Origin of the sequence: Nocardiopsis sp. LDBS0036 (assembly GCF_041228755.1) — a bacterium.
In the GTDB taxonomy this organism is placed as follows: Bacteria; Actinomycetota; Actinomycetes; order Streptosporangiales; family Streptosporangiaceae; genus Nocardiopsis; species Nocardiopsis dassonvillei.
Genome location: NZ_CP141103.1, coordinates 1,541,614 through 2,464,359 on the forward strand (window position 1 = coordinate 1,541,614; position 922,746 = coordinate 2,464,359).

Genomic DNA, 922,746 nt, shown 5'->3' on the forward strand with positions numbered 1-922,746 from the left:
GCACCCGGATTCCGGGGTGGGCGACCAGGGCCAGGGCGAGCGGCGTCGAGCGCGACCCCGGCGCGACGACGGCCTCGGCCAGGCCGCAGCGGGCCAGCTCGTCGACCAGGACACGCGCCAGGGCGGTGGACGGATTCATCAACTCTCTCGATCGTCTCAAGGTGTACCCAGTATCACCATGTGGACCCGGCCCCTACAGTCAACCCCCACCCGGGGCCCGCGGAGGACGAACACGGCTGTTACCCCCCACACACGCCAACCGGACATCCGGCCCCCTGTCACCGTGCGCCCCAGGCGTAACATCAACGCCGGTCACGGCGCGGTCATCCGGCGCCGGGGACCTCGTCGGCGGCCGACCGCGCGGCCTCGGCGCGGGCCCGCCAGGCGGCGGGGTCGACCTCCACCGCGCGCAGGCTCGCCTCGTCCACCGTCACCGGGCGCACGGGCAGGAACCCGTTCTCGGGCAGCAGGGGGTCGGCGGTGACGTCGGCGGTCAGCATCTGCATGGTGGCCAGGCCGCACGCGTGGGGCAGCTCCGGCAGCGCGGCCGCCAGGGCCACCCCCGCCGCCAGGCCCACCGAGGTCTCCACGGCGCTGGAGACCACCACCGGCAGCCCGCACGCCTCGGCCACGCGCAGCGCGGCGCGCACCCCGCCCAGCGGCTGCACCTTGAGGACCACGATGTCGGCGGCGCCGGCGGCGCGCACCCGCAGCGGGTCCTCGGCCCTGCGGACGGACTCGTCGGCGGCCACGGGGACCGACACCCGGCGGCGCACGGCGGCCAGCTCGTCCAGGGTGGCACACGGCTGCTCGACGTACTCCAGGCCGAAGCGGTCCAGTTCGCGCACCATCCGCACGGCGGTGTCGACGTCCCAGGCGCCGTTGGCGTCCACCCGCACCAGCCCCGAGGGGCCCAGGGCGTCGCGGACCGCCTCGACGCGGGCCAGGTCCTCGGCGGGGTCCTGGCCGCGTTCGGCCACCTTGACCTTGGCGGTGGCGCAGCCGCCCGCGGCGACGATCGCGTGGGCCCGCTCGGGGTCCACGGCGGGCACGGTCACGTTGACCGGCACGCGGTCGCGGACGGGCGCGGGCCAGCCGTGGTGGGCGGCCTCCTCACAGGCGGCCCACCAGCGGGCGCACTCGCGCGGGCCGTACTCGGCGAAGGGGGAGAACTCCCCCCATCCGGCGGGCCCGCGCACGAGCATGCCCTCGCGGACGGTGATGCCGCGGAAGCGGTTGCGCAGGCCGACCGCGAAGGCGCGTCCCCCGGCGGGCGTGCCCGCCGGGTCGGGTTCGGCAGCGGTCACGGACGACGCGGGAACTTGTCGAACTCCGGGCTGCGCTTCTCCTTGAAGGCGTCGCGGCCCTCCTGGGCCTCCTCGCTCATGTAGTAGAGCATCGTGGCGTCACCGGCGAACTGCTGCATCCCGGCCGCGCCGTCGCTGACGGCGTTGATGGCGCCCTTGAGCATGCGCAGCGCCAGCGGGGACTTCTCCAGCATCTCCCGGGCCCAGGCCACGGTCTCCTTCTCCAGGTCCTCCAGCGGCACGACCGTGTTGATCATGCCCATGTCCAGGGCCTCCTGCGCGCTGTACTGGCGGCACAGGTACCAGATCTCGCGGGCCTTCTTCAGGCCGACGGTCTCGGCGAGCAGCCAGGAGCCGTAGCCGCCGTCGAAGGAGCCGACCTTGGGGCCGGTCTGGCCGAACTTGGCGTTGTCCGCGGCGATGGTCAGGTCGCAGCAGACCTGGAGCACGTTGCCGCCGCCGATGGACCAGCCGGCGACCATGGCGATGACGGGCTTGGGCAGGCGGCGGATCTGCACCTGGAGGTCGAGCACGTTGAGGCGGCCGATGCCCTGGCGGGCCACGGCGTCGTCGCCCATGTAGCCGTCCTCGCCGCGGATCTTCTGGTCGCCGCCGGAGCAGAACGCCTGGTCGCCGGCGCCGGTGAAGATGATCACGCCGACCGAGGAGTCGTCGCGGGCGAGGTTGAAGGCGTCCTGGAGCTCGAACAGCGTCTGGGGCCGGAAGGCGTTGTGGCGCTCGGGGCGGTTGATCGTGATCTTGGCGATGCCCTCCGCGGTCTCGTAGATGATGTCGGAATACTCGCCCGACCGCTGCCAGTCGATCACGCTGCTCACGGCTACTGCTTCTCCTCAACGGGGACACTGTGGACGGCGCGGACGTGTCACCACGTCCACGCGACAACCCTACGCATTGTGCCAGGCGAGCGGGACGCGCGGGCAGGGCGGTGCTCCTTGCGCCCGTGTCCGCCGCCCGGCGCCGGATCCGACCCCCGGGGCGGGTGCTCCGGACACGGGCGTACCCTTGCCGTCGTGGCACGCGAGAGACAGGTCGAGGCAGGCGGAACGCACCCCCGTGACCTGGAGGGGCGCCCCCTCCAGGCGGTGCGCGGACTGGCGCCGGAGCGCCTGGGCGACCTGTTGGCCCGGGCCCTGGACGGGCACGGCCCCGCCCTGCTGCCGATCCCCGACGGGACCCCCGACGCGCGCGTGGACGAACTCCTGGCCGCCATGCGCCCGGCCTCCCTGCGCACCCCGGACGGGGTCGCCGCGCTGGACGGCGCCCGCCCGGCGGGCGGGGACACCGCCCTGGTCATCACCACCTCGGGCTCCACCGGCGCGCCCAAGGGCGTGGAGCTGTCCGCCGCCGCGCTGCGCTCCTCCGCGCGGGCCTCGGTGGCGCGGATCGGCGCCGCCCCCGGCGACGCGTGGCTGTGCGTGCTGCCCGCCGGGCACATCTCCGGCATCCAGGTGATCATGCGCGCCCTGGCCACGGGCGGCCGGATCGAGCACGCGGCCTTCTCGGTGCGGACGGTGGTCGGGCTCGCGCGCGGATCGCGACCGCACGTGTCCCTGGTGCCCACCCAGCTGCGGCGCCTGCTGGCCGCCGGGACCGACCTGTCGGTGTTCGGGACCATCCTGCTCGGCGGCGCCGCCGCCGACCCCGCCCTGCTGCGGGAGGCCCGCGGGGCCGGGGGCCGGGTGGTCACCACGTACGGCATGAGCGAGACCTGCGGCGGGTGCGTCTACGACGGCGTCGCGCTGGACGGGGTACGGGTGCGGGTGGAGTCCCCCTCGGCCGACGGGGCCGGGCGGATCCTGCTGTCGGGGCCGGTGCTGCTGAGCGGCTACCGCCTGGCGCCCGGGGTCCGCGCCGATCCGGGCGCCCTGGTCACCGACGCCGACGGGACGCGGTGGCTGCGCACCAACGACCTGGGCCGTCTGGACGGGGACGGGCGCCTGAGCGTGCTCGGACGCGTGGACGAGGTGGTCAACACCGGTGGCCACAAGGTGGTGCCGGGGCAGGTCAACGCCCGGCTGCTGGAGCACCCCGCGGTGGCCGACTCGGTGGTGGTGGGCCGACCCGACCCCGAGTGGGGCGAGCGGGTGAGCGCCGTCGTGGTGCCCGCCGACCCCGACGCGCCGCCCTCCCTGGAGCAGTTGCGCTCGTGGGTGCGCGAGCGCCTGCCCGCCTACGCCGCTCCCCGCGAGCTGGAGGTGCGCGCCTCCCTGCCGATGCTGGCCTCGGGCAAGCCCGACCTGGTGGCCCTGCGCGGCCCGCGCGGCTGAGGCGCGGAAGCGCCCACGCAAGGCACCGCCGCTGAGGACCCTGGCGTTTCCGGCCGACGCCCGTCCGTGCGGAGGCGGGCGTCCGGGCGCGGTCCGCGGCACCGGCCGCGAGAGCCGCACCGGCGCGGACCCCCGCGCCCTCTCCGGCGCCGCCACCGGCGCCCCGTGGTCCGGGCGCGTGTACCGGCGCGCCTTCCACCCGTGGGACCCTGGGGCGCGTCGGGTGCCGCGCCCCACCACGTCGGTGCCCGTCGAACAGCAGTGACGGCCCGGGGTCGGGCGGTCCGGCCGCTCCGCGCGGAGCGGCCGGTCACGGACGTGTCGGACAAAAGGCGGGGAACTTCCCCGGACCTTCCGACGTCTACCTGAGTAATCCGGCCCCTCGGCCCCTCTCCCAAGGAGGTCCGCAGTTGGTGACAGCCCTCGGCCCACACGTTCGTGCCCCTGCGCTCTCCCCCCAACCGGCCCCCCTTCCCCGCCCGCAGCGATTCCGGGCACACTCCTTTACCCGCTCCCTACAGCGTTTGGCCACTTCCGTCGCAGTGATCTACGCCACTTCGGCTGATATCCAATCGAGACAGGGAACATTTGACTCCCCAACACGTTGGACATATTGGCGCGTCCAGCCGGCGGGAACCGTCCGCCGCGTGCCACACGTCTTGGAAGGGAGGGAGGTGCCCCGATGACGAGCACTGCCCCAGCCGCTCCGGCACCCACCGCCGGAGCCCCCGCTGACACCGCTCGCAGCGACGACGCGTCCGCCGACGCGGTCCTGACCGACCTGCTCGACCGCGGACGCGCCCAGGGGCACCTGTCCCTCTCCGAACTGCGTGCCGCTTTCACCGCGGCCGCCGTCTCCACCGGCGACGGCCGTTCCATCCTGCGTGAACTCACCGAGAACGGGGTCAGGCTCGCCAACGGGGGCGACGACTCCGCACCGGTGGCCGATCCCGACGCCGAGGACGACGTGCTGGAAGACACTCTCATCGCCACGGTGCCCGACACCGACGAGGCACCCAGGGCCGAAGGCAAGACCGCGCCGCGCAAGGGCCCCTCCCCCCGGAGGAAGACCCGCTCCACACGGCGCGTCAAGAAGGCCGAGCCCGCCCAGACCACCACCGACGCGGAGACCGGCGAGGCCGACCTCGACGACCAGTCCCCCGCCATGGGCGACTCGGTCCACACCTACCTCAAGGCCATCGGCCGACGCCAGCTCCTCACCGCGGAGCAGGAGGTCGACCTGGCCAAGCGGGTCGAGGCCGGGCTCTACGCCGAGTACCGGCTCGGCCTGCACGGCGAGGTGGACGGCTCCGCCCCGCTGGCCGAGGCCGAGGTCGAGGAGCTGGAGTGGGTGGCCGAGGACGGCCGCAAGGCCAAGTCCCACATGCTGGAGGCCAACCTGCGCCTGGTGGTGTCGGTGGCCAAGAAGTACAGCGACCGGGGGATGTCGCTGCTCGACGTGGTCCAGGAGGGCAACCTCGGCCTGATCCGCGCCGTGGAGAAGTTCGACTACACCAAGGGCTTCAAGTTCTCCACCTACGCCATGTGGTGGATCCGCCAGGCCATCCAGCGCGGTTTCGCCGACTCCGCGCGCACCATCCGCCTGCCCGTGCACGTCCTGGAGCTGCTGAGCAAGGTCAGCCGCCTGGAGCGCGACATGCACCAGGCGCTGGGCCGCGAGCCCACGCCGGAGGAGCTGGGCCTGGAGCTGGACAAGACCCCGGCCCAGATCGAGGAGCTGCTGCGGGTCACCCGCCAGCCCATCAGCCTGGACTCCACGATCGGCGAGGACGGCGAGACCCGCATCGGCGACCTGATCGAGGACGTGGACGCCTCGGAGGCCTCCGAGGTGGTGGACCGCCAGCTCATGGCCGACCAGCTGCGCAACGCGCTGTCGGACCTGGAGCCGCGCGAGGCCACCATCATGTCCCTGCGCTTCGGCCTCATGGACGGCCGTCCGCGCACCCTGGACGAGATCGGCAAGCACCTGGGGCTGACCCGCGAGCGCATCCGCCAGCTGGAGAAGCAGTCGCTGTCCAAGCTGCGCCACCCCAGCCGCGCCCAGCAGCTGCTGGACTTCGCCAGCTAGTCTGCGGGGCCGGACCGAAAGGCGACACGGGGCCGCTCCCCAAACGGGGGGCGGCCCCGAGCCGTGTCCGAAACCCTCAGGGCGAACCCTGGTTCGTCCCCGGTATCGCGCTCGTCCCGGCACGCCGCGGACGCCCCGGTGCGACGATGGTGGCCATGACCGATCACCCCCAGCGCCACAGCGACGAGATCGCCGCCGCGCTCCGCGCCAGCCGTGAACTCGGCCCCGAGTACGACGAGGCCGTGGCGGCCTCCCTGGTCGAACGCATCGACGGCACCGTCGAGGCGCGCGTGCGCCACCACATGGCCGCGCAGGCGCGCACGGAACCGGCCAAGGCGGGCCTGCCCTCCAACACCGTGCGCTTCGTGCTCTCCCTGGTGTGCCTGGGCGTGAGCATCCCGGTCTCCGCGATCACCGCGGCCGTGGGCAGCCCGGCCGCGCTGCCGCTGGTCTGGCTCGGGCTGATCCTGTTCTACGTCGTCTCGGTCGTGGGCCTGCGCCGCTGACCGGCCGCCGGACGTGACCTGGAACATATCGATTCCGCCACGGAACGCCTCCGCCGCTTATCTGCCCGTATGCACCTTGTGTCCGAAGCCCTACAGTCGTGCCCACCACGGACCAGACCGGTCCCACCAGGGGGAAGGACACGATGGCAGCCATCGAGCAACGCAGGACGACGTGGAAACAGATCGGTCCGGGCATCGTCGTCGCGGCCACCGGCGTGGGCGCGGGCGACATGGTCGCCACACTCATCGCGGGCAACCAGTTCGGCTACGCCCTGCTGTGGGCCACCATCGTCGGCTGCCTGGTCAAGATCTCCCTGGCCGAGGCCACCGGGCGCTGGCACCTGGCCACGGGGACCACCATCTTCGCCGGCTGGAGCAGCCTGGGTAAGTGGACCACCGTCTACTTCGCGCCCTACATCGTGATCTGGGGCTTCGTCTACGGCGCCAGCGCCATGTCGGCCACGGCCCTGCCCCTGGCCGCGCTGATGCCGGGCGTGCCGCTGGAGGTGTGGGCCGTCCTGGCCGGGGTCTCCGGCCTGGTGATCGTCTGGTTCAACCGCTACGCGGTGTTCGAGAAGATCATGACGGTGCTCGTGGGCGTCATGTTCGTCACCGTGGTCGGCCTGGCCGTCTACGTCGTCCCCGACATCGGACAGACCCTGCGGGGCCTGGTCCCGATGCTCCCCGAGGGCTCGGTGTTCTACACCATGGGCCTGGTCGGCGGCGTCGGCGGCACCATCACCATGGCGGCCTACGGCTACTGGGTCAACTCCAAGGGCTGGCGGGACTCCTCCTGGATGCGGATGATGCGGCTGGACAACCGCGTCGCCTACATCACCACCGGCATCTTCGTCGTGGCGATGCTCATCGTGGGCGCCGAGCTGCTCTACGCGAGCGGCATCACGCTCCAGGAGAGCGACCAGGGCCTGATCCAGCTGGGCGACGTCCTGCGCGAGCGCTTCGGCGGGTTCGTGGCGACGGCCTTCCTCATCGGCTTCTTCGCCGCCGCCTACTCCTCCATCATCGGCGTGTGGAACGGCGTGAGCCTGCTGTTCGCCGACTTCGTCAACCACCTGCGGGGCAGGACCAACACCGACCCGGGGGAGAACCAGAAGAGCTGGGCCTTCCGCGGCTACGTGCTCTGGCTGACCTTCCCGCCGATGCTGCTCCTGCTGATCGGCAAGCCCTTCCAGCTGGTCATCGCCTACGGGGTGCTGGGCGCCTTCTTCATGCCGTTCCTGGCCTTCACCCTGATGTGGCTGCTCAACTCCTCGCGCACCCCGCGCGAGTGGCGCAACGGCTGGGTGAGCAACACGGGCCTGGCCCTGGCCGGATCGCTGTTCGTGGTGCTGTGCGTCTACGAGCTCTACGGGATCGTCACCGGGGCCTGAACCTCCGGGAGGCGCGGCGGCGCGCGGGGCGGTGTCAGCCCCGCAGCGCCGCGCGCAGGATCTCCACCGCCTCGTCGTGGTCCAGCCCCACCCGGGAGATCACCTCGGCGTAGGCCCGGGCGGCGGCCAGTGCCTCGGCGCGCTGGTCGTCGCCGCCCGCCGCGACGAACGTCCCCGAACGGCCGCGTGTCTCGACCACACCGGCCTGTTCCAGCTCGCGGTAGGCGCGGGCCACGGTGTTCACCGCCACCGACAGCTGACCCGCCAGCGCGCGCACCGTGGGCAGCCGGTAGCCCACCGGGAGTTCACCGTTGGCGACCGCGATGGCCACGATCGACCTGATCTGCTCGTAGGGCGGGACCCTCGACGTCGGATCGACACGGATGAAATCCGCCATGTGCCACTGCGCTCCCCATCGTCGCCTGCCGCGGTGTCCGGCCGCGGACCGAACCGGACCGGACACCAAGTTACCGTGCGTGCACCGACCCCAGGTTGCGGGCCGGGTCCGCCGGTGTCAGACCGCTTGGAGCGGAACCCGCTGGATCCCGTGCAGGCGGTGGGTCTCCCGGGCGGTGAGCAGCCGCTCGGCGATCCGGGTGGCCTCGCGCACCTGCGGGCGGGCCAGCCGCTTGCGCCGGTAGATCCGGTCCTCGTACCCCTTGGCCCCCACCAGGACGCGCTCGCGGGCGTAGGCGGCGCGCATCGCCTCGGTCAGCGCCGTGTCCAGATCCACGCCCCGCTGGTTCAGCTCCTCCACGGGCGCGTTCTGGGTGCGGGCCCGCTCCAGCGCCTCCTGTGCCTCGGCCACCGCACGCAGGAGTTCGGGCAGGCGCTCCGCGCGCTCCTGGTCGGAGGCCAGGCTCTCCCGCGCCTGAGCCGTGCTCTGCTTGGCAAGTCCCATGTGTGTGCTCCAGACCACGCGTAACGTCGGACGGGGCCACTCTAGAGGTGACCCATATCATCTGGCGAGCCGGGCCGCGCGTCGTGGTGGCCGCGCCGCCCGCGATCTGCCACCTTTACGGCGCACACCCCCGAAAGGACCACCGTGAGCAGGAACTACGCCGGACTCAGCCGCGAGCGCATCATCCTCGAAGCGCTCCACATCATCGCTGGCCGCGGACTCGGCGGCCTGTCCATGCGCCGCCTGGGCGACGCGCTGGAGGTGGAGGCCATGGCCATCTACCACCACTTCCCCCTGGGCAAGGAGCAGTTGTTCAACGCCATCGCCGCCTACGTCACCTCCCCCGCGGCCACCGGCACCGTCCCCCTCGACGACGGGGAGGCGTCGGAAGACGCGGAGGGGGCGAAGGAGCCCGAGGAGGACACCCGGCCCTGGGACGTGCGCCTCACCGAGTGGGCCGAGGCCTACCGGGAGCGGCTGCTGGAGTTCTCCGGGGCGCTCTCCCTGCTGGTGCACCGCGCCCCGCGCACGCCCAGCAGCGACGCCACCCGCGCCCTGGTCCACGACGCCCTCACCGAGGCGGGCCTGGACGGCGAGGACCTGGAGCGCGCCGCCGACGCCCTGCACTCCTACTGCGTGGGCGCGGTCGTGCACCAGGTCCGCCACCAGGACGAGGAGGACGCGCCCGACGCCGCCGAGTCCCGGGCGCGCTTCCACCACGGGCTGCGCGCCCTGCTGCGCGGGCTCACCGCCTGAGCCGCGCCCGGGCGGGGTGGGCGGCGGGGCGCCTTCGAGGGCCTGCGCGGGTCGATCCTGAGCCGTGCCCGGGCGGGCGGGCCCCGGCGTGATCGGCCTCCGCCGACCCGCCCGCCCCGCCCCGGACCGGAGCGGGCGGGGACGGCCGATGCGCCCGGCTCCCGCGCCCCGGCGCCCGAAACGGGGACCTTCGTCGGGGAACCGAGCGCGCTCTCCCGGCGTCGTTACCAGAAGACAGCCCCCGACCCCGCCCCTCCTCCCGACGCGGGGCGGTACAGAAAGGTCATCCATGGTTCTCAAGCGCCTGCTCGCCGGTATCGGATTCGGCGGGGCCTCGGTGGAAACCACCCTGCACTCCCCCGTGGCCACCCCGGGCGGCACCCTGCGGGGCACCGTCGTCATCGAGGGCGGCAACGTCGAGCAGCAGGTCGAGCGGCTCACCGTCGGCCTCCAGGCCCGGGTCGAGGTCGAGAGCGGCGACCACGAGAGCACCCGCGACCTGGAGTTCCACCGCGTCCAGATCGGCGGCGGCGTGACCCTGGCCCCCGGCCAGCGCTTCGAGGTGCCCTTCGAGCTCTTCGTGCCCTGGGAGACCCCCGTCACCGTCCACCGGGGCCGCCACCTGCACCGCATGAACGTCGGTGTGAACACGCGCCTGCACGTGGCGGGCGCGGTCGACCCGGGCGACCTGGACCCGGTGGCCGTGGAGCCGCTCCCCTCGCAGCTGGCCGTGCTGGACTCGCTGGCCTCCCTCGGCTTCTCCTTCAAGCAGGCCGACCTGGAGCAGGGCCGCATCCTGCGCACCCGCCAGCAGCTGCCCTTCTACCAGGAGATCGAGTTCTTCTCGCCCAGCCGCTACCGGGGCCTGAACGAGCTGGAGCTGTCGCTGGTCACCGACGAGCGCGGCATGGACGTGGTGCTGGAGCTGGACAAGAAGCCGGGTCTGCTCTTCTCGGAGAGCCGTGACACCTTCCACCGCTTCAGCGTCGACCACAACGAGGGCGCCGGGCGCGACTGGTCGGGCCACCTGCACCAGTGGATCGACTCGCTGGCGGGCAAGCGCAGCATGTTCTGATCCCTGCGGGTCCCGGGGACGGGCGTCCCCGGGACCCGCGGCGCCGTCGGCGCGCGGTTCACCCGGTCCGCTGGCGGGCGCGCTCCGCGCGCAGTTCGCGGGCCTGGTCGGGGTCCAGCACGGGCGCCGCGTTGAGCAGTTGGCGGGTGTAGTCGCTGGCGGGGTTCTCGTACACCGCGTCGCTGTCACCCATCTCCACCACCTCACCCGCACGCATCACCGCGACCCGGTCACTCACCTGACGCACCACCGCCAGATCATGGGCCACGAAGATATAGGTCAACCCGAAGTCGTCCTGCAACTCCGACAACAACCGCAACACCTGGTCCTGCGTGGACACGTCCAACGCCGACACCGGCTCATCACAGATGATCAGCTTCGGCTTGAGGATCAACGCCCGCGCGATCGCGATCCGCTGACGCTGACCACCCGAGAACGCGTGCGGGAACCGGTTGTAGTGACCCGGCTCCAACCCCACCCGCTCCAACAACTCCTGCACCTGACGGCGCACCTTCTTGCCGTCCCTCTCCCCCTGCACCCGCAACGCGGTCCCGATCGCATCCCCCACCGTCACCCGCGGATTGAGCGAGGAGTAGGGGTTCTGGAAGACCATCTGCACGTCCCGGCGCAACGGACGCAACGCCCGCTCGGGCATGTGGGTGATGTCGCGGCCCTCGAACTCCACCCGGCCCCGCGTGGGCTCCAGCAGACGCATCACCATCCGCGACAGCGTCGACTTACCCGACCCCGACTCCCCCACGATCCCCAGCGTCTCACCACGGTGCAGGTCGAAGGAGACCCCCTTGACCGCCCAGAAGTCCGTGGCCCGACCCCACATACCGCCGCGCACCCTGAACCGCTGCGCCAGATCCTCCACCCGCAGCAGGGGCTCGCCCCGCTCCTCCTTCGGCTCGGGGATGAAGGGCCGGAAGACCTCGTCCGGCCCCTTGCGCCCCGCCTCGCCCGCCGCGGCCGATCCCGACCTGCGGCGCTTCTCCTGGTCCTGCCGCTGGCCGCGCTCGGCCCGGTCGCGCGCCCGCCGATGGGCCCGGGAGACCTCCACGCGCGGCACCGCGTCCAGGAGCCCGCGGGTGTAGGCGTGCCGAGGTGCGGACAGCACCTCGCGCACGTCGCCGCGCTCGACCGCGACGCCGTGGCGCATGACCACGACCTCGTCCACCGAACCCGCCACCACCGCCAGGTCGTGCGAGACCAGGATCAGCGCCATGCCCAGGTCGCGGCGCAGCTCGTCCAGCAGGTCCAGGATCTGCGCCTGCACCGTCACGTCCAGGGCGGTGGTGGGCTCGTCGGCCAGCAGCACCTTGGGCTCGCACATCAGCCCCATCGCGATCAGCACGCGCTGGCGCATACCGCCGGAGAACTCGTGCGGGTAGGAGTTGACCCGCTTGGCGGGCTCGGGGATGCCCACCCGCTCCAGCGACTCCACCGCGCGCTCGCGGGCCAGGGACCGCGACACCCCGGACCGGTGCACGCGCAGCGCCTCCACCAGCTGGTTGCCGACGGTGAACTGGGGGTGCAGCGACTGCATCGGGTCCTGGAAGACCATGGCGATATCGTTGCCGCGCATCCGCCGCAGCCTCTTGTCCGGGGCGCCGACCACGTCGGTGCCCGCCACCTCGACCTCCCCGGTGATCCGCGCCCGGCTGCCCCGGTGCAGGCCCATGAGGGCCAGCGAGGTCACGCTCTTGCCCGAACCCGACTCGCCCACGATGCCCAGCGCTCCCCCGACGGGCACGGCGAAGGACAGACCGTCCACCGCACGGACGTCGCCGTCCATGGTCGGGAACACCACCCGCAGGTCCTCCACCCGCACGACCGGCCCCGACGCCGCGGACTCGCTCACACGACCCCTTCCTTTCCGTTCCCCGGGCGCGGCGGCCCGGATCGTGTTCCGCCCGCGCGTGCGCCCGGCACGGTTATCCGTGGATGCGTACGCGCGGGTCGATCAGCGGGTACAGCAGGTCCACCACCAGGTTGCAGAGCACGATGAAGAACGCGCCGAACAGCGTCACGCCCAAGATCACCGGCAGGTCGCTCTGCATGATGGCGGTGACCGCGTACCGGCCGATCCCGTTCAGGGAGAAGACCTGCTCGGTCAGGACCGCGCCGCCCAGCACGAGCCCCAGGTCCAGGCCGAAGATGGTCACGATGGGCGTGAGCGTGGGGCGCAGCGCGTGCTTGAGCACCACGCGGCGCTCACTCAGTCCCTTGGCGCGGGCGGTGCGGATGTAGTCCTCGCCCAGGGTCTCCAACATGCCCGCGCGCGTCTGGCGGGCGTACATGGCCGCGTGCAGGAAGGCCAGCGTCAGCCACGGCAGCAGCAGTCCCTGCGCCCACCTGGAGGGGTCCTCGCTGAAGGGGACGTAGCCCGGGGTGCCGAACAGCCCCCAGGCGTGCACGAGGAAGGCCAGGGCCAGCAGACCGGTGAAGAAGATCGGCAGCGACACCCCCGCCAGGGCGACGGCCATCGCCAGCCGGTCGAACAGGCTGCCCTTCCACACCGCGGAGACCACGCCGACCAGGATTCCGCCCACCAGCCAGATCACCCCCGCGCCGAGGGCCAGTGAGGCTGTGACCGGCAGCCGCGCCACGATCTCGGGGAAGACCTCCTGGTAGGTCTGGAAGGAGTAGCCCAGGCACGGTGCCGCGCACTCGATCGTGTCGTTGCCGAAGCGGTACTCCGCGCCCAGGAAGAGGCCCCGGACGAACTCCCCGAACTGCACGACGACGGGCCGGTCCAGGCCCAGGCGGTCGATGGTGGCCTGAATGGCCTCGGGGGTGGGGGCGCGGCCCACGTACATCGTCGCCAGCTGTTCGACGGTGCGCCCCGCCCACCGGGGCACCACGTAGAAGATGGCGAAGGTGACCATGGTGACCACGGCCAGGAGCAGGAGTCCGGCGCCCAGGCGGCGCAGGATGTAGGTCAGCAACGCGCGTGCTCTCTGTCGTCGGGGCCGGGACGGGGGCGGGACGGGTCCGCGAACGGTACCCGCCCGCAAGCAGACAGTAACTCAGTGTGGTCATCTGGTCGCGTTCAATCGCCCGGAGCACGCCTTCCGTGGCGCTGGGGATCACGGATCGACCGAGTCGGTCACCTTCCGCCCTTGACTGATGCACTGCCCCGGACGGGTCGTGGGCGCTCGGAGAATACGTTCCGACTGGTGGCTCCTACACCACGAAGCGGTCCGGGCCCCGGGACCTGTGGTCGGAGATCAGCGCCGCGTGGGAGGAGTGGACGCGGTATGGGAAGCCGGGCCGTGACCGGCTCGGCGTGACCGTGGACCAGGAGGGAACTCGGCTGTGGGCGGACGCCCCGGCAGGGGTCCTTCGGCCTATGGGCACAGCCGACGCTGCGGGATAGCCTCGCCCCGTGTCAGCACGAAACCGACCCCGCCCAATGCGTCTGGGCGGGGTCGGTTTCGTGCGCGGTTACAAGAGGCCGCGCACCGCCTTGAGCAGGGCACCCCACTCTTGGGCCTGGAACTCAAGGTGTCCTGCGTGCCGGTTCTGCGTGTCCCGAACCAGCGTCTCGGCACCCTCTCGGACCTCGACACAGTTTTCCGCAGCATTGCTGTATGAGGACTTGTGCCAGTCAGACCTCACAGCTCACCCCTTCGTGACAGCGAGAACAGCAGTCCACTCCAGCGCGGACACCGTGAGGTGGCCCAGCTCCCGGTTCTGGGTGTCACGGATGTCCGCACCCTCCGCAGACTCCCGGGCCTCAACACAGTTCTGCCCACCCGAACTATATTTGGACTTGTGCCACTCGCCCTTACGGTTGGCCATATCTTTCCCTCATCTCCTTGAGGAACTTCACGGACTCCAGCGGCGACCTCGCGGTCGCCTGTAATCTACTGAACAGCATCCCGAACCGGCGCACGTCCCTCAGGTCATCCGTGTTCTGGCCACGGTAGACCGACTCCACGTGCACAAGCTCAGGTGCTGCCGAGGACGTTAGCAGCGAGAACGGACCATCAAGTCCGGCGTGTGGGTACTGGTCCCAGCCGTGCAACTGGACCATGATTCGTCCGCTTTCGGCCAGTTCGATAATCCGGTCAATCTGATTGACCATCATCTGACTAGGACCAATCGCCCGAACTACCGTGATGTCATCGAGCACAGCGTGGTATTGCGGCCCGCCTGGACGGAGAACTTCTTTCCCCCAGTCCATTCGCTCGCGAAGCCGTTCCTCTGCCTCGGCAGGTGACAGCCACGGAGCGCCTGCGGCAATGGTGGCCGCCGCGTACTCGGGATGCTGGATCGTACCAGGAACCAAGCTGTTCTGATATTCACGGATCACCTCCGCTTCAGCTTGCATCTGCCGGAACTCACCGATCCAGTCGACGTGCTCCGGTTGGTAGACCTCCTCATAGGTACGGACCAGCCGCCCCTTGGCCCCTAGGAACTCGTCCAGGTCAACGACCTTCGATTCGTTCAGCTTTCGGCGGCCGTTCTCTATATGGGAGATATGTCCGGGTGTGCAGTTGAGATGGCGTGCAAGGCCGTCCTGTTGGACGCCTGCCCGCTTACGAGCACGCATGAGGGCATGACCAAACCGGACATCCGAGGGGTTCCGTTCAACTTCCATTACCCCATGTAACCAAAGATGGTAGTCCGAAGTCTACGAGAAGTAGTCAGAACTTGCGTCGAAGTATTCGGCACTGGCCAGAACATTTTCTAGCCTTCAAAACGCTACTGCGGCGTGGGATCTTGTCGTCACGAGGTCGGCAAGATCGGCCCCGCACTCCCGCCCCTTAGCGGGGCGGCAGCGCCGTCCCGTACCCACATGCGGACGGGAAAGCCCTACAACCAGGCACAAAAAAGCCCCGGCGGTCGAAGTGGAGAGCGACCGCCGAGGCCAAGTGCCCCACCCCGAGACAGCCGAGGTGAAACATGCAAAAGTCTACCGTTCCGCCCATCCCGCTTCCACGCCGACTGTGCGGAACCGCCACCAAATCAGGCATCCTGCTCGGCCCCGAACTCGGCCACGTCAGGATCGCCCGCCGCTGGGCCGCCCAAGCCACCCGCTCCCGCCCCAGCCTGGCCGAACCCGTCGGCATCGCCGTATCGGAAGTGGTCACGAACGCGCTGCGTCACTCGGCCTCCGGACTTCCCGGCGGCACCATCCGCGTCGAGATCGAGCGCACCCCGCGCCGCCTCGAACTCCGCGTCACCGACAACGGCCCCCGCCCCGGCGACGAACCCAGCTTCCCGGCCGTGCCTGCGGCCGAACCCCTGCGCCCCAGTGGCAACGGTCTACGCCTGGTCGAGGCGCTGTGCTCTTACTGGGACTGGAAGCAGCACTCCTGCGGCGCGATCACGGTCCGCGCCGTCTTCCCCTGGTGACCCGCGCGTCCCCGTGAGCGCTCAGCGCCCCATGCTCCGCATCACCCACCTGTCCCCCGGGCTGGCGCGGACGGGCCGATGCGGAAGGCACCGGCCCGAAGCCCCGCCCTCCCCTTCCCCGGGAGGGCGGGGCCACCCCACCAACCACAGAGCACAGAGCACAGAGCAAGAACATCGAACACGGAAAGCCCCTCATGCCCGACTACAGCTACCTCCTCGACGGCCGCCCCGACGTCCTCACACCCAGCGAAGTCGCTGCCCTGTTCAACATCCGCCCCCGCAGCCTCCACCGAGGCGAATGGGACAACGTCCTCAAACCCTTCCGCACCCCCGGCGGAGCACGCCGCTACCCCAAAGAACACATCGCCACCCTCCTCAACCAGCCCGACCCCCCGACCTCCCCCTGAGCTGGTACGGCACTGGTGACCCTGGTGGCGCTAGTACGGCGGCGAAGGGCGCCCGCCCCGCCCAGGCGGGCACCTCAGCCGAGCACGGCCCGCCCCGCGCGCAGCGCCGCGCACGTCTCGGGGTAGTCGAACAACTCCCCTTCGAGGAGTTCCAGCACGCGAGCCACCCCCACCGCCGGAACCCCGCGCACCTCCAGCACACCGCGGGTCCACGCCAGGAAACGGGTGAAGACCGCACCGTCGCCCACGTACAGCGACGTCAAGAGGAAGTCCGTGATGTGCCCCAAATCCTCGACCGTCCGGTCCAGGTCCGCGCCCTCCAGGCTGGCGCCCCGGGCCTCGTAGAGGGCCCGCGCGTGCTCCACACCGGTCCGCACCAGGTCGCGGCGGCGCTGCACCAGGCTCGCGTACTCGGCGGCCGGGGTCAGCGCCTCCTCCCTGGGCCGCAGGGACGACAACGGCATGCGCCGCTCCAACAGATCGGCGGCGGAGCGGGCGTCGGCCGCCCACAGGCTCGCGCCCAGCCGGAGCGCGAGGGAGGAGTCCGGCCCGAAGCCGCGCCCCCCGGCGATGACGGGCACCCCGGTGCGCGCGGCGGCGGTGATCATGGCGTGGGCGTTGACCAGGTGCGAGGGCAGGGAACAGCTCAGCGCCACCACGTCGGGCGCGGTCTCCTGAAGGTGCAGGGTCAGGTGGTGGGCTGGCACGCTCGCCCCGAGGAAGGTGACCCTCCAGCCGCGCAGGCGCAGCACGTCCCCCAGCAGCCGCGCGGGCAGGCCGTGCCACTCCCCCTCGACGCAGGCCACCACCACCGAACCCAGGGGGTGTTCCCCGGCCACACGCGCCAGGCCGTGTTCGAGGACCAGGCCCAGGGCGAGTTCACCGATGTGGGTGGCGGCGTGCTCCCGGGCCACCGAGAGTTCGTTGGCCTGCCACATCATGCCCACGCGCATCTGGGACACCGCGATCACGTCCAGGACCAGTGACTCGTGGTCGACTCCGGCCGCCAGCGCCTCCCGCACCACGGCCAGGGCCCCCGCGTCGTCGAGGTCGCGTACGCGCGCGAAGAAGTCGTCGGCGACGACGGCGGGCGACACGGGCACGACCGCGTCCGGCAGGACGTCGTGGTCAGCGGTCACCGGCGACACCTCCCCGGACGGCGCGGGCCTGCACGGTGAGCACCGTGATGTCGTCGTGCTCCCCTCCGTCGAGCCAGTCCCCGACCACCTGGACGATCCGGTCCGAGACGGCCGGGGCGGGCATGCCCCCGCACTCGGAGAGCAGCCGGGCCAGGCGTTCCTCGCCGAGCATCTCCCCGCCCAGCAGGGGGTTGCGCGCCTCGGTGACCCCGTCGCTGAAGACGACCATCGTCTCGCCGGGGGCCAGGGTGAACTCCGTCTCCCGGAAGACGGCCTCCTCCACCGCGCCCACGAACAGGCCCCCGATGGAGACCTCCCGGACAGTGCCGTCCACGCCCACGACGAGCGGGGGCGGATGGCCTCCCCCGGCGGCGCGGACGCGCAGCCCGCCGTCGGGCAGGGGGCTGGCGAGTCCGAGGAGCATGGTGCTGAACTTCTCGGGATCGGTGCGCAGCAGCAGGACGTTGAGCAGCTCCAGTAGCCGCCGGGGATCCTGTTCGACCAGCCGCAGCGCCTCCAGGGACTGGCGGATCATCCCGGTCAGGAGGGCGGCGTCGTTGCCCTTGCCGCACACGTCCCCGAAGGAGAAGTCGAAGCCCTCCTCCAGCTCGTTGACCTGGTAGAAGTCGCCGCCGATGCGCTCGGCCTCGACGGCGGAGCGGAAGGCCGCGCCCAGCACGGCGTGCGCGACGCCGGGCAGGGGTGCGGGGACCAGCGCGGCCTTGAGGGTGGAGGCGGTGCGGGCCTGGTACTGGTACATGCGGGCGGCGCCCAGGGCCGAGCCCACGCGCTCGGCGTACTCGGTGAGCGCCTCGGTGTCCGCCGCGTCGAAGTACCCCCGGACGCGGTGGAACAGCAGCGCTCCCGCGGTTCCGGACAGGCCGGGGACGGCCACGGCGCACAGCGCGCCCCGCGCGCCGCCGTACCCGGCCAGTTCCAGGAGGAGCTTCTCGACGGGGTCGCCGGGGGTGGGCTCGGCCACCGTGCGCGCCCCGTCCACGACCTCGTTCAGCCAGGCGGCGCCGTCCACCGTGCCGCGGTCCCAGACGCCCTCACCGGTTCCGACGCGGCGGCGGCCGCCCTCGGAGGTGAACGCCGCGGTCCAGCGCACCGAGCCGTCGGGCTGGGTGAGGAAGAGCGCGCACATCTGGGCCGCCTCCGGTACCGGGAAGCGCACCGCCTGCTCCACGAGGCGGACCGGGTGCAGGATGTTGCCCAGCTCGCGGGCGGCGCGGCGGAGTCTGGCGACCGCGGCGGGCGCCGGGAGCGCACCGGCCCGTCGTCCGCCGACCGGCCCGGCCCCGTCGCCCTCCAGCGGAGCGCGGTCGCTGGTCCCCGAAGCAAGCACTGGTGTTCCACTCCCCACGCGTCGCGGCGCACGGCCCGTGCCGGGCCGTGCGGGCGGCTCCACCGAGCACGTTCACGTACGCGCGGTGCGCGCGTGGTCGTGGGCGGGTGCCGCAGAGCGTCGTTCCACCGCTGGCGCAGAGAGCGCGCAGGGGGGTGCAAGGGCTACCGGCAGCGGGGAGACGACGCCCGGTATGCCACGCTACCCGCCATACTCTGCGGACACACGGTCCGGGAAGCGAAAGTTGCCGTCCGACAAAATTTCAGTGCCGTGTGTTATCGTGCGGGCCCACAGCCCCGACGCCGGTCCGGCTCCGGCGGGGTCGGCAGGCCCCCGGTCCCGCCCCTGACCTGCCCCGGTGAGGGGAGAAGACGCCTGCCGACCCGCACCGCACGGGGCCCTACCCGCTGTTCCTCACTCCCGGGTGGTGCCGAGCGCCATGTAGTCGTACATGGAGTAGCCCGAGTGGTAGTACACGTTGGTCAGGTTCGGCGGCCGGTAGAGCACCGTGCGCTCGAACACCGCGGGCAGGATCGCCGCCTGCTCCATCGCCCGCCGGTCGATCCGGGTGTAGATCGAGGCGCGCTCCTCGGGGTCCCGCACGGTGATGACCTCGTCGAACCAGCCGTTGATCCGCTCGTCGTCCAGCTCCGAGATGTTGGCGTTGCCCGCGTCCTGGATGGCGTCGCCGTCCAGGATCTTGCTCATGAAGCCGTAGCCGCTCGCCCAGTCCGGGGCCCACCCGTACACGGTCAGGCCCAGGTCGTTGTCCTCCACGAAGGACGGCGACCCGGCCTGGGTGTTGGTGTAGGTGTCCGAGGGGTACTGCTTGATCCGCGTCTCGATGCCCACCCTGGCCAGGGCCTGCTGGAGCGCCTCGGCGGTGCTCACCTCGGAGGGCCGGTCGGCCCGGACGCCGATGGAGGTGGAGAACCCGTCGGGCTCGCCGCACTCCTCCAGCTTCTGCCGGGCCTTGTCCAGGTCGCCCTGGTTGTCCTGTGAGGGGTACAGGTCGATGCCGGGATCGGCCCCCGGCAGCGACGCGGGCATGATCTGGGTGGCGATGTCGCCGCCGGTGTCGCCGCCCCAGGCCCGCTGGAGGGCGTCGCGGTCGGCCGCGTACATGACCGCCTCACGGCAGGCCAGGTCGTCCAGGGGTTCCAGGACGGTGCTGATGTTGACGTAGCGCAGCGTGTTGCTCTGCGGGTTGTCCACGCTGTTCTTGCGCGCCTCGTCGGTGAGCAGGGTGCCCCGCATGGCGGGTCCCACCCCGGCCCCGGCCAGGTCCACGTCCAGGTCGCCGCTGGCCAGGCGCTGGTCGATCTCGTTCTGGTCCACTCCCAGCTGCACCTCGACCCGGTCCGGCAGCGCCTCGCGGGTCGGGTCGGTGGCGGGGTCCCACTGGTCGTTGCGCACCAGGTTCAGGGAGACGCCGGGCCGGTACTCGCCGTCGAACTTGTAGGGCCCGGAGGAGACGACGCGGCTCTGGTACTGCTCACCGCGGTCGGCCTCGGGCGGGACCGGCGCGGTCTGCGGCTGGATGAGCAGGTACGGGAACTCCGCGAAGGGGTCCTTGAGGTGGAAGACCAGGGTGTGGTCGTCGGGGGTCTCGATCCCGTCGAACCCGGCCAGCGGGTCGTCCTCGTCGGCGTAGGGGCCCTCGTAGTCGTCGCTGTCGGCCAGCAGGTCCTGGAAGTACTTGGGGCCGTTGGGCAGGGCCTGGGCGCCGAAGTTGCTGCGCGCGATGGCGTACTCGATGTCGGGCGCGGTGATCTCGGAGCCGTCCTCGTAGCGCAGCCCCTGCTTGATGGGCACCGTCCACTCGGTGAGGTCCTCGTTGGGCCGGGGCATCTCCGCGGCCAGGTCGGGCTGGAGTTCGGTGCCCTCCGCGCCGGGCGCCCCGACGTAGGTGAGCAGGGTGCGCGCGTAGTAGCGGCTGAAGTTCCAGCCGAACGCGTAGTAGGTGTTGCCGGGGTCGGGTGAGTCGAAGTCCGAGGAGATGGCGTAGCGCAGGGTGCCGCCGGTCTGGTCGGAGGGGTTGACCACCTCGGTCTCGCCCTGGTTGAACTCGGCGTCGACCGGGCCGCCTTCGCCCCCGCCTCCGTCCGCGCCCCCGCAGGCGGCCAGCAGCAGCGCCGCGGCCGTGCCCGCGGCCAGGGTCGCGGTCGTCCGGCGGCGTCCGCGGCGCCGCGAGGGCGCCGCGCCTGTGTGGTGGTCGGTGGTCAAGCTTGCCTCCTGGTCGGATTGGCTGGCGGGGGCCGGTGCCCGGCCCGGGACACGCGACGGGTGCGGCCCGTCAGTCGGAGGAGCGGGGGTCGAAGGCGTCGCGCAGCCCGTCGCCGAAGAGGTTGAAGGCCAGGACGGTGACGAAGATGGCCAGCCCCGGGATGAGCACGAAGTGCGGTGCGACGGTGTAGAAGCGCAGGGCGTTGTCGAGCATGCCGCCCCAGGTGGCCATGGGCGGGTTGATGCCCACGCCCAGGAAGCTCAGGGCCGCCTCGAACAGGATGTTGGTGGGGATGAGCAGCGTGGAGTAGACCAGGATCGGCGTGACGAGGTTGGGCAGGATCTCGCGGAAGACGATGTGGGCGCTGCCCGCGCCGAGGCTGCGGGAGGCCTCCACGAACTCGCGCTCCCGGAGGGTCAGGGTCTGTCCGCGCACGATGCGGCCGATGTAGGGCCAGTTGAAGAACCCGATGATGAAGACCAGCACGCCGATGCGCAGGCCGTTGCCGCTCAGGCCGAAGGAGCCGTCGGGGATGACGCCGACCAGGGCGATGGCGAAGAGCAGCAGCGGGAAGGCCAGGAAGATGTCCATGGCCCGGCTGATGACGGTGTCGACCCAGCCGCCGAAGTACCCGGCGACCATGCCCAGGACGGTGCCGATGACCACGCAGACCAGGGTGGCGACCGTGGCGACCAGCAGGGAGGTGCGGGCGCCGTGGACGATGCGGCTGAACAGGTCGCGCCCGTTGACGGGTTCCACGCCGAGCAGGTGGTCGGCGCTGATACCGCCCCAGGGGTCGAGCCCCAGGGAGGGGTCGGCGGGGTCGCGCAGGACGCCGCCGGTGAGCGGGTCGATCAGCTCCTGGTTGAACTGGTTGGGCGGGTAGCCGAACCAGGAGGTGAGCAGGGGCGCGAAGACCGCGACCAGGATGAGCAGGATGACGACGACGCCCCCGGCCATGCCGAGGCGGTCCCTGCGGAAGCGCCGCCAGGCGATCTGGCGCAGGGACCTGTTCGCCGACCCGCGTCCTCCGGCGGCCGCCGCCTCGGGGTCGGCGTGCTGGGAGGACTCGGGCGCGTCCATCGGCACGGACATGTGCACCCCTGCCAGTTGACATGACTTTTCGTAGCTATGGGAACACGAAGAGTTTGCACGAGTGGCGCGGGGGTTTCCAGCCTCCGCGCCGGTGTCCCCGCGCGGCGTCGGGCGCGGTCTTGACCGGAGCGGTCCGCCGCTCCCGGGCCGCGCGCGGAGCGGGCGGCCCGGGAGCGGCAGGAGGGGCCGACGGGGGTCGGCGGCGCCCTCCTCGGCGGCCACTCCGGGGAAGGGCTACACGGGTCCGGCCGTGTCCTGCCCGGCCACGGCGCCGTCGGCCAGCCGCAGCTCCGACCAGGCCCAGTTGCGGCGCAGCCACCGGTCGTGCGAGGCCACCACCACCGCGCCGGGCGCGGTGCCCAGCGCCTCCTCCAGCTCCTCGGCCAGTGCCAGGGACAGGTGGTTGGTCGGCTCGTCCAGCAGCAGCACGTCAGGGGCGTGTCCCACCAGCATCGCCAGTGCCAGGCGTCGCCGTTGCCCCACGCTGAGCCTGCCCACCGGCCGGTCCAGGTCGCGCGGTGCGACCAGGCCCAGGTCGGTCAGGCGGGGAGCGCCGGGCAGGGTTCCGTTCAGCCCGTCATAGAGCGAACGCGGGGTCCGCTCGGGATCGGGGAAGACCACGTCCTGTTCCAGCAGGGCGACCGCCGCCCCGCGCCGCCACAGCACCTGGCCCGACTCCGGACGCAGCCGGTGCCCCAGGGCGTACAGCAGCGTGGACTTGCCCGCGCCGTTGGGCCCGGTGACCAGCAGGCGCCCGTCCGAGGGCACGTCCAGGCGGTCCAGGCGCAGCCGGCCCGGCACGACCAGGTCGCGCACGGTGATCGCGTGGCCGTCGGCCGTGCCCGGGTCGCGGGTCAGCGAGGCGCTGAACTCCAGCGGCCTGGGCGGTTTGCGCACCTGGTCGCGCTCCAACTCCTCCAGCCTGTTCCGGGCGTTGCGCACCCGGCGCGAGACCTGCTTGTCCACGCGCCCGCCCAGGAAGTCGTAGCCCATCTTGTCGTTGTCCCTCGGGGCGCGGTTGTGCGAGACCTGCCGGGACGTGGTGCGCACCGACTCGCGCAGGCCCTTGAGGGCGTCCTGCTCGTCGCGGTAGCGCTGCTCCCAGCGTTCGCGCTCCAGCTGTTTCTCCCTGAGGTAGAAGGAGTAGGCACCGCCGTAGTAGACGGGACCGTCCACGGCCGGGTCCAGGTCGAGCAGGCCGGTGCACACCGCGTCCAGGAACACCCGGTCGTGGCTGGCCAGCACCACCACTCCCGGCAGGCCGCGCAGGTACCCCTCCAGGAACTCCAGCGCCTGGTCGTCGAGGTGGTTGGTGGGCTCGTCCAGCAGCAGGGCGCGCGGGCGGCGGATGAGCAGGGCCGCCAGGCCCAGGCGTCCGCGCTGGCCGCCCGACATCCGCCCCACCGGCCGGTCCGGACCGATGCCGTCCAGGCCCAGTCCCGCGACCACCAGTTCGGCCCGGCGCTCGGCGTCCCACACCTCCAGCAGTTCGGCCTCGGCCAGGGCCTCGGAGTACTCCCGCAGGGCTTCGGCGTCCTCGGGCGCGCCGTCCAGCGCGGCCGCGCTCGCGGTCAGCCGCCGCTCCACCCGCCGGGCCGGTTCCAGGGCCTCGGCGATCACCCGGGCCAGGGTCGTGTCCGGGGCGTGGGGCAGCTCCTGGTACAGGAATCCGGTGTCGGCGGGGCGTTCCACCCGCCCGGCGTCGGGTTCCTCCTCCCCGGCCAGCAGCCGAAGGAGGGTGGACTTGCCCGAGCCGTTCTCCCCCACCAGGCCGAGCCGCTGGCCGGGGGCGACGTCGAGGTCCACGCCGTCGAACACCACGTGGTCGCCGTAGGCCCTGGCGAGGTCGCGGGCGCGCAGCAGGGGCGGGCCGGTCTGGGCGGTGTGCGATGCGGAGGCGGCGCCGGTCGTGTTGCCGAGGGTCATAGGGGTGGTCCACCCTTCGTTTCGGGGTGGGCCTCGATGCGCGGGACCGGTGCGCCTGCGCGGCGCGGTCCGGGGACGACACGGAGGTCGTCGACATCGAGACCGCACCGGGGACAGTGCCAGTACACGCCGAGCGGGGATCCGGCTCCAGCCACGGTGGGCGAGCCCCGCGCGCTCGGCGGTCGTCGGTCTCGATGTCACATGCGCATGTTGCGCCCAGGCTAACCCGCCGGGGCGGCGCGGGCAACGGAATTACGCGGGTGTCCGGTCAGGTGCGCTGACCGGCTTCGCCGCGCGGCGCCGCGCACCTGGAGGGGTTCTCCCACCCCTCCCCCTGGCACCTCGGGAGGGTCGGCCGTCGGGGGGCCGGGCCGGGTACTCCCCGGCATCGGCTCACCGGCCGCATCAGCGTGTGGTCGGCCCGGGGGGTGCGACCGGCAGGGCCCGCCGGTCGCACCCCCCGCCGTGGTCAGTCCCTGCCGCGCATGGAACGGTAGCGCCGCACCAGGGAGGTGGTGGAGGCGTCCAGACCGGGCACGTCGGCACCCTCGGTGAGGGCGGGCTCGACCCGCTTGGCCAGCACCTTGCCCAGCTGCACACCCCACTGGTCGAAGGAGTTGATGTTCCACACCGCGCCCTGGACGAACACCTTGTGCTCGTAGAGGGCGACCAGCTGCCCGAGCACCGACGGGCTGAGCCGGTCGGCGAGGATGGTCGTCGTGGGCCGGTTGCCCTCGAAGGTCCGGTGCGGGACCAGGTCGGCGGACACGCCCTCGGCGGCGACCTCCTCCGCGGTGCGGCCGAAGGCCAGCGCCTGCCCCTGGGCGAACAGGTTGGCCATGAGCAGGTCGTGCTGGGGCACCAGGTGCTCGGGCAGGTCGGGGGCCGGGTTGGCGAAGCCGAGGAGGTCGGCGGGCACGAACCGGGTGCCCTGGTGCAGCAGCTGGAAGTAGGCGTGCTGGCCGTTGGTGCCCGGGGTGCCCCACACCACCGGACCGGTCTGCCAGTGGACGGGGCGCCCGTCGCGCTGCACCGACTTGCCGTTGGACTCCATGTCGAGCTGCTGGAGGTAGGCGGGGAACTTGGACATGTGGTGGCTGTAGGGCAGCACCGCGTGGGTCCGGGCGTCGTGGAAGTTGCCGTACCACACGCCGAGCAGGCCCAGCAGGAAGGGCAGGTTGCGCTCCACGGGGGCCGTCGCGAAGTGGGTGTCCATCAGGTGGAACCCGGCGAGCATCTCCCGGAACCGCTCGGGGCCCACCGCCACCATCAGGGACAGGCCGATGGCGGAGTCGTAGGAGTAGCGGCCGCCCACCCAGTCCCAGAACCCGAACATGTTGCGGGTGTCGATGCCGAACTTCGCCACCTCCTCGCCGTTGGTGGAGACGGCGGCGAAGTGCCTGGCGATGGCGCCGTCGTCGTCGCCCTTGAGGCCCAGCCCGTCCAGCAGCCAGGTGCGGGCCTCGGTGGCGTTGGTGATGGTCTCGACCGTGGTGAAGGTCTTGGAGGCGACCACGAACAGCGTCGTGGCCGGGTCGGCGTCCACCAGCGCCTCGTGCAGGTCGGTGCCGTCCACGTTGGAGACGAACCGGAACTCCAGTCCGCGGTCGGTGTAGGGGCGCAGCGCCTCGTAGGCCATGGCGGGCCCCAGGTCGGAGCCGCCGATGCCGATGTTGACGATCCGGCGCACCGGCTGACCGGTGTGGCCGAGCCACTCCCGGGCGCGGACCCGGTCGGCGAACTCCGCCATCCGGTCCAGGACCTCCTGGACCTCGGGGACGACGTCGCGGCCGTCGGTGCTGATCACCTGCCCGCGCGGCGCGCGCAGGGCGGTGTGCAGGACGGCGCGGTCCTCGGTGAGGTTGACGTGCTCGCCGCCCAGCATGGCGTCGCGCAGGTCGGCGACCCGGGTGGCCCCGGCCAGGTCGGCGAGCAGGCGCAGGGTCTCGTCGGTGACGAGGTTCTTGGAGTAGTCCACGTGCAGGTCGCCGACGTCGAGCGTGTACCGTTCGGCCCGGCCGGGATCGTCGGCGAACAGCTCGCGCAGGTCGGTGGAACCCCACCGCCCGTGGTGCTCGCGCAGCGCGGTCCACTCGTCCCGCTGGTCCAGGGGAACGCCCGGGCGGGCGCGTTCTCCGGTGTCCTCAGCGCGCGGGAGAGGTGTACTGGCAGACATCCGGCGGCTCCTCGTCGGTCGGCGCTCCGGCGGCACGGCGCGGGTGCTCGGTCCGCGCGCCGCCCGCGGTGCGCGGCTGTGCTTCCGACGACAAGCCTCCCACGAAAGACCGGCCCCGCGGGGGTTGTCCACAGGCCCGGTCGCGGACTTTCGCGCGCGGCGCGGAACCGGTTCCGGCGCGCCGCTCAGCGCAGGCCGCTGGCCTCCTCCTCGCGCTCCCGCCGCAGCACGGCCACCTCCGCGCGCAGCGCCCGCAGCTCGGCCAGGATCACGGCCTGTCCCCCGTCGGGGCCGCCGTCGTCGGGGCCCCCGCCCCTCCGGCCCGCGGCGCCGCCGCCCCCGCCACCGCCGCCGCTCTCCTCGTCGTCCTTCTCCAGGGCCTCCACGGCCACGGCGATGAACAGGTTGAGCGCCACCAGCGTGGACACCAGCACGAAGACCACGAAGAACACCCACGCCATCGGCTTGTGCTCCATCACGTCCTTGGCGATGGTGCCCCAGCCGTCCGCGGTGGCGATCTGGAACAGGGTGAACAGCGACGCGGGCAGGTCGGCGAAGTACTGCGGCGAGACGTCGGCGAAGAGTTCGGTGGCCATGACCGCCGACACGTACAGCAGCAGTACCACCAGGAACAGGATGGACATCATGCCGGGCAGGGCCCGGAACAGGCCGGTGACGACGTGGCGCAGGGTCGGGATCACCGACAGCAGGCGCAGCACCCGCAGCACGCGCAGGACCCGCAGCACCGAGAAGGGGCCGGAGGCGGGCAGCAGCGCGATGCCGACGATCACCAGGTCGAACCAGCTCCAGGGGTCGCGGAAGAACTCCCGCCGGTGGGCGTACATCCTCATCCCCAGTTCCAGGACGAACAGGGCGAGGATGGTCAGGTCGACGGCGCGCAGGAGGCGGCCGTAGGAGTCCGTCACCCGGGGTGAGGTCTCCGCGCCGAGGATGACGGCGTTGACGAGGATGAGGGTGATGACGCAGGCCTGGAACCAGGGGGCGTCGACGATGACTCGAACGCGCTCGCGCACGACAGAGGGGGCTCCGTTCACATATCGGACAGCGCGGCAGAAGCCTACCGTGCGTCACCTCGCCCGGTTTCACACCCGCCTCTCCCCTCGCATCAGCCCCTGGCGTCCTCCGGTCGGAGCGGGCATGATCGGAGTGGGGAACCGAGCGTGAGGGGGACGCCGGTGACAGAGTCAACCGAGGGCTTCGACGAGTTCGACACGGGGGCCTGGGACCCCGGCTACGACGACGACGTGGACGCGGACACGGACGTGGGGGCCGCGGACCAGGACTCCGCGGTGGCCGACTTCCTGCGGTACTTCCCGGAGGGCCACCGGATCGAGGAGATCGAGGACCACGACGTCCTGGGCATCGACGCGGAGCTGGGCCAGGAGATCCCCGAGCAGGCGCCCGAGGCCGCCGGGGAGCGCCCGCCGACCGCCCGGCGCGAGGACCTGGCGCGGCTGCTGCGGGCCGAGGAGTTCGCCGACAGGGTCCGCGACCGCGGCAGGCGGTCCGGCTGAGCCGAGGGGGCGTCGGCACGGCGGAACGGGGAGGCGCGGCGGAACGGCGGCGCGGCAGCCCGGCGGTCCGGCTGAGCCCGAGGCGTGTCGGCTCGGCGGAACGGGGAGGCGCGGCGAAGCGGTGACGCTCAGTCGCCCAGGTCCGCGCTGAGCCAGCGCTCCACGCGCAGGACGTGCACGGTCGCGGCGGCCCGGGCGGCGTCGGGGTCGCGTGCCACCAGGGCCTCGTGGATGCGCAGGTGGTCCTCGCGCAGCTTGGCGGTGAGCCCGGCCTCCCGGTGCCCCGCCCACACGCGGGCGTGGAAGGTGCGCGAGGACAGGCCGTCGTTGACCGCGGCCAGGGTGGCGTTGCCGGTGCTGGCCACGATGGCCTGGTGGAAGCCCAGGTCGGCGGCGACGGTGTCGGCGCCGGAGGTGTCGTCCCCGCCCTCGATCCGCTCCAGCAGGGCGCCGATGCGGTCGAGGTCCTCGTCGCTGGCGCGCGCGGCGGCCAGGGCGGTGGCGGCGGGTTCGAGCATGCGCCGCACCTGGAGGACCTCCAGGAGGGTGTGCCCCTGGGAGACCTCGGCCAGGACGGAGAAGGTCTCCAGCAGGTCGGCGGGGCGCAGCGCGGTGACGTAGACGCCCGCGCCGTGGCGGGACTCCAGGACGCCGAGCGTGGTCAGGGAGCGGATGGCCTCGCGCATGGAGCTGCGGGACACCCCGAGCTGCGCGGACAGGTCGCGTTCGGTGGGCAGGCGCTCCCCCGGTCCGACCCGCCCGTCGGCGATCATCGCCTTGATCCGGTCGGCGGCGCGCCGGGTGACGGTGGTGCGCCCGGCGTCGGGGTCGCTCACGGAAGATCCCTCCAGTCTGCGCGGTGGCCCGGGTCGTCCGTCGGCCCGACGGGGCCGGGACGGGGGCGGGGGCGGGAGCAGGGCTGGGTGTGCACGTGACCCGCGCCACCAACGCCGCCAAGAGATCATACCAATTTTCCATCCCCTCGCCCCGCATCACCCTTTTCGCTCCCTTTCTTGCCCAGATGCCTCCCGGCGTGCGAAAGTGGTCCGACCACCCCAGGCTCGTGGCGAGCAGTTCCGCCATGGCAGCGCACCGCGTGGGCCGACCCGGCGGGTCCGCACGCGCGCGCCGGTCGGCGGGGCACGAAGGAGGCACATGCGGATCGCGCTGTTCATCACCTGCGTCAACGACACACTGTTCCCCGGCACCGGACGGGCGGTCGTGCGCCTCCTGGAGCGCCTGGGGCACGAGGTGGTCTTCCCCGAGGGCCAGACCTGCTGCGGGCAGATGCACTACAACACCGGCTACCGGCGCTCGGCGAGCCGTCTGGCCGTGCGCTTCGTGCGCACCTTCGAGGGCGCCGACGCCGTCGTGGTCCCCTCCGCCTCCTGCGCGGCCATGGTCCGCGACAACTACCCGCGGCTGGGCGCGAGCGGGAGCCGCCTGTCGCGCAAGGTGGCCGACCTCGCCCCGCGCGTGTACGACCTCACCGAGTTCCTGGTGGACGTGCTCGGCGTGACGGACGTGGGCGCCTACTACCCGCACAAGGTGGCCTACCACCCCACCTGCCACGGGCTGCGCATGCTCGGCCTGGGCGACCGCCCCTACCAGCTGCTGCGCGCCGTGCGCGGCCTGGAGCTGGTGGAGCTGCCCGGGGCCACCGAGTGCTGCGGCTTCGGCGGCACCTTCGCGGTCAAGAACGGCGACGTGTCCTCGGCCATGGGCGCGGACAAGGCCCGCCACGCCGTGGAGACCGGCGCCGAGGTGCTGTGCGCGGTGGACAACTCCTGCCTGATGCACATCGGCGGCACCCTGTCCCGGCAGCGGTCGGGGATGAGGGTGGCGCACCTGGCCGAGATCCTGGCCAGCACCGAGAAGGAGGGCGCCCACGGGGTTCTGGAGGGGGCGGAGGCGGATTCCCGTGGGAAGAACTGCGCCGCAGGCGTCGATTGGGGCGGTGGCGGGTGACGGGCGGGCACGAGCGAATACGCCGAAGGCACCGAAGGTTCCCGTTCTCCGGGCGCCCGAACAAGGAAGACACCGCGCCGCAGGCGTTCGTTGAGGGCGGTAGCCCGTCCCGACGCGCAGCGTCCCCGACGGGCGATGGCGGGCGACGGGTGGGCCGAAGCGAAGCGGAGGTCCAAAGAGACGAGGAGGGCGCATACCGATGAGCGCGACGTTCCTGGGCATCCCGCCCTTTCCCGAGGCCGCCGCGGGCGCGGTCAACGACGCCCGCCTGCGGCACAACCTGCGCAGGGCCACGCACACCATCCGCGACAAGCGCGCCTCCGTCGTCGACGAGCTGCACGAGGACTGGCAGCGCCTGCGGGCGGAGGGCGCCGCGGTCAAGGAGCACACCCTGCGCCACCTGGACCACTACCTGGAACAGCTGGAGGAGTCCGTCCACCGGGCGGGCGGACGGGTGCACTGGGCCTCCGACGCGGCCGAGGCCAACGAGATCGTCACCCGGCTGGTCCGGGACACCGGCGAGACCGACGTGGTCAAGGTCAAGTCGATGGCCACCCAGGAGATCGAACTCAACGACGCCCTCGCCGCCGCCGGGATCACCGCCTACGAGACCGACCTGGCCGAGCTGATCGTGCAGCTGGGCGAGGACCTGCCCTCGCACATCCTGGTGCCCGCCATCCACCTGGGCCGCGCCCAGATCCGCGAGATCTTCCTGGAGCAGATGGCCGAGTGGGGCGTGCCCGCGCCCCGGGGCCTGACCGACGACCCCCGGGCGCTGGCCGAGGCGGCCCGCGTGCACCTGCGCGAACGCTTCCTGCGCACCCGCACCGCGATCTCGGGGGCCAACTTCGCGGTGGCCGACAGCGGCACGCTCGTGGTGCTGGAGTCGGAGGGCAACGGGCGCATGTGCCTGACCCTGCCCCGGACGCTGATCTCCGTGGTCGGCATCGAGAAGATCGTGCCGACCTGGTCGGACCTGGAGGTGTTCCTCCAGTTGCTGCCGCGTTCCTCCACCGGCGAGCGGATGAACCCCTACACCTCCACCTGGACCGGGGTGACGCCGGGCGACGGCCCCCAGGAGTTCCACCTGGTGCTGCTGGACAACGGCCGCACCGACGTGCTGGCCGACACCGTGGGCCGCCAGGCGCTGCGCTGCATCCGCTGCTCGGCGTGCCTGAACACCTGCCCGGTCTACGAGCGCACCGGCGGGCACTCCTACGGTTCGGTCTACCCGGGCCCGATCGGCGCGATCCTCACCCCGCAGCTGCGGGGGATGTCCTCGCCGGTGGACGAGGCGCTGCCCTACGCGTCCTCGCTGTGCGGGGCCTGCTACGAGGTGTGCCCGGTGGCCATCGACATCCCCGAGGTGCTGGTGCACCTGCGCGAGGAGGTCGTGGAGCGCTCCGGGCACGCGGGGGAGAAGGCGCTCATGGCGGGCGCCGAGGCGGTGCTGTCCTCCCCGCGGACGCTGGGCGCGGTCCAGCGGGCGGCGGGGCTGGGGCGCCGCGCGGTCCCGCGCCACCTGCCGGGCCTAGCGGGGGCCTGGACCGACACCAGGGACGTGCCCGACGTCCCGGCCGAGTCCTTCCGCCAGTGGTGGGACAGGCGCGAGGGGGAGGGCCGATGAGCAGCCGCGAGCGGATCCTGGCCAGGGTCAGGAGGGCGCTGGCCGACGTGCCCGCCGACGAGTCGCCGGTGCGGGAGCCGGGGCGCGGCTACGCCGACAGCCACGACGCGGGCCCCTCGTTGGAGGTGCTGGAGGACCGCCTGCTGGACTACCGCGCGCTGGTGCGCCGGGTGGGCGCCGACCGCGTGGCCGCCGAGGTGGCCGCCGCGCTGGAGCGCCGGGGGGCGCGGCGGGTGGTCGTCCCCGCGGACGCGCCGCCGGAGTGGTTCACGCACGCCCGCGTCGAGCGGCTGGCCGACTCGCGTGAGGAGCCGCTGGCGGTCGCCGACCTCACCGGCGTGGACGGCGTGGTCACCGGCTGCGCGGTGGCCGTCGCCGAGACCGGCACGATCGTCCTGGACGGCGGGCCGGGCCAGGGGCGCCGGGCCGTCACCCTGGTGCCGGACTACCACCTGTGCGTGGTGCGCGCCGAGCAGGTGGTGGACGGGGTGCCGCAGGCGGTCCGGCTCCTGGACCCGTCGCGCCCGCTCACCTGGATCAGCGGCCCCTCGGCGACCAGCGACATCGAGCTGAACCGGGTGGAGGGGGTGCACGGCCCGCGCACGCTGGAGGTGCTGCTGGTGGACCCGGCGCTCTGAACCCGGTGACGGGGGCGGCCACGCGGGCGAAGGCGTGGTCCGGTGGACGCGGCCCCGGATCCGGTGAGGAGGGCCGTCCCCGGGGACGCGAGCGCGCTCCGGCGGAATCGGCTTCCCGAACCCGGTCGTCCGGGACCGGGCGGCAGGCGAGACCGTGGCCCGGTGGGTCCGAAGCCCCGAACCCGCTGGTGGGACGCCACGGGGTAGGGCTGTCCCCACCCCCCTCCTCCGGGACACCCCCGGGGAGGGGGGGTGGAGGTCCCGATGGCGCCGGGCGGGCCGCCCTTCCTAGCGTGGGCGGTGACCACGACGGCACCGAACGACGGGACACCATGCCCCCTTCACCGCACCCCTCCCCCTCCTCGCGCGCGCTCCGGTCCGGTACCGCGCTCGCCGCGGCCGCCGCGCTGGCGCTGCCGCTCTCCCTGGCCGCGTCCGGAACGGCCGCGGCCGACACCGACCCCTCCAGCGCCCCCGCCGACGCCCTCCGGGCCGCCCTGCCCGAGCCCACCGGGGACCACCCGGTGGGCAGGACGACCCTGCACCTGGTGGACGGGGAGCGCGAGGACGTGTGGGTGGGCGGGCCCCGCCAGCTGATGGTCACCCTGTGGTACCCGGCGCGTGCGGACTCGGGCCGGCCAGCGCCGTACATGACCGAGGCCGAGTCCGCGGCCATGATCGCGGGGCTGGGGCTGGACCTGCCCGCCGACCTCATGCACAGCGGGGTGCGCACCTCCTCCCGCCTGGACGTGCCTCCCGCGCGCACCCGCGACGGGTTCCCGCTGGTGGTCCTGTCCCCCGGCGCGGGGCACAACCGGATCGAGCTGTCCTCGCTGGCCGAGGACCTGGCCAGCCACGGCTTCGTGGTGGCCGGGGTGGACCACGCCCACGAGGCCGCGCCCGTGGAGTTCCCCGACGGGCTGATCACCGAGTGCACCGGGTGCCAGAGCGGCGAGTGGGCCCTGGGTTCGACCAACCGGGCCGAGGACGTCTCCTTCCTCCTGGACCGGCTCACCGGCCCCGACCCCGCGTGGCGGTGGTCGCGGGTCATCGACGCCTCCCGGATCGGGATGGCCGGGCACTCCTGGGGCGGCACGGCCACCGCCGAGACGCTGCGGGCCGAGGAGCGGGTGGACGCCGGGATCAACCTGGACGGCCCCTACTACCCGCCCGCGGTGGAGGAGGGGCTGGACAAGCCGCTGGCGCTGATCGAGAACGGCCAGGGCAACTCCTGGGACGGCGTCGAGCAGATGTGGCCGCGCCTGGAGGGCTGGCGGCAGTGGATCCGCATGGAGGGCTCGGGGCACTCCAACAGCATCGACCGCGGCGTGCTGGTGGAGCAGCTCGGCCTGACCGAGCTCTTCACCCCCGAGCAGTGGCGGAACCTGTACGGCGACGTCGGCGTCGAGCGCGGCCTGGAGCTGGTGCGCACCTACAGCCTGGCGTTCTTCGACCACCACCTGCGCGGCGGGGACCAGCCCCTGCTGGAGGACCCCGGGGCCTTCCACCCCGAACTGGTCGTGGTCGACCCCGACGAGGGGTAGCCGACGCGGGGCGGGCCGCCGGTCCCGCCGCGACCGGTCGCGGCGGCGCGCGCGTGCCCGAACGCCCGCGGTCGCCCGCGCGGCCGGTCAGTCCCGCGACCGCCAGGCCGCCAGCAGCCGCTCCAGGGCGTCGGGGTCGGCGCGTTCCGTGGCGAACGGCGCCTGGTAGCGGGCCCCGGCGCCGCGCGCGACCCTGCGGGACCGCGGGGCGGGCGCGGGCCGCTCCTCCCGTGCCCGCTCGCCGTCCTCACCCGCCAGGGGCGCCTGGTAGCGCGCCCCGCGCGGGGCGGGCCCGCGCTTCCTGCGCAGACGCCGCGTCACCGGGGCCGGGGCGCGCTCGCGCACCGGCGCGTCGGACCCGGCGCGCTCCCCGGTGGCGGTGAACCACACCGGCAGCTCCTCCAGACCGTGCACGGCCAGGGACGCGCGCCAGCGCAGCTCCTCGGGCTCGACAGCCAGGACCATGCCGCGCAACCGGTCCACGGCGGTGTCGATGGCGGTGCGCGCCAGCTCGCGGGTGAGGCCGGTGGCGGGGCAGCGGTGCGCGCCCGCGCCCCAGGACAGGTGGGAGCGGTCTCCGGCCCGGGCCATCGCGTCGTCGCCGCGGGCCACCGACGGGTCGGTGTGCGCGGAGGCCAACCCCAGCAGCAGCGGCTCGCCCCTGCGGACGCGAGCCCCGGAGAAGCTCAGGTCCTCGACCGGGTAGCGCCCGCCGAGCACCCGGATCGGGGAGTCGGTCCACATCACGTAGTCGATGAAGTCCTCGGGGGTGAGGGTGCCGCCCAGGTAGGCGGTCCACACGCCCGGGTCCTCCAGCAGCCGGAGCAGGGCGTTGCCGATCAGGTGGGTGGTGGGCTCGTGCCCGGACTCCCACAGCAGCGCCAGCGCCCCCGCCGCCTCGTCGTCGGTGAGCCCGGCGGGGTGGGCGAGCAGCCAGCTGGCCATGTCCTGTCCGGGGTCGGCGCGTTTGCGCGCGACCAGGCCCGCGAAGTAGGAGCGGACCGCGGTGGCGGCGGGACCGGCCCGGTCGGGTTCGCCGCTCCACAGCCGCGGGGCCAGGTCGGCCAGCAGGCGGCCGTAGGCGTCGGGCAGTCCGAAGAGCTCGTTGAGGACCAGGGCGGGCAGCGGGGCGGCGAACCCGCCGATGAGGTCGGCGGCGCCGTCGGCCGCGACCCGGCCGAGCAGGTGCACGGCGGCGCGTTCGACCACGGGGACCAGACGGGGCGTGTCCGCCCTGGCCAGGGTGTCGACGACGGCCGCGCGCAGCCGCCGGTGCTCCTCGCCGTCGCGGGCCAGGGCGGCGCTGCGGGCGGGCGCGGCGTCCTCGGCGCCCCACGGGCGCGGGTCGGCGGAGAAGAGGGTGTGGTCGCGCAGCGCCTGGAGGTTCTCCCGGTAGCCGAGCAGGAGCCATCCCGGCACACCCGGGCCCACCTCGACCGGGACCAGGCCGCCGTGGCGGTCGCGCAGCGCGTCCCAGGGCGTGTCGGCGCCGGTGTCCCCGCGCGGGGGGAGGGCGACCGGGCAGCGGGCGCCGCCGGATCCCGCTGACGGGGGGTCGTCGCGGCCGTCGGTCCCGGTTCCCTGGCGCATGGAGGCTCCTCAGTGGCTGCGGATGCGAGGCGACGGTACGCGCCCCATGTTTCCGCCGTGCTTCGGGCAGGAAAGCTCCGCCTTTCCGGACGGGGCACCCGGTGCCACGGAGGGCCAAGGCGGGATTACCGCTCACGTCGCCCAGAGGAGCAGGTGTCGGCGCACCGGTGACGTTCACGCCCCTTCCTCCCCCGGCCGGGGCGCCCCGCGCCGGGGGTGTCCCCCGCCACCTCTCCCCGGGGCTCGCGCCCGCCCGCCGCGGACCCGCCGGTGGGTAGGATGGCCTGCTGGTCGCACACCAGCGCCGAACGGAGGACCACGTGGGCAAGAAGGGCCGCGGGCGACAGCGCGGCGGGGACCGCCGCACGGCCGGGCAGGGCGCCCAGCCCTGGGCCGGTCCCGCGCCCGGGGACTCCCCCGAGCGGGTCGTCTCGGAGGCGGTCGACGCGCTGGTGCTCGGCCGGGAGGGCGGCGGCGTGGACCTGGCCGCCGCGCGCCTGGCCGACGCCGAGGACCCGGCGCGGGCCGGGGCGGCGGACCGCGCCGTCCGCGACGCCCTCCTGGCGGGGGTGGCCTCGGCGTGGGCGCGCGGGTGGCAGCCCGCCGAGACGGTCCGCCAGGCGGGCCGCGTACTGGACCCGGTGGCGGCGGCGGTGTGCGCCGACGCGGTGACGGCCGACCTCGACCGCCACTCCCCCGACACGGTGGACCCGCGCTGGACCGCGCAGGTGCGCGAACTGGGTGCCGCCCCGGCCTGGGGCGGCACCGGGGACTACCTGGCGCACGTGGGCGCCGGGCACGGGCTGCTGCGCTTCGAGGCGGTGGAGACGGCTCTGCGGCTGCTGGCCGCGCTGCGCGTGCTGCCGCCGCTGCACCGGCTGTGCCCGCCGCCGGGGGCGTTCCGTCCGCGGCCCGAGGGCTCCGCGCGGACCCCGGAGGCGGTGGACCAGGGCAAGCTGGCCCGCGTGCGCGCGCTGCTGGCCAAGGCCGAGTCCACGGAGTTCCCCAGCGAGGCGGAGGCGCTGAGCGCCCGCGCGCAGGAGCTGATGGCCCGGCACAGCATCGACCGCGCCCTGCTGGCCGAGGAACCCGGGCAGGCGTCGGAGGCCGCCTCGGGGCGGCGGCTGCCGGTGGACGCGCCCTACGACGAGCACAAGGCGGTGCTGCTGCACGAGGTCGCCGAGGCCAACCACTGCCGGGCCGTGTGGGACCGGGAACTGGGGCTGTGCACGGTGATGGGCTTCCCGGGCGACGTGGAGGCGGTGGACCTGATGTTCACGTCGCTGCTGGTGCAGGCCGAGACGGCGATGCGGGCCAGCGGTTCGGTGCGCGACCGGTCCGGCAGGGCGGCGGGCAGGGCCTTCCGCGCCTCGTTCATGTCCGCGTTCTCGGTGCGGGTGGGTGAGCGGCTGGTGGAGTCGGCCCGCTCCGCCGAGGAGGCCGCCGCGGCCGAGACCGGCACGGACCTGGTTCCGGTGTTCGCCGCCCGCGAGCGCGAGGTGGAGGCCGCCGTGGCCGAGGCCTTCGGCGAGCTGACCTACTCGCGGGTGCGCGGGCCCGCCAGCGAGGACGGCTGGTACGAGGGCCTGGCGGCGGCCGACGCCGCGTCCCTGGGCGCGCACCGCCGCGTCGCGGACCGCTGAGCCCGCCGCGACAACGCCGGGAGGCCGGTGCCCTCGGTCGGGCCGGGCGGCGGAGCGGCTGGGGCGACCGGTGGGACGGTGCGACCGACACGGGAGGACCGGCCCTCCGGGGCGGCTGACGCGGCCGGGCCGCGGAGCGGCAGGACGCATGGTGCGGCCCCGGCGGCCGACGCGGCGAAAACCGGTGGCCGCGCGGCAGGACGAACCGGTACAACCGTGGCCATGCGCAAGTACCCGCGGACCCGGCACATCCGGGGCTCCCGCCTCCAGAGGGGCGACCACGACCTGGCGGCCGTGCCCTTCTCCGCGCTGGCCGGACGCCACCTGGTGGTGGAGGAGAAGCTGGACGGCGCCAACGCCGGGATCAGCTTCGGCCCCGGCGGCGAGCTGCGCCTCCAGAGCCGGGGCCACTACCTCACCGGCGGCCCCCGCGAGCGGCACTTCGCCCCGTTCAAGGCCTGGGCGGCGACCGTGGCTCCGCTGCTGCGGCCGCGCCTGGGCGAGCGGTACGTGCTGTACGGGGAGTGGCTGTACGCCAAGCACACCGTGTTCTACGACGCGCTGCCGCACCTTTTCTGCGAGTTCGACGTCCTCGACACCCGCGAGGACGCGTTCCTGTCCACGCCGCGCCGCCGGGAGCTGCTGGAGGGCACCCCGGTGGTGTCGGTGCCCGTGCTGCACACCGGTCCGCTGGAGCGGTTGGCGGACCTGACCCGCCTGGTGGGCCCCTCCACCTGCCGCACCCCCGGCTGGCGCGGGGCCCTGGCCGAGGCGGCGGGGGCGGCGGGCGCCGACCCCGGCCGCGCCCTGGCCGAGAGCGACGGCTCCGACCTCATGGAGGGGCTCTACGTCAAGGTCGAGGAGGGCGGCCGCACGGTGGACCGGTACAAGTGGGTGCGCCCGGGGTTCACCTCCGCCGTCCTGGACTCGGGAACGCACTGGCTGGACCGGCCGCTGATAGCGAACGGGCTGGCCGATCCGGAGGTGCTCTATGCGGGTGTTCGCTGAGCTGTGCCCGGCGCCGCCGCGCTGGGACCTGGACTGGGCGCGGGTGCGCGAGGCCCTCCCGTGGGTGCGCGACCTGGCCGGGGTGGAACAGGATCCGGTGCACCACGCCGAGGGGGACGTGGAGACGCACACCCGCATGGCGTGCGAGGCGCTGGCCGAGCTGCCCGCGTGGCGGTCCCGCCCCGCCGCGGAGCGGGAGCGGTTGTTCGCCGCCGTGCTGCTGCACGACGTCGCCAAACCGCTGTGCACCCGCCGGGAGGAGGACGGCCGGGTGACCGCGCACGGCCACTCGCGGCGCGGGGACCTCCTGGCGCGCCGGCTGCTGTGGGAGGCCGCGGCCGAACCCGGGGCCGCCGCCTCGCCGCTGGAGGCGGTGCGCTGGCGCGAGCACGTGGCGGCCCTGGTGCGCCACCACCAGGTGCCGTTCTGGGCGCTGGAGCGCCCGGACCTGCGCCGCATCGCGTTCCGGGTGAGCCTGGTGGCGCGCAACGACGACCTGGTGCTCCTGGCCACCGCCGACATCCTGGGCCGCCGCTGCGGCGACACCGCGGAGGTCCTGGAGAACATCGGGCTGTACGGCGAGTACTGCCGGGAGCAGCGGTGCCTGGACCGGCCGAGGGGGTTCCCCTCCGACCACGCCCGGTTCTGGTTCTTCCGCAAGCCCGACCGCGACCCGGACTACGCCGCCCACGACGACACCCGGATGACGGTGACCGTCATGTCGGGGCTGCCGGGTGCGGGCAAGGACACCTGGATCGCGCGCGAGCGGCCGGGCGTGCCGGTGGTGAGCCTGGACGCGCTGCGCGCCGAGCTGGGCGTGCGCCCGACCGCCGACCAGCGGCCGGTGGCGGCGGCCGCGCACGCGCGCGCACGCGAGCACCTGCGCGCGGGGCGGTCGTTCGTGTGGAACGCCACCAACGTCTCGCGGTCGCTGCGCGACCAGTGCGTGGATCTGGCGGCCGCCTACCGGGCGCGCGTGGAGATCGTCTCGGTCGAGGCCCCGCCCCGGGTGCTGCGGGCCCGCCTGGACCGCAGGCGGGCGCCGGTCCCGGCCGCCGCCGTGGAGCGCCTGGTACGGCGCTGGGAGTGCCCGGACCCGACCGAGGCGCACCGGCTCCTGCGGTGGACCAGCGCCTGAGGCTCCGCCGGGCCGGGGGCGGCCCCGCGGGTGCGAGCGGCCCCGGACCGGTGCTTCGGCGTGCGTAGGCGGCCTCCTCCCCCGCTTCGGACGGCCTTCGCCGGGGGACAGGGGTGATTTCGGCGTTCTTCCGCGCGGGCCCGCGACCCGCGGTTAGTCTGATCCCGTTTCAGTGGCTCACGGCACTTCGGGTGGTATGTCAATGACTGAGCGCATCTACTCCGCCGTGCACGCGTGCCTGGACTGGGCCGGGACCATCGAGCCCCGGCCCGTCCTGAACACCGACAGCCTGCTCTTCCTGCTGGCCGCCCACCTGGACGCCGGCGCTCCCGACCCCGGGGACTGGTCCACCGCCGACGTCCACGACATCGCCCGTACCGTCCGCGTCTGGGACCGCGTGCCCGACAGTCTCAGGGACACCTGGCTGACCTGGTGCGACTTCCTGGTCGACCAGGACCGGTTACTGTCCGCGGAGAGCCCGCGCCGCCTGCGCGCCGCCATCGCCACGGTCGACCTGGCGCCCGGCGGTCCGCCGCCGCCCGAGGACCGGACCGACAGTGCCGCCCTACCGCTCCTGGACCGGCTCGGCGTCGGCGCGGACGGCGCTCCCGAGGCGCTGCCGACGGTCGTCCCGGCGGATCCGGCCGACCTGGACGCGGCGGCGCGCCGGTGCCGCCCCCTGTCCGACGCCGCGCGGCTGGCGGTGTGGACGGGTGGGGGAAGGCCCCTCTGCTCCGGGGGGGACGACGCCCTCACCCCGGACGACACCGCCCGGGCCGCCGCCGACCTGGGGGTCGCGCCCGCGAGGGTGGCCGCGCTGTTCGCCGTGGCCAGGGACGCGGGTCTGCTGCGCACCACCTACACCCGGGTGCTGCCCGGCCGGGCGGCGCGGGCCTGGCGGGACGGTGTGCCGGGGGCGGCCGCCGACGCCTGGGCCGACGCCCTGCTGGCCATGACCGACCTGCGCGGGGTCACGGCGTTCCTGCTGCTCACCGACCTGTTCGTGCACGGGGACGCGCGCACGCCCGCGCAGCTGGTGACCGTGTACGGGCCCGGGATCGCCCTGCGCGGGGAGGACCCGGTGGAACACGTGCGCCAGGTGCTGGAGACGCTGGAGGACCTGGGCGCGGTCCGCCGGGTCGGCGGCGGCCGGTTCCGCGTCACGGGCCTCGGCGACCACTTCATGGTGCGCCAGCTGCGCCAGACCGGGGCCGACATCGCGCTGGCCCGGCCCCTGTCCGGGATGGACGCCGAGGAGGTGCTCGCCCTGGCGGAACGGGGCCGTCCGGTGGACACCGAGCGCCTGCTGGAGCGGTGGGTGGCCGCCCGCGACACCGAGAGCGCGGTGTGCGGCCTGTTGGAGGCCTGCGACGCCCCCGGTTCCTGGCGCCTGCGTGAGCGGGTGGCCCGGGTGCTCGCCTCCCTGGAGGAGGACCTGGCCCCGGTGCTGGATCTGTACGTGCACCACCCCGTCCTGGGCGGGTGGGCCCGGCGGCTGCGCGGCGGGGCCGCGGGGACGCCCACGTCGCACCAGGAGGTCTGGGCGGTGCTGGACGACTACGCGATCCTGCTGGAGGGCGGCGGGCTCCTGCCCGGCCGGGACCGGGACAGGTACGCCGGATGCGCGGAGGGGTTCGTCCGCACCGTGTGGCTGACGGGCCACCCGGCCTCGGACACGGTGCTGGACCTGCTGGCGGAGGGGGCGCTGGGCGCGCCCCTGGCCGAGGCCGCGCGGCGGCTGCGCCCCGCCCCGGTCACCCCCTGAGCGGTGTCCCCTCCCCCGCCCCGGGCCGGGGCGGGAGGACGGGCGTGCGCGGGCTCAGGCCTTGACGACCAGTTCGTGGACGAGCGTCTCGACGCCGGGCAGCGGGACGCAGTCGCGCTCGGGCACCCGCTCGAAACCGCGGGCGCGGTAGACGTACTGGGTCGAGACCATCTCGGGCAGGGTGGCCACCAGCAGTCGGGAGACCCCCTCCTCACGGGCGCGCTCGACGAGCGCGTTGACCAGGTCGCGCCCCACGCCGCGCCCCCGCGCCTCGGGAGCGACGGCGAAGGCGCGGATCTCGGCCTCGTCGGCGTTGCGGGCGATCTCGCTCTCCGGAGACCAGGGCTCGAACACGGCCGTCCCCAGGAGCCGGTTCTCGTCGGCGGCGACCAGGATCTCGCCGCGGCCGTCCGTGCCCAGGAGCCGGAGCGTCTCGACGTAGGCCGGGTTCACGTCCATGAGGCCGTCGGCCGTGTAGGCCGTCAGGCGCAGCTCACTGACGGCGTTCATCTCATCAGGAAGTACTCGACGCACGATCATGGACGTCATTCAACATGATGGGAGGGCTCCCCGCCGTTGATCGCCGCACCACCCGGAGCGTCGAAAACGTCACCGTGAGTGACTCTTTACGGAGGTTTATCCCCCGCTCCGGACACGCCGGACGCCCCGGGCGGAGTTGTCCACAGGCCTCCGGCGGCGCGACCGCGATCGTGCCACCCTTCTGGTGAGGGGAGGCGACCGTGCCCGACCACACCACGGGGGAACCCGTTCCGACACCGACCGTCCGCGTCTTCAGCGGCTCCGCGGCGCTGGCCGCGGGGGGATGCCCTGCGCACCGCCGGTTCAGCGCCGACCCGTCCCTCGGCGCGGACCCGCCTCCGCGCGACACTCCCGGGGCGGTTCTGGAGGCCGTCCTGGACCTGGTCGAGCACGCGGGCATGGCGCTGGAGGAGGCCTGCGCACGCCTGTCCGCGCCGAGGGGGCCGGGCCGGGCCCTCCCGGGCGGGCGCCCCGCGCCGCCGCACCCGGGGCTGCTGGTCTGGGTCCGGCACGCCGCGCGGTGCTACCTGGAGGCCCTGGCCGGGGACGGCGGGCGCGACGGCCCGCACCGCGCGCCGGTGTTCGACTTCTGGGTCCGCCAGTACCTGCCCGTGCCCGGCTCCCCCAACTCCCGGCCCTACGAGCTGTGCGCCCGGGGCCGCAGGTACGCCTACGCGCAGGGGTCGGAACGGGTGCGGGAGCTGCGCATCCCGGTCGCGGGCGCGGCCGGTGAGCAGGCCCGCCCGCGGGCGGAGGTGGCGGTGGCCGCGTACGTGCTCGCCACCGGGACCCCGGTGGACCGCGACGCCTGCGCGGCGCGGCCCGGGCGGTACCGGGGCGGCGCCCCCTACCCGATGCGCGGGCACCGCGGCGGCGCCGACGCCCGGCCGCCGGACCGGGTGCGCGTGGTGGAGACCTCCTGCCTGGACTCCTCCACCGCCGTCCTCTACGACGGTTCGGCCGCCGAGGCCGGGGAGGCCTTCGCCTCTACGGGCCGCGAGGGGCTGCGCTCGGCCCTGGTGGGCGGGGCCCGCTCCCCCGGCCGGGACTGCCTGGCCTGTGCGGGGCGCCGCGGCTGCGGTCGGCTGCCGCGCGCGCCGGGGCTGCTCGGCGCGGGCGGCGGACCGTGGCCCCGGCGCTCCTGGTCGGTCTCCCTGGGGCTGCGCCACCGGGGCTGTCCCGCCCGGGCGCACTTCCACGCCCTGGGCCTGCCCGCGGACCCCGGTGCCGAACCGGCGCGGCTGCGGCGCGACCGCGCCGTGCGCGCCTGGCTGGAGCGGCTGCACCGGCGTCTGCCCCGAAGGCCCTGCACGGCCGGGGACCTGCCCGGGGACCGCTCGTCCTGGTCCGCCGGGAGGTGGCGGTTGGAGGGCGGGCAGGCGCGCCTGGGGGCAGCCATGATCGCCGCGCACGTCGGGGTCTGTCCGCTGCGCGGGCTGGCCTCGGGCAGCCACGTGCGGGTGGGCCACAGGCTGGCCGCCGACGACACGCGGGCCGACGTCCTGGTTCTGGCCAGGGCCGAGGTGCTCCACCACCGGGGCCGGTCCTGGGTCCACCGCTCCGTCACCACCACCGACGACGACGCGTCAGCCCCGGCGGGGGGCGGGCCCGCTCCGGCGGAGGCCCGGCCTTCCCCGGGCGGGAACGCTCCCTGCCGGAACGGGGGCGCTGCTCCCGCCCTCGCCGGAGGCGCGCTCTTCGGGGACGAGGAGGCGCTGCTGGCGGCGGAGCCCCGGCTGGCCCTGGCGGTGGGGCTCTTCGCCTGCGGCGCCCTGCCCGCGGGCCCGGACTCGGCCGTGGAACTGGAGGTCCTCAGTCCCCGGGGCGCGTCCGTACGGTCGCTGGACCCGGGGTCGGCACGGGTACGGGCCCTGGCCCGGCGGGTGGTGCACGAACTCGCCGGGCCCTGGCACGGCGACACCTCCCACCCGCCCGCTCCGGGCGAGGCCTGCCTGGACTGCCCCTACCGGCGCTGGTGCCCGGCGGCCGGTGCTCCCGACGCCCTCCACACCCGGGGCGCACGGGCCCGGAACCCGCGAGGCGGCGCCGGTCCCGGACCCGTGCGCGACCCTCCTCCGGGTCGGGCCGCCGGTTCGCCCTCCTCGGCGAAGCGGTAGTCGCTGGCCTGGAGGTCCCACAGCTCACGGTAGAGCCCGTCGGCGGCCAGCAGTTCGGCGTGGCCGCCCTGTTCCACCACCCGGCCCCGGTCGAGCACGACGATGTGGTCGGCCATGCGCACCGACGCCGGACGGCCGCGCCGGCGCCCGAGGGCTCCGGCGCGGCCGTCCGCATGGCTGTCGCGGTGGTCGGCGCGCGGTCTATCCGGCCGGTTGGGCCTCGACCTCGTCGAGCCAGGCCCGGACCGCGTCGTTGTGCTCGCCCAGGGCGGGCGGCGGCAGGTGGCCCGTGCCGGAGGGCTGCTGCGCCTCGTCGTCCACGGGGTCGAAGCGCAGCGCGGACCCGGGCAGTTCGATCGGGCCGAGCACCGGGTGCTCCACCTCCAGCAGCAGCCCCTGGGAGCGCGTCTGCTCCCACTCGTAGACCTGGTCGATGGTGCGCACCGCGCCGCAGGGCACCCCCACCTCACCGATCCGGCGCAGCCACTCGTCGCGCGTGCCCTGCCCCAGCACCGCCTCCACCTCGGCGATCAGCTCCTCGCGGTGCTCCACCCGGGAGGCGTTGTCGGCGAACCTGGGGTCTCGGGGGTCCAGTCCGAGCAGTCCGGCGAAGCGCTCCCACTGCGCCTCGCCGCCCACCGCCACCTGGAGCATGCCGTCCATGCAGGCGAAGGCGCCGTAGGGGGCGATGGAGGGGTGCTGGTTGCCCAGGGCGGTGGGCACCTCGCGCCCGACCGTCCACCGGGTCCCCTGGAAGGCGTGCACGCCCACGATCGAGGACAGCAGCGAGGTGCGCACCACCCGGCCGCGCCCGGTGCGCTCGCGCTCCAGGAGCGCGGCGAGCACCCCCTGGGCGCCGTTCATCCCGGCGAGCAGGTCGCCGATGGCCACGCCCGTCTTGGTCGGTTCCTTGGGCGAGGGGCCGGTCAGGCTCATCAGACCGGCCTCGCCCTGGGCGATCTGGTCGTAGCCCGCCCGTCCGCCCTCGGGTCCGTCGTGCCCGAACCCGCTGATGGAGCAGACCACCAGGCGGGGGTTGAGCTCCTCCAGGCGGTCGGCGGGGAACCCGAGCCGGTCCAGGACGCCGGGGCGGAAGTTCTCCACCAGGACGTCGGCGGCGCGCACGAGCCGGGTCAGCTGCTCCACGCCGTCCTCGGACTTCAGGTCCAGTTCGATGGACTCCTTGTTGCGGTTGCAGGACAGGAAGTAGGTGCTGACGCGCTCCTCCTCCGGCCCGACGAACGGCGGGCCCCACCCGCGCGTCTCGTCCCCCCTGCCGGGCTGCTCGACCTTGATCACCCGCGCGCCGAGGTCTCCCAGCAGCATGGCCGCGTGCGGTCCGGCCAGCGCCCGTGACAGGTCGATGACCACGATCCCCTTGAGCGGCCCTTGCGAGCGGTCCACGTTCCCTACCTCCTGGTGATGGGTACTGCTCCGGTGTTCGTGTCCTGGGCGGTGCGCTCAGGGCGCGGCGCACAGGCGGCGGTAGCGCGCGGCGCGCCCCGCGGGCGGTTCGGCGTCACCGCTCGGCTGGACCGCGGCGAGTTCGCGGGCGATCGCCTCCCCCATGCGCGCGCAGAACGCGCCGTCCTCGTCGGCCGCGTCGCCGAACTCGGGGACCACCCGGTCCACGAGTCCGCGGGCGCGCAGGTCGGCGGAGCCGATGCCCTGGGCCTCGGCCAGCTCCCCGGCGCGGTCGGGGGTGCGGTGGACGATCGCGCTGGCCCCCTCGGGCGGCAGCGGGGCGAGCCAGGCGTGCTGGGCGCACAGGACGCGGTCGGCGGGCAGGAGCGCGATCGCGCCTCCGCCGGTGCCCTCCCCCAGCAGGACCGAGACGGTGGGGGCGGCCAGGGAGGTCATCTCGGCCAGGCAGCGGGCGATCTGACCGGCCGTCCCCCGCTCCTCGGCGTCGGCGGAGAGCGCGGCGCCGGGGGTGTCGATGACGGTGACCAGGGGCAGCCGCAGTTCGGCGGCCAGGCGCATGCCCCGGCGGGCCTCGCGCAGCGCGTCCGGCCCCATGGGCTGTTCGGCGCTCTGGCGGGACCGGTCCTGGCCGACCAGGACGCAGGGCCTGCCGCCGAACCGGGCCAGCGCGGTGACCAGGGCGGGGGAGGCCTCGCCCTCGCCGCTGCCGCGCAGGCGCACCACGTGGCTGGCCGCGTGCCGGAGCAGCTCGCGCACGCCCGGGCGCTCCTTGCGGCGGGAGCGGGTCACCGAGTCCCAGACGGGGGCGGGGGACTCGGGTTCGGCGGGCGGCGGCGGGGGCGTGGCGGGGTCCGGGCGGTCGAGCAGGACGTCGAGGGCGAGCCCGGCGGCGTCCCTGAGCCGGTCGGGGGGCAGGACGGCGTCGACGAGGCCGTGCCGCTGGAGGTTCTCCGCGCGCTGGACGCCCTCGGGGAACGGTGCGCCGTGCAACGCCTCGTAGACGCGGGGGCCCAGGAAGCCGACGAGCGCTCCGGGTTCGGCGGCGGTGAGGTGTCCGAGCGACCCCCAGGAGGCCAGGACGCCCCCGGTGGTGGGGTGGCGCAGGTAGACGAGGTAGGGCAGTCCGGCGGCCTTGTGCGCGGTGACGGCGGCGGTGATCGCCGCCATGGCCACGAAGGCGGGGGTGCCCTCCTGCATGCGGGTGCCGCCCGAGGCCGGGGCGGCCAGCAGGGGGAGCCGCTCGGCGGTGGCGCGTTCGACGGCGGCGACGATGCGCGCGGCTGCGGCGAGCCCCACGGACCCGGCGAGGAAGCCGAACTCGCTGGCCACGACGGCGACGCGGCGGCCGTGCAGCCGCCCCTCCCCCGTCAGGACCGCCTCGTCGCACCCGGTGGCGGCCCGCGCCCGGGTGAGCGCGTCGGCGTAGGCGGGGTCGGGGTCCACGTCCAGGGGCGCCTCGTCCCAGGAGACGTGGGATCCCGCGTCGAGCGTGCGGTCCAAAAGCTCCCGGGCGGTGTCGCGGGTCTCCACAGCAACCTCCAAATGGTTCAGTGGCTAGGCCACTAGGCCTCACGTCAGGGTGGCACGAAACGGCACGTTTTGTGAAGCCCCCGTCGCACCCGATCGCGGGGAGGTCCGATGCGCCGATCCCGGGAGTCCGCCGACGGGATGCTCTAGCCTGGAAGTCCCTCAGCACAGTCAGATCCGAGGACCAGGAGCCAGCGAGCGTGCCTACCAAGCCCCGACCCCGGCCCCCGGCGCGCCCGCGCCTGTACGAGCAGCTCGTGGAGCGTCTCGTGGAACACATGCGGGACGCCGGTCTGGGCGTGGGCGACCGCCTCCCGCCCGAGCGCGAACTGGCCGTCGCGCTGGAGGTGAGCCGGGCCTCGGTGAGCCAGGCGCTGGTGGCGCTGGAGGTCCAGGGGGTCATCGAGGTGCGGCACGGGGACGGCGCGATCATCCGCCAGACCGTCTCCGAGCAGGGTGTTCTCGCCCTCCTGCGCGACCGGGCCAACCGGCGCGCGGAGATCATCGAGGCCCGTCAGGCGCTGGAGGTCAAGCTGACGGAGCTGGCCGCCGTACGCCGCACGCCCGAGGACCTGGTCGCGATCGAGGCCGCCCTGGAGCTGATGCGCCAGGAGGTGGCCAACGGCGACCGCGGCGTCACCGGCGACGAGCGCTTCCACGCGGCGATCACCACGGCCGCGCGCTCGCGCCTGCTGGCGCGGATGATGAACGAGATCGCCCCGATGATCCGGGAGACCCGCCTGGAGTCGCTGTCGCAGCCGGACCGGCCCCGGGCCTCGCTCGACGGGCACGAGCGCATCGCCTCGGCGATCCGCTCGGGCGACCCCAAGGCGGCCGCCGACGCGATGCGCGACCACCTCCTGCTGGTCTCCGCCGTCAACGGGGCCGCCCCGGTCACCCCCTGAACCGGTCCAGTGGCGCACAGGTCAGGCCTTCAGGCCACCTGGGCACCGCCGCCCCGGTCATGGGGCGGCGGAGGCGGGCGCCGACAGGCGCTGAGGGGTCCGGCGGACCGGACCCCTCACGTTCCCGGGGCCGCCGAGCGGTCCCAGCCGCCCTCGAAAGGCGCTGCCGTCACAGCAGTCCCGGCACCACCAGCACGCCCCAGGCGACCAGCGGACCCACCACGACCACGATGCCGCTGTAGACGAGCATCTGGCGGTAGAAGCGGGACGGGTCCACTCCGGTCGCGTTGGCCAGCACCAGGGCGCCGTTGGTGGAGAAGGGGCTGACGTCGACGATGGTGGAGGAGATGGCCAGGGCCACGATCACGCCGGTCGCGCTGATGTCGCCCATGAGCAGGAACGGGATGGCCAGCGGGATGGTCGCGCCCAGGATCGCGGTCGAGGAGGCGAAGGCCGACACGACGGCGCCGATGTAGCACAGCAGCAGTGCCACCAGGAGCGGAGCGCCCAGGCTGGCCGCCCCGTCGCCGACGTACTCGATGGTCCCCGCGCTCTCCATGACGCCGACGAAGGTCAGCATGCCGGTGATCAGCAGGACCGTGGACCAGCTGATCTGGGAGAGTACGTTCTTCTGCGACTGCGGCGCGATCAGCGCCAGCACCACGCTGACGGTCAGGGCGACGAAGCCGACGTCCAGGCCCACGCCCAGGGCCAGGACGCCCAGCGCGACGATGCCCAGCAGGGTGGCGATCTGCTCGAACCGGACCGGGGTGCCCTCGGAGGCGGCCTCGCCGCTCCCGGCCGCCGCGCTGCCGTCCGCCCCGCTCCCGGCGGAGGTGTCGGCGGGACCGCCGGTGGCCAGCGCGACCGACCCGGACCCCGAGCCGCCGGAGGTGCGGGCGGCCTCGGTGACGGCCTCGGCCTCGTGCGCGCGGACGCCGAAGAGGCGGTTGCCGCCCAGCGAGACGAACAGGATCAACGCGATGCCCAGGTTGAAGATCAGGCTGCCGAGGAACAGCGTGATGGGGGATACCGAGAGCCCGCTGTCGGCGACGATCCCGTTCACCGTCACGCCGTAGACGCTGACCGGGGAGAAACCGCCCCCCTGGGCGCCGTGGACCACCATCATGCCCATCAGCAGCGGGTTGATCCGGTACCGGGCGGCGAAGCTCAGCGCGATCGGCGCGACGATCGCCACGGCCGCCGGACCGAGCGCGCCCACACCCGTCAGCACGGCGGAGATGCCGAACATGATCCACGGGATCGCGGCCACCCGGCCGCCGACCATGCGGGTGGCGCCGCGTACGAGCAGGTCGATCGTCCCGTTGTTCTTCGCGATGGCGAAGAGGTAGGTGACACCGACCAGGGTGAGGAAGAGGTCGGCGGGGAACCCGCCGAGGACCGCGTCGGCGTCCATCCCGAGGACCAGGAGCCCGACCATGAAGGCCGCGACGAAGGCCAGCGCGCCGATGTTGATCGGCAGGACGGTGGCGATGACGAACATCGCCAGAAGGACGAGGATGGTGAGAAGCTGAGGGGTCATGACATACCGATCAGAGGGACAGTTGGGACTGTGATCTGGACCATAAGGCTAGTGGCCTAGCCAATAGGCCTTTAGGTCTCCTGTCAAGCCCTCCGGCCGCACGATCCCCGCTCCCGGCGCTGGAAACCCCCTCTATTCAGGTCGGCACGTTCCACGAGGTGAGCACCGGGCGGCCGTGCTCATGGCCCAGCGTGCTCACCGTGGCCGTCTCCAGCCGGAACAGCGCCCCCTCGGCGGGCGGCAGGCCCAGCCAGCGCGCGGTGAGCACCCGCAGGACGTGGCTGTGCGCCACCAGCACCACGTCGGCCCCTCCCCCGCCGTCGAGCAGGGGCGTCAGCCGGTCCAGGACCCGGTCGACGCGCTCCCCCACCTGTTCCACGCTCTCCCCCGGATGCCCCGGGCCGCCCGGCACGATCCCGTCGTGCCACAGGTACCAACCGGGTCGTCCGGCCTGGATGTCGGCGGTGGTGATCCCCTCGTAGCCGCCGTAGTCCCACTCGGTCAGGTCGGGGTCGGTCTCGTCCACGCGCAGCCCGGCCAGTTCGGCGGTGCGCGCGGCCCGCCGCAGCGGGCTGGTCACCACCCGGCCGACCTCGCGCGCGGCCAGCACCGGACGCAGCGCCCGCGCCTGCCGCTCCCCCTCCTCGGTCAGGGGGATGTCGGTGAGTCCGGTGTGGCGCCGCGTACGGCTCCACTCGGTCTGTCCGTGCCTGATCAGCACCATGTCGCCCATGGCTCTCTTCCTGCCCCGGAAGGGGACGGCAAACTCCTGCGCCCCGGCCGTGAGCCCGGGGCGCGAATCCGCCGGACGCCGGACACGGCGGAGCTTTCGTCGCTACGCTCCTGACCATGACGCAGCACACCGCCACCAGCGACGTGCGGGATCCCCTTCCCGACGAGATCCCCCAGCCCCGTTTCCACCGGCCCAACGAGGACCTGGCCGCGGCCATGGAGTGCGCGCGCTGCAAGGAGCAGGGCATCAGCGTGCCGCCGGGGGGCGCGCCCGAGCGGCTGACCAACTCCGAGGCGAAGAAGGCCAAGAAAGCGAGGAAGCGCGCCCTGGAGGAGGCCAGGCGCAGGCCCCAGGAGAAGATCCCGGCCGACCGCAGGCGCGTGCCGCGGATGGGCCCCCACCACGCGGAGTTCTTCCGCGAGCTGTGGGAGCGCGTGGCCTCCGAGGGCGCGGGCTCCTCCCCCGACAGCCGCCTGCTCGCCCTCGCCTTCACCCTGCGGGGCGCGCTGAAGGGCTGGGCGAACTTCACCGGCCAGGACCTGCGCATCCTGCGCCTGGAGGACGCCCACGCCGCCCTGAGCGACCTGACCTCCTCGGGGTGGCTGGGCACGACGCCGGAGACGGTGATCGAGTCCGACGCCGCGAACCCGGCCCGGTGCGCCCTGCCGAGCCTGGACGGCAACACCTGGAAGCTGGGCAACGGCGTCCGGTCGCGGGCCTCGGGCTGGCTCTCGCGCACCCTCGCCCACAAGAAGATGCGCAAGAAGCCCAACCGGCTCCGGCTCGTGGGGGCCTACCTGGCCCTGTGGGCCGAGCCCGACGGCCGGATCCGCGTCCCGGCCGCGGACATCGTGAACTCCTGCGCCCTGTCCGGCACCGACGAGCTGGCGGAGCTGCTGGCGTGGCTGACGGAGATCTCCTGGGTCGAGGGCCTGGGCGTGGACGGCGGCGCCGTGGTGGCCTCCCTCACCGAGGTCACCCTGCCGCTGGCCTACGTGCCCCTCCCGGAACCGACGCCGCCGGACACCGCACCGGCGACCACGCCGCTGGACGTGCCCGTGGCCGACCGCGCCCGTGAGCTGGTCTCGGGCCGCGGGGAGCGGGTGGCCCGCTGGGTGGACGGCTACCGGGAGGAGCACGGGCACGGCCCCAGCTGGTCGGCGGTGGCCGGGGCCTTCGGGTGGCCGCCGCGCCAGGCGCCCGACCACGACGTCACCCACGAGGCGTTCCGCCTGCTGGCCGAGGACGGCTGGCTGACCGGTTTCGGGGTGCCCTTCGGACTGCGCTCGGGGCCGGGCGGTCCGGCGGCGGGCTGATCCGGCGCGCGGGCGGGGCGTCGCGGGGCGCTCCGCCCGGGCCCGCCCCTAACCCGCGGCGTCGGACAGCAGGTCGGGGCAGTCGCCGCCGGGCTCGGTGAGCAGTTCGAAGTGCCACATCTCATTGGCGTAGACCTGGCACAGCCCGTAGGCCGAACCGCGGCGGACGAGCCAGTCGGCGGCGTCGGTCGGGCCGATGTCGATCGCCTCCCCGGTCACGTGCCTGGACTCCTCCGGGGTGCTGACCAGCCTCCCGGCCTCCTCGCGGGAGCCGTGGTCGAGGACGGCCTGGTCGAGCAGGTGCCGCTGGTACTCCCCGCTGCGCCAGCCCGACGTGACGTGGAGGACGATCCCTTCCTCCAGGGCGTCCCGGGCCGCCTCCCGCACGGCCTCCAGCAGCGCACCGTCCAGGCGGGCGATCGAGGGGTACTGCGTGTCGAACGGGGTGACCGACAGGTCGTCCGGAAGGGCGCCGTCCTCAGCGGTGAAGACCACCTCCTCCCGGTCCGGCACCAGCACGTTCACCGACCAGGCCGCCAGCACGACGGCCACCGCGGCGCACAGGGCAGCGGCCAGCCGGTACCGGGGCCGCCATCCGCGGCCGGGCGGACCGCCGCCGGGGCTCCCGGCCGGGTTCCCGGCGGGGAGGCCCTCCAGCGTCTCCCGTTTCGTCACTGCGCTCATCCTTCACCTCTCGGGCATCGCGTGCGCGATGTGTGGGGTCCTCGTCGCCCCCGAGTGAAGTACGAGCGGTGTTGCACGGATGTGTCGTTTCCCGGCACGGCCCCGGTGCGCCTTCGGAAGAAGTCCACCGGGGCCGTGCCGGGACCGCTCAGGCGTCGGCGTCCTCCAACAGGGTTCCGGCCGAGGACAGCGGGGCGAACCGGCTGGGGGTGATGCCCAGCAGCTGCGCGGCCAGCTCCTCGTTGCCGGAGAACCCCGCGTCGGCGTCGATGGTCTGGGTGCCGTCCCAGAGCATGAGCATCGCCGAGACGGTGTGCGCCCCCTTGTCGTGGTGCATGTCGTAGTGGGCGGCCATGGGCACGCTGTCGTAGTGCACCCACAGGTCGTGCCCGGTCATGAACATGTCCAGGTCGAAGGTGACCGTCAGCCCCATGAGCTCGGGCTTGTAGCGGTCGTCGATCCCGGCGAAGGCCTCGTCCAGGGCCACCATCCGGGGGCAGGTGGGCGCGGCCGAGGTGTACAGGGCGTTGGCGGCGGCGAACAGCGGCAGGTGGATCGCGGCGGACTTCTCGCCGCCCGACATCTGCTCGTGCTTGTTCCTGGTGAGCTTGACCTCCTCCTGGCCCGGCACGGCCAGGCGCAGCTCGAACCGGTACCAGGTGCGGTAGTCCAGCACCGCCGACAGGACCTGCTTGTAGGTGGCGCGCGGGTGGGCGGCGTGGTGCTCGCGGATCATCTCCCGCAGGACCTCGCGCAACCGGGTCAGCCCCGAGGCGCCCAGCTCGTCGGTGTCGCGCCGGACCAGGCGGGCGGCGGTGGCCTGGTGCTCGCTCACGCGGTCGGAGCGGCTCCAGCGGATGCCGATCCGGGTGCCCGAGGACATGGGCCGCGAACGGGTGTCGCGGTCCATGCTGACGACCAGGTCGCGGGCCACCCGCACCCGCTCGTGGATCTGCTGGGCGATCCCGGTGAGCAGTTCGTCCTCCAGAACCCCGCGCTCCTCCTCGCGCAGCAGCGCTCCCTGCTCCTCGACGCGTTCGGCGATGACGCGGGCGAAGGCGGAGACGGGGTTGCGGCCGGTCTCGTCGTTGACGAACACCGTGATGACGCCGCTGACCCCGAGTTCGTGGTCGACCCGGTAGCCCTCGGCGTCACCGCCCAGGGTGTCCTGGAAGACGCGCAGGGCGTTGGAGATGCGTGTGGAGACGGTCTTGAGGTCGCCGTCGGTGACCGCGGACCCGGAGCCGACGGCGGCGGTGAACGCGTCGAGCAGCTCCGCGGCGCGGCCGGGCAGGACCGCGCGCACGGCGGCCTCCGGGTCGTCCGGGGCCTCGGCCAGGACCTGTTCGGCGGCCTCCTCGGGGGCGGGCCAGGAGCGCCGGTCCGGCCAGGCGTGCGCGGTGTCCACGCCCAGGGTGGCGCGCAGGTCGGGGTGGGTGAGGGCGGCGAAGGCGTCGGCCTGCTCGAACAGCGCGGAGAGGGAGTCGGTGAGGGCCCGCTGCCCGCCCTCCAGCTTCTCGTCGGCCCGGATCATGGCCTCGTGGGCGGCCGCGGCCTCCTTCTGGGCGCCCTGGTGCTCCTCACGGGCCCGGTGCAGCTCCTCCTTGACCTGTTCGAGCTCGGCCATGAGCTCGCGGACCGGGGCGTCGATGCCCTCCTGCTTGGCGGCCAGCTCGGCCGCGGCGCGCTCGTGCTCGCGGGTGCGCTCCTCGTGGCGTTCGCGGTCCTCCTCCAGCCGTGCGCGCAGGCGGTCCAGGGTCTCCTTCCGGCCGTCCAGGTCGACGGTGTGCCGGTCGACCTCTGCGCGGGCGGTGTGCAGGCGGCGCGCGGTCTCCAGGAAGTCGTCCACGGCGCGGGCGACGGCGTCCACCGCCTCGGGCTGGGCGGGCATGGCGCGTTCGGAGGCCACCGCGCGCACCTGGTGGCGGTGGGCGTCGACCTCGGCGACCGCGGCGTCGAGGTCGCGGCGGCGCTCCTCGCTCTCGGCCCTCGCCGAGGCCAGGAGGGTGGACTGCTGGTCGACCCGGCGCACGGCCCGGTCGATCGGGGCGGTCTCGGGCAGGGCGGCGCGGGCCCGGGTGAAGGCCTTGAGGAGTTCGCCCGCCCGGTCGAGCTGTTCGGCGACCCGTGCGCGCCGCTCGTCGAGTTCGGCGATGCGGGCGTCGCACTCGGCCAGGCGTTCGCGGCGGCGGTGGGCGCGGTTGGTGGCGCCGATGAACTCGGGGGCGGCCTTGGGGCTGACGCCCACCAGCACCCCCTGGGCGAACCGCGCGCCGGTGCCGACGGTGTGCGCCGCCGCTCCCCCGGCGCCCGTGGCGTCAGCCGCCCCGAGGGACTGGACGGTGTCCGTGGCCCCGGCCGAGCCCTCGCTGTCGCGGACCAGGCGCACCGACGCCAGGACGCGGGCGATGACGTGCTCGGGGACCCGGTCCTGGCGCTCGGGCACCAGCACGTCGGCCAGGGTGGGCCCCTCGGGCGCGGCCGCGCCCTCGGCGGGCAGCAGGTAGGCGTCGGCCCCGCCCGAGGCGAGCGCCGCGCGGGTGGCGTCGGCGTCGGGGTGCACCCAGGCGGTGAGCAGGCCCGCACCGTGCAGGGCGCCCTCGACGGCGGCGGCCTCGTCGTCGCCGACCGCGTCGGCGAAGCGGACCAGCTGCCACAGCGGGGCGCCGGGGCGCCCCTCGCGGGAGGCGGTGCGCAGCGCGTCGGCGGGCGGGGCGTCGTCGCGTTCGGCGGCGATGTCCGCGCGCTCGCGGGTGAGGCGGTCGATCTCGGCGCCGAGCCGGTCCCGGTCGGTCTCCAGCGTGCGCGTGTGCGCGGCGGCGTCCAGGCGCTGCTGGTCGGTGTGCTCGCCGTAGACCTCCGACACCGTGGGGGTGCCGGGGCGTCCGACGCTCTCCAGTGCCCCGCTCAGGGCCGCGACGCAGGCGGCGTCGGTGACCGGGGCGGGCCCCTCGGCCCAGTGCGCGGCCCAGGCGGTGAGCGCGTCGGCGGCACCGGCGCGGGCCGCGGCCAGGTCGTCGGCCGCGCGGGCGCACTCCGCCTCGCCGCGTCCGAGCCTGTCCTCGGCCTGGGCGGCGGCCCGTTCGGCGGCGCCGCGCGCGGTCTCGGCGCGGGCGAGTTCGGCGAGGCGCTCGCGGACCGCGGCCACGTCGGCGCGGCGGGCGGTCGCGCGCGCCCGCGCGGCGGCGGACAGGTCGTCGCCGGTGTCGGCGGGGCCCTCCCCGTCGTGGTCGAGCCCGGCCTGTGCGGCGTTCTCGGCCAGCTCCGCGGCCAGTTCACCGGTGCGCGCCCGCCCGTGTTCGAGGTCGGCGGCGACCCGGTCGGCCTCACGCTGGAGGGCGGTGACCTCCCCGGCCTGGTCGTCCAGTCTGGCCCGCTGTTCGGCCAGGGCGCGGGCGGTCTCGGCGCTGTGCGCGCGTTCGATCTCCAGGGCGGCGTGGCTGCGGAAGGCCTCGTGCGCCTCCAGACCGCCCCTGCGCGCGGCGAGCCGACGGATCCGGGCGTCGTGCTCCTCGGCCCGGCCGGTGGCGGCGGCGTGCGCGAGCGTGGCCCGCTCGCGGGTGTCGCGGGCCTCGGCGATGGCGCGGGCCTGCTCGGCGGTCTGCCCGGCGGCGGTGTGCACGCGGGCCAGGCGGTGGCGGGCGTGGGCGGTGAGGTAGGCGGCGTACTCCCCGACGAAGGCCGTGGTCGCGGCGTGCGCCGTGCTGGCCTGGTCGAAGCGGCGCTGGACGGCGGCCAGGTTGGTGAAGTCGCGGGCGGCCTGGTCGAGGAGTTCCTCGTCCAGGGGGCTCAGGCCGCTGGTGAGGGTCTCGGAGACCTTCTCGGGGTCCAGGTCCTTGGCCAGCAGCGGGCGGCGCAGCGCCAGGAGCAGGTCGAGCAGCTGGACGTAGCGCTCGCCCAGGCCGAACAGGCGCGCGTCCACGGCGCGGCGGTAGTCGGCCGCGGTGGAGCGGAAGGCGTCCTCGCCGAGCACCCCCTTGAGCTGCCGCTCGGTGAGCGGGCGGCCGTCGGTGGCGAGCAGGCCGAAGTCCACGCCCAGGCGCTGGTCGGTGACGAAGAAGGAGGGGGTCACGCCGTCGCGGTGGCGGTGCGCGCGCAGGCCGATGACCAGGGTGACCGTCTCGGTCCCCTCCCCCGGTCCGGTGCGGGCGAACTCCATCCACACGTACCCGTACTCGGAGTCCTGGCCCCGGTAGAGCAGGTTGGACTTCATGGTGCGGTTCTGGCCGCTGAAGGGGTCCAGACGGCGGGCGTCGGTGTACCCGTCCAGGATGAACGGGAAGAGCACTTCCAACGCCTTGGTCTTGCCCGAGCCGTTGTGTCCGCGCAGGACGAGGCGTCCGTCGGCGAACACGAACTCCTCGTCGACGTAGTCCCAGACGTTGATCACGCCGGCGCGGCTGGGCCGGAATCGGTCGCTCCTGGGGGACATTACTTTCCTTCCGCGGAGGTGGAGGCGGCTGCGGGGGCGGTGTCGGGCGAGGGGCCGGAGGAGACGGGCCCTCCCGGCGGGGGTTCGGTCAGCCCCAGGGGCAGCTGTCCCCCGTCGGCGCGCTCGGGCAGCGCGCCCTGGATGTTGCGGTAGCGGGAGGCGGCGGGGAGCACCAGGGCGCCGCCGGGGACCGGTCTGATGAGGGAGAGTTCGGCGAGCAGGGTCAGGGCGGCGTCCAGCAGGCCGTAGGGGTCCTGCTGCCAGGCTCCGCCGAAGGAGGCGGCGCCGAACTCCGCGTAGAGCTCGTGGATCATGGTCTCCCACCGGCCGCGCTCGACCAGGGGGACCTCCAGCAGCGCCGCGGCCTCCTCCCGCTCCCCGGCGGGCTCCACGGTCCAGGCCAGGTCGGCCACGACGCCGTCGCGGGGCAGACCGGCGTCCACGAGCCGGACGAGTTCGGCCTGGTCGTCGGCGTGCGGGGGCACCTGGAGCCGGACCAGCGCGGCCAGGGAGGTCTCCAGCAGGTCGGCCACCTTGGCCAGCAGCAGCCCGGCGGTGCGGTTGACCGCCCCGCCCCGGCCCGGGAAGGGCCGGTCGGTGAAGGTGCCCGCCGGGTCGGCCAGCAGGACGCCCTCGGCGCGGCGCTCGACGCTGAGCCCGGTGGCGCGGGCCAGGTCCTCGGCCACGCCCCGGCCGCGCAGGACCGCGGCCACGGCCGGTTCGACGTCGGCGTAGTACACGACCGGCCGTTCCACCAGGAGCCGCCGCGCCCGCCGGGCCGCCTGCTCGCGCGGCGAGGCCTCGGTGAGCGGGTCGGCGAGCAGTCCGGCGACGCTGCCCAGGTGCTGGACCGGGCGCGCCGGACGGAACAGCAGCTCGCACACCTCGTGGTCGATGTCGAACAGGGCGTCGCCCTGCTCGCCGCCCGCCGCCCACGCCTCCAGGGACCCGTCGGACAGGTGGAGCGCCCCGCGGTCCACCAGCCAGTGGGCGACGTCGACCAGCGCGGCCTTGTGGGCGCCGTCGGTGGGGTCGTAACCCAGTCCGCCGACGGCGTTGGCCCCGGGGGTGAACCGGGCGACCAGGTCGGCGAGGCTGATCTCGATCTGGGAGCGCTGGAAGGCGGCCAGCACCAGGCACAGGTAGGCGAGTCTGCGCCGGTCGAAGGGCTTGCCCCGGCGCGAGAAGGTCTGGCGCTGGGTGGGGTCCAGGGCGTCGAGTTCGCGGACCAGGCGCACGTGGTCGGTGGTGGCGACCAGGGTGTAGCCGAAGAGCCGCTCCAGGTCGGCGGCGAGTTCGTCGGCCCAGCGCAGCACCTGGTCCAGGACGCCGGGGCGCGGGCGCGCGGCGGTGATGAGGTCGCAGGTCAGGACGCGGCGCATGGCCTGTTGGTAGGAGCCCAGGTCGGCGGGTGCGACCGTGCGGGCGAAGAGTCGGGGCATCAGGTGTTCTTCGTTCGGGGCCGGTGGCCGGTGGCCTCCAGGCGCAGGCCCGGCAGGTGGATGCGGCCCTGGCTGGTGTGGACGGTGCTGCCCGCCGGGTCGGGGACCAGGCGGACCATGGTGCCGTCGCCCTCGCCGCCGGCCGAGGACAGGCGTCCGGCGACGACGCTGCGCGACTCCAGGGCGCGGGTGACCAGGCGCAGCAGGACGCGGGTGTCGGTCTCGTCCAGGACCCGGCCGTGGGCGCCCAGGTCGACCAGGCGGGCCGCGGCCTCGCGTTCGGCGGCCCGGCCCGCGGCCTGCTGTCCGCGAAGGCGCGCCTGGGCGCCGGGGTTGCGCCGCACCGGCTTGGGCACGCCCGCGTTGGGGGCGTTGCCGCTGCGGAACAGGGTGACCGACACCTCCACGCCGGGGGCGTCCCACCAGGTCGTGTTGGGCGGGATCTGTTCCTCGTCGTCGTGGGCCGCGCCCAGGTGGCGGGCGGAGCGGACGTTGAAGGCGGCGCCCATGAGGGCGTGCGCGGCGCCGTCGTCGGGGGTGTGGAACACCCACTCGGCGAGGTGGCGCAGCTGGGTGGAGCGGTTGACCCCGCCGCGCTGGGCCTCGGTGATCTGGCGCAGCAGGGCGATGACGCCCGAGACGGCCGACCGGGTGGCCGCGTGGAGTTCGGCGGCCCGCGCGGGGATGGCGTCGTCGGAGGCGAACCAGGCGCGCAGGGCCCGCCAGCGGCGGCGCCAGTCGGCCAGGCGCTCGTCGCGCTCCATGAACAGGCGCTCGTCGGAGTCGGCGGCGCGGGAGAGCAGCGTGGCCAGCCCCGTCTCCTCCACCTCGCGCACGGCGCGGTCCAGGCGGGGCAGGTAGCGGTCGAGTTCGGCCATGAAGTCGCTCATGTGCACCAGCAGGGCGTTCTTGTGGCGCAGGAAGATGTCCGGGGAGGTGTCGGTGGAGCGCAGGATCTCACCGAGGGTGACGTGGAACTGGGCGGAGCGGCGCCCCATGTCCTCCATGACCGCGTCCAGGCGCGCGAGCCTGCGGTAGACCTGTTCGGCCCGGCCGGTGCGGTTGGCCTCGGCCAGGGCGCGCAGGTCGTCCAGGACCTCGGAGAAGACCAGCCGGGACAGGTTGACGTCCTCGATGCGGGCGCCGAGCAGGTTCTCCACCGACTGGTAGGCGCGGTAGCCGAGTTCGCTGAACTGGTAGACCGACTGGCGGTTGCGGTAGCGCGCCAGGTTGCCCGCCCGCGAGGCGTCGTCGAAGCGGTGCACGACGCGGTCGGCGTGCAGCTCGTCCAGGCGGTCGCGCAGGCTCCGGTCGGGCACGGGCACCCCGTCGTGGGACCGGGCCAGCTCGCGCAGGGCCTCGGCGACGTCGTCGGGGGCCACCTGGACCTGGTGGACCTCGCGCAGGCGGTCCATGGCCCGCAGGATCCACAGGTAGGTGACGTGGTCGTCGCGACGGGTGAAGTTGAACAGACGGAACCGGTCGCTGACCGCGAGCGGGTCCATGTCGAGGGCTCTGCGTTCGACCACGGGCCGCCCCTTCGGTTGGTGTGCGCGTTGCCGGGGCGGACCTCGGACCGGTCGCGCCTCCCCACTAACGCTAGGTGACCGAAGGGACGGTACACCCGTTTTCCACAGGCCCGGTTCGGGAGGAGGCCCGGCGCCCCGGCGAAAGCCGCGTCCGGCGCCCCGCTCCGCCGCGGCCGGACCGGCGGGCGCGTGCGCCGGGTCAGGACACCGTCTCGGCCTCCTCGGCCTCCCGTTCGGTGGCTGCGGCCCCGCGCGACCCGCGACGGAGCACGAACAGGCCCGTGGCGAGGCTGGCCGCCAGGACGACGGCCATGATCGCCAGGAAGCCCACCGCTCCCACCTGCGGGCTGATGATCAGCGGGATGGCGGCCGCGGTGACCAGGCCGCCCCCGAAGAACGGTTCGAAGATCAGCTGCTTGTAGCCGAACGCCGGGTAGGCGGGCGACTTCATCTCCGGGTCGACGACGCGCATCAGCACCAGGCCCGTGGCGGTGACGCCCAGGGACTGGCCGAACTCGCCGATGCCCCGTTCGAACCAGTGGCTGGGCATCATCCGCGGCGCCAGGAACAGGAAGCCGCACAGCGACCACAGGACGCCCGCCACAGCGAGGATGGTGAAGGCGGCGATGTTGTCGGCGATGGCCTGGAGCGAGAGGGTGGCCATCGCGGCGATGATGAGCACGTCCAGCGACAGGCCCTGGATCCGCTCCACGGTCCCGTGGTCCACCACGTCGTTGCGGTCGAAGCGGTCGATGAACACCTGGAGGAGGATGCCGCCGATCATGGCCAGCGGGAACAGCGGCACGTAGGCCATGATCTCGATGGTGTCGGCCCACAGAGTCCGCTCCAGCCACTGCAACCCCATGAGGATGAGCTGACCGATCAGCACGGCGAGGGCGACCAGCCCGAAGTGGAGCGTCATCGGGTCCATGGACGAGGGGTGGACGGTCATGGTCGAGCCCGCCGAGCGCTTGCCGGGTTCGACCAGCCCGGCCTGCTCGGTGTCGCTGCCGCGCGCGTCGTCGCTGATCACGTTGGACTTGCCGCGGCGCACGCCCCAGTTGATGAGGACGATGCCGACGATGATCCCCGACAGCAGTCCGACGGTGGCCATGCCCAGGGCCAGGTCCTGCCCCGCGGCCCAGCCCGCCTGCTCGAAGGTGTCGCCCAGCCCCGCCGCGGTCCCGTGCCCGCCGAGGAAGCCGATCTCGATCAGGGCCCCGGAGATGACCGGCACGCCGAACAGGGGCGCGAGCACCAGCAGGGCGAGCACCAGGCCGATCACGTACTGGCCGCTGGCCATGGTGACGCCGAAGGCGAGGTTGGGGCCCGCCAGGGAGGCGGCCTCGCGCAAGCGCGGCAGGGGCTTGCCGAGGAAGAGGCTGGCGAAGACCACCGAGATCAGCAGGCCGGGCAGGGCCGACCAGACCGCCATCACGTCGGTACCGAAGAGGCCGCCCTCGGCCGCGCGCTCGGCGAAGCCCCCACCGACGCCCCGGTCGGCCAGCCAGCCCATGAGGCGCCCGAACACGTCGGGGCCCAGGAGCAGGGCGACACCACCGCCGATGATCGACGCGGGAAGGTAGAGCCTCTGCGTCAGCTTCCACCTGACCCGTACCAGCTTCGCTGTCAGCAGCAGCACTCCCAGCAGCAGGAGTGCGAGGCCGACGGTCTCAGGGCTCATCCTCTACCTCTCGTGTGTCGGTTCCGCGAGCGCGTGCGCACCCGGACACGAGCGGGTCGGGGCGGCACGCCTCGGCTCGGCGCCGTGGCGGGGAGGTAGGGGGGAGGGCGCCACGGCTCGGGTGACCGTGTCGTCACGATCACCCGCGGCATCCTACACATCCCGTAGTGGTGTCGAACACGGACTCGACGTGACCGAAGCGGACGCGGCACACGGGTCCGCTCACACCGCGCGGGCCGCGGCGACCTGGGCCGCCGACGCTTCCACCCGCGACAGGGCCCGAACGCGGTCCACGGGCGGCTCTGTGGCGGCCGCGGGGGCGGGGCGTCCACCGTCGGGGCCCGGTCCGCCCTATCCGAGCCGGTCCGCCCGGCGGTCCGCCGCCGGGATGGGAAGTGTCACGCGGGGTCCGCGGGCATCCGCGGGCCCCGTCCGCCACCGCCCTTCCATCTTTCCGTTGACAAGTTCCACCGGGAGGAGGAATATTGCCAGTGGAAAGATCGCGGGGACGGGAGAACACACCGGGAGGAAGCACCATGGAACCGCTCATCGCCCTCGTCGGCGTCACGGCGCTGCTGCTCGCCCTCGGCGCGGCGGGCGTGCGTCCGCTGCGCTCCTGGCCGCTGGCCCTGCGGGGCGGGATCGCGGCCATGTTCGCCCTGACCGGGGTGTCGCACTTCGTGGGCATGCGCGAGGACCTGATCGCGATGGTCCCGCCCGCGCTGCCCGCTCCCGCCCTGCTGGTCACCGTCACGGGCGTCCTCGAACTGGCCGGGGCGGCGGGGATCCTGTGGGCGCGCACCTCGCCCTGGGCCGCGGCCGGACTCAGCGCCCTGCTGGTGGTCATGTTCCCGGCCAACGTGTACGCGATCACCGCCGGGACGGTCACCGGGATGACCGAGAGCCTGCCGGTGCGCACCGCCATGCAGGCGGTGTTCCTGGCGGCGACGCTCGCCGTGCTGGTCCACCACCTGCGCGCCCGGCGGCGCGCGGCGCCGGACGCCCCCGCGCGGGCGCCCCGCGCCGGGACCGTCGCGTGAGCCGCCCGGCGGCACGGCGCAGGTCGGCCCCCGCGTTTGTGTGTAGGGTGGCCGCGGACCGGTGCCGACACGGGGAGACGGTGGGATGGGCCTGTTCGCCATCAGCGACCTGCACGTACGGCACGGTGACAACCGCGCCTTCACCGAGGGGCTGCGCCCGGAGTCCGACGACGACTGGCTCCTGGTGGCCGGGGACGTCGCCGACACCGGCGAGGAAGTCCTCTGGGCGATGGAAATGCTGGCCGACCGGTTCGCCACCGTGGTCTGGGTTCCGGGCAACCACGACCTGTGGACCACGCCCAAGGACCCCGTCCAGCTGCGCGGGGAGGCGCGCTACCGGCACCTGGTCGAGGGCCTGCGCGGACTGGGCGTGCACACCCCCGAGGACCCCTACCCGGTGTGGCCGGGGCCCGAGGGGCCGGTCGCGGTGGCCCCCCTGTTCGTGCTGTACGACCACACCTTCCGGCCCGAGGGGACGCGCACCAAGGAGGAGGCGCTGGCGGTCGCCCACGAGGCGGGCGTGGTGTGCACCGACGAGTACCTGCTGCACCCCGACCCCCACCCCGGGCGCGACGCCTGGTGCCGCGCCCGCCTGGAGTACACGCGCGAGCGGCTGGACGCGCTGGACGCCGACCTGCCCACCGTGCTGGTCAACCACTTCCCGCTGGTGCGCGAACCCACCCGGATCCTGCGCCACCCCGAGTTCGCCCAGTGGTGCGGGACCGAGGCCACCGCGGACTGGCACGTGCGCTACCGGGCGCGCGCCGTGGTCTACGGGCACCTGCACATCCCGCGCACGATCGTGGTCGACGGCGTGCCCCACGTGGAGGTCTCGCTGGGCTACCCCCGCGAGTGGGGCGCCCGTCCGCACCCGCCCGAGGGGCCGCGCCGCATCCTGTAGGCCCCGGGCGCGACGGGAGGGCGCTGCGTCCGTCGGCCGTCGGCGCCCGACCGGGAACCCCGTACCGGTCCCGCCCGCCCGGCTCCGCGTCCGGCCCCCCGGCCCCCGTCCGGGTACGCGGGACGGAAGCACGGCCCGCGGCGGCCGGGGACTACCAGCCCGCGTCGGGCGCCAGCTCGCGCACCGCGGGCAGCGCGGCGTCGAACACGGTCGCGAACCACGCCGAGACCGGGTGCTCCCCGCGCAGCCGCGCGAGCCCGTCCGGGTCCACGAACGCGGTCCCGGCGATCTCCCCGGGGTCGGGGCGCAGGTCGTCGCGCACCAGGCCGACGAAGAGGTGGTTGTACTCCTGCTCCACCAGCCCGGAGACCGGGTCGGGGTGGTTGTAGCGCACGGTCCCGGCCTCGCGCATCAGCACGGGGGCCGCGCCCAGCTCCTCGCCGGTGCGCCGGGCGGCGGCCGCGAAGGGCGTCTCGCCGGGGTAGGGGTGGCCGCAGCAGGTGTTGGACCACACGCCCGGGGAGTGGTACTTGCCCAGGGCACGGCGCTGGAGCAGCAGGCGGCCCCGCCCGTCCAGCAGGAAGACCGAGAAGGCCCGGTGCAGCCGCCCGGGGGGCAGGTGGGCGGAGAGCTTCTCCGCGGTGCCGATCGTCGCCCCGTCCTCGTCGACCAGTTCGAGCATGACCGGCCGCGCGGCGGGGTCGTACTGGTCGGCGGCGGAGCGGTGGTCGGTGTCCGTTCTGGCGGTCATCGGTGTCCTTCGTGTTCGACATCGGGGTGCGGACGCTCGGAGGGGCGGCGCGGACACCGGCCGCGCCGCCCCTCCGGGAGGTTCAGACGCGGTCGGCCGCGATGAGCAGGTAGTGGAAGCTGTTCTCCTTGTAGGCGGTGAGGAAGGGCTCCTCGATGCCGGTGGCCACAGAGGACTTCGCGCGCAGCTCCCAGTAGGGGATCGTGGCCGCGGTGAGGTCCACGACCTCCATGGGGACGAGGCCGTTGGCGGCCATCGCCCGGAAGTACTCGCTCCGGGGGTGGATGTTGCAGGTGTAGTGCTCGTCGATGCGGCTGACCGCCTTGGAGCGGCCGCCGGTGACGTCGTTGTAGCAGCCGGTGATGGTGACGTAGCGGCCGCCGTACTCCAGCAGGCGGGCGTGCTCGCGGAAGAGCTCGAACAGGTCCACGTACATGGTGGACTCGTTGTTCCAGCTGGCGCGCAGGGAGCCCGTCTCGAAGCCGGTGTCGAGCATGTTGCGGAAGTGGAAGCGCACGCGGTCGGACACGCCCCGCTCCTCGGCCTGGGCGTTGGCGAAGGCGACCTGCTGCTCGGAGATGCTGATGCCGTCCACGTGGCAGCCGAAGCGCTGGTTGGCCATGAAGCTGGTGCCGCCGCGGCCGGAGCCGGTGTCCATGATCCGGTCGCCGGGCGCGACCGGGCCCAGGTAGTCCAGCAGCACGTTGGCCTGCGCGGTCTCCAGGCGGTGCATCTCCTGGATGATGCGCTCGTCGCGGGTCTCCTCCGGCCCCTCCAGCACGGACGGGTCGTAGTCGCCGACCCCGTAGTGGTGGTGGTAGAGGCCGTCGACCTCGCCGAGGCGGATGTTGACGGGGTCCTTCTCGGCGTTCCAGTACGCCGCCACGGACTCCTGGTAGGCGGTGCGCAGGACGTCGGACGATCGGCTGAGGGTCTCGGTCATCGCGGAGGAACTCCTTGTCGTGGTGTGTCGGTCCGGACCGGCCCGTGCTCGGGGCCGGGCCGGTCCGCTGCGGGGGGAGGGGCCGCGCCGGGCGCGCGGCCCGTTCAGTCGGTGCCCGCCCCGTGGTAGCGGGGGCTGCGGGCGTGCCATTCGCGGCTGCCGCCGAGCCAGGCCCACAGGCCCCACAGGAAGCGGCGCAGCTCCGGCGAGCCGGTGAGCGCCAGGGCGGCGGCCTCGGCCTCGAAGGCGTGCATGAGCTCGTCGTGGATGTCGACGGTGCGCCGCACCGCCTCACCCAGCGAGCACCCGTCCTCGGTGGCGATCAGCCGGGGAAGGCTGAGGTCGGTGACGTCCTCCTTGCCCATGGAGTACAGGTCGTTGACGATCACGCTCGCGCTGCCCGCCAGGGTGAACACGCGGCGCACGCTGGGCTCGGAGAACACCTGGTGCGGCAGCTCGTACCCGGCGACCGCGTCGATGAGCGCCATGCACGGCACGAAGCTGTTCTCGTGCCGGTGCATGAGGAACTCCCAGACCGGCGGCCGGTGGCCGGTGGCCAGCCAGACGCCCTCCTGGTTGTAGGCCACGAACATGATCGCCAGCTCGTGGCGGAGCCTGCGCACCTGCGAGGCGGTGGCGTACAGGCCCAGGCCGTCCAAACTGGAGCGCAGGGCCCGCATCACGGGGTCCGCGCGCACGACCTCCTCCAGCTGGGGCGCGTAGCGCAGCGGCAGGTGCGCCTGGTCGATGACCGAGTGGGCGATGGCCAGGCGCTGGCCGAGCAGCTCCGGCTGTGCCTCCTCGGCCTCGCCGTCGACGTAGTGGTCGTCCACGGACCACTCGGCCAGGGCGCACTTGGCCGCCGCCAGCAGCCGGTCGGGATCGTCGGTCTCGGGGTGGGCGAGCATGATGAGGCGTCCGAACCCGGCCGAGCGGACCCGGTCGAGCTGGCCGGGGTAGACACCCATCTCCTCGGCCCACACCAGCAGCCGTTCGTCGACCTCGTCCCCCAGGGCGGGATCGTCGCGGACGGCGGGCGGGCAGTACAGCGCCGGGATCCGCTCGCCGTCGACCTCGGGCCCCTCGGGTTCGGAGGCGACGACCGGCCCCTCGGGCGGGACACCGGTCCCCGGGCGCCCGGGCGCCGGGGCGGTGGGGCCCGGGACGCCCAGGCCGCCGGGGTGGCCGGGGAGGCGGAGTCCGGTGCGCACGGCGAGGGCGCCGGGGCTCTGGTCGGCGACGTGGGAGTCGGGCAGCCGGAGCCGCAGCGCCGACGTGCCCACCTGGCGGGACCCCACGGGCAGCCGGGGCGCGGGAGGCGTCCGCGGGGCGGCCGGGGACGCCAGCAGGTCCGGTCTCCCGGGGCGCCGCGAATCACGGAGCAGGCGGTCCACCAGGGCCGCCACCTCGGGAGAGGCGGCGGAGGCGGACATCCTGGGCAGCGGTGGCACCGTCTAGACCTCCTTCCCTGACGGTGTCGGGTGCTCAGCCACGCGGGTGGACCTCGGCGTTCTCCAGGATCCCGATGGCGTCGGGGACGAGCACCGCGGCGGAGTAGTAGGTGCTGACGAGGTAGGAGATGACGGCCTTGTCGTCGATGCCCATGAAGCGCGCGTTGAGGCCGGGCTCGACCTCGTCGGGCAGGCCGGTCTGGTACAGGCCGATGACGCCCTCGTTGTCCTCGCCGGTGCGGACCGCGATGATCGAGGAGGTCTGGTGCTCGGTGACCGGGATCTTGCCGCAGGGCAGGAGGGGCACCCCGCGCCAGGCGGGCAGGTGGTGGCCGTTGACCTCGACGGTGCCGATGTTCAGGCCCCGGCTGTTGCACTCCTTGCCGAAGGCGGCGATGGCGCGGGGGTGGGCGAACATGTACTGGGTGTTGCGGCGCATGCTCAGCAGGTCGTCCAGGTCGTCGGGGGTGGGCGGCCCCGAGTGGGTCTGGATGCGCTGCTTGAACTCGGCGTTGTGGAGCAGGCCGAACTCGCGGTTGTTGACCAGTTCGTGCTCCTGGCGCTCGCGCAGGGCCTGGATGGTCAGCCGCAGCTGCTGCTCGGTCTGGTTCATCGGCTTGTTGTAGAGGTCGGCGACCCGGCTGTGCACCCGCAGCACGGTCTGGGCCACGCTCAGCTCGTACTCGCGCGGCCTGAGCTCGTAGTCCACGAAGGTGCTGGGCAGCTCGGCCTCGCCGACGTGGCCCGAGGACAGGGCGATCTCGGCCTCGCCGTGCTTGTTCTGCCGCTCGCCGGGCAGGGACAGGTACTGCTGGACGTGGGCCTGGAGGGCGGGCGAGTCGTCCAGGATCGCGATGAAGTCGCGGCGGGGCAGCTCCAGCAGCGTGCCCGCCGTCGCGGCCTTGACGGTGTACTCCCACGCCGGTTCGGTGCCGAGCAGGTGCTGGTCGCCGAACCTGTCGCCGTCGGCCAGCACGCCCAGCCGGACGGCCTCGCCGTAGGGGCCGGTGCCGGTCTTGTGCACGCGCCCGTGCGCCAGCAGGAACAGGCTGTCGGCCGCCGTGCCCTCCTCCACCAGGACCTGGCCGTTCTCGAAGTCGCGCTGGACGAAGCGGTTGGCCAGGGCCGCCAGCACCTCCTCGTCGTCGAAGCCGCGCAGCAGGGCCAGCTCGCCGAGTTCGTGGGGGATGACCCGGACCCGGGCGCCGGTCTGCTCGAACTCGATCCGCCCGTCGCCGACGGTGTAGGTCAGCCGCCGGTTGACCCGGTAGGCGCCGCCGTCGGTGTGCACCCACGGGAGCATCCGGGTCAGCCAGCGGGAGCTGATGCCCTGCATCTGCGGCGTGGACTTGGTGGTGGTCGCCAGGTTCCGCGCGGCCGCGGTACCCAGGCTCTGCTGCTTGCTGCTCCGGACCTCAGGAGCCGAGTCGATCGACATCCGCCGTGTCTCTCCTCATGGTGGTGGCGCGCCCGTCCCGCGGGGCCGGGGGAGGTGGCCCCGCGGGCGGGAGCGCGCCGGGAAAGGTTGCGCGTATTCGGATACATGGCGTGACCCGGGCACGTCGGCGCACAGGCCAGCTTTCTCCGTAAACCGCTGATCACCCTAGGAGCACCCATTCGGGCTTCGCAGGGAAACGAGAATTTTTCTCGGAAGCGCCCGAGGGGTCCCTGTCCCATATCCGTGCCGCCTCCACCGGACCCGGGGTCACACATCCCGACGAAAGGCACTTCTCGACCACGCCACAAGCCCACGAACAGGGTGTACGACCCCAAAAACGCCCGCACCCCTCACGCCCGAGTACGAACATATCTGCGAACAGAAACCATGAATTCATGACATTTCATGATGTGAATTTTCGATGAGGAAGGACCGGGCACGCCGCCTCCCGGTCACCGAAGAGGCGCATTACGGCCAACCGATGCTACGCCCGCACCGCGACTCCGACGCGACCCCGGGAGAACACCCGGGCGTTCAGTGGCACGGATCACACCGACCCGGCCGCACTCCCCCGCACACGCCCGCACACCGCCCCCGCGGCGCCTCCGCGCCCCGCCCCGCCGACACCCCGGTGTGAATTCGTGTGCCCGGATCTGACATCATCCCAACTTGTACGTACACTCTGTACGGACAACATGTGTTCCGGCCTCCGACCTCCACGGGCCGCCCGCCGGGCCACCCCTGCGAACGGATACTTATGCGCGACGACCACGGGTCCCTGGTGCCCCTCTACCACTGGATGAACAAGATCCCCGGCGGGGCGATGCTGATCCCCCTGGTCCTGGGATCGGTCATCGGAACCTTCGCCCCCGGGGCGCTGGACATCGGCAGCTTCACCACCGCGCTGTTCAAGGACAGCGCGATGCCCCTGATCGCCCTGCTGATCTTCGCCACCGGCACCCAGGTCACCCTCCGCACGAGCGGCCCCGTCCTGGCCACGACCGGTGTCGTGCTCCTGGGCAAGAGCGTCATCCCCGGCCTGCTGATCATCGCGCTCGCCGCGGTCACCGGCCCCGAAGGCCTCCTGGGCGTGTCGATCCTGGCGATGATCTCCGCCGCCACCAACGCCAACGGCGGGCTGTGGCTGGCCATCACCGGCCAGTACGGACGCGCCCGCGACCGCGGCGCCTACATCGCCGGAGCGGTCAACGACGGCCCCTTCTTCACGCTGCTGTTCATCGGCGCCTCGGGCCTGGGCCAGATCCCGCTGACGACCCTGCTCGCCGCGATCATCCCGTTCGTGCTCGGCGTCGTCGTGGGCAACGTGGACACCCAGTGGCGCGACGTGCTCAAGCCCGTGCCCGGCATCGTCATCCCGTTCTTCGCCTTCGCCCTCGGCACGGGGATCAACCTGGCCGACGTGGCCCAGGGCGGGCTGACCGGCATCCTGCTGGGCGTGGTCATCACCCTGGTCACCGGCGGGTTCGTCTACCTCGGTTACCGGTTCCTGCTGCGGCGCGGCAAGGAGTCCGGCGTCGGCTTCGCCGCCGGCACCGCCTCCGGCAACGCCGTGGCCACCCCGGCCATCGTCGCCGCGGCCGACCCGTCGTTCGCCGCCTACGTGGGCACCGCGACCTCCCAGGTCGCCGCGAGCGTCCTGGTCACCGCCCTGCTGGCCCCGCTGGTGACCACGTGGGTCCTGCGCCGGGCCGGGGCCTCGCCCGCCGAGGCCGAGAAGGAGGAGCAGGCCCGCGCCGCCGCTTCGGCCGCGCCCGCCGAGGCCGAGGAGGACAACTCGTGAGCACACCCGAAGAGCCCCGTGTGGCCGTGGTCGCCGACGACCTGACCGGCGCGGGCGACACCGCCGTGCAGTTCCTGCGCGCGGGGTGGAGCACCGAGCTCCAGCTCTCCCCGGCCCCCTCCACCGCCGAGGTGGTGGCGGTCAGCACCGACTCGCGGGCGCTGCCCGCGAAGCGGGCCGCCCACGCCGCCGACGAGACCGTCCGGCGCCTGCGCGGGGCGGGCGCGGCACGCCTGTACAAGAAGGTCGACTCCACCCTGCGCGGCCCCATCCGCGCGGAGATCGACGCGACGCTCGCGGCCTGGTCGCCCGGCGCGGTCGCCGTGGTCTGCCCGGCCTTCCCGGCCACGGGGCGCACGGTCCGCGACGGGGTCCTCCTGGTCGACGGGGTCGAGGTGCACCGCACCGCGGTCGGCCGCGACCCGGTCACCCCGGTGACCGAGAGCCGGATCGCCGTCCTGCTGGGCGCCGAGCACGTCCGGCTCACCGGCGGTGACGCCCGCGCCGACGCCGAACTGCTGCGCGCCGCCGGCCCGGTCGTCGTCGCGGACGCCGAGACCGAGGAGGACCTGGACCGCCTCGCGGCGGCCGTCACCGCCCTGGGGCCGGACGCCGTGCCGGTGGGCTCGGCCGGGCTCGCCTCCCGGCTGGCCCGCTCCTGGGCCGAGCAGGAGGCCCCGGCGCCCGCGCTGGTGGTCGTCACCTCGCTGCACCAGACCGCACGCGGCCAGGTGGAGGAGCTGGTGGCCGACCCGCGCACCCGCATCGAGCAGCCCGCGCCGGGCGACCTCGCCGACGAGGAGGCGTGGCTCTCCTGGACCCGCGGGGCGCTGGAGCGCTTCGACCCCTCGACGGCCCACACGGCGCTGGTGGCGCCCGAGGACCGCGACGGGCAGCTCGACCCGGCCGCCGTGGCCCGCCGCATGGGCGAGTTCGCCGCCGCGCTGGCCGGACGGCACGAGCTGTCCGGGTTCGTCGTCACCGGCGGCGACGGGGCGCGCGCCCTGACCCGGGCGCTGGAGGCCCGCGCCATCGCCCTGACCGGCGAGGTCGCGCCCGGCATCCCGATCGGCACGCTGTCCGGCGGGCCCCGGCACGGCCGCGCCATCGTCACCAAGGCCGGGGGATTCGGATCCCCCACCGCACTACTGGAGGCCGCCGAGGCGGTCCGCCACCCGAAAGGCAGGAACGCTTGACTTCTCTCCCATTTGAAGCAGGGAGATTCTTCCCTCGCGGGTTGAGCTTTCTGCTTCGCAGCCGGTTGCCGACCCGAACTAACGGCGGGGGGCGGGGTACCGCCCATCGGTCTTACACCAGCTCCACAGACATCACTTTCCGCCAGCCCGGCGGTAGGCCGACCCGGACTTGGTTCTCGTGCGAGCCGACGCGAGCCAGGTTAGCAGTGGTTCACGGGTTCGGTGAATCTGGTGGGACGTGATCCGCTCGAGGGCGAATTACCTTTTCCCGTTTTACTCCACAGAGGTCCGATTCCTCCCTGGCCTGAAGGCCAGAGTTTCCTCGAAAGGATTCAGATGAGCCGTCCCACACTGGCAGTCACCCTGGGCGACGTGGCGGGGATCGGCCCCGAGATCACGGCCAAGGCGCTGCTGCACCACCCCGAGGTCCGCGAGTACGCCAAGCCGGTCGTGGTCGGTGACGCCGACGCGCTGCGCAACGCCGTCGCCGCCGTCGGCGGGGACCCGGAGGCGGTCAACACCGTCGCCTCCCCGGCCGAGGCCGCCGACGAGCCCGGCGTGATCGACGTCGTGCAGACCGGCCCCTCGCTGGGCCACGTCCCCCCGGGCGAGCTGAGCGCGGAGGCGGGCGACGGGGCGGCCCGGTTCGTCATCGCCGCCGTGGACCTGGCCAAGCGCGGCCTGGTGGAGGGCATCGTCACCCCGCCGCTGAACAAGGCCGCGATGCACCTGGGCGGCCACGCCTGGCCCGGGCACACCGAGCTGCTCGCGCACGAGTTCGGGGTGAAGGACTACAGCCTGGTGCTGTCGGCGGACGAGCTGTCCTTCTTCCACCTGACCACGCACGTGTCGCTGCGCCAGGCCATCGAGGGCGTCACCCAGGAGCGCACCCTCCAGGTACTGCGCCTGATGAGCGCCTTCGCCCGCGCCCAGGGCAGCCCGGACGAGCCCATCGGGGTGGCGGGCCTGAACCCGCACGCGGGCGAGAACCGCCTGTTCGGCGACGAGGACGCCGACGTCCTGGCGCCCGCGATCGCCCGCGCCCGCGAGGAGGGCATCAACGCCCACGGCCCGCTCCCGGCCGACGCCCTGATCCCGGCGGCGGTCAAGGGCAAGTGGAAGCTGGTCGCGGTCTGCTACCACGACCAGGGGCACGCGCCCTTCAAGGCGGTCTACGGGGACGACGGGGTCAACATCACCGCGGGCCTGCCGGTGGTGCGCGTCTCGGTCGACCACGGCACGGCCTTCGACATCGCGGGCCGGGGCATCGCCCGCGAGGCCAGCCTCGTGCTGGCGATCCGCCGCGCGGCCGAGCTGGCCCCCGGCTGGGGCCACGTCTGGCAGGCCACCCGCTCCGAGGGGTAGCCGGTCCGGGGTGCGCGCCCGTGCGCGCACCCCGGACCCCGTGGTGCGCGGGGGACGCCCGCACGCCACCGCGGCCTCGACACCGACCGGCCTCCCGTGGGAAACCGGGGGCCGCATCCGCACACCGCCGTGTTCCCCCGGCCGACCGGCCCGCCTGTGGTGGGCGCCCCGCCCGTCCTGCGGGGCGCCCACCACAGGCGGGTCCGTTCCACGGGTCTCCCCCGCCCCGGACGACGTGTCCGCCGCGCGGTCCGGGGACTGGACGCGGGCGCGGCACACAAGGTCCCCGCCCCGGGGCGACCGTCCCGGGAGGAGGGACGACCCTAGAATGATCCGCATGCCCGTGGACCGCACCGACCCCCGACCGCTGCACGCGCAGATCGCCGGAGCGCTGCGCGCGGAGATCCGCGACCGCTCGATCGCCCCCGGCGACACCCTGCCCAGCGAGGCGGCCCTGCGCGAGCGGTTCGGGGTCTCGCGCAGCGTCGTGCGCCAGGCGCTGGCCACGCTGGAGGACGAGGGCGCGGTCCGCCGGACCCGGGGGCGCGCGGCGGTCGCCGCCGTGCCCACCGAGCACCACCGGTTCGTGCAGCGCGTGACCGGGCTGTTCGACCAGTTCTCCGCCGACGGCCTGCGCCTGTCCACCGCCGTGCTGTCCCTGGAGGCCACCCGTTCGGGCGTGCCCTCCGCGACGCGCCACCTGGGCACGCGCGAGCTGCTGCGCCTGGAGCGGATGCGCTCCCTGGACGGCGACCCCCTGTCCTACGTGCGCACCTGGCTGCCCGCCGAGCGCTTCGCCGCGCTGGACGCCGTGATGCTGCGCGACGCCTCCCTGCACCGGTTGATGGAGGAGCGCTTCGCGGCGGTGCCCACGAGCGGGCGCAGGCAGATCCGCGCCGTGCCCGCCGACCCGCGCATCGCCCGGGAGCTGGGCGTGGCCGCCGACGCGCCGCTGCTGCTGCTGGAGGGCGGGACCTTCGACCAGCAGGGCGCGCCCCTGGAGTGGTTCGAGAGCTGGCACCGCTCCGACCGGGTGGTCTTCGACATCGAGGCCGAGGGCGCCGCCGACCAGGTGCGCATCGCCCCGGACCCGTCGCTGACCGCCTCCCGGCCCGAGGCCCCGGCGGGCGCGGCCCGCGAACCGGGCCTGGACCGTGCCGTGCGGCTGGCCGAGGAGCTGCGCGCCGAACTGGACCGCCTGCGCCGGGAGGGCTGAGCGCTCGGGAGGGCCCGGCCCCGCGACGGGGACGGCCTCGGGGACGCCGCGCCCGCGGCGGGTCCGCCGGTGCCGGACGCGCCGGCGGACCCCTCTCCACCGCTGTGCCCGAGAGGGGTTCGCCGGAGCTCGCCGCCCGGGGTTCGGGCGGCCCGCACGCCGCACCGGCCGTGTCCTCGGCCCGTTCGCTACCCGAACGGGCGGGGCCGTACAAGGGCCGTCCGTCATGCGCGCGCCGCCCCCGGTCATGCGGGCGGCCAGGACACGGAACCGGCAGGTGACGGCGGCGGGCCTGTCCGCAAGCGGTCAGCGGGCTTTCGGCCGGGACGGGGCGGGGTATCTCCATCTCCCGCGCTCCGGCGAGCGGAGGGAGCCGGGGTACCCCCGCCCCGGCGCCACGACTCCTCCCCCACCGCCTCCGGCGGCCCGGCGCGCGGGCGGGGCGGTGCCCCCGTCCACCGACACGACCCCTCACAGCGAACCGCGAAGGACCTCCCCCGAGAACCCCGAAGGCCAGGAGAGGAAACACCATGCCCCACACCCTCAGGCGGGCGGCCGCGACCCTGGCGCTCGCCGCCGGGCTCACCGCCGGAACCGCGGGCGTCGCCGCGGCCGCCGTCAGCTACGTCGGCGGCGGGACGTGGTACCACGGGCTCACCTCCTCGGTCGTGTACTCCGACTACTTCCACGGGACGCGCTGCCACGGCTCCACGGCGGTGGGCAGGTACACCGTCACCTCCGCCGCGTACCTGCCGGGGTACACCTCCCGGGCGTCGGCCCCCCGCGCCCTGTCCAACAACGAGAGCTACTGGCGGCACTGCGGGTAGCCGACCGCGACGGACCCGCTGACGCCCCCCGTCAGCGGGCCGCCCCCGTGTCCGCGACCGCTCCAGGAGACCATGCCCAACCGGACCATCGCCTTCGCCCACACCGCGTTCCCGCTGCTGGCCGCGCTCATCGCCGCGCTGCTGCTGGCCACGTGGGAGTTGACGATCCCCACCGCGCAGCACTCGGCGGTGGTGTGGATCGTCGGGGACGAGGGCACCTCCGACAGCGCCCGGGTCGCGGAGACCGTCGAACGCGTCGCCGCCGAGCAGGGCGTGGCGATCGGCTTCACCGCCCCGGACGTGCGCACCCCCGAGTCGCTGTCGCACCTGTACCTGGCCGTGGGCGACCCCGACTCCCGGTACGCCGACTGGCTCACCGAGGGCTACCCGTCCTTCAACCCGGCCACGGAGCTGCGCGTCCATCCCGTCGAGGCGCTCGCCGAACGCAGCCCGCGCGGCTACTACCTGGTCTTCGGCCCGCCCGAGAACGCGCGGGTGCTCACCGAGGCGCTCGCCGAGCACGGCCTGCGCCCGGACGAGGGCGGCAGCCAGGCGCGGCTGTGGCAGTCCTTCCTCGGCGGCCCGCTGTTCAACGTCCTGGCCCTGGCGCTGCTGGCGGGTGTGACCGCGGTCGGCGCGGGGGTGCTGCTCGGCTCCCGGGACTACGCCGTCCAGCGGCTGCTGGGAAGCTCCTACGGGCGGATCCTGCTGCGCGACCTGGGCCGGGTCGCCCGGCTGTGGGGCGCGGCCCTGCCCGGCGCCGCCCTGGTCGCCCTGGCCTGCCTGGGCCTCTACAACGACTGGAACCAGCTCGGTTTCTTCGCCCTGGTCGCCCTGGTGTTCGCGGGGGTCTTCGCCGCCGTGGCGGTGGCCGTGCACGCCGCGGTGCTCGGGTTGGTGCACACCACCGCGATCCTGCCCGCGCTCAAGGGCCGCATCCCCGTGCGCGCCGCCCAGGTGGGCGCCTACCTGGTGCGCGTGCCCGTGCTGCTCCTGGTGCTCGCCGTCCTGGGGTCGGTCGTCCACCTGGCGCAGACCACCCGGGAGCAGCGGGCCTCGCTGGAGGCCTTCGCCCGGACCGGCCGGACCTCGCACGTCGCCCTCAACGGCAGCGTCGGCATGGAGGACTCCGAGGCCGCCGACTCCCTCCTCGGCCCCTGGCTGCGCCGGGCCGACCGGGAGGGCCGGGTCGTCATCGCCGACCAGCACGCGCCCGAGTCCGTCGTGCCGGTCGGGTCCGGGCGACCCGGGTTCGACGTGCTCGTGGTCAACGACACCTACCTGGAGAAGCAGGAGATCGTGTCGCCCTCGGGCGAGCGCTACGGCCCCGCCGCCTCCGAGGAGCGGGTCCGGGTCCTGCTCCCGCCGGCGCACGCCTCCCACCGCGGGGAGATCGAGCGGGCGATGCCGGACTGGCTCCGCCTCCAGAACGGCGGTGGGGAGTCCGGGACCGACGTCGAGATCCTGCCCGCGGCCGACGGCCAGACGGTGTTCACCTACGGGTCGCAGGCCCCCTTCGCCCAGCAGGAACCGCCCTTCCTGCGCGACCCGGTGGTCATCGCCCTGCCCAACGGTTCCGTGCTCTCCGACAGCGCCTACGTCACCTACATGACCCACGAGGCCGTGCTGTTCCCCGATCCGGGTGTGGTGGAGCGGGCGCGGGAGGCCGATCCGCGGATGGCCGAGTACGTCAACGCGGTCCAGCCGATCCTCAACAAGGCGGCCGGGGCCCACGCCGCCGACCTGAACCTGCTGCGGATCGAGGCGTTCAACCTGGTCGCCGGAACCGCCCTGCTGCTGTTGACCGGCATCGCCTCGTGCGTCATCCACGCGCGCACCCGGGCCCAGACCGTCTTCGCCCGGCACATCAGCGGGTGGGGGTTCCTCGCCACGCACCGGCGGTTCCTGGCCGTCGAGGCGGGGATCTCGCTGGGCTTCGCGGGCTGGGCCGCGTGGAACTCGCTCACCACGCTGCGGGCGCTGAGCGACCCCGCCAGGATGCTGCCGCCCGAGCTGGTGCCGACCACCGGGCTCGAACCCCTCTACGCCGCGGCCATCGCGGCGACCGGACTCGCCCTGACCCTGGGCGCGCTCGCCTTCTTCCACCGCCGTATCGTCCGCGAGGGCTCCTCGCAGGCCTGATGACCCCCGGGAGGCAGCATGATCACCGTCGAGAAGCTCACCAAGTCCTTCGGCTCCCGCGTGCTGTGGCGGGACCTGGAGCTGACCGTGGAGGCCGGGCGGATGCTGGCCCTGGTGGGCGCCAGCGGCTCGGGAAAGACCACCCTGCTCAACTGCATGGGGCTGCTGGAGAGGCCCAGCGCGGGCCGGATCCTCTTCGAGGGCACCGACATCACCCGTCTGGGGCCGGGCGGGCAGCGGCGCTTCCGCGCCGACAGGCTCGGCTACCTGTTCCAGAACTACGCCCTGGTGGAGAGCGTGTCCGTCCGGGCCAACCTCGACATCGTCAAGCGGTACGGCACCAGGTCGCGCCAGGCCGCGGCGCTGGAGCGGGTGGGCCTGGCGGGACGGGAGCAGGAGAAGGTGCACCGGTTGTCCGGCGGTGAGCAGCAGCGCGTGGCGCTGGCCCGCGTGCTGGTCAAGCAGCCCTCCCTGGTGCTGGCCGACGAGCCCACCGGCGCCCTGGACCACGACAACGGCGCGATGGTCGTGGAGGTGCTGCGCCAGCTGAGCCGGGAGGGCTGCGCGGTGGTGATCGCCACGCACGACGACGCCGTCCGGGACGCGTGCGACGCCGCCTTCGACGTGGGCGCGGGGCGGGAAGCGGACGCGACCGGCGCCCGGTAGCGGCGAGGGCCCGGGGACAGGTCCGTCACCCGCCCGTCGGGCCGGGGGTCCGTGCGGCGGCGGGGGTTGCGGCGACCGGTGGCGGCGGGACCGGGGAGATCGCGCGACCGGCGGCCGACAGCGGCGGGACCGAGGGCCTGTGGCGACGGGGTCACCCGGCGGCGAGCGTTCCCCGAACGGTGGCGGCGGGCGGTCCGGCACCCCGACGGACGCGGCCCCGCCTCGCGGCCCCACGACTGTCCGCGACCGCTGGAATACTGCCGTGCATGCCCCTTCCCCTCCCCCTCCCGGCGGACCCCTCCTCCTCGACGCTCCTGCTGGACCGGGCCCGGGCCCAGGATCCCGGCCTCCAGCGGCAGGCCCTCGACCTGCTCGACGCGGTCCAGGCGCGGCTGGCCCTGCGCCACCGCGCCCGGGGACGGCTCATGTCCGACCTGGCGGACCGCTTCGCCTCCTCCGGCCTGCCCGAGGCGTACCTGCCCTGGTTCTGGGACACGGTCGGCCACCGCCTGGCCGGACCGGACAGGAAGCGCGCGGGGTCGGCCTTCACGCGGGCGCGCGAGGCGGAGGCCGCGCACGCGCTTCCCCTCGACCCCCACCACACGGTGGAGAACGCCCTGCTCTTCGCCCGGCACGGCGCCCTCACCGCGAAGGAGCTGGGCGCCCACCGCGCCAGGCTCGCCGCACTCCTGCCGCCGCGGGAGGCGCACCGGGAGTTCCTGCGCTTCCTGGACTCCTGGACGGCCGGTGGCGCACCGGTCCCCGCCGGGCTGCCCTCCCGGTTGCGCGCCTCGGCCGGGGCGGCGGGGCTGGGGACGGCCGAGGAGGCGCGTGCCCTGGGCCGGGTGCTGGCGGCCTCCGGGGGGCGCGAGGTCCCGGTGAGCGTGCTGGAGGCGGCGGACCGGGTCTTCGCCGAGGCACCGCCGTCCGAGGAGGACCGGCCCGGCCTGGCCGCCCTCTTCCCCGCCTCGGTCACCGACGGCGCCCCGTGGCTACGCCTCCTGGAGACCACCGGCGTCGCCGAGGACATGGCTCAGGGGCGTCTGCGTCCGAAGGGCGGCTACGGCGCCTGGCTGTCGCGCTACTTCTTCATGTACGGCTACCGGTGGGTGGGCCAGGGCGTGACCAGGCAGCGGATGCCCGATGAGCTGTACGCGCTGCTGGAGCGCATCGCCCCGCGCATCCGCGAGGAGAAGGCCCCCGTACGCCTCTACGAGGGCCGTTACCGGCACGGCCGCGTGGACGGCGAACTGGTGAGGGCCTGCGAGTCCCACGGCATCGGGGTGGACCTGCCCGCGGGGGTCGGGCGCCCCCTGCGCGGTCCGCAGAACACCGGAGGCGGGACGAGGCCGCACCCGCGTTTCCTGGAGCAGATGAACGCCGAGGTCGAACGGGTCCGGGGCGGTCTGCTGGAGTCGGCGGACAGGGGGCTCGCCGAACTCGACGCCTGCCTCTCCCACGAGGTCATGCGGAACCTGGACGAGGTCGAGGAGATCCTGGACGGGCTCGACCTGGCCGCGCCGCTCGCCCGAACCCTCCGGTTCGGGGTGCCCGGCGAGTACGGGTGGCGGGCCTTCGAGGAGGCCGTGGCCGAGATCGGCGCCCGCGACGGCGGCGTCCGGGGCATGACCTCCACGTGGCCGGTGCTGACCGTCTACGGCAGGAACGCCGCGGTGGCCGTGGACCACCGGGAGAGGCGCGGGTCCTGTTCCTTCACCCTGCCCGAGGACGCCGACGAGCACACCGTGCACTTCGTGGGCGGGGACTTCCAGGTGGCCTGGACCACCAGTGGGAGGAGCGACGGCCGACGGTCGCAGCGGGCGCTGTGGTGCTCGGCGCCCGAGGACGTGTTCGACACGGCCTCCTCCCCGGCCCTCTTCGACCACGGCACCGCCCACTGCCACGACCTCGGCCTCGTCCTGGCCTCCCCGGACGGGGGCCGCTACGACCAGGACGGCGTCCTGCGCCCCGGGGACCGCAGGGGCGTCGTCCGAGTCGGCGACCACCTGGGCGACGGCACGCGCGTCTGGTCGAACACCGGCGGGGGCGACAGCGGTTTTCCGGAGGTGGACGCGGCCACCGGCGTCAGCGGAGACCTCACCTGCCCCGACTTCCTCACCCCGGACCCCCGGCTCGGTTACGCCGACTACCTGGACACGCGCCTGCACCTGGTCGGCCTGCCGGAGGGGGCGGACGGTTCCCCGCTGGGTTCGGCGGACGGGCTCGCGGGCTTCCGCGTGGTCTGGACCGGCCCCGGCGGGGAGGGGGCCGGGAAGGCCCAGCGGGCGCTGGAGGGCACCGACGGACGGCGCGCCCGGCTCCCCGACCGCCTCGACCTCAGGTACTGGGGTGTGCTGCGCATGCCCGGCGGCGCCGCCGGAGGGCTGTTGGCCTACCGCTGGAAGGCGGGCCACACGGTGGTCCAGTGCCGGGACGCCGACGACCACTCCCTGATCTGGGAGACCTGGGCCTACCCCAAGGCCCGGCTGAGGAACCACGAGGGCAACGGCCTGATCCCCCTGATGCCGCCGCCCGCCTTCTGGCACTTCCTGTCCCCGCGCGACCCGGACGCCTCCCGTGCCCTGCGCGGGGTGGACGAGGCCACCGCGCGCCGGCTCATCGAGGCGGCCCTGCACGCGCCCGGTGCCGAGGACCCCTCGTCCCCCGAGTCGCCGCTCGCCTCCTCGGCCCGGACCTCGCCCGCGCGCGCGGCCGCCGTGCGCGAGGCGCTGTCCCGTCTGCTGCCCGAGGTCACCGACGAGGCGCTGGTCGACGGCACGGGCGGTGTGGTGTGGGCGGTGCTGTGGGCCGCCGAACTGCGCCTGCGCCGCGAGGAGGCGTCCCGGCGCACCGCGCTCGTGCGCGCCGGCGCGCTGCCGGGTCCTGTCGCCGAGGCCACCGACGCGGACCTGGAGAGGGCGCTGGCGGGACTGTTCGACTCCGCGGAGACGGCGTTCCACTCCTCCTCCCGCGACCTGGCGGCCACGGTCACCGCCCTGACCGCCGACGGCGCGCGGCTGCGCGGCCGCACCGACGAGCACACCCGCAGGCTGAGCCCGCCCGGCGCACCCGCGCGCTGGGACCCCCTGCTCGGCCGCACCGACGCGGTCCTGTGGCGTCTGGCCACCGGCGGCGCGAGCCCCCGCGAGCGCGGGGCGCTGGTGGCACTGCTGCGCGTGTGGGCCGAGCAGCCCTTCGCCGAACGGGGGACCGTGTGGGTGCGGGGCCTGGCCACCGGCGCCTCGCTCGCGCCCCTGGTGGCCGCCGGACAGGCCGTCATCGTCGAACCGCCCTCCCCCCTGCCGCGCGGGTACGGCAGGGAGGCGCGGCACTGGTCGGGGCGCTACCTGGCGGACCGGCGCTACGCCTACGTGCGCGCGGGGTCGGCACCCGTGCCGGAGGGCGCCGAGGAGCAGGACCCGGTGCGGATCGAACGCGACGAGACCGCCCGGCTGCACCGCTTCCTGGAACTCCTCGACCAGCGGGGCCCCGTGGTGTTCGGCCCCGAGGCGGTCGCGGCCTTCCGCGCGACCACACGGGTCGCGAGGGCCACCGCCGAGTTCGTCCTGTCCGGGGAGTTCGGCCGTTCCAAGGCCGCGCCGGAGAAGGGCACCGCCCGCGCGGAGTACCAGAGGACGGGCGCGAGGCTGAGCACCGAGCAGCGCCGCCGCATGCTCGTGGCGGCCGTGCCCGACGACCCGGCCGGCCTGTGGGAGCCCGGCGGCACCGTCGCCGCGGCCGAGCGCATGGCCCGGGTGTGGGTCGAGATCCTCGGGGCCCAGCCGACCAGGGCCGAACTGGCCGCCGCGAAGGCCGAGTCCGAGGTGCCGGACCTGTTCGCCGCGGACCTGGCCATGGACCCCTTCTGGACCGGCCTGCTCGCCGACCCCTCCGGGGAGGGCCACGCCGCCGCCGACCAGCCCCGCCACCTGGTCCAGAACTCCTGGGGGAGCCTGGAGGTCCGCCGCGACGACACCAGGGAGAGGATCCACGGCGTCGGCGCCCTCGCCCTGCCCTTCCGCGACCCGGCCACCGTGCTCTCCTGGGCCGCGCTCCAGCTGCCGGTGGGCCACCCCGCCGCCGCGGGAGCGGCCCAGCTGCACGCGCGCCTCTCGGCGGGGCTGCGCCGCCCCGGTTCGTACGTTCCGCTGTCCTGCGACGTGCCCGCCCCCGCGGTCCGGGCGTGGGCGGAGCGGGCCGGGGCCGTCCCCGTCCGGGTCGGGCCGGAGCGCGCCCTCGAACCCGGCTCCGCCGCGTGGCCGATGCACAGCGACGGCGTTCTCGTCCTCCACGAGCCCCGGATGGACCGCCCGGTCGTGCCCGTGCTGCTGACCGCGGGACTGTTCGACCCCGGCGCCGTCGAGCGCACGGTGGAGGCGCTGACCGGGCTGGACCTGCACGACACCGCCCGGGAGGTCCGCAGGGCGGCGGCGCTGTACGGCGGGCTGGCCCGCACGGCCGCGCGCGCGACCGACACCCCGGTTCCGGCGGGCGGTTTCGAGGCCGACCCGCGTCTGAGCGCCCCCGACCTGGTGGAGGAGGTCGCGGGCGGGCTGGACGCTGACGCCGACGCGGCGGCGCTGTACCTGCAACTGCTCACCCTGTCCCGGCCCACCGACCGCAACGTGCGCCGGTGGAACGGTTGGGCGCCCGCGCACCACAGGAGGACCGCCGCCCGCCTCCTGGAGACCGGCGCGGTCGAGCAGGGCAGGCGCTCGCGGGCCGGGCGGACGCTCTTCGTCCCCGGCGACTGGACCGAGCTCAAGGCCCCGCACCTGCCCCTGGAGACGGCCAAGCTCGGCTCCCACCTGGTCCGGGCCAGGTTCGACAGGCAGATCGAGGGGCCCCTCAACGGGGTGTGGCCGGTGGCGCCCGCGCACGAGATGTTCGCCCGGGCCTGGAGGGAGCGCGGCCCGGCGTGAGGGCGGGACCGGCCCGGGCCCATGGCGAGGCCACCGGGCGGCCCCCGGATTCGGCGTCCGCGGGTTCAGCGCCCGCGGCGCCGACCCGTCGCGGCCAACGCCCGCTGCCACCACCCCTGGGCCTCCCCGGGCCTGCCCCGCCCCTGGAGCAGCACGCCGAGGTTGTACATGGCGGCGGTGTGGCCGAACTCAGCGGCACGGCGGTACCAGGTCTCGGCCTCGTCCTTGTCCCCCTCTCGGTGAAGCAGAAACGCGAGGTTGTACATGGCCTGGGTGTTGCCGTTCTTGGCGGCGCGCCGGTACCACACATCGGCCCCGCCGAGCTCGCCCCGGTCCTCCAACAGGGACCCGAGGTTGTACATGGCGTGCGCGTTGCCGTTCTTGCCGGCGGCGTTGCGGAACCAGGATTCGGCTTCGTCGAGCCGCCCCCGTCCCCGCAACAGGACGCCGAGGTCGTTCATGGCCTGGAGGTGTCCGTCCTCGGCGGCACGGCGGAACCACCCCTCGGCCTCGTCCAGCTCACCCTGTCCCCGCAGCAGGACACCGAGGTTGTTCATGGCATCGGTGTGACCGTCCTCGACCGCGCGGCGGAACCACCCCTCGGCCTCGTCCAGCTCGCCCCGGTCCTCCAGCAGGCTCCCGAGGTTGTTCATGGCATCGGTGTGACCGTCCTCGGCGGCGCGGCGGAACCACCCCTCGGCCTCCCCCAGGTCGCCCCGGTCCTCCAACAGGCTCCCGAGGTTGTCCATGGCCCGGGTACTGCCCGCCTCGACGGCACGGCGGTACCAGGTCTCCGCCTTGTCCTTCTCGCCCCAGACCCCGAACCTGAGGCCGATGCTGATCATGGCGTCGGGTTCACCGGCCTCGGCCCTGTCCCTCCACTCCCGCGGCACGTCTCCCCACTCGTAGGCCTGCTCGTCCCCGCCCTGTCCGCCGCCGGTCGGAGGCCGGAGCGCCGGGGGCGGTGCTTCGGCCCGGGGTTCGCCGTGCGCCGCGGAAGAAGAGGACAGGGTGCCGTCGGAGGCGTCCTGCCACAGGTCCAGGAGGCGCTCGACCTCGGTGTCGACGTCGGCGCCGCGGACCGCCTCCGCCAGGACCTCGGTGATCATCTCGACCGCGCCCTTGGGCGGCAGGTCCGGCTTGGTGAGGGTGTCGTGAACCTTGGTGTGGGACATGGGCACCCCCTTGGCGTCCAGGGCGCGCTGGATCTGTCGGGAGGAGGGCCAGCCGGCCCGGTGGTGCAACTCATGCAGCGCGCGGTTGAGCTCGTCGAGCCCACCCGGGGGCAGATCGGGACGCTTCCAGGGCCGGGGCACGCCAGTCCTTCCGGATCGGTGCGGTCCATGACAGAAACTGCCAGACATCCTGCCACCAGAGGCCTTACGGCGTCTTCCGCTGTCAATGATTGTCAGCTCTTGGCCGCTCGTGTACTGCCTTGTCAATACCGCCCCGGGCCCGGTTCAAGCTGATCGCATCCCGATTCGCTCACCCCCCGGTGGAGGAACCCGATGCCCCTGCTCTCCGTTTCCGACACGGCCGTCGTGGACCTGACGGTCGCACTCCTGGGGACGGCCGACAGCTGGCCGCTCCTGCTGCTCGTGGTCCTGGTCGTCGTACCGGCGGTGTGGTCCCGCGACACCCGCCGCCGGCGCCGCGCCCGTCAGGTCCTGCGCCTGCTGCGCCCCCAGCACCGGCGCTGCGGCGACGGGGAACCGCGCCCGTGACCGCCGACGGGCTCCTCGGGCACCGGCGGCGCCCGAGGAACCCGGGCGCCACCACTGCCGGGGGGCCGAGGAGGACGCGACCGGCCCCGTCACATCCCCTGCATGTAGCGTGCGGTGGCGCCGAAGAGGTACATCTCCAACTGCTCCTCCGACAGCCCCTCCTGCTTCGCGGTGTACAGGGCGAGCGTGGCCATGTCGCCGACCAGGTTCGGCCCCGTCAACAGGTAGGACTGCCCCGGGGGCGGCGCTTCGGGCCCGATCTGCTCCAGGACGAAAACCGCCGTGCGGACCGGTTCCAGCGAGTCCAGGGCGTAGGGGTAGCAGCGTTTGAGGTCCTCCAGGTATTCGCGGACCTGGATGCCCGGCTCATGGCCGCTGAACGCATACTCCATAACATTCCTAAAGAAAGCGGACAGAACACCCATAAAGGCCGCGCCCGCGGTCTCCATGTCCGCCCGGTGGTCCTCGATGCGCCCGCCGCGGAACAGGCAGTCCAACAGCACGCGGTGCGCCGCCATGATCTCCGGTGGCACTGATCCCCTCCTCGCACTCGCCGATACATCATGTCGCGGCGTTTCCCCGCGCAGGAGGGAAGCGGCCCAGGTGTCCGGAAGCGGCCACGGTGCGGTTCAGGGTCAGGCGTGACAGGAACAGCGCGGCACAGTAGAACAGCGTCAAGGTCTTGGTACGACAGCTTTTGCGGTCACTAGCAGAAAGAGCTCCGAGGCGGTCACGTTCTCGTCCGGCTCATCCGGTGCGCGGGGAAAGGGGGTCCGGACTGTGAGCGGTGAGAAGCGCGAGGTCTGGGGGATTCTGGAGGTCAGGGCTATCGTGGAGGGGGAGGACCGCCATGCCGGGGCGCTGAGGTGGCGCGGCTTCCAGACCACATATCCGTCCTACGATGAAGCGCTGTCGTGGGCCCACCACGGCTCGGCGGTGTTCGGGCACCCCTCCGACACGCGCTTCCCCCATCCGACGATCAGGAACGCACAGGTCATCGTCGACCAGGGCTCCCTGTTCATGGTGTTCCCGATCCCGGCCGGGGCCGACCGGCGGGAGCACTCCGAGAGGATCTACCGTGCGGCTCCCCAGGAGTGGCTGGGCAGTCTGCTCGGCGTCTGAGATACGGCGGCGGGGAGCCAGGGGCGGCGGCCCCGACGGCGTGGCGGGCGGCCAGGCGGCAGCGTTGACGCCCTTCCCGTCGACCCGGTGAAGACCGAGGCCGGACTACCCCTTGCGATGCAGTTCTTTATGCACTGCCCGTTGCATCTGACCCATGGTTTCCCTCAGGTCGCGAGCCTCATCGCGCAGCCGCGTCCGCCATACGGGGTCGCGCTCTCTTTCGTAACGCATCGCGACTGAGCTGATTTCTTCAAAGTGTTCGATGAGGCATCTTGCCATGAGCAGGATTTCCTCGCTTCCCGGGGCCTCGATCGCCATACGAGAATACAGGTCCTCCAGTTTCTCGATAGCGTCACGCTCTTCCCGGTACCGGCTGTCCGTGTAAACGCCCTCTTGAATCCTCTGACACTCCTTGGCCGCCAGCACGAAGCTTGTGAACAAATCTCGGCGCGACTCCCGAAGAACCTGATCCCGCTGGGCTTTGCGCGCCGACAAGGCCACGAATACCGAGGCCACGGCCGCGATGACCGCGGCGATCAGAACCGCTTCCGCCTCAGACATGCCCCAGATTCTTCCAGGCCGATCCGCCGCATAGGAAGCTGCTACGCGCCGCCATATCCGTTCGCAGCCGGCCCAAGCGACGCTCGGCCCCCGGTTCCCGACCTTCACCGGCCTCCACCGGAACCGCCCCTGAATGGTCCAGGTGTCCCCGAACCCCCGGTGACAGGACGCGTGACCGGCGCGCGGGGGTCGAGTCCGGCAAGGGCCGTGGACTTCGCGGCGCCGGAATCCGCGCACGGCCGGGCGAGGGGCTAGAGTGCCCCGCATGCCATCGGATGACCTCTCCCAGCCCGGCCGCCACGACCCCCGCCGGAGCCGGGCGGGCCGCGCCGTCCTGGTCACCGGTGCCGCCCGGGGCATCGGCCGGGCCGTGGCCACCGCGTTCGCGGAGCTGGGCGACCGGGTCGCCGTGCACTACGCGACCCGCCGCGCCGAGGCCGAGGCCACCCTGGCCGGGCTCCCCGGCGAGGGGCACGTCCTCCTCCGGGCCGACATCGCCGACCCCGACGCGGCCGCCGACCTGGTCGGGCGGGCGGTCGCCCGCCTGGGCGGGCTCGACGTCCTGGTCAACAACGCCGCGGTCAACACCGCCCACCCCCTGGCCACGACCTCCTACGAGCAGTGGCAGCGGGCCTGGCGGACCACCCTGGACGTGAACGTGCTCGGCGCCGCCAACACCAGCTACCTGGCCGCACGGCACATGATCGACCACGGGGTGCGCGGCCGCATCGTCAACGTCGGATCGCGGGGCGCCTACCGGGGCGAGCCCGACCACCCGGCCTACGGCGCGAGCAAGGCCGCGCTGCACTCCCTGGGCCAGTCGCTGGCCGTCGCCCTGGCCCCGCACGGCATCACCGTGGCCTCCGTGGCGCCCGGGTTCGTGGAGACCGAACGCGTGGCCGACCGCCTCACCGACCGGGTGCGCGCCGACAGCCCCTTCGGGCGCGTGGCCTCCCCCGAGGAGGTCGCCGCGGCCGTGCGCTACCTGGCCTCGCCCGAGGCGGTGTGGTCCTCCGGCGCCGTCCTGGACGTCAACGGCGCCTCGTACCTGCGCTGACCGGCGCGGCCGAAACGGGAACCCCCCCCCCGAGGGTCCTCCACACCCGCGAACGGATTCCGCGAAACACCTGACGGGGAGGCGGCGCGGGTCTAGTGTGCTGGGTGCCAGCCGCACGACCCGCTTCCGCAGCACGGTTCCCGGATCGCCCCCAGGTGAGGCCATGCCCGAACACACCGAACCCCGCACCTTCGACGCCGTGCTCCAGGAGTTCCAGCGGACAAACCCCGGCTGGACCCTGCGCTGCAACCCCGGCGCCGTCCCCGGCCGCCGCTGGGCGGCGGACAGCATCGAGCTGCTGACCGCCGAGGAGATCCACTGGGGTTTCAGGAACACGATCCTCGGCCCCGAGATCGCCACGGTGCAGAAGCGCCTCACCCGGGAACGGGAGGCCCTGGAGCGGTGGGAGCGGGCCCAGCGGGAGGAGCTGGAGGAGTGGAACGACTGGGAGGACTGAAGGGGCGGCAGGTCCGCCCCCTCGTCCGGTGACGCGCGTCCCGAGGAGACCCTCCCGGAGCCGCCGCACCCGTGTGGTGAACGCGCCTCCGGGGAGGGCCGTCCCCGCGCCCTGCGGCCCGCCTCCCTGCGGAGACCGTCCCCGGCTCGCCGTCCCCGTCCGGTGCCGCGCCTGACCGGAGGAGTCACCCCCGGTTCCCCGTCCCGGACGGCCTGAGCGTCAGTCGCAACAGTTGCAGCACTCACAGCAATTACAGCAGTTGCAGCACTCGCAGGCTTCACACCAGGAGTTCCGCGGTTTGCCCGACCACGGCCCGGGGTGGGGATCGCGACAGCAGAATTGGCATGTTCCGCACATGAACAGCGCCACCGCGCAACCCGCCAGGACGCCCCGCTGCTTGGGCGGGTGCCGGAGTTCGGGGGTGTCGCACGAACAGGAGTCGCAGCAGCCGCTCCTCTTCCGCGCCCCGCCCGAACCGGAACCCTCACCGCCGGAGCCTCCCCCGCGCCCGCCGCCGTGGCGACCGCCGTGAGCCCCGTGCCCGTCACCTCCCCACTGGTGGGGCGGCTGCTGGTGGTGGGCCTGGTGGGGGTTCTGGTGGTGGGCCTGGCGGTGGGACTGATGGTGGGACTGATGGTTGTGGTGCTGACCCGGGTGCGGATATCCGCCCTGGGCGAAGACGCGGTCGACGGCCCGGCGCAGTTCCACCACCAGAAGCGCGCGGACCAGGCGGTCGTCGACGAACCCGGCCTCCTCCAACGCCAGCCGCACACCCAGGACGGCGTCGTCGCACAGTTCACGGGCCCGGTCGAGCCCGGTGCCGGTGGCCGTGAGTGGGTTCCAGGCACCCTTGCGCCCGTCCTCCTCACGGTCCTCCACCGCGTCCAGCAGGTGGGCGACGCGGCCGAACAGGCGTCCCGCCTCGCGCAGGGGTTCGGCATTGGCGGGCCGCCCCGCCAGGACGGCGGTGTGCGCGAACGCCTCGCCGGTGGCCTCCTCGGTCGGCCGGGTCACCGCCAGGACGTCGGTGCCCGGTCCCGCCGAGGACTCGGCCTCCCGCTGCCGGTCGACCACCGCGACCAGCCCCGCGCCGTCGAACCCGAGCCCGGCGCCCGCCTCGCGCGCGTCGCGCCGCCAGCGCTCGGCCACCCGTCCGGCGAGCGCGCGCACGCCGCGGCGGGCGTAGGGGCCGTCGCCGTCCTCGATGTGGTCGGCGATCTTGGCCGAGGCCAGCATCAGCGACACCGCCGCCGCCAGGCGCGCGCCGGAGCCGTCGGCGACCTCGGCCCCGCGCATGCCGCGCAGGGGGCAGCGGCCCGCCCGGCGCGTGCCCGCGCACTCCTCGGACTGCGCCGCGGCCAGGACCGACACCACCAGGCCGTCGTAGTTGGTGGCGATCCGGGACGCCTGGCCGTGGTCGTCGCGCAGTGCCAGGCACAGCCCGCACATGTGCGACATCCACTCCTCGGCCAGCCCGTCGGACAACGTGTGCCGACAGGGACGCAGGATTCCGAACACGTGCTGACACCTCGTCTTCCGACGCCACGGCGGTGGCGGACTGTGCTGAACACCGGGGTTCGATGCCCGAGCCGCGCGGGAGGTTCCGGCCGTTCCGACACCTTCGGCACGGCTTCGGCGGCACGGTCCCCGTTCGCGCGACCGGACTCCGGTCGCCGGGGACCGCGGCGGTCCGGCGGGGCGATCCGAGACGAACGAACGGCACTGTCTCTCACATCGGCCCTAAGTGGAGAATGGCGTCCGTTTAGGCCGTAGCGTGCACGACGAGGACCCCGCACGGACCCGACGTGCGGCGGCTGACAAGGGGGACCAGAACAGTGAGTCAGATGCGCGCGGCCCTGTACGACCGGTACGGCGGCCCGGAGGTGCTGTACGAGGGCACGGTCGCCAAGCCCGGCGCCGGTCCGGGGAAGGTGCTGGTGCGCGTGCACGCCGCCAGCGTGAACGGCGGCGAGCTGCTGGGCCGTGCGGGCAGGGCGCGCCCGGTGACCGGGCTGGCCGGGAGGGGCTTTCCGAAGCGGACCGGGATCGACTTCGCGGGCGAGGTGGTCGAGACGGGTTCCGGCGTCTCCGGGTACGCGCCGGGGGACCGGGTGTGGGGCGCGCTGCCCAGAACGTTCGGCAGCGCGGCCGAGTTCGTGGCCGTCGCGCCCCGGCAGCTGGCCCCGGCACCGGCCGGGATCGACCTGGTCGAGGCCGCTGCCCTGCCCGGCGTCGGCACGACGGCCGTGACCGCGCTGCGGGACAAGGCCCGCCTCGCCCCGGGCGAGAGGCTGCTGGTGCGGGGCGCGAGCGGCGGGGTGGGCAGCGTCGCCGTCCAGCTCGGCCGGGCCTACGGCGCCCACGTCACCGCGCTGGCCGGGGCCGGGAACCTGGACCTCGTGCGGGAGCTGGGCGCCGACGAGGCCTTCGACTACGCGAGCACCGAACCGGAGGACCTGCCGCCGTTCGACGTCGTCCTGGACACGGTGGGGACCGGGATGGGCGCCTACCGCAGGCGGCTGACCCGGAACGGGCGCATGGTCACGATCACCTTCGACATCGAGCGCGTGCTCGCGTCGCTCTCCTACGTCGCCGCCTCGGCCGTCTTCGGCCCGCGCCGGATCCGCGCGTTCAGCGGCGACCCCGGGCACGAGCTGTTCGCCGAGCTGACCCGCCTGACCGAGTCCGGAGCCGTGCGCCCCGTCGTGGACAGGGTCCTTCCCCTGGCCGAGATCGCCGAGGCCCACCGGGCGCTGGAGGCCGGAGGGATCCGGGGCAAGGTGGTGGTGCGCGTGCTCGGACCGCGGGCCTGAGGCCTGCGGCCGCCTCCGGTTCTCCGTGGTCCGTGAGCGTGCCGCCCGTTCGCGCGGGCGGCACGCACACCACTCCTCGGCGCACCGGCGTGCCCGCCGTACCTCCCGCGAAGGCGCGGGGTACCTCGACCACGCCCGCGAAAAGGTGGTGCGGAGCGGCCGCGCGGAGGGACACTGTGATCCCCGTCGTCAGGAGAGACACGTGTCCACCGACCACGAGCGCCCGCCCCCGCTGCCGCGACCGGTCACCGGCGTCTACGTCCGCCACGTCGAACAGTCCGCGTGCCCCGGCTCCTTCGCCATGGTCTGGGTCGACGCCGAGCCCCTGCCGGAGGAGGCCTCCGGGGACTTCGCGTTCGTCGACGACCTTCCCCCCACCTGCCGGTACACCGGGGAACCGCTTCCGCGGGAGTTCGCCGAGGCGTTCGCGGAGGGCGCGCGCGAGGCGTGGCGGGAACGGGAGGAGGGCCTCCCCGCCTTCGCGGCCCGGGTGGTGCTGCGCGACGCCGTGTGGCACTGGACCGACTCCAACGTCCGGAGTTTCCAGGTCGCGGGACGGCTCGCCGCGAGGGAGATCCTGAGCTGCGCCGCCGAGGGCCGCGAACCGCGGGCGGTCGGGCACAGCGCCCGGCGCGACCGGCCGACCCCGCCGATGCCCAGGACGCCGCCGCCCTCCGGCACGGCCCCGTCCGCCTGAGGCGGTCGGCGGCGCCCGGCCCCGCCCGGGGAGAGCGCCGCCCGGGGAGAGCGCCGCCCGGGGAGAGCGCCGCCCGTGAGGACGGGCGGCGCACCGGGCCCTGGTCAGGACCGGACCGCCACGGCCCGGGAGGCCTCCTCCAGCCACCCCAGGTACCAGTCCGTGAAGGTCAGGGGCGCGCCGTCCCCGCCGGTGAGCGGCGTGAGGTCTTCGTCGTCGACACGGCCGTCGCTCCACATCCGCCCGACCTCGGGGCCGGTCACGACCAGCCACTGCCGCAGCGCGCAGCCCAGGTGGCACAGGCACAGCGCGCCGACGGTACGTTCCTCGGCCCACAGCAGGTCAGCCATGCGCGCGTCCCAGGCCTCGTAGACCCGGTCGAACTCCTCACCGTCCCCGAAGTCCTCCTCGACGGGCTCCTCGGCCCGCAGGGCGGCCAGGGACCGCGGGTCGGGACCGGTGGACGGGAACGGCTCCGCCAGCCGCGCCGGGGCGACCAGGTCCGCGCCGTCGCCGTGCCACCGCCACCGACCGTCCACCCCTCTGACCAGGGGGAAGACACCGTGTGCGGGCCCCGCTCCGCCGGCGCCCACCCTGAGCAGGAACTCCCGGTACCCCGTCGGCAGGCGGATGCCCAGCTGCCCCTCCGCCTCGGCCAGTTCCTCCGGGGTCAGCGGTTCCAGCAGTGCGAAGCGGTGGGAACCGGCACCGAAGACCTCCCGGGCACCGGGCGCCCGCGCCAGTTCCCGCACCCGTTCGCGGACTCCCGCCCACACATCCGTACTCGTGTCCATGGCGGCATCGTAGGAAGCCCCGCCGACAGTGCGGCGGCGACGGGACGGAGAGGCGGCCGGGAGGCGCTATCGTCCGGTGGGGCCGCAACCGTCCCGGCACGCCGCGGGAGCCCCGTCGCGCGGCCGCACACAGTGAGGAAGAACCGGCTTGCACACGAGCACCACACCGCCCGGGTCCGCGCGCCCCGACCGCGGCGGCGGCATGCCGCGCTGGCTCCCCCGGGCCATGCTGCTGGCCCTGTGGCTGGTCACCGCGTTCGGCCTCACCCTGTGGCTGTTCGTCCGGTTGCAGAGCCTCATCATGCTGCTGCTGATCTCGCTGTTCCTCGCCCTGGCGCTGGAACCGGCGGTCAACTGGCTCCACCGGCACCGCTGGCCGCGCGGGCCCGCCACCGGGCTGGTGATGCTGCTGGTACTGGCGCTGACCGTGGTGTTCCTCAGTCTGCTCGGGTCGATGCTGGTCGGCCAGATCCTGGCCTTCGTCTCCGAGATCCCCGCGATGATCCGCGCCGCGCTGGCCTGGGTCAACACCACGTTCGACACCTCCTACTCCCCCACCACCCTGCTCAACGAGATCTCCAGCGCCAGCGGGCTGATCGAGCAGTACGCCTCCGGTATCGCCAACAACGTCTGGGGCGCCGGGACGACCGTCCTGGCGCTGCTGTTCAACGCGCTGACGATCGCGCTCTTCACCTTCTACCTGTGCGCCGACGGCCCGCGCTTCCGCCGCGTGATCTGCTCGGTCCTGCCGCCGCGCACCCAGCGCGAGGTGCTGCGGGCCTGGGAGATCGCGATCACCAAGACGGGCGGTTACCTCTACTCCCGTGCGCTGCTGGCCCTGGTCTGCTCGGGCGCGCACTACGTGGTGCTGGTCGCGCTGGACATCCCCTTCGCGTTCGCCCTGGCGCTGTGGGTGGGCGTGCTGTCGCAGTTCATCCCCACCGTGGGCACCTACATCGGCGGGGTCGTCCCGGTGCTCGTGGCGCTGATGGAGGGCATCTGGCCCGCCGTGTGGGTGCTGGTGTTCATCGTCGTCTACCAGCAGTTCGAGAACTACCTGCTCCAGCCGCGCATCACCGCCAGGACCCTGGACATGCACCCGGCGGTGGCGTTCGGCTCGGTCCTGGCGGGCGTGGCCATCCTGGGGGCGCCCGGCGCGCTGCTCGCGCTGCCGATGGGCGCGAGCATGCAGGCGTTCCTGGGGACCTACATCCGGCGCTACGAGGTGGCCGAGCACCCCCTGCTCTCCGACGCCGAGGAGGACGGGAAGGGCGGGAAACCCTCCCCGGATCCGGTGGCCCCGGTCTCCGAGGGCGACGGGGGCGACGCGCGTCCCCCCGGTCCGCGGGAGCGGGAGGGCGGGGAGGGACCGTGACCGCCCGTTCCCCGGGCGTCCGGGCCGACGCGGGGCCGTGATCCGGAAAAACCGGGGGAAACCGGGCCACTCCGACCCGGCCGTCCCTGTCCGTACCGCCTGAGGAGATGACGGACACGTCCGTTTCGGCACCGGAAACACCCCATGGGATCGAGTACCGTTCTGGTACGGGCCGGCGTGAGGAAAAGGGCGGTCGACATGGACATCCTGCGCAGGAACAACGTCACCGTCACCGGTGCGGCCGACGGGCCGACGGTCGTGCTGGCCCACGGGTTCGGCTGTGACCAGAACTTGTGGCGCCTGGTCGTCCCGGCCCTGGCCGAGCGGTACCGGGTGGTGCTGTTCGACTACGTCGGCTCCGGGGGGTCGGACGCCTCCGCCTGGAGCGAGGACAGGTACTCCTCCCTGGAGGGCTACGCCCAGGACGCGGCCGAGGTCTGCGAGGCCCTCGACCTGGAACGGGCGGTGTTCGTGGGGCACTCGGTCAGCGCCATGGTCGGCGTCCTGGCCGCGCGGGCGCTGCCGGAGCGGATCCGGGCGCTGGCGATGGTGACCCCCTCCCCCCGCTACATCGACGACGAGGGCTACCGAGGCGGCTTCACCGCGGCCGACATCGACGAACTGCTGGCCTCGCTGGAGTCGAACTACCTGGGCTGGTCGTCGGCGATGGCACCGGTGATCATGGGCAACCCCGAGCGGCCCGAACTGGGACAGGAGCTGACCACCAGCTTCTGCGCCGCCGACCCCGACATCGCCCGGGTCTTCGCCCGCACCACCTTCCTGTCCGACAACCGCGAGGACCTGAAGGGCGTGGAGGTCCCCACCCTGGTCCTGGAGTGCACCCAGGACGCCATCGCCCCGCCCGAGGTGGGCGCCTTCGTCCACGCCGCGATCCCCTCCTCCACGCTGGTCACCCTGGACGCCACCGGCCACTGCCCGCAGCTGAGCGCGCCGCGGGCCACCGCGGCGGCGCTGCTGGAGTTCCTGGAGTCCCTCCGGGACGCCGGATGAGCGGGGAGACGGGGCCTCCCGGGGCCGGCAACGGCTCCGCCACCGACGCGGCCCTCAGCGCGCTGCTGGAGGACAGCGCCGAGGAACTCTACGAGTCCGCGCCGTGCGGCTACCTGTCCACGCTCATGGACGGCACGGTCGCCAGGATCAACGCGACGCTGCTGAGGTGGCTCGGCCTGGAGCGCGCCGCCGTGGTGGGCCGCATGCGCTTCACCGACCTGCTCACCGTGGGCGGCAGGCTCTACCACGAGACGCACTTCGCGCCCCTGCTGCACCTGCGGGGCGAGGTCAACGGCATCGCCCTGGAGATGCGGGCCTCCGACGGCGGCCGCCTTCCCGTGCTGGTCTCCTCCACCGTCAAGCGCGACGGCGGGGGCCAGCCGCTGCTGGTCCGCACCACCGTCTTCGACGCCACCGACCGCCGCTCCTACGAGGAGGAGCTGCTGCGCCGCCGCAGGGAGGCGGAGCAGGCCCGCGCCGAGGCAGAACGGGCCCGCGAGGAGGCCGAACGGGCCCGCGCCGAGGCCGAGGAGGCGCACCGGCGGGCCGAGGCGGACCGGGCGCGCCTGGGAGAGGCGCTCGTCATCCTCCAGAGGGCCCTGCTGCCCGACACCCTGCCCGACGTTCCGGGCATGGAGGCCGCCGCCTACTACCACACCGCCTCCCCCTACCGGCTGGGCGGCGACTTCTACGACCTCTTCCCGCTCGGTGACGGGTGCTGGGCGTTCTTCCTCGGCGACGTGAGCGGCAAGGGGCCCGAGGCCGCGACCCTGACCTCCCAGGCCCGTTACGTCCTGCGCACCACCGCCCTGCACTCGTCCGAACCCGCGGACGCCCTGGGCACGCTGAACACCGCCCTCCTGGAGCGCTACGCCGACAACGGCGACCCCCGCTACTGCACCGCCGTCTTCGGCGTCCTCGAACCCGACGGCGACGCCGGGCACGTCCGTGCCCGCCTGGCCTTCGGCGGCCACCCCCCGGCGCTGGCCCTGCGCGGGGACGGCCGGGCCGAGTTCCTGTTCGCCCCCGGCGGGATGCTCGTCGGCGTGCTGCCCGACGCCCACTTCGCCACCGTCGAGACCGCCCTCGCCCCCGGCGACACCTTCGTGCTCTACACCGACGGCCTGACCGAGGCCCGCACCGGCGCCGGACCCGACACGATGTACGGCGAGGAGGCCCTGCTCTCCTTCGTCGCGCGGCACGCCCCCTCCACGGCCCACGGCGTCGTCGACGCGCTGGCCGAACTGCTGGAGGGTTTCGGCGAGGGCTTGGAGGACGACACCGCCCTCCTCGCGCTCGGCGTCCCCGCCCCGCCCTCCACCGCCCCGTCCGGAACCGGACACCACACGATGAGCGGTCCACGATGAGCACCCTGACCGTCACCCGCCGAGACAGCGCGACGGGTCCCGTCCTGGACGTGACCGGTTCGCTGGACTACGACCACGCCTCGACCCTGCGCCACGAGGTCCGGCTCCTGGCCCTGGAGTCCGGCCAGTGCCTGTCCATCGACCTGTCCGGCCTGGACTTCTGCGACTCCAGCGGTATCAGCGCCCTGCTGGCCGCCCGTCAGCACGCCCTGGCGGCCGGGGCCGACATAGCCCTGCTCGCCGTCCCCGCCAACACCCTGCGCATCATGAGCATGGTCGGTCTGAACCGGGTCTTCACCATCCACCCCGGCACCGCCTGACCCGCGGCGGGATCTGCGGCCATCAGGGTTCGGCCGGTGCCGTCCCGTCGCTTCGGCGGCGACCGAAACGACGCGGCCCTAGCGTCGCCGTATGGCTTCCCGAACAGCACCCGGCAGCGGATCCGCCGACCACGACCGCCCGCCTCCGCCCTCCGGCACCGACCTCCCGACAGAACCGGAGAGCCCCGGCGAGCGTTTCCGCGCCCTGCACCTGCGGGGCGCTCCCCTGCTGCTGCCCAACGCCTGGGACCACGCGTCGGCCGCCGCCCTGGCCGCCGCGGGGTTCCGCGCCGTGGGGACCACCAGCCTGGGTGTGGCCGCGGCGGCCGGGCTGCCCGACGCCCGAGGGCTCGCGCGCGAGGAGACGCTACGGCTCGCCCGCGGCCTGTCCCGGCTGGACGTGCCGGTCAGCGTGGACGTCGAGGGCGGCTTCAGCGCGTCACCGGCACGGGTCGCCGCGCTGGCCGCCGAACTGGAGCGGACGGGGATCGCCGGAATCAACCTGGAGGACGGCCTCGCGGACGGCGGGCTCGCCGACACCGGACACCAGCGGGCGGTGATCCGCGCGGTCAGGGAGGCGGCACCGACGCTGTTCCTCAACGCGCGCACCGACACCCGCTGGCTGCCCGGCCACGCGGAACAGACCGCCGACCGGGCCGCCGCCTACGAGGAGGCCGGAGCCGACGGGGTGTTCGTGCCCGACCTGCGCGACGAGGAGGAGATCGCCGCCCTGGCCGCCGCGCTGCGTGTGCCGCTCAACATCCTCCACTCCCCCGACGGCCCGCCGCTGCGGGTCCTCGCAGACCTGGGCGTGCGGCGCGTGAGCTGCGGTTCACTGCTCTTCCGCGCCGCCCTGCACGGGGCCCTGGCGGCGGCCGAGGCGGTGGCGTCGGGCCTTCCCCTCCCCGAGGGCGTCCCGGACTACGGGGCGGTGCAGGGCCTCGCGTGGCGGTTCGCCCGGGGCTCCGCGGACGGATGAGCCGGAGACGGCCGCCGCTCCTGAACCCGTCACCGCTGCGGGGCGCCGCGCCGCTGCCGCCCCGGTCGGCCGTCGGCACGCTTCCCACGGCGGTGGAAGATCGTGGCCGCAGGCGGCGGGCTCAGCGGTCGCCGGTGTCCAGCAGGCGTTCGAAGCGGCCCGCGGGATGCGCGCGCGTGGGCATGGCCTCCACGAACGGCAGCAGCTCCCGCTCGGCGACCCCGTGGATCCGGCGCAGCTCGGCCACCGGGTCGGGGTGCTCGTCCACCCTCAGGTCCAGGTGGGGGTAGGGGTGGCCGGTATGCACGTACAGCGCGGCGCTCTGTCTGCCGCGCCGGTCGCCGCCGGCCGCCTGCCCCGCCTCCAGGGCGCCCAGCAGCCGCCGGTCCATCCGCTCCCCGGCGCCGGCCTCGAACCGCTCGGCCATCGCGTCGAGCGTGTCGGCACCGGTCAGGATGTTGCCCGCCACCGCGTACCCGTCCCCCACCCTGTGGCCGCACCACGGGTGCGCCTGCGCGCCGGTGTGCGCGGCGGCGCGTCCCTCGCGGTCGACCACGGCGACCTGTCGCGAGTCGGCGTCGGGGTCGGCGTCCAGGACCCGGCGCAGCACCTCCTCGGCGGAGTGGGACCGCAGCAGCTCCAGGGCGTCAGCGCCCAGCAGCGGGTTGATCAGCGCCTGTGTGGCGACCGCCCCCGCCTCCGCGTGCGCGAACACCGACAGCGCGCCGATCGCCGGGAAGCGGCTGCTGACCGCGACACCGCACGTTCCGGTGGCGACGTCGTGGGCGACGATGGAGAAGGTGCCTGCGTACAACCGGTCTCGCTCTCGGGTCTTCGGACGAACGGACGCTCGGCCGGTGCGGTGGGGCTCCGGCGCCGGACGCCGGGGCGTTCCCGCCGGGGCCGGAGCGCTCGTCCGGGCCACGGGAAGGCTACCGTGCGGGAACTCATCGCTGGACGCCCTCGCCCACACCGGGGACCCGGACGAACGGGGATTTCCACTTCGCCCCGGCGCTTTCCGTGCCGCTCCGCTTGACTGGGCCCATGCCTGAGCTCTCCCGCGATCTGCTGTTGGAACTGGCTGGCAGAAAGTCCTTCGACCGCGGCCTGGACCACCTCGGACGGGTGTCGGGGCTACGCCGGGACGCGAAGACCGTGCGCGCCACCGTCCGCGGACAGCGGCGCTACCGGGTACGGCTCACCGCCGAGGGAGCCTTCTCCTGGCGCTGCGACTGCCCCTGGGCCGAGGAGGGCGACTGCTGCAAGCACGTGGTCGCGGTGGGGCTGGTGCACCTGTACGAACGCGAGCACGGCGGAACCGCGTCCTCCGTACCCGATGTCTCCTCCTACCTGCACACCCTGGACCGCGAACGGTTGGTGGAGCTGCTGCTGGAGGAGGCGGACCGCTCCCCCGGGCTCACCCTGGCCCTGGAGGCACGGGCAGCGGTGGCGTCCGGGAGCCCCGAGGCGCTGCGGACCCTGTTCGAGGGCGCCCTGCACGTCACCGAACCGGTTCCCTGCGAACAGGCGGCCGAGTACGCCCGGGCGGTACACAGCGCCGTGGACGCGGTACAGGAACTGGAGCGTTCCGGCCGGACCGAGGACGCCATGGAGCTGTTCAACGCGGTGCTCTCCTTCACCCGTGAGGCGAAGGAGATGGTGGAGGACCCCGACGGCGAGGTCCTGTCGGCGTCGGAACGCCTGCACGGGTAAGGGCGGACGACTGCGCCGTGTCTGGTGCTGGCCGCCCGAAACCATTCCGCACACGCTCCAGGCGAGCCGACGAGGTCGGTTCGGCCAGCCCCGCAGAATTTGCCGCATGTGGTTGTAACCCTTATAGTTACGACTAGAACCGAGGGGTGGGGGAGGCGGAGTCCGACGTGAGCGCCAACAGCAGGCTGACCATCGCGGCGCACGCCCTGACATGGATCGGGCTGTATCAGCGGCGCGGACACGAGGTCGCCACCTCCGAGCAGATCGCGACGAGCGTCAACACCAACCCGGTGGTGATCCGCCGCCTGCTGGCCAAGCTGAACAAGGCAGGCCTGGCCGATTCACGGCGGGGGGCGGGGGCGGGCTGGATGCTCGCGCGGGACCTGGCGGCGATCACCCTGCTCGACGTCTACCAGGCGATCGAACCGGGACCGGTCTTCGCCCTGCATCCCGCGACACCGGACACCGAGTGCGTCGTGGGCCACGGCATCGGACCGGCGATGACCGCCGTGTACGACGGCGTGGAGGCGGCCCTGCGCGGAGAGCTGGCCAAGACCACGCTGGAGGACGTACTGCGGGACGTCTTGAACGCCGCCTGACCCGGGACCGTCGGCTCCCCCTGGGCAAGGGGGGTCGCATCCCCCACTCAACGATGTAACCAAAATTGTTACATCAGGAGATCGGAGAGTTCCGTGTGACAGCTGGACACCAGGGCCGCTTCACACGGCTGCTGACCGAATCCGGGTTCGCGCCGGTCGATCTCGGCACGCTGCGCGAAGGCGGGGCGCTCATGCCGCTCGGCGGAGCGCTGAACGGCAAACACTTCCTGTTCCAGTGCTGAGGCCCGACCGGCACGCCTCATACGAACGAAAAGACGAAGGACAAGGACGATGACAACAGACACACAGGCCTCGCGGACCGTGGCCGAGAAGTTCGTGGAGCGCCTCGGCAGGCAGGACCCCGACGGCATCCAGGAACTCTTCGCCGAGGAGATCGACTGGCACGTCCCCAGCAGTGACACGTTCTCCTGGGCCGGGCGCCGTACCCGCCGGGAGGAGGTCGCGCCGTACTTCACCACGATGTGGCCGCACTTCGTGCACGGTAAGAGCGAGGTCGTGCTGGAGCGCGTCATCGTCGACGGTGGCGACGTCGTACTGCTGGCGGTTTGGACGCACACCGTCGCGGCCACTGGGAAGGAGTTCACCACACCGGCGGCCATACACCTGAGGGTCGAGGACAACCGGATCGTCCGCATGCACCTGTACGAGGACACGCTGACTGTCGAGAAGGCGTTCAACGCCGACTGAGCGGAGAGCACTCAGGGGCCTGATGGCCCACCGCCGCCATGGCAGTCAGGGCCCCATGACGGCGGTGGGCGGTGCCTGAGCCGGGAGTTGGCGTTGCGCATGGTCCTCCGCGTGCGCGGAGCTTGGGGCCGGACAACTACCCGCTGGACATCACGACACGGTTCACCTCCGCGTGCGCGGAGCTTGGCCCCCCGGGTCCTGGCCCGATCGAAGGCCGTGAGCGCGAGGTCCGCGTTTCCGGCCAGCGCCTCACGGCGCCCCGGCTCCAGCGGTCCCTCCGCGTCACCGGACCCGAACGGGGCGCCCCTTGCCAGCGTTGAGCTCCTCGAAGGAGACGCGCTCGGCGTGGACGAGCGAGGCGAAGGAGCGGTGCCGGTCGCCCAGACCGGGGTACCAGCTCGCCCAGATGTAGGCCGCCCACTCCCCGTCCGGGGAGACATCGCCCGCGTCCAGGAACCAGAACTGGGCGTCGGTGTCGTAGGCCACACACATCAGCGGGCCGACCAGCCCCTCGTCCTCGTCCTCCAGGTCCTCCTCGTCCAGACCGATCATGTTCGCAAGGCTGTCCCACTCCAGTTCGGCGGTGGAGCTCATCCCGTAGACGAACGCCCCCATCCTCCCCCAGCCGTCGGACGCGGCGAGGAAGGAGCGGTAGCTCGGCGGCAGCCGACGGCCCAGGCGCTCCTCCACAGCCGCGATCCGCTCCTCCGGGGCGCCCTCGTTGCCGAACCAGGACGAGGTCCGCTCCTCCCCACCCACCTCCTCCCCTTCGGCCTCGGCGACGCGCAGCATGTCGGCGCTGTACTCGGTGAGGTAGGTCCGCCACTCCTCGACGGTCACCGGCAGCGCGGGCGCGTCCCCGCCCTCCGGGGCGACCGCCAGGCCCATGAACGTTTCCGGACCGCTCCGCGCCGTGTGGCGCAGCCCGTGGAAGGCCTCGTAGGCGCGGTCCTCGGCGAAGAAACGCACCCGGTTGAGCTGGGTCTGGTCCGCACCCGCGTTGCGGGTGACCTCCAGCCGCAGGTACCGCCAGGGCGTGTCCGCGCCGGGGCCGGTGACGGTGAAGTCGCGCGCCAGACGGCGGGCGGGGAAGGACTCACCGGACCGGGCGTCGAGGAGGGTCCACTCCCGCCCGTCCGAAGACCCCAGCAGGGACCAGTCCGCGGGGTCGCGGTCGGGGGAGTCGCCAGCGGAGTCCAGCACGTAGTGCCGGACGGTGACGGGTTCGGACATGGTGAAGTCCAGCCGGTCGGCGCGACGCCGTGACCGCCACTTCGTGGCGGCGAAGTCGAGCAGGTTGAGGGCCACATCGCCCACCTCGGTGTACTCGTCTCCCGCCCGCACCGAGCACACCATGCGTGTGAGGCCCTCCGCGTCGAGGCTCTGGGTCGGGTCCAGTTCGACGGCGCGCAGCAGCACCGTGCCTCCTCCGCCCTCGCGGTCGGCCCAGTCGACCCGCGCGAGCGGGGGTCCTCCGTCCTCGACGAGCAGGCGTAGCTCCCGGCCGCCGCCCTGGATCCGGAACCGGTGGCCGGGACGTTCGGGGGGTTCGTCCAGACGGGTCCCCCGCCACTCGTACTGGACCCCGTCGAGGGTGACGCGTGTACCGGTGAACGCGTCCATACGGGGGTCGAACACGGCCACGGCCTCGCCGCCCTCGCAGTCGCGCCAGCCGATCCGGGCCGGTGCGACCGGCTCCCCCGGTTCGATGAGGACGCTGAGCCGGGGGGTTCGCGTCCACTCCCGAGCGCCGACGCGTCGGCGCTCGGTGGAGAAGGCCAGAGGGGTCGTGTGTCCGGTCATCGGGTTCCCAGCGGTGAGGGGGTGGGGGCCGGTCGGAGGGGAGGCGGGTGCCGCTCGCCCGCGCGTCCGCAAGGAGGGTACGGGCGCCCACCGACGTTCCGGTCCCCGGCCGGCCCCGGTCTCCGTGACACCGCCCGGGTCCGGGAAGGCGCGCAGAGCCCCGGCTCCAAGGAAGCCCCCCGGCGCGGCCAGGACCCCCGGCCCCGGACCGGGTCGCCTCCGGGACAGAGTTCTCTCGTCCACCGGGACGACCGGCTCCGACCAGGGCAGGATCACGGACATGCCCGAGATCATCAAGCAGAAGGCCCGCGCGATCCTGTTCGACCGGCAGGGGCGGCTGGTGCTCATCAAGCGGACCCGTCCGGGCCGCGCCCCCTACTGGACCACGGCCGGGGGAGGCGTCGAACCGGAGGACGCCTCCGTGGAGGCGGCCCTGCGCCGCGAGGTCCTGGAGGAACTCGGCGGACGCGTCGACCGGGTACGCGAGGTCGTGGTCCTCACCGACGAACACCCCGAGGGGACCCTCGTCCAGCACGTGTTCGTCGCCCGGTTGACGGAGACGGACCCCTCCAGCCGTACCGGACCGGAGTTCTCCGACCCGACGCGGGGAACCTACGAGACCGTCGTCCTCCCCAGTACGGATACAGCCCTTCGGAGCATCAGCCTGCTCCCGGACTCGCTGGCACGGTTCCTGGAGGACAACCTGCGCGACCTGCGCGACCTGGTGGCCGATCCCCGCACGGAGACGCCCCGCGGGTGAATCCGCCAGCCCGGACCGACCGGACAGCGGTGGAGAACCCGCCAGAGGGACACGGCTGGCGGATCGGGGACACCGTGCGCCGCGGAACGCGAACGGGGAAGGTCCCGTCGTCCCCGCGTGCGCGGAGCCCGGGACCCTCCCGTTCTCTTCCGGTGTGCGCGGCTCAGATCACGGAGCCGGGCCCCGGCCGGGGCCGCCCGCGCCGTCCCGTCGACGGTCGCTGCCCGTCTGGCGGGCGATGAGCAGGCCCCGGGCACACGGCCGCGCGAGGCCGCGCGAAGCGGCTCACTCCGTCTGCCGCCGGCGGTGCGGCCCGGGACCGGGCACCGGTGTCGAGCGTCCGGACACGCCGCCCAGGTAGGTCACGACCGGCGCTCCCATGTGCGGGGAGGTGTCGACGACGGCTTCGACCCCGTAGACGGAACGGACGAGCTCGGGTGTCAGCACGGCGGCGGGCGTGCCCGTCGCCGCGATCCGCCCGGCGTGCAGGACAGCGACCCGGTCGCAGTAGCGTGCGGCCAGGTTGAGGTCGTGCAGGGCGGTCACCACCGTCATGTCGAGCGATCGCAGCAGGGTGAGGACGTCGAGCTGGTAGCGGATGTCGAGGTGGTTGGTCGGCTCGTCCAGCACGATCACCTCCGGTTGCTGCGCGAGCGCGCGGGCCAGCTGGGCGCGCTGTCGCTCACCGCCGGAGAGCGTCCGCCACGACCGCGACCGGTAGGCGCGCATCCCGGTGAGGGCGAGCGCCTGTTCGATCGCGGCACGGTCCTCGCCGTCCAGCCCGGCGAAGGTGCCGCGGTAGGGCGTCCTGCCGAGCGCCACGGCGTCGTCGACGGTGATGTCGGTGTGCACCTCGGGTGACTGTTCCACGATGGCCACCCGCCGGGCGACCGCGCGCCGGGGCAGGGAGCGGACCGGTTCCCCGCCCAGGAGCACCGTTCCGGCGTCTGGACGCCGGAGCCCCGCCAGGATGCGCAGCAGTGAGGTCTTGCCCGCCCCGTTGGGCCCGAGCACGGCGAGCACCCCGTTGGAGCGCGCCCGGATCGAGACCCCGTCGAGGATGCGTGTCCTGTCGACCGACCACGTGATGCCGTTCGCCTCCAGTGCCGTCATTGCCGGGCCGCCCTTCCCAGGACGACCGCGAACACCGGTGCGCCGAGCAGCGCCGTGATCACTCCCACCGGGATCTCGTGCGGCGAGAACGCCGAGCGGGCGAAGGTGTCGACCCACACCAGGAAGATCGCGCCCCCGAGCCCGCTGAGGGGGAGCAGCAGGCGGTGCGCGGGCCCCGCCAGCAGACGCACGACGTGCGGTACGAGCAGCCCGATGAACCCGATCGCCCCGGAGGCCGCGACGGCCGCCGCCGTGACGAGCGCGGTGAGGACCATGAGCGTCACCCGTGCCAGGGTCACGTTGATCCCGAGCGAGGAGGCGGTGTCCCAGCCGAAGGTGAACGCGTCCAGGGCCGGGGCGAAGAACAGGCAGCCGACGGCGCCGAGCACGATGACGGCGGACGCCACGAGCAGCGGCTCCCAGCGTGCGCCTCCGAGCGAGCCGAGCAGCCAGTACGTGAAGCCCCGGGTGGCGTCCGCGTCGCCGTCGAGCATCAGCACGAGCGAGGTGATCGCGGAGAAGAACTGCGACACCAGCACACCGGTGAGCACCACGCGGGCGGGGTTGGAGACGCGTCCGCCCCCGATGAGGACCAGCACGATCGCGAAGGCGGCCAGCGCCCCGGCGAAGGCGCCCGTGGAGAGGGTCACCGCGCCCGAGCCGAGCCCGAGCACCATGATCGCGACCGCCCCGGTGGACGCCCCCGAGGAGACCCCGAGCAGGTACGGTTCGGCGAGCGGGTTGCGGGTGATCGACTGCAGCACCGCGCCCGAGACCGAGAGCCCGAGACCGACCACGGCGGTCAGGAGCACGCGCGGCAGACGCGACTCCCAGATGAGGGCGTCGATGAGCGGCGGCGCCGCCGGGACGGGGGCGAGGGCGCCCAGCCCGATGTTGCGCAGGATGATCCCGAGCACGTCGAGCGCCCCGATGTTCGCCGTGCCGACGAAGGCCGCGACGACGATCGTCACGCACAGCGCGAGGACGAAGGCGGCGACGACGAGGGACGAGCGCAGCCTGCCCGGTGTGCGTTCGGGAGGGACCTCGGCGCCGCCCGCCGCCGCCCGCGCCGCCGGCGGGTCGGCGTCGGGGAGAGCGTCCGCGTCGGGCGGACCGGTCCGCGAAGGGTCGGTGAGTCTGGTCATCTCAGCGCGAACACCACGACATCGTCGTAGTACCGCCAGATGACCCCGGTTTCGGCGAATCCGGCGGTACCGAGCGCCTGCAGGTGCAGTTCGAGCGGTGCGTGCGGTGTGGGCGGCCGGTCGGCGAAGCGGCGCTCGCGCTCGGCGTGGTGCTGTCCGAACGCGTCGTGCGCGACGGCGTCCGACCACCACTCGTCCCAGGTCCGCACACCCCGCGAGTGCGCGTCACGCTGGGTGCGTTCGTCGTCGGCGGCCGCCGCCCCGGTGAGGAACGGCTGCGAGCGCGGGTCGTAGCGCAGGTGGTCGGCGTTCATGAAGACGCCGTCGGCGGGGAGCAGGGCGCCCAGGGCGTCGTAGACGGCGACGAGCTGGGCCGGCTCCAGCCAGTGGAGCGCGGTCGAGGAGACGGCCACGTGCACCGGCCCCTCGGGCAGTCGGGCCCTCCAGCCGGGCGCGGCGAGGTCGACGTCGACCGGCGTGAAGCGTGAACCGTGGCGCTGACCGAGCCATGAGCCCGCGATCGCGAGCAGCACCGGGTCGTAGTCGACCCCGATCACCCGGGCGCCCGGGAACCGGTCGAGGACGCGCTGGGAGAGGCTGCCGGGGCCGCACGCCAGGTCGAGAACGGTCATGCCGGTCCCGTCGGCCCCGAACGCGTCCGAGGAGGCGCAGGTCCGCGCGATGACGTCGAGCATGATCTCGAACCTCTGCTCGCGGTGGGTGATGTAGGCCGCCTGTTGGGCGTCCCAGTCACCGATGAGCCGTTCGAGGGCGTTCCCTTCGAGGGTGTTCGTGGTCGTGGTCGTCATCACTCGATCTCCATGTCGATGAGGCCCTGCGCGATGGTCGGGACGGCCTGCACGCTGTGGACCGACGGGTCCATGTGCTGCCCGGGGACGACGATGAAGCGGTCGTTGACGACGGCGTCCATGGTCGAGGTCAGGGGGTCGTTCTTGAGGAACTCGATCTTCTCCTCGGCCGTGTCGCCGGGGTATCCGCGGCTCAGGTCGGCGAGCACGAGCACGTCGGGGTCGCGCTCGGCGACCTCGTCCCAGCTGACCTCCGGCCATTTGGTGGAGGCGTCGCCGAAGGCGTTCTCGGCGCCGAGCATCTCGGTCACGGTCTGCGGGAGCCCGCCGGGTCCGGCGACCGACGGAGTGGAGGAGGACGACGCGGTGGAGTAGAACCAGACCAGGCTGGGCGTGCCCTCGATCTGTTCGGCGGCCTGGAGTCCCTCCTCGACCACGGCCCGCTGCTCGGCGACGAGCTCTTCGCCCGCGTCGGGCACGTCGAAGATCCGGGCGATCGTCTCGATCTCGTCGAAGAGCATCTCGAAGGTCGCGCCGCCCTCGACGGCCTCGTGGTAGGTGCAGTCGAACTCGCTCAGGTAGGTCGGGACGCCGAGCTCGTGCAGTTCGGCGCGCTCACCGGCGTTCTCGGCGGTGAGGAACGAGGCGAAGGACGAGTAGACGAAGTCGGGCTGCGCTTCGAGCAGGGTCTCGTGCTTGAGCAGGCCGTCCGTGAGCAGGGGGATGCTCTCGTAGGCGTCGGCGATGTCGCTGGGGACGGGGTCGGTCTCGTACGAGGTGCCCGCCATGCGGTCGGCGAGGCCGAGCTGGACCATGATCTCGGTGGCCGACTGGTTCAGCGAGACCGCGCGCTCGGGGGCCCGCTCGACGGTCACCTCGGTGTCGCAGTTCTGGATGCTGAGGGGGTAGGAGGTCGTGCCCTCGCCCGCTGTAACCGCGGAGTCGGTCCCGGAGGCGGGTGCCGCCGCGCACCCGGTCAGGGCGAGAGCCGACACGACCCCCACGGTTCTGATAATGATTTTCAGATTCATGCCGGTAGGCTACAGCGCCTCCACCACCAGCACGTACTCCACTGCGTGACGGCCGAGGGGGCGCCCACGGCATCCCGCGGGCGCCCCCTCCAGGGCGCGGGGCCCCGGACGGAACCCGAAAACGCGACTCCGGAAGAAGCGGGACAAACCATCCGGGACGCCCGTTTCCCCACGGGCGCCACGGATTGCGGGACCGTCAGGCGGAGTGGCGGCGGACCACGATCACGTTGTCCGTGACACCGGCCGTCGTGCCGTCGGGGCCGTTGGCCACCCGTTCGGCGCTCTCGCAGCGTTCGGTGGTCCAGCCGTCCCCGAGCATCAGTGTGACAAGGGTCTCCTCCGGCGTGGGGAACGTGGGCTCCTCGTCCCCGAAGCGCCAGGACCAGGGCGCGGTGGACGCGTGGTCGACGAGTATCAGGCGTCCGCCGACCGCCACCTGCCGCGCGGCGCGGCGCAGGACGTCCTCCCGGCCGAACGCCACCGGGCTGTGGAAGTAGCAGGCGTAGACCAGGTCGAACGGTCCGGCGGGCAGCGAACGGGACAGGTCGTGCCGCTCGGCGCGCAGGCGGTCCAGGCCCTGCGCGGCGGCCATGTCGGCGATGCGCGCGACCGCCGTGGCCGAGACCTCGGTCGCGGTGACGTGCCAGCCCAGGGAGGCCAGCCACCGGGCGTCTCCGCCGCGGCCGGAGCCGAGGTCGCAGGCGCGGCCCGGCGCCAGTTCGAGGTCGCGCACCAGCTCGGTGAGCCGGACGTTGGGCGGGGGCGCCGTGACGGTCTCGGCCGACCGGTGCAGCGGTTCCCAGAACTCGGCGCTGGGCGAGGTGGGGTTCTGAGCGTCATGTGTCATGCGGCGATGCTCACCGACACCCGCGATTACGGACAAAGAGTTTTGCCGGAGCAGCAAACTCGCAGGCCCTGGGCGGGCCGCCGAAGCCGCCCCCCGGACGTCGGCGCCTCCCAAGCGGCCCTGTCGGCTCTCGCGGCGCGGAAGCGCGTCACGGTCGATGACAACGGCGATCTCCCCGGTGGGCCGAGCCGTGTGGGATCAGGACGGCCCGCCGAGCGGGGACACCGCGACCGGCCCGCGGGCGCGGACCCTGCCGACCTCGGTGTTCCCCCCGGAACGGACGTCCCCGTACCCTCCACAGCCCTTCTTCGAGTGACCCAGCACACTCGCGTTTCTATAGAAAACGATTATCGTTTTCAAATAGCATCGCAAGCGACCGCGCGGGCCCGGGGCACGACGGACAGATCACACCCTGCCGCCTCGGGACGCGCGGTCACCACGCCCCCGACCGAAGAGGTGGGCGCCCGGCCCAGCTCCCACCGGCCTCTCGCCCGGCCCCGGGAGCGGGTCGGCGCCCACCCGTTCACGAGGGAGGGGGCTCCCCCGGGTCCGCCGCGACGCGTACACGTGTCCGCACCCCGCGGCCTCGGGCGTCCGTGCGGCTGGACGCCGTCGGCAGGTCGCCGCGGGTCAGGACCCGGTCGCGGACCGCCCGCCCAGGTGGCGGGCCAGGAAGCGCTCCAGCCTCCCGTACAACTCGATGTTGCTGTCCGGGTTGGTGAACCAGTGGCCCTCGGTCTCGTTCAGCAGGTACTCGACCTCGGCGCCGCGGGAGCGGAGCGCGTCGAAGACCCGGTCGGAGTTACGCCGGTGGACGCGGACGTCGTTGGCGCCGTGGATCAGCAGAACCGGCGCGGTGATGTCGTCGACCCGGCTGATGGGCGAGCGGGCGAGCATGTCGGCCCTCTGGCGGGGGTCGTCCGGGTCGCCGATGTAGCGCAGGTAGCTGTTCTCGACGGTACGGCGGGCGAACGGGACGACCGACTCGACGAGGTCGACCAGGTCGGACATTCCGGTGTAGCTGACCGCGGCGGCGAACCTGTCCGGGGTGAACGCCGCTCCGACCAGCGCCGCGTAACCGCCGTAGGAGCAGCCGTAGACCGCCACCCGGTCCGGGTCGGTGTAGCCCTGTTCGACCGCCCAGTCGAGGGCGTCGATCAGGTCGTCGTGCATGCGCCCGGCGAACTGGCCGATCGCGGCCTGTGTGTGGGCCTTGCCGTAGCCGGTGGAGCCGCGGAAGTCGACCTGCAGCACCGCGTAACCGCGGTTGGCCAGGAGTTGCACCTCCGGGTCGTAGCACCAGCTGTCGCGGTACCACGGTCCGCCGTGCACCAGCAGCACGGTCGGCAGGTCGCGCGGTTCGACCCCGACCGGCAGGGTGAGGTGGCAGGGCAGGGTCAGGCCGTCGCGGGCGCTGACGGTGACCGGGGTGACCGGGGCCAACTCGGCCGGGTTCAGGTGGGGGAAGGGCCGGAAGAGGCGGCGCGCCCGTCCCGTGGCGTGGTCGTAGAACCAGGTGACGCCGGGGTCGCGGTCGTGGGTGAAGTCCACCACCCAGCGCCGCGCCGCGGTGTCGCAGGAGACGTGGGCCAGGTCGCCGTCGGACAGCTCGGCCAGCCGCGGCAGGACCTCGGCGAAGCGCGGGTCGAGCGCGTGGATCTCCTGACGGGTGCCGAGGTAGCGGGCGCCGAGCAGGTCCCCGGTTCCCGGGTGCAGGATCAGCGAGGACGGGAAACGCGGGTCGGCCTCGGGGCGCGGGGTGTCCAGGTCGAACACGGGGTGGCTGTCCACGCCGGCCTGCTCGCCGGTGTCCAGGTCGAGCCGGACCAGGCGGGTGCGGTCGGAACCCCGCGACGAACCGATCCACAGTCCGTTCCCGTCCGGGGTGAGCACAGCCGGGAGGATGCCGAAGAGGGCGTCGGTGCCGGGGAACCGGGCGATCGCGCGCCGCGCGCCCTCGGTGTGCTCCGACAGCACGTGGTCGCCTCCCTCCTCCATGGTGAACGCCAGCAGCCGGTCCGGGGTGCGCAGCCAGGCGAGGACGTCGCCGGGGTTCTCCGCGGCGGTGGTCAGGCGGCCGGTCTCCAGGTCGAGCTCGAACAGGTCGGCCAGGTCGGGACGGCGCATGTTGAGCTGTACGAAGGCGGTGCCGGGGCGGTCCGGCGGGAGTTGCGCGCCGAGCAGCCGCACGCCCTCGAAGGGGGTCAGGTCGACCGCGGGCTCGTCGGGCCGGTTCGGGTCCACGCGGTGCAGGTGCCAGTTCTCGTCGCCGTCGGCGTCCTGCTGGAACAGCAGGTAGCGGCCGTCGGCGGTCCAGAAGAAGGCGTCGATGTTGCGCCGGGTGTCGGAGGTGACGCGCCGGACGCCCGGGGCGTCGGCCTCGTGTACCTGGTCGGGGGCGGTCCAGTCCGAGTCCGGGTCGCGGACGAACACGTTGAGCCGACCGCGCCAGGGAGCGAGGTAGGCGACCCTCGTGCCGTCGGGTGACAGAAGGGCCCGGCTGCGGACGGGCGGGCCGAAGAACTCCTCGACGGTGATCAGCTTGGGCGGAGCGGTCATGGCGGTCCTCGTGGTCGACGGGTTCGTGCACGCCCGAGTCCACTCCCCGACGTCGCGTCACACTCAAGGCCGGAGGGAGTGACCCGCGCCACACCCGCTCGTCGGCCAAGCGCTCCGGAGCCCGGTCAGACCCCGTCCGACAGGGCCAGCCGCCGCTGGACCCGGCGCAGGACGCGGTGCTGCACGGGTCGCAGGGTCCGTCCGTTCAGTTCGTCCATCAGGGTCGAGGCCCGCGCGTCGGACGGGAACAGGCCGGCCAGGCGCGCCACCACCGGTTCGAGGCGCGCGACCAGATCGTCGGTCAGTGCCGCCACCTCCTCCTCCGGGGTGTCGGGACCCAGGGCGTAGAAGCGTTCCGTCAGCGGTGCGAGCGCGGCCGTGCCGTCGTCCACCTCGCCGAGCAGGGCGGCGAGTCCCGCCGGGCCGTCCCCGCCGAGCAGATGTCCGACCAGGACGAGCTGTTCGTGCTCGTAGCGGGCCATGTCCTCGGGCATGTCCGGGTCGGGGGCGGAACGCAGCTCCGAGAGCTCAGGCGGCAGGTCGGGCGGGGCGCCGCTGCGGCGCAGCGCGGCGATGCTGGCGCGGCGGGCGAGGAGCCGTTCGACCTCGGCGGCGGCCCGGCGGTCGAGCTCGTCGAGCAGTTCCTCCGCGGCCGCCGGATCGTCCAGTACCGCGGGCAGCTCGGACAGCGGTACACCGAGGGCGGTCATCCTCGTGATGCGCAGGAGCCGGACGAGGTGGCCCACGTCGTAGCGCCGGTAGCCCCCGGCCGAGCGGGGCGGCTCGGGCAGCAGCCCGATCTGGTGGTAGTGGCGCAACGTGCGTACGGTGACGCCCGCCAGTTCGGCGAGCTCGCTGCTGAGCATCGGTCGGCTCCTTCGGCTCCGGTTCGCGCGGGTGGCCGGCGGCCCCGGACGGCGGTTCCGCCCCGTCGCGTCGACGACGGTAGCGCGGGCCCGGGGTTCTGTGGTCGACACGGCGACGGGGAAGGGTGCGCGGAGCCGCGCAGGGGCCCGCCCGTCGCGGGTTCGCGCGTTCTCGACATATGCCCTTGGAGCGGATAGCATACCCAACCTAGTTGATACATCATCTAGATTGGGCGGCTGTGAAGCCTGGGCGAAGGGGACCGCAGTGAGCGGCGGACACGGCAAGAAGGCGTACGAGGGTGAGTCGATCACGGTCACCTTCGAGGCGGAGCGCTGTCAGCACGCCGCCGTGTGCGTCAACGGCCTGCCCGAGGTGTTCGACACCCGGCGGCGCCCGTGGATCCAGCCGGACGGCGCCGCCGCCGACCGCCTGGCCGAGGTGATCCGGCGCTGCCCCTCCGGCGCCCTGCAGTACCGGCTCGCGGACGGCGCGCGGTAGGCCCCCGGCCGACCCCGCACGCCCACCGCGCGAGCACCCCTTCACGAGCTTGGAGCCCAGCAGATGCCGCTCGCAGCGCAGTTCCACGAATACGGCAGCATCGAGTCCCTACGCGTGGTCGACGTTCCGCCGCCCACCGCGGGCCCCGGACAGGTACGGCTCGCGGTACGGGCGGCCGGTGTCGCTCCGGTCGACTGGAAGATCCTGCACGGCCACCTGGGCCGGGTGGCGCCCTCCCGCCTTCCGCTCGGTCTCGGCTTCGACGTGGCCGGGGTGGTCGACCAGGTCGGTACGGGAGTGGCCGACCTGAGGGTCGGTGACGAGGTGCTGGGGGCCGCCGCCACGCCCTCCTTCGCCCAATCGGCGCTGGCCGACCCCGCGGTACTCGTCGCCAAACCGGCCTCGGTGCCCTGGGAGGTCGCCGGGACGCTGGCCGGTTCGGGCATCACCGCCTGGGAGGTGCTGAACGAGCTCCGGGTCGCCGAGGGCGAGACCCTGCTCGTCCACGCCGCCGCCGGCGGCGTGGGCACGTTCGCCGTGCAGATGGCGGTGGCCCGCGGGGCCCGCGTCATCGGTACCGCGAGCGAGCGCAACCACGAGCGGATCCGTTCGTTCGGCGCGGAGCCGGTCGCCTACGGCGCCGGACTGGTCGAGCGCGTACGGGCCCTCTCCCCCGGAGGCGTGGACGCCGTCCTCGACGCCTCCGGCCGAGGCGAGATCCCGGATTCGGTCGAACTCGCGGGCGGCCCGTCGCGCGTCCTGTCCGTCGTGGTCCAGGACCCCGCGGGGACGGGTATCCGCACCCATGTGACCCAGCCGGCCGTGGACGGACGCGAGGCCCTCCGCGACATCCTGGCCCTGATCGAGGCGGGCCGGCTGCGGGTGCCGATCGCCGGGACGCACCCGCTCGACGAGGCGGCCATCGCCCTGGAGGAGAGCCGGGCCGGGCACGTGAGCGGCAAACTCGTGCTGCTCCCGTGACGGGCCCGCGGCCTCCGGCGGTCGGGGCGGCCGAGGACACCGCCCGCGGTCCGACGGAGGCGGCAGCGCGCAGGCCCCCGCGGTGAGGTCCTGCGGTGGACGGGTCCAGGAGAGGACCCGCCCACCGCGGGCCGGCGCGGCCCCGGCCCCGGACGCCGGCGGTTCCGCGCACCGGCACGGCTCAACCCGGCCCCGGGCCTCCGTAGGTGCGCCCCAGCTCGGACCGCGCGGTGATGCCCAGCTTGGCGAACACGTTGCCGAGGTGGTGGCCCACGGTGCGGTGACTGATCCGCAGCTTCGCGGCGATCTCGCGGTTCGTCATCCGCTGAGCGGCGAGCCGGGCGATCCTGTCCTCCTGGGCGGTGAGCCGGACGCCCTCTCCGGCGCCGGGGCTCCCCCGGCGGCCCGGGGGGCCGGTGAGGTCCCGTTCACGCCGCGCCCGTCGGCTGAGCGGCTCGGCCCCCAGGCGGTCGAACGCCTCCAGGGCGCTCCCGAGGTGGACACGCGCGTCGGTCCGCCGACGGCCCCGCCGCAACCACTCGCCGTAGAACAGCTGGGCGCGGGCGCGCAGAAGGGGTTGCGACCGTGTGCCGGGCACGTCGAGCGCGGCCTGGAAGGCGTCCTCGGCGCGGGGGCCGTCCAACAGCGCCTCGGCGGCGTGCGCGGCGGAGCGCGCCCACGGCGCTCCGGTGCGCCGCGCCCAGGCGTGCAGCCGCCGCATCCGCTCCTCGGCGACGTCGAACCTCCCCACGTGCACGGCGGCCTCGGCGGTGTCGAGCGCGGCCAGCAGCGCGAAGGTCGGATGCGCCGCACCGTGTGCGGGGTCGGCCAGGCGCAGCAGGGTGTCCAGCGCTTCCCCGGGACGCTCCTGGAACAGGCTGTTCATGCCGCTGATCCAGTAGGACGCCGCGCTCACCGCACGGCTTCCCCGCGGGAGCGCGGTGCGCAGCACGCGTTCGGCGGCCTCGGCCGCCCGGTGCTCGTCACCGCGCACGGCGGCGAGCCAGCCCAGGCAGTTGCGGCAGTGGGCGGCGATCTGGTCGGCGCCCACGTCCTCCGCCAGCCGCAACCCCTCCTCGGACGCGGACTCCGACTCCGCCCAGCGGCCGGCGAAGCCGTCCAGCGTCGCGGTATGGGCCAGGACGTCGGCGAGCCGGGCCGGTTCGTAGCGCCGCCGCAGGTGCGGCGCCCGGCGGCGCAACGCGTCCCCCACCGCCGTGTCGATGCCCCAGACCACCGCGAGGGGAGCGGGCGGAAGCAACCGCAGCGGCGTCCTGCGAGCCCGGGCGAGGGCGTCGGCGAAACCGGTCGCGTCGGTCGGCACGGCGTCGGCGGCCGGGTCGTCGCTCCACCAGGCCAGGAGGACGGGAAGCCCGTCCCGCTCCTCGACGTCGAGTTCCAGCAGCGATTCCAGCGCCCCGGCCGCCAGGTCGCCGCGTCCGGCCGCCCAGCCGGCGCGCATGGCCGTGGTGCCCAGCTCCAGCGCCGTGCCCGGGTCCGCGACCAGCTCCATGTCGGTGGTCAGGTAGTGGTGGGCCAGTTCGGGGGCGCCGCGGGAGGACTCGATGACGCCGCGCAGGCCGTGGCTGCAGCGGGCGACGTGGGTGCCCGGGGCCAACCGCTCCGCGTCGTCGAGCAGGCGCTCCGCGGTGGTCGCCCACCCGGCGTCCCAGGCGGCCCGCGCCGCTCCGGCCAGCCGTCGGGAGGCGTCGATCGGCGCCGACGAGAGTTCGGCGGCCCGCCGCAGCGCCCACGCCTCCGCCGCCATGGCACCGCGGAGCCGGGAGCGGGCCGCGGTCCGTTCGAGCAGTCCGGCGACGTCCTCGTCGTGGTCGTGTGCCGCGGAGGCGAGGTGCCAGGCGCGCTCCTCCGCCTCGTCGGGCAGCGCGGCGGCCAGGGCCCGGTGCGCCCGCCGCCTCTCCGCGGCACCGCAGCAGTCGTAGACGGCTCTGCGCACGACGGGGTGGCGAAACCCCACTCGGTCTCCCCTCACGCGCAGCAGACCCGCGTCCTCCGCCTCGTCCCAGGCGGTGTCGTCGACGCCGAGGGCGCGGCCGGCCCGCCGCACCACGAGCAGGTCACCGTGGTCCTCGGCCGCCGCGAGTACGGTGAGCAGCCGCACCGGGGGGCTCAGGGCCTCGATCGCGGCGCGGAAGGCACGGCGCAGCCGCGGTCCGACGGGCGGCCGCAGCCGTCCGGGGAGGGGCTCGGCCTCGTCGGGGCGCCAGTCGGCCCCGACCGCCTCCAGCAGCGCCAGGGGGTTGCCCCCCGCCTCCTCGACCGCCGCCCGCACCAGGGCCTCGTCGGCGCGCGGGGCCGCGGTCGCGTGCAGGCGCCGCGCGCTCCCTTCGGTGAGGCCCTCGACCCGCACGTCGGGGACGCCCTCCCATGGCCGGGCGGTCGGGTCGCCTTGGTCGGCCACCAGCACCACCACGGGATGCGCCGCCACACGCCGGGCGAGGATGCCCAGGCACCGCGCGCTGGCTCCGTCGAGCCACTGCGCGTCGTCCAGGGAGACGAGGACGGGCCGCTCCTCGGCGATCGCGCAGAGCAGCGACAGCACGGCCGCCCCCACCGGGAGCGGGTTCGCCGGGACCTCACCCGCTTCGAGCGCGGTGCGCAACACCGCTCCCCCGTCCGGCGGCGACTCCATCCGCGCGGCCACCGGTCGCAGCAGCCCGTGAAGCCCGGCGAAGGGCAGGTCCGACTCCGACCGGGCGGCCCGGTGGCCGAGCCGGACGAAGTCCGCGGCCCGGTCGTGGGCGTAGCGCAGCAGAGTGGACTTGCCGATGCCCGGTTCGCCCCACAGCGCGAGGGCACCGCCCCTGCCCTCGCGGGCCCCCGAGAGGAGCCCGTCGAGGGCCGCGGTCTCCTCCTGGCGGCCGATCGGCTCCGCCACCGCCGGGGGGAGCACGGCTCCGGCGGTGTGCGTGTCCGGATACGGCGGGTTCACGGCGCCCGCTCGGCGGTGAGGGGCCCGTGAGCGGCACCGGTGGGCGGGTGCGGTCCGCGTCCCGGCGAGCGTCCCCGGTTCACGGCGACTCCCGGCGGAAGAAATGTGTGTCCATGGCCCAAGGCTGCCCAACGACTCCCTTCAGCGACAAAACGACCCTGACCCGGTCAGGGGAAATGACCCCCTCCGGTACCCTGCGCGCATGGCCAGATCCCGACCGACCGACACGTCAGCGGCTTCCTCCGCCCGTAGTGGTGCGGACGACGGCTTCGAGCGCATCGACGACGAGACGTGCCGCAGCTTCCAGCGCTCGGTCGAGCTCGTCGGCGGGAAGTGGACCGCCTCGGTGCTGTTGGCGTCCGTGCGGGGCGCCCGCAGGTTCGTCGAGTACCGTGCGCACGTTCCCGGCATCTCGAACCAGCTGCTGTCCCAGCGCCTGCGGGAACTGCGGTCCCACGGGCTGATCGACCGGACGGTCGTGCCGACCACCCCGGTGCAGATCCTGTACCGGCCCACCGAACGCGGTGTCGGGCTGATGCGCGTCCTGCACCCGCTCGTCGAGTGGAGCGTCGAGAACGACTCGGAGCGGCGGACCGCGACCGACGACGACCGGTGAACCCGCGCCCCGGCCGTCCGGGACCGGGTGGCGGAGTCACCCGTGCGGCGGTACGGGGCCGTCCGCCCGGGACGTCGCTCACTCCTCGGGAACCGGTGCCGCTGATCCGCTCCCGGACCGCCCCCGTTTGATGGCGGCCTCGACCGCGGTGCCGATACGGCGCAGCGCCGCGAGCTCCTGCGGCCCGAGGCCGTCGATCAGGTACTCGCGGACCGCCGCGACGTGCCCCGGCGCCGCCGCCGCCACCGCCTCGTAACCGGCCCCGGTCAGTACCGCGTCGGTGCGCCGACCGGCCCCCGGGACCCGGACCCGTGTGAGCAGTCCGCGTTTCTCCAGACGCCCCGCCACGTGCGACAACCGCGACAGCGACGCCGACGTGCGCGCGGCCAGCTCACTCATGCGCAGGGTGTGCTCCGGCTGCTCGGAGAGCACCGAGAGCACCATGTACTCGAAGAAGGTCATCCGGGCCTCGCGCTGCATCCGCGCGTCCAGGGCGGCCGGCAGGCTGATCATGAGCGCGGAGTTGGCCAGCCACGCCGCCAGCTCGTCGGGCTCCAGCCACCGCGTTCGCGCGGCCGAAGGCGCGGCCCCTTCAGCGTGGAGGCCCTCCCCGGCCTCCGTCCCCTGGGACGCGTCCCGGTCCGGCCCGTGCCCACCCGCCGTGTTTGTCGCCATGGCCCCATCCTAACCACCGTTGTTGACGCATCAAGTTGAGTCGCGTAGAACTTGATGCGTCAAGTTCGAACGGCCCGGGGCGCACCGGCACAGGTGCGCCGCCGCGGACCGGCGACCCCCTCCAGGAAGGACCACGGCATGCGGACCACATCGCTCGGCGGACTCCAGGTCCCGCGCATCGGCCTCGGCGTCATGGGAATGTCCGCGTTCTACACCGGAGCGGGCCGTGACGACGACGCCTCGGTCCGCACCATCCAGCGTGCCGTGGACCTCGGCGCCACCCACCTGGACACCGCCGAGGTCTACGGGCCCTACGTCAACGAGGAACTGCTGGGCCGCGCGATCAGCGGGCGCCGCGACCGGGTCGTCATCGCCACCAAGTTCGGCCTCGTCTCCCACACCGGCCGACCGGGCCCCGACAGCACCCCCGCCAACATCCGCGCGGCGGTGGAGGGCTCCCTGCGGCGCCTCGGGACCGACCGCATCGACCTGTACTACCAGCACCGCGTCGACCCCGGCACCCCCATCGAGGACACGGTGGGCGCGCTGGGCGAACTGGTGGCCGCGGGCAAGGTACGCCACATCGGCCTCTCGGAGGCGGCCCCGGCGACGATCCGCCGGGCCCACGCGGTCCACCCCCTGGCCGCCGTCCAGACGGAGTACTCGCTGTGGACCCGCGACGTCGAGGCCGACGTGCTGCCCGCCCTGCGTGAACTGGGCATCGGCCTGGTCCCCTACTCGCCCCTCGGGCACGGTTTCCTCACCGGCGGCATCCGCTCGTTGGACGGCCTGGACGCCGCCGACTGGCGGCGCACCAACCCCCGGTTCACCGGCGGCAATCTCACGCGCAACCTGCGCATCGTCGACGAGGTGAGCGAGGTCGCCGCGGAGGCCGGGGCCACACCGGCGCAGGTCGCCCTGGCGTGGCTGCTCGCGCGGGGTGAGGGCATCGCTCCCATCCCGGGCACCAGGCGCACCGACCGCCTTGAGGAGAACACCGCCGCCGACGGCCTGCGGCTCACCAGCGCACAGAGCACCCGGCTGGACGAACTGGCACCGGCCTCCGGCGAGCGCCACGCCGCCGCCGACATGGCCGTCGTCGACCGCTGAGAAGGCGGCGGGGCGAGCACCGCCCCGCCCGCCGACCGAACCGATCGGCTCCCCGGCGGTGGCGTGACGCCTCCCGGGACGGCCCCACATCTTCCACGACCCCGCAGCGGACCGGACCTACGGACCAGCCGTACGCCGACCGCGCGTCAAGAACGGAACCGCACATCATGTCGAACAACCCGATCCGTGTCGGCGTCATCGGAGCCGACACCAGTGCGAGCTGGGCGGGGGCCTCGCACATCCCCGCCCTGGCGGCGCAGCCGGAGTTCAGGTTGGCCGCCGTGGCGACCCGGCGCGAGGAGAGCGCACGCCGCGCGGCCGAGGTCTTCGGCGCCGAACGCTGGTTCGCCGACCCCTACGCACTGATCAGCGACCCCTCCGTCGACCTCGTCACCGTGGCCGTCAAGGTCCCGGCCCACCGCGAACTCGTGCTGGCGGCACTCGCGGCGGGCAAGGCCGTGTACTCGGAGTCCCCCCTGGGCGCGACCGTCGCCCAGACCGAGGAGATGGCCGCGGCGGCGGGTCGGCTGCACACGGCGATCGGCCTGCAGGGGCGGCACAACCCCTCGGTGCGCCGCGCCGCGCAGATCGTGGCGCAGGGCCGACTGGGGCGACCGCTCTCGGCACGGGTCACCGCGACGACGTTCGGCAACGGCCCGGAGTCGGTGAGCGCCTACGCCTACTTCGACAAGGCGGCGGCCGGAGCCGGTTTCCTGACCGTCGCGGTGGGCCACGTGCTCGACGTGGTCGAGGCGGTCCTCGGACGCGTCACCGAGATCGACGCGCGCACCGAACTCCTGTGGCCGCGGGTACGGCTGACCGACACCGGCGAACTATCGGCCCGGGAGACACCGGACCACCTCGACGCCGTCGTCAAAACCGCCTCGGGGGCACCGGTGGGAGTGCAGGTTCTAGCGGGCGTACCCGCGGCGGACGCCCGTTTCGGCCTGGAGGTCCGCGGAACGGACGGCTGGCTGGCGCTGACCGGCGACCACCCCGCGGGTGTCCAGGTCGGCGACCTCGCGCTGACCTCGAACGTGGAGTTCGAGGCGCCCGACGCCCCCGTCGCCACCGGCACCGGACCGGCCGCCGCGCAGGTCTGGGCGGGCGCCTCCGTCAACGTGGGAGAGGTGTACGCCTCACTTGCCCGCGACATCGGGAACGGGACGTACGACACACCGGGATTCGAGCACGCCGTCCACAACAGCCGACTGGTCGCCCAGGTGGAACGGGCCGCGCGTACCGGCCTCCGGCAGCACCTGCGGCGGTGACCGGTCCGAAGGCGCGGGCCGTGACCGATACGGCGACCGATTCGCGGACCCGAACGGCTGCCGTAGGTTCAGTCCCGCTCGGGGCCCTTCGGCCCGGACCACACCGATTACGGGAGTCGTTGATGAATGCTGTCCTCGGTCGCTTCGGCGTCGGCGGGGCCCTGTGAGGGGGCCGCTCCGTACGACCACACCCGCGCGGGCCGCCGTGATCGAGAAGCGGGACGGGCCGTTCGAGTTCCGCGACGTCGAGGTCGAGGAACCCCGGGCGGACGAGATCCTGGTCCGGATGGTCGCGACCGGGATATGCGCGACCGACGCCCACGTGCGGGCCCAGCGGATGGCGACACCGCTGCCGGTGGTGCTGGGGCACGAGGGCGCGGGGGTCGTCGAGCGCACGGGAAGCGCCGTCACCTCCGTCGCGCCCGGCGACCACGTCGTGCTGTCCTACCACTCGTGCGGACGCTGCAAGCCGTGCGTCTCCGGGCACGCCGCCTACTGCGACGACGTCTGGGCGGCGAACTTCGCGGGTGCCCGCCTGGACGGGTCGAACGGGCTGCACGCCGTCGGCGGCCCCGGGAACGACCGCGAACCCCGCGGCCACTTCTTCGGGCAGTCCTCCTTCTCCACCTACGCCCTCACCCACCAGCGCAACACCATCAGGGTGCCCGCCGACCTGCCCCTGGAGGTCATGGCCCCGCTGGGCTGCGGTCTGCAGACGGGCGCCGGAGCCGTGCTCAAGGCCCTCGCCGTTCCGGTGGGCGCGTCCCTCGCCGTGTTCGGCGTGGGCGCAGTGGGCCTGGCGGCGGTCATGGCGGCGCGCGTGGCGGGCGCGGCCACCATCGTGGCCGTCGACGTCGACGCCGACCGGCTCGGACTGGCACGCGAACTGGGAGCGACCCACACCATCGACCCACGGATGGTCGGGGACCTGGCGGCCGCGCTCCGCGCGGTCGAGGAGCGCGGCATGGAGTACGTCCTGGACACGAGCGGCCGAGCGGAGAACCTCGACGCGGGTGTCGGCGCGTTGGCGCCCATGGGGAGGTTCGGCTTCGTGGCCTTCCACGAGGGCGGGGGCGCGGTGGTCGACGCGGGCCGCCTCACGATGGGCCAGTCCCTGCAAGGCATCATCCAGGGCGACGCCGTCTCACCGCTGCTGGTCAACGAACTCGCCGAACTCTACCGGGCGGGCCGGTTCCCGATCGACCGGCTGCTGTCCTTCTACGACTTCACCGACATCAACACCGCGTTCGACGACGCGGGCTCGGGCCGGATCACCAAGGCGGTCCTGCGGTTCACGCCACCGGAATAACGCGGCCGTACGGACGTGCGCCTCGCCGAGGGCCGCACGTTCCACGAGAGCCGAGAACGAGGAAAGGTGTTTCACCGATGTGCTCCAGCAGTCAGAGAACCATCACCGCCGACGACGCCCCGGACTTCTACGGGATCGACCACTACGGCTTCCCCCGGGCCGGGGAGGACGACCCCTCCGACCCCGAGGGCTACTACCCCCCGTACCTGCGGAGTGAGCGCTTCCAGAAGTACGGCTACCACGTGGAGGAACTGCGCGACGGCTTCTACTGGGTCACCAGCGCCGGTTACGACGCCGCGTTCGTGGTGAGCGGCGAGGGCGTGGTCGCCATCGACGCACCGCCGACGCTGGGCGAGAACATGCTGGCGGCGATCGAGGAGGTCACCGACCAGCCGGTGACCCACGTGGTCTACAGCCACTGGCACGCCGACCACATCGGCGCCGCCTCCGTGTACGGCCCCGACGTCGAGATCGTCGCCCACCGCATCACCAAGGAGCTCCTGGAGCGGTTCCCCGACCCCAAGCGCCCGGTGCCGACGCTCACGTTCGAGAACGACCACGTCCTGGACGTGGGCGGCGTGGAGCTGCACCTGTCCTACAAGGGCGAGAACCACTGCCCGGGGAACATCTTCGTCTACGCCCCCCGGCAGAAGGTGCTCACCGCCGTGGACATCCTGAGCCCGGGCTCCGTGACGTTCATGCACTGCGACGCCTCGCAGAACATCTCCGGCTGGTACGAGGCGCACTCCCAGATCCTGGAGTACGACTTCGACTTCTTCGTCGGCGGGCACCACATGCACTACGGCACCCGTGAGCAGGTGGAGCTGTGCGTGGAGTACTTCGCCGACGTGCTCGAAGGGGCCACCGCGGCGGTCGATCGGTTCAGCGGCTCCGACGCGCTGGTCGGCATCCTGGCCGGCGCAGGCCAGGACAGGGTCTTCGTCGGCACGGAGAACTGGATCAACTCCATGGCGAACCACACCACCCGGCACGTCCTGGAGAAGCGGACCAGCAACGGGCAGCTGTGGTGGGAGCGCCTGGCGGGCGCCACCACCCAGACCAAGTACCACGCCTACACCGTGCTGGAGTCGATCCGGTTGGAACGGCCCCGCCCCGACTACCGCCTGCGCGGGACCAACCCCCCGCCCTTCCAGACCTGACCCGGCCGTACGCGGAAGGCGTGCGGGTTCGAGGAACGCGGGAACCCGGCGGGCGGGTCGGCGCGCCGCCGGGTCCCGCGCCCTTACGGGTGCGGGATCCGTGTCCCGGCCCTGGTCCGGGCCGGACCGGTGGTCACAGGTGCGGGGTGATCAGCTCGACGACGTTGTTCTTGGAGGAGGGCCCGATCCGGGTGGCGACGATGTTTCCGTCCTTGAAGACGTGCAGGGTGGGTATCGCCGTGATGTCGTACACGGGAGGCGTCTGAGGGCTCCGGTCGATGTCGAGCCGGGCGATGGTCACCCGGTCCGCGTACTCCTTGGCGGCCTCGGCCAGGACCGGGTCCAGCGCCCTGCACACAGCGCTCCACTCGGCCCGGAAGACCGCCAGGACGGGTCCCTGTGCTCGGACGACCTTCGCTTCGAAGTCAGCGTCGGTGACGTCCAGGACGGTACCGCTCATGTGCTGTGCTCCTTCGTGGACAAGAGGCGGGAACGACACCACCCATCGTCCCCGTCCCGCGGTCGACTCCGTGGTGGAATGGCGCGAACACCGTCGTCCTGTGGGGGTTCGTGGTGGTACGCCCAGCCCCGGGGGCGGACATCCGGAACGCCGCAAGGCGGGTTTCGGATACGCCGATGCGCGGGACCGGCAACTGAGCCCGCGCTCCGGCGCGCGGCGCTCCGGAAAGCCTCAGCTCCCGCGGCCGGGGAGCACGCCCAGCAGACCGGGTCGCGCTCCCCGGTCCGGGCGCGGTGCCGCCCGAGGCCCGTGGGCGGTTCCGGCCCTCGGTGGTACCGGTGGCCGCCCGTACGGGGTCGGGTCTCCGCCGCGTGGTCGGCGGTGGCGAGCCGACCGAGCCTGTCCCGGTTCCCGGAGACGAGCGCGACGGAGGACTCCTCGCGGCCGAACCCGCGATCGGCGTCAGCAACTTCGCCCCCGAGCACCTGGAGCGCCTGATCGACCAGACCGACGTCGTGCCCGCCCTCAACCAGAGCGAGCTGCACCCCTACTTCACCCAGCCCGACGTCCAGCGGGCCGACGCCGCCCACGGAGTGCTCACCCAGGCGTGGTCGCCCATCGGCGGCATCACGTTCTATCCGGGCTGGGGCGAGGACCGCGTCAGCGTCATGGACGTCCCCGCCATCGCGCGGATGACCGTTCACGGGAGCGGCCGCCATGGGGCGGCCGACGCGGTCGAGGTGCGCGCGTCGGTGAGCGCCATCGCTCACCCGCTCACCGGGCCGGATGTCACGCCCTCCCCGGCCGACCGCTCGCGGGCGGGAAGGGTCTGGCGGAGGGTGGTCAGGGCCAGGTGGGCCGCGGACGCGTCGACCGGTCTGGTGACGTCGAGCCCGGTGGCCTCGGCGAAGCGGCGCAGGCGGTTGATCACCGTGTTGCGGTGGCAGAACATCGCCTGCGCGACCTCGGTCACCGAACCGGTCCGGTAGTAGGCCTGGACCGTCTCGACCTGCAGGTCGACCTCGCGTTCGGTGAACCCGCCGAGCGCCTCCCGCACGTCGCGGGCGAAGGCCTCGGCGGCCGGTCCCAGGCGCGCGCCCGCCAGCCGGGTCCAGTGGCCCTCGACCGTGGCCGCCGCGCCGGGCCGCGCCCACTCCGCCAGCTCGCGGGCGAGCCGCCACATGGGGGCTATCTCCCCGATGCCGTGGGCGCTCGGGGAGATCCCGACGGGTTTGCCCAGCAGCGTCTCCCGGGCGGCCCCCGCGGCGTCCCCCGCGGGGACGATGGCGAACTCCACCCCGTCCAGGCGGAGCAGGACGGCCCGGGGAAGCGTCTGGCCGACCCAGCCCCGGAAGTCGCGGGCGTGGTTGCCGTTGGCCACCAGGACGAGGTGGACGCCGTCGGGGCGCAGGCCCAGTGCCCGCGCCGCCTGCTCGTTCAGCCGCGTGTCCCCGCCGGAACCGCTCAGCAGGTGCCGCAGGAGGAAGGCGTGCTCCAGCTCCAGTTCCGCGCGCATCCGGGCGATCTCGTCGGTGTAGCCGGTCTGCACGTGGGTGGTGTGCACCTCCACCGCCTCCCAGATGGAGATGACCTCCTCGGAGAAGTCGCGGAAGTCGGCCTCGGCGACGTGGGCGCGCATCGCCTCCCAGAGGAAGCGGAAGTCCATGCGCACGGCCCGCAGCAGCGACTCCAGGGGGATGCCGCGGCGGGCGCGGGAGCGTCCGACCTCGACCGAGTGGGCGCGCAGCTCGCCGTGGCGGTCCCGTCCCCGCAGGAGTTCCAGGAGGAGTTCGAGCGTGGCCCGGGCCGTGCCGTACAGCTCGGCGTCGTCGATGACGGTCTCGGCGTACCCGGTCAGCTCGCGGACCCTGCGCACGTAGGTCCAGGCGACGGTCTCCAGCTCCTCCAGGCACGCCTGTGCGGCTCGGGGGATGACGTCCGACGGCGCTGTTTTGTGCATGTGCACATTCTAGGCGGCGTTCTCGTTGGGTTATGCGCTTGTGGGAGTGCGCTTTTTCCAAGACGATGATCGGCATCACACCTGGTCGCCGACGTCCCGTCCGACCGGTGCACATCTCCCGGAGGATCACATGCCACAGCCCGACCCGGCCCCGGCCGGCGCGAGAGCGCCGAAGGTCAACGCGGCCGACGCCAGGCGCATCGCCTTCGCGGCCTTCGTCGGAACAGCCCTGGAGTGGTACGACTACTTCCTGTTTGGCACGGCCGCCGCTCTGGTCTTCAACCGCCTGTTCTTCACCGAACTCGACCCGGGCGCGGGCCTCATGGCGGCGCTGGCGACCTTCGGCGTGGGCTTCGCCGCCAGGCCCATCGGATCCCTGATCTTCGGCACCATCGGGGACCGCTACGGACGGCGCCCCGCACTGCTGATGACCATCGTCATGATCGGCTGCGCGACCGGGCTCATCGGCGTGATCCCCGACTACATGGCCATCGGGATCGCCGCGCCGATCCTGCTCGCGGTCCTGCGGCTCCTCCAGGGCCTGGCCGTGGGCGGCGAATGGGGCGGCGCCATCACCATCGCCATCGAGCACGCCCCCGAGCGCCAGCGCGCCCGCTACGCCGCCCTGGTCCAGATCGGCTCCCCGGTCGGCACGCTCATCTCCTCGGCCGCCTTCGCCGCGGTGCTGACGCTGCCCGCGGCCGACTTCGACGCCTGGGGGTGGCGCCTGCCGTTCCTGGCCGCGTTCCCGCTGCTGGGCATCGCCCTCTACATCCGCTTCAAGGTCGAGGAGTCCCCCGTCTTCCAGGAGCTGGTGCAGATGGAGGACCGCGCCAAGGTGCCCGCCCTGGCGCTGTTCCGCGAGGCCGGGGGCCGCCTGCTCGTGGCGGTGGCCGCGGCGCTGCTGGGGGTCGGCGGCTTCTACGTGATGACGACCTTCGTGGTCTCCTACGCCTCCACGGTGCTGGAGGTCGACCGCCAGGCGGTCGTGAACGCCACACTCGTCGCCGCCGTCTTCCAGATCGCCACGACCCTGGTCGCCGGGCGCGCGGCCGAGCGCTTCGGCCCCGGCCGGATGACGGTGATCGGCGCCCTGGCCACCGCCGCGGCCGCGTTCCCCCTGTTCCGGCTCATCGACACCGCCGACCCATGGGCGATCACCGCGGCGGTGACCATCGGGATCTGCCTCATCACCCTGGCCTACGCCGTCACCGGCACCCTGCTGGCCGACCTCTTCCCGCCCCGGCTGCGCTACAGCGGGGTGTCCCTGGGCTACAACCTCGCCGGAACCCTCAGCGGGTTCCTCCCGCTCATCGCCACCGCGCTCCTGGCCGTGGACGACGGCGCGTCCTGGCCAGCGGTGCTGGTCCTCATCGGCATCTGCGCCGTCACCGCGGTCGGCGGCCTGGCCGGTGAGCGGATCAGGGCCGCGGACACCCACGCCGCCGCCGACACCCGGGCCGCGGCGTGAACCGCCCGCCCGCACCGACCACAACCCCGCAGGAGGAGAACCCCATGAACCTCACACCCGACGTCGTCGCGCGCATCGAGGCGGCGGTCGACGACGCCTTCGACGCCCAGCTGGACTTCACCCGGGAACTCGTGCGCCACCCCTCCCTGCGCACCCGGGAGTCCTCGGCGCAAGATCTGATGCACGAGGCCATGGAGCGGCGGGGGCTGGCCGTGGACCGGTGGGAACTCGACCCGGAGGAGATCTCCGCCCACCCCGGCGCCGGGAAGATCACGGTCTCCTACGAGGGCGTGGAGAACGTGGTGGGCACCTACACCCCGGCTCAGGGCGGGGGCCGCTCGCTGATCCTCAACGGCCACATCGACGTGGTCCCCGAGGGCCCCCTCGGGGAGTGGTCCCGCTCCCCGTGGGACGCCCCCGTCATCGACGGCTGGCTGCACGGCCGGGGCAGCGGCGACATGAAGGCGGGGCTGGCGGCCAACCTGTTCGCTTACGACGCCGTGCGCGCGGCCGGGTTCGCCCCCGCCGGGCGCATCCACTTCCAGTCCGTGGCGGAGGAGGAGTGCACCGGCAACGGCGCGCTGGCGACGGTCCAGCGCGGGTACACCGCCGACGCCGTCCTGATCCCCGAGCCCGAGGAGGACATGCTGGTCCGCGCCAACGTCGGCGTCATCTGGTTCACCGTGCGGGTCGCGGGGCACCCCACGCACCCCAGGGAGATGGCGTCGGGGTTCAACGCGATCGACGCGGCGCACCACGTGATGGGGCGGCTGCGCGTCCTCGAACAGCGCTGGAACGACGAGAGGGGCAGCCACCCCCACTTCGAGGACCTGGACCACCCCATCAACTTCAACCTCGGCGGCATCAGCGGCGGCGACTGGCCGTCGAGCGTCCCCGCCTGGTGCGAGCTCCAGGTCCGGGCGGCGATCTACCCGGGGGTGAGCGCCGACGACGCCTGGGAGCAGATCCAGGGGGTGCTGCGGGAGACCACCACCGACGACGCGGGCAACCCCATCGAGGCCGTGGGCGAGCGGACCGGCTTCTACGCCGAGGGCTACGTCCTGCCCGAGGGCACGGAGGCCGAGAACGTGCTGCGCCAGGCCCACCGGACCGTCTTCAAGGACGAACTGCGGACCTTCACCACCCCCGGCTACCTCGACGGCCGCGTGTACGCCCTGTACCAGGGGATCCCCGCGCTGGTCTACGGGCCGGTCTCGGAGGCCATCCACGGGTACGACGAGCGCGTGGACGTGGAGTCCGTGCGGCGGATCACCAAGTCCATCGCCCTGTTCATCGCGCAGTGGTGCGGGCTGGAGGAGGCCGCCTGACGCCGGGCGCGGACAGGGCCGGAGGCGGACCGGGGCGCACACGATGCGCGCACGTGCGCGGGCGGCACCGCCGTCAGATCAGCGACAGCTCGCGGAGCTTGGCCTCGACCCGCGCGTCGTCCGGTTCGACGTGGTGGGACCCGTCCGGGTAGACGACCACAGGGATGTTCGTGCGCCCCGAGATCTCCCGGGCCCGTTCCGTGGCCGCCGGGTCGTGCTCGACGTCGACGTACTCGAAGGGCACCGCCAGCTCGGTCAGCTGCTTCTTGGTGCGTCGGCAGTCCCGGCACCAGTCGGCCCCGTAGACGCGGATCGCGGCCTCGTTCACTCGTCCTCCCCTGGGGTGGTCACCACGCCAGTGTGCCCGACGGTCCTGCCCGCCCGGTCCGGGTGCCGGGCGGGGAAGGGCGTGGGGGTCCGGTGCTGGGAGAAGGGGTCGCCGAGCAGGAAGTGCGCGACGGCCTGTGCGCAGTAGCCGACCGTGTCCCGGGGGAGCTGGTGGGCGGGGAACCACGCGAGTTCGGCGTGCTTGCGGGGTTCGCGGTTGGTGACGGCGCCGTCCCAGCTCCCGCACACGAAGAAGAAGTGCACCCAGCCGGCGTCCTCGTGGCTGTGGACCACGTGCGCGAACTCCAGCTCCGAGGGGCGGACCCGAACGCCGAGCTCCTCCTCGCACTCACGCACCGCCGCGGCGACGACGTCCTCCCCCGCGTCGACCTTCCCGGCCACGCTGGCGTGCCACATCCCCGGGGCGTAGGCGTTGCCGGGGGCACGACGCACCATCAGCACCCTGCCGCCGTCGAGGAGGAGTACGTGCGCGCTCAACGACGGCGCGGCCGGGCCGCCGTGGTTGTCGAACCTCTGTTTGACCATGCGCCCATCCTGGCGCAGAGGCGCCAGCGCCGGGCCCGTTCGCGGCGACACCCAGAGATGCCCGGCTCGCAGGGACGGAGCCCGGCACGTTATTGCGCGGCGGGCAGCGGACCGGGGCACCTTATTGCGTAATACGCAATAAGCTGTGCCCCAGGGGCATGGTGGGTCTACGGTGACGCCATGACCACACCGAAGATGCCCGCAGAACACGAAGCCTGGCGCCGGAGCCGGTGGGAGGAGATCGCCGGAGCCGACGGCAAGGCCAAGGTCGTCGTCACCGCCAGGATCACCGACCCGGGTCCCCACACGATCCCCGGGGTCCCCGGCCGATGGCGCACCACCGCGGCAGGAGCCCTGACCGTGACGGCCGAGGCCGCCGACGGCGTGCGGATTGCTGACAGCCCGGTCGACGGAACGGTCCCCGTCCCCTCCGGCAGCTCCCTGCGGTTCCCCGACGACCGCGTCGGCTTCGCCAGCGGCGCGGACGGCTCCTACGGCCTGGTCGTCATGGACCAGGGCCGCGTCGAGCGCACCGGACTCACCGGCATCGACACCTTTCCCCACGACCCCGCCTGGGTCCTCACGGGCCAGTACCGGGCAGCTCCCGAAGGACGCCGGATCGAGGTGCCGCGGCTGACCAGCCCGCGCAGCACCGAAGCCATCCTGGCCCCCGTCGACCTGGTCGTGACCATCGACGGCACCGAACACGTCCTGGCCGTCCTCCAGGACTTCCCCGATCAACGGCTGATGATCTTCACCGACGAGACCAACGGCGATTCGACGCCGACGATCGGCCGCTGGCTGATGCTGCCGCTGCTGGAGCCCGGCAGCACCCTGACGGTCGACTTCAACAAGGCGACGCTCTCGTACCACCACCTGAATCCGGACGTGTTCGTCTGTCCGCTCTCACCGCCCGGCAACCACCTGCCGATGCGCATCGAGGCCGGCGAGCGCGCCCTGGTCCACGCCGCCACCAGCACGAAGGGAAGGCCCGCATGAGCCGGGAACTGAAGGACAAGGCTGTCAGCTACCTCCGCGCGCTGGAGGACCGCGACTGGAAGAGCGCCCGGGGCCTGTGCGCCGAGACAGCCACCGTCTGGCACAACGACGGCAAGGGCGAGCAGTCCATCGAGGAGAACATCGCCGGGATGGAAGGGCTGATGGCCACCATCGAGTCGATGCGCTACGACGTCCTGCGCCAGCTCTCCCAGCCGGGTGAGGTCCTCCAGCAGCACGTGATCCACGTCGCCACCACCAGCGGAACGCACGGCGAGGTCCACGCCGCGGTCTACTTCGGCTTCGACGAGGCCGGGCGGATCAGGCGTATCGAGGAGTACGCCAACTTCGTCCCCGTCGGCGGCCAGGACGGCTGACGGCAGCGGTCGGCACACGCCCCCTCAACGTCGCGGCGCACAGCTCGCGGCGCGGCGTTGGGGGGCGCATTCGTTCACCGTCGTCACTGAGGGCGGCAACCGGGTGGAACCATCCCCGCGTGCGCGGGGCTCACCCGCACCGGTGGGGGCGAAGACCTCCGGGAACCGATCGGGGTCGGCAACCCTTGCGATGGTGACGATCACGGCCCGCCTCCCAGACGTCGCAAACGACTTGTCACCGGCGGCCGACACCGTAGAACCTCGACTTCGACTGAGGTCGAGTGCTCGCGCCAGCACCGGACACGGCGGCCGTCCTCAGGCCCTCCTCGCCTCGGGAACGCCAGGGGCCGCGGGCTCCTTCCAGCGACCGGTCGAGAGGAAGTCCTCCAGCACCTTGGTGTACGGCTTCAGGTCGAGCTTGAGCTCCTTCTCGACCCACGTGTCGTCGTAGTAGTTGTGCATGTACCGCTCGCCCTGGTCGCACATGAGCATGACGACGCTGCCCTTCTCCCCGTCGGAGAGCATCTCGGCGACGATCCGCAGCGCGCCCCACAGGTCGGTCCCCGTCGAGGGCCCCGCACGGTGGCGCAGCCGGGAGAGGAGCAGGCGCATGGCCGCGATCGAGGCGGCGTCGGGCACCGAGACCATCCGGTCCACGACCGCGGGCAGGAACGAGGGCTCCACCGTCGGACGCCCGATCCCCTCGATGTGGGAGGGCTTTCCCTTGATCCAGGCCGAGGGGTCCCTGGGCCACTGGCTCTTGGGGCGGCCCTCGTTGACCGTCCAGTTCGGGAAGAACGCCGAGTTCTGCGGGTCGACCACGCACACCCGGGTGTCGCGGCGGCTGAAGCGGATGTGGCGGCCGATGGTCGCGCTCGTGCCCCCGGTGCCCGCTCCCACCACGATCCACTTGGGATCGGGGTGGCGCTCCTCGGCGATCTGCCGGAAGATCGTCGCCGCCACGTTGTGGTCGTCGCGGTAGTCGTAGGCCCGCTCGGCGTAGGTGAACTGGTCCATGAAGTGGCCCTTGGGGGACTCCGCGGCCAGACGGGCGGCCTCCTTCTCGATGTCACCGTCGGGTCCGGGGTTCCTGACCTCTCCCCCGTAGGACCTGATGAGCTCCACCTTCTCCCGGCTGGTGCTCTCGGGCACCACGGCCGTGAACTCCAGCCCCAGGAGCTTGGCGAAGTAGGCCTCGGAGACCGCCGTGGAACCGCTGGAGGCCTCGAACACGTGCGTGCCGGGTTCGATCCACCCGGTGCACAGCGCGTGCAGGAACAGCGCGCGGGCCATGCGGTGCTTCAGGCTGCCGGAGGGGTGGACGGACTCGTCCTTGACGTAGAGGTCGATGCCCCACTCCACGAGGAGCGGGAACTGGAAGACGTGCGTGTCCGCCGAGCGCGTGGCGTCGGCGTGCAGCAGCCGGACCGCCTCCTTCACCCAGGCCCGTTTGCGGCCGTCGTAGTGGTCGACGATGCGCGTGGTGACGGCGGCGGTGTCCTGCTGGCTCTGTGTCGTGGTCATGAGCCGGAGCTACCCGCGCGCCGGTCACGGGGACCGGCACGGAGAAGAAATCGCTGCTCAGGCTTCCGATTCCGTCCTGTTTCCCAGTCTTGGTCCCCGGCTTCGGGCGCGGTTTCGGCTCCTCCACTTCGAGCAATCCGGGAGGGCCGCCACACGGCAGCGCAGGCCGCGGCCCTCCCGTCCGGAGGAGCGACGATCGTGTCCGTCCACCGCCGACGGGAAGCCGAGTAGAGCATGGCCGGAAACGGCCACACCCCACCCGAACTGGCACAACAGCTGCGCGGTGTCGGTCCGGCAAGCACCGCGGAGCCCGTTCGTCACCGGGCCCGTGCATGATCGGGGCCATGGAACGCTGTGACTTCTGTGAACTCCCCATCGGTGGCGGCTGTGCGTGCTCGCTCGTGCGCGAGGCCCGAAACCCCCGCGTCCAGAACGGTGGTTCCTCCCTGGGCGACGCGCACTTCCCCGGGGGCACCATCCTCATCTCGCCTCGCGGCGTGGCCCACCGCCCGGGCTGCCTGCACCAGTCCGACTCCGAGATCAAGGCACCGCTCTGGGGCTGGATCCCCGAGCCCGAGCCGCAGCTGTGGCGCCGCCTCAGCGAGGGCTCCCCCGCCCGGGCGACGCACGGCAACACCGAGCGGGTCGCCACACGCCGCTGCCAGAGCTGCGACAGCTGAGGGAAGAGGTGCCCGTGACCGCCGGTCACCGGCGACCGCCCGTCCTGCCCCGTCCGGTCAGTTCAGTCGGGAAGAAGAAGGGGCCAGCAAGGGGTCAGAGGGGTGGCCAGGTCCGCAGGGCGGCGTCGGCCATCCGCTGGAGTTCGTCCCGGTCGGCGCCGCTGATGGCTTGGACGGAGATGCCGTTCGCCATGGTCATGAGGTAGCGGGCGAGCACTTCCGGATCGGCGTTCGGGGGCAGGTCGCCTTCGTCGACGGCCCGCCGGAACCGGTCGCGAAGGCGTGAGAGGTTCTCGACGCGCCAGGCGCTCAGGGTGTCGCGGGCGGGCGGCCCGAGGTGGCTGGTGGCCAGGAAGCCCTGGACACCCAGACATCCGGCGGGGCAGTCCGGCCGGGTGGACACCGCGATCGAGCCGTTGAGGTAGGCCGTGGCCACCCCCCGGGCGGTCGGCTCCTCCAGCGCCCGGGTGCCGTAGGAGGCCGGTCCCTCGGCGTAGCGTTCCAGGGCCTTGCGGAACAGCTCCTCCTTGTTGCCGAAAGCCGCGTACATGCTCGTCTTCGTGATGCCCATGGTGCGGGTCAGGTCGGTCAGACTGACGCCGGCGTAGCCGTGCTCCCAGAACATCGCCATGGCCCGTTCCAGGGCCTCTTCGGCGTCGAATCCCCTCGGCCGGCCCACCGGCGCTCTCTTGATGCCCTCCACATCCGGCATCCTACCATTTCTGTACCGATCGGGCTGGAAGTGATGTAGCCTCATTCTGTTCCGATCGGAACAGAATTCTGTGGAGGCCAGATCATGCAGAGACTGAAGGACAAGACCGCCGTCGTCACCGGTGGAGGCACGCGGGGAATCGGCCGGGCCACGGCCGCGCGACTGGCGGCCGAGGGCGCGCACGTGTTCATCACCGGGCGGCGCAGGGCCGAACTGGACGAAGCCGCCGAGGTCATCGGCTCCGCGGTCACCGCGGTGCCGGGCGACATCACCGACCCGACCGACCTGGACCGGTTGTACGCCATGGTGCGCGAGCGCGGTCAGGGCCTGGACGTGCTGTTCGCCAACGCGGCCGCCGCCTCGTTCGCGACGCTGGAACAGACCGCCGAGGAGGAGTACGACCGCATCTTCGACGTCAACGTCAAGGGCACGCTCCGCACCGTGCAGAAGGCGCTGCCGCTGCTCAACGACGGCGCCTCGGTGATCCTGAACGCCTCCACCACCGTCGACCGCGGCACAGCGGCCTTCGGCGCGTACGCGGCCTCCAAGGCCGCGATCCGCTCCTTCGCGCGGACCTGGGCCAACGAACTGAAGGACCGGGGAATCCGGGTCAACGCGATCTCACCGGGACCGATCGACACCTCCGGCATCACCGAACTCGCCGGCGAGCAGAACGCCGCGGCCTTCCGGGAGGGGCTGGTCGCCGACGTGCCGATCGGTCGGATGGGCCGCCCCGAGGAGGTCGCCGCCGCCGTGGCCTTCCTCGCCTCCCCGGACAGCAGCTTCCTCCTGGGCGCCAATCTGTACGTCGACGGCGGAGCGAACCAGATCTGACAGCGCTGTGTGGCGCGGTGACGACTCGCACCGGCCTACGACTCCCCAGGCACAAGTCGTAGCGAGCTTGTCGTCACACGTGACCAAAGCCCGGTACCGCTTACAGCGGTCCGTCAACCGCTCGACCCTGTCACGTCGGCGGTAGACCTCCCGATCGAAGTCGGGTGGTCTACCGCCAGCCGTTTGAAGGTTTCAGGGGTCGGCTTCTTGGTCCTCGCACCCGGCAATGATGGTGCACCGGGCGCGTGTGGTGCGTAGGGGTTACCTGTTGGCCCTGGAGATGTAGGCCTTGTCCAGGGCCAAGTCGGCGCCGTGCCACCGCCACCGGCCGTCCGGTCTTTTGACCGTGGGGAAGACGCCGCATGCGGGACCGGAGCGGCCCGTCAACTCAGCCCCGACCCCTCCTATCCGCGGCGAATTTCTCAGATCTGCCATCTTGGCCGGATGTGGACACACGTGAACGCGCCCCTTCCCACCAGGTTCTTCGTCAGCACGGCTTCGCCGACGCCTGTGGACTCTTGGGTCACAGACGAACACTGGTGAATACGTACTTCACAATGTCGGACATGAAGGCATTTGTCGGCATCACTGACAAGGCCTGGGCCGACTTCCTCGCTCAGCGCCCCCACCTGGATGAGATCAACTTCTGGCGCCCCTCGGGGAAGAGCTTCCGAACGCTCTCGCCCGGAGACCCGTTCCTGTTCAAGACCAAGAAACCGCACGACCGGGTCGTGGGCGGCGCCGCCTTCAGCGGGTTCGTTCTCGCCCCGCTGTCCGAGGCCTGGGCGGCCTTCGCGGAGGGCAACGGAAGGAAGAACCTCGCCGAGCTGCGCGAGGCGATCAACGGGTACCGCGCGAAGAACAGGATTCCCCGCATCGGCCCCGGAGAGGACCCGCTCATCGGCTGCGTCATGCTGCGCGACCCGGTGTTCTTTCCCGAGGAGGAGACCTTCGGTCCTCCCCCTGGCTGGGCCTACAGCCTCGTTCAGGGCAGGAGTTACGAGGACGTCACCGACCCCGAGCACGCCGACTACTTCGCTCCCATCGTCAAGCGTGTACTCGGCCGGAAACCCGTGGCGGCCCTCGCCGAGGACGAGCACGCCGTGGCGGCCACCTGGGAACGCCACGGCCCGATGTTCGGCGAGGCCCGGCCCACCCGTCGCCGCATGGGACAGGAAGCGTTCAAACTGGCGTTGCTGGACGCCTACGAGGGCCGGTGCGCGATCACAGGGGTCGATGCGCGGCCGACCTTGGACGCCGCGCACATCCACCCGGTGGCCTCGGGCGGCCTGCACCGGCTCGACAACGGCATGCTGCTGCGCGCTGACGTGCACAGGCTCTTCGACGAGGGCTACCTGTCGGTGTCACCGAGTTTGGAGGTCCGGCTCAGCCCCCGCCTGCACCAGGACTTCCCCGAGGCCGGGGAGTACACCGCCCTGGAGGGCAAACCGGTGGCCGTCCCCCGGAACAAGGCCGACCGCCCGTCCCCGGGCGCTCTGGAGTGGCACCTGGGCAAGGTCTTCAAGGCAGGGTGATCCCTGATCACAGCGGGGACGCCCTCAGGCCTTTTCCCTGCCGTTATCCGGCTCTTCCGCGAGGACGGCCCACCTCTGCTGCTCGCACTCTTTTCGGACTTCTTATAGAGCTCTGGTCCGGCGGGAGGAAAGGTGGCGGCGAGGCATCCCTGGCATTCCTCCGGCGCCGCTTCGGTCTCCGTGCGCACCATGTCGACGAGATGGAACGATATTTTCTCGCACAAGTTCCCGAACCGCACCAACTTGAGGATCTGCCCCAGGCTGATGGAGGCATTGTTCACCATGCCATCGGGATTCTCCGCCATCCCCTCCCCCGCATCGGTTCCGGGGGCGCACCATTGGACCGTTGGGATTTTCCCCATCACGGTAACCGGTTTTTCGCGCTCCGTCCCGGTGTCAGGAGAAGGCCGCCATCCCGTTCGCTTTTCGAGAACCGAAGGAACCAGTGAAGGGCACCCAGAAGTTTCGGGGCAGGGGCATTCTGACTCCGCCTCATGTCGATGATCGTCGGTGCCACACTCACGTGCCATCGGGGACGTTCATGTCGTGGGCGCATACGGGGAGAACTGGAAGAGACCACCTTCGGAGAGCGAAGACGCGACATTCTCCTCTTCTCAGCGGGGCCGGGTCCCGATGCGATCAGCGGTTCGAGGGTGACCCGCAGCACTTCTTGTACTTGCGCCCCGAAGCGCACCAGCAGGGCTCGTTGCGGCCGGGCGGCCACGAGCGCAGCCTCGGGTCGTCCGCGGTGAGCTCCCGCTCCGCCCAGATCAGGGCGGTGTCGTCGTCCGCCGGGTCCAGGCCGGAGCGTTCGGCGAACTCGACGATGTCCTCCACCCCGTGCAGCACCACGCCCCGCCGCGCCCCGGGGTGTTCGCGGTCGCGCTCGCGCAGGCTCCGTTCGGCGGCGCGGTAGTAGGCGTCGGCGCCGTGCTCGGCGGTCTCCCCGCTGAGCAGCCCCCGCTCGCGGGCCCCGTCGAAGGCCGCACGGGAGTAGAGAGCCTCCACCTCACGGACCGGGTCGCCCTTCTCCAGCCGGTCCTCCTCGTAGGGCAGTTCCAGCGCGTCCTCCGCCTGCCGCTGGGCCACGACCAGGGCCACCTCGTCGTGGCCGTCGCGCGGCAGGCCCAGCTTCATCCGCGCCAGCAGGCGGTTGACGAGCGGGGACAGGGAGAGGTCGTCCTCCTCCGCGAGTTCCTCCGGCGGCTCGGCGAGCAGGTGCCGGGCGGCGATGTTGAAGCAGAGCAGCGCCTCGTCCCAGCGCTCCAGCTCCCGCATGTACTCACCGAGCAGGTCGGCGGGCCCCTGGCCCAGGCGGCCGGGGCGCAGCAGCTCGGAGGTGATCCGCTCCGCCTCGGCCGTGTCCCGAGGGTCCTGGCCCTTCCGCAGGAGGTCCGCCAGCTCGACGGAGGCGTACTGGCCGTCCTCCGGGGTGGGAGGGTGCTCGCGCACGGTCTCCAGCAGGCGGCGGGCCCGGGTGGCACGTCCCGCACGTCGCAGTTCCGCGGCGGAGTCCATGAGGACCCCGCCGGTGTCGTCGGGGTGGGCGGCCAGGTCGTCCAGGAGTCGGCTGGGCAGGTCCAGTTCCCGGAGCGCGGCCGTCAGGGGCGTGTCATCACCGGCCGTGGCGGTGGAGGAGGCGTGCTCGTTCATGTCCACCAGGCTAGGAGCAGCCGCAACGGCGGGCGGCCCGTTCACCGCAACCGGGAGGCCGAGGCGCTCACTCGGCGTCCTCGTCCAGCTGCTGCCAGCGCACGGACGAGACCTCCGGCTCCAGGCTGAGCCTCCTGACCAGCTGCTCCACGGCTTCGTCCTGGTGTCCACCGGCGAAGATGTCGGCGTACACGGACACCAGCTCCTCGTCCTCCTCCAGGTGGCGGCAGTCCAGGGAGCGCAGTGTGAACTCGGTTTCGGACAGCGCCTGGAGCAGCAGGGCCCGTACGTGGGGGTCCTGGGCGTTCGTGCACACGATCCGGATCCGGTAAACGGTCTCGTCGTCCTTGGAGTTGACGGGCGAACTCTTCTGCAGCCGCCGGGCCACCGGGCGCAGCAGGACGTTGGCGGCCACGACCGCCACCGCGCCCATCGCCGCGACCAGGTAGACGCCGCTTCCGGCCAGGACGCCCACGGCGGCGGCGCACCAGATCGTCGCGGCCGTGTTGATGCCGCGGATGTTGATGCCGTCGCGCAGGATGACGCCCGCGCCGAGGAAGCCGATGCCCGACACCACCTGGGCGGCGATACGCGTGGGGCTGACCTCGTCGACGGAGTAGGCGGCCAGCAGGACGAACAGCGCCGACCCCACGGCGACGAGCGCGTTGGTGCGAAGGCCCGCCATGCGCGCCCGCCACTGGCGTTCGACGCCGACCAGCGCGCCCAGTCCGAACGCGCAGCCGAGCCGGAGCGCGGCCTCCCACCATTCCAGCATCCGCCCGCTCCTCCACAGGTCGCCCGTCCGGTCCGCTTCGAAGGGGCCCGCGGTGCCGGAACGCCGATACGTTCGCGACATCGCACCCGTCCCACCGGATACTGGACACGGCTACCCGGTCCTCCCCCGCGTACACCCGTTTTGCTGTGAATCCGCCCAACCACCGCGATCTCCCAGTCCAGAAGCTCGCGAACAGGGTTTTCACGCGACGCGTGTGTATAGTCGTGACCGGTCTGCTGTCGTCCCGAACGGGTGGGGGAAGCCATGGGCTCCGGTGAGGTGGAGGTGAGCTCGGCCGACATCGCCAGGATCGCGGGCGTGAAGCCGACGGCCGTGAGCAACTGGCGGCGCCGCCACGACGACTTCCCCAGACCGGTGGGGGGCACCGACCGCAGCCCCCGGTTCGACCTGGGGCAGGTGGAGGAGTGGCTGTCCACCCACCGCCGGGCCCCGAGCATCGACCCCGACCAGCGCCTGTGGCAGGCGCTGGACTCCCTGCGCGGCTCCGTCCCCGTCGACGCGGCGCTCGTCCGGGCCGGGGTGCTGCTGTGGCACCTGAGCCGCGACCCCGGCACCGGGGGACACAGCGCCGGTGAACCCGGGAAGCAGGACGGATCCGCGCTGGCGGGGCGCGCGTGGCGGGACTTCGAGGGCCTCCTCGAAGGCGCGGGTCTGGCCGCTCTGGCCGAGCACCGCCCCGAACCCGTTCCGGACGCCCGACTGGCGCCGCTGGCCGACGCGGCGGTGCGCGCCGTGCGGGAGAGCGATCCGCGGACGGCCTTCGAACGCCTGCTCAGCCGCCTGGACCAGCGCTCCCCCTCCGGTTCGCACACGGTCCCGCCCGAGCTGGCCGACCTCATGGTGGTTCTGGCCGGAATCGCGAACGCCGGATCCGGCCCCGAGGACACCGTGGCCGACCCCGCCTGCGGGCGGGGCGGGCTGCTGCTCGCCGCCGCGCGCGGTGGACAGCGCGCCCTGCTGGGACAGGACCGGGACGCGGCCTCGGTGTGGCTGGCCGCCCTGCGCCTGGCCTTCGCCGGGGCCCTGACCGGGGAGGCGGACCTGCGGGTGTCCGACGCGCTGCGCCTGCCCGCGTTCGCCCCGGACGCACCGGACGGCGCGGACGGCGCCGACGCGGTCGTGTGCGCCCCGCCCTTCGGCGAGCGCAACTGGGGCGTCGAGGAGCTCGCGGAGGACCCCCGGTGGACGTACGGGGTCCCCCCGCGCCTGGAGTCCGACCTGGCCTGGGTCCAGCACTGCCTGTCCCTGGTCCGGCCGGGCGGCTCGGCGGTCGTGCTGATGCCCCCGGGCGCCGCCCAGCGCCCCTCGGGTCGGCGCATCCGCCGGTCGCTGCTGCGCGCGGGCGCCTTCCGCGCGGTGGTCTCGCTCCCGCCCGGGTTCGCGGCCCACTACGCCGTTCCCCTCCAGCTGTGGGTGCTGCGCCGACCGGAGCGGGACGCGGTCCCCGCTCCCGTGCTGCTCGTGGACACCGCCCCGCACGAGCCCGGGCAGACCTGCCCGCCGGGCGAGGTCCTCGGCCGGATCGACCGGCTCTGGCGGGAGTACCTGGCCGACCCGGAGGACTTCGACGAGCACCCGGGTGTGGCGCGGACGCTGGAGGTGGCCGACCTGCTGGACGAGGACGTCGACCTGACCCCCCGCGCGCGCCTTCCGGTTCCGCGCGCCGCGGCGGGCGACCTGGACCTGTTCGCCGAGCGGCGCACGCGCCTGGAGGGCGCGCTGCGTACGCTGCGCACGCTCCTGCCCGAGGCGCCGCAGGCCGAGCCCGGCGGTGAGGCGGTCGGAGTGGTCACGCTCGGCGAGCTGGCCCGGGCCGGGTCGGTGACGATCCGGCGGCCCCTCCCCCGGTGTTCGGCGGAGGAGGCGGGCCCGCGCACCAGCGCCAGGGTGGTCACCGGTGAGGACGTGGCCCGCGGGGCGGGAGCCTCGCGCACGGAGGAGGTGGACGCCGACCCGATGCGCAACCCCCCGATCCAGGAGGGCGACGTCCTCATCCCCGCGGTCGCGCCGAGGCCCGCCGCGCGGGTGGCGACCGGGGACGACGCGGGCGCCTACCCCGGCGGCGGCCTGTACGTGGTGCGCACGAACCCGGGCGCGGTGGACCCGTGGTTCCTGGCGGGGTTCGTCACCAGCTCCGGGGAGAGCCGGAACATCACCCGGTTGAGCAGCAGCATGCGGGGCCGTCTGAGGATCGACCCGTCCCGGATGCGGCTCCCGGTGCTGCCGGTGGAGGAGCAGAGGCGGTACGGGGAGCTCTTCCGGAGGGCGGCGCGGTTCCGGGAGGCCCTGCTGGAGTTCCAGGGATGGGGCGAGGAGCTGGCCGACCAGGCCGTCGACCTGGTCGCCGGGCGGTGGGAGACCTCTTCCTAGCAGCCGCGGGCGGCACCGGCCCGCTCCTTCGGGCAGGGACGTCGCAGCGGATCCCGGGAACCGCCCGGGTTCCATCGGTCCGACACGGGCGGACACGGGCAAGCGGGGCGCGCGGTCGGGCCCCGCACCGGGCCGACGGGCGGGATTCACGTGGTGGACGCGCCGCCCGCCGCGCGGCGCAACCTCGCCGCGAGGCGGTCGAACGCCGCCGCGAGCTCGTCTCCGTCGATCACCTCGACGTCGACGTCGAGCTGTGTCATCCACAGCGCGAGCCGGTCCGGGCCGTCCGAACCCAGTTCGACACGGCACGTGGTCTCGTCGACCACCTCGATATCGACCGGGACGGGGATCTTCGCGGCGACCCTGGCGGCGGGGGCGTGCACGAGTACCCGGGCGCGGTACTTCCAGGCCGCCTTGCTGACGCGTCCGACGACGTACCCGACGGCATCGTCCCCCGGGATCGCGCGCGGCTGGAACCGCGCACCCGTCGGTGCGTGCGCAACCATGCGGTCGACACGGAAGATCCGCCAGTCGTCACGGTCCAGATCCCACGCGAGCAGGTACCAGAGCGGCCCCCAGCTCACCAGCCGTCGCGGTTCGGTGTGGCGGGCCCCTTCGCTCCCCCCCGGGCTTGGTGTATCCGAACCGGAGCCGTTCGCCGCCGCGGACCGCGGCGGCGACCGCGCCGAGGACCGAGGGGTCGAGCGGTGGTTCGTTCCCCGGAACGACGCTCGTCGCCTCGCGTACCGCCTCGACGCGCCGACGCAGGCGCGAGGGCAGCACCTGCTCCAGCTTCGCGAGCGCGGTGAGCGATGTCTCCTCGACGCCGAGCCTCCGGGTCGCGACCACACCCAGTCCGACCGCGACGGCGACGGCCTCGTCGTCGTCGAGCAGCAGCGGGGGCATCGCCGTCCCGGCGGCCAGCCGGTACCCGCCCGCGACACCGGGACGCGCGGCCACGGGGTAGCCGAGCGAGCGCAGCCTGCCGATGTCGGCGCGCACGGTCCTCGTGCTCACACCGAGCCGGCCGGCGAGCTCTGAGCCCGTCCAGTCGCGCTTGAGCTGGAGCAATGACAGCAGTTCGAGCAGGCGGGCGGAGGTCTCCAACATGTTCCCCATCATTGCGGCGATCGCGGAAGCCCCCCTGCCGCATTGCCTGGAAACGTCGGTGCCATGAACGAGGACAACGCACTCACACCGTTTCGCATCGCCATCCCGCAGGCCGACATCGACGACCTGCGCGACCGGCTGGCGCACACGCGCTGGCCGGTCCCGGTGCCGGGCCGAGACGATCGCACCGACTTCAGCCGCGGCATCCCGCTGGTGTACCTGAAGGAGCTCGCCGAGTACTGGCGCGACGGGTTCGACTGGCGTGCGCAGGAGGAGGGGCTCAACGAGTACGGACAGTTCACGACGGCCGTCGACGGCCAGACCTTCCACGTCGTCCACGTGCGATCGACGAACCCGGAGGCCGTCCCGCTGATCCTGAACCACGGCTGGCCGGGCTCGTTCGTCGAGTACCAGCGGCTCATCCCGCTGCTGACCGATGAGTTCCACGTGGTCGTCCCGTCGCTGCCCGGTTTCGGGTTCTCCACCCCGCTGTCGGGGACCGGCTGGGAGCTGGCGCGGACGACGGAGGCCTACGCCGAGATCATGACGCGTCTGGGCTACGAGAGGTTCGCGGCCCACGGCACCGACATCGGTGCGGGCACCACCGGCCGCCTCGCGGCGCTCCACCCGGAGCGCGTCATCGGCACGCACATCGGCGGCGACCCGCGGTGGCTCGGGTTGCTCGGCGACAAGTTCCCCTACCCCGACGGTCTGTCCGATGACGAGACCGCCCAGATCGAGGCGGTGCGCGCCGAGGCCGCGGCTGAGCGCGGGTACCTGGCGATGCAGGACCACCGCCCCGACACGATCGGCGCGGCGCTCACCGACTCGCCGGTCGGTCAGCTCGCGTGGATCGCCGAGAAGTTCAAGACCAGGGCCGATGGCGCCTACCGGACGCCGGACGAGACGGTCGACCGCGACCAGCTCCTCACGAACATCAGCCTGTACTGGTTCACCCGCAGCGGCGCGTCGAGCGCGCAGTCCTACTACGAGTCCGCGCACTCCGGAATCGACTTGGTCACGGCCTCCGACGTGCCGTCCGGATGGGCCGTGTTCGACACCCACCCGCTCATGCGCCGCGCGGTGGACCCGTGGAAGGCGATCGGTCACTGGAGCGAGTTCACCGAGGGCGGTCACTTCCCCGCGATGGAGGCGACGGAGCTGCTCGCGGACGACATCCGTGCCTTCTTCCACGGCGTTTCCTGACTCCGTGTCAGGATCCGCGGGCCGCGAAGGCCCGCTCAAGACCCGAGGCCGTGGCGGGGGAACAACGGCCGTCCCGGAGGCGCGTACGACGGGGACGGTGCCTCAGGAGCCGTCGGTGACGCGCTTGCCGTCCCCGTCCCGGACGATGGTGAAGGAGTCCACGACCCGGCCGTCGGCGGTCCGGGACCGGTACTCCAGGGTGTCGCCGTCCACCGAGACCGTCTGGAAGGTCTGGGTGTCGGTGCGCTGCACGCGCACCTCGGCTCCGTGGTCGGTCCAGTTGTCCTCGGCAGCGTCGTAGGTCTTGGGGCCGGTCACCGCGACCACGTAGACCGGGCCGGTGTGCGTGCCGGGGTCGCCGGTCCGGTGCTCGGCCATGTTGCCTCGGGTGTAGGAGTGGTCGTGTCCCTGGAGGACCAGGTCCACGTCGTACTCCTCCAGCACCGGCAGCCACGCCTCGCGCAGCGGTTCGTTGTCGCGGTCGGGGTCGGCGGAGAAGACCGGGTGGTGGAAGGTGACCACGGTCCACTCGTGGGGGTTGTCGGCCAGCACCCGCTCCAGCCACCGCCGCTGCGTGTCCAGCCACCGCTCGGCCCCGTCCGAGGGCACCTCGCGGTAGTTGGAGTTGAGCACCACGAACCGCACGCCCTGGTAGTCGGTGTGGTAGACCGTCTCGGCCAGGTCCGCGCCCCGCTCGGGGCCGTTGTCCGCGCCGCGGAACTGCGGAACCCAGTGTTCGCTCAGCCCGTCGTCGTACTCGTGGTTGCCGGGCGTGGCCACGTGGTTCATGCTCCCGGCGGCCGGGCCGAAGGCGTCGAACCACTCGTCCCACTCCGAGCCGCTGTCGGCCGAGTCGATCAGGTCGCCGGAGTGCACGGCCAGCTCGGCGTCGGGCGCGGCCTCCAGCCCGGCCCTGACGACGGGGGCGGCCTCGTCGGTGATGTCGTTCTGGATGTCGCCGAAGTACAGGAAGCTGAAGGGTTGGGCCCCCTCGGCGGCGGTGGTGAAGGTGCGCCAGTCGCTCACCGCTCCGCCCGTGTCGCCGTCCTCGCCGCCCCCGCCTCCGGCGACTTCGCCGCCTTCCCCGCCCGTACCGATCCGGTAGCGGTAGGCGGTGTCCGGTTCCAGGCCGGTGGCCGTGGCCGTGAAGGTGGAACCGGGCTCCTCCCCTCCGGTGGCCCGCCCCCGGACCCGGGTGGGCTCCGCGGATTCGTCCTCGGGACCGATCTCCAGGAAGGCCTCCCGCGCACCGTAGGCGCGCCAGGTCACGGTCTGGGAGGTGCTGGGGTCGGCGGTGGGTGAGAGGAGGACACGGTCGACGGGCCGCTCGGGCGGGGCCTCGGGGGCGCAGGCGCACAGCCCGACCGTGAGGACCGCGCCGCCGAGGGCCGCGAGCGCGCGGAAGGCGACGGAACGGGGCCGGACCGGGCCGGACGCGGCCGAGCGGTCCCGCGGGGACCGGGGCGGCACCGGGCGGGGCCGCGGAGCGCGGGACGAAGCGTCGGGCATGAGGGACCTGTCCTTTCTGACGGCGAACCGGTGCCGCGGGCGCGAAGGGGCGGCGGGGAGCCGCCCACGCGACGGCTCCCCCGGTCTACCCGGCCAGCTACCCGACCAGGGAGTCGAGCATGGGCCCGAACTCCTCGTCGGAGGTCAGCAGCTCCACCGACCTGTTCTCGTGGTCGATCCTGGCCCCCACGGGACGCAGGTCGGGCGGCGTGCCCTGATCGCGCGAGCGCGAACCGGGGTGCCACCAGTAGAGCTGGGCGCTGACGGGCTTGTCGCCGTCGGCGGTGAACCGCTCGGCGACCTGCTGCATGTGGTCCAGGGCGGCGATCGGGTGGCCCTTCCCCAGGGGGTGGGCCAGGAGCACCTCGGGAACGGGGAAGGCCACGAGCGCGCCGTGCGGCAGGTCGCCGAGGTGGCGGTCCAGGTCGTGCGCGTGCGCCGCCACGTAGGGGTGCTGGCCGCCGATGTGCACGATGTGCGCCCCGTCGACCTCGTGCTCGCTGACCTCGACGGTCTCGGCCACGGAGGCGGCCACCGCCTCGGCGAAGACCTCGCCGTCGGGGCGGCCGGAGCGCTCGTGCACCTGGCGGGGCAGCGGCCGCAGCGAGTCGGAGGCGTCCACGACCACGGTCTGCCACAACCCGGGGGCGATCTCGCGGGTCAGGAGGGAGTCCAGCACGCCCTCGGGGAAGGCGGAGGCGGGGTACAGGCGCACCCGGAGCCGCCCGTCCGTGTCACCGCCGCCCTGTCCGGTGGCCTGGCTCAGCTGTTCGACGGACGTGCGCGCGAACTGGGCGGTGTTGTGCGCGATCTGCTCGGGGGTGGCCTCGCTCAGTGCGGCGCGCAGTCCGCTGATGTCGGCGCTGGCGTGGTTGCCGTCGGGCAGCGTCACGACGAGCGTGTCGGCGCCCTGGAAGGCGGCGCCCACCCCGGCCTCGGCGAAGGCCGCCGCCAGGGAGACGGCCACCGTGTCGTCGGGGTCCGGCGGGGAGGGGGCGCCGACCGGGTCCGCGTCCCGCGTACCGGTGGAGGACGCCTCGGCGGAGGACCCGTCGGCGGCCTGCTCCCGCTCCCTCGCGGCACCGGCCATGAAGTCCGCGAAGCGGGCGGCCAGGTCGGTCCGCTGGTCCTCCGCGGCGATGACCGCCTGGTCGAAGGTGTCCCTCATGTCGGCCTCCATGAGGATCGCGCCCCCGAAGTCGAACACGCGCAGGCGGGTCGGCGGCAGGAAGTCGGCGCGCAGCCCCTCCCGCTCGCAGGCCCGCACCAGGGCCGCGCCGACCTCCTCGCGCATCCGCTCGGGATCCAGTTCACGCGCCTGCTCCAGCCGGGCGCCGAGCCAGTCGGGGATCCGGTCGTGCGCGCGCGGAAAGCGCTCCAGTTCCTGGGCGTAGACGAGCGGGCTCGTCCCGGGCGGCAGGTCGGGCTCGGTGTCGTGGTTGTACTCGACGTTGAACCGGTGCGTGTGGTGGACCGAGAGGACCATGGAGAGCCAGGTGCCCGCACCCTCCTGGAACCCGGACCGCTTGAGCGCGTCGACCAGGCCGCCGACGCCGCCGGGCACCTCCAGCTGCCGGACCCGGCCGTCCGCCTCCTGGACGGCGAGCATGTCGGCGCGGTACGCGCCGATCACCCTGGCCAGGTAGGTGAGCTGCTGCCAGCCCTCCGGGACGACCGCGACCAGTCGCCCGGCGAGGTCCTGGAGGACCTCGCCCTGTTCGAGGGGGCCGGGAGGTTGGGGAGTCATGTGGGGCTCCGTGTCCGTGTGGGTGCGTTCGGTCGGTTGCGCCCTCCCTTCCTATCGTGCCGGGGAGACGGAGCGTGACCTCGCCCGCACCTCACGCTGTTAGCCGCGTACCGCCGCCCGTTCACGCGGCCCGGACGCCGTTTCGACCCCCCGTCACGGAACCGCTACCGTGAACTCCGCCCTGTCGTGGCCGTCCCACCCCGCCGCGGTCGCGCTCCCTCCCCCGGACCGGATACGGATTTTCATGAATTCCATGCGTACGCGCCACAGCGCCTCCCTCCTGGTCGGCGCCCTCCTTCTCGCGGTGACGGCCTGCGGCGGCGGTGAGGGCGAGGAGGTCGCAGCCGACGAGGAGAAGGTCGTGCTGGACCTGGCCGAGTTCACCCGCGCCGAGGTTCCCGACAGCGTCGACAGGCTCCGCCCCGAGGACCTGCCGGAGAAGCCCGCGAGTTCCGAGCCGATGAACGTGCGCATGGCCTGGAACGCCATGGAGATGGCGCACAAGGCGGGCGACCACGTGGACCCCGACGCGACGGCCGAGTGCCCCGGCCCGGAGCTGGAGCCCGAGGTCGGAGCCACCCTGACCTGCGACGTCGTGTACATGGGCGAGGAGTTCACCTGGGACATGGAGGTGACCAGCGGGGGCGTCCTCATCCAGTACGAGCAGACGCTGTCGCCGGTGCCGGTGACCCGCGAGCGGGTCGAGCACCTGGTGCGCTGGCAGGTGCAGGGCGAGTACGTGCGGTGCGACATGCCCGACATGGTGACCGCCGAGCACGGTGAGGACGCCGGTGTGACGTGCGAGTCCTGGAACGACTACGCCCACAGCACGCACCGCGTCACGGCGAGCCAGGACGGCATGCACGGGATCGAGACGCCGGAGAGCGACTACGGGGCCGAGGCCGCCTGACCTCGGGACGGGCGGTCGCCGGGGTTCCGGGGCCGTGTGCGGGACCGCCGTGCGCACGGGGCCCGCTGGGCTCCCGGCGGCTTCACCGTCCCGCGGGCGGGTGCCCGGGCACCCGCCCGCGCCATCGGGGACCGGGTACCCGGCCGGGACGGAGGCCTGCCCGCCGGGCCCCCGCCGTCCTCAGGGTCCTCACTCCGCGAGCGCGTCGAGGTAGACCCAGGCGCCCTCGTGGCGCACGAAGCGGCTGTTCTCGACGAGCGCCCCGTCGCGGGCGCCCTCGCGGTAGGAGGCGCGGAAGGCGACCGTGCCCTCGTTGTGGAACGGGGTGCCCCCGGTGGTGGACAGGATCTCCAGGCGCACCCACTCGGTGCCGGGGTCCAGGTCCAGGCGTCGCGGCCTGGTGCTCGGGTGCCAGGTCCGCAGGAGGTGGTCGCGGTCGCCGACCGCGAAGGCGCTGTAGCGGGAACGCATGAGCTGTTCGGCGGTGGACGCCGTGGCCCGCCCGCTGTGCAGGCGGCCGCAGCAGTCCCGGTAGACCGCCGGACCGCCGCAGGGGCAGGGCGCCTCGGGATCGGCCGCGGGCCGGGGCGGGGACGTGCGGTGGCGGGGTCTGCGCTGCGACATGCCCTCCATTGTGGCGTCCCGTCCCCGCTGGCGGTGACAGGTCCGAAGCCGAGGCGGCCGCGGAGCCGGGGTGGCTGCGGAACCGGGCCGGTCGCGGAGCCAGGGCCGTTGTGGAGCAGGGGTGGCCGCGGAGCCGGGCCGGGGCCTGGCCGGGGTCGGCCGCCCCCGGAGCCCGCACGCGGGGAAACGGCTCCCGCGTTCAGGCGCGGCCCGAACCGTCGGAGCCGTCGGACAGGGGCTCCGACATCCGTTCGGTCGGCGGTGTCACGCTCCGGACGTCCTGTCCGGTGAGGCCGGAGTGCACCTCGGCCGCCACGGACTCGACGGTGTCCACCCCGTACCGCATTCCGTCGTTGTCGTCGGTCAGGACGACGATGTCGTAGTCGCCGACCGGGGTTCCGCGGAAGCCGCCGATGCTGTGCACCCGCCAGAGGTCGGTGCCGGTGTGGGGCAGCCAGCCGTTCTTGAGGTGGACCTCGGCGTCGGCGGGCGCTCCCGAGGGCACGCCCCAGCGCTGTTCCCCGATGACGTCGCCCATGAGGCCGAGCGCGAACCCGCGCTCCTCCCGGCCGAGCACGTCGTTGTCGGTGCGCAGCAGGCGGAGCAGGGTGAGCTGGTCGGAGACGGTGGTCCCCATCAGCCCGACGTAGCCCTCGGGATCCGGTTCCGTGGCGTCCATGCCCGCCAGGTCGAGGAACCGCTGGATGCGCTCGGCGCCGACCCTGTTGCGCAGCTCCGTGGCGGCGTCGTTGTCCGAGACGGTGATCATGGCGGTCGCCAGGTCCCTCTCCTCGGCCGTGAGCTCCCGGTCCTCGTCCATGGCGGTGCGCAGCAGCGCGCCGAGGACGACGACCTTGCCGACGCTGGCCGCGTCGAACTCCGCGTCGGGGTCGAGTCCGCAGATGAGGTCGCCGCCGTGCGCGAAGACCCCCACGGCGATCGTCCCCTCCCGCTCGTCCGCCCGCTCGCGGATCCCTTCGTCGAGCCGTCGCGCGACGTCGGGGTGCGACTCGGAGGCGCAGATCGGCTCCTGCGCGGAGGCTTCCGTCGCGGCGGCCCCCGGTGCGGCGGCGGCCGCCCCGGCGGTGGCCGCCCCGGCGGTGAGCGCGGCGGCGAGGACCACGGCGGCGGACCGTGCCGGGAGGCGGCACCCGGCGGGCGTGCGGTCGGCGGACATGGAAGGGGCCCTCCCTCGTTCGGCGGATCGGGGCGGCGCGGCAGGCCGCGGACGGGACCGACGGACACCCTGAGGACGCGTAGGAGCACACAGGGCGACTGACCGGCGCCCTTCGATTCTCGGTGCCCGCGCTCCGCCGCGCGTGAGCGACACGGGACCTTCCGCTCCCGCGAAGCGGTGGCGCGGGGCGGGTGGTACGGGGTCTGCGCGGTGGGGGCGCTCCTCCCCCTGAGCCCCCGGGAGGGGGTGTGGGCACCGCGCGGCCCGGGACCGCGCCGACTCCCCCTCACAGCGTCCCGACGGTCTCCCAGGTCTCGGGGTCGAGGAGTCGCACGCCCGCTTCCTCCGTCTTCACCGCGACGACCTCTCCGTCCGGGTGCGGAGCCACGTACCAGGGGACCAACCCGTCCGGGAGGAGGCTCTCCCCGCTCTCCAGGTCCCACGCCCCGCCGTACTCCTCCACTTCCGCACCATAGTCCTCGGGATCGGAGTCCCACCACGTGACGTACACACGACCGAGCCACGGGTCCACGACGACCTCCTGGATCCAGGGCTCCTGGAGTTCGGCCGCCTCCTCCATGTCGAACGCGTCGACCCGGCGCCCGGCGACGACGTCCCACACGATGACCTCGCCCCCGTGGACGTAGACGACCTCGTCCGTCCCCCGGACCGGCGCGAAGACCCCGTCCGCCACCGGACGGACCGTGTGCAGCCGTTCGCCCGTGCGCACGTCCCAGACCGTGACGCTCCAGTCCGAGGAGTCCACGGAGTTCCTCAGTGCCAACCGCCGTTCGTCGAGGAAGACGGGGTCTCCCCCGTCGCTGTCGATGGTGTTCACGGTCCTCCCCGACGCGCTGTCGACGATCTGCACGCCCGCACCCGGGACGGCACTCGACCCGGAGAGGGCGATCAGCCCGTCGGGGGAGACCGCGATCCCGTCCACGGTCGGAGGCGGCTCCGAGGGGGCCCCACCGGCCGATCCCCCGTTCCCGTATCCGGTGACCGTGCCCGAGACCAGGTCGAACCCCTGCGCCACCGGCGCCGGGTACTCGTTCCCGGGGCGCGGTTCCGCTTCCATGACCACGGCGGCGATACCGCATCCCTCGGGCAGGAAACCGAAGCCCGCCAGCCTGTCGAGGGGCGTGCTGGGACGGGCGATCTCCCGGCCCTCCCTCCAGTCCCACACGCTCATCTCGTCCTGGAGGGTGTGCATCACCAGCAGGTCACCGTCGGGGGAGAACACCATGTGGGAGAAGATCTCCAGGTCGTCGGCGTCCCGTTCCCGGGCGGGGGCGAACCCCTCCGCCTCGGTGCAGTCGGCGACCGCCGGCTCCGGCGCGTCCGCGGGGTCCGCCGACCCGTCCCGTGCCACCACGAGTGCTGTGGCGGCGACCGCCGCCACGGCCAGGGCCCCGGCGGCCGACGGCACGAGCACACGCCTCCGGGGCCGCCGCCCTGTGGCGGACGCCCCGCTCTCCCGTCCCGCCCCGGTCCCCGCGAGCATCCGCACGAGTTCACGCGGAGTGGGCCGCAGGTCCGGATCGGGGTGCAGGCAGCCGTCGATCACCTTCCGGAACCGCAGCGGGGGTCCGGCGTCCCCCGCGGCGGCGGACACCAGGACCGCCCAGTGGCGCACGTCCTCGGCCGCCGCACCGGACGGCGCCGCCGAGAACGCCCCCGCGAGCCTGGCGCCGTCGGAGGAGAGCAGGACGTCCTCCGCGCGCAGCGGCCCGACGGACACCCCCGCCTCGTGCAGGTCGGCCAGACCGGCGGCGAGCGCCGTCGCCACGGACGGGAACTCCTCCGGGAGCAGACCGCCCCCGTTCCGCTCGACACGGTCGGCGAGGGTCTCCTCGTCCCGGCGCGCGAACGCGGCCCAGGGCACCGCGCCCCGGGTGTCGGCCCCGACCAGCCGGCACACGTACGGGCTCCTCAGCTTCCGCAGGGCCTCGACCCGGCGCGCGAACTCGCCGCGGAACAACGGGTCGGTGGCGCTCCCGGGACGCAGGAGCACGACCATGGCGGACACACGACCGCCGGTCCCGCCCGCGTAGCGGTGGGCCGTGTCGTCCGAGCCGAGCCTGCCGAGCAGCCGGTGGGGTCCGATGGCGGGCGGGTCGTGCGGGTGCAGGGGGAGCATCCCGGTCCTCTCCGATCAGCCGAGTTCGGCCAGGACTTCAGCGGTCGCGGCGTCGACGACGAGGACGGTGGTCGCCTCCCGGGGCAGCACGGCCAGCACCTCTCCCGCCGGGTGCGCCGCCAGGGTCCGGTTGTCCGCCTCGCCCGCCCCGTCCGTTCCGGACGTCACCTCCTCACCGGTGGAGAGGTCCCAGGTGGTGCGCCGTCCGCTGGACCCGGTGATGAAGTTGGCGCCGTGCAGCAGGTGGAACCGGTCCGTGCCGGGTGCCACGACGAGTTCCTCGGACAGGTAGGGCGGCTCGCCCTCGGGGCTGAAGAGCCGTGGTTCGGTTTCCGTCAGGTAGTTGATGTGCACGACCGCCTCCGGATTGGCGGACAGGTAGAGCAGGTCGCCCTCGTCGTTGGGCAGCGCCACCGAGCCCGGTTCGGCCCCCAGGACTCCCTCCCTGCGGAACACCTCGCGTCCGGTCGAGGTCTCCAGCACCGCGACGAAGCTCCCCTGGTTCAGGGCGAGGTGCTCGCCGTCCGGCGAGTAGGCGGCCCAGCCGACCGCCTCCTCCCAGATGTCGGTGACCGCGCCCGTCTCCAGGTCGATCCTGCGGGTCCCCCCGGGACCGATCGTGACCTCCCCGCCGTCGGGGGAGAACACCACGGGCTCGTAGGCGAGGAGGCCGACCAGGTCCGGAAAGTACATGGTCCGCTCCCCGCTGCGCAGGTCGAAGACGTGCAGGCCGCCCTCGGTGGACAGGTAGGCGAAGCGGCAGCCGTCCGGGCTCACCGTCGGCAGACCCGCGAAGTCGGGCAGGGATTCACCGACGAAGGCGACCTCCTTTCCCGCCTCCCAGTCCCACAGGGCGACCCCGGTGGGATGGGACACGGCCAGCAGTTCGCCCTCTGCCACGAACGCGAGACGGGGGAAAGAGGCCATGTCGAGGTCGTAGCCGTCCTCTCCGGGTATCTCCAGCCTCTCCCGGGCGGCCTCCGCGTACTCCGCCGCGAAGTCCTCCGGCCGCGAACACGGACCCGTTCCGCCGTCCGTCCCGGCCCGCTGCGCACCCTCCCCGGCCCACGGCGGCCAGGCCGCCCCTGCTCCCCGCTCCGAGACCGCCCACACACCCGCGCCAGCGGCCAGGATCAGCGCGGCCGCGCCGGCGCCGACCGCCCACGGCCCCCGGCGGCGGCGGAGAGCCGCCGGGCGTCGCGGGTGCGGGGAGGTGTACTCCCGGTGCGCCTGCGCGGCCTCCTCCACCCTCCGCGCGGCCTCCACCGGGAGCCAGTCCGGCGCCGCCTCGACGGGATCGACCGGGCCGCCCAGTTCCTCCAGCACCCCGGCCGCCGACGGCCGGTCGCCGGGAACCTTCGCCAGGCACCGGGAGAGCAGTCCGCGCAGGTCCTCGGGGACGGAGGCCAGGTCCGGTTCCAGACGGGTGATGCGGTAGGCCACGGCGGAGGGGTGCCCCTCGCCGAACGGGCCGGTACCGGTGAGCGCGTACACGGCGGTGCCCGCCAGCGCGAAGACGTCCGTGGCGGGGGACGCCGCCGCCCCCTCGTACTGCTCGGGGGCGGTGTAGCCGGGGGTCCCGGCGGTCAGGGTCTCCTCATCGTCTGCGTTCTCGGCCCCCTCCAGGGCCTTGGAGACCCCGAAGTCGATCACCTGCGGCCCGACCGCCGCGACCATGACGTTGCCGGGCTTGAGGTCGCGGTGCACCAGTCCGTTCCCGTGCATGCCCTCCAGCACCGAGGCGACCGCCCGCAGCAGGAACCGCACCGACTCCTCGGGGAGCGGACCGGCCTCCCGGACCAGGTCGTGCAGGGTGGGCCCGGCCACGTACTCGGTCGCCATCCACGGCAGCCGGGCGGCGGAGTCGTGGTCCAGCACACGGGGGATGAAGGGCCCGTGCGCGCGGCCCGTCAGGGCGAGTTCCCGGGCGAACCTGGCGCGGAAGCCGGAGTCGTAGGCGAACTCCGCCCGCACCGACTTGACCGCGGCGAGGGTGCCGTCGGCGCCGGTGCCCAGGTAGACGCGGCCCATGCCGCCCGCACCGAGAACGGCGCGGAGGCGGTAGGGGCCGATGTCGCGGGGGTCGTCCGGGGAGAGTGCGCGCATGGGGGCTTTCGTTTCAGTCCGGTTGCTCAAGCTCGTTGACGACGGTCAGGTTCTCGCCGTCCAGTATCAGCACCTGGCCCGCCTCCGGATCGACGACGGCCAGGAACTCGTCGCGGGGGTGCGGGTCCAGTGGTCCGGGCAGCAGGGCGTCGCCGTCGCGCAGGACCTCGCCCGTTCCGGTGTCCCACACCGTCCCGAGCAGTTCGGTGACGCCGTACGGGTCCCCGACACCGGCGTACAGCCGTTCACCGTCGGAGGAGAACGCGAGGGAGAATCCGACGTCGGGGTCGTCCTCGCCGATGCGGCCCAGGTCCCGCAGGGTGGTGCCCGTGTCCAGATCCACCAGACGGACCCGGTCGGTGTCCTCCAGCAGCGCCATCACCGACGGATCGGTCGGATGCGGGGCGAATCCCAGGTTCCCGGGCCCCTCGAAGTAGTGGACCCAGTCCCCGGTGTCCGCGTCCCACACGGCGACCCCCAGCACTCGCTCGGAGCCGTCGCTGACGGTGCCGAGGAGCCTCTCCCCGTCGGCGGTGAACTCCAGGTCGAACACGTGGCTGAACGTGTCCGGCCCCAGCAGGGGGACGGTGAGGACGCGTTCGCCCGCCGCGACGTCCCACACGTGGATGACGTGCTCGATGCCGTCCCGGCCCGGTTCGTTGGCCACGACCGCCACACGGGCCCCGTCGGAGGACAGCGCGGGGTTGCGGGGGTTGGTGCGCTGCTCCTCGTACACCAGGACGGCCTCCTCGGTCAGCGTCCCGTCGGTGTCCCGCAGGAGTTCGATCCTGTCCTGGTGGCCGGGCCCCACCCCGTCCGCGTGGACCATCGCCATCACGCCGTCGGCGTTGATGTCGGTCTCGGACGGCGAGGGGTCGAGGAAGGCCGTGATCTCGCCCGCACGCCAGTCCCACACGGAGAAGTAGAGCGAACCGGTGGCGTAGACCCGTTCCCCGTCGGGGGAGAAGGCCACCCCGTCCGCGGACGACAGGCTCTGCTGGTACCCCTGCGGAGCGAAGGCGGGGTCGGCGGTCCCCTCCCCGGCCGCCTCTCCTGCGGCCGTGCCGTCACCGGTGCCGTTCGCCGTGGCGTCGGCACCGGCCGCCGCGGGGTCCGTGTCCCCCTCGGGTTCCCCGCCGCCGGGCAGCGCGGTGAGCGCGTACCCGCCCCCGGCCACCAGGACCAGGGCGGCGGCCGCGGCCCCCGCGATCAGCGCGTGCCGCCGCCACCGGGCCCGGCCCGCGCGGGTGCGCTCCCCGGCCTGCCGCTCCCCCAGCCGGTGAACGTCGCCGGTCACCCCGTCGGGCAGCCAGGCGTGCGCGGTCCGCGGCACGGGCACGTCGGCCAACGCGTCCAGGACCGCGGCCGTGTTCGGGCGGTGCCCGGAGCTCTTGGCCAGGCAGCGGGCCAGCAGGTCGCGCAGCGGCCCCTCCGGGACCGCCGCCAGGTTCGGGGGGTCCGACAGGACGCGCCGCAGGGTCTCCTTGGCCGATGCGGGCCCGAACGGCGGTTCCCCGGAGGCGGCGAACAGCACCGTCCCGGCCAGGGAGAACACGTCGCTCGCCGGGGACACGTCACGGCCCCTGATCTGCTCGGGGGAGGTGTAGGCGGGGGTGCCGAAGGTCTGCCCGGTGCGGGTCAGCACCGTGCCCTCCACCGCCCGCGCCAGCCCGAAGTCGATCACCTGCGGGCCGCGCGGGGACAGCAGCACGTTGCCGGGTTTGAGGTCGCGGTGCATCAGCCCGGCCCCGTGCACCGCCTCCAGGGCCCGGGCCAGACCGGACACCAGCACGGGCAGGGACTCGGGCGGCAGCGGCCCGTGCTCGCGCACCGCCTCCTTGAGTGTGGGGGCGGGCACGTACTCGGTGGCCATCCACGGCACCTCGGCACCGGTGTCGTCGTCGACCACCGCCGGGGTGAAGGGTCCCCGGACCCGCCGTGCGGCGCGCACCTCGCGGGCGAACCGGGCCCGGAACTCGGGGTCGTGGGCCAGGTCGTCCTTGACGAGCTTGACGGCGACCAGATCGCCGCCCGGGGCGCGGGCCAGGTAGACCTCGCCCATGCCGCCGGCCCCCAGGCGGGCCAGCAGCCGGTGGGGCCCGACGGTGCGGGGGTCCTCAGGGGTGAGGGGGTGCACGGGGGTCCTCACGGTGTCGCGGTTCCGGTGGCGCCGAACCCGGCTCAGGGGGCGGGGCAGGGACAAGTTACCGCCCGGAACACCCTGTGCACAGGACCGTGTCCACATGCGGTCTCCGCGCGGTGCCGGGCCGCGCGCGCCCGGTACGGGAACCGGGTGCGCGTGCCGCTCCGGCCGGTACCGTCCGCCCGTTCCGGCCGCGGGCCCGGGCCACCGGCCGGACCGCACGGAGCCGCCGGAACCCCGCTGTTCGCCCGGCGGAGGACGAGGGCCCGAAGACCCGGGCCGGGCGGGACCCGGCCCGGGTGTCTCACGCGCCCACGGCGGCGCCCCCGGACAGGCGCTCCCGGACGGCGGTCGGCCGTCCGGGAGCGCGCGGGCCCGGTCCCCTAACCGAGGTTCTTGCTGTCGGTGTCCCACTCGGTGGAGCACAGGCCGCAGTCGTCGCCGACGAACTCCCGGCGGGCCTGTTGGTCGCCCTTGAGCCGCCACTCCAGCCAGGCGACGCCGACGCGTCCGTACTCCCCGCCGTCGGGCTCGGCGAAGGTGCCGTAGTGGCCGACGTCGAGGTGGCCGATGAAGGCGGGCAGCCCCCGCGGCAGCCGTCCGTAGTCGTCCAGGGCGTTCTCGTAGGCGATGTCGCCGGGGCCGCCGGTGAAGTAGGCGACGGGGGCGTGCAGGTCCTCCAGCAGGTCGTTGTCGCGGTCGGTCAGCAGGCCGCTGTTCCACAGCACGGTGGTGTCCACGCGCGGGTCGTCGGCGACCTCGTAGGTCTCCAGGCCGCCGCAGGACTGGCCCATGATCGCGACGCTGTCGGTGTCGATGTGGCCCCGGTACTCGCTGAACAGGCGGTCGTTCTCCTCGATCGCCCAGTCGACCGCCTCGGTGAGCATCTCGGGTTCGGTGCTGCCGAACCCGCCGGGGCGGCCGCTGGCGATGACCAGGAAACCGTGTGAGGCGAACTCGGTGAGGATGTTCTCGAACCACGTCCCGTCGGCGCGGCAGGCGCCGTTGCCCCAGGCCACGATCGGCAGCCGCTCGCCCTCGGGCAGGTCCACGGGCCGGTAGACGGTGTGGTCGCGCAGGCGCGGGGTCGTGACGTACTCGGCGTCGTAGGGCCCCGTCCCGCCCAGGACCCGCACGGGGTCGGCGGCGGCCGTCCCGGGGGCGAGGGCGGCGACCGTCGCCAGGCCGAGGAGGACCGACGCCGTCCGGCGTACCAGCGGTGATCCCATCTCATTCTCCTTGGGGGTTCGAAAAAAGCGAGGGTTCCTTTTCCGGCGCGCTGGACACCGAATATCGAACGCCGGTCAGAAACTGTCAACACGCCCTCGCGCACGACACGTGGTTCCACCGATACACCCGCCGGTCCTGCGTTTTCTCCGTTCGGTGACAGAACACGCACCCGACCAGGAAAGGAGGGTCCGGAGAAAGGGGAGAACCGGTGCCACGGGAAAAGATCCCGCACCGTGATCACCTCCGGCACCGGCCGCACCACGCGACCGTCGGCTCACGGTGTCGGCACCGGCCGTTCCCGCCTCAGCGCCTGGGCAGGGCGAAGGCGAGGAGGGCGAAGGCGATCGCGAACGCGGCCTGGACGACCATGCAGATCGCGAGTGCCGTCATGTAGTCCTGCCCGGGCGGGGCGGTGGAACCGGCCATCGCAGTACCCAGAACCCCTCCGGCGACCGCGACTCCGAGCCCCATGGCGGCCTGCTGCGCGGTCTGGATGACCCCGGAGGCCGCTCCTGCCGAGGAGGGCGGGACGTCGGCGATCATCGCCCCGACCAGCGGACCGAACATGAGCGCCTGACCGACCCCGACTCCGACCAGCAGAGCTCCCAGCGTCCACCCGCTCATACCCGGGCCCCGCATGAGCACCGATGCCGCGGTCGCCACCAGCATCGCCGCCTGGACGAACCCGCCGATCGTCAGCAGACGGCGGAATCCGAAACGGGGCGCCAGCTTTCCCGACCAGATCGACACGGCGAAGAAGCACAGTGCGAACGGCAGCAGCACGAGGGCCGCACCCATCGGGGACCAGCCCAGACCCGTCTGCGTGGAGAGCGCGTAGAGGAACGTGAACGCGCCGAAGGCCGACTGGAGCAGGAGGGCCATGATGAGGCCGAGCCGGTACGACCTCAGACGCAGGAGCGGCGGAGGAACGAGCGGGACCAGGTCGCGGCGGTGCAGTCGGAGCTGCCGCGTCCAGAACGCCGCGAACGCCACCGGGCTGGCCGCCAGCAGTGCCCAGCACCACCCGGGCCAACCGAGCGCACCGCCCTGGGACAACGGGATCATCAGCGCGAGCAGCGATACCCCCAGCAACGCGGTCCCGACCAGGTCCAGCGAACGATCGCCCGGTGCGTCGGTGCTGGGCATCCAGCGCAGAGCGGCGAGGAACGCGACGGCGCCCATGAGGACACTCATCGCGAAGACCGTGCGCCAGGGGGAGCCGAGCAGGGGGACCGACAGCAAAACGCCGCCGAGGACCTGACCCACCGCCGTCGCGCCGCCCGCGGTCGCCCCGAACAACGCCACCGCCCGGGCACGCTCGCGTCCATGCGTGGAGGCCGTGATCGTCGCGAGCACCTGGGGAACCATCGCCGCCGCCGACACGCCGGTGAGCGCGCGGGCGACGATCAGCACGGCAATGGTCGGCGCGAGCGTCGCCATCAGCGAGAACGCGGTGAATCCGACCATGCCGAACAGGAAGAGCCGCCGCCTGCCGTACAGGTCGCCCAGACGCCCGCCGACGACCATCGGCGCGGCGAAGCCCAGGGAGTAGACCGACACCACCAACGACTGCTCGGACGCCGAAGCGTGCAGCGAGGCGCCGATACTCGGTACGGCGATTCCCGCGGCGGCGAAGCTCATCACCGACAGCAGCAGGGCGGACAACGCGGTCAGGAGTCCGACCGTGCCCAGCGTCGCAGGCGGCGCCCCCTCCCCTGCGGCTGATCGGGCCAGCGTGGTGGCGCTGCGGGCCTGGCGGTAACCCTCGGCCCGCGCAGGGGTCGTCTGGCTCCGCGGTTTCGATTCTCTAGTCACGTCTCGACCCTGGCAGGGGCCTCATCCCGGTACCAGATGCCTGTTTATGGGGGTACTGACCGAACCTGGCTACTGGTCCGCACGTGAGGCATGGTGGAGACATGACAGGTTCCCGACCCCCCGCGGTCAGACGCGATCTCGGCGCCTTCCTGCGCACCCGACGCGAACGGCTCACCCCGGACCAGGTGGGGCTCCCCAGCACCGGACGCCGTCGCACGCCCGGCCTGCGCCGCGAAGAGGTCGCGGTGCTCGCCGGAGTCGGCGTCACCTGGTACACCTGGCTCGAACAGGGCCGACCGATCAACGTCAGCGCGCAGGTCCTGACCGCGGTCGGCAGAGCCCTTCGCCTGGACGACACCGAGAAGCGACACCTGGAACGCCTCGCCGGTGCGCGTACCCGGTCGACCGCTCCGTTGGCACTCGACGCGTCGCTGTCGACGGCCTACCAGCCGGTACTGGACAAACTCGACCCCTACCCCGCCTGCCTGCAGACCAGCGCGTTCGACGTGGTGGCCTACAACCTCCCCTACCGCTTCCTGTTCACGGACATGGACCGGATACCGCCCGCTGAGCGGAACTGCGCGTTGCAGTTCTTCACCAACGCCGACTGGCGCAGCCGCTATGTCGACGACGACGTCGTCGCCGCTCGGATGGTCGCACAGCTGCGCGCGGTCGCCGGCACCGACACAGGCCACACCGCGAGCACCACGGTCCGGGAGCTGCGGCAGCGGTCGGAGGAGTTCTCGCGGCTGTGGGACCGGCACGACGTCATGCTCCAACACCTGGAGACCAAACGACTGGACAGTCCACGGGTCGGCTTGCTGCGCCTGAACTTCGTCTCGTCCAACGTCGCGGAGACCGGTCACCGCCTGACCGTGATGACACCAGCCGACGAGACCACCTCGCAGCGGCTCCTCCGGCTGTCAGAAGTGGACGTCGACGCCCAGCGCGGATGACGGCGGCGACCGCAGGTGGCGTCGGCGGCCCGCCGGGAGCGTCCGCCGGTAGGTTCTTCGCCCCGGGCGCGCCCTCGCACAGCGGTCGCGGCCCCCTCCGCCGTGACCCCGTGCCCCTAGCGCGGTTCGGCCGTCCATCCCCGCCATGAGAACAGGACCACCGCGGGTCAGGGCCCTTGCGTCGCACCGGTTGCGCTTCCGGCCGGTCCTCGTCCAGCGCCCGCGGGCACCGGCTCACAGCTCGATGACGGTCTTGACGTCGTCGCCGCCGGGTTCGAACGCCTCGTGCACGCGCTCCAGCGGCAGCCGCCGGGTGATCATCCGCTCCAGCCAGGCGTGGTCGGCCCGCGCCAGCGCCCGCGCGGCCATCTCGTAGTGGCGCAGGTTGGCGTTGACCGACCCGAAGAGCACGTCGTTCTCCAGGACCAGCTGGCGGTTGATCGCCCCGGCGTCGACGTCGATCGTGTGCCCGCCCGACGAGATGCCGGTGAGGCACACGATCCCGTAGGCCGCGTTGTGGGCCAACGCGTCGAGGATGACACCGGAGGCGCCGGTGGCCTCGATGACCACGTCCGGCTCGCCCGTGGCCGCGACCTCGGCGACGCCGCCGGTGTGGTACGTCGCCCCGAGGGCGGCCACCAGTTCGGGCTTGACCCCGTGCTCCACCCGGTCCAGTACGTGCACGTCCAGACCGCGCTGGACACCGATCATGGCGGCGAGCAGGCCGATCGGCCCGGCGCCGGTGACGAGCAGGCGGCGCGGCTCGAACCAGGCGCGGCCGCCGATCCGGTCGATCTGGTCCCACGCCTTGGCCACGACCGTGGTCGGCTCCATCAGCACGCCCACGCGCTCCAGCGAAGGGTCGAGCCGGACCGCGTAGTCGGCCTCCACCGTCCACTGCTGGGAGCCGTAGCCGTGGATCTGCTTGATGCCGCGCTCGGTGAACCCGCCGTTGCGGCACATGTCGAACTCCCCGTGCGCACAGGCTCCGCACGGCACGGGGTCGGGCCTGCGCACCACCCCCACCACCAGGTCGCCCGCGGAGAAGCCGCTGCCGTCGGGGGCCTCGCGCACCCGGCCCAGCGACTCGTGCCCCAGGATCAGGCGCTCGTGACCGGGCGGCGCCTCGCCGTACCCGGCGTCCGCGATCTCTCGGTCGGTGCCGCAGATCCCCAGCGCGATGCCGTCGACGAGCAGCTCCCCCGCGCCCGGCACGGGCGTCTCGACCTCGCTGACCCGCACCGAACCGGCCTGCGACGGCACCACCGTCAGAGCACGCATGGCCCTCCCCCTCACCTGACGCACGTGTTCGGCCCCGGTACCGGGTGCCGAGGCGTCCCCGGAACGCGGGACCGGGGGTCGGGAACGCTCCCCGGCGCCCGCCCCGTCCCCGGGGATTCTGCCAAGCGGCTACCCGGGCGCCGCTCCCGACACACGAGGCGGGACGCGAACGGGACGAGGCGCAGCCCGAACGGGGCGCGATCGGGACGGGCGTGAACAGGGCGGGGCGGAGCGGGAGCGGGGCCGGGGCGGGCAGAACGGGAGCGGAGCGCGGACGAGGCCGGGCCGGGGCGTGAACGGGCCGAGGCCGCTCCCGCGCCGCTCCTGTGGTGTACTGGCCGACTGGACAGGACACGACCGGAAGGGGCGCGAGGTGCTGCTGGGTTCGGGCGCGGACGAGGGGACCGCGGTGAGCGTCGGCGGGGCGGGGCTGGACCGCGAGGGGCTGTGGTCGGCCGCGGCCGCCGTGGCCGAGCGGGTCGCGGGGGCGGACGCCGTCGCCGTGCACGGCGAGGCCTCGCTGTCCACGGTCGTCGCGGTGGTCGGCGGCCTGCTGGCCGGGGTGCCCGTGGTCCCGGTCCCGGCGGACTCGGGGACCGCCGAGCGCCGCCACATCGTGCGCGACTCCGGCGCCGCGCTGTGGCTGGGCGCCCCGAGGGAGGACGTGGACCTCCCCGTCGTCCCGGTGGACCCGGCCGAGCGCTCCTCGTTCGCGCTCCCCGAACCGCCGCCCGAGTCCACCGCGCTGGTCATGTACACCTCCGGGACCACCGGACCGCCCAAGGGCGCCCTCATCCCGCGCCGGGCCGTGGCCGCCGACCTGGACGCGCTCGCCGACGCCTGGGACTGGACGCCCGACGACGTGCTGGTGCACGGTCTGCCGCTGTTCCACGTGCACGGCCTGATCCTGGGCGTGCTGGGGGCCCTGCGCGTGGGCAGTCCGCTGCTGCACACCGTCCGCCCCACCCCCGCCGCCTACGCGGCGGCGGCGCAGGGGACTCGGCGCGGAACCCTGTTCTTCGGCGTGCCGACGGTGTGGTCGCGGATCGCCCGCGACCCCGACAGCGCACGCGCCCTGTCCGGGGCGCGGCTGCTGGTCTCGGGCAGCGCCCCGCTGCCCGACACGGTGGCCGACGGCCTGCGGGGGGCGTGCGGCCACAGCCCCGTGGAGCGGTACGGGATGACCGAGACGCTGATCACCGTGGCGGCGCGCGCCGACGCGCCCCGGCGCACCGGCTGGGTCGGGACGGCGCTGCCGGGTCTGGAGACGCGGCTGCGCGGCGAGCACGGGGAGCCCGTCGCCTCCGACGGCGAGAGCGTCGGCGAGCTCCAGGTCCGCGGGGCCACCCTGTTCGGGGGCTACCTCGGGCTGCCGGAGGCCACGGCCGCGGCGTGGACCGGGGACGGCTGGTTCCGCACCGGCGACGCGGCGGTCCGCGACGGGGACGGCTGGCACCGGATCGTGGGCCGGATGTCGGTGGACATGATCAAGACCGGCGGCTACCGGGTCGGCGCGGGCGAGGTCGAGGCGGTGCTGCTCGGCCATCCCGGGGTGATGGAGGCCGCCGTGGTGGGCGAGGCCGACGACGACCTCGGCCAGCGGATCGTGGCCTACCTGGTGGGCGAGGGCATCTCCCCCGAGGCGGTCATCGACTTCGTGGCCGAGCGCCTGTCGGTGCACAAGCGCCCGCGCGAGGTGCGTGTGGTGGACACGCTGCCGCGCAACGCGATGGGCAAGATCCAGAAGAAGCTGCTGGGCAACGCGTCCGCCTGAGTGTCGGCGGGGCGGCGGCCCGCCCGCCGGAGCGGGGTCGGCGAACGCGTGCGCGCGGATGGCCGCGGGCCCGCCGTCCGGATGGGGGGGTTCTCCCCCGCTGGAGCACTTGCCCAAGCAGCACTTTTACGTCGTAGATCACAAAAGGGACATTCCGCTCCCCGCTGGCGCGCGGTGAGACGGCTCTCCTGGGTACCGTCAGGGCCCGCAGTGCGGGGGGGGCGGAGCCGGGTTAGGCGCACCTTTGTTGGAATCATTCCAGAAAAGTGGTTCAATGGGCGCATGCACCAGACGGAGACCGAGGCCCTCCTCCGGGGGGCTTCGCTACGCGTGACCCGACCCCGGGTAGCGGTCCTGGAGGCGGTCGGGGCTCATCCGCACGCCGACGCCAGCACCGTGCTCCAGGCGGTCCGCGGCCAGCTCGGTGCGGTGTCCACACAAGCGGTGTACGACGTGCTCAAGGCTCTGACGGACGTCGGACTCGTCAGGCGGATCGAACCGGAGGGGTCGCCCGCGCGCTACGAGCGCAGGGTGGGTGACAACCACCACCACGTGGTCTGCCGCAGCTGCGGCACGATCGCGGACGTGGACTGCGCCACCGGAGCCGCGCCCTGCATGACGGGTTCGCAGGACCACGGTTTCGCCATAGACGAGGTCGAGGTCACCTACTGGGGCATCTGCCCCGACTGCCAGAAGGCCTGACACACGCCCGGTGCCCTGACCGCGGCACCGAAAGATCCCACCTTAGGACCGAGGAATTCATGTCTCAGGACAACACGAAGCCGCTGACCACGGCCAACGGCGCCCCGGTAGCCAACAACCAGAACAGCCTCACCGCCGGACCGCGCGGCCCGATGCTGCTCCAGGACCTGTGGTTCCTGGAGAAGCTCGCGCACTTCGACCGCGAGGTCATCCCCGAGCGTCGGATGCACGCCAAGGGCTCCGGAGCCTTCGGTACCTTCACGGTCACCCAGGACATCACCCGGTACAGCAAGGCCGCGATCTTCTCCGAGGTCGGCAAGCAGACCGAGATGTTCGCCCGCTTCTCCACCGTCGCCGGTGAGCGCGGCGCCGCCGACGCCGAGCGCGACATCCGCGGTTTCGCCCTGCGCTTCTACACCGAGGAGGGCAACTGGGACGTCGTCGGCAACAACACCCCGGTCTTCTTCTTCCGTGACCCGCTGAAGTTCCCCGACCTCAACCGCGCCGTCAAGCGCGACCCGCGCACCAACATGCGCTCGGCCGAGAACAACTGGGACTTCTGGACCAACCTCCCCGAGGCCCTGCACCAGGTCACCATCGTGATGTCGGACCGCGGCATCCCCGACGGCTACCGCCACATGCACGGCTTCGGCTCGCACACCTTCTCGTTCATCAACGAGGCGGGCGAGCGCTTCTGGGCCAAGTTCCACTTCCGGACCCAGCAGGGCATCAAGAACCTCACGGACCAGGAGGCCGCCCAGGTCGTGGCCGGGGACCGCGAGTCCGCGCAGCGCGACCTGTTCGAGGCCATCGAGCGGGGCGACAACCCCAAGTGGACCTTCTACGTCCAGATCATGCCCGAGGCCGAGGCGGCGGACTACCGCTTCCACCCCTTCGACCTGACCAAGGTCTGGTCCAAGAAGGACTACCCGCTCATCGAGGTCGGCGAGTTCGAGCTCAACCGCAACCCGGAGAACTACTTCGCGGACGTGGAGCAGGCCGCCTTCACCCCGGCCAACCTGGTCCCGGGCATCAGCTTCTCGCCCGACCGCATGCTCCAGGGCCGCCTGTTCTCCTACGGTGACGCCGCCCGCTACCGCCTGGGCGTCAACCACCACCAGATCCCGGTGAACTACCCGCGCGGCGCCAAGCTGGTCAACACCTACCACCGCGACGGCACGATGCGCGTGGACGGCAACCAGGGCGGCGTGCCCGGCATCGAGCCCAACTCCTACGGCCGCTGGCAGGAGCAGCCCTCCTACGCCGAGCCGTCGCAGGCCATCGGCTCGACCGCGGACCGGTTCGACTACCGCGAGGACGACGACAACTACTTCGAGCAGCCGGGCAACCTGTTCCGCCTGATGAACGCGGACGAGCAGCAGCGCCTGTTCGAGAACACCGCGCGCGCCATCGACGGCGCCTCCCAGGCCACCATCGAGCGCCACATCGGCAACTGCACCAAGGCCGACCCGGCCTACGGTGAGGGCGTGCGCAAGGCGATCGAGGCCCTCCAGGCGGGCAAGGTCTCCGCGACCGACCCCAACTCGGACGCCGTCTGAGCAACGCCCGAAGCCCTGATGCCCTGATCGGGGCAGGGGCGTGAGGACCCCGGATCCGGGTCCGATCCACCGAGCCGACGCGGCCCCGACCGCGTCGGCTCGGCCCGTTCCGGGGCCGGGCCCCGGAGGGCGCCGGGCACCGTCGGGCCCGGGGCCGTCGGGCCCGGGGGCCGCGGCGGCGCGGCCCCCGGGTCGGGATCAGCGGATCAGGGCAGCAGGTGGGAGCGGCCGAACATCTCGGCCGCGGCGCGGGCGCTCGGCGTGCCCGCGTCGAGGTCGGCGCCCGCGGCGACGAGCAGCGCCACGATGCCCTCCTCCCCCTTGAACAGCGCGCCGGCCACGGGAGTCTGGTCCCGGTCGTTGCGCAGGTCCACGTCGGCGCCGCGGTCCACGAGGGCGCGGACCGCGGCCTCCTGACCGTGGTAGGCGGCGAGCATCACCAGGGTGTTGCCCTGCTCGTCGCGGGCGTCCACGGGAAGGCCGTGGTCGAGGAACTCCAGCAGCTCCTCCGTGCGCCCCTCCCGGGCCAGGTCCATGGCCAGGGCGATGACCCGGCCCGTCTGCTCTGCGGAGAGTTCGTTCATGGGTTCCATGCTAGACACCTCCACCTGGCCGAACGCGCGCACGCGGCCCCGGCGGAACCCGGAGGGCGCCGGGGCGGAGCGGGCCGGGGACGCCCGGGGGCGGCGGAGGGCACGGATCGTTGCCCGGAAACCCCTGTGGCGCAAGGGTTTCGTGGTTGCGGTGTTGCCCACCGGGCCAGGACAATTGCAGCGCGACACCCACTTCCCCGAGAGGACACCATGGCCGCCACTCCCCCCATCGACACGTCGGTCCCCCACTCCGCACGCGTGTGGAACTACTGGCTGGAGGGCAAGGACAACTACCCCGTGGACCGGGAGCTGGGCCAGCAGATCGCGCGGGCCTTCCCCGAGATCGTGGAGGTCGCCCGCGCCGACCGGCAGTTCCTCGTCCGCTCGGTCACGCACCTGGTCGAGGAGGAGGGCGTCCGCCAGTTCCTGGACATCGGCACCGGCCTGCCCACCGCCAACAACACCCACGAGGCCGCCCAGGCCGCCGCGCCCGAGTGCAAGGTCGTCTACGTCGACAACGACCCCCTGGTGCTGACCCACGCCCGCGCCCTGCTCACCAGCAGCCCCGAGGGCTCGACCGAGTACGTCGACGCCGACCTGACCGACCCCGGTCCCCTCCTGGAGCAGGCCCGCCGGTACCTGGACTTCTCCCAGCCGATCGGGCTGACGTTCATGGGCACCCTGGGCCACTTCCCCGCGGACGAGAACACCTACGCCCTGGCCCGCGCCTACGTGGACGCGCTGCCGTCGGGCAGTTTCCTGGCCCTGTGCGACAGCACGAGCACGAGTCCGCAGATCATCGAGGCGTCCAAGGCGTGGAACGAGGGCGCGAGCCAGCCCATCCACCTGCGCACCGCCGAGGAGATCGAGCGCTTCTTCGACGGCCTGGAACTGCTGGAGCCCGGCGTGGTCTCGGCGTCCCTGTGGCGCCCGCTGCCCACCGAACTGGGCGAGCCCAAGGAGGTCGCCCAGTACGGCGGCGTGGCGCGCAAGCCCTGACCGCGGACGCGTGCGCGGGGCGCCGGGCCGGAGAAACCCCGATCGGGGAACGGGGCCGGGCGGTCCCGCGCTCACCGGGAGACGGGAGAGCCGGACGGACGGCAGCGGGGCCGGGCGGGCGGACCCATGGCCACCGGCCGAGAGGACCGGGGTCCGAGGGCCGGGACCGAACGGGCGGTCCCGTACTCGGCGGACGGGACCGGGGAGTGGGCGTTACGCGGCACGGACCGCCTCCCTCCGGAGGCCGACCGGCGCACCGCGCGCCCTGCGGACGGCCTCCGACCGGCCTCCCTCGAAAAATCCGGGTTCCTCCCCGATCAGGCCTGTGGACAACCCGATCCGGCCGTATCCGCGCGCGCATACTCAGAGCATGCTCTCCTCACACGCCTCCGCCCTGCTGTCCGCCCTCCTCGACGACCTGCCCGGCACCAAGCACCTCCTGACCCTGCACACCCGGCACGTGCTGGCCACGTCCGTCGAACGCCGGGAGGAGGGCTTCGACGTCGAGCATCCGGCGGTGGTGGAGCGGCTGTGCGCCGCCGTCACCAGCGGCGACCCCGCGGCGGTGGTACTGCGCAGCCCCACCGACCGGATCTCCCACACGCTTCCCGACGGGGTGGACGTCCCCGTGACGCTGGTGCGCGGCTGGACGGTCACCGACCGGACCCTGGCGCCCCTCGACGAGGCGCGGATGTTCGACGCCCACTGCACCGACTCCGCGTCGGGCGAGCCCATACCGCCGGAACCGGGCGTGGTGTACACGGACGCGCCCGCGGTCGACCTCACCCTCTTCCACGGCACGTGAAAGCCCCCGGCGCCGTTCGGTGCCGGGGGCCCTCACATGCCGCCCGGGGCGGCGCGGCGGTCGCGGCCGCCGCGCCGCGGGTGGATGTCGGCCGCGTCCGGGGTCAGTTCGCGCTGCAGGAGACCGTCGGCCAGGTCCAGTTGCCGTTGTGGTCGATCGTCACGCCCCAGTTGTTGCCGTTGCCGTTGGGCCTGGCGGTCAGCACCTGGGAGCTGGGGTAGTCGGCGCCGACGTTCCACGTGGCGCTGATCCTGGCCGGGGACGGCACGTTCATCGTCACGGTCCAGTCGTTCGAACCGCTGACCGAGACGTTGAGGTTGTACCGGTCGCTCCACTGCTGGCCCGCGGACAGGGTCGCGGTGCAGCCGCCGCCACCGGGGTTGCCGGGGTTGCCGGGGTTGCCGCCGCCGCTGGAGCCCACGGTGATGTTGGAGCTCCCGCTGCTCTGGTAGCCCTCCGTGGCCATGATCATGTAGTCGTGGTTGCCCAGGTTCATTCCGGCCCGGGCCCACGCGTCGAAGTGGTTTCCGGAGGTGATGGTTCCGCCCGTGCGCCTGGACTGACGCACGCTCCAGTACTGGGGGAAGGTCTGGATGCCGTCGATGGAGGGGGCGTCGTAGCGCATCGTCCGGTAGATGTCGTAGGTGCCGCCGTCGCTGGTGACCGTGCCCATGTGCGTTCCGGTGGGCCGGTAGGTGCCCCAGTTGTCGACGATGTAGTACTCCACGAGCGGGCTCCTCGTCCACCCGTAGAGCGTCAGGTAGGCGTTTCCGGACGGGTTGAAGCTGCCCGAGTAGGTCACCGCCCTGCGCCCGCCGGTGGGCCAGCCCTTGCCGGCGACGAAGTTGCCGGTGTTGCGCCATGAGGTGGTGTAGTTGCCGCCGGAGCCCAGCTCCATGGAGACGGTCCCCTGGCTGTCGGTCCAGAAGGAGTAGAAGTAGCCGTTGTGGGTGCCGGTCTGGTTGGTGGTGATGGCCGCGCTGGCGGTGCCGGGCAGCAGCGCCAGGGTCGTGACCAGCGCGACCGCGACGGCGCAGGCCCGGCCGACGAGCGTTCTGGCGCGGCCTTGTCCGCGGCTGCGCGGGGGTGCGGGGGGATGGTTCATGGGTGCTTCCTCCTCGGGGATCGGGGGGTCAGGAGGCGTGCGGAGGACCGGATCGGGGGTGATCCGACCCGACGGGGACCGTGAGCCCCGTCACAGGGCCAGTGTCCGTCCGACTCCGTTGTGTTGTCAATAAATTCCGGAATATTCCGGATAACTTGGCGGACGGCTCCCCTTCCGCACGGCATCTGTCCTGTTCGGTGACCTGTAGTCGTGACGCGCCCGCGATCGAACACCCTTACTTCCGGAAGGGTTCCGGATCATGGTGGGCGGTGAGCCGCCGTCCTACGGGAGCGCCAAAGGCCCGGCACGCGCGGGCAACGCCTTCGCGCACCGGCCACGGCAATGCGCTCCGGCCTCCCTCTCGGGCCCGTCCCCGTGCCATGCTGGGAGTCATGGAGGTCAAGGAACCGCGGCTGGAGATCGAGTACTGCACCCGGTGCCGGTGGCTCCCGCGGGCCACCTGGATGGCACAGGAGTTGCTGACCACGTTCGAGGCCGAACTCGGCGAGGTCGCGCTCGTCCCGGGCACCAACGGCGTGTTCGAGGTGCGCCTGGACGGGGAGAGCGTGTGGTCGCGCCGGACCGACGCGGCCTTCACCGACGCCGCCGAGCTCAAGCGCCTCATCCGGGACAGGATCGCCCCCGAACACCACCTGGGGCACTCCGAGCTGCCCTCGGACGGCTAGGGGTCGGGGGCAGGCCCGTTCGCGCCCGGCGCGAACGGGCCCCTTCGGCGGTGCCGGGTGCCCGGAGGCGGGCGACGGCCGCCGCCGAACCCCGACGGTTCAGGAGCGCCGGAACGGCCGACGGCGTCGGCTCCGGTCCCCGCTCCGGGCGCGTCCCCGGGGCGCCCACGGCAGCCACGGCTCGCGCGGCGGGTGGGCGACCCGCGTCTGTTCGTCCTCTCCGGCCAGTGCCCGTTCGGCCCCCTCGGGTTCGAGACCGGCGAACAGCATGATGTCGGTGGCGACCATCCGCACGTACAGGTGGGCCGCCCCGGTCACGGGGTCGTCCACCGCGTCCTCGTCGAAGGGCCCGACCAGGCCGAGCACCCGGTCGACCGCGCGCTGGCGCGCCGCGCGGTCTCCGAGACCCTCGGCCAGCACGTCGAGCACGGAGGCCATCTCGCACACCACCGGTGCCAGGCGCCGGCGCTCGCCGCTCTCCGTGGCGGCGGTGGTCCGAGCGAGGGACAGGCAGCTCTCCCCGAGGATGATGAGCCGGTCGACCCGCTCGTCCTCGTACCGCAGCGGCTCCGGGTCGGTCCACCGCGCCCTGGACCAGCGCACCGCGCTGTGGCTGTTCTCGCGTGCGCGGCTGAGGTCGGCCATGGGCCTGCTCAGGGCGCCCAGACGGTCCACCGTCCACAGGGAGGGGTCCTCGTCCTCCTCCAGCGCGCGGCCGGTCGCGCCGAGCAGGCGGACCATCTCCGCCAGCGCGGCGGCCTCGGCCCGGCGCAGCCGCGAGACCACCCGGGCGGGGAACAGGAGCTGGCTCAGCAGGAGCGCCACCCCCGCTCCGATGAGGGCGTCGGTGAGTCTGCCGGTCCCGGCGAAGGCCACAGTGAGGATCGCACTGGCCGCCGCCTGGGCTATCACGAGCCGGGCCGCGCCGACGGCGACGGCGATCGCCATCGCCACGCCGGTGGCGGCGGCCAGGGCCCCGTAACCTCCGCCGGTGACGAGCAGGGCCAGTTCACCGACGACGATGCCGATGACCACGCCGAGCAGCATCCGCACGGCGTTGGTCCCCCGCTCCCCGCCCGCGGCGTTGAGCGCGATGACCGCGGCGATCGGCGCGAAGAAGGGAGAGTGGTCGCTGACCAGGCCGCCCGCGATGATCCACGCCGCGGTCGCGGCGACCGTGGCCTGCACCACCGAACCCCCGTCCGCGGACAGGCGGTCCAGCGCCGCCGAGCCCGCGCGGGCGGCCGACCGCGCTCCGGCGCGGACGAGGCCGCTCAGAGACCGCATGCCCCTCCCGACGCCTCCGGGTCCGGCGGGCTCCGCACGCCCGCGTGGACACAGCCACTGCCGCCACAGCTACCCACGAGGATCACATGATTACCCTCCGAAAACAAAAGCCCCGCGCCACTTGGACGGAAGCCGCCCGCACCGCCCTTCCTCCGGGGGTACGGCCTCCCCCACCAGGGTGGGGAGGAGGCCGTGCGGAAGGTGCGGCCGCCGTTGCGGTTACCGTCGGGGACATGGTGATCCCGAGTGACGAAGAGATCCGAGCGCTGCACGAGAGGCACGCGCCCACACGCGAGGCGTTCGACCTCGTCCACACCCACTGCGAGATCGTGTGCGCGGTCGCCGAGCAGCTGCTCGACCGCTCCGGCCCGGCGCTGGACCGCGCCCTGGTCCGGGCGGGGTGCCTGCTGCACGACATCGGGGTCTACCGGCTGTACGACTCCTCCGGGCGGCTCGACCACGCGCGCTACGTGAGCCACGGGGTGCTCGGCCACGAGATCCTCGCCGGGGAGGGGCTGCCCGAGGCGCTGTGCCGGTTCTGCTCGCACCACACCGGGGTGGGGCTGACCCGGCAGGACATCCGCGACCAGGGGCTTCCCGTTCCGGAGGGGGACTACGTGGCCGAGTCCGCCGAGGAGGAGCTGGTGATGTACGCGGACAAGTTCCACAGCAAGCGCAACCCGCCGGTGTTCTTCTCCGCCGACTCCTACGCCGCGTCCGTCGCCCGCTTCGGCGAGGACAAGGTGACCCGCTTCAAGGAGCTGCGCACGCGCTTCGGAGTCCCCGACCTGGCCCCGCTCGTGGCCGCCCACGGCCACGCCCTGGTCTGAGCCGGACTCAGTCGGCCGCCGGACCGGACGAGGCGCCCGTCCACGGGGCGGTGGCCGTGAACGGGCGATCCCCTTTCCGGTGCGCCACTTCCCGGGGACCGGCGGAGAGAGCCGCACGACATTTATTTGACAAGGAAGAAACTTCCCTAGGATGGTGTTGTTGGGGCAAAACAGCCCGACCTCCGAGGCACGGGAAACCCCTCGGACCTACTGACTGGGAGACCACCATGTCCGATGCGACCGAGACGGCACCGCGGGCGTCGTCCCCGGACGAGCGCCACCTGAGCGACGACGCGGGCATGGACGCCGTGACCCTGCGCGTGGGCGACCTGGAGTCGATGACCTCGTACTACGCGAACGCGCTCGCCCTGGAGCCGGTCGAGGAAAGGGCGCACGGGCGCGAGGTGCACCGCGTGCTCGGCCGCGGCCGGACCCCCATGGTCCGGCTGGTCTCCACCCCGGGGCTGCCCGCCGTCGACCCGCGCCAGGCCGGGCTGTTCCACACCGCGTTCCTGTTCGAGGACCCGCGTCACTCGCCGCGACCGTCTACCGCGCGGCGCAGGAGCCGCGCAGCCGGTTCGTGGGCTCCTCCGACCACCTGGTCAGCGAGGCCTTCTACTTCACCGACCCCGAGGGCAACGGTATCGAGCTCTACACCGACCGGGACCGGTCGGCCTGGAGGTACGACCAGGGGCGGCTGCGGATGGGCACGCTGTACCTGGACCCCAACGACTACCTGCGCACGCACCTCGACGAGGCGGTCGTCGCCGAGGGGCCGCACCGGGCGGGCAGGGTCGGACACGTCCACCTGCAGGTCGGCGACATCGGGACCGCCAGGGCCTTCTACGTCGACGCCATCGGGTTCGAGACCACGGTCGACACCTACCCGGGCGCGCTGTTCGCGTCGGCGGGCGGCTACCACCACCACGTCGCGATGAACACCTGGCAGAGCGCAGGCGCGGGTCCGCGCGCCGCGAGCCTGGGGCTGGGCGACGTGGCGATCACCGTGCCCGCGCGCCAGGACCTCGACGCGCTCGTCGCGCGCCTGAGGGAGCACAAGCTGGCCCACGCCGACACCGGCAGGTCGGTGGTGCTCCGCGACCCGTGGGACACCCAGGTCACGGTCGCCCTTCCCGGCACCAGTGCCGAGGAACTCCTGGACCGCTGACCGCGGCCGCCGTCCGGGCCGGACGAAGGCCCCTGTCCCTGGTCCGGGTCAGGCCCGGACCAGGGACGCCGGGGTCGGCGGGGCGGCGGTCAGCTCCTCCGGGGCGGTCAGGTACCAGGCCTCCAGGGTGAGCTCGCTGAGCTCGTCCAGGTCGATCCCGTCGAGGTGGACGACCACCCAGCCGAACCCGCCCGCGGTGAACTGCACCTCGAACACCTCGGGCCGCTCGGCCACCAGCGCGGTCTGCTCCAGAAGGGTCTGCTTGAGCCCCACGGTGGCGGTGCGCGGCCACAGGTAGCCGAAGGGCCTGCCGCGCACGCGGAACGTCGTGTACTGGTCCGAGTCCCTGGACTCGCACTCCGGCAGCGCGCTCACCAACCGCACGAACCGCTCGATCTCCACACCCATGGGAGGAGCCAACCACACGCCGCCGACAGGTCGGCACGCGGCGGGTGGCCGTCCGTCGGCGCCGACCCCGGCCCCGCGTGTGGCGGGCCCCGCTCGGGCAGGACGGACCGCAGGTCAGACCAGTGCCGCGACCACCGCCCGCTCGTCGCCCCACCGGGCGAGAAGCCGCACGCTCCCCTCGGGCTCACCGTCCAGGACCCGCTGGACCAGCACCCGCCCGCCCCGGGGGGCGCCGGTGCCGGGCTCCCTGGAGACCACGACCTGCTGGGACCTGTTCTCCAGGCGGCGGCCCTCCTCCCAGACCTCCAGCTCCGCCTGCTCCTGCCCGCCCTCCAGCGCCCGCCGGAAGCAGGCGAGGGACACCTCGTCCTCGGTGCCGTCGTAGACCCAGCGCGTTCCCAGGACGGAGTGCTCCAGGGTGCCGACGAGGTGGTCCTCGTGGTCGGGCAGGGGCGCGCCCCGGTAGGTCAGCGGCAGGTGGAGCAGACGGTCCCCGCGCCGGACCAGGAACACCTCCACCCCGACCTCGCCCTCCGGGTCGTCGAACCGGTACGCGCCGAGGATCTCACCGGGCCCCCGGCCCGCCCACGGCTGAGCGTCCAGCCAGGCGCCGATCAGCTCGGGTTTGCTCGGTGTGAGATCGGCCTTGTAGATGATCGCCATGGGCCCAGTATCCGGCACCGGTGCTCGGCCGGGAAGCCGGCCGACCTGCGAGCCCCTCCCCCGGCCGTCCGGGCACGGAAACGCACCTGAACGCGGCGGAGTCCCCGCGGCGCACCGGCGGGGCTCCGAACCGTCATCCCTTCCCCCTAAGGTCATGGCGACCAGCAGGCGAGGAAGGGGAACCGCACGTGACGCACCTACAACCGATCTGTCTCCCGGAGGCGTTCGTCCGCAACCGGGGAGTCGACCCGGCCAACGCGTTCTGGTGGGAACACCACGCGGTGTGCACGGGCCAGGACGGGGAGCGCTACGTCCTCTCCGAGATCGGTTACAACCCCTACCGGTACGACGACGCCGACCGCGACAAGGAGGAGACCTCCGGACACGTGCTGGCCCGGTACACCCCGGACGGGACCCCGGTCGCCCAGGCCTTCCTGGACTGGGGGCGCTCCGACTCGATCGTCGGTGACGGGGGCTACCACCCGGGCTCGCTGAGCCTCCTCCCGGACGGTCGGGTCCTGTACTCCATGCGGAACGACCGGGCGTTCGCCTTCACCCCGGCTCTCGACGCGATGGAGGAGGTCACGGCTCCCGGAGCGAAGCGGTGGGCGTTCAGAACGCGCCTGACACCGTCCGGGCGCGCGCTGTGCCTGCTCGGCGACAACACGGTGGCGCTCTCCACCGAACCGGTCGGCGCGAAGCTGCCCGCGCTCACCGCGGTGACCGCTCTGATGCGTGAGCGGCCTCCCGTGGGCCATGCGCCCCGCTACTGCCCGCCGTCCGGCGCGTCGGGAGAGGGAACGCCCCTGACAGAGCTGGTCGAGCAGCTCGGGGCGGCGTACGGGACGGGTCTGGGACGTCCGGACCCGGAGAACGTGCGGGACGTCGTGCCGATCGACGACTCCACCTTCGTGGTCGTGACGGTCGGCTGGTCGAAGTGGGCCGGTCGACGCGGCGGTGACTTCCTGTTCGCGCTGGTGAACGCCGAAGGCACACTGCTGGGACACCTCGACCTCCACACCTACTGGGACTCCGCGGCCCGCGGCACGCGCTACGACGTGGTCGCGGACCATGAGCGGCGCCGCGTCTTCCACCTCAACACCTTCGGCCTGTACGCGTTCGACGACTCCGGAAACAGGACGCTGCACCTGTCCACCGAGGCCAAGGAGTACAAACCCCTCGCCCATTTCCAGTTGCGCGAGTTCGACCCGACCGGGTCACTGGTACTCGTCCACGAGAAGCAGCACCTCCTGCTGACCGTCCCGGTGCCCGACGACCTGGCCGAACTGCCCGGCGCCGTCGTCGACGCGCTCGCGCATTTCCGGAGGGCGCGGACGCGGCTGAAGAAGGAGCACCAGCCCCAGAACTGGTACTGGAGGACTTCGAAGGCCCCGCTCTCCTCCTTTTGAGCCCCGGGGCCAGCGCCCGGCGCGTGCGGGCCGCCGGACACAGGGGCTCGGTGTCCGCCGAACAAAAGGGGTACCTGATTCTGCGCGACCCGACGTGCGGGTCGTGCCTAGCGGGAGAAGTCGTCCGGCCCCCGGGCGGGGCCGTGGTAGAACTCGCGTTCGGGCTCGTCGTCGGGCACGGGCGGGTAGGTGGGACCGTCCTCGCCCGTCTCCCGGCTGGCGGCGATGGCGATGCCCAGGGTCCGCATCGTCTGGACGGCCCTGTCGCGCAGCTCGGGAAGCCTGGAGTACAGCACGTCGCCGGGGCAGGCGGTGGCGTTGAAGTCGCGGTGGCCCAGGATGGCGCTGTGGGGGTTGAGCCCGTAGGCGCCGCACAGCCACGCCAGGGTCTGCACCAGCGCGTCGGTCAGGGCGGCGGTCGGGCCCACGCTGGTGTACAGGCCCTCGTTCTCGATGCCGATGCAGGTGTTGTTGTGGTTGGCCACGTGGGCGCCCACGACGTGGTCGCCCGCCGCGATGGCCTCCGGCGTGCGGTCGCGGCCCTCCATGACGTAGCCGCCGCGGCTGATGGTCAGTTGCTGGCCAGTGTCGCTCCAGCCGTTGGTGTCCATGTGGTGGTTCTGGATCGACCTGGACAGGTTCAGGGCGTGGTCGAGCGAGTAGTCGGTGCTGTTGGGCGTCGCGGTGTGGTGGACCACGATGTAGCGGGGCGCGGCGGCCAGGACCTGGATGGGGCTGCTCGGCGGGCGTGCGCCCCAGGCGCCCCGCCAGTACAGGTAGGGCTGGGCCGCCTGGACGGCGGCACTCGTGTCGGCCGGTCGGGCGAAGGCGCTTGTGGCGCCGACCGCACCGAGGGCGGCGGTGGCTGAGGCGATGGTGGCCGCGCGCAGGATGCTGCGCCTGTCCGGACCTGACCCGTGGGTGGTGGTCATGGGGATCCTCAGGGGATAGCGGGGGTTACTTGCCAGTTAATGAAAAAACACGGACCCCACGGCGCGCAAAGGGTCACATCGTGTATTTCTGTGACCGCTTCCGGCCAGAAAAGCAACCCACAGACCCGGTGGCCGAATTCCGTTCGATGTTGTAGGGGCGGCGGGAAAGGCGGGAGGGGGATTCCCGCCTTTCCCCTTCTTTCCCGCCCGGCTCGGCCAGAAGGCACCGGCATTTCGACGAACGGGAGACCGGAGCAGCCGACAGCCGCGACGGGGCGAGCTGGCGAGGACGTCCGGCTTCGACACCCTCGGGGTCAGTCGATCGTGACGACGATCTTTCCGACGTGCTGGTGGCGCGTGAACTGCTCCTGGGCCGTGGCCAGGTCGTCCAGCGCGTACCGGGCCGCGATCACGGGCTGGACCGTGCCGCCCCGCGCCGCACGCAACAGCGCGGCGAAATGCTCGCGGGTGTGCATCGACGAGCCGATGAGGCTGATGTTGTGCAGGTACAGCCGACGCAGGTCGAACTCGACGACCGGTCCGGCGACCGCCCCGGCCACGACCCACCGCCCGTCATCACGGACCAGCGGCATGAGCTGGGAGACCAGCGGACCGCCGACCACGTCGGCGACCGCGTCAACGCCTCCGGGAGCGCACCGGTCGATCTGCTCGGCGAGGTCACCGCCTCGGTCGACGGTGTGCGAGGCTCCGGCGGCGAGCACCTCAGCGGCTTTGTCTTCGCTGGTGACCGCGATGACGTTCGCGTCCCGCGCCCCGGCGAGCTGCACCAGGGCCAGGCCGACACCGCCGGAGGCGCCGGTGACCACGACCGTCTCACCGGCGGTGACGTCCGCGCGTTCCAATATGCCCATGGCGGTGCCGTAGGCCACCGGGAGGGCGGCCAGCTGTTCGTCGGACAGCGGCGAGCCGGTCACGTCGTGGGCCTGCTCGGCGGTCACGACCACGAACTCGGCGAAGCCGCCGTCGGCCTCGCTGCCGAGCAGTCCCACCGGCGGCGCGTCGCGCGTGTGGTCGCGGTACAGGGCCGGGTCCACCAGGACGCGCTGGCCCACCCGGTCGGCATCGACGCCCGGGCCCGCCTCGGCGATCACACCGCAGATGTCACCGCCCTGCACGCGCGGGAAACGGAGGGGGCCGCGCCAACCGGCCCGCGCGTCGGGGTCACCGGGCAGGCCGTAGGCCCCCTCCCGCGTCCAGACGTCGGTGTTGTTGACCGCCGCCGCCAGGACCCGGACCAGCACCTCGCCGACACGGGGTACGGGTCGGGGCCAGTCACTCCGTGCGTGCAGTACCTCCGGTCCGCCGTGCGCGGTGAGCACGACCGCTCTCATCTGTCCCATGCACCCATCGTGGCATCCTCACACAACACCCTTCCAACACGGACCCGCCGCGGGCACCTGGCCGCAAGCCCTGACCAGGCGTTCCGTCCGGGTATGGGGTCGGTGGCGCCCCGACGCCGCGGTCTAGCGGTGGGCGCGGTGGTGTCGGCCCCCGGTCCGGCGCGGCCTGCTGGAAGGCGCGCGAAAACGGGCCGCTCCTTCGCGGGCGGGGCCCGGACTCCTGGCCCCGGTCACGGCAGGCGGCGGCTTTGGGAATCGACGCTGTGGAACACGTGCTACTCCCGGTCCAGCTTGCGGAGAACGAACGCAAGAGGTCCCTGGTAGGTCGTTCCCAGACCAGTGACGGTCGCCTCCACCGGGCCCGGACCGTCTTTCAGACGGCTGACGTAGTTCTCAGGCAGGAGGACGCGGTCACCGATGTCGAGCGGTGTCTCACCGCTCCAGCGATAGGCGTACCTTCCGACAGCCACGACTTGGTCTCCCCCGATCTCGTGGATACGCGTTTCCTTGTCGAGGCGCCCCCGGAGTTCCTCCACCTGCTTCTCAAGCCATGCGATGCGGAGCTTGGAGGATTCGCCGGAGGCCCTGGTACCGGACTCGTACCCCTCCCGGTAGCCGCGCCGGTGAGCGTCCGCGACAGCACGGTCCTGTTCGGTGGAGTGCATGCCGCAGGCAACGTCCGATCCGCTGACACGGACCTTGCAGGGGCGTCCGGACTTGGTGGGCCGTCCGCACGTACGCATCTGGTCTCCGCTCATGGTTTTTCGCTCCTTGGTCGGGGGTGAAACCACTGGGTCACGCCCAGAAGGGCAGCAGGCCCGGGACCGCGGCCGCCGCCCCCGCGGCCATGAACAGCAGCGCCGCGCCCGCGCAGCCGCCGCCCTTCTGGGCCTGAGGGACGGGGCGGGCAGGGGTCTTCGCCGTCCGGGAAGCCGTACGCTCCTGGGGGCCCCCGCCCGCCACCCGGTCCCTGCGCTCGTAGGGCGCCACGAACTCCCGGTGATACTCCTGGTCGGTCAGCTCCCGGGGGCGCCAGTACGCCTGCCAGCCCCGGCTCTCCTCTGCCTCCTCCATCTGCTGGACGTTCACCCGGGCGGTCACCTGTGCGTTGCCGCCATCGGAGAACAGCCCGGCATCGGACCGGTTCGAGACCTCGTGCAGGAGGTCCCAGGCCTGCTCCGGGGTGACCAGCCGGTGCCCGCCCTGACGCGCCCGCTCCGCCTTGGGGTCGGCCGTCCCCTCCTCCGCGATCACCAGCCGGACGGTCTTGGTGACGTTCACCCCGACGGTCGCGCCGTGGGACACCGCGTAGTCCATCACGGCGCTCATCGCCTCCGACTCCCCCAGCGGAACGATCCGCCAGCCCTTCAGGGGGCCGTTCCTGCGCGCCCTCTCCTGCTCGGCGGCGTAGAGCAGGTCCTGGATGGCGTGCCCCGCCCGGAGCTCCTTGGCCGCCCTCTCCAGTTCGCGGAGTTCGGCGGAGGTCACCACGCCGTCCTCCTCCGCCCGTGCGCGCGCCTCCATCAGCACCTTCTCGTGGAGCTGGCCGATCGTGGCCTGGGTGAACCCGGCCTCGGTGGCCAGGTCCGCGAGCTGACGCGCCTCGTCTCCGACGATCTTGCCGTCGTCGAGCGCGTGGCCCAGCATCGAGCGGTAGGCCGCGGCGCCCTGGGGGTTGGGGCGGGGTGAGGGGTTCATGTCGGGCAGCCCGGCGACCATGTTGGCCAGCCATCCCTCCTGGCCCTTGCGCAGACCGATGGTGCGCGGAGCGATCAGGCCGGTGCGCGGCACGGCGGGCACGGGGACGGGTCCGGGGCCGTTCCAGCGCAGGAGAGCGGGGCTTCGCTGGAGAACGATGTGCAGCATCCTGGCCCGCTGTCGGGCCTTGTCCAGGGCGCTGCTCTCCCATGCGGGCCAGTCCCCGGTCAGCAACCGGTAGAGGTGGTTCTGCCGGTAGGGGAAGGTGTCGAGCTGGGTGCGCAGCAGACGCAGCGTGCACAGGCCGGGGACGCCGGAGACGCGGACGCCCATGCGTCCGAGCTCGCTGTCGAGGAACCGATCCACGTGGTCGAGGCCGTGCGCGACCACCACCGCGTCGGGCAGGAAGGCGAGCAGGTCTCCGGCGACACGGTCGAACGCGGGCGCCTTCCCCGCCTGTTCGTTGGTGATCGGGTCCCGTTCGTCGGCGTCGACTCGGCGCTGGGGGTTGACGAGGGTGGCGTACTCGTCCACCACGGTTCCGTCGCCGCCCATACGGACGACGGCCACCTCGTAGACCCGGTCCCGGCCCGGATCGTAGCCCGTGGTGTTAAGGGCGACGACGGCGAACAGCATCTGGCGGGGGTCGATCCCCTGGCCTCGGGTGAGACGGCCCTGGGTGAACATGCGTACCTCCGATGCGGGGGGTTGGGGGAAGGGGGAACCGTGTCCGTCCCGTCGGCGGGGTGGACACGGGGTGGTGCGGTCAGAGGCCGACGGGCGCGATCCCCATCTCCTCCAGCTGTTTCCACAGCGGCTGGAGCGCGGCCTCGGAGTCACGGAAGAAACGGCTGCCGCGGATGCGTACGAACGTCCAGCCGACCCGTTCGAGCTCACGCTGGCGGTCGGCGTCGTCGGCCGCGTTCTCCTCGGTGTGGAAGGCGTCGCCGTCGCACTCCACCGCCAGACGGCGGGTTCCTCCCTCGACCACCAGGTCGATCCGGTACGGACCCGCCGGGAACTGGGGGAGCACCCGGTACCCGCGCTCGCGGAGGGCGAGGTAGACGCGCTGCTCGAAGACGCTGTCGAAGGGGTCGACGCGCTCGTTGGCGGGCACGTGACCGATACCGGTGCCGTCCTGTTCGGCGGCGGGCCGCTCCAGATAGTCCAGGTAGTGGCGGCGCAGATCGGTCGAGCCCAGGTCGGACATGGCGAAGCTGTGGAAGAACCAGACCTGGTCGCGGGCACGGGAGGCGGCGACGTTGACAGCCTGCTGGTCGGGCACCGAACTGAAGGGAGCCGGACGGCGGGGTTCGCCGTCGGTGTCGAAGGGCGCGTAGACGGCGCTGAGGAACATCACGTCGCGCTCGTCCCCCTGGAAGGCGCCCGGGTTACCGACCCGGACGCGGCGCTCCACGCGGGTGTCCAGGGGAAGCCGCTCACTGAGCATCTCCTCGATGAGCCCCTGCTGCGCAGTACCGGCCAGGGTGACCACCCCCATGGTGCGGTCGGCGTAGGCAGGGTCCTCGCAGCAGCGGAGGAGGTGGTCCACGAGGAGTTCGGCCTCGGCGCGGTTGACCTGCTTCGCCCCCCTGCCCTCCAGCATGCCGTCACGGACGTGGACGGTGCGCAGGGGCGGCAGCCGGTCAGCGGCGTACTGGCGCAGGGGCTGGAGCTTGCCCTGGTAGAACTGCTCGTTGGAGAACCCGATGATCTCCGGCATGCACCGGAAGTGCTCCCGGAGCATGAGTTTGCCGCGGCTACCCGCCAGGGTGGCGGCGATGTCGAACAGGCTGTTGTTGGGGGCGAACAGGTTGCGGCGCGAGGCGGGGAAGGCGCCCAGATGGCGCTGCTGGAGGGTGAACACCTCCTGCTGGTCCAGGCCGACGTTGCGCGGGCTGACCTGTTTGTCGTCACCGACCACGACCAGTTTCCTGCCCAGCCAGGCGAGCAGGAGCGCGTCGGGACCGGACTGGCTGGCCTCGTCGACGATGACGACGTCGAACACGTCGGGGGTGTCCATGGGCACGGTGTCCACCACCTGGTGCAGCGGCATGATCCAGGCGGGGATGGCGGGCTGGCACTCGCGCAGGCTCTCCCGGGCCTGGCTCTGGTGTCGGGCAGCGTACTTGCCGGTCCCCTTGCCGATGCGGCGGACACTCTGCTGGTAGGAGCCGAGTGCGACCTCCTGGTCGTGGGTGAGTCGGCCCAGGCACTCCCGCCAGGCCCTAGCCGCGGCGAGGGCGGCCAGGGTGGAGGCGGCCTCGCGGTCGGCCGCGCCGAGCCTGTCGCGGCACCGGTCCTCGGAGGCCGGATCGGTGAGGTCGACCAGCCGCCGGTTCCACACGGACCACGCCCAAGCTCCTTCGAGTCCGGTCAGGCGGTCCTCCCAGCGGGTGTCGTGCGGGTCCTGGCAGATCTGCTCGGCCAGAGGCGGGTGCCCCTCCTGGACCACCGCGCGGGCGGCCTCGTAGGTGTCGCGCAGACGTGCGGCCTCGCGGACCTCCTCCAGCGCGACGCAGGCGTCGCCGTAGGCCTCGGAGTCGGCTGTCTCGACGGCGGTGCGGGCGCACCGCAGCGCCTCGGGTTCGGGTTCGGGCCTGTCCGCCCAGGTACGCAGGGTGGCGAGGGTGTCGCCCACCAGCTCTCGGGCGGGCGGGGGCGGCGTCGTGTCCGGCGTCGACGGCGGCCAGGATGAGGGAGATGCTGTCGACCCGCTCGGTGTCGGACCAGTCCACCCCGGCCAGGCGGGGAAGGTCGGTGGTGGCCTGGACGAGTTCGGTACGGGTCCGGGACAGCTCCAGGAGCAGGCCGAGGTCGTCAAGGTGGTCGCGCAGGCGGACCAGGCGCAGCCCGGGGTCCTGCCACACGGGAACGCCGCTGACGCCCATGACCCCCTCCACCTGGTGAAGGAGGCGTTCGGCCTCGACGCGGTGACCGACCGCACGCACCTCGGCCTCGGTGTCCAAGGCGCTGCCGTCGACGGTCAGACCCGTGACGAAAGCGGCGTTGTCCTTGAACAGGCGGGTGCGCATACCGAAGGGCCCGGAGAGCTTCCGTCCCGCCTCGAACCCTTCCCTGAGCGCGGTGGCATAGCGTGTGGCCTCGGGGAGCGGGAAGGCCTCCAGCCCGTCGACACGCACGTCCCGGATCTGGCCAAGTTCCCCTTCGACCTTCTCCAGGAGGGCGCGGGTTGTCCGGTCCTGCAGGACGGACTCGCGTCCGCGTCCGGCCAGGACGTCGGCGCGCTGGTCGTCCCAGCGCGGGCCGAGGCGTGCGGCCGTGTCGCGCCGGGTGGTGAAGGCGTCGACGCGGGCGCGCAGGTCGGCGCACCGTTCGCGGGTCAGTCCCTGGATGAGGTCGTCCAGGTCTCCACCCCAGGAGTCGGCGGCGCGGGCGGCGGCCCGCTCCGAGTGGTCGATGGCCGCCAGGGCGTCGGCGTACCGGCTGGGTGCGGGCAGGTCGGCGGCCTCCGGAACTTCGGCCGCGACGGCCCGGTGGTCGAGGGTGTAGGCGCGGGCGGCCGCGAGCAGGGTGAGAGCCTGCTCGGAGGAGACGGTCGGTTGGTCGGAACCGACCTCGCCGATCCAGGAGTCGCGCCCTTCCTCACGTGCGAGACGGCGGGCGATGGTGGTGAGGGTGCCCTGGTAGTCGCCGATCTCGCGGGGATGGTGGTAGGTCTCCCGCTCACGGATGGCACGTAGGTCGCGCAGTGCCTTGTTGCGCTTGGCGGTGGCCTTGCCCAGACGACCCCGGAGCTTGTCGATCTCCGCGTCCGCGCGTGCGGGGTCGTGGTCGGCCTGGCGTTCGAGGATGGCGCGGACGGAGCCTTCGAGCTCGCGTTGGGCCTCCAGTCCGTCTCCGGTGCGGCTGACCGCGAGCGGCTTGATCTGTTCGGGGAGTTTGTCCTTGAGCACGCGCAGGGCGCGGGTGGTCTGACTGGTGATGAGGATGCGCTGGCCGTTGGCGAGCAGGTCGGTGACCAGGTTGGCGATGGTGTGGGTCTTGCCGGTGCCGGGCGGCCCCTGGACGACGACGAGTTCGCTGCCGCGCAGGCGCTGGGCGATACGGCGCTGCTCGGCGTTGGAGGGCAGGGAGAAGTACAGCTCCTCGGGTTCGGGTGCGGCCTGCGCCGGAGCGCCGTCCGCCTCGCGGACGGGGTCCGCTCCGGCGTTTCGGTGGCCCTCGGCCGTGCCGGTGATCAGGCGCAGCAGACCGGTGTCGGCCCCGCGGCGCTCGACGGTCCGCACGATCTCGCGCAGAGCGTTGACCTGGCTGCGCTTGGGCCTGGGGCGCAGGACCAGCGCGGGAGCGAAGGAGACCCGGGCACTGTCGCTGTAGGCGCTGGCGGTGTGGCGCTCCAGGGCCTCGTCGTAGTGGGCACCCGCCTCGGCGGAGGCGGCCCACTCCCGCAACGCGGCGTGCAGGTGCTCGGCTCCGTCGGGTCCGGCGAACTCACCAGCGGCGGCGAGGTGTTCCCGGATGCGCTCGCGCGGCCTGTCGCCCATGCGCTGGGACGCCTCCAGCATGTCCTCCTCCAGGACGAAGCCGGGGGCGTCGGGGTCGGGGGCGAACTCGATACGGCCGGTCTCGTCCATCGCGGGGACGACGCGGCGGGTGACCAGATGGCGCCGGACGGGCCTGTCCTCAGAGGTCCAGGTGAGGTAGCCGACCGCCAGGACGAGTTCGTGCGCGTCACCGAGTTCGGTGAACTCCTGCTGGACGCGGAAGACGTCCTCGTAGACCCGGGCGACCGGCGCGACGTCGCGTTCCTCGTCGGCCCAGGTCCGCCAACGGTCGGCCCAGGCCGTGTGGGCGGCGCGGATCGCGTCCCGGTCCGGGTGCTCGGTCAGAGGCACGGGCTCGTGCCCGTCGTCCTCCCCGTCCTCGTGTCCGGTACGGGGCTCGGACAGCAGTACGGGGGCGTCTGCGCGGGTGTGGTCGCGGACCTGGTCGGGCTCGATCCAGGATTCGAGGAGGGACGGCGGGGCGGGCGGGGTGTTGCGCAGAACCCGATCCGCGGTGAGCCAGGTGTCGTCGGGCCCGTCAGGGAGGAGCCCCGAGACGACGCTGGGGGAACCGGCGGGGAGTTCGCCCAGCCACAGCGTGCGGGTCCCCTCCAGGTCACGGACGGGTGATCCGCGCAGTTCCTCGGACTGGAGGAGGAACCGGTACATGCGCTCGACGCTGTCGGCGGCCTGGACGGGGTCGTGTGCTGCCAAGGCTGCTTCTCGCACTCTCTGTTCGTCGTGGGGGGTGGGAGCCGCGCGACCGGGGCACGCGACCATCTCGCGAACGCTTCGGGCAGGGGCTTCGAGGAGAAGTCAACCCCGCCGGATCCGTCGGCACATGGTGTTCGCCGAAAAAGGCCGGAAGAAGGATCCTTCTTCCGCGTTCGCGGGGACCTTCGTCCTGATCGTGACGGGGCGATGGGGTCGGAGGCAGGACTCGGACACGTTCATGGGACGGGCCCTCCCGGCCCGGAGAGGATGCCGCCCGACCGAAGCCGCGGTCGACGGTCGCGACTTCGGTCGGGCGGGGAAAGGACAGGGAGGACGCCGAGAGCGTACGGGGGTCTCCAGCCACACCCTAAACACGAATAGACAACACCATAGCGAAAGCGAAGTCAACAGGTTACATGGCTTTGCGACGTATACACCACCGGTGCCAGGGGCCGCCCGGGGAACGGCACTCCACAGGAAACGCGTGTAACCTCCGGCGCGTCAGCGGGCACGACCGGCCCCCGAGCCTTCAGAGGTTGCCTCGGCGGGGCACCGGAACGAGGGTGGAGCCGATCCCCCACCCGTCGGCCAGGGGGCGCTCCAGGTCGACACCGATCCAGGCCATGCGGTCGAAGGCCTCCAACACAATGTCCTTGGTGCGGTAGGTGCCGTACCTGGCGATCTCGTTGTTCATGAGCCCGCCGCGCTCGGTCCGGAAGGTCTCCAGGACGCAGGCGGTGTCCTCGCGGTCCAGCCCGTAGAGGTGGAACACGTAGGCGTCCAGCTCGGCCCGGATGGCGGCCCGGCGCTCCTCGTCCCAGGCGAGGGGCGGCCCCTCGTAGCCGAGGTCACGGGCCAGGGGCTCCATGTCGTGGGCGGTGTAGACGAGTTCGAGCACGCGGGGCACGAGGAAACCCAGGTGGGGCTTCAACCGCTCGGGGTGTGGAACCGGAAGTTGCTTCCAGGTCATCAGGGCCATGTGGGCGCCGGTGATCTTCTGACGGCTCACGTAGTCGAAGACGAGAGAACTCTGTACGGCGCACAGTGCCGCCACCAGCGGCGGCGGCTGGGCGGAGAACAACAGCGGAAAGGTGTGGCCGACCGCGGAGCGCGGCAGGAACGCGGGGATGGCGGTGCGCTCGTTCGTGGCGTTGGAGACATCCCGCCAGCCGTAGAGCCACCCGTGTTCCCAAGCCAACGCCGTAAGCCTGGAGGCGACCCCCTCCCTGTACTGGAACAATCCAGGGCAACGCCGACACGATAAGCAAACATATTCGCGTAAGCTAAGTCAACAGCCCTCTCTCCGGCCATGTGATCACTCCCCAACTCGTTCACTCCGGGCGTGCACAGGGGTAGACCACCGCGACCGGGCAGCAGGGCTCACAGACTGACGGCGAGAAGCGGGAAACCCTCGACTGCGCCATCACGAGCCAGGAGCAACCAGCCTCCTTCGACCCAGCGGTCGGATCGACAGCCCGCAGTCCCAGAACTCGCAAGACGTCGGCATGGCTCGGCCCTCATGCCGCGCTACGACACCAGTTCGTGTGCGACACGGGCGACGGGCCCTTCACATGGTCCCCCTGTCCTCATTCCGGCCAACCCAGCTGCCCGAGGAGAGTCATCATCCTCGGTCGCGCACAGACGAGCCTTCGGATCCGACCTGCGAATTTGCCGGTTCATTTCCATGATCCCGATCGCCCGGACGAAGGTGTCGGGGTCGTCGTGGGGGTAGACACACCTGTCGGCGCAGGCCTCCGGCCTGCGGCAGGACTCACCGCTGGAGCACGAATGGTTATAGTGACGCTTACTTCCCGTAACGTCCGCATCGCTGATGCACTCCACGCAAAGCCCCTTCGGGGCTGTGCTCTGCCTGGTGAAGGGGTTCTGGTATGTCAGGTGGGTCCGGCGGAAACCCGATCGAGGGCTATGAGGGCGCTGAGCTGGCCGCGGCGCTGGCCGAGTCCATGGCGGGGCTGGCCGACATGTTCGACCTGGTCATGGAGGACGCGGAGGCCGTCGCCCACAGGGACGAGGTCTCGTCGGCTCTGCGGGCGTACAAGGAGGAGTACGGTCCGACCATCGTCGAGGTACAGGAGCACGGCCTCCAGCTCGCCGAGAACATCCAGGCGGGCGCCTCCGAGATCGCCCGGAACGACCAGGAGTCCGCAGAGCACTACGAAACCCCCTGGGATCTCGGCACGGACCTGCAGGTCAACTTCTGACCCTCCAGCCCCGCCCTGAATCCCATCCCTCCCCCATATCACCCTCTTGGCAGCAGAGCACCCGATGGCATACTTCGACATCTCCTTCCTCGCCCGTTCCACGTCCGCGAACCCCGAGGCGATCAGGACCCGAGCCGAGGAGTTGGACACCCTCCAGTCAAGGCTCCTGGGTAGGGCGGACGACCTCGACGCCGACTTCAACTACACGGCCACCCAGTTCACCGATCTCATGGCCTGGAACATCCGGGACCTGTCCGCCGAGGAGCTCCAGCTATGGCGGGACGCCGGAACGGCGATCGCCTACGCCTCGTCCATGGTCCAGATGTGGGCGCGGCACGTGGAGGAGTTCGAGAAGGAGCGCTCGGCGCAGATGTCCGAGTGGTGGGAGTTCCTGAGGGCGAAGCGGGCCGAGATCCCGGACAAGTACCAGGGCCAGACCATCACCGCGACCTACCCGGAGCGGGAGGGGTTCGGCTGGCTCGGCGACGAGAACAAGTGCCGTTCCGTCTACGACGAGGTTGCGGCGAAGGCGGAGGACCTCAAGGAGCGCGAACGGGTCAACTACCAGGCGTTCGAGGACAACGCCGATGAGATCGGCGACAGGCTGCGGCAGGGCCCCACGAAGGAGAACGTCCAGGCCCTCATCGACGCCGGGATCAACTCCTGGGCCTTCTACAACCTCGACCCCAACCACTACACGATGCTGGTCGACAACCGGGAGCTGACAGAGGAGAACGCCGAGGAGTGGGCCGAGGAGCTGGAGGGGTACTGGTCCGGGCACCAGCCGATCGACGAGCGCTACCACGAACTCATGCTCATGATGAGCATGATCACCACCAACGCGATGCAGGCCCAACAAGGAGGCACGGGTTACCGCAACGAGGAGCTGGACTTCCTCCGGGCGTTCTACGACGAACTGGAGGAGGACCCCAACCCCGAGAGCATGGGTGTGATCGGCATCCCCGCCGAGATGGAAGGCAGCCACCTGAGCGACGAGGAACGCGAACACGCCCTCGGCGTCCTCGGAGACGGTCTGCTCGCCCTGTCCGACGAGAGGGTCGGCGGTGGATACGACGAGCTTCCCGCATCCGTCAGGTCCGTGGTCGACGGCCCCGACTTCAGCGCTGTCAGAGCCGCCGGCCAGTACACCCAGACCCACTCGGACTGGATGGAGCGGGCGGGTTACCTCGACGACCTCCTCTCGAACTCCCACGAGGACTTCGAGGGCGGTGCCGAGTTCTCGACCCGCATGATGGACACCGTCTCGTCGTCGCTCGTACGGATCGACGCCCTGGGAGGCGACGACAGCTCCATGTCCGGCCTCCTCGACGTCGCGACGCGCAACGAGGACGCCAACTACGCGGTTCTCACTGGGGAGTACCCGGAAGGGGTCGAGGGAGACCTCCCCTGGACCGGGGAGACCGCGGACAACGTCACGGACCGCATCATCGGTCAGCTCTACACCCACGAGTGGGGAGACGACGGGGAGGCCGCACGCGGTCTCACCGAGTGGATCGAGGACATGTCGTGGAGCGATGACGAGGACGAGCGCCGCATGGCCGCCGGTGCGATGGACGGCCTCATGGAGACGATCACCTCCAAGGAGATGCACGACACCCTCTCCGACACAGGCATCAGGGTGGAGCTCTCCGACGGGACGGAGGTGCCCAACGCGCCCTTCACCGCGGTCAACGGAGAGGTCGCCGACGGCTTCGCCCACCTCTTCGAGCTGTACATCGAGAGCTTCGCCGAAGAGGAGGGCATCGACGGCGGCCACGTGGACTTCGGATGGGAGAGGGGGGAGGAGGAGCGGTGGGACGACGGTTCCAGGACGCTTGCCATGTCGCCCTCCGAGCGCCTCGTCTTCCTCGAGTACGTCATGGGCAACGAGGACTCGGCCGTTCGGGCCCATACCGCGGCAGCGGTCTACTCAGCCGCCCAGACCGAGCTCTATCTGGAGAGCGGCAAGGAGGTGGAGACGGGAGCCAACGCCGGCGTTCTCCAGTCCCTCGTGGACGCGGCACTGCACAACGAAGCGGTGAACCGCAACCTCGACCTCGAACAGGAGGAGGCGATGCGGAAGAAGCTCGTCGAGGGTGTGGCCAACTCCGGCAACAACGCCCTGGGCCTGGTCCCGGGGGTCGGTGTGGTCCTCCAGAGCGGGGGGCAGTTCATCGCTCCCGAGCTGATCAACGAGGCATTCAACGACTACGTGAGCGTCATGTCCCACGAGGACAGCAGGACCACGGCAATCGACGTCGAGTACTACACGAGTGTGAGGGTCCTCTCCGAGGTCATCGAACGCGGCGGCGGCGAACTCCCCATCATCGATGCGGACATCAGAATCGGGGACGCGGGTGGTGTCACTCCGCAGGAGGTTCTGGAGCGCGCGGGGCTGCTCGACGAGCGCGGTGGGGAGTACCGCATCGACTTCGAAAATGAGCCGGGAGAGGACGCCCCGAGCTCATCTGAGGTCCAGCAGGCACTGAACAGCTTCCTGGAGTCCAGCGAGGTGGACTGGACTCGGGGGGCGACTTACTCCGGGACCGATTTCTCGTCGAACTTCACCACTTACTTCGGGCGTTTCTACGACCCCATCCAGGATCAGATGCGCTACAGCAAGGACAACATCGAAGGCCTCTACGAAGGAGTCCCAGCGGATGCGCCCAGCTCATAAAAGTCGTTTCCTGCTTCTGATCCCGAAAGGATGGTTGATCGTCCGTGAAGAAGGCTCCGCTGGCGCTGGTCGCCGTCTCCGCCTCTGTTGCTGCACTTGCCTGTGCATGCACTTCTCCCGAAGGTTCATCGAGCGGAGGCACCTCCTCTCCCCCTGAGGCACCAGATGAGCGGGTGACAGAACTCTGGGTGTCAGGAACCGTGGACGCCCATGTCATCCAGGAGATGTTTGCCAGGGATACCGACGGATCCGTCATGGAGAACATCGAGGATTACTACGAGGAGCGCGGGGAGGCCGAGGAAGCCGAAGGCCTCGAACCGTTCGATGGCGTGACGGTGCTCCTGGACTCCGGTGTCCTCGTGGAAACCGAGGAGGGCTATCGCGTGGTGACCGACTGGGATGAGTGGGATACCGGAGGCGCTTCCAAACCAGGGGAAACCGAGGTCCTCCAGGCGATGAGGCATGTGCTTGAAGTGAGCACGGTGGACTGGTGCGGCGGAATGAAGGGGTACGAGTTCTCGGACACCTACGTTGACACCTACTGGGGGGATTTCGACACCGAGGAGGAGTACGTCGCGAGCATCGAGGGCTACGTCTCCTGCGGTTCGGGGGAATGAGCCCCGGGGCCGGCGCCCCGGCACACGACACCCCCGCCGGCTCAGCACAAGGTACGCCGAGAGAGGCCGCGACCTTTTCCGTAAGGCGCGGATCCACCCGAGGAAGAGGGGCAACGGCAACCAGCCCTCGGCAGCCTCTGAACGTGAATCTACTGTGCGGTGACTGAACCAGCCCGCCGCAGACTCAGAGAGGCACCCGCTGACCTGCGATGACGGGAGTTCCCAAGCCTCCGCAACGCACGACCGGCGAGGACGCCCCGAGCTCATCTGGGGTCCAGGAAGCACTGAACCGGTTCCTGGACTCCCGGGGAGACTCACTCCGGAACCGTTTTCTCGTCAGGCTTCACCGAATACTTCAGTGACTACTACGACCCCATCCAGAACCAGATGCGCTACACCAAGGACAACATCGCAGGCCTGCACGAAGGAGTCCCGGCGAACGCGCCGAGCTCATGACAGGCGTTTCCTGCTTCTGGTTTCGAAAGGAGGGTTGATCTTCCGTGAAGAAGGCTCCGCTGACGCTGGCTGCCGTCTCCGCTGGTGTTCTCGTGCTCGTCTCCGCATGCACTTCTCCCGAAGGTTCATCGAGCGGAGGCGACTCCCCCGCTTCCGAGGTGTCGGGTGAGCGGGTGACAGAACTCTGGGTGAAGAACGCCGTTGACGCCCACGTCATCCAGGAGATGTTCGCCAGGGACGAGGACGGTTCCGTCATGGAGAACATCGGAGACTATTACGAGGAGCGCAGGGAGGTCGAGGAGGCCAACAACCTCGAACCCTTCGATGGCATGGCGGTGCTTCTGGACGCCGGCGTCCTTGTGGAAACCGGTGAGGGCTATCGCGTGGTGGCTGACCAGGAGGAGTGGTACACCGGAAGTCCCGGGCCGGGGGAGAGCGAGGTCCGCGAGGCGATGCTGCATGTCCTGGAAGCCAACACGGTGGACTGGTGCGGCGGAGTGAAGGGATACGAGTTCTCGGACACCTACGTTGACACCTACTGGGGGGACTTCGACACCGAGGAGGAGTACGTCGCGAGCATCGGGGGATACGTTTCCTGCGGCTCGGGGGAATGAGCTCTGGAACCAGCGCCTTGGCGCACGGCAGGCGCAATACGCCGCCGAGTCGTCCGAGCGTTCCGATTCGGTCCGCCAACGTGGCCACGTGCTCCACGCGCAGCAGCTGGGTGTGGTGCGTCCGAAGCCCAGTCACCTCCTCGGGGCCGAACCAGCCCACCTCGTGCGACTCATCGCTGACCGAGAGCTCTCCTCCGAGGACACGGGCACGGAAGCACACATTGAACTGGCGGCGCACCTCCCCGTCGCCGTAGACGATGACGCGCCGGGCATCGGTGTAGGTGCCCACCAACCGCGTCACCTCGACCTCGTAGCCGGTTCCTCACACACCTCGCGCACGGCCGCCTCGGGCAGGCTCTCGCTCATCTCCACCGCCCCGACCGGCATCGCCCACAACCCGTTGTCCACCCGACGCTGCAACAACAACCGTCCTCGTCAACGACGGCCGTACTGGCCGCGACCACCAGGCTGCTGGGGACGGGAACTGACGGATCGTCGTAGTACTCGGCACGAGCCATCACACCTCATCGCGCATCGGAGCCCCCGCGCCCGGTGAGCGCACGGCGGGCCCGTTCCACCAGTTCGAGAGCCGTATGGCCCCTCACAGCAGGACGGGACAGCGCCGAGAACACGCGCCGACAGGGTTCGACGGCGTCATCATCGGTCAGGAACACCTCCGTGACCACGGTCTCGACGATTACCTGGTCGTCGTCATAGACCCAGAGTCCGTGCATCGGTGATGCCATCCGTCGTACTGGCAGAGGGACGATTCCGATACCGCCACGGCCGCCGCGAATGCATTCTGCCAGATGATCGAGTTGTCCGGCCTGCACCCTTGGAGGAGCCTGCCGGGTGCGCAGGGCCGGTTCGCACAGCAGAATCCGCAACTGCTTGCCGTGTTCTTCCAGGATGGCGCGTCGCTCCATCTTCTTGCGCACACCCTCCCCCACATCCGCCGAGGTTCCGTGGAGCCTCACCACCCCCGCGATCATGGCGCGGGCGTAATCGGGTGTCTGTAGGAACCCGGGCAGGCACACCGACTCGAAGACGTGCAGCTTACGCGTGCGGCCTTCCAGGTCGACGGCGTTCTGCTGTCGCGCCTGGCTGCCCGCGGACAGCCTGCGGCACCCACTCGTGTAGTGGGTCGCCAGCGACCCCAGGCGGGAGACGAGCCCTTGGACCGCGTCGTCACGCCCACACAACCACCATCACGTTCCCGAACCCTGAGCACGCACGGGGCCTACGCCCCCAGGGTCTGGCAGAAGCCAAGCGGTCCGGAACCGTAAGGGTCCTGCGGCCGCCCCAGCGGGATTCGGACTCCGCGGACCTGTCCCAGGATGCCCCGCCACCGCCCGCTGGCTGAACCGTCCCCGTGTTGGGGTGAGTTGGCCGGGGCGGGGCCCGCCTGAGGGGATTCCCTCTGGCCTTCGGCACCCGCCACACGCCCCACCGGGCACAGCACCGGGTCAGACCAGGCGCCATCCCGGCAACACGGGATCCACCGGAGTTCCGGGGAACACCACCTCGCTCTCTCGGCCGGGCAGCTCACGCGGCCGCGGCCACACCGCGTCGGCGGTCTCGGTGGCGGGGACGCGCACCGGTTCCGTGTGGTCACGTTCCGGGATCGTCACCTCGGCCTGGTCGCCGAATAGGAGCAGCCAGCGCGCACGGATCAGCACCCCGGTCATCGATGGCTCCCATCAATCGGGGGCGTGCCTCCGGTCCAGTACCAGAGGAAGGGGGCGACGGACGCGATGACAGGAACCGCATCGTCTTCGTCACCACCGGGGGCTCAGCATTCCAGAATCCGGCAAGCGACATCATTGCGTTCGAGGTGGCGGGCGACACGGCTGAGATCGCCTGTAGGGACTCCGAGGGTCAACAGTCTGCGCGCCCGGGAGACTGCCACATACAGGATGCGCACCGCTTCATCCTCCCGGCCGTTGATCCAGTGATCGATTACCCCGGGCCGGTGCCCCCGTCTCGGGGTGAGGAGCATGAGGACCGCGTCGGCCTCGCCGCCCTTCGCCTGGTGGACGCTGCCGACCGTGCCCACCCCGTCCACGCCTGGGGTGGCGGCCCCGGCCACCTCCGCTGCGGTGCCGACGGCGGATACCGCATCCGCGGCCTCCCAGTGGAGGGCCCCTGGGGGGTGGTCTCCCATCGCGGTCGGCCCGTAGGTGCTGAACACCTTCACTGCCTCCGAGACCCATGAGGCCAGGGGCGTATCGAGCTCGGGCAGGTGGGCGAGGACCAGGGCCTCCGCTCGGTCCACCCCCACCTTGGGCAGTCCGGACCGGCTGATCCGCTGTTCCTCGGGGAGGCCGCCCTCCGGGCACCACAGGTCGAGAATGTGTTCACGCAGAATCCGTGACGCCTTCTCCCGGCGCCTGCGCGGCGAGGCCGATGCCCGAAGCACCCCGACCGCCCAGAGGAGACGGTTCAACGGCTCCAGGGGAGCGTACGGGGTACCGATGAGGTCCTTGGGCAGCGTGCCCCACTGCCGGGCGAGGACCAGGCGCTCATCCTCGGAAATGTCACGCCGGTTCGCTTCCCTCCGGAACACCGCACGCGGCCCGTGGTCACCGTCATCCCGTGGCACGAGCAGGATCGGGGTGTCGTCCTCCCGGTGCGGACCCACTGCGGTGTCGGTTCCGCTCCCCTGGCGCAGGGTGGCGGTGAGATCACAGATCACCTGGCTGCTGCGCCAGTTGTGGCGGAGTTCCAAACGGGGAAGGTCATCCACCAGCCTTGGTGCCGGTACGGCGCCCTGCTCGCGGTCACGGAACCCGTAGATGCTCTGGCCGGTGTCACCCACGAGCATGAGCGCAAGTCCCAGCTCGTTCACCCTGCGGAGTACCGCGTCGTCCTGGACCGAGCAGTCCTGCGCCTCGTCGACGATTAGCTCGTGGAAACGGCCGCAGAGCATCCGCTCCATCACGGCAGCCGTACGGGGATCGTCCAGATTGCGCAGCGCCCGCTCCCGCAGTTCGTCGCCGGTCAGGTAGCCGCGCCTGATGAGCTGCGCCTTCTGCTGGGCCGCCCACTGTTCGAGCTGCCGCACCTGCTCACCCGTGTACTCCTCACTCCTCGGGTACTTCATCCGCGCCTGGGGCACTCCCCCGGGAGAAGGCGTGTACCTGAAGTCGTCCAGGCTCACGTGTCCCCCGACACGGGCCTCCGGGTGGTCCTCCCAGCTGTCCAGTCGACTCCAACCGTCCTGGCCCACCGCCGAGGCGCCCAGGTAGGGCCGGACCAGGTAGCGCCAGATGAAACCGTCCAGTGTTCCGATGAAGTGCGGGTATCCGCTGAGTTCGGGCCTGCCCCGGTCTCGGCTCCGGGCCCGCAGTTCACGGCCGGCGGCCCGGGTGAAGGAGACGATGGCACGGCCCCGCCTCACCGGCAGGGGGCGGTCCAGGTGGCGTTCGACGATGACGCGTGTCTTGCCGGCCCCTGGGCAGGCCTGGACCCATACGGCCTCTCCCGGAGCAAGGTCGCGCTCCACGATGCCGCGCTGCGCCGTGTGCGCCTGATCGGCCAGGGCGTTGTCCTCCGTGGTGGGGAGAGAGTACTCAGCGACCACCGGTGACCCCCTCGGTGATCCACTTCAGCGCACGCTCGAAGTACTCGGGAACGACGACGGGAACGTCCTCCTTCGCCGATACCGCCAGCACGTCCTGGGCGAAGTCCCCCTTGCGCACCTTGTACTCACCGAACATCTTGGCGAGCCTCTTGTCCCGCTGTCCGTCCGGCAGATCCGTGAGTTCGCGCCAGTCCTTCTCCCCCGCCCTGGGACGCTGACAGGCCCAGGCCTTCCTGAGGATCTCAGCGTTTCCTCCGGCCGCCCGCATCAGCTCGGGTTCCAGGGTGGTCTCGTTGGCGAAGACCTGTGCGACGTCTGCATCGGCCCCGAGTTCTTCGAGGAGTTCCATCAGGTTCTTTCGGCGGTCGGGGACCCGCCCATCGCTCGTCGCGTGAAAGTCCCCGTCGGTGATGACGGCGACACGCTGTCCGATCCGCTGGCCGCCGACCCCGTCGCGCTTGAGCAGCACCTTGAGGTAGGGCCCGAAGTCGACCCCGTCGATGGGGACCACGGCTGTACCGCGCAGGCGCCGCTGCGCGACCGGGTCGAGAACCAGCTTCCCGAACTCGGGTACCAGGATGCCCTCGGCGATGCCCTCCACCAACAGCACCCTGGGAGAGAAGAGCATGGTGCTGCGCGTGGCGTTCAGGTACTGCCGCACCTTGCCGAGTTCGCGAGCGTCCATGTTCAGGTTCCGCACCGCGACACTCGTGGTGTGGTGCTTCTTCTCCTGAACAGGGGTGCCCGTCGTCTCCCCCGTGGAGGGGGGCAGCGGGGTGGTGCGCCGCTGGAGGACGACGAGGTCCTCGGGCGGCACCGCAGTGGCGATGTGGGGTGCGTGGGTGGTCACCACCACCTGGATGCGCCCCAACCACTCCTGGCCACTGGTGTCGGCCTGCTGGCTTCGCTCCGCCTCCTCCTGGAGGTGGTCCATGAGGATGCTCTGGAGTTGGGGGTGCAGGTGGGCCTCGGGCTCCTCCACCAGGAGCAGGGTCAGGTCGGCCTCGGCCGCGTTGCGCAACTGGGCGAAGAGCGTGGCCATGAACAGCAGGTTCGCGTACCCGTGACCGCTCTCGGAGATCTCCTGGAGACCCATTCCCTCCTCTTCGAGGCGCAATCGCAGCGAGCGCGCCACCGTGGGGAGGGTGGGCCGGGAGTACCCGAAGCCCGTGGTCTGCGTGTGGGCTCCCTGGGTGAGTTCGACCAGGCGCTCGCGGACGGAGTCCGCGGCCTGCGTCAGCGGTGCGAGTTCGGCGATCTGGGAAAATCGTTCGCCCACATCGCCCAAGAACGCATCGACCTCTTTCCGGTCGAGCAGGAACCCGCCGATGAAGCCGTGCAGGTAGCGGCTGGAGGCGGACGCCAGTTCCCGCTGGGCGTCCCGCAGCGGCGGCAGGTACAGGTGGCGGATGCGCTCGCGGGCCGCGGGTTCGGGGTCGCGGTCGGTGGTTACGGCGTCGCCCGCCCGCCAGGTCACTTTGCCGCGCAGTGCTCCCGAAGCGGGCGGGGTGTAGACCAGGTGGTAGACGACGCTCTGTCCGTCATCGGCGAGAGCGGAACCGTACAGGGCCAGATCATGGGGCTCCTGCGAGGTGTACCGCGCGGACAGTTCGATGTCGGTTCGGCACGAGTCACGGTGGCGGCCGTCGGGACAACCGTCCCGGTGGAGGTCGTCCGCCCGGAGGTGGATATCGCGCTTACCGTCCAGGGGCGCGGTCAGGTGGCGGATGGCGTCCATGACGTTGGACTTGCCCGCGTTGTTCTCCCCCACCAGCACCGTCACGCCGGGGCGGAGGGCGATGGTCTCGTCGGCGAGCGACCGGAAGCCCTTCAGTTTCAGTTGACACAGGTACACAGGATAACCTCGTCTCTATGTGAACTTCGTTAACAGGCTACTACTGTACCTATGACGAACACAACAAGGTGGCGGTTTCCCAAACGACAGGACTTTTTCTGTGGATCCACGCCGGACGGCATGCCTTCCTGTACCTCTCGGTCAAGCCGACCGACGGCAGCACCAGGTACTTCGGATGAACAGGTCATGGAGTGGAGACGTGTGTGACACAGGACCTGCGGCAAGAGCGTCGATGTAAGAGCCGGAAGGTCAGCCCTGCGCGGCGCCGGACAGAAAAGGAGTCACCACGCTGGGCGAGGTGTTCATGGACGCCCCTTCCCATGGACTCCCCGGCCCCTTGGCGGTACTCGCGAGCAACGACTCCGCAATCCAGGCATGGGGCGGGATAACGAGAGGCCGCGCCGGGCCCAGTGTCGGGTCCGGCATGGCCGTCGCAGTGTGAACGAGTCGGGGCGGGTCGCTACAACAGAGCGGTGGCCAGATAGTGAGCCAGGGCCCCGGCGCTACTCGCGAGGGTGTAGGCGGCCAGCAGATGCACCAGAGCGATGCGGCCGACGCGGCCAGCGTAGCGCCGCCTGGTAGCACGCGATTCCCCACGGAGAATCCAGCCCCGAGCGTGGCCCACACTCCCCCTGCCTAGACTCTGCACCATGCCGAGAACTCTGTACCTGGTGCTGTCCGGCGCCTCCGCACCCGAGGGAATCCTCGAACTCGTCAAAGCTCTCCAGGGCCAGGACTGGCATGTGGCAGTGCTGTCCACCCCCACCGGCCTGAGCTTCCACGACCAGACGCGGTTGGAGGAGCTGACGGAGGAACCGGTCCGGTCCGTGTTCCGCAGGCCCGGCACGGGCAAGGCCCTACCACCCGCCGACGTGGTGCTGGCGTGCCCGCTCACCTTCAACTCGGTGAACAAGTTCGCCCAGGGCCTCGCCGACAACTTCGCCATCGCCCTGCTGTGCGAGATGGCCGGGTACCGGGTGCCCACCGTGGTGGTGCCCCACTGCAAACCCCAGCTCGCCTCCCATCCGGCGTTCACCCGCTCCCTGGACACCCTGCGCGGGATGGAGGCGGTCACCGTTCTGCACGATCCCGACGCCCCCTACGAACACCGCATGCCCACGTGGCGACAGGTCATCGACACCGTGAACTCCCTCTGACCGGAAGGGCCAACGTGGGCCCCGCCACCCGAGGCCAAACGATCAAACGCGCTCGCCGACGCCGCGGCTACTCCCAGAGCGTGCTCGCCGGACTGGTCGGGCGTTCCGAGTCCTGGCTCTCCCAAGTCGAACGCGACAAGCTCACAGCGGACTCCCATGAGGTGCTGACCCGTCTGGCCCGTGTGCTCCGGTTGGACATGGCCGAACTCACCGGCACCGAATCCGAGGCAACCCCCGACATGGAATACGATGCCGCCCGCGCCATCGAACGGGCCATGATGCGCTATCCCACCATGGAGAGCGCCACCGCCGACACCACTACCGAACTGGGCACGGACCCGGTCAGGCTGAGCACGCGAGCACACCATGCCTACGCCGCCTACCAGGCAGCTCGTTACGACGAGGTAGGCCGCCTCCTCCCCCTTCTGATCCGGGCAGCCGAGGCCGCGGTGCACAGTCCCGGCGCGGACCGGCCGGCGGTGTGCTCGGCTCGCGCCATGGTCTACAACACCACGGCCGCGCTTCTGCGCAAGGTCGGCAAGAAGGACCTGGCCTGGCAGGCCGCCGACCGCGCCATGTCCGCCGCTGAATGGGCCGATCAGCCGCTCCTATCGGCTGTGGGCGCCCACAGGCTGGCGTATGTGCTCGTCTCACGCAAACACCCCGCCGAAGCGCTCGAACTGGCGATGGGGGCAGCGCACACACTCGAACGTCGTATGCGCCCCGGCACCCCTGAGGAACTCAGCGTCTACGGCGGACTGCACCTGGCCGCGGCGACAGCCGCAGCCGCGGAGTTCGACCGCTCGGCGGTACCGGGCCTCCTCCACCAGGCCCACCGTGCGGCTGAGCGTCTCGGCGGGGAACACAACCTGCACGGGACGGCCTTCGGCCATACCAATGTCGCCATTCACGCCATCAGCACCTCCGTCATGCTCGGCGACGTGCGTACCGCTGTGGAGACAGGAGAAGACCTGGACGTCAGTTCCCTTCCTCCAGGACTGATCGGCCGCCGCACCCAGGTGTGCCTGGATCTGGCACGCGCCTACACCCGGCGCCGTCAGGACGCGGCGGCGGTCCACACCCTGCTGGACGCCGAGCGGCTCGCTCCCCAACTGCTCCGTTACCACCCGGGGACCGCCGACGTCCTGACCGAGCTACTACGTAGGGAACACCGGCGTTCCACCCCCGAGCTGCGCTCTCTCGCCCGGCGGGCCGGTGTTGCCTGAGAAGGTTCGCAGTTTCCTGCGGATCTTTTACCTTCCGACGGTTGCGGGGTCGTAAGGCAATCGCACCCTACGGTCATTCCATGTCGACACACGACTGCCCGACTGGGTCGCGGACGGCGTGTCCGCCGCACCTGGACGCCCCTGAAAGCCTTTCCCCGCGGCAGCAGCAGTCCCGTCGACATGGAAGAACGTCTGCACAGAGGGAGCACACACATGCCGGATGAGTCACTGTCCACGGATTCCCAGCGGATGGAGAACACCGATTCCGCCGTCGTGGTCGAGATCGGTGACGCCGTGGAGCTGACCGAGGGGACCAGCAGCAGGAGCGGCAGCGAGGACAAGCGCTACAAGTACCAGTAGGCCGATGCGGGATCGGTGGCCGTGTTCCGCCCCGAAGAACAGGAGAGACATGCAGTGGTTCGGCGGGGTGGTCGCGGCCACCGGTTCTCCCACCGTGCGACCGGCCTCCCCCACGTGGTCCACAGCGCTTCCCTGCGGGGAGTTGTGGACGGTGGGCCGGGGCAGTGGGACCGTTGCCGAGGCCGGTCCGCTGAAGGGGATCGTGCTCGGCACCCACACGGTGTCCGCCGACGGTCTGCGGACGTGGCTGTCGGGGAGCTGGCGCTTCGGCCCTCCCTCTTGGCCGGGAACCTACGCGGTCGTCGTCGGCCATCCCGAAGGGGCGGCCGTGTTCACCGATCCCGCGCACGCACTTCCGATCCACTTCTGCGAGGTGGAGGACTCGGTGGTATGGGCATCCTCCAGCCACGCCCTGTCGGGTGTCACCGGCGGCGGGGTGGACCTTGCCTGGGTGTCGGACCTGCTGGCAGATCCAGCCGGACGGCACGGAACGGAAAGGAGCTCCTTCCTGCGGGTGCGCACCGTTCCCCCGGGGCACCGCATGGACGCGCACAGAGAAGGACGGGCCACAGTCGACCGGTGGTGCTCAGCGCCCAGAAGCGCACCACGGGTAGAGGCCGTGCGGCTGTTCAGGAAGGCACTGGAGGGAGCTGTCATGACACGGCTCGCTCAGGCGGAACACCTTTCCTGCGACCTGAGCGGGGGCCTGGACTCGACCACGCTGTGCCTTCTCGCCTCGAACCAGGCCTCGGGAGCGCGCGCCCTCACCGCCTGGACGGTCCATCCCGCTTCCAGGGACCGTGGCGGCGACCTGGACCACGCACGCCAGGCCGTGCGAGAGCGCCCGAACGTGGACCACATGCTGCTGCCTCTAACCGACAAGGAACTTCCCTACAGCGGCTTGGACCGGGTCCCGCCGACCGACGAACCGGCTCCGGCCACCATCACCAGTGCCCGGCATGTGCTCGCCTACGAGCGGATCCGCGCGGCCGGAAGCACCCTCCACATGACCGGTGACGGAGGCGACGCGTTGTTGATGCAGTCGCCCGAGCTCGTTCTCCGGCTGGCGGCACGCGGCCGTGTACTCCGCGCTCTACGGGACCTGCACGGATGGGCCAAACTCGACCGCGGGAGCCCGGTCCGCCTGCTGTCACGCCTGGCCCGGGGCGAGCCCGGCCCTTCTTCGCGCTGGCTCACTCCGAAGGCGCGGTACATGGCCGTGTCGGGGCCTGGGCGTGGAACCGGAGAGTTCCTACGCGGCGACGCGGAACTGCACGCGCTGCGCGGAATCGGACGGACCGCCCACGCCGACGCCCAGTTCGCCGTGTCCTTCGGTGTCCGTCTGGAGTCCCCGTTCCTGGACCGGGCCGTGGTGGAGGCCGCGTTGGCCTTCCGCGCCGAGGACCGGGGATCTCCCTGGCACTACAAACCGCAGCTGACGGAAGCAATGCCGGATGTCCTTCCCCCAGCAATCGCGCGACGCCGCACCAAGGGCGGCACAGACGCCGACCATCACCTGGGTTTGCGTGCGCATCTGCCGGAAATATCGGTTCTTGTCGACGGCTGGTTGGCGGGCCACGGCCTCATTGACCCGCAGACGATGCGCGAAGAGCTGCGCGCGGCGGCGTCAGGCAGAGACACGCCGTGGGGACTGCTGGAACCGGTGATCGCCGCTGAGGTGTGGGGGCGCGCGGTCGAAGCGAGCACTCCGCCCTCGTGGGCTCGCGTCCCGGCTCGGCAGGAGGCCGGGAGATGACCCTTCCCTCTTCGCTCTCCCCCGCCCCACAGCTGCGGCTGGTCTGTTTCCCGTCGGCATGTGTCGCCCTGGACGTGGAGAGGGGGACGGTGCTGCTGTTGTCCGGGGAAGCCAGCCGGGTCATCTCGTGCATGTGGAGTGCAGGGGGTGCGACTTCAGCTCTCTCCCTGACCCCGGTTCAGGAGCGGGCTCTGGTGGCGCTGATGGACACGGGTGTGCTCATCCAACGAGAGGAACCGTGTTCGTGGGAGAGGGTCAGGCGGGGAACTCCCTCCTCTGCCAACTGGGGGACACGGGACAGCCCCGCCGCGCTCGCGCCGATTCCACGGGCTCCCCTGCGCTGGTACGCCCTGGGAATCGTTGCCCTCCTCGTCGTACTGACCAGGAAGTTGGGAAGACGTAGGAGTACGTTCGCCCGTACCCGGCACCTGGTGCAGCGAACGGAAACAGGCATCGCCGACTATGCCACGGCGGTGCAGGCGACCTGTGCGGTGAGGAAAGCGGGCCGCCTGCTGCCACTACGCGTGGCATGTTGGGAGGAGGCCGCGGCGACCACCGTCGCCCTGCGCTGGGCGGGCTACCGGTCCGCCTTCCGGCACGGGGTGGCTATCGACCCGGTGCGGTTGCACGCCTGGGTCGACGTCTGCGGCCGTCCGGTCGCCGAGTCCGACGACATCACCGACTACACACCCTTCGAGGAGTCCTGTGAGTGACATCGCCGAACCGGTCCTGTGGGCTGAAGCCGAGGGCATCGCCCTGGGAGCGTTGCGCGCCGACCTGGCCCGCGAGTACTGGCGGTGGGAGAGCGATCCGGGTGCCGTGCTGGGCTACGGGCGGCAGGTGCCGGAAAGCGCCGAGTCCCGCGCCGAAGGGCTGGAGCACCAGCTGCGCGGTGCGCCGGACCAGGCCCGTTTCACCGTCTACGACGTGCGCGGGGGTGAGGCGGTGCCGTGTGGGCTAGCCAGTGTGCTCATCGATCACCAGGTGCGCACGGGCGAGTTCATCCTGGTTGTGGCCTCCGAGGCCCGTGGGAAGGGCGTGGGTACTGCGGCGACGCGGCTGACGCTGGACTACGCCTTCCACGTCATCGGGCTGGAGATGGTCTGGCTCAAGGTGCTGGAACCCAACACCGCGGGCCGCAATGCCTATGCCAAGGCGGGTTTCCGGGAGGTGGGCACCATGCGCAGCGCCGGGCAGTGGCGGGGACGCCGCTGCGGCGAGGTGGTCATGGACGCCATCCCTGAAAACTTTCCCTGGCCGTCGGTACTCGTGAACGCGGACGACTGAGACAAGAAGAAGGTGAGGGCCGCGCCGGGTCCGATGTGGGGTCCGGCGCGGCCGTCGTGGTGTGTGCGGGTCGGGGTGGGTCGCTACAGCAGGACCGTACCCAGGTGGTGGGCCAGGGCTCCGAAGCTGCTGGCGAGGGTGTAGGCGGCCAGCAGGCGCGCTGGACCGGGGCGACCGGGACGGCTGGCGCTGAACCAGCGGCGGGGCTTGCGGTGGCTGTGCGGACGCCGGGGGCGGCGCGGCAACGGCGGGCGCTCCCGGCGAGGTGGGAACGGGCCGTCATCGGGGGCCGGGCGCGGACGCGGAACCACGGGTTCGGGCGGGCGTTCCGGCTGTGTGGCGGGCCTGCGCGGGCGCTCCTCCGGGCCTTCGGTGGTTCGGGAGGCGCGTTCGTCCAGGCGGGCGGCGTGGACGTGCATCCACTCCGGTAGAACGCCGTGGGCCTGCCGATAGGCCACCCGGGGGTTGTCCTTCATCTGGGCGAGGAGTCGTTGTTCCCGGGTGAGCGGGGTCGGATAGCTGGGTTTGGAGAAGCGCCGTCCCCGGGGCGCGTCCAACACCGCGCGTACTCCCAAGGAGACCGGTTCAGCGCTCATCGGTCGGCTCCGGCGGGAGCGGTGCTGGTGGGAGTGGTGGGGGTGAGAGTGAACTCGGCCCACACGACCGTGCCGAGCCCTGCGCAGAACGGGAAGTCCACCACCGCCCGGGTCCCCCAGCGCGTGGCTAGGTGGTCGATGAGCAGCAGCCCCCGGCCGCGCTCGGCCTCCTCCCACTCCTTCGCCGTGCGCTGGTACGGGATCTCCGGAAGGGTGGGAGTGGACTCCCGGACGCCGTCGTCGACGATGCCCAGGTGCAGGATGGTGTCGGTGGGCATGGAAAGGTTGCGGATCACCCGACCGCCTGCTTCGCCGGAACGGGAGTGGTCGACGCCGTTCGCGAACATCTCGCTGGCGCACAGCACGATCGTGTCGGCCAGGTCAGGGCACAGGCCCTCCAGGCGGAACAGGTCAGCGCGCAGGTCCTCACGCACCCACGCGGCCTGGGACAGGTCGCCAGGGTAGACGCGAGAAGCCCAGCGTCGCCCGGCGAAGGGTGGGGTGGGGGTGTGGAACGGCGCGCGGGGACGCGGCACAATGGCCATGTCGGCACACTCCTTCAGGCATGAATTGGGTTGTCGATGAGGGCTCTGGAGGCGCCGCAATCGCCCCCAGAGCCCGTTTTCGTGTGGCTGCCCTGAAGCAGCCTGGCGAGGTTCCTCGCCGGTGAGAGGCAGCGTCCCCGAACGCACGGTTCTCCCCCATCTACCGGACACGTTGTGCGTGAACCTGTGTCTGGCCTGCACACACTCCGGCATCTCAGACGACCTGTGCGGTAGTCAGCGCCTCCACCTCTATAGTGATGCACACACCCAGAAAATCCAAGTGTTGGAAATTAACTGGGTATGTATATCCGTTATGTGAAGTTTGAAGTGTGCGAGATACTTGGAGCGACAGTCCACAACATGAGCGAGGAGACAGCCGTGGCCCAGGGTTCCCCCGTACGGCGTCGTCATCTGGTGAGCCAACTCAAGCGACTACGCGCCGAGGCTGGGATGTCGCAGGGAGAGGTCTCCAAGCGCATGGGCTGGGAGTCCGGCAAGATCATCCGCATCGAGACGGGCAAGTTCATCCGTCTGAACTCCGCCGACGTGTCCGAGCTCTGCCGCCTGTACGGATCCACCGATGAGCTGCGCGAAGACCTGGTCGAGATCGCCAAGGCATCGCGGAAGCAGAAGCCCTGGTGGTTCCAGTACAAAGACGTCGGAGTGGGCACCTTCTACGGCTTGGAGCACGAGGCCGCCAAGATCCAGCAGTACACAGTCGGCCTGATCCCTGGCCTGATTCAGCACCCCGACTACATCAAGGCCATGATGGCTCGTGGTTACGTCCCCACCGAGGAGGAACGCGTGCGTCGGGTTGAGGCCCGCATGCAGCGGCACGCCAATGTCCTGGAACGCGAGAAGCCGCCGCGCATCTGGATGATCTTGGACGAATCCTGCCTGCGCTGCGTCATCGGGGGTCCGGAAGTGATGGCTACGCAGCTTGCCCACCTGCGCGAACTCGCTGACCGGCCTTCAATCAACATCCAGGTGCTCCCAGCAACGGCGGGCATGTCACGCACCTACGGCTTCTCGATGCTGACCTTCGACGAGACCGACCGCGCGCTGTTCGTGGACGTCCCTCCGAACGGTCTGTTCTTCGAGGACCCGGAGGACTTGCTGGAACACGAGATAGCGTTTGACCAACTACAGGCGTCCGCGCTCTCCACAGCGAAGACGCGGTCCCTCCTCAAGACGCTGATCACCGAGTACCAAAGGCCGTCATGACTCCGAGCACGACCACTAACGAATCCTTCGTCCCTGCCCGGCCGTGGCACAAGGCGAGCTACACCAATGACCGAGGAGAGTGTGTGGAGGTCTCGGAGGGGCCGATCACCGGGGTCCGGGACACCAAGCACCGCGAGCTAGGCGCGCTCTTCTTCGGTGCCGGCGAGTGGCGCGCCTTCGTCAACACCGCTCGGGGCGACTTCCGCTAGAGTCACGAAGACACACGTTCGGCCCCGCCTGCTGCGAGCCAGCAGGCGGGGCCGAATGCTTTACGAATCAGGCGGGGGCGTGCCGGGGACCGTGGCCGGGCGGCGGGGTGAGAGTGGAGGTGAAATTCTCGCCGTCGATCAGCGGAGTATCGAGCGAAACACCGACCTTCGCCATCCGGTCGTAGATCTCCAGGATGAGATCCTTAGTTCGGTAGGTGCCGTACTTGGCCTCGTCCTTGCGCTTCACGATCGGGAAGGTCTCCATGATGTACTCCACGTCATCACGGTTGATCCCGTAGAGGTGGAAGAAGAGTGCATCCAACTCCGCCCGCATGATGGCACGGCGTTCCTCATCCCATCGGAACGGCGCACCTTCATCACCCAGGTCTCGCGCGACTATCTCCATATCGGAAGATACATATTCCATTTCAGAGCCCCGATTTTGAATGAATTCCCTGAAATACTCCAGAAAAGCAGGAGATGGGATCGGCACCTGCTCGAAGTAGTTGAAGGTCAGATTCACTCCGCCCAATTTTTGGCGCAGTGCGTAGTCGCAAACGAACGAAGAGAGAACGGATCGAAGAAGCGGGACATCCTTTCCGAACAGAAGTGGTGCACTATGCCCCACTGCCACCTTCGGAATCACACTACTGATCAACGTACGCTCATCTGTATTTCGACATACATTCCTAAAACCAAAAAGCCAACCGTTCTCCCACTTCTTCGATCGAAGCCGCTGAGAAACGTCTACCTCCGGAACCCAGTAGCGAGGAAGGACCATAGTTCTTGAGTCCTGCTTTTCCTCAAGGGTGAAGTCTCGAATACTTCCATCCTCGGTGTAGGTAGCCCACCGGTGGTCGTAGTGGTGAAGCATCTTCGCCTCGTACAGAGGCAGCATGCGTTTGTCACCCTTGACGAAGATGCTCCCGTCTAGGCTCCAGCCTTCGCCTTCGAGCTGCTCGCGGGTGTGGAACAGGTGCGAGTCGTTCGACATGTGGAACATAGTCATGAACGACACACCCCACGGGTTCCCGTCAGGGTCGCCTTCCTTGACCAGGACTGGGACACGCTTGTAGATGTCCAAGGTGATCTCGGCGTCACGGCGAGAGCGGAAGACCGGGCAGGTGCCCGTGTTGGGGTTGAGGAGGGTGATCTCCTCCGGAGTCATGGTGAACGCCTTGTCAGCGTCTTCGAGTTCTGACGGATCATGCACGAAGAACGCGAAGGACGCCTTGGGCTCGCGCATGTCGCGACCAGCAAGAGACAGGATGCAGAACTTGAATGAGCGGTGCACACCCGGGAACAAGGGCGCCGCGTTCTCGAAGTCGTAGAGCGCGGCGATGGAACCTCTCTGCACCAGATCCTTGAAGAAGTACTGGGTGGTCGCGTCCGTGGCGATACCGGTCGGAACGATCACACCCATACGGCCACGCGGACCCACCAACGTCCGGTCGGCCTCGGAGAACACCGCGTAGGTATTGATGTCCCCACGGCCGGTCATCGGGTAGCGACCGCTGATGCGCAGGAAGTGACTCTCACCTTCCGCCCTGCGCTTGGCCTCCTCGAACTCCTGGTACAGGCCGGAGCGATCCGGGTTCTTCTTCAGATCGGCGATGAGTGCCTTACGTGCAGCGGCATTCCTCGCGGTAGCGATCTCCACGTCGCGCTGCGCGAAAAATTCCTGTTCCTGGAGCTTGATTCGCTCCCACGGCGGGTTGCCAAGCATGCAGTCGAAGCCGCCTGCCCAACCTGTAGTCTTGTCCACTCCCCCACCGTCCTCAGGAGCGCTGAACACGTCCGGGAACTCCAAGTGCCAGTGGAAGAACCGGTACTGGTTCCGCAGCCGGTCGATCTCCTCGATCGTGGTGAAAGGCGCTCCGTTGCCCTTGGCGTTGGCGATCTTGTGCAGGACCTCCTGGGTCACCGCACGCGGAGCATCCTGTGCCTTCTTCCACACGAACGCCGAGCACCAGGCATCCGCGACACGCCGGTTGCGCACGTACTCGTCGGAGTCAATCCACCCTCGGTAGGCCGCCTCCTGATCACGCACCTGGTCCAGCGAGTCACCCACCACCGCCGTGATCTGGCGCAGGTTTTCAGCCAAAGCGGTGTTGGTGACACCGGCCGCATCGCTCTGGATGTCGAACAGCCCGAGCTGCCCGCCGCGCTCTGCCTTGTTGGTCTTGGCGAGGAAGCGCGCGTACTTCTTGTCGTCGCCCTCGATCGGCTTGAACGCCTCATCGGGGATACCGCCCTTGAGCAGCGACGGGGTCACACCAATCAGCGCATTGCCGTGTTTGACGTGCGCATCGAGGAAGTTCAGCGGCTTGCCGGGCTCCAGGGCCTCCAGCCACAGCGACACCTTGGCCAACTCCACGGCCATCGGGTTGAGGTCCACCCCGTAGATACACCGGGCAACGACCTCGTGCATCGCGCTGCGTACCGCGTCCACGGTCGGTTCGGGGTTTCCTTCGCGCACGGCGGCGACCCGCTTGGCGATGCGGCGAGCGGCAGCAACGAGGAAGTGCCCGGACCCACACGCCGGATCACACACGGTCAGCTTTAGCAGTTCTGTGACAATCGCCTCTCCGGGGTCAAGCTGTCCGGCTTGAGCTGCTTTCTGCTCGCCACGCTTGCGCGCATCGTCGATCACCGGGTCCAACGCCGAATCGAGCAGCGTCTCGATCAACGAGGACGGCGTGTAGTACGACCCTGTGGTCTTACGGTCATTTCCACCGACCTCGACCAGCTGGAACGAGCGGTCAGCGTCGCTATGCTTGGGCACCAGCTCCAACAAGGACTCGTAGATCGACCCCAGCTCTTCGGCGTCCAGGTTGCGGTAGTCCACCGAGCGCCAACGCTTGGATTCGGGGTCGCGCACCTGGGCCAGGTTGCGCACAGCCCCGAACAGTGCCTCGTTGGACAGCTTCAACCCACGCAGCGGAGCGTCGACCTCGGTGTCGGTGAACAGGCCGCCGAGCGCGGGAACACCCAGCTCGGGACGGCCTGTCGGGTGTTTATCGGTACCGCCCAGGGCGTCGAGCACAAGCCGCAGCGCCTCGTACTGATCGCCGTGGGAAGTCCCCCGGCGCCTGCGGGCGTGGCGGCGCAGCCGCGCCGACGAGAAGTACTTCGCGTACCGCTCCCTCGCCTGCTCATCGGCCGTGGGCGGGTGCAGGGCGTCTCGGTCCTCGGCCACGAACAGGAACAGCATCCGGTAGACCAGTCGCAGCAGCGCCCCATGGAACTCCTTCACGTCCAGGTTCGCGCGCAGCTCGGTGTTCTCGGGGTGGCGCAGGAAGCCAGTACCGAGAACGGTGATGGCCTTCTGAACGTTCTTGCTCAGCTGCTTCAGCGCCCGAGTGCCGGACTGGATCGCGTCGGCGCGCCACTTCTCCAGCCAGCACGCCGACGGCGCCTCATCCGGCTTGACCTCGAACCTGGACGCATGCAGCAGCCGGTACAGCAGCACGAACTCGCTGAACAGCTCGCCATCAAAAATGGCCTCAAGGTCGAACTCCACGTACGCCGCCGTGGCCAGCGCACTGGAGTCGCGCAGCAACCGCACCTGGCGCCCGTTGGTCACCACCGCCCACAGGTGCGCCGAGGTGCTGTTGAGCATCTCCTGCACGTGGGACTGCGGCGGCACGGTTCCCGCCCCGCCCGGCCGCCTGTCCAGGTCGGCGTGCCAGGCCACCACGTGAACGGGCACGTGCTGCCACAGGTGGGAGACCTTGAAAACCTTGTTTTCGTCGTCGCTGGCGATGCCCTCCCCCGGCCCTGCCGGAAGACGGCCGAAGCCGAGAAGGTTGAACAGCGGCTCCACCCACTGCGACAGGGCGGCGTTCACCGAGTCGACGGCGGGCCGACCCTCGGTGTCCGTGGGCAGCTGCTTGCGCAGCTCACGCCAACCGCCCTTGAGGTAGTCCCAGTGGCGTTCGGCCTCGTCACTCACCGAGCGGGCACCGATCACCCCGTAGTCGGCGGGCTTGGAACCGGCGACGTCCCTGCCCTCAGCGATCCGCGCCAGCATGTCGGTGGGCAGCAGCCCGCCCACGGTGTGCACGGCGGTCAGCACCTGGTTTCGAGCGATGGCGGACATCAGGCGGAACCTCCGGCGGGGGCAGCGGCGACGGCAGCGGAGCCGTCGGGCAGGTAGACGTAGACGCCGAGGATGTCGGCGGGCTTCTGGGCTTCGACCTTCAGGCCGCGGCGGATCTCGTCGGAGGCGATCCGCACCCGGCGGTGGGAGTCGGCCAGCTCGGCGGCGAGCTCGTCACCGTATGAGGCCAGGTGGTCGGTGGTGGCGGGCAGGGCGTCCAGCACACGCCGCATGGTGTTCTCGCCCATGGTGGGAGCGGTGTTCTCGGTGGCCTGGGCGTCGAGCAGGGCGACCGCCTCGCTCTGTCCGAGCCACTCGGCCTTGTCCGGGGCTCCAGTGAAGGCGAGCAGGCGGGCGTCCTCGGCGACGAGCTGCCGGGTTCCGTGCCGCGAGGGCAGGGTCAGGTGGAACCGGTAGCGCACCAGCAGCAGCGTGGTTCGCTTGTCCACGGCATCGGTACGCACCACCCCGCAGCGGCGGGCCGGGCGGGGCCCTCCCGTGCCACTGTCCAGGGCAGCGTCGAGCACGTGGGAGGCCAGCGCCCCCACCACCGGGTCGGTGCGCACCAGCGCGGCCTCGCCCCGGGGGACGGCGGCGGTGTCGCGGAAGGGCAGCGGCCTGCCCTTCTCGATCACGTCGGCACCGACCAGGGGAGCGAAGGCGTCGCGCAGCCCGACCGGGGTGGAGGACACGTCTGCGGTGAAACCACCGGCCGCTCCCCCAGCGCCACCGGCGCCCCCGGCGCCTCCCCTGCCGCCTGCTGCGGTGCCACCCGCTCCCCCGCCGGGCAGGGGGCGCAGCAGCGCGTCGAGTTCGCGCAAGGAGTTCTCGGCGAACGCGCGGACCTCGCCGGTACCGCCCAGGGTCTCGCGGATCGCGGCGACCTCGCGGGCCACCTCCTCGGGGTGGATGGCGCGCTGGGCGAACCGGGCGCGGGAGGTCTTCTCCCGGTCGATCGCCGACTTCCACAGCAGTTCGGTCTCGCCGGTGTCGACCTTGATGTCCTCGGCCTCGAACAGGGCTTCCTGCTGGCCCTGACCGCGCATGAGCAGCCATTCGACGATGGCGTCGGTGACGCCGGTGGAGGTCTCATCGGGCACGGAGACGGAGATGCCCAGGTCCTTGCGGATCTGCTGGTACTTGCGGATCAGCACCTCCAGGACCTTGCCGTCGATGCCGTTGTCGCTGCCGTACAGGGTGATCACGCGGACCTTGTCGCGCTGCTGCCCGTAACGGTCCACGCGGCCCTCGCGCTGGTCGTGGCGGGTGGGGTTCCAGGCCAGGTCGTAGTGGACCACCGCGTCGAAGTAGTGCTGGAGGTTGACGCCCTCGGACAGGCAGTCGGTGGCGACCAGGACCCGTCGGGTGCCCGCCTGCCCCTCGGCTCCGGCCTCCGCGGCCTCCGCCGCAGCCTGGGCGGCCTCCTCGGCCAGCTCCTCGATACGCTCGATGCGCTGCTGTGGTGACAGCTTGCCGGTGACGGCCTTGACGGTGGTCTTCCAGCCGTTCCTGCCGCCCTTGTTGATGGGGCTCTTGCCCTTGGGGGCCTTCACGCCGCTGAGGTAGTCGGCGACGTACTCGGCGGTGTCGATGTAGCGGCAGAAGACGATGGGGTTGTACCCCTCGGCGAGCAGGCCGTTGAGGTAGGCGATCAGCGCCTTGAGCTTGAGGTCGCCCTCGGGGCCCTCCAGCTGTTCGGCGCGCTCGGCCAGCTCCAGCAGGCGGTCCTTCGGAGCACCGGGGCCGCGGCCCCCGTCCGCGGTCCGGCCTTCGGTTCCGCCCCCGGTCTCGGCGCCGGGGGCGGTGTCCATCCCCTCCAGGGCATCGACGTCGGCGGCGTCGCGGATGAGCGGGGCGCCGAGTGCGTCGGCCTCGTCGGGGGTCTGGGCGGCGGCCGCGGCCGAGCGGGTGGTGAGGGTCTTGGCGGCGGCCCGGGGCGAGGAGACCAGGGAGCGCAGCAGGGCGATCGCCGACCACCAGGCGATGCGGGCGTCGCGGCGGTTCTGCCCCTTGGCCTGCTGGACGCGCTCGCTGGCGTAGGCGATGGCATCCTCCAGCAGCGCCCGGTAGGCCGGGGAGAGCTTGTAGGACTGCTCGGTGAACTCGCGGTCGGAGGGGAAGGCGGTGGTCTCGGCCAGGGAGTCGTCGACCAGGCCGTCGCTCTCCCGGGTCAGGTACTGGCGCACGTCGGCGCGCTTGCGCTGCACGAAGTGCCGGGCCAGGAGCCTGCGCCCGGCGTCGGAGTCCAGGTCGGTGGTGGCCAGCTCTGGTTTGACCAGTCCGAGCAGGTTCCGGAAGGCCGACTCCTTGCCGCTGTGCGGGGTGGCGGTCACCAGCAGCAGGTGCCGGTTCTCGTCCTTGGCGACCTTCTGGAGGAGCTCGTAGCGCAGCTGGTTCTGCTTGGAGGTGACGTCGTCGGCGGACACGCAGGTGTGCGCCTCGTCCACGATCACCAGGTCGGGGCAGTAACGGACGAAGTCGTCGCGGTGCCGGGTGGACTTGATGAAGTCGGTGGAGATGATGACGTGCCTGTGCTTGTGGAACAGGGACTGTCCGAGGTCCAGGCCGCGCTCCAGGCGGGAGACGGTGGAGGCGAGTACGAGCTCGGCGTCGATGCCGAACTTGCTCCGCAGTTCCTCCTGCCACTGCTCGGCCAGGGCCGGGGAGCACAGCACGGCCAGGCCGCTGGCCTCGCCTTGGGCGAGGAGTTCGGAGGCGATCAGCCCGGCCTCGACGGTCTTGCCGATGCCGACGTCGTCGGAGATGAGCATGCGCACGGTCTGCTGGCGCAGCGCCATGAGCAGGGGGACGAGCTGGTAGGCGCGCGGCTGGACGGCGATCCCGGCCAGGGAGCGGAAGGGGCCCGCACCGGAGCGGAAGCCGATGCGCAGGGCCGAGCGCAGCAGTCCGGCCGCCTGGGCGTTGCCCAGGTCGTCGGGGGTGGGCGGGGCGAAGCTGGCCGCCGCCACCTTCTCGAAGGCGGGGAAGAGCGCGGCCACGTCGTCGTCACCGCCGCCCAGGGGTCGCAGTACCAGCATGTCGTCGGCGCTCTCGGGGAGCACCACCCATTCCCTGCCCCTGGCCGAGACCAGGGAGCCGGGGGCGTACGCGGTGGTCATGTGGAGGGGGTCCTCAATCCTGTGGGGCGTGTGGAAGGCGGTGGGTTCGCGGTGATCTCGTACTTGTAGCGGGGTTCGGCGGTCGAGACTCGCTACAACTACAAGACCGTCGAAGTCCGGTGGCCGCCTGCCCGGGGCCGCGGGGTCGGGGCTGCTCCGGGCAGGCGGTCCCATCGGGATCCGGCACGCGGGCGGGTGCGGCCAGCGTGCGGCGACGGGGGCCCGGGAGGTCGTTCAGCGGCGTGATCCGGGGCCGAAGTAGGCCTCGTAGCGGGTGATGACCGCGGACCAGTCGGCGTCGTGGGGAACGCGCACCACGTCCCACCCGGCGTCGTAGAGGCGCTCCTCGGCCTCGGCGTCGCGTTCGGCGATCCGCGCGTCCTCGTGCACGGGCCCGTCCACGAACACCGCGACCCGGGCCCCGGCGATCCGGTAGACGAAGTCGGGCTTGGCCGAGGCCTCGGGAACCAGGACCTGGGCCTCGTCGGGCAGGCGGTGGCCGCGCTCCTTGAGCCAGGTGAGGAAGTCCTGCTCCAGGCTGGTGTCGGACTGGAAGCTGAGCGTCCTCATCTGTTCGGTGCGCGAGACGCCCTGGCCGGTGGGCAGCGTCTCGGAGTCGGCCAGGCGCAGCAGCAGGTGGCGCACCAGGCGGCGGTCGATGAGCTGGTGGTGGGTCTGGTTGCCGTAGGTGAGCAGGCAGTCGTAGCAGCCGCGGGCGCAGGCCGTGGCGGTGTCGGTGCCGTCGTCGGGGTCGATGTGGCAGATCTCCAGGGCCCTGCGCGCCGCCTTGGCCAGGTTGGCCGGAACCGACTGGAGCTGGCGCAGCACGCCCGCACCGCCCTCGGCGGCCTCGGTGAACAGCATCCGGTCGCGGGGGCCGTCGTCGGGGGGCAGCAGCTCGCTGGTGAGTTCGGCGTCCTCCAGTTCGAAGGCGGCCTCCACGCCCCGCTCCAGGGCGTACATCAGCGTCAGTGCCTGCTCCTCGGGCAGGGCCTCGTGCAGGTGCAGCACCACGATGTTGCGGCGGTCCTCGACGTAGGGGATGACGCGCTTCTTGTGGCCGCGCTCCTCGCCGCCGTCCTCGATCAGGGGCAGTTCGTCCGCGTCACCCATCGCCTTCTTGGCGTCCTGCTCGTTGAGCCACTTGCCGGTGGCGGGGTCGAGCCAGAAGCCGTCGAGATCGCCGTCCTTGGCGCGAAGGCGGCCCAGGTTGGTGATGCGCACGGTCGCCGAGTCGCCGTAGTGCAGGGTGGCCAGCTTCCCGGCGGGGTCGGTGACCTGGGCGTCCTGACGGCCCAGGCGCTCACCGTGGTCCTGGAAGCGGTAGGAGGTCACCAGGCGGAAGCCCGCTCGGCGGCGCTCCTCCTCATCGGAGGAGATCTTCTCCCGCTTGGTGGTGTACACGGTGTGCAGCTGGAGGAGCCCCGGGGTGGGGGCGCCCAGCGGGTGCTTGCACATCTGGCAGAGGTCGTCGCGCTTCTCCGGGTCGTGGTGGTAGCCGCACTGCCCGCAGCGGTTGGCCTTGGTGGTGGCCAGGTCGCCGCTGGACTCCGGCGGCAGTTGGACGCGGGTCACCTGGTAACGGGAGCCCTCGTGGTAGATGAGGGCGCCGGGGCCGAACTCGCGGATGGCCACGAACCGGGGCCGCTGGAGGAAGTCGCCCTCGTCGAAGCGGCTGCGGCGGGTGGGGATGTAGGCGGCCAGGGGCAGGCGCGGGAAGGAGTAGCCGGGCAGGAACCCCTCACTGGCCAGGTACCGGTAGGGGTTGAAGTCGCTCAGCAGCGACTTGCTGTCCTGGCTCTCGTTCTTGAGCAGGGCCAGCTGGGTCTCGGCCTCGGTGCGGCGCCGCCCCGCGTTGCGCCGGTCGCGTTCGCTCAGGCCGTTGTGGTCCAGCACACGGCGGTTCTGCTCGGCCTGGTCCACCAGGGCGGCGCGGAACAGACCGCGCCAGCGGTCGAAAGCCCGGTCGAAGCGCTCGGGCGCGTTGCGCACGATGCGCTCCAGCCAGGAGTCGTCCCACCAGACCATCTTCTCCAGGTCCTCGAAGACGTCGTCGAAGACCTTCCCGGCGGCGGCGACGGCACGCCTCTGGGCGGCCGGGTCCTCGATGGCGGTCCGCGCGGTGTCGTGCAGGGGCAGCGCGGGGTCGGGGACGCGCTGCTCGCCGTCATAGGCGACGTCGACGACTTCCGGGACGGCCCGGCCCAGCTTCAGGCCGGTCTCGGCGAGCCAGATCGCCTGGAGGTGGGCCACCGCCAGGTCCTCGTTGGCCAGGTCCAGGCGCGGCGGCTGCACCACTCCGGCCACCATCCGGTCCGACCTGCGGAAGTAGTACTGGTCGTGGCTGTTGCCGGTGGCGCAGTAGGTGGTCACCAGGGCGGGCTGGCCGCCTCGCCCGGCGCGTCCGCTGCGCTGGGCGTAGTTGGCGGGGGTGGGCGGGACGTTGCGCATCATCACCGCGTTGAGTTCCTTGATGTCCACCCCCAGCTCCATGGTGGGCGAGCAGTACAGCAGCTTCAGCTCGGCGTCGCTGAACGCCCCCTCGCGCTCCTCACGGACCTGGGGCGGCACCTGGGCGGTGTGTTCACGGGCCACCAGGCCGGTCAGGGAGGCGGCGGCGCCCAGGTACAGGTCACGGAAGAAGATGTTGACGCGGGGGCCATCACCGCTGGCGTAGGTGCGGGTGAGCGGGTCCTGGGCGCCGAATTTGCCATCCCCGGCCTTCCAGACCAGGCAGGCGGCGTCGACCTGGTAGCCGGTGACGGCCTCGTCGTCGGTGCGGTGGAAGCGGTTGTGGCGGCCCCGCGGGGCCTCCTTGGTGCGGTGGAGCAGTCCCGCCTCGGCCAGTACTTCGAGGAGGTCGGCGATGACCTTCTGGAGTTCGTCGGCGTTCAGGCGCGTGAAGTGGGCGCGCTTGAGGTACTTGGCGTACTTGCCGCGCCCGGACAGGAAAAGCCCGGTGCGGTCCATGCCCCGACCAGAGGAGCGCGGATAGGCAATCCCCACCCGGGGGCGGTCGCCCTTGGACAGCACCCAGGGGTCGACCAGGCGGGTCTCGCTGGCCCCCTGGAGGGATTCGAAGGCCTCGTCCCGGAAGTAGGGCGTGTCGATGGCCAGGCCCCGGCGCATCTCGTCCATGAGGGCCCGCAGGACGACCCTGCGCACGTGGGGTTCGGCGTCGCGCAGTTCGGGTGCCGTCTTGGCCCAGCGGTCCTCCTGTTCGGCCACCCAGTCCAGGTCGGCGTAGTCCACCCGCAACAGACCGGTCTGCTCCAGGTTGGGCATGGTGACCCGCCAGCCGCGCTCCAGGTCCAGGTAGAGCCGGAAGGCGATGACGTCGCGCAGGGTGCTGGCCGCCTGGCTGGCCAGCCGGGGAGGCAGGCTGGCGTTGCCGGTGTAGTCGGCGGGGTCCAGGGCCAGGGTGTCGGCGACCCGCAAGGCCAGGTTCTCGGAGGTCAATCCTTCTTCCCCCGCCGCCTCCAGAGCCCGGTACAGGCCGCCGCGCAGCTCGGTGACCTGCACGAAGTCGTTGAAGTGCCCGGCCTGGAGGGAGGCGTCCTGGCGGTTGTCCACGAAGGTCAGGAGCTTGCGGGCCTCCTTGGGCAGGGCCTCGGCGGGCACCGCCTTGAGGGCGCGCACGATGGTGCCCGAGACCAGGGAGGTGGCCGAGGAACGGCCCTCCTGGGCGAGACTGGCGAGCTTGGCGAAGTCCTTGCCGCGCTTGTTCTCGTAACTGATCCCGCAGTGCAGGCAGAACAGGAACGGGGCGGGGATGAAGGCCGCCTGGAGCTCGCCCTGACCCTCGTTGCCCCGGACGTCGACGGTGACCGCCCTGGGGATGTTGCCCCGGTAGTTCTTGTGGACGTTCTCCTGGTGGTGCTCGTCCAGCTCCAGCCAGGACTCGGGCAGCAGGCGCCGGTTCAGGGCCTCTTCGATACTGGAGGGCCAGGGGGCCTCGGAGGAGACGTACAGGTAGCCCTCGGCGGCCGCGTCGGAAGGTGCGTTGGCGTCGCGCCGGTGCTGGTAGACCGTGCCCTTGGCCGTCTCGGTGCGCCAGACGGTCATGTACTCCTGGCCGCACTCCCGGCAGAAGGCCAGGGGCAGCAGGATATGGCCGTCGGAGCCGGGCTTCTCCAGCTGGTACTCACGGGTGAGGTGGCGTTCCTCGGGGTCTTCGAGGGTGACGTGGATCGTGTCGCCCTTGGACAGGAACTGGTGCAGGCGGAAGGCGAACAGGGGGCGCCGGTTGCCCGGGTGGAAGGCCTCCGCACCCGCCTCCAGGGTGCGGCGGATGGCCTGGACGCACCGTTCCTCGGGCACACCGGTGTCGCGGGCCAGGTCGGCGGCCACAGCCTCCACCTTGGTGGGCTTCTGGCGGACCAGGCGCCCGGTGGGGTCGGTGGTCAGACCGAAGGTGGACTCGATCCACCGGGCCAGGGGGTCGTGGTACAGGTCGTTGTAGGAGCGCGGGGCGTCGTCCTCGGTCAGGCGCTCGGCCGGGATCTGGACGGGGCCGTCCTCGGTGGCGCGGACCAGGGTCTCGGTGATGACGTTGTCGGGCCGCATCGGGGTGCCGAAGACCTTGGTGGCCACGTCGGCGACCACCGCCCTCTGGTCTTCGACTGTGCCCTCGGAGGACATGGTGGCGGAGGTGCCCACGCACTGCACGCCCGGTGCCTCGCAGGCCTGGCGGACCCGGCGGATGAGCAGGGCCACGTCGGCGCCCTGGCGGCCGCGGTAGGTGTGCAGCTCGTCGAAGACGAGGAAGTCCAGCCCGCGCGCCATCTTGATGAGGGAGGAGCGGTCGCCGGGGCGGGTGAGCATCAGCTCCAGCATCACGTAGTTGGTGAGCAGGATGTCCGGCGGGTTGTCGCGCAGGGCCTTGCGCTTCTCCTCGCTCTCCTGGCCGGTGTAGCGGGCGAAGGTGACCGGCTCGCGGCCCGCACCGTAACCGTTGACGAGAAACTTCTCCAGCTCCTTGAGCTGGCTGTTGGCCAGGGCGTTCATCGGGTAGACGATGATGGCGCGGACCCGGTTGGTGCGGCGGCCCTCGGCCCTCTCCCGGTCGCGCTCGCGCAGGACCCGGTCGACGATGGGCACGATGTAGCCCAGGGACTTGCCGGAGCCCGTGCCGGTGGTCAGGACGTAGGACTCGCCCGTCCTGGCGGCCTCGATCGCCTCGCGCTGGTGCCGGTGCAGGGTGAGGGGGCGGCCGTCGCTGACCGTGCTGCCCTCGGTCTTGCCGGACTGGAAGACGCGCGCGGTCTCCTCGTGGAGCAGGCCCTCGCGGACGAGTTCGGGGACGGTGCCGCCGGAGGCGAAGAACGGGTTGAGGGACAGCCAGGGGTCGGGCCACTGGGACTTGGCGTCCAGGTCGTCCTTGAGGAAGTCGGCGATGCGGTCGTCACGGATGACCGTGCCGCCCTCGGTGAAGGCCCGGTACTCCTCGATGAGCTGGCCGTGCAGGGAGAACACGTCCATGACGCCCAGGGGCGCGTCGTGGACGCTGCGGCCGGTGGTGGTGTCGTCCAGCACCGCGGCCGGGGTGAGGACGGGCAGGTGGTCGCGCGGGTCGAAGTCGCCCCAGCCGCTGACCCGGCCGTCGTCGGTGGCCAGCGGCAGGAGGGTCTGGCGGACCTCGGCGGCGTTGACGGGGCGCTCGGCGGGCTTCTTCCTGAGCAGCTGCTCGATGAGATGGGTGAGCGGCGCGGGAAGGTCCGCGCGCAGCAGCCCCAGCGGCGGCACCTCGTCGTTGTTGTGCTTGTAGCCCAACTCGAAGTTGGTGGCGCCGTTGAAGGGCGGGGCGCCGGTGAGGAGTTCGTAGAGGACGCAGCCCAGGGCGTACAGGTCGGCGGCGGCGGTGACCTTGGCCCCCTCGAACTGCTCGGGTGCCATGTAACGCGCGGTGCCGACGGTGGTGTCGGCGCTGGTGAGCTGGCTGAGGTCGGGATCGTCGACGATCAGTCCCATGCCGAAGTCCAGGACCTTGACCCGGCCGCCGCGCGTGATCATCACGTTGGCGGGCTTGAGGTCGCGGTGGATGACGCCCTCGGCGTGGGCGGCGTAGAGGGCGTCGGCGGCCTGGGCGCCGATCGCGGCCACCCAGGAGACGGGCAGCTGGGGCTCCTCGTCGCTGAGGTCTCGCAGGGTGCGTCCGTCCAGGAGCTCCATGGCCAGGTAGGGCAGGTGGTCACCGTCGGTGGTGTCCACTCCGCCGTCGACGATGTGGGGGACGCCGGGGTGGTCGAGGCGGCGCATGATGTCGACCTCGCGGGCGAAGCGACGGACCGACTTGTGCTTGGGGTCGACCGGGGCGCCGGAGCGGCGGCGCAGGATCAGCTTGACCGCGACCTCGCGGTCGGGGGCGTCGGGGGCTGCCTCGGTGTCCTCGGCCCGGTGGACCTCGCCCATGTTGCCGCGGTCGATGATCCCCCTGAGCTGGAAACGCTCCGCCACGCACTGCCGTTCCATCGCTCTTCTCCCGCGCTCTATGGTCCGCTGCCGCACTTCTCGCGCGTATGCCCATGTTCACAGAACAGGCCACGCCACCCGAAGGTACACAGAGGTTCGTTACTCGAACATGATCATGATGTTTACATAGCAAACATACAAGCATGCTGAGACAGACAGCAACCCTTGGACGCGGACCAGCGCCGCGCACATGCGAGATGACGTGACGTGCGCAGAAAAGGGCCCTGGTAACCGGGGCTGGCCATCGGCCGGAGGTGCTGGTCGGCGCGGCGTTCGTAGCCTCTCGAAGGTAAGGACGTCGCGTCCAGGGAAACGGATGACATGGAAGGCGTTACCGGCACCAAGAGGGTGCGTGTTCCCTAGAAAATCCTTCCCTATGCGGGACCTTGGTCCTGCTCCGTGGGCGCTTCGCGCTCTTCCCCGCTCCCCTGCCCTCGAAGAGGAGAGACGAGAGGCAGGGGTGAGACCAAGTCGAACGCCCTCATCTCATGCGGGATGGCGTTAACAGGGCCAACAGCCCATACCTAGGCCCAGGGGAACACTCCGTGTACTGTGACCGCATGGATGCCCGCGAGCAGAACGCCGCAGAGGGACAGCAGGTCACCGCCGCCGACATCGCGCGCCTGGCCGGTGTCACCCGTGCCGCCGTCTCCAACTGGCGGCGGCGCCACGACGACTTCCCCGCTCCCACCGGCGGCACCTCCTCCAGCCCGCTATTCGAACTGGCACGGGTCCGGGACTGGTTGAAGAGCCAGAACAAGGTGGCTGAGGAGTCGCGGGAGGTCCGGCTGTGGCGCACCCTGCGCGGTGACTACCCGGGACACATACTCAAGGGTCTGGCCGACGTCGTCGAGTACCTGGGCGGGCGGTCCCCGGAGGCTCTCAGCGGGGACGCCGCCGAACTTTCCCGCGTCCTGGCCGAGGAGACCTCGCCCGGTCAGGTCAGCGCCGCGCTCGCGGCGAGGTTCCTGGACTCCGGCGCGAGGTCCGGTACCCCCTTCGGTTCCACTCCTCGGCTGGTCCATGCGATGGTCGCCCTGACCGATCCGGAGGCGCACAGCGTCTTCGACCCCGCCTGCGGGATCGGTTCCCTGCTGCTGGCCGCCGGGGGCCCGGACGCACAGCGCACCGGGCAGGAACTGGACGAGGACGCGGCCCGCCTCGCCCGCGCACGTGCAGCCCTGGAACGCGGGGCCGAGGCCGACGTCCGCGTCGGCGACTCACTGCGTTCGGACCAGTGGTCGGGGCACCAGGCCGAGCTGGTGGTGTGCGACCCGCCGCCGCCCTCCACGGACTGGGGGCGCGAGGAACTGCTCATGGACCCCCGATGGGAGCTGGCCCTGCCGCCCAGGGCCGAGGCCGAGCTGGCCTGGCTGCAGCACGCCTACGCGCACACCGCTCCCGGCGGGCAGGCCGCCGTGGTGCTGTCCACCTCCTGCGCCTACCGGCGCACCGGCAGGCGCATCCGCGCCGACCTGGTGCGCAGAGGGCTGCTCACCGATGTCTTCGCTCTGCCCGCGGGACTGGCCGCCGCGCATTCCCAACCGGTTCACCTGTGGCTGTTGCGCCGGCCCCTGAACGATTCCGACACCGCGTCCACAGTACGAATGTGGGATCTGACCTCGCTCGATCCCGACGGGCCGTGGCAGCTGCCGGATGAACTGCGTGCGGAGGTCGCCCTGATCGACCTGCTCGACGAGGAGGTCGACCTCAACCCGGCCCGGCACGTGGGCCCCGACCTGAGCCAGCTGCCCTCGGCCTTCGCGGCCGCACGCGCGGAGCTCGACCGCCTGACGGAGGAGCTGCGGACGACCCTGCCCGAGCTCACGGCCGGGGCCGCCGAGCCCTTCGACGCCCAGGTACGGGTGGCCGACCTGGTCGACGCGGGGATGGCCGAGGTGGACGGGGAAGCCCTGCGGTCGGTCAGCGACCAGGTGGACACCGACTTCCTCCGGGGGTTCCTGCGCAGTCCGGCCAACAACCGCCGTTCCACCAGCGCCAGCGGAACCTTCCGCACCGACGCGCGTGCCGCGCGCATCCCCAAGATGGGTGTGGAGGAGCAGCGCCGCTACGGCGCGGCGTTCCGCTCCATAACGGAGTTCGAACGCCGCGCCAAGGAGCTCTCGGCCCTGGCCCAGAAGACCGCCGACCTGGCCCGCGAGGGCCTGACCAGCGGGGCGTTGGGCCCTGATGGAATGGCGGACGACACCGACGAGTAACACGGACAAGTGCGGCCGCTGGTCACGCGAGCCCCTATACCTCGTCCACGCTCCGGGCCTGGCCCTCGCGGTGTTCTGCCTGGTCAGCCGCCGTTCGCACTTCGACCACGCCGGAGGCCTCTTCGGCGGCCCGGCCACTGAGGGGTGTTGACGGCCGCTCCCTGGCGGTGTCGCCGGATCCCGTTTCGTCTGGAATCGGGATACCCAGCTTTAGCTCGTAATCGGCCTGTCGGAGCACATCATGCCAACTGGCGGTGGATAGAACCTCCACAGGCCCGGCGCAGCCAAGGCGCACACATCGACCGCCGGAAGCGGTGATGACCGTGAACCACTCACCCTCCACCTCCTCATCGGTGATCGTGGCACCGACGGCCTCCAGGAACGCGCATCGGCGCTCCCTCCGTCGCCGACGTTGGCGCCTTCTGCGCTCAGCGGCCCCGCGGGAGGGAACACCTGCCTTGACCTGAGCCCACGTGCGCTCGGCATGGCTGGTGCCGTAGCCCGCCACGGCAGTCAAGTCCGGCGTGATCACCGCGTAGTAACCCCTCGCGGCCATGCTCAGCCAGCCTCCCCCGCTCCGGCTCCAGCAGCCCATGGCGGTGAAGTCCTCGACCATCGTCTTGAGGGCGGATTCGGCCTGGGCACGGGTGAAGCCCCTGTGGGCCTCCAGGAAGGCGTCGACGGCGCTCCGGGTGACATCCAGGGTCGCGATGTCGTAGGAGTCCAGGGGGCGCGGCTCCGGGTTCACCGGCGCGTTGTAGTGGGGGCCGCTCCGGGCGAAGCGGACTGGATCGGGAACGGGCGTGGTATAGCCGGGACAGTCGTCATCCCGGCACCACCCGTCGGCGTGGTCGGTGGGGTTGGCGCAGCGCACGCCGTTGGACAGGTAGCGCATGCAGGTTCGAGGACGAGGGTTCCGTATGAGACGGGCGAGGCCTCGGGGGTCTGCCATGGTGTTCTTCTCCGTTCTCGTGGACAGTCCGGCCGTGACCGCGTGGGCTCCGTGTCGCCGACGACAGGACGCGGGCCTGCATCAATCGGTGTTTCGGAGCAGGGAGGAGAGCAGACGGTTATCGGATTCTCGTCGCCCCCTTCTTCTCTTCAATCACGCACAAAAACCATTAGCGCACAGCTAGTAGTCAATCCCATCCGTTGACAACGCTTTCAGGGTAGTCATAGTTTGGTGATGCTGCCAGGTTGAACCCGTTTCCCTCTCCCATCAACCCTTGGAGAACGGCCGTGTCCCCCCAATCACGCGCGCCCTCGGCCAGAGGCCATCCGCTGACCGAGGAATACGAGCTGCTCAGAGAATGGGAGGGCCATTGGCGCCCCGAGTTGGAGAGGGTGCGACGGGTCTTCGAGGTCGACGCCTCCACCAAGGACCTCACCGCGGTCGCCCGGGCGCTCGGGCGCAGTTTCTCCTGGCACTTGGGCGGCACAGGCGAGGAAACCGTGGAACGCTGGCCTGCCTGCACCGTCATGGCCACTGTGAAGGTCGCCGTGGACAGCTACCACGAGGGGCTCTTCTGGGAGGACCTGTGGACGTTCCTCGGTGTTCCCGGCCCGCACCAGAAGCGGCGGATGTGGGGTGAGGAGTTCGTCAGGTCGTTGAGACTTACCGGCCTGGACGCCGATCTCGGAAAAATTCTGGCCATGCCCAGGAAGAAGTACGTGAACGCCGCGCTTCTCCACGCGGGGGTGCCGACCTACTGCCTGGACGACCTGTTCAATCTGCTCCTGGAATGGCGGCAGCAGTTCACCACCGCCCACACCGATCACTTCTTCGACTGGGTCTCCGAGGTCAGTCGACGCATGGATTCGCTTGACGTGCCCGCACGCACCTTCCTGCGAGAGAGCAGGGAACAAGCCGAACGCACACTGGACCGTTGCGTCGACCTGCTCGACCGTCTAGCTTCCAACCCCTCCGATGGAAGGGCCTGGGCAGAGGCCGGTCTTCCCGAACGGTTCCAACGCCCGGCCCTCCAAGCGCTGGTTCGTTACCAGAACAAGGATCTCCAACCCCTGGCGCATACCGATGGCCCCCACCTGCGTTTCGCACCAGGGCAGAGGGAGATCCACCTCGTTCTCCCCCCGCAGTGGTCGACAACCCCCGACAACACGGAACAGCTTGCTCCCACCGACCGCGCGCGGAGCGTTCTTCCGACCGTCCTCACCCTCAGCGATCCCCTCAAGGAGACCCACCTCATCGGAGCGGACGGGGAGAGAAGGTCATACGGACCGATCCGGGCCGAAGACGAGAGGTTACTCGCCTTCACCCGACAGGGCAGAGCGGTCTCACTCGACCGCGACGTCCTCCCCCAGACGTTGTGGCTACTTCACCCTCGCGCCTCACTCGACCTGTCCGCCCAAGCGTCGGTCGTCCAGCAGGAAGACCTCGCCCACAGCTGGTACTGGTGGGAGGCATCGCTGGTGGACCTTCCACCCGGTAGCTGGTTCGGCTCCGGTCAGGGCCTCGTCCACCACGTCGCCAGTGCATCAGCCCCACCTCCCGACGTGACGTTCTCCAACATGCTGCCGGGAACAAGGGACTCCTGGGGAGAACCGGTCTACGCCACGCGCCCCGCGGTGTCCCCGCCCTCCGTCGGCGCCACCGGGTGGACGGTCCAGGTCTTCGCACGGGACAAGGAGGCCGCCGAGCCTCTGACCTTCCACAAGCTCGCCAAGGACTCCACGATCGACCCCTTGGCGCCGTTTCCCCACCCCCAGGTCGGTTCCTTCACCCTGCGTGCCCAACGTCCGAATGAGAAGCCCCACGAGTGGCACTTCAGTCTGGCCGAGAGTGTGACGGTTTCTCACGAGCCCCGTCTGCGTCTTTTTGAGAGCCTTGGGCTGGAACCCGCGCGCACCCGGCTGACGTGGCCCAAGAAATTCAAGGGGACCGACGGGGCACTCGGCTACGGTCCCGGAAGAACGGACCACCCCGTTCGATTCGAAGGGCCCCGCGGGGAGTTCTCTTTCCAGGTAGAAGCCCCCTACCTGCAAATGGCCTTCTCCGGCACGGGAGAGCACCACTGGCGTGCCGGAGCAATCACACTTATTCCCGAAGATCTGCGTGAGCAGGGTGATCTGTTGATCCGGCGCTCGGACAGGGACACCAACTGGGGAAACGTCTCACTGATGCTGCTCTCCCCCGAAGGGGACCTTGTCCAAAGGGAACAGCCTCGCAGTCAGCAGGGGAGCATCCTGGCCTTCCCCCTACCCCGCTTCACCGAGGCGGCGCAGGCCTACCACGAGGTAACCGTCGAACTACAGATCGACGGGAGGACATGCCGGGTCGCGCACGTTCGTCCCGAGCCGCTGGCTTCGAAGGCACTCTTTGGGGACGACGACCGCATACGGCTGTACGGCACACCAGCCGGTGCGGAACTCGTCGCCACTCTGTACCAGGAGCACGCACCCTGGCGCGATCCCGTCGTACTTCCCGTCCGTGACGGCCATATCTCCACCGAAGAGCACTTCGAAATCGGCGGCTCCATACGTATCCTTCTCCGTATTGACGACCCGTGGACAGCCTCCCCACGCCCTCCGGTCTGGCCGGAATCGAAGGATGGCACCATCCTGGTCTGCGACATACAGGGGCGTCCCAACAGCGGTGACCACGAGGAAGACCTCCTGTGCACCTACCTGAGCGGCAGGAGCATCCGTGTCTCTCTGGCCCAAGTGCTGGGCGGCGCCAACACGGCACGTGTGTGGTCGGCCCTCTCCCGTCTGGGACCCGACGCGCCCGCCGAGATACGTAATCGGCTCTGCGCCCTGTTGGAGAGGATTGCCCTGGCCCCGGAAGGAGCCGTGGCGGACTACGCGGCTGCCTCCCACACCCCAACCTCGGCGGTGTGGGCCCTGATCCTGTGCGGAGCGGCGAGCACCCTGCCCCAGACACGCACCGACGAGCAACAGCTGACTGCTCTGTGGGAGCACAACCCCGTGGCAGCGGCTCTGCTGTCGCGAAATGCGATCAGAATGGCGTCCCCGTCCTCCGCTCTGGACACCGCAGTCCGCGAAGCGGTGGTGAGGCGGTGCGGCCCCACAGCCGACTTCCTGCTCCGGGGGGTGCCCAAGCCCCGGCCGACACCACAAACAACCAGCGAACACGTCGGTGTGTCCCCGGCGAACCAGGAACTATTCGAAGCACTCCGTTGCGCGCCCAGGTCACGGATCGGTCTCCTCGACTCGGCGGTGGAGCGGCTGGCGGTGGAACGCGCCACCCACCTCGACGCCTCCCTGATCAAGAAGCTGGCCGAGCAGGGTACGAACGTGTTCTCCAGGATCCACGACATGTGTGCTCACCAGGACACACGCTCCGCCAAGACCCTCACCCAGCTCCTGGCCCACCGTAGCGCGCTCTGCCCCGAATCCACCCGCAAGCTTCCGGCGCTCTCCTTGGCCCTGGCAGTAAACGCCCGTCTGGCAGCGCGTCCACCGCGTCCGGCGGCCAGCGTCCACATGGACAACCAGTACCGCCCTCTGTGGTCCGACCTGGCGCGGGCCATGCCGGAACTGATCACCATCGACCTCGTGCTGGCAGAGCTCACGATCACCGGACTCGAACGGGCCCAGCTGCACTAGAAAGCAGAGACCATGGCCACTCCCGCCAACGCGATCAACCCGATCGAGGTCAGTGACCTGATCAGCTCCACCTACAGGCGCTACCTGCGCTCACTCATGCCGCTCCGTGACCCGGCGCTGGATGCAGCACTGCGGGAACAGATCGACACCAGCCCCCTGTTGAGCAAGGGACCGCTGCTGGAGGTCACGCCGCCCTACGCCACCGGTGCGACACCGCGCCAGCTGATCGAGGAGGGTGTGCTCTCCTCCGGCTTCGCCTCTCCCAGCGGGCCTCGCATCAGCCTTGACCGCCGCCTGTACGTCCACCAGGAGACGGCGATTCGCAAGGCCAAAGCCGGACGCAACCTCGTCGTGGCCACCGGGACCGGTTCGGGAAAGACCGAGAGCTTCTTGGTACCGATCCTCAACGCCCTGGAGGAGGAGCGCGAACAAGGCACCTTGAAGCCGGGGGTACGAGCGCTCCTGCTCTATCCGATGAACGCACTGGCCAACGACCAGCTCAAGCGGCTGCGTGAGGAACTGCTGACCGACAGCCCTCACATCACCTTCGGCCGCTACACCGGGGAAACCCGGGAGCGGGAACGGGACGCCCTGGAGCAGTTCCGTAAGGTCCACGGCACCGAGCCCCCGCCCAACGAGCTGATCAGCCGGGAGCGGATTCGCGAGAACCCGCCTCACCTGTTGCTGACCAACTACGCGATGCTCGAGTACCTGCTGTTGCGCCCCGCGGACCTGGATCTGTTCGAGGGAGTGCACGCCGGGCAGTGGAGGTTCATCGCCCTGGACGAGGCACACGTCTACGACGGTGCCAAGGCAGCCGAGATCGCCATGCTGTTGCGGCGTCTACGCGATCGAGTCGCCCGCGGCCAGGAGTTGCAGTGCATCGCCACCAGCGCCACTGTCGGTGATGACCCAGCCAAAGTCACGACGTTCGCCCAAAACCTGTTCGAGGCCCCCTTCGAATGGGACAGTGACGACTACGGCCGACAGGACCTGGTGACCGCCACACGCCGCTCTCCCAAGGACATCTCCGCATGGGGTCCGCTTCCCCCGTTGATCTACCAGGAACTGACGAAGGCGGAGGATCCGGGGTCGGCCCTGCGCGGGATAGCCGCGTTCCATGGTGTGGAACCGGGTGAGCCGGCGGTGCTCCTAGCGGGAGAGACACGTATGCGCATGATGCGCGAGGCTCTGGCACGAGGCCCGCGCACGCTGGAAGACCTCGCTGCTGAGGTGTTCGCGAACGATCCGGAACCGCTGGATCCCCGCGATCAGACCGAAGTCCTCGCGGCACTGGTGGCCTTGGGCAGTCGTGTCCACGACACCAGTGGCAATCCCTTGCTGTCGGCGCGCTACCACCTGTTCACCAGGGCCACCGACGGGGCGTTCGCGTGCCTAGACGGTGACGAGCCGCATCTGTCCCTTGCCAGACACGAGAGTTGTGAGAAGTGTCAGGCTCCGACGTTCGAGCTGGGATCGTGCCGCCGTTGCGGGGATGTTTACCTGGTGGGGTCTGTACACCAAGAGGGAAGCGGACCCAAGCGGTTCCTTCCTCAGCGTTCTGTCCACGAGAAGAAGGTGTGGCTCCGTCTGGGGTCCGCCGTGGACGTGGTGGACGATGACGAGGAGATCCTGGGTGAGGAGGCGGCCAAGGTCTCCTTGTACAGCGAGTACCTGTGCACGGCATGCGGTTCGCTCTCCAGCAGCCCTCACAACGCGTGTGTCGAGGGCTGTCCGGGACGTTCCCTGCGTGAGGTACAGCGGATCAGTTCCCGCGGTACCGCCACCGAGCGTTGCCTGAACTGCGGTGCTCTGGGCAAGGACACCGTTCTGCGCTTCCAGAGCGGCAACGAGGCGGCCGTGGCGGTGGTGGCCACCGCTCTGTACCAGTCGCTTCCCGAGGACGCGGATCCACGGGTGGCGGACCAACCTGGTGGCGGGCGCAAGCTGCTGATGTTCAGTGACAGCCGCCAGACAGCGGCGTTCTTCGCTCCCTACCTCGGCAACACCTACAAGGGGCTTTTCCGGCGCCGCCTCATCATGCAGGGGATACAACGGTTGGGCGAGGTCGAGGGTGGCCTGTCGGTGGAGGATGTCGTCGACGCCACGGTCAAGGCCGCGACCCGGGCCGAGTACTTCAAGGACCGCACCTCTCACCTGACGAAGACGAACGAGGTCGGCCCGTGGGTGATGAGCGAATTGGTCTCCAACCGTGACCGCCAGAGCCTGGAGGGACGCGGGCTCGTCCGGGTTGAACTGACGCGTCCGCGAGGCGCCGAGGTGCCGCAGGCGTTCACCGACTTCCTGGGCCTGTCGGAGGAGGAGGCGTGGAACCTGTTCGGGGAGCTGGTGCGCAGCGCCCGCCAGCAGGGAGTGCTCAGCATGCCCGAAAACGTACCGCCCGATCACGAGGACTTCGCGCCCAGGCTCGGCCCGTTCACCATGCGCGACATCGGCTCCGATCGCAGGCGCAAGGTGCTCAGCTGGTCACCGACCGCACGGACCAACGGCCGCCTCAACTACATGGAGCGCCTGTTCACTCGTCTCGACACCAAGGTTGAACCGCGGCTAGCACTGCAGAAGGTGTGGGAGTTCCTGCGCGACGTCCCCGACGGCTGGCTGGCGCAACGGGGAAGCCGGAACCGCTTGGAGGGACCCACTCGCCAGGTGGATCACACCTACCTACAGATTTCCCTCGTCGGCCGAGGTGACACGGTGTTCCGATGTGGCTCCTGTATGCGCATACATCCGGTGTCGGTGCGCGGTGTGTGCACGACCGTCAACTGCGACGGCACCCTGGATCCCGTCCGGGCCGAGGAACTCGACAGAGGAGGTGACCACTATCGCGCCCTCTACCAGGAGCTGAATCCCGTTCCACTCCGAGCCGAGGAACACACAGCCCAATGGTCGTCCGAGAAGGCCGCGGAGGTGCAGCAGAAGTTCGTCTCGGGTTCGGTCAACGCCCTGTCCTGTTCCACCACCTTCGAACTGGGAGTGGACGTGGGCGAACTCCAGACGGTGCTGATGCGCAACATGCCGCCCACCACCGCCAACTACGTGCAGAGGTCGGGTCGTGCCGGGCGACGAGCCGCTTCCGCCGCGCTGGTGGTCACCCACGCGCAGCGCCGTTCGCACGACATGTTCCGCTACCAGGAACCGGAACAGATGATCAGCGGGAATATGCCCACCCCCTACGTCCCGCTGACCAACGAGAGGATCGACCGCAGGCACGCGCACTCGGTGGCTCTCGCCGCGTTCCTCCGGCACTGGGCACTGAATGGCGGAGAGACCTGGTCGAAGGTGGGTGCATTCTTCCATCCCAAAGGAGAGAAAGCCCCGGTGCACCGGGTAACCGAGTTCCTGGATCCGGTGCCTCAGGAGGTCACCGACGCACTGCTGAGAGTCCTTCCCGAAGAGGTCTCCAAGGAGCTAGGCGTTGGGAACGGGGCGTGGGCGACCGTGCTCACCGACATGCTGGAAGAGATCCGGCAGGAAGTCATCAATGACATCGACCACCTGGACCAACGCCGTCGAGAGGCCGCCGAGAAGGAGCGGTACGGACAGGCCCAGCAGTTCGCCAAGACCGTCAGGACCATCCGGGATCGTGATCTGCTGAACTTCCTCGCCACCCGCAACGTACTGCCCAAGTACGGCTTCCCTGTGGACACCGTGGAGTTGCGCACCAGCCACACCGGGGACGTTGTGGGAGCGGAGCTGGAACTGGCGCGTGACCTGACAACCGCGATCCACGAATACGCGCCCGGTGCCCAGGTGGTCGCAGGAGGCAAGCGGTGGACCTCTGCCGGGGTGTACCGGATGCCAGGCAAGGAACTCGTGGAGTTCCACTACCGCCTGTGCGAGACCTGCGGCCACTACGAGGACTCGTCAGAGAAGCTGGAACCGGTGTGCACCGCATGCGGAGAAGCACCACGCAGGGCACCGAGTGTGTACAGCATCCCCGAGTTCGGCTTCGTGGCGGACAGCAAGACATACGCCGCGGGGACCACCCCTCCCGAACGCGTGTGGCACGGATTCACCCAGGTGCGGAAGTTGGCCGCGGAGCCGGAGGAGTACACGTGGCCGACGGCGGGAGGAGGGAAGGCCAGGTGCCAGGCTGGGAGCCGCGGTCAGCTGATCGCCGTCTCCGAAGGGCGGCACGGGGGCGGGTACTACCTGTGCCGTTGGTGCGGGTGGGGTGAATCAATCGCTTCCAACCGCCCTCCGGCATCGCACAACAGGCCTCTTACCCAGCAGCCGTGCCAGGGGCGTCCCGAGAAGCGTTCCCTGGGACACCAGTACGAGACCGACCTGCTGTCGGTAGCGTTCGAGGGGCCGTTGAATCTGGGCACGGTGGACGAGGAGGTACGCCAGTCCCTGCTCTACGCGCTGTTGGAGGGGGCCTCGGCCGCACTGGAAATCAGCCGCGACGACATCGGAGGAACGGTTTTCCACAGCGACCGCGGGCAGAAGAGCCTGGTGTTGTTCGACACCGTCCCGGGAGGGGCCGGAGGTGCTGTGCGAATCGCCCAAGGTTTTCCCGATGTGCTGCAGGCCGCACACGCGCGCGTACACGACTGCGACTGCGGCGCGGAGACCTCCTGCTACGGGTGCCTGCGCAACTACCGCAACCAGAACGTGCACGACCTGCTGCGTCGTCAAGACGCCCTGCACGCGCTGGACCAGTTGCTCATGGTCTGAGGCGCCCCGGTCGGGCGCACTTCCACGTCGAAGTGCGCCCGACCGTCGGGCTGCGGTAGCGTCGGGCCAAAACCCCGGCGGGCGGGAGAGCTTGGAAGTATGACCGGCGCGGAACGCCTCCTGGACGGGCGCTACAGGCTGGGTCCGGCACCGCTCGCACGCGGCGGAATGGGCCAGGTCTGGGTGGGTCACGACACCCGCCTGGACCGGGAGGTCGCGGTCAAGTTCCTCCACTTCCCCGACGGCGTCGAGGACACCGACATGGTGCGCCGCTTCCGCCGGGAGGCGCGGATCACCGCCGGACTCCAGCACCCGGGGGTGCCCGCGGTGTTCGACACCGGCACCGAGGACGGACTGCCCTACCTGGTGATGCAGCGCGTCCACGGCATCGGCGTGCACGACCTGGTGGCCGAGCAGGAACGGCTCTCCGTGGGCTGGGCGGCGTGCGTGGCCGCGCAGGTGTGCTCGGTGCTCAGCGTCGCCCACCGGGCCCGCCTGGTGCACCGCGACCTCAAGCCCGCCAACCTGATCCTGGAGCCCGACGGCGGCGTCAAGGTGCTCGACTTCGGGCTGGCCGTGGCGCTGGGGCGTCCCGACATGTCGCAGATCACCCGGACCGGGCACACCCCCGGCACGCCCGCGTACATGGCTCCCGAGCAGTTGTTGAACGGGGAGAGCACGGCGCACAGCGACCTGTACGCGTTGGGGTGCGTGCTGTACGAGATGCTCACCGGACAGCGGCTCTTCTCCGCCTCCACCTCCTTCGGTCTGGCGTCCAAGCAGGTCAACGAAACGCCCCGCGACGTGCGATCGCTACGTCCGGACGTACCGCGGGAGGTCTGCGACGTCGTCACGGCGCTGCTGGAGAAGAAGCCGGAGGACCGTCCGCGCGACGCCACCGAGGTGTACGGGCGCCTGATCGGCTTCGTCACCGGCCTCGAACCGCTGCCCGGAGTCCTGCACCCGCCGTCGCTGCCCAGTCCACACCGGATGTACGGCACCGCGTTGGGACGCGTCTTCGGTCAGCCGTGACAACAGCTCTCCGATTCGGTGGGACCTGCCGATCCGTGTAACGACTGGACAACCGGAACTCGTGCCCACGCGTCTTCCGATGCGGGGGAAACTAGCGTAGGAAGCGCACAGCCCCAGCCCCTCCGCCCGTCCCGAGGATGTGCCGCCCCCGTGCACCGTTCCACCGCGACGCCACCGCCCGCTGCGGGCCAGGTGTGTCGGATGTGTGTGCCCGTGAGGTCTCCAGCATCCTCGAAGGCGGGCTCGTGACCCTCCCCGACCACACCCCCTGACGATGCTAGGAAAGCAGCAGTGGCACGACTCGCCCTCCACCGGGACTTCCTGCAGGAGTTCGCCGGACTCGAGAAGCCGGTCCGCGAACGCGTGGGGGAGGTGTTCGGCAAGTTCGAGAACGCCACCCACGCGGGTCTGCACCTGGAGAAGATCACCGGAGCCCGCGACGACCGTTTCCGCACCATCCGCATCGACCAGTTCTGGCGCGGGGTGGTGCTGGCACCGGAGAAGGGCGACACCTACACCCTTCTGCGCGTCCTCGGCCACGACGAGGCCTATGACTGGGCCAAGCGCCGCAAGGCGTCGGTGAACATGGCCACGGGCGGCATCGAGATCCGCGACGTGGCGGCGCTCGACGCCAGCATCCCGCACATGAAGCGCATGGCCGCGTCCGTGCCCGAGCGCCTCTTCGACCACGTCGGGGACGCCGACCTGCGCCGCCTGGGCATCGACGAGCACACTCTGCCCCTGGCGCGCGTGCTCACGGCCCCCTTCCAGCTCGACGCCGCCCGGGGCCTGCTGCCTCCGGTGCAGTGGGACGTGCTGTACGGCTTGGCGGCGGGGATGTCCCCCGAGGAGGTGTGGGCGGAGCTGGGCTCGGCGATCTCCGAGGAGATCGACCCCGATGACCTGGACGCGGCGGTCCGGCGCAGCTCCGACCGGGTGCTCCTGGTCGAGGGCCCGGATGAGCTGATGGCCGCCCTGGAGCACCCGTTCGACCTGTGGCGGATCTATCTGCACCCGGCGCAGCGGGCCGTGGTGGAGGCCTCGCACCGCGGACCGGCCAGGGTCAGCGGCGGCCCGGGCACGGGCAAGACCGTGGTGGCCCTGCACCGGGCGCACCGGCTGGCCCGCGGCGGGGGCCGGGTGCTGCTGACCACCTTCACCTCCACTCTGGCCGACTCCCTGGAGGGCTCCCTGCGGCTGCTCGCGGAGACCGACGGTACGGGAGACGCACCGACCGTGCTGGAGCGGGTGCGTGTGGAGCACGTGGACCGTCTGGCCAACCGTGTCTTCCGGGAGGAGCACGGCCTGCCCGAACTGCTGAGTCCACAGCGGGAGCGGCGGTTGTGGGAACAGGTGCTCGACGGTCTGGGTCTGGACCTGCCGCCCGCCTTCCTGGCCGAGGAGTGGCGGCAGGTGGTGCTGGCCCGCCGGGTGGAGACGGCCGCGGAGTACCTGGCGGCCAAGCGCACCGGGCGGGGCCGCGGGCTCTCGGCGGCGAAGAAGGCCCAGGTGTGGCAGGCGGTACAGGCCTTCCAGGACCAGTTGGCCGCCCAGGGCCTGTGGACCTACGAGACGGTCGTCGAGGAGGCGGCGCGGCTGCTGGAACAGCGCGTGGACAAGCCCTTCGACCACGTGGTGGTGGACGAGGCCCAGGACCTCTACCCGGGGCAGTGGCGCCTGCTGCGCGCCTCGGCCGCGGAGGGATCCGACGACCTGTTCATCGCCGGCGACACCCACCAGCGCATCTACGGCCCGCAGGTCAGCCTCGCCGAGGTCGGCGTCAACGTACGTGGACGGTCATCGAAACTGCGCGTCAACTACCGCACCACGGCCCAGATCCTCGGCTGGAGCCTGGGATTGATGCACGGGCAGGCCGTGGACGACATGGACGGCGGTCTGGACTCGGTGGCCGGTTGCCGTTCGGAGATGCGCGGCGCCGACCCCGTCCTCTCCGGCTTCGTGACATGGGAACGGGAGCTCCAGCACGTGGTGGAGGCCGTGCGCTCCTGGACCGAGGCCGGGGTCCTGCCCTCGGAGATCGGGGTGGCCGCCCGCTCCAACCGGAGCGTGGAGCAGGCCGTGGCGGCCCTGACCGAGGCCGGTGTCACGGCACGCGCGCTGTCCAAGAACAGCAAGGCGGGTGACGCGGTCGCCGTGGGCACCATGCACCGGATGAAGGGCCTGGAGTTCCGCTGCCTGTCGGTGGTGGGCGTGGGCGGTGACCAGCTTCCGCTCGCCAAGCACGTGACCCCCGCGGACGAGGACCCCGGGGCGCACACCCGCGATCTGCTGCGCGAGCGCAGCCTGCTGTTCGTGGCGTGCACGCGCGCCAGGGAGCAGCTGCATGTGAGCTGGCACGGGACGCCCAGCCCCTTCGTCGAGGCGCTTCTCACCCCCTGAATCCCGTTCCCCAGACCTCAGAGACGAGAAAGACGACCCTTCATGGCGAAACTGTCCACGCTCCTCGACCAGATCGACAACGGGACGATCCTGCTTCCGGAGTTCCAACGCGGCTACGTGTGGAACCGCGACCAGGTACGCGGGCTGATGCGCTCGGTCTACCTCGGCCACCCGGTGGGCAGCCTGCTGATGTGGGAGACCACTCATGCGGAGGAGGCTGTGCAGGGCGTGGCGGCCGGTGCGGGTACGCGCCTGCTGCTGCTGGACGGCCAGCAGCGTGTGACCACTCTGTACGGCGTGATCCGCGGCGAGGCTCCGGCGTTCTTCCAGGGCAACGCACAGGCCTTCAGCGGCCTGTACTTCAACGTGGAGAACGAGAGGTTCACGTTCTATCAGCCGAGCAAGATGAAGGACGACCCTCTGTGGGTGGACGTCACCGAACTCTTCGGCCAGGGACCGGTTCCTTACCTCACCCGGTTCTCCGATGACCAGCAGAAGGCCAACCTGTACCTGAAACGGCTCAACCAGCTGAGCCAGGTCGTGGATCGGGAGTTCCACTACGAGAAGATCACCGGCGCCGACCAGACGGTCGACGACGTGGTGGAGATCTTCAACCGGGTGAACTCGGGCGGCACCAAACTGTCCAAGGGTGACCTGGCCCTGGCCCGGCGGTGCGCGGTGCAGCCGGGCATCCGCGAGACCATGCATCAGAGCATCGACGCCTGGAAGAAGGCGGGTTTCTCCTTCAGCATGGACTGGCTGCTCCGTAACGTGACGGCGGTCGCCACCGGTCGGGCCCTGTTCACCGCCTTGGACAACGTGGAGTCCGACCAGTTCTCCGCAGCACTCAAGAAGTCGGTCGACCACGTAGGCACCTTCCTGGACGCGGTGTCAGGGCGGCTCGGACTGGACCATGAGCAGGTACTGATGAGCCGGTATTCCTTCCCAGCCGTCTCACGCCTGCTGGAGCTCAACGAGGGTAGGTTCAGCGACGCGGCACACCGTGACAAGGTGCTGTACTGGTACGTACACAGCGCTCTGTGGGGCCGCTACGCCGGTTCGACGGAGACCTTCCTCCAACTGGACTACGACGCGGTGGCCGAGTCGGGTGTCGACGGGCTCATCCAGCGGTTGGCCCGGTGGCGCGGAGGAAACCTGGAGGTGCGCCCGCACGACTTCGCCGGGGCGACGCGGGGATCGCGGTTCTACCCCCTGCTGTACATGCTCACCCGGGTGCACGGCGCCCGCGACTTCGGCAGCGGTCTGGAGCTGAAGGCGGAGATGCTGGGCAAGTTGTCCTCGCTCCAGGTGCACCACGTCTTCCCCAAGAAGGTGCTGAAGGCGGCGCGCTACGACAACCGCCAAGTGAATGCGATCGCCAACTTCTGCTTCCTCACCCAGGACACCAACCTGGTGATCTCCGGTCGCGACCCGGAGGAGTACTTCGCCGAGGTGGAGGAGCGCCACCCCGGAACGCTGGCCTCGCAGTGGATCCCGATGGACCCGGAACTGTGGAAGGTGGAGAACTACCCCGACTTCCTGGAGGCGCGGCGGGAACTGCTGGCCGGGGCGGCTCAGAACTTCCTGGCCGGGCTGGTGTCCGGGGACAGCGCGCGGACGGCGGCCTCCGAGGAGCCGCTGCGACCGGTGCGGATGGTCAGCACCGTGCCTGACGACGCGCGATCAGTGCAGATCCAGGAGATGGTAGACGCGCTGCGGCGTCTGGACTTCGCCGAGCCGGAACTGGACACGGAGATCAACGACCCGGAGCGGGGCACGGTGATCGCCGAGGCGGAGGCGTTCTGGCCGGACGGGTTCCAGCAGGGGATGGGCAAGCCGGTGGTGCTGGAACTGGACCCGGACCAGGCCGACCTGCGCAGGCTCCAGGAACTGGGCTACGAGGTGTTCACGTCGGCGGAGGCGCTGTTGGGCTTCGTGGACCGGCTCGGACAGGACGCGGCTGGGGAGAGCGATGAGGAACCGGTGGAGGAGGTTCCCGCTTCCGACCCGGTGACCGCCGACTTCGGCCGGGCGATGCTGTCGGTCTACGAACGGGCCAAGACCGAGGCCGACTACACCGCGGCCTTCTTCCTGGGCATGCTCTCGGAACTGGGCCCGCTGGGCACCGCGCGCAAACTGCTCAACGCCCCGGCGGTCTCGGACGGGTTCGCGAACCTGTGGGAGCGGGGACGGCTGGACCTGACGGTGGAGGCGCTGGTGCTGCGCCCGGAGTTCTCGCCGCTGTTCACCGACGAGGAACTGACCCGGGCCCGGGCCCGGCTGGAGCAGTTCGGGTACCGCTTCCTCGACGCGGTCTGAGCCGGTCGGAACCGCGTGGAGACGACGGGTGCGCCGGACGGGAGGCTCCGTCCGGCGCACCCGGTCGGCGCCCGTGCGCGGGGCGTCGACCGCGCGGGAGACCTTACCGGGCGGGGCGCGCCCGTGTCGGGGCACCTCCTCCTCAGTACTGACGGAGCTCAGGGCGTGGTGGGTTCCCCGGCCGTGACCGGCTCGGCGCTCTCTAGGACGAGCATGTCGACCACCAGGGAGCGGACTCGGCCGTCCTCGGTGCGGCCGATCCAGACCGGATAGCTGCCGTCTCCCCAGCCGCTCGGGACGACGGTCAGGTCGCCTCCGGTCCTCGGGTCGGGGAGCCGCCGGGACCACGGGCTCGTGTCCCGCGCCTGCTGGACGGGGTCATCGAGCGCCGCGAGGTCGGGATCGGTGCTGTTGGCCACCGCGTGGGCCAGCCGGAGCAGGTTGTGGTTGCTCCGGTACTGGTCATAGCGCTCATCGTCGGGAGACAGGCCGATCGCCTCCATGAAGGCGTCGCGCACGGCGGGGCGGAACTCAGGCCGGGCGATCAGCGCACGCGCGGTCTCCTGCCACAGCCGCTCCCTGTCCCTGATCGCCTGGAGTTCCTCCTCGTGCAGCCCGTGGAAGATGCGCTCGTAGGCTCGGAAGTCGTCGAAGAGGCCGGTGAAGTAGGGCAGGCAGGCCGCGTCGGTGATACCGATCTGCCCACCGTCCACGCCGACGCCGTAGAAGTGGTCCTCGTCCAGGTCGTGCGGGTCCTGCCCCGGACGCAGGGCCATCTCCCAGGAGGCGACCGGGAATGCTTCGAGGCTCCGGACGTCCACGCGCAGGGCCATGACGCACGTGGTCTCCTCGTCGCCGTCCTCCCCCAGGTGGAGCAGGGACAGGCGCGTCGGGTGCTCCCCCGGCGGGAGGGACACGGTGAAGGCTTCGGTGTCCTTGGCGAAGGACAGGGAGCCGGGGTCGTAGACCATGACCCGTCCGGTGGGCAGGTTCACGGTGCCGATGTCGCGGACGGCCACCGTTCCCGTCCCGGGGTACCAGGAGCTCGTGAACCGGGTTCCGGGACGGAAGAGGTCGTCGACACGCCGGGGTGCGAGGGGACGCGGCGGTGTCCAGGGGGCCGCCACGGGAGCGCCGCCCGGTTCCACCGCGGCCTCGCTGAGCCGGAGTTCCCCCTCGGCGAGGACGGGGTGCGCCCGTAGGAGGGCGACCCAGTCCCCGAACGGCGGGGCGGGCAGCGTGACCACGCGGGCCAGTTCCGGGTCCGGGGCGCGGTTGACCGACATCAGGCCGCCGCCGTGCTGCGTCTGGTACCGGTAGAGGCCGCGCTCGCGGTTGAGCGTCTCGACCTTGACGGTCCAGCCGTCGCGCCGGTCCGGCATCGCTCCCCGTGGGGGCTGGTTCCACTGGAAGCCGTGCGAGAGGAGGAGTTCTCCGTCTCCCTCCGCGCGGGTGTAGCGGTGGTGGGTGTGGCAGCGGCCCTCCGCGTCGAACAGCCAGATCCCGCAGTGCCGGTCGGCCCAGGAGATCTCCAGGAGGACGAGCGGTGCCGCGTCCGGGGTGCGGACCAGGACGGCGTACTGTTCACCGGCCCCGTCCCGGGCGCGTGCCGTCGCCGTGTCCAGGAGGCCGACCGGCGCGGTGGCGGCGGGGTTCCAGCCCTCGCAGTAGACGACTTCGAGCGGGGTGGGGGTGGTCGGCATGGGGGCGTTCCTCGTGTTCGGGGGGATGTGCACGAAGAACGTAACGGACACGGATGACGTTTTCTGCACATCTCATCCGCACCTGAACCCGGGCCGATGAGTTCTGTCACTCCGGACGGTCACTATGGGCAGGAGACGACAGCGTTCTCGGAGAGGACACCTGATGACAGAGACGAAGACGCACACCCTGGACGTGCCGGGCGCCGTTCTGCGCTACGACGTTCGGAGCGGCTCGTCAGCCGGATCGCCCGTCCTGCTGCTAATCGGCTCTCCGATGGACGCCAGCGGGTTCACCACCCTGGCCCGGCACTTCACCGACCGCACGGTCGTGACCTACGATCCCCGCGGGGTCGGGCGCAGCGAGCGCGCCGACGGCGGAGCCGGGGGCACACCCGAGGAGCACGCGGACGACCTGCACCGGTTGGTCTCGGCCCTCGGCGCCGGGCCGGTGGACCTCTTCGCCAGCAGCGGCGGCGCCGTCAACGCCCTGGTCCTGGTGGCCCGGTATCCGGAGCAGGTACGCACTCTCGTAGCGCACGAACCGCCCGCCGTCCAGGTGCTGCCGGACCGGGAACAGGCGCTGGCCGCGAGCGTGGACATCCGCCGAACGTACGAACGCGACGGCCTGGGACCCGCGATGGCGAAGTTCCTCGCGCTCATCAACCACAAGGGGCCGATTCCGGGCGACTTCACCGGCCGGCCCGCTCCGAACCCCGCCGATTTCGGACTGCCCGCCGAGGACGACGGTTCCCGCGACGACCCGATGCTCGGGCAGCTCATCCCGTGCACCCACTTCCAGCACGACGTCGACCGGCTGCGCGCGGCGTCGACGCGCATCGTCGTCGGCGCCGGGGCCGAGAGCGGGGGTGAGCTGTGCAACCGGGCGGCCGAGGCCGTGGCCGAGCGGCTCGGAACGGCGGTCGTCACCTTCCCCAGCCACCACGCCGGTTTCCTCGGCGGCGAGTTCGGCATGAAGGGCGACCCCGACGCCTTCGCCGCCGTCCTGCGCCGTGTCCTGACGGAGGGTGCCTGAGGCCCGGCGCCGGATCCGGTCCGGCGCGGGGCGGGGCGGCGTCGGGCCGTGCGGCGCGGGCGGAGAAGCCCTGCGGCGCGGGCGAACCCGCTGCCCGCCCCGCGCGTCCGAAGGGGTGGCCGTGTCCCGGCGGAGCGGAGGCGGCGGGGAGGGGCGCATGGGCTGGCGGAGGGCTTGGTCGGGAGACATCGGACTTCTGTCACCGGGGAAGGCGTTCGTCGTGTTCCTGGCCAGCGCGGCGCTGGCCTGCGCGTTGATCCCGGTGTCGGTGCGGTTCTCAGGCCATGAGCTGCGGGCTCTGGGAGCCGCCTACGGCTGGGCCGGGCAGGAGGGCGTCCTTGAGGTCACCGAGTCGGTGCCCCTCTCGGATGGGGGCTCGCTGTGCCTGGGTGTCTTCCGTTCCGCGGACGACGGTCCCGTGCGGACCGGTGTCCACCTGTACCTGTCGGGACCCTGTGAGCCCGGCCGCCGGAGGCGGCCCGCCTCGTCCCCGGCGAGCCGTCCTGGATGCTGACCACGGAGCAGGACCGCGCCTACGCGGACGCGGGGCTCGGAAGCGGTGTCACCACGTCGATCCTCGGGTTCGTCCTCGTCAACCTCTTCTGCCTCGGATTCGGTCTGGTGTTCGCCCAGGCCGCGTTGGGCCTGGGCACCGCGCTCCTGAGGAGGGCGTGGTTGCGCCGGAGCGCGCCCCCGGAACCATGAGACCCCTGCGAAAGGGGCGCGTGCGTCAGTCGTAGGAGCAGCGGGGGTGCGGGATGATCCCGCGTTCGGGCCTGCGGGGGCGCGGGCAGCGGCCGCGCACGCGGTCGCGGAGGGCTTTGCGGCGCGGGTCGGCCTCCGCGGCGGGTGCGGTGACGGGCGTGGTGTGCGCGGGAGGAGCGCACGGCGCGAGGAGGACGTGGGGGTTTCCCAGCGCGGCGGTGAGGGCGAGTGCGAGGAGTCCGGAGCAGGGGCGCAGGAACCGACGGTGTCGCTCGGGCATGGGGACCAGCCTGACAGCCGTGGCCTTGCGTGGTGGGTCGATCACGTAAGGAGAGGTGTCCGGTTCAGGCCAGGGACTGCACGTGTGAACCTTGTTGTGCCCGGGTAACCGGTTCGGTCGGTGGGGTGGAGACACGCGTTCTGGGAACGAACCCGAGCGCCGCCCGCCGCGTCCCGCAGCATGCTCGCGCCCGAAGCGGGCGCGGGCGGAGCGGGAACAGGCGGGGCGGGCTCAGGCCCCGGTCGAGCCCTCCGTGCCGCTCCCCGTCGGCTCGGACTCGGCCGGGACGTCCGCGGGCGGGCGGCGGGCCCAGTAGGTGGCCACGAGCGCGCCGGAGATGTTGTGCCAGACCGAGAACAGGGCGCCGGGCAGGGCGGCGAGCGGGGCGAAGTGGGCGGTCGCCAGGGCCGCGGCGAGACCGGAGTTCTGCATCCCCACCTCGACGCTGACCGCGCGGCGGGCGGTCTCGGGCAGCTTGGTGACCACGCCGAGCAGGTAGCCGAGCGTCAGGCCCAGGGAGTTGTGCAGCACCACGGCCAGGGCGACCAGGAGGCCGGAGGAGAGCACGGCGTCGGCGTTGGCGCCCACCACCGCGGCGACCACGACGACGATGCCGAGGACGGACACCAGCGGCAGGACGGGCAGGACCCTCTCCACGAACCGTCGCGCGGCCATGCGCAGCAGCAGTCCGGCCAGGACCGGGACCAGGACGACCTGGAGGATGGAGACGAACAGGTCGCCGGCGGCGACGGGCAGGGTGGAACCGGCCAGGGCCAGGACCAGGAGCGGGGTCAGCACCGGGGCGAGCAGGGTGGAGATCGAGGTCATCGCCACCGACAGGGCCACGTCGCCGCGGGCGAGGTAGACGATGACGTTGGAGGCGGTGCCGCCGGGGGAGGAGCCGACCAGGATCATGCCCACCACGAGCAGCGGCGGCAGGTTGAGGAGGTGGGCGATCCCCCAGCCCAGCAGCGGCATGACCGTGTACTGGGCCAGGACGCCGAGGACGACGGCCTTGGGATGTCTGGCCACGATCGCGAAGTCCACGGGGCGCATGGTGAGCCCCATGCCGAACATGATCACCCCGAGCAGCAGGGAGATGTAGGGGGCGAGGAGGGCGGCCTGCCCGGGGGCGGCCAGGCCCGCGATCCCTCCGGCGAGGACCAGCAGGGCGAACCACCTGCCGACGAAGTCGGCGACGCGCGTGAGAACTGACATCGAAGGACTACTTCCCGTGGGTACCCGGGGGCGGCGGAGCACCGCTCCCCGGACGGTCGCCGCCGCGAGGGTCGGCCGCCGCGCGGCCATGGTAGTCCCCGCGTTCCGTGCGAGCGGTGGTCAGGGCGGGTCCCGGACCGGAAACGGCTCCGCGCCGTGGCGTTCCCCACAGGGCACCGCCACCGGGGCGGGTGACGAACCGTCCGGACGGGGAAGAGGCAGTCCATGACCGACATCTCCCCGGACGACGCGACCGAAGACAGGACGTACCCCGACATGACGTACCCCGACGAGGGCCGGAGAGGCCCCCGGGAGTGGCGGTTCGTGTGGCGCCACCGGTACGCCCTCGTGCTGGGCCTGGTCGTGGCGCTGATGGTCGGCGCGTGGGTGGCCCAGAGTTCGGCGCGGCCGCTGCTGTGGGCGGTGGCGGCGCTGGGGGTGGCGGCCCTGCTGTGGTGGTGCCGCATGCGGCTGCGCCTGGCCCGGGAGAAGTGGCGGGTGGCGCGGGTCGACCTGTCGGAGGTCGACCGGATGACCGGTGTGGAGTTCGAGGAGCACGTGGCGGGGCTGATGCGCACGCACGGCTACACCGCCGTGACGGTGGTCGGCGGGGCCGACGACGGAGGGGTGGACGTGCTGGGCCGGGCACCGGACGGGCAGGCCGTGGTGGTGCAGTGCAAGCGGTGGAACAGCCCGGTGCCCCCGAACGAGGTCCGCGCCTTCCTCGGCGTCCTCGCCACCAGTTACGAGGGGTACCGGGGGGTGTTCGTGGCCTCGAACGGCTTCACCGAGGCCGCCGCCCGTGAGGGCGAGGGGTACATGACCCTGGTGGACCGGGAGCGGTTGGCGCGGTGGATGGGCGGTTCGGGCGCGCCCGAACCGCCTCCGGCGTGACCGCCCCGTTCCCGGCGGCCGAGGTACCCGGTCAGTCCCACCAGAACTGCCAGACCGGACGGTCGACGAGTATCTCGGCGTAGGCCCTCAGGTCTCGGTGGGAACCCTGCCAGAGGTTGTCCGGGCAGAACGCGAAGTGCTCGGCCGCCACGCGCAGCGCCTGCCCGCTGTCGGTCGGCGGGGCGCCGACCGCCAGGGTGAGGCTCGCGAACCCCATGCCCAGCACGCGCACTCCGAAGCGGCGTTCCCAGTCGGCCACGACGGCCGCGAACACGGCGGTGTCGTTGTCGTAGTTGAGCGGCCCCGCCCATCCGGAAGCGGCGATGGCCTCGGCGCCCGAGGCGGCCGGGACCAGCCCCATCCGCATCCCCGGCACGTGTTCGACGAGGAGTTCGGCGCATTCGGCGGCGGTCCGCTCGGGCGCTCCCTCGGGCACGTCCGCGGCGGGGGCCGGGCCGGGCCACGACGCCCCGTAGGGAGCGGTGGTCGACCGCGGATCGTTGCCCGGATCGGCCTCCTCGCCGGAGGCGTGCTGTCTCCACCACCGGGCGAGCAGTTCCGCCGGGTCGTGGTCTCCCGGTGAGGAGATCTGGTCGGGGAACAGCTCCTGGGACTCCCAGGGCCGTACCGGGTCCCCGTACATCCCTTCCAGCAGCAGCGGCCACAGTCCGGAACGGTGGTGCTCGGCCAGGAGCTCGGACCACAGTCCGGCCGGCGCGGAGTCGTGGCTCAGCCACAGCAGCGGCGTGCCGTCCTCCGAGGACACCGTGTGTCCGGGCGGAAGCTGTACGGAGAGCGTCTTCTGGGGGTCGTCCATGCCGCGATCGTAGGCGTCCCCGGTGACGGTTCGCGGCGGCGTGGGCGTGCCCACGCCGCTCCCCGTCGTGGCGCGGCGGGCGTGACCGCTCCGGCTCCGGACACGGCGGCGACACGCGGACCGCCTCCGGTTCGTCCCTGTCGGTCGAGCGGCGCGTACGGGCCGGTCAGGTGGCGAGCGCGCGCAGTGGTCCGTCCAGTTCGCGCCGGTAGAAGTCGACGAACCCGTCCGGGTCGGGCCCGGCGTTCTGCATGACCAGGCGGTCGAAGCCGGCGTCGACGTACTTGCGGACGGCCTCGACGTAGCGTTCGGGGTCGGGTCCGCAGGCGAAGTGCCCCAGCACGTCCTCCTCCCGGACCGTGGTGGTGGCGGCCGCGAAGTTGACCGGGTTGGGCAGCTCGCTCATGACCTTCCAGCCGGTCAGGGCCCAGCGGGAGGTCTCCAGGGCCGCCCGCGCGGCGGTGTGCTCGTCCTGGGCCCAGGCCATGGGCACCTCGGCGTAGCGGGGACCGTCTCCCCCGGCGTCGCGGTAGTCCCGCACGATCGCGGACTTGGGCTCGGTGGCGAACAGCCCGTCGCCGTGTTCGGCGGCGAGTCTGGCCGACTGCCCGCCGCTGGCGGCGACGGCGATCAGCGGCGCCTCATCGGGCAGGTCGAACACCCGGGCGTCCTCCAGCCGCAGGTACTCGCCCTCGTAGGACTGGTAGCCGCCGCCCCACAGGAGGCGGATGATCTCCAGGGCCTCGCGCAGCATGTGGTGGCGCACCTGGACGGCGTCGGGGAACTCCTGGCCGACGACGTGTTCGTTGAGCCGCTCCCCGGAGCCGACGCCGAGGACGAAGCGGCCCTTCGAGAGCAGGGCCAGGGTCGCGGCGGCCTGGGCGATGATCGCCGGGTGGTAGCGCACGGTCGGGCAGGTCACCCCGGTGGCCAGACCGATCCGCTCGGTCCTGGTCGCGATGGCGCCGAGCACGGTCCAGGCGAAGGGTGAGTGGCCCTGGTTGTCCAGCCAGGGGTGGTAGTGGTCGCTGATCTCCACGAAGTCGAACCCGGCGCGCTCGGCCAGCTCCGCCTGCCGGACGAGTTCCTCCGGCCCGAAGGCCTCGGCCGCCAGTTTGTACCCGATCTGCATGCGTCTCCCCTGTTCGGTGGTGTCGGGCGCCGACCCGCGCACCGGAGGGGCCCGCCCCCGACCGGACCGGTGGGCGCTGCGGACCCCGGACACCATTCACCCAGGGCACCCATACAACTACCGTCCGGGGTCGCGAGGAGGTTGCGACACACCCGCCGCCAGGTCAGGACCGTGTGACCGCAGGCCCGGGCGGGGCGCGGCGCGGAGCCGCCCACGGAAAAGCAGTCAGACGATCACGGAAAGCAACGGAGAGGGGAAAACGTCTCCTGCCATTATCAATCTATAGCGCACCCCCGGGCTTGCGGCAAGACCCAGGTCGTGCCGCACAATTTCCCTTCGAAACCGGAATCCGCGCGAATTCGGGACGTGCGAAAAGCGTGTGCCGTTGTCGGCGCACCGATCACGTACCGACGTCCCGGCACTGGTGGGGACCGTGGCGCTCTCACAGGCGCCCGTCGCGGGAACGCGGACGTGCGCCCCGACAGAACACGCGGAACGGCCGGTGGAGAGCGATCTCGTTGAACGGGGAATCCATGATTGACGTGACCGTGGTCGGCGGCGGACCGACCGGCCTGATGCTCGCCAGCGAGCTGCGGCTGCACGGTGTGCGCGTGGTCGTGCTGGAGAGGCTCACCGAGCCGACCCGGCAGGCCCGCGCCCAGGGTCTGCACACGCGCAGCGTGGAGGTGATGGACCAGCGCGGTCTGCTGGAGCGGTTCCTCGCGGCCGGGAGGAAGTTCCGGGTCGGCGGCATCTTCGGCGGCATCACCAAGCCGTGGCCCGACGGGCTGGACACGGCCCACCCGTACGGCCTGGCCATCGAGCAGCCGGTCACCGAACGCCTGCTCGACGAGCGCGCCCTCGAACTCGGCGCCGACGTCCGGCGCGGCCACGAGCTGGTCGGGTTGAGCCAGGACGAGGACGGGGTGAGCGTCGAACTGGCGGACGGCACGCGTCTGCGCTCGCGCTACCTCGTCGGCTGCGACGGCGCCCGCAGCACGGTGCGCAAGCTGCTCGGAGTCGGCTTCCCCGGCGAGCCCGCCAGGGTCGAGACGCTGCTGGGCGAGATGGAGGCGACCGAGGATCCGGAGTCGATCGCCGCCGTCGTCGCGCGGGTCCGCAGGACCCATCTGCGGTTCGGCCTCGCCCCGCTCACGAGCGGAGACGGGGACCGGAAGGGGGTGTACCGCGTCATCGTGCCCGCCGACGGGGTGGCCGAGGACCGCACGAGCGCGCCGACCCTGGAGGAGTTCAGGCGGCAGCTGCGGGCCCACGCGGGCACCGACTTCGGTGTGCACTCGCCGCGCTGGCTGTCCCGGTTCGGCGACGCCACCCGGCTGGCCGAGCGCTACCGGGTCGGCCGGGTGCTGCTGGCCGGGGACGCGGCGCACGTCCACCCGCCGACCGGCGGGCAGGGGCTCAACCTCGGTGTCCAGGACGCGTTCAACCTCGGTTGGAAGCTGGCCGCCGAGGTCGGGGGCTGGGCGCCGGAGGGGCTGCTGGACAGCTACCACGCCGAACGGCACCCGGTGGCCGCCGCCGTGCTGGACAACACCCGCGCGCAGATGGTGCTGCTGGGCACCGAGCCGGGCGCGGTCGCGCTGCGGGGGCTACTGGGCAGGCTGATGGACTTCGAGGAGGTGAACCGGTACGTGACCGGGCTCGTCACCGCGACGGACCTGCGCTACGACTTCGGCGAGGGGCACGCGCTGCTCGGCAGGCGGATGCGCGACATCCGTCTGACGCGGGGGCGCCTCTACGAGTTGACGCACGGCGGACGCGGGCTGCTGCTCGACCGGACCGGTCGGCTCTCGGTGGCGGGCTGGGCGGACCGGGTCGACCACGTCGTCGACACCGGCGGGGCCTGCGAGGAGCTGGGCGCGCCCGCCGTGCTGCTGCGGCCGGACGGCCACGTGGCCTGGGCCGGTGGGGACCAGCGTGAGCTGCTCGAACGGCTGCCGAGGTGGTTCGGCGCCGCCGCGGGCTGAGCGCGCCTCCGGGCCCCGTCAGCGCCCGCACCTGGGAAAACCGGTTGCGGGCGCGCGTCGCGCCGTGGAAACCTGCCGGGGCGCTCGCGGCGGTGACCGGGCGTCTACGGCGAAACCCCTGTGGAGAGCGGTCTTGGGCTACATCGACGTCAACCAGGTCAGCCACACCCTGCCCGACGGCAGGGTCCTGCTGGACTCGGTGTCCTTCCGCGTCGGAGAGGGGTCCAAGACGGCGCTGGTGGGCGCCAACGGCGCGGGCAAGAGCACCCTGCTGCGGATCGTGCGCGGCGAGCAGCGCCCCCAGGGCGGCGCGGTCACCCTGGACGGCGAACTCGGCGTGATGCCGCAGTTCATCGGGCACGTGCGCGACGAGACCACCGTGCACGAACTGCTGGTGTCGGTCTCCCCCGCTCCGGTGCGCGAGGCGCACGCGGACCTGGAGGCGGCCGAGGCGGCCATGATGGTCGACGACGGCGAGAGGACGCAGATGCGCTACGCCGCGGCCATCGCCCGTTACGGCGACGCGGGCGGCTACGACGCCGAGGTCGTGTGGGACCAGTGCTGCACGGCGGCACTGGGCGTCCCCTACGAGCGCTGCCGGTGGCGCGAGGTGCGCACGCTGTCGGGCGGGGAGCAGAAACGCCTGGTCATCGAGGCCCTGCTGCGGGGCCCGGCGCCGGTGCTGCTGCTGGACGAGCCGGACAACTACCTCGACGTTCCGGGCAAGCGCTGGCTGGAGGAGGCGCTGCTGGCCACCCCCAAGACGGTCCTGTTCGTCTCGCACGACCGCGAGCTGCTGAGCCGGGTGCCGGACCGGATCGTCACGGTCGAACTGGGCGCGGCGGGCAACACGGCGTGGGTGCACGGGGGCGCGTTCGACACCTACCACGACGCCCGCCGGGAGCGGTTCGAGCGGCTGGACGAGCTGCGGCGGCGCTGGGACGAGGAGCACGCCAAGCTCAGGGCGCTGGTGGCCGCCTACAAGCAGAAGGCCGCCTACAACTCCGACATGGCCTCGCGCTACCAGTCGGCGCGGACCCGGCTGCGCAGGTTCGAGGAGGCGGGGCCGCCGCAGAAGCTGCCCCGCGAGCAGAACCTGCGGATGCGGCTGCGCGGCGGCCGGACGGGCAGGCGGGCGCTGGTGTGCGAGGGGCTGGAGCTGACCGGGCTGATGCGCCCGTTCGACCTGGAGGTCTGGTACGGCGAGCGGGTGGCGGTGCTGGGCTCCAACGGGTCGGGCAAGTCGCACTTCCTGCGGCTGGCGGCCGGGGGCGGCAGCGATCCCCAGTCGTCGGTGCTGCCGGAGGAGGACAGGGCGAAGGTGCCGCCGGTGGAGCACAGCGGCACGGCGCGGCTGGGCGCGCGGGTGCTGCCGGGATGGTTCGCGCAGACCCACGAGCACCCCGAGTTCGCGGGGCGTACGCTGCTGGACATCCTGCACCGGGGGCAGGGCGCCCGCCGGGGCGTGCCCCGCGACGAGGCGGGGCGGGCGCTGGACCGCTACGAGCTGGCTCCGGCCGCGGAGCAGACCTTCGACACGCTCTCGGGCGGTCAGCAGGCGCGGTTCCAGATCCTGCTGCTGGAGCTGTCAGGGGCGACGATGCTGCTGCTGGACGAGCCCACGGACAACCTGGACGTGGTGTCGGCGGAGGCGCTGGAGTCGGCGCTGGAGGCCTACGACGGCACGATCCTGGCGGTGACGCACGACCGCTGGTTCGCGCGCGGGTTCGACCGGTTCGTGGTGTTCGGCGCCGACGGAGGCGTGTACGAGGCGCCGGAGCCGGTGTGGGACGAGGGGCGGGTGCGCCGCGAACGGTAGGGGTTCGGAACCGGGAGCGTGTCACACCGAACCGGCGTGAACGCCGACTCGGCGTGTGGGCGCCGCCGAGGAGCACCGGAACCGCTGCGGGTGGGGACCGGGAGGCGCCGGAACCGGTGTGCCCGCGCGGATCATGCGCGGCGAGCACCGCGGGTAGGACGGCGCCCGCAGGGGCTGACCGGACCACCCCCTCGCCATGACGCCGCCATGCCGGGCGGCAGGCTGACACAGCAGCGTCATCGCAGCCCAGGGACCCCGCATCACACCGGGGGCGTTCTCGGTCGAGCCGCTATCCGACGGGCGGTTCGATGTCGGTCACGGCCGGGCACCCCTCCGAGCAGGCGGGCGGCCAGCCGAGCCCACGGCCGGGAGGCGTCAACACAAGGCCTTCTTGACGCGGGGCGGGGCCGCACGGCGCGGGAACCGACCACGCGCCGTGCGGCCCACCTGTCAGGGACGCAGCACGACCGGGAACTCCCTCAGGCTGGTGACCGAGAGCGCGGACTGCACCCGCAGCTCCTCGTCGGGGACGGCCAGCCGCAGGTCCGGGAAGCGCTCGAAGAGCATCGGCAGGATGATCCCGGCCTCCAGCCGCGACAGCGGCGCCCCGGGGCAGATGTGCGGGCCGTACCCGAAGGTGATGTGGCGCCCCTGGGTGCGCTGCGGGTCGAAGACGGACGGGTCCGGGTCCTCACCGAACTCCGCGCGGTCGCGGGTGGCCGCGCCGTAGTGCGTCATCAGCGCCTCGCCCTTGCGGATGGTCTGCCCGCCGACCTCCACGTCCTCGGTGGCGAAGCGGAACATCATGACGTTGTTGGGCGGGTCGTAGCGCAGCGTCTCCTCGATGACCTGCTCCCACGTCACCTTGCCCGCCTTGAGCAGGGCGAACTGGTCGGGGTGGGCGAGCAGGGCGCGCACCACGTTGTTGAGCAGGTTGACGGTGGTCTCGTGCCCGGCCGCCACCACCGTCAGCAGGGTGATGGTGACCTCGGTGTCGCTGAGGGAGTCGCCGTCCTCCCTAGCTCTGAGCAGGTCGGCGGTGAAGTCGTCGTGCTCGTCCAGGCTGGCGCGCTTGCGGGCGACCATCTCGGCGAAGAACTGGAACAGGGCTCCGTAGATCCGCAGGTGCTCGCCCTCCTCGGTGGTGCCGGAGAAGAGCTTGGCGTACATCTCGCCGAGCTGGGCGTACTCCGCCTCGGCCACCCCGTACAGTTCGCCGATCACCCCCATGGGGACCCGGAAGGTGAACTCCGACTTCAGGTCCAGGGGTTCGTGCGCGCGCGGCTCCAGGGCGTCCAGCGCCCGGGCGGTGATCTCCTCGATGCGCGGGCGCAGGCGCTCCACCCGGCGCGCCGAGAACGGGCTGGCGGTGAGTCTGCGCATGCGCCGGTGGGCGGCGCCGTCCTGGGCCAGCATGTTGGAGCTGTCGGTGGGGATCGTGCCCATCAGCGGCCAGCCCTCGGGGACCCGGCCGCTCTGGTAGTCGTCCCAGTGGTCGACGCTCTTGACGAACCGGGGGTCGTTGAGGGTGGCGCGGCTGACCTCGTGGTGGGTGGTGGCCCAGGCGCGGACCCCGCCGGGGAGTTCGACCCGGGTGACGGGTCCGGCCCGGTGGAGGCGTTCGCGGTCGGCCTGCACGTCGTCGGGCACGGCGTGCACCAGCGGGACTCCGTCGGGGGTGTGCTGGACGGGGCAGGGCATCACAGGACTCCTTGCGGGGGTGTGGGGGTGAAGGTGACCGGCAGTGACACGACTCCCCGCACCCAGGGCGAGGGCCGCCAGCGGACCTCCTCGGCGGGGATGGCCAGTTCCACGTCGGGCAGGCGGTCCAGCAGCACCTCCACCGCCGTGACCGCCATGACCTCGGCGATCCCCTGCGCGGCGTGGGGGCAGCTGTGCTCGCCGTGGGAGAAGGACAGGTGGGCGTGGTTGCCCCGGACGGCCGAGGAGCGCTCGCCGGTGTGCAGCCGGGGGTCCTTGTTGGCCGCGGCGTAGCCCAGCAGGAGCAGGTCGCCCCTGCGGATGACCCTGCCGTCCAGCTCGACGTCGCGGGCGGCGAAGCGCCCGGCGTTCATCTGGGACGGGGAGTCCTCCCACAGGACCTCGGCCAGGGCCTCGCGGACGCTGCTGCGGGCGCCCGCCATGGAGGCGGAGAAGCGGTCGTCGGTGAGCATCAGGCGCAGCGCGTTGCCGATCCACTCGGAGGTGGTCTGGTGGGCGCCGCCCAGGACGGCGACCAGTTCGGCGACCAGGTCCGCGTCGCCGTAGCCCGCCGGGTGGGCGATCATCCGGGACACCACGTCGGGTCCGGGGTCTGCGCGGCGGGAGGCGACGAGCCGGGTGAACTCGGCCACGATCTCGACGTGGGCCCCGACCGCGTCGGGACCGGCGTCGAACATGGTGCCCATCAGGGTGGTGACCGCCTCGCCGCGTTCGTCGTCGAGGCCGTACATCCAGCACAGGACCAGGGACGGGAGCCGCTGCGCGTAGTGCGTGCGCAGGTCGGTGCCGCTGGAGGCGCAGAACCCGTCGACGAGGCGGTCGGCCAGGCGTGCGGTGACCGCGCGCAGCTCGTGCGGGTCGGCCCCGTTCAGGGCGTCGTTGACCGCGGCGGTGCGGCGCCGGTGCTCCTCGCCCTCGGCGGACAGCAGGTTGGGCTGGGGCGCGAGCACCGGCAGCAGCGGCCAGTCCCGCGGCACCCGGTCCCAGGCGTTCCAGCGGCGGGGGTCGCGCGCGAACACCTCGGGGGTGTTGAGGACGTGGTGGAGCTCGTGGTAGCCGATGACCAGCCACGCGGGGACGTCGCCCTCCATGAGCACGGGCACGACGGAACCGTGTTCGGCGCGCATGGCCCGGTAGGAACCCTGGGGGTCGGCGTTGAAGCGGGGGTCGTACAGCCGGACGGGGTCGGCCACTCTCGGTCCTCCGGGAGAAGGGGGTGGGCGGCCGCCCGACTCGGCGGCCGGGGGGCGTGCGGCACCGGGACGGGCAGGCGCGTGGCGGTGCGGGAGACGTGCGCGGCGCGGAAAGGATCCGCGGTACGGGCAAGACACACGGGACGACAGGGATGCGCGGCACGGGAAAGACGCGCGGTACAGGGGGAGCATGTGGTGCAGACGGGACGTGCGGCACCGGAAAGACGCGTGGTACAGGCAAGGCGCACGGCGCGGGACAAAGGCACGGGGCGGGAGAGACGCGCGCCGGGGCCTCGGCGGCGGACCGGGCAGACGAGCAGTCGGCTCACCGGGCGGCTTCCGTGACCAGGGCGCGGACATGGCCGACCAGAGCGATGAGGACCTGTTTGGCCGAGTCGCGTGCGCGCGCGTCGCAGCGCAGCAGCGGTACCGAGGCGTCCAGGTCCAGGGCGGCGCGCACCTTCTCCAGGCTGTGCTCGGCCTCACCGAAGTCGTTGTGGGCCACGACGAAGGGCGTGCCCTGGGCCTCCAGGCGGTCGATGGCGTAGAAGGAGTCCTCCAGGCGCCGGGTGTCCACCAGGACCACCGCGCCCAGGGCCCCGGAGAAGAGGCGGTCCCACAGGAACCAGAAGCGCTCCTGGCCCGGGGCGCCGAAGACGTAGAGCACCGAGGCGGCGTCCAGGGTGATGCGGCCGAAGTCGAAGGCGACGGTGGTGGCGCGCTTGGCCTCCACCCCGTCCACGTCGTCGACGCCGTGCCCCGCCCGGGTCATGGTCTCCTCGGTGCTGAGCGGGCGGATCTCGCTGACCGAGCGGACCAGGGTGGTCTTGCCGACCCCGAAGCCGCCCACGACCGCGATCTTGAGGGCGTACTCGGCGGTGTCGGGCAGCGGGACGCGGGCGGCCTCGCGGGTGCGGTCCGCGGCGGCGTGCGGGGGGCCCGGGGGCGGGGCCGAGGGGGGATCAGAGGTTGTGGAGTGCAACGAGCACCTTCTCCAACACGTCCGGGGAGGCGAGGGGGTGGGCCGGTGAGGGCGCGGGGCGGGGGTGGCGCGCGGTGGCCAGGCCGGTGTCGAGCAGGTCGGTGACCAGGATGCGCACGATCGCCACCGGCAGGCGCAGGTGGGCGGAGATCTCCACCACCGCCGTCGGGCCCCGGCACAGCCGCAGGATCCGGGCGTGCTCGGACTGCATGCCGGGGGTGGGCGCGCTCTCGGCCACGATGAGGGTCACCGCGTCCAGGGAGTCGTCGGCCCCGCCGCTGCGGCCCGAGGTGATGACGTAGAGGCGGTCCGGACCCTCCTGCTGGTGCGGGCGCGTCATACCGGTCCGGCTCCGGCGCGGGGCGGGGTGGTCAGGTGCTCGCCCATCTGCTCGACCAGCTCGTTCATGTTGTGGCCGACCAGACCGGGTTCGGCCTCCTCGGAGGTGATGACGGCCAGGTGGGCGCCGTGCCCGGCCTCGACGATGAACAGCAGGCCGCCGTAGAACTCGGCCATGGCCTGGCGGACGCCGCCCGCCCCGTCGCCGAACTCCACCGAGGCGCTGTGCGCCAGGCTCTGCACCCCGGCGGCGATCGCGGCGAGGTGGTCGGCGCTGTCGGCGCGCAGACCGGAGCTGTGGCACAGCTTGAGCCCGTCGCGGGAGAGAACGAGGGCGTGCCGGGTGCCGGGCGTGCGTTCCAGGAGGCCTTCGAGGAGCCAGGTCAGCGTGTCGAGGTCCATCATGCGTCCTTGTCGTTCGGGCCGCGCACCGCGGAGCGGAACTCGCCGAAGCCCCTCGCCACGGCGGCGGGGTTGCTCCTGCGCGGTGCGGGCCTGGTGTTCTCGGCCGCCGCGAGGGTCCGGCCGCGGCGGCGCCGGGGCAGTCCGTCGACGTCCTCCGCGGCGGTCTCCGTCGCGGCCGGGGGGACCGCGGCGGGCGTGGGGGCGGTGTCGGGCTCCCGGGCGGCCCCGGGCGGGGACGCCGGGGAGTCGGGGGCCACGGGCTCGGGGAGGGGTTTGACGAGCTTGCGGGGCAGCAGGAGGACGACCGCCGTGCCGCCGCGCGAGGAGGAGCGGAAGGACACCGACAGGCCGTAGCGGTGGGCGATCTGGCCGACGACCGACAGGCCCAGCCGGGTTCCGGAGATGGCGGCCAGGTCCAGGTCGTTCTCGACGGCGCGGCGGGCGCGGCGCAGGGCCTCCTCCCCCATGACCAGGCCGCCGTCCTCGACCATGACCGCGATTCCGGCCTGGACCTCCTCGACGTGGACGTGGACCTCCGCGGTGGGCGGGGAGAACCTGGCGGCGTTGTCCAGGATCTCGGCCAGGGCGTGGATGACGCCCTCGGCGGCGAACCCGGCGACCGCCTGCGTGGAGGCGTTGTGCACGCGGACGCGCTGGTAGGCGCCGATGCGGGCCATGGCGCCGCGGACGACGCTCTCCATGCCGATGGCCCGGCCCCAGCGGCGGCCGGAGCGGGCCCCGGTGAGGACGGCGATGCTGTCGGCGACGCGTCCGACCTGGGCGGTGCTGTGGTCCAGGTGCATGAGGTCACCGAGGACGTCGGCGTTCGCGTCGCCGTCGCCGTGGCGCTCCTGCATCCGGCGCAGGTCGGCGAGCATGGTGGTGCTCAGGGCCTGGACGCGCCCGGCGGCGGTGGCGCAGGCGGCCATGGCGGCCGAGCGCCGGCGTTCGGCGGCGGCGATCTCGGTGGCGGCGGCCCGCAGGACGGCGTTGCCCCCGTGGTCGGCGGGGAGGGGCAGGGCGCGCAGGGCGGTGTCGGCGGAGTCGCCCGCGCGCAGGCGCCGGGCCAGGAGGGGCAGGTGCTCGTCGGCCAGGGAGGCGGTGTCGGCGCGCAGCGCGTCGAGCCGGGCGCCCAGGTCGTGGATCCGCCGGTCGCGCCGGTCGAGCAGCACCGCGAGGGCCAGCAGGAGCACGAGGGGAACCGCGGAGGCGGCCAGGACGGGCAGGGTCCGGGCCTCGGGCGCGGCCCACGGGAGCACGGCCCAGAAGGGCAGCGCCGCGAGGGGGAGGAGGAGCCAGCGCGGCGCGGACGGCCGCGCGGGCACGGCTCCTCGGGGGAGGGGGGTCTCAGCAGTCATGGGGCTCCACGTCCGGCCGCGCCGTCGCTCCTGGTTCCGGCACGTGAGGACGCACCGAAGGGGACGTTTCCGGCACGATGTGCACACCTAAAGGAAGGGGATTAATTTCCCCGACCTACGCTTTTCGGTGTACGGCGAGTCAACATACCACCAGACACCTCGGGCGGCCATGTCGGCATAATGGAATCTTTATCGCACACGGGGGACGGGTAACCGGATTCCCTACCAGAGCGCGGATTCCGGAGAGTGATAATCGGCGGACCGAGAAGGTCCGACCTTTTCCGGAAGCCATTGTCGAGCGTCCGGCTTTTCCAGTCGTGAACTGCGGGAACCGTGCGGCGGCGGGTTCGGGGGGAAGCGCGGCAAGGGTGGACACAGTGTGACGGGCGGGGTTGACGCGGGACAGACCCGCGACCGCGGGTGGCCAAGGGTGGCCGCGGGCGGCGGCGCGGAACTGGCCTGAGTCGGCCACGGGTTCCACCGGGGACGGACACCGACCCTCCGGGGCGCGGCGAGCGCGGCCGACGACGGGACCCCGCCGCTGTTGATTCGGCCCCGGAGGCGCGGCGCCTCCCCCACCAGGCAGGAGGGTGCGCCGGGAAGGCGAAAACGGGGCTTAGCGGATGTTTTTCGCCCCCGGCGGGCGTATATAGAGACACACCCGAAACAGCCAGCCTGGAGTGTCCCAGGTCACATGTGCCACACTCGGCGCACCGGACGATGTTTTGGGATCGGGGTGGCCCCTGGACGCCGGAGGTGGTTCGACCTCAGGTCAGCGGGGAATCTTGACGTGGACCGACGCGTTACACCCCGCGAGACCGCACAAGCGCCTGGAGGCACCCACACGATGGCCGAGCGAGCACTTCGCGGCACCCGGCTCGGGGCGACGAGCTACGAGAACGACCGCAACACCGACCTGGCTCCGCGGCAGGAAGTCACCTACGACTGCACCCGGGGCCACCGCTTCTCGGTCACCTTCGCGACCGAGGCAGAGATTCCCGCCGAGTGGGAGTGCCGTTTCTGCGGCGACCGCGCCCTGCGGCGGGACGGCTCCGGCGAGGAGCCCAAGAACGCCAAGCCCACGCGCACCCACTGGGACATGCTGCTGGAGCGCCGGAGCATGGAGGACCTGGAAGAGGTCCTCGCCGAGCGCCTGGCCCTGCTCCGCGCCCGCCGCCGCGAGGAGGCGGCCAAGGTGGAGGAGATCGCCAGGCAGCGGCAGAGCGCCTGAGGCATCCCGCGACACACGGGGGCGGCGGACACGGTCCGCCGCCCCCGTCGTCGTGTCGGGCCCCGGGAACACCCGGGCCGCAGGGGTGATCCTGCTCCCAGCGCCGCTGTGGGGCGCCCACAGCGGCGCTGGAAGCAGGACCACCGCGGGAGGGCGGCGTGCGCCCCTCCGCGGCGTCCCCGGCGCGGACGCCGGTTCCGCCGGAGCGTCGGTCCCGCCGGAAGCTCCGGTCCCGCCGGAAGCGCTAGTCGCGCTGGAAGGGGTCGCGGGTGATGCCCACCAGCTCTTTGACCGACCCGATCACACGGGTAGGGCGGTAGGGGAACTGCTCGGCGGTCTCGCGCTCGGAGATGCCCGAGAGCACCAGCACGGTCTGCAGGCCCGCCTCCAACCCGCTGAGCACGTCGGTGTCCATCCGGTCGCCCACCATCAGGGTGTTCTCCGAGTGCGCGCCGATCCGGCGCAGCGCCGACCGCATCATCAGCGGGTTGGGCTTGCCCACGAAGTAGGGGCGGCGGCCGGTGGCCTTCTCGATCAGCGCGGCGACCGCGCCCGTGGCGGGCAGCGGCCCCTCGGCGCTGGGACCGGTCTCGTCGGGGTTGGTGGCGATGAACCGCGCGCCGCCGCGGACCAGCCGGATCGCGCGGGTTATGGCCTCGAAGCTGTAGGTGCGGGTCTCACCGAGCACCACGTAGTCGGGGTCGCGCTCGGTCATCACGTAGCCGACGTTGTGCAGGGCGGTGGTCAGGCCGGACTCGCCGACGACGTAGGCCGACCCGTTGGGGCGCTGGGTCTGGAGGAACTGGGCGGTGGCCAGTGCCGACGTCCAGATCGACTCCTCGGGGATGTCCAGGCCCGAGCTGAGCAGACGCGCCCGCAGGTCGCGGGGGGTGTAGATGGAGTTGTTGGTCAACACCATGAACGGGATCCCGTTCTCGCGCAGCTCCGCGATGAGTTCGTCCGCGCCCGGGATGGGGTGCTGCTCGCGTACGAGCACGCCGTCCATGTCGAATAGGTAGTTCCACTCGTTGCTCACGTGCCCCATTGTGCCGTCCGGGGCAAGGAGCACGCCATTCCCACCCCCCGGTAGGCGAGCACCCTCACACCGGCCCGGTCCCGGCGGCGGACTCCTCCTCGGGGAAGCGCCCGTCCGGGTGCTCGCGGAAGACCGCCCGCAGGTACTCCCCGTCGCGGCCGCGGGCGGAGTAGCCGACCGCGCCGCCGTCGGGAGGGTCACGGTCACCCGTCCGCCCCGTTGGGTGAGGCGGGCGGAGGAGACCTGGGACAGGCGCACGGGTTCGCGACCCGGCGGGGGCGTGGCCGCGGACGAAGGAGCCGCCGCGGGCGGTGCGGTGGGAGCCGGGGACACCCGTCCCGTGCGCATCGCACCGCTCACCGGAGCGCCGGGGCGGCCGGAGGCCCCGCCTCGTGCAGAGCGGACGGAAGCCGGGCCCGGACTCAGATCGGCGGCCAGGGCACCGCGGGCCAGTCCGGCGCCGGGTAGGGGTGGACGCCGTGCTGGATGAGCAGGTCCACCCGGCTGCGCACCGCGTAGGCCTCCGGTCCGGTCAGGTGCCGCGCCAGCTCCCGGGACAGGGCGCTGTCCGCGTCGGCGAGCTGGTCGCGCACCGACCCCAGGGCCTCCAGGGCGTCCTGGGGCAGCGGCTGGCCCTGCCACTGCCACAGCACGGTGCGCAGCTTGTAGTCCTCGGCGAGGGAGACCCCGTGGTCGCAGCCGTACAGGTGCCCGCCGGGGGTGGGCAGCAGGTGGCCGATCTTGCGGTCGGAGTTGTTGATGACCGCGTCGAACACCGCCATGCGGCGCAGGTCGGCGTTGTCGGTCTCCCGCGCCAGGGCGACCAGGTCCACGGTGGCGTCGCCGTGCACCCACAGCTGCACCATGCCCTCGCCGAACGGGCCGTCGCGGTGCACCGTGGGCGGGACGATCCCCCAGCCCAGCGCCTCGGAGACGGCGTGGGCGCTGACCTCGCGCCCGGCCAGGGTTCCGTCGGGGAAGTCCCACAGCGGCCGCTCCCCCGCCACCGGCTTGTACACGCAGGCGGCCGAGCGCACGCCGTCGGAGACGGTGCAGTACAGGGTGGCGTTGGAGGCGGCGGTCAGCCGTCCCTCCACGGTGATCTCGCCGGTGCGGAGCAGGTCGAGCCCGACGGCCGGGCTGAGGCCGTCGAAGGCGTCGGCGGTGTCCCTCATCGCGGGCCCCCGGGTCTGCGCGCCCGGCGGCCCGCCGCTGGTGTGCTCATCGGCGTGCTCAGACGAGGCTGTCCGGTCGGTAGCCGTTCTGGCGTACGCAGATGTGGCCGGCGGGGTCGAGCGGACGTCCGCACAGCGGGCAGTCCGGGCGTCCGGCGGCGACCACCTTCAGCGCGCGCCCGGCGAAGGAGCGCGCGGCGCCGGGGGTGAGGTAGACGCGCAGGACGTCGCGGTGGGCGGGGGCCTCCTCGGCGAAGACCTCCAGCTCCTCCTCGTCGTCCTCCAGCAGGTCCTCACCGGCGGTCTCGTCGATCTCCTGGGCCTCGATGATGACGCGGGCGGCCTCGGCGTCCCAGGCCAGGGCCAGGGTGCCGACCCGGAAGTCCTGCTCGATGGGCTGCTCCAGGGGAGCGTCGTCCTCGGGCGGAGCGGTGTCCTCCGGCGGGGAGCCGAAGCGCCGGTGCACCTCTTCCAGTAGTTCCTCGATACGGGTGGCGAGCGCCTCGACCTGCGCCTTCTCCAGGACCACGCTGGTGATGCGCCCCTCTCCCACGGCTTGGAGGAAGAAGGTGCGGTCTCCCGGCTGGCCCACGGTCCCCGCGACGAACCGCTCCGGCGGATTGAACTGAAAGACGGGCATGCCAAGAACCTTACGGGATGCGGGCCTACCGGTGCCAAACCCGCTGGACGCGCTGGTGGGCCCGGGTAGGGCCGAGGGGCCGGGCGCCGGGAGGGTGCGCACCACGTCACACCTCCTTGACTTCAACAAATGTTGAGGTTGTTGGTTTGTTCCAGCGGGACGGACCACCGCCCCCGACAGGAACGGACACGGCATGAGCGACGCCGAGAAGACCGAGACCCGTACCCACCGGAGCCCCGGGGACCGCGCGGGGTCCCACGCCGAGATCCACGCTCTCGTGCGCAGCCTGCAGGACGCCTTCAACGCCCACGACCCGGTGGCGCTGGCCGACCACTACGCCGGGGACGCGCTGTGGGCCTCGGCCGCGGGCAGGCGGATGGTCGGTTCCGCGCAGATCGCCGCGTTCGCCAGGGAGGTGGCGCCGAGGCTGGCGGACTCCTACGCCCGGTACGAGGTGGCCAACCTGCTGGAGATCCGCCCGGACGTGATCGCCGTGCAGGTGGCCCAGACGGCGGTGGACGCGGACGGGGAGCCGACCGGCGCTCCCGCGGGCAGCGCGCTGTACGTCTACGCCCGGGGAGAGGACGGCTGGCGCATCAGCGCGGGCCAGAACATGATCGTGGCCCAGTGACCCGTTGACCCGTGGGGCAGGACGTGTCCCGGGAAGGCAGGGCGCCGACCGGGGCCTCCGGCGCGTCTGACGGTCGGGCCGCGGCCCCGGTGGGCCGCCGAGGTTCCTCGGCGGCCCACCGGGGCCGGTCGGGGCACACGGGTTCAGGCAACGGGCACGAGGCCGTCGTGGCCGAACTCGCAAGCCGGGCATGCGTCCGGGGATCCAGGGCCCGAGGCCTCCCCGAGGCCCGCCGGGGCGGAGGAGGGACCGTCAGGGGGCGTCGGCGGGGGTCTCCTGGGAGCCCGCGCCGCCGCCCACGGCCGCGTCGCCGCTGGCCTCGGCGGGGGTCGGCAGGCTCGCGGTCAGGCTCTCCCCCGTGTCGTTGAGCTTGTTGAGGAAGGGACGGGTGCGCGTGTAGGTGATGGAGGTGACCGAACAGGGGTCCACCCTCAGGCGCTGGAACAGGTCCAGGTGCATGCCGAGGGCGTCGGCGACGATGGCCTTGATGATGTCGCCGTGACTGCACACCACGTACACGGGCGGGTCCTGGGGCGCGGACGGGACGCCCGGGGCCGATGCCTCGGACGGGGAACCCGGGACCGGGGCCTCGGGCGGCGCCGAGAGCAGGCGGGCGTTCCAGTCGCGCACGGCCGCGACCGCGCGGGCCGAGGACTCGGCCAGGGCCTCCCCGCCGGGGAAGCGCGCGGCGCTGGGGTGGTCCTGCACCACGCGCCAGAGGGGTTCGTCGGACAGTTCACCGAGCCCGCGGCCGGTCCAGGAGCCGTAGTCGCACTCCACGAAGCGCTCGTCGGTGGTGACGGGGACGCCGAGCTGCGCGGCGACGGCCTCGGCGGTCTCCTGGCAGCGTTCGAGCGGGCTGGAGACCAGGGCCGCCGGTCGCAGCCCGGTGAGCCGACCGGCCAGGTGCGCGGCCTGGACGCGGCCGGTGTCGTTGAGGTGGACGCCCTCGGCGCGCCCCGCCAGGCGGGGGCCGGTGGCGTCGGTCATCCCGTGCCGGATGAGGAGGAGGGTGACCGCCTCGGGTGCGGGCGGTGGGGGCGGAGTGTCCTGGGGTGCTGCGGGTGTCGCCATGGTCACAGGGTAGGCCCGTGGCGGACGGGAGGGCAGGACCCCGGCCGCGGTCGCGGGAACGGTGTGCCGCCGCGGGATCGGCGGATCCGGGCCACCAGGTTCGAGGAGCCCGTTCCCGGAACCGGAACACGGGCGCGGGCACCGCGAACGCCCCGGTCACGGCCGCGCCGGAGGGGAACGGCGGGGGTGTGCCCAGGGACGGCGTCGGACGGACGCGGTACTCTCCGCCGCATGGAACAGCGACAGGTGGGCAGATCAGGGCTCTGGGTCTCTCGTACCGCTCTCGGCACGATGACCTGGGGCAAGGACACCTCCGAGGAGGAGGCCGGGCAGCAGCTCACCGCGTTCGTGGACGCGGGCGGCACGCTCGTGGACACCGCGGACATCTACACCGGCGGCCAGAGCGAGCGGATCCTGGGGCGCCTGCTGCGCGCCTCGGTGCGCCGCGAGGACGTGGTGGTGGCCACCAAGACCGGCCACACGCCCGACGGCTACCGGCCGGTGGACGCCTCCCGGCGGCACCTGCTGGCCTCCCTGGACGCCTCGCTGCGACGCCTTCAGACCGACTACGTGGACCTGTGGCAGCTGCACGTGTTCGACCCCTCCACGCCGCCCGAGGAGTCGCTGGCCGCGATGGAGGCGGCCGTGGCGGCGGGCAAGGCGCGCTACGTGGGCACGGGGAACCTGGAGTCGTGGCAGTTCGCGACCCTGGCCACCTGGCAGCGCGCGCGCCCCGGGCGCGTGCCCCTGGTGAGCGTGGGGAGCGAGTACTCGCTGCTCAACCGGGGCGCCGACCACGGTCTGCGGCCCGCCGCGGCGGTGGCCGGGGCCCACCTGATCGCGTGGTCGCCGCTGGGACGCGGCGTGCTCACCGCCAAGTACCGCAACGGTACGCCGCCGGACTCGCGGGCGGCCTTCTCCCACATGGCGCCGTACGTGGAGCCCTACCTGGACGACCGCAGCCGCCGGGTGGTGGAGTCGGTGTGCACGGCGGCCGAGGGCCTGGGCGTGTCGCCGCTGGCGGTGGCGCTGAGCTGGGCGCGCGACCAGGAGGGCGTGGCCGCGGCGGTGGTCGGTCCGCGCACCCTCGCGCAGCTGGAGGAGATCCTGGGTGTGGAGGGCGTGGAGCTGCCGCCCAAGATCCGCGACGCGCTCGACGACGCCACGGCGCGCCCCGAGCGCTGACACCCCTCCCTCGCCGGTGCTCCCTCGGGGTCCACGGAAACGGGGGCGCGACCGTCCTCGGCGGCTTCGGGGCGCCTTCTCCCCCGGGTCGCGCGAACCGGCGACGCCCGTGCGGTGACCGCGCCCGCCCCACCCGTGCGGTGCGCCCGCGAACGGTTTCACGGCGGGCAAGCCCACAGGCGGGCTCTCCCCCCTTGGGCCCACGCGCGGGGAACGCGCGGAGCGGCGCCGACCGGCGGCGACGCCCCCGGCGCACGCGCACACGCGGGGGACGCACCACCGCCCGCCCGGTTCCGGCCGGGCCCGCTCAGCCCCGGGTCGCGGGCGGGATCGGGAAGTTCTTGTCGAACACGTTGTGCGGGTCGTACACGGCCTTGAGGGCCCGCAGCCTGTCCAGGGTGGGCTCGGGGAAGGCCTGCGCGAGCACCTCGGGCCCGGTACGGGTGTCGAAGCTCAGGTACATGCCCTCCAGGTGCTTGTCCAGGTCCGCCCACCGCTGGTCCATGCGCACGGCGCTCCGGGTCGCCGTCATGGCCGCCAGCACGAAGTTCTGCGACCGGTGGGCGTAGGCGGTGGCGTCGGCCGCCAGGTCGTTGACCGCGCCGCCGACCTGTCTGAGCTGCATGAACATGACGTCGCCCGAGGCGAGCAGCCCGGCCAGGCCCTCGGCCGCGTCCGGGGTGACGTGGTGCAGCAGGCCCGAGCGCGCCTCGGGCAGCCCGTGGCCCTGGTGGGGCCCGTCGGGGCGGACGAGGATCGCGGGGTAGGGCGCGAGCTGGGCGCGCTGGTCCAGGACGGGGCCCACGGACAGGAAGGGCTCCAGCGCCCGCACGGCCAGGTCGGTGTCGTCCCCGGCGTAGACCACCATGGCCTGGGCCGCGGGGCCGCGTCCGCCGCGCGCGGGGCCGGTGGTGAGGAAGGCGGTGACCTCGCGCGGCGCGGCCTCGGCGACCTCGCCCCAGGCCCGGAGGAAGGCGGCGGTGTCGGTCGCGTCGTAGACGAACTGGCCGAGGACCACGTCGCGCACCGGGGCGGCCGTGGCCTCGACGGCTGTGAGCACGCCGAAGTTGGCGCCCGCGCCGCGCATGGCCCAGAACAGGTCGGGGTGGTGGTCGGCGTCGGCGCGCACGGGGGTTCCGTCCGCGGTGACGACCTCGACGGCGGTGACGTTGTCGATGGTCAGGCCGTGGGCGCGGGACATGTAGCCCACGCCGCCGGTGGTGGCCAGGCCCCCGACGCCCACTCCCCCGTGGTCGCCCGAGCTGAGGGCCAGGCCGTGGAAGGCGAGGGTGTCGGCGACCTCGCCCCAGCGGGCGCCGGCGCCGAGCCGGACCAGGCCGGAGTCCGCGTCCAGGACCTCGACGCCGTTCATCCGCGACAGGTCCACGACGACGCCGCCGTCGCCGGTGGAGCGCCCGCTGATGCCGTGGCCGCCGCTGCGCACGTGCAGGTCGGCGTCCTGGGCGCGGGCGTGGGCGAGGGCCTCGGCGACCTCCTCGGCGCTGCCGGGGCGCAGGACCAGCCCCGGCGAGCCCTTCTGCATGTAGCCGTGGCGGACGCGGGCGTAGGCGCGGTCGCCGGGTTCGACGGCGTGCTCGCGCAGGCTCTCGGGGACGCCGTCGTAGTCGATGCCGGAGCGGCGCGCGGCCAGGGAGGCGGCGGCGCGGGCCGGGCCGGTGTCGGTGCCCGCGTCGGCGCGTTCGCGGTCCACGGCCTCGCGCAGGGCGGGGGCGACCTCGGCGCCGAAGGTCTGGATGGTGCGCGGGTCGTCGGTGCCCACGATGAACGTGGAGTAGCCGTGTTCGAGGACCAGGGGCAGCAGGTCGTCCACCCACTGCTCGGGCGGGCCCTGGAGGAAGTCCTTCCCGGTGGGCAGGAAGGCGATCTGGGCGAGGTTGAGCATGCGGCGGACCTGACGGGGGTCGCGCCCGGCGGCCTGCGCGGCCTCGTCGATGGTCCGGTGGGCCTCGGCCATGTCCTCCAGCTTGAGGTAGCCGAGGCTGGGCAGCCAGCCGTCCGCCTTGGCGCCGACCAGGCGCAGCATGCGGGGCTTGTAGGCGCCCAGGCTGATGCCGATCTCGTGGGCGGGGGCGGGGCCGCGCTTCATGCCGCGCACGCGGTGGTGCTCTCCGTTGACGCGGACGCCGCCGCGGGCGTCGGTGTCCCAGGCGGCGCGGATGACGTCGATGCCCTCGCTGAGCGCGTCCACGGCCTGGCGCGGGGTGAGGCGCTTGCCGCCCATGCCCTCGATGCCGTCCCAGAACGCTCCGGCGCCCAGGGCGAGTTCGAAGCGGCCGTGGGAGAGCAGGTCGAGGCTGGCGGCGGAACGGGCGAGCATCGCGGGCGGGCGCAGGGGCAGGTTGAGGACGTTGGCCGACACGCTCAGGCGCGTGGTGCGCGCGGCCACCCAGCTCAGCAGGGTCCAGGTGTCGAGGAAGCCGGGGTTGTAGGGGTGGTCCTGGAAGGTGGCCAGGTCCAGTCCGGCCGCCTCGGTGAGTTCGGCGAGCGCGACGGTGCGGTCGGGGTCCTGCGCCGCGGGTGTGATGAAGGTGCCGAACCTCAGGGGGTGTCCGTAGTCGGGCATGGGTTCTCTCCTCGGGAGGAAGCCGGAACTAGTTTGTCGAACCAACGATGTTGGCAACAACTTATCTTGTGTGCCACCTATTCCTGGTAGCCTCGGAGCATGGCACTCCCCACTCCGAAGCCCGGCCGGACCCCGGCCGGGAACGCGGACCCGACTCCGGGACAGGACACCGACCTGGGGTGGTCGCTGGCCGTGCTCCTGCGCCGGTGGCACGAGCGGGTGGAGGCGGTCCTGGACGGCGTCCCGCACGGCAGCCGCGGCTACCATGTGCTCACCGCGGTCTCACTCGACGAGCCCCCCACCCAGGCGGCCCTGGCCGAGCGGCTGCTCATCGACCGCAGCGTGATGACCTACCTCCTCGACGACCTGGAGGAGGCCGACCTCGTGCGGCGCCGGGTGGACCCCGGCGACCGGCGGGTGCGGCGGGTGTGCGCCACCGCGCACGGCCGCGAGGTGCTGGCCTCGCTCAGCGCACGCGTGCGTGAGGCGGAGGAGCACATCCTGGCGGGACTCGACGCGCCCGCGCGCGAGCTGTTCCGCCGGATCGCCCAGCACGCGGCCGTCGCCGTCCAGGAGTCCTCCCCCACGACCGACCCGTGCGCGGCCGTGCGCCAGGTCGTCGGTCCGGACGACCCGGCTGGGAAGCCGGAGAAGCGGGAGGGGCGGCGCGGGCGCGGGAACCGGGCCAAGCGGGAGTAGCGGGCGGGCCGGGGGCGCTCCTGGACTCGGGGAGGTTTCCGATGCCAGGGCGGTTCCGGGACGCGTCAGGAAGGCGTGCCGAGTTCGAGCGACGGCGGGCGGACGGGGAGCGTGGCAACGGGCGACCGGGGCGGGCGACGGCAGGCGACCGGGGTGCATGGTGGCGGGCATCGGCGGGCGCACCCCCGAAGCGGGAACCGAGCGTCGTCGCCAGTCGATAGGCTCCCCCAGAGTCCGTGAACCGTATGACGAGGGGAACCGCCCGAGGTGTCCGAGGCAGAACAGGTCAGTGCCGTCCTTGACCGGATGGGCGCGCCGGGCGCCCTGGCGCCCCGGCTGCTGGGCGTGCTGGGGCCGGGGGCCGCCGCCGCGCTGGACGCGAACCCGTGGCTGCTGCTGCGCCTGCCGCAGGTGACCCCGGAGCAGGCCGACTTCTGCGCCCGCAGACACCTGGGCGAGGGCGCGCGGCCCGGCGACCCCCGGCGGCTGGCGGCGCTCACCGGGCACGTACTGCGCATGTCCGCCGCGCGCGGGCACACCGTGGTCGAGGAGAAGAAGCTGGCCTCGGTCGTGGGCGGGTTCGGGGTGGCCGATCCGGCCGCCGCGCTGGAGGCGGCCGTGGCCGACGGGAGCGCGGTGGTGCTGGAGAGCACCGACGAGGACGACGACGAGGACTTCGACTTCAGCGAGGGCGGAGTCCCGGACCTGCCCGACACCGAACTGTTCTACGCGCTGCCCGAGGTGGGGCACGCCGAACAGCGGCTGGGCGAACAGCTGCTGCGGCTGATCGGCGGCAACGAGCCGATCATGGACTCGATGACCGCGGGTGAGACGGTGGACGCGGCCGAGGAGCGGGGTGGGTTCACGGTCTCGGACCGCACACGCGAGGCCCTGGTGACGGCGACCCTGCGCCCGGTGACGGTGCTGCGGCACGGCCCCGGCGACGCGGCGGAGATCGCGCGGGCGCTGGTGTGCCTGGACGCGATCGCCACCGACAGCCAGGTGGGGATCGCGGTGGCTGCGCCGACCGCGCAGGCCGCGGCGGCCGTCAACGCCGACCTGGCGCGGATCCGCGGGGAGCGGGCCGCGGGCGGGGGTTCCGAGGGAGCGCGGGTTTCCGGGGGTGCCGGAGGGGCACCGGAGGCCGGGGCCGCCGAGGAGACCCGGGGTGCCGGGGAGGACGAAGCGGCGCGGGGGGACGAGAGCGCTGAGGCGGCCTCGGATGCGCAGGGGGCTTCGCACACACAGGTGGCTTCGGAGACACAAGACACTCCGGACTCGCAGGAAACCCCGGTGACACAGGGGGCTTCGGGCGAGCAGGGGTCCGAAGAGGCTGACGAAGTGCGGGAGGACCGAGAGCAGCCGGAGCAGCCGGAACAGCAGACGCAGCAGGGCCAGGAGGGACAGCAGGACCAGCAGGGGCCAGGCGAGGACGGTCAGTCCCCCATGCGGGCGGTGTCGCTGCCCGCGCTCCTGGCGCAGGCCCCGTTGAAGGCCGGTCTCGTGGTGCTGTGCGAGGCGATGTCGGTGGGCGCGGCCCGTGCCGCCGAACTGGCTTCGGTGTGCGCGGACGACGCGCACCTGGTGCTGCTGGCCGACCCGAACCAGGCGCCCTCGGCGACACCGGGCCAGGTGGTGGTGGACATCGCCGCGTCGCGGACCGCGCACGTGGCCGAGGTGGCCGACGACGACGCGCCGGGGCCGATCGCGGAGCTGGCGGCGGGCGTGGCCTCGGGCGGGGTTCCCGAGGTGGAGGCGCCCGGACGCGAGGTGGTGCGGGTTCCGGCGGCGTCGGCAGAGGAGGCGGTGCACCGGGTGGTGCAGCTGGTGACGGACTCGATTCCGCGCGCGTTGGGGATCGGGGCCGAGCACGTGCAGGTGGTGACCGCGCGGGAGGACGGCCCGGCCGGTGCGCGGGCGGTCAACGCCGCGTGCAAGGAGAGGCTGAACCCGGGGCCGGGTGCGCACGGCGGGTTCGACGTGGGCGACCGGGTGCTGTTCACGGCGGAGGGCCCCGGCTACGGGCCCGGTGACACCGGTCATCTGCGCGAGGTGGGCGGCGGTGCCGTGGTGGAGCTGGTCGGCGGCGGTCGGGTGAAGGTGACCGACCCGGCGGCGCTGCGCCCGGGCTGGGCGGTGACGGTGGCCGCCGCGCACGGGGGCCGGTGGCCCGCCGTGGTGGCGGTGTTCCCGCCGGAGGTGCCGGTGTCGCGGCCACAGGTGTACACGGCGCTGACCCGGGCGACGCGGCACGTGTCGCTGGTGGACGCGACCGGCGGCGGGCTGGAGACCGGTGTGCGGGAGAACGCGGCGAAGGAGCGGACGACCCGCCTGGTGAGGATCCTGCGCGAGGGGTAGGCCCGCGGTTCGGGAAGCACGCGCCCCGCGCACGCGGGGGTGGTCCGTGATGGTGCCCTCTACCTTGCCGTCCTAGGGAACGCGTCTCGCGCACGCGGGGACGGCCCCGCCGCTACCCCCGCCCTCCCGGGTTCGCAGGAACGCGCCCCGCGCACGCGGGGATGGTTCCGATCGGGCCGGGTCGGAGCGCGGCGGTTTCCCAACGCTCCCTGGGCACGCGGAGGTGGTCGTCCACAGGCGGAAGCCGGGGGTTGGCGGCGGGTGGGAAGACCGGTCAGACTGGATTTGGGGGCGCGTGACGCACCTGCGCGGAGCGAGAACTTCCCCGAATCGAGCGTAGCCCGCCCGTCCGGCACCGCACCAGACCGCTCTTCGCCCTGTGGACAACCTGCGGTCCCGCGCATGCAGGAGTGGACCCGATCAAGCCCAGTCCGTCGGCGCGGGGCGTCGTCACCCCATCTGGCCGGGGTACTTGACCGCTCGGGCGACGACCTTCGCGTACCTGTCGGCCTGCTCGTCGGTGTGCGCGTACATGATGATCGTGTCGGAACCGCGGGACCGGACCTCCCAGACCGCCCCCGTGCCGTGGGTGCCGGGTGGCAGATTGGTGAAGAGGACGTCGGGATAGCGGGCGGACAGCTCCTCGTGAGTAGCCATGGTGGACACCGTAGCCAGGTGTGGCCGGTTGCGGGCCCGGTTTCGTGGTGGATGTGTGGCTGGCGCGGAGCGGGTGACGAGTGGGAAAGGAAACCGGCCCTGCCCAGGCGCGGGCAGGGCCGGATCGCGGTACTTCGCTACCGGACGCGCACCGCAGCCAGTAGTGCCGTCCACTCCGAGGCCTCGGCCGACAGATGGCCCAACTCCCGGTTCTGGGTGTCACGAACGTGGGTGGTAGGCCCTTCCGCGACCTCCACACAGTTCCCGCCGTCACCACCGCTGTAGCTGGACTTGTGCCAGTCAGACTTCACGGCTCATCCCTTCGTGACAGCGAGAACGGCGGCCCACTCCTGACGAGCGAACGTCAGATGCCCCTGGTTCCGATTCTGAGTGTCACGCACGTCCGAACCAGCCTTGTGCTCTCGGGTCTCAACGCAGTTGCCCCCGTTGGCGCTGTAGCTGGACTTATGCCATTCGGTGGTGGTGTTCATGTGAGCTTCCTCAGTACATCGAGCGAGAGTGCAAGTGGCAGGGATGCTGCCAGCGCGGTGGTGGCTTGAGCGGACAGTCTGTCGTGCGTGCTGTCCTCGTGGATCACGTTACCGTCAGCGTGATCACTGACGACCGCGAGTTCCCCTGACTCCAGACGGAAGAGCATCAACGGAGCCGAAGGGCCGAGGAGCGTCGTTCCCTCAGGCACAAGGTGCACCGCGACCCGCCCTGTTTCAGCCCACTCGATGAGGTACGGCACCTGCGCCCGACGAAGGGGCTCAGGGAGGCCAGATACAGCCGTAACAGGAAAGACAGCAGTCACTTCGAGGTCAGGCAACTCTTCCAATCTGCCTGTGCGCAGAGCCACCAAGCGATCAAGCTCCTTCGCGGTGGCAAGCGGCTGTGCTGTCCGAAACACACCACGGGCAACCTCCGGACACTGCAACAGCCCAGGAATAAGAGCAGGTGCCACAATGCTGAGCTGCCTTGCGGCACGCTCTATGGCCTCCAAATCTCGTGCCCACTCGGGCAGGGCATGTCCACTCGTAGCCTGACGCCACGCAGCGATCAGCTTCCCATCCGCGCGGAGTACCTTGTCCATTTTCTCCGCAAGAGGGAGGTGGGGAAGGGATTGTCCGTTCACCCACCGGGATACGGAAGCGGCAGAACAGCCCACCCGGGCAGCCAACTGCTCCTGAGTGAGGCCTTGCAAATCGCGGAAGGTCTTAATGAGTTCACGAAACGGAGGGTCGCTCATGCTCGGAATATTACGCCGAGCTTCCGAGGCCTGTCTGGCCTTTTCGCAAGTTCTTCAGGTAGTGGCGTGAGGAGAGCAAGAAACACCAAGGTTAGGGCTCGAAGGGTCGGTGCAACCGCGAGGTAGCCAAGGCGCACAAGTATGTGATGGCAGCAAAAAGCCCCGGAGACCGAAGTCGAAGGCGGTCCCCGAGGCAAGGCGCTCCACCCCGAAACCCCCGAGGTGAAACATGCAAAAGTCTACCGTTCCGCCCATCCCGCTTCCACGCCGACTGTGCGGAACCAGCACCAAATCAGGCATTCTGCTCGGCCCCGAACTCGGCCACGTCAAGATCGCCCGCCGCTGGGCCGCCCAAGCCACCCGCTCACGCCCCAGCCTGGCCGAACCCGTCGGCATCACTGTGTCGGAGCTCGTCACGAACGCGCTGCGCCACTCGGCGTCCGGGCTCCCCGGCGGCAGCATCCGCGTGGAGATCGAACGCACCCTCCGCCACCTGGAACTCCGCGTCACCGACAACGGCCCCCGCCCCGGCGCGCAACCCACGTTCCCGCGCGTACCCAGCTCCGAACCCCTGCGCCCCAGCGGCAACGGACTTCTGCTGGTCGAGGCCCTGTGCTCCTACTGGGACTGGAAGCAACACTCCTGCGGCGCGATCACCGTCCGCGTCGTCTTCCCCTGGTGACCCACGTGTCCCTGTGAGCGCTCAGCTCTCCATGCTCCGCACCACCCGACCTGTCCCCCGGGCCGGTGCGGACGGGCCGGTGCCTCCGCACCAGCCCGAAGCCCCGCCTCCTCCTTCCCCGGGGAGGCGGGGCCACCCCACCAGCCACCCGCACCACACCCAGCGCCGAGTACCGAACCTCCGAAGACACGGAAAGCCCCTCATGCCCGACTACAGCTACCTCCTCGACGGCCGCCCCGACGTCCTCACACCCAGCGAAGTCGCCGCCCTGTTCAACATCCGCCCCCGCAGCCTCCACCGAGGCGAATGGGACAACGTCCTCAAACCCTTCCGCACCCCCGGCGGAGCACGCCGCTACCCCAAAGAACACATCGCCACCCTCCTCAACCAGCCAGACCCCCCGACCTCCCCCTGAACCCGCGCGAAGCCCACCCTCCGCCTTCCGCCCTCTCACGCCTCATCGGGGCCGGGTCCGGGGCCGGGCTCGGACCCGGGCGCCCCCTCCAGCAGACACCCGCCCTCGATGAGCATCTGACGGACCGCGCCGACCATCCAGACGAGGGTGACGGCGATGACCGTGACGTTCTTGACCGCGAGCAGCAGCGCCCAGTAGAGGTCCTGCCCCGAGGCGGGAATCCACAGGGGCACGACCTGTTCGGGGACGACGGAGAAGACGGCGAACAGCGCGAGCAGCAGCACCCCCTGCCACAGCAGGCCGGGCCACCGGTGGTCGAGGAACGCCTGGACGCGGCGGCCGTCGCCCAGACGCCTCCCGGCCCGGACCCGCTCGTCCTTGAGGATCGCGATGCGGATGACGAGGACGATCAGCACCACCCTCGCCCCTTGGGCGAGCACCTCCAGAGCCACGCGCGAGGGCGTCGCCAGCGCGTCGCCCCACAGCGCCACCCCGAAGCGTTCGACCGCCGGGACCAGGGAGAGGCCCACCACCAGGGGGAGGTGGCGGACGTAGAAGGCCAGTGCCCAGCGCGGAGGCTCCAGGGCCAGCCGCAGGTGTGCGCGCCAGGTCAGCTCGGGGATGGTGGCTCTCTCCGTCATCGTCGCTCTCCCGGTTCGCGGTGGCGGTGCCTATCGGATATTTACTTTAGTTCACTAAACTAAAATATTCGATAGCCTGAAAGAAGTTCACCGCAGGCAGGAGGAAGGCGGTGCAGCGGAGAAGGGGGCGACGGGGCATGGACAGCGGGGACAGCGACACGGCAGGGGACGGCAGCGACCTCGGACGGCAGCTCAGCACCGCCGTCGTGCTCTTCCACGAGGCCGTCGGCCAACGCCTGGGACTGCGCGCGCTCGACCACCGCGCGCTGGGCCTGATCGAACGACAGGGCCCGCTCACGGCGGGCGCGCTGGCCGAGCTGACCGGCCTGACCCCCGGAGCCGTCACCGGACTCGTCGACCGGCTGCACCGCCTGGGCTACGTGCAGCGCGTCCCCGACCCCGCCGACCGGCGGCGCGTGCTCGTCTCTGCGGACGTCGAGGCGCGGCCCGACCCCGCCGACGCCTTCGCGGGGCTGTCGCGGGCGATGGGCGAACTGATGGCCGGGTACGACGAGGCCGAACTCGCCGTGATCACCGACTACGTCACGAAGACCATCGACATCCTGCACACGCAGACCCGGCGGCTCAGCGAGCCCGAACCAGGGGCGTGACCGGCAGCAGGACCGTGATCCCCGCCCCGGGAGAACAGCGGCCTCCGGGAGAACAACGACCTCCGGGAGCGCTTCGGAGACTCCGGCCGTTCCAGGGGGAACACCGCCACCGCGGCCGGGAACGCGGCCGGGGTCGGCGGTTCAGCGCGCGTACTGGCGGCACTCTCCCGTGAACACCGAACCCAGTTCCGCGCGCAACGCCTCCCGGGCACGCTCGGCGGCTCCCGGCCCGCCCCGGTAGACCTGGGTGGCCAGCCCCTCGGCCACGGCGGCGACGCGGGCGGCGGACGCGGCGGCGTCCACGTCCGCCTCCACCTCACCGCACTCCACGCCGTTGCGCACCGCCCGGGCGATCTCGGCGTGCAGCGCGTCCGCCGTGCGCGCGTCCACCTCGGCCAGGGCCGGGTTCTCCAGGGCCCGTCCGGCGAAGACGCGGATCACCCGGAATTCCGCCCGGCGGGGCTCGTCCAGGGGCAAGTGCTCGGCCAGCGCGGCCAGCAGGATCCCGGAAATGGTCCTCTCGTGCCGGGCGCCCTCGCTGACCACGTCCGCGACGCGGGTGGCGACGGCCGTGCTGACCCGCTCGAACGCGTGCAGGAGCATGTCGTCCTTGGACGGGAAGTAGTGCTGCACGAGCCCGACGGAGATCCCCGCGCGCGCGGCCGTGCGGGCCACGGTCACGGCGTCCAGCCCCCGTTCGGCGATCAGCTCGCACACGGCGCCGGTGATCTGCGTGCGCCTCTGGGCGTGGTCTGCGGTTCTCGGCACCGGATAACCGTATCATGGTACGGTCATAATCGTATGGATATACGGTTATCGAAAGGCCCCCTCATGCCCCTCCCCCTCACCCACGTCCCCCTCGCCCTGCTGCTCGCCCTGTCCCCCGTGGTCACAGCCCCACCGGACGACGCGGCTCCCAATGACCCCGCCGCGATGGACGCCTACGTCCAGGAACGCATGGCCGCCACCAACACCCCCGGACTGGCCTACGCCGTGGTCGGCCCCGGGGGCGTCGAGCACCGGGGGACCTTCGGCGTGGACGGCGACGGCGCCCCGGTGGACGAGCACACCCCGTTCCTGTGGGGGTCGGTGGCCAAGCCCGTGACCGCCACCGCCGCACTGGTCCTTGCCGGGGAGGGGCGTCTGGACCTGGACGCCCCGGTCGAGGAGTACCTGCCGGTCTTCGCGGAGTTCGGCGCCGACCCCACCGTGCGCGACCTGCTCACTCAGACCTCGGGGCTCACCGGGCGCACCGCCGCAGCCACCAGCGACCTCTACGGCGAGGGGGCCCCGGACCTGGACGCGCGGATGGCGCGCGTCGCCGCCTCGGAGCCGGGGACCCCGGGCACGCACGAGTACAGCAGCGCGAACTACCTCGTGCTGGGCGCCGTCATGGAGGAGGTGACCGGCGACTTCCACGGGTACCTGCGCGAGAGCGTCCTGGAACCGACGGGGATGGACGGCGTCTTCGCCAGCGCGGCCCAGGCGCGGGAGGCCGGGCTGAGCCCGGGGCACCGCACGCTGTGGGGCGTGCCGGTGGCCGACGCCGACGGTGTGGACGACGAGGGAGCCGCCTACGGCTACCTGGGCGGGGACGTCACCGACCTGGCCGCGTTCGCGCGGGCGCAGGTGGCGGCGGAGCCGCCCGTGCTGGACGCCGCCGCACTGGAGGAGGCCCGCACGGGGCTGGTCCCGGTCCCCGGTTCGGCGCAGGAGTACGGCCTGGGATGGCGCGACACCGCCCTGTCCGACCTGGGTGAGCCGATCGTCTTCCACGGCGGTTCGACCCCGGGGTACGCGGCGATCGTGGTGGTGCTGCCCGAACGCGGGAGGGCGGTGGTGGTCCTCCAGAACACCTACGACATGCTGCGCGACAACGGAATCCAGGCGGTCGCCTTCGGGCTGGCCCACATGCTCGCGGGCGGGGACTCCCCCTCCTCCCCCGGCACCGACCCGCTGTACCTGGCGTCGGTGTGGACGCCCACGGCAGCCGCGGCGGCGCTGGGCGCGGGCGCCGTCGCGGCCGTGCAGGTGCGGCGGCCCCGCAGGTGGGCGACCGCGCTGTGGTCGGCGCTGGGGCTGGTCGCGGTGGCCGCCGCGGTGGGGGTGGCGGTGAGCCACGGCCCGCGCCCGGCCCTGACGTGGCTTCCCGACGTGACGGCGGCGACGCTGGCGGCGGGTGCGCTCGGCGCGGCCGTCGTGGTCCTGCGTCTGCTGGCGCACCGGCGCGGCGCCCGATCCCGGGACTGACCCCCGGCGCACAGGGCGACGCCACCGTCGTGGCCCCGCACCCTCTGGCACACCGGCGCGACACCCGACCCCGGACCGGCCCCCAACGCACGGGGCGGCCCCGCCGCGGCCCGCCCGGCGGGCCCGGCCGCGGCGGGGCGCGCTCAGATCCGGTCGAGGAAACCGCCGTCCACCATCAGGTTCTGTCCGGTGACGTAGGCCGCGGCCGGGCTGGCCAGGAAGGCCACCGCGCGGGCGACCTCGTCGGGGTGGCCGAGGCGGCCGTAGGGGATGCGCTCGCGGACGGACTCGTAGAACCCCGGGTCGCTTTCGCGGCGGCGCGCCCAGCCCCCGCCCGGGAACTCGATCGGGCCGGGCGAGACGGTGTTGACCCGCACCCCCTCCCCCGCCCAGGCGCGGGCCAGCGAGGACGCGTGGTGGTTGAGCGCGGCCTTGACCGCGCCGTAGGAGCGCGGTCCGGCGGGCACGGTGGTGTGCAGGGCCGAGGTGCTGGAGATCAGCACCACCGAGCCGCCGCGCTCGGAGGCCAGCAGGTGGGGTTTGGCCGCCTCGGTCAGGCGCACGAAGGGCATCAGGTCGGCCGCGAAGCCGCGCTCCCACTGGTCGGGGGTGGGCGCGCTGCCGCCGGAGACGTTGGACACCAGCACGTCCAGGCCGCCGAGTTCGGCCACCGCGCCCTCGACGAAGGAGGGCAGCGCGTCGTGGTCGGTGACGTCCAGGGCGCGCGAGAACACGCGGGCGCCGGTCTCCTCCAGCTCGCGGGCCGCCTCGGACAGCGGTTCGGGGGTGCGCGCGCAGATCGCGAGGTCGGCGCCCTCGACGGCGAACAGCTGGGCGATGGCCCGGCCGATCCCCCTGCTGGCACCGGTCACGGCGACCCGTGCCCCCTTCAGTCCCAGATCCATTGCCCCGTCCCCTTCGCTCTCGGCTCGCACGGCCGCCTGCCGGGGTCGCACGCACCTCTTCGGGCACACGGCGGGCACTCGCCGCACCCGCCCCGCGACGGCAGACGGGCGGGCCGCCCCCTGGGGGTGGCCCGCCCGCGTCAACCTATCGCACGCCCACGGCGGGGCACCGGTTCCGGAGGAGCCGGAGCCGGTGCGTTCGGGGCGGTCAGGCCCCGGTGGAGTGGAAGCCGCCGTCGACGTGGACGATCTCGCCGGTGGTGGCGGGGAACCAGTCCGACAGCAGCGCCACGACCGCCTTGGCCGCGGGCTCGGGGTTGGTGACGTCCCAGCCCAGCGGGGCGCGCTCGGGCCAGTGCTTGGCCAGCTCGGAGAACCCGGGGATGCTGCGGGCGGCCATGGTGCTCAGCGGCCCGGCGGAGACCAGGTTGACCCGGATGTTCTGGTCGCCGACGTAGCGGGCCAGGTAGCGGGCGGTGGAGGTCAGCGCGGACTTGGCCACGCCCATCCAGTCGTAGATGGGGTAGGAGACGCTGTTGTCGAAGTCCAGGGCCACGACCGAGCCGCCGTCCTTCATCAGCGGCAGCAGCGAGGTGGTCAGCGACTTCAGGGAGAAGGTCGAGGTGTGCATGGCCGTGGCCACGTCCGACCACTCGGTGTTGAGGAAGTTGCCGCCCAGGGCGTCCTGCGGGGTGAAACCGATGGAGTGCACGACGCCGTCGAGGCCGTCCACGTGCTCGCCGACGCGGGCGGCCAGGGTGGAGAGCTGCTCGTCGTCGGTGACGTCCAGCTCCAGGATCGGGGGCGTCTCGGGCAGGCGCTTGGCGATGCGCTCCACCAGGCTCAGGCGGCCGTAGCCGGTGAGCACGACCGTGGCGCCCTGCTCCTGGGCCAGGCGGGCCACGTGGAAGCCGATGGAGGAGTCGGTGAGCACACCGGTGACGAGGATGCGCTTGCCTTCGAGGATTCCCATGTTCGGGTCGTCCGTCCTGTCTGTGGTCCGTTGCGGAAGGGGAGCCCTTCCGGTGGCTGAAGGGAAAAAGGGGGCGGACCCGGTCAGTGGCCCATGCCCAGGCCGCCGTCGACGGGGATCACGGCGCCGGAGATGTAGGCGCCGCCGGGCCCGGCGAGGAAGCCCACCGTCCTGGCGATGTCCTCGGAGGAGCCGAGGCGGCCCAGGGGGACGTTCTTCTTGATCTCGGCCTGGCGCTCCTCGGACAGGGCCGCGGTCATGTCGGTCTCGATGAAGCCGGGGGCGACGATGTTGACCGTGATGTTGCGCGAGCCCAGCTCGCGGGCCAGGGAGCGGCCGAAGCCGACGAGCCCGGCCTTGGAGGCGGCGTAGTTGACCTGGCCGCCGGAGCCGAGGAGGCCCACGACGGAGGAGATGAGGACGATGCGGCCCGAGCGCTTGCGCATCATGCCGCGCACGGCGCGCTTGGCCACGCGGAAGGCGCCGGTGAGGTTGGTGTCCAGCACGGAGGAGAACTCGTCCTCGCTCATCAGGGCCAGCAGCTGGTCCTTGGTGATGCCGGCGTTGGCCACGAGCACCTCGACGGGGCCCTGCGCCTCCTCGACCTCCTTGAAGGCGGCGTCGACCTGGGCGGAGTCGGTGATGTCGCAACGGACGCCCAGCAGACCCTCCGGGGGCTCGCCGGAGCGGTAGGTCACGGCGACGTCGTCTCCGCCCGCGGCCAGCTCACGGGCGATGGCCAGGCCGATTCCGCGGCTGCCGCCGGTGACCAGTACCGAGCGCGACATAGGGGCTCCTCTTCTCCTGCGGCTGCTGTGATCAGCCACGACGTGGTGTTGCGGGGGGTGGGATCGCATTGCAGCGTACCGAGCTACCCGGCGGTAGACGCAACCGAGGCGAACAGGGGCGCCGATCCGCCCATGTGCGGGGATTCCGGACACGCTGGGGGGACGCCCCGAGCACGGCGGGCGGCGGTGAGGTGTGTCACCGACGCGGGTCCCCTTGTTCCTCCCCGTCCTCGGCCTCCGGTGGTCGGGGTACGCCGACGACGACCGCCAGGATGAGCATCGTGCCGGGGCTCAGCAGCCAGGTGTGCGCGGACCCCGTGGAAACCATCCAGGACAGGATCACCAGTGCGATGTGGCCCAGCCCCGCCCGCATGCCCGACAGGGGCCGTGCGTGCCCCGCGGGCGGTCGCCGCTCGGACGAGCCCGGATACGGATCCTCCCCGAAGACGACGCCCCGGCGGTCCAACCAGACGAATCCGGCCAGGACCGCGGACGCGTACAGCGCCAGGAGCGTGGGCGACTCGGTGAGCCTGACCACGAAACTGCCCGTGAAGGCGGCCATGAGCAGGCCCCACCCGCCGAGCACGCGGGGCAGGACCTTCCTGTGCCAGGAGGGGAGCGTTGGCACGGTCGGTTCCTTCGTCTGGGGGAACGAGGTCGACAGCGACCCTATCCGGGGCGGGAGACGGCCCCGCCCCGTCCCGGAGTCCGGCCCGCCGCTCACACCGGTCCGCCCTCAGGCCCAGCCCGCGTCGTGGGCCAGGATGGCGGCCTGCACCCGGTTGGACATGTCCAGCTTGGCCAGGATGCGGCTGACGTGGGCCTTGACCGTGGCCTCGCGCATGCCCAGGTCGCGGCCCGCCTCGGCGTTGGACCGGCCCCGAGCCACCGCGAGGAGCACCGACCGCTCGCGCTCGCTGAGCACCGACAGGCGGCGCACGGCCTCGGCGCGGCCCGCCGCGGAGTCGGCGGGGGCGGGCGCGGCGAAGCGTTCGAGCATGCGCTTGGTCACGCTGGGCGCGAGCATCGCGTTGCCCTCGTGGACGGTGCGCACCGCGCCGATGAGGTCGCGGGGCGGGGTGTCCTTGAGCAGGAAGCCCACCGCACCGGCCCGCAGGGCGCTGTGCACGTACTCGTCCAGGTCGAAGGTGGTCAGCAGGACCACGCGGGGCGGCCGGGGCAGGGCGGTCAGGCGGGCGGCGGCGGTGATCCCGTCGGTGCCCGGCATGCGGATGTCGAGCAGCACCACGTCGGGGGCGAGTTCCTCGGCCAGGCGCACGGCCTCGGCGCCGTCGCCGCCCTCGCCCACCACCTCGATGTCGGGAGCGGAGTCCAGGATCATCCGCAGGCCGGACCTGACCAGGAGTTCGTCATCGACCAGGAGCGTGCGGATCACCTTCGGAAACCTCTTCCTCCGTACCGGATGGATCGTCGGTTCGCACGATAGCGCGCAGACGCCACCCGCCGTCGGGGCACGCCCCCGCGCTGAGGCTTCCGCCGGAGAGCACGACGCGCTCGCGCAGCCCGGTCAGACCGAATCCGCTGCGGGGCATGGGCGAGGCCGGGCCCCGGGCGGGCGCGTTGGCCACCTCCACCTCCAGCTGGCGGTCGGCGTAGTGCAGGCGCAGGGTGACGGCGGCGCCGGGCGCGTGCTTGGCGGCGTTGGTCAGCCCCTCCTGGACGATCCGGTAGGCGGTGCGCTGGACGCCCGTCGGCAGCGGGCGGACCCGGCCGCTCTCCTCCCGGTCGATCGGCATCCCGGCGGCGCGCCACTCCCCCACCAGGCGGTCCAGGTCCGACAGGACCGGCTGGGGGGCGGTGGGCGCGGCGTCGGTGTCGTCGCGCAGCACCCCGAGGATGCCGCGCAGTTCGGTGAGGGCCTCGCGGCCGGTGGTGCGGATGAGCCCGGCCGCCTCGACGGTGCGCGGGTCCTCGGCGGAGACCTCCAGCCCTCCCGCGTGCAGCACCATGAGGCTGACCCGGTGGGCGACCACGTCGTGCATCTCCCGGGCGATGCGGGTGCGCTCGGCGGTGATGGCCTGCTCGGCCATCATGTGCTGTTCGCGTTCGAGGCGCTCGGCGCGCTCGTGGAGGCGGTCGATGAGCTGGCGGCGGGTGCCCACCCACAGGCCGAAGACCATCGGTACGACCAGCAGCATCCCGATGAGGAAGACCTGGCCGAGGGGGTTGGCCTCGTAGGCGACGACCATGGCCAGGCTGTACAGGGCGAACCAGCCCACCAGCAGGCGACGGTTGCCCTGGTACACCGAGTACGAGTACAGGGCGATCACGGCCGGGACGAAGTTGGCGAAGCACAGCAGCAGCACGAGCGCGGTGACGAGCATCCACTGCGGGAAGCTCCGCCGCAGCAGGACCGTGGCACCGGCGAACACGACCGGGATCACGTAGAGGACCACCCCGGCGGCCAGGGCGAACGCGATGTTCACGTTGGCCAGGAGCGCCAGGAGCGCGGGGACGAGCCCGCCGAACAGGCCGAGCTGCGTGCTGCCCACCAGTTGCAGTACCCAGCTGAACGGCAGCGGCAGCACGGCGTAGAGCCAGTCGGCGATGGTCAGGCGGCGGGCCCACCACCACTCCCGGTTCTTGTTCCACAGGGCGCCGGCGTCCCTGCCCCGGTCGCTCACCCAGCTCCTCATGCTGGGGAGTCTACGGCGGCGCACCCGGTCGGCCCGTGCGCGCGCCGCGCCCGGTCCCGCGCGGTCCGATCGTCGGTCCGCCCGCGAAAGCCCAGGCCGGCAGGGGCGCGTGGCGGGCCCGTGACGGAGGGTGCTCCGACGACCCCCGACGAAAGTCGGTGCGCCGGCCAGACGAAGGAGTCGCGAACCCGCCCGCCACCGTTCCTTTGGCCGAGTCGCGAATCGGCCCCGCGGGGGACGCCCGGGCCGGGCGGGCGGACCTAGCGTTGTGGACAGCCGCGACGGAGAGCCCGTCCGGCCCGCACACCATCCCCGATTCCTGGAGCTGTCTGCCGTGACCGAGTTCACCGTGAAGCCCGACCCGACGGTCACCTCACCGCCGGTGGTGGTCGCCCGGGGCCTCACCAAGACCTACGACACCGGCGACAGCCAGGTCCACGCCCTGGCCGGGGTGGACGTGGAGTTCCACCGGGGCGCGTTCACCGCGATCATGGGCCCCTCGGGGTCGGGCAAGTCCACCCTCATGCACTGCCTGGCCGGACTGGACGTGCCCACCTCGGGCACCGTGCACCTGGGCCGCACCCAGATCACCGGCCTGCGCGACGCCGAGCTGACCCTGCTGCGCCGCGACCGGATCGGGTTCATCTTCCAGTCCTTCAACCTGCTGCCGATGCTGACCGCCGAGCAGAACATCCTGCTGCCGTCGCAGATCGCCAAGCGCGGGGTCGACAAGCAGCGCTTCGACCACATCATCGACGTGGTGGGCCTGCGCGACCGGCTCAACCACCTGCCCGCCAAGCTCTCCGGCGGCCAGCAGCAGCGCGTGGCCGTGGCCCGCGCCCTGCTCAACGCGCCCGAGGTCGTCTACGCCGACGAGCCCACCGGCAACCTGGACTCGCGCTCGGGCACCGAGGTGCTGGAGTTCCTGCGCAACTCGGCCCGCGACCTGAACCAGACCATCGTCATGGTCACCCACGACCCCGTGGCCGCCTCCTACGCCGACCGCGTGGTCTTCCTGCGCGACGGACGTCTGGTGGACGAGGTCGTCGAACCCACCGCCGAGCTGGTCTCCGCACGGCTGCTGAAGCTGGAAGAGGCCTGAGGGACATGCTGCGCACCACACTCGCCGGGCTGCGTCTGCACAAGTCCCGGTACGTCACCACCGTGCTGGCGATCCTGCTGGGGGTCATGTTCGTGTCGGGGACCATGGTCTTCGCCGACACCCTCAACGCCAGCTACGAGAAGTCCGTCATGGGCTCGGCCACCAGCGTGGACGCCATCGCCGTGCCCACCGAGCCCGAGTTCGACCCCGAGAGCACGGAGCCGCCCGAGGAGCCGGTTCCGTTCACCGACGAGCAGCTGGACGCGGTGCGGGCGCTGCCCGAGGTCGCCGAGGCGGGCGGGCTCCTGAAGGGCGAGGCCGTGCTCCTAGACGCCGACGGCCGCGCGGTCGGCTTCGTGCCTCCCGCCGCGGTCGGGCTGGGCGAGGTCAGCCGCTTCTCCGCCGACGAGGGCTCGCTGCCCGCGAGCGGGGACGAGATCGCCCTGGCCACCTCCACCGCCGAGCAGACCGGCTTCGCGGTCGGCGACACGGTGACCGTGCTCGACGCCGAGGGGGACAAGCGCGACTTCACCCTCACCGGGCTGGTCGAGTTCGGCGTGGACCCGGCCTACAGCATGGGGGGCGCCGTCGTCTTCGACCCGGACACCACCCGGGAGATGGCCGGCGTGAGGGACTACGCCGAGATCGACGTGCTCGCCGCCGAGGGCCACACCCCGCAGGATGCGGCCGACGCCGTCGCCGCGGAGCTGGGGGGCGCGGCCGAGGTGAGCACCGGTGAGCAGTTCGGTCTGGACATGGCCGAGAGCGTGGGCGGCCAGGCGGAGATGCTGCGCGTCGCGCTGCTGCTGTTCGCCTTCATCGCGATGTTCGTCGCCGGGATCGTCATCTACAACACCTTCGCCATCCTCATCGCCCAGCGCCAGCGCGAGCTGGCCCTGCTGCGGTGCGTGGGCGCCAAGCGCGGCCAGGTCTTCCGGTCGGTGCTGACCGAGTCGGTGGTCGTGGGCCTGGTCTCCTCCGCCCTGGGCGTGCTGGCCGGTGTGGGCGTCGGCATGGCCGGTGCGACCTACGGCGGCCCGCTGCTGGGCTCCGGGGAGGCGGTGCCCGTGGTGGTCACGCCGACGGCGGTCCTGGTCGGACTGGCCGTGGGAACCGTGGTGACCGTGTTCTCCGCGATGGTCCCGGCCACGCGCGCTACCCGGGTGGCGCCGCTGGCGGCCCTGCGCACCAGCGCCACCGCCGCCGGACTGGAGAAGGGCACCGGCTGGGTCCGCGTCGTCTTCGGCCTGGTGACCTTCGCGGTCGCGGCCGCCCTGGTGGGCCTGACCCAGATGATGGGACCGGGCACGATGGGCCCGGTCATCGTCACCGCCGCCGCCCTCATCGCGTTCGTGGGCGTGGTCGTGCTGGGCCCGCTGCTGGTGCGCGGCATCGTGCGCCTGGTCGGCGTGCCCCTGCGGAAGGTGGGCGTGCCGAGCATGCTGGCGGTGGACAACTCCACCCGCAGCCCGCGCCGCGCGGCCACCGCGATGATCGCCCTGACCGTGGGCGCGACCCTCATCACCGGGTACTCGGTGGTCAGCGCCTCCGTCGAGACGACCATGACCCGGATGCTGGAGGAGCAGTTCCCGGTGGACTACCAGGTCTCCCCGCAGTTCTCCATGGAGGGGACGGGGACCGCCACCGAGACGGCCGAGGGCTCGGAGGAAGCCGAGGACCCGGCGGGGAGCGAGGGTTCCGAGCAGTCCGCAGGCGCCGGGCAGGCTCCCGCCGACGGCGAGGAGAGCGCGGCCGGAGAGGCTCCCGCCGACGGTGCCGAGGGCCCCGCCGAGCCCGCGGAGCCGACCGGGGGCGCGTCCGCCGGTGAGGACTCCGGCACGCAGGGCGGCACCGAGGCCGGGGCGGCCCAGGAGCCGCGGTTCCCCACCATCCCGAACGAGGTCCGGGTGGCGCTGGAGGGCCAGTCCGCCCTGGGCAAGGTCATCGGCCAGCGCAGCGTCTACGTCGACACGGACGGCGGCCAGTCGGTCCCCGTCTACACCTACCCGGGCGCCGAGGTCGGCGTCGACCTCACCAGCGACACCGTCGAGGGCGACGTGACCGACATCGGTCCGGGCCGGGCCACGGTGACGGAGGGCTACGCCGAGGGCGCCGGGGTGGGCGACACCCTCACCCTCCCGGCCGAGGACGGCCGGGACCTGTCCGTGGAGATCGTCGCGGTCGTGGAGGACATGCAGTCCCTGACGGGCGTGACCCTGCACCCGGAGGACTTCGCCGCGGCCTTCCCGTCGGTGGACGAGGACGAGATGCTGCTCATCCGCGCCGCCGAGGGAGCCGACGCCGCCGAGGTGCGCGACGCGGTCTACACCGCGGTCGAGGACCACCCGACCATGCAGGTCGCGTCGGCCGCCGAGATGAAGAACCAGTTCTCCGAGGTTCTGGACATCGCCTTCTACACCATCGCGGCGATGCTGGGCCTGGCGATCATCATCGCGGTGTTCGGTATCTCCAACACCATGGCTCTGTCGGTGCTGGAGCGCACCCGCGAGTCCGCGCTGCTGCGGGCGCTGGGGCTGGCCCGGGGCCAGCTGCGCCGGATGCTGAGCGTGGAGGCCGTGCTGCTGTGCCTGATCGGCGCCGGTATCGGCATCGTGCTGGGCGTGGTGTTCGGCTGGGCGGCCGGGGCCTCGGTCATGCCGGACATGGTCTTCACCGTGCCCTTCGGCCAGATCGGGGTGTTCATCGCGGTCGCGGTCCTGGCGGGGCTGCTGGCCTCGGTGCTGCCCGCCCGCCGGGCGGCGGCCACCTCGATCACGGGGGCGCTGGCCAGCGAGTAGGCGGTCACGCCCTCCGCGGGCGCACGCGTCGCCGCGACGGGAAACGCGAGGGCCCCCTTCCGCCTCCGGGCGGAAGGGGGCCCTCGCTCTCGGCGTTCTCCCCCGTCGGGCAGGGGTCGCTCCGCCGGAGGCCGCATCCCGCGCAACGGCCGTGGACGCCGTGCCCCGGGCGGTACGCCTCACACGGTGTGCCCCCGGGCGGCCCAGTCCTCAGAGTGCGCGGTCCTCAGGTGTCCGGTGCGCCGGTGTCCCTGGGGTCCTCGGCGTCCGGAACGTAGCCCGCCGTGTCGGTGGTCCGGTCGCGCTCGTCGTCCCGGTCGCCGTGGGGCGTGTCCGCCGGATGCTCGTAGGGCCTGTCGGGGTGCTCGCTCCGCACGGCCGCGCCCTCGTCGACGTCGGGCGTGACGTCGTCGCTCTCCTCGTGCATGGCCTCCTGCTCGGCGCTGCGGGTCTCCCCTCCCCAGCTCTCGCGCGGGTAGAGGTCGCTGCGCTCGGAGCGCACCGCCTCGTCGATCCCCCGCGGCTCGGACGAGCTGTCGGTCCCCGGCATGTCGGGGTCCTCGAAGTCGTACTCCTGGATGTCGTAGTCGGCCTCGATCCGCCGCTCCCGGGCGACGGCCTTGCTCAGCTCGGGGTCGTCCCCCATGTCGGTGTCCACGTCATAGGGCTCTTCAGTCATGTCCGCCCCCCTTCCCTCGTTAGTCCCGTGCCCCAAACCGGCACACCTATGTCACCGGCGGGCGCACGGGACGGCGGGCGGGCCGGGGGCGGCCCCGCCGAACGCCCCGCTACCGGCGTCGGGCGCGCTCGGCGCGGCGCAGCAGCAGCGGGCGCAGGGCGGCCTCCAGCGCGACGGAGCCGTCGAGCTTGCTCTGGCCCACGACGCGGTCCTCGAAGTGGATGGGGATCTCCACCATCTTCTGCCCGCGCCGGTAGGCCCGGTAGTGCATCTCCACCTGGAAGGCGTAGCCGGTGCTCTCGATGCCGGGCAGGTCCAGGACGCGCAGCGCCGAGGCCCGCCAGATCTTGAAGCCCGCGGTGACGTCGCGGATGGGGATGGACAGCACGGTCTTGACGTAGGCGTTGGCCCAGCCGCTCAGCAGACGGCGGCTGAGGTTCCACCGCTCGGACAGGCTGCCGCCGGGGACGTAGCGGCTGCCGATCACCACGCCCGCGTTGGTGGCGTGCAGGGTGCCGAGCAACTGGGGAACGTAGCCCACGGGGTGGCTGAGGTCGGCGTCCATCTGCACCACGTGGTCGGCGCCCTCCTCCAGGGCGCGGGTCATGCCAGCGACGTAGGCGCGGCCCAGGCCGTCCTTGGCGGTGCGGTGGACGACGCCGACGCGTCCGGCGAACTCGACCGCGAGCTTGTCGGCGACCTCGCCGGTGCCGTCGGGGGAGCCGTCGTCCACGACCACCACCCGCAGCCGCGGCAGGTCCAGGGCCATGAGCTGGCCCACCAGCACGGGGAGGTTGTCCGCCTCGTTGTAGGTGGGCACGACCACCGTCACCCGGGAGTCGGCCCACGGCGCGGGGAGCGCCACGGGTTCGGGGGTGACGCGCACGGGCGGGGAGGACGGCTGCTGGGGAGACGGCTGGGAGGACATGCGCGGCGGCTCCTGCGGATCGGACGGGCGGTGCGGGACGGGCGGAGCGTACGCGGGATACGCGTGTGAACGGTAGGGTACGCGGTCCTTTCCTCCGTTCGCAGAGGAGAAGTCCCCTTTCCCCTCCCCGCTCACTGCCCCCGCTCTTGGGCGACCACCGCGACGTGGACGAGGGCGCCCGTCTCCTCCAGGGTCATCAGCACCTCGGGGTCGGCGCTGCTGTCGGTGACCAGGTGGGCGATCTCCTCGGGGGCGACGGTGGGCACCATGGTGTCGGCGCCGATCTTGGTGTGGTCTGCCAGGACGATGGTCTCCTCGGCGCAGGCGGCCAGGGCGCGGTCCACGCTGGCCACGGCCGGGTTGGGGGTGCTCAGGCCGCGGTCGGCGCTGACCCCGTTGCCGGAGAGGAAGGCCCGGTTGACGCGCAGCCCGGCCAGGCTCTCCTCCGCCGCCGCCCCGACCAGGGCCCGGATGGGGCCGTGCAGGGTGCCGCCGGTCACGACCACCTCGACGCCGACGGCCCCGGCCAGGACGTCGGCGACGCGCAGGGAGTTGGTGACCACGGTCAGGTCGGTGCGGGTCAGGAGCGCGCGGGCGAAGGCCTCGGCGGTGCTGCCGGGGCCGATGGTGACGGCGTCGCCGGGGCGCACGAGTCGGGCCGCGGCGGTGGCGATGGCGGCCTTCTCGGCGGCGCACTGGCCGCTCTTGCCGGAGTAGCTCTGCTCGTGGCCGATCCTGCCGGGCAGGGCGACCCCGCCCCGGCGGCGGTCCACCAGCCCCTCGGTCTCCAGGGCGCGCACGTCGCGGCGGATGGTGACCTCCGAGGCGCGGACCCTGACGGCGATGTCGCGCAGGGACATGGTGCCGTTGGCGCGCACGAGTTCGAGAATGCGCTCCCGGCGCTCGGCGGCGAACGCCGGACGGTTCTCCTCGGCCATGGACCCACTTCCGTGCTCTGCTCGGGCACGGGCCACGGTCCCGCGCGACTCCCTAGACTACGGACCCGTCGGCGGTGGTGATCCGTCCGGGCCGGACGGCGTCCTCGGGCGCCGCCTGCTCCGGAACCCTCCCGGAGGCGGTCCCGGGCTCCCCGGTCTCCGCGGCGGCCTCCTCCTCGGTGGTCTGGCCCCCCTCTCTCAGGAGGGTGACCACGACGATCGCCGTGAGCGCCACCAGACCGACGAGCGCTCCCGCGCCGAGCAGTACCACGACAGACATCTGGGCCTCCCAGGGGACGGGCTGACCTGCCAATAACCGAATTCCCGGTTTGGGTTGACCTCACACCACCGAACGCGGGGGAGATCGGGACACAATGGGGGGCATGAAGCTCGATCCGGCACCCCTGTCCATCGAGGTGTGGTGGGTACGCACCTCAGCCGCCGACGACCGCCTGCTGCGCCTGTTGGACGAGGAGGAACGGTCGCGCAACGCCCGCTTCCGGCTCCAGGCCGACCGCGACCGGCACCTGCTGGGCCGGGCGGTGTCCCGGCTGCTGCTGGCCGAGCGGGCCGACTGCCCGCCCGAGAAGGTGACCTTCGCTTTGCGCTGCCGTTCCTGTGAGGAGAAGGAGCGGGCGGGCGCCAGCCGGGGCGAGGACTCCGCGCAGGGCCCGCACGGCAAGCCCCACCCCTCCGGCCCCGCCGAGGGGTGGGAGCTCTCCGTCAGCCACTCGGGTGAGTGGGTGGTGCTGGCCCTGGCCCGCGAGGTGCCCGTGGGCGTGGACGTGGAACGCGTGTCCCCGGCCCGCGACCTTGAGGGTCTGGCGGGCTACACGCTGGGCGAACCCGAGCAGCGGGCCTGGGAGCGCCTCTCCCCCGCCGACCGGGTCGGCGCCTTCTTCCGCTACTGGGCCCGCAAGGAGGCGCTGCTGAAGGCGACCGGCCTGGGCCTGTCCGGCGGGATGCGGCGTGTGCTGGTGAGCCCGGCGGACGCCGCCCCCGCCCTGCTGTCCTGGGAGGGCGGCGGGGCGCCGGGGGCGGTGGCGCTGGCGGACCTGGACGTCGGGGCGGTCCCGGACCGGGGCGGGGAGGAGTACCGCTCCGCCCTGGCGGTGCTGACCGACCGGCCGCTGGAGCTGGAGCCGCGCACCCACGAGGAGACCGTCCGGCTGCTGCGCTCCCGGCCGGGCGGAGGCTGAGCCCCCGAGGGGCGGCAGGGCCCCTCGGGGAGGGCCGTGTTCCCCGGGGAGAGCGGGCCCTCCCGGGGCGGACCGCCCTCCGGCCCCGCGTTCTCGCGGGCCTGGCGGCGGCGCGGGCCCTCCCCGGGGGAGGTGGTCAGGCTCCCTCCCTGGCCAGGTGGCGGCTGATGACCATGCGCTGCACCTGGTTGGTGCCCTCCACGATCTGGAGCACCTTGGCCTCGCGCATGTAGCGCTCGACGGGGAAGTCGCGGGTGTAGCCGTAGCCGCCGAAGACCTGCACGGCGTCGGTGGTGACCCTCATGGCGGTGTCGGTGGCCAGGAGCTTGGCCATCGCGGCCTGCTTGCCGAAGGGGAGCCCGGCGTCGCGCAGGCGCGCGGCCGACAGGTAGAGCTCGCGGGAGGCCGCGACCTGGGTGGCCATGTCGGCGAGCATGAAGCCCACGCCCTGGAAGTCGCCGATGGCGGTGCCGAACTGGTGGCGTTCGCGGGAGTAGTCCACGGCGGCGTCGAGGGCGGCCTGGGCGAGGCCGACCGCGCAGGCGGCGATGCCCAGGCGTCCGGAGTCCAGGGCGGACAGGGCGATGCCGAAGCCCCTGTCCCGCTCGCCCACCAGGGCGTCGGCGCCGAGGCGGACGTCGTCGAGGAGGACACCGGCGGTGATCGAGGAGTTCATGCCCATCTTGCGCTCGGGGGCCGCCGATCCCAGGCCGGGGGTGTCCGCGGGGACGTGGAAGCAGCTGATGCCGCGGGCGCCGGAGTCCGGGGCGCCGGTGCGGGCGAAGAGCGTGTAGTAGTCGGCCTGGCCGCCGTGGGTGATCCAGGCCTTGGCGCCGTTGACGCGGTAGCCGTCACCGTCGGCCTCGGCCCGGGTGGTCAGGGCGGAGGCGTCCGAGCCCGAGGCGGCCTCGGACAGGCAGTAGGCGCCCAGGAGTCCGCCGCCGAGCATGCCGGGCAGGTGGGCCTCCCTCTGCGCGTCGGAGCCGAAGGTGGCGAGGGGGTAGCAGGACAGGGTGTGGACGCTCACGCCCAGGCCGACCGCGAGCCAGCCCCGTGCCAGCTCCTCCACCACCTGGAGGTAGACCTCGTAGGGCTGGTCCCCGCCGCCGTACCGGCCGGGGTAGGGCAGGCCGAGCAGCCCGGCGCCGCCGAGCACGCGGAAGACCTCGCGCGGGAACAGGCCGCCCTCCTCGTCCCCGGCGGCCCGCGGGGTCAGCTCCTTGTCCACGATCTCCCGGGTCAGTTCCAGGAGTTGCTCCGCCTCGGGGGTGTGCAGAGTACGTGCGACCGTCATGAACCTCTCCCGCGCCTGTCCGACATGTGGACACCTAGTAGGACGTCCAACTATATGGTGACGTACGGCACCCCCGCTCCACAAGCCGACGGGGCCGGGCGCTCCGGTCCCTTGGACGCCGCACCGCTCCGGCGGCCGTCGCGTTAGACGGGGCGGCCCGCCGCGCCCGCGACGACAGCACGTCTGTACACGAGCCCCCTCCTCGTCCTAGATTCCACGCATGGACCTCGAACTCCGCCACCTGCGCACCATCTGCCTCCTGGCCGACACCGGCAGTGTGACCAAGGCGGCCGCCGCGCTCTCCACCTCACAGCCCGCGCTGACCACCCAACTCCAGCGGATCGAGCGCGAGGTCGGCGGACCGCTGTTCCACCGCGGGCGTTCGGGGGTCCGCCCCACCGAGCTGGGCGAGTTCGTGCTGGTGCGCGCACGCTCGGTCCTGCTGTCCATGGACGACCTGCTGCACGACATCACCGCGCGCGGGGCCTCCCCCACCACCCTGCGCGTGGGCGGGGTCGGACCGCTGACGCTGGAGCTGTCGGCCCGCATACCCGAGGTCTTCCCGAACGTGCCGGTCCACGTGCGCACGGAGTACTCGCCCAAGCTGGTCACCGACCTGGTGCGCGCGGGCCGCCTGGACCTGGGGACCACGATCGACTACGTGGACCGCGACCTGTCCACCGACGGCCCCCTGTCCTGGGCGATGCTCTCGGTGGAGCCGCTGCACGTGGCGCTGTGGGCCGACCACCCCCAGGCGAAGCGGCCGCTGGTCAGGCTGGGCGACCTGGCGGGGACGCCGTGGGCGCTGACCCCGCCGGACGGCACCGGCTGGCCCGAGTGCTTCTACCTGGCCTGCCAGCGGGCCGGGTTCACCCCCGATGTGCCCTACCGGCTCTACGACCGCTCCGAGATCCGCGACCTCATCGCCGACCGCCGGGCGGTCGCGCCGTGCCAGCCGGACTTCGACACCGGGCCGGACGTGGTGGTACGCCCCCTGGAGGGCGAGCCCATACAGCTGCGCCACCTGCTGGTCTGGCGGCGCGACAGTCCGATCCAGCAGGCCTCCGACACGATCGCGCGGCTGGCCCGCGAGATCTTGGGCGGCCCGTCCCGCACACCGGACCCCCCGGCCCCGGGCGACGCCGCGTCCGCTCTCGACCGGGCGCCGGGCGAGCGGCGCAACGGACGCGCGCCGGGGGCGCTCAACGGCTGAGCCGACCGCACTCCACCCCCTCCCACCTGGACACACGTCACATAGCGACCGGTCGGTTTGCGAGGTGGGGCGGCACGCGTAGAGTGTTTACTCGCAAGTAACGTACTCGTGAGTAGACATACCCCCGCCGTCCGCTCCACAGACACGTACCTCTCCCCCCACGGGCCCCGCCCCGCCCGTTCCGCGAAGGCACGACCGAGTCCAGGACACCATCATGCGACCACTGAGCATCCTCTCCTCGACGCTGGCCGTCACGGTTCTCCTCACCTCCTGCTCCAGCGGCACGGACGGCTCCGACCGGGCCGTCACCCCCGGGGTGACGGCCGACGCCGTCGTCATCGGCACGCACCAACCGCTCACCGGAGCGGCCTCCCCGGGTTTCCGCCACGTCTCCACCGGCGCCCGCGCCGTGTTCGACTACATCAACGACAACGGCGGCATCCACGGCCGCCGGATCGAGTACCAGGTCCAGGACGACGCGTTCGACCCCGCGCAGACCCAGGAGGCCACCCGCAGCCTCATCGACGACCAGGAGATCTTCGCCATGCTCGGCGGCCTGGGCACCCCCACCCACGAGGCCGTGATCGAGGAGCTCAACGAGGCGGGCGTCCCCGACCTGTTCGTCTCCTCCGGCGCCCTGGCCTGGGACCAGCCCGAGGTCTACCCCCACAGCTACGGCTTCCAGGTCGACTACACCCGGGAGGCCAAGATCCAGGGCCAGTACATCGCCGAGAACTTCCCCGGCGACAGGGTCGGCCTGCTCTACCAGAACGACGACGTGGGCCCCTCCTCTCACGCGGGGATCGAGCAGTACCTCACCGAGGAGATCGTGGCCTGGGAGTCCTACGACCCCGGCGTCCCCGAGCTCGCCGGACAGGTCGAGGAGCTCAAGCGGTCGGGCGCCGAGGTCGCCGTCTGCCACTGCATCCCCGCCTTCCTGGCCCTGGCCGTCCTGGAGGCCACCGCGATCGGCTACACCCCGCAGTGGGTGGCGCCCAGCTTCGGCGGCGACGTGGCGGTGGCCACCGGCCTCATCGAGGAGTACGCCCAGGGCACGGCGGCCGAGAACGTCCCGCCCGAGGCCTTCCTGGACGGTCTGATCATCACCGCGTTCCTGCCGATGGCCGCCCAGCGCGAGGACCCGTGGACCGAGTTCTTCCTGGAGATCCACGAGAGGTACAACGAGGGCACGCCCTTCACCGACACCACCGTCTACGGCATGGTGCAGGCGGTCCTGTTCGCCCAGGTGCTCATGGAGACCGGCCCCGACCTGACCCGGGAGAGCCTGCTCGGCACCCTCAACTCCCACGAGTGGACGGGGCCCGGCCTGGTGCCGTTCAACGCCACAGAGGACGACCACAGCGGCTACGCCGGGGTGATGGTGGTGCAGCACCACGCCGGCGAGGAGCCCGAGATCCTCCAGGAGCCCATGGTCACCGACAGCGACGGCGGGGAGGTCCTGCCCTTCGAGCTGGACCGGCCCTCGCCCGACGAGGTGTCCCTCTTCGGGGGGTCCGGCGGCTAGGTTCTGTTCTCTGGTCCGTGATCCAGCCAGAGCAGGGCGCTGACCAGTACGGCCCCGGGCCCGGGGAGGCGTGGCGAGCTCGTCCGAACGCGTAGCGACGCCCCGGCAGTGCTTGAGCGGGCCGATGCAGCGTTCGACCGGGTTGCGGCGCTTGTGGGCCTGCCGGACGAAGGTGGGCGGGCGTGCGCGACCGCCTCGGGGACGCGCGGGTTCGGGACGGGCCTCAGGACCGCGTCCGCCGACGGCGCGAGCGCGTCCACCAGACCGCGCCGATCGCCACCGCGAGCACCGCCCCGCCCACGGCCACCGGCAGGCCCAGGTCCGTGCCGCCGACGCCGACCAGCACCAGCGCCGCCGTGCTGGGCACCCCGCCCAGGAGCGTGCCCAGCACGAAGGGCCACATCCGCATCCGCGTCAGCCCGAAGCCGTAGTTGACCACCTGGTAGGGGATGACCGGAACCAGGCGCAGCTGGAGCACCGCCATGAGGGCGCGTCCGCCCGCCAGGGTCTCCAACCGGGTGCGGGCCCCCTCGGGCAGCCGCCGGGCCACCGCGTCGCCCGCCACGTGGCGGGCGACCCAGAACTGGGCCAGGGCGGCGCACACCCCGCCCGCCACGGCCAGGACCAGGCCCAGGGACATTCCGAAGAGCAGCCCGGCGGCGGCGTTGAGGGCGGGCCTGGGCAGGAAGGCGAACACCCCCAGCAGGTACACGCTCAGGTAGGCCAGCGGAGCGGCCGCTCCGGCGTCCTCCACCCAGGCCTGGAGGGTCTCCAGGTCGGGGCCCCACAACAGCGCCGACACCAGCAGCGCCACCCAGAGCAGCAGCAGGGCGAGCCGCGACACGTCCGCGGCTCGCACGCCGCGCGTGTCCTCACCCATGGCCACAGCGTACGCCCGGCGCCGGACTCCCACGGAACCGGCGGATACACGCCGTTCGGCGCAGGCGGCGCGAACGGTGCGTTCAGTGTTGTTCGGGACGCTCCGAACACCCGTGCCGCCCGGGGCGGACGGTAGGGCCGCGCTACTCGGGACGGTCGTGGCGCCCGTGGTGTTCGGGGTCCTCGGAGGCCTCGGGGAGGCGCAGAACGAACGCGGCCCCGCCGAGCAGTTCGCTGTGTCCGGCCAGCAGACTGCCGCCGTGGGCCCGGGCGATCTCGCGGGAGATGGCCAACCCCAGACCGCTGCCGCCGGGATCGCGCTCCCGCGACTCGCTCAACCGCGCGAAGCGCTCGAAGATCCGCTCCCGCTCCCCGGGCGGAATCCCCGACCCGTCGTCGTGCACCTCCACCACCGCGAAACCGTCCTCCCGCCCGACGATGACGTCGACGCGGGATACGGCGTGCCGGTCGGCGTTGGCGATCAGGTTCGTCAGGACCCGCACGAGCCGCAGGCGGTTGGCGACGACGTGGACCGGCCCGGAGGAGTGCAGCCGCAGTTCGGGAATACTGCGCTCGAACGGGAACTCCTCCGCGACCAGCGCGGACAGGTCCAACCTTTCCTGGACGGGCGCGGTACCGGCGTCCAGACGGGCGAGTTCGAGCAGGTCGGCGACGATGTTCTCCAACCGCTCGGTGTCCGAGAGCAGGCCGGTGAGCAGCCGTTCACGCGCGCGGGCGTCGGGATCGGGATCGGAGAGCTCCACCTCCAGCTTGGTCCGCATCCCGGCGATGGGGTTGCGCAGCTCGTGGGAGGCGTCCGAGACGAACCGCCGCTGCCGGGCCATCCCCTCCTCCATCCGTTCCAGGCTGTGGTTGGCGGTACGGGCCAGGTGGGCGACCTCGTCGTCGCTGTCGGGCACCGGGAGCCTGCGGTGCAGGTCACTGACGGAGAGGGTGTCGAGCTGGGCCCTGACCTCCTCCACCGGGCGCAGCGCGCGGCCGACCCCGTGCCAGATGACGAACCCGGTGGTGGCGAGCAGGACGCAGGACATCACCACCAGCGCGTCCTCCAGCACGTGGGTGGCCACGATCTGGGGCGTGCCCACGGCCGCCAGGACGACGACGTCGCCGTAGGCCGTGTCGTCGACGGCGTAACCCGACACCAGCAGGCAGGTCCGGGGGTCGACGCCCGCGACCGGTCCGCAGACCGTGGTGTCCACCCGCGGGTCGGAGGCGGTGGGGCGCTCGGCGGTCAGCTGCGGCTGGCCCTCCATGGCGTCGCTGGAGGCGAGCACCGCACCGGAGTCGCGCGCGACGACCTGGATCCGCAGGACGGACTCCCCGTCGGGGATCAGCTCCGGGTAGCGCTGGACCGCGATGTGGTCCGCGACGTCGCGGGCCTCCTCCGCCGCCAGGTCGCGGACCTGCTCCACGATCGCCTCGCGGACGAGGAAGATGGTCAGGGCCAGGCCCAGTCCGGTGACCACGGCCAGTGCCGCGACCGCGCCGAACGTGACCCGGGCCCGAATCGACCGGGGACGTATCCGCTCCCACACCCTCATGGGCCCGTCATCCCAACCTGGCACCGACCCATTGTCACCCAGGGGGCCGGACATCCGTCGAAGCGACGGCGGTGTGGCGGCGGTTGGCGAACGGACCGGCGGTTACTGCTCGTAGGGGGAGGGCGGGTTGCTGACCTCCTCCATCTCCAGGACCTCGAACTCGTGCTGGCTGACGTCGGCGATGTCGCCCTCGGGCTCGACCCAGGTGCCGCGCACCGTCCACCAGCTGTCGGTCTCCGGCGGGGGCTCGTTGGAGATGTGCACCTTGTTGACGATGGCGTCGGCCGCGCAGCAGGACATCTGGAGGCGGGCCAGGAACCAGCCCTCCCCCTCGGGGTCGGGCACCGCGAAACCGGTCAGCTCGACCTTGCGCCCGGCCAGCTCGCGCTCCTCGTCCACCCAGGCGCGCATCACGAACTGGCGGATGTCCATCGCGACGACCTCGCCCGGTCCGGCCTCGGCCAGGCCGTCGTCGAAGCGGCCGGGGCGCGCCTGCTCGGGCGGCGGGGCGGAGGAGGCGGCGGTGGACTCCACGGTGTAGGCGCCCAGCGCGGGCGGGGCGACGACGAAGACCGCGACCACCGGCAGCAGGAGCAGCCAGGCCACTCTGGGCGCGCGGGAGTGGTCGTGCCCGTGGCCGTCGGCGGAGTGGTCGGAGTGCTCCTCGGGGGCGGTCGCGGCCGCCCTCTCACCGCGCAGCTCGGCCACGATGATGAGCACGCCGAGCACGGCCATGACCACGCCCGCGGCGATGAGGAAGGGGCCGAAGCCCGCCTTGACCCAGTTGAGGTAGAGGTCGGTGGCCACCGTGCTGGTCAGCGCGGCGGCGCCGAGCAGGACGAGGGTGAGCCCCTGGGCGATGCGGTTCACAGGAAGAGGCCTCCGATCAGGAAGGTGCTGAGCAGCCCGACCAGCAGGCACATCGGCGCGAAGCGCACCACGAAGCGCCAGCCGAACACACCCGCCTGCATCGCGATGAGCTTGAGGTCGACCATCGGGCCGATCACCATGAACGCGAGCTTGGCGGTGGGCGAGAACTCGGTGAGGCTGACCGCGACGAACGCGTCGGCCTCGGAGCAGATGGACAGCAGGATGGCGAGCAGGGCGAGCACGAGGACCGAGACGACCGGGAGCCCGGCCACCGTCACCAGCCACTCGCGCGGGACCAGGACGTTGAGGGAGGCCGCGGCCAGGCCGCCGACCACGAGGTAGCCGCCCGCGTGCATCATGTCGTGCAGCATGGACTCGCGGAAGACGGTCCACCGGGATTCGCCGGGGGCGTGCGTGCGCGCGGGCAGGCGCAGCCAGTCGGTGCGGCCGAAGCGCACCCAGATCCATCCGATGACCACGGCGGCCAGCAGCGAGGCGACGAACCGGGCGAGCACCATCTCGGGCTGCCCGGCGAAGGCCACCGCGGTGGCGATCATCACGATCGGGTTGATCGCGGGCGCGGCCAGCAGGAAGGTCAGCGCGGCGGCGGGCGCGACCCCGCCCTTGATCAGGCTTCCGGCGATGGGGACCGAGGCGCACTCGCACCCGGGCAGCAGGGCGCCGGAGGCCCCGGCCACCGGCACCGCCCGCGCGGGGCTGGAGGGGATGAGGCGCTGGTACACCGAGGTCGGGACGAACGCGGTGAGCGCCGCCGACAGCGCGACGCCGAAGACCAGGAAGGGCAGCGCCTGGAAGCTGATCGCGGTGAAGATGGTGGCCCAGGCCAGGAAGGCGTCGCTGGTCAGCCGGTCGGTGACCCAGGCGTGCCCCATCGCCATGGCGGTGATGAACAGGGCGAACAGCCAGACCGTGCCGGTCCTGCGCTGGCCGCCCCTGCGCCCCCAGTCCTCGGGGGGCAGTTCGTCGCCGCGGTCGTTCCACCCCCCGGCGAGGGTGTCGCCGAGCGAGGCGGAGGCGTTGGGCGGGGCGGAGCCGGGCGCGGCGGGGTCGGGTGCGGCGGCGGGCGTCGTCCGGTCGGACACGGTGGTACTCCGCGGTGGTCGGGTGGGAACTCCACGCATCGTACCGAAAATCGTTTTCGCCCGTCAGCGTCCCACTCCGGCCTGTGGACGACCGGACCCCGGGTTCAAGCAAGGTAGCCCTCCCCGGCGGGAACAACGGTCTTCCGCTCTCCCCCACACCCACCTACCGCACCAGTCCCGCGGGCACCATCGCGGCGAGCGCCCGCGGCCGGTCCCCGGACCTGCGGGCCGCCACCAGCAGGAGCACGACGCCCACCAGGGCACAGACGCGGACCGCAGGCCGCCGACCCCCGGGGCAGCAGGGCCGTCACGGGGAGGGCGAGCGCGCCCGGGGCGGGCCCGGCCACGGCGGCCAGGAGGAACACCGGAGGAGGGAAGGGGAGCCGGTGGAGGGGGTGTTTACGGCACACCCCGGTCATCGCTCGGTGTCGGACCCCCGGTCCCCCTCCTCGGGGCCGTCGTCACCGTCGGAGCGGTCCGCGTCAGCGGCCTCGTCCACGGCCGTCGCGCCGTGCGACTCCGCCTCCCCCGGGTCGGACCGCTCGCCGTCCCGCCCCCGCTCCTCCGCGACCGCGCCCGGGTCCGGGGGTGCCTCGCCCTCCCCGCGGGGGACGTCCTCGGGCTGGGGCCCGGAGGCCGGGCCCCAGCACTCCACGTTGCGCAGGCCGGGCATCTTGGCGAGCGTGAACTGGGGGTCCAGGCCGTTGCGCAGCTGGCGGCTGTAGTCGGCCAGCAGCCGGAAGGCGATCCCCGACAGCGGCGCCAGGGCCAGCAGGTTCACGGTGGCCATCACGCCCATGGAGATGTCGGCCAGGCTCCACACCAGGGTCAGGGGCGCCACGGAGCCGAGGAAGACAGCCGCCAGGACCGCGTAGCGGAAGTAGGTCATGTGCTGGGGGCTGCTGTCCAGGAACTGGAGGTTGGTCTCCCCGTAGTAGTAGTTGCCCAGCACGGAGGTGAAGGCCAGCAGGAAGAGGATGATCGTGAGCGCGTGGACCGACCACCCGCCCAGGCTGGCCTCCAGCGCGCCCTGCGTGACCTGGATGCCCCGGTCGTCGCCGTACTCGGGGCCGCTGACCAGCACGATGAAGGCCGTCACCGAGCACACCAGCCAGGTGTCGAAGTACACGCCCAGCGTCTGCACGAGCCCCTGCTTGGCCGGGTGGGAGACCGAGGCGGTGGCTCCGGCGTTGGGGGCCGACCCCAGACCCGCCTCGTTGGAGAACATGCCGCGCCGCATGCCCTGGACGATGGCCGTGCCCACTCCCCCGGCGACGAACTCGCGCGCGCCGAACGCCGACGCGAAGATGTCGCCGACGACCCGGGGCAGCTCCCCTATGTTGAGGGCGACCACCCACAGGCCGATGAGGATGTACAGGACGGCCATGAGCGGGACCAGCGCCTGGGCGGCGTGCGCGATGCGCCTGACCCCGCCGAAGATCACCAGCGCGGTCAGGCCCGCCAGCACCAGCCCGATCACGGCCGACAGCGGCAGGCCGGGCGTCCCGCCGAGGGCGCCCACGGAGGTGGACACGGCGGCGGCGATGCTGTTGGCCTGCACCGTGTTGAACACCAGGCTGAAGGTCACGGTGATGATCACCGCGAACAGCACGCCCATCCACCGCCTGCCCAGCCCCTTCTCCATGTAGTAGGCCGGACCGCCCCGGAAGCCGGTGCTGGTGCGCACCTTGTACAGCTGGGCGAGGGTGGACTCCACGAACGCCGCGGCGCCCAGCACCGCGGCCATCGTCCACATCCAGAACACCGCGCCCGGCCCGCCCAGGATGATCGCGGTGGACACGCCGACGATGTTGCCCGTCCCCACCCGTGAGGCGGCCGAGATGGAGAAGGCCTGGAAGGAGGAGATCTCCCGTCGGCCGTCGGGCGCCACCCCCGGGGCGCTGCCCAGGACGCGGAACATCTCCGGCAGCAGGCGCAGCTGCACGACCCCCGAGCGCACCGTGAAGTAGACGGCCAGGACGATCAGGAGCGGGATGAGGAAGTAGCTCCAGAAGAAGTCGTTGACGGCGACGACTGCGTTGTTCACGCGCTCCCCTTCAAGCGGTCCGGTCTCCGGCAAGTGTCCACGTCACCGGAGGTGGGAGCCCGTGCGGACACGCGAAGGGGCGGTAAAGGACCGTAACGGGTCAACAACCCGCCGCGGGCACATGATCGGGCACCGGCCTGTGGTGGGGGCGCCCATGGTCAGCCGTGCCCGCGCTCCCTACGGTTGCCGGACATGAGACAGAAAGCCTCCTTCGGGCGGGTGGTCACCGCCAGCCTCATCGGCACGACGATCGAGTGGTACGACTTCTTCCTCTACGGGTCGGCCGCCGCGCTCGTGTTCAACCACGTCTTCTTCCCCGAGTCCGACCCGCTGGTGGGCACCATGCTGGCGTTCACCACCTACGCGGTGGGGTTCGTCGCGCGTCCGCTGGGCGGCCTGGTCTTCGGTCACTTCGGCGACAGGATCGGCCGCAAACAGCTGCTGGTCATCAGCCTGCTGCTGATGGGCGGATCGACGTTCGCGATCGGCCTGCTGCCGACCTACGCGGTGATCGGTGTGGCCGCTCCGCTGCTGCTGACGCTGCTGCGGGTGGTCCAGGGCTTCGCCCTGGGCGGCGAGTGGGGCGGCGCGGTGCTGCTCGTCGCCGAGCACGGCGAGCCGCGGCACCGGGGGTTCTGGGCGTCCTGGCCGCAGGCGGGCGCTCCGGGCGGCAACCTGCTGGCCACCGCCGTGCTGGCGGTGCTCGCCGTGGTGATGAGCGACGCGGCCTTCCTCTCCTGGGGCTGGCGCGTGCCGTTCCTGCTCTCGGGCGTGCTGGTGCTCATCGGCCTGTGGGTGCGCCTGGCGGTCAGCGAGTCGCGGGTCTTCCGCGACGCGCACGAGCGGGCGGCGGCCTCGGCCCGGCCCGAGCGCGCCCCGATCCTGGGCGTGCTGCGCGACCACTGGCGCGAGGCCCTGGTGGCCATGGGCGTGCGCATGGCCGAGAACGTGTCGTACTACGTCGTCACCGCGTTCATCCTGGTCTACGCGACGCAGGAGGCGGGGATGCCCAACGGCCAGGTGCTCAACGCGGTGCTCGTCGCCTCGGCGGTGCACCTGGTGACCATCCCCGCCTGGGGAGCCCTCTCGGACCGGATCGGCCGCAGGCCGGTGACCGCGCTGGGGGCCGCGGGGGCGGGGCTGTGGGTGTTCGCCTTCTTCCCGCTCGTGGACGCGGGGACCTTCTGGTCGGTGACCCTGGCCGTGACGGTCGGCCTGGTCCTGCACGGGGCCATGTACGGCCCGCAGGCGGCCTTCTTCTCCGAGCTGTTCAGCACCCGCGTGCGCTACTCGGGAGCGTCGGTGGGCTACCAGCTGGCGTCGATCGTGGCGGGCGGGCTGGCCCCGCTGGTCGCGACGGCCCTGCTGGCCTCGTTCGGCAGCAGCGTGCCGGTCTCGCTGTACGTGGCCGCCATGGCCGCGGTCACCCTGGTCGCCGTCGCGGCCGCCCGCGAGACCAGGGGCCGCGACCTGCGGGAGGTGGCAGTGTCCGAGAGAAGTGGGTGACCCCGGTAAAAGGGCCCGGGCCCGGCAGGTGCCACCTGCCGGGCCCGGGTCTGTATCGCACCGGTACCGCTCCGAGTACGGGAGCGGTGACGGGATCAGTACTGCGGAGCGGAGTCGAAGCGCTCCTCGCGGCGCGGGCCGCGACGGTCGCCGCGGTAGCCGCCGCGGTTGTCGCCGCCGCCACGGTAACCGCCACCGCCGCCACGGCGCTCGCCGCCGCGGTAGCCGCCCTCACCGCGCGGAGCGAAGTCACGACGCTCACCACCGGGACGGTCGCCCCGGTAACCGCCGCCGCCCTCGGCCCCGCGGCGCTCGCCGCCGCGGTAGCCGCCCTCACCGCGCGGAGCGAAGTCACGACGCTCACCACCGGGACGGTCGCCCCGGTAGCCGCCGCCACCACCGCGACGGTCACCGCCACGGTAGCCGCCGCCACCACCCCGGTAGCCGCCACCGCCACCACGGGGGCCGCCCCGACGGGGGCCGCCGCGGCCGCGGCGCTCGCGCACGGGCTCCGGCGGCTCGATCCACGGCTCCCAGGAGGGCTCCTTGGCTCCGGTCACCTCGCTGAGCAGCTCGTCGCCCGGGTTGACCAGGTGCTGCTTGGCCTCGACACCGGCGTCGCTGAGCAGGCGGCGGGCCATGCGGCGCTGGTTGGGCGCCACCAGGGAGACCACCAGGCCGGAGGCACCCGCGCGGGCGGTGCGGCCGCCGCGGTGCAGGTAGTCCTTGTGGCCGGTGGGCAGGTCGACGTTGACCACCATGTCGATGCCGTCGACGTGGATGCCGCGGGCGGCGACGTCGGTGGCGACCAGGGCCTGGATGCGGCCCTCACGGAACTTGGCCAGGGTGCGGGTGCGCACGCTCTGGGTCTTGCCGCCGTGCAGGGAGGCGCAGGGGACACCGGCCTGGGCCAGCTGCTCGCTGATGGTGTCGGCGCGGTACTTGCTGCGCACGAACAGGATCGTGCGGCCCTCGCGCGCGGCGATCTGGGTGACGATCGTGTTCTTGTCGCGGGGCAGCACCTTGAGCAGGTGGTGCTCCATCTTGGCGACCTGCGAGACCGGCGGGTCCACGGAGTGGGTGCGCGGCTCGTTCATGTACTTGCGGACCAGCTTGTCGACGTCGCCGTCGAGCGTGGCCGAGAACAGCAGGGTCTGGCCGTCGGGGCGGACCTGGTCCAGGAGCTCGCTGACCTGCGGCATGAAGCCCATGTCGCACATCTGGTCGGCCTCGTCCAGCACCGAGACCTCCACGTCGCCCAGGTCGCAGGCGCCCTGGTCGATCAGGTCGGACAGACGGCCCGGGGTGGCGACCAGGACCTCGACGCCGCGGCGCAGCTCGTTGATCTGGCGGGTGTAGGAGCTGCCGCCGACGACGTCGCCCACGCGCACGCCCACGATGCGGGCGTAGGTGCGCAGGGCGTCGCGGACCTGGTGGGCCAGCTCGCGGGTGGGCACCAGGATCAGGGCCCGGGGCCGGTTGGCGGCGGCGCGGCGCTCGGCGGCGCGCATCAGGACCGGCAGGCCGAAGGCCAGGGTCTTGCCCGATCCGGTGCGGCCGCAGCCGAGGACGTCGCGGCCCTCGATGGCGTCGGGAATGGTGGCGGCCTGGATCGGGAACGGGGTGGTCACACCGTTCCTGGCCAGCTCCTCGACGATGTCCTGGGGCAGTCCCAGGCTGTCGAAGGCAGGCGTTACGGCAGTGTCCGTCGTCAAGTGACGTGTACCTTCCTCATCGTTTGGCGGCGTTTCGAGGAAGGCTTCACACGGCCATGACCGACCCAGCGAAGAAATCACACAAACGCGCCTGATCACACGCGGAAGCGGGCCCCATCATGTGCGTGGGGCTCCTGAGCTCGTGAGATCCTCACTGGCGTGGGGGGACGAGCGACTCTTCGGGTCAAGAGTGGCGCCGACCGGGTCGGCACGCTCTCCGCGTCTTGCGCGGCCTCGGCGCGCTCGGATGCGCGCGGCATGTCACGACCGCTCGTAGAAGAGTACTAGAGATCCTCCCACGACGGGGACCGGGTGGGGGTTTTCGACCGGTGACAAGGGTCTCCCCCTCCCGTCCACATCTTCGCGCGACCGCCGGGTACGCGGCGTCGCCCCTGGTCCGGGGCAGGAGGACGGGAGGCGGAGCGCTAGCGGGATCCGTCGACCGAGGCCCGGGCCAGGGCGGCGAGCCGGGCGGCCTGCGCCGCGCGCTCGGCCTCGGCCTGCCGCTGGAGGGTGTTGCCCGCGGCCTGCTGGAGCAGGGCCTTGGTGGCGGTGGCGGCCGCGCGGTCGGTGGCGAGCAGGGCGGCCACGACGTCGTCCACCGCGGCGGAGAGTTCGTCCGCGGGGACCACGAGCTCGGCCAGGCCGAGGTCACGCGCCTCCTGGGCGCCCACGCGGCGGGCGGTCAGGCAGATCTCGATCGCGCGGTTGACGCCGACGATGTCGACCAGGGGCTTGGTGCCGGTGAGGTCGGGGACCAGCCCCAGGGCGGGCTCCTTCATGCACAGCTGGGCGTCGTCGGCCAGGATGCGCAGGTCGCAGGACAGGGCCAGCTGGAAGCCCGCGCCGATGGCGTGGCCGCGCACGGCGGCGACGGTGACCAGGTCGGGGCGGCGCAGCCAGAGGAAGCCCTCCTGCAGGCCGGCGATGTAGTCCCGCACCTCGGCGTCGGAGGCGGTGCCGTCGGCCAGGCCCGCGACCATGGAGCGCTCGCCGTCGACGCCCTCGGGGCTGAACATGCCGAGGTCGATCCCGGCGGAGAAGATGTCGCCGTCCCCGTCGATGACGACGATTCGGACGTCCTCGGGGAGGGTCTGGCCGATGCGGGCCAGCGTGGTCCAGGTGCGCCCGGTCATCGCGTTGCGGCGGTCGGGGCGGCTGATGGTGACGTGGGCGACCGGCCCCCGCACCACCAGCCTGAGCCTGGCCCGGGAGAGCTCCTCCTCGGTGGGCGCCGGTCCGGACCCGTTCGTCGCCTGTGCCATGGGTTCCTCCGTCGTGTTCGGGGTCACCCCCGGATATTACCCATCGGTAACACAGGGCGGCCAGCGGGCCGGGCCGCGACGCCTCACGCCTTGCGCGTGGGGCCTCCGCGACCGCGCAGTTCCACCCCGGCCTCACTCAGGAGCCGGTGGACGAAACCGTAGGACCGTCCGGTGGCCGCCGCCAGCATGCGGATGCTCTCCCCCGCGTCGTAGCGGCTCTTGAGCTGGGCGGCGAGCGCGGAACGGTCCTCCCCCGCCAGCCGTGGGCGCTTGATCGGCGCGTCGTTCACTCACTCACTCCTCAGAGTCGTCGGATCACCCGTCGTGGGACACCCTCATGATCCGGTATCGGGCCCGCGGACCGCCACACCACGCGGGTGCCCCGCCGAGAACGCCGTTTTCGGCACGGGGCGAACACTGACCGAAAAGAGGGGAGGTGAACCTCCCGGGCCCGCCGGGCGTCCACCTCCCCCACACCCCGCGTCCGCCGCGGGCGGCGTCAGGCCAGCGCGATGAGGTCCTCGAACTCGGCGTTCCACACGTCCTCGACGCCGTCGGGCAGGAGGATGACCCGCTCGGGCTGGAGGGCCTCGACCGCGCCCTCGTCGTGGGTGACGAGCACGATCGCGCCCTTGTAGTTGCGCAGCGCCGCCAGGATCTCCTCGCGGCTGGCCGGGTCGAGGTTGTTGGTGGGCTCGTCCAGCAGCAGCACGTTGGCGCTGGAGACCACCAGCGTGGCCAGCGCCAGCCGGGTCTTCTCACCGCCGGAGAGCACGCCCGCGGGCTTGTCCACGTCGTCGCCGGTGAACAGGAACGAGCCCAGCGTGCGCCGCGCCTCGACCTCCGGCAGGTCCGGGGCCGCGCTCATCATGTTCTCCAGCACGGACCGGTCCACGTCCAGGGTCTCGTGCTCCTGGGCGTAGTAGCCGAGCTTGAGCCCGTGACCGGGCACGACCCGGCCCGTGTCGGGTGTCTCGACACCGCCGAGCAGGCGCAGCAGGGTGGTCTTGCCCGCGCCGTTGAGGCCCAGGATCACCACGCGGCTGCCCCGGTCGATGGCCAGGTCCACCCCGGCGAAGATCTCCAGGGACCCGTAGGACTTGGACAGGCCCTCGGCCATGAGCGGCGTGCGGCCGCTGGGCGCCGGGTCGGGGAAGCGCAGCTTGGCCACCTTGTCGGACTTGCGCACGCCCTGCACGCCGTCCAGGAGGCGGTCGGCCCGGTTGAGCATCTGCTGCGCGGCGCGCGCCTTGGACGCCTTGGCCCGGAAGCGGTCGGCCTGCTTGCGCAGGGTGTCGGCCTGCTTCTCGGCGTTGGCCAGCTCGCGCCTGCGGCGGCGCTCGTCGGCCTCGCGCTGCTCCAGGTACAGCTTCCAGCCCATGTTGTAGACGTCGATGACGCTGCGGTTGGCGTCGAGGTAGAACACCTTGTTCACCACGTGCTCGACCAGTTCCACGTCGTGGCTGATCACGATGAGCCCGCCCTGGTGGGACTTGAGGAAGTCGCGCAGCCAGGCGATGGAGTCGGCGTCCAGGTGGTTGGTGGGCTCGTCCAGGAGCAGGGTGTCGGCCCCGCTGAACAGGATGCGCGCCAGCTCGATCCGGCGGCGCTGACCGCCCGAGAGCGTGTGCAGCGGCTGGCCGAGCACCTTGTCCGGCAGACCCAGGCTGGAGGAGATGGCGGCGGCCTCGGACTCGGCGGAGTAGCCGCCCAGCACGTGCAGCCGCTCCTCCCAGCGCGAGTAGGCGCGCACGCCCTTGTTACGGGTCTTGGTGTCGGTGCTGGCCATCTTCTTCTCGGCCTCGCGCATCCCGCGCAGGGCCTCGTCGATGCCGCGCGCCGACAGGATCCGGTCCCTGGCGATCACGTCCAGGTCGCCGGTGCGCGGGTCCTGGGGCAGGTAGCCGATGCTGCCGGAGGAGGTGACCGTGCCGCCGGTGGGCAGGCCCTCGCCCGCCAGCACCTTGGTCATGGTGGTCTTGCCCGCACCGTTGCGGCCGACCAGTCCGATCCGGTCCCCGGCGGCGACGCGGAAGGTGGTCGGCTCCAACAGGAGTCGAGGACCGACGCGCAGTTCGAGGTCGGTGGCGATCAGCATGGTGGGGCTTCCTACGGGGTGGTGGGACGTTCGGGTGCGACCGGTGTGGCTGGTCGGGGCGGCCGGGCACGCGTGTGCGCCGCGGGGAGACATGATCTCCCTCGCGCGGCGGCGGGAGGGGCGGCTCGGGGCCTACCGACCCAGACTAACGGCACCGGCAGGGGGCGGCGCGAGGATGTGACCGGAACGCGGGCGCCCCCGCCCGGTCAACGGGGCGGGGGCGCCGGGCATTCCCGGGGGCGGCGCGGACGTGGCGGCGCCGCCCCCGGACCTACTTCTGTTCGGGGGGATCGACCGGGGTGGCTCCGCCGGAGGCGTCCTGGCCGGCCCCCTGGTCGGCCCTGACCACGACGGTGTCCGCTCTGACCTCGGCCACGTCCGCGTCCTCCCCGCCGGAGTCGTCACCGCTGGAGGGCGGGCGGTTGCGCAGCAGCGCGGCCAGCACGGCGACCACCGGAGTGGACAGGAACATGCCGGGGATGCCGCCGACGACCGCGCCGACGGAGATCCCGATGAGCACGACCGGCGAGGGCAGGTCGAGCGAGGCGCCGTAGATGCGCGGCGCGAAGACGTTGCTCTCCAGCTGCTGCACCAGGAGCACGGCGCCGACCACGACCAGCGCGATGACCCAGCCCTCGGTCACGAAGGCCACCAGGGCGGCGAGCAGGCCGGTGACGAAGGCGCCGATGATCGGCAGGAAGGCCCCGACGAAGGTCAGCACGATCAGCGGGATGGCCAGGTTGATGTCGATCAGGAAGACCAGGAAGATCCCGATGCCGACGGCGTCGAAGAAGCCGACCGCGGCCACGCCGCGCACGTAGCGCCCCATGACTCCGTAGGCGACGTCGCCCGCGTGGCGCATGCCCGGGCGCGAGCGGGACGGCAGCAGGGTGACCAGCCAGTCCATGAGCTGGTCGCCCGAGTGCACGAAGTACACGGTCAGGGCGATGATCAGGACGATGCCGACCAGGACCGAGATCACCGCCGAGGTGGCGGTCCAGGCGCCGCTGAGCAGCTGGTCCTGGTTCTCGGTGATCATGCCCTGGATCTGCATCCAGGCGTCGTCGATCATGTCGGTGAACAGGGCCGGGTCGACGAAGGGCAGCCGGATGTTCTGGAGTTCGGTGATCGCGCTGGTGACGCTGTCCACCAGCGGACCGAAGCCCTGGATCGCGGGCGTGACGATCAGCGAGATCACGCCGCTGAAGACGATGAGTCCGACCAGCAGGGCGATGGTGGTCGACAGCCCCCTGCCCAGCCCCTTGCGGCGCAGCCCGTTGGCGATCGGCATGAGCAGGGCGGTGAGGAACACCGCCAGGATCACCGGCAGCGTGACGACCGACAGGTAGACGAGCACGTAGACGAGCAGGCCCGCCACCACGCCGATGAGCAGTACCCGCCAGGCCACGTCGCTGATGGACCGCAGGAGGTTGTCGTCTCCCTGGTGCTGCTCGGTCGGCCCCTCGTCCGCGGCCTGGGGCTCGGCACGGGAGCGCTCGTTCTCCGCCTCCAGCCTGGCGAGGCGCTCGGCGCGGGCTCTGCGTGCGGAGAGCCACTTGTTCAGGAGCGCCCACACTCCCGGCCGCTGGGCTTGCACATGGACTCCATTCTCTGGACGTTGCGCGGTGGAGGTCGGGGGACCGACGGCCGCATGGGGGTGGTCTCGCGGGGGGCGAACGGGCGGGGCCCGTGTTTCCCACGGGCCCGGTGGGAGGTCAACGCTGTCAGAACTGCCAGGGTTCCCGCGGGTGGCCGCTCTCGACGATCTCGTTGCCGAAGGGCGCGAGGGCCACGGGGATCATCTTCAGCGAGGCCCAGGCCATGGGGATACCGATGATAGTGACGGCGAGGCCGATCGCGGTGGCGATGTGGCCGAGGGCCAGCCACCAACCGGCGACGATCACCCAGATGACGTTGAGGAAGGTGCTGCCCCCGCCCGCGCCGGGCCTGCGCACGAGATCGCGCCCGAAGGGCCAGATCGCGTACCTGGCCATGCGGAACGAGGCGACGCCGAAGGGGATCGTGACGATGAGGATGCAGCAGATGACGCCCGCGAAGACGTAGCCGACGGCCAGCCAGAACCCAGCGACGAAGATCCAGATGACGTTCAGGATGAACCGCAAGAGGCCCACGGTGTTCTCGTCCTCCCTCGTGTTGGTGTCCCGCTACGGGGACACGCGGCCGCGGAGCGGCCGTGTCCGTTGTTTCTACCGTCTGGGACGTCCGCGCACCACGACCCGTTCGGGCGCCCCACCCTGGTACTTCCCCTAGGGGCGGCCTTCAGGCACGCGGGAGGGGTTGACGCGGGAGCCGCGGAACGGCGTGTCGTGTGGGGTTCGCGGACCGACGGGGTAGGGGCACGGGACGCGAGGGAGGACGCCCGGAAACGGACGCGGGAGGGACCGCTCACCCTCCTCACCGGCATCGACGGAGGGTGAGGACATACGGTCAGGCCCGAACCGGGAACTCCGCGCAGACCGCAATGTGACCCGCACATCAGGAGGACCCCCTAGGCAGGAGGGACATCGCACCATACGATGTGCTGTGTCCTTCGCAAGGCCCCAGATCTTGCGATGCACAACAAACTCAGACAAAAGACCGCACACCGGTCAGTTGTCATCTGGTTTCGGTAACGGTTGTGCGAGTAATTTCCCTACCCCCCGTGCATGATCGGGACGAGGGATGGCATGATTACGTACCGGCTCGGACGGAGGCCGTCACCGCCTCCGCAGCCGTTCGCGTGAGAGCACTCCGCCGCTCGGCGGATCGGTGCCGCAGTACCTGTGCTTCTCGTGGTCTCAGCCACACCGGGGAACATCACTCGCACCGCTCGGCGTTTGCGTCGTGCGGGGTGACTCGCGCCGCATGACCAATTTTGGTGACTGAAGCTTTTTCCGACAGCTTACTAGTGATTTCAGTAGAGGTGGTTCAAGCATGTCTCAGGTACGTCGGCAGGCCGCGCTGCGCCCCCGCCCGCACTGGGGGTGGCAGGATGCCGCCGCGTGCCGGGGCGAGGACCTTGTGCTCTTCTTCGGTCCGGACGGCGAACGCCAGCCGGAGCGGGAGATCCGTGAGCGCAAGGCCAAGGAGATCTGTGCGGCCTGCCCGGTTCGAAACGACTGCCTGGACTATGCGATCTCGCGTCCGGAGAAGTACGGCACCTGGGGCGGGCTGAACGAGGACGAGCGCGCCTCCGAGCGCCGTCGCCGCATGCGCCGCGCGAACGCCGCGTAGTCCGGAAATTCCCGCAGGCGGATCTCCCCCGGTGGCCCCGGCCCCCGAACAACCCGCGGCGCCCCGACGAACAACGTCGAGGGCGCCGCGGGTTTTCTCATGCCCGGTGTTCTCCCGTCTCCGGTGAAAGGCACCGCTCCCGCCCATGGGACGGCCGTGTCCGGCCCGCCGGCGCCTCAGCTTCGACCCGCCCCCAGGTGCCGGTCGAACCAGTCCAGGGCCTCGGCCGCCACACGGCGCCACTCGCGGGAGTCGCGGAGCAGCCGCTCGGCCCCCGACACCACCCGCAGGTCCGTGGAACCGCCGATCCGGGCGCGCGTCCACTCGCCGAGCTCGCGCAGGAAGGAGTCGTCCCCCTCCAGCAGCACCAGGACCGACGCCCGCACGTCCGGCAGGCTCGCCTCGGCCACGTCGATCCTCCCTCCGTGCGCCACCACCGCGGCCACGTCCCGCGGGTACCGGGCCGCGGCGACCAGGGCCGAGGCCGCGGCGTCGCCCGAGGCCAGCACGCCCAGGGGCTCTTCCGCGGTCTCCGATGTCCGGCGCAACCAGGCGGCCGCGGCGCCCAACCGCTCGCCGAGTTCGTCGGCGCCGACACCGGAGGCGGCGTCGGGAGCGGTGTCGGAGGAGCCGGGCGGGCTTTCCCGCTCGGTCAGCAGGTCCATGAGGAGGGTGGCGTACCCGGCCTGCTGCAGGACCGAGGCGACCGACCGCCACCGCTCGTCCGCGCGCCCCTCCCCCGCGGCCATCACCACCGCGCCGCGCGTCTCGGCGGGCACGGTGAGGTCGCCGTCGAGGTGGACCCCTCCCGCGGGCACCCGCACGCGCCGTGTCCGGCCCGACCGCGGCCGGGTGTGCGCGTTCTCGGCGAGGATGGCGGTGACGTGGTCGTCGGAGAGCTGGCCGAAGTCGCGGTACCACTCCCCCACCGCGCGGAAGTTGTCCGGCGCGCTGAGCACCACCAGGGCGTCGGCCTCCTCCCGCAGCAGCGCGACCGCCTCCGGCGAGGCGACCGGCACCGCCAGGACCAGTCGCGCCGGACCGGCCTGGCGGACCATGCGCAGCGCGGCGCGGGCGGTGCCCCCGGTGGCGACGCCGTCGTCCACGACCACGCAGTCGCGCCCGGCGATCCGCGGGGGCGGGCGCTCTCCCCGGTAGACGCGGCGCCTGCGGTCGAGTTCGTCGCGTTCGGCGGCGACGGTGTCGGACAGGGCCTGGCGGGGCACGTGCAGCCGGGCCAGGGCGCGGTCGTCGTAGAGGACGCGCCCGTCCTCGGCGACGGCGCCGACCCCCATCTCGGGGTGTCCCGGCAGACCGATCTTGCGAACCATGAGCACGTCGAAGTCGGCGCCCAGCCGCAGGGCGAGTTCCGCGCCGACCGGCACGCCCCCGCGGGGCAGGGCCAGCACGAGGGGTTCGTCGACCGCGAAGGGGCGCACCCGCTCCGCGAGTCGGCGCCCCGCCTCCGACCGGTCGGCGAAGGGCAGTGAAACGGGTACTGGGTTCATGGCCTCACCGGCGCCGGGGACCGGGCCCCGGTACCGCTCCTCTCGGCTGTGTGGATGAGCCGCTGGAAAGTGGTACCCAGATACCCCCCGACACGGCGGTTCCAACCCCGCACCCGAGCAAAACCGTCCCTCAGGTGCGGCGGAAGCCGTTCCGGAACACGGCCATCAGCAGCGCGTCGTAGCGGCGCCCGTCCCACAGCAGGGAGTCGCGCATGCGCCCCTCCACTGCGAAGCCGCAGGAGCGGTAGACGGCGATCGCCCTCATGTTGAAGGCGTAGACGTACAGCCAGACGCGGTGCAGGCCGATGTGCTCGAAGGCGTACTCCAGCACGAGCTGGGTGGCCTCCCTGCCCAGGCCCCGGCCGGTGAACTCGATCGCGGACAGGGCGATGCGGTACCCGGCGCTCTCGTTGTCGGGCGCGACGGCGTAGAGCGACAGCTCGCCCAGGTAGCGCCCGTCCTTGGGCGCGATGATGGCCAGGTCCAGGCGGTCGGTGCGGTCCGCGCGGCTCTCGCACCACTCCTTGGCCTGCGCGTAGGTGATGCGCCGGTGGGTGCCGGTGAGTCTGCGGACCTCCTCGTCGAGGCTGGCGGCGAAGTAGGCGTCGGTGTGCTCGGCCGCCAGGGGCGTCAGGCGTACGCTCCTCCCGGTGAGTGTGGGCTTCTCTCGCAGCGCGCTCGTGTTGATCATGGGCTCTTCCGGTTCCGTCCGGGCCGTGCGGACACGGTTCCCGGCGTGGGGGAGGCGGCGGACAGCGGACTGGACGCCCTGCGCGGGAGCGGGCCGCTGGGCGGGGGCTCGGGTCGGGCACCCGGGGAGGGTGGCGGACGGGGGCCGGGGCGGAGGATCTCGGGCGGAGTGGAGGCGGGTCGTGTCGGGGGCGGGACGTGTGGGACGCGGGTCCTGTCGGGGGCGGTCAGGGGTCTGTCCGGTGACGGAGCAGGACCTCTATTTGACTTCCTCTTCCATCCGAAGGCAAGAAGGGTCCGGCGGGACCCGCCGGGGCGGTCCCACCGTGGACGACGGCTCCGGGAGGGGGGCCGTCCCGCACGAGCGGTGGAACGGGACCGTCCCGGGGACGAACCTGTCCGGGGCCATGGAAAAGGCCTGCCATCCGATGACCGGACTCGATAGCATCTGCACGCACCGAAAGCCGTCCCGGGAGCCGCCGTGAACGTCCAGACCAGAACCGAGTCCCCTCCGCCGGAGGCCCGCAGGGCCAGAGTCGCGGTCTCCACCCTCTTCTTCGTCAACGGCTTCACCTACACCAACGCCGTCCCGTGGCTGCCGGTGCTCAAGGCCCAGCTGGGGCTGAGCAACACGGAACTGGGCCTGGCGATCGCGGCGATGCCGACCGGCGCGATCCTGACCGGCATGCTGGCGGGCCCGCTGATCCACTGGTTCGGCAGCGGCCGGACGGCGGTGGGGACCAGCCTCATCTCTTTGGGAGCGCTCCCATTCATCGCGCTGGCGCAGAACTGGTGGATGCTGGCGGCGGCGCTGTTCGTGCTGGGCAGCGCGGACGCCTGGACCGACTCGGCGCAGAACTCACACGGCCTGCGCGTCCAGCGGCGCTACAGACGCAGCATCATCAACACCTTCCACGCGCTGTGGAGCATGGCCGCGGTGGCCGGAGGCCTCCTGGGCGCGGCCATGGCCGGTACCGGCGTGCCCATCCTGTGGCACCTGGGCGGCGTGGCCGCGGTGCTGGTGTGCGTGAACCTGGCGGTGAGCCGGATGCTGCTGCCCGGCCCGGAGAGCAGCGAGCGCGAGGACGGCACGGACGCCGGGAGCGGGCGACGCCTGCGCGTGCCCGGACGGGCCGTGCTGCTCCTGCTGGTGCTGAGCGTGCTGCTGATGTTCGCCGGAGGCATCGAGGACTCCGCCGCCACCTGGGGCGCGGTGTACATGACCTCGGAACTGGAGGCGTCCCTGTTCCTGGCGGCGATGCCGTTCGTGGCCTGCCAGGCGATGATGACGCTGGGTCGCCTGGCCGGCGACCGGGTGACCGACCGGTTCGGCGCTGCCGCCGTGGGACGCGCGTGCGGTCTGCTGGCGGGCGGCGGAATCGCGTTCGCCCTGCTGGTACCGAACCCGGTGGCCACGGTCATCGGCTTCGGGGTGATGGGACTGGGCGTGTCCACGCTCTTCCCGCTGACCCTGGCGGCGGCGGGGAACGTGCCGGGCGTGCGCACCGGGGACGGGATCACCGTCGTCGGGTGGCTGGGCCGCGCGGGCTTCCTGGCCTTCCCGCCGCTGGTGGGCTTCCTCGCCGACTCCTCCAGCCTGGGGAACGCGCTGTGGGTGATCGCGGGTGCCGGTGTGGGCGCCTTCCTGCTCGCCTTCGCCCTGCGTCCGCGCGTGTGAGGTCCGAAGGACCGTCGCGCCGCCCCCGCCGGGACCGCGCGGTTCTCCTCCCGCGCACGTGAGAGGGCCCCCGACCCGACGGTCGGGGGCCCTCGTCGCCACGCGGTCCAGGGACCGTGCGGCGGGGTGATGCCGTTAGGCGATCGGAGCCGGACGGCGGGCCCCGGCCCACAGGGCCAGAGCGCCGATGCCCGTCACCACGGCGCCGCCGAGCACGAAGCCCTGCATGTCGACGCCGGTGGTGGCGAGGGTCTCGTCACCGTCGTCGTCGCCGTCGCCGTTGCCCTCGCTCACCGGAGCGGCGGCCTCGGGGGCGCTACCACCGGGGGCGGTGGTACCGGGGGCCTGGATCTCGTCGCCGCCGCCGTTGCCGTCGTCGTCGCCGTCACCAGGGGGCGTCCCGCCGTCACCGGGAGGGTTGCCGTCGTCGCCCGGGTCACCCGGGTCGGGGTCGCCCGGGTCACCAGGGTCACCAGGGTCGCCGGGGTCACCCGGGTCGGGGTCGCCCGGGTCACCGGGGTCACCGGGGTCACCCGGGTCGGGGTCACCGGGGTCACCCGGGTCGGGGTCACCGGGACCGGGGTCACCCGGGTCGCCAGGACCAGGATCGCCCGGGTCACCCGGACCGGGGTCACCGGGGTCACCGGGGTCACCGGGGCCAGGATCGCCCGGGTCACCGGGGTCACCCGGACCGGGGTCACCCGGGTCGCCAGGGTCACCGGTGCCGGGGTCACCGCCGTCACCGGGCAAGCCGGGGAAGACGGGCACGTCGAGGTCCAGAGGCTGGGGCTCAACGGCCGGAGCGACATCCTCAGCAGCGAGGTTGATGACCGTGTTCTCGGCGGCCTGGGGGGCCGCCTCAGCCGCGGTCGCGTCCAGGGTGTCAGCGAACGCCGGACCCGCGGAGAAACCGGCCATGAACAGGCCAGCCGCGGTCACGGTGAAAACGCGCTTCTTGGGGGTCATCCCACTCCTTTCTCTTCTCGTGTACTGATCTATTCAGAGGGGATGGCATAGAGGTGGTCCTCGTGGACCACGACGGCCCGCTCTCCGAGCAGGCCGATGGGCGGGACGGAGTCCGCGGGAGCCTCCTCGACCCTGCCCTCGGCGTCGACGGCCACTGGGGCTCCGTCGATCTGGCCGAAGACGAGGGGGCCGACCGCGATGCCGGGTTGGAAGCCCGGAACGACCGCGGTCCGACCGTTCTCGGGGTTCATCACCGCAGGCCCGTAGGCGACCAACTGGGTACCCACGGCCTCCGAGCGGTGGCGCACTTCCTCCAAGTCGGCGGGATCGACCTGGGCGCTGCCGATGACGCTTCCATCCTGGGTGTCGTGGAAGGCCAGGACCGTGCCCTCGCCCCGCAGGGGCTCCCAGCGGATGACGACGTACTCGCGCAGGGCGGTGAGAACGGCCTCCATCTCGCCCGCGTCATCCGGCCGCTGGGGATTGACCGCCACGGGGTTGCCCTCGGGACTGACCCAGGTCCAGGGTCCGTTGACCACGGCGGCGAGAACGTCCTCCCCCTCGGCCAGCATGGGCGCCGATCCCTCGGGGAAGTCGACCTGCCGCAGTTCGCCGCCGACCGGGACGAAGGCCTCGGTCTCGGTGCGAATGAGAGCGGATGTGCCCACGTACTGGACGAAGGCGGCTTCGGGCAGGTCGACTCCGACGGAATCGCCGTCCTCCGTGGACCAGAACCACAGGGTCTGGGCGGTCTCCATGACGACGGCCTTCTCGCCGCCGTACTCCACGAACCAGGGCGCTCCGAGCACCTCGCCGACCTCCACGGGCAGGTCGACCGACCACAGTCGCTCACCGTCGGCGTCGAGCAGGTTGAGCCGCTGCTCGGGGTCGACGTAGGCGAGCAGGTCGCCCTGGCGGCTGACCCCAGGCTGGCTGCCCGGGGCGACCTGCGCGCTGAAGTCGACGGTCGTGGAGAAGTGGGGCGGCGCGGGGTGGTTGAGGGTGGTCAGGTCCGTGGCGACGTCGTCCCCGGGTCCCCCGCCGAGGCCGGGCAGGAAGCGCCAGGCGGCGGCGCCCGCACCGGCGAGCAGCACCAGGGCGAGCACGGCGGCGCCCACGATGACGAGGGCCCGGCCGCCCTTCTTCCTCTCCTTGGCCTCGGGCCGGACACCTGGCTGGGGGCCGGTCCCGGCACCTCTGGCGGGAGGGTCGGCCGGGGCGGGAGGAGGCGGCGGCGTCGGCTCGCGGCCGGGCAGGACCTGGTCGGCCGCCTGCACCACGCCCGTGGGCGTGGCGACCAGACGCCAGTAGCCGTTGGCGTCGCGGGCGTCGATGAGGACCGGTTGACCGATCCTGGCGGCGTAGCCGGTGGCGACGTCCAGCGCGGCGCGCCGCGTCTCCTTGGGCGCCTGGCCCGTGACGACCTGGCGGCGCCCCTCGACGACGATCTCGGCGCTGCGTTCGTCGGGTGCGATGACGATGACGGCGGTGGGCCGGGACTGCCCCGGGCGGGACTCCCGGCTCATGGTGCCTCCGAAGGCATGGGGAACGTGGACCTGTTCGTGTACGGGGGTACGGGGACCTAGGTCAGCGATGACGGTGGTTCGCGGTCGGGGACTACCTGGAGACGGTGCCGACGCACGCGTAGTCAGTGCTGCACGCGATCATACTGATCGTCGCTCGTCACGCCTATTCCGGCCATGCGTCGACGCCGCGCGCACGGACCGGTGCACCTGGGACAGTTGTCCCGCCCTCCCCTCCGTGACCTGGAGACTCACCCGAACATGGGATGCGGCTGGTGCCGTGGGCATCGCCGTCACCATGGAGTGGACACCTGGGGAAGATATTTAGTTCACACCGAAAATGGCCGGATCTGGCCACCTGGTTCCCACCGGTCGCACGCGTAGCAGCTCAGGGCCTCACCGGGGCGGAACCCGGACGAGGCGGAAGTACTCGCCGGGGCGCAAGCGCCGGTCGGCGTTGGCCCGGCGGTCCGGACTGGCCGGTTCGACCGTGAAGTGGACCGCGGCGTCGGGTTCCACCGTGAAGGGGACGGGGGTGTTGGTGAGTCTGCCGAGGCCGCCCTGGACGCTGTGCGGGCCCGGAGGGAGGCCGAGCACGAGGGTCTGGCCGGGGCCGAGCGTGCCGACCCGGTCGCCGTCCACGAGGATCCGGTAGTCGACGAGCATGTCGAACATCCCGCGGTCGATGCGGTGGACCAGCACCGGGCTCCAGCCCGGCGGCACCTGCTCCGGGCTCCGGATACCGATGACCTTGGGACCGGTGAGTTCGGGCCGGGCGAGCGCCTCACGCAGCTGTTGGCGTTCGCGTCTGCCGGCGGAGAGGGAGAGCACGCCCGCCGTACAGGCCACCAGCAACAACGGCACCAGTGTCCACACGGCGTTGGAGAGGATCAAGAACAGCGCGAGCAACCCGTTGCCGACGATCAAGAAGCACCACAGACGCGTCGTGCGGAACGGATGCCGCGTGTTGTGCACCCGGTGGAGCTCGCCGGAGGTCAGCTCCGCATCGGTACCCGCCCAGAGCCCGACCGGGAAGAGGAGCAGGAAGGCGAGGAAGATCCCGGCGGCCACCGGAACGGGGTCGCCGGTGGTCCCCACCCATCCGGCGATCGCGGTGCACGCCACCAGGCCGAGCCCTGCCCCTTGGACCAGTAGGAACGACGCCCTCACGAGCGCCACCGCCGTTCGCGCACGAAGGCCTCCGTGCCGAGGGCCGGTGGGACGAGGGCGACCAGGTTCAGCGCCAGCAGGGGCCACGGAAGGACCTCGTAGAGGTGGTCCCCGACCGCGACGACGAGGTAGACCACGCCAGCGGCCCACAGCGTGCCGAGCAGGATGCCCTCCATCAGCGGCGACTTCACCGGCTGCCGCCGCCGTTCGATCATCCCCGGAAGGGAGCGCATGTACAGGAGGGGCATCAGGACCAGGGCCGACAGCAGCATGACGAAGAGCCCGAAGTAGATCTCGCTGCCGCCCCTCAGGTACATGTGCAGGGTGTGCGTGAGCATCAGTACGGGCGGGCCGAACGAGCCGTAGAACATGGTCTTCGATCCGCCGAGCACGGTCTCGACGGTGACGGGCACGGAGTCCTGATCGCCCTCGTCCTGCGGGGGAACGGCGTCCGGTGGGGGAACGGTCATGGGGGACGGCCTCTCACGGGCGGCGCCGTCCGGGCTCGGGTGCGGCGGGATCGCGGCCTCCCGCCCGTCGGCACGACAAAACTACCGGCGGCACAGGACTTTCCGGGCTTTTCGGACGCCGAAGCGCGACCGCCGACCGGAACCGGTCAGTGCCCGTTGCTCTCCACGATCGTGTCGATGAACGCCTTCTCCCGGCGCTGGACGAGCCGGTTGGCCCGCTCGAAGTCCCGGTTGGCGATCTCCGCCCGGGCGGCGGCGGTGCGCGGCATGGGCCACATCGCGTCGATCTCGGCGTTGAAGGACGATCCCACCAGCACGGCGATCGCCATCACGAACAGCCAGGCCAGGATGGCGATCGGCGCGGCCAGGGAACCGTAGATGGTCACCTGGCCGAAGGAGGCGTCCAGGTAGACCCGCAGCGCCACCGAACCCGTGATCAGCACCAGTGCGGCCAGCAGCGCCCCCGGCAGGTGGCGCCACAGCGGGGTGCGCACCGGCACGCTCAGGGCGTAGAGCAGGGTGACCGCGGCGACGGCGAGCAGGGCGACGGTCGGCCAGTAGAACAGGTTGAGCCGCCCCACGGTCATGGGCAGCAACCGGTTGACCAGGTCCGGCCCTGCCACCAGGACCGGCAGCAGGAGGATGGCGAACAGCAGCCCGCCCAGGTAGGCGACGAAGGCCAGGACCCGCTGGCGCACCCAGCCGCGCAGTTCGTCCAGGCCGTAGGAGATCGTGATCGAGCGGATGAAGACGTTCATCGCCCGCGACCCCGACCACAGCGACACCAGGAACGTCACCGACAGGACCCCGCCCGGGACTCCCCCGAGGAAGTCGTCCACGAGCGGCTCGACCACGCTGTCCACGGTGTCCGGGGTCAGCACCCGCGCGGTCAGGTCCAGGATCCACAGCCGGATCTCCTCGACGAAGTCCTCGCCGAGCACGACGGTCAGCGGGCCCAGGGCGCCCAGGAGGCCCAGCATGAGCGCGGGCAGCGAGATGAGGGTGAAGAAGGCCGACTCGGCGGCCAGCCCGACGACCCGGTCGCGCGCGAAGGCCCGGACCGTGCGCAGGACGAGGAGCATCCCGCTGCGCAGGCGGGCATGACGTCTCAGCCACCCGTCCACGGCGTACCACAGCCGCTCCCAGAAACCCGCCACGGAGGAAACGTTAGCGCTCCTCGGGAGCCGTCCCGCGCCACGGGCGCACGGACCTAGTGACGTGACTCACTCGGGGGCGGTCAGACCCCGTCTGGACAAAGCCTCGACGCCCGTGACATTCTCATTACATGATCGCTGCTCTGGACCCCATGCTCTACGTGCGCCGTCACGTGGACTTCCTGCGGGTCGGCAGCGCCATCTGTTGCAGCGTCGGTTAATCCCACCGCCCTTTGACGCACCCCAGGGGTGCGCGCGGCACCGGCGCCCTGCCTCTTCTCCTTATCCCACACGCGGATCCCTCCCGATCGCCAGCACGACGATGTGCGGCGACGCGGGCGTGCGGTGTGGACGCCGGGGCTGTGAGCACCCCGCGACACCTCATCGGAGACACCCGCGATGCCTCCCTCTTCCGCGCAGCCCGGCAGGACAGCGACCGCGGCCAAGCCGCGCCGCCGCCGTGGTGAGGGCCAGTGGGCCCTCGGCTACCACGAGCCGCTGAACAAGAACGAGGAGAACAAGAAGAACGACGACGGGCTCAACGTCCGCGATCGGATCATCAACATCTACTCCAAGGGCGGGTTCGACTCGATCGACCCCGCCGACCTGCGCGGACGGTTCCGCTGGTTCGGCCTGTACACCCAGCGCGCGCCGGGCATCGACGGCGGCAAGACGGCCGTCCTGGAGCCCGAGGAACTCGACGACCGCTACTTCATGCTGCGGGTGCGCATCGACGGGGGGCAGCTGACGGTCGCCCAGCTGCGCGCGGTCGCCGAGATCTCCCGCGACTACGGGCGCGACACCGCCGACATCACCGACCGCCAGAACGTCCAGTACCACTGGATCCGGGTGGAGGACGTCCCGGCGATCTGGGAGAAGCTGGAGTCGGTGGGCCTGTCCACCATGGAGGCCTGCGGCGACACCCCGCGCGTCATCCTGGGCTGTCCGCTGGCCGGGGTCGCCGAGGAGGAGGTCATCGACGCCGGTCCCGCGATCCGCGAGATCTACGAGGACCACATCGGCAGCGAGCTGTACTCCAACCTGCCTCGCAAGTTCAAGACCTCGGTGTCGGGGTGCACGGTGCACTGCGTCAACCACGAGATCAACGACGTGGCGTTCGCGGGCGTGCGCAACGAGGCGGGCGAGGCGGGCTACGACCTGTTCGTCGGCGGCGGCCTGTCCACGAACCCGATGTTCGCCCAGCGCCTGGGCACGTTCGTGCGCCCGGACCAGGTGAGCGAGGTGTGGGCCGGGGTCTGCGGGATCTTCCGCGACTACGGCTACCGGCGCCTGCGCACCCGCGCCCGGATCAAGTTCCTCATCAAGGACTGGGGCGCGGAGAAGTTCCGCGACGTCCTGGAGAAGGAGTACCTGGGCTACGCCCTGCCCGACGGCCCCGCCGTCGAACTGGACTCGGGTCTGCGCCGCGACCACGTGGGCGTGCACCGCCAGAAGGACGGCAGGTTCTACGTGGGCTTCGCGCCCAAGGTGGGCCGGGTTTCGGGCACCGCGCTGCTGCGCGTCGCCGACATCGCCGAGGAGCACGGTTCGGACCGCGTCCGCACCACCGCCGACCAGAAGCTGGTCATCCTCGACGTGGAGGAGGACCGGATCGCCTCGATCACCTCCGCCCTGGAGACGGAGGGGCTCCAGGTCAACCCGAGCGTGTTCCGCCGCCAGACGATGGCCTGCACCGGCATCGAGTTCTGCAAGCTGGCGATCGTGGAGACCAAGGACCGCGCGGCCACCCTGATCGACGAGCTGGAGAAGCGGCTGCCCGACTTCGAGGAGCCGCTGACCATCAACGTCAACGGCTGCCCGAACTCGTGCGCGCGCATCCAGGTCGCCGACATCGGCCTCAAGGGCCAGCTCGTCATGAACTCCGAGGGCGAGCAGGTCGAGGGCTACCAGATCCACCTGGGCGGCGGCATGGGGCTGACCCAGTCCTTCGGCAAGAAGATCCGCGGACTCAAGGCCACCGCCGACGAGCTGCCCGACTACGTCGAGCGGGTGGTGCGCCGGTTCCAGGACCAGAAGGAGGACGGCGAGTCGTTCGCCTCCTGGGTCGGCCGGGCCGAGGACGCCGACCTGAAGTAGTTCGTCCGGGCGGTCGGGACCGCCGCGGCCGCCCGGCCGCGGCACCGGGGCCGGTCCGCGTGCGGACCGGCCCACGGCCGCGAAACGACCTGGAAGACCCGAGCGAGAGGAAGAGGTGCGCCATGTCCGAGAGGGCCGCGCCCCACTACTGCCCCTACTGCGGCGACGAGGACCTCGTGCCCGAGGAGGGCGCCGCCGTCAAGGGAGAGGGCTACCCCTGGGCCTGCCTGTCCTGTGCCCGGGTGTTTCGGGTCAAGTACGTCGGGTTGCGCTCCGCGTCCTTCTCCGCGGGAGGCGCCCCCTCCAGACCGACGGAAGGGAACTCATGAACTCCACCACCATCACCCCCCTGGGCGGTCCCGAGCTCGCCGAGCGGGCCGCGCGCGAACTGGAGGAGGCCTCCGCCTCGGAGATCATCTCCTGGGCCGCCGAGACCTTCGGCGACCAGCTGTGCATGACCTCGTCCATGGCCGACGCGCTCATGGTGGACCTGGTCTCCCGGACGGTGCCGGGGATCGACGTCATCTTCCTGGACACCGGCTACCACTTCCCCGAGACCATCGGCACGCGTGACGCCGTGGCCTCCGTGTACGACATCAACCTCATCAACGTCGAGCCCACCCGCACGGTGGCCGAGCAGGACCTGGCCCTGGGCCCGCGCCTGCACGGGCGCGACCCCGGCATCTGCTGCCACCTGCGCAAGGTGGAGCCCCTCCAGCGGGCCCTGGAGCCCTACGCCGCGTGGCTGACCGGCCTGCGCCGGGAGGACTCGGCGACCCGCCGCGACACCCCGATCGTGCAGTGGGACCGGCGCCGGCGGATGACCAAGGTCAACCCGATCGCCCGCTGGACCCAGGACCAGGTGGACGCCTACATGGCCGAGAACGGGGTCATCGTGAACCCGCTCCAGTACGACGGCTACCCCTCGATCGGCTGCGAGCCGTGCACGCGGCGGGTGGCGCCGGGCGAGGACCCGCGCAGCGGCCGGTGGTCCGGCACGGGCAAGACCGAGTGCGGAATCCACGTGTGAGTGCGCCCTCGGCGGCCGGGCCGTGCGGCCCGGCCGCGGCTCCGCCGGGGTTGGGCGGGGCCGGGGGCGGCGGCGGTGCTCGGAGGCGAGGAGGAGGACGGCCATGACGGCGGACGGAACCGGTGCGCGCGGCGGCGGAGGCCGGGGCGGGGGCGTGCCCCTGCTGGCGGTGGCGCACGGCAGCGCCGACCCGAGGTCGGCGCGGGCCGTGTCGGCGGTGTTCGAGCGGGTGCGGGCGCTGCGGCCGGAGCTCGACGTGCGCGTGTCCTACCTGGACCACGTGGCGCCCTCCGCGCGGGACGCGCTGGAGGAGCTGGCCGCGCGCGGGGCGGGTGAGGCGGTGGTGCTGCCGGCGCTGCTGACGGCGGCCTACCACAGCAAGGTGGACCTGCCGAAGGTGCTGGCGGACGCGCGCGGGCGCAGCCCGTGGCTGCGGGTGCGCTACGCCGACACCCTGGGCCCGCACCCGCTGCTGACGGAGGCGGTGGAGCGGCGCCTGGACGAGGCGGGGGTGCGCCCCGACCCCGACACGGCCCTGGTGCTGGCCTCGGCCGGTTCCAGCGACCCCGGGGCGAACGCGACCGTGGCGGCGATGGCCGCCGAGCTGGCCGGACGCGGCCCCTGGCGGGAGGTCGTGGCGGCCTACGCGTCCGCGGCCTCCCCCGGTCCGGGGGAGGCGGTGGCCGCCCTGCGCGAGCGGGGGGCGTCGCGGGTGGCCGTGGCCACCTACCTGCTGGCGCCGGGGTTCTTCGCCGACCGGGTGCGCGCCCGGTCGCTGGAGGCGGGTGCGTACGCGGTGTCCGAGGCGCTGGGGGACGTGCCCGAGATGGCCGGGGTGGTGCTGGACCGCTACGACGCGGCGGTGGCGTCGCGGCACGCGACCAGCTTCCGCTGAGGCGCGGAGCGCTGCCGGTCGAGGCGGGAGCACCGACGGGCTGCGGTGCCCGGCGTCCGCGCCGTGGGGGCGTACGGGCGGACAAGGCGGCCCAGGGCAGACGACGCGGGACAGGGCGCGCGGGACGGAAGGGGCGAACGGGCGGTCCGCCGGGCGGGCCGCCCGTTCGCGTTGTCGCGGGCGGGATCGCCGCCGGGCGGGGCGAACGCGGGAACCGGCCCGACGACGGGAACCGGCCGCCTTCCGGCCCTCCCCCGCCGCGCCTCCCGAGAGGGCCGCACGCGGTTGTCCACAACCTCGGAAAGTGGCTTGTCCGCGCGACCGCGGCCCAGAAGAATCGGAGGTGGGCGCCGCGAACGCGCGCCGACCGACCGAGGAGTCGTGGGGGTGTCCGTGTCGGAGGAACGGAGTGCGGTGCGCAGCGGTGTCCGGGACCTGCTGCGGGGGCTGCCGGTGTTCTCGGGGGTGCTGCCGGAGTTCGACCCCGGAGCGGCGCCCGAGGACCCGGCGGAGCTGTTCCTGGAGTGGTTCTCCGAGGCGGTCGAGAGCGGTGTGGCCGAGCCGCACGCGATGACGGTCACGACCGTGGACGGAGAGGGGGCTCCGTCGGCCCGCGTGGTCATCATGAAGGACTTCACGCCCGAGGGCTGGTGGTTCGCCACCACGACCGGCTCGCGCAAGGGACGGGAGCTGGCCCGCAACCCGGCGGTGGCGCTGTTGTTCCACTGGATCGGGCAGGGCCGCCAGGTGCGGGTGCGCGGGCGGGCGGAGCTGGCCGCGCCGGAGCGGTGCGCCGCGGACTACCTGGCGCGGCCGCTGGAGTCGAGGGTGGCCGGTCTGCACGGCAGACAGAGCGAGCCCCTGGACGATCTCGCGGACGTCGACCGCGTGGCGCGGGAGAGCCGGGAGCGGCTGGAGCGCGACCCGGAGCTGGTTGCCGAGGACTGGGGCCTGTACCTGGTCCGCCCGGCCGAGGTGGAGTTCTGGCAGGCCGACCGGGACCGCCGCCACACGCGCCTGCGCTACACCCGTCCGGGGGTCGGCGCGTCCTGGGAACGCGGCCTGCTCTGGCCGTGACCGGGCGGAGGCACCACGGCCGGACCCGTCGTCCCCGAGAGCGGCCATCGACCCGGGACCCAAGCGTGACCGAACCTGGTTCTGTTCGGTGTCCCCTGCGGGGATAGGATTCCCGCACTCCGACCGCCCGCGACCAGCAACGAAAAGAGGTGGCCGCCGTGCCCCCCACACACGAGGTGTTCAACCAGGCGCCCCCGCTCGGCGACTACGCGGCGGCCGAGGACCCGGCGCTCGTGGAGGGCCTGCGGCGCGAGGGCGCCGGATGGGCCGAGGCCGAGGTGCGCGAGGTCGGCGACGCGGCCGGTTCGGAGCGGGTCCGCGCCTGGGGCGAGTCCGCCAACGCCTACCCGCCGGTGCTGCGCACCCACGACCGCTACGGCCACCGGGTGGACGAGGTCGACTACCAGCCCGCCTACCACGTGCTCATGGACCAGGCGGTGGAGCACGGCATGCACGCCGCGCCGTGGGCGGACGGGCGTCCGGGCGCGCACGTGGCCCGCGCCGCCAAGTTCTTCCTGTGGTCCCAGCCCGAGGCTGGTCACGGGTGCCCGGTGTCGATGACCTACGCGGCGGTCCCGGCCCTGCGCCACTCCCCCGAGCTGGCGCGGCGGTACGAGCTTCTGCTCACCGCGCCCGTCTACGACTTCGGGCTGCGGGCGCCGCACACCAAGCGCGGGCTCCTCGCGGGCATGTCGATGACCGAGAAGCAGGGCGGCTCGGACGTGCGCGCCAACACCACCCGCGCGGTCCCCACCGCCGAGGGGCACCACGTGCTGACCGGGCACAAGTGGTTCACCTCGGCGCCGATGAGCGACTTCTTCCTCACCCTGGCACAGGCGCCCGAGGGGCTGAGCTGCTTCCTGGTGCCCCGGGTGCTGGAGGACGGCGGCCGCAACGCGCTGCACATCCAACGGCTCAAGGACAAGCTGGGCAACCGCTCCAACGCGTCGGCGGAGCTGGAGTACGACGGTGCCGTCGCCCATCTGGTCGGTGAGCCGGGCAGGGGCGTGCCCACCATCATCGAGATGGTCAACAGCACCCGGCTGGACTGCGTGATCGGCTCGGCCGCGGGCATGCGCGCCGCGGTGGTGCACGCCCTGCACCACGCCGAGCACCGCAGCGCCTTCGGCGGGGTGCTGGTCGAGCAGCCGCTGATGCGCAACGTGCTCGCCGACCTGGCACTGGAGTCGGAGGCGGCGACGGCGCTGATGACCCGTCTGGCCGGTGCCGTGGACCGCGCGGTGCGCGGGGACGAGACCGAGGCGGCCTTCCGCCGCCTGGGGGTGGCCGTGGGCAAGTTCTGGGTGACCAAGCGCCAGCCCGCGCACGCCGCCGAGGCGCTGGAGTGCCTGGGCGGCAACGGGTACGTGGAGGAGTCGGGGATGCCCCGGCTGTTCCGGGACTCCCCGCTCAACTCCGTCTGGGAGGGCTCGGGCAACGTGGCGGCGCTGGACGTGCTGCGCGCGATGGGCCGCAGCCCCGAGTCGCTGGAGGCCTTCCTGGCCGAGCTGCGCGCGGCCGCGGGCGTGGACGACCACTACGACGCGGCGGTCAAGCGGTTGGAGCAGGCCCTGGGCGACCCGGAGGAGGCGCAGTACCGGGCGCGGACGGTCGTGGAGCTGATGGCGCTGGTCCTGCAGGCGTCGGTGCTGCTGCGCCACGCGCCCACCCCGGTCGCCGAGGCGTTCACCGCCTCGCGTCTGGGTGGCGAGTGGGGGCACGTGTTCGGCACCCTGCCCAGAGGGGTGGACACCGAGCTGATCCTGGACCGGGCCCGCCCGAGCCGGTGAGGCCGGGGGCGCGCCCCCGCCGCGCGGAGGGGGCCGGGGGCGCGCCGCCCTCCTCCGTACGGGGGTCCGGGGACGCTCTGCCGCGGATGCGGCGAGCACCGGTGGGGGCCGGGCCCGTGCGCCCCCGCACGGCCCCGGAACGCGCTGGGCACGAGGGGAACCAGAGGCGCGCGGAGAGCACGCGGACACCCTTTCTTAACCTCATAAATCCCGATTACCACTCTTAACCCTGATAATTCCCACAAAAACCCGCAAGAGGGACGGCCGATGAATGATCATCGGCCAGGTCGGCATACTTCGGCGTCCGGAGCGGAACAAAGAAGTCGTCACAGACCACGACCGCCTGCTTTCGGACGGGGAGCGGGCCCGCGCAGACCCTCCAGGAACAGCCGGAGGCGCGCGGGCCCGAACAGCCCCTTCCGAAGGCCCCGAATCCAAGAGACTGACGACGCCTATGGTGGAAGTCTGGCCAGGTAGTTCCTATCCGCTCGGTGCGACCTACGACGGGTCCGGCACCAATTTCTCCCTCTTCTCCGAGGCCGCCGAACAGGTGGACCTGTGCCTGTTCGACGACGACGGTGAGGAGACGCGTATACCACTGACCGAGTACGACGGTTTCGTCTGGCACGGTTACCTTCCCGGCGTCGGACCGGGACAGCAGTACGGGTACCGCGTCCACGGGCCCTACGCCCCGGAGCAGGGGCTGCGGTGCAATCCGAACAAACTGCTCACCGACCCCTACGCGAAGGCGCTGAACGGCAACCTCACCTGGCACGAATCCCTGTTCAGCTACCACTTCGCCTCGCCGGAGCGCAGGAACACCAAGGACAGCGCGCCCTACGTGCCCAAGTGCGTGGTGGTCAGCCCGTTCTTCGACTGGGGAAACGAGTCCAGGCCCCGTACGCCCTACCACCGCACGGTGATCTACGAGGCGCACGTACGCGGGCTCACCATGCGCCACCCGGGCATCCCCGAACACCAGCGGGGCACCTACTCGGGACTGGCCCACCCGGTGATGATCGACTACCTCACCTCGCTGGGGGTGACCGCGGTCGAGCTCATGCCCGTGCACCACTTCGTGCCCGAGCACGCCATGGTGGCCCGGGGGCTGACCAACTACTGGGGGTACAACACCCTGGCCTTCCTGGCCCCGCACAGCGGGTACGCGGCGCGCGGCTCGCGCGGGCAGCAGGTCCAGGAGTTCAAGGCGATGGTCAAGTCGCTGCACGAGGCGGGCATCGAGGTGCTGCTCGACGTGGTGTACAACCACACCGCCGAGGGCGACCACATGGGGCCCACGCTGTCGCTGCGCGGCATCGACAACCTCAGCTACTACCGGGTCAGCGACGAGGACCAGCGCTACTACCTCGACTACACCGGCTGCGGCAACAGCCTGAACGTGCGCCATCCGCACTCGTTGCAGCTGATCATGGACTCGCTGCGGTACTGGGTCCTGGAGATGCACGTGGACGGGTTCCGCTTCGACCTCGCCTCGGCCCTGGCCCGCGAGTTCCACGACGTGGACCGGCTGAGCACGTTCTTCGACATCGTCCAGCAGGACCCGGTGATCTCGCAGGTCAAGCTGATCGCCGAACCCTGGGACGTGGGCCCGGGCGGCTACCAGGTGGGCAACTTCCCGCCGCTGTGGACCGAGTGGAACGGCAAGTACCGCGACACCGTGCGCGACTACTGGCGGGGCGAGCCCGTGGTGGGCGAGCTGGCCTCGCGCCTGGCCGGGTCCAGCGACCTGTACCAGGACGACGGCCGCCGACCGGTGGCCTCCATCAACTTCATCACCTGCCACGACGGCTTCACCATGGCCGACCTGGTGTCCTACGACCGCAAGCACAACGAGGCCAACGGCGAGGACAACCGGGACGGCACGGACGACAACCGGTCCTGGAACCACGGTGTGGAGGGGCCCACCGAGGACCCCGCGATCATCACGCTGCGCCGCCGCCAGGTGCGCAACTTCCTCACCACCCTGTACCTGTCGCAGGGGGTGGTGATGCTCTCCCACGGTGACGAGGTGGGACGCACCCAGAACGGCAACAACAACGCCTACTGCCAGGACAACGAGATCGCCTGGATCGACTGGAAGGGCGCCGGGCTAGGCGAGGACGAGGAGCCCGACAACGACCTGCTGGACTACGTGCGCGGGCTGGCGCGGCTGCGCCGCGACCACCCGGTGTTCCGGCGCCGCCGGTTCTTCCGGGGCAGCCCGGTGGGCGGCGCCAAGGCCGGGAAGAGGGGGCTGCCCGACATCGTGTGGCTGCGCCCGAACGGAAAGAAGATGACCGGCGACGACTGGAACTCCACCGGCCAGGCCCTGGGCGTGTTCCTCAACGGGGACGCCATCACCGAACCCGACCCGCGCGGTCGGCGGATCCGGGACAGTTCGTTCCTGCTGCTGCTCAACAGCGGCCCGGAGACGGTGGACTTCACCGTTCCGGGCACCGAGTACGGCATGGCCTGGGAGACCGTGCTGGACACCGCCGAGCCGGACGTGGAGGGACGGCCGTTCGTGGCGGCCTCCGGTCCGGTGCGGGTGATCGACCGGGCGCTGCTGCTGCTGCGCCGGGTGTCGCACAAGCACACGCCGTCCCCCCGGTCCTGAGGGACCGGGCACACGGGCCCCGGAAGCTCCCCGGCGGGAGCGGCCGGGGCCCGTCGGCGTGGGCGGCCGGTGGAACGCGAAGACGCACGAGGACACCAACGGGGGCAACGGAAAAGCCGGTTCGGCCGGGGCCCGCCGCCGCGCACGCGGCGTCCCGGTCGTCCACAGGAAAGGATCCGCTCTGGTGGCGGCGCGGCGCGTTGGAGATGCTGGGTGAAAAAGGCTGGGCAGGGGGGCTCGCGCCCCCCTCCTCGGGGTGCCCCGGGCCACCGCCTACTCTGGGTGACCATGTCGAGTACACACACCGGCGCGGACGCCCCCGCCGCCCCCATCGCGTTCCGGCAGCTGCTGCCCGTCTCCGGCTGCGCGGACGCGGACCCGGCCGCCGCCTACGCCTACCCCGCTGATCTGGACCGCCCCTGGGTGCGCGCCAACATGGTGGCCAGCGCCGACGGCGGCGCCGTGGGCCCCTCGGGGCGCAGCAGGGACCTGTCCTCGGCGCCCGACCGCAGGATCATGGGCGCGCTGCGCGCCCTGTGCGACGTGGTGCTGGTGGGCGCGGCCACGGCGCGCGTGGAGGGGTACGGGCCGGTCCGCGTCCGCAGGGCGTGGGAGGGGCTGCGCGAGGGACGGGCCCGGACACCGGCCGTGGCGGTGGTCTCCCGCTCCCTCGACCTGCCCGCCGACCTGCTCACCGAAGCGCCGCCGCACGCGCGCACGCTGGTGTTCACCACGAGCGGCGCCCCCCGGGACAGGCGCCGCGAGGTGGCCGCGCGCGCCGACCTCGTGGTGGTCGAGGGGGACTCGGTGGCGCCCGCGCACATCGTGGACGCCCTGGCCGAGCGCGGACTGTACCGCGTACTGACCGAGGGCGGCCCGCGCCTGCTGGCGGAGTTCGTGGCGGCGGGGCTGCTGGACGAGCTGTGCCTGACCCTGAGCCCGCACCTGCTGGGGTCGGGGCCGCCGCGCATCGTGGCGGGGGGACCGGACGCTCCCGGAGCGCCGGAGCGCACCACCGGCGCGCGGAGCACGCCCGTGCGGATGGCGCACCTGCTGGAGGCGGAGGGGAGCCTGTTCGCGCGTTACGTCAGGGAATAGGGCGTCTGCGGAGAACACACGGGTAACCGCTCGGTTTCGGCCGCCTCACAACCACGCATGAACCATCCCGCAACCGGACATACCCGAGGTGTGCCCTCCAGTGGGAACACCGCTGCTGGACCCAGGACACACCGCATTGACGGGGCTTACCGGCTTGGCCCCCCGGCCGAGAGGATGAACGTGGTGCCGACGTCCGAAAACGGATCCCCTCCGGTCTATCGCGGAATAGCCGAGGAACTACGCGAACAGATCCGCTCCGGACGGTACGCCGACGGCGACCGCCTGCCCGGGGAGAACACCCTCATGGAACGCCACGGCGTCGCACGGGCCACCGCGAGGCAGGCGCTCTCCGTACTGATCAACGAGGGCCTGGCCGTGGCCGTGCGCGGCTCGGGCATCTACGTCCGCCTGTTCCGGCCCCTGCGAAGACACGGCGCCCGGCGGCTGTCCCAGGACCTGTGGGGCAGCGGGCGCGCGATCTGGCAGGTCGACAGCGAGGACCGCGGGTACGAGGTGGACAGCCTGCGCGTGGACGAGCCGGCGCCCGCCGCGCACGTGGCGCGCGCGCTGGGCCTGGCCGAGGGGGCCGGGGTGGTGCGGCGCTCGCGCCGCTACCTCGTGGACGGGCGTCCGGTGCAGCAGGCCGTCTCGCACCTGCCCCTGGACGTGCTGGGGAACGGCGGGGAGCCGTCGGCCCGGCGCGTACGGGACCACGACAGCGGGCCGGGGGGCATCTACGCGCGCCTGGCCGAACTGGGGCACGCCCCGGCGCACTTCACCGAGGAGATCCGGGTGCGCATGCCCACCCCCGAGGAGAGCGAGGTGCTGGAACTCGCCCCCGGAACCCCGGTGCTGGAGGTGGCGCGCACCGCGCTGACCGCCGACCACCGGCCGGTGGAGTTCAACGAGATCACCATGGACGGCTCGGCCTACGTGCTGCGGTACGACTTCGACGCCTGAGCCGGGTCCTGGTCCCCGACCGCGCGGCCCGCCCGTCCCCGGGGCAGCGCCGCACGCCCCCCGAGCCTCCGAAAGCCCTGACTCCCGAGAGCGGGGGGAGGGACGCCGCCCCGGCGCCCCTCCCCCCTTCTCGGACCGGCTTCAGCGACCGCCTCGCTTGGAGGCGAACACCAGGTACGCCAACGGCAGGAGGACGAGTCCCACCGCCAGCGCACCGGCGGCGGCGAAGGGCAGGGAGTCCGACGCGGTCATGGCCCACCGTGCCATGCCGAACCCCAGGAGGAGCGCGACCGCCAGCGCGCACACGGCGACGGCCGCGGCGGCGAGCAGCAGCGCGCGTTCGCTCCAGGGTTCGGGCCGGGCGCGATCGGCCCGCACGGCCGTGGAGCGGACGCTGAGCTCGGCGGCCCAGCGCAGCTCACGGCCGGTGGTGGCCGCTCCGTCGGCGACGGTCCTCAGAAGGGACCGCGCGCCCGTGGTGTTCTGGTCGAGCCACCACAGTCCGTACCGGATCCTGCCCACGCGCAGCGGTCGCCTGTTCACTCCGAGTGCCTGATGCGTTGTAACGGTCATGTCACCTGCCTCAAGTGCACTGTTCGACCACTGACCCTGGCTACAGCCGTACCCTCGCCTTCGGCTACCGAACGTCGCATAGGCCGAAGTTAGGAGGGTCTGGCCGTTTGGGACGGTTTTCCTGTCCCGAATGTCATATGTGAGTGTTTGCGGCACGAAGGGTGCTGAGGCGGCATCCGGAGCCGATTCGGGGTAGCGTCGTCCCATGGCTGACTCAGCGGACCAGGCCCAGGACAACGGCAGCGGGCCCAAGGACATCCCCCGGACCGACCAGGAATGGCGCGAACGGCTCAACTCCCAGGAGTACGCGGTACTGCGCGAGGCCGCCACCGAGCGCCCGTGGACCGGGGAGTACGTGGACACCACGACCGCGGGGGTCTACCGCTGCCGCGGCTGCGGCGCCGAACTGTTCCGTTCCGGCGAGAAGTTCGAGTCCCACTGCGGATGGCCCAGCTTCTACGACCCGGCCGACTCCGACGCGGTGGTCCTGCACGAGGACCGCTCCCTGGGCATGGTGCGCACCGAGGTGCGGTGCGCCACATGCGACTCACACCTGGGCCACGTCTTCCACGGCGAGGGGTACGCCACCCCCACCGACGACCGGTACTGCATCAACTCCGTCGCCCTCACCCTGGAGCCGACCGAGTAGGTTGCCGTACGATCCTGGTGCCGGACGGCGGGACCGGGACCGCCCGGGGACGGCGGCGCGCACCCGCGACCCGTTCTCGGCGGAATCAGGAATAATCGCATTCAGCGCACCAACGGCCGGTCCCCCACCGGCCCGCGGGGCGCGGCGCGCGGGGCCGGTCACATCCGGCCCCTCCGCCAGCCGGCCCGGGAGCCCCGGGCCGACCCCCGCAGCGGCAACCTATGTGCGGGCGAACCGACAGACCCGCGACGAAAGCGCTCGATGACCGACGACTCACCACTCTCATCCGTCTCCCACCGCCCCGCGGCGCGTCCGCGCCTGGGCATGGCACAGGGTTCGGCCCCGTGGCTGCTGCCCGCGCTGGGAGCCGCCGGAGCCGCTGTCCTGGCCGCCCGGGGCTCGCGGGCCCGCACTGCGCTCGCCGTCCCGGTGGTCGGGCTCGCGGCGGGGATGACCTGGTTCTTCCGGGACCCCGAGCGCGGCCCGGCGACCGGACGGGTGCTGTCCGCGGCGGACGGCGTCGTGCAGAGCCTCGACCCCCAGCCCGACGGGCGGACCAGGGTCGCGGTGTTCATGAACCCCCTCAACGTGCACGTCAACCGTGCCCCCCTCGCCGGCGTGGTGACAGGCGTCGAGCACCGACCCGGCGGCTTCCGCCCCGCATTCGACAAGGACAGCGAGCGTAATGAGCGCGTCATCTGGACCCTTGAAACCGAGATCGGTGCGATCACGGTCGTTCAAATCGCCGGCGCGATGGTCAGGCGTATCGTCCCGTATCTCGCTGCGGGGCAGAAGGTCGAGCAAGGGGAGAGGATCGGTCTCATCCGGTTCGGGTCCAGGGTCGACGTCTACCTTCCGTCCGGGATCGCCCCGGCGGTGGAGGTCGGCCAGAAGGTCCGGGCCGGAGAAACCCGCCTTGACGCCGACTGAGAACGCCGTGGCGGCCGACGGGGCCGCCTCCACCGTTCCGCAGGAGGCTCCCAGACTGCGCCTGGGCGTGGCCGACTACCTGACGCTCGGCAACGCCCTGTGCGGCTTCCTGGCGGTGTGGGCGCTGGTGGTGGCCCAGTCCGCGCAGGAGGCGGCCGGGATCGCCGGACCGCTGCCGCGCACGGCCATGGCCACGGTCGTGGGCCTGATGCTGGTCGCGGCCGCCCTGGACGTGCTCGACGGCCGGGTCGCCCGCAAGCTGGGCGGCAGCGGCATGGGCGCGGAGCTGGACAACCTGGCCGACGTGATCAGCTTCGGGTTCGCGCCCGCGTTCTTCTTCGTCGTGTGGGGCATGCGGACCGAGGGCCCGGACCTGCTGCCGGTCGCGGCGGGCGGGGCCGTGCTGCTCGCGGTCATCGTGCGCCTGGCCCGGTTCTCCTGCCAGGCCCCGGGCGCCAGCTACTTCACCGGGCTGCCGTGCCCGTTCGGCGCCATGGCCGTGGTGACGGTGGTCCTGCTGGACCCGCCGCTGGTGGCGGGGGTGACGGCGGTGCTGCTCATCTCCTGGCTGATGGTGAGCCGGATGGAGTACCCCAAGCCGCGCGGGCGCAAGGCCCACGCGGTGCTGGGCATCCTGGCCGTCGGGGTCGCCCTCATGGCCGTGTGGGGCATGGGCCTGCCCGCGGGCCAGACGCTCATCTACCTGATGAGCGCCGCCGTGCTGGGCTTCATCGTCACCATCCCGTTCTACGTCCTGGCCGTGCGGCGGGCCGCCGCGGCGCAGGACTGACGTACACGCGCGGGGGCGCCCCGGGGAGGAGTTCCCTCCCCGGGGCGCCCCCGTTCGCGTTGTGGCCGTCTACGGCAGGGACTCGACCAGCTCGGCGACGCTCTTGCGGCGACCGGTGTAGAACGGCACCTCCTCGCGGGTGTGCAGGCGGGCCTTGGCGCCGCGCAGGTGGCGCATCAGGTCCACGATGCGGTGCAGGTCGTCGGCCTCGAAGGCGAGCAGCCACTCGTAGTCGTTGAGCCCGAACGAGGACACCGTGTTGGCGCGCACGTCCGGGTAGGGGGCGGCCATGCGGCCGTGCTCGGCGAGCAGCGCGCGGCGCTCGTCGTCGGGCAGCAGGTACCACTCGTAGGAGCGCACGAACGGGTACACGCACAGGTGCTCGCGCGGCTCCTCCCCGGCCAGGAACGCGGGCACGTGGCCGCGGTTGAACTCGGCGGGGCGGTGCAGGCCCACGACCGACCACACCGGGGTGCTCACCCGGCCGATCCGCGTGCGACGGAAGGCCGTGTAGACATCCTGGACCTGCTCGGGGGAGTCGGCCACCCACCAGAACATGATGTCGGCGTCGGCGCGGAATCCCTGGACGTCGTAGCTGCCGCGGGTGGTCACACCCTGCTCGGCGGCCTTGTCCAGGAGCGTGGCCAGTTCGTCGGCCGCGGCGGCGCGGTCGATCCCGTCCAGGGCCCCGACCTTGAAGACCGACCACATGGTGTAGCGGATGAGGGAGTTGAGGTCGCTGCCGTCCTGCTCGACGGCTTCGTTGTGCTGGCCCGTCACGGGTTGACTCCTTGCTGGTTCGTTCCGGCGGCCTCGTCGCCGCCGGTGGGACTGTTCGTCGTGAGGGCGCCCGCCAGGAGGTCTGCCTGCTGGAGGGCGTCGGCGACGCAGGCGGGGACGCCCACACCGCCGTAGACCGCGCCGCACACCCCCAGGCCGGGACTGCGGGCGACGTCGGCGCGCACGCGCTCGACGAGGGAGGCGTGGCCGACGGCGTACTGGGGCAGACCGTCGGTCCACCGGGTGACCCGGGTCTGCACCGGCGCCCCGGCCATGCCGGTGACCGTGGCCAGGTCGCGCACGGCGGCCGCGGCCAGCTCCTCGTCGGAGCGCTCCAGGACCCGCTCCTCGCCGAAGCGCCCGATGGAGCAGCGCAGCACGACCAGGTCGTCGCCGGGGTTGGCCGCGGCCAGCTCCTCGGCGATCCAGGGCCACTTGTTGCTGGAGAAGGTGGCGGCCTTGACGGTCAGCCCCTCCCCCGCCGGGACGAGGAAGCCCGTGCCGGTGAGCGGCTCGGGGAAGGCGGACGCGGGCAGGGCCAGGGTCACCAGGGCCATGCTGGCGTACTCGACGCCGCCGAGGTCGCGGGAGGCGCCGGGGGCGTGCCCGGCGAGCAGGCGGGCCGCCTCGGGGGCGGGGCAGGCGAGCAGGACGCCGTCGCAGGCGATGCGTTCGCCGCTGTCCAGGCGCACCCGCCAGCCCTCGGGCAGCCGTTCCAGGGCGCGCACCGGCGAGCCCACGCGCAGGCTGTCGGCGTGGCGTTCGGCGAGCGCGCCGACGAGTCCGGCCACGCCTCCGCGCAGGGAGGCGAACACCGGCCCGGGCTTGGTGGGCGCCGCTCCCCTGCCGCGCAGGCTGGTGCGAACGGCGTGCATCAGGGAGCGGTTCCGGCGGGCCATGGGCGCGATCTGCGGCAGCGTGGACTCCAGGGAGAGCCGGTCGGCGCGGCCCGCGTACACGCCGCCCAGGAGGGGCTCGACGAGGCGGTCGACGACCTCCGGGCCCATGCGGGCCCCGACGTAGTCGGCGACGGACACGTCGCCGCGCACCGGCGTGCGCGGGAGCACGAGGTCGAGTCCGGCCCGCAGGGTTCCGGCCCCGGAGAGCACCCCGCTGCGGGCGAGCGCGCGCAGGTCGCCGGGCACGCCCATGAGCTGGCCCTTGGGCAGGGGGCGCACCCGTCCGCGGCTGTAGACGGCGGCGGCGCCGGGGCCGGGGTGCACCACCCGGTCGTCCAGGCCCAGCTCGGAGAACAGGTCCAGCGCCTCGGGGCGGCGGGCGAGCACCGCCTCGGCGCCCGCGTCCACGGACACCCCCGCCACCGGTGAGGCGCGCAGCTTGCCCCCGGGGGCGTCGGAGGCCTCCACCACGGTGACGGCGGCGCCCAGACCACGGAGGCGGTGCGCGGCGGTGAGTCCGGAGACCCCGCCCCCGACCACGACGACGTGCGGTGCTTCAGGCATACCCCCAGCTTCCCAGATGACCTGGGTCACCGTGATCCGCCTTCCCCCGCGACACCCCGTGATCCGCGTCGCGCCCGCGTCGGGTCCGCGCGCGGCTTCCCGGGCGGTCCGGGGCGGCCCCGCCGCCGCACGCCACCGTTGCCGGGTCGTTACCACGGCGCCGCAACGGGACCGCGGCGGAGCACGTCGAAGCGGGCATGGTTACCTCAGCCCTCCCCCCGGCCCGGCGTGTCGCCGGGACCGTGCTCTCCGTGGGCCTGGCGGCCCTCCTGGCCACGTCCTGCGCCTCCCCCATGTCCGACGGCGGCGCCGGGGCCGTCAACGAGTCCGCGGCCGTGGCCCCAGAGTCCGCTGACCGGGCGCTGCCCGGGGAGCAGGCGGGCCCGGAGTCCGCCGAGGAGGGCGGCGGCTCGGCCGTCGGCTCCGAGGTGGAGATCGGCGACCGGGAACTGGTCCACACCGCCGATCTGTCGGTACGGGTCGAGGACGTGTCCGAGGCGGTCGGGCTCGCCAAGGAGCTGACCCTGGACGCGGGCGGCTACGTCGCCTCGGAGCGGGTGTCGACCCCCCGGGGCGGTTCCCCCGAGGGGTCGCTGACGCTGCGCATCCCGGGCGACGGCTACGAGGGCGCCCTGGAGGAGCTGTCGCGGTTGGGCGACCGCTCCGACCTGGAGCGGTCGGTGCAGGACGTCACCGAGGAGGTGGCCGACGTCGAGAGCCGCATCGAGTCCTCCGAGACCGCCCTGGAGACGCTGCGCGGCTACCTGGAGGAGGCCGAGAACGTCGACGAGCTGCTGCGGGTGGAGGGCGAGATCCAGGACCGCCAGGCGGAGCTGGAGGCCTTCCAGGCGCGGTTGGAGACGCTGCGCGACCAGACGGCGTACTCGACGGTGAACCTGACCCTGCTGCCTCCGGAGACCTACCTGGAGGAGCCCTCGGAGGACTCCATCGGCTTCCTCGGCGGCCTGGAGCGCGGCTGGCGGGCGCTGGTGACCTTCGGCGGGGGCGTGGCCGTGGTCGTGGGCTGGCTGCTGCCGTTCCTGGTGGTGGCCGCCGTGCTGGGCGCGGGACCGCTGTGGTGGTACCGCTCGCGTCGGCGCGCGTCCGCGAAGGGCGCCTCCTCCACGGACGGCAGGACCGGCTCCGCGAAGGGCGCCGCCCCGGTGGGCGCCGCGTCCGACCGTCCGGCCCCGGGCCGTCCCTCGGGCGGCGCCGAGGACACCGCGAAGGACAAAGGCCCCGGCACGTCCTCCGGGCCCGGCGGAAGGCCGCCCGGGGACGGGGGGTGAACCCGCGCCGACGGCGCCCGGCCCCGCGTGTCGGGGGCGGGCGGGGGCAGGGTCCGTCCTCGAATCGGCCTCAGCCTCCGGGTGGTGGTTCGGGTGCCCACGGGGTTCTGGAGGTGCCGGAGGTGGGACTGCAAGGAGAGCTGCGCCGTAGGCGTCGGTTGAGGGTGGTGGCGGGCGACGGTGTGGGCACGAGCCGTCTCACCGGAGACACCGCTGTGCTCGCTTCAACCCGATTCCCGCGTCGAAGGGCACCCGAACAGCGAAAGTACCGCGCTTCGCGTCCGTTGAGGGTGGTAGCCCGCCCCGCCGCGCAGCGCCCCAGCGGGCGATGGCGGGCGACGGGCGGGCCGAAGCGAAGCGGAGGTCCCGAGAGAACCTAGACGGCGGTCTCCTCGTGCACGAACGCGGTGAGCCGCTGGAGCATGTCCGGGTCGGTGCTGGGCAGCACGCCGTGGCCCAGGTTGAAGACGTGGCCGTCGGCGGCGCGGCCACGGGCCAGGATGTCGCGGGTGCGCTCGGCGACGACCTCCCAGGGCGCGAACAGGGTGGCCGGGTCGAGGTTGCCCTGGAGGGCGGTGCCGGGCTGGACGCGCTGGACCGCCTTGTCCAGCGGCACGCGCCAGTCCACGCCCACGACGTCGGCCCCGGCCTCGCTGAGCAGGCTGAGCAGTTCGCCGGTGCCCACACCGAAGTGGATGCGCGGCACCTCGTGCTGGGCGAGCTGGCCGAAGATCCACGAGGTGTAGGGCAGCACCGAGGCGCGGTAGTCCTCGGCGCTCAGGGCGCCCACCCAGGAGTCGAAGAGCTGGACGGCGCTGGCGCCCGCCTCGATCTGGGTGCGCAGGAAGCCCAGGGAGATGGTGGCCAGGCGGCGCATCAGCTCGTCCCACAGTTCGGGCTCGCCGTACATGAGCGCCTTGGTGTGCTCGTGGTTCTTGGAGGGACCGCCCTCGATGAGGTACGAGGCCAGGGTGAACGGGGCGCCCGCGAAGCCGATGAGGGGCTTGTCGCCCAGCTCGCCGACCAGCTGGCCCACGGCCTCGGTGATGTAGGGCACGTCGCCGGGCTCGATCTCGCGCAGCCGCTTGACGCCGGTCGCGTCGCGGATCGGGTCGGCGACCACGGGGCCGACGCCGGGCTTGATGTCGAGGTCGATGCCGATGGCCTTGAGCGGCACGACGATGTCGCTGAAGAAGATCGCGGCGTCGACGTCGTAGCGGCGCACCGGCTGCATCGTGATCTCGGTGATCATGTCGGGGCGCGCGCAGGCCTCAAGCATCGGCACGTCGGCGCGGACCCGTCGGTACTCGGGCAGGGAGCGCCCCGCCTGGCGCATGAACCACACCGGGGTGTGGGACACGGGAAGGCGTCGGCAGGCGCGGAGGAAAGGAGAATCTTGCAGGGTCACCCCTCGATCGTGCCATGCCCCGCCCGGTGCTCCCACTCGGATCGCCGAACCCGGACGCGCCCGTGCGCGCACCCGCGGCGGGGCCGGGGAGGGCGCGAACCGGCACCGTCGGCGACCGGCCGGTCCCAAGATCATCACAAAACGCCGACACGCCGGGCGAACTCCGACTCGCGGCCCGTGACTCATGCCACGGTCTTTGACGTGCCCACCTTTCCGCCCCCGGCGGAGAGGCGGAGCATGTCCGCACGCCCCCGCCCAGACGTGATCACCCCAGAATGAAGGCTGACGTTCCCACCATGCCCGATGCCGGTAGCGCCGAGGACGCACACGAGACGTTCCGGCGAGCGGTCGAGGCCCTGCGCTCACCCCTCCCGCGACCCGAGATCACCGTCCGGGAGATCCCCGCCCCCCAGCGGCTGGCCCCCCACTCCGCCGCGGTCTCGGCCGAGGTGACCGTCCACGGAGAGGAGGTCGCCTGGGGCAGACTCATCGTCCTGTACGACCCCGAGGGCACCCGCGACTGGCCGGGGCCCTTCCGGGTGGTCTGCCAGGCCAACTCCGAACTGGAGTCGGAGATCGCGACCGACCCCCTGCTCGGACCGGTCGCCTGGAGCTGGCTGACCGACGCCCTGGACGCGTACGGCGCCACGCACCACACGCTGAGCGGCACGGTCACCCGTGCCACCACCGAGGGCTTCGGCACCAAGGCGGACCAGGGCGCCACCACCGAGGTGGAGATGCGCGCCTCCTGGACACCGGAGTCCGACGACCTGACCGGGCACGTCCAGGCGTGGTCGGCGCTGCTGGCCTCGGCCGCGGGGCTGCCGCCGCTGGACGTCACCGACATCACCGGAAAGCGCTCCCGGCCCTGACCGCGGGCCCCTGTGTCCCCGGGGCCCGCGGCCGGTCCGGATCCGCGTCCGGTGGCGACAGCGCATACCGTAGTGGTGTGGCGAACGCGTTGAACTCCAAGACAGAACCCCGCGAACCAGGCAACGACGACGACGCCGAGAGGGCCCCCCTTCTGCGGGAACCTCGCGAGGGCCTGCCCGAGGTCACCTCCGACGCCGACGCGCTGGCCGGTGTGGTCGCCGCGCTCTCCGCCGGGACCGGCCCCGTCGCGGTGGACGCCGAACGCGCCTCCGGGTACCGGTACGGGCAGCGCGCCTACCTGGTCCAGCTGCGCCGCGAGGGAGCGGGGTCGGCGCTGATCGACCCCATCGCCTGCCCGGACCTGAGCGCGCTCAACGACGCCGTGGGCGACGCCGAGGTGGTGCTGCACGCCGCGCACCAGGACCTGCCCTGCCTGAGCGAGATCAACCTGCGCCCCCGGAGCCTGTTCGACACCGAACTGGCCGGGCGGCTGCTGGGCTACCAGCGGGTCGGCCTGGGATTCATGGTGGAGCGGCTGCTCCACCTGCGGCTGGCCAAGGAGCACTCGGCCGTGGACTGGTCCCAGCGCCCGCTGCCGGAGGACTGGCTGCGCTACGCGGCGCTGGACGTGGAGATCCTCATCGACCTGCGGGACTCCCTGGAGGTCGAACTGGAGGAGACCGGCAAGCTCGAATGGGCGCGTGAGGAGTTCGCCGCGGTCCTGTCCGCGCCGCCCAAGGAACCGCGTACCGACCCCTGGCGGCGCACCTCGGGCATCCACCGGGTGCGCAACCAGCGCGCCCTGGCCGCCGTGCGCGAGCTCTGGTACGAGCGCGACCGCATCGCCCAGGAGCGGGACATCTCGCCCGGCCGGGTGCTGCCGGACGCGGCGATCGTGGAGGCGGCCACCGCCATGCCGCGCACCACCACCGAGCTGGCCAAGATCCGGCAGTTCGGTATCAAGCTGGCGCGGCGCTACCTGACCACGTGGATCAAGGCGGTCAACCGGGCGCGCGACATGCCGCAGGCGGAGCTGCCCCGGCCCAACGCGCCGGGCGACGGCCCGCCGCCGGTGAACCGGTGGGGCGACCGGGCGCCGGAGGCGGCGCGGCGGCTGGAGGCGGCCCGGGCCACGGTCACGGGGATCGCCGAGGACGTCGTCATGCCGACCGAGAACCTGCTGCTGCCGGACACGGTGCGCCGCCTGGCGTGGGCGCCGCCGCGGGCGGTGGACCCCGACGCGGTGGGCGCGTTCCTGCGTGAGCGCGGAGCCCGTGAGTGGCAGGTCACCCTGACCGCGGAACCCCTGGCCACAGCGTTGCGGACGGCCGATCAGGCGTAGCGTTTTACCCCGTTCTGTCACGATCAACCCAGGAGTGAGCGAACTCACCGTGCCCTCAGGGCGTTTGGTGCCTGTTCCGTAGCCCGGTGTCCGATTAAGTTATAGAAACGTGCCCTGGCGCTTTCTGGGTACGGGTTGTCCAACGGGTGTTACGCCGCAGGCCTGGGGCCGCGGTGCGCGATCAGGGGAATGTGGTGATTGTGCTGTCGTTCTGGCGTGCGTTGCTGCGCGAGACCGGACTCAAGGGCGCGACCAGGACCCGGTCCGCCGATACCACCGTGCCTGCGCGCGCGGAGCAACCCGTGGAGAAGCCGGCGGAACGGCCGACCGGGGTCTCCGTGCCGAGCCCCGCGCCGGCGAGCGGTGCGCCCACCGAGCCGCTGGCCCTGACCGGGGCGCGCGAGGAGGCGGCGCGGACGACCTCCGGGGTGGCCCATGCCCCCGCCCCCACCGCCGGGATGCGGGCCGCCTCCCTGGAGCGGACGCTGCGTTCGCTGGTGGAGCGACTGGGTACCGAGCACCCGGACACGATCACCGCGCGCAACAACCTGGCGACCAAGTACGCGCAGATGGGGCGCCGACAGGCCGCGGTGCAGCAGTTCGAGCTGACCCTGGCCGAGGCGGTGGCGGTCTTCGGCGAGGAGCACCCGCGCACCGAGATCATCCGCGAGAACCTGGCCTGGGCCTACGAGGACGCCGGTCGTCCGGCGGACGCCGCGGGGCAGTGGGAGATGCTGCTGCGCGAGCGCGAGCGCCAGTTCGGCTCGGCCGACGAGGACACCGTGGAGGCGCGCATGCGCCTGGCGGTCTGCTACCGGCGCAGCGGCCGCCTGGACGCGGCCGTGGTGCACTACGAGCGGGCCATCGAGGACGTGGCCTCCACCGAGCGCCGTGAGGAGCTGCGGCTGGGGCTGAGCGCGGCGCAGAGCATGTCCGGGCGCTACGAGGACGCGATCGGGCAGCTGCGGATGGTGCTGGCCGGGCGGCGGCGCCGCCTGGGCAAGGGGCACCTGGACACCCTGACGGTGCACCACCGCCTGGGCCGCGCCTACACGCAGGCGGGACGCTCCGACGAGGCGGTGGAGGTGCTGCGCGACGCCTACCGGGTGGCGCTGAACTCCTCCGGCGACCCGGAGGTGCGGCGGCTGACGCTGCGGCTGCGCCGCGACCTGGCGGGCGCCTACAACGCCGCGGGCCGGTACCGCGAGGCCAACGCGCTGCTGTGAGCGGCCGCGCCTTGCAGGGCGGGGACGGCGCGACGGGGACGACCGTCGTCCCCGTCGATCGGTCCGCGGGCGATGGCGGGAGGGCGGCGCGCGCAGAGCGCCTGATCCGGTGAGACGGCCTCGGAGGGGCCGGGGTCGCGCGACCCCGGCCCCCCGGCGTGTCCAGGGGGCCTCGGCGGTGAGCAGCTGCCCGGCGGCGGGGTCGCGGTAGAGGTCGTCGGCGGCCACCAGCTCCTCGTGGGTGCCCACGGCGCGCACCCGTCCGGCGTCCATGACCACGATCCGGTCGGTGCTGGTGACCGTGGACGGCCGGTGCGCCACGACGATGACGTTGGTGTGGCGGGCCGCGTCCAGCATGATCTCCTTGAGGGCCCTCTCGTTGGCGGCGTCCAGTTGGGAGGTCGCCTCGTCCATGAGCAGCAGCCGGGGGCCGCGCGGCAGGGCGCGGGCGATGGCCACCCGCTGGCGCTCCCCTCCGGAGATCGTCAGGCCCCTGCGCCAGGACTCGACCGCGGCGGCGTCCAGGCAGGCGGTCTCCGCCTCCTCCGCCGAGGAGGCCTTGACGGTGCGGAAGGCGCCGAAGGTCCGCTCCAGGCGCGAACCCATCTCGCCGAGCGCGGCCCGGGCCGCCTGGGTGGCGGTGCCGATCCGGGGCAGGATCACGCCCATGACCGGGCCGACCATGACGATCATCGCGGCGGCCAGCAGGAACAGGAGGCCGTCGAGGGCGGCCATGGCCACGACGCCGCCCACCAGGAGCACCGAGCCGGTGAACAGGTCGGTGATGCCGCTGGTGGCGACCGTGCGCAGCGGGGTGGTGTCCGCGGTCAGGCGGGCCACCGGGTCGCCGGGCTTGAGGCGGTCGACCTCGGCCACGCGCGGTCGGACCAGTCGGCCCACCAGGCCCGGCGCACGCCGAGCACGACGCTCTGGCCGGTGCGCTCCAGCAGGAAGGCGCCCAGGGAGCCGATGAGGGCGCCGCCGAGGATGACGGCGGTCAGGGCCAGGACCGGTCCGAGGATGGGCCCCCGCGCCGAGGGCGTCGATGACCTACTTGGCCAGGAGGGGCTGGGACAGGCTGGTGAGGCCGCCCAGGAAGGTGAGCGCCCCGCCCAGGACGAGCACCCGCCCGTGGGGGCGGGCGTACTCCCCCCGGCGGCGCGGGGACGCCTTGGGCTCGGCGTCCGGTGCCGCGGCGTGGTCGGCGTCGCGCACGCCCGGATCTGACACGTGGGCCCCCGATGCCCTCGCACGGCGTCTTCGCGCCGCCCGCTGTGGTTCGCTGTGTTCCGTGGTGGAACGTCCGATCGGCAAACCGCGCGCGGGGCGGGCGGTGCCACCGCCGAAAGTCGGAGATCGCCCCTGACTTCCGCCCCTGACCGAAGTCGGGGGGCTCCACTGCTCGCAGAAGTTGTTACTGACGAGTAGCATGGGGGTCGACGAGTCCATCCACCCTTGGAGAAGGAGGGGCCATCGTGCCGCGAACTGCCCGCGATGTCGTGTTTGTCGACGGGGTCCGCACCCCGTTCGGCAAGTCAGGCAAGGGCCTCTACGCCGAGACGCGCGCCGACGACCTCGTCGTACGCGTGATCCGCGAACTGATGCGCCGCAACCCGGGGCTGCCCCCCGAGCGCGTCGACGAGGTCGCCATCGCCGCCACCACCCAGATCGGCGACCAGGGCCTGACGATCGGGCGCAGCGCCGCGATCCTCGCCGGACTGCCCCGCAGCGTCCCCGGCTACGCCATCGACCGCATGTGCGCCGGTGCGCTCACGGCCGTCACCACCTCCGGCGCGGGCATCGCCTTCGGCGCCTACGACGTGGTCATCGCGGGCGGAGTCGAGCACATGGGCCGCCACCCCATGGGCGAGGGCGTCGACCCCAACCCGCGCTTCCTCTCCGAGAAGCTCGTGGACCCGTCCGCGCTGGTCATGGGCAACACCGCCGAGAACCTGCACGACCGCTACCCCTCCATCACCAAGGAGCGGGCCGACGCCTACGCGGTGCGCAGCCAGGAGAAGGTCGCCAAGGCCTACGCCGACGGCCGGATCCAGCCCGACCTGGTCGAGGTCCTGGTCCGCTCCCTGGAGAAGGGCTACGGCCTGGCCACCCAGGACGAGCCGCCCCGGCCCGGCACCACCATGGAGACGCTGGCCTCCCTCAAGACCCCGTTCCGCGCGCACGGCAACGTGACGCCCGGCAACGCCGCCGGTCTCAACGACGGCGCCACCGGCGCCATCCTGGCCGCCGAGGACGTGGCCGGGGAACTGGGGCTGGACGCCAGGATGCGCCTGGTCGACTTCTCCTTCGCCGGAGTGGAGCCCGAGGTCATGGGCGTGGGCCCGGTCCCGGCCACCGAGAAGCTGTTCGCCCGCCAGGGCATCTCGATGGACGACATCGGCCTGATCGAGATCAACGAGGCCTTCGCCGTGCAGGTGCTGGCCTTCCTGGAGCACTTCGGCCTCGCCGACGACGACGCCCGCGTCAACCCCTGGGGCGGCGCCATCGCCCTCGGCCACCCGCTGGCCTCCTCGGGTGTGCGCCTGATGATGCAGCTCGCGCGCCAGTTCGCCGAGCGCCCCGACGTCCGCTACGGCCTGACCACCATGTGCGTCGGCATGGGCATGGGCGGAACCGTCCTGTGGGAGAACACCAACTACGAGGGGGGCAAGTGAGCATGCCCATCGACCAGTCCCACCCGTCGCCCGCCACCACCCTCAACGGAGACGCTTCGCGTCACAGTCCTATTTCGGAACTGTTCAGCGACGAGGTCGTCACCAACGCCCTCTCCCGCGACGTCGAACTCCCCTACGGCGCGGGCACCGCGGTCCTGATCACCCTGGACAACGGGCACGACCACACCAAGCCCAACACCTTCGGCCCCGGCGGACTGCTCAGCCTGGACGCGGCGATCGAGGCCGCCAGGGCGCGCACCGACATCGTGGCCGTGGCCGTCACCGGCAAGCCGTTCATCTTCGCCGTGGGCGCGGACCTGACCGGCGTCCCCGCCCTCCAGAACCGCGAGCAGGCGCACGCCATCGGCAAGCTGGGCCACGACGTGTTCCGCAAGCTCGGCGAGCTGGACGTGCCCACCTTCGCGCTGGTCAACGGCGCGGCCATGGGCGGCGGCGTCGAGGTGGCGCTGCACTGCACCTACCGCACCATCTCCTCGGGCGTCCCGGCGCTGTCGCTGCCGGAGACCTTCCTGGGCCTGGTACCCGGCTGGGGCGGCACCTACCTGCTGCCGAACCTGATCGGCGCCGAGAAGGCCCTCAAGGTCATCATCGACAACCCGCTCGCCCAGAACAAGGTGCTCAAGGGCACGCAGGCCTTCGAGATGGGCATCGCCGACGCGATGTTCGAGCCCGCCGACTTCGTCGAGGAGTCGCTGCGCTGGGCCGCCAGGGTCGTCAAGGGCGACGTCGTGGTCGAGCGCCCCGAGGTCGACAAGGGCGAGGCCTGGGACAACGCGGTCAACATGGCCCGGTTCACCGTCGAGGGCAAACTGCACGGCGCCGCCCCGGCCCCGGCCCGCGCGGTCGAACTGGTCGCCCAGGCGAAGACCCGCACGCGCGACGAGGGCTTCGCGGCCGAGGACGACGCGCTGGCCGACCTGATCATGAGCGACGAGCTCAGGGCGGGCCTGTACGCGTTCGACCTGGTGCAAAAGCGCGCCAAGCGCCCCGCGGGAGCCCCCGACAAGTCGCTGGCCCGCAAGGTCACCAAGGTCGGCGTCGTCGGCGCCGGTCTGATGGCCGGACAGCTGGCGCTGCTGTTCGCCCGCCGCCTGGACGTGCCGGTCGTCATGACCGACCTGGACCAGGAGCGCCTGGACAGGGGCGTGGCCTACGTGCACGGCGAGGTGGACAAGCTCCTGAGGAAGGGCCGGGTCAACAACGACAAGGCCAACCACCTCAAGGCCCTGGTGACCGGCTCGCTGACCAAGGACGCCTTCTCCGACGCCGACTTCGTCATCGAGGCCGTGTTCGAGAAGATGGAGGTCAAGCAGCAGGTGTTCGCCGAGGTGGAGGCCGTGGTCTCCCCCGAGGCCGTCCTGGCCACCAACACCTCCTCGCTGTCGATCACCGAGATGGCGTCCAAGCTCCGGCACCCCGAGCGGGTCGTGGGCTTCCACTTCTTCAACCCGGTCGCGGTCCTGCCGCTGCTGGAGATCGTCCGCGGCGAGGCGACCGACGAGGCCGCCCTGGCCACGGCCTTCGCCACCGCCAAGAAGCTGAAGAAGACCGCGGTGCTGTGCAAGGACGCCCCGGCGTTCGTGGTCAACCGCCTGCTCACCCTGTTCATGGGCGAGGTCCTGGGCGCCGTCGGCGAGGGTACCGAGCCCGAGACGGCCGACCGCGCGGTGGCGCCCCTGGGCCTGCCGATGTCGCCGCTGCTGCTGCTCCAGCTGGTGGGCCCGGCGGTCGCGCTGCACGTGTCCGAGACCCTGCACGAGGCCTTCCCCGAGCGCTTCGCGGTCTCGGCCGAGCTGGCCGAGATCGTGAAGGCGGGCAAGACGGCGATCTACGCCCCCGACTTCAGCATCGACCCCGAGGTCCGCGCGCTGCTCGTGGGCGGCGACAAGCCGTCCGAGGAGAGCGAGATCCTGGACCGGGCGCTGCGCGCGCTGGCCCGGGAGATCCGGATCATGCTGGACGAGGGCGTCGTGGCCGAGGCCGCCGACATCGACCTGTGCCTGATCACCGGTGCGGGCTGGCCGTTCCACACCGGCGGCATCACCCCCTACCTGGACAGGGTCGGGGTGTCGGAGGCCGTGAACGGCAAGCGGTTCCACGAGGGCGACCCGAAGGCGTTCTAGCCTTCGCGCAACCCCGCGGCGGGCCCGGCAGCGGATGCCGGGCCCGCCGTCGCGTGTCCGGGTCAGAAGTCCTGGGAGGACTCCTCCCCGGTCGAGCCGGGGCTGGAGGAGCGCACGCGCCGGATGTGCAGCTGCCTGCCCAGCCGGATCACCGGGCGGATCAGCAGCTCGACACTGCCGACGAGGAAGCACCAGGTGCCCGCGGTGGTCCAGGCCTCGGAGAAGAACATGATGCTTCCGGCGATGAACCACAGGGCGATGAGGATGTCGTTGACGATGCTCGCGGCCTCGTAGCGGCGCCGGACGACGAGTTCGTCGTGCCCCACGTGCAGGACCAGCGGTCTGCTCTGCTTCTCGGACATGTTCGGCCCTCCCTGCGGGATCGTCTCGGCACCGCGTCTTCCCCTGCCCGAAGTGGGCGAACACGAAAAGTCACCACATAACGACTACTCGCACATACTTACTGGTAACCCTGTGTAACGTCTGCCTCGTGGCAATATCCGCTGAACACCAGATCTACACCGACCTGTTCGTCGAGGAACCCGAACTGACCATCGGTTTCTTGAGAAATCTGGGCATGTCCGTCCCCGAGTACACCAGCGTCGAAAGGGCCTCCTGCGACCTGGGCAATGTCCAGCCGACCGAGCGCAGAGCCGACGGCGTCCTCGAACTAAGGGGCCCACACCCCCTGTCCGGGCACAGTGAGAGCCGCTTGGGCATCGTGCTGGAGGTCCAACGCAAGGAGTCCGACCGCAAGAGATTCACGTGGCCGGAGTACCTGGCCACGCTACGGGCACGGTTGGAGTGCCCTGTCGCACTCATGGTGGTCTGCCCCAACAGGGCGACCGCCGCATGGTGCGCCGAACCGATCGCCATGGGCCACCCCGGATGGACACTGCATCCGATCGTCGTGGGGCCCGACCAGATTCCGGTTATCACAGACCCGGAGGAAGTCGGTCGCAGAGCAGCCTTGGGGGTTCTGTCAGCGATCACCCATGGCGACGGTGATCCGCGGGTACTACGAGCTCTGCATGACGGCCTGAGCTTCATCGCCCCGGAGGAGGCCAGGAAATACACTGAACACACACTGCTCCTGCTCGGACGCCACGGGCAAAGGCTTCTGGAGGAACTGTTGAAGACGGAGACCTACAGGTACAGCAGCGACTGGACCGAGAGCCTCAAGGCAGAGAGCAGGGCCGAGGACATCCTCCGTCTGCTCACCCTGCGCGGTGTCGACGTACCACAGGAGGCACGCGAGCGCATCAGCGCATGCCGCGACCACGACCAGCTCGACACCTGGCTCGACCGGACCATCAGCGTCACCCACATCGACGAACTCTTCGCCGAGTGACCTGAGAACCGTGACGGGCCCGGCTTCCCCCCGGAAGCCGGGCCCGTCCCTCGTGCTCAGCGGCGCGCGGAGGCCCGCACCGCGCCCGTCGAGAGCATGCCGTGCTGCCGGACCACGCCCGGGAAGAGCCGTCCGGCGGAGGTGGGCCCGGCGACCAGACGCAGGCGGGGGTCGTCGGACGGCAGGCGTCAGGCGCGGTCGGTGCCGCGGGCCAGGGCGACGACCTCCTGGCCGGGGCCGGGCAGCAGGCGCACGATGTCGCCGCCGAGGAGACCGGTCGCTCCGGTCACCACGGACCTGCTCCGCCCGGGGAGCGGTGCGACGTGGACTTGCGTATCGTTTCACACCCCAACCATAGAGTTCTATGATCATCTGATGAGTAGAAGCACTGGAGAGGGGGCCGAGGCGTGGAGAACGCACCCGGATGGGACACCCCCATGTGGCACACGACCGGTTTTCGACTGATCAAGCTGGGCGAACTGGTCCAGGCGACCACCTCGGCGGTCTTCGGGCCCCAGCAGATCACCTCCCGGCAGTTCCACGTGCTCTCCGCCGCGGAGGCGATGCCCCATCTCTCGCAGAAGGAGCTGAGCCGTGTGCTGGGTGTGGATCCGAACGTGATGGTGGGGCTGATCGACGACCTGGAGGAGCAGGGGCTGGCCAGGCGCGAGCGCAACCCCAGGGACCGCAGGCGCTACATCGTGACGCCCACGGACAAGGCGAGGACGCTGCTGGGGGAGGCCCGCGACGCGGTGGCCCGGGCGGAGTCGGAGTTCTTCGCCACCCTGTCCGGGAGCGAGGTGGCCCTCCTGCACGAGCTGTCGGGCCGCCTGCTCACCGAACACCCCCGGCTGACCAAGTACGAGTGAGGTTCCGGTGCCGGGGGCCGCCGCCCCCGGCACCGGAACCCCGGGTCACTCGGAGACGCCGAAGCGGGCGTGCACGCGCTTGAGCGGCGCCGGGGCCCACCAGTTGGCCCGTCCGGCCAGCCGCATGAACACCGGTACCAGCACGCCGCGGATGAGGGTGGCGTCCACCAGGATCACCACCGCCATGCCGACCGCCAGCATCATCAGGTACAGCACGTCGGAGACGGCGTAGGCGGCGAAGGAGGCGGCCAGGATGACGGCCGCCGCCGTGACCAGGGGGCCGCTGCGCTGGAGTCCGGCCGCGACCGCGCGGGTGTTGTCCCCGGTCAGGTCGTACTCCTCCTTGATCCGGGACATCATGAACACCTCGTAGTCCATGGACAGCCCGAAGGCGATGCAGAACATCAGGATGGGGAACGTCGTCTCCAGGCTGCCGTCGGCGGTGAAGCCCAGCAGCCCGGACAGGTTCCCCTCCTGGAAGATCCACACCATCACGCCGAACATCACCGCGAGGCTGAGCACGTTGAGCACGATCGCCTTGGCGGGCAGCAGGATGCTCCCGGTCATGAGGAACAGGATGACGAAGGTGATGGCGAGGATGAGGCCGAACACCAGCGGCACCTGCCCCAGCAGGGCCTCGCGGAAATCGGTCAGGTCGGCCGGGTAACCGCCGATCCGGGTCTCACCGGGCGCGGGCACGTCCCGGACCCGGTCGATGAGGTCCTCGACGTCCTCCAGGGCCCCGGCGGTGGGCACCACGGACAGCCACGTCCGCTCCGCCGACCCGAACCGCTCCTGTGCCCGCGGTTCGGCCCCGTCGGTCCGCTCCCCGCCGCTGAAGCGCCCGGTGAGCGCGTCCACCTGGTAGACGCCCTCCACCCGCGACAGGTCGGCGGCGTAGGCGCTGATGACGCCGGCCTCGGCCTCCCTGCCGGGTACGTCCACCAGCACCTGGACGGCGTCCATCTCCTCCTGGACGAAGTTCGCGCCGATCTGGTCCTGCACGTCGCGGCTGGAGGCCCCCTGCGGCAGCACGCGCGCGTCGGGCAGGCCGAAGTCGAGCCCCACCGCGGGCGCCGCCAGCACCAGGACCACCGCGAGCGCGGGCAGGCCCCACAGCAGCGGGCGGCGCATCATCCGCAGCGCGGTGGAGTGCCACCAGCCGCTGTCGGGGTCGGGCTCGCGCTTGGGCCGGACCCGGTGCCCGACCTTGGCCAGAGCCGCGGGCAGGATGACCAGCGCGGCGAACACCGAGGTCAGCACGGTTCCCACGCCCGCGTAGGCGAAGGACTGGAGGAAGGGGAAGGGGAAGAGCATCAGGCAGGACAGGGCCACCGCGACCGTCAGTCCGCTGAACAGGACGGTGCGCCCGGCCTTGGAGACGGCCAGGGAGACCGCCTCGGGGACCCGCCTGCCCCGGGCCAGCTCCTCGCGGAAGCGGTTGATGACGAACAGGCTGTAGTCCACGCCCAGGCCCACGCCCATGACCAGGGTGAGGTCGGCGGCGAAGGTGGACACGTCGGTGAGGTAGGTGACCCCGCGCAGCAGGGCGAGCGTGGTGACCACGGAGAGCAGGCCCATGCCCAGGGTCAGCGCCGCCACCGAGATCCTGCGGTAGAGGACGAGCAGGAGCACGAACACCAGCGGGAAGACGATGGCCTCGGCGAGCAGGAAGTCGGCCTGCGCCTGCTCGGCGGCCTGGCGGAAGACCTCGTCGCCGCCGCCGACCTCGACCCGGATGACCTCGTCGTCGCGGGTGAAGTCCGGCGAGATCCCGCCGAGCGCGGTGCGCGCCTCGGTGACCGTGCCCTCCATGCGCACGGTGATCAGCGCCTGGGTGCCGTCCTCGGAGCGCATCGCCGGGGACCCGCCGCGCCCCCAGTAGGAGGCGGTCTCGGCGACGCCCTCGCGTGAGGCCAGATCCCGTTCCAGGGCGGTGGCGGCCTCGACGACCCCGGGGTCGTCCACGGTGCCCCGCTGGGCGGTGACGAGCAGGAGGAAGTGGTGCTTGCCGGTGCCGAAGCCCTCCTCCAGTTGCTGTTCGACGCGCAGCGACTCCGATCCGGGGCTCTCGAAGCGGCTGAGCAGCAGCCGGTCCATGGTGCCCGCCGCCAGGGCCAGGGCGACCAGCACCAGCGCGACGCCGGCCAGGATCACCCGGCCCGGGCGGCGGGCCAGCCCGTCGCCGAGCCGGACCAGGAGCGGGGGCCTTCCCGGTGGTGCCCCCTGGCGGCCGGGGGGTGAGGTGGTCGTCGGGGACGTGGCCATGGTGGTCCCGCCTTCCAGGGTCAGGAGGTGGTGGGGGCGTGCCGCTCCGTCCACGCGGCCGACCCGACCGCCGCCAGCGGGACGGCCAGGACCCACCAGGGGTCGCGCGTGGTCAGCCTGGTCAGCGCGTCGGGCATCGTGTCACCCCCTTCGTTTGCGGGCGCGCGGGGCCGTCGGTGGCGACCGGAGTCCCCCGGCCGCCACCGCGCGTTCCCTCGTTGCCACGGTACAGTAAAAACATGAGATAATCACTAGGGCCGATAATAGGTTTCACATATCATTTGTTTGAGGGGCCGCTGGACCCCGGGCAGCGGGGCCGCGTCCGCCAGGCGGGGTCGCACAGGTCGGCCACCGCCGCCACCCAGGCGTCGGGGCACACCGACGGCCCCGCGACACGCACCCGACGCACTCCGCCCGCGGACGGCCGCGTCACGGCACCGCAGACAGCGAAACGACCCCGTCCGGGAGCTCCCGGACGGGGTCGCGCGACAGGCGGTCACACCCCCGCGTGCACCCTTCTGCGCCCGTCCCGCTCCACGGCGGGTTCGGGCCCGTCCTCGTCGCCGCCCTCGGAGATCCCGATCCGGTCGTGCAGCCAGCGCAGCGGCCGGGGCAGCCACCAGTTGGCCCCGCCCAGCAGGCGCATCGTGGCGGGCACCATGACCGCGCGCACCAGGGTGGCGTCCACCAGGACCGCGATGGCCAGGCCGATGCCGATGACCTTCAGGAAGAGCAGGTCCGAGGTGCCCATGGCCAGGAGCACCACCATCAGCAGGATCGCGGCGCTGGTGATGATCTGGCCGGTGTGCTGGAGCCCCGCCGCCACCGAGCGCGTGTTGTCCCCGGTGCGCAGGTACTCCTCGCGCACCCGGCTGAGCAGGAACAGCTCGTAGTCCATCGCCAGGCCGAAGGCCACGACGATGATCAGCACCAGGTAGGTGGGGTCGATGGTGCCCACCGCCTCGAACCCGAGCAGCCCGGAGAAGGCGCCCTCCTGGAAGCCCCAGACCACCACGCCCAGGGAGGCGCCCAGGGACAGCGCCCCCATGAGCACCGCCTTGACCGGCAGGACGATCGAACCGAAGGCGAGGAAGAGCAGGAGCAGGGTGGCCGTGGCGACGAAGCCCACGGTCATGGGCGCCGCGTCGACGATCGCCGCCACGTTGTCCTGCTGCATGGCGGCCACGCCGCCGACCAGGCTCTCCTCCGCCCCCTCCGGAACCGGTTCGGCGCGCACGTCGCGCACCAGGTCGGCGACCTCCGGGGAGTCGGAGGCGCCCCGGTAGGCGACCACGACGTGGGCGACGTCCTCGCCGGTGCGCTCCACCGTCGCCGACACGGCCTCCTCCAGGCCCGCCAGGCGCTCGGTGTACTCCTCCAGGGCCCCGTCGTCGGCGCCGCCGACCACCGCGACGTCGAGCGTGCCCAGGCCGCCCGCGGGGAAGTCGTCGGAGAGCGCCTCGGTGGCGATCCGGCTCCCGGAGTCGGCGGGCAGGTAGCGCTGGTCGGTGGAGCCGAGTTCGGTGGAGGCCAGGCCGGCGCTGAAGACCAGCAGGACGCCGCCGACCGCGACCAGGGACACGGCGGGGCCGCGCATGACGACGCGGGCCAGGCGCGACCAGGCCCCCTCGTGCACGGCTCCGGTGACGGTGCGGCGGGGCAGCGGCAGCCTCAGGCGGTTGACGCGGTGCCCGACCGCGGCCATCAGCGCGGGCAGGAAGACCAGCGCGGCCAGCAGGTCGAAGACCACGACGGCGATGCCGCCCCAGCCGATCGACTTGAGGATGGGCTGGGGGAAGAAGAGCAGGCCAGCGAAGGCGATGCCGACGGTGATGCCGGAGAAGGCCACGGTGCGTCCGGCGGTGTCCACCGTACGGCTCACCGCGTCGGCGATGCCGCGGCCCCGGCGCAACTCCTCCCGGAAGCGGCTGACCATGAACAGTCCGTAGTCGATCGCCAGCCCCAGGCCCAGGATGGTGGCGACGTTGATCGCGAACACCGACACCTCGGTGACGTGGGTCAGCGCGCGCAGGAGGGTCAGCGAGCCCAGGATGGCCAGGCCGCCGACGGCGAGCGGGACCAGGCCCGCGACGAGGCCGCCGAAGATCAGGACGAGCAGGAACAGCAGGATCGGCAGGGTGATGAGCTCGGCGCGGACGACGTCGCTCTCGGCGCTCTCGGCCAGCTCGTGCTCGATCGCCACCGAGCCGCCCAGGTGGACCTCCAGGTTGCTGGAGGACAGGTACTCGGCCACCTCCTCGTACTGGTGGAGGCGATCGGCGTGGGTCTCCCCGCTGAGGGTCACGGGGATGTAGGTGGCGTCCATGTCCTCGGCCACGAGCATGCCGCGCTCGGTCTCGCCGAGGTCCTCGTCGAGGTAGGTGTCGAAGTCGGCGACCGCGTCCTCGGGCATGCCGTCGGCGATACGCTGGACCGCCGCGGCGAAGGTGGGGTTGTCCACCCGGATCTCGTCGCTGCGGTAGACCGCGACGACGTCGACGCCGTCGTGGCCCAGCTCCTCCTCCAGGACGCGCGTGGCCCGCGCGGACTCGGAGTCGGGATCCTCGAACCCGCTCTCGCTGACGTCGGAGAAGAGCCCCGAGCCCCAGATCCCGGAGAAGACGGCGAAGACCGCGGTGGCGGCGAGGACCGCCCAGCGCCAGCGGTGGACTCCCCGTCCCAGCCGACCGAAAAGCCCCGTTTGTGTCGGCATACGCCGCCCTTTCAGGAAACAGACCCCATGTCCGTTAACGGTGTTTGCTAACGGTGTTCACTAAAGCGTGCGGGCGTTACGATGTCAACGTCGTCGACGAGGACCACGGCGCCCCGACCGGGCGCCCGAGACGGGGTGTAGCGCAACAGATGGCGAAACCGCAGCTGGACCGGGTGGCAGGGGGGCCGAGCCGCCGCGAGCGTGTGCGCGAGGCCACATTGGCGGAGATCAAGGGGATCGCCCGTCGGCACCTGGTCGAGCACGGGTCCGGCGGGGTGTCCCTGCGCGCCATCGCCCGGGAGATGGGGATGACCGCGCCGGGGCTGTACCGCTACGTGACGGGGATCGACGCGCTGCTGGTGCTCATCACCGCGGACATGTTCCAGGAACTGGGCGACGCGGTGGCCGCGGCGGACGCCAGCGTGCCCGCCGAGGACACCGACCTGCGCATCCTCACCTCGCTGCGGGCCTTCCGGGCCTGGGCGATCGGGCACCGGGCCGAGTTCGCCACGATGTTCGGTCCGCGCGTGCGCCTGGCCCCCGAGACCGACGTCACACCGGCGGTGGAGGCCGGGCGGCGCTTCGGGGCGACCTTCTACACCCTCTTCGACCGGCTTCTGTCGGAGGAGAGGTTCGTGCTGCCCGACGGGGACCGCATCACCCCGGAGCTGGCCCGCGATCTGCGCGCCTTCGCCGACACCTGCGGCTTCTCGGCGCCGCACATCCCGGTGGAGGCGGTCATGGTGCTCAGCACGTGCTGGGTACGCCTGTACGGGGTGGTGTGCATGGAGGTGTTCGAGCACCTCGACTTCGTGATGCGCGACATGGAACCGCTCTTCGAGTCCGAGCTCCAGAACATGCTGACGGGCCTGGGGGTTCGCTACCGGCCGCCGGAGAGCAGCGCCCCCACGACCATGGGTACGTCCGGTTAAGCCCCATACTGGAGTTCTGCGACTCTTGCCGGATTCGCCCTCCAGGCGGAGACGACACCCCGGCACGCTGCGGCACGATAGCGAGGACTGACCCCGTGGAGAACCCATCCGGCGGTGAGCGGCCCGGAGGCGAGACCCCCAGACCCGAGCGGTCCGGTACCGGAGGCGCCGTCTGCGGCCCCGGTGCCGAGGAGGCCACCGGACCCCGGGCGGACGGACGGGAACACGGCGAGGCGGAGCAGGGGCGGGACGGAGCCCCCTCCGCGCCCGTTCCCCCGCACCCCGGACCGACCGCGGACAGCACACTCCGCGTGCCCACCGCCCCGCACCCCGGACCGACCGCGGACGGCACGCCCCCCATGCCCGCTCCCCCGCACTCCGGACCAGGCGCGGACAGCACGCCCTCCGCCCCGGCGGCCCCGCACGCGGAGCGGACGGGGAACACCGCCCGACACCCCGCTCCCCCACGCCCCGGACCGGGCGCGGGCGCCCCGCCGTACCGCGCCGCTCCTCCCTCCCCGGGGGCGACACAGGCCGGTGCGCCGTACGGCCCCGTTCTCCCCGCCGCCCTCTACGGCCACCCCGTCCACCCGGGCGCCGGGTACGGCCCGCCCGTCACCGGCCCCGTCCCCGCGCCGCACCCCTGGCGGGCACCGGCCGCCCACACGCATCCCCACCCCTTCGCCCTCCCGCCCGGCGGACACCCCGCCGCCCACCCGGGGACGGGCTGGCAGCCGCCCGCGCCGCCCTGGACGCAGCCGCCGGGACGGCCCTCGCGCCGCGGTGGCGCGAGCGTGCTGCTCGGTTCGGCGAGCGCGGCCGCGATCGCCCTCGTGGCGCTGGCCGCGAGCATCCTCATCGTCGCCACCACCCCCCAGGAGGAGCCCCAGCCCACCGGCGTCGACCTGTCCGCCCACTACGACGACCGCCTCAGGGCGCGGCCCAACCAGGTGGAGGTCGACGTCGTCGACCACCCCCTCTACGACGTCGCCATGCCCGCACCGGTCGACTGCGACGTCCCCGAGCTGGACATGGACTCCGACGAGTCCTGGGAGGAGTTCGCGTCCGTCTCCGGGGAGTGCCTGAACAGACTGTGGGAGCCGGTGTTCGAGGACCTGGGCGTGTCCGTGGAGCTGCCCGAGTTCGCCGTCACCCGGACCTCTCCCGACCCCCCCGACGCCAGCCCGGAGGACGGGTACACGCTCGCCTACTACGAGAGCGACCTGAGCCGCGTCACCGTCGTGCTGCCCAACGTGCGCCACCTGGGCGCCCTGCTCCCCCCGGACGAGCGCGAGGAGGTCTGGCTCGCCCTGATGGGCCACGAGTACGGCCACCACGTGCAGTACGCCACCGGCATCCTGGGCGTCGCGCACGGCATGACCTGGAAGGCCGAGAACGAACAGGCCGAACTGGAGGCGCTGCGCCGCACCGAGCTCCAGGCCGAGTGCATGGCCGGGGTGGGCCTGCGCGGGATCACCGGCGCCGACGAGGAGGCGCTGCGCACGGCCAACGAGCACTTCAACGCCGGAGGCGACCTGGACACGCACGGCAGCGCGGGCAACCGGGCGTTCTGGCTGGAACAGGGCTGGTCGCAGGCGACCGTGGAGGGCTGCAACACCTACGGCGCCGCCACCGACCAGGTCGCCTGAGCCTCCGCCGCGGGCCCGGGGAGGGCTGGCCCTGAATCGGTCAGCCGCCGACGACCCTGCGGTAGGCCTCCCAGCCGTGGAGCTTGACCCGCTCGCCCCGGTCCAGCTCCACGGCCTGGTCGGCCTCGGCTGTGTCGATGCGCAACCAGTCCTCGTAGTCGCTGTGGGCCACCCCGCGCTCGTCCAGCACGGTCTCCAGCGGCACCAGCTCCGGGGCCGCCGCGCGCAGCGCCCCGGCGTCCTCCAGCAGGGCGCGCACGGTCGCGGCGGCGTCGGACTTGTTGGTGCCGATCACCCCGGTGGCGCCCCGTTTGATCCATCCGGCCACATAGTCCCCCTGGACCGCGCCTCCCTCGGCGTCCAGGACGCGCCCGCCCTCCTGGGGGACGGTGCGCCCCTCGGTGTCGAAGGGCACCCCGGGCAGCGCGACGCCCGCGTACCCCACCGAGCGCAGCACCATCCCGGCGGGCAGGTCGGTGGTCCGGCCGGTCCCGGTCAGACGTCCGTCGGCGTCCAGGCGGGTCTCCTCCACCCGCACGCCGCTCACGCGCCCCTCCTCCCCGCCCAGGACCTCCACGGGCCGGGCCCAGAAGTGCAGCCGCACGGTGCGGTCCCGCCCGCGGGGCCCGCGGGCGGCGTGTTCGGCCAGGAGCCGCAGGTTGGTGCGGGCGGCCCGGGCGACGTCGCGGGTTTCGGGGGAGCCGGTGCCCACGGCGGTGGGATCGATGTCCACCTGTTCGGGTCGCACGACGACGTCGGCGCCGGGCAGCGCGAGCAGGTCGCGCAGCTCGGGCGCGGTGAACTTGGCCTGGAGGGGGCCGCGCCGCGACAGCAGGTGGACGGTGCGCACGCGGCTGGCGGCGAGCACGTCCAGGACCGGCTGGGGGATGTCGGTGTGGCGGAGCTCGTCGGCGGTCTTGGCGAGGATGCGCACCACGTCCAGGGCGACGTTGCCCGCCCCGACCACGACGGCCTCCTCGGCGTCGAGCACGAACCGCTCCAGGGCGGTGTCGGGGTGCCCGCAGTACCAGTTGACGAAGTCGGTGGCGGCGACGCTGCCGGGCAGGTCCTCCCCCGGCACGTCCATGCGGCGGTCGACGCTGGCGCCGGTGGCGTAGACGACGGCGTGGTGGGTGCGGGCCAGGTCGGCGCGGGTGAGGTCGGCGCCGAACTCGACCCCGCCGACGAAGCGCACGTCGGGGTGTTCCAGAATCCTGCGCAGCGCCCGGGCCACGCCCTTGATCTTGGTGTGGTCGGGGGCCACCCCGTAGCGCACCAGCCCGTAGGGCGTGGGCAGGCGGTCCATGACGTCGACCCGCACGGGTACGCGCCGCTGCCGGGTCAGGGCGTCGGCGGCGTAGACGCCCGCCGGGCCGGAGCCGATCACGGCCACCCGGAGCGGTGCGGCGGTGCTGTGCTGCTCAGGTTCGGAGGAGCTCATGCGCCCATTCTGGCAGCCCGGGGGCGTCCCCCGGGCTGCCTGGGACACGTGCGCTCAGGCGGTCTCGTCGGCCAGTTCGCCGGCGGACTTGGCGCCGTCGGTGTGCCGGGAGACCGTCTCGGTGAGGCTGCGGGACAGCTCCTGGGGGGTCAGGCCCTGCTCGCGCAGGATGTCGTCGCGCTTGGCGTGGTCCAGGAACTCCTGCGCGATGCCGAACGTGCGCACCGGCATGTCCACGTCGTGGTCGCGCAGCAGGCGGGCCACGGCGTCGCCGACCGCGCCGGTGCGGCCGTTGTCCTCGATGACCGCGACGACGCTGTGCTCGGCGGCCTCGGCGACCAGGGCCTCGTCCAGCGGCTTGACCCACAGGGGGTCGATGACGGTGACGCCCAGCCCCTGGGCGGCCATCCGGTCGGCGACCTCGCAGGCGACCTGGGCCATGGTGCCCACGCCCACGATGAGCAGGTCCTTGGAGTTGCCGCCGTCGGCGGCGCGGCGGAGCAGGTCCATGGAGCCGACCCTGCCCACGGCGTCCAGCTGCTCGGCGACCGCGCCCTTGGGGTAGCGCACGACGGTGGGCGCGTCCTCGACGGCGACGGCCTCGCGCACCAGGGCGCGCAGGCGCTCGGCGTCGCGGGGCGCGGCCAAGCGCAGGCCCGGGACCACCTGGAGGATGGACATGTCCCACATGCCGTTGTGGCTGGCGCCGTCGTTGCCGGTGATCCCGGCGCGGTCCAGGCAGAAGGTGACGCCCTGGCGGTGCAGGGCGGCGTCCATGAGCACCTGGTCGAAACAGCGGTTGAGGAAGGTGGCGTAGACGGCCACGACCGGGTGCAGGCCGTTCATGGCCATGCCGGTGGCCGCGGTGGCGGCGTGCTGCTCGGCGATGCCCACGTCGAAGGTGCGCTCGGGGTAGGCCTCGGCGAACTTGTTGAGGCCGGTGGGGTGGAGCATGGCGGCGGTGATGGCCACCACGTCGGGGCGCTCGGCGCCGATCTCCACCATGGTGTCGGCGAAGACCGAGGTCCACTTGACGGCCTTGGGGCCGGGCTTGGCCTGGCCGGTGGCCACGTCGAAGGGGCCGGGGGCGTGGAACTGGTCCTCGTCGTGGTTCTCGGCCGGGGCGTAGCCCTTGCCCTTCTGGGTGATGCAGTGGACGATCGCCGGGCCGCCGAAGTCGCGGGCGCGGCGCAGCGCCTTCTCCAGGGCCTGCTCGTCGTGGCCGTCGATGGGACCGAGGTACTTCAGGCCCAGGTCCTCGAACATCATCTGCGGCTGGATGGCGTCCTTGAGGCCCTTCTTGATGCCGTGCAGCGCCTCGTAGAGGGGCTGGCCGACCACGGGCGTGCGGTTGAGGGTGGTCTTGGCCAGGTCCAGGGCCTGCTCGTAGCCGGGGGCCATGCGCAGGGAGGCGAGGTGGTCGGCCAGACCGCCCATGGTGGGCGAGTAGGAGCGGCCGTTGTCGTTGACCACGATGACCAGGCGCCGGTCCCTGCGCTCGGCGATGTTGTTGAGCGCCTCCCAGGCCATGCCGCCGGTGAGGGCGCCGTCGCCGATGACGGCGACCACGGTGCGGTCCGTGCGGCCCCGCACCTCGTTGGCCTTGGCCATGCCGTCGGCGTAGGACAGCGCGGTGGAGGCGTGGGAGTTCTCGACGAAGTCGTGCTCGGACTCTGCGCGGGAGGGGTATCCGGACAGGCCGCCCTCGGACTTGAGGTTGGTGAAGTCGTGGCGGCCGGTGAGCACCTTGTGCGCGTAGGCCTGGTGCCCGGTGTCGAAGATGATGGGGTCCTTCGGGGAGTCGAAGACCCGGTGCAGCGCGATGGTCAGCTCGACGACGCCGAGGCTGGGGCCCAGGTGCCCGCCGGTCTGGGAGCAGGAGTCGACCAGGAAGTCCCGGATCTCCTGTGCCAGCGCAGGGAGCTGGTCGGCCGGAAGCCTCTTGAGCGCTTCCGGATTGTGTATCGACTCGAACAGTGCCACTGTCTCGTCAGTCCCCTCGTCCCGCGTGTCCGTTGAGTTTGCCGTCCCGTGCCCCTGACGTGGGCCGGTCCTGGCTACCGGCAGGTATCCATACCCGAGTTTATGGGCGTACGTCCACGGGTCCTACCCAACCCCGCGCGGGAGCGGCCCATGCAACGCCCGTGCCGTCCGGTTACCGGGTTTTCGCGTACATTACTCGGTTCCCGGAGCGGTGGCCGCGCGTCAGCCCAGGAAGGCCTGGGCGAGCAGCCCCAGCGCGGAGGCCGCCACCACCGCCAGCAGGGCAGCGCGCAGCCGCCCGGCGTCGACGCGGCGGCGCAGCGCGGTCCCGGCGAAGAAGCCCGCGACCACGAGGGGGATCGCGCAGGCCCCGACGGCGGCGGTCCGGGCGTCCATCTGGCCGCCCAGGGCCAGGGCCGCCAGCGAGACCGCGCCGCCCAGCAGGAAGAACGCGGCCAGGGTGGCGCGGACCCGGGCGGGCTCCTCGTACTGGTAGAGCAGCGCCATGGGCGGGCCGCCGATCGTGGTGGCGGTGCCGGTGAGCCCGGACAGGGTTCCGGCCGCCACGAGCGAGACGGGGGTGATGCGCACCCGCAGGGACCAGAGCGAGAGGGCGACGGCCACCAGCACCATCGCCCCGACCGCGCCCGCCAGGGCGCGGGGCTCCAGGACGGCCACCACCCACACCCCCAGGGCGGTTCCGGGCAGGCGCGCGGGCAGCCCCCAGGCGAGGCCGCGCCAGTCCACGTGCCGCCACTCCTGCAGGAGCGTGAGTCCGGGCAGGACGATCACGGCGACCAGGAGCGCCCCCGGTACGAGGGTGGGGTCCAGGAAGGACAGGACGGGCGCGGCGACCAGCCCGAGGCCGAGGCCGACGGTGCTCTGCACCGCGGCCCCGAGGAGGACGGCGACCGCCGCGGCGACGACGAACGCCGCCACGTCGGTGGGGGCGAGCAGACCGTGGCCGCTGGGGGCCAGGAAGGAGGCGGCGGAGAGTTCTACGGGCACGGCGTGCGACGCTACATCCCCACCGTCCCGACCGGGTTCAGGAGATAGGGAGATGGGATGACCGTGCGGGTTCGGCGCGCCGGACGCCGTCCACGTAGGCCAGGGCCCGTTCGGGGTGCAGGAACCACCCGATCAGGTCGCCGGGGTCGCTGAAGCAGTTGGCGAAGCGGTCGGCCGTCTCCTGGTGGCGCGCGGCGAGGCGGTACAGCTCCTCCAGGTGCGGCGGAGCGGTGAGCAGGACCCTGCTCCACGCGGTCACCTGGCTGGCCAGGCGCCAGTAGGCGGCGAACGCCGAGCGCATGAAGGCCTCGTCGAAGGGCCGACGTCCGTGGTCGACGACGGCGCGGCGGTAGACCTCGGCGCCGAAGGAGGCCATGTTGGCCCCCTGCGCGGTGACGGGGTCGTTGGCGACCACGGAGTCCGCCATGCCCAGGACGGGGGTTCCGTTCGCCAGGCGGGCGACGGGTTCGCGCACCACCGGCGCGTAGCCGCCGCGCAGGGCCGCCCCCGGGTCGGCGAGGCGGGCGTGGGCCAGGCGCTCGTACTCCCAGGGCGCCTCGCGGTACAGCACGTCCAACAGGCCCGCGAGGACCTCCTCGCCGGAGGCGCCGGGGGGCAGCGGCCGGTCCAGGGGGCCGCCGGGCACCGCCTCGACCATGACGGCCTCGCAGACCCCGGCCAGGGAGTAGGTGGGCAGGGTGGTGACCTCCCCCGCGCCGGGGACGACGGTGCGGCTGAGCACGGGCCCGTCGGGGTGGGGCCCGGCGCCGGTCACGTAGGCCAGCGCCAGGGAGCGCTGCGGGGACCGGAAGTGCGAGCGCCGGGTGTCGCGGGGGAAGACCTCGGAGAGCGCGCCGCGCCCGGAGGCGACGACGGTGAGTTCGTGGTCGGCGGCGAGCCGTTCCAGGTCCTCTGCCAGGACGCGCCCGCGCAGGAGGGCGCCGCCGCGCCGGACGAACAGGTCGAGCCAGGCCGACATCTTGAGCCGCTGGTCGACCGACTGGGCGTGCTCGTCCAGCGCGCCGACCCAGGACAGGGCGGGGGCGCCCGCCCCGGCGCGGTCGGCCACGCGGAACCCGACGCCGCGGACGGCGGGCGCGCGGTCGTCCCAGAAGGCGAGGCCGTGGCGGCGCTCGCGGCGCAGGGCGGGGCCGAAGAGGCACTGCGTGGACGTGACCCGCCCGGCGCGGACCTCCTCAGGCCCGGCCTCGGTGGCCAGGGTCACCTCGTACCCCTCGCCCAGCAGGCCGACGGCCAGCTGGAGTCCGGACTGTCCGGCTCCGACGACGAGGATCCTGCGCATGTCTCTCCCGGGGTGGTGCCCGCCCCGTACGCCGCGGCGCGGCGCCGTGGGCGCGTGGCGGACCGGCCGCAAGGCACGGCGAACGCGCCCCGCGGCGCGGCCCGGTGGTCTCTCCCGCGAAGCTAGCAGCGCCTTCCGGAGGCCGTTCACCACCCTCGGTTTCGGGGCCTTCCGTGCACGGGCGCCCCCGAAGAGCGGTCATCGCCCTGCCCGGCAGCGGCTCGCCCCGCGCGCGGGACCCCCCGCTCCCGGCCCCGCGCGGGCAGGGGCGGCGGCACCGGGCACGGCGGGCCGCGCGAGGGCCCGGCCCGGCGCCTGGGGCGCCGGGCCGGGCGGGAGGGGACGGGGACGGCGGGGAGTGGGCGCCGTCCGCGCCCGGGGGTGGCTCGCGTCGCCGTGCCGGTCAGGCGCCTCCCCTGGCGTGGGTCTTGCGTCCCCGGCGGGAGACCGAGTCCAGGATGACCGCGATCAGCAGGACGGCGGCGGTGATCATGAACCGGACCGAGGTGTCCATCTGGAGCAGCAGCAGGCCGGAGGTGATCGCGCCCAGGACCAGGCCGCCCAGCAGGGCGGAGTAGGCGTTGCCGCGCCCGCCGAAGAGGCTGGTGCCGCCGATGACCGCGGCGGCGATGGCCATCATCAGCTCCTCGCCGCCGCCGGTGGCCACGCTCGCCGCGAAGTTGCGCGAGGTCAGCATGATCCCGCCCAGGGCGGCCAGGGCGGAGGCGATCCCGAACACCGAGATGCGGATCATGTCCACGTTGATGCCGGCGCGGCGCGCCGCCTCGGCGTTGCCGCCGACGGCGTAGACCATGCGGCCGTAGCGGGTCTTGCGCAGGACCAGGTCGAGCACGACCACGAAGCCCACGAAGATCAGGAAGGCCAGCGGCACGCCCTTGTACTGGTTGAGCACCCACACCGCGACCAGGATCGGCACGAACAGCAGGGCCGCCCGGAAGAGGATCTCGGTCCAGGGCTTGTAGGGCAGGTTGGCCTGGCGCCTGCGCCGCTCCACCGCCGCCACGGAGACCACGTACAGGACGACGGCCAGGACGGCGAGCGCCCAGCCCACCACCGGGACGAAGAAGGTCTGCGTCAGCAGCGAGATCGGCCCGCTCGGGCTGGTGTTGATGGTGCCGTCGGCGCCCATCAGGTACAGGTGCAGGCCCTGCCAGCCCAGCAGTCCGGCGAGGGTGACCACGAAGGCCGGTACCCCGAGTTTGGCGAAGACGACGCCGTGGAGCAGGCCCACCACGAGGCCGACGGCCAGGGCCGCGCCGATCGCGAGCCATTCCGAGACGCCCTGTTTGACGGCCAGCACGCCCAGGACCGCGGCGGCCAGTCCGGCGACCGAGCCGATGGACAGGTCGATCTCGCCGAGCAGCAGGACCATGATCACGCCGGTGGTCATCAGGCCGATGGCGGCGATCTGCACCGTCAGGTTGGACAGGTTCTGCGGCGACAGGAACCGGTCGTTGGCCGACTGGAAGACGACGGCGATGAGGATCAGGCCGACGACCACGGGGATCGGGCCCAGTTCGCCGCCGCGCAGGTTGCGGCGCAGGGCGTCGAGCCAGCCCTTGGGCGAGGCCGCCGTGGTCAGCAGGCGCGGGTCGCGCTTGGACTCGGCGGAGCCGCCCGCACCCGTGGCGGGCGCCTTGGAGACGGGGGTCTGCTGGGTCATCACTTGTCCTCCGTGGCCAGGGCCGAGGCGCCGGTGCGCTCGGAGCGGCGGCTGACCGGGTTGTCGGCGGCACCGGTGATGGCGGCCACGATCTCCTCGTAGCTGGTTTCGGCGACGGGGAAGTTCCCGGCGTTGCGGCCCAGGCGCAGGACCACGGCGCGGTCGGCCACCGCGCGCACGTCGGCCATGTTGTGGCTGATCAGCAGCACGCCCAGGCCCTGGTCGCGCAGGCGCTCGATGAGGTCGAGGACCTGGGCGGTCTGGGCGACGCCCAGGGCGGCGGTGGGCTCGTCGAGCATCACCACGCGCGGCTTGCCCAGCAGGGAGCGGGCGATGGCGATGATCTGGCGCTGGCCGCCGGAGAGGGAGGCCACCGGGACGCGCAGGCTGGGGATGCGCACGGACAGCGAGTCCAGCAGCTCCATGGCCCGGCCCTCCATCTCGACCTCGTCGAGGGTGCCCGGGAAGTGCAGTTTCTCGTTGCCCAGGAAGAGGTTGCCGACGATGTCCAGGTTGTCGCACAGGGCGAGGTCCTGGTAGATGGTGGCGATCCCCAGGCGCTGGGCGTCGGAGGGGGCGTTGATGCTGACCGGTTTGCCGTCCCAGGTGATGACACCGCCGCTGTCGGCGGGGTGCGCTCCGGAGATGACCTTGACCAGCGTGGACTTGCCGGCGCCGTTGTCGCCGAGCAGGGCGACGACCTCGCCCTCGCCGACGTGGAAGTCGACGTCGCTCAGGGCGCGGACGGCGCCGAAGGTCTTGGAGATCCCGGACAGTTCCAGGACTGGTGTGCTCATGCGTTCGCTTCTCTTCTCTCGCCCTGGCCTGGGACGGCGGGGCGGCGGGGCGCCCCGCCGTTCCGGGCCCGGAACGTCCGCACCGGCTCTACAGGGCTTCCTGGCAGAAGTCCGTGTCGGCGTAGTCGTCGGTGCAGATCTCCTCGATGCTGTAGATCCCGTCCGAGACGACCGTGTCGCCGACGTTCTCCGCGGTGACCGCGATCGGCTCCAGGAGGACGGCGGGGACGGTCTCGCCGCCTCCGTCCTCGACCTCGGTGAGCGTGTGCTCGCCCAGCTCGGGGTCCTCGCCGGTGGCCAGGCCGACGGCCATGGCGGCGGCGACCTGCGCCTCGGGCTGGATCGCCTTGTAGACGGTCATGTACTGCTCACCGGCGATGATGCGCTGGATACCCGCGAGCTCGGCGTCCTGTCCGGTCACCGGGGGCAGGTCCTCCACGCTCACGCCCGCGCTGCGCAGGGCGGAGATGACACCGGAGGCGATGCCGTCGTTGGCGGCGTAGACGCCGGTGATCTCGTCCAGGCCCAGGGAGGTGATGGCGCCCTCCATCTGGGCGTTGGCCTCGTCCGGCGACCACTCGGGGGTGTCGAACTCCTGGCCGACGTCGATCTGGTCCTCGAAGACCCCCATGGCCCCGGCCTTGAAGCTGGCGGCGTTGGGGTCGGTGGGCGAGCCGTGCATGACCACGATCGAGCCGTCACCGGTGCTGCCCTCCTCCTCCAGGGCCTCCAGCAGCGACTCGGCCTGGACCTGGCCGACGCGGTTGTTGTCGAAGGAGACGTACATGTCCGCGCCGCCCTCGGCGAGGCGGTCGTAGGCGATCACGGGCACGCCCTGGGACTTGGCCTCGTTGACCGTCCCGGCCGCGGCGGCGGCGTCCACCGGGTCCAGGACCAGCACGTCCACACCGTCGGTCAGCATGGCCTGGGCCTGGGTCTGCTGCTCACTCACGGACTGGTCCGCGTTGGCGTAGGAGATCTCGCAGTTGGGGCACAGTTCGCCCATCGCCTCCTCGAAGAAGGGGCGGTCGAAGGCCTCGTAGCGGGCCGTGTGCAGGTCGGGCAGGAGCAGTCCGACGTGGAAGCCCTCCTCCACGGTGTGGGTCTCCTGCTCGGCCTCGCCGCCGGTGGTCGTGAGCGAGCCACAACCGGAGACGAGGAGGGCGAGAGCGGCTCCCGCGGCGGCGAAGCCGGCAGTCGTGTGCCGCGGTGTGAAGCGTCGTGCGTTCAACGCTGGGTACCTCTCATGACGGGGGATGGGGCGGTGGAACTCGCGAGTGGTGGAGTGAAGTCAAACCCCGCCGCCACCTTGCCGTCAACTCCTGAACACATAACCGAAACATCACGGACCTTGCGTTCAGACCGTGAAATCACGGAAAACGCAGGCCAGAGCGGAGTTCTGGTCGTGTGAGCTCACGTGAAGGAGTTTCGGTTTTTACCGAGTGACGGCCCGTTCCGGCACTGACCTCGGCGTTCGCCGCCTCGTCAGCCTACGTGAGCACCCCGTCGGGCCCGGGGGCCGCCCGCCGCCCGACCTGCTTCGGGTCCCCGCCGGGGGCCCGCGCTCCCCCGCCACGGGAACGCGGCGCCACCGCTCGACGCCTCGGCGTCACCGGTGGTACGGGAATCAGCTTCGCCTTGGCGAGGAACCCCGGGGCCTCAGCCCCCGGAGGAATCACCGCGCACGCCCCATCGGTCCGCCAGTGATGGGGACACCATGGACTGCTTTGGCTGCGGTCTGTCACTGGCCGGGTGCACGATGGCGGGCGTGTCGAAGATCGTCGTGCAGCTCGGGCTCACGCCGTCGCCCGAGCAGGCGGCGGTGCTGGCTTCGACCCTGCGCGCGCTCAACACCCACGCCACCCGGGTGGCGAAGGTGGCCCACGAGCAGGGCGTGATGCGCGACTACGAGCTGCGCAAGCACACCTACCGGCAGCTGCGTGCGGCCGAGGTGGGCTCACAGGCGGCCCGACACGTGATCAAGAAGGTGTGCGACGCCTACCGCACCCGCCGCGCCAATCTGGACAACGGCGACTACGGGCCGAAGGGATCAGTCCGCCGCACGCGGATCGGGTCCACACCCATTGCCTTCCGCGCGGGCTCGGCGCACCCCTACGACGCGCGCGACCTGTCGTTCGCGATGGACGCGCGCACGATCTCGCCGTGGACCTTCCAGGGCCGGTTGCAGGACGTGCCGTTCACCGGTTCTGCCGACCAGGTCAAGGCACTGGCCGGGCACAAGCGCGGTGAGGCCGACCTGCTCCGCCGCGACGGCGCCTGGTTCCTCGCGGTGACCGTGGAGGTGCCCGACGCCCCCGAGCAGGAGCCGGACGGGTTCGTGGGGGTGGACCTGAGGATCATCAACATCGCCACCACCAGCGACGGCCAGGTCATGGCCGGGCGCAGGATCAACCGGTACCGCCGCCGCCGGCTCAGGCTGCGCCAGAAGTTGCAGGCCAAGGGCACCCGCTCCGCCAAGCGCCTGCTCAGGAAGCGCCGCCGCAAAGAAGCACGGCATGCCGACACCAACCACCAGATCTCCAAACGCATCGTGGCCGAGGCCGAACGCACCGGGCGCGGCATTTCCCTCGAAAACCTGACGGGGATTCGCGCGCGGGTACGGCAACGCAGGCCCCAACGGGCCACGCTGCACTCCTGGTCCTTCCACCAGCTGGGCGCCTTCATCGCCTACAAGGCCCGCCTGAAAGGTGTGCCGGTGGTCTTCGTGGACCCGGCGCACTCCTCACGCGAGTGCGCCGCATACTCCTACACTCACAGGGCCAACCGGGTCTCACAGGCCTTGTTCATCTGCCGGTCGTGCGGCGTCGTTGCGCACGCGGACCGCAATGCTTCCCGTGTCCTGGCCCGCAGGGGCCAGGAGGCGTGGAACGCGGGGCGGAAGTCACACGTCCCACCCGGCCACCCCTAACGGAGCGGTCGGGTCAGACGCGGTCAACTCCCTCGCGCCCAGCGGGGTAGTGCAACCGCACACTCGGTCCCTTCAGGACCAAGAAGCTGACTTCACCTGTTGGGCGGCCATGCGCAGCGCCCCGTACAGCGAGGCGTCCCTGCCCAGCGCGCTCGGCACCAGTTCGAGCCGGTCCAGGGCGCTGCTCAGCGAGCCCAGCTCCATCGACCGGCGCATCGGATCCAGCAGCAGGTCACCGGCCTGGGCCAGTTCCCCTCCCACGACGACCCGGTCCGGGTTGAACAGGTTGGCCACGATCGCCGTGCCCTGGCCCAGCGCGGTGCCCGCCTCGGCGATGATGCGGCGGCTGCCGGGGTCGCCCTCCAGCGCCGCGGCCACCATGTCCGGGATCCGGACGGGGTCGGGGCCGCGGGCCACGTCGGTGTTCTGCGGCAGCATGTCCAGCAGGTAGCTCGCGCCGACGAAGGTCTCCAGGCAGCCCCGGTTGCCGCAGCGGCACACGTGCCCGCGCGGGTCCAGCGCGATGTGCCCGATCTCCCCGGCCGTGCCGCCCGCGCCGCGGAAGAGCTGGCCCGACATCATGATGCCCGCGCCCACGCCGTCGTTGAGGACCAGGTGGACCACGTGCTCGGCGCCCACACCCGCGCCCCGGTGCTGTTCGGCCAGGACCGCGAGGTTGGCGTCGTTCTCGGCCAGCACCTCCAGGCCCAGCCGCTCGGTCAGCTCCCTGGCGGGGCGGAAGCCCGCCCAGCGGGGCAGGCAGGAGATACCGCCGACCTCGCCGGTGCCGGGGTCGATCGGCCCCGGGATGGAGGCCACCACCGAGGACACGGTGCCGCGGTCGACCCGGCTGCGCAGCAGGATGGTCTCGGCCAGCCAGGCGGCGCGGCGCACCCCGCGCTCGGCGTCGGAGGCCACGTCGTAGCCGATCTCCTCGCGGGCCAGCATGTTGCCGTCGCTGTCGCCCACCGCGACGCGGACGCTGTCGGCGGTGAAGTCCACGGCCACGACCGCGCCGGGCTGGCGCACGAGGGTGATCGCCTTGGCCCGGCGGCCGTTGGAGGAGGTGTCGCGCACCAGGACCGTCCCGGCGGCGCGCAGGCCGCGGACGATGTTGGAGACGCTGGCCGCGGACAGGCCGGTGGCCCGGGCCAGCTCGGCCTGGGTTCGGGTGCCCTCCCTGCGCAGCACGTCCACGACCCGCCGCTCGTTGGCCCGGCGCAGGGCTGACTGTGATCCCGGTGTCGCGGCGGCCTCGGTCACCAGGTGCCCCTCCCCCTGCTTTCGTGGCCGCGTTTCGGCGCTGTCGCGAGGAATGCTACAAGCAATGAACGCAAGCTGGAACTTCGCATCCGCCGCGTTAGGGTCCGAAGGTGAGCAGAGCACGCATCAGCACCGCCGAGCCGGGGTGGGCCGACCTCCTGGCCGAGGCGGTGCCGCCGCCCGCCTCGGCCCCGGGCCGAACGCGCGCCGTGGCGGTCGAGGGCCTCTCGGGCGCGGGCAAGAGCACGGTGGCCGACGCGCTGCGCGCGGCGCTGGTCCGGCGGGGCGAGGCCGCGGCCCTGCTGACCATGGAGGACCTCTACCCGGGGTGGCGGGGCCTGGAGGAGGGCTCGGAGCTGCTGCGCGAGTGGGTCCTGGCCCCGCTCTCGCGCGGGGAGCGGGCGGCCTGGCGGCGCTACGACTGGGAGCGGGGGGCGTTCGCACGGGAGTGGACGGCGCTGCCCGGCGACGTGGCGGCGGGCGGGGTCCTCGTGGTGGAGGGCGGCGGTTCCGGTGCCGCCGCCGTGCGCGGCCTGCTGGACCTGCTGGTGTGGGTGGAGGCGCCCGACGACGAGCGCGCGCGGCGGCTGGACGGCCGGTGGGACGCGTCGGTCTACGCGCCGCACCGGCGGACGTGGGCGGAGCAGGAGGAGGCGTTCCACCGGCGCGACCGCCCCCGGGAGCACGCCGACGCGGTGGTCGCCAACCCCGCCCGGTGACCGGCCGCCGGGTGCGGTCAGGCCCCGACCGCTCCCGGCACCTCCCCCTCGCCCCTGGCCGGTCCGCCGGGCTCACGGACGAACCCGGTGATGGCGTCGAGCACGGCCGGGTCGCGGAGCAGCGCGCTGTGCCCCAGGCCCGAGGTGGTGACCAGGCGCGCGCGCCCGTGGTGGGCGGCCAGCGTCAGGTGTGACTGCGCCGCGGGGACGACGGTGTCGTGCTCGTCGTGCAGCAGCAGGAGCGGCTGGGTGAGGGCGGCCCCCTCTCCCGCGGAGAAGCGGGTCCACACGGTCGGATCGCCCCCGAAGTGGTGTCCCTCGACCGCCCGGCGCAGGGCCGCGACGGCGCGGGGGCCCAGGCCGAGCGCCGCGGCGAAGGTGTGGACGGTGAAGGCGAAGTCCGACACCCCGGCCACCAGGACCGCCCGGTCGGCCTCGATCCCCTCGCGCAGGGCGTGCACGGCGAAGGGCGCGCCCAGGGAGTGCGCGACGACGGCCGCGAAGCGCCCGTGGCGGGACTGGAGCAGGCCCATGATCTCGCGCGCGTCCAGGATGGTGCCCACCGGTCCGGGTGTGGCCCCGTGGCCGGGCGCGTCCCAGGAGACGGGGCTGTAGCCGAGGTCGAGCAGCCGCCGGACGAGCGGCGCGAAGCGGGAGGCGCGCGACCTCCAGCCGTGGACGAGCAGGACGGGGAGCGCGCCGTCGCCCCAGGAGTAGGCGGCCACCTCCCATCCGCGTACCCGCAGGGTCTGGACGCGGGCCCGCTCGTGCAGGTCCAGGTCGGCGGCGGCGACGGCGCGCGGGCGGCCCGCGTGGGACCACAGCCGGCGCAGCAGCCTGCCTGCCAGGCGTGGGGCGGGCACGGCGGCCGCGTTGAGGGCCGTGCCGACGAGACGGGTGGTGTTCACGGGGGGGCTCTCTTCCGGTGGGGAGACTGGCGCCATAAAATTATACGAACGATCGTATTATTTGTTTGGCATGACGCCTCCGTCAAGAGGCTTGTATCCTGATGGCGTAAACGACCGACCGTTCACTCTTCGCCCCTGCGGGCGAAACCCGGGGGAAGGGCGCGTATGACCGCACGGACCGACGGACGGCTGCAACGGGGCGACCAGACCCGCAGGGCCGTGCTGGAGCACGCGGTGCACACGGCGTCGGTGGAGGGCCTGGAGGGCCTCTCCCTGGGGCGGCTCGCCAAGGAACTCGGGGTCAGCAAGAGCGGGGTGTTCGCCCACTTCGGTTCCAAGGAGGAGCTGCAGCTGGCCACCCTGGAGGCCGGACGCGCCGTCTTCGTCCGGCACGTGGTGCGCGACGCCCTGGAGGTGCGCCCCGGAGTGGAGCGGCTGTGGCGGCTGTGCGTGGACTGGATCGGCTACTCGCGCGGGCGCGTGTTCCGGGGCGGCTGCCTGTTCTACACCGCCATCGCCGAGTTCGAGTCCCGGCCCGGGCGCGTCCGCGACGCGCTGCGGGAGAGCAGCCGCCAGTGGCGTGACCTGCTCGCGCGCACCGCGGAGGACGCCCGCCAGCTGGGCGAGCTCTCCGGGGGGGCCGACCCCGCGCTGCTGGCCTTCGAACTGCGCGCCTTCATGGAGACCGCCAACTCGTTCTCCCTGCTGGAGGACGACCTGGAGACCCCCTACGCCGCCGCGCGCGCCGCCATCGCCGCCCGCCTGGACTCCCTGGCCGTTCCCGGCGCCCCGCGCCCCTGGGCCGGACCGGTCAACCGGTGACCGCGCGGCCCTCCTCCCGGCGCGGGCCGGTGAAGGCGCCGACGAGGCGGGCCACGACCGTGGTCAGGAACAGCGTCCCCACCACGCCCTCGGCCGCGGACAGCGAGCGCGCCCACGCCGAGACCGGCACGACGTCACCGTAGCCCGTGGTGGCCAGCGTGACGTAGGAGAAGTAGACGAACTGCTGCCAGGTGACCCGGGCCCCCGGGTGCGCTGAGTCGGCGAAGCTCCCGGGCCACAGGCTCTCCAGGGCGCCGAACACCGTGGTGAACAGACCGCCGAGCAGCAGGTAGACGCACACCGCCGCCAGGACGATCTCCAGCTCGTGGGTCCGGCTCCGGCGGTAGACGAACCGCAGCAGGGAGTACATGAGCGCGAGCTGGAAGGCCGCTCCCGCCGCCCGTCGCGCCGACCCAGGCCGCGCAGCAGAGCAGCGCCGCGCCCGTGGCGGCGGTGGGGGCGATCCGGTCGTGCGCCCCGCGCACCAGTACGACGCCGGAGAGCACCACGCCCACGTAGGCGACCAGGTAGAGCCCCGTCCAGACGGGTCCGTGGAGGGTGACCGGGTACCCGAACTGGAGCAGGACCACGAACACCAGGAACGCCCCCAGGCGCACGGGACGCCCCGGACCGCCTCCTGCTCTGCGCACGGTCCCCACTCTGGCACGACCGCTCCGCGGGGCGGCGGAGGCCGCGCCGGACCCCGGTGCGGACCGCACGGCGCGGGCGCCCGGGTCCGGGTCCGGCCCGCGCGGCGCGGGTCAGCTCCGCCCGCAGATCTCCCTGGCCCTGCGCAGGTCGCCCTGGATACGGGCGACGCCCGACGTCAGCTGCGGCAGCTGCGCCGCCGCGCCGTTGAGCTCCTGGGAGCGCTGGTTGCGCCGGGCCACGCCGCCGGAGACGACCCGCACGGTCACCTCCAGGGCGATGGCCCCGACCAGACCGAGCAGGCCCACGGACATGAGCAGACCGGCGGGCCCCTCCAGACCGTTGCCCGTCGCCATCCCGACGAGCAGACCGGCGGGGATGCCGAAGACGGCGAACCGGCAGAGCCGCAGCCCCAGGAGCAGGCGCTCCTGGAGCCTGACCCCGCGGCGCAGGTCGGCGTGGTCGGCGCTGACCTTGTTGTGCCGGGTCTCCCAGCTCCGCCTCTGCTCGGCCAGCGACCGCATGGTCGACAGGGCGCCGTAGACCACGGCCGCGTACCCGGCGCTGACGGGCGTCGGCGCGCTCTCGACGCGGCCCCAGAGGATCGACACCCATTCCCCCAGGCCCGTGTCGCCGCCGTCGCCGGGCGGCACCAGGCGCTCGGGGCGCAGCAGGAAGGCCAGGATGAGGGCGGCGCTCACGTTGACGCGCGCCGCGCGCCAGCCCTCCAGTTCTCCGGTCAGCTGCTCCTGGAAGGCGTTGGCGGCCCGTTCGGCCTCGTCGAGCTGATCGGCGAGCCGCATCAGGTCGCCGGAGTCGGCGCCGTGGTGGGCGCCCATGGTCCTGAGCACGCTCGGGCGGGCCATCAGGACCATCTCGTTGGCCTTGGGCGCACCGGTGAGCAGCGGGCGCGGGTCGTCGAACATCTCACCCAGCTCGGCCACGGTGGCGCCCCGGCCGCGGAAGATCGGCGGCAGGTCGGGACGCAGCTGTGAGACGAACGAGGCCAGCGCCAGGTTGGCGTCGTTGTTGACGTGTCCCCGGAACAGGGACCGGTCCACCGTGGTGTCGCCGAGGTCGTTGACGAGCCAGGCGCCCAGGGCCGCCCGTTCGGCCGGGTCGCTGAAGACCTGGACGGCCGCGCTCCAGTTCTGCTGCATGGCCTCGGCCAGCTCGCCCGGGTCGGTGAAGCGGATGCCGTGGAAGTGGTACGGGGGCACGCCCGACCGGTACGGCGGGGTGTGGGGACCGCTCACCGCACCCGCCCCGAACGCCCGGGAGTAGGGCGGCGGGGTGGGGGGGCCGCTCACCGCACCCGCCCCGAACGCCCGGGAGTAGGGCGGCGGGGTGGGGGGGCCGCTCACCGCACCCGCCCCGGACGCCGGGGTGTGGGGCGGCGGGGCCGTGGAGTACGGCGGCGCGGACGGCGGTGCCAGACCGGCCGCGGCGGCGCCCGAGGCCATCTGCGTGTAGGCGCGGGTCGCGTCCACCCTCGCGGCGTCCGCGGGAGCGACCCTGGTCGGGTCCACCGGGACCGGAGGGGCCACGCGGGTCGCATGGGTCCGCGGGTGCTCATCGGGGGCCACGCGGGTGGGATCGCTCTCCCACCGGGTGCTCGCGTCGGCCGGAGGCAGGACGCGGGTGCCGCCGTCGCCCGTCGCCGGGCGCGCGGCCGTGCCCTCGGCGGGCGCGGAGATCAGCAGGTTGAGCAGGGTGGTGGCGTCGGGGCGGCGGTCGGGGTCCTTGTCCAGGCAGGTGCGGACGATCCCGGCCAGCGGCTCGGCGAGGGGGCCGAGGTCGGGCTCGCCGCCCAGGATGCGGGCGATGCGGGAGGCCTGTGTCGGTCCGGGGAAGGCCTCGTGACCGGTGGCGGCGTAGACCATCACCGACCCCCAGGAGAAGATGTCCACCGCCGAGGTCAGCCGCATGCCCTCCAGCTGCTCGGGCGCCATGTACCCGATCGTGCCCACCACACCGCTGGCGGTGACCGAGGTGGTCTCGACCGCGCGGGCGATGCCGAAGTCGATCACACGCGGCCCGTCCGCGGCCAGCATGATGTTGTCGGGTTTGAGGTCGCGGTGCACGACCCCGGCCGCGTGGATCGCGGCCAGCGCGGTGGCCGTGGAGACGGCCAGGCGGTGCAGTTCGACGCCGCTGCGCGGGCCCGCGGTGGCCACGGCGCGCTGGAGCGTGGGACCGTCGATGAACTCGGTGGCGATCCACGGCTCGGCGGCCCCGGGGTCGGCGTCCAGGATCGCGGCGATGCAGAACCCGCTCACACGCCGGGCCTGCTCGACCTCGGTGCTGAAGCGGCGGCGCATCTCCGGATCCCCCGCCCAGCTGGCGTGCAGGATCTTGACCGCGGCGCGACCGCCGTCGGGGTCCTCTCCGAGGAACACCTCGCCGAAACCGCCGCGCCCCAGCGACCGCACCAGCCGGTACTTCCCCACCGTGCGGCCGGAGGGCTGACCCGCCCCGCCGCTACCCCTCTGGACGTGCTGGTCCTCCACCAGGCCACCCCGTATCCGTCGTCATCGCTTCCCCCGGCGAACCCATGACGGGCCCGTGGGAACTATAGCCACGTTTCGGTCGGCCCGGCCCCGGGGACATGGGCGGGCACCGAAGTCCCGTTCCCTGTGGTCCGATGCCGTGCGGGGGCGAAACGTTCTCTCCCCGTGCCCGTCCGAATACCTCCCCGCCTCACGGCCGGACCGTCAGCGGGCCCGCCCCCGGGGCCGGTGGTCGCCGCGCTGGACCCGCTGGACGAGGTCGTCGGTGAGCGTGCCGTAGCCGGTGGCGGCCCACACGCTCTCCTCCGCGGGCACCTCGTAGTAGGGCACCGGCGCGCCCTCGTGCTCGGCGGGCAGGACCACGGGACGCGCCCGGTTGCGGACGGCCTTGGCGCAGTCGGCGCACAGCGGGACGCGGATGGTGCGCGTCCCGCCGAACTCCCGCCAGGGCGTCACCTTGGTGTTCGTGCCGTGCAGCGGGTTGGCGTAGCAGTGGCGGCGCCGGACGGCGGAGCGCGCGCCCCCGGCCGCGCTCTCCAGCGCGTCCTCGGCCATGTCGAGCAGCACGAGCACGCCCACGGCGTCGGGCAGGGTGGCCCCCTCGGCGGCCATCCGGTCGTGGACCGCCGCGGCGGCGGAGCGGGCGTCCAGGGCGCGCTGGAGGCTCTGGCCCGATCTGGTGTCGGACCCCTGGTCCGCGTCCATGCGGCTCAGGCGCTCGCCCACCTCGATGAGGTCGCGCTCGCCCTGTTCGACCAGGGAGTCCAGCTGGGCGCGGTCGGCGTTGTCGAAGGCCGCGTGCTGGGTGATGGAGGCCGCCCTGCGCCTGCCCACGCGCGCGGTGAGGCGGCCGCGCACGAACAGCGCCAACAGGATCGCGAGCAGGACCGCGATGACGGCCCCGACCGCGAACAGCGGGCCGGATCCCGGACCGCTCCCCTGCCCGGCGTCCCCGCCCATGCCGGTGATGTGGGGGTTGGCCTCCTCGTAGGACCGGAGGGCCGCCTCGTAGGCCGCGCGCGGGTCGTCGGACAGCGCGGCCTCCACGGCCGCGTCGGCCTGCTGGAGCATGGAGCCGTCGAAGTCCGTCCCGTAGGAGGCGGCCAGGGCCCCGTGGTGCGCGGGGGCCGCCTCCTGGACACCGGGACCGTAGTCCTCCCCGTGGAACCCCGACACCTCGTCGTAGGCCAGGTAGTGCGCCTCGCCGCCGCCCCTGCGGTCGTGCACGACCGACACGAGCGTGGCCGCGTCACCGTTCCAGACGTCGCCGGACGTCAGGGGCACCGCGATCACGTACAGGTCCAGGTCGGAGGACTCGATGACCCCGGCGACCCGCTCCTGGTCCTGGGCCGGGAAGGCGGACTCGTAGGCGGGGTCGACGTAGACCGGCGACTCCTCCAGCGCGTCGGCGATGGCCTGGGTGCGGTCCTGTGGGCTTTGGGCGCCGGGGTCCTGCGCGTCCGACTCCTGGGCCAGGGCACCGGTCGCGGGGTACAGGAGCAGCACGGCGCAGGTCGCGGCCAGCGTCCGCGCCGCGTACCGGGCCGGTGGGGAATCAGCGGGCATCGATCTCCTCCAGGAGCCTCTCGGCCATACGCGCGGGGTTCTTGGCCCCGAAGCGGTACTCGACCCACGCGCGTTCGTTCATCGACAGGTGGTCCCGCCGCGTCCCCGCGCCGTCGCGCACGCGCAGCACGGCGGCCGTGCGCTGCTGGTCGGTCAGGTCGGCGCACGCCCGGCACACGGGGAACAGGCCCCGCCGCTCCCGTGGCCCGGCGCGTTCGAACGCCTCGGCGGGGCCGTGCAGGGGGTTGACCATGCACGGGGAGGTCTCGGCGGAACCGGGGTCCGCCAGGGCGGCGTGCGCCCTGCGGGAGACGACCGCCACGCCGACCAGGTCGAGGTCGTCGGGATCGGCGTCCATGACCATCAGCGCCGCCTCGACGGGGGGCATCATCGAGACGGGGAGGCGCCCGGCCCGGTCGGAGGAGACCAGGGCGGCCAGCCGCGCGCGCTCGCGCTCGGCCGTGCGGCGCAGGGCCCGCGGGGAGGGCCGGACCCGGCGCCGCACGCGCGAAGCCCGTACCAGGGCCGCCGTCCCCAGCACCGCGCCCAGCAGGAGCGCGCCGACGACGGGGCCCAGGAACAGCACTCCGGCCCAGAAGTCCTCCCAGAAGCGCGTCGTCCGCGGTTCGGGCACGGTCGCCGAGCTGTCGTACGGAGGCGGCGGGTCCCCCGCCTCCGGGTCGCGCGGAACCTCCTCCACCGCCTCCAGCAGCAGGGCGAACTCCTGAGCCGGGGTCATGGCCGCGCCCTCGTCCAACGCCTGGCCCAGGTAGTAGGAGTCCAGGTCGGTACCGAAGGCGAGCACGGTCGTCTCGGGCGTCTCCTCGTAGGACTCCTGGGTGATGACCGCGTAGACGCCGTCCTCGCCCAGGACGTGGCGCATCGCGTGCGCGAACCGCGCCGGGTCGCCCTCGCTCTCGTCGGTGTCGGCCATCGGCAGGAGGACCGCGTACACCGGGACGGAGGAGCGCTCCGCGCGCTCGGCGACGTCCGCGAGCCCCTCGCGGGACAGCGGGCTCAGGGGGTCCACGTAGAGGGGTCCGCCGCCGAGCCCGTCCACCACCCGTTCCACGCGCACGGTGGAGGTCACGTAGGGCGGCTGCGACCGGGCCTGCTCCAGGGGGTCGGGGCGTTCGCTCGCGCCCAGGGGCACGCTGTCCATGTAGTACAGGGCTCCGGCCACACCGGCGGCGGGCAGGGCCAGTCCGAACACCGAGGCGACCGCGACCGCGGCGACCGTGCTGCCGCCCCTGCGGCGTGTCCACCACACGTGGCAGAGGGACAGGGTGAGCAGCGCGCCGGTCGCGGTGCTGACCAGGAAGCCCAGGTTGCTGGGCCCGACCGACGTGGTCGGGTCCAGGTCCTCCAGGAACTCCTCCCAGGCCGTGGGGCTCCGGTAGGCGTCCTGCTCCGCGGAGTACTCCTGCCGGAGGCGGTCGGCCGTGGCCTGCGCGTCCGGGTCGGTCAGGGCCGCCGTGAAGGCGTCGGCGACCTCGTCGAGCGGGGCGCCGTAGTAGTCCAGCTCGGAGGAGTAGCGCACCGCGTCGGAGGCGGCGTCCACCGGCAGGTCCGCGCCCGCGGCCCGGGCCAGGGGAACGCTGTCGGGCTGGAGCAGGACGTAGAGGCCGTCCGCGCCGACCCGGTCGATCAGGGCGGGCAGCATGTCCCCTCCCCACCGCGGCTCGGTGCCGGGGAAGGGGCTGGCGACGACGTGGTAGGGCACGTCCAGGGCGCCGAAGGAGTCGTGGAGGTCGGCCTCCAGCTCCTCCAGGTCGTAGCGGCCTGCCAGGGCGTCGTCCACGACCACGGCGGCGCCCTCGGGCTGTTCGGCGAGCAGGGCGGCGTAGTGCTCCGCGGGGGTCACGCGCTCCTCGCGGGTCCCGGTTCCGGGCTCGGGCTGCGCCGAGGCGGGGGCGGCTCCGAGGACAGGAAGGAGGATCAGCAGCGCCGGGAGGACGACGGCCGACATGAGCCGGAGGAGGGGGCTGGTGGGGCCGGGCATGCGGTGAGCATAGCGGAGGTTTACGGACATCAGCCGGGGTGGGACCGGTCCCCGGCGGCGGACGCGGACGGGTCGGGAAGGCCGGGAGGCCCCGCCCCGCAGGGGGTCCGGACGCCGCGCCCGGCGGCTTCGGTACGCTCCGCACACGCTTTTTTGCTGAATGTCCCGATTTTGGAGTTTAGTCAGCTTTCTGGTGTTCCCCCTTGGCCCGTCCGGCCGCAGGCTGGGAAGCGGGGAGAACGCCCGGTGGTTCCACGCGCTTTCGCACCTCGCGGACAGCGCCGACCTGCGACCGCCCGCACGGCGTCGGAGTTCCCCGCACCAAGCCACGAAGGGAAACCCACTGTCATGCAGAAGAAGACCCTGCGCCGCATCGCGATCACGGCCGTCGCCGCACCCGCCCTGGCGTTCGGAGCACCGGCTCTGGCCTCGGCGGACGCGTACTACGAGGTGGAGTCCAGCGGCGCCAACTCCCACGGGGCGTACAACTACGAGCTCGAGGCCTTCGCCGGTGACGGCAAGTCCTGGTTCGAGGAGTCCTTCAACGTCGCCGGCAAGGGCGGTGCCTACTCCTCCAGCACGGAGAGCGGCGCCGGCTAGGGTCGCAGGCTCACGATGACGGCTCCCGGCGCCGCACGGCGGCGCCGGGAGTTCGCGTGTCCGCGACCGAGCGAAGTCCTCGGCGCCCGGGACGGTCCGGCCCTGACGCGCGGGCCGCGCACCGGCGGCCTCCGATCCCGCGCGGCGCCCGAGGGCCCGGCCCGGACACGCGGGTCCCACGTGGGACCCCGGTGGGGGTGAGATGTCCGGGGTTTACCCCCCGACGCCGCCGCGAGCCCTCTTCCGGGCGCCCCCGAGGACGCTCCCGTACGTCCCGCCGAGCAGAACCCGCGCCAGCGCGCGGATGCCGCCGCCGACCCGGCTCCCCGGCGGCGCCCCGAAGGCACGCGGGGCGCGACATCCCGATTTTGATGTTTGCGCAGATCCCCAGTGTTCCCTCTTGGGTCGCCCCGGCGTCAGGATGAACAAAGAAGACAAAAAGGACGAAAGGGACGTAGTCCGGCAGTGTCACGCGTCCAGCACCGCGCCGACGGTGCAGCTGGAGGCGAGGGCACGCTCACGGCCGCTCCCCGCACCGAGCTTCGAAGGGAACCCACCACCATGCAGAGGAAGACCCTGCGCCGCTTCGCGTTCACCGTCGTCGCCGCACCCGTCCTGGCGCTCGGGGCTCCGGCCCTGGCCTCGGCGGACAGCTACTACTCGTCCAGCTGGTCGGGGGCCGGTGGAGACGGTGCGTACAGCTACGTGGTCAAGTCCGGCAGCGGCCACGGCCACGGCCACGGGCACGGCCACAGCTGGTACTACCACTCCTGGTCGCACGCCGGTCCCCACGGGGCCTACCACTCCAGCGTCAGCAGCGGCAGCCACTGACACACCGGACGCGAGGGACGGCTCCCGGCGCCGCACGGCGGCGCCGGGAGTCCGCGTGTCCGGGACGGAACGGACACCTCGGCGCCCGGGACGGTCCCGCCCCGGACACGGGCCGGGCCCCCGCAGCCGAGGAGGCCGCGGGGGCCCGGGACCGGCTCCGGGCCCGGCGTCAGCCGGTCGGGTTCTCCCGGCCGGGCTCGACGAAGGCCTTGAAGCGCTTCATGTCGCCCTTGGCACGGGTCTTGACCAGTCCGAGCTTGTCCCCGAGCTGCTCGACCACGCCCTCCGGGACGGTCTTGAGCTGGAGGGTGATCCTGCTGCTGGTGTCGGACAGCCGGTGGAAGGTCACCACCCCCGCGTGGGTCGTGCCGTCCGTGGTCTTCCAGGCGATCCGCTCCCCGGGGACCTGTTCGGTGACCACGGCCTCGAACTCCCTCTTCTGGCCACCGATCTCGATGGTCCAGAGCATGTGCCCGTCACCGGTGCGGACGACCTTGTCGACCCCCTCCATGAAGGAGGGGAACTCCTCGAACCGCGTCCACTGGGCGTAGGCGGCGGTGACCGGGACGTCGACCTCCACCGTCTCGATGATCTCTGACATTGATCCGGTTCCTTCGCCGTAGGTTGCGTTCGTTCCCTACCCGTGCCGCTACCCGAGCCGACGCGGGCAAACCGCGATGGCTATACCTTTTCGTTACCTGGAGGAGGGACGAACGCGAACGGGGCCGCCACCGTCGCTCGGACGGTGGCGGCCCCGCGAAACCGCGTGGGGCGTCCGCGCACGGGTCCGCCCGCGCGCGGACCCGCCTACTTGGCGATCAGCTGGCGCAGCACGTACTGCAGGATGCCGCCGTTGCGGTAGTAGTCGGCCTCACCGGGGGTGTCGATGCGCACCACGGCGTCGAACTCCACGCCGGTGTCGGTGCTGACCTTCACCGTGGCCGGGGTGGTGCCCTCGTTCAGCTCGGTCACGCCGGTGATGGAGAAGGTCTCCTCGCCGGTCAGGCCGAGGGAGTCGGCGGACTGGCCCTCGGGGAACTGGAGGGGCAGGACGCCCATCCCGATCAGGTTCGAGCGGTGGATGCGCTCGTAGGACTCGGTGATGACCGCGCGCACGCCCAGCAGGCTGGTGCCCTTGGCCGCCCAGTCGCGCGAGGAGCCGGAACCGTACTCCTTGCCGCCCAGGACGACCAGCGGCGTACCCTGCTCGGCGTAGTTGCGCGCGGCGTCGTAGATGAACGACACCGGGCCCTCGGGCTGGGTGAAGTCGCGGGTGTAGCCGCCCTCGGTGCCCGGCGCGATCTGGTTGCGCAGGCGGATGTTGGCGAACGTGCCCCGGATCATCACCTCGTGGTTGCCGCGGCGCGAACCGTAGGAGTTGAAGTCGCGGCGCTCCACGCCGTTGGCCTTGAGGTACTCGGCCGCGGGGGTGCCCGGCTTGATGGCGCCGGCCGGGGAGATGTGGTCGGTGGTGACCGAGTCGCCCAGCTTGGCCAGCACCCGGGCGCCGGTGATGTCGGTGACCGGGGCCGGGGTGGTCTCCATGCCCTCGAAGTAGGGGGGCTTGCGGACGTAGGTCGACTCGCCCTCCCACTCGAAGGTGTTGCCCGTCGGGGTGGGCAGCGAGCGCCAGCGCTCGTCGCCGGCGAACACGTCCGAGTACGCGGACTCGTACATGTCCGAGGCGATCGCGGAGTCCATGACCTGCTGGATCTCCTCGGCGCTGGGCCAGATGTCGGCCAGGAAGACGGGCTCGCCGTCCTTGTCGATGCCCAGCGGCTCCGTGGTGATGTCCACGTCCAGTGACCCGGCCAGCGCGTAGGCGACCACCAGCGGCGGCGAGGCCAGGTAGTTCATCTTCACGTCCGGGTTGATCCGGCCCTCGAAGTTGCGGTTGCCGGACAGGACCGCGGTGACGGCCAGGTCGTTGTCCTGGACGGCCTGGGAGATCTCCTCCGGCAGCGGGCCGGAGTTGCCGATGCAGGTGGTGCAGCCGTAGCCGACCAGGTTGAAGCCCAGCTTGTCCAGGTACGGGGTCAGGCCGGAGCGCTCGTAGTAGTCGGTGACGACCTTGGAGCCCGGGGCCATGGAGGTCTTGACCCACGGCTTGCGGGTCAGGCCCTTCTCCACCGCCTTCTTGGCCAGCAGGGCGGCGCCCAGCATGACCGAGGGGTTGGAGGTGTTGGTGCAGGAGGTGATCGCGGCGATCACCACGGCGCCGTGGTCGATCTCGGTCTCGGTGCCGTCGGCCATGGTGACCTTGACGGCCTTGTGCGGACGGGCGCCGTTGGCGGTCTGGGACGGGGCGTCCGAGGCCGGGAAGGACTCCTCGCCCGCCTCGTCGGTGCTGTCCTCGACGTAGTTGCGCACGTCGTGGCGCCAGGTGCTCTTGGCCTCCGACAGCGCGATGCGGTCCTGCGGGCGCTTGGGGCCGGCGATGGAGGGGACCACCTCGGCCAGGTCGAGCTCCAGGTACTCGGAGAACTCGGGCTCGTTGGCCGGGTCGTGCCAGAAGCCGTTGGCCTTGGCGTAGGCCTCGGTCAGGGCCACCTGCTGCTCGGAGCGGCCGGTCAGCTTCATGTACCGGATCGTCTCGTCGTCGATCGGGAAGATCGCGGCGGTGGAGCCGAACTCCGGGCTCATGTTGCCGATGGTGGCGCGGTTGGCCAGCGGCACGGAGGCCACGCCCTCGCCGTAGAACTCGACGAACTTGCCGACCACGCCGTGCTGACGCAGCATCTCGGTGATGGTGAGCACCAGGTCGGTGGCGGTGGTGCCGGGCTGGAGCTCACCGGTCAGCTTGAAGCCGACCACGCGCGGGATGAGCATGGAGATCGGCTGGCCGAGCATGGCGGCCTCGGCCTCGATGCCGCCCACGCCCCAGCCCAGGATGCCCAGGCCGTTCTGCATGGTGGTGTGCGAGTCGGTGCCGACGCAGGTGTCGGGGTAGGCCTGGCCGCCCCGGCTCATGGTGACGCGCGCCAGGTGCTCGATGTTGGCCTGGTGCACGATGCCGGTGCCGGGCGGGACGACCTTGAACTCGTCGAAGGCGGTCTGGCCCCAGCGCAGGAACTTGTAGCGCTCGTAGTTGCGCTCGTACTCGATCTCGACGTTGCGCTCGAAGGCGTCGGGGCGGCCGAAGAGGTCGACGACGACGGAGTGGTCGATCACCAGCTCGGCGGGGGCGAGCGGGTTGATCTTGTCCGGGTCGCCGCCCATGTCGCGCACGGCCTCGCGCATGGTGGCGAGGTCGACGACGCAGGGGACGCCGGTGAAGTCCTGCATGATCACCCGCGCGGGGGTGAACTGGATCTCCTGGTTGGGCTGGGCCTTGGGGTCCCAGCCGCCCAGGGCCCGGATGTGGTCGGCGGTGACGTTCGCACCGTCCTCGGTGCGCAGAAGGTTCTCCAGCAGCACCTTCAGGCTGTAGGGAAGCCGACTGGAGCCCTCCACGGTCTCCAGACGGAAGATCTCGTACGACTCGTCGCCAACGCGCAACGTGTCACGGGCGCCGAAGCTGTTCGCGGACACGGTGTCTGCCTCCTGATCTCGCCACTTACGTTCCCAGCATCCTCCCCCATGGGGCGGACGCGGGACCTGTTGAGGCCGCCCTGACCGGTTGCCGGGGGCGAAGGGCCGCGGGGGTTGACCTCCGCCTGCCTCCCGGCCTCCGTCAGGCCCGCCGTGGCCTGCGGCGACACCACTCGCCACCGGCCGGGCGGCCCACTGGTAGCGGGCGCCCACGTTGTCCGGACCGGGTGCGCTCAAGCGGTCAACTTCACACACCCGAACCGGGAGCGGGCCGAGGGGAACCCCGCTGTTATCTTGATGTCAAGGTATCTAACTTGTATCTCGATATCAAGTTATCGGGCGGCCGCCGACGGTGTGCGACCGCCCCCGGCTGAACCTCCACCCCTTTGGGGCTCCGGATCAGTCCAGCTGCGGCGCGACCTGCGAGGCCACCAGCTCCAGGTGGTCCAGGTCGGACATGTCCAGCATCTGGAGGTACATGCGCTCGGCGCCCGCCTCGGCGAAGCGGCCGATCTTGTCCACCAGCTCGTTTGGGGTGCCCGCCAGGCCGTTCTCCCGCAGCTCGGGGACCTCGCGGCCGATCCGCTCGGCCCGCCGGGCCACCTCGGCCTCGTCCCTGCCCGCGCAGAGCACCTGCGCGGCGGAGTAGACCATCGGCGCGCTGCGCCCCGAGGCCCGCACCGCGGCCCGGGTCCGCTCGAAGGCGGCCGAGGTGTCCTCGATCGAGTTGAAGGGCACGTTGTACTCGTCGGCGTACTTGGCGGCCAGGCGCGGCGTGCGCTTGGGGCCGGTGCCGCCGATCAGCACCGGCGGACGCGGACCCTGCTGCGGCTTGGGCAGCGCGGGCCCCTCGGCCAGGCGGTAGTGCTTGCCCTCGTAGCGGAAGGTCTCCCCCACCGGGGTCGACCACAGGCCGGTGATGATGTCCAGCTGCTCCTCGTAGCGGTCGAAGCGCTCACGGGCGGTGGCGGGGAAGGGGATCCCGTAGACCGCGTGCTCCTCCTCGAACCAGCCCGAACCGAAGCCGAACTCCACCCGGCCGTCGCTCATGCGGTCGACCTGGGCGACGGAGATCGCCAGGGGCGCGGGGTGACGGAAGGTCGCCGCGGTCATCAGCGTGCCCAGGCGGATGCGGGAGGTGTCCCGGGCGAGCCCGGCGAGAGTGATCCAGGCGTCGGTGGGCCCGGGGAGGCCGCTGACGTGATCCCCCATGTGCAGATAGTGGTCGGACCTGAACAGAGCGTCGAAGCCCAGGTCCTCGACGGCCCTGGCGACGGTGAGCTGGTCCTCATAGGTGGCCCCCTGTTGGGGCTCAAGGAAGATCCTCAGACGCATAAGCCCCATTTTCTCCCACGCCGCGGACCAGACCGGAACCGCCGCGCGGTTACCGTGGAAAAGGCGCGTCCGCGCCCCGCCCGTCCGCCGAACCGAAGCGCCCGCCTTCCGCGATAGTCCCTCCTGTGAAGCTGCTCCGCCGCGCGCGCCGCCGCGCGCCCTCCTACGACCCGGACAGCACCGACCCGGTGCTGCTGGCCGCCGTCGCCGCGGGCGAGACCCGCGCGCTGGAGTTCCTGCACCGCAGGCACGCCACCTGGCTGCGGGCCAGGCTGCGCTACCGGTGCTCCGACCCCGATCAGCTCGACGCCGCCCTCCAGGAGACCTTCCTGGCCGTGTGGAGGAACGCGGGTTCCTTCACCCCCCGCCCCGGCGACACCGACGCCGGAGCCTGGCTGTGGACCATCGCGATCCGCCAGCTCATCTCCCAGCTGCGCAAACGCGCCAACCGCTGGATCGCCGACAGCGACAGCGAACCCTACGAGACCATCGGCGACGCCTCCGCCGAGGACACCGTGCTGCTCAACATCGAGCACGGCCCGTTGGGCGCCGCCCTGCACTCCCTCTCCCCGGAACTGCGCTCGGCCATCCAGGCCACCGTGCTGGACGGGCTCACCGTCCGGGAGGCCGCGCAGATCCTCCAGGTCCCCGAGGGAACCGTCAAGACACGGGTCATGCGCGCCAAGGCGCGGCTACGGGAGGCACTGACATGAGCTGGCACCTGACCCCTGCCCAGGCACACGAGTACGCCCACCACCGTTCCGACGACGTCACCGCCATGTCCGTGGAGGCACACATCACCCACTGCGCGCCCTGCCGCGACCTGCTGCCCGCCGACGAGCCCTGGCTGGCCCGGAGCTGGGAGGACCTGCGCGACGTCGTGGACCGCCCCCGGCGCGGGCCAGTCGAGTCCCTGCTGTCCTCGCTGGGGCTGGGCGAGGGCACCGCCAAGCTGCTGGCCGCCACCCCCTCCCTGTACCGGGCCTGGCTGCTGGCCACGGTCGTGGTGCTGACGGCCGCCCTGCTGGCCGCCCACCACCTGCCGCACGGCTCGCTGATGTTCACCTTCACCGCCCCGGTGGTGCCCCTGGCCGGGGTGGCCCTGGCCTACGGGCGCGGGGTGGACCCGGCCCACTCGCTGACCTCGGTCACGCCGCTGGCGGGCCAGCGGCTGCTGTTCCTGCGCACCTGCGCGGTGCTGGTGCCCGCGCTGACCCTGTGCATGTCGGCGGCGCTGCTGCTGCCCCACGCGCACACCCCGTGGAAGGCGGTGTTCTGGCTGCTGCCCGCCCTCACCCTGGTCGCCGGGTCCCTCGTGCTCAGCCGCTGGATGCACCTGGGCGCGGCCAGCGCCGCGGTGGGGCTGCTGTGGCTGGTCGCCCTGGGCGTCCTGACCGCCTCCGAGGACGCCACGCCCCTGCACCTGCTCGCGCCCCAGGCCCAGGTGTGGTGGGCGGGCGCGCTCACCGCCCTGCTCGGCGCGCTCCTGCTGCGGGTGAGGACGGCGTGAGCACGACGACCGCACGGGCCGCCGTCAGCGTCCGGGGGCTGGGGCACCGCTACGGCACCCGCACCGCCCTGGCCGGGATCGACCTGGACCTGGGTCCCGGCGTGACCGGGCTGCTGGGGCGCAACGGCGCGGGCAAGACGACCCTGCTGCGCTGCCTGGCCACCGACCTGGAGGCCGACGACGGAGAACTGCGCGTACTCGGACACGACCCCGCGCGGGCCGCCGAGCGCACCGAGATCCGCCGCCACCTGGGCTACCTGCCGCAGAACCCCGAGTTCTATCCGTACTTCACCGCGTTCGGCCTGCTGGACTACATGGCGGTGCTCAAGGAGCTGGGCGGGCGCCGCGCCCGCCACGACGAGGTGCGCCGGGTCCTGGAGCGGGTCGGTCTCCACGACCGCCGCCACAGCCGGGTCCGGCGCCTGTCCGGCGGTATGCGCCAGCGGCTGGGCCTGGCCTCGGCCCTGCTCGGCGACCCCCGGGTGCTGCTGCTGGACGAGCCGACCATCGGCCTGGACCCCGAGCAGCGCATCCGGTTCCGCGGCCTGGTCTCGGAGCTGGCCGTGCGCAGCACCGTGGTGCTCTCCACCCACCAGATCGAGGACGTGGCCGCCCTGTGCCAGCGCGTGGTGTGCCTGGACGCGGGCAGGGTGATCTTCGACGGGACCCCCCGCGCGCTGGTGGACGGGGCGCGCGGGCACGTGTGGGAGCGCGACGGCCGCCCCGGCCGGGAGTACACCTCCTGGCGCCTGGCCGACGGGCGCTACCGGGTACTCACCCCCGCAGGCGGCGCCGCGCCCGGCCCCTCCGAGGGTCTGGAGCCGGTCGAACCCAGTCTGGAGGACGCCTACCTGCTGCTCACCGGCGTGGAACAGGACGACCGGTGAACCCCGCCCGGCACGCGGTCGGCGCCGGACCCGCGCGGGGGGCGCCCACCGGTCAGGAGGCCGCGACCCCGGACTCCAGCCCCTCCCGGACACGCTCCGCACGAAGGCACGCCGCCCGGAGCACGGCCACGTTCGCCCGCCTGACCTGGTTCAACGCACTCCGCCTGGTCCGCAACCCGTTCGTGCTCCCGGGCTCCCTGGCGGGCATGTACCTGCTCGTGTCCCCGGACTGGGCGAGCGCGACGGCCACCCTGGAGCACTGGTACGCCAACGCCAACGCCGCCGCGACGGCCGTGGGCGCGGTGCTCTTCGCCGCGGTCGCCTTCCCCGCCATGCGCGAGGCCCGCTACTGTCCGCGCCTGGTCTCCCCGCTGGGCCGAACGGGACGGCTGCTGTCCCTGATGGCGGCGTCCTCACTGGTCGGCACGGTGCTGGTCGTGCTGTGGGCCGGGGTGGACCGCTGGCTGTCCCCTCCCCTGCTGGGCACGCTGAGCCCGTCCGCCTACCCGGCGCCCCTCCTGTTGGCGGCCGCGGGCCCGCTGCTGTCCATCGCCCTGGTGGCGTGGACCCGCTCCTACCTGCCGCTGATCGTGACCCTGCTGGCCCTGCCCGCCTACTGGCTGTACGGCGTCTCGGCGGTGGACGCCAACCTGTCGAGCGCCGTGCTCCGGGTGGAGTGGGCGGCCCGCGTCGCCCTCGACCCCTTCAACGTGAGCGCCCCCTCCGTCACGGACGTGGCCACCGCCTATCTGGTCTACTCGGTGCTGGTCGTGGCCCTCCTGGCCGTCCTGGCCATGGCCGCGCGGGGCCGCCGTGCCCACCGGGCGGCCTGCCTGGGCGCGGCCGCCGTGCTGCTGGCCGCCGCCGTCGGCACCGTCGTCCACGGCCGCCAGATCCAGCCGCTGTACGCCCCTATCCCCGACAGCCGGGTGTACGGCGCGCAGGGGCCGCCCTGTCAGACCAGGGAGGGCGTCACCTACTGCCCCCTGCCCGGCTTCGAACCGTGGGTGGAGCGCTGGCACGGCGCCCTGGGCCCGGCCATGGACCTGCTGCCCGAGGTCCCGCGCGAGCGCATGCCCGTGGTGTGGCAGGAGAGCTTCTCCTACCACCGGGAGCTGGACGTGCCCCGGGACCGGGACGTGGTGGTCCACGCGTACACGGGCGACTGGGACCACTACTGGCAGACCGCGATGGTGGGCGAGGCGGCCCGGGTGGTCCTGGGCCTGTCCGACCCCTACGAGACCGGGTGTCTGGGCACCGGGCAGGCGCGCGTGCTGCTGGCGGCGTGGCTGGCCGCCGGCGTGGAGGGCCTGTCCCGCTACGACACCCTGGACACGCTGGCCGCGAACCTGTACGCCTACCAGCCCTCCCCGGTGGACCTGGAGCTCTCCCTGGCCATGGCCGACCTGCCCGAGGAGCGGGTGAGCCGGGTCCTGGAGCGGAACTGGGAGGAGCTGACCGACCCGCGCACGACCAGCCTCGAGCTGGCGCGGCTGCTGGACACGCCGCTGCGGGAGTCCTCCACCGAACCCGCCGGGCCCGGGGACTGGCAGCGGCTCTACCCCCAGCACCAGTACCACACCCACGAGGAGGACCCGGGGCGGTACGTCCGGCCCGTGTGCGGCTGAACCGCGGCCGGGTTATCGAATCACCTATGCCCCGCGCTCTGGATCGGCCCCGCCCGCCTCCCTAGGCTTCCGGGCACGTCGCACCAGAAACGAGGCCACTCCCCGTGCGCAGAACCACGGCGGCACTCGCCGCCCTCCCCCTCCTGACCGCGGTCCTGACCCCCGCCGCACCCGTGGCGGCCGAGACCTCCCCCTCCGAGGCGCGGGTGGTGCCGATCCAGGTCACCGGCGCCCCCTCCGAACGCTTCAACCTGGTCATCCTCGGCGACGGCTACACCGAGGAGGAGATGCCGCTCTTCCGCGAGCAGCTCGACCAGCACCTCAACGTGCAGTGGAGCATCGAGCCCTTCCGCACCTACCGCAACTACCTCAACGTGTACGCGGTGCAGACGCCCTCGGCCGAGTCGGGCGTGGACTGCGACCCGGCCCGTGAGGACCAGGAGCGCGACACCGCCCTGGACATGGGCTTCTTCAACGGCTGCGACCCCGAAGCCCTGGAACGGCTGCTGACCGTGGACGAGGAGGCCGCCGAGGCCGCGGCCGACCTGGTGCCCGGCGTGAGCGCGGACAACCGGCAGATCCTGGCCCTGGCCAACAGCGGCACCTACGGGGGACGCGGCGGCGCCACCGCCACCGCATCCTCGGGCAACGCCCTGTCCGCGCTGATCAGCCCGCACGAGCTCGGGCACTCCCTGGGAGAGCTCCAGGACGAGTACCCGTACTACTTCCGCGACACGAGTCTGGGCCGCTACACCGGAGGGGAACCCGACTCGGCCCACCACACCCTGATGTCGTCGCGGGAGATGCTCGACCGGCGGGAGAAGTGGTGGCGCTGGCTCGGTGAGGAGAGCGAGGCGGGCGGGACCATCGGCGCCGCCGACCCCGACGGCCACGAGGGCGGGTTGTACCACTCCGAGGGCGTGTGGCGCCCCAGCGAGCACTCCATGCTCAAGTCGCTGGGCTACTACTTCGACCAGGTCGCCCGGGAGGTGATGGTCCAGCGGATCTCCGGCCTGCGCGACCGGGGCGAGATGCCGGTGTCCTCCACCCCCGAGGGCGAGGTGGGGCCCGAGGACGCCGTGTGGGTGGAGGGCCCCCACCCCGTCTTCCACGAGCTGGAGTACACCTGGTCGGTCGACGGCGAGGAACTGCCCGAGGCGGCTGGCTCGCGCGCCCTGGACCTGTCCGGGCTCGGCCTCGACGAGGGGGCGAAGGTGAGCGTCCGGGTGCAGGACCCCACCGGTTTCGTCCGCGATCCGCTCATCCGCGAGTCCGCCGCCCTGACGCAGACGCGCTCCTGGACCGTCGGGGAACCGCTGCCCGCGGACGCGGGGACCGTGGAGTTCACCCGCTTCCGCGACACCGCGCGCGCCGTCGGCGGCGACGAGGTGGTCTACGCCGAGACCTCACGCCCCACCGACCGGGTGCTGGACGTGGCCTGGACCCTGGACGGGCGTGAGGTGTCCACCTCCGCCGACGGGCGCACCCTGGACCTGGGCGAGGTCGCCCCCGGCGCGGGCACGCACACGCTGACCGCCGCGGTCACCGACCCGGCCGCCCCGGGCGGGGACTCCCAGACCCTGGTCTGGACGGTGGACAACACCGCTCCCACCGCGCCGCGCGAGCTGTCCGAACCCGCCGCCACCGCCGGGGAGGACCACCACATCCACCTCAACGCGTTCTCCATGCGGCTCTCGCCGCGCGACGACGGCGAGGGCCACGTCGTCGGGGAGTTCCGCGTCGACGGCGACGGCTGGCACCACTACTACGGCTGGCCCGACGACCCCGGGGCGCCGTTCAGGTTCACCCCGGACGGCACGAACGTCGACGACCTCGTCTACGGAAGCCTGGGCAGCGGCGGGCTGTCCACGGCGGTGTTCGAGGTCGACGGACACGAACCGGGCTGGGGGACGCACACGGTGGAGCACCGCGCCGTCGACGCGGCGGGCAACACCGGCTCCCCCGACTCCTTCCGCGCGACCGTCGTCCCCGCGGCCGACCCCGAGTGCACCGAGACCGTCACCGGAACGGTCCGGGGCGGCCTGGACGTGGACTCGGGCGTGGTCTGCCTCGACGGGGCCGTGGTGAGCGGCGGCGTGGACGTGGCCGCGGGCGCCTCGCTCGTCGTGGACGGCGGGTCGCTGCGGGGCGGGCTGAACGCCGACGGCGCCCACACCGTCCGGCTCACCGACACCGAGGTCCGCGGCGCGGTGCGCGTCAGCGGGACCACCTCGGAGGTGATGGTCCTGGGCTCGGAGCTGACGGGTTCGCTGGCCCTGCACGGCAACACCCAGGTCCCGTCCCCGACCTGGACCGGGGCCCCCGGGGGCTACGGCCCGGTCCTGGCGGGCAACAGCGTCCGGGGCTCTCTGTCCTGCACCGGCAACAGCCCGGCGATCGCCGACTTCGGCGCCGCCAACGACGTCATGGGCTCGACCGCCGGGCAGTGCGCGCACCTGTGACCGGCCGTGCCGCCGGGGCGTGGGGCCGTCGCCTCCCGCCCCGGCGGTCCCGGTGGACTCCACCACCGCACGGGCCCGGGACCGGCTGCCGGTCCCGGCCGCGGTGCCGGTCCGCGCCGTGCCCGCTCCGGGCCCGGCGGTCCGGGAGGGTCGGCCCCGGGGGTCACGGTCAGCCCTCCCGGTGGCGGCGGGCCGGGTGGACCGGCTCCAGCACCGCCAGGCACTCCACGTGATGGGTCATCGGGAAGGCGTCGAACGCGCGAAGGTCCACCAGACGGTAGTCGGCCCGCTCGAACGAGGCCAGGTCGCGGGCGAGCGTGGCGGGGTCGCACGAGACGTAGGCCACCCTGCGGGGGCGCGTCCCGGTCAGGGAGCGCACCACCTCGGCGCCCGCACCGGCCCGGGGCGGGTCCAGCACGACCACGTCGGCGCGCACGTCAGCCCACTCGCGCAGCTGGGCGGCCACGTCGCCCTGCTCGACGCGGACCTGCTCCATGTCCTTGAGGTTGTACCGGGCGTCGCGCACGGCCTCGGCGCCGCTCTCCACGCCCATGGCGCGGCCCTCGGGGCCCACGGCGGCGGCCAGCGCGCCGGTGAACAGCCCCGCCCCGCAGTACAGGTCCAGGGCGGTCTCGCCGGGCTTGGGCTCCAGGGCGTCCAGGACGGCGGCGGTGAGCACCTCGGCGGCGGCCGGGTGCACCTGCCAGAAGCCGCCCGCGCTGACGCGGTACTCGCGGCCGTCGACCTTCTCGCGCACGCCCCTGCGTCCGCGCACCTGCTGGACGCGGCCGCCCTTGAACCGGCGCAGCACCGCGCTGGAGGTACCCAGTTCGGGCAGGGAGTCCAGCCTGGCCCCGGTCGGTGTGACGACCACCGCGCGGTCGGCGCAGGCGGCCGAGGCGACCGCCTCCACGTCGCGGACGCCCTCCCACGTGACGTCGGTCACCCCGAGCTCGGTCACGCCGGGGTGGGCGATGAGGCAGCGCTCGACGGGCTCGATGTCGTGGGAGCGGTGGCGGCGCAGTCCGGCGCGGCCGCCGGAGTCCACGGCGAAGCGCACGCGGGTGCGCCAGCCCAGGCCGTCGGGGGTGCCGGGCAGCTCCTCCACCTCGACCCGGCGGTCGATCCCGGCGATGCGCCGCAGCTGGTCGGCGACGACCTTGCCCTTGAGTGCCCGCTGGGCCTCCGGGGCGGCGTGCTGCCAGTCGCAGCCTCCACACTTGCCGGGCCCGGCGGCCGGGCAGGGGGCCTGGACGCGGTCCGGGGATGCCTGGAGGACCTCGACGGCGTCGCCCCTCATGAAGCGGGAGGTCTGCTCGGTGACGCGGACGCGGACCCGCTCGCCGGGCAGGGCGTGGCGGACGAAGACCACCTGGTCCTCGTGGCGCCCCACGCACCAGCCCCCGTGCGCGACGTCGTCCACGGTCAGCTCGAAATCCTGTCCCACACGGTTCATGGCGGTCGTCCTCAAAGATGGTCGGGTCACGTGACGGGTGACCCTGCGCGCACAGCCACCAACCGTTCCCAATCTACCTGCCGGAACCCGCCTCCCGGACGGGCCCGTGGACGGCCGGGGCGACCGAGCGTGTCGGCCGCGTCTGTGCCAAGGTGTCACTGTGCGCACGCGCGACCACGGCGTGCGCGGCGGCTATCTCGACGGGAGTGCGGGCGAGGTGCACATCGTGATCATGGGGTGCGGACGGGTGGGGTCCACCCTCGCGCACACCCTGGTTGACCTGGGGCACACGGTGGCGGTGATCGACCGGGACCCCGAGGCGTTCCGGCGTCTGCGCGGCTCCGTGGCCAAGCACGCGGTCCGGGGGCAGGGCCACGACCGGGAGGTCCTGCTCGCCGCCGGGATCGACCGCGCGGGGGCCTTCGCCGCGGTCAGCAACGGGGACAACTCCAACATCATCTCGGCGCGGGTGGCCCGCGAGGCGTTCGGCGTGGACAACGTGGTCGCGCGGATCTACGACCCCCGCCGGGCCGAGGTCTACCAGCGGCTGGGCATCCCCACGGTGGCGACCGTGCGCTGGACGGCCGACGCGGTCCTGCGCCGGATGGTGCCGGGCGACGGGCGGCTCACCGCCGGACCGGAGTGGCAGGACGCGTCCGGGACCCTGGCCATGAACGAGATGAACCTGCCGCGGGGGTGGGCCGGCCGCCGCGTCGCCGACCTGGAGGAGCGGGCGCCGGTGCGGGTGGTCTACCTGACCCGTGCGGGCCGGATCCTCCTGGCCGGATCCGGTGAGCTCCTGGAGGAGGGCGACGTCCTGCACGTGGTCGCCCGCGGCCGCGACCTGGACGGGCTGCGGCTGGACGACGACGAGACGGAGCGTGGGTGAGATGCGGATCGCCATCGCGGGAGCCGGGAGCGTGGGACGCTCCATCGCCACGGAGCTGGCGGGCAGCGGCCACGACGTGCTGCTGATCGACCGGGACACCCGCGCCATCGGTGTGGACGACCTCCCCCAGGTGGAGTGGCTGCTGGCCGACGCCTGCGAGCTGGCCACGCTGGAGGACGCCCGCCTGGAGGACTTCGACGTGGTGGTCGCGGCCAGCAGTGACGACAAGGTCAACCTGGTGGTGTCCCTGCTGGCCAAGACCGAGTTCGGGGTGGACCGGGTGATCGCCCGCATCAACGATCCCGACAACGAGTGGCTGTTCAACGAGTCCTGGGGCGTGGACCTGGCGGTCTCCCCGCCGCGGCTGATCGCCGACCTGGTCGAGGGGGTCCCCGAGGAGGAGCCGGGCGGGGAGGACTCCCTGCCGCCGCTGCCGGGGGCCGAGATCGCCGAGTCGGTGCTGCACGCCGGGAGTCCGTTCGCGGGCGGGCCGGAGGGCGCGCTGGCGGAGTCGCTGCCGGAGGGGGTGGCGCTGGTGGCGGTGGTGGGCCCCGGCGGGGTGCGCCCGCCGGACCCCGATCGGACCCTGTCGGTGGGCGACACCGTGGTGTTCCTGGCCGAGCCCGAGGTCCTGGGCGCCCTGGAGTCCCTGCTGGGCTCGGCGGACGACCCCGACCTCTAGGCCGCGCGTCCGCCGGGGCGCCCGGTCAGTCCGCCGTCTCGTCCCGGGCCGGGTGCTCCCGCTCCTCCAGCGGGGTGCGCCCCCGGGCCAGCACCCAGACCATGGCCGCGAACGCCGCGACCTGGAGCGGCCAGCCCATGGCGACCTTGGAGAAGCCCAGCAGGGCGAAGGTGTCGGCCCAGCCGTAGTGGTCGGCCATCCACAGCGGGTACTGCACGAGCACGCGGATCACGCAGGGCAGGACCAGCAGCCAGGTCAGGCGTGAGGCCAGGGTGACCACGGCCGGGTTGGCGCGCCAGGAGGTGAAGTCCTCCTTGTCGCCGATGAACGGGCCGATCATCAGTCCGATCGCGGGCCAGCGCACCAGCACCGACAGGCTCAGCACCACGGCGTAGACCGCGTTGTAGATGACGCCCGGCAGGAAGGCGTCGGCGGCGTTGCCGCTGCGCATGGCGAAGACCGCGGCGATGCCGATGCCGAACAGGCTGGTGAGCACGTACTGCACCGAGGAGCGCTGCACGAGCCGGACCGCGCCCAGGACCAGGGCCGCGACCACGCCCAGGACGATCGAGAGCCGCAGCTCCGAGCTGACGATGTAGGAGACGGTGAAGGTCAGGGTGGGCACCGCAGCCTCGACCATGCCGCGCTTGCCGCCCAGCGCCTTGGCCAGCTGCGAGCGCACGAGCGCCTCGACCGTGTCCTCGGTGACCGCCGGGCGGTCCGCCGCCGTGGCGCCCCGGCCGGGGGCGCGCTCCGGGGCGGGGGCGTCCCCGGAGTCCGGGGTGCCCGCCGCGGCCCTGTCGTCCGCCCCGGCGGCCGGGGCGGCCTCCTCGGCGGCCCGCTGGTGCTCAGTCATCCTGCTCCTGCTCGGGTTCGGTCGTGGGCGGTCGTCGCCGCGCGGGGCGTCCAACAGGGTTCCGCGCGCCGTGTCGGCCCAAGCCTATGTGACGTGCGACCGGTCGCGGGGTACGCGCGGTGGTCGCGCGGATGCGCTCCGCCCGCCTTTGCCCCCTTGGGTCCGGGCTTGTCGCGTGCGGCTTCTCACCCGGCGGCGCACCCTGGCGGTGGAGGAGGGCCGTTCCGTACGCTGGCGACCAGACGCCGGAGCCGAGAGCGAGCAGGAGCCCATGCAGACGAGTACGTCCCCGCGCCGGGACCATCTGGAGTTCGCCGCCGCGCTGGACCGGGTGCTGACCCGGCAGGGGGAATCGCACGTGTGGTCCCCCCACTCGGTGGGCACGGTGCTGGCGCTGCTGGCCACCGGCGCCCGGGAGCGCACCCTGGCCGAGCTGGAGGCGCTGCTGGGCGCGGACGTGCGGGGCCAGCTGGAGGCGCTGGACGCGGCCGTGGCCGCCGAGCCCGGACTCGACCTGGCCAGCCTCAACGGCCTGTACGTGCCCGCCGACCTGGAGGTCCTGCCGGGTTTCACGTCCCGGGTGCGCGAGCGCGCCGGGGCCGAGGTGGAGCACGCCGACTTCGAGCACGACTCCGAGGGCGTGCGCTCACGGGTCAACGCCCGTGTGGCGGAGGTGACCCGCGGCCTGATCGAGGAACTGCTCCCCGCGGGCAGCGTCCACTCGGGCGTGCGGCTGCTGCTGGTCAACGCGCTGTGGGTGAAACTGGCCTGGCCAGACCCCTTCGACCCCGCCCGGACCCGGGACAGGCCCTTCCACGCACCGTCGGGCAGGCGGAAGGTGCCCACCATGCACCGTTCGGCCCGTCTGCCGCACGCGCGGGCCCGCGGGTGGAGCATGGTGAGCCTGGAGGGCGACCACGGCCTGACCCTGGACGTGCTGCTGCCCGACGAGCGCTCCGCCGCTCCCGCCCCGGTGACGGCCGACGCGCTCGCCGACCTGTACGCCCACCGCTCCTCCCAGCAGGTGGACCTGGCCCTGCCGCGCTTCGAGGTGGAGACCGACACCTCTCTGCTCGAACCGCTGGCGGCGCTGGGCGTGCGCGACCTGGCCACGGACGAGGCCCGCTTCGACGGGATCAGCCCGGAACCGCTGCGCGCCGACGAGATCCTGCACCAGTCGGTGCTGCGGGTGGACGAGAAGGGCGCCGAGGGCGCCGCCGCGACCGCCGTGATGATGCTCCGGGCGGCCGCGGTGGCGCCGAGGCCGGTCGCGTTCACCGTGGACCGGCCGTTCGTGTTCGTGCTGCGCCGCGGCGGGGCGGTCCTGTTCCTGGGCCGCGTCACCGACCCCGTGGACCCGGGCCCCGCCTCCTGACCCCGCCGGGGCCGTGCCGCCGCCCGCGCTCGCGGGCGGCGGCTCAGACCTCGAACACCTCGAAGGCGGTGGCGAGGGGGACCCCGGCCCACTCCCCCGCCTGGGCGGCGGCCCGGGGCAGGAAGGACTTCTGGTCGAACCCCTCCAAATTGGCCAGGTAGAGGGCGTGGGCGTCCAGCGACGCCACGCCCGCGGCCAGGTCGGCCTCGCCCAGTTCGACGTAGTGGGTGGCCAGGGGTGAGGCGCCGAAGGCCACGAAGCGCACGCCCGACCACGGCTGGAGGCCCTCCTCCAGCTGCTCGCGGAACACCCACCGGTTGGCCGCGTCGCGGACCGCGTCCAGCAGGGCCGGGCCGAGCACCCGGTGGTCGGCGTGGTTGAGGGAGCTCGACCCCGCGAAGTGGTCGCGGAAGTTGATGGAGACGATCACGTCGGGGCGGTGGCACCGGATCGCCCCGGCCAGCGCGGCGCGCAGAGGGATCCCGTACTCCAGGGTGCCGTCGGGGAAGTCGAGGAACTCCACTGTGCCCGCGCCGACCGCCGCCGCAGAGGCGCGCTGCTCGGCCATGCGCAGCGGCGCGCACTCCTCGGGGGCGATGGTGTCGATGCCCGCCTCGCCCCGGGTGACCAGCAGCTCCACCACGTCCTTGCCCTGGCCGGTCCAGCGGGCGATCGCTGAGGAGCTGCCGAACTCCAGGTCGTCGGGGTGGGCCACCACCGCCAGGGCACGGTTCCAGTCCTCGGGGAGCGGCCGGGGCGCGCTGTTCTCCGTCGTCTGCGTCATGTGCCACAGACTACGGAAGACGGCGCGCCCTGCCCGGCGCCTCTCCGGCGGTGCGGGACCCCGCTTCGCCCCGGGAGGCCGCTACTCCCCCGAGCCGCCCGCGGCGCCGCCCGGTTGGCCGCCGTTCCCCGCGGGCCGCGCGCCGGGCGCGGCGCCGTTGGGAGAGCGGCCCGCGTTGCCGCGCTGGGCCGCCTGCTGGGCGGCGCGCGCCTTGGCGGCCTCGGCCATCTTCTCCTGGATCTGCTTGGGCACGGTGATGGGCAGCAGCTCGCTCGGCGGCACCGGGTGGTCTCCGCGCACCACCACGATGTTGGCGAAGAGGTGCTCGACCTCGGCCATCACCTCGGGCTTGGAGGCGCCCTCGCCGCGGATCACGCCGCGCAGCACCCAGCGAGGCCCGTCCACGCCGATGAAGCGCACCCGCTGGGCGAGCTGCTTGCCGTCCTCGGTCGTGCGGCCCTTGACGGGGACCAGGGCCTTGAGCTCGGGGCCGAAGGTGCCGTCGTGCTCCTCGGCCTTGCCGCCCTGCTTGACGACCTGCTCGCGCAGCTCCTCGCGCATCTCGTCCCACAGGCCGGAGGACTTGGGCGCGGCGAAGGGCTGCACCTGGAGGGCGCTCTTGCCCCGCACCAGGGTGACGCCGATGATCTTCTGCTTGCCCTGGGAGTCCTGGGCGACGTTCACCTGGATCTCGGTGCCCTGCTCCATGGGCAGCCGCATGCTGCCCAGGTCCATCCGCTCGGCCTCGGGAGCGTCCTCGGTGGAGTCCCACGGCCCGGAGGAGCGGTGGCGGTCCGCGTCCTTGGGCTGCTGCTCCCGGGAGCGCTCCGGCTCGATCTCGTTGCCGAAGGAGACCGCCCCGGCGGCGCCCTCGCGCCTGGGCGCGGCCCGCGTCCCCGTTCTCTCGGTCTCTTCGTCCCGCTTCTTGCGGCGGCGTCCGAACACGCCTTCACCTCTTCGCTTCCGTCGGTCCCGGATGACTCCGGGGATTCGGGGCGCCGTCACCGCTGCGCGGCGTGCCCCCCGGTCGAACCGAAACCACCCGTTCCCCGCGCCGACTCCGGGAGGGAGTCGGCCTCGACGAACACCGCCCGTTCCACGCGCTGGACCACCAGCTGCGCGATCCGGTCGCCCCGGGTCAGCTTCACCGGGGTGTCCCTGTCGGTGTTGATCAGGGTCACCCTGATCTCGCCGCGGTACCCGGCGTCGACCGTGCCGGGCGCGTTGACGAGCGTGACCCCGCAGCGCGCCGCGAGGCCCGAGCGCGGGTGCACGAAGGCCGCGTACCCGTCGGGCAGGGCGATGGCCAGGCCGGTGGGGACCGTGGCCCGCTGCCCGGGCTCCAGGGTGACGTCGACGGCGGTGTACAGGTCCGCGCCGGCGTCGCCGGGATGGGCGTACTCGGGCAGGGGGAGGCCGGGGTCCAGTCGGTGGACCGTGACGGGGATCCGCCCGCCTTCCAGGGATGTGGTACTCACATCGGCCGAGCCTATCGCTCTCCGGGCGATGAACCGGTGTCCAGCACCGCCGGTACGCGAACGGGGGCGGCCCGCGTGGGCCGCCCCCGTTCCGTGCTCCTCCGTGGCCCTACTCGGCGGGGGCCTCGGGCAGGGTCACCTCGACGGTGAGCTCGGCGTCGTCGGTGGCGCGGAAGTCGATCCCGGAGGCGCGGCCCGCGGCGGCGATGTCGGCGCTGGCGGCGCGCGCGGCGTCGACCCGCTTGCCCGAGACGCTGACGTGCTCGACCTCGGCCCGCATGGACAGCTTGGCCTCGGACTTGGCCTTGCGCACGGCGCGCAGCACCTCGGCGGTGGCGGCCAGGACGGCGGGGTCGCCGTCGGCCGCCGCGGCGCGGTACTCGGCGGTGTCGGGCCAGCGCTGGGCGTGGACCGAGCCCTCCTGCCACCAGCTCCAGACCTCCTCGGCCACGAAGGGCACGAAGGGGGCGAAGAGCCTGTGCAGGGCGCCCAGGGCGACCAGCAGCGCGGCGCGGGCGGAGGCGCCCTCGGCCGACTCGGTGTCGTAGGCGCGGGCCTTGACCAGCTCCAGGTAGTCGTCGCAGAAGTCCCAGAAGAAGCGCTCGGTGCGCTCCAGGGCCCGGGTGTGGTCGTAGGCGCGGAAGGCGGAGGTGGCGTCCTCCACGACGTCGGCCAGCGCGGCCAGCATCGCCCGGTCCAGCGGCTGCGTCACCCGCGCGGGGTCGGCGACGGCGTCCTCACCGGCCACGGACATGACGAACTTGCTGGCGTTGAGGATCTTGATGGACAGCCTGCGGCCGACCTTCATCTGGCCCTCGTCCATGGCGGTGTCGGTGCCCAGGCGACCGCTGGCCGCCCAGTACCGGACCGCGTCGGAGCTGTACTTCTCCAGCAGCGCCAGCGGGGTGACGACGTTGCCCTTGGACTTGGACATCTTCTTGCGGTCGGGGTCCAGGATCCAGCCGGAGATGCCGGTGGTGCTCCAGGGCAGGGTGCCGTTCTCGAAGTGGGCCCGGACCACGGTGGAGAAGAGCCAGGTGCGGATGATGTCCTGGCCCTGGGGCCGGTAGTCCATGGGGAAGACGCGCCGGTACAGGTCCGGGTCGCGCTCCCAGCCGGAGGCGATCTGCGGGGACAGCGAGGAGGTCGCCCAGGTGTCCATGACGTCGGGGTCGCCCATGAAGCCGCCCGCCTGCCCGCGCTGGTCCTCGGTGTAGCCCTCGGGCGCCTGCGAGCTGGGGTCGACGGGCAGCTGGTCCTCGGCGGGGACGATGGGCTCGTCGTAGCGCGGGTTGCCGTCGGCGTCCAGCGGATACCAGACCGGGAAGGGCACGCCGAAGAAGCGCTGGCGGCTGATCAGCCAGTCGCCGTTGAGGCCCTCGACCCAGTTCTCGTAGCGGGCGCGCATGTGCTCGGGGTACCAGGTGAGCTCGCGCCCGCGCCGCAGGAGCTGCTGGCGCAGGTCCTCGTCCCGACCGCCGTTGCGAATGTACCACTGGCGGGTGGTGACGATCTCCAGGGGCTTGTCGCCCTTCTCGTAGAACTTCACCGGGTGGGTGATGGGCGTCGGCTCGCCGACGAGGTCGCCGCTCTCGCGCAGCAGGGCGACGGTGCGCTCGCGCGCGGTGTGGACGGTGGCGCCCACGAGCGTGTCGTAGGCCTCGCGGGCGGCTCCGCTCTCCAGGCCCTTGGGCGGGTCGGCCATGATGCGGCCGTCCCAGCCGATGACGGGCCGGGTCTCCAGCTGGAGCTCGCGCCACCAGGTGACGTCGGTGGTGTCGCCGAAGGTGCAGATCATGGCGATGCCGGACCCCTTCTCGGGGTCGGCGAGGCGGTGGGCCCGCACCGGGACCTCGACGCCGAAGACGGGGGTGCGCACGGTGGTGCCGAACAGGTCCTGGTAGCGCTCGTCGTCGGGGTGGGCGACCAGGGCGACGCAGGCGGCCAGCAGCTCGGGGCGGGTGGTCTCGATGTGGACCGGGGTGCCGTCGGGCTTGTGGAAGGCGACCTTGTGGTAGGCGCTGGGGCGTTCGCGGTCCTCCAGCTCGGCCTGGGCGACCGCGGTGCGGAACGTGACGTCCCACAGGGTGGGCGCCTCGGACATGTAGGCCTCGCCGCGGGCCAGGTTGCGCAGGAAGGCGCGCTGGGCGGCGGCGCGGGAGTTGTCGTCGATGGTGGCGTAGGTGTGGCGCCAGTCGACGCTCAGCCCGAGGCGGCGCCAGATGGACTCGAAGACCTTCTCGTCCTCGGCGGTGAGCCGGTCGCACAGCTCGATGAAGTTGCGCCGGGAGACGGGGACCTGCCGCTTGGGGTCGGGCTTGGCGGGCGGCTGGAAGTCCGGGTCGTAGGGGATCGACGGGTCGCAGCGCACGCCGTAGTAGTTCTGGACGCGCCGCTCGGTGGGCAGGCCGTTGTCGTCCCAGCCCATGGGGTAGAAGACGGCCTTGCCGTTCATGCGCTGGAAGCGCGCGACGGTGTCGGTGTGCGTGTAGGAGAACACGTGGCCGATGTGCAGCGACCCGGACACCGTGGGCGGCGGGGTGTCGATGGAGTAGACGTCCGCGCGCTCGGCCGTGCGGTCGAAGTGGTAGACGCCGGACTCATCCCATACGTCGACCCACTTCGCCTCGATACCGTCCAGCGAGGGCTTGTCGGGCATGCGGAAGGAATGAGAGCCGTTGGTCATGGGGCAATGGTAGTGCTCTCCGGGCCGTGGTCGCTCCGGGTTTCGGGCCGTCACAGCGGGGGTCGGCACCCCCTCGGGCACGCTGGCGCGGGGTTGGCCCCTGACTCCCGCGAACGGACGTGAAAGGATCTCCCCGTACGCACGGGAGGGTGTGCGCCGGCCGCGCATCCTCCGTACACCCAACGGAAAACGGTGAAGGATTCGATGGCTAAGAAGGACGGCGGTGACTTCGGCCCCGCCCTCGTGGGCTTCGCGGCCGGGTTCGCCGCGCAGTACGTCATGCGCAAGGCCCTGAACTTTGCCTGGACCCGCGTGACCGGCGAGGAGCCGCCCACGGACGTGGACTCCCCCGACATCAGCCTGGGCACGGCGCTGTCCTGGGCCGTGATGGCCGGTGTCGGCACCGAGGTGGCCCGGGTGCTGGCCGTGCGCGCCGCCCGCGCCAGGATGTTCGGCGCCGGTCCCGGCGAGCTGGAGGTCTGACGCCGCGAAGGCGACGACGGCGGGCGGCCGACCGCACCGCAGTGTGGTCGGCCGTCCGCCGTCGTGTTCCACCGCGCTCCCCGCGAGGAGCCCGGAAGGCCTCACACGCTCCCTCCGAACGGCGGCGGGGTGGTTTCGCGACCGCGCGGACGGGAGCCGCCCGGGACGGGACGGTTCAGGGGCCGTCCCGTCCGGTCAGGCGCACTCCTTGCAGACCAGCTGACCGGCGCGCTGCTCGGCGAGCTGGCTGCGGTGGTGCACCAGGAAGCAGCGCGAGCACGTGAACTCGTCGGCCTGGCGCGGGAGCACGCGCACCGCGAGTTCCTCCCCCGACAGGTCGGCACCGGGCAGTTCCATGCCCTCGGCCACCTCGTCGGGGTCGACGTCGATCGTGCCGGTGCCCTTGTCCACGCGCCGCGCCTGCAGCTCCTGGAGGCTGTCCTCGTTGATGTCCTCGTCAGTCTTGCGCGGGCTGTCGTAGTCGGTGGCCATCTCTGCTAACTCCCATCCCCCTCGTTCAGTGCCTCGTCGCGCGGGTGTAACGCTTGAGAGACCTTGGTTGTGCCCGGTTCGGCCGATGAGTTTTCCCGATGTCGGCGGACCGTGTCCCCTCCCGGGCCACTGTCCACAGGTCAGCAGCGCTTTCGCCGCCTCGTGACCGAAGGCGGCCACGTGTGGCTGCGCCGGGGCCGTACCCCTGTGTACTACCCAACGTCGGCTGCCTCGTAGACCTGGGAAATCCGTTTTCGCCCACTCCGGACAAAGCGCGGGACACTCCCCCAGGGGCGGACGAAAAGCAGGACATGCCCACGTCAGGAGGGATTCCCTCCGTGTCCACGCCCGGGGAAGCATACCCACCCGGGGTCGGCACCCGTGACACGGGCCGGCGTGTCATCGGACACGTATAGATACCACGAAGACCGGCCAAACGCAGCTTGGCCCGGTGGGCGGGTTCAGCGCCGCTCCGCGCCCTCTCCCGGAGGAAGGGGAAGGCGCACGGTGACGACCAGTCCTCCCCCGGCGCGCGGCCACGCGGTCACCGCGCCCTCGTGCGCGCGCACCACGGACCGGACGATGGACAGGCCCAGCCCCGCGCTGCGGCCCGAGCCCACCCGGTCGCCGGAGCCGCGGCGGAACGGCTCGAACAGGCCCTCGATCTCGTAGGCGGGGATGACCTTGCCGGAGTTCTCCACCTGGACGGCGGGCGTGCCCTCGTACATGCCGCTGCGCACGGTGATCTCGCCCGCCTCGACGTTGTACTTGAGGGCGTTCTCCACCAGGTTGCCCACGAGCCGCTCCAGCAGAACGGGGTCGCCGACCACAGTCGCGGGGCGCAGGTCCTGGCGCAGGCTCAGGCCGGAGTCGGCCACCGGTCCGCTGAGCTGGCTGAGCACCGTCCCGGCCACCTCGCCCAGGTCGACCTTGGCGCGGACCTCCAGCTCGCGGTCGCTCTTGGCGAGCAGGAGCAGCCCCTCGATGAGGCGTTCGTGGCGGGCGTTGGTCTCCAGCAGGGTCTGTCCGACGCTCTTGAGGTCGGCCGAGACGTCGGGGGCGCTGAGCGCCACCTCCAGCAGGGTGCGGTTGATCGCCAGCGGCGTGCGCAGCTCGTGCGAGGCGTTGGCGACGAAGCGGCGCTGGCCGTCGAAGGCGCGGTCCAGGCGCTCCAGCATGCCGTCGAAGGTGTCGGCGAGCTCGCGGATCTCGTCGTCGGGCCCGGACAGGGCGATGCGCTCGTGCAGGGAGCGCTCCGACAGGCGGCGGGCGATGCGGGTGATCTTCTGGAGCGGGGACAGCGCCCTTCCGGCCACCGCGTAGCCCAGGGCGACCGCGAGCAGGCCCACCAGGAACAGCGCGAGCAGCGAGAACCGGGTGACGTGGGTGAGCACCTGCTCGATGAGGTCCCTGTGCGCCCGCAGCTCGGCGAAGCTCTGCTCGACCAGGAGCGCGTTGAGCAGGACCGCGACGATCAGGTAGTTGACCAGGACCAGCACCGAGCCCGCGGCGAAGAACAGCATCCCGTAGATGAGGGTGAGCCGCGCGCGCAGACTGAGGTTGTCGGTGAAGTGGTGTACCCGGGCGGCGGCCGCGGAGCGCTCGGTCCCCGAGCCCTCGGGGGTGAGGGTGTTGAGGCGCCGCCACGTACCGGTGTCGCCGGGGCGGGTGGGCTCGACCTGTCCCGGTTCGGTCCGCTCCGCCGGTCTCACAGCCGGTACCCGGCGCCGGGGACGGTCTGGATGACGGGTGGGTCGCCGAGCTTCTTGCGCAGGGTCATGACGGTGACGCGGACGACGTTGGTGAAGGGGTCGGCGTTCTCGTCCCAGGCCTTCTCCAGCAGCCCCTCGGCGCTGACCACGGTGCCCTGGGCGCGCATGAGCACCTGGAGGACGGCGAACTCCTTGGGGGTGAGGGTGACCTCGCGGCCGTCGCGGTGGACGCGGTGGTTGGCCGGGTCGAGCGTGATGCCGTGGCGCTCCAGGACCGGGGGAAGCGGGGGCGCCGAGCGGCGGCCGAGGGCGTGGACCCGGGCGATGAGCTCGGCGAAGGCGAAGGGCTTGGCCAGGTAGTCGTCGGCGCCGATGGTGAGGCCCTCGACCTTGTCCTGGACGCCGTCGGAGGCGGTGAGCATCAGGATGCGCCCGTTGTAGCTCTCCCGGACCAGGGCGCGGGCCACGTCGTCGCCGTGGGTGCCCGGCAGGTCGCGGTCCAGCACGACGACGTCGTAGTCGTTGACCGCGGTGTACTCCAGGGCGGCGTCGCCGTCGTAGACCACGTCCACGGCCATCGCCTCGCGCCGTAGTCCGACCGCCACTGTGTCGGCCAGGACCCGTTCGTCTTCGACCACGAGTACGCGCACGTTGTCCTTCTCGAGCGTTGGTCCGCAAAGAAAGGGGGCCGCTGCCGGCGCATCCCCCAACACACCGGCAGCGGCGTTCTTGGTCCCGGCCGCGTCATCCGTTCTTTCACGGTCGGGGTAAGGAGACGGTAAACCCGTCGGGGCGGTTTCGCGAACCGCCCGTTTTCCTCGCCCCGCGTGAACGCGGGCGCTGGGCCGGGAGCTTCACGCTCCCCTGGGCACGGGGAGCCGCTGCCGGCGAATCCCCCAACCGCCGGCAGCGACTTAACCCCGCACATCTCAAATCTGACACATCAAGAATAAGAAACAAGTAAGCACCAGCCCTCCCGGGAAAATGTGTCATGGGACACCCTTGTCCGACACATGGCGCAATCCGCACCGGAGGACCCCGCGCCCGGTCCCGGCGGCCTGTCGGCGCGCTCCCCCGGCCCGGCGCGGCGGGGTCGGCCGTCCGGAGACGGGGGCGGCCGGGGGCGGATCACGAAAGCATCACACCGGAATTCTGTGGTTTGGGCGAAGGTCCGGCGGGGGTACAGGAGGAGGACGCGCGCGTGGACACCGGCCCCCGGCCGGACCGCGACGCCGACGCATGTCACAGGGACGTGACACTTCGACCGTGCGGACGCCGTGGCGTGCGCGAACGGATTCCGCGCCGGAGCACCCTCGTGCCCCGGTGCCTACCCCTGGAAGAGGTGCAATGGGCGAGTTCCTCGCGGAGATCAAGGTCCGTATCAACGAGACCTACCGGTCGTTCCAGGCTGCTCAGGCCGCCGGAGACGACTTCCTCGCCGACACTCACGCGTCGGAGCTGGAGGACCTGTACCGCATCGCGGCTCGCAACGGCGTCGACACCTGCGCCTGAAAGCGCTGAGGGGCGCGGTGGGCACACGGCCCGCCGCGCCCCTCGTGTGTTCCGGGGAACCCGGGGCCCCGCCGGGTGTCGCGGGGCCGGGCTCCCGTCAGCCGTCGGTGTCGGCGCCCAGAGGGGCCAGGAGGGCCTCCAGGGCTCCGTAGAGCTCAGGGCGGGCCGCGATGACCAGGTCGTTGCTGGGCGGCCCCGAGCGCGCTCCTCCCAGCCGCAGGCCCGCCTCGCTCGCCACCAGGCCGGGGGCGCACCAGTCCCAGGGGTGGAGGCCGCGCTCGTAGTAGGCGTTGCAGCGGCCCGCGGCGAGTCCGGTCAGGTCCACCGCGGCCGACCCGCCGCGGCGGATGTCGCGGATGCGCGGGATCACCTCCAGCAGGACCCTGGCCTGCTGGACGCGGCGCTCGGGGAAGTACCCGAAGCCGGTGGCCACCAGGGCCTGCTCCAGCGGCACGGCGGGCGGGGCCTCCAGGACGCGGCCGTTCAGGCGCGCGCCGCCGCCGAGGACCGCCTCGTAGGACTCACCGAGCCGGGGGACGTTCACGGCGGCGGCCACCACCACGCCGTCGACCTCCGCGGCGACGGACACGGCCCAGTCGGACCGGCCGTACAGGTAGTTGACGGTGCCGTCGATGGGGTCCACGACCCAGCGCACACCGCTGGTGCCGCCCTCGCCGCCGCCCTCCTCCCCCAGGAAGGCGTCGTCGGGGCGCGCGGCGAGCAGGCGGGCGCGGACGAGCTCCTCGGTGGCCCGGTCCATCTCGGTGACGACGTCGGTGGGGCTGGACTTGGTGTCGAGCACGGTGATGCCCGCCTGCCCCTTGGCGGCGAGCTCACCCGCCTCCGCGGCCACGCTCACGGCGAGGTCGCGCAGGCTCTCGCGGTCGGGTGCGGCGTGGGTGGTACTCACTGGCTGTCCTCCGTGGCGTGGTGTCGCGCGCCGGGGTGCGTCCCGGACGCGGGTCCGGCCGGGACCGCGGTCGCGGCCCCGGCCGGGGTGGGCGGCTCAGAGCAGTTCGGGCCTGCTCCACTCCTTGCCGTGCACGTGGTGGTCGAGGAAGGCGAAGACCGTCTCGTACCAGATCCGGGCGTTCCCCGGGGTGAGGATCCAGTGGTTCTCGTCCGGGAAGTACAGGAACTTGGCGTCCACCTCGTGCAGCATCAGGTCGCGCCACAGGCGCAGGCCCTCGGAGATGGGCACCCGGTAGTCCTTGTCGCCGTGGATGACGAGCATCGGGGTGCGGATGCGGTCCGCGTGCAGGTGCGGGGAGTTGAGGGTGTAGCGCTCGGGGCGCTCCAGCGGGGTGCCGAACTCGCGCTCCCACACCGGCGGGTAGTCGGTGGTGCCGTTGAAGCCGTCCAGGCCCCACAGGGAGGCGTGGGAGACGATGGCCCTGAACCGGTCGGTGTGCCCGGCGATCCAGTTGGCCATGTAGCCGCCGAAGGAGCCGCCCATCATGGCGGTGCGCTCGGCGTCGATGTCCTCGCGCGCCTCGGCGGCGTCGGTGACGGCCATGACGTCGGCGAAGGTGCGCGGCCCCCACTGGCCCCAGGCGCGGCGGAGCATGTCCTGGCCGTAGCCGGTGGACAGGGCGGGGTCGGGCAGCAGGACGGCGTAGCCGCGCGCGGCGAGCAGCCACGGGTTCCAGCGCCAGGACCAGCCGTTGAAGCTCATGTAGGGGCCGCCGTGGACCCAGAGCATGAGCGGGGCGGGCGAGTCGGCCGAGGCCTCCTCGGGCAGCACCAGCCAGGAGCGGACCGGGGTGCCGTCGTCGGCGGTGGCCTCGATCTCGGTGAGGGTGCCGGGCATGGTGAGCTCGGAGCCGGGGGTGCGCAGGTGCACGGGCTGGCCGTCGGCGGCGTCGGCGGCCAGGCGCACGGGCGCGGGCGGGGCGTCCCAGGCGTCGCGCAGGGCGTAGACGTGGCGGCCGTCGGGGGACGGGTTGAGGTTGCTGTAGGCGCCGTGGTCGCCGGTGACGCGGGTGAGCGCGCCGCTGGCCAGGTCGATCCGGAAGACGGGCCGGCGGCCGCCGTGGTCGGCGACGAGGAACACCGCGCCGGAGTCGGCGGCCCAGGCGAGTTCGCGGGGCCACAGCTCGTGGTCGGCGAGCAGGTCGCGGCCCTGTCCGGTGGCCAGGTCGACCAGCCAGGCGGTCTCGTCCCGGGGTTCGCCGTCGTAGTCGCCCTGGGAGCTGCGCACGAGCAGGACGTGGCGGCCGTCGGGGGAGACGAGCGGGCTGTCGAAGTCGTGGTCGGGGTCGGTGGCCAGGGTGCGGCGCCGGCCCGTGGCGGTGTCGATGGCGACGACGTCGGTGCGCCGGGCGCCCCGGCCGACGGGGACCTGCCACTCGGTGACCAGGGTGGTGCCGTCGGGGGTGAGATCGCCGCTCGCGCCCAGGAGCGCCATTCCCGCGTCGGGGGTCAGGTCGCGCGGGTCGCCGAGCCTGGAGTCCTCGTCCGCGGGCGGTTCGGCGACCAGGTAGCGGGGGTGTCCGGGGCCGATGTCGCTGTCCCAGGAGCGCACGGGCAGCGCCTCGTGCAGGATGGCGGTGACCCCGGCCTCCTCGCGGGCCTTGCGCGCCTCCCTGTCGGCCTCCTCGTCCTCGCTGCGGGGGAGGGTGTCGGCAGTGAGGGCGACCAGTCCGGAGTCGCGGGCGACCGTGAAGGAGCCGATGCCGCCGGGGCGGGAGGCGACCTGGCGGGCCTCGCCGCCGTCTGCGGGCAGGAGCCACAGGGCGGTGCGGGCCTTGGCGTCGGCCTCGGCCTCGGGGTCGGGGCGGCCGGTGGTGAACAGGACAGAGCCGTCGGGGAGGAAGCCGACGCCGCTCTCGCCCTTGGCCGAGCGGGTGAGGCGTCTGGGGGCGCGCCCGCCCTCGGACTCGGGGGCGGTGTCGATCTCCCACAGGGCGCTGCGGAAGGACTTGGCGTCGGGGGCGGGGCCGCTGACGGGCGCGACCAGACGGGTTCCGTCCGGCGAGAGGCGCAGTCCGTTGACACGGCGAAGTCGGACGTACTCCGGCAGTTCATACCAGGAACGGACCAAGACACATACTCCCTGAACGTCGGCGTGGGGTCGGGGCGGACACCGTCGAGCGGGCCGTGGGGCGACTGTGGTCCCCCGCCCCCGCGGGCGGTGTCAGCAGCGTTTACCCACCTTCCCACACGTCCGGGACGGCGGGTCGGGTCGGGGCGCGCATCCCGTGAGGGGCCGCGGGAGGCCCTCCACTCCAGGATGACCCGCCCGGGGCCGTCGCACCAAGCCCTTTCGCCGATCCGTGGACGACCCCGCGCCGGGCCGCGCCGGGACCGCCGGCCGACGGCGGGGACCCGTCGGCCGCGCGGTTCAGCGCCTCAGGCCGGGCACGAGCAGCCGGTGCAGCGCGCGAGCGAGCTCAGGCGCCGGGGTTCGGCCCGTTCGGCGTACTCGCGGACCAGGTCGGTCACCATGGACACGAACGCGGGGTGCGTGCCGGGGCTGAGCGCGCGCTCGTAGCCGACGCCGAGCTTCTTGGCGGTGTCGCGGGCCTCCACGTCGAGGTCGAACTTGACCTCCATGTGGTCGGAGACGAAGCCGTGCGGGACCACGACCACGGCGGGCACGCCCTCGGCGGCCAGTTCCTCGATGCGGTCGTTGACGTCGGGCTCCAGCCAGGGCTGGCTGGGCGGGCCGCTGCGGCTCTGGTAGACGACCTCGTACGGGTAGTCGCGGTCGAGCCGCCCGGCCACCAGACGCGCCACCTCGGCCAGCTGGGCGCCGTAGGCCCCCTCGGGGCCGAAGGCCTGTCCGGAACCGCCGCTGGCCTCGGCCATCGTCGTGGGGATGGAGTGCGCGGAGAAGAGCAGGTGCGCGCCCTCGCGCTGCTCCGCGGGCAGGGCGTCCAGGGCGGCGCGGGTGTGCTCGACCAGCGGTTCGACGAACCCCGGGTGGTCGTAGAAGGGCCGGATGAGGTCCACCTCGGGGGCGTCCTCGCCCAGCGCGGCGCGGGCGCGGGCGATGTCCTCCTCGTAGGCGGTGCGGCTGGACCAGTTGCAGTACGCGGAGGTGGGCAGCGCCAGGATGCGGCGCACGCCGTCCTCCTTCATCCGGGCGAGGGTGTCGGTGAGCATCGGGGCCCAGAACCGGTTGCCCCAGTAGACGGGCAGGTCGATCCCGTTGGCGGCGAAGTCGGCGGTGACCGCGGCGAGCAGGTCGCGGCACTGCTGGTTGATCGGGCTGACACCGCCGAAGAGGAAGTAGTGCTCGCCGACCTCGGCCAGCCGCTCACGGGGGATGTTGCGGCCCCGGGTGACGTTCTCCAGGAACGGGATGACCTCGTCCTCCCCCTCCGGGCCGCCGAAGGAGATCAGCAAAAACGCGTCGTAGTAGCTCACAGCTCTTATGAAACCAGCTTCGCCGGACCGGCTCGCGCGACCCCCCGGATGCGTGTCCTGTGGTCTTGGCCTCCTCCCCGCCCGGGGGCCGTGTCCGGGGGAACCCGGCTCTGGCCGCGCGGGTGACCGGTCGGTAATGTCACCGCATGACAGATGTGATGTGGCACACATGGGCGGGCACCCACCGGGCCCGGCCCAGGCGCACGGCGGCTCCGGGGAGCACCGCGGAGGTCGCCGCGGCGGTCTCCTCGGCCGCCGCCGAGGACCTGCGCGTCCGCATGGTCGGCACGGGTCACTCCTTCACCGACGTGGCCGTCACCGACGGCCTCCTCCTCTCCCCCACCTCCTTGACCCGGGTGCGCTCGGTCGATCCCGCGGCGGGCACGGCCACCGTCGAGGCGGGCCTGCCCCTGTGCGACTTCAACGACGTGCTGGCCGGGCACGGGGCGGCCCTGGCCAACATGGGCGACATCGCCGTGCAGACCATGGCGGGCGCGGTGCAGACCGGCACCCACGGCACCGGCCGGGACGCGGGCGGGCTGGCCGCGCAGGTGGTCGGCATGGAGATGGTGCTCGCCGACGGTTCGGTGGTGGAGTGCTCGGCCGAGCGGGAGCCGGAGCTGTTCCAGGCGGCGCGGGTGGGCCTGGGCGCCTTCGGCGTGGTCACCGCGCTGACCATGGCGGTGCGCCCGGCCTTCCTGCTGCACGCGCGCGAGGAGCCCATGCGGTTGGAGGAGGTGCTGGAGCGCCTGCCGGAGCTACGCGCCGACAACGACCACTTCGAGTTCTACTGGTTTCCCCACACCGGCAACACCAACACCAAGCGCAACAACATCAGCGCGGGCCCGGCCCGGCCGCTCTCGCCCTTCCGCGCCTGGCTGGACGACGAGTTCCTGTCCAACACGCTCTTCGAGGGCGTCAACCGGGTGTGCCGCCGCTTCCCCCGCGCGGTGCCCGCGGTGAACCGGGTCAGCTCGCGCGCGCTGACGGCGCGCAGCTACACCGACGCCTCGTACCGGGTGTTCGCCTCGGTGCGCGACGTGCGGTTCGTGGAGATGGAGTACGCGATCCCCGCCGAGCACCTGGCCGACGTGCTGCGCGAGGCCGGGTCGATCGTGGACCGGGGCGGCCACCGGGTGAGCTTCCCGGTGGAGGTGCGCTTCGCCCCGGCCGACGACGTGTGGCTGTCCACCGCCTACGGGCGCGACACCGCCTACGTGGCGGTGCACATGTACCAGGGCACCCCCTACGACGCCTACTTCGCCGACCTGGAGGCGCTGTTCACCTCCGTGGGCGGGCGCCCCCACTGGGGCAAGATGCACACGCGCGACCGCTCCTACCTGGAGGGTGTCTACCCGATGCTGGGCCGGGCCCTGGCGGTGCGGGACCGCGTGGACCCCGGGCGCCGGTTCGGCAACGCCTACCTGGAGCGGGTGCTGGAGTAGCCGCGCGGCACGACCGGCCCCGGGCGCCGCGCGGCGGCCGGCCCCGACCGTCCCCCGACGGCTGAGGGGCCCGGCCGCCGCGAGGCGCGCTCAGCCGGTCTGGGGCACGGCGGGCGGGGGCGCGGGGACGGCCTCCTCGCCGCCCTGTCCGCCGGTCCCGGGGCCGGGGACCTGCCCGCCCGGGTCCTGGGTCCCGCCGCCGTCCTCCGGCGGTGCGGTGGGCCCGGTGGTCCCGCCGGTGCCGCCGGGGACCTCCTCCTCCGTGACGCCGCCCTCGCCGGTCCCGTCGTCCCCGGGCGCTTCGGTCTCGGGGGCGGGCTCGGTCGGCTGGCCGGTGCCCGGGACCTGCTCCTGCTCCCCGGGCGAGGGGTCGGGGGTGTCGTCGCCGGTCCCCTGGTTCTCGGGCTCGTCCTCCTCGGCCGGGGGCGCGGAGGTGGAGCCGCCGAACAGCGTGGGCGCGCTGGGCTCCTCCGAGCCCTGGGTCCAGGAGGTCAGGGAGCGCCCGGTGAACAGCTCGAACACCAGGATGACCAGCATGACCAGGGCGAAGACCGCGGCGGCCGGGATGACCAGGGAGCGCCAGCCGCGCCGCCGACCGCCCTCGCGTTCGCCGGCGCTCCCGGCTTCGCCGTCGGAGCCGCCGTGATCACCGGAGTCGTCCGCGCCCGGAGGCCACGGGCCGACGGCGGGCATCCGCGCGGTGGCGCCGGGGTCGGCCGGGGTCCGGGTCCGGCCGTCCAGCGCGGGCAGGGCCATGGTGCGGGTGGCGTCGGCGTCCTCCTCAGCGGTCCCGGTCTCGGAGACCTGCCGGAGCAGGGCGGTCTCGGAGATGCCCTCGGGCGGCGGCGCCACCGGGGCCCCCGGGGCGTTGGGTACCTCAGCGGCGCCCCGGGGACCGGAGGCCCGACCGGCCAACTGCCTGGCCTGCTCGCCGCCGCGTGAGAACCAGTGCTGCAACAGCGGGCTGACGAGTGTGCTGAGCGCGGCCATGACGGCGGCGCCGATGACCGTGCCGTACACGTTCAGGTAGGAGGCCGCGGTGGCCGCGGCCAGCGTCGCGGCTCCGGCACCGGCGACCTGGGAGACGCTCAGGTCGAACTTCTTCCTTCCCTTGGCGTCCTCCTCCCCTTCTTCCTGGTCGTCGTGGTGTGCGGTCCGACCCATCCGGTCGTCCCCCCTTCGTCGGCCGCGCACGGGCGCGACGGGACTGTCAGCGCGGGATGGGCGTGTGGTGGGGCATACAACCCCACAGACCCCGAACTTCACATTTCGCCCATAGCTTGATAACTCAGGCTAAGGGCGACAGGTTTCCGATAACGCCATGAAATAAGAAGCATCACTCTCTGGTACACATCGGCGTGTCGAGTTGCGTCCCGGAGGGTCCGTGTACCCGTGGAACGGTCCGGGATCGGAGTTTTTCCCAGACCTGGGGTGATTCGGGGGACGCGGGATACCATCACGGCTGAGCCCTCGTGCGGGATCGGCGACATTCCCCCGCGATCGCTCCCGGTCGCGGAAGGGTCAGCGTGCCAAGATTGGCACCGAAGCGACCGTGAGGGCCCCGGGTACCCCCGGGGCGGCTCCCACCGCGGCGACAGCCGCGGATCGGGAGGCGGGCACACAGTTCGGACATGCCGGGCGCGGTACTGGCCGAACAGTTGTCGGCCGACCAGACTTGGAGAACGCGGGGGTGGGTCGCGGGACCTGCCCTCGACGGGACGCGAAAGGGAGGGCGATGCACGAGCTTCGCCTCGTGGCCGTGAGCGAGGACGGCACCTACCTGGTGCTCGCCAGCGCCGGCCGTGGAACCCGTTTCACGCTGCCCGTCGACGACCGCCTCCGCGCCGCAGTACGCGGCCAGTTCTCCCGGCTCGGCCAGTACGAGATCGAAGTGGAGAATCCGTTGCGCCCCAAGGAAATCCAGGCCCGTATCCGGTCCGGCGAGACCGCGGAGGCCATCTCCGAGATCTCCGGTATCCCCATCGAGAGGGTCCGCTGGTTCGAGGGCCCCGTCCTCCAGGAACGCGAGTACATCGCCCAGCAGGCCCAGCGCGCGAGCGTGCGCGCGCACGGCGACGCCGCCCCGGGCCCCTCCCTGGAGGAGTTGGTCACCAAGCGGATCGGCGCGCACCAGTTGGAGACCGGTGACGCGGCGTGGGACTCGTGGAAGCGCGAGGACCGGTCCTGGCAGCTCAAGCTCGTGTTCCTGCACGGCGGCGAGGAGCGCGTCGCCCACTGGCTGTACGAGCCCAGACACAACAGCGTGGCCCCCGCCGACGAGGAGGCCGCCCGGTTCTCCTCACCCGACCCCGAACCCGTCTCCTCCCCCGGCGCGACCGTGACGCCCTTCGCCCCGCGCCGCACCGAGACCGCCTCGGACCTGCCCCGGTCCGAGTCCCAGCCGTCCTCCGAGCGCGAACGCCCCGCTCCCCTGCGCCCGTCCTCCGCCGCGCACCGGGACGAGCCGCCGCGCCCGGCGCCGCCCGCGCGTCCGGCCGCCGCCGAGCGCCACCCCGCCGAACGCCGTCCCGTCGAGCGGGAGCGGGCTCCGGAGCGGCCCGCCGAGCGCGAGCGGGCCACCGGACGCCAGCCACTGGAGTGGGACCGCTACCCGGAGCCGCAGGCGGAGCGGTACGAGCGGCCGCGCAGGGAACAGCCCGTCGAGCGCCCCGCCGCGCGGGCGGAACCCGAGCGCTGGCCCGCGTACGAGCGCGGGGCCGAGCCCGAGCGGCGGACGCGGAGCGAACGCTGGTCCGAGTCCGAGCGCTGGCCCGAGACCGAGCGCTGGCCCGAGACCGCCGCCCGCGACGAGCCCCCGGCACAGGAGCGCCACCGCCCCGAGCGGCGGACCGAACCGGCCGCCTACGACGAGCCGGCGGTCGAGGAACAGCGCCGCCCCGAACGCCGGGCGGACTGGCCGGAGGCCCGTCCCGCCAGGCCGGTCGAGCCCGAGGCCGCCCCGCCCGCCGCGGAGGGCCCCGCCCAGCAGCGTCCGGCCCCGCGCCGCCGCCGCGCCACCATCGACCTCAACGACAACGGCGTCCCCCGCCGCGCCGCCGAGCAGCCGCCGGCGGCCGCGGTCCCGGCCGCCGCCAACAGCGGCCCTTCCGCGGCCAAGCGCAAGGGACGCGGCCGACGCGCCTCGGTCCCGTCGTGGGACGAGATCATGTTCGGCTCCAAGAAGGACGAGTAGGGCGCTCCCGCGTCCGCGGGGAGGGGTCGGCCGCACGGTGCGGCCGGCCCCTCCCTCACGTCCGCTCCGGTCCGCGCGGGTCCGGCCGCACGCCCCCGCCGTCCGGCCCCGCGTCCCGCGGGTCGATGAGGAAGGGGCGCACCATCTCGGGGGTGACCCGGGCGGCGAAGGCCACCGACTCCTCGAACGAGGCGTCCTGCGCGGTGTAGCCGCCCGCGCCCGCGCCGACCGTGACCTGGAGGTCGGCCAGCGAGGACGGGCGCTGGAAGAGGGTCTGGGTCCAGGTCCAGCCGATCACCGCCGAGTGCTCCACCGTCGCCTGGGAGCGGCGCAGCGAGCCCGAGCGCACGCTCACCCGCTCGCCGTCGTGGCCGTGGCCCAGGGAGCGGTACCGGTCCACGCCCAGGGGCGCGCCCAGCACCGCCAGGACTCCGGCCGCCCAGGCCAGCCACGCCGCGTCCACGGCCAGGGCGACCGCCAGGAGCAGCACGAAAGGCCCCGAGGAGCGGGTCAGACGGCGGTACAGGGCGGCGCGCGGATGCCGGTTCAGGCCGCCCCGGTACCGGGCCAGCGCGCGGTCCACGACGTCCTCGACCACCGTGCGGGGCCCGATCGGCAGCAGCACCGCGCGGTTGGCGGTGTCGCCCAGCCCGGTGACGATGGCCCGCAGGCGCACCGCCCCGCGCAGGCGTTCGAGGGGGTTGTCCAGGAGCTCGTACCCGCGGATGCGGCGCTTCTCCAGCGTCACGCTGCGCCGGGTGAGCAGTCCCCGCTCGGCGACCAGGGAGCCGTCGCGTTCCCTGAGGGTGAAGCCCCAGTGGGTGAGCGCGTAGGAGACCACCGCGAACACCGGCATCAGGAGCACCAGCGCACCGGCGAAGAGGGCCGCGGACAGCAGGATCAGGTTGTGGTCGGAGGTGGTCACCCAGTCCACGAAGTAGTCGGTGGCCAGTTCCCCCGCGGTCTGCTGGACCATCCCGAACAGGGTGGCCAGGACCGCGAACGGGGTGAGCAGGTACCCCAGGCTCAGCGTCCCGTACAGGTACCACGAGCGGGGCATGGCGAAGTGGGTGACGGTGTCGTCGCCCCCGGGGGCCCCGGGCGTCCCCCCGGGTTCCGGGGCGCCCTCGCCCGTGCCGGGCCCGCCCGGCTCGGCGGGTGACGCGACGGCCCCGGTCCCGCGACCGGTGAGCACCGCCCTGCGGTGCAGCAGCACCCGGCGCAGGCGGTCTGCCTCGCCCGCCGACACGGCGTCGAGCTTGCCGTCCTCGGTTGCGCCCGCGGAGCCCGCGGCGGCCTCGACGTGGACCACGGCCACGCCCAGCAGCCGGTGCAGCAGGGTGCTGGTGACGTCCACGCCACGCACCCGCTCCAGCGGGATGGTGCGCTGGGAGCGGCGGAGCAGGCCCCGGCGGATCTCCAGCCGGTCCCCGGCGACCTCGTAACGGGTGGTGCGCCAGGTGACGATCCCGCCCACGAGCAGGGCCACGACGGTCGCTCCCGTGGCGGCGAGCACCCAGGCGTTGAACCCGCCGAGCACCAGCCCGGCGATGATCGGCACCAGGAGCCCCCTGAGCTGGTTGATGGGGCCCACGACCACGCTGCGGGGGCTGAGGCGGCGGGCGCGCTCGGCGCCGAAGGCCTCCGCGCCCCCGCCGTCCTGCCCGCCCCACCAGTCGCGGGGGCCGTCGGGACGCTCCCGTCCGGGCTCCGGGGGTGTCTCGGGGCCGGGGAGCGCGTGGGCGCCCGGGTCCTGGAAGGCGTGGGCGCCGGAGCCCGTGGGCGTGTGGGCGCCGGGGCTCCAGGACGCTTCGGGCCCTGAGCCCCGGGTCGCGTGGGAGCCGGGGATCCAGGGAGCCCGGGGGTCGGCGGCCTCCTCCGCACCCCGGTCCGAGTGCGCGGGGCCGCTTCCGGGGGCGACCCAGCCGCCGTGGTCGTCGGGCCCGGCCGGGTCCGGCGGGCCGTGGTGTTCGCCGTGTCCGTCCATCAGGTCGCGTCGTCCCGCAGCGTACCGGCGCGCACGGCCAGTTCCTCGCTCAGCAGGCGCGCCTCCTCGGCGTCCAGCCCCTCGATCGTGGACGACCCGGCGTAGGAGGCGGTCTGCACCTCCAGCGTCGCCACGCCGAACAGGCGCTCCAGCCACCCCTGCGTGTGGTCCACCGTCTGCAGGCGGTTGACCGGGACCAGCTGCCAGGAGCGGCTGACCCAGCCCGCCCGGGTGTAGATGACGTCCCCGGCCACCTCCCAGCGGTGCACCCGGTACCTCCACGAGGGGACGACGGCGATCCTGACCAGGGCGTAGAGCGCGTAGACCCCCGGCAGCAGCCAGGCGTTGTCCCTCGCCCACGGGGGGATCCACGCCCAGTCCAGCGACGAGGCCGCCCAGGCGACCGCCGACAGCATGAGCAGGACGACCACGCTGGCGAACATCAGGCGCAGGGTCCACACACCGATCGCCCGGCCGCTCACGCGGCGCAGCGGCGGACGCAGCCGCGCGGTCGCCTCGTGCCCGGAGGGTCGCGGCGGCTCCTGGGGGCCGGGGGTTGCGGGGGTGTCCATCACGCGCACGAGTCTAGGGCCTCGCCCCGCGCCCGCCCCTTCCACCGCGGGCCGCCGACGGAAGGCGCACGCCCTGACACGCGCTGACGAAGACGTCCGTTTCCTGGAGGTTTCTCCGTCAGGCGCTGTCAGCGTTCTGTCAGACCGGTTGGCCAGACTTGACAGCAGACGTTGACATCTGGAGGAGCGATGACTGACGCCATCCGCGCGGAGGGCCTGGTCAAGCAGTTCAAGGGCAAACGGGCCCTGGACGGCGTGGACCTGAGGGCCAGGACGGGGGCCGTGCTGGGCGTCCTGGGACCCAACGGCTCCGGGAAGACCACGACGGTGCGCATCCTGGCGACCCTGCTGCGCCCCGACGAGGGGCACGCCGAGGTGGGCGGCTTCGACGTGGCGCGCCAGCCCCACGAGGTGCGCCGCCTGATCGGGCTGACCGGCCAGTACGCGGCGGTCGACGCCGACCTGACCGGAACCCAGAACCTCGTGCTGATCGCCCGGCTGCTGGGCTTCGACCGGGCCGGGGCGCGGGCGCGCTCGGCGGAGCTGATGGAGCGCTTCGAGCTCTCCGACGCCGCCGACCGCCCCGCCAAGACCTACTCGGGCGGTATGCGCCGACGGCTGGACCTGGCCGCGAGCCTGGTCGGCCGCCCGTCGCTGCTGTATCTGGACGAGCCGACCACCGGCCTGGACCCGCACAGCCGCAACGGGCTGTGGGACGTGGTGCGCGGCCTGGTCGACGACGGCGTGACCGTCCTGCTCACCACCCAGTACCTGGAGGAGGCCGACCAGCTGGCCGACGACCTCATGGTGCTCGACCACGGCCGGGTGATCAGCGAGGGCACGCCCGAGGAGCTCAAGAGCCGGGCGGGCAACCAGGTGCTGGAGGTGCGCACCGTCGAGACCGGACAGCTGTCCCTGGCCACCGGGATCATCGAGGCGGTCACCAGCACGCCGGTGACCTCCGACGGGCTGCTGGCCAGCGTCCCGGTCACCGACTCGGCGGTCCTGCCCGAGGTGGTGCGCCGCCTGGACGAGCAGGGCGTGGCCGTCGCCGAGCTGTCACTGCGCAAGCCCAGCCTGGACGAGGTCTTCCTCGCCCTGACCGGGCACGCCGCCGAGGAGGAGGCCCCCCGGGGGGCCGTTGACGAAGGGACACGAGCTTGAGCGCCGTGACGACCCGGACGCCGTCGGCGCGGCCGGATGACGCGCCGACCACCCCGAAGCGGATCAGTCCGCTGATCACCGTGCGCAACGGCCTGCAACTGGCCTGGCGCAGCGTACTGAAGATCAAGGCCAACCCCGAAGAGGTCTTCGGGTTGATGTTGCAGCCGGTCATGTTCGTGACCCTGTTCGTCTTCGTCTTCGGACAGGCGATGATGGGCGACTGGCAGTCCTACCGCGACTTCCTGATGCCCGGCATCATCGCCCAGTCGGTCATCTTCGCCACGCTGGGCACCGGCTTCTCCCTCAGCGAGGACGTGGAGAAGGGCATCTTCGACCGGTTCCGGTCGCTGCCCATCGCCCGCTCGGCCCCGCTGACGGGCGCCATCCTCGGCGACCTGGTCCGGTACTCGATCACCGTGGTGATGGTGCTGGTGGTGGGCATGGCCATCGGGTTCCGCCCCGAGGGCGGCGTGGTGGGCGTGGTCGCGGCGGCCGCCCTGGTGCTGCTGTTCGCGTTCGCCCTGTGCTGGATGTCGGCCTTCATCGGCATGATCGTGCGCACCCCGATGGCGGTGCAGGCGTTCGGGATGATCCTGATGTTCCCGCTGACCTTCAGCAGCTCGGCGTTCGTCAGCCCCGACGACATGCCCAGCTGGCTGCGGGTGGTGGCCGCCAACAACCCGGTCACCCACGTCGTGGACGCCATGCGCGCCCTGATGCTGGGTTCGGGCGAGGCCACCGGCCCGGTGCTGTGGACCGTGGTGTGGGCCGCGATCATCACCGCGGTCTTCTTCCCGCTGGCGGTGTGGGCCTACCGGCGCCGCACCTGACCGGTTCCCGGCCAGAACAGTCGCGCGGCCGCCCCGGCCTCCGGGGCGGCCGCGCGCCGTTCGGCGGCGCCTCCACGGGCGGGGAACGGCTTCCGGGCCACCGCCTCCGCCCCGCCGGAGCACGCACACCCCGCCGGGAGGCCGGCCCCGGGCACGGCTGGCCGAGGGTCAGGCGCGCTCCGCGCCACCGGGCGCGCCCTCGGCCAGCCAGGCGTCCACGAGCCCGTGGATCCGGTCGGCGCTCACATCCCGGACCCCGGCGAGGACGAGGTCGTACTCCCGTCCGCCCAGCTCCCGGCGCGCGCTCTCGCGGGCCCGCACCACGAGGGGCGTGGCGGTGTCGGGCATGCCGCGCAGCACCTCGGCGCAGGCCAGCAGCCAGGCGCCGCGCCGCGGGTCGTGTCCGACGGCCATCACGGCGAAGGTGTCCAGGACCTCCGCGCACACCGGGCCCAGGCCGTGGTCGGCCAGCCGCCAGGCGCGCCGGGCGTGTTCCCAGGCCTCCCCGGTGTCACCGGCCCTCCAGGCGACGGTCGTGTACAGGGTCCGCCAGCCCGCCTCCACGTAGACGGGCGAGAACCCGCCCAGGCCCTTGAGGTCCTCGCCCGCCCGGTCCAGGACCTCGCGGGCCGCGTCCGGCTCCCCCGCCTCCCGCAGCCACTGGCCCTCGGCCAGGCGCAGCAGCACCATCTGTTCCTTCTCCACGGGCCGCTCGGAGCCGAGGAGCCCCCGCAGGTCCTCACGCGCGGCCTCCAGGTCGCCGAGGTCGGTGAGGACCTGGGCCCGGCGGACGCGGAACATCCAGTCCAGCGCCTCCAGCCCCGCCTCCTCGGCCCTGCGCACGCCGAGGGTGAGCAGGTCGCGGCAGCGGTCGAGGTCCTCGAACCGGTACAGGTCCACGGCCTGGACGAGCGCCTGGCACTCGCCCCAGGTGTCGCCGCACGCGCGGAACTGCTCCAGGGCGGCGTTCGCGCGCTCCATGGACCGCCCGGTGCGCCCGTTGACCGCGTCGAACAGGGACAGCAGCACCCCCACGAGGGCCCGCATCCACGGGTCGGCCTGGTCGGCCGCGACGGCGAGGCGTTCGTGGGCGGCGCCGGTCGTCCCCTCCAGCAGCGCCGTGTAGACCAGGCCGTAGACGAGCATGGGGTGCTCCTCGGCCCGCTGTCCGGCCTCTTCCAGGACGGCCTCGACCTCGCGTATGCGCTCCAGCACCGTCTCGTGGTCGGTGGTCGTGTCGGCCCGCTGCAACAGGCAGCTGGCGTAGGCCACGGCGCGCCCCTCGGGCACCCGGTCGCCGACCATGTCCAGGACGTCCACGGCCCACTGGTGGAGCTGGCGCCAGGAGCCGCACAGGGTCCAGTACCACTGGGTGCACTCGACCAGGTCCAGGGCCAGTCCGGCGTCGCGCCGCTCGACGGCCCAGCGCACGGCGGCGCCGCAGTTGTCGGCCTCCGCGGCCAGCCGGGCGAGCAGCTCCCCCTGGCGCGGGCCGCGCAGCAGCGGGTCGGCCCAGCGCCACAGGTCGCGGACGTGGCGGGCGTGCGCGTCGCGCACGCGCTCCTCCTCGCCGCTGCTCGCCAGGCGTTCGGCGGCGTAGGCACGCACGGTCTCCAGTTGCCGGTAGCGGGGCGGGGTGTCGTCACGGTCGGGGTTCTCGGCGACCACGAGGGACTTGTCGACCAGGGCGAACAGGACGGTCCACGCGTCGTGGCCGCCGATCTCCCCCTCGGTGCCGGGGTCGGCGCAGACCCGTTCGACGGCCTCCAGGGTGGCTCCCCCGGCGAAGATCGACAGGCGGCGCAGCAGGCGGCGCTCGGGTTCGTCGAGCAGGTCCCAGCTCCAGTCGACGACGGCGCGCAGGGTGCGGTGGCGCGGCAGCGTCGACCGGGCGCCTCCGGTGAGGAGCCGGAAGCGGTCGCGGAGCCGGTCGGCGAGCTGGGCGGTGCTCATGGAGCGCAGGCGCGCGGCGGCCAGCTCCAGGGCCAGCGGCAGGCCGTCCAGCTCGCGGACGACGCGGACGACGTGGGCGGCGTTGTCGGGGGTGACGCGAAAGCCCGGACGCACGGCGGCGGCGCGTTCGGCGAACAGGATGACCGAGGAGCAGGCGGCGGCCCGGTCGGCGGAGGCCCCCTCGGGCGGCATGTCCAGGGAGGGGACGGTCAGGAGCTGTTCGCCGGGCACCCCCAGGGGTTCGCGCGAGGTGGCCAGGATCCGCAGGCCGGGGCAGCGGGCCAGCAGCGTCGCCACGGCGGAGGCGACCTCCTCGACGATGTGCTCGCAGTTGTCCAGGACGAGGAGGACGGGGCGGTCGCCGACGAAGGAGACCACCCGTTCCAGGAGCGGAACGAGGGTGGCGGGGGCGTTGGGGGCCGCGGAGCGCGCCTGGAGCACGGCGTGCTCGCGCAGCTCCAGCGCGGAGGCCAGTGCCTGGGGGACGTCCGCGGCCGTCCTGGAGGCGAGTTCGACGAACCAGCCGCCGCGGGAGAGCAGGGAGGGAGCCCGCGCGGCCAGCGCGGAGGCGCTCTCGATCGCCAGACGGGTCTTGCCCGCGCCGCCGGGGCCCAGCAGGGTGACCAGGCGTTCGCGGATGAGCAGGTCGACGGCGGTGTCCACCTCGGTGTCGCGCGGCACGAAGCTGGTCAGGGAGGTCGGCAGGCGCAGGGGCGGGGCCGGAGCCGGGGGCGGGGCGGAGGGCTCGGCGGCAGGGGACGCGTCGAGTTCGCCGCGCAGCAGCCTCAGGTGCAGGTCGCGCAGCTGGGGCGAGGGGTCCAGGCCCAGCTCGTCGGCCAGGTGGGAGCGGAAGCGCTCGTAGGCGGCCAGGGCGTCGGCCGTGCGGCCGGTGGCGGCCAGCGCGCGCACGAGGAGCGCGAGGGGGCCCTCGCGGTGCGGCTCGCTTCGGCACAGGGCCTCCGCCTCGGGCAGGACCTCGGCGTACAGCCCGAGGTCGGCCAGGGCGGTCAGGCGGTCCTCCAGGGCCGCTCGGCGGGTCTCGGCCAGGCGCAGCGCCGTGTCCTCGGCCAGACCGTGCGCGGTCAGGTCCGACAGGGCCGGTCCGCGCCACAGGGCGAGGGCCTCGCCCAGGTCGCGGGCGGCGTCGGCGGCCCTGCCCGCGACGAGCCCGGCCCGCCCCCGCCTGACCAGGGACTCGAACTCGGCCAGGTCCACCTGGCCGGGCTCGACCGCCAACCGGTACCCCGACGCGTCCCCGTCGATGCGCGCGCCCTCGCCCAGCGCGCGGCGCAGGCGGGAGACCAGGGCCTGGAGGGCATTGCCCGCCGCAGCGGGCGGGCTCCCCGCCCAGACGGCGTCGGTGAGCTCGTCGTTGGCGATCCGCTGGCCGGGCCGGAGCAGGAGGAGGGTGAGCAGCGTGCGCAGGCGCGCACCGCCGATGGCGACGGGTCGCCCGGTCGCGTCGTGGACCGCCAGGGGCCCGAGGATGGAGAACCGCACCGACCCATGATCACCGATCGTACGGACGGACGCTCTCCGTGAGGAGCCGTTCCCGTCCCGTTCCCGCCGGGCCGCGACCGGCGGGGGCGCGGCCGGGGTCGCGGGCCTCCGCGTCCCGCGCGGGAGCGCACGGGCGCGGACGGGAGACCGAACGCCCGCCTGACCGCAGTAGGGTTCGCTGGGGAACGTGTCGTCGGCGCCCGCCCGCGGAGCCGCCCGTTCCCCGCCGGTCCGGCGCCGGGTCTCCTCCGAGCGCCGCACCCGCGTCACCGAGATGTTCGCCTCCACGGCCCGAAAAGCAGGAGTCCCATTGTTCCCGGCCCTCCCCTTCCCCCGGACCACCGGTGCGCCGAGTGCGGCCCGCCCGTCCCCCGGTACGCGCGCCGGCGCGGTGGCGGCCGGGGCCGTCGTGGCCCTGACCACGGGCTGCGGGATCCTCTCGCCCGCGCAGAACGGCGACATGCCCGACGACATCAACGTCACCAGCCCGCTGATGCAGGAGGGCGAGCCGCTCCCCGCGGCCTACTCCTGCGAGGGCGCGGCCGAGACCACCGCGGAGGGCGGGGACGACACGGGCGACTCCGAGGACCCCGCGGAGGCCCAGCAGGCGTACTCGCCGCCGCTGAGCTGGTCGGGGCTTCCCGACGAGGCCGGGTCGATCGCCCTGGTGGTGGACGATCCGCAGGTGGCGCAGGTGTTCTGGGTGGTCTACGACCTGGACCCCGAACTCGTCGAGCTGCGCCAGAACACCGTTCCGGCCGACGCCAAGCAGGGGCAGAACAGCATCGGCGAGTCCGCCTACGACCCGCCCTGCCCCGAGCCCGACGAGGCCTACGAGTACCGGTTCACCGTGTACGCCCTCCGGGGCCCGCTGGACCTGCCCGAGGGCGCGACGCTGAGCGCCTCGCTGGAGGCGATCGCGGACCAGGCCGTCGCACGCGGTTCGCTGGTCACACGCAGCGAGTGACATAGTTCACCGCGGGCGCTGCCTCCGGATCGGCCCCGGACGACCTGACGGATCCGGGGTCACGGTGATTCCTGGAGGAAGCTCCCGTAGCCCTCTGCACACGGAGCACGACAACGCATACAGTGGGTCTGTGCCCCCCGCCCCATTTCAGATGACCGATACTCGTCCACTCGCCGCGCGGCGCCCTGACCCGAAACCGCACCGGACCGCCTGCGTCCCCCCGCGAGCGCAGGCCGAACCCACCGGATCACCGCGGTCCCCGGAGGTCACCGCCTCCCCTCGACCGGCCTCCTCTCGGCCGGTCACCGGTGCGACCCGGGCGCGGCCGACCTCCCCAAGGTAGTGCGTACACCATGACCGTCACCGTCATCATCATCATCGCCGTCATCGTCGTGCTCGCCGTGCTCGTGCTCCTGCTGCTGGGCATGCGCGCGCTGAGCTCCGGCTCCCGCGAGGACGACTACGACGACGAGTACGAGCACGAGGACGCCGAGGGCGACGACCGCGACGAGGAACGGCCGCGCGGTCGCGGACGCGGCCGGGAGCGGGCCCGCGACGGGGGCCGGGGACGCGGCGGGAGCCGGGGTCGCGACCTCGACGAGGACGAGGACGACGGGGAGCCGGAGCCGCGCGGACGCGGCCGCAGGTCCCGTCAGGGCGACGGCGCCAAGGCGGAGCGGCGGCCCCGGGGCAGGCGCAAGCTCGACGCGGACTGGGACGACGATGACGACTCCCTGTCCGACAACGACTTCTGGTCGAGCCTGGGCGAGGACGGCCCGGCGCAGCGGCCCTCCGGTGCGCGGGACGGGCGCGGGGACCGGGACTCCGCCGTCACCGTGACCGCCCACGAGTACGAGGACGACGACTACGACGACGGGTACGGGGAGTACGAGGACGAGGAGGCCTCCGGACCCCCCGGAGCCACCACGGTCATGCCCGCCGCGGGAGGCCGCGGGAGCGGCGACCCCTCCGCCGACCTGGCCGTGCTGGCCAGCCTGGGCCAGGGCAGCGGGCCCCAGCCGGTGGAGGAGGACGGGGAGGAGCCGTCGCGGGGCCGGGGCCGCAGGCGGCGCGGGGCCGAACCGGTCGGCGAGGACGAGCGCGCCCTGCCGCCGGGGGCTCCGCCGCGTTCCGCGCTTCCCCCCGCGCGGGAGGCCACGCCCCCGCAGGGCGTCCCCCAGCCCTCCCAGCCCGCCGCACCGGCCGCCTCGGCCTCAGACGACCCCCTGGGCACCGGTTCGTGGTCTCCCCGTTCCTCCTACTCGCCCTCCTCGACCGATCCGCTGGGGTCCTCGTCCGGCACGCACGACCCGCTGGGATCCTCATCCGGCACGCACGACCCGCTGAGGACCTCGGCCAGCACGCACGACCCGCTGGGGACCTCCTCCGGGCTCGACCCGCTCGGCGGGTCCGGTTCCGTCCCGTCCGCGGGTGACCCGTTCCAGGGCCGCTCCTCCTACGACAGCGGGTCGATGAGCCGCTCGGACTACCCGGGAACGGCCGGTGCGCGCAGCGCGTCCCCCGCCGACCCGCTCGACCCGGCCTTCCAGCGTCCGGCCCCGGGCACCGGCACGAGTTCGCCGATATGGTCCAGCATGGACACCGGCGCGCACCAGCGCTCCGAGCTCGGCTTCGGCGGCGGTCAGGGCGGCGCGGGTACGGGTCAGACGTCCCCGGGCGGCGCGGGTGATCCCGCCGACCCCCTGGGCGGTGGTTACCGGTCGCGGCCGGAGACGTCCCACACCACGGGGACCCACCAGCGCTCGGCCTATGACACGGGGTCCCACCAGCGTTCGTCCTACGACACCGGAGCGCACCAGCGGTCCTCCTACGACACGGGCGCCCACAGCCACGCCGACTACGGCATGCCCGGCACCGGACGACCCGAGTACGACACCGGCAACCACACCCGCCCCTCCTACGACACCGACTCCTTCAACCGCAACGACTACGACACCGGAACCCACCACCGCTCCCCCTACGACACGGGGTCCCACCAGCGTTCGTCCTACGACACCGGGGCCCACCAGCGGTCCTCCTACGACACGGGCGCCCACAGCCACGCCGACTACGGCATGCCCGGCACCGGACGACCCGAGTACGACACCGGCAACCACACCCGCCCCTCCTACGACACCGACTCCTTCAACCGCAACGACTACGACACCGGAACCCACCACCGCTCCCCCTACGACACCGGCGCCCACAGCCGCCCGGCCCAGCCGGACCCCAACCCCCCGCTGTGGGGTCCGCAGGAGGACGGCGGCGCCTTCGGGGCCCCGGGCGTCCACGGCGGCCCCGGCGCGGCGGCCTTCCCGGGCGGGAGCGCGGTCACCGGGGCCCCGGAGCCTCCGGCGCCGTTCGACCAGGGGCCGGTCGGCCAGCCCGCCTACCCGTCCGCGTTCCCGGGTGAGGCTCCCGGGTACCCGCAGGGCGGTTACCCGACGGGCGGCTATCCGGTGGACCAGGTGCGCGGGGACGCCCCGGCGGGCTACGGCGAACAGGCCCCGTTCGGCTATCCGGCCGGGGGCACCGGCGGCTATCCCGGTGTCCCGGGCGGCTACCCGTCCGGCGGACAGCCCCAGCAGCCGCAGCAGCCCGGCTACGGCGGCTTCCCGCCCGCGCCGGACTGGCAGTCCGGCGACGAGGAGCGGCGCCCCGGCGGGCCGCAGGCGCCGGAACCGTACCCGTCCGACCCCCGCGACCCGCACGGCCGCAACCGCTACGAGGGCGGGTACGAGGACGGCCGCTTCATCTGATCTTCCGGACGTCCGCAACACGCGGTAACGACCCTTTTCCGGCCCCCGGGCCGCACGAGAGGTACATCACTTCACACCCCGAGGCGGTGGGCGCAGCCACCACCTCGGGGTTTTCTCTGTCCTGATTTGTCCCCAGGACATGTGAAGACAGGAAAATGGTTACCAAAGGAGCAACAGACCGTAACACTGCGTGGCGGATACTGGCTACAGTTGGTAGCGCGAAGGACACCCTCAGGGACGTCCTCTCATCCCGCGTCTCCACGCACGCCCCCCGATCCGAACACCGCAGTCCCCGTGCGCCCACGCATCACTTGCCTGGTCCAACCCGAATGGAGTAACCATGCGCAACGACGCCCAGGGAGTCACGCCCGAGAGGCCGCCCACGGCCTCACCCGGGCAACGTTTCGACCGCCACAGGGGGATCGCCGCCGACGTCGGCGCCTCACTGGTGGTCTTCCTGGTCGCCGTCCCCCTGTCCCTGGGGATCGCCGTCGCCTCCGGCGCCCCCCTCATCGCCGGGATCATCGCCGCCGTGGTCGGCGGGATCGTCGCCGGACTCGTCGGCGGGTCCGTGGTCCAGGTCAGCGGCCCCGCCGCCGGCCTGACCATCATCGTCGCCGACCTGGTCATGACCTACGGATGGCGGGTGACCTGCCTGATCACCCTGCTGGCCGGGCTGGTCCAGCTCGCCCTCGGCGCCTTCCGCATCGCCCGGGCCGCCCTGGCCGTCTCCCCCGCCGTGGTGCACGGCATGCTCGCCGGGGTGGGCGTGACCATCGCCCTGGCCCAGCTGCACGTGGTCCTGGGCGGGGAACCGCAGAGCTCGGCGGTGGCCAACATCGCCGACCTGCCCCACCAGATCGCCAACAACCACACCCCGGCCGTCGCGGTCGGCGTCATCACCATCGCGATCATGTTCACCTGGAACAAGCTGCCCTCCCTCGGGCGGCTGCGGCCCGCCGTGGTGCCCGCCGCGCTGGTCGCCGTGGCCACCGCGACCCTCATCTCCACCACGAGCGGCTGGCAGGTGCAGACCGTCGTCCTGCCCGGCTCCTTCGCCGACGCCTGGAACGGCCCGATGCTGCCCGAGGCCGGGCAGTGGGACGGCATCGCCCTGAGCGTGGCCGCCGTGGCCATGGTCGCCAGCGTCGAGTCCCTGCTCGCCGCGATCGCCGTGGACCGCATGCACAGCGGCCGCCGGGTGATGCTCAACCGCGAGCTGTGCGGCCAGGGCGCGGCCAACACCATCAGCGGCGCCCTGGGCGGGCTGCCGGTGGCCGGTGTGATCGTGCGCAGCACCACCAACGTGCGCGCCGGGGCGCGCAGCCCGCTCTCGACCATCCTGCACGGCGTGTGGATCCTGCTGTTCGTCGCCCTGTTCGCGCACGTGGTCGAGCTGATCCCGATGCCCGCGCTCGCGGCGCTGCTGGTGTTCATCGGCGTGCAGATGGTCTCGATCGCCCACCTGCGCGACCTGCGCCGCCACCACGAGGCCAGCGTCTACCTGGTGACCCTGTTCGGCGTGGTGTTCCTGGGGCTCCTGGAGGGCGTGTTCATCGGCTTCGCGCTGGCCATGATCGTCTCCCTGCGCAGGCTCACCAAGCTGACCGTGACCACCGAGGAACGCGACGACCGGGTGCACATCACCGTGCACGGCTCGCTCACCTTCCTGGGCGTGCCCCGGCTCGCGCACGTGCTGCGCACCGTCCCCTCGGGCTCACGGGTCGACCTGGACCTGCACGTGGACTTCATGGACCACGCCGCCTTCGAGGCCATCCACGCCTGGCGGGTGGACCACGAGCGCACCGGCGGCAGCGTCGACATCGACGAAGTGCACGAGAAGTGGTACACGCGCAGTTCCACCCGGTCGGCGCCCGCCGCCAAGACCGCGCCCGGCGGCCTGGCCCGCTGGTGGGCCCCCTGGGAGATGCGCGGTGACGGCGACCGCGGGGTGAACGCGCTGGGCCTGCTGGCGGCCGGCGCCCGCGAGTACCACGCCAGCACCACCGACCGGATGCGGTCGGTGATGAGCCGCCTGTCGCACGGCCAGAACCCGACCGCGCTGTTCGTCACCTGCGCCGACTCGCGCGTGGTGCCCAACCTCATCACCGCGAGCGGGCCCGGCGACCTGTTCACCGTGCGCAACCTCGGCAACCTGGTGCCGCCGCGGGAGGCCCCCGACAACGGTTCGACGGGCGCGGCGATCGAGTACGCGGTGAACGTGCTGCGGGTGCCCTCGATCGTGGTGTGCGGACACTCGCACTGCGGGGCGATGCAGGCCCTGCTGGAGAAGGCCCACCTGGAGACGGACGAACAGGCGTCGCACATGCGCCGCTGGCTGTCACACGGCTCGGAGAGCCTGGCGCGGGTGGGCGAGGAGTCGGGCGCCCTGTCGGGCCTGCCCACGGCTGAGGCGTTGCGCCGCCTGGCCCAGGCCAACGTGGAGGCGCAGATCGGCAACCTCGCGAGCTACCCGGTGGTCCGCGAACGGGTGGAGGCGGGCGAGCTGACGCTGACGGGGATGTACTACGACCTGGAGACGGCGAGGGTGCACCTCCTGGACGCCGAGACGGGGGAGTTCGTCCCCGTGCAGGGCGTCCAGGACGTGAACGACCCCGTGCCCCACCCGAGGACGGATGCGGACCACGGGGATCAGCTGGTGGAGGAGTCCTCGTCGGGCGCGTCGTCGCGTCCGTCCTGCTGAACGCCTGAGGCCTGATAGGAGGCGAGCAGGACGATCACCACGATGGCCACGACAGGCAGACCGAAGAGAGCCACCCAGAAGGCGGTGGAGTCGAACAAGATGCACCCATTCCCGTGAACGCGGATGCCCGCTGGGTCCGACCCCGGACGTCGGCCCACGGGCGTACGCGCTCCGGAGCTCGCCCGGGGTAGGGAGCGCAGGGGCCAATCTATCGGTGCGCACGGGCGCCGGGCCATCACCGGCGGGCTGTAGGACTGTACCCGTGCACCGGGAGCGGCCCTCCGACCCGCCGCCCGGGGGCCGCGCCCGCCGGAACACCACGGGCGGGGCCCGCGCCAGCCCGGCTCAGGCGGGGAGGAATCGGGACGCGGAGCGATCGGCCTGCTCCCGCTCTCCGGTCGATCCGCCGTCCGGGACAGAACCGGAACACGGCCGTCTCCCCCGCGCTGCGCCGCTGGTCAGAAGGGTGTGTGAGGGGGAGTCGGCCGGTAAGCCGGATTCTGTCGGTTCCGAGGAACCGGGCGGCCATCCATCTGGGACCGCCGTTGCCGACGGCCTCGGTGCGGTCTACCCGCGGACTCGGGCGGGCCGCCCTCGAACATCCGCGCGGGAACCCGCAGGTTCCCTTTTTGACCTTGCTCCGGGTGGGGTTTACCGAGCCGACCGGATCACTCCGGCCGCTGGTGGTCTCTTACACCACCGTTTCACCCTTACCACCGCGAGCGGTGGCGGTCTGCTTTCTGTGGCACTGTCCCGCGGGTCACCCCGGGTCGGTGTTGCCGACCACCCTGCCCTGTGGAGTCCGGACTTTCCTCGAACACGCGCACCAGGCGCGGTCCGCGACCGCCTGGCCGACTCCCCTCGCCGCCCATTCTACGCCCGCCGCCGCGGCCCCGTTCCCCCTCGGCCCCTCACTCCAGGTGGGCGGTGTCGTTGAGGGAGCGCACCACCATGGGCCCGTCGGCGAACACGTCCACCTCGGTCAGGCACGCGGTGTCCAGGTGCATCCGGTACAGCGCCTCCAGCGGGGCGAGCAGGGCCTGCTGCACCAGCGCCTTGATGGGGGTCACGTGGGTGACCACCAGGACGGTGCGCCCCCGGTGCCGCTCGACCAGGGCCCGGCGGGCGGCGGCCACCCTGCGGGAGGCCGCGGCGAAGCTCTCCCCGCCGGGCGGCGCCGTCTCCGGGTCGGCCAGCCACCGGTCCACCGCGACCGGGGCCTGCGCCCGCGCCTCGGCGAACGTCATCCCCTCCCAGTCGCCGAAGTCGGTCTCGACGAACCCCTCGTCGATCTCCACCGGCAGCCCGAGCGCCTCGGCGGCGTGGGCCGCGGTGTCCCTGGTGCGGCGCAGCGGGGAGGACACCACCGCGTCGAACGGCCGCGGGGCCAGGCGGCGCGCGGCCGCCCTGGCCTGCGCGTGCCCGTCCTCGGTCAGCGGGATGTCGCCCCGGCCCGCGAAACGGCGCTCCACCGACAGCGGCGTCTGCCCGTGCCGCAGCAGGACCAGCCGGGTCGGCGCGGTGTCGGGCGGTGCCCCCCAGCCGGTGCTCACTGCTCGGTCCGGCCGCCCAGACCCGACTCCTCGGTGCGGACCAGGATGCGGCGGCAGTCCTCGCAGCGCACGACCTCGTCGGCGGCCTGGGCGCGGATCTCGTTGAGCTCGACGGTGCTCAGCGCGAGCTTGCAGCCCCCGCAGCGGCCGTAGCGCAGCGGCGCCGCGCCCACACCGCCGTACTGGGCGCGCATCTTGTCGTAGAGGGCGAGCAGGTCGGCGGGGATCTCCCCGGCCACGCGCTCGCGGTCCTGGGTGGTCCGGGTGCGGTCCCACTGGATCTCGGCGGCGGCGGTGTCGCGGCGGGCCACGACCTCGGTGTGCTCGGCCACGAGGCGCTCGCGCTCGGCGGTCAGGCGGGCCACCGTGGCGTTGAGCTCCTCGGCGCGCTCCATCACCTCCAGGACGATCTCCTCCAGCTCGGCCTGGCGGCGGCCCAGCGAGGTGATCTCCGACTGGAGGTTCTGGAGTTCCTTGGCGTTGGTGATCTGCCCGGACTCCAGGCGCTTGGCGTCCCGGTCGGCGCGCGTGCGCACCTGGTCGACGTCGCTCTCGGCCTTGCGCTGCTGGCGTTCGACGTCGGAGACCCCGGTCTGCGCGGTGATCAGCTCGCTGTCGATCTGGTCGACCCGCTCCTTGAGCCGGGCCGCCTCGGCGACCTCGGGCAGGGTGCGCGCCCGGTGGTCCAGGCGCTGGAGGTCGGTGTCCAGGTCCTGGAGGGTGAGGAGTCTGGCCTGTGCGGCGGGTTCGGCTTTCACGTGTGACGTCTCCTGTGATGGCTGGGGAGGGCGAGTACGCCGCCCGCGCTCTACTCTGTGCAGTTTGGTCGGCGACCCCGCGGGGCCCGTGGTCTCTCTCAGACGTGTGAGACGGCCTGTGACCAGGCGTCCGTGACCGTCGTCGAGACGCGGACCTCCACGTTAGCCCCATCCGGGCCGCCCGCGCGCCCGAGTGCGTCGACCAGGTGGCGCGCACCGTCGGCCAGCCAGGGCCACTCGCTGGCGAAGTGGGCGGTGTCGACCAGGGCGGGGCCGCCGGGGTCCTCCACGAACTCCGAGGCGGGGTGGTGGCGCAGGTCGGAGGTGACGAACACGTCCACGTCCGCGGCCCGGGCCGCACCGAGCAGGGAGTCCCCCGCTCCCCCGGACACCGCGACGGTGCTCACGAGGCGGTCCGGGTCCCCCGCGACGCGGATCCCGGCCGCGGTGGCGGGCAGCCCGCGGGCGACCTGCTCGGCGAACTCGCGCAGGAGCACCGGCCGGTCCAGGGCGCCGATCCGGCCGATGCCGCGGCGGCCCTCGGGGTCGGTGGCGTCGGGGTCCAGGGGCCGCAGCGGCCCGGTGAGTCCGACCGCGCGGGCCAGCGCGTCGGACACGCCGGGCGAGGCGGTGTCGGCGTTGGTGTGCGCGGTGTACAGGGCGGTCCCCGACCGGATGAGCCGGTGCACGATCCGACCCTTGGGGGTGTTGGCGGCCACGCTGGTGACACCGCGCAGCATCAGCGGGTGATGGGTGATGATCAGGTCTGCGCCCCAGGTCAGGGCCTCGTCGACGACCGCGTCGACCGGGTCGACGGCGAACAGCACCCGCGCGACCTGCTGCGCGGGGTCGCCCGCCACCAGCCCGACCGCGTCCCAGGAGGCGGCCCACGCGGGCGGATAGACCCGCTCGAAGGCGGCGGTCACGTCGGACAGGGTCGGGTGCGCGGAATCGGTGTTCACGGCCCCGACCCTAGCGCTCCCGCTGCCGGTCGCGGTCCACCGGCGGTCGCGGTTCAGGGAGGGGCCAGGCGCGCGCCGACCTCCCGCAGGCGCTCGACGACCCGGGGCGGGGCCTCCAGCGTGAAGGGGGCGCCGAGGGCCAGGGCCGCCGCCGTGTACTGGCACACCAGGTCGAGGGAGTCGGCGCTGATCCGGATGCGGCAGCGGTGGTCGTCCAGCGGTTCGACCCGGCCGGGCAGGGGGCCGTGGAAGCGGCTGTGGAAGTCCTCGGCGGACAGCTCCAGGGTCAGGTGCGCGGTGTGTCTGTAGACGCCCGCGGCGAAGAGTCGGGTGAGGAAGGCCGCCGGGTCGGGCGCGGGCAGCGGCCTCGGCTCGAACCGCCGGTGGGTGGGCCGCGGTCCGCTGACCCGGTCCACCCGGAAGGTGCGCCAGTCGTCGCGGTCGGTGTCGTGCGCGATCAGGTACCAGTGCCCGCCGTGGGAGACCAGGTGGTGCGGCTCGACCCGGCGCCCGCGGGCGTTGCCCTCCCGGTCGCGGTAGTCGAAGTCGGTGACGGCCAGGTCGCGGCAGGAGGAGGCCAGCGCCCCCAGGACGGCGGGGTCCACACCGGGGACGTCGGGGTGGGGCACCGCGCTGGTGGCGCCGCCCACGGCGGCCAGCCGAGGGCGCAGGCGGGCGGGCAGGACGCGTTCGAGTTTGGCCAGGGCGCGCAGCGCGCTGTCCTGGAACCCGGTGGCGGTGGCCAGGCCCAGGGCGATCGCGACGGCCTCCTCGTCCTCCAGCAGCAGCGGGGGCAGGTCGCGGCCCGAGGCCAGGCGGTAGCCGCCCGCAACCCCGGGCGTGCCCTCCACCTGGTAGTCGAGCCCGCGCAGCCGTTCGACGTCGCGGCGCAGGGTGCGGGCGCTGACGCCGAGCCGCTCGGTGAGCTCCGCGCCGCTCCACTCGCGCCGGACCTGGAGCAGGGACAGCAGCCGCAGCAGCCGCTGCGGCATCTCCCCGCGTACGGATCGGCCCATGAACGCAGACTGCCAGAGATCGCGGTCACGTTGTGACCGCATGGGTTCCTACGGTGGCCGACATGAACGAGAACAACGAGAACACGGGCATCAAGAGCACGATGGGCGACACGGACACGCTGCGGGACCTGACCCGACGGGTGAGCGGACCGGTGCACGCGCCCGGGACCGACGCCTACGAGGAGGCCCGCACGGGAATGCAGCTGCTGGACCGGCACCGTCCCGACGCCGTGGTGGAGCCGGTCCGCGCCCAGGACGTGCGCGCCGCCGTGGCCTGGGCCTCGGAACGGGGGCTGCGGGTGTCGGCCCAGCTCACCGGGCACGGGCTCGGCGCGGGTATGGCGGGCGGCGTCCTCCTCGCCACCCACCGCATGGACGGGGTGCGGGTGGACCCCGACCGCGGCACGGCGTGGGTGGAGGCCGGGGCCGCCTGGCAGACGGTGGTCGACGCGGCCGCCGAACACGGATTGGCGCCCCTGTCGGGCAGCTCCCCCGCCGTGGGCGCGGTCTCCTACACGCTCGGCGGCGGCGTGGGGCTGCTGGCCCGCCGGTACGGGTTCGCCGCCGACCACGTGCGGCGCGTGGACCTGGTCACCGCAGACGGCCGTCTGCGGCAGGTCACCGGGGACGACGACCCCGACCTGTTCTGGGCGGTGCGCGGCGGAGGCGCGGGCGCGTTCGGCGTGGTCACCGGAATGGAGATCGACCTGTTCCCGGTCCCGCGGATCTACGGCGGAAGCCTGCTCCTGGACGCCGGAGCCGAACCGGGGGCGCTGGAGGCCTGGCGGCGGTGGGCCGAGTCGGTGCCCGAGGAGATGACCTCGGGGGCCTCCGTGATGGTCTACCCGGACATGGAGGGCGTGCCCGAGCCGATGCGCGGCCGCCAGGTGGCCCAGGTGTCGGTGGCCTGGTCGGGCCCGATGGAGGAGGGGGCGAAGGTGGTGGAGCCGCTGCGCTCGGCCGCCCCGGTGCTGGCGGACACCCTGCGCGAGATGCCCTACGACGAGTCGGGCGCGGTCTTCGACGAGCACCAGGACCAGGCGGGGTTCCGCGGCCGCAGCGTGCTGGTGGACCGGCTGGACGGGAAGGCGCTGGCCGAGCTGACCCGGATGACGGGCGAGGCGCCGTTCTTCTGCGTGGTCTGGCTGCGCCACCTGGGCGGGGCGCTGGCCCGGGAGCCGCTGGTCGCCAACGCCGTCGGGCACCGGGACGCCGCCTACGCGCTGACGGTGCTGACCTTCGCCGAGACCGAGGACACCGGGGCGATGCGCGACCTGCGCGAGCGGGCCGCGGCGCTGTTCGGGCCGCACGCGGTGGGCCGCTCGTCCACGCTGGGCTTCGGGCCGATGGAGGAGGCCGAGGTCCGCGAGGTCTTCGACGAGGACGACCGCGCGCGGCTCGCCCAGGTCAAGGCCGCGTACGACCCGCGCGGGGTATTCCACTCCAACCGGCCGATCCCGCCCGGGGGCTGGTGACCGGGGCGCGACCCGCGCAGGGCCCGCCGCCGGGAGCGCACACCGCTTCCGGCGGCCCCGGTACGCCCCGCCCGCGACCGGGCCGGACGGCGACCGCCCCCGCCTCCCCGGCCGGGCGGTGTGAGCACCGGCACGGACCGACGGCTCCGACCGGCCCCTAGGCTTGTTGGGCTATGGAGAAGAGCGAGCAGCAGCGGCCCCCGTCCCCGGTCGGCGCACACGTCCCGGTCGCGGGCGGCATGGCCGACAAGGGCCTGGCCTACGCCGAGGAGATCGGCGCGGAGGCGGTCCAGGTCTTCGTGTCCAACCCGCGCGGGTGGGCGACCAACGGGGGCGACCCCGCGCAGGACGCGCGGATGCGCGAGCGCGTCGACCTGCCCGTGTTCGTACACGCCCCCTACCTGATCAACCTGGGCACCCCCAGCGAGGAGACCGCCGAGAAGTCGGTGCGCTCCCTGGAGCACGCGCTGCGCCGCTCGGCCCGGATCGACGCGCTGGGAGTGGTCGTGCACACCGGCTCGGCCGTCTCCGGCGGGCGCGAGGCGGGCCTGTCGCGCACCCGCGAACGGCTGATGCCGCTGCTGGAGAGGCTGGGCGGGGACGTCCCGCCCGTGCTGCTGGAGCCGATGGCCGGTCAGGGCCAGGTGCTGTGCGCGACCATCGACGACCTGGCCGCCTACCTGGAGGTGCTGGAGTGGCACCCGCGCGTGGGCGTGTGCCTGGACACCGCGCACATGTTCGCCGCCGGGCACGACATCTCCACGGTGGAGGGCATGCGCGCGACCCTGGACCGCTTCGGCGCGGTGGTCGGCGCCGACCGGTTGAAGGTCGTGCACTGCAACGACTCCAAGGCAGCGTGCGGCAGCTGCAGGGACCGGCACGAGAACATCGGCGCCGGGCACATCGGCGCGGAGCCGTTCGGCGAGCTGTTCCGCCACCCGGTGAGCGCCGGTGTGCCGCTGATCCTGGAGACCCCGGGGCCGGCCGGTCCGCACGCCGCCGACGTGGCGACGCTCAAGAGGCTGCGCGAGACCTGAGGGACGGTCGTCGGGGCGGCTCAGTCCCGCTCGGCGGCGCTCCCCTCCGACCTGCCCTCGGCCTCGGGCAGGACCGGGAAGAGCGCGGTGTCCACCTGGACGACGTCGGTGTCGGGATGGCTCTCGGGGGTCCGTCCCTGGAAACGCCTCCCCCACGAGCCGAGGAAGTCGTTGAGCGCGTCGGCGAACTCGGCCGCCTCCCCGGGGTCATCCGGGCGTGGCTGGTGGAGTCGGTGGCGGCGTCCTTCCACCTGCGCACCGCGGGCAGGTCGGGACTGTCGGAGACCAGTGCGGTCCAGTCCGCGAAGCGCCTGCGCTTCTGCTGGTAGAGGCGGTCCAGGACGGCCTGGGCGACGACCCTGGTCTCGGGGTTGCTCAGGAACTCGTGCCCGGACATGCTCCAGCCGCCGGGCCTCATCCGCCACCAGCGCTCGCGTCCGCCTGTGCGTCCCGGTTCGTTGTCGATGAACCCGTAGCGCGAGAGTTGGCGCAGGTGGTAGCTGGTGGCGCCGCTGCTCTCCCCCAGGCGCCGGCCCAGGATGGTGGCGGTGGCCGGGCCGTTGATCCTGAGCTCGTCCAGCAGGCGGGCGCGCAGGGGGTGGGCCAGGCCCCGCAGGGCCTGTGCGCTGACCCGCATCTGCTGATGGGAGTCGGCGGGGACGTCGGCGTCGTCGGTCATGGCCCTCACCGTACTGGGGGAGCCCTTCCGCAAACAGTTCGCCGCAAAGCCTTCTTGGCGCTGCTGGCCCACGTGTCGCCCTCCTGAGGTGCGGCGGGGTCAACGGTCGCCGGCGGCGGACGCGGCGGCCTCGTCGGACAGCCGCGCGCACTCGGCGACGGACCTGCGGAAGACCAGGGGCGTGACCACCATGACCAGCCCGCCGACCAGGAAGGGCAGGGCGAGGTCGATCCGGCCCAGCAGACCCCCCAGCAGCGCGCCGACCGGGGACAGCCCCCAGCCCGCCATGCGGAAGGCGGCGGCCGCCCGGCCGCGCACGTGGGAGGGGACCACGGCCTGGAAGAACAGGGAGCCGGACACGTTGGTCACCGTCAGGAACAGGCCCATCAGCCCCCAGGCGAGGGCGGCGGACCAGGCGTCGGGCACCAGGCCCACCGCCAACAGGCAGGCACCCATCCCCAGGTAGCCGCCCATCATGACCGTCCTGCGGCCGAGGCCCGCGACGAACCGGGCGGCGAGCACGGAGCCCAGAACACCACCGACCGCGATCGACGCCATGAAGAGCCCGTACAGGGCCTCGGGAACGCCCAACACCTCCTGGGCGTAGAGGACCAGCACCGAGGTGGCCATCTGGATACCGATCATGGACCCGGCGTTGTTGAACGCCAGGCCCCGGGTCAGCGGCCGGCCGAAGACGTAGGCGAAACCCTCCCGCAGGGAGCGCAGGACGCCCTGGCCGGACCCCGCGCCCTCACCGCTCTCCGCGCCCCCGTTGGACTCGGCGGCCCCGGTGGACCCGGCCGGGACGGGAACCCGCCGCAGTATGAGGGCGACGGTCACCACGAGCACGGCGCACAGGGCGTAGGACAGGGCCGTCCCGGCCACGGGCAGGGCGGCGGCGACCGCGAAGAGCACACCGGCGACGGGGGTGGCCACACAGTCCTGGGCGACCAGGCGGCCGCCCTCCAGCCTGCTGTTGGCGCGGTCCAGCAGGCGGCCGGGCACGATCCGCGCCACGGTGATCCGGGTGACGGGGTCGGTGACCGTCTCGCAGCAGACCACCACGAAGATCGTGGCGTACAGGGCCCACAGGGTGGCGCCGCCGGTGGCGATCAGCACGACCAGGGCGGTGACGGCGATCGCGGCGACCGTGCTGGAGACCGTCATGGCGCGGAGGCGGTCGACCCGGTCCAGCAGCACGCCCGCGAACGGCGCGACGAGCAGCCAGGGCAGGAAGCGCGCCACCACCAGGCCGGAGACGGCGAGCGGGTCGTGGGTCAGGGTGGCGGCGATGAGCGGCAGCGCGGTGGCGAGCATGCCGTCGCCGAGGTTGGTGAGGGTTCCGGCCGCCCAGAAGCGGTGGAAGAGCCCGCCGAGGCGTTCGGTGCGCGGCGGCGCGGCGGAGGGTTCGGTGGCCATGGGGGTCCTCCTGTGTTCGGGGGTGCCACCACCGTAAGACAAAGGTTTCTTTGCAAAGAGAAGCGTGCAGAGGTTTCTTTGCATTACTTTCGGACGTACCGCCGTCACCCGTTGACAGGAGCGCGGGAAAGGAACCTCCCCGCCACCGGAAGCCCGTTATGGGCGACAATGGAGGGCGTACGCCCCGGGCTCCGGGGCGGGTTCCGGCTCAAGGAATGAGGTGTCGCCGGATGGACCCGGTCTCCATGGTCTTCGGAGCCACGATCGCTCTCGGCGGGTTCCTGTTCGGCCGCCTGCTGACCAAACGCCAGACGCGGGCGGCGCTCGACCAGCAGCGCAGACAGGAGCAGGCCCGGGTCCTGGGCGCACCGCAAAGCCCCCAGCCCCTCTGCGGATGCGGCCACCACCTGGTCTTCCACGACCAGCAGAACAAGAGGTGCCAGACCCAGGTGGTCATCCCCGGCCGCTGGACCGGGCAGGCCAGCTCCACCTACCGCCAGTGCATGTGCCAGGGCTACCGGGGTCCGCTCCCCCTCGACGAGTACTACGCCCCCGACTACCTCAACGAGACCGACGGCTGACCGGGCGCGGGAGCGTCCCGTGCCCGTCGGCGGTGGCGCGGCGCGGTTGTCCACAGGCGGTGACGGGGGCTGGCGCGGACCGGCCCCTTCCGCTTTCCTGGAAGCGGGGAGCCCGGGCGCCGCCACCCCCGGGTTTCCTCCCTCCCGACCGCCTCCGACCGCCGCCCCTCGCCTCCGACCGCACGGACCGGCCCCGCGCACGGGGGCCGCCCCGCCCCGTTCTTTGCGAAACCGCCCCGGCGAGGGCCCCGCGCCGCGTCCGCCGCTCCCCGCACGGGAAACCGGGCGAGACCACCGCCACAGTGCGCGAACCTGGGACACGGGGCCGACGGGATGACAATGTCGCTCCCCGCCACCAGAATGTCCCCGCACCGAACAGCCAGAGAGTGGACGTTTAACCAGTGACGACGCCTGTGACACCCACGATCGACCAGCGCATCGCCGAGGAACTCGGAGTGGGCGCGCACCAGGTCACCGCCGCCGTCGACCTGCTCGACAGCGGATCGACCGTGCCCTTCATCGCCCGCTACCGCAAGGAGGCCACCGGAGCGCTGGACGACGCCCAGCTGCGCGCCCTGGAGGAGCGCCTGCGCTACCTGCGTGAGCTGGCCGAGCGCCGGACCGCGATCCTGGAGTCCATCCGTTCCCAGGGCAAGCTGGACGAGGCGCTGGAGGCCAGCATCCACGCGGCCGACTCCAAGGCGCGGCTGGAGGACATCTACCTCCCCTACAAGCCCAAGCGGCGCACCAAGGCCCAGATCGCCCGCGAGGCGGGGCTCGAACCCCTGGCCGAGGGGCTGCTGGCCGACCCCACCCAGGACCCCCAGGAGGCGGCCGCGGCCTACGTCGACCCCGACAAGGAGGTGGCCGACGTCAAGGCCGCCCTGGACGGGGCCCGCGCCATCCTGGTGGAGCGCTTCGCCGAGGACGCCGACCTCACCGGCGTCCTGCGCGAGCGGCTGTGGGAGAGGGGCCGGTTGGGCTCGGCCGTGCGCGAGGGCAAGGAGGAGGCGGGCGCCAAGTTCGCCGACTACTTCGCGTTCTCCGAACCGCTCACCCAACTGCCCTCCCACCGCGTGCTGGCCATGTACCGGGGTGAGAAGGAGGAGATCCTCACCCTCACCCTGGAGCCGGAGGACGCCCCGGCCGAGAACGCCGACGGCACCACGCCCCGCAGCACCTACGAGAACGCCATCGCCCACCACTTCGGGATCGTGGACCGCGGCCGCCCCGCCGACCGCTGGCTCCAGGACACCGTGCGCTGGGGCTGGCGCACCCGCATCCTGGTGCGGCTGGACATCGACGTGCGCATGCGGCTGTGGCAGCAGGCCGAGGACGACGGCGTGAACGTGTTCGCCGCCAACCTGCGCGACCTGCTGCTGGCGGCCCCCGCCGGAAGTCGCGCCACCCTGGGCCTGGACCCGGGCCTGCGCACCGGGGTCAAGGTCGCGGTCACCGACGCCACCGGCAAGGTCGTGGCCACCGACACGGTCTTCCCGCACGCGCCCCGCCGCGACTGGGACGGCGCCATCCACAGCCTGGCCGGGCTGTGCGCCGCCCACGGCGTGGAACTGGTCGCGATCGGCAACGGCACCGCCTCCCGCGAGACCGACAAGCTCGCCGCCGACCTGATCAAGCGCCACCCCGAACTCAACCTCACCAAGGTGATGGTGTCGGAGGCGGGCGCGTCGGTGTACTCGGCCTCGGCCTACGCCTCCGAGGAGCTGCCGGACCTGGACGTGTCGCTGCGCGGCGCCGCCTCCATCGCCCGCCGCCTCCAGGACCCGCTGGCCGAGCTGGTCAAGATCGACCCCAAGTCGATCGGGGTCGGCCAGTACCAGCACGACCTGGCCGAGACCAAGCTGTCGCGCTCCCTGGACGCGGTGGTCGAGGACTGTGTGAACGGCGTGGGCGTGGACGTCAACACCGCGTCGGTGCCGCTGCTGACCCGGGTGTCGGGCGTGACCTCCACCCTGGCGCGCAACATCGTCGCGCACCGCGACGCCAACGGCCCCTTCCGCACCCGCGAGGCGCTGCGCTCGGTGCCGCGCCTGGGCCCCAAGGCCTTCGAGCAGTGCGCGGGCTTCCTGCGCGTGCCCGGCGGCGACGACCCGCTGGACGCCTCGGCGGTGCACCCCGAGGCCTACCCGGTGGTACGGCGCATCCTGGACCGGGTGGGGACCGACCTGCCCTCGCTCATCGGCAACAAGGACCTGCTGTCGCGGGTGCGCCCCGAGGAGTTCGTGGACGACACCTTCGGTCTGCCCACGGTCACCGACATCCTCGCCGAGCTGGACAAGCCCGGCCGAGACCCGCGCCCGGCCTTCACCACCGCCACCTTCAAGGAGGGCGTGGAGAAGCTCCAGGACCTGACCCCGGGCATGCTCCTGGAGGGCGTGGTCACCAACGTGGCGGCCTTCGGCGCGTTCGTGGACGTGGGCGTGCACCAGGACGGCCTGGTGCACGTGTCGGCGCTGTCGTACAAGTTCGTGGAGGACCCGCGCGACGTGGTCAAGCCGGGCGACATCGTGAAGGTCAAGGTCCAGGACGTCGACATCCCGCGCAAGCGCATCTCCCTGACCATGCGCCTGGACGACGAGGCGCCCGCCCGCGGCGGCCGGGGCGGCCGCGAGGAGCGCGGCGACCGCGGCGGCAACGACCGACGCCGGGGCAACGGCGGCGGTGGCGGCGGCCGTCGCAACAACGGCGGCGGACGCGGCCGCGACAACAGCGGGGGCGCCGCCCCGCAGGGCGCGATGGCCGAGGCGCTGCGCCGCGCCGGCCTGGGCAAGTAACGCCCCTCGCCGCCGACGGGTGCGGGGAGGGGACGACCGCCCTCCCCGCACCCGCGCCGGCACCGGGGGCCGACGCGTCCCGGCGGCACGGGCGTCACGAGCACCCCGGCCCGGCGGGCGTCCGGGCCCTGCCGCTTCTCCCTCCCTCGGGCGTCAGCCCCCGAGGCGAGGACGCCCCGCATCGCAGCGCCTTGCCGGGTGCCAGCCCGCCCGACACCCCGCGGCCCCTCGGCCCCTCGGGCGCGCGGGAGTCAGCTCCTCCCCGTACCCGCGGTGGCGGGGACCGGTCGCACCCGACCGGTCCCCGCCCGGGTCAGACGTGGTCCCGCGGGATCACCGAGGTGTAGATCTTGGTGGCCACGCGCCGCGTGCCCTCGTAGGCGTCCAACGTCGCGTGCAGGTGGAAGTCGGTCGCCGTGGACGTGAGCACCGTGTGGGTCCTGGTCCGCACGGACCAGTCGCCGCGGGCGAAGCCCATCGTCCACACCGCCTCGCCACGGACCGAGTCGTGGTCGTCGCCGACCCTGCTGTAGCGCTCCTCCGCCCGACGGGTCACCTCCAGGCCGATGTCGTCGAAGCGCACCGTCCCCAGGTCCTTGACCACCTCCAGCGCGGCCCCGTAGCGCACCAGGTCCTGGGTCAGGTCCCACCGCTCCTCGCCCGGAGCGATCCGGCTCGTCGCGATCGGGGCGGTGCCCTCGGGCTCCCCGAAAGCGGCCACACCCCGCCCGTCACCACCGCCCTCGACCGGACGCACCGGAAGCAGCACACGGGTGTGCTCCCCCTGGAACACCGAGAGGGTCACCGGCTCGGGCGAGGGCCACACCAGCGGCCAGTAGGAGGTGGAGACCGAGACCCGCACCCGGTGCCCGGCCGGGAATGCCTGGGCCACACCGTTGAGGGGGACCGACACGCGGTACCGGCGCCCGGGCACGAGCTTGCGCGGCCTCTCGTGGCCGTCGGCGTGGGTGAGGTTGAGCAGCCCGTAGGTCACCCGCGTGGCCTGCCCCTGGGGCGCGACGTCGCACAACCGCACCGCGACCATCGCGTCGGGCCGGTCCACCGCCAGTTCGAGTTCGACCACCGCGGAGCCGAGGATCTCCAAGCGCCGGGGAAGCGGCACGCTGTCGAAGACGATGGACCCGCCGTCGTCCTCGCGCTGGTCGTAGGGCAGGTCCGGAGGGGCGTTGTACGAACACCACTTGCCCGCGTGCTGTCCGGTGGACAGCGGGGAGGACAGGGTCAGCACGTCCTCCCGCCCCGAGGGCTCCCCCTCCGCGAGCACCCGGCCCGCGCCCAGGTCGCGCGGTACCAGCGCGACCTCCGGCGAGGGCCACTCCCGCTCACCGACCCAGCGCCCCGGCCGGGCCTCGTAGGAGGTGGAGGGCGCCACGCTCTCCTGCATCCAGGCCCGCAGGACGGGCGCGTCCATCACGTCGTTGTCCACGCCCTTGAGCCAGCGGTCCCACCAGCGCACCACCTCCTGGAGGAAGCCGATGGCGGGGCCGGGCTGGCCCAGGTGCGGGTACTTGTGCGACCAGGGGCCCAGCAGGCCCAGACGGGGGACGCTCAACCCCTCCAGCAGCCGGAAGACCGAGTTGGAGTAACCGTCGGCCCACCCGCTGACGGCCATGACGGGCACCCGGATCGCGTCCAGGTCCTCGGCCACCGAACCGTGCCTCCAGTACGCGTCCCGGTGCTGGTGGCGCAGCCAGGTGTCGAGCCACAGGCCGCTGTGCTCCAGCCGCTCGTGCCACATGTCGCGCCAGCGCTCACCGACCAGCTCCGGATCGGGCGGGCAGGAGTTGTAGGCGAACATCGTGGAGGCCCACGACAGGTTGTCCCCCAGCAGGCACCCGCCCATGTAGTGCACGTCGTCGGAGTAGCGGTCGTCGGTGGAGCAGGCGGTCACGATCGCCCGCAGGCTCTCCGGCCGCCGCGCGGCGACCTGGAGGGCGTTGAACCCGCCCCAGGAGATACCCATCATCCCGGTGCGGCCGTCGCACCAGGGCTGCTCGGCGAGCCAGGCCAGCACCTCCTCCGCGTCCAGGAGCTCGCGTTCGAGGTACTCGTCGGTGAGCACCCCCTCGGAGTCGCCGCTGCCGCGCAGGTCCACGCGGGCGCACGCGTACCCGTGCCCGGCCATGTAGGGGTGGTGCACCGAGTCGCGCTGCGCGGTCAGGTCGCGCCTGCGGTACGGGATGAACTCCAGGACCGCCGGCACCGGGGCCTCCTCGCTCCCCACCGGACGCCAGATCCGCGCGGCCAGCCGGACCCCGTCGCTGATCGGGATCAGGACGTACTCGTCCTCGCGGACCTCGTGGGGCAGGTCGCTGACGGTCCTCATCACCGGACCCCCTCCTGTCGGACGTCGTCGGTGTCATGGACCGTGAAGGGCAGTTCCGCCACGCAGGCCCGGTACCTGCGCTCGCACTCCTCGCTGTCCCCGCCGCCCACGAACACCTGGGCCAGCTCGAAGCTGTAGCTGTCCTGGAGGGGCAGGTCGGAGAGCCGCTGGCCCTGGCGCGCGACGATCTCCACCTTCGTACCCGGCGCCGTCTTCTCCGCACGCGCGACGTCCTCGGCGGTGGGCACCGCCGCGACGAAGCCGTCGCGGAAGCGGCGCAGGAACCACTTGGCGGCCACCGCGTACCGCCCGCCGCGCTCCAGCTCGGGCTCCTCCCCCAGCGCGACCCTCAGGCAGATCTCGTGGTTGGACACCCCGCGCACCAGTTCGAACAGCCTGGCGTGCGACTGGGAGTGGCGCGGGTTGATCTCCAGGAGCCGGACGTCGCCGCTGCGCGGATCGTGGAAGTACTCGATGTTGAAGGTGACGTCGTCCAGGCCGATCCGGGAGATCACCCGTTCGGACAGCTCGATCAGGCGCGCGCCGACCTCTTCGGGCACCCTGGACGGGTACTCGTAGCGCAGGAAACTGGACGTGCCCGGATAGCGGTGGGAGTCGACGATCCCGTAGACGTGGGGAACGCCCCGACGGACGTAGCCCTCGACGGTGAGCTGGTCGCCCGTGGCCTCCTCCTCGGCCAGCGCGGCCGTGCCCCCGCACCCGGCCACCTCCGGGGGCAGCCGCAGCAGGTCCATCACCCACTGGAAGGACGTGCCGAAGCGTCCGGCGCCCGCCCTGATCCGGTCCATCGCCGCACGGAACTCGGCGTCGTCGGCGGCGCGGAAGGCCAGTTCGGAGGAGCACGACTTCACCGGCTTGACCCACAGCGGGTAGGACAGCCCCTCCGGTTTGGCCGTGGTGTCGAGGCCGACCTCGGCGAACCGGGGAACGGCCTCGGGGATGACGGCGCGCTGCTCCAGACGGCTCCAGTACTTGTGCTCGCACCGGACGACGGCTTCCAGGGGCGCGCACGACAGCCCCCGGTCCCGGCACAGCAGCGGCACCAGCGAGCTGACCGGGAAGTCCCAGAACCCGATGACCGCGTCGACCCCCTCCCCGAAGGAGTCGAGCCTCCCTGCGGCCAGGGCCAGGACCGCGGGCAGGTCCACCGGCCGGTCCTGGCCGATCTCGTCGAGGTCGAGCAGTTGGAGGAAGCGGTAGCCGCGTTCGGCGGGCAGCGAGCGCAGGACCTCCCGGTTCTGGTCGTCGAGCCCCAGGACGAAGACGTTCGTGGTCATCGGGCACCTCCGGCGGGGTGGTGCCAGCCGGCGGCCACGCCCCCGCACCGCAGACCCGGTGCGCCCCGGCCACCGGCGCCACCCACTCCTACCTGTGAGGATGCCCCTCTCCCCCACCCGTCCCGACCGGACCGCGAGGCGTTTTCCCAACCTTTACCGGCCGCGGGTCGAAGCGGGACGGCGCACCGGCCGCCGCGCGGGGAGCCCGCCTACCGGGGAGCCAGGGCCACCCCGGCCCACAGCGCGCGCACCGGCGAGGAGTCACTGGCGTGCAGCAGGTCGTCGGCGTCCCATACCTTGACCGCGGTGGCCCCGGCCGTCACCGCGGGCCAGCCCGGGTCCCCCGTGGCGGCGAAGTCGCGCCAGGCCGCGACCATCCGCCCCGACAGCGCCCGGTGGGCCTCGCTGGGCTCGCCGTCGAGCAGGAACCGCCCGAAGTCGGTGTCCAGGTTGCCGAACGCGAACGGCAGGTCGAAGGCGTGGCAGGCCCCCAGGCGCCCCTCCATGGCCGGGCTCTCCGCGGCCAGCCGGAAGAAGTGGGCGCGGCCCCCGGCCGCGGCGTGCGCCTCGGCGAAGCGCACCGTGTACTCGCAGAACAGCGCGTCGCCCTGGATCGCGGCGAACAGCTCGCGCAGCGTGGCCCCGGGATGCACCGACCGGTAGGCGGCCACCGCGTCCTCCCCCAGCCCCAGGCGGGAGGCGGTCACCGCCAGGGCGGACTCGTCGTCGATCTCCACGCTCTGCCCCAGCTCGGTGAACAGCCGGTACTCGTGGGCGTTGTGGCCGACCAGCAGGTCCACCCCCGAGGCGGCACCGCGCGCGACCGCCTCCAGCGGGGCCTCGGGCAGGTCGGGCCCGCCGACTACGGGAGCGAAGCAGGTGAAGGGCTTGGTGCGCACGCCCCCCGAGCCGCCGGAGGGGGCGGAGTCGAGCACCGCGTCGGTGGCCTCCAGGAGCTTCTCCGGTGCCAGCGCGGCCAGGGCCTCCGCCTCCAGCGGCACGCCCGCGGCCGCGGCGATCCGCTCGGAGACCAGCCGCGCGGTGTCCGGGGTGAGCATGTCCCCCGGCACGCTGTGCGCGATCGCGCGCCGGAAGAGGCCCCGGGCCCGCGGCGAGGCCATCAGGCACGCGACCGAACCGGCCCCGGCGGACTCCCCCGCCACCGTCACGTTGTCGGGGTCTCCCCCGAAGGCGGAGACGTTCTCCCGCACCCACCGCAGGGCGGCGGCCTGGTCGAGCAGACCGCGGTTGTCGGGGCGGCCGGGCACGTGACCGAAGCCCTCGAAGCCCAGGCGGTAGTTGATCCCCACCACGACCAGGCCGCTCTCGGCGAGCCGGGTGCCGTCGTAGGTGATCTCGGAGGCCGCTCCGACGATGTAGGCACCCCCGTGGATCCACACCAGCACGGGGGCGCGGTCGCCCTCGCGGGCGGCGGTCCACACGTTGAGCGACAGGCAGTCCAGGGACGTCCCCGGGGTCCAGGGCGCCGCGCCCAGGAGCTGGTTCCCCTGCGGGGGCGGAGGGCCGAAGGAGGTGCAGTCGCGGACGCCGTCCCAGGGGGCGGCGGGCGCGGGGGCGGCGAAGCGATCTTCTCGGAAGGGGGCGGCGGCGTAGGGCACGCCCCGGTAGACGGCGACCCCGCCGCTCTCGGAGCGCGGCGAGGCGGTGCCCCGGACCCGTCCGGCTGCTGTCGTCACTGTGTACTCGGCGTCCACGTGCGTCCTCCCCATCGGTGCGCGGCACCCCACACCTAACAACGTTAGGCAGACCGGCGCAAGACCCGGGGGCGCCACCGCGGCGACGCCGCCGCCCGCGACACCCGTCCGAACGGCCGGGACGCGGCGGGCGCCCGAACCCGACCGACCGGTAACATACCACCTGGTCGGTATGAACAGACGAAGGAGGGGACGCCCATGCGCGCCATCCAGATCACCGAGTTCGGCGGACCCGAGGTCCTGCGCCTCACCGAACTGCCCGACCCCGAGGCGGGCCCCGGCGAGGTCCTCGTCGACGTCACCCGCGCCGGGGTCAACTTCGCCGACACCCACCAGGCCGAGAACAGCTATCTGGCCCCCGCCACGCTTCCGCTGGTCCCGGGCATGGAGATCGCCGGACGCACCGCCGACGGCCGCCGCGTGGTCGCCCTGACCACCAGCGGCGGCTACGCCGAGAAGGCCACCGCCGCCACCGGCACGGCCTTCGACGTCCCCGACGGGGTCTCGGACGAGGACGCGCTCGCCCTGATCGTGCAGGGCGCCACCGCCTGGGTGCTGCTGCGCAGGTCCGTGCGGATGGACCCGGGCGAGACGGTCGTGGTGCACGCGGCGGCGGGCGGCGTGGGCACGCTCGCCGTCCAGTTGGCCAAGCGGTTCGGCGCCGGGCGGGTCGTCGCCGTGGCCAGCAGCGAGGACAAGCGCGCGCTGGCCGTGGAGCTGGGCGCGGACGCCGTCGTGGACTCGGCGGCCCCCGACATGACCGAGGCGCTGATCGAGGCCAACGGCGGCCAGCGCGTGGACGCCGTCCTGGACATGGTGGGCGGCCGGGTCACCGACCAGAGCGTGCGGGCACTGGCGCCGTTCGGACGCCTGGCCTTCTACGGAATGGCCTCGCGCGAGCTGCCCAGCCCGGTGCAGCCCGCCAACCTCATGCGCTTCTCCACCAGCGTGAGCGGCATGTGGCTGCCGCACGTGTGGACGCTGCCGGGCGACGTGATGAGCCGGGCGATGGCCGAGCTGTTCACACTGGTGGCGGAGGGGCACCTGAGGCCCGTCCTGGGCGGCTCCTACCCCCTGGGCGAGGCCGCGCGGGCACACGAGGCGCTGCGCTCCCGGGGAACCGTCGGCAAACTCACCCTCGACACTACCGCCTGAGAAAGCGCCACCTTTACCGCGTAGATCACTAAATGTCCGACGTGTCGGATTTCAACGGCCCGGAGGCGGACCGGCGCGAACCCGGTGAGCGCCGCGCCGGTCCGCCGCGCCGGACGGACACCGCCACGGGGAGCCCGGGGGGAGCCCTCCGCGCGGCCGGCCCTACTCGGCGGCGCTGCGGTAGACCAGGTCGGTGTAGTCGGGGTGGCGCTGGATCCACCCCTTGACGAAGGGGCACAGGGGCAGCACCGCCAGGCCCCGCGGACGTACGTCGTCCAGGGCCCCCCTGACCAGGGTTCCGCCCAGGCCCCGCCCCTCGTGGGCGGGGTCGATCTCGGTGTGGGTGAAGGTCACCATGTCGTCGGTGAGGATGTACTCGGCGAACCCGGCCACCTCCCCGTCGACCCTGATCTCGTAGCGTTTCCTGTCCCGTACATCGACCACGTCGGTCGTCATGGAAGCCCTCACTCTCCGGCCCGCGGGGGGACGTCGTCGGCCCGCGCCGCCATTGTCCCGCCTCGGCGTCCCTTTCGCCTCTTGCGGCACGCACCTCCCCCGACATAGAGTCGCCCTGACATACCGACCAGTCGGTCTAAGGAGAGCGGAATGACATCCCGGTTCGGCGGGCGGACCGCCATCGTCACCGGCGCGAGCCGGGGCATCGGCCTGGCCGTCGCCCAGCGGCTCGTCGACGAGGGCGCGCGCGTGTGCGTCACGGCGCGCAGGCCCGAGCCCCTGGAGGAGGCCGTCAAGGCCCTGGGCGGACCCGAGCACGCCATCGGCGTCCCCGGCCGGGCCGACGATCCCGAGCACCAGGACGCGGCCGTGGCCGCCACCCTGGAGGCCTTCGGCAGCATCGACATGTTCGTCAACAACACCGGCATCAACCCGGTCTACGGGCGGATGATCGACCTGAACCTGGACGCGGCCCGCAAGATCTTCGAGGTCAACGTGCTGTCCGCGATCTCGTGGACGCAGAAGGCCTACCACGCCTGGATGGCCGAGCACGGCGGCGCCGTCGTCAACGTCTCCTCCGTGGCCGGGACCAGGCCCGCCCCCGGCATCGGCTTCTACGGCGCCACCAAGGCGACGCTCATCCACGTCACCGAGGAGCTGGCCGTCGAACTGGGCCCGGGGGTCCGCGTGAACGGCGTCGCCCCGGCCGTGGTCAAGACCCGGTTCGCCGCCGCCCTCTACGAGGGGCGCGAGGAGGAGGTCGCCGCCCAGTACCCCCTGGGGCGCCTGGGCGAGCCCGAGGACGTGGCGGGCGCGGTGGCCTTCCTGCTCTCCGACGACGCCTCCTGGATCACCGGCCGCACCCTCGTCCTGGACGGCGGCCTCACCCTCACCGGAGGTGTGTGACATGGACCTGACCGACACCGGGGCCGTGGTCACCGGCGCGGGCAACGGCATCGGCGCCGCGATCGCGCGCAGGCTCGCCGGAGCCGGGGCGCGCGTGGTGGTCAACGACCTGGACGCGGGCGCGGCCGAGGCCGTGGCCGCCGAGATCGGCGGGGTGGCCGTTCCCGGAGACGCCGCCGGCGAGGCGGGCGTCACCGCGCTCGTGGCCGAGGCCGGGGCGCACCTGGGCGGCATCGACCTGTACGTGGCCAACGCGGGCGTGGGCGTGGGCGGCGGCCCCGAGGCCCCGGAGTCCGACTGGGACCTGGCCTGGCAGGTCAACGTGATGGCCCACGTGCGCGCCGCCCGCGAGCTGGTGCCCGGCTGGCTGGAGCGCGGGCGGGGCCGTTTCCTGACCACGGTGTCGGCCGCGGGCCTGCTCACGATGCTGGGCAGCGCGCCGTACTCGGTGACCAAGCACGCCGCTCTGGCCTTCGGCGAGTGGATGTCGGCCACCTACGGCGACCGCGGGATCACCGTGCAGTGCGTGTGTCCGATGGGCGTGCGCACCAACCTGCTGGAGAGCAGCGGCGACACCGGCAGGGCCATCCTGTCCCCGGAGGCGATCACCCCCGAGGAGGTCGCCGACGCGGTGATGGTCGGCCTGGCCGACGGGCGCTTCCTGATCCTGCCGCACCCCCAGGTCGCCGACCACTACGCGGCCCGGGCCGACGACACCGACCGCTGGCTCGCGGGGATGCGCCGCCTCCAGGCCAGGGTCTTCGAGGAGCGGGCGTGAGCGGCGAACACACGGACGCGCTCCCGGGCCTGGACCTGGCCGGCCTGCGCGCCTACCTGGACGCGGCCGTGCCCGGCCTGGTCTCGGGCCCCCTGGAGGGCCGGGTGGTCGCGGGCGGCAAGTCCAACCTGACCTACGTGGTCACCGACGGCGCGGGCAGCTGGGTGGTGCGCCGCCCCCCGCTGGGCCACGTGCTGGCCACCGCGCACGACATGCCCCGCGAGTACCGGGTGATGAGCGCGCTGCGCGACACCGCCGTGCCCGTCCCCCGCACACACGTCCTGTGCGAGGACGCCGAGGTGCTGGGCGCGCCGTTCTACGTCATGGAACACGTGGCGGGCACCCCCTTCCGCACCCGCGACGAGATCGCCCCGCTGGGCGCCGAGGGCGTCCGCGGCCTGGCCGAGGCGCTGATCGCCACCCTGGGCGAGCTGCACGCGGTGGAGCCCGAGGAGGTCGGGCTGGGCGACTTCGGCCACCCGCGGGGGTTCCTGGAACGCCAGGTGCGCCGCTGGGGCAAGCAGCTGGAGGCCTCCCGCAGCCGGGACATCCCCGGCATCGACGAGCTGCACGAGAGGCTCGCCGCGACGCTGCCCGAGCAGTCGGCGCCCGCGATCGTGCACGGCGACTACCGCCTGGACAACGTGCTGGTCACCTCCGGAGGTCGCATCAACGCGGTCCTGGACTGGGAGATGGCCACGCTCGGCGACCCGCTCGTGGACCTGGGCCTGATGCTCGTCTACCAGGCGCAGCCCGTGGGCGTGGGCGCCGTGCCCGCCACCTCCGCCGAGGGCTACCCCTCCCCCGAGGAGCTGGTGGGCATGTACGCCGCCGCGACCGGCCGCGACGTGTCCCGGCTGGGCTGGTACGTGGCCCTGGGCTGCTTCAAGCTCGCGGTGATCGCCGAGGGCATCCACTTCCGCCACAGCCGGGGACTGACCGTCGGAGCGGGCTTCGACCGGATCGGCGAGGTGGTCGCGCCCCTGGTGGAGCGCGCCCACACCATGCTCGAGGAGGACTGAATATGGACTTCGCCCACGACAGCGAGACCGAGGAACTGCGCGAACGGCTGCTCGCCTTCATGGACGAGCGCGTCTACCCGGCCGAGGCGGTGCTGGAGGAGCAGCTGGCCGTGCGCGAGGACCGCTGGTCCACCGCGCCGGTGGTGCGCGAGCTCCAGGCCGAGGCGCGCGAGCGCGGGCTGTGGAACCTGTTCCTGGCGGGCCACCCCGAACACGGCGGCCTGCCCAACCTGCGGTACGCGCCGCTGGCGGAGATCACCGGGCGCAGTCCGCGCCTGGCGCCGATCGCGCTCAACTGCGCCGCGCCCGACACCGGGAACATGGAGGTGCTGACGATGTTCGGCACCCCCGAGCAGCGCGAGCGCTGGTTGGAGCCCCTGCTCGACGCCCGGATCCGGTCGGCGTTCGCGATGACCGAGCCCGCGGTGGCCTCCTCCGACGCCACCAACATCACCACCAGCATCGTCCGCGACGGCGACGAGTACGTGGTCAACGGACGCAAGTGGTACATCACCGGGGCCCTCAACCCCGAGTGCGCCGTGTTCATCGTGATGGGCAAGACCGACCCCGAAGCCGAGCGGCACAGGCAGCAGAGCATGGTGCTGGTGCCGCGCGACACCCCCGGGCTGACGGTCAGGCGGGGCATGACGGTGTACGGCTACGACGACAGCGACCACGGCGGCCACGCCGAGGTCGTGTTCGAGGACGTGCGGGTGCCCGCCTCGAACCTGGTCGGCGGTGAGGGCGAGGGGTTCGCCATCGCCCAGGCCCGGCTGGGGCCGGGCCGCATCCACCACTGCATGCGCGGCATCGGCATGGCCGAGCGCGCCCTGGAGCTCACCTGCCGCCGGGTGCTGGACCGCGTGGCCTTCGGGAGGCCGCTGGCCGAACAGGGCGTGGTCCGCGAGTGGATCGCCGAGGCGCGCGTGGCCATCGAGCAGCTGCGGCTGCTGGTGCTCAAGACCGCGTACCTGATGGACACCGTGGGCAACAGGGGCGCGCACACCGAGATCCAGGCGATCAAGATCGCCACCCCGCGCACGGTGGAGTGGATCCTGGACAAGGCGATCCAGGCGCACGGCGCGGCCGGGGTCAGCCAGGACCTGCCCCTGGCCGGATGGCTGGCGGGGGTGCGGTCGCTGCGGCTGGCCGACGGGCCCGACGAGGTGCACCTGCGCTCGCTGGGCCGCGCGGAGCTGCGCAAGTACCGCTAGCGGCGCGTGCGCACCCCGGGGAGCGCACGAGGGGGCCGGACGCGTCGCGTCCGGCCCCCTCGCCGTCGGGTCCCCCGCGCTCAGGCCCCGGGGCGCAGCCCCGCCACGAGCAGGTCGGCGAAGTGGCGCCCCACGTCCTCGCCGCTGAGCGCGCCGCCCGGGTGGTACCAGGTGCTCAGGTGGTGCACCGAGCCGAAGAAGTAGTTCACCACCAGGTCGGCGGAGACGTCGGTGCGAAAGACCCCCTCGTCCTGCCCCTGGGCGACCATGTCCCGGAAGATCTCGTGGTAGCGGCGGCGCTCGGCGCGCACGGCGCGCCGCTTGTCCTCGCTCAGCTGGTGCATGGAGCGGAAGAAGATGACGGTGTCGTCGAGGTTGGCGACGCTGGTGACGATGACGTCGGCCGCGGCGGCGTGCACGCGGTCGGCCACCGGCTCGTCCCGCGAGGCGATCCGCACCAGGTGCTCGGTCTGCATGCGCAGCACGCGGGCGTAGACCTCGTAGAGCAGGTCGTCCTTGGAGCCGAAGTAGTGGTACATGGCGCCCTTGGTGACGCCCGCAGCGGCCACGACCTCCTGCACGGAGGTGCCCTCGTAACCGTTGGAGGCGAACAGGCGCGTCGCCGCCCCAAGGAGGCGCTCGGGTACCGATCCGGTCGGTGTGTCGGCCTCGGCCGTCCGCTGTCCTCGCGCCATGTGCTGCCCCCGCCTCGTGCCCCGTCAGTCCCGGAAATACCGGCCGGGACAGCATACCGACCGGCTGGTACCCGACGCCACGCACACGGATGCCGTCGCTCACACCACCCTCAGGTCGACCTTGCGCCCGTCGGGGTCGGTGAGCACGCGGCGCCCCGGCTCCAGGGGCGGGACGGCGCGGTCCCCTCGCACGGTGAACCCGAGGCGCGCCGCGCCCGTGGAGCGCTCGGCGGTGGCCGGGTAGATCTCGACGACCGCGCCGCCGTCCAGTTCGGCCGCGTGGTGTTCGGGCCCGGAGCCGTGGCGCTCGCGGACGAAGCGCAGACCGAGCCCGGTGTAGAAGGCGCGGCACTCCTCGACCCGGCCGGTGTGGAGGACCAGGAGCGTGCCACGCGGGAGCGCCGCTTCGGGGAGCCCGTCCTCCTGCGGGCCCTCCTCCAGGATCCGCCGGGCGCGGGCGTACTTGGCGCGCAGCCGCCGCGCCCGTTCGTCGGGCAGCAGGGCCAGGCGGCGCTCGTCGGAGTTGTGGGCGTTGTCGGCGAGCTTGACCAGCCTGCCCAGCGGGTCGGCGGCGGCGCGGCGCACCATCTCCTCGTAGGGCTCCCCCGGGCGCCGGGTCACCGACTCCACCGCGCGCACGACCTCCTCCGGGCACCCCCGCGCGCGCAGGTCGTCGGCGGTGATCGGGGTGTCCTCCAGCACGTCGTGCAGCACTCCGGCCGCCTGGGCGCGCTCTCCGTGCCCGGCGAGCAGGTCGCGCACCGCGAACACGTGCTCGGCGTAGGGCCGGCCGGCCCGGTCAACCTGCCCGGCGTGGGCCTCCTCCGCCAGGCGCGAGGCCTGTTCCAGCGTCATCGCCACCGCCTCCACCCCCCGTCACGCCGACGGTACCGGGCGCGCGGGGACCGGACGGCCCTCACCCCCGCACGAAGTTGTCCCCGTACTCCTCCGAGGGCGCCACGGGCGTGATGACGTCGACCAGCACCCCGCCGGGGTCGGCCACGATGAAGTGCCGCTGGCCGAACGCCTCGGTGCGGATCCCCAGTTCGGGCCGCAGGCCGCCGCGCACCACCAGGCGCTCCCACTCGGCGTCCACGTCCTCCACCTCGAAGTTGAGCAGCAGGCCCTGCACGGGCCTGCGGTAGCCCTCGGGGACGGTGGGGTGCCCGGGGTCGAGCAGGGCCAGTTCGTACTCGGGCGGGCCGGGCCTGCGCAGGCTCACGTACCAGTCGGCGGCGAAGGTCTCCTCGAAGCCGAACAGGCCGACGTAGAAGTCGCGGCACTCGGCCAGACGGGGCGTGCCGAGCACCGGATAGAAGCTGCTGAGCCGCATGGAATCCACCTTTCACGTACCTTCGGTATGTGAAGATACGCTATTGGCATACCTTCGGTATGTCAACAAGGGGGAGGTCGGGTACATGGCCGCGGAACCGGGCAGCCGCGCGCGGCAGCGCGAGCGCACCAGACGCGTCCTGCTGGGCGAGGCCCGCAGGCTGTTCGCCGCGCACGGGTACGGCGGGGTGGGACTGGCCCGGATCGTGGCGGACTCCGCGGTCACCAAGGGCGCCCTGTACCACCACTTCGAGGGCAAGCCGGACCTGTTCCGCGCGGTCCTGGAGGAGGTGCAGTCCGAGGTCGGCGACGCCGTGGCGCGGGCGGCGGACGCGCACGCCGACCCGTGGGACCAGCTGACCGCCGGGTGCCGGGCCTTCCTCACCGCCAGCACCGCGCCGGACGTGCGGCGGATCATGCTGGTGGACGGGCCCGCCGTGCTGGGCTGGAGCACCTGGCGGGCCCTGGACGAGGCCGCCTCGGCCCGCCACCTGGCCGAGGCGCTCTCCGCGCTGGTCGGGGCGGGCGTCCTGGAGCCGGGGCCGGTCGCGCCCGTGGCCCACCTGCTCTCGGGTGCGATGAACGAGGCCGCGCTGTGGCTGGCCGACAGCGACGACCCCGAAGACCTGGAGCGGGTGTGGGAGGCGTTGTCGCGCATGCTGGAGTCCCTGCGCCGCACCTGAACCCCGTCCGCCCCCGGCCGACGCCGGACGGGGGCGGACGGAGCCCTCGGTCAGCGCCCGGAACGCCCCGTGTCAGGCGCTATCGTGGCCCCCATGGCGGAGAGCAGGCGCACGGACGAGGACACGGGGTTCCGCGACGACTTCGTCGGGCGCTTCTCCGAGTACTGGCAGTCGCAGGGCCGTCCCCGCGCCGAGGGCTACCTGCTCGTCGCCGACCGCGAGGCGGTGAGCGCCGAGGAGATCGCCGACGGCGCCCGGGTCAGCCGGGGATCGGTGTCGCAGTCGGTGCGCCGTTTGCGCGAGATGGGCTTCGTGGAGCTGGTCCCCGCCCCCGGGAGCCGCTCGCGGCTGGTGGCCATGGACGAGGACGTCTGGGGCGGGTTCCTGCGCAACGAGCGCTCCTACCTGCGGCGGCAGAGGGAACTCGCGGCGTCGGCGCTGGAGCGCCTGCCCGGCCTGAGCCCGCCCGCGCGCACCCGGCTGCGCAACATGCACGACTACATGACCTGGCTGGACGAGTACCACGACACCCTGCTCTCCTCCTGGGAGGAGTACAAGGCCCGACGGCGCTGAGGGCCCTGAGGGCTCAGACGCGCTCGTGCGGGATGACCAGCGGCGTGCGGGTGCGCGGGTCGGGCACCACGTCGCAGGGCAGCCCGAACACCTCCCCCACCAGGCGGGCGGTCACGACCTCCTCCGGAGGGCCGTCGGCGACCACCCTGCCCGCGTCCATCAGCACCAGGCGGGTGGCGAACCGGGCGGCCTGGGCCAGGTCGTGCAGGACCGCGACCACCGTGCGCCCCCGGCGGTGCAGGTCGGCGAACAGCTCCAGCAGGTCGTACTGGTGGGCGATGTCCAGGTAGGTGGTGGGCTCGTCCAGCAGCAGGACGCCGGTGTCCTGCGCCAGGACCATCGCCACCCAGGCGCGCTGGCGCTGGCCGCCCGAGAGGGAGCCCACCTGGGTGTCGGCGAGGTCGGTCAGCCCGGTCAGCTCCAGCGCGCGGCCGATCGCCGTCTCGTCCTGGGGGCTCCACTGGCGCACCAGCGTGTGGTAGGGGAAGCGGCCGCGGGCGGCCAGGGCCCGCACGGTGATGCCCTCGGGGGCGGTCGGGCTCTGCGGCAGCAGCGCCATCTGGCGCGCGACCGCCTTGGCGCGCTGGCCGCGCACGTCACTGCCGTGCAGCAGCACCCGCCCCGACATCGGCTTGTTCACCCGCCCCAGGGCCTTGAGCAGTGTGGACTTGCCGCAGCCGTTGGGGCCGACGATGACGGTGAACTCGCCCTCGGCCACCCCCAGGTCGAGGTCGCGCACGACCGGTTCGGCCCCGTACCCCAGGGTCAGGCCCTCCGCGGACAGCACCAGACTCACAGCACACCCTTTCGCCATTCACGAATCAGCAGGTAGCCCAGGTAGACGCCGCCGAGCCCCATGGTGAAGACGCCGACCGGCAGCCCGTCCCCGACCGGGGACTGCTGGACGGCCAGATCCGCCGCCACCAGCAGCAGGGCCCCGACCAGGGCCGACAGCACCATGTTGGGGCCCGGCACGGCGGAGAGCCGGCGCGCGATCTGCGGCGCGGTCAGGGACACGAACGCGATCGGACCGGCCACGCTCACCGCGGCCGCGGACAGCACCACCGACAGGCAGACGGCGGCGGTGCGCGTGGTGGAGGCCCGCGCGCCGAGGGAGTCGGCGAGCTCGTCGCCCATCTCGTTGAGGGAGACCGGTCCGGCCAGCGCCGCCACGAACGGCAGCGCCAGCAGCAGAACCGCCCAGATGGTGGTGGCGTGCTCCCAGGAGCGGGCGCCCAGACTGCCGTTGACGTAGGCGGACAGGACGCTGGCCTGGTCGCGGGCCATCACGGACACGACGAAGTGGGTGAAGGCCTGCGCCATGGCGGCCACCCCGATGCCCGCCACGATCAGGCGGCCGGGGTGGCGCAATCCGGTGCCGGTCACCGTGGCCACGACGACCATGGCCAGGGCGGCACCGGCGAGGGCGCCCAGCGGCACGGGGAGCACACCGGGCAGGACGAGGGCGGCGAAGGCCGCGCCCGCCCCGGCACCGGCGCCGAGGCCGATGACGTCGGGGCTGCCCAGGGGGTTGCGGGTGACGGACTGGAAGAGCGCGCCCGCCAGGCCCAGGGCGGCGCCCGTGCCCGCGGCCACCACCAGCCGGGGACCGCGCAGCCGTTCGAGCACGAAGGTCTCGGTGGCCTCGCCCCCGCCCGTCAGGACCGCGGGCAGCCGGGTCAGGGGCACGCCGAGCCGTCCGAGGGCGAGCGTGGCGGCCGCGGCGGCGACCAGCAGGAGCAGGAGTCCGGCCGCCCACAGCAGCGAGCGCCGGTGGACGGGCAGCGCGACCGGGCCCAGCCTCAGCACGGGCGGGGAGGCCTTCAGGGGTCGGGCGCGCCCGTGCTCTGGCCGGGCCGGGCCCGCCGGGGCCGGGGACGTGCGGGTGGTTCGGGTCATGGGGTACTCCGCATCCTGCGGACCGCGTACAACAGGACGGGCGCACCGACGAACGCGGTGACGACGCCGACCATGAGTTCGGTGGGGCGCACGATGGTGCGGCCGACGACGTCGGCGAGCAGCAGCAGGGTCGGGCCCACCAGCAGCGCGAAGGGCACCTGCGCGCGGAAGTCGACACCGACCAGGGCGCGCACCACGTGCGGCACGGCCAGGCCGACGAAGGCGATGGGCCCGGCGGCCGCGGTGGCCCCGGCGGCGAGCAGGGTTCCCGCGACGAGCCCGGCCGAGCGGATCCACACCGTGTTGGCGCCGGTGGCGATCGCGGCCTCCTCCCCCAGGGCCAGGGCGTTGAGGCCGCCGCAGACCACGAGGGCGAGCAGGACGCCGACGCCGATGACCGGCAGCACGGACAGGATGACGTCGTAGTCGCGCCCGGCCAGGGAGCCGACCACCCAGTAGCGGTAGCTGTCGAAGGTCTCGGGCAGGCTCAGGGCCACCGCCTGGACGTAGGCGGTGAGCACGGCGGAGACCACCGCGCCCGCCAGGACCAGGCGCACCATGCCGCCGTCGCCGCCGCGACTGCCCACCGTGTAGGCGGCCAACCCCGCGACCAGGGCCCCGGGCAGCGCCCACCAGACCGTCGCGGTGACCGAGGTGGGGCCGAACAGCGCGGTGGCCGTGACCACCGCGGCGGCGGCCCCGGCGTTGACGCCCAGCAGGCCGGGGTCGGCGAGGGGGTTGCGGGTGATGCCCTGCATGAGGGTGCCCGCCAGGGCCAGGGCGGCCCCGGCCACCACCCCCAGGACGGTGCGCGGGTAGCGGCTCTCCACCACCGTGGTGGTGAAGGAGTCCGCCCCGCCGGTGATCGCCGCCCACACGTCGGCGACCGGTGTGGGCCTGCTGCCCATGACGAGGCTGAGCAGGACCGCACCCGCCAGCGCGGCGACGCCCGCACCGAGCACGAGCGCGGTGCGGGCGGGACGCGTGCGGGGCGCGGCCGCGGATGTCTTCGCCCTGACCATGGAGGTGCTTAGCTCTCGATGTTCTGGACGGCCTCTTCGATCATGGGCACGTAGCGGTCGATGACCCAGGGGACGGTCAGCGGGTTGATGATCGAGGAGGCGGTGACGAAGGAGTTGTCCTCGGAGGCGACCACGGCGCCGCTCTCGACGGCGGGGATGGCCGCGTACAGCTCCTGGGCCTCGATCTCGGCGCGGGTCTCGGGGTCGCTGTAGAACGTGAAGAGCAGGTCGCTCCCGGAGAGCTGGTCGGCGTTCTCCAGGCCGATGATGGCCGAGTCGGTGCCCTCGGTCTCGGGGAAGGTCTCCACGACCGGGTCGACGGTCAGGCCCAGCCCGCGGACCATGGCCACGCGCTGCTCGTCGGGCAGGAACACGCCGAGCGTGCCGGGGCCGTCGGTGTAGACGTAGGAGAAGGTCAGGTCGGCGAACTGCTCGTTGGCCGCCGCGGCCTCGTCGAACTGCGTCTCGATGTCCTGGATGAGGCCCTGGGCCTCCTCGGGCTGGCCGAGCGCCTCGCCGATGATCTCGATCTGCTGGTCCCAGTCGGTGCTCCAGGGCAGCTCGGGGTAGGCGACCGTGGGGGCGATGTCGCTCAGGATGTCGTACTGCTCCTGGGTGACGCCGGACCAGGGGGCGAGGATGACGTCGGGCTCCAGCTCGATGATGGCCTCGAAGTCGATGTCGTCGGCGCCGGTGAACTGGGTGGGCAGCTCCTCGCCCGCCTCGGTGACCGCCTCGTGGATCCACGGCAGGTAGCCGGTGTCGTCGCTGCCCCACTCGTAGCTCTCGACACCGACGGGCACGACGCCGAGGGCGATGGCGGTCTCGGCGGAGCCCTGGCCGAGGGTGACCACGCGCTCGGGCTGCTCGGGGATCTCGGCGGTGCCCAGGGCGCTGTCGATGCTGACCGGGAACTGGCCGCCGGCGGTGTCGCCGCCGCTCTCACCGGTGCTCTCCTCCGCGCTGCCGCACGAGGTGAGGCCGACGGCGAGGAGGGTGGTGAAGGCGATGCCGCTGACACGGCGAAGGGTGGAGGCCATGCTCACACTGCTTTCTTCGTCATGGGGAGTGGCCGCGCCGTGTTCGGGCGGGCCGTTTCCGCGCATGGGGCGTCCCGAGGGGAAACACGGAGGACAGAACGGGAGGATCCCGGCGAAACCAAGGTTAGTCTAACCTCACTCAGTTCGGATTTCAAAAGTTCTGAACTCCGGACGCGGGCCCCGTCCGCCGCTCCCTGCCCCCACCTGACGCAGCCTTGACCTGCCATGGAGCTTGTCCGAGATCTCCTCGGGAAGTGCCTCTAGAGGCAACCACCAACGCGAGGAGCACCATGATCGCCAAACTGTCCCAGATGGGCGTCACGTCCGAGATGGCCTACGGAGCCGGGCTCGCCTCCATCGGACTCAGCTTCCTGAGCTGGGCCACCTCCCTGAAGAAGGAGGAGGGTACCGGGCTGGCCCGCGCCGACCGGTGGGGAATCTTCATCGGTGAGTGGGCGCCCACCTTCTTCGCGATCGGCGTCGCGCTTCGGCTGGAGGAGTCCACGAAGAAGTAGGGCCGCGCCGCGGCGTCCGGGGACCCGGACGCGACGCGGGCGGACGGGTCGCGCGCCCGGTCGGAGCCGCTCCGGCCGGGCGCGACGCGTGTGCGGCGCCGACCGCAGCGCCGTGCGCCTCCGCGCCGGTGGGGACGGGCCGCGTACCGGTTCCCCGCCCCTCGCACGCCCCCACACCGCGACAGGGTCCGGGTTCCGCCGCCCCGGGGAGGGGACCGGCGTCCGCCCCCGCTCAGCGGCCTCCCAGGTGGACGCGGGCCTCCCAGGGCCGCAGCGGCGCGAAGGCGCCCTCGTCGGGGTGGTTGCCGATCAGGCGGACCGGGTCGCGCCCGGCGGCGGAGGGGTCCAGCTCCAGCGGCACCGTCCGCGCGCTCCAGTTGGCCACCACCAGCAGCACCCGGTCGTCGAGGACCCTCCGGTAGGCGTAGACCGCCGGGTCGTCCTCCAGCAGCGGCTCGAATCGGCCGTGCACGACCACCGGGTGCTCCCGGCGCAGCGCGATGAGCCGCCGGTAGTAGTGGAAGACCGAGTCCGGGTCGGCCACGGCGGCCTCGGCGTTGATCTCGGTGTGGTTGGGGTTGATCGCGATCCACGGGGTTCCGGTGGTGAAACCGGCGCCCGGCGAGGCGTCCCACTGCATGGGCGTGCGCGCGTTGTCGCGGCTCATCCGGGCGATGGCCGCCATCGCCTCCCCCGGGTCGGCCCTGCCCGTGTCCACCACCGCGCGGTGGTGGTTGAGCGTCTCCACGTCGCGGTAGTCGGCGATGTCGCCCATGTGGGCGTTGGTCATGCCCAGTTCCTCGCCCTGGTAGACGTAGGGCGTGCCCCGCATCATGTGCAGGGTCGTGGCCAGCGCCGTGGCCGACGCCACCCGGTGGTCCTCGTCGCCGAAGCGCGACACCACCCGGGGCTGGTCGTGGTTGTTCCAGTACAGGCTGTTCCACCCGCGCTCGCCCATGCCGGTCTGCCACCGGTTGAGGGACTCCCGCAGGCGGCGCAGGTCCGGGGGCCGGGGGTCGAACTTGCCGCCGGGCCCGTGGTCCAGGTCCATGTGCTCGAACTGGAAGACCATGGACAGCTCGCGCCGCTCGGGCATGGTGTGCAGCAGGGCCTGCTCCACGTCCACTCCGGGCATCTCGCCCACGGTGAGCACGTCGCGGCCCTCGAACACCTCCCGGTGCATCTCGTGCAGGAACTCGTGCAGGCGGGGGCCGTTGACGGCGTGGTCGGCGAAGATCCCGTGGTCCCCCGCCAGGGGCCCGTCGGGCATCTCGGGGGTCTTGGAGACGAAGTTGATGACGTCCATGCGGAAGCCGTCGGCGCCGCGGTCCAGCCACCAGCGCGCCACGTCGTGCACCGCCGAGCGGACCCTGGGGTTCTCCCAGTTCAGGTCGGGCTGGCGGCGGGTGAACAGGTGCAGGTAGTACTCGCCGCTGGTCTCGTCGCGGGTCCAGGCGGGACCGGAGAAGACCGACCCCCAGTTGTTGGGCGGGCCTCCGTCGCGCCCGGGCCGCCAGAAGTAGAAGTCGCGGTGTTCGGGGTCCCCAGCGCGGGAGGCGGTGAACCAGGGGTGCTCGTCGCTGGTGTGGTTGACGACCAGGTCCATCACCAGGCGCATGCCGCGCCCGTGCAGTTCGTCGCGCAGGCGGTCCCAGTCGGCCAGGGTGCCGAACCGGGGGTGGATGTCCAGGTAGTCGCTGATGTCGTACCCGTTGTCGTCCCAGGGCGACGGGTAGACGGGCGACAGCCACACCACGTCCACGCCCAGCAGCTGGAGGTGGTCGAGTCTGTCGATGACGCCGGGCAGGTCGCCCACGCCGTCGCCGTCGCTGTCGTTGAAACTGCTCGGATAGATCTGGTAGACGACGCTGGACTTCCACCAGTCGGGGCTGCTCTCCAGGGGCACGGGCGTCCTCGGGTGCGTAGGGGGCGGGGAGGCGGGCCCCGGCGGTCGTCGGGTGTGGGGACCCGGTACCGGCAGTACCCGGCACGGGGGCGGCCGACACCGGCGGTCGCCCGGTTGTGGACGGGAGGCTTCGCCCCTCGCGTGGACCGGGGCCGCGGCGCGGAGTCGTCCCCGGGGGGTCGAGGACAGGTTGGCGGGCGCCGCCGACCGGGCATACGGGAAGCGACGCACACGACGAGGGAGAGCCCATGTGCCTGAACGGAACCGGTGAGACCGTCCGCTCGCGGAGCGGTGAGGCCGGGTCGGAGCCCGCCGGACCACCCGGGTCGCCGGGCCGCCCGCGCCCGTGGCCCACGGGCTTTCGCAGGGTGGCCGACCTCAGCCACGTGCTCTCCCCGACGATGCCCTCCTGGGGGGAGGACAAGCCCCGGCGAGAGAGCCTGGGCGATCCGGTACCCGAGGGCGAGTTCGGCTTCTACCTGCAGCAGTGGACGCTGAGCGAGCACTCGGGCACGCACCTGGACGCGCCGGGGCACGTGATCGGCGGCGGGCGGCTGGTCCCCGACATCCGGCCGGACGAACTCCTCGCCCCGGCGGCGGTGATCGACATCCGCGCCCGGGCGGCCGAGGACCCCGACACCACGGTGACGGTGGACGACGTGCTGGCCTTCGAGCGCGAGCACGGGCGGGTCCCGGCGGGTGCGGCGGTGCTGATGCACTCGGGGTGGAGCGCCCGGTGGGCGCAGGGCGACGAGGCGGTGCGCGGGGTGGCCGCGGACGGCTCCTGGCACTTCCCGGGGTTCGGCCCCGAGGCCTGCGAGTTCCTGATCGAGCGGCGCGGGGTGGTCGGGGTGGGAGTGGACACGCTGAGCACCGATCCGGGCGACTCCACCGACTTCCCCGCGCACGAGGTGGTGGGCAGAGCCGACCGCTGGGGGTTGGAGTCGCTGACCGGGCTGGAGCAGCTGCCGCCGAGCGGGGCGCTGATCAGCGTGGGGGTCATGCCCGGCCTGGACGCCTCCGGAGGGCCCAGCCGGGTTCTGGCCATGTGGTGAGGAAGCACCGTGGTGAGGAAGCACCGTGGTGAAGGGGCATCGCGGTGAGGCGGCAGGGCGGTGAAGGGGGTGTGGCGGGACGGCCCCGTGGCGGAGGGGCACTGGGAGCAGGGGAGGGACGTGACGGGTCAGGCCCGTGGTGACCCGGCCCCGGCGCGGAGCGGTGACGTGTCCCCCCGAGCCACGGACACGGGGCGGGACTCGGGGCCGGGGAGGTCAGCAGCCCTCGACCCGGGGCATCGCCCCGCCGTCGGGGCGCCACTCCAGCAGCATGATGGTGGCGTCGTCGGTGAAGCTGCCGCGCTGGTGGTCGTGGATGGCGTGGACCAGGCGCCGCAGCGTCTCCGGGGCGGGTTCGTCGGCGGCGGTGGCGCGGATGATGAAGTCGGCGAACCGTTCGAGGCCGAACATCCGCCCCTGGCTGTCGTGCGCCTCGGTCACCCCGTCGGTGTAGAGCAGGATCCGGTCGCCGGGTTCGAGCAGGACCCGGTGCACGGTGTGCGGTTCGGCCTCGCCGAGCACACCGCCGAGTCCGAGCGGCACCTCGGGGGTCCGCTCCAGTGCGTCCTCCAGCAGGAGTCCGCGCCGCAGGAGCAGGGGTGCGGGGTGGGCGCAGTTGACCCAGGCGAACTCCCCGGTGGACAGGTCCAGGGAGGTGAAGACGGCGGTGCAGAAGCGGTCGGGGAGCCAGGAGGTGAGCGCGCCCTCCACGCTGTCGGTGAGTTCGGCGAGGTCGGCGCCGTTGCGCCGGGCGTTGCGGATCCCGGCCATGGCCACGGACGCGGTCAGTCCGGAGGCCAGGTCGTGCCCCATCGCGTCGAGGATGGCGGCGTGCAGGGTCTCCTTGGTGATCGAGTGGTCGAAGGCGTCGCCGCCCAGACGGTAGGCGGGTTCGAGGACGGCGGTGGACACACCCCGCGAGGTGCCCAGGGTGCGGGGCGGCAGGAAGGCCCGCAGCATCTCGGTGCGCAGGCCCATCGCCTGGGTGCGGGTGTGGCGGACGTAGGTGTCGCTGTAGGCGCGTTTGGAGGTCACGACCAGGGCCAGCAGCGAGGCGAGCGCGTGGCAGCGGCGCAGGGTGGACTCGTCGAGCACGGGAGCGCTGATGTGCACGACCCCCATGCGGTCGGCGCCGTCGCGCAGGGGCAGCCACAGGCCCAGCTCGCCGTCGCCGCCCTCGACCAGCCGCAACGTCTCGGAGCGGTAGGCCTCCCCCGCCACGCTGGAGTCGACCTTGAGCGCCCGGCCGCCGAGCAGCGGGACGAGGAGTCGCTGTTGCAGGTCGACCAGGTACACGCAGATGCCGCTGAGTCCGATCCGCTCGCCGTAGCGGCCGGCGGCTTCGAGGACCTCGATCGGGGCGCACCCGTGCACGGACCTGACCAGTTCCTCGAACAGCTGCGCGGCCTCGGCGGCCGGGACTGTCGCGTCGTCCATGTGCCCACCTCCCCTGGCAGTCTCACACCGCGGGCTCGGGCGAGGGGGTCGCGGCAGCCGCGTGTCCCGTGGCGGGGCCGGTCTTTACCCGGGGCCGGGCCGAGGGGCCGGTCCTGGCCCGGGGTCAGGCAGAGCGGTCGCGGCGTTCGCCGTCCCGGTCGGAGCGGATGCGGGGAACGATGGTGGGGTTGACGTTGTCGATCACGGTCTCCCGCGTAATGATCACCTGCCCCACATCCTCACGAGAAGGCACCTCATACATCACCGACAACAACACCTCCTCGATAATCGCCCGCAAACCACGCGCACCCGTACCCCGAATAATCCCCTGCTCAGCAATCGCGTTCAAAGCATCCGGCGTGAACTCCAACTCCACACCATCCAACTCGAACAACCGCTGATACTGCTTCACCAACGCGTTCCGCGGCTCCGTCAAAATCCGAATCAACGCCTCACGATCCAGATCATGCACACTCGTGATCACCGGCAACCGACCCACGAACTCCGGAATCATCCCGAACTTCAACAGATCCTCCGGCATCACCTCACCGAACAACGCCGAACCACCCAGCTCACCCTTGGGACGCAACACCGCGTTGAACCCCATCCCCTGCTGACCCGTCCGCGACTCAATCAACTTCTCCAACCCCGCGAACGCACCACCACAGATGAACAACACATTCGTCGTGTCGATCTGAATGAACTCCTGATGCGGATGCTTCCGACCCCCCTGCGGAGGCACACTCGCCGTCGTCCCCTCCAAGATCTTCAACAACGCCTGCTGCACCCCCTCACCCGACACATCCCGAGTGATCGAGGGATTCTCGCTCTTACGCGCGACCTTGTCGACCTCGTCGATGTAGATGATCCCCGTCTCGGCCTTCTTCACGTCATAGTCAGCCGCCTGGATCAACTTGAGCAGGATGTTCTCCACATCCTCCCCCACATACCCCGCCTCCGTCAGCGCCGTCGCGTCCGCGATCGCGAACGGCACGTTCAGAATCCGCGCCAGAGTCTGCGCCAACAACGTCTTGCCCGACCCCGTCGGCCCCAACAGCAAGATGTTGGACTTGGCGATCTCCACATCCTCCTCGCCCGGACGATCCCCCTCCGAACGCACCCGCTTGTAGTGGTTGTACACCGCCACCGACAACGCCTTCTTGGCCTGCTCCTGACCGATCACGTACGAGTCCAGGAACTCGTAGATCTCACGGGGCTTGGGCAACGAGTCCCAGTCGGCCTCCGAGGGGAGGACGCCCTCCTCCTCTTCCATGATCTCGTTGCACAGGCCGACGCACTCGTCGCAGATGCAGATGTGACCGGGCCCTGCGATGAGGCGGCGGACCTGGCCCTGGTCCTTTCCGCAGAACGAGCACTTGAGCAGGGGCCCACTGGCACCGGTGCGTGTCACTAGAAACGTTCTCCTCACGCGGGCAGCGCCCGGGCGGTTCGGCGGGGTCGCCCCCCGAGGCCAGATGATCTCAACATCCGGATTCTCACGGTAACCCCTGCCGGGACGGGCCGCAAAGCAGGACCGCCTCGCACCCGCGCCCGGAGGGCGGGGCGCGACCCGCCCTCCCATCGCACCACCCTCTCGTCAACTTCGATTGACTTTTTCCGTGGGTCAACCTACGTTGACTCATGGAGGGAGCACACCTTCGCCACCGGCGGGGACGCGCGCCACGCGCCGCTCCGCCCTGCCCGCACACCCCAGGAGGACCAGATGACGTCCCACTCCGCCGTCCGCACGGCGCTCGCCCTCGCCGTCCGCGCCGACCTGCCCGTCCTGTTGTGGGGCGCGCCGGGGACCGGCAAGACCTCCGCGGTGACGGCGCTGGGCCGCGCGCTGGAGCTGCCCGTGGAGGTGGTGGTGGGCTCCATCCGCGAACCCAGCGACTTCTCCGGGCTGCCCGTCGTCCGCGAGGACGGCACCTGGTTCGCTCCCCCGCGCTGGGCCGAGCGCCTGGCCGCGCGGGGCTCGGGCCTGCTCTTCCTCGACGAGCTGACCACCGCGCCCCCGGCGGTCCAGGCGGCCATGCTGCGCGTGGTGCTCGAACGCGCCGTGGGAGACCTCGCCCTGCCCGAGGGGGTGCGCGTGGTCGCCGCGGCCAACCCGCCCGGTCTGGCCGCCGACGGCTGGGAGCTGTCCGCACCCCTGGCCAACCGGCTCGTCCACCTGGACTGGGAGGTCGGCGCCGCCGACGTGGCCGAGGGGTTCGTCCACGGCTTCGCCTCCGAGCCGCACCGACCCGAGCCGCCGGGCCCCGCGCGCGTGGCCGCCGCCCGGGCGACCGTGGGCGCGTTCCTGCGGGTGCGCCCCGGACTCGTGCTGTCGGTCCCCGACTCCCCCGAGCGCTCCGGACGCGGCTGGCCGAGCCCGCGCAGCTGGGAGATGGCGGCGGTGGCCCTCGCGGCGGGCCGGGCCAACCCCGGCACGCAGGAGGCCGTGGCCGCCCTGGTGGTCGGGGCGGTGGGCGAGGCCGCGGGTTTCGAGGTGCTGTCGTGGCTGCGCACCCTGGACCTGCCCTCCCCCGAGGAACTGCTCGCCGACCCCTCCGCGGCGCTGCCCGACCGCGCGGACCGGTTGTACGCCCTGCTCGGCGCACTGGCCGCACACGTGGTCGCCGACGGGGGCGTCGAGGTCTGGGAGCGGTCCTGGGAGGTCGTGGCCCGGGTGGCGCGGACCGTCCCGGACGTGGCGGCGACCGCCGCACGCACCCTGGCCGCCGGACGGCCGGAGGGCGCGGCCACACCCCGGGCCCTGCTCGACCTGGCCCCGGCCCTGCGTTCGGCGGGGATGCTGCCGTGAACACGCGGGATAGGCGGGCCCCGACCCTGGAACGGTTCGCGTCGGCGCGGCTGTGGGCGGCAGCGCGCGCCCCGTACCTGGCGCACGCGCTGTTCGCGCTCACCCCGGTCGTCCTGGAGCCGCGCCTGGACGAGGAGGGCGGCGAGCCGGTGGCCGACCCGGACTTTCGGGCACTGCCCACCGACACCCGGTGGAACGTGCACCTGGACCCCGGCACGGTGGCCGCGACCCCGGTGGAGGAGCTGGGCTGGTGGCTGCTGCACGGGATCGGACACCTGGTCCGCCGCCACGCCGAGCGCTCCCCGGACTCCGAAGGGGCCGTCGCGGGGAGGGCGGCGCCGGGGTCCGGGCGGGACTTCGGTCCGGCTTCCGGCGGAAGCGGGGACTCCGGGCGGGACGCGCGCCTGTGGAACCGGGCCGCGGACGCCGAGGTCAACGACGACCTGGAGGCCGACGGGCTGACCGTCCCGGACGGGGTGCTCTCGCCGCGCGCGCTGGGCCTGCCGGAGGGGCGGTTGGCCGAGGAGTACGTGTCGCTGATCGAGGTGCTGGAGGAGGCCCACTCCCGGGGCGGGCGGAGCGTCGCCGACCCGGTGGACTGCGGCGGCGCCGTCCACGGGACACGGGGAACGACGGCGTCGGCGGGGGCCTCCGGCGGCCTGGACGGCCTGGAGCGGGACCTGCTGGAGCTGGCGCTGGCCAGGGAGATCACCGCGCGGGCCGCCGCGCGGACCGGGGTCCCGGGCGGGTGGCTGCGGTGGGCGCGGGAGCGGCTGCGCCCCTCGGTGGACTGGCGGGCCCGGCTGGGCGCGGTCGTGCGGCGGGGCGCGCACCGGGCCGCGGGCCGGACGGACTTCTCCTACCGGCGCCCCTCGCGCCGTCCCGGACCGCGGGTCCGCGGCGGGACGGCGGTGCTGCCGTCCATGGTCGCCCCGGCGCCGGAGGTGGCCGTGGTGGTGGACACCTCCGGCAGCGTTCCGGACCCGGTGCTGGAGGTGTTCCTGACCGAGACCTCCGCCGTGCTCGCCCGGGTCTGCGGCCCCGGCCGACGGCTGCGGGTGGTCTGCTGCGACCTGCGCGCCCACCCCGTGCAGACGGTGCGCCGGGCCGAGGAGATCCGGCTGGTCGGGGGCGGGGGCACCGACCTGCGCGAGGGGATCGCGGCGGCGGTGGCGGCGCGTCCCCGTCCGGACCTGCTGCTGGTGCTCACCGACGGGCACACGCCCTGGCCGGACCGGCCTCCGGCGGTACCGGTCGCGGTCGGACTGGTCGGCGGCCCGTCCGCGCCGCCGCCACCGCCGGACTGGGCCCACGTCGTGCCCCTGCCCGCCGACCCCCGACACGAACGGACGGGCGCCGGTGTCCACGGCACGGCGCCGCCCACGAACCCGGGCCCCGCCGAGGGCCCCGACGGATGGAGGAGACCGTGAACGTCGCGTTCGACGACCACGAACCCGGACCCGAGGACCTGCACCTGTGGACCGCGCGCGGTTTCACCGTGGCGGACGCCCGCCGCTGGATCGACGCCGGGTTCGTGCTGGACGCCGCCGAGCGCTGGCGCGGCAGCGGCGTGTACCGGCCCGGCCCCGCCCTGGAGTGGCGCGCGGCCGGGATGACCCCGTACACGGTCCGGCCCATGCTCCGCGCGGGGATGACCCCGAAGGACGCCGTGCGCTGGCACGAACTGGGCTACTCCCCCGCAGAGGCGGCCGAACGGCACCTGGCGGGCGAGCGCCCCCGGCCCCGGCGGCTGCTGCGGGCCCTGCTGCCGGTGCGGCGGGCCCCCGGGCTGGACCTGAGCGAGGAGCAGGCCCAGACCCTGGACGCCCTGCTGTCGGCGGGGGTACCCGCGGCGACCGCGCGCGCCTATCTGGACACGGGCTGGGACGGCGCCGACGCCGTGCCGTGGGCCCGCGCGGGGGTGGACCCCGCGCAGGCCCGGGTGTACCGGGCGATCGGGTTCTCCCCGCGGGAGGGTGCGGCGCTGGCCGGGGACGGCCGCGACGCGCTGGCGCTCATGTGCGCGTGGTGGGACGCGGGCGTGCCCCGTGAGGAGGTCGCGGCCTGGACGGTGGCGGGGTTCGGCCCGGCCGAGGCGGCGCGGGCCCGCGCCTCGGGCGCGGGGCCGGAGGGTGCGCGGGTGCTGCGCGCCCTGGGAGGACGGTCTCCTGCGCAGGACGCGGACACGGGGGAGGGACCGGGGGCGGGACCCTCCTGAACCGGTCGGCCACCACGGCCCCCGTGAACTCCGGAGCCACCGGATCGGCCGGAACCGCTGGGCAGGCGTCCGGGGACGAGCCCCCCGGTGCGGGCCTGCCGGTTCGCGGGGCGCCGTTCGGGGGCGGCCGATTGGGCCCCTGGCCGGGGGCCGTCTACCGGCGGTCCGCCCGCGCGCCGAGGAGCGCGGCGACGGCGTGGCCCGCGCCGCGGGCGTCGGAGCGGGCCGTGATCCGACCGCCGACGACGCGGACGGCGCTCTCGGTGGCGTCGCTGACCACGGGCACGCCCGCGGCCGCGGCGATCTCACCGGAGGGGTCGAACACCACGCGCAGGCGCGGCCAGGCCCTCTCGGGGAAGGCCTGGCGCAGGCAGCCGCACAGGTCGGCCACGGCCAGCCGCGCGAGCGGGGTCAGCTCGTCGGGATCCCCGGTGACCACCACGGCGGTCACGGGGGAGCCCGCGGGCGCGGAGCGCAGCGCCTCCTCCGCCGCTTCGAGGCGGTGCGTGCCCAGGATCGCCACGATCCCGTCCCCGGCCAGGGACACGGCGCGCCTGCGGACCGCGTCGAAGGCCTCCGGCGGTGACCACTCCTCGTCGGCGGGCACTGCCTGGCGCACGTGCTCCAGGTGGGGCGGCGGCCAGGCGTCCTCCAGGTCCAGGTCGGCCAGGCGCTCGCAGGCGCGCACCACCGCGAAGGGGTCCGCGAAGCCGGGCGCGACACCGACCAGCTGGCCGGTCCCGTAGAGGGTGGTGAGCACGGTCCCGGCCACGCGCACCCGGCGTCCGCCGGAGTCGGACGGGAGCGCCAACGCCTCCAGGGACAGGCCGAGCAGGAGCGCGTTCAACCGCATGAGCTGGGCGAAGGCGCTCCGGACGGGCTCGTCGGAGAGGACCTCGGGCGGAAGCGCGGTCCCGGTCAGCGAGGACTCGCCGGTGGTGGGCAGCCGGGAGGCCCAGGCGCGGGCGAGCGCGCCCAGCGCCGTGCGGGCGCTGTGCCCGGGTTCGGGCCGGGCGGCGTCGGCGGAGCGCTCGGCGGCGTCGGCCAGCACCGACAGGTACAGGGCGCGCTTGCCGGGGAAGTTGGAGTAGACGGCGCCCCGGGTGAGGTCGACCCGTTCGGCGATACGGTCGACCTTGGCGTCGCGGAAACCGTGCTCGGCGAACTCGTCCCCGGCCGCGGACAGCACGCGCGCCCGGTTGCGGGCCTGGCGCTGCGCCCTGGTGAGCCGGACCATCGTGCTTCCCCTCGCTTCGGCGTCCACCCATCCTACGGTGGGATGCCCCGGGCACCCGGATACTTGGGAAATCCCGATGCCCCGGGTATCCGGACACGGGCGCGGACCGCCCCGGGGCCCGGGCGGTCATCGGGGGCCCGCCTACCGCTGGCCCGGCCCCGGGAGGGCCCTCGGCAGGAGAGGCGCGGGTCAGGAGTGCTCCCGCAGCCACCGCGCGCGCCGCATCAGGTGCCGGGCGTCGGCGAGGGCGTGGTGCAGCCCCGACTTCTGGGGCGGAAGCCTCGGGTCCCCGAGCCGGACCGCCTCCTGTTTGAGGTCGTGGGTGAGGAAGGGCACCTCGCGCGGCGTCTCCCGGGGCGTTCCCCACAGCTGGCACAGCAGCACGTGGTCGTAGGAGCCGTACCACGCCCACAGCTGCGGTTCGGGGGTGTCGCGCAGGAACTCGTGCACCATGCGCGCGATCTCCCCGCGGGTGCGCACGTGCGGATGGCCGGTGTCCAGGACGGCGCCCTCCGGTCCGCCGCGCAGGGGCAGCTGCGGCCAGACGTGCTCGGACAGCCACGGGTCCGAGCGCACGAGGTCCTGGTCGAACTCGGAGCTGACCGCGTACAGCTCGCGGCCGTCCTCGGCCACCATGCCGATGCTGACCAGGACCAGGGGGTGCTCCGACCCCCGGTCGACGAACTCGGTGTCGTAGTACACGCGCATGCGCGCTCCCCTCCGGGCGGCCGGACGGGCCGGTGCGCCCGTGCCGCGTGGAGTCCGGCCCACCGGCCACGGTCGCACACGCGCGGGCTCCGCGTCAGCCGGTTCGCCGTCTCCGCCCGGCGGCACACGCCCTGGCATGCGACGGCCGGTCCGCCCGAACGGATCGGGCGGACCGGCCGGTGTCCGGTCGGCTCAGGGGCTCCCGGCCGGATCGGTCACGGGTGGGCCGCTATCCGGCGTAGGTCTCGAACTCGGCGACGCGCGGCGTGCCGTTCGAGCCGGTGATCTCGAAGTTGATCTTGCGCAGCGTCGTCGGTTCGAAGTCGATGACGCCCGCTCCGCTCCCGGTGGCCAGGACGTCACCGGTGTTGTGGTCGACGACCCGCCAGGAGCCGATGTTGCCCTCGGCCCCGGCCGCCTCGCGGATGTTGATCGTGGACACCGTGGTGTCGGAGCCCCACTTGACCGAGATGCGGCCGGTCGAGCCGCTCGGCGACCAGTAGGTGCCCATGTCGCCGTCGACGACGTTGCCGTAGCTGGTCCCGCTGGCCTTGCCGGAGCCGTCGGCTCCGGCCCCGGCGCTGAGGTTGGTGCCCTCGGGCGGGTCGGTCGGGTCCGGGTCCGGGGGGTCGGTCGGGTCCGGGTCCGGCGGGTCGGTCGGGTCCGGGTCCGGCGGGTTCTCCGCCTCGCAGTTGCCGTCCGAGACCTGGTTGCCCTTGTTCGCGCCCGCGATCTGGCCCAGCATCCCCGGCACGCACCCGGCGTCGTCGAGTTCGTAGGAGTAGGGGATGCTCACCGACGTGGTGGACTGGGGGTTGGGCCCGGCGGGGTAGTTGTCGTCGCCCGGGCTGGACCAGGTGACGTTGTCGAAGATGTTGCCGCCGACCTCCCAGGTGCCCCTCTCGTCGGTGTAGAAGGTGCCCAGGACGTCCTTGGAGTCCTCGAAGTAGTTGTTCTCCACCTTCGCTCTGGCGCCGGCACGGGAGTTGATGCCGGACTCGTGGATCTGGGTGTAGTGGTTGCTGTACATGTGGCCTATGCCACCGCGCAGCAGGGGCGCGCGCGAGTCCAGGTTCTCGAACCGGTTGTGGTGGTAGGTGACGTAGCCGTTCGAGCGGTCGCTCTCGCTGGATCCGACCAGGCCGCCGCGGCCGGAGTTGCGCAGGATGCTGTAGGAGAGGGTGACGTACTGGGTGTTGTTCTTCATGTCGAAGAGGCCGTCGTAGCCCTCCGACTCCCCGCCCGACGCCTCCAGGGTGACGTGGTCCACCCAGACGTTGCGGACGCCGTTCTCCATGCCGATGGCGTCGCCGCCGTTGGACGTGGGCGAGCCGGACTTCTTGACGTTCCGGACGGTGACGTTCTGGATGATGATGTTGCTGGACTCACGGATGTGGATGCCCAGCTGGTCGAACACGGCCCCGCTGCCGGTGCCGACGATCGTGACGTTGCTGATGTTCTTGAGCTCGATCACGTCGTCGGCGGTGTCGCAGCTGTCGCCCGACACCTTGGAGGTGTTGCCGTGGTTGATGGTCCCCTGGACCTCGATGATGATCGGGGTGCTGGCGCTGGCCCGGTTGCACAGGGCCTCGTGGATCTGGGTTCCGGTCGTGGCCCGTACCGTCTGTCCGCCCGCGCCGCCGGTGGTCCCGCCGTTCTGGGTCGCGTAACCCGTGGCGCTACCGGTCTGCGCGGCCGCCGGGGACATCGGCAGGGCCAGACCGGCCGCCACCACCGCCGAGGCGGCCAACGTCGACAGGAGTCGACGGGTGGTTGTTCTTCTCACCGCTTGCCTTTCCAGTAGGGATGAGCACTGGGGTGTCCCAACTCACATTAGAGAAAGCGCTTTCCATGTCAAGGGGGTTAATGCAAACGCTTGCAAGAGGGACAAGTGTTGCCACAGCATTACAGGCTTGTGAACTGCGGACTTACTCGCAGCGGCGAAAAAAATGGGATCGAGTCCCTCGAAGTATGCAACCGGTTGGTGCGCCTCACCGGCGACGTCACGGGACAGGAAGGCCATGTCCAGCCGACGCCGGACCGCCGCCCGGCATTCGGAGACGACGAGCCGAAGAAACGGACACTTTCAGTCAATTCAGACACAGGTGAGCAGGTTGAGCCCCCAGGCGAACGGAGCCCCGCAGGCCCGTACGCGGTTCCACCGCACCCGTGGTCCGGGCGGGCCCCATCAGGGGCTTCACCATGCCCCGACCGGTGGACTCCCCGGTTCCGGAAATTTTATGAAAACCACGGCTTGACTTCCGGAGTGTTCTCGCTCAGATTCAACGGCAAGGCCAACGACGCCCTCCGGCTTTCCGGGCAGGCCTTGCACACCGGATCCTGGTTCAAGCGTGCGCCAGGACACTCGAAAAAATGTTAACGCTAACATCCCAGATGAAGGTCCAGGACTCGTGGTGTACCCCCTCGTGCGGATAGTGCGACTCCAGGTCCTTGGAGGAAGAACGATGTCTACGTTGAGCAGGTCTTCGATCTCGCCGCCCTCCCGACCGCGAGGGTGGTTACTGCGGGTCCTCGTCGTCGTCCTGATGGCCCTGGTCGTCGGTGGTGCCGGTGCCGTGACGGTGCCGACGCCCGCCGCGGCGGCGACGGTGGACACCAACGCGTGGTACGTGCTGGTGAACCGCGACAGCGGCAAGGCGTTGGACGTGTACAACCTGGCCACCGGTGACGGCGCGCGGATCACCCAGTGGACACGGAACGACCAGTACCAGCAGCAGTGGCGGTTCGTCGACTCCGGCAACGGTTACTACCGGTTGCGGTCACGGCATTCGGGCAGGGTGCTGGACGTCCACAACTGGTCGACCGCCAACGGCGGCGGTATCGTCCAGTGGACCGACCACGACCAGGCCAACCAGCAGTTCCGGCTGGAGGACTCGCCCGGCGGCCACATCCGTCTGGTCAACCGGCACAGCGGCAAGGCCGTGGAGGTCCAGGGCGCCTCGACCGCGGACGGTGCCAACGTCGTGCAGTACGACGACTGGGGCGGCGGCAACCAGCAGTGGCGGCTCGTCCGCGTCGACGGCGCGGGACCGGGCGAAACGTGCGCCCTTCCGTCGAGTTACACCTGGACGTCGACCGGGCCGCTGGCGCAGCCGAGGCCGGGGTGGGCCTCGCTCAAGGACTTCACCCACGCCCCCTACAACGGCCAGCACCTCGTCTACGCGACGACCCACGACACCGGGACGTCATGGGGCTCGATGAACTTCGGCCTCTTCTCGGACTGGTCCCAGATGGGCTCGGCCAGCCAGAACCCGATGCCCTTCTCAGCCGTCGCGCCGACGCTCTTCTACTTCGCCCCCAGGGACGTCTGGGTGCTCGCCTACCAGTGGGCCGGTCCCGCCTTCTCCTACCGGACATCGACCAACCCCGTCAACGTGAACAGTTGGTCGGCTCCGCAGACGCTCTTCTCCGGAAGCATCGGTGACTCCTCCACGGGGCCCATCGACCAGGCGCTCATCGGCGACAGCACGCACATGTACCTGTTCTTCGCCGGGGACAACGGCCGCATCTACCGGGCCGGCATGCCCATCGGCGACTTCCCGGGCAGCTTCGGCTCGACCTCGACGGTCGTCATGTCCGACAGCACCAACAACCTGTTCGAAGCGGTTCAGGTCTACAGGGTCGAGGGCGAGAACCGGTACCTCATGATCGTCGAGGCCATCGGCGCGCAGGGGCACCGCTACTTCCGCTCGTTCACGGCCACCAGTCTGGACGGCACGTGGACACCCCAGGCCGCGACCGAGGGCAACCCCTTCGCGGGTCGGGCCAACAGCGGCGCCACCTGGACCAACGACATCAGTCACGGTGAGCTCATCCGCACCAACCCCGACCAGACCATGACCGTCGACGCCTGCGACATGCGGTTCCTCTACCAGGGGCGCTCCCCCGGCTCCGGCGGCGACTACGGCCTCCTGCCCTACCGGCCCGCAGTGCTGACGCTGCGGCGCTGAACCCCCGAGCAGGGTCGTCCCGAAGTCGAGTGGCCCCCGGGCGAACCGGCCACGGCCTCCGAGTCGGAGCCTCGCGTTGCGGGAGAGCATCCTATCGGCCTCCCCGATCACCGCGGCCCCGGCCACAAGGGGTACTTCGGGGGGTCCGGGGGCCTCCCCCGGAAAGCATCGCGGGCCGCGGCGAGCCGGTCGAAGACCGGCGAGCAGCGGCCCGCGCCACGTGGACCCTGGGCAACCCAACTACAACCCCCGGGGCGAAGCCCCGCGTTGTGAGGGAGTGCCCCGCCCACCTCACCGATCGACGCGCCCCCGACCGCAGGGGGTGCCTCGGGGGGGGGTGCGGGGGGTCTCCCCCCGGGAAACACGAAGGACGACCCTGCTCGGGGGCCTTCGGCCGCCTCGCCGGGTCGTCCCGAGTCCGTGGGCGCGAAGGGACTCGAACCCCTGACCTATTGCTTGTAAGGCAATTGCTCTAACCAACTGAGCTACGCGCCCGTGCGTCGGACGAGATCATACCGCTTCGCCGGAATCACCGCGCCCGGGTTTCAGACCAGCTCGCGCAGCTGCCGCAGGTACTCGTCCACGTCACGCGGTTCGGAGAACCCGGTGACGGTGGACCAGCGCACGACTCCCCCGGCGTCGATCAGGAAGGTCCCCCGCCGCGCGGTGCCCCGCTCGGGGTCGAACACCCCGTAGGCCCGGGCCACGCCGCCGTGCGGCCAGAAGTCCGACAGCAGGGGGAACGGGAAGCCCTCCCGGTCGGACCACGTGCGCAGGGCGAAGACGGAGTCCACCGACACCGCCATGACCTCGGCGCCGAGATCGGCGAACTCGGGGTGGCGCGCGCTCAGCTCGGCGAGCTCCCCCGAGCACACGCCCGAGAAGGCCAGCGGGTAGAAGACCAGCAGGACGGGGCGGCCCGACACCGGGGAGGTGTCCTGGCCGTACTGGTCCTGGAGGGTGAAGTCGGGCGCGGGGGCGCCCACGGGGGCGGTCATGGATCCCTTTCGTCGGCGAGCACTCCTCAGCGCCGCGCGCCCGCCTCGGGGACGCGCGGCACCGGATGCCTCACCCTTGGCGGGTGGTGTCCGTCACCGCTTGGGAACGACCAGCCGCGTACCCGACCAGTCCGCGCCGATGCTGACTGCGCTGGTCTGGGAGAGGCCCGACGTCGTCGCGGCCTCGGCGACCTCGTTGGGCGACACGTGCAGGTCACGGCCCGCCTTGGGCGTGAGCACCAGGATGGTCCCGCCGTCGGCGATGGTGGTCACCGTGTCCATCAGCGCGTCGGTGAGGTCCTCCTCCTCGTCGGACCGCCACCACAGCAGTGCCGCGTCGACGTCGCCGTCGTAGTCCTCGTCGACCAGCTCCTCACCGGTGAGTTCGGTGATGGATGCGCGCAGGTTCTCGTCGACGTCGTCGTCGAAGCCGAATTCCTGCACCACCTGACCCGGCTTGAATCCGAGTCGGTCAGCCAAGCCGCGTTCGCTCTGTGCCTGGCCCGCGGTCGCGCTCACGAAAGTTCTCCTCCACAGATGGTTTTTCTCAATCTTGCCTGCACGAAGCAGTTGTCACAACGACGCCGGGCTGTTTGCGCGCCCGACACGTGGGTCCGCTGACCATCGCTGATGGCCTAGTTCACACGCTAGCGGCATGTTCCGTCAACGCGCTGCCAAACCTTGCCCGTCAGGACGAGAGGTAGGACAGGCGCACCCTGCGGTCGGGGTTGTCCACGTTGAGGTCCACCACGGCGATGGACTGCCACGTGCCGAGTTCGAGTCGGCCGCCGACGACGGGGACGGTGGTCTGGGGTGCGACGAAGGCGGGCATCACGTGCGACCTGCCGTGACCCCGCGAGCCGTGCTTGTGCCGCCACCGGTCGTCGGCGGGCAGCAGGTCGGCCAGGGAGGCGAGGAGGTCGTCGTCGGACCCCGCCCCGAGTTCGATGATCGCCACACCCGCCGTGGCGTGCGGGACGAAGACGTTGAGCAGTCCGTCCCCTCCGGCCCCGGCGACGAAGTCGCCGCACTGGCGGGTGATGTCGGTGACGCTCTCCGATCCACCGGTGTGCAGCTCCAGGATCTGTGTCCTCATAGCGCCACCTTCGCGCAGGCGCGGCGCTCGTGCAACCATCCGGCTCCCGGCTGTGGATGGCGCTCGGCCCGGTGAGGGGCCATACTCGTCCCCCACATGTGCGAACCTGGTCGAAAGGAGGCGAAACGGTGACTGCTTCTTTACTTCTGGGGCCCCTGCTCAGGCACCCGGGGGAGACCACCGCCACAGTGTGGGTGGAGACGGACGCCCCCTGCGCGGTGCGTGTCGTGGTCGGCGGCGCCGCCGAGGCGACCGCCCGGACCTTCACCGTGCACGGCCACCACTACGCCGTCTGCACGGTCGCGGGGCTGGTCCCGGGCTCCCGCCTGCCCTACGAGGTGTTCCTGGACGAGGACCGGGTCTGGCCGGAGCCGGACAGCCCCTTCCCGCCCAGCACCGTGCGCACCGTGGACCCGGAGGCGCCCACGCGGCTGCTGTACGGGTCCTGCCACACGCCCACCCACGACACTCCCGAGGGCGTGGTCCGCTACGGCCCCGACATGCTGCGCGCCACGGCCCGGCGGCTGGCCCGCGAACCGGTCGGGGGCAACCTGGCGCTGCTGCTCATCGGCGACCAGGTCTACGCCGACGAGGTGCAGGAGTCGATGCTCGCGTTCCTGCGCGAGCGTCGCGTCCGCGGGGGCGCCCGCGACGACCCCGACGACGAGGTCGTGTACTACGACGAGTACGCCGAGCTGTACCGGCAGGCCTGGAGCGACCCGCAGGTGCGGTGGCTGCTGTCCACCGTGCCGACCCTGATGGTCTTCGACGACCACGACGTCCGCGACGACTGGAACACCTCGGCCGCCTGGCGGCGCGCCATGGACCGCCAGCCCTGGTGGCGCAGGCGCATCACCAGCGGTCTGGGCTCCTACTGGGTGTACCAGCACCTGGGCAACCTCTCCGAGCAGGAGAGGGAGGGCGACCTGCTGTGGAAGCGGGTGCGCGACGCCGACGGCGACGCCGAGGACCTGGTCGACGCCTTCGCCTGGCAGGCCCACAGCGAGCCGTCGAGCTACCAGTGGGGGCACCACCACGACTTCGGCGGTGTCCGGCTCGTGATGGCCGACACCCGCTGCTCCCGCGCCCTGGGCGAGGGCGACCCCTCCGACGGGTCCAGGTCGATCCTGGGGCCCCAGGGCCACGACTGGCTGGACGGGCACCTGACCGGCGGGCCGGACCACGTCGTGGTCGCCTCGACCGTCCCGGTGCTGCTGCCCCCGGCCGTGCACCGGTTGGAGGCCTGGAACGAGGCGGTGTGCGCGGGCGCCTGGGGGCGGTGGCTGGCGGGGCCCGCCGAGCGGCTGCGCCAGGACATCGACCTGGAGCACTGGGCCGCCTTCCAGTACTCCTTCCGCCGACTGTCCGACACCGTGGGCGAACTCTCGCGGGGCGAACGGGGCCCGGCCCCGGCCACCGTGCTGTTCCTGGGCGGGGACGTGCACTTCTCCTACCTGGCGCGCGCCCGCCACCGCGGGGGCGGCGCGAGCCGGGTGACCCAGCTGGTCTCCTCCCCGCTGTGCAACCAGGCCCCGACGAGCATGCGCCGCATGGTCCGGCTGTCGGTGAGCCGCCCGCTGCGCGCGATCGGGTGGCTGCTGACGCGGCTGGCGGGGGTACCCGAGCCCGATCTGCGCTGGGACCTGGGGTCGGCCCCCTACTTCGGCAACACCCTGGGCCAGGTGGACTTCGACGGGCGCGCGGCCAGGGCCTCCTGGTACCACTGCGCCCAGGGCGGGGGCGACGCGCTGCCCGACGTGCGCATGACCGCGGACCTCTGACGAAGCACCGCACCGGCGCGCGGCCCCCGCCAGCGGAGCGGGCGCGAAACGCCGCCGGGGGCGCCGCGGGCCGGGAACGGCCGGCGGCGCCCCCGGGCGGGGCCTGTCAGGTCAGGGCTTGTTGGGCGTGGGGCGCCGGCTGGACTGGGCGCCGCGCCGCGGCCTGCGCACCGAGAGCCCGAGGGCGCCGCTGCCCTGCTCCAGGATGTGGCGGGCCCGGTTCACCGTGCCGCGGGGCGTGCGGGCGGGGGCGGCCTCCGCCCTGGCGCCGTCCTCCCCGCCGTCCCCGGCCTCGGCGTCCCCGTCCAGGTGGGGCATCGCCCGGGTCGGCCGGACCTCCCTGCCGGACTCCCCGTCCCCCGACGCGGCGCCCAGGTGCGGCAGGACCTCGGTCGGCTTCTCCCCGTCGGCGTCGGGGGACGCCTTCGGGCGCCCGGACTCCAGGTGCGGGAGCACGTCGGTGGCCTCCTGGTCCACCGGCCGGATGGGCCGGGTGCGCTCCGTGGCTGCCGGGTCGGCGGCGGTGCCGCCCGCCTGCTCGCTCTCCTCGCGCACGGCCTCCTTCCAGGCCTTCTCCTCCTCCGACTTGCGCCGGTCCTGCCGGGCGTTCTCGGCCCGCCAGGCGCGCCAGTTGCGCGCCGCGGGGGTGAGGACCGGCCAGGTCACCCTCGCCGGGCGCGACAGCGCGTGCCACAGGTAGGCGGTGGTTCCCCACGCCTCCATGGCCCGGCGCGCCCTGGTGATGGTGAAGAAGGTGGGCAGGGCCAGCAGCAGCTGCGGCCAGGCCAGAGCCAGCGCGGCGAACAGCGGGTACAGGCCCCCGCCGATCACCGACGCGGCAGCGCCGATCACCACCGGGACCAGGGCCAGCGTGATGCGCAGCCCGGTGAACTGGCGGAAGCGGTGCAGCGAGCGGCGCGCGGAGACCTGCGGCACCAGCCCCTCGGGGAGGGGCGTGGGCTGCACGACCAGCGCGAGCAGCATCGTTCCGACGCCCACGCTGGCGGCCAGCAGTATCGTCCACCCCGCGGCGGCCAGTTGGCCGCCGACCAGCAGGTAGACCACGCCCAGCACGGGCAGCGGCGCGGGGAGCCAGAACAGCGCCCGTCTGCGCAGCTCACCCTCCTGAGTGGGCGCGAGAACGTAATCGATCATCGGACGGAAGAGCCGGGACCCTATCCTCGGTCGCTCGACCACAGCGTTGACCCCCCAAGAACGTCGTGACGGGGCGGTGCGGGGACCTTCGCCCGAGGATGACGCAGCCTCAACGGTCCCGTCGGCAACCCGCCCACCACAAAGCTATCCCTTTTCATGTGGTCCCCGGGCGTACACAACCAGTTACCGACATACCCGGCTCTGGTGAAACTTCCATAAGGGGACTGACATGGCAGGCAACGATCAGGTTACGCGGCGGGTTCCCCTCCGCGGGGCCGTGACCGGAACCGGCCGCCCCCAAAGGCACCCGAACCGGCCGCCCCCGGAGGATCAGGCGCCGTCGGTCCGCGCGAGCCGCCCGAGGGCGACCGCCACCCGCAGGACGAAGGAGCCGCGCCCGTCGGAGGGCGTGCGCCCGGTGAGCTCGGCGATCCGGCTGAGCCGGTAGCGGACCGTGTTGGGGTGCACGAACAGCATCCGCGCGGTGGCCTCCAGCGACGAGGCGTGCTCCAGGTACACCGACAGGGTGTCCAGCAGGGGCGACCCCGCGCCCAGCAGGGGCACGTACACCTCCTCGACCAGCTGCCTGCGCGCCTCGGCCTCGCCCTGGAGCGCGCGCTCGGGCAGCAGGTCGTCGGCGAGGACCGGGCGCGGCGCGTCCGGCCAGGCCACCGCGGCCCGCAGTCCGTTGACCGCGGCGCGCAGCGAGGCCCCCGCGGACCGCAGGTCGGGGACGGCGGGCCCCACCACCACCGGGCCCGAGCCGAAGAGCCCGGCCAGCGGTTCGGCGGCGGCCGCGGGCAGGTCCTGCGCCGGGTAGCGGTCCCCCACGCCGATCACCACGACCACGCGACGTCCCTGCATCCCGGCCAGCACGTCGTGGCCGAGGCGGCGCGCGGCCGAGCGCAGGTCGTCCAGGACCTTGCCGCCGTCGTCGTCGCCGACCTCCCCGGCCACCGCGACGACCGGGGTGTGCGACCAGCTCAGCGCCGAACCCCACGTCTGGAGGCCGTCCTCCTGGTCGCCGTGCAGCAGGGCGTCCACGATCAGGGCCTCCAGGCGCGCGTCCCACGCGCCACGCGCCTCGGCGGCGCGCGCGTAGACCTTCGCGGAGCTGAAGGCCACCTCGCGCGTGTAGCGCAGCACGGCCTCGCGCAGCTGCTGGGCTCCGCCGGGGGCGGCCAGCTCCTCCACCTGTCCCTCGACCACGTCGATGACCACGCGGATCATGTCGACGGTCTGCTGGAGGGAGACCGAGCGCGTGAGCTCGCGCGGCGCGGTGCCGAAGACCTCGACGGTGATGGCCGGGCGGCCGCGCACCGGGTTGCGGAACCAGTCGACGAAGGCGGCCACCCCGGACTGGGCGACCAGTCCGATCCACGAGCGGTCCTCGGCCGACATCCGGCGGAACCAGCCCAGGCGCTGTTCCATGCGGGCCACGGCGGCCGTGCCGAGCGCGCCCATGGAGCGCTCCAGGCGGCGCACGGTCTCCGCGCGCACGCGTTCCTGCTCCGTGGGCACGGAGGCGGGTGCGCCCTCCGGGTCCGCCGCGGTGCCCTGGTCGTCCGGGGTCTGGTGGGGTTCGGTGTTCACCTCCCCAGGTTCGCATCCCGCGGCACCCGGCCGGCGGGCCGCCCCGCGTCCCCGGCGGGCGCGAACCGCTGGCGTGACCGGGTGCGCGCGCAGCGTACCGTCGGAGGGTGACCTCTCCCACCGGTTCCGGGTCCGAGGGAGCACGTTCGGCACCGTTTTGTGGAGTCCCAACAAACGGTGTCGAGTAAGTTCGTGCTCCTCCCCCTCTGACCGGTGATCTCCTACAGGGCAAGGTTGATGTCGTGCTTGTAATCGTTGCTCCCGGCCAAGGCGCCCAGGTTCCCGGATTCCTCTCCCCGTGGCTCGAACTGCCCGGTGTCTCCGCGCAGGTCGAGGCGTGGTCCGAGGTCGCCGGGCTGGACCTGGTGCGCTACGGCACCACCGCGGACGCGGACGAGATCCGTGACACAGCGGTCGCCCAACCCCTGCTGGTCGGGGCCGGCCTCGTCGCGGCCTCCGCCGTGCTCGGACCCCTGGCCGCCCCCTCCCCCGCGCTGCCCGCCGAGGGCGCCCTGCTGGACGCCGTCGCGGGCCACAGCGTCGGTGAGTTCACGGCCGCCGCCATCGCCGGTGTCCTGTCCCCCAAGGACGCGATGGCCCTGGTGGCCGAACGCGGCCGGGGCATGGCCGACGCCGCGGCGCGGACCGAGACCGGTATGACCGCCGTGCTCGGCGGCGACCGCGAGCAGGTGCTGGCGGCGATCGCCGCCGCCGGTCTGACCGCGGCCAACGACAACGGTTCCGGCCAGATCGTGGCCGCCGGCACCACCGCGCAGCTCGCTGCCTTCGCCGAGAACCCGCCCGAGCGGGCGCGGCTGCGCGCCCTGTCGGTCGCGGGCGCCTTCCACACCGAGCACATGGCCCCGGCCGTGGAGCGGGTGCGGGCGGCCGCGGCCCCCCTGTCCCCCTCCGACCCCACGGTGCGCCTGCTCTCCAACGCCGACGGCGCCGTGGTCGAGAGCGGACCCGAGTACCTGGAGCGCCTCATCACCCAGGTCTCCTCCCCGGTCCGCTGGGACGCGTGCACGCAGACCCTGGCCGACCTGGGCGTGACCGCGATGATCGAGCTCACCCCGGCCGGCACGCTCACCGGCCTGGCCAAGCGCGCCCTGCGCGGGGTCGAGCTCCTCGCGGTCAAGACCCCCGACGACCTCGACCGCGCCGGCGCCCTCGTCAAGGAGCACGCCGGGAACCCCGCGGCCACCGACCAGGAAGGCTAACCATGTTCAGCTCCCCGAGAGCTCCCGGAGGCGCGTCGATCACCGCCTTCGGCGAGTACCAGCCCTCCCGGGTCGTGACCAACGCCGACCTCGAAGAGCGCGTCGACACCAGCGACGAGTGGATCCAGAGCCGCGTGGGCATCCGGGAGCGGCGCATCGCGGGCTCCGAGGACACCGTGACCAGCATGGCCGTGGCGGCGGGCGGCAAGGCCCTGGCCGCCGGCGGCCTGTCCCCCGAGGACATCGACCTGGTGATCGTGGCCACCTGCACCGTGCAGGACCAGATCCCCAACACGGCCGCCACCGTCGCTGCCAAGCTGGGCATCACCGCCCCGGGCGCCTTCGACCTCAACGCCGCCTGCGCGGGCTTCTGCTACGCCCTGGGCGTGGCCGCGGACATGGTCCGCGGCGGCAGCTCCCGCAACGTGCTGGTGATCGGCTCGGAGAAGCTCAGCGACTGGGTGGACTGGGACGACCGCGGCACCTGTGTGATCTTCGCCGACGGCGCCGGGGCCGCGATCGTCTCCGCCTCCGAGGAGCAGGGCATCGGTCCCGTCGTGTGGGGCTCCTCCGGCGAGCGGGCCGCCAAGATCCACCTGCGCGAGGGCAAGTACCTTTGGCAGGAGGGCCAGGCGGTCTTCCGCTGGACCACCACCGAGCTGTACAAGGTCGCCCTGGAGGCCATGGAGAGGGCGGGTGTGGAGCCCTCGGAGCTGACCGCCTTCGTCCCGCACCAGGCCAACCTGCGCATCGTGGAGGCCATCGCCAAGAAGCTGGGCGCGCCCCAGGCACTCGTGGCCCGCGATATCGTCACCGCTGGCAACACCTCCTCCGCGTCCATCCCTCTCGCGCTCTCGCGGATGATCGGACGCGGGGAGCTGCCGTCGGGGAGCACCGTACTCACCCTGGGTTTCGGGGCGGGGCTGGTCTACGCCGCCCAGGTGATCCGCATCCCCTGAGCACCCGCCCGAACCCGCGGTCACACCACGCCGGTCGGGCCCGCGAGCCCGCGGCTCACGTGGTGTCCCGAGCCGACACGAATCACCGAGCAAGGAGAAAGACGACATGGCCCAGCAGACCGAGCAGGAGATCCTCAAGGGCCTCGGCGAGATCATCGAGGAGATCGTCGGGACCGAGGCCTCCGAGGTCACCCCGGACAAGAGCTTCGTCGACGACCTGGACATCGACTCGCTGTCCATGGTGGAGATCGCCGTCGCCGCCCAGGACAAGTTCGGCGTGGAGATCCCGGACGACCAGCTCAAGGACCTCAAGACGGTCCAGGACGTCATCAACTTCATCCAGAAGTAGGCCGTTCGGGGCGGCGGGGCCCACCCCGTCCCGCCGCCCGACCCGCCGTCACGACCGGCTTCCCCTCACATCCGCCAACGCCCCCGGCCCCGCAGCCGGGAACGACCCACGAGAAGGGCGATCGGATCATGTCCAAGACCGATGTCGTCGTCACCGGCCTCGGCGCCACCACCCCCCTCGGGGGTGACGTCGCGACCACATGGTCCGCGCTCCTCGACGGCCGCTCCGGCATCAGCATGCTGCCGGAGGAGTGGCACGAGAAGCTCCCGGTGCACTTCGCCGGACAGATCGCGCAGGAACCCTCCGAGAAGCTCCCCAGGCCGCGCCTGCGCCGCCTGGACCGCACCCAGCAGTTCGCGCTGATCGCGGCGCAGGAGGCGTGGCAGGACGCCGGCTCCCCCGAGGTGGACCCGATCCGCCTGGGCGTGGTGGTCTCCAGCGGGATCGGTGGCATCCTCACCATCCTGGAGCAGTACGACACCTTCCGTGAGAAGGGCTGGAAGCGGGTCTCCCCCTTCACCGTGCCCATGCTCATGCCCAACAGCCCCGCCGCCGCGATCAGCCTGGAGTACACCGCCCGGGCCGGTTCGCACGTGCCGGTGAGCGCCTGCGCCTCCAGCGCCGAGGCCATCGCCAACGGTGTGGACATGATCCGCTCCGGGCGCGCCGACGTGGTGATCGCGGGCGGCACCGAGGCCGCGATCCACCCGCTCAACATCGCCTCGTTCGCGTCCATGCGCGCGCTGTCCACGCGCAACGACGACCCGCAGCACGCCTCCCGCCCCTGGGACAAGGACCGCGACGGCTTCGTCATGGGCGAGGGCGCGGGCATCCTCATCCTGGAGTCGGCCGAGCACGCCGCCCGCCGGGGCGCCCGCGTGTACGCGCACGCCTCGGGCGTGGGCTACACCAACGACGCCTACGACATCGTCCAGCCCGAGCCGGAGGGCACCGGCCAGGCCCGTGCCATCACCCAGGCCCTGGCCGACGCCGACCTCACCCCCGAGGACATCGTGCACGTCAACGCGCACGCCACCTCCACCCCGGCCGGGGACGTGGGCGAGACCCGCGCGATCCGCACCGCGCTGGGCGACTCCGTCGCCGACCGCGTCGCGGTGACCTCCACCAAGTCCATGACCGGCCACCTGCTGGGCGGCGCGGGCGCCGTGGAGTCGATCGCGACCATCCTGGCGCTGCACGACGGGCGCATCCCGCCGACCATCAACATCGAGGAGCTCGACCCGGGCGTGGCCGTGGACATCGTCCGCGACAAGCCCCGGGACATGCCCGCGGGCGACGTGGCGGCCATCAACGAGTCCTTCGGGTTCGGCGGCCACAACATCGCGGTGGTCTTCCGCCGCGCCTGACCCCCGCCGGACGCGGCCCCTCCGCGCAGGCGCACACGACACCGCCCGTCGGGACGAACCCGGCGGGCGGTGTCGTGTGTACGCCGGGCGGGTCCGAACACTTCCGGGAAAGCGTCCCTCACCGTCGGTACGCGATTGCCTCCGGACGTGAACGCCGTCGAACCGCCCTCCCCACACCCCGGTGAAGCTGAGGGGAACAGCCGAGGACAAGTCTTCAGGTGGGACCGATTCGGGGTCACCATGAGAACTGTGACTGCGCTGCATCCCCAACACACTCCCACGGCGCATCCGGACGGGCCGGGTGCGGTCGCCCGCCGCGCCCCGGGCGCTCCCGGCTACCAGCCCGTCGTCGACCTGGACTCGGGGACCGTCGTGGCCGTCGAGGTCACCGCCTCGCCGCCGCCCTCCGTGCGGGGCTCCTACGCGGAGGTGACCCCCCAGGAGGAGGCGGCCGTGGCCGAGTGGCTCCTGGCCCTGGTCCGCGAGACCGCCGTGTCCGAGAGCCTGCTGCCGATGGTCCTGCCGCTGCCCGCGCGGATCCTGGCCGGGGAGGGGTTCGCCCCCCTGGTGGAGAGCCTGTTGCGCCGTGCGGGCCGCCGACCGCGCGACATCACCTTCATGCTCAGCCCGGACATGGCGGAGCTGGCGCGCAGGACCGTGGTGTCCGGCGTCTCCCGGCTGCGGGCGGCGGGTTTCCGGTGCGGGTTCGGGACGGCGATGGTGCGCCCGGACCTGGTGGTGGAGGCAGCGCCGTTCCTGATGCGGATCGACCCGGCGATCGTCTCCGGTGTGGCCGGGGACCAGCGGCACGCCACCGTGGTGGAGGGCCTGGCTCGGATCGGCCGGGGCAGCGGCGTGTACGCGCTGGCCTCGGGCGTGGGCAGCGTCGAGGACGTGGTGCGGCTGCGCCGCTGCGGGATACGTGTGGGCACGGGGCCGTTCTTCGCCGACAGCGCGTGGCGGCCCGGCGAGCGGGTGACCCCGGTGCCCGAGCCGAGCGCCGGACAGGGCGGGGAGGAGGACTCCGGCCCCCGGGTCACCGAGTTCATGGTGCCGCCCGTGGGACTGGACTCCGACGCCACCGCGGAGCAGGTGCTGGAGTCCTTCACCGGGGACCCGGCGCTGAACAGCGTCATCCTCATCGACCACCGGGACCGCCCGGTCGGGGTGGTGGACCGGACGCGGTTCCTGCTGTCGGTGACGGGCCGCTACGGGCACGCCCTGCACGCCAAGCGTCCGGCGCTGCGGCTGGCCGAGTCCCCGCGCACGGTTCCGGCGTGGATGTCGGCGCTGGCGGCGCTGCGGGTGGCGGGCCAGGACACCGAGCGGGTCTACGACGACCTGATCGCCACCAACTCCTACGGCCAGTGCCTGGGCGTAGTGCACATCAGCGACCTCATCCAGTCCCTGTCGCGCAGCTGAGCGCCGAAGCGGCGGCGCCCGTACCGGGTCCCCGGTGCGGGCGCCGCCGCGCGTGGGCGGACGGCTCAGTCCACGGGGTCGGGGCCCTTGGTGCCCGAGGGGCTGCTGGTGGGCGCGCTCTCGGCGGGGTCGAAGCCGTTGTAGGTGCCCTCCCAGGCCTTGCCCTCCTCGATGCTCCTGGCGATCCGGGACCGGGTGTCCTCGTCGTGCAGGTAGTCCAGCTCGGGGCGCTTGGGCAGGCGGCCGTCCCCGGAGGAGCGGCCCATGGCACGGCGGCGCAGCCACGGCACCAGGTACTGGCGGGCCCAGCGGCGGTTCTCGCGGCGGCGCAGGATGCGGGGCAGCTGCCGGGGCGGGGTGGTCCACGGGTCGGTCCAGGACTCGGGCGGGCCCATGGGGAAGCCGAGCAGGTCGGCCACGCGCGCGGCGACGATCTGGTGGCCCGCGCCGTTGAGGTGCAGGCGGTCCTCGCTCCAGGCGCGGGAGTCGGTCAGGGCGTTGAGCGCCCACAGGTCGACGATCTCGGTGCCGGTGCGCTCGGCGACGGCGCGCATGTGCATGCTGAACACGGCGATGCGGCCGCGGTAGTAGCGCAGGACCGGGATCCACCCGGTGTCGTGGCCGGACAGGATCACCACGCGGATTCCGGCGTCGCGCAGCTGGCGGATGCCCCACTCGAAGTGCTCGGCCAGCCGGTCGAGGTCCCCTCCCGGACGCAGGACGTCGTTGCCCCCGGCCAGGACGGTGACCAGGTCGGGCTTCCAGGCCAGCGTCTGGTCGAGCTGCTCGCCGAAGATGTGGCGCATCCGGCGTCCGCGCACGCCCAGGTTGGCGTAGCGGAAGTCGGGGGTCACCGTGGCCAGGTGCTCCGCCAGTCGGTCGGCGAAGCCCCGGTACTCTCCGTCTGGGCCGCTGTCGTCTTCCATCCCCTCGGTGATGCTGTCGCCGATCGCCACGTAGGACCGGATGGGATCCGGTCTGTGGAGGCGAGCGGCCGCTGGGGGATTCGTCTCAAGGTCTGTCACGTCAACCAATCATCCGGCTCGACCGTCCCACGCCTGCGCGCGCCGAGGGTGCGCGGGTACGGCGATCGTGGTGTCGGGCCGCGGTCCGGCCACCACCCGTGTCCGAACACCGTCGACCCCTGTCGGCCACCGGGCGCGGCCGTCCGGCCGGAAAGGTCGCCCGGGCGAAGGAAAGTGCCCTTCCAGCATACCCGCGGCCGACGACGGAGTGCCTGGGACGGAGTGTGTCGCCACACCCCGCCAGCCTCCATGCTTCCCGGACCGGTCGTGCGCGCCCGTTGCGCGCGGGGGACGCCCGTATGAAGGCGCCGTGAACACCAACGACCGGTGGGCCCGGGAAGAACCCGGGGTCGGCTATGAGGTAGCTCACACGTCGGCGCGGGCCCGGGGGCCGGAACGCCCTCGTCACGGTCATCACACAAGGCAGTCACGGTCCGGTCGCGGCGGACCTGGCACGCCCGGGGGTACCCATGTGGCGTCAGGGGACGTACGATCTCGGGGAAGTGCTCACGGCACCCCTGTCCCCCGGCTGGCCGTGCCCGCCCGTGGCGCACGGACCGGTCTCCCGTCCGGCCTCCCCGCGGGTGAGGGGCGCGTACTGTGGTGCATCGAACCGAAGGCCCGTGCGGTTCCTCCCCAATTCACGTGCAGACACCAGGAGGTCGAGGTCCCCAGCGGATGAACGCCGTCTCTCCGATCTGCCTCGTCGACCTCGCACCCGCACTGCGGTGGTCGAGGTCGCCGGACGTGGCTCCCCTGCTCCACCACGACCGTCTGATCGACGGCTGGTGGCACTCGCTGCCCGTCGCACGCGTCCTGGACATCGCGGGACCGCCCTGGCTCGCGCACGGCATCGCCCGCCTGGCCCTGGAGCAGTGGTCGCACCTGCCGCTGGCCGAGTTCCTGCCGAGCCTGCGCACCCAGCTGGTGGACTGCTCCGACCTCTCCGAGCCCGTGCGCGGCGCGGTCGCGGCCACCGCCGGGGACTGGGAACGCCTCATCTCCACGAGTCCGCAGGAGATCGGCACGTGGGCGCTCGCCGACTGCGACCCCATGGACATCCTGAGCACGGTGGCCTGGCGCGCGCTACAGCCCTGCTGCGAGCTTCCCGGGGGCCCCACCCCCTCCCCCGCCCTGATGATGGAGGCCGTGCGCACCATCGCCCACTGGCTGCCCGACTCCGCGCCCGAGCACGTGCACAGCGCGCTGGAGTACCTCACCGCGGCCACGGGCTCCGGGATGGGGACCGAGAGCCCCGGACACGCGGCCCCGCCGCAGACCCCGGCCACGCGCGCGATCCGCACCCTGCGGGCCCTGCGCGCCCAGCGCGGCGAGGAGGCCGAGCCCTCCGGCGCTGCGGTCCGGGAGCAGGCGGCCACGGCCATGGTCAGCTCGGCCGCGATGATCCCCGGCTCCGCCCTGCGCACCGAGGCCGTGGGCGGGGACGGCGCCCGCAGCGAGGGCGCGGGCGACCTGCGCTCGCAGTTCCGCAGCTCCCTGCTGGGGCCCGGGCGCACCCTGCGCCGCCCCAGCTTCGGCCCGCCCAAGGCCATGCGGCCCGACCACGCCGAGGAGCGCCCCCCCGCCCCGGCGCTGGGCCAGCACCCCCTGGTGGACCTGGTCGAGGAGATGTTCCGCTCCTGGCCCGAACTGGAGCGCACGGTCGCCGCCGAGCGCCTGTTCGCCACCGACCCCATCAGCATCCGCGTGCTCTCGGAGCAGATCGCCGTGGACGTCACCGAGATCCGCTCCGCCCAGCGCAAGGTGGAGGAGCGCCTGCTGCGCTGGCTCAACGCGCCCGAGGGCGCCGCGATCACCAAGCACCTGCGCGAGCTGTCCGAGCAGCTGGGCGCGGCGACCACCATCGACCGCCTGATCAACGCCCACCCCGACCACCCGGTGGACGTGCCCACCCTCAACACGCCGCTGTGGCGGGTGATCATCACCCTGTTCACCGACCGGCGCATGCACAACGGCTGGCTGATCGCCGACGACCCCAACCGGCTGCGCTGGCAGACCCGCGAGCTGCTGGACGACGCCCCCAGCATGACCGAGGCCGGGATCAGGCTCAGCCGGATCGGCATCCGCCAGCAGGAGCTGCGCGCCTGGCTGCTGAGCACCCCGGGGGTGAGCCTGCGGGACGGACACGTGTTCACGGACCCGTCGGTGCCCATGGAGATGCCCGCCAACCACCCGGGCCACACCGCCCCGGAGGACTCGGGGGCCACCACCGAGAACGGGCTGCCCATACGGCGGCGCGTGGACGCGCAGCCGTCCGCGGCCCCGGCCGAGCCCGTCCCCTCACACCAGCACGGACCCGCTCCCGAGCAGGTCCCCGCGGTCTTCGGCGCCGCCGCCCTGGACCCGCACCGCGTCGTGCCGCTGGGCCCGGCTCCCGGACAGGCCCACGGCCTGCCGCCCACGGCCCCGGTCGCGCCGCCCGCCCCGCCCTCGCGGTCCGGTGCGAGCGACCCGGCCATGGCTGCCCGCTGCTTCCGCGCCCCCGACGGGCGCTGGTGGCACCGCATCGACATCACCGCCGACCACCTCAACGGCGCGCCCGTGGCCGTGCCCACCGGGTACGCCACCCACCTGGGCCTCCAGCCCGGGCGGCTGCTGTGCCTGACCGCCCCGGGCGCGGACCTGCTGGTGCTGGTCTGGCGCGACCAGCCGGCGTTCGACTCCCTGCGCCCCCTGCTGCGCCGCCAGGCCGCCCAGCCCGGCGACCGCGTGTTCATCACCGTGGCCGGGGACCGGCTGGACGCGCGCAAGCTGCCCGCCACCGACCTGAGCGGCCACTCCCCCACGGCCCGGGCGCTGCACCTGAGCGGCTACACCGCGCCCGCCTCCACCGAGGACGCCCTGAAGATCCTCTCCCGTCGGATCACCGACAGCGACGACGAGGCGTTCGCCGACCCCCAGTCACTGGTGGACCTGCTGTCCCTGCGCGGTGACAACGACATCGCCGCGGAGCTGCGCGCGGGCATGTTCGCCGCGCACTAGGCACGACTCGCCACGAGCGCCCGTCGCCCCCCGGCGGCGGGCGCTCTTCGCGTGCCGGGGCGCCGAGCGGTCCGGCAACGCAAGCGAACGGGGCGTTACGACGCCCTGAAGGCACACGAATCCCGCATGAACACACACAAAGACAGAAATAAAAACACACAAACCCTAGAAGTGGCCTTGTGCGTGTGGTTGACTACTCACCGCCCCCTTCCGGGTAGCGGTCCCACCCCCTGTTCCACGACCACACTGAGGAGTTCCATGTCCGCCGCGTTCTCACGAGGCAAGTCGCTCGCCCTCACCCTGGCCCTGGGCCTCCTGCTCTCCCTCGGCCTCGCGGTGGGCACCGCCACCCCCGCCGCGGCCGCGGGCACCTTCCGCCTGTGCAACGTGTCCTCCGACTACACGGCCTACGCCGACTTCGGCAGCTTCACCACCTTCGTGGTCAACCCCGGCCAGTGCACCAGCACCGGCATCAGCTCCTCCGGTGTCTCCTACTCCGTGACGATCCGGGGCACCTGGGCCAACTCGCCGAGCAAGACCACCACCCAGTACCGGGTGCCCGCCGGGCGCAGCGTCGACTTCCACGCCGGCGGCACCTTCGCCGCCCCCCAGTTCAACCCCCTCGTCTACTGACGGCCCCGGGCGCCCGCGCCCGAAGGCCCTGAGGCTCCCACGGCCCCCGCGCCCGACCGCGCGGGGGCCGCTCCCGTCCCCGCGACGCGGACCGTCACCGGCCGCCGCGGCACCGGAAGGGCTCCGGGAGCCCCGCGGCAGCGGCCCCGCACACGCGAACGGGCCGGTCCCCGAGGGGTAGCCGGCCCGTTTCGCGCGTGCGGCGCGTGTCAGACGTTGAAGCCCAGCATGCGCAGCTGGTCGCGCCCGTCGTCGGTGATCTTGTCCGGACCCCACGGCGGCATCCAGACCCAGTTGATCTTGACGTCGCGCTCGAACTCGTCCAGGGCGCTGGTGGCCTGGTCCTCGATCACGTCGGTCAGGGGGCACGCCGCGCTGGTCAGGGTCATGTCCAGCGTGATGGTGCTGTCGTCGGCGTTCACCCCGTACAGCAGGCCCAGGTCGACGACGTTCACGCCCAGCTCGGGGTCGATCACGTCCTTGAGCGCCTCGCTGATCTCCTCGACCAGCGCCTCCGCCTCCGGGGAGAGGGGAGCGCCCTCGACGGCCTCGGTCGTTGTCGTCTCGTTCTCGCTCATCAGACGGCTTCCTTCTCCAGGGACTGCGACACGGCGTCCTTCCAGGCCATCCACCCCAACAGGGCGCACTTGATCCGCGCGGGGTACTTGGACACGCCGACGAACGCCACGGCGTCCTCCAGCACGTCCTCGTCGGGCTCGCCCTTGCCCTTGGACTGCATCAGCTCGGTGAAGGCGTCCAGGGTGGTCATGCCCTCGGCGACGGTGCGGCCGATGAGCAGGTCGGTCAGCACCGAGGTGCTGGCCTGGCTGATCGAGCAGCCCATCCCCTCGTAGGAGACGTCGCTGACGACGGCCTCGCGGTCGAGGCCGCCGGAGCCCTCGGCGGGGGTCAGCGCCACCCGGAGCGTCACCTCGTCCCCGCAGGTGGGGTTGATGTGGTGCGCCTCCGCGTTGTGCGGATCGCGCAGGCCCTTGTGGTGCGGGTTGCGGTAGTGGTCCAGGATGATCTCCTGGTACATCGCGTCCAACTGCATGGTCAGGCTGTTCCTCGCTCTAGGGCCGGGTTCCGAAGAACTTCTGCGCGGCCCTGATGGCCTCCACGAGCGCGTCCACGTCCTCCCGCGTGTTGTACAGGTAGAAGGACGCGCGCGTGGTCGCGACGACGCCCAGCCTGCGGTGCAGCGGCCAGGCGCAGTGGTGGCCCACCCGGACCTCGACGCCCCGGTCATCCAGGACCTGGCCCACGTCGTGCGGGTGGATGTCGTCCACGGCGAAGGACACGGCGCCGCCGCGGTCCACCGCCTCGGCGGGGCCGACGATCCGCACGCCCTCCAGGGCGCCGATCCGCTCCAGCGCGTACTCGGTCAGCGCGTGCTCGTGCTCGGCGACCCGCTCCATGCCCACGCGGGACAGGTAGTCGCAGGCCGCGGCCAGGCCGACGGCCTGCGGGGCCATCGGCACACCGGCCTCGAAGCGCTGGGGCGGGTCGGCCCAGGTGGAGTACTCCATGTGGACCACGCCGATCATGGAACCGCCGGTGATGAACGGCGGGATGGCCTCCAGCAGCTCCCGGCGCCCCCACAGCACCCCGATCCCGTTGGGACCGAGCATCTTGTGGCCGGAGAAGACCAGGAAGTCCACGCCCAGCGCGGCCACGTCGACCGGCATGTGCGGGACCGACTGGCAGGCGTCCAGCACGGTCAGCGCGCCGACCTCGCGGGCCCGGGCGACGATCTCCCCGACCGGGTTGACGGTGCCCAGCACGTTGGACTGGTGGCTGAACGCCACGACCTTGGTGCGCTCGTTGACCAGGTCGGCGATCCCCGACAGGTCCAGGCGCCCCTCGTCGGTCACCGGGAACCAGCGCAGGGTCGCCCCGGTGCGCTGGCACAGCTGCTGCCAGGGCACCAGGTTGGCGTGGTGCTCCATCTCGGTCACCACGACCTCGTCGCCGGGCCCCACCTGGAAGCGGCGCAGCTCCTCGTCGGCGGTCGCGGAGTTGCTCAGCGCATAGGCCACCAGGTTGACGCCCTCGGTGGCGTTCTTGGTGAACACCACCTCCCCGGCGTCGGCCCCGATGAACCGGGCGATGGTCTCCCGGGCCGCCTCGTAGGCGTCGGTCGCCTCCTCCGCGAGCTGGTGCGCGCCACGGTGCACCGCCGCGTTGTGGCGTTCGTAGAACTCACGTTCGGCGTCGAGCACCTGACGGGGCTTCTGCGAGGTGGCCCCGGAGTCGAGGTACACCAGCGGCCGCCCGTCGCGGACGGTCCGGGAGAGGATCGGGAAGTCCTCCCGGATCGCCGCGACGTCGAGCGGGGCCGCCCCGGCCCGACCGAACTCGCGGACTGTGGTCATCGGTTACGCGCCCGCCTTCACGAAACGCTCGTAGCCCTCGGCCTCCAGCACGTCGGCCAGCTCCGGGCCGCCGGACTCGGCGACGCGGCCGCCCGCGAACACGTGCACGAAGTCGGGCTTCACGTAGTTGAGGATCCGGGTGTAGTGCGTGATGAGCATGACGCCCATCTCACCGCTCGCCTTGGCGCGGTTGACGCCCTCGGAGACGACCTTGAGCGCGTCGACGTCCAGGCCGGAGTCGGTCTCGTCCAGGATGGCGACCTTGGGCTTGAGCAGCTCCAGCTGGAGGATCTCGTGGCGCTTCTTCTCACCGCCGGAGAAACCCTCGTTGACGCCGCGGGCGGCGAAGGCCGGGTCGATGGACAGGTCCTTCATCGCTCCCTGGAGCTCCTTGGAGAACTGGCGGAGCTTGGGGGCCTCGCCGCGCACCGCGGTGACGGAGCTGCGCAGGAAGTTGGACATGGACACGCCCGGGACCTCGACCGGGTACTGCATGGCCAGGAACACGCCGGCGCGGGCGCGCTCGTCGACGCTCATCTCCAGGATGTTCTCGCCGTCGACGAGGACCTCGCCCTCGGTGATCTCGTAGCGCGGGTGGCCGGCGATCGCGTAGGCGAGGGTGGACTTGCCCGAGCCGTTGGGGCCCATGATGGCGTGGGTCTCACCGGAGTTGACGGTCAGGTCAACGCCCTTGAGGATCTCCTGCCGCTCGTCCTCGCCGATGAGGACGTCGGCGCGCAGGCCGCGGATTTCGAACTTGGTCATTTCAGGCCTCAGGAATTCTTCTCATCCAGCGAGACGAGCACGTCTTCGCCGTCGATCTTCACGTCGTAGGTGGGGACCGCCTGGGTCGCGGGCGGATTGATCGGCGCCCCCGAGCGCAGGTCGAAGCAGGAGCCGTGCAGCCAGCACTCGATGGTGCCGTCCTCGACCTCGCCCTCGGACAGGCGGACCTCGGCGTGCGAGCACACGTCCCGCACGGCGTACACCTCGCCCTCGCTGCGGACCAGGGCGATGGGTGTCTCGTCGTCGGTCTCGACCCCGAGGGCCCCCTCCTCGGGGATCTCGGAGAGCTCGGCGACCTTCACCCAGCGTCCGGCCTCACTCATGGGCGGCCAGCTTGCGCTCGACCTTGGCCATGATCTCCTCACGCAGCTCCTCGACCGGGATCCGGTTGATGAGCTCCAGGAAGTAGCCGCGGATGACCAGGCGCCGGGCCTCGTCCTCCGGGATGCCCCGGGAGCGCAGGTAGAACAGGTGGATGTCGTCGAGGCGACCGCTGGCGGCGGCGTGCCCGGCGCCCTCCACCTCACCGGTGAAGATCTCCAGGTTGGGCACCGAGTCCACACGGGTGTCGTCGGTGAGCTGGAGGTTGCGGTTGTGCTCGTAGGAGTCGGTGCCGGTGGTGCCCTCACCGATGATCACGTCGCCGATCCACACACCGTGGGCGTCCTTGCCGCTCAGCGCGCCCTTGTACTCCACCCGCGAGCGGGTGTTGGACATGTTGTGGTCGATGAGCGAGCGGTGCTCGTGGTGCTGGCCGTCGCCGGTGAAGTACAGCCCGTGGAGCTCGGCGTTGGCGCCGCGCCCCTTGTAGGCCACCTTCGGGGAGAGCCGGACCAGGTCGCCGCCCAGGGTGATCACGATCGACTTGAACGTGGCGTCCTTGGCCACCTGGGCGTTGTGCTGCGAGACGTCGACGGCGTCGCCGTCCCAGTCCTGGACGCTGATCAGCGTCAGGCGCGCGCCCTCGCCGACGTGGATGTCCACGCTGCCCGCGCGCACGCCCGTGCCGGTCTGGTTGAGGACCACGACCGCCTCGGCCAGCGGCTTGACGTCCAGGACGAACTGGTCGTAGCGCGTGCCGCCCTGGGCCTGGCGGTTGACGGTGATCGGCCGCTCCAGGGCCGCGCCCTGCGCGACCGTGATGACCGTGGCCTCCTCGAAGGAGGTGTAGGCCTGGGCGGTGACGCGGTCGGCGGGGAACCCGGCGGTGCCGAGCCGCGCGTCGCCGCGGCCGACCGTCTCGACGGTGGCGCCCTCGGGGGCGTCCACGTCGAGCTTGTCGGTGCCGTCGGCGACGGCGCTGCCGTCGTGCAGGCCCTTGAGGCGGCGGATCGGAGTGAAGCGCCACTCCTCCTCGCGGCCGCCGGGGACGGGGAAGTCGTTCACGTCGAAGGACCCGTGGGTGGCCAACTTGGAGAACGGGATCTCCCCCAGGCCGTGGCTGTGGGCCTTGGGTTCGGTGCTCGGGCTGGTCAACTTAACCAACCGCTCCTTCCATCTGAAGCTCGATCAGCCGGTTCAGTTCCAGCGCGTACTCCATGGGCAGCTCGCGCGCGATGGGCTCGACGAACCCGCGCACGATCATGGCCATGGCCTCGTCCTCGTCCATGCCCCGGCTCATCAGGTAGAAGAGCTGGTCCTCACTGACCTTGGAGACGGTCGCCTCGTGCGCGAGCTCGGCGTCGTCCTCGCGCAGGTCGTTGTAGGGGTAGGTGTCCGAACGGCTGATGGTGTCGATCAGCAGCGCGTCGCACTTGACCGAGGACTTGGCGTGGTCGGCGCCCTCCTGCACCTGCACCAGTCCCCGGTAGGAGGCGCGGCCCCCGCCGCGTGCCACCGACTTGGAGATGATGGTGGAGGAGGTGTTGGGCGCGCAGTGCACCATCTTGGACCCGGTGTCCTGGTGCTGGCCCTCGCCCGCGAAGGCGATGGACAGGGTCTCGCCCTTGGCGTGCTCGCCCATCAGGTAGACGGCCGGGTACTTCATGGTGACCTGGGAGCCGATGTTGCCGTCGATCCACTCCATGGTCGCGCCCTCTTCGGCCACGGCGCGCTTGGTGACCAGGTTGAAGACGTTGTTGGACCAGTTCTGGATGGTCGTGTAACGGCAGCGGGCGTTCTTCTTGACGATGATCTCCACGACCGCGGAGTGCAGCGAGTCCGACTTGTAGATCGGCGCGGTGCAGCCCTCGACGTAGTGGACGTAGGCGCCCTCGTCGACGATGATCAGGGTCCGCTCGAACTGGCCCATGTTCTCGGTGTTGATCCGGAAGTAGGCCTGGAGCGGGATCTCCACGTGCACGTTCTTGGGCACGTAGATGAACGACCCGCCGCTCCACACGGCGGTGTTGAGCGCGGCGAACTTGTTGTCGCCGGCCGGGATCACGGAGCCGAAGTACTCCTCGAAGATCTCCGGGTGCTCCTTGAGGGCGGTGTCGGTGTCCAGGAAGATGACACCCTGCTCCTCCAGGTCCTCGCGGATCTGGTGGTAGACGACCTCGGACTCGTACTGCGCGGCGACACCGGCGACCAGGCGCTGCTTCTCCGCCTCGGGGATGCCCAGCCTGTCGTAGGTGTTCTTGATGTCCTCGGGCAGGTCCTCCCAGGAGGTGGCCTGCTTCTCCGTGGACCGCACGAAGTACTTGATGTTGTCGAAGTCGATCTTGGACAGGTCCGCGCCCCAGTTGGGCATGGGCTTCTTGTCGAAGAGCCGTAGGGACTTGAGGCGGAGCTTGGTCATCCACTCCGGCTCGTCCTTCTTGGCGGAGATGTCGCGGACGACCTCTTCGTTGAGACCGCGGCGGGCCGAGGCCCCGGCCGCGTCGGAGTCGGCCCAGCCGTACTCGTATGTTCCGATCCCCTCGAGCTCGGGATGCGCGATAGACGTCATGCGCGGACTCCTCCTGGACTCAGACGTCCTTGTGGTGAACTGAGCCGTCCGCCGCCTGGCGGATGGCCTTGGCCGCGGGGGTGCCGTCCTCCCCGCTCGCCGCGTCGCCCCGGGGGGTGACGTGGGTGGTGCACACACCGTCGCCGTGGGCGATGGTGGCCAGCCTGCGCACCGGGGTGCCCAGCAGCCGCGCGAAGGCCTCGATCTCGGCCTCACAGAGTTGCGGGAACTCGGCGGCCACGTGCGCGACGGGGCAGTGGTGCTGGCACAACTGGTCGCCGCCGCCGGGCGCGGGCGCCCGGCCCGCGGTGGCGGCGTAGCCGTCGTTGGAGAGGGCCTCGGCCAGCAGCCGGACGCGTTGCTTCGCGGGAACCGCGTCCAGCAGGGGCTTGTAGCGCCGCTCCAGGTCGGCGACCTGACTGCGCGCGAACTCGCCCACGGCTCCGGGACCGGCCGTGTCGGCCAGGAAGCGGAGCGCGCTGGTGGCGAGGTCGTCGTAGGCGTGGACGAAGGCGTCGCGTCCGGCCTCGGTGATGGCGAAGACGCGCGCCGGGCGGCCCCGGCGGCGTCGCCCGCCGTGGGGCCGGGCGTCGCGGGCCTCGACCATGCCCTCGCTGGTCAGGTTGTCGAGGTGGCGGCGGATGGCCGCCGGGGTGAGCCCGAGCCGCTCTCCCAGGGCGGAGGCGGTGATCGGGCCCTTCTCCAGGATGAGCCGCGCGACCCGTGCGCGGGTGCCGGTCTCGGCCCCGCGCTCCGTTCCGGCCAGGGGACGGGTCACACTGGACGCCTCGGACACAGTCTTCCCCTCCCTCTCTGACGCGGCCCTCTGGTTTTGACAACATCAGTGTGGCGTAAATAAGTCCGCCGAGGCAAACCCGACCCCATGGACTTGGTCACCAAGGACAGGCTTGCCTTACAGGGGGTTCACACACCGGCAACCTCGCGGACACGAACAAGGACGGGCCCGCGATCCTTCCCGACGACCATATTCCGAGACCGCCGTATCGGCATCCGGACGGGGGTGTTCGGCGCGCCGCCGGGCCCCGGGCGCCCCGGCCGGGGCGGTGAAGCCCTCCGCCGGGCCGCACGTAGACTCAGGGCCCATGGACACAGCCGCGGTCGAGGTCGTCGACCTGGTCAAGCGCTACGGCGCCACCACCGCAGTCACCGGCCTCACCTTCAGCGCGCGCCGGGGCGCGGTGACGGCTCTGCTCGGTCCCAACGGAGCGGGCAAGACGAGCACCATCGAGATCTGCGAGGGCTTCCGCCGCGCCGACGGCGGACGGGTGCGGGTGCTGGGCCTGGACCCCGTGGCCGACTCCGGCGCCCTCAAACCCCGCGTCGGGGTGATGCCCCAGTCCGGGGGCGTGCCCACCGGCGCCCGCGCCGCCGAGTGGCTGCGGCTGATGGCCTCCTTCCACGCCCGGCCGATCGAGCCCCGCCTGCTGCTGGAGCGGCTGGGCCTGACCTCGGTGGCCACCACGCCCTTCCGCCGCCTGTCCGGCGGCCAGCAGCAGCGCCTGTCCCTGGCCTGCGCCGTGGTCGGCCGCCCCGAACTGGTCTTCCTGGACGAGCCGACCGCGGGCCTGGACCCGCAGGCGCGCATGGCCACCTGGGACCTGGTGGCGGCCCTGCGCGAGGCGGGCGTGGCGGTGATCCTGACCACGCACTACATGGAGGAGGCCGAGCGGCTGGCCGACCACGTGGTCATCATCGACCGCGGCGCCGTGGTCGCCGAGGGCACCCCGGCCGAGCTGACCGGGGAGCGCAGGGAGGTCTGCTTCTCCGCCGAGGCCCCGGTGGACACCGCCCTGCTGGAGGCCGCCCTGCCCGAGGGCAGCCGGGTGGAGGCCCAGGGCCCGGCCGACGGCCGCCGCGAGTACGCGGTCTTCCCCGGCGGCGGGGGCGCGCCCGGACCGGAGTTCCTGGCCACGGTCACCGCCTGGTGCGCCTCGGCCGGAGTCCTGGCCGAGGACCTGCGCGTGCGGCGGCGTACCCTCGAAGACGTCTTCCTCGAACTCACCGGCAGGGAACTGCGCGACTGATGCACGAGCACACCTCCACCGCCTCCGCGCGGGCGACCGCCGACGCGCCCGCTCCCGGAGGCGACGACGCCTCGCTGTTCACCCCCGCGCCCGGGGCCGCGCCGATGTGGCGGATGGTCGCCGCGCAGGCCGGGATGGAGCTGCGGGTCATGCTGCGCCACGGCGAGCAGTTCCTGCTCACCATGGTGATCCCCGTGCTGCTGCTGGTGGGCTTCAGCCTCACCTCGGTGCTGGACGTGGGCGAGGGGGCTCGGGTGGACGCGCTCACGCCCGGCGTGCTGGCGCTGGCGGTGATGTCCACGTCGTTCACGGGCCTGGCCATCGGCACCGGCTTCGAACGCCGCTACGGGGTGCTCAAGCGGCTGGGGGCGACCCCGCTGTCGCGCTTCGGCCTGCTGGCCGCCAAGACCCTGGCCGTGCTGGGCGTGCAGGCGATCCAGACGGTGGTGCTGTGCGCGGTGGCGCTGGCGCTGGGCTGGTCGCCCGCGGTGAGCCCGGCGGGCGTGCTGGCGGCCGTGGCGCTGGTGCTGCTGGCCACCGCCGCGTTCAGCTCGCTGGCCCTGCTGATGGCGGGCACGCTGCGGGCCGAGGCGACCCTGGCCGGGGCCAACCTGGTGTACGTGCTGCTGCTGGGCCTGGGCGGGGTCCTCTTCCCGGTCAGCAGCTTCCCCGGACCGCTGGAGCAGGCGGCGTCGGCTCTGCCGATCACGGCGCTCAGCTCGGGGCTGCGCACGGTCCTGGCCGACGGTTCCCTGCCGGGCCCCGGCGCGTTCGCGGTGCTGGCCGTGTGGGCGCTGGTCTGCGGCGTCCTGGCCAGCCGCCTCTTCCGCTGGGAGTGACCCCGGGCGGGGTCAGCCCAGGGGCAGCAGGCGCCACTGCTGGTGGGCGTGGCCGCCGTCGGGCGCCTGGGCGACCCTGGTGCCGTTGTCGGGGGCGCCGCCCTGCGCCTCCAGTGCCTGGCCGGTGGCCCGGTTGACCAGGCGGACCACGCCCGGCCCCACCTCGATGAGCGACCAGTGCTGGTTGGGCGAGCCGGTGCGGGTGAGCAGTGCCGCGCCTGGCTGCGCGGCCGGGTCGGCGGGGATCTCCAGGAGCTTGCCGCTGCCCACGCCCTCGATCTCGTAGAAGCCCCCGTCCACGGGGATGAAGCGCCACTGCTGGTTGGTCTGGTCGTGGCGGTCCCACAGGTGGATGTACGCGCCGTTGGCGGTGGACGTGCCCGCGACGTCCATGACGCGGCCGCCGTGGACGCTCTGGACCGCGTAGACGAGCGCGGGGTCCAGGCCCGCGGGGTGGACGACCTCTTCCTCCGACGGCTCCTCGGCGGGCTCCTCGGACTCGGGGGCTCCGGGCGGCTGGACCAGGATGCCCGAGGCCGTGGTCATCTCCGGCTCCTCGGACCGGTCGTCTCCGGACACGAGCAGGCCGCCGGTGTAGCCGCCGACGAGGGCCACCAACAGCAGGGCCAGGGCTCCGGCCAGGAGCGGCCAGCGGGGGACGTACCGTTCGTGGGCGCGGGGGGAACGGGCACGGCGTCGGGACATCGAGGACACTCCAGCGGGGTGCGGGCGGGGGCCGCGTCGTTCCACGGCCCGGACCATTTCACACCACTTTGCCGGTTTGTTGCACGTTCGCCCGCCAGTGGTGGGGGCTCGATAGGGTCCGGGCATGGAAGCGATCGGAGTCCCCTGGTTCATCGCGGTCCGCTACCTCGGCCCGCCGTTGTTCCTGCTCGCCGCGGGCGGCGCCCTGGTGCTGCGGCGGCGGCCCGCCCGGCCCGGACTGGTGTGGGCCGCGCTGCTGGTGAACCTGCTCGCGGCGGCGCTGCCGTTCCTGTGGATCGGGGTGCAGGTCCTGACCGGCCGGGCGGACCAGACGGTGCACGGGCTGGTCATGACGCTGGCGCAGCCCGCGGTGGCCGTGGCGGCCTGGGGACTGCTGCTGGCCGCGGTCGTGGCCCGGCCCCCGGGAGCGGACCGGGCCGGGGCCGTGCGGCCCGCGAGGGGCCCGGACCGGGCGGACCGGAGCCGGGCGCGGACCGGGGACGGCGGGGAGCCGGAGAGGGCCCCCGAAAACGTAGGATGACTTCCCATGAGCACTCCGTCCCGGCCCCAGGCAGCGTTCTCCCCGCTCCGAGCGGTGGAGGCGGTGCCCCCGGTCTGGCTGGTGATGGTCGGCATCGTCTCGGTGCAGACCGGCGCCGGGGTGGCCAAGAACCTCTTCGACGTGCTGCCCCCGGCCGCGGTCGTGTGGCTGCGGCTGCTGACCTCGGCGGTGCTCCTGGTCCTGGTGGCGCGGCCGGTGCTCAGGGCGCGCTCGCGCGGCGACTGGCTGGTGGTGGTCGGCTACGGCGTCGCGCTGGCGATGATGAACTTCCTCATCTACCAGGCCTTCGCGCGCATCCCGCTGGGGATCGCGGTCACCATCGAGTACCTGGGGCCGCTGGCCATCGCCATCCTGGGGTCGCGTCGCCGGATCGACCTGGTGTGGGCGGGCCTGGCCGGGCTGGGCGTGGTCGCGCTGGGGCTGGAGTCGGGCTCGATGGACCCGCTGGGCATCCTGTTCGCCGTGCTGGCGGCGGTGGCCTGGGCGGGCTACATCCTGCTCAGCGCGTCGACGGGCCAGCGGTTCAGCGGCACGTCCGGCCTGGCGATCGCCAGCGTGGTCGGCGTGGTCGTCATGGCGCCGGTCGGGGTGTACCAGGGTGGCGCGGCCCTGCTGGACTGGCGCCTGCTGCTGTTCGGCCTGGTGGTCGGCGTGCTGTCCTCGGTGGTGCCCTACACGCTGGAGCTGACCGCGCTGCGCCGGATGCCGCCGCGCGTGTTCGGGGTGCTGATGAGCCTCCAGCCCGCCGCCGCGGCGCTGGTGGGCCTGGTGGTGCTGGGTGAACTCCTGACCGTGTGGCAGTGGTTCGCGGTGGCCTGCGTGATCGTGGCCAGCGCGGGTTCCACCCGCACCTCGGCCCGCGACCGCGGGGACGGCCCCGAGTCCGACGGCGCGTCCGCCCGGCCGCCCCGGCGGGGTCCCGAGGAGCGGTAGGCGGGCGGGGTCCGCGACCGCCGTGTCCGCGAGGCGCCCGTCGGGGCGGCCCGTACGGGAAGACTCGGACAGGAGTTTCGCTACTCCGTGTTTCCGATTAGATACAAATGGTTATCTGTCCTGGTGGGTCGGCCAAACGGCACGATCACTCGCACTCGAAGGGAAAGCCATGCGCACCACCGCCAAGATGATGATGACCGCCCTGTTCACCGCCGGCCTGCTCGGCATGGGGTTCGGGACCGCCTCCGCGGGCGAGAACGACACCGACGTCTACCAGGCGTGCGTGCAGGAGCAGGGCTTTCTCGGTCTGATCAACCTGGACCTGGACCTGCTCAACCAGTGCATCTCCAACCACGTCGGCTAGGACCGCGCCGACCGGCCATCGGAGGCGGGCCCTCCCGAACCGACGAGCCCCGGGATCGGGCCGATCGGGAGGACGGATCCCGCCGCCGCGGAGGGGGCGTCCACGCGTGGGCGCCCCCTCCCCCTGTGCCGAACGGCGGCGTCGGCCCAGGTGGGAGACTGCGCGGGGGGTGGACTCAGGTTCCCGCGACCATGTACTACAGTCTGTCGTATGTCTGATTCCCCGGCCTCCGCGGTGCTGGCCGCGAACTCGGTCCCCCCGCTCGCGGCGGAGGACATCTCCCTTCTCGGATTCCCCCTGTGGGGCTGGCAGATCGCCGTCGCGACCGCGGGAGTACTCGCTCTGGTGCTGCTCGCGCGCACGATCTGGACACCCACGCAGCGGTCTCTGCGGGCCTGGGCGCTCGGCAACATCGTCGTCAACGCCGGAATCGCCGTCACCGGCGCCACCGTGCGCGTCACCTCCTCGGGCCTGGGCTGCTCGGAGTGGCCCAAGTGCACGCCGGAGAGCTTCGTGCCCATCGACACCGGGCACGCCGCGCTCAACGCGGCCATCGAGTTCGGCAACCGGACGCTCACCTTCGTCGTGCTGGCGGTCGCCGTCATCACCTTCGTCGCGGTCATGCGGATGAGCCCGCGCCGCCCCGACCTGGTCCGGCTGGCCGTCATCGTGCCGTTCGGCGTCCTGGGCCAGGGCGTGGTCGGCGGCATCACCGTGTGGACCGACCTGCACCCCGCCTCGGTGGCCGCGCACTTCCTGCTGTCCATGGTGATGGTCTTCATCACGGTCGCCCTGTACGTGCGCTGCCAGGAGCCCGAGGGCAAGCCCCAGGTGTCCGCGGGGCCCATGCTGCACGCCCTGAGCGTCGGACTGGTCGTGGTCGGCTTCGTCCTGCTGGTCGCCGGGACCGTCGTCACCGGCACCGGCCCGCACGGCGGCGACGCCGCGGCCCCCCGCTGGGGGTTCGACCTGGCGGCGGTCACCCGCCTGCACTCCGCGCTGGCCTGGCTCACCACGGCCGGGGCCGTGCTGGCCACGGTCATCGCCTTCCGCGGCGGCGCCCGGCGGCCGGTCCGCATGAGCAGCGTGTTCCTGCTGGCCACCGTCGTCCTCCAGGGCGTCGTGGGCTACACCCAGTACGCCCTGGAACTGCCCGAGGCCCTGGTGGTCCTGCACGTCCTGGGCTCGGCCCTGACCTGGGTCGCGATCTCCCGTCTGTACTTCTCCACCACGCGCCTGGTCCCGCCGGGTCAGGAGCTCAGCGAGGACCCTGCTGACCGTGACGGGGAACGTAGTCCTGCTGTGCCCGCGCCTGGGCGATGACGTGGGCGAAGTCGGCCCGGCGCAGGAAGCCGGAGTCGGTGGGGTTCTCCGCCCAGCCCGGGGCGACCGGCTGGGGCATCCGCCCCAGGAAGGCGTCCCGGGCCACGTGCATCAGCGCCAGGAACGAGTCCCGGTGGACCTTCCAGTCGGGCGCGGGCAGCCCGGCGTCCAGCCTGCGGTGCAGCAGCGCGAGCTCGGTGGCGGCGAGCTGGTACTCGCGCATCGCCTCGCGGCCCCTGCGGCCGGCGTTGCGCGCCGCCCACTCCCTGGCCCGGCGGCGCCCCTGCAGTGAGCTGAGCATGGCGATGTCGGACGGGGTGACCAGGCCGGTGGAGACGTAGGGCGGCAGGTACCGGGCGATCGCGCCGATCTGCCGGTGGCGGTCGCGGGTGGCCAGCGCCAGGACCGCCATGAGCACGCCGAAGAGCACCATGTAGGCGACGGCCAGGCCGGACCAGCCGAAGTAGGTGGACCCGTTCCACATGCCGTGCAGCAGCACCGCCGCGGCCCACCCGGCGACGGGGGCCAGCAGGCGCAGGGCCCCGGAGCGCATGGCGGCGTAGGCCACGCCGATGCCGATCATCGCGGTGTAGACCGGGTGCCCGAACGGGGCGATCAGCCCCCGGATGGCGAAGGTGGCCACCAGGGTCCCGTCGAAGAACGCGCTGAGGAAGTACAGGATGTTCTCGGTGAAGGCGAAGCCGGTGGCGACCATCCCCGCGTAGATCACCCCGTCGGTGAAGGTGTCCAGCTCGTGGCGGCGCCGCCAGAGCAGGATGAGCAGCACCACGCCCTTGGCGCTCTCCTCCACCAGCGGCGCCACCGCCGCCGTGCCCAGGAAGTCGCCCAGGTCGCGGCCGAACAGCGGAACCGTGACGTGGGCCAGGCCCCAGCTGTTGAGCAGCAGGGAGACCACCACGGCCACGCCCGCGCCCCAGGCGAAGGCGAAGAACAGCACCCATCCGGGCTCGGGCTCGATCCGGTCGAGCATGAGGATGAGCGGCACGAGGATGCACACGGGGATGACCGCGGCGACGAGGCTGACGGCGAAGCCGAGCCCTCCGTCGATCCCGGCGGCCGCTCCCCCGGCCAGGGCGAGCAGCCACAGGTAGACCAGCATCCCGATCATGCAGACCACGCTGACGGTGGTGCCCAGGATGAGGGTCATCGAGTAGCGCGAGCGTCGGCCCTGGAGGATGGCCTTGCTGTCGAGACGGGGCATGGGCACCGATCGTAGCGGGAACCGGGCCGACCACGGCTTTCGCCCCCGGCCGACCGCCGGGAGGGCCGCGCGGGCCCCGACCGGTGACGGCCAGGGCGCCCGTGGGCGGCTCCCGGACGGGACACCGCCCGCGGGCGCGGGCGGCCTCAGCCCAGGAGGCCCGCGATCAGGGGGTCGACGGTGACCGCCACGAACAGCAGCGCCAGGTAGGCGTTGGACAGGTGGAAGAAGCCCATCGTCTTGAGCTGCGCGCCGGTCACGCCCGCGCGGGAGCGGTTGAGCAGGCGGTGCGCCTGGACGACCAGCAGCGCGCCCAGGGCGACGGCGACCGCGCCGTAGAACCAGGTGGTGCCCGCCACCGGCCAGAACAGCACCGACACGATCGCGGTGGCCCAGCTGTAGAGCACGCACTCCAGCAGCACCCGGCGGTCGGTGGCGACCACGGGCAGCATCGGCACCTTGGCCTGCGCGTAGTCCTCCTTGTAGCGCATGGCCAGCGTCCAGGTGTGCGGCGGCGTCCAGAAGAACACCACCAGGAACAGGACGAACGGGGCCCAGTCAAGGCTGTTGGTCACCGCGGCCCAGCCGATGAGCACCGGCATGCACCCGGCGATGCCGCCCCACACCACGTTCTGCGCGGTGCGCCGCTTGAGCAGCAGCGTGTACACGAAGATGTAGAACAGGATCGCGAAGACCGACAGCACGGCCGAGAGCACGTTCACCAGCAGGGCGAACCCGACGGTGGAGCCGACGGCCAGCACCAGGCCGTAGACGAGGGCTCCGCGCGGGGTGACCAGGTCCATCGCGCCGGGGCGCTGGCGGGTGCGACGCATCTCACGGTCGATGTCGCGGTCGATGTAGCAGTTCATCGCGTTCGCGCTGGCCGCCGACATGGTGCCGAACACCAGGGTGGCGACCGCGGTCCACAGCGGCGGCACGCCCCCGGCCGCGACGAACATCACCGGGATGGTGGTGATGAGCAGCAGCTCGATGACGCGCGGCTTGGAAAGGGCGACGTAGGCGCGGACGTGGGCGCCCAGCGAGGCCCTGCGGGGGGCCTGGGGCTGGTCGCCGTGCGGGTTCGTCCGCGGGGCGCGGTTGGTGAGGGCCATCAGTACCCGGTCCTCACGGCCGGACGGTTCTCTCGCGTCCCCCCGGGGGCCACCGGCTCGGTTTCAGACACGCGGATACCTCGACAACTCTAGGGGTTTCGACACTGCTCGCCACGCGGGGGCCGGCGGACCGACAAAGCGTCTGGATCGGCGGAAACCCCGTCAACGACATACTGTAGTACTTCCTCGCGCGCGCCTGAGACCAGCCCCCTCACAAGGAAAACCGCTGGTCCTCGGGCCTGGGTGCGTACGGTGGTCCGCCGGGTGTACTGAAGGGTCGCACAGGCTCCGACGCGCTTCCAGCCCGCCACGCACCGCCCGCGGCCCCCGCCCCGCGGCGCGCGGTCGGCGGCACGCGCCGCCGACGGCCGCCCGGGAGGCGCTCCCCGCACCCCTACCGGTCGGTAATGAGAGGTGTCGGGCAACGACATCCCGGGTAGCGGACGATAGGCTCGATCGTGGCCGAATCCGTCGTGGTCTCCAGCCCGCGGCGGCCGTCGCCCGGGGACGCCGCGTCCGCGCCCTGAACAGCCGCGGGTGCGCGGCCCGCAGTGCTCGGCCCCGCCCGCACGGCGGGCCGCCCGGGTCCCGGCGGCGGTTCGAGAACGAACGCAACCGACACACCCCGCGCTCCGGCCGACGGGCGCGGGGGGTGCCCGAGAAGGAGAACGAAAGTCCGTGAACGCCCACACCCCGCAAACCCTGGAGTGGTCGGACCTCGACCTCCGCGCCGTCAACACGGTCCGGGCCCTGGCGATGGACGCGGTCGAGAAGTCGGGTAACGGACACCCCGGCACCGCGATGAGCCTGGCGCCAGCCGCCTACCTGCTCTTCCAGAAGATCATGCGCCACGACCCCTCGGACCCCGAGTGGACGGGCCGGGACCGCTTCGTGCTGTCGATCGGCCACTCCAGCCTCACCCTGTACATCCAGCTCTACCTCGCCGGGTACGGGCTCGAACTGGACGACCTCAAGAACCTGCGCCAGTGGGGCAGCCGCACGCCCGGCCACCCCGAGTTCAGCCACACGCCGGGGGTGGAGACCACCACCGGTCCGCTGGGCCAGGGCGTGGGCAACGCGGTCGGCATGGCCATGGCCGCCCGCCGCGAGCGCGGCCTGTTCAACCCCGAGGCCGGCCCGGGCGCCAGCCCCTTCGACCACCACATCTACGCGTTCTGCTCCGACGGCGACGTCCAGGAGGGCGTGAGCCACGAGGCCAGCGCCCTGGCCGGGACCCAGCAGCTGGGCAACCTCATCATGATCTGGGACGACAACCGGATCTCCATCGAGGACGACACCCGCATCGCGCACTCCGAGGACGTGGCCGAGCGCTACCGCGCCTACGGCTGGCACGTGGAGGAGGTCGACTGGAGCGCCACCGGCGAGTACGTCGAGGACGTCGAGGCCCTGTTCCAGGCGATCGTGCGCGGCAAGGCCGAGACCCAGCGCCCGACCTTCATCCGCCTGCGCACCGTCATCGGCTGGCCCGCGCCCAACAAGCAGAACACCGGCGCCATCCACGGTGCGGCCATCGGCGCCGACGAGATCTCCGCCACCAAGGCGATCCTCGGCCTGCCCGACGAGCCCTTCGCCGTCGAGGACGCGGTGATCGAGCACACCCGCCGCGCCGTGGACCGGGGCCGCGAGGCCCGCGCCGCCTGGGAGGTGGAGTTCAGGGCCTGGCACGAGAGCGCCGGGGAGCACGCCGAACTGTTCGACCGCCTGGTCGAGAAGCGGCTGCCCGAGGGCTGGGAGAAGGCCCTGCCGACCTTCGAGGCCAGCGAGAAGGGGATGGCCACCCGCAAGGCCAGCGGCGAGGTGCTCTCGGCCCTGGCGCCGCTGCTGCCCGAGCTGTGGGGCGGCTCGGCCGACCTGGCCGGGTCCAACAACACCACGCCCAAGGGCGAGCCGTCCTTCCTGCCCTTCGACCGCGCCAGCGAGATGTTCCCGGGCAGCCCCTACGGGCGCGTCCTGCACTTCGGCGTGCGCGAGCACGGCATGGGCTCCATCCTCAACGGCATGGCCCTGCACGGCCCGACCCGGCCCTACGGCGGCACCTTCCTCGTCTTCAGCGACTACATGCGCCCCGCGGTCCGGCTGGCCGCCATCATGCAGCTGCCGGTCACCTACGTGTGGACGCACGACTCCATCGGCCTGGGCGAGGACGGCCCCACCCACCAGCCGGTCGAGCACCTGTGGGCGCTGCGCGCCATCTACGGCCTGGACGTGATCCGCCCCGCCGACGCCAACGAGACCGCCGTGGTGTGGCGCGAGGTGATCGAGCGGGGCGACCGCCCGTCCGCGCTGGCGCTGACCCGCCAGAACCTGCCCGTCCTGGACCGCGAGGAGTACGCCTCGGCCGAGGGCGCGGTCAAGGGCGGCTACGTGCTGGCCGAGGCCGACGGGGGCTCCCCCGAGGTCATCATCATGGCCACCGGCAGCGAGGTGCAGATCGCCCTGGACGCCCGCAAGGCGCTCCAGGAGGCGGGCACGCCCACCCGCGTGGTGTCCATGACGTGCGTGGAGTGGTTCGAGCGCCAGAGCGAGGAGTACCGCGAGCAGGTGCTGCCCTCCTCCGTGCGCGCCCGCGTGTCGGTGGAGGCCGGGATCGCCCTGGGCTGGCGCGAGTACGTCGGCGACGCCGGCGAGTCGGTGAGCCTGGAGCACTACGGCGCCTCCGCCCCCTACCAGGTCCTGTACGAGAAGTTCGGCTTCACGACCGAGGCGGTCGTCGAGGCGGCCCGCAAGAGCATCGCCAGGGCCGGCAGCTGACCCCGGCGGGCCCCGCCGGAGGATCCCGGCGGGGCCCGTCCTCCTTTGACGTGTGTGACCGGGGGCGGCGCTCCGCCCCCCAGGAAGGCGGAAGAACCCATGAGCAACGCACTCCGCGACCTCTCCCAGGCGGGCGTGTCCGTCTGGATCGACGACATCAGCCGTGAGCGGCTGCGCTCCGGCAACCTGGCCGAGCTGATGTCGACCCGCCACGTGGTCGGCGTCACCTCCAACCCCACCATCTTCGACAAGGCGCTCGCCGAGGGCGACGCCTACGACCAGCAGGTCCACGAGCTGGCCGTGCGGGGCGTGACGGTGGAGGAGGCGGTGCGCATGATCACCACCTACGACATCCGCTGGGCCGCGGACACCCTGCGCCCGGTCTACGACTCCACCGACCGCGTGGACGGGCGCGTCTCCCTGGAGGTGGACCCGCGCCTTGCCAACGACACCGAGCGCACGGCCGCCGAGGCCAAGGCGCTGTGGTGGATGGTGGACCGGCCCAACCTGATGGTCAAGATCCCGGCCACGGCCGCGGGCCTGCCCGCGATCACGCGGGTGCTGGGCGAGGGCATCAGCGTCAACGTCACGCTGATCTTCTCCCTGGAGCGCTACCGCCAGGTGATGGACGCCTTCCTGGAGGGGATGGAGCTGGCCCGCGCCAACGGCCACGACCTGTCCCGCATCCAGTCGGTGGCCTCGTTCTTCGTCAGCCGCGTGGACACCGAGGTGGACAAGCGCCTGAAGGAGATCGGCACCGACGAGGCGCTGTCCCTGCTGGGCCGCGCCGCCCTGGCCAACGCCCGCCTGGCCTACGAGGCCCACCAGGAGGTCTTCGCCTCCCCCGAGTGGAAGGCCCTGGAGGAGCACGGCGCCACGCCGCAGCGGCCGCTGTGGGCCTCCACCGGCGTGAAGGACCCCTCCTACGAGGACACCCTCTACGTCGCGCAGCTGGTGGCGCGCGACACCGTCAACACGATGCCGGAGGCCACGCTGGAGGCCACCGCCGACCACGGCGAGATCACCGGCAACACCGTGCTGGGCACCTACGAGCAGGCCCGCGCCGACTTCGCCGCGCTGGAGAACGCCGGGATCAACCTGACCGACGTGTTCGCCGTGTTGGAGGACGAGGGCGTGGACAAGTTCGTCAAGTCCTGGGAGAGCCTGCTGAGCGCGCTCTCGGCCAAGCTCGACAAGCTGTCCTGAACCGCGCGGCCGTCCCGGCGACGGGACGGCCGCGCCCTTTCCGCCCGTCCCCACCCGCCTGCCCCCGGCGGGGGCGGCGCCCAGCCTCCCACCGGCCACTCTCGACAGGAAAGACGGGAACTTGAAAGAACCGGTGATGCCGGGAGCGGTACCCAACCCGCTCCGCAACGCCCTGGACCGCAGACTGCCCCGTATCGCCGGACCCAGCGTGCTGGTGCTCTTCGGCGTCACGGGCGACCTGGCCCGCAAGAAGCTCCTGCCGGCCATCTACGACCTGGCCAACCGGGGGCTGCTGCCGCCGGGCTTCGGCCTGGTGGGGTTCGCCCGCCGGGACTGGGAGGACCAGGACTTCGCCGACGAGGCCTACCAGGCGGTGCGCGAGCACGCGCGCACCCCGTTCCGCGAGGACGTGTGGCGCCAGCTCAGCGAGGGCGTCCGGTTCGTCCAGGGCGAGCTGCACGACGACGACGCGTTCGACCGCCTGGCCGAGTGCGTGCGCACCCTGGACACCGAGCGCGGCACCGGCGGCAACTACGCGTTCTACCTGTCGCTGCCGCCCAAGCTGTTCCCCACCGTGGTCAAGCAGCTCAAGCGGAGCGGCCTGGCCGAACCCGAGGAGGACCAGGTCTCGGAGGGCGGGATCCGGCCGTGGCGGCGGGTGGTGATCGAGAAGCCCTTCGGCCACGACCTGGAGAGCGCCCGGGACCTCAACGCGGTGGTGGACGACGTGTTCCCGCCCTCGTCGGTGTTCCGCATCGACCACTACCTGGGCAAGGAGACGGTCCAGAACATCCTGGCCCTGCGCTTCGCCAACACCCTCTTCGAGCCCCTGTGGAACCGCAGCTACGTGGACCACGTGCAGATCACCATGGCCGAGGACATCGGCGTGGGCGGCCGGGCGGGCTACTACGACGGGATCGGCGCGGCCCGCGACGTCATCCAGAACCACCTCCTCCAGCTGCTGGCCCTGGTGGCGATGGAGGAGCCCATCTCCTACAGCGCGGACGCGCTGCGCGCGGAGAAGGAGAAGGTGCTGGCGTCGGTGTCGCTGCCCGAGGACCTGTCCACGGGCACCGCGCGCGGCCAGTACGCGGCGGGCTGGCAGGGCGGCGCGGCGGTGCGCGGCTACCTGGAGGAGGAGGGCATCCCCTCCGACTCGGTGACCGAGACCTACGCGGCGCTGAAGCTGTCGGTGGACACCCGGCGCTGGTCGGGCGTGCCCTTCTACCTGCGCACCGGCAAGCGGCTGGGCCGCAGGGTGACGGAGGTGGCGCTGGTGTTCCAGGCCGCCCCGCAGCAGCTGTTCCCGCGCACCGACGTCAGCGAGGTGGGGCAGAACGCCCTGGTGCTGCGCATCCAGCCGGACGAGGGCGTGACGCTGCGCTTCGGCTCCAAGGTGCCCGGGGCCAGCATGGAGGTCCGCGACGTGAGCATGGACTTCGCCTACGGGCAGTCCTTCACCGAGGCCAGCCCCGAGGCCTACGAGCGGCTCATCCTGGACGTGCTCATCGGCGACCCGCCGCTGTTCCCGCGCCAGGAGGAGGTCGAGCTGTCCTGGCGGATCCTGGACCCGGTCGAGGAGTACTGGTCGAAGGCGGGCCAGCCCGAGCAGTACGGCTCGGGCACCTGGGGCCCGGAGTCGGCCGAGCAGCTGCTCTCCAGGGACGGGCGCCAGTGGCGGCGCCCGTGAACAGCCACGACCCCGCCGGGAGGAACCGATGACGCTCTACCTGCCGCGCACCACGACCTCGCAGATCGCCGAGGCGCTCATGGCCGAGCGGCTCAGCGTGGGCGGCGGTGCCATGAACATGGTCCTGACCCTGGTCATCGTCACCGACGAGGCCGACCACTACGACGCGGTGCGCGCCGCGACCGAGGCGGGCCGCGAGCACCCCTCGCGCGTGGTGGCGCTGGTGCGGCGCGACCCCGACGCCGAACCGGCCATCGACGCCGAGATCCGCCGCCCGGGCACCTCGGGGCCCGGCGAGGCGGTGCTGCTGCGGCTGTACGGGCCGCTGGGCGAGCACGCCGACTCGGTGGTCACCCCGCTGCTGGTGCCCGAGGCGCCGGTGGTGGTGTGGTGGCCGGGCGTGGGCCCGGCCAACCCGGCCGCCGATCCGATCGGACGCCTGGCCCAGCGCCGGATCACCGACGCGCTGCGCGCACCGGACCCGGTGAGCGACCTGCTGGAGCGGGTGTCCCACTACAGCCCGGGCGACACCGACCTGACCTGGACCCGGCTGACGCCGTGGCGCTCGCTGCTGGCCAGCGCCATGGACCAGCCCTGCGGGTGGGTGACCTCGGCCAGTGTGACGGCCGAGTCGCACTACCCGAGCGCCGAACTGCTGGCCGCGTGGCTGTCGGACCGGCTGGACGTGCCGGTGTCCCGCGAGACCTCGCACGGCCCCGGCCTGACCGAGGTCCGCCTGACCACCGACCAGGGGGACATCACGATCTCCCGGGTGGACGGCCGGGTGGCCACGCTGTCGCGGTTCGGCCAGCCCGACCAGACGGTGGCCCTGTCGCGGCGCGCCGCCTCCGGGGCCCTGGCCGAGGAGCTGCGCCGTCTGGACCCCGACGAGATCTACGAGAGCGCGGCCCGGCACCTGGAGCCGCTGCTGTCCGGAAGCGGAGCACGAGGATGAGCGAACCGGAGATCGTCCGCCACTCCGACGCGGGGGCGCTGGCCGACAGCGTCGCGTTGAAGCTGGTGAACATGATCGTCCAGGCCGAGGCGGACAAGCGCGACTTCCACCTGGTGCTGACCGGAGGCGGGATCGGCATCCGCACGCTGGAGGCGGTGCGCGACCACGCCCTGGAGGCCGGGATCGGCTGGTCGCACGTGCACCTGTGGTGGGGTGACGAGCGCTTCCTGCCGGACAAGGACCCCGAGCGCAACGAGACCCAGGCGTGCGCGGCGCTGATCGACGCGGTTCCGGTGCCCGCGCACAACGTGCACCCGATGCCCGCCTCCGACGGGCTGGACGGCGACCACGTCGAGCACGCCGCCACCCGCTACGGCCGGGAGCTGGCGGTGGCCGCGCGGGCACGGGGACCGGTGCCCGTGTTCGACGTGTGCCTGCTGGGCGTGGGCCCGGACGCGCACGTGGCCTCGCTCTTCCCGGGTCTGCCGGGGGTGCGCGAGGACGAGGCGTCGGTGGCCGCGGTGCACGACTCGCCCAAGCCCCCGCCGCGGCGGATCACCCTGACGCTGCCGTCGATCCGGACGGCCCGCGAGGTGTGGGTGCTGGCCTCGGGAGAGGGCAAGGCCGAGGCCGTGCGGCTGGGCCTGGCCGGGGGCAGCGTGGACGAGGCCCCCGTGGCCGGTGCGCGCGGTGCGGAGCGGACCGTGTTCTGGGTGGACGAGGCGGCGGCCTCGAAGCTGTAGCCCGTCTCGGTATCGACGACCGCCCCGGCCGGATCCGGCCGGGGCGGTCGTGCGTGCGGCTCCCACTCCCCCGCCGGGCGGCGTCCCCTCCCGGATGTCCGCGCGGGAGGGGAGCGGTCTCAGGCGCGGGCGAGGCCGCGCACGACCGTCATGTCGTCGAAGGGAACGAGGTCGCCGCCGACGCTCTGGTGGGTCTCGCTGCCCTTGCCCGCGACCAGGACGACGTCGCCCGGTTCGGCCGAGGACAGCGCGAGGGCGATGGCCCCGCGCCGGTCGCCGACCCGTGCGAAGGGTGTGCCGACCGCCTCGATGCCCGGGGCGACCTGGTCCATGATCGCCTCCGGGTCCTCGTAGCGGGGGTTGTCCGAGGTGAGGACGCACAGGTCGGAGTAGGTGGCCGCGATCTCGCCCATCCGGGCGCGCTTGGTGGTGTCCCGGTCGCCGCCGCAGCCGAAGACGGTGAGCACCCGTCGCGGGGCGAATCCGCGGATCGTGCACAGGACCTTGTCCAGCGAGTCGGGCGAGTGGGCGTAGTCCACGATGACGGAGACCCCCTCGGGTGTACCGAAGTGCTCGAACCGGCCCGGGATCTGCGGCATCCGGTCGAGGGCGTCCACCAGTGCGTCCAGGTCGTGGCCCAGGACGTGGCAGGCCGCCACCGCGGCCAGCGCGTTGGACACCGAGAACCGGCCCGGGACGGGGATCGCCGCCGGGTACTTGCGGCCGTCGTGGTGCAGGACGAACCGCGTTCCCGAAGAGTCGACGACCAGGTCGGTCGCCCGGTAGTCCGCGTCCGCGTCGACGGCGTAGGTGGTCACGGCGCCGGGCATCAGGGCCGGGATCGCGGCGCCCACGGGGTCGTCGGCGTTGACCACGGCGCGTCGGCACATGCCCTGGAACAGGAGCATCTTCGCCCTGGTGTAGCTCTCCATCGTGCCGTGGTCGTCCAGGTGGTCCTGGGTCAGGTTGGTGAAGACCCCGACGTCGACGAAGGAGCCGTCCACCCTGTGGTTCAGCAGTCCCATCGACGTCGCCTCCAGCACGACGCTGTCGCCGCCCCGGTCGCGCATACACGCCAGCAGGTACTGGAGGTCCGGTGACTCCGGTGTGCTCAGCACGGATCTCGGCATGGGGATGGGGGCGCCGCCGACCCGGGCCCCGGAGGTTCCGATGACCCCCACCCGGGCCCCCTCGGAGAGCGTCAGCAGCGACTCGTACATGGACGACACCGACGTCTTGCCGTTGGTGCCGGTGACGGCGACCACGTCCATGGCGCGTCCCGGTTCGCCGTGGTAGCGCGCCGAGACGAGTGCCGTCGCGATCCGCGCGTCCGGTACCCGGACCACGCACGCGCCGGTGTCCGCCGGCCGGTGTCCGGCCGGGTCCGGCCCCTCGACGAGCACGGCGGCGGCCCCGCGTGCGAGCGCCTCCCCGAGTGCCTCGGGACCGCCCGCGCGGTGTCCCGGCAGAGCGACGTAGAGCGAACCGGGGGTCACGCGGTCGGCGTCCAGGCACGGCCCCGAGGTGATCGGTGTGTCCTGGTCTCCGTGCAGTACCTGGTGGTCGTGGCCGTACAGCAGTTCGCTCAGCTTCACGGGAGGTCCCTTCGGGAGTGGTGCGGCCGGTGCCGTGGGCACGGCCGCACCAGCGGGCGCAGCCGACGGGGCCGGCTGGCGTGGAGAGTGGTGCGGGACTGGGAAACCCCCGGTCCGGCCCGCCATGGGCTCGGACGGAGGCGGGCAGGCGCGCGGTGCGCGCGGAGGGTGACGAGCCGCGGGGCGCGGGAGGTCGCGGGCGCGACCGCCTCCGGGGCGGCCGGAACTACGTGGAGAGGTCGCTAACCGTGGCCGTGCAGGGCCGTGAGGCCGGTGCGGGGCGTCGCCGGGGGGACGGAGGTCGACAGGCTGACGGTCGGAAGGGCCGCGGCGGCCGAGCCCGGGACGGGGGCGGTCCGGAACGGACCCTGCTCCACCTCGCGCGTATCGGCCATGACTGGAGTGTACGCGCCGGGCCTCGTGGACGGGCTCGGGTGTCGGTCGGCGGGCAGGTGGGCCCGGGGCCGAGGGCCTCAGTCGAGTGTGCCGGGGCAGGTGAGCCCGGGTTCGGGGACCTCGCCGGTGAGCAGGTAGGCGTCCACCGCCTCGTCCACGCACGGGCTGCGGCCCGTGCCGTAGACGGTGTGCCCCGCCCCGTCGTAGGTGACCAGGGTGGCGGTCTCCATCCGTTCGGCCAGGTCCTCGGCCCAGGCGTAGGGGGTGGCGGGGTCTCCGACGGCGCCCACGACCACGATCGGGGGCGCGTCCGGCGCGGTCGCCGCGGGGGCCTCCCCCGTCTCGGGCCAGTACGCGCAGGGCAGGTGGTCCCACACCGGGTCGGGGCCGAAGAGCGGGGCGAGGTCGGCCGCCTCGTCGGCGGCGTCGCGGTAGGCCTCCACGGTCGCCGGGTCGGCGCGGTCCGCGCAGTTCACGGCGGTGAACACCGCGCCCGGGTCCTGGTGCTCCGTTCCCGGTACGGCCTCGTCGGAGCCGGCCCGCGCGTACGCGCCGAAGGTGCGGTCGTGGAGCCGCCCGAGGTGGAGCGCGGTCCCCTCGGCGTCGTCCCCGGCGAGGGCGGTGAACAGGTCGGCGAGCAGGTCCCAGCCGTCCTCGCGGTACAGCTCCATGACCACCATGGCCGTCAGCGCGCGCCCGTCCACCGGAATCCCCTCGGACTCGGCGGGGACGCGGTCGAGGCCGCGCAGGAGCGCGGCCGCCCGGACGTCGGCCTCGCTGAGGGTTCCGGCTCCGCCGGAGCCGGGGGCGCGGTCCGCTCCGGCGAACGGGCAGGCCGCGTCGCGGGCGCAGTGGGCCACGAACGCGTTCCAGGTGCCCTGGAGGGCGGCGACCTGCTCGACGGCGGCCCGCGCGTTGGAGGTGCCGGGCGCCGCGGCGCCGTCCAGGACCGCCGCCCGGACGCGGTCGGGGTACAGGTGGGCGTAGAGGGCGCCCAGGTGGGCGCCGTAGGAGTGGCCGACGAAGCTCAGCCGTTCCTCGCCCAGGGCGTCGCGGACGATGTCGAGGTCACGGGCGACGTGGACGGTGCCGAGGCGGGTCAGGAACTCCTCCCCCACGGTCTGCGCGCAGGCCCCGGCGTACCTGCGGGCGGCGTCCTCCAGGGGTTGGAGCTCGACGGCGTCCAGGTCGCCGGGGTCGGTACCGGCCACGCCCTGGCGCGCCTCGACCAGGGCGTACCGGTCCCCGCAGGCGAAGCCGCCGCTGTCCCCGACGCCGCGCGGGTCGAAGGAGACGAGGTCGAAGGCGGCGCGGACGTCGTCGCCGAACAGGGGCGTGTCCAGGGCCCGGACCCCGGAGGCGCCGGGGCCGCCCGGGTTGACGACCAGGGAGCCCAGGCGCTCCTGCGGCGGGCCGCTGGCGGGCGCGCGGACCAGGGCGATGTCGAGGGTCCTGCCGCCGGGCTCGTCGTGGTCCAGGGGGACCGTGACCGTGCCGCACTCCAGGCTCTCCAGCCACTCCGTGTCGGATCCGCGGTCGGCGGGGCCGATGGCGCGCGTGATGGGTGTGGCCCGCCGCTCGGAGGGTTCGGTGTCGTGGTCGGAGGGTTCGGTGGTCCGCCCGTTCTCGTGACAGGGCCGCCAGGCCACGTCCTGGCCGAGGAAGGGGTCGTCGGCGGGAGGAGAGCAGGCGGCGGCCAGCACCACCGCCATGAGCCCACCGAACCCGGGGGCACCCACCCCGCACCGCACCGCCGACTCCGTTCACGCGTCCCGGCCCGCCTGCCCTCCCATCCTGCCCGGCGAGGGTGCCCGCAACCTCCGGGACGGGTCCGCCGACGTGCAAAAAGACGGTCAGGCCGAGCGCCCGGGGCGGCGCCGGCGGGTCAGAGCAGGCTGACGTCGGTGTCGAGCAGCGCGGGCAGGTCGTCGGGGGAGGCGATGGCCACGAGGGGGCGCAGGGGGTCGCCGAACGCGATCCGCCCGGCCCCGCCCTGCGGTGACGGGTCGGCGTGGGCGATCCAGTCCACGAGTTCGACCGCGCGGCTGACGTCGCCTCCCGGCCGGGTCAGGGCGACCACCGTTCCCGCCACGTCGCAGCGGGTGCCGAGGTGGGCGGTGGCGGCGAACACGCTCTGCGCCCACGCGCCCCGGCCCACCTCGCGCGCCTCCCCGCCGGGGTCGCGGCGCCGCCGCCAGCCGGGCGCGGTCAGGCCCACCGCGCGGTCGTCGAAGGTGAGCACCAGGCTGGGCCGCTCCTGCGCGGTCAGGCACTCCTCGGGGTCGGTGAGGGAGGCGTCCATCCACACCCGGACCGGACCGCTGGCCGCGCGCACGAGGGCGGCGCGGGCGGCGTCGAGCAGGACGGTGTCCACCTGGGTGCGGGCCGCGCGGCAGGCGTTGCCGGTCAGGGAGCCGTCCCCGTCCCCCGCTCCGGTGCCGGGCAGCGGCGTGTACCCGGGCAGGACCAGGTGCCAGTCGACGCTGGCGCGGCCCCGCAGGGGCAGTTCGCCGTGGGTCAGGCAGACCACGGTCCGCCTGCGCGCCAGCTGGTAGGTGGCGCAGGCGCCCGTGCGGCGGGCGGCCAGGGCCAGTCCCAGGCTCATCGCCTTGGTGCCGGTCGTGATGTCGGCGACGACCGGGGGCGGCGGGTCGGCCCCCTGTTCGCGGACGATCCAGCCCTGGGCGACGGCGGCGACCGCGTCGGCGTCGGAGCCGTCCACGGGGTCGGGGGTGAAGCGGACCCGGTCGCGGTACCCGGCCTCCCTGAGCAGGGCGGCGTCGGCGGAGGGGGCTCCGGGGTGCTCGACGGCGTACAGGGTCCGGGCGGCGGACTCGCGCATCCGGTCGCGCACGCTCTGCCTGGAGGGCAGGACCAGGGTGCGGGCCGGCCGGTGGGCGTGCACCGCGGTGAGGGTGCCCAGGCGGCTGCCGCCCAGGGAGGTGACCAGGACGGGTCCGTCCTTCGGTCCGGGGTGGCACCCGGGCGGCGGGGGCCCGGGGGCCTCCGGCGGCGCGGGGCGGGGGCCGGGAGCCGGGGATCCGTTCGTGTCGGAGGAGGCCATGCCCGGGAAGAACGCCCCGCGGATGTCCTCGAACGACGTCAGCCGGGACAGCAGGTCCTCCAGGCTCCACACGTGCACGCTGCGGGCGGTCAGGGCGGGGTTGTAGGCGGTGACGCGTTCGCGCAGCCCCGGGACCGCGGGCCCGGAGTGGACGAACAGCACCTGGACCGCGGTGCCGAAGACCCGGCGGGCCTTGGCCACCGTCCACCCGGCCCGGGCGACGACGTCCTCGGGGCGGGTCTTGGCCTCCACGCACAGCACGCGGTGGCGGTGGCGCAGGACGGCGTCGAAGTCGGCGACCGAACCCCCGGGGTGACGGGGGTCGGCGACCTGGCGAGCCCCGACGACCTCGGTGTCGGACCGGCGGCGCGTGTGGCGCAGCAGGTGGGACAGGACGCGGCCCTCGGCGACGACGCCGCGCCGCACGGCCGGGGCCAGGTCGGGAAAGCGCGCCTGGAGGGCCTGGCGTCCGCCCTGGACGAAGAGGCGCACGGGTTCGGGGTCGCGGTCCTCCAGCCAGTGGGCGCCGTGGATTCCGGCGAGGGTGCGCAGGTCGACGCCGTCGCTGACCAGGGGACGCCCCGGATGGGAGCCGTCGGCGGTGCGCAGCCGGTCGCGGACCGCGTCCAGGTAGTGGCGCCAGCGGCGGGAGCCGGGGTGCCGGTCCGGTGGGAGGACCCGCTCGTGCAGCAGGGCCGCGGCCACGCTCATCACCTTGGTGCCGCCGGTGTAGTCCAGGTACCAGGGTTCGCCGCCGTTGGCGCGGTGCAGGGCGGCCAGGGTGTCGGTGACCGGACCGAAGTCGTGCGGGTCGGGCCCCACGCTCACCACGCTCACCGACTCGGGGGAGGCCAGGCGCTCCACGGCGGCGGCGACGCGCCGTGCCAGCGGTCGGGTCCCGTCGCTGGCGACCAGGGCCAGGTGGTCGGCGCGCAGGGTGAGCGAGGACAGCAGCGCGGGGGTGGGGTTCTGTCCGACGAGCACGACGGCGGCACGGGGGCTGTCCACGGCGTCCTGTTTTCCGGGAGGGGGCGTCGGAGGACCACGCTATGCGGTGGGACCCCGTTTCTCCAGCGCCCGCGTCCGGTCCGGATGCCGTTCCCCGGCCGGCCCGGCCGCCGGGACCCTTCGCGTCACCCCCGTTCCGGGCGAACGGGGGCGGGGCGCGGCGAGCGCGGGCGCACGTCGTCAGGGGACCGCCTCCGCGTCCCGGGGGCGGAGGCCGAGCCGCACCAGGGCGCCGCTGACGACGAAGGACCGGCAGGCGGTGACCACGCCGCTGCCGTCGCGCACGAGGTCGGAGGGGACCAGCAGGTCACGGCGTTCGGGGTGCGCGGAGACGACCACGGAGGAGACGATGAACCACACGCCCTCCTGCGGTTCGGGGAGGTCGGCCCGGGTGCGCTCCTCGGCCACCAGCGGGACCCCGGCGACCTCCAGGCCCACGGGGACGCGGACGGCCTCCACCCGGGCCGGCCGGGTGGATCCGGGCCAGCGCCGGATGACGCGCGACCTCTCGTCCACGACTGTCACCACATGCGGCGTCAGGTTGACCACCAGCATCCGGTGACCTCCGTTCCTCTCGCTTCCCCGTCGGCCGGGCTGACCGCCGGGTCCGGCGGCGGCGCGCCCTCACCGCAGTCTCTCGGACACAGGGCACGTCCCCGGAGAACGACGCCGGACCGGGAAATCCGTAAACACTGAGGCCATTGTTACTGATATCCATTTTGCACTTGTTTATAGAAATTCATCCTGCTTGGTACAGGGGTCCGTCAATTGACATTTCCCCCTCGGCGGGCCTAATTTGATAGGTGACCTCCCGTTGGCGCGGGGGTGTCACCTGAGGTCTCGCGTTCTCTCACGCGCTTTCCCGGAGGGCTGGGGAAGCGTCCCGGCCCCGGACCACCGGGGAGAAGAGTTCGTGAGCACGCACCACTGCTCCGCCTGGGAGCTGTTCGGCTCCGCCGCCTTCCTGCGCGCCTTCACGCGCGTTCTGGGGTGCGGGCCGTGCTCCGCGGACGGAACCGCGCAGGGCTGCTCGGGTCACTCCGAACAGTTCGGCGACTATGTCGACCTGTGCGCCGAGCACTGCCCGTGCCCGGTGCACGGAGGCGACCCCGAGGGCGTCATCGCCGTGCGCATGCGCCGCGCCGTGCCCGACGGCACCGCCGTCGACCGCACCGCCGCGCACCGGCTGCGCGACGCCCTGGACGACGTGCGCCGGGACCGCTCCTACAAGAACCTGCGCCGGGTCTACCCGCAGGCCTCCTCCGACGGCCGGGTGCGCTGCGCGTTCTCCGAGCGCCCGCGGCGCTGGGCGCAGCGCCGCGACGTGTCCCGGGTCGCCGCGGACGTGGTCGACCAGGAGGCGCTGGCGATGCTGGTGCTCACCGCGGGCTGGGGCAACCCCGCCGCCGACCTGCCCGAGGACGTGCACCCGGGCGAGGCGGTCTCCTTCACCGAGGACGGCAGCGCCGTGCCCGTCGCCGACCTGCGCGGACGCGCCCTGACCGCGGTCGGGGAACCGCCCATGGTCTCCACCGCCACCGGCGACTACCTGCTGCGCAAGCTGGCCGAACTGGCCTCCGGGCGCGACGCGGACGCGGGCCGCACCCCCGACCAGCGGCGCCGCCTGCTGCTGCGCGGCCTGCTGCCAGGCATGAGCGGCGAGGACGTCGCCCGCAGGCTCACCGGCGTGCTGGGCCGGATGGCGGTGGACATGCCCGTCCACTTCCGGCTGGTGCAGCAGGCGCGGGGGCGGGCGCGCAGCGCGCCCTACTCCCCCGTCCCCGACACCCCCGAACCCGAGGAGGAGTCCCCGCGGCGGCGCGAGGTGCTGGACGCGTCGGAGCGCGCCTGGCTGGAGCGCACCGCCCGGGAGCTGACGGAGCGGGCCCAGGAGGCACGGGGGGACTTCGAGGCCGACCCCCGGGGCGCGCTCGACGCCCTGCTGTGCGCGCTGCTGGAGCGGGAGCCCGCCCCGGCGCTGTGGACGGGAGCCCAGGAGGACCCCGACCTGCGCGCGGACCTGCTGGAGGCGCTGGCCGAGGCCGTCGACGGACGCCCGTGAGGGGACGCGCCCACCCGGCGGACCCCGGGAAGAGGACGGACGGGGCGGCCACCGGCGCGCCTACGCGCCGTGCCCCGCCCGCCCTCCGGGCCTCCCGGCGTCGCGGAACCGCCGGGTGAGCGGGGGCAGCACCGGGTACTCGGCGAACTCGCGCAGGGACATCACCGCGGTCGCCTCCCAGGGCAGGCGGCCGCGCCAGCGGCTGGCCAGGCACACGTCCACGGCCTGGTCCACCTCCCGCCAGCGCCCGGGTGCGGGCTCGCCCGGCAGGCGTCTGGCCGCCAGGGCGGCGCCGAAGGCGTCCAGGAACCCCCGCACCCGCTCCCGCCCGGCGCGCACGACCCCGGCGCCCGGGTCCAGGGACAGCGCGCGGGCGCGCCGGTCCACCAGGTACAGCTCCGGGCGCAGGTGGACGCTGCCCATGCCCAGCGACTTGCCCATGCCGATCTTGTGCGCGTGCTCGGGGTCGGCGGGGTCGCCCCCGTCCACGGGATTGTCCAGCAGCAGGGCGCGCAGCAGCGCACCGAGTTCGCCGTCGGTGAGGTTGGTGAAAGTGATGCGTGAGCGAAAGGTGAGACCGTCGCGGAGGGGGACGACGTCGCGTTGGGTGTCGCGGGGCGGTTCGGGCCGGGATCCCGGAGCCAGCACCGTCAGCCCCAGCTCCTCCTGGGTGCGGGCGTCGTAGCGCACCGGTCCGCCCGGGGCGGCGCGGTGCCGGTGCAGGTACACCTTGTACCCGCCCAGCCGCACCAGGCCCTCGTGCGACCACGTGATGATGTCGGGCCGGTCCCCCGAGGCGGCGTCGGGTCCCTGGAGCAGGTAGTTGGCGAAGCAGCCCCGCTGGGGAGAGAGCAGCTGCACGCGCAGGGCCGCGCCGTCGGGGTAGTCCGGGTCGGGGTCGGTGCTCAGCGCGCTGCCGAAGGACACCCGGCCCTTGGACGCCCCCGACTCGCCCGCGAAGGTGTCGGTGTCGCCGAACAGGGCCCGGCACACGTCCACCGTGCGCCCCGCCAGGGCGGCCCTGCCCGGGTCGCCGTGCTGGGGGCCCAGGACGGGCGCGGGCAGGGCCCGGCGGACCGGGTTGTCGTCGCTGACGGCGATGCGGTAGCCGCCGGAGCGGCCGAAGGAGACCACCTCCCCGGACGCGTCGAGGTCGAACCAGACCGGTTCGAGCCCGCGGCGGGGCAGGCCGCCGCCGGCGGCCCCGGCGACCGGTTCGCGCACGGGGTCGGCCGCGCCCGTGCCCAGGGTGTCGGGGAAGGCGGCGCGCTGGTAGCCGGTGACCTGCTCGGCCGACTCGAACAGCTCCACCATGGCGTCCGGGACGCGCAGGCGTCCGCCCAGGTCGGCGGGCCGGGGGAAGAGGTAGGCGTTGCGGCGCCCACCCGCGGCGACCCCGGTCAGGACCACCAGGGCCCGCACCACCCCTCCCCCGCCCAGGTCGCGGGCGCCGTCGGCGCGGGCGTCCAGGTAGGCGCGGGCCTCCTCCTCGGTGGGGGCGACGGCGGCCACGCGCCGTTCCCCGGGCAGGTGGACGGCGTGCACCCACCGGTACTGGAGGTGCCCGTGCTGTTCGTGGGTGGTGGGGACGTAGGTGCTGCTCCTGGGAGGGTCGGGAAAGTCGTCGATGCCGAAGTCCCAGGTGCGCAGGCTCTCGCGCAGGACCGTGAAGGGCACCTTGAGCGCCTGGCCGGGCTCGCCCGACAGGGCGGTGGCGGGGACCTCGACCACGTACCAGCGCCCGTCGGACGGCGAGTGGAACAGGAACCCCTGCTTGGTGCGCAGCCCGGACCGGCGCCTGCGGTAGTGGGAGTGCTGGTGGGCCATGACCCTGCGGGCGCGCGCGGACAGGGCGCTGTCGGCGCTGTCGGGGTCGATGCGCACGGGCGCGCGGAAGAACAGCATCGGAGTGTTGACCGGACCGGTCTCGCCGCTGGTGAGCATGCGCACGGTGTTGCGGACCAGGCCGCGCAGGGTCGAGCCGGGGACGGCGGGCAGGTGGCGGTCGCCGTGCGGGAAGCGGGTGGAGGCGTTCACGCGCCCGCGTTCGAGGGTCTGGCCGACGAAGGTGGGGGTGAGGGTGGTCAGGGTCAGGTCGATCCACCCGGAGTGGGTGCCCGCCACGGTGCGGTCGTGGCTGCGCAGCAGGTCGCCGGTGGGGTGGTCGCCGTGCAGGTCGGCGGCGGGCATGGGGGTGTCGGCGATCCGGACCAGACCGTAGGGCGCGGTGGCGTGGAACCGTTCCGCCCGCGGGCGCGGGCCGCCGCCGCACTCTCCGGGGCTCACCACGGCTGCTCCGCCCGCCGGATCTCGTCGCCGGTGCCCACGTCGAACTCCGGCCCGGTCGGCTTGACCCCCGGGCGCATCCCGGTGAGCCGGTGGAAGGCCACGCCCACCGCGCCGGTGGCGGGGTCCTGCGCCCAGTACTCGCGCACCGTCAGCCAGGTGCCCGTGCTCTCCAGGGCGGTTCCGGCGCCGGGCACGGGCCGGAGGCGGCCGGAGAAGTCGGTCCACGCCACCGGGAGCACCGCCTGTGCGCCGGAGGGCTCCCGCGTCACCGACAGGGGCACCTCTCCGTCCAGGGTGCGGCTGGAGGAGGGGCCGTTCCAGCCCTGGAGGAGGAGGGAGCGCTCCCGCGGGCGCAGCTCCTCGGGGAGGTCGCCGGGGGCGTCCGCGCTGATCCACCCGGCCTCGGCTCCCTCTCCGAGCCGGATCTGCGCGTGCGGACCGAACACCAGGACCTCCAGGACCCGCCAGCGGTCGGCCGGCCCCGGGGGCGCGGCCGACAGGTGGGCGGTGGGCGGCTGGTCCGAGCGGCGCCACCGCGGCCCCGGGCAGGCGCCGGTGACGCGGCCGTCGCCGAGTTCGGCGAGCAGCCACTGCGGCCGGTCCGGTGCGCCGGGCACGCCAGGGACCCCGGTGTCGAGCAGGCGGCAGCGGACACCGTGGACGAAGACGTCGTCGAGGACTCCGTCGACCTGCGCGGCGGTCAGGCGGCGCACGGCCAGGCCGTGCGGGCGCGGGGGCTCGTGGTTCACCTGGGCTCCTCCGTGGTGGGCGCGGGGGCGAGCGCGGCGTGCAGGGCGGCCAGCCAGCCGCGGGCGGTGGCCGCGTCGGCGCTGTCGGGTGCGAACAGGGCGGTGAGCAGGTCCACCGTGTCCGGTGGCCCTCCGCCCGGGGGGTGGGTGGTCAGGAGGGCGCGGGTGGCGGTCAGGCGCCCGTTCCCGGTTCCGGCGCCCGCGCCGAGGGTGTCGAAGGGTACCGTGGCCAGCTCCCGCACGAGGAGGGCGAGCAGACCGCGGACGGCGTCGTCGGGCTCGCGCACGTCCAGGACCGCCTCGGCGCCGCCGCCGCAGTGCAGGTCGGTGGTGAACAGGCGGCCGTCCACGGCGTCGCCGAAGAGGGAGTCCACGGTCAGCCGGGTGGCGGTCAGGGGTGCTCCGCCGGTGAGCACGGGGACGGTGCGCAGCCGGATCCGGGCGGGGCGCGGGAGGCCGCGCCGGTCGGTGTCGGCGCCCCACCAGTGGTCGTGCCAGTCGCGCCACCGGTCCGGCCCGGCGCCCAGGTGTTCGGCCGCGTCCCGGACCAGTCGGCCGCCGATCCTCTTGAACAGGGCGAACAGCGCGGTGTCGCCCAGGACCGGGGCGGGGTGGACGGCGGCCTTGTCCGGGTCGGTGACGGCGGGGCGGTGGCGGTGTGCCCGGTCCGCCTCGCCCAGGCGTTCGGGGGCGGGGGCGTCGCCGACCATGAGCAGGCCGGGCCTGGGGTCGCGCGGCGGCGGGGCGGTGGGATCGGGCTGCTCGGCGACGGCCAGGGTCAGGTGGAGTTCGGCGCGGTGGCGGCGGTCGGGCCGGTGCGCGCGGGCGAGCGCGTGGGCGGCGGTGGCCCCGCGCCCGCAGGCGCGCAGGGCCCCGGTCAGGGCGGCGGCCAGGTCGGCGGGGGCGTCGGCGAGCGCGTCGGCGCCCTCCTCCCAGCGCCGGGCCCAGGAGCGCGCGTGGTAGGCGAGCCAGCCGCGCTCGTCGGTGAGGTCGTGGCGGCGCGCCGACCAGTGGGTGGCGCGGACGGCGCCGTAGCCGCGGCCGGTGCGCCCGCCCACGCGTATGCCGGGGCCGGACCCGCCGGGCCCGGAGAGTCCGTCGCAGGCCAGGAGCAGCAGGGTGAGCAGGCGGGCCTCGTCGGCCGGTGCGGGCACGTGCAGGCGCAGGTGGGCGGTGAACACGGTACCCGCGGGCAGGATCTCCCACCGCCACGTGCGGCCCGGCTGGACGGTGCCCGCGGCCGGGTCGACCCGGATGCCGGTGCGGACCGCTACCGCTGTGTCCTCGGGGAGTTCGGCGCGGGCGTCGTCCACGTCCAGCGCGCTCGCGGCGGCCCCCTCCCCGCCCGGCGCGGCCTCGGACTCCGCCGAGCCCATGAGGGCGCGGACGTCGTCGGGGTCGCCCGTGCGGGCGGCGAGTTCGTGGCGCAGCAGCCCGGCCAGGGTGGTGGCGCGCAGACGGGGCGCGCCGGTGACCGGGTCGCGGTCCACGTGCAGGTCCGCGTCGCTTCCGGCGGCGTGGCGGGGCCTGGCCCGGGCCGCCCCGACGTGGGTGTCGGAGAGCAGGCACAGCCGCAGGGTGACCTCCCACAGCAGCCCGGGCGGGGCTGGCTCGCCGCTCACCCGGGGCCTCCCCCGCCGGGGCGTCCCCCGTCCTGCTCGGCGCGCGGCAGGCGGGCGGCCTCGGCCAGCCAGGAGGAGACCAGGACCAGGGCGAGGCGTGCGGCGGCATGGCGCTCCCAGTCGCGGGCGCGGGCGGACAGGCCCCGGTCCCCGGGGGGCAGACCGTCGGGCAGGGAGAGGTCCACGGCGGCGACGGCCCGGGCGTAGGCGGGGCTGTGCACGGGGTGGGGCCGGTTGTCCCGCCACCAGGCCCCGGCCCCGCCGGACAGGTCCGACAGCCAGGACCGGACGCTGACGGGGCGGTCGTGGCCCGGGCGGACCAGGCGGGCCCGGTCCAGGGCGCGCACGGCCCGGCCGTGCGGGACCTTGGGGGTGCCCGTGTGGCCGGGGACGCGGCCGCGGACGGTGCGCCCGAGGGCGGCCAGGGCGTCCTCGGGGGTGGAGTGGGGATCGGCGGCGACCTCGCGCAGGCGCCCCAGCAGGCCGGGGGTGAGCGGGGCGAGCCGGCGGGCGGAGCCGCGGACCAGGGCGCGGGCGTGGTCGCGGACGGGCTGGACGGCGGCGTTCCACAGGAGCGCGTCGTACAGGGCGCGCAGCTGGTCGTCCTCCTCCCCCGGCGGGGGCGCCGCGGCGGGGACGGCGCGGCCGTCGGGGAGGGCGACGGTGCCCGGCGGGCGGCCCGCGAGGGGGGTGGCCAGCGGGGCGAGGGGTTCGGGGCCGGGAGGGGGAGGGCGGAGCAGGGTGAACTGTCCGTGGCCGTCCACGACCCGTTCGCCCAGGGGGTGCGCCTCCAGGTCGCGGACCCGCCCGGTGTCCAGGTCGCGGTCCAGGGTCAGGCGGACCACAGCGCCGGGGCGGGCGGCCCAGCGCTGGGCCATGGGGCCGTGGTAGCCGCGGTGGTAGGCGCCGACGAGCCCGGCCTCGGCGTGGCTGGCGAGGACGCGCGCCCGGGCGCCGGGCAGGCGCCGGGCCAGGAGGTCGAGCACGGCGGGCACCAGGTGCGCCGGGCGGTACTGGCCGTCGTCTCCCACCAGCAGCGCCGGGGAGAGCAGGAGCAGGTCGAAGGGGGTCCCGGCGGTCCAGGAGCGGGGGCCCGAGGGTTCGACGCGGTCGGGCGACAGGAGGCGGTCGGGGTCGGCGGGGGCCACGCGGACGCCGCCGTGGGCGCGGGTGCCCCCGGAGCCGAGGGTGAGGGTGCCGTCGGCCTGGGCCAGGAAGGCGGCGAGGCGTTCGGCGAGCGCCCGCAGGGCGGCGTGGTCGCGGGCGCGCAGCTGCCAGCGGGCCTCGAAGACCTGGCCGGGGTCGATGCTGGTGGTGAGGAAGGGCACGCCCCGGGGCGCGTCACCGGTGCGGGGGCGTCCGAGGTACTGCTCGGTGGTGGTGCGCACGGCGGCGCGCAGGGAGCGGTCCGGGGTGAGGGGGTCGCGGACCGCGCGGTAGGGCGTGGCCGGGTCAGTGGGGCCGAAGGCGTCGACGGTGGTGTCGCCGTCCTTGCCCGGCGTGTACAGGTGGGCGGGGGCGGGGTGGGCGGCCCCGGTCTCCAGAAGGGGGTGGGCGGGAGCGAAGCGGACCTGTTCGCCGCGGGCCACCCAGTCGTGGAGTTCGCGGTCGCGGCCGGCGCGGCGCAGCGCGGCGGCGAGCATGCCGCGCTGGGCCCGGCCGCTGACGGAGTGCTCGGAGTCCACGCGCAGCGGGTCGAAGGAGGTGCGCACGGCGAGGGTGTCGGTCAGGACGTAGCGCAGCGGAAGGTAGCCGCTCACCGCGAACCCGCTCACGTGCCCCCCTCCGTGTCCCGGTGCGGTCCGGTGCACCGCCGTGGTGTCCGCGCCGGCACCGGATCCGCGCCCCCGACGGTGTTCCCCGCCGGAGGGGCGGTGGGGCCGGGCGTCGCCGTGCCGGGGGAACGGAGTCTCATGGGGGTGTACCTTCCCGTTCCCGGCCGCCGTTCACGGGCGCGGCCAGGCTCAGGGTCACCTCGTGCGGATCGCTCCCCCCGTCCCCGGCCAGGCGCACGTCCACCCGGCCCCGGCCGCGCGTGCCCCTGGACCCGATACGGGTGGTGGCCAGGCAGGCGCGGGCCAGCAACCGCCAGTGCTCCTCCCCCGGCGGGGAGGCCCAGGTCAGCGCGGCGGTGAGGGTCAGGCCCGGCAGGAGCGTCCGGTGCGTGCGCAGGCGGCCCGGCTCGGGCGCGCCGTCCGGACCCACCGCGATGCCCGACTCCAGGGTCGTGTAGGCGTCGGTCACCGCGCGGCGCAGGGTGGAGCGCAGCGGTTCGGCCCGGCCGGCGAGCGCGCGGGCGACCGCGGCGCGCACCCCGTCGCCCAGGACGGCGTGTCCCACCCGCAGCATCCGGTCCGCGCCGTGCGAACTCCCCCGGCCGAAGACCTCGTCGCAGGCCCCGGCCAGGCCGGGCGCCACCGCCAGGGCGCTGACCGCCCCGGCGCGCAGCCGCGCGGCGAGGCGGTGGCGGGGCAGGTAGGGCAGGCCGTGCTCGTCGGTGACCACGTCGGTGTCGGCGCCCGTGCCGTCCGCGCTGGCGCCGACGAACAGCGCGGGAGAGGCCAGGTGCACGGTGACGCGGTCCGGGCGGCTCACCGGAACGCGCCCCGCGGACGGGGCGCCCCGGTACGCGGACCGCCGTTCCCCGCCCGCCGCTGGGGGCGGTGGGGGTCGAGGGCCGCCGCCAGCCCGGGGTCCAGGTGCAGGTCCATCACCTCGACCGCGTCGAGCAGGCCGCCGGGCGTCCAGCCTCGGGGCAGGTCGACGGGCCCGCCCGTCGCGTGGGCGCGTCGGGCGAGTTCGGGCTCCGGGTCGGCGCCCGACTCCAACAGGGGCACCAGCGCGGAGACCAGCCAGCCCCGCTGGCGGGTGTCCCCGTCGGCGAGCAGGCTGCCCGGCGCGGTCGCGGACAGGTACCGGTCCAGGAAGCGGGCGAACCCGGTTCCGGTCAGGGGCAGGGCGGTCCGCGGCACCGGCGCCCGGCGGGCCCGGTCCAGGCGGCGCAGCACCCGTCCGACGCCGTCGAGGCGCGTCGTCCAGGCCACGGCGTGCTCGTCGCCCGCTCCGGGGTCGGCCTCGGCGGTCTGGAGGCGGTGCTCCTTGGCGCGGCGGCACATCGCCTCGCACAGGTCGTAGCCCAGCGACAACGGAGCGCCCACCGGCTGCACGGCCACGCCCACCCCCACCGTGGGCACGAACGTGGTGTGCGCCGCGCCGTCCGGCGCGACGACGGCGCGCCCGCCGCCGGGGCGGTCGCCGTGGGCCTCGGCGAGCGCGCGGTGCAGGCCCACCCGGGGGTCGCGGTCGTCGCCGACGCGCTCGGGGTCGGCGTCCAGCCAGTCGAGGGCGTAGCGCACCAGGCTGAGGGCGATCCGGGCGTCGCACAGCACGGTCAGGTCGTCCCCGGCGACCACGACGGGGCGGACCGGCAGGGACACGGGACCGGGCGGCTCGTGGTGCAGGGTGATCGGCGCGGCGGCGCCGGTTCCCGGAATGAGGGGCCGCTGACCGGGTCCGGCGTGGACGGTGGCCGCCACCGCGCGCACGAGGACACGGGCCAGCCCCTCGGTGAGCCCGGCGATGCGGGTGGACAGGCGGCGCTGGGCGAAGGCGCCCGAACCCGGCACGGCCGGGTCCCCCGCGCGTTCGCGGTACTCGCCCAGGAGGGCGCCCAGGCCGTTGACGTCGATGTGGACGACCGCGACGCGGCTGAGGCCGCCGTGGTCGCGGCCCAGGCGGTCCACCTCCATCGGCAGCGTCAGGGCGGGGGCTCCGGCGGCGGTGACGGCACCGGCCAGCCAGTCGGAGCTGTGGGCGCGGTGCCAGCGTCGGCCGATCCCCCGGGCCCGGGCGACGTCGGCGGCCACCCTCTCGTGCACGTCGGGGTGGTCGTCCTGGACGCGGCTGCTGTCCACCGACTCGGCGGGGCCTCCGCTGACCGAGCACACGGCGGTGATCCCGTACCCGTGCGCGGGGGTGTGCAGGGCCGACATGTGCCGCCGCGCCTCGCGCAGCCGCGCCGGGAGCAGGGCCAACGCCTCGTCCACCCCGGCGGCCGCCGTCGTGTCGGCGCCCGGCGCGCGGTCGGGCCCCGGGGATCCGGTCGTGCCCGTGTGCTCCGGGGCGGCGCCGCCCGGTCCCCCGGCCTCGTGCCCGGCCCCGGGACCGTAGGCCACGTGCGCCACCACGGGGGTCAGGTCCGCGGCGCGGTCGCGCAGCCTGCGGGTGTAGAGGGCGGTGAACCCGCGCGCCGAGGCCGCGTCGGGGAAGACCGCGGTGAGCGCCCCTCCGGCGTCGCGCAGCACCACGCAGTCCGGCGGTACGAGGTCGGCGATCCCGTGCTCGGCGTCGGATGTGTCGGTCAGCTCCGCGACGAGGGCGGCGCGCCCCACCGCGTCCAGGATGCGCCGGCCGCTGTACACGTAGGCCTGGATGCCGCGCAGGTCGACACCGACCACCACACCGCTGGACGGTGTTCCCCCCGGTCGCGTCGGGGCACCGGGGGGCCGGTGCTGCTCGGGGGCGAAGGTCACCGTGTCGGGCTCCTCCATCGGCGGGACGTGCGGGAACGCGGCGCCGCCGTGCGGCGCCTGCTGACCTCTCTCGGACGGTGCCGCACGACGCACCGGTACCAAGCGATACCAGCCCGGGTCCGCGGGGCCGCGCCCCGCCCCGGCCGGACGGCGCCGCTCCCGGGGCCCGGCGGCCTCCTCCCGTGGGCCCGCCGCCCGGGCGCGCGGCGCTGTCCGAGAGAGCTGGGTGCACGCACACCGCCCCGGTACGGAAAGGTTCCCCGATGGCCCCGCACACGTCCGAGACGATCGCGCCGCCAGGGCGCGAGACGTCCGTCCCCGCCGCGAACGGCGCTCCGCTCACCCCCCACGATCTCGTGCCGCACCTGCGCGGCCTGGCCCGCGCCCTGCGCGACCGGGGCGCGGACCGGGCCGGGCGGGAGCGCGCCCCCTCACCGTGAGCGCACGCCGTCGGCTCCCGCCCCCGTCCACGGGGTGGGAGCCGACGGCCGGGCCGGGCACCGGTGCGGCCACCGGTCCCGGTCGGCGGGGTCAGTCGAACAGGGCGCCCCCGAACTCCTCCTCGGCGACGGCGTGCGCCCGGGTCTCACCCACGCGCTGCGGGGCGCGGCGGGGCACCCGGTGCGGGGTCCGCCGGGGGCGCTGGGCGGGCACCCGTGCGGACGGCTGGCCGCTGGTCACCGTGTCCACCTGCACGGAGCCGAAGCCCTGGGCGGTGTACTTGCCCGCTCCGGTCAGCTCCAGCAGTTCCAGGAGGGTGGCGAAGGCGTCGGCGTGGCGGCGCTCGCCCCCGGCCAGGTCCAGCCGCAGCCCGCCGTGCCAGCCGAGCACGGTGCGGTTGTCGGCGTGCTGGTGCTCGGCCAGCCGCACCTCCTCGCCGGGCAGGGGCTCGCGGCGCACCCGGGCCAGCCCGCCGAACACCAGCTCCAGCCAGGGTTCGGCCAGGGTGGACGGCGCGAACCGGGCCACCGCGCCCACGGCCCCGCTGCCGCCGACGATCCCGCCGCCCGAACGGTGCACGGCGCCGAAGAGGCGCCGCGGGGTGGGCCAGATGTGCGGAATGCGCTCACCGGCGGCGTCGCGGGTGGTCATGACGATGGGGGTCCGGCTGCGCACCGCGGCCGAGCGCACCGCGGACGGGCCGCGCGGCTCGGTGAGCATCTGGGTGTAGGTGCGGTCGAAGGTGCGGGTGACCGAGAGGGGCACCAGCAGGTGGTCGCCGATCCGCTGGGGGTCGCCGACCAGCTCCTCCGGCGCGAGCGGGGGCGGGGTGTCGTCGTCCAGCCAGGTGAGCGTCCAGTGGTGCAGGCGGTCGCCCAGGGGCGAGGGCCACCCGTTCATGGCCCACCGCTTGGCGGCCGCGTGCTCCTCCGGGGACTGGGGCCACCAGCGGTTGAGCAGTCCGTGGCAGTCCTCGGGCCGGATCGGCCGCGCCGTGTCCGCCAGATCTCGCAGGATCACGGTCCACCGCATCGGCACGGGCACCACCCCTTCACTCGGTCGCGGCGGCGGACGTACACCGCCGAGGACTCCTCTCGGACAGTGCCGGGCCCTGTCCAGGGCCTCGCGTTCCCACGGGCACCGCCCTGCGTACCGGGACCGGGGCCGCCCGTGGACAACCGCTTCCGACCACCGGACGCGTACACGGTCACCGCGAACGGCGGCACGGCCCTGCGAGCGGGCGCCGGGTGCGCCGGGCCTTCGGACGCGCACGGCCGCGGGTCCCCGGTTCAGCCCTCGGCCATCTCCAGCAGGCGCAGCACGGTGCGCCAGTTGCGGCCCGTCACCGTCCCGTCGACGTGTCGGGCCACGAGGTCGGGGAGCCTGGCGTGTCTGAGCCCCAGCTCGTGGTGGGTGTAGACCTGGTCGCCCACCACCGCCATGCGCTCGCGCGGGTGGGCGGACGGGTCGAGCGCGGCCAGACCGGCGGCGTCCACGGCGCCGGAGCAGAACAGGACGAGGAACTTGGCGGGGTCGGGGACGGGGAGGGGGTTGGCCTCCACCGCGGCGCGCAGCTGCCCGGCGGTGCGCACCACGGTCGGCACGTCGAGCCCGAGTTCGGCGTCCACGGCCTCCCGCACCCGCCGGGCCACGGCGTCGGGCCGCGTCCCCTCGGCGCTGAACACCGCGTTGCCGCTCTGGAGGTGGGTGGCCACGTCGCCGTAGCCGAGTCCGGCGAGCAGGGAGCGCAGGTCGGCCATGGCGACGCGGCGGTGCGCGCCGAGGTTGATTCCGCGCAGCAGCGCGACGTACCTGGTCATGCCCACCATTGTGCCGAGACGGCGGCCGTGCGCACAAGTGTTCGACCCCGGCTGTGGACAACCCTCCGCGACGCGGCCGACGGCGGGGCCGTCCGTGCCCGGCCACGGCGGGCGCGGCGGTCCCGCGGCTGCCGCACCCGGCCTCGCGAACGCGGCGGCTCCGCGGATTCCGACCCCTCCCGTGGACCCCGGCGGGCGCCGCGGGTGCGTACGCTGGCACGCGTAGGCGCGGCTCCCTGGCCGCCGCGCAGACGTGAACCGCACCACGACCCCGGAGACGCCGTGCCGCGCCTGAGCCACACCTTCGACATCACCGCAGTGGACAGGGAGGTGGTCGAGCGCATCGTCGCCGCCCTGCACGAGGTCGCGCGCAGCTGCCGTTTCGACGGCCGGGGCTGGCTGCTGACCCCCGACGCGCCGACCCGGGCCCGTCTGGACCGGCGGGCCGACGAACTCGGCCTGCTCGACGGCGAGGAGGCCGAACGGTTGCGGGAGGAGCAGCGCCGCGCCGCCGAGGAACTGCGCGGGGGCGGCGCCGGCACACCGGCCGAGGCCGACGAACTGGCCGTGGCGGCCAGCGAGCTCTCCCTCCAGTTGCAGCGGGGGCGCCACCTCGAACCCCGCAGCCACTACCTCATCGCCGAGCTGTCCCCCGAGGGCGTTCCCGTCGATCCCGCAGACGACGAGGAGAAGGGCTGGAGCGGCACGGGCGTGACCCTCACCTCCTGGGACGAGGCGGGCACCACCTCGGCCGAGTTCGCCATGCCCGACACCGTCGGCACGCAGGAGGACCCCGTGACGTGGGGGACCGTCACCCACGACGCCCCCGCAGGCCTGCTCACCTGGAGCGCGCGGGTGCGGCTGCCCGGGCGCGGCGCCTGGCTGCGGTCGGCCGAGGGCACCCTGGAGGTGGACACGGGCGCCTGGTACGAGGCCGTCGCGCGGGGCCGGGACACCCCTCCCGTGCGGGTGCGGGCCACGCACTCCCTGGCCCGGATCAGCGCCTGGCTGTCCCCTTCGGTCTCCGCCGACGGCCGCTGGGCGGTGGAGGCCGTGCTCGACGTGCGCGGCCGGGGCGTGTTCCGCCCGGTGGTGGCGGCGGCCTTCTGGGCGGTCACCGCCTCCTTCCGCAGGGAGGACCGGCGCACGGCCCGTCAGGGGGGCGGGGAGCCGACCACGCGGGAGCGCCTGGACCAGACCGCCCGCGCCTGGGACCGCGTCGCCCGCAACGCGCCCCGGATCCCGGAGCTGCTGCACGAGGTGGCCCGGGCCATGGCCGAGGCGCCCGACGGGGACTGACTCCCCCGCCCTCCCCCGGGCGCTCGCGCTCCGCCCCTCCGCTCCCGGCCCCACTACCCCTCTCCGGGGGTCCCTCCGCCCCGGAGCCCGCGCGCGGGTCAGTCCCGCTCGGCGCCCCACCCGGTCAGGGAGCGCACCCGCAGCTCGGTGAAGCGCGCGGTGTCGCGCTCCGGCGAGAGCAAGCTGCCCACGACCGCGCACGCGAAGCCGAACGGCACCGCCAGCAGCGCCGGGTTCTCCATCGGGAAGAGCTGGACGTCGATCCAGGCGGGCAGCACCGACAGGTTCTCCCCCGTGACGGGGTCGGTCCTGCCCGACATCACCGGCGACAGCAGCATGAGCAGCAGGGTGGCGGACAGGCCGCCGTAGACGCCCCACTCCACACCCCTGGTGTTGAAGCGGCGCCAGAACATGGTGAGCACGATGACCGGCAGGTTGGCCGCGGCCGCGACGGCGAAGGCCAGCCCCACGAGGAAGGCCGCGTTCATGTCCTGGGCCCGCACGGCCAGCACGACGGCCACGGCGCCGATCACGCAGGCGGAGAGCCGCGCCACACCCACCTCCTGCGACTCCCGGGGCCTGCCCCACATGAGGATGTGGCCGAACAGGTCGTGCGCGATCGAGGAGGACGAGGCCAGGGTGAGGCTGGCGATGACGGCGAGGACGGTGGCCAGCGCGACCGCCGAGACCAGCGCGAGCAGCACGGCCGCGCCCGCGGGACCGGCGGTCAGCCGCCCCACCTCCTCGGCGAGCATCGGCACCGCGGTGTTGCCCGAGGGGTCCGCGGCCGCGATGCGCTCGGAGCCGACCAGCGCCGCGGCGCCGAAGCCCAGGGCCGGCGTCATGAGGTAGAAGGCCCCGACCATGACGATCGTGCGGTTGACCGACGAGCGCGCCGCCCGGCCGTCGGGCACGGTGTAGAAGCGGATGAGGATGTGCGGCAGCGCGACGGTGCCCAGCACCAGGGCCAGCCCGAGGCTGAGGAGGTCGAGCTTGTTGAACAGGGTCCGGGCGGGGTCGCCGGAGACCTCCACCCCGAAGCGCAGCCCCGGTTCCAGGAAGGCCTGACCGTGCCCGCTGGCCTCGGCGGCCCCGCCGAGCAGGGCGCGCGGGTCGAAGGCGAACAGGGCCAGCACCAGGGCGGTGAGCAGTCCGGTGGCGGCCAGCAGCGCGACCGCCTTGATGATCTGGAGCCAGGTGGCCGCCTTCATGCCGCCGTACATGACGTAGACGATCATGAGCACGCCCACGAGCACGATCACGCCCGTGCGGGCCTGCTCGGCGCCCATCCCCAGGAAGGTCCCGCCGTCGTGCAGGCCCAGCAGGACCGCGACCAGGGCTCCGGCGCCGACCATCTGCGCGACCAGGTAGAACACGCACACGGTGACGGTGGAGACGGTGCAGGCCAGGCGCACCCGCATCCGGTTCATGCGGAAGGCGGGCAGGTCGGCCATGGTGAAGCGGCCGGTGTTGCGCACCAGCTGGGCCATCGGCAGCACCAGCAGCCAGGCCGCCAGGAAGCCGATGGAGTACAGGAAGCCGTCGTAGCCCTGGAGGGAGATCATCCCGGCGATGCCCAGGAAGGAGGCCGCGGACAGGTAGTCGCCGGTCAGGGCGAGCCCGTTCTGGGTGCTGGAGAAGCCGCGTCCGCCCGCGTAGAAGTCGACCGCGCCCCGGGTGGTGCGCCTGGCGCGGACGGTGACGGCGAGGGTGACCAGGACGAACAGGGCGCACAGGCCCACCGTCCAGGCGTGCGCGACGCCGAACTCGCTCCCCAGCGCGCCGCCCAGGGCGTCCAGGGGGTCGGCGGCCGCGGACGGAACGGTGGACGCGGACGGTGCTTCGGCAGCGGGCGGTTCGGCGGGCGCGACCGGGACGGTGGACGCGGGCGGTGCGGCAGCGGCGGGCGTTTCGGTGACGGCCGCCACTCCGGCGGCCACCGCGGCGGTGCCGTCCCCCGTGACGGCACCGCCCGCGGCCGCTGCGGCGGCGCTCATCGGCCCGCCGCCGTCCCGTCGGCGGCCTCCCCGCCGCGGGCCTCCTCGCGGATCTCCCGTGCGAGGGGTTCCAGGGAGCGTTCGGAGAAACGCCCGAACGCCCAGGCGAGCGCGAACACCCACAGGAACTGTCCGATTCCCATGACCAGTGCCGCGTTCACCGAATCCGTGAGCGGCCTGCCCATGAAATCGCGCGCGTAGGCGGAGAGCAGAAGATAGGACGGGTAACCGAGCAGGAATGCCGATACCAGCAGTCCCGTCTGGAGCGCGAACCGCCTTCGGAGTTTCACGAAACGCGGATCGACGGACACGCGCTCACAGGCGCGCGTGCGTTCGGCCCGCGCACGCCGCCGCTCCGCCGCGGACACGGTTCCCCCCGGTCGCGGCGCCTGCCCCCGGACGCCGACACGCCCTCTGTGGACACCCTCCATGTACTCGACCACGGCCCTCCCCCTGCTCCCTCTCTCCGGACGCCGCTCCCCCACGGCGTCCGCCGTTGCCCGTGTGCGCGGCGCGGGCGCCGCCACGGGTCCGCCCGGAGGGAACGGCCGAACACGGCGCTTTCCCCCGGATGGGGCAATACCCTAGCGATGCGCCCGGAGCCGTGTTCGCCAAACGCACAAATCGGTGTTCGGCAATGGCGCGAAAGCGTTCCGAGAAACGGACAAAAAACCGGAAGACAAACACGCGGTGCCATAACGGCCGCCCCGCCGCGGACGTGCGCCCCGCCGCCCGCACCGCGGGACGCGCGTCCGCGGGCGCCCCGCCCGCGGACGCCGGACCCGCGCGGACCCCCTGGTCACCCCGGGCACACCCGCCGGACACGGGCGCACGCGCCCCCGAATCTTCGCTAGGCTTCGGGGCGACCCCGAACCCGTGACGGCACATCCGGCGTGCAGCCGGTTTGCGCTTTCGTACAGGTGTATGATTAATGGGTCCGCTCTGTTCACGCGATACCGAAGGGAAATCCCCGCCGTGGTCACCGAGGTCTTCACGCTCAAGTACTGCGATCCCCACGCCGTCAGCGAGGAGAAGGTCGAGGCGACTGAGGTCATCCAGTTCGCCTGGGAGGGTGTCGTCCGCGAGGTCGACGCGTGCGCCGACTGCTTCAAGGAGCACGAGGCCCGTCTGGAGCCCCTCGTCGACTACTCGCGTCCGGTGAAGAAGCGCCGCGTCACCAAGAAGGCCGCGTCCTCCTCCTCCGCGCCCGCCGAGGGCTCCGACGACTCCGCGGACGACGAGTCGAACTAGCCAGCGTCCCCGGGCGCGGACCCGCGCCCTCGGGAACGGCCTCATCGCGTCAACCGCGAGCGGGGGCCGACGACACCCCCCAGTGATCGTCGGCCCCCGCGTTCTGTGTGCGGCCCCGGCGGGAGCCGCGTGCCCGGCCCCGGCCCGTGGGCCGCGCGGGTCGCGCCGCTCCGGGCCGCCGTCCCGGCACGCCCCGGGTTCACCGCGGACCTCCTCGGAGGGAGCGTGGGCCGGTGCCCCACCGCCGCGGAACGACGCTGTACCGCGGCGGCGGACACGCACCGACGTGCATCCAGGTTGGGTGCCGCGGGTTTCGGGGAGATTAGCCGTTCGTTGAGTTCATGAGGACATTGGATGACCCGCTCGTCACACCGCGCCCTCCGTTCTCAGGGGCGCCCCGAGACCAGCTCCCCGTCCTTCCAGACCGCCGCGACCTGGGGGACCCCCGGCCGGTAGGCGAGGTAGAGGTGGTTGGGCGCGTCCAGCAGGACCAGGTCGGCGCGCGCGCCGGGGGCCAGGTGGCCGACGTCGGTGCGGCGCAGCGCCCGCGCCCCTCCCGCGGTGGCCGCCCACACCGCCTCGTCGGGGGTCATGCCCGTGTCGCGGACGGCGACCGCGACGCAGAAGGCCAGGCTGGAGGTGAAGCACGAACCCGGGTTGCAGTCGCTGGCCAGGGCGACCAGGGCCCCGGCGTCGATGAGCGCGCGGGCGTCCGGGTAGGGCTGGCGGGTGGAGAAGTCCACCCCGGGCAGCAGGGTGGCGACCGTGGGCTCGGGGCGCGCGGCCGCCTGGGCCAGGGCGTCCACGTCCGCGGGTTCCAGGTGGGTGCAGTGGTCGACCGAGGCGGCGCCCAGTTCGACCGCCAGGCGCACGCCCGGCCCCGGGCCCAACTGGTTGCCGTGCACGCGGGGCAGCAGTCCGCGCTCCGTCCCGGCGGTCAGGACCCGGCGGGAGGCGTCCTCGTCGAAGGCGCCGCGCTCGCAGAAGACGTCGATCCACCGGGCGTGCGGCGCGCAGGCCTCCAGCATGGGCCCCGTGACCAGATCGACGTAGCCCTGGGGGTCGTCGGCGTACTCGGGCGCGACCACGTGCGCGCCCAGGAAGGTGACCTCGTCGGTGACGCGGGCGGCCACGGCCAGGCAGCGCTCCTCGTCGGCGACGGTGAGCCCGTAGCCGGACTTGACCTCCAGGGTGGTGGTGCCCTGGGCGCGGGCCTCGCGGAGCAGGCGCCGGGCCCCCGCGAGCAGGTCGGCGTCGGAGGCCTCGCGGGTGGCGGCCACGGTGGTGCGGATGCCGCCCGCCGAGTAGGGCTGGCCGCTCATCCGGGCGGCGAACTCGCGGCTGCGGTCGCCCGCGAAGACGATGTGTGAGTGGCTGTCGACGAACCCGGGGATGACGCAGCGCCCGGCGGCGTCGATCCGCGCGTCGGCGGCGGGCGCCTGGGCGCGCGGGCCCGACCAGGCCACCCGGCCGTCCTCGACGACCAGCGCCGCGTCCCGGACCTCGCCCACCGCGCCCCGTCCCCGGGAGGGGTCGTTGGTGACCAGGGTGGCGATGTCGTCGATGACGATGCTGCGGGGCACGTCGCTCATGTGAGGACCTCCTTGATGACCGTGTCGAGTTCGCGCGCGGTGTCGGGAACCAGGGTGTGGACGCCGTCGCGGACGGTCCAGCGCCCGTCGGCCATCACGTGCCGCACGTCGGCGGAGGCGGCGGCGAAGACGACGGCGTCGGCGGCCCGGGCGGGGTCGGCCCCGGCCAGGCGGGTTCCGTCCAAGGGGACGTTGACCAGGTCGGCCCGCGCCCCGGGGGCCAGGACACCGGCGTCGGAAGCCCCGCGCGGGGGTTCCTGTGGTCCCGCTCCGACGTGCGCCGACCCCTCGGACGCCCCGGGGGCGGCGGCCCCCGGTTCGCGGGTCCAGCCGAGGCTGGCGTGCCCGTGCGCGGTGGCCGCGCGCAGCAGCTCCCCGGCACCCAGGGTGCCGCGCCGGTGGGTGCGCAGGCGCTCGTGGAGTTCGACCGCCCTGGCCTCCTCGAACATGTCGGTCAGGGCGTGCTGGTCGGTGCCCAGGCTGAGCGGGGCGGGCAGCAGGTCGCCGGTGCGCGGCAGGCCGTCGGCCAGGTCGCGCTCGGTCGTGGGGCACAGGCACACCGTGGACCCGGCCGCGCGGACGGCCGCCACGTCGGCGTCGCTCAGATGGGTGGCGTGCACCAGGCTGGTGCGCGGGGTGAGCGCGCCCGCGTCGGCGAGCACGGCCGTGGGGGTGCGGCCGTAGGCGGCCAGGCAGGCGGCGTTCTCACCGGGCTGCTCGGAGACGTGGACGTGCAGCACGGCGTCGCGCCCGGCGGCGAAAGCGGCCACCTCGGGCAGCTGCGCGGCGGGGACGGCGCGCACCGAGTGGGCGGCCGCTCCCGTGCGCACGTGCCCGCCCCCGGGACGGAAGGCGGCGGCGCGTTCGGCCCACCCGTCCGCGTCCCCGTCGCCGAAGCGCAGCTGGGGCCCGGCCAGCGGCTGCTGGACGCCGTTCCCGTCCAGCCCGCCGGACAGGTAGCACACGTCCAGCAGGGTGATCCGGATCCCCGCGTCGGCCGCGGCGGCCGCCAGGGCGTGGCCCATGGCGTTGGGGTCGGCGTAGCGGTCCCCGCCGGGTGCGTGGTGCAGGTAGTGGAACTCGCCCACGCAGGTGATCCCGGCCAGGGCCATCTCGGCGTAGACCGCCCGGGCGAGTCGGTGGTAGGTGTCGGGGTCCAGCCGCTCGGCAACGCGGTACATGGTCTCGCGCCAGGTCCAGAAGGATCCGCCGCCGGCGTGGGTGCGCCCCCGCAGCGCCCGGTGGAAGGCGTGCGAGTGGGCGTTGGCGAGCCCGGGCAGGGTGAGGCCGGTGAGGGTCTCGGCGTCCCCGGGGCGCGGCGTCGCGACCGTCACCGACGTGATGCGGCCGTCGGCCACCTCCACGAGCACGCCGTGCTCGGGAGTGCCGTCCTCGGCGCCGGTCCACGCCCACTCGCACCACAGGCGGTGGTCGCGCGGCCCCCGGGAACGCCCGGAGGCGGTTCCGCATGCCGCAGGACCGGCGCTCCCGCCGGGGGCGGAGGCGGCGGGGCCGGAGTCCGCGCCGGTCGTCATCGGTCCCCCTCCCGGACGGGGCGGGCGAGCAGGTCCTGGAGCACGTCGGCCAGGGCGAGCACCCCGGCGTGGCAGTCCTCGGGGCGGGCCCACTCCCCGGGGGAGTGCGACACCCCGGTCGGGTTGCGCACGTACAGCATCGCGGTGGGCACGTGCGCGGCGAGCACCCCGGCGTCGTGTCCGGCCCCGGTCGGCAGCACCGGCACCCGGGGGTCGGGGGCGCGGTCGGCGACCACGGCGGCCAGGCGGTCGCGCAGGCCGTGCGCGAACGACACGAGCGGGGTCAGGGACTCGTTGGCCGTCGCGCAGTCCACCCCGTGCTCGCGCGAGGCCCGCTCGGCGGCCTCGCGCACCCCGGCCACGACCGCGCCGAGCGCGGCCTCGTCGGCGGCGCGTGCGTCCAGCCAGGCGCTGACCAGGGACGGGATCGCGTTCGTGCCGTTGGGGTTGACCAGGGCCCTGGCCACGGTGGCGCGGGCGCCGTGCTCCTCTGCCAGCGCGCGGGCCGCCAGGATCGTGTGCGCGAACGGCAGCATGGGGTCGCTGCGGTCGTCCAGGCGGGTGGTGCCCGCGTGGTCGGCACGGCCGGTGAAGTCCATCCGCCAGCGCCCGTGCGGCCAGATCGCGCTGGCCACGCCCACCGGGTGGGCGGTCTCCTCCAGGGCGCGGCCCTGCTCCACGTGCAGTTCCACGAACACGTCCAGGTCCGCCAGCGCCCCGGGGTCGGCGCCGATGGCGTCGGGGTCGTGCCCGGCGGCCTCCATGGCCCGGGCCCAGGTGGTCCCGGAGGCGTCGGTGAGGCCGCGCGCCCGCTCGGGGGAGATCTCCCCGGCCGTCAGGCGGCTGCCCAGGCAGGGGACGCCGAACCGGCCGCCCTCCTCCTCGGCGAACACCGTGACGGCCAGCGGCCGGGCCGGGGTCAGTCCGCGCCGCCGCAGTTCGTCCACGGCGGCCAGGGCGCTGGCCACGCCGAGGGGTCCGTCGAAGGCCCCGCCGTCGGGGACCGAGTCCAGGTGGGAGCCGGTGGCCACCGCGCCCGGGCCGGGCGCTCCCCACCAGGCCCACAGGTTGCCGTTGCGGTCGGTGCGCACGTCCAGGTTCCGGGCAGCGGCGGCCTCGGTGAACCAGGCGCGGGCGTCGGCGTCTGCGCCGTTCCAGGCGTGGCGGCGGTAGCCGCCGCTGCCCGGGTCGCGGCCCACGGACACCAGGTCGGCCCACAGGCGGTCGAAGGCCCCGGGGCCAGGGGCGGTGGAATGGTCGCTCACAGGGTGTTTCCCCACGTCGAAGCGGATGGTCGTGCGCACGGCCGGAGCCCGCCGGGGACGCCCCCTCAAGGGCGCCCCCGGCGCGGTTCAGTCCCCCTCGCGCATCGGGACGCGGATGCCGTGCTCGCGTGCGACGCGCCCGGCCTCGTCGTACCCGGCGTCCACGTGGCGGATGACGCCCGTGGCGGGGTCGTTGGTGAGCACCCGCTCCAGCTTGGCGGCGGCCAGGTCGGTGCCGTCCGCGACGCTGACCTGCCCGGCGTGCAGCGAGCGGCCCATGCCCACTCCCCCGCCGTGGTGGATGGACACCCACGAGGCGCCGGAGGAGGTGTTGACCAGGGCGTTGAGCAGCGGCCAGTCCGCGATGGCGTCGGAGCCGTCCCGCATCCCCTCGGTCTCGCGGTAGGGGGAGGCCACCGAGCCGGTGTCCAGGTGGTCGCGGCCGATGGCCAGCGGCGCGCGGACCTCGCCGGAGGCCACCAGTTCGTTGAAGCGCGCCCCGGCGGCGGCCCGCTCGCCCTGGCCGAGCCAGCAGATGCGGGCGGGCAGCCCCTGGAAGGCGACCCGCTCCCCCGCCATGCGGATCCACCGGGCCAGGTGCTCGTTGTCGGGGAACAGGTCCAGGACGGCCCGGTCGGTGCGGGCGATGTCGGCGGGGTCGCCCGACAGCGCCGCCCACCGGAACGGCCCCTTCCCCTCGCAGAACAGGGGCCGGATGTAGGCGGGGACGAACCCGGGGAAGTCGAAGGCGCGGGCGAAGCCGCCGCTGCGGGCCTCGTCGCGGATGGAGTTGCCGTAGTCGAAGACCTCGGCCCCCGCGTCCTGGAAGCCCACCATGGCCTCCACGTGCGCGGCCATGGACTCGCGGGCCCGGTCGGTGAACTCCTCGGGCCTGGCGGCGGCCAGGTCCCGCCAGTCCTCGAAGGCCACCCCGGCGGGCAGGTAGGCGAGGGGGTCGTGGGCGGAGGTCTGGTCGGTGACCACGTCGATCGGTGCGCCGCGCGAGAGCAGTTCGGGCAGGACCTCGGCGGCGTTGCCGAGCACTCCGACCGACAGCGGGCGGCGCTCGTCGCGCGCCCGCACGGCCAGTTCCAGGGCGTGGTCGAGGCTGTCGGCGCGCATGTCCAGGTAGCGGTGCTCGATGCGGCGTTCGATGCGGCTGGGGTCGCACTCGACCACGATCGCGACGCCGTCGTTCATGGTCACGGCCAGCGGCTGGGCGCCGCCCATGCCGCCGAGTCCGGCGGTGAGGGTGATGGTTCCGGCCAGGGTCCCGCCGCTGTGCCTGCCCGAACCGCTCAGCTTGGCGGCCACGGCGGCGAAGGTCTCGTAGGTGCCCTGGAGGATGCCCTGGGTGCCGATGTAGATCCACGAACCGGCGGTCATCTGCCCGTACATGGTCAGGCCCTGGGCCTCCAGGCGGCGGAACTCGGGCCAGTTCGCCCAGTCCCCCACCAGGTTGCTGTTGGCGATGAGCACGCGGGGAGCCCACTCGTGGGTGCGCATGATCCCGACCGGGCGGCCGGACTGCACGAGGAGGGTCTCGTCGCCCTCCAGGTCGCGCAGGGATGCGGTGATGCGGTCGAAGCTGTGCCAGTCGCGCGCCGCCCTGCCCGTGCCGCCGTAGACCACCAGCTCCTCGGGGCGTTCGGCGACCTCGGGGTCGAGGTTGTTGTGGAACATGCGCAGGGCGGCCTCCTGCTGCCACCCCTTCGCGGACAGGGTGGTGCCGCGCGCGGCGCGGACGGTACGTGGACTGCTCACGCGGTCTCCTCGCGGTGTTCGGGTCGGTTCAGGCCAGGGGGACGACGGACTCGGCGGCTGCGACCACGGAGCCGTCGGTGATCAGGGCGGCGACGGCGGCGATCTCGGGGGCCAGGTGGCGGTCGGGGCCGGGGCCGGAGACCTTCTCCCGTACGGTGCGCAGCACGGCGCCGGTGGCGGGGCCGGGCTCCAGCGGCGAGCGCAGGTCCAGGGCGCGGGCGGCGGTGAGCAGCTCCACCGCCAGCACGCTGGTCAGCCCGTCCACGGCGCGGCGCAGCTTGCGGGCGGCCGACCAGCCCATGGACACGTGGTCCTCCTGCATGGCCGAGCTGGGGATGGAGTCGACGCTGGCGGGCACGGCCAGGCGCTTGAGCTCGGAGACGATGGCGGCCTGCGTGTACTGGGCGATCATGTGGCCGGAGTCCACGCCGGGGTCGTCGGCCAGGAAGGCGGGCAGGCCGTGGGAGCGGGACACGTCGAGCATGCGGTCGGTGCGCCGCTCGGCGATGGAGGCGGTGTCGGCGACGGCGATGGCCAGGAAGTCGAGCACGTAGGCCACGGGCGCGCCGTGGAAGTTGCCGTTGGACTCCACCCGCCCGTCGTCCAGGACCACGGGGTTGTCGATGACGCTGTCGAGTTCGCGTCCGGCCACCAGCAGCGCGTGGGCGAGGGTGTCGCGGGCGGCGCCGGCCACCTGCGGGGCGCAGCGCAGCGAGTAGGCGTCCTGGACCCGGTTGCAGTCGGGGCCGCGGTGGGAGGCGACGATGGGCGAGGAGTCGAGCAGGGCGCGCAGGTTGGCCGCGGAGGCGGCCTGGCCGGGGTGGGGGCGCAGGCGCTGGAGCTCCTCGGCGAAGACGCGGTCGGTGCCCAGCAGCGCCTCGACGCTCATGGCGGCGGTGATGTCGGCGACCTTGAGCAGGCGCTCCAGGTCCATGCAGGCCAGCACGAGCATGCCGAGCATGCCGTCGGTGCCGTTGATCAGCGCCAGGCCCTCCTTGGCGCCCAGTTCGACCGGGCGGATCCCGGCCTCGTGCAGGGCGGTGTAGGCGGGCAGGTCCCGCCCGGCGGCGTCGCGGACCCGGCCCTCGCCCATCAGGGCCAGCGCCACGTGCGACAGGGGCGCCAGGTCCCCCGAGCAGCCCAGGCTGCCGTACTCGTGCACGACCGGGGTGATGCGGGCGTTGAGCAGCGCGGCGAGGGTCTCGGCGGTGGCGACCTCCACGCCGGTGTTGCCCGAGGCCAGGGTGCGCAGGCGCAGCAGCATGAGGGCGCGCACGACCTCGTCCTCCACCTCGGGTCCGGTCCCGGCGGCGTGCGAGCGGATGAGCGAACGCTGGAGGCGGGCCCGCAGGTCGGGGGCGATGTGGCGGGTGGCGAGCGCGCCGAAGCCGGTGCTGACCCCGTAGGCGGGGACCTCGCCGCGGGCGAGCGACTCGACCCGTTCGCGGCCGTGGTGGAGGGCCTTTCGGGCCTGCTCGGACAGGGTGACACGGGCGCCGTGGCGGGCCACGTCGAGGATCTGGGCCGGGGTGAGCGGCGCATCGCCGACGACGACGGAAGGAACTGCTGTGGACATGCCTCCCATTTGACCCCCCGCGTGACCCCTGGTGAAGGGCTGACACGAGGGTTCCATCTGAGATCTCAGACAACAGGGGCGTCGCGCCGTGGGACAATCAGGGCATGAGCCTCGTTCCGGCGGCCACCCGCGCGCTGCGGCTGCTGCGCTTCCTGGCGACCCGCCCCGGGCCGGTGTCGGCCTCGGCGATCGCCGCCGAGCTGGGCGTGCCCCGCTCCAGCATGTACCAGCTGCTGGAGGCCATGGCGCGGGAGGGCTTCGTGACCCACCTGCCCGAGGAGCGCCGCTGGGGCCTGGGCGTGGCGGCCTTCGAGATCGGCTCGGCCTACCTGCGCCACGACGGCGTCGAGCGCCTGGCCCGTCCGCTGCTGCACCAGCTCACCGAGGCCACCGGCGCCACCGCGCACCTGGGCGTGCTGCACGGCGCCGACACCCTGTATCTCCTCAAGGAGCAGCCGCCGCACGCCCCGTCGCTGATCACCGGGGTGGGGGTGCGCCTGCCCGCGCACCTGACCGCGTCGGGGCGGGCCATGCTGGCCCGGCTGCCGCGCGCCCAGGTGCGTGCTCTGTACCCGGACGCGGCGGCCTTCACCACCCGCACCGGCCGGGGCCCGGCCTCGCCCGGCGAGCTGCGCCGGGTGCTGGCCGAGGAGCAGCGCCAGGGCTGGTCCATCGAGGACGGGCAGGTCACCGAGGGCTTCGTGTCGGTGGCCGCGGCCGCCTGCGACCACAACGGCCGCCCCGCCGCGGCGATCAGCCTGACGGTGCCCAGCGCGCGGCCGGTCACCCCGCAGGCGCTGGCCGGGCGGGTGCGTGACGCGGCGGCCGACCTGACCCGCCGCCTGGACGGCCGCGCCTCACCGTAGCGGCGGGGTCCGCTCCACGACCGAGGGCAGCGGGGCCGTGCGCTCCACCATCCGCAGGATCTTCTCCTTGAGGTCGGCGGGCACCTGCACGTAGAACTGCGTGGGAGCGTCCACCGCTTCCAGGTCCAGGCTCTCGGCGGTCTCGGCCCAGCTGGGCAGCTCGGCGTCGGTGCGGTGGGTGTCCAGCACGAACTCGATGAAGTAGGTGAGCCTGCGCCCGCCGGTGTGCACCTCGCGGATGCGCCGGATCTCCGTCCAGGCGATGAACGTCCCCTCGCCGGGGAACCACCACTTGCGCTCCTGCAGGACCGTGACGCCGTCGCTGTCGGCGCTGATGCCCTGCCGGGTGATGCGCTGGGGCAGCCCGCGCAGCACGAACACGTTGCTCCCCGGGCCCACGAAGAGCATGGCCAGACCCGCGAGGGCCCACAGCGTCACCGAGCCGACCGTGGTCTCCTCGCGCAGCACGTGCCAGAGCATCGACCCCAGCACCACCACGAACCCCGCCGTGAGGGCGGCGGAGAAGTAGGCCACGGCCATCCACATGCGCGTGTTGGGGCCGCGCAGGCTGACGTACCTGCGCAGGTGGGAGACGCTCTCGGGCGTTCGGGTCAGGTCTGAGGGAACACCTCGGGGGGCGGCGGGGGCGTCCGCGGGTTCGGGGGAGGCCATACCCACCATTGTCCCCACTCCGGCGGGTGCTCCGTGCGCCGGACCCCGCGCGGACGCGGGGAGGATGGGCCAAAGCACGGGTGGAGGCGGCCGGGGAGCGCTAGAGTCCGGTCCATGAGGCCGAACACGAGCGAGTACGACACCGAGCTGAGGCTGAACGGCGAGGTGATCGTCCTGGACGGGGTGCCCTACCAGGGGCGCACCGTGCTTCCGGAGGGGCCGGACAGGTTCGCCTGCCTGGAGCGCTGGGCCAAGGGGGTGGCCGAGACCCTGGGGGAACCGGTGACCTGGCGCGCCGCGGAGAACGGGCGGCTGGCCGGACGCGGGACGGTCCAGCCCGGGCCCGGGGCTCAGAACCGCCGGGCGCTCTGAGCCCCGCACTTGGCGCACTGGAACTTGCGGTCGTCGCCGAGTATCCAGTCGTGGTCCCCGCCGGTGGGGCACGTAGACATCGACACCATCTCCTCACAGGGCTGTCGGGGTGCGTGCCGATCACTCTATTTCCCAAGAACCACACCAGTCCCGAGAATGAGAAGTTCGTCCTCGTATTCACATACGTCCGGGGCGTCGGACACGGTCACCGGGCCCGGACACACGCGTGGGGCCCGTCGCGGTCGCGACGGGCCCCACGGAAAGCCTGTGGGGGAAGGAGCGGCTAGTTCTGCCTGGCCCTCATGTGGGCCTCGACGGCGGCGCGGTCGGCGCGCAGCTTGGCCAGGGCCTCGTCGAGGATGAGCTTGCCCTCCTCCTCGCTGCGGCGCTCCTTCACGTACGCCAGGTGGGTCTTGTACGGCTCGGTGCGCGGCGGCGACGGGGGGTTCGCCTTGTCCTTGCCCGCGGGGAAGCCGCAGCGCGGGCAGTCCCATTCGTCGGGGACCAGCGCCTCGCTCGCGAAGCTGGGCACGACCTCGTGCAGGTTCGCGCAGTAGAACGGAACCCGGACGCGCGGGGCGGCCTCGCCCCGCTCGGCCTCACCCATGGGACCGGCTCCGACACGGCTGCCACGAATGGCACTGCCACTACCCACGAAAAACTCCTTCGGCGAACTCGCTCACCGGTTCTCGGGCGAGCTTGACGGTGGACGGGGTGTGCCCGCGGGTCGCGGGCTACATGCCCCGGTTGATCAGCAGGCCGAGGATGACGATGGCGATGATCCACACGACCCCGATCGCGATGGTCATCCGGTCGAGATTGCGCTCGACCACCGACGATCCGCCGAGCGAGGACGTGACGCCGCCGCCGAACATGTCGGAGAGACCGCCGCCCTTGCCCTTGTGCATGAGCACCAGGAGGACCAACAGCACGCTGAGAAGCATCACGAGGATGGACAGACCGAGGATCACACGCTCACCCGTAGCTCGACCCCGAAGCGGGGGGGTTATGGACCGACCCTCGTTTCCCGTGCGCACCAGCGGTGACACCGGACCGGCGCGGACACCTGGGAATCAGGGGACCGGGGACAATTTCGGATTTTACCGTGCCCTTGGCGGCACGGGCGGGGGAAACCGCGAGGCACGGAGAACCCCACAGCGAAGTCTAGCCCGACCCGGCGACCTGTCGGGCACCCCGCCCGTCACCATCGGGCATCGAAGCGTGACGGGCGGGGTCCTCGCCGCGGCTAGTTGTCGCCGAAGCGGATGATCTTCACGAACTCGTCGGCCTTGAGGCAGGCGCCGCCGACCAGGGCCCCGTCCACGTCGTCCTTGGCCATGATGCCGGGGGCGTTGTCGCCCTTGACCGAACCGCCGTAGAGGACGCGCACCGCGCCCGCGACCTCGGGCGAGTACAGCTCGGCCAGGCGCGCGCGGACGGCCGAGCACACCTCCTGGGCGTCCTCGGGGGTGGCGACCTCGCCGGTGCCGATGGCCCACACGGGCTCGTAGGCGACGACGATCCTCTCGGCCTGCTCGGCCGGGACCTCCTTGAGGGCGCCGTCCAACTGGGCCAGGACGTGCTCGACCTGCTGGCCCGCCTTGCGGACCTCCAGGCCCTCGCCCACGCACAGGATCGGGACGATGCCGTTGGCGAACGCCGCCTTGACCTTGGTGTTGACCAGGGCGTCGTCCTCGCGGTGGTACTCGCGGCGCTCGGAGTGGCCCACCAGCACGTAGGAGCAGTCCAGCTTGGCCAGCATGGACCCGGAGATCTCGCCGGTGTAGGCGCCCTTCTCGTGCGCGGAGATGTCCTGGGCGCCGTAGACGATCTTGAGCTTGTCGCCGTCGACCAGGGTCTGGACGCTGCGCAGGTCGGTGAACGGCGGCAGGACGACGACCTCGGCCTTGTCGTAGTCCTTGTCGTTGAGCGCGAACGCCAGCTTCTGGACGAGCGCGATCGCCTCCAGGTGGTTGTTGTTCATCTTCCAGTTGCCCGCGATGAGCGGCAGGCGCTGGGACATGTCGGCACTTCCTCGTCTGTGAAAGGGGACTTCGGGCTTACTTCAGGGCGTCGATACCGGGCAGGTCCTTGCCCTCCAGGTACTCCAGGCTGGCGCCGCCGCCGGTGGAGATGTGGCCGAAGGCCGCCTCGTCGAAGCCCAGCGCGCGCACGGCCGCGGCGGAGTCGCCGCCGCCGACCACGGTGAAGGCGCCGGAGTCGATCAGGGCCTGGGCCAGCGCGCGGGTGCCCCCGGCGTAGGGCTCCATCTCGAAGACGCCCATCGGGCCGTTCCAGAACACGGTGCGGGCGTCGGCCAGCTTCCGCGCGAAGAGCTCCTGGCTGCGGGGGCCGATGTCCAGGCCCATCCGGTCGGACGGGATGGCATCGACGGCGACCGCGTCGTGCGCGGCGTCGGCGGAGAACTTCTCGGCGGCCACCACGTCCACCGGCAGGACGATCTCCACGCCCTCGCGCTCGGCGCGCTCCAGGTAGCCCTTGACGGTGTCGAGCTGGTCGGCCTCCAGCAGGCTGGAGCCGACCTCGTGGCCCTGGGCCTTGAGGAAGGTGAAGACCATGCCGCCGCCGATGAGCAGGCGGTCCGCGGTGCCCAGCAGGTTGTCGATGACGCCGAGCTTGTCGGAGACCTTGGAGCCGCCCAGGACCACGGCGTAGGGCCGCTGGGGGTCGCCGGTGAGCCTGCGCAGCACCTCGACCTCGTTCAGCACCAGGCCGCCGACGGCGTGCGGCAGCCTGCCGGGCAGGTCGTAGACGCTGGCGTGCTTGCGGTGCACGGCGCCGAAGGCGTCGCCCACGTACAGGTCGGCGAGCTGGGCGAAGCGGTCGGCGAGCTCCCCGCGCTCGGCGTCGTCCTTGCTGGTCTCCCCCGGCTCGAAGCGCACGTTCTCCAGCAGGGCGACCTGACCGTCCGTGAGGGCCTCGGAGGTGGCGCGGGCCGACTCCCCGGCGGTGTCGGAGGCGAAGGCCACCTCGGCGCCGAGCAGTTCGCCCAGGCGGGCGGCGACCGGGCGCAGAGAGTAGCGGGGGTCCGGGGCTCCCTTGGGGCGGCCCAGGTGGGCGGCGACGATGACGCGGGCGCCGCGCTCGCGCAGCGCGGAGATGGTGGGCACGGCCGCGCGGATGCGCCCGTCGTCGGTGATGCGGTCGCCGTCCAGGGGCACGTTCAGGTCGGCCCGGACGAACACGCGCCTGCCGGAGACGTCGAGGTCGTCGATCGTCCGCATGCTGGGTCTCCTCTTGGAATGTGGGGTGTGGCGGTCCCGGGCGGTGGAGCCGGGAGGGGCGCGCACGACGGCACCCCTCCGCGCGCACTGCGGGCGAAGGGGTGCCGTCTCACGCGCCGGTGGCCATGAGGGCCGTGGACGCTACAGGCCGGAGCCGACCAGCTTGGCCAGGTCGACCAGGCGGTTGGAGTAGCCCCACTCGTTGTCGTACCAGCCGACGATCTTGACCTGGTTGCCGAAGGCCATGGTCAGCTTGGAGTCGAAGGTGCACGAGGGCGAGGTGCCGACGATGTCGGAGGAGACGATCTCGTCCTCGGTGTAGACGAGCACGTCCTTGAGCGGACCCTCGGCGGCGGCCTTGAACGCGGCGTTGACCTCGTCCTTGGTGACCTCGCGCTCCAGGGTGACGACCAGGTCGGTCACGGAGCCGTCGGGCACGGGGACGCGCATGGCCATGCCGTCCAGCTTGCCCTGGAGCTCGGGGATGACCAGCGCGGTGGCCTTGGCGGCACCGGTGGTGGTCGGGATGATGTTCTGCGCGGCCGCGCGGGCGCGACGCAGGTCCTTGTGCGGGAAGTCCAGGATGACCTGGTCGTTGGTGTAGGCGTGGACCGTGGTCATCAGGCCCTGCTTGACGCCGAAGTTGTCCAGGAGGACCTTGGCCATCGGCGCGACGCAGTTGGTGGTGCAGGAGGCGTTGGAGATGACGTGGTGGTTGGCCGCGTCGTACTTGTCGTCGTTGACGCCCATGACGACGGTGATGTCCTCGCCCTTGGCCGGGGCGGAGATGATGACCTTCTTGGCGCCGGCCTCGATGTGCTTCTTGGCGTCCTCGGCCTTGGTGAAGATGCCGGTGGACTCGACCACCACGTCCACGTTCAGGTCCGACCAGGGCAGCTGGGCCGGGTCGCGCTGGGCCAGGACCTTGATGGTCTTGTCGCCCACGCGGATGAAGTCGTCGCCGACCTCGACGTCGCCCTCCAGGGTGCCGAGCACGGTGTCGTACTTGAGCAGGTGCGCGAGCGTCTTGGTGTCGGTGAGGTCGTTGACCGCGACGATTTCGATGTCGCTACCACCAGCGGCGACCGCGCGCCAGAAATTGCGGCCGATCCTGCCGAAGCCGTTGACGCCTACACGGATGGTCACGGAACCAATCTCCTCATATATCGCACATCATTTCCACCCGGGCATTAACCCCCGCCTGGAACGCCGTACTCCGGGGTCAACCGGCCGACCGCCATGAGCAGGTTCAACGCACACAGGGTGTTCACCACGAGCCTAGCGGAGCACCGGCGAAGAGCCGCTGCTGGGCCACGGCCGAGCCTGCGGGCCCGGTGGATTCGCGACCATCCTGGCACCGCGAGGCGGAGAGGTCTATACCATTTTCCGAAGTTATCCCGGAGTTTTCGCAGTTAACAAAGCCGAACATCGGTGTTACGGCGCCAGCGCCCGGGGGCCGGGGGAGGGCTCAGGGTCAGGGGACCAGCATGTCCGGGGTCAGGTTGGCCTCGGTGCCCTCGATGCCCAGGTCGCTCGCGCGCTTGTCGGCCATCGCCAGCAGCCTGCGGATACGTCCGGCGATGGCGTCCTTGGTCAGCGGCGGGACGGACAGCTGTCCCAGCTCCTCCAGGGAGGCCTGCTTGTGCGCCAGGCGCAGCTGCCCCGCGGCCACCAGGTGCTTGGGCGCGTCCTCGCCCAGGATCTCCAGGGCCCGCTCCACGCGCGCGCCCGCGGCCACCGCCGCCCGCGCGCTGCGCCGCAGGTTCGCGTCGTCGAAGTTGGCCAGCCGGTTGGCGGTGGCGCGCACCTCCCGGCGCATCCGCCGCTCCTCCCAGGCGAGCACGCTCTGGTGCGCGCCCAGCAGGGTCAGCAGCGCGCCGATGGAGTCGCCGTCGCGGACCACCACCCGGTCCACGCCGCGCACCTCGCGCGCCTTGGCGTGCACCTTGAGCCGGCGTGCGGCGCCCACCAGCGCCAGCGCGGCCTCCGGTCCGGGGCAGGTCACCTCCAGCGACATCGACCGGCCCGGCTCGGTCAGGGAGCCGTGCGCGATGAACGCGCCCCGCCAGGCCGACTCGGCGTCGCAGGCTCCGCCGGCCACCACGTGCCGGGGCAGGCCGCGCACCGGGCGGCCGTTGTTGTCCACCAGCCCCGTCTGCCGGGCCAGCGACTCGCCGTCCTTGATCACCCGGACCACGTACCGGTTGCCCTTGCGCAGGCCGCTCGGGGACAGCACGACCACCTCGGACTCGTGGCCGAAGACCTCGGAGATGTCCTTGCGCAGACGGCGCGCGGCCGCGCCCGTGTCGAGTTCGGCCTCGATCACGATGCGCCCGCCCACCAGGTGCAGGCCCCCGGTGAACCGCAGGATGGTGGACACCTCGGCTTTGCGGCAGCATGGCTTGAGAATGGTCAGCCGGCTCAACTCATCCTTCACCACGCCGGTCATCGCCATCGCTGAGGTCCTCCCCGTCACACAACCCGACCCGGCACCACGCACTCGGCACCGGGGATGCGCCGCCGTGGCCCGGCCACGAGCGGCTTACTCCGTGGCAGACTACGTGACCGGGCGCTGGCTGCCGACCCCCGCACGGCGTGTTGCCCATCCGCCGACCAGCCGCGCCGCGCGCCCTGGGGGCCTTCGTGCCGGTGTGCGGCCAATTGCCCTCGACCTGCGAGGACCGCGGCCCTCAGCCCTCCAGGATCCTCTCGAAGGCCGCCGCGAGCCGGTCGGGGTCGTGTCTCGGTGTGCCGTCGTCGCGGGACAGCTCCGCCAGCTCCAGGCGCCCGCCCAGCTCGCCGACCGCCCGCACCAGGGGCTCGGGCTCCTCCACGGTCCCCCGGTCGGCGAGCACCACGTCCACCCCCAGCTTGGGCGCGTGCTCGCGCAGCACCTCCAGGTAGGTCTCGGGGCGGAAGCCGTCGGTCTCGCCCCGCTGCGGGGACAGGTTCAGCGCCACCATCCGCTTGGCGCGGGTGGTGACCAGGGCGTGCGCCAGGTCCGGGACCAGCAGGTGGGGCAGCACGCTGGTGAACCACGACCCGGGGCCGAACACCACCCAGTCGGCCTCGCGCACCGCCTTGACCGCCTGCGGGCTGGCGGGCGGGTCCTCGGGGATGAGTGAGATGGAGCGCACCTTGCCGCTGGTGCTGGCGCACGCCACCTGGCCGCGCACCGTGGTCAGCTCCTCGGGCCGCGCCGGGTCGATCCCCGACACCTCGGCGGCGATGTCCAGCGGCACCGACGACATCGGCAGCACCCTGCCGTGCGCGCCCAGCAGCTGGCCCACCCAGTCCAGGCCCGCCACGGAGTCGCCGAGCAGCTCCCACAGGGCCACGATCAGCAGGTTGCCGACCGCGTGGCCGTGCAGTTCGCCCTCGGAGCGGAAGCGGTGCTGGATCACCTCGCTCCAGGTGTGGCCCCACTCGTCGTCGCCGCACAGCGCGGCCAGCGCCATGCGCAGGTCGCCGGGGGGCAGGACGCCCAGCTCCCGGCGCAGGCGGCCGCTGGAGCCGCCGTCGTCGGCGACGGTGACGACCGCCGTCACGTCGGTCGTCACCCTGCGCAGGGCCGACAGGGAGGCGTGCAGGCCGTGCCCGCCCCCCAACGCGACCACCCGGGGCGGACGCCGCCCGTCACCGTCGGGTGCTGTGCTCTTCGCCATGGCTGTGGTCTGCCCCTCGTCCCATGTCCACCGGACGAATCGGACCGTACCACCGAGAACGGTGCACCGCGGGCAGGGCGCGTGTCGGGCGCCCGCGGGTCATTCCCGGCCGACGTCCCGGTGGACCACGTGCACGTCCACACCCTGCCCGCGCAGCCGGTCGGCGAACTGCTCGGCCATGGCCACGCTGCGGTGCTTGCCCCCGGTGCAGCCCACCGCCAGCGTCATGTAGTGCTTGCCCTCGCGCTGGTACCCGGCGATGGTCAGCTTGAGGACGTCGGAGTAGGCCTCCAGCATCTCCTTGGCCCCGTCCTGGGCCAGGACGTAGTCGCGCACCGCGTCGTCACGGCCGTTCATCGGGCGCAGCTCGGGCACCCAGTGGGGGTTGGGCAGGAAACGGCAGTCCAGCACCAGGTCCGCGTCCACCGGCAGGCCGTGCTTGAACCCGAAGGAGACCACGTTGGCGCGGGGGCGCGCCTCGTCGCTCTCCCCGAAGAAGCCGATCACCCGGGCCTTGAGCTGGTGCACGTTGAGCTGGGAGGTGTCGATGACCAGGTCGGCCTCGCCGCGCACCGCCCGCAGGGTCTCGCGCTCGCGGTCGATGCCGTCGGTCAGGCGCCCGTCGCCCTGGAGGGGGTGGGGCCTGCGCACGCCCTCGAACCGGCGGACCAGGGCGTCGTCACCGGCCTCCAGGTAGAGCACGCGCGCGGTGATGTCGCGCTTGCGCAGTTCCTCCACCGTGGACAGCAGGTCCTCGGTGAAGGCCAGCGAGCGCACGTCCACGACCACGGCGACCCGCGGCACCGCCCCGTGCGTGCGTCCGGCCAGCTCGATCATCGTCGGCAGCAGGCCGGGCGGCAGGTTGTCCACCACGAACCAGTCCAGGTCCTCCAGGGCCCTGGCCGCCGTGCTGCGGCCCGCACCGGACATGCCGGTGACGATGACCACCTCGGGTGGCAGTTCCCCACCCAGTTCGACCGTCATGCGTCTCCTCCCCCGTCAGTGATGTGCTGTGCTGGTGCCCCGTCGCCCCGCCCCTCCGTCGTGGCGGGGCCGCCGGACAGGTGTGCGTGCACGGCCTCGGCCAGCTTGGGGCCGATCCCGGGCACCGCCGCGATCTCCTCGGCCGTGGCCGAGGCGAGCCTGCGCACCGAGCCGAACGCCTTGATCAGGGCCGTCCTGCGGGACGGCCCCAGACCGGGCAGCTCGTCCAGGCTGCTGCCGGTCAGCGCCTTGGCGCGCTTGTGCCTGTGGTACTGGATGGCGAAGCGGTGGGCCTCGTCGCGCACCCGCTGGAGCAGGTAGAGCCCCTCGCCCGCGCGGGGCAGGATCACCGGGTCCTCGTCGCCGGGCAACCACACCTCCTCCAGGCGCTTGGCCAGACCGCACACGGCGACGTCCTCGATCCCGAGTTCGTCCAGGGCGCGGCGCGCCGCCTCGGCCTGGGGCCGGGCGCCGTCCACCACCACCAGGTTAGGCGGATAGGCGAACTTCCCGGGTGACGGCTCGTCGTCGCTTTGGTGACCACCGTGGTCGCCGGTCTCCCCCATGCGGGCGACCTCGCCGCTGCGGGCGCTCTCCTCCAGGTAGCGCCGGAAGCGCCGGTGGACGACCTCGTACATGGCCGCGACGTCGTGCTGTTCCCGGCCGCCCTCGCCGCTGCCGCGGACGGAGAAGCGGCGGTACTCGGACTTGCGGGCCAGGCCGTCCTCGAAGACGACCATGGACGCCACCACGTGCTCGCCCTGGAGGTTGGAGATGTCGAAGCACTCGATGCGCAGCGGCGCCTCGGGCAGCTCCAGGGCCTCCTGGATCTCCTGGAGGGCGCGGCCGCGGGTGCTCAGGTCCCCGGCCCGGTGGGTCTTGTGCCGGGCCAGCGACTCGGCCGCGTTCTTGGCGACGGTCTCCATGAGGGACTTCTTGTCGCCCCGCTGCGGCACCCGCAGGTCCACCGAGGAGCCGCGGTGCTCCGACAGCCAGGCGGCCATGGCCTCGGGGTCGGCGGGCTCATGGGAGACCAGGACCTCGCGGGGTACGGCGGTGCCGGTGCCCCCGCTCTCGTCGTCGCCCCGGGTGGGACCGTAGATCTGGCCGAGGAAGGTCGCGATCAGCTCGCCGGGGCCGTCGTCGGCCACCTTGTCCACCACGTAGCCGCGCTGTCCGCGGATGCGCCCGCCGCGCACGTGGAAGATCTGCACGGCCGCCTCCAACTGGTCGTCGGCCACGGCGATGACGTCGCAGTCGGTGGAGTCGGGCAGGACGACGGCCTGCTTCTCCAGGGCGGCGCGCAGGGCCTCGATGTCGTCGCGGATGCGGGCGGCCCGCTCGTACTCCATCTCCCCGGCGGCCTCGCGCATCCGCCCCTCCAGCTCGCGCAGGAACCGGCCGGTGTCGCCCGCCAGGAAGGAGCAGAAGTCCTCGGCCAGGGCCCGGTGGTCCTCGGGCGAGGCCTTGCCCACGCAGGGGGCCACGCACTTGCCGATGTAGCCGAGCAGGCAGGGGCGGCCGCTGTTGCGGGCGCCGCGGAAGACCCCCGGGGAGCAGGTGCGCACGGGGAAGACCCGCAGCAGCAGGTCCACGGTCTCGCGGATGGCCCAGGCGTGGGAGTAGGGGCCGAAGTAGCGCACCCCCCTGCGCTTGGCGCCGCGCATGACCTGCACCCGGGGGAACTCCTCTTGGAGGGTGACCGCCAGGTAGGGGTAGCTCTTGTCGTCGCGGTACTTGACGTTGAACCGGGGGTCGTACTGCTTGATCCAGGAGTACTCCAGCTGGAGGGCCTCCACCTCGGTGCCCACGATCGTCCAGTCGACGTCGGCCGCGGTGGAGACCATCTGCTGCGTGCGCGGGTGCAGTCCGGCGAAGTCGCGGAAGTAGGAGGAGAGGCGGGACCGCAGGTTCTTGGCCTTGCCCACGTAGATCACGCGTCCGGAGGAGTCCCGGAACCGGTACACGCCCGGGTCGGTGGGGATGGAACCGGGCGCGGGGCGCAGGTGAGGAGTCGCAGCCATGGTCCCATTGTGGTAGGTCGGGGGGACATACGGCCAACCGAGCCCCGTACGCTCCGTGCGTGGCACGTCTCACCCCGCCGCCCTCCCCCGCGCGCCGTACCCGCCCTGCGGGCGCCGCACGCGCCCGCGTTCCTCGGGCGCGGGTAAGCGAAACGTCACGATTGGGTATCCGCATGCTCTAGGTTGGGCGGGTACACAGGAACTTCCCGACATCGACGACAAGAGGGGGCCCTTCGTCGTGAGCCTGCCCCAATGGATCACGGTCGGCGTCACCGTCATGGTCGCGGTGCTGCTGGTCTTCGCCGTGCGCTGGGTGCTCAAGCACAAGCTGGGCAAAGCCTGGCGGGTGTCCCAGCACGTGGTCCACCGCACGACCTACACCAGTTACGGCGCTGCCGCGGTGGTCGGCGCGAACCTGTCGCTGCCCAGCCCCGCCAACGTGGACTGGGGCACGTACCAGGCCATCGACCACGCGATGAGCATCCTCATGATCGCGACGCTGACGGGCCTGGGCGTCAGCCTGGCCTACGCGGTCACGGACATGGTGCTGGCCCGGCTGTCGGTCGCCAACGGCGACGCCGACCGCAAGGCGCGGCGCATCCAGACCCAGGTGCGGCTGCTGCGCCGGGTGATCACCTCGATCATCGTGGTGCTGGCGGTCGCCGCCATCCTGTTCACCTTCGACGAGGTCCGCGCGCTCGGCGCCGGGCTGCTGGCCTCCGCCGGCATCATCGGCATCGTGGCCGGTGTGGCGGCCCAGTCCACACTGGCCAACCTGTTCGCCGGACTCCAGCTGGCCTTCAGCGACGCCCTGCGCATCGGCGACGTGGTCGTGGTCGAGGGCGAGTGGGGCCGGGTCGAGGAGCTGAGCCTGGTCAACGTCACCATCAAGATCTGGGACGAGCGCCGCCTGGTGGTCCCGGTCGCCAACTTCACCACGACCAGCTTCGAGAACTGGACCAAGCAGGGCACGGCGATCACCGCCAAGGTGGTGTTCCCGCTGGACTGGGAGGTGCCGATCGAGGAGATGCGCGAGGAGACCGGGCGCCTGATCACCCGCAGCGAGCACTGGGACGGGCGCAGCTGGTCCTGCCAGGTCGTGGACATCGCCCCGAGCGGCGAGGTGCTGGTGCGGGTGGTGGCCACCGCCGCCGACACCGGGCACCAGTGGGACATCGCCTGCGAGATCCGCGAGCACCTCATCGGCTGGCTGGTCGAGAACTACCCCGAGTCCCTGCCGCGCCACCGCGCCCAGTTCCTGGCCTCCGAGGACGCGGACGAGGCCGCCTACGCCGCCCAGTTCCCCACCTCGGCGTTCCGGCGCCACGAGCCCAACGGCGTCAGCGGCCCGCCCGGGGGCGACCCCGGCGAGGCCTGAGCCCGACCGGTCCACACACGCGACGGCGCCCGGAGCGGAAGATCCGCTCCGGGCGCCGTGGTGTCGCGGCGGGCGGGTCCGTGGGCTCCCCGCTCCGGCCCTCCCGCCGGTCCCTTTCAGGAGGAGGGGCCCTGGAGGATGATGTCGGTGCCCTCGACGGTGACCTCGAACGGCTCCAGCGGCTCCTGGGCCGGGCCCGTCAGCGCCTCCCCGGTGGAGATGTCGAACTCGCTGCCGTGGCACAGGCACCGGATGACCTCGTCCACCTCCTGGACGGTGCAGCCCGCGTGCGTGCACGAGGCGCCGAAGGCCCGGTACCGGCCCGCCTCGGGCTGGGTCACGACCAGTTTGCTGTTGCTGAAGACCACTCCCGCGCCCTCGGGGACGTCGGTGGTCTGGCCGACCACCTGGCCGTACCGGACCTCCTGCGGCTTGGGCTCCTGTCCGCCGCAGGCGCTCACGGCCGTGACGGCCGCGGCCGTACCCGCCGTCCCGAGCAGTCGGCGCCTGCTCATCCCGCACCCGCACGTCCTCTTACCGGCCACGACGAAACGCTCCTCACCTGCGCCGAAATATCACTACACAATGTAGTAGGTACGGCGGGGTGGCCGGGTTCCGGGGTGTGCGCGAGAGCCCTCAGGCCCGCGGCGGATACGGGTGCGCCGTCGGGGGCTGCGGGCCCGCCGCGGCCACGTCGAGCACCACGGTGCCAGCGATCCGGTCGTGCAGTCCCTGCCGGTTGGGCCGGTTCCAGGCGGCCATCCCGCCGGTGAGCAGCGCCGTCACCGCCACCAGGAACCACCAGAACCAGACGGCGCTGAAGAACAGGAAGAACAGCAGGAAGGGCAGGGCCAGCAGCGCGGCGCGCACCGTCAGGGCGGCGAGCGGCAGGGCGCCCAGGCTGCCGTTCCCGGCCTGGGGCGCGACCCTGAGTCCCACGCGGCGCTTGCCCAGCGTCTGCTGCCAGCGGGAGAGGGCGAGGGTCTCATAGCCCGCGTAGAGCAGGAAGAAGGTCACCGACAGGAAGAGCGGGTACCGGTCGCCGATACCGGTGGTGTCGCCGGAGCCGACCGCCTGGACGCCCACCCAGGCCAGGGAGAGCACGAGCGCCAGCAGCAGTGCGGGCAGGGCGACCAGGAGCAGGTCGATGCCGCGCGCGTACGCCCGCGTACGCCAGGCGGCCAGGGGGTAGAGCCGCTCCACGGGTTCGGCGCCCGGGGCGGCGTCCGGTGCGCCGGAGCGCGCGTCCCCGTGCAGGCCGTCGTGTGCGCCGGCGGGCTCCCCGTGCCCGGGGCGGGACGGGAGCCGCTGGGTTTCCGGAGGCGTCGGCCCGCCGCGGTCCGGTCGGGGAGGGACGTTCATGGGCGGGCCAACCTCCAGGGCGGTTCGTCGGAGTCGCGCGGGGGCCGGGCGCGGACGCGGCGCCCGGGGCGGGGTCCGCCGGGCGGGACGCGGATACGTTCGACTCTACTCAGGTGAGACATGTGTCGCGAACCCGCCAACCCGACGTGGCCACGGGCAGCGCGGCGCCCCGCCCCGCGGGGACCGGAACGGGGCGCGGCGGTGCCGTCGGGCGCGGGCTCAGAGCATCTTGGCCAGGAAACGCCCGGTGTAGGACTCGGCCACCGCGGCGACCTCCTCCGGGGTTCCCTGCGCGACCACGGTGCCGCCGCCGGAGCCGCCCTCGGGGCCCATGTCGATGACGTGGTCGGCCGTCTTGATGACGTCGAGGTTGTGCTCGATGACGATCACCGTGTTGCCGGTGTCGGTCAGGCGGTTGAGCACGCCCAGCAGCTTGCGGATGTCCTCGAAGTGCAGGCCGGTCGTGGGCTCGTCGAGCACGTACACCGTCCGCCCGGTGGAGCGGCGCTGGAGTTCGGCGGCGAGCTTGACCCGCTGCGCCTCACCGCCCGACAGCGTCGTGGCGGGCTGGCCCAGCCGCACGTAGCCCAGGCCGACGTCGGCCAGGGTCTGGAGGTGGCGGCGGATGGCGTTGATCGGCTCGAAGAACTCCAGGGCCTCCGAGATCGGCATGTTGAGGACCTCGGAGATGTTCTTGCCCTTGTAGCGGACCTGGAGGGTCTCCCGGTTGTACCGGGCGCCGTGGCACACCTCGCAGGGCACGTAGACGTCGGGCAGGAACTGCATCTCGATCTTGAGCGTGCCGTCGCCGGAGCAGGCCTCGCAGCGGCCGCCCTTGACGTTGAAGGAGAACCGGCCCGGCTGGTAGCCGCGCGTCTTGGCGTCGGTGGTCTGCGCGAACAGCTTGCGGATGTGGTCGAAGACCCCCGAGTAGGTGGCCGGGTTGGAGCGCGGGGTCCGCCCGATGGGGCTCTGGTCCACGTGCACGACCTTGTCGACCTTGTTCATGCCGTTGACCCGCAGGTGGCGGCCGGGCACGTCGCGCGCCCCGTTGAGCTCCTTGGCCAGCGCCTTGTAGAGGATCTCGTTGACCAGGGTGGACTTGCCCGAGCCGGACACGCCGGTGACGGCGGTGAACACGCCCAGCGGGAAGGCGACGTCGACCCCGTGGAGGTTGTTCTCGCGCGCTCCCCGGACCACCAGCTCGTGCCCCCGGGTGAGGGGGCGGCGCTCCACGGGCACCTCGATGCCGCGCTTGCCGGACAGGTACTCGCCGGTGAGGGAGTCCTCGGAGGTGAGCAGCTCGTCCACGATCCCCGAGACCACGACGTGGCCGCCGTGCTCACCCGCGCCGGGGCCGATGTCCACGACCCAGTCGGCGGCGCGGATGGTGTCCTCGTCGTGCTCCACGACGATGAGCGTGTTGCCGATGTCGCGCAGGCGCTGGAGGGTCTCCAGCAGGCGCGCGTTGTCGCGCTGGTGCAGGCCGATGGAGGGCTCGTCCAGCACGTACAGCACGCCCACCAGGCCGGAGCCGATCTGGGTGGCCAGGCGGATGCGCTGGGCCTCCCCGCCCGAGAGCGAGCCCGAGGAGCGCGCCAGGCTCAGGTAGTCCAGGCCGACGTCGAGCAGGAAGCCGAGCCGGGCGTTGATCTCCTTGAGCACCTGGGCCGCGATGACCGCGTCGCGCTCGGAGAGCGTGAGCCCGGCCAGGAAGGCCGCGCTGTCGCTGAGCGGCATCTGGGCCACCTCGGCGATGGACTTGCCGCCCACGGTCACCGCGAGCACGACCGGCTTGAGGCGGGTGCCCTCGCAGGTCGGGCAGGGCACGGTGCGCATGTACCCCTCCAGCCGTTCGCGGCCGTAGTCGCTCTCGGTCTCGGAGTGGCGGCGCTTGACCCAGGGGATGACGCCCTCGAACTCGGTGTAGTAGGAGCGGTTGCGCCCGTACCTGTTGCGGTAGCTGACGTGGACCTGGGTGTCGTGCCCCTCCAGCAGGGCCTTGCGCGCGCGGCGCGGCAGCCGCTCCCAGGGGGTGTCCAGGTCGAAGCCGATCGCCTCGCCCACCGCCTTGAGGATGCGCTCCCAGTAGCCGCTGTTGGGCCCGCCGGACCAGGGGCCGATGGCGCCCTCGGCCAGCGTCTTCTCGGGGTCGGGGACCAGGAGTTCGGGGTCGACCTCCATGCGGGTGCCCAGGCCCGAGCACTCGGCGCAGGCGCCGTAGGGGGCGTTGAAGGAGAAGGAGCGCGGTTCGAGCTGTTCGAAGGACAGGTCGTCGTAGGGGCAGTACAGGTGCTCGGAGAAGACCTTCTCGCGGTCGGGGTCCCCGGCCTCCACGTCCACGAAGTCCAGGATGATGGTGCCCCCGGCCAGCTTGAGCGCCGTCTCCACCGAGTCGGTCAGGCGCCCGCGGGAGGAGGGCTTGACGCTGAGGCGGTCCACGACCACGGCGATGTCGTGCTTGTCGTAGCGGCCCAGCTTGGGCGCCTCGTCCAGGCGCACGGCCTGCCCGTCCACCACCGCGCGGGTGTAGCCCTTGGACTGCAGGTCCTTGAACAGCTCGACGTACTCGCCCTTGCGTCCGCGCACGACGGGGGCGAGCACCTGGAAGCGGGTGCCCTCCTCCATCTCCAGGACGCGGTCCACGATCTGCTGCGGGGTCTGGCGGGCGATCTCGCGGCGGCACTCGGGACAGTGCGGGACGCCGACGCGCGCCCACAGCAGCCGCAGGTAGTCGTAGACCTCGGTGATGGTGCCGACTGTGGAGCGGGGGTTGCGGCTGGTGGACTTCTGGTCGATGGACACCGCCGGGGACAGGCCCTCGATGAAGTCCACGTCCGGCTTGTCCATCTGCCCCAGGAACTGGCGGGCGTAGGCCGACAGCGACTCCACGTAGCGCCGCTGGCCCTCGGCGAAGATCGTGTCGAAGGCCAGCGACGACTTGCCCGAACCGGACAGGCCGGTGAACACGATCATGGAGTCGCGCGGCAGGTCCAGCGAGACGTCCTTGAGGTTGTGCTCCCGGGCTCCCCGGACTACCAGTTGTTCGACCATCGAGTGAGACATCCTTCGGCTCTGGCGCACAGGACGCGGACCCCGTCGCGTGACGTCGGCTGACCCGTGTGGAACTTCGCGTGCGGCGGTCGGGACCTCCCGGAGACCGCCCGGGCCCCGGAGACGGGCCGCTGAGGAGAGGGGGGAGGACGCTCGCCTCTCCCGCCCGTCCAGCCTAACGACCGCCGACGACGGTTTCTTCCACCTCGCAGAACAAGGTGGCACCCCGGCGCCGGAGCGCTCAGGGTGCCACCACTATAGACGAACAGCTGTTCGAATCCGGCCGTTTCCCGGAATGTCCTCGACGCGCCCGCGGGCCCGCCGTCCGCTCAGGAGCGGTCCGCCGGGGAGTCGACGGAGGGGTCGCGCTCGGTCTTGAGCTCGGGGTTCTTGCGCTCGTCGGCGCGGGACTTGATCAGGCTGCCGACGATGGTGATGGTCATGATGCCCAGGATGACGGTCAGCGACAGGCCGATGCCGACCTCGGGCACGTGCACGCCGTTCTCGTGCAGGGCGTGCAGGATCATCTTGACGCCGATGAAGACCATGATCGCCGACAGGCCCCAGCTGATGTAGGCCAGGCGGTCCATCAGACCGGCCAGCAGGAAGTACAGCTGGCGCAGGCCCAGCAGGGCGAAGGCGTTGGCGGTGAAGACGATGTAGGCGTCCTGGGTCAGACCGAAGATCGCCGGGATGGAGTCGACGGCGAAGACCAGGTCGATCATGCCGATCGCGACGATGACCAGCAGCATCGGCGTGATGTGGCGGCGGCCGTCGAGCTTCACGGTGAGGTGGGCGCCGTGGTAGTCGTCGGTCACCGGCCAGAAGCGCTTGAGGAGGCGGACCACCGGGGTCTGGGTGAAGTCCTTCTCCTCCTCGTCGCCCTTCATGTGGTCGCGGACGATCTTGTAACCGGTGTAGATCAGGAAGGCGCCGAAGAGGTAGAAGACCTCGCTCCAGGCGTTGATGACCTGGGCGCCCAGGACGATGAAGATGCCGCGCATGACCAGCGCGATGACGATGCCGACGAGCAGGACCTCGTGCTGGTACTTCTTGGGCACCGCGAAGGAGCCCATCAGGAGGTAGAACACGAAGAGGTTGTCGATGCTCAGGCTCTTCTCGGTGACGAACCCGGCGAAGTACTCGGCGCCCGCGCCGCCTCCGCCGAAGTACCAGACACCGAAGCCGAAGATGATGGCGATGCCGATGTAGAAGGCCGCCCACCAGGCGGCCTGCTTCATGCCGAACTCCTGGGGCCCCTTCGTCTTGCTCCAGGGATGGTCGACGATGATGAGGTCGATCACCAGGATGGCGACCATGGCGCCGATCGTGGCGACCCACACCCACAAGGGAACGTTCACGGAAAGTCTCTCCTCCGGTCAGTGCGCGCGGGCTGTGTGCACGCACGTCGAACCACCGGAGGTCTCTCCCGCTCGCAGCGAAGCGCTGCGAACCGGCGGCACCGGGAGGACGACTCTGTCCGCCGTGATGACGGCACCGCCGCGACAGGGATACTCCCCTCACGTGTCAGGCCAGGATACCGGTGCCACACCGTGGGCGGCACACACCGGACCGTAGTCCAGGATGACATCTCCACCCCCGCGAGGTGAAGTCCCGGTGGAGGTGGCATCGACCGCACCCCGGGGACAGGTCCACCCAACCCCGGGGCCATCCCGCCCCCCGCTCCCCTCGCGCCCCACGTCACCGCCGCAGCACCGTCTTGTACACGCCCGCGGCGGCCTCCACCGCGTCCTCCTCGCTCGGCAGCGCCTTGGCCGCCTCGCGCGAGCGCGCCCGCAGGTCCTCGGCCAGCGCCGGGTCGTCCAGCACCCGGCCCACGGCGGCGGCGAAGGCCGCGGGATCCCCCGGCGGCACCATCAGCACCGTCCCCGAGTACAGGTCCGGGATGCCGCCGACCCGCGTGGAGACCACCGGCAGCCCCGCGCGCAACGCCTCCATGATCACCAGTGAGGGCCCCTCCCACTGGCTGGTCAGGCAGAACACGTCCGCCGCCGCCAGCAGGTCCGCCACGTCCGCGCGGTGCCCCAGCATGCGCACGTCCGCGCGCATCTCCGCGGCCGTGTCGTGCAGCTGCCCCCACAGGGGCCCGTCCCCGGCGATCGCCACCACCGGTTCGGGGCGGCGGTCGGCGATGGCAGGCGCCGCCGCCAGGAGCATGTCCAACCCCTTCTGCTCGGCCAGGCGGGCGACGGTCAGCAGCAGCGGCCGCTCCGGCAGCACCGCCAGGTCGGCCCGGGTGGCCTCGCGCCCGTTCACCGGAGCGCCGGTCTCGGGAGCGGCCACCACCGCCAGCCGCGCGTCGCGCGCCCCGACCGAGCGCAGCCTGCGCACCAGGTCGCCCGACACCCCCAGCACCACGTCCGCCCGGTGCGCCACGATCCGCTCCAGCACCGGGTAGGCCGCCGACAGCGCCCCCCGCACCAGCGGCGGCGCGTTGTGCGCGGTCACCACCAGCGGAGAGGCGCCGGCCAGCGCGCACAGGGCCCCGGCCCGCAGCCCGTGCGCGTGGACCACGTCCGCGCCCCGGGTCAGGGCGCGCAGGCGCAGCACCGCGCCGGGATCGCCCGCGGAGGGCGCCGCTCCGATGCCGACCGGGGAGAAGCGCATGCCCTCCGAGGTGAAGCCGAACTCGCGCTCGGCGGAGGCCGGGCCCAGCACCGCCACCCGGTGGCCGCGCGCGGCCAGGCCCGCGCCCAGCGAGCGCACATGGCGGCCCACCCCTCCACTGCTGGTACCGATGACCAGCGCGATCCTGGCGTTCAACGCCTCTCCCTCCTGCGTTCGAGTACGGTCCCGACCCGGTCGGCGACGGCACGCACCGCCGGACGGTCCACCACCGCCGCGACGGCCGCGTAGAGGGCCAGCGCCGCCGTCGCCGCCACCGCGGCCGCCGCCACCGTCTGCCACACGCCGTCCGCGGGCAGGGCCGCGGCCACCGCGCGCCCCGCGGTCCACCCGACCACACCGCCCAGCGCCGCGGCCAGTACCGAGCGCGCCACACCCGTCAGGGCCGCGCGCCCGTGCGTGCGCGCCACCGCTACGCACAGCAGGGCCGCGGCCAGGCTCAGGCCGACCGTGCTGGCCGCGCCCAGCCCGGCGATGGACCAGCCCTGCGGCAAGGTCCACACCAACACCACAGCACACAACATCACCACCAGCCACCCCACCACCTGGGCCGTGGCGGCCAGGCGCCCGTGGTGCGAGGCGTACAGGGCACGGCTGAGCAGGGCCACCAGCCCGAATCCCACCACCCCGGGAGCGTAGGCGAGCAGGGCGCGCTCCAGGGTCAGCGGATCGTGCTGGGCGAAGACCAGGGCCACCGGGGCCGCGGCGGCGGCCAGGGCGGTGCCCACCCCCGCGGTGACCACCACGCAGGCGCGGGCGCCGCCCGACACCAGGGAGGCGTACCCCCGCCGGTCGTGTTCGGCGTGCGCGACCGCCAGGGCGGTGAACGCGCTGGTGGCGATGGGCACCGCGATCACCCCGTAGGGCAGGGTGAACAGGGCCCAGGCGTAGGTGTGGAGCACGGCCGCGCCCGCGCCGCCGCCCCGGTTGGCCAGGGCCACGAACAGCAGCAGGCACAGCTGCATGGCCGCCAGCGGCAGCAGGGAGGCCAGCGCCAGGGAGCGCACGCGCCCGCCCACCCCGGGCGGGAAGGTCAGGCGCGGCCGGGACCGCACCCGCAGCCGCCGGGCGGGCCCCACGACCGTGAGGAAGAGCGCCGCCGCCCCGGCGGTGGTGCCCAGGGACAGGGCGAGCTCGGCCGCCAGCGGCAGGCCCGCCACGTCCTGGCGGTGGTCGGCTCCCAGCGGCACGAAGGCCACGTAGGCGGCGATGACCACAAGGCTGGACACCAGCGGGGCCAGGGCCGGGGCCAGGAAGCGGCGGTGGGACTGCAGGACGCCGTAGAGCACCGAGGCCAGACCGTAGAGGACGATCTGCGGGGCGAAGACCGCGAGCATGCGGGCGGACAGCCCGAGCAGCGCGCCCCGGTCGCAGCCCTGGCCCGCGCCCAGCATGAGCGCCATCGCCGGGACCGAGACCAGGGCGAGCAGCGCCGACAGCGGCACGGCCAGCAGCAGGACCCAGGTGATGAGCGCCGAGGCGGTGTGGCGCACCTGCTCGCGGTCGCCGCGCTCGGCGGCGGCGGCCAGCACCGGGACGACCACGGCGGTGAGCGCCCCGCCGATGACGATCTCGAACAGGACGGCGGGCAGCTGGTTGGCGGTGACGTAGGCGGTGCCCAGACAGGTGTCGCCGACGGTCTGGGAGAAGACCACGGTGCGCCCGAACCCCGCCAGCCTGGCCCCCACGGTGACCACCGCGATGAGCGCCGCCGCCGTGCCTACTCCGCGCGTCACCCCCTGGATGGTACGGGACACCGTGGCCGTCTCACTCGTGCCTGCCCCAGCGGTCGAGGCGGCGCAGGGCCGGAACGCGGTCGATGACGCGGGAGAAGCTGACGCGCTCGCTGGCCAGGGTCAGGGCGGCGACCCCCGCGAGCAGGGCCGCGCGCACGGGGCGGGGCGCCCGGGCCGCGGCGGCCGCGCCGAGGGCGGCGCCCAGGGCGTTGGCCCCGGCGTCGCCGAGCATGGAGCGTTCGGCGAGCTCGTCGGGCAGCAGCGCGGCCGAGGCGCCCACGACGGGGCCCAGCAGCGGCGCGGCCGGGGAGGCCAGGGCGGGGGCGGCGGCGAACAGTGCGACCTTGGCCGCGCGTCCGGGGCGCAGGTCGAACAGGTTGAGCAGGTTGGCGCTGGCGGCGATGAGCGCCCCGTCCAACACGGTGTCCAGCGGCGAGCGGCGCAGCAGGCGGGCGGCGGCGACCCCGGTGGCCCCGATGCCCGCCATCTTGACCATGCCGGTGGTGATCCGGCCGCCCGCCAGGGCGCCCAGGTGCCCGCGCAGGCCGCGGGCGCGGGAGGAGCCCGCCAGGTCGTCGTAGACCCCGAAGGCGGCGGCGCCCGCCGCGGCCAGCACGGAGGCCGCGCGCACGCGCGGGCCGGGGCCGGGCACGAGCAGGACGGCCGCGCACACGCCGCAGGCCAGCGCGGGCCCCTGGCGCAGGGTGACGCGGCGTCCGCGGAAGTTGGTGCGCAGCCACACGTCCGTCGCCTCGGCCGCGCCGGACGCGTTCGGCGCATCCGGTGCACGCGGTGCGACGGACGCACGGGGGGCGCCGGGTGTGCCCGACATGGCAGGTGTGCGCGGTGCGCCGGTGGTGACGAGTGCGCCCGACACGCGTGGCGTGCCGGACGGACTCGTGGCCTCAGGTGCGCGCTGGACACCGGACACGCATGGCGTGCCGGACGCGTTCGGCGCATCCGGTGTGCGCGGTACGGCTGGCATGCCGGAAACATCGCATGCGTCCGGTGTGTCGGGTGCCTGCGGGGCGACGGGTGTGCCCGGTGCGACGAACCCGTCCGACGCGCCGGGCCCGGAGGCACGGACGGCTTCGTACCGGGTAGAACGGCCCCGGGTGAGCAGGGAGTAGGCCGTGGAGGCCGCGGCGGCTCCGAGCAGGGCGCCGGTCAGGCCCTGGGCCAGGAACCGCGCGGCGGCGGATCCGGGGTCCGCGAGGGGGACGGGGGCGGTCAACGGTGTCACTCCCCGTCCCGAACGGTGCGGCGGGCCTCGTCGGTGCCGCCGCCCGCGTCGCTCGCGCCGTCGCTCCCGGTGGGCTCCGGCGAGGCATCGGAGGAGTCCTCGGAGTCCTCGCGCGGCTCGGGCAGCGGGTCGGGGAGGAAGCCCGCCACCCCCTCGCCGATGCCGTACGCTCCCCCGGCCTCCTTCAGGTTCTCGGCCAGGGCCAGGATCGTGATGACCTCGCCCATCGGGCGGCTGGCCACGTCCACGGTGGCGAAGGCCGCCTCCGCGGCGCGCGCCTGCGCGAGCATTCCCTCGCCCCGGGCGGAGGGCCCGTCACCGGCCACGACGGTGGCGCCGACCTCCCGGTGCAGGGCCGTGGTGATCGTGTTCAGCACCGCGTTGGCGGTCTGCGGGTCCTGGCCCTCGGGCGAGGACCCGCCCGAGGGCGCGAGGACGACCACGGCGTCGGCGGACTCTGCGGGGTCGCCCTCGACCGTGATCAGCCCGCCCTCGGTGAAGGCCTCCAGGACGGCCGCCGGGTCGTAGCCGCCGTCACCGCCCTCCCCCGCCTGGGCGGACGGGGACTCGGACGGGGACGCCTCCTCGTCACCGGAGCCCCCCTCCCCGGAGGGGTCCTCCTCCGAGGCGGCCAGGGCGCGGCCGATCTCGGCGCCCGCCTTCTCGTGGGGGCTGCCGGACAGGTCCCGGGGGTCCCGGGTGATCTGCAGGGCCAACTCGTCGACGAAGGTGGCGTTGCCGCCGTCCAGGAACGCGTCGCTGATCTGGACCCGGCCGACGACCTCGCCGCCCGCCTGCTCCACGCGCCCGGCCAGGGCGTCGGCCGTCTCGGTGTCGGCTCCGGGAGCGCTCACCACCACCACACCGAGGTCGGTGAGCAGACCGGAGAGCGTGTCGTCGGACACGGCCTCGGCCATCCGGTCGGCCCCGGCGTTGACCTGGTCGGCGGCGTCGCGCTCGGCGCGCAGCTCCTCGCTCTGGCTGCGCAGGTCGGCGGTCTCGGACTGGAGCGTGTTGAGCAGCGGGTCCTGGAGCATGGTGGTCCCCAGGACGAGCCCCACGGTGAGCGCGAGGAACACCGCGACGATGGACACCAGGTGGTAGCGGAAATCGATCACGTCAACAGCCCTGTCAACCAGTAGGAGAACGCGTCCCAGCGCGCCGCGAGAAAGGTGAGGTAGACCTGGCCCGCCGGTGAGCTGTAGGCGGCGACCACGATGGTGAGCAGGCAGGCCGCGACCAGCCCGAGCAGGGCCCAGGGGGAGATGCGCGAGCGGTACAGGCGGCTGACGCCCTTGGCGTCGACGAGCTTGCCGCCCACCCGCAGCCGGGTCAGGAAGGTGCTGGCCATCCCCGCCCGGCCCTTGTCGAGGAACTCCTCCAGGGTGGCGTGGGTGCCCACGGCCACGATGAGCGCGGCGCCCGCGCCGTCGGCGAGCATCATCGCCACGTCCTCGCTGGTGCCCGTGGCGGGGAAGACCACCGCGCCGTGCCCCAGGTCGGTGAGCCTGGGCAGGCCCGGGGCCCTGCCGTCGCGGTAGGCGTGCACGACCAGCTCGGCCCCGCTGGTCAGCGCCCGGTCCGAGACCGAGTCGAAGTCGCCGACGATGATGTCGGGCTTGTACCCCGCCTCCATGACCGCGTCCGCCCCGCCGTCCACGGCGATGATGACCGGCCGGAACTCGCGGATGTAGGGCCGCAGCGCCGCGATGTCCTCCCGGTAGTGGTAGCCGCGGACCACGATGAGGACGTGGCGGCCCTCGATGTCGGTCTCGATGGTGGGGATGCCGATGCCGTCCAGGAGCAGGTCGCGCTCGTGCTGGAGGTAGGCCATGGTGTTGGCCGCGAAGGCCTCCAACTGTGTGGCCAGCCCCGCGCGGGCCTCCTCCATCGCCGCGCTGACGGTCCCCAGGTCCTGGAGGGTGCCGCGCGCGACGACCTCGTCGCCGCGGTACAGGGTGGCGCCCTCCAGGCGGAGCCGCTCGCCGTCGCGGACGCGGGTGAACACCTCGGGGTCGACGTCGTCGACCAGGGGGATCCCCGCGTCCACGATCATCTCCGGCCCCTGGTTGGGATAGCGGCCGCTGATGCTCGTGGCGACGTTGAGGACCGCGGACACACCGCAGCCCACCAGGGCCTCGGCACTGACGCGGTCCAGGTCGACGTGGTCGATGACCGCGATGTCGCCCGGTCGCAGACGTTTGGTCAGGTTCTTGGTGCGCCGGTCCGAGCGGACGGGCGCGATCAGCCCTGTGGGAGCGTCCGCCCGGGTGCGGCGGAACCGCATGACTGTGGCGCTGAGCGCATCCGATACCTTCATCGCTGGCATACTGTCAGAACTCCCCTACGGAGAGTCATCACAGCTGTGAGATCGGCGTGTTCTGGTCGAGACCGCCGACCTCACCCCGTTCCGGGACGACCACGGCGACCTGCCCGCCCACTACCCCGAAACGCCAGAAGGTCACACATCCGTTCCGGACGTGTACACAACGCCCAGGTCAGGCGGCCGGATAGGCGCGCTCCGGATCGGCGTTGGTGAGCAGCTCCTCGGCGTGCGCACGGCCCAGCTCGGAGTCCTCCAGCCCCGCGAGCATCCGCGACAGCTCCCGGACCCGGCCCCCGCGGTCCAACCGCACCACACCACTCTCGGTGACCAGGCCCTCGGTGGACTTCTCCACCACCAGGTGGGCGTCGGCGAACGCGGCGACCTGCGGCAGGTGCGTGACGACGATGACCTGCGCGCGCCGGGCCAGCCGGGCCAGCCGGCGGCCGATCTCCACCGCGGCCTTGCCGCCCACACCCGCGTCCACCTCGTCGAAGACGAACGTGGGCACCGGGTCGGCACCGGCGAAGACCACCTCGATGGCCAGCATCACGCGCGAGAGCTCACCGCCCGAGGCGCCCTTGTGCAGGGCCAGGGGCGGAGAGCTGGGGTGCGGGGCCAGCAGGACCTCGACCTCGTCGCGGCCGTGCTGGCCGAACTCCTCACCCGTGGTGATGCGCACGCTCACGCGGGCGTGCGGCATGGCCAGCGCGGTCAGCTCCTCGGTCACGGCCTCCCCGAAGCGGTCGGCGGCCTCGGTGCGCACACGGGTCAGCTCGGCGGCGAACAGTTCCATGCGCTCGTGCAGCTCGTCGGCCTCGGCGCGCAGCGCGTCGATGCGCTCGTCGTCGCCCTCCAGGTCGGCCAGCCGCTTGGCCGCGTTCTCGGCCCAGGCCAACACCTCGTCCGTGGTCGCGCCGTACTTGCGCGAGAGCGAGGTGAGCAGCGCGCGGCGCTCCTGCACCAGGGCCAGACGGGCGGGGTCGGCGTCCACCGACTCGGCGTAGGAGGCCAGCTCGGTGGCGGCGTCGGTGAGGATGTAGGAGGCCTCGTCCAACCGCTCGCCGATCGCGGCCAGCTCGGCGTCGTGCTCACGCACCGCCGCCACGGCCTGCCGGGCCGCCGAGAGCAGCGCGGCCACGTCCACCTCCACGTCGGAGGCCGGGTCCCCGGCCAGCGCCTCGTGGGCGGTGGTGGCCGCCACGCGCAGGCTGTCGGCGTGCGCCAGCCGCGTCTCCTCCGCGAGCAGCTCGGCGTCCTCACCGGGCCGGGGCTCGGCGGCGGCGATCTCCTCCGCGCCGAAACGGAGCATGTCGGCCTCCTGGGCGCGCTCGCGCGCCTGCTCCACCAGCTCCTCCAGCTCCGCCGACACCTCCCGGTGGCGCCGGTAGGCCACGGTGTACTGCTTGAGCGCCTTGGTCAGCGGTTCGCCCGCGAAGCGGTCCAGGGAGGAGCGCTGCCGGTCCGAGCGCAGCAGGCGCTGCTGGTCGGACTGGCCGTGCACGGCGACCAGGTCGTCGGCGAGGTAGGCGAGCAGGCTCACCGGGGCGGACCGGCCGCCCATGGTGGCGCGCGAGCGGCCCTCGGCCGACACCGTGCGGGTGAGGATGAGGACGTCGTCGTCGATGTCACCCCCCGCCTCCAGCACCCGGGCGGCCACCCGGCCGCCCGAGGGGACGGTCAGGCGCCCCTCCACCACGGCCCGGTCCGCACCCGGACGTACGCGCTGGGGGTCGGCCCGCCCGCCGAAGAGCAGTCCGAGCCCGGTGACGACCATGGTCTTTCCCGCGCCGGTCTCGCCGGTGACGACGGTCAGCCCCGGTGACAACTCCAAAACGGCGTCGTCAATGACTCCGAGCCCCTGGATACGGACTTCTTCGAGCACCGATCCCTCTCCTGTAGTTGACGCCACTGCCCACACGCGCGCACGGCGCGTCCGGCCGCGCGGGCCGGTCAGCGGCCGTGCTCGCTACGGCCCCGCCATCCGGCGACCGACAATCCGAACTTGGCCACCAGCCGGTCGGTGAACGGCGCCCGGTGCAGCCGGGCCAGCCGAACCGGCGTGTCGGCACGGGTGATCTCGATTCGTGCCCCCGCGGGCAATTCGACCATACGCCGTCCGTCGCACCAGAGCACGCCCGGCGCCGTGGCCGGGACCACCTCCAGGGCCACGGTCGCGTTCGGCCCCACCACCAGGGGCCGCGCGAACAGGGCGTGCGCGCTGAGCGGCACGACCATCAGGGCGTCCACGTCCGGCCACACCACCGGGCCGCCCGCGGAGAAGGCGTGCGCGGTGGAACCCGTGGGGGTGGCGCACACCACACCGTCGCAGGCCCAGCGCGAGAGCGGACGCCCGTCGATCTCCAGGACGGTCTCCAGGATGCGGCGCGCCTCGCCCTTCTCCAGGGTCGCGTCGTTGAGCGCCCAGTTGCGCACGGGCGGACTCCCGTCGCCCCGGCCCCCGTTGAAGACCGCCACGTCCAGGGTCATGCGCTCCTCGACGTCGTAGTCGCGGTTGACGACACTGCGCACGGTCGCGCCCAGGTCCTCGCGCTCGGCCTCGGCCAGGAACCCCACGTGGCCCAGGTTCACCCCCAGCAGGGGTGCCCCGGCCGGGCGCGCGATCTCCGCGGCGCGCAGCAGGGTGCCGTCGCCGCCGAGCACCATGACCAGCTCGACGCCCCGGGCCGCCTCCCCCGGTTCCACGACCTCGACCGGGGAGAGCACGCAGTCCTCCGCGGCCAGTTCCTCGATCTCGTTCTTGAGCATGCGCACGGTCAGCCCGGCCCGGCTCAGGCTCTCGTGGACCAGTTGGGCGCTGCGTACCGCGGCGGGCCGACCGGTGTGGGCCAGCAGGAGAACACTGCGTCCGCTGGTCATCGCCGTCCCCTTACGTTCACTCCCCGGCGGGGAGTCTGAAGTGCTGGCCGGGGCGTTCGCCGACCCGGCCGGGTCACGTTACCGGACTCCTGAGACACGCTCGCCACGGTCGCTAACGCGGTCCCTCCTCCACGGCCCGGGCCAACGCGTCCGGGTCCAGGGGCGCGGCCCCCGCGCGCATCCACAGGAAGTACTCGACGTTGCCGGAGGGGCCCGGCAGGGGGCTGGCGGTGACGCCGACGGTGCCCAGCCCCAGGGTGAGGGCGTGCGCGGCGACGTCGGAGACGGCCTCGGCGCGCAGCTCCGGCTCGCGGACCACTCCCCCGGCGCCGACCTTGTCCTTGCCCACCTCGAACTGGGGCTTGACCATGAGCAGGAAGTCGGCGTCGGCGGCCACGCAGCCCCGCAGCGCCCCCAGCACCAGGCGCAGCGAGATGAACGACAGGTCGCCCACGACCAGGTCGGGGCGGGGCTCGCCGATCTGCTCGGGGGTGAGCTCACGGACGTTGACCCGCTCCATCACGCGCACGCGGTCGTTGCTGCGCAGCGACCAGGCGAGCTGGCCGTAGCCCACGTCCACCGCGGTGACGTGGGCCGCCCTGCGGCGCAGCAGCACGTCGGTGAACCCGCCGGTGGAGGCGCCCGCGTCCAGGGCCCTGCGGTCGGCGACGTCGAACTCGAAGGCGTCGAGGGCCCCGATGAGCTTGTGGGCGCCGCGGGAGACGTAGGGGGGCTCGTCGGAGGGTGGACGGACCACGATGGGCTGGTCCTGGCCGACCTGGGTCGCGGCCTTGGAGGCCACGATCCCCGCGACCTTGACGAACCCGCCCTCGATGATCTCGGCGGCGTGTCCACGGGAGCGTGCGTGCCCGCGGCGGACCAGTTCCGCGTCGAGCCGGGTGCGTTTTGCCATGGTTACCGAGGATACCGGGGCTGTTCGGGGGCGCCGGCGCCCTGGTCGAGCGCGCCGAGCACCCCGGACAGCTCCTGGTGCAGGGTGTCGAAGACCGCGACGTGCTCGGCGGTGGGCAGGGACTCCAGCGACGCCAGCCGCTCCCTGGTGCTGCGCAGGGTCTGCTCGGCCAGTGCCTGGGCCTGCTCGTTGGGGTCCATGCCTCTCCCGGTGTTCTCGCTGGTCCGACTCTACTTCTTCGTGGTGCCCCTGCTCTTGGTGGTGCGCTTGGCTGCGGTGCGAGCGCGGGCCGTCTTGGCCGCGGTACGGGGCTTCCTGGCCGCGGCCTTGTCGGCGTCCTGGGCGTCGGCCGCGGCACCCGCCGCGTCCGCGGAGGCCTCCGCGCCGTCGTCGGCCGCCTCCTGCGTGTCCCGGCCCCCGGCGACCTTCGCGTCCCCCTCGGACGCGGCCGAGCCGGATCCGGCCCCCGCCCCGGGGCCGCGCTCCTCGGACCCGGCCTCGGCGCCCTCCCCGGCCCCGGTGGACACCTCGGCCTGGGAAGCGTCGGTCTCCGCGGCGGCCGCGGGGCGCACAGGCGAGGACGCGCCCGCCTCGACGGGGGCCAGAACGCGCTCGACCGCGTGGCGTGCGGCCAGGCGGCGTTCGAGTTCGGCGACCCGCCGTACCAGACGCTCGTGGTCGGCGCGCGGCACGACGTCCATCCGCTCCAGCTGGCGCCCGACCTCGGAGCGGACCAGGTCGGCGATGGCCGCGCGGTTGGCCTGGCTGGTCTCGATGAGCTCCCCGGCCAGGTTCTGGATGCTCTGCCCCACCCGCGGCGGCAGGCTCTCCCCCTCCGCCGCGACCGGCGCGGCGGGACCGTTCGCCCTGAGCAGGGCCTTGGCCGCGGCGACGGCCTGCTTGCGCGAGAGTTCGGTGAGGCCACTGGCGGCATCGAGGTAGGTGCGTACCGCGTCGACGACCATGATGACAAGTGCTCCTTGGTGGGACCGCGAAAGGGGAAGGGGGCGCGGGCAGGGCGAGCCGCTGCGCGACGGGGGGCCGTGGCCAACGCTACCGGGACCGAACCGGCGTTGACACGCGAACTCCCAAGACCGCCCCATTCGTCCCGATGGCACCACAAGGACGCGAACGCCCGGCGCCTGGGGCATGATGTGGCCATGAGCAGCATCGACACGTGTCTCGCCGGCATCGAGAAGGTGAACCAGCGCATCCTCGCCCAACCCGACGAGAAGCGCCGCAAGTACATCCGTGAACGCTCCCTGAGCGTGGAGGTCCCCGACCTGGAGACCGTCTTCGACATGCGGCTCACCCTCGACGGCCTGGTCGACATCACCCACCGCCCCGCGGACCGGCCCGCGCCCCGGGCACAGGTGCGGATCACCGTGGCCAGCGAGGACCTGGTGGCCCTGGCCGAGGACCGCCTGGACGCGGCCAAGGCCGTGTTCGGCCGCCGGGTCAGGATCGACGCCAGCGTCGGCGACCTGCTGCGCGTGCGGAAACTCCTCTGAGCCGACCGCGCGGCGCCCGAACGGCGAACGGCGACGGGTACCGTGCTGGGATGCCACGCCAACCTCTCGAACTGGCGCCCTTCCGCGGTCTGCGCTACGCCGACCCCGACGCGGACCGCTTCGTCGACGGGGAGTTCGACCTCGCGCGACTCCTGGCCCCTCCCTACGACATCCCCGACGCCGACGAGGCGCGTGCGCTCCAGCGCTCCGACCCGCACAACGCCGCGCGGGTCACCCTGCCCTTCGAGCTGAGCCGCCAGAGCCCCGCCGGGACGGGAAGGGCCGTGCCGCGCCGCTACCGCACGGCCGCCGAGCTGCTGCGCAGCTGGATCGACGACGGCGTGCTCGCGCTGGACGCGCAACCGGCGCTGTACGTGTACGAGCAGGTCACCGCCGACGGGCGGCGCCAGCGCGGACTGGTGGGCAACCTGCGCCTGCCCGAGGAGGGCGCCGAACCCGCCGTACGCCCGCACGAGGACGTGGCCGACCCGCCGGTGCGCGACCGGTTCCACCTGATGGGCCTGGCCCGGGCCAACCTCGAACCGATCTTCCTGGTCTACCGGGGCGGCGACGGGTACGCGTCGGCCGCCACCGAGGCGGTCGCGGGCGCCCCGCTCACGCACGCGCGCACCCGCGACGGAGCCGAGCACCGGCTGTGGGCGGTCACCGACCCCGCCGTGCTGCGGCGGATCAGCGCCGACCTGGCGGGCCGGTCCGCGCTGATCGCCGACGGCCACCACCGCTACGCCGCCTACCGGCGTCTGCGCGCCGCCCACGACGCCCCGGGCTGGCGCTACGGGCTGGCCCTGCTCGTGGACAGCGACACCCACCCGCCCCGACTGGGCGCCATCCACCGGGTGCTCCCCGGCCTGGACACCGACGCCGCGGTCGAGGCCGCCCGCACGGTGGCCTCCGTGGAACGGGTCGCGGGCCCCCGCGCACACGCCCTGGACCGGGCGGAGGCGCCCGCCCTGCTACTGGTCTCCCCCGAGGGCGACGCCCACCTGGTGCACGGCTTCGACGAGCGGGTGCTGGAGCGGGCCATGCCCGACCGCTCCCCGCAGTGGCGGCACCTGTCCACGGCCGCCCTGCACCAGGTGCTGCTGCCGCTGTGGGAGGTACCGGAGGAGCGGGTGCGGATGGTGCACGACGACGCGGCCGAGGCGGTCGCGGCCGCCCGCGACGAGAAGGGCACGGCCGTCATCGTGCCCGCGCTGCGCGTGGAACAGGTGTACGCGGTGGCCGACCGCGGGGAGCTGACCCCCCGCAAGTCCACCTCGTTCGGCCCCAAACCGCGTACGGGTCTGGTCATGCGCCTCCTGGACTGAGGGGGCGGCCCCGGACCGACCGCCGCGCTCCGACCAGGCGGGCCGCCCGGGCCGCGTACACCACGGCGAAGGCGAGCGCGGCGGCCACCAGCAGGGCCAGGGCGGTGGGGGCCAGGTAGAACGTCTGCCCCCAGGTCATGTCACGGCCCTGGGCCAGCAGCGCCGCCAACCGGTTCGGGAACACGGCTGCGCCGATGACGGCCAGCCCCGGCAGCAGGCGCACGGCGCCGCGCCACCGGGGACGCACGCGGACGGCCTCCGCCCAGGCGCCGGCGCGCCGCACACCCCGCTGGGCGAGGTAGCCGGTCAGCCCGACCAGGGCGACCAGGACCAGGTCGAGCGCCAACAGCACCGGAGCGGTCGGCGCGGCGGGCTCCCCGCCCTCGGCCAGGGCCACCAGCCCGTGCAGCAGCGCGGAGGCGTCGGCGCTGCCCAGCCCGGTGTTGGCCATCACCGCGACGCCGTACCCGCTCCCGGGCAGCAGCGCCTGGTGGGCGGTGTAGGTGAACTGGATGCCCCCGTGCGAGACCATGGGGGCGCCCGCCGGGCTCTCCCCGGCGTTCCAGCCCAGCGCGGTGTCGCCTCCCGCGCCGCCGACCGGGGTGTGGGTGGCGGTGATCCCCTCCTCCGACAGGACGCGGGCGCCGTCGGCTCCCCGCCCCCCGTTGTTCTGCGCGACCAGCCAGCGGGCCATGTCGTGCGCGGTGGTGACCATGCCGCCCGCGCCGTTGAAGTAGCTCTGCGGCTCGGGCACCGCGACTGCCGCGCCCAGGACGGCGACGTGCCCCGGGGCCGCCCCCGCCGCGAAGACCTCCTCGGCGGTGTCGACGGTGACGGTGTCGTCCATGCCCAGCGGCGCGAACACGCGCTCGTCCATGTACTCGCCGAAGGACCGGCCGCTGAGGACCTCCACCAGCCGGGCCGCGACGTGGTAGTTGGGGTTGTGGTAGTGGAACTCGGTGCCCGGATCGGCGGCCATCCCGGAGTCCGCCATCCTGGCGAGCGCCCCCTCCAGGTCCTCGGCCGCGGGGGCGCTCTTCTCCCGGAAGGCGGTGTCGGACATCCCCGAGGTGTGGGTGAGCAGTTGGCGGACGGTGACACGGTCGGCGCGCGGGTCGTCGAGGGTGAACCCCGGCAGGTGCCGCGCCACCCGGTCGTCGAGCGCGAGTGCGCCGTCCTCCACGAGCTGCATGACGGCGAGCGCGGTGAAGGCCTTGCTGACCGAGGCCACCCCCATGGGGGTGTCGGCGGTGATCGCCCCACCCGCCGAGTCGGTGCCGTAGCCCGCCGCGCGCACCACCTCGGTGCCCCGGGTCACGGCGACGGCGGCCCCCGGCAAGGGTGAGGCGTCCAGGTAGTCGGACACGTAGGCGTCCACGGCCTCGGAGGTCAGCGCGCCCGGATCCGTGTCGGGGACCTCGGCCCGGGCGGGGGCGGCGGTGAGCATCAGGAGGGCGGCGGCCAGGCCCGCCGCCGCGATTCTGGTCAGGGACATGGGGACCATCGTGCTCGGCGCGGCCCACCCGAGACCACGGTGCCGACCGTACGCACACCCTGGGGTTTTCCCCACCCCCCCACCCCCCGGCGCGCCTCCCCCGGCCCCGGCCTCCCGATATCCACTGGCCCGGCACCGGCCGCCTGCTGTACCCATGGTGATCCGCTCCGTTCCCTTCCAGCCGAGGAGTCCCCAGCGTGCCCGCCGAAGCGAAGAACCCCGGCCGACCCCAGACCCGGGCCTCCCTGGCCCGCGACCTGACCGCGTTGGGGGTCGCGCCCGCCGACACCCTCCTCGTGCACACCTCCCTCAGCGCGCTGGGCTGGGTGTGCGGCGGTGAACAGGCCCTCGTGCAGGCCCTCGTGGACGCCGTCGGCTCCCGGGGAACGCTCGTCGTGCCCACCCAGACCATGGACAACACCGACCCCGCCGGGTGGCGCGACCCCCCGGTCCCCGAGGACTGGTGGCCGGTCATCCGCGCGCAGGCGCCCGGGTTCGATCCGCGCCTGACACCGAGCAGGTTCATGGGCCGCGTCCCGGAGATGGTGCGCACCTGGCCCGGCGCGGTCCGCAGCGCGAACCCGCAGACCTCCTTCGCCGCGCTGGGCCCCCGCGCCCGCGACCTCATGGCACACCACCCGGTCGACTGCCGCCTGGGCGAGGACTCCCCGCTCGCCGCGCTGGAACGCGTCCGGGCCAAGGTCCTGCTGCTGGGCACGGGGTTCGACTCCTGCACCGCCTTCCACCTGGCCGAGTACCGCATTCCCCGGCCCCGCCTGGAGCGGTCCGGGTGCGCGGTCCTGGCCCCGGACGGCGGCCGGACGTGGGTGGACTTCACCGACGTGCTCCTGGACGAGGAGGACTTCGCACGGCTGGGCGCCGACTTCGAGAACACCGGAGCCGTGACCTCGGGCCCGGTGGGCGAGGCCACCGCACGGCTGTTCTCCCTCCCGGGAGCGGTGGCCTTCGCGTCCAGCTGGATGACCGTGAACCGGGACAGGTGACCTCCGCACCGGAGCATCCGGCGCCCGCCGCGGTGCCGGTGGGTCAGCGACACAGCGCACATCCCGGCCCCGGGCGGACGGTCCCGGCCGAGGGGACCCGCGCCATAGCCTGGGAGACGACCACCGCCATCACACGGAACGGGTTCTCCGCCATGTCCCTGCTCGCCGCAGACCGCCCCCTGAACGAGATCCACGACGCGATGCTCCTGGACCTGGACGGGGTCGTCTACATCGGCCCGAGGGCCGTACCGGCGGCACCGGAGGCGGTGGGCAAGGCGCGGGCCGCCGGAGCGCGGGTGGCGTTCGTGACCAACAACGCCGGGCGCACCCCGGCGCGCATCGCCGAGCACCTGACCGAACTGGGCGTGGGCGCCGCCCCCGGGGACGTGGTGACCTCCGCGGAGGCCGCCGCCCGCCTGGTCGGCGAACACCACCCCGCGGGTTCGGACGTACTGGTGGTGGGCGACACCGCGCTGCGCCAGGCGGTGCGCAGGATGGGGCTGCGCCCGGTGTCGGTCGACAGCCCCTCGGTGGTGGCCGTGGTGCAGGGCTACTCCCGGCACATGACCCGCGACCTGCTCGACCAGGGCACGGTCGCGGTCCGGCGCGGCGCGTTCTACGTGGCCAGCAACAACGACGCCACCGCACCCAGCGAGTGGGGCCTGACCCCCGGCAACGGGTCCTTCGTCCGGGTCATCGCCAACGCCACCGGGGTCGAACCCGTCGTCGCCGGAAAGCCCATGCGCCCCCTGCACGAGGAGGGCATCCTGCGCACCGGAGCGCGCAACCCGCTGATCGTGGGCGACCGGCTGGACACCGACATCGAGGGCGCGACCGCCCACGGCGCGGCGGGGATGCTGGTGCTGACGGGGGTGGCCACCCCGATGGACGCCCTCGCCGCGCCCGAGCACCAGCGCCCCAGCTACCTGGCGTGGGACCTGTCGGGCATGAACCACACGCACCCGGCCGTCGTCCGCGAGGGCGACCGCACCCGCTGCGCGGGGTGGACGGTGACCGTCACCGGCGGCGCACCACGCGTCGAGGGGGACGGGGACCGGCTGGACGGGCTGCGCGCGCTGTGCGTCGCGGTCTGGGCGGACCGGGCGGCGGACCCGTCCGGCCCGGCCGCACGCGAGGCGCTGTCCCGCCTGGGCTGGTGAGCCCACGCGGCGGGCCCTCACCGCCGCACCGCCCCGGCCGCGGGGCCGTCGGCCGCCCGGACCAGGGTCGCGGTCCTGGCCTCCACCTCGCACACGCTGCGTACGCCCTCCCGGCCGCGCCAGGTGCGGCGGCGCAGCTCCCCGGTCATCCGGACCACGTCGCCCAGCCGCCAGGCGCGTATCCCCTCGTGCAGGTCGCGGTCGAAACTGGTGCAGGTGATCGAGTCGGACCGGCGCCCGCGGTAGCGGCTGTCGCGGGGGCGGGCCACACAGACCCGCCAGGTGGCCAACCGGTCGCCGCTGGGCAGCTCGCGGATGAGGGGCCGGGCGGTGATCCGCCCGGCCACGAGGATCTCGTTGCGGTGCTCGGACTCACACGGGTCCTGCCGCGGGGACGGGGTGTCGGGGGCGGTCCGGCTCGGGGCGACCGCGGACTCCTGCTGCATGTGGACGTCCTCCCATGGGTGGAGAGCGAGGAGACGGGCGCGACGCGGAGCAGGGGCGCGGGGCAGGAGACCGAAGGTCCGGCCGTCCGCGTGCGGTGGGGGCGTGCGCTCTCCCACCAGGATCCCCCGGCGAGGGTCCGGGCGAAAGGCCCGTCGCGAGGCTGTGGACAACCCGTCCCGGCACCGGCCGCGCTCCGCGCACCCCTCCGGCGAGGACCGGGCCGAGCCCCGCCCCGACCAGCCGTGACACCCTTGTCCTAGAGTCGGATCCTGTCCGGTTCGGCCCCGCCGAACCCCACGACGACCGAGGAACAGGGGTGCTTGCAGTGCACGACGACGTGGACGTGAGCGGTCTGCCCGAGGGGATCACCCCGCTGGGCGACGACATCTTCGCCATCGACACGATGCTCGCCGGATACCCGGGGATCGTGTCGAGCTACCTCATCCGCTCCCAACGGCCCTGCATCGTCGAGGTCGGCACCGCCGGTTCCGCGCGGGTCCTGCACGAGGCCGTCACCCGCCTCGGGCTGGCTCCCGCGGACCTGGCCACCATCGTGGTCACCCACATCCACCTGGACCACGCGGGCGGCACCGGAGACATGGCCGCCCTGTTCCCCAACGCCGAGATCGTCGTGCACGAGCGCGGCGCCCGCCACCTGGCCGACCCGAGCAGGCTGATGCGCAGCGCCGAGATGGTGTGGGGCGACCGGCTGGACAGCCTGTTCGGACGGATGAACCCCACCGAGGCGACCCGTATCCGGTCGGTGGCCGAGACCGGGGAGATCGACCTGGGCGGCGGGCGCCGACTGGTGACGCACTACGCCCCCGGCCACGCCAAGCACCACATGGGCCTGGTCGACACCCTCACCGGCGACCTGTACGTCGGCGACGCGCTGGGCGTGTACAAGCCGCTCACCGGAGAGGTCAGCCCGGCCACGCCGCCGCCGGACTTCGACATGGAGGCGTGCCTGCGCACCCTGCGGCTGTTCGGGGACATCGACGCCCAGCGGCTGATGTTCTCCCATTTCGGCGCGGTCACCTCGGTCCCCGAGACCCTCGACCGGGCCGAGTCCGAGCTCCGGCTGTGGGTGGAGACGGTGCGCGAGTCCCACGGCAGCACCGGCGACCTGGACCACGCGATCGCCATGGTGCGCGACAAGGTGGTCTCGCGCTACGCGCCGATGCCGCCGGAGCTGCCCGCGGAGTCCGCCGCGATCCTGGACACCCTCAGCGGTGCGGAGGCCAACGTGTCCGGCATCGTGCACTGGCTGGACAGGCTCGCCCGGGAGCAGGCCGAGGCCCGGGCTGCGGAGGAGAAGGAACGTTCCTGAGCGGTCCCGGACGGCCCTCGCGGTCCCCGGCGTCGGAGCGCGGACGTCCGCGCTCCGACGCGGAGGCGCGGAGCGGCCCCGGCGGCGCACGGCCGCCGGACGCGGCGCGCGGACCGCGGGAAAACCGGGTGCGCCCGCCGGGCCCCGGACCTAGTCTCACCCCCATGACGACTCAGATCCGCCCCATGGAGCGGGCCGACATCCCCCGGATCCTCCCCCTCCTGCGCGCCGTCCACCCCTGCCGCGTGCTGACCGAGGACGCGATGCGCTGGCGGGCGGAGAACCCCCTACCCGGCATGCGTGAGACCACTCTGCTCGCGGTGGAGGACGGGGCCCCGGTGGGTTTCCTGCGCTCCGCGCTACGCTGCGACGGTGAGGGCCCCCGCAGCGGCCGGTCCCTCCTCGCCACGGTCGCCGCCTCCCACCGGGACACGGACGTGGGCGCGCGCCTGCTGGACGCCTCCGAGCGCCACCTCCTCGGGGGCGGAGCCGAGGTCCTGCGGACCGAGGCCGCCGAGGAGGGCGTCCAGACCGGGGGCGAGGCCTTCCGGCGGACCGTGCTGGAGCGGGGGTACGCCCCGGAGGAGACCCACCGCGTCCTGGGCCTGGACCTGGCCGCGCTACCCGCCCTACCGAAGGCTCCCGAGGGCGTCGAACTGCGGCCCTTCGGCGACTACGCCGACGACCCGCGGGAGATCTACGAGGTCGACAGGCTGGCCAGCCTGGACGAGCCGGGCGCGGACTCCTGGTTCCCCTCCTACGAGGGGTGGCGCAAGGACGTGTGGGAGCACCCGCTGCGCGCACCGGACCTGTCCCTGTTGGCACTGGTCGAGGGCGTGCCGGCCGCCATCACCTGCTACGTCAGCGACGGGGAGACCCGGATGGAGTCGTCCATGACCGGCACCCTGCGCGAGTTCCGGGGGCGCGGCCTGGCCGGGTACGCCAAGGCCGCGGCACTGCACCGGGCGCGTGAACGGGGCATGCGCTACGCCTACACCGGCAACCACGAGGACAACGCGCCGATGCTGGCCGCGAACCGGCGGCTCGGCTACGCCCCGGTCGGTTCCGAGACCGTCTACGTCCGGCGGCTCAGGGGTTAGCGGACGGCCCCGGCGGCGCCCCGGGCAGCCCCAGCTCCCGGAGCAGGTGGGCGTAGAGCCCGTCCGCCCAGGAGAGTTGGTCGTCGGAGGGCAGGACGTCGAAGGCCCGCACCTCCACGGTCTCGAACTCCCCGGTCAGCGGAGCCAGCGCGGTCACCTGCGCGTGGGTGACCACCGTGACGTGACCGCCGGAGAGCACGTAGTGGCCGACGGGACGGATGTCGCCGAGGGTGGCGCCGGCCTCCTCCCGGGCCTCGCGGCGCGCGGTGTCCTGGAAGGTCTCCTCCGGTTCGGCGTGACCGCCGGGGAACTCCCAGGCCCGGCGCCGGTTGCGCACCAGCAGGGGCCGGTCACCGGTGTAGGTCAGGCACACCACGGAGTCGTGAACCTCGGGGAGGACCCCCAGACGCACGACGGCACCGCCGAGCGGAGCGTCTCCGCCCGGCGGTGCGGTACCACCGGTTCCGTGGAAGGGGCTCAGTCCCGGTCCTCGCGGCCGCGGTGCCGTTCGTCGCGGTCGCGGTCGCGCGGGGACGCGTCCTCCTGCGGCTCCTCCAGGGGTTCCTGCTCCTCGGCGTCGGTCCAGACGATGCCGTCCTCGGCGTCGTAGTCGACCAGCTCCATCCCCTCCAGGGCGGCCAGCCGCTCGTCGGCGTCGGTGACGCCGTCACTGTCCACGGCCGAGGCGCGCGAGAAGTACTCGCGGGCGTCGTCCTCGCGGCCCAGTTCCTCCAGGACGTCGGCGTAGGCGTAGAAGAGGCGGGCGACCCACGGGCGGGCGCGCCTCTCCTTGAGCTCGGGCACCTGGAGTTCGGCCAGGGCGGCCTTGGTGTCGCCCATGTCCCGGCGGGCCCCGGAGGCGACGATGCGCAGCTCGATGCGGTCGGCCGCGTCCAGGTTCTTGGCGGCCGGGTCGTTGGTGATCTCCAGCGCACGTTCGGGACGGCCCAGGCCGCGCTCGCTGTCGGCCATGATGGCGAGGAAGTTGTCGCGTCCGCTCATCCGGCGTGCGGCGCGCAGGTCGGACAGGGCCTCCTGCCACTTGCCCATGGTGTAGGCCGCCACACCGGAGGCCTCGCGGACGCCGGGAACGCGCGACGCCTTGCGGCGCGCGTAGGCCGCGTGGGCGTAGGCCCGCTCGGGGTCCTCGTCCAGGAGCATGCCGGCGGCGACGATGTGCTTGCCGACCAGTTCGGCCAGAGACTTGGGCAGCGAGTGGAGGTCACGCCTGGTCTCGGGGTCCAGCTGGGAGTAGCTGACCTCCGCCGGGAGCTGGGGCGCGACGTCGGCCGGGTCGCGGTCCTCGCGCGGCGCACGGCGGTCGTCACGCCGGTCGTCCCGACCGCGGAAGCCGCCGCCCCTGTTGTCGTCGCGACCGCGGAACCCGCCGCCACGGCGGTCATCCCCGCGCCCGCCTTCCCGGAAGCCCCCGCCTCGCCGGTCGTCACGGCGCTCTCCGCCGCGGAACCCGCCGCGGTCGTCACGGCGGTCGTCACGGCCGCGGAAGCCTCCGCGGTCGCGGTCCCCGCCACGGAAGCCGCCCCGATCATCCCGCCGGTCCTCGCGGTGGTCGTCACGGCGGTCGTTACCGCCATGGAAGCCTCCGCGGTCGTCACGGCCGCGGTACCCGCCGCGATCGTCGCGACGGTCCCCGCCACGGAATCCGCCGCGGTCGCGGTCATCGCGGCCACGGAAACTCCCGCGATCGTCGCGGCGCTCTCCGCTGCGGAAGCCACCCCTGTCATCCCGGCGGTCCCCACCGCGGAAACCACCACGGTCCCGACTGTCGCGGCGCTCTCCGCCGCCTTCGCTGCGAAAGCCGCCGCGGTCATCGCGTCGTTCGTCACGGCCCCGGAAACCACCACCGCCGCGACGCTCGTCGCGACCCTGGTAGCCTCCGCGGTCACGGTCGTCACGGCGGTATCCTCCGCGCCGGTCGTCACGACCTCTGTCATCTCTGGAACCGCTGTAGCCGGACCGGGCGCGGGGTCCGTCACCGCGTCCCCGACCACCAGGTCCACCGGAGCGATAACCGCCGCGCTCGTTGGCTCCGGAGTCCTCGCGGTCTCCCGATCGGCTGTCCTCAGTCATCCAACCCGTCCGTCAACACTCAAAAGCGCTGCCACCTTGAGCAGTAGCAGCGCGTCATAGTACTCGTGCCTTCCAGCTTACGACATGGTGTCGCCGCTCATCACCAGAGCGCAGGTGCCCAACGTCCTACTTTCCCGACAGCGTCTGCGCACACCGGACCGGGTTGTCCACAGGACGCGGGACGCTCTGGCACCGCCACCCCCGCACCCGGTTGACTGGAAACAGGGGGGCCCACCCAGGAACCCGCACCCCCACACGCCCACCCCCGCGTTCACAAACGCACAAACACCACCACAAAAAAGAGGGACAGGTCGCCTTGCAGGCACCCCACCCCCACCACAAAAACAAAGGGGGGCCGCCCACAGGCGACCCCCCCAACGAAAAACCGTGGCAGCGACCTACTCTCCCACCCCACCACAGGGCAGTACCATCAGCGCAAAGAGACTTAACGACCGGGTTCGGAAAGAGACCGGGTGTGACCCTCCAGCAATAACCACCACGGAAACCACACCACCCCAAACAACTCAACCCACCAAGGGGAGTCGTCCACGGCGGAAAAATCCCGTGAAAAGTGTGCGCGAACATCCAATTATCTGCAGCGGACAAGCCCTCGGCCTATTAGTACCGGTCAGCTCCACCCCTCACAAGGCTTCCACACCCGGCCTATCAACCCCATCGTCTATAGGGAGCCTTACCCCCTCAAGGAGGCAGGAGACCTCATCTCGAAGCAAGCTTCCCGCTTAGATGCTTTCAGCGGTTATCCCTCCCGAACGTAGCCAACCAGCCATGCCCTTGGCAGGACAACTGGCACACCAGAGGTTCGTCCGTCCCGGTCCTCTCGTACTAGGGACAGCCCTTCTCAAGTCTCCAACGCGCACAGCGGATAGGGACCGAACTGTCTCACGACGTTCTAAACCCAGCTCGCGTGCCGCTTTAATGGGCGAACAGCCCAACCCTTGGGACCAACTCCAGCCCCAGGATGCGACGAGCCGACATCGAGGTGCCAAACCATCCCGTCGATATGGACTCTTGGGGAAGATCAGCCTGTTATCCCCGGGGTACCTTTTAGCCGTTGAGCGACACCGCTTCCACACGCCGGTGCCGGATCACTAGTCCCAGCTTTCGCTCCTGCTCGACACGTCCGTCTCACAGTCAAGCTCCCTTGTGCACTTACACTCAACACCTGATTACCAACCAGGCTGAGGGAACCTTTGGGCGCCTCCGTTACTCTTTGGGAGGCAACCGCCCCAGTTAAACTACCCACCAGACACTGTCCCCGAACCGGATCACGGTCCAAAGTTAGATGCCCGAAACAGTCAGAGTGGTATTTCACCAACGCCTCCACCGCCACTAGCGTGACAGCTTCACCGGCTCCCACCTATCCTACACAAACCATCCCAAACACCAATGTCAAGCTATAGTGAAGGTCCCGGGGTCTTTCCGTCCTGCTGCGCGAAACGAGCATCTTTACTCGTAGTGCAATTTCACCGGGCCCATGGTTGAGACAGTGGGGAAGTCGTTACGCCATTCGTGCAGGTCGGAACTTACCCGACAAGGAATTTCGCTACCTTAGGATGGTTATAGTTACCACCGCCGTTTACTGGCGCTTAGATTCCCAGCTTCGCAAGGGCGAACCCCCACTAACCAGTCCTCTTAACGTTCCAGCACCGGGCAGGCGTCAGTCCGTATACAGCGTCTTACGACTTCGCACGGACCTGTGTTTTTAATAAACAGTCGCTTCCCCCCGCTATCTGCGACCCCACCCAGCTCAGGATGCAAGATCCGTCACCAGACAAGGCTCCCCTTCTCCCAAAGTTACGGGGACAATTTGCCGAGTTCCTTAACCATGGTTCACCCGAACGCCTCGGTATTCTCTACCTGACCACCTGCGTCGGTTTAGGGTACTGGCCACACACGAACTCGCTAGAGGCTTTTCTCGACAGCATGGGATCACTCACTTCACCAAAAACGGCTCGGCATCACGTCTCAGCTCATATAAGAGGCGGATTTGCCAACCTCTCAGCCTACACGCTTACCCCCGGACAACCACCGCCGGGTAGAGCTACCCTCCTGCGTCACCCCATCACTTACCTACTACAAGCTCGGTTCCCAGACCAGTAAGTCAAAGCTCCCCGAAGGGACCCAAGACCACCAGCGTGGTTAGCATCACCTGATTCAGTACTGGACGCTCGTGCACGGGTACGGGAATATCAACCCGTTATCCATCGACTACGCCTGTCGGCCTCGCCTTAGGTCCAGACTCACCCTGGGCGGATTAACCTGCCCCAGGAACCCTTAGTCAATCGGCGGCAACGTTTCTCACGTTGCTATCGCTACTCATGCCTGCATTCTCACTCGCACGCCCTCCACCACACGATCACTCGGCAGCTTCACCGGACGCACGACGCTCCCCTACCAACCCAAGAAACTAGTCTTGAGCTTCACAGCTTCGGCGGTGTGCTTTAGCCCCGCTACATTATCGGCGCAGAACCACTTGACCAGTGAGCTATTACGCACTCTTTAAAGGATGGCTGCTTCTAAGCCAACCTCCTGGTTGTCTCAGCAACTCCACAACCTTTCCCACTTAGCACACGCTTAGGGGCCTTAGCTGATGATCTGGGCTGTTTCCCTCTCGACTACGAAGCTTATCCCCCGCAGTCTCACTGCCACGCTTCACTTAACCGGCATTCGGAGTTTGTCTGACGTCAGTAACCTTGTCGGGCCCATCAGCCAAACAGTAGCTCTACCTCCAGCAAGAAACACGCGACGCTGCACCTAAATGCATTTCGGGGAGAACCAGCTATCACGGAGTTTGATTGGCCTTTCACCCCTACCCACACCTCATCCCCCAGGTTTTCAACCCTGGTGGGTTCGGGCCTCCACGAGGTCTTACCCCCGCTTCACCCTGGACATGGGTAGATCACTCCGCTTCGGGTCCACAGCATGCGACTCAAATCGCCCTATTCAGACTCGGTTTCCCTACGGCTACCCCACCCGGGTTAACCTCGCCACACACCATGACTCGCAGGCTCATTCTTCAAAAGGCACGCCATCACCAAAGACAAGCTTCAGCTCTGACGGCTTGACAGCACACGGTTTCAGGTACTATTTCACGACCCCTCACCGGGGCACTTTTCACCTTTCCCTCACGGTACTAGTGCACTATCGGTCACCAGGACGTATTTTGGCTTAGCAGGTGGTCCTGCCAGATTCACACGGACTTTCACGGGCTCCGCGCTACTCGGGAACACATCAACGTCTAGCCGGTACCTTCATCTACGGGACTCTCACCCACTCCGGTACCGCTTCCCAACGGTTTCAACTAACACCGACATCAACGCTCCAGGCCGGCAGACCTGAACAGATATGTCCCACAACCCCGCAAACGCAACGACTGCCGTCTATCACACGCCTACGGTTTAGCCTCTTCCCCGTTCGCTCACCACTACTAGGAGAATCACTGTTGTTTACTCTTCCTGCGGGTACTGAGATGTTTCACTTCCCCGCGTCACCACCAACCACCCTATACATTCAGATGGCGGCAACCCGACACAACTCGGGCTAGGTTTCCCCATTCGGACACCCACGGATCACAGCTCGGTTGACAGCTCCCCGTGGCCTATCGCGGCCTCCCACGTCCTTCATCGGCGCCTGGTGCCAAGGCATCCACCGTGTGCCACTATCACTTGGCCACTACAGATAATAAGATGCTCGCGCACACTATTCACAAATCAAAACACCAACCGCATACCCCAACACCACTCACATCCCCAACCACAACGGCAAGGACCCGAGAGTTCTCGGAGACGGTCCGCGGGAACCAACACCCGACCAGACCCCAAAGGACCCAGGCCGGAGGTTGCTTCCTCAGACACCCAACAGCGCGCCCCCGGACGCTTCTAGTCGCCCGAGGTCAAGTTCAATTTGTCTTTGAGCCATCCTGGATACTGCACGCAGCACCAGGTCCACTTTCGAGTCCGGCCGGCTGTAGAAGTAATGCCGACCTGTAAAGACTCCTTAGAAAGGAGGTGATCCAGCCGCACCTTCCGGTACGGCTACCTTGTTACGACTTCGTCCCAATCGCCAGCCCCACCTTCACTCACTCCCTCCCACAAGGGGTTAGGCCGCAAGTTTCGGGTGTTGCCGACTTTCATGACGTGACGGGCGGTGTGTACAAGGCCCGGGAACGTATTCACCGCGGCGTTGCTGATCCGCGATTACTAGCGACTCCACCTTCATGGGGTCGAGTTGCAGACCCCAATCCGAACTGAGACCGGCTTTTAGGGATTCGCTCCACCTTACGGTATCGCACGCCCATTGTACCGGCCATTGTAGCATGTTTGCAGCCCAAGACATAAGGGGCATGATGACTTGACGTCATCCCCACCTTCCTCCGAGTTGACCCCGGCAGTCTCCCATGAGTCCCCACCATTACGTGCTGGCAACATGGAACAAGGGTTGCGCTCGTTGCGGGACTTAACCCAACATCTCACGACACGAGCTGACGACAGCCATGCACCACCTGTCACCCGCCAACTAAATGACCTCACATCTCTGCGAGTCCACGGGTGATGTCAAACCTTGGTAAGGTTCTTCGCGTTGCGTCGAATTAAGCAACATGCTCCGCCGCTTGTGCGGGCCCCCGTCAATTCCTTTGAGTTTTAGCCTTGCGGCCGTACTCCCCAGGCGGGGCGCTTAATGCGTTAGCTACGGCGCGGAAACCGTGGAAAGTCCCCACACCTAGCGCCCAACGTTTACGGCATGGACTACCAGGGTATCTAATCCTGTTCGCTCCCCATGCTTTCGCTCCTCAGCGTCAGGTAAGGCCCAGAGACCCGCCTTCGCCACCGGTGTTCCTCCTGATATCTGCGCATTTCACCGCTACACCAGGAATTCCAGTCTCCCCTACCTACCTCTAGCATGCCCGTATCCACTGCAGAACCGGAGTTAAGCCCCGGTCTTTCACAGCAGACGCGACACGCCGCCTACGAGCTCTTTACGCCCAATAATTCCGGACAACGCTCGGACCCTACGTATTACCGCGGCTGCTGGCACGTAGTTAGCCGGTCCTTATTCCCCACCTACCGTCAACCTCCAGAGAACTGGAAGCCTGCGTTGGTGGTAAAAGAGGTTTACAACCCGAAGGCCGTCATCCCCCACGCGGCGTCGCTGCGTCAGGCTTTCGCCCATTGCGCAATATTCCCCACTGCTGCCTCCCGCAGGAGTCTGGGCCGTGTCTCAGTCCCAGTGTGGCCGGTCGCCCTCTCAGGCCGGCTACCCGTAATCGCCTTGGTAGGCCGTTACCCCACCAACAAGCTGATAGGCCGCGAGCCCATCCCTGACCGAAAAACTTTCCACCCTCCACCATGAGGTGGCGGGTCGTATCCGGTATTAGACGGCGTTTCCACCGCTTATCCCAGAGTCAGGGGCAGGTTGCTCACGTGTTACTCACCCGTTCGCCGCTCGTGTACCCCGAAGGGCCTTACCGCTCGACTTGCATGTGTTAAGCACGCCGCCAGCGTTCGTCCTGAGCCAGGATCAAACTCTCCATAAAGGTCACTCAACCCGACCCGCGTCCCCCGAAGGAGCCGTCTGGGCGGGTAAACCTAGAAGTAATCCTGACCAACCGGGTTACCCCGGCTAATCAAAGGAACCTCCGCACACGAACCGAGTGGTTCTGTGTGACGGGGCCAAAACAAACATGGCTTAAAGAAAATCAAACACGCGCTGTTGAGTTCTCAAGAAACAACCGCTCTTCGTGTACAAGCTCCTGTGAGCTTTTCCGCCGAAGGCGTTGTGCGTTTCCGCTTTGTTGTGTCTTTACTTTATCAGGTGTTCCGCGCCCCGCCAAATCGGCGGCTTGGGGTGTTTCTGATCGGGGTAAAGCCCGTTTCCTGTTTCGCTTCCGTGTTTCCTTGGAAGCGCCTCCCGAAGCCTAGCCGATGCAGAGCGGTGCTCGAACCGGTTCGGTTGGGAGGAGGAAGAGAGTTCGCGGCCGCGGTCCGGTTCCGAGTCGACCCGAGGGCCGCTCGCCGTCCCGCAGCGACTCGTCCGAGTATAGGGAGGGCCGGGGCAGACGTCAAGCCGGAGCCCGGTACGCGCGTCAACCGCGCGGTCCGGGACTCTGTCGCCCCTGGCGGGCGGCTTGTTCGAGCCCCTGTGACGTGCGCGGTCCTCACACCGGGACCGCGCTGTTACGTCGGCTTTTGTTCAGACAACGGGCTTCCTGCCCGGAAGGTTCCCGCTCGAAACCCATCGGCCCCGGTTGTGGCCCAGCTCTCCCCCCTGTTCCACGCCCCGCGCTCACAGCAGGTCTGCGAGCAGCGTGGACGCGGAAGCGGGAGACGGCCGGACCGCGCCGGACACCGGATCGGCGGACACGGCCGCGGGCCGGTGTCCGGCACCGGCCCGCGGAGCGGCATATCAGCCGTTGAGGACCAAGCCGCCGATGTTGCGTTTGCCCTTGCGCAGCACGACGAAGCGTCCCTGGAGCACGTCCTCGGGGCGGAGCACGGCCTCCACGTCGGTGACCTTGACGTTGTTCACGTAGGCCCCGCCCTCCTGGATGGCGCGGCGGGCCGCGGACTTGCTCGGCGTCAGGCCGCTCCGCGCGAACGCGTCGGTCACCAGCAGCCCGTCGACGGGACCGTCGACCTCGGCCCGGGGAACCTCGGCCAGGGCGGCCTCCAGCGTGCGGGCGTCCAGGTCGGACAGGTCCGCGCGGCCGAACAGGGCCAGGCTGGCCTCCTTGACCTTGCGGCACTCCTCCTCGCCGTGCACGAGGACGGTGAGGTCCTCGGCCAGGACGCGCTGGGCGGCGCGGGCCTGCGGACGCTCCTCGGTCTGGCGCTCCAGTTCCTCGATCTCGTCGCGGTCGCGGAAGCTGAAGGTCTTCAGGTAGCGGACCACGTCTCGGTCGTCGGCGTTGAACCAGAACTGGTAGAAGGCGTACGGCGAGGTCAGCTCGGGGTCGAGCCAGACGCTGCCGGACTCCGTCTTGCCGAACTTGGTGCCGTCGGCCTTGGTGAGCAGGTTCGTGGTCAGCCCGTGCGCCTGGCCGTGCGGCTCGTTTCCGTCCATCCTGCGGACCAGGTCCAGGCCCGCGGTGATGTTGCCCCACTGGTCGGAGCCGCCGGTCTGCAGCGTGCAGCCGAAGCGGCGGTAGAGCTGGACGTAGTCGTAGGACTGCAGGAGCACGTAGCTGAACTCGGTGTAGCTCATGCCCTCACCGTCGAGCCGGCTCCTCACCGTCTCCCGGGCGAGCATCTGGTTGACGCTGAAGTGCTTGCCGACGTCGCGCAGCAGCTCGATGGCGTTGATCTCGCCGAGCCAGTCGGCGTTGTTGGCCAGGACGGCGTCGGTGGGCTCCGGCTGCTCCCCCTCGGGGGTGAAGCGCAGGAACGCGGACAGCTGCCCGCCCAGGTTGTCGACCCAGCCCCGCACGGTCTCCAGCGAGTTGAGCTGGCGCTCGGCGTTGGGCTTGGGGTCGCCGATGAGACCGGTACCGCCGCCGACCAGAGCGATCGGGCGGTGGCCTGCCTGCTGGAAACGGGCCAGGGTCAGGATCTGGGTGAGGTGGCCCACGTGCAGGCTGCCCGCCGTCGGGTCGAATCCGCAATACAGGGTGATCGGACCATCGGCGAGCGCCTTGCGCAGTGCGTCAAGGTCGGTCGTCTGCGCGAGCAGGCCGCGCCACTGGAGTTCGTCGATGATGTCGGTCACTGTGTTGCTCTCTGTTGTGTAGGCGGGCCCCTGGGGCCCGATCTGCCTTGAAGTGTAGGCCGGACGCGGCGGAAGGCCATCCGGTTTTCCCGCCTCTCCACGCTATCGGCTGTGGTGGAGCCGCAGATCGCACGGCCCCGCCCCGGCACGGCCCTGTCCCGACACGGTCCCGCCCCGGCACGGGGACAGCCCCGCCCCACGAAGAACCCGGCCGGATCCCCTTGACCCGGTTGGCTAATGGCATTAGCTTTTTGGTTATCAGGGAAAGCCAAACGGCGGGGAGAGCACGATGCACCACCTCACACGTCCTCAGGGGCGGATCGCCTACGACCTCTACGGAGCAGGGAACACCGGACCGCTCGTGGTCTGCGTGCCCGGCATGTTCGACCACCGCCACTCCTTCCGCTTCGTCGGCGCGGGCCTGGCCGAGGCCGGATACCGGGTCGCCGCCATGGACCTGCGCGGCCACGGCGACAGCGACACCACCTTCGACGACCACACCAGCCGGGCGGCGGCCACCGACGTCATCGCCCTCACCGAGGAGCTGGGCGGAGAAGACGTGGTCATCGTGGGCAACTCCCTGGGCGCGGGCGCCGCCGCCATCGCGGCCCAGGAGCGGCCCGACCTCGTCGCGGGCATCGCCCTGCTCGGCCCGTTCCTGGGCCCGCCCTCCCAGGGCCTGTTCACCCGTGTCGGCCAGCGTCTGCTCCTGCTGCGTCCCTGGGGTCCCCGCGCCCTGACCGCCGTCTACGACCAGTTGCACACCGGCCGCAAGCCCGAGGGGCACCGGCGCCAGTTGGAGCTGGTCCTGGAGATGCTGCGTCCGGCCGACCGCTACCGCGCCGTGTACCGGACGGTCTACGCGCCCAACGAGCCTGTCTCCGACGCCGGGGGGATGCGGGCCCGGGCCGTGGTGGTCATGGGCGAACTGGACCCCGACTGGAAGGACCCGCGTGCCCAGGCCGAGCGGGTGGCCTCCGTGGTGGGGGGTTCGGTGCTGATGGTGCCCGAGTGCGGCCACTACGCCCACGCGCAGCGGCCCGACGTGGTCGTGCCCGCCGTGGAGGCACTGCTCCAGGAGGTGGTGGCCGGTGCCTAGGGCGGGGTTGACCCCGGCGGTGGTGGCCGAGGAGGCGGCGCGGCTCAGCGATGAGGAGGGGTTCGACTCCCTGTCCCTGGCCGCGGTCGCCAAGCGGCTCGGAGTGGCCACGCCCAGCCTGTACAAGCACGTGGACGGGCTGACGGGACTGCGCCGGGAGGTGGCGCTGCTGGGCGCGAACGGGATCGGCGAGGAGGTGCAGCGCGCCGCCGTGGGCCGGTCCGGCCCGGAGGCGCTGCGCGCGACGGCCGACGCCTACCGCCGCTACGCGCACGCCCACCCGGGGCGCTACGCGGCCCTGCAACAGCTGCCGGTGCTGGCCGGGGCCAGGGCCGAGCTGGCCACCGACCCGGTACGGGTCCTGGCCGCCGTCCTGCGCGGGTTCGGCATCGCCGAGGAGCAGGCCGTGCACGCGATCCGGGCGCTGCGCAGTTCGCTGCACGGGTTCGTGGACCTGGAGACACGCGGCGGCTTCGGCCTGCCCGAGGACGTGGACCAGTCCTACGCGCTGCTGGTGGAGGGGTTCGTCCGCGCCTTCCAGGAGTGGCCGGACACGGTGCCCGGCGCGGCTGGGGCACACGAGGACACGGGGAGGGGGTAGGCGGTGCTGGCAGGACACTTCGGGGTCGCGGGCGTCGTCAGGGCGTGGCGCCCGGAGCTGCCCATGGGCGCGCTCCTGGTCGCGACGCAGTTGCCGGACCTGGTCTTCCTTCCTCTGGCGGCGCTGGGCGTGGAGAGCGGGGGCCCGGCCTCACCCGGTCTGAGCGGTTACGGGTCCCTCCTCATCCGCGCGGAGTACTCCCACGCCCTGGTCAGCAACCTGCTGCTCGCGTTGTCGGTGGGCGCTCTGGTGCACGTGTCGCTCCGTGGACGGTGGGGTCGGGACGCCGGTGCGGTCCTGGGCGGGGTGGTGTTCAGCCACTGGCTCCTGGACCTGCTCGTGCACCGGCCGGACATGCCGTTCCTGCCCGGTGACGCGGGCGGGCTGCCGCTGCTGGGCCTGGGGTTGTGGGAGGCGCCGGTGGCGGCGGCCGTGGTGGAGGGCGCGCTGGTGCTGGCGGGCACGGTCCTGTACGCCTGGCGCACGCTCCGGGACCAGCCGGACCGCGTCCGGGCACGGCTCTACAGCGCGGGTGTGGGGCTGCTGCTGGTGGGTTCCTTCGTGTTCGACCTCCTCGCGTCCTGACGTTTCCGTCTCCCCTCGTCGGCGTGCTCCCGGTGAGCAACACCTGGCTTCGGGCGGTGTTACGGCCCTGCCCGGCATGGGCCAAGCTGGTGGGGACGACCGCGCGCCGTCCGCGCGCGGCGCCCGACCCGTTGTGGAGCCCCTGATGCCCAAGAAGGCCGCGTCGAAGATCGGTGGTCTGGTGACCGCCGTGGTCGGCGTCCTCGCCGTCGCCGCGTTCGTGCTGTACCAGCTGGGAGTGATCGAACCGGACCCAGAGCGCACCGCCGAGCCCCGGGACGACGGTTCGTCCGTGCCCGGGGACGGCGGCGCCTCCTCGTCGGTGGAGCAGGCCCGGCAGTGGATGGAGGAGTTGCGGGTGGAGGAGGAGAGCGACCCGCCGGGGTACGACCGGGCGCTCTTCCCCCACTGGGACAGCGGTGTGCAGGACAACTGCACCACCCGTCAGGTGGTCCTGCTGCGCGACGGCGAGGACGTGCGGGTCGACGACGACTGCCAGCCGGTGTCGGGGTCCTGGTACAGCCCCTATGACGGGGAGACCCTGACCGAGGCGGAGGACCTGGACATCGACCACATGGTGGCCCTGAAGGAGGGCTGGCGCTCGGGCGCCCACGAGTGGACGACCGAGGAGCGCGGACGCTTCGCCAACGACCTGGACTCCTCCCAGCTGTGGGCGGTGAGCGCTTCGACCAACCGGTCCAAGGGCGACTCCGACCCGGCGGACTGGCTGCCGCCGTTGGAGTCCTCGCACTGCGACTACGTGGTCTCGTGGATCGAGGTCAAGCACGTGTGGGACCTCACCGTCGATCCGGACGAGGAGGCGGCGCTGCGCGAGGTGCTCTCGGGCTGCTGAGGCCGGTTCAGGCGGGGTTGGCGGCTCTGACTCCCCGCGCGGTGGTCAGGAGTTCCTGCTGACCGACGAGGCCGAAGGCGTCGCGGACCTCCACCGCCGCCCCCCTGAAGGGCGTCCAGAACGCCTCGGTCTCGCCGTGCAGGGCGGTGAGGCCGTTGTTGTCGAACTCGGTGAGCTCCCAGTCGGGTGAGCGCTCGTGGTAGTGGGTCAGGAAGTCGCGGACGGCGGACAGGTCGGTGAGCCTGTCGCCGCGCATGACCAGGACCTGGAGGACCACCCTGGCCCCTCCCCCCTCCAGGGTCGTCTCCCACACCCGGCTGGAGAAGGACACTCCGCCCCACTCGTAGTCGAAGTCGGAGACCGAGGTCTGGTCGTCGATCTGGTCGGGCAGGTACCCGATGGTGAATCCGTCCAACTCTCCCCCTCGTGGGCTGGCTGCGGCCTGGGCCGCGACGAGTGCGAGCGCGGCGGCGAGGACCGCCGCGACCCACCGGAGAACACGCATGGTCACCTCCGGCGGCGGTCACGGGACCCTCCCGCACCGCCGCCGCTTCTCATGGTGGGACGCCGCGAAGGCCCGTACCAGAGTGTCCTCGAACCTGTGGACAACCCCCGCCGACACGCGCGGGGCCCGCGTCGGAGCCCCCTACCCCGGCGGTCAGGGGACGAACGTGTCGGTGAGGAACTCCGCGATCGCCAGGGATGAGGTGGCCGCGGGCGAGGGCGCGTTGCGCACGCACACCACACGCCCGTGGGTGTCCACGTGGAAGTCGTCGAGCAGGGAGCCGTCCCGGGCCAGTGCCTGGGCGCGCACCCCGGACGGGGCCGGGCGCAGGTCGGCGGCGGCCAGTTCGGGCAGCAGCCGCCGGGCCTGGGCGGCGAACGCGGCCCGTGAGGCGGACACGAGGGCCTCCCGGGCGCCCACGGTCCAGTGGCGGCGGGCCAGGCGCCAGAACCCGGGCCAGGACAGGGTCCGCGCGAGTTCGCTGGTGCGCACGTCGCGTGCCCGGTAGCCCTCCAGCGCGGTGGCGAGGACGGCGTTGGGCCCGGCCATGACCTCGCCGTGGACGTGGCGGGTCAGGTGCACCCCGAGGAAGGGGTACCGCGGGTCGGGGACGGGGTAGAGCAGGCCGTTCACCAGGTGGCGGCGCTCGGGGACGAGTTCGTGGTACTGGCCGCGGAAGGGCACCACCCGGGGGTCCTCCGGGGCGCCCGCCATGCGGGCGAGGCGGTCGCTGTGCAGGCCGCCGCAGACCACCAGGCGGTCGAAGCGGTGGACGAGCCGCTCGCCCCGGGGATCGCCGGTGAGGACGCGGACGCCGTCGTGTTCCTGGCGCAGGTCCAGGACGGGTGTGTTGAGCAGGATCCGGCCGCCGGACCGGCGCACGTCGTCGGCGAACTGTTCGGCGACGGCGACGAAGTCGGTGACGGCGGTGGTCGGCGAGTGCAGGGCGGCGACGCCCGCCGCGTGGGGTTCGATCTCGCGCAGGCCCCCGGGGCCCAGCCGGGTGACGCCGGGGACGCCGTTCTCCCGCGCGCGGCGTTCGACGTCGTCCAGGCGTGCCTCGTCCTCGGCGTCGGCGGCCACGAGGACCTTGCCGACCTCGTGGTAGGGCAGCCCGTGCTCGGCGCAGTAGTCCCTGAGCAGGCCGACGCCGCGCCGGCACAGCGTGGCCTTGAGGGAGCCGGGCCTGTAGTAGAGCCCGGCGTGGACGACGCCGCTGTTGCGGCCCGTCTGGTGCGCGGCGACCCGGTCCTCCTTCTCCAGGACGGTGACGCGGGTGCCGGGGCGGTGGAGGGTGAGGCGGCGGGCGAGGGCCAGTCCGACGATTCCCGCTCCGATGACGCCGATGTGTTCGGTGCTGCGCATGGGCGGCACGCTAGCAACACGGGTCCGGGCGGGGGCGGGCGGACCGGTCACAGCGAGCGCAGACCGACGAGGACGGCGTGCAGCAGGTCCTCCCGGCCCAGCGGGCGTGAGGGGCCGCAGCGCTGGAGCGAGCCGTCGGCGACCATGTCGGAGACGATGGCCCTGACCTGGCCGACCGGCAGACTCACCTCGGCGGCGAGTTCGACGACGGTACGCGCGCGCAGGGCGTGGCGGAGCAGGGCCTCGCGTTCGGGCCGCAGCAGCTCGTGGCGGCCCGGGACGCGGGCGGCGACGACGAGGCTGAGCAGGTCGGGCTCGTCCGGGCCGCATCGGGGGACGCCGAAGGCGTCGGCGTCGGGGTCGCCCGCGGCCACGGCGAAGGGGCGCAGGAAGCGCTCCTGGCCGGGTTCCTCCTCGGGGCCGGGGAGGACCGGCGGCGGGGGCGGCTCGGGGCGGGTTCCGCAGGCGTGCGCGGCCGCTCTGCGTCCGGGGCTGCCGTCAGCTCTCACCGTTCCCCCTCTGCTGTGTGGGGGCGGGTGCGTGCAGCGCGCCGTCGTGCCACGGTTCGGGGACGGGTTCCTGTGCGAGCGGGTGGCCGTGCGGGTCGGGCAGGAGGTGCTCCCCCGGCGGAGCGGTGCCGCCGGGACCGCCGGAGGCGGGAACGGACCTCTGCGGTCCGGTGTGCGCGAGGACGACGCCGTGCGGGCCGGGCCGGTCCGGCTGCGGGGAGAAGGGCTGCGGTCCGGTCTGTCCGGAAGGCGGCACGGGGACCTGCGGGCCGGTCTGCCCGGCGGAGACCGCGGAGGGCTGCGGACCTGTCTGGCCCGCGTGCACGGGGACCCGTGGTTCGGCCCGGTCCGCCCGTGGCACCGAGGGCTGGGGGCCGCTCTGGCCGAGAGGCGGCACGGGAACCTGCGGACCGGTCCGGTACCGCTGTGCCAGGGGCTGTGGACCGCTCTGCCCGGAAGGCGGCACAGGAACCCGTGGTTCGGCCCGGTCCGATCGCGGTACCGAGGGCTGGGGGCCGCTCTGGCCGAGAGGTGGCACGGGAACCTGCGGACCGGTTCGGTCCGGCCCCGGCGCGAAGAGCTGCGGACCTGTCTGCCCCGAAGGTGTGACGGGCGCCTGCGGGCCGGTCCGGCCGTGGACGGTGCCGTCCGCGCCGTGGCCGCGCGTGGTGAGGGCGGCCCTCGCGGGAGGCGCCCCCCACCCGGCCGGAACGCGGGCCTCCCGTCCGTTCGCCGCCGGGCGGCCCGTGGGCGTGCCCGCGACCGTCACGAGGTTGTCGACCGGCTCCAGCAGCGAGGCGGGGATGAGCACGGTCGCCCGGGTGCCCCCGTAGGGAGAGGGCCGCAGCCAGACACGGACCCCGTGCCGCCCCGCCAGGCGGGACACCACGAACAGGCCCAGCCGGGGGTCCTCGGGCAGGGCCATGACGTCGAACTCGGGGGGCTGGGTGAGCGTGCGCTCGGCCTCCGCGTAGCCGCGCTCGGACATGCCCAGGCCCCGGTCCTCGATCTCCACCACCAGCCCCTCCGCGGCCGGGGTGCAGCCGACGTCCACGGGCGTTCCCGCCGGGGAGAACTGCGTGGCGTTCTCGACCAGCTCGGCGAGCAGGTGCACCACGTCGGCGACCACCTGCCCGTGCATGAGCACGCGGGGCGCCGAGGTCAGGCGGACGCGTTCGAAGTCCTCGGTCTCGGCGATGGCGGCGCGCAGCACGTCCACGAGCGGGCGGGGCTGGCGCCAGCGGCGGGCCGACTGCCCCCCGCCGAGGATGATGAGGTTGTCGGAGTAGCGGCGCGCGCGGGTGGCCAGGTGGTCCAGGCGGAACAGGCGGCGCAGCGCCTCGGGGTCCTGTTCGTGGTACTCGATCTCGTCGAGCAGGCGGAGCTGGCGCTGGACCAGGGCCTGGTTGCGGAAGGCGATGCCCAGGAAGGCGCGGTTGGCCCCCCGGCGGATCTCGGCCTGGAGCACGGCCGACTCCACGGCGGTGAGCTGGGCGGCGTCGAAGGCCTCGGCGACCTGGCCGATCTCGTCGTCCCCCCAGTCGTCCAGCGGCGGCAGCTCCTCCTGGACGTCGACCTTCTCGCCGCGCTGGGCGCGGTCGACGATGTCGGGCAGGTCGCCGTCGCGGTCCAGGATCTGTTCGCGCAGGTGGGTCAGGCGATCGGTGAGGCGGCGCGAGGAGCGGCCGACCACGGCGATGGCCACCGCGCCGCCCGCCAGGGTGAGCGCGGCCGCCGCCACGCCCAGGAAGACGCGCAGCAGTGCGGCGCTCCAGGCCAGGTCGACAGTGCGCCGGGCCTGGAGCCCGGCCAGGTCCTGTAGCGCCAGGGCGGCCTCTGCGGAGGAGTCGTCCCACGACTGCGCCCTGATGCCGACGTCGGCGTTCCAGTCCGAGCCCGTGGTCCCCTGCCCGGGTTCGTCCGGTTCGGCGAGCGGCTGGCGGGTGACCACCCGACGGCTCAGCTCCTCCGCCCGGGACCAGGCGGGCAGGGACACCAGCTCCTCGTAGCGCGCGGCCACGCTCGGGTGCATCGCGGCGCTGGCCGGCTCCAGGGTGTCGCGGTAGGCGGCGGTGAGGTAGGTGAAGTGCGCCGTCTCCTCGTAGCTCATCTCGCCCCGGGCGATGGCTCCCGCGAGCAGCGCGTCGGCGGTGGAGTAGGCGGAGGACGCGCCCATGAGCTCGCTGGTCAGGACGGCGTCGGTGAGGTTCTCCCCGCCGTCGGTGGTGTGCACGAGCGCGGTGATGGCGCCGGTGGTGCCCGCCAGGACCTCGCCGTAGCGCAGGATGGTCCCCTCCTGCCCGAGGTCGTGCGCGTCCACGTCCGCGCGGACCTCGTCGAGGATCCCGGCGCTGTCCACCAGGTCGGTCGCGCTGCGTTCGACCTCGTCGTCGCGGGTTCCGCGCAGTCGCTCGGCGAACGCGACGGCCTCGGCCATGGCGGTGTCGGTGGCCTCGCGCTGCTCGTCGAGGGCGGCGCCGACCTCGTCGTCGCGGGTTCCGGTGCTCTCGAATCGGCCCAGGTGGACCAGGGAGAGGCGGCGTTCGGCCCGCACCTCGTCGGCCGCGGCGGAGAAGACCTGTGTTCCCTCGCGCGCCTGGACGACGGCTCCCATGAACTGGACGGCGCGGATGGTGCCGATGGCGGCCACGACGAGCCAGAGCGCGAGGAAGCACAGGCTCGGGATCAGCACGATGCGGGTGAGCTGTCTCCGGATCGTGGGCGCGTTGTCGCGGGTTCTGCGCATGGCCCCCTCCGGCCTGTGCGGTTGCCGGGCGGCGAGAGGGCGCCCCGGCGGCTTTCGGTCGGTCAAGCCGAGGCTATCGAAGAATCCTTGCTTTATGCTGTCAAACGATCACTATCAGTTGTCTTTTCTTGGCGCGGCTCTCTCCCCCGGATGTGTTAAAGGCTGCTCTCGGGACGAGAAACCGCAGGTCCGGACGCCGGGCGCACGCGACGGGGGCCGCCCGCTGTGCGGACGGCCCCCGGGAGGCACACCCTCGTGTGCCGGGGTACGGCGTGTCGCGCCCTCGGGGCGCTGTCGGGGAAGGCTGCGCTCGTCGCGGCCGCGCGCCGTCAGGACTCCGGGCGGTGCCGGGAGCCCACCGGGGCGGGCAGCTCCTCGACCGTGGGCGGCTGCTCCACGCCAAGGGAGTTGAGGACCTCGGCGTAGCGCAGGGCGGCGATCTTGCCCAGCAGGCTGTCCGCGCCCAGGGGCGCGCCGAGTCTGGCGCCGAAGCGCGCGGCGAGCGCCTCCAGCTCCTCGCGGGGCAGCTCCGGTCCCAGGGCGCTGGGCGCGATCACCGGACGCCTGCAGCCGCCCTGGCGCAGCTGGCCCACGACCTGCTCGACCGCGGCCTCGTTCTCCAGGTCGGCGGGCAGCACGGTCAGGCCCAGGCGCGCGGCGAGCAGCACGGCGCTCACCCCCGCGGCCCCGGCCGCGGCCTCGCCGCCCACGGCTCCGACGATGATGCCGTCCGCCATGGTGGTGTCACGGGCGACGACGCTGATCAGGCGCATGCGGTCCGCGCGCACGTATCCGGACTCGGCCAGCCGCAGGTGCAGCACCTCGGCGAGCATGGGGTGCGGCCCCAGGCCCTCGGTGACGCGCGCTTCGGCGCCGGTCCGGGCGACGGCCTCCTCGATCGCCGCGGACGTGCCCGCGTGCGGTGCGGTGACCAGCGGGACGACGACGGCGGACAGGGGGCTGCCCTGGTCGTCCTTGAGATCGGTGAGGGCCTCGGTGAGGCTCTGTTCGTCGCCCTCGGTGTGGCCGTAGCGGATGGTGACCTCGGGGCGGTAGGCGCGCACGAGGTCGGCCATCCGGGCACCGATCGACTCACCGTCGGCGCCCCTGGCCCGGTCGGCCGTGCCCGGGACCGCCATGATCAGGGCGGGGGTGCCGAACCAGTTGTCGAAGGACAGCGGGTTGCGGTGGCGGCCGGAGCGCCGCTTGGGCAGTTCGCGTGGGGGAAGTCGGTCAGAGTTTCGCATACCAGGATTCAGATGAGAGGCGGATGGGGTGCCCGGTGGGGCCGGTGGTCACTGCCGCGACATTGTAGCGTTCGGCACCTTGTTGCATGGGCGTGTCCTCCGAACGTATACCGGATCGAATCCGCAGGGATTGTCCGGGTCGGCGACCCGCACGTGTCACCCGCTCATGACGGGGCTCCGGCCCTGGATCACGTGGGTGACCAGCTCCACCAGCACCTCCTTGCAGGACTCGCGCTCGCGGGCGTCGGCCATGATGACCGGCACCTCGGCGGAGATGTCCAGCGCCTCGCGGACCTCCTCGTGGCGGTAGACGGTGGAGCCCTCGAAGCGGTTCACCGCGACCACGAAGGGCAACCCGCGGCGCTCGAAGAAGTCCACGGCGTGGAAACAGGTGTTCAGGCGGCGGGTGTCGGCCAGGACGACCGCGCCCAGCGCCCCCTGGGAGAGCTCGTTCCACATGAACCAGAACCTGTCCTGTCCGGGGGTGCCGAACAGGTACAGGACGATGTCGGGGTTGATGGTGATGCGGCCGAAGTCCAGGGCGACCGTGGTGGTGGTCTTGTCCTCCACTCCCCCGAGGTCGTCCACGCCGTAGCTGGCCTCGGTCATCACCTCCTCCGTGCTGAGCGGGGTGATCTCACTGACGGAGCCGACCAGTGTGGTCTTGCCCGCGCCGAATCCCCCCGCGACGATGATCTTGACCGCCTGGGGGATCGCTTCCTGCGGCCTGGTGTCAGAGTCTGCGGATGCCATCGAGTACCGCCTGAAGTACTTTCTTCTCGGGAAGCTGGGTCATGGGCGCCCGGGTGCGCACGTCGCCGTCGGCGAGGAGGTCTCCCAGGAGCACCCTGACGACGGTCAGGGGGATGTCGAGCCGGGCGGAGATCTCGGCCACCGATATGGGTCTGCGGCACAGGCTCAGGATGGCCTGCTGTTCGGGCTCTCCCTCCCGGTCCCCGCGGTCCGCGGCGGCGACGACGATGGTGACCAGGTCCAGACTCGGACCGGTGCGGGGCCGGGTGCGGCCCCCGGTCATGGTGTACGGGCGCACGAGCTGTCCCGAGGGGGCGTCACCGAGCACGACGCCCGCCGAGGGTCCCTCCGACGTCGGGTGCCCCCGTCCCCTGTACCAGGCCAGTGCCCGGCGGCCGGACAGCGGCTGCGCCGCCTCGTCCGGGGCCGAGGGCACGGCCGGCGGCGCTCCGCGCCGCTCTCCGGACGTGCTCATGAACCGGCGCTCCCGGTGACGGTGAGGTGGTCCGGCCGGCGCGGCGCGGCGGTGAGGAACTGGCCCACCCGCTTGACCCGCAGGTTCATCTCGTAGGCGACCAGCCCGACGTCGGCGTCCTCGGTGGCCAGCACCGCCAGGCACGCTCCGGCGCCCGCGGCGGTGACGAAGAGGTAGGAGTGCTCCATCTCCACCACGGTCTGGCGGACGTCGCCGCCGCCGAAGTGTCGGCCCGTCCCGCGCGCCAGGCTCTGGAACGCCGACGCCAGGGCCGACAGGTGCTCGGCGTCCTCGGGGGCCAGCCCCCGCGAGCCTCCGAGCAGCAGTCCGTCGGCCGACAGCACGATCGCGTTCTCGGCGCCGACGACGCGGTCGACCAGGTCGTCCAGGAGCCAGTCCAGATTGTCAGCGGCCTTGCTCTTGCCCACCATGTCAGTCGCTTTCTCCCGTGTGATCGTCGGCGCTCGCACCGACCTGACCGTCACTGCTGTGTTCACGTCCGTCGGCGTCGACCCCGATGTCCGCGGCCCGGCCGCGCCGGGTACCGGCGCTGAAGGCGTCCATCATCTGCCGCGCCTGTTCGGGGGTGCGCCGTGAGGAGCCCGGGGGGTCGGCGTCGTCCCACTCCGGCGGGTCCGCGGCTCTGAGCTGGGGGGCGAGGCTGGCCTGGCGCCTGCGCCGGGGAAGTCCGGGGCGACCGGGTGCGGCGCCGACCCGGCCGGACCCGGGTTCGGTCCCGGGAGCGGCGTCCGCGGTCTCGGAGTCGGGCACGGGCGCCGGTACCCGGCGCAGCAGGGGCGTGCCCCGGGCCGGGCGTGCGCCGTCGCCGTCGCGGGGGACCGGACGCAGGAGCGGCCGGCTCCGGTGGGGGGCGTCCTGCGTGGTGAGCGCGTCACCGTGCTGCGCCGACGGCTCACGCAGTACCGAGTGGGCGCCCTGGCGGATGGCCGCGCGGGGCCGTTCCGGGGCGCTGGACGAGGAGGCGACCAGGGCGCCGGGGATGAGCACCACGGCCCGGGTCCCGCCGTAGGGCGAGTGCCGCAGCTGCACCCGGATGTCGTGTTTGGCGGCGAGGCGGGCGACGACAAACAGGCCCAGGCGCGAGTCCCCGCCGGAGGTCATGACGTCGAACTCGGGCGCCTCGCTGAGGGTGCGGTTGGAGCTGGTCAGGACCTCCTCGGTCATGCCCAGGCCCCGGTCCTCGATCTCCACGGCCACGCCCTTGGGCACGGACTCGGTGGCGATGGTGACCTGGGTGTGCGGCGGCGAGTAGGCGGTGGCGTTCTCGACCAGCTCGGCGAGCATGTGGATGACGTCGGCCACCGCGGCGCCGGACAGCGACAGGTCGGGGACGGAGGTCAGTCGGACCCTGGTGTACTCCTCGGTCTCGGAGATCGCGCCGCGCAGGATGTCCACGAGCGGGACGGGGTGGCGCCAGCGGCGGCCGGGCTGGGCGCCGCCCAGGATGATGAGGTTCTCGGCGTGGCGGCGGCCCCGGGTGGCCAGGTGGTCGAGCTGGAAGAGGCTCTCCAGCAGGTCGGGGTCCTCCTCCTCGCGCTCGACGCGGTCCAGCAGCTGGAGCTGGCGCTGGAGGAGGGACTGGTGGCGGTGGGCGATGCCGAGGAAGACCCGGTTGACGCCCGCGCGGATGTCGGCCTGTTTGACGGCGGCGGCGACGGCGGTGCGCTGGGCGATGTTGAAGGCGTCGGCGACCTGGCCGACCTCGTCGTCGCCGTGGTCGAGCTGCTTCATCTCGGTGTCGAGGTCGACCTGCTCCCCCGACTCCAGGCGGCGCACGATACGGGGCAGGTCGCTGCGCGCGCTGCCCAGGGTGTCGGCGCGCAGCTGGGCGAGCCGGTGGGTGAGGCGTCCGGCGGAGCGGGCGGCCACACCGTAGGCGAGGGTGCCCGCGAACAGGGAGGTGATGCTGCCGCCCAGCGCGAGGGTGAGCATCCAGGAACTGGCCTGCTCGGTGGCGGTGACGACGGAGGCGGCGCGCGTGGCGGTGATGTCGGCCAGTTCGGCGTTGACCTGGTCGGCGGCCTCGCGCCAGCCCCCGAGCCCCTCGGGCGGCGTCGGGTCCCGGGTCTGTTCGCCGCTGAGGACGTCCACGATGACCGGGGCCTCGTGGGTGGCGAGGGTGTCCGCGATGGCCAGGGCGTCCTGCCAGGGGCGGCTCTCGGCGAGTGCGGTCAGGGCGGGGGGCTCGCCGTCGTCTGCGGCGGGACCGGGAGGGGCCATGTCGACGCGGTGGCGGGCGTCCGCGGTGAGCGCGACGACCTGTGCCTGCTGGAAGCGGTCGAGGGAGTCCTCGGCGAGCACGGCCGCGATGAGGGCGTCGGCCCGGCTGAAGCTCTCCTGGGCCCACATCAGGTCGGTGACGGCGGCGGCCTCGGCGGTGGCGGGCCCGTTGTCGAGGGAGCGGGCGGTGCCGGCGTAGAGGCGGATGCCCTGTCCGATCGCGGTGGTGTAGGCGGTGAGGGCTTCCTCGGGTGGACCGGGCTCGGCGAGGTTCTGGGCGCGCAGTTCCGTGGCCTCGGTCAGGGAGGTGAAGAAGTCCTCGGCGAGGGGTTCGGTGGCCGGGTCGTCCCGGTCGCCGATGGTGCCGCGCAGGTCGTGGACGGGGACGAGTGCCTCGTCGGTGCGCGAGGCCGCGTCGGACAGGGCGGCGCGGCCGTCCTCGGCGGGGTCGGCGAGGTAGGCGGCGCTCAGGCGGCGCTCCTCCTGGAGAAGGGTGAGCGCCGCGGCGAGCCGGATCCCGGCGCGGCCGTCGCCGACCGAGGAGCGCAGCGACACGGCCTGGACGAGCGTGGCCGTGCTGAGGACGACGAACAGCGCCAGGAAGGTGATGCTGGGGATCAGTACGATCCTGTTGATCTGAGCCCTGATGGCGCTGCGGCCGGTGCCTCCCGTGTTCCCCATTGCGTTCCTCCCACGGACTGGTCGCGGGCGCCTGCCGGACGTGGGTCGCACCGCACGACGCGAGGATGCGCCGGAAGTGCCGTGCACCGAGGGGTTCGTCACGGTTCGCACAGGGCAGACCACGCCTGGTGCCCGCAGACTCAGGACGCTACCGCACTCTCACGGCGGGTGCCGGGCGAATTCCAAAATGGGTGTGACGTGGGCACGGGGACCGTGGACGCGGTCGCCGGAGGGGGCCCCGCGAACGCGTACGGGCGCGCCGGCCCCGGGGGGGTCGGCGCGCCCGTACACGGCTTCGGCGGGGCTCAGGCGGTGAAGGCCTTGCGGTGCTCCTCGACGACCGAGCGCAGCTTCTCCAACTGCTCGGCCACGCGCACGGGGGCGGTGCCGCCCTTGTCGGAGCGCGAGGCCAGCGAGCCGGACACGCTGAGGACCTCGCGCACGGCCGGGGTCAGGTGCTCTGAGACGGCGGCGAGGTCGTCGTCGCCGAGGTCGGGCAGGTCGATGCCGCGCTCCTCGCACACGCGCACGCAGGCGCCCGCGATCTCGTGCGCCTCCCGGAAGGGCACGCGCTCGCGCACCAGCCACTCGGCGATGTCGGTGGCCAGGGAGAAGCCCTGCGGGGCGAGTTCGGCCATCCGGTCGGTGTGGAAGGTGAGGGTGGCGACCATGCCGGTCATCGCGGGCAGCAGCAGGTGGAGGGTGTCCACCGCGTCGAAGACCGGTTCCTTGTCCTCCTGCAGGTCCCGGTTGTAGGCCAGCGGGAGCCCCTTGAGGGTGGTGAGCAGCCCGGTGAGGTCGCCGACGAGGCGCCCGGCCTTGCCGCGGGCGAGTTCGGCGACGTCGGGGTTCTTCTTCTGGGGCATGATCGAGGAGCCGGTGGAGAAGGCGTCGTCGAGTGTGACGAAGGAGAACTCCTTCGTCGCCCACAGGATGACCTCCTCCGAGAGCCGGGACAGGTCCACGCCGATCATGGCGGTGACGAAGGCGAACTCGGCGACGACGTCGCGGGCGGCAGTGCCGTCGATGGAGTTGTCCACCGAGTCGGGGAAGCCCAGCTCGGCGGCGACCGCGCGGGGGTCCAGTCCCAGGGAGGACCCGGCCAGCGCGCCGGAGCCGTAGGCGGACACCGCGGCGCGGCGGTCCCAGTCGCGCAGCCGCTCGACGTCGCGCACCAAGGGCCAGGCGTGCGCCATGAGCTGGTGGGCGAGCAGCACGGGCTGGGCGTGCTGGAGGTGGGTGCGGCCGGGCATGGCGGCGTCCGGGTGGGCCGCGGCCTGGTCGGCCAGGGCCCGCACCAGGTCCAGGATCTGGTCGGCGATCTGCCGGGCCTCCTCGCGCAGGTACATGCGCACGAGGGTGGCGATCTGGTCGTTGCGGGAGCGCCCGGCGCGCAGCCGCCCGCCCAGTTCGGTGCCGACCCGCTCGATGAAGCCGCGCTCCAGGGCGGTGTGCACGTCCTCGTCCTCCAGGACGGGGGTGAACGCCCCGGAGGCCACGTCGGCCTCCAGCCGGTCCAGGCCCTCGATCATGCGGTCCAGCTCGTCGGCGGTGAGCAGGCCCGCCCGGTGCAGGGCGCGGGCGTGGGCGCGCGAACCGGCGATGTCGTGGCGGGCCAGGCGCCAGTCGAAGTGGGTGCTCAGCGACAGGCGCGCCAGGGCCTGGTCGGGGCCGCCCTCGAAACGGCCTCCCCACAGGCGCAGCGCCTCGGGCTGGTCGGCCATGGTGGTCTCTCCTTGACGTGTGGTGCGGCGGTGCGGGGCCGGGGCCCCGCGTCCGCTCGGGTGCTACGTGCGCGGGCGCCGGTCGCGGGCCCGGCGGTCCCGGCGGGGGTCCGGGACGTCCTCGTACGAGGTTACGGTCTGCGGTCGGCCAGTCGCAGGAGGGCGGCGGCCAGGTCCTCGCCGCCCTGGGGGTCGCGGGAGATGACCAGGATGGTGTCGTCCCCCGCGATGGTGCCCAGGATGGCGTGGAAGTCGGTGTGGTCGATGGCCGAGGCCAGGTACTGGGCCGCGCCGGGCGGGGTGCGGACGATGACCATGTTGGCGGAGGCCTCGGCCGAGACCAGCAGGTCCTCGGCGAGCCGGGTCAGGCGCGCGCCGGAGACCTGTTCCAGGCCCAGGCTGTCGGGGCGGGTGCGCTGGAGGCGTTCGCCCCCCTCCCCCGGCAGCACGTAGACCAGGTGGCCGTCGGCGGTGCGGAGCTTGACGGCGCCCAGTTCGTCCAGGTCCCGGGAGAGGGTGGCCTGGGTGACCTGGACGCCCGCCTCGGACAGGCGCCTGGCCAGCTCGCCCTGGGACCTGACGTCCTCCCGGGTGAGGACGTCGGTGATCCTGGCGTGTCTGGCCGCCTTGGTCATCGGCGCCGTGCCGCCGTTCTCCGCCGTCATGGGCGGACGGCCCCGGGGTTGTCGCTGGCCTCCAGCAGGAAGGCGAGCAGGGCCTTCTGGGCGTGGCGGCGGTTCTCGGCCTCGTCCCAGACCACGCTCTGCGGCCCGTCGATGACCTCGGCGGAGACCTCCTTGCCGCGGTAGGCGGGTAGGCAGTGCAGGACGATCGCCTCGGGGTGGGCGGTGGCGAGCAGGTCGGCGTCGATCGCGTAGGGGCGGAAGGGCGCCTCGCGGTCGGCGGCCTCGTCCTCCTGGCCCATGGACACCCAGGTGTCGGTGGCCAGGACGTCGGCCCCCCGGGCGGCCTCGCGGGCGTCGGCGGTGACCGTGACCGACCCGCCGGTGGTGGCGGCGATCTCGGCGGCGCGCGCGACCACCGCGGGGTCGGGCTGGTGCCCCTCGGGCGCGCCGACGCGCACGTGGAGTCCGGCGGTGGCGCCGCCGAGCAGGTAGGAGTGGGCCATGTTGTTGGCGCCGTCGCCCAGGTAGGCGAGGGTGAGCCCGGCCAGGTCGCCCTTGTGCTCGCGGACGGTCTGCAGGTCGGCCAGGATCTGGCAGGGGTGGAACTCGTCGGTGAGGGAGTTGACCACCGGGACGGAGATGTGGGCGGCCAGGGTCTCCAGGTCGCTCTGGGCGAAGGTGCGCCACACGACGGCGGCGACCTGGCGTTCCAGGACGCGGGCGGTGTCCTCCAGGGGCTCGCCGCGGCCCATCTGGGTGCTCGCGGTGTCCAGGACCAGGGCGCTGCCGCCCAGGTCGGCCACGCCCACGGCGAAGGACAGCCGGGTTCGGGTGGAGGGCTTGTCGAAGAGCAGGGCGACGGTGCGCGGACCGGCGAGCGGCCGGTGGCCGAAGCGGTCCTTCTTCATGTCGTCGGCGAGGTCGAGGACCCGGGCCTGTTCGTCCGGGGTCAGGTCGTCGTCGCGCAGGAAGTGGCGGGTCACGGCTACTGCTGCTCCTTCGTCGCTGCGGCCTCGGCTGCGTCCAGGATGGTGGGCAGCGCCTCGATGAACAGGCCGATCTGTTCGGGTGTGATGACCAGGGGCGGGGCGATCCGGATCGCGTGCGGCGCCACGGCGTTGACGAGGAAGCCGCGGACGGCCGCCTGTTCCTGCACGTGGGCGGCGTGCGGCGCGGTGAGCTCCAGGGCCCGCCACAGTCCGCTGCCGCGCTGTCCGGCCAGCAGGGGGTGGTCGATGGTGTCGAGCTGCTCGGCGAGCAGGTCGCCCATGACCGCGGTGTGGGCGAGCAGGTTCTCGCTCTCGATGGTGTCGAGGACGGCGAGGGCCGCCGCGCAGGCCACCGGGTTGCCGCCGAAGGTGGAGCCGTGGTCGCCCTTGGCGAAGGCGTCGGCGTAGCGGCCGAAGCCGACGCAGGCGCCGATGGGCAGGCCGCCGCCCAGGCCCTTGGCGAGGGTGAGCACGTCGGGGCGCACGTCCTCGGCCTGGTGGGCGAACCAGAGGCCGGTGCGGCCGATGCCGCTCTGGATCTCGTCGAGGACGAAGGCGGCGCCGGTGTCGTCGCAGATCCGCCGGACCCCGGCGAGGTACCCCTCGGGGGCGGGGACGACCCCGGCCTCGCCCTGGGTGGGTTCGGTGAACACCGCGACGCAGTGCTCGTCGACGGCGTCGGCGAGGGCGTCCAGGTCGCCGTGGGGCACGAAGCGCACGTCCATGCCGAAGGGGCCGAAGGGCTCGCGGATGGCTTCCTTGCCGGTGAGGGCGAGGGCGCCGGAGGTGCGGCCGTGGAAGCCGTGGGACGCGGCGACGAAGTAGTGGCGGCCGGGCCCGGCGGCGCGCTTGACCAGCTTGAGCGCGGCCTCGTTGGCCTCGGTGCCGGAGTTGGTGAAGAAGACCTTGGCGTCGCCGCCCACGAGGCCGATCAGGCGCTCGGCGAGTTGGACCTCGCGTTCGTGGACGAACAGGTTGCTGGTGTGGGCGAGCGTGGCCGCCTGGTGGGCGACCGCCTTGACCAGTGCGGGGTGCCCGTGTCCGAGGCTGGAGACGGCGATCCCGGCGATGAGGTCGAGGTACTGGCGGCCGTCGGCGTCGTAGACCTCGCAGCCGCGCCCGAGGGTGAGGGCGATGGGCGGGACGCCGTAGGTGGGCATGAGCGAGGCGGCGAAGCGCTCGCGCAGGTGGGAACCGTTGGTCACTGTGCGCCTCCTGCGTTGGTGACGGTGGTGTGGTTGTCGCGCCAGGGGCGCGGAGCGTGGTCGTTGCCCGCGAGCAGGGCGGCCTCCAGTTCCTCGTCGGCGACCATGGTGCCCACGCCCTGGTCGGTGAAGACCTCCAGGAGCAGGGAGTGGGGCACGCGGCCGTCGATGATGTGGGCCTGGGGGACGCCGCCTTCCACGGCGTTCAGGCAGGCCTCCATCTTGGGGAGCATCCCCGAGGACAGGGAGGGCAGCAGCGCGCGCAGTTCGTCGGCGTTCAGACGACTGATCAGCTCGGTGTTGCTGGGGTAGTCGGAGAACAGGCCCTCGACGTCGGTGAGCACGATGAGCTTGCTGGCGCCCAGGGCCACCGCGAGGGCGGAGGCGGCGGTGTCGGCGTTGACGTTGTAGACGCCGCCGTCGTCGGCGCGGGCGACGCTGGAGACCACGGGGATGCGGCCGTCGTCCAGAAGCGCGGCGACGGCTCCGGGGTCGACCCCGGTGATCTCGCCGACGCGGCCGATGTCGACGGTCTCTCCGTCCACCTCGACGGTCTTGCGCACGGCGGACAGCAGGTTGGCGTCCTCGCCGGACATGCCGACGGCGAAGGGGCCGTGCTGGTTGACCAGGCCGACGATCTCGCGGTTGACCTGGCCGGTGAGGACCATGCGGACGATGTCCATGGCCTCGTCGGTGGTCACGCGCAGCCCGGCGGTGAAGGTGGACTCCACTCCGGCGCGTTCGAGCTGGGCGCTGATCTGGGGTCCGCCGCCGTGCACGACGACGGGGCGCAGGCCCGCGTAGCGCAGGAAGACGACGGACTCGGCGAAGCGGGCCCGCAGTTCCTCGCTGATCATGGCGTTGCCGCCGTACTTGACCACGACGGTGCGGCCGTGGAAGCGGGAGAGCCAGGGCAGCGCCTCGATGAGGTGGGCCGCCTTGTCCAGGGCGTGGGCCCTGGCCGGGTCGTCGGTGGTGTGGGGTGAGCGCGCGATCATGAGTTCTGGGCCCGGTCGTGGTCGGTGGCGGGGGTGTCGGCGCGCAGCTGGGTGGCCAGCTCGGCCAGCACCTCGGTGAGCAGTGCGGCGAGGTCGTCCTCGCGGGGGGACGTGCCGCTGGCTCCGCTGGCCATGAGCAGCACGGTGTCGTTGGCGGCGGTCAGGGGGCCGAGGGAGGCCGCGACGGCGTCGGCGAGCAGGCGCCGGCACTGGTCGGCGGTGACGTCGGCGTCGGTGGTGAGCACGCACAGCGCGGTGGACAGGGAGGCGTCCGGGCCCTTGGCCATGGCGCCGACGGTGTAGCCGTCGCCGCGCCGGAAGGCGATCTTGGCGACGGTGTCGGTGGTGCGGATCGCGTCCGCGGCGTCCAGCCCGCCGCCGCGCGAGGCCTGGGCCAGGGCGGCCGTGACGCCCCGGAGCAGGGCGTCGGGACCGGTGCGCCCGCCCACGGGTCCGGTCGAGCAGAGCACGACCTCGGCGGCGGAGTCGTCGAGCAGGTCCGCGGTGTGCTCGGCGGCGGCGTGGACCTCCTGGAAGCCCGCGTCGCCCCCGCCGGAGTCGATGACGGCGGCTCGCACGCGCTCGCCGAGGAGGACCTGCTGGGACCACAGGACGGGGGCGGCCCTGTCCTCGGCGGCGGTGAAGACGGCTCCGGCGGCACGGGAGGGGCCGTCGTTGACGACCACGGCGACGTCCCGGGCGCCGCCGTCCCTGAGCCCGGCGGCGACCCCGGCCGCCCGGAAGCCCCGGGGCGCGGTGACGCTCACGGGGCGACCGCCGCGAGCGGGAGGCCGGTGTCCTCGGGCAGGCCGAGGGCGAGGTTGGTGCTCTGGACGGCGCCGCCCGCGGTGCCCTTGGTGAGGTTGTCCAGGGCGGCGACGGCGACCATGCGGCCCGCGTCGGGGTCGACGGTGACCTGCACGAGGGTGGTGTTGGCAGCGAGCGTCATGGCGGTGCTGGGCCAGGTGCCCTCGGGGAGCAGGTGGACGAAGGGCTCGTCGGCGTAGGCGGTCTGGTAGGCCGCGCGGACCCGCTCGGCGGTGGCGCCTTCCTTCAGGGGCGCGGTGCAGGTGGCCAGGATGCCGCGGGGCAGCGGGGCCAGGACCGGGGTGAAGGAGAGCCTGACCGGTTCGCCGGTGACCGCGGTGAGGTTCTGGATGATCTCGGGGTTGTGCCGGTGGGTGCCGCCGACCCCGTAGGGGCTGAGCGCGCCCATGACCTCGCTGCCGACGAGGTTGGGCTTGGGCGCCTTGCCCGCGCCGGAGGTGCCCGTGACGGCGACGACGGTCAGGTCGGGCTCGACGAGCTGTTCGGCCAGTCCCGGGAAGAGGGCCAGTGTGGCGACGGTGACGTGGCAGCCGGGGACGGCGACGCGGCGGGCGCCGGCGAGTCGCTCGCGCTGTCCGGGGAGTTCGGGGAGACCATAGGGCCAGGTCCCGGCGTGCGGGGTGCCGTAGAAGCGTTCCCAGGCGGCGGCGTCGTTGAGGCGGAAGTCGGCGCCGCAGTCGACCACGAGGGTGTCGTCTCCGAGCTGCTGGGCGATGTCGGCGGACTGGCCGTGCGGGAGGGCCAGGTAGACGACGTCGTGGCCGCGCAGCTCCTCGACGGTGGTGGGCGCCAGGATCCGGTCGGCCAGCGGCAGCAGGTGCGGCTGGTGCTGGATGAGGGGGGTCCCGGCGTTGCCTCCTGCGGTGACCGCGCCGATGGAGATCTCGGGGTGTCCCAGGAGCAGGCGCAGCAGCTCGCCTCCCGCGTAGCCGCTGGCTCCGGCGATGGCCGCTGTGTGTCCCATGGTGGTGCCCCCTGATCAGTTCGACTGAACTATCATGCACTCACATGCAAATGTATGCAACCAGATTCGCCGAGGCCCCCGCCACTGTGCGCGGGGTCTCATGGCGACCGATCGGTGTGCTGGGAATGCCCCCGGGGCCGGGGCAGAGCGCTCCGGTGGCCGTCACCACGCGCCCGTGTGCGTACGGATTCCCCGTCCGCACCGGGGGTGCCCCTTTTCGGGCGGCCCCGGCCAGGCACCCGTAGAAGCCGGGCTGAGCCTGGAGCCAGCGCGGTCGGCGCGGGACCTCCCGGTGACAGCGACCACGCCCCCTGGAACCCGGGCTGGCGGGAAGGCCCCGGGGGCTGGCGTACGACCTCCCCGCGCCGCTCCCCGCGTCAGCGGCCCGAGATACGGGTGGCGATCCCGGCCAGACGCGAGGTGTGCGCCCTGTCCTCGGTCCGCGACTCGCGGCGGTCGGCGCTCCGGTACAGCCCGTGGATGACCTGCGTGCCCACCCAGCGCAGGGGCTCGGGCTCCCAGCCGCGGTCGCGGTGGCCCACCCACGGCAGGCGGGTCAGGTCGGTCTCGCGGCGCAGGACCAGGTCGCGCAGGGTGCGCCCGGCCAGGTTGCTGGCGGCCACGCCGCTGCCCGCGTAACCGCCCGCCCAGCCCAGGCCGGTCTCGGCGTCCAGGTGCACGGTGGGACGCCAGTCGCGCGGCACCCCCAGCACACCGGACCAGGCGTGCTCGACCGGCACGTCGGCCACATCGGGGAACATGCGGGTGAGCGCCCGCCACAGTTCGGCGATGGCCTGCGGCTGGGTGGCGCCCTCCTCCTCCTGGGCCGAGCCGAAGCGGTGCGGGACGCCGCGCCCGCCGATCGCGATGCGGTCGTCGGCCGTGCGCTGGGCGTAGACGTGGGAGTGGGCGGTGTCGCCCAGCAGCTCCCGGCCCTCCCAGCCGATCTTCTCCCAGAGTTCGGCGGGAACGGGCTCGGTGACGATCATCGAGGAGTTCACCGGCTGCCAGTCGCGGCGCTGTCCGCGCAGGGTGGAGGTGAAGCCCTCGGTGGCGCGCACGACGTGGTCGGCGTAGACGGTGCCGTGCCCGGTGACGACCGCCGGGCGGGCCGCGCCCTGGCGGGGGCGGATCTCCTCCACCTCGGTGCCCTCGAAGAGGGCCACGCCCAGGTCCTCCACCACACGGGCCAGCCCCGTGACCAGCTTGGCGGGCTGCACGCGGGCGGCGTGCGGCGAGTAGGCGCAGGCGACGGCCCCCGACACCGACAGCCGGGGCTCGTGCTCACCGTCGAGCAGGTGGATGTCGTCGGGCCAGTAGCCCCACTCCTGGAGGTACTCGATGTCCTCGGCCAGGCGCTGGCGCTGGGCGGCGTTGGTGGCCACCAGGCGCATGCCGCCGCGGACGACGTCGGCGTCGACGCCCTCGGCCTCGGCGACCGAGACCACCTCGGTGACGGTGTCCATCATCGCCCGCTGCAGGGCGACCATCGCGGCCTTGCCGTGTGACTGCGCGTAACGCTCGCGGGAGCCCGCGAACTCCGCGGACAGCCACCCTCCGTTGCGGCCCGAGGCGCCGAACCCGGCGAACTCACGTTCGACCACCGCCACGCGCAGGTCCGGCTGCTCCTTCTTGAGGTAGTAGGCGGTCCACAGGCCCGTGTACCCGGCTCCGACCACGCAGACGTCGTAGTCAGCGGTGCCGGGCAGGGGTGCGCGGCGCTCGGGGAGCCCGGTCTCGCGGAACCAGAAGGAGACGCCTCCGTTGGCGAAGCGCGAGGACCGTGGAATCGCTCTCATCTGCGCGGCAGTGGTGAACAGACCCATGTTTCCCCCCGAAAAACTGTGCGCTCACGGTCCACCCCGCGGGACCCACGAACTTCCGCCAACCTACACGGGAACGGCGGCCGGTGGGATGTCCTCCCCGCCTTCGGGTCCGGTGGCGCACCGGCGGGGCGTGGATTCGGCTACCCAGAGTTCCGACACGAACGCGCCGTCAGCAGCAGGAGCTGTCACGGAGCGTGCGCGCGATGGCGGCGAGCCGGCGCACCCCGTCCTCGCCGAGCGGGCCCAGGACGTGTTCGCGCAGCCGCTCGACGTGTCTGGTGCGCGCCTGGCCGATGAAGTCCAGGCCGCTGTCGGTGAGGACGGCGTAGACGACCCGGCGGTCCGAGGCGCAGTTCTCCCGTTCCAGGTAGCCCTCGCGCTCCAGGCGGTCCGCGAGCTTGGTGAACCCGCCCGTGCTCAGGCTGACCTCACGGGCCAGGCGGCTCATGGGCAGCCGGTGGCCGGGTGTGCGCTGGAGGCGTATGAGCACCTCGAACCACGGTCCGGCCATGTCCTTGCCGTCCGGGGTGATGCCGCCCAGGAGCTTGGGCTGAACGACGTTCATGGCCTCGTGGACCAGCCCCCATGCGGTGATGAGGTCGTCGTCGCTCGTCGCGCCGCCCGCGTCACCCGCCCCGCTCGCGCCGCCCGTGGCCTCCATCGGCTCTGTGGTCATGTCCGCTCCCTGTCCCTCCCCGGGGCGGACGCCGACGCGCATCCAACCCACAAGAAATATCTTCCCAGTAAATTTTACTCGACGCGGAACGTTTCGCCCAGTGGATTTGTCCCGAACACGTCACACCCGGCGCACGGGGTCGTGCACCGGGTCGGGAAGGCGGCTGTGGGAAGGGGTCGGAGGAGGGCGGTCGTGGAACGAGGTTTCCTCCACGGGGCCCCGCCGACGACACGGCGGGGCCCCGCGGTCAGTGCCGGGCCGCGACCGCGTCCAGCGCGGCCGACAGGGTGGACACCATGTGGTCGATCTGCTCCCAGGTGATGATGAGCGGCGGCGAGACGAGCAGCGCCGTCGGGATCGGCCGTACGATCACACCGCGGGCCCGCGCCTCGGCGAACACCTCCTGGGTGGTGATCCCCCGCCCGTTCAGTGCCTCCTCGGTGAGTTCCACCGCGCCCATGACGCCCAGGCCCGAACGGACCTCGGCCACCATCGGGTGGTCGGCCAGGCCGCGCAGGGCGCCGTCCAGCTGGCGCTCGATCTCCAGCGACACCGTGAACAGGTCCTCGCGCTCCAGGATGTCCAGGTTGGCCATCGCCGCCGCGCACGCCGTCGGGTGCCCGGCGTAGGTGGTTCCGTGCAGGAACGGGTTGCCCTCGCCGTTGTAGAAGGGGTCGGCCACGCGTCCGCTGACCACGACGCCGCCCAGCGGCAGGTACCCGCTGGAGACGCCCTTGGCGAAGACGATCATGTCCGGGTCGACACCGAAGCGCTCGATGCCGAACCAGTTCCCCAGCCGGGCGAAACCGCAGATGACGCTGTCCACGACGAACAGCACGCCGTACTTGTGGCAGATCCGCGACACCTCGGCGAAGTAGTTCTCCTCCGGCAGGAAGACCCCGCCCGCGCCGACCACCGGCTCGGCGAAGAAGGCCGCGACCCGCTCGGGGCCGACCCTGAGGATCTCCGCCTCCAGGGCCTCGGCCGAGTCGTGGGGCACCACGGAGGTGTCCTCGACCAGCCTGCCGTAGCCGCTGCGGAACCGGTCCATGCCCGAGATGCTCGTGCCGAACCCGTGCAGACCGTGGTAACCGCCGGTCCGGCTGATCAGGTGGGTGCGCCCGGGCTGGCCGGTCACCGCCCAGTACCGCCGCGCCAGCTTGGCGGCCGTGTCGATGGACTCCCCTCCCCCGCAGGTCAGGATCACCCGCGGGTCGGCCACCGGGGCGTGCGAGGCCAGGCGTTCGCACAGTTCCACGGCGGGCCCGTTGGCGAAGTCCCCGTAGACCGTGTAGGCGTCCAGGGTGCTGATCTGGCGGTGGACCGCGTCCGCGATCTCGGTACGGCCGTGGCCGACGTTGCAGTACCAGAGGCTGGCCGTACCGTCCAGGTAGCGGTCCCCGGAGCTGTCCCAGAGCCACACGCCCTCGGCGCGGGCCACCATGAACTCCGGACCCCTGACCACCGTGTTCATATCGCAGAAGGTGTGCCAGAGGCGGCTGGGCTCCCGCTGTTGCGTGGGAGTGAGTGCGGACGAGACAACCGTTTCGGTCATATGGCGACCTCCGAGCCGTGTCATGCGCGAGAGCGCAGTGGAAAACTCAGGTTGATCCAGCCTGCACACGGGCGCCCGTTGGTGGCAGGTGCTTGCAGGCTAAGCGTGCGACCCGCCTCACAGCAAGAGCCAAAACGAAGATCCATGCCCCGAAACACAAACTTCATGCCGGCTACCCTCGGGGGTCGGCGCCAAAACCCTTGCTGGGCTGGAAAAACTCGCCGAAAAACAATCTGGAATCCGGGCCCGCCGCCGGAGCTTTCACCGATACGGCTGGCGTGGCGTGACGGTGTGCGACCCGCGCGCCACACGCGGCGCGCGGCCCCGCGTACACACGAGGGCGGGGCCGGCCACCCCGTACTCGGGAAGTGACCGGCCCCGCCCTGACCCAAACACCCGCGCCTCGACCGCGCGGAACAGGCCTTCCCCGTCAGCCGCGCAGGACGGCACCCGTGCGCTCGGTCGCCAGGGCGACGGCCGCGTCGCGGGCCGCTCCGGCCTCCTCCGCCGTCAGCGTCCGGTCGGCGGCCCGGAAGCGCAGGGCGAAGGCCACCGACTTGCTGCCCTCGCCGACCTGGTCGCCGGTGTAGACGTCGAACAGGCGCACGCTCTCCAGCAGTTCACCGGCGCCCTCGGCCAGCGCGGCGCTGACCCGCCCGACCGGCACCGAGGAGTCCACGACCAGGGCCACGTCCTGCGTGGCCACCGGGTACGTGGAGATCTCCGGCGCGGTGACCGGGGTGCGGGCCCGCTCGATCCGGTCGAGTTCGACCTCCACGGCGGCCGTGCGCTCGGGCAGCCCGAAGGCCTGGACGGTGCGCGGGTGCAGCTCTCCGGCGTGGCCCACGAGCAGGCGCTCCCCGTCCACGCGCACGTACAGCGCGGCGCAGCGGCCCGGGTGCCACGGGGCGTGCTGGTCGGCCTCGACCTCCAGCTCGACCCCCGCCACGCGGGCGACGTCGCGCGCGGTCTGGACCGCGTCGGCCCAGCCGGCCTCCCGGCCCGGGCCCCACCATCCGGCGCGTTCGGCGTGGCCGGAGATCACCGCGCCCACCCGGCGCGGCTGGTCCGGCAGGGCCGCCTCGATCCGGGCCAGCTCCTCGGCGTCGGGCCCGCGGTCCACCGCGAGCATGGGCGCGCGGGGGGCGCCGGGCCTGGGCCGGTAGACCAGGCCCGTCTCGTACAGGGCCACGTCGGTGAACCCGCGGCCCGTGTTGCGGGCCAGCGCCTTGAACAGCCCCGGCAGCAGCGTGGTGCGCAGCAGCGGCTCGCCCTCGTTGAGCGGGTTGGCCAGGCGCAGGGCGTCGCGGCGGTCGTCGTCGGCCGCCAACTGGAGGCCGTCGAGGTCGCGTTCACCGACGAAGGGGTAGTTCAGCACCTCGTGGAAGCCGGTCCCGGCCAGGGCGCGGCCGACCGCGCGGCGCAGACGCTGGCTCGCGGTCAGGCCGCGGCCCGAGGCGCGCGGGCGGATCGAGGGGATGTTCTCGTAACCCTCGAAGCGGATGACCTCCTCGGCGAGGTCGTTGGGGTCGGTGATGTCGGGTCGCCAGCTGGGCGGAACGACCCTCAGCAGGTCCCCGTCGGCCTCCACCTCGCAGCCGACGGCGCGCAGCCAGCGCTGCGTGGTGCCCTCGGGGTAGTCCACCCCGGCGACGGCGCCCGCGTGGGAGGCCCGTACCGTGACCGGCTCGCGCGCGGCGGTGCGGTCCAGGTGGGTGTAGGCGGTCTCGACGGTGGCGCCGCCCAACTCCGCGAGCAGTTCGACCGCGCGTGTGGCGGCGGCCAGCTGCACGGCCGAGTCCACGCCCCGCTCGAAGCGGCGGGAGGACTCCGAGGACAGCTGGTGGCGCCGCGAGGCGCGGGCGATGTGCATGGCGTCGAAGTGCGCGGCCTCGACCAGCACCTCGGTGCTGGTCAGGGAGATCTCCGTGGTCAGGCCGCCCATGACCCCGGCGATGTTGACCGGGCCGCTGTCGTCGGCGATGACGATGTCGTCGGTGTCCAGGGAGCGCTGGACGTGGTCCAGGGTCTCCAGCTTCTCCCCCGCCTCGGCGGCGCGCACCCGCAGGGCCCCCCGCAGCTGGGCGCGGTCCCAGGCGTGCAGCGGCTGGCCGAGTTCGAGCATCACGTAGTTGGTGACGTCGACGGCCAGGGAGATGGGGCGCACGCCGCACTGGTGCAGGCGGCGCTTCATCCACAGCGGGCTGGGCGCGTCGGGGTCGAACCCGGTGGCGCCGCGCAGGACGTAGCGGTCGCACAGGGCCGGGTCGATCTCGGCGGGGTGGCCCTCGCCGCCGGACTCGGCGACGGCGACGTCGGCCGGGTCGTGGAAGTCCACCCCGTACAGCGCGGCGGCGTCGCGGGCCACGCCGCGCAGGGACAGCGCGTAGCCGCGGTCGGGCGTGACGGCGATGTCCAGGACGTCCTCGCGCAGGCCGAGCGGCCCGATGGCGTCCTCGCCCACCGCGCCGAAGCCCTCGGGCAGCACGATGATGCCGCTGTGGTCCTCCCACAGGCCCAGCTCGCTGGCCGAGCAGATCATGCCCGCCGACATCCGGCCGTAGGTCTTGCGGGCGCCGATCCGGAAGCCGCCGGGCAGTTCGGCGCCGGGCAGGCAGACCACGACCAGGTCGCCCTCGGAGAAGTTGCGGGCGCCGCAGACGATCTCCTGCGGCTCTCCGGTGCCGTTGGCCCCGCCCACGTCCACCCGGCAGTAGCGGATGGGCTTCTTGAACCCGGTCAGCTCCTCGATCTCCAGCACGCGGCCGTACACGATGGGGCCGGTGATGTCGGAGCCGAGCTCGTCGACGGTCTCGACCTCCAGGCCCGCCAGCGTGAGGCGGCCGGCGAGTTCGCGGGCGGTGGTGCCGACCGGAAGGTCGACGTACTCCCGCAGCCAGCTCAGGGGGACGCGCATCAGTTCTCACTCCCGAACGCCGAGGTGAAGCGGATGTCGCCCTCGACCATGTCGTGCATGTCGCGCACCCCGTGCGCGAACATCAGTGTCCGTTCGATTCCCAGGCCGAAGGCCCAGCCCGTGTAGACCTCGGGGTCCACGCCCGCGGCGGTGAGCACGCGGGGGTTGACCACGCCGCAGCCGCCGATCTCGATCCAGCCCTCGCTGGAGCAGGTGCGGCAGGGCGCGTCCGGGTCGCCCACGGAGGCGCCCCGGCACACGAAGCACTCCATGTCGACCTCGGCGGAGGGCTCGGTGAAGGGGAAGTAGGAGGCGCGGAAGCGCGTGCGCAATCCCTCGCCGAACACGCCCTCGACGTAGGCGTCGATGGCTCCGCGCAGGTGGGCCAGGGTGACGCCCCGGTCCACGACCAGGCCCTCCAGCTGGTGGAAGACGGGGCTGTGGGTGGCGTCGAGCTCGTCGGTGCGGAAGGTCTTGCCGGGCGCGACCACGTACACCGGCAGCTCCCGCGAGAGCAGGGCGCGGATCTGCACCGGCGAGGTGTGCGTGCGCATGACCAGGCCGGACTCGCCCCCGTCCGGGCCCTGCACGAAGAAGGTGTCCTGCATGGTGCGGGCGGGGTGGTCGGGCTTGAAGTTGAGGGCGTCGAAGTTGAACCACTCGGCCTCGACCTCGGGGCCCTCGGCGATCTCGAAGCCCATGCCGACGAAGATGTCGGCCACGCGCTCGGCGACGGTGGTCAGCGGGTGGCGGGAGCCGCGCGGCGCCCGGTCCCAGGGCAGGGTGACGTCGACGCGCTCCTCGATGAGCACGCGCTCGTCGCGCTCGGCCTCCAGGACGGCCTGGCGGGCCTTGAGCGCCTGGCCGACGTCGCGGCGGGCGCCGCCCACGCGCTTGCCCGCGTCGGCCTTGGCCGCGGGGGGGAGGGCGCCGATCTCACGGTTGGCCAGGGCCAGCGGGGAGCGGTCCGAGGCGTGCGCGAGCCGGACCTCCTTGAGTTCGGCGAGGTCGGCGGCCGCCTCGACGGCGGCCAGCGCCTCCTCGCGCATGCGGGCGACCTCGTCGGGGTGCAGGGAGGTCACCTCGACGGGGTCGAAGGAATTGTTCGGTGCAGACATGGTTGGTTGCCTCGCCGCCGACGTCCCCGGCTTGGGGGACGGGCGGCAGTCACGGTCCGCGGCGGGGCGGACGAAGCCGACAGGAAGAGCACAGGCGGATTTCGGGCGGGCCCGGCCGAGGACGTGTGTCACCGAGCCCGGGGCACGCCGTTGCGCCCACCGGGGAGGCTGGAGGGTCTGAGTGCCTCAGACGAACTCGGGTGCCCCGGCGGGCATGGTAAATCGGAACTCCGCGCCGCCGCTGGGGGCGCGTCCGACGGTGATCGTGCCGCCGTGGGCCTCGACGAGGCCCTTGACGATGAACAGTCCGAGGCCGGTCCCGCCCCGGCGCTTGCTGCGCCAGAACTGGCGGAAGACGCGCGGAATGGTCTCGGGCGCTATGCCCTGGCCCTCGTCGCGCACCGACACCGCTGTTCCTCCCTCGCAGGGCTCGATCACCACACTGACAGTACCAGCGCCGTGCCGCACCCCGTTTTCCACGAGGTTGGACAGGATCTGCTCGATCTTGTCGGCGTCGAGCCACATGCGCGGCAGCTCCCCCCTGGTCTCGACCCGGAAGCGCTCCTCCGGTTCGCCGGAGGCGACGCGGCCGGCGACGACCCGGCGCACGGCGTCGGGCAGGTCCACCACCTGACGGCGCACCTCCAACCGGCCCGACTCTATGCGGGAGACGTCGAGCAGGTCGTGGATGAGGCGGGTGACGCGGTCGGCGTCGGCGTTGACCGTCTCCAGCATGAACAGCTTCTGCTTGTCGGTGAGCCGTTCCCACTTGGCGAGCAGGGTCGAGGTGAAGCCCTTGACGCTGGTCAGGGGTGAGCGCAGTTCGTGGGCGACCTCGGAGACCAGGTCGGCGCGGGAGCGCTCGGCGTGCGCGGAGGCGTCCCGCAGGGTGACGACCAGGCGGACGAGCTCTCCCCCGGGACGGGCGCGCACGTAGCGCGCGGCGACGAGCACCTCGCGGTCGTCGGGCAGCAGGAGGGCGCGCTCGGCCTGGCGGACGCGGTCGCGCGCACCGCCGTAGGGGTCGCTGGCCTGCCACCAGTCGTTTCCGTCGACGCCCACGAGGGGCAGGACGGCGCGGTAGTCGCGGCCCAGGGCGGACTCGGCGGGGATGCCCAGGACCTGGGCGGCCTGGGTGTTGAAGAGTACGACGCGACCACGGGAGTCGGCCACCACGACGCCGTCGGGCAGGTCGTCGGCGTGCAGCGGAGTGCCGCCCGGTCCGGCGGGCGAGCCGCCGTCGACCTCCCACAGGGCCGCGGGGACCCGGTCGCTCGCACGGGGCCCGGGAGCGTTCTCGGCGGGGACGTCCACGGCCGGTCCGGCTCCGTGCCCGGGGTCGTCCGGGGAGTGAGCGGTCCCGCTGCCCGAGTCCTCCGCCGGGTGGTCCACCTGCCGGCCGCTGCCCACGCCTCTCCCCGCCCCCCTTGAAGGTCCACGACCACAGGCTCCTGGGCCGAGAACCGCTGACCGGTCGTATCCGCGACACCCGTGGACACCACCGCAGGTTGTCTACCCTGCACTTCCACCTGGTACGCCTCGCGACCCGGGAACGGGCGCCCGACGACAGACGAGCGTACAAGCCCCCCTGCGACGGCCCGTCGCCCGGGAACGGGGATCGCGGGCCTCGGCACACGGTGCGTGCTCACACCATGTCGTCAAGCCTGCCTTGTGGGACAGGAAGGACACGGCGTCGCACCCGCGACACGGGTAGCCCGTCGGGCCCCACGCGCGACGCGCATGGACCCTCCCGCGATCCCCAGGCCCCGACCCTATAGGCACGCGGTGCCGATGCACGTGCACTTCGGGCGAACCCGGTACCCGGAATCCGCACGGGCGCCGGCGGCCGGGCCCGTGCGCGGGAGTTCCGCGAACGCACCCACTCCGTTGCGCACAGTCACTACGCGCGTCGTGAGCTGGGCCGATCCGAACCCGCCCGGCCCGGCTCAGGAACGCCGCTGCTGCCGCGCGGTGGTGTAGAGGCAGACCGCGGCCGCGGTGGCCAGATTCAGGCTTTCGGCCCCGCCGTAGATCGGGACGCTGACCGCGCCGTCGGTCAGGGCGACGGTCTCCTCGGGCAGTCCCCAGGCCTCGTTGCCGAACACCCAGCCGACCGGGCCGTCCAGGTCGCCGCTGTCGGCGACGGCGTGCAGGTCGCGCTGGCCGCTGCCGTCCGCGGCCCACACCCGCGCGCCCACGCCGCGCAGGAAGTCGACGGCGCGCGCCACGGGGACGCCCACGACCACGGGCAGGTGGAACAGGCTTCCGGCGGAGGCCCGCACGCACTTGCCGTTGTAGGGGTCGACGGAGGCGTCGGTGAAGATGACGACGTCGGCCCCGGCCGCGTCGGCGGTGCGCAGCACCGTGCCCGCGTTGCCCGGATCGCGGACGTGGGAGAGCACGGCCGCGAGGCGGACGTCGCCGACCCGCTCCAGGGGGACGTCGACGAACTCGCAGACGGCGATGACCCCCTGCGGGGTGACCGTCTGGGCCAGTTCCGACATCACGTCCAGACTGACCCTGTGGGTGGGCACGTCCACCGCGCGGGCGGCGTCCACCAGGTCGATGTGGCGCTGCATCGCCTCCGCGGTGGCGTAGACCTCGACCACGCCGGAGGCGGCCCCTCCGTGGGGGGACCGCCCCTGGGCACCGTCGACCGCCGCGGCCAGGGCCTCGCGCACAGCCTGCGGGCCCTCGGCGAGGAAGCGCCGCTCGCGTTGGCGGAAGGTGCGCTTGGCGAGCCGCCGAACCCCCTTGATCCTGGGTGAGCGGATGCTCGTGAACTCGTGGCTCGCCATCACCGCTCGCTTAGGCCGCGGCCTCGGCGGGGAGGGCCTTCTTGGCCGTCTCCACCAGGCTGGCGAAGGCGGCCTGGTCGTTGACCGCCAGCTCGGCGAGCATACGGCGGTCGACCTCGATGCCGGCCAGCTTCAGACCCTGCATGAAGCGGTTGTAGGTCAGGCCCTGGGCGCGGGAGGCGGCGTTGATGCGCTGGATCCACAGGCGACGGAACTGCCCCTTGCGGTCCTTGCGGTCCCGGTAGGAGTAGGTCATCGAGTGGAGCATCTGCTCCTTGGCCTTGCGGTACAGGCGCGAGCGCTGCCCGCGGTAGCCGCTGGCCCGGTCGAGGACGACCTTGCGCTTCTTCTTGGCGTTGAGAGCCCGCTTCACGCGTGCCACTGGAACTCCCTAGTTGTCTCTTCCGGCGCGCGCGGCGCGCCGACCGGCCCGGCTGCGTCGAACCCGGCGACCGTGTTGCTTCGGTGGTTCCCTCCCGGAGGCCGTCACCGCACCGGCCGTGACCGATGGGCGGGCGCTTCCGCGGAGGGGAGGGCCCGGGACTACTTGCCGAGCAGCTTGCGCATGTTCTTGGCGTCCGCGGGGGAGAGCACGGCCTCGTTGCCCAGCTTGCGCTTGCGCTTGGAGGTCTTGTGCTCAAGGATGTGGTTCTTGTTGGCACGGCGGCGCATGATCTTGCCGGAGCCGGTGACCTTGAAGCGGTCCTTGGCCCCACTGTGGGTCTTGTTCTTCGGCATGTCGCCGTCGTCTCCTACTCCGTCGGAGTGCCACCCGCCCCGAGGGGGCGGCTGACACGGTTCTTCCGCTGCTGCGGCGGGGACACCGCGCGTCGGGGCGCCGCATCCGGGCCGTGCGCGCGCAGCCCTTCTCACCACCCGGTCCCTACCGGCGACCGGGCGGTGGAGGACTCCGCGTCGCTAGGCGTCCGTGCTCTGCTCGCGGCGGGTCTTGTCCCCCGCCGCCGCGCGGGCCTCGGCCTTGTGCTCGGACCGCCGCTTGTGCGGGCCGATCACCATGACCATGTTGCGACCGTCCTGCTTGGGCTGCGACTCCACGGTGCCGAGGTCCTGGACGTCCTCGGCCAGGCGCGCCAGCAGTCGGCGGCCCAGCTCGGGCCGGGACTGCTCACGGCCGCGGAACATGATCGTCACCTTGACCTTGTCACCGCTCTTGAGGAACCGCACCACGTGACCCTTCTTGGTCTCGTAGTCGTGCGGGTCGATCTTCGGGCGGAGCTTGATCTCCTTGATGATCGTGTTCGACTGGTTCTTGCGCGACTCGCGGGCCTTGACCGCGGACTCGTACTTGAACTTGCCGTAGTCCATCAGCTTGGCGACCGGCGGGCGCGCGGTCGGTGCGACCTCGACGAGGTCGAGGTCGGACTCCTGGGCCAGACGCAGGGCGTCCTGCACGGAGACGATGCCGACCTGCTCGCCGTTGGGTCCGACGAGACGGACCTCGGGCACCCGGATGCGGTCGTTGATGCGGGGCTCTGCGCTGATGAGACCCCTCCCTAGCTATGTCGATTACCTGGGACCGGTCGCCCGCCTGGTGGTGGACGGCCATGTGGACCGGGCCGCCCTCGTCCGTCGGGCCGCCGGTCGAGTCGGGGTCCGCATACAGCGAAAACCCCGCCAGCGTGTGCAAGCGGGGTGATCCGACCGGATATTCCCAGCGAGGTCGCGCGCGTGGACCGGGCACCCCGGACACGGGTGCTCGGTCAACGTAACGCGGCGCGGTCGATCGCCGGGCCGGAACCTACGCGGGCGGTACCCGGCAGGTGGGAGGATCATCTCCGCTTGCGGCTCCGGTGTGGGACACACCGGACCAAGTCGATACCTCATCGTACCAGTGTCCGGAGCCCGTTCGTCCCACCCGGCCGGGCGCCCTCTCCGGCCGCGCTCAGGCGGAGACGGAGCGGCGGGCCAGTTCAGCCTCACCGGCCGCGCGCATGGCCTCCACGGGCACGTCGTCCACACCGGTCATCAGGCGGACCTGCTCGACGGCCTGGTGCAGGAGCATGGGGAAGCCGCCGACCACGCGGCCGCCGCGCGCGGCGACGGCCGCGGCGGCGCGGGTGGGCCAGGGCGAGTAGACGACGTCGAACAGGTCTGCGCGCGAGGCGGCGAGCAGGTCGGCGTGGAGGTCGGCCGCGCCCGAGGGCAGGGAGGACACGACCAGGTCCACGTCCAGGTGCTTGTCCACCTCGGCGAGCGGCGCCACCTCCAGCGGGTGGCCCGTGCGGCGGGCCGCGGCGGCCACCTGCCCGGCCCGGGCCGGGTCGCGGGCCAGCACGGTGACCGGCGCGGTCAGGCCGAGCAGGCGCAGCGCGACGAGGGCGGAGGCCGCCGTGGCCCCGGCCCCCAGGACGACCGCGCTGCGGGGGGCGTCGGCCCCGGCCTCGGCCAGGGCCGCGGTGATCCCCGCCACGTCGGTGTTGTGGGCGTGCCACTCACGCCCGCGGTGGACGAGGGTGTTGGCGCCGCCCGCCTGGAGGGCCAGGTCGGAGACCGTCTCGGCCAGCTCCAGGGCGCGGCGCTTGAGCGGCATGGTCAGGGAAAGCCCGGCCCACTCCCCGCCGAGTCCGGCGAGGAAGGGCGCGAGTTCCTCCTCACCGCACTCGTGCAGGCCGTAGGACCACTCGTCCAGGCCCATCGCCGCGTAGGCGGCGGTGTGCAGGACCGGTGAGAGCGAGTGGGCCACCGGCGAGCCCAGGACGGCGGCGCGCACCGTTCCCATGTCAGCGTCTCCCTACCACTCGGCCTGGTTCTCGGCGACCATCTGGTTGTGCTCCTCCAGGGTGGTGGAGAAACCGGTGTGACCGTTCTCGGGGTCGACGAGCGCGAAGTAGAGGTAGTCCTCGTCCGCCGGTTCCAGGGCCGCCTCGATGGCGTCCTGTCCGGGGGCCACGAACGGCCCGGCGGGCAGCCCGGTCATGCCGTAGGTGCTGTAGCCGCGCGGGTCGGCCTCGCAGGAGGCGCGCTGCTCGTCGTTGAGGAAGGTGCCCTCCTCACCCAGGACGTAGAAGCACGTGCTGTCCATCTGGAGCTGCATGCCCTCCTCCAGGCGGTTGTGCACGACCGCGGAGATGAGGGGCATGTCCTCCTTGGTGCCGGTCTCGGCCTGGACGATGGCCGCGATCGCCATGACCTCGTTGGCGTCGTAGCCCAGCGCCTCGGCCCTGCCCTCCAGGTCGATCTCCTCGGCGACCTGGGTGTGCTGGGTGACCATCGTCTTGAGCACCGAGAGCGCGTCGGCGCCCGGGTCGAACCGGTAGGTGGACGGGAACAGGTAGCCCTCGGGCCCCTCGGTGGCGTAGTCGGGCAGGCCGAGTTCGTCGGTCTGGGCGTAGGCCGCGTCCAGCTCCTCGACGCTCAGGTCGGTGGCCTCGGAGATCCTCTCGAAGATCCCGTCCGTGCGCAGCCCCTCGGGGATGGTGACGCGTCCGCCGACGCGGCTGGCCGGGTCGAGCAGGGCGGCCACGGCGGCCTCGCCGCTCATGCCCTGGGCCAGGGAGTAGGTGCCGGGGGCCAGTCCGGAGCCGAGCTCCTCCTCGGGGACGGCGTCCAGCGCGTTGAGGAACGCGCGGGGGCTGGCCACGATCCCGGCCTCGGCGAGGTTCTCTCCCACGACCGAGCCCGCGTCGCCCTGCTCGATGACGAACACGGTCTCGCCGCTGCCCTGGCCGTCGAAGTCGGCGGGCAGGACGTAGGTGCGGATGACGGCGTAGCCGCCGCCCGCCACGACCAGGAGCAGGACCAGGGCCAGCACGATCGTCAGGGCGCGGCTCCTGCGGCGGCGCTTCCTGCCGCCCTTGCCCGCGTTGGCGCGGGCCCTCTTGAGCTCCTTGGCCTTCTTGCGGCTGCTGCGTCCGCCCCCGTAGGCCTCGGCGATGTCGGCGAGGTTGGGCTCCTCGTACTCGTCCTCCTCCTCGGGCTCCTCCTCCGGCTCCTCGCGGCGGCCGCGCCTGCGGCGGCCTCCGCGCCGACCGTCGTCGGCCGCGGACGCGCGGCGTGAGCGGCGGGGACGGGGCTCGGGCTCCTCCTCGGGGGCCTCCTCGGCCGGGGTCTCGTCGGGCTCCTCATCGGGAGCCTCGTCCTCCTGCGGGGCCTCCTCCTCCACGGGGGCGCCGCGCCTGCGGCGGCCGCCGCCGCGGCGGCGGCCTCCCCGGTCCGCCTCGGCCTGCCTGCGGCGGGAGCGGCGCGAACGCGGCTCGGAGTCCTCCTGCGGCTCCTCGTCGGGGTCCGGGGCCTCGAACGCGCCGGAGTCGGGCTCCGGGGACGCGGCGAAGGCGTCGGTGCCGGGGAAGGCACCGCTGTCGGCGGGGGCGTCGGAACGCTCGTCCCACGGGTCCCGGTCGGCGCGGGCGCGGCGGCTGCGACGGGCCGGGGGCTCCTCGACCGCGGCGAACGCGCCGGTGTCGGCGGAGCCGCTGACGCCGGGGAAGGTCCCGGAGTCGAAGACGCCGCTGTCCTCGGGGGCGTCGTCCAGGAAGCCGCCGGTGGGCTCGTCGTCGCGCCTGCCACGCCTGCGGCGCGCGCGACGGCCGCGGGGCTCCTCCTCGGGGGGCGGAGCCGCGGCGGCGGGCGCCTCGTCGGCCGGGGCGCCGCGCCTGCGGCGCCCTCCGCCGCGGCGGGGCTCCTCGGGCTGAGGCTGGGGCTCGGGTTCGGGCTCGGGTCCGGGGCGGGCGCGGCGGCCGCGCCGGGGCGGCTCGTCCTCCCCTGAGGAAGCCGCCGCGGGGCCCCGCGCGGGCCGGGCGGGCGCGGCGGCCTCGCCCAGGTTGGCCAGGGCGGCCAGGGCGTCCTGGGTCGGGTCGCCCGCCGGACCGTCCTGGCGGGAGCGCGCGGGGCCCTGGGGGCGGGGCGACGGGGGTTCCTGGGACCGGGGCGCCTCGGGGGTCTGACGGCGGGGGGCGCTGGAGCGGGCGGCGCGTCCACCGCGCAGGGCGTCGGCGGCGCCGCCGCGTCGGGTGGGGCCCGAGGGACCGGAGGGGCCGGAAGGACCTGAAGGGCCTTCCGCCGGCGGCTCGGCGCGGTGACGGCGCCCGGACGGCTGTCCTTCGGGACTCAGCGGGTCGTACCCGCCGCCGCGGGATGCGTGCCGGGAGGTGCGGAACTCACCCGTGCCGGAGTCCTCGTTCCAGTCCGCCGGTTCGGGGCGCGCCCTGCGGCCGCGCGAGGGCGGCTGCGCGGGCGGGGGGCCGCTGAGCGGGTCGTAGTCGTAACCGCGCTCGCGGTCGGCTCGCCCACGATAGGGAGTGTCGGGGTAGTCATCCCTGTCGTTCATCATTCTCCCTGGCTGGAGCGGACGATCTCGCCCGGGGGATGGCCTGTTGACCGTTCCTGGTCCAAGGCGCTCTGGAGGAGCACGGTGGCGGCGGCCTGGTCGATGACCGACCTGCGGGCCCGGCCGCCCTTGGCGCCCTTGGCGGCGAAGGAGGCGCCGGAGAGCAGCTGGCTCTGGGCGGTCACCGTGGTGAGGCGTTCGTCGACCAGGCGGACGGGGACGGGGTGCAGGAGAGCGGCGAGCGTACGCGCGAAATCCCTCGCGGAGCGGGCCGCCGGGCCCTCCTCCCCCGACAGCGAGGCGGGGTAGCCCACCACGACCTCCCGTGCCTGCCGTTCCAGGACCAGCAGGGCGATGCGCTGCGTGTCGCCCTTTCCCCTCCGGATGGTCTCGACCGGGCTGGCGAGCATGCCGCTGGGGTCGCTCGCGGCGACTCCGATGCGTGCGTTGCCGGGGTCGACGGCCAGGCGCACACCGTGCCTCACGAGGACCTCTTCCCGGAACCGGGAGCGGTGCTCGGGCGGGCCGTGCCGTTGCGGACACGGCACCGCGGCTGGGAAATCCTCAACACGGTGGTCCTGTTCGTCAGCTGGATCGCGGGAAAGTCCGCACAGACAGCCGTGTGATCGGCTGTGACGCGCCACAGTATGCCCGATTCGATGACAGCACGCAGCCTCAACGATGTTGGGCGCCGTGCGGGGCCGCGGGCCGCGTCGGCCGCCTCGTACGGGGCGGTTCCGGCGGGGTCCGGGTCGGACGCGCTCCGTCAGAGTGTAAAACACCCCGGAGCCGGTGCTGCGCGGGCGAACGCCGCCGCGACACCCGGCCGCCGGGCCCGGGGCGGTTCCCCCGCAGGTGGCGGCGGGTCCGGGCCCGGTGGGGGCAAGCGTGCCCGAGCACCGTGGAATCCTCCACATAGTCACGCTTGGTTATGTTACATATTCATTTAGTGTCCACGCGGGGTTCAGTCGGCGCGCCCGGGGAAACGGCCGGGCCGGGTGGTCCTCGTCACGCCGGACACACGCCCGCGCACACGCGTCGGGCGTGCGCGGCACCGGTGCCGCGCACGCCCGTCGAAGCCGTCGGCCTAACCCCTGGCCACGCGCTCCTCGACGGCGCGCAGGGCCTCGTCCACCTTGGTGGCGTCGCTTCCGCCGCCCTGGGCGATGTCGGGCTTGCCGCCGCCACCGCCGCCGAGCGCGCGGGCCGCGATGCCCACCAGCTCGCCCGCCTTGATCCCGGCCTTCTGCGCGGCCTTGTTGGTCGCGATCACCACGACCGGGCGGTCCTTGGGCACGGCGGTCATCGCCACGACCGCGGGCTCGTCCTCGCCGAGGCGGCCGCGCACGTCCAGCACCAGCTTGCGCAGGTCGTCGCCGCTGGCTCCCTCCGGCGCGGGGGCGGCCACCACCAGCGCGGCGCCGTGACGGCGGGCGCCCTCCGCGATCGAACCGGCCGCCTGGAGCACCTGGGCCGCGCGCAGCTTCTCGATCTCCCGCTCGGCGGCGCGCAGCCGGGAGACCATGGAGTCGATGCGCTCGGGCAGTTCCTCGCGCGGGGTCTTGAGCTGCTCGGACAGCTGTCCGACCAGTGTCGACTCCTTGGACAGGCGCCGGAAGGCGTCCACGCCCACCGCAGCCTCCACGCGGCGCACGCCCGAGCCGATGGAGGACTCGCCGAGCAGCTTGACGATGCCTAGCCTCGCGGTGGAGGGCACGTGGGTTCCGCCGCACAGCTCGACGGAGTAGTCGCTCATCTCCACGACGCGTACGCGGTCGCCGTACTTCTCGCCGAACATGGCCATGGCGCCCGTCTTCAGCGCCTCGTCCAGGCTCTTCTCCTCGGTCTGGACCGGGATGTCGCCCGCCAGGACGGTGTTGACCTCCTCCTCGACCTCGGCCAGGCGCTCGCCGCCCAGCGCGCTGTCGGCGGTGAAGTCGAAGCGCAGCTGTCCGGGGCGGTTCTCCGAACCGGCCTGGCCCGCGGACGGGCCCAGCGCGTTGCGCAGCGCCGAGTGGATGAGGTGGGTCGCCGAGTGCGAGCGCTCGATGGCGTGGCGGCGGCCGGTGTCGATGCCCGCGTGCACGGTGTCGTCCAGGACCACCTCCCCGGAGCGGACGGTGCCGCGGTGCACGAACAGGCCGGGCAGCGGCTTCTGCACGTCCTCCACGTCCACCACGCCGCGGCCGTCCACGGTCAGCGTGCCGGTGTCGGCGAGCTGGCCGCCGCTCTCGGCGTAGAACGGGGTGCTGTCCAGGACGATCTCGACCTTGTCCCCCGCGCGGGCCGCGGGCGCCGAGACGCCGTCCACGACGATGCCCTTGACGCGCGACTCGCTCTCGGACTCGGTGTAGCCGAGGAAGTCGGTCTCCCCCGCGCCCTCCAGCATCCGCGCGTACAGGGAGATGTCGGCGTTGCCGAGCTTCTTGGACCTGGCGTCGGCCTTGGCGGTGTCCTTCTGGCGCTGCATGAGCTCGCGGAAGGAGGACTCGTCCACGGACAGGCCCTGCTCGGCCGCCATCTCCAGGGTGAGGTCGATGGGGAAGCCGTAGGTGTCGTGGAGCTGGAAGGCGTCCGTCCCGGAGAAGACGGTGCCGCCCCCGGCGCGCGTGCGCTCGGCGGCGCGGCCGAACAGCGCGGTGCCCGCCCGCAGGGTCTCGGCGAAGTTGCGCTCCTCGGTGTCGATCACACCGTGGATGACGTCGGCCCGGTCCAGCAGGTCGGGGTAGATGTCCTTCATCGCGTCGATGCTGACCTCGGTCAGCTCGTGCAGGAAGGCGGTCTCGGTGCCCGAGAGCAGGCGCAGGTTGCGGATGGAGCGGCGCAGGATGCGGCGCAGGACGTACCCGGCCTTCTCGTTGCCGGGCCGCACCCCGTCGCCGACGAGCATGACGGCGCTGCGCACGTGGTCGGCGACCACGCGGAGCATGACGTCCTGCTCCTGGTTGTCGCCGTAGCGGGTGCCGGTGAGCTCGGCGGCGCGGTGCAGGACGCGGCCGATGATGTCGGTCTCGTAGATGTTGTCGACGCCCTGCAGGACCGCGGCGAGGCGCTCCAGGCCCAGGCCGGTGTCGATGTTCTTCTTGGGCAGCTCCCCGAGGATGGGGTACTCCTTGCCGCTGCCCTCGCCTCGCTCGTACTGCATGAAGACGAGGTTCCAGATCTCGATGTAGCGGTCCTCGTCGGCCTCGGGGCCGCCGTCGACGCCGTACTCGGGACCGCGGTCGTAGAAGATCTCGGAGCAGGGGCCGCAGGGACCGGGCACGCCCATGTCCCAGTAGTTCTCCTCCTTGCCCATGCGCTGGATGCGCTCGGGCCGCACGCCCACCTTGTCGCGCCAGATCGCCTCGGCCTCGTCGTCGTCGAGGTAGACGGTGACCCACAGCCTCTCGGGGTCGATGCCGAAGCCGCCCTCCTCCACCGGCGTGGTGACCAGCTCCCAGGCCAGCGGGATCGCCCGCTCCTTGAAGTAGTCGCCGAAGGAGAAGTTGCCCAGCATCTGGAAGAACGTGGCGTGCCGGGAGGTCTTGCCGACCTCCTCGATGTCCTTGGTGCGGATGCACTTCTGCACGCTGGTGGCGGTGTCGTGGGGGGGCGTGCGCTGACCCAGGAAGTAGGGCTTGAACGGAACCATGCCTGCGGGCACCAGCAGCAGCGTGGGGTCCTCGGCGATGAGGCTTGCCGAGGGCACGACGGTGTGTCCGTTCTTCTCGAAGAAACTGAGGAAGCGGCGCGCGATCTCTGCCGTCTCCATTGATGCCCTCCTGCTGCTCGGCTCCGCCGCCCTGGGCGACGTGGCTGTCCCTGCCGGGACCGTGGTCACGCGTGGTCGGTAGGCGCCCATCGTAGAGGGAACCGTGATGCCAGCGCGCGTGGTTTGCGGGTGGCCGCCGGGGCCGTCCTGGTCAGGACAACGGCGGCGGCCTGGTTGTTCCCAGGCTATCGCCGCCGACCACCGCCGGGCCCCGTCGTCCACAGGCCCTCGGGAACGCGGCGGCGGCCCCGCGGGAGCGGGTCGCGGCGGACCCGCCGCCGGGGCTGGCCGTGGCCGCGGGAGAGCGCCGGGCCGCCGCGGGAGACGGAGGGAGGAGGGGTTCGCGTTTCGGCTTTTCCGTAACCCGGGACCGTCCGGAGGCCGGACCCCGCGAGGAGCCCCCGGCAGGACGCGTGAACCGGTGCCGCGCACGGCGAGGGGGACCGCGATCCCTCGCGGTCCCCCTGTGACCCGGACGGGCCGGCCCGCCTCAGTAGGCGGCGGAGGCGGGCCGGGTGTAGTAGGCGCGCGTGGCCTCCAGCAGCATGAGCACGATCATGAGGACGGCGAAGGCCAGCGGGACGACCGATCCCACGGCGCCGGTGACCGCGTTGAACACCAGGGAGAGCGCCGCCAGCCCCTGGAAGACCACGACCGACCACAGGACGCCCGCGCTGCGGCGGCCCATCAGCACGGCGAGGAGGGTGGACAGGACCCCGTAGACGAACGGGACGGCGCCGACGAGCGCGAAGAGCAGCCCCGCCTCGGTGGAGGAGACGGGAAAGCCCGCTCCCTCCTGCACGCCCTGCAGGAATTCCTCGCTGAACCGGCCGTCACCGGAGGCCATCGCGGCGGCCAGCCACAGCAGCCCGCCGAGCAGCAGGCCGCAGGCGCCGCCGATGAACATCAGCACCCGCACGGCGACGGCCGCGCCGGGCATCCTGACCGGGCCCGAGGGAAACGGGCCCAGCGGGGGGTGGCCGCCGTAGGGCGCGGGCTGCTGCGGGTAACCGCCCTGGTAGGGGTGGTTCGGGGGCTGTTGCGGGTAACCGCCCTGGTAGGGACCGTTCGGAGGCTGCTGCGGGTGCACGGGCGGCTCCAAGGCGAGGGGGATCGCGTGTCTCGTGGACCACTGTAGGGGACGGCTAACCGGACCCGGGCAGCCCGCGGTCGTCGGCCTCCGACAGGGACCGGCGCCCCTTCCGGGGGGCGTACAGGCGCAGGAGTTCCTCCTCCTGCTCGCGCACGGCGTCGGCGAGGTCCTCGTTGAGTTCACGCAGAGCGCCGCGGTACTCGCTGACCTGGCCCTCCACGCGCTCGGCGATACCGCCCGGGGTGAGGGCCCGCCGGGCGCGGTGGACGCGGTGGACCGCGTAGCCGCCGATGGCGGCCCCCGCGGCGAGGTAGAGCAGTCTGCCGATCACCGGTTCGCCTTCCTCCTGCGGGTGCGCACGACCGCCAGGGCCCTGCGCTGGCCGAGGACGCGGCGCACCCCGTAGGACAGCGAGGCCGCCTTCACCAGCGGCCCGGTGAGCACCGAGCGGGTCAGCGCGGTCATCGTGGAGACGTCCTCGGAACTGGCCTGCACGTTGGCGGTGATCTCCTCGACCCGTTCCAGCGAGGTGTTGGTGCGCTCCACCGTGGACGCGACGTCGTCCAGCAGGGGCGGGGTGCGGTCCCCCAGTTCCGACACGACCTTGGTCGCCTCGTTGATGAGCTTGATGAGCTTGACGAGCGCCACGCACATGAACGTGGCCAGCACCGCCCAGACCACCGCGGCGACGAGCGCGGCGACCTCTCCTCCGGTAAGCATGCGGGCTCCGTGGACAGATAGAGGGTGACTTCGAGGGTGTGCGGCGGCCCCTCGCGCACGCGCCGGGACCGGGGGACGCCGGCGACCGCGCCGGACCGGGCGCCGCGAACGGGCGTTCCCGGGCTCGGCGGATCCTCCCCTGTGGTCCGCGCGGGACGGGCCGGTTTCGGCCGACCCTATCGCGTCCCGCCTTCGGGTGGGCGAGGACGCCACGGCGCGTCCGCACCCCCTGCGGGACGACCGATCCGGGCCACGGGGATCGACGCTCCACCCGCCCTGGGGGACAATCGACCGCAAGCCCGGTCCTTCCGAAAAGCTGACTACGATGTGCGGACACTCAGCCGCCCCTCGGCCCCAGAAGCATCGACAGGACGCTCATGAGCCCTCGTTCTCCCCGAGAGATCTCCGTACTGGTACCGCCGGACCTGGCCCCCCTCTATCCGGACGACCCCTCACGGATCGGTCCCTACCTCGTCCTCGGACGGCTGGGGCAGGGGGGCAGCGGCACCGTCTACGCGGCCGTGGACACCGCCTCCGCGAGCGCGGACGACCGTCTGGTGGCAGTGAAGGTCCTCACATCCGCCGAACTGGAGTCCGCTGACGCCTACCCCGCGCTGGAGCGGAGGCTGCGGGCCCTGTCCAACGTCGACTCCGCGCGCGTGGTCGTCCCCCTGGCCTTCGACAGCGACGCCAACCCCCCGTGGCTGTCCATGCCCTACATGGCGGGCGAGCGGCTGTCCCACTTCGTCACCAAGCGCGGCGGGCTGGGCACCGGAAAGCTGATCGCGCTGGCCACCGGCCTGGCCGAGGGGCTGTCCGCGCTGCACGCGCGCGGCGTGGCGCACGGGTCGCTGCGCCCCGGCGAGATCCTGCTGGAGTCGCGCGGCCCGCACATCATGGAGTGCGCGGTCGTGGCCTCCCCCGAGCGCATGCGCGGGGCGGGGGCGACCTGGCTGAGTCCCGAGCGCTTCCGCGGCGGGGCGGCCACGCCCGCCGCCGACGTGTTCGCCTGGGGCGCCGTGGTCGCCTTCGCCGGGACCGGGCGCCTGCCCTTCGGCCCCGGGGAGCCCGAGGAGATCGCCGAGCGCGCCGCGCAGGGCTCCTTCGACCTGACCGGTCTGGCCAAGGGGCTGCAACCGGTGGTCGGGCGCTCGCTGGACCCCGACCCGGACGGCCGCCCCAGCCTGCGCGAGGTGATCGGCGCGGTCATCGCGGTGTGGCAGGCGCAGAACGCCTCGGAGGGCGGCGGGGGCGCTGCGGGCTCCCCTGCCGGGGGCGCGGCCGCCGCACCGGACCGCGACGAGCTGGCGCGCATCCTGGAGCGCGAGTGGCACGCCGTGGAGCCGCCCGCGCGGGTGCCCGAGGTCATCCGGCTGGAGGGGCGCATGTCCAACCGGCGCCCCGCACGGGCCGTGTTCCTGGCCGCGAGCGCGGTGCTCGCGCTGGCGCTGGTCGGCGGCGGCGTGTGGGGCGTCTCGCGGCTGCTCGCCCCCGAGCAGGGGGACGCCCTGGTCGCGGGCGCCGCCGGGGAGGGGTCCGCGTCGCCGAGCCCCGTCGCCGAGGAGGACCCGCTGACCCTGGTGGTGCGGTTCGACCCCGCCGAGCAGGAGTCCCCCGAGACGGGGCCGTGGGTGTACACCCCCGTTGACCGCGAGGACGAGCCGGTCCGGGGCCGGGGCATCCCCAGCCACGCGGCCTGGGCCGAGCAGTGGGACGTGGCCGGGGAGCCCGGCGAGGCCGTCATCGCCCCCGACGCCGAGGTGCTCTGCGCCAAGTTCTGCGCCGCGCCCGAGCACCTGTTCATCGACGAGGAGGGCCGCGGCACCTGGGAGCTGACCGGGAGCGACTTCGTCGACTACCTGTCGTGGGGCCCGGTGGTCATCGTGGAGGTGACCTTCGCCGAACCCGCCGGGGAGGGGGGCGAGGGGCCCCGCGAGATCGTGCGGGTCACGGAGCTGTTCACCGACTGACCGTCGCGGCAGGGGCTCCCGTACCCGGGTCTCCTCCCCCTCGGGGCGGACGGCGTCGGGCCGCCGCACGCGCGCCGGTACCGCGGGCCGCTGCCCCGGCGCTCAGCCGCGCTGCCCGCCGCCCCGCAGGACCTCCTTGATGCGCTGGAGGACCTCGCCGAAGCGCCGTTCGGCGCCGTGCTGGGTGGGCCGGTAGTACTCGCGGTCGGCGAGGCCGTCGGGGGCGTGCCTCTGGGGGGCGACGCCGCCGGGGAAGTCGTGGGCGTAGCGGTAGCCCTTGCCGTGGCCGAGTTCGGCGGCGCCCCGGTAGTGGCCGTCGCGCAGGTGGGCGGGGACGGGCCCGGCCAGGCCCGCGCGCACGTCGGCCGCGGCGGCGTCGATGGCGGAGACGACCGCGTTGGACTTGGGGGCCAGGCTGATGTGGATGACGGCCTGGGCGAGGTTGATGCGGGCCTCGGGCATGCCGATGAGCTCCACGGCCTGGGCGGCGGCCACGGCGGTCTGCAGGGCGGTGGGGTCGGCCATGCCGACGTCCTCGCTGGCGTGCACGACCACGCGTCGGGCGATGAAGCGGGGGTCCTCCCCCGCCTCGATCATGCGGGCGAGGTAGTGCAGGGCGGCGTCGGGGTCCGAGCCGCGCATGCTCTTGATGAAGGCGCTGACGACGTCGTAGTGCTGGTCGCCGGAGCGGTCGTAGCGCACGGCGTGCCGGTCCACGGCGCGTTCGACGTGTTCGGCCGTGATGGTGACCGGCTCCGCGCCGGGGGCGCCGGCGACGAGCGCGGCGGCCTCCAGGTAGGTCAGGGAGCGGCGGCCGTCGCCGCCCGCGAGGCGTACGAGGTGGTCAGCGCCCTCGTCGGAGAGCGTGTAGCGCCCGTCCAGCCCGCGCTCGTCGGCCAGCGCCCGGTCCACCAGGGCGCGGACGTCGGCGTCCTCCAGCGACTCCAGGGACAGCAGCAGCGAACGCGACAGCAGGGGGCTGACCACGGAGAAGAAGGGGTTCTCGGTGGTGGCGCCGATGAAGCTGACCCAGCGGTTCTCCACGGCGGGCAGCAGCGCGTCCTGCTGGGTCTTGTTGAAGCGGTGGACCTCGTCCACGAAGAGCAGGGTGCGGGTGCCGTGCATGCCCATGCGGCGCCGGGCGTCGTCGATGACGGCGCGCACGTCCTTGACCCCGGCGTTGACGGCGGACAGCTCCACGAAGCGGCGCTTGGTGACGCGGCTGACCACGGTGGCCAGGGTGGTCTTGCCGGTGCCGGGCGGGCCCCACAGGAACACGGACATGGGCGCGTCGTCCTCGACCAGGCGGCGCAGCGGGCTGCCCTCGCCGAGCAGGTGGCGCTGGCCCACGACCTCGTCGAGGGTGCGGGGGCGCATGCGCACGGCGAGCGGTTCCTGGCCCCTGGCGGCCTCCGCGCCGGCGTCGTCGAAGAGCGTGTCGGACACCTGTCCAGGGTAGGCGGCCGAGGGCACCGGTCAGGTCGCGGTCGCCACGGCGGCGCGGTCCCGCGCCGGCTCGGTGGAGGGGATCATGCGGGTGATGAGCAGGGCGATGTCGTCGCCGCGCCCGGCCGGGGCCATCTCGGCGATGACGTGCGCGGCGGCCTCGGGGTCCTCGTGGTGCTTGGAGAGCGCCGCGCCGACCCGGGCCAGCCCCTCGCCCATGGGCACCTCGGAGCTCTCCACGAGTCCGTCGGAGCACAGCAGCAGGGCGGTGCCGGGCGGGAGCATGCGGGTGGTGACGGCGTACTCGGGGTCGGAGAGCACGCCCAGCGGCGGGCCGGTCTCGGGCTCCCAGAGCTCGTAGCCGCTCCGGGTGGCCAGGACGACCGGCGGCTGTCCGGCCCAGGCCGCCTGCATGACGCCGCTCTCGCGGTCCACGACGAGGTAGCCGCAGGTGGCGAAGACGATCTCGCCGGTCTCGGTGAGCAGGCGGTTGGTCTCGCCCAGGACGACGCCGGGGTCGGACTGGTTGGTGGCGTAGGCGCGGAAGGCCACGCGGATCTGGCCCATGGCGGCCGCCGCCTCGACGCCGTGCCCCTGGACGTCGCCGACCAGGAGGCCGACCTTGTTCTCGGGGAGTTCGATGACGTCGTAGAAGTCGCCGCAGATGCGCCAGTCCGCGCGGGAGGGCAGGTACTTGGTGGCGATGTCCATGTCCGGGAAGCTGGCCACCTGGCGGGGCAGCATGCGGCGCTGGAGCGCGTCGGCCAGCTCCAGCTCGGCCTGCTGCGCCTTGATCCGTTGGAGGGCCTGCCCGGCGAGTCCGGCGAAGGTGAGCATGAGGGCCCGCTCGTCGCGGCTGGCGTGGTGGGGGCGGTCCCAGACCATCTGCCACACGCCCAGGGCGACCTTGCCGTCGCCGAAGATGGGCACGGTGGCCCAGGCCTGGCCGCGCACCTGGCGCATGAGTTCGACGGCGGCGGGGAAGCGGCTGATGATCTCGGCGCGGCTCTCGAAGAAGCGGGGCTGGCGGTCCTGGATGACCGCGCCCATGGGGAAGTCGGTGTCGTCGGCGCGGCGGCCGTCTATGCGCTCGATGTTGCTGGTGGCGCTCTTGGCGTGTGCGCTGGGCGAGCTGCGCAGCAGTCCGTTCTCGACGTAGAGGGCGACGGCCTGGACTCCGCCGAAGATGGGCAGGAACTCCTCGCTGAGCAGGTCCATGACCTTGTCGACGGTGGTGGCCGAGACGAGTTTGGAGGACAGTTCGGTGACCAGGCGGCCGTGCTCGGCCTCGGTGCGGCGGCGGTCGGCGAGGCGGCGTACGAGCTGGACGTGCTCGGTGACGTCGTCGACGATGCCCACGAGGCGGTCGGGATCGCCTGGCACGTAGCGGGCGCGCACGTGCAGGGAGCGCTCGTCGCCGAGGCGGTCGAAGACGCGGAAGCGCTGTTCGTAGTCGCGCCCGGCGAAGGAGGCGGAGATGGCGTCGCGCACGCGGGCGATGTCGTCGGGGTGGACGCGCTCCAGGATGCGTTCGAGTTCGCGGTCGTTCCCGGCCAGCAGCGCGCCGAGCGGGGTGGGGCCGAACATCTCGCGCAGGCGTCCGCTGGCCGGGTCCAGGCTCCACAGCACGGAGTCGGAGTTGTCGGTGCGCAGCTCGCCGATCACGCGCAGGTCGGCCTCCTCGGTGGAGAGCAGGTGCAGCAGGACGACCGCGCGGGCGTCCTCCGGGCCGTCCCCGGGCAGGGGGCGCAGCTCGGCCTCCACCAGGTGGGCGGCCTTGTCGGCGACCTTCAGGCGCAGGCGGGACCGGCGACCCCGGTTCCCGGCGAGTGCCTCGTGGTGTGCGCGGGCGCCGCGCTGGGCGTCGTCACCGTCGAGGAGGTCGAACCAGGCCCCTCCGTCGAGGTCGGAGGCGTCGCGGCCGAAGAGTTCGGTGAAGGCCAGGTTGGCGTGCACGATCGCGCCGTCGGCCAGGGTGAGCACCATGGGCTCGGGGGCGTGGGAGAACGCCTCCGCGAGAGCGCTCTCGGAACCATCGCCTGAAGCGCGTTTTCCGTTCACGTATGACTCATCCTCATGTCGTCTCGGACGTCACACCCGCGCGCAGGCGCGGTCACCCTTGAAACGTTCCGACCGGCTCATTCTAGTGTCCGGGGCTGGGCCGGATCTGGTGCCGGAACAGGGGCAGGGCCGACGCACGCGTCGTCCGGCGTCCGTGTGACCTGGCTGGACGCGGACCCGCGTGCTCCATCGGCGCGACGGGAGGGCGGTCGATTCCGCACCCGGGGTCGCACCCGAGCGACCACAGGATGGAAATCGTTATGCCCGTGTGACTCAACAGCGCAGAATGCACTCCGCCACCACTTCCGCCCGTGACCGGGGGTGTCCCCGTGAGATACGTGTCCACTCCACAACACGTTCTCATCGCGGCTCGGAAGGGGTGATTCGCCCTCAACGGTAGGGGATGACGGCTGTCCGCGCATCCGTACCGGGGCACTGAGGCCGTGTCCGGCCACGCGCACGCCCCTCCATGACGCCCGATAACTGCCCGTTTTCGCCGAGTGACCGAATGAGACAGGTTCAAAATGGGATGAATTCGGGCACCTCACGGGAGCCGCGAAATTCTTCGGTCCCGGAGCGTCCGGGGGCGCGGGCCCGGGGGGTCGGCGGCCCCTCGCCGGTACACGCGTCGGGGGCGGCGCGCGCCGTGCGCGCACCGCCCCCGACAGGGCCGACGGCCCCCTACTTGCGCTTCTCGCGCTCCTCGGCGTCGGGGTCGGCGTCCACCCCGGCCTCGGCCCGCTGCTCAGCGGTGATCGGCGTGGGCGCGCCCGTCAGCGGGTCGCCGCCCGAGGCGGTCTTGGGGAAGGCGATGACCTCGCGGATGGTCGGCTGACCGGCCAGCAGCATGACGATGCGGTCCCAGCCCACGGCCAGGCCGCCGTGCGGCGGCGGGCCGAACTTGAACGCCTCCAGCAGGAACCCGAACTTCGACTCGGCCTCGGCCTTGCTCAGGCCGATGACGTCGAAGATCCGCTGCTGCATCTCGGCCCGGTGGATACGGATGGAGCCCGAGACCAGCTCGTAGCCGTTGAGCACCAGGTCGAAGGCCCGGGAGTCGGTGGTGCCCGGGTGGTCCTGGAAGTCGGCCTCGTCCTGCAGCGCCGGGGCGGTGAAGGGGTGGTGCACCGGCTTCCAGGAGCCCTCCTCGTCGGCCTCCTCGAACAGGGGCATGTCGGTGATCCACAGGATCTCCCACCGGGAGGTGTCGATCAGGCCGCAGCGCCTGCCGATCTCCAGACGGGCCGCGCCCAGCAGCTCCTGGCTCGCGGTCCGGGCGCCCGCGGCGAAGAACACCGCGTCGCCCGGCGCGGCGCCGACCTGGGCGGCCAGGCCCCCGCGCTCGGCCTCGGAGAGGTTCTTGGCCACCGGGCCGCCCAGGGAGCCGTCCTCCTGGACGAGCACGTAGGCCAGGCCCTTCGCGCCGCGCGAGCGCGCCCACTCCTGCCAGGCGTCCAGCTCCTTGCGGGTCTGGGAGGCGCCGCCCGGCATGACCACGGCACCCACGTAGGGGGCCTTGAAGACCCGGAAGGGGGTGTCGGCGAAGTAGGCGGTGACCTCGACCAGCTCCTGGCCGAAGCGCAGGTCGGGCTTGTCGGAGCCGAAGCGGTCCATGGCCTCGGAGTAGCGCATCCGCGGGAAGCGCTCGGGCAGCTCGACGCCGCGCACCTCGCGCAGCAGGCGGGTGAACAGCTTCTCGCCGACGGCGAAGAGGTCCTCCTCGTCGACGAAGCTCATCTCCAGGTCGATCTGGGTGAACTCCGGCTGGCGGTCCGCGCGCAGGTCCTCGTCGCGGAAGCAGCGGGTGAGCTGGTAGTAGCGCTCCATGCCGCCGACCATGAGCAGCTGCTTGAACAGCTGCGGGGACTGCGGCAGCGCGTACCAGTGGCCCGGCTGGAGGCGGACCGGGACGAGGAAGTCGCGGGCGCCCTCGGGCGTGGAGCGGGTCATGTAGGGGGTCTCCACGTAGGTGAACCCCAGGTCGCGCATGACCTCGTGGGCGACGTAGGTCGCCTTGGAGCGCAGGCGCAGGTTGTCGGCCATCTCCTGGCGTCGGATGTCCAGGTAGCGGTAGCGCAGCCGGGTCTCCTCGGCCACGTCGGCGGCGCTGTCGAGCTGGAAGGGCAGCGGCGCGGCCTCGCTGAGCACCTCGATCTCGTCGGCGACGACCTCGACCGCGCCGGTGGGGATCTCGGGGTTCTCATTGCCCTCGGGGCGGACCCGGACCGAGCCGGTGACCTTGATGCAGTACTCGGCGCGCAGGTCGTGGGCGAGGTCGTCCTCGCGGACGACGACCTGGACCACGCCGGAGGCCTCGCGCAGGTCGAGGAAGACCACCCCGCCGTGGTCGCGGCGGCGTGCCACCCACCCGGCGAGGACGACGGTCGCGCCTGCGTGCTCGGCGCGCAACGCACCTGCCTCATGCGTGCGTATCAACGGACTACTCCTTCAGCGTCTTTGTTCGTGTCAAGTGTGCCCGACCTGCGCTCGGGTGCGGGCCAGATCCTGCGCACACGGCCTTCGGGCACCCGGTGGGGGGAGGACCGGGGGAAGGGCGTGCGAAGCCACCGGCGATCCGCCCTCAGGCGGGGCCGGTGCGGGTATCTCGCCCGCCGTGCGGCCGCGCGGGCGCGCTCGGGCGGCGGGCGCCTCGGTGGTGTGGGGTGGTCATACGTCGTTCCTGCGGGACGGAAGAGGGCGGCCGGGGCACGGTGTCAGCCGGCGATATCGCGCAGGTAGGGGTTGGTGGCCCGCTCGCGCTCGACGGTGGTGGCCGGTCCGTGGCCGGGCAGGACCTGGGTGGTGTCGGGGCGGCCCAGCACGGCGCTGGCGAGGCTGCGCAGCATGGCGGCGTGGTCGCCGCCGGGGAAGTCGGTGCGGCCGATGGAACCGGCGAAGACCAGGTCCCCGGCGAACATCACGGGGACGCCGTCCTCGGTGGTCACCGTGTACACGACCGACCCGGGGGTGTGGCCGGGGGTGTGCTCGACCCCGAAGTCCAGTCCGGCCAGGGTGAGGGTGTCGCCGCCGCCGACCTCGACCAGGTCGTCGGGCTCGGGGTGGGGGCCCGGGCCCAGCAGGGCGGACAGCTGCGCGGCGAAGCCGGGGTCCACCCCCGCGGCGGGCTCGGTGAGCAGTCCGCGGTCCGCGGCGTGCAGGTGGACGGGGACGCCGTGGCGCGCGCACAGGTCGGCGGCCGACCACACGTGGTCGAAGTGGCCGTGGGTGAGCAGCACCGCGACGGGGGTCAGCCCGTGCTCGGACAGGACCTTGTCGACCTGCTCGGTGGCCTCCTGGCCGGGGTCGACGATGACGCAGTCGCCGCCCGGGGCCGGTGCGAGCACGTAGCAGTTCGCGGCGAGGGGCCCGGTGGGAAGTGCGGCGATGAGCACGGCGGATGTCGTCCTGTCCTCGGTCGGGTGCGCGGTCGCGGGGCGGCGGGTCCCGGTCCGGACGCAGCGTCCCCCCGGTGCAGCCTATCGAGGCGGGGCGGGGGCGGCGACCCGGTCGTCGTGCCCGGGTACGCGTTTGATCACCATTCGATCACCGCGCGCGGCTGGCCTCTTTGCCAAACCGCGTGGTAATGCCATATTGGTCACCGTCCTTGGTGCACGCCGGGGCCCCGACCTGCGCCAGCGCTGGGCGGGAGGGCGGCCCGGCCCCATACCCGAGGGCGCGCGGACCCGCGTGATCTGCGCAGACGTGAATTCACGGCGCGGCGCCTCCCACCGGATCGCGGGGATATCGTGCTCAGCACGGTGGTTCCCATCGCGAACCGGCGAGGAGTGCGACGCGACGACCCGAACCCGCCCCACGGCCGGGTTCATGACAGCAGGAGGACACGGTGACCACGGACCCTTGGGGCCGCGTAGACGACGAAGGCACGGTCTACGTGCGCACGAGCGAAGGCGAGCGGGTCGTCGGATCGTGGCAGGCGGGGGCGCCCGAGGAGGCTCTGGCCTTCTTCCGGCGCAAGTACGACTCCCTGGTCACCGAGGTGGAGCTGCTGGAGAACCGGCTCCGCAACACCGACCTGTCCGCCTCCGCCGCGATGTCGAACATCGACAAGCTGCGAGACTCGGTCCGGGAGGCCAACGCGGTCGGCGACCTGGAGTCGCTGATGGGCCGCCTGGACGCGCTGGCGGGCCGCGCCGAGGAGCGCAAGGTCGAGCAGAAGCAGGCCCAGGAGCAGGCGCGCGGCCAGGCCCGGGAGGTCAAGGAGCGCATCGTCGCCGAGGCCGAGCGGGTCGCGGTGGAGACGACGCACTGGAAGTCCGGCGGCGAGCGGATGCTCCAGCTCATCGAGGAGTGGAAGAAGGCGCCGCGGGCCGACCGGCCCACCGAGCAGGCGCTGTGGAAGCGCATGTCGGCGGCGCGCAACTCCTTCTCCAAGCGGCGCAAGGCCTACTTCGCCAGCCTGGACCAGGAGCGCGAGTCGGTGCGTGCGGAGAAGGAGCGCATCGTGGTGGAGGCCGAGGCCCTGTCGGGCTCCACCGACTGGGGGGCCACGGCCCGCGCCTACCGCGACCTGATGCAGCGCTGGAAGCGCAGCGGCCGGGCGGACCGGGCGAGCGAGGACAAGCTGTGGGCGCGCTTCAAGGCCGCGCAGGACACCTTCTTCGACGCGCGCAACGCGACCTTCGCCGAGCGCGACGCCGAACTGCGGGTCAACGCCGAGGCCAAGGAGCGGATCCTGGCCGAGGCCCAGGCGGAGATCCCGAAGATCTCCGACCCTCGCCGGGCGCGTGCGCGGCTGCGCGACTTCCAGGACGCCTGGGAGGAGGCCGGTGAGCTGCCGCGCGACGTGCGCGACCAGCTGGAGGGCGCCTTCCGGCAGATCGAGGACGGCGTGCGCCGGGCCGAGGACGCCGAGTGGGAGCGCAGCAACCCCGAGGCGCGGGCCCGCGCCAGGGACACGGTCGCGCAGCTGGCGGCGGCGATCGCCGACCTGGAGGCCAAGCTGGGCAAGGCCAGGGACAGGGGCGACGAGCGCCGGGTCAGAGAGTACGAGGACGCGCTGGAGGCCCGCCGCTCGTGGCTGGCCGAGGCGGAGAAGGCCCTCGACGAGCTGAGCTGAGCCCGTTGGACGGGCCGCGCCACGTGGCGCGGCCCGTCCGCATGTGCGGCCCCGGGTCAGCCGCGCGGCCCGGCGACCGGTTCGGGCTCCTCCGCGGGCGCGTGCGCGGTCTCGGCGGGTACGGGCTCGGGCTCCGGCCCGGGGTCGGGCACGCGTACGGACTCGTGCGCCTCTCGCGGTTCGGTCTCCCCCGCGTCCGGCCCGTGCGCCCGCTCGCTCCGCGCGGTGACGGGGACGGGGTCGGGCGCCGCCCTGTGGACGACCAGCGTCTCCAGCACGGTCCGCGGCCGGTCGGCGGTCCCCTCCGCCGCGGCGGATCCGGTCCCGACGGGCACCCGGGCCGCGCTCACGGCGGCCTCCCCCGCTCCGTCGGCGTTCGCGCGGGCGGGCACCGTCTCCGCTCCGGGCTCCCCCTCCAACCGGTTCCGGGTGTCGCGGTGGCGCACCAGGCCGCCGACGCACAGCGCCACCGAGGCCGCGAAGGCCAGTCCCGTGACCACCCACACCGGCGGCACCGCTCCGTGGACGCGGTGCACGGCCGCGTCACAGGAGACCAGCACCGCTCCCGGCTCCGGGCGCGCGCAGACCGTGGCGACCGGGTGCTCTCCCCCGCCGCGGACCGCGGTGATCTCGCCGGTGAAACGCATGCTCGCGCGGTCGCCGGGCTCCAGGGACCGCGACCAGGTCACCCGCCCCTCCCCCGGCTCGGCCCCGGACGTCCCCGAGACGTAGCGCACGGTCGGGGGGAGGAACTGCACGATCTCGGCCTCAGGCACCGCCTTGCCTCCGTCGTTGCGCACGTTGACCGTGTAGTGGATCCGGTCGCCCGGGCCCGGCCGCCGCGCTTCGGCGCGGGACTCCAGGGCCACGTGCAGGCTGTCCGCGCCGGGCACGACCTCCCCTCCGCCGCCTCCCGACTTGCCGGGTGCGTGGTGGGCGCCGGGCAGGGCGAGCAGGGCCACCAGCCCCACCGCAGACACCGCCGTTGCTACGGCCATGGTCTCCTCCGCGTACGAGCACAGAAATGACATTACGTCTATACGGAATAACACGGAGTAGTCACTTCGATCGTGCGCCATGCGGAGGAACCCGGAACACGCGCAAGGGCGCGCACGGCCGGTGACGGCCGTGCGCGCCCTGGAGTCCCCTCGCGGGAACCGGTGCCGCGGGTGCGGCTCAGGCGCCCACGAAGGAGCGCAGCGCGGCGGCGCGCTCGGTGCTCTCCCACGTGAACTCGGGCAGCTCACGGCCGAAGTGGCCGTAGGCGGCGGTCCGGGAGTAGATCGGGCGCAGCAGGTCCAGGTCGCGCACGATGGCGGCCGGACGCAGGTCGAAGACCTCCTTGACGGCCTTCTCGATCAGCTCCGGGGCGACCTTCTCGGTGCCGAAGGTCTCGATGAACACGCCGACCGGGTGCGCCTTGCCGATGGCGTAGGCCACCTGGACCTCGGCGCGCTCGGCGAGCTCGGCCGCGACGATGTTCTTGGCGACCCAGCGGGTGGCGTAGGCGGCCGAGCGGTCCACCTTCGACGGGTCCTTGCCGGAGAAGGCGCCGCCACCGTGGCGGGCGTAGCCGCCGTAGGTGTCCACGATGATCTTGCGGCCCGTGAGACCGGCGTCGCCCATGGGGCCGCCGATCTCGAACCGGCCGGTCGGGTTGACCAGGAGCCGGTAGTCGTCGGACTCCAGGCCGTAGGCGGCCACGACCGGCTCGATCACGTGCTCGCGGATGTCGGGGGCGAGCATCTCGTCGAGGTTGATGTCGGCCGAGTGCTGGCTGGAGACCACGACGGTGTCCAGGCGGACCGGGGTCTGGCCGTCGTACTCGACCGTGACCTGGGTCTTGCCGTCCGGGCGCAGGTAGGGCACCGTGCCGTTGCGGCGGACCCCGGCCAGGCGCTCGGAGAGGGAGTGCGCCAGCTTGATCGGCAGCGGCATGAGCTCGGGGGTCTCGCGGTTGGCGTAGCCGAACATCAGGCCCTGGTCGCCCGCGCCCTGCCGGTTGAGGGCGTCGTCCTCGTTGCCGACGCGCGCCTCGTAGGCGGTGTCGACACCCTGGGCGATGTCGGGGGACTGCGCGTCGATGGAGACGTTGACCCCGCAGGAGTCGCCGTCGAACCCCTTGGCGGAGGAGTCGTAGCCGATCTCGAGGATCTTTCCGCGCACGATGGCGGGGATGTCGACGTAGGTCTGTGTGGTGACCTCGCCCGCGATGTGGACCTGACCGGTGGTGATCAGCGTCTCGACCGCGACCCGGCTGCGCGGGTCGTGGGTGAGCATCGCGTCGAGGATCGCGTCACTGATCTGGTCGGCCATCTTGTCGGGATGGCCTTCGGTGACCGACTCGGAGGTGAAAAGGCGGCGGGACACGTTGCGTGACTCCTTGCAGCGGCTGCTGGCTGACATGTGCCGGTGCGGCACGGGCGCCCCCGGCTGCCTGCCGAGGCGGCCAATACCGACCGACGGGGTTGGTTATTGGTCCACTGTAACGGGACTGCTGGGGGCGGGCACCCCGCGGACGACCTCCCCGGTCGCCACGGGTGCACGTTGAAGTCTGACGTACTCCGCGGTGGGAATCCAGTCCTGGGCACCCGCTTGTTCGACCGGGCCGCGCCAGGCGGGCGCTTCAGCCCAGGCGCGGCAGTACCAGGTCCCAGACACGGTCGGCGAGGTCCTCCTTGGGTCCGGTGGGCACGTCCACCGCACTGCCGTCCGAGCCCAGGATGACGGCCTGGTTGTCCTCGGTGCCGAACGCGCGCCCGCCGCCGACCTGGTTGACCACGAGCAGGTCGCAGCCCTTGCGGGCCAGTTTGGCCCGGCCGTTGGCGATCACGTCGTCGGTCTCGGCGGCGAAGCCCACGACGGTCTGCGCCAGCCCCTCGGCGTCGCGCGAGGCGACCAGCCCGGCGAGGATGTCGGGGTTCTCGGCCAGCTCGATGGGCGCGGGCGTCGCGCCGGGGCTCTTCTTGATCTTGGAGGCGGCGCTGGCGACCGGCCGGAAGTCGGCCACCGCGGCGCTCATCACGATCACGTCCGCGCCGACGCGCTCGGCCTCCATGGCCTCGGCCAGCTCCACGGCCGAGCCCGCGCGCACGACGCGCACCCCGGCCGGGTCGGGCAGGGAGACGTTGGCGGCGACCAGGGTCACGTCGGCGCCGCGGGCGGCGGCGGTGCGCGCCAGGGCGTACCCCTGCTTGCCCGAGGAGTGGTTGCCCAGGAAGCGGACGGGGTCGACGGCCTCGCGGGTGCCGCCCGCGGAGACCACCACGCGCCGTCCGGCCAGGTCGGGGGCGGCGGCGCCGCGGCGCAGCACGAGGCGGGCGGCCTCGAACAGCTCGGAGGGCTCGGGCAGGCGCCCGCGTCCGGTGTCGGCGCCGGTCAGGCGGCCCACGGCCGGGTCGAGGACGACGGCGCCGCGCGAGCGCAGGGTGGCCACGTTGGCCTGCGTGGCGGGGTGCTCCCACATCTCGGTGTGCATCGCGGGAGCGAAGACCACCGGACAGCGCGCGGTGAGCAGGGTGTTGGTGAGCAGGTCGTCGGCCAGGCCCGCGGCGGCCCTGGCCATGATGTTGGCGGTGGCCGGTGCCACGAACACCAGGTCGGCCTCCTGGCCGATGCGCACGTGCGGGACCTCGTGGACCCCGTCCCACACTCCGGTGGCGACGGGCTGGCCGGACAGGGCGGCCCAGGTGGGCTCACCGACGAAGCGCAGGGCCTCGGCGGTGGGCACGACCCGGACCCGGTGGCCGGACTCGGTCAGGCGGCGCAGCAGTTCGCAGACCTTGTAGGCGGCGATGCCGCCGCCGACGCCGAGGACCACGCGGGGAACGTTTGTGTCACTCACAGAAAGGAGTTCTACCAGCCCCCGGCCGCCCCGCGCGCGCCAGGGGCGCGGCGGGCGCGCGGAAGGCGAGGGGCGCACCGGACCCCGCGAGAGGAGTCGAGCCGCCGACGAGGACGCCGTGCCCCTTGGAGCGCGGAACCCGGTTCTCCGCGCCCCGAGCCCCGTGCGAGCTCGCGAGCACGCGGAGAAAGACGGGTCAGGAACCCTCGTAGGGCTCCGCGGTGAGCAGGCCGGACCTGACCTCGCGCAGGGCGATGGACAGCGACTTCTCCTGGACCTGGGTCTCCACCAGCGGGCCGACGTACTCCAGCAGGCCCTCGCCCAGCTGGGCGTAGTAGGCGTTGATCTGGCGGGCCCGCTTGGAGGCCATGGTGACCAGGCTGTACTTGCTGTCCACCAGCTCCAGCAGATCGTCGATCGGCGGGTTGGTGATGCCTTCGGCGACGGGCTCGGTACCAGCCACTTCATTACCCCCAGGAATGTTCCGCGGCTCGTCGTGGAGCCGCGGTGGACGGACGTTGGGGCGCCGTCGGGACGGTTCCCGGCGCGGCGCGGATGGCGCGGGCCCTCCGGGCCCGGCCGCTATCACACCTTGGGCGCGGTGATCAACGCTAGCAGCTCGTCGCCCACTTCCTGTACGGACGTGTTGACGAGGGTGGTGTCGAACTCCTTCTCGGCGGCCAGCTCGACCCTGGCCACGTCCAGGCGGCGCTGGATCACCTCGTCGGACTCGGTGCCGCGTCCGGTGAGGCGGCGCACCAGCTCCTCCCAGGAGGGCGGGGCGAGGAAGACGTGCAGGGCGTCGGGCATGGACTCGCGCACCTGGCGGGCGCCCTGGAGCTCGATCTCCAGCAGGACGGGCACTCCGGCGCGCAGGCGCTCCTCGACGGGTCGGCGCGGGGTGCCGTAGCGGTTGCCCGCGAACTGGGCCCACTCCAGGAGCTGGTCCTCGGCGACGAGGCGGTCGAACTCCTCGTCGGTGACGAAGTGGTACTGGACGCCGTCCTGTTCGCCCGGGCGGGGGCGGCGCGTGGTGACCGAGACCGAGAGCCACACGTCGGGGTTCTCACGGCGCAGGTGGGCCACCACCGTGCTCTTGCCCACACCCGAGGGTCCGGACAGCACGGTCAGCCGCTTCTGCGCCGGGCGGGACTGGGATCCGGGATCGGGCATGTGTGTTCGAGGCTTCCCTTCGGGCCCGCCCGCCACGGGCGGGGCCGTGGCCCTCGCGTCGCGCTCCGGCGGGCCGAAGCCGGTCCGGGCGCCGTCACCGTGCGGGCGGTCTGGTGTGCGGGGTGTCCGCGTACGGTCGCGGGAAGCTCCCTTTATACCACCGGGCAGCGGCGCACGGTCCTGACCCGCCTCGACACACACCGCGCCCGGGGTGAGCCAAGGGCCGCGGCGCACGGTCCTGACCCGCCTCGACACACGCCGCGCCCGGGGTGAGCCAAGGGCAGCGGCGCACGGTCCTGACCCGCCTCGACACACACCGCGCCCGGGGCGAGCCAAGGGCCGCGGCGCACGGCCCAGACCCGCCTCGACACACACCGCGCCCGGGGCGAGCGAAGGGCCGCGGCGCGGCGGACGGTCGTGACCTGGGGTCACCCGTCCGCCGACCGCGGCCCTGCCTGGCTCACCGGGGGTCGGCCGCTGTCGCGGCGTGGTGTGCGCCGCGACTGTGGGGGACGCGGCGGACCGGTGCACTGCTTTCAGGTGCTGCTCGGTACTGCTGGGTGCTGCGGGTACTGCCTGGTGTTACTTGGTGAGGTCGCCGAACTCGGCCTCGAGGGCGGCGCGCTGGTTGGTTCCCAGACCGCGGACACGGCGCGACTCGGCGATGTTGAGCCGCTCCATGATCTGCTTGGCCCGGACCTTGCCGACGCCGGGAAGGGATTCGAGCAGAGCCGAAACCTTCATCTTGCCGATGACGTCGTCCTTGAGGCCGTTGGAAAGGACCTCGGACAGCGAGATGCCGCCGTTCTTCAGTTTGTTCTTGACCTCCGCGCGCTCTTTTCTGGCCTTGGCGGCCTTGGCCAGAGCCGCGGTGCGCTGTTCGGGTGTCAGGGGAGGAAGGGCCACGCCGGGTCACCTCGGATTTCTACTCGTTTGTAGAGGGCGGACGCCTGCGCAAGTTAGTAGGTCTGACCCCTGTTAGGCAACGCAAAGTGCCCTTTCAACGGCTATTTCGTCGAACTAACTACTGAGAGTTGTTATTCGACTGCACTGCGAGACGAAAACCGGGACTTTGGTCCCGATTGAAGGAGGTCCGGAGGGTGCCACCAGCGCAGGTCACGCAGGGGTGACGCGGGTCACTCTCGGCAGTGCTCGGCGGGTTTCGGACATGCCAAATCAGTGACTGACAGTGACCCATAATCGGTCGTGTCAGACTCCCGTGCACCGGTTCGTCTCCCCGATCCGTCGATCCCTTGGCCCAACACCTCCGGACACCGTCGAAGGGCGCCCGCGCGGCCCCCTCCCCCTTCGCTCCCTACACGCGCACACCCGCCCGGCGCACGGCCGCCGCGAGGGAGGCCGCCGCCGCCCCCGGGTCCGGCGCGCGGGTGATGGGGCGGCCGATGACCAACAGGTCAGCGCCGGCCGCCACGGCCTCCTCCGGGGTCGCCACGCGCGACTGGTCGCCCCTGTCCGCCCCCGCCGGGCGCACGCCCGGCGTGATGAGGGTGACGTCCGGTCCGACCTCGGAGCGGAGCAGGGCCACCTCCTGGGGTGAGCAGACCAGCGCGCGGGCCCCGGCGCCCACGGCCAGGACCGCCAGGCGCCGCACCGCGTCGCGGGCCGGACCGAGCAGCCCCACCTGCTCCAGGTCGTCCTCGTCCATCGAGGTGAGCACCGTCACGGCGGCGATCCTGGTCTCCGGCGCGGCCTCCACCGCGGCCCGGACCATGTCCGCCCCTCCCCCGGCGTGGACGGTCAGGATCGAGGGCCGCAGGCCCGCGACGCTGCGCGCGGCGCCGGCGACCGTGGCCGGGATGTCGTGCAGCTTCAGGTCGAGGAAGACCCCCACCCGGCTGGCCCCGCGCACCGCGCTGACCACGTCGGGCCCGTAGCGCAGGTACAGCTCCAGGCCCACCTTGACCGTGCTCACGTGCGGCGCGACCGCTGAGGCCCAGGTGGCCGCGGTCTCCAGGTCCCTGGCGTCGAGCGCCACGGCGATGGGCGCGGAGGGCGCGGTGGTCTCGGTCATGTCGGTATCTCCCATCGTGTGCCGCCGACCGGGGTCGGCGCGTGCAAGGCACGGACGTACTTGCGGACGTGCTTACCGCGGCACCTGAGAATGCACGTTCGCTGTCATGTGCACACCATCAAGTGTGCGGTTCCCCGGATGAGCCGCTTCATGCGCCCCACCCGTGTCACTTCCCCGTAACGGCCTCCCAGACGGCCGCAGACGGGACGTAACGGTCAGGACAGTGGTAGAGACCAATTGCGCGTGTTTGGTCGCACAGCGCCATCTGAACGCCGTTCAGGCCGGTCAGGACCCTTGTGCGCCGCGTGCCCGGCCTGTCACGCCCCCACACCCGTCCGGTGCGCGGCGCCCACCAGGTCGGCGGCCCGCCTCAGCCCGCGGGCCTCCAGCAGTTCGGTGAACTCGCGGAGCACGCGGGCGCACGCCGAGGGGTCGGAGAAGTTGACCGTGCCGACCGCCACCGCGGAGGCCCCGGCCGCCATGAACTCCATCACGTCGGCACCCGTGCGGACCCCGCCCATCCCGATGATGGGCACGTCCGGAAGCGCCTCGTGCACCCGGTAGACGCACCCCACCGCCAGCGGTCGGATCGCCGGCCCCGACAGCCCGCCCATCCCCCCGGCCACCGCCGGGCGCAGCGTGCGGGTGTCCACGGCCATGCCGCGCACGGTGTTGACCATGGACAGCCCGTCCGCGCGCGCCTCCACACACGCGGCGGCCAGCTCCACCACGTCGGGGACGTCGGCGGCGAGCTTGGCCAGCACCGGCAGCCCCGAACGGGTGTGGGAGCGCACCGTGCGCACCACGGCCGCGGCCTGGGCGGCGTCGTCCACGTAGCGGCGCCCCGCGGGGTCGGACGGGTCCGGGCTGGAGAGGTTGACCTCGATCGCGCTGACCCCGTCCGCGGCGGACACGCGTCTGGCGAGTTCGCCGAACTCGGCCATGCCGGTGCCCGCGACGGAGACGATCGCCCGTCCGCCCCGGGAGAGCAGCCAGGGCAGGTCCCGTTGGAGGAACACGTCCACGCCCGGACCCTGCATGCCCGTCGTGCTGAGCATCCCGCTGGGCGTCTCGGCCATGCGCGGGGACGGGCGCCCGGCGTGGGGCTCCAGCATCACCGACTTGGTGGTGACGGCGCCGATCGAGGCGATGTCGAGGAACTGGGCCAGCTCGCGGCCCGCTCCGGCGCACCCGGCGGCGGTGACCACGGGATTGGGCAGCTCCCAGCCGCCCAGCCGGGTCCTGAGGTCTGCGTTCAACTCTCTCACCCACTGTCTGGTGGTGGTCGGTCCCGGGGCGGGTCCGGGGCCCTCAGGCGATGTCGCGGGCCGTCTCCGCGGCGCGGGCCGCGCTGGAGCCCTTCCAACCCGGGGCGCCCAGGGCGTCGAAGGGGATCGTGCCCACGTCGTCGAAGCGCACCTGCTCGCCCCGGAAGACCGGGCCGTCCACGCAGGAGCGCACCATGCGGGTGATCCCGTCCTCGCCCACCACCGGGATGACGCAGGTCATGCAGATCCCGGTGCCGCAGGCCATGGTCTCCTCCACCGCCACCTGGACGGGGATGCCGTGGCTGGCCGCCACGGAGGTGACCGCGCGCAGCATCGGCATGGGGCCGCAGGCGTAGACGGCGTCGGACCGGCATTCCTCGATCACCCTGCCCAGGACGTCGGTGACGCGGCCGCGGGTGCCGAAGGAGCCGTCGTCGGTGGTGAAGGCGGCCGTCTCGGCGATGCGGCGGGCGGTGATGGCGCTGAACACCCGGTCGGCGGAGGCGGCGCCCAGCACGAAGTCCACCCGGCAGCCGCGCCTGCGCAGCGACTGGGCGAGCGGGAACAGCGGGGCGCTGCCCGAGCCCCCGCCCACCAGCACGCAGTTGACCGGCTCGCGGGGCAGCGGGAAGGGGCGGCCCAGGGGGCCGACCACGTCCAGCAGGTCGCGCGAGCGGCGCTCGGAGAGCCAGGCGGTGCCGGTGCCCCGTACCGAGAACAGGAACTCGACGGTGCCGCCGTAGTCGGGCTTGACGTCGTGGATGGCGAAGGGGCGGCGCAGCAGGGTGCTGGAGTGGTCGCCGCCGACGGCCACCGAAACGAACTGCCCGGAGCGGAACCGCTCGGCTATGCCCGGGGCGACCACGGTGATGGCGTAGTAGGCGTCCACCCTGCGTACGTTCAGCACGGGGCACCTGGTCTGCACCGGTCCGTTGTCGCTCATCAGGTCGTGGCGCCCGGGCCCGGTGTCGCGGACACCGGGGCGTCGGCGCCGCCCTCCCCCCTCTGGGATTCCTGCGTCGTCCTGTGCGCCAACCGTATAGGCGGGGGCGCCGTGGACACACCGTCCACGGCGCCCCCGCCCGCCGCCCCGGCTGTTTCGGGCGCCCGCTCTCCGGGCGCCCGAAACAGGAAGGTACTGCGTGTGCCGTCCGTCGAGGGCGGTGGCCCGCCCGGCGCGAAGCGCCCCCGCGGGCGGTGGCGGGCGACGGGCGGGCGGAGCGGATGCCCGAAGAGGAACAGCCTAGGCCCGGCTGGCGGTGAGGGTGCTCGCGTGCTCCTGGAGGGAGCGCACGCCGAGGTCCCCGCGCACCCGCGCCTCGATGGCCTGGACCGCGGCGGCCAGGCCCTGCACGGTGGTCACGCTGGGCACGCCGCGCACCACGGCCGCGGTGCGGATCTCGTAGCCGTCCAGACGCGGTCCGGCCTGCCCGGCGCTGCCGAAGGGCGTGTTGACGATGAGGTCGACGCCCCCGGAGTGGATGAGCTGCACGATGGTGGGCTCGCCCGCCGGGCCGCTGCCCTCGCTGTGCTTGCGCACCACGGTGGCGTGGACGCCGTTGCGGCGCAGGACCACGGCGGTGCCCTCGGTGGCCAGGATCTCGAAGCCGAGGTCGGCCAGGCGCTTGACCGGGAAGATCATCGAGCGCTTGTCGCGGTTGGCCACCGAGACGAACACCCGGCCCCGCTCGGGCAGGGAGTCGTTGAGGGCCAGCTGCGACTTGGCGTAGGCGGCGCCGAACTCGGTGTCCAGGCCCATGACCTCGCCGGTGGAGCGCATCTCGGGGCCGAGGATGGTGTCGACCCCCTCGCCCTCCTTGTCGATGAAGCGGTTGAAGGGCAGTACGGCCTCCTTCACCGACACCGGGGCGTCCACGGGAAGGTCGCCGCCGTCGCCGCGGGCGGGCAGCATGCCCTCCTCGCGCAGTTCGGCGATGGTGGCCCCGGCCATGACGCGGGCGGCGGCCTTGGCCAGCGGCACCGCGGTGGCCTTGGACACGAACGGCACGGTGCGCGAGGCGCGCGGGTTGGCCTCCAGGACGTTGAGCACACCGGAGGCGAGCGCGTACTGGACGTTGATCAGGCCGCGCACGCCCGTGCCGCGGGCGATGGCCTCGGTGGAGTAGCGGATGCGCTCGATGTCCTCGCGGCCCAGGGTGATGGAGGGCAGGGTGCACGCCGAGTCGCCGGAGTGGATCCCGGCCTCCTCGATGTGCTCCATGACCCCGCCCAGGTACAGGTCGCGGCCGTCGTAGAGGGCGTCGACGTCGATCTCGATGGCGTCGTCGAGGAAGCGGTCGATGAGCACCGGGTGCTCGGGGCTGACCTCGGCGTTGCGCTCGATGTAGTCGGCGAGCATCGCCTCGCTGTAGACGATCTCCATGCCGCGGCCGCCCAGCACGTAGGAGGGGCGGACCATGACGGGGTAGCCGATCTCGTCCGCGGCGGCCTTGGCCTCGGCGAAGGAGTAGGCGGTGCCGTACTTGGGCGCGGGCAGCCCGGCGTCGGCCAGGACCTTGCCGAACTCGCCGCGGTCCTCGGCCAGGTCGATGGCCTCGGGGCTGGTGCCGATGATGGGCACCCCGGCGTCCTTGAGGCGTCGGGCCAGGCCGAGCGGGGTCTGGCCGCCCAGCTGGACGATGACGCCGACGACCGGTCCGGCGGCCTGCTCGGCGCGCACGACCTCCAGCACGTCCTCCAGGGTGAGCGGCTCGAAGTAGAGCCGGTCGCTGGTGTCGTAGTCGGTGGAGACGGTCTCGGGGTTGCAGTTGACCATCACGGTCTCGTACCCGGCGTCGGAGAGGGCGAAGGAGGCGTGGACGCAGGAGTAGTCGAACTCCACGCCCTGGCCGATCCGGTTGGGTCCCGAGCCCAGGATGATGATCTTGGGGCGGTCGCCCGTGGGGACCTCGGTCTCCTCGTCGTAGCTGGAGTACAGGTAGGGCGTGCTGGCCTCGAACTCGGCGGCGCAGGTGTCCACGGTCAGGTAGACGGGGTGGACGCCCAGGGCGTGGCGCAGCTCGCGGACCACGTCCTCGCTGCGGCCGGTGATCTGGCCGATCTGGAGGTCGGAGAAGCCCAGCCCCTTGACCTGGCGCAGCAGGTCGGCGTCGAGCTTGGGGGCGTCGGCCAGGACGCGGGCCGCCTCCTCCAGGCGCAGCATCTGGTCCACGAACCAGGGGTCGATGCGGGTGGCCTCGTGGACCTCCTCGACGGTGGCCCCGGCGCGCAGGGCCTGCTGGACCTGGCGCAGGCGGTGCTCGGTGGGGGTGGCGGCCAGGCGCAGCAGCTCGTCCTTGTCGCCGGGCTCGCCCTCCCAGGTCAGGCCGACGCCCTTCTTCTCCAGGGAGCGCATGGCCTTCTGGAGGGCCTCGGGGAAGGAGCGGCCGATGGCCATGGCCTCGCCCACCGACTTCATGGTGGTGGTCAGGCCGGGGTCGGCGCCGGGGAACTTCTCGAAGGCGAAGCGGGGCACCTTGACGACGACGTAGTCGAGCGTGGGCTCGAAGCTGGCCGGGGTCTCCCGGGTGATGTCGTTGGGGATCTCGTCCAGGGTGTAGCCGACGGCGAGCTTGGCGGCGATCTTGGCGATCGGGAAGCCGGTGGCCTTGGAGGCCAGCGCCGAGGAGCGCGACACGCGCGGGTTCATCTCGATGACGATGACCCGGCCGGTGGTGGGGTGGACGGCGAACTGGATGTTGCAGCCGCCGGTGTCCACGCCGACCTCGCGGATGACGGCGATGCCGATGTCGCGCAGCTTCTGGTACTCGCGGTCGGTGAGGGTCATGGCGGGGGCGACGGTGATGGAGTCGCCGGTGTGCACGCCCATGGGGTCGAGGTTCTCGATGGAGCACACGACCACGACGTTGTCGTTGGTGTCGCGCATCAGCTCCAGCTCGTACTCCTTCCAGCCGAGGATGGACTCCTCCAGGAGCACCTCGGTGGTCGGGGAGAGCGCCAGGCCCTGCCCGGCGATGCGGCGCAGCTCGGACTCGTCGTGGGCGAAGCCCGAGCCCGCGCCGCCCATGGTGAAGGAGGGGCGCACGACGACGGGGTAGGAGAGCTCCTCGGCCGCGGCCAGGCACTCCTCCAGGGTGTGGCAGATGCGCGAGCGGGCGGACTCGCCGCCGATGCGCTCGATGATGCCCTTGAAGCTCTCGCGGTCCTCACCGGACTGGATGGCCTCGATGTTGGCGCCGATGAGCTCGACGCCGTACTTGGCGAGGATGCCCGCCTCGTCCAGGGCGACGGCGGCGTTGAGGGCGGTCTGCCCGCCCAGGGTGGGCAGGAGCGCGTCGGGGCGCTCCTTGGCGATGATCTTCTCGATCATCTCGGTGGTGATCGGCTCCACGTAGGTGGCGTCGGCGATCTCCGGGTCGGTCATGATCGTGGCCGGGTTGGAGTTGACCAGGATGACCCGCAGGCCCTCGGCCCGCAGAACCCGGCAGGCCTGGGTGCCCGAGTAGTCGAACTCGGCCGCCTGCCCGATCACGATCGGGCCGGAGCCGATCACGAGGACGGATGAAAGGTCACTACGGCGCGGCATGCTCTGCTTCCTCTTGCTACTTGGCAGCCGGAGCGGGCTGGGCGGACATCAGGTCGACGAACGCGTCGAAGAGTTCGGCGGCGTCGTGGGGGCCGGCGGCGGCCTCCGGGTGGAACTGGACGCTGAACGCGGGGCGGTCCAGCAGCCGCAGGCCCTCGACGACGCGGTCGTTGAGGCCGATGTGGCTGACCTCGGCCCGGCCGTAGGGGGTGTCGAAGGGCTCGTCGAGGGGGGCCTCGACGGCGAAGCCGTGGTTCTGGCTGGTGATGGCGACCCTGCCGGAGCGGGTGTCGATCACCGGCTGGTTGACGCCCCGGTGCCCGAAGGGCAGCTTGTAGGTGCCCAGGTCCAGGGCGCGCCCCAGGATCTGGTTGCCGAAGCAGATGCCGAAGAGCGGCCTGCCCGCGTCCAGGACGCCGCGCATGGCGGTGACGGGCCCGTCGGCGGTGGCGGGGTCGCCGGGGCCGTTGCTGAAGAACACCCCGTCCGGGTCCAGGGCGAGGATCTCCTCGGCGGTGGCGGTGGAGGGCAGCACGGTGACCCGGCACCCCCGCTCGGCCAGGCGCTGGGGGGTCATGGCCTTGATGCCCAGGTCCACGGCGGCGACGTGGAAGCGGGCGGTCACGCCCTCGGGCGGCAGGACCTCGTAGGGCTCGCCGGTGCTGACCTCGGCGGCCAGGTCGGCCCCGGCCATGGTGGGCTGCTGGCGCACGCGCTCCAGCAGGGCCCGCGGGTCGGTCTCGGTGGTGCTGATGGCGGCGCGCATGACGCCCTTGTCGCGCAGGTGGCGGGTGAGGGCGCGGGTGCCGGTGAGGGCGATGCCGACCACGCCTTGGCGGCGCAGCTCCTCGTCCAGGGTGCGCTCGGCCCGCCAGTTGGAGGTGATGCGGGCGGGCTCGCGCACGACGTACCCGGCGACCCAGACGCGGCCGGACTCGGGGTCGTCGTCGTTGACGCCGGTGTTGCCGATGTGGGGGGCGGTCATCACCACGATCTGGCGGTGGTACGAGGGGTCGGTGAGGGTCTCCTGGTAGCCGGTCATGCCGGTGTTGAAGACCGCCTCGCCGAAGGTCTCCCCGGTGGCGCCGAAGGAGCGGCCGTGGAAGACACGGCCGTCCTCGAGTACCAGAATCGCGGGTCCGCTCTCGGACACGTTCGCCCCCTCCTCCGCCGGGCCGTGGGCGGCCCGGGTGTTCTGTTCTGTGCTCACTGGATCTTCCCCTCCAGGACGGTCGGGGCGCCGCGCAGGAACGTGGCGCGCACCCGGCCGGGCAGGGTCATGCCCCGGAAGGGGGTGTTGCCGCTCTTGCTGACCATGGCCGCGCCGTCCACGTCGACGGCGGCGGCCGGGTCGTACAGGACCACGTTGGCGGGCTGGCCGACCGCCAGGTCACGCCCGTGGTCGTGGACCCGGCCGATGCGGGCCGGTGCCGCGGACATGCGGTCGGCGACGTCGGCCCAGGTCAGCAGGCCGGTGTCGACCATCGTGCGCTGCACGACCGCCAACGCCGTCTCCAACCCGACCATTCCCATGGCGGCGGTGGACCACTCGGTCTCCTTGGCCTCCGCGGGATGGGGGGCGTGGTCGGTGGCGACGATGTCGATGGTGCCGTCGGCCAGGCCCTCGCGCAGCGCCTGGACGTCCTCGGCGGTGCGCAGGGGCGGGTTGACCTTGTAGACGGGATCGTAGCCCTCCACCAGCTCCTCGGTCAGCAGGAGGTGGTGGGGTGTGACCTCGGCGGTGACGTCGCAGCCGCGGGCCTTGGCCCAGCGGATGATGTCGACCGAGCCCCTGGTCGAGACGTGGCACACGTGCAGGCGCGAGCCCACGTGCTGGGCGAGCAGGCAGTCGCGGGCGATGATCGCCTCCTCGGCGACCGCGGGCCAGCCGGGCAGGCCGAGGCGGTCGGAGACGGAGCCCTCGTTCATCTGGGCGCCCTGGGTCAGGCGCGGCTCCTGGGCGTGCTGGGCGATGACGCCGTCGAAGGCCTTGACGTACTCCAGGGCGCGGCGCATGAGCAGGGCGTCGGAGACGCAGATGCCGTCGTCGGAGAAGACGCGCACGCCCGCGGCGGAGTCGGCCATGGCGCCGATCTCGGAGAGGCGCTCCCCGGCCAGGCCGACGGTGACGGCGCCGACGGGGCGCACGTCGCAGTACCCGGCCTCGCGGCCCAGGCGCCAGACCTGTTCGACGACCCCGGCGGTGTCGGCGACGGGGTCGGTGTTGGCCATGGCGTGGACGGCGGTGTAGCCGCCCATGGCGGCGGAGCGGGAGCCGCTGGCGACCGTCTCGGCGTCCTCGCGGCCGGGCTCGCGCAGGTGGGTGTGCAGGTCCACCAGACCGGGCAGGGCGATCAGGCCGGTGGCGTCGACGGTCCGGGCGCCCTCGGGGGCGTCCAGGTCCCGGCCGGTCGCGGCGATCCGGCCGTCGGCCAGGAGCAGGTCGACGGGGTCGCCGCCGAGGGGGCGGGCGCCGCGGATCAGGTGCGGTCCGTGGGTGTCGGGCATCGCGGTGTTGGCTTCCTCGTGTTCTGGGATGGGGAGGGGCGGCGCGGGGCCCCGGGGCGCGCCGGTGGGCCTGGCGCGGCGGGGGCCGGGGCCGCCCGGGCCCGTGGCTGGGCCCCGCGTCCCTCGGGTGCGGTGGCGCGGGGCACGGGGCCCCGCGGCCGGGTTGTCAGGAGCCGCCGAGCAGCAGGTAGAGCACGGCCATGCGCAGGCTGACGCCGTTGGCGACCTGTTCGGTGACGGTGCAGCGGGGCGAGTCGGCGACCTCGGCGGAGATCTCCATGCCGCGGACCATCGGGCCGGGGTGCATGACGATCGCCTCCTCGGGCATGCGGGACAGGCGCTCGCCGTCCAGGCCGTAGTTGCGGCTGTACTCGCGCGTGGACGGGAAGAACGACTCGTGCATGCGCTCGGCCTGTACGCGCAGCATCATGACGACGTCGGACTTGGGCAGGACCTCGTCGAGGTCGTAGGAGACCTCGCACGGCCAGGTGTGCACCGAGACCGGCAGCAGGGTGGGCGGCGCGACCAGGGTGACGTGCGCGCCCAGGGTGGTGAGCAGCAGCACGTTGGAGCGGGCGACCCGGCTGTGCAGGATGTCGCCGACGACGGCCACCCGCAGCCCCTCCAGGCGCCCCAGGCGCGAGCGCATGGTGAAGGCGTCCAGCAGGGCCTGGGTGGGGTGTTCGTGGGTGCCGTCGCCCGCGTTGAGGACGGACCCGTCCACCCAGTTGGCGAGGCGGCGGGCGGCGCCGGAGGCGCTGTGCCGGATGACGACGCCGTCGGCGCCCATGGCCTGGAGGGTCAGCGCGGTGTCCTTGAGGCTCTCGCCCTTGGAGACGCTGGAGCCCTTGGCGGAGAAGTTGATGACGTCCGCGGACAGGCGCTTGGCGGCCAGCTCGAAGGAGGTGCGGGTGCGGGTGGAGTCCTCGTAGAAGAGGTTGACCACGGTGCGCCCGCGCAGGGTGGGCAGCTTCTTGACGGAGCGGTCGCCGACCTGGGCGAGTTCGGCGGCGGTGTCCAGGATGAGGGTGGCCTCATCGCGGGAGAGGTCGCCGGTGGAGAGCAGGTGGCGCATCAGTCGTTCCCCTCGGTGGCGCCGGGGCGGGTGCGGGGGCGGGACGGGCCGAGCAGCACCGCGTCGTGTCCGTCGGTCTCCTCCAGGCGCACGGTGACGCTCTCGCGCAGCGAGGTGGGCAGGTTCTTGCCCACGTAGTCGGCGCGGATGGGCAGCTCGCGGTGGCCTCGGTCGACCAGGACGGCGAGCTGGACGGCGCGGGGGCGCCCCAGGTCGCCGAGGGCGTCCAGGGCGGCGCGGACGGTGCGGCCGGAGAAGAGGACGTCGTCGACGAGGACGACGACGCGGTCGTCGAGTCCGCCCTGGGGGATCTCGGTCCGGCCGAGGGCGCGGACGGGGGCGGAGCGCAGGTCGTCGCGGTACATGGTGATGTCGAGCGAGCCCGCGGGGACGGTGAGGTCCTCCACCCGGTCGATGCGCCGTGCCAGGCGGTGGGCGAGCGGGACCCCCCGCGAGGGGATGCCCAGGAGGGTGACGTCCCGGCCCCCCTTGGTGCGTTCGAGCACCTCGTGGGCGATGCGGGTCAGCGCCCGGTTGATCTCGCTGCCGTCGAGGACGGCGCGGGTGCCCTCGGGCGCATCGGGTGCGGGGGAACCGCCACCGGCGTCACCGGTCGTCGGTTTTTGCGCACGCAAAGTAGTGACTCCCTTCCCTGCCTCACTGAACAGGTCGTTAAAGGATGTCGATCGGATCCACGCTACCAGCGACGTTCGCGACCCCCGCGAGGCGGTCGATGACCCGAGGTCACGAATGTGACTCTGATCACACCACAAGCGCGCACGTACCCCCTGAAATGTGGTCATGTCGTCACCCAGTGGATACGGCAACGAAGGGGCCGAAACCTGAAATACCCAGGAGGAAGGGGCTTTTCGTGCCATCGTGACGCACGACTCCTCCCGCTCGGTCCTGACATGAGAGGTGTCTCACTTACGCACGGTTTGGCCACCGATTAGTCGCGTTTCACACCAACGGCTTGACCTGGAAGGCAGACCCCCCTACCGTCACTGTCTGTAACCACTGCCGGGTGGGGTTGCAACCCGTGACCATCCGCTGGACCGCCCAGGCGGCCCGCCGAGTACGAGCGGACGTCCCCCCACCACGCCAGCCACTGTCACGGCCGGGAGCGACAAGAAGATGCCATCCGAATACGCGAAGTCCCTCGGTGCGCGACTGCGTGCCATCCGCACCCAGCAGGGCCTGTCCCTGCACGGGGTGGAAGAGAAGTCCCACGGCCGCTGGAAGGCCGTCGTGGTGGGCTCCTACGAGCGCGGCGACCGCGCCGTCACCGTCCAGAAGCTCGCCGAGCTGGCGGACTTCTACGGCGTGCCGATGTCGGAGCTGCTGCCGGGCGGCGCGGCTCCCACCCCGCTGGGCCCCACGCCCAAGCTGGTCATCGACCTGGAGCGCATGCAGCAGCTGCCGCAGGAGAAGGCCGGGCCGCTGTCCCGCTACGTCGCCACGATCCAGAGCCAGCGGGGTGACTACAACGGGCGGGTGCTCTCCATCCGCCAGGAGGACCTGCGCTCACTCGCGGTCATCTACGACAAGTCGCCCGGGGACCTGACCGAGGAGCTCATCAACTGGGGCGTCCTCGACCCCGAGGCGCGCCGCGCGGTCGACGCCTTCTGACCGGTACCCGGACACCGGGACGACCGAACAGATTCGCACCCGCTCGACGAGAACCGGCGCCCCCGCGGGGGCGCCGGTTCTCGTCGTGTCCGCCCGGCCGGGGACTGGCCGGCGGACGGGGCGGAGCGGCGCGGCCGGACGTGGGGCTTCCCCTCCCCAACCCGACCGCGCCGCCCTCCCGCCGGAGGGGGGTCCGACGGAGTTCGTCGAACTCCTGTTCGACACGAACCAGTTAACCCCAGGCCGCCGGACCCGTCAAGGACCCCGCCCGGCGCCGCGCGCACCCCGTCCTCGCGCGAATCCCGGGACTCGGCGGGGCCGGGGAACTACCCTTGGCCCGTGGTAGCCGATACCGAGTTGCGCGAGCTGGCCCCACCCGCCTTCACGCACGCCGTCCCCGCGCTGCTCCAGGTGTACGAGGCCGCCATGCGGCCGCCCCCGGAGCAGTTGCCCGGGCGCGCCTCCGTCATGAGGGGCCACGCCCGCAACCCGGGCTTTCGCGCGGTGGTGGCCGTGCGCGGCGGCCTCCCGGTCGGCTTCGCCTACGGCTTCCACGGGCACGGCGGCCAGTGGTGGCACGACACGGTGGCGGAGGGGCTGCGCGCGGGCCCGGGGATCCGCCAGGCGCGCCGCTGCCTGTCCGACGCGCTGGAGGTCGCCGAGGTGCACGTCCACCCGGACGCGCAGAACCGGGGCGTGGGCCGCGCCCTGCTCCACGCCCTGTGCCGGGGCAGGCCGGAGCGCACCGCGGTGCTGTCCACGCGTTCGGGACCCTCCGCGGCGCGCCACCTGTACCGCTCGTGCGGGTTCACCGAGGTGCTGGAGGACTTCCGCTTCCCCGGCAGCCCCGGTCAGCCCTTCTCGATCATGGCCGCCCGGCTCCCCCTGACGGGCTCCGGTGACCGGAGATCTCCCGGTAGATCTGCCTGGTGGCCGTGGACCGGTTCGAGGTGATGAAGTGGATGCCCGGCGCGCCCTCGGCCAGCAGCCGCTCGCACATGCGCTGGGCGTGTTCGATGCCGAAGGCCCGCACGGACTCGTCGTCGTCGCCGAAGGAGGCGAACTTCTCGGCCAGGTCGGCCGGGAAGGGAGCGCCGGAGAGCTGCTCCGAGCGCGGGATGAACGAGGTGCGCACCACCGGGAAGACCTCGGGGATGATCGGCACCTCGCAGCCCCGCGCGGCCACCCGGTCGCGCAGGCGCAGGTAGTCCTCGGGGTCGAAGAACATCTGGGTGATGGCGTAGTCGGCGCCCGCCTCGCACTTGCGCACGAAGTGGTCGGTGTCGGTCTCGACGTCGGCCGAGCGCGGGTGCTTGTAGGGGAAGGCGGCCACGCCCACGCAGAAGTCGCCGCTGTCCTTGATCAGGCGCACCAGCTCCTCGGCGTAGGTCAGCCCCTGGGGGTGGCGGACCCACTCCCCGTCCGGGTCGCCGGGCGGGTCCCCCCGCACGGCGAGCATGTTGGACACGCCCGCGTCGGCGAGGCGGCCGACGAGGTGGCGCAGCTCGGCGACGGAGTGGTCGACCAGGGTCATGTGCGCGACCGGCAGCAGTGTGGTGTCGGTCGCGATGCGCTCGGTGGTCTCCACGGTCAGCCCGCGCGTGCTGCCGCCCGCGCCGTAGGTGACCGAGACGAAGGCGGGGCCGAGGGCCTCGATCTCCCTGATCGCGCGCCACAGGCGCTCCTGCGCCTGGGGCGTACGGGGCGGGAAGAACTCGAAGGAGAACATCGGCTCGCCCGCGTCGAGGAGTTCGCGGATATGACGCGGCCTGGGGGCCGGGCCTCGGGGCGCCACAGGGAGTGTCGGTGCAGCCAGCATGCGCACCAGCTTAGGTCAGACGCCCCCGCGGCGGAGGCCCCGTCCCATCCTGTGAGACCCGTGGCGCACGCCACTCCCGAACGCCGCTCCCGAGCGGCGCGACGTGCGGGGACGCGGCTCGGCCCAGCCCCGCCTCGGTGACCCGCGCGTCCGCGCGGGCGGTGCCGGTGACGGTGCCGTCCGTGTCGGCGGACGGCTGGAGGCGCCCCGATCGGGCGGAGCGGGACCGGACAGCGCCCGGCAGCCGATAACCTGCGGGTCATGGTGCCTTCCTCTTCCCCGTCCGCCTCCGCCGTCTTCGCGGTCCGCTCCGGTGTGGACCGCGAACTGACCTCGTTCTGCGCCGGCCACCGGGCCCAGCTGCTGGAGATCGGGGAGGAGCTGGCACCGGCCATGGACGCGCTGGAGGCGATGATCTCCGGCGGCAAGCGCCTGCGGCCGACCTTCTGCTACTGGGGCTGGCGGGGCGCGGGCGGCGCGGCCGAGGACGAGCGGGTGGTGCGGGCGGCGGCCTCCCTGGAGTTCCTCCAGGCGTGCGCGCTCGTCCACGACGACGTGATCGACAACAGCGACACCCGGCGCGGCCTGCCCGCCACGCACAAGCGGCTGGCCAAGCTGCACGCCGACCAGGGGTGGAGCGGCGACAGCGAGGGCTTCGGGCAGGGCGCGGCCATCCTCATCGGCGACCTGTGCCTGGCCTGGTCGGATGAGATGTACCAGGCCAGCGGCTTCCCGACGGAGGTGCTGGGCCGGGGGCGGCCCCCGTTCGACGCGATGCGCACCGAGGTCATGGCCGGGCAGTACCTGGACACCCTGGAACAGGTGCGGGGCACCGGCACACGCGAGGCGGCGCTGCGCGTGATGCGCTACAAGTCCGCCAAGTACACGGTGGAGCGCCCGCTGCACCTGGGCGCGGCCCTGGCGGGCCGCCACGGGGAGCTGGCCGGGGTCTACACCGACTACGGCATCCCGCTGGGGATCGCCTTCCAGCTGCGCGACGACGTGCTGGGCGTGTTCGGCGACCCGTCCACCACCGGCAAGCCCGCCGGGGACGACCTGCGCGAGGGCAAGCGGACGCTGGTCGTGGCCGAGACCCTGGCGCGCGCCGGGGCGGCCGACGCCGAGCGGTTCCGCTCGCTGCTGGGGGCGCCGGACCTGTCGGTGGCCTCGGTGGAGTGGATGTGCTCCCTGATCGAGGGCTCGGGCGCGCTGGCCGCGTGCGAGGAGATGATCGCGGAGTACGCCGACCGGGCCGTCGCGGCCCTGGAGAGCCCCGAGCTGGACGCGTCCGCCCGCGAGCCGCTGCGCCAGCTGGTCGTGGCCGCCACCTCGCGCTCCTTCTGAGGGTCCTTACCTAGGGGACTTTCCCGGGTTCGCGCCCACCGGGGCCTGTTGTGTCCGCCTGCCCGCTCCGGTTGAATCGCTAACACGACATATCGCGAAACCTGGGGGTCTCCCATGTCTGGGCACACCGTTTCCCGCGGTCCGGTCGGCGCGGGGGAGAGAGCCCTCGCACCGGACCTGGCGCGCGGGTTCATGCTGCTGTTCATCGCGCTCGCCAACACGGCCTGGTACCTGTGGGCGCTCCCGTCCAGCGGGGGCGGCGTCCACCCCGAGCCGGGCGGCGTACTGGACCGGATCGCGCAGTTCGTCATCGTCACGGCGGTGGACATGCGCAGCTATCCGATGTTCGCCTTCCTGTTCGGGTACGGCATGGTGCAGCTGGCCCGGCGCCAGGAGGCGGCGGGCTCCTCCGCGCGGGAGGTGAACGCGCTGCTGCGCCGCCGCAACCTGTGGCTGCTCGCGTTCGGTTTCGTCCACGCCCTGCTGCTGTGGATGGGCGACGTCCTGGGCGCCTACGGCCTGGCAGGGCTGCTCCTGGGCTGGCTGTTCCTGCGGCGCAGGAACGCCACGCTGCTGGTGTGGTCGGGCGTGTTCACCGGGCTGGCCGCCCTGCTGGCGGCGTTCAGCCTGCTGGGTCTGGCCTCCATGCCCGCGGAGACCTCCTACTCCTCCTCGGCCGCGTTCAGCACGGACCTGATGGCCGACAACATCGGCGACACCTCGATCCTGGGCGCCGCGCTGGCCCGCGTCCTGGACTGGCCGCTGGTCACGCTGGGCCAGGGGCTGCTGGGCATGGTCGTGCCCGCGGCGATCCTGCTCGGCTACTGGGCCGCGCGCCGCCGGATCCTGGAGGAGCCGGGCGGGCACCTGGGCCTGCTGCGCTGGACCGCGGCCCTGGGCATCGGCGTGGGCTGGCTGGGCGGGCTGCCCCTGGCCCTGACCCAGATCGGGGTCTGGGAGCTGTCCCCCGCGCAGGCGGCCATGCTCACCATGCCGCACATGGTAACCGGGCTGGCCTGCGGCCTGGGCTACGTGGCGCTGATCGCGCTGGCGGCGCACCGGATCCAGGGGCGCGGTCGCGCACCGGGCGCGGTGGTCGGCGCGCTGTCGGCGACCGGCAAGCGCTCGCTGTCGGCCTACCTGGCCCAGTCGGTGCTGTGCGCGCCCCTCCTGGCGGCCTGGGGCCTGGGACTGGGCGGCGAACTCGCCTCGTGGTCGATGGCCCTGTTCGCGGTGGGCGTGTGGCTGGTGACGGTGGCGGCGTCCTACGCCCTGGAGCGCGCGGGCAGGCGCGGACCGGCCGAGGTGCTGCTGCGCCGCCTGGCCTACCGCCGCCCGGTCGCGCGGGGCGCTCGGGAGTCGGAGGAGCCCGGCAGCGCGTCGGTTCGCACGGTCGGGCGCGGACGGGCACGGGGACCGGCGGACGGAGAGCGTCCCGCGCCCTGACCTCGGCGCCCCGGGACGCCGACCGCGCCCGGCCCCGCGGCGCAAAAAGGCGCGTGCCGCTCAGCGTCCGGCACGCCCTCGTAACGCAGGATGGGGTGTCATGGGCGACGATCACACGACAAACCACACCATAGGGGTCACGGGGGCGACCGGGGCGCTGGGCGGGCGGGTCGCCGCGCGGATCGCGCGGCTGGGCAGGCCCCAGCGGCTCATCGTACGCGACATCAACCGCGCCCCCGAGTACCCCGGCAGCAGCGCGGCGATGGCGGCCTACGAGGACTCCACGGGCTTCGAGCGGGCCTGCCGGGGGGTGGACACGCTGTTCCTGGTCTCGGCCACCGAGTCCGAGGACCGGATCGACGTCCACGTGAGCGCGGTGGACGCGGCGGTCAAGGCGGGGGTGTCCTGGATCGTCTACCTGTCCTTCCTGCGCGCGGGCCCGGCGTCCACCTTCACGTTCGCGCGCACGCACTTCTTCACCGAGGCGCACATCCGGTCCACGGGGGTGCGGTACACCTTCCTCAGACCAAGCCTGTACCTGGACCTGCTGCCCGACTGGGTGGACGACGGGGGCGTGGTGCGGGGCCCGGCCGGTGACGGCCGGATCGCGTGGGTCTCGCGCGACGACGTGGCGGACGTGGCCGCGGCCGTGCTGACCGACCCCGTGGCCGCGCGCGCCTCGCACGACACCAGCCACGACGTCACCGGCCCGGAGGCGTTGTCCCTGGGCGCGACGGCGGAGAGACTGGGCGTGCTCACCGGGCGCTCGGTGCGCTACGTGCCCCAGACCCTGGAGGAGGCGCTGGAGTCGCGCCGCAGCGGCGGCGCCCCCGACTGGGCGGTCGAGGGCTGGGTGACCTCCTACGCCGCGATCGCCGCCGGTGAGCTCGACGTGGTCTCGCCCGCCGTCCCCGACCTGACCGGTCATCCCGCCCAGTCCATCGAGGGCTTCCTGCGGCGCCATCCCAGCGCGCTGTCGCACGTCGCGGTCTGACCTCGGCCCCCGTCCCGCGCGCCGCGCCCCGTGCGGGGCGCCCCCTGTGCCGTGGATCTCTCCGGCGCCCGGCCCTTGACCTCAACAAATATTGAGGTAAGAGGCTGGGCGGTGTCGGAAGCAGGCGGTGCGCACCGAGGGAGAACGGCATGCGAGCGGTACAGGTCGAGGAGTTCGGCGGCCCGGAGGTCCTGGTGGTCCGGGACCTGCCCGAGCCCGAGGTGGGACCGGGCCAGGCGCTGGTGGAGGTCGCCGCGGCGAACGTGATGTACCTGGACACCCTGGTCCGCGGCGGCTGGGGGCTGGACTACTTCCCCGTGACTCCCCCCTACGTCCCCGGCGCGGGCGTGGCCGGGCGGGTGGTCCGGATCGGCCCGGGCGTGGACCCGGGATGGGAGGGGGCCGCGGTGGTCGCCGACACCGGGCACGCGGACGGGACGCCGGAAAGGCCCACCCTGCCCGTGGACGGCTACGCCGAACGGGCCGTGGTCCCGGAGTCGGCACTGGTCAGGGTGCCCGAGGAGGTGGACCCCCGGGCGGCGCTGGCCCTGCTGCACGACGGGCCGACCGCGCTGGCGCTGGAGCGGGCGGCGGGCTTCGGACCCAGCACCACGGTCCTGGTCGCCGCGGCCGCCGGAGGGGCGGGCACCCTGGCCGTCCAGCTGGCCCGCAGGGCCGGGGCCCGGGTCATCGGCGCGGCCAGGGGCGGGGCCAAGCTGGCCCTGGTCCGCGAACTGGGCGCGCAGGAGACCGTGGACTACTCCGAGCCGGACTGGCCGGAGCGGGTGCGCGCGCTGACCGGCGGCGCCGGGGTCGACGTGGTCCTGGACGGCGCCGGGGGCGCGCTGGGCGCGGCGGCCTTCGGGACCCTGGCCGACGGCGGCCGGTTCGTCGGCTACGGCTCCGCGGGCGGGAGCTTCACGGAGGTGGACACCGAGGAGGCCGGGCGCCGCGGGATCGAGGTCCTGGGCCTGTTCGACCTCAAGCAGGCCGACGGCGACCGGCAGGACGCCCTGCGGATGGTGCTGGAGATGGCCCGCATGGGCAGGATCACGCCGCACGTGGGGCTGGCCCTGCCGCTGGAGCGGGCCGCCGAGGCGCACGCCGCACTGGAGGGGCGCGCGGTGCTCGGTAAGGCCCTGCTGATCCCCTAGGGCCGGGCGGCGCGGGCCGCCAGGCGCTGGCGCAGAGCGGCGGCGGCGGCCCGGGGGTCCTCCGCTTCCGTGATCGCGCGCACGACCACGACCCGGCGGGCCCCGGCGTCCAGCACGCGGTCGATGTTGTCGACGTCGATCCCGCCGATGGCGAACCAGGGGCGGTCGGTGCCCAGCGCGGCCGCCTCCTCCACCAGCTCCAGCCCGGCGGCCGGGCGGCCCGGCTTGGTGGGGGTCGCCCAGGTCGGTCCGACGCAGAAGTAGTCGCTGCCCGGCTCCTCGGCGGAGGCGGCCGCGGCGGCGACGTCGTTGTTGGAGCGGCCGATCACGGGGTCGGCGCCGATGATGTCGCGGGCCATGGGCACGGGCAGGTCCCGCTGACCCAGGTGGAGGACGTCGGCGCGCACGGCGCGGGCGATGTCGGCGCGGTCGTTGACCGCGAGCAGGGCGCCGTACCGCTCGCACGCCTCCTTCATCACCTCCAGGGCCGCGATCTCCTCGCGTGCCTCCAGGCCCTTGTCCCGGAGCTGGATGATGTCCACTCCCCCGGCCAGGGCCGCGTCGGCGAACTCGGCCAGGTCGCCCCGACCGGTCCGGGCGTCGGTGCACAGGTACAGAAGCGATGCGTCCAGGCGCTTGCGCAGGCTGGTTCCGTGGCTGGTCCTCACACGGTCCACCCTAGGCCCTGGCGCGTTCGGACCCAAGGGCGAGGGACGCGGCGGCGCGCCCCTCCCCCCTTCCCCGCGGGTCAGAAGGCCAGGCTCTGGGCCCGGCGGCGCACCTCGGTGCCCCGGTTCTCGCGCATGGCCTGGATCGGCGTGCCAGGCAGGGAGTCGTCGGGGGTGAACAGCCAGCGCAGGGCCTCCTCGGAGGAGAAGCCCGCGTCGGTGAGCAGCAGCAGCGTCCCCGGCAGACCCTTGACCAGGTCGTCGCCGTCGATGAAGGCGGCGGGAATGGAGAGTTCGCCGTCGCGGACCACACCCATCATGCGGTTCTCGCGGATCAGCGTCTTGATCCGGTTCGGGCTCACGCCCAGCGGAGCGGCGGCCTCCTTGAGGGTCAGCCAGTCGCCGATGAGCGTGTCGATGTCGCGTTGTGTCACACCACCAATCTGCCACATCCGCGCACCTCCTTCCCCCCGGCACGGCGCGCGTCGGCCACGGGTCCTAGAATGGGGACAGACCCCTACATCCCGCGGGAGCCGGGTGGGACCCGGCTGAGAGGGAGGCTGTGAGCCTCCGACCGCACGAACCTGATCCGGATCATGCCGGCGAAGGGAGTGGAAGCCACAGCCGTGCGCACCTCCAACGATCCCCACCGCGACCGCGTCGTCGTGGTCGGCGGCGGCCTGGTCGGCCGGGTCACCGCCTGGCGCGCCGCCCAACGCGGACTGAGCGTCACCCTGGTCGAGTCCGACCCCGCCCGCGCCGCCTCCACCGTGGCCGCGGGCATGCTGACCCCCGCCACCGAGGCCGCGTTCGGCGAGGAGCCCCTCATGGAGCTGGGCATCCGCTCGGCCCGCATGTACGCGGACTTCGTCGCCGAACTGGAGGAGGCCAGCGGCCTGGACGTGGGACACCGCGCCACCGGCACGCTGCTGGTCGCCTTCGACCGCGACGACCTGGCCGTCCTCACCGAACTGCACGCGCTCCAGCGGAGGCTGGGCATCGCCGCCGAGCGCCTCACCGGACGCGAGTGCCGCCGTCTGGAGCCCATGCTCGCCCCGTCCGTGCGCGGCGGCGTCCTGGCCCCCGACGACCACTCCGTGGATCCGCGGCGGCTGCTGCGCGCCCTGACCGCCGCGGGCGCACGCGCGGGCGTCACCGAGGTCCGCGGGCGGGTCGGGGAGGTCCTCTCCCCCGGCCCCGGGGGCTCCCGGCTGGGCGTGCGCCTGGCCGGGGAGGCCGAGGCGGGGCGGACCCTGCCCGCGCACCAGGTGGTGCTGGCCGCGGGCTGCTGGGGCAACGGCGTCGTGGTCCCCGAACCCGTCGTCCCGCCGCTGCGCCCGGTCAAGGGACAGCTGCTGCGCGCCCGGGTGCCCGAGGGCGAGCCGCCGCTCGTCAGCCGGACCGTCCGCGGCCTGGTCCGGGGCTTCCCGACCTACCTGGTGCCGCGCGCCGACGGCGAGGTCGTCATCGGCGCCACCCAGGAGGAGCTGGGCCACGACACCTCGCTCACCGTCGGGGGGCTCTGGCAGGTGCTGCGGGACGCGCGCGAACTCGTCCCCGGGGTGAGCGAGCTGGAGGTCACCGAGACCTGCGTCGGGCTGCGCCCCGGCTCGCCCGACAACGAGCCCCTCCTGGGGCCCACACGGGTCCCGGGACTGCACCTGGCCGCCGGGCACTTCCGGCACGGGGTCCTGCTGACCCCGGTGACCGGGGAGGCCATGGCCCGGGCCCTGACCGACGGAGACCTGCCCGAGTACGCCCGCCGTTTCACGGCACGACGCGCAAGTAGGTAGTAGCAGTGGAACTGATCATCAACGGCGACCGCCGCGAGTTCGCCGACGACACGACCGTGGAAGCGGTCGTGCGCGACCTGACCGGCGCCGAGGCCCCCGGCGGTGTCGCCGTGGCCGTCAACGACGAGGTGGTGCGCCGGACCGCGTGGGCCGCGAGCCCGCTCAACCAGGGCGACCGCGTGGACGTCCTCACCGCGGTGCAGGGAGGCTGAGCATGAACGACGACCTCGTGATCGCGGGAACCTCCTTCGGGTCCCGGCTGATCACCGGAACCGGCGGAGCGCCCTCCCTGGAGGTCCTGGAGGAGGCCCTGATCGCCTCCGGAACCGAGCTGACCACGGTGGCGATGCGCCGGGTCTCCCCCGGCACCCGGGGGTCGGTGTGGGACGTCCTGACCCGCAACAAGATCCGGGCGCTGCCCAACACCGCCGGATGCTTCACCGCCGTGGACGCGGTGCGCACCGCCCGCCTGGGCCGCGAGGCGCTGGAGACCGACTGGGTCAAGCTGGAGGTGGTGGCGGACGAGCACACGCTGCTGCCCGACCCCGTCGAGCTGCTGGAGGCCGCCGAACAACTGGTGGACGAGGGCTTCACCGTGCTGCCCTACACCAACGACGACCCCGTGCTGGCCCGGCGCCTGGAGCAGGTGGGCTGCGCCGCGGTGATGCCCCTGGCCGCCCCGATCGGCTCGGGGCTGGGCATCCGCAACCCGCACAACCTGGAGCTGATCGTCGAGCAGGCCGGTGTGCCCGTCATCGTGGACGCGGGGATCGGCACCGCCAGCGACGCCGCCCTGGCCATGGAGCTGGGATGCGACGCGGTCCTGCTGGCCACGGCCGTGACCCGCGCCCAGGACCCGGTGCGCATGGCCGCCGCGATGCGCGACGCCGTACGCGCGGGCCGCGGCGCGCGCCTGGCGGGCCGCATCCCCGTGCGGCGCTACGCCCAGGCATCCTCGCCGTCCGTGAGTTAGGCCACCCGGCCCCGCGTCCCGCCCCCCGATTGGTGCGTCCCACCTGGGGAGTTTGGCGGCGTCCTCTACCGTGGAACGAGTGTGCGGTCCGACAAGGGCGCATCCCGCACACCACGACCACCCAGGCGCGAGCGTCCCCACCGCCCACGGAGCGGGCCTCACCGGGGACGGGGCGACCCGACGACCGGCGGAGCACACACCGCCGGGCCCGGGGGAGCCCCGGCCGGGGCCGGGACCCGTCCTCCGGGGAGACCGAGCAGGCCTCCCCGGATGTCCCACCGGCCCCACCGGCACCCGAACGGGACGGCGCGACCGCGAACCGCGGGGCAGACCTGGCGTGGGCTTCCGCTATCGTGTCGGTTCGACACCCGGTGTCGGGTACGCGCCACCGGCCGCGACAGCCCGCGCTCCCCGCAGCAAGGACACTACTCCGCCGTGGACATGACGACTTCCGACCCGCTCGTAGGCGCCACCCTGGACCGACGTTACTTCGTGGAGTCCAGGATCGCCGGAGGCGGGATGGCGACCGTCTACGTCGCCCACGACCTGAGGTTGGACCGACGGCTGGCCCTGAAGGTGATGCACCCTTCGCTGGCCCAGGACCCGACCTTCGTGCAGCGCTTCATCAACGAGGCGCACTCCGTCGCCAAGCTCTCCCACCCCAACGTCGTGCAGGTCTTCGACCAGGGTGAGGACCAGGGGCACGTGTTCCTGGCCATGGAGTACGTACCCGGACGCACCCTGCGCGACCTGCTCAAGTCCCGGGGCAGGCTCGGCGCCCACGACGCCCTGAACGCCATGGCCCCGGTGCTGGCCGCGCTCGGCGCCGCCCACCAGGCGGGCATGGTGCACCGCGACGTCAAGCCCGAGAACGTCCTCATCACCGAGGACGGCCGGGTCAAGGTCGCCGACTTCGGCCTGGCGCGCGCCGTGGAGCAGTCCAACCAGGGGCTGACCCGCACGGGCACCCTCATGGGCACGGCGGCCTACCTGGCCCCCGAGCAGATCGAGAAGGGCGTCGCCGACGCCCGCAGCGACGTGTACGCGGCGGGCATCATGCTCTACGAGCTGCTCACCGGCAGCCAGCCGCACACCGGCGAGACGCCCATCGCGATCGCCTACCAGCACGTCAACGAGGACGTCCCGCGCCCCTCGCACTTCCTGCCCGGCCTGCCCGCGGAGGTCGACGCGCTGGTCACCAAGGCCACCGAGCGCGACCCCAGGTACCGTCCCAGCAACGCGGGCCAGTACCTGGCCAAGGTCCTGGCGGTGCTCAACGGCCTGCCCGCGACTCCCCCCGCCTCCGCCGCCGACCAGGCCCCGCTGACGCCCGTCGCCCCGGCGGCGGCGACCACGGCCTCGGTGACCGCGCCCCAGCTCATCGCCGGGGGCGCCGGTCCCGGCACCGAGAACGCGACCATGGTCGTGGACATGGCCTCCGCCGGCCTCGACGACGGCCGCTACGACGACTACGACCGCGACAAGGACGGGTACGGCGACGACGGGTACGACGACTACCGGGACGGCCCCGACGACCGGCGCCGCCGCAACCTGCTGATCGGGATCGGCGCGGCGGTCCTGGCGCTCGTCCTGCTCGGCGCGGGCTGGTGGTTCCTGGTCGGCCAGTACGAGAACGTCCCCGACGTGGTGGGCCGCGACCCCGAGGCCGCGAGCCAGATCATCCGCGACGAGGGCCTGCGCTACGACCTGTCCTCCGAGTCCGTCTACAGCGACGCCGAGCCGGGCACGGTCGGCGAGACCGACCCCGAGGTGGGCGCCCGCCTGTCCCCCGACGACGTGGTCACCGTGTACCTGTCCAAGGGCCCGCAGACGGTGGAGATGCCCGACCTGGTCGAGATGGACGCCGCCAACGCGCTCAAGGAGCTGGAGGACCTGGGCTTCGCTCCGGACAACATCGTCCAGGAGGACGTGAGCTCCACCGAGGTCGAGCCCGGCGCGGTGGTCTCCACCTCCCCCGAGGCGGGCGCGGAGGCCGACCGGGAGGAGCCGGTCACCCTCACCGTCAGCCGGGGCATCCCGGTGCCCGCGGTGGTCGGCGAGGACCTGGACACCGCCCGCCAGATGCTGGAGGGCGAGGGCCTGTCCGTCGAGGTGGTCGAGGAGGAGAGCGCGGACGTCGAGGAGGGCAAGGTCATCCAGCAGAGCCCCGACAGCGGCTCCAGCATCGGCTCCGGCGGCACCGTCACCCTGACCGTCTCCACCGGTCCGCCCGGCGTGGACATCCCCGACGTGGTCGGCATGCGGGTCAACGACGCGCGTGAGGCGCTGGAGGAGGCCGGTTTCAAGGTCAAGGTCGAGCGCGTCTTCGGCGGCCGCGAGGTGGCGCACCAGTCGCACACCGGCAGGGCGCCCGAGGACACGGAGATCACGATCACCGCGACTCCGGGCGGCATCGACCTGGGCGACTTCGGTAACGGCAACGGTAACGGCCGCGGCGACGACGATGACGACTGACCGGCCCGGGCGCGTGGCCTGAGTCGGAAGCGGGGGGCGGGACCGGATCGGTCCCGCCCCCTCGCCGTGTGCGGCCGACCCGGCGCGGGGGGGCACGGCCAGCCGCCGTGGACGCCGTCCCCCGGCGCGGCCCCGCCCACTCCGCCGCCCCGGCCGTCGGTCCGTGTCGTGGGTGCCGCCCGCCCGGGATAGGGTCACCCGCATGGCGAGCGAGGCGATCCGGGTACTGGTGGTGGACGACCACCCCATGTGGCGCGACGCGGTCGCGCGCGATCTCGGCGAGGCCGGTATCGAGGTCGTGGGCACCGCGGGCGACGGCGCCAAGGCGCTGCGCATCGCCCCGGCCGCGCGTCCCACCCTGGCCGTCGTGGACCTGCACCTGCCCGACATGAGCGGGGTCGAGCTGACCGCCGGCCTGGTGGCGCTGTCCCCGCCGCCGCGGGTGCTGGTGCTGTCGGCGAGCGGCGCCAGCGACGACGTCCTGGCCGCGGTGAAGGCCGGGGCCACCGGCTACCTGGTCAAGTCGGCGGGGCGGGAGGAACTGCTGGACGCTGTGCGCCGGGTACACGCGGGCGAGGCCGTGTACACCCCGGGCCTGGCCGGGCTGGTGCTGGGCGAGTACCGCAGGCTCTCGTCGGCGGACCGCTCCCGGGAGCCGGAGGCTCCCGAGCTGACCCCCCGCGAGACCGAGGTGCTGCGCCTGGTCGCCAAGGGACTGGCCTACAAGCAGATCGCGCAGCGGCTGGGCATCTCCCACCGCACCGTGCAGAACCACGTGCAGAACACCCTCACCAAGCTGCACCTGCACAACAGGGTGGAGCTGGTGCGCTACGCCATCGACCGGGGCCTGGACGACTGACGCGCCCTCCCGCGGGTCCGTTTCGCGCGGTCCGCGCCCTCTGCCCCGTACGCGCCGGGCGCGTTCACCGCGTATTCTCCTCCCCGGGTTGGCCCCGGATCACCGCTCCCACTATGGTCTAGACCATATGGCGCCATGCGTCGTAAAACACACAACGTCGAGGAGAATCCGTATGCGAGTCGGGGTGCTGACCGGCGGTGGGGACTGCCCTGGTCTGAACGCGGTCATCCGCGCAGTGGTCCGCAAGGGCATCAAGGACTACGGCTACGAGTTCATCGGCTTCCGGGACGGCTGGCGCGGCCCGCTGGAGGGCGACACCATGCCGCTGGACGTGACCGCCGTGCGCGGCATCCTGCCCCGGGGCGGCACGATCCTGGGCTCCTCGCGCACCAACCTCATGAAGATCGAGGGCGGTGTCGAACGGGTCAAGGACAACATGGCCGGGCTGGGCGTCGACGCCCTGGTCGCCATCGGCGGCGAGGACACCCTCGGCGTGGCCCGCCAGCTGCACGACCGCGGCGTCAACGTCGTCGGCGTGCCCAAGACCATCGACAACGACCTCAACGCGACCGACTACACCTTCGGTTTCGACACGGCCGTGAACATCGCGATGGAGGCGATCGACCGCCTGCACACCACCGCCGAGTCGCACCACCGCGCGCTGGTGGTGGAGGTCATGGGCCGCCACGCCGGATGGATCGCGCTGCACTCGGGCATGGCCGCGGGCGCCAACGTCATCCTCATCCCCGAGCGGCCCTTCGACATCGACGAGGTCGTCAAGCACGTCGAGAGCCGCTTCGAGACCCAGTACGCGCCGATCATCGTGGTCGCCGAGGGCGCGCACCCCAAGGAGGGCCAGATGGAGCTGGCCACCGGGGAGACCGACTCCTTCGGCCACGTGCGCCTGGGCGGCATCGGCCAGCGGCTGGCCGACGAGATCGAGCAGCGCACCGGCAAGGAGGCCCGCTCGGTGGTCCTGGGCCACGTGCAGCGCGGCGGCACGCCGACCGCGTTCGACCGCGTGCTGGCCACCCGTCTGGGCGTGAACGCCATCGAGGCCGTGCACGACAAGGCCTTCGGCAAGATGGTCGGCCTCCAGGGCACGGACATCGTCCGCGTGAACCTGGCCGAGGCCACCGACACCCTCAAGACGGTGCCCTCCTCGCGCTACGAGGAGGCCGAGGTCTTCTTCGGCTAGGCACGCCCCGCGACCCGGCGCCCCGGGAACCGGATTGTCCCGGGGCTCCCCCGGAAGGACCGGCCGCCGGCCACGCGCGCCGGCCCCCTCCGGAACGGTCCGCGCCCCCTCCCAGCTCCCAGGGAGGGGGCGCGCCGCGTCCCGGTCGGTCCTGTGTGCCCGCCGCCTCCCTCCCGTCCCGTCCGAAAACGGACGGAGCGGTGGACGGGATGTTCGATACTGGAGGATGGCGATGGACGCTCCCGGCCCCGTCACCGCCACTCCCACCTCACACCGGGACACGAAGGTATCCACCGGAGGTAGCACCATGTCCGCGTCGCTTGAGTCCGCGCCGCTCCCCGCAGCCCTGGCCGGGTCCGACGCCGGGCTCGGCGAGCTCTGCGTGCTCATGAAGCTCGGCGAGATCGTCCTCAAGGGCTCCAACCGCAAGCTGTTCGAGCGGCGGCTGCACAACAACATCCGCGCCTCCGTGCGCGACCTGGGCGAGGTCCGCCTCTCCCAGCGCGGCGCGGGCGTCATCATCGTGCGCAAGCCCGACGCCTCCGACCTGGAGGTCGCCGAGATCGCCGACCGCATGGCCAACGTCATGGGTGTGGTCTGGGTGCACCTGGTCCGCCGCGTGCCCAAGGACCTGGACGCCGTCACCGACATCGGCGTGCGCGTCATGCAGGGCCGCGAGGGCACCTTCGCCGTGCGCGCCCGGCGCCGCGACAAGCGCTTCGAGATGACCTCGTCGGAGCTGGCCGGGTACCTGGGCTCGAAGATCATCGAGGCGCACGGCTACAAGGTCAACCTCAAGCGCCCCGACAACACCCTGTTCGTCGAGGTGGACAAGGACGAGGCGTTCGTGTTCACCGACGGCGTGCCCGGCCAGGGCGGCCTGCCCGCCGGGATGAGCGGCCGCGGCCTGGTGCTGATGTCGGGCGGGATCGACTCACCCGTCGCCGCGCACCGGATGATCCGGCGCGGGCTCAAGGTCGACTTCCTGCACTTCTCCGGCATGCCGTTCACCGGCCCGGAGTCGATCTACAAGGCCTACAGCCTCGTCCGCCAGCTCGACCGCTACCAGGTGGGCTCGCGGCTGTTCGTCATCCCCTTCGGCAAGGCCCAGCAGCAGCTGAAGAGCTCGGGGATCGAGCGGCTCCAGATCGTCGCCCAGCGCCGCCTCATGCTCAAGACCGCGGAGGCCCTGGCCGACGACCTGGGCGCGGAGTGCCTGGTCACGGGGGACGCGCTGGGCCAGGTGTCCAGCCAGACCATGACCAACCTGACCGCCCTGGACGACGCGGTGGACCTGCCGATCCTGCGTCCGCTCATCGGCATGGACAAGACCGAGATCATGGACCACGCCCGCCGGATCGGGACCCTGTCCATCTCGGAGCTGCCCGACGAGGACTGCTGCACCATGCTGACCCCGCGCCAGGTGGAGACCGCGGCCAAGATCCCGGACCTGCGCCAGATCGAGAAGCGCCTGGACGCCGAGGAGCTGGCCGAGCACCTGGTCACCACCGCGCAGGTGCACAAGCCCAGCTTCCTGGGCGACGCCGCGCCCAAGCGCGTGGCGCCCGCCTCCGCGTCGGTGGCCGCCACCGCCTAGCGCGCGACGACGGCGCCCCGGCCGCTCCCCGCACGCGGGGCGGGGCCGGGGCGCCGTCGTGTTCAGCCCCGCGGTCTCACAGACCGGCCAGTTCGCGGCCCGGCGCCGGGGTCAGGGTGCGGCCGGTCAGGGCGGCCAGGGTGCCCGCCAGGTCGCGCAGCTCGGCCAGGTCCTCGTGCAGGAGGGCCTGCGGGCCGTCGCACAGGGCGTTCTCCGGGTGGGGGTGCACGTCGACGATGACGCCGTCCGCGCCGACCGCCACGGCCGCGCGCGAGAGCGGCAGCACCAGCTCGCGCTTGCCGCCCGAGTGGGACGGGTCGACGATCACCGGCAGGTGGGACAGGTTCTGGGCGACCGGGACCGCGCTGATGTCCAGGGTGTTGCGGGTGGCCTTCTCGAAGGTGCGGATGCCGCGCTCGCACAGGACGATGTCGAGGTTGCCGCGCTGGGCGATGTACTCGGCGGCCATCAGCCACTCCTCGATGGTGGCGCTCATGCCGCGCTTGAGCAGGACCGGTTTGCCCGCGTCCCCCACCGCCTGGAGGAGGGCGAAGTTCTGCATGTTGCGGGTGCCGACCTGGAGCATGTCCGCGTAGGAGGCGACCAGCTCCACGTCGGCGGCGTCCACGACCTCGGTGACGATGGGAAGGCCGGTCTCCTCGCGCACGTCGGCGAGGATCCTCAGGCCCTCCTCGCCCAGGCCCTGGAAGGCGTAGGGGGAGGTGCGGGGCTTGTAGGCGCCGCCGCGCAGCAGGGACGCCCCCGCCTCCAGCGCCATCCGGGCCGCGGCCAGGGTCTGCTCGGGGGTCTCGACGGCGCAGGGACCGGCGATGACGGTGACGTTGTCGCCGCCGATCGGCACTCCGCGCACGCTGACGACCGTGCGGCTGTCGTGGTTCTCGCGGCTGACGAGCTTGTAGGGGACGGAGATGCGCAGGACGTCGCTGACGCCCGGCTTGGCGGCCAGGCCCAGGTCCTGGAAGCGCTCGACGTCACCGACGAGGCCGATGATCGTGCGGCTCACCCCGCGCGTCACGTAGGCCTCGCCTCCGGCGGAGGAGACCAGCTCGACCAGATCGTCGATGTTCTCGGGGGTGGCGTCCGGCGCCATCACGATGACCATGTGCGTTGTCCCTAGCTGCTTGTCGGTTGGGTGGACGAGCCGACCGGCGCCCGGAACGAGAAAAGCCCCGGGCTCTACCGGCCCGGGGCTCAAGTCGTCTGTGTCAGCGCAGCGCTCTACAGGCGACCGGGGTGTCGGGCCGGTAGCCATAAAAGCGCCAGAAGTTCCGCTGCATGGCTGGAACTATAGCGCACGGTCGCCGCGTGTCCGCACACCCGGGGTGAGTGACCTGTCTCTCGTCGGCGCCTGACAGGATGGCCGCACGCACGTTCTCCCCACGGGGAAGGCGTTCGTGCCGGCCAGCCGGCCGGGCGCGCCGCGGGAGCCCAAGACGAGCAGGGGGACGGAAGTGTCCGAGGGAACGGACGAGGCCGATACGGGCGGGGCCCGGCCCCGGATGCCTCCCGGGCAGGCGGTGCGCCACGAGCACAAGCCGCTGCACTACGGACCGGTGCCCGCCTTCCGCCCGCAGCGGTGGGACCTGCGGGTCACGGGGGCGACCGAGGACCTGGGGGCGTACCGCTGGACGTGGGAGGAGTTCGCGCGGCTGCCGCGCACGGACTCGGTGAGCGACTTCCACTGCGTGATGCGGTTCAGCGTCCCGGACGTGCCCTGGCGCGGGGTGCTCGCCACGGACCTGGTGGCGGCGGCCCCGCCCGCGCCGGAGGCCACGCACGTGATGGCGTGGGGCGAGTACGGGTACGGCGCGAACCTGCGCATGGACGACTTCCTGGCGGAGGGGGTGCTGCTGGCGACCCACCGCGACGGAGAGCCCCTGGCCCCCGACCACGGCGCGCCGCTGCGCCTGGTGGTGCCGCACCTGTACGGGTGGAAGAGCGTGAAGTGGCTGCGCGCGGTGGAGTACATGACCGCGGACCGCCGCGGTTTCTGGGAGGAGCGCGGCTACCACAACCGGGGCGACCCGTGGCGGGAGCAGCGGTTCTCCCACCAGGAGGAGGAGCGGGGACCGGGCCGGGCTCCGCGGCGGTGAGCCGTGCGGGGCCCTCAGCGGCGCGGGACCCGCATCTCCACCTCGGTGCCCTGGCCGGGGACCGACACGTACTCGACGGTGCCGCCCAGGTCGCGCACACGGCCCCGCACGGACTGGGCCACGCCGATGCGGCCCTCGGAGCGGGCCCGCTCCAGGCGGCCGGGCTCGATGCCGGGGCCCTCGTCGCGCACGGACACGGTCACCGCGTCGTCCTCGTCCTCCACCAGCACCCAGGCGCGCGTGCCCTCGGGGCAGTGCCGCTCCACGTTGTCCAGGGCGGCGAGCACGGCGGCGGCGAGTTCGGCGGCGGTGTGCGCGGGCAGGACGACGGGCGTGGCGGGCGCGGACACCGACACGCGGGCCGACTCGGCGCGGCGCAGCGGCTCGCGCAGGTCCACCGCGTCCCCGGTTCCTGCCGCGGCAGTGCGCCCCGCGGGAGGCGGCGCCGCCCCGCCGGTCCCGTTCATCCCGTCCGTCCCGCCGGAGGCGTCCTCCGACGATCCGATCGCGACCAGCGCGCGCAGGCGCGCCTCCTGCTCACCGGCCATCCGGCCCAGTTCGGCGGCCTCTCCCCCGGCCTCGGCGCCGCGCCTGCTCACCAGGGACAGCACCTGGAGCACCGAGTCGTGGATCGAGCGGGCCAGCTGCTCGCGCTCGCGGGTGCGCGCCTCCAGCGCGACCGCCTGCGCGAACCGCCGTTCGGCCCGCTCCGACATCCAGGACATGTATCCGACCGCCAGGCCGGCCAGGAGCAGCAGGACCACGCCGCGGGCGGTCGCGGCGGTCACGGCGGCGTCCATGACCGTGCGCAGGGTGAGGTCGGCGAGACCGTAGAGCACGGCGACGGCCGCGGCGGCGCGCCCGCCCCAGATGACGCTGGCCGCCAGCGCGGTGCCCGCGAACCAGTAGCCGCTCAGCGGCGGGGCCTGGGTGAGGTAGAACGGCGTGGCCGCCAGGGCGGTGGCGAACAGGCACGCGAAGGCCACCGCGAGGTCGGCGGTGAGCACGCGCCAGTCGCGCAGGTGCGGGCGGGCGTAGGCGCGGGTGGTGAACGCCGTCCACACGACCATGACCGCCAGCACCGTCCAGGCCAGCCAGGGCCGGGTCAGGTGCTCGTGGTGCTGGACGAGGAGGAACAGGGCGTAGACCAGGGACGCTGCGCGGAAGACGGCGAAGGCGCGCCAGAGGGGGAAGTCGAAGCCCAGGGGTCAGACCACCGCCCCGTTGTCGGGCCCGCCGTCTCCGGGCGGGCGGGAGTCGGTCATGCGCAGGATGAGCACGACGAAGCTGACCAGGAAGGCCAGCACCGCGGCGAACATCAGCCAGTTGGGCAGGGAGACGCCGACGAACGCGGCCCCGAACACCAGTACCGGCGCGCCCAGCAGGCACAGCCAGGCGGCGATGCCCACCCGGTCGCCCTGGAGCAGGGGCGGCGGTGGCGGGGGCTCGTAGTGGCCCTCCAGGTCGGCCTCGGCCCGGCGCCGGGCCTCCTCCTCCGCCGTCTCGCGCTCCTCCCCGTCCCCGGCGCCGGCGGTCCCTCCGGCCAGGAGGTCGCCGCCGGAGGAGGCGTCCCCTCCCGGGGCGCTGAGGTTCTCGGCGTCGGGCCAGGCGGCGCGGCGGCGCTGCCCCCGGGTGTCTGCGTCGTCGTAGAAGCGGGCGACCAGGTCGTTCCAGACCTCGTCCTCGTCCGCGGGCCGGGCGGGCGCGGCGTCGGGGTCGACGTTGGCGGGCGGGCCGTCCAGCAGGTCGCCGCCGACCGTCGCGTCGGGGGACTCGTGCGCGGCGGCCTCCCCGCCCTCCTCGGCGTCGGCGTCGGAGCGGGGTTCGCCGCGTGACGCCAGCAGGTCGGGGGCCGTCCCGGGCCGCCCGTCCAGGTCGGGCAGCTCGGCGCCCAGGACCCTCTCGGCCGCGGCCCGCTCCTCGGCGTCCACGTACAGGTGGTCGGTGGGCGGGTCGTCGGCCTGGCTGCCCTCGGGCTCCAGGACGTCCTCGTCCAGGGGCACGGCGTAGGCGGCGATGCCGCTGCGCCGGAGCGCCTCCAGCATGAGGTCGGCGTGCGAGGGCGCGAGCAGGATCAGCGGAACGTAGGCGTCGGCGAGCAGGCCGTTTCCCCGACGTTGCGTCATCGGTCGGCTCCTTCCCCGCTTCTACTGTGCTCTCGCACGAAGGCGAGGCTCCCGTCGAAGACGACGGCGGCGTCATGGTCGAGGGTCGCCACGTGGTAGCTGTCGTGGAGCAGGTGGATCGTCAGCCCGGTGTTGACCGCTCTCCTAGCGAGGATACGCAGACTGCGCGGTCCGACGACGTGGTCCTGGGTGCTTCGGTAGGCCAGGATCGGCGCTCGCAAACCGGACATGCCCTCCTGAACCTCGCGCCACAGCTTCGGGAGTGTCGCCGCGGCCGCGGTGGGGACGCGGTCGTACCCGCCCTCGGTGGTGTCGTCCTTGGAGACGTCGCAGCCCAGACCGGGCGTGGAGGGCATGATCCGCGAGACCAGGCGGCGGACGGGGGCGATGACGGGCAGGCGTCGGTCCTCCACCGCCAGGGAGGGGTTGACGAGCACGACCCCGCGCACGAGGCCCGGGTGCCTCTGGGCCAGGCGCAGGCTGAGGGCGCCGCCCATGGACAGCCCCATGACGAACACCTCCCCGCAGCGCGAGGCCAGGTCCAACAGGGCCCGTTCGACCTCGGCGAGCCAGTCGTCGCTGGTGGTGAGGTTCATGTCGTGCCAGACCGTGCCGTGCCCGGGCAGCAGGGGCGCCTCGACGCTGAGTCCGGCGGCGGCCAGGTGCTCGGCCCAGGGTCGCATCGAGTACGGGGAGCCGGTGAAACCGTGGCAGAGCAGGACGCCCGTGTCCGACCCGCGGTGACTGAACGGCTCAGCGCCCGGGATCAGGGGAGGGGCGTCGGTCGGTCTCACGGAGCGGCTCCAGGAATCGTGCGGTGCGCGGAGGACGGGGGTCTGCGGCGACCGGAGCGGAGGCACGGGAAACCCTGGCTCCTGCCGTGAGGCTAACCGTTCGGCGGTCCGTTCGCCATGAGTGCACACTAACGTTCCCGTCCCCGGCGACCGGAGGCAGGCACCCGCCACGCGGGCCGACTGAGTATCCTCTTCTGCGTCGGGCCGACGGCCCGTTCGGGGGCGCTTTGGCACTCGCGCTCACACGGTGGGAGGATGGCGCACGTCAGGCGGCGGCTCCTCCCCCACTCTCCGGGTGCGAGCCCTCCTGACAATGTCGGCAGAGCGGGACGGTGAATCGTGGCAGACCCTGCCCAGTGCTCCCCGCGTGTGCAGGGGTGATCTGAGCGATGTTCTACTGGGTGGTCAAGGCGATCCTGGGGCCGGTCCTGGCCGTACTGTGGCAGCCGCGCGCCGAGGGTGTGGAGAACGTGCCGCGCCGCGGTCCGGCGATCATGGTCAGCAACCACCTGTCCTTCTCCGACCACTTCTTCGGTCCGCTGCCGCTGCCGCGCAAGATCACCTTCCTGGCCAAGGCCGAGTACTTCACCGGCACGGGCGTCAAGGGGCTGCTGAGCCGGGCGTTCTTCACCGGCGTGGGGCAGATCCCCATCGACCGCTCGGGCGGCAAGGCCAGTGAGGCGGCGCTGCGCACGGGCCTGAGGGTGCTCAAGCGCGGCGACCTCCTGGGCATCTACCCCGAGGGCACCCGCTCCCCCGACGGCAAGCTCTACCGCGGCCGGACGGGTGTGGCGCGGCTGGCGCTGGAGGCCAAGGCCCCGGTGGTGCCGATGGCGATGATCAACCTGGAGAAGATCATGCCCCCCGGCCGCACGGTGCCCAAGCTGGGCGTGCGCCCCAAGGTCAAGTTCGGCAAGCCGCTGGACTTCTCCCGCTACCACGGCATGGAGAAGGACCCGCGCGTGCTGCGGGCCGTCACCGACGAGATCATGTACGCGTTGATGGAGCTGTCCGGTCAGGAGTACGTGGACCGCTACGCGCAGTCGGTCAAGGCCGAGCTGGAGGCGGAGGCCAAGGAGGCCAAACGCGAGCAGCACGCCAGCGACAAGGACCGCAGGCGGACCGAGCGCGAGCGGCGCAAGGCGGAGCGGCGGACCCGCCGCGAGGAGAAGCGGGCGGCGCGCAGGGACAGGCGCGGTGGCGGGGACGCGGACGCCGCGGACCCGACCGCCGCCCAGGAGTAGCCCGCGCGGCGGCCCGAGGAACGGACGGCCCCCGCGCCCCCGCTGCGGGGGCGCGGGGGCCGTCCGCTTCCCGGGGCCCGGGTCAGTGCCGGGCGAGGTCGCCGGCGCCGACGATGCCCGCCTCTCCGCCGAGTTCGGCCAGGCGCACCTCGGCCATGCGGCGCCCCGGGCGGCCCGGGACGTTGCGCGCGAAGGCGGCGCGGACCGGGTCCAGCAGGATGGACCCGGCGTCGGAGACACCGCCGCCCAGGACGAAGCACTCGGGGTCGAGGATGGCGGCGAGGTCGGCCAGGCCGTGTCCGGCCCACTCCCCGACCTTGGCGAAGCACTCCAGGGCGGCCCTGTCCCCCTCCAGCGCCGCCTGGGTGATGACGTGGCCCTCGACCTGGTCGATGACACCGTCGGCGAGCTTGAGCATGCGCTCGGCGGCCACGGGGTCGGTCAGCGCCAGGTCCTGGGCCTCGGCGACCAGGGCGCGGCCGCTGGCGTACTGCTCCCAGCAGCCGTGGTTGCCGCAGGCGCAGCGGCGCCCGTGCGGGACCATCCGGTAGTGCCCGACCTCGGCGGCCACGCCGTAGCGGCCGCGGTGCAGGGCGCCGCCGATGACCAGGCCGCCGCCGATGCCGGTGCCCAGGGTGATGCACACGATGTGGTCGCTGCCGCGCCCGGCGCCGAACCTGGCCTCGGCCCAGGCGGCGGCGTTGGCGTCGTTCTCGATGACCACGGGCAGCCCGACGCGCTCCTGGACGTGGTCCCGGAGGGGCTCGTCGCGCAGGCCGAGGTTGACGGCGACCTGGACGGTGGCGCGGTCCTCGTCCACGAACCCCGCCACCCCCACCCCGACCGCCCGGACGGAGTCGGCGTCCTGTCGGCCGCGCAGCTCCCCGACGGCTCTGGCCACGACGTCGGCCAGGGCCTGCGGGTCGTTGGAGGGGGTGGGGTACTTGACCTTGTCGAGGATCTGCCCTTCGGGGTCGACGACCCCGGCGGCGACCTTGGTCCCGCCGATGTCTACGCCGATGGTCAGCATGGGGGCAGCTCCTTCGTACTTACGCCCGAACTCTGACATAAGTCTCAAGGTTCATGGCAAAGTGTTTTCAGATGATGTATGCCATCTGATTAAACCAGGCGCGAGGCGACCCCCGACACCCCCGGAGTCGAACCGTGATCTCCTCCCGTTCACCCCGCGGTGACCTGGCGTTCCTCGCCTTCCGTCGCCCTTTCGCCACCCTGCGTCCGGTCCTGCGGACGGCGCCCCGCGGCGTCGTCGGCGCGGGTCTGCTCAAGGGAGCGCTCGACCACGTCCCAGGTGCGGCCCAGGGCTCCGACCGCGGCCAGTCCGGCGCGGCCGAGGTGTCCGACGACCTCGGGGCCGGAGGTGCGCACGATGTCGAGCAGTTCCTCCAGCGGGGGGCGCCGGTCGTCCGTCTCCAGGCGGATGGCCTCCTCCCACACGTCGCCCTTGCTCGGGGGCGGCGAGGTCACGGCGCCCACCCCGCGCTTGACCCCGGCCGTCAACAGCCTGCGCTGAAGGGTGGTCACCAGCTTCAGTGCGTCGTCGATGAGGTCGGGGTCCTCGCCCCTGCCCGCACCCGGACCGCCGTTGCGACCGGTGTTCTCCGTCATGTCAGCTTCCTCCTTCGCGCCGCGTTCTGCTTCACGGTAACCGGCCCTCCGGGCGCCGGGGAGGTTTCTCAGGGCAGGTTCAGGGGCGAATCAGGGGCGCGGGCGCGGCTACGGGGAGTGAGGCCAGGGGAAACCGCAATGACCACGAAAACCTACAAAGGACACAAAATTCACATACAGCACATAGTTCTCACGACGTGCGCAAACACTACGTCGGGCGTATAGTCTCGCGTGCGTACGAGGGAGGAATCCGTTCTTTCCTCCGCCCGCGCACCAGCGCGTCCGCCGCGCCGGACACGACCCAGGGTCACCGTTGGATACCGAACGACAACGTGTTCTACTCATGAGTAGGGTGGTGTTGTTACGGTCATCACGTCCCGTACTACCCGAACCCGTACACGTCCAGGAGCACCACGTGCGCGAATACAGCTCTCCCGCGAAGGCTGAGATCTCCGACGACGCGCGACTGACCGACACGCTCTACGCGCGCGCGGCCAGCGAGCCCAACGCCGTCACCGCCCGTCGCCAGGAGTCCGGCCAGTGGCACGACGTCACCGTGGCGGAGCTGCACGCCGACATCGCCGCGTACGCCAAGGCCCTGATCGACGCGGGCATCGAGCACGGCGACCGCGTCGCCCTGATGTCGCGCACCCGCTACGAGTGGACGGTCGTCGACTACGCCATCTGGTCCGTCGGCGGCGTGACCGTCCCGATCTACGAGACCTCCTCCGCCGAGCAGATCGAGTGGATCCTCACCGACTCCGGCGCCAAGGCCGCGTTCGTGGAGAACGACGCCCACGCCGAGCGCGTCGAGTCGGTCCGCGCCCGGACCCCCGAGCTCGGCCCCGTCTGGCGGTTCGACGACCCCGGGTACGCCGAGCTGCGCTCCGCGGGCTCGGAGGTGAGCGACGAGGCTCTGGAGAAGCGCCGCACCGCGGTCAAGGCCGACGACCTCGCCACCCTCATCTACACCTCGGGCACCACCGGCCGCCCCAAGGGCTGCGAGCTCACCCACCGCAACTTCCTCTTCATCTCCCACAACGCGCTGGAGGGCCCGGCCCGCCAGGTCCTGCGCAGCAAGGAGAACCCCTCCACGCTGCTGTTCCTGCCACTGGCCCACGTCTTCGCCCGCTTCGTCCAGGTCATGGTGATCGAGGCCAGAGCCACCCTCGGCCACTTCCCCTCCACCGGCCCCGAGCTGATCGAGCAGTTCTCGGCGTTCAGGCCCACCTTCCTGCTCGCGGTCCCCCGCGTGTTCGAGAAGGTCTACACCAAGGCCGAGCAGAAGGCCGCGGCCGAGGGCAAGGGCAAGATCTTCAACGCCGCCGCCGACACCGCCGTCGCCTACAGCAAGGCCCTGGCCACCGGCCGGATCCCCCTGAGCCTCAAGCTCAAGCACGCGCTGTTCAGCAAGCTGGTCTACGGCAAGCTCCTGGCCGCCCTGGGCGGCAACGCCGAGTACGCCGTCTCCGGCGGATCCGCGCTGGGCGCGCGTCTGGGCCACTTCTTCCGCGGCATCGGCTTCACCATCATCGAGGGCTACGGCCTCACCGAGACCACCGCCCCCACCTCGGTGAACAGCCCCGAGTTCAACAAGATCGGCACCGTGGGCCAGCCGCTGCCCGGCACCACCATCAGGATCGCCGAGGACGGCGAGATCCTGCTCAAGGGCGACCACATCATGGTCGGCTACTGGAAGAACGAGAAGGCCACCAAGGAGGCCTTCACCGAGGACGGCTTCTACCGCACCGGCGACCTGGGCGCGCTGGACGACGACGGCTTCCTGAGCGTCACCGGGCGCAAGAAGGAGATCATCGTGACCGCGGGCGGCAAGAACGTCGCCCCGGCCGTCCTGGAGGACCGCATCCGCGCCCACGCCCTGGTCAGCCAGTGCATGGTGGTCGGAGACAACCGCAAGTTCATCGCCGCGCTGATCACGATCGACCCCGAGTCGTTCGTCCAGTGGCGCGAGGCCAACGGCAAGAGCGGCGAGATCGCCGACCTGACCGGGGACGCGGACCTGAACGCCGCCATCCAGGAGGCCGTGGACAACGCCAACAACGCGGTGTCCAAGGCCGAGGGGATCAAGAAGTTCAAGATCCTGCCCAGCGACTTCACGGAGGAGAGCGGCCAGATGACCGCCTCCCTGAAGGTCAAGCGCCACGTGGTCAGCAAGCAGTGGAGCAAGGAGATCGACGACATCTACGCCGGCTGAGCACTCCGCCGCCCGCACCGGACACACGGGAGCCGACCGACCTCGCACGGGGGCGGTCGGCTCCCGCCGTGTGCGGGGCCGTGCTCCGGGAACACGACGGACCCGGCCGCACCGCGACCGGGTCCGTCATCCACGTGTGGGCGCGCTAGTGGTGGGCCGCCTCCTTCTCCGCCTCCGTGGAGGAGTGGTGCGGGTGGTGGCCGTTGTGCGCCTCCACCCCCTCCAGGGACACGTCGTCCTTGGTGTACCAACGCGCCAGGGCCTTGCGGAGCCTGCCGCTGCCCTTGCGGGCCTCGGGGTTCTCCACCCCCTTGCCGTCCACGTCGGCACCGTCGGCCAGCGCCGTCGAGGTGATGACCGGCTTGCTCTCCAGGACGTGCACCGTCTCCGGGGAGCTGTGCTTGTGCACCTCCACGAACTCACCGCTGGGCAGCTGCTGGATGGTGCCGCTCTCGTAGCCGTGCTCCAGGGTCTCCCGGTCACGGCGCTGCAGCCCCAGGCAGATGCGCTTGGCGACGAAGAACCCCGCCACCGGGCCGACGATGACCAGCACACGGAAGATGTACGTGGTCATGTACAGGCTGATCGAGAAGGTCTCCGAGATGATGTCGTTGGACCCGGACATCCACAGCACACCGTAGAAGATGATCCCGGCGACGCCCACACCGGTGCGCACCGGCGCGTTGCGCGGACGGTCGGCGACGTTGTGCGCGCGCTTGTCGCCGGTGATCCACTGCTCGATGAACGGCCACGCGCCCAGGGCACCGAAGAGCAGGCCCATGATCCCCAGTCCGGGGACGAGCACGCCGATGATGAACGGGTAGCCCCCGATGGAGAAGTCGAACCAGTTCGGGAAGATGCGCAGCGCGCCCTCCATGAAGCCCAGGTACCAGTCGGGCTGGAGCCCGGAGGTGATGGACGTCGGACTGAAGGGCCCGAACAGGTGGATCGGGTTGATCTGCACGAACGCGCCCAGGAGCGTGATCACGGCGAACGTGAAGAAGAAGAAGCCGCCCGCCTTGACCGCGAAGGCCGGGAACATGGGCGTTCCGACCACGGTCTTGTCCGTGCGCCCGGTACCGGGGTACTGGGTGTGCTTCTGGTGCCACAGGATCATGAAGTGCGCGACGATCAGACCCAGCAGCAGCGCTGGCAGCGCCAGCACGTGCAGCATGTACAGCCGGGAGATGATGTCCTCGCCGGGGAACTCCCCGCCGAAGAGGAACATCGACAGGTAGGAACCCACCAGGGGGATCGCCAGGACGACGCCCTGGAGGACCCGCACGCCCATGCCCGAGGGCAGGTCGTCGGGCAGCGAGTAGCCGAACAGGCCCTCGATGACGGCGATGGCGAAGATCGCGACGCCGATCAGCCAGTTGATCTCGCGCGGCTTGCGGAACGCGCCGGTGAAGAACACCCGGAGCATGTGCACGACGAGCGAGGCCACGAAGATCAGCGCGGCCCAGTGGTGGATCTGGCGGACCAGGAGCCCGCCGCGCACCTCGAAGGTGATGTGGAGCGTGGAGGCGTAGGCCTCCGACATGGGAACGCCCTGGAGGCGCTCGTAGGAGCCGTCGTAGATGACCTCCACCATGCTCGGTTTGAACCAGAGCGTGAGGAAGACGCCCGTGAGCAGCAGGATGATGAACGAGTACAGCGCGATCTCGCCCAGCATGAACGACCAGTGGTTCGGGAAGACCTTGCGCAGGTTCTTCTCGCCGGTCTTGGCCAGGTGGAAGCGGTCGTCGATGAAGTTGCCGACGCCGCGAAGCGCCTTGGGTGCTTGCGTGGTCTTACTCATCGGCTAGTCCTTCGCGTATTCCCAGAACGTGGGGCCCGTGGGTTCGTCGAAGTCGCCGGTCGCGATGAGGTAGCCCTCGTCGTCGACGCCGATCGGCAGCTGCGGCAGCGGCCGGTGCGCCGGACCGAACACGACCTCGGCGGCGTTGGAGGCGTCGAACGTCGACTGGTGGCACGGGCACAGGATGCGGTGTGTCGTGCGTTCGTACAGGGCCGCGGGGCAGCCCACGTGGGTGCAGATCTTGGAGTAGGCGACGATGCCGTTGTGCGTCCAGTTCAGACGCGTCTGGCCGTCGGTTCCCTCGATCTCCTCGGTCATCCGCTCCTGCCAGTCCTCCTCGGGGATCTTGATCAGGATGATGACGGTCTTGGCCTGGTCGGTCAGTGAGAGGTGGTGGTGGTCGTCATCGGCGGCGGGCAGGGCCGAGACCATCGCGTTGGGGTCGTTCTCGAAGTCCTCGGGGCGGAGGGGACGGCCGCTCCCCTCCACGACGATGCGGCGACCGTGTTCCCACATCGTCTTCTTCATCAGGTCGCCCGGAACCGGGCCGGTGTCGCGCAGCAGCACGATCGGCGCCAGCCCCAACGGCAGCATCGCCAGGATGAGCGTGCGGCGCATCAGCGGACGCTTGGTGAAACCGCTCTCGTCGGCGCCCTGCATGAAGAAGGCGCTGAAGGAACCCTTCTCCTTCTCGTCCGAGGGCAGCTCGTCGTAGGGAGAGGCCACCTCGTAGTGCGGCATCACCTGACGCGCCCACACCGTCATACCCGCACCGATGCCGAACATCGCCAGCGTCAGCGTGCCGCCCAGCAGCATGTTCGAGTACTGGGCGATCTGCGGGTCCGCGATCGCACTGGAGCTGAAGAGGAAGTAGGCGACCAGGAAGCCGATCCCGCCCAGGAAGGCGATCACGAACCACACCGAGGCGAGCTTCTCACCCCGGCGCTGGGTCCTCTCCGAGCGCGTGTGCGTCTCGGAGGCCTTGTACGGACCCGTGTGCCCGTCCGCCGGGGCCTCGGTGGCACCGGAGACCAGCGGGTTCGCGGTCTTGGGGGTGCCGACCACGCGTTCGGGCTCGGTCCCGCCGGTCGTGGGGGTCGCGCTCACGCGCTCGGAGTGCGTCCCGTTCGTCTTCGGGGTGCCGACCACGCGTTCGGGCGTGGCCTCTCCCCCGCTGCTGTCGTTGCTGTTGTTCTCAGTCATGAGCTCGCTGCTTCGCGGTGATCCAGATCGCGCAGGCAATGATCAAAGCGAGTCCGACGACCCAGCTGATGAGGCCTTCGGCCACCTGCCCGATGCGATTGAGGTGGAAGACGCCTCCGGCGTTGGGTTCGGCCTGGAGAGTCTTGATATAGGAGATCAACTCCTGCTTCTCCTCCGGCTCGATCACCGTGTCACTGAACATCGGCATCGCACCCGGACCACTGACCATCGCCTCATAGATCTGACGCGCGGACGCGTCATGAATCTCCGGAGCCCAACGACCATCAGTCAACGCACCGCCACCACCAGACCAACCATGGCAGTGCGCACAGTTGGTCAGATACAGACGCATACCCATGTCGGTGTCGTCGGCGCCCTGAACATACGACTCGTACTCGGCCTCGAACTCCTCAAGCGCCGCCTCATAGGAAGCCTCGTCCTCGAACTCCCCACGCTCGGGCGCCTCACCCGGAACGTCATAGGGAATATCGGGACCACCGGTCCTGATCTGCGCGTTGTAGTACGCGATCAGATCCTGCAGATCCTCCTCCGACATCGCCATCGGCTTGCGCGGCATCTGCGCGTCGGGATTCATCGACGGCATACGCCCCGTGCTGACCTGGAAGTCAACGGCCGCGGCACCCGAATCACGGATGTCCGGACCCCGGGTGTACTCCCCGTCCTCGCCGTAACTACCACTGCCGTCGTAGTTGTGACAGGTCGCGCACGTCTGGTTGAAGATGTCCTCGCCGTTGGCCACATCGACCTCGTCCGCCGAGGGAGGACCATCAGCGGCCAGAGTCTGCGCCTGGGCCTGGTCCGCGGTGGGCGCCAAAGCGGCGTACCCCACCCCGAACAGGGCTAGCGCGAGGATGACGACGACATACCCCGCCAGGGGATGCCGCCGCCGCGCGGTAATCCATTTCACGGTTTCCCCGTTTCGGGTTACTGGATGAAGTAGATGGTGAAGAACAAAGCGATCCAGACCACATCGACGAAGTGCCAGTAGTAGGACACGACGATCGCGCTGGTCGCCTGCTGGTGGGTGAAGCGCTTCGCGGCGTACGTACGTCCCAACATGATGAGGAACGCGATCAGCCCACCGATGACGTGGAGTCCGTGGAAGCCCGTGGTCAGGTAGAACATCGACCCGTAAGCGCTCGACTGAAGAGTCAGGCCCCCGTGGAAGATGAGCTCGTAGTACTCGTAGGCCTGCCCAAGGACGAAGAACAGGCCCATGAAGAACGTGATGAAGAACCACATACGCAGCTTCTTGACATCACCGCGCTCGGCGGCCCAGACGCCGGCCTGCGCGGTGAAGCTCGAAGCCACCAGGACCACGGTGATCGCCGACGCCCACGGCACGTTCAGGTGGGTGTCGGGCCACTGCCCCAGGTCGGGGTTTCCGTTGGTCACCGATCGGATCGTGAAGTACATCGCGAACAGCGCAGCGAAGAACATGAGCTCGTTGGCCAACCAAACGATGGTGCCAACGCTCACCAGGTCAGGACGCTTTGCCGCACCATGTGCTGGTGTCGGTGCTGATTTTGGGTTCGCGGTTGCTGTCGCCACGCCAGCATTATTACGGCAACTCAGCAAGGCCCGAATCCGCCCCCCTGTTATCGCCCCCTCCGCGACACCGCGGGAGAGCGGGACCGCCTACGCACACGGGCTTCCCGGCTCCGCGATCCGGAGAGAGAAACGGAAATTCGACACCTTCTAGGCATGAACAGTGCGCCTACTAAACACGCTTCACGGGCGCCCCAAAAATCACATAATTGTGCGGGCCGAAGGCGTGACGCATGCGCGGAAAAGAGCGTCGTGGCTGGTCATCATGCTTTACCGAGTGTCCGTTCGGCGCCGGGGCGCGGGCTCGGCGGACCCCGGCGCGCGGGCGGAAGCGCTCCACGTCACACGGACCCCGTAAAGCGCTCGTCCGGCCGACGGATCCGGGGTCCCGCCCGCGTCGGCCGACAACACGACGGACCCGGTCGCGCTGCGACCGGGTCCGTCGAGGAGGTGGAGGGGAGGGGGCCCTAGTGGTGGGCCGCCTCCTTCTCCGCCTCCGTGGAGGAGTGGTGGCCGTTGTGCGCCTCCACCCCCTCCAGGGACACGTAGTCCTTGGTGTACCAACGCGCCAGGGCCTTGCGGAGCCTGCCGCTGCCCTTGCGGGCCTCGGGGTTCTCCACCCCCTTGCCGTCCACGTCGGCACCGTCCTTCAGGGCCGTCGAGGTGATGACCGGCTTGCTCTCCAGGACGTGCACCGTCTCCGGGGAGCTGTGCTTGTGCACCTCCACGAACTCACCGCTGGGCAGCTGCTGGATGGTGCCGCTCTCGTAGCCGTGCTCCAGGGTCTCCCGGTCACGGCGCTGCAGCCCCAGGCAGATGCGCTTGGTGATGAAGAAGGCCGCGATCGGACCCACGATGACCAGCACACGGAAGATGTACGTGGTCATGTACAGGCTGATCGAGAAGGTCTCCGAGATGATGTCGTTGGACCCGGCCAACCAGAGCAGACCGTAGAAGGTGATGCCCGTGACGCCCACGGCCGTGCGCACCGGCGCGTTGCGCGGACGGTCGGCGACGTTGCGCGCGCGCTTGTCGCCGGTGATCCACTGCTCGATGAACGGCCAGGCGGCCAGGCCTCCGAAGATCAGACCCGGGATGACCAGGCCGGGCACCAGCACACCCGTCGGGATGGCGTACCCGAAGGGCGCGATGTCGAACCAGTTCGGGAAGATGCGCAGCGAACCCTCCATGAAGCCCATGTACCAGTCGGGCTGGAGCCCGGAGGTGATGGACGTCGGGGTGAAGGGCCCGAACAGGTGGATCGGGTTGATCTGCACGAACGCGCTCAACATGGCGATCACGGCGAACGTGAAGAAGAAGAACCCGCCCGCCTTGACCGCGAAGGCCGGGAACATGGGCGTTCCGACCACGGTCTTGTCCGTGCGCCCGGTACCGGGGTACTGGGTGTGCTTCTGGTGCCACAGGATCATGAAGTGCGCGACGATCAGACCCAGCAGCAGGGCCGGGATCGCCAGCACGTGCAGCATGTACAGCCGCGTGATGATGTCCTCGCCGGGGAACTCCCCGCCGAAGAGGAACATCGACACGTACGGGCCGATGAGCGGCAGTGCCATCATCACGCCCTGGAGGATGCGCACGCCCATGCCCGAGGGCAGGTCGTCGGGCAGCGAGTAGCCGAACAGGCCCTCCAGCATCGCCAGGACGAAGATCGCGACGCCGATGAGCCAGTTGATCTCGCGCGGCTTGCGGAACGCGCCGGTGAAGAACACCCGGAGCATGTGCACGACGAGCGAGGCCACGAAGATCAGCGCGGCCCAGTGGTGGATCTGGCGGACCAGGAGCCCGCCGCGCACCTCGAAGGTGATGTGGAGCGTGGAGGCGTAGGCCTCCGACATGGGAACGCCCTGGAGGCGCTCGTAGGAGCCGTCGTAGATGACCTCCACCATGCTCGGCTTGAACCAGAGCGTGAGGAAGACACCTGTGAGCAGCAGGATGATGAACGAGTACAGCGCGATCTCGCCCAGCATGAACGACCAGTGGTTCGGGAAGACCTTGCGCAGGTTCTTCTCGCCGGTCTTGGCCAGGTGGAAGCGGTCGTCGATGAAGTTGCCGACGCCGCGAAGCGCCTTGGGTGCTTGCGTGGTCTTACTCATCGGCTAGTCCTTCGCGTAATCCCAGAACGTCGGACCGGGCGGCGCGACGAAGTCGCCGGTCGCGATGAGGTAGCCCTCGTCGTCGACGCCGATCGGCAGCTGCGGCAGCGGCCGGTGCGCCGGACCGAACACGACCTCGGCGGCGTTGGAGGCGTCGAACGTCGACTGGTGGCACGGGCACAGGATGCGGTGCGTCGTGCGTTCGTACAGGGCCGCGGGGCAGCCCACGTGGGTGCAGATCTTGGAGTAGGCGACGATGCCGTTGTGCGTCCAGTTCAGACGCGTCTGGCCGTCGGCGCCCTCGACCTCCTCGGTCATCCGCTCCTGCCAGTCCTCCTCGGGGACCTTGATCAGGAGGATGACGGACTTGGCCTGGTCGTTGAGGCTGATGCCGTGCGGGTAGTGGTCGTCGTCGATCGCGGGGAGGGCGGAGATCATCCCGTTGGGGTCGTTCTCGAAGTCCTCCGCGCGGATGGCGCGGTGGGTGCCCTCGACGTACATCCGGCGGCCGTTGCGCCACGGCGTGGTCTTGAGCTTGTCGCCGGGCAGCGGGCCGGTGTCGCGCAGCAGCACGATCGGCGCCAGCCCCAACGGCAGCATCGCCAGGATGAGCGTGCGGCGCATCAGCGGACGCTTGGTGAAACCGCTCTCGTCGGCGCCCTGCATGAAGAAGGCGCTGAAGGAACCCTTCTCCTTCTCGTCCGAGGGCAGCTCGTCGTAGGGAGAGGCCACCTCGTAGTGCGGCATCACCTGACGCGCCCACACCGTCATACCCGCACCGATGCCGAACATCGCCAGCGTCAGCGTGCCGCCCAGCAGCATGTTCGAGTACTGGGCGATCTGCGGGTCCGCGATCGCACTGGAGCTGAAGAGGAAGTAGGCGACCAGGAAGCCGATCCCGCCCAGGAAGGCGATCACGAACCACACCGAGGCGAGCTTCTCACCCCGGCGCTGCATCTCCTCCGGCCGCGCGTGCGTCTCGGAGGCCTTGTACGGTCCTTCGTGGACCCCCTCCGAAGTCGTGGAAGCGCCGGAGACCACGGGGTCTCCGGCCTTGGGGGTGCCGACCACGCGTTCGGGCGTGGCCTCTCCCCCGCTGCTGTCGTTGCTGTTGTTCTCAGTCATGAGCTCGCTGCTTCGCGGTGATCCAGATCGCGCAGGCGATGATCAGGGACAGGCCTACGACCCACCCGATCAGACCCTCGGCGACCTGGCCGACACGGTCCAGATCGAAAATGCCACCGGCGTTGGGTTCGGCCTGGAGAGTCTTGATATAGGAGATCAACTCCTGCTTCTCCTCCGGCTCGATCACCGTGTCACTGAACATCGGCATCGCACCCGGACCACTGACCATCGCCTCATAGATCTGACGCGCGGACGCGTCATGAATCTCCGGAGCCCAACGACCATCAGTCAACGCACCGCCACCACCAGACCAACCATGGCAGTGCGCACAGTTGGTCAGATACAGACGCATACCCATGTCGGTGTCGTCGGCGCCCTGAACATACGACTCGTACTCGGCCTCGAACTCCTCAAGCGCCGCCTCATAGGAAGCCTCGTCCTCGAACTCCCCACGCTCGGGCGCCTCACCCGGAACGTCATAGGGAATATCGGGACCACCGGTCCTGATCTGCGCGTTGTAGTACGCGATCAGATCCTGCAGATCCTCCTCCGACATCGCCATCGGCTTGCGCGGCATCTGCGCGTCGGGATTCATCGACGGCATACGCCCCGTGCTGACCTGGAAGTCAACGGCCGCGGCACCCGAATCACGGATGTCCGGACCCCGGGTGTACTCCCCGTCCTCGCCGTAACTACCACTGCCGTCGTAGTTGTGACAGGTCGCGCACGTCTGGTTGAAGATGTCCTCGCCGTTGGCCACATCGACCTCGTCCGCCGAGGGAGGACCATCAGCGGCCAGAGTCTGCGCCTGGGCCTGGTCCGCGGTGGGCGCCAAAGCGGCGTACCCCACCCCGAACAGGGCTAGCGCGAGGATGACGACGACATACCCCGCCAGGGGATGCCGCCGCCGCGCGGTAATCCATTTCACGGTTTCCCCGTTTCGGGTTACTGGATGAAGTAGATGGTGAAGAACAAAGCGATCCAGACCACATCGACGAAGTGCCAGTAGTAGGACACGACGATCGCGCTGGTCGCCTGCTGGTGGGTGAAGCGCTTCGCGGCGTACGTACGTCCCAACATGATGAGGAACGCGATCAGCCCACCGATGACGTGGAGTCCGTGGAAGCCCGTGGTCAGGTAGAACATCGACCCGTAAGCGCTCGACTGAAGAGTCAGGCCCCCGTGGAAGATGAGCTCGTAGTACTCGTAGGCCTGCCCAAGGACGAAGAACAGGCCCATGAAGAACGTGATGAAGAACCACATACGCAGCTTCTTGACATCACCGCGCTCGGCGGCCCAGACGCCGGCCTGCGCGGTGAAGCTCGAAGCCACCAGGACCACGGTGATCGCCGACGCCCACGGCACGTTCAGGTGGGTGTCGGGCCACTGCCCCAGGTCGGGGTTTCCGTTGGTCACCGATCGGATCGTGAAGTACATCGCGAACAGCGCAGCGAAGAACATGAGCTCGTTGGCCAACCAAACGATGGTGCCAACGCTCACCAGGTCAGGACGCTTTGCCGCACCATGTGCTGGTGTCGGTGCTGATTTTGGGTTCGCGGTTGCTGTCGCCACGCCAGCATTATTACGGCATCTCGGAGAGGGCCGTACCCGACTCTCCGTAACAGGGCGGGTCAGACCCGGTACGGGGCGCTCTGGCACCCCGCGCGGCCTGCTGGCACCGGTCGATCGTGACTCGGGCGTTACTGTATCGGCTTTGCCCCTCCAGTCACACCAGCAACATACCCAGAGTGACCGAAATTCGGGATCCCCTGCGGCTGCGGCGATCCAGCGCCTCCCAGGTGACATCCCGACCTACGACAGGTTACGGCCAGACATCAAGAAAATCACCTTTTGATAACAGGGCTTGGGGGTCGGGTTAGCCCGTGCTCTGAATGTGGTGGCCCAGGTCTCAGTACCCGGCACGCCCCCGGCCCCTCTCCTGTGCAGCGGAGCCGTGAGGCAATACAGTCAGAGGGCATACAGCCAACGAACGCCCCGGCCGCACCCCCACGGCGACGGCCGCGGACAGAAGCGATGGGACGGTTGCGCGATGGTGGTCAGCGGTACGGACACGGGTGCCAGGATGCGCGTGCTGGTCTACAGCGACGACGCCGACACCCGCGAGCAGGTGCGACTGGCGGTCGGCCGGCGCCCCTCGGCCGACGTTCCCCTCGTGGAGTTCGTCGAGTGCGCGACCGCGCCCGTGGTCCTGCGCAGGCTGGAGGACACCGACCCCTCCGCGCGCGTGGACGTGGCGATCTTCGACGGCGAGGCCTCCCCCGTCGGCGGGATGGGCCTGTGCCGCCAGGTCAAGGACGAGATCTACCGCTGCCCGCCGGTCCTGCTGCTGGTGGGACGGCGCGACGACGGCTGGCTGGCCACCTGGTCCCAGGCCGAGCAGGTCGTCAGCCACCCGATCGACCCCGTCGCGCTCGCCGAGGCCCTGGCCGAGCTCATGCGCCAGCGGGTCGCGGCGGCCCTGAACGGGTGACACGCGTGCGAGACGGTCTCGGAACGGGCCACCGCGGCGACGCGGAGCCGCGCCGCCGCCGCGCGGTGGGCGCGGCCCTGCACCACGGCGCCGACATCGGGCGATGGCGCGCTCACGCCACGCCCCTTCCCCCCGGCGCCTGAGGGCGGCCCGCCCGCGCGCCGCGCCCCGGCCCTTCCGTGCCCGTTCCTTCACCGTGGAGCAACCCAGATGAACGTCCCCGCCGCCCACTCCGCCGCCGGCTCCGGAGCCGCGAACCCCGACGAACGGTCCGCCGTGACCGAGCGGACCTGGTCCAACCTCATCACCGCCCTGCTGGGCGGACGGACCCTGAGCGCCGACGACACCGCGTGGGCGATGAACGAGATCATGTCCGAGGCCGCGACCGACGCCCAGATCGCCGGGTTCGCCATCGCGCTGCGCGCCAAGGGCGAGAGCGTGTCGGAGGTGACCGGCCTGGCCCGGGGCATGCTCGACAACGCCGTGCGCATCCACGTCCCCGGACCGACCCTGGACATCGTCGGCACCGGCGGCGACCGCGCGCACACCGTGAACGTGTCCACGATGGCGGCGATCGTGGCCTCGGCCGCGGGCGCCCGCGTGGTCAAGCACGGCAACCGGGCGGCGTCCTCCTCCTGCGGCACCGCCGACGTGCTGGAGCGCCTGGGCGTGGTCCTGGACCTGCCGCCGGAGCTGACCGTGCGGGTGGCCGAGGAGGCGGGCATCGCCTTCTGCTTCGCCCCGGTCTTCCACCCCTCGTTCCGCTTCACCGCCAAGCCCCGCCGCGAGCTGGCGGTGCCCACGGTGTTCAACTTCCTGGGCCCGCTGACCAACCCGGCCCAGCCCACCACCTCGGCCATCGGGGTGTTCGACGAGCGCATGTGCGAGGTGATCGCCGGGGTGTTCGCCCGCCGCGGCTCCTCGGCCCTGGTGTTCCGGGGCGACGACGGGCTGGACGAGCTGACCACCACGACCACCTCCACGGTGTGGGTGGTGGACGACGGCCAGGCCCGGCGCGAGACGCTCGACCCCGCCGACCTGGGCATCGCCCGCTCGCGTCCGGAGGACCTGCGCGGCGGCGACGTCGGGTTCAACGCCCAGGCCGTGCGCGACCTCCTGGCGGGCCGCACCGGCCCGGTGCGCGACGCCGTGCTGCTCAACGCGGGCGCCGCGCTGGCCGCCGTGGACGGCATCCGGGGCCCCCTGCTGGAGTCGGTGCGCGACGGGTACGAGCGGGCCGCCGCGGCGGTGGACGGCGGCGCCGCCGAGCGCGCGCTGGAGCGCTGGGTGGAGATCAGCCAGCAGTACGCCAAGGCCCTGTGAACACGCGCCGGGGGCGCGGCGGCGGGGATACCCGGTGCCGCGCCCCCGGCGTTCGGCCCGCCCGCGGCGGGTCTCAGGCCTCGAAGCGGGCCACGAAGCGGCGCTGCCAGGGGGTCTCCACCGCGCGCGGCAGGTAGTGCGCGCGGACGTAGGCGACCGCCTCGCGCGCGGGGACCCCGTCCAGCACCGCCAGGCACGCCAGCGCCGTGCCGGTGCGCCCCTGGCCGCCGCCGCAGGCGACCTCGACGCGTTCGGCCCCGGCGCGCTCCCACGCCTCGCGCAGCGCCGCGCCCACGGCCGCGGGGTCGGAGGGCAGACCGAAGTCCCGCCACCGCAGCCAGCGCCCCTCCCAGGGCACGGGCGCCGGTTCGCGGCCCAGCAGGTACAGCCCGAGGTCGGGCGGGGGTCCGGGCGGCAGCGGGCGCCTCAGGCCCCGGCCGCGCACCAGCCTGCCCGAGGGCAGGGCGAGGACCCCCGCCTCCCGCGCACTCCAGGTACCGGCCACGACCGGCTACCAGCCCAGGGCGAAGGCCGACTCCAGGTCGTGCCTGGAGTACGCCTGGAAGGAGATGTGGGTGTCGGAGGAGAGCACGCCGGGCACCTTGTTCACCCGGCCGGGGATCACCTCGGCCAGGTCCTCGTGCTTGCGCACCCGCACCATGGCGATGAGGTCGACGCCGCCGGTGACCGAGTAGACCTCGCTCACCCCGTCGATCTCCGCGATCGCCCCGGCGACCTCGGGGATGCGGTGGACGTCGGCCTTGATCATGACGATCGCGGTGATCACTGTGCCTCCAGGGCGGTTCCTCGGAAAATGTCGGGACGGGCGCGTCGGCCGCGCCGGGGCGCACCAGGGCGTGTGCCTAGTAGACGTCGGACAGCCGCGTCCCGGAGCGCCACCGCAGCCGGTAGACCACCAGTCCCACGACCACCCCCGCGACGAACCCGTACACGTGCGCCGCGTAGGCGACGCCGCCTCCGGCGCCGGGGGCGCTCGGTGTGGTGACGTAGAGAAGATACTGAAGAGCGAAGTAGCTGCCCACCACGGCCCACCCGGGCAGGCGCATCGGGATCACCCCGAACACCAGCGTGGTCACCCGGCTGCGGAACTGCACGACCAGGTAGGCGCCCAGCACGCCCGAGATGGCCCCGGACGCGCCCACCATCGGCATGGCCGCGTCGACGTCGGTCAGCGCGAAGCCGTAGGCTGCGGCGACCCCGGTGGCCAGGTACAGCCCCGTGAAGCGCAGCTTGCCGATCCGGTCCTCCACCACGGGCCCGAACACGAACAGGTACACCAGGTTGCCGATCAGGTGCCCGGGCCCGCTGTGCAGGAACATCGAGCTGAACACCGAGAACCACACCGGCTTGCCGTCGAGCTGCCCGCACTCGGGGACCGCGTGCGGGACCAGGTCGGTCCGGCCCGTGATCTCGGCGGGCACCGCCCCCCAGTACATGAAGTAGTCCTGGATCGCGCAGAAGCGCTCGAACATGTCCGCCGGGTACCACACCGCGGTCAGCGCCTGCGGCGACACCAAATAGACGAGGACGTTGACCGCGACCAGCGTGTACGAGACGACGGGGACGCGGCGGACGGGGTAGTCGTCATTGAGCGGAAGCGCGGCCATGGGCCCAGTGTGTCATCCCGGTGTGCGCCTCGGCGCTGCGCAACGGGCATGTCCACTCCCCGTCGATCTCGACCAGCCGCGTGGCGGGGTCGGCGAGCCAGTCCAGGACCAGCTCGGTCTCCCCCGGGAGCGCGCCGGGGCTGGGCCCGTACCCGGCGGGCACGTACTCGGCGGTGGCCACGAGGGAGGCCAGGAACGCGGCCGGGTCGGTGCCCGGGCGCAGCACGGCGCTGGCGGCCAGGCGGCCGTGGCGGACCACGCAGGTCTCCCAGCCCGCGGCGGTGCGGCGGGAGGCGACCAGGTGCGCGACCGCGGCGATGGCCGACAGGCGCTGGGCCCGCCTGGCGCCGCGCAGGAACGCGGTGAGCCGGTCGCGCAGGTGCGCGGCCTCCTCGTAGCGCAGGTCCGCGGCGAGTTCGCCTATGCGCGCGGTGTGCGCGTCCACCACGGCGGCGGGGTCCCCGGTCATCGCGACGCGCGCGGCCTCGGCGTGCACGGCGTACTCGGCCTCGCTCTCGCTGCCGTCGCAGGGCGCGCCGCAGCGGCCCAGCTGTGCCACCACGCACGGGCCCGTCCACCGCGCGCCCGAGGTGACCACCTGCGGGGCGACGCGGGTCCCGCCTCCGCTTCCCCCCGCGACCGCCTTCGGGGGCCGGAAGGTGTGCGCGCACTGGCGCAGCGGGAAGACGTGGAGCAGGGCCTCCCTGGCCCGCTCGGCCTCGCGAGGCGAGGCGTAGGGCCCGATGTGGGCCGCCCCGTCGCCGCTGACCGCGCGCACCACCGACAGGCGCGGGAAGGCGTCGGCGGTGAGCCGGACCCACGAGGCGCGCTCGGGGTTGCGCGAACGCCGGTTGTAGGGCGGTTTGCGTTCGGCGATGATGCGCAGCTCGCGGACGGAGGCCTCCAGCTCGCTGGAGCACACGATGGGGGTCACGCCCGCCACCAGGCCCGCCATCTCACGGATGCGCTGGCGGCTCTCGGCCGCGGTGAAGTAGGTGCGCACCCGGCGGCGCAGGTTCTTGCTCTTGCCGACGTAGAGGCTCTCCCCGCGGGCGTCGGTGAACACGTACACGCCCGGCTCCTCCGGCAGGTCCTCGGCCAGGTGGCGCCTGCTGCGCTGGGCCTTGGTGGGCGGCTTGGTGACCGCGCGCAGCTCCTCCACGCTGGACACGCCCATGGGGCGCAGGCGCTCCACGAGCCCGTGCAGGACGCCCACGGTGGCGCGGGCGTCCTCCAGGGCGCGGTGGTTGGGCGCGACCGGGACCCCGAAGTAGGCCGCCAGTGTGGCCAGCCGGTGGTTGCGCGTCTCGCCGCGCGCGAGCACGGCGCGGGCCAGGCGCAGCGTGTCCACGACCGGGTAGCCGGGCCAGTCCGTGCCGTGGCGCTCGCACGCGGCCTTGAGGAAGCCGGTGTCGAAGGGCGCGTTGTGGGCCACGAGCACGGTGTCGGGCTCGGCGTCCAGGAAGGCCAGCAGCCGGGGCAGGACCTCCTCCATCGGCGGGGCCGAGGCCACCATCGACTGGGTGATCCCCGTCAGGAGGGTGATGTTGGCCGGTATGGGGGTACCGGGATTGACCAGGGTGGCGAACTCGCCGACGACCTCGCCGCCGCGCACCCTGACCGCGCCGACCTCCGTGATCCGGGAGCCGCTCGCGCTGGTGCCGGTGGTCTCCAGGTCCAGCACCACGAAGGACGCCGCGGCCAACGGCGTACCGAGGTCGCTGATGCTGGTCTGGACGCCGGCGGGCGCCGCTTGTCGTACCACCCGGCCAGGGTAGTCGGCCGTGCGGACAACCTGGCGGAATACGGTCTGACCTGCCCGACATGCAAAGATGTGGGTCATCGGGGCGGCGGCGGGGCCGCCGCCCCTCCAGAGCACCAGACGAGGGAGGAACCGTGGGGATCGCGATGCCGGGTGACAGTGAGCGGTGGCGGTGCACCGGATGCGGCAATCTCACGCGGTTCGACGTGACCCGGACCGTGCGCTCCCAGGACTACGTCCACCTGGACCTGGCCGGTGAGGGCGGGGTCGAGGAGCGCACCGTGCTCTCCGAGACCATCGAGCGGGTGCGGTGCCGCTGGTGCGGCGCCACCGACAGCGTCGAGATCATCGCCCGCCCCGACGCCGACCGGTCGGTCCCCGGTTCCTCGGCGGAGAGCCCGACGGGTCGGGCATGAGCGCCCGCCCCGGTGCGGGCGGCGACTCCGACGGCGGCGATCCGCTCGACGGCGGCGTCCACCCGGCGGAGGACGGCGGCCACGGCGCCGGCGATGACGGCGGTGACGGCGGCGAACGGCTGGCCCGGCCGCTGCCCGAGCAGGTGCGCGCCCGGGTCGTCGAGTACGGCTCGGACGTGCTCGGCGGCATGCGCGCGAGCGACCTGCCCCCGCTGCTGCGCAGGGTCGCCAGGTTCGAGCCGCGCCGCAGGGCCCGGCTCGCCGGACCGCAGATCGCCGCCCAGCTGGAGAACGACGAAACCTTCCGCGGCATGGTCGCGGCCCGCGTCGACCAGGTGTGGCCCGAGCTGGCCGAGGGCCTGCGCTCGGGCGTGGTGCCCCCCGCGGCCGACCCCGTGGCCGTGGCCGCCTGCGCCTACCTGCTGCGGCCCCCGGGGTGGCCCGGCATCGTCGAGGACGTCCACCGGGAGCTGGAGCGCCAGACCAGCGTCAAGGAGGCGGACCAGGCCGCGGAGGCCCTGGACGCCGCCCGCCGCCAACTGGACGAGACCCGGCACGACCACCAGGAGGAGCTGGAGCGGCTGCGGTCCCAGATCAAGGCCCAGCGCACCGAGATCGCCGAGCTGCGCCGCAAGGTGCACACCGAGCGGCAGCGGGCCAAGGAGGCCACCGAGCGGGCCTCGCGTGCGCTGACCGAGACGGCCGGACGCGAGTCGGAGTCCGCCGCGCGGGTCGGCGCGCTGGAGTCGCAGAACCGGCGGCTGAGATCGAGGCTGGCCACGGCCGAGGCCCAGCTGGACAACGCCCGGCGGGCGGTGCGCGCCGGACGCAACGCCGACGAGGCGCGGCTGCGCGTGCTGCTGGACGTACTGGTGGAGGCCTCCCACGGCCTGCGCCGCGAACTGGCGCTGCCCACCGTCCTGGACAGCCCCGCCGACCTGGTGGCCGAGACCGAGCAGCAGCGGCGGGTGTCCCTGGGCGGGCTGCCCGACGACGACCCCGGCCTTCTGGAGCACCTGCTCACCGCGCCCCGGGTGCACCTGCTGGTGGACGGCTACAACGTCACCAAGACCGGCTACGGGACCCTCCCCCTGGCCGACCAGCGCACCCGGCTGATGAACTCCCTGGAGGGGCTGGCCAGCCGGACCAAGGCCGAGATCACGTGCGTGTTCGACGGCGCGGACGTGGACACCCCGCCGGTGATGGCGGCGGCGCGCCGGGTGCGGCTGCTGTTCAGCGCGCCCGGGGAGACCGCGGACGAGCTGATCGTGCGGCTGGTGCGCGCCGAACCCCCGGGGCGACCGATCGCGGTGGTCACCTCCGACCGCGAGATCGTGACGGCGGTGCGCCGCGCCGGGGCGCGCGCGGTGCCCTCGACGATCTTCCTGCGCCGCCTGGAGGCGCACGGCTGACGGGGCCGGACGCCCGCCGCGGGGGCGGGCGCGGCCCGGCCCGGGCGTCACGGGGACACACCCACCCCAGCCGTTACCCATTCGTTATCCCATTGGACCCGCGGCTCACTCCCAGGAACGACGCGCCCGCCGCGGACCGCGGCGCGCACTGTGAACACCGGCACGTACGGGGCCCCGTGGTTGAGCTGTGCAGAGCGGTCCGCTAGGTTCTTCCCGGAACGTGAGTGCTCCACCGGACAGCAAGGCCGCGTCTGAGCCCGCCGGTCGGGACCCGCACACTCACCCGCCCGCGCCCCGCGCGGGCCCCGTCCCTGTTCTCCCCGCACCCCTATGCGGACTTGCCCGACCCCAAGGAGCGTGGACCGCCATGAAGAACCCCGGTGGACGACGTACGGCTCGCCGATTCGCCGCCACGACCGGAATCAGCGCGGTCGTCGCGGGCACCATGCTCGTCCCGGGCACCGCCTACGCGGAGCCGACCCAGGACGAGGTCGAAGACAAGATCGAGGAGCTGCGCGAGGAGGTCTCCACCGCGGTCGAGGAGTACAACCAGGCCAAGGAGGACCACGACGTCGCCGAGACCCTCTACGAGGACCTCGACGAGCAGGTCGGCGACGAGGAGGAGCGCTACGAGGAGCTGCGCGGCAAGGTGCAGGAGCTCGCCAGCGCCACCTACCAGTCCGGCGACCTGGACTCCATGGCCAACATCCTCTCCTCCGAGGGCCCCGAGAGCCTGCTGGAGCAGAACGCCGACCTGAACTACCTGTCGGAGGCCCAGAAGGCCCAGCTCGACGAGTTCGGCGCCTCCCACGAGCGGCTGTTCGCCCTCAAGGACGAGGCCGAGGAGGCCCTGGAGGAGGCCGAGACCGCGCTGGAGGAGGCCGAGGAGGCCAAGACCAGCGTCGAGGAGAAGCTGGAGGAGCAGGAGACGCTCCTGGCCCAGTTCCCCGACTCCGACCCGGCCGCCGAGGGCGCCGACAGCAGCGGCGGCCAGTCCTACACCGGCTCCGCCTCGGGCAGCGCGGGCGCGGCCCTGGACTTCGCCTACTCCAAGGTCGGGCTGCCCTACGTCTGGGGCGGCACCGGCCCCAACGGCTACGACTGCTCCGGCCTGGTCCAGGCCGCCTGGCGCGCGGGCGGCGTCGACCTGCCCCGCACCACCTACGCCCAGGCCGAGGTGGGCCAGCGCATCTACGACATGAACGCCCTCCAGCCCGGCGACATCATGTTCTTCTTCGGCGGCCTGACCCACGACGGGCTCTACGCCGGCAACGGCCAGATGGTGCACGCGCCCAGCAGCGGCCGCAACATCGAGGTCGTCGGCCTGGCCGCGTACTGGGCGAGCGAGTTCCAGTTCGCCGTCCGCCCGTAGGCAGTCCTCCTTCGGACCTCCGCTTCGCCGTGGTCCGTGTCCGGGCGTCCGGAGCACGGGAACCATCCCCGGAGCACGCAGGGCCGTCACCCGCCGGGTGACGGCCCTGCACCGTTTAACGGACAACAGCCCGGTTTTCGGACACGCAGCACCAACCGGTGGAACATCACGAAAAGGTTGAGAGCGACCCGGCGGATGCACTAGTGTTCATCGCCGAGCGCGGTTGCCACCTCATTCACCGCCCCCTGGCGGTGACGGCCGCGCCCCGGTCGGGCCGACCCCACCCCGCGGGTCACGGCCTCCCGCACCCTCCGGCCCCGCCCGGAAGGCCCCCAGCCCCGCCCGGCGCATCCCCCGACCCTTCCCCACGGCATTGGGACAAGGGGAGAAAGGTCTACACGTGTTGGCATCCCGTCGCGTCCGCAGGCGCCGCACCGCGGCCCTCTCCTCCCTGACCGCAGCCGCCCTGCTGCTGCCCACCGCGGTGGCCCACGCCGATCCGACGGCCGAGGAGGTCCGCGAGGAGATCGAGGCCCTCGAAGAGGAGTACATCGAGCTCAACGCGGCCTACAACGAGGCCAAGGAGACGCACGAGGCCGCCCAGGAGGAGCTGGAGGGCATCCTGGAGGAGATCGAGGCCGCCGAGGAGAAGGTCGCCGAACTCGGCCTGGGCGCCCGCCGGCTCGCCAGCTCCACCTACACCGGCGTCGACTTCACCTCCTTCCACCACCTGCTCAGCTCCACCGGCCCCGAGGACGCCCTGGCCCACCAGGCCGACCTGGACTACCTGTCGACCCAGAACGACGGCAACCTCGCGCAGTACGTCACCGAGCTGGAGAACCTGGAGGTCCTGGAGGCCGAGGCCAGCGCGACCGAGGAGGAGGCCGCCGAGGCCCTCAAGGAGGCCGAGGAGGCCACCGAGGCCGCCGAGGAGGCCATCGAGGAGCAGGAGGGGCTCCTCTCGGAGCTGACCGCCGAGGAGCAGGCGGCGGCCACCCAGAACGTCGGCCAGACCGGCGGCGGGAGCAGCGGAGGCGGAGGAGGCGGTGGGGGCGGAGGAGGCGGCAGCTACACCGGCCCCGCCACGGGCAGCGCCGCCACGGCACTGAACTTCGCCTACGCCCAGGTCGGCAAGCCCTACGTCTGGGGCGGCACCGGCCCCGGCGGCTACGACTGCTCCGGCCTGACCCAGGCCGCCTGGGCCGCCGCCGGCGTCAGCCTGCCCCGCACCACCTACCAGCAGGTCAACGCGGGCCAGCGGGTCTCCTGGGAGAACAAGCAGCCCGGCGACCTGCTCTTCTTCTACCCCGGCGGCAGCGGCCCCGAGCACGTGGGCCTGTACGCGGGCGACAACGTCATGGTGCACGCCTCCACCTCGGCCCGCCCCATCGGCACGGTCACCCTGAACGACTACTACCGCGCCAACTTCGTCACCGCCGTCCGCCCCTGACCGGCGCACGGCTCCCGGTGCCCCGCGACGCACGGCGTCGCGGGGCACCACCGTCTCCGGGCCCGCCGCGCACCGGGGCCGGACCCGCGTGGAACACCCCCCGCCGCCCCCGCCGCGCCTAGACTCGCCCCTGTGCCGCGAACTCTGATCATCACCAACGACTTCCCGCCCAAGGCCGGTGGCATCGAGGCCTTCGTCCACGAGATGGCCCTGCGCCGCCCCCGCGGATCGGTCGTGGTCTACTGCTCCTCCCCCGCCCGGGCCGACGCCGCCGCCGACCCGCACTTCGACCTGCGCCAGCCCTTCCCCGTCGTGCGCGACGCCGCACGCGTCCTGCTGCCCACGCCCCGGGTGGCGCGGCGGGCACGCGCCATCGCCGACCTGGAGGGCTGCGACACCGTGCTCTACGGCGCCGCCGCCCCGCTGGGACTGCTCGCCGCCGGGCTGGGCGAGGGCACCCCCGTCAAGCGCCAGGTGGCCATCAGCCACGGCCACGAGACCTGGTGGGCCACCATGCCCGGATCCCGCGAGGCGCTGCGCCGCATCGGCGACACCACCGACACCGTCACCTACCTGGGCGAGTACACCCGGCGTCACCTGGCCCGGGCCCTGTCCCCCGACGCGGCCGCCCGCATGCGCCGGCTCACGCCCGGCGTGGACACCGGGGCCTTCCGGCCCGGCACCGGCGGCGAGGAGGTCCGCGCGCGCCTGGGCCTGGGCGACCGCCCCGTGGTGCTGTGCGTGTCCCGGCTCGTACCGCGCAAGGGGCAGGACACCCTGATCCGCGCCTGGCCCCGCGTCCTGGCCGACGTGCCCGACGCGGTCCTGCTCGTCGTCGGCGACGGCCCCCACCGCCGGAGCCTGCTCTCGGCCGCGCGCGGAATGGACTCGGTGGTCTTCACCGGCTCGGTCCCCCACCGGGACCTGCCGCCCTACTACGACGCCGCCGACGTGTTCGCCATGCCCTGCCGCAGCCGCAAGGGCGGCCTGGAGGCCGAGGGGCTGGGCATCGTCTACCTGGAGGCCTCGGCCTGCGGCCTGCCCGTGGTCGCGGGCGACTCCGGGGGCGCACCCGCCACGGTCCGGGACGGCGAGACCGGCCTGGTCGTGGACGGATCCCTGCCCGGCCCCTCCGCGCGCGCCCTCATCGCCCTACTGAAGGACCCCGAGCGCGCCGCCCAGATGGGCGCACGCGGCCGCGCGTGGGTGAGCCGTGAGTGGACCTGGGAACACACCGCCAGGCGCCTGGACGCCCTCCTGGAGGGCTCCCCGGACCTGCCCGCCTAGTTCCCCTCGCCGTGCACGGAACCGGGGGTGCCCGACCCGTCGGTCACCTGCGGCTCACCGGTGGCGCTGTGGGACAGCCACTCGTCCCAGGACCGCTGCCAAAAACCCCAGCCGTTGTCCCACTCCAGCTCCCGGTCGGTCCCGGTGGTCTCCAGGACGTCGCCCATCAGGGAGTTCTCGTAGAACCAGCGGGCGTCCTCCACCGACATGTTCGTGCAGCCGTTGGAGGTGTTGGCCGACCCGATCCGGTCGTTCCAGGGGGCGGCGTGGGTGAACTCGCCGCTGTTGGAGGTGCGCACCGCCCAGTCCACGTCCAGCTTGTAGTAGTCCGGCGAGTCCTCGGGGATGCCCAGGGTGGCCGCGTCCATGACCAGGGACTCGTACTTCTCCATGGTCAGGTGCGTCCCCGAGGTGGTGGTGTTGAAGCGCTTGGAGGCCTCGCCGTTGCTCACGGGGATGGTGCGCGCGGGCTCGCCGTCGATCTCCACCAGCATCTCGTGGTCGGGCACGTGCATGGTCGAGACCATCTCGCGGCCGACCTCGAACTCCAGGCGGTGGTTCTCGATCCCGTAGACGCCCTCGGAGGCCTCCACCCCCGACAGGCGCATGTCCACGCTGACCTGCTGGTGGGGCTCCCAGTACTCGCGGGGGCGAAACACCGCGGTCTTGTCGCCGACCCAGTTCCAGGCGCCCTCCACCTCCTGCTCGGAGGTCACCTCCATGGAGTTCTCCACCTGGGCCTTGTTGGTCACCGGCAGGTCGAAGTTGACGATGACCGGCATGCCCACGCCGACGGTGTCGCCGGAGGTGGGGAAGTTCGAGGCCAGTTCGAGGCGCTGACCGGGTACGGCCTCCTTCGTGGAGAACTCCACGACCGTCTCGGAGGCCTCACCGGCGTCGTCCTCGGCGGTGGCGCGGACGGTGACCGCCGAGCCCGGGTCCAGGTTCCAGTCGCTCACCCACCGGGTGCCGTCCTCGCTCAGGGTGCCGGTGAACTCCCACCGCTCGGCGTCCCCGGCCGCCCCGGCGTCCCCGCCCTCCTCCGCGGAGGGGGCCTGCTCGACGCGGACGTCGGTGAGCGAGCCCTCCTCCACCGACACCCGCACCGGGGTGTCGGGGGCGACGGAGGAGGCCCCCTCCTCGGGGGTGACGCTGATCCGCGGCCCGGTCTGGGCCTCCTCGCTGGGAGCCGCCGCGGGCTCCTGCCGGGCGGGGCCGGTACAGGCCGTCGCGGCGAGCGCGACCGCGACGGCGGCCGCCGCCGGACCGCGGGGTGTGCGGACTCGTCCCTTCACGCCAAGGACCTCCAGCGTCCGTTGCGACGGGACCTCGGCGCGCGGGGCGCACCCGTGTCCGCGGTGCCCTGTCAGGTCAAGTGCAGGAAAACCCTACCCCGGTGTGAAGTCATGACACGGGCCCCGGGCCGGAGTGCGCGAAGTCATGGCACGGCCCCGGGCGGCAGCGCCGACGGCCACGTCACACGGGGTTCGCGTTCCGGGCCGTGGCGACGAAGACGGCCGGACGCGTCCAGGGGACGCGTCCGGCCGTCGGGCGGGGGCCGCCGCACGGCGCGGCGGCCGTCCCCCTAGTGCTGGAACTCGTTGCGGTAGTACTCGAAGATCCAACCGATGGCGGTGAGGATGATGGCGAAGGCGCCGATGAACACCATCCACCAGCCGATCGCCACGCCCACCGCGGTGAACGCCACGGCCAGCGCCACCCACAGCGGCCACGCGCTGTGCGGGCTGAAGAAGCCGTACTCGCCGGAGTTCTCGGAGATCTCCCCGTCCAGCCGCTCCTCCGCGGGAAGCCCGTGGAAGTGCTCGCTGCGACGGGCCGCCTGCCAGAGCCAGAAGCCGATCATCCAACCGAAGCCGATGGAGACCACCAGGGCGGTGGTGCCCGTCCACTCGATCGTGCCGGTGTCCTGCCAGGACCAGTACACGTACAGGGCGGCGACCAGACCGAAGAAGGTCGAGACGCCCATGAACAGATAGGCCTGCGTCTTCATTGCGCCCTACTCCTTCGTGGCGCCCACCGGGACGGCGCCCGGGGCGGCGGCGTGCGGGTGGTTCAGGTCGAACGCGGGACGCTCGGAGCGGATCCGCGGCAGCGACGTGAAGTTGTGCCGCGGCGGCGGGCAGGACGTGGCCCACTCCAGCGAGCAGCCGTAACCCCACGGGTCGTCCACGGTGACCAGCGGCGCCTTCTTGGAGGTGATGTACATGTTCCAGAAGAAGATCAGCGTCGAGGCCGCCAGCACGAACGAGGAGACCGAGGAGATCTGGTTGAGCTCGGTGAAGCCGTCACTGGGCAGGTAGTCGGCGTAGCGGCGCGGGAAGCCGGCGGCGCCCAGCCAGTGCTGCACCAGGAACGTGCCGTGGAAGCCCAGGAACAGCAGCCAGAAGTGGAACTTGCCCAGCTTCTCGTTGAGCATCTTGCCGGTGAACTTGGGCCACCAGAAGTAGAAGCCCGCGAACATCGCGAACACCACGGTGCCGAACACCACGTAGTGGAAGTGGGCCACCACGAAGTAGGAGTCGGTGACGTGGAAGTCGATCGGCGGGGAGGCCAGCAGCACACCGGTCAGACCACCGAACAGGAAGGTCACCAGGAAGCCGATGACGAACAGCATCGGCGTCTCGAAGGTGATCTGGCCCCGCCACATGGTGCCGATCCAGTTGAAGAACTTCACGCCGGTCGGGACCGCGATGAGGAAGCTCATGAACGAGAAGAACGGCAGCAGGACCGCGCCGGTCGGGAACATGTGGTGGGCCCACACGGTGACCGACAGGCCGGTGATGGCGATGGTCGCCGCGACCAGGCTCTTGTAGCCGAAGATCGGCTTGCGGCTGAACACCGGGATGATCTCGGTCACGATGCCGAAGAACGGCAGCGCGATGATGTACACCTCGGGGTGGCCGAAGAACCAGAACAGGTGCTGCCACAGGATGGCCCCGCCGTGCTCGGCGTTGAACACCTGGGTGCCGACCATGCGGTCCGCGCCCAGCGCGATCAGGGCCGCGGTCAGGACCGGGAACGCGATGAGCACCAGCACGCTGGTGAGCAGGGTGTTCCAGGTGAAGATCGGCATGCGGAACATCGTCATGCCGGGCGCGCGCATGCACAGGCCGGTCGTGATGAAGTTGACCGCGCCCAGGATGGTGCCCAGACCCGAGACCACCAGGCCCAGGATCCACAGGTCACCGCCCAGACCCGGCGAACGCACCGCGTCCGACAGCGGCGTGTAGGCGAACCAGCCGAAGCTGGCCGCGCCGCCCGGGGTCAGGAACCCGCTGATGGCGATGAGGCTGCCGAACAGGAACAGGTAGTAGCTGAACAGGTTCATCCTCGGGAACGCCACGTCGGGCGAACCGATCTGCAGCGGCATGATCACGTTCGAGAACCCGACGAACAGCGGGGTCGCGAACATCAGCAGCATGATCGTGCCGTGCATGGTGAACAGCTGGTTGAACTGCTCGTTGGACATGGCCTGCATGCCCGGGAAGAACAGCTCGATGCGCATGAGCACCGCGAGCAGACCACCGAAGAGGAAGAACACGAAGGAGGTGATCAGGTACATGTACCCGATGACCTTGTGGTCGGTGGAGGTCATCCATTTGACGATCATCGACCCCTTGCGCGACGGTGCCTGACCGCCCGCGAGAGTGGGGCTTGACGTGGTGGTGCTCATGACTGCTCATTCTCCTCGGCGTCGGACGCGCCGGAACCGGTGTCCTGCTCGTCGGTACCGGAGCCCTCGGCCTCGGAACCGCCGCTGCCGGTGCCCTCCTCGTCGGTGCCGGCGCCCTCGGCGCCCGCACCCTCGGCACCGGAGCCCTCACCGGAGTCCGGCGTGTCGCCGGTGTCGGCGGCCTCCAGCTCGGCCTCCTCGGCGGCCTGCTGCTGCTCGGCGGCCCAGGCGTCGTACTCGTCCTGGGGCAGGACCTGGACGTTGAAGAGCATGCGGGCGTGGTCCACACCGCACAGCTCGGCGCAGCGGCCGACGTACTCGCCCGCGGTGCCCTCGTTGATGTCGGCCTGGAAGGCGTTGTCCCGACCGGGGATGACGTCCATCTTGAAACCGAACTCGGGGATCCAGAACGAGTGGATGACGTCCGGCGAGTGCAGGTCGAAGTGGACGGTCGCGCCCTCGGGCAGCACCAGGGTCGTCTGGGTGGAGGGGTCGGCGGTGCCGTCCGGGTTGGGGATACCCGTCTCGGAGAAGAGCACCTCCCCGCCGTTCTCCTTCTTGTCGTCGAGGTAGTTGAACTGCCAGGCCCATTGGAAGGCCACGACCTCGATGTTGACGTCCGCCGGCTCGTCGGTGTCGAGCAGGATCGCCTGGTCCCGGGCGGTGAAGAAGAACAGCACCGAGATGATGACGATCGGCAGCACGGTGTAGAGCGCTTCGATGGGCATGTTGTACCGCACCTGCGGCGGCAACTGCTCAGAGCGCTTGCGGTGGAAGATGACCGACCAGACGATCAGCCCCCACACGAGAATGCCGACCGCGAAAGCCGCCACCCAGGAGCCCTGCCAGAGCGAGAGAACACGCTCGGCCTGGTTGGTGATCGGCTCCGGCATGCCCAAACGAGTGAGATCGTTCGACGCGCAGCCGGTCGCGGCCAGCCCCAGCACGGCGAGCGCGGCGCCGCGTGGTGCCCATCGGCGCAGGTTGCGGCGCCGATTCTCTTGGCGGGTCGGACTCACGGATTGCCTTCCCAGCGGTGTAGCCCGTGGAACCTCCACGGGCGGCCTAAGTATCCAAAGCTTTTCAGGGGGAAACATTATCGCGAACCGCCCAGCGCCCAGTTCAGGGGCTTGCCTGGTCAGCGTGTTGCCGACCTCCCTGAGCGGAGCTGGCGGCGGTACGTGGAGCCGGGCCCGTTCGCCCGCGGAGGATGACCCTCCCGGCTGGCTACGGAGCGCGGCCCGGCGTTCCCCCGGGCCCTCCTCCCCGATCGCGCCCCTTCCGCCTCTCGGGGGCGGCGTGGACGTTTCACGGGGGAGAGAACAAGGTGAGCGTATCGCTGGATTTACGACGCCCTTAACCGGGTTCGCCTTAGGGACGGGACCAGGTCAGGATGGTCATCACCAGACGACGACACACGGGGGTTTTCCGTGCCCGAGTACCCGCCCCGGCCTCCCCTGGTCACCGTGGAGGCGGTGGGCCGCAAGTGCCCCATCCCGATCATCATGCTCGCCGCCAGGCTGCACGAGGTGCCCATAGGCGCGGTCATCGCGGTCACCGCGGACGACCCCGCCGCCAGCGCGGACATCCCCGCCTGGTGCCGGATGAAGATGCACGAGTTCGTCGCGGAGCAGCCCCTGGCGCAGGGCAGCGCCTTCCACATCCGGCGCATGTACTGACCCGGCCCCGGCGGCCGTCCCACGCCCGGGGGCAGGGCGGGGACCCGGCCTGGGCAGGGAGTTAAGAGGAGGGCCGAAAACCCGCGCCACACGGCCCGGGAGTTCCGGTTCCGGTGCGATAACGATTCGCACCCCGCCGAATCCTCGGCGTGGCGTGCTCCACACCACCCCGGACACGGCGAGGCCGCGCGGACCGAGTCCGCGCGGCCTGACCTGCTGCTCCGCATCGGCCGCCCCCGGGGAGGAAGCGGCCGCGCACACGCCGAGGCGGGTGGCTAGCGGGCGTAGAACTCCACGACCAGCTGCTCGTCGAAGGGCACCGGGATCTGCTCGCGCTTGGGGCGGTCGACGACCGCGACGCGCAGGTCCTTGTGGCTCACGGCGAGGAATCCGGCGATCTTGTCGTCGGCGTGGACGCCCTCGGCGGCCTCGACGAACGGCACCATGTTGCGGGACTTCTCCCGAACACTGATGATCTGACCCGGCTTGACCTGGTACGACGGGATGTCGACCTTCTTGCCGTCCACGGTGATGTGACCGTGGTTGACGAACTGACGCGCGGCGTAGATCGAGGCGGCCAGACCGGCGCGCAGCACGACCGTGGCCAGACGCAGCTCCAGCTCGGCGAGCATCTCCTCACCGGTGCGCCCCGTGCGCTTCTTCGCGCTCTCGTAGACGCGCAGCATCTGCTTCTCGGTCAGGTCGTAGTACCAGCGCACCTTCTGCTTCTCCGCCTGGCGGACCGCGTAGTCGCTGCTGTTGCGGCGGACGCGGCGGCCGTGCTCACCGGGCGGGTAGGGACGCTTCTCGAAGTAGCTGACCGCCTTACGGGTCAGCGGGGTGCCGGCGCGCCGGGACAACCGCACCTTCGGTCCGGTGTAGCGCATGCAATGTCCTTTCCGGATGAATCCGGGGAATCCCAGGTAAGGCTGGCCTAGATCTGGGAGGCGCTCAGCGCGCCCGAGCCCGCGCGGGCGCGCCGGAGCGCGCACAGCGGGACAGGTTCCCCACCGTCGCGGCGACCCGGCGCGGACGGCTTGGGCTGGGTAACCGGCACGCGTTTCAGCGCACCGGCGGGCACGGGGCTCCCCGTGCGGGACACCGGCTCCCAGGGAGCGGCGGCCGTGCGGGGCGCGGCCCGGTCCGGCAGGCGGACACGGGTCGTGCGGGTCGCGACTACCCACTCTACGGGTTCGCGGACACCACCCCGACCCGTCGACTACACGAACGGCGCGACCTCGGCCGAGACCCCGGCGCCGTAGGACTCCTCCAGACGCGCCAGGAGCGAGGCCCCGGTCAGGGTGTACTCCTGCGGCCCGTCCGCCTCCAGGCAGTGCACCGCGGTCGCGTTGCCCACCTGCGCGGCCCGCTCCAGCGACAGCCCCCACGAGTGCGCGGCCAGGAAACCCGCGCGGAACGCGTCCCCCATACCCGTGGGGTCCACCAGATCCCGCACCGCCGCGGCCGGAACGTGCACGCTCGGCTCGCCCGCCCGGTCGATACGCGCCCCCTTGGCGCCCAGGGTGGTGACACGGGTGCCCACCCGCTCCAGGACGTCGGCGTCGGACCAGCCCGTCTTCTGCTCGGCCAGCGCCTTCTCGTACTCGTTGGTGAACAGGAAGGCCGCGCCCTCGATCAGGCCCCGCACCTCGGGCCCCTCCATGCGCGCCAGCTGCTGGGAGGGGTCGGCGGCGAAGGCGATACCGCGGGTGCGGCACTCCTCGCTGTGACGCACCATCGCGGCCGGGTCGTCCGCCCCGATCAGCACCAGGTCCAGTCCGCCCAGGCGGTCCGCGATCGGCTGGAGCTCGATGTTGCGGGCCTCGGCCATGGCCCCGGCGTAGAAGGACGCGATCTGGTTCTGGTCCCGGTCCGTGGTGCAGATGAACCGGGCGGTGTGGCGCAGCTCGGAGATGTAGACCGCGGAGGTGTCCACACCGTGGCGGTCCAGCCAGGCGCGGTAGTCCTCGAAGTCGGCCCCGGCCGCACCCACCAGCACCGGGTTGAGGCCGAACCCGCCCATGCCGAAGCAGATGTTGGCCGCGACACCGCCGCGCCGCACGTCCAGCTCGTCGATCAGGAAGGACAGCGACAACTGCTGGATCTGGTCGGGGATGATCTGTTCCGCGAAGCGACCCTCGAAGGACATCAGATGGTCGGTGGCGATGGATCCGGCAACCGCGATACGCACGGGACGAAGGCTCCTTGGTCGGGAGGTGTCGGTCTGCTGACCGGACGGGGCTGCGGGCATGGGAGAGGACGTGCCCGGTTCGGACTGCCCCAGGTTAGTGCAGTGCGCCCGCGGCGTAGAGGACACCCGCTCGCTCCCGCCCCCGCCCCGCACACGGAGAACCCCGCACACGGCAAAAGGGGGGAGGGCGGCACGAACCGCCCTCCCCCCGGAAAACCCTGTCACCGCCGACCGGAACCCTGGGGCCCGGCCCGCCCGACGACCGCCCCCGGAACGCCTCACGCCCCGGACCGCGACCACCGGACGGCTTCGGGCCCACCGACCCCGGAGCCCCCGGCGGGACGACGCCCCCTAGTTGAAGGAGTCACCGCAGGCGCAGGAACCGGTGGCGTTGGGGTTGTCGATGGTGAAACCCTGCTTCTCGATGGTGTCGACGAAGTCGATCGTGGCACCGATCAGGTAGGGGGAGCTCATCCGGTCGGTGACCACCTCCACACCGCCGAAGTCGCTGACCACGTCGCCGTCGAGCTCGCGCTCGTCGAAGTAGAGCTGGTAACGCAGCCCCGAGCAACCACCGGGCTGAACGGCCACGCGAAGACGCAGGTCGTCCCGCCCCTCCTGCTCAAGGAGCGCCCTGACCTTGCTGGACGCCTCGTCGGTGAGGATGATGCCCTCGGTGGTCTCGCTCTGAACCGTCATGCTGGAAAGCTCCTCTGGAAAGGGGTAGCGGCTGGCCGGCGACCCCCTTGGTCGCGTCTGGACCGGCCCGCCGCGGCGGGTCCCGTCCTCTTCAACGGTTCTCAACGCCCGGCACCGGCACCGCATTCCTCGCGCACCGGCCCGCACGGGCGTCACAGCGCCGCTGTGTTCTCCCCCGCCCCCGACCCGCACTGCGGACGGGGCCGCGGACGGGCACGGACGTGCCCGTCCTCCCAGGGTAATTTGTCCCGCCCCGGGACGCCATCTCCCCGCCGGGCCTGTGCACGAAGCCACCCGGCCACCGCGACACGCACCGCCGCCCCCGCCGCACACGACAGGGAGGGGCGGAGCCCGCCACGGGCCCCGCCCCTCCCCCACGGCGACTCAGCCCTTGGCCAGCGTCCCCAGGTACAGCTCGATCACGTTGGGATCGTTCAACAGGTCCGCACCCGTACCGGTGTAGGCGTTGCGCCCCTGGTCCAACACGTAGCCGCGGTCACAGATCTGCAGGCAGCGACGCGCGTTCTGCTCCACCATGATCACCGACACACCCGTCCGGTTGACCTCCTTGACCCGCTGGAAGACCTCCTCCTGGTAGATCGGCGACAGACCCGCGGTCGGCTCGTCCAACAACAGCACCGACGGCTCCATCATCAGCGCACGCCCCATGGCCACCATCTGGCGCTCACCACCCGACAAGGACCCCGCCTTGGCCTTGCGCCGATCCGCCAGCAGCGGGAACAGCTCCGCCACCGCCGCGAACCGCTTCGTGAACGTCCGCGGCCGCAGGAACGCCCCCATCTGGAGGTTCTCCTCGATGGTCAGCGACGGGAACACGTTCTGCGTCTGCGGAACGTAACCCACCCCCCGCTCCACCAGACTGTGCGCCGGCAGACCCGCGATGTCGGACCCCCGCAGCGTCAGAGCGCCCTCACGCACCGGGATCAACCCGAACACCGTCTTGATCAGCGTGGACTTACCCGCCCCGTTCGGGCCGATGATCGCCACGACCTCGCCCTCGGACAGCGTCAGGGTGCACCCGTTGAGGATGTTCACCCCCGGCACGTACCCCGCCACCAGCTCCCTGGCCAACAACAGGTAGTCCTCCGGACCACCCACCGGCGCCGCCTCACCGGCCTGCTCCAGCACCTCCTCACGGTGCTCCTGCGCCACGGCGGCCTCCACGGCCTCCACCGGGACCTCGTCCGAGACCTTCGCCACCTTCTCCGGACTCGGCTGCGCGCTCTCAGTCATCACCACTCCCCGGGGCCTCGGCCGTCTCCTCCTGGGCACCCAGGTAGGCGTCGATCACCTGCTGGTTGGACCGGATGTCCGAAGGACGGCCCTCCGCGATCACCTGGCCCTGGGCGAGCACCACGATCCAGTCGCTGATACCCATGATCACGTCCATGTCGTGCTCCACGAAGAGCACCGTCTTGCCCTCGTCGCGCAACGACGTGATGTGCCCCAGCAACGACTGCACCAGCGCCGGGTTCACCCCCGCCATCGGCTCGTCCAGCATGATCATGGTCGGATCGGTCATCAGCGAACGCGCCATCTCCAACAGCTTGCGCTGACCGCCCGAGAGCGAACCCGCCATGTCGTCGCGCTTGTCGATGAGCTTGAACCGCTCCAACAGATCCAGCGCGCGACGCGTGTTCTCCCTCTCCTGCCTCCGCCACACAGGCCGCAGGAACGCACCCGCCATCCGCTCACCGAACTGGCCCGGCGCGCCCAACAGCATGTTGTCCAACACCGTCATCCGGGTCAGCGCCTTGGTCAGCTGGAAGGTCCGCACCATCCCCGCACGCGCCACCTGGTGACCGCGCCTGCCGTTGATCGGCTTGCCCTGGAAGGTCCAACGCCCCCCGTCCACCCGGTCGAAACCGGTCAACAGGTTGAACAGCGTCGACTTACCCGCACCGTTCGGACCGATCAACGCCGTGATCGTCCCCCGCTGCACCTCCAGGTGACCCACGTCCACCGCGGTCAGACCGCCGAAGGAACGGCGCACACCGTCCGCCACCAGGATCGGATCCGGCTTCGCCGAACCCGGCACGGGCTCCGCACCGGCCACACGGTCGACTCCGACCCCGGACCCGACGCCGCCGCCCACCTTGTCACTTGACATTGATCAGCATCTCCTTGCGGTCGCCGATGAGACCCTGCGGCCGGAAGACGATCAGCAACACCAGCAACAGACCCACGAAGGCCAGCTGGATCGCACCGTAGTCCGGACCGTCCAGGAACGGCAGCCACCCCATCGAGCCGAAACCCTGGAGCACACCGTCGGTGAAGTTCATCAGGAACCAGAACACCATCGCGCCCAGCACCGGACCGAACACCCGACCGGCACCGCCCAACAGCAGGATCACCCACAGGAAGAACGTCACCTGCGGCTTGAACTGGTCCGGCTGGATCGACGCCTGGTACACGGCCAGCATGCACCCCGCCAGGGCACCCACCAGACCGCCCAGCACCAGCGCCTGCATCTTGTACGCGAACACGTTCTTGCCCAGACTGCGGACCGCGTCCTCGTCCTCCCGGATGCCCTTGATGACACGCCCCCACGGACTGTGCATCAGCACCCACGTCAACCCGGCCATCAACAGCACCAGGCCCCACGTCACCACCAGAACCCACAGGTGGTTGCCGTTGTAGGACAACGCCCCGAAACCGTAACGCTCACCCCCGTCGAACGGGTTGATCGCACGGAAGTCCGACGCCAGGTTCTGCAACCCGTACACACCACCGGTCAGCGGCTCGGCGAAACCCGCCCGGTACACCAGACGGATCACCTCCGCCGCCGCGATCGTCGTGATCGACAGGTAGTCCGCACGCAACCGCAGCGTCGGAATGCCCAACAACAGGGCCATCACGAACGCGCACAACAGACCGACACCGAAACCCACCACCAACGGCAGGTCGAACACCGCCACACTGATGCCCACGCCGTAGGCGCCCACCAGCATGAAACCCACCTGGCCGAAGTTCAACAGCCCGGTGTAACCGAAGTGGAGGTTGAGGCCGATCGCCGCGAGCGCGTAGATCGCCGCGATCGGGCCGAGCGCCGACCGGGTGGACTCGGCGAGGATCGAAAGGATATCCATCGTCTTCTCTCCTAGCCGACCCGCTCACGCCGACCGAGCAGACCCTGGGGCCTGACCAGCAGCATGAGGATCATCAGCGCCAGAGCCCATGCCTGCATGAGCTGGGACGGGAACCACAGGGTGGACAACATCGCCACCAGGCCGACCGCCAGGCCGCCGACCATCGCACCGTAGGCCGTGCCGAGACCGCCGAGGATCACCGCGGCGAACATCATCAGCAGCAGACGGAAGCCCATCTCGTACTCCACCACCTGGTTGAGCCCGTAGAGCACACCGCCCAGAGCGGCCAGACCGCCACCGAGCCCCCACACGTACAGCGTGACCCGGTCCACGTCGATACCCGACGACTCCGCCAGGTCCCGGTTGTCCGACACCGCGCGCATCGCCTTGCCGATCCGGGTGAACTGCAACAGGCAGGCCACCCCCACCAGCACCACGACCGCCACCGCCATGACCACCAGGTCGCGCGGCGGCATCGACACCGGTCCCAGACGCACCATCTCCTGGAGCTGGAAACCCGCGTAACGCTCCCGGCCCGCCCCGAAGAGCACCAGGATCACGTGCCGCACCACCAGCGCCAGACCGATCGAGACGATGAACATCTGGATCATCGCCACGTTGCGGTGCCGCAGCGGACGCCAGATGTAGCGCTCCATCGACCCGCCCAGCACCGCGCCCATCAGCACCGCGACCACCGCGGCCAACCACAGCGGCACGCTCCAACCGACCGCGTCCCCCATCACGCCCAGGACCGTCGCCAGCGCGATACCCGCGAGGATCGACGACCACTGCGCGACGACCAGCGCCGTCCGCGACAGCCTGGCCTCCAGGAAGGCGCCGATCAGGACCGCCGCGCCCAACCCCAGGAAGAGCGCCAGCAGCGCGTTGCCCATACCCGCGGCACCCGTGCTGAAGAGCAGCGCGATCATCGCACCGAAGGTCACCAGGTCACCGTGGGCGAAGTTGATCAGCTTCGTCGTACCGAAGATCAACGAGAGCCCGATCGCCGAAACCGCGATGACCAGGCCGAACAGCAGACCCGCCGCGGTGAGCTGGAGCACCCGGTCCCCGAAGGAGCCACCGGCGCCGGTGTTGGGCGCCAACGACTCCTCATCGGCCGCCTCCCCGCCGGAGGAGTCCTCCGTCTCCTCCTGCGAGGGCGAGGCCGACTCCTCCTCGGCCGCGCCCGCCGCCTCCAGGGCGACGATCAACGGCCGCCGGTCGTCCGCCTCGACCTCCACCTCGGTCTCACCGTCGACGAAGAGGGCCTCGATCACCGCGAACTCCCCGGGGACGGACTCCTGGTCCACCACCACGCGGTAGGTGCCCGGTCCGGGCAGGCCCACTTCCCACATTCCTTCAGAGTCGGTCTCCGCCGCCCCGACCTCGTCCTCGCCGTCGTAGACCGTGATCATGATGCCTTCGACACCCTGGTCCCGGTTCTCCGGATGGAGGATCTGACCGTGCAGCGCTTCACCGCCCTGTTCGTCTGCCGTCGCCGCTGGCCCCGGGATCACCAGGATGGCGGTGATCAGGGCGAGCAACACGGTCACAAGACGTGTGCGCACGCGCGCTCCTTGCGCATCTGAGGGTGGCGGTGGCGAATGCGCGCACGCGCCACCGCTGTCCTTTGCTGTTCGGTGCGGTGAGTTTAGCCCGATTTAGGCAAGTTGTTCAGATGCGCTAATGCCACGTGACCCAACCGTCACCCCATCGTGCGCAAACGAGACCAAACCGGTACACCTGGCACATTGACCCTGAACATCTGTCTTGTTTCCATCGCGTTAAGCGCCTCAAATGCACACTTTCTCCGCACCCGGCGTACCGGAGTGATCACAGGGGCCGGGAAGAGAGGGCCGCGCGGGGACGACGAAGGGGGCCGCACCCGGTCGGGTGCGGCCCCCTTCGTCCAGACCGGTTCAGTCCGGCTGGCGCGGGCGCGTAAGCGCGGCTTACGGATGGCGGCTCACTGCTTGCCGCCAAGGGTCTCCACGACCGTCTCGGCGACCCTGCGCATGGTCAGCCGCCGGTCCATCGAGTTCTTCTGGATCCAGCGGAACGCCTCGGGCTCGCTCATCCCGTGGCGGCTCTGGAGCAGACCCTTGGCCTGTTCGACCAGCTTGCGGGTCTCCAGCCGCTCCTGGAGGTTGGAGACCTCCGACTCCAGCGCGGACAGCTCCGCGTAGCGCGAGGTGGCCATCTCGATGGCAGGCACGAGGTCGGCCTTGTTGAACGGCTTGACCAGGTAGGCCATGGCCCCGGCCTCGCGCGCCCGCTCGACCAGCTCCCTCTGGGAGAAGGCGGTCAGGATCACCACCGGGGCGATGCGCTCGGCGGCGATGCGCTCGGCGGCCGAGAGGCCGTCGAGCACGGGCATCTTGATGTCGGTGATCACCAGGTCGGGCTTGAGCTCCTGGGCAAGGCGGATCACGGTCTCACCGTCACCGGCCTCCCCCACGACGGCGTAGCCGTCCTCCTCAAGCATCTCCTTGAGGTCCAGGCGGATCAGGGCCTCGTCTTCCGCGATCACCACACGGCTCTGCGTCCTCGTCACGTACACGAGGTTACCGAGATCAGCTAGGATGCTGGACGTCGGGACGGGCATGCGCGTCAATCGTGATACCACTGTTGACGGAGCAACCCCGACCGAACAGGTAGATGGACACCAGCCAGGATGTCCGTTTCACCCAAAAAAGCCCCGGTAGTCCAATTGGCAGCAGACAATGGTCTCAAACACCATACAGTGTGGGTTCGAGTCCCACCCGGGGTACAAAGTGACAGAGCCGCCCCAACCGGGCGGCTTTTTTCATTTCAGACATATCAACCCACGGTAGTCGCACCATCGACGGATTGTCACAGGCGTGGGCAAGCATGCATGTCATGTACTCATGCGACATCGTTGATGAAATACTCGCCGAAACCTTCCGCCTCAAGGCCCTGGGTCTGACCGACAAAGCCATCGCGGCACAGTGCGGCGTCTCCGTGCAGGCGATCAGGCACTGGCGCTACGGCAGCCGAAGGGCTTCTCATACAGAGGAAGACCGCACCGCTTACTGCCCGGTTTGCGGTACCGGTGCGCCAGAACCGAAGGCCTACGCCTATCTCCTCGGGCTGTACCTGGGTGACGGCTACATCGGCGGCATACGGAACGGTGTCGACTACCTGTCGATCGTCTGTTGCGATGCATGGCCCGGTCTCATGAGGGAGTGTGCCGCAGCCATACCCAAGGTCTTCCCTGTCGGTGTCTTCCACGTCCAGCGCCAGGGATGCACCGAGGTCAAGGCCACATCGAAGCACTGGCGGTGCATCTTCCCCCAACATGGCAAGGGGTTGAAGCACTCTCGGAAGATAGCCCTGAAATCCTGGCAGTCGGAGATCGTTGACGAGCACCCTCAAGAGTTCATACGAGGGCTGTTCCACTCGGACGGCTGCCGTGTCTCCAACCGGGTGCGCAAGCGGGTCAAGGACCAGTGGAAGTACTACGAGTACCCGCGCTACTTCTTCTGCAACACCTCGCAGGACATCGTCGACCTCCTGACCCACTCTCTCGATCTCCTGGAGATCGCTTGGAGGAGCCGCGTGGCGCCGAAGCCTCCGCACAAGGACGCCATCATCGTCTCCATCGCGCAGAAGGAGGCCGTGGCGCGCATGGACGCCTTCGTCGGGCCCAAGTACTGAGGGACCGGACAGACGTGCCAGAACCTGCGTAACTACCCAGCCGGTACCGCCCCAAATAGGCCCTTTGTCACTTTATGCCGGGGCAACCTGGCGGAACCGGTCACATCACGGCCACAACCTGAGTACAACCCGTGAGTTCGGTCGCCTCCGCGGGCGCGCGTCCTTGATCCTGGAGTTCCAGAAGCGATTTCTCAGGAGAGGAGCAGCGGGTGCTGACCGCGGTGGCCGGGATCGTCGGCGCACTGGTTATCGGCGCCTGGGTGGTGGTGGCGTGGGGTTCCCAGCGCCGCCAGCCGTGGCTGCTGACCCCCGTCGCGCTGCTCATCGTCCTTCTCGTGGCCGTCGGCCAGCCGGGCTGGGCCTTCGTGCCCGTCGTGGCGCTGGTCACCGGTTCCTTCGCCGAGCTGGTGGTGGGCTCGCGTGAGTCCCCCACCCTGCGCACCAAGGACCCCGACGCGCCGTTGAGCACGGAGCGCTGGGCGGCGGCCGTGGCGGCGCCGTTCCGGGTGGCGCTGGCCGAGCCCTGGGACGTGGTGGCCCGGCCGTCGCTGCGCCGTCCCTACCAGCGGATGCTGGAGCGCCAGTGGGGGGTGACCGACCGCGAGTCGCTGCTGGAGGCGGTGGACGCCCTGTTGGAGGAGCTGCGCACGGGTCCGAAGCTGGACCTGGTGGTGGATCTGAGCGCGGGGGTGGCCAGGTCGCGTCTGCCGCGTGAGCGGGGCGGGCAGGTGACGGGCGCGCACGTGCGGCTGAGTGGGGAGCAGGTGGCGCGGTTGCGCGCGGTCACGGGGGTGGCCGAGGCGGACGAGACGGTGCTCATCGGCGCCTACCAGTGGTGGAAGTCGGTGCACGTGATCCGGTTGGTGTGCGGGGGCGCGTCGTTGGACTGGTTGAGTCCGGTGGAGACGCAGACGCTGTTGCGTCGGGTGGCCTCGGATCTTCAGCGGCGGTACGCGTCGTGGCAGCAGTTGTCGATGGCCTTCCACGCGGGTTACCTGTTGTGGCCGGAGAAGGGTGTGGAGGGCGACCACGGCGGGACGGACCGGGTGTGGGCGGCGCTGGGTCTATTGACGGAGGACGAGCGCAGTCCGTGGAACCTGTTGCCGTGGGACATGCCGTTGGAGCGTGTGCTGCCCGAGGGGGGCGCGGCGGCGGGGTCGGAGCCGCGGGGGGACGTGCGCGGGGAGTCGGCGGCCTGAGGGCGGCGCGGCGGCGGGGCCGCACCTGGTCCTGACCCGGTGGGCGGCGCGGCTCATACGCCGTGTCCTCCGGGCCGGACCTGATGCGGCACGTCGGGGGCGCCCGGTGCGGGGCGCCCGGGTGTTGCTACCGCGCCGCGAGGGCGACGGCGTCTCCGAGGCGGTGGACGCGCAGGGAGTTGGTAGAACCGGTGGTTCCGGGCGGGCTTCCGGCGACGATGACGACCTTGTCGCCCTTGTGGTAGTCGCCGAGCTGGAGGAGTTCGGCCTCCACCTGGCGGACCATGTCGTCGGTGTTGTCGACCCAGGGCACGAGGTTGCTCTCGACTCCCCAGGTGAGGGAGAGCACGCCGCGGGTGGTCTCCTCGGTGGTGAAGGCCATCAGCGGGATGGGTGAGCGGTAGCGGGCCAGGCGTCGGGCGGTCTCTCCGGACATGGTGAAGGCGACCAGTGCCTTGGCTCCGACGGTGGCGCCGATCTCGGCCGCGGCGCGGGCGATGGCTCCGCCGGTGGTCTCGGGTACCCGGTTGAGGATGTGCGAGGCGCGCAGGGATTCCTGTTCGGCGGCGCTGACGATGCGGGCCATGGTCTCGACGGTCTCGACGGGGTACTTGCCGACGCTGGTCTCTCCGGAGAGCATGACGGCGTCGGCGCCGTCGAGGACGGCGTTGGCGACGTCGGAGGCCTCGGCGCGGGTGGGCCGGGGTGATCCGATCATGGATTCGAGCATCTGGGTGGCGACGATGACCGGTTTGGCCTTGTCGCGGCAGCGTTCGACGGCGCGTTTTTGCACCATGGGGACGTTTTCGAGGGGGAGTTCGACGCCGAGGTCGCCGCGGGCGACCATGACTCCGTCGAAGACCTCGATGATGTCCTGGAGCCGTTCGACGGCCTGGGGTTTCTCGACCTTGGCGATGAGGGGGACGGTGACGCCCTCCTCGTCCATGATGCGGTGGCACTCCTCGGCGTCGGCGGGGCTGCGGACGAAGGAGAGGGCGACCATGTCGACGCCCTGTCGCAGGGCCCAGCGCAGGTCCGCCTCGTCCTTTTCGGTGAGTGCGGGGACGCTGACGGCGACGCCGGGGAGGTTGAGTCCCTTGTGGTTGGAGACGGTGCCGGCGACGATGACGCGGGTGTGGACGTCGGTGCTGGTGGTCTTGGTGCACTCCAGCGCGATGCGGCCGTCGTCGATGAGGACGCGGTCGCCGGGGCGTACGTCCGCGGGGAGTCCCTTGTAGGTGGTGGAGACGCGGTGGGCGTCTCCGGGGACGTCGTCGGTGGTGATGGTGAACTCGTCGCCGACGTTGAGGTCGACGGGGCCGTCGGCGAAGGTGCCGACGCGGATCTTGGGCCCTTGGAGGTCGGCGAGGACGCCGACTGCTCGTTGTGCGGCCTCAGCGGCGTCTCGCAGGTTGGCGAGGTTGGCGCTGTGGTCGTCGTGGGTTCCGTGGCTGAGGTTGAGTCGGGCGACGTCCAGTCCGGCTTCGACGAGCTTGCGGAGGACTTCCGGGCTCGAGGTGGCGGGACCGAGGGTCGCGACGATTTTTGCTCGACGTGTCACGCTTAACACTCTAGAGCGTCTGGAGGATGGAGTGGTCTAAACCAGGTTGCGAATGGACGTATGTGGGGCTGCGGGAAGTCGAACTTCGGGCACCCTGGGTGAGGTTCGGTGGCGTTGGGTGGTGTGGGGGTCCTCGCTGGCGGGGGTGTCGGGGCGGGGTGGGCGCGGGGGTCCGGCCTCGGCGGGGCCGGGGTGTGCCGGGGCCGGGTTCGGAGTGTCAGGTGTCGCGGCGGCGGGGCGGGAGGTAGCCCTGGACGCGGCCGTAGGCGCACAGGATGCGCAGGCGTTGGACGGTGCGCATGCCTTCGCGTTCGAGGGTGGCGGCGGTGTCCCAGTGCTGCCAGGTGGCGTCCCAGCCGCCGTCGGGTCGTTGGGTCTGTTCGAAGAAGTCGAGGTTGCGTTGGATCTCGGCGTCGGTGAACAGGGGTCGGGCGATGTGGTCGGGGTGGGTGGCGATGTCGAGTGCGGTGTGGGCGTGTCGGCGCGGGTTGGGTTTGGGGTCGGTGTCGATGACGGCGCGGATCATGGGGTGCAGTCGGCTGGTGGTGCGCAGGGCGCGGTCGCGGTCGGGGACGTGTTGGAGGAAGGTGCAGATGCCGATGGCCTGGTGGGGGTCGGTCCAGTGCAGGGCGTTGATGCGTTTCCAGCAGTAGGCGGTGGCGTTGTCGCGCCAGGTGTGGCTGATGTTGTGTTTGTGGAGGTATCCGGCGAGGAGTGCGGTGAGTCCGAGGTCGCTGGTGAAGTCGTGGTGCTGCTGCCACCAGGGGGCGGCTTCGGTGTGGCGGACGTTGGGTCGTACGCAGGGCAGGCCGCCGTCGGGGTTGGTGACGGTGGTGAGGTAGCGGCAGATGCCGGTGCCGAGGGTGGTGGGGATGGGCCCGAGGTCGTCGAGGTAGCGCAGGGCGATCTCGGTGGCGGCGGGTTGGCTGGTGTGTCCGCGCAGGTCGGGGTCGAGTCCGTTGCCGTAGCCGCCGTCGAGGTTGCGGTAGGCGGAGAGTGCGGAGCGGACGGGTTCGGTGGGTCCGTTCTGGAAGAGGTGGGCGAAGCGGAGCCGGTCGATGAGCCGGGCGTTTCGCATGGTGAAGTGTTCTGCGGCGCGAAGGGAGTCCCAGGTCACAACGGTCATGTCTTCGACGGTACGTCCGTGTGCGGGGCGGGGAAATGGTTGGCGGGCCAATCCATTCGCGATCTTTACGCGCGGTTCGGGGTGGTGTTGCGTGTGCGTCTTCGGGTGAGGATGAGGAGTCCTGCCCAGGAGGTGAGGACGGCGAGGGCGACGGTGAGCTGTGCGGTGAGCAGGTGCTCGGCGGGGTAGACGATACCGGTGAGGTAGTGGTCGATGAAGCCTTCCGGGGGCAGTCCTTGTTGTCCGGCGCGTCGGCGGGCCCAGTTCTCGACGTGGGTGAGGGGGCAGGGCCAGCCGATGAGGGTGATGGCGAGTCCGTACAGGACGCAGCCGAGGTGGATCCACAGGGTGCGGGGCCACTTCCAGGCGAGGAATCCGCCGAGGGCGAGGTAGGCGAGGAAGGCCAGGTGCACGACCATGGCGGTGTCGGCGATGAGCCGGTAGGTCATCGTCTGGCCTCCTGGGCGTGTGGTGGGTCCTCCTTGTTCCCAGTATCGGCGCCGTCGTGCGTCCGGGCCAGGGGGTGTGGGGGGCTGTGGACGGTTCTGGTGGGATCCCGGATGGCTCGTGGCGTGGGGGGACACGGCGACGCGCCGGGTGCGGAGGGTGTCCTCCGCGCCCGGCGCGCGCGTGTGCCTGGTTGTGGCTAGACGAGCGGTCGTGCGGTCGGCGGGATGGTGACCGGCAGTGCGCTGTCGTCGGTGAGGTAGCGGTCGACTCCGGCGGCGGCGGAGCGGCCCTCGGCGATGGCCCAGACGATGAGCGACTGGCCGCGGCCCATGTCTCCGGCGCAGAAGACGCCGTCGACGGTGGTGCGGTAGTCGGTGTCGCGGACGACGTTGCCGCGTCCGTCGAGTTCGACGCCGAGCTGGTCGAGCAGGCCCTCCTTCTGGGGTCCGACGAAGCCCATGGCGAGCGTGACGAGTTCGGCGGGGATCTCGCGCTCGGTGCCCTGGACGGGTTCGAAGCCCTTGTCGGTGCGCTTGACCTCGACGAGCTTGAGGGCGCGGACCTGGCCGTTGTCGTCGCCGAGGAACTCGACGGTGTTGACGGAGTAGATCCGCTTGCCGCCCTCCTCGTGGGCGCTGGTGACCTTGTAGAGCATGGGCATGGTCGGCCAGGGCTGGTTGTCGGGCCGCGTGGCGGGCGGCTTGGGCATGATCTCCAGCTGGGTGACCGAGGCGGCGCCCTGGCGGTGGGCGGTGCCGACGCAGTCGGCGCCGGTGTCGCCGCCGCCGATGACGACGACGTGCTTGCCCTTGGCGCTGATGGCGGGCGTGTCGTAGTCGCCCTCCTGGACCCGGTTGGCCAGGGGCAGGTACTCCATGGCCTGGTGGATACCGCCGAGTTCGCGGCCCTTGGCGGGCAGGTCGCGCCAGGCGGTGGCGCCGCCGCTGATGACGACGGCGTCGTGGTCGGCGCGCAGCTGGTCGGCGGTGATGTCGGTGCCGACGTCGACTCCGGCGCGGAAGGTGGTGCCCTCGGCGCTCATCTGGGCGAGGCGGCGGTCGATGTGCCGCTTCTCCATCTTGAACTCGGGGATGCCGTAGCGCAGGAGGCCGCCGATGCGGTCGGCGCGTTCGTAGACGGTGACGTCGTGTCCGGCGCGGGTGAGCTGCTGGGCGGCGGCGAGTCCGGCGGGGCCGGAGCCGACGACGGCGACCTTCTTGCCGGTGCGGGTGGTGGGGGGCAGGGGCTTGACCCAGCCCTCCTCCCACGCGCGGTCGATGATGGAGACCTCGACGTTCTTGATGGTGACGGCGGGCTGGTTGATGCCGAGCACGCACGCGGATTCGCACGGGGCGGGGCAGAGCCTGCCGGTGAACTCCGGGAAGTTGTTGGTGGCGTGCAGGCGTTCGATCGCCTCGGCCCAGTCGTGGGTGTGGACGAGGTGGTTCCACTCGGGGATGAGGTTACCGAGGGGGCAGCCGTTGTGGCAGAAGGGGATGCCGCAGTCCATGCAGCGTGATGCCTGCTTGGTGACGGTTCCCCGGTCGAAGTCCTCGTAGACCTCGCGCCAGTCCTGGATGCGCACGTCGACGGGTCGGTGCTTGGGGAGCTCTCGCTCGGTGGTCTTCAGGAAGCCCTTGGGGTCGGCCATGTGCCTTCCTCCTCTCGTGTCAGGACTGTGCGGAGGCCATGACGGCCTCGTTGACGTCGCGGCCCTCGCGTTCGGCCTCGGCCTGGGCGAGCAGGACGCGCTTGTAGTCGCGCGGCATGATCTTGGCGATGCGGTCGATGCCGCCGTCGGTGAGGATGCGGTCGGCGACGGCCGATCCGGTCTCGGCGCGGTGGCGGGTGAGGACGTCGGTGAGGAACGCGCGGTCCTCGTCGGTGAGGGCCTCGATCTCGACCATCTCGGTGTTGACGCGTTCGTGGTCCAGGTCCAGGACGTAGGCGATGCCTCCGGACATGCCGGCGGCGAAGTTGCGTCCGGTGCGGCCGAGGATGACGGCGCGGCCGCCGGTCATGTACTCGCAGCCGTGGTCGCCGATGCCCTCGACGACGGCGAGGGCGCCGGAGTTGCGGACGCAGAAGCGTTCGCCGACGACGCCGCGCAGGAGGATCTCTCCGGAGGTGGCGCCGTAGCCGATGACGTTGCCGGCGATGATGTGGTCCTCGGCGACGAGTTGGGAGGCGTTGTCGGGGCGGACGATGACGCGTCCGCCGGACAGGCCCTTGCCGACGTAGTCGTTGGCGTCGCCGGACAGGCGCAGGGTGACGCCCTTGGGTACGAAGGCGCCGAAGGACTGGCCCGCGGATCCGGTGAAGGAGACGTCGATGGTGTCGTCGGGGAGGCCGTTGGCGCCGTGGCGCTTGGTGACCTCGTGTCCGAGCATGGTGCCGACGGTGCGGTTGACGTTGCGTACGGGCAGTTCGAGGCGTACGGGCTGGCCGAAGTCCAGGGCGCCCTCGCTGAGCTGGATGAGGGTGTTGTCCAGGGCCTTCTCCAGGCCGTGGTCCTGGAGGCGCTGCTGGACGCGGTGGTCGCCGGCGCGGGGTTCGACCTCGTGCAGGATGGGCGACAGGTCCAGGCCCTGGGCCTTCCAGTGGGTGACGGCGTCGGCGGTGTCGAGCAGGTCGATGGAGCCGATGGCCTCGTCCAGGCTGCGGAAGCCGAGCTGGGCGAGGTACTCGCGGACCTCCTGGGCGATGAACTCGAAGAAGTTGACGACGTATTCGGCCTTGCCGGAGAAGCGCTCGCGCAGGAGCGGGTTCTGGGTGGCGACGCCGACGGGGCAGGTGTCCAGGTGGCAGACGCGCATCATGACGCAGCCGGAGACGACGAGGGGTGCGGTGGCGAAGCCGTACTCCTCGGCGCCGAGCAGGGCGGCGATGACGACGTCGCGTCCGGTCTTCATCTGGCCGTCGGCCTGGACGACGATGCGGTCGCGCAGGCCGTTGAGCAGCAGGGTCTGCTGGGTTTCGGCGAGGCCGAGTTCCCAGGGGGTGCCCGCGTGCTTGAGGGAGGTCAGCGGCGAGGCGCCGGTGCCCCCGTCGTGGCCGGAGATGAGGACGACGTCGGCGTGTGCCTTGGACACGCCGGCGGCGACGGTGCCCACGCCCGCCTCGGAGACCAGTTTGACGTGGACCCGGGCGGAGGGGTTGGCGTTCTTGAGGTCGTGGATGAGTTGGGCGAGGTCCTCGATGGAGTAGATGTCGTGGTGGGGCGGCGGGGAGATGAGCCCGACGCCGGGGGTGGAGTGGCGGGTCTGGGCGACCCACGGGTAGACCTTGTGGCCGGGCAGCTGGCCGCCCTCGCCGGGCTTGGCGCCCTGGGCCATCTTGATCTGGATGTCGTCGGCGTTGCTGAGGTAGTGCGAGGTGACGCCGAAGCGGCCGGAGGCGACCTGCTTGATGGAGCTGCGGCGCAGGTCTCCGTTGGCGTCGGGGGTGAAGCGGTCGGGGTCCTCGCCGCCCTCGCCGGTGTTGGACTTGCCGCCGAGGCGGTTCATCGCGATGGCGAGGGTCTGGTGGGCCTCGGCGGAGATGGAGCCGTAGGACATGGCTCCGGTGGAGAAGCGCTTGACGATCTCCGAGACGGGTTCGACCTCGTCGACGGGCACGGGTTCGCGCACGCCGTCCTTGAAGCGCAGGAGACCGCGCAGGGTCATGAGCTTCTCGGACTGGTCGTCGATCTGGGAGGTGTACTCCTTGAAGATCTCGTACCGGCGGGTGCGGGTGGAGTGCTGGAGTTTGAAGACGGTCTCGGGGCTGAACAGGTGCGGTTCGCCCTCGCGGCGCCACTGGTACTCGCCGCCGACCTCCAGGCGCCGGTGGGCGCTGGGGTTGGCGGTGTGGGCGCGGCGGTGGCGGATGGCGACCTCCTCGGCGAGGACGTCGAAGCCGACGCCGCCCAGGCGGGAGGTGGTGCCGGTGAAGCAGCGGTCGATGACCTCGGCGCCCAGGCCCAGGGCCTCGAAGATCTGGGCTCCGGTGTAGGAGCTGACCGTGGACACGCCGATCTTGGACATGATCTTCAGGACGCCCTTGCCGTACGCCTTGACGGTGTTGCGGACGGCCTGGTCGGCGTCGACGCCGCCGATGGTGCCGCGTTCGACGAGGTCGCGGACGGTGGCCAGCGCCAGGTAGGGGTTGACCGCGGAGGCGCCGTAGCCGATGAGCAGGGCGACGTGGTGGCATTCGCGCACGTCGGCGGCCTCGATGAGGAGTCCGACCTCGGTGCGGGTCTTCTCGCGGACGAGGTGGTGGTGGACCGAGCCGGTGAGCAGCAGCGACGGGATGGGCGCGCGGTCGGCGTCGGCGCCGCGGTCGCTGAGCACGAGGATGTGGGCGCCGTCGGCGATGGCGGCGGAGACCTCGGTGTTGATCTGCTCCAGGCGTGCGGAGAGCGCGTCGCCGCCGCCGTCGACGGGGTAGGTGCCGTCGACGGTGAAGCTCTTCAGGGCGGGGTTGCCCCGTCCGGCGGCGACGATGGCGGCCAGTTCGGCCTGGTCGACGACCGGGGTGGGCAGGACCAGGCGCTGGGTGCTGCCGGGTGCGGCGTCGAGGATGTTGTGCTCGGCGCCCAGGAGGGTGGCCAGGCTGGTGACCATCTCCTCGCGGATGGCGTCCAGGGGCGGGTTGGTGACCTGGGCGAAGTTCTGCGAGAAGTAGTCGAAGAGCTGGCGGGAGCGCTCGGAGAGCGCGGCCACCGGGGTGTCGGTGCCCATGGATCCGATGGGTTCGGCGCCGGTGCGGGCCATGGGGGTGAGGATGACGCGCAGTTCCTCCTCGGTGTAGCCGAAGACCTGCTGGGCGCGCTGGAGTTCGGTGACCGGGACGGGTCGGGCGTCGGGCAGGTCGGCCAGGCGCAGGACGCCGGTGTCGATCCACTCCTGGTAGGGGTGCTGGGCGGCGAGTTCGGCCTTGATCTCCTCGTCCTCGACGATGCGCCCCTGGGCGGTGTCGACGACGAAGATGCGGCCGGGCTGGAGGCGCCCCTTGCGCACGATGGTGGCGGGGTCGATGTCCAGGACGCCGGCCTCGCTGGCGAGGACGACGAGGCCGTCCTCGGTGACCCAGTAGCGGCCGGGGCGCAGGCCGTTGCGGTCCAGGACCGCGCCGACGAGGGTGCCGTCGGTGAAGGACACCGAGGCGGGGCCGTCCCAGGGCTCCATGAGGGTGGAGTGGTACTCGTAGAAGGCCCGGACGGCCGGGTCCATCTCGGTGTGGTTCTCCCAGGGCTCGGGGATCATCATGAGCACCGCGTGCGGCAGGGAGCGTCCGCCCAGGTGGAGCAGTTCCAGGGCGTCGTCGAAGGACGCGGTGTCGGAGTCGTCGGGGTCGACGATGGGGAAGATCCGGTCGAGTTCGCCGGGGATGAGGTCGCTGGCGAGCTTGGCCTCGCGCGCCCGCATCATGTTGCGGTTGCCCTTGACGGTGTTGATCTCGCCGTTGTGCGCGACGTAGCGGAACGGGTGGGCGAGCGGCCAGGAGGGGAAGGTGTTGGTGGAGAAGCGGGAGTGGACCAGGGCCAGGCCGGAGGCGTAGCGCCGGTCGGACAGGTCGGGGAAGAACGGCTCCAGCTGCGGGGTGGTGAGCATGCCCTTGTAGGCGATGGTGCGCGGGGACAGGCTCGGGAAGTAGACGTCGCTCTCGTGCTCGGCGCGCTTGCGTACGCAGTAGGCGTGGCGCTCCAGCTCGATGCCGGTGAGGCCCTCGGTGGCGGTGCCGGGGGTGCCGGTGATGAAGAGCTGCCCGAAGTAGGGCATGGCCTGGCGGGCGGCGGGTCCGCTGTACTGGGGTTCGAAGGGCAGTTCGCGCCAGCCGAGCAGGGTCAGGCCCTCTTCGGCGACGATGGCGTTGATGCGTTCGACGGCGGCGGCGCGCTCGGCGGCGTCGGCGGGCAGGAACCCGATGCCGGTGGCGTAGGCGCCCGCCTCGGGCAGGGTGAAGTCGCAGACCTCGGTGTAGAGCTCGTGCGGGATCTGGGTGAGGATGCCCGCGCCGTCGCCGTCGTCGGGGTCGGCGCCGGAGGCTCCGCGGTGGTCGAGGTTGCGGAGTACGGTGAGCGCCTTCTCGACGATGTCGTGGCTGCGACGTCCAGTGAGGTCGGCGACGAAGCCCACACCGCAGGCGTCGTGCTCGAAAGCGGGGTCGTACAGGCCCTGGGAAGTGGTCTCGGGGTTCGTTCGGACGGACGAACGCCGCACCTGGCCAGCAGGCATCTACCCTCCTGTCGTCTTGCGTTGGCTTCGTGAAAAGCGCATCCGGGACGACGTTGGCCCTGCTGCGTGCGGATGGAGTTGTGTCGCCGCGTGGTGCGGCGGTGACCGTCGTGTGGGCGCCGTGGCCGCCTCCGTCGTGCGGCCACGTCCTCGTGGTCGCCGGTGGCGGGTGGGGTCGCCCGTGACGGGCAGGTTCCCTTATACATGCCGGTCCAGCCGCGACGTTAATCGCAGGTCTAGACCATGTGGCGCCGCGGTGCGCCGGTGGCCCCTGGCCGCGCCCGGGTGTGTGCGGGCTCGGGCACGGTCCGGGAGAGGTTCCCGGTGCGGGCTGGCCTAGCGGGTTTTTCCACGAGGGAACCCCGCTAAACCTCCCAAAGAGGCCGAAACACCAACCTTGGAGGTGGGGAACGCCACTTCGGGCATGCGGGCGCAACACGCCGCACGCCCACATTACCCCGGTGTTAACCGCGTCCCCAAGAGGGCGGGGGGCGGGTCCGCGAGTGATATCCCCCTCACCGGGCGGCGCCGCTGACCTGGGTGGCGGCGGGCCGCGCGCCGCCCCGGCGCGCGTGGGACGATCGGTGCATGCACGCGACTCCTCCGGGCCCGGACGGCCCCCCTTCCGCTGCCTCCGGGCGGGTACCGGTCGCGGACGGCGACTCCGCCCGCGCCGACCGCCCCCTTGACGGCCCGCCGCCCCTTCCCGAGCCCGCCGCGGAGCTGCTGCGCGGCCACGGCGTGGACGCGCCCCGGCTGCGCCGTGTGCTGGCGCTGCTCTCGGACGGGCGCGAGTGGGAGGCGAACGCGCTGGTGCGCGCCAGCGGCGTCGCGTACGCGCTGGTGTCCTCCCTGGTGGGGGCCCTGACGGAGGCCGGTGAGCTGGCGCCCGGGGACGGGCGGGGCCGGGTGCGCCTGGTGCGGCCCGAGCGCTACGCGGGCGCGGCCGGGGAGGAGCCCGCCGACCCGGTGGCCCACCTGCTCCCCCGCTACTCCCGGGCGCTTGCGGAGCTGGCGCGGGCCGTGGAGGAGGGGCCCGCCTCGGATCTGGACCTGGACCACGTGGCCGCGACGGCCGAGACCGCGCTGCGCCGGGCGCTGCTGCTGTCCACCCGGTTCGACCTGCGCGACCGCACGCTCCTGTGCGTGGGCGACCACGACCTGACCTCGGTGGCGCTGACCCTGGTGTGCCCTGGCGCCCGGGCGCAGGTCGTGGACATCGACGAACGCGTCCTGGCCCACATCGACTCCCTGGCGGCCGAGCTCGGGCTGGCGGTGCGTACGCACGCCGCGGACCTGCGTCTGGGGCTGCCGCCCGCGGTGCGCGGCGGCGCGGACGTGGTGTTCACCGATCCCCCCTACACGCCCGACGGGGTGGAGCTGTTCGTGCGGCGCGGTGTGGAGGGGATGGCCGATCCCCGCCGGGGCCGGGTGCTGGTGGCCTACGGGGCCAGTGAGACCACCCCGCGGCTGGCCGCGGCCACGCAGGCGAGGCTGGTGCGGATGGACCTGCTGTTGGAGGCGGTGTGGCCGGACTTCAACCGCTACCACGGGGCCGAGTCGATCGGCGCGGCCTCCGACCTGTACGTGCTGCGGCCTCTGGCGCGTACGCTGCCCGCTCCCTCGGGTGAGGTGGCGCGCGTGTACAGCCAGGGGGTGAACGCCAAGGAGGCCCGGGGCGGTCTGGACGCCGACCGGGCCCGCGCCGTGCTGGACCGGGTGGCCGGGGAGACCGCGAGTGCCGCGGGTCCCGGCGGGACCGGGGAGACCGGTGGGGCCGGGGAGGCCGGTGGTGATCGCGCGCCGACGCTGGTGGGCGCGTGGCCGGGCGAGGTCGCCGGGTCGGGGCGGGTGCGCCTGTCCACGTGGTTGGAGGCGCCCGGGCAGGGCGGCGGACGCGCGGTGGTCAATCTCACGGGCGGGTGGGACCGCTGGGCGGCGCGGGCGGCCCTGGCCGCCGCCGGGGACACCGTGTACGTGCTGGTGCCGTCCTCGGCGGCGTGCGTGCGCGACGAGGCGGGCCAGCGGGGGCTGCGCGCCCTGGTGGAACCGCGCTTCGGGGTGCGGTTCCTGCGCGGGTTCGGCGCGGACGGCCTGACGGCGGTGCGGCTGACCCGGCGCCCGGACGCGGACTCGGCGGTGGACCGGCTGCTGGTGTACGTGCAGGAGAGGGCGCACGGCACGCTCACCGCGACCCTGCGGGCGGGGCTGGTGGAGGTGTCGGCGTGGCGGGAGAGCCCGGTCAACAAGCGCACGGCGCGCCACGCGGTGGCCGCGGCGCCGGAGTGGGTGTCCGGGCACACCCTGCTCGATCTGCCCGAGCACCGCTTCGGTGAGCTGCGCGGGGTGGCCGCCGACCTCCTGGAGCGGGTGGGGTCCTCCCCGGCCTGACGCTGTACCGGCCCGTCCCCTGGGCCGATCGCAGGGCAGGACCCTCGCGTCACATCAGCGACGGTTCCGGCCAGCCAACGGGCTGCTGCGTGCCCGTCCCGGAGACGGCGAAGGGGCCCTCGGCGGTGCCGCGGGCCCCTTCGTGTGTGCGGGGTGGAGGCTCAGCCGGTGCCGGTGGTTCCGGGCAGCTCCGTGCCCGTGCCCTCGTTGCCGGTCACACTCTCACCTTCGACGCCAGTGCCGGTGCCGTCGGTGCCCAGGCCCTCGGTCCCGGTGCCCGTTCCGTCGGTTCCCGTGCCCTCGGTTCCGTCGGTGCCCGTTCCCTCGGTCCCCTCCGTCGTCCCCTCGGTGCCGCCGCCGGTGGTGCCCTCCTGCTGCACCATGCGCCGGTAGAGCGGGTCGCGGAAGTTGGCCAGCGCCACGAGCGGCCCGGACAGGCTGACCCTGTCCTCCACCGACTCCGAATCGGTGGGCTGCACCCACACCAGGACCAGGTAGTGGCCGCTGACGACCGCGTCACTGGCGCTGTAGCCGCTGCCCAGGCGGTCGAAGGGCTCGGCGCCGGACGGCGAGAGCACGAAGCCGGGGTCCTGGGCGCCCTCCCCCTCGGGTTCGGCGAGGGCCGCGGCGACCGCGCGGCTGCCCTCGACGTCGGCGAGGTTGAACACGGCCACGACGCCGAAGTAGGTGTCGGACACGTAGGTGGCGCGCCCGGCCTGGGTGCAGTCGGCCTCGGCCAGGGCGGTCTTGACGGGCTCGCCCCACACCGCGGCGGCGCAGTCCTCGGCCAGGACCGATTCGCCCAGGGTGAAGTCGATGCTCTGGCTGGAGATCTCGGCGTTGCGGTCCCCGAACAGCTCGTTCTCGTTGAGGGGGCGGCTGTCGGCCTCGCGGGTGGCGAGCACCTCGTTCATGCTGCCGGCGTCGACGACCCGGTACACGGCGGGGCGGGTCTGGGGGGCGGCCTGCCCCTCGCCGCCGCCCTCCCCCGCGTTGAGGTACAGGACCACGCCGAGGGCGATCAGCGCCACGACCAGCACTCCGGCCACGATGGCGATGAGGGGGCCCAGGCGCCTGGACTCCTTCTTCCTGCGCCCCCCGGCCCGTCGGCGTCCGCCCTCCCGGGAGGAGCGCCCCTCGGGCTCGGTGTCGGGCTCGCTGGTCTTCCTCCGACGCCCCGCGGGTCCGGACGCCGACGGTTCAGAAGGGGACACCCAATGGACCTTTCCTCGGATGCGGTCCGGCCCGCGCGTACGCGGGCCGGACCGGTGTGTTCGGGGGTGTGTGAGGCCGGGAATCCTCGCCGCGCCTCGTGTGACCTCGGGTCGGTCTGTCGCAGATCCTATCGGGGCCTCCGACAGGCCGGGACAGACTACTCCTCGGCCTGCTCCGCCGCCTGGTTCACGGCCACGACCTCCTCGTAGACGTAGCGCGCCGCGTTCATGGAGGCGACGCTCAGCGTCGCCATGTCGGCGTTGTCCCCGGGCGGGGAACCGTCGGTGTCGGCCACCCAGAACACGGCCAGGTAGTGGCCCATGACCTGGGTCGTGGCCTGGCTGTAACCGTCCTGGAGGCCGGGGATCTCGTCGCCGGTCTGCGTGAGCAGGAACCCGGCGCCGCTCTCGGCGTTGGTCGGGTCCAGCTCGCGCTCGACCTCGGCCGCGGCCTCGGCGTTGGCCAGATCGAACAGGGTGAACTGGGCCACGTGCCGCTCGTCGCCGTCGGTGTACACGCCGGAGGCGGCCTGGACGCAGTTGGCGTCGATCAGGCTCTGGCCGAGCTCCTCGCCCCACACCAGGGAGGTGCAGGAGTCGGTGACCGAGCCCTGGCGCAGCTCCAGGTTCACGTCGTCCAGGCCGATCTCGCGGACCGGGTCGAAGACGCTCTCCTCGGTCATCGGTTCGATGCCCTCGGGGCGCTCGTTGATGGCGCCGAAGACGTCCTCGCGGTTGGGCTCGGACAGGTACAGCTCCGGGGTGAGGGTGCTATGCCCGTCCGGCGGGGCCACGACCGTGTCGTCCCCGCCCGCGACGGCGCCGCCGTTGCCGGCGAAGAGCTGGTAGGACAGCAGGCCGAGGAGGGCGATCAGCGCGATGCTGAACGCTCCGAGCAGGAGGCCGAGCACGGCGGTGCCGCGCTTGCGCTTGCTCTGCTCGGCGAGGGTGTACACGATCTGGTTGGGCCGGTCGCCCAGGACCGAGACCCTCTTGATAGCGGCGGCGGAGAAGGCCGAGACCTTGTTGACTCCCGTGGCTCCGGCCCGCCTGCCTCCGGCGGCCCGGTTGCCCGGGCTCCTGCGGCGGGAGGAGGCGCGGGCCCCGCGGCCCTTCCTGCGGCGCGAGGCGCGTCCGCCTGTCTCCTCGGCGTCGTCCGCGTCGGCGTCGCCGGTGCCGTCGTCCTCTTCGTAGGCGTCCTCGTCGTAGGACCCGTCGTCATAGGGTCCGTCGTCATAGGGTTCGTCGTCGGCGGGACGGGTGTGGCCGTACTCCGCGGAGAAGTCCTCCTCGGGGTCGTACCCCTCCTCGTCCCGGTCCAGGATCTGGTCGTCGGTGCGGTCCTCGGTGCGGGCGCTTTGGGCGCGGCGGCCTCTGCGGCCGTACCCGGACTCAGCTCTGCTCACGGTCTTTCTCAATCGTCAACCCGTGGTCTGCTCGAAAGGTACAGGGGCCCAGATGCGTGTCCGGACACGGCCGGTCCACGTGGCTTCCCTGTGTCTACTCGGGCTTCGTCCCGGGTTCGGTTCCCGTGTCCCCGGCGTCCCTGTCGGTCGAGCCCTCGCTACTAGATCGTTCAGGGCTCGGGTGGTATTCCGTCCCCGCCTCCTGTGAGCTGGAGCTTTGCGAACCGACACGCGATTCCTCGCTGTCCAGGGCGCTGTAGACGGTGCTGTCGTCGCGCGTCTCACCATCGGTTGTGGGCCCGAACACCTGGGTTCCGGCGTCGTGGCCGTGGGGGACGACGGCGCTGGAGAAGGAGTCGATGCGGCGTCCCGCCCACACGAAGTAGGCCAGGGCGGCGAGGAGGACCAGGAGGGAGGTCCAGTTGTTCAGGCGCAGGCCCAGGAAGTCGTTGGCCGGGTCCACGCGCAGGTACTCGATCCAGAACCGGCCCGCGCAGTAGCCCATGACGTAGAGGGCGAACAGGCGTCCGCCCTGGAGGGAGCGCTCGTAGCGGCGGCCCGCCCAGGCCAGCAGGACGGCCAGGCCCAGGCACCACAGGGACTCGTAGAGGAAGGTGGGGTGGTAGGTGCTCACGCCCAGTTCCATGCCCGGGCGCAGGGCGCCGTTGGGGTAGGGGGTGATCTCCACGGCCCAGGGCAGGTCGGTGGGCCTGCCGAACAGCTCCTGGTTGAAGTAGTTGCCCCAGCGGCCCAGGGCCTGGGCCAGGGGGAGGGTGGGGGCGATGGCGAAGGAGAGCTTGGACATGGACAGGCCGCGCTTGCGGGCCACCAGCCACACGCCCAGGGCGCCCATGGGGATGGCTCCCCAGATGCCGAGTCCGCCCTCCCAGATGTACAGGGCGCGGATGGGCTCGCGGCCCTCGGCGAAGTACAGCTGCGCGTCGCTGATGACGTGGTAGAGGCGCCCGCCGACCAGGCCCAGGATCACGGCCCACACGGCCATGTCCATGATGGTGCCCTTCTCGCCGCCCATGGCGGCCCAGCGCCGCTCGCTCCACAGCACCGCGACGATGACTCCGGCGAGGATGCACAGGGCGTAGAAGTGGATCTGCAGCGGCCCGATGGGGATGGAGTTGACCTGCGGGCTGGGGAAGGCCGCGAGGGCCCGGCCGAACTCGACCGCGCCCTCCGTGGCTGTCGACGACAATGTCACTGGTCTGCTCTCGGGTTCGCCCCGCGTGCGGGGGTGTCTTCGGGGATGGCTACTCCGCGCCACCCCCGTCGCCTGTGGGTTGGGTGTCGACCTCGCCGGGTTCCGCTGAGGCGATCGCCTCGTTGAGGCCCCGGGCGGTCATGGCGGTGTCGTTGTCGAGCAACTCACCGTTGATGTAGACGGAGGGCGTTCCGCGGAAGGCGTTGTCTCCGCTGTAGCGAGTGTAGGCGTTCCCGGTGGCTTCGATGATCTGGCCCGTGTAGGTCCCCTCCAGGAACGAGGGGTCGTGGCCGTGCTCGGCACCCCAGGCGAGCAGGTCGGACAGCACCATGGTGGCGAGGGTCTCCTCGCCGATCTGCGCCATGGCGTCCTCGGACAATGCGGGCAGGAACTCCTCGGTGAACCGGGAGACCACGGCGGCCTCGTCGTCCACCCGCTGGTCGAACTGCTCCTGCTGCTCCGGGCTGGGGCCGGTCTCGGCGAACCACTCCTTGAGCTGGTCGACGGTGAAGCCCTCGGTGCGCTCGGTGGGCTGGTGCTCGAAGAGGATGTCGTTGTAGCGCACGAACCGGTCGTGGTCGGCGGCGGCGCGGGCGGCGGCCCCGGCCCGCAGCGAGTTGCTGCTCAGGGGCACGGGCTGCTGGGCGAAGATGCTGACCGGCCGGTAGTGGACGATGGCCTCGCCCTGGGCGGCGTTCTCCTTGAGGACGCCGCCGTTGAGGAGTTCGAACTGGCGGCAGGCGGGGCACTGGTAGTCGGCGTAGACCTCGACGACGGGGGCCGAGGCGCCCTCCTGGGCCATGACGACGCTGTCGTCCTGTTGGAGGGTGGTGGGCGCCAGGGCCCCCTCGTACTCGCCGCTGCGGCGGTCGGCGTTGAGGGCGACGTAGCCGATGCCGACGATGAGCAGCACCGCCGCGGCGGCGACGCCCACCACGATGAGGGTTCTGTTGCGCTTGGCCCTGCGCTGGTCCTTCTCCCTCTGTTCCTTGAGTTTCTCTCGGGAGCGCCTGCGCGCTTCACTGCCCATGTCTTCCCCTGTTCCTCACTGCTGGATACGGTCGGCCGTCCGGGGTCACCGGAAGAGGCCGAGTGCGCGGTCGACGGCGAAGGGCGAACGCGGCCAGACCGCGACGAAGGCGCCCATCGCCGCGAAGGCGATGTCGCGGGCGATGGAGAGCCCGTAGGTGGTCTCCTCCGGGTCGACCTGTCCGCCGCCGCCGAAGCAGCCGCAGTCGATGCTCAGGCCCCGGGCCATGGCGGAGAGGATCCCGGCGATGAAGACGACCATGAGCAGCGCGCTGACGGCGCCGACGTAGCGGGTGGCGAGCCCGACCAGGAGCAGGGCGGCCAGGGCGAGTTCGAACAGGGGGAGGGTGTAGCCGATGAACCGCGCGACCTCGGCGGGGAAGAGGTCGTAGGCCTCGACCGCCTGGACGGACAGGGCCGGGGGGAACTTGGAGACGGCGGCGAAGACCAGGACGGCGGCCAGCCCGACGCGGCAGGCGAGGCTGAGCCAGGGCTGGACGGCCTCCCAGCGCGATCCGGGCGCGGGTTCGGTGGCGGGCGTCTGGTCGGTCGTGTCCATCACTGCGGCCTCCGGGGAGAGAGCGGGCGGGTCATCGGATGTGCGGGGCGGGTGCCCCCGTCTGCGGGCGGGGGCGGGAGCCCCTGCCTCCTTCCGTTCGGTGCGGCCGTGGCCGTGGCGCCCACCGGAGCGGACGCGGGTCCTTCCATGGAGTCGTCGCCGGGCCGTGCGGGGTTCCCGGGACGCGGGGATGTGGCCACCGCCACCCGCCCCCGTGCGCGTCCGGGGCGGACACGGGTCCCGGGGGCGGGTGGGCGTGGGAGGAGGGGAACCTCGCGACCACGGTGCGTGGGCGCGTCGTCGCCCTTCGCGTCGGGTCAGATCCTACTGCTTGTGTTGAGTGCGTGACGCTGTGTCCGGGATTTCGGGCGCAGCGAGCGGCGTCCCCCGGAGCGGAGGGCGTCCCCTCTCCTTCATGAGGACCTGGTCGAAGGGGTGCCGGGAGGTTCTGCGGGGGTCCTCTCACCCGGTTCTCACCGGCTTGACCGCCGCCTTGCCCCGCCCCGCGGCGGACGGGCCCGGAGACGGGGGGCGGCACGACGAAGGCGGGGGCCGTCCCGTGGACGGCCCCCGCCGGTGTTCACGCGTCCCGCTGGTCGCGGGCCCCTCGGATCAGGTGCGGCCCGAGCGCACGCCCTGCGCCAGTTCCTGGGCGAAGGAGCGGACCGCGACGAGCCCGGTGTCCAGGTCCGGCGCGTCCAGGACCCGCTGGCAGAACCCGGCGCCGACGATCACGCCGTCGGCGTAGGCGGCCACCTCGGCGGCCTGGGCGCCGGTGGAGATGCCCAGGCCCACGCAGACGGGCAGGCCGGAGTCTCGGGTCGCCTCGCGGGTGCGCCGCACCAGCGCGGCGGCGGTGTCGGCGACCTGGGTGCGGGTGCCGGTGACGCCCATGAGCGAGGCGGCGTACACGAAGCCGGTGCACTCGCGCGTGGTCAGGGCCAGGCGCCGGTCGGTGGAGGAGGGCGCGACCAGGAACACCCGGTCCAGGCCGCAGGAGTCGGAGGCGGCCACCCACTCCTCGGACTCCTCGGGGATGAGGTCGGGGGTGATCACCCCGGCCCCGCCCGCCTTGGCCAGGTTCGCGGCGAAGCGCTCGACGCCGTAGCGCTCGATGGGGTTCCAGTAGGACATCACCACGGCGGCGGCGCCGGTGGCGGCGGTGGCCTCCACCACGCGGAACACGTCGTCGGTGGTGGTGCCCGCGGCCAGGGCTCGGTCGGCGGCCCGCTGGATGGTGGGGCCGTCCATCATGGGGTCGGAGTAGGGCAGGCCGACCTCGATGACGTCGCAGCCCCCCTCGACCATGGCCTGGATGACCCGGACGGAGGACTCCACGTCGGGGAACCCGGCGGGCAGGTAGCCGATCAGGGCGGCGCGTCCGGCCTCGCGGGCCTCGGCGAGCTTGGTCTGCAGTGCGGTGGCGCTCACGCCTGTCCCTCCGGGTCGACGAGGCCGAAGTAGGCGGCCGCGGTGTCAACGTCCTTGTCGCCGCGCCCGGAGAGGTTCACCAGGATGACGGCGTCCGGGCCGAGGCGCTCGCCGAGCTTGCGGGCGCCGGCCAGGGCGTGCGCGCTCTCGATGGCGGGGATGATGCCCTCGGTGCGGCACAGCAGCCGGAAGGCCTCCATCGCCTCGGCGTCGGTGACCGGCTCGTAGGTGGCGCGGCCGGTGTCGGCGAGGTAGGCGTGCTCGGGGCCCACCGCCGGGTAGTCGAGTCCGGCGGAGATGGAGTGGCTGGGCAGGGTCTGGCCGTACTCGTCCTGGAGCACGAAGGTGCGCGCCCCGTGGAAGACGCCGGGGCTGCCCGCCGTGATGGAGGCGGCGGTGCGGGTGGTCCGCGCCCCCTCCCCACCGGCCTCGAAGCCGTACAGGGCGACCTCCTCGTCGGGGATGAAGGCCGCGAAGACGGCCATGGCGTTGGAGCCGCCGCCCACGCACGCGGCGACCGCGTCGGGGAGCCTGCCGACGCGCTCCAGGACCTGTTCGCGGGCCTCCTGGCCGACGACGAAGTGCAGGTCGCGCACGAGCTTGGGGAAGGGGTGCGGTCCGGCGACGGTGCCGAACAGGTAGTGGGTGCGGTCGACGTTGGCCACCCAGTCGCGGAAGGCCTCGTTGATGGCGTCCTTGAGGGTGCGGCTGCCGATGGTGACGGGGACGACCTCGGCGCCGAGCATGCGCATGCGGGCGACGTTGAGCGCCTGGCGGCGGGTGTCCTCCTCGCCCATGTAGATCACGCACTCCAGGCCGAGCAGGGCGCAGGCTGTGGCGGTGGCCACGCCGTGCTGTCCGGCTCCGGTCTCGGCGATGACGCGGGTCTTGCCCATGCGCCTGGTGAGCAGGGCCTGGCCGAGGACGTTGTTGATCTTGTGGGATCCGGTGTGGTTGAGGTCCTCGCGCTTGAGCAGGATCCGCGCGCCGCCGCAGTGCTCGGAGAAGTTGCGGGCCTCGCTCAGGGCGCTGGGGCGCCCGGTGTAGTCCTTGAGCAGTTCGGCGAGTTCGGCCTGGTACTGGGGGTCCTGCTTGGCCTTCTCCCACTCCGCGGCCACCTCGTCGAGGGCGGCGACGAGGGCTTCGGGCGCGAAGCGGCCGCCGAAGCGGCCGTAGTGCCCGAGCTGGTCGGGCAGGGGTTGGTCGTGGCTCATTGCACGCTCTCCTGGGAAGGGCCGAGCGCGGGGCTCCCCCGGCCTCGCGCCGCGGGGTCCGCGCGCCGACCGGCTGTGCGCCGCCCGGCTCCGGCGGCGCGTTCTGACTGTGGGTCAACGCGGCGGCGGGAACCCGCGGCTCACTGGCGCGGGTTCCCTAGAGCCATCGCCATCTGCGGACGGGGCGCGTCGCCGCCGCGTCCGCCGGTGCCTGCGTCAACCCTCTCACGGTCTGTGCCCCTAGTTCCGGTCCCGCAGGGCGGGGTGGGCCCCGGCGGTGACCAGGTCGGCGACGGCCTCGCGCGGGTTGCGGCCGCGGACGAGGCTCTCGCCGACGAGGACGGCCCCGGCTCCGGCTCCGGCGTAGGCCAGCAGGTCGTGCGGGCCGCGGACACCGGACTCGGCGATCTTGACGACGTCGGAGGGGATGAGGGGGGCGAGCCGGGAGAAGGTGTCCCGGTCCACCTCCAGGGTCTTGAGGTTGCGGGCGTTGACGCCGACGACGGTGGCCCCGGCGTCGAGTGCGCGCGCGACCTCCTCCTCGTCGTGGACCTCCACCAGCGGCATGAGGCCGAGCGAGCGGGCCCGCTCCACCAGGGAGACCAGGGCCTCCTGGGGCAGGGCCGCGACGATGAGCAGCACGGCGGAGGCGCCGAAGACGCGGGCCTCCCACAGCTGGTAGGAGCTGACCACGAAGTCCTTGCGCAGCAGCGGGGTGTCGACCGCCTTGTGGACGGCCTGGAGGTCGGCGAGGCTGCCCTTGAAGCGGCGCTGCTCGGTGAGGACGCTGATCAGGGCGGCGCCGCCGGCCTCGTAGTCGCGGGCCAGGGCCGCGGGGTCGGTGATGGCCGCGAGGGGGCCCTTGGAGGGGCTGGCCCGCTTGACCTCGGCGATGACGTGCACGCCCGGGCGGCGCAGGGCGGCTTCGGCGTCCTTCGGGGTGGGCACCGACCCGGCCTGGGCCTTGAGGCGGTCAAGGGGCAGGTCCTCCTGCCGCTGCGCCAGGTCAGCGCGTACTCCGTCGAGGATCTCGTCGAGCACGCTCACCAGTTACTGCTCCCTCGTGAAAGTGGGCCGGCACGGCGGTGGCCCGGGTGCGGGCTCCTCGCGCGGCGGGATCGGACACCGCCGCACCGTGTTGCTGGTCATCGTATCCACCCGTGGGCGCCGCGGGGTCGCCGACCCCGACGTGACACCCCGTGGAGGGTCTCGTGGGGGTCGGGAACGCTCCGCCCGGGCGTGCCGGGGCGGAGCGCCGGGGGCGCGCTAGGCGTTCGCGGCTACCACACCGAACATGACCACGAAGAACAGGATGTACAGCACGAGGATGACGGCACAGACGATGAAGCTGACCAGTCCGATGATGCCCAGGATCTTGGCGGTGTCGGAGGCGGACTGGGCTCCGGCGTAGTCGCCCATCTCCCACTTGCTGTTGACCTGGAGGGAGAAGATCAGGCCGATGATGCCGATGACGGTGCAGCTGAGGATGCCGAGGATGTTGTGCATCAGGTAGTTCTTGGGCGGTCCGCCGGGGGGCGGGCCGCCGTAGCCGCCGGGAGGACCGTAACCACCGGTGTGGGGAGGACCGTAGTTCATGTGATGGCACCTTTTCGGGACGTCGTGGTCGTGTGCGGCGGCGCGTGGCCGGGTTCGCCGGGTAGGACTGCGGTGGGGTCGTCCTGGTTCTGCTACCAGCCGGGAAAGAGCGGTGTCCCGGGGGCGAGGAAGGAGAACCAGGGGAGGTTGCGCAGGACCCAGTGCGCGGTGACGACGATGAGGAACAGCCACAGGAACCAGCCCGGTGTGAGCTTGGGGGGGCTCTTGGGCGGTCGCACGGAGCGGTAGAGCCAGAGCCCGTAGGTCCAGGCGATGTAGGGGGCCAGCAGCCACAGCAGGGGGTTCATGCTGATGGAGGCGAGGACCTCACCGTGTGTGAGCAGGGCGATCGCCCGCATGGTGCCGCAGCCGGGGCAGAAGGTGCCGGTGAGGAGCAGCCAGGGGCAGGTGGGGTAGATGCCGGGCTCGTTGGGGTCCACGAAGTGCAGGAGGGTGGCCCCGGCCAGGCCGAGGACGCCCAGCCCCACGGGCCATACGGCCGGGTGCAGTGCCCGGAGCCGATTACTGACCCGCCCCGTCAGGGAGCGTGCGGCCGGGGGCGCGGGGGGCGAGCTCTGCGGCGGCTCGCTGGACTGTGGGTACGACACGTGACCAGCTTAGGGGTTGGGGCCCGGGGGTCGGGGCCCGAGAAAACGCGCCCCCGAGCGCCGGGGCGCTCGGGGGCGGAGGGAGGACGCGGGCAGGGCCCGGGCCTCGCCCGTCAGTACGTCGTGTAGGTCGGGGCGGTGGCGGCGGCGCCGATGCCCAGGACGACCACGAAGATCATGTAGATGACCCACAGGGCGACCCAGATGCCGCCGAGGATGAAGGCGATCTTCGTCCACTTCTTGGACTGCTTCTGGGCCTCCAGAGCGCCGGCCTGGTCGCCGCGGTTCCACAGGTCGTTGACCTTGGTCGCGTTGATGATGGCCGGGATGGCGAAGGGCCAGCAGCAGAAGATGGCGACGATGGCCCAGACCAGGCCGTTGTCCGGCGGAGGACCGCTGGGGGCGCCGTAGCCGCCGGAGGGCGGGCCGTAGCCGCCGCCCCCGGGGGAGCCGTAGCCGCCGCCGGGGGGCGGGCCGGGGTTGCCGGGGGGAGGGGGACCGTAACTCATGCTCGGTACAACTTTCCGGAAGAGGACAAGGGATTTGCGCGGCGCATGCGGGAACACTCCGGCCCAACACGGGGCAGGGTTGGATCACCGGATCGCATACACCGCGGGCAGAAAGGAATGATGCCAGATCGGTGAGACTCCCACCGAACCGAACCGACGCGGCAGTCGTAGCCGGTGGGCCGAATCTACCCGCCCCGTGGGACCTTCGTCCATATTTCCGTTATTCACTCGTTGTGAGCTGCGGCTTCCCCGGTGTCCCGGTGTCCGTCAGGCCTTGGTCGCGTCGGGGTCCAGGGCGGGGCCGGGCTGCGCGGCGGCGGGCTCGGGCTGCGCGGCGGCGGACTTGCGGCCGGCCTCCCACTCCTCGCGCGTGGGCGGAACGGGGCGGGGCTCCTTGCGGCCGTAGCCGGCCTTCTTCATGACACCGGCGATCGCGGCGAGCACGACGCTGGCGACGAGGGCGACGGCGGTCCACAGCAGCAGGTCGCCGCCGAGGAAGACGATGACGAAGGCCGCCACGGACCACGCCACGATCCAGGACACGGTGAGGAACCAGGCGGACGGGGTGTTGCCGTGGTCGTCGTGGTGCTCGTCGGCCATCAGGTGTTCTCCTTAGGTTCGGCTGGGCGTGCTGCCCGCGGTGCGTGGGCGGCGCCGTCGGGGTCCGTGGGCGTGGCGCCCGCGGACTCGGCGTCGAGTGTGGGGTCGTCACCGGCGTCCAGCGACCTCCACAGGTCGGAGGGCGTCTCGGACCGGGTCGCGCGCGGTGCGGCGTCCCGATCGTACCGGGTGCCCATACCAGGCCAGGCAGGGGCTCGCAGTACCGCGACCAGCCCCGCCGCGACCAGGAGGACGGCTCCGGCCGCGGCCATGGCGGGCCCCAGGGCCAGCAGGCGGGGGTCGGCGGCCACCTGGGCGGCCCCGGCGGTGTCGGTGGTGCTGTCGGCCATCGCGGCCAGGAGCGCGTCGGGGCGGGTGGCGCCCCAGACGGCGTTGAGGGCGGCCGCTCCGCCCAGGGCGACGAGGAGGCCGACCGCCCGGCGGCCCCAGCCCCTGGCGGCGTACAGGCCGGCGATCCCGGCCAGCCCGGCCCAGCCGAAGCCGCTCAGGGCGCCGGTGAGGTCGGTTCCGGTGAGCTCCACGGAGACGGGGGCGACCGGCCCCGGCGCGGTGAGTTCGCCGGTCGCCCACGGGCGTCCGGCGGCGGCGAGCAGGAGTCCGGCCCCGGAGGCCAGGGCGAGCATGGCCAGGCCGTACTCCCGGCGCACGCGGGGCGAGGAGGCCGAACTCACAGGAGTCTCCCGGCGTCGAAGCAGGTGTGGTCGCCGGTGTGGCAGGCGGCCCCCTCCTGGTCGACGCGGACCAGGAGGGTGTCCCCGTCACAGTCGAGTGCGACCGACACCACACGCTGGGTGTGTCCGGAGGTGGCTCCCTTGACCCAGTACTCGCCGCGGCTGCGCGACCAGTAGGTGGCGGAGCCGGTGGTGAGGGTGCGGTGCAGGGCCTCGTCGTCCATCCAGGCGAGCATGAGGACCTCCCCGGTGTCGTGCTGCTGCACGACGGCGGGGACGAGGCCGTCCGGGTTGCGCTTGAGTCGGGCGGCGATGTCCGGGTCGAGGCTGGTGACGCTCATGCACTCCAGGTTATGGCCGCCGCCGGAGCGTCCCGCACCGGGTGTCCCCTGGCGTCGGGGGTGCGGGTCGGGGCGGTGCGGGGGCTGTTCGGGACGGGACGGCGGGGAGGGCGGGGCCGGGGGACGGTGGGCGCCGGGAGCCGGGGGCCGCGGATGTCCTAGAGTTCGTGCGTCGTCCCTCGCCCTGCCTTCGTACCCTGGGGGGTTTCGTGACCGCCGAGTCCCTGTCCCGCGACCTCGCGGGCAAGCCCGAGGCGCTGATCCGGCTCGCCGAGCGCTTTCCGCGGTGGGATCCCTACGCCGCGCTGCCCGCGCTGCTCGACGACGAGCCCGCCGCGGTGCGCTTCCTGGGCCTGGGCGCGGCGCGGCACGCGTGCGAGGTGGCGGCGGCGCGGCTGCGCCGGGCGGGGATCGCGGCGAGCGCGGACTTCTCCTCGTCGGCGGAGGAGCCGCCCGCGGGGCCGGAGACGCTCGTGGTCGCGGTGAGCCTGGGCGGTGGGCAGCGCGAGCTGTACACGGTGCTGGACCGCTACGTGGCGCGGTCGCCGGTGATCGTGCTGGCCCCGTCGGTGGACTTGGTGGTGGGGCGGCAGGCGGATCTGCTGGTGCCGCTGCACGCGGGTGAGGAGGCGAGCGGTGTGGGCTGTCGCGCCTACCAGCACGCGCTGGCCCTGCTCCTGCTGTTGGGGCACCGTCTGGGCGCGCCCCGGCCGGGCAACAGCCAGTCCCTGCCGGGGCTGCTGCGCCGCACGGCGAACGCGACGGCGTCGCTGTTGGAGAGCGCGCCGGGGTGGGTGCCCGAGGTCGCCCGGATCCTGGATTCGCCGCACGGGGTGCACATGGTGGCCCCGGCCGAGCGTATGGCGTCGGCCTGGCAGGGGGTGCGGGTGCTGCGCCAGGGGCCGGTACGGGTGGCGCACGCGTGTGAGACCGGGGAGTGGTCGCACACCGACCGCCACCTGGCGGCGGTGACGGACTACCGTGCGCTGCTGTTCGCTGGTTCGGCCTACGACGAGCGCTTCGCCCAGCACCTGGGGCAGTTGCGGGGGGCGTTCGTGGCGGTGGGCCCCACCCCCGGCCAGGAGCGGATGCCGGAGGCGGAGCTGACCGTGCGCTACCCGGGCGACACCGACCAGGACGTGAGCCTGCTGGTGGAGCCGCTGGTGGCGGAGCTGCTGGCGGCGCACTGGTGGCGCGGCCGGTAGCGCCCGCGGGGCGGCGGGCGGGCCGTGCGTCCGCGGGCCGTGTGTCCGCCGACCGAGGCCGGTGACGCCCTCGGCGGTCGGCGGCGGGCGTCCACAGGCCCGGCAGGGGCGTTGCCCGGGTCCGGTCGGGCCGGGGAGAATGGACCGGGGGCCGCCCCCGCCGTCGGGGCGGACACGGCGCCCCCGGACCAACGCTAGCCCGGCGGCCGTGCGGGCGCACCCCCTTCCGCTGGCCTGTGGACGGTCCCGGTCAGGCCGAGGAGCGCACCCAGGAGGCGTACAGGTCGGCGTACACGCCCGGCCTGTCCACCAGTTCGGTGTGCGAGCCGCTCTGCACGACGCGCCCGTCGTCGAAGACGAGGACCCGGTCGGCGGCCTCGGCGGTGGAGAGCCGGTGCGCGATGGCCACGGAGGTGCGTCCGCGGGTGAGCCGGTCCAGGGCTCGCTGGATGCGCACCTCGGTGTGCGGATCCACCGCCGAGGTGGCCTCGTCCAGTACCAGCAGGTCGGGGTCGGCGATGTAGGCGCGCACCAGGGCGACGAGCTGCCGCTCCCCCGCCGAGAGCGACTCCCCGCGCTGGCCCACGGGGGTGTCGAGTCCGTGGGCGAGGCTGTCGAGCCACTCGGTCAGCCCCAGTTCGGTGACGGCCGCCTCCAGTTCGGCGTCGGTGCTCTCGGGGCGGGCGAAGCGGATGTTGTCGCCCAGGGAGCTGTCGAAGAGGAAGCCCTCCTGCGGGACCATCACCACGCGGCTGCGCAGGGAGGAGAAGGCCACCTCGCGCAGGTCGACGCCGTCGAGCCGGACGGTGCCCCGGGCGGGGTCCATGAGGCGGGTGAGCAGTTTGACGAAGGTGGTCTTGCCCGAGCCGGTCTCGCCCACCACGGCCACGCGGGTGCCGGGGGTGATCTCGACGCTGACGTCGTCGAGGACGACGGGGCCCTCGGGGTAGGAGTAGGTCACCCCGTCGAAGGAGACCCGGACCGGTCCGCGCGGCAGCACCCGGCCCGCCTCGCCGGGGTCGGCGATGTCGGGGACGGTGTCGAGCACGCCCAGGACGCGGCGCCAGCCCGCGATGGCGTTCTGGGCCTCGTTGAAGATCTCGGTGGCCATCATCATCGGCTGGATGAACAGGGTCATCAGGAACAGGAAGGCGATGAGCTGCCCGGCGGTCAGGCCGCCGTCCAGGCCGAGCCAGACGCCGATGAGGACGACGGCGGTGTTGCCCAGGGCGGCGATGATCTCGGCGAAGGGCGAGACCGCCATGGACAGCCGCTGGGCGCGGATCTGGGAGCGGCGCGTGGTCAGGACGGTGGTGTCGATGCGCTCGGCGGTGCGCCCCTCGGTGCCGTGGGCGCGGATGACGGAGGCGCCCATGACGGTCTCGCCGATGACGCCGAGCATGTCGCCGGTGTTCTCTCGGACCGTGAGGTAGGCCTTGGAGAGCAGCTTCTGGAGCCAGCGCACGCCGAACAGCAGCGGCAGGAAGCAGATCCACACCACAAGGGTGAGCTGCCAGGAGTAGACCGCCATCAGGACGGTGGCGACCAGGAGCTGGCCGCTGCTGACCAGCAGGAGCAGGCCGCCCCACTGCATGAAGGTGCTGATCTGGTCGACGTCGCTGGTGACGCGCGAGACCAGGGCGCCCTTGCGCTCGCTGTTCTGGGTGAGCACGGACAGGTCGTGCACGTGCCGGAAGGCCTTGCGGCGCAGTGTGGCCAGGCCGGACTCGGTGGCCCGGTACAGGCGCATGTTCATCAGGTAGGAGCAGATCATGGTGACCACGAGCAGAGCGGCGCAGACGGTCACCATGCGGGTGACGAAGCCCAGGTCGGGGCCGTTCGCGCCGGTCAGCCCGTTGTCGATGATCTGCTGGACGGCGATGGGCACGATGACCTTGCCGGCGGTGGCCACGACGGCGAAGACCAGGGTGAGCCACAGGCCGCGGGCGAACTCCGGGGAGAGCCGCAGACCGCGCCTGAGCGTGTCCATCGCTCCCTCGGAGGAGCGGTGCAGCGACACGGCCGGGTCGTCGGGGGCGCGGCCGGGCCGCTCCTCCCCCTCCCGCTCTCGCTGCTCGTCGCGGGTGGGCGCGCTCATCGGGTGGCCTCCTCGGCGGCGTCGTCACGGGTGGGGCGGGCGGGTTCGAGGGGGCCTGGTTCCTCGGGCAGCGGGTCTGTCTCGGCCTGCCCCTCGGCGGAGGCGCGCTCGTAGGCGGTGACGAGCCTGGTGTAGCCGGGCGAGGTGGTGAGCAGTTCCTCGTGGGTGCCGCGGGCCAGCACGCGTCCGCGTTCCATGTAGACGACCTCGTCGGCGAGTTCGATGGTGGCGCGGCGGTAGGCGACCACGACCACGGTGGCGGCGTCGTCGCGTTCGCGCAGGCCCGCCAGGATCTGCGCCTCGATCTGGGGGTCCACGGCCGAGGTGGCGTCGTCCATGATGAGCAGCCTCGGGCGGCGCACGATCGCGCGGGCCAGGGCCAGGCGCTGGCGCTGCCCTCCGGAGAGGGTGGTGCCCTTCTCGCCGAGCCGGGCGTCGAGTCCGCCCTCCAGTTCTCGGACGAAGCCGTCGGCGCGGGCCAGGCGCAGGGCGGCCCAGACCTGGTCGTCGTCGGCGTCGGCGCCCAGGGTGATGTTGTCGCGGACGCTGTCCTCGAACACGAAGGTGCCCTGGGGCACCAGGGCAGCGTGCCGGGGGATCTGGTCGCGGGCCAGGTCGCGCACGTCGACGCCGTCGAGGGTGACGGTGCCCGTGTCGGCGTCGACCAGGCGCATGAGGACGGTGGTGAGCGTGGACTTGCCCGACCCGGTGGGGCCGACCAGTGCGACGGTGCGTCCGGGGGCGATGTCCAGGTCCACGCCGTTGAGGACGGTGGTGCGCGGCGCGGTGTCGGCTCCGCCGTCCATGAGGTCGCGCGCGCCGCCCCGCGCGTCGTAGGAGTCGGCGTAGGAGAAGGTCACGCCGCGGGCGCTCAGGGCGATGCCGGTGGGGGTGTCCTCCAGGGTGCGGGTGCCGTACTCCATGGCGCCGCCGGAGTTGAGTACGGACTGGACGCGGTCCCAGCCCACGACGCTGCGGGGCAGGTCGCCCAGGATCCACCCGAAGGAGCGGATGGGCAGGGCCAGGAGGGTGAACAGGAAGGCGATCTGGACCAGGTCCCCGGCGTCGATGGCGCCGGTGGACAGCCGCCACATGCCCAGGAGCAGGACGGCGAGCACGCCGAAGTTGGGCAGGGCCTCCATGACCGGGTCGAACATCGAGCGCATCCGGCCGACCTGGATGAGCGCGTCGCGCAGGCGGTGGGCGGCGGAGGTGAAGCGCTCGGTCTCGGTGTCCTCGCGGCCCAGGGTCTTGACGACGAGTGCGCCGTCGAAGGACTCGTGGGCGACGCCGCTGACCTCGGCGCGCAGCGCCTGGGCGCGCGAGGCCATGGGTGAGACGCGCCGTTGGAAGACGACGTTGGCGGCGGCCAGGACCGGGAAGACAACGAAGGCGACCAGGGCCAGGACCGGGTCGGTGGTGAGCATGGCGATGGCCGCGATGACCAGCATGAACACGCTGCCGACGGCCATGGGCAGCGGGGCGAGCGGCTGCCAGGCGGCCTCGACGTCGGCGTTGGCGTTGGACAGCAGCTGTCCGGTGGGGTGGCGGTGGTGCCAGGACAGGGGCAGTTCGAGGTACTTGCGGGCGACGGCGCGGCGGTAGCGGGCCTGCATGCGGAACTGCATGAGCGCGGCGAGCATGCGGCGCATGGCGATGCCGGTGGCCTTGCCCAGTCCCACGCCCATGAGGAGCGCGGCGGCGCCGACGAGGGCGGCGGCGGTGGTGCTGCCCTGTTCGAAGGCGGGGAGGATGGTGGCGTCGGTGAGGTGGCCCAGGACCGAGGCGGAGCCGACGTTGACGGCGGCGTGCAGCATGGCCCCGACGACGGCGGCGAGGAAGACCCACGGTTCGGTGCGGGCGGCGACCCACAGCACCCGCATGCCGCGGGCGAAGACCCCGGTGTGCTCGGCGGCGTCGGTCGACTGGCGTGCTCCCGGTCCGTCGGCGGCTCCGGGCGGTGCCGTTCCCTCCTCGTTCTCCGGTTCCCTGGTGCTCGTGCCCCGCGCCATACGCCCCCCGTTCTCCTCCGTGCCGGGCAGGCCCGGCGCAGCCCGGCACGCGCGCGGCGGCCCCCGGGCATGCCGGAGGGCGCGGACGTGCGCGTGTCGTGTCAACCTATCCAGCGGCACCGACAAGGTTCCACCGGATTGTTTCAGCGCGCGGCGCGACGGGGCTATTCCGTCTGGTTCGGGGTGTGGCGGGTCCGGTTCCGGTCGCGGGCGGGGGCGGTCGCGCGCGGCGGCGCCCGGGCCCCGAGGGGGTGGGCCCGGGCGCCGCCGGGAGGGGCGCGTCCCGGTCGCGGTCACCGGGGCGCCGCGGGGCCGGTCAGCGGGCGTAGTCCTGGTAGCTGATCACGGCGTGGAAGGAGACGGGCCCGAAGACGCCGTCGACGCCGATGCCGAAGTGCTCCTGGGCGGCGCGGACGGCCCGCTCGGTGGCGGGTCCGTAGACGCCGTCGGTGGCCAGGTGGGCGTTGAACTTGGCGTTGAGCTCGCGCTGGATCATGGTGACGACCGGGCCGGTGTCCCCGCGGCGGAACTGGTGCTGGCCGAAGACCAGCTCCTGGAAGTGCTCCCAGGTGTCGGGGTTGAGGTCGCCGTCGTTGTGCAGGCCGAAGGCCTCCTGGTAGGTGACGAGGGTGTCGTGCAGGTCCTGGTCGAACTCCAGGTTGAGCTCGCCGGGGTTGATCTCACCCGAGGAGAGCAGCATCTTGGCGGCGTAGACGTCGATGCTGGAGTCGCCGAGGGTGTACTCGGGCCAGACCTGGGACTCGATGGCGGCGAGGACCTCGGGGGAGGTCTGGTCGATGTCGTCCGCCAGGGCGGCGGGCGCGGTGGCGAGGGCGGTGGTCGCGGCGAGGGCGGCGGCCGCGAGGAGGGATGCGGCCCGCCCGGTGGTGGTGGACATGGAGAGGTTCCTTTCCCCTGGGGTCCCTGTGGTCGGTGCTGCGGAGTGGTTGGGTGTTACACACTGTTCGATGTGTGAGACCCGCGCCACGTTCACAAAATGCACGCCAATGCCACCAAAAGGACATAGTTCTCTGTCCTTGTCCTGTTTTCTCAGCACATGCGCCAACCGATTCGACGGTGTGCGCGTGTACCGGGCCACGGGGCGGGACCGGGTTCCGGCCGGAGGCGGGGCCGCGGAACACGGGGGCTCGGACACGAGCGGGCCGGACACGAGGAAGGCCTCCGCGCGCTCGCGTGCGCGCGGAGGCCTTGTGCCTGCAAGCGGCCGGGGCCGGGCCCCGCGCCGCTCAGCGGACGGGGTGGCCCGCCTCGCGCAGGCTCTTCTTGACGTCGGCGATGGTGAACTGCCCGAAGTGGAAGACCGTCGCGGCCAGCACCGCGTCCGCTCCCGCCGCCACGGCCGGGGCGAAGTGCTCCACCGCGCCCGCGCCGCCGGAGGCGATCAGCGGCACCTCCACCCGTGAGCGCACCGCCCGGATCAGCTCCAGGTCGAAGCCCGACCGGGTGCCGTCGGCGTCCATCGAGTTGAGCAGGATCTCCCCCGCCCCCAGCTCGGCCGCGCGCTCGCACCACTCCAGGGCGTCGACCCCGGCGCTGCGGCGCCCGCCGTGCGTGGTGACCTCGAACCCGCTCGGGGTCGGCCGCCCGTCCTCGCGCACCCGGCGCACGTCGGCGGAGAGCACCAGCACCTGGCGGCCGAAGCGCTCGGCGATCTCCCTGATGAGTTCGGGCCGGGCGATGGCGGCGGTGTTGACGCCCACCTTGTCCGCGCCCGCGCGCAGCAGCCGGTCCACGTCGTCGGGGGTGCGCACCCCGCCGCCCACGGTCAGCGGGATGAACACCTGGTCGGCGGTGCGGCGCACCACGTCGTAGGTGGTCTCGCGGTCGCCGCTGGAGGCGGTGACGTCGAGGAAGGTGAGCTCGTCGGCGCCGTCGGCGTCGTAGGTGCCCGCCAGCTCCACCGGGTCGCCCGCGTCGCGCAGGTTCTCGAAGTTGACGCCCTTGACCACCCGCCCGGCGTCCACGTCCAGGCAGGGGATGACGCGCACCGACACGCTCACGGCCGCACGCTCCCGGACTCGCGCACCGTGGCCAGGGCGTCCTCCAGGGTGAAGGCGCCCTCGTACAGCGCGGTTCCCATGATGGCGCCCTCCACTCCCAGCGGCACCAGCGTGGCGATCGCCCGCAGGTCCTCCAGGCTGGAGACGCCTCCGCTGGCCACCACCGGCTTGTCGGTGCGCTCGCACACGGTGCGCAGCAGGTCCAGGTTGGGGCCCTTCAGGGTGCCGTCCTTCTGGACGTCGGTGACGACGTAGCGGGCGCAGCCCTCCGACTCCAGGCGCTCCAGGGTCTGCATGAGGTCGCCGCCGTCGCGGGTCCAGCCGCGCGCGGCCAGGGTGGTGCCGCGCACGTCCAGGCCGATCGCGATCCGGTCGCCGTGCTCGGCGATGATCCTGGCGCACCACTCCGGGTTCTCCAGGGCCGCGGTGCCGATGTTGACCCGCCTGCACCCGGTGGACAGGGCGGCGGCCAGCGACTCGTCGTCGCGGATGCCGCCGGACATCTCGACCTTGACGTCGAGGCGGCCCACGATGTCGCGCAGCAGGTCGCGGTTGTGGCCGCGGCCGAACGCGGCGTCCAGGTCCACCAGGTGGATCCACTCGGCACCGGCGGACTGCCAGGCCAGGGCCGCCTCGAAGGGGTCGCCGTACTGCCCGCCGGAGCCCGCCTTGCCCTGGACGAGCTGGACGGCCTGGCCGCCCGCCACGTCCACGGCGGGCAGCAGTTCGAGTACGGGGGTGGTGGTCTCGCCGGTCATGGAGTCATCTCGTTCTCGTCGGTCGGAAGGTCTTCGGGAGCGGTGGCGGGCCGGGCGCGGCGGACACCGGTCAGAGGGTGTCCACCCAGTTGGCCAGGATGCGGGCGCCCGTGTCGCCGGACTTCTCCGGGTGGAACTGGGTGGCCCACAGGGGTCCGTTCTCGACGGCGGCCACGAACGGCTCGCCGTGCTCGGCCCAGGTCACCCCGGGCGCCGGGATGCGCTCGTTGGTGGGCGTGAACTCCCACTCGCGCACGGCGTAGGAGTGCACGAAGTAGAAGCGGTCCTCGGGGCCGATCCCGGCGAAGAGCCGGGTGTCCTCGGGCGGGCGGACGGTGTTCCAGCCCATGTGCGGAACGACCGGTGCGCGTAGGCGGTCCACCGTGCCGGGCCACTCGCCGCAGCCCTCGGTGACCTCCTCCCCCGCCTCGGCGTCGGAGTCGGCGCGCTCCACCCCCCGGTCGAAGAGCACCTGCATCCCCACGCAGATGCCCAGGACCGGGCGGCCCCCGGCCACGCGCCTGCCGATGATCCGGTCGCCGCCCGCGGCCCGGAGGCTGGACATGCAGGCGCTGAACGCGCCCACGCCCGGGACGACGAGGCCGTCCGCGTCGAGGGCGGCGTGCGGGTCGGAGGTGACGGTGACGTCGGCTCCGGTGCGCTCCATCGCGCGCTGCGCCGAGCGCAGGTTGCCGGAGCCGTAGTCGAAGACGACCACTCGTGACGGCATGGTGCTGCCCTTCCCCTTCAGAAGTAGTCCAGGCGCAGTACGCCGGAGGCCAGCGCGAGCGCCGTGCATCCGGCCAGGACGACGGCGAGGGGCCGGTTGACCCTCCACAGGGCGTACGCGCCCCCGGCGAGGAAGCCCCCGAGCACGATGAGGGCGATCCCCCACAGGTATCCGTCCATCTACAGGGCGCCCTTGGTGGACGGGATGCCGCTGACGCGCGGGTCGTCCTCGGTGGCCGCGCGCAGGGCGCGGGCCAGCGCCTTGAACTGGCACTCGACGATGTGGTGGGCGTTGCGGCCGTAGGGCACGCGCACGTGCAGGGCGACGCGGGCCTGGGCCACGAACGACTCCAGGATGTGGCGGGTCATGGTGGTGTCGTAGTCGCGGCCGATCAGCGGGGCCATGCCCTCGGGCTCGCTGTGCACCAGGTAGGGGCGGCCGGAGACGTCGACGGTGACCTCGGCCAGGGCCTCGTCCAGGGGCACCTTGGCGTCGGCGAAGCGGCGGATGCCGCGCTTGTCGCCCAGGGCCTCGCGGAAGGCCGCGCCCAGGGCCAGGGCGGTGTCCTCCATGGTGTGGTGGGAGTCGATGTGCAGGTCGCCCTCGGTGCGCACGGTCAGGTCGAACAGGCCGTGCTTGGCGAGCTGGTCGAGCATGTGGTCGAAGAAGCCGACGCCGGTGGAGACGTCGGCGACGCCGGTGCCGTCCAGGTCGATCTCGACCAGGACCTTGGTTTCCTTGGTGGTGCGCTCGACGCGTCCGGTGCGGCTCATGGTGGTGGGACTTCCTCGCTCGGTGCGGTGGGTGCGGGGCCCGGCCGGGCCGGGCCCGGCGGCGGTCTCGGGGTCGGCGGGCACGGCTCAGCGTCCGGTGGCGCTGAGCAGGGCCCGGCGGAAGGCGGCCATCTCCTGCGGGGTTCCGACGCTGACGCGCAGCCACCCGGGCGGGCCGGTCTCGCGGATGAGGACCTGCTGGTCGAGCATGTCCTGCCAGACGCGGCTGCGGTCCTCGAACTCGCCGAACAGGACGAAGTTGGCGTCGGACTCGGCGACCGAGAAGCCGTGCCCGCGCAGCCAGGAGACCAGGGAGTCGCGTTCAGCGCGCAGGTCGGCGACGGCGGCGAGGAGTTCGTCGGCGTGGTCGAGCGCGGTGAGCGCGACCGTCTGGGTGACGGCGGACAGGTGGTAGGGCAGGCGGACCAGCTGGAGGGCCTCGACCACGGCCGGGTGGGCGGCCAGGTAGCCCACGCGCGCCCCGGCCAGGGCGAAGGCCTTGGACATGGTGCGCGAGACGACGAGCCTGGGGTGGTCGGACAGCAGGCTCAGCGCGCTGGGCGTGCCCTCGCGGCGGAACTCGGCGTAGGCCTCGTCCACGACCACGACGCCGGGGGCCGCGGCCAGGACGCGCTCCGTGTCGGCCAGGTCCAGGGCGGTGCCGGTGGGGTTGTTGGGCGAGGTGAGGAAGACGACGCTGGGCTGGTGCTCGGCGATGGCGGCCAGGGCGGCTTCCACATCGACGCGGAAGTCGGCTCCGCGCGGCACGGACACCCAGGCGGTGCCGGTGCCCCGGGAGATGATCGGGTGCATGGAGTAGGACGGCTCGAAGCCCATGGCGGACCGGCCGGGGCCGCCGAAGGCCTGGAGGATCTGCTGGAGGACCTCGTTGGAGCCGTTGGCCGCCCACACCTGGTCGGCGGTCAGGCCGTGGCCGAGATAGGCGGCCAGGCCCTCGCGCAGGCGGACCGCGTCCCGGTCGGGGTAGCGGTTGAGGCCCAGGGCGGTGTCGGCGACCGCCTCGGCCAGCGCCTTGGCCAGGCGCGCCGAGGGCGGGTGCGGGTTCTCGTTGGTGTTGAGCACCACGGGCACGTCCAGCTGCGGCGCGCCGTAGGGCGAGCGGCCGCGCAGGTCGTCGCGCAGGGGCAGGTCGTTCAGGGTGAAGCTCACGGTTGCACGCTCATGGTCGGTCGGAGGCGGGCGGGGCGTGCGGGTCGCGGCCGGTGCGGCCGCGGGGCTCGCGCGCCCGGGTTCCCGCCGGGCGGGTGGCCTTCGGGCTCAGGCCGGGTCCGTGCGCGCGGCGACGGCCTCGCCGTGCGCGGGCAGGTCCTCGGCGTTGGCCAGGGCGATGACGTGGTGGGCGACGTCGGTCAGCGCCTCGCGGTCGTACTCGACCACGTGCACGCCGCGCAGGAAGGTCTGCACGCTCAGGCCGCCGGTGTGGCAGGCGCAGCCTCCGGTGGGCAGCACGTGGTTGGACCCGGCCGCGTAGTCGCCCAGGGAGACCGGCGAGAAGTCGCCGACGAAGATCGCGCCCGCGTTGCGCACGCGCGCGGCCCACGCGGCGGCGTCGGCGGTCATGACCTCCAGGTGCTCGGCGGCGTAGGCGTTGACGACGGCGAGGCCGTGGTCGAGGTCGTCGACCAGGACGATGCCGGACTGCGGGCCGGACAGGGCCTCGCGGACGCGGTCGCCGTGCTTGGTGGCGGCCACGCGGGCGGCGAGGCGGTCGGTGACCGCCTCGGCGAGCGCCTCGTCCGGGGTGACCAGGACGGAGGCGGCGACGACGTCGTGCTCGGCCTGGCTGATCAGGTCGGCGGCGACGTAGTCGGGGTTGGCGGTGGCGTCGGCGAGGATCGCGATCTCGGTGGGACCGGCCTCGGCGTCGATGCCGATGACGCCCTTGAGCAGGCGTTTGGCCGCGGCCACCCAGATGTTGCCGGGGCCGGTGACCATGTCGGCGCGCTCGCAGGGGCCCGCGCCGTAGGCGAACATGGCGATCGCCTGGGCGCCCCCGACGGCGTAGACCTCGTCGACGCCGAGCAGGGCGCAGGCGGCGAGGATGGTCGGGTGGGGCAGCCCGCCGAAGGCGCTCTGGGGCGGCGAGGTGACCGCCAGGGAGCGCACCCCCGCCTCCTGGGCGGGGACGACGTTCATGACGACGCTGGAGGGGTAGACGGCCCGGCCGCCCGGCACGTAGAGGCCGACGCGGTCGACGGGGATCCACCTCTCGGTGACGGTGCCCCCGGGCACGACGCGGGTGGTGTGGTCGGTGCGGCGCTGGTCGCGGTGGACCGCGCGGGCGCGGCGGATGGACTCCTCCAGCGCGGCGCGCACGGCGGGGTCGAGGCCGTCCAGGGCGGCCTCGATCGCGTCCTTGGGCACGCGGATGTCGGTCAGTCTGACGCCGTCGAAGCGCTCGGTGAGTTCGACCAGGGCCTCGACACCGCGATGGCGCACGTCCTCGCACAGGGGGCGTACGCGCTCGGCGGCGGCCGCCACGTCCAGTTCCGCGCGCGGAAGGGCCTGACGCGGGTCGCCTTGGGTGCCTCGGAGGTCGATTCGACTGATCACGGTCCCAGTCTAGGGGGAAGTGCCCATTCGGTGGGCGGCGCCGTCCGGATGATGGACGCCACACGCGCCACCGGCGGGTACGCGCCGGCCCGGGAGGGCGCCGACGGGGTGGAACGCGTTACGCCCGAATAAGTGCGGCCTAAGTTTGGGACACCTAACCTTATTAACCTTCAGAAAGGCTTGCCTAAGAAATTCGAGTCACACTGATAAATGTCGCGAAATGCTTTTCCATGCGTTATCGTGTACTCATGACTTCGAACAAGAGCAGCGATATCGGCCTTTCCAAGTTCCACCGGCTCCTCGTCGACCAGGTGCGGCACGAGTTCACGGCCTCCCACCAGTACGTGGCCATCGCCGCCTGGTTCGACGACCACGACCTGCCCCAGCTGGCGCGGGTCTTCTACGAGCAGTCCCTGGAGGAGCGCGACCACGCGATGATGATCGTGCGGTTCCTCCTGGACACCGACGTCCCGTTCTCCCTTCCGGGCGTGGACGAGATCGAGACCGATTTCGCCGTGCCCCGGGACCTGGTCGCCCTGGCCCTTCGCCAGGAGCGCGAGGTGACCGACCAGTTCCAGCGCCTGGCCAAGGTCGCCCGGGACGAGGACGACTACACCGGCGAGCAGTTCCTCCAGTGGTTCATCCAGGAGCAGACCGAGGAGGTCGCCAAGATGTCGACCCTCCTCAACGTGGTGGACCGCGCCAACGGCAACCTGTTCCACGTGGAGGACTTCGTCGCCCGGGACATGCCCAGCGAGGACAGCGGCAGCCAGGGCGCGCCCGGCACCGCCGGCCCGTCGGTCTCCTGACCCCGTGACCCGGACCCCGGGCGCCCGCGGGCCTCGGGGCCGGGACCGGCCGGGGACGCGCCGCCGGTTTCGGCGCCCGCGTTCCCGGCATGAGGGGCATACTGGAACCATGCCCTTGGCCCTGCCGATCTTCCCGTTGAACACCGTGCTGTTCCCCGGTATGACCGTTCCCCTGCACGTCTTCGAGCGGCGCTACCGCCGCCTGGTCGCGGAGCTGCTCGGGCCCGACTTCGCCCAGGGGGACGAGGGCGGGCGCGGCCGGGGCCCGCTCCGGTTCGGCGTCGTGTGGATCGAGCTGGGCCAGGAGGTGGCCTCCGAGTCCGGCCAGGGCTCCGGCGGCGCCGACACCGGGACGCCCACCACGGGAGGACCGGGCACCTCGCTGCCCCGGATCAGCGCGACCGGGTGCACCGCCCTGGTGCGCGACGTGCGCACCTACGAGGACGGCCGCTACGACCTGGTCGTCGAGGGCGGCGCGCGGTTCTCCATCACCGACCTGTCGCAGGTGGACGCCTCCTCCCCCGAGGAGTACTCGACCGCGTCGGTGTCCTTCCTGCCCGAGCCGACCGGCCCGGACGCGGAGGAGCACGCCGAGCGCGTGCGCGATCTGTTCGGGACCTACTCCCAGCGCCTGGCCTCGATCGGGATGTCGCCGGACGCCTCGCCCGAGCTGCCCAAGGACCCCATCGCGCTGTCCTACGCGGTGGCCGCGGCCGCGGTCCTGGACCAGGCGGAGAAGCAGCGGATGCTGGAGGCCGAGGACGCCGCGACCCGGCTGGCCGTGACCGCCCGCTTCCTGCGCCGGGAGAACCGCATCGTGGCCGCCCCCACCCTGCCCAACCTCCCCGCGGGCCCCTTCCTCAACAACGGCGTGTCGTTCAACTAGGGGGCCGCGCGGCGCGTTCGCCGGCCCCTTTCCTGGTCGAAGGACCCGATACCGGTGTCCAACGGAGGAAACACCGGCTTTCCCCGCACGCCTGCGCGCGACCCGGCCCCGTGTTGGCCTAGCCTGCTGTGCGAACCGGTGCGGCGTGCCCGGGGCCCGACCCGGGCTGTTGCGACGCCCGCACCAGCGCGTTCGCGCGCGGAGAAGGAACCAGGTACTCAATGAGCGCAAAAGCCACACCCGCGACCGTGGCCGCCGGACGGACCAAAACCACGTACACGCTGCACCCCTACGAGGTGGACGGCTCCTCGGACGGGCACTCCTACGGCACCGACGCGGCCGACGCGCTCGGCGTCCCCCACGAGCACGTCTTCAAGACCCTGATCGCCGAGGTGGACGGACAGCTCACCGTCGGGGTGGTGCCCGTCAGCACCACGCTCGACCTCAAGGCGCTGGCCGCCGCGGTCGGCGGCAAGAGGGCCGCCATGGCCGACGCGGCACTGGCCGAGAAGGCCACCGGGTACGTGCGCGGCGGGATCAGCCCCCTGGGCCAGCGCAAGCGCCTGCGCACCGTGATCGACGCGTCGGTCACCGAACTGCCCACCGTCTACGTCTCGGCCGGGCGGCGGGGTCTGCAGATGGAGCTCAATCCCCGTGACCTGATCACGCTCACCGAGGCGGTCACCGCGCCCATCGGCGCCTCCTGACCCCCCACGGGGACCGTTTCCGGGGGCGTGCACGGGCTGTTGCCGGGTTACCTACCCAGGGGTAGTTTCGTGACATGGGTAACACTTCATCCCCCTTTTCCTCCGTCCCCGGTATGTTCCTCTCCCGCGTCGCCGAGTCCCCCGACTCCGAGGCGTTCAGCTACCCCCTTCCCGGCGCGTCCGGCGCCCCCGAGAAGTGGGAGACCCTCACCTGGTCCCAGACCCGCGACCGGGTGCGCGACATCGCGCTGGGCCTGCACGACCTGGGCGTGACCCCCCAGGCCCGGTGCGCGATCGTCTCCAGCACACGCGTGGAGTGGATCCTCGCCGACATGGCCGTGCTGTGCGCGGGCGGAGCCTCCACCACCGTCTACCCCTCCTCCACCCCGCCCGACTGCGCCTTCATCGTCTCCGACTCGGGCAGCATGGTGGCCTTCGCCGAGAACGACGAGCAGGTCGCCAAGCTGGTCGACCAGCGCGCGCGGATGCCGGGGCTGTCGCGGGTGATCGCCTTCGAGGGCGCGGCCGGGGGCGACGACGACTGGGTGATGTCCCTGGAGGAGCTGGCCGCCCGGGGCGCCGAACTCCACGCCCAGGACCCCGACCTGTTCGAGGCGCTGGTCGCGGCGGTCGCACCCGACCACCTGGCCACGCTGATCTACACCTCCGGCACCACGGGCAGACCCAAGGGCGTGCGGCTGGACCACGCGAACTGGCTCTACGAGTCCCAGGCCATGGCGGACCTGGACACCGAGCTGCGCGCGCAGGGCTGGGACCTGATGGGCCCCGACGACGTCCAGTACCTGTGGCTGCCGCTGTCGCACGTGTTCGGAAAGCTCATGCAGGTCAGCCAGCTGCGGATCGGCTTCCGGACCGCCGTGGACGGCCGCCCCGACCGGATCGTGGACAACCTGGCCGTCGTGCGGCCCACCTTCATGGCCGCCGCCCCGCGCATCTTCGAGAAGGTGTACAACCGCGTGGTCATGCAGGCCCGGGAGGGCGGCGCGGCCAGGTACCGGATCTTCCGGTGGGCCGCGGGGGTGGGCGACCGGGTCGCCCGGCTCAGGGAGGAGGGCCGCGAACCCACGGGCCTGCTCGCCGCGCAGCACCGGGCCGCCGACAGGCTCGTGTTCGCCAGGCTGCGGGCGCGCTTCGGGGAGCGGCTGAAGTTCTTCATCTCCGGCAGCGCGCCGCTGTCCCCCGAGATCGGCCGGTTCTTCTACGGCGCCGGGATCGTCATCCTGGAGGGTTACGGGCTCACCGAGACCAGCGCCGGGACGTTCGTCAACCGGCCCGGCGACGTGCGGTTCGGCACGGTCGGACTGCCCATGCCCGGTACCGAGGTGCGCATCGCCGAGGACGGCGAGATCCTCATCCGGGGCGGCGGCGTGATGCGCGGCTACCACAACCTCTCCGGCGCCACGGAGGAGGTGCTCACCGCGGAGGGCTGGTTCGCCACCGGGGACATCGGCGCCCTGGAGAACGGCCGCCTGCGCATCACCGACCGCAAGAAGGAGCTGATCAAGACCTCCGGCGGCAAGTACGTGGCGCCCCAGAGCATCGAGAGCCGCTTCAAGGCGCTGTGCCCCTACGTCAGCAACCTGGTCGTGCACGGCGACCGGCGCCCCTACTGCGTGGCGCTGGTGGCCCTGGACCCCGAGGCGATCGACGCGTGGGCGGCGGAGCACGGACTGGGCCACCTCGACTACACGGGCCTGACGCGGGAGCCCAGGGTCCGGGAGATGGTGCAGGAGGCCGTCGACGAGCTCAACCGTGGTCTGCCCCGGCACGAGACCGTGAAGAGGTTCGCGATCCTGCCGAGCGACCTGACGGTCGAGGAGGGCGAGATGACGCCCAGCCTGAAGATGCGGCGGCGGGCGGTCGAGGACAAGTACCGCGACCTGCTCGACGGCATGTACGAGGAGACCGTCCACCGGTTCTGAGGACGGGAGGCCGGGTCAGGGTCGGCCGCGGGGGTCCTCCGGCCCCGCCTGGTCGTGCTCGGCCGGGACCGGCTCACCGGGGGCCGGGCGGACCGCCGGACCCGGGTCCGGGCCGGGGCCGACCGGCGCCGCGGGCTCGGCGTGCTCCTCGGCCTCCGGGTCCCGCCGCGCGAACACCTGCCGGGGCACGCCGGGCAGGTCGCGGCGCACGAAGCTGATCGCGTCGAGCAGCCCGTACTGGAGCACGAACACCAGGGGCCAGATCAGCAGGAAGGCGGTCGCGTCGAGCTGGAGCCCGGTCTGGACGGTGGCGCCGGGCTCGGCCGCCTCGACGGCGGCGTGCGCCGGGCCGTCCAGGGCCACACCGATGCGCCAGGTGAGCACGGCCCCGCCCAGCGAGCCGAGGAAGCCCGCGACCAGGCAGACCATGCGCAGGTCCTGGAAGCGGCGGCGCGACAGCGGGAACTGGGCCATGTAGGCGGTGTAGCCCGCGACCAGCCCGGTGAGGGCGGTGATGAGGGCGAACCAGCCCTCGCCCGCGAACACGTCCTCGGTGGTTCCGGTGAAGACCTCGCCCCCGCCCAGCGCGGTGCCCTCCGCGCGCGGTGCCAGACCCCACCACAGCGGCCCCAGGACAGCGCCCAGCAGGAGCAGGACCCCCAGGACGCACGCCCCCACGACCAGCCGGCGTGTCGGCGCCGACCTCTCCCCCCGGTTGCGGTCCGCCATCTCCCCCACTCTCCCGCGCCCCGTCCCGGCCTGCGGAAAACCAGTGGATACGGGGCATAGCCGGAACGGAGAATACCGGCATGAGTGACAAGAACAGCCCTCTGGCCGTCCCCGGCCTCCAGCGTGTCGACCCGCCCAAGGCCGCCGACGAGCGCACCATGCTCACCAGTTGGCTGGACTGGCACCGCGCCACGGTCCACGCCAAGTGCGCCGGTCTGTCCCCCGAACACGCCACCGCCACCCCCCTGCCGACGTCCCCGCTGATGAGCGTGGGCGCGATCGTCTCCCATCTGCGCTGGGTGGAGCACGCCTGGTTCGAGGTGATCCTGCTGGGGCTGCCCGACGAGGGCTACGCCACCCCGGAGGATCCCGACGCCGAGTGGCGCCGGGGCGCGGAGGTCCCCCTGGCCCGACTCCTGGAGGAGTACGAGGCCCAGTGCGCCCGTTCCCGGGAGATCACCGCCCGGCTGGAACTGGGTTCGGGCTCGCGGCGCGCGCACCGCGGCGAGGGGCACACCACGCTGCGGTGGGTGCTGGTGCACATGGTCGAGGAGACCGCCCGCCACAACGGCCACCTGGACGTCCTGCGCGAACTCGCCGACGGAACCACGGGCGAGTAGGTCCGCGGGTCGGTGACAGGGGCCCCGGGACGAAAGACGCGCTCCCTCGGGCCGAGGCACCGACGCACCGGGACACCGACCGGCTGGGGCGCTGACAGGCGGAGGCCCCGACGAACAAGGGCGCCGACGAACAGGGGCGCGAACAGACAGGGGTGCCCGGGGACGCGCTCGCGTCCCCGGGCACCCCTGCGTCGCAGCCGTCACCGGTCGGCGCCCGCCGCCTCAGTCCTCGTCGTCCTCCTCCGCGGCGGAGGCGCCGTCGGCCGCCTCCTCCTCGGCGAGGATGAGGTAGAGGTTGCGCCGGGTCTCGGCCAGGAGCCGTTTGGCCCGCTCCAGCTGGTCGGCGCTGCCCGCCTGGGCGACCTGCGCCGCGGCCGCGGTGAGCTGGTGGGCCAGGGCCGCGACCTCCTCGTACCGGGACCGGCTGTCGGCGTAGGCGTCGGCGACCGCCTCCCAGGGCGGGGTGAGCCCGGCGCCGTGCTCCTCCAGGTGGGCGATGCCCTCCTCGGTGAGCCGGTAGGGGCGGCGGCGCCCCTCGCCCTCCTCCTGGACGACCAGGCCCTCGTCCTCCAACTGCTGGAGCATGGGGTAGACCGAGCCCGGGCTGGGCCGCCACATGCCGCCGCTGCGCTCGCGGCCCTCGCGGATGATCTCGTAGCCGCTGCGCGGCTCCTCCGCGAGCAGCATCAGGATGCCGGTACGCACGTCGCCCCGCTTGGCGCGGTGCCCGCCCCGGCGTCGGCCGCCGGGGCCGCCTCCCGGGCCGAACCCCCCGCCCGGCCCGAATCCGCCGGGGCCGAACCCGCCGAAGGGGTGGTCGGGGCCGAAGGGCCCTCCTCCCCAGGGCGGCCGTCCCGGCCCCATCGGAGGCTCGGGGGGCGGAGGCGGGCCGGGCGGGCCGAATGCGAACCGTCCGCCGCCTCGCGGACCGCGGTGGCCCGGGTGCCCGGGGTGTCCGTGCCGTTCCTCCTCCGGCTGGCGGCTCCAGGGAAGGCGCGGACGGCGCGGTCCGCGCGCCTCCCAGGACCAGGGGCCGGGAATCGCCATGGCGCTCATGATGTCGTCCTCCTGGAGATCGTGCGATACAGAGCGACTGTCCTGCTCTGTTCTGATAGCTCAAAGATATATCGCTTACTTCGTCCTGGCAAGAGCGGGCACGAAAAAGGCCCCCGCTCGCCCGAGGGCGCGCGGGGACCGCGGGGACTTGCGGCGCTGGTCAGTAGTCGACCGCGAAGGCCCCCAGCAGGCTCTTGACCTCACCGTTGAACTCCGGGGAGATCCGCACCGAGTAGCGGTCCACGGCGTAGACCCGCGACCGGACCGGGTTGTCCACCCGGATCCGCACGGGGGTGTCCCCCTTGTGCGTGGCCAGCACCTGGCGCAGGTCGCCGACCAGCTCGGGGGTGAGGCGCTCCTCCGCGACCGTCAGCAGCACCGGGGGCTCCCCCTCGGTGACGTGCGAGATGTCCAGGATCGACATCTCCGAGGCGAACATCGACCACGTGCCGTCCCGGTCGTTGAGCCTGCCCTTGACGGTGACCGCGGTGTCCTCCAGCAGGGCCTGCACGTACAGCGGATAGGTCTTGGGGAAGAACAGCACCTCCATCGAGGCGTCCAGGTCCTCGACCGTGGCGATCGCCCACTGGTTGCCCGCCTTGTTGGTGCGCTTGTCCACCTTGGAGATCAGGCCGGAGATGCGCACCTCACCGCGTTCGCGGGCCATCTCGCCCGCCACGATCTGGGCGATGGAGGTGTCGCGTGAGCGGGCCAGCACCCGCTCGGCACCGGCCAGCGGGTGGCTGGAGACGTACAGGCCCAGCATCTCCCGTTCGAAGGCCAGCTTGGTCTTGCGGTCCCACTCCTCGTCGCCCCAGTTGATGTTGAGGCCGATGGGGGTGGAGTCGCCGTCGTCACCGCCGCCGAACAGGTCGAACTGGCCGTGCGCCTCCTGCTTCTTGGAGCTGATCATGCCGTCCACCGCCGTCTCGTGGTGGCGGTACAGCTCACGGCGGGGCTGGCCGAGCGAGTCGAAGCCGCCCGCCTTGATCAGCGACTCGATGACGCGCTTGTTGCAGGCCGCCAGCTCGATCTTGGACAGGAAGTCGGTGAAGGAGCTGAACTTGCCCTTCTCCGTGCGGGTCCTGATGATCGAGTTGACGACGTTGGCGCCGACGTTGCGCACCGCGCCCATGCCGAAGCGGATGTCCTTGCCCACCGGGGTGAAGCGCAGACCCGACTCGTTGACGTCGGGGGGCAGCACCTTGATGCCCTGGGTCCGGCACTCGGCCAGGTAGACCGCCATCTTGTCCTTGTCGTCGCTGACCGAGGTCAGCAGCGCGGCCATGTAGGCGGCGGGGTGGTTGGCCTTGAGGTAGGCGGTCCAGTAGGAGACCAGGGCGTACCCGGCGGCGTGCGACTTGTTGAACGCGTACCCGGCGAAGGGCAGCATGACGTCCCACAGCGCCTGCGTGGCCTCCTTGGAGAAGCCGCGGGCCTCGGCCCCGGGGAAGAACTTGGCCTCCTCCTCCTCCAGGGCCTCCTTCTTCTTCTTGCCCATCGCGCGGCGCATCAGGTCGGCGCCGCCCAGGGTGTACCCGGCCAGCTGCTGCGCGATGGCCATGATCTGCTCCTGGTAGACGAGCAGGTGGAAGGTCTCCCCCAGGATCGGCTCCAGAGCGTCCTTGAGCTCCGGGTGGATCGGAGTGACCTCCTGGCGGCCGTTCGAGCGGTCGGCGTAGTCGTTGTGCGCGTTCGCGGCCATCGGACCGGGCCGGTACAGCGACAGCACGGCCGCGATGTCGCCGAACTTCTTGGGCTCCATGCGCTTGAGCAGGTTGCGCATCGCGCCGCCGTCCAGCTGGAACACGCCCAGGGTGTCGCCGCGCGAGAGGAGCTGGTAGGTCTTCCTGTCGTCCAGGGGGAGCTTGCCGAGGTCGATGTCGATCCCCTCGGCCTCCTTGATGGACTTGACCGCGTCGTCCATGATCGTGAGGTTGCGCAGGCCCAGGAAGTCCATCTTGAGCAGGCCCATGTCCTCGCACTGAGGGTAGGGAAAGCCCGTGATGATGGCGCCGTCGGTGTCGCGCTTGTGCAGCGGGATGACGTCGAGCAGGGGTTCCTTGGACAGGATGACGCCCGCGGCGTGCACACCCGTACCGCGGGTCAGGCCCTCGATACCGCGCGCGGTCTCCATCACCTTGGCGACCTGCGCGTCGTTGTCGATGAGGTTGCGCAGCTCGGTGGTCTCGCCGTAGCGCTCGTGCTCGGTGTTGGTCACCGCCTCCAGCGGGATCTCCTTGCCGCCGACCGCGGCGGGGAAGGCCTTGGTGATCTGGTCGCCCACCGAGTAGGGCATGCCCAGGATGCGCGTGGAGTCCTTGACCGCGGCCTTGGCCTTGATGGTGCCGAAGGTCAGGATCTGCGCGACGCGCTCGGCGCCGTACAGGCGGGTGACGTACTCGATCATCTCCCCGCGCCGACGCTCGTCGAAGTCCAGGTCGACATCGGGCATGGTGACGCGCTCGGGGTTGAGGAACCGCTCGAACAGCAGCCCGTGCTCCAGCGGGTCCAGGTCGGTGATGCCCAGGACGTAGGCGATCATCGACCCCGCCGCCGAGCCTCGCCCCGGGCCCAGCGCGATGCCGTTCTTGCGCGCGTACTGGCAGATGTCGGCGACCACGAGGAAGTAGGCGGGGAAACCCATCTCGTTGATGATGCCGAGCTCGAAGTCGACCCGCTGGCGGATCTCGCCGTTGATCCCGTCCGGGTAGCGGGTGGGCAGGAGCCGCTCGACCTCCTTGGCCAGCCAGGAGGCCTGGGTCTCCCCCTCGGGCACGGGGAAGACCGGCATCAGGTCGCGGTGGGCGAACACCGCGTCGTAGGCGCCCGGGTCGATGCGCTCGGCCACCAGCAGGGTGTTCCTGCACCCCTGCTCCCACTCCTCGAAGTTGAGGATGCCGCGCATCTCCTCGGCGGACTTGAGGTAGTAGCCCGACCCGTTGAACCGGAACCGGGTGGGGTCGTCCAGGTTCTTGCCCACGCCCACCGCCAGCAGCGCGTCGTGCGCCGAGGCCTGGGACTCGTACACGTAGTGGGAGTCGTTGGTCACCAGCGGCGGGATGTCCAGCTCGCGGCCGACCCTGAGCAGGCCGTCGCGGACCTCCTTCTCGATGGGCACGCCGTGGTCCATCAGCTCCAGGAAGACGTTCTCCTTGCCGAAGATGTCCTGGAGCCCGGCCGCGTAGGCGACGGCCTCCTTCTCCTGGCCCAGCCGCAGCCGCGTCTGCACACCGCCCGAGGGGCAGCCGGTGGAGACGATGATGCCCTCGCTGTACTCCGACATGAGCTCCAGGTCCATGCGGGGCTTCATGTAGTAGCCCTCCATGGACGCCAGCGAGGACATCCGGAACAGGTTGCGCAGGCCCTTCTCGTTCTGCGCCAGCATCGTCATGTGCAGGTAGCGGCCGCCGCCGGAGATGTCCTTGCCGCCCTCCGCCGAGGCGTCGTCGGAGCCGCTGGACCGCCCCCAGAAGACCCGCTTCTTGTGGAAGCGCGACTCGGGTGCGACGTAGGCCTCGATGCCGATGATCGGGGTGACGCCGGTGCCCTTGGACTGCTGGTAGAACTCGTAGGCCCCGAACATGTTGCCGTGGTCGGTCATCGCGACCGCGGGCATGCCCAGCCGCGCCGCCTCCTTGAACAGGGGCTTGAGTTTGGCGGCCCCGTCGAGCATCGAGTACTCGGTGTGGACGTGCAGATGGGCGAAGGAGTCGGCCATGGCTCGGGTGCCCCCAGGAGGGTCGGTGGACAGGTGGTGACTCCTGAGCCTACGACTTTCCCGCGACACTCGCAGACCCCTGTGGACGACGTGTCCGGGCCGCCGTCCTGACCCACGCCGCGGGTCGGGTTTGGGCAGAGGAGCGGGCGCGGAGGGCCGCGGAGCAGATGTGGGCGGACCCGGAGCAGATGTGGACGGGTCCGGAGCAGGTGTGGACAGTCCTGGGAGCCACCGGTTGGTATATCTCTCAGCCCGTGATCCCCGGTTTTCCACAGGCGGGGGTTGGGGGTGGTCGTGGGTGGCGTGGTGATGGTTTCCTGGAAATAGGGGGGACCCCACCCAGTAGGCGTTGTGGCATGCCCTGAAACACTCGGCGACCAATAAGGATAATGGATCGAGGGGCAGGGAGGGGCCGCCCTCAGGTCTCTCCCCTACGCCCTTCCTGTCGGGGGTTTCTGGCGGCAACGAAAGCGCGCCAGCTGCCGCGAAGTGGGATGGCCCGCGGAAAACGGTGGGCGTCGGGTGAGGGCGGGGGCGGCCGACGAACAGCGGCACCAAAGGCGGGAGCAACCACCGGAGGGCGACCAACGCCCAGGGTGTAGGGATGGTCGGGCTCTGCTGCGTCGGCACCAACGGCAAGCAGGCCCTCCGGCCTCGGGCAACGACCCCGGACCCTGCGGTCAGCGCGGGCAACGATCGCACCAACGACAATCGGTTATTTCGAGGGCACATTTTCGGACACCTTTTGAGCCTGACTTAAACATGGAGCACCAATGAGGATCGGACCCCAGAAGGAAAGACTTCATATTCGCTCTGTGAATAGTGGAGAAATGGCGACCACTGGCCTATAATAAGAAGTATGGAGATGATGATCGCAGCGCCCGAGGCGGCCCCCGGGGAATGTTCCCCGGCCGTGGCCGCGCTGGCCGGTGCGCGCGAGATCATCCACCAGGCGTTGAACGCCGAAGTGCCACCCGGGGCCGACGAGGCCGCCGCGGAGGAGATCGCGGCGCTGTGGGCGCAGTTGGACCAGATCCGGTATCAGGCGTTGGCGCAGATGGCGCGCTTGTACGCGCGCGGTGAGGTCGCCCGTTACAGCGGCTACAGCACGTTGGACAAGTGGATCACCCACCGCTGCAAGGTCCCCGCCGCTCAGGCCAAGGATTTGGCCCGTTTGGCCCAGCACGTGCAGGAGGAGACGCTGCCCGCCACTGCCCAAGCAGTAGCTGAGGGCAGGGTGGTGTTGGGTGAGGCGGTCGCGATCGCCAAAGCCACCGACAAAGCCGTCCAGACCCGCGATGAGGACCACTTTCCCGACCAGGTGGAGTATCGGCAGGGGTTCGAAGCGGCGCTGGTGGCCGCGAAGGCGGAGCGGCCCGCGTTGTCGGTCAACCAGCTCCAGTCGGTGGCCCGCCAGGTCGCCTACCGTTTGGACCCCCACCGCCTGGACCGCGACCACGAAGCCGCTCACGCGGCCCGCGGGCTGACGGTGCATGACACGTTCCAGGGCAGCTACCAACTCCAGGCCTGGGGTGGGTCTGGGGATGCGTTGGTCGTGCGCGCGGCCATCGACACCTTCACCACCCCACCCAGCGAGGACGACACCCGGTCCCGGTCCCAGCGTGAGCACGACGCGCTCATCGCGGCGCTGCGTTTCGCCACCACCCACACCGGATGTGACAACGCTCCGGCTCCGTTGGCGCAGATCCGCATCGTGGTGCCCGTGCAGACCTACCTGGACGCCCAAGGCCAAGAGGTTCCCGCGTTGGACGAGCACGGTCGAGTGATCCCGGTCGGGCTGGTCCACGAACTCGCCGCCGATTCCGAGGTGGTACGGATGCTCACCGCACCCCCCACCGGACAGGTGTTGGATGTGGGCCACAGCCGCCGCCTGGCCTCAACCCGCCAACGCACCGCCGCCTTCCACGGACACGCCACCTGCGCCCACCCGGGCGGATGCGAAGTGCCAGTCGCCCTCTGTCAAGCCGACCACGTCACCTCGTTCTCCCGAGGAGGGCGCACGGTGGTCGCCAACCTGCAACCGCTGTGCGGGCCGCACAACCGGGCCAAGTACCAACGCGAACTGCGCACACACCGACAGCAGGAACGGCACCATCCGCCCGACAGGATTCCGGTTCCACCGCCCCGGGAATGACCTCCGGGCACGCCGGTCCCCGGCATGCCCGCGCCCGACAGGCGGCCCGGGCCCCGCGCCCACCGTGGTCGCTGCCACCGTCGCCCACCCCCACCCCGGGGGCCAGCACCGCTGCCCAAGGCCCGCCAGCCCCGCCGCCTTTGGTGCCAACGCAACAAAGCCCCACCACGCGCGAACAACAACCGTTGATCGCCCTCCCGCACCACCTCGCGGCAGCTGGCGACGCTACCTCCGGCCACCATCAGCGAGTGGAGCGTTGATCGGAGCCCCCGGACACCCGCCGCCCTCGCTGCCACCGCAGCAGAGCCCCACCACCCCCGAACACCAACCGTTGGTCACCCTCCCGCACCACCTCGCGGCAGCTGACGCCGCTACCTCGACCACCACCCGCAACCAGGGCGTTGATCGGAGCCCCCAGACACCCGCCGCCTTCGCTGCCACCGCAGCAGAGGTCAACCATCTCCCGACCCCGGGCGTTGACAGCGAACCGAACCGTTTCGCGGCAGCTGGTGCCGCTACCCCGGCCACCACCAGCGGCCTGAGCGTCGAAAGGAAGCAGGAACAGCCCACTCCCCTTCCACTCCGCCCCCTCAGAGCACGCCCAGGCGCTCAGTCCTCGCCCAGCCACAGATCCGGGCCGAACACCTCGTAGCGGATACGGCGGGCGGGCACCCCGGCGGCGAGCAGCTGGCCACGCACATTTCGCATGAACGGCAGCGGCCCGCACAGGTAGACCTCAGCGCCCTCGGGCAGGTCCACCCCGTCCAGGTCCATCAGCCCCCGGACAGCACCCCCGACGCTCTCGACGTCCCCGACGCACCCACCGCCCTCAGCGCCGTCGCCGCCTCCGCCTCCGCCTTCGCCTTCGCCTTCGACAGCCTCCACGCCGTCTCCCCCGTCCACACCGTTCTCGTACCAGGTCCGGGCGCTCGCACCGGGCAGCGCCCCGACCAGGGCGGCGGTCTCCTCACGGTGGGCGTGCTCCCCCGGGCTGCGGTCGGCGTGCAGGACCACAACCCTGCGGTCGCTGCCCTGTTCGGCGAGCCGGTTCAGCATGGCCACCATCGGTGTGCAGCCGATTCCGGCCGAGGCCAGCACGAGGGGGTGGTCGCCCTCGGACAGGGTCACGTCACCCGCGGGGGTGGAGACCATGAGGACGTCGCCCGGGACGACGGTGTCGTGCAGCAGGGTGGAGACCTCCCCCGCCGGGTCGGTCCCGACCGCGCGCAGGCGCTTGACGGTGATACGGCGGGACTCGCCGTCCCCGCCGGTCAGGGAGTACTGGCGGGCCTGGCGAACCCCGTCGGGCATGCGCGTGCGAACGCTGACGTACTGGCCGGGCAGGAAGGCGGGGAGCGGGTCGCCGTCCTCGGGTTGGAGGGTGAGGGAGGCGGTGTCGGGGGTCTCCTGCCGGCGCCGCGTGACCCGCCAGGGGCGCCAGACCCCGCGCCCGGTGTGCCCGCGCTCGGCGTACAGGCGGGCCTCCAGGGCGATGAGGGCTCCGGCCATGAGCCAGTAGACCTCGTCCCAGGCCCTGACGACGGCGGGGGTGGCCGCGTCCCCGAGAGTGGAGGCGATGGCGTCGAAGAGGTACTTGTGCACGATGACGTACTGGTCCTCGGTGACCCCGAGGGAGACGTGCTTGTGGGCGATGCGGGAGAGGAGGACGTCGGGGCGCTCGTCCGGGTGCTCCAGGAGGAGGGTGGCGAAGGCGGCGATCGACCCGGCCAGGGCCCTGCGCTGTTCGCCCGAGGCCTGGTTGCCCCGGTTGAACAGGCCGTCGAGGAGTTCGGGGCGCTCGCCGAGCATCGTGTCGTAGAAGCGGGCGGTGATGGTGTCCAGGGCTCCGGCCACGGCGGGGACCGTGGCCCGGACGGTGGCGGCTGACTCGGTGGAGAGCATGCGACCTCACTTCGGAGAGGGTGTCTCGGAGCGAAAACTGGTATCTGAAATGCATATTAAATCCGCCTTCACGGCCCCCTCCTCCGGGGTGGTTCCCGCGCGAAGAGGCCAGGCGGGAACGGTCATGCGCGGGCAGCCTGGAGGACTTCCGGGCCATCGGACTTCCGGGCTACCGGGCTACCGGCCTGGAGGACCACCGGTCCGGCGAAGAGAACCGCCCCCGGCAGAGCCCGGCCGTGCGCCCGTGAGCGGACGATCACGGGCAGGCGACCACGGGCGGACGTCCACGGGCAAACGACCACGGAGCGCCGCCGCGGGCCCTACGGGCGCAGCAGGGTGAGCGCGTCACGCGCGGGCGGGGACACCAGGGACTCCACGGTGACGCCGTCGAGCGAGGTGTAGAACGCCTCGTGCGCCTCGCGCAGGGCGCCGCGCAGGCGGCAGGCGGCACGCAACGGGCAGGGCGGATCGTCCTCGCACCCCGCGAGCTCACCCGCGCCCTCCAGCTCGCGCACGATCGACCCGACCGAGGCCCGCCGCCCGCTCTCGGTCAGGAGCAGTCCGCCGTTGCGGCCGCGCCGCGCCTCCACCAGCCCCATGTCGGACAGCCGCGCCACGGCCTTGGCCATGTGCGTGTAGGGCACGGAGAGCATCCCGGCGACGGCCCTGGTGGTGAGGAGTTCTCCCTCGTCCGCGACCGCGAGCCGCATGACCAGGCGCAGGGAGACGTCGGTGAAGGCGGTCAGGCGCATGTGTTCAACGTAGGGGACCGGTCCCGGTCACCGCTCCCCCCGGCCGGGGACGGGCGCGGTCCCCGCGGAGGGGCCGCCGTCGCCCTCGGCGTCCAGGGGCCGGTGGCGCCCGGTCTCGCGCGGCATCCAGATCAGGATCACGACCAGCCCGACCACCCCGAAACACAACGACACCGTCGCCGCCGTGTGCAGCCCCGACATGAACGCCTCCTTGGCGGGCTCCACCAGGACCCTCCCCTGTTCCCCCAGGCTCCGGGCCAGCGCCAGGGTGCCCTCGATCGACTCCCCCGCCGACCGCAGCCGCTGGTCCGTCACACCCGTCGAGCCCTCGTCGGCGACCTCCTCCAGGGTGGGGGTGATCCCCGCCCGGTACCGGAAGGAGATGACCGCGCCCAGGATCGCGACGCCCATCGCCGTGGCCACCTGCCGGACCGTGTTCTGCACGGCGGAGGCGGCTCCGGCCCTGCCCGGCGGCACCGACGACATGATCGCGTCGGTGGCGGGGGTCAGGACCACGGCCATCGCACCGGCCTGGAGGAAGAAGAACCCGACGATCAGCGGCAGCGGCGTGTCCGGTTCGAGCTGGGTGAAGAAGAGGAAGCTGGAGCACACGCCCAGCACGCCGACCGCGGCGACCACGCGCGGCCCCGCCCAGCGCACGAGCGTCGGGCTGAGCGGCGCCATGATCATCTGCCCCAGCGCGGCGGGCAGCACCAGCAGTCCCGCGACGAACGGGGAGAACTCGCGGACGCTCTGCCAGTAGAAGCTCAGGAAGAAGATGATCCCGGACATGCTGAAGAACAGCACCATGATGGTGGCCACGGAGACGCTGAACCGCGGGTCGCGGAAGAAGCGCACGTCCAGGGAGGGGTTGGGCGCGCGCGACTCGTGCACCAGGAAGAGCACCAGCACCACCACACCGCCGATGAGCGCGCCGTACACGTCCCAGTCCGCCAGGGAGGCCCGTTCGCCCGCGGTGATGATGCCGTAGATGAGCAGCACCAGGCCGGGGACGGACAGCAGCACCCCCAGCACGTCCAGCCTGCCGGGGTCGGCGTCGCGCGACTCGGGGATCAGGAAGAACACCAGCGCCAGGCCCAGCGCCACGAAGGGCACGTTGACGAGGAAGATCGACCCCCACCAGAAGTTCTCCAGCAGCAGCCCGCCCGCCGAGGGGCCGATGGCCATTGCCAGCCCGACCGCGCCCGCCCAGATCCCGATGGCGCGTGCGCGCTGCTCGGGCGGGAAGACGTTCGCGATGATCGACAGGGTCTGCGGCGTCACCATGGAGGCGCCGAACCCCATGACCGCGCGGGCCAGGATGAGCTGTTCGGGGGTCTGGGAGTAGGCCGACAGCGCCGAGGCCGCGCCGAACACCGTCAGCCCCACCACGATCATGCGGCGGCGCCCCCACCGGTCGCCGAGCACACCGAAGGTGAACAGCAGGCCCGCGAAGACCAGAGTGTAGGAGTTGATCGCCCAGGCCAGCTGCGACTGGCTGGCGCCCAGGCCCCGCTCGGGGTCGGACAGCACACGCAGCGCCACGTTGAGGATCGTGTTGTCGGCCACGATCACCAGCAGGCAGATGATGAGGACAGCCAGCCCGCCCCACCTGCGCCGGTACGCCGTCTGCGCGTCCACCAACCCACCTCCACCGCCGGGGCCCACCGAAACTCACGCCGATCGGACCGTACCCGCGAACCGCGCCGACCGCGCGCTTCGGGGGGCCGCGAACGGTGTGTCGGCCGTGTTCGGACCGGTTCCGGCGGGAGGACGTCGGCCGCCTGCGGGGCGGTTCCGGCGGGGAGCACGGGCCGCTCCCGGCGGAAGGCGGGAGCGTTCCCGTCGGGAAACATCCGACCGTCGGACCGGGTTGTAGCCGGTGCGGAGAGGCGCGGAGCGGGCATGCGATGATGCTTGCGTGCGGTGGCCGCGCCCGGTCGTCCGCGTACGCCGGTTCCCGCCTCCTCCCGCACCCGCCCGGTCCCCCGCGGACCGCCCGCGGCCCCCTCGGCCGCCCAGCGCGCGAGCGCGACGACACCATTCGTCCACACGTCCGGAGACACCCGCGAGGTGCTTCGAGACAACGGAGGGATAGCACATGAGCACCACAGGAAAGCCCCTCGCCCCGACCGGGGCCCCGACAGGAAACACCCTGTACGGCGGGGTCACCAGCCGACGCGTCACCATCCGCGACCTGGCCGCCGCCAAGGGGCGCGGCGAGCGCTGGCCGATGCTGACCGCCTACGACGCGCTCACCGCCCGGGTCTTCGACGAGGCCGGGATCCCGGTCCTGCTGGTCGGCGACTCGGCGGCCAACGTCGTCTACGGCTACGACACCACCGTCCCGGTGACGGTGGACGAACTCCTCCCGCTGACCGCGGCGGTGTCCCGCTCCACCCGGCGGGCGCTCGTCGTGGCCGACCTGCCCTTCGGCTCCTACCAGGCCTCCCCCCAGCAGGCGCTGGAGGCGGCCTCGCGGTTCATGAAGGAGGGCGGGGCGCAGGCGGTGAAGCTGGAGGGCGGCCACGCGGTGGTCCCCCAGGTGGAGCTGCTGGTCTCGGCGGGCGTGCCGGTGATGGCGCACCTGGGCCTGACCCCCCAGTCGGTGAACACCCTGGGCGGCTACCGGGTGCAGGGCCGCGGCGAGGCCGCTGCCGGACTGCTCAAGGACGCCAAGGAGATGGAGCGCGCGGGCGCGTTCGCGGTCGTGCTGGAGTGCGTGCCCGCCGAGCTGGCCGCGCAGGTGACCGAGCAGCTGTCCATCCCGACCGTGGGCATCGGCGCCGGTCCGTCCACGGACGCCCAGGTGCTGGTGTGGCAGGACATGGCCGGGCTGAGCCCGAAGGTGGCCAAGTTCGTCAAGACCTACGCCAACCTGCACGAGACGCTGCGCGAGGCGGCCTCGGCCTACGCCGACGAGGTCGTCAACGGGGCGTTCCCCGAGGAGCGCCACTCCTACGCCGGTTGAGGGGCGGGGTGAGCCCTCCCCTCTCCGGACGCCGGTGAGCACCGCCGGTCGGGTCCGCCCGACCGGCGGTGTGGCGCCGGGGGTCCCGTGGTACGTGAGCCGGGCAACAGACCGAACCGTACTCGGGAGTGAACCGTACCCGGGAGTAGAGTCGCACCGTACCCAGCGCCGACGGGCCGGGGGTCCGGCCCTCCCGGGAGGACAGATGCGCGTCTCGATGCCGCTCCAGTACGCGGGCGACCCCAAGGCCTCCGTCGACCAGGTGGTCGAACTGGAGAAGGCCGGTCTCGACACCGTGTGGGTCGCCGAGGCCTACGGGTTCGACAGCCCCACCCTGATGGGCTACATCGCCGCCCGCACCGAGACCGTGGCCATCGGCTCGGCGATCCTGCCGCTGTACACCCGCACCCCGACGCTCATCGCGATGACCGCCGCCGGGCTGGACGACCTGTCCGGCGGGCGGGCCGTCCTCGGCCTGGGCGCCAGCGGCCCTCAGGTCGTCGAGGGCTTCCACGGCGTCCCCTACGTCAAGCCGCTCGCCCGCACCCGCGAGACCATCGAGATCTGCCGCAAGGTCTGGGCGCGCGAGGACCGCCTCACCCACGACGGCGCCGTCTTCCAGCTGCCGCTGCCCCCGGAGAGGGGGACCGGTCTCGGCAGGCCGCTCAAGATCATCAACCACCCCGTGCGCCCCCGGATCCCCGTCTACGTGGCCTCCCTGGGTGTGAAGAACGTGGCGCTGACCGCGGAGATCGCCGACGGCTGGCTCCCGCACCTGTTCATCCCCGAGAAGGCCGACAGGGTGTGGGGCGAGGCGCTGGCCGAGGGCAGGGCCAGGCGCGACCCGTCCCTGGGCGGGTTGGAGGTCTCCGCGGGCGGTCTGCTCGCCATCGGCGAGGGTGAGGACACCAAGAGGCTGCTGGACCTCGTACGGCCGATGATCGCCCTGTACGTCGGCGGCATGGGCGCCAAGGGGAAGAACTTCTACAACACGGTCGCCCGCCGCTACGGCTACGAGGAGGCCGCCGAGAAGGTCCAGGACCTGTACCTGGCGGGGAAGAGGGACGAGGCCGCGGCCGCCGTGCCCGAGGAGTTCGTGGAGCTGACCAACATGGTCGGCCCGGAGTCCTACGTGCGCGAGCGCGTGGAGGCCTTCCGGGCCGCCGGGGTGACCCAGCTCAACGTGACCCCCGTGGGCGAGAACCCGGCCGCCCTGGTCGGCAAGGTCAAGGAGTGGGTGTCCTGACCCCGGCCCCTGGCGGCTGGGCGCGCCCGGCGCAGCGGCGCCGGTCCCCGCGGCGGGGACCGGCGCCGTACGCGTGCGCGGACGGGAGCACCGGGCGGTCCGGAGGCGGTCGGTCCGACGCGCTCCCGCGGGGCCGGGGCGCTCGGGGGCCGCGGGTCCGGGGACTACAGACCGGTGATGCGGATGCCCGCGTGGGTCTTGTAGCGGCGGTTCACCGCGATGAGGTTGGCGGTCAGGGCCTCGACCTGGTGGGCGTTGCGCAGGCGGCCGCCGAAGACGCCGCGCACCCCCGGGATCCGCTCGGCCAGGGCGCGCACCACGTCGGTGGCCTCGCGGTCCTCCCCCAGCACCAGGACGTCGAGGTCCACCTCCTCGACCTCGGGGTCCAGCAGCACCACGGCGGACACGTGGTGGAAGGCGGCCGTGACACGGCTGTCGGGCAGCACCTCGGCGGCCTGCTGGGCGGCGCTGCCCTCGGCGACGTCGAGGGCGAAGGGGCCCTTCTTGTCGAAGCCGAGGGGGTTGACGCAGTCCACGACGATCTTGCCCGCCAGCGGAGCGGCCAGCTGCTCCAGCAGCTCCCGGTGGCCGTCCCAGGGCACGGCGACGATGACGACGTCGCCTTCAGCGGCGGCCGAGGCGTTGTCCAGGCCGCGCACGTCGATCGGGGTGGACTCGGCCTCCACCAGTTCCCGGGCGGCCTTGTCGGCGCGTTCGGCGCTGCGCGAGCCGAGGTGGACGGTGTGCCCCGCCAGGGCGAGGCGGCGGGCCAGGCCCCGGCCCTGGTCCCCGGTTCCGCCCAGGACGGCGACGGACAGCCCGGCGATGTCCGCGCCCGCGGACGTGCTCTGTTCAGTCATGCGCCGATCCTGTCAGAGACGCCGGTGGAAGGCGCCCCCGGCACGGCGCCGCGCGGTGGATCCGGAGCGCGCGTGAGCGGTGTTCACCGCTCCTCCTCGTCGGCCTCGTCCCAGGCCTCGTTGCGCCGGGCGGCGATGGCCAGCGCGCTGGCGGCGGTGGCCTCGTCCGGATAGGGGCCCATGCGCTCCTTGTTGGGGCAGCCGGGACCGTGCTCCACCCGGTTGTGCCGGAGGCAGTACCACCACTTGTCGTCCAGCTGAGTGTCCTCGCTCACCGTGACTCGCTTTCTACGGGACGCCGCCCGGACGGGAACGTGCTTTCCGGGGGACCTACCCAGGCCCGGACGTCCCCTACACCCGTGGGGGAGGGGCATCGTCCAGGACCGCGGGGCCGACCCACGAACTACAATCAGTGTCCATGACTACTCCGCTGGTTCCTGGGCGAATCTCGCCACAACGTTCGGTTCCCCCCCACATCGTCCGCCCGGAGTACGTCGGACGGAAGCACCCCGTGGAGGGGGTTCTGGGCGACGTGCAGACCCCCGAGACCATCGAGCGGATGCGCGTGGTGGGACGGCTGGCGGCCCAGGCGCTGGAGGAGGTCGGCCGCAACGTCCGGCCCGGCGTGACCACCGACGAGCTGGACCGGATCGGCCACGAGTTCCTGCTGGACCACGGGGCCTACCCCAGCCCGCTGGGCTACAAGGGCTACCCCAAGTCGCTGTGCTCCTCGCTCAACGAGGTGATCTGCCACGGCATCCCCGACGACACCGTGGTCTCCGACGGCGACATCGTCAACATCGACATCACCGCCTACCGGGACGGTGTGCACGGCGACACCAACGCCACCTTCCTGGCCGGGAACGTCTCGGAGGAGCACCGGCTGCTGGTCGAGCGCACCCACGAGGCCATGATGCGCGGGATCAAGGCGTGCCGGCCGGGCCGCCGGATCAACGTGATCGGCCGGGTCATCGAGTCCTACGCCAAGCGCTTCGGCTACGGCGTGGTCCGCGACTTCACCGGGCACGGCGTGGGACCGGAGTTCCACTCGGGTCTGGTGGTGCCGCACTACGACGACCCGCGCGCGGACACCGTCATGGAGCCGGGGATGACCTTCACGATCGAGCCGATGATCACGCTCGGCGGCGTGGAGTACGACATGTGGGACGACGGCTGGACGGCCGTGACGGCCGATCGCAGGTGGACCGCCCAGTTCGAGCACACCCTGGTCATCACCGAGTCCGGCGCGGAGATCCTCACCCTGCCGTGACCGCCGCCCCGGTCCCCTCCCGTACGCCCCGGGCGGAACGCGGCGTCCGGACGTGGCCGCGGAAGGGGACCGGGGCGTAGGGTCGTGCGGGTGAAGATCCTCATCTCCGCCGACATGGAGGGCGCCACGGGCGTCACCTGGCCCGCCGACGTCGAGCCCGGCACCGAGCAGTGGCAGCGCTGCCGCGCCATGTTCACCAGCGACGTCAACGCCGCCGTCGAGGGCCTGCTGGAGGGCGGCGCCACCGAGGTGCTGGTCAACGAGGCGCACGCGACCATGCGCAACCTCCTGCTGGAGGAGCTCAACACCGACGCCGCGATGATCACCGGGCGGCACAAGGAGCTGTCCATGGTCGAGGGCGTGCAGTCCGGCGACTGCGACGGCGTGGTGTTCCTCGGCTACCACTGCGGCGCCGGTGACGAGGGCGTGCTGGCGCACACCTACCTGCCCAACGCGGTGACCGGTGTGTGGCTGGACGGAGAACCCGCCAGCGAGGGCCGTCTCAACGCCGCGGTGGTCGCCGAGTACGGCACCCCGGTCATCCTGGTCACGGGGGACGACCGCGCCTGCGAGGACGCCGCGACCTACGCCCCGTTCGCGCGGACGGTCGCGGTCAAGGAGCACGTCAGCCGGTACGCCGCCCGCTGCCGTCCCCCGGCCGCGACCGCGCGGGACATCCGGGCCGGGGCGCGCGCCGCCATGACCCTGGCCGGGCGCCTGGACCCCGTCGGGCCCGAGCCCCGGGCCGTGGAGGTGGAGGTGGACTCCGCGCAGCTGGCCCAGGCCGCCGCCATCGTCCCGGGCGTCACGCGCACGGGGGTGCGGCGCGTCCGGTACGTCTCCCCGGACGCCTACGAGATGATCCGCTGCTTCAAGGCGGTCACCACGCTCATCTCCAACGCCATGGAGGAGCGCTACGGCTGAGGCCGGGTCCGGGGCCGCGGGGGTCCGCCGCCCGCGAATGCCGGGGCACGGCGGGCGGGGCTGGTAGAACTGTGCCGGGGAGCACCACTTCGTCACCACTGGTCACTAAGGTCCTCCCCCGTTACTGACACCTCAGCGAGAGCGAGGCGCGCTCGTGGGCCACATCGCCACTTCCTTCCCAGAGAGAACCGACGGCTTCCCGGAGGGGGCCGACGGCCTCGCGGCGGCCGGGGAGGACGCCGTCCACCTGGCCCGAGGGCTCCTCCGCCGCGACTCCACCAACCACGGCGGCGGTCAGGGCGACGAGCGCGAGGCCGCCGAGTACGTCGCCGAGGCCCTGGGCGACGCCGGACTGGACCCCCTGCTGCTGGAGTCGGCCCCCCGGCGCGCGAACGTGGTCGTGCGCGTCCCCGGCACCGACCCCTCGGCCCCGGCGCTGCTGGTGCACGGCCACCTGGACGTGGTGCCCGCCGACGCGGCCGACTGGACGCTGCCCCCCTTCGCCGGTGAGGTCGCCGACTGCCCCGTCACCGGTGTGCCCGCGCTGTGGGGGCGCGGCGCGGTGGACATGAAGAACACCATCGCCACGGTCACCGCCGTGGTGCGCCACTGGGCGCGCCACGGGCTGCGGCCCCGGCGCGACATCGTGCTGGCCTTCGTCGCCGACGAGGAGGACAGCGCCGCCTACGGCGCCGACTACCTGGTCCGCGAGCACGCCGAGCTGTTCGAGGGCTGCACCACCGCGATCGGCGAGGGCGGCGGGGAGACCATCCACGCCCGCACCGCCTCCGGGGAGCCGGTGCGCCTGTACCCGGTGGGCGCGGCCGAGCGCGGCAGCGCCTGGCTGAACCTGCGCGCCCAGGGCACGGCCGGGCACGGTTCCCGACCGCCGCGCGACAACGCGATCGGCGCCCTGGCCGCGGCCCTGGCCCGGATCGACGGCTACGAGTGGCCGCTGCACCTGACCCCCGTCACGCGTGCGGCGATCGACGCGATCGCCGCGGCCCTGGAGGTGGAGCGCTTCCCCGGTGACACGGCGACCGCGGAGGCGGTGGACGCCCTGGTCGCCAGCCTGGGGACGGCCGCGCCGCTGATCGGCCCGACCACGCGCAACAGCGCGACGCCCACGATGTTCTCGGCCGGGTACAAGGTGAACGTGGTGCCGGGGGAGGCCACGGCGGGTGTGGACGGCCGGGTGCTGCCCGGCGCGGAGGAGCAGTTCGCCGCGGTCATGGAGGAGCTCACCGGCGACCGGGTGACCTGGGAGTACGCGCACGGTTCGCCGCCGGTGTCCGCGCCCGTGGACTCCCCCGCGTTCGCGGAGCTGCGCGAGGCCCTGCTGCTGCACGACCCCGGGGCCCACGTGGTGCCGGTGTGCCTGTCCGGGGGCACCGACGCCAAGGTGTTCTCCCGGCTGGGCATCGACTGCTACGGATTCTCGCCCCTGGCCCAGCCCGAGGGCCTGGACTACTCGGGTCTGCTGCACGGCGTGGACGAGCGGGTGCCGCTGGAGGGGCTGCGCTTCGGGGTGCGCGCGCTGGACACGTTCCTGCGCGCCTGAACGGTGAGACCCCTGGTCGGCTGGGAGGCTGGGACCGGGGAGGGCCGGGCTCCGCAAGACGTGGCCTCGAAGGGCCCGGCCGCGGGAGTGTCCGAGCAGCAGTGGTGGGGAGAGGCGTCGCGTCCGGTGGCGCGAGAGCGAGGGAGAGGGCCGGGGTGGGAGAGGCGATGACCGAGATGGCGGACGCGGTGGTGCGGGTCGCGGACGCGCGGGGTGTGCGCGCGCTGGTCCGTCCGCCGCGCCTGCGGGAGGGCGACCGGGTGCGTCTGGTCGCCCCGTGCAGCCCGGTTCCCGCGGAGCGGCTGGAGGCCGCGGTGGGAACGCTGCGCGGCTGGGGGCTGGAGGTGGAGCTGGCCCCGCACGTGCGCGAACGCCACCCGCGGCTGCCCTACCTGGCCGGCGCGGACGCCACGCGGGCCGCCGACCTCCAGGAGGCCTGGTGCGACCCGGACGTGGACGCGGTGCTGTGCGTGCGCGGCGGCGACGGGGCGCACCGGACGGTGGACCTGCTGGACTTCGACGCGATGCGCCGGGCCGAGCCCAAGGCGCTGGTCGGGTTCAGCGACATCACGGCGCTGCACGAGGCGTTCGCGGTGGAGCTGGGCGTGGCCACGGTGCACGGGCCCGTGGTCGGCACGGGGTACTTCGTGGGGGATCCGGTGGCCCAGGAGGAGCTGCGGGCCACCCTGTTCGAGCCCGAGCGGCGGACCGTGCTGACCTCGCCGGGCGCGCACGCGCTGGTGCCGGGGCGGGCCGAGGGGGTGACCTTCGGCGGGAACCTGAGCCTGCTCAACGACGGTCTGGCCACGCCGCACAGCCGCCTGTCGGCCTCCGGGGGCATCCTGCTGCTGGAGGACGTCGGTGAGGACGTGGCCCGGATCGACCGGATGCTCACGCACCTGCTGCGCACGGGGTGGGCGGCCGGGCTGGCCGGGGTGGCCCTGGGTTCGTGGACGGACTGCCCGCCGGGGCCGGAGGTGGTCGCCGAGCTGATGCGCGACCGGCTGGAGCCGCTGGGGGTGCCGGTGCTGTGGGGGCTGGAGTTCGGGCACTGCGCGGCCCAGCTCACGGTTCCGCTGGGGGTGCCCGCCCTGCTCGACGCGGACGGGGGCCGTCTGGAGCTGTCCGTCCCGGGACTGGTCTAGGTTCCCCGGGTGCGGGGACGGGGCCGGAACCCGCTTCGTCCCCGCGCCGACGGCGCCCGGACCCTCGTCCGCGCGACGGTTCCGTGCACGGCGGGTACGACCGGCGGTTACGGGAGGGCCTCCCGGCGCTCGGCTCCGGACTCCCGGTGGCCTTCCGCCCGCCCCTCGGTACCGCCCGCCGTCCGACGGAGCAGCACCACCGGTATTGATATACCGATCCGGCGCCGTGGCGTTAGACTCGTCGCATGGTGCGTGAACCGCTGACCGCAGACCAGATCGAGCGCGGGCGTCTCCTGGGCGCCCTGCTCCGCCGGGCCCGCGCGGAGCGCACGATGGTCGACGTCGCGCGCGAGGCCCAGATCTCGGTCGAGACCCTGCGCAAGATCGAGGGCGGGCGCATCCCCACCCCCACGTTCTTCACGGTCGCGGCGATCGCCGCCGCGCTCGGCCTGTCCCTGGACGAACTCCTGCGCCGGGTGGACGCCGACGCGACCGCCGACCGGGACCCCGCGACCGCCTCCCTGGCCGTCTGACTCCCCACCCGCCCCTAACGTGGGGCGTGTACCCGCGGGTACGGTTCCGTGCGCGACCCGCCCCTTCCGGCGGCGGACACGGGCCGGGCCGCGTCAGCCAGGACCACAGGGGGAGCACATGAACGAACAGGCGCTGAGAGTGGACGAGGCCGAGCTGCGCGGCCTGCTCGACGGCCGCTGGGCCCACGTGCGCGAACACATGCGCGACGCCCTGCGGGGAGACCTGTACGCCCCCGTGTACGGGCTGTCGGTGGAGGAGCACCGCGCCCGCACGCTCACCCAGATCAAGGCCCTGGCCAAGACCGACCTGCCCGCCTACGGCTTCCCCGCCTCGGTGGGCGGCCGCGACGACGTCGGCGCGTCCGTGGTCGGTTTCGAGATGCTGGTCAACGACCTGTCGCTCATGGTGAAGATGGGCGTGCAGTGGGGGCTGTTCGGCGGGGCGATCAGCGCCCTGGGCACCGAGGCCCACCACGCCGAGTACCTGCCCGGCGCGATGTCGATGGAGCTGCCCGGCTGCTTCGCGATGACCGAGACCGGCCACGGCTCGGACGTGCAGGGCCTGCGCACCACGGCCGTCTACGACCCCGACACCGAGGAGTTCGTGGTCCACACCCCCGACGAGGCGGCGCGCAAGGACTACATCGGCAACGCGGCCCGCGACGGCCGCCTGGCGGTGGTGTTCGCCCAGCTGAGCACCGGTGGCGAGGAGCACGGCGTGCACGCCCTGGTGGTCCCGATCCGGGACGGGCGGGGCAGGCCGATGCCGGGCGTGCGCATCGGCGACTGCGGCCCCAAGGCCGGACTCAACGGCGTGGACAACGGACGGCTGGAGTTCGACCACGTGCGGGTGCCGCGCACCAACCTGCTCAACCGGTACGGGGACGTGGCCGCCGACGGCACCTACTCCAGCCCCATCGAGAGCAAGGGCCGACGCTTCTTCACCATGCTCGGAACCCTGGTCCGGGGCCGGATCAGCGTGGCGGGCGGCGCGGGGAGCGCGGCCAAGGCCGCGCTGACCATCGCGGTGCGCTACGGCGACACCCGCCGCCAGTTCACCCGGCCCGACGGCGAGGGGCGGCCCGAGCGGGAGGTGCGCGTCCTGGACTACCTGGCGCACCAGCGCAAGCTGCTGCCCGCCCTGGCCCGCACCTACGCGCTGCACTTCGCGCAGGAGGAGCTGGTCACCCGGCTGCACGAGCTGTCCCGCTCCCCCGAGCGCGACGAGCACGCCCAGCGCGAACTGGAGTCGCGGGCGGCCGGGCTCAAGGCGGTGGCCACCTGGCACGCCAGCCAGACCATCCAGACCTGCCGGGAGGCGTGCGGCGGCGCCGGGTACCTGTCCGAGAACCGGATCCCTCAGCTCAAGGCCGACTCCGACATCTTCACCACGTTCGAGGGCGACAACACGGTCCTGCTCCAGCAGCTCACCAAGGGCCTGCTGACCAACTTCAAGGACTCGTTCGGCGACCTGGACCAGCTGGGGCTGGCCCGGTTCATGGCGGGCAAGGTCTTCGAGACGGTCATCGAGCGCACCGCCGCGATCCCGCTGATCGAGCGGCTCGTCGCGGCCGCCCCGGGGCGCGGCGAGGAGGCCAGCCTGTACAACCGGGGTTGGCAGCTGGAGCTGCTGGAGGACCGCGAGAAGCACGTCATCGAGGGCCTGGCCGCGCGGCTGCGCAGGTCCGGCAGGAACGGCGAGGACGCCTTCGACGTGTTCAACCGCGCCCAGGACCACGTGCTCGCCGCGGGCCGCGCGCACATGGACCGGGTGGTGCTGGAGGCGTTCGTGGCGGGGATCGACCGCTGCGGGGACACCGCGACCGCCAAGCTGCTCAACCGGCTGTGCGACCTGTACGTGATGTCGGTGGTCGAGGAGGACCGCGCGTGGTTCCTGGAGCACGAGCGGCTCTCCACCTCGCGGGCCAAGGCGGTCACCCAGGCGGTCAACGACCTGTGCCGGGGCCTGCGCCCCTACGCCGTGCAGCTGGTGAACGCGTTCGGCCTGCGCGACGAGTGGCTGGCCGCGCCGATCGCGCTGGGCGGCGAGCACGCCCGCCAGGGCGACCCGGTCCCCGGGCGCGGCTGAGAACCCTCCGTCGCGCCGACGCCCCTCCCCCGTGCCGGCGCCCGTCAGGGCACGGGGGAGGCGGCAGGGGGCGCGGGCCGGCGCGGGCGCGGGCGCGTGGATAGGCTGGTCGGAGTCGAAGGGCGCGGGCCTCAGAAGGGTGCGGACGCGCTGGTGGGATGAGGGGTGTGGATGTCGGCCATCCGGCTGCTGGTCCTGGGGGCGGTCCGCCTGCGCGGGCGGGCGCACGGCTACCAGGTGCGCAACGACCTGGAGTCCTGGGGCGCGCACGAGTGGTCCAACGCCAAGCCGGGGTCGATCTACCACGCGCTCAAGCAGATGGCCCGGCAGGGGCTGCTGCACGCCCACGAGACCGCGCCGTCCACCGCCGGGGGTCCGCCCCGGACCGAGTACGAGACCACCGGGGAGGGCACCCGGGAGTACTTCGCCCTGCTGCGCCGGGCGGTGTCCTCGCACGACGCGCACACGGACGTGCTCTCGGCCGGTCTGGGCTTCGTCGTCGATCTGCCCCGGCGGGAGGCGGTCGACCTGCTGAGGCGGCGGGTCGAGGGCCTGGAGGAGTGGCGCGGGGGCGTGGTCGCCCACTACGCCCCGGAGGAGGGGCCCGGACAGGCGGGCCACATCGGCGAGATCATGGACATGTGGGTGCACTCCGCGGAGTCGGACGCGGCGTGGACGCGCTCGCTGATCCGGCGGATCGAGGGCGGCGCCTACTCCTTCGCCGGTGAGGGGGGCGACCCCTACGAGGGCGTCCTCACCGGCGAGGAGCCGGAGGCGTCCCCCTCCGGTTGAGGCGACCCCTCAGTTCCCGTCCGCCTCCGGGGGCCGCGCGCCGAGCCAGCTCCGCAGCGCGGAGGCGTTGCGCAACTCCCCCTCGACCCTGCTCAGCTCACCGCCGGTGAGGGTGATCGCGCCCAGCCGCTCCCGCCACTCCTGGACGCCCTCCTCCTCGCCGAGGGCGACCGCGAGTTCGATGAGCATGGCCAGTGCCAGCGCCCGCTCCACCGCGGGCGCCCGGTCCCCGTGCCGTTTCAGTCCGGAGCGGATCCGCCGGAAGGCGGCGAGGTCGTCGGTCTTGAAGTCGCGCAGGATCCGCGCGCCGTCCAGGACGCGGGCGAGCCCGTCGAGTTCCCCGGAGCCGCCGTACTCCAGCCTCTCGGGTTCGCCGCGCTGGATGAAGATGAGCGAGTTGCCCGAGGGGTCCATGAGCGTGAAGCGGCTGGCGCCCGGCCGGTGGCGCGTGATGCGGGGCAGACCCTTGGCCAGGACCCTGCCGTAGGCCCGGCGCATGGCCTGCGTGAGGGCGGCGTGGTAGGGCGCGACCGCGTCGACCACGACCATGCAGCCGCCGCTGTTCTCCAGCCCCGGGTCCAGGCCCTTCGAGGCGCGGCCGTAGTGCAGTTCGAACCCGCTCCAGCGGAAGGCCAGGTAGAGGTAGGGCCTGGTCTGCTCGTAGGTGACCTCGAAGCCGAGCGCCCGGTAGAACTCCAGGGTCTCCTCGGCCGAGACGCACGGCAGCAGCGGAACGGTCGTCTCGTTGGCCCGAACGGCCGCCTCCGGCCGCTCCTGCCCCGTGTCCCCCTCCTTGCCGCCGTCCGCCCGCGCGGTGTCCGCTGCGGCCACGCGCACCTCCCATTAGTCAAGTTTGATTACTTTGCGAGGGTAGTCCTCCCCGAGTCCACTGGTCAAACTTGACTACACAACTGGGGACGCCGAACCCACCGCCGCGCACGAGGGGCCTCGGGACCGCGCCGGTGCGCCGCGAACCGACCCCGCCGCGGGTCTTTCCTCGGCGAGGCGGGCCTCCTAACATGAGACGCATTCATGTTAGGTAGGTCACACGTGCGCCCACCCCCCGCGCAGCCCTCCCCCTCCCCGCGAACGCCCGCCGCTCTCGCCGAACCCACCAGACCCGTGCGCCGCCTGTGGGTGGCCGGGATCAGCCTGGCCAACCTCGGCATGTGGATGGCCTTCTTCGGCCCGCTCCAGGTCCTGCTGCCCGAACAGGTCGGCCTGCTCGCCCCCGACGCCAAGGAGACCGCCCTGGCCTGGGTGACCGGGGCGGGCGCGGCCTGCTCCACCCTGGGCACCCCGCTGGCCGGGGCCCTGTCCGACCGGACCACCGGCCGGTTCGGGCGCCGACGCCCCTGGATCCTGGCCGGTGCGCTCCTGGGCGGTCTGGGACTGGTGGTGCTCGGCCGACAGGACGGCGTCCTCGGCGTCCTGGTGGGGTGGTCCTTCGTCCAGGCCGCGCTGTCCTGCCTGAACGCGACCCTGCTCGCGGCCGTGCCCGACCACGTGCCGGTCCGCCAGCGCGGCGTGGTCTCGGGGTGGATCGGCGTACCGCAGTCGGCGGGCGTGGTGGTGGCGGTACTCCTGGTGACCGTGGTGGTCACAGGGATCGCCCCCGGCTACGCCCTCCTCGGCGCGCTGACCGTCCTGTGCGTCCTGCCGTTCGCGCTGCTGGCCCCCGACCCGCCGCTGCCCCGCGAGGCGCGCCCCTCCTGGAGCGGGTTCGCGCGCGGGCTGTGGGTGTCCCCGCGCCGCCACCCCGACTTCGGCTGGGCGTGGCTGACCCGTTTCCTCATGCAGACGGGCAACGCCATGTTCACCCTCTACCTGCTCTACTTCCTCACCGACGCGGTGCGCTACGAGGAGCTGTTCCCCGGCTCCTCGGCCGCGGACGGGCTGCTGGTGCTGATCGCCGTGTACACGGCGGCGGTCGTGGCCACGACCGTGCTGGCCGGTCTGGTCTCGGACCGCATCGGCCGCCGCAGGGGGATGGTGTGCCTGTCCGGGGTGGTCTCGGCGGTGCCCGCCTTCCTGATCGCCGCGTTTCCGACGTGGCCGATGAGTCTGGTGTGCGCGGTGGTGCTGGGGGTCGGCTTCGGCGTCTACCTGTCCGTGGACAACGCCCTGGTCACCGAGGTCCTGCCGAGCGCCGGCGGGCGGGCCAAGGACCTGGGGATCGTCAACATCGCCAGCGCCGGACCGCAGGTCATCGCCCCGGCCCTGGCCGGTCCGATCGTGGTCCACCTGGGCGGCTACCCGGTCCTGTACACCGTGTGCGGGCTGCTCAGCCTGCTGGGCGGGGTGCTGGTGTGGCGGATCCGGGGTGTGGCATGAGTCCCCGCCGGTTCCACGCGTCCCCTCCTGTCCGCTCCTCGACCCCCGTTCACCCCGTCAGACCCAGCGAAAGGCAGGTACCGTCCATGTCGTCACCGTTCCTGTGGGGAGTGGCCTCCTCCGCCTTCCAGATCGAGGGCGCCCTCGACGCGGACGGGCGCGGCCCGTCGGTGTGGGACGTCTTCGCCGAGCGCCCGGGCGCGGTCCGCGACGGGCACAGCCCCGCCCCGGCCTGCGACCACTACCACCGGTGGGCCGAGGACGTGGAACTGCTCGACCGGCTCGGGGTGAACGCCTACCGGTTCTCGCTCGCCTGGCCCCGGGTCGTACCGACCGGGCGCGGCGCGGTGAACGGGGCCGGCCTGGACTTCTACGACCGCCTGGTGGACGCGCTGCTGGCCCGGGGGATCACCCCGGTGCCGACGCTGTTCCACTGGGACCTGCCCCAGGCGCTGGAGGATGCGGGCGGTTGGAGCGAACGCGACACGGCGTACGCGTTCGCCGAGTACGCGGCGGCGGCCTCCGACCGCCTCGGCGACCGGGTGGACCGGTGGATCACCCTGAACGAGCCCCTGGTGCACACCACCTACGGGCACGCGCTCGGCGTCCACGCCCCGGGGCGGACCCTGGCGGTGCCCGAGGTGATGCGGGTGGCCCACCACATGCTGCTCGCGCACGGGCTGGCCGCCGGGGAGCTGCGCTCGCGCGGCCTGGAGGCACTGCTCACCAACAACTACTCCCCCGTCAGCCCCGCCACCGGCTCCGAGGCCGACGCCGCCGCCGCGCACGCCTACGACACCCTGCACAACCGGCTGTTCACCGACCCCGTGCTGACCGGCGCCTACCCGGACCTGTCGGCCTTCGGCGTCGCGGAGGTCCCCGGCGTGCGCGAGGGCGACCTGAAGGCGGTCGCGGGCAGCGCGGACGGCCTCGGGGTCAACTACTACAACCCCACCGTGGCCACCGCGCCCGACGAGGGGTCGGGACTGCCGTTCGGGTTCGGTGAGGTCGCCGGGGCGCCGGTGACCGCGTTCGGGTGGCCGGTGGTGCCCGAGGGGCTGGGCCGGATGATCGACCTGCTGCGCGAGCGCCACGGTGAGGCGCTGCCGCCGCTGTACGTCACCGAGAACGGCTGTTCCTACGAGGACCGGGTCTCCCCCGGAGGGCGGATCGCCGACCCCGAGCGGATCGCCTACCTGGAGGGGCACGTGGCCGCCGTGGAGGCCGCGCGGGAGCGGGGCGCGGACGTGCGCGGGTACTTCGTGTGGACGCTCACCGACAACTTCGAGTGGGCCGAGGGCTACCACCAGCGCTTCGGGCTGGTACACGTGGACCACGCCACCCAGGCGCGCACCCCCAAGGACTCCTTCGCCTGGTACCGGGACCTCGTCGCCGCCAGGACCGCGTCAGCCGGTGCGTGAGGGACCGCGGCGGCGCGTGCCCGGCACGCTCAGTCCCCGACGGCGTCCAGGGTGCCGCTGTCATGGCGTTCGGGGGCCTCCTCGCCGCGCTGGCGGGCGGGCTCCCACCACCACCAGTGCGACTCGGGCACCCAGGAGGGGACCTCCTCCTCGTTGACCGGCCGCGCCCGGCCCGCCACCGCGGTGAGGGCCTCGTCGATGCGCGGCAGGGCCTCCAGGTCGCCCGGGCGCAGGAAGGCCTCCCAGGGCACGAACTCCTCGCCGAGCAGCTCCAGCATGGACCGCCGCCAGCAGGCGGGGCGGTAGGCCTCGTGCTCGCCGTTCTCGGCCGCGGTCTGGGTGCGGACCACGTACAGGCCGAGCCGGTCGGGGTTGCTGCCGCCCACCAGCAGCTCGGCCAGGGTGGCGCTGAACTCCTGGCCGCCCGGGGATCTGCGCTGCGCGGGCGTGGTCGCCCGGTACAGGGCGAAGAGGGCGGCGAAGGCGTTGTCCATCAGGGCGTCGCGGTCCCTGCGGCGCGAGGCGCTCTCGGCGAAGGCGTCCAACGCCCGCCTGGCCAGGTCCGGAAGGTCCCTGCCCGCATCCGCGCTCACCTTCACACCGCCTTGTCCGGTCCGGGGATGACGTTCGGCGCGGGCCCGTGGCCCCGCGCCGCTTCGATGATAAGCACGCTCCGTGCCGTCGAGGTAGCCGGTTCACGGTGCCGGGGTCCGCAGTTGCCCGTCCAGGGTGCGCGCCCACTGGCGCACGATCCGGCGGCGCCGGGGCCCGTCGTCGGTGAGCAGGTTGGCCAGTCCCAGGCCGCGTGCCAGGTCGAGGGTGGCCTGGACGGTCTCGCGGACCCCGGGGACCGACTCGTCCACCCCCAGCAGTTCCACGGCGGCCCGGTGGATCTCCCGGCCCATCCGCTCCTCCATGGGGATGATGCGCTCGCGCAGGACCGGGTCGCTGGCGGCGGCCGACCACAGCTGGAGGGCGGCGCGGAAGTCCGTTCCGGTGAAGGCGTCCACGACCATCTGCACGACCGCCTCGGTGCGGCCGCCGCCCTCGGGGACGGCGGCCGCGCCGCGCCGCAGCTCCGCGCCGCGGCTGTCGAGCATGTGCCGCAGCACGGCCAGAAAGAGGTCCTCGCGGGTGGGGAAGTGGTGCTGGGCGGCCCCGCGCGACACCCCGGCCCGCCGCGCGACCGCGCCCACGGTGGCGCCGGCCGTGCCCTCCTCGGCCAGGCAGGCCACGGCGGCCTCCAGCAGTCGGGCTCGGGTGGCCCGGCTGCGTTCCTGGCGCGGCTCGCGGTCGGCCCCTGTGTCCACGTCGCTGCTTCCCCCTGTCCCCGCGTCCCCGAGGCGGCCCGTGTCCGCGCGCCGACCGCTCAGTACGACCTGGGCAGGCCGAGGGACTGCTGCGCCACGTAGTTGAGCACCATTTCCCGGCTCACCGGCGCGATGCGCGCCAGGCGGGCGGCGGCGATCGCCGACCCCAGCCCGTACTCGCTGGCCAGACCGTTGCCGCCCAGGGTCTGCACGGCCTGGTCGACCGCGCGCACGCACGCCTCCGCGGCGGCGTACTTGGCCATGTTGGCCGCCTCCCCCGCCCCCGCGTCGTCGCCGGAATCGTAGCGGAGCGCAGCGTGCTGGGTCATCAGGCGGGCCTGCTCCAGCTCGATCTTGACCTGCGCCAGCGGGTGGGCCAGCCCCTGGTGGGCGCCGATGGGGGTGTCGCGCCAGACCGTGCGCTCCCTGGCGTAGGCCACCGCCTTGTCCAGGGCGTGGCGGGCGCTGCCCGAGGCCAGGGACGCGGCCATGATGCGCTCGGGGTTGAGTCCGGCGAAGAGCTGGAGGAGCCCGGCCCCGGGGTCGCCGACCAGTGCGTCGGCGGGCAGGCGCACGTCGTCCAGGAACAGCTGGTACTGGTGGTCGGGGCTGACCAGGTCCATCTCGATCCGGCGGGCCTCGAACCCCGGGGCGTCGGTGGGCACCGCGAACAGCGCGGCGGACAGGCGCCCGGTGTCCTCGTCCTGGACGCGTCCGACGACCATGACGGCGTCGGCCACGTCCACGCCGGAGATGAAGGTCTTGCGGCCGTTGAGCACCCAGCCGCCGCCGTCGCTCCGGGCGGTGGTGGTGATGCGGTGGGAGTTGGACCCGGCGTCGGGCTCGGTGATGGCGAAGGCCATGATGGTCTCGCCCGTGGCCAGGCCGGGCAGCCAGCGCGCGCGCTGTTCGGGGGTGCCGAAGCGGGTCAGGACGGTGCCGCAGATGGCCGGGGAGACCACCATCATCAGGGTGGGGCACCCGGCCGCGCTGAGCTCCTCCAGGACGGCGGCCAGGTCGCCGATGCCGCCGCCCCCGCCCCCGTACTCCTCGGGGATGTTGACGCCGAGGTAGCCGAGCCCGCCCGCCTCGCGCCACAGTTCGGTGAGGTAGGCGCCCTCCTTGGCGCGGGCCCGGTAGTACTCGGACCCGTACCCCGCGGCGAACGCGGACACGGCGGAGCGCAGGTCGACCCGCTCGGCGGGTTCGTTGAAGGTCATGGCACCGGTCACGGCGTGGCCCCTTCGTAGTCGAGGACGGCGAGGGGCGCCCCGGCGGGCACCCTCTGCCCCGCCGCGACCGGGATCTCCCGGACGGCACCGGCGGCGGGGGCGGTGACGCGGTGCTCCGTCTTCATGGCTTCCATGCGCAGCAGGGTCTGCCCGGGTTCGACCCGCTCGCCCACGGCGACCTCCACGGCGGTGACCGTGCCGGGCATGGGCGCGGGCAGGGCGCCGGGGTCGACCGCGGCCTCGGGTTCGGGCAGGGGGTCGACGGGGGTGAGGGTGACCGACCCCAGGGGGGAGTCGACGTGGACGTCGCCGCCCGCGGCGGGGCGGTGGACGTCGAAGGCGCGGCGCAGGCCGTCCGCCTCCAGGACCACCCGGTCGGGTGCGGCCGAGAGCACGCGGACACCGGCCTGTTCGGTCAGGTAGGACCCCCTCAGGGTGCGGTAGGCGGTGGTGGTCCTCCTCGTCTCGTCGCCGTCGACGTCGTGCTGGCGGACGAAGGGCTGGGAGGGCAGGCCGCGCCAGTTGGCGGGGATCCCGGCGGGGGTGGCGGCGTCGGCGCGGGCGGCCTCGGCGGCGGACAGGGACGCGGCCAGCGCGGCGAGGCGTTCGGTGGCAGGGTCGGCCAGGGGCTGGACGAGTGCGCTGAGGCGGTCGCCGTCCAGGTAGCCGGTGTGCAGCCCCTCGGGGCGGGTCTCGGCCCCGGCGAAGGCGGGGTGGCGCAGCGTCCGCACGAGCAGGTCGCGGTTGGTGCCCACCCCGTGCACGCGCGCGGCGGCCAGGGCCGCGGCCAAGCGGCGCAGCGCGTCGCGGCGGTCGCGCCCGTGGGCGACGACCTTGGCGAGCAGGGGGTCGAAGTCCGCGCCGACGGTGTCGCCGGGTTCGACGCCGCTGTCCAGGCGCACCCCGAAGGCGGGCGGCGCGGCGAAGCGGGTGTCGGCGGGGACGTCGAAGGCGTGCAGGACGCCGGTGCGGGGCCGCCAGCCGTCGCGGGGGTCCTCGGCGTACAGGCGGGCCTGGACGGCGTGGCCGCGCGGCGCGGGCGGGCCGCCCCCGGGCAGGGCCTCGCCCTCGGCGACGCGGATCTGCCACTCGACCAGGTCCAGCCCGGTGACGCACTCGGTGACGGGGTGTTCGACCTGGAGCCGGGTGTTCATCTCCAGGAAGACCGGTTCGCCGAAGCCCTCCTCCCCCACGGGGACGAGGAACTCGGCCGTTCCGGCGCCGGTGTAGCCGATGGCGCGGGCCAGGCGGCGAGCGGCCTCGTGCAGGCGTTCGCGCAGGTCGTCGGGCAGGCCGGGGGCGGGCGTCTCCTCGACGACCTTCTGGTGGCGGCGCTGGAGGGAGCAGTCGCGTTCGCCCAGGGCCCACACGGTGCCGTGGGTGTCGGCCAGGACCTGCACCTCGACGTGGCGGCCGTGGGGGACGTAGGGCTCGCAGAACACCGCCGGGTCGCCGAAGGCCGAGGCCGCCTCGGCGCGGGCGGCGGCGGCCTCGGCGGGCAGGTCGGCCAGGTCGCGGACCACGCGCATGCCGCGTCCGCCGCCGCCGGAGACGGCCTTGACCAGCACGGGCAGGTGTTCGGGGCGCACCCGCTCGGGGTCCAGGGCATCGGCGACGGGCACCCCGGCGTCCCGGGCGATGCGTTTGGCCCGGGTCTTGGCGCCCATGCTCTCGACGGCCTCGGCCGGGGGGCCGATCCAGGTCAGCCCGGCGCCGGTGACGGCGCGGGCCAGGGCGGGGTTCTCGGACAGGAAGCCGTAGCCGGGGTGGACGGCGTCGGCGCCGGAGGCGCGGGCGGCGGCCACCACGGCGTCGGGGTCGAGGTAGGCGTCCACGGGGCCGCGTCCCTGGGGCAGGGGCAGGCGCACGGCGGTGTCGGCCTCGGCCACGTGCGCGGCGTCCTCCTCGCCGGGGGCGTGCACGGCGACGGTGGCCACGCCCAGGGAGCGGCAGGTGCGCAGGATCCGGCGGGCGATCTCGCCCCGGTTGGCGACCAGGAGGCGGGTGACGGGGCGCGGCGGGGCGGGTCGGCCGGGGGCCGTGGCGCCCGCCTCGGCGGAACCACCGGAGGGGACGGCGGAGGGCGTGTGGTTCACGGTCTCCTCACATTCGGAAGACGCCGAAGCGGTCGGTGCCCCGGACGGGGGCGTTGTGGGCGTAGGACAGGCACAGGCCCAGGACGGTGCGGGTGTCGCGGGGGTCGATGACGCCGTCGTCGTAGACCCGCCCGGACAGGAACAGGGGCAGTGACTCGGCCTCGACCTGGCGCTCCACCATCTCCCGCAGGGCGGCGTCCTGGTCCTCGTCGTAGGGCTGCCCCTTCCCCGCCGCGGACTGGCGGGCGACGATGGACAGCACCTCGGCGAGCTGGCGGGGGCCCATGACGGCGGAGCGGGCGCTGGGCCAGGCGAACAGGAAGCGCGGGTCGTAGGCCCGCCCGCACATCCCGTAGTGGCCCGCGCCGTAGGAGGCGCCCACGAGCACCGAGAAGTGGGGGACGGTGCTGTTGGAGACGGCGTTGATCATCATCGAGCCGTGCTTGATGATGCCGCCCTGCTCGTACTCGCGGCCGACCATGTAGCCGGTGGTGTTGTGCAGGAACACCAGCGGCGTGTGCGCGCGGTTGGCGAGCTGGATGAACTGGGCGGCCTTCTGGGCCTCGGCGCTGAAGAGCACGCCGTGGTCGTTGGCGAGCACGCCGACGGGGTAGCCGTGCAGGTCGGCCCAGCCGGTGACCAGGCCGCCGCCGTAGGAGGGCTTGAACTCGTCGAACACCGAGCCGTCCACGAGGCGGGCGATGATCTCGCGCGGGTCCACGGGCACGCGCAGGTCGGGCGGCATGATCCCGAGCAGCTCCTCGGCCGGGTAGAGGGGTTCGGGTGCCGACGGGCGCGGGGCGGGCCCCGCCTTGGTGTGTCCCAGGCGGGCCACGATCCGCCTTCCGATACGGATCGCGTCGCGCTCGTCCTCGGCCAGGTGGTCGGCCAGGCCGGAGACCTCGGCGTGCATGCGGGCCCCGCCCAGCGACTCGTCGTCGCTCTCCTCACCCGTGGCCGCCCGTACCAGCGGCGGCCCGCCCAGGAACACCTTGGAGCGCTCGCGCACCATGACCACGTGGTCGCTCATGCCGGGGATGTAGGCGCCCCCGGCGGTGGAGTTGCCGAAGACCAGCGCGACGGTGGGGATTCCGGCGGCGGACAGGCGGGTCAGGTCGCGGAAGGCGCGACCGCCCGGGATGAAGATCTCCTTCTGGGTGGGCAGGTCGGCGCCGCCGGACTCCACCAGGCTGACCAGCGGCATCCGGTTGCGTTCGGCGATCTCGGCGGCCCGGGCGGTCTTCTTCAGGGTCCACGGGTTGCTGGAGCCGCCGCGCACGGTGGGGTCGTTGGCCACCAGCACGCACTCCACGCCGGAGACCGAGCCCACGCCGGTGACGAGGCTGGCGCCGACGTGGAAGTCGCTGCCCCAGGCGGCGAGCGGCGACAGCTCCAGGAAGGGGCTGCCCTCGTCCAGGAGGAGTTCGATCCTCTCGCGGGCCAGCAGGCCGCCCCGGGCGCGGTGGCGCTCCACGTAGCGCTGCCCTCCCCCGGCCAGGGCCTCGGCGTGCTCGGCGTCGATCTCGGCGAGCTTGGCGAGCATCGCCTCGCGGGCCTCGGCGAAGGCGGGTGAGGCGGTGTCGAGCCCGCTCCTGAGCACGCTCACGGCTGGCCCGCCTCCCGTGCCTCGGGGACGGGAACGCTTCCGGTCCTGGACGCGCTCACGGCTGCTCCACCTCCGCCAACACGGTCTCGGGGACGGGGACGCGGCGGGCGCGCAGCCACTCGCCCAGCCCCTTGGCCTGGGGGTCCACGCCCTCGCGGCGCGCGGTGCCGGGGGCGAGCAGGCCCTCGATCCAGAAGTTGGCGGCCCGCAGGTTGGGCAGCAGGTGCCGGGTGACGCGCAGTCCGGCGGTCTCGGGCAGGAGTTCGCGCAGCAGGTCGGCGGTCAGGGTGGTGGCCAGCCACCGCCACGCCGTCTCTCCGCGCACCCACACGCCCAGGTTGGCGTCGGCGCCCTTGTCGCCGCTGCGCGCGCCCAGGACCAGGCCGAGCGGGACCGGGCGCGCGGGGCCTCGGGGCAGGGGTTCGGGCAGCGGGGGCTCGGCGACCCCGGTCAGGGCCCGGGTGCGGGGCGCGGGCGCGACGGGCATCCTGGCGCCGTCGGGCAGGATCGCGGTGTGGGCGACCTCGGAGGCGGGCACGAGCGCGTGCGTGGCGGCGACCCCGTCGGGTCGGGCCTCGCGCGGCGGCGCGGTGAGGTGGAATCCGGCGTAGCTGCCCAGGGCCAGTTCCACGGCGGCCGCCCCGAAGGAGCGGCCCACGACCGCGGGGTCGTGGTCGCGGGCGACCACGCGCAGGCGTGCGGTGGCCGCGTCCTGGGTGTCGCCGTGGGGGTCCTGGGCTGGCACGAGGGTGAAGCGCAGGTCGTCGGGCGCGCGGTCGGCGAGGGCTGCGCGCATCTGGCGTTCGGCCTGTGCGGCCTTGGCCCCGGCGTCCAGGCCGGTGACCAGGAACTCGACCTCGTTGCGAAAGCCCGTGAGGCTGGTCAGTCCGACCTTGAGGTCGGGGGGAGGTTCCTCGCCGCGGGTTCCGCTGAGCAGGACGCGGTCGGGCCCCTGCCTGGTGAGGCGCACGGTGTCCAGGCGGGCGGTGACGTCGGGGCCGGGGTAGCGGGCTCCGGCGACCTCGTAGACGAGCTGGGCGGTGACGGTCCCGGTGGTGACGGCGCCGCCGGTGCCGGGGTGCTTGGTGATGACCGCGCTGCCGTCGGCGTGGATCTCGGCGAGGGGGAAGCCGGGCCGGTCCAGGTCGCGGCCCTCGCGCAGGAGTTCGGCGGCCAGGGCGTAGTTGCCGCCGGTGGCCTGGGTCCCGCACTCGATGACGTGCCCGGCGACGGTGGCCCCGGCCAGGGCGTCCAGGTCCCCGGGGGTCCAGCCGAAGTGGGCGGCGGCCGGGCCCACGGCCAGGGAGGCGTCGGTGACGCGGCCGGTGACGACGATGTCGGCGCCCGCCTCCAGGCAGGCGGCGATGCCGAAGGCGCCCAGGTAGGCGTTGGCGGTCAGGGGGGTGCCCAGGTCGAGTTCCTCGGCGCGGTCGATGAGGTCGTCGCCGGTGACGCAGGCGATGCGGGGTTCGAGGCCGAGCCCGTCGGCGAGTTCGGTGAGCCGGTCGGCGAGGCCGCGCGGGTTGAGGCCGCCCGCGTTGGTGACCACCCTGGTGCCGCGTTCCATGACCAGCGCCAGGGTCTCGCGCATCTGGCTCAGGAAGGTCCGGGCGTAGCCGCGGCCGGGGTCGCCGAGCTGGTCGCGGCCGAGGATGGCCATGGTGAGCTCGGCCAGGTAGTCGCCGGTGAGGACGTCCACGCGCCCCTCGGTGAGCATCTCGTGGACGGCGGCGAAGCGGTCCCCGTAGAAACCGGAGGCGTTCGCGACCAGCAGCGGGGGCGCCGGGGTGGCAGCAGCGGTCATGGACACGAGGGTGACACCGATCACACGGAAAAACAAGCACACGTGCTTGTTTTTCCGTACGGGACGGACGGGTCCGAGCGGACACGGTGAGGTGGGCGCGGTATGGCCGGAACCGGCCACGGAGCGTGCGTTACTCCCCCTCGGAGCGGGGGGAGGCGCGCGGTAGTTTGGCGCCGTGAACACCTCGCGAGAAGACACCAACCCCGCCGACGACGCCGCCTCCTCCGAGGGGACGGCGGAGGCGGCGGAGACGACGGAGGCGGCGGAGACCCCGGAGCCCGGGAGCACCGGTGCCGCCGGGAGCGCCGGAACGCGCGGGGAGGCCGGGACCCCGGGGGCGCGTCAGGAGGCCGACGCCAGCGGCGCCTTCATCGCGGGCGCGCCGGCCCGCTCCCCCAGCGGCCTGTTCGCCGCCGAGACCTTCAGCGTCATCGCCCTGATGCTGTTCGTCCTCACCGCGCTGAACACCCGGCTCTTCGAACTCTTCGGCTTCTTCTTCGTGGGCCGGGTCCCCACCGACACCAGCGCCGGGGAGGCGAGCGCGCTCGCGGCCGAGGTGATGGTCGCGGGCGGGCTGAGCGCGCTGACCGTGCTCGCCGGGGCCCTGTCGCTGCTGCGGGGCGGCGCGGCCACGCGGGCGTGGAGCCGCTGGGGCGCCGCCGCGGCCGTGATCGTGGGCACGCTGCTGGTCGTGGTCTCGGTGCTGACCTTCGTCACCCTGCCGTCCGGGTCCTGAACAGGGGTTTCGTAGAAACTCCCTTGGTACTTCGGCGGGTAGGTTGACCGCGTGAGTACATCAGCGGAAGGCAACGACCCGACCGATCCCACCCGGGGGCCCGCACGGGACCCCGGCCGCGAGCCGGAGCCCGGGGCCGACCCGGCCACCGGGACCGGGGTGCCCGCGCAGGAGCCCGCCATGGTGGAGGAGCCCCTGCTGGAACCGGACTCCGGGGTGGCCGCCCCGGAGCGCACCGACCGGCCCAGCGGTGCTCTGGGCGCGGAGACCTTCGCCCTGACCGCGCTGTTCCTGCTCGCCGTGACGGTGCTGTCGAGCCAACTGGTCCAGCTCTTCACCACGGTGGTGCTCATCGGCGACCAGCCGGTGCCCGTGGACCAGGTGTCGCAGTTCTCCGTGCAACTGCTCATCGGCGGCGGCCTGGCCGCGCTGACGGCGATCCTGGCGGGGCTCGCGCTGGCCCTGGCGGGTTTCCGGACCCGGCCCTGGGCGCGGTGGCTGGCCGCCTCCGTGCTGATCGTGAGCCTGCTGCTGGTGCTGCTGGCGGTCGTGGCCTACGTCATGATGCCCGCGGGCAGCGCGCCCCAGCCCATGCCGATGCCGAACTGATCCGCGCGGGGCAGGGGGAGCCCCGTCCAGCCGCGGGGCGGCGACCGGAGGTCCGGTCGCCGCCCCGCGATCGTGGAGCGGCAGGCTCCGGGGTCAGGCGATCCGGTCGATCACCAGCGGCCGGGCCTCGTAGCCCGCCCCGCCCTCCGGCTCGATGTCGAAGGCGCCCTCCAGCGCCTCGGCCGCCCGCTCGAACCGCTCCGCCTCGTCCGCGTGCAGCGTGAACAGCGGCTCCCCGGCCTGCACGGACTCCCCCGGCTTGGCGTGCAGGGTCACCCCCGCCCCGAACGACACCGCGTCCTCCTTGCGCGCCCGGCCCGCGCCCAGCCGCCACGCGGCCAGCCCCACCTGGTAGGCGTCCAGCCGGGTCACCGTCCCCGAGGCCGGAGCGAGCACCACCCGGCGCTCGGCGGCCACCGGCAGCGGCGCGTCCGGGTCCCCGCCCTGTGCCCGGACCAGCCGCTTCCACGACTCCAGCGCGCTGCCGTCCCGCAGCGCCTCGGCCGGGTCCTTGACCCCGCCCTCACCGGGGACGAGCCCGGCCGCGGCCAGCATCTCCCGGGCCAGGGCCACGGTCAGCTCCACCACGTCCGCGGGCCCGCCGCCCGACAGCACCTCCACGGACTCGGCCACCTCCAGGGCGTTGCCCACCTGCCTGCCCAGCGGGACCGACATGTCGGTGAGCAGCGCGACCGTGCGCACGCCGTGGTCGTTTCCGATGTCGACCATCGTGCGGGCCAGCTCGCGCGCGGAGTCGGCGTCCTTCATGAACGCCCCCGAACCCACCTTGACGTCCAGGACCAGCGCGCCGGTGCCCTCGGCGAGCTTCTTGCTCATGATGGACGCGGCGATCAGCGGGATCGACTCGACCGTGCCGGTCACGTCGCGCAGGGCGTAGAGCTTGCGGTCGGCCGGGGCCAGCCCGGACCCGGCCGCGCAGATCACCCCGCCCGTGGAGTCCAGCACCTCCCGCATCTCGCCGGTGGACAGCGAGGCCCGCCACCCGGGGATCGACTCCAGCTTGTCCAGGGTCCCGCCGGTGTGCCCGAGCCCGCGCCCCGACAGCTGCGGCACGGCCGCCCCGCAGGCCGCGACGGTGGGTGTGAGCGGCAGGGTGATCTTGTCGCCCACCCCGCCCGTGGAGTGCTTGTCGGTGGTGGGCCGCGCCAGGTCGGAGAAGTCCAGGCGCTCCCCCGAGGCCAGCATCGCCTCGGTCCAGCGGCTCACCTCGGCCCGGTCCATCCCGCGCAGGAAGATCGCCATGGCCAGCGCCGACATCTGCTCCTCGGCCACCTCGCCGCGGGTGTAGGCGTCGATCACCCAGTCGATCTGGCCGGGGCTCAGCTCTCCCCCGTCGCGCTTGGCTCGGATGATCTCGATGACGTCCATGTCATCTCCTCTCGACTGGCGGAAGAAGAAGCGCCTCCCCGGAGGCCGCCGCGCGGGCGGCGCCCGGGGAGGCGCGGCTAACGAAGGACCCCGGTCACGTCAGGCTGTGCGGGCCGAAGGCCTGCGGCAGCACCCGGTCCATGGTCCAGACCCCCTCGGGGGTGTCCACGAGCAGCTGCGGCCCGCCGTGCTCGAACAGGAGCTGGCGGCAGCGCCCGCACGGCATGAGCAGCTCGCCCCGCCCGTCCACGCAGCTGAAGGCCGTCAGACGGCCCCCGCCGGAGGCGTGCAGGGCGCTGACCAGGCCGCACTCGGCGCACAGGCCGAGCCCGTAGGAGGCGTTCTCCACGTTGCAGCCGCTGACGGTGCGGCCGTCGTCGACCAGCGCCGCCGCGCCCACCGGGTACTGGGAGTAGGGCGCGTAGGCGCGGCCCATGGCCTCGCGGGCGGCGGCCCGCAGGGCCTCCCAGTCCACGCTCGCCGGGTCCAGTGGTGCGTCGGTCATGACCGGCTCGCCCTCCACTGCTTGCCGACCCCGGCCGGTGGCCGGAGCCGTTGCGAGGCCAGCGAGAGCACCAGCAGGGTGGCGATGTGCGGGCTGTAGGTGGCCAGCTCGCGCGGCAGCGAGTCGGTGGAGAAGTACCACACGAACAGCAGCACCGCCGTGAGCGCGCCGAAGGCGGCCAGGCCCTTGCGGTCCCGGCGCACCTGCCACACGGCCACGCCCACCAGCGCCACGGCCAGGAGCAGCAGCAGGGCGTGCACCGCCGCGCCGCCGCCGCGCACCTGGAGGGCGTCGGTGTAGCCGAACAGGCCCGCGCCCATGGCCAGGCCGCCCGGTCGCCAGTTGCCGAAGATCATCGCGGCCAGGCCGATGTAGCCGCGGCCGCCGGTCTGGCCCTCCTGGTAGATCTGCGAGGCGACCACGGACAGGAACACGCCGCCCATGCCCGCCAGGCCGCCGGAGACGATCACCGCGACGTACTTGAGGCTGTACACCGGCACGCCCAGGGACTCGGCGGCGTCGGGGTTCTCGCCCACCGAGCGCAGTCGCAGGCCGAACGTGGTCCGCCACAGCACCAGGTAGGTCAGCGGGATCATCAGGATCGCGACGACCGTCAGCGCGGGCATGTTCGTGGTCGCGCCGAGCACCAGCGAGGCCAGGTCGCTGACCAGGAAGACCCCGCTGTCGGCGACCGGCCTGAGGGCCTGCGCCACGAGGGGCAGGTCCCACACCGGGAACGAGGGCGCCGGGGGCGACTGGGCCGCGCCCGCGCCGGGCACGTCGGAGTAGACCAGGATCGACAGGTAGCGCATCGCGCCGAGCATGAGGATGTTGATCGCCACGCCGGAGACGATGTGGTCCACCGCGAAGGTCACCGTGGCCACGGCGTGCAGGAGCCCGCCCGCCATACCGGCGAGCACGCCCGCCAGCAGCCCGATCCACGGGTTGCCCGTGGACCAGGCGAAGTAGGCGCCGAACCAGGTGCCCAGGATCATCATGCCCTCGAGGCCGATGTTGATGACGCCCGCGCGTTCGGCCCACAGACCGCCCAGCGCGGCCAGCCCGATGGGCACCGCGAAGGTGATGGTGGTGCTGATGGTGCCCGCGTCGGTGAGCATGTCGTGCCCGGTGATGACCCGCAGTCCCGCCAGGGACACCAGCACCGCGCCGAACAGGGTGAGGATGCGCCAGCGCGCCCATCCCCGGGGCCGGGCGGCGGGCTTGGCCACCGGCTCCATCACGTTGATCTCCTGGCTCACTTGGCCTCCCCTCCGCGCCTGTCCTCGGGTTCGGGGGCGGTGCCCGCTTCGGTGGAACCGTCCGCGGGGGCCGGGGACGTCTCGTCCGCGGACACCTTCACCGTCTCCGGGGCGGGCGACTCGGCGGTGGTGCCGAGCTGCCTGCCGATCTGCTGCTGCTGGTAGCGGCGGCCCCAGCGGTGCACGACCTCGTAGACCACGACCACGGTGAGGACGATGGTGGCCTGCGAGATGACCGCGATCTCCTGCGGGATGCCGTCGAAGGGCAGGATGCCCGACGCCTGGTTCAGGAAGGCCCAGAACAGGGCGGCGAAGACGATGCCCACGGGGTGGTTGCGACCCAGCAGCGCGATGGCGATGCCGATGAAGCCGATGCCGGTCGGGAAGTCCAGGGCGTAGTGGTGCGAGCTGCCCAGCAACTGGGGCAGGCCCACCAGACCAGCGACCATGCCCGAGAAGAGCATGGACAGGAACACCATCTTCTTGACGTTGACGCCGCTGGCCTCGGCCGCGGTCTGCGACTGGCCGGTGGCCCGCAGTTCGAAGCCGAAGCGGGTGCGGTTGAGCATCACCCAGTAGCCGATGCCGACGGCCACGGCCAGGAGCACGAACCCGAAGATCGTCTCGTCCGAGCCGAGGAAGCCCGCCGGGATGCCGGGCACCCAGGAGGACTCGGGCATCGGCGGGGTGCCGATGTTGTTGGTGCTGATCTCCACCGCGAGGCGGTCGGTGCTCAGCAGGTAGGCGGTGACACCGGTGGCGATGGAGTTGAGCATGATCGTGGAGATCACCTCGGACACGCCGCGGGTCACCTTGAGGTACCCGGCGATACCCGCCCACACGCCGCCCACGGCCACGGCCGTGATGACGATGACGATCTGGCTGAGTACCGGCGGCAGCATGATGTAACCGCCCACGGCGGCCGACAGCAGCGCGGCGAGCCGGTACTGGCCGTCCACGCCGATGTTGAACAGCTTCATCTTGAAGCCGATCGCCACCGCGACCGCGGCCAGGTAGTACGTGGTGCCGTCGTTGACGATGCGCACCAGGCTGTCGGGCCGGGTGCCGTACTCCAGCATCCGCTCGAACGTGGCCAGCGGCGGGATGCCGCTGAAGAACAGCACGGCCGCGGTGACCGCGGTCGCGATGACCCCGGCGGCCAGGACCGCGGCGAAGGACAGCGCCAGCATGGCCGACAGCCGGTGGAACAGCCAGAAGGCCGCGGCGGAGCCGGCCAGCGCGCCCAGCGCGGCGGCCACCGGCTCGATCAGGGACAGGTCCAGGAACCACGCGGTCAGCAGACCGGCGGCCACCGACAGCACGAGGGCGGTGGGCACCACCAGCGTGTTGTGCAGGACCGTGCCCTCCTCGCGGGCGCCGTCCGCGCCCGCGCGGCGCTCGCGCGGCACCATGGGCCCGGACCAGGCCACGAAGGCGAAGGCCGCGACGACGCCGATGATCAGCGCCGCCCACCACAGCAGCGCCGTGTCCAGGGCGATGGTCAGCACCACGCCCAGGGCGATCGCGACGCCCGCGGCCGCGGGTGCGGGCAGGGTCCTCGCGGGACGGGGGATCCTACTCATGCGCCGCCCTCGCTTCCGTTTCGGTCGGCACCGCTGTCGCCTTCCGTGCTCTGGTCGGCCCGGTGCAGTCCGGCGCCGGTCATGGCCGAGCCCAGCTGTTCGGGTGTGACGGTGGTCGGGTCGGCCTGCGCGACCAGTCGGCCGCGCAGGATGACGTGGAGGGTGTCGGACATGCCGATCAGCTCGTCCAGGTCGGCGGAGACCAGAAGCACGGCCAGGCCCGCGGCACGGGCGTCGCGCAGCTGCTCCCAGATGGCGGCCTGGGCGCCCACGTCCACGCCCCGGGTGGGGTGGGCGGCGACCAGGAAGCGCGGGGAGCCGCTCATCTCCCGGCCGATGATGAACTTCTGCTGGTTGCCGCCGGACAGGGCGTCGGCGATGACGTCGATCCCCGGGGTGCGCACGTCGTACTCGGCGACGATGCGCTCGGAGTCGGCACGCGCGCCGGTCCGGTTGATCCAGGGGCCGCGGACGCTGGGCTCCTTGGTCTGGTGGCCGAGGATGCGGTTCTCCCACAGGGGGGACTCCAGCAGCACGCCGTGCCGGTGGCGGTCCTCGGGGATGTAGCCCACACCCGCCTCGCGGATCCTGAGAGTGGGCCAGCCGGTGATGTCCTGCTCCTCCAGGCGGATGCTCCCGGCGGCCAGCGGGCGCATGCCCATGATGGCCTCGATGAGCTCGGACTGGCCGTTGCCCTCGACACCGGCGATGCCGACGATCTCGCCCCGGCGGATGTCGACGCTCACCCCGTCCACGACGGCGCGGCCGTCGGCGGAGTGCACGGTGACCCCGTCCAGGGACAGCACGACGTGGTCGGTGACGGTGGACTCGCGCAGCTCGGGCACGGGCAGCTCGCCGCCTACCATGAGCGTGGCCAGGTCCCGGGCGGTGGTGGTGCCCGGGTCCGCGGTGGCCACGGTGGTGCCGCGGCGGATCACGGTGATCTCGTCGGCGACGGAGAGCACCTCGTCCAGCTTGTGGGAGATGAAGATGACGGTCAGGCCCTCGCGCTTGAGCTCGCGCAGGTTGTCGAAGAGCTCGTCGACCTCCTGCGGGACCAGGACGGCGGTGGGCTCGTCGAGGATGATGGTCCGCGCGCCGCGGTAGAGGACCTTGAGGATCTCCACGCGCTGGCGGTCGCCCACGCCCAGTTCCTCCATGAGGCGGTCGGGGTCGACCCCCAGGCCGTACTGGGCGGACAGCTCGCGGATGCGCGCGCGGGCGCGGTTGCCGATGCCGTGGCGGCGCTCGGCGCCCAGGACCACGTTCTCCAGCACGGTGAGGTTGTCGGCGAGCATGAAGTGCTGGTGCACCATGCCGATGCCGTTGCGGATGGCGTCGGAGGGCGAGCCGAAGCGCACCTCTCGGCCCTGGACGTAGATGTGTCCCTCGTCCGGCCGGTGCATGCCGTACAGGGTCTTCATCAGCGTGGACTTGCCCGCACCGTTCTCGCCGACGATGGCGTGCACGGTACCGGGAGCCACGGTGATGTCGATGTCGTGGTTGGCCACGACGCCGGGAAAACGCTTGGTGATCCCGCGCAGCTCAACGGCGGGGGGCGCCAGGGCCCCCTCGCCCGATGGCGTGCTGCTCATCAGTCTCCTCGTGGAATGTGCGGTGTGGCGCCGCGGAACCGGCCGGGTCGCGGCCGCTGCTGGACGCCCCGCCGCCGAACGGCAACCGGGGCGGCACCGACCGGGGATCTACCCCGGTCGCTGCCGCCCGTGGATGCTGGCCGCCGCGGGCGCCCCCGCGACGACGGTCGCGCGTGGCGCGGTCTACGGCTCGGTCGGGACCTCGATCTCGCCGTCGATGATCTGCTGCTTGATCTCGTCCAGCTGCTCCTGGACGGGGCTGATCGCCTCCTCGTTGGAGGTGGTGTAGTCCACGCCGCCGTCGGCGAGCTCGAAGCGCTGGATGCCGCCCTCGACCCCTCCCTCGGTGGCGGCGGAGATCAGCTCGAACACGGCCACGTCCACCTGCTTGATGGCGGAGGTGAGCACGTGCGGTTTCTGGTCCTCGGCGGCGTTCTCGTACTGGTCGCTGTCGACGCCGATGAAGGTGAAGTCGTTGGCCACGGCCGACTCCAGGACGCCGTTGCCCGACGCGCCGGCGGCGTGGTAGATCACGTCCGCGCCGCGGTCGTACTGGGCCTGGGCGGTCTCACGGCCCTTGGCGGGGTCGCTGAAGCCGCTGAAGTCCGGCGGCTGGCTCAGGTAGTCGACCTCGACGGTGATGTCCTCGTTGACGTGCTCCACGCCCGCGGCGTAACCGGCCTCGAACTTGTGGATCAGCGGGGTCTCGACGCCGCCGACGAAGCCGACGTGGTCCTCCTCGGTGGTCAGCGCCGCGGCGGCGCCGGCCAGGAAGGAGGCCTGCTCCTCGGCGAAGACCAGGCTGGTGACGTTGTCGATGTCGGCGATCTCGGAGTCCACGATGGCGAAGTGGACGTCCGGGTACTCCGGCGCGACCGCGCGCACGGCGCCGTCGTAGGCGAACCCGACGGCGATGACGACGTCGTAGCCCTCCTCGGCCATCGTGGCCAGGCGGTCCTCCTTGGCGGACTCGGCCTCGCCGTCGCTGGGCTCGAAGTCGTTGACCTCGACGCCGAGCTCCTCGGCCGCCCGCTCCAGTCCCCGGTAGGCCGAGTCGTTGAAGGAGCGGTCGCCGCGACCGCCGACGTCGTAGGCCAGGCCGACCTGGAGCTCGGAGGCGGACTCCTCGCCGCCGCCCTCGCCGCCGCCCTCTTCGGCCGCGCTGTCACACGCGGTGAGGGCGAGCACACCGGCCGCCGCGGCCGCGGCGAACCTGACTGTGTTGCTGCGCTTCACTTCTCACTCCTCTTACGCCCTCTCAGCGGCCAGCATTCGCTCGCGACCGACCTGAGTTCTGCAGCCGGACGATATCCGGTGGCCGAAAGTACATCTAACCAACGGGCGGAGTTGTTATGAAGGCGAGAGCGTAGCGACACGGGCCCTTACCCGAAAGTCGACAAGCGTGCGCCCGAAGCGGTCGGCGGTGTTTCGGGATTGTGTTGCGGGGAAGCCGTTCCCCGCCCCGACACGGCATTACCACGCATGGCTTCGCCCCCTTCACCGGTTGTCACAGCGGCACGTCGGAGGGGGCTGGTCTAGACCGGACTAACCGCGCCGGGCGGCGGGAGCTGCGGGGCTCCGCCCGGCGTCAGTCGGCCAGGAAGTCCAGCACGGCCTGCCGGAAGTGCCGGGAGGAGACGGCGTTGGCGTGGTCGCGCCCGGGGATCTCCACGTGCGTGCCGCCGCAGCGCTCGGCCAGGGCCGCGGCGCCCTCGGCGAGCTGGTCCCGGGCGCCCGAGACCAGCAGCACCGGAAACCCGCTGAGCGGGGGCTCCGCGGCGAAGGGGCGCGAGGCCTGGCCGCGCGCGCAGGCGGCCAGCGCGGCGGGGTCGTTGGAGGGCAGGGCGGCCACCGTCCGGTAGACGTGGTCGAAGGGCGTGTCCCCGGAACCGGGGTCGGACAGGTCCGTTCCGGCGAAGGCGTTTTTCGGTCCGAAACCGCCGAGAACCACCCGCCTGACGCGTTCGGGAGCGGTCAGCGCGAGTTCCCAGGCCAGGCGCGAACCCATGGAGTAACCGACCACGTCGACCTTGTCCACCGCCAACTCGTCGAGCATGGAGACGAGGTCGGCGACGAAGTGTCCGGGCAGGTAGAAAGCGCTGTCGGTCGGTTTGTCACTGTTTCCGTGACCGCGCAGATCCGGCCCGATCACCCGTAGCCCAGCCGACTCCAGGGCCCGCGTCCACCCGGCGGCCCGCCAATTCATGCCGAAGTCGGTGCCGAAACCGTGCAGGAGGAGTACGGGGACCCCGCCCTCCTGAGCCTGCGGGCGCAAATCCGCATAACGCATTGTCACGCCGCCGGCGAGATTCACGGACATGAAAACCACCCACCATTTTTTCGAAAAGAAAAGGGAAAAACGCGGGGCCCGGCCGGATTTTCCTCCGAATGGCGCGCGCCCGGAGGCGCCGCCGTTCGTGTCTTCCTCCGAACGGGCCCCGCGGTCGGCCGCCGTCAGTCCGTGGGGGGCCTGAGCCGGACCCGGCGGGCGGGCCGGGCCTGCTCGTCGGGGACGCGGCCCACGATGCCCGCCCGCGGCGCGTCGCCGGAGGACTGGACCGCGAAGGTCACCAAGGGCGCGCCGACCGGGACCACCTGGTCCTCCTCGGCGTGCAGCTGGACGATCCGGCCCGCCTGGGGCGAGGGGATGACCACCGCGGACTTGGTGGTCTCCACCTCCACCAGGGGGGCGTTGCGCTCGATCTCCTCGCCCACGGCGACCTGCCACTCCAGGACGGTCGCCTCGACCAGCCCCTCGCCCAGGTCGGGAAGGGAGAAGGTGATGTTGTCTTCTGCCATGGTCGCTCTAGTACTCCAGGGTCCGTTGCACCGCGAGCAGGACGCGGTCGATGGTCGGCAGGTACTGCGGCTCCAGGGGGCCCGCGGGGTAGGGCACGTCGAACCCGGTGACGCGCTGGACGGGGGCGGACAGGTCGCGGAAGCAGCGCTCGGTGACCAGGGCGGCCACCTCCGCGCCGAGTCCGGCGGTCAGCGGCGCCTCGTGCACGACCACGGCCCGTCCGGTGCGCGCGACCGAGGCGGCCATCCCGGCGGCGTCCAGGGGCTTGAGCCAGCGCAGGTCCAGCACCTCCAGGTCCACGCCGTCCTCCGCGGCCAGGTCGGCCACCTGGACGCAGCGGTGCACCATGGCGCCCCAGGCGATGAGGGTGGCGTGCCTGCCAGGGCGCACGATGCGGCTGGTGCCGATGGGCTCGCTGGGCTCGCGCAGCCGCACGGGCCTGCGGTCCCAGTAGCGGGCCTTGGGCTCCATGTAGACGACGGGGTCGTCGGAGCGCACCGACTGGAGCAGCAGGCTGTAGGCGTCGGCGGGGTCCGAGGGCGCGGCGACCTTGAGGCCGGGGGTGTGGGCGAAGAGCGCCTCCAGGCTCTCGCCGTGGTGCTCGGGCGCCTGGATGCCGCCGAAGGAGGGCAGGCGCAGGGTGATCGGCATGGGGGTCGCGCCGCGGGTGCGGTAGTTCATGCGCGCCACCTGGTTGACGATCTGGTCGATCGCGGGGTAGGCGAAACCGTCGAACTGGAGCTCGGGGACGGGCCGCCAGCCGTTCATGGCCAGGCCGACCGCCATGCCCATGATGGCGGACTCGGCCAGCGGGGTGTCGAAGACACGCGTGTCCCCGAACTCCTTCTGGAGCCCGTCGGTGACGCGGAAGACCCCGCCCAGGGCGCCCACGTCCTCGCCGAAGACCAGCACGTCGGGGTCCTCGGCGAGCAGGTCGCGCAGGGCGCGGTTGATGGCCTGCTGCATGGACAGCTCGACCGCGGGGGCCTCGGCGGCGGTGTCGGCGCGTTCGATCAGCTCGGTCACAGCTCGACCTCTTCCTGCCAGGTGCGGCGCTGCCGGGTCAGCTCCTCGGTGGTCTCCCGGAAGACGTGGGTGAACAGCTCCGATCCGCCCGGTTCGGGCGCGGTGGCCACGCCGTCGCGGATGCGCTCGGCCTCCCGGCGGGCCTCGGCGTCGACCCGGGCGAGTTCGCCCTCGTCGGCGTGCCCGGCGGCGAGCAGGGCCTCGCGCAGCAGGGTGACGGGGTCGCGCTCGCGCCAGCGCTGGGCCTCGGCGTCGTCGCGGTAGCGGCCGGGGTCGTCGGAGGTGGAGTGCGGCTCCACGCGGTAGGTGAGCGCCTCGATGAGGGTGGGCCCCTCGCCGCGGCGGGCCCGGGCGACGGCCTCGGCGGTGGCCTCGTGGACCGCGCCCGCGTCGTTGCCGTCCACCAGCACGCCGGGCATGCCGTAGCCCTCGGCGCGCGCGCTGACCGAGCCGCCCGCGACCTGGCGGTGGTTGGGCACCGACAGCGCCCACTGGTTGTTCTGGCAGAAGAAGACCACGGGGGCGCCGAAGACCCCGGCGAAGTTCATGGCCTCGTGGACGTCGCCCTCGGAGCTGGCGCCGTCGCCGAAGTAGGCCAGGGCCACACCGTCGTCGCCGCGCAGCCGCTCGCCCACGGCCCAGCCGACCGCGTGCGGGACGGGGCCGCCGACCACGGCGTTGACGGCGCCGAACCGCGAGGCCGCGACGTCGTAGAGGCCGCCGTGCCACAGGGCGCGGTGGGTGGCCATGTAGCCGACCATCTCCACCCCGTAGGCCAGGGCGGAGGCCATCTCCCGGTAGGTGGGGAAGACGAAGTCGCGCGCGGGGTCCAGGGCCGAGGCGCTGGCGACCTGGGCGGCCTCCTGGCCGCGCACGGACACGTAGGCGGGGAAGACGCCCTGGCGCTGGAGGGCGATGGCCTCGGTGTCCAGGTCGCGCGCGGTCCTCATGTGGCGGTAGAGGGCGCGGGTGAGGTCGGGCGGCAGGTGGCCCACGGTGATGGCGCCCCGGTCCGCCGACTCGTGGGGTGCGGGGTCCGGACGCACGGCGCCTCCGTCGGGGGCGGCGGCCCCGGGCCTTGCGCGCAGCGGGTCCTGGGGCGAGGGCGGGCGGCTGGCGGGCATGTCGAGCGGCTCCCAACGTGGCCCTGTCCGACGCGGTGGCGCGGTCCGGGCTCCGGGTGGTGTCTGTCCTGTACACAGATTCTCCGGAAGACTCGACACTTTCGCTAGATATCCGCCGCTACTTGATACATACGGGAACGAAATTCGCCATATGGTTCTCCGGAGTCCAGCTCGAACCCCGTTCCACCCGAGAAAACGACACACGGGCCTGTACACCCCACGAACGCCCTCGGGCCCCGGGGGAGCGCGAGCCGCGACCGGGAGCGCACGCGGCGTCGCCGGGAGGGGGGTCCACGGTCACGGAACAGCCGCGATCGGCCGCGGCGGGCGCACTTCCCGGCGTCGAGCGCATACGTTCGAGGCACCGGTCATCCGGTCAACGAAACCCCCCGATTTCCCGACACTTGGACCCCACGGAACCCCGCGGCAAGAAGTTCTGTCGTGTTCCGGGCCGCGTGGTGTAGGCGCCGCCGGTCCGGGAAACCACCCCATCCACCGACAGCGTCGACCACGAGTACAGTCGGACTCCCGACGCGCCTCCCCCGCCCGTCGGACCCCGCGCCAGGGTCCCCGCTCCCGTCCTCCTCCGGCGCCGCCCCGCGGCGGCCGGAGGGGGTGCCCGAACGCCGCGCATCTCGCCGACTGAGATTCCGATAGACGGAAACAACGTTTACCTGGTAACTCGTTAGCCCCGGTCAACGACGACAGTGAGGGGCTTCGTCCTGAAACAAGAGCACACGAGGAGCACGCACATGGCCATGGGCGACCAGCGGAGGAACGGCCGGCGGCCGGACACGACCGACCAGACGATCCTGAGCGCGCTCGCCAAGGACGCGCGGACCGGGATCACCGAGATCGCCGCACTGGCCAACGTGTCCCGCGCGACGGCCTACAACCGCATCAAGCGGCTCACCGACGAGGGCGTCATCCGCGGCTACTCCGTGGTGACCGACCACTCCAAGATGGGGCTCGGCGTCACCGCGCTCGTCCTCATCTCGGGCAGCCAGCCGGACTGGCGCGCCAACCGGGAGATCCTGTCCTCCTACCCGGAGATCGAGTACTGCTGGTACGTCGTGGGCTCGGCGGACATCGTCCTCCTCGTCCGCGTGGCCAACACCAACCAGCTCCGCGACCTGATCCTCACCCGGTTGCAGTCGCTTCCCGGTGTGACGTCCACCCAGACGCTCACCGTCATCGACGAGGTCGTGCACCGGCCGGTCGTGGAACCCTCCGACGGCGACTGAGCGGCGCCCTCAACCCCCGACAGCCGCGGTGACCGAGGCCATCAGCTCGGCGAGCAGGTCCGAGCCCAGTGCGCGGGTGGCCGCCACGTCACCGTCCACATCCAGCACCACCTCGACGTAGGCCTTCAGCTTGGGCTCGGTCCCCGAGGGCCTGAGCGTCACACGTCCCCTGCCCTCCAACCGGAAGCGCAGGGCGTCCGTCGGCGGCAGACCCGCGTGTCCGGCGGCGAAGTCGTCCACCCCCACCACCCGCAGGGGACCGAACGCGGCGGGCGGTTCGGCGCGCAACCGCCGCATCGCCGCGGAGATGACCGTCAGGTCCTCCACCCGCACCGACAGCTGGTCGCTCAGGTGCAGGCCGTACCGGCGCGCCTGGTCGTCGAGCAGGTCGAGCAGGGTCGCGCCCTCCCGCTTGGCCCGGGCGGCGAGCGCCGCGGCCACCAGGGCCGCGCTGATCCCGTCCTTGTCCGCGACCGGACGGCCGCCGTCGGCGCCCACGCAGTAGCCCAGCGCCTCCTCGAACGCGAAGACCCGCCGCTGCCCGGGGCCGCCCGCGCGCGCCAGCCACTTGAAGCCGGTGAGGGTCTCCTCGTAGTGCACGCCCCGGTCGCGGGCGATCTTGCCGAGCAGGCTGGAGGAGACGATCGAGGCGGCCACCACCCGGTCGGACCCGCTGGTGTGGTCGAGCACGTACTCGGCCAGCAGTCCGCCCACCTCGTTGCCGGTGAGCAGGCCGTGCCCGGGGACCGCGAGCGCGAGCCGGTCGGCGTCGGGGTCGTTGGCGATGACCAGGTCGGAGCGGTCGGCGGCGCCGGTGGCCAGCGCCATGTCCATGGCGCCGGGCTCCTCCGGGTTGGGGAAGTCCACGGTCGGGAAGTCGGGGTCGGGCTCGAACTGGGCGGCGACCACGGACGGGCGGGGGAACCCGGCCCGCTCCATCGCCGCCAGCAGCACCCGGCCGCCCACCCCGTGCATGGCGGTGTAGGTGGTGGCCAGGTCGCGGTCCCCGCCCGGGACCAGCGCGGTGACCGCGTCCAGGTAGCGCTCCACCGCCTCCTCCCCCAGCACCGTCCACCCCTCGCCCAGCGGCAGTTCGTCGACCGGGCCCACCGCGTCGATGGCGGCGGAGATCTCGGCGTCGGCCGGGGAGACGATCTGGGTTCCCGCGTCGGCGGCGCCGCCCGCCTTGGCCGCCCCCGCGTAGACCTTGTAACCGTTGTCCCGGGGCGGGTTGTGGCTGGCGGTGACCATGATCCCGGCGTCGGCGCCCAGGTCGCGGACGGCGAAGGCCAGGACGGGGGTGGGCAGCGGTCCGGGCATGAGGGACACGCGGTGCCCGGCGCCGGTGAGGACGGCGGCGCTGTCGCGGGCGAAGTCCGCCGAGCGGTGCCGGGCGTCGTAGCCGACGACCACGTGCCCGGGGCCCGCGCCGAGCCAGGCGGCGATCCCCGCGGCGGCTCGCATGACCACCACCCGGTTCATCCGGTTGGGGCCCGCGCCGAGGGCGCCGCGCAGTCCGGCGGTGCCGAACTCCAGGCGGGCCCCGAAGCGGGAGTCCAGGTCGGCCAGCGCGTCGGCCTCGCCCCGGCCGGCGCGCTCCACCAGTCCCGCCAGCTCCGCGCGCGTGTCGGGGTCGGGGTCCTGGGCGATCCACCGTCTGGCCCGGGCGAGGTCGGTCATGGGGGCTCCCCTCAGAGCTTGGCGGTGATGTCGGCGAGCAGGCGTCCGACGGTCGCGGCGGCGTCGCGGCCGGTGGCCAGCACGTCCTCGTGGTCGAGGTTGGCCCCCGTGAGTCCGGCCGCGACGTTGGTGACCAGGGACAGGCCCAGGACGCGGGCTCCCGCGGCGCGGGCGGCGATCGCCTCCAGCACGGTGGACATGCCGACCAGGTCGGCGCCCATGGCGCTGAGCATGCGGATCTCGGCGGGCGTCTCGAAGTGCGGGCCGGGCATGGCCGCGTACACGCCCTCGGGCAGGGAGGGGTCCACCGAGCGGGCCAGCTCGCGCAGGGCGGGGGTGTAGGTCTCGGTGAGGTCGACGAAGGTCGCGCCGGTCAGCGGGGACCGCGCGGTCATGTTGAGGTGGTCGGCGATGAGCACCGGGGACCCCACCGCGTAGGCGGGGTTGATGCCGCCCGCGGCGTTGGTCAGCACGACCGTGGTGGCCCCGGCCGCCACGGCGGTGCGCACGCCGTGCACGACGGCGTCGGTGCCGTGGCCCTCGTACAGGTGGGTGCGGCCCAGGAAGGCGAGCAGGGAGCGGTCGCCCGCCCTGATGCTGCGCACGGTGCCGCTGTGGCCCTCCACGGCCGGGGGCACGAAGCCGGGCAGGTCGGTGGTGGGCAGCTCCTGACCGGAGTCACCGAGCAGGTCGGCCGCGGAGGCCCACCCCGATCCCATGACCAGGGCGACGTCGTAGGCGTCCACGCCGGTGCGCGAGCGCAGTTCGGCGGCGGCCTCCTCGGCGGCTGCCTGGGGTGTGCGAGTCACAGCGGGTCTCTCCGTTCGTTGGTGCCCGGGAAGGGTTCACGGACGCGGTGCCGTACGCGTGATCCTGCTACCCGCGGCGCGTCCGGGCTGCCCGGACGCGCCGGGGGTACGGGATCGTCGCCGGTGGAACCCGTGCGTCACACCGGCCGCGGCCTCGGCTCCCCCTAGATCCCCACGGGGTGCCAGACCGTCTTGGTCTCCAGGAAGGGCTTCAGGCGCGCGGTGCCGGGGTCGGGGTCGAGCCAGGCCTCCTCGCCGCCGTCGGAGCCGGGGCCGGGGCGCAGCACCCGGGTGAGGGTGTCGGCGGCGGCCCTCTCGAACTCCGCGGCCAGGTCTCCGGCGCCGGTCAGGTCCAGGGCGTTGACGTCGGCGTGCGAGGCCAGGTGGGGGCCCAGTTCCGGCACGCGTCCGGTGAGCAGGTTGACCACGCCGCCCGGCAGGTCGGAGGTGGCCAGCACCTCGGCCAGGTCGATCGCGGCCAGCGGCGCGTCCCCGGAGGTGACCACGACGGCGGTGTTGCCGGTGGCGATCACGGGGGCGACCACGGAGGTCAGGCCGAGCAGCGGCGCGTTCTGGGGGGCGAACACCGCGACCACGCCGGTGGGCTCGGGCGCGGAGTGGTTGTAGTAGGGCCCCGAGACGGGGTTGGCGCCGCCCAGGACCTGGGCGACCTTGTCGGTCCAGCCCGCGTAGTACACCCACCGGTCCACGGCGGCGTCGACCACGCGTTCGGCGTCGGCGCGGGAGAGCCCCTGAACGGCCACGGCCTGGGCGGCGAACTGGTCGCGGCGTCCCTCCAGCATCTCCGCGACCCGGTACAGGATCTGGCCGCGGTTGTAGGCGGTGCGGCCCGACCAGCCGCCGAAGGCCTTGCGCGCTGCGGCCACGGCGTCGCGGGCGTCCTTGCGGGAGGCGAGCGGGGCGTTGGCCAGGTGCTGGCCGCTGGCGGAGGTCACGGGGTAGCTCCTGCCCGATTCCGAGCGGGGGAAGGCCCCGCCCAGGTAGAGCTTGTAGGTCTTGCGGACCGCCAGCCGGGCGGGCGCGGCGGCGACGGCCGTGCCCTTCGCGGCCTTGACGGCCCTGGCCGCGTTCTTGGCGGTCTTCCGGTTCTCGCGCCGCTCAGCCAAGGTAGGCCTCCAATCCGTGCCGCCCGCCCTCGCGGCCGTATCCCGACTCCTTGTAGCCGCCGAAGGGGCTGGTCGGGTCGAACTTGTTGAACGTGTTGGACCAGATCACCCCGGCGCGCAGGCGCTCGGCGGTCCAGAGCATGCGCGAGCCCTTCTCGGTCCACACCCCGGCGGAGAGGCCGTAGGGGGTGTTGTTGGCCTTGGCCACGGCCTCCTCGGGGGTGCGGAAGGTCAGCACCGAGAGCACGGGGCCGAAGATCTCCTCGCGGGCCACGCGGTGGGACTGGCTGACGCCGGTCAGGACGGTGGGCGCGAACCAGTAGCCGCTCGCGGGCAGCTCGCAGGCGGGCGACCAGCGCTCGGCGCCCTCCTCCTCGCCGGTGTCGGTGAGTTCGCGGATGCGCTCCAGCTGCGCGGCGGAGTTGATCGCGCCGATGTCGGTGTTCTTGTCCAGCGGGTCGCCCAGGCGCAGCTTGGCGATGCGCTCCTTGAGCCGGGGCAGCAGTTCCTCGGCGATCGACTCCTGGACCAGCAGCCGCGAACCCGCGCAGCACACGTGGCCCTGGTTGAAGAAGATGCCCGAGACGACGCCCTCGACCGCCTGGTCCAGGGCCGCGTCGTCGTAGACGATGTTGGCGCCCTTGCCGCCCAGCTCCAGGGTGAGGCGCTTGCCGGTGCCCGCGACCGAGCGGGCGATCTGGCGGCCCACCCCGGTGGAGCCGGTGAAGGCCACCTTGTCGGCGCCCGGGTGCTCCACGAGGGCCCGGCCGGTCTCGCCCGCGCCGGTGAGGATGTTGACCACGCCCGGGGGCAGGTCGGCCTCCTGGCAGATCTCGGCGAAGGCCAGCGCGGTGAGCGGGGTGGTCTCGGCGGGCTTGAGCACGACGGTGTTGCCGGTGGCCAGCGCCGGCGCGACCTTCCACGCGAGCATGAGCAGCGGGAAGTTCCACGGGATGACCTGGGCGGCCACGCCCAGCGGGCGCGGGTCGGGGCCCAGCCCGGCGTGGGCGAGCTTGTCGGCCCACCCCGCGTGGTAGAAGAAGTGCGCGGCGACCAGCGGCAGGTCGACGTCGCGCGTCTCCTTGATGGGCTTGCCGTTGTCCATCGACTCCAGCACGGCCAGCTCGCGCGAGCGCTCCTGGATGATGCGGGCGATGCGGAACAGGTACTTGCCGCGCTCCGCCCCGGGCATCGGCCCCCAGACGGTGTCGAAGGCGCGGCGGGCGGCGGCGACGGCCCGGTCCACGTCGGCGGGTCCGGCGACGGCGACCCGGGCGAGCTCGGTCTCGTCGGCGGGGTTGAGGGTGGTGAGGTACTCGCCGCCCTCGGCCGGGGTGAAGGCGCCGTCGACGAACAGCTCGTAGTTCTCGCGCAGGGTGACGACGGAGCGGGACTCCGGTGCGGGCGCGTACTCGAAGATCACGGCTCTCAGTCCAGCGTGTAGTAGTCGGGGCCCGGGTAGGTGCCGGTGGACAGCCTGGTGCGCTGCATGAGCAGGTCGTTGAGGAGGCTGGAGGCGCCGATCCGGAACAGGTCGGGGGTCAGCCAGTCGGGACCGGCGACCTCGTTGACCAGGACCAGGTTGCGGATGGCGTCCTTGGTGGTGCGGATGCCGCCCGCGGGCTTGACGCCCACGCGCCTGCCGGTGGCGGCGTGGTGGTCGCGGACCGCCTCCAGCATGACGAGGGTGACCGGCAGGGTGGCGGCCGGGGACACCTTGCCGGTGGAGGTCTTGACGAAGTCGCCCCCGGCCCGGATGGCCAGGTGGGAGGCGCGGCGCACGTTGTCGTAGGTGGCCAGCTCGCCGGTCTCCAGGATGACCTTGAGGTGGGCGGTGCCGCAGGCCTCCTTGACGGCGGCGATCTCCTCGAACACCTTGAGGTAGTCGCCGGACAGGAAGGCGCCGCGGTCGATGACCATGTCGATCTCGCTGGCGCCGTCGGCGACCGCGCGGCGGGTGTCGGCGAGCTTGACCTCCATGGGCGCCCGGCCGGAGGGGAAGGCGGTGGCCACCGAGGCCACGCCGACCCCGGTGCCGCGCAGCGCCTCGACGGCGGTGGCGACCATGTCGGGGTAGACGCACACGGCGCCCACGCGGGGCACGGTGGTGTCGGCGGGGTCGGGGTGGGCGGCCTTGGCGCACAGGGCCCGGACCTTGCCGGGGGTGTCGGCGCCCTCCAGGGTGGTCAGGTCCACCATGGTGATGGCCAGGTCGATGGCCCGGGCCTTGGCGGTGGTCTTGACCGACCGGGTGGACAGGTCCTGGGCGCGGGCTCGCGCGCCGACCTCGTCCACGCCCGGGAGGCCGTGCAGGAACGCGCGGAGTTCGCGGTTGGTCGCCGCCTCGGGCGCGAATGCGGTGTGGGGCACGGGCACCTACAGCTCGTCGGGTCGCTGGCCTGCCCGTCCGCTGTGGCCAGCGGAAACGGGGCTCGCGGCGCGGCGCGCGGGGAGTTCTTCCCCCCGGGCCGGGCCGTCAGGCAGTCACCCTAACGCCGGGCGGAGCCGCCGTCAGCATCCGTCCGGATCGAGCCGCCCAAGGTTGGAGGAGCCTCCAACGCCTGCTCTGGTTTTTCGTCGTCCTTTCCTCCAATCCGGCACGGAAAACCCCCAGAAAAGGACATCCGTACTGTTCTGCCACCGCCGGGACGGACACGCGCGGTCTAGACCGGACCACTCCCTTTTGGCTACGTGGGCGGGATGCGAGACTGGCCCGAATCCTCCTCTCGGCCCGCCCCGCCGGTCCGGGAGCCGGAGGAGCGGACCCCGAGGTGACGGGAGCGGTGATGTCGGCCGGAGAGCGGAGCGAGCCACGAGCGGGCGGGACGGAGCCGGTGCGCCTGGTGAGGCTGGACCGGGCCACGCCGGAGGCGGGCCTGCTGCGGGAGACCGTGCTGCGTCACCGCCTGCCGCCCGGCCAGCGCGGCCACGTGCGGCTGCCGGTGACCACCCTGCCCGCCGCCGACGCCGACCCGGCGCGCACGCCCTTCGCCGTCGTCGGCCCGGGAGCCGTCGCCGACGCCGCCGGGGCGCGGGCGGCCTGCGCGGGCTTCGGCGTGCTGGACCGGGCCGTGCACGCGCGCGACCTGGTACCCGACCCGGCGCGGGCGGTGCTGCTGCGCGCCTTCTACGTCACCACCGCCTGGCAGAACCGGGGCGTGGGGCGGGCCGTGTGCTCTCCGCCGCTGCTGGACCGGTTGGCGGCGCAGGTGGCGCCGGAGGCGGCCGAGCTGGTGCTGTGCGTGGACGAGGCCAACCACGCGGCGGCCCGCGTCTACGGGCGCGCCGGGTTCGTCTTCACCGGCCGCCGCTTCGTGGACGCGGCGGGGGGACCGCAGCTGGTGATGGCCCGCCCGGTGGAGCGGGGCTGAGCGGGGTCAGGGGGTCCGGCGCGGTCCGGGCCGGGCGGGAGAGGGGCGGGGGCGGCGGTCCGGCGAGGAGCCGCCCGGGACCTGCCGGGCCCGCTGCCGGGGACCGCCCTCTCCCTGTCCGCGCAGGCCCGGGGAAGGGCTCGTCTAGGCTGGGGACATGGCGGAGTTCCGGATCAGCAGCGATGACGAGCGGGTCGACCTGCGCAGGATGGCGGTGGCCCTGGCCGAGTCCCAGGGGTGGGCGCGCGAGGAGGTCAGCGTCTGGGACAACCGCCGCGGCGAGGTGATCGTGACGGTGGACGACTCCCTGCTGCGCAAACCGGAGGCCGACCCCCTGCACCGCACCCGGCACACCCCCCGCGACGTGCACGACGCCTGCGAGACTCTGCGGCGTGAGGAGGCGTCCCTGCGCCGCGTGGACTTTCGCGTGCTGCGCGACGAGACCGCGCGCTTCTTCTCGGCCGGGTGGACCGTCGCCGACGCCCTGCACGCGCTGGGGCACCGTCCCGACGGCGTGCCCTGGCCGAGCGGCCCCGACTACCAGGGCACCGACTGGCTGCACGCCCGCCTGAAGGCGTGGCGCACCCCCGACGGCGACATCCGGCCCTCCAGGTCGCAGGAGGAGGCCCAGCTTCGGGTGATCAGCAGGGCGGGCCTGCCCATGGACATCGGCCTGCCCGAGGACGCCGAGGTCGCGCAGCGGCCCGTGGCCAGTCCGGCGGTCGCGCGGTCGGCGGCCGACGACGCGCGCAGGCTCATGCGCCAGAACGCGCGGACCACCACCGACTCCCTGGCCCACCGCGACCGCACCTCGGCCAGGATCACGCGGGGGGACCGTCGCTAGGACGGCGGGGAAGGCGCCCGTCGGCGGCGGATCTTCGCTCCTCCACCAGGGCGACCACGCCGTCGGCGGCCTCGCCCAGGAGGAGTTCGGCCGGTCCCCTGCCCGCCGTCAGCCGCCACAGGGTGGCGAAGACCAGCGCCCCCAGGACGAAGCCCTCCAGCAGCCACGGCTGGTGCCAGCCGATCCCGCCGGAGGCGGCGATGACCACCGCCAGGGCCAGGATGTGTCCGGTGTAGACGGTCAGCGGCATCCGGCCGACCGAGGTCAGCGGGTACATGAGGACCCGGAAGCGGTCGCACAGGAACATGCACACCACCAGCACCACGAGCCCCTGACCGACCGCCTCGGCGATCTCGAAGGTGGTGCCGGTGTGGGGCGTGCCGACCGCCAGCCACCACCAGGAGTCGGTGGGCACCTGGCCCGAGAGCGACTGCGTCTCCTCCACCACCGCGGCGCGCACCAGGGCCGCCGTCGCCTCGTCGGCCACCTCCCCGGAGGGCAGGCCGGTCAGGGCGGGGCCGCTGGCCCGCACCAGGCGGTCCATGCCGCCCATCGGGCCGAGCAGGACCCAGGAGCCGAGGTGGCCGAGCAGGAGCAGGGCCGCGCCGGAGGCCAGCAGGCGCAGCCGCACCGCGGTGGCGGCCAGGTCCAGCCGCCCCAGCGCCATCCCCGCGGTCACGAAGGCCATGAAGGTGATCGCCGGGTAGTAGCCGGTCAGGAGGAACTCGCTGAGCGAGGCCAGCGAGGACGTGCGCGGCGAGGGCGGGAAGACGTTGTCGCGCAGCAGGAACGAGAGCGGCGGGCCGAGCACGGCCAGGGCGCCCGCCACCGTCCACAGCGCACCCGAGCGCAGTTTGAGCAGGGGCAGGGCCAGCACGAAGAAGCCCGCGTAGTAGGTCAGGATGATGGCGACCGGGACCCCCATGAGGTCCAGCACCAGGCCCAGCACGCCGATGAGCGCCGCGCGGGTGAGGATGCGCACGACGGCCCCGCGCAGGCGGTCGCCGCCGACCGGGTCGGTGCGCCCGGTCATCATGGCCAGGGAGGTCCCCGCCAGGAGGGCGAAGAGCGCCGAGGAGTTGCCGCGCACGACGCCGTGCACGTCCCAGGCGTAGCCCTCGGGCGACAGCAGCCCCATGGACTCCACCCCGAGGTGCACGACGAACATCCCGAACACCGCGAGGGCGCGTGCGGCGTCGATGCCGTCGATCCGGTCCCGGCCCGAGGACGGGCCCGCGGGGGCGGCGGAGGTCTCGCCGGACTGGTTCTGTGTCACGCCCGTCAGGCTATGCCGTCGCCCGCGCGGCAACAACGGGCCGGGGCACGTGGCCGTCACCGGCCACGTGCCCCGGCGCGGTCGCCGTCAGCCCGTGTTCTCCCGCTCCCCGGCCAGGGTGCTGAAGAAGTCGAGCGCCGCGGGGTTGGCCAGTGAGTCGCGGCTGGCGACCCGGTCGGGCCGCTCCCCCATGAGGATGCGCTTGACCGGCACCTCCAGGACCTTGCCCGACAGGGTCCGGGGCACCGCGCCGATGACGCGGACGCGGTCGGGCACGTGGCGGGGCGAGCAGTCGGTGCGGATGCGGCGGGCGATCTCCCGGGGCAGGTCGCCCTCCAGGTCGGCGCCCTCCCGCAGCACGGTGAACAGCTCGATCCGGGAGGAGCCGTCGGCCTGGGGCACGTCCACGACCAGCGCGTCGACGACTTCGTCCAGAGCCAGGACCGCGCGGTAGATCTCGCTGGTGCCCATGCGCACGCCGCCGCGGTTGATGGTGGAGTCGGAGCGGCCGTAGATGACCGCGGTGCCGCGGTCGGTGATCGCGATCCAGTCGCCGTGCCGCCAGACGCCCGGGTAGACGGAGAAGTAGCTCTCGCGCAGCCGCTCGCCGCTGTCGTCGCCCCACAGGAACAGCGGCATGGACGGGGCGGGCTCGGTGACGACGAGTTCGCCGACCTCGTTGACCAGCTCCTTGCCGTCGGGGTCCCAGGAGGCCACGGCCATGCCCAGGGCCCGGGACTGGATCTCGCCCTCGTGGACGGGCAGGGTCGGGGTGCCGCCGACCAGGCAGCTGCACACGTCGGTGCCGCCGGAGGTGGAGAACAGCCACAGGTCCTCGCCGAACTCCTCGTAGACCCAGGAGAAGGCCTCGGGGCTGAGCGGCGAGCCGGTGGAGCCGATGGCCTTGAGCGCGGACAGGTCGCGGCCCCGGCGGGGGTGGACGCCCTCCTTCATGCAGGAGGAGAGGAACCCGGCGCTGGTGCCGAAGACGGTGACCCCGGCCTCGGCGGCCAGGTCCCACAGGGCGCCCAGGTCGGGCTGGGGAGTTGCTGCGGCCGAAGGCCGTCCGTTGAGGGTGGTGGAGGGCGACGGGTGGGCGGGGCTGCCGTCGTACAGGACGATGGAGGCCTTCGTCAGCAGCACGCTGACCAGGAAGTTCCACATCATCCAGCCGGTGGTGGTGAACCAGAACACCCGGTCGTGCTCCTGGGCGTCCAGGTGCAGGTGGAGGTTCTTGAGCTGTTCGAGCAGGATGCCGCCGTGCCCGTGGACGATGGCCTTGGGCAGGCCGGTGGTTCCGGAGGAGTAGAGCACCCACAGGGGGTGGTCGAAGGGGACGGACGCGAACTCCAGCTCGGCCCCTGCCCCGGACTCCTCCAGACGACCCCAGGGCAGGGTGCCGTCGAGGAACTCTCCGGGGTGGAGGTAGTCCAGGAGGACGGTGTGCTCGACGGTGGGCAGGGCCGCGCGCAGCTCCTCCACGACGGGGCGGCGGTCGAAGTCCTTGCCCCCGTAGCGGTAGCCGTCCACGGCGAGCAGGACCTTGGGTTCGATCTGGGCGAAGCGGTCGATGACGCTGCGCACGCCGAAGTCCGGGGAGCAGGAGGACCACACCGCGCCCAGGGAGGCCGCGGCGTAGAAGGCGGCGACGGTCTCGGGCAGGTTGGGCAGGTAGGCCACGACGCGGTCGCCGGGACCCACGCCCAGTCCGCGCAGGCCGGCGGCGATGGCGGCGGTGCGGCGGCGCAGGTCGCCCCAGGTCCACTCGCCGAGTCCGCGCAGTTCGGTGGCGTGGCGGATGGCGACGCGGTCGTCGTCGCGGCCCTCGAAGACGTGCCGGGCGTAGTTGAGGGTGGCCCCGGGGAACCACTCGGCTCCGGGCATGGTGCGCTCGCCCAGGACCCGCTCGTAGGGGGTCTCGGAGCGCACGCCGTAGTACTCCCAGACCGACTCCCAGAAGCCGTCGACGTCGGTGACCGACCAGCGCCACAGGGAGTCGTAGTCGAAGGACGCGGCGGAGGCGTCGCCGAAGGCCCGGACCCCCTTCTCGCGCTCGGCCCATCGGGCGAACGCGACGATGTTGGAGGACGCGGCCCTCTCCTCGTCGGGCTTCCAGAGCACCCGGGGCACGCTGTTCTCCGTCATTGGCCCGCCTTCCCATTCGCACTGTGTTCCGCACGGCGTGTTGCCGACCGCGTGTTGCTGTGAGACCCATCTAACAACACCCCATGACGGCGGCGACGGCCCGGCCCCCGGGGTGACGGGGGCCGGGATGCGGGTCGAGTGCGCAGGTCACCGCTGGGAGGGAACCGGTGTGTGGAACCCACTGGCGGGCGGTCGCGCGGGCGTGGGCGGTCACCGTTGACAGGGGCCGGAGGCGGGCGGGAGAGCCGGTGACCGGACCTTTGCGGGGCCCGCGCGGGCGCGGTGCTCCGGGCTCCGGGCGCGCGGGGCCCGGGCCCGGCGGTCGCCTCAGGCGCCGCGCAGCGCGGCCACCGCGGCCGCCGGGGAGTCGACCACCGGGGAGCCGGTGGCCTCCAGGCGGGCGCGGGACATCAGGCCGCTGGTGACGAGGATGGAGCGGGCCCCGGCCTCGCGGGCGGCGCGGGCGTCGTCGTCGATGTCGCCGATCAGCACGACCCGGGCCGGGTCGATGCCCTGGTGTTCGAGGTGGCGCACCAGGTGCTCGGCCTTGGAGTCGTCCTCGGTCTGGAACTGGCGGCCGTCCACCCGGGTGAAGTGCCCGGTCAGGCCGCGCTCCTCGATGAGGGGCACCAGGTGGTCGTGGGAGGCCATGGACAGCAGGGACTGGGTGCCGCCGCCGCGGGTCCACTCCCGGAGGACGTCGGGGACGCCCGCGGTGAGTTCGCAGGAGGGCAGCAGCTCCTGGTAGCTGCTGTCGTAGTGCCGCTCCGCCCGCTCCCACTCGCCCTCCTCGAAGGCCCGGCCGAGGAGCTCCTCGTAGCAGGGGATGAGGGGGCGGCGGAAGACGGAGCGCCAGTGGTCCAGCTCCACGGGGTCGCGGCCGAACAGCTCGCACACGGCGTTCACCGCGGCGAGGTTGGCGTGGTTGTCGTTGAGGAGGGTGCCGTTCCAGTCCCAGACGATGTGGGTGCTGTCGTGTCGGTCGAAAGTCGTCTCAGCCATTGACCGCACTTTACGGGCACCGGCCCCGGTCGGGGAATGCGTCGTGCGCCACCCCTGCCCGGCCCCCCGCGCACGCCGGGCCCCTCACCCGGGGTGGGACTCCCCCGCCGGGTTCGCGCCCTCCGCGCCGGTCCGCGCGCCCGCGTCCGCGCCCTGCGGCCCGGTTCCCCGCGCCTCGCGGCGTTCCCGGCGCAGCCGCCGCCCGCGCCGGGCCGCCCACACGCCCGCCGCCACCATGAGCGGGAACACGACGAGGACGAGGACGGGCACCAGGAGGGCCAGCAGCGAGGTGACGAAGCTGACGACGTCCTCCAGGAAGGAGGTGACCGGGGCCGCGCACCCGAGGGAGACGGAGTTGGCCACCGGCCGGGCCAGGGACTTGACCGCGTGGAAGGCCAGGGAGACGACCACGCCCGCGACCACCGCCCACCAGGAGACCCCGTCCCCGCCCGCGGCGGCGCCGGAGGCGGCCCCGGTGATCTCGCCGAGCTCCACCGCGGAGGCCCCCGCGCCGAAGGTGATACCGCCGGAGGTGGGCCGCACCACGGTCTGGAGGACGTCGTTGAAGCTGTCGACCGCGGGGATCTTGTCCGCCGCGAACTCCACGACCAGCAGCACGGTGAGGACCACGAGGGTGACGGGGTGCTCGATCCACTGCCAGGACTCTCCCAGCGGGACCAGGTCGGTGAAGCGTGCGAGCAGTCCGACGAGGAGGAGGGGGATGTAGGCGTTGAGCCCGGCCGCGGAGGCCAGGCCCAACCCGGTCAGTGTGGTGAGCATGCGCTTCCTTCTGTGCTCCCGGCGTGGGGCGCCGTGCGGTCATGCGGTCACCGCCCGGCACCGCTGTACCCGTGTTGACGCTCGCGGAGCACGCGGGGTTTTCGGTTCGGCCCCCCTACTGCCGGTAGTTCTCGACCTCGGAGACCGGGCGCGGCTCGGCCTCGTCGGGGTCCTGGTCGAACTCTTCGCGGGCCCTGCGCTGGCGGAGCAGGTCCCAGCACTGGTCGAGCGCCTCCTCGACCTGCTTGACGCGGGCGCGCTCCCGCGGGTCCAGTCCCCCGGCGGTGGAGCGGAGCGCGTGCTCCTCGTCGATCAGTCCCCGGATGGTGGCCATGATGTCGTTCTCGGCGCTGTCAGTCATACCGCCATGGTCGGTTCGGGGCGGGGCCGCGGGCAAGGGCCACCACCCCCGCGTTGCCCAGAGCGGACCGGACGTTTACGCGCGGTGACGGTCCCCGCGCACGGCACGCGCGCGCCTCCGGGCGGGGCGACCGGTCCCCGTTCGTCTGGGAAACTCCTACTACGACCGCGTCGGCGGTGCGGCGCGCGCCCGCGGGGGGCGCACCGGCGGAATGCGTTCCCGACCCCCGCCGTTGGATACCACGAGGGGGTATGGTAATGGCATCTGAGCAGGAACGACACGGAAGCGGGAGCATGGCTGCGACCCACGGTTACAGTAACGACAAGCAGAGTCACATCAACCGGCTGCGCCGTATCGAGGGCCAGATCCGCGGGTTGCAGCGGATGGTCGAGGACGACCAGTACTGCATCGACATCCTGACCCAGACGTCGGCGGCCAACAAGGCACTGCGGTCCTTCGCGCTGTCCATGCTCGACGAGCACCTCAAGCACTGCGTGTCCAACGCGGTGGCCAACGGCGGCGAGGAGGCGGACGAGAAGGTCCGCGAGGCCTCAGAGGCGATCGCCCGCCTGGTCCGTTCCTGACCCCGTCGCCCCCGCGCCCGCGCCCGACCGGCCGCGGCGGGGCGCCGCGGCCGGTCGGCGGGGCTCTGCGGTCCGGACTCCGGCGGAGCCCGGACGGCTCCCGGTCAGTGCACGCCGTAGCGCGCGTGCAGGTTCTCCAGCAGGCGCGCGCCCTCCCGGCGGGAGCCCTCCGCGTCCAGGTAGTCGACCGACTCGTTGGCCACGAACGAGGACGGGCGCCCGCCGTCGGCGAACCCCAGGCGCGAGGTGTCGCCGCCGGTGGCCTTGCGGATCCCCCAGTTGGCCAGGATGCGCGCCCGCGCGGTCGCGGAGGGCACCGCCATCAGGTGGTACCCGCGGGTGACGCCCAGCGCGGGCAGCCCGCTCAGTTCCAGCTGCATGACGCGCGCGAGCGCGTCGTTGCCGCTCAGGTCCACGACCAGCCCCATGTCCCGGTGCCGGAACTCCTTCATCGGGCGTCCCAGGACGGACGAGACGACGTTGTCGGCGACGGTGGCCGCCTGGCGCGTGGCGTACTGGGCGGTCGGCGGGCAGTAGTCGCTGTCCTCGTGCGAGAGGTTGGGCACCGCCGCGGCGTCGCCGACGGCGAAGACGTCGTCGAGGCCGGGGACCCGCAGGTCGGCGCCGACCTCCAGGCGCCCCTTCTGGGTGGGCTTGTCCAGGGTCGCCATGAGCGGGCTGGGTGAGACTCCCGCCGTCCAGATGAGGGTGCGGCAGGGCAGGGCGCGACCGTCGGTGAGCACCACCTTGTCGTCGGTCACCTCGCGCACGCTCACCTTGAGCTTGACCTCGACGCCGATGGAGCGCAGCAGGTCGAGCGCCTTGCGGCCGAGGCGGTCGCCGAGTTCGGGCAGCACCTTGGGCGCGATGTCCACCAGGTGCCAGCGGATCACCGAGCGCAGGTCCGGATAGCGCTTGGCCGCCTCCTGGCACAGGCGCATGAGCGAGGCCGCGGTCTCGACGCCGGTGTAGCCGCCGCCGACGACGACGAAGCGGCAGCGCTCCTCGCGCTCGGCCGGGTCGCGGCTGTCGTTGGCCAGCTCCAGCTGGGCCAGGACGTGGTCGCGCAGGAGCACCGCCTCGGCCAGCGTCTTGGCGCCGTAGGCGTGCTCGGCCAGACCGGGGATGTCGAAGGCGCGGGTGACCCCGCCGGGCGCCAGGACCAGGCGGTCGTAGCGGACCGGGGCGAGTTCGCCGGTGGGGCGCCGTACGACGACCACGCGGTCCCCCGGATCCACGCCGACGGCGTGCCCGGGGACGAACCGGGTCTGCCGGGTCAGCCGGTGCACCGACATGGCGACCGACTGCGGCGTGAGCAGTCCGGAGGCCACCTGCGGCAGCAGGGGGCTGTAGAGCATGTAGTCGTGCGGCGCGACGAGGGCGATGTCCGCCGCCCCCGCCGGGATGCGGCGTTCGAGGTGGCGCAGGGTGTGGAGACCACCGAAACCCGCGCCGACCACCACGATACGAGGCCGAGACATAGACAGCGCTCCTTCTGACGTGTCGTGGGGCGGGACGGCTGAGTGCGTCCGTTGGGCCGTTGGACGCAGCACTACCCACAAGACCGCGGCCAATGTATGGCCGGGTCGGCGGATCCGGGAGCCGCCACCCGTGACCTGCCGGGGACTTTGCCCGCCGTTGGCGGCCCCTGGGGAGGGCCGGGGCGGCTCCCCGAGCCGGTCCGAAACACCCGTGCGGGGGGAGTTCGTGATTTCCGTGACTTTCTGTAACAAGATAATCACGTCATGCATTGACACCCGACACGAAGGGAGTCGTGAGCGCGTATGCGTGCGTTCACCAGGATCACCGCCGCGACGGTGCTGGCCGCCGGACTGACCGTTGCCGGGACGGGGGCCGCCGTGGCCGCCACCGCGGACCAGGACGACTCGCGCCCCGGAGGGGTGCTCGGTTTCCTCTTCGACGGCGTCTTCGGGGAGGACTCCAAGCCGCCGGTGGTCAACGAGGACCCGGAGGCCCCCGCCGAGGAGGCCCCTGAGGCTCCGGCCGAGGAGGCCCCTGAGGCTCCGGCCGAGGAGGCCCCCGCGCAGGAGGCCCCCGCGGCTCCGGCGGAGCAGAGCCCGGACACGGGCGGCGCCACGGGCGGCGTGTAGGGCGCGGACGTGGTGCCGGGGCGGGCCGCGGGGCCCGCCCCGGACCCCGTCAGAGCCCGAGCCGGATCCGGACGACCCCGGTGCCGCCCAGGTCCAGCCACACGCTGTCGGGGGTGCGCACCAGCCGCAGGACCAGGGTCCGGCACCGCGGGCAGCTCGCCACCAGGCCGGGCCCGTCCGTCGTCACGTACAGCTCGGCGAAGGTCCCGCACGCCCCGCACACCGAGCAGCGGCGCTCGGCCGAGGTCAGGTCCACGGACATGATCTCCGACAGCGGTCCGGCCAGCACGTTGGCGTCCATGTGCTCCGGTTCCCTCATCCGCCACCTCCACCCGAGCCGAAACGCTCGGTACGCACCCGCCGGGGGTCGTGCCCCAGCGCCACCAGGGCGTCGGCCGCCGTCTCCACGAAGCCGGTGGGCCCGCACACGAAGCACACCGGCGCGAACTCGGCGGGGAAGCCGTGGGTGTTGAGTTCGGCCACGCCCAGCCGTCCCGGCCCCCGGACCGCGCCCTCGGGCGCGCGGCGCGTGTAGGCCAGGAACACGTCGACCCCTCCGTCGCCCGGCCGGTGCGCGCCCAGCTCCCCCCGGTAGTAACGGTCCTCGGGGGTGCGCAGCGAGTACAGCACCCGGAACAGGGCCCGGCCGCCCGTCCGGCGCCGCTCGCGCACCATCGCCATCAGCGGGACCACGCCCGAGCCGCCGCCCACCAGGACCACCGGGTCGGGCGACGCGGCGTCCCACACGAACCAGCCGCCCAGCGGACCGCGGACCTCCACCCGGTCGCCCGGCGCGAACACGTCCACCAGGTAGGGGGAGACCTCCCCGCCCTCCACCCGCTGCACGGTCAGCTCGACGCGCTCGCCGTCCGCGGCCGAGGCGATCGAGTAGCCGCGCTGGGCGGTGTAGCCGTCCTCGGCGGTCAGGCGCACGTCCACGTGCTGGCCCGGCCGGTGCCCGGGCCACCCCGGCACCTCCAGGACCAGGGTCCTGGCGCTCGCGGTCTCCCACCGGTCGGCCACCAGTTCGGCGGGCCGCCAGGCCGCCATCAGTCGCCCTGGTAGCGCTGTTCGCGCCACGGGTCGCCGTAGTCGTGGTACCCGGCCTGCTCCCAGAACCCGGGCTCGTCCTCGTCGAGCAGCCGCAGCCCGCGCACCCACTTGGCCGACTTCCAGAAGTACAGGTGCGGGACCAGCAGCCGGGCGGGCCCGCCGTGCTCGGGGGCCAGCGGTTCCCCGCCGAAGCTGTGCACCACCCAGGCCCGGCCGTCGGTGAGGTCCTGGAGCGGCAGGTTGGCGGTGTAGCCGCCGTGGCTGACCGCCAGGGCGTACTCGGCCGCGGTCTCCACGTCCTCCAGGAGGGTGTCCACGCTGACGCCCGCCCAGTCGGTGTCCAGCTTGGACCAGCGGGTGACGCAGTGGATGTCCACGCGGAGCCGTTCCTGGGGCAGGTCCAGGAACTCGTCCCACGTCCAGGAACGCGTGCCGCCCGCCTCGTCGGCGATCGCGAAGGTCCATTCGGCCGTGTCCACGTGCGGTGTGGGACCGGCCGACAGGACGGGGAAGTCGTGGGTCTCGTACTGCCCCGGGGGCACACGCGAGGGGTCGCCTCCCCTGCGCCCCTGGAAACCCCTGCTCACCACGTTCATGGCGCTCCTCCTCTCCGGTGCCTGGCGCCCTGTCTACCCGGCGGCGGGTCAGCGCAGGGCATGACCGGCGCCAAATCCCGGGATGGGCCGTCGGGGCACGGCGGGCGGGAGCGCCCGGTACCGGAGGAGCACGCGGGTACGGGGGAACGGCGGCCGGAACCGGCTCGGGGCGAACGCTCAGTCGGGCTCGGCGGCGGGGACCGTCAGGGCGGCCCGGCCCATCTCCAGCAGCAGCCGCGCCATGTGCCGCCGCGACAGCTCGCCCCGGCTGTGCGGGGTGGAGTTGAGGAGCCCGAACACGGCGTGCACGGCGGCGCGCAGGACGGTGGCCGAGGCGTCGGGGCGCAGCTCGCCGAGCACCCCCACCCACTGCTCGACGTAGCCGCGCTGGAGGCGGCGCACCCGGCGCCGGTCGGCGTCGGTGAGGTTGCCCAGCTCCCGGTCGTGCACCGTGATCAGGTCGGGCTCGTCCAGGGCGAAGGCGATGTGCCCGCGCAGCAGGGCCTCCAGCGCCTCCTCGGCGCCCGACGCCCTCGCCACCAGCTCGCCGCCCTGGCGCGCCAGGCGTTCGCTGATGTCCACCAGCACCGCGCCGAGCAGCGCCTGCTTGCCGCGGAAGTGGCGGTACAGGGCGGGCCCTGTCGTGCCGACGGCGCGGCCGAGGTCGTCGATGGACACCCCCCGGTAACCGTGCTCGGCGAAGAGCCGCGCCGCCGCGCCCAGGAGCGCCGTGCGCCGCTCGCCCGCGGGTCTGGCCCCCATCCGGTCTCCTCCCCTCCCCCGGTGCCGCTCCGGGCCCTGGACACCCATGTTAGTAGTCACTAACATCCCAGATGTTAGTGAGCATTAACACCCCTCCACGAGAGGACACCATGAGCAGGGCACCTGTGCTCGGCACGGCGGTGGACACCGCCGGGCCCGCGTTCGCCGCCAACGACGCGGCGAACCGCGCCCTCGCCCTGGAGCTGCGCGAGCGGATCGCCACCGCGGCCCTGGGCGGCCCGGAGAGGACCCGGACACGGCACGTCGAGCGGGGCAAACTCCTGCCGCGCGACCGCGTGGACCTCCTCCTGGACCCCGGCTCCCCCTTCCTGGAGATCGCCCCCCTGGCCGCGTACGGGCTCTACGGCGCGGACGGACAGGACGCCCCCGGCGCCGGGATGATCGCGGGCGTGGGCCGGGTCATGGGCCGCCCGACGGTCGTGGTCGCCAACGACGCCACGGTCAAGGGCGGCAGCTACTACCCCATGACCGTCAAGAAGCACCTGCGCGCCCAGGAGGTGGCGCTGCACAACCGGCTTCCGTGCGTCTACCTCGCCGACTCCGGGGGCGCGTTCCTGCCCATGCAGGACGACGTCTTCCCCGACCGCGAGCACTTCGGCCGGATCTTCTACAACCAGGCCACGATGTCGCGGATGGGCATCCCGCAGATCGCCGCGGTGCTGGGCTCGTGCACGGCGGGCGGCGCCTACGTCCCGGCGATGAGCGACGAGGCGGTCATCGTGCGCGAGCAGGGCACGATCTTCCTGGGCGGCCCGCCGCTGGTCAAGGCGGCCACCGGCGAGGTCGTCACCGCCGAGGAGCTGGGCGGCGGCGACCTGCACTCGCGGGTGTCGGGGGTCACCGACCACCTGGCCGACGACGATGCGCACGCCCTCACCCTCGTCCGGCGCATCGCCGACACCCTCGGCCCGCCCGGACCGCCCGCGTGGGAGGTGCGCGAGCCCCGTCCCCCGGCGCTGGACCCCGGGGAGCTGTACGGGGTGGTGCCCGCCGACACGCGCACCCCCTACGACGTGCGCGAGGTCATCGGCCGGATCGTGGACGGCAGCGAGTTCACCGAGTTCAAGGCCGAGTACGGCACGACCCTGGTCACCGGGTTCGCGCACCTGCACGGCCACCCGGTCGGGATCGTCGCCAACAACGGCATCCTGTTCGCCGAGTCCGCGCTCAAGGGCGCCCACTTCATCGAGTTGTGCGACCGGCGCGGCGTGCCGCTGGTCTTCCTCCAGAACATCTCCGGGTTCATGGTCGGACGGGACTACGAGGCGGGCGGTATCGCCAAACACGGGGCGAAGATGGTCACCGCCGTGGCCTGCGCCCGCGTCCCCAAGTTCACCGTGGTCGTGGGCGGGTCCTTCGGCGCGGGCAACTACAGCATGTGCGGGCGGGCCTACTCGCCCCGGTTCCTGTGGATGTGGCCCAACGCGCGCATCTCGGTGATGGGCGGGGAACAGGCCGCCTCGGTGCTCTCCACCGTCCGCCGCGACCAGATGGCCGCGCGCGGGCAGGAGTGGTCCGCCGAGGACGAGGAGGCCTTCAAGGCGCCCGTGCGCGACCAGTACGAGGAGCAGGGCAGCCCGTACTACTCCACCGCGCGGTTGTGGGACGACGGCGTCATCGACCCCGCCGACACCCGCGACGTGCTCGCCATGGCCCTGTCCGCCGCCCGCCACGCCCCGCTGGAGCCGGTGGGCTACGGCGTCTTCCGGATGTGAGGAACCCTTGACCACAACGCCACGCACCAACCCGGGCGTCCGCGGGCCCGCGCGCATCATGGTCGCCAACCGGGGCGAGATCGCGCTGCGCGTCATGCGCACCCTGCGCCGCATGGGCATCAGCCCGGCCACCGTGTACACCGACGCCGACGCGAACGCCCCGCACACCCTCGCCGCCGACCTGGCGCTGCGGGTGGAGCACTACCTGGACGCCGAGGCGATCGTCGCCCTGGCCCTGGACTGCGGCGCCACCGGCGTGCACCCCGGCTACGGCTTCCTGTCCGAGAACGCCGGCTTCGCGCGCGCCTGCACCGACGCCGGACTGGTCTTCGTGGGCCCCCCTGCCTCGGCGATCGAGGCCATGGGCGACAAGATCCGCGCGAAGGACACCGTGGCCGCCGCGGGCGTGCCCGTCCTGGGCGGGTTCACCGAGAAGCCCGGGCGGCCCCTGGGCGACGACGAACTCCTGCGCGCGGCCGAGGAGACCGGCTACCCGCTGCTCATCAAGCCCTCCGCCGGGGGCGGCGGCAAGGGCATGCGGTCCGTGCACTCCCCCGACGACCTGGTGGCCGGTGCCGCCGCCGCCCGGCGCGAGGCCCTGGCCTCCTTCGGCGACTCCACCCTGCTGGTGGAGCGGCTGGTGGAGCGGCCCCGCCACATCGAGGTGCAGGTCATGGCCGACGCCCACGGCAACGTCCTGCACCTGGGCGAGCGCGAGTGCAGCCTCCAGCGCCGCCACCAGAAGGTGGTGGAGGAGGCGCCCTCCCCGCTGCTCACCGACGCCCAGCGCGCCACCATGGGCGAGGCCGCCGTGGCCGCCGCCCGCTCGTGCGGGTACGTGGGAGCGGGCACGGTGGAGTTCATCGCCGAGGCGGGGCGGGGCGGCGACCTGTCGTTCTCGTTCCTGGAGATGAACACCCGCCTGCAGGTCGAGCACCCGGTCACCGAGGAGGTCGTCGCGGTGCGCGGCGAGCGCGGCGTGGACCTGGTGGAACTCCAGGTGCGGGTGGCCTACGGGGAGGAGCTGCCCTTCGCCCAGTCCGACGTGTCCTGGGTCGGGCACGCCGTGGAGTCGCGGATCTACGCCGAGGACGCCGACCGCGGGTTCCTGCCCACCGGCGGGCCGATCCTGTCCCTCGCCGAACCCCGGGGGCACGAGGTCCGGGTGGACTCGGGCATCGCCGAGGGAGGGCGGATCACCTCGGACTTCGACCCGATGCTCGCCAAGGTGATCACCTGGGGCGCGGACCGCGCCGAGGCCCTGAACAGGATGGACTCCGCGCTGGCCTCCTACCAGCTGTTGGGCTGCGTGACCAACACCGCCTACCTGCGCCGGCTGCTGCGCCACCCGCGTGTGGTCGCCGGGGACCTGAGCACCGACCTCATCGCCTCCGACCCGCCCGCACCGGCTCCCGAGCGGACGCTCGACGAGGTGTACGCGGCCGCGGCCCTGGACCACCAGCTCGACCTGGAGACGGAGCCGGGCGCCGACCGCTTCGCCGTGCCGGACGGCTGGCGGATGGGCGGCCCCGCCTGGACCCCGTGGCGGCTGCGGCTCTCCGGGCGCGAGGCCGTCGCGGTCCGGGTGCGCCGCGACGGGGAGCCCGGGCGCTACCTGGTGAGCGTGGCGGAGGGGGAACCCGTCGCGTTCGGGGCCCGGCGCTCCGCCGACGGCACCCGGCTCACCGTCACCGACGGCTACGCCACCCGCACCTACGCGCGCGCCGACGACCCCGGCACCGCGCACCGCTGGCTGGGCTCGGGCGGCGCCGCCTGGAGCCTGCACGAGGAGCCCGTCGCGGCCGCGCTGCGCGAGGACGACGCCGCCGCCGACGGGACCGTGCGCAGCCCCATGCCCGGCACGGTGCTCTCCGTCGCCGTGCGGGTGGGGCAGACGGTGAGCGCGGGGACCCCGCTCGCCGTCGTGGAGGCCATGAAGATGGAGCACTCCGTCACCTCACCCGTCGACGGGACCGTCGCGGCCGTGGCGGTGCGCCCCGGCGCGTCCGTGCCCATGGACGCCGTCCTGGTCACCGTCGAACCCGTTCCGAACGCGTCCGCCGACACCCCGTCGGACGCGCCCTCCCCCGCCACCAGCGAGGAGTCGCACGCATGAACCGTCACCAGCTCTCGACCGAGCACGCCGACCTGCGGGCCGCCGTGGAGGAGTTCGCCCGCGAAGAGGTCGCCCCGGTCATCGGCGACTACTACGAGCGGGAGGCCTTCCCGTACGAGATCGTCGCCAAGATGGGCCGGATGGGCCTGTTCGGGCTGCCCTTCCCCGAGGAGCACGGGGGCATGGGCGGCGACTACTTCGCCCTGTGCCTGGCCCTGGAGGAGTTGGCCCGGGTGGACTCCTCGGTGGCGATCACCCTGGAGGCCGGGGTGTCGCTGGGCGCGATGCCGATCTTCCGGTTCGGCACCGAGGACCAGAAGAAGGCGTACCTGCCGCGGCTGACCTCGGGTGAGGCGCTGGGCGCGTTCGGGCTCACCGAGCCCGGCGGCGGGTCCGACGCGGGCGCCACCAGGACCACGGCCCGCCTGGAGGACGGCCAGTGGGTGGTCGACGGGACCAAGTCCTTCATCACCAACTCGGGCACCGACATCACCGCGCTGGTGACCGTCACCGCCGTGACCGGGCGCCGGGAGGACGGGCGGCCGGAGATCTCCTCGATCCTGGTGCCCGCGGGCACGCCGGGCTTCTCCGTGGGCCAGAAGTACTCCAAGGTGGGGTGGAACGCCTCCGACACCAACGAGCTGGTCTTCGAGGACTGCCGGGTGCCCGAGGCGAACCTGGTCGGTGAGCGCGGGCGCGGGTACGCCCAGTTCCTGCGGATCCTGGACGAGGGCCGCATCGCCATCGCGGCGCTGTCGGTGGGCCTGGCGCAGGGCTGCGTGGACGAGAGCGTGCGCTACGCCCACGAGCGGCACGCCTTCGGCAGCGCGATCGGCACCTACCAGGCGATCCAGTTCAAGATCGCGGAGATGGAGGCGCGTGCGCACACCGCGCGGCTGGCCTACTACGACGCGGCCTCGCGCATGCTGGCGGGTGAGCCCTTCAAGAAGGAGGCGGCGGTCGCCAAGCTGGTGGCCTCCAACGCGGCCATGGACAACGCGCGGGACGCCACACAGGTGTTCGGCGGGTACGGGTTCATGAACGACTACCCCGTGGGCCGCTTCTACCGGGACGCCAAGATCCTGGAGGTGGGCGAGGGCACCAGCGAGGTGCAGAAGATGCTCATCGCCCGCGAGCTGGGCCTGCCCGCCTAGGCGGTCCCCGGGAGCGCCGCGGCCGCGATCGGCCCGCGAGGGGCGGTCGCGGCACGGACGGGGCGAACGGTGGCCGGTTCCGGACATCCCTCACCCTCCGTGTGTGCCGCATGACCGCGCACCGTCGGGGCCGCGGGGGGCGGGAAGGGCCGCGCGGCAGGCGAAGGAGGGTCCCCGAGCCGCGCGGAGGAAGGCGTTCGCGCAGGTGGTGACCGGACGGGGACGCACGGTGACGGTGGCGCCGCGTCCGTTCGGGGTAGACCGTGGGCGGACACCGCGAGGCCGCGAACCCCCAGCGTCACCGCGAAACAACAACAAGGGGTGACAAGCACCCGAAATCAACACAGAATGGATCCGTACGGCCAGCGCGGGTCCCCGACTTTCCCGACCCGGCCAGCTCAGGATGGGCTCTTCGCGGCCCACGGCCACCTCACATCCCCCAGCCGGAGGAGACATGGAAGGCGCCCTGTCTGTGATCGCGCTGGTCGCCGTCGTCATGTCGGCCGGCACGATCGCGGTCGCCGCGCACTTCCGCAAGGAACGCTCCACCGAGCTGCGCGGATGGGCGCGTGAACGCGGGTGGACCTACACCGAACAGCTCCCCAGCCCGTTGGGGGACGCCGTACTCCCCCGTGCCGCCCTCGGGCCGCACCCGCGCGCACAGCACGTGCTCACCGGCCGCCGGGGCCAGCACCTGGTCGTCGCCTTCGAGCAGACCCACACGGCGGGCAGAGGCACGGAGCGGATCCGCCGCGTCCACCGCGTGGTGGCCGTGCGCACCCCCGGACCCAACGCCGAACTACAGATACTGCGCAGGTGGGACCCGGACGCCTCCGACGACGACTTCGCCGGCGCCTTCCACGCGACGGGCAACGATCCCGCGTTCACCGGGGCCGTGCTCGACAACGTGGTCACCAAGTGGCTGCTGACCGATCCCAGGTCCCGTTCCCTTCCCGTACGCTTCAGCGGGGACTACGTCCTCACGTGGGCGGCCATGCGGCTGGATCCCGACCGGGCCGTGACCGCCGCCGACTACCTGATCGCCCTCGTGGAGCGGATCCCCGCCGAGGCCTGGAAACGGCGCGCCCCCGGCCGCTGAGCGGCCTCACGCGCACGTCCGGGCACCCGGACCCGCCCGTGAGGCGGATAAAATTCGCCTTGCCCCCGTAGCAACAAGGAGTACCGCCCTCATGAGTGACCCCAACGCGACGCACCGCATCTCGCGCGCGGACCTGTTCCGCGACGACGAGGAGGAGACGACCGCCCCGGACCCCAACGCGACCGCGCGCATCTCCCGTGCGGACCTGTTCCGCGACGAGGAGGAGTTCCAGGCGCCCGGCGAGCGGCGCTGACCCGAGACGGCGGAGCGCCCACCCGGTCATCCCGGATGGGCGCTCCTCTCGCGTGCGCTTCGGGCGTCAGCGACGCTCGCGGACGGCGGCGACGATCTCGGCCACCGCCTCGTCCAGCGGCACGCCGTTGTTCTGCGAGCCGTCCCGGTAGCGGAAGGACACCGCGTTCTTGCTGACGTCCTCGTCACCGGCCAGCAGCATGAAGGGCACCTTCTGCTTCTGGGCGTTGCGGATCTTCTTCTGCATGCGGTCGTCGCTGGCGTCCACCTCGACGCGGATGCCCTCCGCGCGCAGCCTGGCGGCGAGCTCGCGCAGGTAGGGCACGTGCTCGTCGGCGATGGGGATGCCGACCGCCTGCACCGGCGCCAGCCAGGCCGGGAACGCGCCCGCGTAGTGCTCCAGCAGGACGGCGAAGAAGCGCTCGATGGAGCCGAACAGGGCGCGGTGGATCACCACCGGACGCTGGCGCGAGCCGTCGGCCGCGGTGTACTCCAGGTCGAAGCGTTCGGGCATGTTGAAGTCCACCTGGATGGTGGACATCTGCCAGGTGCGGCCGATGGCGTCCTTGGCCTGCACCGAGATCTTGGGGCCGTAGAAGGCGGCGCCCGCCGGGTCCAGGACCAGCTCCAGTCCCTGCTTCTGCGCGGCCTCGCGCAGGATCTCGGTGGCCTCCTCCCAGACCTCGTCGGTACCGACGTACTTCTCCGGGTCCTTGGTGGACAGCTCCAGGTAGAAGTCGTCCAGGCCGTAGTCGCGCAGCAGGTCGAGCACGAAGGTCAGCAGCGAGTCGAGCTCGTCCGCCATCTGCTCCTTGGTGCAGTAGATGTGGGAGTCGTCCTGGGTGAAGCCGCGGGCGCGGGTCAGGCCGTGCACCACGCCCGACTTCTCGTACCGGTACACGGTGCCGAACTCGAACAGGCGCAGCGGCAGCTCACGGTAGGAGCGCCCGCGCGCGTCGAAGATCAGGTGGTGCATCGGGCAGTTCATCGGCTTGAGGTAGTAGTCCTGGCCGCCGTCGAGCTGCATGGGGGGGTACATCCCGTCCGCGTACCAGTCCAGGTGCCCCGACTTCTCGAACAGGGTGCCCTTGGTGGCGTGCGGGGTGTAGACGAACTCGTAGCCGTCCTCCTCGTGCCGCCGCCGCGAGTAGTCCTCCATGACCCGGCGGACCGTGCCGCCCTTGGGGTGGAAGACCGCCAGGCCCGAGCCGATCTCGTCCGGGATGGAGAACAGGTCCAGCTCGGAGCCGAGCTTGCGGTGGTCGCGCTTCTCCGCCTCCTCCAGGAAGGTCAGGTGGTCCTTGAGGGCCTCCTTGCTCTCCCAGGCGGTGCCGTAGACGCGCTGCAGCTGCGGGTTGGTCTCCTTGCCGCGCCAGTAGGCGGCGGCGGTGCGCATGAGCTTGAACGCCGGGATGACGCGGGTGGTGGGCAGGTGCGGCCCGCGGCACAGGTCCTTCCAGCACAGCTCGCCGGTGCGCGGGTGGACGTTGTCGTAGATGGTGAGCTCACCGGCGCCCACCTCCACACCGGCGCCCTCGGCGGCCTCGGTGGCGCCGCCCTTGAGCCCGATCAGCTCCAGCTTGTAGGGCTCGGTGGCCAACTCGGCGCGGGCCTCCTCGTCCGAGACGACGCGGCGGTCGAAGCGCTGCCCCTGCTTGACGATCTGCTGCATCTTCTTCTCGATGCTCTTCAGGTCGGCGGGGGTGAAGGGCTCGGCGACGTCGAAGTCGTAGTAGAAGCCGTTCTCCACGGGCGGGCCGATGCCCAGCTTGGCCTCGGGGAAGAGCTCCTGGACGGCCTGGGCCAGCACGTGCGCGGTGGAGTGGCGCAGGATCGCCCGCCCCTCCTCGGAGTCGATGGCGATCGGCTCGACGGTGTCGCCCTCGTGCAGCTCCCGGGCGAGGTCGCGCGGTTCGCCGTTGACCAGCGCCGCGATGACGGTCCTGCCGTCGGCCTCCAGAGCCTGGCCCGCCGTAGTGTTCGCCGCCACCGCACGCGGGGTTCCGGCGAGGGTGATGTGCAGCTCAGGCGCGGCGGACACGGTGACTCCTAGGAAGACGTGGATGATGTCGAACGCGGACCGGCCGCTGTGCGCGGCCGGGCGTGTACTCCCTCCTGATGCTAGCGGCTCCGGGGCGGGGCCGCCCCGGTTGTCCACAGGCCGCGCGACCACGCTGGCGGCGCGGCGGACGTGGTGGGACGGTGGGGTTCCGGTGCCGCGGACCCGGGGTCCGGCCGGGGATTCGGTCAGGGATTCGGACTCTTCAGGGCGTACCCGCGTGAACCGCCCACAGGCGGGGCAGGGGACCAGACAGGGGCTGATCTGTCATGGAACGTCACCTTTCGTGGGGCTGTCCACACCCTTACGAAAGGCCATTGATCCCACTGTCAGGATCGGTGAGAATCAACAGATGCCCTGGCCATCGCCCCCAGTCGACCCGAATGCATCCACTCGCTTCGACCGAATACTGTGAGCGCATGTCACCGAGCCCCACCAACGACCAGCCGGCCCCGGAGACATCCCCCACCCGCCGCACCCGCGCGCGCAGGTGGCGGCGGATGCGAGCGCGGCTGCGCCTCTTCCGCAGGCGCATGCACACGCACCCCGCGCTGCGCCTGCCCTGGAGCGTGCTCGTGGGGACCGTCGGCGTCGTCGTGATCCTGGCCGGGTTGCTCATGATGGTCGTTCCGGGCCCGGGCCTGGCCTCGGTCATCCTGGGGCTGGTCATCCTCAGCACGGAGTTCCGGTGGGCGCAGAAGGTGGTGCGGCCCGCCCAGGTGTGGTTCCACCGCGCCGAGCGGTACGGGATGCGCCTGAAGGATGAGTTCTTCCGGCGTCTGCGCGAACGCAGGGCGGTGCGGCGCGGACACCCGCTGCCGGACACCCCGTCCGACTAGGCCCCTCTGGAGTCGACCGGCCCCCGCCGACCACGGCCGCGGACCGCCGGAGCACCCGCGCGAACGGGACGGGACCCAGCACGAAAGAGGCAGCGCCCCGCACGAACGAAAAACGGCCCCACCGGGGTACCTACCCCCGAGTGGGACCGTCTCAGAGCCGTGTGGGCGATACTGGACTCGAACCAGTGACCTCGTCGGTGTGAACGACGCGCTCTAGCCAACTGAGCTAATCGCCCTGAGCTTCCTGCCTGCCCGCCCTGTCGGCCGGACAAGTAAGACTCTAGCGCACGTTCGGGGGTGCTCGACGCACACGGAAGCCCTCGGCGGACCCCGTTCCATGTGATGGAGGTCACTTTAACCTTTCGAGGGGTTCGCGGGAGTGTCCGCACCCGCCCCCGATCCCCGCAGTGATAAGGAGTTCCCACCCCCGTGGACCCGACGAACACCACCCCTTCATTACCTCCGCGTGACGTGGGACACCCAACATTGGGAAATCTTTGGTTTGTCCTGGTCATTACAGTGACGAAGGATCGTGGCGCCGCACCGCGGCACGCCGGGCCCGTCGCACGGGCGGCGAGACCTCCGGTCCCACCCACCAAGAAAGCCTCCGTACTCACGTCATGTTCCGCGGGAAGCCGCGTTGGAGCCCGTGAGACGGCAACCGACCCGCGCCGCAACAGCAAGGCCGGACGAGAAAAGGTTTGGCGAACATGAACAGTAGCGACACCACTGCCACCGCCGAGCTGGGCCTGCGGCTCGTGGTCCCCGAACGCACGGCGGTTCCCCTGGTCGCGCGCCTGGACTACAGCGCGGACGACCCGTACGCCATACGGGTGGCCTTCCACACCGGCGAGGACAACCCCGTCGAGTGGATCTTCGCCCGCGAGCTCCTGACCGTCGGCATCGTGCGCCCGGTCGGCGAGGGCGACGTCCGCGTGTGGCCCTCCAAGGACGACACCGGCGACCGCAGTGTGAGCATCGCGCTCTCCTCCCCCTTCGGTCAGGCCGAGTTCGACACCCAGGTCTCTCCCCTGGCCGAGTTCCTCCACCGGACCTACGAGATCGTTCCGGCGGGCCAGGAGGGCCAGTTCGTGAACCTCGACGAGGAGATCCAGCAGCACCTGCACTCCTGACGACCCGCGGGCCCCGGGGCCCTTCGCGGAGCACTCCCGACGGCTGAGGGGGCGGCGCACCACGCGCCGCCCCCTCAGCCGTGTCCGCCCCCGGCCGAGGGGGTCAGGGGTCGATGTCGGCCGCGGAGCGCTCCGCGAAGACCGACGCGGCCTTGGCGGTGACCGGCCCGGGCTCTGCCGACACCGTGCGGCCGTCCACGTGCAGGATCGCCTGCACGTCGCGCCCGGTGGAGGTCAGGAAGGCCTCCGTCACCTCGGGGAGGCGCTCCATGGGCACGTCCTCCTCCTCGCCCCCGAACCACTCCAGGACGAGTTCGCGGGTGATCCCCGCCAGCGGGCCCGCCGACAGCGGCGGGGTGACCAGCCTGCCGTCGAGCACCACGAAGACGTTGCTGCCGGTGCCCTCGCACAGGTTGCCGCTCACGTTGCGAAAGAGCGCCTCGCCGGCGCCGCGCTGCTTGGCGTAGGCCAGGGCGCGCACGTTGTCGGCGTAGGAGGTGGTCTTGAGCCCGGCCAGGGCCCCGAACTCGTTGCGCGGCCAGGGAACCGTCGCCACGTCGGCGTGCGGGGCGATCCCGGGGAAGGGTCCCAGGGCCACGATGGCGGTCTGCTCGCCCGGGGAGCGGTCCGAGCCCAGCGGCCCGGCGCCGTCGGTGACCGTGATGCGCACGCGGGCGTCGGGCAGGTCCGGGTTGGCCGCCACCGCGCGGGCGACGCCGTCGGCGATCAGATCCAGGTCGGGCTCGGCCATGCCCAGCCCCTCCGCGGAGCGGGCCAGCCGCCTGAGGTGGCGGGTGAGGGCGAAGGGGCGGCCGCCGCGGGCCCGCACCGTCTCGAAGACCCCGTCACCCACCGTGATCCCGTGGTCCACCACGGGAATGCGCGCCTCGCTCTCGTCGACGACGGTGCCGCGACCGTACCCGGCACCCGCGATCCACACCTTCATCTGCCACCCCCACGTTCTCAAGAGCCCAGGTAGGGCCGGTGTCTGCACGATCCTCCCACCTCGTCGGCGTGTCCCGGCCCGCTCCTTCCGTAACCTCCGTACGGCGGGTTGGCAAGCCCCATGACCGGCACCGGCCGCTGGTCCAGCACCTATGCCCGTTTTGCGGAGGTATCACGACTGGTCACGCGGCTCGACGGTCTGGGCGGCCCACCCGGAATCCACCGTGGCGGCCGGACAGATAAGTTACGAATGACTATCATCTGGGCAACGCTTATGCGGGACCGGTGGCAGCCGAGTTCGGAGCTTTCCCCCAAGGCCCCCCGGCGGCGGCCCGCAGTGCGCGTGTCCCACGTCACGCACGACCACTGACAGAGCAAAGAGAGACATGACCCCACCGAGTACCGCCCGCGGAGAGCTCAGCTGGTTGCTGGACGATCTCCTCACGCGTGCCTCCGGTACGCAGCACGCCATCGTCCTGTCCACTGACGGGCTCCTCATGGCCACCTCCAGCGGACTGGACCGTCCCGCCGCCGAGCACCTGTCCGCGATCGCCTCGGGGCTGCACAGCCTCGCGGGCGGGGCGAGCAAGCAGTTCGCCGCGGGCGGCATCCGCCAGAGCATCATCGAGATGGACCGCGCCTTCCTCTTCGTCGCCGCGGCCGGAGAGGGCGCATGCATGGCGCTGATGTCGGACTCCGACAGCGACGTGGGCCTGATCGCCTACGAGATGAACAAGGTGATCGAGAGGGTCGGCCAGTACCTCTCGGCGCCTCCCCGACCCGACATGCCCTCCTCGCCGGCCCACGTGGAGAAGTAGCTCCCGCCGCCTCGGCGGGTCGGCGGACCTGCCCCGGCGGGGCACGGGTGTGCCCGGTGCGCCCGGCCGATTTCGCGCTTGGCCGGGAATCCGCTAGAGTTCTTAACGCAGCGAGGGGCGCTGACGGGGAGGAACCCCGGAGGCAGGACTCGCCGCGCGGACGTGGCTCAGCTGGTAGAGCATCACCTTGCCAAGGTGAGGGTCGCGGGTTCGAATCCCGTCGTCCGCTCGAACGGAAGCGTTCCGCGTCCCCCGGGTCGCGGAGCGGTTCCGGCTCCGGAGTCCGCTCCGGGGCGCACGCGGACGTGGCTCAGCTGGTAGAGCATCACCTTGCCAAGGTGAGGGTCGCGGGTTCGAATCCCGTCGTCCGCTCGGAGAGGCCCGCATGGGTGTCACTCGACAGCCCCCCATCGCGTTCCGGCGGAGTGGCCGAGTGGTTGAGGCAAGGGACTGCAAATCCCTGCACACGGGTTCGATTCCCGTCTCCGCCTCGCATCAAGCTTCACCTCATCCCCCGATGAGGGCGGTTAGCTCAGTTGGTTAGAGCGCTACCTTGACACGGTAGAGGTCACAGGTTCGAATCCTGTATCGCCCACTCCACTCTCGGACGACCCTGCTCGGCGGCCTTCGGCCGCCTCGCCGGGTCGTCTCGTCGTTCCTTCCGGGGGACGACCCCCGGACACCCGATGTGGGGCTTCGCCCCACGGGTTGTAGTTGGCTTGCCCAGGGTCCACTTCACTCCGGAGCGGCCCTGCTCGCGCGTAACCGCGCCCGCCGGGCCGCTTCGTCGTTTCTCCTGGGAGAAGGCCCCCAGACCCCCGACCTCCCCTCGGGCCGGAGCGCGTGCTCCGGCCCGGGGTGTTTTCCGGGGCGTTCCCCCGGGTCTCGGGGGCGCCCGGGGCACCAGCTTGGTTACAGGCGCGCACGGAGGGTACACGAACACCACCCCGACCCCCGGAGGTAACCGTGTTCGCCGTCATCGCCGCCGTCCTGTTCGGACTCGCCCTGCTGCTGGAGCTGCTCGGAGAGAACATCCAGGACCTGGTCACCACCACGACCCTCACCCTCGCCGGGCTGCTGTTCCTCGCGCTGCACGCGGGGGGCTACGGCTCGGGCTGGGGACGCAGGCGCCGCTAGGACCGCGGGCCCGCCGAGGCTCCGAAGCCGACGGCCGCCGCGGCGCAGGGGCTACCTCAGCGAGGTCACGGTCCTGCGGACGGGACGGCGGGGCCGCCCGTCCGAGAAGAACTCCGGTGACGCGGCCCGGATCCGCCCGACGTCCTCGAACACCGCCCGCAGGTGGGAGCGCAGGGCCTCCACGGCGGTCCCGGTGTCCCCGGCCTCGATCGCGTCCACGACCAGCGTGTGCTGGTCCACCAGCTCCCCGATCGGGCGCGTGTCGATCAGGCTCAGCCGCCGGGCCCGGTCCAGGTGGGCCTTGGCCGCGTTCACCGTCCGCCAGGCGCTCTCGTTGCCCGCCAGCGCCAGCAGCGAGCGGTGGAAGTCCTCGTCCAGCTCGAAGAAGCGGTCGTGGTCGCCGCCGCCCGCCTCCCGCTGCGCGCCGAGCAGGACGCGCAGATCGCCGACGTGGTCCGCCGAGAAGGGGGGCCGGGCCTGGGCGAGGGAGGTGCACTCCACCGCCTCCCGGATGAACTGCGCCTGCCGGACGCGCTCGGGGTCCACGAGTGAGACGAACGTGCCGACCTGGGGGTAGACCTCCACCAGCCCCTCCTCGCGCAGCAGGATGAGGCTCTCGCGCACGGGCGTCCGGCTCACGGCGAGCTCGGTGGCGAGCTCGTTCTCCGACAGGGGCGTGCCCGGCTTGAGCTCCAGGGTGATGATCGCGCGGCGGATGGTGTCCAGGGTGCGGTCCCGCGCGGACAGCAGGGGTCCTCCGGACCGGGTCTGGTCGGCCATGAGGGGAGTCTACCGGCATTGACGCCACTGGTATGGCAGTGCTTGTATGTCAGTTGCCATCATGTTCACGTACGGTTTCCCCGATACTTCTTCGCAGGTGGAAGCCCTTCACAAAGGACCGGCCGATGACCGAACAGGCACCCCCCGCGCCAGCCGGACAGGGGGAGCGCAGCACCCGGGACCTCACCAAGGCCTCCGTGTCCGGGTGGCTGGGGACCGCCATGGAGTTCATGGACTTCCAGCTCTACTCCCTGGCCGCCGCCCTGGTGTTCAACCAGATCTTCTTCCCCGACCTCAACCCCGCGGTCGGCCTGATCGCGGCGATGGGCACCTACGGTGTCGGGTACGTCGCCCGGCTCGTCGGGGCGGTCTACTTCGGCCGCATGGGCGACCGCCTCGGCCCCAAGAAGGTCCTGTTCATCACCGTCGCCCTGATGGGCGTCTCCACCACCCTGATCGGCGCCCTGCCCACCTACCAGCAGGTGGGCCTGCTCGCCCCGATCCTGCTCGTGGGCCTGCGGCTGATCCAGGGCTTCGGCGCGGGCGCCGAGATCGCGGGCGCCACCGTGATGCTGGCGGAGTACGCCCCGGCCAGGCGTCGGGGGTTCATCGCCTCCCTGGTGTGCCTGGGCACCAACTCCGGCACCCTGGGCGCCTCCGCGATCTGGGCGGTCCTGGTGTTCGCGCTCTCCGAGGAGCAGCTGCTGTCCTGGGGCTGGCGCCTCCCCTTCCTGGCGAGCTTCCTCCTGCTGCTCCTGGCGCTGTGGATCCGCCTCTCCGTCAAGGAGAGCCCGGTCTTCGAGCAGCGCGAGGACATCGTCGACGGTGTGGCGATGTCCCGGAGCGAACTGGCCGCGGCCGCGGTGAAGGAGGACAGGAGCGGACTGGAGACCGCCCTGCACCAGCGCAAGGGCCGCGCGTTCCTGCTCGCCCTCGGCCTGCGCTTCGGCCAGGCGGGCAACTCCGGCATCGTCCAGACCTTCCTCGTCGGCTACCTCAGCGCCAACCTGATGCTCAACGACGCGGTCGGCACGTCCGCGATCGTCTACGGCTCCCTGCTCGGCTTCGTCACCGTCCCCCTGGTCGGCGTGCTCGGCGACCGCTTCGGACGCCGTCCCGTCTACCTCTTCCTGACCGTGGCGAGCATGCTGTTCGCCGTGCCCATGATGCTGATGATCGAGACCGGCGACACCGTGCTCGTGACCGTCGCGATGGTCGTCGGGCTCAACCTGTCGGTCCTGGGCCTGTTCTCCGTGGAGAGCGTCACCATGGCCGAGCTGTTCGGGGCGCGCACCCGGTTCACCCAGCTGGCCCTGGCCAAGGAGATCGGCGGCGTCCTGGCCACCGCGATCGGCCCGGTGCTGGCCGCCACGCTCACCGCCGCGACCGGCTCCTGGTGGCCGCTGTCGGCGATGATCATCGCCTACTCCCTGATCACCCTGGCCTCCGCCTACCTGTCCCCCGAGGTCCGCGGACGCGACCTGGTCCGACTGGAGGACGCCGTATGAGGGCCGTGACCGTCCACGGAGCCGAGGACCTGCGCGTCGACGAGCTCCCCGACCCCGTCCCCGGCGAGGGGGAGGTCGTCGTCGCCGTGGAGTGGGGCGGCATCTGCGGGTCCGACCTGGCCTACTGGCGCCACGGCCGCTCGGGGACGGCCGTGCTGCGCGACCCCCTCGTGCTCGGCCACGAGATCGCCGGACGCGTCGCCCGTGTGGGCCCCAGTGTGACCGGCGTCGAGGAGGGGCTGCCCGTCACCGTGCACCCGGCCGAGCTGGTCGGCGACGGGCGCATGCCGGAGCGGTTGGCCGGGCGCACCAACCTCTACCCGAGGGTGCGCTACTTCGGGTCGGCCGCGTTCTCCCCGCACACCGACGGCGGGTTCTGCGACCTCAAGAAGGTCGCGGCCCGGCAGCTGCGGCCCCTGCCCGAGGGGGTGGACACCCGCAGCGGAGCGCTGGCCGAACCGCTCGCCGTGGCCTGCCACGCCGTCAACCGCGCGTCGGGCGCCGTGGGGGGCGTCGAGGGCCGGGACGTGTTCGTCAACGGCGCGGGGCCGATCGGCTCGCTCGTCGTCGCCGCGCTCCGGCACGCGGGGGCGGCGCGGATCACCGTCGCCGACCTCGGGCGCGCCCCGCTGGAGGTGGCCCGGGCCATGGGCGCCGACGACACGCGCGACCTCTCGCGCGGGGACGCGCTGCCCGAGGACGCCGAGCTGGTCTTCGAGGCCTCCGGCGCCCCGGCCGCCCTCGGCGGTGTCCTGCGCGCGACCGCGCGCGGCGGGACCCTCGTCCAGGTGGGCAACCTCCCCGGAACGCAGGCCCCGGCGGCGCTGGGCGAACTCGTCACCAGGGAGATCACCTGGATCGGCTCCTACCGCTTCGTCGAGGAGATCGACGACGCCCTGGCCGCGATGGCCGCCGGTCTGGACGTCACCCCGCTCATGACCCACTCCTTCCCCGTCGGGGAGGCGCACGAGGCGATGCGGACGGCGGCCGATCCCGCCTCCGGCAGCAGCAAGGTCATGCTGCGCTTCGCCTGAGCCGCGCCGCGGGCGCCCGGCGCTCCCAACCGGGAGCGGGCGCCTCCCCTCCATCCAGAAAGGGCATTCCGTGAAGATCACCGACGCACGTGTCGTCGTGTCCTCACCCGGCCGCAACTACGTCACCCTGGTGGTCGAGACCGAGGACGGCGTCACCGGCATCGGCGACGCCACGCTCAACGGCCGCGAACTCGCGGTCGCCTCCTACCTGCGCGACCACGTGTGCCCGCTGCTCGTCGGACGCGACGCGCGGCGGATCGAGGACACCTGGCAGTACCTGTACAAGGGCGCCTACTGGCGCCGCGGCCCGGTGACGATGACCGCGATCGCCGCCGTGGACGTGGCGCTGTGGGACATCAAGGGCAAGGCCGCGGGCATGCCCCTCTACCAGCTCCTGGGCGGGGCCTCTCGTGAGGGCGTCCTGGTCTACGGGCACGCCAGCGGCACGTCGCTGGACGGGCTCTCCGAGGACTTCCAGCGCCACCTGGACCTGGGCTACCGGGCGATCCGGGTCCAGGCCGCGGTCCCCGGGCTGGAGAAGACCTACGGGATCGCCCCGGCGGACGGCCGGGTGTACGAGCCCGCCAGCGGCAACCGGCCCCAGGAGGACACCTGGGACACCCCGGCCTACCTGGACTTCGCGCCGGCCATGATCGCCCACGTCCGTGAGCAGTTCGGCTACGGCGTGCACCTGCTGCACGACGTGCACCACCGGCTCACCCCGATCGAGGCGGGCCGCCTGGGCGCGGCGCTGGAACCGTACCGGCTGTTCTGGATGGAGGACCCGACCCCGGCCGAGGACCAGTCCGCGTTCCGGATCCTGCGCCAGCACACCACCACCCCCGTGGCGGTGGGCGAGGTGTTCAACTCGATCTGGGACTGCCAGCAGCTCATCACCGAGCGGCTCATCGACTACGTCCGCGCCTCGGTGTCGCACACCGGCGGCATCACCCACCTGCGCCGCGTGTTCTCGCTCGCGGAGCTGTACGGGGTGCGCTCGGGCTCGCACGGCGCCGGTGACCTGTCGCCGGTCGCCATGGCCGCGGCGCTCCACCTCGACCTGGCCATCCCCAACTTCGGCATCCAGGAGCACATGGGCCACACCGGCCCATACGCGGAGGTCTTCCGCACCTCCTACTCCTTCTCGGACGGGTACATGCACCCCGGAGACGCCCCGGGCCTGGGCGTGGAGTTCGACGAGGAGGCCGCGGCCCGCCACCCCTACGAACCCAGGTACCTGCCGGTCAACCGGCGGCTCGACGGAACGGTGCACGACTGGTGAGTACACACGGACTGACGGGTGGGGGCGAGCCGCTGGACGTCGTCGTCCTGGGCGAGGTCCTGCTGGAGGTGGCCACCGACGCCCCCGTCGCGCACGGGGTCCCGGCCAGGCTCGGTGTCTCGGGCGACGCCCTGAACGTCGCCGCGGCGGCGGCCCGGGCCGGGGCCAGGGTCGGTCTGGCCGCCGTCCTGACCGACGACGAGCTCGGGCGGGCGATCGCCGACCGCGTCTCGGAGCTGGGCGTGTCCGCCGGCATGCTGCGCTTCCGCCCCGGGCAGCAGGGCGTGTACCTGGTGCACAGCGACCCCGAGGGCGAGCGCGCCTTCTCCTACGCGCGCGCCGGGAGCGTGGGCTCGTCCCTGTCCCCCGAGGACCTGGACGAGGGGGCGGTCGGCGCGGCGGGAGCGGTCGTGGCGGGCGGCATCGCCTGCGCGGTCTCCGACAGCGCGCGCCGGGCGGTCCTGACCGCGGCGCGCCTGGCCCGCAGGTTCGTGTTCGACCCCAACCACCGGCCGCGGCTGGCCTCGCGGGAGGAGGGCGCCGCGACCCTCGCGGAACTGGCCCGGCACGCCCACCTGGTGACCCCCTCCCACCCCGGCGAGACCTCCGCCCTGCTGGACAGCGCCACCCCGTCCGAGGCGGCCCGCCGCCTCCTGGAGGCGGGCGCCCGCAACGTCGCGGTGACCTGCGGGTCGCGCGGCGTCCACCTGGCCACGCCGCAGGAGGAGTCCTGGATCGACGCGGTCCCCGCTCCCCGGGTCCTGGACCAGACCGGCGCGGGGGACGTGTTCGTGGGTACCCTGACCGCGCGCCTGACCCTGGGCGACCCCCTCGCGGAGGCCGCGCGCCTGGCGGCCGCCGCGGCCAGCCTGAGCGTGGGCGGGCGCGGCGGAACCGGTTTCCTGCCGACCCTGGAACAGACCCGCGCGCACGCGCGGGGCGAGAAGGAGGCGACGCGATGACCCGGCTGGACCTGGCGGCGCTGCGGGCCGCGGGGCGCACCACCGCCCTGGACCGCGCCGACCTGCGCACCGGGGTGGTCCACCTCGGGATCGGCGCGTTCTACCGCGCCCACGGCGCGTTCCTGACCGAGGAGGCCATGCTCGCCGCGGGCGAGACCGGATGGGGCATCAGCGCGGTGACCGGGCGCTCGGCCCGGGTGTGGGAGCAGCTGGCTCCGCAGGACGGCCTGTTCACGGTCACCGAACGCGGTGAGGGCGCCCGCCCCCTGCGGGTGGTCTCCTCCGTCCGCGAGACCCTGTCCGGTCCGGCCGACCCGTGGGCGGTGGCGGAGCGCATCGCCCACCCCGACACCCGGATCGTCACCCTCACGGTCACGGAGAAGGGGTACCTGGCGCACCCGGTCACGGGGCGCCTGGACACCGGCGACGCCCGCGTACGCGCCGACCTGGACGGCGGCCCGCCGCTCACGCCGGTGGGGCAGATCGCTCGCGGCCTCCAGCTGCGCCAGCTCCGGGACGCCGGTCCGGTGACCGTGCTGTCCTGCGACAACCTGCCCGACAACGGCGAGCTGACGGCCGCGCTGGTCGCCGACTTCGCCGACGCCCTGCCGGGCGCGGAGGGCGAGCGGCTGCGGTCCTGGGTCCAGGCGCACGCGGCCTTCCCCAACACGATGGTGGACCGGATCGTCCCGGCCACCACGGCGGCGGACCTGGACGCCGTCGAGGCGGAGCTGGGCCTGCGCGACGAGGCGGCCGTGGTCGCCGAACCCTTCCACCAGTGGGTGATCCAGGACCGCTTCGCCGGTCCGCGCCCGCGGTGGGAGGCGGCCGGGGCGACGATCACCGGCGACGTGCGGCCCTGGGAGGCGGCCAAGCTGCGCGTGCTCAACGCCAGCCACTCCCTGCTCGCCTACCTCGGCCTGTCCGTGGGACACACGACGATCGCCGCGTGCGCCGCCGACGACGCCGTGGCGACGGCGGCCCACCGCCTCGTCCACGAGGAGGTCCTGCCCTCGCTCACCCTGCCCGAGGGCTTGGACGGCGCGGCCTACGCCGCGTCGGTGCTGAGCCGGTTCGCCAATCCCGCGCTGGGCCACACCACCGCCAAGGTCGGGGCCGACGGCTCCCAGAAACTCGGCCCCCGCGTCGTGCCCACGGTCCGGGACGTGCTGGCCGGGGGCGGCGAGCCGCGGTGGAGCGCACTGGTGGTGGCGGCGTGGATGCACCACGTCGCCACGGCCGGTCCCGGGTTGGAGGACCCGCTGGCCGACTCCCTGCGCGCTCTGCTGCCCGCGGGCGGAGGGGCGCGGGAGGTGGTCGCCGCGCTGCTGCGCTCGGAGGTCTTCCCCGGGGACCTGGCCTCCCATCCGGTGTTCACCGAACTGCTGGTCCACTGGTACGGGGTCGTGTCCGCCGGGGGCGGCGCGCTGGCGGCGGAGGTCGCCTCGTGAGCGCGGGCGGAGGGAACGACGTGAGAGGCACAGGCCGCGGGAGCGGCGTGAGCGGTGGGAACAGGGGAAGCGGCCGGAGCGAGGGGGACGGCGGCATCGGGGCCGTGCTGGCGCTGTCGCCGGTCGTGCCGGTGGTGACGGTGGACTCCCCCGCGCTGGCGGTTCCCCTGGCCGAGGCGCTGCTGGCGGGCGGTGTGGGCGTCGTGGAGGTCACCCTGCGCACGCCCGGCGCCCTGGAGGCGGTCCGGGCTGTCGCGGAGGACGTACCGGACATGGTGGTGGGCGCGGGGACCGTGCTCACCCCCCGCCAGGCCGACGAGGCCGCGGAGGCCGGAGCACGGTTCCTGGTCACGCCCGGCACCACGGAACGGATGCTGCGCCACCTGGTCGCGAGCGGGGTTCCGGCACTGCCGGGGGTGGCCACCGTCAGCGAGGTGCTGGCCGCCCGCGAGGCGGGGATGTTCGCGCAGAAGCTCTTCCCCGCGTCGGTTCCGGGAACCCCGTTCCTGCGCTCGGTGGCGGGCCCGGTCCCCGACGTCGTGTTCTGCCCCACGGGCGGGATCACGGCCGCCACGGCCGCCGACTACCTGGCCCTGGACAACGTGGCGTGCGTCGGGGGGAGCTGGCTGACCCCCGGGGACGCGGTCCGTGAGGGGGACTGGGCGCGGATCACCGGGTTGGCGGCGGAGGCCGTGCGGCTGGGCGCGGGCGCTGTCGGGGACGGCCGCCCCGGCTCCGTGCCGCCTTCCGTCGGCCCGGGACCTAGGGGCGCCTGACCGGGGCCCGCCGAAGGCCCGGCTTCCCGGGGCGGACCCGCTGGGGGCGCCCCCGGACGCGTCCCCAGGGCTTGAACACCGACAGGGCCATGGCCGCGGCGACCGCGGTGGTGGAGACCAGGGGCGGGAACAGGAGCTGGGCGCCGACCGCGAAGGGCGCCTCCTCGGCGAGGGCGGTACGGGCCCGCTCCGCCAGCGCGGTGACCTCGGGTGAGAGCAGCAGGGCCACGAGGGTCAGCAGCACGACGTTGGCCGCCAGCTTGAGCAGGACCCACCAGTACCGGACCAGTCCGTACCTGGTCCCCCAGCCCAGGATGATCCCGGACAGCAGGGTGAGGGTGCCGACCGCGACCAGCGGCCACGTCGCGAAGGCCGCCAGGGCGACCGCGACGGAGGCGTCGTCGCCGCCGAGCAGCGCGGTGACCACGAGGACGCCCAGGACGAGGTCGAGCCCGAGCCAGCTTCCGGCCGCGGCGATGTGGACCAGCAGGACGGTCTTGCGGGTGCGGGCGCCCAGGCGCCGTCGGGGGGTCGTCACGGTGTCCATGCGGCCAGTATCCGAGCGCGGGCCCGAAACGGCGTACAGCCCGGGACGTATTCCGGTGTACGCGGGCGCGCGGCCCCTGACAGGGGCCGCGGTCGGCTCCGGCGCGCGGGCCCGCGCCGCCCCGACCGGGCGAGCCGTGCCCCCGCCGGAGCCGCCGTCTGGTAAGCCGGACGGTGTGAACAGTACGAGAGAGTCCGAAAGACAGGGCGAGGGCGGGCGGAGGCCCTCGGCGGGGGAGAGGATCGCCCAGTGGCTGTGGCCGCTGGCGGCCGTGGTGGTCGTGGTCGCGGGCATGGTCCTCGGCTACGCGTTCTTCAGCTGAGCCGGGCGCGGCGCCGCGGACCCGGGCGGCCTCAGGCTCCGCCCGGGGAGGTGCCCGGCAGGCGGGTGGCCACCCACTGGTCGTCGGAGTCGCGGCGCATCTCCAGGGGCCCGTGGTCCTCGCCGGGGTAGACCAGGGCGACCGTGGCGATGGGGACCTCCCCCTCCAGGTCGGTGTCCATGGTGACCTCACCGACCTCGATGCCCTCACCGCCCTGGAGCGCCTCGGCGTAGAGGGGGAAGGCCGCCGGACAGTCCTCGGCCCCGTGCTCGTCGGCCAACACCGTGCGCGCGGCCTCGTCCATCAGCGCGCAGCCCGCCTCGCCGTCGGCGGCCATGAGGGAGGCGATGAAGCCCTGCGCGGCGCGGCGCACGTGGGTCTCGGCGTCCGGGTCCACCGCGGCCGCGCTCTCCTCGGCCCGCCCCGCGGTCTCCTCCGGGGCCTCCTCGCCGGAGCAGGCCGTGGCGGCGAGGAGCAGGGCCAGCAGCGGGGCGGACAGCGGAAGTCGTCTCATGGCGGGCGCCTTTCGAGGGGGCGGGGGCGTCGCACCATTGTTACCGTATCGGCCCGCTGCGTGACCAGCGGTGTCCGCGCGCCCCAGGTAGTCCCGGGGCCGTCCGGTCGGAAGGGCTTCCGGGCATCGCCATAAGCCCGCGCTGCGGCGGACCCGGGGGTTGTCGGTGGGGCGGGGCTTCCGGCCATCACCGCAAGCCCGACCCGTGACGGGCCCGGGGGTTGTCGGCAGAGCCGGGCTTCTGGTGATATGGGAACGCGGTCCCCTCCCGACGGAACCGCTCCGGACTTTCTGGCGCACAGAGCACGCGCGGGCGTGCCACGGGCGGTTCCGCCGTGCGTCCGCGCCGGAGGTGACATGTCCTACCCCCTGCGGGAGAGCCGTCCGACGGACCCGTTCGCCCGTATCCCCCCGGAGTTGGGCGCCCGGCTGCGCCCGCTGGTGCCGTCGCTGGCGGAGGAGGCCCTGGAGGGCATCCGGCGCCGGGCGGAGTTCCACGCCGCGCCCCTGGAGCCCGCCGACGCCGAGGGTCTGCGGCGGACGGTGGAAGCCGGTCTGCGCGCCTTCCTGGACCGGGTGGAGGGCGGCCGCTCCCCCGGGCACGTGGACGCGCTGGCCGCCGAGTTCCGGGCCTTCGGCGCGGACGAGGCCCGGCACGGGCGCACCCTGGAGTGCCTGCACACGGGGATGCGCACGGCGGCGGCCGTGGCCTGGCGGCGGCTGGCCGACGCGGACGCGCTCACCCGCGACCACATGGCGGTGCTGGGAGAGGCGATCTTCGCGTTCCAGGAGGAGGTCTCGACCGCCGCGGCCGAGGGCCACGCGCGGGTGCGCGGCGCCGGGGTGGACGCGCTGCGCAGGCGCCGGGCGCGGTTGCTGGAGGTGCTGTTGGCCGAGACGGGCCCGCGGCGGGAGGAGCAGGCGGTGCCCGCGCTGGCCCGGGCCGCCCGGTGGCGGCTGCCCGGGCGGGTGGCGGTGGCGCTGCTGTACCGGGGTACGGACGGCGCGGCGGCGGCCCCGCTGGAGGCGACCCCGAGCGGCCCGTCGGCGGTGGCCCAGACGACCGTGGGCGGCCCGTCGGCGGACGCGCTGTCCGCCTCGGCGGGGGCGTTCTCACATCTCAGCGCGTTGCCGTCGGACGTGCTCGTGGGCCTGGACCGCGTGGAGCCGTGCGCGGTGGTGCCCGATCCCGAGGGGCCGGGGCGGCTGCGGTCGCTGGAACGCTCGCTGCGCGGTTCCTGCGCGGTGCTGGGCCCGAGCGTGCCCCTGGACCGGGCGCCGCTGTCGCTGGCCCGGGCCCGGGACCTCGCGGAACTCGTGCGCACGGGCGTGGTGCCGGGCGGGGGCGTGGTGCGGTGGGACGACCATCTGCCCGTGCTGCTGCTGTCGCGCGATCCCGAGCTGGTCGCGGAGATGACGCGGTCCCGGCTCGCTCCGCTGGCGCCGTTGCGCCCGCCGCAGCGGGAGCGGATGGCCGACACCCTGCTGGCCTGGCTGGAGTCGGGGCTCAACGCCAACGAGGCCGCCGAGCGGCTGCGCATCCACCCGCAGACCGTGCGCTACCGGCTGCGCCAGCTGGAGGAGCTGTTCGGCGAACGGCTGCGCGAGCCCGGAGAGCGTTTCGAACTGGAACTGGTCCTGCGGGCCCGCCGTCTGCTCGGTCCCCTGGAGGAGGGTCCGGTGTGGCCGGACGGCGGGTGACGGGCGTCTTCGCGCCACGGGGTCACCGCCAGGTGGCCGTCTCCGGGTCGATCCCGTGAGCGCGGGCGCACTCGTCGATGCTCCGCCGGAACCAGGAGGCCAACCCGGCCCGGATTCCGTCGTAGTGGGCGGAGAAGCCGGGGTCGGACTCGAACATCCTCCCCAGGCACACCTGCATCCGCCGCGTGAGCGGAAAGAAGTGGGAGAACACTTCGCGGTGGCGTTCGACGAGCGCGTCCGCCTCCGGGCTGCCCGGCACGACACCCCGGTCGAGGGCGTCGCCCAGATCGAACTGCAACGCGGACATCGACGCGGAGAGCGACTGCCACTGCTCCCGCGTGCGGAAAGCGGCCTGCTCGGCGAACTGCGCCCATTGCGCGGAACCGCCCCACACGACGCGGGCCTGCCTGGGCCAACGAGCGTCCCAGCCGGCCCCGAAGACCTCCGACTGCGCCTCGTCGTCGAGGAGGATCCCCCGCTCGTGGGCCTCGATCATCCGTTCCAGGCGCTCGTCGTGCCGTCGCAGGTCCCGGATGCGCTCGGCGAGCCGGGCACGCTGCTCACGCAGGGTGGCGCCGATCTCCGCCGTCCGGTCGTCGAGGACCTCACGCACCGCGTCCAGCCCGAGACCGGCCTCCCGGTACACGACGATTCGGCGCAGCCGTCGCAGGTCCGCGTCGGTGTACTGGCGGTAGCCGGCCGCGGTGCGCGCGGACGGCGACGCCAAGCCGACCTCGTCCCAGTGGTGGAGCGTGCGGACCGTCACCCCCACCAGCCCGGCGGCCGCGCCCACCGTGACACCGTCACCGGTGTCGCGCTCGCGTTCAACCATGGACACCATTGTGACCCCCCTCCGCCGACCCCGGGGCGACGATCCCGACCGAGGCGAGGTTCCGCGCCTCGGGGCTGTCGGGGTCGAACTCCCGCGCCGCGGTGAACACGACCCGCGCGCCCTCGGGGGTGGCCACCTCGACGTCGCGGGTACGCCACGGCGTGTCCCGCGGCCCGGTCACGCTTCCCGGCGCGAGGGCCGAGCACGCCTCGACCAGCGGATCGACCTCGCTCAGCACGCACAGGAAACTCACGCTCATCGCGGGCGCTTCGGGGGGCTCGGCCCCGGCCGCCGCGGGGACGAGCAGGACGTCCTGGAACGCCCACCGGCGCAGGTGGACCACCTGCCCCGGGACGCTGAACAGTTCGACGAAGCCCAACCCCCGCACCCAGAAATCCGTCGACGCCGCCAAGTCCGACGTCGGAACCGTCACGAACACCGGCATCGCGTAGATACCGCGGAACACCTCTGGCGCGACCGCGTCCGGTCCGCGCTCGGACAGGGGGCCCATCTCGAATGCGTCGAAGAAATCACTCATACGGTCCACCGTCCCGCCTCACGCGGCGTGAGGGTCAAGCCCGATCCGCGAAGCGGTTGTCCACAGGCGACAGACCGGCCTTCCCCGACCGTTCCGCCGAGGACTAGCGTGGTAAGCGGGGGGTCCCCCGGGCCCTCCCGCTTCGCGCTGCCCTCGCCGCGCCCCTCAGTCCCGCGGCGCCAGCGCGCGCACCACCGCGGCCGGGTCCGCGTTCGGCGGACCGATCGGCGCGACGACCGGGGTGGTCACCCCGTTGTCGACGTAGGCCCGGATCCGCTCGCGGCAGTACTCGGCGGGGCCGTGCACGATGAGCTCGTCCACCACCGAGTCCGGGATCGCGGCCAGCGCGCCCCTGCGGTCCCCCTCGTCCCACGCCTTCCACATCGGGGTGAGCTCCTCGCGGCCCAGCCACTCGTGGAACGCCCGGTAGACGGGGACGTTGAGGTAGGCCGAGATGGCCCAGCGGCCGATCCCCCGGGCGGTGTCCGGGTCGGCTTCGGGCACGGCGAGGATCCGCGCGACCACCTCCTTGTCCTCGCCGTACTGGCGCACGTGGGGCACCACCGTGCGCACGTCCTCCGGCGAGAGCCAGTTGATGACGGCTCCGTCGCCCTCGCGTCCGGCGAGCCGGAGCATGCCCGGCCGCAGCGCCGCCACCAGCAGCGGGGGCGCCTGCTCGGGGACCGCGCCGAGCGCGAATCCGTTGACGCTGAAGGTGTCGTAGTCCTCCCTGACCTTCGCGCCGGTGAGCGCGGCGCGCAGGAAGCGCACGGTGTCGCGCACCTTCTTGTACGGCTCCTCGAAGGGGATGGAGTTCCACCGCTCCACGATCACGGTGGAGGACGTGCCGACGCCCAGCGCGAAGCGGCCCGGCGCGGCGGCGGCCAGGGCGGCGGCGCTCATCGCCAGGGTGGCCGGGCCGCGCGTGTAGGCGGGCACGATCGCGGTGCCCAGGCGCAGCCGGGGCGCCCACACGCTGGCCAGGGCGAGGGGGGTGAAGGCGTCGGTGCCGTTGGTCTCGGCCGACCAGGCGTCGGTATAGCCCAGGTCCGGCAGCCGCTCGATGAGGGCCCGCTGCTCGGAGAGCGGGACCCCCTCCAGCGGGATGGTGATGCCCCAGCGAGTGGTCATGGCGACTCCCTGTCGGTGTGGAACCGAATCCGGTTCTCTTTCCGTGCTGGCAGCACCGTACCGCCCGGTCGGTCTGTTGTCTCGGGGCGCCTCCCCCTTCGCGCCGTCGGCGGCCGTGCCCCTCCGGCCGGCGCACCGCCGCCGCCCTTCCGACACGGCGCGCCGCCCCCGGGACGCGCGTGCTCTCTGGGGCGTATGTTCGTAGGGCCCGGACCGGAGCCCCGCCGACGGCGGGCGCCCCCGGCCGGGCCGCACGAGCGCATCCCAGACGAACGAAGGAGGCCCCTTCGTGGCCACGCCACCCTCCCCCTACGACTTCCTGCCCCAGGTCGCGTCGTTCACCGTCACCAGCAACGACGTCGCCGACGGACAGACCCTGCCCCGGGCCCAGGTCAGCGGGATCATGGGCGCCGGAGGCGGGGACGTCTCGCCGCACCTGTCCTGGAGCGGTTTCCCCGAGGGGACGCGCAGCTTCGCCGTCACCTGCTTCGACCCGGACGCACCCACCGCCAGCGGCTTCTGGCACTGGTCGGTGGCCAACATCCCGGCCGACGTCACCGAGCTGGCCGCGGGCGCGGGGGACGGCTCCGGCCTCCCCGAGTCGGCCGTCACCCTGCGCAACGACGCGGGCGGACACCGCTACGTCGGCGCGGCGCCGCCCGCCGGGCACGGCCCGCACCGGTACTTCTTCGTGGTGCACGCGGTGGACGTGCCCCGCCTGGAGGTGGACGCGTCGGCCAGCCCGGCCTTCCTCGGCTTCAACCTGTTCTCGCACGCGCTGGGCCGTGCGATGGTCACCCCCGTCTACGAGGTGGAGTAGCCCGCGCGGGCGGCGCGGAGCCCGGGCCGGGACCGGAACCCGGGGCCGCGCGACGCGCCGGGGACGGGCGGCGTGGCCGTGCCGCGTCGCCCGTCCCCGGCCCCTCCTCCCCGGGGCCGGGGACACACGCGCAGTGGGCCCTTTCGGTTGTCCTGACAACCGGATTCGGCCATTTGCGGGCCATCGGGCACCCCGAGGTCTAGGCTCGTTAGGCATCCCCCAGTCCGCCGTTCACGTCGGAAAGGGTTCGACCGGTGCCACAGCAGCCTGCGAGCAAACCAACCGTCGTGGTCACGACAGCGGGGTCGGCGCCCACGCCCGGGACCATCCTCCACCTGCGGGAACAGGGTTTCCGCGTGGTGGCGACCGATGTGGACCCCGCCGCGCCGGGCCTGTACCTGGCCGACCGCGGGTACCTGGTGCCGCCGGGCGACAGCGAGGCCTTCCTGCCCAGGATGCGGACGCTGTGCGCGGACGAGGGGGCCGTCGCGGTCATCCCCCTGGTGGACGAGGAACTCGTCAGGGTGGGCGAGCTCGCCAAGGACGGCGTGGAGGTGCTGCTGCCCCGGCTGGACTTCGTCACCACCTGTCTGGACAAGTACGTGCTGATGCGCGAGCTGGAGGACGCCGGGATCGGCGTGCCGCGCACCTGGCTGGCCTCGGAGTGGCCGAGCGGCGCCGCGGACTCCGCGCCCGGCGGACTCATCGTCAAACCGCGCTGCGGACGCGGGAGCCGCGGGGTGGTGGTCATCGACTCCGTCCGCGACATGGCGCGGGTGGTGTCCGAGGGCGGCTACGCGGCGGACGAGCTGATCGTCCAGGAGCTGGTCGGCGGCCCCGAGTACACGGTGTCCGTGGTGGTGTGGCGGGACGGCGGGGTCCAGGCCGTGGTGCCCAAGGAGGTCGTCCTCAAGCAGGGCGTGACCAGGTACGCGGTGACCCGGCGCCACCGCGAGGTGGACCGCGCCTGCCGGGCGGTCCAGTCCGCTCTGCGCGCCGACGGCCCCTTCAACGTGCAGCTGTGCCTGGACGCGGACGGCAGGCCGAGGATCTTCGAGATCAACCCGCGCTTCTCCTCCACGGCCTCGCTCACCGCGGCGGCCGGGATCGACGAGATCACGGGGCTGCTGCGGCAGGCCGTCGCGGACGGGCCCCGCCTGGAGGACGACTGGCGCGAGGGGGTGGCGATGGTGCGGCGGTGGACGGACGAGTTCGTCAGCGAGGCGGAGTTCACCTCCCACGGCATCTCGCCCGCCCCCGCGGTCGGCACGGAGCTGCCCCGGCAGCTGTCCGCGGGAGGCACGGGGCCGGTCCCGGTCGTTCCGGTGCGTGTGCGTTGACCGGCTCCGCGACGGGGACCGCCGGCGCGCACCCGCTGGCCGAGGCGATGGCGGCGGCGGTCGTGGAGGTCGGCGGTCTGCTGCGGGAGTGGCGCTCCGACGCGGACGCGCGCAGCGGGGCGTGGGAGGGGAGCCAGTTCAAGGCCCGGGCCGACGCCATGGCGCACCGGGCCCTGTCCGAGCGGCTCACCGCGATCGACGGCCGGATCCCGGTGGTCAGCGAGGAGGACCCCGAGTCGCTGCGCGGCGAGCGGCCGCACCGGTACTGGCTGATCGACCCCGTCGACGGGACCGCCAGCTACGTCCACGGGTTCCCCGGGTACGTCACGCAGGTCGCGCTGGTGGACGGGGGGCGGCCGGAGGCGGCCGCCGTGTTCGCCCCCGAGACCGCGACCCTCTACACGGCCGTGCGCGGCCGGGGCGCGCGTCGGGACGGACGCCCCCTGCCGCCCCCGCGGCCCGCCCCGCCGGGACGGGGTGTGCTCACCGACAACACCCCGGGGCCGGAGGGGATCGCCCGCAGGGTCGGCGACCGCTTCGGCTACGGCGGGTACCTGGAGAGCGGCAGCATCTCGCTGAAGCTGTGCCTGGTCGCCGAGGGTTCCGCGCACCTGTTCGTCAAGGACGTGCCGGTGCGCGACTGGGACGTGGCGGCGCCCGCCCTGGTCCTGGAGGAGGTGGGCGGCCTGGTCACCCGGCTGGACGGAAGCCCGTTCGACTACCGGGGGCCCTACGAGCACACCGGGCTGGTGGGCGCCGCCGACCCCGCCGCGTGCCGGGCCGTCTCCGACTGGCTGGGCTCCTGAGAACGCGCTCCGGGAGCCGCCCCGGGGCGTGGACCGGGGGCCGCGACTCACTTTCCGTGTATCCCTTTTCCACGCCGGGTGCGGCGCGTATCGTGTGGTCACCAACTCGCGTCTTGGGGGTGGGAAGTGGAGGACGAACGCCTGCCGCTGCACCGGATGCGCGCCTCGGACGCCGAACGCGACCTCACGGTGGACCGCCTCACCACCGCGTTCGTCGAGGGCCGCCTGGACCACGAGGAGTACGACCGCCGGGTCGGTCTGGCACTGGGCGCGGTGCTGCTCGGCGACCTGCGCCCGCTGACCGCGGACCTGCCGGCGTCCCCATCCGCGGTGCACGGGGGCCCGGGCGCGCGGCAGGGCGCCGATCCGCTGTCGGACCCCCTCTCCGGGTCGGCCCGCGCCGATCCGGGGTCCGGACGCGACCGCCGGGACGGCCGCGAACCCCCCGACGCGGACGACCTGTCGCTCCTGGGCGCCCCCTGGGGCGAGTGGGGCGACGAGTGGCGCTGGTGGACGGGTGTGGCGGTGATCCTGACGAGCGTGTGGGGCGTGGTCAGCCTGATGGGCGGCGAGCTCGTACCCTACTGGCCGCTGGTGCCGCTGGGCATCTGGGCCGCGGTCCTGCTCGCCTCCGCCATCTGGCCCAGCGAGGGGGAGCCGCCCTGACGCGGCGCCCCCGCTCTGGCGCGGGCGGCCGACGCCCCGGGCGCGGCCGGGACCGCGGCGGGAGGGGTCAGCCCGCGGCGTGGAGCCAGCGCACCGGGGCGCCGTCGCCCGCGTAGCGGAAGGGCTCCAGCTCCTCGTCCCAGGCGCGGCCGGTGAGGCGTTCGATCTCGGCGGCCAGGTTGGTGCCGTCGGCCGCGGCCCGCTCCACGGCCAGGCGCAGCCGGCCCTCGGGCACGAGGACCTCGCCCGCCGCGCTGGTGAGGGCGGTGAACATACCGAGGGAGGGCGTGTAGCTGTAGCGCACGCCGTCGCAGCCGGGCGACCCCTCCTCGGTCACCTCGAACCGCAGGCGCTGCCACGCGTTCAGCGCCGAGGCCACCGAGCCCGCGGTGCCCGGCTTCCCCTGCCAGTTGAGCTCGGCGCGGTGGTTGCCGGGTGCCGCCGGTTGGGCGACCCAGTCGAGTTTCACGGGTACTCCAACGACGCCCGCGACCGCCCACTCGACGTGTGGGCACAGCGCCGCTGGCGCGGAGTGGACGTACAAGACGCCACGTGCGGACACCGAACCTCCTGATACGAACGAGTGCGCTTCCCCGACGCCCTCGTACCACGAGAAGGTTGCATACCCGCCTGAATGCTTTTGCCCCATTGTGCCCCAAGGGCACCTGGAGAACCAGCGCTCACTTTGCTTTTTCCAGCGTTCTCCCCACCTCCGGAAGCCCCAAAAGCTAGCGTGAGCCCCGGCGAGCGGGAGTCCGATCATAGTGGGGGCGGGTGTGCCAGACCAGTCGCACGAGGACATCCATGACACCCAGGCACCTCCTCAAACCGTACTTTCGACCTTTTCCGGGGAGGAAGCACCCCCACCTTTGCCGGTTCCGGCCACAACCGGCGGTGATACAGCCGGGCCCAATCCGGACGGGAACCCCGGCGAAACCGACGCCGCCGCCCCCAGCGACGCCGAGCTCGTACGGGCCGCCTGCCGGGGTGAGCACAGGGCGTGGGAGGCCATCGTGGACCGGCACCTGCCGGTCGTGAACGCGATCGCGCGCTCCTACCGCCTGTCCGTCCCGGACCGGGAGGACGCGGTGCAGACGGTGTGGCTCACCCTCAACCAGCAGCTGCCCCGCCTGCACTCCCCCGAGCGGCTCCGCGGCTGGCTGCGCAGGGTCGCCCACGACGCCTGCGGCCGACAGCGCCGCCACAGCGCCCGGGACCAGCCGGTCGACCCCCGGAGCCTCACCCGGCGGGACCCCCTCTCGGAGGACTCGGGTCCCGAGGCGCAGTACCTGCGCAAGGAGGAGCACGAGGAGCTGCACCGCGCGATCCGGCGGCTCACCGACCCCGGAGAGCGGCGGGCCGCCCTGCGCTACCTCGACGGGGCCGCGGGGCTGCCCGTGCCCCCGGCCCCGTGCGACCCGGGGTCCTCCGACGACCAGGTCCACCCCCGGACCGCCGCGAACCAGCGCCGCCGTATGCTCCGCAGACTCCGCCGCCTCCTGGAGGAACCCACATGAGCGACCACGACGATCCGGCACGGGCGCTGGCGGGGCGCGCCGCCGCGCTGGCCGCCTTCGACCGCGGCGACGACGGCGCCGACGTGGCGGCCCTGACCGGGGAGAGGGCTCCGGCGGGCGAGGTGCTGCGCTCGGCGGAGGGGGAGGAGGAAGGCCCGATAGTCACCTCCCTGCGCTTCGAGCACGGCGACCTCACCCTGGACGTGCGGGTCCACGCGCACGGTCGGCTGCGCTCGCTGTCGGGGCTGGCCAGCGGGGAGTACGACCACGCGGTCCTGCGCGTGCGCCGCCCGGGCTCCGGGGAGGACCTGCGGATCGGCGAGGACGGCGGGTTCGCGCTGTCCGGCCTGTCCCGCGGCCCGGTCAGCCTGTCGCTGCTCAGAGCGGGACGCCCTCCGGTGGTGACCGGCTGGTTCACCGTCTGACCAGGCGGACCGCCGGGCAACCGGGCCGCGGGCTGGTGATCCCATCCGTCACAGAAACGGGGAAGGCCGAACCCGGGTTGCAGACAGACGCGAACCGACTCCTGATGGTGGCCCTTCGACCGGCTTCGTCCGGGTTCGCCTCAGCCGAGTCGCGCACGGGCGGACGCGGCCCCTCCCGCGCGCCCTCCCCGCGCTGCTATCACTGTGTGCGGCCCGCCCCTCTCGGTGAAAGGCACCGGACGTGTCCCTGCGCGCCCAGCCCTCCCTCCTCTCCCCCGAGTCCCCCCTCTCCGCCGCCTGCCCGGACCACCACGCGCTGCGGTCCGGCAGATCCCTGCTCGCCCGCGTGAGCCACGGAGTGCGGCTGGCGCAGGGTGGCATGTTCGAGCAGACCGCGGCCCTGCTGGACGAGGCCCATCGGCGCCTGCTCGGCCACCCGGTGGCCGAGTTCGCGACGGTGATGCCCGGCGTCCTGCTCAACCTGGGACTGGCGCAGACGCTGTGCGGCCGCTTCCCGCAGGCCGAGGAACACCTGCGCGAGGCCCGGTCCCTGGCACGGGAGCGCCGTCTGCCGCTGATGGGCCTGGTCATCGACCAGAACCTGGGCTGCCTCAGCCTCTACCGGGGCGACGCCCCCGCGGCCATCGCCACCTTCCACGGCCTGACCGACCGGCTGCCCTCCGAACGCCGTGAGGCGCTGCACGTGGACCTGGCCGAGGCGCTGCTGGCCGAGGGCCTGGTGGAGGAGGCGGCCACGGCGCTCGCGGACGGCCCCTGGGCCGGGGGTTCGTCGGCCAACGCCCTGCTGGTGGAGGCCAAGCTGCGGCTGCTGCGGGGCGACCACCGCCACACGGTCGAGCTCACCCGCCGGGTGCGGCACTCCTTCGGTACGGGCTCGCTGTGGTACCGGCTGGCCACCCGCCTGGAGAGGATGGCGCTGCGCGAGGGCCGGACGACCTCCCCCGTGGCCCGGGCCAGGACCGCCCTGGCCGTCCGCGCGCCCCTGGCCGCGCCGCGACCGTCGGGGAAGGGTGCCGCCCACGTGGCCCTGGACACCCTGGACGCGCACGCCCGCCTCGCGCCGGGTCCCTGGTTGGCGGGCGCGGTGAGCGATCCCCACGTCGTCCGCGCGGGCCTGGAGAGCGCCCTGCGCGCCGGAGAGGCGGCCACCGCCCTGGAGTGGGCGGAACTGGCCCGGACCTGGGCCGCGCCCCACGTCCCCGGTCCCGGCGTACGCACACCCGCGACGGCCTCGCTGGCCGACCGCTACCGTGCGGCGCTGGTCCGCGGCCGCGACCCGCACGTCCTGGCCCGGCGCCTGGAGTCGGCCCGCTGGCAGGCGCACCACCAGACCCCGGGCGCGCGCCGCGCCCCCGCACCCGCGCCCGTGGCGGGCGCGCTGCTGGAGCGGCTGGGCGACCGGGCCTTCGTGCGGTACACGCGGGCGGAAGGGAAGGCCGTCGCGCTCGTGGCCGCGGCCGGACGGGTCCACGCCCGCGTCCTGGGGTCGCTCCCGCGGGTGGCCCGTGCGATGGCCCGGTTCGTCCACCCGGTGGCGTTCGCACAGGACGGCTGCGAGGCGCGGGAGGCGGCCGAGGACGTCGCACGTGTCCTCCTCGAACCGCTGCTGGCGCTGGTCGGCGACCTTCCGCTGGTCGTGGCCGGCGACTCCTACCTCGGCGATCCCCCCTGGGGCATGCTCCCCGCGCTGCGGGGCCGTCCGCTGAACCTGGTGCCCGGCGCCGGGTTCTGGCTGGACCGGACCCGCTCCGGGGTACCCGTGCCCCGCCCGCCGGAGCGGGTGCTGCTGGTGGCGGCTCCCGAACCGGACGGGGCGGCGCGCGAGGTCGCCGCGCTGGCCGACGTGTACCCGGGGGCGCGCGTGCTCCGTGCCGACCGGGCCCTGCGCTCCGACGTCCTGGCCTCCCTCGGCCGGGCCGACCTGGTCCACCTGGCGGGGCACGGGCGGGTCCCCGGCCGCTCGCCCATGCTCGCCTCGGTCGGCCTGGGCGACGGGCCGCTGCTCGCCTGCGACCTGGCCGGGCTGGCCGAGGCCCCGGACACGGTGGTGCTGTCGACCTGCTGGAGCGGCCGGGGCTTCGCGGACCGCGCCGGGGCTCCGCTCGGGTTCACCGGCGCGCTGCTCGCGGCCGGGGTCCGCACGGTGGTGGCCAGCCCCGTCCCCGTCCGGGACGCGGGGACCGCCGGGGCCATGCGGCTGTTCCACCGCGCGCTCGCCGCGGGCGTCCCCGCGCCCGAGGCGGTGGCGGTCCACCTCGGGCGGACGGGGTTCTGCTGCTTCGGCGCCTGAGGCCGCTACCAGCCGCGCTCGCGCCACTCCCCCAGGTGCGGACGCTCGGCGCCCAGGGTGGTGTCGCGTCCGTGCCCGGGGTAGATCCAGGTGTCGTCGGCCAGCGCCCCGAACACGCGCTCCTCCACGTCCGCGAACAGGACGCGGAAGTCGTCGTCGGACCAGGTGCGGCCGACGCCTCCCGGGAAGAGGGAGTCACCCGTGAACAGGTGGGTGTAGCCCTCGGGGTCGTCGTAGCGCAGGGCGATCGACCCGGGGGTGTGCCCGCGCAGGTGGATGACGGTGAGGTGGCACTCCCCGACCGGGACGCGCGACCCGTGCACGACGGGCTCGTCCACGGAGACGGGGAGTTCGTCGCCGTCGTCGGGATGGGCGACCGTGCGTGCCCCGGTCTGGCCCACGACCTCGGCGAGGGCCTGCCAGTGGTCCTGGTGGCGGTGGGTGGTGACCACCCGTGCCAGGCCCTCCTCGCCGATCAGCTCCAGGATGCGGTCGGGCTCGGCCGCGGCGTCGATGAGGACGGCCTCGCCGGTGCCCTGGCAGCGCAGCAGGTAGGCGTTGTTGTCCATCGGGCCGACGGCCAGCTTGGTGATGGTCAGGTGCGGTAGTCGTCGCAGGTCGGCGGGGCCGCCGACCCTGGTATCTCCGGAGTAGCTCACCCGACCATTGTGGCCCGCGTCCGGGAGCGGACGCACCAGGGTGGCACGGGTGTGCGGCCGCGGCGGCCCGGGCGGGGCGCCGCGGCCGGGGTCACCTGGCCCAGCGGGGCGCGCGCTTGTCGAAGAAGGCGGCGCGGCCCTCGGCGGCGTCCTCTCCGGCGAAGAACTCGGCGGACAGCTCGCCCATCCGGGCGAAGGCCTCGGTGCGCCGGTCCGGGGTCGCGAGCGCGCCCGCTCCCAGTTCGCCCAGGAGTTCCTTGGTGCGCGAGAGCGCACGCGGCGCCGAACCCCGCAGTCCCTGCAGGATCGCGTCCACGGCGTGCGGCATGTCGCGGTCGGGGACGGCCTGGGTGAGGAGGCCGGCCTTGGCGGCGGCGGAGGCGTCGAACAGCTCGCCGGTGAGGAAGTAGCGGCTGAGCTGGCGCGAGTGCATCCGCGCGGACACCGGGACGGAGATGATCGCGGGGACCACGCCGATGCGCACCTCGGTGAAGGCGAACGTGGCGCTCTTGGGCGCCAGGGCGATGTCGGCGGCGGCCACCAGTCCGATGCCCCCGGCGCGGGCTGCGCCGTTGAGCACGGCGACCACCGGTTTGGGGGCGCCCATGATCTGCTCGAAGATCTCGGGGAGCTCGGGCGCCGGTTCGGCCGGGGCGCCCCGCAGGGCCGCGCCGACCTCCTTCAGGTCGGCTCCGGCGCAGAACACCGGGCCGGTGCCGGTGAGCACGATGGCGCGTACCTCGTCGTCGGCCACCGCCGCGGCCAGGGCCGCGGACAGCTGCACGCGCAGCCCCGCGGACAGGGCGTTGCGGTTGCGGGGGGAGTCGAGGGTGACCGTGGCGATGGAGCGCTCGACGGCCAGGCGTACCAGGGACGTGTCGTCCGAGGGGGTCGGGGAGGGGTGCTGCGTCATCGCAGGCGGGCCTTTCTCAGGGTCCGTACTCGCGGGTGCTGGAGAGGGGGAACGCGCGCGTGCCTGTCGCGGCGCGCGTGCGCGCCCGGCTCGTGGCCGGACGCGCCCGGCTCTGTGACGTGGTGCACGAGGCCGGTCCCACCCTAGACAACCGGACCCTCAGGACACCATGTCCGTGTACATCCCGCTTGTTAAGTCCCGCTCACGGGTGGCCGCGTGTGCGGCGTGACGGGTCGCCTCCCCGGTCCGCCCCCGCCGTGGGCCGTCCGGAGCGGACACCGCGTGTGGGAGGGCCCCTGCCGCCGGGGCGGTCGGGGCCCTCCGCTGCTCCGGTGGCCTCAGGGGCGGGTGGTCGCCTCGGACAGGGCGTCGGCGAAGTGCATCATGGCCGACACCGCCCCGGCGCCGTCCGCGGCCTCGCTGACCCTCAGGGTGAGGGGCTCGGCGGTGATCGCGCCGGTGTACCCGTGGTCGAGTTCGCACTCCTCGTCGGCGCAGGCGGCCGGTTCGAGGTCGATGTGGGCGATCGCGCCCCAGTTCACGGACAGGTTGACGCTCAGCACCAGCTCGCTGGGCATGCTGCCCGGCGTGTACTGGGCGGGGTTGGGCACCACGCGGGTCAGGGCGACCGACTGGATGTTGCCCAACTGGATGCTGTCGGTGGTGGTGGAGGCGTGCGAGGTGCCGCCGGGCTCGGTGGGCGGGTGCTCGTCGGTGTGGCACACCACGAGGCGGGTCGCGGTCAGCAGCATCACCGTGATGTGCCGCCGCATCTCCATGGCCGGGTCGAAGGTCGCCTCGTGGTGCACGATGAACGCCTCGGCGCCCTCGCTCCCCAGGGCGGTGGCGACGGCGTCGATCACGAGCGCGGGGTAGTACCCGCTGCGCTCGATCTCCGTCCGCCAGTCCGTGGACACGGCGCGTGTTTTCCTCATACTCCTATCCTGCCCCTTTCCCGTGACACTTCGCGACCGGGACGTGAAACGGGATGCCCACCCCATGATCAGAACGTCACCCCGCGCAGTCGCCGGGGCCCGGCGTCGGGCCGCACGTCGGGGGCCTCACGGAGCCAGACGCGCGCGCCCAGCACGTGGGCGCCGGTGGCGTTGACCAGGACCGGGTCCAGGTCGATGTAGCCGATCTCGGGGAAGGCCTCCACCAGGCGGGAGACCCGGACGAGGAGTTCCTCCAGAGCCTCCACGTTGGGCTGCTCGGCGAGCGAGGTCGCACCGGCGGGCAGTCCGAACAGCAGCGGGGCGGCCCGCACGGCGTGGATGAGGTCGGCGGCGTCCATGTCGGTGAGCGGCGCCAGCCGGAACGCCCGGTCGTCGAGCAGTTCGGCGGTCACGTCCGCCAGCCCGAAGGAGACCACCGATCCGAAGGACTGGTTGTCGCCCGCCCGGATGACCGTGGGCACCCCGGGGGCCACCATGCGCTGCACGACCAGCGAGGCCTCGTCGCCGAAGCGGTCGTGCAGGGCCGCGAAGGCGCTGCGCACGTCGTCGGGGGTGCGCAGGTCGGCGCGGACGAACGTGCCGCCCGCGCGCAGGCGCAGGTCCGGTGAGTCGGCCTTGACCACCGCCGGGTAGCCCAGCTGGCCCGCGGCCACCACGGCCTCCTCCTCCGACGTCACCGGGATGTCGGGGTAGGCGGCGATGCCGTAGCAGGCCAGCAGGTCGCGGGCGTCCTCGCCGGAGATCGCCGTCTCCTCGTCGTAGCGGCGCTCGCCGCCGAACCAGGCGATCTCCTCCGCCGAGGGAGTGGCGTTCTTGAGCGCGCGGACGATGGTGGCGCGGGCCCGGGCCCCGTCGATGTCGGGCAGCTCGGGGTGGCGTCCGGGTTTGCGGTCGCGCCACTGGGCGTAGCGGGTGGCGTAGGCCAGGGCGCGCACGGCGTCCTCGGGCGAGGGGTAGGAGGGCACCGAGCCGCGCAGGGTCTGGCCCCGGTCTCCGACGCGGCGCAGCTCCTCGGGGATCCCCTGGCGGGCCAGGTAGGTGGTGACGACGGGCTTGGTCGAGTCCAGGGAGCGGGCCCGCAGCACGCGGGCGACGTCGTCGGAGATGGGGTGCAGCGCGGGGACGAACACGACCACCACCGAGTGCACGTCCTCGGCGGCCAGGGCCGTCTCCAGGGCGCGGTCGAAGTCCTCCGCGGTGGCCTGGGGGCCGAGGTTGACCGGGTCGTGCGGCTTGAGCCCCTGGCGGACGGCCGCGTCCTTGACCAGCAGCTCCAGGGAGTCGGAGTTGCCGATGATGCCCACGCGGGGCCCCTGGGGCAGGGGCTGGTAGGCGAACACCTGGGCGGCGTCGAACATCTGCGTGATGTCGTCCACCCGCACCACTCCGGCCTGCTGGAACAGCGAGGTGACCGCGTAGTCGGGCAGGGAGAGCCCGCCCGCGGCGTGGCCGGTGGGGGTGGTCCGCGCCGAGCCGCCGCTGCGCACCGCCACGACCGGCTTCTGCTTGGCCAGTCGCCGGGCCAGGCGGGTGAACTTGCGCGGGTTGCCCAGCGACTCCAGGTACTGGAGCACCACCTCCGTGGCCGGGTCCTCCTGCCAGTACTGCATGAGGTCGTTGCCGGACACGTCGGCGCGGTTGCCCGCCGAGACGAAGGTGGACAGGCCCATGCCGCGCTCGGCCACGCGCTGGAGGATGGCCCGGCCCAGGGCGCCGGACTGGGAGAAGAACCCGATCGTGCCCGAGGGCGGCAGGTCCGGGGACAGGGTGGCGTTGAGCGAGATCTCGGGGTCGGTGTTGGCGATGCCCAGGCAGTTGGGGCCCACCACGCGCATCCCGGCCGCGCGGGCGGTGCGCACCAGCTCGTCCTGGCGGGCGCGGCCCTCGGGTCCGGTCTCGCCGAACCCGGAGCTGACCACGACCAGGCCGTGCACGCCCTTGTCCGCGCACTGCTCGACCACGTCGACGACCATGTCGGCGCGCACCGCCACGACGGCGAGGTCGACCTGGTCGGGGATGTCCAGGACCGAGGGGTAGGCGCGCACGCCCACGACCGCCTTGGCCTCGGGGTGGACCGGGTAGACCGGGCCCTGGAACTCCCCGCCCAGGAGGTTGCGCAGGGCGGTCTGGCCGATGGTGTGCGCGGTGCGGCTGGCGCCGATGACCGCGACCGAGTTCGGGAAGAGCAGGCGGGCGATGGAGCGCGACTCGGCGCGCTGCTCGCGGGCCCGCATGACCTCGGTGGAGTCGTCGGTGGGCTGGAGGTCCAGGGTGAGGCGGATGACGCCCTCGTCGAAGGTCTGCTGGGCGGTGTACCCGGCCTCGCGGAAGACGTTGATCATGCGCCGGTTCTCGGGCAGCACGTCGGCGATGAAGCGGCGCATCCCGCGTTCGCGCGCGGCCGCGCCGATGTGCTCCAGCATGACCGAGGCCAGGCCGCGGCCCTGGTGGGCGTCCTCCACCACGAAGGCGACCTCCGCCTCCTCCGGCGCCACCTTGTCGTAGCGCACCACGGAGACGAGGGAGTCGGAGATGGTGGCGACCAGTGCCACGCGGTCCTCGTAGTCGACGGTGGTGAAGCGTTTGACGTCGCGGTCGGAGAGCCTGGGGTAGGGCGCGAAGAACCGGTAGTAGATCGTCTCCGGGGAGAGACGGGAGTGGAACTCGCGGAGCAGGTCGGCGTCTTCGGGGGTGATGGGGCGCAGGTGCGCGGTGCCTCCGTCGGTCAGGACGACGTCGGCTTCCCAGTGGTTCGGGTAGGACTGCACGACTGCGAGACTAGACGACAAACGGCCGAATCCGGGGAAAGTCCGTGCGGGCCGCGCGAAAACCCCGCTCGGGACCGCGTACGGTGTGTCCCCCGATCGCGGAGGCGCGGGTCGGGGCCGGTGCCCCGTCCGCGGACCGGATCGGCCGCCCCGTGGGCGTTCGCGGCTCCGCGGGGGTGTCCGGAGGCGGTGTGGCCGGGGTGCTGTCACTTCGTTACACGCCGCTGACGGTTGACCTGTTAACGTCGTGCGAGCACGGATTCTGATAACCCTCGGTGGTGGCTGGCGAAATGACACGAGTGGTCGTGATCGGTGACCTGATGACCGACGCCGTCGCGCGCGCGTTCCACCCGTTGGCCCGCGGCAGCGACACTCCGGCGTCCGTGATCATGTACGGCGGCGGGTCGGGGGCGAACATCGCCTCGTGGCTGGCCGTGGAGGGCACCGACACCACGTTCGTCGGCCGCCGCGGCTCCGACATCACCGGGCGCACCCGTGAGATGGAACTCATGGGCTACGGCCTGGACTCGCGGATGGTGATGGACCCGGAGCGGCCCACCGGCACCTGCGTGGTGATGATCACGCACCGGGGCGACCGGACGATGCTGAGCGACCCGGGCGCCAACGCCCGTCTGCAGCCCGAGGACCTGCCCCGCGACGTGTTCGGCCCGGACGGGCACCTGCACGTGTCGGGCTACACCCTCATCAACGACGACTCCCGGCGCGCCGCCCGGGTGGCGCTGCGGATGGCCCGCGACAGCGGGATGTCGATCTCGGTGGACGGCGGTTCGCACGCGCCGCTGGAGCGCGCGGGCGCGGAGAACTTCCTGGACTGGACGCAGGGCGCGCGCCTGCTGTTCGCCAACGTCGACCAGGCCCGGGTGCTGACCGGCCGGGACGAGCCCGAGGCCGCCGCCAAGGTGCTGACCGCGTGGTACCCCAACGTGGTGCTCAAGCTCGGCGAGCAGGGCGGCCTGTGGGCGTCCAAGACCCGCGACGACTGCGTGACCGCGCCGGCCGAGCCGGTGGACCCGTCCCCGGGTTCGGTGGGCGCCGGTGACGCCTTCATCGCCGGTTTCCTGCCCGCGTGGCTGCTCGGCCGCCATCCCAAGGAGGCGCTGGGCCGGGCGCACCGCCTGGCGGCGCGCGCCCTGCACCAGCCGGGCGCCCGCCCGGACCTGGGCGAGGGCCAGCCGGTGCGCCGCGGCGCACCGCGCGGCCAGCGCATCCGCTGAGCCCAGCGGCCCGGCCCCGAAGGGCCGAGCCCGGACGCCCGCCCGGACCTGGGCGAGGGCCAGCCGGTGCGCCGCGGCGCACCGCGCGGCCAGCGCATCCGCTGAGCCCAGCGGCCCGGCCCCGAAGGGCCGAGCCCGGACGCCCGCCCGCGCGGACCGGATCTCCCTTCGCCGGGTTCGGTGCCCCTGAAAGCCCTACGGCACGGGGTCCGGCGCGGGCGGTGGACGCGCCCGCCCGCGGCGGAACGCCCCCGCGGGGCTCCCGCCGGAACTCCCGCCCGGCCGCCGCTCATCCTCCTGCGGTGGCCAGGGTGAGCGGCAGCACCTGGAGCGCCCCGGCCCCGCGGAGCAGGGCGGCGCCCACGGTCAGGCTCCAGCCGGTGTCGGTGACGTCGTCGACCAGCAGCACCGGCCCGGGGGTGTGCTCCTGTAGCCGCGCCATCCGCTCGGTGAGCTCCTCCCCCGCCACCAGGGCGGCGTGGACCTGTTCCAGGCGCATGGCGCTGTTGTGCCTGCGCGGCCCGGTGCCCCGCTCGGTGCGGTACCCCAGCGTCCCCACGTGCGTCAGCCGCCCGAGCCGGGACAGCCGCTCGGCCAGGTCGGTGATCATCCTGGGACGGGTGAGCGAGGGCATCGCCACCACGCCGACGGGGCGCTGGTCCCAGTTCCAGTCGGCCAGGACACGCACCACGCCCTGGAGCACGCGCTCGTCCACGGGCGCGTCGGGGGCGTCGGCGGCCAGGACGCGGCGCAGCTCGTTGCCCCAGCCGATGTCGGTGAGGCGGCCCAGGGCGCGGCCCTCCCCCGCCCGCAGCTCCTCGGCGATCCTGCCGGACAGGTCCACGCCCAGGGCGGACATCCCGGTCGGCCACTGGCGCCGGGGCGCGATGGGCGTGCCGGGCCGGTCCAGGTGCTCGGCCGCGGCCTCGCGCCGGGTGGAGTCCACGTCCGCGGGCCAGTACTCGCCCGTGCACACGTCGCAGCGTCCGCAGGGCGCGGCCTCGGGGTCGTCCAGCTGGCGGCGCAGGAACTCCATCCGGCAGGTGTCCAGGTCGAGGTAGTCGAGCATGGCGCGCTGCTCGCGCTCGCGCGCCCGGCTGACGGCCGCGTACCGCTCGGCGTCGTAGGTCCACGGCTGGCCGGTGGCCTCCCAGCCGCCCCGCACCCGGCGCACGGCCCCGTCCACGTCCAGCACCTTGAGCATCTGCTCCAGGCGGGTGCGGCGCAGGTCCACCCGGGTCTCCAGGTGCGCGACGGACAGCGGTCCGCCCGCCTCGGCGAGCGCGTCCAGGGTCTGGCGCACGGTCTGCTCGGGCGGGAAGGACAGTCCGGCGAAGTACTCCCAGATGCGGGTGTCCTCGCGGCCGGGCAGCAGGACCGCCTCGGCCCGCTGTACACCGCGCCCGGCGCGGCCCACCTGCTGGTAGTAGGAGATCGGGGACTGGGGGGCGCCCAGGTGGACGACGAAGCCCAGGTCGGGCTTGTCGAAGCCCATGCCCAGCGCGCTGGTGGCGACCAGCGCCTTGACCCGGTTGGCGAGCAGGTCGTCCTCGGCCTCGCGGCGCTCGTCGGGGTCGGTCTGGCCGGTGTAGGCGCGCACCTCCATGCCCTGCTGGGCGAGGAAGCGGGCGGTCTCCTGGGCGGCGCTGACGGTGAGCGCGTAGACGATGCCCGAGCCCTGGATCTTGGGCAGGTGCTCGGCCAGCCAGCTGAGCCGGGCGGTGGGGTCGGGCAGCCGGACGACGGCCAGGCGCAGGCTCTCGCGCTCCAGGGAACCGCGCAGGACCAGGGTGTCCGCGCGCTCGCCGCCCGCCTGGAGCTGCTCGGCCACGTCGCGGGTGACGCGCTCGTTGGCGGTGGCGGTGGTGGCCAGCACCGGAACCCCCTCGGGCAGGTCGTGCAGCAGGGAGCGGATGCGCCGGTAGTCGGGGCGGAAGTCGTGCCCCCAGTCGGAGACGCAGTGGGCCTCGTCGATGACGACCAGGCCTGCGCCCGCGGCCAGCTCGGGCAGGACCCGGTCGCGGAACTCGGGGTTGTTGAGGCGCTCGGGGCTGACCAGCAGGACGTCGACCCGGCCCGCGGCCACGTCGGCGTAGGCGTTCTCCCAGTCGGTGGTGTTGGAGCTGTTGATGGTGCGCGCGTGGATGCCCGCGCGCTCGGCCGCGGCGATCTGGTTGCGCATCAGCGCCAGCAGCGGGGAGACGATGACGGTGGGGCCCGCCCCCTCGGCGCGCCGCAGGGCGGTGGCCACGAAGTACACCGCCGACTTTCCCCATCCGGTGCGCTGGACGACGAGGGCTCTGCGGTGCTCGGCGGCCAGGGCGTGGATGGCGGTCCACTGGTCCTCGCGCAGCCGGGCGGAGTCCCCGGCCAGGGCGCGCAGGTGCGCCTCGGCGCGCTCGCGCAGCGCGCCGTCGGACGCGGTGGTGGGAACGGTGCTGTCAGGGGTGGGTGTGGCCATACGTCCCTTGGTACCAGAGCCGGGGGACGGTCGAGCGGTTGTCCACAGCCCCGGTTCCGCGTGACGGGGAACCGGCCCGCGTCCCCGTCCCGCTTCGCCCGGGACCGCTCCGCCCCGGAGCGGACGCGCAGCCGACCTGGGACGGGGTTCCCCTGTAACCCTCATGAACACCGCCGGTAACAGAAAGGATACTTTCCACTTTCCTGGCATTGCGCTCCTACAACCAGGACTGAACACTCATTTACCAAGGCTCACGCCTGGGAGCGCTCCCGCCCGCCGAGGGCGGACGCTCTACCGCGGAAGCGAGTGAAAGGCGCAGTATGCGGCACCCATGGAGTCGACCGTCCCCCCACCATCCCCCCAACGGACCGACGACAGCACGGCGCGCGCGGTCCCCGCGCATGGGCGTCCTGGCCGCCGCCACGGCCCTGGTCTGCGCCGCGGGCGTGGCCTCCGCCCCTCCGGCGGCCGTGGCCGCCGAGGTCCCCGTCGGCTCGGGCGGCTACAGCGACACCCTCCCCGCCGGAGCCCCCGGGCCCTCCGACCTGAACGGCGCCCCGGTCGACCCCAAGGTGACCGAGGACTTCGAGGGGCACGCCCCCACCAACGAGTGGTGGTCGTCGCTGATCTTCCAGCGCTACCCCGACAACCCCCACGGTGAGAACCTCTTCGCCCACCCCGCCAGCTTCCACCCCCACGAGGGCGGGCTGGAGATGGGCTACCCGCGGGACTCCCAGCTCGTCGCCGACGGCCTCAAGTACGAGCACCCCCACACCGCCGACCTGTCCCTGGGGGTCCAGGGCCTGTCCTCCCCCGACACCCGGGTCGCCGACCACGGCGACTGGACCGTCACCGCGCACTGGGAGGGCTCCGGCCGGACCCTGCGCGTGACCATCGGCCAGGGCCTGCCCTTCGCCTACGCCGACACCGCGGGCGGCGACGCCCAGGTGACCTTCTCCGGCACCCCCGAGGTCTGGCACCAGGAGGGCTCCGTGGTCGGCGCCAGCGTGGGCGGCCGCCACTACGCGCTGTTCGCCCCCTCCGACGCCCCCTGGACGCGCTCGGGCGACACCTTCACCGCCCCGACCGGCGCCGAGGGCCACTACTCCGTGGCGGTCCTGCCCTCACCCGAGGACCTGGACACCTTCGCCCCCTACGCCCACTCCTTCGTCACCGGCTCCCGCGTGGAGTACGACTACGACGAGGCCGCCGCCACCCTGACCAGCACCTATCGGGTGGAGACCGAGCCGCGCGAGGGAAGTGGGGAGGGCACGCTCATGGCCCTCTACCCGCACCACTGGCAGGAGGCCTCCACCCCCGTCACCGACCTGTCCTACTCCTCCCCCCGGGGCGAGATGCGCGTGGCGCAGGGCGCGAGCTTCACCACCGAGCTGGCCGCCCAGGGCATCCTGCCCAGCCTGCCGACCGTGGAAAGCGCCGACCACGACCGCATGCGCCAGCTCATCGACGAGGTCCTGGCCGAGCAGGAGCACTTCCCCGAGCCCGGCGACACCTACTGGGACGGCAAGGCGCTGGGCAGGCTGGCCCAGCTGGTGCCCATCGCCGACTCCATCGGCCACACCGAGGGCCGCGACGCGCTGCTGGACCTGGTCAGGGGCCGTCTGGAGGACTGGTTCACGGCCGGGGGGACCCGCCAGTTCGCCTACGAGGCCGACTGGGGCACCATGCTCGGCTACCCGGACAGCTTCGGCTCCGCCACCGAGGTCAACGACCACGACTTCCACTACGGCTACTTCGTCTCCGCGGCGGCCGTCGTGGCCCGCTACGACAGCGCCTGGGCCGCCGAGGACGCCTGGGGCGGCATGGTCCGCCTGCTGATCCGCGACGTGGCCGAGACCGACCCGAACAGCGACATGTTCCCGCGCCTGCGGTCCTTCTCGCCCTACGCGGGGCACGGATGGGCCTCCGGGCACGCGGGGTTCGCCGCCGGGAACAACCAGGAGTCCTCCTCCGAGGGCATGCACTTCGCCGCCGCCACCGCACTGTTCGGCGCCCTGACCGGGGACGAGGAGCTGCGCGACCTGGGCGTGTACCTGCACACCACGCAGGCCTCCGCCATCACCCGCTACTGGCAGGACCACGGCGGCGACACCTTCCCCGAGGGCTTCGAACACGACGTCGTCGGCATGGTGTGGGGCGACGGCGGCGACTACCGCATCTGGTGGGACGGCGGCGACGAGGAGCACTACGGCATCAACTACCTGCCCATCACGGCGAGCTCGCTGTACCTGGGGCACGACCCCGAACACGCCGGGGCGATGTACGAGTCGCTGGTGGACCGCCTGGGCCGCGAACCGCAGATCTGGCGCGACATCCACTGGGAGCACCGCGCCCTCTCCGACGGCGACGACGCCCTGCGCATGTTCGAGGAGCAGTGGAGCACCTACGAACCGGAGGCGGGCGAGTCCAAGCCGCACACCTACCAGTGGGTCTCGACGCTCGCCGAGGTCGGCACCGTGGACACCTCCGTGACCGCCGACACCGCGCACTACGCCGTCTTCACCGACGGCGGGGAGCGCACGCACGTCGCCTTCAACCCCTCCGGCTCCCCGCTGACGGTCACCTTCTCCGACGGCGTCGAACTGGAGGTGGAGCCCCGCTCGCTGGCCTCCACCACGGGCGAGGGCGGCGGCGGTGACCCCGGCGACCCGGGCGACCCGGGCGACCCGGGCGACCCCGGCGACCCGGGCGACCCGGGTGAGGGCAACGTCGGCGACGGCGGCCTGCACCTGACCCCCTCCGCGCTCTCCAGCGCCCCGCACGGCTCCGCCGGCGAGATCACCGTGGCCTCCGCGGGGGGACGCAACCAGGACGGCCTGCCGCCGGGCGACCGCGTGGTGCTGCGCGCCGACGACCTGACCGGCACCCACACCGGCGGCGCCACCGCGTTCTCGCTGCCCGTGGACTCGGGTAACGCGGTCGGCAACGCGGTCCAGGTCCGCGTGGTCTACGACCTGGACGGCGACGGCACCGACGACCGCACGGAGACCTACCGCTACTTCGCCACCAACGACCTGAACGGCTGGGAGGAGTACACGCAGGGCCGGGGCGCGGCGAGCGCCGACGGGTCCCTCGGCGACCTGGAGGGCGGCTCCGTCCGCGTCGAGCTGTGGAGCGCCCTGGGCAACGCCTCCTCGCGGGTCCTGGTCGGCCCCGACGGCGGCGCCTCGGTCACGATCCCCTTCACCGACTGACGCCCGGCCCCCGGCGCCCCGCGGGCGCCGGGGGCGCCCTCCGCCCCGCCGCGGGACGCGCCAACCGAAACGGACCGCGCCCGCGGCTCCGTTTCGGGCGTTCCGGGCACGATCGGAGCGTTGTGCGGCCGTCCGGCACCCAAGCACAGAAACATCGCGGACCCGCCCACCCCCACACAACCCGCACGTCGCAGCGGCACACACGACGCCGCGTCACGAGGCTCACACCCGCCCGGTGACGCGTCCTTGTACGTTTCAGTCTCTGGCACAGGCCAGAATTACGGACATGGCCCGTACTACTTCCCGTCCCCCCGAGGATCTCGCCGAGAAGATCATCGACATCGACGTCTCCGAGGAGATGCGCGGCAGCTTCCTGGAGTACGCCTACTCGGTCATCTACCAACGCGCGCTACCGGACGCGCGCGACGGTATGAAACCGGTGCAGCGGCGCATCCTCTACCAGATGAACGAGATGGGGCTGCGGCACGACCGCGGCCACGTCAAGTGCGCCCGCGTCGTCGGGGACGTGATGGGCCGCCTCCACCCCCACGGCGACACCGCCATCTACGACGCGCTCGTGCGCCTGAGCCAGCCCTTCGCCATGCGCGTGCCCCTGGTGGACGGCCACGGCAACTTCGGCTCCCTGGGCGGCGACGACGCGCCGGCCGCCATGCGCTACACCGAGGCGCGCCTGGACCGCGCCGCCGAGCAGCTGGTCGCCTCCATCGACGAGAACGTCGTCGACTTCCGGCCCAACTACGACGGCCAGGAGACCGAGCCCGAGGTCCTGCCCGCCGCCTTCCCGAACCTGCTGGTCAACGGCGCCTCCGGCATCGCGGTGGGCATGGCCACCAACATGGCCCCGCACAACCTGGGCGAGGTCGTCGCGGCCGCCCGCCACCTGATCGCCCACCCCGAGGCCACCCTGGAGGAGCTCACCGAGTTCGTCCCGGGCCCGGACCTGCCCACCGGCGGCACCATCGTCGGCCTGGACGGCATCCGCGACGCCTACCGCAGCGGCCGGGGCACGTTCAAGACCCGCGCCACCGTCTCCATCGAGAAGGTGTCCGCGCGCCGCACCGGCCTGGTGGTCACCGAGCTGCCCTACAGCGTGGGCCCGGAGAAGGTCATCAGCCGGATCAAGGAGCTGGTGCAGTCCAAGAAGCTCCAGGGCATCTCGGACCTGAAGGACCTGACCGACCGCACGCAGGGCCTGCGCCTGGTCATCGAGCTCAAGAACGGCTTCAACCCCGAGGCGGTCCTGGAGGAGCTGTACCGGCTCACGCCGATGGAGGAGTCCTTCGGCATCAACAACGTGGCCCTCGTGGACGGCCAGCCCCAGACGCTGGGACTGCGCGAACTCCTCGAGGTCTACGTCAACCACCGCCTCGACGTGGTGCGCCGCCGCAGCGAGTTCCGCCGAGCCAAGCGCCAGGAGCGCCTGCACCTGGTGGACGGCCTGCTCGTGGCCCTGCTGGACATCGACCGGGTCATCTCCCTGATCCGCGAGGCCGAGGACACCGCCGCCGCCCGCGAGTCGCTCATGGGCGCCTACGACCTGTCGGAGATCCAGGCCCGCTACATCCTGGAGACCCCGCTGCGGCGCCTGACCCGCTTCGACCGGATGGAGCTGGAGACCGAGCGGGACAAGCTCAACAAGGAGGTCGACGCCCTCACCGCGGTCCTGGAGTCGGACAAGAAGCTGCGCCGCCTGGTCTCCAAGGAGATGGGCGACGTCGCCAAGGAGTTCGCCACCCCGCGTCGCACGCAGCTGCGCGAGAGCGACGGCGTGGCCCGCAGCGCGGTGATCCCGCTGGAGATGGCCGACCAGCCCTGCCACGTGCTGATGGGCGTGCACGGCGCGATCGGCCGCAGCAAGGGACCCTCGGTGCCGCGCGTGTACGAGGGCCTGCGCACCCGGCACGACGCGGTCCACGTGTCCGTCCCCACCACCTCGCGCTCCGCCGTGGGCCTGGTCACCGACCTGGGCCGGATGATCCGCGTGCCGGTGGTGGAGCTGCCGGAGCTGCCCGACGAGGGCGGGGACAGCCCGCCGCTGGCCTCGGGGCTGGACGTGTCCGAGTTCGTCCAGCTCGACGGGGACGAACGGGTGGTGTCGGTGGTGTCCATGGACGCCTCGGGCCCCGGCTTCGCCCTGGGCACGCGCGGCGGTGTGGTCAAGCGGGTCTCCCCCGACTACCCGCCCAACAAGGACGACTTCGAGGTCGTGGCGCTCAAGGACGACGACCGCGTCGTGGGCGTCACCCAGCTGTCCACGGGCGAGGAGGACCTGGCCTTCATCACCTCCGAGGCCCAGCTGCTGCGCTTCTCCGCGAGCGCCGTGCGGCCCCAGGGGCGGCCCGCGGGCGGTGTGGCGGGCGTGCGCCTGTCGGAGGGGGCGCGGGTGCTGTGGTTCGGCGCCGTGCCCAGTCCGCAGGACTCGGTGGTGGTCACCGTCTCGGGCTCCTCCGGCGCCCTGGAGGGCACCCAGGCCGGTTCGGCCAAGGTCACGCCCTTCGAGGCCTACCCGGTCAAGGGCCGCGCCACCGGCGGCGTGCGCTGCCACCGCTACCTCAAGGGCGAGGACACCCTGCTGTTCGGATGGATCGGCCGTTCCCCCGCCCGCGCCGCGCGCGCGGACGGCAAGCCGGTCCGCCTGCCCGACCCGATCGACCGTCGGGACGGGTCCGGTGACGCGCTGCCCCGCGCGATCGTTACTGTAGGTAGCGGACAGACCGACTCCGGGATCACCGTTCCCGGAGCGAAAGCCTGACTCGTCTCGGAGAGCGCCGCGCGCACCGGATCCGTCCGGTGCGCGCGGCGCGTCCGCGACCACGGGACAAGGGAGCGCCTCCACGTGAGCGACAACAGCGGCACCACTTCCTCCAGTGCCTTCGACGATTTCCTACCGGCCAACGACGCCTACGCCGAGTCCTTCTCCCTCTCCGGGCTCGAACCCGTCGCCGCGCGCGGCCTGGGCCTGGTGACCTGCATGGATTCCAGGATCGAGCCTTTGGACATGCTCGGTCTCAAGCCCGGTGACGCCAAGATCCTGCGCAACGCCGGCGCGCGCGTGACCGACGACACCCTGCGCACCCTGGTGCTGGCGGTGTACCTGCTCGGTGTGGACCGGGTGCTGATCATGCCGCACACCCGGTGCAAGATGGCCTCCGTGGAGAGCGACGACACCGTTCACGACCTCATCGAGGAGCAGTACGGAGTGGACACGCGCAGCCTGGAGTTCCACACCGACAACGACCAGCTGGGCGCCCTGCGGCACGACCTGGAGCGCATCCGCCACCACCCGCTGCTGCCCGAGGGCCTGCCGGTCGCGGGCGCGCTGTACGACGTGGACACCGGCCGGATCACCATGACGGACCTGTGACCGCTCCCGAGCGGAGGCGGTGACCGGGGTCGACCACGTGTGCGCCGCACGTGCGCGGGGATCTCTTCTGTGGGACCGGAGGGCGCGGGAGGGCCCGGCGGGCTCCTGCCCGCGCCTTCGCCCCACACGCCCCACCAGGGAATGCGACCGGTACGCCGGCCGTTGTGATCCGGGACGGCCCCGCGCCGTCGGAAGGAGCACCGTGGAAGAGAACACCTACGACACCTTCAACCGCGCCCGCATGTTCATGGAACTGGGCGACCCCATCTACGCCGCCCGCACCCTCGAACCGATCGTCGACGACGAACCGGACAGCCGTTCCCTGCTGGAGCTGCTGGGCCGCGCCTACTTCCACTCCGCGCAGCTCAACAAGGCCGAGCGGACCTTCCGCAGGATCATCGAGCTGGACCCGGTGGACAACTGGGCGCACATCGCCCTGGCGCGCACGCTGGAGCGCCAGAGCCGCCACGAGGAGGCGGCCACCTACCGGCGCATGCACGCGGTGATGTCCGGGGGCTCCCTGGACTGATCGGCCCCCGGTCCACCTCACCCGCGTGCGCACCGGGGCCGGGAGACCCCTCGCCCCGGAGCGCCCCCGCGGCCGGGTCGGCCGCGGTTCCCCACCCGAGCAGGAGCGGGGCCGGGCCCCTCGGGGCCCGGCCCCTCCCGTGTGCGGACTACGCTGCTGGGCATGGCATCCTCACCGACAGGTCCGCGGCCGGGCGACGACACCCCGTGGGTGGACCGCTGCGACGACAGCGCCCGCTCCTGGGCGGACGAGGCGGTACGCAGGGTCGTCGCCGACGCCAACCGCTCGGCCGACACCCACCTGCACGTGTTCCCGCTCCCCCCGGAGTGGGGCATCGACCTGTACCTCAAGGACGAGTCCGTGCACCCCACGGGCAGCCTCAAGCACCGGCTGGCGCGCTCGCTGTTCCTGTACGGGCTGGCCAACGGGTGGATCCGGGAGGGCACCACCATCGTGGAGGCCAGCTCGGGGTCCACCGCGGTGTCGGAGGCCTACTTCGCCCAGCTGGTCGGCCTGGACTTCATCACGGTCATCCCGCGCAGGACCAGCCCGGAGAAGATCGCCCTGATCGAGCGCTACGGCGGCAGGTGCCACTTCGTGGACGCCCCGCCCGCGATGTACGCCGAGGCCGAGCGGCTGGCCGCCGAGACCGGCGGGCACTACATGGACCAGTTCACCTACGCCGAGCGGGCCACGGACTGGCGCGGCAACAACAACATCGCCGAGTCGATCTTCGAGCAGCTGGCCATGGAGCGCCACCCGTGCCCGGAGTGGATCGTGGTGGGCGCGGGCACCGGCGGCACCTCCGCCACCATCGGCCGCTACCTGCGCTACCGGCGCCTGGGCACCCGGCTGGCGGTGGTGGACCCGGAGAACTCGGCGTTCTTCCCCGGCTGGGTCACCGGCGCGTCCGACTACGCCACCGGGATGCCCTCCCGGATCGAGGGGATCGGCCGCCCCCGCATGGAGCCGAGCTTCGTGCCGTCGGTGATCGACCTGATGATGCCGGTGCCCGACGCCGCGAGCATCGCCGCGATGCGCCACCTGCACGACCGCACCGGGCTCTCCGCCGGAGGCTCCACGGGCACCAACCTGTGGGGGGTGTGGCACCTGGTGGCCAGGATGCTCCGGGAAGGGCGCAGGGGCAGCGTGGTCACCCTGATCTGCGACGGCGGCGAACGCTACCAGCACAGCTACTACAACGACGCCTGGGTGGCGGAGCGGGGCCTGGATCCGGCGCCCTACCGCGCGACCATCGACCGGTTCCTCGCGGAGGGGGTCTGGGAGCCTCCCCAGACCCCCTGAGAAACCGGTCAGGTGTCGATGCGGGCCACGTCCAGCTCCTGGGCGCCCTGCTGGATGAAGCGGCGGCGCGGGGCGACCTCGTTGCCCATCAGCAGGTTGAACACGGACGAGGCCTCCTCGGCCTGCTCCACACGGATCCGGCGCAGGGTGCGGTAACGCGGGTCCATGGTGGTCTCGGCCAGCTGGTCGGCGTCCATCTCACCCAGGCCCTTGTAGCGCTGCACCGGCTCCTTCCAGGAGATCTTGCGCTTCTCCAGGTCCAGCAGCGTGCGCGAGAGCTCGGCGTCGGAGTAGGTGTAGACGTAGCGGTCCTCGGGCTTGCTGCCGCGCTTGCGCCGGGTGTTGGTCAGCTCGATGCGGTGCAGCGGCGGCACGGCCGCGTACACCCGTCCGGCCTCCAGCATCGGCCGCATGTAGCGGTAGATGAGCGTGAGCAGCAGGCAGCGGATGTGCGCGCCGTCCACGTCGGCGTCGGCCATGAGGATGATCCGGCCGTAGCGGGCCGCGTCGATGTCGAAGGTGCGCCCCGAACCGGCGCCGACCACCTGGAGGATGGCCGCGCACTCGGCGTTCTTGAGCATGTCGGCGACCGAGGACTTCTGCACGTTGAGGATCTTGCCCCGGATCGGCAGCAGCGCCTGGAACTCCGAGTCGCGGGCCAGCTTGGCGGTGCCCAGCGCCGAGTCCCCCTCGACGATGAACAGCTCGCTGTGCTCCAGGCCCTCGCTGCGGCAGTCCACCAGCTTGGCGGGCAGCGCCGAGTTCTCCAGGGCGGTCTTGCGCCGCTGGGTCTCGCGCTGCTGGCGCGCGGCCAGGCGGGCCTTGGCGGCGCCGACCACCTTCTCCAGGACGCTGCGCGCCCTGGCCTTCTCCACCTTCTTGGTGGAGGTCAGGAACTCGCGCAGCTCCTTGCCGACCACCTGGGAGACGATCCTGGTCGCCGCGGAGGTGCCGAGGATCTCCTTGGTCTGGCCCTCGAACTGGGGCTCGGGCAGGCGGACGGTGACGACCGCGGTGAGCCCCTCCTGGGTGTCGTCCTTGGTGACGGGGTCGTCGCTGTTCCTCAGCAGCTTGGTGGTGCGCAGCTGCTCGTTGATCACCCGCACCAGGGCCCGTTCGAAGCCGTTGATGTGGGTGCCGCCCTTGGGGGTGGCGATGACGTTGACGAAGGAGCGCACGGTGGTGTCGTAGCCCGTCCCCCAGCGCAGGGCGACGTCCACGTCCAGGCGGCGCTCGACGTCGGCGGGCACCATGTGCCCCGCGTCGTCCAGGACCGGGACGGTCTCGGTGAAGTTGCCGCTGCCCTGGATGCGCAGCACGTCGCTGACCGGCTCGTCGGGGGCCAGGAAGGTGCAGAACTCGCCGATGCCGCCGTCGAAGCGGAACTCCTCCTCGTGGGCGGGCTCCCCCTCCACGCGCTCGTCGCGCACGGAGAGGGTCAGGCCCGGCACCAGGAACGCGGTCTGGCGGGCCCGGTCCAGCAGCGCCTCGCGGGCGATGTCGGCGTCCTTGAGGAAGATCTGCATGTCCGGCCAGAACCGGATGCGGGTGCCGGTGATCTTCTGGGCCACCTTGCGGACCTGCTCCAGGCCCGAGACCGGCGTGAACTCGGCGTCGGGGCCGGAACCGGCGAAGCGGCCGGGGATGCCCCGGCGGAAGCTGATCGCGTGGGTGCGGCCCTGGCGGTCGACCTCGACGTCCACGCGGGACGACAGGGCGTTGACCACCGAGGCGCCGACGCCGTGCAGGCCGCCGGAGGCGGTGTAGGAGCCGGAGCCGAACTTGCCGCCCGCGTGGAGCTTGGTCATGACCAGTTCCACACCGGACAGGCCGGACTTGGGCTCGGCGTCCACGGGGATTCCGCGTCCGTCGTCGCTCACCGACACCGACCCGTCGGAGTGCAGTGTGACGTCGATCCGGGTGCAGAAGCCGCCCAGGGCCTCGTCCACGGAGTTGTCGATGATCTCCCACATGCAGTGGGTGAGGCCGCGGCTGTCGGTGGACCCGATGTACATGCCCGGCCGTTTGCGCACCGCCTCAAGACCTTCGAGGACCGACAGGTGTCGGGCGGAGTAATCCTCGGGGTCGTGGACGACTGCGGTCAAGGCGGTCACTCGGACATCTCCTGCGTCTTCAGGGCCATCAGGGCGCTGTGCGGTGCGTGCCCTTTGTACCGCGCCGCACTGACGAATAGGGGGGCGGCGTGCCGGTCGCTTGCTACCACCGGGACTCGGCGGGAGGACGGGGGCCTGCCCCGCGCGAGACTACCACCTCCGGTGGATGCGACCTGGATGCTCCCCATTTCCTGGGATGCCGGGCCATGAGGCGGGTACAACAAGGACATGAGACGACATCCAGGCATCAACCAGGCAGATTCCGCTGTCGGCGTACACGGGACCAGGTTGGGAACGTCCTGGTCGGGTTAAATGTTGTCAGAGGTGACTAACGCCGAGTATTGAGGATGGCGAAGTGACTGGAACCCTTGCCCCCACCCAGCCGCTGACGGCTGCTGACCGTTGCGACCGCTGTGGTGCGCAGGCTTACGTCCGGGTGCTGCTGAACTCCGGCGGCGAGCTGCTGTTCTGCGCCCACCACATGCGCAAGCACGACGACTCTCTCCGCAAGATCGCCTCGGACATCCAGGACGAGACCGACAAGCTCACCGAGAGCAAGACGGACGAGCGTTAGCCACAGAGCACAACAGAACAGGCCTGAACACCGGCGGCGGCTCCCCTCAGGAGCCGCCGCCTTCGTGCGCGCCCTCCAGTACACGGCTGTGGTACCGCGACACCTCGGTGAACCCCGCGCGCCCGTACAGCCGCAGCGCCGGGGCGTTGTCGGCGACCACACACAGGTAGGCCCGCCGCGCGCCGCGGTCGTACCCCCAGCGCAGCAGGTCGGCCAACAGCCCGGCGGCCACGCCGCGTCCGCGCGCCGCGGGGTCGGTGAACATGGCGCAGAGCGCCACCGACTCCCCGTCCAGCACCGCCGCCCCCCGGCCCAGGCCCCGCTCGGCCGTTGCGTAGGCGGCGTCGACCCGGCCGAGGATGCGTGCGGCCCCGGCGGCCGACCACCCGGGCCCGGGCGAGGCCGCCACCGAGGACGTGCCCGGGGCGTCGGGGCGCGCGCCGAGGTCGCGGGCCAGGACCAGTGAGGGCTCCACCACCGCGTAGCCGTGCTCCGCCAGCCGCCGGTCGACCTCCTCCTCGCCCGGCCACACCTGCACGCAGGGCCTCAGGCCGCGCCCGGTGTAGTAGGCGGTGACCTCGGCGACGCGCGCGTCCGGATCCAGCACGAGCGCGCAGTTGGCCCGCTTGGTGATCCCCTCGGCGAAGCCGAACCGCCAGCCGCCGTGCTCCTCCACCTCGAACGGCGGCCAGTCCCGCGTCACCCGCCGAGCCCACTCGTGCACGCCCGCTCCCCTCTCCCGGAGCCGACGATGCTATCCGGCGGGCCCGCGGCGACCGCGGCCGCGTCCCCGGTAGGGGTGCCCGGGGGGTGCGAACCCCCGGCGGACCGTCGTGGCAGCGTTCCTGACACGGCACCCTCGCGGTGGCGAGGATGACCGCATGCGCTCCACTCCCCGAAAAAGCCCTTTCACGTCCGCGTCCCTGAGAACGGCCCTGCTCCGCGACCTGCCCGGACGGGCCGAGGCCCCCGTGCCCGGCCCCTTCCCCGGCCGCTGGCCGACCGCCGTCTCGCTGGCGGCGGCTCCGCCGCTGCTCCTGGCCGGGGAGCTGCTCAAGGCGCCGCACCACTTCTTCTTCCCGGACCAGATCGCGGCCTACGCCGACGATCCCGTCCAGATGGCCTGGGGGTACGGGCTCTGGTTCGCCGGGCTGCTGTTCCTGGTGCCCGCCTTCGCCGGGCTGGCCACCGCGATCGCCAGGACCCGGCCCGTGCTGGGTGCCGTCACGGGGATCGTGTGCCTGTTCGGGCTGATGGTGGGCGCCTTCTTCGAGGGCGCCAACTTCGTCGCCCTCCAGCTCACCGACGCCCACTCCCCGGAGCTGGCCACCGCGTTCGTCGAGTTCCTCTATCCCCGGGTGCACGTGGTGTACGCGCTGGTGTGGGCCCCCAACCTGGGCTGGGTGCTCCTGGCCGCGGGACTGCTCGCGACCCGCTCCGTGGGCGCGGTCCGGTTCCTGTGCGTCCTCTCGATGGCGCTGCACGCCAACGGCATCCTCAAGGGATTCGTCCCCGTGGGCGCCGTGATGGACGCCCTGCTGTGCGTCGCCTTCGTCACCCTCGCCGTCCAGGTCCTCCGACACCGGGAACGGGCTCCGCACACGCCCTAGCATGGGCGGGTACCCGACCACCGCCTCCACCCGGGAAGTTCCACCATGCTCATCCTGCTGCCGCCGTCCGAGGGCAAGGCCTCCTCCGGCGAGGGCCCCCGCCTGGACCCGGGGACGCTGACCCTTCCGGAGCTGACCGGGGCCCGCGAGCGGGTCATGGCGGCGCTGGCGGACCTGTGCTCGGGGCCCGAGGAGACCGCGCTGGAGACCCTGGGGATCAGCGCCAGGCAGGCCGACGCGCTCAAGCGCAACCTGGACCTGGCCACCGCGCCCACCCTGCGCGCGGCCGACCTGTACACGGGCGTGCTCTACGACCGGCTCGGCCTCCCCGACATCCCCGACGCCCGGGTCCTGATCTTCTCCGGGCTGTGGGGAGTGGTCGGGCCCGCCGACCGGCTGCCCCCGTACCGCCTGTCCATGGGCGTGAAGCTGCCGCCCCTGGGCGGTCTGGGCTCCTACTGGCGCCGCGAGGCGGCCGCGCCCCTGGACGAGTTCACCGGGGGACAGCTCCTGGTCGACTGCCGCTCGTCCGCCTACGCCGCCGCCTACGCTCCGGGGACCGGCGTGGCCGTCAGGGTGCTGCGCGAGCGCGTGGTGGACGGGGTCGCCAGGCGCACGGTGGTCAGCCACATGGCCAAGGCCACCCGGGGCGACATCGCCCGCTCCCTGCTTCTGGAGGGCGTGGACGCCGCCACCCCCGAGGAGCTGGTGTCGGCCCTGCGCGACCTCGGGCACACCGTGGAACTGCCCGAACGGCACGTCCTGAACGTCGTCGTCCGCGACTGAGGGACGGCACCGGGAAAGGGGCGCGGGCCGCGCGGACGGGGCCGCGCCCGTGCGCCCGGAGAGGGCCTGCGGACACACGGAGAACGGGGAGCGACCGTAGGCCACTCCCCGTCACATAACGACTCGATATCGCGACTTTATGCCGCACCTACAGTACGTGCGGCACCATGGACACCGTCGGATCGGATGACACAGCGCCTCGGACGACACGGTGCCCCGTATGACACAGTGCCCGGGAGAACCAAGGACGCTCCCGAGCGCGACGGGCACCTCGGAGCACCAACGGGGGCTGCTCCGGCACACGCGGACGTCGCCACAGCCGCGCGGACCTGGGGGTGCCGGTCCCGGGTCGGCGCTCCCCGCCTTCGGGCGGGGGCGCGGATCCGGGACCGGTCCGGTTCTCTTCAGCCGCCGGTCAGCGCTCCACCGCCGCCGACCGGCCGACCACCTGGGTGAACCTAGTCCAGGTAGTCGCGGAGCACCTGCGAACGCGACGGGTGGCGGAGCTTCGACATCGTCTTGCTCTCGATCTGCCGGATGCGCTCACGGGTGACCCCGTAGACCTTGCCGATCTCGTCTAAAGTCTTCGGCTGGCCGTCGGTGAGACCGAAGCGCATGGACACCACGCCCGCCTCGCGCTCGGACAGCGTGTCCAGCACCGAGTGCAGCTGCTCCTGGAGCAGGGTGAAGCTGACCGCCTCGCCCGGCTGGATCGCCTCGGAGTCCTCGATGAGGTCGCCGAACTCGCTGTCGCCGTCCTCGCCCAGCGGGGTGTGCAGGGAGATCGGCTCGCGGCCGTACTTCTGCACCTCGACGACCTTCTCCGGGGTCATGTCGAGTTCCCTGGCCAGCTCCTCCGGGGTGGGCTCGCGGCCCAGGTCCTGGAGCATCTGGCGCTGGACGCGGGCCAGCTTGTTGATGACCTCGACCATGTGCACCGGGATGCGGATGGTGCGCGCCTGGTCGGCCATGGCCCGGGTGATCGCCTGGCGGATCCACCACGTGGCGTAGGTCGAGAACTTGAAGCCCTTGGTGTAGTCGAACTTCTCCACCGCGCGGATCAGACCGAGGTTGCCCTCCTGGATCAGGTCCAGGAAGAGCATGCCGCGGCCGGTGTAGCGCTTGGCGAGCGAGACCACGAGCCGGAGGTTGGCCTCCAGCAGGTGCTTCTTGGCGCGGCCGCCGTCCTCGGCGATCCACTCCAGCTCGTCGCGCAGCTCGACGGTGAGGAGCTCGGCCTCCTCGGCCAGCTTCTCCTCGGCGAACAGGCCGGCCTCGATCCGCTTGGCGAGTTCGACCTCCTGCTCGGCGTTGAGCAGCGGGACCTTGCCGATCTGCTTGAGGTAGTCCTTGACCGGGTCCGCCGTCGCGCCCGCGGCCACGACCTGCGCCGCGGGGGCGTCGTCATCGTCGTCGTAGAGGACGAAGGACTCGTCCTCGTTGGCGGGCTTGGCCGGGGCGCCCACGGCCTCGGGCTTGGCGGGCTTGAGGTCCTTGTCCGCCGGGTCCGGGGTGTCCTCGACCAGCTCCAGCTCGGCGCCGGTGTGCTCGAGGTCGTCCAGGCCGTCCTCGTCCTCGTCGAACTCGCCGTCCGCCGCGAGTCCGAGTTCCTTGGTCGCCGTCTTCTTGGCGGCGGCGGCCTTGAGGCCGGTGGTCTTGGCGGTCGGGCCCTTGGCCGCGGTGGTCTTGGCCGCCTTGGTCGCGGGCTTCTTGGTCGCCGTCTTCTTGGCGGGCTTCTTGGCCGCGGGCTTCTTCTCCTTCTCCGCCCCGGCCTCGTTCCCGGCGTCCTCGGCGGAACCGACCACGGCGGTGACCGTCTCGGTCTGTTCCTGGGCCGCCGCCGCGCGCACGGGCTTGGCGGCCCTGCTCGTCGCGGTGGTCTTGGTGGACCTGGTCGAGGTGGACCGCGTGGCCGCCGTCTTGGTGGTCGCCGCCTTGCGCCGCGGCGCCTTGCGCCGGGAGGAGGCCGACTCGGGAACGAGTACGGTCACGCCCTCCTTCGCGAGGCTGCGGAGCACGGACTGCGCCTGCGACATCGGGATTTCGGCCTCTTCGAAGGCACGGCGCACGTCCTCGGGCTCAAGGAAGCCCTGGGACCGCCCACGCTCGATCAGCTGCTGAATGACGGGCTCTTGCAGTGACTCGGACTGCTTCGAGCGAGTCGAACTGGCAGATGACACAAACACCTCTCGAACGGACGTGTGGCGAGATTGTCGGACCCGGTGGTCCGCCTGGCCGGGACCGGGCACTGCACCCTCTCCCACCTGCGGCCTGGGATCGTCCCCACTGGAACGGGGAAGCCGTTGGTCTTTCAAGCGTATGCGCTCTCCAGGTTCGTCCCCGTCCAGCGTATGCGCTCCCGGAGGTCACCCCCGCAGAGGATCACTCCCGCATCGCGGGGCGGAACGGCTTCTTCACTGTAGGCAAGGCAATGGACTTGTTCGTACGGTCTGTCGTCGGTCTGGCGCCGGTTCACCGGCACGGCGCGGACCGGTGCGCACCGGTCCGCCGCAGACCGGTGTCCACCGGTTCGCCTCGAACCGGCACTACCGCTCCGGCACGGAGTCGATCACCGGAAGCTGGACGGCGAGCAGCGTGACGTCGTCGTCCTGCTCATACCCATCGAGCATGCTCTCAACAAGGTACTCCAGCATCTGCTGTGGATCGCCCACCACCTCCGGAGGGGCCGAGGACGCCACGTGGACGAGCTCGTCGAGTCCGGAGTAGACGGACCGTTTGCGGTTCTCAACCAGTCCATCGGAGTACAGGGCGACGGTGTTACCGGGTTGGACGAAGAATTTGTGGTGACCCCGCGGGGAGCTGACCCCGAGCGGCGTGTCGGGTTCGGTGTCGAGCAGCGACGGCCGCGCGCCGCCCGCCACGACCAGCGGCGGGAGGTGTCCCGCGTTGCTGAGGTCGAGCTGTCCGGTGACGGGGTCGAGCACGAAGTAGACCAGTGTGGTGACCTGGTCCATACCCTCCGTGGCCGAGAACATGCGGTCCAGGCCGGCCAGGACGTCGGCGGGCTCGGGCATGGAGAAGGCCAGGGCGCGCAGCGCGTTGCGGATGCGGCTCATCCCTGCCGCGGCCGGGATGCCCTTGCCCATGACGTCGCCGAGCACCCCGGCGACGCGGCCGTCGGGCAGCGGGAAGGCGTCGTACCAGTCGCCGCCGACCTGCACGTTCTGCGACCCGGACCGGTAGTAGGCGGCCAGGCGCACGCCGCGCACCTCGGGCAGTTCCTCGGGCAGCAGGCTGCGCTGGAGCTCCTCGGCGGTGTTGTGCTCCTGCTCGTAGAGGGTGGCGCGGCCGATGGCCAGCGCGCACTGTCCGGCCAGGGCCTCCAGGAACACGCGTTCGTCGTCGGAGACCTCGCGCGGGGTGGAGAAGGCGAAGCGCAGCGCGCCGATGGGGCGCCCCGCGGTCATCATCGGCAGCGCGATCCAGGCCCGCTCGGGCGTGGACCCGACGAGTTCGTCCACCTCGGGCGCGCCGTCGAACAGCGCGCCCAGCTCGGCCGGGTTGGCGGCCAGGCGGGGCAGCCGGTCGGCCACCGCCAGGGCGGCGATGTCGGGGTGGTCCGTGGGGAAGGTGGAGCGGGGCAGCTGGTGGGCGTGCGCGGCGGCGATGGTGCGCAGCCGCAGGCGGTCGCGGTCCAGCAGGACGACGCAGGTGTGGTCGGCGCCCACCCCGGAGCGGCCGATCTCGGACATGGCGTTGACGACCTCGTCGGCGGTGAGCGCCTCGGCCAGGTCGGAGGTGGCCTTCTGGAGGCGGGCGGTGCGCATGGCCGCCTCGCTGAGCTGCTGGTTGAGGCGCTGGCGGAGTTCGTCGGCCTCGCGCTCGTTGGTGATGTCGGCGAGGGTGCCGACCCACTCGGCGGTCCGTGTCCCCTCCATGACCGGGTGGGCCCTGGCCCGGTAGTGGCCGTAGCCGCCCGAGCGGGTCCGCACGCGGAACATGGCGTCGAAGGGGGTGACGTCGAGGACGGAGTCCTCCCAGGCGCGCTCGACGCGGGGACGGTCCTCGGGGTGGAGGGCGTCGAGCCAGCCCCGGCCCAGGTAGTGCTCCAGCTCCTGACCGGTGACGGCCCGCCACTGGGGGCAGTCCTCGCGGATCTCGCCGCCGGGTCCGGCGGCCCAGACGATCTGGTTGCCCGCCTGGAACAGGGCGCGCAGCCGCTGCTCGTCGCGGCGCAGCGCGGCGCCGTCGACGGGTTCGGCGCCCTCACCGGCGGGGACCGCGATGAGGGCGACGTACTCGTCGTCCGTGTCCGGTTCGGTGACGGGGAACCAGGTCAGGTCCCACAGCTGTCCGGCGGGGGCGCGGTGGCGTCCGCGGACGGCCTGTCCGCTCTCGCGCGCCCGGGCCAGGCAGGCCCGGTGGTCGGCGGCCGCGTCGCGGTCGCCGTTCTCCTCCAGCAGGTCTGCGGGGTCGCGGCCCAGGCACTCGGCGGGGGCGCGCCCCAGGACGTCGGCGGCCAGGCGCTGGTTGATCGTGCCGAGGAGGTCGTCGGGGCCGAGCAGCGCGAATCCGATCGGGGAGTCGGTGAGGAGGGATCTGACCGCGTCGGGGAGTTCCGCCCTGCTGACCCGGGGTGGCGGAATGGACGTCTCGGCGCTCAACTGCTCGACACCTCCGGAACCGTCGATTCCCCAGCCGTGTTTCGTTGGGGGGTGCTGCCTGGACCGCGCGGCCCCTGTCGACCGGCCGCCCATGGCGTGAAAGCCGGAAGTCGCGCGGCGCCGAAGGTGATCGGGGGGCTCCGCGGCTCCCGGGAGTCACGCTCGATGACTCCTCTCGGCCGCTGTCACGGCTCAAGCATAAGACACAGCCGTCCACACGCAACGGCCGTCGTGGAGGGAGGCCGTCCGCGGACGTGGAAGGTAAACAATAGGCCACCCGCCGGTCGCGTCACAGCGGACGGGGACTTTCCGCGACGTGTTTTCCGCCAATTCCGGGCGATGGGCGTTCGCGGGATGTTTGCGTTCTCCACTCGGGACCAGGGGCGTTATACGCCCGAAACACCCTTTTCGCCTTGTTGATCTGCGATGACGGTGGTGTTCGAGTAAACGATGCTTCCCGGAGGTTTTATCAACAGCGTGCCGGGAGAGGGGTTGACACTCCGTCCAGAACAAGTGAAATGGGTGGAGGTCACCGTCCAGGCCATCTCCAGCTAGGGGTGTGAGCGAGAATGCTCCAGACCTTCCCGGTCCAGGATCTCAGTCGGATCTCGGCACGGCTCCACGACGAGTTCAGTGCCCTGTCCCACCGATGTGTCGAACGCTGCGTCAGCGACACCTGGAACTGCGTCGAACACCTGGGCATCACGGTCACGCCGCACCTGGTCGAGCGGGTCGCCCGCGAGCACCTGGAGGCGATGGTGAACTCCGTGCCGCCCTCCCCGCCGGCCAGGAAGCCGGCGCGCAGATCGGCCGCGGGCCTGTTCGGCGGCCACCGGGGCATACCGCAACCGCGTTGAACCCGGCGGTCGCCTCCAGGGGCGCGGCCTCCCCCGACGGGAGCCGCGCCCCGGCCGCGCCCGGCGCCGCCGTCGGTGGGCGGGAACGGAGGAGCGCACACCCGGGCTGGCATACGCTCGGATGGTGCCCTCCCCGATGCCTCCGTCCCCAGGTTCCGAACCGGTTCCCCGCGCCGTCTTCGACGAGATGCTGCGCGCCGCCAGAGCGCTGCTGGCCATGCGCCACCCCCTCGACGCCGAGCTGGCCTTCAGCGAGCTGCTCGGCACGTGGTGGGGGGAGCGGGTCCCCGGCGTGGACGTGGAGAGGCTGCTCGGCGAGGGCCTGGTGGCGCACGCCACCGCCTCCGGCAAGCCCGCGGGGCTGGGCGTGCTCGCGGCGGTCACCGCCCTGGGCACCTCGTCCGAGCAGCGGAGCCTGGCCGAACAGGGGATGATCGCGCTCCGCGAGCGCGGCCTCCAGGTACCGGCGTGGGCCTCCCAGCTCGGCGAGGTCACGCCGGTGGCCGTCTACGTCAGCACCGACCAGTTCGGTGACACCGAGGACTTCGTGTGCGTGTTCAGCCGCGACGGCGACCACCCCGGCCACCCGGGCTCGCTGCCGCCCGAGCACGCGCTGATCCTGGTCCTGGACCACAACGGCGGCGGCGTGCTGCGCGACGCCTGGGTGACCACCAAGGTCGAGCAGCTGCTGGAGAGCTGCCGGGCCAGGGCCGAGACGGACGAGTTCGCGCGGTTCGCCCAGGTGGAGCTGACCGAGGCGCGCGCCCTGCTGTCACGGGCACTGGAGCGCACGGAGCAGGTGGTGGCGGGCGCGTCGGCCGACCGGGCCTCGGGGGCGCTCGTGGAGCCGGTGGGGCTGAAGGTCTCCGACCTGACCGGGGGGTCGCTGGCCGCGCACTTCGCGCTGGCCAACGCGCGGGTGCGGTCCCTGCCCACCCCTCCCGAGGGAGTGGACCCCTTCCCCGCCCCGGTGTGGCGGCGCGACCGGCGCGCGGTGCTGGCCGCCCGCTTCCTGGCCTCGGACGAGGCCGCCGAGCTCTCCGACTCCTACGCGGCGAGCCGCTGCGCCGACCACATCATCACGCACGGCTGCGACGTGGACGGCGGTCGGCCGATGCGCGTCAGCCCGCGCAAGGTGGAGTCCTTCCTGCTGCACTGGCTGCCCGGCCGGGTGGTGCTGCTGCCCGAGGAGCAGGAGGCCATGCCGCACGTGCTGGCCGCGTGGGTGCGCTGGGCGGGCCGACGCGGCGGGCTGCCGCAGGTGGCGGTGGGCGCGACGCTGGACGCGGTGTGGGAGTCCACCGCGGAGTTCACCCGTACCTACCGCGATCCGGCGCGCCCGCTGGGGCTGCGCCAGGAGGCGGTGCGGCGGCTGATGCCCGACGGCGACTTCTCGTCGCTGGCGCGGCGGATGTTCGCGTTCCCGCTGCTGGCCAGCGAGCTGGTGACGTGGGCGCCGGAGGAGTTCGACCCGGACACGGCCCGGGGCCGAAGAGCGCTGCTGCGCCTGGACCACTACGGCGAGTACGAGGCGGCCACCCCGCACAGCGGCCGCCACTCCAGCGGGCAGGACCGGTGGTACCGGCCGGTGACCGGCGACGATCCCGAGCGGGAGCGGGAGCTGGACCGGCACGAGCGCCTGGCCCGGCGGCTGTGGCACGGCAGGCCCGCGAACCTGTGGGCGGCGGCGCGCCGGATGCTGGACCGGGGTGTGGACCGGCCCGGCGTGCTGGCCGCGCTGGGCGAGGTGCTGGACGCCGCCTCGGGCGAGAGCGACCTGCGCCGCCGACTGGACGCGCTGTAGGCGGCGCCCGCCCCGGCGCCGCGCCCCCGCCGCACGGCGCCTACTCCAGCATGCGCTCGCGCAGCTGCTCGACGGTGGCGTCGGAGAGCTTGAGGCCCTCGGTGACGTAGGCGTCGAAGGAGCCGTGGACCTCGTCCACGTGGGCGAAGGCGGTCTCCAGGTACTCGGCGCGCACCCGCGTCATGGGCACGACCTCCTCCCACTCCAGGGCGCTGTGCCGGGCGAGCCTGCGCATCCACTCGTCGGTGTTGGCCTGGCGCTCGTTGCTGGCCAGGTAGTCGGCGACCACGGCCTCGCGGTCCACGCCCAGCAGGCCGAGCAGCAGGGCGGCGCCCCAGCCGGTGCGGTCCTTGCCCGCGCTGCAGTGGAAGACCAGGGCCGCCGGGCCCCGGGCCACCCGCTCGACCAGCTCGCGGTACCCGGCGAGCGCCTCGGCGTCGGTCACGAGCTCGCGGTAGACGCCGTGCATGAAGCGCTCGGCGGCGCCGTCGGCGAACATGAGGCGGGCCTTCTCGGGGTCGGCCAGGGCCAGGGAGAAGTTGGCACCGGACGCCTCGGGGTCCTGCACGGCCACGACCGCGTACTCGGCGCCCTCGGGGACGACGTCGGGGAGGGTCTCGCGCTCGTGCGGGGTGCGCAGGTCGACGAGCTGGCGGATGCCCAGGCCGTTGTAGACGGGCAGCTCGTCCGCGGCGATCGCGTGCAGGGCGTCGGAGCGGTACACGAGCCCGCTGCGGACCGTGCGGCCCGAGGCGGTGCGGTGCCCGCCGAGGTCGCGGAAGTTGGGGGCGCTGGAGAGGAGGAAACCGTCGTTCGTCACCTTGGTGACGATACCCATCCTCCCCGGCGCCCCGTCAGCCGACGTCCGCTCCTCCCCGGCCGGGGTCAGGCGCCCTCGCGCATGGCGGTGATCTGCTCCCCCGCCTCCTTGACGTCCTTGGCGGTGTCCACGCCGCGCCAGAAGCCGTCGATGCGGTAGGCGGCCAGGCGCCCCTCCTCGGCCAGGTCGGGGAAGGTGGAGGACTCGTGGTCGCCCTTGGTGGGCAGCAGCGGGGTGATGCCCGGCTCGAACAGGTACACCCCGGCGTTGATCCACACCGGCAGCAGCGGGCTCTGGGTGAAGCCCTCGATCCGGTCCTGGTCGTCCACGTCCACGATGCCCCAGGTCGTGCGGAACTGGGCCAGGGCCAGGGTGGCCAGGCCGCCCCGCTCCCGGTGGTGGGCGGTCATCTCGTCCAGGGGGAACCAGGTGAGCACGTCGCCGTTGAGCGCGAAGTAGGGGGCCTCCGGGTCGTGCAGGCCGGTGGAGGCGAAGCGCAGGGCCCCGCCGCGGCCGAGCGGCTCGTCCTCGACCAGGAGCGTGACCCGCGGGCCGCCCTCGCGGGCCTCCAGGTGCTCGCGCAGGACCTCGGCCTTGTAGCCGCAGGAGACGACGACGTGTTCGACGCCGTGGCCGGCGAGCCACTCCAGCTGGTAGTCGATGATGGGCCGTCCGGCCACCTCCACCATCGCCTTGGGGCGGGTGTCGGTGTAGGGCCGCAGCCGGGTGGCCTGGCCGCCGGCGAGGATGAGCGCCTGGGTGACGGGGGACGCGGAGGAAGTGGGTGCAGCGGTCATGATCCGGACACTAGCAGCACGCCTGTACGCGCCCCCTCGGGTCTACTGCGTCGCCTCGGCGTAGGCCTTGCGGACGTCGGCGCTGGTCAGCACGGTGAGTTCGGCGGCGGTCGCGGCCTCGCCCAGCTCCTGGGACACGCGCAGGTCGCGGTGGGAGCACGCCTTCTCGAACAGGGAGCGGGCGAAGCGGCCGTTGCCGAGCTCGTCGATCCACCCGGCCTCGCACACGTGCGCGAAGATGCTGCGCAGGTCCTCGCGCGCGGTGTCGTCGAAGGCGTCACCGGTGCGGGCGGCCACGGTCTCGGCGATCTCGGTGAGCTCGTCGGCGGTGTAGGAGGGGAAGCGCACCCGCACGTTGAACCGCGAGGACAGTCCGGCGTTGGAGGCCAGGAAACGCTCCATCTCCGCCGGGTAGCCCGCGAGCACGACCACGAGCCGGGACCGGTCGTCCTCGGCCCGCTTGAGCAGGGTCTGGATGGCCTCGGAGCCGAAGGCGTCGCCGCCGCTGTAGCCGGGGTTGACCAGGGAGTAGGCCTCGTCCACGAACAGCACGCCGCCCAGCGCCCGGTCCACGAGCCGGTTGGTCTTGACCGCCGTGGCGCCCAGGTGCTCGCCGACCAGGTCGGCGCGCTGGGCCTCGACCACGTCGGCGCGGCCGAGCAGTCCCAGCGCCGCGAAGACCCGGCCGAGCACGCGGGCGACGGTGGTCTTGCCGGTACCGGGCGGACCGGAGAACACGAAGTGCCGCATGGGCGCCTGGTTGAGCAGCCCCTGCTCCTCGCGGAGCTTGGCCACCCGCAGCTGGGCCACGATGGAGCGGACCTGCTCCTTGACCGGCTCCAGACCGATCATGGCGTCCAGCTCGGCCAGTGCCTCCCCGATGCCGGGCGCCTCCCCGAAACCGGGCAGGCGCGAGGTCAGCTCCCGGTGGGCGGCCTCCACGTCCGAGGCGCGGACGGTGATGAGGTCCTCGGCCTCGGGCCGGGGCGCGGGCTCGGCGCCGTCCACCCCGGCGGTGACCACGCGCACGTCGCGGGCCTGGGCGGCCTTCTCCACCACAGAGCGGGCGAAGCGGCCGTTGCCGAGCTCGTCGACCACCTCGCGCTGGACCACCTGGTCGAACCTTCGCCGCAGCGCCTGGGCGGCTTCCCCGTCGAGGATGTCGCCGCGCTGGTGGACGAGGGACTCGGCGATGCGGAACAGCTCGTCGGCGGTGTAGCTGGGGAAGCTGATGCGGGTGGCGAAGCGCGAGGCCAGACCGGGGTTGGAGGCCAGGAAGGCGTCCATCTCCTTCTCGTACCCGGCCAGGACGACGACGAGCTGGTCGCGGTCGTCCTCGGCGCGCTTGAGCAGGGTCTGCACGGCCTCGTTGCCGAACCGGTCGGCCTGGCCGTCGCCCTCGTTGACCAGGGAGTAGGCCTCGTCCACGAACAGCACGCCGCCCAGCGCCCGGTCGATGAGCTCGTTGGTCCTGATGGCGGTCGCGCCCAGGTACTCCCCCACGAGGTCGGCCCGCTGGGCCTCGACCACGCGGGAGGTGGGCAGCAGCCCGAAGGAGTGGAAGATGGTGGCCAGGGTGCGGGCGACGCTGGTCTTGCCGGTGCCGGGCGGGCCGGAGAAGACCAGGTGGCGCAGGGGCCGCTCGACGGGGAAGCCCGCGTCGGCGCGCAGGCGGGCCGCCTCGATGGAGGCGGCGATCCCGCGCACCTGCTGTTTGACCGGGTCGAGGCCGACCATGTCCTCCAGTTCGGCCAGGGCCTGGTCGACGGGGACGGGCTCGTCGTCGCTGTCGGCGGAGGAGGCCCCGCGGGAGCCGCTGCCGGTGCGTGCGCGCAGCGGCCGGGTGCGGCCGTCGGCTCCGTCCCGGCCCCCGGGCGCGTTCGCGGGGCCCGCGCCGCCGTTGCGGCGCGAGACGGGCATGGACTTGGCCGTCTCGCGCCGGTTGGCCTCGCTCTCGCGGTGGATCTGGCGCGAGGCCGACAGCCGCCACAGCAGGCAGGCGCCCGCGGCGGCGTAGAGCAGGGCGATCCCCCAGGAGGCGGCGAAGGGCTCGACGACCAGCCCGACCAGGGCCAGGGAGAACCCGGCGATGAGCCCGGCGGTCAGCGAGAGCACGGTGGTGTGCCAGACGGGGAACTCGCGCGCCCGCCCGGCGGCCAGGACCACGAGCGGGGGCAGGGGCAGGACCAGCAGCGTGACGGGTTCGCCGGTGAGGGGGATCTGGAAGAGGGGAACGGCCACCGCGAGCCAGAGCACGCACACCATGACGGTGGCGAAGGCGTCGACGGAGCGCATGAGGGCGGCCAGGACCATGAGCAGGACCAGGGCCGCGGTGACCGCGCCGAAGACGGAGACCCCCGTGACGAACGCGACGACGGCGACCACGGTCAGCAGGACCAGTGCGGACGCGAGCCGTCGGCCGAGGGGGATCCGGTGGTAGAGGGCGCGCATGCGGTCGAGTCCCGAGGCGCGTCCCGGCTCCGCGGCGGCGGTGGAGCGCATCTCACGCGTCATCCATGAACCTTCCTGGGTGGGGGTCCGTGGCGGTCGGCTCTCCTGACCGGCGGGGTTCGGGTCGGGGGCGGGAGGCGTCGGGGGGCCGACGTCCACAGCCACAGCCTTGCCCCAAGTGGGGCGGATGTCCAGTACGGGACCGCGTGTCGTGCCCCCTGGCCGGGGGTCTCCCGGGGGCCGCGGGTCCGGTGCTCACAGCAGGGGGAGCTGCCCGCCGGAAGCGGGGCGGACCCTGCGCAGGTGCTTCCATCGGGGCAGGTCGTCGAGGTAGGACCAGCTCATGCGGTGGTGCGGGGTGGGCCCGGACTCGGCCAGGGCGGCGCGGTGCACGGGCGAGGGGTACCCGGCGGCCCGCTCGAACCCGTAGCCCGGGTGGTCGGCGGCCAGCTCGGCCATGAGGGCGTCGCGGCGGACCTTGGCCAGGATCGCGGCGGCGGCGACGCTGACGCAGGCCAGATCGCCCTTGACGCAGGTGCGCACCCTCCAGGGGCGGCCGATGAAGTCGTGCCTGCCGTCGAGGATGACGGCGTCGGGCCGGGGGGAGAGCGCGTCCAGGGCGCGGCGGGAGGCCCGGTGCAGCGCCTCGGTCATGCCGACCTCGTCGATCTCCTCGGGGGAGGACCAGCCGAAGGCGTGGTCGGCGACCCAGGGGCGCAGCTGGTCGGCGATCTCCCGGCGGCGTTTGGGGGTCAGGCGCTTGGAGTCGGTCAGCCCGGGGGGCGGGGCGCCCTCGCCGGGGACGGCGGCGCAGACCAGGAGCGGCCCGGCCCAGGCGCCGCGGCCCACCTCGTCCACCCCGGCGACCACCCGCGCGCCGGAGGAGCGGAGCTCGTCCTCCAGCTCGTAGGTGGGTGCGGCGGGCGGCGGGGAGGGAGTGGATGTGGTCGGCACGGTGTCCACCTTAGGGCGTGCGGCGCGGACGCCGTGCGGGACCCGGGGTGCGGCAGACCCCGGCCCGCGCGCCCGGGCCCCGATCCGGACGAGGCGGTCCCCCGCGCGCCCTTTCGCGCGACTCGCCGGTCACCACGGCAGGCCAAAGCCCATGACTTTGTGTAGTTTCCGCTTGTCAGGACCGCCGGACGCCCGGGAGGAGCGGACATGCAGCGCGCCAGGCCGTACCCGCGGCCACGGATCTCCCGGGGACGCCTCTACGACGTCGTCGCCGCCCTCGTCCGGGTGGGCGTCGGGTGGATGTTCACCGAGTACGGGCTCGCGCTGCGCGGCCGGGAGGCCGCGGTCGCCGCACACCTGGACGCCGTCGGACTGGGCGTACTGTCCCCGGTGGCCGGGACGCTGCCCGCCCTGCTCGTCGCGCTCTCGATCGCCTTCGCCGTGGGCCTGCTCACATGGCTGACCGGCCCCCTGCTCGCCGTCGCGGCCGTGCTCGGCGCCCTCACGGCGGGATCGCCCGGCCTGGCGCCCCTCTCCTCGTGGGGAACGACGTCGCTGGTCACGGCGGTGTGCGTACTGATGGCCGTGAGCGGCGGACGCTGGTCATGGGACCACCTCGTCCTCTCACCGCGCGTCGGCGTGCGACACCGGAAACACCGCCGTCACCCGTCCGCGACCCGAGGGAAGGACGGCGGCGTTTCCTCGCGTCTCCCCGAACACGCCCCGCCACTGCTCTATCCTGTGGAGCAGGCCGTGCTTCGGCGGCCGTATCGACTGTGACGCGGCCCCCTGCGGCCCCTTCTTCCCGTTCGCTGCGGGTCCGCGTCCCCATGACACGGATTCGGTGGAGGGAACGCCATGTCCGCCGCAGCTTCCGGCCCGACCCCTGACAGGTCCCTGGCCAAGCTGATCGAGATCGCGGAGAAGCCGACGCTCGGCCAGCGACTGATCAGCTGGGCCTCCCGTCCACCCGGGCGGCTCTACATCCCCGCCTGCGGCGTGGTCGGCCTGGTCCTGCTCTTCGAGGACAGCGTCCCCGGCGGGCACCTGCCCACGTTCTTCATCGGCCTGGTGGGCGGTCTGCTGCTCGCCGGGATGGGCGCGCTGCGCCTGGGCATCGCCCTGGCGGTGGCCCGGCCGATGATCCGCTACTACTGGCTGCGCTGGGTGTCCGCACCGGTGATCGCCGCCGCCGCGATCGGCCTGGCCGTGGCCGACGCCCCGCTCCAGAGCCGGATCAGCGCCTCCTCCGACCAGCTGCTCTCGCTGCGCGAGGACACCGACGGCCGCACCTCCATCCCGCTCAACGGCGAACGGGTGGGGCTGTACTCGCTGCGCAGCGTCTCGGCGTACGAGGGTGTCACCCACTACGCGGTGGAGGGTTCGGGGCTGTTCAGCCCCTCGGGTCTGGCGCACAGCACCGAGCCGATCCCCGAGGGCGTCTTCGTCCCCGGGCAGGGCTCCAGGATCTACGAACACGTGTCGGGCGACTGGTACGTCTGGGTCAACCACTAGACCGCGCCCCGCACCCGTGACCCGCCCGCCGCGCCGCCGCGCGGCGGGCGGCCGCGTTCCCACCGCCGGGAACTGACCCTCCCCTTGCCGATCCTTGTCCCCCTCCAACCCTGCTCTCACCCTCGCCGGGTACACAAGGAGACGCCCCCCGGGGGAGAGCCGTCAGGTCCTCCCTCCCCGGCAGCGCCGCCAACCCCGAGGAGAGGCCCCATGCGCGAGTTCGCGCTCACCCTTCACGTGCGCATCCACGACTCGATCACCGCGCTGCGCCGCGCCCACGCGCTCGGCGACGACGACCTGGCCAGCGCGCAGGCGGGCGAGGTCGAGGACCTGGTCGAGATCGCCGCGCGGAACGGGATCGACATCGCCGGGGGCTACTCCTCCCTCTCCCCCGTCGCCTGAGCAACGGACGGGGCGGGGCCCACGCTCTCCCCCCAGGACACGCGGCAGGGGCCCGCGACCGCTACCGGTCGCGGGCCCCTGCCCTGTGCCCGGCCCCTGCCCCGCGGCCGACCCGCGGGGCAGGGGCCGCCGGGTCAGCGGCGCCCCTGCCCGCCGTACCCCTCTCCGCGCTCGAACTGCTCGCGCATCGCGGCGCCCTGCTGGCGCTGGTACTCGTCGGCCAGCTGCTGCTGGCGCTCGGCGGCCGCGGCGACCGCTCCCTGCGCGGAGTCCAGGACCTCCCTGGCCCCGCCCGAGCCGCCCGAGCCGCCCAGCGGCGTCCGCGCGCCCCGGCCGTCCATCACCTGGGGCAGCAGCTGCGCGGTCAGCAGCGTCGACAGCGCCGAACCGTCCCCCGCGCCCGCCTCGGTCTGCACCACCACCGGACGCGGGGCGCGCCCGGCCAGGGTGGCGCCCACGTCCAGGCGGCGACGGGCCAGCTCGTACTCCAGCACCGCCCGGTTGTCCCGGTAGGCCGTGGCCAGGCGCTCCTGCGCCTTCGCCTCGTTCTCGGCGGCCACCAGGTCGGCGCGCCCGCGCGTCTCGATCTCGTAGCGCACCCGCTGCGCCTCGGTCTCCTGCTCCTCCAGCATCTGCGCCACGTCCTTGCGCGCCTTGTTGAGGGAGGCGTTGACCTCGACGATCTTGGCGTCACGGGTCTTCTTGGAGCGCTCGATGTCCATCAGCAGGGTATCGATCCGGCGCTTGCGCGTCAGCTCCCACTCCTGCTCGTAGGCCACCAGCTCCTTGGCCACCCGCTCCCGGGTGGACAGGTGCTGCTGGTACTGGCTGGGCAGCTGCACGTCGGGGATGTTGCAGCCGGTGATGCGCACACCGTACTTCTCCAGCTGCCCGTTGAGCAGGCGGCGCATGTCCTCGACGTTGGAACCGCGCAGGTCGTAGGCGGACTCGGTGTTGACCAGGCGGCTGCGCTGGCGGATGGCGTCCTGCACCGCGCTGGAGAGCACGAGGTCGAAGTTGCTCGCGCCGATGATCGTCACGAACCGGATCGGGTCGGTGATCTGGAACTTGAGGAAGAACTCGATCGACTTCAGCGGCACGTTCTCCCGCGTGGGGCAGGCCAGGACCGGCGCCGTGTAGGGGATCTCCGTGCGGGTGTCCACCACGAAGTCCACCCGCGACCACGGGTGCCACAGGTAGTGGCGGCCCGGCCCGATCGGCTTCACGATCGCGCCGTACTTGGTGAGGATGCCGTGCGTGCCCTCCTCGATCTCGATGATCGAGCTGCGCCACCACCACAGGCCCGCCACGACGATGCTGAGGACGCCGACGATCAGGGTCGGCACGGCCAGCACGACGTAGGCGACCCCGAGGACGAACCCGCCCGCCGAGGCGTTGAGGGCCATCATCAGCGCCGAGCACAGGGCGAACAGGCCGAACCAGACCAGGACGGTCCACCGCAGGCCCCGGTTGTCGCGCGGGATGACCACGGGGACGATCGCGCCCTGGTCCCCGCCGCGCAGCAGACCGGCCAGGTCGCCCCACGAGGCGAGGGACTCCTTGATGCTGGAGCCGCCTCCGGCGTTCACTGACAGGCTCATCTACTGACCTCCCTCGTCGGGGCCGAAGCCCTGGGTGCCGCGCGACCACGGCGGCGGGGGCGGGTCCTCCAGGGACCGGTGGGGGGCGTCCGAGGGCGGCGGCGCGTCGACCGGCGGCCCGGCGGGGTCCTGCTCCCGCGGGGCCTCGTGCCGACCGTGCGGCTCCTGGGACCCCTGGGGTGCCTGAGATGCCTGGGGCGCCTGGGGTGCCTCGGACATGCGCTCGTCGATGGCCTGCTCGGAGACGGACTGGCGGATCTCCTCCACCAGCTCCTCCCCCGGGTCCTCGCCCCGGCCCGGCTCGGCCCTGGGGCCGCCGGCCTCACGCACCAGAGCGCTGATCTCCTGCTCGCGCTCGGCTATGCGGCCCCGGATGTCGCCGAGGCGGGAGCGGAGGGCGTCCATGTCCTCCTGCGAGAACAGGGCGGTGTCGGCCTGGCCGATGATCTCCTGGGCGATGCGCAGGTAGTCGACGCTGGCGGCGTCGCCCGACCCGATCCGCAGGACCTGCGGGAGGCTGTCGGCCACCGCCTCCAGCTTGTCCAGGAGGGTCTCGCGGAAGCGGTAGTTGAGGATCTCGGGGGCGTCGGCGGCGCTCACCGCGCGGATGTCCAGGGCCTGGGCCTGCAACAGGGCCGCGTTGGCGTTGGCCTCGGACTGGGCCTCGACGAAGCGCTGGTGGGCCAGGGAGCGGGCCCGGTTGGTCTCGCGCTCCAGGGCGGTGTCCATCTGCGCCTGGTACTGGGCGATGTCGGCCTGGATCGCGGACAGGGTCTCGTTGAGGGTCGCCAGCTCCTTGTTCAGGTCGCCCTCGTTCTGCTCCTTGCGCAGCTGGAGCTCGTACTCGAAGGTGTAGGCGTCCTTGGCGACGCGGACCATCTCCGGCGCCGCCAGGTCCATCCGGTACTCCTGGTTGGAGGGCTCGGCGTGGGTGATGTTGGCGCTGGTCAGCTCCACGATCCCGCTGAACTGGCGGTTGAGCTGCTCCACCAGGCTCTGGGTGTTGTCACCCACCATGTCGTAGATGGCCGAGGCCTGCTGCTCGTAGATGAGGCTCCGCGTGGTCTCGCTGATCGCGTTGTTGAGCTTCTCCTGGAAGCCGTTGACACCGCCCAGCGTGTAGACGAAGTCGGTGGCGTTGACGATCCTGAACTGCACGAACAGGTCGATGGAGGCCTGCACGCCGCTCTTGGTGGGCGCCGAGCGGATCGGCGCGTTGAAGGGGTACTCGCGGGTGGTGTTGACGATGTAGGAGACGCGCTTCCAGGGGTTGAAGAGCGTGACCCGCCCGGCCTGGAAGACGTTCTCCATCTTGCCGAAGCGGGTGACGATGGCCTCACAGCCCTCCGGCACCATCACCATGCCCTGGCGCCACCACATGAACACGGCCACCGCGATGGTGATCAGCCAGTAGTGGACGCCGAAGACGGGGTTGAGCAGGGGGTTGCCACCGCTGACCGCCTGGGGGACCAGGACGGTGACGGCGCCCAGCACACCGAGGGCCACCAGCGCGATGGCCGGGAGCATCGTCACGAAGGTGCGTCCGCGGGGGATGACCATGGGGCAGATGACGTGGACCGGCCCGCCGTCGCCGCGCTCGTAGTAGCTGCGGTTGATCGCCTCGCCCGCGTTGTTGAGGGAGGTGCTCTTCTGCTCGATGCGGGTGCCGACGGAGTCACCCTGTTCACGGGCGGCGACGAAGTCCCGGGGGTCGAGGCCACCGCCCTCGGTGGCCTGTTGCAGCGCGTCGGACACCGCCTGGCGCGGATCGCCCCCCTGGGCGACGGCACCGGCCGCGCCGCGCACGGTCTGCGCGAACGACATAGGCATGGGCTCCTTGGTCGGAGGTCGGGAACTATCGGCTACGACGTCGCGTACCGCGGTCCGGTTCCAGGTGGGGACCTGTCCCGTGACCCGATCGGCCGTAGCGGACAGCACCAACCCTGTCATGAGACGCGTCCGGAACCCAGGGCTGTAGACCGGAACGTGACGGGGGCGCGCACCCGTGAGACCAGTCCGGGCGGGCCGGATCACACCGCCGCCGGACGGCGGATAACGTCGTCGGCACACGCAGCCACCGGCTCCGGCCGCAGCGAGAGGGGACACCGTCCATGCCCGCAGTACCCAGTTCCGTCCTGACCACCGCGGGCCTGATCGGCGGCTACACGGTGGCCCGCGCGACGGGCGACCGCCCGCTGGGCGGAGCCGTGCTGGCCGCGTTCGGCGCCGCGGCCTTCGAGACCTGGCGCCGCCGCTCGGGGGTGGGCACGGCGGTCGCGCTCACCGGCGTGTACGTGGGGGCGTTCGGGCTCTCCCACCCGCTGGCGAAGAAGGTCGGCGCCTGGCCCGCCGTGCTGGGGGTGACCGCCGTGACCGCCGCGGTCGCGGCCGTCTCCGGGGACCTCGACCGCGGCTGACGCGGGACCGGGGCGCCGGGGAGGGACGCGGTTCCGCCCCTCCCCCGACCGTCCGCCCGGCGCCGGTCAGCTGCAACCGCTGGTGGCCCCGCAGCCCTCGCAGGCGTAGCAGCTGCCCGACGGGCGCATCTTGGTACCGCAGGTCATGCACAGCGGCGCGTCCGCCACGAAGCCCTTGCCCTCCATCAGCTCCGCGGTGGAGTGCGCCCGGGTCGGCCGCTCCGCCGCCGCGTGCGGCTCCCGCGCGGAGGCCGCCGGGACCTCCTCCGGGGCGTCCGCCCCGCGGGTGGCGGCGGACTGGGCGTAGGACTCCACCTGCGTGGCGACCTGCGCGGGGTCCTCGCCCGCCACCTGCGCCTGGCGCTCGGCGGCCGACAGCACCCCCAGCGCGGCCCGCTCCTCGTAGGGCAGGTGGTCCAGGGCCAGGCGGCGGAAGATGTAGTCCACCACCGACTGGGCCATGCGGATGTCCGGATCGTCGGTCATGCCCGCCGGGTCGAACCGCATGTTCGTGAACTTCTCCACGTAGGTCTCCAGCGGGACCCCGTACTGCAGGGCGATGGAGATCGCGATGGAGAAGGCGTCCATCACCCCGGCCAGGGTGGACCCCTGCTTGCCGAGCTTCATGAACACCTCGCCCAGACCGTCGTCCGGGTAGGAGCCCGCGGTGATGTAGCCCTCGGCCCCGCCCACGGAGAACGACGTGGTCTCGCTCGGTCGCTTCTTGGGCAGGCGGCGGCGGACCGGGCGGGGCGCCTCGACGGCCTCCGCCTCGGGCCCGGCCTCCTTCTCCCACGTCCCGCCGGTGGACAGCGGCTGGCCCACCTTGCAGTTGTCGCGGTAGACGGCGAGCGCCTTCAGGCCCATCCGCCAGCCCTCGAAGTAGATGTGCTCGAAGTCCTCGACCGAGGCCTCCTCCGGCACGTTCACCGTCTTGGAGATCGCGCCGGACAGGAAGGGCTGTACCGCGGCCATCATCCGCACGTGGCCCATGGGCCGGATGTAGCGGAGCCCCATCGCGCAGTCGAACACCTCGTAGTGCTCGGCGCGCAGGCCGGGCGCGTCCACGACGTGGCCGTTCTCGGAGACGTACTCGACGACGGCCTCGATCTGCTCGTCCTGGTAGCCGAGGTTGCCCAGCGCGCGCGGGATGGCCTGGTTGACGATCTGCATGGAGCCGCCGCCGACCAGCTTCTTGAACTTGACCAGCGAGAAGTCCGGCTCGATACCGGTGGTGTCGCAGTCCATCATGAAGCCGATGGTGTTGTGGCTGACCAGGCCGTTGGCCACGTAGGTGACGTTGTCGGGCACCGAGATGTCGTAGGTCGGCTGCACGCCGCCGTCCTCGTTGGCGCCGACCTCCTCGAAGACGTAGCCGAGGGCGTGTCCCAGCCTGCCGTCGAGCGTCTCGGAGTGAATGGCCGAGGCCAGCTGCCGGGCCACGCCGCCGTACTTCCTCAGCGACTGCACGACCGTCCCCCGCGCGGCGTGCCCGACCGGTACCAGCTCGTCCCACACCTGGCGGGGCAGAACGATCCGGTCGCCCTTGGCCGAGCGGTCCGACTCCAGTTGGACGACGAGCTTGTTCTTGCGGTCGCCCAGGAACCCGACGGTCTCGTCGAAGCGCAGGGCGTGGTCGACGTTGCGCAGGCGGACCACGTGGCAGTCCCCGCCGTACCCGCTCCGGGTCGTGCGCGTGGTGGAGGCCATACCCAGGGTCAGCAGCAGCGTGCGGACCTCTCCGGCGAAGGAGGCGTGCGCGGTGGAGATGCTCGGCACACCCTCCAGGACGGTGCCGTCCGCCTCGAAGAGACCGCGCAGGAAGGCCGCGTACACCGCCGGATCGTTGGTCTCCAGGACCGAGGAGGGCACTCGGGGGGTCCAGCCCTTGCCGGAGTGGTCCTGACCGGGCAAGTCCTTGGCGAACCCCGCCGCCTTCCACCACCGGGCCAGGCGGACCGACGACAGGGTGACCTCCTGGTAGCCCTGTCCGGCGGTCACCGTGGGCGCGAGGCCGAACAGCCCCTTGGCCAGAATGCGCAGGCGCTCGACGACATCCTCGTCGGTGTCGGCGACGCACATGCGGATGCCCTTGGCGTGCAGGCTGCCGTCGCCCATGAAGTAACCGACGAGCTCCGCGAGTTCCTCGTCCACCGCCTCGGGCACGAACAGGTCGTGATCTCCCGTGTAGTAGGCCTGGTCCAGGACCGGCAGCACCACACGGCGGGGCTGCCCGACCAGGGTGCCCATCTGGACCGGAACGACGTCGCCCTCGGCGATGTCGGCGAAGCGCTTCCACTCCCAGTCACCGGTCCGGGGGGAGACCACCTTGATCCGGTGGGTGTGCGTGCCCTGGAGCCGGTACCCGCCCCTGGTCACGATACGCCGGGTCGGCTCCTCTCCGTTGACGAAGAACCTCGTCGCCTCGCGGGGCCCCTCGTCCGTGGAGACCCGGGCGGAGAGGTCCTGCCACCTGGGCCCGTAGGCGTCGCCCAGTTCGGTGAGCCGGACGAGTCCCCGGTCGGTGGTGACCATGGAGTCGCCGGTGAGGCAGCCGGTGGGCGCGAGAAGGCTCGCCTGGGCGTTGCGCCAGCCGTTGCGCTCGCCGATCCTGAGGCACTCGGCCCACTCGCGGGTGGCCGCGGCGTGGATCGGCTCCTCCAGGGTTCCGACGGTGCGCAGGTCGTCGTTGGCGGCGGCGTGCTTGCGCATGACCCTCTTGTGGGCCCGCTCGTTGCGCCGGTAGCCGTCGTAGGGGCCGACCACCCCGGCCAGCTCGGCGCTGCGCCGGTAGGCGGTGCCGGTCATCAGCGAGGTCACCGCGGCGGCGACGGCGCGCCCGCCCTCGGAGTCGTAGGCGTGGCCGGTCGCCATGAGCAGGGCGCCCAGGTTGGCGTAGCCGATGCCGAGCTGCCGGTAGGCGCGGGTGGTCTCGCCGATCTTCTCCGTGGGGAAGTCGGCGAAGGTGATGGAGACGTCCATCGCCGTGATGACCAGCTCGGTGAGCGCGGTGAAGCGCTCCACGTCGAAGGTGTCGTCCTCGCGCAGGAACTTCAGCAGGTTGATCGAGGCCAGGTTGCAGGACGAGTCGTCCAGGGACATGTACTCCGAGCAGTTGGCGACGACGGTGCCGCCCACGATGTAGGAGTGGTTGCGCGGCTCGGTGAGGTTGTATGTGGTCTCGAATCCCGCGGAACGTCTGGAGAACAGGCGTGTAGTCGTCCTCGTCCTGTACATACGGCGGAAGTCCAGCGCCTCTCGGAGCTTCTCGCTCTTTCCCTCCAGGGAGAAGTTGACGAGGGCGGAGAACTCCTGCATGGACTGGGCCGAGATCCGCAGGTCGAAGAACGGACCGTCACTGCCATAGGTGACCGTGGACCCATCCTTGCGAGTGTAGGAGAACGAATCCGGCTTGCCCTCGGATGTCCTGTAGACACGGCTGGCAATGCCAAACGGGGCGAGGAGTTCCTGGACATCGCGCAGGAGCTGGTCCGAACGGCTGCCCAGACCGATGTAGCGCGTTCCGTTGGCCTTCTGGTCCACCGCGCACCCGTCTGCGTCGAACAGCCCTTGGAGGAACTCCAGCACGGTCTCCTCGGGTGCCTCGAAGAGCGACGGCGGCACTGACTTGTCCTCCGCGCGGGCGCCCAGGCCCAGGGCTCGGACGAACTCGACCATCGTGCGACGCGTGATTCTGAGCTGCTGGGTCCCGTTCGGCTGGAGGCTCGGCTTGCTCCGGTGCCCGGTGAGACGCTCGATGAGCGCCTGGTGCCGAGGAAGGACGTTCTGCTGCTCCTCAGCCGTACCGTAGACGGTCACCACCGCCTGATCACCGACCGAGCCGTCCCCCACGAGCCAGCCGAGGTAGTGCGCGAGGTCGGGATCCTCGTCCCACTTCTCCGGCAGGTACAGAGGACGGACACTCGGCAAGGCCGCCACCGTCCGTACGGCTTCCAGCGCCGCACGGGGAATCCGCAGCGCCGGGTTCGAACGAGGCGCGTACTGGAAGGAACGGACGACCCGGTCATCGGAGAGCAGCTTCTCAGCGTGCACCCAGCCGCGGTTCTCGGTCCACAGACGGTGGTTGGGGGTGCAGCGCAGGAGAGAGCCGTCAGAGAAACGCAGTTCGAGGATCTCATTGGTCCCCGTGACCATGTACTGGGTGGGGATCGTCGCCACCACAGCGTTCTGGGCGTCCGTCTCAGCGGTGATGTCGTTGGTGTACACGGCGAAGGTCTCGCCTCGGGCCGCGCGCTTGATCAGATCACCGATCGGTATATGTCCGCGATCCGTCAGCACGCGCTGATCAGCCGGAAAACACGGGTTGCTCGCACTGATGCGTCCGCTCTCGGGCGTGGTGTGCCAGTCCTGGATCGTGCCGTCGTACTGGATGCCCGGATCCGCGCACTCCCAGGCGGCCCTGGCCATGCGCTGGAACAGCTCCTTGGCGTCCACCGTGGCGACGACCTCGCCGGTGGTGCGGGAGGTCAGGCCGAAGTCGGAGCCGCTCTCCACGGCGCGCATGAACGCGTCGGAGACCCGCACGGAGTTGTTGGCGTTCTGGTACTGGACGCTGAACATGTCGTCACCGCCGAGGTCGACGTCGAACCCGGCGTCGCGCAGGGCACGGATCTTGTGCTCCTCGCGGGCCTTGGTCTCGACGAAGTCCTCGATGTCGGGGTGGTCGACGTCCAGGACGACCATCTTTGCGGCCCGGCGGGTGGCGCCGCCGGACTTGATGGTCCCGGCCGAGGCGTCGGCGCCGCGCATGAAGGAGACGGGGCCTGACGCGGTCCCGCCGGAGGAGAGCAGTTCCTTGCTGGAGCGGATGCGCGACAGGTTCACACCCGCGCCGGACCCGCCCTTGAAGATGATCCCCTCCTCCTTGTACCAGTCCAGGATCGACTCCATGGTGTCGTCCACGGACAGGATAAAACACGCGCTGACCTGGGCTTTTGAGTTCGTGCCGACGTTGAACCACACCGGGGAGTTGAAGCTGAACAGCTGGTGGGCGAGGGCGTGCTTGAGCTCGTGGTCGAAGACCTCGGCGTCCTCGGCGGAGGCGAAGTAGCCGTGTTCGCGGCCGGTCTCGGTGTAGACGCCGACGACGCGGTCGATGAGCTGTTTGAGGCTCCACTCGCGTTCGGGGGTGCCCACCGCGCCGCGGAAGTACTTGCTCGTCACGATCTGGGTGGCGTTCATCGACCAGGAGGAGGGGAACTCCACCCCGCGCTGCTCGAAGTTGACCGTGCCGTCGCGCCAGTTGGTCATGACGACGTCGCGGCGCTCCCACTCCAGGGAGTCGTAGGGGTGCGTGCCCGGGGTGGTGAAGACGCGCCTCACCCTGATCCCCTTGCGGCTGCCCTTGCCCTTGCGTCCGGCCGGACCGCTGGTGGTCTCCGTCATCGCCGGGTCTCCCCTCACTCGTGGGCACGGTCACCGACCGTGCCCGGCGTCCTTGTCCCGGGGGTGGTGTGGCACCGCAGGCGGTCGGCGTGCGGCCGCGAGGGGCGCTACCCCGTGGCGGCGCCGCTCCGGCCGCCGGTCCCGGCGCCCCCGTCGGTCTCGGCCTCTCGGTCCTGGCGCAGGCTGGCGATCTCGGCCTCGAAGTCGGAGAGGCTCTCGAAGCCCCGGTAGACGCTGGCGAAGTGCAGGTAGGCGACCTCGTCCAGGTCGCGCATCGGCCCCAGGATGGCCAGGCCGATCTCGTGGGCCGGTACCTCGGCCAGGCCGCGGCCGCGGATCTCCTCCTCGACCTGCTGGCCGAGCTTGGCCAGGGCGTCCTCGGAGACGGGGCGGCCCTGGCAGGCCCGGCGCACCCCGGCGATGATCTTGGTCCTGCTGAAGGGCTCGGTGACCCCCGAGCGCTTGGCCACCATCAGCAGGACGGTCTCCTGGGTGGTGAACCTGCGCTCGCAGACGGGGCAGGACCGGCGGCGTCGGATGGCCGCGCCGTCGTCGGTGGACCTGCTGTCGATCACCCGGGTGTCCGGATGGCGGCAGAACGGACAGTGCACCCTGGTTCACCTGCTTCTCTCACCGAACGACAACGCCTAGGTACCACTAAACCACAACTTCTGGGCAATCGCCCCTGTCGCCACACCAGATGTTGTGGTCGAACCTAGACTTCTTCCTGACCCGCCGCAACCCCGGCACGGGCGTGTCACGGACACGACCGAACGGCCGCGCGGCATCGCGGTCCGCGGCGGCGGGACGGGGCGGGGAGGTCGGCGCGGGCGGATCGCTGCGGGGGCGGCCCGGCACCGCGCTCAAGGATAGCGTCGCCGCCCGGAGCCCCCGCGCCCCGGCGGCGGGCGTCGGAATCCCGGCGTCGCGGGGATTTCGGTCGAGCCTTCGCCCCGGGATAAGACCCCCGTGCCTGGCCGGAACCGCTGCCACGGACACGCGTTCGCGCATTCCGGGGACAACAGCGCGTGAACGCGTGTACACACGTAAGTGCAGGCCGGAAATTGTCCGCGAATACGCGCGACGGCAATTGTCCCCAGCCTCGAACGCTTGTTTGATATCACCGTGTGCAACGACTAAAGTTGACCTTGATTTCACACCGGTTTCGCCATCACGTGGACCCCCAGGTCGGCACGGTCGCGGACCGGGGGTGGCCAGTCACACAAGCAGGCCCTGACCGAACCGAATGCCGAGGAGGCCCGGCCGTGCCGGAGGAGAATCCCGGAACCGCAGACACCGCCACCGTTCTCGCACCAGCGGAGAACACGGGCGGGTCCACGCCCGAAGCCCCCAAACTCACCGCGCGCCAGCAGAGCGTGCTGAACTGCATCCAGCGCTATGTCCGGGAGCGGGGTTTCCCCCCGTCGATAAGGGAAATCGGGGAAGCGGTCGGCCTGTCGAGCCCGTCCAGCGTGGCGCACCAGCTCAAGGTCCTCCAGCGCAAGGGTTACCTGCACCGGGACCAGAACCGGCCGCGCGCGGTGGAGCTGCGCACGCCCGGGCGCGCCTCGGGGCGGACCCTGGTGCCCGAGGACATCGACCTCTCGCGCGCCGCCGCCGTGCCGCTGGTCGGCCGGATCGCCGCCGGTGGTCCGATCCTGGCCGAGGAGTCGGTGGAGGACGTGCTCGCCCTGCCGCGTCAGCTGGTGGGTGAGGGGCGCCTGTTCATGCTCACCGTGGTCGGCGACTCGATGACCGACGCCGCCATCACCGACGGCGACATGGTGGTGGTGCGCCAGCAGCAGGACGCCAACAACGGCGACATCGTGGCGGCGCTGCTCGACGAGGAGGCGACCGTCAAGGTACTGCGCCGCGAGGAGGGCGGCCACGTGTGGCTGATGCCGCGCAACGAGGCCTACGAGCCGATCAACGGCGACGACGCCACCATCCTCGGCAAGGTGGTCGCGGTCATGCGCCGCGTCTGAGGTCCCCGCGTACCCGCGTCTCCGGTCCCTCTCCCCTCGGAGGGATCGGGGGCGCTTCCCCCTGTGGACGATGCGGGGCCGACGGACGCGGGCCGCTAGGCTGAGGAGGTGTTCACACGTGCCTCCTCCCCCGCCGCCCGCTGGCGCACCGCACTGCTCGGTGCGGCGAGCGCCGTCCTGTTGACCGCCTCCTGCGCCCCCGCCGACGACGGGGCCGCCGAGGCGCCGGGGGTCGGCGGCGTCGAGCGCGAGGTGGCCTTCGAGGGCGGCGGGCACGAGGTGTCCGGCACCTTCCGGATGCCCCAGGACGTCTCCGGTACCGTTCCGGGCGCGCTCATCATCTCCGGCAGCGGTCCCACCGACCGCGACGGCAACAGCTCCGTGCGCCCCGACGCCAACACCAACCAGAACCTGTCCCGGGTGCTCGCCGAGGTCGGGGTGGCCTCGCTGCGCTACGACAAGTACGGCAGCGGTGCGGACTTCGAGACGCCGGACCCCGGCGGCGAGGTCGCGCCGGTGGACCCGGTGATCTTCGACGAGCAGGTCGCGGCCGCCTACGAGGAGCTCGTCTCCCAGCCCGAGGTGGACCCCGAGCGGGTGGTCGTCGTCGGGCACAGCGAGGGCGCCCTGTACGCGCTGCGCGCCCACGATCTCATCGGCGCGGAGCACCCCTCCCCCGCGCTCGTGCTGGCCGCGCCTCCCGGTACGCGCTACCTCGACCTGATCGACCGCCAGCTCACCGAGCAGGCGCGTGCCGTCGAGGCCTCGGGTCAGGTGGAGGAGGGACAGGTGGTCCAGCTCCTCTCGGACTCCCGCGCCGGACGGGCCGCGATCAGGTCCGGGCGTGCGCTCAGCGGGGTGGAGATGCCCAGTGGGGGCCTGGGCGTCTACACCCCGGTCAACGAGGACTTCCTGGCCTACATGGACGCCTTCGACCCCGTCGACCTGGCGGAGGACCTGCCCGGGGGCACCCCGGTGCTGGTGCTGTGGGGGGAGCGGGACGCGCAGGTCTCCCGGCAGGACGTGGACCGGCTGATGACCGGTCTGGACGGCGCGCGACGGGTGGACGTCCCCGACACCGACCACATCTTCCGCCGCTACCGGGACGAGCCCGGGGCCACGGTCCTGGACGAACAGCGCCCCTTCGCCGAGGAGGTCGCGCCCGCGCTGGAGGAGTTCCTGGGCACGGCCTGGTAACCGCGCCGGAGCCTCACTCGGGGATGGAGTCCGGCAGCGCCTCGGTCACGGACAGCGCGAACTCCTCGGCGCCCGCGACCATGCGCTCCCGGTCGCCCGGGTTCTGCGCGTCGTAGCTGGCCGCCAGGCTGTAACAGGTCTCCAGGTACAGGTTGGACACCCGGGCGCCGACGCAGGCGACCGTGTACGGGTCCTCCTGGACCCAGGCGACCGCCTCCTCGCCGACGCCTTCCAATTCCTGCGCGTCGTACTGGGAGGTGGTGGTGCGCAGGTTGTCGGCGGCCGTCGTGACACCGCCCGGGTCGGGGGCGGCCACGGCCACCAGCGTCGCGGTGGCCGGAACCCGTTCGCCGGGGCCGCCGGGGGTCGCCCACCGGCACTGCCAGCCGGAGCCGAACGCCTCCTGCGGGCCGCCGACCGGTTCCTCGACCTCCAACCCGTGGTCGGGCACCAGTTCGTCCAGCGTCCCGGTCTCGGCGACGGAGCACTCGGGCGCCGCCCCGAAGTCGCTCGCCTCCGGGGTGTCGCGCGTCACCACGTACCAGATCGCCCCGGCGGCGAGCACGACCAGCACCAGGGCGGCGGCGACCACGGCGGCGGTGGCGCAGCCCCGGCTCTGCGGTTGGACGGAGGCCACCACCTCGGGCGCGGGCTGCTGGAGGTGGGGTTGCTGCCACGGGGGTCCCGGGGGCGGCGGATACTGCCCCTGCGGGGCCTGGTGGGGGTGGTAGGCCTGCTGTTGTCCGTGGGGTTGTGGTGCCTGAGACGGCGGAGGCTGTTGGTGCCCCTGCGGCTGTGGAGGATGTGATTCCAGGGGTCCCTGCTGCCCCTGCGGCTGCCCATGTGTTTGCGGCGCCTGTGGTTGCTCGGGGTCGCCCTGACCGTGCGACTGCGGCGCCTGCGGAGACTGGTGGGCTTCCTGGGGCCGCTCGGGGTCCCGCGGATCGGGGTGCTGGTCGCTCACAGGGCCTCTCCGAGCTGCACGGCGAACTCCACTGCCAGGTCCCGGGCCTCTCCGAAGTCGACCGGCTCGGTGCCGGAGGTCCCTGCGTAGGACACCCGCACCAGCAGGTTGTCGGTGGGGAAGGCCAGTTCGGCGGTACCCGGAGTCTGGCCGCGCCACACCCGGCCCTCCCCGGCGGGCAGTTCCACGGCCTCGCCGCGCACCGGCACCAGGGCGTCGTAGGCCTCCCGCGCCCGTTGGGCGCCGGTGACCGGCTCCTCCCCCGTGGTGTCGGTGAAGCGGGCGGACAGGTCCAGCCGGAGCACCCCCTGCGACCCCTCGGTCAGACCGGCGGAGGACCACGAGCACGCGGTGCTGTCGCCGTCGGCCAGGGGCCCCTGCTCGGAGGACTCCAGGACCGCGCCGGGCACCAGGCCGGTGACGAGCGCGTCCGAGACCACCGCGCACCCGGGTGCCGCGGCGTGGACGTCACCGCTCTCGGGCACGCCCGGGTCGTCCCCGGCCAGCCACAGCCCGCCGCCGATCGCCACCGCGGACAGCACCACCGTGCCCGCGCCGATCACGGCCACCCGCGCGAGGGGACCCACCCGGCCACCGCCTCCCTGTCGGTCACCGAGCCGACCGCACACGGGCGGCGGCCGCTGCGCGCGGCCGCCGCCCCTCGTGTGCCTGGTCAGCCGACGACGATGTTCACCAGCTTGGGCGCGCGCACGACCACCTTGCGGATCTGCTTGTCGCCGATGAAGCCCTGTGCCTTCTCCGAGGCCAGGGCCAGCCGCTCCAGCTCCGCCGGGTCGATGTCGGGCGCCACGGACAGCTTGTCACGGACCTTGCTCTGCACCTGCACCACGCAGGTCACCGACTCCTGCACCAGCAGGGCCGGGTCGACCTCGGGCCAGTTGCCGACGGCGACGCTGCCGCTGCGTCCGAGCTTCTCCCAGCCCTCCTCGGCCACGTAGGGCGCGAACAGGGACAGGGAGACGGCCACGGCCTCGGCGGCCTCGCGGACCGCCGGGTCGGCGGCGCCGGGGCCGGAGTCGATGGCCTTGCGGACGGCCGAGACCAGTTCCATGGTGCGGGCGATGGCCACGTTGAACCGGCGGGACTCGACCAGGGCGGTGATCTGGTCGACGGTGCGGTGCGTGGTCCGACGCAGGTCGGTGTCGCCCTTGGCGGGGTCGGTTCCCGGTGCGCTGGCCGCGCCCGCCTCACTCATCACCCGGTAGGCGCGGTTGAGGAACTTCTGCGCGGCGACGACGGAGACGTCGGCCCAGTCCACGTCCTCCTCGGGCGGGGAGGCGAAGAGCATGGTCAGCCGGACCGCGTCCACGCCGTAGGCGTCGATCTCCTTGCCCAGGTCCACGCCGTTGCCCAGGGACTTGGACATGGCGCGGCCCTGGTTGATGACCTGGCCCTGGTTGGTCAGGCGGCGGAAGGGCTCGGTGAAGGACACCATGCCCATGTCGTACAGGACCTTGGTGAAGAACCGGGCGTACATCAGGTGGAGCGTGGCGTGCTCCTTGCCGCCGATGTAGTGGTCCACCGGTCCCCACTTCTCCACCGCCTCGGTGTCGAAGGGGGCGGTGTCCAGGCGCGGCGAGCAGTAGCGCAGGAAGTACCAGGACGAGTCCACGAAGGTGTCCATGGTGTCGGTGTCGCGCTCGGCGGGGCCGCCGCAGGAGGGGCAGTCGACGTTGACCCATTCGGTGGCCGCGGCCAGGGGCGAGACGCCCTTGGGGGCCAGCTCGGCGCCCTTGAGTTCGGGCAGGGTCACCGGCAGCTGCTCGTCGGGGACGGGCACCTCGCCGCAGGAGGGGCAGTGGATGATCGGGATGGGGGTGCCCCAGTAGCGCTGGCGGGACAGCAGCCAGTCGCGCAGGCGGTAGTTGATCGTGCCCTGTCCGGTGCCGCGCTCGGCCAGGATCTCGATGATGCGCTCGATGGCCTCGGTCTTGGCCAGGCCGTCCAGCGGGCCGGAGTCGCGCAGGACGCCCTCCCCCGCGGTGGCCGTGCCCGTCTCGACGGGGTCGGGTTCGCCGGTTTCCACCACGACCCGGACCGGGAGGTCGAAGGCCAGGGCGAAGTCCAGGTCGCGCTGGTCGTGCGCGGGCACGGCCATGATGGCGCCGTGGCCGTAGTCGGCCAGGACGTAGTCGGCCGCCCACACGGGCATGCGCTCGCCGTTGACGGGGTTGATCGCGTAGCGGCCCAGGAACACGCCGGTCTTGGGGCGCTCGGTGGCCTGGCGCTCGATGTCGGAGAGCTTGGCGACGTCGGCGCGGTAGGCGTCGAAGGCCTCGCGCTGTTCGGGCGCGCACAGCTCGTCGGCCAGGTCGGCGTCGGCGGCCACGACGAAGAAGGTGGCCCCGTAGAGGGTGTCGGGCCGGGTGGTGAAGACGGTGACGGGCTCGTCGCGGCCCTCGATGGCGAAGTGGACGTCGGCTCCGGTGGAGCGGCCGATCCAGTTGCGCTGCATGGCCAGGATCTCGTCCGGCCAGCGGCCGTCGTCGAGCTGGTCCATGTCGTCCAGCAGGCGCTGGGCGTAGTCGGTGATGCGGAAGTACCACTGGTTGAGGCTGCGCCGCACGACGTCGGCTCCGCAGCGCTCGCACCTGCCCTGTACGACCTGCTCGTTGGCCAGCACGGTCTGGTCCTGGGGGCACCAGTTGACGTGGCCGTCCTTGCGGTAGGCCAGTCCGCGCTCGAAGAAGCGGGTGAACAGCCACTGGTTCCAGCGGTAGTACTCGGGGTCGCTGGTGTGCAGGCGTCGCGACCAGTCCACGCTGATGCCGTAGCGCCGGAACGAGGCCGCCTGGGTCTCGATGTTGGCGTAGGTCCACTCGGCGGGGTGGGAGTTGTTCTTGATGGCCGCGTTCTCGGCGGGCAGGCCGAAGGAGTCCCAGCCGACGGGGTGCAGGACGTTGTCGCCGCGCTGGAGGCGGTAGCGGCTGATGACGTCGCCGATGGCGTAGGCCTCCGCGTGGCCCATGTGCAGGTCGCCGGAGGGGTAGGCGAACATGTCGACGATGTAGGAACGCGGGCGGGTGTCCCCGGGGTCCTCGTCGGCCTGGAACGGAAGCTCAGCGGCCCAGCGCGCCTGCCACTTGTCCTGGAGGGCACGGGCGTCGTAGGTGTCGCCCGTCGTCTGGTCGCCGTCTGCCGCTGTCATCGCCACGTGTTCCTTAGCCGGTTCGGGGTGTACAGCACTCAGGTTAGCGGTTGGCGGGTCGGGGCGCGGACGGGTTCCGCGCAGCCCCGCGCGGGTGCGCCCGGGGGCGGCGGCCGGGGCCCGGAACCGGAGACGCGCTCCCCCCGCCCCGCGCGGGCGGGCCCGGCGCCACCGCCTCTCCCGCTCGGTCGCGGGGTCACGGAGAGCGAGGGGGAAGATCGGTGAGATTACGGACTCCCGACCCCTCCACACCGACCAGCCGGTTTGTTACTCTGCCGTCAAAGTGGCGCAGAACACGCGACTCGGGTCACATCATCCCGAATCATCGCGTATCCACTGGACCCATCTGGCTGCGGGAGGCCCCCATGCTCAACCTGTCCGTGCTCCTGGAGGACGGTGCCCGGTCGGCTCCGGAGAAGGAGTGCCTGGTCTTCGGCGACCTGCGCCTGAACTACGCGATCACCAACATGATCGCCAACCAGGTGGCCAACCTGCTGGTCGCGCGCGGGATCAGGCCGGGGGACCGGATCGCGCTGGCCAGTCCGAACGTGCCCTACTTCCCCTTCGTGTACTTCGGCGCGCTCAAGGCGGGCGCGGTGATCGTGCCGCTGAACGTGCTGCTGACCCCGCGCGAGATCGCCTACCACCTGGAGGACTCCGGGGCCAGGGCCCTCTTCGCCTTCACCGGCACGCCGGAGCTCCCCCTGGGCGATCGGGCCTTCGAGGCCTTCGGCCAGGTGGACTCCTGCGAGTTCTACGTGGACCTGCCCGCCTCCCCGGGTGCCACGGAGTCGACCATCGACGGCGCCGAGACCTTCTGGAAGGCGCTGGAGGGTCAGCCCGGCGAGTTCGAGACGGTGCAGGCCAGCTCCGACGACACCGCGGTCATCATCTACACCAGCGGCACCACCGGCAAGCCCAAGGGCGCCGAGCTGAGCCACCACAACCTGCTGCTGAACGCGGTCGGCTCGTCCAGGCTGGTCGAGCCCCACCCCGACGGCCGCGACGTCGCCCTCGTGGTCCTGCCGCTGTTCCACATCTTCGGCCAGACGGTCATGCTCAACGCGGCCCTGTACCGGCACGGCACGATGGTCCTCATGCCGCGCTTCGACGGCGCCGAGGCGCTCAGGCTCATGGAGAAGGAGGGCGTCACCGCCTTCGCGGGCGTGCCCACCATGTACTGGGGGCTGCTGGGCGCGGTCCGGGCCGCCGAACCGGGAACCTACGACCTGGAGAAGATCGCGGGCAACGTGGTGGACGCGGTCTCCGGCGGCGCCGCCCTGCCCGGCCAGCTCGCCGAGGACTTCACCAAGACCTTCGGCGTGGGCATCAAGGAGGGCTACGGCCTGTCCGAGACCTCACCGGTGGTGTCGTTCAACAACCCCAAGGTCAAGGCCAAGACCGGCTCCATCGGGCAGCCGGTGTGGGGTGTGGAGATGAAGCTCATCGACCCCGAGTGGAACGAGGCGGCGGAGGAGGGCGAGATCGCGGTGCGCGGGCACTGCGTGATGAAGGGGTACCACAACCGCCCCGAGGTCAACGCGGAGGTGATCCGCGACGGCTGGTTCCGCACCGGGGACATCGCCCGCCGCGACGAGGAGGGTTTCTACTTCATCGTCGACCGGTCCAAGGACATGATCATCCGCGGCGGCTACAACGTCTACCCGCGCGAGGTCGAGGAGGTCCTGATGACCCACGAGGCGGTCAGCCTGGCCGCGGTCGTGGGCGTGCCCCACGACACCCACGGCGAGGAGGTCAAGGCGTTCGTGATCCCCAAGGAGGGCGCCGAGGTCACCGCCGAGGGGCTCGTCGCGTGGGCCAAGGAGCGCCTGGCCGGGTACAAGTACCCGCGCGAGGTGGAGTTCCGCACCGAGCTGCCGATGACCTCCACCGGCAAGATCCTCAAGCGCGAGCTGCGCGGCTGACCTCCCGCGCGGCGGGGCCGGTCCTGTTTTCTTCGGGCCTCCGCTTCGCCTCGGCCCGCCCGTCGCCCGCCACCGCCCGCCGGGGGCGCTTCGCGACGGGGCGGGCCACCACCCTCAACCGACGCCTACGGCGCAGTCCTGCTCGCAGTCTCACCTCCAGCACCCCGTGGACGCCCGAACCCTCCCCCCGGGGGCCGGCCCGCCCTCATCCCTTGACGGCCCCCTGGACGAGCCCGGAGACCAGGAAGCGCTGCACGAGGACGAAGAAGACCATGACCGGGATGGTGATGAGCGTGGAGGCGGCCATCACGTGCCCCCAGTCGTTGGCGTACTGGCCGAAGAACTGGCGCAGGCCGACCGCCACCGTGTAGTTCTCGCTCTGGGTCATGAAGGTCAGCGCCAGCACGAACTCGTTCCACGCCACGATGAACGAGAAGATGGCCGTGGCCACCAGGCCGGGCGCCACCAGCGGGAACAGCACCCGCCAGAACATCTGGCCCCAGGAGGCCCCGTCGATGTAGGCGGCCTCCTCCACCTCCACGGGCACCGCGGCCACGAAGCCGCGCATCATCCACACCGCCAGCGGCAGGGACAGCGCCACGTAGACCACGCCCAGGCCGAGCATGGTGTTGAGCAGCTGGAGGTCGCGCACCTGGAGGAAGAGCGGGATGACCAGCGCCTCCAGCGGCACCATCTGCACGATGAGGACCATCACCAGCACCGCGGTGCGGAAGCGGAACCGGAAGCGGGCCACCGCCACGGCGGCCAGCAGCGACAGTACGCACGCTCCGGCCACGGTGATGCAGGCGACCGTGAGCGAGTTGAGCATGTACTGGCCGAACCTGGCCTCGGTGAGCACGTAGACGAAGTTGTCCAGGGACAGCCCGGTGGGCAGCAGCGCCCCGGCCCCCGAGGTGGCCCGGTCCGAGAACGCGCTGATGAGCATGAAGTAGACGGGGAAGAGCGTGAACAGCAGCAGGACGGCCACCCCGACGGACTTGGCCAGGAACCGTCCCGTCCTGCGGACCTCGCCCCTGCGGCGGGCGTCGCGGACGCGGCCCTCCCAGTCGGGGCCGGCGGCGGGTGCCTCTGTGCGCGTGACCACGGGCGTTCCTTCCTCAGCGGTGACCGGGCCGAATCCGGTTGTTCCGGGCTCGGACGGGGCCGTTAGACTCCTGCACTGTCCGGGGCGGGACGTCCTTCGCACCCCGGCGGAGGGGGAGTGATGGCCGTGTCGACAGGGTCGCCGGAGACGGTGGCGTAGCACCGTGCGCGATTCTGCCGGACCCTCCCCCACCGAGGTCGTCATCAGCTGGATCCCCCACGACGCGCGCTTCCGGGACCGCGCCGTCCGGCACGCCCTGCGCGACCCCAGCGGACGGCTGCTGCACGCCTACGTCGAGAACCTGGTCAACCGCGACAACGACGACGGGCGTCCGCTGGGCGAGTACGACCTGCGGACCATGGGAGCGGTGCGCGAGGACCTGGACCGGCGCTCGCTGGCCTCGGTCGACTGGCGCCGCGTGCGCGACAAGCTCGTGGCGGGGCTCCACGGTCCCGCCCGCTGAGCGGGCGGCGGGGGCCGACGCGCTCATCGGAGCTCGTCCTCTCGGAAGAGCGCGCGCAGGTAGAACACGGTGATCACCAGGAGCAGCAGGGTGAGCAGCACGGCGATGGCCGAGCCCAGGCCGTAGTCGTTGTGGCCGAAGGAGCGCACGTAGGACCACACGCCGAGGTTGAGCATCTCCGAGCCGCCCACGTCGCCGCCGGGCATGAGGTAGATCTGCGCGAACACCTTGAAGTCCCAGATGGTGGAGAGCACGGTGACCACGGCGAACACCGGGCGCAGCACCGGGAAGGTGACGTGCCAGAAGCGCTTCCAGGCGCCCGCGCCGTCGATGCGGGCCGCCTCGTGCAGTTCGGCGGGGACCGTGAGCAGTCCGGCCAGGACCGTGACCGCCACGAACGGGAAGCCCCCGTGCACCACGTTGAGCGTGACGATGGCGTAGAAGAACAGCCGGTCGGCGAACCAGTTGTGCCCGGAGGGCTCCAGCAGGCCCAGGGAGGCCAGGGCCTGGGAGACGACGCCGCTGTCGACGTCGAAGATCCAGATCCA

At 72.7% G+C, this 922,746-nt stretch carries 761 protein-coding genes, 7 tRNA genes, 3 rRNA genes, 1 other RNA gene, 5 pseudogenes and 1 riboswitch (2 of these 778 cut by a window edge); of the genes and pseudogenes, 314 read left to right on the forward strand and 463 right to left on the reverse strand.

Going from position 1 to position 922,746, the window contains the following annotated elements; translation table 11 throughout:
• The 3 genes from menD to menB form a co-directional block, all read right to left on the reverse strand.
• On the reverse strand, positions 1-139 hold the 5' end (the start) of the coding sequence (gene menD / locus UIS43_RS06440; protein WP_013153591.1) for a 2-succinyl-5-enolpyruvyl-6-hydroxy-3-cyclohexene-1-carboxylic-acid synthase. 1,550 nt of this gene lie to the left of the window's left edge; 139 of the gene's 1,689 nt are visible here — the first part of the coding sequence; the start codon lies at positions 137-139; its stop codon lies off the left edge, out of view.
• A gap of 184 nt (positions 140-323) precedes the next feature.
• Complete coding sequence (locus UIS43_RS06445; protein ID WP_013153592.1) at positions 324-1,307, reverse strand: o-succinylbenzoate synthase; 984 nt, start codon at positions 1,305-1,307, stop codon at positions 324-326.
• Positions 1,304-2,143 carry a 1,4-dihydroxy-2-naphthoyl-CoA synthase gene (gene menB, locus UIS43_RS06450; protein ID WP_013153593.1) on the reverse strand — a complete coding sequence of 280 codons (840 nt, stop codon included), beginning with the start codon at positions 2,141-2,143 and terminating at the stop codon, positions 1,304-1,306. The genes UIS43_RS06445 and menB overlap by 4 nt, the downstream gene beginning before the upstream one ends.
• A gap of 195 nt (positions 2,144-2,338) precedes the next feature.
• Between menB and UIS43_RS06455 the strand changes: the two genes are divergently transcribed.
• From UIS43_RS06455 to UIS43_RS06470, 4 genes are all read left to right on the forward strand, one after another.
• Positions 2,339-3,595, forward strand: a complete 1,257-nt coding sequence (locus tag UIS43_RS06455; RefSeq protein ID WP_232238470.1) for an AMP-binding protein — start codon at positions 2,339-2,341, stop codon at positions 3,593-3,595.
• 682 nt (positions 3,596-4,277) lie between these two features.
• Positions 4,278-5,684 carry a sigma-70 family RNA polymerase sigma factor gene (locus UIS43_RS06460; RefSeq protein WP_013153595.1) on the forward strand — a complete coding sequence of 469 codons (1,407 nt, stop codon included), beginning with the start codon at positions 4,278-4,280 and terminating at the stop codon, positions 5,682-5,684.
• Between the two features lie 146 nt (positions 5,685-5,830).
• Complete coding sequence (locus UIS43_RS06465) at positions 5,831-6,190, forward strand: hypothetical protein (protein WP_013153596.1); 360 nt, start codon at positions 5,831-5,833, stop codon at positions 6,188-6,190.
• Between the two features lie 143 nt (positions 6,191-6,333).
• Complete coding sequence (locus UIS43_RS06470; protein WP_358454641.1) at positions 6,334-7,581, forward strand: Nramp family divalent metal transporter; 1,248 nt, start codon at positions 6,334-6,336, stop codon at positions 7,579-7,581.
• Between the two features lie 34 nt (positions 7,582-7,615).
• Here the strand turns inward: UIS43_RS06470 and UIS43_RS06475 are convergent, their stop codons facing one another.
• Both UIS43_RS06475 and UIS43_RS06480 read right to left on the reverse strand, forming a co-directional pair.
• The gene (locus UIS43_RS06475) at positions 7,616-7,978 is read right to left on the reverse strand and encodes a GntR family transcriptional regulator (RefSeq protein WP_013153598.1); all 363 of its coding nucleotides are present in this window, start codon (positions 7,976-7,978) and stop codon (positions 7,616-7,618) included.
• Between the two features lie 117 nt (positions 7,979-8,095).
• Positions 8,096-8,482 carry a hypothetical protein gene (locus UIS43_RS06480; protein ID WP_013153599.1) on the reverse strand — a complete coding sequence of 129 codons (387 nt, stop codon included), beginning with the start codon at positions 8,480-8,482 and terminating at the stop codon, positions 8,096-8,098.
• Positions 8,483-8,626: 144 nt separating this feature from the next.
• On the opposite strand from UIS43_RS06480, the gene UIS43_RS06485 reads away from it, so the two are divergent.
• A complete protein-coding gene (locus tag UIS43_RS06485) occupies positions 8,627-9,238 on the forward strand; it encodes a TetR/AcrR family transcriptional regulator (RefSeq protein WP_370012752.1) in 612 nt (203 codons plus the stop codon).
• A 289-nt stretch (positions 9,239-9,527) separates the two neighbouring features.
• On the forward strand, positions 9,528-10,313 hold the full coding sequence (locus tag UIS43_RS06490) for a sporulation protein (RefSeq protein WP_370012753.1): 786 nt from the start codon (positions 9,528-9,530) through the stop codon (positions 10,311-10,313).
• Positions 10,314-10,371: 58 nt separating this feature from the next.
• On the opposite strand, the gene UIS43_RS06495 is transcribed toward UIS43_RS06490, so the two are convergent.
• The 5 genes from UIS43_RS06495 to UIS43_RS06515 all read right to left on the reverse strand — a co-directional run bounded on the left by UIS43_RS06495 (position 10,372) and on the right by UIS43_RS06515 (position 14,922).
• Complete coding sequence (locus UIS43_RS06495; RefSeq protein ID WP_358454637.1) at positions 10,372-12,177, reverse strand: ABC transporter ATP-binding protein; 1,806 nt, start codon at positions 12,175-12,177, stop codon at positions 10,372-10,374.
• 73 nt (positions 12,178-12,250) lie between these two features.
• Complete coding sequence (locus tag UIS43_RS06500) at positions 12,251-13,264, reverse strand: ABC transporter permease (protein WP_013153603.1); 1,014 nt, start codon at positions 13,262-13,264, stop codon at positions 12,251-12,253.
• Between the two features lie 499 nt (positions 13,265-13,763).
• On the reverse strand, positions 13,764-13,937 hold the full coding sequence (locus tag UIS43_RS06505) for a DUF397 domain-containing protein (protein ID WP_013153604.1): 174 nt from the start codon (positions 13,935-13,937) through the stop codon (positions 13,764-13,766).
• Positions 13,938-13,940: 3 nt separating this feature from the next.
• A complete protein-coding gene (locus tag UIS43_RS06510; protein ID WP_013153605.1) occupies positions 13,941-14,120 on the reverse strand; it encodes a DUF397 domain-containing protein in 180 nt (59 codons plus the stop codon).
• Positions 14,107-14,922 carry a helix-turn-helix transcriptional regulator gene (locus UIS43_RS06515; RefSeq protein ID WP_117199230.1) on the reverse strand — a complete coding sequence of 272 codons (816 nt, stop codon included), beginning with the start codon at positions 14,920-14,922 and terminating at the stop codon, positions 14,107-14,109. Before UIS43_RS06515 ends, UIS43_RS06510 begins: the two co-directional genes overlap by 14 nt.
• Positions 14,923-15,227: 305 nt before the next feature.
• Between UIS43_RS06515 and UIS43_RS06520 the strand changes: the two genes are divergently transcribed.
• Together UIS43_RS06520 and UIS43_RS06525 are read left to right on the forward strand one after the other, a co-directional pair.
• Positions 15,228-15,680 (forward strand): ATP-binding protein, encoded by a 453-nt coding sequence (locus UIS43_RS06520; RefSeq protein ID WP_358454628.1) that lies wholly within the window; start codon positions 15,228-15,230, stop codon positions 15,678-15,680.
• Between the two features lie 194 nt (positions 15,681-15,874).
• On the forward strand, positions 15,875-16,087 hold the full coding sequence (locus tag UIS43_RS06525; RefSeq protein ID WP_013153608.1) for a helix-turn-helix domain-containing protein: 213 nt from the start codon (positions 15,875-15,877) through the stop codon (positions 16,085-16,087).
• A gap of 74 nt (positions 16,088-16,161) precedes the next feature.
• On the opposite strand, the gene UIS43_RS06530 is transcribed toward UIS43_RS06525, so the two are convergent.
• The 7 genes from UIS43_RS06530 to UIS43_RS06560 all read right to left on the reverse strand — a co-directional run bounded on the left by UIS43_RS06530 (position 16,162) and on the right by UIS43_RS06560 (position 27,032).
• A complete protein-coding gene (locus UIS43_RS06530) occupies positions 16,162-17,226 on the reverse strand; it encodes a B12-binding domain-containing protein (protein ID WP_370012756.1) in 1,065 nt (354 codons plus the stop codon).
• The gene (locus tag UIS43_RS06535) at positions 17,216-18,574 is read right to left on the reverse strand and encodes a PP2C family protein-serine/threonine phosphatase (protein ID WP_370012757.1); all 1,359 of its coding nucleotides are present in this window, start codon (positions 18,572-18,574) and stop codon (positions 17,216-17,218) included. The genes UIS43_RS06530 and UIS43_RS06535 overlap by 11 nt, the downstream gene beginning before the upstream one ends.
• 414 nt (positions 18,575-18,988) lie before the next feature.
• Positions 18,989-20,800: an ABC transporter substrate-binding protein gene (locus UIS43_RS06540; RefSeq protein ID WP_071622271.1), complete on the reverse strand. Its 1,812-nt coding sequence runs from the start codon at positions 20,798-20,800 to the stop codon at positions 18,989-18,991.
• A 70-nt stretch (positions 20,801-20,870) separates the two neighbouring features.
• Positions 20,871-21,896 carry an ABC transporter permease gene (locus UIS43_RS06545; protein ID WP_013153612.1) on the reverse strand — a complete coding sequence of 342 codons (1,026 nt, stop codon included), beginning with the start codon at positions 21,894-21,896 and terminating at the stop codon, positions 20,871-20,873.
• A gap of 234 nt (positions 21,897-22,130) precedes the next feature.
• Positions 22,131-23,822, reverse strand: coding sequence for an ABC-F family ATP-binding cassette domain-containing protein (locus tag UIS43_RS06550; protein ID WP_071622272.1), 1,692 nt, complete (start codon positions 23,820-23,822; stop codon positions 22,131-22,133).
• 469 nt (positions 23,823-24,291) lie between these two features.
• Entirely contained in the window at positions 24,292-25,998 is a 1,707-nt protein-coding gene (gene pgi, locus UIS43_RS06555) for a glucose-6-phosphate isomerase (protein WP_358169289.1), read from the reverse strand.
• Between the two features lie 185 nt (positions 25,999-26,183).
• Positions 26,184-27,032 carry an ion transporter gene (locus UIS43_RS06560; RefSeq protein ID WP_071622274.1) on the reverse strand — a complete coding sequence of 283 codons (849 nt, stop codon included), beginning with the start codon at positions 27,030-27,032 and terminating at the stop codon, positions 26,184-26,186.
• A 162-nt stretch (positions 27,033-27,194) separates the two neighbouring features.
• Here UIS43_RS06560 and UIS43_RS06565 point away from each other — a divergent pair, with 162 nt between their 5' ends.
• Positions 27,195-27,533, forward strand: a complete 339-nt coding sequence (locus tag UIS43_RS06565) for a hypothetical protein (RefSeq protein ID WP_358169291.1) — start codon at positions 27,195-27,197, stop codon at positions 27,531-27,533.
• 128 nt (positions 27,534-27,661) lie between these two features.
• Here the strand turns inward: UIS43_RS06565 and UIS43_RS06570 are convergent, their stop codons facing one another.
• On the reverse strand, positions 27,662-28,369 hold the full coding sequence (locus UIS43_RS06570; protein ID WP_071622276.1) for a FadR/GntR family transcriptional regulator: 708 nt from the start codon (positions 28,367-28,369) through the stop codon (positions 27,662-27,664).
• A gap of 319 nt (positions 28,370-28,688) precedes the next feature.
• Here UIS43_RS06570 and UIS43_RS06575 point away from each other — a divergent pair, with 319 nt between their 5' ends.
• The 4 genes from UIS43_RS06575 (at position 28,689) to UIS43_RS06590 (ending at position 33,310) form a co-directional block, all read left to right on the forward strand.
• Positions 28,689-29,501, forward strand: coding sequence for a (Fe-S)-binding protein (locus UIS43_RS06575; protein WP_358454614.1), 813 nt, complete (start codon positions 28,689-28,691; stop codon positions 29,499-29,501).
• A gap of 199 nt (positions 29,502-29,700) precedes the next feature.
• Positions 29,701-31,128, forward strand: coding sequence for a lactate utilization protein B (locus UIS43_RS06580; RefSeq protein WP_013153619.1), 1,428 nt, complete (start codon positions 29,701-29,703; stop codon positions 31,126-31,128).
• Positions 31,125-31,766 (forward strand): LUD domain-containing protein, encoded by a 642-nt coding sequence (locus tag UIS43_RS06585; protein ID WP_094803532.1) that lies wholly within the window; start codon positions 31,125-31,127, stop codon positions 31,764-31,766. Before UIS43_RS06580 ends, UIS43_RS06585 begins: the two co-directional genes overlap by 4 nt.
• Before the next feature lie 332 nt (positions 31,767-32,098).
• Positions 32,099-33,310: an alpha/beta hydrolase family protein gene (locus tag UIS43_RS06590; protein WP_370012759.1), complete on the forward strand. Its 1,212-nt coding sequence runs from the start codon at positions 32,099-32,101 to the stop codon at positions 33,308-33,310.
• Between the two features lie 87 nt (positions 33,311-33,397).
• On the opposite strand, the gene UIS43_RS06595 is transcribed toward UIS43_RS06590, so the two are convergent.
• Positions 33,398-34,900, reverse strand: a complete 1,503-nt coding sequence (locus tag UIS43_RS06595; protein ID WP_013153622.1) for a cytochrome P450 — start codon at positions 34,898-34,900, stop codon at positions 33,398-33,400.
• Positions 34,901-35,220: 320 nt separating this feature from the next.
• On the opposite strand from UIS43_RS06595, the gene UIS43_RS06600 reads away from it, so the two are divergent.
• The 4 genes from UIS43_RS06600 (at position 35,221) to UIS43_RS06615 (ending at position 40,454) form a co-directional block, all read left to right on the forward strand.
• Positions 35,221-36,543, forward strand: a complete 1,323-nt coding sequence (locus UIS43_RS06600; protein ID WP_358454605.1) for a DUF2786 domain-containing protein — start codon at positions 35,221-35,223, stop codon at positions 36,541-36,543.
• 222 nt (positions 36,544-36,765) lie between these two features.
• Complete coding sequence (locus tag UIS43_RS06605; RefSeq protein WP_370012760.1) at positions 36,766-37,551, forward strand: RNA ligase family protein; 786 nt, start codon at positions 36,766-36,768, stop codon at positions 37,549-37,551.
• Complete coding sequence (locus tag UIS43_RS06610) at positions 37,535-38,689, forward strand: AAA family ATPase (RefSeq protein WP_013153625.1); 1,155 nt, start codon at positions 37,535-37,537, stop codon at positions 38,687-38,689. The genes UIS43_RS06605 and UIS43_RS06610 overlap by 17 nt, the downstream gene beginning before the upstream one ends.
• 202 nt (positions 38,690-38,891) lie before the next feature.
• Complete coding sequence (locus tag UIS43_RS06615; protein ID WP_370012761.1) at positions 38,892-40,454, forward strand: hypothetical protein; 1,563 nt, start codon at positions 38,892-38,894, stop codon at positions 40,452-40,454.
• Positions 40,455-40,508: 54 nt separating this feature from the next.
• Here the strand turns inward: UIS43_RS06615 and UIS43_RS06620 are convergent, their stop codons facing one another.
• The gene (locus tag UIS43_RS06620) at positions 40,509-40,964 is read right to left on the reverse strand and encodes a GNAT family N-acetyltransferase (RefSeq protein ID WP_013153627.1); all 456 of its coding nucleotides are present in this window, start codon (positions 40,962-40,964) and stop codon (positions 40,509-40,511) included.
• A gap of 230 nt (positions 40,965-41,194) precedes the next feature.
• Between UIS43_RS06620 and UIS43_RS06625 the strand changes: the two genes are divergently transcribed.
• Positions 41,195-43,111: a hypothetical protein gene (locus UIS43_RS06625; RefSeq protein ID WP_370012763.1), complete on the forward strand. Its 1,917-nt coding sequence runs from the start codon at positions 41,195-41,197 to the stop codon at positions 43,109-43,111.
• A gap of 201 nt (positions 43,112-43,312) precedes the next feature.
• Here UIS43_RS06625 and UIS43_RS06630 read toward each other — a convergent pair whose 3' ends face one another.
• Both UIS43_RS06630 and UIS43_RS06635 read right to left on the reverse strand, forming a co-directional pair.
• Positions 43,313-44,515 carry a CaiB/BaiF CoA-transferase family protein gene (locus UIS43_RS06630; RefSeq protein ID WP_013153629.1) on the reverse strand — a complete coding sequence of 401 codons (1,203 nt, stop codon included), beginning with the start codon at positions 44,513-44,515 and terminating at the stop codon, positions 43,313-43,315.
• A gap of 57 nt (positions 44,516-44,572) precedes the next feature.
• The gene (locus UIS43_RS06635; RefSeq protein WP_358454600.1) at positions 44,573-46,066 is read right to left on the reverse strand and encodes a carboxyl transferase domain-containing protein; all 1,494 of its coding nucleotides are present in this window, start codon (positions 46,064-46,066) and stop codon (positions 44,573-44,575) included.
• Positions 46,067-46,263: 197 nt separating this feature from the next.
• Between UIS43_RS06635 and UIS43_RS06640 the strand changes: the two genes are divergently transcribed.
• Complete coding sequence (locus UIS43_RS06640) at positions 46,264-46,968, forward strand: FadR/GntR family transcriptional regulator (protein ID WP_013153631.1); 705 nt, start codon at positions 46,264-46,266, stop codon at positions 46,966-46,968.
• Positions 46,969-47,137: 169 nt separating this feature from the next.
• Here the strand turns inward: UIS43_RS06640 and UIS43_RS06645 are convergent, their stop codons facing one another.
• Both UIS43_RS06645 and UIS43_RS06650 read right to left on the reverse strand, forming a co-directional pair.
• On the reverse strand, positions 47,138-48,511 hold the full coding sequence (locus UIS43_RS06645) for an SLC13 family permease (RefSeq protein WP_370012765.1): 1,374 nt from the start codon (positions 48,509-48,511) through the stop codon (positions 47,138-47,140).
• A 136-nt stretch (positions 48,512-48,647) separates the two neighbouring features.
• A complete protein-coding gene (locus UIS43_RS06650; RefSeq protein WP_071622287.1) occupies positions 48,648-49,244 on the reverse strand; it encodes a histidine phosphatase family protein in 597 nt (198 codons plus the stop codon).
• 116 nt (positions 49,245-49,360) lie between these two features.
• Between UIS43_RS06650 and UIS43_RS06655 the strand changes: the two genes are divergently transcribed.
• Entirely contained in the window at positions 49,361-50,560 is a 1,200-nt protein-coding gene (locus UIS43_RS06655) for a hypothetical protein (protein ID WP_358454594.1), read from the forward strand.
• A 48-nt stretch (positions 50,561-50,608) separates the two neighbouring features.
• Here the strand turns inward: UIS43_RS06655 and UIS43_RS06660 are convergent, their stop codons facing one another.
• The 5 genes from UIS43_RS06660 to UIS43_RS06680 all read right to left on the reverse strand — a co-directional run bounded on the left by UIS43_RS06660 (position 50,609) and on the right by UIS43_RS06680 (position 60,331).
• Positions 50,609-51,244: a M15 family metallopeptidase gene (locus UIS43_RS06660; protein WP_370012767.1), complete on the reverse strand. Its 636-nt coding sequence runs from the start codon at positions 51,242-51,244 to the stop codon at positions 50,609-50,611.
• Between the two features lie 148 nt (positions 51,245-51,392).
• Positions 51,393-55,676, reverse strand: a complete 4,284-nt coding sequence (locus UIS43_RS06665; RefSeq protein WP_370012768.1) for a TIGR02680 family protein — start codon at positions 55,674-55,676, stop codon at positions 51,393-51,395.
• Positions 55,676-57,118, reverse strand: a complete 1,443-nt coding sequence (locus UIS43_RS06670; protein WP_370012769.1) for a DUF2398 family protein — start codon at positions 57,116-57,118, stop codon at positions 55,676-55,678. The genes UIS43_RS06665 and UIS43_RS06670 overlap by 1 nt, the downstream gene beginning before the upstream one ends.
• Entirely contained in the window at positions 57,118-58,647 is a 1,530-nt protein-coding gene (locus UIS43_RS06675; protein ID WP_370012771.1) for a TIGR02677 family protein, read from the reverse strand. The genes UIS43_RS06670 and UIS43_RS06675 overlap by 1 nt, the downstream gene beginning before the upstream one ends.
• 199 nt (positions 58,648-58,846) lie before the next feature.
• On the reverse strand, positions 58,847-60,331 hold the full coding sequence (locus tag UIS43_RS06680) for a sodium/glutamate symporter (protein WP_013153639.1): 1,485 nt from the start codon (positions 60,329-60,331) through the stop codon (positions 58,847-58,849).
• A 536-nt stretch (positions 60,332-60,867) separates the two neighbouring features.
• Between UIS43_RS06680 and UIS43_RS06685 the strand changes: the two genes are divergently transcribed.
• Both UIS43_RS06685 and UIS43_RS06690 read left to right on the forward strand, forming a co-directional pair.
• Positions 60,868-61,371: a DoxX family membrane protein gene (locus UIS43_RS06685; RefSeq protein ID WP_071622292.1), complete on the forward strand. Its 504-nt coding sequence runs from the start codon at positions 60,868-60,870 to the stop codon at positions 61,369-61,371.
• Positions 61,372-61,456: 85 nt separating this feature from the next.
• Positions 61,457-62,272, forward strand: a complete 816-nt coding sequence (locus tag UIS43_RS06690; protein ID WP_041552748.1) for a metallophosphoesterase — start codon at positions 61,457-61,459, stop codon at positions 62,270-62,272.
• 151 nt (positions 62,273-62,423) lie between these two features.
• Here UIS43_RS06690 and idi read toward each other — a convergent pair whose 3' ends face one another.
• The 4 genes from idi to UIS43_RS06710 form a co-directional block, all read right to left on the reverse strand.
• Positions 62,424-63,023: an isopentenyl-diphosphate Delta-isomerase gene (gene idi, locus UIS43_RS06695; RefSeq protein ID WP_013153642.1), complete on the reverse strand. Its 600-nt coding sequence runs from the start codon at positions 63,021-63,023 to the stop codon at positions 62,424-62,426.
• A gap of 82 nt (positions 63,024-63,105) precedes the next feature.
• Entirely contained in the window at positions 63,106-63,966 is an 861-nt protein-coding gene (locus UIS43_RS06700) for a geranyl diphosphate 2-C-methyltransferase (RefSeq protein WP_013153643.1), read from the reverse strand.
• Positions 63,967-64,070: 104 nt separating this feature from the next.
• Positions 64,071-65,399 (reverse strand): family 2 encapsulin nanocompartment cargo protein terpene cyclase, encoded by a 1,329-nt coding sequence (locus UIS43_RS06705; protein ID WP_041552749.1) that lies wholly within the window; start codon positions 65,397-65,399, stop codon positions 64,071-64,073.
• Positions 65,400-65,451: 52 nt separating this feature from the next.
• Positions 65,452-66,855: a family 2B encapsulin nanocompartment shell protein gene (locus UIS43_RS06710; protein WP_013153645.1), complete on the reverse strand. Its 1,404-nt coding sequence runs from the start codon at positions 66,853-66,855 to the stop codon at positions 65,452-65,454.
• A 757-nt stretch (positions 66,856-67,612) separates the two neighbouring features.
• Between UIS43_RS06710 and UIS43_RS06715 the strand changes: the two genes are divergently transcribed.
• The 8 genes from UIS43_RS06715 to UIS43_RS06750 all read left to right on the forward strand — a co-directional run bounded on the left by UIS43_RS06715 (position 67,613) and on the right by UIS43_RS06750 (position 80,990).
• Positions 67,613-68,656, forward strand: coding sequence for a 2-keto-3-deoxygluconate permease (locus UIS43_RS06715; protein ID WP_013153646.1), 1,044 nt, complete (start codon positions 67,613-67,615; stop codon positions 68,654-68,656).
• Positions 68,653-69,852 carry a four-carbon acid sugar kinase family protein gene (locus tag UIS43_RS06720; RefSeq protein WP_013153647.1) on the forward strand — a complete coding sequence of 400 codons (1,200 nt, stop codon included), beginning with the start codon at positions 68,653-68,655 and terminating at the stop codon, positions 69,850-69,852. Before UIS43_RS06715 ends, UIS43_RS06720 begins: the two co-directional genes overlap by 4 nt.
• A gap of 336 nt (positions 69,853-70,188) precedes the next feature.
• A complete protein-coding gene (gene pdxA, locus UIS43_RS06725; RefSeq protein WP_013153648.1) occupies positions 70,189-71,217 on the forward strand; it encodes a 4-hydroxythreonine-4-phosphate dehydrogenase PdxA in 1,029 nt (342 codons plus the stop codon).
• A 328-nt stretch (positions 71,218-71,545) separates the two neighbouring features.
• A complete protein-coding gene (locus UIS43_RS06730) occupies positions 71,546-72,433 on the forward strand; it encodes a GntR family transcriptional regulator (protein WP_370012774.1) in 888 nt (295 codons plus the stop codon).
• A gap of 530 nt (positions 72,434-72,963) precedes the next feature.
• A complete protein-coding gene (locus tag UIS43_RS06735; RefSeq protein ID WP_013153650.1) occupies positions 72,964-73,260 on the forward strand; it encodes a lactococcin 972 family bacteriocin in 297 nt (98 codons plus the stop codon).
• A 72-nt stretch (positions 73,261-73,332) separates the two neighbouring features.
• A complete protein-coding gene (locus UIS43_RS06740; RefSeq protein WP_370012776.1) occupies positions 73,333-75,402 on the forward strand; it encodes a hypothetical protein in 2,070 nt (689 codons plus the stop codon).
• A gap of 18 nt (positions 75,403-75,420) precedes the next feature.
• On the forward strand, positions 75,421-76,068 hold the full coding sequence (locus UIS43_RS06745; protein WP_370012778.1) for an ABC transporter ATP-binding protein: 648 nt from the start codon (positions 75,421-75,423) through the stop codon (positions 76,066-76,068).
• A gap of 266 nt (positions 76,069-76,334) precedes the next feature.
• Positions 76,335-80,990, forward strand: coding sequence for a hypothetical protein (locus UIS43_RS06750; protein ID WP_370012780.1), 4,656 nt, complete (start codon positions 76,335-76,337; stop codon positions 80,988-80,990).
• Positions 80,991-81,055: 65 nt separating this feature from the next.
• On the opposite strand, the gene UIS43_RS06755 is transcribed toward UIS43_RS06750, so the two are convergent.
• Positions 81,056-82,306: a tetratricopeptide repeat protein gene (locus UIS43_RS06755; protein ID WP_370012781.1), complete on the reverse strand. Its 1,251-nt coding sequence runs from the start codon at positions 82,304-82,306 to the stop codon at positions 81,056-81,058.
• A gap of 192 nt (positions 82,307-82,498) precedes the next feature.
• Between UIS43_RS06755 and UIS43_RS06760 the strand changes: the two genes are divergently transcribed.
• Complete coding sequence (locus tag UIS43_RS06760; RefSeq protein WP_013153655.1) at positions 82,499-82,714, forward strand: hypothetical protein; 216 nt, start codon at positions 82,499-82,501, stop codon at positions 82,712-82,714.
• 89 nt (positions 82,715-82,803) lie between these two features.
• On the opposite strand, the gene UIS43_RS06765 is transcribed toward UIS43_RS06760, so the two are convergent.
• Complete coding sequence (locus tag UIS43_RS06765) at positions 82,804-83,247, reverse strand: hypothetical protein (protein ID WP_013153656.1); 444 nt, start codon at positions 83,245-83,247, stop codon at positions 82,804-82,806.
• A 247-nt stretch (positions 83,248-83,494) separates the two neighbouring features.
• On the opposite strand from UIS43_RS06765, the gene UIS43_RS06770 reads away from it, so the two are divergent.
• Positions 83,495-83,836 carry a hypothetical protein gene (locus tag UIS43_RS06770; protein ID WP_013153657.1) on the forward strand — a complete coding sequence of 114 codons (342 nt, stop codon included), beginning with the start codon at positions 83,495-83,497 and terminating at the stop codon, positions 83,834-83,836.
• Between the two features lie 105 nt (positions 83,837-83,941).
• On the opposite strand, the gene UIS43_RS06775 is transcribed toward UIS43_RS06770, so the two are convergent.
• Positions 83,942-84,397, reverse strand: a complete 456-nt coding sequence (locus tag UIS43_RS06775) for a hypothetical protein (protein ID WP_071622298.1) — start codon at positions 84,395-84,397, stop codon at positions 83,942-83,944.
• Positions 84,398-84,662: 265 nt separating this feature from the next.
• Here UIS43_RS06775 and UIS43_RS06780 point away from each other — a divergent pair, with 265 nt between their 5' ends.
• Both UIS43_RS06780 and UIS43_RS06785 read left to right on the forward strand, forming a co-directional pair.
• Positions 84,663-85,454, forward strand: a complete 792-nt coding sequence (locus tag UIS43_RS06780) for an SDR family NAD(P)-dependent oxidoreductase (protein WP_013153659.1) — start codon at positions 84,663-84,665, stop codon at positions 85,452-85,454.
• Between the two features lie 163 nt (positions 85,455-85,617).
• On the forward strand, positions 85,618-85,911 hold the full coding sequence (locus tag UIS43_RS06785; protein WP_013153660.1) for a hypothetical protein: 294 nt from the start codon (positions 85,618-85,620) through the stop codon (positions 85,909-85,911).
• 219 nt (positions 85,912-86,130) lie between these two features.
• Here the strand turns inward: UIS43_RS06785 and UIS43_RS06790 are convergent, their stop codons facing one another.
• The gene (locus UIS43_RS06790) at positions 86,131-87,429 is read right to left on the reverse strand and encodes a DUF5685 family protein (protein WP_370012783.1); all 1,299 of its coding nucleotides are present in this window, start codon (positions 87,427-87,429) and stop codon (positions 86,131-86,133) included.
• A gap of 326 nt (positions 87,430-87,755) precedes the next feature.
• Here UIS43_RS06790 and UIS43_RS06795 point away from each other — a divergent pair, with 326 nt between their 5' ends.
• Together UIS43_RS06795 and UIS43_RS06800 are read left to right on the forward strand one after the other, a co-directional pair.
• A complete protein-coding gene (locus UIS43_RS06795) occupies positions 87,756-88,724 on the forward strand; it encodes an NAD(P)-dependent alcohol dehydrogenase (RefSeq protein WP_117198954.1) in 969 nt (322 codons plus the stop codon).
• A 202-nt stretch (positions 88,725-88,926) separates the two neighbouring features.
• Positions 88,927-89,421 (forward strand): hypothetical protein, encoded by a 495-nt coding sequence (locus tag UIS43_RS06800; protein ID WP_013153663.1) that lies wholly within the window; start codon positions 88,927-88,929, stop codon positions 89,419-89,421.
• A gap of 104 nt (positions 89,422-89,525) precedes the next feature.
• Here the strand turns inward: UIS43_RS06800 and UIS43_RS06805 are convergent, their stop codons facing one another.
• A complete protein-coding gene (locus UIS43_RS06805) occupies positions 89,526-90,215 on the reverse strand; it encodes an SMI1/KNR4 family protein (RefSeq protein WP_370012786.1) in 690 nt (229 codons plus the stop codon).
• A 148-nt stretch (positions 90,216-90,363) separates the two neighbouring features.
• On the opposite strand from UIS43_RS06805, the gene UIS43_RS06810 reads away from it, so the two are divergent.
• The 5 genes from UIS43_RS06810 (at position 90,364) to UIS43_RS06830 (ending at position 95,267) form a co-directional block, all read left to right on the forward strand.
• Positions 90,364-91,590, forward strand: coding sequence for an AI-2E family transporter (locus UIS43_RS06810; RefSeq protein WP_013153665.1), 1,227 nt, complete (start codon positions 90,364-90,366; stop codon positions 91,588-91,590).
• Between the two features lie 198 nt (positions 91,591-91,788).
• Positions 91,789-92,601 (forward strand): alpha/beta fold hydrolase, encoded by an 813-nt coding sequence (locus UIS43_RS06815; RefSeq protein ID WP_370012787.1) that lies wholly within the window; start codon positions 91,789-91,791, stop codon positions 92,599-92,601.
• Positions 92,598-93,968 (forward strand): PP2C family protein-serine/threonine phosphatase, encoded by a 1,371-nt coding sequence (locus UIS43_RS06820; protein WP_013153667.1) that lies wholly within the window; start codon positions 92,598-92,600, stop codon positions 93,966-93,968. Before UIS43_RS06815 ends, UIS43_RS06820 begins: the two co-directional genes overlap by 4 nt.
• Positions 93,965-94,288 (forward strand): STAS domain-containing protein, encoded by a 324-nt coding sequence (locus tag UIS43_RS06825; RefSeq protein WP_013153668.1) that lies wholly within the window; start codon positions 93,965-93,967, stop codon positions 94,286-94,288. The genes UIS43_RS06820 and UIS43_RS06825 overlap by 4 nt, the downstream gene beginning before the upstream one ends.
• Positions 94,289-94,379: 91 nt before the next feature.
• Positions 94,380-95,267: an isocitrate lyase/phosphoenolpyruvate mutase family protein gene (locus tag UIS43_RS06830; RefSeq protein WP_370012790.1), complete on the forward strand. Its 888-nt coding sequence runs from the start codon at positions 94,380-94,382 to the stop codon at positions 95,265-95,267.
• A 121-nt stretch (positions 95,268-95,388) separates the two neighbouring features.
• On the opposite strand, the gene UIS43_RS06835 is transcribed toward UIS43_RS06830, so the two are convergent.
• Positions 95,389-96,081, reverse strand: coding sequence for a DUF1028 domain-containing protein (locus tag UIS43_RS06835; protein WP_370012791.1), 693 nt, complete (start codon positions 96,079-96,081; stop codon positions 95,389-95,391).
• Between the two features lie 230 nt (positions 96,082-96,311).
• Between UIS43_RS06835 and UIS43_RS06840 the strand changes: the two genes are divergently transcribed.
• The 4 genes from UIS43_RS06840 to UIS43_RS06855 all read left to right on the forward strand — a co-directional run bounded on the left by UIS43_RS06840 (position 96,312) and on the right by UIS43_RS06855 (position 98,287).
• Entirely contained in the window at positions 96,312-96,980 is a 669-nt protein-coding gene (locus tag UIS43_RS06840) for an SWIM zinc finger domain-containing protein (protein ID WP_370012792.1), read from the forward strand.
• A gap of 167 nt (positions 96,981-97,147) precedes the next feature.
• Positions 97,148-97,579, forward strand: coding sequence for an Rrf2 family transcriptional regulator (locus UIS43_RS06845; protein ID WP_370012793.1), 432 nt, complete (start codon positions 97,148-97,150; stop codon positions 97,577-97,579).
• A 95-nt stretch (positions 97,580-97,674) separates the two neighbouring features.
• Positions 97,675-97,821, forward strand: coding sequence for a hypothetical protein (locus tag UIS43_RS06850; protein ID WP_198048799.1), 147 nt, complete (start codon positions 97,675-97,677; stop codon positions 97,819-97,821).
• Between the two features lie 49 nt (positions 97,822-97,870).
• Positions 97,871-98,287 (forward strand): nuclear transport factor 2 family protein, encoded by a 417-nt coding sequence (locus UIS43_RS06855; RefSeq protein ID WP_370012794.1) that lies wholly within the window; start codon positions 97,871-97,873, stop codon positions 98,285-98,287.
• 282 nt (positions 98,288-98,569) lie between these two features.
• Here UIS43_RS06855 and UIS43_RS06860 read toward each other — a convergent pair whose 3' ends face one another.
• A complete protein-coding gene (locus UIS43_RS06860; RefSeq protein WP_370012796.1) occupies positions 98,570-100,090 on the reverse strand; it encodes an SMI1/KNR4 family protein in 1,521 nt (506 codons plus the stop codon).
• Between the two features lie 280 nt (positions 100,091-100,370).
• Between UIS43_RS06860 and UIS43_RS06865 the strand changes: the two genes are divergently transcribed.
• Positions 100,371-100,850: an NUDIX domain-containing protein gene (locus tag UIS43_RS06865; protein WP_117197861.1), complete on the forward strand. Its 480-nt coding sequence runs from the start codon at positions 100,371-100,373 to the stop codon at positions 100,848-100,850.
• Positions 100,851-101,135: 285 nt separating this feature from the next.
• On the opposite strand, the gene UIS43_RS06870 is transcribed toward UIS43_RS06865, so the two are convergent.
• The 7 genes from UIS43_RS06870 to UIS43_RS06900 all read right to left on the reverse strand — a co-directional run bounded on the left by UIS43_RS06870 (position 101,136) and on the right by UIS43_RS06900 (position 109,220).
• Positions 101,136-101,963, reverse strand: coding sequence for an ABC transporter ATP-binding protein (locus UIS43_RS06870; RefSeq protein ID WP_370012798.1), 828 nt, complete (start codon positions 101,961-101,963; stop codon positions 101,136-101,138).
• Positions 101,960-103,108, reverse strand: coding sequence for a FecCD family ABC transporter permease (locus UIS43_RS06875; RefSeq protein ID WP_370012800.1), 1,149 nt, complete (start codon positions 103,106-103,108; stop codon positions 101,960-101,962). Before UIS43_RS06875 ends, UIS43_RS06870 begins: the two co-directional genes overlap by 4 nt.
• Positions 103,105-103,917, reverse strand: a complete 813-nt coding sequence (locus UIS43_RS06880) for a trans-aconitate 2-methyltransferase (protein WP_370012801.1) — start codon at positions 103,915-103,917, stop codon at positions 103,105-103,107. The genes UIS43_RS06875 and UIS43_RS06880 overlap by 4 nt, the downstream gene beginning before the upstream one ends.
• Positions 103,917-104,948, reverse strand: coding sequence for an ABC transporter substrate-binding protein (locus UIS43_RS06885; RefSeq protein ID WP_117197857.1), 1,032 nt, complete (start codon positions 104,946-104,948; stop codon positions 103,917-103,919). Before UIS43_RS06885 ends, UIS43_RS06880 begins: the two co-directional genes overlap by 1 nt.
• 196 nt (positions 104,949-105,144) lie before the next feature.
• Entirely contained in the window at positions 105,145-105,795 is a 651-nt protein-coding gene (locus UIS43_RS06890; RefSeq protein ID WP_370012802.1) for a class I SAM-dependent methyltransferase, read from the reverse strand.
• Positions 105,796-106,425: 630 nt separating this feature from the next.
• Positions 106,426-108,354, reverse strand: a complete 1,929-nt coding sequence (locus UIS43_RS06895) for an alpha/beta fold hydrolase (protein ID WP_370012804.1) — start codon at positions 108,352-108,354, stop codon at positions 106,426-106,428.
• Positions 108,355-108,479: 125 nt separating this feature from the next.
• Complete coding sequence (locus UIS43_RS06900; protein WP_370012805.1) at positions 108,480-109,220, reverse strand: MerR family transcriptional regulator; 741 nt, start codon at positions 109,218-109,220, stop codon at positions 108,480-108,482.
• 265 nt (positions 109,221-109,485) lie between these two features.
• Between UIS43_RS06900 and UIS43_RS06905 the strand changes: the two genes are divergently transcribed.
• Both UIS43_RS06905 and UIS43_RS06910 read left to right on the forward strand, forming a co-directional pair.
• Positions 109,486-109,719 carry a (4Fe-4S)-binding protein gene (locus tag UIS43_RS06905; protein WP_013153684.1) on the forward strand — a complete coding sequence of 78 codons (234 nt, stop codon included), beginning with the start codon at positions 109,486-109,488 and terminating at the stop codon, positions 109,717-109,719.
• Between the two features lie 63 nt (positions 109,720-109,782).
• Positions 109,783-110,700: an NADP-dependent oxidoreductase gene (locus UIS43_RS06910; protein WP_358454532.1), complete on the forward strand. Its 918-nt coding sequence runs from the start codon at positions 109,783-109,785 to the stop codon at positions 110,698-110,700.
• A 181-nt stretch (positions 110,701-110,881) separates the two neighbouring features.
• On the opposite strand, the gene UIS43_RS06915 is transcribed toward UIS43_RS06910, so the two are convergent.
• Positions 110,882-113,653 (reverse strand): AAA family ATPase, encoded by a 2,772-nt coding sequence (locus UIS43_RS06915; RefSeq protein ID WP_370012807.1) that lies wholly within the window; start codon positions 113,651-113,653, stop codon positions 110,882-110,884.
• A 202-nt stretch (positions 113,654-113,855) separates the two neighbouring features.
• On the opposite strand from UIS43_RS06915, the gene UIS43_RS06920 reads away from it, so the two are divergent.
• On the forward strand, positions 113,856-114,269 hold the full coding sequence (locus tag UIS43_RS06920; protein WP_117199067.1) for a helix-turn-helix domain-containing protein: 414 nt from the start codon (positions 113,856-113,858) through the stop codon (positions 114,267-114,269).
• Positions 114,270-114,347: 78 nt separating this feature from the next.
• Here UIS43_RS06920 and UIS43_RS06925 read toward each other — a convergent pair whose 3' ends face one another.
• Positions 114,348-114,944 (reverse strand): MarR family winged helix-turn-helix transcriptional regulator, encoded by a 597-nt coding sequence (locus UIS43_RS06925; protein ID WP_071622318.1) that lies wholly within the window; start codon positions 114,942-114,944, stop codon positions 114,348-114,350.
• A 138-nt stretch (positions 114,945-115,082) separates the two neighbouring features.
• Here UIS43_RS06925 and UIS43_RS06930 point away from each other — a divergent pair, with 138 nt between their 5' ends.
• From UIS43_RS06930 to UIS43_RS06945, 4 genes are all read left to right on the forward strand, one after another.
• Positions 115,083-116,054: an aldo/keto reductase gene (locus tag UIS43_RS06930; protein WP_370012808.1), complete on the forward strand. Its 972-nt coding sequence runs from the start codon at positions 115,083-115,085 to the stop codon at positions 116,052-116,054.
• Between the two features lie 167 nt (positions 116,055-116,221).
• Entirely contained in the window at positions 116,222-117,325 is a 1,104-nt protein-coding gene (locus UIS43_RS06935) for a Gfo/Idh/MocA family protein (protein WP_117199066.1), read from the forward strand.
• Positions 117,326-117,530: 205 nt separating this feature from the next.
• A complete protein-coding gene (locus tag UIS43_RS06940) occupies positions 117,531-118,634 on the forward strand; it encodes an NAD(P)-dependent alcohol dehydrogenase (protein ID WP_370012809.1) in 1,104 nt (367 codons plus the stop codon).
• 77 nt (positions 118,635-118,711) lie between these two features.
• Entirely contained in the window at positions 118,712-119,794 is a 1,083-nt protein-coding gene (locus UIS43_RS06945) for an MBL fold metallo-hydrolase (protein WP_117199064.1), read from the forward strand.
• A gap of 133 nt (positions 119,795-119,927) precedes the next feature.
• Here the strand turns inward: UIS43_RS06945 and UIS43_RS06950 are convergent, their stop codons facing one another.
• Positions 119,928-120,254: a co-chaperone YbbN gene (locus UIS43_RS06950; RefSeq protein WP_071622321.1), complete on the reverse strand. Its 327-nt coding sequence runs from the start codon at positions 120,252-120,254 to the stop codon at positions 119,928-119,930.
• A 766-nt stretch (positions 120,255-121,020) separates the two neighbouring features.
• On the reverse strand, positions 121,021-122,214 hold the full coding sequence (locus tag UIS43_RS06955) for a PucR family transcriptional regulator (protein WP_370012811.1): 1,194 nt from the start codon (positions 122,212-122,214) through the stop codon (positions 121,021-121,023).
• Between the two features lie 130 nt (positions 122,215-122,344).
• On the opposite strand from UIS43_RS06955, the gene UIS43_RS06960 reads away from it, so the two are divergent.
• Both UIS43_RS06960 and UIS43_RS06965 read left to right on the forward strand, forming a co-directional pair.
• Complete coding sequence (locus tag UIS43_RS06960) at positions 122,345-123,685, forward strand: MFS transporter (RefSeq protein WP_370012812.1); 1,341 nt, start codon at positions 122,345-122,347, stop codon at positions 123,683-123,685.
• Between the two features lie 44 nt (positions 123,686-123,729).
• Positions 123,730-125,013 carry an ArgE/DapE family deacylase gene (locus UIS43_RS06965; RefSeq protein WP_013153688.1) on the forward strand — a complete coding sequence of 428 codons (1,284 nt, stop codon included), beginning with the start codon at positions 123,730-123,732 and terminating at the stop codon, positions 125,011-125,013.
• Positions 125,014-125,086: 73 nt separating this feature from the next.
• Here the strand turns inward: UIS43_RS06965 and UIS43_RS06970 are convergent, their stop codons facing one another.
• Positions 125,087-125,341, reverse strand: coding sequence for a glutaredoxin domain-containing protein (locus UIS43_RS06970; protein ID WP_013153689.1), 255 nt, complete (start codon positions 125,339-125,341; stop codon positions 125,087-125,089).
• On the reverse strand, positions 125,338-125,886 hold the full coding sequence (locus tag UIS43_RS06975; RefSeq protein ID WP_013153690.1) for an NUDIX domain-containing protein: 549 nt from the start codon (positions 125,884-125,886) through the stop codon (positions 125,338-125,340). Before UIS43_RS06975 ends, UIS43_RS06970 begins: the two co-directional genes overlap by 4 nt.
• A 180-nt stretch (positions 125,887-126,066) precedes the next feature.
• On the opposite strand from UIS43_RS06975, the gene UIS43_RS06980 reads away from it, so the two are divergent.
• Both UIS43_RS06980 and UIS43_RS06985 read left to right on the forward strand, forming a co-directional pair.
• On the forward strand, positions 126,067-126,885 hold the full coding sequence (locus tag UIS43_RS06980) for a DUF1684 domain-containing protein (RefSeq protein ID WP_370012814.1): 819 nt from the start codon (positions 126,067-126,069) through the stop codon (positions 126,883-126,885).
• Positions 126,882-127,259, forward strand: coding sequence for a nuclear transport factor 2 family protein (locus tag UIS43_RS06985; RefSeq protein WP_358169322.1), 378 nt, complete (start codon positions 126,882-126,884; stop codon positions 127,257-127,259). The genes UIS43_RS06980 and UIS43_RS06985 overlap by 4 nt, the downstream gene beginning before the upstream one ends.
• A 315-nt stretch (positions 127,260-127,574) precedes the next feature.
• Here the strand turns inward: UIS43_RS06985 and UIS43_RS06990 are convergent, their stop codons facing one another.
• Positions 127,575-128,783, reverse strand: coding sequence for a PLP-dependent cysteine synthase family protein (locus UIS43_RS06990; RefSeq protein WP_370012815.1), 1,209 nt, complete (start codon positions 128,781-128,783; stop codon positions 127,575-127,577).
• Between the two features lie 344 nt (positions 128,784-129,127).
• On the opposite strand from UIS43_RS06990, the gene UIS43_RS06995 reads away from it, so the two are divergent.
• Positions 129,128-129,463, forward strand: coding sequence for a hypothetical protein (locus UIS43_RS06995; RefSeq protein ID WP_358454493.1), 336 nt, complete (start codon positions 129,128-129,130; stop codon positions 129,461-129,463).
• A 94-nt stretch (positions 129,464-129,557) separates the two neighbouring features.
• Here UIS43_RS06995 and UIS43_RS07000 read toward each other — a convergent pair whose 3' ends face one another.
• Positions 129,558-130,175 (reverse strand): TetR/AcrR family transcriptional regulator, encoded by a 618-nt coding sequence (locus UIS43_RS07000; protein WP_370012816.1) that lies wholly within the window; start codon positions 130,173-130,175, stop codon positions 129,558-129,560.
• Between the two features lie 84 nt (positions 130,176-130,259).
• Between UIS43_RS07000 and UIS43_RS07005 the strand changes: the two genes are divergently transcribed.
• Both UIS43_RS07005 and UIS43_RS07010 read left to right on the forward strand, forming a co-directional pair.
• The gene (locus UIS43_RS07005) at positions 130,260-131,009 is read left to right on the forward strand and encodes an SDR family NAD(P)-dependent oxidoreductase (protein ID WP_370012818.1); all 750 of its coding nucleotides are present in this window, start codon (positions 130,260-130,262) and stop codon (positions 131,007-131,009) included.
• 566 nt (positions 131,010-131,575) lie between these two features.
• Positions 131,576-132,544: an HNH endonuclease gene (locus UIS43_RS07010; protein WP_370012819.1), complete on the forward strand. Its 969-nt coding sequence runs from the start codon at positions 131,576-131,578 to the stop codon at positions 132,542-132,544.
• A gap of 639 nt (positions 132,545-133,183) precedes the next feature.
• Here the strand turns inward: UIS43_RS07010 and UIS43_RS07015 are convergent.
• Positions 133,184-134,197, reverse strand: coding sequence for an SEC-C domain-containing protein (locus tag UIS43_RS07015; RefSeq protein WP_370012820.1), 1,014 nt, complete (start codon positions 134,195-134,197; stop codon positions 133,184-133,186).
• A 67-nt stretch (positions 134,198-134,264) separates the two neighbouring features.
• Complete coding sequence (locus UIS43_RS07020) at positions 134,265-134,972, reverse strand: MgtC/SapB family protein (RefSeq protein ID WP_071622331.1); 708 nt, start codon at positions 134,970-134,972, stop codon at positions 134,265-134,267.
• Between the two features lie 264 nt (positions 134,973-135,236).
• On the opposite strand from UIS43_RS07020, the gene UIS43_RS07025 reads away from it, so the two are divergent.
• Positions 135,237-137,363, forward strand: coding sequence for an N-6 DNA methylase (locus UIS43_RS07025; RefSeq protein ID WP_370012821.1), 2,127 nt, complete (start codon positions 135,237-135,239; stop codon positions 137,361-137,363).
• 146 nt (positions 137,364-137,509) lie between these two features.
• On the opposite strand, the pseudogene UIS43_RS07030 reads toward UIS43_RS07025, so the two are convergent.
• A pseudogene (locus tag UIS43_RS07030) lies at positions 137,510-138,473 on the reverse strand (helix-turn-helix transcriptional regulator).
• A gap of 63 nt (positions 138,474-138,536) precedes the next feature.
• Between UIS43_RS07030 and UIS43_RS07035 the strand changes: the two are divergent.
• Complete coding sequence (locus UIS43_RS07035) at positions 138,537-139,679, forward strand: epoxide hydrolase family protein (protein ID WP_370012822.1); 1,143 nt, start codon at positions 138,537-138,539, stop codon at positions 139,677-139,679.
• A 102-nt stretch (positions 139,680-139,781) separates the two neighbouring features.
• Here UIS43_RS07035 and UIS43_RS07040 read toward each other — a convergent pair whose 3' ends face one another.
• Together UIS43_RS07040 and UIS43_RS07045 are read right to left on the reverse strand one after the other, a co-directional pair.
• Entirely contained in the window at positions 139,782-141,188 is a 1,407-nt protein-coding gene (locus UIS43_RS07040; RefSeq protein ID WP_370012823.1) for a metallophosphoesterase, read from the reverse strand.
• A gap of 97 nt (positions 141,189-141,285) precedes the next feature.
• Complete coding sequence (locus UIS43_RS07045; protein ID WP_370012824.1) at positions 141,286-142,935, reverse strand: hypothetical protein; 1,650 nt, start codon at positions 142,933-142,935, stop codon at positions 141,286-141,288.
• Between the two features lie 253 nt (positions 142,936-143,188).
• Between UIS43_RS07045 and UIS43_RS07050 the strand changes: the two genes are divergently transcribed.
• Positions 143,189-143,845, forward strand: coding sequence for a hypothetical protein (locus UIS43_RS07050; protein WP_041552757.1), 657 nt, complete (start codon positions 143,189-143,191; stop codon positions 143,843-143,845).
• A 189-nt stretch (positions 143,846-144,034) separates the two neighbouring features.
• On the opposite strand, the gene UIS43_RS07055 is transcribed toward UIS43_RS07050, so the two are convergent.
• The 7 genes from UIS43_RS07055 to UIS43_RS07085 form a co-directional block, all read right to left on the reverse strand.
• Entirely contained in the window at positions 144,035-144,478 is a 444-nt protein-coding gene (locus tag UIS43_RS07055) for a YchJ family protein (protein WP_013153717.1), read from the reverse strand.
• Between the two features lie 190 nt (positions 144,479-144,668).
• Positions 144,669-145,646, reverse strand: a complete 978-nt coding sequence (locus tag UIS43_RS07060) for a serine hydrolase (protein WP_370012825.1) — start codon at positions 145,644-145,646, stop codon at positions 144,669-144,671.
• Between the two features lie 286 nt (positions 145,647-145,932).
• The gene (locus UIS43_RS07065) at positions 145,933-147,786 is read right to left on the reverse strand and encodes a protein kinase family protein (protein WP_358169334.1); all 1,854 of its coding nucleotides are present in this window, start codon (positions 147,784-147,786) and stop codon (positions 145,933-145,935) included.
• A 15-nt stretch (positions 147,787-147,801) separates the two neighbouring features.
• A complete protein-coding gene (locus UIS43_RS07070; protein WP_071622339.1) occupies positions 147,802-149,892 on the reverse strand; it encodes a serine/threonine-protein kinase in 2,091 nt (696 codons plus the stop codon).
• A gap of 13 nt (positions 149,893-149,905) precedes the next feature.
• A complete protein-coding gene (locus tag UIS43_RS07075) occupies positions 149,906-152,029 on the reverse strand; it encodes a protein kinase (protein ID WP_370012826.1) in 2,124 nt (707 codons plus the stop codon).
• A 389-nt stretch (positions 152,030-152,418) separates the two neighbouring features.
• Positions 152,419-153,264: an alpha/beta hydrolase gene (locus UIS43_RS07080; protein WP_370012828.1), complete on the reverse strand. Its 846-nt coding sequence runs from the start codon at positions 153,262-153,264 to the stop codon at positions 152,419-152,421.
• 304 nt (positions 153,265-153,568) lie between these two features.
• Entirely contained in the window at positions 153,569-155,080 is a 1,512-nt protein-coding gene (locus tag UIS43_RS07085) for an MFS transporter (protein ID WP_370012829.1), read from the reverse strand.
• Between the two features lie 101 nt (positions 155,081-155,181).
• Here UIS43_RS07085 and UIS43_RS07090 point away from each other — a divergent pair, with 101 nt between their 5' ends.
• The gene (locus UIS43_RS07090) at positions 155,182-156,036 is read left to right on the forward strand and encodes a helix-turn-helix transcriptional regulator (RefSeq protein WP_013153724.1); all 855 of its coding nucleotides are present in this window, start codon (positions 155,182-155,184) and stop codon (positions 156,034-156,036) included.
• A 234-nt stretch (positions 156,037-156,270) separates the two neighbouring features.
• Here the strand turns inward: UIS43_RS07090 and UIS43_RS07095 are convergent, their stop codons facing one another.
• On the reverse strand, positions 156,271-157,317 hold the full coding sequence (locus UIS43_RS07095; RefSeq protein WP_370012830.1) for a glucose 1-dehydrogenase: 1,047 nt from the start codon (positions 157,315-157,317) through the stop codon (positions 156,271-156,273).
• 373 nt (positions 157,318-157,690) lie between these two features.
• Here UIS43_RS07095 and UIS43_RS07100 point away from each other — a divergent pair, with 373 nt between their 5' ends.
• The 3 genes from UIS43_RS07100 (at position 157,691) to UIS43_RS07110 (ending at position 161,352) form a co-directional block, all read left to right on the forward strand.
• Positions 157,691-159,091 (forward strand): acyl-CoA synthetase, encoded by a 1,401-nt coding sequence (locus UIS43_RS07100; protein ID WP_013153726.1) that lies wholly within the window; start codon positions 157,691-157,693, stop codon positions 159,089-159,091.
• A gap of 282 nt (positions 159,092-159,373) precedes the next feature.
• Positions 159,374-159,793, forward strand: coding sequence for a Fur family transcriptional regulator (locus UIS43_RS07105; RefSeq protein WP_013153727.1), 420 nt, complete (start codon positions 159,374-159,376; stop codon positions 159,791-159,793).
• A gap of 59 nt (positions 159,794-159,852) precedes the next feature.
• A complete protein-coding gene (locus tag UIS43_RS07110) occupies positions 159,853-161,352 on the forward strand; it encodes a catalase (protein WP_013153728.1) in 1,500 nt (499 codons plus the stop codon).
• A 206-nt stretch (positions 161,353-161,558) separates the two neighbouring features.
• On the opposite strand, the gene UIS43_RS07115 is transcribed toward UIS43_RS07110, so the two are convergent.
• A complete protein-coding gene (locus UIS43_RS07115) occupies positions 161,559-161,936 on the reverse strand; it encodes an ankyrin repeat domain-containing protein (RefSeq protein ID WP_041553165.1) in 378 nt (125 codons plus the stop codon).
• A 219-nt stretch (positions 161,937-162,155) separates the two neighbouring features.
• Between UIS43_RS07115 and UIS43_RS07120 the strand changes: the two genes are divergently transcribed.
• Both UIS43_RS07120 and UIS43_RS07125 read left to right on the forward strand, forming a co-directional pair.
• The gene (locus UIS43_RS07120) at positions 162,156-162,944 is read left to right on the forward strand and encodes an SAM-dependent methyltransferase (RefSeq protein ID WP_013153730.1); all 789 of its coding nucleotides are present in this window, start codon (positions 162,156-162,158) and stop codon (positions 162,942-162,944) included.
• 370 nt (positions 162,945-163,314) lie between these two features.
• Entirely contained in the window at positions 163,315-163,749 is a 435-nt protein-coding gene (locus UIS43_RS07125; protein ID WP_041552758.1) for a hypothetical protein, read from the forward strand.
• A gap of 103 nt (positions 163,750-163,852) precedes the next feature.
• On the opposite strand, the gene UIS43_RS07130 is transcribed toward UIS43_RS07125, so the two are convergent.
• Positions 163,853-164,854 (reverse strand): glycoside hydrolase family 11 protein, encoded by a 1,002-nt coding sequence (locus UIS43_RS07130; protein WP_358454457.1) that lies wholly within the window; start codon positions 164,852-164,854, stop codon positions 163,853-163,855.
• A 392-nt stretch (positions 164,855-165,246) separates the two neighbouring features.
• Here UIS43_RS07130 and UIS43_RS07135 point away from each other — a divergent pair, with 392 nt between their 5' ends.
• A complete protein-coding gene (locus tag UIS43_RS07135) occupies positions 165,247-165,540 on the forward strand; it encodes a SelT/SelW/SelH family protein (RefSeq protein ID WP_019608408.1) in 294 nt (97 codons plus the stop codon).
• A 99-nt stretch (positions 165,541-165,639) separates the two neighbouring features.
• Here the strand turns inward: UIS43_RS07135 and UIS43_RS07140 are convergent, their stop codons facing one another.
• Positions 165,640-166,827: an aromatic acid exporter family protein gene (locus UIS43_RS07140; RefSeq protein ID WP_117198421.1), complete on the reverse strand. Its 1,188-nt coding sequence runs from the start codon at positions 166,825-166,827 to the stop codon at positions 165,640-165,642.
• 233 nt (positions 166,828-167,060) lie between these two features.
• Here UIS43_RS07140 and UIS43_RS07145 point away from each other — a divergent pair, with 233 nt between their 5' ends.
• Positions 167,061-167,657 carry an HD domain-containing protein gene (locus tag UIS43_RS07145; RefSeq protein WP_013153734.1) on the forward strand — a complete coding sequence of 199 codons (597 nt, stop codon included), beginning with the start codon at positions 167,061-167,063 and terminating at the stop codon, positions 167,655-167,657.
• A gap of 227 nt (positions 167,658-167,884) precedes the next feature.
• Positions 167,885-168,825: pseudogene (locus tag UIS43_RS07150) on the forward strand (VOC family protein).
• A gap of 48 nt (positions 168,826-168,873) precedes the next feature.
• On the opposite strand, the gene UIS43_RS07155 reads toward UIS43_RS07150, so the two are convergent.
• Both UIS43_RS07155 and UIS43_RS07160 read right to left on the reverse strand, forming a co-directional pair.
• Positions 168,874-169,233, reverse strand: coding sequence for an MmcQ/YjbR family DNA-binding protein (locus UIS43_RS07155; RefSeq protein WP_019608404.1), 360 nt, complete (start codon positions 169,231-169,233; stop codon positions 168,874-168,876).
• Between the two features lie 114 nt (positions 169,234-169,347).
• Positions 169,348-169,896 carry a hypothetical protein gene (locus tag UIS43_RS07160; RefSeq protein WP_013153737.1) on the reverse strand — a complete coding sequence of 183 codons (549 nt, stop codon included), beginning with the start codon at positions 169,894-169,896 and terminating at the stop codon, positions 169,348-169,350.
• 188 nt (positions 169,897-170,084) lie between these two features.
• Between UIS43_RS07160 and UIS43_RS07165 the strand changes: the two genes are divergently transcribed.
• Entirely contained in the window at positions 170,085-171,305 is a 1,221-nt protein-coding gene (locus tag UIS43_RS07165; RefSeq protein WP_370012836.1) for a hypothetical protein, read from the forward strand.
• A 107-nt stretch (positions 171,306-171,412) separates the two neighbouring features.
• On the opposite strand, the gene UIS43_RS07170 is transcribed toward UIS43_RS07165, so the two are convergent.
• From UIS43_RS07170 to UIS43_RS07200, 7 genes are all read right to left on the reverse strand, one after another.
• Entirely contained in the window at positions 171,413-172,237 is an 825-nt protein-coding gene (locus tag UIS43_RS07170; protein WP_370012838.1) for a peptidoglycan recognition family protein, read from the reverse strand.
• Positions 172,238-172,551: 314 nt separating this feature from the next.
• Positions 172,552-173,598, reverse strand: a complete 1,047-nt coding sequence (locus tag UIS43_RS07175) for a zinc-binding dehydrogenase (protein WP_370012839.1) — start codon at positions 173,596-173,598, stop codon at positions 172,552-172,554.
• 275 nt (positions 173,599-173,873) lie between these two features.
• Positions 173,874-174,263 (reverse strand): hypothetical protein, encoded by a 390-nt coding sequence (locus tag UIS43_RS07180; RefSeq protein WP_370012840.1) that lies wholly within the window; start codon positions 174,261-174,263, stop codon positions 173,874-173,876.
• 130 nt (positions 174,264-174,393) lie between these two features.
• On the reverse strand, positions 174,394-175,983 hold the full coding sequence (locus UIS43_RS07185) for a PolC-type DNA polymerase III (protein ID WP_370012842.1): 1,590 nt from the start codon (positions 175,981-175,983) through the stop codon (positions 174,394-174,396).
• Positions 175,984-176,062: 79 nt separating this feature from the next.
• Positions 176,063-177,643 carry an AAA domain-containing protein gene (locus UIS43_RS07190; protein ID WP_370012844.1) on the reverse strand — a complete coding sequence of 527 codons (1,581 nt, stop codon included), beginning with the start codon at positions 177,641-177,643 and terminating at the stop codon, positions 176,063-176,065.
• Positions 177,525-180,518 (reverse strand): AAA domain-containing protein, encoded by a 2,994-nt coding sequence (locus UIS43_RS07195; protein ID WP_370012846.1) that lies wholly within the window; start codon positions 180,516-180,518, stop codon positions 177,525-177,527. Before UIS43_RS07195 ends, UIS43_RS07190 begins: the two co-directional genes overlap by 119 nt.
• A gap of 529 nt (positions 180,519-181,047) precedes the next feature.
• Entirely contained in the window at positions 181,048-181,716 is a 669-nt protein-coding gene (locus tag UIS43_RS07200; RefSeq protein ID WP_370012847.1) for a hypothetical protein, read from the reverse strand.
• Between the two features lie 691 nt (positions 181,717-182,407).
• Here UIS43_RS07200 and UIS43_RS07205 point away from each other — a divergent pair.
• The 4 genes from UIS43_RS07205 to UIS43_RS07220 all read left to right on the forward strand — a co-directional run bounded on the left by UIS43_RS07205 (position 182,408) and on the right by UIS43_RS07220 (position 187,104).
• Entirely contained in the window at positions 182,408-182,740 is a 333-nt protein-coding gene (locus UIS43_RS07205; RefSeq protein WP_370012849.1) for a hypothetical protein, read from the forward strand.
• A gap of 64 nt (positions 182,741-182,804) precedes the next feature.
• Positions 182,805-185,417 carry a hypothetical protein gene (locus UIS43_RS07210; protein ID WP_370012850.1) on the forward strand — a complete coding sequence of 871 codons (2,613 nt, stop codon included), beginning with the start codon at positions 182,805-182,807 and terminating at the stop codon, positions 185,415-185,417.
• A gap of 44 nt (positions 185,418-185,461) precedes the next feature.
• The gene (locus UIS43_RS07215; RefSeq protein ID WP_370012851.1) at positions 185,462-186,034 is read left to right on the forward strand and encodes a hypothetical protein; all 573 of its coding nucleotides are present in this window, start codon (positions 185,462-185,464) and stop codon (positions 186,032-186,034) included.
• 500 nt (positions 186,035-186,534) lie between these two features.
• Positions 186,535-187,104, forward strand: a complete 570-nt coding sequence (locus UIS43_RS07220; RefSeq protein ID WP_370012852.1) for a hypothetical protein — start codon at positions 186,535-186,537, stop codon at positions 187,102-187,104.
• Positions 187,105-187,192: 88 nt separating this feature from the next.
• Here the strand turns inward: UIS43_RS07220 and UIS43_RS07225 are convergent.
• The 5 genes and pseudogenes from UIS43_RS07225 to UIS43_RS07245 form a co-directional block, all read right to left on the reverse strand.
• Positions 187,193-187,622, reverse strand: a pseudogene (locus tag UIS43_RS07225) (NUDIX domain-containing protein); the annotation flags it as partial.
• Positions 187,623-187,628: 6 nt separating this feature from the next.
• Positions 187,629-188,306, reverse strand: a complete 678-nt coding sequence (locus UIS43_RS07230) for a Scr1 family TA system antitoxin-like transcriptional regulator (RefSeq protein ID WP_370012854.1) — start codon at positions 188,304-188,306, stop codon at positions 187,629-187,631.
• Positions 188,307-188,570: 264 nt separating this feature from the next.
• A complete protein-coding gene (locus tag UIS43_RS07235; RefSeq protein ID WP_370012855.1) occupies positions 188,571-188,792 on the reverse strand; it encodes a hypothetical protein in 222 nt (73 codons plus the stop codon).
• 104 nt (positions 188,793-188,896) lie between these two features.
• Positions 188,897-190,687 (reverse strand): UvrD-helicase domain-containing protein, encoded by a 1,791-nt coding sequence (locus UIS43_RS07240; protein ID WP_370012857.1) that lies wholly within the window; start codon positions 190,685-190,687, stop codon positions 188,897-188,899.
• Positions 190,677-192,542: an ATP-dependent endonuclease gene (locus tag UIS43_RS07245; RefSeq protein ID WP_370012859.1), complete on the reverse strand. Its 1,866-nt coding sequence runs from the start codon at positions 192,540-192,542 to the stop codon at positions 190,677-190,679. The genes UIS43_RS07240 and UIS43_RS07245 overlap by 11 nt, the downstream gene beginning before the upstream one ends.
• Positions 192,543-193,192: 650 nt before the next feature.
• Between UIS43_RS07245 and UIS43_RS07250 the strand changes: the two genes are divergently transcribed.
• The 6 genes from UIS43_RS07250 (at position 193,193) to UIS43_RS07275 (ending at position 198,328) form a co-directional block, all read left to right on the forward strand.
• Entirely contained in the window at positions 193,193-193,699 is a 507-nt protein-coding gene (locus tag UIS43_RS07250; protein WP_370012860.1) for a flavoprotein, read from the forward strand.
• Positions 193,700-193,713: 14 nt separating this feature from the next.
• The gene (locus tag UIS43_RS07255; protein WP_370012862.1) at positions 193,714-194,925 is read left to right on the forward strand and encodes a helix-turn-helix domain-containing protein; all 1,212 of its coding nucleotides are present in this window, start codon (positions 193,714-193,716) and stop codon (positions 194,923-194,925) included.
• A 213-nt stretch (positions 194,926-195,138) separates the two neighbouring features.
• Positions 195,139-195,285 carry an albusnodin family lasso peptide gene (locus UIS43_RS07260; protein WP_370012864.1) on the forward strand — a complete coding sequence of 49 codons (147 nt, stop codon included), beginning with the start codon at positions 195,139-195,141 and terminating at the stop codon, positions 195,283-195,285.
• A 49-nt stretch (positions 195,286-195,334) separates the two neighbouring features.
• Positions 195,335-197,041, forward strand: a complete 1,707-nt coding sequence (locus UIS43_RS07265) for an albusnodin/ikarugamycin family macrolactam cyclase (protein ID WP_370012865.1) — start codon at positions 195,335-195,337, stop codon at positions 197,039-197,041.
• A 203-nt stretch (positions 197,042-197,244) separates the two neighbouring features.
• Entirely contained in the window at positions 197,245-197,754 is a 510-nt protein-coding gene (locus UIS43_RS07270) for a lasso peptide biosynthesis B2 protein (RefSeq protein WP_370013234.1), read from the forward strand.
• Complete coding sequence (locus tag UIS43_RS07275) at positions 197,747-198,328, forward strand: GNAT family N-acetyltransferase (RefSeq protein ID WP_370012867.1); 582 nt, start codon at positions 197,747-197,749, stop codon at positions 198,326-198,328. Before UIS43_RS07270 ends, UIS43_RS07275 begins: the two co-directional genes overlap by 8 nt.
• Positions 198,329-198,411: 83 nt before the next feature.
• Here the strand turns inward: UIS43_RS07275 and UIS43_RS07280 are convergent, their stop codons facing one another.
• Together UIS43_RS07280 and UIS43_RS07285 are read right to left on the reverse strand one after the other, a co-directional pair.
• Positions 198,412-198,924: a hypothetical protein gene (locus tag UIS43_RS07280; RefSeq protein ID WP_370012868.1), complete on the reverse strand. Its 513-nt coding sequence runs from the start codon at positions 198,922-198,924 to the stop codon at positions 198,412-198,414.
• Positions 198,921-199,469 (reverse strand): ATP-binding protein, encoded by a 549-nt coding sequence (locus UIS43_RS07285; RefSeq protein ID WP_370012870.1) that lies wholly within the window; start codon positions 199,467-199,469, stop codon positions 198,921-198,923. The genes UIS43_RS07280 and UIS43_RS07285 overlap by 4 nt, the downstream gene beginning before the upstream one ends.
• A 360-nt stretch (positions 199,470-199,829) precedes the next feature.
• Between UIS43_RS07285 and UIS43_RS07290 the strand changes: the two genes are divergently transcribed.
• On the forward strand, positions 199,830-200,693 hold the full coding sequence (locus UIS43_RS07290; protein ID WP_370012871.1) for a helix-turn-helix domain-containing protein: 864 nt from the start codon (positions 199,830-199,832) through the stop codon (positions 200,691-200,693).
• On the forward strand, positions 200,690-200,902 hold the full coding sequence (locus UIS43_RS07295) for a DUF397 domain-containing protein (protein ID WP_370012872.1): 213 nt from the start codon (positions 200,690-200,692) through the stop codon (positions 200,900-200,902). The genes UIS43_RS07290 and UIS43_RS07295 overlap by 4 nt, the downstream gene beginning before the upstream one ends.
• A gap of 67 nt (positions 200,903-200,969) precedes the next feature.
• On the opposite strand, the gene UIS43_RS07300 is transcribed toward UIS43_RS07295, so the two are convergent.
• From UIS43_RS07300 to UIS43_RS07310, 3 genes are all read right to left on the reverse strand, one after another.
• Positions 200,970-205,004, reverse strand: coding sequence for a DNA methyltransferase (locus UIS43_RS07300; RefSeq protein ID WP_370012873.1), 4,035 nt, complete (start codon positions 205,002-205,004; stop codon positions 200,970-200,972).
• Positions 205,004-208,123: a helicase-related protein gene (locus UIS43_RS07305; protein WP_370012875.1), complete on the reverse strand. Its 3,120-nt coding sequence runs from the start codon at positions 208,121-208,123 to the stop codon at positions 205,004-205,006. Before UIS43_RS07305 ends, UIS43_RS07300 begins: the two co-directional genes overlap by 1 nt.
• Before the next feature lie 234 nt (positions 208,124-208,357).
• The gene (locus tag UIS43_RS07310) at positions 208,358-214,579 is read right to left on the reverse strand and encodes a protein kinase (protein ID WP_370012876.1); all 6,222 of its coding nucleotides are present in this window, start codon (positions 214,577-214,579) and stop codon (positions 208,358-208,360) included.
• A gap of 575 nt (positions 214,580-215,154) precedes the next feature.
• On the opposite strand from UIS43_RS07310, the gene UIS43_RS07315 reads away from it, so the two are divergent.
• Complete coding sequence (locus tag UIS43_RS07315) at positions 215,155-216,813, forward strand: class I SAM-dependent DNA methyltransferase (RefSeq protein ID WP_370012878.1); 1,659 nt, start codon at positions 215,155-215,157, stop codon at positions 216,811-216,813.
• Between the two features lie 34 nt (positions 216,814-216,847).
• Here the strand turns inward: UIS43_RS07315 and UIS43_RS07320 are convergent, their stop codons facing one another.
• Positions 216,848-217,708, reverse strand: a complete 861-nt coding sequence (locus tag UIS43_RS07320) for a hypothetical protein (RefSeq protein ID WP_370012880.1) — start codon at positions 217,706-217,708, stop codon at positions 216,848-216,850.
• Between the two features lie 449 nt (positions 217,709-218,157).
• On the opposite strand from UIS43_RS07320, the gene UIS43_RS07325 reads away from it, so the two are divergent.
• The 5 genes from UIS43_RS07325 to UIS43_RS07345 all read left to right on the forward strand — a co-directional run bounded on the left by UIS43_RS07325 (position 218,158) and on the right by UIS43_RS07345 (position 231,849).
• Positions 218,158-221,400, forward strand: coding sequence for a hypothetical protein (locus tag UIS43_RS07325; RefSeq protein ID WP_370012881.1), 3,243 nt, complete (start codon positions 218,158-218,160; stop codon positions 221,398-221,400).
• 12 nt (positions 221,401-221,412) lie between these two features.
• Positions 221,413-226,098, forward strand: a complete 4,686-nt coding sequence (locus tag UIS43_RS07330) for a DEAD/DEAH box helicase (RefSeq protein ID WP_370012882.1) — start codon at positions 221,413-221,415, stop codon at positions 226,096-226,098.
• A gap of 99 nt (positions 226,099-226,197) precedes the next feature.
• Positions 226,198-227,130, forward strand: coding sequence for a serine/threonine-protein kinase (locus UIS43_RS07335; RefSeq protein WP_370012884.1), 933 nt, complete (start codon positions 226,198-226,200; stop codon positions 227,128-227,130).
• Positions 227,131-227,421: 291 nt separating this feature from the next.
• The gene (locus UIS43_RS07340) at positions 227,422-229,530 is read left to right on the forward strand and encodes a UvrD-helicase domain-containing protein (RefSeq protein WP_370012885.1); all 2,109 of its coding nucleotides are present in this window, start codon (positions 227,422-227,424) and stop codon (positions 229,528-229,530) included.
• 42 nt (positions 229,531-229,572) lie between these two features.
• Positions 229,573-231,849 carry a DUF262 domain-containing protein gene (locus UIS43_RS07345; RefSeq protein ID WP_370012886.1) on the forward strand — a complete coding sequence of 759 codons (2,277 nt, stop codon included), beginning with the start codon at positions 229,573-229,575 and terminating at the stop codon, positions 231,847-231,849.
• 158 nt (positions 231,850-232,007) lie between these two features.
• On the opposite strand, the gene UIS43_RS07350 is transcribed toward UIS43_RS07345, so the two are convergent.
• Complete coding sequence (locus UIS43_RS07350) at positions 232,008-233,552, reverse strand: DUF4241 domain-containing protein (RefSeq protein WP_370012887.1); 1,545 nt, start codon at positions 233,550-233,552, stop codon at positions 232,008-232,010.
• A gap of 163 nt (positions 233,553-233,715) precedes the next feature.
• Here UIS43_RS07350 and UIS43_RS07355 point away from each other — a divergent pair, with 163 nt between their 5' ends.
• Together UIS43_RS07355 and UIS43_RS07360 are read left to right on the forward strand one after the other, a co-directional pair.
• Entirely contained in the window at positions 233,716-234,585 is an 870-nt protein-coding gene (locus tag UIS43_RS07355) for an alpha/beta fold hydrolase (protein WP_370012889.1), read from the forward strand.
• A gap of 507 nt (positions 234,586-235,092) precedes the next feature.
• Positions 235,093-235,290, forward strand: coding sequence for a hypothetical protein (locus UIS43_RS07360; protein ID WP_370012890.1), 198 nt, complete (start codon positions 235,093-235,095; stop codon positions 235,288-235,290).
• Between the two features lie 25 nt (positions 235,291-235,315).
• Here the strand turns inward: UIS43_RS07360 and UIS43_RS07365 are convergent, their stop codons facing one another.
• A complete protein-coding gene (locus UIS43_RS07365; RefSeq protein ID WP_019608393.1) occupies positions 235,316-235,570 on the reverse strand; it encodes a hypothetical protein in 255 nt (84 codons plus the stop codon).
• A gap of 231 nt (positions 235,571-235,801) precedes the next feature.
• Positions 235,802-236,788 (reverse strand): bile acid:sodium symporter family protein, encoded by a 987-nt coding sequence (locus UIS43_RS07370; RefSeq protein ID WP_071622345.1) that lies wholly within the window; start codon positions 236,786-236,788, stop codon positions 235,802-235,804.
• 225 nt (positions 236,789-237,013) lie between these two features.
• Between UIS43_RS07370 and UIS43_RS07375 the strand changes: the two genes are divergently transcribed.
• A complete protein-coding gene (locus UIS43_RS07375) occupies positions 237,014-237,682 on the forward strand; it encodes a restriction endonuclease (RefSeq protein WP_013153765.1) in 669 nt (222 codons plus the stop codon).
• 31 nt (positions 237,683-237,713) lie between these two features.
• Here UIS43_RS07375 and UIS43_RS07380 read toward each other — a convergent pair whose 3' ends face one another.
• On the reverse strand, positions 237,714-238,499 hold the full coding sequence (locus tag UIS43_RS07380) for a DUF4253 domain-containing protein (RefSeq protein WP_370012893.1): 786 nt from the start codon (positions 238,497-238,499) through the stop codon (positions 237,714-237,716).
• Between the two features lie 166 nt (positions 238,500-238,665).
• Positions 238,666-239,631, reverse strand: coding sequence for a TIGR03557 family F420-dependent LLM class oxidoreductase (locus tag UIS43_RS07385; protein ID WP_071622346.1), 966 nt, complete (start codon positions 239,629-239,631; stop codon positions 238,666-238,668).
• Between the two features lie 533 nt (positions 239,632-240,164).
• Here UIS43_RS07385 and rox point away from each other — a divergent pair.
• Both rox and UIS43_RS07395 read left to right on the forward strand, forming a co-directional pair.
• A complete protein-coding gene (gene rox, locus UIS43_RS07390) occupies positions 240,165-241,619 on the forward strand; it encodes a rifampin monooxygenase (protein ID WP_117198035.1) in 1,455 nt (484 codons plus the stop codon).
• Between the two features lie 133 nt (positions 241,620-241,752).
• Positions 241,753-243,438 (forward strand): ATP-binding cassette domain-containing protein, encoded by a 1,686-nt coding sequence (locus UIS43_RS07395; RefSeq protein WP_358415385.1) that lies wholly within the window; start codon positions 241,753-241,755, stop codon positions 243,436-243,438.
• A gap of 450 nt (positions 243,439-243,888) precedes the next feature.
• Here UIS43_RS07395 and UIS43_RS07400 read toward each other — a convergent pair whose 3' ends face one another.
• The 6 genes from UIS43_RS07400 to UIS43_RS07425 form a co-directional block, all read right to left on the reverse strand.
• The gene (locus tag UIS43_RS07400; RefSeq protein WP_013153770.1) at positions 243,889-245,139 is read right to left on the reverse strand and encodes a cytochrome P450; all 1,251 of its coding nucleotides are present in this window, start codon (positions 245,137-245,139) and stop codon (positions 243,889-243,891) included.
• Entirely contained in the window at positions 245,139-246,353 is a 1,215-nt protein-coding gene (locus UIS43_RS07405; protein WP_041552762.1) for a cytochrome P450, read from the reverse strand. Before UIS43_RS07405 ends, UIS43_RS07400 begins: the two co-directional genes overlap by 1 nt.
• Positions 246,354-246,678: 325 nt before the next feature.
• Positions 246,679-247,335 (reverse strand): ATP/GTP-binding protein, encoded by a 657-nt coding sequence (locus UIS43_RS07410; protein ID WP_013153772.1) that lies wholly within the window; start codon positions 247,333-247,335, stop codon positions 246,679-246,681.
• A complete protein-coding gene (locus UIS43_RS07415; protein ID WP_013153773.1) occupies positions 247,316-247,675 on the reverse strand; it encodes a DUF742 domain-containing protein in 360 nt (119 codons plus the stop codon). Before UIS43_RS07415 ends, UIS43_RS07410 begins: the two co-directional genes overlap by 20 nt.
• Positions 247,672-248,076 carry a roadblock/LC7 domain-containing protein gene (locus UIS43_RS07420; protein ID WP_013153774.1) on the reverse strand — a complete coding sequence of 135 codons (405 nt, stop codon included), beginning with the start codon at positions 248,074-248,076 and terminating at the stop codon, positions 247,672-247,674. Before UIS43_RS07420 ends, UIS43_RS07415 begins: the two co-directional genes overlap by 4 nt.
• Positions 248,076-249,437 carry an ATP-binding protein gene (locus tag UIS43_RS07425; RefSeq protein ID WP_013153775.1) on the reverse strand — a complete coding sequence of 454 codons (1,362 nt, stop codon included), beginning with the start codon at positions 249,435-249,437 and terminating at the stop codon, positions 248,076-248,078. Before UIS43_RS07425 ends, UIS43_RS07420 begins: the two co-directional genes overlap by 1 nt.
• A gap of 847 nt (positions 249,438-250,284) precedes the next feature.
• Here UIS43_RS07425 and UIS43_RS07430 point away from each other — a divergent pair.
• Complete coding sequence (locus tag UIS43_RS07430; protein ID WP_013153776.1) at positions 250,285-250,668, forward strand: RNA polymerase-binding protein RbpA; 384 nt, start codon at positions 250,285-250,287, stop codon at positions 250,666-250,668.
• 244 nt (positions 250,669-250,912) lie between these two features.
• Here UIS43_RS07430 and UIS43_RS07435 read toward each other — a convergent pair whose 3' ends face one another.
• The 3 genes from UIS43_RS07435 to UIS43_RS07445 form a co-directional block, all read right to left on the reverse strand.
• On the reverse strand, positions 250,913-251,713 hold the full coding sequence (locus UIS43_RS07435; protein WP_013153777.1) for an HAD-IIA family hydrolase: 801 nt from the start codon (positions 251,711-251,713) through the stop codon (positions 250,913-250,915).
• A 413-nt stretch (positions 251,714-252,126) separates the two neighbouring features.
• Positions 252,127-252,879, reverse strand: coding sequence for an SCO1664 family protein (locus UIS43_RS07440; protein WP_013153778.1), 753 nt, complete (start codon positions 252,877-252,879; stop codon positions 252,127-252,129).
• 58 nt (positions 252,880-252,937) lie between these two features.
• Positions 252,938-253,519: a DUF3090 domain-containing protein gene (locus tag UIS43_RS07445; protein ID WP_013153779.1), complete on the reverse strand. Its 582-nt coding sequence runs from the start codon at positions 253,517-253,519 to the stop codon at positions 252,938-252,940.
• 193 nt (positions 253,520-253,712) lie between these two features.
• Here UIS43_RS07445 and UIS43_RS07450 point away from each other — a divergent pair, with 193 nt between their 5' ends.
• Positions 253,713-254,150, forward strand: coding sequence for an SgcJ/EcaC family oxidoreductase (locus tag UIS43_RS07450; protein ID WP_013153780.1), 438 nt, complete (start codon positions 253,713-253,715; stop codon positions 254,148-254,150).
• Between the two features lie 252 nt (positions 254,151-254,402).
• On the opposite strand, the gene UIS43_RS07455 is transcribed toward UIS43_RS07450, so the two are convergent.
• Entirely contained in the window at positions 254,403-255,224 is an 822-nt protein-coding gene (locus UIS43_RS07455; RefSeq protein ID WP_013153781.1) for a histidine phosphatase family protein, read from the reverse strand.
• Positions 255,225-255,455: 231 nt separating this feature from the next.
• Here UIS43_RS07455 and UIS43_RS07460 point away from each other — a divergent pair, with 231 nt between their 5' ends.
• Positions 255,456-256,409, forward strand: a complete 954-nt coding sequence (locus tag UIS43_RS07460) for an aldo/keto reductase (RefSeq protein WP_013153782.1) — start codon at positions 255,456-255,458, stop codon at positions 256,407-256,409.
• Between the two features lie 307 nt (positions 256,410-256,716).
• Here the strand turns inward: UIS43_RS07460 and UIS43_RS07465 are convergent, their stop codons facing one another.
• A complete protein-coding gene (locus UIS43_RS07465) occupies positions 256,717-258,993 on the reverse strand; it encodes an LLM class flavin-dependent oxidoreductase (protein WP_370012896.1) in 2,277 nt (758 codons plus the stop codon).
• A 99-nt stretch (positions 258,994-259,092) separates the two neighbouring features.
• Between UIS43_RS07465 and UIS43_RS07470 the strand changes: the two genes are divergently transcribed.
• Entirely contained in the window at positions 259,093-259,692 is a 600-nt protein-coding gene (locus tag UIS43_RS07470) for a MarR family winged helix-turn-helix transcriptional regulator (RefSeq protein WP_156910846.1), read from the forward strand.
• A 267-nt stretch (positions 259,693-259,959) separates the two neighbouring features.
• A complete protein-coding gene (locus UIS43_RS07475; protein ID WP_370012897.1) occupies positions 259,960-262,050 on the forward strand; it encodes a helix-hairpin-helix domain-containing protein in 2,091 nt (696 codons plus the stop codon).
• 450 nt (positions 262,051-262,500) lie between these two features.
• On the opposite strand, the gene UIS43_RS07480 is transcribed toward UIS43_RS07475, so the two are convergent.
• The 4 genes from UIS43_RS07480 to UIS43_RS07495 form a co-directional block, all read right to left on the reverse strand.
• On the reverse strand, positions 262,501-262,707 hold the full coding sequence (locus UIS43_RS07480) for a hypothetical protein (RefSeq protein ID WP_013153786.1): 207 nt from the start codon (positions 262,705-262,707) through the stop codon (positions 262,501-262,503).
• Positions 262,708-262,844: 137 nt separating this feature from the next.
• Positions 262,845-263,018: a DUF397 domain-containing protein gene (locus tag UIS43_RS07485; RefSeq protein ID WP_370012898.1), complete on the reverse strand. Its 174-nt coding sequence runs from the start codon at positions 263,016-263,018 to the stop codon at positions 262,845-262,847.
• A gap of 3 nt (positions 263,019-263,021) precedes the next feature.
• Positions 263,022-263,198, reverse strand: a complete 177-nt coding sequence (locus UIS43_RS07490; protein ID WP_370012899.1) for a DUF397 domain-containing protein — start codon at positions 263,196-263,198, stop codon at positions 263,022-263,024.
• A complete protein-coding gene (locus UIS43_RS07495; RefSeq protein WP_370012900.1) occupies positions 263,195-263,956 on the reverse strand; it encodes a Scr1 family TA system antitoxin-like transcriptional regulator in 762 nt (253 codons plus the stop codon). The genes UIS43_RS07490 and UIS43_RS07495 overlap by 4 nt, the downstream gene beginning before the upstream one ends.
• A gap of 229 nt (positions 263,957-264,185) precedes the next feature.
• Between UIS43_RS07495 and UIS43_RS07500 the strand changes: the two genes are divergently transcribed.
• Both UIS43_RS07500 and UIS43_RS07505 read left to right on the forward strand, forming a co-directional pair.
• A complete protein-coding gene (locus UIS43_RS07500) occupies positions 264,186-264,638 on the forward strand; it encodes an ATP-binding protein (protein WP_370012901.1) in 453 nt (150 codons plus the stop codon).
• Positions 264,639-264,840: 202 nt separating this feature from the next.
• Positions 264,841-265,053, forward strand: coding sequence for a helix-turn-helix domain-containing protein (locus UIS43_RS07505; protein WP_013153608.1), 213 nt, complete (start codon positions 264,841-264,843; stop codon positions 265,051-265,053).
• A gap of 35 nt (positions 265,054-265,088) precedes the next feature.
• Here the strand turns inward: UIS43_RS07505 and UIS43_RS07510 are convergent, their stop codons facing one another.
• Positions 265,089-265,694, reverse strand: a complete 606-nt coding sequence (locus UIS43_RS07510; protein WP_071622354.1) for a hypothetical protein — start codon at positions 265,692-265,694, stop codon at positions 265,089-265,091.
• A gap of 137 nt (positions 265,695-265,831) precedes the next feature.
• Between UIS43_RS07510 and UIS43_RS07515 the strand changes: the two genes are divergently transcribed.
• Positions 265,832-266,305, forward strand: a complete 474-nt coding sequence (locus tag UIS43_RS07515; protein ID WP_013153793.1) for a MarR family winged helix-turn-helix transcriptional regulator — start codon at positions 265,832-265,834, stop codon at positions 266,303-266,305.
• 141 nt (positions 266,306-266,446) lie between these two features.
• Here the strand turns inward: UIS43_RS07515 and UIS43_RS07520 are convergent, their stop codons facing one another.
• Entirely contained in the window at positions 266,447-267,073 is a 627-nt protein-coding gene (locus tag UIS43_RS07520) for a TetR/AcrR family transcriptional regulator (RefSeq protein WP_013153794.1), read from the reverse strand.
• Between the two features lie 63 nt (positions 267,074-267,136).
• Here UIS43_RS07520 and UIS43_RS07525 point away from each other — a divergent pair, with 63 nt between their 5' ends.
• Complete coding sequence (locus UIS43_RS07525) at positions 267,137-268,555, forward strand: serine hydrolase (RefSeq protein ID WP_071622355.1); 1,419 nt, start codon at positions 267,137-267,139, stop codon at positions 268,553-268,555.
• Between the two features lie 143 nt (positions 268,556-268,698).
• Here the strand turns inward: UIS43_RS07525 and UIS43_RS07530 are convergent, their stop codons facing one another.
• The 6 genes from UIS43_RS07530 to UIS43_RS07555 form a co-directional block, all read right to left on the reverse strand.
• Positions 268,699-269,460 carry an SDR family NAD(P)-dependent oxidoreductase gene (locus tag UIS43_RS07530; RefSeq protein WP_013153796.1) on the reverse strand — a complete coding sequence of 254 codons (762 nt, stop codon included), beginning with the start codon at positions 269,458-269,460 and terminating at the stop codon, positions 268,699-268,701.
• Positions 269,461-269,668: 208 nt separating this feature from the next.
• Positions 269,669-270,433: an enoyl-ACP reductase FabI gene (gene fabI / locus UIS43_RS07535; protein ID WP_019608363.1), complete on the reverse strand. Its 765-nt coding sequence runs from the start codon at positions 270,431-270,433 to the stop codon at positions 269,669-269,671.
• A gap of 83 nt (positions 270,434-270,516) precedes the next feature.
• Positions 270,517-271,221, reverse strand: coding sequence for a beta-ketoacyl-ACP reductase (locus tag UIS43_RS07540; protein ID WP_013153798.1), 705 nt, complete (start codon positions 271,219-271,221; stop codon positions 270,517-270,519).
• Positions 271,222-271,417: 196 nt separating this feature from the next.
• The gene (locus UIS43_RS07545) at positions 271,418-271,849 is read right to left on the reverse strand and encodes a hypothetical protein (protein WP_013153799.1); all 432 of its coding nucleotides are present in this window, start codon (positions 271,847-271,849) and stop codon (positions 271,418-271,420) included.
• 108 nt (positions 271,850-271,957) lie between these two features.
• Positions 271,958-272,617, reverse strand: coding sequence for a response regulator transcription factor (locus tag UIS43_RS07550; protein ID WP_013153800.1), 660 nt, complete (start codon positions 272,615-272,617; stop codon positions 271,958-271,960).
• Entirely contained in the window at positions 272,592-273,878 is a 1,287-nt protein-coding gene (locus UIS43_RS07555; RefSeq protein WP_041552766.1) for a sensor histidine kinase, read from the reverse strand. Before UIS43_RS07555 ends, UIS43_RS07550 begins: the two co-directional genes overlap by 26 nt.
• A gap of 334 nt (positions 273,879-274,212) precedes the next feature.
• Here UIS43_RS07555 and UIS43_RS07560 point away from each other — a divergent pair, with 334 nt between their 5' ends.
• Both UIS43_RS07560 and UIS43_RS07565 read left to right on the forward strand, forming a co-directional pair.
• Positions 274,213-274,980, forward strand: a complete 768-nt coding sequence (locus tag UIS43_RS07560; RefSeq protein ID WP_013153802.1) for an ABC transporter ATP-binding protein — start codon at positions 274,213-274,215, stop codon at positions 274,978-274,980.
• Between the two features lie 5 nt (positions 274,981-274,985).
• Entirely contained in the window at positions 274,986-277,778 is a 2,793-nt protein-coding gene (locus tag UIS43_RS07565) for an FtsX-like permease family protein (RefSeq protein ID WP_370012902.1), read from the forward strand.
• Positions 277,779-278,004: 226 nt separating this feature from the next.
• On the opposite strand, the gene UIS43_RS07570 is transcribed toward UIS43_RS07565, so the two are convergent.
• The 4 genes from UIS43_RS07570 to UIS43_RS07585 form a co-directional block, all read right to left on the reverse strand.
• Entirely contained in the window at positions 278,005-278,436 is a 432-nt protein-coding gene (locus UIS43_RS07570) for a hypothetical protein (RefSeq protein WP_019608358.1), read from the reverse strand.
• Between the two features lie 130 nt (positions 278,437-278,566).
• Positions 278,567-279,385: a polyprenol monophosphomannose synthase gene (locus tag UIS43_RS07575; RefSeq protein WP_013153805.1), complete on the reverse strand. Its 819-nt coding sequence runs from the start codon at positions 279,383-279,385 to the stop codon at positions 278,567-278,569.
• Between the two features lie 131 nt (positions 279,386-279,516).
• Positions 279,517-280,323: a DeoR/GlpR family DNA-binding transcription regulator gene (locus tag UIS43_RS07580; RefSeq protein ID WP_013153806.1), complete on the reverse strand. Its 807-nt coding sequence runs from the start codon at positions 280,321-280,323 to the stop codon at positions 279,517-279,519.
• 52 nt (positions 280,324-280,375) lie between these two features.
• Positions 280,376-280,603: a hypothetical protein gene (locus UIS43_RS07585; RefSeq protein ID WP_370012903.1), complete on the reverse strand. Its 228-nt coding sequence runs from the start codon at positions 280,601-280,603 to the stop codon at positions 280,376-280,378.
• 94 nt (positions 280,604-280,697) lie between these two features.
• Here UIS43_RS07585 and UIS43_RS07590 point away from each other — a divergent pair, with 94 nt between their 5' ends.
• The gene (locus tag UIS43_RS07590; RefSeq protein WP_019608354.1) at positions 280,698-281,522 is read left to right on the forward strand and encodes a 4'-phosphopantetheinyl transferase superfamily protein; all 825 of its coding nucleotides are present in this window, start codon (positions 280,698-280,700) and stop codon (positions 281,520-281,522) included.
• 136 nt (positions 281,523-281,658) lie between these two features.
• On the opposite strand, the gene UIS43_RS07595 is transcribed toward UIS43_RS07590, so the two are convergent.
• Complete coding sequence (locus tag UIS43_RS07595) at positions 281,659-282,816, reverse strand: acyl-CoA dehydrogenase family protein (protein ID WP_013153809.1); 1,158 nt, start codon at positions 282,814-282,816, stop codon at positions 281,659-281,661.
• A gap of 220 nt (positions 282,817-283,036) precedes the next feature.
• On the opposite strand from UIS43_RS07595, the gene UIS43_RS07600 reads away from it, so the two are divergent.
• Both UIS43_RS07600 and UIS43_RS07605 read left to right on the forward strand, forming a co-directional pair.
• Complete coding sequence (locus tag UIS43_RS07600; RefSeq protein ID WP_013153810.1) at positions 283,037-284,029, forward strand: LysR family transcriptional regulator; 993 nt, start codon at positions 283,037-283,039, stop codon at positions 284,027-284,029.
• Between the two features lie 214 nt (positions 284,030-284,243).
• Positions 284,244-285,554 carry an ABC transporter substrate-binding protein gene (locus UIS43_RS07605; protein ID WP_358169359.1) on the forward strand — a complete coding sequence of 437 codons (1,311 nt, stop codon included), beginning with the start codon at positions 284,244-284,246 and terminating at the stop codon, positions 285,552-285,554.
• A gap of 223 nt (positions 285,555-285,777) precedes the next feature.
• Here the strand turns inward: UIS43_RS07605 and UIS43_RS07610 are convergent, their stop codons facing one another.
• From UIS43_RS07610 to UIS43_RS07630, 5 genes are all read right to left on the reverse strand, one after another.
• Entirely contained in the window at positions 285,778-286,434 is a 657-nt protein-coding gene (locus UIS43_RS07610; RefSeq protein ID WP_071622359.1) for a TVP38/TMEM64 family protein, read from the reverse strand.
• 142 nt (positions 286,435-286,576) lie between these two features.
• On the reverse strand, positions 286,577-287,995 hold the full coding sequence (locus UIS43_RS07615) for a cell wall metabolism sensor histidine kinase WalK (protein WP_071622360.1): 1,419 nt from the start codon (positions 287,993-287,995) through the stop codon (positions 286,577-286,579).
• Between the two features lie 102 nt (positions 287,996-288,097).
• On the reverse strand, positions 288,098-288,865 hold the full coding sequence (locus tag UIS43_RS07620) for a TIGR03943 family protein (protein ID WP_370012904.1): 768 nt from the start codon (positions 288,863-288,865) through the stop codon (positions 288,098-288,100).
• A complete protein-coding gene (locus UIS43_RS07625; protein ID WP_013153815.1) occupies positions 288,862-289,968 on the reverse strand; it encodes a permease in 1,107 nt (368 codons plus the stop codon). Before UIS43_RS07625 ends, UIS43_RS07620 begins: the two co-directional genes overlap by 4 nt.
• A gap of 415 nt (positions 289,969-290,383) precedes the next feature.
• Complete coding sequence (locus UIS43_RS07630; protein ID WP_013153816.1) at positions 290,384-292,015, reverse strand: sodium:alanine symporter family protein; 1,632 nt, start codon at positions 292,013-292,015, stop codon at positions 290,384-290,386.
• A gap of 192 nt (positions 292,016-292,207) precedes the next feature.
• Between UIS43_RS07630 and UIS43_RS07635 the strand changes: the two genes are divergently transcribed.
• Positions 292,208-293,521: an MFS transporter gene (locus UIS43_RS07635; RefSeq protein ID WP_013153817.1), complete on the forward strand. Its 1,314-nt coding sequence runs from the start codon at positions 292,208-292,210 to the stop codon at positions 293,519-293,521.
• A 95-nt stretch (positions 293,522-293,616) separates the two neighbouring features.
• On the opposite strand, the gene UIS43_RS07640 is transcribed toward UIS43_RS07635, so the two are convergent.
• The 6 genes from UIS43_RS07640 to UIS43_RS07665 all read right to left on the reverse strand — a co-directional run bounded on the left by UIS43_RS07640 (position 293,617) and on the right by UIS43_RS07665 (position 300,731).
• Positions 293,617-295,236, reverse strand: a complete 1,620-nt coding sequence (locus UIS43_RS07640) for a DEAD/DEAH box helicase (RefSeq protein WP_041552768.1) — start codon at positions 295,234-295,236, stop codon at positions 293,617-293,619.
• A gap of 425 nt (positions 295,237-295,661) precedes the next feature.
• Complete coding sequence (locus tag UIS43_RS07645) at positions 295,662-296,501, reverse strand: enoyl-CoA hydratase/isomerase family protein (protein WP_013153819.1); 840 nt, start codon at positions 296,499-296,501, stop codon at positions 295,662-295,664.
• A gap of 83 nt (positions 296,502-296,584) precedes the next feature.
• A complete protein-coding gene (locus UIS43_RS07650; protein WP_013153820.1) occupies positions 296,585-296,791 on the reverse strand; it encodes a helix-turn-helix domain-containing protein in 207 nt (68 codons plus the stop codon).
• Between the two features lie 209 nt (positions 296,792-297,000).
• Positions 297,001-298,599, reverse strand: coding sequence for an ABC-F family ATP-binding cassette domain-containing protein (locus tag UIS43_RS07655; RefSeq protein ID WP_013153821.1), 1,599 nt, complete (start codon positions 298,597-298,599; stop codon positions 297,001-297,003).
• Positions 298,600-298,870: 271 nt separating this feature from the next.
• Positions 298,871-300,175 (reverse strand): AI-2E family transporter, encoded by a 1,305-nt coding sequence (locus UIS43_RS07660; protein ID WP_370013235.1) that lies wholly within the window; start codon positions 300,173-300,175, stop codon positions 298,871-298,873.
• A gap of 148 nt (positions 300,176-300,323) precedes the next feature.
• Positions 300,324-300,731 carry a YccF domain-containing protein gene (locus UIS43_RS07665; RefSeq protein ID WP_013153823.1) on the reverse strand — a complete coding sequence of 136 codons (408 nt, stop codon included), beginning with the start codon at positions 300,729-300,731 and terminating at the stop codon, positions 300,324-300,326.
• A gap of 802 nt (positions 300,732-301,533) precedes the next feature.
• Here UIS43_RS07665 and UIS43_RS07670 point away from each other — a divergent pair.
• Positions 301,534-301,833, forward strand: coding sequence for a WhiB family transcriptional regulator (locus UIS43_RS07670; protein WP_013153824.1), 300 nt, complete (start codon positions 301,534-301,536; stop codon positions 301,831-301,833).
• Between the two features lie 176 nt (positions 301,834-302,009).
• Here the strand turns inward: UIS43_RS07670 and UIS43_RS07675 are convergent, their stop codons facing one another.
• Both UIS43_RS07675 and UIS43_RS07680 read right to left on the reverse strand, forming a co-directional pair.
• Positions 302,010-303,341, reverse strand: a complete 1,332-nt coding sequence (locus UIS43_RS07675) for a phosphoribosyltransferase family protein (RefSeq protein ID WP_370012905.1) — start codon at positions 303,339-303,341, stop codon at positions 302,010-302,012.
• 130 nt (positions 303,342-303,471) lie between these two features.
• On the reverse strand, positions 303,472-304,032 hold the full coding sequence (locus tag UIS43_RS07680; protein ID WP_013153826.1) for a GNAT family N-acetyltransferase: 561 nt from the start codon (positions 304,030-304,032) through the stop codon (positions 303,472-303,474).
• A 480-nt stretch (positions 304,033-304,512) separates the two neighbouring features.
• Here UIS43_RS07680 and UIS43_RS07685 point away from each other — a divergent pair, with 480 nt between their 5' ends.
• The gene (locus UIS43_RS07685) at positions 304,513-305,709 is read left to right on the forward strand and encodes an MFS transporter (protein WP_013153827.1); all 1,197 of its coding nucleotides are present in this window, start codon (positions 304,513-304,515) and stop codon (positions 305,707-305,709) included.
• A gap of 135 nt (positions 305,710-305,844) precedes the next feature.
• Here the strand turns inward: UIS43_RS07685 and UIS43_RS07690 are convergent, their stop codons facing one another.
• The 5 genes from UIS43_RS07690 to UIS43_RS07710 all read right to left on the reverse strand — a co-directional run bounded on the left by UIS43_RS07690 (position 305,845) and on the right by UIS43_RS07710 (position 310,995).
• Positions 305,845-306,675 (reverse strand): hypothetical protein, encoded by an 831-nt coding sequence (locus UIS43_RS07690; RefSeq protein ID WP_370012906.1) that lies wholly within the window; start codon positions 306,673-306,675, stop codon positions 305,845-305,847.
• 29 nt (positions 306,676-306,704) lie between these two features.
• Entirely contained in the window at positions 306,705-308,201 is a 1,497-nt protein-coding gene (locus UIS43_RS07695; RefSeq protein ID WP_370012907.1) for a hypothetical protein, read from the reverse strand.
• A gap of 393 nt (positions 308,202-308,594) precedes the next feature.
• Positions 308,595-309,368, reverse strand: a complete 774-nt coding sequence (locus UIS43_RS07700) for a hypothetical protein (RefSeq protein WP_232238482.1) — start codon at positions 309,366-309,368, stop codon at positions 308,595-308,597.
• Positions 309,365-309,838 carry a hypothetical protein gene (locus tag UIS43_RS07705; RefSeq protein WP_013153831.1) on the reverse strand — a complete coding sequence of 158 codons (474 nt, stop codon included), beginning with the start codon at positions 309,836-309,838 and terminating at the stop codon, positions 309,365-309,367. Before UIS43_RS07705 ends, UIS43_RS07700 begins: the two co-directional genes overlap by 4 nt.
• A 146-nt stretch (positions 309,839-309,984) precedes the next feature.
• Entirely contained in the window at positions 309,985-310,995 is a 1,011-nt protein-coding gene (locus tag UIS43_RS07710) for a YihY/virulence factor BrkB family protein (RefSeq protein WP_013153832.1), read from the reverse strand.
• 128 nt (positions 310,996-311,123) lie between these two features.
• Here UIS43_RS07710 and UIS43_RS07715 point away from each other — a divergent pair, with 128 nt between their 5' ends.
• The 10 genes from UIS43_RS07715 to UIS43_RS07760 all read left to right on the forward strand — a co-directional run bounded on the left by UIS43_RS07715 (position 311,124) and on the right by UIS43_RS07760 (position 322,556).
• Positions 311,124-311,213: a putative leader peptide gene (locus tag UIS43_RS07715; RefSeq protein ID WP_017564358.1), complete on the forward strand. Its 90-nt coding sequence runs from the start codon at positions 311,124-311,126 to the stop codon at positions 311,211-311,213.
• Positions 311,214-311,391: 178 nt separating this feature from the next.
• The gene (locus UIS43_RS07720) at positions 311,392-313,089 is read left to right on the forward strand and encodes a nitrite/sulfite reductase (RefSeq protein ID WP_013153833.1); all 1,698 of its coding nucleotides are present in this window, start codon (positions 311,392-311,394) and stop codon (positions 313,087-313,089) included.
• A gap of 122 nt (positions 313,090-313,211) precedes the next feature.
• Positions 313,212-313,418: a hypothetical protein gene (locus tag UIS43_RS07725; RefSeq protein WP_013153834.1), complete on the forward strand. Its 207-nt coding sequence runs from the start codon at positions 313,212-313,214 to the stop codon at positions 313,416-313,418.
• On the forward strand, positions 313,415-314,119 hold the full coding sequence (locus UIS43_RS07730) for a phosphoadenylyl-sulfate reductase (protein WP_013153835.1): 705 nt from the start codon (positions 313,415-313,417) through the stop codon (positions 314,117-314,119). The genes UIS43_RS07725 and UIS43_RS07730 overlap by 4 nt, the downstream gene beginning before the upstream one ends.
• A gap of 103 nt (positions 314,120-314,222) precedes the next feature.
• Positions 314,223-315,014, forward strand: coding sequence for a sirohydrochlorin chelatase (locus tag UIS43_RS07735; protein ID WP_013153836.1), 792 nt, complete (start codon positions 314,223-314,225; stop codon positions 315,012-315,014).
• A gap of 387 nt (positions 315,015-315,401) precedes the next feature.
• A complete protein-coding gene (locus UIS43_RS07740; protein WP_117199220.1) occupies positions 315,402-316,091 on the forward strand; it encodes a pyridoxal 5'-phosphate synthase in 690 nt (229 codons plus the stop codon).
• A 158-nt stretch (positions 316,092-316,249) separates the two neighbouring features.
• Positions 316,250-317,881, forward strand: coding sequence for an acyl-CoA dehydrogenase family protein (locus tag UIS43_RS07745; protein WP_370012908.1), 1,632 nt, complete (start codon positions 316,250-316,252; stop codon positions 317,879-317,881).
• 454 nt (positions 317,882-318,335) lie between these two features.
• Entirely contained in the window at positions 318,336-320,498 is a 2,163-nt protein-coding gene (glgX, locus tag UIS43_RS07750; protein ID WP_019608327.1) for a glycogen debranching protein GlgX, read from the forward strand.
• A 288-nt stretch (positions 320,499-320,786) separates the two neighbouring features.
• On the forward strand, positions 320,787-321,596 hold the full coding sequence (locus UIS43_RS07755) for a dihydrofolate reductase family protein (protein WP_370012909.1): 810 nt from the start codon (positions 320,787-320,789) through the stop codon (positions 321,594-321,596).
• A gap of 174 nt (positions 321,597-321,770) precedes the next feature.
• Complete coding sequence (locus UIS43_RS07760) at positions 321,771-322,556, forward strand: GntR family transcriptional regulator (protein ID WP_071622370.1); 786 nt, start codon at positions 321,771-321,773, stop codon at positions 322,554-322,556.
• Between the two features lie 141 nt (positions 322,557-322,697).
• Here UIS43_RS07760 and UIS43_RS07765 read toward each other — a convergent pair whose 3' ends face one another.
• On the reverse strand, positions 322,698-323,129 hold the full coding sequence (locus UIS43_RS07765; RefSeq protein WP_013153842.1) for a hypothetical protein: 432 nt from the start codon (positions 323,127-323,129) through the stop codon (positions 322,698-322,700).
• 205 nt (positions 323,130-323,334) lie between these two features.
• Between UIS43_RS07765 and msrB the strand changes: the two genes are divergently transcribed.
• The 3 genes from msrB (at position 323,335) to UIS43_RS07780 (ending at position 325,498) form a co-directional block, all read left to right on the forward strand.
• Positions 323,335-323,778 (forward strand): peptide-methionine (R)-S-oxide reductase MsrB, encoded by a 444-nt coding sequence (msrB, locus tag UIS43_RS07770; RefSeq protein ID WP_013153843.1) that lies wholly within the window; start codon positions 323,335-323,337, stop codon positions 323,776-323,778.
• Between the two features lie 261 nt (positions 323,779-324,039).
• Complete coding sequence (locus UIS43_RS07775; RefSeq protein ID WP_013153844.1) at positions 324,040-324,708, forward strand: phosphatidylserine decarboxylase; 669 nt, start codon at positions 324,040-324,042, stop codon at positions 324,706-324,708.
• The gene (locus tag UIS43_RS07780; RefSeq protein ID WP_013153845.1) at positions 324,695-325,498 is read left to right on the forward strand and encodes a phosphatidylcholine/phosphatidylserine synthase; all 804 of its coding nucleotides are present in this window, start codon (positions 324,695-324,697) and stop codon (positions 325,496-325,498) included. Before UIS43_RS07775 ends, UIS43_RS07780 begins: the two co-directional genes overlap by 14 nt.
• 69 nt (positions 325,499-325,567) lie before the next feature.
• Here the strand turns inward: UIS43_RS07780 and hemQ are convergent, their stop codons facing one another.
• Together hemQ and hemG are read right to left on the reverse strand one after the other, a co-directional pair.
• A complete protein-coding gene (gene hemQ, locus UIS43_RS07785; RefSeq protein WP_013153846.1) occupies positions 325,568-326,278 on the reverse strand; it encodes a hydrogen peroxide-dependent heme synthase in 711 nt (236 codons plus the stop codon).
• Complete coding sequence (hemG, locus tag UIS43_RS07790; protein WP_071622371.1) at positions 326,275-327,741, reverse strand: protoporphyrinogen oxidase; 1,467 nt, start codon at positions 327,739-327,741, stop codon at positions 326,275-326,277. Before hemG ends, hemQ begins: the two co-directional genes overlap by 4 nt.
• 197 nt (positions 327,742-327,938) lie before the next feature.
• Here hemG and UIS43_RS07795 point away from each other — a divergent pair, with 197 nt between their 5' ends.
• Positions 327,939-329,030: a DUF4349 domain-containing protein gene (locus UIS43_RS07795; RefSeq protein ID WP_232238485.1), complete on the forward strand. Its 1,092-nt coding sequence runs from the start codon at positions 327,939-327,941 to the stop codon at positions 329,028-329,030.
• A 376-nt stretch (positions 329,031-329,406) separates the two neighbouring features.
• Here UIS43_RS07795 and hemE read toward each other — a convergent pair whose 3' ends face one another.
• Complete coding sequence (gene hemE, locus UIS43_RS07800) at positions 329,407-330,432, reverse strand: uroporphyrinogen decarboxylase (protein ID WP_071623235.1); 1,026 nt, start codon at positions 330,430-330,432, stop codon at positions 329,407-329,409.
• 302 nt (positions 330,433-330,734) lie between these two features.
• Here hemE and UIS43_RS07805 point away from each other — a divergent pair, with 302 nt between their 5' ends.
• From UIS43_RS07805 to UIS43_RS07815, 3 genes are all read left to right on the forward strand, one after another.
• On the forward strand, positions 330,735-331,310 hold the full coding sequence (locus tag UIS43_RS07805; RefSeq protein WP_013153850.1) for a DUF3000 domain-containing protein: 576 nt from the start codon (positions 330,735-330,737) through the stop codon (positions 331,308-331,310).
• Positions 331,311-331,399: 89 nt separating this feature from the next.
• The gene (locus UIS43_RS07810; RefSeq protein WP_041552771.1) at positions 331,400-332,653 is read left to right on the forward strand and encodes a ribonuclease D; all 1,254 of its coding nucleotides are present in this window, start codon (positions 331,400-331,402) and stop codon (positions 332,651-332,653) included.
• A 200-nt stretch (positions 332,654-332,853) separates the two neighbouring features.
• Positions 332,854-333,879, forward strand: coding sequence for a tetratricopeptide repeat protein (locus UIS43_RS07815; RefSeq protein WP_086000758.1), 1,026 nt, complete (start codon positions 332,854-332,856; stop codon positions 333,877-333,879).
• Positions 333,880-334,044: 165 nt separating this feature from the next.
• Here the strand turns inward: UIS43_RS07815 and UIS43_RS07820 are convergent.
• Positions 334,045-335,094: pseudogene (locus tag UIS43_RS07820) on the reverse strand (ABC transporter transmembrane domain-containing protein); the annotation flags it as partial.
• A gap of 260 nt (positions 335,095-335,354) precedes the next feature.
• On the opposite strand from UIS43_RS07820, the gene UIS43_RS07825 reads away from it, so the two are divergent.
• Positions 335,355-336,554 (forward strand): acetyl-CoA C-acyltransferase, encoded by a 1,200-nt coding sequence (locus UIS43_RS07825; RefSeq protein WP_013153854.1) that lies wholly within the window; start codon positions 335,355-335,357, stop codon positions 336,552-336,554.
• Positions 336,555-336,556: 2 nt separating this feature from the next.
• A complete protein-coding gene (locus tag UIS43_RS07830; protein ID WP_013153855.1) occupies positions 336,557-338,698 on the forward strand; it encodes a 3-hydroxyacyl-CoA dehydrogenase NAD-binding domain-containing protein in 2,142 nt (713 codons plus the stop codon).
• 62 nt (positions 338,699-338,760) lie between these two features.
• Here UIS43_RS07830 and UIS43_RS07835 read toward each other — a convergent pair whose 3' ends face one another.
• A complete protein-coding gene (locus tag UIS43_RS07835; protein WP_013153856.1) occupies positions 338,761-339,060 on the reverse strand; it encodes a YrhK family protein in 300 nt (99 codons plus the stop codon).
• Positions 339,061-339,188: 128 nt separating this feature from the next.
• Here UIS43_RS07835 and UIS43_RS07840 point away from each other — a divergent pair, with 128 nt between their 5' ends.
• A complete protein-coding gene (locus tag UIS43_RS07840; protein ID WP_232833036.1) occupies positions 339,189-340,049 on the forward strand; it encodes a hypothetical protein in 861 nt (286 codons plus the stop codon).
• A 188-nt stretch (positions 340,050-340,237) separates the two neighbouring features.
• On the opposite strand, the gene UIS43_RS07845 is transcribed toward UIS43_RS07840, so the two are convergent.
• Positions 340,238-340,342 carry an NAD-dependent epimerase/dehydratase family protein gene (locus UIS43_RS07845; RefSeq protein ID WP_013153858.1) on the reverse strand — a complete coding sequence of 35 codons (105 nt, stop codon included), beginning with the start codon at positions 340,340-340,342 and terminating at the stop codon, positions 340,238-340,240.
• A 114-nt stretch (positions 340,343-340,456) separates the two neighbouring features.
• On the opposite strand from UIS43_RS07845, the gene UIS43_RS07850 reads away from it, so the two are divergent.
• Positions 340,457-340,918 carry a MarR family winged helix-turn-helix transcriptional regulator gene (locus UIS43_RS07850; RefSeq protein ID WP_013153859.1) on the forward strand — a complete coding sequence of 154 codons (462 nt, stop codon included), beginning with the start codon at positions 340,457-340,459 and terminating at the stop codon, positions 340,916-340,918.
• A gap of 45 nt (positions 340,919-340,963) precedes the next feature.
• Here UIS43_RS07850 and UIS43_RS07855 read toward each other — a convergent pair whose 3' ends face one another.
• Positions 340,964-343,186: an MMPL family transporter gene (locus tag UIS43_RS07855; protein ID WP_370012910.1), complete on the reverse strand. Its 2,223-nt coding sequence runs from the start codon at positions 343,184-343,186 to the stop codon at positions 340,964-340,966.
• A 496-nt stretch (positions 343,187-343,682) separates the two neighbouring features.
• Positions 343,683-345,899, reverse strand: coding sequence for an MMPL family transporter (locus UIS43_RS07860; RefSeq protein ID WP_117198795.1), 2,217 nt, complete (start codon positions 345,897-345,899; stop codon positions 343,683-343,685).
• A 149-nt stretch (positions 345,900-346,048) separates the two neighbouring features.
• Between UIS43_RS07860 and UIS43_RS07865 the strand changes: the two genes are divergently transcribed.
• Together UIS43_RS07865 and UIS43_RS07870 are read left to right on the forward strand one after the other, a co-directional pair.
• Complete coding sequence (locus UIS43_RS07865; protein ID WP_013153863.1) at positions 346,049-346,831, forward strand: TetR/AcrR family transcriptional regulator; 783 nt, start codon at positions 346,049-346,051, stop codon at positions 346,829-346,831.
• 794 nt (positions 346,832-347,625) lie between these two features.
• Positions 347,626-348,480: a neutral zinc metallopeptidase gene (locus UIS43_RS07870; protein ID WP_232051679.1), complete on the forward strand. Its 855-nt coding sequence runs from the start codon at positions 347,626-347,628 to the stop codon at positions 348,478-348,480.
• Positions 348,481-348,520: 40 nt separating this feature from the next.
• On the opposite strand, the gene UIS43_RS07875 is transcribed toward UIS43_RS07870, so the two are convergent.
• From UIS43_RS07875 to UIS43_RS07905, 7 genes are all read right to left on the reverse strand, one after another.
• The gene (locus UIS43_RS07875; protein WP_370012911.1) at positions 348,521-349,921 is read right to left on the reverse strand and encodes an FAD-dependent oxidoreductase; all 1,401 of its coding nucleotides are present in this window, start codon (positions 349,919-349,921) and stop codon (positions 348,521-348,523) included.
• A gap of 54 nt (positions 349,922-349,975) precedes the next feature.
• Positions 349,976-351,904 (reverse strand): 1-deoxy-D-xylulose-5-phosphate synthase, encoded by a 1,929-nt coding sequence (gene dxs / locus UIS43_RS07880; protein WP_013153866.1) that lies wholly within the window; start codon positions 351,902-351,904, stop codon positions 349,976-349,978.
• Positions 351,905-352,126: 222 nt separating this feature from the next.
• Positions 352,127-352,912, reverse strand: a complete 786-nt coding sequence (locus UIS43_RS07885) for a sulfite exporter TauE/SafE family protein (RefSeq protein ID WP_013153867.1) — start codon at positions 352,910-352,912, stop codon at positions 352,127-352,129.
• A 37-nt stretch (positions 352,913-352,949) separates the two neighbouring features.
• Entirely contained in the window at positions 352,950-354,215 is a 1,266-nt protein-coding gene (locus UIS43_RS07890) for a styrene monooxygenase/indole monooxygenase family protein (RefSeq protein ID WP_013153868.1), read from the reverse strand.
• Positions 354,216-354,618: 403 nt separating this feature from the next.
• Positions 354,619-355,899 carry a sugar ABC transporter permease gene (locus UIS43_RS07895; RefSeq protein WP_013153869.1) on the reverse strand — a complete coding sequence of 427 codons (1,281 nt, stop codon included), beginning with the start codon at positions 355,897-355,899 and terminating at the stop codon, positions 354,619-354,621.
• Positions 355,899-356,696: an ATP-binding cassette domain-containing protein gene (locus tag UIS43_RS07900; protein ID WP_013153870.1), complete on the reverse strand. Its 798-nt coding sequence runs from the start codon at positions 356,694-356,696 to the stop codon at positions 355,899-355,901. Before UIS43_RS07900 ends, UIS43_RS07895 begins: the two co-directional genes overlap by 1 nt.
• An 88-nt stretch (positions 356,697-356,784) precedes the next feature.
• Positions 356,785-357,927, reverse strand: coding sequence for a sugar ABC transporter substrate-binding protein (locus UIS43_RS07905; RefSeq protein ID WP_071622377.1), 1,143 nt, complete (start codon positions 357,925-357,927; stop codon positions 356,785-356,787).
• Between the two features lie 528 nt (positions 357,928-358,455).
• Here UIS43_RS07905 and UIS43_RS07910 point away from each other — a divergent pair.
• Entirely contained in the window at positions 358,456-359,625 is a 1,170-nt protein-coding gene (locus UIS43_RS07910) for an RNA-guided endonuclease InsQ/TnpB family protein (protein ID WP_370013236.1), read from the forward strand.
• Between the two features lie 72 nt (positions 359,626-359,697).
• Here the strand turns inward: UIS43_RS07910 and UIS43_RS07915 are convergent, their stop codons facing one another.
• Positions 359,698-360,888, reverse strand: coding sequence for an ROK family transcriptional regulator (locus UIS43_RS07915; protein WP_013153873.1), 1,191 nt, complete (start codon positions 360,886-360,888; stop codon positions 359,698-359,700).
• A gap of 110 nt (positions 360,889-360,998) precedes the next feature.
• Here UIS43_RS07915 and UIS43_RS07920 point away from each other — a divergent pair, with 110 nt between their 5' ends.
• On the forward strand, positions 360,999-361,607 hold the full coding sequence (locus UIS43_RS07920; protein ID WP_358169366.1) for an AAA family ATPase: 609 nt from the start codon (positions 360,999-361,001) through the stop codon (positions 361,605-361,607).
• 17 nt (positions 361,608-361,624) lie between these two features.
• Here UIS43_RS07920 and UIS43_RS07925 read toward each other — a convergent pair whose 3' ends face one another.
• Complete coding sequence (locus tag UIS43_RS07925) at positions 361,625-362,515, reverse strand: alpha/beta hydrolase (RefSeq protein WP_013153875.1); 891 nt, start codon at positions 362,513-362,515, stop codon at positions 361,625-361,627.
• A gap of 165 nt (positions 362,516-362,680) precedes the next feature.
• Between UIS43_RS07925 and UIS43_RS07930 the strand changes: the two genes are divergently transcribed.
• Positions 362,681-363,337 (forward strand): TetR/AcrR family transcriptional regulator, encoded by a 657-nt coding sequence (locus tag UIS43_RS07930; protein ID WP_013153876.1) that lies wholly within the window; start codon positions 362,681-362,683, stop codon positions 363,335-363,337.
• On the opposite strand, the gene UIS43_RS07935 is transcribed toward UIS43_RS07930, so the two are convergent.
• From UIS43_RS07935 to UIS43_RS07950, 4 genes are all read right to left on the reverse strand, one after another.
• Positions 363,327-363,707 carry a potassium channel family protein gene (locus tag UIS43_RS07935; RefSeq protein ID WP_370012912.1) on the reverse strand — a complete coding sequence of 127 codons (381 nt, stop codon included), beginning with the start codon at positions 363,705-363,707 and terminating at the stop codon, positions 363,327-363,329. The two genes, UIS43_RS07930 and UIS43_RS07935, sit on opposite strands and share 11 nt — an antisense overlap.
• Before the next feature lie 391 nt (positions 363,708-364,098).
• Positions 364,099-366,495: a serine/threonine protein kinase gene (locus UIS43_RS07940; RefSeq protein ID WP_370012913.1), complete on the reverse strand. Its 2,397-nt coding sequence runs from the start codon at positions 366,493-366,495 to the stop codon at positions 364,099-364,101.
• A 204-nt stretch (positions 366,496-366,699) separates the two neighbouring features.
• Positions 366,700-368,061: a hypothetical protein gene (locus UIS43_RS07945; RefSeq protein WP_370012914.1), complete on the reverse strand. Its 1,362-nt coding sequence runs from the start codon at positions 368,059-368,061 to the stop codon at positions 366,700-366,702.
• A complete protein-coding gene (locus tag UIS43_RS07950) occupies positions 368,051-370,063 on the reverse strand; it encodes a hypothetical protein (protein WP_370012915.1) in 2,013 nt (670 codons plus the stop codon). Before UIS43_RS07950 ends, UIS43_RS07945 begins: the two co-directional genes overlap by 11 nt.
• Positions 370,064-370,411: 348 nt before the next feature.
• Between UIS43_RS07950 and UIS43_RS07955 the strand changes: the two genes are divergently transcribed.
• Together UIS43_RS07955 and UIS43_RS07960 are read left to right on the forward strand one after the other, a co-directional pair.
• Positions 370,412-370,663, forward strand: a complete 252-nt coding sequence (locus UIS43_RS07955; RefSeq protein WP_013153881.1) for a hypothetical protein — start codon at positions 370,412-370,414, stop codon at positions 370,661-370,663.
• Positions 370,664-371,224: 561 nt separating this feature from the next.
• The gene (locus tag UIS43_RS07960; RefSeq protein ID WP_013153882.1) at positions 371,225-371,494 is read left to right on the forward strand and encodes a hypothetical protein; all 270 of its coding nucleotides are present in this window, start codon (positions 371,225-371,227) and stop codon (positions 371,492-371,494) included.
• Positions 371,495-371,663: 169 nt separating this feature from the next.
• On the opposite strand, the gene UIS43_RS07965 is transcribed toward UIS43_RS07960, so the two are convergent.
• The 3 genes from UIS43_RS07965 to UIS43_RS07975 form a co-directional block, all read right to left on the reverse strand.
• Positions 371,664-372,095 carry an SRPBCC family protein gene (locus tag UIS43_RS07965; protein WP_013153883.1) on the reverse strand — a complete coding sequence of 144 codons (432 nt, stop codon included), beginning with the start codon at positions 372,093-372,095 and terminating at the stop codon, positions 371,664-371,666.
• A 206-nt stretch (positions 372,096-372,301) separates the two neighbouring features.
• Positions 372,302-375,025 (reverse strand): aconitate hydratase AcnA, encoded by a 2,724-nt coding sequence (acnA, locus tag UIS43_RS07970; protein ID WP_013153884.1) that lies wholly within the window; start codon positions 375,023-375,025, stop codon positions 372,302-372,304.
• Between the two features lie 399 nt (positions 375,026-375,424).
• The gene (locus UIS43_RS07975) at positions 375,425-376,360 is read right to left on the reverse strand and encodes an LLM class F420-dependent oxidoreductase (RefSeq protein WP_013153885.1); all 936 of its coding nucleotides are present in this window, start codon (positions 376,358-376,360) and stop codon (positions 375,425-375,427) included.
• A gap of 125 nt (positions 376,361-376,485) precedes the next feature.
• Between UIS43_RS07975 and UIS43_RS07980 the strand changes: the two genes are divergently transcribed.
• The 5 genes from UIS43_RS07980 (at position 376,486) to UIS43_RS08000 (ending at position 382,847) form a co-directional block, all read left to right on the forward strand.
• Complete coding sequence (locus UIS43_RS07980; protein WP_013153886.1) at positions 376,486-377,073, forward strand: RNA polymerase sigma factor; 588 nt, start codon at positions 376,486-376,488, stop codon at positions 377,071-377,073.
• Positions 377,070-377,870: a hypothetical protein gene (locus UIS43_RS07985; protein WP_019608286.1), complete on the forward strand. Its 801-nt coding sequence runs from the start codon at positions 377,070-377,072 to the stop codon at positions 377,868-377,870. The genes UIS43_RS07980 and UIS43_RS07985 overlap by 4 nt, the downstream gene beginning before the upstream one ends.
• A complete protein-coding gene (locus tag UIS43_RS07990) occupies positions 377,867-378,757 on the forward strand; it encodes an ATP-binding cassette domain-containing protein (protein ID WP_013153888.1) in 891 nt (296 codons plus the stop codon). The genes UIS43_RS07985 and UIS43_RS07990 overlap by 4 nt, the downstream gene beginning before the upstream one ends.
• Positions 378,754-380,385 carry a hypothetical protein gene (locus UIS43_RS07995; RefSeq protein ID WP_358169370.1) on the forward strand — a complete coding sequence of 544 codons (1,632 nt, stop codon included), beginning with the start codon at positions 378,754-378,756 and terminating at the stop codon, positions 380,383-380,385. The genes UIS43_RS07990 and UIS43_RS07995 overlap by 4 nt, the downstream gene beginning before the upstream one ends.
• Before the next feature lie 104 nt (positions 380,386-380,489).
• Positions 380,490-382,847, forward strand: coding sequence for a M64 family metallopeptidase (locus UIS43_RS08000; RefSeq protein ID WP_370012916.1), 2,358 nt, complete (start codon positions 380,490-380,492; stop codon positions 382,845-382,847).
• A gap of 169 nt (positions 382,848-383,016) precedes the next feature.
• Here UIS43_RS08000 and UIS43_RS08005 read toward each other — a convergent pair whose 3' ends face one another.
• On the reverse strand, positions 383,017-384,303 hold the full coding sequence (locus UIS43_RS08005; RefSeq protein ID WP_013153891.1) for a class I SAM-dependent RNA methyltransferase: 1,287 nt from the start codon (positions 384,301-384,303) through the stop codon (positions 383,017-383,019).
• A 217-nt stretch (positions 384,304-384,520) separates the two neighbouring features.
• On the opposite strand from UIS43_RS08005, the gene UIS43_RS08010 reads away from it, so the two are divergent.
• Both UIS43_RS08010 and UIS43_RS08015 read left to right on the forward strand, forming a co-directional pair.
• A complete protein-coding gene (locus tag UIS43_RS08010) occupies positions 384,521-385,192 on the forward strand; it encodes a TrkA family potassium uptake protein (RefSeq protein WP_026338175.1) in 672 nt (223 codons plus the stop codon).
• A complete protein-coding gene (locus UIS43_RS08015; RefSeq protein WP_041552775.1) occupies positions 385,185-385,874 on the forward strand; it encodes a TrkA family potassium uptake protein in 690 nt (229 codons plus the stop codon). The genes UIS43_RS08010 and UIS43_RS08015 overlap by 8 nt, the downstream gene beginning before the upstream one ends.
• 25 nt (positions 385,875-385,899) lie before the next feature.
• Here the strand turns inward: UIS43_RS08015 and UIS43_RS08020 are convergent, their stop codons facing one another.
• Positions 385,900-386,730 carry a DUF3159 domain-containing protein gene (locus tag UIS43_RS08020; RefSeq protein ID WP_013153894.1) on the reverse strand — a complete coding sequence of 277 codons (831 nt, stop codon included), beginning with the start codon at positions 386,728-386,730 and terminating at the stop codon, positions 385,900-385,902.
• Positions 386,731-387,001: 271 nt separating this feature from the next.
• On the opposite strand from UIS43_RS08020, the gene UIS43_RS08025 reads away from it, so the two are divergent.
• Positions 387,002-388,105, forward strand: coding sequence for a serpin family protein (locus UIS43_RS08025; protein ID WP_370012917.1), 1,104 nt, complete (start codon positions 387,002-387,004; stop codon positions 388,103-388,105).
• Between the two features lie 43 nt (positions 388,106-388,148).
• Here the strand turns inward: UIS43_RS08025 and UIS43_RS08030 are convergent, their stop codons facing one another.
• The 4 genes from UIS43_RS08030 to valS all read right to left on the reverse strand — a co-directional run bounded on the left by UIS43_RS08030 (position 388,149) and on the right by valS (position 393,053).
• Positions 388,149-388,889 (reverse strand): PIG-L deacetylase family protein, encoded by a 741-nt coding sequence (locus UIS43_RS08030; protein ID WP_370012918.1) that lies wholly within the window; start codon positions 388,887-388,889, stop codon positions 388,149-388,151.
• Positions 388,890-388,970: 81 nt separating this feature from the next.
• On the reverse strand, positions 388,971-389,834 hold the full coding sequence (locus tag UIS43_RS08035) for a DUF3710 domain-containing protein (RefSeq protein ID WP_013153897.1): 864 nt from the start codon (positions 389,832-389,834) through the stop codon (positions 388,971-388,973).
• A gap of 56 nt (positions 389,835-389,890) precedes the next feature.
• A complete protein-coding gene (gene dut, locus UIS43_RS08040; protein ID WP_013153898.1) occupies positions 389,891-390,367 on the reverse strand; it encodes a dUTP diphosphatase in 477 nt (158 codons plus the stop codon).
• 109 nt (positions 390,368-390,476) lie between these two features.
• Complete coding sequence (gene valS / locus UIS43_RS08045; RefSeq protein WP_013153899.1) at positions 390,477-393,053, reverse strand: valine--tRNA ligase; 2,577 nt, start codon at positions 393,051-393,053, stop codon at positions 390,477-390,479.
• Between the two features lie 204 nt (positions 393,054-393,257).
• Here valS and UIS43_RS08050 point away from each other — a divergent pair, with 204 nt between their 5' ends.
• Positions 393,258-393,536, forward strand: coding sequence for a DUF4235 domain-containing protein (locus tag UIS43_RS08050; RefSeq protein ID WP_013153900.1), 279 nt, complete (start codon positions 393,258-393,260; stop codon positions 393,534-393,536).
• Between the two features lie 195 nt (positions 393,537-393,731).
• Here the strand turns inward: UIS43_RS08050 and UIS43_RS08055 are convergent, their stop codons facing one another.
• The 3 genes from UIS43_RS08055 to UIS43_RS08065 form a co-directional block, all read right to left on the reverse strand.
• A complete protein-coding gene (locus UIS43_RS08055; RefSeq protein ID WP_013153901.1) occupies positions 393,732-394,028 on the reverse strand; it encodes a DUF4193 domain-containing protein in 297 nt (98 codons plus the stop codon).
• Between the two features lie 461 nt (positions 394,029-394,489).
• Entirely contained in the window at positions 394,490-395,740 is a 1,251-nt protein-coding gene (locus tag UIS43_RS08060; protein WP_013153902.1) for a HAMP domain-containing sensor histidine kinase, read from the reverse strand.
• Positions 395,737-396,390 carry a response regulator transcription factor gene (locus tag UIS43_RS08065; protein WP_013153903.1) on the reverse strand — a complete coding sequence of 218 codons (654 nt, stop codon included), beginning with the start codon at positions 396,388-396,390 and terminating at the stop codon, positions 395,737-395,739. Before UIS43_RS08065 ends, UIS43_RS08060 begins: the two co-directional genes overlap by 4 nt.
• A 697-nt stretch (positions 396,391-397,087) precedes the next feature.
• Here UIS43_RS08065 and UIS43_RS08070 point away from each other — a divergent pair.
• On the forward strand, positions 397,088-397,252 hold the full coding sequence (locus UIS43_RS08070) for a hypothetical protein (protein ID WP_013153904.1): 165 nt from the start codon (positions 397,088-397,090) through the stop codon (positions 397,250-397,252).
• 97 nt (positions 397,253-397,349) lie between these two features.
• Here the strand turns inward: UIS43_RS08070 and UIS43_RS08075 are convergent, their stop codons facing one another.
• The 3 genes from UIS43_RS08075 to UIS43_RS08085 all read right to left on the reverse strand — a co-directional run bounded on the left by UIS43_RS08075 (position 397,350) and on the right by UIS43_RS08085 (position 401,623).
• Entirely contained in the window at positions 397,350-398,162 is an 813-nt protein-coding gene (locus tag UIS43_RS08075; RefSeq protein WP_013153905.1) for an inositol monophosphatase family protein, read from the reverse strand.
• 96 nt (positions 398,163-398,258) lie between these two features.
• On the reverse strand, positions 398,259-400,295 hold the full coding sequence (locus UIS43_RS08080; protein WP_370012919.1) for an alpha/beta fold hydrolase: 2,037 nt from the start codon (positions 400,293-400,295) through the stop codon (positions 398,259-398,261).
• 308 nt (positions 400,296-400,603) lie between these two features.
• Positions 400,604-401,623 carry a ferrochelatase gene (locus UIS43_RS08085; protein WP_071622387.1) on the reverse strand — a complete coding sequence of 340 codons (1,020 nt, stop codon included), beginning with the start codon at positions 401,621-401,623 and terminating at the stop codon, positions 400,604-400,606.
• A gap of 146 nt (positions 401,624-401,769) precedes the next feature.
• Here UIS43_RS08085 and UIS43_RS08090 point away from each other — a divergent pair, with 146 nt between their 5' ends.
• Positions 401,770-403,068: a D-arabinono-1,4-lactone oxidase gene (locus UIS43_RS08090; protein ID WP_013153908.1), complete on the forward strand. Its 1,299-nt coding sequence runs from the start codon at positions 401,770-401,772 to the stop codon at positions 403,066-403,068.
• Between the two features lie 90 nt (positions 403,069-403,158).
• Here UIS43_RS08090 and UIS43_RS08095 read toward each other — a convergent pair whose 3' ends face one another.
• Positions 403,159-404,232: a hypothetical protein gene (locus tag UIS43_RS08095; protein ID WP_370012920.1), complete on the reverse strand. Its 1,074-nt coding sequence runs from the start codon at positions 404,230-404,232 to the stop codon at positions 403,159-403,161.
• 571 nt (positions 404,233-404,803) lie between these two features.
• On the opposite strand from UIS43_RS08095, the gene sepH reads away from it, so the two are divergent.
• Positions 404,804-406,261 (forward strand): septation protein SepH, encoded by a 1,458-nt coding sequence (gene sepH / locus UIS43_RS08100; RefSeq protein ID WP_013153910.1) that lies wholly within the window; start codon positions 404,804-404,806, stop codon positions 406,259-406,261.
• Between the two features lie 55 nt (positions 406,262-406,316).
• Here sepH and UIS43_RS08105 read toward each other — a convergent pair whose 3' ends face one another.
• Complete coding sequence (locus tag UIS43_RS08105; protein WP_370012921.1) at positions 406,317-408,248, reverse strand: PH domain-containing protein; 1,932 nt, start codon at positions 408,246-408,248, stop codon at positions 406,317-406,319.
• On the reverse strand, positions 408,248-408,820 hold the full coding sequence (locus UIS43_RS08110; RefSeq protein ID WP_081461781.1) for a PH domain-containing protein: 573 nt from the start codon (positions 408,818-408,820) through the stop codon (positions 408,248-408,250). The genes UIS43_RS08105 and UIS43_RS08110 overlap by 1 nt, the downstream gene beginning before the upstream one ends.
• 189 nt (positions 408,821-409,009) lie before the next feature.
• Between UIS43_RS08110 and UIS43_RS08115 the strand changes: the two genes are divergently transcribed.
• Positions 409,010-409,984 (forward strand): ATP-binding cassette domain-containing protein, encoded by a 975-nt coding sequence (locus UIS43_RS08115; protein ID WP_370012922.1) that lies wholly within the window; start codon positions 409,010-409,012, stop codon positions 409,982-409,984.
• Entirely contained in the window at positions 409,981-410,814 is an 834-nt protein-coding gene (locus UIS43_RS08120) for an ABC transporter permease (RefSeq protein WP_041552777.1), read from the forward strand. The genes UIS43_RS08115 and UIS43_RS08120 overlap by 4 nt, the downstream gene beginning before the upstream one ends.
• 168 nt (positions 410,815-410,982) lie before the next feature.
• Here the strand turns inward: UIS43_RS08120 and UIS43_RS08125 are convergent, their stop codons facing one another.
• Positions 410,983-414,267: a BTAD domain-containing putative transcriptional regulator gene (locus tag UIS43_RS08125; RefSeq protein WP_370012923.1), complete on the reverse strand. Its 3,285-nt coding sequence runs from the start codon at positions 414,265-414,267 to the stop codon at positions 410,983-410,985.
• A gap of 310 nt (positions 414,268-414,577) precedes the next feature.
• Between UIS43_RS08125 and UIS43_RS08130 the strand changes: the two genes are divergently transcribed.
• The 3 genes from UIS43_RS08130 to UIS43_RS08140 all read left to right on the forward strand — a co-directional run bounded on the left by UIS43_RS08130 (position 414,578) and on the right by UIS43_RS08140 (position 420,697).
• A complete protein-coding gene (locus UIS43_RS08130; protein WP_013153917.1) occupies positions 414,578-415,234 on the forward strand; it encodes a YbhB/YbcL family Raf kinase inhibitor-like protein in 657 nt (218 codons plus the stop codon).
• A gap of 353 nt (positions 415,235-415,587) precedes the next feature.
• Positions 415,588-417,993 (forward strand): hypothetical protein, encoded by a 2,406-nt coding sequence (locus tag UIS43_RS08135; RefSeq protein ID WP_370012924.1) that lies wholly within the window; start codon positions 415,588-415,590, stop codon positions 417,991-417,993.
• Between the two features lie 340 nt (positions 417,994-418,333).
• Positions 418,334-420,697, forward strand: a complete 2,364-nt coding sequence (locus UIS43_RS08140) for a SulP family inorganic anion transporter (protein ID WP_071622396.1) — start codon at positions 418,334-418,336, stop codon at positions 420,695-420,697.
• Here the strand turns inward: UIS43_RS08140 and UIS43_RS08145 are convergent.
• The 6 genes from UIS43_RS08145 to UIS43_RS08170 form a co-directional block, all read right to left on the reverse strand.
• On the reverse strand, positions 420,646-420,795 hold the full coding sequence (locus UIS43_RS08145; RefSeq protein WP_013153920.1) for a hypothetical protein: 150 nt from the start codon (positions 420,793-420,795) through the stop codon (positions 420,646-420,648). The two genes, UIS43_RS08140 and UIS43_RS08145, sit on opposite strands and share 52 nt — an antisense overlap.
• A gap of 375 nt (positions 420,796-421,170) precedes the next feature.
• An RNA gene (gene rnpB / locus UIS43_RS08150) (RNase P RNA component class A) lies at positions 421,171-421,556 on the reverse strand.
• Positions 421,557-421,608: 52 nt separating this feature from the next.
• Positions 421,609-422,250, reverse strand: a complete 642-nt coding sequence (locus UIS43_RS08155; protein WP_041552778.1) for a histidine phosphatase family protein — start codon at positions 422,248-422,250, stop codon at positions 421,609-421,611.
• Positions 422,247-423,008 carry a zinc ribbon domain-containing protein gene (locus tag UIS43_RS08160; RefSeq protein ID WP_013153921.1) on the reverse strand — a complete coding sequence of 254 codons (762 nt, stop codon included), beginning with the start codon at positions 423,006-423,008 and terminating at the stop codon, positions 422,247-422,249. Before UIS43_RS08160 ends, UIS43_RS08155 begins: the two co-directional genes overlap by 4 nt.
• A 98-nt stretch (positions 423,009-423,106) precedes the next feature.
• On the reverse strand, positions 423,107-423,970 hold the full coding sequence (locus tag UIS43_RS08165; RefSeq protein ID WP_013153922.1) for a Nif3-like dinuclear metal center hexameric protein: 864 nt from the start codon (positions 423,968-423,970) through the stop codon (positions 423,107-423,109).
• A gap of 53 nt (positions 423,971-424,023) precedes the next feature.
• Positions 424,024-424,986, reverse strand: coding sequence for a YafY family protein (locus UIS43_RS08170; RefSeq protein WP_041552779.1), 963 nt, complete (start codon positions 424,984-424,986; stop codon positions 424,024-424,026).
• Between the two features lie 62 nt (positions 424,987-425,048).
• On the opposite strand from UIS43_RS08170, the gene UIS43_RS08175 reads away from it, so the two are divergent.
• Positions 425,049-426,461, forward strand: a complete 1,413-nt coding sequence (locus tag UIS43_RS08175; protein WP_013153924.1) for an FAD-binding oxidoreductase — start codon at positions 425,049-425,051, stop codon at positions 426,459-426,461.
• A gap of 173 nt (positions 426,462-426,634) precedes the next feature.
• Positions 426,635-427,498, forward strand: a complete 864-nt coding sequence (locus UIS43_RS08180) for a deoxyribonuclease IV (RefSeq protein ID WP_013153925.1) — start codon at positions 426,635-426,637, stop codon at positions 427,496-427,498.
• A gap of 20 nt (positions 427,499-427,518) precedes the next feature.
• Here UIS43_RS08180 and UIS43_RS08185 read toward each other — a convergent pair.
• A pseudogene (locus UIS43_RS08185) lies at positions 427,519-428,177 on the reverse strand (winged helix-turn-helix domain-containing protein).
• A 99-nt stretch (positions 428,178-428,276) separates the two neighbouring features.
• Positions 428,277-429,596: an MFS transporter gene (locus tag UIS43_RS08190; RefSeq protein WP_358171715.1), complete on the reverse strand. Its 1,320-nt coding sequence runs from the start codon at positions 429,594-429,596 to the stop codon at positions 428,277-428,279.
• A 230-nt stretch (positions 429,597-429,826) separates the two neighbouring features.
• On the opposite strand from UIS43_RS08190, the gene UIS43_RS08195 reads away from it, so the two are divergent.
• Positions 429,827-430,177 (forward strand): hypothetical protein, encoded by a 351-nt coding sequence (locus UIS43_RS08195; protein WP_013153928.1) that lies wholly within the window; start codon positions 429,827-429,829, stop codon positions 430,175-430,177.
• 401 nt (positions 430,178-430,578) lie between these two features.
• Positions 430,579-432,972: a Tex family protein gene (locus tag UIS43_RS08200; protein ID WP_013153929.1), complete on the forward strand. Its 2,394-nt coding sequence runs from the start codon at positions 430,579-430,581 to the stop codon at positions 432,970-432,972.
• Between the two features lie 313 nt (positions 432,973-433,285).
• On the opposite strand, the gene UIS43_RS08205 is transcribed toward UIS43_RS08200, so the two are convergent.
• From UIS43_RS08205 to UIS43_RS08215, 3 genes are all read right to left on the reverse strand, one after another.
• The gene (locus tag UIS43_RS08205) at positions 433,286-435,319 is read right to left on the reverse strand and encodes a CocE/NonD family hydrolase (RefSeq protein ID WP_013153930.1); all 2,034 of its coding nucleotides are present in this window, start codon (positions 435,317-435,319) and stop codon (positions 433,286-433,288) included.
• Positions 435,319-436,617 carry an acetyl-CoA carboxylase biotin carboxylase subunit family protein gene (locus UIS43_RS08210; protein ID WP_370012925.1) on the reverse strand — a complete coding sequence of 433 codons (1,299 nt, stop codon included), beginning with the start codon at positions 436,615-436,617 and terminating at the stop codon, positions 435,319-435,321. Before UIS43_RS08210 ends, UIS43_RS08205 begins: the two co-directional genes overlap by 1 nt.
• A 209-nt stretch (positions 436,618-436,826) precedes the next feature.
• Positions 436,827-438,332 (reverse strand): carboxylesterase family protein, encoded by a 1,506-nt coding sequence (locus tag UIS43_RS08215; RefSeq protein ID WP_358171717.1) that lies wholly within the window; start codon positions 438,330-438,332, stop codon positions 436,827-436,829.
• A gap of 198 nt (positions 438,333-438,530) precedes the next feature.
• Between UIS43_RS08215 and UIS43_RS08220 the strand changes: the two genes are divergently transcribed.
• Entirely contained in the window at positions 438,531-439,487 is a 957-nt protein-coding gene (locus UIS43_RS08220; RefSeq protein WP_071622402.1) for an NADPH:quinone oxidoreductase family protein, read from the forward strand.
• A 162-nt stretch (positions 439,488-439,649) separates the two neighbouring features.
• Here the strand turns inward: UIS43_RS08220 and UIS43_RS08225 are convergent, their stop codons facing one another.
• Positions 439,650-439,943, reverse strand: coding sequence for a GNAT family N-acetyltransferase (locus UIS43_RS08225; protein ID WP_013153934.1), 294 nt, complete (start codon positions 439,941-439,943; stop codon positions 439,650-439,652).
• Positions 439,944-440,093: 150 nt separating this feature from the next.
• Between UIS43_RS08225 and UIS43_RS08230 the strand changes: the two genes are divergently transcribed.
• Genes UIS43_RS08230 through UIS43_RS08245 form a run of 4 tightly spaced genes read left to right on the forward strand, consistent with a single transcriptional unit; the run spans position 440,094 to position 443,863 of the window.
• The gene (locus tag UIS43_RS08230) at positions 440,094-440,849 is read left to right on the forward strand and encodes an SDR family oxidoreductase (RefSeq protein WP_013153935.1); all 756 of its coding nucleotides are present in this window, start codon (positions 440,094-440,096) and stop codon (positions 440,847-440,849) included.
• A gap of 1 nt (position 440,850) precedes the next feature.
• A complete protein-coding gene (locus tag UIS43_RS08235) occupies positions 440,851-441,627 on the forward strand; it encodes an SDR family oxidoreductase (protein ID WP_013153936.1) in 777 nt (258 codons plus the stop codon).
• A complete protein-coding gene (locus UIS43_RS08240; protein WP_370012926.1) occupies positions 441,624-442,649 on the forward strand; it encodes a phosphotransferase family protein in 1,026 nt (341 codons plus the stop codon). Before UIS43_RS08235 ends, UIS43_RS08240 begins: the two co-directional genes overlap by 4 nt.
• Before the next feature lie 2 nt (positions 442,650-442,651).
• Entirely contained in the window at positions 442,652-443,863 is a 1,212-nt protein-coding gene (locus UIS43_RS08245) for an acyl-CoA dehydrogenase family protein (protein ID WP_013153938.1), read from the forward strand.
• Between the two features lie 80 nt (positions 443,864-443,943).
• Here UIS43_RS08245 and UIS43_RS08250 read toward each other — a convergent pair whose 3' ends face one another.
• The 3 genes from UIS43_RS08250 to UIS43_RS08260 all read right to left on the reverse strand — a co-directional run bounded on the left by UIS43_RS08250 (position 443,944) and on the right by UIS43_RS08260 (position 445,891).
• Positions 443,944-444,558 (reverse strand): TetR/AcrR family transcriptional regulator, encoded by a 615-nt coding sequence (locus UIS43_RS08250; RefSeq protein ID WP_013153939.1) that lies wholly within the window; start codon positions 444,556-444,558, stop codon positions 443,944-443,946.
• Positions 444,559-444,657: 99 nt separating this feature from the next.
• Positions 444,658-445,413, reverse strand: coding sequence for an HD domain-containing protein (locus UIS43_RS08255; protein ID WP_013153940.1), 756 nt, complete (start codon positions 445,411-445,413; stop codon positions 444,658-444,660).
• Between the two features lie 61 nt (positions 445,414-445,474).
• Positions 445,475-445,891 (reverse strand): VOC family protein, encoded by a 417-nt coding sequence (locus UIS43_RS08260; protein WP_013153941.1) that lies wholly within the window; start codon positions 445,889-445,891, stop codon positions 445,475-445,477.
• An 85-nt stretch (positions 445,892-445,976) separates the two neighbouring features.
• Here UIS43_RS08260 and UIS43_RS08265 point away from each other — a divergent pair, with 85 nt between their 5' ends.
• Both UIS43_RS08265 and UIS43_RS08270 read left to right on the forward strand, forming a co-directional pair.
• Positions 445,977-446,573: a TetR/AcrR family transcriptional regulator gene (locus UIS43_RS08265; RefSeq protein WP_358171723.1), complete on the forward strand. Its 597-nt coding sequence runs from the start codon at positions 445,977-445,979 to the stop codon at positions 446,571-446,573.
• 93 nt (positions 446,574-446,666) lie between these two features.
• Entirely contained in the window at positions 446,667-447,146 is a 480-nt protein-coding gene (locus UIS43_RS08270; RefSeq protein ID WP_370012927.1) for a GbsR/MarR family transcriptional regulator, read from the forward strand.
• 13 nt (positions 447,147-447,159) lie between these two features.
• On the opposite strand, the gene UIS43_RS08275 is transcribed toward UIS43_RS08270, so the two are convergent.
• Genes UIS43_RS08275 through UIS43_RS08290 form a run of 4 tightly spaced genes read right to left on the reverse strand, consistent with a single transcriptional unit; the run spans position 447,160 to position 451,107 of the window.
• Positions 447,160-447,942 (reverse strand): ABC transporter ATP-binding protein, encoded by a 783-nt coding sequence (locus UIS43_RS08275; RefSeq protein WP_013153944.1) that lies wholly within the window; start codon positions 447,940-447,942, stop codon positions 447,160-447,162.
• The gene (locus UIS43_RS08280) at positions 447,939-449,045 is read right to left on the reverse strand and encodes an iron chelate uptake ABC transporter family permease subunit (protein ID WP_013153945.1); all 1,107 of its coding nucleotides are present in this window, start codon (positions 449,043-449,045) and stop codon (positions 447,939-447,941) included. The genes UIS43_RS08275 and UIS43_RS08280 overlap by 4 nt, the downstream gene beginning before the upstream one ends.
• Positions 449,042-450,067, reverse strand: coding sequence for an iron ABC transporter permease (locus UIS43_RS08285; protein ID WP_013153946.1), 1,026 nt, complete (start codon positions 450,065-450,067; stop codon positions 449,042-449,044). The genes UIS43_RS08280 and UIS43_RS08285 overlap by 4 nt, the downstream gene beginning before the upstream one ends.
• 8 nt (positions 450,068-450,075) lie before the next feature.
• The gene (locus UIS43_RS08290) at positions 450,076-451,107 is read right to left on the reverse strand and encodes an iron-siderophore ABC transporter substrate-binding protein (RefSeq protein WP_041553181.1); all 1,032 of its coding nucleotides are present in this window, start codon (positions 451,105-451,107) and stop codon (positions 450,076-450,078) included.
• Positions 451,108-451,397: 290 nt separating this feature from the next.
• Between UIS43_RS08290 and UIS43_RS08295 the strand changes: the two genes are divergently transcribed.
• On the forward strand, positions 451,398-451,622 hold the full coding sequence (locus UIS43_RS08295) for a hypothetical protein (protein ID WP_013153948.1): 225 nt from the start codon (positions 451,398-451,400) through the stop codon (positions 451,620-451,622).
• 232 nt (positions 451,623-451,854) lie between these two features.
• Here UIS43_RS08295 and UIS43_RS08300 read toward each other — a convergent pair whose 3' ends face one another.
• Entirely contained in the window at positions 451,855-453,528 is a 1,674-nt protein-coding gene (locus tag UIS43_RS08300; protein ID WP_071622406.1) for an alpha-glucosidase, read from the reverse strand.
• 248 nt (positions 453,529-453,776) lie between these two features.
• Between UIS43_RS08300 and UIS43_RS08305 the strand changes: the two genes are divergently transcribed.
• Positions 453,777-454,583, forward strand: a complete 807-nt coding sequence (locus UIS43_RS08305; protein WP_013153950.1) for a cyclase family protein — start codon at positions 453,777-453,779, stop codon at positions 454,581-454,583.
• Positions 454,584-454,799: 216 nt separating this feature from the next.
• Here UIS43_RS08305 and UIS43_RS08310 read toward each other — a convergent pair whose 3' ends face one another.
• Together UIS43_RS08310 and clpX are read right to left on the reverse strand one after the other, a co-directional pair.
• Positions 454,800-456,020, reverse strand: a complete 1,221-nt coding sequence (locus UIS43_RS08310) for a PP2C family protein-serine/threonine phosphatase (protein WP_370012928.1) — start codon at positions 456,018-456,020, stop codon at positions 454,800-454,802.
• 124 nt (positions 456,021-456,144) lie between these two features.
• Positions 456,145-457,431: an ATP-dependent Clp protease ATP-binding subunit ClpX gene (gene clpX, locus UIS43_RS08315; RefSeq protein ID WP_013153952.1), complete on the reverse strand. Its 1,287-nt coding sequence runs from the start codon at positions 457,429-457,431 to the stop codon at positions 456,145-456,147.
• 312 nt (positions 457,432-457,743) lie between these two features.
• On the opposite strand from clpX, the gene UIS43_RS08320 reads away from it, so the two are divergent.
• From UIS43_RS08320 to UIS43_RS08330, 3 genes are read left to right on the forward strand one after another with little or no spacing between them, the layout of a single operon-like run.
• Positions 457,744-458,829 carry an AAA family ATPase gene (locus tag UIS43_RS08320; protein WP_370012929.1) on the forward strand — a complete coding sequence of 362 codons (1,086 nt, stop codon included), beginning with the start codon at positions 457,744-457,746 and terminating at the stop codon, positions 458,827-458,829.
• A complete protein-coding gene (locus UIS43_RS08325; RefSeq protein ID WP_370012930.1) occupies positions 458,826-460,259 on the forward strand; it encodes a VWA-like domain-containing protein in 1,434 nt (477 codons plus the stop codon). The genes UIS43_RS08320 and UIS43_RS08325 overlap by 4 nt, the downstream gene beginning before the upstream one ends.
• The gene (locus UIS43_RS08330) at positions 460,244-461,047 is read left to right on the forward strand and encodes a hypothetical protein (RefSeq protein ID WP_370012931.1); all 804 of its coding nucleotides are present in this window, start codon (positions 460,244-460,246) and stop codon (positions 461,045-461,047) included. The genes UIS43_RS08325 and UIS43_RS08330 overlap by 16 nt, the downstream gene beginning before the upstream one ends.
• A 154-nt stretch (positions 461,048-461,201) precedes the next feature.
• Here UIS43_RS08330 and UIS43_RS08335 read toward each other — a convergent pair whose 3' ends face one another.
• The 3 genes from UIS43_RS08335 to UIS43_RS08345 all read right to left on the reverse strand — a co-directional run bounded on the left by UIS43_RS08335 (position 461,202) and on the right by UIS43_RS08345 (position 464,700).
• Positions 461,202-462,284: a TetR/AcrR family transcriptional regulator gene (locus UIS43_RS08335; protein WP_370013237.1), complete on the reverse strand. Its 1,083-nt coding sequence runs from the start codon at positions 462,282-462,284 to the stop codon at positions 461,202-461,204.
• A gap of 189 nt (positions 462,285-462,473) precedes the next feature.
• Positions 462,474-462,992: a 3'-5' exoribonuclease gene (locus UIS43_RS08340; protein WP_013153957.1), complete on the reverse strand. Its 519-nt coding sequence runs from the start codon at positions 462,990-462,992 to the stop codon at positions 462,474-462,476.
• A 229-nt stretch (positions 462,993-463,221) separates the two neighbouring features.
• Entirely contained in the window at positions 463,222-464,700 is a 1,479-nt protein-coding gene (locus UIS43_RS08345) for a polysaccharide lyase family 1 protein (RefSeq protein WP_370013238.1), read from the reverse strand.
• Between the two features lie 838 nt (positions 464,701-465,538).
• Between UIS43_RS08345 and UIS43_RS08350 the strand changes: the two genes are divergently transcribed.
• Positions 465,539-466,963, forward strand: a complete 1,425-nt coding sequence (locus UIS43_RS08350; RefSeq protein WP_013153959.1) for a non-reducing end alpha-L-arabinofuranosidase family hydrolase — start codon at positions 465,539-465,541, stop codon at positions 466,961-466,963.
• 421 nt (positions 466,964-467,384) lie between these two features.
• Here UIS43_RS08350 and UIS43_RS08355 read toward each other — a convergent pair.
• From UIS43_RS08355 to UIS43_RS08370, 4 genes are all read right to left on the reverse strand, one after another.
• Positions 467,385-467,458, reverse strand: a tRNA-Val gene (locus tag UIS43_RS08355).
• Positions 467,459-467,508: 50 nt separating this feature from the next.
• Positions 467,509-467,961, reverse strand: a complete 453-nt coding sequence (locus tag UIS43_RS08360; RefSeq protein ID WP_071622411.1) for a peroxiredoxin — start codon at positions 467,959-467,961, stop codon at positions 467,509-467,511.
• Between the two features lie 93 nt (positions 467,962-468,054).
• Positions 468,055-468,480 carry a DUF3052 domain-containing protein gene (locus UIS43_RS08365; protein ID WP_013153961.1) on the reverse strand — a complete coding sequence of 142 codons (426 nt, stop codon included), beginning with the start codon at positions 468,478-468,480 and terminating at the stop codon, positions 468,055-468,057.
• 169 nt (positions 468,481-468,649) lie between these two features.
• Entirely contained in the window at positions 468,650-469,057 is a 408-nt protein-coding gene (locus tag UIS43_RS08370; protein WP_013153962.1) for a YjbQ family protein, read from the reverse strand.
• A 128-nt stretch (positions 469,058-469,185) separates the two neighbouring features.
• On the opposite strand from UIS43_RS08370, the gene UIS43_RS08375 reads away from it, so the two are divergent.
• Positions 469,186-470,838 carry an alkaline phosphatase D family protein gene (locus UIS43_RS08375; RefSeq protein ID WP_013153963.1) on the forward strand — a complete coding sequence of 551 codons (1,653 nt, stop codon included), beginning with the start codon at positions 469,186-469,188 and terminating at the stop codon, positions 470,836-470,838.
• Between the two features lie 111 nt (positions 470,839-470,949).
• Here the strand turns inward: UIS43_RS08375 and UIS43_RS08380 are convergent, their stop codons facing one another.
• Positions 470,950-471,993 carry a hypothetical protein gene (locus UIS43_RS08380; protein ID WP_370012932.1) on the reverse strand — a complete coding sequence of 348 codons (1,044 nt, stop codon included), beginning with the start codon at positions 471,991-471,993 and terminating at the stop codon, positions 470,950-470,952.
• Positions 471,994-472,323: 330 nt separating this feature from the next.
• On the reverse strand, positions 472,324-473,586 hold the full coding sequence (locus UIS43_RS08385) for a CdaR family transcriptional regulator (protein ID WP_013153965.1): 1,263 nt from the start codon (positions 473,584-473,586) through the stop codon (positions 472,324-472,326).
• 242 nt (positions 473,587-473,828) lie between these two features.
• Here UIS43_RS08385 and UIS43_RS08390 point away from each other — a divergent pair, with 242 nt between their 5' ends.
• The 5 genes from UIS43_RS08390 (at position 473,829) to UIS43_RS08410 (ending at position 478,903) form a co-directional block, all read left to right on the forward strand.
• The gene (locus UIS43_RS08390) at positions 473,829-474,806 is read left to right on the forward strand and encodes an ACP S-malonyltransferase (protein ID WP_026338572.1); all 978 of its coding nucleotides are present in this window, start codon (positions 473,829-473,831) and stop codon (positions 474,804-474,806) included.
• A 2-nt stretch (positions 474,807-474,808) separates the two neighbouring features.
• Positions 474,809-475,765, forward strand: coding sequence for a beta-ketoacyl-ACP synthase III (locus UIS43_RS08395; RefSeq protein WP_013153967.1), 957 nt, complete (start codon positions 474,809-474,811; stop codon positions 475,763-475,765).
• 106 nt (positions 475,766-475,871) lie between these two features.
• Positions 475,872-476,114, forward strand: a complete 243-nt coding sequence (locus tag UIS43_RS08400) for an acyl carrier protein (protein WP_013153968.1) — start codon at positions 475,872-475,874, stop codon at positions 476,112-476,114.
• A 128-nt stretch (positions 476,115-476,242) separates the two neighbouring features.
• Positions 476,243-477,481, forward strand: coding sequence for a beta-ketoacyl-ACP synthase II (fabF, locus tag UIS43_RS08405; RefSeq protein ID WP_013153969.1), 1,239 nt, complete (start codon positions 476,243-476,245; stop codon positions 477,479-477,481).
• A gap of 240 nt (positions 477,482-477,721) precedes the next feature.
• Complete coding sequence (locus UIS43_RS08410) at positions 477,722-478,903, forward strand: EAL domain-containing protein (protein ID WP_013153970.1); 1,182 nt, start codon at positions 477,722-477,724, stop codon at positions 478,901-478,903.
• A gap of 65 nt (positions 478,904-478,968) precedes the next feature.
• Here the strand turns inward: UIS43_RS08410 and UIS43_RS08415 are convergent, their stop codons facing one another.
• On the reverse strand, positions 478,969-479,859 hold the full coding sequence (locus UIS43_RS08415; RefSeq protein WP_041552783.1) for an SGNH/GDSL hydrolase family protein: 891 nt from the start codon (positions 479,857-479,859) through the stop codon (positions 478,969-478,971).
• Between the two features lie 747 nt (positions 479,860-480,606).
• Here UIS43_RS08415 and UIS43_RS08420 point away from each other — a divergent pair.
• Together UIS43_RS08420 and UIS43_RS08425 are read left to right on the forward strand one after the other, a co-directional pair.
• Positions 480,607-482,931, forward strand: coding sequence for a hypothetical protein (locus UIS43_RS08420; RefSeq protein WP_358456466.1), 2,325 nt, complete (start codon positions 480,607-480,609; stop codon positions 482,929-482,931).
• Positions 482,932-483,189: 258 nt separating this feature from the next.
• Positions 483,190-483,564 carry a hypothetical protein gene (locus tag UIS43_RS08425; protein WP_013153973.1) on the forward strand — a complete coding sequence of 125 codons (375 nt, stop codon included), beginning with the start codon at positions 483,190-483,192 and terminating at the stop codon, positions 483,562-483,564.
• 209 nt (positions 483,565-483,773) lie between these two features.
• Here UIS43_RS08425 and UIS43_RS08430 read toward each other — a convergent pair whose 3' ends face one another.
• The 8 genes from UIS43_RS08430 to UIS43_RS08465 are packed head-to-tail and all read right to left on the reverse strand — an operon-like array spanning position 483,774 to position 490,411.
• The gene (locus UIS43_RS08430) at positions 483,774-484,142 is read right to left on the reverse strand and encodes a metal-sulfur cluster assembly factor (protein WP_013153974.1); all 369 of its coding nucleotides are present in this window, start codon (positions 484,140-484,142) and stop codon (positions 483,774-483,776) included.
• Positions 484,142-484,618: a Fe-S cluster assembly sulfur transfer protein SufU gene (sufU, locus tag UIS43_RS08435; protein ID WP_013153975.1), complete on the reverse strand. Its 477-nt coding sequence runs from the start codon at positions 484,616-484,618 to the stop codon at positions 484,142-484,144. The genes UIS43_RS08430 and sufU overlap by 1 nt, the downstream gene beginning before the upstream one ends.
• Before the next feature lie 19 nt (positions 484,619-484,637).
• Entirely contained in the window at positions 484,638-485,939 is a 1,302-nt protein-coding gene (locus UIS43_RS08440; RefSeq protein WP_013153976.1) for a cysteine desulfurase, read from the reverse strand.
• A gap of 3 nt (positions 485,940-485,942) precedes the next feature.
• Positions 485,943-486,704 carry a Fe-S cluster assembly ATPase SufC gene (sufC, locus tag UIS43_RS08445; protein WP_013153977.1) on the reverse strand — a complete coding sequence of 254 codons (762 nt, stop codon included), beginning with the start codon at positions 486,702-486,704 and terminating at the stop codon, positions 485,943-485,945.
• Between the two features lie 8 nt (positions 486,705-486,712).
• Entirely contained in the window at positions 486,713-487,048 is a 336-nt protein-coding gene (locus tag UIS43_RS08450) for a non-heme iron oxygenase ferredoxin subunit (protein ID WP_013153978.1), read from the reverse strand.
• A complete protein-coding gene (sufD, locus tag UIS43_RS08455; RefSeq protein ID WP_019610542.1) occupies positions 487,041-488,201 on the reverse strand; it encodes a Fe-S cluster assembly protein SufD in 1,161 nt (386 codons plus the stop codon). Before sufD ends, UIS43_RS08450 begins: the two co-directional genes overlap by 8 nt.
• Before the next feature lies 1 nt (position 488,202).
• Positions 488,203-489,615, reverse strand: coding sequence for a Fe-S cluster assembly protein SufB (sufB, locus tag UIS43_RS08460; protein ID WP_013153980.1), 1,413 nt, complete (start codon positions 489,613-489,615; stop codon positions 488,203-488,205).
• 19 nt (positions 489,616-489,634) lie between these two features.
• Positions 489,635-490,411 (reverse strand): metalloregulator ArsR/SmtB family transcription factor, encoded by a 777-nt coding sequence (locus tag UIS43_RS08465; protein ID WP_013153981.1) that lies wholly within the window; start codon positions 490,409-490,411, stop codon positions 489,635-489,637.
• Positions 490,412-490,718: 307 nt separating this feature from the next.
• Here UIS43_RS08465 and UIS43_RS08470 point away from each other — a divergent pair, with 307 nt between their 5' ends.
• Positions 490,719-491,660 carry an ABC transporter ATP-binding protein gene (locus UIS43_RS08470; protein WP_013153982.1) on the forward strand — a complete coding sequence of 314 codons (942 nt, stop codon included), beginning with the start codon at positions 490,719-490,721 and terminating at the stop codon, positions 491,658-491,660.
• The gene (locus UIS43_RS08475; protein WP_019610539.1) at positions 491,660-492,499 is read left to right on the forward strand and encodes an ABC transporter permease; all 840 of its coding nucleotides are present in this window, start codon (positions 491,660-491,662) and stop codon (positions 492,497-492,499) included. Before UIS43_RS08470 ends, UIS43_RS08475 begins: the two co-directional genes overlap by 1 nt.
• A gap of 12 nt (positions 492,500-492,511) precedes the next feature.
• Here UIS43_RS08475 and UIS43_RS08480 read toward each other — a convergent pair whose 3' ends face one another.
• Positions 492,512-493,204 carry an RICIN domain-containing protein gene (locus UIS43_RS08480; RefSeq protein ID WP_071622414.1) on the reverse strand — a complete coding sequence of 231 codons (693 nt, stop codon included), beginning with the start codon at positions 493,202-493,204 and terminating at the stop codon, positions 492,512-492,514.
• Between the two features lie 124 nt (positions 493,205-493,328).
• Here UIS43_RS08480 and UIS43_RS08485 point away from each other — a divergent pair, with 124 nt between their 5' ends.
• The 4 genes from UIS43_RS08485 to UIS43_RS08500 all read left to right on the forward strand — a co-directional run bounded on the left by UIS43_RS08485 (position 493,329) and on the right by UIS43_RS08500 (position 496,386).
• Positions 493,329-493,745 carry a hypothetical protein gene (locus UIS43_RS08485; protein WP_013153985.1) on the forward strand — a complete coding sequence of 139 codons (417 nt, stop codon included), beginning with the start codon at positions 493,329-493,331 and terminating at the stop codon, positions 493,743-493,745.
• Positions 493,746-493,751: 6 nt separating this feature from the next.
• The gene (locus tag UIS43_RS08490) at positions 493,752-494,699 is read left to right on the forward strand and encodes a DMT family transporter (RefSeq protein ID WP_013153986.1); all 948 of its coding nucleotides are present in this window, start codon (positions 493,752-493,754) and stop codon (positions 494,697-494,699) included.
• A 169-nt stretch (positions 494,700-494,868) separates the two neighbouring features.
• Entirely contained in the window at positions 494,869-495,063 is a 195-nt protein-coding gene (locus UIS43_RS08495; protein ID WP_013153987.1) for a hypothetical protein, read from the forward strand.
• Between the two features lie 210 nt (positions 495,064-495,273).
• Positions 495,274-496,386, forward strand: a complete 1,113-nt coding sequence (locus tag UIS43_RS08500) for a heme A synthase (protein WP_013153988.1) — start codon at positions 495,274-495,276, stop codon at positions 496,384-496,386.
• On the opposite strand, the gene UIS43_RS08505 is transcribed toward UIS43_RS08500, so the two are convergent.
• Together UIS43_RS08505 and UIS43_RS08510 are read right to left on the reverse strand one after the other, a co-directional pair.
• Entirely contained in the window at positions 496,322-497,608 is a 1,287-nt protein-coding gene (locus tag UIS43_RS08505) for a PrsW family intramembrane metalloprotease (RefSeq protein ID WP_013153989.1), read from the reverse strand. The two genes, UIS43_RS08500 and UIS43_RS08505, sit on opposite strands and share 65 nt — an antisense overlap.
• Before the next feature lie 146 nt (positions 497,609-497,754).
• Complete coding sequence (locus tag UIS43_RS08510; protein ID WP_013153990.1) at positions 497,755-498,720, reverse strand: heme o synthase; 966 nt, start codon at positions 498,718-498,720, stop codon at positions 497,755-497,757.
• Between the two features lie 678 nt (positions 498,721-499,398).
• Here UIS43_RS08510 and tkt point away from each other — a divergent pair.
• The 5 genes from tkt to pgl all read left to right on the forward strand — a co-directional run bounded on the left by tkt (position 499,399) and on the right by pgl (position 506,086).
• Positions 499,399-501,492 carry a transketolase gene (gene tkt, locus UIS43_RS08515; protein WP_013153991.1) on the forward strand — a complete coding sequence of 698 codons (2,094 nt, stop codon included), beginning with the start codon at positions 499,399-499,401 and terminating at the stop codon, positions 501,490-501,492.
• 99 nt (positions 501,493-501,591) lie between these two features.
• The gene (tal, locus tag UIS43_RS08520) at positions 501,592-502,698 is read left to right on the forward strand and encodes a transaldolase (protein ID WP_013153992.1); all 1,107 of its coding nucleotides are present in this window, start codon (positions 501,592-501,594) and stop codon (positions 502,696-502,698) included.
• A gap of 136 nt (positions 502,699-502,834) precedes the next feature.
• Complete coding sequence (gene zwf, locus UIS43_RS08525) at positions 502,835-504,388, forward strand: glucose-6-phosphate dehydrogenase (RefSeq protein ID WP_013153993.1); 1,554 nt, start codon at positions 502,835-502,837, stop codon at positions 504,386-504,388.
• Positions 504,389-504,416: 28 nt separating this feature from the next.
• Complete coding sequence (locus tag UIS43_RS08530; protein WP_071622416.1) at positions 504,417-505,343, forward strand: glucose-6-phosphate dehydrogenase assembly protein OpcA; 927 nt, start codon at positions 504,417-504,419, stop codon at positions 505,341-505,343.
• Positions 505,340-506,086: a 6-phosphogluconolactonase gene (gene pgl / locus UIS43_RS08535; RefSeq protein WP_013153995.1), complete on the forward strand. Its 747-nt coding sequence runs from the start codon at positions 505,340-505,342 to the stop codon at positions 506,084-506,086. Before UIS43_RS08530 ends, pgl begins: the two co-directional genes overlap by 4 nt.
• Positions 506,087-506,205: 119 nt before the next feature.
• Here the strand turns inward: pgl and UIS43_RS08540 are convergent, their stop codons facing one another.
• From UIS43_RS08540 to UIS43_RS08560, 5 genes are all read right to left on the reverse strand, one after another.
• Positions 506,206-507,681, reverse strand: a complete 1,476-nt coding sequence (locus UIS43_RS08540) for a UDP-N-acetylmuramoyl-L-alanyl-D-glutamate--2,6-diaminopimelate ligase (RefSeq protein ID WP_013153996.1) — start codon at positions 507,679-507,681, stop codon at positions 506,206-506,208.
• Positions 507,682-507,923: 242 nt separating this feature from the next.
• Positions 507,924-508,076 carry a hypothetical protein gene (locus UIS43_RS08545; protein ID WP_167539497.1) on the reverse strand — a complete coding sequence of 51 codons (153 nt, stop codon included), beginning with the start codon at positions 508,074-508,076 and terminating at the stop codon, positions 507,924-507,926.
• Between the two features lie 78 nt (positions 508,077-508,154).
• The gene (locus UIS43_RS08550) at positions 508,155-509,789 is read right to left on the reverse strand and encodes an alpha/beta hydrolase (protein ID WP_370012933.1); all 1,635 of its coding nucleotides are present in this window, start codon (positions 509,787-509,789) and stop codon (positions 508,155-508,157) included.
• A gap of 173 nt (positions 509,790-509,962) precedes the next feature.
• Positions 509,963-512,149 carry a CRISPR-associated protein gene (locus UIS43_RS08555; RefSeq protein ID WP_013153998.1) on the reverse strand — a complete coding sequence of 729 codons (2,187 nt, stop codon included), beginning with the start codon at positions 512,147-512,149 and terminating at the stop codon, positions 509,963-509,965.
• A 180-nt stretch (positions 512,150-512,329) separates the two neighbouring features.
• Positions 512,330-512,704: a hypothetical protein gene (locus UIS43_RS08560; protein WP_019610529.1), complete on the reverse strand. Its 375-nt coding sequence runs from the start codon at positions 512,702-512,704 to the stop codon at positions 512,330-512,332.
• A 358-nt stretch (positions 512,705-513,062) separates the two neighbouring features.
• Between UIS43_RS08560 and UIS43_RS08565 the strand changes: the two genes are divergently transcribed.
• Positions 513,063-514,211 (forward strand): hypothetical protein, encoded by a 1,149-nt coding sequence (locus tag UIS43_RS08565; RefSeq protein ID WP_370012934.1) that lies wholly within the window; start codon positions 513,063-513,065, stop codon positions 514,209-514,211.
• 60 nt (positions 514,212-514,271) lie between these two features.
• Here the strand turns inward: UIS43_RS08565 and UIS43_RS08570 are convergent, their stop codons facing one another.
• The 6 genes from UIS43_RS08570 to UIS43_RS08595 form a co-directional block, all read right to left on the reverse strand.
• Positions 514,272-516,500 (reverse strand): TIGR03986 family CRISPR-associated RAMP protein, encoded by a 2,229-nt coding sequence (locus UIS43_RS08570; protein ID WP_013154001.1) that lies wholly within the window; start codon positions 516,498-516,500, stop codon positions 514,272-514,274.
• A complete protein-coding gene (locus UIS43_RS08575) occupies positions 516,494-517,249 on the reverse strand; it encodes a hypothetical protein (RefSeq protein ID WP_013154002.1) in 756 nt (251 codons plus the stop codon). The genes UIS43_RS08570 and UIS43_RS08575 overlap by 7 nt, the downstream gene beginning before the upstream one ends.
• Positions 517,246-518,871: an RAMP superfamily CRISPR-associated protein gene (locus tag UIS43_RS08580; protein ID WP_071622419.1), complete on the reverse strand. Its 1,626-nt coding sequence runs from the start codon at positions 518,869-518,871 to the stop codon at positions 517,246-517,248. The genes UIS43_RS08575 and UIS43_RS08580 overlap by 4 nt, the downstream gene beginning before the upstream one ends.
• Positions 518,868-520,646 (reverse strand): hypothetical protein, encoded by a 1,779-nt coding sequence (locus tag UIS43_RS08585; protein ID WP_370012935.1) that lies wholly within the window; start codon positions 520,644-520,646, stop codon positions 518,868-518,870. The genes UIS43_RS08580 and UIS43_RS08585 overlap by 4 nt, the downstream gene beginning before the upstream one ends.
• Before the next feature lie 136 nt (positions 520,647-520,782).
• Entirely contained in the window at positions 520,783-521,466 is a 684-nt protein-coding gene (locus UIS43_RS08590) for a hypothetical protein (protein ID WP_370012936.1), read from the reverse strand.
• On the reverse strand, positions 521,463-523,421 hold the full coding sequence (locus UIS43_RS08595) for a hypothetical protein (protein WP_013154006.1): 1,959 nt from the start codon (positions 523,419-523,421) through the stop codon (positions 521,463-521,465). The genes UIS43_RS08590 and UIS43_RS08595 overlap by 4 nt, the downstream gene beginning before the upstream one ends.
• Before the next feature lie 245 nt (positions 523,422-523,666).
• Here UIS43_RS08595 and UIS43_RS08600 point away from each other — a divergent pair, with 245 nt between their 5' ends.
• The gene (locus tag UIS43_RS08600) at positions 523,667-523,843 is read left to right on the forward strand and encodes a hypothetical protein (protein ID WP_013154007.1); all 177 of its coding nucleotides are present in this window, start codon (positions 523,667-523,669) and stop codon (positions 523,841-523,843) included.
• Positions 523,844-523,934: 91 nt separating this feature from the next.
• Here the strand turns inward: UIS43_RS08600 and UIS43_RS08605 are convergent, their stop codons facing one another.
• Both UIS43_RS08605 and UIS43_RS08610 read right to left on the reverse strand, forming a co-directional pair.
• The gene (locus UIS43_RS08605) at positions 523,935-524,891 is read right to left on the reverse strand and encodes a CRISPR system precrRNA processing endoribonuclease RAMP protein Cas6 (RefSeq protein WP_013154008.1); all 957 of its coding nucleotides are present in this window, start codon (positions 524,889-524,891) and stop codon (positions 523,935-523,937) included.
• A gap of 242 nt (positions 524,892-525,133) precedes the next feature.
• Positions 525,134-525,673 carry a DUF1697 domain-containing protein gene (locus UIS43_RS08610; RefSeq protein WP_013154009.1) on the reverse strand — a complete coding sequence of 180 codons (540 nt, stop codon included), beginning with the start codon at positions 525,671-525,673 and terminating at the stop codon, positions 525,134-525,136.
• 273 nt (positions 525,674-525,946) lie between these two features.
• Between UIS43_RS08610 and UIS43_RS08615 the strand changes: the two genes are divergently transcribed.
• Positions 525,947-526,963: a hypothetical protein gene (locus UIS43_RS08615; RefSeq protein WP_013154010.1), complete on the forward strand. Its 1,017-nt coding sequence runs from the start codon at positions 525,947-525,949 to the stop codon at positions 526,961-526,963.
• Positions 526,964-527,061: 98 nt separating this feature from the next.
• Here UIS43_RS08615 and UIS43_RS08620 read toward each other — a convergent pair whose 3' ends face one another.
• Positions 527,062-528,960 (reverse strand): cation acetate symporter, encoded by a 1,899-nt coding sequence (locus UIS43_RS08620; RefSeq protein WP_370012937.1) that lies wholly within the window; start codon positions 528,958-528,960, stop codon positions 527,062-527,064.
• Positions 528,957-529,403: a DUF485 domain-containing protein gene (locus UIS43_RS08625; RefSeq protein ID WP_013154012.1), complete on the reverse strand. Its 447-nt coding sequence runs from the start codon at positions 529,401-529,403 to the stop codon at positions 528,957-528,959. The genes UIS43_RS08620 and UIS43_RS08625 overlap by 4 nt, the downstream gene beginning before the upstream one ends.
• A 532-nt stretch (positions 529,404-529,935) precedes the next feature.
• Between UIS43_RS08625 and UIS43_RS08630 the strand changes: the two genes are divergently transcribed.
• Positions 529,936-530,211, forward strand: coding sequence for an Lsr2 family protein (locus tag UIS43_RS08630; RefSeq protein WP_013154013.1), 276 nt, complete (start codon positions 529,936-529,938; stop codon positions 530,209-530,211).
• 386 nt (positions 530,212-530,597) lie between these two features.
• Here the strand turns inward: UIS43_RS08630 and hutI are convergent, their stop codons facing one another.
• The 5 genes from hutI to hutH form a co-directional block, all read right to left on the reverse strand.
• The gene (gene hutI, locus UIS43_RS08635) at positions 530,598-531,803 is read right to left on the reverse strand and encodes an imidazolonepropionase (protein ID WP_013154014.1); all 1,206 of its coding nucleotides are present in this window, start codon (positions 531,801-531,803) and stop codon (positions 530,598-530,600) included.
• On the reverse strand, positions 531,800-533,338 hold the full coding sequence (locus tag UIS43_RS08640) for a formimidoylglutamate deiminase (protein ID WP_370012938.1): 1,539 nt from the start codon (positions 533,336-533,338) through the stop codon (positions 531,800-531,802). Before UIS43_RS08640 ends, hutI begins: the two co-directional genes overlap by 4 nt.
• On the reverse strand, positions 533,335-534,603 hold the full coding sequence (locus UIS43_RS08645) for an allantoate amidohydrolase (protein WP_041552785.1): 1,269 nt from the start codon (positions 534,601-534,603) through the stop codon (positions 533,335-533,337). The genes UIS43_RS08640 and UIS43_RS08645 overlap by 4 nt, the downstream gene beginning before the upstream one ends.
• Before the next feature lie 87 nt (positions 534,604-534,690).
• Entirely contained in the window at positions 534,691-536,367 is a 1,677-nt protein-coding gene (hutU, locus tag UIS43_RS08650) for a urocanate hydratase (RefSeq protein ID WP_013154017.1), read from the reverse strand.
• Between the two features lie 28 nt (positions 536,368-536,395).
• Entirely contained in the window at positions 536,396-537,943 is a 1,548-nt protein-coding gene (gene hutH, locus UIS43_RS08655; protein WP_071622422.1) for a histidine ammonia-lyase, read from the reverse strand.
• Positions 537,944-538,047: 104 nt separating this feature from the next.
• Here hutH and UIS43_RS08660 point away from each other — a divergent pair, with 104 nt between their 5' ends.
• Entirely contained in the window at positions 538,048-538,809 is a 762-nt protein-coding gene (locus UIS43_RS08660) for an IclR family transcriptional regulator (RefSeq protein WP_370012939.1), read from the forward strand.
• Here UIS43_RS08660 and UIS43_RS08665 read toward each other — a convergent pair.
• Positions 538,801-539,481 (reverse strand): hypothetical protein, encoded by a 681-nt coding sequence (locus tag UIS43_RS08665; RefSeq protein ID WP_019610509.1) that lies wholly within the window; start codon positions 539,479-539,481, stop codon positions 538,801-538,803. The two genes, UIS43_RS08660 and UIS43_RS08665, sit on opposite strands and share 9 nt — an antisense overlap.
• A gap of 114 nt (positions 539,482-539,595) precedes the next feature.
• Here UIS43_RS08665 and UIS43_RS08670 point away from each other — a divergent pair, with 114 nt between their 5' ends.
• Positions 539,596-539,853, forward strand: coding sequence for a hypothetical protein (locus tag UIS43_RS08670; RefSeq protein ID WP_013154021.1), 258 nt, complete (start codon positions 539,596-539,598; stop codon positions 539,851-539,853).
• A 283-nt stretch (positions 539,854-540,136) separates the two neighbouring features.
• On the opposite strand, the gene UIS43_RS08675 is transcribed toward UIS43_RS08670, so the two are convergent.
• From UIS43_RS08675 to uvrC, 9 genes are all read right to left on the reverse strand, one after another.
• The gene (locus UIS43_RS08675) at positions 540,137-540,508 is read right to left on the reverse strand and encodes an RNA polymerase-binding protein RbpA (protein ID WP_013154023.1); all 372 of its coding nucleotides are present in this window, start codon (positions 540,506-540,508) and stop codon (positions 540,137-540,139) included.
• Positions 540,509-540,587: 79 nt separating this feature from the next.
• Positions 540,588-540,824 carry a preprotein translocase subunit SecG gene (secG, locus tag UIS43_RS08680; protein ID WP_013154024.1) on the reverse strand — a complete coding sequence of 79 codons (237 nt, stop codon included), beginning with the start codon at positions 540,822-540,824 and terminating at the stop codon, positions 540,588-540,590.
• A gap of 275 nt (positions 540,825-541,099) precedes the next feature.
• Entirely contained in the window at positions 541,100-541,876 is a 777-nt protein-coding gene (gene tpiA, locus UIS43_RS08685) for a triose-phosphate isomerase (protein ID WP_013154025.1), read from the reverse strand.
• Positions 541,877-541,913: 37 nt separating this feature from the next.
• The gene (gene pgk, locus UIS43_RS08690; RefSeq protein WP_071622424.1) at positions 541,914-543,098 is read right to left on the reverse strand and encodes a phosphoglycerate kinase; all 1,185 of its coding nucleotides are present in this window, start codon (positions 543,096-543,098) and stop codon (positions 541,914-541,916) included.
• A 141-nt stretch (positions 543,099-543,239) separates the two neighbouring features.
• Positions 543,240-544,244: a type I glyceraldehyde-3-phosphate dehydrogenase gene (gene gap / locus UIS43_RS08695; protein ID WP_013154027.1), complete on the reverse strand. Its 1,005-nt coding sequence runs from the start codon at positions 544,242-544,244 to the stop codon at positions 543,240-543,242.
• Positions 544,245-544,572: 328 nt separating this feature from the next.
• Entirely contained in the window at positions 544,573-545,553 is a 981-nt protein-coding gene (gene whiA / locus UIS43_RS08700; protein WP_013154028.1) for a DNA-binding protein WhiA, read from the reverse strand.
• Positions 545,554-545,788: 235 nt separating this feature from the next.
• Positions 545,789-546,763: a uridine diphosphate-N-acetylglucosamine-binding protein YvcK gene (gene yvcK / locus UIS43_RS08705; RefSeq protein ID WP_013154029.1), complete on the reverse strand. Its 975-nt coding sequence runs from the start codon at positions 546,761-546,763 to the stop codon at positions 545,789-545,791.
• 99 nt (positions 546,764-546,862) lie between these two features.
• Positions 546,863-547,747 carry an RNase adapter RapZ gene (gene rapZ, locus UIS43_RS08710; protein WP_013154030.1) on the reverse strand — a complete coding sequence of 295 codons (885 nt, stop codon included), beginning with the start codon at positions 547,745-547,747 and terminating at the stop codon, positions 546,863-546,865.
• A complete protein-coding gene (uvrC, locus tag UIS43_RS08715; RefSeq protein ID WP_013154031.1) occupies positions 547,744-549,771 on the reverse strand; it encodes an excinuclease ABC subunit UvrC in 2,028 nt (675 codons plus the stop codon). Before uvrC ends, rapZ begins: the two co-directional genes overlap by 4 nt.
• 238 nt (positions 549,772-550,009) lie before the next feature.
• Between uvrC and UIS43_RS08720 the strand changes: the two genes are divergently transcribed.
• On the forward strand, positions 550,010-551,149 hold the full coding sequence (locus UIS43_RS08720; RefSeq protein ID WP_013154032.1) for a mechanosensitive ion channel family protein: 1,140 nt from the start codon (positions 550,010-550,012) through the stop codon (positions 551,147-551,149).
• Between the two features lie 116 nt (positions 551,150-551,265).
• On the opposite strand, the gene UIS43_RS08725 is transcribed toward UIS43_RS08720, so the two are convergent.
• The 14 genes from UIS43_RS08725 to UIS43_RS08790 all read right to left on the reverse strand — a co-directional run bounded on the left by UIS43_RS08725 (position 551,266) and on the right by UIS43_RS08790 (position 568,271).
• Positions 551,266-551,664, reverse strand: a complete 399-nt coding sequence (locus tag UIS43_RS08725; RefSeq protein ID WP_071622426.1) for a Rieske (2Fe-2S) protein — start codon at positions 551,662-551,664, stop codon at positions 551,266-551,268.
• Positions 551,665-551,785: 121 nt separating this feature from the next.
• Positions 551,786-552,511, reverse strand: a complete 726-nt coding sequence (locus tag UIS43_RS08730) for an RDD family protein (RefSeq protein ID WP_083555290.1) — start codon at positions 552,509-552,511, stop codon at positions 551,786-551,788.
• Positions 552,512-552,730: 219 nt separating this feature from the next.
• Positions 552,731-555,565: an excinuclease ABC subunit UvrA gene (uvrA, locus tag UIS43_RS08735; protein WP_041552788.1), complete on the reverse strand. Its 2,835-nt coding sequence runs from the start codon at positions 555,563-555,565 to the stop codon at positions 552,731-552,733.
• Positions 555,566-555,894: 329 nt separating this feature from the next.
• Entirely contained in the window at positions 555,895-556,926 is a 1,032-nt protein-coding gene (locus tag UIS43_RS08740) for a TerC family protein (RefSeq protein WP_013154036.1), read from the reverse strand.
• Positions 556,927-557,266: 340 nt separating this feature from the next.
• The gene (locus UIS43_RS08745) at positions 557,267-558,349 is read right to left on the reverse strand and encodes a glycosyltransferase family 4 protein (protein WP_013154037.1); all 1,083 of its coding nucleotides are present in this window, start codon (positions 558,347-558,349) and stop codon (positions 557,267-557,269) included.
• A complete protein-coding gene (gene murJ, locus UIS43_RS08750; protein ID WP_013154038.1) occupies positions 558,346-559,968 on the reverse strand; it encodes a murein biosynthesis integral membrane protein MurJ in 1,623 nt (540 codons plus the stop codon). The genes UIS43_RS08745 and murJ overlap by 4 nt, the downstream gene beginning before the upstream one ends.
• 10 nt (positions 559,969-559,978) lie before the next feature.
• Positions 559,979-560,932, reverse strand: coding sequence for a hypothetical protein (locus UIS43_RS08755; protein ID WP_370013239.1), 954 nt, complete (start codon positions 560,930-560,932; stop codon positions 559,979-559,981).
• Between the two features lie 254 nt (positions 560,933-561,186).
• Positions 561,187-562,308, reverse strand: a complete 1,122-nt coding sequence (locus UIS43_RS08760) for a copper transporter (protein ID WP_013154040.1) — start codon at positions 562,306-562,308, stop codon at positions 561,187-561,189.
• Positions 562,305-563,477: a putative cytokinetic ring protein SteA gene (gene steA / locus UIS43_RS08765; RefSeq protein ID WP_041552789.1), complete on the reverse strand. Its 1,173-nt coding sequence runs from the start codon at positions 563,475-563,477 to the stop codon at positions 562,305-562,307. Before steA ends, UIS43_RS08760 begins: the two co-directional genes overlap by 4 nt.
• A gap of 211 nt (positions 563,478-563,688) precedes the next feature.
• A complete protein-coding gene (gene recN / locus UIS43_RS08770; protein ID WP_013154042.1) occupies positions 563,689-565,398 on the reverse strand; it encodes a DNA repair protein RecN in 1,710 nt (569 codons plus the stop codon).
• Positions 565,399-565,466: 68 nt separating this feature from the next.
• The gene (locus UIS43_RS08775) at positions 565,467-566,393 is read right to left on the reverse strand and encodes an NAD kinase (RefSeq protein WP_013154043.1); all 927 of its coding nucleotides are present in this window, start codon (positions 566,391-566,393) and stop codon (positions 565,467-565,469) included.
• A 112-nt stretch (positions 566,394-566,505) separates the two neighbouring features.
• Positions 566,506-567,306, reverse strand: coding sequence for a TlyA family RNA methyltransferase (locus UIS43_RS08780; RefSeq protein WP_013154044.1), 801 nt, complete (start codon positions 567,304-567,306; stop codon positions 566,506-566,508).
• A gap of 2 nt (positions 567,307-567,308) precedes the next feature.
• Positions 567,309-567,506, reverse strand: a complete 198-nt coding sequence (locus UIS43_RS08785) for a hypothetical protein (protein WP_013154045.1) — start codon at positions 567,504-567,506, stop codon at positions 567,309-567,311.
• A gap of 30 nt (positions 567,507-567,536) precedes the next feature.
• A complete protein-coding gene (locus UIS43_RS08790) occupies positions 567,537-568,271 on the reverse strand; it encodes a hypothetical protein (RefSeq protein WP_013154046.1) in 735 nt (244 codons plus the stop codon).
• A 195-nt stretch (positions 568,272-568,466) separates the two neighbouring features.
• On the opposite strand from UIS43_RS08790, the gene UIS43_RS08795 reads away from it, so the two are divergent.
• A complete protein-coding gene (locus UIS43_RS08795) occupies positions 568,467-568,817 on the forward strand; it encodes an SCP2 sterol-binding domain-containing protein (protein WP_013154047.1) in 351 nt (116 codons plus the stop codon).
• A gap of 50 nt (positions 568,818-568,867) precedes the next feature.
• Positions 568,868-570,145, forward strand: coding sequence for a DUF1015 family protein (locus tag UIS43_RS08800; RefSeq protein WP_013154048.1), 1,278 nt, complete (start codon positions 568,868-568,870; stop codon positions 570,143-570,145).
• On the opposite strand, the gene UIS43_RS08805 is transcribed toward UIS43_RS08800, so the two are convergent.
• Positions 570,126-571,649, reverse strand: a complete 1,524-nt coding sequence (locus tag UIS43_RS08805; RefSeq protein WP_013154049.1) for a serine hydrolase — start codon at positions 571,647-571,649, stop codon at positions 570,126-570,128. The genes UIS43_RS08800 and UIS43_RS08805 overlap by 20 nt on opposite strands.
• Before the next feature lie 188 nt (positions 571,650-571,837).
• Between UIS43_RS08805 and UIS43_RS08810 the strand changes: the two genes are divergently transcribed.
• Together UIS43_RS08810 and UIS43_RS08815 are read left to right on the forward strand one after the other, a co-directional pair.
• Positions 571,838-572,644 carry an aminoglycoside N(3)-acetyltransferase gene (locus tag UIS43_RS08810; RefSeq protein WP_013154050.1) on the forward strand — a complete coding sequence of 269 codons (807 nt, stop codon included), beginning with the start codon at positions 571,838-571,840 and terminating at the stop codon, positions 572,642-572,644.
• A 152-nt stretch (positions 572,645-572,796) separates the two neighbouring features.
• A complete protein-coding gene (locus UIS43_RS08815; RefSeq protein WP_013154051.1) occupies positions 572,797-573,804 on the forward strand; it encodes an HAD-IIA family hydrolase in 1,008 nt (335 codons plus the stop codon).
• Positions 573,805-573,821: 17 nt separating this feature from the next.
• Here UIS43_RS08815 and UIS43_RS08820 read toward each other — a convergent pair whose 3' ends face one another.
• A complete protein-coding gene (locus tag UIS43_RS08820; protein ID WP_013154052.1) occupies positions 573,822-574,250 on the reverse strand; it encodes a single-stranded DNA-binding protein in 429 nt (142 codons plus the stop codon).
• Positions 574,251-574,576: 326 nt separating this feature from the next.
• Here UIS43_RS08820 and UIS43_RS08825 point away from each other — a divergent pair, with 326 nt between their 5' ends.
• Positions 574,577-575,581, forward strand: a complete 1,005-nt coding sequence (locus UIS43_RS08825; RefSeq protein WP_198048870.1) for an MBL fold metallo-hydrolase — start codon at positions 574,577-574,579, stop codon at positions 575,579-575,581.
• Positions 575,582-575,745: 164 nt separating this feature from the next.
• Complete coding sequence (locus UIS43_RS08830) at positions 575,746-576,681, forward strand: GNAT family N-acetyltransferase (RefSeq protein WP_370012940.1); 936 nt, start codon at positions 575,746-575,748, stop codon at positions 576,679-576,681.
• On the opposite strand, the gene UIS43_RS08835 is transcribed toward UIS43_RS08830, so the two are convergent.
• Positions 576,671-577,093, reverse strand: coding sequence for an NUDIX domain-containing protein (locus UIS43_RS08835; protein WP_013154055.1), 423 nt, complete (start codon positions 577,091-577,093; stop codon positions 576,671-576,673). The two genes, UIS43_RS08830 and UIS43_RS08835, sit on opposite strands and share 11 nt — an antisense overlap.
• 65 nt (positions 577,094-577,158) lie before the next feature.
• Entirely contained in the window at positions 577,159-577,842 is a 684-nt protein-coding gene (locus UIS43_RS08840; protein WP_071622432.1) for a hypothetical protein, read from the reverse strand.
• 15 nt (positions 577,843-577,857) lie between these two features.
• Here UIS43_RS08840 and UIS43_RS08845 point away from each other — a divergent pair, with 15 nt between their 5' ends.
• Positions 577,858-578,832 carry a hypothetical protein gene (locus tag UIS43_RS08845; RefSeq protein WP_370012941.1) on the forward strand — a complete coding sequence of 325 codons (975 nt, stop codon included), beginning with the start codon at positions 577,858-577,860 and terminating at the stop codon, positions 578,830-578,832.
• Positions 578,833-579,157: 325 nt separating this feature from the next.
• Here the strand turns inward: UIS43_RS08845 and rrf are convergent.
• The 4 genes from rrf to tyrS form a co-directional block, all read right to left on the reverse strand.
• Positions 579,158-579,273, reverse strand: a 5S ribosomal RNA gene (gene rrf / locus UIS43_RS08850).
• Positions 579,274-579,369: 96 nt separating this feature from the next.
• Positions 579,370-582,465 (reverse strand): 23S ribosomal RNA (locus tag UIS43_RS08855).
• 328 nt (positions 582,466-582,793) lie between these two features.
• Positions 582,794-584,326: ribosomal RNA gene (locus UIS43_RS08860) — 16S ribosomal RNA — on the reverse strand.
• The 16S, 23S and 5S rRNA genes sit together here, the layout of an rRNA operon.
• Before the next feature lie 869 nt (positions 584,327-585,195).
• Positions 585,196-586,494: a tyrosine--tRNA ligase gene (gene tyrS, locus UIS43_RS08865; protein ID WP_013154057.1), complete on the reverse strand. Its 1,299-nt coding sequence runs from the start codon at positions 586,492-586,494 to the stop codon at positions 585,196-585,198.
• 289 nt (positions 586,495-586,783) lie between these two features.
• Between tyrS and UIS43_RS08870 the strand changes: the two genes are divergently transcribed.
• The 4 genes from UIS43_RS08870 (at position 586,784) to UIS43_RS08885 (ending at position 589,632) form a co-directional block, all read left to right on the forward strand.
• Positions 586,784-587,593 (forward strand): alpha/beta fold hydrolase, encoded by an 810-nt coding sequence (locus tag UIS43_RS08870; protein WP_370012942.1) that lies wholly within the window; start codon positions 586,784-586,786, stop codon positions 587,591-587,593.
• A complete protein-coding gene (locus UIS43_RS08875; RefSeq protein WP_071622434.1) occupies positions 587,586-588,194 on the forward strand; it encodes a TetR/AcrR family transcriptional regulator in 609 nt (202 codons plus the stop codon). Before UIS43_RS08870 ends, UIS43_RS08875 begins: the two co-directional genes overlap by 8 nt.
• A gap of 3 nt (positions 588,195-588,197) precedes the next feature.
• Positions 588,198-588,779 carry a permease gene (locus UIS43_RS08880; protein WP_358456865.1) on the forward strand — a complete coding sequence of 194 codons (582 nt, stop codon included), beginning with the start codon at positions 588,198-588,200 and terminating at the stop codon, positions 588,777-588,779.
• Positions 588,780-588,924: 145 nt separating this feature from the next.
• On the forward strand, positions 588,925-589,632 hold the full coding sequence (locus tag UIS43_RS08885) for an HNH endonuclease family protein (protein ID WP_013154061.1): 708 nt from the start codon (positions 588,925-588,927) through the stop codon (positions 589,630-589,632).
• A 7-nt stretch (positions 589,633-589,639) separates the two neighbouring features.
• Here UIS43_RS08885 and UIS43_RS08890 read toward each other — a convergent pair whose 3' ends face one another.
• From UIS43_RS08890 to UIS43_RS09050, 33 genes are all read right to left on the reverse strand, one after another.
• A complete protein-coding gene (locus UIS43_RS08890; RefSeq protein ID WP_013154062.1) occupies positions 589,640-590,047 on the reverse strand; it encodes a hypothetical protein in 408 nt (135 codons plus the stop codon).
• A 243-nt stretch (positions 590,048-590,290) separates the two neighbouring features.
• Entirely contained in the window at positions 590,291-591,502 is a 1,212-nt protein-coding gene (lhgO, locus tag UIS43_RS08895; RefSeq protein WP_013154063.1) for an L-2-hydroxyglutarate oxidase, read from the reverse strand.
• Positions 591,503-591,549: 47 nt separating this feature from the next.
• Positions 591,550-592,011: a DUF742 domain-containing protein gene (locus UIS43_RS08900; RefSeq protein WP_013154064.1), complete on the reverse strand. Its 462-nt coding sequence runs from the start codon at positions 592,009-592,011 to the stop codon at positions 591,550-591,552.
• Positions 592,001-594,757: a nitrate- and nitrite sensing domain-containing protein gene (locus UIS43_RS08905; RefSeq protein WP_370012943.1), complete on the reverse strand. Its 2,757-nt coding sequence runs from the start codon at positions 594,755-594,757 to the stop codon at positions 592,001-592,003. The genes UIS43_RS08900 and UIS43_RS08905 overlap by 11 nt, the downstream gene beginning before the upstream one ends.
• Positions 594,758-595,086: 329 nt before the next feature.
• Entirely contained in the window at positions 595,087-596,004 is a 918-nt protein-coding gene (locus UIS43_RS08910; protein ID WP_013154066.1) for a sirohydrochlorin chelatase, read from the reverse strand.
• A 156-nt stretch (positions 596,005-596,160) separates the two neighbouring features.
• Positions 596,161-596,757, reverse strand: coding sequence for an ATP/GTP-binding protein (locus UIS43_RS08915; protein ID WP_013154068.1), 597 nt, complete (start codon positions 596,755-596,757; stop codon positions 596,161-596,163).
• Positions 596,738-597,232 (reverse strand): DUF742 domain-containing protein, encoded by a 495-nt coding sequence (locus tag UIS43_RS08920; protein ID WP_013154069.1) that lies wholly within the window; start codon positions 597,230-597,232, stop codon positions 596,738-596,740. The genes UIS43_RS08915 and UIS43_RS08920 overlap by 20 nt, the downstream gene beginning before the upstream one ends.
• Positions 597,229-597,663 (reverse strand): roadblock/LC7 domain-containing protein, encoded by a 435-nt coding sequence (locus tag UIS43_RS08925; RefSeq protein ID WP_013154070.1) that lies wholly within the window; start codon positions 597,661-597,663, stop codon positions 597,229-597,231. Before UIS43_RS08925 ends, UIS43_RS08920 begins: the two co-directional genes overlap by 4 nt.
• Before the next feature lies 1 nt (position 597,664).
• Complete coding sequence (locus UIS43_RS08930; RefSeq protein WP_013154071.1) at positions 597,665-600,154, reverse strand: ATP-binding protein; 2,490 nt, start codon at positions 600,152-600,154, stop codon at positions 597,665-597,667.
• 305 nt (positions 600,155-600,459) lie between these two features.
• On the reverse strand, positions 600,460-601,878 hold the full coding sequence (gene argH / locus UIS43_RS08935; RefSeq protein ID WP_013154072.1) for an argininosuccinate lyase: 1,419 nt from the start codon (positions 601,876-601,878) through the stop codon (positions 600,460-600,462).
• 131 nt (positions 601,879-602,009) lie between these two features.
• Positions 602,010-602,543, reverse strand: a complete 534-nt coding sequence (locus UIS43_RS08940) for an arginine repressor (RefSeq protein ID WP_013154073.1) — start codon at positions 602,541-602,543, stop codon at positions 602,010-602,012.
• Positions 602,540-603,487, reverse strand: a complete 948-nt coding sequence (gene argF, locus UIS43_RS08945) for an ornithine carbamoyltransferase (protein WP_013154074.1) — start codon at positions 603,485-603,487, stop codon at positions 602,540-602,542. The genes UIS43_RS08940 and argF overlap by 4 nt, the downstream gene beginning before the upstream one ends.
• A gap of 2 nt (positions 603,488-603,489) precedes the next feature.
• The gene (locus UIS43_RS08950; RefSeq protein ID WP_013154075.1) at positions 603,490-604,698 is read right to left on the reverse strand and encodes an acetylornithine transaminase; all 1,209 of its coding nucleotides are present in this window, start codon (positions 604,696-604,698) and stop codon (positions 603,490-603,492) included.
• Positions 604,695-605,696, reverse strand: a complete 1,002-nt coding sequence (gene argB / locus UIS43_RS08955) for an acetylglutamate kinase (RefSeq protein ID WP_013154076.1) — start codon at positions 605,694-605,696, stop codon at positions 604,695-604,697. Before argB ends, UIS43_RS08950 begins: the two co-directional genes overlap by 4 nt.
• Positions 605,693-606,463: a bifunctional ornithine acetyltransferase/N-acetylglutamate synthase gene (locus UIS43_RS08960; protein ID WP_370012944.1), complete on the reverse strand. Its 771-nt coding sequence runs from the start codon at positions 606,461-606,463 to the stop codon at positions 605,693-605,695. Before UIS43_RS08960 ends, argB begins: the two co-directional genes overlap by 4 nt.
• Complete coding sequence (argC, locus tag UIS43_RS08965) at positions 606,460-607,488, reverse strand: N-acetyl-gamma-glutamyl-phosphate reductase (RefSeq protein WP_013154078.1); 1,029 nt, start codon at positions 607,486-607,488, stop codon at positions 606,460-606,462. Before argC ends, UIS43_RS08960 begins: the two co-directional genes overlap by 4 nt.
• 377 nt (positions 607,489-607,865) lie before the next feature.
• The gene (locus tag UIS43_RS08970; RefSeq protein WP_041553191.1) at positions 607,866-609,287 is read right to left on the reverse strand and encodes an FAD-binding oxidoreductase; all 1,422 of its coding nucleotides are present in this window, start codon (positions 609,285-609,287) and stop codon (positions 607,866-607,868) included.
• A 196-nt stretch (positions 609,288-609,483) separates the two neighbouring features.
• Positions 609,484-609,990: a MarR family winged helix-turn-helix transcriptional regulator gene (locus UIS43_RS08975; RefSeq protein ID WP_013154080.1), complete on the reverse strand. Its 507-nt coding sequence runs from the start codon at positions 609,988-609,990 to the stop codon at positions 609,484-609,486.
• A gap of 247 nt (positions 609,991-610,237) precedes the next feature.
• A complete protein-coding gene (locus tag UIS43_RS08980; protein WP_041552792.1) occupies positions 610,238-611,464 on the reverse strand; it encodes an aspartate aminotransferase family protein in 1,227 nt (408 codons plus the stop codon).
• Between the two features lie 511 nt (positions 611,465-611,975).
• The gene (pheT, locus tag UIS43_RS08985; RefSeq protein ID WP_013154082.1) at positions 611,976-614,462 is read right to left on the reverse strand and encodes a phenylalanine--tRNA ligase subunit beta; all 2,487 of its coding nucleotides are present in this window, start codon (positions 614,460-614,462) and stop codon (positions 611,976-611,978) included.
• Positions 614,462-615,580 carry a phenylalanine--tRNA ligase subunit alpha gene (gene pheS / locus UIS43_RS08990; RefSeq protein WP_071622441.1) on the reverse strand — a complete coding sequence of 373 codons (1,119 nt, stop codon included), beginning with the start codon at positions 615,578-615,580 and terminating at the stop codon, positions 614,462-614,464. Before pheS ends, pheT begins: the two co-directional genes overlap by 1 nt.
• Before the next feature lie 186 nt (positions 615,581-615,766).
• Positions 615,767-616,990 carry a HAMP domain-containing sensor histidine kinase gene (locus UIS43_RS08995; protein WP_071622442.1) on the reverse strand — a complete coding sequence of 408 codons (1,224 nt, stop codon included), beginning with the start codon at positions 616,988-616,990 and terminating at the stop codon, positions 615,767-615,769.
• A 536-nt stretch (positions 616,991-617,526) separates the two neighbouring features.
• Positions 617,527-618,378 (reverse strand): RNA methyltransferase, encoded by an 852-nt coding sequence (locus tag UIS43_RS09000; protein ID WP_013154084.1) that lies wholly within the window; start codon positions 618,376-618,378, stop codon positions 617,527-617,529.
• 10 nt (positions 618,379-618,388) lie between these two features.
• Positions 618,389-618,760, reverse strand: a complete 372-nt coding sequence (gene rplT / locus UIS43_RS09005; protein ID WP_013154085.1) for a 50S ribosomal protein L20 — start codon at positions 618,758-618,760, stop codon at positions 618,389-618,391.
• 161 nt (positions 618,761-618,921) lie between these two features.
• Positions 618,922-619,116: a 50S ribosomal protein L35 gene (gene rpmI, locus UIS43_RS09010; RefSeq protein WP_013154086.1), complete on the reverse strand. Its 195-nt coding sequence runs from the start codon at positions 619,114-619,116 to the stop codon at positions 618,922-618,924.
• Between the two features lie 180 nt (positions 619,117-619,296).
• Complete coding sequence (infC, locus tag UIS43_RS09015; protein WP_081461740.1) at positions 619,297-619,881, reverse strand: translation initiation factor IF-3; 585 nt, start codon at positions 619,879-619,881, stop codon at positions 619,297-619,299.
• A gap of 400 nt (positions 619,882-620,281) precedes the next feature.
• On the reverse strand, positions 620,282-621,118 hold the full coding sequence (locus tag UIS43_RS09020) for a shikimate dehydrogenase (protein ID WP_198048803.1): 837 nt from the start codon (positions 621,116-621,118) through the stop codon (positions 620,282-620,284).
• Between the two features lie 12 nt (positions 621,119-621,130).
• The gene (gene mltG / locus UIS43_RS09025; RefSeq protein WP_071622444.1) at positions 621,131-623,665 is read right to left on the reverse strand and encodes an endolytic transglycosylase MltG; all 2,535 of its coding nucleotides are present in this window, start codon (positions 623,663-623,665) and stop codon (positions 621,131-621,133) included.
• Positions 623,665-624,150: a Holliday junction resolvase RuvX gene (ruvX, locus tag UIS43_RS09030; protein ID WP_013154090.1), complete on the reverse strand. Its 486-nt coding sequence runs from the start codon at positions 624,148-624,150 to the stop codon at positions 623,665-623,667. The genes mltG and ruvX overlap by 1 nt, the downstream gene beginning before the upstream one ends.
• A gap of 602 nt (positions 624,151-624,752) precedes the next feature.
• On the reverse strand, positions 624,753-627,419 hold the full coding sequence (alaS, locus tag UIS43_RS09035) for an alanine--tRNA ligase (protein WP_013154091.1): 2,667 nt from the start codon (positions 627,417-627,419) through the stop codon (positions 624,753-624,755).
• Between the two features lie 490 nt (positions 627,420-627,909).
• Positions 627,910-628,509, reverse strand: a complete 600-nt coding sequence (locus UIS43_RS09040; RefSeq protein WP_071622446.1) for a proline-rich domain-containing protein — start codon at positions 628,507-628,509, stop codon at positions 627,910-627,912.
• Positions 628,510-628,564: 55 nt separating this feature from the next.
• Entirely contained in the window at positions 628,565-628,843 is a 279-nt protein-coding gene (locus tag UIS43_RS09045; RefSeq protein ID WP_071622447.1) for a hypothetical protein, read from the reverse strand.
• Entirely contained in the window at positions 628,840-629,232 is a 393-nt protein-coding gene (locus tag UIS43_RS09050; RefSeq protein ID WP_013154102.1) for a DUF948 domain-containing protein, read from the reverse strand. Before UIS43_RS09050 ends, UIS43_RS09045 begins: the two co-directional genes overlap by 4 nt.
• 377 nt (positions 629,233-629,609) lie before the next feature.
• Here UIS43_RS09050 and UIS43_RS09055 point away from each other — a divergent pair, with 377 nt between their 5' ends.
• Complete coding sequence (locus tag UIS43_RS09055; RefSeq protein ID WP_013154103.1) at positions 629,610-631,202, forward strand: serine/threonine-protein kinase; 1,593 nt, start codon at positions 629,610-629,612, stop codon at positions 631,200-631,202.
• Positions 631,203-631,304: 102 nt separating this feature from the next.
• Here UIS43_RS09055 and UIS43_RS09060 read toward each other — a convergent pair whose 3' ends face one another.
• The 4 genes from UIS43_RS09060 to UIS43_RS09075 form a co-directional block, all read right to left on the reverse strand.
• Positions 631,305-632,648 (reverse strand): replication-associated recombination protein A, encoded by a 1,344-nt coding sequence (locus UIS43_RS09060; RefSeq protein ID WP_019610761.1) that lies wholly within the window; start codon positions 632,646-632,648, stop codon positions 631,305-631,307.
• A gap of 30 nt (positions 632,649-632,678) precedes the next feature.
• On the reverse strand, positions 632,679-634,709 hold the full coding sequence (locus tag UIS43_RS09065; protein ID WP_370012949.1) for a SpoIIE family protein phosphatase: 2,031 nt from the start codon (positions 634,707-634,709) through the stop codon (positions 632,679-632,681).
• A 681-nt stretch (positions 634,710-635,390) separates the two neighbouring features.
• Entirely contained in the window at positions 635,391-637,145 is a 1,755-nt protein-coding gene (gene aspS / locus UIS43_RS09070; protein ID WP_370012950.1) for an aspartate--tRNA ligase, read from the reverse strand.
• Positions 637,146-637,423: 278 nt separating this feature from the next.
• Positions 637,424-638,101, reverse strand: a complete 678-nt coding sequence (locus tag UIS43_RS09075; RefSeq protein WP_013154107.1) for an MBL fold metallo-hydrolase — start codon at positions 638,099-638,101, stop codon at positions 637,424-637,426.
• A 452-nt stretch (positions 638,102-638,553) separates the two neighbouring features.
• On the opposite strand from UIS43_RS09075, the gene UIS43_RS09080 reads away from it, so the two are divergent.
• On the forward strand, positions 638,554-639,786 hold the full coding sequence (locus UIS43_RS09080) for a DUF349 domain-containing protein (protein ID WP_013154108.1): 1,233 nt from the start codon (positions 638,554-638,556) through the stop codon (positions 639,784-639,786).
• A 56-nt stretch (positions 639,787-639,842) separates the two neighbouring features.
• On the opposite strand, the gene UIS43_RS09085 is transcribed toward UIS43_RS09080, so the two are convergent.
• The 14 genes from UIS43_RS09085 to pyrR all read right to left on the reverse strand — a co-directional run bounded on the left by UIS43_RS09085 (position 639,843) and on the right by pyrR (position 656,867).
• Entirely contained in the window at positions 639,843-640,784 is a 942-nt protein-coding gene (locus UIS43_RS09085) for a DUF11 domain-containing protein (RefSeq protein WP_013154109.1), read from the reverse strand.
• 178 nt (positions 640,785-640,962) lie between these two features.
• The gene (gene metK, locus UIS43_RS09090; RefSeq protein WP_013154110.1) at positions 640,963-642,156 is read right to left on the reverse strand and encodes a methionine adenosyltransferase; all 1,194 of its coding nucleotides are present in this window, start codon (positions 642,154-642,156) and stop codon (positions 640,963-640,965) included.
• A gap of 256 nt (positions 642,157-642,412) precedes the next feature.
• Positions 642,413-643,606: a bifunctional phosphopantothenoylcysteine decarboxylase/phosphopantothenate--cysteine ligase CoaBC gene (gene coaBC / locus UIS43_RS09095; RefSeq protein ID WP_013154111.1), complete on the reverse strand. Its 1,194-nt coding sequence runs from the start codon at positions 643,604-643,606 to the stop codon at positions 642,413-642,415.
• Between the two features lie 220 nt (positions 643,607-643,826).
• Positions 643,827-644,093, reverse strand: a complete 267-nt coding sequence (rpoZ, locus tag UIS43_RS09100) for a DNA-directed RNA polymerase subunit omega (protein WP_013154112.1) — start codon at positions 644,091-644,093, stop codon at positions 643,827-643,829.
• A gap of 122 nt (positions 644,094-644,215) precedes the next feature.
• Positions 644,216-644,803 (reverse strand): guanylate kinase, encoded by a 588-nt coding sequence (gmk, locus tag UIS43_RS09105; RefSeq protein ID WP_013154113.1) that lies wholly within the window; start codon positions 644,801-644,803, stop codon positions 644,216-644,218.
• Between the two features lie 582 nt (positions 644,804-645,385).
• Complete coding sequence (mihF, locus tag UIS43_RS09110; RefSeq protein ID WP_017565056.1) at positions 645,386-645,709, reverse strand: integration host factor, actinobacterial type; 324 nt, start codon at positions 645,707-645,709, stop codon at positions 645,386-645,388.
• Positions 645,710-646,118: 409 nt separating this feature from the next.
• Positions 646,119-646,835: an orotidine-5'-phosphate decarboxylase gene (gene pyrF / locus UIS43_RS09115; protein WP_013154115.1), complete on the reverse strand. Its 717-nt coding sequence runs from the start codon at positions 646,833-646,835 to the stop codon at positions 646,119-646,121.
• Between the two features lie 317 nt (positions 646,836-647,152).
• Complete coding sequence (locus tag UIS43_RS09120; RefSeq protein ID WP_041552794.1) at positions 647,153-648,094, reverse strand: dihydroorotate dehydrogenase; 942 nt, start codon at positions 648,092-648,094, stop codon at positions 647,153-647,155.
• Between the two features lie 52 nt (positions 648,095-648,146).
• Entirely contained in the window at positions 648,147-649,046 is a 900-nt protein-coding gene (locus UIS43_RS09125) for a dihydroorotate dehydrogenase electron transfer subunit (RefSeq protein ID WP_013154117.1), read from the reverse strand.
• Positions 649,047-649,346: 300 nt separating this feature from the next.
• A complete protein-coding gene (gene carB / locus UIS43_RS09130) occupies positions 649,347-652,649 on the reverse strand; it encodes a carbamoyl-phosphate synthase large subunit (RefSeq protein WP_370012952.1) in 3,303 nt (1,100 codons plus the stop codon).
• Between the two features lie 16 nt (positions 652,650-652,665).
• Complete coding sequence (carA, locus tag UIS43_RS09135; RefSeq protein WP_041553195.1) at positions 652,666-653,802, reverse strand: glutamine-hydrolyzing carbamoyl-phosphate synthase small subunit; 1,137 nt, start codon at positions 653,800-653,802, stop codon at positions 652,666-652,668.
• 53 nt (positions 653,803-653,855) lie between these two features.
• The gene (locus tag UIS43_RS09140) at positions 653,856-655,157 is read right to left on the reverse strand and encodes a dihydroorotase (protein WP_019610771.1); all 1,302 of its coding nucleotides are present in this window, start codon (positions 655,155-655,157) and stop codon (positions 653,856-653,858) included.
• Between the two features lie 166 nt (positions 655,158-655,323).
• Positions 655,324-656,232: an aspartate carbamoyltransferase catalytic subunit gene (locus UIS43_RS09145; protein WP_013154121.1), complete on the reverse strand. Its 909-nt coding sequence runs from the start codon at positions 656,230-656,232 to the stop codon at positions 655,324-655,326.
• Positions 656,232-656,867 carry a bifunctional pyr operon transcriptional regulator/uracil phosphoribosyltransferase PyrR gene (gene pyrR, locus UIS43_RS09150; protein ID WP_370012954.1) on the reverse strand — a complete coding sequence of 212 codons (636 nt, stop codon included), beginning with the start codon at positions 656,865-656,867 and terminating at the stop codon, positions 656,232-656,234. Before pyrR ends, UIS43_RS09145 begins: the two co-directional genes overlap by 1 nt.
• 499 nt (positions 656,868-657,366) lie before the next feature.
• Here pyrR and UIS43_RS09155 point away from each other — a divergent pair, with 499 nt between their 5' ends.
• Both UIS43_RS09155 and UIS43_RS09160 read left to right on the forward strand, forming a co-directional pair.
• Positions 657,367-657,861, forward strand: coding sequence for a transcriptional regulator (locus tag UIS43_RS09155; RefSeq protein ID WP_013154123.1), 495 nt, complete (start codon positions 657,367-657,369; stop codon positions 657,859-657,861).
• Between the two features lie 339 nt (positions 657,862-658,200).
• Complete coding sequence (locus UIS43_RS09160) at positions 658,201-658,815, forward strand: GNAT family N-acetyltransferase (protein ID WP_013154124.1); 615 nt, start codon at positions 658,201-658,203, stop codon at positions 658,813-658,815.
• Here UIS43_RS09160 and metF read toward each other — a convergent pair.
• On the reverse strand, positions 658,727-659,656 hold the full coding sequence (gene metF, locus UIS43_RS09165; RefSeq protein WP_013154125.1) for a methylenetetrahydrofolate reductase [NAD(P)H]: 930 nt from the start codon (positions 659,654-659,656) through the stop codon (positions 658,727-658,729). The genes UIS43_RS09160 and metF overlap by 89 nt on opposite strands.
• 285 nt (positions 659,657-659,941) lie before the next feature.
• Here metF and UIS43_RS09170 point away from each other — a divergent pair, with 285 nt between their 5' ends.
• The 4 genes from UIS43_RS09170 (at position 659,942) to UIS43_RS09185 (ending at position 664,618) form a co-directional block, all read left to right on the forward strand.
• On the forward strand, positions 659,942-661,024 hold the full coding sequence (locus UIS43_RS09170; protein ID WP_370012955.1) for a polyprenyl synthetase family protein: 1,083 nt from the start codon (positions 659,942-659,944) through the stop codon (positions 661,022-661,024).
• Positions 661,025-661,138: 114 nt separating this feature from the next.
• Complete coding sequence (locus UIS43_RS09175; RefSeq protein ID WP_370012956.1) at positions 661,139-662,470, forward strand: DUF418 domain-containing protein; 1,332 nt, start codon at positions 661,139-661,141, stop codon at positions 662,468-662,470.
• A 100-nt stretch (positions 662,471-662,570) separates the two neighbouring features.
• Positions 662,571-663,464 (forward strand): SDR family oxidoreductase, encoded by an 894-nt coding sequence (locus UIS43_RS09180; RefSeq protein ID WP_013154128.1) that lies wholly within the window; start codon positions 662,571-662,573, stop codon positions 663,462-663,464.
• Between the two features lie 149 nt (positions 663,465-663,613).
• Complete coding sequence (locus tag UIS43_RS09185; RefSeq protein WP_013154129.1) at positions 663,614-664,618, forward strand: zinc-binding dehydrogenase; 1,005 nt, start codon at positions 663,614-663,616, stop codon at positions 664,616-664,618.
• On the opposite strand, the gene thiE is transcribed toward UIS43_RS09185, so the two are convergent.
• Positions 664,615-665,286: a thiamine phosphate synthase gene (thiE, locus tag UIS43_RS09190; RefSeq protein WP_041552795.1), complete on the reverse strand. Its 672-nt coding sequence runs from the start codon at positions 665,284-665,286 to the stop codon at positions 664,615-664,617. The genes UIS43_RS09185 and thiE overlap by 4 nt on opposite strands.
• A gap of 80 nt (positions 665,287-665,366) precedes the next feature.
• A complete protein-coding gene (locus UIS43_RS09195; RefSeq protein WP_019610781.1) occupies positions 665,367-665,720 on the reverse strand; it encodes an Rv2175c family DNA-binding protein in 354 nt (117 codons plus the stop codon).
• Between the two features lie 82 nt (positions 665,721-665,802).
• A riboswitch (TPP riboswitch) is annotated at positions 665,803-665,914 on the forward strand.
• On the opposite strand from UIS43_RS09195, the gene thiO reads away from it, so the two are divergent.
• The 7 genes from thiO (at position 665,883) to thiI (ending at position 674,181) form a co-directional block, all read left to right on the forward strand.
• Positions 665,883-667,079, forward strand: a complete 1,197-nt coding sequence (gene thiO, locus UIS43_RS09200; RefSeq protein ID WP_156910848.1) for a glycine oxidase ThiO — start codon at positions 665,883-665,885, stop codon at positions 667,077-667,079. Its footprint overlaps the riboswitch before it by 32 nt.
• A gap of 5 nt (positions 667,080-667,084) precedes the next feature.
• Positions 667,085-667,291 carry a sulfur carrier protein ThiS gene (thiS, locus tag UIS43_RS09205; RefSeq protein WP_013154133.1) on the forward strand — a complete coding sequence of 69 codons (207 nt, stop codon included), beginning with the start codon at positions 667,085-667,087 and terminating at the stop codon, positions 667,289-667,291.
• A 2-nt stretch (positions 667,292-667,293) separates the two neighbouring features.
• Positions 667,294-668,052: a thiazole synthase gene (locus UIS43_RS09210; protein WP_019610783.1), complete on the forward strand. Its 759-nt coding sequence runs from the start codon at positions 667,294-667,296 to the stop codon at positions 668,050-668,052.
• A gap of 435 nt (positions 668,053-668,487) precedes the next feature.
• Positions 668,488-670,527 (forward strand): Stk1 family PASTA domain-containing Ser/Thr kinase, encoded by a 2,040-nt coding sequence (gene pknB / locus UIS43_RS09215; RefSeq protein WP_370012958.1) that lies wholly within the window; start codon positions 668,488-668,490, stop codon positions 670,525-670,527.
• 202 nt (positions 670,528-670,729) lie between these two features.
• Positions 670,730-671,386, forward strand: coding sequence for a response regulator transcription factor (locus UIS43_RS09220; RefSeq protein ID WP_013154136.1), 657 nt, complete (start codon positions 670,730-670,732; stop codon positions 671,384-671,386).
• A gap of 172 nt (positions 671,387-671,558) precedes the next feature.
• Entirely contained in the window at positions 671,559-672,584 is a 1,026-nt protein-coding gene (locus tag UIS43_RS09225) for a 6-phosphofructokinase (protein ID WP_013154137.1), read from the forward strand.
• A 307-nt stretch (positions 672,585-672,891) separates the two neighbouring features.
• A complete protein-coding gene (gene thiI, locus UIS43_RS09230) occupies positions 672,892-674,181 on the forward strand; it encodes a tRNA uracil 4-sulfurtransferase ThiI (protein ID WP_013154138.1) in 1,290 nt (429 codons plus the stop codon).
• 76 nt (positions 674,182-674,257) lie between these two features.
• On the opposite strand, the gene aroF is transcribed toward thiI, so the two are convergent.
• A complete protein-coding gene (gene aroF / locus UIS43_RS09235) occupies positions 674,258-675,304 on the reverse strand; it encodes a 3-deoxy-7-phosphoheptulonate synthase (RefSeq protein ID WP_019610786.1) in 1,047 nt (348 codons plus the stop codon).
• Positions 675,305-675,701: 397 nt separating this feature from the next.
• Here aroF and UIS43_RS09240 point away from each other — a divergent pair, with 397 nt between their 5' ends.
• On the forward strand, positions 675,702-676,295 hold the full coding sequence (locus UIS43_RS09240) for a molybdopterin-dependent oxidoreductase (protein WP_049800377.1): 594 nt from the start codon (positions 675,702-675,704) through the stop codon (positions 676,293-676,295).
• 14 nt (positions 676,296-676,309) lie between these two features.
• Here UIS43_RS09240 and macS read toward each other — a convergent pair whose 3' ends face one another.
• Genes macS through UIS43_RS09255 form a run of 3 tightly spaced genes read right to left on the reverse strand, consistent with a single transcriptional unit; the run spans position 676,310 to position 679,215 of the window.
• Complete coding sequence (gene macS, locus UIS43_RS09245) at positions 676,310-677,500, reverse strand: MacS family sensor histidine kinase (RefSeq protein WP_255418245.1); 1,191 nt, start codon at positions 677,498-677,500, stop codon at positions 676,310-676,312.
• A 3-nt stretch (positions 677,501-677,503) separates the two neighbouring features.
• Positions 677,504-678,421: a hypothetical protein gene (locus UIS43_RS09250; RefSeq protein WP_013154142.1), complete on the reverse strand. Its 918-nt coding sequence runs from the start codon at positions 678,419-678,421 to the stop codon at positions 677,504-677,506.
• Positions 678,418-679,215: a carboxylesterase gene (locus UIS43_RS09255; RefSeq protein WP_013154143.1), complete on the reverse strand. Its 798-nt coding sequence runs from the start codon at positions 679,213-679,215 to the stop codon at positions 678,418-678,420. Before UIS43_RS09255 ends, UIS43_RS09250 begins: the two co-directional genes overlap by 4 nt.
• A 389-nt stretch (positions 679,216-679,604) precedes the next feature.
• On the opposite strand from UIS43_RS09255, the gene UIS43_RS09260 reads away from it, so the two are divergent.
• Complete coding sequence (locus tag UIS43_RS09260; RefSeq protein WP_013154144.1) at positions 679,605-680,459, forward strand: 1-acyl-sn-glycerol-3-phosphate acyltransferase; 855 nt, start codon at positions 679,605-679,607, stop codon at positions 680,457-680,459.
• 82 nt (positions 680,460-680,541) lie between these two features.
• Here UIS43_RS09260 and UIS43_RS09265 read toward each other — a convergent pair whose 3' ends face one another.
• Together UIS43_RS09265 and UIS43_RS09270 are read right to left on the reverse strand one after the other, a co-directional pair.
• Positions 680,542-681,489, reverse strand: a complete 948-nt coding sequence (locus UIS43_RS09265) for an ROK family glucokinase (protein WP_013154145.1) — start codon at positions 681,487-681,489, stop codon at positions 680,542-680,544.
• 149 nt (positions 681,490-681,638) lie between these two features.
• The gene (locus tag UIS43_RS09270) at positions 681,639-682,085 is read right to left on the reverse strand and encodes a hypothetical protein (RefSeq protein ID WP_071622456.1); all 447 of its coding nucleotides are present in this window, start codon (positions 682,083-682,085) and stop codon (positions 681,639-681,641) included.
• A 415-nt stretch (positions 682,086-682,500) separates the two neighbouring features.
• Here UIS43_RS09270 and UIS43_RS09275 point away from each other — a divergent pair, with 415 nt between their 5' ends.
• Complete coding sequence (locus UIS43_RS09275; RefSeq protein ID WP_370012961.1) at positions 682,501-684,300, forward strand: long-chain fatty acid--CoA ligase; 1,800 nt, start codon at positions 682,501-682,503, stop codon at positions 684,298-684,300.
• Between the two features lie 145 nt (positions 684,301-684,445).
• On the opposite strand, the gene UIS43_RS09280 is transcribed toward UIS43_RS09275, so the two are convergent.
• From UIS43_RS09280 to UIS43_RS09315, 8 genes are all read right to left on the reverse strand, one after another.
• Positions 684,446-686,101, reverse strand: a complete 1,656-nt coding sequence (locus UIS43_RS09280) for a cytochrome bc complex cytochrome b subunit (RefSeq protein ID WP_370012962.1) — start codon at positions 686,099-686,101, stop codon at positions 684,446-684,448.
• A gap of 3 nt (positions 686,102-686,104) precedes the next feature.
• Positions 686,105-687,304, reverse strand: a complete 1,200-nt coding sequence (locus UIS43_RS09285; protein WP_370012963.1) for a Rieske 2Fe-2S domain-containing protein — start codon at positions 687,302-687,304, stop codon at positions 686,105-686,107.
• Complete coding sequence (locus UIS43_RS09290) at positions 687,297-688,232, reverse strand: cytochrome c (RefSeq protein ID WP_013154150.1); 936 nt, start codon at positions 688,230-688,232, stop codon at positions 687,297-687,299. The genes UIS43_RS09285 and UIS43_RS09290 overlap by 8 nt, the downstream gene beginning before the upstream one ends.
• A gap of 17 nt (positions 688,233-688,249) precedes the next feature.
• Complete coding sequence (locus tag UIS43_RS09295; protein WP_210746207.1) at positions 688,250-688,807, reverse strand: heme-copper oxidase subunit III; 558 nt, start codon at positions 688,805-688,807, stop codon at positions 688,250-688,252.
• A gap of 533 nt (positions 688,808-689,340) precedes the next feature.
• Positions 689,341-690,987: a cytochrome bc complex cytochrome b subunit gene (locus UIS43_RS09300; protein ID WP_358172073.1), complete on the reverse strand. Its 1,647-nt coding sequence runs from the start codon at positions 690,985-690,987 to the stop codon at positions 689,341-689,343.
• Positions 690,988-690,990: 3 nt separating this feature from the next.
• The gene (locus tag UIS43_RS09305; protein ID WP_094804054.1) at positions 690,991-692,112 is read right to left on the reverse strand and encodes a ubiquinol-cytochrome c reductase iron-sulfur subunit; all 1,122 of its coding nucleotides are present in this window, start codon (positions 692,110-692,112) and stop codon (positions 690,991-690,993) included.
• Positions 692,105-693,040: a cytochrome c gene (locus UIS43_RS09310; RefSeq protein ID WP_083555291.1), complete on the reverse strand. Its 936-nt coding sequence runs from the start codon at positions 693,038-693,040 to the stop codon at positions 692,105-692,107. Before UIS43_RS09310 ends, UIS43_RS09305 begins: the two co-directional genes overlap by 8 nt.
• Before the next feature lie 17 nt (positions 693,041-693,057).
• Positions 693,058-693,615 (reverse strand): heme-copper oxidase subunit III, encoded by a 558-nt coding sequence (locus tag UIS43_RS09315; protein WP_210746207.1) that lies wholly within the window; start codon positions 693,613-693,615, stop codon positions 693,058-693,060.
• 547 nt (positions 693,616-694,162) lie between these two features.
• Here UIS43_RS09315 and UIS43_RS09320 point away from each other — a divergent pair.
• Together UIS43_RS09320 and trpD are read left to right on the forward strand one after the other, a co-directional pair.
• The gene (locus UIS43_RS09320) at positions 694,163-694,603 is read left to right on the forward strand and encodes a hypothetical protein (RefSeq protein ID WP_370012965.1); all 441 of its coding nucleotides are present in this window, start codon (positions 694,163-694,165) and stop codon (positions 694,601-694,603) included.
• A 210-nt stretch (positions 694,604-694,813) separates the two neighbouring features.
• The gene (trpD, locus tag UIS43_RS09325) at positions 694,814-695,926 is read left to right on the forward strand and encodes an anthranilate phosphoribosyltransferase (protein ID WP_013154153.1); all 1,113 of its coding nucleotides are present in this window, start codon (positions 694,814-694,816) and stop codon (positions 695,924-695,926) included.
• 73 nt (positions 695,927-695,999) lie between these two features.
• Here trpD and UIS43_RS09330 read toward each other — a convergent pair whose 3' ends face one another.
• From UIS43_RS09330 to UIS43_RS09345, 4 genes are all read right to left on the reverse strand, one after another.
• The gene (locus UIS43_RS09330) at positions 696,000-696,431 is read right to left on the reverse strand and encodes a protein-tyrosine phosphatase family protein (protein ID WP_013154154.1); all 432 of its coding nucleotides are present in this window, start codon (positions 696,429-696,431) and stop codon (positions 696,000-696,002) included.
• A 6-nt stretch (positions 696,432-696,437) separates the two neighbouring features.
• A complete protein-coding gene (locus UIS43_RS09335; protein WP_013154155.1) occupies positions 696,438-696,713 on the reverse strand; it encodes an Lrp/AsnC family transcriptional regulator in 276 nt (91 codons plus the stop codon).
• Positions 696,714-696,789: 76 nt separating this feature from the next.
• Positions 696,790-697,554 (reverse strand): rhomboid family intramembrane serine protease, encoded by a 765-nt coding sequence (locus UIS43_RS09340; protein ID WP_013154156.1) that lies wholly within the window; start codon positions 697,552-697,554, stop codon positions 696,790-696,792.
• On the reverse strand, positions 697,532-699,319 hold the full coding sequence (locus UIS43_RS09345) for a DEDD exonuclease domain-containing protein (protein WP_071622460.1): 1,788 nt from the start codon (positions 699,317-699,319) through the stop codon (positions 697,532-697,534). Before UIS43_RS09345 ends, UIS43_RS09340 begins: the two co-directional genes overlap by 23 nt.
• A gap of 131 nt (positions 699,320-699,450) precedes the next feature.
• On the opposite strand from UIS43_RS09345, the gene UIS43_RS09350 reads away from it, so the two are divergent.
• The 5 genes from UIS43_RS09350 to UIS43_RS09370 all read left to right on the forward strand — a co-directional run bounded on the left by UIS43_RS09350 (position 699,451) and on the right by UIS43_RS09370 (position 705,253).
• The gene (locus UIS43_RS09350; RefSeq protein ID WP_013154158.1) at positions 699,451-699,732 is read left to right on the forward strand and encodes a hypothetical protein; all 282 of its coding nucleotides are present in this window, start codon (positions 699,451-699,453) and stop codon (positions 699,730-699,732) included.
• Entirely contained in the window at positions 699,729-701,144 is a 1,416-nt protein-coding gene (locus UIS43_RS09355; RefSeq protein WP_013154159.1) for an NYN domain-containing protein, read from the forward strand. Before UIS43_RS09350 ends, UIS43_RS09355 begins: the two co-directional genes overlap by 4 nt.
• Positions 701,145-701,511: 367 nt before the next feature.
• Complete coding sequence (locus UIS43_RS09360) at positions 701,512-702,516, forward strand: NlpC/P60 family protein (protein WP_013154160.1); 1,005 nt, start codon at positions 701,512-701,514, stop codon at positions 702,514-702,516.
• A gap of 400 nt (positions 702,517-702,916) precedes the next feature.
• The gene (locus UIS43_RS09365) at positions 702,917-703,966 is read left to right on the forward strand and encodes a C40 family peptidase (protein WP_013154161.1); all 1,050 of its coding nucleotides are present in this window, start codon (positions 702,917-702,919) and stop codon (positions 703,964-703,966) included.
• Positions 703,967-704,098: 132 nt separating this feature from the next.
• Positions 704,099-705,253, forward strand: a complete 1,155-nt coding sequence (locus UIS43_RS09370; protein ID WP_358455080.1) for a glycosyltransferase family 4 protein — start codon at positions 704,099-704,101, stop codon at positions 705,251-705,253.
• Here UIS43_RS09370 and UIS43_RS09375 read toward each other — a convergent pair.
• The 4 genes from UIS43_RS09375 to coxB form a co-directional block, all read right to left on the reverse strand.
• Positions 705,250-706,548, reverse strand: coding sequence for an Ig-like domain-containing protein (locus UIS43_RS09375; protein WP_071622461.1), 1,299 nt, complete (start codon positions 706,546-706,548; stop codon positions 705,250-705,252). The two genes, UIS43_RS09370 and UIS43_RS09375, sit on opposite strands and share 4 nt — an antisense overlap.
• 290 nt (positions 706,549-706,838) lie before the next feature.
• Complete coding sequence (locus UIS43_RS09380) at positions 706,839-707,264, reverse strand: cytochrome c oxidase subunit 4 (RefSeq protein ID WP_370012968.1); 426 nt, start codon at positions 707,262-707,264, stop codon at positions 706,839-706,841.
• A 6-nt stretch (positions 707,265-707,270) separates the two neighbouring features.
• Positions 707,271-708,884, reverse strand: coding sequence for a cytochrome c oxidase subunit I (gene ctaD / locus UIS43_RS09385; protein WP_370012970.1), 1,614 nt, complete (start codon positions 708,882-708,884; stop codon positions 707,271-707,273).
• A 59-nt stretch (positions 708,885-708,943) separates the two neighbouring features.
• The gene (coxB, locus tag UIS43_RS09390) at positions 708,944-709,840 is read right to left on the reverse strand and encodes a cytochrome c oxidase subunit II (protein WP_041552799.1); all 897 of its coding nucleotides are present in this window, start codon (positions 709,838-709,840) and stop codon (positions 708,944-708,946) included.
• 537 nt (positions 709,841-710,377) lie between these two features.
• On the opposite strand from coxB, the gene UIS43_RS09395 reads away from it, so the two are divergent.
• Positions 710,378-710,626, forward strand: a complete 249-nt coding sequence (locus UIS43_RS09395) for a sulfurtransferase TusA family protein (protein WP_013154167.1) — start codon at positions 710,378-710,380, stop codon at positions 710,624-710,626.
• 275 nt (positions 710,627-710,901) lie between these two features.
• Here UIS43_RS09395 and rpsD read toward each other — a convergent pair whose 3' ends face one another.
• The 8 genes from rpsD to UIS43_RS09435 all read right to left on the reverse strand — a co-directional run bounded on the left by rpsD (position 710,902) and on the right by UIS43_RS09435 (position 719,159).
• Positions 710,902-711,513: a 30S ribosomal protein S4 gene (rpsD, locus tag UIS43_RS09400; RefSeq protein ID WP_013154168.1), complete on the reverse strand. Its 612-nt coding sequence runs from the start codon at positions 711,511-711,513 to the stop codon at positions 710,902-710,904.
• A 332-nt stretch (positions 711,514-711,845) separates the two neighbouring features.
• The gene (locus UIS43_RS09405; RefSeq protein WP_013154169.1) at positions 711,846-712,817 is read right to left on the reverse strand and encodes a carbohydrate kinase family protein; all 972 of its coding nucleotides are present in this window, start codon (positions 712,815-712,817) and stop codon (positions 711,846-711,848) included.
• 351 nt (positions 712,818-713,168) lie between these two features.
• On the reverse strand, positions 713,169-713,516 hold the full coding sequence (locus UIS43_RS09410; protein ID WP_013154170.1) for an iron-sulfur cluster assembly accessory protein: 348 nt from the start codon (positions 713,514-713,516) through the stop codon (positions 713,169-713,171).
• Between the two features lie 384 nt (positions 713,517-713,900).
• The gene (locus tag UIS43_RS09415; protein WP_013154171.1) at positions 713,901-714,770 is read right to left on the reverse strand and encodes an ABC transporter ATP-binding protein; all 870 of its coding nucleotides are present in this window, start codon (positions 714,768-714,770) and stop codon (positions 713,901-713,903) included.
• Positions 714,763-715,647: an ABC transporter ATP-binding protein gene (locus UIS43_RS09420; protein WP_071622464.1), complete on the reverse strand. Its 885-nt coding sequence runs from the start codon at positions 715,645-715,647 to the stop codon at positions 714,763-714,765. The genes UIS43_RS09415 and UIS43_RS09420 overlap by 8 nt, the downstream gene beginning before the upstream one ends.
• A complete protein-coding gene (locus UIS43_RS09425; RefSeq protein WP_013154172.1) occupies positions 715,637-716,626 on the reverse strand; it encodes a branched-chain amino acid ABC transporter permease in 990 nt (329 codons plus the stop codon). Before UIS43_RS09425 ends, UIS43_RS09420 begins: the two co-directional genes overlap by 11 nt.
• Positions 716,627-716,637: 11 nt before the next feature.
• Positions 716,638-718,194, reverse strand: a complete 1,557-nt coding sequence (locus UIS43_RS09430; protein ID WP_071622465.1) for a branched-chain amino acid ABC transporter permease — start codon at positions 718,192-718,194, stop codon at positions 716,638-716,640.
• Positions 718,195-718,592: 398 nt separating this feature from the next.
• Positions 718,593-719,159, reverse strand: coding sequence for an ANTAR domain-containing response regulator (locus UIS43_RS09435; RefSeq protein WP_370013240.1), 567 nt, complete (start codon positions 719,157-719,159; stop codon positions 718,593-718,595).
• Between the two features lie 162 nt (positions 719,160-719,321).
• On the opposite strand from UIS43_RS09435, the gene UIS43_RS09440 reads away from it, so the two are divergent.
• The 3 genes from UIS43_RS09440 (at position 719,322) to UIS43_RS09450 (ending at position 721,503) form a co-directional block, all read left to right on the forward strand.
• A tRNA-Leu gene (locus UIS43_RS09440) sits at positions 719,322-719,396 on the forward strand.
• A 110-nt stretch (positions 719,397-719,506) separates the two neighbouring features.
• On the forward strand, positions 719,507-720,304 hold the full coding sequence (locus UIS43_RS09445) for a transcriptional regulator (protein WP_370012971.1): 798 nt from the start codon (positions 719,507-719,509) through the stop codon (positions 720,302-720,304).
• A 209-nt stretch (positions 720,305-720,513) separates the two neighbouring features.
• Positions 720,514-721,503: a DUF1266 domain-containing protein gene (locus tag UIS43_RS09450; protein WP_013154176.1), complete on the forward strand. Its 990-nt coding sequence runs from the start codon at positions 720,514-720,516 to the stop codon at positions 721,501-721,503.
• A gap of 127 nt (positions 721,504-721,630) precedes the next feature.
• On the opposite strand, the gene pyk is transcribed toward UIS43_RS09450, so the two are convergent.
• The 5 genes from pyk to gltB all read right to left on the reverse strand — a co-directional run bounded on the left by pyk (position 721,631) and on the right by gltB (position 730,861).
• Entirely contained in the window at positions 721,631-723,064 is a 1,434-nt protein-coding gene (gene pyk / locus UIS43_RS09455) for a pyruvate kinase (protein WP_013154177.1), read from the reverse strand.
• A 217-nt stretch (positions 723,065-723,281) separates the two neighbouring features.
• Positions 723,282-724,181, reverse strand: a complete 900-nt coding sequence (locus UIS43_RS09460) for a hypothetical protein (protein ID WP_041552801.1) — start codon at positions 724,179-724,181, stop codon at positions 723,282-723,284.
• Positions 724,182-724,255: 74 nt separating this feature from the next.
• Positions 724,256-724,639, reverse strand: coding sequence for a DUF2784 domain-containing protein (locus UIS43_RS09465; protein ID WP_370012972.1), 384 nt, complete (start codon positions 724,637-724,639; stop codon positions 724,256-724,258).
• Positions 724,640-724,836: 197 nt separating this feature from the next.
• Positions 724,837-726,291: a glutamate synthase subunit beta gene (locus UIS43_RS09470; RefSeq protein WP_071622466.1), complete on the reverse strand. Its 1,455-nt coding sequence runs from the start codon at positions 726,289-726,291 to the stop codon at positions 724,837-724,839.
• Between the two features lie 19 nt (positions 726,292-726,310).
• Positions 726,311-730,861: a glutamate synthase large subunit gene (gene gltB, locus UIS43_RS09475; protein ID WP_071622467.1), complete on the reverse strand. Its 4,551-nt coding sequence runs from the start codon at positions 730,859-730,861 to the stop codon at positions 726,311-726,313.
• Positions 730,862-731,449: 588 nt separating this feature from the next.
• On the opposite strand from gltB, the gene UIS43_RS09480 reads away from it, so the two are divergent.
• On the forward strand, positions 731,450-733,252 hold the full coding sequence (locus tag UIS43_RS09480) for a bis-aminopropyl spermidine synthase family protein (RefSeq protein WP_358455088.1): 1,803 nt from the start codon (positions 731,450-731,452) through the stop codon (positions 733,250-733,252).
• 161 nt (positions 733,253-733,413) lie between these two features.
• Here UIS43_RS09480 and UIS43_RS09485 read toward each other — a convergent pair whose 3' ends face one another.
• The 14 genes from UIS43_RS09485 to hisI all read right to left on the reverse strand — a co-directional run bounded on the left by UIS43_RS09485 (position 733,414) and on the right by hisI (position 745,664).
• Entirely contained in the window at positions 733,414-734,466 is a 1,053-nt protein-coding gene (locus UIS43_RS09485; protein WP_013154183.1) for a hypothetical protein, read from the reverse strand.
• Between the two features lie 158 nt (positions 734,467-734,624).
• Positions 734,625-735,872, reverse strand: a complete 1,248-nt coding sequence (locus tag UIS43_RS09490; RefSeq protein ID WP_370012973.1) for a hypothetical protein — start codon at positions 735,870-735,872, stop codon at positions 734,625-734,627.
• Positions 735,873-735,966: 94 nt separating this feature from the next.
• Positions 735,967-737,079, reverse strand: a complete 1,113-nt coding sequence (gene lgt / locus UIS43_RS09495) for a prolipoprotein diacylglyceryl transferase (RefSeq protein WP_071622469.1) — start codon at positions 737,077-737,079, stop codon at positions 735,967-735,969.
• 55 nt (positions 737,080-737,134) lie between these two features.
• Positions 737,135-738,115: a DsbA family protein gene (locus UIS43_RS09500; RefSeq protein WP_370012974.1), complete on the reverse strand. Its 981-nt coding sequence runs from the start codon at positions 738,113-738,115 to the stop codon at positions 737,135-737,137.
• Between the two features lie 45 nt (positions 738,116-738,160).
• On the reverse strand, positions 738,161-738,673 hold the full coding sequence (locus UIS43_RS09505; protein WP_013154187.1) for a MauE/DoxX family redox-associated membrane protein: 513 nt from the start codon (positions 738,671-738,673) through the stop codon (positions 738,161-738,163).
• A 612-nt stretch (positions 738,674-739,285) separates the two neighbouring features.
• The gene (gene trpA, locus UIS43_RS09510; RefSeq protein WP_013154188.1) at positions 739,286-740,104 is read right to left on the reverse strand and encodes a tryptophan synthase subunit alpha; all 819 of its coding nucleotides are present in this window, start codon (positions 740,102-740,104) and stop codon (positions 739,286-739,288) included.
• The gene (trpB, locus tag UIS43_RS09515; protein WP_013154189.1) at positions 740,101-741,318 is read right to left on the reverse strand and encodes a tryptophan synthase subunit beta; all 1,218 of its coding nucleotides are present in this window, start codon (positions 741,316-741,318) and stop codon (positions 740,101-740,103) included. The genes trpA and trpB overlap by 4 nt, the downstream gene beginning before the upstream one ends.
• A 240-nt stretch (positions 741,319-741,558) precedes the next feature.
• Positions 741,559-742,365 (reverse strand): indole-3-glycerol phosphate synthase TrpC, encoded by an 807-nt coding sequence (trpC, locus tag UIS43_RS09520; RefSeq protein ID WP_013154190.1) that lies wholly within the window; start codon positions 742,363-742,365, stop codon positions 741,559-741,561.
• A gap of 219 nt (positions 742,366-742,584) precedes the next feature.
• The gene (locus tag UIS43_RS09525) at positions 742,585-742,914 is read right to left on the reverse strand and encodes a CD225/dispanin family protein (RefSeq protein ID WP_013154191.1); all 330 of its coding nucleotides are present in this window, start codon (positions 742,912-742,914) and stop codon (positions 742,585-742,587) included.
• Between the two features lie 92 nt (positions 742,915-743,006).
• Positions 743,007-743,522, reverse strand: a complete 516-nt coding sequence (locus UIS43_RS09530) for a DUF2752 domain-containing protein (protein WP_358171522.1) — start codon at positions 743,520-743,522, stop codon at positions 743,007-743,009.
• A gap of 113 nt (positions 743,523-743,635) precedes the next feature.
• Entirely contained in the window at positions 743,636-744,031 is a 396-nt protein-coding gene (locus UIS43_RS09535; RefSeq protein ID WP_370012977.1) for a CD225/dispanin family protein, read from the reverse strand.
• Between the two features lie 267 nt (positions 744,032-744,298).
• Entirely contained in the window at positions 744,299-744,631 is a 333-nt protein-coding gene (locus UIS43_RS09540; RefSeq protein WP_370012979.1) for an HGxxPAAW family protein, read from the reverse strand.
• The gene (locus tag UIS43_RS09545; protein WP_370012980.1) at positions 744,631-745,323 is read right to left on the reverse strand and encodes a Trp biosynthesis-associated membrane protein; all 693 of its coding nucleotides are present in this window, start codon (positions 745,321-745,323) and stop codon (positions 744,631-744,633) included. Before UIS43_RS09545 ends, UIS43_RS09540 begins: the two co-directional genes overlap by 1 nt.
• Complete coding sequence (gene hisI / locus UIS43_RS09550; RefSeq protein WP_013154196.1) at positions 745,320-745,664, reverse strand: phosphoribosyl-AMP cyclohydrolase; 345 nt, start codon at positions 745,662-745,664, stop codon at positions 745,320-745,322. Before hisI ends, UIS43_RS09545 begins: the two co-directional genes overlap by 4 nt.
• A gap of 209 nt (positions 745,665-745,873) precedes the next feature.
• On the opposite strand from hisI, the gene UIS43_RS09555 reads away from it, so the two are divergent.
• Positions 745,874-746,869: a sugar isomerase gene (locus UIS43_RS09555; protein ID WP_013154197.1), complete on the forward strand. Its 996-nt coding sequence runs from the start codon at positions 745,874-745,876 to the stop codon at positions 746,867-746,869.
• Positions 746,870-747,119: 250 nt separating this feature from the next.
• Here UIS43_RS09555 and UIS43_RS09560 read toward each other — a convergent pair whose 3' ends face one another.
• From UIS43_RS09560 to hisD, 10 genes are all read right to left on the reverse strand, one after another.
• Complete coding sequence (locus tag UIS43_RS09560; protein ID WP_370012981.1) at positions 747,120-748,967, reverse strand: ABC transporter ATP-binding protein; 1,848 nt, start codon at positions 748,965-748,967, stop codon at positions 747,120-747,122.
• Complete coding sequence (locus UIS43_RS09565) at positions 748,964-750,979, reverse strand: ABC transporter ATP-binding protein (RefSeq protein WP_013154199.1); 2,016 nt, start codon at positions 750,977-750,979, stop codon at positions 748,964-748,966. The genes UIS43_RS09560 and UIS43_RS09565 overlap by 4 nt, the downstream gene beginning before the upstream one ends.
• A 316-nt stretch (positions 750,980-751,295) precedes the next feature.
• Positions 751,296-751,877 carry a peptidoglycan-binding protein gene (locus tag UIS43_RS09570; RefSeq protein ID WP_013154200.1) on the reverse strand — a complete coding sequence of 194 codons (582 nt, stop codon included), beginning with the start codon at positions 751,875-751,877 and terminating at the stop codon, positions 751,296-751,298.
• A 349-nt stretch (positions 751,878-752,226) separates the two neighbouring features.
• Complete coding sequence (gene hisF, locus UIS43_RS09575; protein WP_013154201.1) at positions 752,227-753,000, reverse strand: imidazole glycerol phosphate synthase subunit HisF; 774 nt, start codon at positions 752,998-753,000, stop codon at positions 752,227-752,229.
• Entirely contained in the window at positions 752,997-753,758 is a 762-nt protein-coding gene (gene priA, locus UIS43_RS09580; protein WP_013154202.1) for a bifunctional 1-(5-phosphoribosyl)-5-((5-phosphoribosylamino)methylideneamino)imidazole-4-carboxamide isomerase/phosphoribosylanthranilate isomerase PriA, read from the reverse strand. Before priA ends, hisF begins: the two co-directional genes overlap by 4 nt.
• Positions 753,759-753,828: 70 nt before the next feature.
• The gene (gene hisH / locus UIS43_RS09585; protein ID WP_013154203.1) at positions 753,829-754,488 is read right to left on the reverse strand and encodes an imidazole glycerol phosphate synthase subunit HisH; all 660 of its coding nucleotides are present in this window, start codon (positions 754,486-754,488) and stop codon (positions 753,829-753,831) included.
• Between the two features lie 17 nt (positions 754,489-754,505).
• On the reverse strand, positions 754,506-754,667 hold the full coding sequence (locus UIS43_RS09590) for a hypothetical protein (protein ID WP_013154204.1): 162 nt from the start codon (positions 754,665-754,667) through the stop codon (positions 754,506-754,508).
• On the reverse strand, positions 754,668-755,261 hold the full coding sequence (hisB, locus tag UIS43_RS09595) for an imidazoleglycerol-phosphate dehydratase HisB (RefSeq protein ID WP_026338663.1): 594 nt from the start codon (positions 755,259-755,261) through the stop codon (positions 754,668-754,670).
• 87 nt (positions 755,262-755,348) lie between these two features.
• Positions 755,349-756,431, reverse strand: a complete 1,083-nt coding sequence (locus UIS43_RS09600) for a histidinol-phosphate transaminase (protein ID WP_370012984.1) — start codon at positions 756,429-756,431, stop codon at positions 755,349-755,351.
• 108 nt (positions 756,432-756,539) lie between these two features.
• Complete coding sequence (gene hisD / locus UIS43_RS09605; protein WP_198662359.1) at positions 756,540-757,835, reverse strand: histidinol dehydrogenase; 1,296 nt, start codon at positions 757,833-757,835, stop codon at positions 756,540-756,542.
• A gap of 248 nt (positions 757,836-758,083) precedes the next feature.
• On the opposite strand from hisD, the gene UIS43_RS09610 reads away from it, so the two are divergent.
• The 4 genes from UIS43_RS09610 (at position 758,084) to UIS43_RS09625 (ending at position 762,180) form a co-directional block, all read left to right on the forward strand.
• Positions 758,084-758,644: a ferritin gene (locus UIS43_RS09610; RefSeq protein WP_019610981.1), complete on the forward strand. Its 561-nt coding sequence runs from the start codon at positions 758,084-758,086 to the stop codon at positions 758,642-758,644.
• Positions 758,645-758,753: 109 nt separating this feature from the next.
• Entirely contained in the window at positions 758,754-759,530 is a 777-nt protein-coding gene (locus tag UIS43_RS09615) for an LON peptidase substrate-binding domain-containing protein (protein ID WP_013154209.1), read from the forward strand.
• 221 nt (positions 759,531-759,751) lie between these two features.
• Complete coding sequence (gene ybaK, locus UIS43_RS09620) at positions 759,752-760,237, forward strand: Cys-tRNA(Pro) deacylase (RefSeq protein ID WP_013154210.1); 486 nt, start codon at positions 759,752-759,754, stop codon at positions 760,235-760,237.
• 74 nt (positions 760,238-760,311) lie between these two features.
• Complete coding sequence (locus tag UIS43_RS09625; protein WP_013154211.1) at positions 760,312-762,180, forward strand: long-chain fatty acid--CoA ligase; 1,869 nt, start codon at positions 760,312-760,314, stop codon at positions 762,178-762,180.
• Positions 762,181-762,195: 15 nt separating this feature from the next.
• Here the strand turns inward: UIS43_RS09625 and UIS43_RS09630 are convergent, their stop codons facing one another.
• A complete protein-coding gene (locus tag UIS43_RS09630) occupies positions 762,196-762,909 on the reverse strand; it encodes a hypothetical protein (RefSeq protein ID WP_013154212.1) in 714 nt (237 codons plus the stop codon).
• 80 nt (positions 762,910-762,989) lie between these two features.
• Here UIS43_RS09630 and UIS43_RS09635 point away from each other — a divergent pair, with 80 nt between their 5' ends.
• Positions 762,990-763,529: a DinB family protein gene (locus UIS43_RS09635; RefSeq protein ID WP_071622477.1), complete on the forward strand. Its 540-nt coding sequence runs from the start codon at positions 762,990-762,992 to the stop codon at positions 763,527-763,529.
• Between the two features lie 222 nt (positions 763,530-763,751).
• Here the strand turns inward: UIS43_RS09635 and UIS43_RS09640 are convergent, their stop codons facing one another.
• Both UIS43_RS09640 and dnaE read right to left on the reverse strand, forming a co-directional pair.
• Positions 763,752-764,585: a PadR family transcriptional regulator gene (locus UIS43_RS09640; protein ID WP_013154214.1), complete on the reverse strand. Its 834-nt coding sequence runs from the start codon at positions 764,583-764,585 to the stop codon at positions 763,752-763,754.
• Between the two features lie 160 nt (positions 764,586-764,745).
• The gene (dnaE, locus tag UIS43_RS09645) at positions 764,746-768,306 is read right to left on the reverse strand and encodes a DNA polymerase III subunit alpha (RefSeq protein ID WP_013154215.1); all 3,561 of its coding nucleotides are present in this window, start codon (positions 768,304-768,306) and stop codon (positions 764,746-764,748) included.
• Positions 768,307-769,174: 868 nt separating this feature from the next.
• Between dnaE and UIS43_RS09650 the strand changes: the two genes are divergently transcribed.
• Positions 769,175-770,461, forward strand: coding sequence for a DUF222 domain-containing protein (locus UIS43_RS09650; protein ID WP_370013241.1), 1,287 nt, complete (start codon positions 769,175-769,177; stop codon positions 770,459-770,461).
• 609 nt (positions 770,462-771,070) lie between these two features.
• On the opposite strand, the gene UIS43_RS09655 is transcribed toward UIS43_RS09650, so the two are convergent.
• The 3 genes from UIS43_RS09655 to UIS43_RS09665 all read right to left on the reverse strand — a co-directional run bounded on the left by UIS43_RS09655 (position 771,071) and on the right by UIS43_RS09665 (position 774,759).
• Positions 771,071-772,363 (reverse strand): globin domain-containing protein, encoded by a 1,293-nt coding sequence (locus UIS43_RS09655; RefSeq protein ID WP_358170023.1) that lies wholly within the window; start codon positions 772,361-772,363, stop codon positions 771,071-771,073.
• 320 nt (positions 772,364-772,683) lie between these two features.
• Positions 772,684-773,115 carry an Rrf2 family transcriptional regulator gene (locus UIS43_RS09660; protein ID WP_013154218.1) on the reverse strand — a complete coding sequence of 144 codons (432 nt, stop codon included), beginning with the start codon at positions 773,113-773,115 and terminating at the stop codon, positions 772,684-772,686.
• A 27-nt stretch (positions 773,116-773,142) separates the two neighbouring features.
• A complete protein-coding gene (locus UIS43_RS09665) occupies positions 773,143-774,759 on the reverse strand; it encodes an MFS transporter (protein WP_117198923.1) in 1,617 nt (538 codons plus the stop codon).
• Positions 774,760-775,216: 457 nt separating this feature from the next.
• Here UIS43_RS09665 and panB point away from each other — a divergent pair, with 457 nt between their 5' ends.
• Positions 775,217-776,086, forward strand: a complete 870-nt coding sequence (gene panB / locus UIS43_RS09670; RefSeq protein WP_013154220.1) for a 3-methyl-2-oxobutanoate hydroxymethyltransferase — start codon at positions 775,217-775,219, stop codon at positions 776,084-776,086.
• A gap of 205 nt (positions 776,087-776,291) precedes the next feature.
• Entirely contained in the window at positions 776,292-777,332 is a 1,041-nt protein-coding gene (locus tag UIS43_RS09675) for an LLM class F420-dependent oxidoreductase (RefSeq protein WP_013154221.1), read from the forward strand.
• 164 nt (positions 777,333-777,496) lie between these two features.
• On the opposite strand, the gene npdG is transcribed toward UIS43_RS09675, so the two are convergent.
• Positions 777,497-778,192 carry an NADPH-dependent F420 reductase gene (gene npdG, locus UIS43_RS09680; RefSeq protein WP_013154222.1) on the reverse strand — a complete coding sequence of 232 codons (696 nt, stop codon included), beginning with the start codon at positions 778,190-778,192 and terminating at the stop codon, positions 777,497-777,499.
• 83 nt (positions 778,193-778,275) lie between these two features.
• A complete protein-coding gene (locus UIS43_RS09685) occupies positions 778,276-778,467 on the reverse strand; it encodes a hypothetical protein (RefSeq protein ID WP_013154223.1) in 192 nt (63 codons plus the stop codon).
• Between the two features lie 143 nt (positions 778,468-778,610).
• On the opposite strand from UIS43_RS09685, the gene map reads away from it, so the two are divergent.
• The 7 genes from map (at position 778,611) to UIS43_RS09720 (ending at position 786,506) form a co-directional block, all read left to right on the forward strand.
• Positions 778,611-779,462 (forward strand): type I methionyl aminopeptidase, encoded by an 852-nt coding sequence (gene map / locus UIS43_RS09690; protein ID WP_083555294.1) that lies wholly within the window; start codon positions 778,611-778,613, stop codon positions 779,460-779,462.
• Between the two features lie 90 nt (positions 779,463-779,552).
• Positions 779,553-780,386: a M55 family metallopeptidase gene (locus tag UIS43_RS09695; protein ID WP_071623246.1), complete on the forward strand. Its 834-nt coding sequence runs from the start codon at positions 779,553-779,555 to the stop codon at positions 780,384-780,386.
• A gap of 154 nt (positions 780,387-780,540) precedes the next feature.
• Positions 780,541-781,947 (forward strand): M20/M25/M40 family metallo-hydrolase, encoded by a 1,407-nt coding sequence (locus tag UIS43_RS09700; protein ID WP_071622479.1) that lies wholly within the window; start codon positions 780,541-780,543, stop codon positions 781,945-781,947.
• Between the two features lie 167 nt (positions 781,948-782,114).
• The gene (locus tag UIS43_RS09705) at positions 782,115-783,092 is read left to right on the forward strand and encodes an LD-carboxypeptidase (protein ID WP_071622480.1); all 978 of its coding nucleotides are present in this window, start codon (positions 782,115-782,117) and stop codon (positions 783,090-783,092) included.
• Positions 783,093-783,337: 245 nt separating this feature from the next.
• Positions 783,338-783,625 carry a helix-turn-helix domain-containing protein gene (locus UIS43_RS09710; protein WP_071622481.1) on the forward strand — a complete coding sequence of 96 codons (288 nt, stop codon included), beginning with the start codon at positions 783,338-783,340 and terminating at the stop codon, positions 783,623-783,625.
• Positions 783,626-783,743: 118 nt separating this feature from the next.
• Positions 783,744-785,714 carry an acyl-CoA dehydrogenase gene (locus UIS43_RS09715; RefSeq protein ID WP_174547154.1) on the forward strand — a complete coding sequence of 657 codons (1,971 nt, stop codon included), beginning with the start codon at positions 783,744-783,746 and terminating at the stop codon, positions 785,712-785,714.
• Positions 785,715-785,885: 171 nt separating this feature from the next.
• A complete protein-coding gene (locus UIS43_RS09720; RefSeq protein WP_013154235.1) occupies positions 785,886-786,506 on the forward strand; it encodes a PadR family transcriptional regulator in 621 nt (206 codons plus the stop codon).
• A 9-nt stretch (positions 786,507-786,515) separates the two neighbouring features.
• Here UIS43_RS09720 and UIS43_RS09725 read toward each other — a convergent pair whose 3' ends face one another.
• Complete coding sequence (locus tag UIS43_RS09725) at positions 786,516-787,337, reverse strand: glyoxalase (protein ID WP_370012989.1); 822 nt, start codon at positions 787,335-787,337, stop codon at positions 786,516-786,518.
• Positions 787,338-787,556: 219 nt separating this feature from the next.
• Between UIS43_RS09725 and UIS43_RS09730 the strand changes: the two genes are divergently transcribed.
• Together UIS43_RS09730 and UIS43_RS09735 are read left to right on the forward strand one after the other, a co-directional pair.
• On the forward strand, positions 787,557-788,840 hold the full coding sequence (locus UIS43_RS09730; RefSeq protein ID WP_370012991.1) for an MFS transporter: 1,284 nt from the start codon (positions 787,557-787,559) through the stop codon (positions 788,838-788,840).
• 86 nt (positions 788,841-788,926) lie between these two features.
• Positions 788,927-790,261 (forward strand): GH1 family beta-glucosidase, encoded by a 1,335-nt coding sequence (locus UIS43_RS09735; protein WP_370012993.1) that lies wholly within the window; start codon positions 788,927-788,929, stop codon positions 790,259-790,261.
• A gap of 29 nt (positions 790,262-790,290) precedes the next feature.
• Here UIS43_RS09735 and UIS43_RS09740 read toward each other — a convergent pair whose 3' ends face one another.
• The 6 genes from UIS43_RS09740 to UIS43_RS09765 form a co-directional block, all read right to left on the reverse strand.
• Complete coding sequence (locus UIS43_RS09740) at positions 790,291-790,860, reverse strand: hypothetical protein (protein ID WP_041552808.1); 570 nt, start codon at positions 790,858-790,860, stop codon at positions 790,291-790,293.
• A gap of 96 nt (positions 790,861-790,956) precedes the next feature.
• Entirely contained in the window at positions 790,957-791,571 is a 615-nt protein-coding gene (locus UIS43_RS09745) for a TetR/AcrR family transcriptional regulator (RefSeq protein WP_013154240.1), read from the reverse strand.
• 59 nt (positions 791,572-791,630) lie between these two features.
• Positions 791,631-792,803, reverse strand: a complete 1,173-nt coding sequence (locus UIS43_RS09750; RefSeq protein WP_041552809.1) for an acyl-CoA dehydrogenase family protein — start codon at positions 792,801-792,803, stop codon at positions 791,631-791,633.
• On the reverse strand, positions 792,800-794,899 hold the full coding sequence (locus tag UIS43_RS09755) for a biotin carboxylase N-terminal domain-containing protein (protein WP_370012995.1): 2,100 nt from the start codon (positions 794,897-794,899) through the stop codon (positions 792,800-792,802). Before UIS43_RS09755 ends, UIS43_RS09750 begins: the two co-directional genes overlap by 4 nt.
• A 7-nt stretch (positions 794,900-794,906) precedes the next feature.
• Positions 794,907-796,505, reverse strand: a complete 1,599-nt coding sequence (locus UIS43_RS09760; protein ID WP_370012996.1) for an acyl-CoA carboxylase subunit beta — start codon at positions 796,503-796,505, stop codon at positions 794,907-794,909.
• A 55-nt stretch (positions 796,506-796,560) separates the two neighbouring features.
• Entirely contained in the window at positions 796,561-798,333 is a 1,773-nt protein-coding gene (locus UIS43_RS09765) for an acyclic terpene utilization AtuA family protein (RefSeq protein ID WP_041552810.1), read from the reverse strand.
• Positions 798,334-798,484: 151 nt separating this feature from the next.
• On the opposite strand from UIS43_RS09765, the gene UIS43_RS09770 reads away from it, so the two are divergent.
• Both UIS43_RS09770 and UIS43_RS09775 read left to right on the forward strand, forming a co-directional pair.
• Entirely contained in the window at positions 798,485-799,045 is a 561-nt protein-coding gene (locus UIS43_RS09770) for a hypothetical protein (protein WP_370012997.1), read from the forward strand.
• A gap of 51 nt (positions 799,046-799,096) precedes the next feature.
• Entirely contained in the window at positions 799,097-799,654 is a 558-nt protein-coding gene (locus tag UIS43_RS09775) for a hypothetical protein (protein WP_232238498.1), read from the forward strand.
• A 93-nt stretch (positions 799,655-799,747) separates the two neighbouring features.
• Here UIS43_RS09775 and UIS43_RS09780 read toward each other — a convergent pair whose 3' ends face one another.
• From UIS43_RS09780 to UIS43_RS09825, 10 genes are all read right to left on the reverse strand, one after another.
• On the reverse strand, positions 799,748-801,043 hold the full coding sequence (locus tag UIS43_RS09780; protein WP_013154247.1) for a thymidine phosphorylase: 1,296 nt from the start codon (positions 801,041-801,043) through the stop codon (positions 799,748-799,750).
• A 94-nt stretch (positions 801,044-801,137) separates the two neighbouring features.
• On the reverse strand, positions 801,138-801,566 hold the full coding sequence (locus tag UIS43_RS09785) for a cytidine deaminase (RefSeq protein WP_019609722.1): 429 nt from the start codon (positions 801,564-801,566) through the stop codon (positions 801,138-801,140).
• Positions 801,545-802,807 carry an ABC transporter permease gene (locus tag UIS43_RS09790; protein WP_013154249.1) on the reverse strand — a complete coding sequence of 421 codons (1,263 nt, stop codon included), beginning with the start codon at positions 802,805-802,807 and terminating at the stop codon, positions 801,545-801,547. Before UIS43_RS09790 ends, UIS43_RS09785 begins: the two co-directional genes overlap by 22 nt.
• Positions 802,804-804,390 carry an ABC transporter permease gene (locus tag UIS43_RS09795; protein ID WP_370012998.1) on the reverse strand — a complete coding sequence of 529 codons (1,587 nt, stop codon included), beginning with the start codon at positions 804,388-804,390 and terminating at the stop codon, positions 802,804-802,806. The genes UIS43_RS09790 and UIS43_RS09795 overlap by 4 nt, the downstream gene beginning before the upstream one ends.
• Positions 804,387-805,985 (reverse strand): ABC transporter ATP-binding protein, encoded by a 1,599-nt coding sequence (locus UIS43_RS09800; protein ID WP_013154251.1) that lies wholly within the window; start codon positions 805,983-805,985, stop codon positions 804,387-804,389. Before UIS43_RS09800 ends, UIS43_RS09795 begins: the two co-directional genes overlap by 4 nt.
• Positions 805,986-806,168: 183 nt before the next feature.
• A complete protein-coding gene (locus UIS43_RS09805; protein ID WP_013154252.1) occupies positions 806,169-807,221 on the reverse strand; it encodes a BMP family protein in 1,053 nt (350 codons plus the stop codon).
• A 352-nt stretch (positions 807,222-807,573) separates the two neighbouring features.
• Entirely contained in the window at positions 807,574-808,275 is a 702-nt protein-coding gene (locus UIS43_RS09810) for an alpha/beta fold hydrolase (RefSeq protein ID WP_071622490.1), read from the reverse strand.
• 164 nt (positions 808,276-808,439) lie between these two features.
• Positions 808,440-808,784, reverse strand: a complete 345-nt coding sequence (locus UIS43_RS09815) for a biotin/lipoyl-containing protein (protein ID WP_013154254.1) — start codon at positions 808,782-808,784, stop codon at positions 808,440-808,442.
• Between the two features lie 7 nt (positions 808,785-808,791).
• Positions 808,792-809,811, reverse strand: coding sequence for an alpha-ketoacid dehydrogenase subunit beta (locus UIS43_RS09820; protein ID WP_013154255.1), 1,020 nt, complete (start codon positions 809,809-809,811; stop codon positions 808,792-808,794).
• Complete coding sequence (locus UIS43_RS09825) at positions 809,808-810,806, reverse strand: thiamine pyrophosphate-dependent dehydrogenase E1 component subunit alpha (protein ID WP_370013242.1); 999 nt, start codon at positions 810,804-810,806, stop codon at positions 809,808-809,810. Before UIS43_RS09825 ends, UIS43_RS09820 begins: the two co-directional genes overlap by 4 nt.
• 881 nt (positions 810,807-811,687) lie before the next feature.
• On the opposite strand from UIS43_RS09825, the gene UIS43_RS09830 reads away from it, so the two are divergent.
• Positions 811,688-812,179, forward strand: a complete 492-nt coding sequence (locus UIS43_RS09830; RefSeq protein ID WP_013154257.1) for an Lrp/AsnC family transcriptional regulator — start codon at positions 811,688-811,690, stop codon at positions 812,177-812,179.
• A 9-nt stretch (positions 812,180-812,188) separates the two neighbouring features.
• Here UIS43_RS09830 and UIS43_RS09835 read toward each other — a convergent pair whose 3' ends face one another.
• The 5 genes from UIS43_RS09835 to deoC all read right to left on the reverse strand — a co-directional run bounded on the left by UIS43_RS09835 (position 812,189) and on the right by deoC (position 818,171).
• Complete coding sequence (locus UIS43_RS09835; RefSeq protein ID WP_013154258.1) at positions 812,189-813,859, reverse strand: phospho-sugar mutase; 1,671 nt, start codon at positions 813,857-813,859, stop codon at positions 812,189-812,191.
• Between the two features lie 11 nt (positions 813,860-813,870).
• Positions 813,871-814,668 (reverse strand): purine-nucleoside phosphorylase, encoded by a 798-nt coding sequence (locus UIS43_RS09840; protein WP_013154259.1) that lies wholly within the window; start codon positions 814,666-814,668, stop codon positions 813,871-813,873.
• A gap of 164 nt (positions 814,669-814,832) precedes the next feature.
• Positions 814,833-815,795, reverse strand: a complete 963-nt coding sequence (locus tag UIS43_RS09845) for an aldehyde dehydrogenase family protein (RefSeq protein WP_013154260.1) — start codon at positions 815,793-815,795, stop codon at positions 814,833-814,835.
• Positions 815,788-817,218 (reverse strand): aldehyde dehydrogenase family protein, encoded by a 1,431-nt coding sequence (locus tag UIS43_RS09850; RefSeq protein WP_370013001.1) that lies wholly within the window; start codon positions 817,216-817,218, stop codon positions 815,788-815,790. The genes UIS43_RS09845 and UIS43_RS09850 overlap by 8 nt, the downstream gene beginning before the upstream one ends.
• A gap of 5 nt (positions 817,219-817,223) precedes the next feature.
• On the reverse strand, positions 817,224-818,171 hold the full coding sequence (gene deoC / locus UIS43_RS09855) for a deoxyribose-phosphate aldolase (RefSeq protein ID WP_013154262.1): 948 nt from the start codon (positions 818,169-818,171) through the stop codon (positions 817,224-817,226).
• Positions 818,172-818,581: 410 nt separating this feature from the next.
• Between deoC and UIS43_RS09860 the strand changes: the two genes are divergently transcribed.
• A complete protein-coding gene (locus UIS43_RS09860; RefSeq protein WP_071623250.1) occupies positions 818,582-819,166 on the forward strand; it encodes an N-acetyltransferase in 585 nt (194 codons plus the stop codon).
• A 157-nt stretch (positions 819,167-819,323) separates the two neighbouring features.
• Entirely contained in the window at positions 819,324-820,010 is a 687-nt protein-coding gene (locus UIS43_RS09865) for a hypothetical protein (RefSeq protein WP_013154264.1), read from the forward strand.
• On the opposite strand, the gene UIS43_RS09870 is transcribed toward UIS43_RS09865, so the two are convergent.
• The 5 genes from UIS43_RS09870 to UIS43_RS09890 form a co-directional block, all read right to left on the reverse strand.
• The gene (locus UIS43_RS09870; protein WP_071622492.1) at positions 819,988-821,286 is read right to left on the reverse strand and encodes a heparan-alpha-glucosaminide N-acetyltransferase domain-containing protein; all 1,299 of its coding nucleotides are present in this window, start codon (positions 821,284-821,286) and stop codon (positions 819,988-819,990) included. The two genes, UIS43_RS09865 and UIS43_RS09870, sit on opposite strands and share 23 nt — an antisense overlap.
• A gap of 87 nt (positions 821,287-821,373) precedes the next feature.
• Positions 821,374-823,431, reverse strand: a complete 2,058-nt coding sequence (locus UIS43_RS09875; protein ID WP_370013003.1) for an acetoacetate--CoA ligase — start codon at positions 823,429-823,431, stop codon at positions 821,374-821,376.
• A 327-nt stretch (positions 823,432-823,758) separates the two neighbouring features.
• A complete protein-coding gene (locus UIS43_RS09880; RefSeq protein WP_013154267.1) occupies positions 823,759-824,433 on the reverse strand; it encodes an HAD family hydrolase in 675 nt (224 codons plus the stop codon).
• Between the two features lie 84 nt (positions 824,434-824,517).
• A complete protein-coding gene (locus UIS43_RS09885) occupies positions 824,518-825,213 on the reverse strand; it encodes a DUF4126 domain-containing protein (protein WP_071622494.1) in 696 nt (231 codons plus the stop codon).
• Positions 825,214-825,328: 115 nt separating this feature from the next.
• Positions 825,329-825,574: a DUF2630 family protein gene (locus UIS43_RS09890; RefSeq protein ID WP_013154269.1), complete on the reverse strand. Its 246-nt coding sequence runs from the start codon at positions 825,572-825,574 to the stop codon at positions 825,329-825,331.
• Between the two features lie 293 nt (positions 825,575-825,867).
• Here UIS43_RS09890 and UIS43_RS09895 point away from each other — a divergent pair, with 293 nt between their 5' ends.
• The gene (locus UIS43_RS09895) at positions 825,868-826,158 is read left to right on the forward strand and encodes a metal-sensitive transcriptional regulator (protein WP_013154270.1); all 291 of its coding nucleotides are present in this window, start codon (positions 825,868-825,870) and stop codon (positions 826,156-826,158) included.
• Between the two features lie 104 nt (positions 826,159-826,262).
• On the opposite strand, the gene UIS43_RS09900 is transcribed toward UIS43_RS09895, so the two are convergent.
• Positions 826,263-827,639 (reverse strand): NAD(P)/FAD-dependent oxidoreductase, encoded by a 1,377-nt coding sequence (locus UIS43_RS09900; RefSeq protein WP_013154271.1) that lies wholly within the window; start codon positions 827,637-827,639, stop codon positions 826,263-826,265.
• A 303-nt stretch (positions 827,640-827,942) separates the two neighbouring features.
• Here UIS43_RS09900 and UIS43_RS09905 point away from each other — a divergent pair, with 303 nt between their 5' ends.
• A complete protein-coding gene (locus tag UIS43_RS09905) occupies positions 827,943-828,269 on the forward strand; it encodes a hypothetical protein (RefSeq protein ID WP_370013005.1) in 327 nt (108 codons plus the stop codon).
• 49 nt (positions 828,270-828,318) lie between these two features.
• Here the strand turns inward: UIS43_RS09905 and UIS43_RS09910 are convergent, their stop codons facing one another.
• From UIS43_RS09910 to UIS43_RS09925, 4 genes are all read right to left on the reverse strand, one after another.
• A complete protein-coding gene (locus UIS43_RS09910; RefSeq protein ID WP_013154273.1) occupies positions 828,319-828,588 on the reverse strand; it encodes a DUF6510 family protein in 270 nt (89 codons plus the stop codon).
• A complete protein-coding gene (locus UIS43_RS09915; protein WP_071622497.1) occupies positions 828,585-829,319 on the reverse strand; it encodes a ferredoxin reductase in 735 nt (244 codons plus the stop codon). The genes UIS43_RS09910 and UIS43_RS09915 overlap by 4 nt, the downstream gene beginning before the upstream one ends.
• Positions 829,319-829,918 (reverse strand): sulfite oxidase-like oxidoreductase, encoded by a 600-nt coding sequence (locus UIS43_RS09920; protein WP_013154275.1) that lies wholly within the window; start codon positions 829,916-829,918, stop codon positions 829,319-829,321. The genes UIS43_RS09915 and UIS43_RS09920 overlap by 1 nt, the downstream gene beginning before the upstream one ends.
• Before the next feature lie 177 nt (positions 829,919-830,095).
• A complete protein-coding gene (locus tag UIS43_RS09925; RefSeq protein ID WP_013154276.1) occupies positions 830,096-830,680 on the reverse strand; it encodes a TetR/AcrR family transcriptional regulator in 585 nt (194 codons plus the stop codon).
• 110 nt (positions 830,681-830,790) lie between these two features.
• On the opposite strand from UIS43_RS09925, the gene UIS43_RS09930 reads away from it, so the two are divergent.
• The 5 genes from UIS43_RS09930 to UIS43_RS09950 all read left to right on the forward strand — a co-directional run bounded on the left by UIS43_RS09930 (position 830,791) and on the right by UIS43_RS09950 (position 837,038).
• Complete coding sequence (locus tag UIS43_RS09930) at positions 830,791-832,416, forward strand: carboxyl transferase domain-containing protein (RefSeq protein WP_013154277.1); 1,626 nt, start codon at positions 830,791-830,793, stop codon at positions 832,414-832,416.
• 7 nt (positions 832,417-832,423) lie between these two features.
• The gene (locus tag UIS43_RS09935) at positions 832,424-834,532 is read left to right on the forward strand and encodes a biotin carboxylase N-terminal domain-containing protein (RefSeq protein ID WP_370013008.1); all 2,109 of its coding nucleotides are present in this window, start codon (positions 832,424-832,426) and stop codon (positions 834,530-834,532) included.
• Positions 834,529-835,686, forward strand: coding sequence for an acyl-CoA dehydrogenase family protein (locus tag UIS43_RS09940; RefSeq protein ID WP_013154279.1), 1,158 nt, complete (start codon positions 834,529-834,531; stop codon positions 835,684-835,686). The genes UIS43_RS09935 and UIS43_RS09940 overlap by 4 nt, the downstream gene beginning before the upstream one ends.
• Positions 835,687-836,140: 454 nt before the next feature.
• Positions 836,141-836,785, forward strand: a complete 645-nt coding sequence (locus tag UIS43_RS09945) for a hypothetical protein (protein WP_013154280.1) — start codon at positions 836,141-836,143, stop codon at positions 836,783-836,785.
• Between the two features lie 91 nt (positions 836,786-836,876).
• Complete coding sequence (locus UIS43_RS09950; RefSeq protein WP_013154281.1) at positions 836,877-837,038, forward strand: hypothetical protein; 162 nt, start codon at positions 836,877-836,879, stop codon at positions 837,036-837,038.
• Between the two features lie 66 nt (positions 837,039-837,104).
• Here UIS43_RS09950 and thrS read toward each other — a convergent pair whose 3' ends face one another.
• Entirely contained in the window at positions 837,105-839,078 is a 1,974-nt protein-coding gene (thrS, locus tag UIS43_RS09955; protein ID WP_013154282.1) for a threonine--tRNA ligase, read from the reverse strand.
• A 518-nt stretch (positions 839,079-839,596) separates the two neighbouring features.
• Between thrS and UIS43_RS09960 the strand changes: the two genes are divergently transcribed.
• Positions 839,597-839,935 (forward strand): PGPGW domain-containing protein, encoded by a 339-nt coding sequence (locus UIS43_RS09960; protein ID WP_071623251.1) that lies wholly within the window; start codon positions 839,597-839,599, stop codon positions 839,933-839,935.
• A gap of 162 nt (positions 839,936-840,097) precedes the next feature.
• On the opposite strand, the gene UIS43_RS09965 is transcribed toward UIS43_RS09960, so the two are convergent.
• Positions 840,098-840,171: transfer RNA gene (locus UIS43_RS09965), tRNA-Val, on the reverse strand.
• Between the two features lie 474 nt (positions 840,172-840,645).
• Between UIS43_RS09965 and UIS43_RS09970 the strand changes: the two genes are divergently transcribed.
• Entirely contained in the window at positions 840,646-841,068 is a 423-nt protein-coding gene (locus UIS43_RS09970; protein WP_071622499.1) for an SsgA family sporulation/cell division regulator, read from the forward strand.
• 103 nt (positions 841,069-841,171) lie between these two features.
• Here UIS43_RS09970 and UIS43_RS09975 read toward each other — a convergent pair whose 3' ends face one another.
• Complete coding sequence (locus UIS43_RS09975) at positions 841,172-842,014, reverse strand: aminotransferase class IV (RefSeq protein WP_013154285.1); 843 nt, start codon at positions 842,012-842,014, stop codon at positions 841,172-841,174.
• A gap of 385 nt (positions 842,015-842,399) precedes the next feature.
• Between UIS43_RS09975 and UIS43_RS09980 the strand changes: the two genes are divergently transcribed.
• From UIS43_RS09980 to UIS43_RS10005, 6 genes are all read left to right on the forward strand, one after another.
• A complete protein-coding gene (locus tag UIS43_RS09980) occupies positions 842,400-842,831 on the forward strand; it encodes a roadblock/LC7 domain-containing protein (RefSeq protein WP_013154286.1) in 432 nt (143 codons plus the stop codon).
• 156 nt (positions 842,832-842,987) lie between these two features.
• Positions 842,988-843,060, forward strand: a tRNA-Gly gene (locus tag UIS43_RS09985).
• Between the two features lie 70 nt (positions 843,061-843,130).
• A tRNA-Gly gene (locus tag UIS43_RS09990) sits at positions 843,131-843,203 on the forward strand.
• A gap of 47 nt (positions 843,204-843,250) precedes the next feature.
• A tRNA-Cys gene (locus UIS43_RS09995) sits at positions 843,251-843,322 on the forward strand.
• Between the two features lie 30 nt (positions 843,323-843,352).
• A tRNA-Val gene (locus UIS43_RS10000) sits at positions 843,353-843,426 on the forward strand.
• A gap of 371 nt (positions 843,427-843,797) precedes the next feature.
• Complete coding sequence (locus UIS43_RS10005) at positions 843,798-843,968, forward strand: hypothetical protein (RefSeq protein ID WP_013154287.1); 171 nt, start codon at positions 843,798-843,800, stop codon at positions 843,966-843,968.
• Positions 843,969-844,019: 51 nt separating this feature from the next.
• Here the strand turns inward: UIS43_RS10005 and UIS43_RS10010 are convergent, their stop codons facing one another.
• On the reverse strand, positions 844,020-844,748 hold the full coding sequence (locus tag UIS43_RS10010; protein ID WP_013154288.1) for a GntR family transcriptional regulator: 729 nt from the start codon (positions 844,746-844,748) through the stop codon (positions 844,020-844,022).
• Between the two features lie 125 nt (positions 844,749-844,873).
• Here UIS43_RS10010 and UIS43_RS10015 point away from each other — a divergent pair, with 125 nt between their 5' ends.
• The 6 genes from UIS43_RS10015 to UIS43_RS10040 all read left to right on the forward strand — a co-directional run bounded on the left by UIS43_RS10015 (position 844,874) and on the right by UIS43_RS10040 (position 851,761).
• A complete protein-coding gene (locus UIS43_RS10015) occupies positions 844,874-846,256 on the forward strand; it encodes an MFS transporter (RefSeq protein WP_013154289.1) in 1,383 nt (460 codons plus the stop codon).
• The gene (locus UIS43_RS10020) at positions 846,253-847,290 is read left to right on the forward strand and encodes an L-idonate 5-dehydrogenase (RefSeq protein WP_370013012.1); all 1,038 of its coding nucleotides are present in this window, start codon (positions 846,253-846,255) and stop codon (positions 847,288-847,290) included. The genes UIS43_RS10015 and UIS43_RS10020 overlap by 4 nt, the downstream gene beginning before the upstream one ends.
• A 70-nt stretch (positions 847,291-847,360) precedes the next feature.
• A complete protein-coding gene (gene manD / locus UIS43_RS10025) occupies positions 847,361-848,572 on the forward strand; it encodes a D-mannonate dehydratase ManD (protein ID WP_013154291.1) in 1,212 nt (403 codons plus the stop codon).
• A complete protein-coding gene (locus UIS43_RS10030) occupies positions 848,569-849,534 on the forward strand; it encodes a PfkB family carbohydrate kinase (RefSeq protein ID WP_358170062.1) in 966 nt (321 codons plus the stop codon). The genes manD and UIS43_RS10030 overlap by 4 nt, the downstream gene beginning before the upstream one ends.
• A complete protein-coding gene (locus UIS43_RS10035; RefSeq protein ID WP_071622502.1) occupies positions 849,531-850,985 on the forward strand; it encodes a mannitol dehydrogenase family protein in 1,455 nt (484 codons plus the stop codon). Before UIS43_RS10030 ends, UIS43_RS10035 begins: the two co-directional genes overlap by 4 nt.
• A gap of 47 nt (positions 850,986-851,032) precedes the next feature.
• Positions 851,033-851,761, forward strand: coding sequence for a bifunctional 4-hydroxy-2-oxoglutarate aldolase/2-dehydro-3-deoxy-phosphogluconate aldolase (locus UIS43_RS10040; RefSeq protein ID WP_049800310.1), 729 nt, complete (start codon positions 851,033-851,035; stop codon positions 851,759-851,761).
• Here UIS43_RS10040 and UIS43_RS10045 read toward each other — a convergent pair.
• The gene (locus tag UIS43_RS10045; RefSeq protein ID WP_370013014.1) at positions 851,748-852,308 is read right to left on the reverse strand and encodes a hypothetical protein; all 561 of its coding nucleotides are present in this window, start codon (positions 852,306-852,308) and stop codon (positions 851,748-851,750) included. The genes UIS43_RS10040 and UIS43_RS10045 overlap by 14 nt on opposite strands.
• A 175-nt stretch (positions 852,309-852,483) precedes the next feature.
• On the opposite strand from UIS43_RS10045, the gene UIS43_RS10050 reads away from it, so the two are divergent.
• Positions 852,484-852,630 (forward strand): hypothetical protein, encoded by a 147-nt coding sequence (locus UIS43_RS10050; RefSeq protein ID WP_167539499.1) that lies wholly within the window; start codon positions 852,484-852,486, stop codon positions 852,628-852,630.
• Between the two features lie 31 nt (positions 852,631-852,661).
• Here UIS43_RS10050 and UIS43_RS10055 read toward each other — a convergent pair whose 3' ends face one another.
• A complete protein-coding gene (locus tag UIS43_RS10055; protein ID WP_013154296.1) occupies positions 852,662-853,144 on the reverse strand; it encodes a hypothetical protein in 483 nt (160 codons plus the stop codon).
• 357 nt (positions 853,145-853,501) lie between these two features.
• On the opposite strand from UIS43_RS10055, the gene UIS43_RS10060 reads away from it, so the two are divergent.
• On the forward strand, positions 853,502-854,845 hold the full coding sequence (locus tag UIS43_RS10060; protein ID WP_013154297.1) for a CdaR family transcriptional regulator: 1,344 nt from the start codon (positions 853,502-853,504) through the stop codon (positions 854,843-854,845).
• Positions 854,846-854,867: 22 nt separating this feature from the next.
• On the opposite strand, the gene UIS43_RS10065 is transcribed toward UIS43_RS10060, so the two are convergent.
• The 3 genes from UIS43_RS10065 to UIS43_RS10075 form a co-directional block, all read right to left on the reverse strand.
• Entirely contained in the window at positions 854,868-855,677 is an 810-nt protein-coding gene (locus UIS43_RS10065; RefSeq protein ID WP_232051685.1) for a MerR family transcriptional regulator, read from the reverse strand.
• On the reverse strand, positions 855,670-856,215 hold the full coding sequence (locus UIS43_RS10070; RefSeq protein WP_041552813.1) for a VOC family protein: 546 nt from the start codon (positions 856,213-856,215) through the stop codon (positions 855,670-855,672). The genes UIS43_RS10065 and UIS43_RS10070 overlap by 8 nt, the downstream gene beginning before the upstream one ends.
• Positions 856,216-856,380: 165 nt before the next feature.
• Positions 856,381-857,346 (reverse strand): LLM class F420-dependent oxidoreductase, encoded by a 966-nt coding sequence (locus UIS43_RS10075; protein ID WP_071622505.1) that lies wholly within the window; start codon positions 857,344-857,346, stop codon positions 856,381-856,383.
• A 289-nt stretch (positions 857,347-857,635) separates the two neighbouring features.
• Between UIS43_RS10075 and UIS43_RS10080 the strand changes: the two genes are divergently transcribed.
• From UIS43_RS10080 to UIS43_RS10095, 4 genes are all read left to right on the forward strand, one after another.
• Complete coding sequence (locus UIS43_RS10080) at positions 857,636-858,166, forward strand: YbhB/YbcL family Raf kinase inhibitor-like protein (RefSeq protein WP_013154301.1); 531 nt, start codon at positions 857,636-857,638, stop codon at positions 858,164-858,166.
• A 287-nt stretch (positions 858,167-858,453) separates the two neighbouring features.
• Positions 858,454-859,506: an ATP-grasp domain-containing protein gene (locus UIS43_RS10085; protein ID WP_041552814.1), complete on the forward strand. Its 1,053-nt coding sequence runs from the start codon at positions 858,454-858,456 to the stop codon at positions 859,504-859,506.
• Entirely contained in the window at positions 859,503-860,312 is an 810-nt protein-coding gene (locus UIS43_RS10090; RefSeq protein WP_013154303.1) for a 3'(2'),5'-bisphosphate nucleotidase CysQ, read from the forward strand. The genes UIS43_RS10085 and UIS43_RS10090 overlap by 4 nt, the downstream gene beginning before the upstream one ends.
• A 126-nt stretch (positions 860,313-860,438) precedes the next feature.
• Positions 860,439-860,978, forward strand: a complete 540-nt coding sequence (locus tag UIS43_RS10095) for a DUF1707 domain-containing protein (protein ID WP_370013017.1) — start codon at positions 860,439-860,441, stop codon at positions 860,976-860,978.
• A 67-nt stretch (positions 860,979-861,045) separates the two neighbouring features.
• On the opposite strand, the gene UIS43_RS10100 is transcribed toward UIS43_RS10095, so the two are convergent.
• The gene (locus UIS43_RS10100; RefSeq protein WP_370013018.1) at positions 861,046-861,540 is read right to left on the reverse strand and encodes a DUF3145 domain-containing protein; all 495 of its coding nucleotides are present in this window, start codon (positions 861,538-861,540) and stop codon (positions 861,046-861,048) included.
• A gap of 307 nt (positions 861,541-861,847) precedes the next feature.
• Here UIS43_RS10100 and UIS43_RS10105 point away from each other — a divergent pair, with 307 nt between their 5' ends.
• From UIS43_RS10105 to UIS43_RS10115, 3 genes are all read left to right on the forward strand, one after another.
• A complete protein-coding gene (locus UIS43_RS10105; protein ID WP_167539500.1) occupies positions 861,848-862,495 on the forward strand; it encodes an RNA polymerase sigma factor in 648 nt (215 codons plus the stop codon).
• A complete protein-coding gene (locus UIS43_RS10110; protein ID WP_013154307.1) occupies positions 862,492-862,920 on the forward strand; it encodes a hypothetical protein in 429 nt (142 codons plus the stop codon). Before UIS43_RS10105 ends, UIS43_RS10110 begins: the two co-directional genes overlap by 4 nt.
• 241 nt (positions 862,921-863,161) lie before the next feature.
• Positions 863,162-865,231: a CHAT domain-containing protein gene (locus UIS43_RS10115; protein ID WP_370013020.1), complete on the forward strand. Its 2,070-nt coding sequence runs from the start codon at positions 863,162-863,164 to the stop codon at positions 865,229-865,231.
• A gap of 5 nt (positions 865,232-865,236) precedes the next feature.
• Here the strand turns inward: UIS43_RS10115 and UIS43_RS10120 are convergent, their stop codons facing one another.
• The 4 genes from UIS43_RS10120 to UIS43_RS10135 all read right to left on the reverse strand — a co-directional run bounded on the left by UIS43_RS10120 (position 865,237) and on the right by UIS43_RS10135 (position 870,527).
• On the reverse strand, positions 865,237-865,890 hold the full coding sequence (locus UIS43_RS10120; protein ID WP_358170072.1) for an MBL fold metallo-hydrolase: 654 nt from the start codon (positions 865,888-865,890) through the stop codon (positions 865,237-865,239).
• 91 nt (positions 865,891-865,981) lie between these two features.
• Positions 865,982-866,803 (reverse strand): enoyl-CoA hydratase-related protein, encoded by an 822-nt coding sequence (locus UIS43_RS10125; RefSeq protein WP_358170074.1) that lies wholly within the window; start codon positions 866,801-866,803, stop codon positions 865,982-865,984.
• Between the two features lie 338 nt (positions 866,804-867,141).
• On the reverse strand, positions 867,142-867,720 hold the full coding sequence (locus UIS43_RS10130; RefSeq protein ID WP_019609669.1) for a DUF5998 family protein: 579 nt from the start codon (positions 867,718-867,720) through the stop codon (positions 867,142-867,144).
• A gap of 86 nt (positions 867,721-867,806) precedes the next feature.
• Positions 867,807-870,527, reverse strand: a complete 2,721-nt coding sequence (locus UIS43_RS10135; protein WP_019609668.1) for a GNAT family N-acetyltransferase — start codon at positions 870,525-870,527, stop codon at positions 867,807-867,809.
• 299 nt (positions 870,528-870,826) lie between these two features.
• On the opposite strand from UIS43_RS10135, the gene UIS43_RS10140 reads away from it, so the two are divergent.
• Positions 870,827-871,762: a carbohydrate kinase family protein gene (locus UIS43_RS10140; RefSeq protein ID WP_019609667.1), complete on the forward strand. Its 936-nt coding sequence runs from the start codon at positions 870,827-870,829 to the stop codon at positions 871,760-871,762.
• 289 nt (positions 871,763-872,051) lie between these two features.
• On the opposite strand, the gene UIS43_RS10145 is transcribed toward UIS43_RS10140, so the two are convergent.
• Positions 872,052-874,223: an ATP-dependent DNA helicase RecQ gene (locus tag UIS43_RS10145; protein ID WP_370013023.1), complete on the reverse strand. Its 2,172-nt coding sequence runs from the start codon at positions 874,221-874,223 to the stop codon at positions 872,052-872,054.
• A gap of 401 nt (positions 874,224-874,624) precedes the next feature.
• On the opposite strand from UIS43_RS10145, the gene UIS43_RS10150 reads away from it, so the two are divergent.
• From UIS43_RS10150 to UIS43_RS10170, 5 genes are all read left to right on the forward strand, one after another.
• Positions 874,625-877,438, forward strand: coding sequence for a glycosyl hydrolase (locus tag UIS43_RS10150; RefSeq protein ID WP_358455157.1), 2,814 nt, complete (start codon positions 874,625-874,627; stop codon positions 877,436-877,438).
• Positions 877,439-877,724: 286 nt separating this feature from the next.
• On the forward strand, positions 877,725-880,211 hold the full coding sequence (locus UIS43_RS10155; protein WP_013154316.1) for a DNA topoisomerase (ATP-hydrolyzing) subunit A: 2,487 nt from the start codon (positions 877,725-877,727) through the stop codon (positions 880,209-880,211).
• Between the two features lie 84 nt (positions 880,212-880,295).
• Positions 880,296-880,823, forward strand: a complete 528-nt coding sequence (locus UIS43_RS10160; protein WP_013154317.1) for a carbonic anhydrase — start codon at positions 880,296-880,298, stop codon at positions 880,821-880,823.
• Between the two features lie 202 nt (positions 880,824-881,025).
• Positions 881,026-881,352, forward strand: coding sequence for a M48 family metallopeptidase (locus UIS43_RS10165; RefSeq protein ID WP_013154318.1), 327 nt, complete (start codon positions 881,026-881,028; stop codon positions 881,350-881,352).
• A 162-nt stretch (positions 881,353-881,514) separates the two neighbouring features.
• Positions 881,515-882,657 (forward strand): PLP-dependent cysteine synthase family protein, encoded by a 1,143-nt coding sequence (locus UIS43_RS10170; RefSeq protein WP_013154319.1) that lies wholly within the window; start codon positions 881,515-881,517, stop codon positions 882,655-882,657.
• A gap of 8 nt (positions 882,658-882,665) precedes the next feature.
• Here UIS43_RS10170 and UIS43_RS10175 read toward each other — a convergent pair whose 3' ends face one another.
• Complete coding sequence (locus tag UIS43_RS10175) at positions 882,666-884,771, reverse strand: type IIA DNA topoisomerase subunit B (protein WP_013154320.1); 2,106 nt, start codon at positions 884,769-884,771, stop codon at positions 882,666-882,668.
• Between the two features lie 355 nt (positions 884,772-885,126).
• Here UIS43_RS10175 and UIS43_RS10180 point away from each other — a divergent pair, with 355 nt between their 5' ends.
• The gene (locus tag UIS43_RS10180; RefSeq protein WP_013154321.1) at positions 885,127-885,345 is read left to right on the forward strand and encodes a hypothetical protein; all 219 of its coding nucleotides are present in this window, start codon (positions 885,127-885,129) and stop codon (positions 885,343-885,345) included.
• A 46-nt stretch (positions 885,346-885,391) separates the two neighbouring features.
• On the opposite strand, the gene UIS43_RS10185 is transcribed toward UIS43_RS10180, so the two are convergent.
• Complete coding sequence (locus tag UIS43_RS10185) at positions 885,392-886,069, reverse strand: GNAT family N-acetyltransferase (protein WP_370013026.1); 678 nt, start codon at positions 886,067-886,069, stop codon at positions 885,392-885,394.
• A gap of 157 nt (positions 886,070-886,226) precedes the next feature.
• Between UIS43_RS10185 and UIS43_RS10190 the strand changes: the two genes are divergently transcribed.
• A complete protein-coding gene (locus tag UIS43_RS10190) occupies positions 886,227-886,955 on the forward strand; it encodes a hypothetical protein (RefSeq protein ID WP_071622512.1) in 729 nt (242 codons plus the stop codon).
• A gap of 45 nt (positions 886,956-887,000) precedes the next feature.
• Complete coding sequence (yaaA, locus tag UIS43_RS10195) at positions 887,001-887,741, forward strand: peroxide stress protein YaaA (RefSeq protein WP_013154324.1); 741 nt, start codon at positions 887,001-887,003, stop codon at positions 887,739-887,741.
• 458 nt (positions 887,742-888,199) lie between these two features.
• Here yaaA and UIS43_RS10200 read toward each other — a convergent pair whose 3' ends face one another.
• Positions 888,200-889,810 (reverse strand): RNA polymerase sigma factor, encoded by a 1,611-nt coding sequence (locus UIS43_RS10200; protein ID WP_370013028.1) that lies wholly within the window; start codon positions 889,808-889,810, stop codon positions 888,200-888,202.
• Positions 889,811-890,287: 477 nt separating this feature from the next.
• Positions 890,288-892,366, reverse strand: coding sequence for a SpoIIE family protein phosphatase (locus tag UIS43_RS10205; protein ID WP_013154326.1), 2,079 nt, complete (start codon positions 892,364-892,366; stop codon positions 890,288-890,290).
• A gap of 569 nt (positions 892,367-892,935) precedes the next feature.
• Here UIS43_RS10205 and UIS43_RS10210 point away from each other — a divergent pair.
• Positions 892,936-893,223: a hypothetical protein gene (locus tag UIS43_RS10210; RefSeq protein ID WP_013154327.1), complete on the forward strand. Its 288-nt coding sequence runs from the start codon at positions 892,936-892,938 to the stop codon at positions 893,221-893,223.
• Positions 893,224-893,410: 187 nt separating this feature from the next.
• Positions 893,411-895,027, forward strand: a complete 1,617-nt coding sequence (locus tag UIS43_RS10215; RefSeq protein WP_041553203.1) for a hypothetical protein — start codon at positions 893,411-893,413, stop codon at positions 895,025-895,027.
• Positions 895,028-895,067: 40 nt separating this feature from the next.
• Here the strand turns inward: UIS43_RS10215 and UIS43_RS10220 are convergent, their stop codons facing one another.
• From UIS43_RS10220 to UIS43_RS10235, 4 genes are all read right to left on the reverse strand, one after another.
• Entirely contained in the window at positions 895,068-895,865 is a 798-nt protein-coding gene (locus UIS43_RS10220) for a tyrosine-protein phosphatase (protein WP_013154329.1), read from the reverse strand.
• 47 nt (positions 895,866-895,912) lie between these two features.
• Positions 895,913-896,644: a nucleotidyltransferase family protein gene (locus tag UIS43_RS10225; protein WP_013154330.1), complete on the reverse strand. Its 732-nt coding sequence runs from the start codon at positions 896,642-896,644 to the stop codon at positions 895,913-895,915.
• A gap of 42 nt (positions 896,645-896,686) precedes the next feature.
• Positions 896,687-899,158: an AAA family ATPase gene (locus UIS43_RS10230; protein WP_358170085.1), complete on the reverse strand. Its 2,472-nt coding sequence runs from the start codon at positions 899,156-899,158 to the stop codon at positions 896,687-896,689.
• 192 nt (positions 899,159-899,350) lie between these two features.
• Complete coding sequence (locus tag UIS43_RS10235) at positions 899,351-900,049, reverse strand: ribonuclease HII (RefSeq protein ID WP_013154332.1); 699 nt, start codon at positions 900,047-900,049, stop codon at positions 899,351-899,353.
• A 207-nt stretch (positions 900,050-900,256) separates the two neighbouring features.
• On the opposite strand from UIS43_RS10235, the gene UIS43_RS10240 reads away from it, so the two are divergent.
• The 3 genes from UIS43_RS10240 to UIS43_RS10250 all read left to right on the forward strand — a co-directional run bounded on the left by UIS43_RS10240 (position 900,257) and on the right by UIS43_RS10250 (position 901,966).
• Complete coding sequence (locus UIS43_RS10240; RefSeq protein ID WP_013154333.1) at positions 900,257-900,829, forward strand: DoxX family protein; 573 nt, start codon at positions 900,257-900,259, stop codon at positions 900,827-900,829.
• Positions 900,830-900,907: 78 nt separating this feature from the next.
• Positions 900,908-901,564 (forward strand): hypothetical protein, encoded by a 657-nt coding sequence (locus UIS43_RS10245; protein ID WP_013154334.1) that lies wholly within the window; start codon positions 900,908-900,910, stop codon positions 901,562-901,564.
• Positions 901,565-901,774: 210 nt separating this feature from the next.
• Positions 901,775-901,966 (forward strand): hypothetical protein, encoded by a 192-nt coding sequence (locus tag UIS43_RS10250; protein WP_013154335.1) that lies wholly within the window; start codon positions 901,775-901,777, stop codon positions 901,964-901,966.
• Between the two features lie 134 nt (positions 901,967-902,100).
• On the opposite strand, the gene UIS43_RS10255 is transcribed toward UIS43_RS10250, so the two are convergent.
• Positions 902,101-903,567, reverse strand: coding sequence for an SPFH domain-containing protein (locus UIS43_RS10255; RefSeq protein ID WP_013154336.1), 1,467 nt, complete (start codon positions 903,565-903,567; stop codon positions 902,101-902,103).
• Positions 903,568-905,391: an SPFH domain-containing protein gene (locus UIS43_RS10260; protein WP_013154337.1), complete on the reverse strand. Its 1,824-nt coding sequence runs from the start codon at positions 905,389-905,391 to the stop codon at positions 903,568-903,570.
• Positions 905,392-905,678: 287 nt separating this feature from the next.
• On the opposite strand from UIS43_RS10260, the gene UIS43_RS10265 reads away from it, so the two are divergent.
• The gene (locus UIS43_RS10265) at positions 905,679-905,984 is read left to right on the forward strand and encodes a hypothetical protein (protein WP_013154338.1); all 306 of its coding nucleotides are present in this window, start codon (positions 905,679-905,681) and stop codon (positions 905,982-905,984) included.
• 66 nt (positions 905,985-906,050) lie between these two features.
• Here UIS43_RS10265 and UIS43_RS10270 read toward each other — a convergent pair whose 3' ends face one another.
• Together UIS43_RS10270 and nrdR are read right to left on the reverse strand one after the other, a co-directional pair.
• The gene (locus UIS43_RS10270; protein ID WP_370013030.1) at positions 906,051-911,390 is read right to left on the reverse strand and encodes an LAGLIDADG family homing endonuclease; all 5,340 of its coding nucleotides are present in this window, start codon (positions 911,388-911,390) and stop codon (positions 906,051-906,053) included.
• A gap of 107 nt (positions 911,391-911,497) precedes the next feature.
• Positions 911,498-912,001, reverse strand: a complete 504-nt coding sequence (nrdR, locus tag UIS43_RS10275; protein ID WP_013154340.1) for a transcriptional regulator NrdR — start codon at positions 911,999-912,001, stop codon at positions 911,498-911,500.
• Between the two features lie 654 nt (positions 912,002-912,655).
• On the opposite strand from nrdR, the gene lexA reads away from it, so the two are divergent.
• The gene (gene lexA, locus UIS43_RS10280) at positions 912,656-913,375 is read left to right on the forward strand and encodes a transcriptional repressor LexA (protein WP_013154341.1); all 720 of its coding nucleotides are present in this window, start codon (positions 912,656-912,658) and stop codon (positions 913,373-913,375) included.
• 108 nt (positions 913,376-913,483) lie between these two features.
• Positions 913,484-914,572, forward strand: coding sequence for a S9 family peptidase (locus UIS43_RS10285; protein ID WP_013154342.1), 1,089 nt, complete (start codon positions 913,484-913,486; stop codon positions 914,570-914,572).
• Positions 914,573-914,585: 13 nt separating this feature from the next.
• On the opposite strand, the gene UIS43_RS10290 is transcribed toward UIS43_RS10285, so the two are convergent.
• From UIS43_RS10290 to leuS, 3 genes are all read right to left on the reverse strand, one after another.
• Entirely contained in the window at positions 914,586-915,212 is a 627-nt protein-coding gene (locus UIS43_RS10290) for a hypothetical protein (protein ID WP_013154343.1), read from the reverse strand.
• Positions 915,213-915,532: 320 nt separating this feature from the next.
• Positions 915,533-916,123, reverse strand: coding sequence for a hypothetical protein (locus UIS43_RS10295; RefSeq protein WP_013154344.1), 591 nt, complete (start codon positions 916,121-916,123; stop codon positions 915,533-915,535).
• A gap of 86 nt (positions 916,124-916,209) precedes the next feature.
• Positions 916,210-918,705: a leucine--tRNA ligase gene (gene leuS / locus UIS43_RS10300; RefSeq protein ID WP_071622519.1), complete on the reverse strand. Its 2,496-nt coding sequence runs from the start codon at positions 918,703-918,705 to the stop codon at positions 916,210-916,212.
• Between the two features lie 365 nt (positions 918,706-919,070).
• Between leuS and UIS43_RS10305 the strand changes: the two genes are divergently transcribed.
• Positions 919,071-920,630, forward strand: a complete 1,560-nt coding sequence (locus tag UIS43_RS10305; protein WP_013154346.1) for a long-chain fatty acid--CoA ligase — start codon at positions 919,071-919,073, stop codon at positions 920,628-920,630.
• Positions 920,631-920,835: 205 nt separating this feature from the next.
• On the opposite strand, the gene UIS43_RS10310 is transcribed toward UIS43_RS10305, so the two are convergent.
• The gene (locus UIS43_RS10310) at positions 920,836-921,735 is read right to left on the reverse strand and encodes a carbohydrate ABC transporter permease (RefSeq protein WP_013154347.1); all 900 of its coding nucleotides are present in this window, start codon (positions 921,733-921,735) and stop codon (positions 920,836-920,838) included.
• Between the two features lie 163 nt (positions 921,736-921,898).
• On the opposite strand from UIS43_RS10310, the gene UIS43_RS10315 reads away from it, so the two are divergent.
• Entirely contained in the window at positions 921,899-922,198 is a 300-nt protein-coding gene (locus tag UIS43_RS10315; protein WP_013154348.1) for a hypothetical protein, read from the forward strand.
• Between the two features lie 23 nt (positions 922,199-922,221).
• On the opposite strand, the gene UIS43_RS10320 is transcribed toward UIS43_RS10315, so the two are convergent.
• Positions 922,222-922,746, reverse strand: the 3' portion of a protein-coding gene (locus tag UIS43_RS10320) for a carbohydrate ABC transporter permease (RefSeq protein WP_049800380.1). Its footprint extends 381 nt past the window's final position; the window shows 525 of its 906 coding nt (coding positions 382-906); the start codon falls outside the window, past its right edge; it ends in the stop codon at positions 922,222-922,224.

Excerpts from the sequence above, each read along its gene's own strand:
- hisI (WP_013154196.1), bottom strand. The coding sequence starts at position 745,664 with ATGAGCGTCACCAGCCTCGACCCGGACATCGCCGCCCGACTCAAGCGC.
- uvrC (WP_013154031.1), bottom strand. The coding sequence starts at position 549,771 with ATGGCTGCGACTCCTCACCTGCGCCCCGCGCCCGGTTCCATCCCCACC.
- UIS43_RS09900 (WP_013154271.1), bottom strand. The coding sequence starts at position 827,639 with ATGTCTCGGCCTCGTATCGTGGTGGTCGGCGCGGGTTTCGGTGGTCTC.
- UIS43_RS07500 (WP_370012901.1), top strand. The coding sequence starts at position 264,186 with ATGCAAAAGTCTACCGTTCCGCCCATCCCGCTTCCACGCCGACTGTGC.
- UIS43_RS06910 (WP_358454532.1), top strand. The coding sequence starts at position 109,783 with ATGCCGCTCGCAGCGCAGTTCCACGAATACGGCAGCATCGAGTCCCTA.
- UIS43_RS09055 (WP_013154103.1), top strand. The coding sequence starts at position 629,610 with ATGAGCCCTCGTTCTCCCCGAGAGATCTCCGTACTGGTACCGCCGGAC.
- UIS43_RS06815 (WP_370012787.1), top strand. The coding sequence starts at position 91,789 with ATGGACATCCTGCGCAGGAACAACGTCACCGTCACCGGTGCGGCCGAC.
- pyrF (WP_013154115.1), bottom strand. The coding sequence starts at position 646,835 with ATGACCGAGACCACCGCGCCCTCCGCGCCCATCGCCGTGGCGCTCGAC.
- UIS43_RS07760 (WP_071622370.1), top strand. The coding sequence starts at position 321,771 with ATGAACGTGGTGCCGACGTCCGAAAACGGATCCCCTCCGGTCTATCGC.
- UIS43_RS07575 (WP_013153805.1), bottom strand. The coding sequence starts at position 279,385 with ATGTCCTCCCAGCCGTCTCCCCAGCAGCCGTCCTCCCCGCCCGTGCGC.
- UIS43_RS06655 (WP_358454594.1), top strand. The coding sequence starts at position 49,361 with ATGACGCAGCACACCGCCACCAGCGACGTGCGGGATCCCCTTCCCGAC.
- UIS43_RS09525 (WP_013154191.1), bottom strand. The coding sequence starts at position 742,914 with ATGAACTACGGTCCTCCCCACACCGGTGGTTACGGTCCTCCCGGCGGC.
- UIS43_RS07360 (WP_370012890.1), top strand. The coding sequence starts at position 235,093 with ATGCTGACCACGGAGCAGGACCGCGCCTACGCGGACGCGGGGCTCGGA.
- UIS43_RS07865 (WP_013153863.1), top strand. The coding sequence starts at position 346,049 with ATGGCGAAACCGCAGCTGGACCGGGTGGCAGGGGGGCCGAGCCGCCGC.
- UIS43_RS06545 (WP_013153612.1), bottom strand. The coding sequence starts at position 21,896 with ATGTCCGTGCCGATGGACGCGCCCGAGTCCTCCCAGCACGCCGACCCC.
- UIS43_RS08480 (WP_071622414.1), bottom strand. The coding sequence starts at position 493,204 with ATGTCCCGACGCCGTGCCCGTTCCCCCCGCGCCCACGAACGGTACGTC.
- UIS43_RS06580 (WP_013153619.1), top strand. The coding sequence starts at position 29,701 with ATGAGCGCGACGTTCCTGGGCATCCCGCCCTTTCCCGAGGCCGCCGCG.
- UIS43_RS08975 (WP_013154080.1), bottom strand. The coding sequence starts at position 609,990 with ATGACCACAGAGCCGATGGAGGCCACGGGCGGCGCGAGCGGGGCGGGT.
- UIS43_RS07285 (WP_370012870.1), bottom strand. The coding sequence starts at position 199,469 with ATGGCCATTGTGCCGCGTCCCCGCGCGCCGTTCCACACCCCCACCCCA.
- UIS43_RS09655 (WP_358170023.1), bottom strand. The coding sequence starts at position 772,363 with ATGCTCTCCACCGAGTCAGCCGCCACCGTCCGGGCCACGGTCCCCGCC.
- UIS43_RS10240 (WP_013154333.1), top strand. The coding sequence starts at position 900,257 with ATGCAGCGCGCCAGGCCGTACCCGCGGCCACGGATCTCCCGGGGACGC.
- UIS43_RS06865 (WP_117197861.1), top strand. The coding sequence starts at position 100,371 with ATGCCCGAGATCATCAAGCAGAAGGCCCGCGCGATCCTGTTCGACCGG.
- UIS43_RS07205 (WP_370012849.1), top strand. The coding sequence starts at position 182,408 with ATGTCAGGTGGGTCCGGCGGAAACCCGATCGAGGGCTATGAGGGCGCT.
- UIS43_RS06465 (WP_013153596.1), top strand. The coding sequence starts at position 5,831 with ATGGTGGCCATGACCGATCACCCCCAGCGCCACAGCGACGAGATCGCC.
- UIS43_RS08115 (WP_370012922.1), top strand. The coding sequence starts at position 409,010 with ATGACTGACGCCATCCGCGCGGAGGGCCTGGTCAAGCAGTTCAAGGGC.
- pgl (WP_013153995.1), top strand. The coding sequence starts at position 505,340 with ATGAGCGAACCGGAGATCGTCCGCCACTCCGACGCGGGGGCGCTGGCC.
- UIS43_RS09830 (WP_013154257.1), top strand. The coding sequence starts at position 811,688 with ATGGCCATGGGCGACCAGCGGAGGAACGGCCGGCGGCCGGACACGACC.
- UIS43_RS09780 (WP_013154247.1), bottom strand. The coding sequence starts at position 801,043 with ATGGACGTCATCGAGATCATCCGAGCCAAGCGCGACGGGGGAGAGCTG.
- UIS43_RS07735 (WP_013153836.1), top strand. The coding sequence starts at position 314,223 with ATGACGGCGGACGGAACCGGTGCGCGCGGCGGCGGAGGCCGGGGCGGG.
- UIS43_RS06520 (WP_358454628.1), top strand. The coding sequence starts at position 15,228 with ATGCAAAAGTCTACCGTTCCGCCCATCCCGCTTCCACGCCGACTGTGC.
- UIS43_RS07705 (WP_013153831.1), bottom strand. The coding sequence starts at position 309,838 with ATGACCGTTCCCCCACCGGACGCCGTTCCCCCGCAGGACGAGGGCGAT.
- UIS43_RS09735 (WP_370012993.1), top strand. The coding sequence starts at position 788,927 with ATGTCGTCACCGTTCCTGTGGGGAGTGGCCTCCTCCGCCTTCCAGATC.
- UIS43_RS09710 (WP_071622481.1), top strand. The coding sequence starts at position 783,338 with ATGGTGCGTGAACCGCTGACCGCAGACCAGATCGAGCGCGGGCGTCTC.
- UIS43_RS09465 (WP_370012972.1), bottom strand. The coding sequence starts at position 724,639 with ATGACCTACCGGCTCATCGCCGACACCGCCATGGTCGTGCACCTGGCC.
- UIS43_RS07120 (WP_013153730.1), top strand. The coding sequence starts at position 162,156 with ATGGCCGCCACTCCCCCCATCGACACGTCGGTCCCCCACTCCGCACGC.
- UIS43_RS07370 (WP_071622345.1), bottom strand. The coding sequence starts at position 236,788 with ATGTCAGTTCTCACGCGCGTCGCCGACTTCGTCGGCAGGTGGTTCGCC.
- UIS43_RS09480 (WP_358455088.1), top strand. The coding sequence starts at position 731,450 with ATGCACGCGACTCCTCCGGGCCCGGACGGCCCCCCTTCCGCTGCCTCC.
- UIS43_RS09125 (WP_013154117.1), bottom strand. The coding sequence starts at position 649,046 with ATGAGCGACAACGGACCGGTGCAGACCAGGTGCCCCGTGCTGAACGTA.
- UIS43_RS08420 (WP_358456466.1), top strand. The coding sequence starts at position 480,607 with ATGAACGCCGTCTCTCCGATCTGCCTCGTCGACCTCGCACCCGCACTG.
- UIS43_RS08550 (WP_370012933.1), bottom strand. The coding sequence starts at position 509,789 with ATGGCGGTGGTGCTGGCCGCCGCCTGCTCTCCTCCCGCCGACGACCCC.
- UIS43_RS10250 (WP_013154335.1), top strand. The coding sequence starts at position 901,775 with ATGCGCGAGTTCGCGCTCACCCTTCACGTGCGCATCCACGACTCGATC.
- UIS43_RS07725 (WP_013153834.1), top strand. The coding sequence starts at position 313,212 with ATGTCCGAGAGGGCCGCGCCCCACTACTGCCCCTACTGCGGCGACGAG.
- UIS43_RS09155 (WP_013154123.1), top strand. The coding sequence starts at position 657,367 with ATGCCATCCGAATACGCGAAGTCCCTCGGTGCGCGACTGCGTGCCATC.
- UIS43_RS06950 (WP_071622321.1), bottom strand. The coding sequence starts at position 120,254 with ATGAGCGGTACCGTCCTGGACGTCACCGACGCTGACTTCGAAGCGAAG.
- UIS43_RS09910 (WP_013154273.1), bottom strand. The coding sequence starts at position 828,588 with ATGAGGGAACCGGAGCACATGGACGCCAACGTGCTGGCCGGACCGCTG.
- UIS43_RS06620 (WP_013153627.1), bottom strand. The coding sequence starts at position 40,964 with ATGAACGCCGTCAGTGAGCTGCGCCTGACGGCCTACACGGCCGACGGC.
- UIS43_RS08340 (WP_013153957.1), bottom strand. The coding sequence starts at position 462,992 with ATGCGCGTGTACTACGACACCGAGTTCGTCGACCGGGGGTCGGAGCAC.
- UIS43_RS09835 (WP_013154258.1), bottom strand. The coding sequence starts at position 813,859 with ATGACCGACCTCGCCCGGGCCAGACGGTGGATCGCCCAGGACCCCGAC.
- UIS43_RS08600 (WP_013154007.1), top strand. The coding sequence starts at position 523,667 with ATGGCCCCGCACACGTCCGAGACGATCGCGCCGCCAGGGCGCGAGACG.
- gltB (WP_071622467.1), bottom strand. The coding sequence starts at position 730,861 with ATGCCTGCTGGCCAGGTGCGGCGTTCGTCCGTCCGAACGAACCCCGAG.
- UIS43_RS08255 (WP_013153940.1), bottom strand. The coding sequence starts at position 445,413 with ATGACGCTGGAACAGGCCTCGCGCCTGGCGGAGGAGGCCCACGCCGGG.
- UIS43_RS08930 (WP_013154071.1), bottom strand. The coding sequence starts at position 600,154 with ATGGGGAACACGGGAGGCACCGGCCGCAGCGCCATCAGGGCTCAGATC.
- UIS43_RS07170 (WP_370012838.1), bottom strand. The coding sequence starts at position 172,237 with ATGACCACCACCCACGGGTCAGGTCCGGACAGGCGCAGCATCCTGCGC.
- UIS43_RS09630 (WP_013154212.1), bottom strand. The coding sequence starts at position 762,909 with ATGGCGGACCGCAACCGGGGGGAGAGGTCGGCGCCGACACGCCGGCTG.
- mltG (WP_071622444.1), bottom strand. The coding sequence starts at position 623,665 with ATGAACGACAGGGATGACTACCCCGACACTCCCTATCGTGGGCGAGCC.
- UIS43_RS09285 (WP_370012963.1), bottom strand. The coding sequence starts at position 687,304 with ATGACTGAGAACAACAGCAACGACAGCAGCGGGGGAGAGGCCACGCCC.
- UIS43_RS06780 (WP_013153659.1), top strand. The coding sequence starts at position 84,663 with ATGCCATCGGATGACCTCTCCCAGCCCGGCCGCCACGACCCCCGCCGG.
- UIS43_RS08190 (WP_358171715.1), bottom strand. The coding sequence starts at position 429,596 with ATGGCCACCGAACCCTCCGCCGCGCCGCCGCGCACCGAACGCCTCGGC.
- UIS43_RS07910 (WP_370013236.1), top strand. The coding sequence starts at position 358,456 with ATGGCGGGCGTGTCGAAGATCGTCGTGCAGCTCGGGCTCACGCCGTCG.
- UIS43_RS07175 (WP_370012839.1), bottom strand. The coding sequence starts at position 173,598 with ATGGGACAGATGAGAGCGGTCGTGCTCACCGCGCACGGCGGACCGGAG.
- UIS43_RS08110 (WP_081461781.1), bottom strand. The coding sequence starts at position 408,820 with ATGGACACCCCCGCAACCCCCGGCCCCCAGGAGCCGCCGCGACCCTCC.
- UIS43_RS07565 (WP_370012902.1), top strand. The coding sequence starts at position 274,986 with ATGCTGCGCACCACACTCGCCGGGCTGCGTCTGCACAAGTCCCGGTAC.
- carB (WP_370012952.1), bottom strand. The coding sequence starts at position 652,649 with ATGCCGCGCCGTAGTGACCTTTCATCCGTCCTCGTGATCGGCTCCGGC.
- UIS43_RS08350 (WP_013153959.1), top strand. The coding sequence starts at position 465,539 with ATGGCCCTGGTCGTCGGTGGTGCCGGTGCCGTGACGGTGCCGACGCCC.
- UIS43_RS09660 (WP_013154218.1), bottom strand. The coding sequence starts at position 773,115 with ATGCGCCTGACCGCCTTCACCGACGTCTCCCTGCGCCTGGTCATGCGG.
- UIS43_RS09720 (WP_013154235.1), top strand. The coding sequence starts at position 785,886 with ATGTCGGCCATCCGGCTGCTGGTCCTGGGGGCGGTCCGCCTGCGCGGG.
- UIS43_RS06515 (WP_117199230.1), bottom strand. The coding sequence starts at position 14,922 with ATGGAAGTTGAACGGAACCCCTCGGATGTCCGGTTTGGTCATGCCCTC.
- UIS43_RS09635 (WP_071622477.1), top strand. The coding sequence starts at position 762,990 with ATGAGTGACAAGAACAGCCCTCTGGCCGTCCCCGGCCTCCAGCGTGTC.
- UIS43_RS07950 (WP_370012915.1), bottom strand. The coding sequence starts at position 370,063 with ATGCCCGGCCCCACCAGCCCCCTCCTCCGGCTCATGTCGGCCGTCGTC.
- UIS43_RS06610 (WP_013153625.1), top strand. The coding sequence starts at position 37,535 with ATGCGGGTGTTCGCTGAGCTGTGCCCGGCGCCGCCGCGCTGGGACCTG.
- UIS43_RS06685 (WP_071622292.1), top strand. The coding sequence starts at position 60,868 with ATGGAACCGCTCATCGCCCTCGTCGGCGTCACGGCGCTGCTGCTCGCC.
- UIS43_RS06705 (WP_041552749.1), bottom strand. The coding sequence starts at position 65,399 with ATGTCCGCCTCCGCCGCCTCTCCCGAGGTGGCGGCCCTGGTGGACCGC.
- UIS43_RS08025 (WP_370012917.1), top strand. The coding sequence starts at position 387,002 with ATGCAGACGAGTACGTCCCCGCGCCGGGACCATCTGGAGTTCGCCGCC.
- UIS43_RS06735 (WP_013153650.1), top strand. The coding sequence starts at position 72,964 with ATGCCCCACACCCTCAGGCGGGCGGCCGCGACCCTGGCGCTCGCCGCC.
- pgk (WP_071622424.1), bottom strand. The coding sequence starts at position 543,098 with ATGCGGACGATCGACGACCTCGACGTCTCCGGCAGGCGCGTGTTCGTC.
- UIS43_RS09210 (WP_019610783.1), top strand. The coding sequence starts at position 667,294 with ATGAACGACGACCTCGTGATCGCGGGAACCTCCTTCGGGTCCCGGCTG.
- UIS43_RS08775 (WP_013154043.1), bottom strand. The coding sequence starts at position 566,393 with ATGACCAGCGGACGCAGTGTTCTCCTGCTGGCCCACACCGGTCGGCCC.
- UIS43_RS07555 (WP_041552766.1), bottom strand. The coding sequence starts at position 273,878 with ATGAGGAGCTGGGTGAGCGACCGGGGCAGGGACGCCGGCGCCCTGTGG.
- UIS43_RS06575 (WP_358454614.1), top strand. The coding sequence starts at position 28,689 with ATGCGGATCGCGCTGTTCATCACCTGCGTCAACGACACACTGTTCCCC.
- UIS43_RS06890 (WP_370012802.1), bottom strand. The coding sequence starts at position 105,795 with ATGACACATGACGCTCAGAACCCCACCTCGCCCAGCGCCGAGTTCTGG.
- UIS43_RS06460 (WP_013153595.1), top strand. The coding sequence starts at position 4,278 with ATGACGAGCACTGCCCCAGCCGCTCCGGCACCCACCGCCGGAGCCCCC.
- UIS43_RS06490 (WP_370012753.1), top strand. The coding sequence starts at position 9,528 with ATGGTTCTCAAGCGCCTGCTCGCCGGTATCGGATTCGGCGGGGCCTCG.
- trpD (WP_013154153.1), top strand. The coding sequence starts at position 694,814 with ATGAACGTCCCCGCCGCCCACTCCGCCGCCGGCTCCGGAGCCGCGAAC.
- UIS43_RS09890 (WP_013154269.1), bottom strand. The coding sequence starts at position 825,574 with ATGACTGACAGCGCCGAGAACGACATCATGGCCACCATCCGGGGACTG.
- UIS43_RS07320 (WP_370012880.1), bottom strand. The coding sequence starts at position 217,708 with ATGCGCTACCTGTCCAACGGCGTGCGCTGCGCCAACCCCACCGACCAC.
- UIS43_RS07080 (WP_370012828.1), bottom strand. The coding sequence starts at position 153,264 with ATGGGATCACCGCTGGTACGCCGGACGGCGTCGGTCCTCCTCGGCCTG.
- UIS43_RS07280 (WP_370012868.1), bottom strand. The coding sequence starts at position 198,924 with ATGAGCGCTGAACCGGTCTCCTTGGGAGTACGCGCGGTGTTGGACGCG.
- UIS43_RS07835 (WP_013153856.1), bottom strand. The coding sequence starts at position 339,060 with ATGTCCGAGAAGCAGAGCAGACCGCTGGTCCTGCACGTGGGGCACGAC.
- UIS43_RS06975 (WP_013153690.1), bottom strand. The coding sequence starts at position 125,886 with ATGGTCAAACAGAGGTTCGACAACCACGGCGGCCCGGCCGCGCCGTCG.
- UIS43_RS07115 (WP_041553165.1), bottom strand. The coding sequence starts at position 161,936 with ATGAACGAACTCTCCGCAGAGCAGACGGGCCGGGTCATCGCCCTGGCC.
- UIS43_RS08230 (WP_013153935.1), top strand. The coding sequence starts at position 440,094 with ATGACATCCCGGTTCGGCGGGCGGACCGCCATCGTCACCGGCGCGAGC.
- UIS43_RS07015 (WP_370012820.1), bottom strand. The coding sequence starts at position 134,197 with ATGAACGAGCACGCCTCCTCCACCGCCACGGCCGGTGATGACACGCCC.
- UIS43_RS06935 (WP_117199066.1), top strand. The coding sequence starts at position 116,222 with ATGTCGAACAACCCGATCCGTGTCGGCGTCATCGGAGCCGACACCAGT.
- UIS43_RS06900 (WP_370012805.1), bottom strand. The coding sequence starts at position 109,220 with ATGCTCAGCAGCGAGCTCGCCGAACTGGCGGGCGTCACCGTACGCACG.
- UIS43_RS06650 (WP_071622287.1), bottom strand. The coding sequence starts at position 49,244 with ATGGGCGACATGGTGCTGATCAGGCACGGACAGACCGAGTGGAGCCGT.
- UIS43_RS08475 (WP_019610539.1), top strand. The coding sequence starts at position 491,660 with ATGCACGAGCACACCTCCACCGCCTCCGCGCGGGCGACCGCCGACGCG.
- UIS43_RS08665 (WP_019610509.1), bottom strand. The coding sequence starts at position 539,481 with ATGGCCTCCCCCGAACCCGCGGACGCCCCCGCCGCCCCCCGAGGTGTT.
- whiA (WP_013154028.1), bottom strand. The coding sequence starts at position 545,553 with ATGGCGATGACCGGCGTGGTGAAGGATGAGTTGAGCCGGCTGACCATT.
- UIS43_RS09860 (WP_071623250.1), top strand. The coding sequence starts at position 818,582 with ATGTCGGCCGGAGAGCGGAGCGAGCCACGAGCGGGCGGGACGGAGCCG.
- UIS43_RS06510 (WP_013153605.1), bottom strand. The coding sequence starts at position 14,120 with ATGGCCAACCGTAAGGGCGAGTGGCACAAGTCCAAATATAGTTCGGGT.
- UIS43_RS09250 (WP_013154142.1), bottom strand. The coding sequence starts at position 678,421 with ATGACGCAACGTCGGGGAAACGGCCTGCTCGCCGACGCCTACGTTCCG.
- argC (WP_013154078.1), bottom strand. The coding sequence starts at position 607,488 with ATGGGACACACAGCGGCCATCGCCGGAGCCAGCGGCTACGCGGGAGGC.
- UIS43_RS07890 (WP_013153868.1), bottom strand. The coding sequence starts at position 354,215 with ATGCGCAGGATCCTCGTCGTCGGAGCCGGACAGTCCGGACTCCAGCTG.
- UIS43_RS06880 (WP_370012801.1), bottom strand. The coding sequence starts at position 103,917 with ATGACGACCACGACCACGAACACCCTCGAAGGGAACGCCCTCGAACGG.
- UIS43_RS08250 (WP_013153939.1), bottom strand. The coding sequence starts at position 444,558 with ATGGCGCGAGGACAGCGGACGGCCGAGGCCGACACACCGACCGGATCG.
- UIS43_RS06805 (WP_370012786.1), bottom strand. The coding sequence starts at position 90,215 with ATGGACACGAGTACGGATGTGTGGGCGGGAGTCCGCGAACGGGTGCGG.
- UIS43_RS08020 (WP_013153894.1), bottom strand. The coding sequence starts at position 386,730 with ATGACTGAGCACCAGCGGGCCGCCGAGGAGGCCGCCCCGGCCGCCGGG.
- UIS43_RS08030 (WP_370012918.1), bottom strand. The coding sequence starts at position 388,889 with ATGACGCAGACGACGGAGAACAGCGCGCCCCGGCCGCTCCCCGAGGAC.
- UIS43_RS08055 (WP_013153901.1), bottom strand. The coding sequence starts at position 394,028 with ATGGCCACCGACTACGACAGCCCGCGCAAGACTGACGAGGACATCAAC.
- UIS43_RS09650 (WP_370013241.1), top strand. The coding sequence starts at position 769,175 with ATGATCGCAGCGCCCGAGGCGGCCCCCGGGGAATGTTCCCCGGCCGTG.
- glgX (WP_019608327.1), top strand. The coding sequence starts at position 318,336 with ATGGTGGAAGTCTGGCCAGGTAGTTCCTATCCGCTCGGTGCGACCTAC.
- UIS43_RS06475 (WP_013153598.1), bottom strand. The coding sequence starts at position 7,978 with ATGGCGGATTTCATCCGTGTCGATCCGACGTCGAGGGTCCCGCCCTAC.
- hemG (WP_071622371.1), bottom strand. The coding sequence starts at position 327,741 with ATGCCTGAAGCACCGCACGTCGTCGTGGTCGGGGGCGGGGTCTCCGGA.
- UIS43_RS07730 (WP_013153835.1), top strand. The coding sequence starts at position 313,415 with ATGAACTCCACCACCATCACCCCCCTGGGCGGTCCCGAGCTCGCCGAG.
- UIS43_RS06700 (WP_013153643.1), bottom strand. The coding sequence starts at position 63,966 with ATGACCGAGACCCTCAGCCGATCGTCCGACGTCCTGCGCACCGCCTAC.
- fabF (WP_013153969.1), top strand. The coding sequence starts at position 476,243 with ATGTCCAAGACCGATGTCGTCGTCACCGGCCTCGGCGCCACCACCCCC.
- UIS43_RS08785 (WP_013154045.1), bottom strand. The coding sequence starts at position 567,506 with ATGGACCCCAACGAGCAGGCCCAGGCACTGGCCGAGCAGACCCTGCGC.
- UIS43_RS09925 (WP_013154276.1), bottom strand. The coding sequence starts at position 830,680 with ATGGGGGCCAGACCCGCGGGCGAGCGGCGCACGGCGCTCCTGGGCGCG.
- UIS43_RS08430 (WP_013153974.1), bottom strand. The coding sequence starts at position 484,142 with ATGAGCGAGAACGAGACGACAACGACCGAGGCCGTCGAGGGCGCTCCC.
- UIS43_RS09610 (WP_019610981.1), top strand. The coding sequence starts at position 758,084 with ATGACTTCGAACAAGAGCAGCGATATCGGCCTTTCCAAGTTCCACCGG.
- UIS43_RS07510 (WP_071622354.1), bottom strand. The coding sequence starts at position 265,694 with ATGACGGAGAGAGCCACCATCCCCGAGCTGACCTGGCGCGCACACCTG.
- UIS43_RS08105 (WP_370012921.1), bottom strand. The coding sequence starts at position 408,248 with ATGGACGGACACGGCGAACACCACGGCCCGCCGGACCCGGCCGGGCCC.
- UIS43_RS10045 (WP_370013014.1), bottom strand. The coding sequence starts at position 852,308 with ATGGACACCGTGACGACCCCCCGACGGCGCCTGGGCGCCCGCACCCGC.
- UIS43_RS07290 (WP_370012871.1), top strand. The coding sequence starts at position 199,830 with ATGAGCGAGGAGACAGCCGTGGCCCAGGGTTCCCCCGTACGGCGTCGT.
- UIS43_RS07860 (WP_117198795.1), bottom strand. The coding sequence starts at position 345,899 with ATGCCGACACAAACGGGGCTTTTCGGTCGGCTGGGACGGGGAGTCCAC.
- UIS43_RS07050 (WP_041552757.1), top strand. The coding sequence starts at position 143,189 with ATGCGTACGCGCCACAGCGCCTCCCTCCTGGTCGGCGCCCTCCTTCTC.
- UIS43_RS08490 (WP_013153986.1), top strand. The coding sequence starts at position 493,752 with ATGAGCACTCCGTCCCGGCCCCAGGCAGCGTTCTCCCCGCTCCGAGCG.
- valS (WP_013153899.1), bottom strand. The coding sequence starts at position 393,053 with ATGACCAACGGCTCTCATTCCTTCCGCATGCCCGACAAGCCCTCGCTG.
- UIS43_RS07145 (WP_013153734.1), top strand. The coding sequence starts at position 167,061 with ATGGTGATCCCGAGTGACGAAGAGATCCGAGCGCTGCACGAGAGGCAC.
- UIS43_RS07670 (WP_013153824.1), top strand. The coding sequence starts at position 301,534 with ATGTCTCAGGTACGTCGGCAGGCCGCGCTGCGCCCCCGCCCGCACTGG.
- UIS43_RS09300 (WP_358172073.1), bottom strand. The coding sequence starts at position 690,987 with ATGAGTAAGACCACGCAAGCACCCAAGGCGCTTCGCGGCGTCGGCAAC.
- UIS43_RS07035 (WP_370012822.1), top strand. The coding sequence starts at position 138,537 with ATGAACGAGGACAACGCACTCACACCGTTTCGCATCGCCATCCCGCAG.
- panB (WP_013154220.1), top strand. The coding sequence starts at position 775,217 with ATGAGCACCACAGGAAAGCCCCTCGCCCCGACCGGGGCCCCGACAGGA.
- UIS43_RS06980 (WP_370012814.1), top strand. The coding sequence starts at position 126,067 with ATGACCACACCGAAGATGCCCGCAGAACACGAAGCCTGGCGCCGGAGC.
- sufU (WP_013153975.1), bottom strand. The coding sequence starts at position 484,618 with ATGCAGTTGGACGCGATGTACCAGGAGATCATCCTGGACCACTACCGC.
- UIS43_RS06680 (WP_013153639.1), bottom strand. The coding sequence starts at position 60,331 with ATGAGCCCTGAGACCGTCGGCCTCGCACTCCTGCTGCTGGGAGTGCTG.
- UIS43_RS07155 (WP_019608404.1), bottom strand. The coding sequence starts at position 169,233 with ATGGGTGTGGAGATCGAGCGGTTCGTGCGGTTGGTGAGCGCGCTGCCG.
- gmk (WP_013154113.1), bottom strand. The coding sequence starts at position 644,803 with ATGCCCGATCCCGGATCCCAGTCCCGCCCGGCGCAGAAGCGGCTGACC.
- UIS43_RS07365 (WP_019608393.1), bottom strand. The coding sequence starts at position 235,570 with ATGCCCGAGCGACACCGTCGGTTCCTGCGCCCCTGCTCCGGACTCCTC.
- UIS43_RS08225 (WP_013153934.1), bottom strand. The coding sequence starts at position 439,943 with ATGACGACCGACGTGGTCGATGTACGGGACAGGAAACGCTACGAGATC.
- rox (WP_117198035.1), top strand. The coding sequence starts at position 240,165 with ATGATTGACGTGACCGTGGTCGGCGGCGGACCGACCGGCCTGATGCTC.
- msrB (WP_013153843.1), top strand. The coding sequence starts at position 323,335 with ATGGCTGACTCAGCGGACCAGGCCCAGGACAACGGCAGCGGGCCCAAG.
- sepH (WP_013153910.1), top strand. The coding sequence starts at position 404,804 with ATGCACGAGCTTCGCCTCGTGGCCGTGAGCGAGGACGGCACCTACCTG.
- UIS43_RS07585 (WP_370012903.1), bottom strand. The coding sequence starts at position 280,603 with ATGTCTGTCGTGGTACTGCTCGGCGCGGGAGCGCTCGTCGGTCTGGTG.
- UIS43_RS09715 (WP_174547154.1), top strand. The coding sequence starts at position 783,744 with ATGAACGAACAGGCGCTGAGAGTGGACGAGGCCGAGCTGCGCGGCCTG.
- UIS43_RS07135 (WP_019608408.1), top strand. The coding sequence starts at position 165,247 with ATGGAGGTCAAGGAACCGCGGCTGGAGATCGAGTACTGCACCCGGTGC.
- UIS43_RS07830 (WP_013153855.1), top strand. The coding sequence starts at position 336,557 with ATGCCCATCGACCAGTCCCACCCGTCGCCCGCCACCACCCTCAACGGA.
- ctaD (WP_370012970.1), bottom strand. The coding sequence starts at position 708,884 with ATGATCGTCAAATGGATGACCTCCACCGACCACAAGGTCATCGGGTAC.
- UIS43_RS09535 (WP_370012977.1), bottom strand. The coding sequence starts at position 744,031 with ATGAGTTACGGTCCCCCTCCCCCCGGCAACCCCGGCCCGCCCCCCGGC.
- UIS43_RS07720 (WP_013153833.1), top strand. The coding sequence starts at position 311,392 with ATGCCTCCCTCTTCCGCGCAGCCCGGCAGGACAGCGACCGCGGCCAAG.
- UIS43_RS08530 (WP_071622416.1), top strand. The coding sequence starts at position 504,417 with ATGACGCTCTACCTGCCGCGCACCACGACCTCGCAGATCGCCGAGGCG.
- UIS43_RS08670 (WP_013154021.1), top strand. The coding sequence starts at position 539,596 with ATGAGGCCGAACACGAGCGAGTACGACACCGAGCTGAGGCTGAACGGC.
- UIS43_RS06760 (WP_013153655.1), top strand. The coding sequence starts at position 82,499 with ATGCCCCTGCTCTCCGTTTCCGACACGGCCGTCGTGGACCTGACGGTC.
- UIS43_RS06745 (WP_370012778.1), top strand. The coding sequence starts at position 75,421 with ATGATCACCGTCGAGAAGCTCACCAAGTCCTTCGGCTCCCGCGTGCTG.
- UIS43_RS09980 (WP_013154286.1), top strand. The coding sequence starts at position 842,400 with ATGACCCCACCGAGTACCGCCCGCGGAGAGCTCAGCTGGTTGCTGGAC.
- UIS43_RS08595 (WP_013154006.1), bottom strand. The coding sequence starts at position 523,421 with ATGGAGGAGCCCGACACGGTGACCTTCGCCCCCGAGCAGCACCGGCCC.
- UIS43_RS07805 (WP_013153850.1), top strand. The coding sequence starts at position 330,735 with ATGCCCGATGCCGGTAGCGCCGAGGACGCACACGAGACGTTCCGGCGA.
- UIS43_RS07140 (WP_117198421.1), bottom strand. The coding sequence starts at position 166,827 with ATGCGGTCTCTGAGCGGCCTCGTCCGCGCCGGAGCGCGGTCGGCCGCC.
- UIS43_RS07025 (WP_370012821.1), top strand. The coding sequence starts at position 135,237 with ATGGGCTCCGGTGAGGTGGAGGTGAGCTCGGCCGACATCGCCAGGATC.
- UIS43_RS10225 (WP_013154330.1), bottom strand. The coding sequence starts at position 896,644 with ATGACCGCTGCACCCACTTCCTCCGCGTCCCCCGTCACCCAGGCGCTC.
- UIS43_RS08660 (WP_370012939.1), top strand. The coding sequence starts at position 538,048 with ATGAGCCTCGTTCCGGCGGCCACCCGCGCGCTGCGGCTGCTGCGCTTC.
- UIS43_RS09505 (WP_013154187.1), bottom strand. The coding sequence starts at position 738,673 with ATGGACACGACCGACCAGACGCCCGCCACCGAACCCGCGCCCGGATCG.
- UIS43_RS07400 (WP_013153770.1), bottom strand. The coding sequence starts at position 245,139 with ATGCCCTGCCCCGTCCAGCACACCCCCGACGGAGTCCCGCTGGTGCAC.
- UIS43_RS07420 (WP_013153774.1), bottom strand. The coding sequence starts at position 248,076 with ATGGACCTCGACACGCTGACCTGGCTCCTCGAAGGCCTCCTGGAACGC.
- UIS43_RS08485 (WP_013153985.1), top strand. The coding sequence starts at position 493,329 with ATGGAAGCGATCGGAGTCCCCTGGTTCATCGCGGTCCGCTACCTCGGC.
- UIS43_RS10155 (WP_013154316.1), top strand. The coding sequence starts at position 877,725 with ATGGCCCGTACTACTTCCCGTCCCCCCGAGGATCTCGCCGAGAAGATC.
- UIS43_RS07055 (WP_013153717.1), bottom strand. The coding sequence starts at position 144,478 with ATGGAGGGCATGTCGCAGCGCAGACCCCGCCACCGCACGTCCCCGCCC.
- UIS43_RS07900 (WP_013153870.1), bottom strand. The coding sequence starts at position 356,696 with ATGAGCACACCAGTCCTGGAACTGTCCGGGATCTCCAAGACCTTCGGC.
- UIS43_RS09975 (WP_013154285.1), bottom strand. The coding sequence starts at position 842,014 with ATGAAGGTGTGGATCGCGGGTGCCGGGTACGGTCGCGGCACCGTCGTC.
- tpiA (WP_013154025.1), bottom strand. The coding sequence starts at position 541,876 with ATGTCCCAGCGCCTGCCGCTCATCGCGGGCAACTGGAAGATGAACAAC.
- UIS43_RS06925 (WP_071622318.1), bottom strand. The coding sequence starts at position 114,944 with ATGGCGACAAACACGGCGGGTGGGCACGGGCCGGACCGGGACGCGTCC.
- UIS43_RS07675 (WP_370012905.1), bottom strand. The coding sequence starts at position 303,341 with ATGAACCCAGTACCCGTTTCACTGCCCTTCGCCGACCGGTCGGAGGCG.
- UIS43_RS08915 (WP_013154068.1), bottom strand. The coding sequence starts at position 596,757 with ATGGCATCCGCAGACTCTGACACCAGGCCGCAGGAAGCGATCCCCCAG.
- hisH (WP_013154203.1), bottom strand. The coding sequence starts at position 754,488 with ATGCCGTCACGAGTGGTCGTCTTCGACTACGGCTCCGGCAACCTGCGC.
- UIS43_RS08005 (WP_013153891.1), bottom strand. The coding sequence starts at position 384,303 with ATGAACCGTGTGGGACAGGATTTCGAGCTGACCGTGGACGACGTCGCG.
- UIS43_RS09950 (WP_013154281.1), top strand. The coding sequence starts at position 836,877 with ATGAGTGACCCCAACGCGACGCACCGCATCTCGCGCGCGGACCTGTTC.
- uvrA (WP_041552788.1), bottom strand. The coding sequence starts at position 555,565 with ATGGTCGAACAACTGGTAGTCCGGGGAGCCCGGGAGCACAACCTCAAG.
- UIS43_RS07455 (WP_013153781.1), bottom strand. The coding sequence starts at position 255,224 with ATGGCGACACCCGCAGCACCCCAGGACACTCCGCCCCCACCGCCCGCA.
- UIS43_RS07680 (WP_013153826.1), bottom strand. The coding sequence starts at position 304,032 with ATGATCAACACGAGCGCGCTGCGAGAGAAGCCCACACTCACCGGGAGG.
- UIS43_RS06670 (WP_370012769.1), bottom strand. The coding sequence starts at position 57,118 with ATGCCCCGACTCTTCGCCCGCACGGTCGCACCCGCCGACCTGGGCTCC.
- UIS43_RS07610 (WP_071622359.1), bottom strand. The coding sequence starts at position 286,434 with ATGGGTGAGGACACGCGCGGCGTGCGAGCCGCGGACGTGTCGCGGCTC.
- UIS43_RS08280 (WP_013153945.1), bottom strand. The coding sequence starts at position 449,045 with ATGACCCGAACCACCCGCACGTCCCCGGCCCCGGCGGGCCCGGCCCGG.
- UIS43_RS07755 (WP_370012909.1), top strand. The coding sequence starts at position 320,787 with ATGTCGAGTACACACACCGGCGCGGACGCCCCCGCCGCCCCCATCGCG.
- UIS43_RS07330 (WP_370012882.1), top strand. The coding sequence starts at position 221,413 with ATGGCCACTCCCGCCAACGCGATCAACCCGATCGAGGTCAGTGACCTG.
- UIS43_RS08400 (WP_013153968.1), top strand. The coding sequence starts at position 475,872 with ATGGCCCAGCAGACCGAGCAGGAGATCCTCAAGGGCCTCGGCGAGATC.
- UIS43_RS07440 (WP_013153778.1), bottom strand. The coding sequence starts at position 252,879 with ATGAGGGACACCGCCGACGCCTTCGACGGCCTCAGCCCGGCCGTCGGG.
- UIS43_RS08425 (WP_013153973.1), top strand. The coding sequence starts at position 483,190 with ATGTCCGCCGCGTTCTCACGAGGCAAGTCGCTCGCCCTCACCCTGGCC.
- UIS43_RS06945 (WP_117199064.1), top strand. The coding sequence starts at position 118,712 with ATGTGCTCCAGCAGTCAGAGAACCATCACCGCCGACGACGCCCCGGAC.
- UIS43_RS09000 (WP_013154084.1), bottom strand. The coding sequence starts at position 618,378 with ATGGCGAGCCACGAGTTCACGAGCATCCGCTCACCCAGGATCAAGGGG.
- UIS43_RS08245 (WP_013153938.1), top strand. The coding sequence starts at position 442,652 with ATGGACTTCGCCCACGACAGCGAGACCGAGGAACTGCGCGAACGGCTG.
- UIS43_RS08560 (WP_019610529.1), bottom strand. The coding sequence starts at position 512,704 with ATGCTGGTGGTCAACCTGACGCCGCATGTGGTGACAGTCGTGGACGAG.
- UIS43_RS08470 (WP_013153982.1), top strand. The coding sequence starts at position 490,719 with ATGGACACAGCCGCGGTCGAGGTCGTCGACCTGGTCAAGCGCTACGGC.
- UIS43_RS10220 (WP_013154329.1), bottom strand. The coding sequence starts at position 895,865 with ATGGGTATCGTCACCAAGGTGACGAACGACGGTTTCCTCCTCTCCAGC.
- UIS43_RS08610 (WP_013154009.1), bottom strand. The coding sequence starts at position 525,673 with ATGGTGGGCATGACCAGGTACGTCGCGCTGCTGCGCGGAATCAACCTC.
- UIS43_RS07595 (WP_013153809.1), bottom strand. The coding sequence starts at position 282,816 with ATGACGGTCGCACGTACTCTGCACACCCCCGAGGCGGAGCAACTCCTG.
- UIS43_RS07590 (WP_019608354.1), top strand. The coding sequence starts at position 280,698 with ATGGGGGGCATGAAGCTCGATCCGGCACCCCTGTCCATCGAGGTGTGG.
- UIS43_RS07540 (WP_013153798.1), bottom strand. The coding sequence starts at position 271,221 with ATGTCGCGCTCGGTACTGGTCACCGGCGGCAGCCGCGGAATCGGCCTG.
- UIS43_RS09445 (WP_370012971.1), top strand. The coding sequence starts at position 719,507 with ATGTACTCATGCGACATCGTTGATGAAATACTCGCCGAAACCTTCCGC.
- UIS43_RS08805 (WP_013154049.1), bottom strand. The coding sequence starts at position 571,649 with ATGGTCCCCATGTCCCTGACCAGAATCGCGGCGGCGGGCCTGGCCGCC.
- UIS43_RS08800 (WP_013154048.1), top strand. The coding sequence starts at position 568,868 with ATGCCACGCCAACCTCTCGAACTGGCGCCCTTCCGCGGTCTGCGCTAC.
- UIS43_RS09180 (WP_013154128.1), top strand. The coding sequence starts at position 662,571 with ATGGGCGACGATCACACGACAAACCACACCATAGGGGTCACGGGGGCG.
- UIS43_RS09280 (WP_370012962.1), bottom strand. The coding sequence starts at position 686,101 with ATGAGTAAGACCACGCAAGCACCCAAGGCGCTTCGCGGCGTCGGCAAC.
- UIS43_RS09360 (WP_013154160.1), top strand. The coding sequence starts at position 701,512 with ATGAAGAACCCCGGTGGACGACGTACGGCTCGCCGATTCGCCGCCACG.
- UIS43_RS09945 (WP_013154280.1), top strand. The coding sequence starts at position 836,141 with ATGGAAGGCGCCCTGTCTGTGATCGCGCTGGTCGCCGTCGTCATGTCG.
- UIS43_RS08210 (WP_370012925.1), bottom strand. The coding sequence starts at position 436,617 with ATGACCACGAACGTCTTCGTCCTGGGGCTCGACGACCAGAACCGGGAG.
- UIS43_RS08925 (WP_013154070.1), bottom strand. The coding sequence starts at position 597,663 with ATGGTGGGCAAGAGCAAGGCCGCTGACAATCTGGACTGGCTCCTGGAC.
- UIS43_RS06665 (WP_370012768.1), bottom strand. The coding sequence starts at position 55,676 with ATGTCCCCCAGGAGCGACCGATTCCGGCCCAGCCGCGCCGGCGTGATC.
- UIS43_RS08260 (WP_013153941.1), bottom strand. The coding sequence starts at position 445,891 with ATGCGGCTCAGCAGCTTCTATCCGGTGCTCGGCACGCCCCGTCTGGCC.
- UIS43_RS09175 (WP_370012956.1), top strand. The coding sequence starts at position 661,139 with ATGTCTGGGCACACCGTTTCCCGCGGTCCGGTCGGCGCGGGGGAGAGA.
- UIS43_RS10305 (WP_013154346.1), top strand. The coding sequence starts at position 919,071 with ATGCTCAACCTGTCCGTGCTCCTGGAGGACGGTGCCCGGTCGGCTCCG.
- UIS43_RS07000 (WP_370012816.1), bottom strand. The coding sequence starts at position 130,175 with ATGCCGGATGTGGAGGGCATCAAGAGAGCGCCGGTGGGCCGGCCGAGG.
- UIS43_RS07070 (WP_071622339.1), bottom strand. The coding sequence starts at position 149,892 with ATGCGCGCACTCTCCCCGGACGACCCCCGCGACATCGGCCCCTACCGC.
- UIS43_RS09470 (WP_071622466.1), bottom strand. The coding sequence starts at position 726,291 with ATGGCCGACCCCAAGGGCTTCCTGAAGACCACCGAGCGAGAGCTCCCC.
- UIS43_RS07695 (WP_370012907.1), bottom strand. The coding sequence starts at position 308,201 with ATGAGCCGGGAGTCCCGCCCGGGGCAGTCCCGGCCCACCGCCGTCATC.
- UIS43_RS10230 (WP_358170085.1), bottom strand. The coding sequence starts at position 899,158 with ATGACGCGTGAGATGCGCTCCACCGCCGCCGCGGAGCCGGGACGCGCC.
- UIS43_RS06985 (WP_358169322.1), top strand. The coding sequence starts at position 126,882 with ATGAGCCGGGAACTGAAGGACAAGGCTGTCAGCTACCTCCGCGCGCTG.
- UIS43_RS08220 (WP_071622402.1), top strand. The coding sequence starts at position 438,531 with ATGCGCGCCATCCAGATCACCGAGTTCGGCGGACCCGAGGTCCTGCGC.
- UIS43_RS07090 (WP_013153724.1), top strand. The coding sequence starts at position 155,182 with ATGACAGGTTCCCGACCCCCCGCGGTCAGACGCGATCTCGGCGCCTTC.
- UIS43_RS10010 (WP_013154288.1), bottom strand. The coding sequence starts at position 844,748 with ATGGCCGACCAGACCCGGTCCGGAGGACCCCTGCTGTCCGCGCGGGAC.
- UIS43_RS09355 (WP_013154159.1), top strand. The coding sequence starts at position 699,729 with ATGAGCGCCCGCCCCGGTGCGGGCGGCGACTCCGACGGCGGCGATCCG.
- UIS43_RS08730 (WP_083555290.1), bottom strand. The coding sequence starts at position 552,511 with ATGAACGTCCCTCCCCGACCGGACCGCGGCGGGCCGACGCCTCCGGAA.
- aroF (WP_019610786.1), bottom strand. The coding sequence starts at position 675,304 with ATGGTCATCGTGATGGCGCCGGACGCCACCCCCGAGAACATCGACGAT.
- UIS43_RS08500 (WP_013153988.1), top strand. The coding sequence starts at position 495,274 with ATGTCTGATTCCCCGGCCTCCGCGGTGCTGGCCGCGAACTCGGTCCCC.
- UIS43_RS09625 (WP_013154211.1), top strand. The coding sequence starts at position 760,312 with ATGGGTAACACTTCATCCCCCTTTTCCTCCGTCCCCGGTATGTTCCTC.
- UIS43_RS07045 (WP_370012824.1), bottom strand. The coding sequence starts at position 142,935 with ATGACTCCCCAACCTCCCGGCCCCCTCGAACAGGGCGAGGTCCTCCAG.
- UIS43_RS09425 (WP_013154172.1), bottom strand. The coding sequence starts at position 716,626 with ATGGATATCCTTTCGATCCTCGCCGAGTCCACCCGGTCGGCGCTCGGC.
- rpsD (WP_013154168.1), bottom strand. The coding sequence starts at position 711,513 with ATGCGCTACACCGGACCGAAGGTGCGGTTGTCCCGGCGCGCCGGCACC.
- UIS43_RS06710 (WP_013153645.1), bottom strand. The coding sequence starts at position 66,855 with ATGTCGATCGACTCGGCTCCTGAGGTCCGGAGCAGCAAGCAGCAGAGC.
- UIS43_RS06820 (WP_013153667.1), top strand. The coding sequence starts at position 92,598 with ATGAGCGGGGAGACGGGGCCTCCCGGGGCCGGCAACGGCTCCGCCACC.
- UIS43_RS09810 (WP_071622490.1), bottom strand. The coding sequence starts at position 808,275 with ATGCGTTATGCGGATTTGCGCCCGCAGGCTCAGGAGGGCGGGGTCCCC.
- UIS43_RS07130 (WP_358454457.1), bottom strand. The coding sequence starts at position 164,854 with ATGAACCATCCCCCCGCACCCCCGCGCAGCCGCGGACAAGGCCGCGCC.
- UIS43_RS06955 (WP_370012811.1), bottom strand. The coding sequence starts at position 122,214 with ATGCACAAAACAGCGCCGTCGGACGTCATCCCCCGAGCCGCACAGGCG.
- UIS43_RS07415 (WP_013153773.1), bottom strand. The coding sequence starts at position 247,675 with ATGACGCGCCCGCACCAGCAGGAGGGTCCGGACCGCCTCTACGTCATC.
- dnaE (WP_013154215.1), bottom strand. The coding sequence starts at position 768,306 with ATGGCCGACTCCTTCGCCCATCTGCACGTCCACACCGAGTACTCGATG.
- UIS43_RS07430 (WP_013153776.1), top strand. The coding sequence starts at position 250,285 with ATGGCCGAGCGAGCACTTCGCGGCACCCGGCTCGGGGCGACGAGCTAC.
- UIS43_RS08620 (WP_370012937.1), bottom strand. The coding sequence starts at position 528,960 with ATGAGCGCCGCCGCAGCGGCCGCGGGCGGTGCCGTCACGGGGGACGGC.
- UIS43_RS07065 (WP_358169334.1), bottom strand. The coding sequence starts at position 147,786 with ATGCTCCCCCTGCACCCGCACGACCCGCCCGCCATCGGACCCCACCGG.
- UIS43_RS10035 (WP_071622502.1), top strand. The coding sequence starts at position 849,531 with ATGACCCGGCTGGACCTGGCGGCGCTGCGGGCCGCGGGGCGCACCACC.
- UIS43_RS06480 (WP_013153599.1), bottom strand. The coding sequence starts at position 8,482 with ATGGGACTTGCCAAGCAGAGCACGGCTCAGGCGCGGGAGAGCCTGGCC.
- thiI (WP_013154138.1), top strand. The coding sequence starts at position 672,892 with ATGTCCGCGTCGCTTGAGTCCGCGCCGCTCCCCGCAGCCCTGGCCGGG.
- UIS43_RS10260 (WP_013154337.1), bottom strand. The coding sequence starts at position 905,391 with ATGTCGTTCGCGCAGACCGTGCGCGGCGCGGCCGGTGCCGTCGCCCAG.
- argH (WP_013154072.1), bottom strand. The coding sequence starts at position 601,878 with ATGGCCGACCAGCCCGAGGCGCTGCGCCTGTGGGGAGGCCGTTTCGAG.
- UIS43_RS08135 (WP_370012924.1), top strand. The coding sequence starts at position 415,588 with ATGACCGTCACCGTCATCATCATCATCGCCGTCATCGTCGTGCTCGCC.
- UIS43_RS07605 (WP_358169359.1), top strand. The coding sequence starts at position 284,244 with ATGCGACCACTGAGCATCCTCTCCTCGACGCTGGCCGTCACGGTTCTC.
- hutH (WP_071622422.1), bottom strand. The coding sequence starts at position 537,943 with ATGTCCACAGCAGTTCCTTCCGTCGTCGTCGGCGATGCGCCGCTCACC.
- UIS43_RS08195 (WP_013153928.1), top strand. The coding sequence starts at position 429,827 with ATGGACCCGGTCTCCATGGTCTTCGGAGCCACGATCGCTCTCGGCGGG.
- UIS43_RS07445 (WP_013153779.1), bottom strand. The coding sequence starts at position 253,519 with ATGCCCGTCTTTCAGTTCAATCCGCCGGAGCGGTTCGTCGCGGGGACC.
- priA (WP_013154202.1), bottom strand. The coding sequence starts at position 753,758 with ATGACCGGCGAGACCACCACCCCCGTACTCGAACTGCTGCCCGCCGTG.
- UIS43_RS06875 (WP_370012800.1), bottom strand. The coding sequence starts at position 103,108 with ATGACCAGACTCACCGACCCTTCGCGGACCGGTCCGCCCGACGCGGAC.
- UIS43_RS07250 (WP_370012860.1), top strand. The coding sequence starts at position 193,193 with ATGCCGAGAACTCTGTACCTGGTGCTGTCCGGCGCCTCCGCACCCGAG.
- UIS43_RS09930 (WP_013154277.1), top strand. The coding sequence starts at position 830,791 with ATGAGCAGGGCACCTGTGCTCGGCACGGCGGTGGACACCGCCGGGCCC.
- UIS43_RS09265 (WP_013154145.1), bottom strand. The coding sequence starts at position 681,489 with ATGCTGACCATCGGCGTAGACATCGGCGGGACCAAGGTCGCCGCCGGG.
- UIS43_RS08885 (WP_013154061.1), top strand. The coding sequence starts at position 588,925 with ATGCCCAAGAAGGCCGCGTCGAAGATCGGTGGTCTGGTGACCGCCGTG.
- UIS43_RS07470 (WP_156910846.1), top strand. The coding sequence starts at position 259,093 with ATGGCACTCCCCACTCCGAAGCCCGGCCGGACCCCGGCCGGGAACGCG.
- UIS43_RS09140 (WP_019610771.1), bottom strand. The coding sequence starts at position 655,157 with ATGCCCGACACCCACGGACCGCACCTGATCCGCGGCGCCCGCCCCCTC.
- UIS43_RS07300 (WP_370012873.1), bottom strand. The coding sequence starts at position 205,004 with ATGTCCGCCATCGCTCGAAACCAGGTGCTGACCGCCGTGCACACCGTG.
- UIS43_RS08795 (WP_013154047.1), top strand. The coding sequence starts at position 568,467 with ATGAGCAGCATCGACACGTGTCTCGCCGGCATCGAGAAGGTGAACCAG.
- steA (WP_041552789.1), bottom strand. The coding sequence starts at position 563,477 with ATGCGGTTCCGCCGCACCCGGGCGGACGCTCCCACAGGGCTGATCGCG.
- UIS43_RS08905 (WP_370012943.1), bottom strand. The coding sequence starts at position 594,757 with ATGCGCAGAACCCGCGACAACGCGCCCACGATCCGGAGACAGCTCACC.
- UIS43_RS08320 (WP_370012929.1), top strand. The coding sequence starts at position 457,744 with ATGACGTCCCACTCCGCCGTCCGCACGGCGCTCGCCCTCGCCGTCCGC.
- UIS43_RS09640 (WP_013154214.1), bottom strand. The coding sequence starts at position 764,585 with ATGAGCGCCATGGCGATTCCCGGCCCCTGGTCCTGGGAGGCGCGCGGA.
- zwf (WP_013153993.1), top strand. The coding sequence starts at position 502,835 with ATGCCGGGAGCGGTACCCAACCCGCTCCGCAACGCCCTGGACCGCAGA.
- UIS43_RS07965 (WP_013153883.1), bottom strand. The coding sequence starts at position 372,095 with ATGTCAGAGATCATCGAGACGGTGGAGGTCGACGTCCCGGTCACCGCC.
- ybaK (WP_013154210.1), top strand. The coding sequence starts at position 759,752 with ATGAGCGCAAAAGCCACACCCGCGACCGTGGCCGCCGGACGGACCAAA.
- UIS43_RS08175 (WP_013153924.1), top strand. The coding sequence starts at position 425,049 with ATGAACGAGAACAACGAGAACACGGGCATCAAGAGCACGATGGGCGAC.
- UIS43_RS09970 (WP_071622499.1), top strand. The coding sequence starts at position 840,646 with ATGAACAGTAGCGACACCACTGCCACCGCCGAGCTGGGCCTGCGGCTC.
- UIS43_RS08235 (WP_013153936.1), top strand. The coding sequence starts at position 440,851 with ATGGACCTGACCGACACCGGGGCCGTGGTCACCGGCGCGGGCAACGGC.
- UIS43_RS08285 (WP_013153946.1), bottom strand. The coding sequence starts at position 450,067 with ATGGTCAGGGCGAAGACATCCGCGGCCGCGCCCCGCACGCGTCCCGCC.
- UIS43_RS09270 (WP_071622456.1), bottom strand. The coding sequence starts at position 682,085 with ATGACGGAGAACACCGGTCGCAACGGCGGTCCGGGTGCGGGCAGGGGC.
- UIS43_RS07305 (WP_370012875.1), bottom strand. The coding sequence starts at position 208,123 with ATGACCACCGCGTACGCCCCCGGCTCCCTGGTCTCGGCCAGGGGCAGG.
- UIS43_RS09020 (WP_198048803.1), bottom strand. The coding sequence starts at position 621,118 with ATGGGAACGGTGCGCGCCGCCGTCCTGGGCTCGCCGGTGGCCCACTCG.
- UIS43_RS08755 (WP_370013239.1), bottom strand. The coding sequence starts at position 560,932 with ATGCCAGCCGTACCGCGCACACCGGATGCGCCGAACGCGTCCGGCACG.
- UIS43_RS10190 (WP_071622512.1), top strand. The coding sequence starts at position 886,227 with ATGCGCTCCACTCCCCGAAAAAGCCCTTTCACGTCCGCGTCCCTGAGA.
- UIS43_RS06870 (WP_370012798.1), bottom strand. The coding sequence starts at position 101,963 with ATGACGGCACTGGAGGCGAACGGCATCACGTGGTCGGTCGACAGGACA.
- UIS43_RS07355 (WP_370012889.1), top strand. The coding sequence starts at position 233,716 with ATGACAGAGACGAAGACGCACACCCTGGACGTGCCGGGCGCCGTTCTG.
- UIS43_RS07425 (WP_013153775.1), bottom strand. The coding sequence starts at position 249,437 with ATGACTGCTGAGACCCCCCTCCCCCGAGGAGCCGTGCCCGCGCGGCCG.
- UIS43_RS09170 (WP_370012955.1), top strand. The coding sequence starts at position 659,942 with ATGGTGCCTTCCTCTTCCCCGTCCGCCTCCGCCGTCTTCGCGGTCCGC.
- UIS43_RS07985 (WP_019608286.1), top strand. The coding sequence starts at position 377,070 with ATGAGCTGGCACCTGACCCCTGCCCAGGCACACGAGTACGCCCACCAC.
- UIS43_RS10060 (WP_013154297.1), top strand. The coding sequence starts at position 853,502 with ATGTCCTACCCCCTGCGGGAGAGCCGTCCGACGGACCCGTTCGCCCGT.
- rapZ (WP_013154030.1), bottom strand. The coding sequence starts at position 547,747 with ATGACGGTCGAACTGGGTGGGGAACTGCCACCCGAGGTGGTCATCGTC.
- UIS43_RS07480 (WP_013153786.1), bottom strand. The coding sequence starts at position 262,707 with ATGGCTACTCACGAGGAGCTGTCCGCCCGCTATCCCGACGTCCTCTTC.
- UIS43_RS06595 (WP_013153622.1), bottom strand. The coding sequence starts at position 34,900 with ATGCGCCAGGGAACCGGGACCGACGGCCGCGACGACCCCCCGTCAGCG.
- UIS43_RS08790 (WP_013154046.1), bottom strand. The coding sequence starts at position 568,271 with ATGGTCGTCGACGCGGTACGCACCTACCTCGATGCCGCCAGTGGCCTC.
- UIS43_RS06550 (WP_071622272.1), bottom strand. The coding sequence starts at position 23,822 with ATGACCCTCGGCAACACGACCGGCGCCGCCTCCGCATCGCACACCGCC.
- UIS43_RS06690 (WP_041552748.1), top strand. The coding sequence starts at position 61,457 with ATGGGCCTGTTCGCCATCAGCGACCTGCACGTACGGCACGGTGACAAC.
- UIS43_RS09590 (WP_013154204.1), bottom strand. The coding sequence starts at position 754,667 with ATGGACGGATACCTGTGGGGGATCGCCCTCATCGTGCTCGGGGGCTTC.
- UIS43_RS08370 (WP_013153962.1), bottom strand. The coding sequence starts at position 469,057 with ATGAGGACACAGATCCTGGAGCTGCACACCGGTGGATCGGAGAGCGTC.
- UIS43_RS07975 (WP_013153885.1), bottom strand. The coding sequence starts at position 376,360 with ATGCGTCTGAGGATCTTCCTTGAGCCCCAACAGGGGGCCACCTATGAG.
- UIS43_RS07715 (WP_017564358.1), top strand. The coding sequence starts at position 311,124 with ATGATCGCTGCTCTGGACCCCATGCTCTACGTGCGCCGTCACGTGGAC.
- UIS43_RS07690 (WP_370012906.1), bottom strand. The coding sequence starts at position 306,675 with ATGACCCCCAAGAAGCGCGTTTTCACCGTGACCGCGGCTGGCCTGTTC.
- UIS43_RS09305 (WP_094804054.1), bottom strand. The coding sequence starts at position 692,112 with ATGACTGAGAACAACAGCAACGACAGCAGCGGGGGAGAGGCCACGCCC.
- UIS43_RS10055 (WP_013154296.1), bottom strand. The coding sequence starts at position 853,144 with ATGAGACGACTTCCGCTGTCCGCCCCGCTGCTGGCCCTGCTCCTCGCC.
- UIS43_RS08380 (WP_370012932.1), bottom strand. The coding sequence starts at position 471,993 with ATGATCGATTACGTTCTCGCGCCCACTCAGGAGGGTGAGCTGCGCAGA.
- UIS43_RS06615 (WP_370012761.1), top strand. The coding sequence starts at position 38,892 with ATGACTGAGCGCATCTACTCCGCCGTGCACGCGTGCCTGGACTGGGCC.
- UIS43_RS09560 (WP_370012981.1), bottom strand. The coding sequence starts at position 748,967 with ATGAGCGCGCCCACCCGCGACGAGCAGCGAGAGCGGGAGGGGGAGGAG.
- UIS43_RS06930 (WP_370012808.1), top strand. The coding sequence starts at position 115,083 with ATGCGGACCACATCGCTCGGCGGACTCCAGGTCCCGCGCATCGGCCTC.
- UIS43_RS06660 (WP_370012767.1), bottom strand. The coding sequence starts at position 51,244 with ATGAGCGCAGTGACGAAACGGGAGACGCTGGAGGGCCTCCCCGCCGGG.
- UIS43_RS06960 (WP_370012812.1), top strand. The coding sequence starts at position 122,345 with ATGCCACAGCCCGACCCGGCCCCGGCCGGCGCGAGAGCGCCGAAGGTC.
- UIS43_RS08050 (WP_013153900.1), top strand. The coding sequence starts at position 393,258 with ATGGCTAAGAAGGACGGCGGTGACTTCGGCCCCGCCCTCGTGGGCTTC.
- UIS43_RS09500 (WP_370012974.1), bottom strand. The coding sequence starts at position 738,115 with ATGGGCAGTGAAGCGCGCAGGCGCTCCCGAGAGAAACTCAAGGAACAG.
- UIS43_RS08920 (WP_013154069.1), bottom strand. The coding sequence starts at position 597,232 with ATGAGCACGTCCGGAGAGCGGCGCGGAGCGCCGCCGGCCGTGCCCTCG.
- UIS43_RS10210 (WP_013154327.1), top strand. The coding sequence starts at position 892,936 with ATGCTCCAGACCTTCCCGGTCCAGGATCTCAGTCGGATCTCGGCACGG.
- UIS43_RS06825 (WP_013153668.1), top strand. The coding sequence starts at position 93,965 with ATGAGCACCCTGACCGTCACCCGCCGAGACAGCGCGACGGGTCCCGTC.
- UIS43_RS07260 (WP_370012864.1), top strand. The coding sequence starts at position 195,139 with ATGCCGGATGAGTCACTGTCCACGGATTCCCAGCGGATGGAGAACACC.
- UIS43_RS08410 (WP_013153970.1), top strand. The coding sequence starts at position 477,722 with ATGAGAACTGTGACTGCGCTGCATCCCCAACACACTCCCACGGCGCAT.
- UIS43_RS08495 (WP_013153987.1), top strand. The coding sequence starts at position 494,869 with ATGCGCACCACCGCCAAGATGATGATGACCGCCCTGTTCACCGCCGGC.
- UIS43_RS07185 (WP_370012842.1), bottom strand. The coding sequence starts at position 175,983 with ATGTTCACCCAGGGCCGTCTCACCCGAGGCCAGGGGATCGACCCCCGC.
- UIS43_RS08305 (WP_013153950.1), top strand. The coding sequence starts at position 453,777 with ATGTGCCTGAACGGAACCGGTGAGACCGTCCGCTCGCGGAGCGGTGAG.
- UIS43_RS09880 (WP_013154267.1), bottom strand. The coding sequence starts at position 824,433 with ATGGCTGAGACGACTTTCGACCGACACGACAGCACCCACATCGTCTGG.
- UIS43_RS10145 (WP_370013023.1), bottom strand. The coding sequence starts at position 874,223 with ATGGCCACACCCACCCCTGACAGCACCGTTCCCACCACCGCGTCCGAC.
- UIS43_RS09420 (WP_071622464.1), bottom strand. The coding sequence starts at position 715,647 with ATGTCAAGTGACAAGGTGGGCGGCGGCGTCGGGTCCGGGGTCGGAGTC.
- UIS43_RS09540 (WP_370012979.1), bottom strand. The coding sequence starts at position 744,631 with ATGGCCGACGAGCACCACGACGACCACGGCAACACCCCGTCCGCCTGG.
- UIS43_RS06585 (WP_094803532.1), top strand. The coding sequence starts at position 31,125 with ATGAGCAGCCGCGAGCGGATCCTGGCCAGGGTCAGGAGGGCGCTGGCC.
- UIS43_RS07855 (WP_370012910.1), bottom strand. The coding sequence starts at position 343,186 with ATGGCCACGTCCCCGACGACCACCTCACCCCCCGGCCGCCAGGGGGCA.
- yvcK (WP_013154029.1), bottom strand. The coding sequence starts at position 546,763 with ATGGCGAAGAGCACAGCACCCGACGGTGACGGGCGGCGTCCGCCCCGG.
- npdG (WP_013154222.1), bottom strand. The coding sequence starts at position 778,192 with ATGACTGAACAGAGCACGTCCGCGGGCGCGGACATCGCCGGGCTGTCC.
- UIS43_RS06830 (WP_370012790.1), top strand. The coding sequence starts at position 94,380 with ATGGCTTCCCGAACAGCACCCGGCAGCGGATCCGCCGACCACGACCGC.
- UIS43_RS06590 (WP_370012759.1), top strand. The coding sequence starts at position 32,099 with ATGCCCCCTTCACCGCACCCCTCCCCCTCCTCGCGCGCGCTCCGGTCC.
- UIS43_RS09085 (WP_013154109.1), bottom strand. The coding sequence starts at position 640,784 with ATGGCCGTAGCAACGGCGGTGTCTGCGGTGGGGCTGGTGGCCCTGCTC.
- sufC (WP_013153977.1), bottom strand. The coding sequence starts at position 486,704 with ATGACCAAGTTCGAAATCCGCGGCCTGCGCGCCGACGTCCTCATCGGC.
- UIS43_RS07580 (WP_013153806.1), bottom strand. The coding sequence starts at position 280,323 with ATGGCCGAGGAGAACCGTCCGGCGTTCGCCGCCGAGCGCCGGGAGCGC.
- UIS43_RS08270 (WP_370012927.1), top strand. The coding sequence starts at position 446,667 with ATGGCGGAGAGCAGGCGCACGGACGAGGACACGGGGTTCCGCGACGAC.
- UIS43_RS07645 (WP_013153819.1), bottom strand. The coding sequence starts at position 296,501 with ATGGCACAGGCGACGAACGGGTCCGGACCGGCGCCCACCGAGGAGGAG.
- UIS43_RS09895 (WP_013154270.1), top strand. The coding sequence starts at position 825,868 with ATGGCTGCGACCCACGGTTACAGTAACGACAAGCAGAGTCACATCAAC.
- UIS43_RS07895 (WP_013153869.1), bottom strand. The coding sequence starts at position 355,899 with ATGACCCAGCAGACCCCCGTCTCCAAGGCGCCCGCCACGGGTGCGGGC.
- UIS43_RS07935 (WP_370012912.1), bottom strand. The coding sequence starts at position 363,707 with ATGTACTCCCTGCTGCGGTTCGTCTACCGCCGGAGCCGGACCCACGAG.
- UIS43_RS07385 (WP_071622346.1), bottom strand. The coding sequence starts at position 239,631 with ATGCAGATCGGGTACAAACTGGCGGCCGAGGCCTTCGGGCCGGAGGAA.
- argB (WP_013154076.1), bottom strand. The coding sequence starts at position 605,696 with ATGATCGCGCGCTCACCCCACACCACCGACGACCCGGCCAGGGCCCAC.
- trpB (WP_013154189.1), bottom strand. The coding sequence starts at position 741,318 with ATGAGCCACGACCAACCCCTGCCCGACCAGCTCGGGCACTACGGCCGC.
- UIS43_RS07095 (WP_370012830.1), bottom strand. The coding sequence starts at position 157,317 with ATGCGTGCTCTGACGGTGGTGCCGTCGCAGGCCGGTTCGGTGCGGGTC.
- UIS43_RS07105 (WP_013153727.1), top strand. The coding sequence starts at position 159,374 with ATGCACCAGACGGAGACCGAGGCCCTCCTCCGGGGGGCTTCGCTACGC.
- UIS43_RS07795 (WP_232238485.1), top strand. The coding sequence starts at position 327,939 with ATGGTTACCTCAGCCCTCCCCCCGGCCCGGCGTGTCGCCGGGACCGTG.
- alaS (WP_013154091.1), bottom strand. The coding sequence starts at position 627,419 with ATGGAGACGGCAGAGATCGCGCGCCGCTTCCTCAGTTTCTTCGAGAAG.
- UIS43_RS08360 (WP_071622411.1), bottom strand. The coding sequence starts at position 467,961 with ATGACCGCCCCCGTGGGCGCCCCCGCGCCCGACTTCACCCTCCAGGAC.
- pgi (WP_358169289.1), bottom strand. The coding sequence starts at position 25,998 with ATGTCTGCCAGTACACCTCTCCCGCGCGCTGAGGACACCGGAGAACGC.
- UIS43_RS07515 (WP_013153793.1), top strand. The coding sequence starts at position 265,832 with ATGGACAGCGGGGACAGCGACACGGCAGGGGACGGCAGCGACCTCGGA.
- UIS43_RS08180 (WP_013153925.1), top strand. The coding sequence starts at position 426,635 with ATGGAGAAGAGCGAGCAGCAGCGGCCCCCGTCCCCGGTCGGCGCACAC.
- UIS43_RS09865 (WP_013154264.1), top strand. The coding sequence starts at position 819,324 with ATGGCGGAGTTCCGGATCAGCAGCGATGACGAGCGGGTCGACCTGCGC.
- UIS43_RS09920 (WP_013154275.1), bottom strand. The coding sequence starts at position 829,918 with ATGAACGTGGTGAGCAGGGGTTTCCAGGGGCGCAGGGGAGGCGACCCC.
- UIS43_RS08395 (WP_013153967.1), top strand. The coding sequence starts at position 474,809 with ATGTTCAGCTCCCCGAGAGCTCCCGGAGGCGCGTCGATCACCGCCTTC.
- UIS43_RS06470 (WP_358454641.1), top strand. The coding sequence starts at position 6,334 with ATGGCAGCCATCGAGCAACGCAGGACGACGTGGAAACAGATCGGTCCG.
- UIS43_RS07005 (WP_370012818.1), top strand. The coding sequence starts at position 130,260 with ATGCAGAGACTGAAGGACAAGACCGCCGTCGTCACCGGTGGAGGCACG.
- UIS43_RS06840 (WP_370012792.1), top strand. The coding sequence starts at position 96,312 with ATGCCTGAGCTCTCCCGCGATCTGCTGTTGGAACTGGCTGGCAGAAAG.
- UIS43_RS06785 (WP_013153660.1), top strand. The coding sequence starts at position 85,618 with ATGCCCGAACACACCGAACCCCGCACCTTCGACGCCGTGCTCCAGGAG.
- UIS43_RS08910 (WP_013154066.1), bottom strand. The coding sequence starts at position 596,004 with ATGCGAAACTCTGACCGACTTCCCCCACGCGAACTGCCCAAGCGGCGC.
- UIS43_RS09410 (WP_013154170.1), bottom strand. The coding sequence starts at position 713,516 with ATGACGGTTCAGAGCGAGACCACCGAGGGCATCATCCTCACCGACGAG.
- UIS43_RS07775 (WP_013153844.1), top strand. The coding sequence starts at position 324,040 with ATGACCGACGACTCACCACTCTCATCCGTCTCCCACCGCCCCGCGGCG.
- UIS43_RS07525 (WP_071622355.1), top strand. The coding sequence starts at position 267,137 with ATGCCCCTCCCCCTCACCCACGTCCCCCTCGCCCTGCTGCTCGCCCTG.
- UIS43_RS08330 (WP_370012931.1), top strand. The coding sequence starts at position 460,244 with ATGGAGGAGACCGTGAACGTCGCGTTCGACGACCACGAACCCGGACCC.
- UIS43_RS09185 (WP_013154129.1), top strand. The coding sequence starts at position 663,614 with ATGCGAGCGGTACAGGTCGAGGAGTTCGGCGGCCCGGAGGTCCTGGTG.
- UIS43_RS08640 (WP_370012938.1), bottom strand. The coding sequence starts at position 533,338 with ATGACGACCGGCGCGGACTCCGGCCCCGCCGCCTCCGCCCCCGGCGGG.
- UIS43_RS08310 (WP_370012928.1), bottom strand. The coding sequence starts at position 456,020 with ATGGACGACGCGACAGTCCCGGCCGCCGAGGCCGCGCAGCTGTTCGAG.
- UIS43_RS08265 (WP_358171723.1), top strand. The coding sequence starts at position 445,977 with ATGGCCGCGGAACCGGGCAGCCGCGCGCGGCAGCGCGAGCGCACCAGA.
- pdxA (WP_013153648.1), top strand. The coding sequence starts at position 70,189 with ATGAGCCGTCCCACACTGGCAGTCACCCTGGGCGACGTGGCGGGGATC.
- UIS43_RS09570 (WP_013154200.1), bottom strand. The coding sequence starts at position 751,877 with ATGTCCACCACCACCGGGCGGGCCGCATCCCTCCTCGCGGCCGCCGCC.
- UIS43_RS08840 (WP_071622432.1), bottom strand. The coding sequence starts at position 577,842 with ATGCTCCTGGACGAGGACCCCGAGCGGGCCTACGCCCACGCGGCCTAC.
- UIS43_RS06990 (WP_370012815.1), bottom strand. The coding sequence starts at position 128,783 with ATGACCACGACACAGAGCCAGCAGGACACCGCCGCCGTCACCACGCGC.
- UIS43_RS07040 (WP_370012823.1), bottom strand. The coding sequence starts at position 141,188 with ATGCCCGACGCTTCGTCCCGCGCTCCGCGGCCCCGCCCGGTGCCGCCC.
- UIS43_RS07295 (WP_370012872.1), top strand. The coding sequence starts at position 200,690 with ATGACTCCGAGCACGACCACTAACGAATCCTTCGTCCCTGCCCGGCCG.
- UIS43_RS07380 (WP_370012893.1), bottom strand. The coding sequence starts at position 238,499 with ATGGACGACCCCCAGAAGACGCTCTCCGTACAGCTTCCGCCCGGACAC.
- UIS43_RS07960 (WP_013153882.1), top strand. The coding sequence starts at position 371,225 with ATGCAGAGGAAGACCCTGCGCCGCTTCGCGTTCACCGTCGTCGCCGCA.
- UIS43_RS10245 (WP_013154334.1), top strand. The coding sequence starts at position 900,908 with ATGTCCGCCGCAGCTTCCGGCCCGACCCCTGACAGGTCCCTGGCCAAG.
- UIS43_RS09875 (WP_370013003.1), bottom strand. The coding sequence starts at position 823,431 with ATGACGGAGAACAGCGTGCCCCGGGTGCTCTGGAAGCCCGACGAGGAG.
- UIS43_RS08820 (WP_013154052.1), bottom strand. The coding sequence starts at position 574,250 with ATGCAGCAGGAGTCCGCGGTCGCCCCGAGCCGGACCGCCCCCGACACC.
- UIS43_RS07265 (WP_370012865.1), top strand. The coding sequence starts at position 195,335 with ATGCAGTGGTTCGGCGGGGTGGTCGCGGCCACCGGTTCTCCCACCGTG.
- UIS43_RS09815 (WP_013154254.1), bottom strand. The coding sequence starts at position 808,784 with ATGGCAGAAGACAACATCACCTTCTCCCTTCCCGACCTGGGCGAGGGG.
- UIS43_RS09705 (WP_071622480.1), top strand. The coding sequence starts at position 782,115 with ATGACCGAGATGGCGGACGCGGTGGTGCGGGTCGCGGACGCGCGGGGT.
- UIS43_RS07210 (WP_370012850.1), top strand. The coding sequence starts at position 182,805 with ATGGCATACTTCGACATCTCCTTCCTCGCCCGTTCCACGTCCGCGAAC.
- UIS43_RS09260 (WP_013154144.1), top strand. The coding sequence starts at position 679,605 with ATGTTCTACTGGGTGGTCAAGGCGATCCTGGGGCCGGTCCTGGCCGTA.
- UIS43_RS07490 (WP_370012899.1), bottom strand. The coding sequence starts at position 263,198 with ATGAACACCACCACCGAATGGCATAAGTCCAGCTACAGCGCCAACGGG.
- UIS43_RS08450 (WP_013153978.1), bottom strand. The coding sequence starts at position 487,048 with ATGAGTGAGGCCGGACGCTGGGTGAAGGTCGCCGAGCTCTCCGAGATC.
- UIS43_RS07460 (WP_013153782.1), top strand. The coding sequence starts at position 255,456 with ATGGAACAGCGACAGGTGGGCAGATCAGGGCTCTGGGTCTCTCGTACC.
- UIS43_RS10020 (WP_370013012.1), top strand. The coding sequence starts at position 846,253 with ATGAGGGCCGTGACCGTCCACGGAGCCGAGGACCTGCGCGTCGACGAG.
- UIS43_RS07505 (WP_013153608.1), top strand. The coding sequence starts at position 264,841 with ATGCCCGACTACAGCTACCTCCTCGACGGCCGCCCCGACGTCCTCACA.
- leuS (WP_071622519.1), bottom strand. The coding sequence starts at position 918,705 with ATGACAGCGGCAGACGGCGACCAGACGACGGGCGACACCTACGACGCC.
- UIS43_RS06895 (WP_370012804.1), bottom strand. The coding sequence starts at position 108,354 with ATGACCGCTCCGCCCAAGCTGATCACCGTCGAGGAGTTCTTCGGCCCG.
- UIS43_RS08870 (WP_370012942.1), top strand. The coding sequence starts at position 586,784 with ATGCACCACCTCACACGTCCTCAGGGGCGGATCGCCTACGACCTCTAC.
- UIS43_RS06795 (WP_117198954.1), top strand. The coding sequence starts at position 87,756 with ATGCGCGCGGCCCTGTACGACCGGTACGGCGGCCCGGAGGTGCTGTAC.
- UIS43_RS06730 (WP_370012774.1), top strand. The coding sequence starts at position 71,546 with ATGATCCGCATGCCCGTGGACCGCACCGACCCCCGACCGCTGCACGCG.
- UIS43_RS07375 (WP_013153765.1), top strand. The coding sequence starts at position 237,014 with ATGACCGACATCTCCCCGGACGACGCGACCGAAGACAGGACGTACCCC.
- UIS43_RS08140 (WP_071622396.1), top strand. The coding sequence starts at position 418,334 with ATGCGCAACGACGCCCAGGGAGTCACGCCCGAGAGGCCGCCCACGGCC.
- yaaA (WP_013154324.1), top strand. The coding sequence starts at position 887,001 with ATGCTCATCCTGCTGCCGCCGTCCGAGGGCAAGGCCTCCTCCGGCGAG.
- UIS43_RS07270 (WP_370013234.1), top strand. The coding sequence starts at position 197,245 with ATGGACACGGGTGTGCTCATCCAACGAGAGGAACCGTGTTCGTGGGAG.
- UIS43_RS08170 (WP_041552779.1), bottom strand. The coding sequence starts at position 424,986 with ATGGGCCGATCCGTACGCGGGGAGATGCCGCAGCGGCTGCTGCGGCTG.
- UIS43_RS09960 (WP_071623251.1), top strand. The coding sequence starts at position 839,597 with ATGCGAGCGCGGCTGCGCCTCTTCCGCAGGCGCATGCACACGCACCCC.
- UIS43_RS08780 (WP_013154044.1), bottom strand. The coding sequence starts at position 567,306 with ATGGCAAAACGCACCCGGCTCGACGCGGAACTGGTCCGCCGCGGGCAC.
- UIS43_RS08970 (WP_041553191.1), bottom strand. The coding sequence starts at position 609,287 with ATGAGAGCGATTCCACGGTCCTCGCGCTTCGCCAACGGAGGCGTCTCC.
- UIS43_RS10170 (WP_013154319.1), top strand. The coding sequence starts at position 881,515 with ATGGCATCCTCACCGACAGGTCCGCGGCCGGGCGACGACACCCCGTGG.
- UIS43_RS09905 (WP_370013005.1), top strand. The coding sequence starts at position 827,943 with ATGCGTGCGTTCACCAGGATCACCGCCGCGACGGTGCTGGCCGCCGGA.
- UIS43_RS08095 (WP_370012920.1), bottom strand. The coding sequence starts at position 404,232 with ATGGGTCGGACCGCACACCACGACGACCAGGAAGAAGGGGAGGAGGAC.
- pheS (WP_071622441.1), bottom strand. The coding sequence starts at position 615,580 with ATGTCTGCACCGAACAATTCCTTCGACCCCGTCGAGGTGACCTCCCTG.
- map (WP_083555294.1), top strand. The coding sequence starts at position 778,611 with ATGACTACTCCGCTGGTTCCTGGGCGAATCTCGCCACAACGTTCGGTT.
- hisB (WP_026338663.1), bottom strand. The coding sequence starts at position 755,261 with ATGAGCCGCACCGGACGCGTCGAGCGCACCACCAAGGAAACCAAGGTC.
- UIS43_RS07110 (WP_013153728.1), top strand. The coding sequence starts at position 159,853 with ATGTCTCAGGACAACACGAAGCCGCTGACCACGGCCAACGGCGCCCCG.
- sufB (WP_013153980.1), bottom strand. The coding sequence starts at position 489,615 with ATGACGTCTATCGCGCATCCCGAGCTCGAGGGGATCGGAACATACGAG.
- UIS43_RS07335 (WP_370012884.1), top strand. The coding sequence starts at position 226,198 with ATGACCGGCGCGGAACGCCTCCTGGACGGGCGCTACAGGCTGGGTCCG.
- UIS43_RS09320 (WP_370012965.1), top strand. The coding sequence starts at position 694,163 with ATGGTGGTCAGCGGTACGGACACGGGTGCCAGGATGCGCGTGCTGGTC.
- UIS43_RS10150 (WP_358455157.1), top strand. The coding sequence starts at position 874,625 with ATGGGCGTCCTGGCCGCCGCCACGGCCCTGGTCTGCGCCGCGGGCGTG.
- UIS43_RS09615 (WP_013154209.1), top strand. The coding sequence starts at position 758,754 with ATGCCCTTGGCCCTGCCGATCTTCCCGTTGAACACCGTGCTGTTCCCC.
- UIS43_RS06750 (WP_370012780.1), top strand. The coding sequence starts at position 76,335 with ATGCCCCTTCCCCTCCCCCTCCCGGCGGACCCCTCCTCCTCGACGCTC.
- idi (WP_013153642.1), bottom strand. The coding sequence starts at position 63,023 with ATGACCGCCAGAACGGACACCGACCACCGCTCCGCCGCCGACCAGTAC.
- UIS43_RS08070 (WP_013153904.1), top strand. The coding sequence starts at position 397,088 with ATGGGCGAGTTCCTCGCGGAGATCAAGGTCCGTATCAACGAGACCTAC.
- lhgO (WP_013154063.1), bottom strand. The coding sequence starts at position 591,502 with ATGCGCAGCACCGAACACATCGGCGTCATCGGAGCGGGAATCGTCGGA.
- UIS43_RS07435 (WP_013153777.1), bottom strand. The coding sequence starts at position 251,713 with ATGGGGCACGTGAGCAACGAGTGGAACTACCTATTCGACATGGACGGC.
- UIS43_RS08335 (WP_370013237.1), bottom strand. The coding sequence starts at position 462,284 with ATGGTCCGGCTCACCAGGGCGCAGCGCCAGGCCCGCAACCGGGCGCGC.
- UIS43_RS08290 (WP_041553181.1), bottom strand. The coding sequence starts at position 451,107 with ATGGCCTCCACCCTTCGCCGTGTCAGCGGCATCGCCTTCACCACCCTC.
- UIS43_RS06920 (WP_117199067.1), top strand. The coding sequence starts at position 113,856 with ATGGCCAGATCCCGACCGACCGACACGTCAGCGGCTTCCTCCGCCCGT.
- UIS43_RS06715 (WP_013153646.1), top strand. The coding sequence starts at position 67,613 with ATGCGCGACGACCACGGGTCCCTGGTGCCCCTCTACCACTGGATGAAC.
- UIS43_RS06995 (WP_358454493.1), top strand. The coding sequence starts at position 129,128 with ATGGAACGCTGTGACTTCTGTGAACTCCCCATCGGTGGCGGCTGTGCG.
- UIS43_RS08345 (WP_370013238.1), bottom strand. The coding sequence starts at position 464,700 with ATGTCCCCGGCGGCCGCGCAGACCGGTAGCGCCACGGGTTACGCGACC.
- UIS43_RS06860 (WP_370012796.1), bottom strand. The coding sequence starts at position 100,090 with ATGACCGGACACACGACCCCTCTGGCCTTCTCCACCGAGCGCCGACGC.
- UIS43_RS10065 (WP_232051685.1), bottom strand. The coding sequence starts at position 855,677 with ATGGTTGAACGCGAGCGCGACACCGGTGACGGTGTCACGGTGGGCGCG.
- UIS43_RS10265 (WP_013154338.1), top strand. The coding sequence starts at position 905,679 with ATGCCCGCAGTACCCAGTTCCGTCCTGACCACCGCGGGCCTGATCGGC.
- UIS43_RS07635 (WP_013153817.1), top strand. The coding sequence starts at position 292,208 with ATGAGACAGAAAGCCTCCTTCGGGCGGGTGGTCACCGCCAGCCTCATC.
- tal (WP_013153992.1), top strand. The coding sequence starts at position 501,592 with ATGAGCAACGCACTCCGCGACCTCTCCCAGGCGGGCGTGTCCGTCTGG.
- fabI (WP_019608363.1), bottom strand. The coding sequence starts at position 270,433 with ATGGGAATCCTCGAAGGCAAGCGCATCCTCGTCACCGGTGTGCTCACC.
- UIS43_RS09220 (WP_013154136.1), top strand. The coding sequence starts at position 670,730 with ATGGCGAGCGAGGCGATCCGGGTACTGGTGGTGGACGACCACCCCATG.
- UIS43_RS07615 (WP_071622360.1), bottom strand. The coding sequence starts at position 287,995 with ATGAGGGTGTGGGAGCGGATACGTCCCCGGTCGATTCGGGCCCGGGTC.
- UIS43_RS06605 (WP_370012760.1), top strand. The coding sequence starts at position 36,766 with ATGCGCAAGTACCCGCGGACCCGGCACATCCGGGGCTCCCGCCTCCAG.
- UIS43_RS07350 (WP_370012887.1), bottom strand. The coding sequence starts at position 233,552 with ATGCCGACCACCCCCACCCCGCTCGAAGTCGTCTACTGCGAGGGCTGG.
- UIS43_RS08090 (WP_013153908.1), top strand. The coding sequence starts at position 401,770 with ATGACAGATGTGATGTGGCACACATGGGCGGGCACCCACCGGGCCCGG.
- UIS43_RS09415 (WP_013154171.1), bottom strand. The coding sequence starts at position 714,770 with ATGACTGAGAGCGCGCAGCCGAGTCCGGAGAAGGTGGCGAAGGTCTCG.
- UIS43_RS07450 (WP_013153780.1), top strand. The coding sequence starts at position 253,713 with ATGAGCGACGCCGAGAAGACCGAGACCCGTACCCACCGGAGCCCCGGG.
- pheT (WP_013154082.1), bottom strand. The coding sequence starts at position 614,462 with ATGCGCGTCCCCCTGAGCTGGCTGCGGGAGTACGTCGACCTTCCGGTC.
- UIS43_RS09800 (WP_013154251.1), bottom strand. The coding sequence starts at position 805,985 with ATGAGCAGCACGCCATCGGGCGAGGGGGCCCTGGCGCCCCCCGCCGTT.
- UIS43_RS07655 (WP_013153821.1), bottom strand. The coding sequence starts at position 298,599 with ATGCTGATCGCCACCGACCTCGAACTGCGCGTCGGTCCTCGACTCCTG.
- hutI (WP_013154014.1), bottom strand. The coding sequence starts at position 531,803 with ATGAGCGACGTGCCCCGCAGCATCGTCATCGACGACATCGCCACCCTG.
- UIS43_RS06775 (WP_071622298.1), bottom strand. The coding sequence starts at position 84,397 with ATGTCTGAGGCGGAAGCGGTTCTGATCGCCGCGGTCATCGCGGCCGTG.
- UIS43_RS08295 (WP_013153948.1), top strand. The coding sequence starts at position 451,398 with ATGATCGCCAAACTGTCCCAGATGGGCGTCACGTCCGAGATGGCCTAC.
- UIS43_RS09380 (WP_370012968.1), bottom strand. The coding sequence starts at position 707,264 with ATGAAGACGCAGGCCTATCTGTTCATGGGCGTCTCGACCTTCTTCGGT.
- thiO (WP_156910848.1), top strand. The coding sequence starts at position 665,883 with ATGCCGGCGAAGGGAGTGGAAGCCACAGCCGTGCGCACCTCCAACGAT.
- UIS43_RS08830 (WP_370012940.1), top strand. The coding sequence starts at position 575,746 with ATGACGACTCAGATCCGCCCCATGGAGCGGGCCGACATCCCCCGGATC.
- coxB (WP_041552799.1), bottom strand. The coding sequence starts at position 709,840 with ATGCCGGAGCCGATCACCAACCAGGCCGAGCGTGTTCTCTCGCTCTGG.
- UIS43_RS08980 (WP_041552792.1), bottom strand. The coding sequence starts at position 611,464 with ATGAACACGGTGGTCAGGGGTCCGGAGTTCATGGTGGCCCGCGCCGAG.
- UIS43_RS09915 (WP_071622497.1), bottom strand. The coding sequence starts at position 829,319 with ATGGCGGCCTGGCGGCCCGCCGAACTGGTGGCCGACCGGTGGGAGACC.
- UIS43_RS08815 (WP_013154051.1), top strand. The coding sequence starts at position 572,797 with ATGTCCCTGCTCGCCGCAGACCGCCCCCTGAACGAGATCCACGACGCG.
- UIS43_RS07345 (WP_370012886.1), top strand. The coding sequence starts at position 229,573 with ATGGCGAAACTGTCCACGCTCCTCGACCAGATCGACAACGGGACGATC.
- UIS43_RS08545 (WP_167539497.1), bottom strand. The coding sequence starts at position 508,076 with ATGGCCGATACGCGCGAGGTGGAGCAGGGTCCGTTCCGGACCGCCCCC.
- UIS43_RS08505 (WP_013153989.1), bottom strand. The coding sequence starts at position 497,608 with ATGCCCCGTCTCGACAGCAAGGCCATCCTCCAGGGCCGACGCTCGCGC.
- UIS43_RS06855 (WP_370012794.1), top strand. The coding sequence starts at position 97,871 with ATGACAACAGACACACAGGCCTCGCGGACCGTGGCCGAGAAGTTCGTG.
- UIS43_RS10125 (WP_358170074.1), bottom strand. The coding sequence starts at position 866,803 with ATGACGCAGCACCCCTCCCCGACCCCCTCGGACGACACGTCCCTGGTA.
- UIS43_RS08510 (WP_013153990.1), bottom strand. The coding sequence starts at position 498,720 with ATGGCCCTCACCAACCGCGCCCCGCGGACGAACCCGCACGGCGACCAG.
- UIS43_RS10070 (WP_041552813.1), bottom strand. The coding sequence starts at position 856,215 with ATGAGTGATTTCTTCGACGCATTCGAGATGGGCCCCCTGTCCGAGCGC.
- UIS43_RS07495 (WP_370012900.1), bottom strand. The coding sequence starts at position 263,956 with ATGAGCGACCCTCCGTTTCGTGAACTCATTAAGACCTTCCGCGATTTG.
- UIS43_RS09795 (WP_370012998.1), bottom strand. The coding sequence starts at position 804,390 with ATGAGTAGGATCCCCCGTCCCGCGAGGACCCTGCCCGCACCCGCGGCC.
- UIS43_RS07875 (WP_370012911.1), bottom strand. The coding sequence starts at position 349,921 with ATGAGCTCCTCCGAACCTGAGCAGCACAGCACCGCCGCACCGCTCCGG.
- UIS43_RS07600 (WP_013153810.1), top strand. The coding sequence starts at position 283,037 with ATGGACCTCGAACTCCGCCACCTGCGCACCATCTGCCTCCTGGCCGAC.
- UIS43_RS09675 (WP_013154221.1), top strand. The coding sequence starts at position 776,292 with ATGCGCGTCTCGATGCCGCTCCAGTACGCGGGCGACCCCAAGGCCTCC.
- UIS43_RS07180 (WP_370012840.1), bottom strand. The coding sequence starts at position 174,263 with ATGCACTCCACCGAACAGGACCGTGCTGTCGCGGACGCTCACCGGCGC.
- UIS43_RS07235 (WP_370012855.1), bottom strand. The coding sequence starts at position 188,792 with ATGACCGGGGTGCTGATCCGTGCGCGCTGGCTGCTCCTATTCGGCGAC.
- UIS43_RS09885 (WP_071622494.1), bottom strand. The coding sequence starts at position 825,213 with ATGCTCACCACACTGACCGGGTTGGGCCTGGCCTCCGCGGCCGGGCTC.
- UIS43_RS07160 (WP_013153737.1), bottom strand. The coding sequence starts at position 169,896 with ATGGCGATCATCTACAAGGCCGATCTCACACCGAGCAAACCCGAGCTG.
- UIS43_RS07010 (WP_370012819.1), top strand. The coding sequence starts at position 131,576 with ATGAAGGCATTTGTCGGCATCACTGACAAGGCCTGGGCCGACTTCCTC.
- UIS43_RS10215 (WP_041553203.1), top strand. The coding sequence starts at position 893,411 with ATGCTGCGCGCCGCCAGAGCGCTGCTGGCCATGCGCCACCCCCTCGAC.
- UIS43_RS07125 (WP_041552758.1), top strand. The coding sequence starts at position 163,315 with ATGCTCTCCTCACACGCCTCCGCCCTGCTGTCCGCCCTCCTCGACGAC.
- UIS43_RS07465 (WP_370012896.1), bottom strand. The coding sequence starts at position 258,993 with ATGCCCGACTACGGACACCCCCTGAGGTTCGGCACCTTCATCACACCC.
- UIS43_RS06645 (WP_370012765.1), bottom strand. The coding sequence starts at position 48,511 with ATGACCCCTCAGCTTCTCACCATCCTCGTCCTTCTGGCGATGTTCGTC.
- UIS43_RS08725 (WP_071622426.1), bottom strand. The coding sequence starts at position 551,664 with ATGAGCAGGCGCCGACTGCTCGGGACGGCGGGTACGGCCGCGGCCGTC.
- UIS43_RS09565 (WP_013154199.1), bottom strand. The coding sequence starts at position 750,979 with ATGGCGCGGGGCACGAGCACCAGGGAACCGGAGAACGAGGAGGGAACG.
- UIS43_RS09940 (WP_013154279.1), top strand. The coding sequence starts at position 834,529 with ATGAACCGTCACCAGCTCTCGACCGAGCACGCCGACCTGCGGGCCGCC.
- UIS43_RS07530 (WP_013153796.1), bottom strand. The coding sequence starts at position 269,460 with ATGGATCTGGGACTGAAGGGGGCACGGGTCGCCGTGACCGGTGCCAGC.
- UIS43_RS10015 (WP_013154289.1), top strand. The coding sequence starts at position 844,874 with ATGACCGAACAGGCACCCCCCGCGCCAGCCGGACAGGGGGAGCGCAGC.
- UIS43_RS09225 (WP_013154137.1), top strand. The coding sequence starts at position 671,559 with ATGCGAGTCGGGGTGCTGACCGGCGGTGGGGACTGCCCTGGTCTGAAC.
- rpmI (WP_013154086.1), bottom strand. The coding sequence starts at position 619,116 with ATGCCGAAGAACAAGACCCACAGTGGGGCCAAGGACCGCTTCAAGGTC.
- UIS43_RS06885 (WP_117197857.1), bottom strand. The coding sequence starts at position 104,948 with ATGAATCTGAAAATCATTATCAGAACCGTGGGGGTCGTGTCGGCTCTC.
- UIS43_RS10075 (WP_071622505.1), bottom strand. The coding sequence starts at position 857,346 with ATGACCACTCGCTGGGGCATCACCATCCCGCTGGAGGGGGTCCCGCTC.
- UIS43_RS07315 (WP_370012878.1), top strand. The coding sequence starts at position 215,155 with ATGGATGCCCGCGAGCAGAACGCCGCAGAGGGACAGCAGGTCACCGCC.
- UIS43_RS08440 (WP_013153976.1), bottom strand. The coding sequence starts at position 485,939 with ATGACCACAGTCCGCGAGTTCGGTCGGGCCGGGGCGGCCCCGCTCGAC.
- UIS43_RS07060 (WP_370012825.1), bottom strand. The coding sequence starts at position 145,646 with ATGTCCGCCGACCGCACGCCCGCCGGGTGCCGCCTCCCGGCACGGTCC.
- UIS43_RS10110 (WP_013154307.1), top strand. The coding sequence starts at position 862,492 with ATGAGCGACCACGACGATCCGGCACGGGCGCTGGCGGGGCGCGCCGCC.
- UIS43_RS10255 (WP_013154336.1), bottom strand. The coding sequence starts at position 903,567 with ATGAGCCTGTCAGTGAACGCCGGAGGCGGCTCCAGCATCAAGGAGTCC.
- UIS43_RS09145 (WP_013154121.1), bottom strand. The coding sequence starts at position 656,232 with ATGCGCCACCTGCTCTCCACCGGCGACCTCTCCCGCGATGAGGCCACC.
- UIS43_RS06965 (WP_013153688.1), top strand. The coding sequence starts at position 123,730 with ATGAACCTCACACCCGACGTCGTCGCGCGCATCGAGGCGGCGGTCGAC.
- UIS43_RS06740 (WP_370012776.1), top strand. The coding sequence starts at position 73,333 with ATGCCCAACCGGACCATCGCCTTCGCCCACACCGCGTTCCCGCTGCTG.
- UIS43_RS08205 (WP_013153930.1), bottom strand. The coding sequence starts at position 435,319 with ATGAGGACCGTCAGCGACCTGCCCCACGAGGTCCGCGAGGACGAGTAC.
- UIS43_RS09340 (WP_013154156.1), bottom strand. The coding sequence starts at position 697,554 with ATGGCCGCGCTTCCGCTCAATGACGACTACCCCGTCCGCCGCGTCCCC.
- UIS43_RS07945 (WP_370012914.1), bottom strand. The coding sequence starts at position 368,061 with ATGCCCGCTGATTCCCCACCGGCCCGGTACGCGGCGCGGACGCTGGCC.
- UIS43_RS07930 (WP_013153876.1), top strand. The coding sequence starts at position 362,681 with ATGACCGCACGGACCGACGGACGGCTGCAACGGGGCGACCAGACCCGC.
- UIS43_RS08940 (WP_013154073.1), bottom strand. The coding sequence starts at position 602,543 with ATGACGGCGGAGAACGGCGGCACGGCGCCGATGACCAAGGCGGCCAGA.
- UIS43_RS07955 (WP_013153881.1), top strand. The coding sequence starts at position 370,412 with ATGCAGAAGAAGACCCTGCGCCGCATCGCGATCACGGCCGTCGCCGCA.
- UIS43_RS09050 (WP_013154102.1), bottom strand. The coding sequence starts at position 629,232 with ATGCTTACCGGAGGAGAGGTCGCCGCGCTCGTCGCCGCGGTGGTCTGG.
- UIS43_RS07765 (WP_013153842.1), bottom strand. The coding sequence starts at position 323,129 with ATGACCGTTACAACGCATCAGGCACTCGGAGTGAACAGGCGACCGCTG.
- UIS43_RS07020 (WP_071622331.1), bottom strand. The coding sequence starts at position 134,972 with ATGCTGGAATGGTGGGAGGCCGCGCTCCGGCTCGGCTGCGCGTTCGGA.
- UIS43_RS10270 (WP_370013030.1), bottom strand. The coding sequence starts at position 911,390 with ATGACGGAGACCACCAGCGGTCCGGCCGGACGCAAGGGCAAGGGCAGC.
- UIS43_RS09240 (WP_049800377.1), top strand. The coding sequence starts at position 675,702 with ATGCCTCCCGGGCAGGCGGTGCGCCACGAGCACAAGCCGCTGCACTAC.
- UIS43_RS06525 (WP_013153608.1), top strand. The coding sequence starts at position 15,875 with ATGCCCGACTACAGCTACCTCCTCGACGGCCGCCCCGACGTCCTCACA.